This is a genomic window from Grimontia kaedaensis (genome assembly GCF_023746615.1).
GTDB lineage: Bacteria > Pseudomonadota > Gammaproteobacteria > Enterobacterales > Vibrionaceae > Enterovibrio > Enterovibrio kaedaensis.
Window position 1 is genome coordinate 228,311 of the sequence record NZ_CP082275.1, and the last position, 922,746, is coordinate 1,151,056.

The following is a 922,746-nucleotide window of genomic DNA, read 5'->3' on the forward strand; positions in this document are numbered from 1 at the left end:
CTGCTCTTCTAGCATCTTCAGGATGCGGCCAACGGTTTCACGTGAACAGCCAACGATTTGACCGATTTCCTGACGGGTGATCTTGATTTGCATGCCGTCTGGGTGGGTCATTGCATCTGGTTGTTTTGCTAGGTTCAGCAGTGTCTGAGCGATGCGACCGGTTACGTCCAGGAACGCCAAGTCACCGACTTTCTGGCTGGTCACTTGCAGACGGCGAGCCATCTGAGATGACAAGCGCATAAGGATGTCTGGGTTAACTTGGATCAGCTGGCGGAATTTCTTGAATGAGATTTCTGCAACTTCACATGGAGATTTTGCGCGAACCCAAGCGGTACGCTCCTGATCTTCCTCAAATAGGCCCAGTTCGCCAATGAAGTCGCCCTGGTTGAGGTAAGAGAGGATCATCTCTTTGCCTTCTTCATCCTTGATCAGTACTGCCACAGAGCCTTTCACGATGTAGTACAGCGTTTCTGCTTTCTCACCCGCGTGGATAAGAGTACTTTTCGAAGGGTACTTATGAATGTGGCAGTGTGAAAGGAACCACTCTAGTGTTGGGTCTGTTTGAGGTTTTCCTGGAACCATATATCTCATTTCCTCTGCAGTTGTTGCCTGATGAGTCTTCCTTAGCCCACCGTCCTGCGGCACAAGTCCGTCGGATAGCATAAAGTGTCGGCAGTCAGGCTACAAGCTCTCTGTTTGAGTCATTGAGTTTATCCTTTTTCCAGCACGATTTCTTGATTTTGATATGGACTTAAGCCCCTATTAAAGGCTAAAAATGTGGATAAGATCACGACACTGAAAGTAATTGGAGGTAAGAAATGCAAGCAAGCGTCAAGTGGTGTGGAAACGAGACCTTCCTCGGGCTCTCAAATTCCGGCCATAGCATTGTGATGGATGGAAACGGTGGTGCAAATGCCCCAAGCCCAATGGAAATGGTGCTGATGGGCGCGGGCGGATGTAGTTCTGTCGACGTCGTTGCAGCACTAAAAGAAAATGCAGAGCAGGTGATTTCCTGTGTGGCTGAGCTAAGTGCTGAACGCCGTGAGCAAGCACCAAAGCTGTTTACCAAAATCAATATTCACTTTGTCGTGACAGGTAAAGCGCTTGATGAGAGCCGGGTAGCCTCTGCGGTGAAAGACAGTCTCGAGAAATACTGCTCTGTTTGCTTGATGCTCGGAGCGGGGGTGGAAATGATCCACTCTTACGAGATCATTGAAAACGCATAATCTTCTGGTGCTGACTATTGCTCCTGATGATGAATGAGCGAAGGAGGGGAAATCCCCTCCTTTAGTTTATCGGCGGTGTATCTAGATCCTCAGACAGTTCGGTTCGCACATCATCAGCGACATTGACCTCTATAGTGAGAGCAGAATGATCTGCGCCTGCAGTCAATGTTTCGCCACGTTTGAGGGCACTGATCATGGACGGAGTGAGCTCGAATCGCATAAAGTGCACACTCGAGGTTTTTTCGTCATTGTCACGCTCAAGATCCTCATCACAGATAGGATAAACCTTCGCGTCGTTGCCGACTCTCAGCCACACTTTATTCTCCACGCCAATGAGCTTGGCGAGTTCTACTTTCCTGATGTCAGGGTCAGCATACTCAATCATCATGGTGGCTTTCAGGTTGCAGCCATCAGGGATCAGCGGGTTGTAGGCATCCAATTCTTCTGCAATGCCCTCTGGCTCGAAGATGCGCTCAATGCGCAGCATTTCCTGAATTTGGTATTGGATGGTTTGACGGTTTTCAAAAATCAGCCTTGCATGATCCCCAAGCTTCACGAAGCGGTGTTTTTTGTGCTCCATGATTTGGTGGCGGAATTGGGCGCGTGCGCGGGCGTAATCCTCTAGCGTCATCAGGTCGTCTGCAGTCAGTTTTTCCATGGTTATCGCTCCCTGTTAAAGGCCATAGGCCTTCCTCAATAAGGTCATCGGGTGTATTGGCTTATCCACCTCTGCCAGTTTGGCAATGTGTGCGCCAGCCATCGGGCAGTCACTGGCAAAGTAGTCGGCATTGGCTTGCTTCACTTTCTTTGCCACGGGACGACCAATTTTCACCGCCTTATCATGCGTTTCCACTTTCACAGCGTAAGTACCGTCGTGCCCCGAGCAGCGTTGCTCCGGTGCCACCTGAGTGCCGGGCACCAAACGGAGCAGCTCTGCGGTTTTCAAACCAATGTTTTGCACCCGCAGGTGACAGGCAACGTGGTAGCTGATGTCACCGAGCGGGGTATCAAATTCTGTGCTGAGCTTGCCTGCCTTGTGGCGAAGCATCAGGTATTCGAAGGGGTCATAGAAAGCATCGCGGACTTTAGCGACACCCGGGTCATCGGGAAACAAGAGCGGAAGCTCCTGTTTGAACATCAGCACGCAGGATGGCACTGGGGCGATAAGGTCGAACCCTTTTTCAACCATTGCAAGAAGCTGCGGAATATTTTCTTCTTTGGCGCGCTGAACACTTTCCAAGTCGCCCAGTTCCATTTTAGGCATGCCGCAGCAACGTTCTTTACCGACCCCTTCGATATGGATGTCGTTTTTCTGGAAGACTTTGTAGAAATCCTCACCGAGTTCTGGGCTGTTGTAATTGCCATAACAGGTGGTGAACATAGCCACCTTCCCTGTGGTTTCACCTGCTGGTTCCGCCGTGATGGTTTTCGCCATTGGGGCAACGCGTTTACGCATGGTTTTACTGTCGTATGTCGGCACGATGGCGTCTTTGTGCACACCAGCCTTTTCAAGCACGCTGCGAAATGCGCTGTTTTTGTTCATCGCGTTCACGGTGACATCCACAATGGGAATGGTTGCCATACCACCTACCAAATCTGTGCTGGAAAGTAGCTTGTCCCTCATTGAGGCCCCTTGTTCACGAAATTTTACTGCTTTGGCGCGCAGCATCAGATGTGGGAAGTCGATTTCCCACTCGTGCGGCGGGACGTAAGGGCATTTGGTCATGTAGCACATGTCACAGAGGTAGCATTGATCTGCGACCTTTTGATAATCCTTTTTATCAACCCCATCGACTTCGAAGGTTTCAGATTCGTCGATAAGGTCAAACAGAGTAGGGAAGGAATCGCAAAGACTGACACAGCGACGGCAGCCGTGGCAAACATCGAAGACGCGTTCCATTTCTGCTTCGAGCTTTTCGCGATCGTAGAAGTCTGGGGATTGCCACTCAATAGCGTGGCGGGTTGGGGCTTCAATGCCTCCTTCGCGTTTTTCTTTCATGACGTGTCCCTGTTACTGACTCTGCCAAAATGTCTGGCATTAACGGATACGCCTGCCGCGTTGAGTAAGGGCGGAAAACCGCCCTTGGAAGCGGCTAGCTGTCGAGGTTATCGAGTGCTTTCTGGAAGCGGTTGGCGTGGCTGCGCTCTGCTTTCGCTAGCGTTTCAAACCAGTCCGCGATCTCATCGAAACCCTCGTCGCGCGCCGTAGCGGCCATACCCGGATACATATCGGTGTATTCATGGGTTTCACCAGCAATCGACGCTTTAAGGTTTTCTACGGTGTTACCCATAGGTAAACCTGTGGCAGGGTCGCCCACTTCCTCCAGGTATTCCAGATGGCCGTGTGCGTGGCCTGTTTCACCTTCGGCAGTTGAGCGAAAAACGGCAGCGACATCGTTGTAGCCTTCAATGTCTGCTTTTGATGCGAAATAGAGATAACGACGGTTTGCCTGACTTTCACCGGCAAAGGCGTCTTTGAGGTTTTGCTCGGTTTTGGTTCCTTTCAGTGACATGGCTCTGTCCTCTTTTATGACATTGTCTTGCTTCCGCTGATTAAAAAATAACCAGCAAGACTAAGTTAAGGACAGGATATATGTTCGGTCTAATGGATAAAAACGTAATCCGCAATAGATTTTATCGATGGCAGATCACGTTTAAACATGGTATTCGGCACGGGAGTGTTAGCTGATTTTGCCCGTTTCAATGAGTTGCTGGATAAGCGGACGGATAATCAGCTCCATGGCGAAACTCATCTTGCCGCCGGGTACCACAAGCGTGTTATGGCGAGACATAAAAGAGCCTTGGATCATCGACAGCAGGTAAGGGAAGTCGACTTTCTTGATGCCACGAAAGCGGATTACTACGAAGCTCTCGTCTAAGCTTGGAATACCTTTAGCGTTCAGCGGATTCGACGTATCTACCGTCGGGACACGCTGGAAGTTGATGTGGGTTCGGCTGAACTGCGGAGTGATGTAGTTCAGGTAGTCGTCCATCGAACGGACAATGGAATCCATTACCGCTTCGCGGGAGTGACCACGGTCTCGTGTATCTCGGACAAACTTCTGGATCCACTCCAGGTTCACAATTGGCACCATGCCGATCAGCAGATCGACGTGTTGGGCGACGTTAATCTCGCCTTCTACCACACCGCCGTGCAGCCCCTCATAGAACATGAGATCGGTGTTCTCGGGCAAATCCTGCCATGCTGTAAAGGTACCCGGCATTTGGTTGTAAGGTACGGCTTCGTCAAAGGTATGAAGATAACGGCGGAATTGCCCCGTACCTTCCTCGCCGTATTCCTTGAAGAAAGATTCGAGCCTTGGGAAGTCGTTGGCAGTTGGGCCGAAGTAACTGATGTGACGGCCCTGTTCTTTGGCTTTACGGATTTCCACGTCCATTTCAGGACGGGTATATCGGTGAAAACTGTCACCTTCCACCCAGGCAGCGCTGATCTTCATCATGTTGAAAATCTTACGGAATGCGTCTGAAGTGGTGGTAGTCCCTGCGCCGGACGAACCGGTGACTGCAATAATGGGGTGTTTTGCAGACATGACAAACCCTGTCAATTTAGAAAGATGGCAACAGTTAACAGGGTCTCGGTGACTTGGTCAAGCTTAGGTAAGCGATCGCACAGGTTTGATATCCACCGTTTCGTGCAGCTCAGAAAACACCACCACGGCTTCTTTGTTTTTGAGCAGGTTGTAGACCTGTTCCACCTTTTCCTCAAAGCTTGCTTCCTGCTCGCCGTAATCTGTCCCTTCGCGCAGCACAAAGTGCTCAACCAGGTTTCTCAGGGTCTCTTCTGGGATCTCTTGCCAGGGAACGATCATGGTGGCTTTACCTACTACAAAAAACGGTGCCGGAAGGTGGCGTTAAACACGATATCTGTGCTGTTATCGTGATTGAACATATTCTCTAGAGCTACCAATTCTATCGCACTGTTGCCAAAAAGGTAGCGATAACCCAGCGCAAACTCGTGCACCAAGGCATTGAGTTCACCCAGCCCTGCACTATCCCCTTTTCCCTGTGATATCAGGTATTCTCCGATCAGTTCGTGGTGCTCAAACCACTGATATTGATAGCTGACCCCAGCGCTGACACCCCAAGGTTTGATATCGATGAAGTGCTGCTGTTTGTCAGGGCGGTGAACGAGGGAAATCATGGCGGTCAGTCTGTGCTTTTCCCTTTGGTAGCCATAGTTGATTTGGACTGATTGCTCGAAAGAGGTATTGGCAAACACACCATGGCTCACGCGGTTGAAGAAAAGGGTGACGCCAGCGCTGACTGCGTGGTGCATCGATTGATACAGGATTTGCTCGCCATAAAGGTTTATGGCACTGACGATTGGGTCGCCAACGAAATCTGCGATTGGTTCATCCATGGTATCGGGGATATGAATATAGAACCTGTCTTCATCAACCTCTGTCCGGCCATTTTGGTCAATGCCAAAAATACTGTGGAATTTTTCCGTAAGGCCATCCAATCGGTTGTTGGCAGCGTAGCGGTATTGCAGCCAAACCCCGACTCTATTTTCTTCATCCAACGCGTGAATAAAACCGGCCATAAATTGGTTGTGATAGTAGTCAAACTGGTATTCCGGAGTGTTTGCCCACACGCTGCCGATGGTCGCTGAGGTAAAGAGCTCCGTTTGTCCCACTGTTGACTGAAACGGGTCCTGTAGGATAGGGGTTAACCCGGTGATTTGCAGTGGCGCTTGGCTTTGGGCAATCAAGGGCCCAAAGCGCAAAGAGTCTGAATTATCTGCTTGCACAGTGAATGGCAGCCACCAAAGTAGCATAAAAGCAGTGCGAGATATTGCCATTGTCCACCTCTCTCTCCCTGCGTTTTTGGTGTTATTGCGCCTTCATTCAACGTCGATGTGCAGGGCTAACCAGCGTGGCACCTCTGTTTCCAACCAGAAGTCTGGTGAGTTCAAGGTGCCGGAGACAAATCCGACGTGACCGCCATATTCGGTCAGGTGATAATCAATGTTGTCCGGTAGCGGCGCTTGGGGGATCACCGCTTCCGTCATAAAGGGATCATCTTTAGCATGGATCACTTTGAGCGGAGTCGCAATTTCCTGCAACACACCTAAACCACTGCATTGGCGATAATAATCCTCAGCATCGCTGAACCCATGCAATGGTGCTGTGACGGTTTGGTCGAACTGATAGAGGTTCGATATCGCCACTTTCTCCCCGCTTTTCCAGTGCCCGATTTGCGGGTGACGGGCAAGCTTGTTACCGAGGGTGCGGTTCATTGAGCGAAGCAGATACGCTTGATAGACGCGGGAAAACCCCTGGCGAATGCGACTTGAACATGCTGACAAATCCAAAGGTGGGCTGATGACGCATCCGGCTTGAATGATGGGATCGTCTTTAAACTCTGCCAGATAGCGCACCAGCATATTGCCACCGAGGGAAACACCAGTTGCGACTTTGGTATTCTCAGGAAACCGTTGCTCGAGGTGCTCAAGGAAGAAGCGGGCATCGCCCGTTTCACCTGAGTGATAGCTGCGTGACATTTTGTTCAGCGAGCCGCTGCAACCGCGAAAGTGCATTAAAACGCCAACCCAACCTTGCTGTTTGAAGGCGTTGAGCAAGCCGTTGGCATAAGGGCTATAAAAGCACCCAGCAAGGCCGTGAAACAGCACCACAATAGGTTTGTCACCAATGGCGGTGGGGTCTTGCGTCCAGCTGATATCCAGAAAGTCCCCATCCGGCGTTTCAAGACGTTGCCAGACTGGTTCAAAGACCGCTTTTCTGCGCAAAATGCGCGGAAGCAGGGTTTGAACATGTGGATTCTTACCGCCTTTCATCGGCACGAAAGGCTTGCTTGCTGTTTGTTCCATTTCTATCTCTTACAACGCAAATTCAGTCAGTGGTGGGTTGCTCAACAGCTTGGCCAGCTTTTCGCAGCCCTGTTCAAGTAACTCACGACTAGTTGGGGCGCTCACAGCAATTCGTACCGTAGGCGGCGCGGAATATCCCGCGGGTACAAAAAGCTCAGATGATTTCAGTTCGAGTCCTTCCGCTTTGCTCGCGGCCAGAAACTCGCTTAGCGACCAAGCTTCGGGCAATGTCAGCCAGCCGTGAAACGCGTTGGGGTGGTAACGCATCGACTCAGTACCAAGATAGCGGGTAACGATCTCCCACCGTGTTTCCATTTCAGTACGAATGGTTTCGAGGATCTGGTTTGCTGAGCCATTCTCCAAAAGGATCGCCGCCATGGCGGTTAATAGCGGGCTGATCATCCAGCTGTGGTTTTGCAGCGCGTTAACGAAATGGGGATAGAAACGCTCCGGCAGATGCAGGAAACCAAGACGAAGACCTGGCGCCAGCGTCTTCGCCAGCCCACCAATATATATCACATTGTCAGGCGCCAGATTGACCATCGGCGAAGGCCGTTCGCGGGGAAGAAGGCCATTGATGTCATCTTCCACGATCATCAATTGCTGTTGTTCACATACCTCGATGAGTGCATGTCGGCGCGCTTCACTCATGGTCGCTGTCGTCGGGTTTTGTAGGGTTGGCGTGAGGTACACCAATCTCGCCTGATATTGCTGGCAGGCTGCGCTCAGTGATTCTGGCAACATGCCTTCTTCATCCATCTCTACGGGCTTCACCGTGAGTTGCAGCTGTCTGGCAAGACTGAGTAAACCGGGGTACGTGAACTTGTCGGTGAGGATGGTATCGCCAGCTCGACAAAGGGTCATCAGGCAAAGCTGCATGGCATTTTGTGCGCCCGAGCAGAACAGCAAGCGCGACGGATCGGTGTTCACCTGATGCCCATTCAACCAGTCGGCCAGAATTTCACGGTGACGCACAATGCCGGAAGGCGGTTGATACAACATCAGACTATTGAGTTCCTGCGGGTGGGCGGCAAGTTGCTCCAATGCCTCTGCGAAGAGATCAGCACGGTTAATGCTTGGCGGCACGTTGTAGCCAAAGCTCAATGCATCCTGTCGTTCAGGGTCGGAAAACGACCACAGTGGGCGGTTGTTCTCGCAAATGTAGGTACCGGCACCGACTTTGGCTTCGACAATGCCTCGCCGCTCCGCTTCTGCATAGGCGCGGGTGACTGTTCCTACCGTGACAGACAACGCATCCGCCAGTGCGCGGTGGGTCGGCAGTTTTGTTCCCGGTGCCAGTTCTTTGCTATCCACTTTATCCGCAATGGCATCGGCTATTTGCCGATACATAGGAGCGCCGGACTTCTCCAATGCAATATTGATGATTGTCATGGTGACAATAAACCTTTTGATCTGATTTTTGATCCTTGTTAGCGTTAATTTTGAACAACTAATAGGTCAATTTCAATTTTTAGCCTGAATTGTATCGATACAATGTGAGCAGGGAGACAATTCATGATGGAAGTATCTTTTTTGGCGACGCTGGCGCTTTTTGCTGCGACCATGACAGGCACGCCAGGTCCAAACAACATGATGCTGACAGCGTCGGGAGCGAACTTTGGATTCAGGCGCACTGTGCCTCATCTTGTTGGTATTTCTCTTGGTGTTGCATCTTTAATTGGCGTGGTTGCAGCAGGGCTGGGGGCGGTGTTTCAAATTTACCCATGGGTGCAAGAGGGGATGAAGCTGCTGGCGAGCGCTTATCTGCTTTATCTGGCATGGCGCATTGCCAAAGCGGGGGCACCTTCAAAAGATGCTTCGGCAGATCGTAGGCCGATGACTTTAATAGAGGGTGCCTTGTTCCAATATGTGAATCCTAAAGCATGGGCTATGTCAGTCAGCGCAGTGGGTACTTTTACTTTGTCAGGCGGGGATTATTGGCTGTCGGCAGCAGTGATTGTAATGACGTTTCTGGTGGTGGGCTTATCTCTGACATCAATTTGGGCCGGATTCGGCGTCTGGATTGGCAAGGTACTTTCGACAGACAAGAGCTGGGTAGTGTTTAACCGGGTGATGGGCACGCTGACGGCTTCCTGTCTGATCTTTATCTGGGGCTAGCGCTGATCGATGACGTTCAAGCCTCTCATGAGTGCTGGGTAAAGATAGTGTGCGTCACTGTCCAGTTGCGAGCAGTACATCTCCAATGATGAAGAGGCGTTTTCCTGCCAAGTTTGCTGGTTAATACAGGCAAGCAATTCCTGCTGCTGGAACTTTTCTAATGTCAGCTCGTAGTTAAGCATTTTCTGGTAAGCCCCGCGTGAAAGCTGCGGCTTGAGGTCACGTCGCATCAATCGATAGCGGGTGAGTAGGGTTTCTGATTGGACTAATGATTGGCGAAGTTGAGCGAGTGATGAGGCCGAAAGAGAAAACCCGGCATCTTCCAGCCAGGCCAACAGCAGAGCGAGGTTCACATTGCCTTTGAACTGATCCTGAAGTTTCAGGCAGGCGTGTTTGACCTCTTGCTGTCCGTAATGATACAGACAAAATTGCCACAGCCCATCGGCTGTGGCTTGCTGTTTTAGCGGCCTTGGAATTCCGCTTCCATTTGCTCCAGTTTTTCCTGAAGATCCATCCATTCCAGTTCGACCTCTTCGAGCGATGATTTCGCGTCTGCCTGCTGGCGCAGCAATTCGGTAAGTTTCTCTTTGTTGGACGCTTCATAAATAGAAGGTTCCGCCAGTTGAGATTCTACTTCAGCAATTGTTGCAGAATACTTTTCGAGTTTTGTATCCAGTGTGTCAATTTTCTTGCGGATAGGCGCGGTCTGTTTGCGAAATTCTGCTTCCAGACGTTTTTGTTCTTTACGGGCTGCTTGAGTATTTGTACCTGCAGGTTTGGCGTTTTCTGCCTGTTCCTGACGACGCTCGGAGCGCTGCAGTTCATTCAGCCATTGATGGTAATCATTCAGGTCGCCATTGAAAGGCTCAACCTTACGGTCATGCACCAGATACAGATCGTCAGTAGTTGCGCGCAGCAGATATCTGTCGTGGCTCACGATAACCATGGCACCTTCAAACGATTGCAGCGCCATGGTCAGTGCGGCGCGCATGTCCAGATCAAGGTGGTTGGTGGGCTCATCCAGCAGCAAGAGGTTCGGCTTTTGCCAGACAATCAATGCCAGCACCAAACGCGCTTTTTCACCACCAGAGAAAGGGGCAATCACATCCAGCGCTTTGTCACCATGGAAGCCAAAGCTGCCGAGGTAATCGCGAAGCTGTTGCTCTGTCGCTTCCGGTGCCAGACGCATCATGTGCTGAATGGCCGTTTCATCATCACGCAGCGTTTCCAACTGGTGCTGGGCAAAGTAACCAATCTTCACACCCTGAGAATAGCGCAGCTCACCAGCCTGCGCGGGCACTGTGCCGGAAAGCAGTTTGATCAGCGTTGATTTACCTGCGCCGTTACGGCCAAGCAGACCAATTCGGCTGCCCGGAACCAGATTGAGGAAGATTTTTTCCAGAATCATGGTGTCGCCGTAGCCCGCGCACACCTCTTCCATCATCAGAATGGGATTCGGCAGGGCAGACGGCTCACGGAATTCGAAACTGAATGGGTTATCAAATTGAGCAGGTAGCATTTTTTCCATGCGCTCAAGCGCTTTAATCCGGCTCTGAGCCTGACGGGCTTTACTGGCCTTATAGCGGAAGCGGTCAATGTAAGATTGCATGTGTGCCATTTGCTTTTGCTGCTTCTGATACATTGCCTGTTGCAGGATCAGCTTTTCTGCGCGCATGGTTTCGAAGGCTGAGTAATTCCCCGTGTACTCGTTCAGCAGGTCGTTGTCGATATGGATGATGCGGTTAACCACTGGATCAAGGAAATCGCGGTCATGGGAAATGAGTACCAGTGTACCGCGGTAGTTTTGCAGCCACTTTTCTAGCCACATCACGGCATCCAAATCCAAGTGGTTGGTCGGTTCGTCGAGCAACAATAAGTCTGAGCGACAAAGCAGTGCCTGTGCGAGGTTCAGACGCATACGCCAACCACCGGAGAACTGGGTGAGGTTCCAGCTCATCTGATCCTGACGAAAGCCAAGACCATCCAGCAACTCTGCCGCGCGGGCGCGAATGCTGTAGCCGCCGACGGCATCAATTTTGTCATGAAGGGTGGCGACCTTGTGCCCATCGTCCGCTTCTTCGGCAGCACGAAGGGCCTGTTCCAGCGTGCGGTATTCACGGTCTCCATCAATCACATATTCAATCGCTTCGCGTTCCAGCGCCGGGGTTTCCTGGGCCACCCATGCCATTTGCCAGCCGCTTGGGAAGTTACAACTGCCCGCATCAAGGGACAGTTCCCCTTTCAGCAACGCAAACAGGGTCGATTTACCACAGCCGTTTTTACCGACCAGACCGACTTTGTCGCCTGGGTGGATAGTGGCAGACGCATTGTTAAGCAGAGGTTTGCCACCACGAAGTAGCTGAATATCAGAAATAGTGATCATGACTCTTGGCGGCTCCGGCCGCGGGAATGTGGGGTCGAAAAACTGGCGCTGTTATATCACACGACGACGATTTACTTAAGAGAGGCGCAAAAATGGACCACGGCAGAGCGGTGAAATACGGGACGATTTACCGTATGGTTGAAGGATGACGTCAAAGCCGCAGAGTTGGCAGTTTTGTGTCATGATAAAAAGATTATAAAAAATATTATGTTACCTCTTCGCTCTACCACACATTGGGCGTTGGAAAGCTTAAAAGGATTTTGCTGCCAAATGGGAACCCCGACAACGTCGTTATTTAAATCGAAAGTGCTGGTGGTCTTTGCTCACCCAGACCCGCACGAGTCTGTTGCCAACAAACGGATGATTCAGGCTGCCCGTCAATTTGACCATGTCAAAGTACACGACCTGTATGCGGCCTATCCTGACTTTATTATTGATGTTCACCATGAACGTGAACTTCTTTTAGAACACGATGTGATTGTGTTCCAACACCCACTTCAAATGTATTCCTGTCCCTCGCTCCTCAAAGAGTGGATTGATGTGGTACTTGGCAAAGGTTTCGCGCACGGTGGTGGTAATGCGCTGGCTGGGAAAATTTGCCGCTTTGTTATCACCACTGGCGGTGCAGCGGAAGCATTCAGCCAAACTGGTTACAACAAATACAGTATGGAAGAGCTACTGCAGCCGTTTGAGCTGACCGCGCTCCTTTGTCAGATGCGTTGGGTCGATCCGCTTGTGCTTCACTGGGCGCGCCGCGTGACCGATGAGGACAGGGAAGCTCACGCCGAACTTTACGCCGACTGGCTCTGTCATCCTGTGTCGGAGGTGGTGTAATGGGACATAACTACCTTCTAGACGCTCTGATTTTTCTTGCCGCTGCTGTGGTAGCGGTTCCTCTTGCCCAGCGCCTTGGTATTGGCTCTGTGCTGGGGTATCTGATCGGCGGCGTGGTGATTGGCCCTTGGGGACTTGGCCTTATCACAGATGTGGAAGCGATTCTGCACTTTGCCGAGCTTGGGGTTGTACTTCTGCTGTTCCTTATTGGTCTAGAACTGAATCCAAAGAAGCTGTTGCAGATGCGAAGGCCGATCCTTGGTTTGGGTGGGTCACAGGTCTTTATAAGCACCGTGGTGATCGCCCTTATTGCCTATTCCTGGGGCGTCGGTCACGTTGATGCTTTGGTTGTTGGGATGGGCCTGGCGCTTTCATCAACGGCCATCGCCATGCGGATTATCGAAGAACAGCGCCTGATGCGTAGCGAAGCAGGGCAATCAGGCTTTGCGGTTCTCTTGTTCCAAGATATTGCGGTCATACCCATGCTCGCGGTGCTTCCTGCGATGGCTGGTGGTGCGGGCGGTAGCTGGCTAGATGTGGGTATCATGCTGGGGGCGGTATTGGTGCTCTTGGTGGGGGGGCATTACCTGTTGCGCCCATTATTGCGTTGGGTGGTGCTCAGCCGCGTCAAAGAAATGTTTACTGTCACGGCTCTGATGCTGGTGATAGGTATTGCTATTGGTATGCAGTCACTCGGGCTGTCTATGGCGCTTGGTACTTTCCTTGCGGGTGTGCTGCTGGCGGAAAGTGAATACCGCCATGAGCTTGAAATCGCCATTGAACCTTTTAAAGGCCTGTTGCTTGGTCTCTTTTTTATCGCTGTAGGGATGGCGGTAGACCTTGGCTTATTGCTCAAATATCCGCTGGAAATTTTATCTGCGGTAGCGGCCTTGATTGGCGTAAAAGCCGCCATTATATATGGGTTAACCCGAGTCTTCGGTGGCAGCGAAAAATCCCGCAGTCACGTTGCTTTGTTACTCAGCCAAGGCGGGGAATTTGCGTTTGTATTGTTTACTGCAGCGCGAAGTGAAAACCTGCTGACGCCAGATCTCAATGCGTTCCTGCTGGTGGTAGTGAGTCTGTCTATGATGACGACGCCAATCTTACTGATGCTGCAATCCAAATGGTTTGCCCGCACCATAAATGCGGATGCTGAGATGCCAGCGGCGGAGCAATTTAATCATGAAGGCGCCCGAGTTATCATCACGGGCTTTGGCCGTTTTGGTCAGGTGGTGGGGCGACTACTGTTTGCCAATAAAATCAAGCTGACCATTCTTGAGCGGGACCCGTCCCAAATCGCCTTGCTCCGTAAGTTTGGGTACAAGGTGTATTACGGGGACGCGACCCAGCTTGATTTGTTAAGAGCGGCAGGCGCTGCAACGGCAGAAGCGATTATTGTCTGTGCGGATTCACCGGAAGAGGTGATGGAAATAGTAGAACTTTGCCAGCAACATTTCCCGAACCTTAAGGTGCTCGCGCGGGCACGCAGCCGTGTTGAGGCAAACCAGCTACTCGATCATGACGTGGTGGGCTTTTCCCGAGAAACTTTTTTAAGTGCGCTTGATTTAGGGAAACAAACATTGATCGCACTGGGCATGCACCCGTATAAAGCCAAACGCGCAGAGGCATTTTTCAGGAAACTGGATGAGATGCGATTACACGAAATGCAGCCCCACCACAGTGAAGATTCCATGGCTGCATCCCGGACCAAAGAGGCGCGAGTGGAGCTTGAAGAACTGTTTGACCTCGAAATGAAAGGGGATACCGAACGCCACCAGAGCTGGAACCGGGATAGTTAACAATAAGAACGAAGGCAAGGAAGTACATGGCCAAGAAACGATTTATCGCTGGCGCAACCTGTCCCTCATGCAGTGCAACGGACACGATGCGTTGGTGGCAAGAACATCACGTTGAGGTGGTGGAATGTGTGAAGTGCGGTCATACCGATAGGCGCTCACCGATGTCTGCGGAAGAGAAACAGCCTGTTGCGCAGCAGCAGGATGCTCAGGTTATAGGGATATTTAAACCGCAATAACGAATCCCATAGTCGAAGTCAGTTTATTTCTGTATTATCGGCGCCGAAATGAGCAGGTGTCGCTGTGTCGACACCCTTGAACCGCTTCCGGAGTTAAGATGAAAATCACTAAAGACGTGGTAGTAAGCATTGCTTACCAAGTGAAAAATGAAGACGGCATCGTGGTTGACGAATCAACCAAAGAAATGCCACTGCAGTACCTGCAAGGTCATAACAACCTGATCGTAGGTCTGGAAAATGCACTGGAAGGTCGGGAAGCTGGCGAATCCTTCGAGGTGACTGTTGCGCCGGAAGAAGCGTACGGCGAATACCTGGATGCAATGGTTCAGCGTGTACCTGCTGACGTTTTCCAGGGCGTTGACGAAATCGTTGTTGGTATGCGCTTCTTGGCGGATACCGACCAAGGTCCAATCCCAGTAGAAGTAACTGATGTTGACGGCGATGAAGTCGTGGTTGACGGTAACCACATGCTGGCTGGCCAAACCCTGACGTTCAATGTGGAAGTGGTTGAACTGCGTGCGGCGACAGAAGAAGAAATCGCACACGGTCACATTCACCAGTCTGGCGGTTGCTGTGGCAGCGAAGACAAAGGCGACGACCACGAATGTTGTGGCGGTGGTGGCTGCGGCTCTCACTAAGCCTAGACTTGCAGTTGTTCTTAGCTGCGAGGTCTGAAAAGAAAGCGCCAATCGATCAGTCGGTTGGCGCTTTTTTATTATGCAATTTCATATTAATCTCATCGGATATCCACTCTCACTTCGAAAGGAATCATCATGACCCGCCCCTTTTCTATCGCCATACACGGTGGTGCTGGCACCATTGACCGCCGTCTGATGACACCAGAGCTGGAAGCTGCTTATCGGAAAGCACTGGCTCAGTCAGTGATGGCAGGATACGCCGTGCTGGAACAGGGTGGATCGGCGGTTGATGCGACAGTCGCCGCTGTGACTGTGATGGAGGACAGTGAGCTTTTCAACGCAGGCAAAGGGTCGGTGCTTACCCATGAAGAAACCGTTGAGATGGACGCTTCTGTCATGGATGGTAGAAACCTTGAGGCTGGCGCGGTAACCCTGATTCGTCATATCAAAAACCCGGTACAACTTGCCCGTGATGTGATGCAAAAAAGCCCCCATGCGATGTTGGCAGGTGAGGGTGCAGAATCCTTTGCATTCAAAGAATGCAGCTACGAGTACGTCGAGCAGGATTACTTTTTCACAGATCGTCGCTACAACGAGTTGAAAATGATGAAAAAAACCGGCGGCGTCGCGCTATCCGAAGCCCGTTATCCGGATGAAAAGAAACATGGCACAGTCGGAGCGGTGGCGCTCGACCAAGAAGGCAACTTGGCCGCTTCAACCAGCACGGGCGGACTGACCAACAAGCGCTGGGGCAGAGTCGGTGACACACCGATCATTGGCGGAGGGAATTATGCCCGCAACGGTAATGTGGCGGTATCAGCAACCGGTATGGGCGAACTTCTCATGCGCTGCACGATTGCAGGCGATATTGCAGGGCGCATGCAATATGGCAACGCATCTATTGATCAAGCTTGCCGCGATGTGATTCACGGTGATTTCCTGAGCTTTGGCGGAGAAGGCGGTGTGATTGCCATTGATGCTGACGGACAGGTGAATTTCGAATTGAATTGTCCGGGCATGTATCGCGCGACGGTGAACGGGAAAGGAGAAGCGTTGGTGGCTATTTTTGCGGACGAAGAGCTTCAGGTCCTAGGATCCTAGGACCTGTTTTTTAGTAATGCGGTGGCGGTGTTTCTTCCGACATGCTGGCAATGTTTGCCGGCTCCATCGCTTTCAGCTTGGTTACCAAAAAGGTTATTTGCGTTGCCATCTTGTCGATGGTTTTTTGCTGCTGGGTGATCGCATCATTCAGCTCTTCAATCGTGTGTTCCTGAAAAGCCTGTTTGATCTCCAGATCGTCAATTTGTTTCTGCAGACGCAGTTCTGTCTCGGTCATCTTGGTATCTCAAATTACTCTGCTATCCACGCCTGAGCGATGCCGGCGGAAGTGCCGGAAATCACGCGACCAGTTGGATCGATGGCGACATCATACACGACTGCACTGGGTGGACGCGTATTTTGTTGCTCTTCCGTCAACCAGCGGCCGAGATTGTCCCCGCTCTCTACATCCCAAAACTCTACCCGTCGTCCCGGTGTTCCAGTCACCAGTTTGGTGCCATCATCAGAAAAACGGGCGGTTGAGAAATTCGGATGGCGGTGGAACATATTGAGCTCGGTTTTTGGCTCGCCCGTCGATAAATCCCAGATAATGGCGGTGTCATCACCATCTGCAGAAAAGGCGAACTTACCGGTGCGGTGCAACTCTACGCGGGTGATACGGTGTTCATGAGGAAACTCATTGAGGATTTGCCCGGTTTCCGTGCTCCAAAAAAAGGCATTGTGATCATTACCGCCTGACATGGCGAATTTACCATTGGGTGCGAGTGACACACTGTTCACTTTATCTTGGTGGGCAAGGAACTCTAGGCGTCTTCCTGTGCCTAAGTCCACGAATAGGGCTTTGCCATTCGAAAGGGCAAGCAGCACTTTTTCGCCATTATTACTGATATCGACATCGCGGATGATGCCGTCGGAAATCGACCAAAGCCCTTCCGCTTGTCCCCACGCTAAGTCCCAAACTGCAAAGTTTTGCGACGTAGCCGTAATTGCATAGCGGTTGTTGTCAGAGATCTGACTGGCGATCACGGTGTTCTTATCCGGGTCCTGATCGCCGAATTCGGCCAGCTTTTTATTCTCTACCAAATCCCACAAATCAATGCCGTTGGACGTGGAAGCGATAAGCGCGAAGCGGCCGTCTCGGCTAAGGCTGAAACTGGTGACACCATCTGGATCCAGCGTCCAGCGCTGGGCTTCATGGGTAGAGTGAAAGCAACCGGAAAGTGCTAACAGTGTCAGAAATAAGCAAATTGAGCGGACGAATTGTCGCATTGCCCTTGTGTTCCTTATCTTGGACCCCTATAACGTCGAGTATATTGATCGTTTCGGGCTTTCGCATCGTTATCGCGTAAGCGAATAAAAGAAATGTGGGTTTTATACCAACGGAGTCACTAATGAAATCAGTTTTTAAAATGTCGCTGCTGGCTGCCACTGTTGCACTAGCTGTGGGTTGTCAGGAAGAAGCGAAAGACGAAACCGCAAAAGTTGAAGCGCCTGTTGCTGCTGAATCTGTAACGTTCGCAACCGAAGATGACAAAGCGGCATACGCGATTGGTGCGTCCCTGGCGCAGTACTTGAAAGCCAATCTGGATCAACAGGAAGAGTTGGGCTTGTCACTGAGCAATGATTTGGTTCTGCAGGGTGTGCAGGATGCATTTGCTGATAAATCTAAGCTGACCGAAGAAGAGGCGCAATTGGCGCTGCAAGCGCTGGATCAGCGTGTCGCTCAACTGGCTCAGGAAAAAGCTCAGGAAAAAGCAGCAGAAGCAGTTAAGACGGGCGAAGACTTCCGTGCACAGTTTGCGAAAACCGAAGGTGTTAACACCACTGATTCTGGTCTGATGTACCTGGTTGAAACTATGGGTGAAGGCAACAAGCCAGCAGCAGAAGATACCGTTGTGGTTCATTATAAGGGTACACTGACTGACGGCACGCAGTTCGATAGCTCTTACGACCGTAACCAACCAGCGACTTTCCCATTGAACCGCGTGATCCCAGGTTGGACTGAAGGTGTGCAGTTGATGCCTGTAGGCTCTAAATTCAAGTTCGTCATTCCGCCAGAGCTGGCATATGGCTCTCAAGATACGCCAGCAATCCCAGCTAACTCAACCCTAGTTTTTGAAGTTGAACTTCTGGAAATAAAAGGTCAGGGCGGCGAAGCGAAAGGTTAATCTTTCCACTGCACGTTTGCTTACAAAGAGAACCCCGGCTTTTGTCGGGGTTTTTTTATTTTCTTGATCTAAGTCTGTTAGACTTATCGCTAGATTTTAAAGTTTGCAGCTTTCGTTTATCTTTGCCTGCGGTAAACGAAATCCATCACAAAGGAAGATAAACCTGTGGTATCGACAGACAGCTTTGGTGCGGACGTGATCGTCGAAAGTGATCTTATTGAGAGTAATCCTTTCACCGACACCGATCGCGTTATCCTAAAATCTTATGAAGCCGTGGTAGATGGTCTTGCAGCCCTGATTGGTCAGCACTGTGAAATCGTGCTGCACTCACTGGAAGATTTGAACACCTCTGCTATCAAAATTGCCAACGGTGAGAACACTGGCCGTCAGGTGGGTTCGCCAATCACTGATTTGGCGCTTCGTATGCTTCGTGATATCGAAGGGTCTGAGCGAAACTTCTCACGTGCTTACTTCACGCGTGCCAAAGGCAATACCCTGATGAAGTCCATCACAGTAGCCATCCGCAATGCGGATAACCGCGTGATTGGTCTTTTGTGTATCAACATAAACCTGGATGCGCCATTTTCTCAAGTGCTGCAAGCTTTCATGCCGACAGAGGAAGCGCGTCAGGCAGTGTCTTCTGTTAACTTTGCCAGTGATGTTGATGAGCTGGTAGACCAAACGGTTGAACGCACCATTGAAGAAATCAATGCCGATAAGTCAGTGTCGAATAACACCAAGAACCGCCAGATTGTGATGGAGTTGTTCGATAAAGGTATTTTCGATATCAAAGATGCTATTAACCGAGTGGCAGATCGCCTCAATATTTCCAAACACACGGTTTATCTTTACATCCGCCAGCGTAAAGGTGAGGACGGCGAAAAATGAGCCTGAGTTATGTGCTGGTGGTGAATGGTCCAGTGTACGGGCGCCAGTCATCGCTCACCGCGTTCCGCTTTGCCAAAGCAGTGATAGAAAAAGGGTACACGTTAACGCGTGTGTTTTTCTATCAAGACGGTGTGTCCAATGCTTCCTCCCTGACTGTGCCAGCCAATGATGAATTTGATTTGGTTGCTGCTTGGCAATCGCTGTCAAAAGAGAGCGGTGTCGAGCTTGAAACCTGTGTTGCTGCTGCGCTGCGTCGTGGTCAGGTGAGCGAAGAAGAGGCCAAACAGCACGCCCTCACATCTTCCAACATGGCTGATGGCTTTTCTCAGGCAGGTCTTGGCGCGCTTTCGGAAGCTCTGCTGACTGCCGATCGCGTTATTCAGTTTTAGGTGCATGCATGAAAAAGATAGGTTTTGTTTTCTCTTCTGCGCCTCATGGTAACGCGTCTGGCCGGGAAGGGCTTGATGCAGTGCTGGCAACCTCCAATTACAGTGAAGATCTTATTCTGTTTTTCGTCGGTGATGCTGTGATGCAACTGCTGGCGGACCAAAAACCGGATGAGGTGCTGAGTCGCGACTATATTTCTACCTTTAAAATGTTGTCACTGTGTGATGTGGAAGAAATCTACGTGTGTGCTGACTCATTGGCTGAGCGTGGTCTGAGTGAACATCCCCTTGTTATTGAGGTAGAAAAAATCTCACCAACAGACATTGCAGCTTCACTGGGCCAATGCACCAAAGTGCTCCAGTTTTAAGGAATGACAATGCTTCATACCGTTAATGCTTCCCCTTATGCTTCATCAGCTCTGTCGAATTGTCTGCGATATTCCGAAAAACACAGTGAGATCCTTTTGCTGGAAGATGCAGTTGTTGCCGGGATCCTCGGTGGGCAATGGGAAGGACAGCTTATTTCATCAGGACGCAGAATTTATGTGCTTCAGGAAGATGCTATCGCTCGTGGCATCGAGCAGAAAATCGCTTCGCAATTTGAACTTATTGATATGGAAGGGTTTGTTGAGCTCACGGCCCGGCATGTCACGCAAATGAAATGGTGATTTAGCCGTCTATCTACTAGCGTAAAAGCTTGGGAATGTAGCGGTTATAAAACGATCAATGCAAAGATCGTTGTATAAATCTTGACACCCAATTTGACGACGCCTAAAATTTCGCGTCCCTACTTTTGTGGGGCATAGATTTTTCACACTTATACGTAAGTAATATCAGGAGCTATTTAATGGCAACTATTAACCAGCTGGTACGCAAGCCACGCATCAAGCAAGTTGCAAAAAGCAACGTGCCTGCGCTGGAAGCGTGTCCGCAAAAACGTGGTGTATGTACTCGTGTTTACACCACTACTCCTAAAAAACCTAACTCGGCACTGCGTAAAGTATGTCGTGTTCGCCTGACCAACGGTTTTGAAGTTACTTCATACATCGGTGGTGAAGGTCACAACCTGCAAGAGCACTCAGTTGTTCTGATCCGCGGTGGTCGTGTTAAAGACCTTCCGGGTGTGCGTTACCACACCGTTCGTGGTGCACTTGACTGTGCAGGCGTTAACGACCGTAAACAAGGTCGTTCTAAGTACGGTGTGAAGCGTCCTAAGTCTTAATGGAATCCGTTAAGTAAGGCCAAACACTAATTAATTTGTAATTTTGAAAAAACTGAAAAGTTTTGGATAAAACCTGAAGAAGACAACGGAGAATTTCCATGCCACGTCGTCGCGTAATTGGTCAGCGTAAAATCCTGCCGGATCCTAAGTTCGGATCAGAGCTGCTGGCAAAATTTGTAAACATCGTAATGGTTGACGGTAAGAAGTCGACTGCTGAAAAAATCGTTTATGGTGCACTGGACATCATGGCAGAGCGTTCTGGTAAAGAGCACCTGTCCGTGTTCGAAGCCGCTCTTGAAAACGTACGCCCTGCGGTAGAGGTTAAATCTCGCCGTGTTGGTGGTTCAACTTACCAAGTGCCAGTAGAAGTGCGTCCTGTACGTCGTAACGCTCTGGCAATGCGTTGGTTGGTTGAAGCTGCGCGTAAGCGTGGTGAAAAATCTATGGCTCAGCGTCTGGCTAACGAAATGCTGGATGCATCTGAGAACAAAGGTACTGCTGTTAAGAAACGTGAAGACGTTCACCGTATGGCAGAAGCGAACAAAGCATTCGCTCATTACCGCTGGTAATACCTTTTTGGGCGCGACTCCGGTCGCGCCTAAACCACATTCTAAGGATACCCTTAGTAAGAGGATACTACTGTGGCTCGTAAGACCCCTATTGAGCGCTACCGTAACATCGGTATTTGTGCGCACGTAGACGCAGGTAAAACTACAACAACAGAGCGTATCCTGTTTTACACCGGTCTTTCTCATAAAATTGGTGAAGTGCACGATGGTGCGGCAACCATGGACTGGATGGAACAGGAGCAAGAGCGTGGTATCACCATCACCTCCGCTGCGACTACAACTTTCTGGCGCGGTATGGATGCACAATTCCCTGAGCATCGCATCAACATCATTGATACCCCAGGACACGTCGACTTTACCATCGAGGTAGAGCGTTCCCTGCGCGTATTGGATGGTGCAGTAGTTGTATTCTGTGGTTCTTCCGGTGTTGAACCTCAGTCAGAGACCGTTTGGCGTCAGGCTGACAAATATGAAGTTCCTCGTATGGTTTTCGTCAATAAGATGGACCGTGCAGGCGCAGATTTTTTGCGTGTGGTTGAGCAGATTAAAGTTCGACTGGGCGCAACTCCAGTGCCAATTCATCTGAATATCGGTGCTGAAGAAGACTTCCGCGGTGTTATCGACCTTATCAAAATGAAGGCGATTAACTGGAGCGAAGCTGATCAGGGTATGAGCTTCACATACGAAGACATCCCGGCAGACATGCAAGAGCTGGCTGATGAGTGGCACCAGAATTTGGTAGAAGCCGCTGCTGAAGCAAACGAAGAGTTGATGGACAAGTACCTTGAAGAAGGTGAATTGACCGAAGCTGAAATCAAGCAAGCTCTGCGTGAACGTACACTGAATAATGAAATCGTACTGGCGACTTGTGGTTCTGCATTCAAGAACAAAGGCGTTCAGGCGGTTCTTGATGCTGTTATTGAGTTCCTTCCTTCCCCTGTTGACGTAAAAGCGATCAAAGGTGAAGACGAAGATGGCAACGAGATCGAGCGTCACTCTGACGACAACGAACCGTTCGCAGCTCTGGCATTTAAGATTGCTACAGACCCATTCGTGGGTACTCTGACCTTCCTGCGTGTTTACTCAGGTGTGGTTAACACTGGCGACACTGTTTACAACTCAGTGAAGCAAAAGCGTGAGCGTTTCGGCCGTATCGTTCAGATGCACTCAAACAAGCGTGAAGAAATCAAAGAAATTCGCGCGGGTGACATTGCAGCAGCCATTGGTCTGAAAGACGTCACTACAGGTGACACTCTGTGTTCACAAGAATCAAAAGTTGTTCTTGAGCGCATGGAATTCCCTGAACCAGTTATTCAGATCGCTGTAGAGCCACGCTCTAAAGCAGACCAGGAAAAAATGGGTATCGCGCTGGGCAAACTGGCGGCAGAAGATCCATCATTCCGCGTTGAAACCGATGACGAGTCAGGCCAGACCCTGATCTCAGGTATGGGTGAGCTCCACCTGGACATCATCGTTGACCGTATGCGTCGTGAGTTCAGCGTAGAATGTAATGTAGGTAAGCCACAGGTGGCATACCGCGAAACCATCCGTGGTTCGGCTGAAGTCGAAGGTAAATTCGTCAAGCAGTCTGGTGGTCGTGGTCAGTACGGTCATGTTTGGCTGAAACTGGAACCATCTGAGAAAGGCGAAGGTTTTGTCTTCGTCGATGAAATTGTTGGTGGTGTGGTACCGAAAGAATACATCGGTGCTGTTGCTAAAGGTGTTGAAGAGCAGATGAGTAGTGGTGTACTTGCCGGCTACCCAGTGCTTGATATCAAAGCAACGCTTTTTGATGGTTCGTACCATGATGTTGACTCCAACGAAATGGCGTTTAAGATCGCTGCATCTATGGCGTTCAAGAAAGGTGCACTTGAAGCGCAACCTGTCATTCTTGAGCCAATGATGAAAGTGGAAGTTACCACTCCAGAAGACTGGATGGGTGACGTAGTGGGCGACCTGAACCGTCGTCGTGGTCTGATTGGCGGTATGGATGAAGGTCCAGCCGGTTTGAAGATCATTCGCGCGCAGGTGCCACTGGCTGAGATGTTTGGTTACGCAACTGACTTGCGTTCAGCGACTCAGGGCCGCGCATCTTACTCTATGGAATTCAGTGATTACTCTGATATTCCTAAGAATATCGCTGATTCAATCATCGCAGAGCGTTCTTGATTGATAGGTGGTTTTAATGCTGGCATTATTGGCCCGCATTAATAAAAACTTCTGATCGCACTCACGACGGTGAGTGCGGCTCACAACTAGGAAGGAACACGATCGTGTCTAAAGAAAAATTTGAACGTACGAAACCGCACGTTAACGTTGGTACTATCGGCCACGTTGACCACGGTAAAACCACTCTGACTGCAGCAATCTGTACTGTACTGTCTAAAACTTACGGCGGTTCAGCGCGTGACTTCGCATCAATCGATAACGCGCCAGAAGAGCGCGAGCGTGGTATCACTATCTCTACTTCACACGTAGAGTACGATACTCCAACTCGCCACTACGCACACGTAGACTGCCCAGGACACGCTGACTATGTTAAAAACATGATCACCGGTGCTGCGCAAATGGACGGTGGTATCCTGGTTGTTGCGGCAACTGACGGTCCAATGCCACAAACTCGTGAGCACATCCTGCTGGGTCGCCAGGTTGGTATTCCATACATCCTTGTATTCATGAACAAGTGTGACATGGTTGACGACGAAGAGCTGCTTGAGCTGGTTGAGATGGAAGTTCGTGAACTGCTGTCTGAGTACGAATTCCCAGGCGACGACTGCCCAGTTATTCAAGGTTCTGCACTGGGTGCACTGAACGGCGAAGCTGAGTGGGAAGCGAAAATCGTTGAGCTGGCAGAAGCACTGGATTCATACATCCCAGAGCCAGAGCGTGCGATCGACAAGCCATTCATCCTGCCAATCGAAGACGTATTCTCAATCCAAGGCCGTGGTACTGTTGTAACTGGTCGTGTTGAGCAAGGTATCGTTCGCGTAGGTGACGAAGTTGCTATCGTAGGTATCAAAGACACTACCACTACTACTTGTACTGGTGTTGAGATGTTCCGTAAGCTTCTTGACGAAGGCCGTGCAGGTGAGAACGTTGGTGTTCTGCTGCGTGGTACTAAGCGTGACGAAGTTGAGCGTGGTCAAGTACTGGCTAAGCCTGGTTCTATCACTCCTCACACTAAGTTCGAGTCAGAAGTATACGTTCTGTCTAAAGACGAAGGCGGCCGTCATACTCCGTTCTTCAAAGGCTACCGTCCACAGTTCTACTTCCGTACGACTGACGTGACCGGTACTATCGAACTGCCAGAAGGCGTTGAGATGGTAATGCCGGGCGACAACATCCAAATGGTTGTTGAGCTGATTGCACCAATCGCGATGGACGAAGGCCTGCGCTTCGCTATCCGTGAAGGTGGCCGTACTGTAGGTGCGGGTGTTGTTGCTAAGATCCTTGCTTAATTTTCATTAAGCTTCGATTAGCACAATGCTAGAAAAAGGACGCTTCGGCGTCCTTTTTCATTTTTGGCAATCTGTTTTTTGGTATGGCATCAGCCAGATAGGTACATTTCATTCCTGATGTGATGCTCCTTCAAATTCCGTCTTCGTCCTTTTCTCTCATTATTCGTCAATTAATCGAAGAAACGAATTGGTAATGCTAACAATTCTCGTTTATATTGTTATTAGATTCATTGAGGAAGATAGAAAGATGTACGTTTGTTTGTGCCATGGGATTTCTGATAAAACATTGAAGAAGCTTGCATATGAGCAAGGGGTCGATGACATCCGTGAAATCAGAAAGCTAACTCCCTTGGGCTCACAGTGCGGCAAATGTATCCGTCCAGCGAAGGAAATCCTTCAAGAAGCTTCGTTGAATCCACTTTATAAGAAAGTAGGTTAAAACTGCTTTTCTAATAACTGACATTGACGACTCTTCATTCGGTTCTACTTTTAATAGACGCCGAAGAGGAGAGCGCGTTATGAAATCCGATCCAAAAATCATCCAACACCTCAACAAAATCCTAGGCAACGAGCTCGTCGCCATTAACCAGTATTTCCTTCATGCCCGAATGTACAAAGATTGGGGTTTGAAAGTGATCGCTGATAAAGAATACGACGAATCTATCGATGAGATGAAACATGCCGATGATCTGATTGAGCGTATCCTCTTCCTCGAAGGTATTCCTAACCTCCAAGATCTTGGAAAACTCCGTATCGGGGAAGATACCAAAGAAATGCTTGAGTGCGACTTAGCGCTGGAAATGGATGCTATTCCTGATCTGCGCGATGCCATTGAATATGCTGAAAGCGTCCGTGACTACGTGTCGCGTGATCTATTTCAGGATATTCTGGAAGACGAAGAAGAACATGTAGATTGGTTGGAAACCCAATTAGGATTGATCGATAAAGTGGGTATTCAGAATTACAATCAGGCACAAATGATTGAATGCGAAGACTCTTAAGCAAAGATTTTGAATAAGAGAAAAGGGAGCCCAAAAGAGGCTCCTTTTTCGTTAAAGTGGCAAAGCCAGAGGCCGCAATTTTACTCGCGCGCTTATCCCCCTGATTATTTTTTAAACGCCACTTGCAAAGCAAATTGTGATCTGTATAATGCCCCGCACTGCCTGAGACATTTGCTCTCAACCGTGCAGTTGTGAACCAATGAGCACAGGAGGAAGACCCTTCGCAGTAGGCGAAAGCCTGAGGTGGTCGGTAATGTATACTCCGCTTATGTTCGCAGTCATATAAAATGGCTGACAATGTATCAGATTTTGATACTACGGTTTCACATAAATCAATCGGCATTCCCTCGTATTTATGAGGTTGAGTGGCGATATTGTTTGTGTAATTTTTTAATTTGGAGCTCTGTCTAATGCAGAACCAACGTATCCGTATCCGCCTGAAGGCTTTCGATCACCGTTTGATCGACCAGTCTACTGCGGAAATCGTTGAAACCGCTAAGCGCACTGGTGCGCAGGTGAAGGGTCCAATCCCTCTGCCAACTCGCAAAGAGCGCTTCACCGTTCTTATCTCTCCGCACGTAAACAAAGATGCACGTGACCAGTACGAAATCCGTACTCACAAGCGTCTGATCGACATCGTTGAGCCAACAGATAAAACTGTTGACGCTCTGATGCGTCTTGACCTTGCTGCGGGCGTTGATGTTCAAATCAGCCTGGGTTAAGAGGGGAGCTAATAATGATTGGTCTAGTCGGTCGTAAAGTGGGCATGACTCGCATCTTCACTGAAGAAGGCGTTTCTATCCCTGTAACCGTTGTAGAAGTAGAAACTAACCGTGTTACTCAGGTACGTACTCCTGAAGTAGATGGTTACTCTGCTATCCAAGTAACTTCAGGCGCTAAGAAAGCAAGCCGCGTAACTAAGCCAGAAGCTGGTCACTTTGCGAAAGCAGGTGTTGAAGCTGGCCGCGGTCTGTGGGAATTCCGTCTGGAAAACGGCGAAGATTTCGAAGTAGGCGCTGAGCTGAACGTTGATCTGTTCGCTGAAATCAAAAAAGTAGACGTTACTGGCACATCTAAAGGTAAGGGCTTCCAAGGCGCTGTTAAGCGTTGGAACTTCCGTACTCAAGATATGACCCACGGTAACTCCTTGTCTCACCGTGCTCCTGGTTCTATCGGTCAATGTCAGACTCCAGGTCGCGTATTCAAAGGCAAGAAAATGGCAGGTCACATGGGTGCTGAGCAGGTAACTACTCAAAACCTTGAGATCGTACGTGTTGACGCTGAGCGCAAACTGCTTCTTATCAAAGGTGCAGTACCAGGTGCGACTGGCAGCAACGTGATCGTTAAACCAGCCGTTAAAGCGTAACGTCGAGGAGATAGTAATGGAATTGGTAGTAAAAGGCGCTGACGCGCTGACTGTTTCCGAAACTACCTTCGGGCGTGAGTTCAACGAAGCTCTGGTTCACCAAGTAGTAGTTGCATACGCAGCTGGTGCCCGTCAAGGTACTCGTGCGCAAAAGACTCGTTCAGACGTATCAGGTGGCGGTGCTAAGCCATGGCGTCAGAAGGGTACTGGTCGCGCTCGTGCAGGTACAATCCGTAGCCCAATCTGGCGCTCGGGTGGTGTAACTTTCGCTGCGCGTCCTCAGGACCACAGCCAGAAAGTTAACAAGAAAATGTACCGTGGTGCTATTAAAAGCATCCTGTCTGAGCTGGTTCGTCAAGAGCGTCTGATCGTTGTTGATAACTTCTCAGTAGAAGCACCAAAAACTAAAGAGCTGATCGCTAAGCTGAAAGAGCTTGAGCTGTCTGAAGCTCTGATCGTAACTGCAGAAGTTGATGAGAACCTGTTCTTGGCAGCGCGCAACCTGTACAAGGTTGATGTTCGCGATGCAGCAGGCATTGACCCAGTTAGCCTGATCGCTTTCGACAAAGTAGTTATGACTGCAGCTGCAGTTAAGCAAGTTGAGGAGATGCTGGGATGATCACTGAAGAGCGTATCCTGAAAGTTCTGCGTGCTCCGCACATCTCTGAAAAAGCAACCATGGCTGCTGAAAACGGTAACACTATCGTTTTCAAAGTAGCGATGACTGCGACTAAGAGAGAGATCAAAGCAGCAGTTGAGAAACTGTTCGAAGTTGAAGTGAAGTCTGTAAATACTCTTATCACTAAGGGTAAGACCAAACGTCAAGGTATGCGCCAAGGCCGTCGTTCAGACGTGAAAAAAGCGTACGTTATCTTGAAAGAAGGTCAAGACATCGACTTCGCTGGCGGCGCTGAGTAAGACGGAGGAGTAACAGAAAATGGCAATTGTTAAATGTAAGCCTACTTCACCGGGTCGTCGTCACGTTGTTAAGATTGTAAACGCTGACCTGTACAAAGGTAAGCCTTACGCACCACTGCTGGAGAAAAACTCTAAGTCTGGTGGTCGTAACAACAACGGTCGTATCACTGTACGTCACATCGGTGGTGGTCATAAGCAACACTACCGTGTAATTGACTTCAAACGTACTAAAGACGGCATCCCAGCGAAAGTTGAGCGTCTGGAATACGATCCAAACCGTAGCGCGAACATCGCACTCGTTTTGTACGCAGACGGTGAGCGTCGTTACATCATTGCACCTAAAGGCCTGAAAGCCGGCGACCAGATCCAATCTGGTTCAGATGCTGCGATCAAAGTAGGTAACAGCCTGCCAATGCGCAACATCCCAGTAGGTTCTACAGTTCACAACGTTGAACTGAAGCCTGGTAAAGGTGCTCAGCTGGCTCGTTCAGCTGGTGCATACGCACAAATCGTAGCTCGCGATGGCGCATACGTAACTATTCGTCTGCGTTCTGGTGAGATGCGTAAAGTTCTTTCTGAAGGTCGTGCGACCATCGGTGAAGTTGGTAACGCAGAACACATGCTGCGTGAACTGGGTAAAGCAGGTGCTACTCGCTGGAAGGGCGTTCGTCCAACAGTACGTGGTGTTGCAATGAACCCAGTAGACCACCCACACGGTGGTGGTGAAGGTCGTACTTCGGGCGGTCGTCACCCAGTATCTCCTTGGGGTATGCCTACTAAAGGCTTCAAGACCCGTAAGAACAAACGTACCGACAAGTACATCGTACGTCGTCGTAACAAGTAATTTATATCAGAGGATAAGCCATGCCACGTTCTCTCAAGAAAGGTCCTTTTATTGACCTGCACTTGCTGAAGAAGGTAGAGAAAGCGTTGGAAAGCGGTGACAAGAAGCCTGTTAAGACTTGGTCCCGTCGTTCAATGATCATCCCTCAGATGATCGGTTTGACCATCGCTGTCCATAATGGTCGTCAGCACGTACCTGTTTTCATCACTGATGAGATGATCGGTCACAAGCTGGGCGAATTTGCACCAACACGTACTTATCGCGGCCACGCTGCTGATAAGAAAGCTAAGAAGCGTTAAGGAGTTAAGATATGGAAGCTATTGCTAAACATCGCTTTGCTCGTATTTCGCCTCAGAAAGCACGTTTGGTAGCAGACCAAGTGCGCGGTAAAAACGTTGCACAAGCAATTGAACTTCTGACTTTCAGCGACAAAAAAGCCGCTGACCTGATCAAGAAGGTGCTGGAGTCTGCAATTGCAAACGCTGAGCATAACGAAGGCGCAGACATCGATGATTTGTCTGTAGCAAAAATCTTCGTTGACGAAGGCCCAATCATGAAGCGCATCATGCCTCGTGCAAAAGGCCGTGCCGATCGCATCTTGAAGCGTTCTAGCCACATCACTGTTGTTGTAGCAGACCGCTAAGAGACGAGGAGAGAAAGCAATGGGTCAAAAAGTACATCCTAATGGTATTCGTCTTGGCATCTGTAAGCCTTGGAATTCCACTTGGTTTGCTAACAGCCAAGATTTCGCTGACAACCTAGACGGCGACTTCAAGGTACGTCAGTTCCTGACTAAAGAACTGTCTAAAGCGTCTGTTTCTCGTATCGTTATCGAGCGTCCTGCTAAGAGCATCCGTGTGACTATCCACACTGCTCGCCCAGGCGTTGTTATCGGTAAGAAAGGCGAAGACGTAGAAAAACTGCGCGCTCGCGTTGCACAGCTGGCAGGTGTTCCTGCTCAAATCAACATCGCAGAAGTACGCAAGCCTGAGCTTGACGCACAACTGGTTGGTGACAGCATCGCGTCTCAGCTAGAGCGTCGTGTTATGTTCCGTCGTGCTATGAAGCGTGCGGTACAGAACGCAATGCGTCTGGGTGCCAAGGGTATCAAAGTGGAAGTAAGCGGCCGTCTTGGCGGTGCTGAAATCGCTCGTACCGAGTGGTACCGTGAAGGTCGTGTGCCACTGCACACTCTTCGTGCTGACATTGATTACGCAACTTCTTCGGCTCACACCACTTACGGTGTAATTGGCATCAAAGTTTGGATCTTCAAAGGTGAAGTTCTGGGCGGCATGCCAGTAGCAGAGCCACAGGCTGATAAGCCTAAGAAGCAGCGTAAAGGCCGTAAGTAAGGAGTCTATCGATGCTTCAACCAAAACGTACTAAGTTCCGCAAGACTCATAAGGGTCGTAACCGCGGTCTTGCTGCAGGTACTGACGTAAGCTTCGGTACCTTCGGCCTGAAAGCTGTTGGTCGTGGTCGTATCACTGCGCGTCAGATCGAAGCTGCACGTCGTGCTATGACTCGTCACATCAAACGTCAGGGTCAAATCTGGATCCGTGTGTTCCCAGACAAGCCAATCACTACCAAACCTCTGGAAGTTCGTCAGGGTAAAGGTAAGGGTTCTGTGAGCTACTGGGTTGCACAAATCCAACCAGGTAAAGTCCTGTACGAGATGGATGGTGTTTCTGAAAGCCTTGCTCGCGAAGCATTCGAGCTGGCTTCTCGTAAACTACCTATCAAAACCACTTTCGTAACTAAGGCGGTGATGTGATGAAAGCACAAGAACTTCGCGAAAAGAGCGTAGAGCAGCTGAATGAAGAACTGCTGGGTCTGCTGCGTGAGCAATTCAACCTGCGCATGCAAGCGGCTACTGGCCAACTTCAGCAAACTCACACTCTGAAGAACGTTCGTCGCGATATCGCACGTGTTAAAACCGTTCTGAACCAGAAGGGCAACGCATAATGAGCGACAAAATCCGTACTCAACAAGGTCGTGTAATTAGCGACAAGATGGATAAATCTATCGTTGTTGCTATCGAACGCCAGGTGAAACACCCAATTTACGGTAAATTCATCAAGCGTACGACTAAACTGCACGCTCATGACGAAAACAACGAGTGCGCACAAGGCGATACCGTTGAGATCCGTGAGTGCCGTCCACTGTCTAAGACTAAGTCTTGGACTCTGGTACGCGTAGTTGAGAAAGCACGCCTGTAAGGCAAGCTTTCCAGCCATAAAAAACAAAGCGGCTCCCATTTCGGAGCCGTTTATTTTTTATCTACCCATCTTCAAAAAATAGTGTTATTATTCGCCGCCCTTGTAATGAGGCAGCCCGACCCGAGATGGGTCTAGATGTAATAACAGCGGAGCACTAACAATGATCCAAATGCAAAGTATGCTGGATGCAGCCGATAACTCCGGCGCTCGCAGCGTAATGTGTATTAAGGTGCTGGGTGGTTCACACCGTCGCTACGCCCATATCGGCGACGTCATCAAAGTTACCGTTAAAGATGCAATCCCACGCGGTAAAGTTAAAAAAGGTGATGTCCTGAAGGCGGTTGTAGTTCGCACCCGTAAAGGCGTTCGTCGTCCAGACGGCTCTGTCATTCGCTTCGACCGTAATGCTTGTGTATTGTTGAACAACACTACTGAGCAACCAGTCGGTACCCGTATCTTTGGTCCTGTGACACGCGAACTTCGTGGCGATAAGTTCATGAAGATTGTGTCTCTGGCGCCAGAAGTTCTGTAAGGAGCGGTTAAAATGGCAGCTAAAATCCGTCGTAACGACGAAGTTATCGTTCTTGCCGGTAAAGATAAAGGCAAGAAAGGTAAAGTAAGTAAGGTTCTGACCACTGGTAAAGTTATCGTTGAAGGTATCAACCTGGTTAAGAAACACCAGAAGCCTGTTCCGGCTCTGGGCATCCAAGGCGGCATCGTAGAAAAAGAAGCTGCAGTGGACGTTTCTAACGTTGCTATCTACAACGCGGCAACTGGTAAAGCAGACCGTGTAGGCTTCCGATTCGAAGACGGCAAAAAAGTTCGTTTCTTCAAATCGAATGGCGAAATTATTTAAGTAATTCTGGAGTAGTACACTATGGCGAAACTGCATGATTACTACAAAGAGACTGTTGTAAAAGAACTGGCTGAAAAGTTTGAATACAAGAGTATCATGCAAGTCCCAAGGATCGAAAAGATCACCCTGAACATGGGTGTGGGCGAAGCAATCAACGACAAAAAACTGCTTGAGAACGCAGCATCTGACCTGGCATCAATCACAGGTCAAAAGCCGCTGATCACTAAAGCACGTAAGTCTGTTGCTGGCTTCAAGATCCGTGAGGGCTACCCAATTGGCTGTAAAGTAACCCTGCGTGGCGAGCGTATGTGGGAATTCCTAGAGCGTCTGATTTCAATCGCTCTTCCACGTGTGCGTGACTTCCGTGGCGTTAGCTCGAAATCATTCGACGGTCGCGGTAACTATAGCATGGGCGTTCGTGAGCAAATCATCTTCCCAGAGATCGACTACGACAAAGTAGATCGTATCCGTGGTCTTGATATTACTATCACTACCACAGCGGCGACTGATGAGGAAGGTCAAGCTCTGCTGGCTGCCTTTAACTTCCCATTCCGTAAGTAAGGTGAAGGGTTACTGTAATGGCTAAGCAATCAATGAAAGCGCGCGAAGTAAAACGCGCGAAGCTGGTAGCAAAGTTCGCTGAGAAGCGTGCTGCACTGAAAGCTATCATCAAAAACGTTAACGCGTCTGAAGAAGAGCGTTGGGATGCAGTCCTGAAGCTTCAAACTCTACCGCGTGATTCTGCTAAGTCTCGTCAGCGTAACCGCTGTAACCAGACTGGTCGTCCACATGGCTACCTGCGCAAATTCGGCCTGAGCCGAATCAAGGTTCGTGAAGCTTGCATGAAAGGCGAGATTCCGGGTCTGCGTAAGGCGAGCTGGTAATTGAATCACGGGAGTAAAGACTTATGAGCATGCAAGATCCGATTTCGGATATGCTGACCCGCATCCGCAACGGTCAGGCAGCAACTAAAGTTGCTGTTAAGATGCCTTCGTCAAAGCTGAAAGTGGCAATTGCTGAGCTGCTGAAAGCTGAAGGTTATGTGGCTGACTACGCTGTTTCTGGCGAAGTTAAGCCTGAGCTGGAAGTTACTCTGAAGTACTTCGAAGCTAAACCAGTTATCGAGCAAATCCAACGTGTAAGCCGTCCAGGTCTGCGCATCTATAAGAAAAAAGATGAGCTGCCTTCTGTAATGGGTGGTCTGGGTATTGCTGTAGTATCAACTTCTAAAGGTTTGATGACCGACCGTGCAGCTCGCAAAGCGGGTCTGGGCGGCGAAATCATCTGCTACGTAGCGTAAGGAGTAGGAAATGTCTCGTGTTGCAAAAGCACCCGTAGTAATTCCTGCCGGCGTAGAGGTGAAACTGAACGGTCAGGAAATCACTGTTAAAGGTAGCAAGGGTGAACTGACCCGCGTTATCAACGATGCAGTGGAACTAAGCCAAGAAGACAACGCTGTGAAGTTCGCACCACGCGAAGGTGTTGCTAAAGCTAACGCTCAAGCAGGTACCGCACGTGCACTAGTGAACAACATGGTTGTTGGTGTTACTGAAGGCTATACCAAGAAACTGATCCTGAAAGGTGTTGGTTATCGTGCAGCAATGAAAGGTAACTCAGTCGCTCTGACTCTGGGTTTCTCTCACCCTGTTGAACACGAACTGCCTGCAGGTATCAAAGCAGAATGCCCAAGCCAAACTGAGATTGTTTTGACTGGTACAGACAAACAATTGGTTGGTCAAGTAGCTGCTGACATCCGCGCATACCGTCAGCCTGAGCCTTACAAAGGTAAAGGTGTTCGTTACGCTGACGAAGTTGTGCGTACTAAAGAAGCTAAGAAGAAGTAAGGTAACACTATGGATAAGAAAATTGCTCGTATCCGTCGTGCGACCCGAGCGCGTCGCAAGATTGCTGAACTGGGTGCGACTCGCCTAGTGGTACACCGTACTCCACGTCATGTGTACGCACAGGTTATCGCGGCAAATGGCTCCGAAGTAATCGCAGCTGCTTCTACCGTAGAAAAAGCGATCCGTGAGCAAGTGAAGAGCACCGGTAATAAAGAAGCCGCAGCAGCAGTAGGTAAAGCTATCGCTGAGCGTGCGAAGGAAAAAGGCATCGAATCTGTTGCTTTTGACCGTTCCGGTTTCCAATACCACGGCCGTGTGGCTGCACTGGCAGATGCTGCCCGTGAAGCTGGTCTGAAATTCTAAGGTAGGCGGAAAGATGGCTAACGATAAACAACAAAGTGATTTGCATGAGAAGCTGATTGCTGTTAACCGTGTTTCTAAGACGGTTAAAGGTGGTCGCATCTTCAGCTTCACCGCTCTGACTGTAGTTGGTGATGGCAATGGTCGTGTAGGTTTCGGTTACGGCAAAGCCCGTGAAGTACCTGCAGCGATCCAAAAATCAATGGAAAAAGCGCGCCGTAACATGGTTACTGTTGCGCTGAACGAAGGTACTCTTCACCACGCTGTTAAAGGCCGCCACACTGGTTCTAAAGTGTACATGCAGCCTGCATCAGAAGGTACGGGTATCATCGCAGGTGGTGCGATGCGTGCGGTTCTGGAAGTTGCGGGTGTTCGCAACGTTCTGGCAAAAGCATACGGTTCTACTAACCCAATCAACATCGTTCGTGCAACGATCGATGGCCTGGGTGGTATGAAGTCTCCAGAAATGGTAGCTGCTAAGCGCGGTCTGCCAGTTAACGAAATTCTGGGGTAATTCGACATGGCTAAAACTATCAAAGTAACTCAGACTCGTAGCTCAATCGGTCGTTTGCCGAAACATAAAGCTACCCTGCGTGGCTTGGGCCTACGTCGCATCAACCACACTGTTGAACTTGAAGATACTGCTTGCGTACGCGGCATGATCAATCAAGTTTACTACATGGTTAAAGTGGAGGAGTAATCACAATGCGTCTGAATACTCTATCTCCGGCTGCGGGTTCAAAGCCTTCTAAGAAGCGCGTTGGCCGTGGTATCGGTTCAGGCCTGGGCAAAACTGGTGGCCGTGGTCACAAAGGTCAGAAATCACGTTCAGGTGGTTCTGTACGCCCAGGTTTCGAAGGCGGTCAAATGCCTTTGAAACAGCGTCTGCCAAAATTTGGTTTTACTTCTCGCAAGAGCCTGACTGCAGCTGAAGTTCGCCTGAGCGAACTGGCTAAAGTTGAAGGTGACGTAGTAAGCCTTGAGACACTGAAAGCTGCAAACGTAATCACTAAAGACATCCGTACGGCGAAAATCGTACTGTCTGGTGAGATTGCACGCTCAGTGACTGTGAAAGGTCTTCGCGTTACTAAAGGCGCTCAAGCTGCAATCGAAGCTGCTGGCGGTAAAATCGAGGAATAATTAGCTCGAGGACGAGGTACAGATGGCAAAACAACCAGGACAAAATTTTAGTAGTGCAAAAGGTGGACTTGCGGAGCTGAAAAGCCGTCTACTCTTTGTGGTAGGTGCGTTGCTCGTATTTCGCGCCGGTTCTTTTGTGCCAATTCCTGGTATTGACGCTGCTGTACTTGCCGATCTGTTCGAACAGCAACAAGGTACCATCATTGAACTGTTTAACATGTTCTCTGGTGGTGCTCTTGAGCGTGCTTCTATCCTGGCTCTGGGCATCATGCCGTATATTTCGGCATCGATTATTGTCCAACTGCTTACGGTAGTTCATCCAGCTTTGGCTGAGTTGAAGAAAGAAGGGGAGTCTGGCCGTCGTAAGATCAGTCAGTACACCCGCTACGGCACGCTGGTATTGGCAACTTTCCAAGCGATTGGTATCGCTACAGGCTTGCCAAGTATGATTCCGGGTCTGGTGGTAACTCCAGGCCTTGGCTTCTACTTTACTGCTGTTGTGAGCTTGGTCACTGGCACCATGTTCCTGATGTGGTTAGGTGAACAGATCACTGAGCGAGGTATCGGTAACGGTATATCCCTGATTATTTTCGCGGGTATCGTTGCAGGATTGCCATCCGCTATCGGACAAACAGCCGAGCAAGCGCGTCAAGGTGAATTGCACGTGCTTCTTCTTCTGTTGATTGCGGTAATTGCATTCGCAGTAATTGCGTTCGTAGTGTTTGTAGAGCGTGGTCAACGTCGAATCGTTGTTAACTACGCGAAGCGTCAGCAAGGCCGTCGTGTCTTCGCTGCGCAAAGCACACACCTGCCATTGAAACTAAATATGGCAGGCGTAATTCCAGCGATTTTTGCATCAAGTATTATCCTGTTCCCAGGCACACTGGCTCAATGGTTTGGTCAGAGTGAACAGTTGGGCTGGTTGGCGGATGTGTCATTGGCACTGAGCCCTGGTCAACCACTGTATGTAATCCTTTATGCTGCTGCGATTATCTTCTTCTGTTTCTTCTACACGGCGTTGGTTTTCAACCCGCGTGAGACAGCAGACAATCTGAAGAAGTCTGGTGCATTCGTACCTGGTATTCGCCCGGGCGAGCAGACTGCGAAGTACATAGATAAAGTGATGACTCGACTGACATTAGCAGGCGCGTTGTATATCACATTTATCTGTCTGATCCCCGAGTTCATGATGATTGCTTGGAATGTACGCTTCTATTTTGGCGGAACTTCCCTACTTATCGTAGTCGTAGTAATCATGGACTTTATGGCTCAAGTTCAGACACATCTGATGTCTCAACAATATGAGTCCGTGTTGAAGAAAGCCAATCTGAAAGGCTACGGCCGCTAACAGATTGACATTTACGGAGTTTAGCAATGAAAGTTCGTGCTTCCGTTAAGAAAATCTGCCGTAACTGTAAAGTTATCAAGCGTAACGGTGTTGTTCGCGTGATTTGCAGTGAGCCAAAGCACAAGCAGCGCCAAGGCTAATAGCAGAATATTTTTCTTGCAAAATTTAGGCAGGCTGGCTACATTAGCCAGCCCACCTTTTGTGTGTGCAAAAGAAGTGGTATAGCCGCTGCGTATCCTAAACGGGCTCTGCAGCGGTTCTTCTTGATAAAGTACTAGGAGTGAATAGTGGCCCGTATTGCAGGCATTAACATTCCTGATCAGAAGCATGCTGTAATCGCACTGACTGCGATCTACGGTATCGGTAAAACCCGTTCAAAAGCTATCCTAGCTGAGACTGGTATTGCTGAAAGCACTAAGATCAGTGAACTAACTGAAGAGCAGATCGATCTACTGCGTGATGGCGTTGCCAAGTACACTGTAGAAGGTGATCTACGTCGTGAAGTTTCCATGAACATCAAGCGTCTGATGGACCTTGGTTGTTACCGCGGTTTGCGTCATCGTCGCAGCTTGCCACTACGTGGCCAGCGTACGAAGACCAATGCTCGTACCCGTAAGGGTCCGCGCAAGCCGATCAAGAAATAATCGGGGTAGGTAAAGTACTATGGCTAAACAACCAAATCGCGCACGTAAACGCGTACGCAAGCAAGTTGCTGACGGCGTAGCGCACATCCATGCGTCTTTCAACAACACAATCGTAACCATTACTGACCGTCAAGGTAATGCTCTAGCATGGGCTACTGCAGGTGGTTCTGGTTTCCGTGGTTCTCGTAAATCAACTCCGTTCGCTGCACAGGTTGCTGCTGAGCGTTGTGGTGAGATGGCTAAAGAATATGGCCTGAAGAACCTGGAAGTTATGGTTAAGGGCCCAGGTCCAGGTCGTGAATCTACTATTCGCGCACTGAACGCGGCTGGTTTCCGTATCACTAACATTGTTGATGCGACTCCAATCCCACATAACGGTTGTCGTCCACCTAAGAAACGTCGCGTATAACGCTGTTTCTTAGAATTCTGGAGAAAGATCATGGCAAGATATTTGGGTCCTAAGCTGAAGCTTAGCCGTCGCGAAGGTACTGACTTGTTCCTGAAGTCAGGCGTACGCGCGATTGATACCAAGTGTAAAATTGATAACGCCCCAGGCGTACACGGCGCACGTCGCGGCCGTCTGTCTGACTACGGCGTTCAGCTTCGTGAGAAGCAAAAAGTTCGTCGTATCTACGGCGTACTGGAAAAACAATTCCGTAACTACTATAAAGAAGCTGCTCGCATCAAAGGCAACACAGGTGAAAACCTGCTGCAACTTCTGGAAGGTCGTCTAGATAACGTAGTTTACCGCATGGGCTTCGGCGCAACTCGCGCAGAATCACGTCAGCTGGTAAGCCACAAAGCGATCCTGGTAAACGGTAAAGTGGTTAACGTTCCTTCTTTCAAGGTAACGGCCAACGACGTTGTTAGCATTCGTGAGAAAGCTAAGAACCAAGCACGCATTAAAGCAGCTCTTGAAATTGCTGCTCAGCGCGAGCTGCCAACTTGGATCGAAGTAGACAGCAACAAAATGGAAGGCACTTTCAAGCGCCTGCCAGAGCGTTCAGATTTGTCTGCTGACATCAACGAACACCTGATCGTCGAGCTTTACTCTAAGTAAGGCTAAACTAAAGAGAGGACACAATGCAGGGTTCTGTAACAGAATTTCTTAAGCCGCGTCTGGTTGACATCGAACAAGTTAGCTCGACGCACGCAAAAGTAACTCTTGAGCCGCTAGAGCGTGGCTTTGGTCACACCCTAGGTAATGCTCTACGTCGCATCCTACTGTCGTCTATGCCTGGTTGTGCAGTGACAGAAGTAGAAATTGACGGCGTGTTGCACGAGTACAGCACCAAAGAGGGCGTACAGGAAGATATCCTGGAAATCCTGCTTAACCTTAAAGGCCTTGCCGTTAAGGTAGAGGGTAAAGATGAAGTTATCCTAACCCTGAATAAGTCTGGTGCAGGCCCTGTTGTTGCAGGCGACATCACCCACGACGGTGGTGTTGAGATTGCGAACCCAGAACACGTAATCTGCCACCTGACAGATTCAAATGCTGAGGTCAGCATGCGAATCAAGGTAGAACGTGGTCGCGGCTACGTACCAGCGTCAGCGCGTATTCACACTGAAGAAGACGAGCGTCCAATCGGCCGTCTGCTTGTAGATGCAACGTTCAGCCCAGTAGACCGTATTGCTTACAATGTTGAAGCAGCACGTGTTGAACAGCGTACCGACCTCGACAAGCTGGTTATCGATATGGAGACTAACGGTACTCTTGATCCTGAGGAAGCTATCCGTCGTGCAGCAACTATTCTTGCTGAGCAATTGGACGCGTTCGTAGATCTGCGTGATGTACGAGTTCCTGAAGAGAAAGAAGAGAAGCCAGAGTTCGATCCGATCCTACTGCGTCCTGTAGACGATCTTGAACTAACTGTTCGCTCTGCTAACTGTTTGAAAGCAGAAGCGATCCACTACATCGGTGATCTGGTACAGCGTACTGAGGTTGAGCTTCTTAAGACGCCAAACCTTGGTAAGAAGTCTTTGACTGAAATTAAAGACGTGCTGGCTTCACGTGGTCTGTCTCTGGGTATGCGCCTGGAAAACTGGCCGCCAGCATCAATCGCTGAAGATTAATCAGATTCTGATTACTTAGTTAGAAGGATTAGGTCATGCGCCATCGTAAGAGTGGTCGTCAACTCAATCGCAACAGCAGCCATCGCAAAGCGATGTTCAGCAACATGGCTAGCTCGCTGGTAACTCACGAAGTTATCAAAACTACTCTGCCTAAGGCAAAAGAGCTGCGTCGCGTAATTGAGCCATTGATTACCCTAGCAAAGAACGACAGTGTTGCTAACCGTCGTCTTGCATTCGCTCGTACTCGTAACGACGAAGTTGTAGCGAAGCTGTTCAACGAACTGGGCCCACGTTTTGCCTCTCGTGCAGGCGGTTACACTCGCATTCTGAAATGCGGTGTACGTGCCGGCGATAAAGCCCCTATGGCTTACATCGAGTTGGTAGATCGTCCAGAGACAGCTGCAGAAGAAGCAGCTGAGTAATCTCTCGGTTCGTTCAAATAAGAAGCCAGGCTTTTAGCCTGGCTTTTTATTTATCTACCCATTCATAAAACAGCCTACGCCCCATTTCTTTCTCAATAACTCTTGACGTTAAGGCTTCAGTAAAACAATCTTTCTACTTCTACTTCTACTTCTACTTCTACTTCTACTTCTACTTCTACTTCTACTTCTACTTCTACTTCTACTTCTACTTCTACTTCTACTTCTACTTCTACTTCTACTTCTACTTCTACTTCTACTTCCACTTATTTAGTGGCTGAACTGAATCTCCAACAGAACTGAACTTATTGATTGGCTCTGTTAGTGAATAAGCAATACTGTAAACTCCAAATATGTGTGGGGAGGTTGAAAAGGCTATTACATGGTGTACAACACACTTATGCACAGCCTTTTGTGTGTTTGGTGTGAGTAAAATGTGTAGAAATAAGGCTTTCGAGTAAAATGTAGGCAAGTGAAGCGATTTTCATAAAAAACCTCAAAAAAGCCCTTGCCAGAATTTCAGACCTCCCTATAATGCCGCCTCACCGACACGGAGAGCGGCTTCCACAGCGGAAACGCCCACTCAAATCGGTACGGCGAAGGCCTCAAAAATTGAGTTGAAATAAACGCTTGACGCGCTGTTTCGAATCAGTAAAATGGCCGCCCGCTTCGAAGGGAAGTTCACCCCGAGAGGCAAGTCAACAAGGTGTTTTGAGGGTTGCGAAAGCAACGCTGAAAAATCTCAAAATTTCTTCTTGACTTCATCGCCCGGCAGCGTAGAATTCGCAGCCCTGACGGTGAGAAGCGATGCTTCTTCAAGTCAACGTTCTTTAACAATTTGACCTATGCAATCTGTGTGGGCACTCGTGATTGATAGACAAAAGATTTATCGATGTTTACTGAGTGACCAAACGAAAACTCTACGGAGTTATCGGCACAGTCAATTCGTTCTGCTCTTTCTTTACTTTGTAGAGAGGGGTTAGAACACAACAGTATTTCATCGAGCCAAAAACTTTAATTGAAGAGTTTGATCATGGCTCAGATTGAACGCTGGCGGCAGGCCTAACACATGCAAGTCGAGCGGCAGCGACAATAAAGATTCTTCGGATGATTTATTGGGCGGCGAGCGGCGGACGGGTGAGTAATGGCTGGGAACCTGCCTGGTAGAGGGGGATAACCACTGGAAACGGTGGCTAATACCGCATGACGTCTACGGACCAAAGAGGGGGACCTTCGGGCCTCTCGCTACCGGATGGGCCCAGTTGGGATTAGCTAGTTGGTGGGGTAAAGGCTCACCAAGGCGACGATCCCTAGCTGGTTTGAGAGGATGATCAGCCACACTGGAACTGAGACACGGTCCAGACTCCTACGGGAGGCAGCAGTGGGGAATATTGCACAATGGGCGCAAGCCTGATGCAGCCATGCCGCGTGTGTGAAGAAGGCCTTCGGGTTGTAAAGCACTTTCAGCCGTGAGGAAGGCATTGTACTTAATACGTGCAGTGTTTGACGTTAGCGGCAGAAGAAGCACCGGCTAACTCCGTGCCAGCAGCCGCGGTAATACGGAGGGTGCGAGCGTTAATCGGAATTACTGGGCGTAAAGCGCATGCAGGCGGTCTGTTAAGCAAGATGTGAAAGCCCCGGGCTTAACCTGGGAACCGCATTTTGAACTGGCAGGCTAGAGTCTTGTAGAGGGGGGTAGAATTTCAGGTGTAGCGGTGAAATGCGTAGAGATCTGAAGGAATACCGGTGGCGAAGGCGGCCCCCTGGACAAAGACTGACGCTCAGATGCGAAAGCGTGGGGAGCAAACAGGATTAGATACCCTGGTAGTCCACGCCGTAAACGATGTCTACTTGGAGGCTGTAGTCTAGAACTGTGGCTTTCGGAGCTAACGCGTTAAGTAGACCGCCTGGGGAGTACGGTCGCAAGATTAAAACTCAAATGAATTGACGGGGGCCCGCACAAGCGGTGGAGCATGTGGTTTAATTCGATGCAACGCGAAGAACCTTACCTACTCTTGACATCCAGAGAACTTTCCAGAGATGGATTGGTGCCTTCGGGAGCTCTGAGACAGGTGCTGCATGGCTGTCGTCAGCTCGTGTTGTGAAATGTTGGGTTAAGTCCCGCAACGAGCGCAACCCTTATCCTTGTTTGCCAGCGAGTAATGTCGGGAACTCCAGGGAGACTGCCGGTGATAAACCGGAGGAAGGTGGGGACGACGTCAAGTCATCATGGCCCTTACGAGTAGGGCTACACACGTGCTACAATGGCATATACAGAGGGCAGCGAGACAGCGATGTGAAGCGAATCCCAGAAAGTATGTCGTAGTCCGGATTGGAGTCTGCAACTCGACTCCATGAAGTCGGAATCGCTAGTAATCGTGGATCAGAATGCCACGGTGAATACGTTCCCGGGCCTTGTACACACCGCCCGTCACACCATGGGAGTGGGCTGCACCAGAAGTAGATAGCTTAACCTTCGGGAGGGCGTTTACCACGGTGTGGTTCATGACTGGGGTGAAGTCGTAACAAGGTAGCCCTAGGGGAACCTGGGGCTGGATCACCTCCTTAACGATACTATTGATGCTAGTGTCCACACAGATTGTATAGGTTGAAAAAGTAAAGAGTGGTTTGGTATCCCAATACCAAACAACCGTGTGTCCCATTCGTCTAGAGGCCTAGGACACCGCCCTTTCACGGCGGTAACAGGGGTTCGACTCCCCTATGGGACGCCACTGGGTCGTTAGCTCAGTTGGTAGAGCAGTTGACTTTTAATCAATTGGTCGCAGGTTCGAATCCTGCACGACCCACCATCTTCTCCACAGAGGATGTAAAACGTATGTGGGCGATTAGCTCAGTTGGGAGAGCACCTCCCTTACAAGGAGGGGGTCACTGGTTCGAGCCCGGTATCGCCCACCACTTTTCCTTTATGCTGCGTTGAAGCCTTTCTCGTTTAGCGAACTAAACGTCGAAACACTTCGCCTTGCCTAAAGAAAAAGCACACTCTCTAATCATTTTCTGCAATGGACTCGCAGACCCTTTAAATATCATTTATAGGGTGCGATTTTTTGCCGCCCCTATTCGGGAAGAAAGTCATTAGAAAGTGGTTTTGTGCCACGTTCTCTTTACGAGAAATGCTCTTTAAAAATCTGGAAAGCTGACTAAACAAACTCAATGAGTTTGTTTGTAAAAGTTCTCAAATGTTGATTCTTCGGAATTAACACCAAACACATTCAAGTGTTCTTGGTTTTATCGCTTCCTCGGAAGTGATGAACAATATTTGAGTCCGGCGAAATCGTTCATCGCTTTATGTTTCCGCTTTTTAAGAAAAAGCAGAGGCAAAAAGGGTGAACATGTTCTTATTAGAACACCTTGGTTGTTTGAACATACAAGACCTCTTGGGGTTGTATGGTTAAGTGACTAAGCGTACACGGTGGATGCCTTGGCAGTCAGAGGCGATGAAGGACGTAGTAACTTGCGATAAGCCCAGATAAGGCAGTAACAGCCATTTGAATCTGGGATGTCCGAATGGGGAAACCCACTGGCATAAGCCAGTATCCCACACTGAATACATAGGTGTGTGGAGGCGAACTCGGGGAACTGAAACATCTAAGTACCCGAAGGAAAAGAAATCAATTGAGATTCCGGCAGTAGCGGCGAGCGACCCCGGATTAGCCCTTAAGCGTTTTATGAGTTAGTGGAAGCCTCTGGAAAGTGGCGCGATACAGGGTGATAGCCCCGTACACGACGGCTTATTTAACGTGAAAACGAGTAGGACGGGACACGTGTTATCTTGTCTGAAGATGGGGGGACCATCCTCCAAGGCTAAATACTCCTGACTGACCGATAGTGAACCAGTACCGTGAGGGAAAGGCGAAAAGAACCCCTGTGAGGGGAGTGAAATAGAACCTGAAACCGTGTACGTACAAGCAGTGGGAGCCCACTTGTTGGGTGACTGCGTACCTTTTGTATAATGGGTCAGCGACTTACGTTATGTAGCAAGGTTAACCGCATAGGGGAGCCGTAGGGAAACCGAGTCTTAACTGGGCGAATGAGTTGCATGACGTAGACCCGAAACCGAGTGATCTAGCCATGGGCAGGTTGAAGATTGAGTAACATCAATTGGAGGACCGAACCGACTAATGTTGAAAAATTAGCGGATGACTTGTGGCTAGGGGTGAAAGGCCAATCAAACTCGGAGATAGCTGGTTCTCCCCGAAAGCTATTTAGGTAGCGCCTCGGACGAATACTACTGGGGGTAGAGCACTGTTAAGGCTAGGGGGTCATCCCGACTTACCAACCCTTTGCAAACTCCGAATACCAGTAAGTACTATCCGGGAGACACACGGCGGGTGCTAACGTCCGTCGTGGAGAGGGAAACAACCCAGACCGCCAGCTAAGGTCCCAAAGTTATCGCTAAGTGGGAAACGATGTGGGAAGGCTCAGACAGCCAGGATGTTGGCTTAGAAGCAGCCATCATTTAAAGAAAGCGTAATAGCTCACTGGTCGAGTCGGCCTGCGCGGAAGATGTAACGGGGCTAAGCGATACACCGAAGCTGCGGCAGATATTTATATCTGGGTAGGGGAGCGTTCTGTAAGCCGTTGAAGGTGGTCTGTAAGGGCTGCTGGAGGTATCAGAAGTGCGAATGCTGACATGAGTAACGACAAAGGGGGTGAAAAACCTCCTCGCCGGAAGACCAAGGGTTCCTGTCCAACGTTAATCGGGGCAGGGTAAGTCGGCCCCTAAGGCGAGGCCGAAAGGCGTAGTCGATGGGAAACGGGTTAATATTCCCGTACTGCTGATAACTGCGATGGGGGGACGGAGAAGGCTAGGTGGGCCTCGCGACGGTTGTCGAGGTTCAAGTGCGTAGGTGGGTGTCTTAGGCAAATCCGGGACGCTATACACTGAGACACGATGTCGAGTCACTACGGTGATGAAGTCATTGATGCCATGCTTCCGGGAAAAGCCTCTAAGCTTCAGGTTATCAGGAACCGTACCCCAAACCGACACAGGTGGTCGGGTAGAGAATACCAAGGCGCTTGAGAGAACTCGGGTGAAGGAACTAGGCAAAATGGTACCGTAACTTCGGGAGAAGGTACGCTCTCGACGGTGAAGTCCCTTGCGGATGGAGCTATTGAGAGTCGCAGATACCAGGTGGCTGCAACTGTTTATTAAAAACATAGCACTGTGCAAAATCGAAAGATGACGTATACGGTGTGACGCCTGCCCGGTGCCGGAAGGTTAATTGATGGGGTTAGACTTCGGTCGAAGCTCTTGATCGAAGCCCCGGTAAACGGCGGCCGTAACTATAACGGTCCTAAGGTAGCGAAATTCCTTGTCGGGTAAGTTCCGACCTGCACGAATGGCGTAATGATGGCCACGCTGTCTCCACCCGAGACTCAGTGAAATTGAAATCGCAGTGAAGATGCTGTGTACCCGCGGCTAGACGGAAAGACCCCGTGAACCTTTACTACAGCTTGGCACTGAACATTGAGCCTACATGTGTAGGATAGGTGGGAGGCTTTGAAACACAGACGCCAGTTTGTGTGGAGCCGACCTTGAAATACCACCCTTGTATGTTTGATGTTCTAACTTAGGCCCCTTATCGGGGTTGAGGACAGTGCCTGGTGGGTAGTTTGACTGGGGCGGTCTCCTCCCAAAGCGTAACGGAGGAGCACGAAGGTGGGCTAATCACGGTCGGACATCGTGAGGTTAGTGCAATGGCATAAGCCCGCTTGACTGCGAGAATGACGGTTCGAGCAGGTGCGAAAGCAGGTCATAGTGATCCGGTGGTTCTGAATGGAAGGGCCATCGCTCAACGGATAAAAGGTACTCCGGGGATAACAGGCTGATACCGCCCAAGAGTTCATATCGACGGCGGTGTTTGGCACCTCGATGTCGGCTCATCACATCCTGGGGCTGAAGTCGGTCCCAAGGGTATGGCTGTTCGCCATTTAAAGTGGTACGCGAGCTGGGTTTAGAACGTCGTGAGACAGTTCGGTCCCTATCTGCCGTGGGCGTTGGATGATTGAGAGGGGCTGCTCCTAGTACGAGAGGACCGGAGTGGACGAACCTCTGGTGTTCGGGTTGTCACGCCAGTGGCATTGCCCGGTAGCTAAGTTCGGAATCGATAACCGCTGAAAGCATCTAAGCGGGAAGCGAGCCTCAAGATGAGTCATCCCTAGGGCTTTAAGCCCTCTAAAGGGTTGTTGGAGACGACGACGTAGATAGGTCAGGTGTGTAAGCGCTGCGAGGCGTTGAGCTAACTGATACTAATTGCCCGTGAGGCTTAACCATACAACACCCAAGGGGTTTTGACGGACTCAGATAGAACGTTGAATGTGTAAGAACGAGAACAAACAAGTCACTTTCCAAGATTTTGGTTTTTACCTTTTTTAAAAAGGTGAAGACTTAGCAGAATTTGCTTGGCGACCATAGCGTTATGGACCCACCTGACTCCATGCCGAACTCAGTAGTGAAACGTAACAGCGCCGATGGTAGTGTGGGGTCTCCCCATGTGAGAGTAGGACATCGCCAGGCTTGAATTTCATCTTAATGAAGCAGTCATTGTAAGACTTCAGGCGGATAAGAATTGCTGATATAGCTCAGTTGGTAGAGCGCACCCTTGGTAAGGGTGAGGTCCCCAGTTCAAATCTGGGTATCAGCACCAGAATTTAAAATTTGTCTGGCGACCATAGCGCGATGGCCCCACCTGATCCCATGCCGAACTCAGTAGTGAAACGTTGCAGCGCCGATGGTAGTGTGGGGTCTCCCCATGTGAGAGTAGGACATTGCCAGATACCTCTTCAAACCCGTAGCGGAAACGCTGCGGGTTTTTTCATATCTGCCCTCTGATCAATCTTACAAATGTACTTGAACCCCTAAAGGGGATGTTATAGGGTTAATGGAATTCTAGACGTCTATACATCTTAACGAGGGAGTGATTTAAGATGCCGATTAAAATTCCTGATCAGTTACCGGCGGCCAGCACCCTGCGTCAGGAAAACATCTTCGTGATGTCGGAGACCCGCGCAGAAAGTCAGAACATCCGTCCTCTGAAAGTACTACTTCTCAATCTGATGCCTAAGAAGATTGAAACAGAAACGCAGTTTATGCGTTTGCTTTCCAATAGCCCAATTCAGGTTGATGTTGAACTACTGCGCATTGATGACAGACCGAGTAAGAACACTCCTACCGAGCACTTGGATACTTTCTACAGACAGTTTCAAGGTATCCGTGAGCGCAATTTCGATGGATTGATCGTGACAGGCGCACCCTTGGGTCTGGTTCAGTTTGAAGACGTGATTTACTGGGAACATTTGCAGGACATCATGAACTGGGCGAAAGACCACGTGACATCCACGCTTTATGTGTGTTGGGCAGCGCAAGCGGGCCTGAAGCTGCTTTATGATTTGCCGAAGAAAACACGTAAGGAAAAGCTATCCGGTGTCTACTGGCATAAAACCCATAAAGAGCACAGTAAAAACCCAATACTTCGTGGTTTTGATGACTCTTTCCTTGCGCCACATTCCCGCTATGCGGACTTCTCTCCTGAGTTTTTAGCCGAACATACCGATCTCGATATCCTCGCAACCTCCGCCACTGCCGGTACATACCTAGCGGCAACCAAAGATAAACGAAATGTGTTTGTCACCGGGCATCCGGAATACGATTCTCATACGCTGCATAATGAGTATGTGCGTGATGTAGGAGAAGGTATGGAGCCTGCCGTACCATCTAATTACTATCCGGATGACGATCCAACACAAGAACCCTATGTGAGTTGGCGAAGCCATGGGCACATGCTTTTTGCCAATTGGCTTAACTACTGTGTTTACCAGCAAACGCCTTACGACCTCGATCATTTCTCAGAGTCAGCGTTTACTAAAAACGACGATGATGAGTAATAAAAAAGCCTGCGATTGCAGGCTTTTGTTGCTTTTGAGGTTTAGTCCTGGGTGACTTCTGTTCTTGGTTCGGTATTTTGATAACTGCTAGGTTTGATCTCCATATCCCTCTCAGCAACTTTGGATTTCTCAATCATCTTGGTGATGGTTGAACCCTGAACCAGGATAGAGAAGACCACCACGGCATAAGTCATCACCAGAATGATTTCCCTTACATCAATATTCTTTTCTGGCAGCACCATATAACCCGCAGGAACAGCCATCGCCATTGCTATCGCAAGGCCTCCACGCAATCCTCCCCAGGTTAGAATTCTCACTGAGTAAGGGTTGTAGTCCCGGTAACGGTTAAAACCAATATAGCAAAGACGGACGCTGAGATAGCGCGATACCAGCACCAGCGGCACAGCGAATGCCATGATGATCCAGTCTTCCTCATGGAAACTGAATGTCAGCATGCTGAGGCCAATTAATAGGAAAAGCACACCATTGAGGAACTCATCGACCAACTCCCAGAAGTGGTCGAGATGATCTTCACTTTCTTTTGAGAAGCCGATGTAGCGCGTCCAATTACCAATCATGATACCGGCTACTACCATTGCCAGCGGTCCAGAAACACCAATCAGGCTGGCAAACACATAGCCTGCAGTTGGTATGCCCAAGGTCAATAGCAACTCCATCGAGTGGTCGTCGGTATGACAAATCAGGTAATGGAACAATAAGCCAAGTAAGAAGCCATACACGATGCCGCCAATCGCTTCATGCAGGAAGAGCTCAACGACGCCCATTACGGTAGGAGCTTCAGTACCGAATGCGACAGTGAACAGGGTGATAAAAATCACCAGACCAAAACCATCATTGAAAAGGGACTCGCCTTCAATCTGCGTCGAGATACGCTTTGGCGCATTAAGCTTTTTAACAATGGCAAGAACAGCGATAGGGTCTGTAGGAGAAATCAAGGCACCAAACAGCAGGCAGTAGATAAAATCGAACGGAATGCCGATGAGCTGGAAGAAGAGCCAGGCGACACCACCGATAAAGAAGGTGGAAACCAACGTCGCTCCAAGTGCCAGCACCGTAATTTCCCATTTCTGATCTTTTAGGTTGGGCAGTTTTACTCCCAGACCGCCGGCGAAAAGTAAGAAACCCAACACGCCCTTCAACAGGAAATCATCGAAGTGAATCTCATTGAGGGTCTCGGCAGCAAGGTCTTTTAAATCAAACCAATTGTTGTGTCCCGAGATAACGATCCCAAGTGAGAGGACAAGGGCACCGGCAGTGATAGCGATGGTTGTCTGCATTTGGCCAATTTTGCTATTGATAAAGGCAATTAGCATGGCTGCCGCAGCGAGAAAGCAGAGCGTTGTGTAGACGGTCATTGATGACCCCGTGTAGGCTGAGATTATGATTCGGAAAGTTGTAACGAAATATAAATCCAAGCGGCGCAGAAAACTACAACAAATGTGTGTCAGCAGAGAGGTTGAGGCTTATCTGAGGTTAATTAGACGTCTAGATTTCCATTTGGTCTGTGATACTATGCGAATAGCGAGAAATATAAGAAGGATCTGCGGTTGTGAGTAGTAAGGAAACACTGGAAAAACTGTTAGCGGAACGCATTCTGATCATCGATGGTGGCATGGGCACCATGATTCAGGGCTATAAGCTCGAAGAAGATGATTACCGCGGTGAACGCTTTGCTGATTGGCATTGCGACCTTAAAGGCAACAACGACCTTTTGGTACTCACGCAACCCCAGATGATTAAAGATATCCATGCCGAATATCTTGAAGCAGGCGCGGATATCCTTGAAACCAATACCTTTAACGCGACCACCATCGCCATGGCTGACTATGAGATGGAAAGCCTGAGTGAGGAGATTAACTTTGCGGCAGCCAAGTTGGCACGTGAAGTCGCTGATGAGTGGACAGCGAAAAATCCGGATAAGCCGCGCTTTGTGGCTGGCGTATTGGGTCCAACCAACCGCACCTGTTCGATCTCTCCCGACGTTAACGATCCCGGTTACCGTAACGTCAGCTTTGATGAGCTGGTGACGGCCTACTCTGAGTCTACCCGTGCGCTTATCAATGGCGGCGCTGATCTTATTCTGATTGAAACCATCTTTGACACTCTGAACGCCAAAGCCTGTGCTTTTGCGGTTGAGACCGTTTTCGAAGAAATGGGCATCCAACTGCCAGTGATGATTTCCGGTACGATCACTGACGCATCAGGCCGTACCCTCTCGGGCCAAACGACAGAGGCTTTCTATAACTCTCTGCGTCACGTCAAACCGATCTCCTTTGGTCTGAACTGTGCGTTGGGCCCTGATGAACTGCGCCCTTACGTGGAAGAACTGTCACGCATCTCTGAAACCTTTGTTTCTGCGCACCCGAATGCCGGCCTTCCGAATGCCTTCGGTGAATATGATCTCTCTCCGGAGGACATGGCTGCTCATGTGAAAGAGTGGGCAGAAAGTGGCTTCCTGAACATGATTGGTGGCTGTTGTGGTACGACACCAGAGCATATTCGCCACATGTATGAGGCGACCAAGACGGTTAAGCCCCGTGCATTACCAGATCTTCAGGTGGCTTGTCGCCTGTCAGGCCTTGAGCCATTGACCATTGAAAAAGAAACCCTGTTCATCAACGTTGGTGAGCGTACCAACGTGACAGGTTCTGCGCGCTTCAAGCGTTTGATCAAAGAAGAGCAGTATGATGAAGCGTTGGAAGTGGCCCGTCAGCAGGTAGAAAACGGTGCCCAGATCATCGATATCAATATGGATGAAGGCATGTTGGATGCGGAAGCCTGTATGGTGCGCTTCCTGAATCTTTGCGCCTCCGAGCCTGAGATCTCCAAAGTGCCGATCATGGTCGACTCTTCAAAGTGGGAAGTGATTGAAGCTGGCCTGAAGTGTATTCAGGGTAAGGGCATCGTTAACTCCATCTCGCTCAAAGAAGGTAAAGAGAAATTCGTTGAGCAGGCGAAGCTGATTCGTCGCTATGGTGCGGCCGTTATTGTTATGGCCTTCGATGAAGTCGGTCAGGCAGAGACCCGTGAGCGCAAACTCGAAATCTGTACCAATGCCTACCGCATTCTGGTGGACGAAGTTGGCTTCCCGCCAGAAGACATCATCTTTGACCCGAACATCTTTGCTGTTGCAACCGGTATTGAAGAGCACAACAACTACGCCGTCGACTTTATCGAAGCGGTTGCAGACATTAAGCGCGACTTACCGTATGCGATGATTTCAGGCGGTGTGTCGAACGTCTCCTTCTCGTTCCGCGGCAACAACTATGTCCGCGAAGCTATCCACGCTGTGTTCCTTTATCACTGTTTCAAGAACGGTATGGACATGGGCATCGTGAATGCCGGTCAGCTTGAAATCTACGATAACGTCCCTGAGAAACTGCGTGAAGCGGTGGAAGACGTGGTACTGAATCGCCGTGACGACAGTACAGAGCGCCTTCTGGATATCGCAGCGGAATACGCGAATAAAGGTGTCGGCAAAGAAGAAGATGCTTCTGCGCTGGAGTGGCGAACCTGGGCGGTAGAGAAACGTCTTGAGCACGCCCTGGTGAAAGGTATTACCGAGTTCATCGTTGAAGACACAGAAGAAGCCCGCGTTAATGCATCTAAGCCGCTTGAAGTGATTGAAGGGCCACTGATGGACGGCATGAACGTCGTGGGCGATCTCTTCGGTGAGGGTAAAATGTTCCTGCCTCAGGTCGTGAAGTCAGCCCGCGTAATGAAACAGGCGGTGGCGCACCTTGAGCCTTTTATCAACGCTGAAAAACAGGCAGGCTCCACTAACGGTAAGATCTTGCTGGCAACGGTAAAAGGTGATGTTCACGATATCGGTAAGAACATCGTTGGCGTTGTATTGCAATGTAATAACTACGAAATCATCGACCTCGGCGTGATGGTGCCTTGTGAGAAGATCCTCAAAGTCGCCAAAGAAGAGAACGTCGATATCATCGGCCTGTCCGGTCTTATCACGCCGTCACTCGATGAAATGGTTCATGTCGCGAAAGAGATGGAGCGTCTGGGCTTCGACTTGCCGCTACTGATTGGCGGTGCAACAACCTCCAAAGCCCACACAGCGGTGAAAATTGAGCAAAACTACAATCAGCCTGTGGTGTATGTGAATAACGCCTCCCGCGCAGTGGGCGTGTGTTCGTCGCTGTTGTCTGAGAAACTCAAGCCTGCGTTTGTTGAGAAGCTTCAAGCGGATTACGAAGTGGTGCGTGAGCAGCATGCACGGAAGCGTCCACGTACCAAGCCAGTCACGCTTGAAAAGGCACGCGAGAATAAAGTCGCTATCGATTGGGAAAGCTACACACCGCCAGCGCCAGCGAAACCAGGTGTTCATGTATTTGAAGACTTTGATGTGGCTACCCTTCGTAACTACATCGACTGGACGCCATTCTTTATGACCTGGTCATTGGTGGGCAAGTACCCGACGATTCTTGAACACGAAGAGGTTGGGGAAGAAGCGAAGCGCTTGTTCAAAGATGCTAACGATCTGCTGGATCGCGTTGAACGCGAAGGCCTGATGAAAGCCAGTGGTATGTGTGCCCTGTTCCCGGCAGCAAGTGTGGGTGATGACATTGAAGTCTACACCGATGAATCACGTACCGAGGTTGCCAAGGTTCTGCATAACCTTCGTCAGCAAACGGAGAAACCAAAAGGTTTCAACTACTGTCTGTCTGACTATATCGCGCCAAAAGAGAGCGGTAAGAAGGATTGGATTGGCGCGTTTGCTGTGACAGGCGGTATTGGTGAGCGCGAATTAGCAGACGAATATAAAGCGCAGGGCGATGATTATAACGCCATCATGATTCAGGCGGTGGCAGACCGTTTGGCTGAAGCGTTTGCGGAATACCTGCATGCACATGTCCGTAAGGAAATCTGGGGTTATGCTGCGGACGAGAACCTATCGAACGATGACCTGATCCGTGAGAAATATCAGGGTATCCGTCCTGCTCCGGGCTATCCTGCCTGTCCCGAGCACACAGAGAAAGGCACCTTGTGGGAGCTTCTCAATGTGGAAGAGACCATCGGTATGTCGCTGACTACCAGTTATGCCATGTGGCCTGGTGCATCGGTATCTGGCTGGTACTTCTCGCATCCGGATTCGCGCTACTTTGCTGTTGCTCAGATCCAGGAAGATCAGCGTGACAGCTATGCCGATCGAAAGGGCTGGGATTTGATCGAAGCAGAGAAGTGGTTGGGCCCAAATCTCAACGGTTAATCTCTAATACCAATCACAGTAGGTAGGTGCTCAGAAATAGCGCAGGAAAAATGCTCGAGAACAAGGCGAAAAATTTCGATAAGTAGTTATTCTACAATCAAATTTTTCAACGCAGTTGTCGATCATTTTAACAAGCTAGGATGAGCAGATATTTACTAAGATTGGTATAAGATAGTAAAAAGAAAAATGGCGCTCAGTGAGCGCCATTTTTGTGTCCAATAAGAAGACATTAATCTTCAAACAACTCTTTGTGTAGCGCACGGACAACTTCTTTAGATTCTGACGTGCTGGTGAGGAAGCAGAGGTTGTGATTACTTGCGCCATAACAAATCATACGCAGGTTGTAGTCTTCCAGCGCACTGAAGATTTTGGCGGCTGCACCTTTTGATTCACTCATGTGGTTACCAATTAACGCGACCAGACACATGTCTTGCTCTACGGTTACCTTACAAAGTGCAGCCAGCTCCTGTTCTGCCGCTTCAGGCAATTTAGGCGCACCACCTTTGGTGTTGGTTTGATCCAGTGTCAGAGAAACACTGACCTCCGACGTGGTGATGAGATCGACCGACACTTTGTGCTTTGCCAGAATGTTGAACACTTCCGCCAGGAAACCATAAGCATGGAACATATTCAGACTGGTGAGCGTCACCATGGTCTGGTTGCAACGCAGTGCCAGCGCGCGGAAAAGCGGAGATTTCTCTGCTTGATGACGAATCCAGGTACCGCCTTGTTCAGGGGCTTTAGATGAGCCAACGAATACAGGAATGTCCTGACGCATTGCCGGGATAAGCGTCGCCGGGTGCAGGATCTTCGCACCGAAGTTTGCCATCTCTGATGCTTCACTGAAGCTGATTTCATCGATAGGACTCGCTGCCGGGGCGACGCGAGGGTCAGTACTGTAGATACCCGGAACGTCGGTCCAGATTTCCAGTGACGTTGCTTTTACGGCTTCTGCCAGAAGCGCCGCACTGTAATCACTGCCACCGCGACCCAGTGTGGTGGTATTGCCTTGTGCATCAGAGCCGATAAAGCCCTGGGTCACAACAACTTTGTCTTCAAACAACGGCGTGAGCACGGTTTCAGCGTGGTGCGCTGTTTCAATCAAGTCCGGGGTTGCTTTACCAAACACGTTGTCGGTTTTCAGCACATCTCGGACATCTGCGCGAACAGCATTGATGCCTTTATCGTTCAACAGGTGGGTAAAAATATGAGTCGACATCAACTCGCCACAAGCAACGAGGGCGTCAGTAATTTTATCGGAAGGTGAAGTTTCTGCCGCCGCAGAGAGTGTTGCTACTTCATCGAGAATTGCATTCACACCTGATGCAACTGCCGGCGCTTCCGGGAGCTGTTTCAGAATGCTGAAATGAATATCGTGCAGTTTTGTCAGCACTTCCTGCTGCCTGTCATTGGCAACACCATTTGCCAGTTCAACCAGTAGATTTGTCACGCCAGAACAAGCGCTAATCACTACCAGTCGAGTGTTCAAATTCCCTTTAATCACCGATGCACAGTTAGACATAGCTGTGTAGTCGGCTACACTCGTGCCGCCAAATTTTGCGACATTTAATGCGTTCACTTCCCTTCACCTCCCATAATCGCGAATGGAGTAATCCTGAATAAATAAAGTAATAAGTTGGGAGACAGATAGAGGGTGCGAGCGGGCAGGAAGAAAGGGCATTTCTCCAGAAGCGCTCCATCTCCGTTGAGATGACAATCCGAAGGATTCAACCTTCTAGACCGACAACCCAGCCCCCAAGGTCTGGTATTGCCTCGGCGTCTTACCCCCTCATCGGATTGCATTGGAGTTGGGGCTCCGCAATTCGACTACCTGGTAGACGCGCCTCTTCTGTCTCTGCAGAGCACAAACTGTGCTGAGCAAAAATTGCCCTCTATTGATAAATGTTTGTAATGTTATTGTCAACGTTTGTTTGAGTTTCTGGCATCGCTTTTCGTGGCAGTGAACGACTTTTGCTTGATGATGCTTGGGTTTATTCAACGTTGATATTTTAGCCAGCTCTATCCGATGGTAGGGTAAATGAACCCAAGGAACAAAAGGCAATGGAGAGCAAATAATGACAATTTCACGCTTTATCCCACCACAACGTACCCTGATGGGGCCTGGCCCCTCTGATGTTTCGCCACGCGTATTACAAGCGCTGGCTCAGCCAACGATTGGTCACCTAGATCCTCTTTTTGTGGGAATGATGGATGAAGTTAAATCACTGCTTCAGTATGCATTCCAGACCGAAAACACCTTTACCATTGCGGTGTCCGCCCCGGGCAGTGCAGGTATGGAGACCTGTTTTGTCAATCTGATTGGGCCGGGCGATACGGTGATTGTTTGTCGAAACGGCGTATTTGGCGAGCGTATGCGTGAAAACGTAGAGCGCTGTGGCGCAACAGCGGTGATGGTTGATGACGAGTGGGGTAAACCGGTCGATCCGACAAAAGTGGAGGCGGCTTTAAAAGCTAACCCAGAAGCATCGGTGGTGGCGTTTGTGCACGCTGAAACATCGACCGGCGCACTCAGTGATGCAAAGACAATTTCAGCACTGGCGCGCGAGCATGGCTGCCTGACGATTGTCGATGCCGTAACCTCTCTTGGTGGTGTACCGTTGCTGGTTGATGAGTGGCAACTGGACGCTGTGTATTCTGGCAGCCAGAAATGTCTCTCCTGTGTACCGGGCTTGTCGCCAGTCACTTTCTCTCCGCGTGCGGTAGAAAAAATGCAGCAGCGTACTGGGAAGGTACAGAGTTGGTTCCTCGATCAAAGCCTGGTGCTTGGTTATTGGAGTGGTGAAGGCAAGCGTAGCTATCACCACACAGCACCAGTAAACAGCCTTTACGCCTTGCATGAGTCTTTGCTGATGCTGAAAGAGGAAGGTCTGGAGAATGCATGGCAACGTCATCGTGATATGCATGAGTTACTCAAAGCCGAACTGGAAGCGCTGGGTGTTAACTTCCTGGTTGATGCTGACCATCGCCTGCCACAATTGAATGCTGTCGCAGTGCCTGAAGGCGTCGATGATGCCGCCGTGCGTGCGAAACTTCTCAATGACTACAATTTGGAAATAGGTGCGGGTCTCGGAGCACTGGCAGGTAAAGCATGGCGTATCGGTTTGATGGGTTATGCGGCTAAACGTGAAAACGTAGCCTTGTGTGCGAAGGCACTGAAGGATGTGCTTGGTTAAGCGGAATTGAATTGAGAAACGCCCCGCATGAGTGCGGGGCGTTTTTGTTTTTATTCCGCGGGAAGCTCAGAAAAGTCAGGTTGAAACGTTCGGTACGGGAAAAGCAGTGATGCTTCATCCTTTAACTGTTTGGCGACCATTTTATGACCGGTGAGCATCGCCAGCTCAATCAGAGATTGGTAGCCATCGGCATTCGGAGACGTTTCCAGTCGGGCGATTTGCCCCCGAAGGTACAGTTCCTGCGCGCGTAAATCCCGGCTTTCAACACTTTCCAGAAACGCCCGCTTTCCTTCCACTTGCTGATAGAAGTCATTCCACCAAGGGTGCGTTTGATACTGAGTCAGCTTACTGTCGCGTATCTGATAGGTGCGAAGCGCCTGTTCGCCAAGATAGATTGAAGACAACACCAAAACCAGCGTGGCAGTCAGCACCGTGTTAGCAGCGATTTTCATTGGCCGTGGGTAAGGCAAAAGCACGCGGCGGTATCTCGCGGTAAGGTTATCAATCCAGTAAAGCAGCACCACAAACAGCATGCCCAGTGCCAGGTTGGTTTCAATGTAGTCTGTCAGTGCCATGCCAATGAGGGATGGCAGAATGATCGCTAGCAGCATCAACCGGGTGCCATTCGGTGCCTCCAACAGCTTACGCACCACCAGTGTGAAGAGCACCCCAAAGCTCGCCCAGTAGGCAATGCCGCCCTGAATTAAACTTGCGAGCAGCCAACTCGGATACATTTCTTGAAGCGGCAGAACATGGTTTTGCTCGATGCCAAACAACAGCTGTGCTTTATCGAGCTGCCCCAGACCGATGCCTTCAAACTGAGCCTGCCCCAGTAATGCCCATCCCTGCGATAGTACCTCTAACTCCTCTGCTGAATAACGGGCAGCGAAAAGAGCCGACTGAGGCACACTTCCAAACTTCCAAGCGATAGCAAAGCCAACCAATACCGCGAAATTCCAAAGACCATGGTGTCTTTTTTGGCTGAAACGGAATAAGAATGGCTGACTGAAGGTCACCAGCACTAAAATCGCGGTGATTAGCCAAGGCGATTTCAATGCCGTGAGAGCTGGAATGGTGAGCAGTGGCGTCGCAAGTAGTAAGGCATGGACGGGCACCCAGTTACGCTTGTACGCTTTAGTCCGCGCGAGCAAGTAAGCTGACAGCATTAAAGATGTCAGTAGGACGATGCCAAGTACATCACTGTTGCTTTTGAAGTCTGGAAGGCTTGATGATGATATCTCGCTGATATTAGGCAGCAACAAAGGAATAGCGAGCAGCCAGCCGCTTAAAAGCGGTAACCAGAGGAGATATTGCCGTTGAAGATGGTTAAAGCTGAACTGCTGCAAGGTACAGAAAAGCAGTAAGGACAACAGGACGCTGAACCCCTGCCATGCAGCCGAATGCCAGTCGGCGTGAAGATAAAATGACGGTATCAGGGCGAAACTCACGCTCAGCGCCAGCCATCCTGTCATGGTCGTGTGACTAAAACGCCCTTGCCTTGCTGCTTCCCAAACACCAAAGCAAACAATGGTGACCGCTAACAAGAGCGTTAAGGCTGTCGCTGGATGTTGAACACCGGAGAAAACGAGTGAAATTTGGTTCAGTGGCAGGCAGAACAAAAACAGCGCAGCCAGCGCAATCAGCACTGGCTTAACCAAAGGCTTTCTGGCCACTTTTGATGGCCAGAGGTTTTGAAAACGCATTGTTTGCATAGATTGTTTTTCACCGGCTTACACCAGTATCCGCCCTATGATGCTTTTTGTTTAAGCAATGGTTTCAGGAACCTTGCTGTGTGCGAACCCTCAACCAAAGCCACGTCTTCCGGTGTGCCTTCGGCGATGATCATACCGCCACCGCTACCACCTTCAGGGCCTAAGTCGACAATCCAGTCCGCGGTTTTTATCACGTCCAGGTTGTGTTCTATCACCACAATGGTGTTGCCGTGATCACGCAGTCGGTGCAGCACCGTCAGTAGTTGCTGGATATCATGGAAGTGTAGGCCAGTGGTTGGCTCATCCAAGATATACAACGTCTTGCCGGTATCACGCTTGGAAAGCTCACGCGCCAGTTTCACGCGTTGCGCTTCACCACCGGAAAGGGTAGTTGCGGCCTGTCCCAAGCGGATGTAGGAAAGACCTACATCCATCAGCGTTTGCAGTTTGCGCGCTATCGCTGGCACGGCATCGAAGAACTCGCGGGCATCTTCCACTGTCATCTCGAGGACTTCATCAATGGTTTTGCCTTTATAGCGGATCTCCAACGTTTCACGGTTATATCTCTTACCTTTGCACACGTCGCACGGTACGTAAACATCCGGGAGGAAGTGCATTTCCACTTTGATAACGCCGTCGCCCTGACAGGCTTCACAGCGGCCCCCTTTGACGTTAAAACTGAAACGGCCCACTTTGTAGCCACGGGAGCGTGCTTCTTGCGTGCCCGCAAACAGTTCACGGATAGGAGTGAAGATACCAGTGTACGTTGCCGGGTTGGAGCGAGGAGTGCGTCCAATCGGGCTCTGGTCGATATCAATCACCTTATCGAAATGACCCAGACCGTCGATGTCCTTGAAAGGTGCTGGCTCGCCTGTGGTTGCACCGTTCAGTCGCTGGTGGGCGATTTTGTAGAAAGTGTCGTTGATAAGGGTCGATTTACCTGAACCAGATACGCCGGTCACACAGGTCAGCAAACCAACAGGAAGTGTCAGATTCACGCTCTGCAGGTTGTTGCCCGTTGCCCCTTTGAGCTTCACGACCTTTTTCTTATCGTAAGAAATTCGTTTGGCAGGGACTTCAATCGCCTTTTTCCCGCTGAGGTATTTGCCGGTTAAAGAGTTTTCATTCTTGATGATTTCTTCATACGTTCCCTCAGCAACGATGTGACCACCATGCACACCGGCTCCAGGGCCGATATCCACAATGTAGTCTGCCGCGCGGATAGCGTCTTCATCGTGCTCAACCACCAATACGGTATTACCCAGATTACGAAGGTGCTCCAGAGTCGCGAGTAAGCGTTCGTTGTCACGCTGATGAAGTCCAATGGATGGTTCATCCAGCACGTACATCACGCCGACCAGACCTGCACCGATCTGGCTGGCCAAGCGGATACGTTGCGCTTCACCGCCTGATAGGGTGTCAGCACTGCGCGACAGGTTGAGGTAGTTCAGACCGACGTTGACCAGAAAGCTCAGACGGTCATGGATTTCTTTGAGTACCTTGTCGGCAATTTGGGCGCGTTGGCCAGTTAGCTCCAGACCTGCGAAGAAAGTCAGTGCTTCATGAATACTCATTTCACACACGGCTGGCAGGTTGGTGTCACCGACAAAGACATGACGCGCTTCTTCACGAAGACGCGAGCCGCCACAGCTTGAACACGGCTTGTTGGCGATGTATTTCGCCAGCTCTTCACGGACAGCCATAGATTCTGTATCACGGTAGCGGCGGTTGAGATTATTTAAAATCCCTTCAAACGGATGCTTACGCACCGTGATATCACCGCGATCGTTCACGTACTTGAAAGCAATTTCAGTGTTGCCGGAGCCATTCAGAACAACGTTTTGGATAGTTTTTGGTAAATCCTGCCAAGGCGTTTCGATGTCGAATTCGTAGTGATCGGCAAGCGAGCTTAGCATCTGGAAGTAGTAGAAATTACGGCGATCCCATCCACGGATGGCACCACCAGCAAGGCTGACAGCTTCATTCTGAACCACGCGGTTTTCATCAAAATACTGTTGTACGCCGAGACCATCACAGGTTGGGCAGGCACCTGCTGGGTTGTTGAAGGAAAACAGGCGCGGCTCAAGCTCTTGCATGCTGTACCCGCAATGCGGACAGGCAAAGTTGGCTGAGAAAATGAGATCATCACCGTCACCATCCATGAAGCTGACGACGGCCGTGCCGCCCGTCAGTTCAATGGCTGTTTCGAAGGATTCAGCAAGGCGTTGCTGCAGATCGTCGCGCACTTTAAAGCGGTCGACGACCACTTCAATGGTATGCTTCTTATGAAGCTCCAGCGTCGGTGGATCAGAAAGATCACACACTTCGCCATCAATACGCGCGCGGATAAAACCATGGGCGACCAGGTTTTCCAGTGTTTTGACGTGCTCGCCTTTACGCTCTTTGACGATAGGAGCAAGCAGCATCATCTTGCTGCCTTCTTCAAGCTCCAGCACCTTGTCGACCATCTGGCTCACGGTCTGTGCTTCCAGCGTCACATTGTGTGTCGGGCAGCGCGGGTCACCCACACGCGCATATAGGAGGCGCAGGTAGTCATATACTTCGGTGATGGTACCAACGGTTGAGCGTGGGTTGTGAGACGTGGACTTTTGCTCGATGGAGATAGCAGGTGACAGGCCTTCAATATGGTCGACGTCTGGCTTTTCCATCAGGGAAAGGAACTGGCGTGCATAGGCAGACAGTGATTCTACGTAGCGGCGTTGACCTTCCGCGTACAAAGTATCAAAAGCCAGTGATGATTTCCCCGAACCTGAGAGGCCGGTGATCACAATCAGCTTATCGCGTGGGATCGTCAGGTTAATGTTTTTCAGGTTATGGGTGCGAGCCCCTCTGACGTCAATCGTATCCATATCTACCTTGCCCTTGGCGCTCAGGCTCGAAGCCTGAAGAAAAAAAGAATGAGGAAGTATCCCACATTATCGCGTGATGAAAAAGAAGAAGGCTGTATAAACGTACAGCCTTCTTCAGTGTTGCGACATGTCAATTTAACGGTGGTTCAACCCGAATCGATCAGCCTGTTTTTACTGTTTTTTGAGGTTGGTTCGGTGCATCTGACTTCAGGTAGATATTTTCGTAGCAATAGTTGGTTGCTTCGATAAATCCTTCAACGCTACCACAGTCAAAGCGTTCGCCTTTGAATTTGTATGCCAGTACACAGCCGCTTTGAGCTTGTTTCAGCAGAGCATCGGTGATCTGGATTTCACCGTTTTTGCCTGGTTCTGTTTTTTCCAGGATGTCGAAAATATCTGGGGTAAGGATGTAACGACCAATGATCGCGAGATTACTTGGCGCTGTGCCTTGTTCTGGCTTTTCTACCATGTTGTCTACACGGTAAAGGTTGTCACGCATCTCTTCACCGGAAATCACACCATATTTGTGGGTCTCATCTTCCGGCACCTCTTCTACTGCAACGATAGAGCAGCGGAATTGCTTGTACAGCGCAACCATCTGGGAAAGTACGCCATCTCCCAAGTTCACACACAGATCATCCGCCAGCACAACGGCAAATGCCTCATCACCCACCAGCTCGCGGCCAGTCAGGATAGCGTGACCCAGACCTTTCATTTCTTTCTGACGGATATAGGTGAATGAAGCAGCATCGATAGTCGCGCGAATATCTCCCAGCAGGGCTTCTTTGTTCGTGCCGCTGATTTGATGTTCCAACTCGTAGTTTTTGTCGAAGTGATCCATCAGGCTGTGCTTACCACGACCGGTAACAATACACATGCCAGTGATGCCAGCTTCAATCGCTTCGTCAACGCCGTATTCGATCAGTGGTTTGTTAACAATAGGCATCATTTCTTTTGGCATCGACTTGGTGGCAGGTAAAAAGCGGGTACCATAGCCAGCCGCAGGAAATAGGCACTTCTTGATCATAGGTTGTCCTTAATATGTTTAATCCAACTATCCGGGCAAAATGCTAAAAAATATGGGCAAAAGGGATATTAACATTAATCAGTTACGAATTTGTCTCTTTGTTTGATTATGCGTGCATAGCGAGTCTTCAACAAGAGACGGTTATCCTATTGGCCAAAAGCCGAGTCGTTTTTCTACCTTGTGCACTGCCAGAATGTTCTGTGTGCTCATACCTATACTAACGGCCAGCGCTGCGCCAACGATTCCCCATAATGACGTGAATATCAGTATCAAAGTCACGGTGAGAATCCCTGCAAAAAGGGTGATATTACGCAAGTCTCTTTCATAGCCACACATGGTGAGAAGAAATCCGACAGAGCCCGTCATCACATTGATGGTTTGACCCACTGCAAGAATAACCAATAATTGGCCAGATGCAGAAAATTCTTTGCCAAACAATGTCATTATCGTGTCTGGCCAGATGAGAACTGCGGCTAATACCGGGGTGGAGAAAACTATCATCAGTCGGGTGGAAAATTGTGCCAACCGCTTCAACTCGTCGAGCTTTCCGGCTTTAAAAAGCGCGGAGAATCTCGGTGCGGCGACAAAATTTATCACCATCAACATAAAGCTGATAAGTAGGGATGTTCGCTGAGCCGCAGAAAAATATGCAACCTCTTCAGATGTCACGAATAGCCCCACAATCACGACAGATGCCCAGGGGATCGCCTGGCTGGTGGCTGAGATTAACCAGAGATTGGGAGCAGCATCCCAAAGCGTGGGCATCTTGCGATCGCTGGTGTCCAGCCTATGTTCCGGTACACGAAACCACAGCCACAGTCCGCTTATCATCACCAGTGCCGCGGCGGCAACGTAGAGCACAGACGCAGAGTCAGCCATAGGTTTTGGGTCGTAATGCCCGAGTAATAACAGTGCAGGAAGTGCCAGCATAGTGACGCCTAGCTGCATCGAACAGACGGAAGCAATCACCTTGCGTGTTGCCTGTAGGGCATAGCCATTGAGGAAAAACAGGCTAATGAAAGGGATTGCCAGAGCAAAATAGCGCAAGCTATCAGTCGCCTCTGGTTTACTGAATACATTCAACGCCAGAAAAGGTGCTATTAGATAGGTGACCCCTGCGACTATGGCGGAGGTGGGAAGAACCGCAAGCAGCGCATTGGTAAACACCTGATTGGTCAAATGGGTGTTGTCTTGCTCTCCGGCATGCCCAATAAAACGAAGCAGGGCGTTTTCCATCCCCAACATGCTCAGTGTTCCCAACAAGGTGGCAAGACTCATACCGAGAAAAAACAGCCCGGATTGTTGTGCCCCTAGCACCCGAGCGGCAACCACGCTAAGTAAAAAGGCCGCAGCTGCAGATAGGACCCGGAAGAGAGCGGCAAGTGCAGCGTGGAATAGAAACTGGCGGCGGGCAGGGCCGATGGATTGAATACGGTGAACAATTTGGGAGATCATGAAATTGCCTTACCAGGGGAAAACCAAGGGAATAAGAGAAAGAACAAGGGCACCATATACCAGACTCAGTGGCAGTCCGGCTTTGAGATAATCCCTTGGTACATAGCGGCCAGCTGTATATACCATGAGGTTGGTTTGGTACCCGAAAGGTGAGAGGAAACTTGAGCTGGCTGCGAAAGCGACCGTCATGATAAATGGCATAGGGTCGATCTGATATTGTGCCGCAATGGCCAAGCCAACCGGAAAGCTTATCGCTGCAGCAGCATTATTGGTGATAAGCTCGGTCATCAACCAGGTGGCAAGATACAAAATGACCAATGCCCCGAAAGCGCCGCCTGCCTGCCCGACGTTCATAATGAAGTTTGCAAGCGTATCTGCAAGCCCTGTCAAGGAAATAGCTTGCGCTAAACCCAAGGCCGAACCAATCACCAGAACCAGTTCAAACGGGAAGCGACGCCTTAAGTCGTGAATAGATACCAGACGCGTACCCACAGCAATAGCCAGCAGCAGAATCAAGCCCTTGTAGAGGGGGAGCCAGCCCATAACGCTAGCCACAAGCGCGGTAATTGCGCCCGCACAGAAAAGAAGGGACTGAGAGTGGGAGAGTAGAGCATTGTTTTCCTGTTGCCCCACCAGGATAAAATTCTGAGCCAGATTTCCCTGCGCGAAGAAATCTTCACCGACAGCCAAAACCAAGAGATCGCCACCTTGGAGTTTTATTTGACCTAAACCGCCACGGATTTGGCCCTCACCACGCTTAACGGCGACGACAGCTGCACCGAATTGGGCCCGGAAATTGAGGGACTTTATTGTTTTTCCTGAAATGACTGCATTTGGAGTGACAACCACACTGACGAGATTGTCAGAGGGAAGTTGTTCACCCTGCGTTTTCAGCGATAGTCCTTTGAACTTATCGAGCAAGGCGGTCGCCTCCAGATCGCCGGAGAACACCAAGATGTCGCCACCTTGAAGGTGTTCAGAGGGAGATACCGGTGAAATAATATGATCTCTTCGTACTATCTCGACCAGGAACAATCGCTCCAGATGGCGAAGTCCACTTTGTCCGACGCTTTGGCCGACAAGTGGTGAGTTTTCATCGAGCAGGGACTCTAGAAGATAAGCCTGAGAGGTTTCGTCCTCATTACCGCTCTGGTTCGGCAACAGCTTAATAGAGATCAGGGCGATCACTGCGACACCAAGGAGAAATAAGGGCACGCCAATCAATGTGAAGTCAAAAAAGCCAATACCCGGTAATCCGGCATTGAGGGTAAAACCATTCACCAACAGGTTAGTGGAGGTACCAATCAAGGTCATGGTGCCACCCAAAATGGCAGCATAAGAAAGTGGTATAAGCAGTTTACTGGTTGAGTGCGCGCTTCTCGTCATACTTCGCATCAGGGTGGAAACCACGGCCGTATTGTTGATAACGGCAGAGAGCAAGCCCGCGGAAAGCGTGGTTTGGAATGCTACTTTCCTTAAACTACCACTGGTACACCAGCGACCAAGCGCACTGATAAGCGGTGTGCGTTCGAGTATCACTGAGACCATCACCAGCAATACCAGAGTGATCAGGGCGGTATTGGTGAAGTTATTGAAAAGCTGGATGGCAGGCACGATATCGAGCAGTAACAGGACAGTAAACACACCACCAAACACCAAGGCTGGGCGCAGGTTGGTCAGCAGGAGTGTGATTAGCAGCCCTGCTATCAAGAGTGCTACCACCACACTCATCGGTCAGGCCTCATAAATTAACAGCAGCGCATCACGTTGTTTTTCAGCACTGAAATTATGGTTAAATGCATCAATGGCTTGCTGATAGTGCGGATGATCAGGGCGCTTACAATAGTTCACGATTTGCTTGGCCATCGTATCCGGCGAGCTCACCATAAACGGATAGTGCAGGTTTTGGGTGGCACCAATAATGCGTAATACCATTGGAATCCGAAGCTTGGCAGCTTCCAGTATGGTGAGGGGCATGCCTTCCCACGCGGCGGTATGAAGGTATAAATCTGCACTATTCAGGGTTTGCATCAGTTGCTGGTGGGGGATCATTCCGGTGACCTCCACGCCCGCTTCACGAAGTGCTTTTTCCATGTCAGGGTCGCCACCTCCCAACCAATGCAGTTTGATTTGGCTTGACTCAGGGTGCTCACTGAGGCTGGAAATGGTGTCCAGCAGGAACTGCGGGTCTTTTTGGGGGGATATTCGCCCTACTACCATCACATTGAAAGGCGGCGCTGTGCTCTCGACATCAGTTGAAGCTAACTCTTTATTAAGGTCTGCGTAGTTATTGAGATGCACCGCTTTCTTGGCGCCAAGCTCAAGGCCAAGCTCACACTCCCTTTCGCTGCAGCCTGCAATCATGTCGATGCGGGAAAGCCCCAGCTTTTCAAGGCGTATGTACACTTCCTGCATGAAATCAGCTATGTCACGGCGCTCGAACGCATAACAGTGTGGGGTGTAGACGATCTTGGTGTTGCCCTTTTTAGGGAGGAAGCGACCCAGAAATCCGGCAAAGCTGGAATGAAGGTGGATCACATCCGGTTGGATTTGGAGAACCGCTTTTCTTGCTTCACGGAAAAAAGACAGTAAGCCGCCTTCCATGGTTCGGACATCATCGAATAGGGTAGTGATCGCCATACCGGTATCATCATCAGGGCGTAATCTGGCAAACAGATGATGACGAATCGGATCCCCTTGGGTTGATTTCGCATAACTGCACAATGCTGTCTGGATACCGCCGCCAAACGCTTCCGTAATATGGAGAACGGTTTTCATCACTGCTCCCATTTCTTTTTAAATTGAGCGATTTCCTCTTCACTGTAGACGGAGCGATACAGTGGCGCATCATAGAGGTGGAATAATTGCTCAAACGGATAGGTTTCCTTAAAGCGTTGATAAAGAGCCGAGTACCATTTATTGGAGGCTTCATTGCTTGATTGCAGTTTAAAGTCCGGCAGTTCGAGAAATTCGCCAATCACTTCAGTTGACTGATTAATGGCTTCACATTTCATTAGCAGCACATCGCAGCCACCTTGCTCGATGCGCCAATGGGTTTGCGCTGGATCCTGAACGTGTTTCAGCACATCAATGTTGAACTGACGCTTTAATTCCCTGTTAAACCAATCCGTGAAGTAATCCAGACGCATCTGGGTTTCAAAAGCATCTGTCAGGTGGTGCAGCGTGGCATCCATGTCGCCGTGAATGGCTTCGTTCTTTTTGCCGGCAATGAACTGGATGTGTAGATCCTGAAAGAAACGGGAGACCACGGTGGCGATCGGGTCGCGCACCAGAGTAATGATTTTCAGGTGATCGCGCTTTTGCAGAATACGTCTACGATGAGACAGCGTGAGCTTATATGCCGCACGGATAGGCCAGTCAAAAAAACAGGCCACATCATCGGTATTGCGGTACATCTGAAATTCTTCGTTATCGTCGAACGTATGGATGTGCCAGCTTGGAATGCCTGCATGCTCAAGGGATGCTTCAATAGATGATGAGCCAACCTTGCCCATTTGGTAAACCAGGACAAAATCCGGCGCGTTCAAGGTTTGGTCAAAAGCGCGCTGTCGGGCTAGGCTGAACTTCATTTTTTATCCTCTTGAAACTCGGTAGTAGAAAGCGGCGTCACAGCGTCCAGAGATCCCGTTGAAGAGATGGATGCACTGGGCAAAGGTTTTGGCGCTGTACGCGTATTGATGAAAAAGGGAAACAGGAACATCAGCATGATGGTGCTGTTAACGGCCACAAACAGCACCATGGCAAGAATATAAACTGCCAGCAAGAATGACACCGGATTGATAAAGCGTTGCCTGAAAAGGTGGCGAAGGCCAAGCAGAAAGCCGCCAATAAGAATGGACAGTCCTACAAAGCCATACTCAATTGCCACATCGAGAGCAAAGTTATGGGTATAAATGGCTAATTCCTGATTTTGGAAATAATTGGCGATATAGACCGGTAGCATTTTGGGGCCGACACCAAAAATGGGGTATTCAAGAAACAGGGAGAAGCCGTTGGCTAACAGCAGTTTACGCCACAATTCGGAATCCCAGCGTGCCTCATGTTGGTCCGCAAACAGAATGTCGAATTGGGTAAATTCGAGCTTATCGAGGATCGCGTGTGTGCCAACCATATACCAAACGGAAAACAGTACCAGCAAGCCTCCCACCAACCCCAGAGTGCCTAGCGCAAAGGCAGTCTGACGAGAGCGAGGATGGGTCACTTCGCGGCAGAAAAGTACGTCGCAGGCGATCAGTGCTGCGATACCCAACAATGCTTTGCGCTCGCCAGACATCAATAACATCACCGCTGCAGCAGCGAACAACACATGGCCGAAGCGGATTTGGTTGCGCAGTGTGTAGAGTAGGGCGCAGGTAAAACCAAAGAAATACTTGGTGTTCCCCAGTTGCTTGAAATCATTGAACGCGGGGTGCATCAGGTGCCAACCTGCGGTGTAAAGTGCGCCGATAAAGGTGTACACCGCAACCAGTCCGAGAAAACGCGGCGAAGCGAGCAACCTTGCTTGGTGTAACACACCTAGGAACGCTGCTACAGAGAGCCATTGGATCATTTCTATGATCACCAGCTTTGGCGGCACACTGTTTATGAGCCCCGTCAGCATGATGTAGATGAAAAAAACGAAGATGAAGCCACTGGCCTTCACGGTTGATTGCAACAACAGGCCACGAATGGCAATGATGCCAAGAAATCCAATAGAGGCTATGCCTAAAAAGTCAGCGAGATAAAGGCTGATCCCGGCGACGCTGATTTTTGTGGGAACAAAAAACAGAACGACAGCGAGTGCTGCAAAATGCTCAAGAGGTTTTGTCATCCGCTAGCTCCTGATAAGCCTGATAATACTGTTCGCGGAACGTCTCCAGCTTATAGAGCTGGCAACGTGACAAAGAGCGTTTTGAAGCTTGAGTGTATATCTCTGGCTGTTCACAGATGGCAGTGATTTTCTCAGCCAGTACTTTATCGTCGCCTAAGGGGAAGAGGTATTCTTCAGTGCCAATAACCTCGTCAATGCCCTGAACATCAGATGCCAGTACGGGTAATCCTGCCGCCATGGCTTCCACAGCCGCGAGACCAAATCCTTCAATAATGGTGCTCTGCACATAGATATTCAGCCCGTCCAAAAACACCGGAATATCCGAGCGCACGCCATGAAATACCACACGATCTTCAAGACCCAGCTCTTTGACCAATGCTTCGTATTCCCCTCTGCGCTCTCCGTCACCGGCAAGGTGAAGCTCATAACGGGCTGGCAGTATGGCAAGCGCACGAATGAGCGTTGGGTGATCTTTATAGGGGTGCAGCCGACCTGCCATACCGATTCGGATGGGGGCGTCTTGAACTGGCGCTAGCTTCTCTCGCATGGAAAATTTGCTGAGGTTGATGCCATTCAGGATGACTGAGTAATGCTTTCTCCAGTGGGGAATGAAATCCTCCAGCGCATTTTTCACCTGCCCGGTGATGCACACGGTTTTGTGATAGCGCCAATAAAGCAGCCACTCGAAGGGCTTCATCCAGATGTGATCACGGCGGCGGTTGTGTGAGTTGTGCTCTGTTTGAATCAGTTTCTTTCCGATGGCTGCCAGTGCCAGATAGATAGAGGGAAATAGGTGACCATGCACTACATCGGCCCATCTTAAAATTTGCCACTTCTCCTTTAAAGAAAGCGACTTCCAAACAATGCATTCAATATCGGCAGCTTCCAGCTCGGCAGACAGGTCGTTGATGTCGTCCAATATCACGACCTTGCTCTCATAACCCTCTTGCGTTGGGCACACTAAATCAACGACAAAGCGCTGTGCTCCGCCGTTTCGTGACAGATCATTGATAATGTGCAGTATTTTTACCGCCATGATGGCACTTCTCTCTTCCCCGAGGTCTATTGACCTTTATGGGTTAAATTTTGATCTAGCTATAAGCGTTTTTGGGGATTTCTCCTGCGTTATTGGCTTCTCATTTAGGCCAGCTACATGAGAAGCCTCTGCCTTGTATAAAGTCCCCAAAAACTGCGCCAAAATCATCACCAAAGGTCAATGGACCCTCGCCTTTAGCGTTTACATATCCCCGTAATCACCCCAATCATTCGACCGATTTGGTTTCCCATTCTGGGTAGTGCTCGCGGATGTAGCGGTTCAATGCAATTTCTGCTGCGGTGTAGGTACGCTTTGCTTTTTGTTCATGTGGCGCGTGGAGTGCTTCCACCATGCCTGCTCCCACCGTGATATTGGTGAGACGGTCAATCACAATGAACGCACCTGTTTTATGATTCAGGCTGTAGTTATCTGCCGCAACAGGCGCATTGAGGTGAAGGTTAGCTTTGCCTATCTCGTTCAGCGCTAATTCACTGGCGGGCAGTGTTTCAAAACTGTTTATATCGACTTTATGCTCAATGGCGGTTATACGACCTGTCACGTTATGACTGGCGAACTTGAAGTCATAATCACGTTTCGTCTTCATAGTGTCCTGCGACATCCAGACAATGCTGGCGCTCAGGCTATCAGTGACAGTCGGTGCAGTGTCTGGATGAACCAGCATGTCACCTCGGGAAATATCGATTTCGTCTGCCAGCGTTACCGTCACAGCATTTTTAGGTGCGACAGCATCAAGCTCGCTGTCATAGGTCACAATAGAGGTTACTGTACTCTGCTGACCAGACGGCAGTGCCATCACAGTATCGCCCTTGCGCAGGATGCCGGAAGCAAGAGTGCCGCAGTAGCCACGGAAGTCGAGGTTAGGGCGGTTCACAAATTGAACGGGGAAGCGCATCTGGTCGAGGTTTTGGTCGCGGCTGATTTCTACGCCTTCGAGCAGGCCCATTAAAGATGGCCCCTTGTACCAAGGCGTGTTTTCACTGGCACTGACCACGTTGTCACCTGCCAGTGCTGAAATCGGCACGTAGCGGACGTCTTTGATGCCCAATTGGGAAGCCATTGCCTGATATTCTTCCTGGATGGAATCAAACACGGTTTGGTCAAAATCGACCAAATCCATTTTGTTCACAGCAACAACCACATGTTTGATGCCAAGCAGGCTCACGATGTAGCTGTGACGACGGGTTTGGGTCAGTAGCCCTTTACGAGCATCAACCATCACAATCGCGAGTTCACAGTTAGATGCACCCGTCGCCATGTTGCGGGTGTACTGCTCGTGCCCTGGACAATCAGCGATGATGAATTTACGTTTTTCGGTTGAGAAATAGCGGTAGGCCACATCAATGGTGATGCCCTGTTCACGCTCAGATTGAAGACCATCAACCAATAACGCCAGATCCAGCGCTTCCCCGGCGTTACCGACGCGTGCATTGTCTTTGTGAAGACTGGTCAGGTGGTCTTCAAAAATCAGTTTGGTATCAAACAGCAGACGACCAATCAGGGTCGATTTACCGTCATCTACGCTGCCGCAGGTCAGCAGGCGCAGCAAGTCCTTGTTTTCATGCTGATGAAGATAGGCTTCGATGTCCGATGCGATCAGCGATGAGCTATGACTCATGAGTCACTCCTTGTGCAGGCAAGCAAATGTTTAAATGGTTTTCGAGGCTTATAATTTTTAGAAGTAGCCTTCGCGTTTTTTCTGCTCCATGGAGCCCGCCTGATCGTGGTCAATCACACGGCCTTGTCTCTCTGAAGTTTTGGTTAACAACATTTCCTGAATGATTTCCGGCAAGGTGGCGGCGGTCGATTCGACAGCGCCAGTCAGCGGATAACAACCCAGCGTGCGGAAGCGGACAGATTTCATTTCCGGCTTCTCGCCTTTTTCCAGTGGCATACGGTCATCATCCACCATGATCAGAGTGCCGTCGCGCTCAACCACTGGGCGCTTCTCGGCAAAGTACAGCGGTACGATGTCGATGTTTTCTAGATAGATGTATTGCCAGATATCCAGTTCGGTCCAGTTGGATAACGGGAACACACGGATGCTCTCGCCTTTGTTCACTCGGCCGTTGTATACGTCCCAAAGTTCCGGGCGCTGGTTTTTCGGATCCCAGCGGTGGTGCTTGTCGCGGAACGAGTAAACACGCTCTTTTGCGCGGCTTTTCTCTTCATCACGGCGCGCGCCGCCGAAAGCGGCATCAAAGCCGTATTTATCCAACGCCTGCTTCAGCGCTTGGGTTTTCATCACGTCGGTATGTTTGGCACTGCCATGGGTAAATGGTCCCATGCCCATGTCCACGCCCTCTTGATTAATGTGAACCAGAAGATCGAGGCCATGACGCTTTGTGAACTCATCACGAAAGGTGATCATTTCCTTGAACTTCCAGGTCGTATCGACGTGGAGAAGCGGAAACGGCGGTTTACCCGGGTGAAAGGCTTTCATCGCAAGGTGGAGCATAACTGCCGAATCTTTACCGATGGAGTAAAGCATCACAGGATTGTCGAACTCAGCGGCGACTTCCCGGATGATGTGTATAGACTCGTTCTCAAGCTGCTTGAGATGGGTTTGGTTTAGCGAAATCATGTCCACCATGGTCAGTCCTTTTTTACGTATCCAGCGGGTAACGCTGGTGGAACGCATCAATAAAATCGTTGAGCAATTCAGCCGGCAGGCAGTTAATGCCTGCTGCCGCTTTTCGGCCACCGCCCGTTGGGAAAGAGGCAGCCAGTTCATCAGCACCTACGCGTTTTTTCAGCGGTGCGCGGATGCTAACCAGATAATTACCGTCAGCCTTTGCCGTGATCACCGCATTGGCGACCTCCGGGTCACGGTTGGTTAAGTCGTTGGAATAAACCCCGCTGATGCGGCGCGCCCAGGCTTCATCCGGCAGCATAAATACGCGGGATCCTGCTCGCTCGGAGTAAGGCATAATCGCCGCAGCTTTTTCGCTGTCACCGATAAAGCCGTCTTCGAGTGTGGCGTAAACGTCCGGACGCTCAGCAATGAAATTAAATGGCGATGGATAAGCTGCCATTAGCCGGTAAATTTCCGCGGGTGCGAACAGCAAATCGCTGAGCGATGAGCCATAGCCGTTGTAGTTAAGATAAGTACCGAATTGCATCAGCTTGATGCGGTCTTGATCGCACAGGCCTGATTTATTGGCCAGTGTGTCAGCGGTAGCAATCATGTTGTCGCCATACGCGCCAACCAGTGCCCACTCGCGGTAACGGCCATCCAGCAGTTTGTCGATTATCAGACTGGTGCAGGTATTTGCGGCGGTGTTGATATGTGTGGTCAGCGACGCATGATCCGGCACTTCTCCCGGGTTATGGTGGTCGGCGTAAAATACACGCACGCCCTGTGACAATAAGTTATCTAGCGCAGCGCGGTTTTTCTCCATTGCCACATCCAACACAGTCACGTCTTGGGCGACAGCGGGATCGACCTGTTTCAACAGGGCGATATCACGCTTTACCCCGGTGATAAGTATGCTGTCTTTTGGGGTGGCGAGGCGAAGCTGAAGCAGGGCGCAAATCCCGTCAGCATCGCCGTTAAAAACATCAAAACTGGTTTTCATTGGTATTGTTAATCCTTGTTCTGAAAGCGATTAACTCGCTTCCAGTGTTTCGTCATCCTGCTTATTATTGTTGTAATAACCATAGTGCAGCTTGTATTTTTCCTCCGCATATTTAGCGGAGAGTTGGTTAAGCACCACACCATCTATGGCGATGTCATGACGAACAAGTTGGCTGATCGATCGGTTGACCTGTTTCTCCGTGGTCGCTTCTGCTTTCACCACCAGGATCATGCCACCAGCTAGACGCCCCAGAATCAGTCCATCGCTCACCACCTGTACCGGTGGAGTGTCGAGAATGATCCTGTCATAGCTCTGTTTTAGCTGGTTGATCAGTGCCAAGAACTTGGTTGAACCCAGAAGTTCCTGCGGGTTTTGTGGCAACAGGCCAGCAGGCAGGATATCGAGTTGCGTTTCATCATCGTGATAGATGCAATCTGTCACTGGTGCGCCCATCACCAATACATTACTCAGTCCCGCTTGGTTGCGTGGCAAGCCATAACGTTGTCCGACAGCAGGCATTCGCAGGTCGCAGTCAATCAAGAGCGTGCGTTCCATCTTGGCAAGGGACTGGGCGAGGCTCATCGCCACGGTGGTCTTGCCTTCAGACGGCAGTGAAGAAGTCACTGCTAGCACATTACGTTTACTGTTGGTCAGCGTTAGCAGAATAGAAGTGCGTATAGTCCGAACCGACTCACTGAATAGCGCTTCATCCGGATCCAAATAGATAGTGTGATCAAGCGGTGCGTTCTTGAATCGCTTCGCCTTTACTCGGGGCAGAAATCCTAGGTGCTGCAATCCCAGCTTCTCCTCAACATCGTCAGGTTTTTCAATGGTGTTGCGGTAAGCATCCGCTAAAAACGCACCGACGATACCGAGCAGCAGGGCGAATGCGGCGCTGATCACGATCAATTTGCCCGTCTGAGGGCTGGATGGATGTTGAGGGACAGCCGCACGATCCGTGAAGCGCGCGTTCACTGCGTCGAAGTCACCAGCCACCGTTGTTTCTTTCTGACGATTCAGGAAGAGGTCGTAAAGCTGACGGCTAGCATCAACGTCACGCTTAAGTGACTCATACTGAGCGCGCTTTGCACTGATATTCTGGTAGTCACGCTTTTTACTTTCAAGCTGAGCAGCCAAAGCTCGCTCTTGCTGGCGGGCACTGTTGAGCTCTTTTTCAATGCCTTGCGCTAAGCTGTTTATCACCGAATACATTCGCTGGCGGACGGCGTCGAGTTGCGCCTGCGCCTGAATCATCTTGTCATGTTTCGGACCATAGCGTTTGGCAAGCTCGGAAACGCGGCGCTCGGCATCGGTTTCTGCGTTTTTAACGTCACGCACCTGAGGGTGGTTAGAAATTTCCGGTACCGTCATCAGACTGGCACTGGCGTTGTTTTTCAATTGGTCAAACAGACTTTCTGCCGCGACACGACGTTCGCGCGCTTCATTGACGCGGATGGACAGGTTAGTCAGCTCAGTGCCTGCCAGTTGATCGATATCATCAAGCTCGATCAGTCCTTCTTCTTTCAGAAATTTGGCAAGCGCAAGTTCGGTCACGTCCACATTGTCTTTCAATTCGGTAAGGCGCTCGGTGATCCAGAACGAGGCGGTTTGGGTGGCCACCAAACGTGCTTCAAGGTTGGACTCGATATAAGCCTGACCAATGGCATTGGCAACGCTAGCTGCCAATTCAGGATCAATAGATCCAAAGTGGATGTTCACCAGCTGCGTATTGCGGATAGGCTCAATCGTCAGGTGAGATTTAAATTTGTTTAGAACGGCCTGACGGGCAGCGGCCTCATCTGTCAGTTCTGACGGAGAAACCGGCTCAGGAAGGAACTGCTGCAACGGTCCGATTTGATGAAGAAAGGCCAGCAGTTTATCGCGGCCTGTAAGCTCGCCAATCTCATTATTGAATTCCCTGATGTTGGCGATGCCAAGCTCTTCAATCACTTTTTCAGCGATGTGATTGGAGCGCAAGATCTCAAACTGGGTTTGATAATATTCTTTCTGGCTGGTATCGAGGGTATACACTTCTTCGATAGATACCGCCTTGTTAGCTTCCGATTCAATGAGTAGGGTAGCAGTCGCACGGTAAACCGGAGTAATAGCAAGAATAAGCACTGTTGCAGCCAAGGTAACCGCCGCTACGAACATTGCAATCGGCAACCAATAACGCAGGATGATGCCGACGTAACGCTTGAGATCGAGACGCGCTGGTTCATTGGCCGGGTTAGGCTCGATAAGTTTCATGATGTTTACTAGTCCTTTTAATCTTCCGTGCGCAAAAAAACTTTTCTGTTCGGCTGGCTTCTTAGAAGAAGCTCTGGTCTACAACGATGATGTCGCCTGGGCCTACAGATTTAGAGAGGCCAACGTTGTTCTCTATTTTTCCGCTTTTGGCTTCTGTCTGCTGAATTTTGTTTCTTGAAGCGCGATCTGTGAAACCGCCAGCAATAGCAATCGCCTTGCCAATGGTTAAACCAGGTTGATAGTCATAGCCACCAGGGTGATGCACTTCACCATTGACATAAAACTTACGGAACTGGATGACGTTGACCGTCACTTTTGGGTCAATGAGATAGTCGCCTTTCAAGCCTTTTTGAATGATTTCCTGTAGTTGTCCGACGGTTTTTCCTGCTGCTTCCAGCCTGCCGAGATAGGGATAATCAAATCGCCCACGGGTGCTGAGAAGAATGTCCATGGAGAGGTCTTCCTCGCCATATACTTTGATAGAAATCCGGTCACCGTCGTCGAGTACATATTGCTCGTTGTCAGCGTACGCGGAGACTGAAAATGTCAGCAGGGCGAAAAGAATAAAGCTAAATCGTTTGATCACAGGCTCACCTCCATGCCGAGAAAAAATCTTGTTTGATCATAACTATAGCCAGTTAATGTAGAGTCGCGATCAAACCAGCTGACGCCAGCAGTTACGTCCCACCAGCGTGCAATGCTGAAGGTTGCGCTTACGTCAAACTGGGTGTCGTCATCTTTACGAATACCCGGATAGTCATTGTTTCCATACCTGGCGGAGGCTGTCGTTGTCACTAATGGTGTCCATTTATGTTCCCATTCGGCCTTGATAGAACGATCTTTTACGTAGTCTGCTTCGAGGTTTGGGTCTCGGGCAAAGTCCAGCCCTTCAAGGCGAAACTCGCTATAATCGGTCGGCTTCCAACTGAGGTTTAATTTCCAGCTGAACCCATGGAAGTTTGTCCGTTGGTCACTGTCGAAATCTTTATGCTGTAAGCCAAGCAGGAGTCGGCCCTGTGTCTTACCCGTCACGTCCCAGTCAAGACCGCCATATAGCTCAGTATTGTTGCTGTCGCGCGTACCACCTGGACCTGTAAATACATGGTCGTAGCTACGGATTTCGTGACTGAACACAGTGACTGCATGGAAATAGCTGGAGACGGCGTAATAAAACTCACTAGCTATGTAAGGCTGGTCCCAGTTGTAGAACTTGGTGTCGACGGTAACCCCGTTGGTGCGAACAAACACTTCGTCGTCGTAGTCTTTGGCTTCAAAGCCAATAATGCCAACCAAGCGACCCGGAGCGCCACTCGCACCGTAGACATAGCGTGCATAAGCATCATGGCGGCGGAAACGCAGTGGTTCATCCACTCTGAGGCTGGAGCCTTCGGTCAGACCCGTCCCACGTGCTTCACTGGTAACGCTGTAGTTGTAGTCCAGATGCAGACGGTGGCGGATATCGAACAGCCAGAATCCATAACCGTGCAGGTTGTGGTTAACGTAGTTGTCTTCACTGCTGTCGGTAAAACTCACCGCGTCCAGCTCGTAATCAAACTGGTAGGCTGAGCGGCGCTTCTCAAACTTGGCAACCACTTTGGGGATGACTCTGTACATTGTCGAGCCAATCGGATTGGTTTCCGTTCGGCGAACATTGTCATCATGACCACCGCTGACTTCCAGTGTCGGTATGATGTCTATACCGTTTTCTGTCTGGTAAGGAAAAGGCTCTACCGCGATTGCGGAGAAAGGCATCAGACCCACCATACAGAGCCAGAGTTTTGAATACTTCACTCTTTTCTCCTAGTACGCCGTCTTGCCGACAAAGCCTTTGAATACGGTGGCGAAGACAATCTTGATGTCCATCCACAGCGACCAGTTCTGGATGTATTCCAAGTCGAACTGGATACGTTTTTCCATTTTGTCCAAGGTATCGGTTTCGCCGCGATAGCCATTGATTTGTGCCCAGCCAGTGATCCCAGGCTTCACTTTATGGCGCAGCATGTAGCGGTCAACAATGGCGCGGTATTGTTCGTTGTGTGCAACGGCATGGGGTCGTGGACCGACGATAGACATCCTGCCTTGCAGCACATTGAAGAACTGTGGTAATTCATCGAGTGACGTACGTCGGATGAATGCACCAAATGGCGTGACACGAGGGTCATTCTTGGTGGCTTGTTTCACATCGTCACCATTGTCCATCACCGACATGGAGCGGAACTTCCAGACATTGATTTTGCTGCCGTCCAGCCCATATCGGTGTTGCTTAAAGATGATTGGGCCAGGCGATGAGAGCTTCACACCAATCGCAACAGCCAGCAGTACTGGGGAAATTAGGAGTAAGATCAGAATAGAAAGTACAATATCTTCCAGACGCTTTGCCCAGGCGGCTATGCCACTGAACGGGGTGTCGTGAACACTCAAGGTGTGTACATGACCAATGGTCTGCCAGCGGCTGTGAAGTAAGTTGTATGTGAAGAAATCCGGTACCAGATACGTCGTTGCCGTGGTGTCGGCAAACTGGTTCAGGTAACGGGCGATGCGGTCTTTAGCATGCATTGGCATGGCGATGTAGACGTGCTGAAGTTCACCCTGACGGGCTAGCTCAAGTGCATCACTGACTTTTCCCAGCATAGGAGCGGGCAGGGTGCCTTCAATACGGTCGCTACTGCGGTCTTCATAAAACCCAAGTAGCGTGATGCCAAGCGTGTGATTGCGCTGAAATTCCTGCGCCAACTCAACACCATTAGCGGTAGTACCAATAATGACAGCGCTACGGGTGTTGAAGCCATGATTACGCAGGCGGCTAAGTGCTGCTCTCGCCATAAAGCGCCATAGGACAAGACCGACTGCTGTGCCTGCAAACCATAGTGTCATTACAACGCGGGAAAACTCACTACCGCTTTTCGAAAAAAAGAAGTAGGCAACCAGCAGCAAACAAGCGCCACACCACGGTAGCAACGTAGCGACCACTTGCCCTTGGAAGTTACTAATACGCCAAGAACGGTAAAGGTGGGAGCTTTCAGCAAACAGCAAATAAAAAATACAGATTAGTGTAGCAAGGTGCAACCAGGCTTCACTGACTGAACCGAGGTAGAGCTGGCTAACAATTGCGAGTGTGCCGCTGATAACGGCCAAGTCACACAGCCGATAGAGTATTGCAAACTCTGCGCCGTGTGTGCGAATTTTTCTACTGTCCATGCTTTCAACTCTTCTTTTGTGAGCAGCCCCTTTCCGAGCACGTGTTTATTTCATTTCTTATATTTAAAAAGTAAACCACGCATTCCAAGCTCGCTAGCTTAGGTTTGACTTTCAACCAATTGCGTATCTCACGATTTCTGAGGTGTAAGTAAACCAGTATGCGACTGAGCAGAGAAGATGAAGTTTGTCCGATTTTGGCGTGTGACATTTGTACTTCCCTGTCATTACACTATTCACCAAGTCATCAGTGGCTGTTCAGAAATACAGACAGCAGGTGACTTCTATTCCACAAATGCCGTGGCGATGTGTTGAAATTGAGACTTGGCGTTGAATTTAACGGATGTTGAATTCACGCGAATTTGATTGTATTTCATTACCACTCAGCCTTAAGTTTTAGAAAAGACTGAGTGGCTCATGACAGAGATCACTGTTCACGAAATGCGCGATTAAAGCTTTCTGTGAGTGGTTTCAGTAAATATTCGATTGGCGTGCGTGGTTCTGTCAAAAGCATGACCTCTGCCTGCATTCCCGGATACAGTTCAATGCCTTCCAGAATATCGCTAACGTTATCAATGAGTTTGACCCGGGCAAGGTAATAAGCGAGGCCTGATTGCTCGTCGACTAATCGGTCTGCCGATACCGTAAGAAGCTCACCATCCAGCGGCTTTACGCTTCGCATACTGAGCGCAGTCAATCGGATCTGCGCTTTCATGCCGGAGCGAACCTGATCGATATCAGAAGGATCTACCTTGGCTTCGATCACCAGCCCCTCATTGCTGGGGACGATGTCGAGCAATGGTTGCCCGGGAGTAATAACTCCTTCTTCAGAAAAAACCTGAAGATTCAATACCGTGCCAGACAACGGTGCAGAAATCGTGGTGCGGTTGAGGATATCTTTCGAAGAAGCAATTTGTTCATCGAGATCGTAGCGCTCCTGGCGACTTTCACGCAGACCTTCAACGATCTCTTTAATGCGCTCCAGTTCCTGCTCTCTAAGCTGTGCCTGACTCTCTGCTACATTCTGAGCCAAACGACTGGCATTTGCCTGAAGTTGACTGATGGTACTGAGGATTTGTGCCTCTTCACGCTCCAGTCGTAATACTTGTGTTTTACTCACAAAGCCTTTTTCTGCAAGCTGACGGTTACCATCAATCTCTTCACCGATAATCGAGAGGCGACGCTTTTCAATTTCCAGACGCTTCTTCTGGCCTTCAAGCTCCGCATTGTTCTGTGCCAGCTGCTTGTTGATGATCTCTTTCTGTGATTCAGAGAAGCCGCGCCGGGCGGTGAAGATGCGCATTTGGTTGGTCAGTAGCTCTTCGACACGAGGATTATTACGTACTGTCTCGAGCTCTTCTGGGAAGGTGATGGTTTCGAGATTGTCACGCTCAGCTATCAGACGGGCTTCACGCGCCAGGGCATTTCGCTGACGGGAAGTTAGCTGCTCCAACTGAGCCTTTGGCTGGGTTTTGTCGAGATAAATCAAAGGCTGGCCTTTTTCGACCGTCGCCCCTTCAGTCACCAGCATTTTCTCAATAATACCACCTTCAAGATGCTGTACGGTTTTCCGCTGGCTATCAACGGTAACCACACCCTGTGCAATCGATGCGCCTTCCAATGGGCTGAAGATAGACCAAATACCAAATGTACCGAAGAAGAGTGCGATGGTGCCGAAGCCGATAATAATCAGGCGTTTGATGGATGGGATCTCGTTCATTTCTGGCCTCCTTTCTGAGCGATGGCTGCACTTTGCTCAAGGAGCGGTTTCAGTACTTCGTCGCGCTCACCAAAGGCGCGGATTTGAGCATCCTGGAGAACCAATAGTTTGTCCATGGACTGCATCATGCTTGGTCTGTGTCCAACCAGAATGATGGTTGCCTTGCGGGATTTGAGATAGGCAATCGCACGTTGCAGTGCCGCTTCACCAACACCATCTAGGTTTGCATTGGCCTCATCCAGCACAATCAGGCTAGGGTCGCCATAAAGCGCACGAGCGAGGGCAATACGCTGGCGTTCACCACCGGAAAGTCCCAAGCCACGCTCGCCAACGACGGTGTCGTAGCCTTTTGGCTGGCGAAGAATAAGCTCATGGCAACCCGCCAGTTTCGCTGAATGGATGACCATATCTGGGTCACCTTCAGACATACGTGCGATGTTCTGGCGAAGAGTGCCAGGGAAGAGCTCTACATCCTGTGGCAAGTAGCCGCAATGTGGGCCTAAATCGTCAGGGTCCCACTTGGCCACATCCATGTTATCCAGGCGCACGGTACCGGCTGTCGGTGTCAGGTTGCCGAGCATCAGACGTGCGAGCGTTGATTTACCTGTTCCTGAAGGGCCGATAATACCAAGGGCTTCACCTGGTTCCAGCTTGAAATTAATGCCATGCAGTACAGGCTCAGCGCCGCCCGGGTGAAAGTAAGTGACTTTCTCAACCGATATCAGACCTTTCGGTTTTGGTAGCGGCATAGATTTCGCGCGTTCTGGGAAAGCCGGGATCTGTTCTTTCAGGCGCTGGTAGCTTTGACGTGCAGAAATCGCTGTGCCCCAGGCGCTGATAGACTGTTCAACCGGCGCCAGCGCACGTGCCATCAGAATTGAACCTGCAATCATGGCACCTGCCGTCATTTCGTTTTGAATAACAAGGTAGGCCCCCACACCCAGCATCGAGATTTGCAGCAGCATGCGGATGAATTTGGAACAGGCTGTTAGTAATGCACCTTTAGAGTTCGCCGTGACCTGCCCCTGAATACTTTCGCTGTTGAGTGACGTCCAGCTTTTGATGAAGTTTGGCATGATGCCCATGGCTTCGATCGCATCGGCATTTCTTGCTGCAGATTCCGCTTGCTGCATTGCTAGAATAGATGCCTCATTCGCTTTCTTATGCGCCTGGCGTGTGGCCATGTCGTTGATGATGGCGATAGCAAACAGGATTAAGGCACCGACGGTCGCAATCACACCAAGGATAGGGTGAAGCAGGAAAACAAAGCCGAGGAAAACCGGTGTCCACGGTGCATCGAGTGCTGGAATGATGGCATTACCACCGATAAAGGCGCGGATAGCAGCAATGTCGCGAAGGCTCTGTACCGAAGCGGAAAGTCCCTGGCGCAGTTGCAGAGCAATGCTACCACTCAAGATATCTGGGGACAGGCTTTCATCAAACCAGGCGCCAATGCGCACCATAAGGCGGGTCCGTACATTTTCCAGCACGGCCATAGTCAAGAGGGCAAAAATGGTGATCATGCTGAGCAGCAGCAGCGTGTCGATGGAGCGGGAGCTGATCACACGGTCGTAAATCTGAAGCATGTAAATGGGCAAGCACAGCACGAGTATGTTGATAACAAAGCTGAATGCGATAACGAAAATCAGTGCCTTTTTGCATTGCCCAAGCGTGTTTTCTAATTGCTTTTGTGTAGTGAGAGACATGTTATATCCGATGACGTTGCATCGCTATACGTATGGATACAGCCACGTAGCGAAAGGTTTAATGAGCCCAAAAAAAACAACCAGCATAGAAAGATACTGGTTGTCTTGAGTATAGCTTGCCTGAGTTAGACGATATTAAAGTCGTCCGCTGACAGGTCTGTTGCGGTGATGTTATTTAGAGTAAGGCTTGAGCCGTCCGCAAGATTGATTACTGTATTGCTGCCCACTTGGTTTATGTCCAGTGATGCAAAGTCGGTATCACCTGTTGCACGGATTACCAGTGTATCGATGCCGACTTCGAAATCGACAACGCGGTCATGGCCAGTACCTTCATCAAAAAGATTTTGGAAAACAAAAGTATCAGCGCCTTCGCCGCCGAAGAGAAAGTCGTTTCCAGTACCGCTAAACAGCCAATCATCACCACTGCCGCCGTACATGAAGTCGTTACCGCTGTTTGCGTAAAGGGTATCGTTCCCCTCACCGCCAAGCAGCTTGTCGTCGCCTTCACCACCTTGGAGGTTGTCTTCGCCTGTACCGCCGCGCAGTACATCGTCGCCTTCACCGCCTTTCAGCAGGTCGTCGCCTTTACCACCGATGACCAGATCGTCACCTGCACCGCCAAGGATTTGGTCATCGCCGTTAAAACCTACGATGCGATCATCGCCACCTAGGCCGTTGATCACATCAGCATCGTTTGTTCCTTCCAGTGATTCTGGATTATTGGTTCCTACAATATCAGCCATTTTTTATATGTCCTTTTGATACTACCTACCTTTGTCTTAACGATGCTCAGGTGACTTTTCACTTCTTCACATCGGCGACTGGCAGACAGGTATGACCACGCCCAACTAGCCGCGATACCACTTTGCAGGAAATGCGTTGAGAAAATTGTCTCAATAGTGATTTAATGAGCGAGATTACTGTCTGATCTGTATGACAGATTTATTGCCTTGGTATGAGACGCATAGAGGGCTTCTGTGATTTGGAGAAACAGTGTTAGAGGAATGAGATCAGGCAGTAGAACTCTGCTGACTGATGTTAATTCTCTGATATAAAAGAGATTAAATGATGTTGAAGTCGCTGGCTGATAGGTCGTCAACATCAATGTTGTTCATGATGATGCTTGAGCCATCGGCCAGACTGAGGAGTGTGTTATTGCCGACCTGAGTCAGACTCAGTGAAGCAAAATCGGTATCACCGGTTGCGCGGGTCCAAACTAAATCGGTACCGATTTCAAAGTCGGTAATACGGTCATTGCCCTCACCTTTACCGAGAATGTTGTCGAACATGAAGACATCTGTACCTTCACCACCGAACTGGAAATCGTCTCCCTTACCGCTGATTAATGCATCATCCCCTTTGCCACCAAAGAGCACATTGCTGCCTCCGCGGGCGTAGAGTAAGTCGTTGCCAATACCGCCGTTGAGGACATCATTGCCTTTACCGCCCTAGACCACGTCATCACCACCAATGCCCAAGATGACATCGTCTTCGAAAAGCGGATCAAATAAATTATCATCATTTGTGCTGCCAAATGTGTCGGCCAGATCTGTGCCTAAGATTACGCTCATAATGCTAACCCTCTGTGAGTGAGATTACGTTTGTCAAATAAGGGGGATGCGCACGTCGACGAGTGAATAGATGTGTCATCGCATCGCATTTATAACTGTGACGCATTGGCGAGCGGGGGCTTGTCTCAGTTCTGAATGAATATTAGACGGATCTAATTAAGTGAAAGTAAATCTAGCGGTTAATCTCAGGCCAGAAAGTGTTCACTGCAGAACACGGCGTCCCTGCTTGATGAAAACCGCAGTGAATGTGGGGGCCGTGGGAATTTAGCCTTGATAGTCCAAACCGATAACTGACAGATTGTTCTTAGCCCAGAACACAGCTTGAACACGGTTCTTCACGTTAATCTTCTTAAAGATGTTGTAGAGGTGCGATTTCACTGTGTGTTCAGATACAAACAAGCTATCTGCGATTTCGCTGTTAGAAGCACCGGTGACCAGTTTGCGGAGGATTTGCTGCTCACGGTTGGTCAGGCAGATTTCTGAGTAGTCGATGGCGTTGTTGTTGTTCTGTTGGTAATAGTGAATGAGCTCAGCCAGTTTCTGACGTGGCAACCAGTATTCGCCAGACAGCATTTTTTCGATGCCGTGACAAAGGTGCTCTAGATCATCTTCTTTTTTGAATACGCCTTTGATAAACGGCCAGCTTGCCAATTCCTTCGCGGAAAGGTCATGCGCATTAAATAGTGCAAACACATGTTGTTCGCTGAAAGGAGCGAGGCTTTGTTTGACGAAGCTAACGGTATCGCCTTCAAAAGCGCTCAGATCAATTAGCACCAGACCAGAAGATGTAGAGAGTTTCTCACTGATTTCTTGTTTCTCTACCAAAGACACAGCGCTCTTAATTTCCTTCTCCAGGCAAGAAATCAAAGCTGTGATGGTCATGCTTGGCTCTGAGACGAGGAGTATCGTGTATTTGTCTGAGGTAGTCTCGATGTTCTGCATGTGTATCCCTAAATGCCTGTAACTATGCTAGTTGCATTCCGACGGTGTGTTCCCGTCTATGAAAACGCATTCGCAGCATTCTAAAGCTCAATGACAATGCGATTCGTATCATTTTTAGAACTAACAACCGAAGCTTTGTGTGTAAAACACGCCCAAACTCATTGTTAGTCTAATACAATTTGATTTCAGGCGCTGATTTCTGCGTAACAGAATTCATTCTTACATAGTAGATTTCATCAGGTTGCATTTCAGTCACACTGTCGACATTAAAGATTGTGACGATTTTTTTTGCTTCTGTTATCATCGCCGTTTACCGTCACCCACGTGATCAATAAATAAAGGTTTGGGAGCAAAATATGGCCAGCCGTGGAGTAAACAAAGTTATCTTGATTGGCAACTTGGGTAACGATCCTGAAGTTCGTTACCTGCCAAATGGCGGAGCGGTTGCCAATTTGACCGTTGCAACCTCAGAAACGTGGCGCGACAAAAACACTGGTGAAAACAAGGAAATGACCGAGTGGCACCGTGTTGTAATGTACCGTCGCCTGGCTGAAATTGCGGGTGAATACCTGAAGAAAGGTTCTAAAGTGTATCTTGAAGGCCGCCTGCAAACCCGTAAATGGCAGGGTCAAGATGGTCAGGACCGTTACACAACAGAAATCGTTGCTAACGAAATGCAGATGCTGGATAGCCGTTCAGGTGGTGGCATGGGCCAAGGTGCACCAATGCAACAACAACCACAGCAAGGTGGTTGGGGTCAGCCGCAACAACCTCAGCAGTCGAACTACCAGCCGCAACAGCAACAACCTGCGCATCAGAAGCCGCCACAACAACAGGCGCCTCAGCAGTACAACGATATGCCAGATTTCGACGACGATATCCCGTTCTAATCATCGCGATATTCGAATCTTCACAACCCCGCTTATCGCGGGGTTTTGTTTTTTGGGAAGTTGTGAAAGTGGCTCAATGGCCGACCTTCTGCTTAAGGAAATCAATGAATAATCGTGTTTTGGTGTGGTTGTACTCAAGTTTCGGATAGTAGGCGTAAGCTGCGCTTTTCGGCTGACGAACGTCTGGCAGTACAGGTACTAACAAACCCTGATCTAGCTCCTTTCTTACCGTCACATCCCCAACCAGAATGATCCCAAGCCCAGCAACAGCAGCATTCACCAGTGCTTCTGGGTTTGGTGAGACAAAGTTTCCACTCAAGCGCAGCTTTCTGCCATGTTCAAACTCGTGCTCTTGTGGGTGGCTGGTGGAGCCATAGAGTAGGCAATTGTGATGCAAGAGTTGCTCGGGATCGACAATCGGCGGATGTTGCGCAAGGTAAGTGGGCGAGGCAAAAAAGCGCGGCTGGAAATCAAACAGCTTGGTTGCGATAAAGCTTGCTGAGTTGAAGTCTGCCAATTCGCGGGTGATAACCACGTCTAGATTGGGGTCTGGGAGCTGCCCCGGTGCGAGAGTATGCAGCTCCACCTGAATATTCGGGTATGCCGAAAGGAACTCCCCGATATTGTTAACCAAAAGACGACTGCCAGTAGCCAGAGGCGCGCCAATTCGCAGCACGCCGCTAACTTCACCGTAAGTGGATGTGGTTTCAGAGACTAATTGCGTCCAGTCATCTAGCAGCAGTTTTCCGCGCTGATAAAACAAGCGTCCTGCATCGGTCATGGTCAGCGTGCGGGTAGTGCGCTTTAACAACTGAACCCCAAGCTGATTTTCCAGCCAGGCCAAACGCTTGGAAAGTGCAGAGCTTGATGTGTTGAGCTTGGTCGCGGCCTGTGCCAGCGAGCCCATCTCTACCACAGTGACATAACTTTTCGCGCAGGTAATCCAATCCATTTATTGACTCATTATCAACCGAGTATCGACTTTGCGTTCACTTTCATAACGGGAACAACGATAATAACTAATTCGAGGCCGATTGGCCTTCTGAACTTATTTTTGCTGAGAAGGGATCAGCAAAACCCTTCATTTGGATAGTACATGAGAAAAGTTGCCGGGATGAAGCTGACCAACAGGTTGGTCGCTTTTGTAACGCTTATTGTTGTTTGTGCCATGTTCGTGCTTTTTATCGGCGGCGCAATCAGTTTTCGCAAGCTGGGGACGGATTTCCTCTCCCATTATCTCAGTAAAGTCGTGGTTGAAATTGATCATGCGATTGCGAACCCAACATCCAATGAAAATATTGGCTTGTGGTTACCTCAACTTCTAAAAGCCAGCGACATTGTCGAATTGGAAATCACCAGTAAGACCGGGCTTCTGTATCATTACGAACAGATCCACACAACAGCCCAGCCCCTGGAGCTCATTGAAAACCGCTACGCTCTGCCGAGCAATCCCGGCTTCTACATTAATATCAAATCGGTGCCGCCATATGCGGACTTCGCTTACTCTATAGGGGCAATGTCCTCGCTCTCCCTTGCAGTATTAGTCATTGTGTTGGCTCTTTCCTGGGGTATCAGATGGCTTCGAACCCAGCTTTTCGGTGCCGAACTGTTAGAGCATCGAGGTAGATTGATCTTAGCCGGGCGAGCGGAAGAAGTGCATACTGGTGACGAACGGGAATGGCCGGCAACGGCTAGTATCGCACTAGACCAGATGATTGCAGAGCTTCGCGAAGCGCGTCAGGAACGTAGTCGCTTTGATACGTTTATCCGCTCCAACACCTTCCTGGATAAACTCACAGGCGCAGCTAACCGCGTGATGTTCGACAACCGTCTGCAAACCCTATTGCAAGATAAAGGCGCGCAGGGTGCTGTGCTGATGATCCGTATTGGTGATTGGGACACCCTTTTGCATGAGTCAGGCAAAGAAGGCGCAGACGAATGGGTGAAAGAAGTGGGTAACGTGTTGTCTAACGCCATCCTTCGTTTCCCTGATGCTGTACTTGCACGCTATTACGACACCGAATTTGCGGTATTGCTGACGCACCAGTCTGCCAAAGACGCCCGTCTGTTTGCCACCCAATTGATGAAAGCACTGGAGCGCCTGACGCCGCCTGAGTGCCTTGAAGAAGAAAACTGGGTGCACCTAGGTATAACCTTCTTTTCCACCGGTGAGCGCCGGGGCCGCCTGATGGAAGAGGCCGACATGGCGAAACGTAGCGCTGTGCTTCAGGGCAGCAATGGCTGGTATGCGTTTAAGAAAGATGTTGTGGCAGACGATGCCCGTGGCAGCGTTCGCTGGCGAACTTTGTTGACCCGTGTGTTTGAAGCGGGTGGCCCTGACCTTTATCGTCAAGTAGTGAAAGATGTCAAAGGCGAGGAGCTGCACACTGAGTTGCTCGCACGCATCAAAGATGAAAATGGCCTGATCATTAAAGCATCCCGCTTTATGAACGGTATCGATCTGGTCGGGATGAACAGCACGTTAGATAGGCGTGTGGTGGGTAAAGCCCTTCACCTTCTTCGGACGGGTGATGGGCGTGAAGTATTGTCCATTAACGTCTGCGCCGAATCGATGGGTCAACGCGCCTACCAAATCTGGCTGCGTGACACCTTGCTACAAACCCCGCGCAGCGTGTTGAACCGTCTGCAAATTGAAATTTCTGAGGCCCCGCTGGTAAAACATTTCGATGCGGTAAGACCAACACTGCGCATGGTTCGCGCGCTGGGTTGCACGGTGGTGGTCGATCAAGCTGGTCGCTCTGTGGTAAGTACCCACTACGTCAAAGATATCCAACCGAAGTACATCAAGCTCCACCGAAGCCTTATTCGCGACATTCACCAGCGACCAGAAAACCAACTATATGTCCGTAGCATGTTGGGCGCCTGTGACCCGACACCAACGCAAGTGCTGGCAGTAGGCGTTGAATCCCAGCCGGAGTGGAAAATACTTCTACAACTTGGGGTTATGGGCGGGCAGGGCCGTTTGCTCGGTGCGGAACTCTCTTCTAGTCCAGCCACGCGAAAGAGGCAACGTTGGCGCAAACAATGATATGGATCGAGCATTGTTCATAAAACGCTCAATTGCGTCATGAAACTGTCGCACGAATACTTATTTTTTGGCGGGAAATTTGATAGAATATAGTGTACTTCAAACACTTTTTTAACATTTCCCCGAGCAGATTTTAGGTGCAGATGGCAGTTTCTACTCTTTTTGCAAAATTTTCCCCGGTTAAACAACGGGATGTTGTTAGCTTGGTCGTATCCGCCGAAAAGGTCGTGATCGCGTATCAGGACAATATTGGAAAGACGCAACTGGATGCGCAAACCGTTACTCAATCTGACCCGTGGACGGCAGCGATAAAACTGATTTCCCTTCATGGGATCAGCAAAGCAGACGTGCATCTTGTGCTCGGGCATGGCCTCTATCAATCCCTGTTGATTGATGATCCCGGTTTGTCTGATGAAGACAAGCGCGCGGCGTTGCCATTCCAGCTCAAAGACTTCATTTCTGATTCGCCGTCGGACATTGTTGCCGATGGCTTCAGCTCACCGGTAGCTAACCGTTTCCAGGCGTTTGTTTGCCATAAACTGCCACTTGTCCAGTTCAGTAAAGCGCTGGAGAAAAGTCAGTGTCGACTCACTAACGTATCGCTTGAAGATGTAGCGTTGCGTCAGTGGACACAACTGGATAAAACCGAGATGGTGCTGAGCCGTGACAGCCATGGCGTATTGCAACTTGCTGCTTTCCATCTTGGCAAGCTTTGTTTTCAGCGTCAGATTCGTGGTGTGATGCTGGAAGGGCAAATGATGCCACCTATGGTTGTTGATGACTTGGCACTGGAAGTGCAGCGTTCACTTGATTACCTGCGTTCACAATTGAAAAGTGCGCAAGTGACAGGGCTGGTCGTCAGTGTCCACGGCATTGATGATACCGAGTTGGCGTTCCAACTGTCTTCACGTCTTTCTGTGGCCGTGCGTCCACAGCAGCTTTTTGATACCGGTGCCCATCATCAACACATTGCGATGGCCGCGCTAAGCCACGACTATTCCCCGGATGTGAATCTGTTTAGCGACGACCTGTCACCCAAAGCGCCGCTGCTGACATTCGAAAAAATGCTGCTGGTATGGGGCGCAACCTCGCTGCTGATTGTGTTAGTGGCTGCTTACCAACAATTTTCATTGGCGCAAGCTGAGAAATTCTTTTCACTGGCAGACAGCGAGCGACAGAGTGCACAAAGTCTTTCCGATGAGCTTAACGAGCAAATGGCTTTGCATCTGCCTTCGGTAAGCCTGACCAATGAGGTGAACGAGAAAAAAGCCGCCATTGAGGCTAAGCGCCGTGCGTTGGCTGCGGTGAAACAGCATGACGTTGCACTTCAGCAAGGTCATGCAGATACCTTCCGCGCACTGGCCTCACTTTCTCGCCGCGATATTTCCGTGTCTTCTATTTCTGTTAATCAACAGTCGCTCGATTTGAGCGGACTGGCTGCCACTCCTGCTTCTGTTCCGGCTTGGCTGCAGACATTCAATTCTCAGCCACCACTGGCAGATCGCGTATTTGAACAAATGGCGCTGAGCCGCGATGAGAAAAATCGCCTGAACTTCAATCTGGTATCCAAACGTGAAAGTGGGGAGAGCGCGAAATGAATGCACTACTCACCCGCGGTAAAGACGCGTTTGATGCACTGAGCGTCCGTGAACAGTGGATGATTGCACTGGCAGGCTGGATGGCGATTCTTGGCTTGGGTTTGCTCCTCTTTATTGAGCCTGTAAGTAAGACGCTGGGCCAGCTAGAAACGCAGATTCTTCAGTCAGAGCGCACGACCGAAGACTTGGTGACACTCAATCGTCTGAAGCAGGAAAAGCTGCACACCTCACCGAACACTGAGCTTGAAGCTGAGCTGGCAACACTCAATCAAGACATTTCAGCGCTTGATAGCGAAATGGAGCGTAAGGTGGATGGTTTGGTTACTGCGGCCCAAATGTCTTCATTGATGGAAGCCGTGCTGAGACAGTCTGAGCGTTTGACGCTGGTATCAATGAACTCCTTGCCACCGCAACAACTGACAGACACTGAGGATGCGGGTTACTACATCCATCCTGTCGAAATCACGCTGGAAGGGCGTTACTTCGATATTGTCGATTACCTGAGTGCGCTGGAGGCCTTGCCCGTCAAATACTACTGGCAAAGCGTGGACTACAGCGTGAAGGAATACCCGAAGGCTGAAGTCACCATTGAGGTTTATACCCTGGGTGAAAGTGCTGTGTTTATCGGGGGCAAAAATGAAATTACTGAATAGCGTTCTGATTATGTTTTCGCTGTTGCTGCCGATAACGTCTTTAGCAGAGAGTGATCCGACAGCGCCACTGGGCTTTACGCCCTCCTCTCAGCCAGCAAAGAAAAAGGTATATCGCTTGCCAAAACTGGACGCGATTTTGTGTGCTAGCGATGGCAGTTGTTCTGCCGTGATGAATGGCAAGAGCGTGGGGAAAGGCCAAAGCATCAATGGCTACGTTGTCAGCCAAATCAATGAAGAGCGCGTAACGCTAAGCCGTGGTGGCAAGCGTTGGGCATTGACCGTATTTAACGAGCAGGTAGTACAGTGAAGACACATTCATTACTGAGCAAAGGTTTACTGACCTTCGCCGCAGCGATGCTGTTGTCGGCGTGTCAGAGCGTGGGACATCAAAAGCCGACTGAAGTGCAGGAAGCGCTGAACGAGGCCTATGCACAGAGCACTTCCCAGCCATTGACGGAATTGCCAGATGCGGTCACTCAGGATTTGATGGGGGATTTCTCTGACACCTCTGGCAGTGGCGTGTTGACTGAAAAACGCCTGCGCATTAATGCTAACAATGTCGATGCCAAAGCCTTCTTTGGCTCTTTAGTGCAAGGCACGGATTTCAATCTGGTGATGCATCCGGAAGTGGGCGGGAAGGTCACGGTTTCTCTGAAAGATGTCACCGTGCCTGAAGCGTTGGAAGTGGTTTCTGATATCTACGGCTACAACGTCGAAATGAATGGACGTCTTATTCAGATTTTCCCGGCGGTACTGCGCACGGAAACTTTCCCGGTGGATTACCTTCAGCTTCAACGCGCTGGGGTATCACTGACTTCTATCAGCACAGGTGCCGTTTCAACGGACTCCAGCTCCGGCAGCGGAGATGATGAAAAAACTGAGCGCACCTCTGTGCCAACTGGCGGTACTGTCATTGAAACCCGCGCAGAAAGTAACTTCTGGGCACAGCTTGAACGCGCTGTTGCAGCCATGATTGGCAATGGTGACGGCCGAAGCATCGTAGTTTCACCCCAGGCGAGTTTAATCACGGTGAAGGCATACCCGAATGAACTTCGCGAAGTGAAGCGCTTCCTCGACGCATCACAAGCACGCCTGAAACGTCAGGTGATTCTGGAAGCCAAAATCCTTGAAGTGACTCTGAGTGATGGTTATCAGCAGGGTGTGAATTGGTCGAACATCACTTCTTCCATTGGCAGCGGTGGCGTGGAGATAACACGAGATGCCGCTGAACTTGCAGGCGATTTTATTTCCAATGTGATTGGTGGACAAACCAACATCAAAATTCAGGATGGCAATTTTGAGGCTGTGCTGAATTTCCTTGATACACAGGGCGATGTAAATGTGCTGTCGAGCCCACGCGTCACAGCAGCGAACAACCAGAAAGCGGTCATTAAAGTCGGTGGTGACGAGTACTTTGTTACGGATATTTCTTCCAGCGATACGTCAGGCGATAACTCAGACTCTGGCCCGAACATCGAATTAACACCGTTCTTCTCGGGTATCTCCCTGGATGTGACGCCACAAATCGACGATGACAACGGCGTGCTGCTGCATGTTCACCCTGCGGTGATTGATGTGGTGACGGAAGAGAAAACTATCCAACTTGGCACTTCATCACAGCCTTATGTGTTGCCGCTAGCTAAGACGTCTATCCGTGAATCGGACTCTATCATCCATGCCCAATCTGGGGATGTGGTCGTCATTGGTGGTTTGATGAAATCCAGCTACGAGGAAATGGTCTCTAAAGTACCACTTCTGGGCGATATTCCGGGCCTTGGCCATTTGTTCCGTAACGTGAACCGCATGAAGCAGAAAACCGAACTGGTGATTTTGCTGCAACCTTCTGTGGTGGGTGAGCAAACCTGGCAGGAAGAGATCAACCGCTCGCGTCAGCTGCTAGACGACTGGTTCCCGGAGAATTAAGCCACTCATATGTATATGTCGCACTTTGGCCTCAATGCCGCGCCATTTAGCCTGACTCCAGACACACGCTGTTTTTTCGGCCTGCGTTCACACGTCGATGCGATAAATACCTGCGTGTCGGCGATGGAAATGGGCGAAGGCTTGGTCAAAGTGACAGGCGAGGTGGGTACAGGAAAAACCATGGTGTGCCGTTTGGTGCTCAAAGCACTGGGCGACAGCTTTACTTTGGTCTTTTTGCCGAACCCAGCCAATACGGTGGCAGGGTTGCATCGTCTGATCGCTGATGAGCTTGGCATTGATGATCAGGTGACAGAAGACAAGCTGCTTGGTGCAATCCAACAGGCAGCCATTATCGCAGCGCTAGATGAAAAGCCCGTCGTGATCCTTTGCGATGAAGCGCAGGCCATGCCGGATAAAGTGCTTGAAGCGATTCGCTTGTTGGGTAATCTGGAAACCGAGCAGCGCAAGCTTATCCAGCTGATTATGTTCGGCCAGCCAGAGCTTGATGAACGTCTGTCCCAGCACAATATGCGCCAGCTACTGCAGCGTATCAGCTTCAGCGCAGAATTAGCGACGCTGAGCTTTGCCGAAACCTCGGCTTATATCGACCACAGATTAAAAGAACAGGGCGCTTCGCCACTTTTCTCTACGTGGGCTAAGCGCCGCATTTGGGTCGCGAGTCAGGGCATTCCGCGACTCGTGCATCAGCTTTGCCATAAATCGCTGTTACTGAGTTTTGGCAGGGGCAAACACCGCGTCAGCGCGCATGCTGTTCGCCTCGCCATTAAAGATACACCTCTCGCCCGCAAGCACTCTGTGCTTCAGGCCGTTTGGGGGTAGGAAATCATGAGTGAATTAAACCGCATGTTGAGCGACCTTTCGTCGCAGCAAAGCAGTGAGAAACGCCTCGCTGTTGCATCAATCCCTTCTGTATGGGGCTTTCGCTTTGCACGTGTTGCGCTGGCTCTGGTGGCGACTTTTGTGGGAGCGACGAGTATTTCGTGGGCACTTTCGAGTGGCAGTGAGAAAACGGTTCTACCGGCGTCAACTTTGATAACTGAACCCGTATTCGTTGAGCCTGCACCTAAAGCCGTCCCTTCGCCTACCCAGAAAGTAGTGAAAAGTGAAGTCAGCTATGTGGCAATGAAAATGACGCCGAAGGTGGAAGCTGTTGAGCCAGTCTCTGAGGCGAAAGTCGAAACCAGAGCAACTGCACAGGTAGCTGAACCTGTGCTGATTGCGAAAGCAGAGCCAGTTAAAGCTGCGCCAGTGCAAGAAACAGTAGAAGTTGAACAAGCGGCCTCACTGTCAGTAGAAACCATCGAATTGACTGGCGAACAGTTGGCAGATATCGCTTACGAAAAAGCGCAGAAACGCGCTCAGGTTGGCGATACACAAAAAGCCATCGCTTTTCTGCGTGATGCGGTGAAATACAACCCGAGCCACATTGCTGCCACCAATCAATTGGCTGGGCTTTTGTATGGTCGCAGTCAATTGCGAGATGCAGAAAACGTGCTGCGTAAAGGCATCAGCGCCAACCCAAATTCCGCAACATTGAAACTCACACTGGCGCGCATGTACCAGCAAAGTGGCAGCGAAGAATCTGCGCTGAATGTGCTGTCTTCTTCGGTGAACTTGCTGGATGGCGAGCAGGTACGATTCGTGTCCATGCGCGCGGCTTTGGCACAAAAGCTGGGTAAGAACCTCGAAGCCAAGCAAAGCTATCAATGGCTGACAGAGCAAGAGCCGATGGACGGTCGTTGGTGGCTGGGGCTGGGTGTGTCTGCCGAGAAAACCGGTGCCAATGCGGAAGCCGAAAAAGCTTATGGCAAAGCCGTTCAATCTGGCGGTTTGAGCAACCAGTCAGTGAACTTTGCTCGCCAGCGTCTGGTTTACCTCCAGAACCTGAAACAGGGAGCAACAGATGGCCGTTAAACTTCGAAAACGTCTCGGTGATCTTCTTGTTGAGGAGCACATTATCACGGACGCTGACTTGAATGCTGCACTGTCCCGTCAATCTCAAACCGGACGTAAGCTCGGCGATACCCTGATGGAAATGGGCATTCTGACCGAAAGTCAGATGCTGGATTTCCTTGCCCGTCAGCTTGGTGTGCCAATGATTGATCTCAGCCTGACGCAAGTCGATCCAAGTGCTGTCAGTTTGCTACCAGAAGTACATGCCCGACGCCTTCGCGCGCTAGTGATTGGTCGTATCGGTAACACGGTTCGTGTGGCTATGTCCGATCCTGCGGATCTGGCTTCACAGGAAAGTGTGCTGAATCAGCTGCATCAATATCAGGTAGAACTTCTGATCACGGCAGAGCAGCCGTTGATCGATGCATTTGATCGCTATTACCGCCGCACCAGCGAAATCGCTTCGTTTGCTGAGCGACTGCAGGCCGAACACGGCTTAAAGCTGGAACAAAACTTCGGGGCAGACGAAGAGCAATCTGAAGAAGTCACCGTCGTTAAACTGATTAACTCGCTGTTTGAAGATGCAGTGCAGGTAAATGCTTCGGACATTCACATCGAGCCAGATGCCGATGCCCTGCGAATTCGCCAGCGTATTGATGGCGTGCTGCATGAAACTTTACTGAAAGAGCGCGCCATTGCTTCTGCACTGGTACTGCGCTTAAAGCTGATGAGCGGTATGGATATCTCCGAAAAACGTCTGCCACAGGATGGTCGTTTCAACATCAATGTTCGTGGCAATGCCATCGACGTGCGTGTGTCGACGCTTCCCGTGCAATACGGTGAGTCTGTGGTGATGCGTCTTCTTAACCAGTCGGCCGGTGTGCTGCAGCTGGAAGAAGTCGGTATGGATGCTCAGATGCTGGCGCGTTTCCGAAACCAGCTTCGTCGTCCACACGGCATGATTCTGGTGACCGGCCCGACAGGCTCGGGTAAAACCACCACGCTTTATGGCGCGCTCAATGAACTGAATGTGCCGGGCAAAAAGATCCTGACCGCGGAAGACCCGGTGGAATATCGTCTGCCGCGTATCAGCCAGGTGCAAATTCAAAGCAAGATTGGCCTGAGCTTTTCTTCCGCGCTTCGCACCTTCCTTCGTCAGGATCCGGACATCATTCTGGTTGGTGAGATGCGTGACCTTGAAACTGTGGAAATCGGCCTTCGCGCTGCGCTGACCGGTCACCTGGTACTTTCAACCTTGCACACCAATAACGCCATCGACAGTGCGCTGCGTCTTCTGGATATGGAAGCGCCGGGTTATCTGGTGGCGAGTGCGGTGCGCGCCGTGCTGGCGCAGCGATTGATCCGCCGTATCTGCCCGGACTGTAAAGTTCCTCACGCCACTGACGATGTGGAGCAGGTTTGGCTGACAACCACCCGCCCGGAAATGGCAGGCCACGGCTTCTACAAAGGCCGCGGCTGTCAAAGCTGTAACTTTACCGGCTACAAAGGCCGAATTGGTGTGTTTGAGCTTCTGGAAATTAACCCAGAATTGATGGACGCCTTGCGCGCTAACGACACTCAATTGTTTTCTACGTTGGCGGAGCAACAAGCGGGCTATAAGCCATTGGTCCACAGTGCGTTGGATTTTGCCAAGCAGGGACAAACTTCGCTGGAAGAGGCGATGAAGCTTTCTGAAGCGGCGGCGATGTCGCTGATAGGTGCCTAATGCCAAGGTATCGCTATACCGCGCGTAAGCCGAACGGAAAACGTGTTTCGGCGATTATTGAAGCTGCCAGCGAGAGCGATGCGATCGCCAATGTGTCGGCGTCTGGCTCGGTGTTGTTGTCACTGGAAGTCACCAAGGCGCGGGCACAAAAAGCCAATGCGCCGCTGTTCCAGCCAAAGGTGAAACTGGAATCGCTGGTGATTTTCAGCCGTCAGGCATACAGCTTGATTAAAGCGGGTGTACCGCTTCTACGTGCCATTAAAGGCTTGGCACAAAGCACCACGGATAAGCCATTGAAAGCTGCGCTTGAAAGTGTCGCCAATGAGCTTTCCAACGGTCGCCCTATGTCGGCGGCAATGCGTGACCACGAAAATGTGTTCAGTGATTTGTTTGTCTCGCTGGTACAGGTGGGTGAAAACACAGGTCGTCTCGATGATGCCATGCTCCAGCTGGCTGAATACTACGAGCAGGAAATGGAAACCCGCCGCCGGATTAAATCTGCGCTGCGTTACCCGACATTTGTGCTGATGGTAATCATCGGCGCGATGGCGTTTTTAAACGTCAAAGTCATCCCGCAGTTTGCAGGCATGTTTGCCAAGTTCGGCTCTGATTTGCCGTTGCCGACCAAGATTTTGATGGCGACATCGAGCTTCTTTGTCGATTTCTGGTGGCTGCTGGTGTTTGGCACCGTTTGCCTTTTCGCAGGCTTACAAGTGTGGAAGAACACTGAGCAAGGCCGTGTGAAGTGGGACAAATTTAAGCTGCGTATTCCGCTGGTGGGCAATCTGGTTAACCGAGCTCTGATGTCGCGCTTCTCGCGAACATTCGCCTTGATGCTGCGCGCAGGTGTGCCGCTCAACACTGCTCTGCAAATGTCTGGTGAAGCGCTGGATAACCACTTTCTTGGTGGCGAAGTGGACAAGATGAAAGCGGCGATAGAGTCGGGGATTAACCTCAGTTCCGTCACGGCAGACAGCCAATTGTTTACGCCATTGGTTCACCAGATGATTCAGGTGGGCGAGGAAACCGGCCAGATTGATAACCTGCTGCTGGAAGCGAGCGACTTTTATGACCGTGAAGTGGATTACGACCTGAAAACCCTGTCGGCGCGCATGGAGCCTATCCTGCTGCTGATTGTGGCGGGCATGGTATTAATCCTCGCATTGGGTATTTTCCTGCCGATGTGGAACATGCTCGACCTGATCCGTGGCGGCTAAATGCGCTGGATTTTTAGGTTCAGGGAAAGCAGTGCTGCCCAGTGGGCTTTGCTCACCGCGATTATCGGTATTGTCGTGATGGCTGCGATTCCCGCTTTTGAGCGTGTGATGCAGTTTGCCGATGAAGTGGAGTTTCGTTATCTCGCCAATGCGTTTGAAGGTTCGGCTAAGAATGTGCAATTGCGAGCTGCTTTAAAAAACGAGATTAAACAAAAAGATATCGTTACTGTTGAGGATGTCAGTTTCCGATTGAACTCAACAGATGACCATCAGCAAGGTTTTCCTTTTGCGTTGGAAAATGGCGCAAAAACACTGACAGCACTACGCGCTGAAGATTGCGGTGCATTGTTGGAACAATTTACTGACCAGTCTTACTGGCTGGATGACAGATTTCAGGCTGCGGTAGAACAAATATCCCAGCCAAAAATTCGCGCAATAGTGGTAAGGGAAAATGGTATTGAAGCCCAGCCTTATTGCCGATTTGAAAGACCGGTACGCGCCGGTATTTGGAGTGATGACACGTCAATCTCGGCGCGTCATGTTTTTGCTTACTACCCGGCATCGGGCCGCGTAGAAGTGTTGAGAGAAATCGGAGAAATAAAATGAAACGTCAAGGCGGTTTTACGCTGATTGAAATGATCGTTGTGATTGTAATTCTGGGTATTTTGGCAGTTACAGCTGCGCCTCGATTCCTAAATTTCCAAGATGATGCACGTGACGCTGCGCTAGAAGGTCTGCGTGGTGCTATTAACAGTGCTGGTAGTATGGTGCAAGGTAAATACCTGATTAATGGTAAAGATGGTGATAATAAAGTAGATGGCGTTTTAGTTGCTTCAAATGGCTACCCAGCGGCAACAAGCGCAGGTATTTCGAAGGCGATTGTAGGTGTTGCTGCTGATGCAAATGACACAACAAGTGACTGGAAAGTACATGCAACTGACACAAACGTGATTGAATACACCTTCAATAACTCTCAAGGCGGTAGTCGTTGCGTTGTCTATACAAACGCTTCTGCAAATGCAACAGACATCCCTACAACTGAAGTGAAAGCCTGTAGTTAATTAATTATGTCTAAAGGCTTCACCCTAATCGAGTTAATCACCGTTTTGGTGATCCTCGGCATTATTAGTGTGTTTGCCGCACCGCGTCTGTCGGGGTCTGAAGCTTTTTCAGTAACCAGTGCGCGGGATACGGGCTTGTCTGTTGCCAGACAAGTTCAGCTCAGGGCAATGCAGCAGGAGACGCCGTCTTCTGCCTGCAATGCCCTGTATGTTGCTGCCTCCCGAATGGGGGGCAGTAGCAACTCAGCCTGTGGTTTTGGTGAAAACCGTAGTGATATGGTGGATTTGTCCGACTCACAGGTTCGCATTTCACCCGCTCAAACGATTTATTTTGATTTGTTAGGACGCCCGGTAAATTCAGTAGGCGGCCGCCTTTGCACTTCTGGGCGTTGCGAGTTCTCCTTCTCCCAAGGCAGTGCAGAAGCCAAAATTTGCTTAAACAGCGAGGGCTATTTCTATGCCTGTAGCTGAAAAATCTTATCGAATTTCAAACCGTCAGCGTGGCTACACGCTGGTGGAATTAGTGATTGGCATCGTCGTGTTTGGCGTTGCCATGGTGCTGCTTAGTACCACCCTTTTCCCTATGTTCGCCAAATCTGCCAATCCGCATTACGAAGCCCGCGCAGCGGCCTTAGGACAAGCAGTGATGAATGAGATCCTGGCACGTCAGTTTGATAAAGAATCCGACCCTAACGGCAGCCGCTGGCGTTGTGATGAAGATGCTGATGCGGTTTTAGCGCAGGGTATTGTTGCCCCGAATCCTATTCAAACCTGTTCTTCTCCACTTTCAGCAGGGACGGGTTTTGTCGCTGTTGAAGACTATATCGGGTGCTGGGGAGGAAGCTCTGCCTGCACTCGCACCCACAGAGGCGATTTGAGTGCTTTGGTCGGAGGCTCCACGTCGGATTACAAAGGTTTCACTGTCGATATCAATGTCGAGTACGACAGCAGTACTTTTGCTGATAGCACCAACAACGCCAGACTCTATAAACGCATCGACCTGTACGTTGATACCGGCAGTTTTGGTCGATACGACTTCACGGCCTATCGGAGTAACTTCTGATGGCTTTGTTCACCCGCAAACCTCGCGGATTTACGCTGGTCGAGCTAATTGTCACCCTAACGATTCTGGCCATTGTTTCGGTCGGTATCTTTGGCTTTATCGAATCCAGCGCATCGGGCTATGTGGAATCACGAAACCGTGAAGCCCTGCAATCCGAAGCCCGTTTTGCGGTTGAGCGGGTAGGTAGAGAGCTGCGACATGCAGTGCCAAACAGTTTGCATATACACAGCGGCGGCCAGTGTTTAATGTTTATGCCGATTCGCTATTCCGGCACTTATCATCAATTGGTGGAGGGAGAAAATACGCTAAGCGTTGCGCTGTCTACCCAAGAGACTGATTGGCAATCTAAAGTGAGCGAAAATCATCGCATTGTGTTCTTACCTTCATCGCCTTCAGATTTGACTGGGAATAACAGCTACCAGATCAATGACGTTGTTGGCAATACAATCACAACATCGAAAACGGCTGCGGATCCTTGGCCTGCTGAATCACCCTCCCGACGTTTCTATATCTACGAAAACTCAGTCAGCTTCTGCTTTGATAACAATACTGGAACCCTTGAGCGCCGTATTAACAATGGCACTCAAAACAGTACGACTTTGGCAATGAACATTGCTGGCGGCAGCGGATTTAATTTGGGCACCACATCATTAGCCAGCGGTAACTTGGTGAATATCACTTACAAGTTCAGCCAATCCGGTGAGTCCTCGGTCTACAACCAACAAGTGCAGGTTCTCAATGCACCATAAAGCTACATCTTCCAAACGCCAAAAAGGCAGCATGTTAATCATCGCGGTATTTGCGATGACAGCCTTGGCGGCTCTCGGTGCAGCGCTGATGCAAATCACCACCTCACAAAGCGATACCACTACCCGTGAAGTGTTGGGCACCCGTGCCTGGCTGGCGGCAAATAGCGGCACTGAAATGGCGATGGCGAGGCTATTTCCGCTAGCGAAAGATGCTAACAACTTACCTGCAGCAACGTGCAGCGAGGCACCTGTTGTAACGACTTTTAGTTCTGCTGGCCTGCGCGGCTGTTCGGTTTCAGTGACTTGCGAAACCATTGATGCAGGGGAGTTTGTGCAATACCACGTTGAGAGCAAGGGGCAATGCGGTAGTAGTGCGCATCAGGTTGTTAGGGTTCAGGAAAGCTGGGCAAGGGGGATTCAGTGATGAGGCCATATCTACTTTTTTTCACTGTCGCCATGTTTAGTATCTCGGCGCACTCATCAAATTCTGCTTATTTTCCCGGGCCAGCTCAAGCTCCTAATATTGGTGGAATAGCAAACAACTGTGGAGTACACCTGCCCGGCAAAATGAATAGTTGTATTCAAATCCTTGACCATTCCACAATATACCAGCCTGAAATCTCCCCAGTTGAAGTGGGTTTTGAAGGGTTATTTCATTCTTACGAAACGACATGTAATAACTACGGAGGGGCTGAGGCTAAAGAGTGCTCTGCTATTGCATTGCGGGCACCAGATAAAGGACTAAAACCATTGGACTTGGCTTCTAATGGAGGTGTACTTGATAGTGATGTTTACCCAACTGCTGATGGATGGTCTAACGAGTATCATGAGTTTGATGCAAGTTCTCCTAACTACAGCATGGTCACCATTCCAAAGGGCAAAGTACATTTTAAGCCAGGTGTATATCACTTTGGCCAGCTTGTTTTGAACCAGAATGTTGAGTTAACGGTTGAAGGGCCAGTTGAAATTCATGTCAATAATCTTAAAACCTACAATGGCACGAAGGTGAATGTTATTGGCAATCCCCAAAATCTAATATTCTGGGTTCATGAGCAAGAAAGCGCTGATGGTTACTACAGTGCGCAGCTCGGAGCAGATTCAGTGATGTACGGCTATGTCTATTCTGTTGGTACAGTGAAAATGGCAGGTACGACAAGTGAACCATCTTGGGGAACAACAATATATGGTGCCGTAACAGCAAAAACTCTCGTCATGGCAATGCGCTCGATAATTAAGTATGGCGGGCCACTGGAAAGTTATGAGCTTAGACTTGATCCATCTTCTGAAAGCACTAATACGTGTTCGCGTATTCCGGTTATCTTCAATGTGACGGATGCTGATGGTGCGATTCAGCGCAATATTTCAGGTGATTTGTCGGTTAAAGCCTTGAACTTTAAAAACTCGGCTTGTTGGGCAACCAGTGAATTTGGGGGGTGTACTGGGCCAGATAGAACAGTTGTTTTGAGAAATGGTAGTACGAAACTCTGGCTCCAAAACAAAGCCATCGGCACCGTAAACGCAGAAGCCACTTTTACCTCAAATGAAACCGGAGAACTCATCTCCGAGCAAGGTAATTACACTTTTACAGCTGGAGGGTTCCGCTTCTCTCCTTCGCCATTAAAAATGGTGGCAGGTAAACCGGAGAAATTAACCATTGAAGCAGTTTATGGCGATTGTGACCCAACGCCTATCCCTGAATATGAGGGGAGAAAACAACTGAGTGTTGGGAATGCCAGCTATCTGCAACCCAACTACACCTCTACAGGAGCACCACATAAACCGTCGGTAAATGGAGCTGTCGGTGCTCAAACCATCGAAGTGCAGTTTTCGAAAGGTGTAGCAAAAGATGCTCTGACCTTAAATTATTCTGATGCAGGTGTGCTCTCTATTCCCATCTCTGAAGTCCAAAGTACAAATGCTGCTGGCAGTGATAGCGCCACTGATGTTGACGAAGATTCGAAGGGCGTTGAAAGCAGGCAGTTAAATGGAGATGTCTCTTTGCATGCTCGCCCATATACTTTTGCTATTTGCGGCAGCTTACCTTCACTCTCAGATGTGTCGAGTCAGAAGGCTTTTATCAAAGCTGGAGACCCGTTTACCGCTACATTGAAACCTGTCATATGGCAAAGCGGAGATTTGACAGGAACTGCGCTGAACAATGGAGGCGTCGTTCCGCTCAAACCAAATTTCTGTGGGCGAGCCACAACACCGAGCTTTTGGCATCAGAATGCGCCGGCCGCCACCGTGACCTTGGATGAAACTGCCTTTGTGGTCACGCCAGTTAACGGAAGTAATGCGTCCATAACCGGTATTGTTCCTCTTGCAAATACAGAAACGAATAATGCGAGTGATGTAAACAACGTTCGTTATCGATTTGTAGATGTCTCACTTGATGAAGTCGGCGCATTTGGAGTTCGTTCAAAGCTGGCAGTAAATTACCTCGATATGACAGTTAATCCAGGGGAAAGGCCATTAGGACGTTTTTATCCCTCCCACTTCTCTGTTTCCGGCAGTTTGACTTCTGCTATCACTGCCAGTGAAGACAGCGACGGCGATGGTTTTACTTACCTCAATCAGCCTTTCGATGGTCAATACACGGTTTATGCGATGACGGCCGATAATAAGCCGGTCAAGAATTACCACCTGTTCGGCGATGCATACAAAGCAGTCTTTGAAGACTGGGTGATTAACCCATCTTCTGAAAGTCCAGTTGTTGGCAAAGACCTCTCCGAGCGTTGGGTGAGAGCTGGGAAAACAGGTTGGAAGGTGGGAAGTGACGGTACGAGCCAGTTGTCGCTTAATTCGGAACGCATGATCCTAGAAAAAGGAAACGTACCTGAAGGACCTTTTGACCCGCTGCACTTTGCGGTTGGGGTGATCAAAGATGATATCGATAACACCGACTTCATCTATTGCGACATTCAAAATGTCGCTGGGTGCGAGACCAAGGTTATCAGACCAGTTAGTGGAGAGAGACCATCAATAGGTGGTGCCGAATTTTCTACGGGCGAATTTATGTTTGGCCGGATGCGCATGGAAGGATTTACTGAAACCCAAGATCTTTCGCGTGAACAAAAGATGCCCGTCGTAGTCGAAGTCTTTAATGGACAGCGTTTTGTCACCAATACACGAGATAATGCATCAGAAATATCGACCGATATCGGTGAGAAAGAAGTGCTATTCAGCAGTACCAGCGAAGAAGCCAATCGTGCCCAGATTTTCTTGCGCGATAGCGCCAATCGCACCATCACAAAGAAAACTGTCGAAAATGGCCGCTCCGAGTTTGTTGTGAAGGCTCCGGCTCAAAATGGCAATTTAAACCGGGAGCAGTTCCGTTACTGGCAGAGGCTGGATACGGCGATCGGAAGCGCTGCACCACAGACCTGGTTGCAACATAATTGGCAGGGTACGCAATTTGATGATGATCCCAGCGCAATAGGAACCTTTGGGTTTTACCGGGGAAGTGATCGTGTCATCTATAAAGGTGAAAAAAACATCACATTGACAGGGGAATGAAAAAAAAGACAGATCTCATTCAGGTTTGTAGATCATCACCTTGCCGCGCCCCGTCAGCGTTGGTACATTTAGCGGAATTTGAAGAATTTTAACGCTTGCAGGATTAACCGAAGATTATGTTTAAGAAACTTCGTGGCATGTTCTCTAACGATCTGTCTATCGATCTGGGAACAGCTAACACTCTCATCTATGTAAAAGGGCAAGGGATCGTTCTGGATGAACCTTCTGTTGTCGCAATTCGTCAAGATCGTGCAGGCTCACCAAAAAGCGTCGCGGCAGTCGGTCATGAAGCAAAACAAATGCTGGGCCGTACGCCAGGAAACATCGCAGCCATTCGTCCAATGAAAGACGGCGTTATCGCTGACTTCTACGTGACCGAGAAAATGCTGCAGCACTTCATCAAAACCGTTCACGACCACAGTTTTATGCGCCCTAGCCCACGCGTGCTGGTGGCAGTTCCTTGTGGCTCTACTCAAGTTGAGCGTCGTGCTATCCGTGAATCTGCACTGGGTGCGGGTGCGCGTGAAGTGTATTTGATTGACGAGCCAATGGCGGCAGCAATCGGTGCTGGTCTGCCAGTGTCTGAAGCGACCGGTTCTATGGTGGTCGATATCGGTGGTGGCACCACTGAGGTAGCGGTTATCTCTCTGAACGGTGTGGTGTACTCATCTTCTGTACGTATCGGTGGTGATCGCTTTGACGAGTCCATCATCAACTATGTGCGTCGTAACTACGGCAGCTTGATTGGTGAAGCAACGGCTGAGCGCATTAAGCACGAAATCGGCTCTGCTTACCCAGGTGACGAAGTTCGTGAAATCGAAGTACGTGGTCGTAACCTCGCAGAAGGTGTGCCACGTAGTTTTACTCTGAATTCCAACGAGATTCTGGAAGCGCTGCAAGAGCCGCTGACAGGTATCGTGTCTGCTGTGATGGTTGCACTGGAACAGTGTCCGCCAGAGCTGGCATCTGACATCTCTGAGCGCGGTATGGTGCTGACTGGTGGTGGTGCACTGTTGCGCGACCTGGACCGTCTGCTGACCGAAGAAACCGGCATTCCGGTTGTTGTTGCTGAAGAGCCGCTGACCTGTGTTGCACGTGGTGGTGGTAAAGCGCTGGAAATGATCGACATGCACGGTGGCGATCTGTTCAGCGAAGATTGATCTTCTTCCATCAACAAACAGGTTGTAACTGAATGAAACCAATTTTTGGCCGTGGGCCATCGCTACAATTACGCCTGTTCTTCGCTCTTTTAATATCAGCCAGCCTTATGCTGGCTGATAGTCGTTTGGGTGCCTTCACCAATTTCCGTTATTTGCTGAACTCGCTAGTCGCGCCGTTGCAATATGCATCGAATGTGCCGCGTGATCTGCTCGATAACGTCTTCCGTCAGTTCACTTCTCACCAGCAGCTGTTGATTGACAACACCAAGCTCAAAGAAGAAGTACTACTGCTGCGAAGCGGGCAGTTGATTCTGGATCAGTTGGAGCAAGAAAATCAGCGTCTGCGCGAGCTGCTGGGCTCACCGTTTGTGCGTGACGAACGCAAGATGGTAGCGGAAGTGATGGCGGTAGACTCTGACCCTTACAAGCATCAGGTGATGATTGATAAAGGGCGTACTAACGGGGTTTACGAAGGCCAGCCGGTGATTAACGAGCGAGGCATCGTAGGGCAAGTTTCTTATGTCGGTGCACATAACAGCCGTGTGCTGCTTATCACTGACCCAACCCATGCGATTCCAGTACAGGTGGTGCGCAACGATATTCGTGTTATCGCTTCAGGTCGCGGTGACAACGACAATATCCAACTGGAAAACATTCCAAGCAGCACAGACATTGAGCCGGGCGACATGCTGGTCACGTCTGGCTTGGGTGGTGTATTCCCTGAAGGTTATCCGGTGGCGAAAGTCACGTCGTTTTCTTTTGACAACAAACGCCCGTTTGCACAGGTGGACGCTAAGCCAGAAGTGCAGTTTGACCGTTTGAGATACCTATTGCTGGTGTGGCCAACTGACGTCGAGAAAAAAGAAGTGATTGAAGGGGAGGAGCAAGCACCTGCAAGTGAAGAAGCCCAACCTTCAACGACCGAAGAACAAACCAAAGAGGTAAGCAATGGCTAATTCAAGCATGCGTGGCCGTGCGCTTATCTGGCTATCGTTTATTATCGCATTGATCCTTCAGGCCGCGCCGTGGCCGGGTGAGCTTGCGCCATTTCGCCCATCCTGGGTCTTGTTGGTGGCTTTCTATTGGGTATTGGCACTGCCACACCGCGTTAATGTCGGTACGGCATTGGTCGTTGGTTTGCTCTGGGATTTGATGCTGGGCTCCACACTCGGTGTGCGCGGCTTGATGATGTCAGTGCTGGTTTATATTGTCGCGCTGAACTTTCAGATGCTGCGTAATATGTCGCTCTGGCAACAGGCAGCACTCTTGTCTTTGCTTACTTTGGCAGGAAAAGTGCTAGAGTTTTGGGCGGAGTACTTGGTATCCAATGTGCAGTTCGACCCGGCGCAGCTATGGGCAGGTTTGCTTAACTTCTTACTATGGCCTTGGCTGTTTTTGCTGCTGCGACGGGTGCGCCGTCAGTTTTCGATTAAGTAATCTGGAGAAATCATGGCAGATCTTCAACTTTATCTCGCGTCTGCCTCACCTCGAAGAAAGGCGCTGCTGGAACAACTCTCTGTCCAGTTTGAGATTTTACGTGTTGACGTTGAAGAACAGCGCCAGCCTAATGAACAAGCGGCGGACTATGTCCGCCGTTTATCCCTCGATAAGGCAAAAGCCGGCGTCAATGTAGCGCCTGTCGACCTGCCAGTGCTGGGCTCAGATACCATCGTTGTCTGTGACGGAAAGGTATTGGAAAAACCTGCAGATCTTGATGCGTCGCGCAGCATGCTGCGCCAGTTGTCTGATCGCCAACATCAGGTGATGACGGCTGTGACGCTGGCGGATCGGAACCATTTCCTGACCACGCTGGTCACAACTAATGTATGGTTTAAACCCCTGAGTGATGAAGAAATTGACACCTATTGGCATAGCGGAGAACCTTGCGACAAAGCAGGAAGCTATGCGATCCAGGGGCTTGGCGGCCGGTTCGTGACCCGAATTGACGGCAGTTATCATGCTGTGGTCGGTCTGCCACTTTACGAAACAGATACTCTGTTAAAAGAATTCCAAAAATTAAGCGGTAAAAACCTATGAACGCAGAGTTATTGATTAACGTCACGCCTTCAGAAACCCGGGTCGCCATGATTGAGGCGGGTAATCTGCAGGAAGTGCATATTGAGCGCGAAGCAAAGCGCGGCATTGTCGGCAACATTTACAAAGGCAAAGTGAGCCGCGTACTGCCAGGTATGCAGGCGGCTTTCGTCGATATCGGTCTTGATAAAGCAGCGTTCCTACACGCTTCTGACATTGTTCCTCACACTGAATGTGTGGCTGAAAACGAAAAGCAGCAATTTCAGGTACGCGATATCTCTGAGCTTGTTCGCCAGGGGCAGGATATTGTAGTGCAGGTGGTAAAAGACCCACTGGGTACCAAAGGCGCGCGCCTGACCACAGACATCACCTTACCTTCCCGCTACTTGGTGTTTATGCCTGGTGCGGCGCACGTAGGCGTGTCTCAGCGTATTGAGAGTGAAGAAGAGCGCGAGCGCTTGAAGAATATCGTGTCTGACTACTGTGATGACCTCGGCGGTTTTATCATCCGCACCGCTGCAGAAGGCGCGTCTGATCAGGAAATGGCACAGGATGCGGCTTTCCTTAAACGTCTTTGGAACAAGGTGCTGGAGCGTCGTGCCAAGCGTCCTTCCAAGTCGATGCTTTATGGCGAGTTGGGGTTGGCCCAGCGTATTTTGCGTGATTTCGTTGGTACTGAGCTCAACATTATCCGTGTCGATTCCCGCACTGCGATGGAAGCACTTCGTGAGTTTACCGAAGAGTTTGTGCCAGAGTTGTCTGACAAGCTTGAGCTCTACACCGGCGAGCAGCCAATCTTCGATATGTATGACACCGAGAACGAAATTCAGCGCTCGCTTGATCGTAAGGTGGAGCTGAAATCCGGTGGTTACCTCATCATCGACCAAACCGAAGCCATGACCACGGTAGACATCAACACCGGCGCGTTTGTGGGTCGACGTAACCTCGAAGAGACCATTTTTAACACCAACACAGAAGCTACCCGTGCCATTGCGCGCCAACTTCGCCTTCGTAACCTCGGTGGTATTATCATCATCGACTTTATCGATATGAGCTCGGAAGAACACCGCCAGCGCGTATTGCAATCACTCGAGCAAGCGTTGTCGAAAGATCGCGTGAAAACCAACATCAATGGCTTCACTCAACTTGGTCTGGTGGAGATGACTCGTAAGCGCACGCGTGAAAGCATTGAGCACGTCCTTTGTGGCCAATGTCCAACCTGCGAAGGTCGTGGTTCGGTTAAGACGGTTGAAACGGTTTGCTACGAAATCCTGCGTGAAATTACCCGAGTGAACCGCGCGTATGATGCTGACAAGTTTGTGGTGTATGCGTCACCGTCTGTAGGCGAAGCGCTCGAAGGTGAAGAGTCGCATGCAGTTGCGGAGCTTGAAGTTTTCATTGGTAAACAAGTAAAAGTACATGTAGAGCCGCTGTATACCCAAGAGCAGTTTGATGTAGTGATGATGTAAGCGAGACCGTTCTTTTAATGGCGAAATTTGCTCAACGCTTAGCAGTGACGGTGAAATGGCTTCTCGTTGTTTTACTGGTGTGTGCTGCGGTATTTACCGCAGCCATGCGTGTTGTATTGCCCAACTTGGATGCGGCTAAAGCGCCGATACAACGTTGGGCCAGTGATACTTCCGGCTTTACCATCGACTTTTCTACCTTCAAAGGGCACTGGCGTTATCTGGTGCCTTCTTTGTCTTTACACGATCTGACACTCTCTACTGAAACTTCCCATCTGGAAATTCTGACTGCCGAAAGTATCGACATGCACTTCGATCTCTGGGCAAGTCTCCAGCGCCGGAAGCCGACATTTTCCAATGTGACTATTACTGGCTTAAATGTCGATTTGACCCAATTACCAGAGCGTGACAATACAGGCAACGAAAGCCTGAAGTCTCAGTTGGAGCGTCTGTTTCTGGTTGGGCTTGGGCAGTTTGCAATTCATGATGCCAAAGTCACTTTGCTGTCGCCGTCTGAAGAGCACAAAACCATTGATATTAACTCCCTGCTTTGGGATAACCGCGCAGGGACTCACCATGTTCAAGGTGTGGTGAGTGTTCAGGGCACATCACTCAATAAGCTTGATGTGCAAGGCGTGTTTACCGAACGTAATGGTTTGGGGTCGCTTGATGGCGAGTTTTACCTCAAAGCGGATGATGTGTCGCTGAAAAGCTGGATCAGCAAATTTATTAATCCAGAGGTATCACTGGCAACGGCTAAAGTCGGCGGTGAAGCTTGGCTTACCGTCGAGAAAGGTAATGCGCGATCAGCCCTTATTAGCGTGAATAACAGCGACATTGCCTGGCTCCCCAATGCTCCTTCACTGCAAAGCCAGAAAAGCAGCACCCAATCGGTCCAGATTCAGCGTGGGCAACTTCTGATCGAACAATCTGGGGAAGGCTGGCATATCGCTACCGATAACTTCGCGATTAAAACCGATGGCAAACTGTGGCCCGAACCGAACTTGCGCGCAGATATCAGTGATGAAGCTTGGATAGTTAACGCCAATTATTTCGATGTGGGCTTACTCCTTCCGTTGCGAGAACTGATTGCTTTGCCGGAAGGTGCTGAAGATGCTATCAGTGCTTTGTCTCCGGAAGGGATAGCGCAGGACATTCGCGTCGAGCAGCCAAAAGGTGGAGAGGTTCGATATTCTGCCGCGCTGAAAAATGTCAGCTTCAACCATTGGACATACTTACCAGAAGTTCACAAGCTGGACATGATACTTGCAGGCGTCGGCAAGAACGGCAAAGTCACGTTGGCCATGACAGACGATATCCTGCCGTATGGCGACTTCTTTCAGGCGCCGCTCAATATTGAGCAGGGTGATGTAGTTGGTTACTGGCAGCTGCATGAAGATAGCGTGACTATCTGGTCTGACCGTGTGGCTGTTCGCTCACCTCATCTGGATGTGATGGGTGAGTTTCGTTTGGATATCCCTTTTGGTGATCGTAGTTCCTGGCTTGCGTTTTACGCCGAAGCTAGTTTGAACAATGCTGGCCAGACATGGCGATATTTACCTGCTTTAGCCCTCGATGAAGAGCTTACCGACTATCTTTCTGCGGCGATTCGCGGAGGGCAGGCTGATCACGCCAAACTCTTATGGTTTGGCGACTTTGAAACCTTCCCGTACCCAGAACATCAGGGAATTTTTCAGGCTTATGTGCCGCTTAAAAATGGACAGTTTAGCTTTGATACCCAATGGCCGACACTGACTGATTTGGAGCTGGAGCTGCTGTTCCAAAATGACGCCCTATACCTCGATGCATCCAATGTCGGATTGATGGGCGCCCGCGGTTTCGGTTTGAAAGGGGAAATCCCCTCTTTCAGCGATGACAACAGTGTACTTTTAATTGACGCTAATGTGACATCAAGCGGCGCTGACCTGCATGACTATATGTTGGCGACACCACTTGTCGATTCTGTTGGTGCTGCACTGACCCATGTGCAGGTTGATGGGAAAGTGAATGGCAAAATTTCACTGAATATCCCGCTCAATGGGGATGATGTATTGGCTAAGGGTCAGGCATCGCTGAAAAATAGCACCGTCTCCATTGTCAGCCCTGAAATGACGTTTGAGAAAGTTAGCGGCAACATCAAATTTGATAACGATGTGGTGTGGGCGAAAAAGCTCAAAGCCAATCTATTGGCTCAGCCCATCAATATCGGGTTTAAAGGTGAAACCGAGTCCGATAACTACCTGGTTAACATTGATATTGATGGTAACTGGGAAGCAGACAGGCTGAAGGCCGCGTTGGCCCAGCCAGACATGTCCTTCATTGAAGGGAAATCTGCATGGGACTTAAATGTTGGCATTGCACTGAAAGATGTTGGCTTTACCTATGACGTGAAGCTGGATGCTGATCTGACGACCTTAGATTTCAACTTGCCGTCTCCACTGGATAAGCCTTCGTTTATCAAAGGTCAGGGGAGCATGAAAGCCTCTGGCGATGCACAAAGTCTGGTCGGGCAGGTAGAACTGCCAAACGTGAAATATCAGGCCAATATTGATATCAGCGGCGAGCTGCCCGTGGTGACTAAAAGCCGCACTGTAATTGGTGATGGGGAGCTTTCTCTGCAGCCACTAACGGGGAATGCGGTCAGCATTGATGTCCCTGTTCTGGATCTACATGCATGGAAAGATGTGGTCGCAAAAGCTGAGGCCGCGCACCGCAACTCCAAAGATTCCATGCCCATTGTTCTGCCAAACCCTTCGCGCCTGAATGTAAAAGCCGACAAGGTTCAGGCCGGAGAGTTAATCTTCAATAACTTTTCCATGGCAGCACGGAAGAAAAGTGATGGTTTCCATGTATTGGTTGGCAGTGAAGAGCTGGCAGGTGATGCCTGGTGGGATGAAGATGATTTCCTGACTGTTTCTATAGATCACCTGTTCCTCAATATGGATTTAGACAAAGAGACGGCGGAAGAAAACGCTGGGCGCAAAGGTGCCCGACTGGCGAACGATGTTGATCAGGTCCTGATGTACTACATCCCATCGACTGATCTGACTATCAATGAGTTATGGTTGCAGGGGTACCGAGTTGGTAAGGTTGAAACCCAACTGCTGAAGCGTGGAAAGACGATAACCATGCCGAAGTTTGCCATCGACAGCGGCGGTGCCCGGATTCGCGCCAATGGTGATTGGTCTATCTCGAATAAAGGGTTTAACCATTCTGAACTTACCTTTGATGTATCGGCGAAAAATAGCAGCGATCTCATGGGACGCTTTGCTGTTACTGGCGGTATTCAGGATGCAACGGTGAAAACCTCGGGTGAGCTTAGCTTTGACGGTGCGCCTTGGTCTTTGAATGTTGAAACCCTGAATGGCGTGCTCGAAACCAAAATCGAGAATGGATATATCAGTGGTGTTGGCGGCGCAGGGCGTTTGCTTGGTCTGTTTAGCCTGGATTCCATCTTGCGGAAAATGCAGCTCGACTTTACTGGTGTGTTTGAGGACGGCCTTGCTTTTGATGAGATCAGCGGTAGTGCCTCAATCACTAACGGGGTAGTTGTCACGGATAATATCCAGATGAATGCGCTCGCAGGTGATATGTTTATTAGAGGGATAGCAAATCTTGCGAAAAATCAGGTTAATGCGGACGTGAGATTCGTGCCTGATTTGACCTCAGGGATTCCGGTTTTGACCGCATTTGCTGTCACCCCTCAAACCGCACTCTATGTTTTGGCAGTCACTACCGTGCTCTCGCCAGTTGTAGATGTGTTCACACAGGTTCGTTATCAGGTAAGCGGGGCCATTGATGATCCCGTCGTCAGGGAAGTCTCGCGCAGCACAGGCGAAGTGACGTTGCCTGAGCAAGCTACCAAGCGCTTGCGGGAACAGCAGAAGGAGCAATGAGTAATGACCAAATTTGGCGTCGTACAAATGAATTCAGGGATGGATCCCGAGGCAAATCTGGAAGTAATGGAAGGCCAGCTTAAACATCTGAAAACACAAGGTGCCCGTTTGGTGCTGACGCCAGAAAACTGTCTGGTGTTTGGCACAAAGGAAGACTACGACAAGCACGCCGAGGTACTTGGTCATGGTCCTTTGCAAAAGAAGCTTTCCCAGTTGGCATTTGAACTCGGTATTTGGCTGGTGATGGGGTCATTTCCCATCCGCAACAACGACGGTACCTTGAGCACAACCTGTCTGGTTTACGATGCTGCCGGTAACCTGCGTGCTTCCTATGAAAAGCTGCATATGTTTGATGTTGATATCGCCGACAATCACCGTAGCTATCGAGAGTCAGATACATTCAAGTCCGGTGACAACTTGGTGCTGGTCGATACGCCTTTCGGCACTCTTGGGCTCTCTATTTGCTATGACATCCGTTTTCCACAGCTCTATTCTGCACTTCGCCAGCGCGGCGCAGACATCATAGTGGTGCCAGCAGCGTTTACGAAAGTGACCGGTGCGGCGCACTGGGAAGTGTTGCTGAGAGCACGTGCGATTGAAACACAATGTTGGGTCCTTGCAGCGGCGCAATGTGGCAGCCATCAGGGCGGCCGAGAAACCTATGGTCATTCAATGATTGTTGACCCGTGGGGACAAGTGGTCACAGGTCTGAACGAGCAGATTGGCACTGCTTGGGCAGATATCGATTTGGCCTCTAACAGCGCTATTCGCAGCAAAATGCCTGTCATGCAACATGCCCGGTTGCAATGCGCGATGAAATAGCGCAGTCTCGAACCCATATCTCTCCCGTAATACACCTCATTGCGGGACATTCCTTTTTTAGCGCTAAAGAGCAGTTTATTCATGAGCCTGGAACACGTGGAAGAAACCATGCTGCACCTTTCCGGTGTCAGTAAAAGTCAACTAAGCCAAACGCTTGAACATTTGGCTGCAAGAAACATCGACTATGGTGATGTTTACTTCCAGTCGTGCTGGCACGAATCGCTGGTGCTTGAAGATTCGATCATCAAAGACGGCTCATTCAACATTGATCGTGGTGTTGGCGTCCGAGCTATTACTGGCGAAAAAACTGGATTTGCTTATTCAGACCAGATCAATGCCGATGCCTTGATGCAAAGCGCGACCGCTGCACGTGGAATTGCAGACAAAGGCGGAAAGCTAAAAGTGTCTGCGTTTGCTTCACGCCAATACCCAATGATTTATCAGGCGATTGACCCGCTGAAGAGCATGTCCAAAGAGGAGAAAATCGCACTGCTGAAAGAAGTCGATGCTTATGTTCGCGCTAAGGAGCCTTTGGTGCAGGAAGTATCAGTCAGCATTGTGGGTGTGTATGAGCAGGTATTGATTGCGGCAACCGATGGCACTTATGCAGCGGATGTTCGCCCTCTGGTCCGTTTCTCTGTTAGCGTGCTGGTGGAGAAAGATGGCCGCCGTGAGCGCGGTTCTGCGGGCGGTGGTGGCCGTTTTGCTTATACCTATTTCATCTCGGAAGAGGACGGTAAAACCGTCGCAATGAATTACGCGGATGAGGCAGTCAGACAGGCACTGGTGAACCTTCATGCCAAGGGCGCGCCCGCAGGTACTATGCCAGTGGTTCTGGGTGCAGGCTGGCCAGGTGTTTTACTGCATGAAGCGGTAGGCCATGGCCTTGAAGGTGACTTCAACCGTAAAGAGTCTTCTGTGTTTACCGGTCAGGTTGGCGAACAGGTGACCTCCCCACTTTGTACCATCGTTGATGATGGCACCTTACAAGATCGCCGTGGCTCGCTGAACATTGACGATGAAGGCGTACCGGGTCAGTACAATGTGCTGATTGAAAATGGCATCTTGAAAGGTTACATGCAGGATAAGCATAATGCGCACCTGATGGGTGTGGCGCCAACGGGCAATGGCCGTCGTGAATCCTATGCTCACTTGCCAATGCCTCGCATGACTAACACATACATGCTGGCAGGTGAAAGCTCACCGGAAGATATTATCAGCAGTGTGGAATACGGCCTATACGCACCTAACTTTGGTGGCGGACAGGTGGATATCACCTCTGGCAAATTCGTGTTCTCTACCAGTGAAGCCTACCTGATTGAAAACGGTAAAGTGACGACGCCGGTGAAGGGCGCGACACTAATTGGCAGTGGTATTGAAGCCATGCAGCAGGTGTCTATGGTCGGTAACGACCTGAAGCTGGACCGCGGTGTAGGCGTATGTGGTAAAGCAGGTCAGAGCGTGGCAGTTGGTGTAGGTCAACCGACTTTGAAGCTGGACGCGATGACGGTCGGCGGAACAGAGTAATTGCTGCGGATGAAATACAAAAAAGCCGGGTAACCCCGGCTTTTTTAGTCTTCAGACTCTGCTTTCAGTGTTTTCAGCATCTGGAAGATTTCGCGGTAAGCTTTTGGCGGCTTGTTACCTTCCTGCTCTTTCTTCGCCTGACGGGCTAGTTGACGCAGTTTCTGACGATCAGCGGTTGGGTACTGTGCCACTACATCGTTAATGGCAGCATCACCTTCTGCGACGACGCGATCACGAAGCTTTTCCATTTTGTGCAGCTCAATCGACTGTTGACTGTGCTTATTGCGCAGCAAATCCAACGCCGCCTGAATAGGCTCAGGATCGCGGGTGCGCATCAGTTTGCCGATGAACTGCATTTGACGGCGCTTGGCTTCTTTGTCAAAGCGTTGCGCGTCAGAAATGGCTGCGCGCAGATCGTCGTCCAGCGGAAACTTTGCCAGTACAGAAGGTTTCAAAGCGACCAGCTCTTCACCCAGTTTTTGCAGTTCTTCCATGTCACGTTTCATTTCGGTCTTGCTGACCCAAATGATCTCTTCTTCCTCTTCCCAAGGCTCACGTTTGTTCTTACGGCCCATAATTCTTCCCGAGGTTGTTTGACGGTTTCGATAACGGCGTATCTTATCAAGAATGTCGAATTTTGCTGGTGTTTTTTAAGCATTGCGGCCCTTTCGAGTGGTATGCTTATCAGCAACACTCATTAATTTAAGACCTTATGGACGTGAAACAACAGGTTGCTCAGCAACGTACTGAGCTGGAAGCGGCGGTGACCCGTGCATTGGAGTTGGCCGGTAAAAAAGCTGACGCGGCAGAAGTGGCGATCACCAAAACGACTGGCATCAGCGTATCAACCCGCATGTGCGAAGTGGAGAACGTCGAATTCAATAGCGATGGTGCGCTGGGTATTACCGTTTATCGCGGCAACCGTAAGGGTAGTGCTTCTACGTCTGACTTGTCTGAAGAGGCGATTGCCCAGACGGTAGAGGCAGCATTGGATATCGCCAACTATACCTCTGAAGATCCATTCTCTGGGCCAGGCCCGAAAGAGATGATGGCGTTTGATTATCCGGATTTGGATCTTTTCCACCCAGATGAACCAGAACCCGATCATGCGGCAGAAAAAGCGATTGCAGCCGAACGGGCAGCACTGGATCACGACAAGCGCATCAAATTCAGTGATGGTGCCAGCTATGACAGCCATTACGGTGTGCGCGTTTACGGCAACAGCCATGGCATGCTGGGCAGCTACGCCTCCAGCCGCCACAGCATCAGCTGTAGTGTGATTGCTGAAGACAGCAAAGGTATGGAACGTGATTATAGCTATACCGTTTCCCGTGATAAAGATGAGTTGTGGGCACCGGAAAAAGTGGGTATCGAGGCGGCGAAACGCACTCTTTCCCGCATGGAGCCACGACGTCTTGCAACAGGGCAGTTCCCCGTTATGTTTGCAGCCGATGTGGCGACCGGCCTGCTAGGCCATTTGGTGATGGGGATCAGCGGCTCAAACCTATACCGTAAATCTTCCTTCCTGCTGGACAAGCTGGGTCACCAAATTCTGCCTGATTGGTTTGAGATCAACGAGCGTCCACACATTTTGAAAGGCATGGCGAGCGCACCGTTTGACAGTGAAGGTCTGGTGACCCGCGATTTGGATATCATCAAAGGTGGTGAGCTACAAACCTATCTGGCAACCAGTTATGCGGCTCGCAAGCTGAATATGCAGCCGACAGGTCACGCTGGTGGCATTCACAACTGGTTTGTTAAAAACACGGGTCAGTCGTTTGAACAGATGCTGAAAGAGCTGGGTACCGGCCTTATGGTGACTGAGTTGATGGGACAGGGTGTGAATATCGTGACCGGCGATTATTCACGTGGAGCAGCGGGTTTCTGGGTAGAGAACGGTGAAATCCAATATCCTGTCAGTGAAATCACGATAGCAGGTAATCTGGCGGATATGTATAAGCAGATTGTGGCAGTGGGTGCAGATACGGAGTTCCGCAGTCAAATCCAGACTGGTTCAATCCTGATTGAATCAATGAAAGTCGGCGGTGAGTAAGCGCATCGCTGAATAGGCCGAGAGAAGAAAGCCACCTTAGTAAGGTGGCTTTTTTGTCGGCTAATAGCCAATGATATAGCGGGACTTCACTTTTCCTGTCAGGAGTTTGTTCAGGGCAACGGCTATCAACACACTGAGTGCAATGACGACAAAACAGGTCACTAGATAGTAAGGAATATTGGTCGATTCCGGGTGATCCAAAAACGGAAGCCTTTTAATGGTGGTTAACACCCAAGGGTGGATAAAGAAAATTGCAAAACTGGTATCAGATATCAGGTCCGTTAATTTGGTTTTGAATATGAAGTTTTCTAGTAAGAAATAAAGTCCAATAGATAAAAACATTTTCTGTATAAACATAATATCGATACCGGCATATTCTAAAACACTTTTGGAATAACTCCCTTCGTGCCCCTGTATATATTGGATGAATGCTAGTGTAATGGCAACCAAAAGAAGAGATAGTGATTTTATACCACAGTTTTTATTGATTTCTTCACGATAAATGGAAATGTAGATGCCAGCCAGATAAAATGGCGTGAAGTATATCAGCATCTGTATTGGATTAATGTTCTCATAAGAGCGATGTAGGAAAATTGAAATAACAGAGAATAAGGCGATGATTATCATTTGAGTACGTCTGGATAGCTCAATGAATTTAAAATGAATCGGAGAAACGAGAAATAAAAGAATAGCAAATGGAATATACCAATAAGCGGTTAGCATTCTTCCTGTTAGGTAATACTTAATGGTTGTCGCAAATGCGCTGTCATCCGGAGAGAAAAATACAACTCTGTAATAGTCTGCATCCGCAGCGAAGAAACCAGACTTGATTACGTATACGAGTGGGATAGCGAGCGAGGTAAGAATCAGGTATGGGACGATAATTCTTTCAAACTTCCCTTTCATAAATTTTTTGTATTGATATCTCTTATAGAAGATATGATGGAACATATAGCCAGAGATAAAAACAAAAAGTGCGGTGCCACCAGTAAGGATATTTTTAATAACTGAAAAATATCCGGCTGTGTCATCAAAGCCATAAATATATGAATGACTCATAACAATGGCGATAATAGCGATAGCTCTATAATTATGGATGGATTGCAAGAACACAATAAACTCCTTTGCCGGCATTAGGGCCGGAAAATTTACTTTTGCTATGTTGTTAACGGAGTCTAATTTTTAATTTTTCGTGAAAAATAAGCAGCATGAACTTCTTGCAGTTTTTAAAACTAAAAAAGTGCGTAAGTTTGATTTATTGGGAGAGCTTCATTTATTTGAGGGTGAATTGGTAAATATTGTGACAAAAAAACCTCCCGAAGGAGGTCTTTGTGAGCGGATTGTTGCAACTTAAACCAGGAGCAGCGTTGCCAGTCCTAAAAATACTGAGAGGCCAACCATATCTGTGATGGTCGTCAGTGCCATTCCTCCAGCAAGGGCTGGGTCAACTTTCATCTTTTTGAGAAGTATTGGTACGGTAACACCGGCAACGCCTGCAACCACAAGGTTGGTCAACATGGCAGCAGCAATGATACCACCAAGCATTAAATTACCTTTCCAGAGCACGACCACTCCGCCGATGATACAGGCCCAAAGCACGCCATTTAGAAGACCTACCAAAGCCTCTTTGTTTAGAAGCCAGCGGGTGTTGGAATCACCAATATGGCCAACGGCGAGACCACGGATCACCAGCGCAACGGTCTGGTTACCTGCAACACCGCCCATGGAAGGGACGATGGTCATCAAGACTGCGATAGCGGCCATCTGATCGAGAGTATTTTCAAAAAGGTTGGATACAGAGGCAGCAGCAAGGGCAGCGAGTACGTTGGCACCTAGCCAGATGCTTCGGCTTCGAGCTGATTTTAATACTGGCGCGAAGGTGTCCTCTTCGTCATCCAGACCCGCCATACTCATCATCGAGTGCTCCGCATCTTCACGGATGATATCAACCACGTCATCGATAGTGATACGACCAACAAGCTGGTGCTCTTCATCGACAACAGGTGCCGAAACCCAGTTACGGCGTTCAAAGAGGCTGGCCACATCACTGTCGCTCATGTCGACAGGGATAGCGTCATCTACGTCTTCCATCACTTCCAACACTTCAGTATCAGGCTGGGAAGTGAGCAAGACGGTGATAGGTAATTCACCAATCAGTCGGCTGTTTTCATCTACAACATAGAGAGCGTCAGTGGCCTCTGGCAATTCGCCTTTCATACGCAAGTAACGCAGTACCACATCTACGGTGACGTCTGAACGGATGGTCACAACGTCGGTATTCATCATACCGCCGGCGGTTTCTTCCGGGTAGGCAAGGGCTTGCTCTACGCGCGCACGGTCTTGCGCGTCCATCTGCGATAGAACGTCCTGAGAGACGTTGTCAGGCAGGCTTCGAAGCAGGTAAGCCACGTCATCGGTATCCATACCTTCCGTCGCAGCAGCAAGCTGCTCAGGTTGCATTCGCACCATGATGCCGTCTTTCACATCCTCAGAAAGCTCCTCGAGGATCTCGCCTTGTTCTTCAGGATCGGTCAGCTGCCAAAGAACCAGACGACTCTTCGGTGGAGATGCTTCCAGTAGGTGCGCAATATCCTCGGGTTCCATGTCTTCGAGCATGCGACGGACATGAACAAACATACCGTTTTCGAGGGCGCGACTGACTTCCTGCAGCGTTTGGTGCGTTTGGCTAGGTTGTTCTACTTCGTAATTCTCTGCCATGGGAGTGTCCGTATGACGGCGGGTGACGCAATGACATGAATATTAACGCAAACAACCAAAGCTGTCTTTGGCGTTTAAGAAGGAAAAGAGTGGGAAATGAGAAAATGTTTCTGTGGGAACGAAGGAGAAGGGTTAGTTCTCCTCGTCAAAGCCTGCTTCAATCAGCGCAGTAATGGCATCAAAAGCCTGCTGCGCTTCGGAACCCTCTGCTGAAACCGTGATTTGTTCGCCCTGACTGGAGTCAAGAAGAAGAATGCCCATCACACTGTCTGCGGTGACGGTTTGTTCATCTTTGGTCAACATCACCTGTGCATCAAAGCTTTGTGCTAATTCGACTAATTTAACCGCTGCGCGGGCATGCAACCCTAAGCGGTTGCGGATCAATACGTCCTTGCTGAGTTGACTCATACTTGTCCTTCGAGAGTGCGGTGGCGGACTTGAACCTGATGACCTGTCGCGGCGAAGTAATCGGCAAGGTATTGCGCGATATATACAGAGCGGTGCTGACCGCCGGTACAGCCGATAGCAACCGTCAGGTAGCTGCGGTTATTGTTTTCCAGTGCGGGTAGCCAGGACTCAAGGAAGCTTTTAACCTGCGCAATCAGCATGGCGACATCCTGTTCACCTGCGAGGAACATTTTCACTGGCTCATCCAGTCCTGTGAGTGGTCGGAGTGCTGGTTCCCAGTGTGGATTAGGCAGAAAACGAACATCGAACACATAGTCCGCATCTGATGGCAAACCATGTTTGAAACCAAAAGATTCAAACACCATCACCAAATCACGGTTGGTGCGGCCCAGCACGAGTGAGCGCACCGCTTCACTTAAATCATGCACTGAGTGTTTGGAAGTGTTGATGACTTTGTCTGCGCGCTCTTTGAGTGGTGTCAGCAATTGCTTTTCACGCTCTATGGCTTGCTCAAGGGAGAGATTATCGCGGCTGAGTGGATGAAGGCGTCGGGTTTCGCTGAAACGTTTGACGAGCTCTGGGTCGTCGGCATCGAGAAAGAAAATATCAACATCGACATCATTCGGCAGCTTTGCCAGAGTGTGTGTAATTTCATCGGGATCGGCCGGCATATTACGGATATCAATACTGACAGCAATGAGGCTATCTTGGTCATTCTGCGCGGCAATAAACTGCGGAAGGAGGTTCACCGGTAGGTTATCAACGCAGTAATACCCCAGATCTTCTAAAACCCTGAGTGCGACAGATTTTCCAGAGCCAGAGCGACCGCTGACAATTTTTAGCTGCATGATGCGCGTCCCTGAGCTGCTTAGCTTGTAATTATATCGTAGAGCTCTTGGTCAGAGCTTGCATTGCGAAGTTGGCGGCAAACCTTTTTGTCACCGAGCTTCTGTGCAATCAATGAAAGTGTTTTGAGGTGCTCCTTACACTGGTCATCCGGCACCAGCAGGGCAAACAGCAGATCAACAGGTTGGTTGTCGATAGCATCAAACTCGATAGGCTCAGCACATTGAACAAGCACACCAACGGCATGATCACTGTTGAAGATACGGCCATGGGGAATGGCAATTCCATTCCCTATGCCCGTACTGCCCATTTTCTCTCGGCCAAGCATACACTCGAACAGCTTTTGCGGGTTTTGATCCAATTGGCTGGCAGCCAGTTCGCTAATCACTTCAAGTGCACGTTTCTTACTTGAACAAAGGACTGCACTTTTCGTGCAGTCCAATTTGAGTACGTCTTTGAGTTCCATGGTTAATGGTGATTCATCTTTTCTTTGTGTTTGGTTAACTGTTTAATCAGCTTATCGGTCAGCGAGTCGATCGCCGCATACATGTTTTCAGAGTCGGCTTTTGCGTGGATTTCGCCGTTATTCACATGCAGGGTCGCTTCGGCAATCTGCTGCAGTTTTTCGACGTTAAGCACTACATGAACGTTATTGATATGATCAAAAAAGCGTTCAAGCTTATCAAACTTGGTTGTCACGTATTCTCGAAGGGCATCAGTGACTTCAACGTGGTGACCGGTGAGATTGATTTGCATAAACATCTTCCTTCTGGTTGAGACGCCTAGATAAGGCGCTTGCGCTGATTTGACGGTGCAATTCCCAGAGACTCACGATATTTTGCTATCGTTCGTCGCGCGACCTGGATCCCTTGCTCCGCCAGCAGTGTGGCAATCTTGCTGTCGCTGAGTGGTTTGGCCGGATTCTCGGCTGCAACCAATTTTTTCACCAGCGCGCGTATTGCCGTAGAGCTGCATTCACCGCCATTGTCAGTGCTGACATGGCTTGAGAAGAAGTATTTCAATTCAAATATGCCACGTGGTGTGTGCATATATTTCTGCGTGGTAACACGGGAGATGGTGGACTCGTGCATGTCCACAGCCAGCGCTATGTCATTAAGGACCATCGGCTTCATGGCTTCCTCGCCGTATTCAAAGAAATCCTGTTGATGCTCCACAATGCAACGCGCTACTTTCAGCAGGGTTTCATTGCGGCTTTCGAGGCTCTTAATCAGCCATTTGGCATCTTGCAAATGACTGCGGATAAATTGACTGTCTGCAGCACTGCAGCCATTTTTGGTGAGTGCTGCGTATTGTTGGTTCACTTTAAGACGCGGCACTGCATCCGGGTTGATTTGCACCACCCATTTGCCACGGTCTTTAAACACGGAAACGTCAGGAATCACGTATTCCGCTTCATTGGTGACGATGAGATTACCCGGACGCGGCTCCAGACTATGGATAAGACGCATCACTTCTTTGAGTTCAGGCTCACGAAGCTTGGTATCTTTCATTAACTGGCGATAGTCACGGTTGGCAAGCAGATTCATGTGCTCACGAAGCACCATTCTCGCTTCTGCCAGCCAAGGCGTGTCTTCGGCAAACGCAGCCAATTGGATCAACAAACACTCCTGCAGTGAGCGCGACGCGACACCCAGTGGGTCAAATTGTTGAACGCGTTTGAGCACGGCTTCGACTTCATCAAGTTCCACTTCACCCTCTTCTGCGCCAAGGCTTTCGAGAATATCTTCCGCAGAAACGGTGAGATAGCCTTTGTCGTCTACCGCATCAATGATGGCGGTGGCAATGGCGAGGTCGAGTTCAGTAAATGGTGTGAGTTGCAGTTGCCAGTTAAGGTAATCGTAGAGGGTTTCGGTGGTTTCGCCTTGATAGACGGGCGTGTCATCACTGACGGAGATTCCAGTGCTGCCAGTATTAGCGCTGTAGAAATCATCCCAGGTCGTGTCGACGGGTAAGTCGTCGTGCATTTCCTGCTGGCCCAGGGCATCAGAACTGTCCATGGTGTCAGGTCCTTCATTTTCGGACTCTGACGCCGAAGCGCTGACTTTCTCTTCACCCTCAAACTCCTGAGCGCTATCGCCGTCGATATTGTTATCGGCGTTTTCGTCTTGCTCTAGGAGTGGATTAGCTTCCAGCGCTTCCTGGATCTCCTGTTGCAAATCAAGCGTCGACAGCTGAAGCAGGCGAATTGCCTGTTGCAGCTGTGGAGTCATTGCAAGTTGTTGGCCAAGCTTGAGCTGAAGCGAGGGTTTCATAGTTATACTGGCACCTTTCCTTTTATCTATTATCAGTGCATATATTGGAGCGATTCGCCAACCGTTCTCCTTTAACTATAGCCTGAACTGGTCTCCGAGATAGACTCGTTTCACGTGCTCGTCGTTGAGCACTTCATCAGGTGTGCCGTGGGCAATCAAGTGCCCTTGGCTAACAATATAGGCGTGTTCACAAACACTGAGTGTCTCACGTACGTTGTGATCGGTGATTAATACTCCAAGACCGCGGTCGCGGAGATGCTCAATAATCTTCTTTATGTCGATAACCGAGATGGGGTCTACGCCTGCAAACGGCTCATCAAGAAGAATAAATTTCGGATTCGCTGCCAATGCTCGTGCGATTTCCACTCGGCGGCGTTCGCCACCGGATAAAGCCATGCCCATGCTGTTGCGAATGTGCTGGATGTTAAACTCATCCAGCAAGTCTTCTGCTTTGTCCTGACGCTCTTCTTTGGTCAAATCCGAACGGGTTTGCAATACGGCCATCAGGTTATCGTAAACGCTGAGTTTGCGGAAAATAGACGCTTCTTGGGGCAGATAACCAATACCCATGCGGGAACGATTGTGCATCGGCTGGATACTGATATCCAAATCGTCGATTTTGATAATGCCTTCATCGCGTGCCACCAAACCAACAATCATGTAGAAAGAGGTGGTTTTACCTGCGCCATTTGGGCCAAGTAGTCCGACGATTTCGCCAGACTTCACTTCCAGACTAACATCTGTAACGACCTTGCGGCCGTTATAGCTTTTCGCGAGATTTTGAGCGGTGAGAATAGCCATGCAGGGTTAGTTCTTCTCTTGTTTGGACTGTGGCTGCAATACCGTGGTGACACGACTGCTGTCATCACTTTCGGCAACCAGCAATTGTTTGTCGATGTTGTACGTGATCTTCTGGCCTTCCACCTGATTACCGCCTTCCTGAGTCAGCACGGCATTGCGCTTCATGGTCAGGAAACTTTTACCGGTTTCGTAGCGAAGGTCGAAAGCTTCACCGTTAATTTTCTTTCCGTCGTCCATGGTTTGTTCGAAAGTGGCCGGTTTGCCGTAGGCATCGATCACTTCTACACCCTCTTCACCACTTGGGCGGGTTACGACGACCTTGTCCGCGTTAAGGCGGATGGAGCCCTGACGCAGGTAAACGTTACCGGTGAAAATCACGGTGTTGGTGTTCATGTCGAGGTTCTGCGAGTCGGAATCAATATAGATTGGCTGCTCGGAGTCTGTTGACAGTGCCATCGCAGTGCCAGATAACAGCACCAATACCATGGCAAAAAATTTAGTTCTTTTGTTGTTCATATCTGCTCTTCACTTGGTCAATCAGTTCCATTTGGTGGGAGCCAAAATTGCCTTTTACTCTCTCGCCACGGGTTTGCAGACCCACGCCGGTAATTTCGGTTTCGGTGTCTGACCAGAAATCACGGGTCACGAGATCCAGAGTTAGTTCTTCTGTGGTGACGACTTTTATTTGTGCGTCGGGCAACAGGTTAAAAATCCTGACCCTGCCGGTCATCACCAGAGTTTTTGTATCTTCGAGAACGGCGAACTCGGAACTGACACGCCACTCTTCTTCTTCCCCGTTACTATATGTCCAAAGCACGGGCTCATTAAAGTGGGTCTCGTCGAGTTGCTGATAGTTCTCTACATGTACAGACTCGATGCGGTAGCTCCGAATCCCTTGCATGTTGTAAGTGGTCGAGTTGATGTTATCCGCCGTAAAAAGCGGCTTCTCAGCATCCGGTGCAACCTGTACCTCTGCTTCCCAGTAGTGCTGGGTTAGCAGGTAGTACCCTGCATAACCACAGACTGCGAGAAGGGCAATGATACCAAGGCGTTGCAACATCATATACTGAGTCCCTTATGCGCATCGAGTTCCCCGCGTGCTTCGAGAACCAAATCGCAGACTTCACGCACGGCTCCGTAGCCGCCTGGGGTGCGGGTGACCAAATCAGCGCGTTTGGCCAAAAGAGGATGGCCGTCATTCACACAAACAGACAAGCCAACCTGAGACATGACCGCCCAGTCGATAAGATCGTCACCGATGTACGCGGTTTGCTCAGCAGGCACGCCTAAGCGGTTGACGAGATCTTGATACGCAGAGGCTTTGTCATCCTGCCCCTGATAAATGTGCTGTATGCCAAGGGCGCCCATACGACGCTCAACAATGGCAGATTTGCGACCAGTGATGATGGCGATTTCGACACCGGCATTCATCAGTGATTTGACGCCGTAACCGTCACGGGTATGGAAAGCCTTTAATTCCTCGCCATCGTTACCCATATAGATGCGGCCATCAGAGAATACGCCGTCAACATCGCAAATCAGCAATTTGATGTCACGGGCACGTTCCACCAATTCAGTGGATACAGGGCCATAAAGGGTTTCAGTCATGGGTTGCATTACATCACTCCAGCTTTCAGCAGATCGTGCATATTCAGTGCGCCAATCAGCTTGTCATTATCTGTGACCAGCAATCCGTTGATTTTCTTCTCTTCCATTAGCTTTAGGCCTTCAGCAGCCAGCATATCAGGGCCAATGAGTGTTGGCTTTTTGCCCATTACTTCGCCGATTTCGGTAGCGTGAACGTCTATACGCTGATCCAGAAGCCGACGCAGATCGCCATCGGTGAAAATACCGAGCACGGCGTCGCTGTCATCAACAACAGCCGTCATGCCAAGGCCTTTGGCAGACATTTCCAATAGCGCGTCACGAATGGTGTTGTTTGATGAGACTTTTGGCAGTTTGTCGCCAGAGTGCATAACGTCAGCAATGCGCATCAATAGCTTGCGACCCAGTGCACCTCCCGGGTGGGATAGGGCAAAATCGTCGGCTGTGAAGCCTTTTGCTTGCATGAGTGCCACCGCCAGTGCATCCCCCATGACCAGCGTCGCAGTGGTACTGGACGTCGGTGCAAGACCAATCGGACAGGCTTCTTTTGGCACTTTAATGCAAAGGTTGATTTGCGCCAGTCGCGCCATGGTCGAAGAGGGATTGCTTGTCATGGTGATAAGCGCAATACCGCGGCGTTTCACCACTGGCAGCAGTGTGATGATTTCCGAGGCTTCACCGGAGTTTGAAATCGCCAGAACCACATCACCTTTTTCAATCATGCCTAGATCACCATGGCTGGCTTCACCAGGGTGAACAAAGAAAGAGGGAGTACCAGTACTTGCCAGTGTCGCTGCAATCTTGTTACCAATGTGGCCGGATTTTCCCATGCCCATCACAACGACTTTGCCTTTGGCTTCAAGAATGAGCTTACAGGCATTGTTAAAGTCTTTGTTGATGTACTGCTCGAGCTGGGTGATTGCATCCAATTCAGTTTTCAGTGTTGCAATGCCTGCCTGGCGAAAATCAAAAGTCATAGTTAATCCGGTTATGCCGCGAGGTGCGAGAACAGGTAGCCTTGGTAACCCACGAAGCAAACAAGAAGTGCAATGCCTTCCCAGCGGTTAATCGTACGCGCTTTGCCGACAGCGAACAGGAACAGCAATACTGACAGTGCCAGCATGACGTAAAAGTCACGATCCATCGCCAGTGGGTTAATGGCGGATGGTGCCAGTATACCCGGAATACCCATGACCGCGAGAATATTGAAGATGTTAGAGCCGATGATGTTACCCACCGCCAGATCGTCTTCGCCTTTCATCACACCTGCAATCGATGCTGCCAGTTCAGGAAGACTGGTGCCGACAGCAACGATTGTCAGACCAATCACCAGGTCGCTCATGCCAAAGGCTTTTGCAATGATAACGGCAGAATCAACTACCATGTCTGCGCTGAAAATGAGAAGCACCAGACCAACAACCACCCAGATACCCGCAGACACGTTACTGACGCCTTCAGGAATTTCAGATTCCTGCTCAGCGAGCATAGGATCTTCTTCTCCGCTTTCACGGCCAAACTTCATCATCAGAAGCAGGAAACCCGCAAAAAACACTGCGAGGAGAACACCTTCAAAAAAGCTCAGGTAGTTGTTCCACAAAATAGCACCAGCAAGCAAAGTCACACCTAGCATCAGAGGCAACTCGCGGCGGAGAATGCCTGAACTGATAGCGAGAGGCTTTATCAATGCTGTCACACCAAGAATCAGTGCGATATTTGCAATGTTTGAACCGAGAACGTTACCTACAGCTGTGTCGGTTTTCCCGCTGAGCGCGGCAGTTGCTGAAACCACCATCTCTGGCGCTGAACTTCCCATGGCCAGAATAGTCATACCGATGACAAGGGGTGAGATGCCCACATTACGGGCAATAGCGGCTGCTCCGTAGACCAGTCTGTCAGCACTCCATACCAACAAACACAAGCCCACGACGAGAATGGCGGTCGCTTCAAACATTTAGATACCTTCAGAATTAGCTGGGGCTAACAACAATACAAAAGGGCAATTTTGACCGCTAATTGAGTAAATGTGAAGGAAAAGGACGGATGAGTTTTGGCAAGCTATACGGGAATTCGCCAGACAGTGAAGTATCTTCCATTGAATTAACCTGTCTTCGATTCACCCAATAATAAAAAACATTACTCATTGAAGGTGAAAGTGGCTGACTGTTTCTAGCCTGAAAATGAGTGATCTTAATTCCAGTGTTTGCATACCGGAAAAGACAGGGTCTGTCTGAAAATTGATAGATTTTTGATGAAGATTTTGCAAATGAATGGTGTACAATTACTTGTTTTGCCTTTGTTAGCCTTCTATGATCGGGCAATTAACACTCAAGGAAACACAACATCAAAGGGCCTTGATGAGTATTACGAATTTGGTTGAAGTGAACAACCTGACTTTCTCGCGTGGCGAGAGGGTGATTTTTGAGAATGTCAGCCTCACTGTTCCTGTCGGTAAAATCACGGCAATCATGGGGCCTTCCGGTATTGGCAAGACGACTCTCCTGAGATTGATAGGCGGACAACTCCAGCCAGAACATGGCACTGTCGAATTCGCGGGTCAAAACATTCCTACACTGTCGAGAAGCAAGCTCTACGACGTGCGAAAACGTATGAGTATGCTGTTTCAGTCTGGCGCATTGTTCACGGACATGACGGTTTTCGATAACGTCGCCTTTCCCCTGCGCGAACACACCGAACTTTCTGAATCTCTGATTAAAACCATTGTGCTGCTTAAGCTTGAAGCGGTTGGCTTGCGAGGAGCATCTGATTTGATGCCAAGCAGTCTTTCCGGTGGTATGGCAAGACGTGCAGCACTGGCCCGTGCTATTGCGCTCGATCCCGAACTGATTATGTTCGATGAACCCTTTGTGGGTCAGGACCCGATCACTATGGGTGTTTTGGTTTCCCTTATCCGCAACCTCAATCAGGCACTGGGTTTGACTTCTATTGTGGTCTCTCACGATGTCCCTGAAGTGATGAGCATTGCGGATCATGTATATCTGCTGGCCGATGGCAAGATCATCGCATCAGGCTCTCCGCAGTCTTTACGTGACAATCCTGATCCCCGGGTCAGTCAGTTTCTTCAAGGCGATGCTGACGGTCCTGTACCGTTTCGTTACCCGGCCAAAGATATCAAACAGGAGCTTTTCTCGTGATTGTAAGCATGGTGCAGGCAATCGGCGCCCGCGCGATGTCGGTGTCCCAGACCATGGGGCGGGCGACCTTTGTGCTGCTGGGCGCGCTGATCGGCAAACCTCAACCAAGAAAAATGTTCCCGTTGTTGCTGACCCAGATTTATTCCGTGGGTGTGCGCTCACTGGCGATCATCATGGTGTCAGGCCTTTTTATCGGCATGGTATTGAGCCTTCAGGGCTATCTGGTACTTGCCGACTTTGGCGCGGAAAGTTCTCTCGGGCAAATGGTGGCGCTTTCGCTACTACGGGAGCTTGGCCCGGTAGTGACGGCACTCTTATTCGCGGGCCGTGCAGGCTCAGCGCTGACGGCAGAAATCGGTTTGATGAAAGCAACAGAACAGCTTTCAAGTCTTGAGATGATGGCGGTTGATCCGCTCCGCCGTGTGGTTGCACCACGCTTTTGGGCGGGTGTTATCTCCATGCCACTTCTGGCGATGATTTTTATGATGGTGGGCATCTGGGGCGGGCAGCTCGTGGGTGTCGACTGGAAAGGTATTGATTACGGTAGTTATTGGGCGGTGATGCAGTCGTCCGTTGAACTGGGTTATGACATTGGACAGTCATTTATCAAGAGTCTGGTGTTTGCCATCACCGTGACCTGGATAGCTTTGTTTAACGGCTATGATGCGATTCCAACGTCAGAAGGGATCAGCCGAGCCACTACACGTACCGTTGTGCATTCATCTTTAGCAGTGTTGGGGTTGGACTTTGTCCTCACGGCACTGATGTTTGGGAGCTAATTAAATGCAACAAAACCGAAAAACAGAATTTTGGGTAGGCACCTTTGTCATTGCAGGTATTGCTGCAGTGCTACTGCTCATTTTTCAGGTCGCTGATGTGAAGAGCTTTTCGCGCTCCGAGCATTACTCGCTTGAAGCGCATTTCGATAACATTGGTGGTTTGAAAGTTCGATCTCCGGTGAAAGTAGGCGGCGTTGTTGTGGGTCGTGTTAGTAACATCGCTTTGACGGCACCGGACTATGTCCCAACCGTGACGATGGAAATCGAGCGTAAATACGGCTATTTCCCGGAAACCAGTTCGGCGGCGATTTTAACGTCAGGACTTCTGGGTGAACAATATATTGGCATTCGCCCAGGGTTTCTGGATGAAGACATAGATGTCCTACAGGATGGCGATTTGCTGGAAGATACACGCTCAGCGATGGTGTTAGAGGACCTGATTGGTCAGTTCCTTTACAGCGTCGGTGGGTCTGAGGAGTAAAGTAATGAAAAAGTGGCTTTTTACTCTATTTGCTGCGCTGACAGTGGCATTCTCACCAATTTCTTTTGCGGCAGAGATTGACGCGAAAGACCCATACTTTTTGATTAATGGCGTAGCTGAAAATGCATTCAGCCGCTTGAAGGCTGACAAAGATCAGTACATTCAAAACCCAGAGCTTTTGCGCGTTGTCGTTAAAGAAGAATTGATGCCCTACATTAATGTCCGCTACGCGGCGATGAAAGTCCTCGGTCCTCAGGCACGCAAAGCCAGCAAAGAAGAGCGTGACTTGTTCACCGAAGCGTTTTACGACTACCTGGTGGCCTCCTACGCCCAAATCCTGACCCAATATACGGATCAGGAAATCAACGTGGAACCGGCAAAGAAAATTGATGCCAAACGTAAAGTGGTTTCTGTTCGCGTTGATATTTTGGATAGAGCGCGACCGCCAATTCGTTTGGATTTCGCTTTGCGTAAGAACCGCAAAACGGAAGAATGGCAAGGCTTCGATGTACAGGTTGAAGGTGTAAGCATGCTGGACACCAAAACCAGTGAATGGAGTGTAGAACTTCGTCGTAATGGTATCGAAGACGTTGCCAAGCAGTTGATTGAACGCTCGAAAGCGCCAATCACCCGTGACGAGGCGGCGTCGTGAGTGAAGCATTATCACTTCAGCGACTCACAAATGGTCATTACTGCTTGTCAGGAGAGCTTGATCGTGACACAGTTCCAGCATTTTGGAGCCGTCGTGCCAATTGGCTACCGTCAGACAAGCAGGTTGTAGTTGACCTGTCTTCGTTAAAACGTGTCGATTCGGCGGGTATGGCAATGTTGCTCCACTTGCAGCAAGAGCTCAATGACAGACAACAAACTCTGATGTTGAGCAACACTCCTTCGCAGCTTAGCGTCTTGCTGCAGCTGAGTAACGTGGAAAGTCTTTTTACTGATGAAAGTGCATCGGTTGACGGGGAATAGTTGTGGAACCTACTGAAATCAAAGCCATTCTAGAGCAAGCTCTGACGCTGGAAGAAATTCATGTTAAAGGTGACGGAAGTCACTTCGAAGTGATAGCAGTTGGCGACATGTTCGATGGCATGTCACGTGTGAAGAAACAGCAGACTATCTATGGCCCACTGATGGAACACATCAGAACCAATGCAATCCATGCTCTTAGCATCAAAGCGTTGACCCCCACTGAGTGGGCACGCGATAAAAAACTGATGCAACCGCTATAAGTTCACGAGGAACAGCATGCAAAAATTCCGTGTCCACGGTGGTGGCCCACTGCGTGGTGAAGTCACAATTTCTGGTGCCAAGAATGCGGCACTGCCTATTTTGTTTGCCGCGCTGCTGGCTGAAGAGCCTGTAGAAGTCGCGAACGTTCCTAAACTGCGTGATATTGACACCACCATGGAGTTGTTATCGCGTCTGGGTGCCAAAGTATCCCGCAATGGTTCTGTCCATGTTGATGCCAGTGAGATCAACGAATTCTGCGCGCCTTACGATTTAGTCAAAACCATGCGGGCGTCAATTTGGGCGCTTGGCCCACTAGTGGCCCGTTTTGGTAAAGGCGAGGTATCACTGCCTGGTGGGTGTGCTATCGGTGCACGTCCAGTTGACCTCCACATTCATGGTCTGGAGCAACTTGGTGCCACTATCACTTTAGACGAAGGCTATGTTAAAGCCCATGTTGATGGCCGCCTTAAAGGCGCACATATCGTCATGGACAAAGTGAGTGTGGGCGCAACGGTGACCATTATGTCTGCGGCGACGCTGGCAGAAGGCACCACAGTGATTGAAAATGCTGCGCGTGAGCCTGAGATTGTGGACTGCGCGAAATTCCTGAACATGTTGGGTGCGAAAATCACTGGCGCGGGTACTGATGCCATCACGATTGAGGGTGTTGAGCGTTTGGGCGGTGGATATCACGAAGTGGTGGCGGACCGTATTGAAACTGGCACGTTCTTGGTCGGTGCGGCGGTATCTGGCGGCAAAGTGATGTGCTACAACACTTCGCCAAAACTGATGGAAGCGGTACTGGCTAAACTGGAAGAAGCGGGCGCGCTGGTGGAAAGTGGTGAAGACTGGATTTCGCTGGACATGACGGATCGCGAGCTCAAGGCTGTGAACATTCGTACGGCTCCACACCCAGGTTTTCCAACTGACATGCAAGCCCAATTCACGCTACTTAACCTAATGGCGAAAGGCACAGGTATCATCACAGAAACGATTTTTGAAAATCGTTTCATGCATGTGCCTGAACTTCAACGCATGGGTGCTCATGCCGAAATCGAAGGTAACACAGTTGTCTGTGGTGATTGTGATGGCCTGAGTGGTGCGCAGGTGATGGCGACTGACCTTCGTGCATCAGCCAGCCTTGTCATAGCTGGTGCTATTGCGAAAGGCGAAACCATCGTTGACCGCATTTATCATATTGATCGCGGTTACGAGCATATCGAAGATAAACTTAAAAAGCTTGGTGTTAGCATTGAGCGTTTCAGTGACTAATCGCTGATCTTACAGAATAAAAAAGGCCGCTTTTTGAAGTGGCCTTTTTTGTGTCTGTAGAGCTGTTAAGGAACAACGCCTACTGAATTTTCTCTTCGCCGATCGTGACGATGACATCAACAGGTTGACCGTTTCGTATCAACTTGAAAGGCACTTTTGTGCCAGGGCGAATATCAACCACGATATCTAATGCATTGCGGACACTGCTAACAGGCTTTTCGTCTATTGCGATTATCAAGTCATTGACCTTAAGCCCAGATTTTTCCGCAGGACCATTCGGGTCCATACTTCCAACCATCACGCCGCTTAATTGTTCTGCATCAAGAAGCCTCGCCATCACAGGATTCACTTCTCGTCCTTCGACGCCAATATAACCACGGATAACCCGACCATCAGCGATGAGCTTCTGCATGATCTTTAATGTGAGTGAGTAAGGAATGGCAAAAGAGATGCCATAAGTATCTACATCGGTGGCTTGCTGGAATGATGCGGTATTGATACCGACTAACTCACCGCGACTATTGACCAACGCACCGCCAGAGTTGCCTTTATTGATCGCTGCATCGGTTTGCAAGAAGTCCTGTTGGCGGTTAAAACTCATCCCAGCACGTCCTGTTGCGGAAATAATACCGAAGGTCGTGGTTTGCCCAAGGTTATAGGGGTTACCAATGGCAAGAACCACATCACCGACATTGGGTTCATAGCTCTCGTTGAAAGGAATGACTGGTAGGTTTTCCAGCTCAATTTTCAGCACGGCTAGATCAGTACGCTGGTCTTTACCTACCAGTTGTGCAGTACTGATACGTCCATCTTGCAATGCGACAATGATTTGGTCTGCGCGTGCGACGACATGGTAGTTGGTGACGATGTAGCCTCTGTCGCTCATGATCACGCCAGAGCCAAGCCCTTCAGCATTGAGCTGTAAGCGGTTCTCTGCGCTGTACCGGCGGGTGTAGATATTGACAACGGCAGGTGAAGCACGTCGTACAGCGTAATTATATGAAATGAGGCTGTTGTTGGTTTCAAAGGTGGCGAGGGTAGCTTCCGGAAAAAACTGGGCATTTCGCAGTGAAGGAATAGCAATGAGCAGCACAGCAGCGACAAAGACGCCGTACACCACAGAACGCGCTAAAAAAGCCAGCATGCAATTCCCCATAAAACCGCGAAATACCAAGCCCTGAGAATACCACTGAATGGTTAATATGAGTAGCTGACAAGGCCTAATAAAAAAGAGCCTGACACTGTCAGGCTCCTGATTTGAAACACTTTGCGTAAAGCGTTTGCTTAGCGGATCACCAGATACATGGTAGACTCTCCGCGTTGGATGTTAAGTGCCAACACGGACGGTTTGCTCTCAAGTTGCTTGCGCAGGTCGCCGAGGTTTTTCACCTTGTTTCGGTTCAGCCCAACGATCACATCATCCTGCTTTAAGCCGTAGCGGGCGGCGACAGAGTCTTTTTCGACACTCGAAACGCGCACTCCGGACACTTTGCCTTCTTTATAGTTTTCCAGTTCTGCGCCTTTTAGTGCTTCATGTAAGGTTTCAGCATTAGCTTTGGCTAGACTCGCTTCTTTCAGCTTGGCGGTGACTGTCTTTTCTTTGCCGTCACGAATAATGCCAAGCTTCACGTCTTTACCAGCGCCCAGGGTGGCAATTTTTGCACGAAGTTCGCCAAAGCTTCGGATCTCTTTGCCATTCACCGAAACAATAATGTCACCAGCTTCAATACCCGCGTTTTCAGCTGCCGAGTCAGGTACGATCTGACTGACAAAGGCGCCATGGTTGGTTTCATAGCCAAACGCTTCCGCAAGTTCTGATGTTAGTTCTCCACCTTGAACTCCTAACACCCCTCGCTTCACTTCACCAAACTCCAGGATTTGGTCAACAAGGTTTTTCGCCATGTTCACGGGAATCGCAAAGCCAATGCCAACATTACCGCCGTTTGGCCCCAAGATAGCGGTGTTGATACCAACCAACTCACCATTTAAGTTCACCAGCGCACCGCCAGAGTTACCGCTGTTAATTGCCGCATCGGTTTGAATGAAGTTTTCAAAATTCTCAACATTCAGACCGCTTCGACCCAGCGCTGATATGATCCCTGAAGTAACGGTTTGTCCAAGGCCAAATGGGTTACCAATCGCAATGGCAAAGTCACCAACGCGCAGAGCATCGGAATCAGCCAGTTTGATTTCGGTTAGGTCTTCCGACTCCTCCAGTTTCAGCAGGGCAACATCTGACATACCATCGCTACCAATAAGCTCAGCGTCGTATTCACGGCCATCGTGTAACTGCACGCGGATTTTGTCTGCACCGTCAATCACGTGATGGTTAGTGATCACATACCCTTTGCCTGCGTCAATAATGACGCCTGACCCTAGGCCTCTAAATGGACGTTCTCTAACTTGTTCAGATGGAAAGTCCGGGCCGAAGAAGAAACGGAAAGACTCAGGAATGCGTTGTTTTGATGTGTGGCTGCCTTCTACCGCAATGCTGACGACTGCCGGACTGACGGCTTCCAGCATGGGCGCAAGGCTTGGCAGACTCTCACCAGCAACGGCAGCAGGTAGTGCTGCCGTTGTCGGCATGGCTGTCATGGTTGTACTAACGGCGAGTGCAATCGCACTCAAAGTAAGCAAAGACTTCTTTTTCATAAACACACTCCCCTCTATAGGTACGTTTTAAGAGTGGGGGTGGGTCAAAAAAGTTCAATGCCCTATAACGTGAAATTTGTGATCAAGTTAACTCGCTTTGCTGGTTTCTTTCTGATCTTTTAGTAAGCCAGATGCACCATCAGAGTAATCACGTGGAGGTTCTTTAGATGCCGACGAATCTTCAGTGACTTCAGAAAGTTTGCTGATGCGTTTTGCGAATGGATTGTCTTGTTCTGGCAGATTCGGCATTAGCTCAGCTGAAGTATTCGCCATGTGCTGATAGAGCTTGCTGTAATCACGGGAAATGTTATCGAGCAATTCTGCACTCTGGGCGAAGTGGTCGACTAACTCCTGGCGATACTGTTCAAGCTCATAGCGCGACTTTTCCAGCTCTTTTTTTAAATCTTTTTGTTGTGAGTTATCACGCGTTGTCAGACGGGCAATAATGAAGCCAATGACAATACCGATGACCACAAATACTAACGTGTTGATCCAAGCCATAAGTGCTCCTTAGCTTATATCTAAAGGTATGGATGAATTGCAGTTTTTACCATTGAGACGGCAAGGAAAAAATGAACTGCAAAGCCCCTAATGCTTTATCTTCACTATACATCGCAAGCCAGACGCATGGTACTATTGATTTTGAGAACGCCACGGGTACAAGTGAGAGCTAGGTTCAAGGATGACCCCACTAGAGCAATACCATAACGACTTACAAAGACCGGACTTCTTTGAAGATGCTTCCCAGCGCAATGCGGTAGAGAAACTTGAAGATCTTTATCACCGACTGGTGGTGAGGGCGAACTCGCCAGTTGAGAAACCGGGCTTCCTAGAGTCCCTCTTTAAGAAAAAGACGTCTGCTAGAGCGCCGGAAAAAGGCCTCTACTTTTGGGGCGGTGTCGGCCGAGGGAAAACCTACCTTGTTGATACATTCTTTGAAAGCCTGCCTTTTGACAAAAAACTGCGGATGCACTTCCATCGCTTTATGCACCGTGTTCATCATGAGTTGCAGCTTCTCGATGGCGAACAAGACCCTTTGCAAAAAATTGCTGATAAGCTCGCCGACGAAGCCCATATTCTTTGTTTTGATGAGTTTTTCGTTTCTGATATTACGGATGCGATGATATTAGGGACGCTGATGGAAGCTTTGTTTGAGCGTGGGATCTGTCTGGTCGCGACGTCAAATATTGTTCCGGATGAACTTTACCGAAATGGCTTGCAACGTGCTCGATTCCTCCCAGCCATTGCTTTGATTAATCAGCACTGCGAAGTCGTCAACGTGGATGCAGGAACGGACTACCGTCTCCGTACCCTGGAACAAGCCGAGATCTTTCATTTCCCTCTGGATGAAGCTGCAGGTGAGAACTTAAAAGAATACTTCTATAAACTTGCCACTGAGCCATGTCATGAATCACTGGAAATAGAAATCAACAACCGAAAGCTTATTGCGGAGCGGGAAGCGGAAGGCGTGGTTCATTTTGAATTTGCCACATTATGCGACAGCCCACGTAGCCAATCGGACTACATAGAGATAGCGCGTCTCTATCATACGGTTTTACTGGCAAACGTACCGCAATTGGGCCTCTCGAAGGATGATGCGGCGCGTCGATTTATCGCGATGGTCGATGAATTCTACGAAAGACACGTGAAACTTATCATTTCGGCTGAAGTTACATTGAATTCACTGTACACAGATGGGCGCCTGTCATTCGAATTCAAGCGCTGCATTTCGCGTTTGAAGGAGATGCAAAGCCATGATTACTTGGCTTTGGAGCATCTTCCATAATTAGCCTTGCGGTAATGACAGTATTGATAAAAATTCAATGAAGAAAAAGTCGGGACTTTTTTTGAAAAAAAGGTGATTTTTTCTCCACCCTTCCTTATAATCCTGCGACCCACCGTTACTGTTGAAAGGCTTAGGCCGAGGGAACCACCACTCGAAGGGGTGTTGAATGGGCTCTTAACAGTGGGAGCGAGAGCTCCTTAAGTGAAATCTAAATTTATCGGGTAATTATTAGCATGAAAACATTCGTTGCTAAACCAGAAACTGTAAAACGCGACTGGTACATTGTAGACGCTGAAGGTAAAACTCTGGGTCGTATCGCAACTGAAATCGCATCTCGTCTGCGTGGTAAGCACAAGCCGGAGTATACTCCGCACGTTGACACTGGTGACTACATCGTAGTTATCAACGCGGAAAAAGTTAAAGTAACTGGCGCGAAAACTACTGACAAGATGTACTACCACCACTCTGGTTTCATGGGTGGCATCAAGTCAATCAGCTTCGACAAACTGATCGCTAAGAAACCAGAAATGGTTATCGAGCTTGCTGTTAAAGGTATGCTACCACGCGGTCCTCTAGGTCGTGCAATGTACCGTAAACTGAAAGTTTACGCTGGCGCAGAGCACAAGCACGCGGCACAACAACCGCAAGTACTGGACATCTAAGGGGACTTCAAAATGGCAGAACAATACTACGGCACAGGTCGTCGCAAGAGCTCCGCAGCTCGTGTATTCATCAAGCCGGGCAGCGGTAACATCGTAATTAACAAGCGTTCTTTGGAAACCTACTTCGGTCGTCCAACCGCTCGCATGGTTGTTATGCAACCTCTTGAGCTGGTGGAAATGACTGAGAAACTTGATCTGTACATCACCGTTGCTGGTGGTGGTATCTCTGGTCAAGCAGGTGCAATCCGCCACGGTATCACCCGTGCGCTGATGGAATACGATGAGACTCTACGTCCTGCACTGCGCGCAGCTGGCTTCGTTACTCGTGACGCACGTCGCGTTGAACGTAAGAAAGTTGGTCTGCGTAAAGCACGTCGTCGTCCACAATTCTCTAAGCGTTAATTCGCTTCCGGATTATCCGGGAATTCTGGTCCAAAAAGCCTGGCTTATGCCGGGCTTTTTATTATCTTCATTCAGGTAGTTACCTCTCCCATCAATGCACGAAATGTGGGCTTGTCCCCAATTTCCTCATTTTGATATTTCCGTAAATTTTTTCTTTTTTGGCAGTTAGTTAAAAAAACGGTGTATACCTCACATTTGTTACAAAAAGGTAGCTTTATCTTGTCAAAAAGTGGGGTTTTCCTTATCATTTAGGCGACGTATTAATAGGTTTTTGTTGGACAAACCACCCGTTTCTACGCAATAAAAATACTTAATTTGAGTTAGCCGTACGCTCCAGGGACGCATAAGGAAAGTTATAAGAATCCATGCGGGAGCACATGGGAGAATGTTGGATGAGCAATGCGCCAGTGAATTCCGGCCGACGTCGTTTCCTGACTCTATCAACCGCAGTGGTTGGTGGTGTGGGTGCAGCTGCAGTCGCTGTACCTTTCATCAAGTCTTGGAATCCAAGCGCCAAAGCGAAAGCTGCCGGTGCCCCGGTCGAAGTCGATGTGAGTAAGATTGAAGAAGGTCAGCTTGTTAGGGCGATTTGGCAGGGTAAACCCGTGTGGATCGTGCGCCGTAGTAAGCAGACGTTAGAAAAATTAGACCAGATTGGGGACAAATTACGTGATCCCGAATCCCTTGAACCACAACAGCCTGAATACATCGTTAATACATACCGTTCTGTTAAACCAGAAATCTTCGTCGCTGTAGGTCTGTGTACACACCTTGGCTGTTCACCAACTTACCTGCCAGATAGCTTTGGCGAGCAGGTAGAAGGAGTAGCTTCCGGTTTCTTCTGTCCTTGTCATGGTTCCAAGTTTGACATGGCTGGCCGTGTATTTAAAAGCGTACCAGCGCCACTTAATCTGGTTGTTCCACCTTACACGTACCTTAACGATAAGCGTATTTTGGTTGGCGCAGATGAGGGGACAGCGTAATGGAAAACTTGCTTAACTGGTTTGAGAAACGTCTTCCAGCGGTGAATGCTTATAAAAAGCATTTATCCGAATACCCAATGCCGAAAAACTTTAACTTCTGGTACTTGTTTGGCTCACTGGCCATGCTGGTACTGGTAAACCAGCTATTAACCGGTATTTGGCTAACGATGAGCTACAACCCTTCTGCAGAAGGGGCTTTTGCGTCAATTGAATATATCATGCGAGACGTGGAATATGGATGGCTGCTGCGTTACATGCACTCCACCGGCGCTTCCGCGTTTTTCGTGGTCGTTTATATGCACATGTTCCGTGGTCTGATTTATGGTTCGTACCAGAAACCACGCGAGCTACTGTGGATCTTCGGTATGTTGATCTTCCTGGCGTTGATGGCGGAAGCTTTCATGGGCTACCTGCTGCCATGGGGTCAGATGTCTTACTGGGGTGCACAGGTAATCATTTCCTTGTTTGGTGCTATTCCGGTTATCGGTGACGACCTGACATTATGGATTCGTGGTGACTATGTTCTGTCTGGTGCAACACTGAACCGCTTCTTTGCACTCCATGTTGTAGCGCTACCCATCGTGATTCTGTTGCTGGTAGTACTGCACATCTTGGCACTTCATGAAGTGGGCTCAAACAACCCGGATGGTATCGAAACCAAGCTGCCTAAAGGCACTAAAGGCGAAGGTTACGAAACTCAGTTCCCATTCCACGAGTACTACACCAAGAAGTACGACATCATCGACTCTGTGCCTTTCCACCCATACGGTACAGTGAAGGATCTGATTGGTGTGGGTCTGTTCGGTATTCTGTTTGCTTACGTTATCTTCTTCAATCCAGAGATGGGCGGCTACTTCCTTGAGCCACCTAACTTTGAAGCAGCTAACCCGCTGAAGACACCGGAGCACATTGCGCCAGTGTGGTACTTCACCCCGTTCTACGCCATCCTACGTGCAGTTCCTGACAAATTGATGGGCGTTGTGCTGATGGGCCTCTCCATTGCTGTTCTGTTCCTGCTGCCATGGCTGGATCGCTGTAAAGTACGTTCATACCGTTACCGCAGCAAAATCCATCTGGCAAACATTGCGCAATTTACTGTTTCGTTCATTGCGCTGGGTATTCTGGGTGCGCTGCCAGCAACCCCAACTTATACCTTGATGGCACAGATCTTTAGCTTTGGTTACTTCATGTTCTTCGTTGCGCTGTTCTTCTACAGTAAAAACGAAGCGACGAAACCATTACCGGAGAGGGTGAACTACAAATGAAGAAGTGGATTGTAATGCTGTTTGCTCTGCTGCCTTCTCTGGCGATGGCGGCGGGTCCAAGCATTCCATTGGATGCAGCAAACAACGATTTGTCAGATAAAGCATCATTGCAAAACGGTGCCAAGCTTTTCATGAACTACTGTTTTGGCTGTCATGCCACTCAGTACCAGCGCTATGAGCGTATCTCAGAAGACTTGGATATCCCGAAAGAACTGATGCTGGAAAATCTGGTTTTTGACAGCAATGCGAAAATCGGTGATCTGGTGACCAATGCGATGACCGCAGAAGATGGTGCGACCTTCTTTGGTGGCCCGGCACCAGACCTGACGTTGGTTGCTCGTGTTCGTGGTACAGACTGGATTTACACCTACCTGCGATCTTTCTACCAAGATGACTCTCGTCCGTTTGGTGTGAATAACTCAGTGTTCCCAAGCGTGGGTATGCCTCACGTACTGGAAGAGCTTCAAGGTACACCTGTTAAGCAGTACAAAACGGTACTGGTTGATGGTGAACAGGTTCAGGAGTTCATCGGTATCGAATCACTGGGTAACGGTGAGCTGAGCCCTGAAGAGTACGACGACGCAGTTCGTGACTTGGTGAACTTCCTTGAGTACTCAGGTGAGCCTAACAAGCTTGAGCGTCAGCAAATGGGTTACTGGGTAATTGGCTTTATGGTCATTTTCCTCATCCTAGCCATTTTGCTTAAGAAAGAGTATTGGCGTGACGTTCACTGATCGGTTAATCTAGTGAGTTGCTGATCCACAATGGGAGCAGGTGCTCCCATTGTTTTTTCTATAGATGAAACATTCTGGAGGGGTTAATGGCTGTTGCTGCCAATAAACGCTCGGTGATGACGTTGTATTCAGACGCATCAGACATGTATAGCCATCAGGTTCGCATCGTTCTGGCAGAGAAAGGTGTGACATACGAGATTGAGCTTGTTGATCCAAATAACCTGCCAGAGGATTTACTCGATCTGAATCCGTATAACTCGGTTCCGACTCTGGTTGACCGTGAGTTGGCGTTGTATAACGCAAACATCATCATGGAATACCTGGATGAGCGTTTCCCACATCCACCGCTGATGCCAGTTTACCCGGTAGCACGTGGTAACAGCCGTCTGATGATGTACCGCATCGAACGTAACTGGTACACACTGGCTGAGAAAATTGAAAAAGGCAATGCAGAAGACGCTGACAAAGCGCGTCGTCAACTGCGTGAAGAGCTTTTGGCTCTTGCTCCAGTGTTTGCCGAGTATCCGTTCTTCATGAGCGAAGAGTTTAGCTTGGTTGATTGCTACCTGGCTCCGCTGCTGTGGCGTTTGCCGGTAATGGGCATCGAACTGAGCGGTCCCGGTGCTAAAGAAGTGAAAACTTACATGGCGCGCGTATTTGAACGTGATTCATTCCTGGCTTCACTGACCGAAGCTGAGCGTGAGATGCGTCTGGCGCAATAATGAGCGACATCAATCTCAAACCTCGACGCCCGTATCTGTTACGGGCGTTTTACGACTGGTTACTCGACAACGATCTAACGCCACACCTGGTTGTGGATGCAACCATGCCCTACGTGAATGTACCGTTTGAGTACGTACAGGATGGACAGATCGTATTGAACGTTGCACCGCGTGCGGTTGGCAACCTTGAATTGGGTAATGACGAAGTCAGTTTCAATGCACGATTCGGTGGTCGACCGATGCTGGTGACTGTGCCTATGTATGCTGTGATGGCAATTTATGCACGTGAAAATGGTGCTGGCACCATGTTCGATCCAGAGCCAGCGTATGATGAAGAGCTGGAGCGTATTGAATCTGAACCGGAACTCAATGCTGTCGAGGAAGTACAGGAAGACGTTGAAACTGTTGTGGAGACTGAGGAGCCAACTTCAGAGCCAGAGCAGAAACCGAAAGGTCGTCCGACACTGACCGTCGTCAAATAAAAAAAGCAGCCTAGGCTGCTTTTTTCATCTCTGAATCTGACTTACTCGCTATTTGCGCTTGGCTCATAGTATTGAAAGCCTTTGATGACTTGCTTAACACCACTCAAGTTACGGGCGATTTCTGTGGCTTCATCGGCTTGCTCGCGGGTGACATAGCCTAGCAGAAAGACCTCGCTGTCTTCTGTGATCACTTTGATGTTCACGTTACGGAGCTTCTTACTGCCGATGAGCGCAGATTTCACCTTAGTGGTGATCCAGGTATCTTTAGACACATCACCCACAGACAACGGCGCCTTGATGCGTATTTGGTCGTAGATGGTCTCTACGCCTTCGAGTTCTCGAACTTTAGTCACGATAGCGTTTTTGAGGTCTTCGGTTTTCGCCTGACCAATCAGTAGCAGTTTTCCATCATAGGAAACGGCGTTAACACGGGTGTCGCCTTTAAAAGGGGCTTTATTAACGATCCCAGCGACTTCCATTCCTAGCTGTGTGTCTTGCCATTCCGTCTTCGCGGTACGGGTATCCTGCTCGTAAATCGCGGAACAGGCACTCACCCCCAACACTGCTGCAAGTAAAAGCGCCTTTTTCATGGTTATTCTCCGTGCGTCGGGAATAGGTACTGATCGATAAGATCGCAAAGTGTGTGCAAGGTGATCAGGTGAACTTCCTGTACGCGGGATGTGCGCTGGGAAGGGATACGGATTTCCACATCCTGCTCACCCAAGAGGCCTGCCATTTCACCGCCATCTTTGCCGGTAAGCGCCACGATAGTCATGTCGCGTGTTACGGCGGCTTCCATTGCCTTGATGATGTCTTTGCTATTACCGCTGGTAGACAGCGCCAATAGTACGTCTCCGCCTTGTCCGAATGCTCGTACCTGCTTGGAGAAGACTTCATCATGGTGGTAATCATTCGCGACCGCTGTCAGGGTGACGGTATCTGCTGTCAACGCTAATGCAGGCAGGCTAGGGCGCTCTGTTTCAAAGCGGTTAAGCAGACAGGAAGCGAAATGCTGAGCATTTGCTGCGGAGCCACCGTTACCACAACATAGGATTTTGTTGCCGTTAAGCAGACACTGCACCATCACCATCGCGGCTTTGGAGATCTGCTCAGGCAAGGCCTCCGCGGCAGCAATTTGTGTCTGGATACTTTCGGTGAAACTCTCTTTGATGCTATCTAGCATTGATTACCCTTCAAATACGATATTTTTCATCCAGTTTACCGAGTTTACGTCGCCTTCAAAAGTCACGGCATCAAATCTAAACTCGGTATGTGTCGCGGACAGGCCATTTTTACCCAACCACAAATAAGCCGCTTTGAGCATGCGTTGTTGTTTTTGTTTGGAGATACTGGCTGCTGCGCCGCCATAGGAGGTCTGGTTGCGATACTTGACCTCAACGAAGACGAGACAGTTTTTTTCCCGCATGATTAGGTCAAGTTCACCGCCCTTGAAGCGGGCATTTTTCTCGATGGTCTTGAGACCCTGTCGTTCAAGGAAGCGGCAGGCCTGTGTTTCGTAGTGGTCGCCGGTTTGCTTTTTACTTAACCGAAACAATCCCCTGATCCCCAAACATCGCCCAGGAAACACTGCGGTTAACTGTGCAGTAATCGCCCAGTGACAATTCACCTGACGACCCTTCAAAGCGATATTCCGGCAATGCCTGCATCTGAGGAAGGGCTTCAATCAATGCATACGCATCCATCCCCAAAGCATATAGGCGAGTCATACCATTATCCAGCCCTGGCCAGAGTTGGTTAAAGCGCGCAGCAGTAGGATTGTTAGGCTCAACCAGAAGGGGAACGTCACTAAATTCGATACCGCGAAGTTCACCAATTTCCCCAACGCCGTTCACTCGGTTGTTAGAGCGTGAGCTTGCGTACAATTTCGGCGGTTGAACGTCCGGGTTGATGGCGACTTCAATGAACGGCTTAAGCAGCGTGAGTTCACCTGCATTGGCGACAAGGTAGACAGCATCAACATCGCGGCGGCTACGTTGCTCTGATTCCATTTCCAGCCCCAAAAGTTGCTGCATTTGCTGGATACGCCCTTGGCTTTCCGTTAGGCCAAATACCCGTTGAACCGTCTTCTGCATCGCTGCGCGATTTTTAAAGAATTCGACTTCTGCAGGCTCACCAGTCTGCTCTTCCCATTGCTTGGAGAATGCTTCACTCACACGTCGGCCAAAGCTGTTGTTAGGTGCAATCACCAATGGATACTGATGTTTGTTCTGAGCAATATGCAGTGCAGCTTGCTCTGCTTCTTGCTCTGGAGATAGTGTGAAGAAGCAAGTATTCGCCGCACCCTCGTCTTCGTTTGGAATATTCAGTGCCAACGTGGGAATCGCGTTTTGGCTGACAGTCAGGAACTCTTCAATTTTATCTTTGCGAAGAGGGCCGATAGCAAACTGAATACCGTCAGTACGCATTTGGTTGACGATGTCAGTCGTTGACAATCCGTTGGTGTCGTAGAACATCACTGAAGGCGCAGTATTGCCCGAATCATCATCCAGCAGCGCTTGTACCAAACCATTACGAATAGCTTCGCCTTGTGCCGCGAACTTGTCGCTTAGTGGCAGCATCACGCCGATGCGATCAGGGCGGAGGATCTCCATCGACTGAAGTGCCGTCAGATCGTTCGGTAGGTAGCGGTTAGCCGGGTGAGATGGATTGGCTGCTAGCCATTGGTTCAGCGCTTCTTGTTGCTGAGCAGGACGGCCCGAGTAACGGCGCAAGAGGTTTACCAGCTCGACCCAGCCATTCAGAACTGGATTGGTGGTTGCAGACAGAGAGTTCAGCTCTGAAGGTGGCATTTTCACCAGCAGTGTCCAAACGTTTTCCCAGTTTTGCTGCTTATCGTAATTGTCCGTGATGTAAGGAGAGCCCTCGGCATAAGAGAGCACAGCGCCTGGCATGTTGCCCAGTGCTTCGTAAAGTTCACCTTTCAACAGGTAATAGCGCTGGTATTGAATAGCAGGAATACCCCAAGATGGCTGGAAGTTCAGGTTATCAACAGCGGTCTGCAGATCGCCTTTTTGCTGAGATAACAAAGCGCGGTTCAGTTGCCATTCGGAAAGTTGCAGTGGGGTCAGTGGCAGTTTTGCCAAACGACTGACTAAAACATCGGCTTGTGCGTACTGTTTTTCAGCAATCAGTGCTTTTAACGCCAACAGATACCAGTCAGCTTTTGCTTCTCCGGTTTCGGTTTCTGCTTTCAGCAAATAGAAAGTCGATGACTCCAGCGCCGGCGCTGTGATGTCATATTGCGGTCCTTGCTCAACAGGTGGTGTGGTGGTACACGCCGAAAGCACCAATGCCAGCGCGATTGGTGGAAGAACTCGTGATACACTTTTGCACTTATGGGTTATTTTACGCATGAACATCTTCTGTCCGTAACTTGTTGCCCTCTATATTAATCGCCGAAGGGTTGTGAAACAAATGACTGATGAAACTTCAACCATGGTTGACGTCTCAACTTTATATATCGTGCCGACACCGATCGGAAACCTGGGAGATATCACCCAGCGTGCTTTGGAGATTTTGCAGCAGGTCGACATCATCGCTGCCGAGGATACCCGCCACACTGGTAAACTACTGTCCCATTTTGGAATCACCACCCGAACTTTCGCACTGCATGACCACAATGAACAACAGAAAGCAGACTTTCTGATTGAAAAATTGGTCACAGGGCAAACTATCGCGCTGGTGTCTGATGCGGGCACGCCGTTGATATCTGATCCAGGTTACCACTTGGTAACCCGTTGTCGTCAGGCGGGTGTCAAAGTTGTTCCTTTGCCTGGGCCTTGTGCAGTCATTACTGCCTTGAGTGCGTCTGGCTTGCCTTCGGATCGTTTCAGCTTCGAAGGTTTTCTGCCGCCAAAAAGCAAAGGCCGCCGTGATAAGTTTTCTGACATTGCAGAAGACCCACGAACCCTGATTTTTTACGAATCGCCACACCGTATTCTCGATACGCTCGACGACATGCTGGCGGTATTGGGTGCGGAGCGTCAGGTAGTCTTGGCACGGGAGCTGACCAAAACCTATGAAACCATTCATGGTGCGCCGCTGGGCGAGTTGATTGAATGGCTGAATGAAGACAGCAACCGTATCCGCGGTGAGATGGTGCTTTTGATTGCTGGTCACCGCGCCGAGAAAGAGGACTTGCCATTGGAAGCAACCAAAGCGGTTACTTTGCTGGCGAAGGAGTTGCCACTTAAGAAGGCGTCTGCGATTGCGGCTGAGCTGTATAACGTGAAAAAAAATGCCCTCTATAAGTGGGGTTTAGAAAACCTCGAATAAGAAGTCCGGTGTTTTCGCTGGATCCGTGGCGGTGAACTCTATATAATCCGCCGCCTGAGTTGGCCGGGTAGCCGCTGCTTCGTTGATGTCCTTTGGGAGACTGACGAGGGGGAGGAAAGTCCGGGCTCCACAGGGCAGGGTGCCAGGTAACGCCTGGGGGGCGCAAGCCTACGACCAGTGCAACAGAGAGCAAACCGCCGATGGCTCTTCGGAGAACAGGTAAGGGTGAAAGGGTGCGGTAAGAGCGCACCGCGCGACTGGCAACAGTTCGTGGCACGGTAAACTCCACCCGGAGCAAGACCAAATAGGTCCCTTTTGGCGCGGCCCGCGTTGGGGACGGGTAGGTTGCTGGAGCCTGTGAGCGATTGCAGGCCTAGACGAATGGCTACCACCGTTTTACGGTACAGAACCCGGCTTATAGGCCGACTCACTAAATAAAATGGGCGAGTTTAGCGATAAACTTGCCCCAGAGAAGGCGAGCATTAGCTCGCCTTCTTTTGTTTTGGCTTCAGTAAAAGTCAACAGCCCCAATGGGGAATGCCGTGCGGTTAAAAAATGCACGGCTTAGCAAGGTGTTCAAGCTGTTGAAATAGAATGCGCTTCGCGATTACGTGATCTTTGTCGCGCTCGATGCTTGCTTGACTTTCTTTTTGCCTGATACTTACACTTCCTAGTGGGAAAATGTGGAATAAAGTGGGTTATTCTGGTGAAAAAGGGTAGTCAGTGACATGTTGAGGGGCGTCAGCGCTATATCGCCCGACGCGAAAGGTCGCGTCGCATTGCCAAAGCGTTATCGAGAAGAACTCGATGCGTTGTGCGATGGCGTGTTTGTCTGCACCATTGATCATCAGTTACCATGCCTGCTGCTATACCCCTTGCCTGAATGGGAGCGCATCGAAGCCAAGCTATCCCGCTTATCCAGCCTCAATCCAGCCGAGCGTCGTTTACAGCGATTGCTGCTTGGTCATGCGTTTGAGTGTGAGATGGACGGACAGGGGCGAATTCTGATTGCACCTACACTGCGCGATTACGCCGGTTTGAATGGTAAAGCCATGCTGGTGGGACAGCTCAACAAGTTTGAGATTTGGAACAGCGACAAGTGGCAGCAACAGATCGACCAGGATATTCAACATCAAGCCGAATCAGCGGAAGCGCTGAGCGACAGGCTCAGTAACTTATCGCTTTAGGTAATCAAGATTATGTCAGAGCAGTTTTCACACATTTCCGTCCTCCTCCACGAATCCATAGAAGGTCTCGCACTCAAACCTGACGGCATTTATGTCGATGGTACGTTTGGCCGTGGTGGACATACCCGAGAAATTTTACGTCGTCTGGGTGACGGTGGTCAGCTTTACAGTATTGACCGCGATCCGCAGGCGATTGAAGAGGCAGGCACAATTGATGACCCGCGCTTCAACATTATTCATGGCCCATTTTCCGGAATCCAACAATACATCGAAGAACGTGGTCTGAGTGGCAAGATTGACGGCGTATTGCTGGACCTTGGGGTGTCTTCACCGCAATTAGACGATCCAGAACGTGGCTTTAGCTTTATGCGCGATGGTCCTTTGGACATGCGCATGGATCCGACTTCAGGTATTCCAGCTTCTCAATGGCTTGCCGAAGCGGAAGCCGACGACATTGCCTGGGTGTTGAAAGAGTTTGGAGAAGAGCGATTTGCCAAGCGTATCGCCCGTGCCATTGTTGCGCACCGCGAAGATGAAACCAAAGAGCCGTTGACCCGCACTTTGCAGTTGGCCAACTTGATTGCTGCGGTATCACCTTCCCGTGATCGTAAAAAGCACCCTGCGACCCGCTGTTTTCAGGCGATTCGCATTTACATCAACAGTGAGCTGGAAGAGATTGAAACGGCGATGCAAGGTGCGCTTGAAGTGCTGGCGCCGGGTGGTCGACTTTCCATCATCAGCTTCCACTCATTGGAAGACCGTTTGGTGAAACGCTTTATGCGTAAGCAAAGCAAAGGGCCGGATGTGCCACATGGCGTGCCACTGACCGAAGATCAAATCCGTGCTCTGGGTCAGGCAAAGATGAAGCTGGTGGGCAAAGCATTGAAACCGTCCGACGTGGAAGTCTCAGACAACACTCGCTCCCGAAGCTCGGTGCTGCGTGTGGCAGAAAAATTGGGTGACTGATGTCGGCAGAAAGTCCAGGACTGACAAGGCAAATTCTGCAGGACCTGACCAGTATCGGTCGGGTTCCTATGGTGCTTTTGGTTCTGGTGCTGCTTTCTGCATTGGGCGTGGTTTACATCACCCAACAAACGCGTGCTGCGATAGCCCATCATGACCAACTTTTGATGGAACGCGAGCAACTGGAAGTCGAATGGCGTAACCAGTTGCTTGAGGAGCACGCGTTATCAGAACACAGCCGTGTCGAAGCGATGGCACGGCAGGATCAGGACATGATCCGTCCGGACAGTCGACGTGAAGTCATAGTGAGTCAATAGCGTGAAGGGAAAAACGAAACCGACCAATCAGCGAGCGAAAAAGCCCGCACCGAATTTGATTCGGTGGCGTTTTGTCACGGTCTGTTTCTGTATTTCCCTTGCCATGGTCGCGTTGATTGCCCGCGCCGCATTCATTCAGGTCATCGAACCGGATCGCCTTCTTCAGGAAGGCGATATGCGTTCTGTCCGTGTCAAAGCCCTTCATTCCGCACGTGGCATTATCACCGATCGCAACGGTGAGTCGTTGGCTGTCAGTGTCCCGGTTGAAGCGGTATATGTGGATCCGGTGACTGTATTTAAAAACGGCGGCCTTAAAGATATCGAACGCTGGTACGCGTTGGCTGATGTGTTGGGTATCGATCGTCAGGCGATGGTAAACCGCATCGAGCGTAATAAAACAAAACGCTTTATTTACCTCCAGCGTCAGGTCGGTCCTGCTGTTGCCAACTATGTTTCCGGTCTCCGCTTACCGGGTATTGGCTTGAATGACGAGTCCCGTCGTTTTTATCCGGCAGGTGAGGTTAGTGCTCACCTTGTAGGTGTAACCGGTATTGATGGCCGTGGTCTTGAAGGGATTGAACGCGGTTATGATGGTTGGTTGAGTGGCGAACCGGGCCGCCGTACTGTGCGCAAAGACCGTTATGGTCGCGTCGTGGAAGTGATTTCCAAAGAGGCCAAGGAAGAAGGCAAGCCACTTCAACTGAGTATCGATCAGCGCCTTCAGGCGATTTCTTATCGCGCCATCAAGCAAGCGGTCGCGGACTACCGTGCGACCTCAGGCTCATTGGTCATGGTCGATGTCCGAACGGGGGAAGTATTGGCGATGGTGAATGCGCCGTCGTACAACCCCAATAACCGCTCTGATCTGAAAAGTTTCAAGATGCGCAACCGCGCCATCACTGACGTCTTCGAGCCTGGTTCTACTATCAAACCTCTGGTGGTATTGGCAGCACTGGAAAACGGCGTAGCCGATGAATCGACCATCATTGATACCGGCAACGGCGTGATGAGTATCGGCGGTGCGCGTGTCCGCGATGTTTCCAAAGTCGGTGAAGCAAACCTCCGTAAAATTCTCCAAAAATCCAGTAACATCGGTGTCAGTAAGCTGTCGCTTTCTATGCCCGTCGAAGCGCTGCTTGGTCTTTACAGCAGCTTTGGCATCGGTGACGCAACAGGTGTGAGCCTGGTTGGTGAGTCTTATGGACTCTATCCGAACCGCCGTCGTTGGTCTGACTTCGAACGCGCGACGCTCTCCTTTGGTTATGGCCTCTCTATTACGCCATCTCAGCTTGCTCGTGCTTATGCGGTACTTGGCGCGGAAGGTGTGAATCGCCCGCTGTCGATTTTGAAAACCGAATCCGTGGTACCGGGTAAACAGGTCGCGTCACAAGAAAATACCCGAAAAGTCCTCGATATGTTGGAGTCCGTGACGCAGGAAGGCGGGAGTGCCCGCCGTGCAGCGGTCGATGGATATCGCGTCGGGGCAAAAACAGGGACAGCGAAAGTTGCAGTGGCTGGTGGCTACGGTGATGAATATATCGGTTATACAGCGGGGATCGCACCTTTGAGCGAGCCACGCATTGCCATGGTGGTGGTGATCAATGAACCCCAAGGCGACAAATATTACGGTGGTCAGGTTGCGGCCCCCGTGTTTTCTGACGTGATGAAGAGCGCGTTGCAGATCCTCAATATCGCACCGGACGCTCAGCAGCCATTTTTACAGATTGCTAATACGGACAATCGGAACTGATGCCGAACACGAGCTTTAAAGAATTATTGGCGCCTTGGTATGACGCCATCCCAGAGACACCTATTACCGGTTTGACGCTGGACAACCGCCAGATCCAACCAGGTGATGTATTTATTGCCGTTCAGGGTCACTCCCTGGACGCGCGCCGTTTTATCCCTGCGGCTATTGAAGCTGGCGTAGCGGCGGTGATTGCCGATGATGGCGATACTAACGGCCAGTTTGATGTCACCTTGCAAAATGGTGTGCCCGTCGTTGCCTTCCCTCACTTGAAATCCACCTTGTCAGAAATTGCTGACCGTTTCTATCAATCACCAAGCAAAATGATGAAGGTGATTGGTGTGACAGGTACCAATGGTAAAACCACGGTGAGCCAGTTGATTGCGCAGTGGATTGACCTGCTCGATGGTAAAGCGGCAGTGATGGGTACGACAGGTAATGGCTTCCTTGATGCATTAGAGCCAGCTTTGAACACCACGGGCAGCGCGTTGGATATTCAGCAGCAACTTGCCGTGTTTAACCATCAGGGCGCGACTCATGTGGCGATGGAAGTGTCTTCTCATGGTTTGGTGCAAGATCGCGTGAAAGCCGTGGCTTTTGACGCTGCCATCTTCACTAACCTCAGCCGTGATCACCTTGATTACCATGGCACCATGGAAGCATACGCCGAAGCCAAGCTTCGCCTGTTTACCCACTACGGCTCACCAGTTTCCGTGATCAACGTTGACGATCCGGTTGGTGCAAACTGGGTCAGCAACATGCCGGAAGCGGTGGCGGTTTCACTATCTGAAAGCAATGTCCACGCGCATCAAGGACGCAAGCTTTGGCTAACATCTGTCGACTATGCGACAAGTGGCGTGACCATCAGCTTTGACTCTTCATGGGGTGCTGGTCAATTTACTGCGCCGCTGGTTGGCGAATTCAATGTCATGAACCTTTTGGTTAGCCTGACCACGCTTCTGGGACTTGGTTACGAAAAAGAAACTCTGATGGCAGCGGCCAGCAAGTTGCAGGCAGTGATTGGACGCATGGAAGTTTTTCATCGTGCTGACAATCCCATGTTGGTGGTGGATTATGCTCACACGCCCGATGCTCTTGAAAAAGCGCTGATGGCTCTTCGTCGTCACTGCGATGGTAAGCTGTGGTGTATTTTCGGCTGTGGTGGCGACAGGGATACAGGTAAACGCCCAATGATGGCAGACATTGCTGAAAGGTTGGCTGATGTGGCTATCCTGACCGACGATAATCCCCGCTCTGAATCTCCGGAAGTGATTGTGGCTGACATGCTTAAAGGCATGGTCGATCCCGATCAGGCAATTATCCTTCACGACCGCGCGGAAGCGTGTGGCTATGCATTTGAAAATGCGTCAGAAAAAGACGTGATTCTGGTCGCAGGAAAAGGACACGAAGACTATCAAGTGCTGGCATCAGGTACTGTTCACTATTCCGATCGTGAGACCGTACGCCGTTTGTTGGAGGAAGAGGCATGATCCCAGTTTCGTTGAAATCACTGCAGGCTGTTTTAGACGCTGATCTGGTCGGCGAAGATGTGGTGATTGATGCCGTTTCCACCGACACGCGAACGCTTGGCAATGGCGCTTTGTTTGTGGCGCTGGTGGGCGAGCGATTCGATGCCCATGATTTTGTAAAAACTGCGCATGAAAATGGCGCGTCAGCGCTTTTGGTTTCCAAACCTGTTGATGTCTCACTACCACAACTGATTGTGAAAGATACCAAGCTGGCTTTGGGGCAACTGGGCGCATGGGTGAAATCTCAATGTGACGTGAAGACGATTGCGCTCACAGGCAGCTGCGGTAAAACCACAGTCAAAGAGATGCTGGCTGCCATTTTGTCTCCAAAAGGTCAGACGCTTTATACCGCCGGCAACTTCAATAACGACATCGGTGTGCCGCTGACCTTGCTTCGCCTGCAACCCTCTGATGAGTACGCGGTGATGGAATTGGGCGCTAACCACATTGGTGAAATTGCCTATACCACGGCTTTGGTTAAGCCGGATCTGGCGATGGTCACTAATCTGGCGGCAGCGCATTTGGAAGGCTTCGGTTCCCTTGATGGCGTAGCGAAAGCCAAAGGCGAAATCTTCCAGGGGCTTGATGATGGCGAGCTTGCCATCGTTAATCAGGACAGCAATGGTGGCGCATTTTGGGATGACGTACTGAAAAGTAAGCAAGTACTTACCATGACAGTGACTGACAAGCCTGCAGACTACCGTGCCGAGAATATTCATCAGGTCGATAACGGCTGTTATGCCTTCGAACTGGTTTCACCGCAAGGCACCTATCCGGTGACACTCAGCCTTCCCGGTGAACATAACGTGGCGAACGCGATTCTTGCTGCCATTGCTGCGACCAAAATCGATAGTAAGGTGACAATGGACGATGTGGTCCGAGGTCTCGCTTCTGTGTCGCCTGTCAAAGGTCGCGGTGCGATAAGCTTCCCGCGCCCCGGTCTTCGCCTGATTGATGATAGTTACAACGCCAGTCTTGCAGCAATGAAAGCGGCGGTGGACTTACTAGATGGCTTCGACGGCGACAAAGTCATCGTCTTGGCTGATATGGGTGAGATGGGCGAACATTCCGAATCGGTGCATGGAGAAGTTGCAGAGCACCTCAGCAAAGCCTCTATCCAAACCGTGATTACTTATGGACCTGCCAGCGCCGCTATCAGCGAACGTTGCGGGGGTCAGCACTTTGAAGATAAAAGCGCATTGATTGCGCATGTAGTAGAACTGATGAAAACAAAACGCGAAGTATCCGTTTTGGTCAAAGGGGCCAACGGAATGAAGATGTCTGAAGTGGTTGCAGCAATAGAGGAGGCAGCCAAATGCTAGATTGGCTATCAGATATCCTAACCCAACACATTCCGTTTTTCCGACTGTTTGATTACCTGACATTCCGCGCCATCCTCAGCGTGTTGACCGCTTTGACGCTGTCACTCTGGATGGGCCCGCGCTTGATTGCCCGCTTGCAGATGCTGCAAATCGGTCAGGTAGTGCGTAACGAAGGTCCGGAATCTCACTTCAGCAAACGTGGTACGCCAACGATGGGCGGCATCATGATCCTAACGGCGATTACGGTCACCGTGCTGCTGTGGGCTGACTTATCCAACCCTTACGTCTGGGCGGTATTGTTCGTGACTCTGGGTTACGGTGCCGTTGGCTTTGTCGATGACTACCGTAAAGTGGTACGCAAGAACACAGACGGCCTGATTGCCCGCTGGAAGTATTTCTGGCAGTCCGCCATTGCGCTGGTTGTGGCCTTCGCGCTCTATATTCACGGTAAAGATACTGCTGCGACCCAACTTGTGGTGCCTTTCTTCAAAGACGTGATGCCGCAGCTTGGCCTGTTTTACATCGTCTTCACCTATTTCGTGATTGTTGGCTCAAGTAACGCTGTGAACCTTACTGACGGTCTTGATGGCTTGGCCATCATGCCAACCGTGATGGTGGCCAGTGGTTTTGCCTTTATTGCCTGGGCGACAGGTAACGTGAACTTTGCTGAATACCTGCACATCCCCTATATCAAAGATGCCGATGAATTGGTGATTGTCTGTGCGGCGATTGTCGGCGCAGGTCTGGGCTTCTTGTGGTTTAACACCTATCCGGCCCAAGTATTTATGGGGGATGTGGGCTCACTGGCACTGGGTGGTGCACTGGGCACGATTGCCGTGCTGGTGCGTCAGGAGTTCCTGTTGGTGATCATGGGCGGTGTGTTCGTGATGGAAACCTTGTCAGTGATCCTGCAAGTGGGCTCTTACAAACTGCGCGGTCAGCGCATTTTCCGCATGGCGCCTATCCACCACCACTACGAATTGAAAGGCTGGCCAGAGCCGCGCGTGATTGTACGATTCTGGATTATTACCCTGATGCTGGTTCTTGCAGGACTGGCAACATTGAAGGTGCGCTAAATGAAGACAGACGCCGCGAAAAACATTGTGGTGATTGGGCTCGGTATGACCGGGCTCTCTGTCGTTAATCATCTTGTGAGAAAAGATGATGGCGCGACCGTGAAAGTGATTGATACCCGTGCTAACCCGCCGGGCGCAGAGCAGTTACCGGAAAATGTGGCATTGCATGCCGGTGGTTGGAATACGGATTGGCTACTGTCAGCCGACCAGATTGTGGCAAGCCCAGGCATTGCGCTGGCAACGCCAGAGCTTCAGGACGCGGCTGCGAAAGGCATTGAGATTGTCGGTGACATTGAACTCTTCGCCCGTGATGTAAAAGCGCCTGTCATTGGTATTACCGGCTCAAACGGTAAAAGCACCGTGACCAGTCTGTTTGGTGAGATGGCTAAAGCAGCAGGCATCAATGTCGGTGTTGGCGGTAATATTGGCTTTGCAGCTCTGGATATGCTTGCCAATGAGCACGCTCTTTATGTACTGGAGCTATCGAGCTTCCAGCTTGAAACGACCTACTCCCTGAATTTGGACGCGGCAGTGTTTCTCAACCTTTCAGAAGACCATATGGATCGCTACGAAGGGATGGATGACTACCGCGATGCCAAATTGCGCATTTTCGACCAAACCAAACTGTCGGTCTGGAACCAAGACGATCTCCAGACCAAAAATACGCAGAAGCAGGGCGGCAATGTGCCTGCTATCAGTTTCGGCTTCACGTCAGGTGAGTACACACTGACCGAGAAAGACGGCGCAGAGTGGCTGACAGCAGAAGGCGAGCCTGTGATGGCGGTGTCTGATGTCGCGCTGGTGGGTCGTCACAACGTGGCTAACTGTCTGGCGGCGATGGCGCTGGCTGATGCTGTGGGTGTGAGCCGTGAAGCGCAATGTCAGGCAATGCGTGAATACCGAGGTTTACCTCACCGTTGTCAGCAAGTGATCGAACACAACGGCGTGCTTTGGGTGAATGACTCAAAAGCGACTAACCCCGCGAGCACTGAAGCGGCGCTTGATGGCCTGCAATTAGCGGGGCGTTTGCACCTTTTGGTGGGCGGTGATGGCAAAGGCGCAGATTTTTCTTCGCTGAAACCTATCCTCGACAAGCTGAACGTGACTTTGTATTGCTATGGCCGTGATGGTCATGCTTTTACAAATCTGGTTGCGTCGCCTGTGGTGATTGAAACCATGCAGGAAGCCATGGATATCGCGGCATCGACCGCGAACTCTGGCGACATGGTGTTGTTGTCTCCAGCATGCGCGAGCTTCGATCAGTTCACCAACTTTATGGTTCGTGGTGATTCTTTTGCTGCTTACGCAAAAGAAATTGCACAGCGAAGCGCAGAGGAGAGCGTGACGGAATGATGAGTGCGAAGTGGGACGAGAACCGTTTGATGCGCTGGCTTTCGAATCCAGCGCCAACGGCATTGTATGACCGCCAACTGGTGTGGCTGTCATTCGGCCTGATGATGGTTGGTCTCATCATGGTGTCCTCTGCTTCCATTCCTGTTTCTGTCCGTCTGGTTGATGAGCCGTTTTATTTCGCCATGCGTCAGGGCGTCTATCTGGTAGGAGCACTTATCATTGCCGGCGTGGCCATGCAGATACCTTTGTCTCGTTGGCAACAACTCAGCATTCCTCTGCTTTTTATCTCGCTCGCACTTTTGCTGGCGGTTCTGTTGGTCGGTAAATCGGTAAACGGTGCATCCCGTTGGCTGCCTATGGGCTTTTTTAACCTGCAGCCAGCAGAAGTGGCCAAATTATCACTCTTCCTGTTTATTGCTGGCTACCTAGTGCGTCGCCATGGTGAGGTTAGAGAAAGCGTCACTGGCTTTTTAAAGCCATTGGCTGTGCTGGTGGTGATTGCAGGTCTTTTGCTGCTTCAGCCTGACCTTGGTTCTGTTGTCGTCATGTTTGTTACGACGGTAGGCATGCTGTTTATTGCCGGCGCCAAGCTATGGCAGTTCGGTGTCTTGCTGTTTACCGGTCTTGGGCTGGTGGGTCTTTTGATCATTGCTGAGCCCTACCGTGTCGCTCGTGTCACCTCCTTTCTGGATCCTTGGCAAGACCCGTTTGGTAGCGGCTATCAGCTGACGCAGTCTTTGATGGCCTTTGGCCGTGGCAGCTGGTGGGGACAAGGACTCGGTAATTCTATCCAGAAGCTTGAATACCTACCGGAAGCCCATACGGACTTTGTTATTGCGGTGCTGGCAGAAGAGCTTGGACTGATTGGCGTTACTGTCGTTTTGCTGATGGTATTCTCATTGGTTTTCCGTGCCCTCTTTATCGGGAAGCGTTGCCTTGAAGCGAATCAGTTATTCGGCGGCTTTCTGGCATTTGGTATTGGTATCTGGTTTGCGTTTCAGGCACTGGTGAATGTCGGTGCTGCGGCAGGTATTATGCCGACAAAAGGTTTGACGTTGCCGCTGGTCAGTTATGGCGGTTCCAGTTTATTTATTATGTCGACGGCGGTGGCGCTACTTCTTCGCATTGACCACGAATACCGTTTGGAAACGGCGCAGGCGCACCAACGAATTGTCTCTCATGAAAAACGAAAACGAACAAAAGCATAAACGATTATTGGTGATGGCCGGTGGAACCGGCGGTCACGTTTTCCCGGGACTTGCGGTAGCGAAAGAGTTGCAGGAACAAGGTTGGAAAATTCGCTGGCTGGGAACGGCAGACAGGATGGAAGCGGATTTGGTGCCAAAACATGGCATTGAGATCGACTTTATTGAAGTAAAAGGGCTGCGTGGTTCGGGCTTTGCGCTTAAACTTCTCGCCCCTTGGATGGTACTTAATGCTGTTGTTCAGGCAAAGCGCCATATCAAAAACTGGCAACCGGATGCTGTGCTGGGCATGGGCGGGTATGTGAGTGGACCAGGTGGTTTGGCTGCATGGTTAAGTGGCATTCCTGTTGTCCTCCACGAGCAAAATGCCGTCGCAGGGTTAACCAACCAATGGTTGGCAAAGATCGCCAAGCGTGTGTTGCAGGCTTTTCCTGGTGCGTTTGCTGATAAAGAAGTCGTTGGCAATCCGGTAAGAAAGGATGTTTGCGCCTTGCCAGAACATAAGGTTTATGTAGATGGCACACCGCTGAAAGTACTGGTGATGGGAGGCAGCCAGGGGGCTCGAATCTTAAACCACACAGTGCCGGAAGCGATGGCGAAGTTGAACCGTGAAGTGGTGATTCGTCATCAGGCGGGTAAAGGCAATCAGGCAGACACGGCAGAGCGCTTCCAGAAAGCGGGTGTGGCGAATGCTGAAGTCACCGAGTTTATTGATGATGTCGCGGAAGCCTACGATTGGGCAGACGTCCTGATTTGCCGCTCTGGTGCTTTGACGGTATCAGAAGTATCTGCAGCAGGCCTGCCTTCGATCTTTGTGCCTTTCCAGCACAAAGATCGCCAGCAGGCACTGAATGCTGAGCACCTCGTCGAGAGTGGCGCGGCCCTAATGATAGAACAACCGGATTTGAGTGCTGACGCTTTGGCGGCAGCACTGGAAGATAAAGATTCATCGTCATTGATGGCGATGTCGAAGGCTGCTAAAGCCGCAGCAATTACTAATGCTGCAGAGCGTGTAGCCAGTGTCATCAAAGACGTAGCGAAGTAGAGAACAAAGTGATGGGCAAATTTGATAGTCATCAATTAGAAAAAATTCGAATCATGGTGCCGGAAATGCGCCGTGTAAAGCGCATTCACTTTGTGGGTATTGGCGGTGCCGGTATGTGCGGTATTGCGGAAGTGCTGGTCAACGAAGGGTATGAAATTACGGGCTCTGACCTTTCTGAGAATGCAGTGACTCAGCGTTTGGAGAGTAAAGGCGCTAAAGTTTTCTTCGGTCACGCCGAGAGTAATGTCGATGGTGCAAGCGTTGTGGTTGTATCGACTGCAATCCGCCAGGACAATCCAGAGTTAGTTGCAGCGAAAGCCGCACGTATTCCTGTAGTGCGCCGCGCAGAGATGCTGGCCGAACTCATGCGGTATCGTCATGGCATTGCCGTTGCGGGTACGCATGGTAAAACCACCACTACAGCATTGACCACGCTGATTTATCAGGAAGCAGGTCTGGATCCAACGTTTGTGAATGGTGGTCTGGTAAAAAGTGCTGGTACCAATGCACGTTTGGGCTGTAGCCGCTACTTGATTGCGGAAGCCGATGAAAGTGATGCTTCTTTCCTGCATTTGCAGCCAATGGTGGCGATTGTCACCAATATCGAAGCGGACCACATGGATACCTATGGCGGTAACTTCGACAACCTGAAGCAGACCTTCATCGATTTTCTACACAAGCTGCCTTTCTATGGTCAGGCGGTTATGTGTGTTGACGATCCTGTGGTACGTGAGTTGATCCCAAGCATAGGTCGTCAAGTCATCACTTATGGTTTCTCAGAAGATGCTGATGTGCGCCTGAAAGATTACCGTCAGGAAGGTCAGAAAGGTATTTTCACTATTTTGCGCGCCGGTAAACCGGAGGTTCACATCGAACTGAATATTCCGGGCCGACACAATGCATTGAATGCGGCAGCTGCGGTTGCAGTGGCAACGGAAGATGGTGTGGAAGATGACGCTATCTTACGTGCACTGGCGAGCTTTGAGGGCACTGGCCGTCGATTTGACCAACTGGGTCTGTTCCCTGTGGAAGAGGGTCACGCGCTGCTGGTGGACGATTACGGGCATCACCCAAGTGAAGTCGACGTCACCATTCAAGCTGCGCGTGCTGGTTGGGAAGATAACCGCCTAGTCATGGTGTTCCAGCCACACCGTTACAGTCGCACCCGAGATTTGTATGACGATTTCGCCAATGTGCTTGAACAGGTTGACGTATTGCTGATGCTGGATGTGTATTCTGCCGGTGAAGCGCCAATTGCGGGTGCCGATGGGCGAAGTCTTTGTCGCACTATTCGTGGCCGAGGAAAAATCGATCCGATTTTTGTACCGGATGTAGATGCTCTGCCTGCAGCACTGGCTGCGGTAATTCAGCCGGGCGATCTTGTGCTGACACAAGGTGCAGGTGATATTGGTAAGGTGGCTAGAAAACTGGCCGAATTGAAACTGGATAAAAAGGCGTTGAGCGAGCAGGTATAAACCTGATTACATGCGAAATTACTGAACTCTGGCAGGATGATGTCTAATTTTTAACCTGTTTTTGATGGTTTTGTATGTATTTGATCTCAGCTTCACTACTTCAACGCTAAGAAGGGTTGGTGACCTGTCAAACTGACCGTTATAATCGGTCGGCTTTGCTAGAGCGAAGCCACAGGTTGCCTGGCGATAGAGAGGCAATAGCCTGATATGACAAATGTGACCGTTGAGGACATACCGGCTCAGCCTTCAATGTTAAAAGAACATTGGGGGGGGCTGGTGTTTTTAGTGTTTGTCATTCTGGTAATTCTTTGGTCTCTGCTCCGGGTCATTGCCTGGATGGGTGACGAGGAACAACTGCCGCTATCCCAGATTGTTATACAAGGCGAGCTTGAGCATTTAACACCGTTGGAAGTCCGTAATGCGGTTGTGCAACTGGGTGGTCTGAATAGCTTCATGATCCAGGATGTGGATGACATCCACAGTGCGATTTCTGCAATACCTTGGGTCGCTAATGTCGCAGTACGAAAACAGTGGCCTGATACGATCAAAGTCAATGTGACTGAATACCAGCCTCAGGCAGTCTGGAATGGATCGTTTCTTTTGGATGTTGGCGGGGACGTGTTTGGCGCGGATCCTGCTGAGGTGAAAAATTTGGGTCTGGTTTCACTCCATGGCCCGGATGGCAGTGAAAAAGAAGTGCTGGAAGCGTGGCGAGAAATGCGCAGTATTCTGGCACCAACACAATTAGAAATTGCTGCCTTGGCGCTCAACGAGCGTCGCTCGTGGCGAATTGTCACCCGTGATGGCGTGAGAATTGAATTAGGGCGTGAGTCCCGCAACGAGAGATTGAAACGCTTTGTCGATTTACTTGACGACTTCAGGTCAACTGACAGGGCGATTCAATATGTAGACTTGCGCTATGACACTGGTGCTGCGGTGGGGTGGAAAGCCCCCGAAGCGGACACCAGTGACGAAAATACCTGAGAGTAGGTGGAATGAAACAAACAACTGACAGACCGCTGATTGTTGGATTGGATATCGGAACCTCCAAGGTTTCTGTTCTGGTCAGTGAGATTTTGCCTGACGGTGCGATCAATGTGCTAGGCGTGGGCTCTACGCCTTCACAAGGCATGGATAAAGGCGGTGTCAATGATCTTGAGTCTGTCGTGAAGTCAGTGGAACGCGCGGTTAATGACGCGGAACTGATGTCTGACTGCAAGATTCGCTCCGTCTACCTGTCGCTGTCAGGTAAGCATATTCATTGCCAGACCGAACGCGGTATGGGCACGATTTCCGACGAGGAAGTCACGCAGGATGATGTCGACATGGTCATTCACACGGCGAAGTCGGTGAAGATCAGCGACGAGCAGCGCGTGCTGCACGTTATCCCGCAGGAATATAAAATCGACTATCAGGAAGGGATCAAGAATCCTGTTGGTCTTTCCGGTGTGCGTATGGAAGCCAGCGTGCACCTTATCACTTGCCACAATGATACCGCGCGAAATATCGAAAAAGCGGTGGAACGTTGTGGCCTGAAAGTGGACCAATTAATTTTCTCTGGTTTGGCGGCTAGCCACGCGGTGATCACTGCCGACGAGAGAGAGTTGGGTGTATGCGTCGTCGATATTGGCGGCGGAACCATGGACATTGCAGTATGGACTGGCGGCGCTTTGCGTCATGCAGCCGTTATTCCATACGCAGGAAATGTTATCACCAGCGATATTGCTTATGCCTTCGGTACACCTCTTAGCGACGCTGAGAAAATCAAAGTGAAGCATGGGTGTGCGTTAAGTGAACTGGTGAACAAAGATGCCAAGGTTAATGTGCCAAGCGTTGGAGGGCGTCCCTCACGGAGCCTTCAGCGCCAGACACTGGCCGAAGTCATTGAGCCACGTTGTAGTGAATTGCTGGGGTTGGTGCAGCAAGAACTGGAACGTGTGCAGGAACGTCTGCGCGGACAAGGTGTAAAACACCAATTGGCGGCAGGTATTGTCCTTACGGGCGGTGCTGCGCAAATGCAGGGACTGGCGGAATGCGCTGAGCGCGTCTTCCAGAACCAGGTACGCGTGGGGCTTCCTGATGGTGTGACAGGGCTAACTGACTATGTCAATGCAACCTATCACGCCACTGCAGTTGGGTTACTGCATTACGGCAAAGAAAACCTATTGAACGAATCGAGCGAGCCGGAGCCTAAAAGAACTGTATCAGGCATGTTCAGTAAACTTAGTGGCTGGCTCAAGAAAGAATTTTAAACCTGATGCGAACAGGAAAGACGGAGAGAACACATGTTTGAACCGATGATGGAAATGTCCAACGATGCAGTAATTAAAGTCGTTGGTGTTGGCGGCGGCGGTGGTAATGCAGTCGAGCACATGGTGCGTGAGTCAATTGAAGGGGTGGAGTTCATCACCGTCAATACAGATGCTCAGGCACTGCGCAAGACAGCGGTAAGCACCGTTATCCAAATTGGTGGCGATATCACGAAAGGCCTAGGTGCGGGTGCAAACCCACAGGTTGGCCGTGAATCTGCAATGGAAGATCGCGAAGCGATTAAAGCTGAGCTCGAAGGTGCCGATATGGTATTTATCGCAGCAGGCATGGGCGGTGGTACCGGTACCGGTGCGGCTCCTGTGATTGCTGAGGTAGCGAAAGAGCTGGGTATTTTGACCGTAGCGGTAGTGACTAAACCATTCAGCTTCGAAGGTAAGAAGCGTATGGCGTTTGCAGAACAGGGTATCGAAGAGCTTTCCAAGCACGTCGATTCTCTGATCACGATCCCGAACGAGAAGCTGCTGAAAGTGCTGGGTCGCGGTATCACCTTGCTGGATGCGTTTGCGAAAGCAAACGATGTATTGCGTAACGCTGTACAAGGCATCGCAGAGCTGATCACTCGTCCAGGCCTTATCAACGTCGACTTTGCGGACGTCCGCACTGTGATGTCTGAAATGGGTCATGCCATGATGGGTAGCGGCGTTGCAACGGGTGAAGACCGGGCAGAAGAAGCGGCCGAAATGGCAATTTCAAGTCCACTGCTGGAAGATATTGATCTGGCAGGCGCTCGTGGTGTTCTGGTGAACATCACAGCTGGCTTTGATATGCGACTGGATGAATTTGAAACTGTGGGCAACACTGTTAAGGCGTTCGCCTCAGACAACGCCACTGTGGTTATCGGTTCGTCTATGGATCCAGAAATGAGTGACGAACTTCGTGTGACTGTAGTCGCTACAGGTATTGGTAACGAGCGTAAGCCGGACATCACTTTGGTGCCAGGTACGCAGCAAAAACCAGCACCGGTAGAAAATAAGGCACAACCTTTGCAAGAAACACCAAAGGCGGCAACGCCTGTGCAAGGTGGACGTCCTTCAGAACCGTCTGCTCAACCACAGACTTCTAACGTTGCACCGAAGCCGAAACAGGAACAGGACTACCTAGATATCCCTGCGTTTTTACGTAAACAAGCGGATTAACAGTAGGCAGTGCTTGGTTTGTGTACAGCAGCATGGTATCATGCTGCCCGTTTTGCCTTAGTGTGACACTGTAATGAGTGATTTGGGGCGCAAAAACAAGTATTCAGTTGGGAATGGCAGATGATTAGACAAAGAACATTAAAAACTATTGTTCAGACGACCGGAGTTGGTTTGCACTCTGGCCGGAAGGTCACCTTGATCCTGCGCCCGGCTGCAGCGAACACAGGCGTGATTTATCGTCGTACTGACCTGAACCCACCGGTAGATTTTCCGGCGGATCCAGCGTCTGTGCGCGACACCATGCTGTGTACTGCACTGGTTAATGATGATGGCGTACGTATCTCTACCGTTGAGCACCTTAATGCTGCTCTGGCCGGTATGGGCATCGACAACGTGATTATCGAAGTAGACGCACCAGAGATTCCAATCATGGACGGCAGCGCAAGCCCGTTCATTTATCTGCTGCAATCTGCGGGTATTGAAACACTTAATGCACCAAAACGTTTTGTACGCATTAAGAAACCTGTTCGCATTGAAGACGGCGACAAGTGGGCAGAGCTGCTGCCGTATGACGGCTTCCGCCTTGACTTCGCCATCGATTTCAATCACCCGGCAATTGAAGCTGAGCAACAAAATCTGGTGTTGGACTTCTCTTCTCAGTCTTTTATCAAAGACATCAGCCGCGCACGTACATTTGGTTTCATGCGCGATATAGAGTACCTACAGTCACGTAACCTGTGCCTGGGTGGTAGCTTTGATTGTGCCATCGTCCTTGATGATTACCGCATCCTGAACGAAGAAGGCCTGCGTTTTGACAATGAATTGGTGAAACACAAAGTATTGGATGCCATTGGTGACCTTTACATGTGCGGCCACAACATCATTGGTGAAATGCGTGCTTATAAGTCAGGCCATGCACTGAATAACCAGTTGCTGCGTGCAGTACTGGCTGATCAGGAAGCATGGGAATGGGCGACATTTGAAGATGAGCAGACGCTCCCAGTGACATTCGCACAACCAGGTATGGTTCTGGCGTAAGCCAAAGAACAACAAAAAAACCGAAGCCTTGGCTTCGGTTTTTTTATGGCTCCGAGAAGGTGATTATTCTTCTCGGTTCGATATCGCTGCGATAGCTTCAAGCCGCTTTTTGACCTTATCTGGCGCGCTTTCCGCAATAGCCTTGAGATATTCTGCGGCCATTGGACTCACTTTACGCCACTTTTTCTCCGCTTCTTTAGTCTCTTCCTGTCTGACAAGGTCAACAGCCAGCGCAGGGTTTACCTTAATCTCAATCGTCATTAGAGACGGGAGCGTATCTCTTCGAAGTGCGGACATCAGAGTATGTCTGTCATAGTTGAGCCTAGTAGCCCAAGCAGAAGAGCCGCATTCCAGAATCAAAATACCATCACGGTAATTCGCCACGCGGCATTGTTTTGCCGATTGGGCTGGAAGCAAAGCCTGAACCTGCTCATTGAGCTGGGAAAGTGCCATGGCTCGTTGACGCACCTGTCCGGTCAATGAGTTTTCCAGCAGCTCCTGAGCGGCTTGTGGTCGATGGTCTCGCATTGATGTCTGTTATCCCAAATTGGCTTAGTTAAAGAGTATCAATTCCCGGCTGTTCTCTCCATGTCATCCCTGCATAAACCTTGATATCGCGTAATAACTTTGCACCACAACTGAACATAAACTGCACTAAAAAGGTTCTAGTCAATGAACGGGTTCTAATTTTTGTCAACGAAAGGCGATGAACCCGCATTACAGGTGGGATGAGCGATAGATATGCCTTATTATAATCAGCCTTGAAGTACCTTAGCGTGATTAACTGATTCTCAGGCCTTGAAATCTGACTCCAAAGGCACCAGATCAACGCTATAACGCATCGTTAATTCTTCCGAAAGAATTTTGGCAGAGGGATATGCTGATTGTTCTCTGCCGCACTGGATCCAGGCTTTGGCCAATACGCTAAAGCGACAAAATGAGAGAAACGGCAAAGCCATGTTATCGAAACTAATTACCAAAGTAATCGGAAGCCGCAATGACCGCACACTGCGTCGCCTTCGCAAAGTTGTAAATGAAATCAACAACCTTGAACCGCAATTTGAAGCGCTCAGCGATGAAGAGCTGAAAGCCAAAACTGCTGAATATCGCCAACGTATCGAGCAAGGTGAATCACTGGACGCTATTCTGCCGGAAGCCTTTGCTACCGTGCGTGAAGCGTCTAAGCGTGTTTACGGCATGCGTCATTTCGACGTTCAGATGATTGGCGGCATGGTACTGAACAATGGCCAAATCGCAGAGATGCGTACCGGTGAAGGTAAAACCCTGACCGCAACCCTACCAGCTTATCTGCACGCCCTGACGGGTAAAGGCGTTCACATCGTCACAGTGAATGACTATCTGGCGAAGCGTGATGCCGAAACCAACCGTCCGCTGTTTGAATTCCTGGATATGACGGTTGGCGTGAACGTGCCGAACATGCATCCGCAAGAGAAAAAGCAAGCCTACCTCACAGACATTCTTTACGGAACCAACAACGAGTTTGGTTTCGATTACCTTCGCGACAACATGGCATTCCGTGCCGAAGACCGCGTTCAGCGCTCCCGCTACTTTGCAGTAGTGGATGAAGTTGACTCCATCCTTATCGATGAAGCGCGTACTCCTCTTATTATTTCTGGCCCTGCAGAAGACAGCTCTGATATGTACACCCGTATCAACGCGCTGATCCCTCAACTGGTTCGCCAGGACAAAGAAGACAGCGAAGAGTATCGTGGTGACGGTCACTTCACTGTCGACGAAAAGGGCAAGCAAGCTCACCTGACAGAAACCGGTCAGGAGTTTGTTGAAGAACTGCTGAAGAAAAATGGCCTGATGGAAGAGCACGACACGCTGTACTCTCCAGCCAATATCACTTTGCTTCACCACATCAATGCCGCATTGCGTGCACATGTACTGTTTGAGAAAGACGTTGATTACATCGTGAAAGACGATGAAGTCATCATCGTTGACGAACACACAGGCCGCACTATGCCTGGTCGTCGTTGGTCTGAAGGTCTACACCAGGCTGTTGAAGCTAAAGAAGGCGTGAAGATCCAGAACGAAAACCAGACGCTGGCATCGATCACTTTCCAGAACTTCTTCCGTTTGTATGACCGTCTGTCAGGTATGACAGGTACAGCAGATACCGAAGCGTTCGAATTCCAGTCGATTTACGGTCTGGATACCGTAGTTATTCCAACCAACAAACCAATGGTCCGTGATGATATGGCGGATCAGGTTTACATGACTGAACGCGAGAAATTCAACGCGATCATCGAAGATATCAAAGAACGCAGCGAGAAAGGCCAGCCTTCTCTGGTGGGTACGGTGTCGATTGAAAAATCTGAGCTGCTTTCTAATGCACTGAAAAAAGCGGGTGTTAAACACTCAGTACTGAACGCAAAATTCCACGCATCAGAAGCTGACATCGTTGCTGAAGCGGGTGCACCGGGTGCGGTGACCATCGCGACTAACATGGCGGGTCGTGGTACCGATATCGTGTTGGGTGGTAGCTGGCAAACTGAAGTTGCTAAGCTGGAAAACCCATCAGAGCAACAAATTGACGACATCAAAGCGAAGTGGCGTGAGCGTCATGACGCAGTGAAAGCGGCTGGTGGCCTTCACATCATTGGTACCGAGCGTCATGAATCTCGCCGTATCGATAACCAGCTGCGTGGTCGTTCAGGTCGTCAGGGTGACCCAGGTTCAAGCCGTTTCTACCTGTCGATGGAAGATTCACTGATGCGTATCTTTGCTTCTGAGCGTGTGTCAAACATGATGAAGAAGCTGGGTATGGAAGAAGGCGAAGCGATTGAGCACCCATGGGTGAACAAGGCTATTGAAAACGCCCAGCGTAAAGTAGAAGGCCGTAACTTCGATATTCGTAAGCAACTGCTGGAATTCGATGACGTCGCTAACGACCAGCGTAAGGTGGTTTACGAGCTACGTGATGAATTGATGGAAAATACCGACATCAGCGAAATGATCGAGCAAAATCGGGAAGACATCGTCGATGCGGTGATTGATCAGTACATCCCACCTCAATCTCTGGAAGAAATGTGGGACATCGCAGGACTTGAAGGCCGCTTGAAAGCTGACTTCGACGTTGAGCTTCCTTTGCAGCAATGGTTGGACAACGACGACAAGTTGTATGAAGAGCAACTGCGTGAGCAGATCCTGAACAACATCGTTGATGTATACCAATCGAAAGAAGCGGCTGTGGGGGCTGAAACCCTGCGCAACTTCGAAAAAGCGGTCATGCTGCAAACGCTGGACACGCTTTGGAAAGAGCACCTGGCTGCAATGGACCACCTGCGTCAGGGTATCCACCTGCGTGGCTATGCGCAGAAGAACCCGAAGCAGGAATACAAGCGTGAATCGTTTGAACTGTTTGAAGGTCTGCTTGAGTCACTGAAGTCAGACGTGATCATGACGCTGAGTAAAGTACGTGTTCAGCAGCCTGAAGAAGTGGATCGCATGGAAGAGCAGCGCCGTGCGCAGGCAGAAGCAGCAGCGCGCCGCCAGCAAATGAACCATGCCGAAGCGGAAAACCAATTGGCTGACGGCGAATCACAAAGCGCTTCGTCAGAAACTGTGGTTCGTGATGGCCGTAAAGTCGGTCGTAACGAACCTTGCCCTTGTGGTTCCGGTAAGAAGTTCAAGCAGTGCCACGGTAAGATTGACTAAGCTGAGGCGCTGAAAGAAAAGGCCGCTTAGCGGCCTTTTTTATGGGAGTGAGATAACTAAATGGAAAAGAAACGACTTCATATCGCTGCAGGGATCATTTTGAATCCTGAAGCCAATGCGATTTTCATCACCCAGCGTCCAGCCAAGGCCCACAAAGGCGGTTTTTGGGAGTTTGCCGGTGGCAAAGTCGAAGATGGTGAATCTGCCCACGAAGCGGTGAAGCGAGAGCTTGAAGAAGAGGTGGGGATTACTGCCAAAACTGTTGAGCCTTTTATTTCACTGGCGCATGACTACCCCGACAAAGCGTTGGCTTTCGACTTCTTTCTTGTCAGAGAATTTGATGGCGAGCCGTTTGGTAAAGAAGGGCAACCAGGGGAATGGGCGGCTATCAGCGAGCTAGCAAACTACACCTTCCCCGAAGCGAATGATCCTGTGCTGGATAAAATCCGTGACACACTGGGTAAATAGGCTTCTAGGACCTAGGACCTAGGACCTAGAACCCTGATCTTTCTCAGTTATCTTCTGACCAGCCATCGCTGTCAGACATATCCGGTGCACCGGCAATACGCTTTTCTTCATCGGCCCATTCGCCAAGATCAATCAGTTGGCATTTCTTGCTACAAAACGGACGAAATGGGCTGACATCGCCCCAAACCACAGGAATGCCACATTGTGGGCAATTGACGATGGTTGGCTTTTCTTGACTCACAAAAACCTCATTAATTAACAAACTGCCAGAGATAAAGCCATCATGTCTGGGACAGGCTGACTCTCATCAAATGGCATAAAACGGATGGCAAAACGCGACTTGTGACCGGATACCAGCGGGAAGGCATTGTATTCGGTAGAGAGCTGAATGCGCAGCAAGCTTGCACCTTCCACGTCCTGCTGACAAAACCCATTCACCACTGTGCAAGGCTGAAGGCCAGCGCTACCGCGGGTCAGACGCAACCAGAAGCTTAGCGCGTCCTCGAGCGGAGCCAGAGTCTGCTTCCATTGCTCAGCGTTAGACTGTTTGTGTGCCAACGGCAGATTCAGCCAGTGGTGCAGAGACGGCAAATCAAAACTGCAGGTACCACCTGGTATCGAAAAGCGCTGACGAATAGATGACAGAAACTTATCTTCACGAAGCTTCTGGCCAAGGCGCGAACCCTGCAGCAATGCTTGTTGGAGCTGGCGGCTTTCAAGCAATAGCGCTTTTAACTGTTCAGTATCGACATTTGGCACATCGAGCCAGGTTTCGAGCTTGGCGCGCTGTTTTTCTAAATCCTTGGCAAGGTCGCCCTTCACCTGAACCTGTTCCAAAATCTCAACCAAATCGAACAAGCTGCGGAAAAAAACGCGCCACTGACCGTCATCAGTCAGTGTGGAAGATTGGTTGATTTGATCGAGAAGGTACTCAAGACGCAGGTATACGCGAACCTGCTCGGTAAGGGGATGCTCGTAAAGGGTGTCACTGCTCATCTTGCTTCCCGTTTATTGCGCCGCCAGAGCGAGATACTGGTGGTGCAGTGTTTCAATCTGTTCTGACAACGGCTTGCTGTCATTTTCATTAAAGATGATATCGTCAGCGGCTTCGAGTCGCTTTTGACGAGTAGCCTGCGCGGCGAGAATATTTTTGACCTGCTCTTCTGGCACTTGGTCCCGTTGGGTGGTCCGGGTCACCTGCGTGGCTTCGCTAACATCGACAACCAGCACACGCTGGCAAAGCGATTGAAGACCGTTTTCCACCAGAAGGGGAATAACCAGCAGGCAATAAGGCGATTTGGCCTGAGCGGTTTGGGTAATCATCTCTTGTCTGATTTTGGGATGCAACAGACCATTGAGCCATTCCTTGTCTTCTGGATGAGAGAAAACATGCCCGCGCAGTGCGCTGCGGTTCAGGGTGCCGTCGTCATTGAGCATCGAAGCGCCAAACTTCTCTGAAATGGCTTTCAAGCCTTCAGAACCAGGCTCGACCACTTGTCTGGCAATCACATCGGCATCAATCACTTCAATGCCTTTTTCCGCGAAAAGATTGGCAACAGTGGTTTTTCCACTACCAATGCCGCCAGTGACGCCTACCACGTATGCCATGAATCAGTAACCCAAATAAGAAGTTAAGTACCAATCGATGATCTTATTGCCCCAAAGCAAACTGATCCACCCTGCAATCGCGAGATACGGGCCAAATGAGAAAGGTGTTTCTTTTCCGGTGCCTTTGACACGCATCATAATAATGCCGCCAATCGCACCGACAAACGAGGCCATTAGCACCACCATCGGCAGTGTTTGCCAGCCAAGCCAAGCGCCAAGAGCCGCTAAGAGCTTAAAGTCACCATATCCCATGCCTTCCTTGCCTGTCAGGATCTTAAACAGTTGGAATACCGTCCAAAGGGAGAGATAGCCTGCCATTGCACCGATAACCGCATCTTGCAGCGGCACCGGAGAAACACCCACAAGTGCGAGCAAAATACCTGCCCACATCAGAGGAATTGTCATTTGATCCGGCAGCAGCATGGTGTCGAGGTCGATAAAGCAAAGAGCGACCAGTACAAAAGTGGCACCAATAACAGCCAGTGACCAATAGCCAGTCAAGGTGAACGCCACAAAGCCTGAGAGGACTGCTGTCAGGATTTCGATAAGAGGATAGCGAACGCTGATTTTAGTTTTGCACGAGCGGCATTTACCGCCAAGGATCAGCCAACTCAACACAGGAATATTGTCAATGGCACGAACCGGGGCTTGGCAAGAAGGGCAATGAGATCGTGGCAAGCTCAGGTTGAAGATGTCGCTTTCCTTTGGAGCAGGCATGTCATCAGGAAAGCACTCATGGCACTCCTGCCGCCACTGACTTTCCATCATTTTTGGAAAGCGGTAAATCACCACATTGAGAAAACTGCCCACGATCAGGCCAAACAGCGAGGCGAGAAATACATACAGACCCGGGGAGTCAAAAAGCCAGTCCATCAATCAATCCTGTGTAAACGGTGGTAGGGTCTGTTGACCTTTGGTAGTTGACCATCACCAAAGGTCAACAGACCCTGGGTATGATAACGACTTGTGCCGCTTCGCTCCATGTGAAATGAAGCAGTTAGCGGCACAAAACAATGAAGGGTCGGGAGCCTAGCCCATCACACTCATTAGATTGAACATCGGTAGGTACATCGCCACCACCAATGAGCCGATGAGAATACCCAAAGTGACAATGATCATCGGCTCAAGAATCTTACCAATATTATCTACCGTGTTATCCACGTCAGCCTCATAGATGCCAGCCACTTTATTCAGCATGTCATCCAGCGCACCTGATTCTTCTCCAATCATTACCATCTGGGTCATCATGTCAGGAAATTCTCCGGTTTCCTTGATGGAACGGTGAAGAGGGTGGCCACCAGACGTTTGCTTATGCACTTCCTCAATAACCATTTTAAAGTGGCTGTTATTAGCTGTTTTCCCTGCGGCAGATAACCCATTGAGTAATGGAATACCAGCACTAAAGGTTGTCGCAAGTGTTCGGGTAAATCGAGAAATGGTGGCTTTTGTTAGCACATCCCCAATTACAGGAATATGTAGTGATAACTTACTGACTTTTAGACGGAAGCTGTAGCTTTTATTCACGCAGCCTCTGAAGGCGGCAACAATGAAGATGAGCGCAAGCAGCATATAAAACCCGTAGTCCCGAATCGTGTCAGATATATTCAAAATTTTTTGTGTGAACCAAGGTAGCTCCGCCCCGAATGAAGAAAAGACATCTTTGAAGGTTGGGATCACGAAGATCAGCATGCCGATGGTCACGGCTATGGCGATAACGCAGACTATCGAAGGATAGATCATCGCCTTAACCACTTTCGCCCTCGTTTCCTCGCTCTTTTCACGATAGACACAAATACGCTCAAAGATTTGCTCTAATCGACCGGTTTGTTCGCCGGTGGCAACCAAATCACAGTAAAACTGATCAAAAAGAGGTGAGCTCGCTTTCATCGATTGCGCCAGTGAGGAGCCCGCCTCAATGTGGCTGTAAATCTGGCCGATGATCAGCTTCATTTCTGCTTTCTTCGCGCTGGCTTTTAGCAGTCTCAGCGTTTCTCCAAGCGGCACGCCCGCTTCCAGCATGGTTGCCATCTGGCGGGAGATGAGGGTGATATCTTTGGCGGTCGCTGAGTTTCTGCGTCGAACCCAGGATGACGGAGAGCGTTTTTTAATTTTCTCTAAGCGGATGCGCTGCTCTTGAAGAGCTTGTCTGGCTTCCTGCTCTGAGAATGCCAGCGTCTGGCCTTTTACTTTAGCACCTTTAGCGGTGACGCCACGCCACTGATAAGAGAAAAGTTTATTAGGACTGGTGGCCATGATATTTCCTTTTTTACAGACTGATCACGCGTTGCAGTTCTGCAAGGCTGGTGATGCCTTCATTAAGTTTTTCAATGCCGGACAACTGCAGCGTTAACATGCCATTGCCCATGGCAAGGGTTTCAATGCGGGAAGCTGACGCGCCATTACCAATGGCTTCTGCCAAATCTCTGCTAACTGGCATCACTTCATAAATACCAACACGACCCAGGTAACCATGGTTGCAGTGGTCACAGCCTTCCTGTGAGGCTTGATAAACCAGCTCTGGTTTGAGCGAAGGATAGTGTTGGGTCAAGGCCGTCAGATGATGGTCATCAACATCATGTGGCACTTTACAATGTGGGCAAAGGCGACGGCCCAAGCGCTGGGCGATGATCAGGGTAAGTGAAGCGGCAAGGTTGTAGGCGGCAACGCCCATGTTTGCTAGACGGGTGACACTTTCCGCCGCTGAATTAGTGTGCAAAGTTGACAAGACCAAGTGACCAGTTTGTGCCGCCTTGATACCGATTTCTGCGGTTTCTAAATCACGGATTTCGCCGACCATCACCACATCTGGATCCTGACGGAGAAAAGCGCGTAATGCTTTGGCAAAATCCAACCCGATATCGTTGTTGATGTTGACCTGATTAATGCCGGGAAGATTGATTTCAACCGGGTCTTCGGCGGTGGAGATATTTCGGTCTGCTGTATTGAGATACTTCAAGCCGGTATACAAAGAGACAGTTTTTCCGCTCCCTGTTGGGCCTGTCATCAAGATCATCCCTTGTGGGCGATTGAGCGCATTCAGGTAATTTTGTTTTTGTTGCGTGTTATAACCGAGAGAATCAATATTCAGCGCAACACTGCCGCCATCCAAAATCCGCAGCACCACCTTTTCACCCCAAAGCGTTGGTAAGGTAGAAACCCGCATATCGATGGACTTATCTTCGGAAAGATTCAGCTTAATCCGCCCATCTTGTGGAAGACGACGCTCAGCAATATTCAGCTTGGCGATGATTTTTAATCGGGTCGAAAGACGGCGAGAAATCCCCGCAGGTGGCGTGCTATGAGTTTGCAAAATACCGTCTAAACGGAAGCGTATTTGGTAGCTTTGCTCAAAAGGTTCGAAGTGGATATCGGACGCTTGTTTACGGACTGCATCCATCAAGACTTGTTGGATATAGCGGCTGACAGGGGCATCGTCGGAAAATAGGTCTTCATTTTCAGCAATGTCGTCGATGCTGTTACTCAGCGCCTCTAACTCAGAGTCTGTCACACTGTTGGTTCGAATTCTCTCCGTGACATTCTTACCATAAAGTCGTCGAATCGCCCCTTCAATCTGGGCATGTTCCAACAGTACGGGATTGACGGAATAGCCCGTCGCGAACTGGAAATCGTCCTGAATATCAATACGGGTGGGGTCGCTAACCCCTAACAGCAGTTGCTGATTGCGAATGTCTAAAGGGATACATTGGGAAGAAAGCACCAAATCTTTCTGATTCAGTGTTGCGTTGGTCGCTTCCCAAGGAAATTGCTTAATATCTTGAACGGGTTCGCCAAAAATCTCAGAGGCGGCTTTGGCCAGTTCTTCACTGGATAGGATTTTTAAAGCGAGCAAAGCCGAAGGTGTGCTCACACCTTCGGCTTTGATTTTTGCTGTGACTTCTTGCTCTCGCGCCGAGGAAATGTATTCAGCTCGGCGCAGGGCTACAGCAAGGCTAGTTATCATGCTCGAAACTGAGATGCTTATTGTCTACAACCTTCCAAATCTAGACCAGCAGGAATCGTTCCAGATGGGGTGCAGTCCCATCCAGTGGTCTCAAGTCTTGTAGTAAAAACTAGGCCACCAAGAGAGGAGTTTGTTGCGTCAAAAGTAAAACTAATACCTGCGCTGGTAGCTTCATCACCAGTGCCTGCGGCTTCGATAAGTGCAACAGTACCCAGAGCATTCATTGTTGCTGAAGCGCCAATTTCTGCTAAATCTGTAGGGAAAGCGCCAGTCTCTTGTTCTTCAAGTTGAGCTGGGGATTGTAGTGATTTTAATGTTGCTAGACCTGTCATTGCCTCTGAGCGTTGCACGTAGTCTTGATAAGCTGGGATTGCAAATGCTGTTAAAGCACCGATCACCGCTACAACAATCATTAATTCAATTAAGCTAAAACCCTTTTGCTTTTTCATATCCATTACTCTCCGGTTTATATAGTTACGCAACTGTGCGCTTAAAGTAGTTCCAAGATACGGCGGATAAAGAGGGTAAAACAGAAGATAAAATTTGGGTTTCGAGTGGTGGATTGCCTTCTCTGTAATTGGCTTGTTAATCAATTGCTTTAATGTGAAGAGCGAAATAAAAAAGCAGGCGTTATGCCTGCTTTTATCAATTAATGTTTTGGTATTAATAAGTTACTTAAGGCGCATCGACAAATCCATGGCGCGAATGTGTTTGGTCAGTGCACCGACTGAAATGTAATCCACGCCGGTTTCTGCAAACTCGCGGATGGTATCAAGGGTAACGTTGCCGGAAACCTCCAGGGCGACTTTCCCTTTGTTGATCGCAACGGCTTCTCGCATCATGTCAGTGGTGAAGTTATCCAGCATCACAATGTCTGCGCCCGCATCAATGGCTTGTTTCAGTTCATCCAGAGATTCCGTTTCCACTTCAACCGGTTTGCCAGGATTTAACTTCTTAGCTGTCTCTACCGCACCCTGAATACCGCCGCAGGCAATGATATGGTTTTCTTTAATCAGGTAGGCATCATAAACGCCAATGCGGTGATTAAAACCGCCGCCGCAGGAAACAGCATATTTCAGCGCATTACGAAGCCCAGGGATGGTTTTGCGCGTATCCAGCAGGCGGGTTTGGGTGCCAGCAATTTTCTCAACATAGCGGGCAGTTTCTGTGGCGCAGCCAGAGAGTGTCTGGATAAAGTTCATCGCATTGCGTTCGCCTGTCAGCAGGGTGCGGGCTGGGCCTTCTAATTCGCAAAGCACCTGATTCGGCTGGACCTTATCACCGTCCTCCACTTTCCAGTTTATGGTTACTGTGTTACCCAGTTGGCGGAAGACCTCATCAGCAAATGTACGGCCGCAAAACACACCGGCTTCACGGGTGATGATGGTTGCTTTGCCTTGAGTGTCTGCAGTAATCAAGCTGGCTGTGATGTCGCTGTCCGCATTAATCTCACCGCCCAAGTCTTCTTTTAATGTATCAGTAACGCAGCGAACCACATCTTCTTCAAGGTGTGCTTTCAGGTAGGCGATACGGCTTTGGCTATCGTGAACGCGTAGAGTGTTTGAAAGATCGGACATGGTGGTTCCATCACAGTGAATTCGGTTTAAATCAGGTTTGCCCTGAGCGATGGCTGCAAGTTTACCGTCGGCTTGGGAATTTTGCGAGGTAAGAGGTGAGTTCTCTGTATGTCGAATCGTTAGAAAGTTGTGCCTGTTTTGGCAAATGGCGGGTTAAAATAGTCAAAGACCTATTTCTTGTTTGCTGTTTTTTGGCGAGTTTTAAATGTTAACCATCACCGATCATTTGTTGGATAGTGCCCCTTATGTCCCTTCGCCTCACTTTAACGAGCGCCCGGTTGAAGAAGATATTTCGCTGCTGGTGGTGCATAACATCAGCTTGCCGCCGGGTGAGTTTGGTGGCAGCTATATCGAAGATTTCTTTCAGGGAAAACTCACCTCTACAGCACATCCCTTCTTTGATGAAATTCGAGATGTTCAGGTTTCTGCCCATTGCCTGATTAAACGCGATGGCAGTGTGGTGCAGTTTGTGCCTTTCAATCAACGCGCATGGCATGCTGGTGTGTCTTCATTCGAAGGTCGTGAACAGTGCAATGATTTCTCGATAGGTATTGAGCTTGAAGGAGCAGACGACTTGCCATATACAGAGGCACAGTACGTTTCATTGGCAGATGTATCTCGCGCTATCATGAAGCACTATCCTGCTATTACTTATGAGCGTATTACAGGCCATGAGAACATTGCACCAGGAAGAAAAACTGACCCCGGCCAGTCATTCCACTGGGAGAAGTTTAAAGCACTCCTCTAGGCCAAAAAACAGAGGGGATGTGCGTAAAGGTGTGTTGACGGTTTGCTACACCACCTGAAACGACTTTGAGACTGACTACACAGAATTCCAACCGTGGCCAAAATAATTGGTCTGACCATTATCTCTTCGTTGATTAATAAATGCGCGACATTTAATTGTAACCTCTATGACTTAAATCAAGTATACGGTGGACACTAAAGCCACATTCTGGTAACTTTTTATCGGTTTGATAATTGGTCTTACCAATTTACAAGACTAGAAAATGGGATAAGACGCGCAGGAATTCCGGCGCCAGATAAATAATAAAACAATGGCTATACAACGGATTCGTCAACCCAAACTGTCTGACGTTATAGAGAAAGAGCTTGAAAGTCTGATTCTGGAAGGAACCCTTTCGCCTGGGCAAAAGCTGCCACCAGAGCGCGAGTTAGCGAAACAATTCGATGTTTCCCGCCCCTCCGTCCGAGAAGCCATTCAGCGATTAGAAGCCAAGAAACTCCTTAATAGAAAGCAAGGTGGTGGCACCTTTGTGAGTGAGCGCTTGTGGCAGCGTTTCTCTGAGCCTTTGATTGGGCTTTTGGCTGACCACCCTGAAAGCCAGCTTGATTTGCTGGAATCCCGTCATGCGCTGGAAGGAATCTCCTCCTATTTCGCAGCGTTACGTGGAACCGATGAAGATTTACAGCGAGTGTGTGACTGTCACGATAGCATTCGCGAAGCCCAGCAGCTTGGTGACTTGAAAGCAGAAGCTGCCGCCGTTATGAAATACCTGATTGCCGTTACCGAGGCGTCACATAACGTGGTTCTGCTGCATATTATGCGCAGCTTGGCGCCTTTGCTGGAGCAAAACATTTTACAGAACTTTGAGTTACTGAACCGACGTGAAGATGTCGTCGCGAAGGTAACCAAGCACAGAGCCAACATTGTTCAGGCGATTACCGCCGGTGAGCCGGAAAAAGCCCGCCAGGCATCGCATGCACATTTGGCCTTTATCGAGGAAACCCTGCTGGATCTGGGCCGTGAGGAGAGCAGACGTGAACGCTCCCTTCGCCGGATACAGCAACGCAAGGACGAGTTGGAATAGCGGATCCCGACAGCTTTGAGGAGTTGTCAGGAACCGTTTTTTCAGCTGCGACAACATTAGTTTTGTACGAGTCAATCAACGAAAGGATAGATCGCCATGTCTGAAGTCATGAAAAATGACGTGGACGCACTAGAGACCCAAGAGTGGCTAGCAGCTCTTGAATCAGTCGTTCGTGAAGAAGGTGTAGAACGTGCCCAGTTCCTGCTTGAGCAAGTTATGGAAAAGGCGCGCCTTGACGGTGTTGATATGCCAACTGGCATCACCACCAACTATGTGAATACCATCCCTGCAGACAAAGAACCTGCATACCCGGGTGATGTAAACCTGGAACGTCGTATTCGTTCTATCATTCGTTGGAACGCGATCATGATCGTGTTGCGCGCATCGAAGAAAGATCTGGAACTTGGCGGCCACATGGCGTCTTTCCAATCTTCAGCTGCATTCTACGAGACCTGTTTCAACCATTTCTTCCGCGCACCTAACGAGGTGGACGGTGGCGATCTGGTTTACTACCAAGGTCATATTTCACCGGGTATCTACTCGCGTGCATTCGTTGAAGGTCGTCTGACTGAAGAGCAACTGGATAATTTCCGTCAGGAAGTAGATGGTAAAGGTATCTCTTCTTACCCACACCCTAAACTGATGCCTGAGTTCTGGCAGTTCCCGACCGTATCAATGGGTCTGGGTCCAATCTCTGCTATCTATCAAGCACGTTTCCTGAAGTACCTGAACGGTCGTGGTCTGAAAGACACTACCAACCAGCGCGTATACGCATTCCTGGGTGACGGTGAGATGGATGAGCCAGAATCACGCGGCGCGATTTCTTTCGCAGCTCGTGAGAAGCTGGATAACCTGTGCTTCCTGATCAACTGTAACCTGCAGCGTCTTGACGGCCCAGTAATGGGTAACGGCAAGATCATCCAAGAACTGGAAGGTCTGTTCAAAGGTGCTGGCTGGAACGTAGTTAAGGTCGTTTGGGGTAGCGGTTGGGACAAACTGCTGGCGAAAGACACCACCGGTAAACTGCTTCAACTGATGAATGAAACCGTTGACGGTGACTACCAGACGTTCAAAGCAAAAGACGGTGCTTACGTTCGTAAACACTTCTTCGGCAAATACCCAGAGACTGCAGCACTGGTTGCTGACATGACTGATGAAGAGATCTTCGCGCTGAAGCGTGGTGGTCACGAGCCGTCGAAGCTGTACGCTGCATTTAAGAGCGCACAAGAAACTTCAGACCGTCCAACAGTGATCCTGGCTAAGACCGTTAAAGGTTACGGCATGGGTGAAGCGGCTGAAGGTAAGAACATTGCGCACCAGGTTAAGAAGATGGATATGACCCATGTTCTGCACCTGCGTGACCGTCTGGGTCTGCAAGACCTGCTGTCTGATGAAGAGGTTGCTGCACTGCCTTACCTGAAACTGGAAGAAGGTTCAGCAGAGCACCAGTACCTGCACGCTCGTCGCCAAGCGCTGAAAGGCTATACGCCTCAGCGTTTGCCTAACTTCACTGAAGAACTAACTCTGCCACAGCTGGACGCGTTCCAACCTCTGCTGGAAGAGCAAAAGCGTGACATTTCTACCACTATGGCTTTCGTACGTGCACTGAACGTACTGCTGAAAGACAAAGGCGTGGGTAAGAACATCGTTCCAATCATTGCTGACGAAGCGCGTACCTTTGGCATGGAAGGTCTGTTCCGTCAAATCGGTATCTACAACCCGCACGGTCAGAACTACACCCCACAAGACCGCGACATCGTTTCTTACTACAAAGAAGCGACTTCAGGTCAGGTACTGCAAGAAGGTATCAACGAACTGGGTGCCATGTCTTCATGGGTTGCTGCGGCAACGTCATACAGCACCAACGATCTGCCAATGATCCCGTTCTACATCTACTACTCGATGTTCGGCTTCCAACGCGTTGGCGACATGGCGTGGATGGCTGGCGACCAACAATCACGCGGCTTCCTGCTGGGTGCAACTGCAGGTCGTACAACGCTGAACGGTGAAGGTCTTCAGCATGAAGATGGTCACTCACACGTCATGGCGGGTACTGTTCCTAACTGTATCTCTTACGACCCAACTTTCGCTTACGAAGTTGCAGTGATCATGCAAGACGGTATCCGTCGCATGTACGGTCCAGAGCAAGAGAACGTGTTCTACTATCTGACGCTGATGAACGAAAACTACGCGCAGCCAGCAATGCCAGAAGGCGCTGCAGAAGGTATCCGTAAGGGTATCTACAAGCTGGAAGCCTACGCGGGTGACAAAGCGAAAGTTCAGCTGATGGGCTCTGGCACCATCCTGAACGAAGTACGTGCAGCGGCTGACATCCTGAGCAAGGATTACGACATCGCATCTGATGTATTCAGCGTGACGTCTTTCAACGAACTGGCACGTGATGGCCAGGCGTGTGATCGTCAGAACATGCTGAACCCAATGGCAGACGCGCAAGTCCCATACATTGCACAAGTGATGGGTACTGAGCCTGCTATCGTTGCGACTGACTACATGAAGAACTACGCGGACCAAGTTCGTGCGTTCATTCCTGCTGAGTCTTACCGCGTGCTGGGTACTGATGGCTTCGGTCGTTCAGACAGCCGTGAGAACCTGCGTCGTCACTTCGAAGTTAACGCTGGCTACGTAGTCGTTGCTGCGCTGACTGAACTGGCGAAGCGTGGCGATATCGAGAAATCAGTGGTTGTTGAAGCCATTGAGAAGTTCGGTATCGACACTCAGAAAGTGAACCCACTGTACGCGTAAGAGGCATATATCAAATGGCAATCGAAATTAACGTACCAGACATCGGTGCCGATGAGGTTGAAGTTACTGAGATCCTCGTTAGCGTTGGTGACAAAGTTGAAGAAGATCAGTCGCTGATCACCGTTGAAGGTGACAAAGCGTCGATGGAAGTACCTGCATCACAGGCCGGTGTGGTTAAAGAAATCAAAATCGCAGAAGGCGACAAAGTTTCTACCGGCTCTCTGATCATGACTTTCGAAGAGGCAGGCTCCCCTGCCGAGGGTGCAGCTGAAGCTGCACCTGCTCCTGCAGCAGAAGCCGCTCCAGCAGCGGCACCTGCTCAAGCAGCAGCGGCTGAACTGAAAGAAGTTCACGTACCAGATATCGGTGGCGACGAAGTAGAAGTCACTGAAATCATGGTAGCGGTTGGCGACAGCATTGAAGAAGAGCAATCTCTGATCACTGTTGAAGGCGACAAAGCATCAATGGAAGTACCAGCTCCTTTCGCTGGTGTTCTGAAAGAAATCAAAGTAGCAGCGGGTGACAAAGTGTCTACCGGCTCACTGATCATGATTTTCTCTGTAGGCGGAAGCGAAACTGCAGGTTCAGGCGCAGCAGCACCAGTTGCAGCGGCTCCAGCAGCAGAAGCTCCTGCGGCAGCACCAGTCGCTGGCGGCGTGAAAGAAGTTCACGTTCCAGATATCGGTGGTGACGAAGTCGAAGTGACCGAAATCATGGTAGCAATCGGTGACAGTATCGAAGAAGAGCAGTCACTGATCACTGTTGAAGGGGACAAGGCTTCTATGGAAGTTCCTGCACCATTCGCAGGTGTACTGAAAGAAATCAAAGTAGCAGCAGGCGACAAAGTGTCTACTGGCTCGCTGATCATGGTCTTTGAAGTGGCTGGTGCAGCACCTGCACCAGCGGCGGCAGCGACATCTGCACCAGCGGCGGCAGCGACATCTGCTCCTGCAGCGGCACCTGCAGCAGCTTCTGCGCCAGCAGCATCTGGTGACTTCCAGGAAAACAATGAGTACGCACACGCGTCTCCAGTTGTTCGTCGTCTGGCTCGTGAGTTTGGCGTTAACCTGGCGAAAGTGAAAGGTACTGGTCGTAAGAGCCGTATCCTGAAAGAAGACGTTCAGAACTATGTGAAAGATGCGCTTAAGCGTCTGGAATCTGGTGTGGCGGCTTCTGCTTCTGGTAAAGGTGATGGCGCAGCATTGGGTCTTCTGCCTTGGCCGAAAGTTGATTTCAGCAAGTTCGGTGAAACTGAGGTTCAACCTCTGTCTCGCATCAAGAAGATTTCTGGCGCGAACCTGCACCGTAACTGGGTAATGATCCCTCATGTGACTCAGTGGGACAATGCTGATATCACTGAGCTGGAAGCATTCCGTAAAGAACAAAATGCTATCGAAGCGAAGAAAGACACTGGCATGAAGATCACCCCACTGGTGTTCATCATGAAAGCTGTTGCGAAAGCGCTGGAAGCATTCCCAACGTTCAACTCTTCGCTGTCTGAAGACGGTGAGAGTCTGATCTTGAAGAAATTCGTTAACGTTGGTATCGCAGTAGACACGCCAAACGGCCTTGTTGTCCCAGTCTTCAAAGATGTGAACAAGAAAGGTATCTATGAGCTGTCTTCTGAGCTGATGGAAGTATCGAAGAAAGCACGTGCTGGCAAGCTGACCGCAGCTGACATGCAAGGTGGCTGTTTCACTATTTCCAGCCTGGGTGGCATCGGTGGTACTGCATTCACGCCAATCGTGAACGCACCTGAAGTTGCAATCCTGGGTGTGTCTAAGTCAGAAATGAAACCTGTATGGAACGGCAAAGAATTTGCGCCTCGCCTGCAGCTGCCATTGTCTCTATCTTATGATCACCGCGTTATCGACGGTGCAGACGGTGCACGTTTCATTACTTACCTGAACGAGTGTCTGTCAGACATTCGCCGTCTGGTACTGTAAGGCAATACTCCCCCGATCAGCGTTTGTCTGCATATGGCGAACGCTGATTTGATGTACAGCTCACAGGCTATAGGTTTTTATTTTTCAGCTTTTTAACAGGGCTGTAAACTGTCAGGCCAAATGCGAGGCTAGATGTACCGCGCAGTGAAACAAATGGTCCAAGATAATAAAACTCTTAGTCAGGGATATAAGACTACAACGAGGTCAGAATGAGTAAAGAAATCAAAGCCCAAGTCGTCGTACTGGGTTCGGGTCCTGCAGGTTATTCAGCGGCGTTTCGCTGTGCAGACCTGGGTCTGGACACCGTTCTGGTAGAAAAATACAGCACGCTGGGTGGTGTGTGTCTGAACGTGGGTTGTATCCCATCGAAAGCACTGCTGCACGTAGCGAAAGTTATCGAAGAAGCAAAAGCGATGGCTGACCACGGCGTTGTATTTGGTGAACCAACTACAGACATCAGCAAGATCCGCGTATGGAAAGAGAAAGTTGTTAACCAACTGACTGGCGGTCTTGGCGGCATGGCTAAGATGCGTAAAGTGAATGTGGTTAATGGCTACGGTAAGTTTACCGGTCCTAACACCATCGTGGTTGAAGGTGCAGATGGCGCGACCACTGTTAATTTTGACAACGCAATCATCGCTGCGGGTTCTCGCCCAATCGAACTGCCATTTATCCCGCATGAAGACCCACGTATCTGGGACTCTACCGATGCACTGGAACTGAAAGAAGTTCCAGAGAAAATGCTGGTTATGGGTGGCGGTATCATCGGTTTGGAGATGGGTACTGTTTATCACTCGCTGGGTTCTCAAATCGACGTGGTTGAGATGTTTGACCAAGTTATCCCAGCAGCAGATAAAGACATCGTTAAAGTTTTCACCAAGCGTATCAGCAAGAAGTTCAACCTGATGCTGGAAACCAAAGTGACTGCGGTTGAAGCGAAGGAAGACGGCATCTATGTAACGATGGAAGGCAAGAAAGCACCTGCTGAGCCGACGCGTTACGATGCAGTGCTGGTTGCTATCGGCCGTGTACCTAACGGCAAGCTGCTGGACGCTGAGAAATCAGGCGTTGAAGTTGATGAGCGTGGTTTCATCAACGTTGACAAGCAAATGCGTACCAACGTACCGCACATCTATGCAATCGGTGATATCGTTGGTCAGCCAATGCTAGCTCACAAAGGTGTTCATGAAGGCCACGTAGCAGCTGAAGTTATCGCTGGTAAGAAGCACTACTTTGACCCGAAAGTGATTCCATCTATTGCGTACACTGAGCCAGAAGTGGCTTGGGTTGGTCTGACTGAGAAAGAAGCGAAAGCACAAGGCATCAACTACGAAGTGGCTACTTTCCCATGGGCTGCATCTGGCCGTGCAATCGCGTCTGACTGCTCAGACGGTATGACGAAGATGATCTTCGACAAAGATACTCACCGTGTTATCGGTGGTGCGATTGTTGGTACCAACGGTGGCGAACTGCTGGGCGAAATCGGTCTGGCTATTGAGATGGGCTGTGATGCGGAAGACATCGCACTGACCATCCACGCTCACCCGACTCTGCATGAGTCTGTTGGTCTGGCTGCAGAAGTATTTGAAGGTACGATTACTGATCTACCAAACGCGAAAGCGGTGAAGAAGAAAAAATAATTTCTGATTCTTGAATTGAAAAGCGTCTCTTAGGAGGCGCTTTTTTTATTCTCTTTGCTCAATAATTTGGGCTTGGCGTAAGCATCACTGTATACGTGCAACGACTTGATATATCGATTTTTTGAATCCGTCTTAAAGTTTTTAAGAGGTCGGTGTATTTTTATTTCGATTAGGTCAAAGAAGTGTTTGATAATGTTTCTGAATAATTGAAAAAACGCATAATATTGCGGACATTGCTCGTGTGTTTGTCTGATTCAGCGTAAGCCTTTTGGCTCCCCCTTTTTGACAGGGTTGTGCTCAATACAGCTTTTTTGTCAGCCCTACCTTTTTCTTTTTCAACAATATCAATCAACCGTTTTTGTAGTTTGAGGTTCCCATGTTTGCGTTTAGCCAACTCTCGTTCAAGACCAAGTTATTTATACCGCTTGCGTTTGTCAGTACTATTTTTACCGGCGTCTTAGTGGCGTCCTATCAGACATTTGAAAGACAAATTACGCTCAATGAAGAGCTTAACGAGCAGCTTCAACCGACATTCACTGACATTGAAGATGCCTATCGAGATCTTTACCAATCAATGGGGAGTTTAGAAGGATTGCTGGCGCGAGGTGTATCGCCAGAAACCGTTAAAGCGCAACAGTTCGAGTTTTTTGAAAATGCCCCGCTAGCAGTGAAGCGCATGCAGTCTTTCCAGTCTTTGATTGATTTAGGCATTGTTGATCGTTCCTTGCAGGCAGTACTTAACCGGTTAACGCAGAATACAGAGCGTTGGCTAGGTGAGCTGGAGTTGCTCATTAGTTATCCTTCAACAGCGAAAGCACGCTATGCCCAACATCACCAAGCGCTTTCTAGTGACTTCGCAAGCCTTCGTAATGATATAAAAGTCCTTGAAAAAGCGATTGAGTCAGCAAGCAAACGTGTATCCGGCGAGATTGCTGCTTCTACGATCAGTGCTGAGCGTTTGATTGTTGGCGGTACACTAATAGCACTGATTCTGGCGTTGATTGGAGGAATGGTTATATCCCGTTTGCTGATGCAGCCAATCAATGAAATGTTGGCAGCACTCAGAAATATTGCGTCAGGAGATGGCGATCTGACACAGCGACTGTCAGTGCAATCGCAAGATGAAATTGGACAACTTGGCAACGCATTCAATGAATTTGTGAGCAAGATACAAACCAGTATTGAGCAGGTTGTTGATGCTTCTCATGATGTCCGTGCTCAAACAGAGCAGATTGAAACGGCGATGCGAAGCAGTGTGACGCAAACAGAAAGCCAGCAACGTGAAAGCGACATGATCGCTGCTGCGGTACAGGAAATGAGTGCGAGTAGCTTCCAGATCAGCGAAAACGCTTCGGAAGCAGCAGAAGCGACTCATACTGCGACTCAGGAAGTAGGCGCAGCTCAGGATAGTTTGGCGAGCACTGTGAGCGCCATGGCATCGCTTCGTGAGCGAATTGAGCAGTCACAATCGACCATTGGCACTCTTAATAACGATGTCGACAGCATTGCGTCAATCATCGACGTGATTCGTGGCATCGCAGAACAAACCAACTTACTGGCATTGAATGCGGCGATTGAAGCAGCGCGTGCAGGAGAGCAGGGTAGAGGTTTTGCCGTTGTTGCCGATGAAGTGCGAGTATTAGCAAACAAAACCCAGCAAAGTACAGAAGAGATCCGCGAAATGATTGAGCGCCTTGAAACCGGTACTAAGAATGCCGTGGTAGCAATGGATGAGAGTAGCGAAGCGAGCCAGAAGACTGTCACTCAAATCCAGCAAACCTCCGAATATCTCGATGCAGTATCCACAATGATTGTCACCATCAATGACCAGAACAGTCAGGTCGCAGCAGCGTCTTCTCAGCAAAAGACCGTATCAGAAGACATTAATCGCAACATTCACGGTATCGTGGAGAACGGCAAGCAAGTGCACGATAACTTGGAACAGGTGGAAGGTGTGTGCCTGAATCTGGCGGAAAGAAGCCGACAACTTGACAGCGTGGTCGGTGCTTTCAGAGTCTAAACATTGTCGAACAAAAACGCCGCAATTGCGGCGTTTTTTCATTTTGTTGTCAAAGCTTAAAGTTTGAAGCGTTTTACCAGTTCATCGAGTGTATACGAAAGTTCCCGCAACTCATCGCTGGCACGAGCCATATTACCCGCTGTATCCGCAGTTTGCTGGGTGGTTTCGTTAATGTCTTCGATGTTGCGGTTGATGTCAGCAACAACGGTCGACTGTTCTTCCGTCGCTGTTGCGACTTGAGTGTTTATATCTGAAATCAGTACGATTTGCTCGTTGATATGCATCAGTGCTGAAGAGGCATTCTGTGAGGCATCCGCGCCCTGGAAAGTCAGTTGTTGACTGCACTCCATCGCTTCAACAGCAGATTGCGCTTCTTTCTGCAGATCATCGATCATGGTCTGGATTTCATTGGTGGATTCCGCAGTTCGGCTGGCAAGGCTTCTCACTTCATCTGCAACTACCGCAAAGCCGCGCCCTTGTTCGCCAGCACGTGCCGCTTCAATCGCTGCATTCAAGGCCAGTAAATTGGTTTGTTCTGAAACGCCACGTATAACATCCAAGATTCCACCGATTTGCTGGGTATTACCAGCCAACTTGCGGATCACCTCTGCCATGTTGTCCATGTCAGTGGCGAGCTGCTGAATACTGTCTTGCGCCGACATGACCACGCTCTGGCCCGTCGCCGTTTCATTCGCTGCATTATTGGCTGAATCCGCCGCATGGGCAGCATTGGCAGCGATTTCGTTTACGGTCGCTCCCATTTCATTGATGGCAGTAACGACCAACATGGTGCGGTCACGCTGACTTTGGCTCTGATTCTGGGTCATTTGCGCTTGCTCAGCCACGACAGAAGCCGAGTTGTTCAGTGACTGACTGGTGGCTGCAACATCACCCACCACTTGATGGATTTTGCTGACGAAACCATTGAAGCCCTCTGCAAGCTGGCCGATTTCGTCGTTGCCTTTTACCTCAAGACGTTGGCGTAGGTCGCCTTCACCTTCACCGATATCACGGAAAACTTTCGCCAGATCGGAGATAGGACGGGTGATGGTCGATGCGAGAAACACCGCAGCAACGGCTATCAGCGCACACACCAAGACAGACAGCAGGATGATCTGCTGCGCCGTGCTGGTGAGTTCATCGTAAACTTCGGCGGTCGGCACTTCGGCTACTACAAACCAATCCAGAGAAGGAATATAGCTGGACGCCAAAAGAACATCACGCTCACCAGTTGATGTCGCAATCAGGTTAAAGTCACGTTGAATTAACAGGTCACGAACATTCCCCTGATACATCTGAGAGATGTTACTGCTGCCCATGTGGGCACTGTCGCGGTGCAACTGCACGCGGCCGTCGCGGGAAACCATAAATACAAAGCCACTCTGCTCGACTTTGAACTGGCTCATGAAGTTGACCATGTTATCCATCGAACGGGACAGACCAGCCAACAGGGATCCGTTAAGCTGTTGATAGTTTACAAACAGCTTCAGGTCGCCGTTATCTTCCCGGTATACACTGGTGGTGCGCGCTTTACCGCTGCTGACCAGTTTAAAGAACCAGGAGCTGTCCTCAGGTTTCAGCTGACGTAGAAAGCCGTCCTGGTTCCAGTAGTCACCGTTTGCACGGTTGGCGACAGAAGCATCTGTTAATTGGTATTGTTGTTTAAGGGATTGAAGTGTCTCAACGATATCCGACTTGGCGCGTGGATCTCCATTAGCCTGAACGGCGGTTGTCATCATTGGCATACTGGCCAGTTGTTCTGCGGCGGCTTTCAGTTGGGTGACACTTTGCTCCACTTCTTCACGGATATTAGCGAGAAGTAATGGTAGCTCATTGTCGAGCAGGCGCGCCTCTACCATACCGTGGGCTTTGGTAAGACTCAGGAAACTGACAAGGGTGGTGGAAGCGATAACCGCTGAGATCATCGCAAAAATGAGTTTCTGTTTTATAGTTAACCGCGTGAAATACATGCTTTTCTCCGTGGTGCCGATATGCGTTCGGCGTCGTTATTAGCGTTCATGGAACATTGAAATTGCAAGGCAGCAAAAAATGTTGATTAGGCTTCTAAAGGGCAGGTTGGTTACTGCAGCGGTACTGTTGTCGGCCACGCTGTCTGCATCTTTAGCGTTTGCGGAAAATAATTCTCAAAGACCAACTATTGGTTTGGTATTGGGTGGCGGGGGGGCGAAAGGCGCGGCACACGTAGGCGTGCTCAAGGCTTTGGAAGAACTGCACATCCCCGTTGACTACATTGCTGGTACCAGCATGGGTGCCTATGTAGGTGGACTTTATGCCACAGGCATGAGTGCTGATGAAATTGGCGCCATGATGGAATCCATTGACTGGAATGAAGGTTATCAGGACAGAGTTTACCGCGGCGACCGTCGTATCCGAGACAAAGAGCATGAAGACCGTTATAACCTCTCCACCAATCTCGGCTTCGATTTTAAAAGTCTAAAAACACCGCAAGGGGTTGTTCAGGGTCAGAATATGATCCGTATTCTTCGAGACTCGACGGGTAATCTTCCTTCCTTTGCATCGTTTGACCAAATGGTGGTGCCATACCGAGCCGTTGCAACAGACATTGAGCGATTGATTCCCGTTGTCATCGGTGATGGGCAACTAACCGAAGCTATGCTTGCAAGTATGGCTGTGCCGGGGGCATTGCCTCCTGTGGAGCTGGATGGGCATTATCTGGTCGATGGCGGTTCAGTCAATAACTTACCTGTTGATGTAGCGAAAGCCTTGGGTGCTGATATTGTCATTGCTGTCGATATTAGTACGGACTACTACTCGGCAGAAGAGCTGGGCTCTTACCTTCAGGTTATGAATCAGTTGGTCAACTTTATGGTTCGCCAGAGCACGGAAAAACAAATCGGAAACATGGATAAGAACGATTTCCTGCTGACCCCAGATGTGGGTGACATGGAAACCACCGAGTTTGACCGTGTGCCGGAAGCCCTGCAGAAAGGCTATGAGATTGCCATGGTCAACCGGGATGCTCTGGAAAGGATCAGCATGACTTCCGGTGAATATCAGGAGTATGTGGAAGAGAAACAAAAGCGCCGCCGAATGATGCTTTACGGTGACACGTTGGATGTGGACCGCATCGTGATTAATAACGCCACCAGCTTCTCTGACGAAGTGCTTAAAGCTCGCCTAGACCTGCAAACCGGCAAAATGGACTCAGAGAATCTCGAGAAGTCAGTACAGAACCTCTATGCGCTGGATCGTTTCGAAACCGTTCGTTACCACCTTGAACAGAAAGGTAAGGAGAACGTGTTAGTCGTGGATGTAACAGAGAAAAGTTGGGGGCCGAACTTTGTCGACTTTCGCTTTGCACTGGAGGATAACTTTGAGTCAGACACCAATTTCTCTGCAGGTGTCAGCATCAATACCACAGGTCTGTCTGATTACGGCGCAGAGCTGCGATCTACCTTTGAATTGGGTACCGATAAGAAAGCCCAAGCCGAGCTGTATTTGCCGTTTTCTGCTGAGCAGACCTTCTTCACTGAAATACTTGGCGGGTTGGAGGTGAGAGAGCGTGACGAGTATTACCGTAACGAAGAACCTACTCTGGGTGATGATACTTTCACTCTAGGAACACGGTACAGCGAGATTCTGGGTGACGTTAGTGTGGGTTGGCAGCCTGTGCTCTGGGGTGAGTTTAAACTGGGTTATCGACATCTCATCGGAGAAGAGGATCAAGCAGGCGGATTGTTTGTTCAAGATTACGAGCGTGCTATGCCCTATGTCTCATTGACGCTGGACACCTTGGATAACCGTGTTTTTCCGAACTATGGCGCCTATTTTGATGCGTCTTTGGGTTATGCACGCGACAAGCTCAAATCTAAAGATGAACGCTCGGACAGTGAAGCTGCAGTTTTGAATATCGAAGGCATTTACGCCCAAAACTGGGGCAAGCACACCCTTTACGGCAAAGCGAAATATGGCACCATCAATGCCAGAGTGGGCAACGTATTGATTGAGCCACATGAGCTGGGTGGCTTTCTGAACCTGTCAGGTATCCCAAGAGATTCGCTCTGGGCGAACAATATCGCTTACAGTGCATTGGTTTATCGCTATCGTCTGCTGGATAACGACTTTGGGTTGTTTAAATCTCCTGTGTATTTAGGTACTTCCTTCGAATACGGTGGAGTGTGGAACAACCCAGACTTTTCACTAAAAGATATACCGTTTTACACCGCAGGCAGTATATTTGCTGGGGTCGATTCACCATTGGGGCCAATCATTGTCGCCTATGGTCGTACAGAAAATGATCTCGATTCGTTCTATTTTATAGTTGGGTCCCAATTCTAAAGGACGCAGAGAACTAAGTGACCACTTCGTTCTCACTGATAAATCAATTGTTTCATTCCATGCCCGGAATTTAAAATTTGGTTAAAAAGTGATAACATGCCAGCTTCGTTATGCAGGGCACCATAGAAAGATAGCTACCTCCTACATTTCATCCGGTGCCTGCTAGCCGAGCTTAATTCCAAGGATGTCTGGCCGCGACGGCCGGACCGCAATATGAGGAAAACGTCGTGCTTGAAGCCTATCGTAAACACGTCGAAGAACGTGCTGCTCAGGGCATCGTCCCTAAACCACTTGATGCGGAGCAAACCGCAGCCCTAATTGAACTGCTCAAGAACCCACCTGCCGGTGAAGAAAGCACTATTATCGATCTGCTGGAAAACCGAATTCCACCAGGCGTAGACGAAGCGGCATATGTTAAAGCTTGCTTCTTGTCTGCTGTCGCGAAGGGCGAAGACAGCTCTCCACTGATCAGCAAAGAGCGCGCAGTTGAACTGCTTGGCACCATGCAAGGCGGCTACAACATCGAATCACTGGTCGCTCTGCTGGATGATGACGCACTGGCGCCAATTTCGGCTAAAGCGCTCTCTCACACTCTGCTGATGTTCGATGCTTTCTACGACGTAGAAGAAAAAGCGAAAGCGGGTAACGCATTTGCGAAGCAGGTAATGGAGTCTTGGGCGGAAGCTGAGTGGTTCCTTTCCAAGCCGAATGTTCCTGAAAAAGTCACCCTGACAGTATTTAAAGTGACGGGTGAAACAAACACTGATGACCTCTCACCAGCACCGGATGCATGGTCTCGTCCAGACATTCCACTGCACGCCCTGGCGATGCTGAAAAACGAGCGCGACGGTATCAACCCTGACCAAGCGGGCGTGGTTGGTCCAATCAAGCAAATTGAAGCGCTGAAAGAAAAAGGTCACCAACTGGTTTACGTGGGTGACGTTGTCGGTACGGGTTCATCCCGTAAGTCTGCGACCAACTCTGTGCTCTGGTTCATGGGCGATGACATTCCAAACGTTCCAAACAAGCGCGCAGGCGGTTTCTGTCTGGGTGGCAAAATTGCCCCTATCTTCTTCAACACCATGGAAGATGCTGGTGCACTGCCAATCGAGCTGGACGTTTCCAAGCTGAATATGGGTGATGTGATTGACATCTACCCGTTCAAAGGTGAAGTTCGCAGCCATGGCTCTGACGATGTGCTGTCCACCTTCTCCCTGAAAACTGACGTACTTTACGATGAAGTACGCGCAGGTGGCCGTATCCCTCTGATCATTGGCCGTGGCCTGACAGACCGTGCGCGTGAAGCACTGGGTCTGGCTCCATCTGACGTTTTCCGTCGTCCACAACCAGTGGCTGACTCTGGCAAAGGCTTTACCCTTGGTCAGAAGATGGTTGGTAAGGCATGTGGCGTTGAAGGTATCCGCCCAGGTACTTATTGTGAGCCTAAGATGACCACAGTCGGTTCTCAGGACACCACCGGTCCTATGACCCGTGATGAGCTGAAAGATCTGGCATGTCTGGGCTTCTCTGCTGATCTGACTATGCAGTCTTTCTGTCACACTTCGGCGTATCCTAAGCCAGTTGATGTGAACACTCACCACACGCTGCCAGATTTCATCATGAACCGCGGCGGTGTTTCCCTGCGTCCGGGTGATGGTGTTATCCACTCATGGCTGAACCGTATGTTGTTGCCAGATACTGTAGGTACCGGCGGTGACTCACACACCCGTTTCCCACTGGGCATTTCGTTCCCAGCAGGTTCTGGTCTGGTTGCATTCGCAGCGGCGACAGGTGTGATGCCTCTGGATATGCCAGAATCAATCCTTGTTCGTTTCAAAGGTGAAATGCAGCCAGGTATCACTCTGCGTGACCTTGTACATGCGATCCCTTACTACGCCATCAAGCAAGGCCTGCTGACCGTAGAGAAAGCCGGTAAGATCAACGCATTCTCTGGCCGCATTCTTGAAATCGAAGGTGTTGAGCACCTGACGGTTGAGCAGGCATTCGAACTGTCTGATGCATCAGCAGAGCGTTCTGCTGCGGGCTGTACTGTGAAGCTGTCTCAAGAGTCAGTTGCCGAGTACCTGTCTTCTAACATCGTGATGCTGAAGTGGATGATCAGCGAAGGCTACGGCGATCGTCGTACCATCGAACGTCGTATCTCTGCGATGGAAGCATGGCTGGCGAACCCAGAGCTGATGGAAGCTGACGCAGATGCCGAATATGCAGAAGTGATCGAAATCGATCTGGCTGAGATCAACGAGCCAATCCTGTGTGCGCCAAACGACCCAGACGATGCGCGTCTGCTGTCTGACGTTGCTGGTGACAAGGTCGATGAAGTATTCATCGGTTCTTGTATGACCAACATCGGCCACTTCCGTGCAGCAGGTAAACTGTTGGATAAATTCGGTGGCACGCTGGAGACCCGTCTGTGGGTTGCTCCACCGACTAAGATGGACCGTGATCAGCTGACTGAAGAAGGCTACTACGGTATCTATGGCCGCGCTGGCGTACGTATCGAAACTCCGGGCTGTTCACTGTGTATGGGTAACCAAGCGCGTGTTGCTGACAAGGCAACTGTACTGTCTACCTCTACCCGTAACTTCCCGAACCGTCTAGGCACAGGTGCGAATGTTTACCTGTCGTCTGCTGAGCTGGCATCTGTTGGTGCTATCTTGGGTCGTATCCCAACGGTTGAAGAGTATCTGGAATACGCGAAGCAAATCGATGCAACAGCGGCAGATACCTACCGTTACCTGAACTTCCACCGTATGGATCAATACACCAAGAAAGCGGACGAAGTGATTATCCAAGCAGCGGTTTAATGCTTGAAGAACTGATAAAAGAGAGCCTCCCATTTGGGAGGCTTTGTTCGTTATAGGGGATACTGATTTCCTGGGTCCTGGGTCCTGGGTCCTGGGTCCTAGGTCCTAGATCCTAGCTTCAATGTTCTCGCGATGTTCTGGGCGGTCAGTTCAACGTTCTCTTTCGCATTCGCGAGTGCATCTTCCAACGTACAGGCACCCGATACCACGCTAAACAGTGCATCTATGCCGTGGTCATAAACCACAACGCTATCTTGAGTGATGCCGCCTGCGATGCCTATGACTGGTAGGTTAAATTGCTTGGCACAGCGCGCCACACCTATTGGGGTTTTGCCGTGAATGGTTTGGCTGTCGATACGGCCTTCGCCCGTGATGACTAGATCCGCATCTTTCAGTTGCTCTGACAGGTTAACGGCATCCATAACGATTTCGATACCCGGACGCAGGTCAGCATTGAAAATGCCCATTAATGCTGCGCCCATACCACCTGCCGCACCGGCACCCGCGCTATTTTTAACGTCACTACCAAGCTCTGATTTCATTATGTCAGCATAATGAGCAAGGTTGGCATCCAACGTTCTGATCATCTCTGGTGTAGCCCCTTTTTGAGGGCCGAAAATCGCTGACGCGCCTTTCTGTCCACACAGTGGGTTATCGACATCACATGCGACTTCAAGTTTTACGCTCTTGAGGCGTGAGTCGACATCGCTGCAATCAATGGTGTGAAGCCTTGCTAGTGCACCGCCACCAAAGCTAATTACTTGCCCGTCTTCATCCAGTAGTTTAACGCCAAGTGCCTGAGCCATACCTGCACCACCATCATTGGTTGAGCTGCCACCGATACCTACGATTAGGTGCTTAGCGCCATTGTTCAGGGCGGCTTTAATCAGTTCGCCGGTGCCGAAGCTGGTCGTCACCAGAGGGTTACGCTCTGCGGGCGGAACCAAATGAAGACCAGAGGCGGCAGCCATCTCGATGACGGCGGTTTCGCCATCACCCAGTAGGCCAAAGAACCCTTTAACCGGCGCACCAAGAGGCCCCGTGACTTCTATATGAATAATACTGCCGCCTGTGGCATCAACCAGTGATTGCACTGTACCCTCGCCACCGTCTGCCATGGGCAGTTTAGTGAAACGCCAAGCAGGAAGAACGGTCTTGAAACCGTTTTCTATGGCCTGAGCGACTTCTGCGGCACTCAGGCTTTCTTTATAAGAATCAGGGGCAATGACGACATGCATTCTTGGGCTCCAAAAAACAAATTACAGAAGTATTAAACTAAGAATATAGACTGTGACAATACCCGTCAGACCTTGTATCAGGGTGGCTATGGTTTGCGCGCGGTACGCAGTGCTCACCGACATTTTGCTGAACTGGGTGACGACCCAGAAGAAGCTGTCATTGGCGTGTGAGACTGTCATTGCTCCAGCTCCAATTGCCAGCACTGTCAGTACGCGTCCCATTTCGGTCGCTAATCCCAGGTCACCTAGCATCGGTGCAACCAGTGCAGATGTAGTGACCAAAGCAACAGTTGATGAACCTTGCGCTGTTTTCAAAGCAGCGGCCACGATAAATGGCATAAACAGACCGATGCCCAGAGTAGAGAGCGTCTCGCCCAGTTGAGGTCCCACACCAGTTGCTTTAAGTACGGCACCGAATGCACCGCCTGCACCCGTGATCAGCAGAATTGGAGCAGCAGTAGAAATCGCATCAGAAACCTGGGCAGTCAGTGCTTCACCTTTCGTTGGTTTATCTTCCGATGTTTTCACCAGTGGTAGGGCGATGAATAGGCCAATAACCAGTGCATTAAGCGGTGACCCCAGAAAAGCCAGTGCGGTTTTTAATGTGCCGTCACCAAGTGGAGCACTTGGGTAATTGGCAATCGAACCGAGGCAGATCAGGACTATGGGGATCAATATAGGGGAGAAGGCCTGAGCAGCTGTTGGTAATTTCCCGTAGCGAGCTTTGAGTGTTTCGTAACTCTCTGTTACTTCGTCATCTTCACCACACTCGTAGCGTGAAGATGCATAATTTGCCCAAGCCAGGCCTGCCAGCGCAGTTGCTGCGGCCACAATCAGACCTAAACCAATGACCAGCCCTAAATTGTTTGTCAGATCGAGGTTACCGGCTGCGGCAATAGGGCCTGGAGTTGGTGGAACAAAAGTGTGTGTGGCATAAAGGCCGGTTGCCAGCGCAACACTCATGCCGACAGCTGAGACGCCCATACGCTTGGTCATGGCGCGTTTCAGTGAGTTCAGAATCACATACCCTGAATCACAAAATACGGGAATGGATACTAGATAACCTATCAGTGACATGGTCATTCTGGGAAAGCGATCACCAAGCAGTTTGATAATGGTATCTGCCATTGTGATAGCAGCGCCAGAGCGTTCAAGGATGGTCCCAATGATGGTACCCAGCATGATCACTAGACCGATGTATCCCAGAATACCGCCAAAGCCACCACTGATGGTTTTAGCGATGCTACTCAATGGCAAGCCTGAAAGCAGGGCTGTTAAAAAGGCGGCGCCAAGTAACGCGAGAAAGGGATGAATTTTAAATTTGGACGTTGATAGCACCACAAATGCGATGGCTACCAATAACACGATAACGAGTTCCATGATTGAATCTCCTTGTAGGGTAATGGCATTTGTTATGTTGTTATCATGTTTATTTTCCAGACTGATATTGATGAAAACTATGTTTTAATTTACAAATTACTTGGCTTTTTTTCGTTATTTTTTGTTTAAACTAACAATCCATTGTGAAGTCGGCCTGATAGTCAAAGCAGCATAAATAAGCCCTTTATGCTGAAAATTTGTCAGTTCAAAACCGGTACATTCTTCAACCTGCCTTAGCCGGTACCGTACCGTATTGGGGTGAATGGAAAGCGACGAAGCAGCTTTATCTATATCACTGTTCTGGAGAAACCAAGTTTGTAGTGTGCTCAGCAGCACCGGATTTTTATCGGTAATGGCTTGGAGAATACTTTCGACTTGTTCAAGTTGCCAAGTTTCGGAAATCGGATTAAGCAGGGCTGCCAGCGGGTAATCAGATATATTGGCTAAATGCTCAGTTTCCGGCAGGCCGTTCAGCAAAGAACATAATCCGGAAAAAGCGCTGCGTACTTCACCAATGGAATGAGCTGGAGTGCTGAATACCAAGCGATATTTGTCAGTGCTTTTCATCTCTTTTAGCAGGCGCTCCTTACTTTTCTCCCAATGCGTGTGCAGCGCTTCCTGTTTCTTACCTTGAAGGGGAACAAGAATGACCAAAGTAATGCTATTGCAGCTGGCCTTGAGAATGTGTGGATTGATCTGGGAGAGTTGTTTGGTGATAGTGCGTTGGTCAATGTCAATCGGATGCTGCAAAAGCGTAATACCGTAGGAGGTGTCCATCTTGACGTTGAGCTTGGCGGCAATCGAGCGCAAATGATCTTCATTGGTTTCGTATTGTAACCACTGCTGAACAAACTCTTCTTTTCTTGTTTCACTCCACCTCAGCAATTCCAGTTCGTGAGCATGTTCAACTGTCATTTCAGCCGCCATCCTAACCAGTTCTCCATACTGTCTGATATCCTCCAGCCTTCCCGATATCCCAATCACGCCGATGGCCAGATCTTTAAAAAATATGGGTAGATTAACACCGGGTTTTACGCCCCACATGTTGTGCTGCATTTCGTCAGTGATTTCGATAGTCCGCTTTTCGGATAACGCCAGAATGGCGCCTTCGTGACGTTGATGAAGCCTAGAGTGATCGGTAGATGCAATGATGTAACCATGCTCATCCATGACATTCAGGGCATTTTTTATGATCTTTATCGCGCGTTGGACAATGGCGTTGGCTAAGTCTGGCGTAATCTTCATGGATAGCTATGAAAGGATATTGATATTTCCCATAGATTACTTTTCGCAATGAGCACGGGGCTTCTTTGTTGGTGAAATATGTGAACTTCATAAGTGAAAAAACGCGTTGCATCTTATTAGAGAATAGAAACAATGGCCTCTCAATGATCGGAGGGTACACGTGGACTACGAATTTCGACGCAATACTTTAGACGACAGCTTTCATGCTGAGCTATCAATGGGGCATGAGGCGCTTGGGCGCTGGCTCGTTGATGAACTTGGGGCAAACCATGATGCCATAGGTGAAGTTCTTGAAAACCTGAAACGGGTGATGGAGCAAGGCGGAGAATGGACGCGCTCAGGCAAAGTCTTTCTGTTGCAGCTCACACAAGACGAAGCACTGGTGCAGGCCAATATCGTGCTTGAAGGCGGTGAAGAAGAGATGCCTGATGTGGGCCTTCATGCCTATGAAGAGGAAAGTGTGTCACTTTGTGGGCCAGAAGACCTCCTTTTGGTGCTTGAAGCATGGCAAGACTTTATCCGCCGCTATGGTCGCTAATTGACTGATATTTAAAGATAACGGTAATGGATGACCGTTAGTCCAATCTTTTATCCTTCCTTTGTCTAACTTTCCTGACGCAACTTTTTGGTGCGTTGCTATCCCTATTTTGACTTCATGCCTGATCACGGTGAATTTCGTGCACCGATATGGTGCATATAATTTCACATATATCGCACATCCAATATAAGTAATTGAAATTAAACAAAATAAAAAACTGGCACATCATTTGTTTATAAGTTGACCAGAACACAAATATTTTCTGGTTCAAGGAGACGGTAATGAAATTGATCAACGCAATTATCAAACCCTTCAAGCTCGACGATGTGCGCGAAGCACTGGCTGAAGTCGGCGTGGATGGTATGACAGTGTCAGAAGTAAAAGGTTTTGGTCGTCAGAAAGGCCATACCGAATTGTATCGCGGTGCGGAGTACCAGGTAGATTTTCTGCCTAAAGTGAAGCTGGAAATTGCAGCACACAGCGAGAACGTCGACGAAATTATTGAAGCTATCAGCAAAGCGGCGCAGACCGGCAAAATTGGCGACGGAAAGATTTTTGTTTATGACCTCCAGCAAGCTGTACGTATTCGTACTGGCGAGATGGACGCAGAAGCGATTTAAGGGTTAAGGGAGTAAGAAAGATGGAACTGACTACAACTGTGACAGAGCTGCGTTATGCGCTCGATACCTTTTTCTTTTTGATTTCAGGTGCACTGGTAATGTGGATGGCGGCAGGTTTTGCCATGCTGGAAGCTGGTCTGGTGCGTTCTAAAAACACCACGGAAATTCTCACCAAGAACGTCTGTCTGTATGCGATTGCATGTACGACTTACCTGCTGGTGGGTTACAACATCATGTATGTCGACAACACGGAAGGCGGCTGGCTGCCATCGTTCGGTGCCTTGATTGGTACTCAAAGCGAAGGCGCGGACCACTCTCTTGAATCTGACTTTTTCTTCCAGGTTGTCTTCGTAGCGACTGCAATGTCTGTGGTTTCTGGTGCAGTAGCTGAGCGTATGAAGCTTTGGGCTTTCCTGGCGTTCTCTGTTGTACTGACAGCGTTTATCTACCCAATGGAAGGTTACTGGACTTGGGGCGGTGGCTTCCTGTCAGAAGCTGGTTTCAGCGACTTCGCAGGTTCAGGCATCGTTCACATGGCGGGTGCTGCAGCGGCATTGGCAGGTGTTCTTCTGCTGGGTGCACGCAAAGGCAAATACGGCAAGAATGGTCAAATCTACCCAATTCCAGGTTCAAACCTGCCATTGGCAACCTTGGGTACTTTCATCCTGTGGTTCGGTTGGTTCGGCTTCAACGGCGGTTCGCAACTGATGGTATCAGACTTTGAGAACGCAACAGCAGTTGGTCAAATCTTCCTGAACACCAACGCAGCGGCGGCGGCGGGTGCTATTGTGGCACTGGCAGTGTGTAAAGCCACTTGGGGTAAAGCTGACCTGACAATGGTATTGAACGGCGCGTTGGCTGGTCTGGTAGCGATTACTGCTGACCCACTGTCACCATCTCCAGTTGCGGCACTGACTATCGGTGGTCTGTCTGGTGCATTGGTTGTTATCAGTATCGTTGGTCTGGATAAACTGAAGATTGATGATCCAGTAGGTGCTATCTCTGTACACGGTACTTGTGGTCTGTTTGGTCTGCTGGCAGTACCTTTCAGCAACGCTGATGCCACTTTCGGCGCACAAATCTTCGGTGCAGCAGTTATCTTTGCTTGGGTATTCGGTGCAAGCCTGGCGGTTTGGGCAGTGCTGAAAGCCACCATGGGTATCCGTGTAGGTGAAGAAGAAGAACTTGAAGGCATGGACTTCCACGACTGTGGTGTAGATGCTTACCCAGAGTTTGTTAGCGTGAAATAATATGTAACATTTCTGGGTGCTTACAAAGCCCTGCTTCCTTTGGATGCAGGGCTTTTTGCTATTTATCGGTTACATAACGTATTGCATACGCATATTTGGCGTGTATACTAATCGGATTGATAAACGTTCTCATTTGAATTTGCACTTTAGGGAATCAAGGATATGAAAAAGCTATTGACTGCATCAGCGCTGATGTTTGGAGTTATGGGTACAGGCGCAGTGCAAGCTGCAGAAGAAGTTAACGTATACTCTTACCGTCAGCCGTTTCTGATTGAGCCAATGCTTGACCAGTTCACCAAGGAGACAGGTATCAAGGTAAACGTGAAGTTTGCTAAGAAAGGTATGGCTGAGAAAGTTGAGCAGGAAGGCGAATATAGCCCGGCTGACGTTCTGCTGACTGTTGATATCTCTCGTCTGATGGAGCTGGTAAATAAAGATCTGGTTCAACCCGTTGATAGCAACATCATTGATGAAAACGTGCCAGCGCAATACCGCGATGGTGAAGACCGCTGGTTTGCCCTGACTACGCGTTCTCGCGCGGTTTACTCTTCTCGCGACCGTGTAGGTCAACTGGGTGCGGACTTTGATTACATGGATCTGGCGAAGCCTGAATTCAAAGGAAAGATCTGTACACGCTCTGGTAAGCATCCGTACAATGTGTCCCTGATTGCCTCTATCATAGCTAACCATGGCGAAGCAGAAGCAAAAGCATGGCTGGAAGGCGTTAAAGCGAATCTGGCTCGTAAACCACAGGGTAACGACCGTGCACAAGTGAAAGCGATCTCTGAAGGTCTGTGTGACGTGTCTCTGGGTAACAGCTACTACCTGGGTAAAATGCTGGCCGACGAGAAGCAAATCCCTTGGGCTGAGAGCGTATACCTGAACTACCCTGGCCAAAAAGCTGACGGCACACACGTGAACATCAGCGGTATGGCACTGGCGAAATACTCGCCAAACAAAGAAAACGCGCAAAAACTGATGGAGTACCTGACGTCAGATGCGGCACAAAAGATGTACGCGGAAGTGAACTACGAAGAGCCAGTTAAGCCGGGCGTTGCAAGCTCTGAGCTGGTGGCTTCTTGGGGTGAATACGACGCAGACGATCTGCCACTTGAAACCATTGCGGATAACTACGCAACAGCGATGAAACTTCTTGATGAAGTGAAATTCGACCTGTAATGGTGAATGGGGAGCTTGGTTCCCCCTTACTGCATTCTGACGCCATAATGTTGTAGGCAATGCTAGAACAGAATCGATTTTTGAAAGCCAGTAGTTGGGTGTTTTCCCTGCTGCTGGTTTTGCCTATTTTGGCAATCTTCTTCACTTCGCTTGGTGAATCCGACGAAGTCTTTGGTCATCTGATGTCGACGGTGATGGGTACTTACACGCTCAATACTGCACTGTTGGTATTGGGAACCGTTTCTCTTTCCCTGTTAATGGGTATTCCCTCTGCTTGGCTGATGGCCAACTATGCCATTCCCGGTGATCGTTGGTTGCAGTGGGCCCTTGTACTTCCCCTTGCGATGCCGGGCTATATCGTCGGTTATATCTATACCGATTGGTTTGATTTTGCTGGTCCTATCCAACTTTTTCTAAGGGATTTGACAGGCTGGACGTCAGCCGCGCAATACTGGTTCCCTGATTTACGCACTTTGCCTGGTGCATGTTTTGTATTGGCGTTAGTGCTGTACCCTTATATCTACCTTCTCGCCCGAGCGGCTTTCATGGAGCAAAGCCTGACGCTGACCCAATCTGCGCGTCTGCTTGGGTGCACACCGACCCAAAGCTTTTTCCGTGTCTCACTGCCGCTTGCCCGTCCTGCTATTGCAGTGGGTGCTTCGCTGGTTGCCATGGAAGCGCTCGGTGACTTTGGTACCGTTTCCTATTTCGCCGTGAGTACGCTGACAACGGCGGTATACGATACCTGGCTGGGTTATTCCAACCTTAATGCCGCGGCGAAAATCTCTGCCATCATGCTGGTGGTGATTTTTGTGCTGATCAGCAGTGAGCGCTATAGCCGCCGCAAGCAAAAGCTTTTCAGTCAGAATGTCACGCCAGACACCATTGCCAAATCACAGCTTCGAGGCAAATACAAAGTGCTGGCGACATTATGGTGCTGGGGGCTTTTCACCATCGCGTTTATCGCGCCACTTGGCCAACTTCTCATTTATACATGGGATTACCATTCCAGCAGTTCTGTGGAAGATTTTGCACAATACAGTGTGAACAGCCTTTATGTGTCGGCAATTGCTGCCGTAGTGGCATTGATTATTGCGCTATTGGTGAATTTCTATAAGCGTCTGTCCGGCCGCGCTGCGAGTAATGTGCCTATTCGTATCGCCTCAATGGGGTATGCGGTACCTGGGACGGTGTTGGCGATTGGTGTGCTGATTTTCCTGACCAGCGCTGACCATATTATCAATGATATTGCTAAAGCCATGGATTGGGGACGTCCGGGACTCCTTTTTTCCGGCACTATGTTCGCCATGTTGACGGCATTTGTGGTACGTTTCAGTGCGGTTGCAATCGGTAGTGTTGAATCGAGTCTAGCAAAGGTTTCACCGTCGCTGGACATGGCTGCGCGCACCATGGGCTGTAATGTACGCAGCATGATTCAGCGCGTGCAATTACCCCTCATTCGCCGTGGCTGTTTGATTGCCATGCTGCTGGTATTTATTGAATCGATGAAAGAACTCAATGCTGCTCTGCTGCTCCGTCCTTTCAATTTCGAAACGCTGGCGACCTATGTATTTAACTATGCGTCTGACGAGCACTTGGAGTATGCCGCATTGCCAGCGGTTTTGCTGGTGCTGGTCGGACTCATCCCTCTGATCATGATTAACCGTTCTTTGGAGCAAAGCCACTCATGAGTTGTGCACTGACTGTAAGCAATCTTATTTGTCGTTATAACGGCCAGGCAGTGCTGAATGATCTCACGTTCCGCGTCGAAAAAGGCGAAATTGTCTGCCTACTCGGAGCAAGCGGCTGCGGGAAAACGACTCTTCTGAAAGCCATCGCTGGCTTGCTGCCTTTAGACAGTGGCGAGATGATGATTAATTGCCGTCAGATTGTAGGTCCTTCGCTGAATGTGCCGCCTGAGCAGCGCAACATAGGCATGATTTTTCAGGACTATGCCCTGTTCCCACACCTAACGGTGGCAGAGAATGTGTCGTTCGGTCTGAAAGGTTGGGACAAATTGGCCACCAATGCACGTGTCCAAGAAATGCTGGCGTTGGTGAAACTGGATGGCTTGGATACGCGCTACCCGCACCAACTCTCTGGAGGGCAGCAGCAGCGTGTAGCGATTGCACGCGCACTGGCTGGCAAGCCGGACCTATTGCTATTGGATGAACCTTTTTCCAACATCGATACCCAAGTACGCCACAGCCTGATCAAAGAAATTCGTAAGATTTTTAAAGAGCAGGGTGTGACGGCCATTTTCGTGACACACAGTCGTGAAGAGGCCTTTGCTTTTGCCGACAAGCTGGCCGTCATGAATAAGGGCGTAATTGAGCAATACGGTGGTGCGACTGACCTTTATTACAGCCCGAGCAGTCGATTTGTTGCAGACTTTCTGGGGCATGGGTCGTATGTGCCAGTTTCTGTGAATGGCGAAAGCAAAATGTATACGCCGTTGGGAGAGTGGCCGGTTGAGCAGGCCGCTAATGGAAGTGATTTGGAATGGCTTATCCGCCCACAAAACCTCTCGATTACCCCTGATGATACAGGTAATGGTGTTGTGAGTGATGTGCAGTTTATGGGGGACAGTTGTCGCTATCTCGTGGATGTGAATGGACAAAGCTTAATGGTTTACTCTAACCAGCTTTTAGATATGGGTGACAAGGTTAGACTCGATATTAGGCCACATCCGCCCGTACTATTTGCAGCCTCTTAGAATCGGCTGAATATCTCGACAGAGCACAAAAAAACCGGCAAATGCCGGTTTTTTATTGGTTGAATGTCTGGGCTTTAATGTCCGCAGAGCATATCAATGTAACCATCAGCCTGACGAATCAAAGCCTCTTTGTCTGGTTGTTGGTTGGATTGAAGGTAAAGAATGTAGCAAACACCGTCGAAGAGTCGCGCCAGTTCGATAGCTGAGCGGCGCTCAGGGATAACTCCTTCTTGAATACCTTGATTGAAAAGGGCGGTATATTGCTCGAGTACCACGTTCTTGCCTTCAACAAAATTAGGCCAGATATCTTCGCGAATGGAAGTGCTCCACTCGTACCAGACCTTGAGCCACTCTTTATCTGCAAGTGCCGCATCGATGACAGCGGAAGTCACAAATGAAAGTGAATTGCGGACCTGGTTTTTGCCCAGGTGTAGGTGACGGTAAATAATCTGTTGAAATTCTTTTTCCGCTTCTTTGAGTACGGCTTCGACGAGGTCTTCTCGTGTAGGGAAATAGTTAAACACTGTCGCTACAGAGACTTGTGCCATATCTGCGATATCAGCATGTCCTGCACGCCCGATGCCACGCTTGGAAAACACTTCCAGCGCATAGCCGAGCAGTTGTTCCTTTCTCTGCTCAGGCGACAAACGGGTCCTTGTACGTCCACTTGATGTAGTCATCCTGTTTCCTGCCAACTTATAACGAGTTTGGTTTGCTTATATCTGGCAAACTTTATATTGATGTAACGCTTTACTTAACAACTGCTTGCGGAGTGTACAACAGCAACAAGTTGCTTAACAGCGGCTTGACACTATTGAGCGTCGAAATTTTGACGTGCATCGAGAGTAGGCTTGAGCTGGCGGCAGTGGTAGAATGACCGACCTCATTTACACAGGTAGTCTGACGGGTAGCCGTCGAGGGTTAGAATGAAACATACCGTAGAAGTGATGATTTCAGAGCAGGAAGTCCAACAGCGTGTGAAAGCGTTGGGAGCTGAAATCACTGAGCACTATAAAGATTCTCAGGACTTGGTCATGGTTGGCCTGTTACGTGGTTCTTTTGTATTCATGGCGGATCTGGCTCGCGCCATTGAGCTGCCTCATTCAGTGGACTTCATGACAGCATCAAGCTACGGCAATGCGATGGAAAGTACCCGTGATGTGCGTATCTTGAAAGATCTGGATGACGACATCAAAGGGAAAGATGTGCTGCTGGTGGAAGATATCATCGACACTGGTAACACCCTGAGCAAAGTATGCGAAATCCTGTCTATTCGTGAGCCTAAGTCTATCCGCATCTGTACGCTGCTCGACAAACCAGAGCGTCGTGAAGTCGATGTACATGTAGATTGGTATGGCTTCAAAATCCCTGACGAATTCGTCGTGGGTGTGGGCATCGACTATGCTCAGAAATATCGCCACCTGCCATATATCGGTAAGGTGGTACCACTGGAAGGTTAATCGCCTGACAGCCATGAAAAAAGCGACCAACTGGTCGCTTTTTTGTGTCTGGGTATTTCAGGAGTTATTCGGGAATGAGCTCTGACATAGCTGACTCATAGCCCGCTTCCAATGTCGCAACGCTATTCGCTGTCATTCCCAAATCCTTCAGTACACCATCACTGATGTCATAGAACCAACCATGAATTTTCACGTCCTGCCCGCGTTCCCAGGCGGCACGCAGTATGGTGGAATTACCAAGGTTGTAGACCTGCTCGGCAACATTGATTTCACAGAGTTTATTACCCTGCTCTTCTAATGTGAGGCCGCTTAGGTAGCGTTTGTGCTTTCGGTAGAGATCGCGGATGTGAAGAAGCCAGTTATTGATAAGGCCGAGTTCAGGGTTTTCAATCGCGGCGTGCACGCCACCACAACGGTAATGTCCACAGATGATGATGTGTTTTACCTGAAGCACGTCAACAGCATACTGAACCACAGAAAGGCAGTTAAGATCAGTATGGACAACTTGATTGGCCACGTTTCGGTGAACGAATAGCTCACCCGAGTCCAAACCTGTCAGACGCTCCGCCGGTACGCGACTGTCAGCACAACCTATCCATAGGTATTCAGGGTGCTGGGATTTTGCTAATTCCGCAAAGTAAGCCGGATTGTCTTCTTTGATGGTTTTGGACCATTTCACATTATTCGAAAGAAGCTGCTTAATTTGAGCCATGGCGCCCCCTAAAAAATTCTGCGAGCAACTATACACCACATAAGATCATATTTAGATACAATTTAACACTTTCTACTCAACATATTAGCTCCTCCTACCAGCATTATGGTTGATATAACAGATCCCTGTTACCGCAATTGATCGGTATAATGGGTCTGTTGATCTTTGCTGGTTATTTTTGCAGCAGTTTGTGGGGGCTTTATCCAAGGCAGAGGATTAGATGTGTAGTTGCTCTACATGATAAGCCGATAACGCAGGAGAAAGGAGCCACAAACGCTGCCCGAAGGGTTCGGCTAAAAGCGTTTTATGCTTTGTTGAGATTGTATTTATTTAGAGTGACTAAACGTCATACATCTCGCCGCGCCTAAAACGCTTTTCGCGCGAACAAAATCTGACCATCAAAGGTCAACAGACCCTTTAGCGCGCTTTATCTCCTACCCGCTAACTATTTGGGAACAAAATGTGTACACCAGCCGCAAAGAATCGCGGATGGTTTGGGAAAAGTTGCGTCTTTGATTTGTTGGAGAGCACGGATAGGAGAGCTGATTACCTACTTGGGTAATTGGGTAGCTTGCCGAAAAAGGAAGTATTAAAAGGGAGCAAGTTGTGAATTTAGACCGATTCAAACACTGGAGCCTTAAAGGCGACATTTTCGGCGGTGTCACTACTGCCATCATTTCTCTTCCCCTTGCGCTTGCATTTGGTGTCGCCTCTGGCGCTGGTGCTGAAGCAGGTCTTTGGGGCGCTATTCTCGTTGGTTTGTTTGCTGCGCTGTTTGGCGGCTCCTCCACACTGATTTCTGAACCGACCGGCCCGATGACGGTCATTATGACCGCTGTCCTCACCTCTATGATGGCTAGGTACCCTGAAACGGGCATGGCTATGGCCTTTACTGTCGTTATGATGGCGGGCGCATTCCAGGTCTTACTGGGCACGCTAAAGCTGGGTAAGTACGTCACCTTAATGCCATATAGCGTGGTATCCGGTTTTATGTCCGGTATTGGTGTAATACTTATACTGTTGCAAATTAGCCCGCTAATGGGGCAGGCAGCGCCTCCAGGCGGCGTGCTGGGAACGATTCAGGCATTGCCTGAAACCGTCTCGAACCTTAGTTTCAAAGAGCTCTTCCTCGGCCTTCTGACACTGGGCATCCTGTTTTACTTTCCGAAAAAATACCGTAAGTACATTCCTGCCCAGCTCGTTGCGCTGGTACTGGTAACCCTGTTATCTGTCATTTTCTTTGATATCGAGAGCATTCGCCGTATCGGTGAAATTCCAACAGGTTTACCGTCGATTGTGTTCCCGACTTTTACCCCAGAGCAGCTCACCACTATGGTGATTGATGCGCTGGTGCTGGGGACCTTGGGTTGTATCGATACGCTGCTGACGGCAGTGATTGCAGACTCATTGACCCGGGAAGAGCACAACTCTGACAAAGAGCTTCGTGGTCAGGGCATTGCGAACATTATCTCGGGTATGTTCGGAGCGCTGCCAGGAGCCGGTGCCACCATGGGTACCGTGGTGAACGTGCAAGTTGGCGCTCGATCTCCATTGGCAGGGATTGTTCGCGCCCTTATTCTCGCGGCAGTGGTATTGGTCGCGGGCTTTCTGACAGAGCCGATTCCAATGGCTGTGCTGGCCGGTATCGCACTCTATGTGGGTATTAACATTCTTGACTGGAGTTTCCTGCAGCGTGCCCACAAAGTGAGTAAGCACCAAACGGCCATTATGTATGGCGTCATGGCGCTGACTGTTTTTGTCGACTTGATTGTTGCCGTCGGCTTGGGTGTTTTCATTTCCAATGTGATCGTGATTGAAAGGCTCAGCCGAGAGCAGGCGAAGCAGGTGAAAGCCATCAGTGATGCGGATGAGGATGATGTTCCTCTAACAGACGAAGAGCGAGATTTATTAGATAATTCTGATGGAAAGGTGTTGTTTTTCTATCTCTCCGGCCCAATGATCTTCAGCGTGTCCAAAGCCATCTCCCGACAACACACCAGCATCGGCGATTATCGCGTCATGATTCTGGATTTGAGTGATGTGCCTCTGATTGACATGACAGTGGGTCTCGCGCTGGAAAACGCCATTGCCGATGCCCGCGAAGCGAATTGCACTGTGTTCTTGCTCAGTCCTCATGAGCAGACCACAGAACAGCTAAAACGCCTTCATGTTGGCGACTGGGTCGCTGACACGCACATGTTCGACTCCCGTTACGACGCGCTCAATGCTGCCAAGCGGCTAACGGAAGTCATGCCATAAAAGAATAAATAACACTTATGAAAGCAATTGAAATCGACAATCTGGTCAAGGTATATGGCACGGATGTCAAAGCGCTTAAAGGGGTGTCTTTATCGGTTGAGGAGGGCGATTTTTACGCCCTGCTTGGTCCTAACGGTGCCGGAAAATCCACGACGATTGGGATCGTCAGCTCACTGGTTAACAAGACTTCCGGCAAGGTGAAGATTTTCGGTTACGACATCGACACCCAACTGGTCGAAGCAAAAAAACAAATTGGACTGGTGCCTCAGGAGTTTAACTTCAATCAGTTCGAGAAAGTGGAACAAATCGTTGTTAATCAGGCTGGGTACTACGGCGTAGAGCGTGAAGAAGCCAAGCGCCGCGCTAAAAAATACCTCACCCAGCTCGACCTTTGGGAGAAGCGCAACGAATCAGCCCGTAATCTTTCTGGTGGTATGAAGCGCCGGCTGATGATTGCGCGCGCCCTGATGCACGAGCCAAAACTACTTATTCTTGATGAGCCTACAGCGGGTGTAGATATTGAACTGCGCCGCTCGATGTGGACTTTCCTGCAGGAAATCAACAAGCAGGGCATCACTATCATCCTGACCACCCACTATCTCGAAGAAGCGGAAATGCTATGTCGCAATATCGGCATCATCAACCGTGGTGAGCTGATTGAAGACACCTCGATGAAAGCGCTTTTGAAGAAACTGGACGTTGAAACCTTTGTTCTTGATTTGGCGCCGGACAGCTCAGTAAAAAGCTTGGAAGGCGTTCAGTGGGTGCAAGTCGATGACCACACACTGGAAGTTGATGTGCATAAGCACACTGGCCTGAACACTGTCTTTGAACAGTTGACCGCGCAAGGTATCCAGGTGCTTTCGATGAGAAATAAAGCTAACCGATTGGAAGAGTTGTTCGTGACGCTGGTGCGCGAAAATGCGGAGGCCAAAGCATGAATAAACTTTACTGGGTGGCTTTTAAAAGCCTCATCATCAAGGAAGTGACCCGCTTTACCCGTATCTGGGTACAAACGCTGGTGCCGCCTGCCATTACCATGACCTTGTATTTCATCATCTTCGGTAATCTGATTGGCAGCCGGATTGGTGAAATGGGCGGTTTCAGTTACATGGCTTACATCGTACCGGGTCTTATCATGATGTCGGTGATCACCAACTCATACTCTAACGTGGCTTCTTCCTTTTTCAGTGCCAAAATGCACCGGAACATTGAAGAGCTTATGGTTGCGCCTGTACCGAACTACATCATGATCGCCGGTTATGTCGGCGGCGGTGTGGCAAGAGGCTTGGCGGTTGGGGTGATGGTCTCCATGGTGTCGCTGTTTTTTGTCGACCTTAAAATTGCCCATCTCGGCGTGATTGTGGCCACGGTGTTCCTGACATCGGTGGTCTTTTCTCTGGGTGGATTGATCAATGCAGTATTTGCAAAAAGCTTTGATGACATCAGTATCATCCCTACCTTTGTACTGACACCGCTGACGTATCTGGGTGGGGTGTTTTATTCGCTCTCCCTGCTTTCTGAATTCTGGCAGGGCGTGTCGAAGCTGAACCCTATCGTCTACATGGTGAATGCTTTCCGTTACGGCTTTCTTGGTGTGTCTGATGTGAATATCGTGACGTCATTTGCGGTACTAAGTTTGTTTGTCGTCGGACTTTACACGTTAGCGTGGTATCTCATTAGTCGTGGTATCGGCCTTCGAAGCTAAGTGTTATACGATACCAATCGTAGTAAATATCTGCTCATCCTAGCTTGTTAAAATGCTCGATAACTGCGTTGAAAAGTTTGATTGTAGAGTTGCTACTTATCGAAACTTTTCGCCTTGCTCTTGAGCATTTTTCCTACGCTATTTCTGAGCACCTACCTACTGTGATTGGTATGAGTATAAAAAAACCGCCTTCCGGCGGTTTTTTACTATCTGAATGCGAACGTATTATTCTTCGCTGTCGTCAGCGACCTGTGGGGTCAAATCAACAGTAAGGTTGTCGATAAGTCGCACCTGGCTCAGGAAAGCAGCTGCCAGAATTACGGCTTTAGAAGTATGCTCGCTGATAGGTTGCAAGGTGTTGGCATCACGGATGAAAATCTCATCTGGCTCCAGACCCGCTGCGCGCAGTTGGTCGTTACCGTCCAGCACCAGTTCGCTGTAGTCGTTACGGCCACCACGCATTTGGCTACTGATCCAACGCAGGGTTTTTGCCAGCACGGGCGCACGTTGGCGCTCATCGACGGTCAAACGGGTATTACGGCTGCTCATGGCAAGTCCATCCATTTCACGCACTGTGGCAACAGGAATGATTTCGATAGGCAGGCAAAGATCGTCCACCATCTTTTTAATCACTGCCAGTTGCTGGAAGTCTTTCTCACCAAAGCAAGCAACATCCGGCTGAACCATATTGAACAGCTTGGAAACCACGGTTGCTACGCCTTTAAAGTGGCCTGGACGGGATGCGCCTTCAAGCACACCAGAAAGGCCCGGAACATCGACAAATGCGTGATTGTCCATGCCATTGGGGTACATGATGTCGGCGGTCGGGGTGAATACCACCTCAACCCCTTCCGTGTTCAGTTTGGCAATGTCTTCATCGAGCGTGCGAGGATACGCCGCCAAATCATCTGCTTTATCAAACTGCATTGGGTTAACGAAGATGCTAACAACCACTACATCGGCATTCTCACGGGCTCTGCGAACCAGAGTGAGGTGACCGTCGTGCAGGTGACCCATGGTAGGGACAAACGCAATGCGCAGGCCTTCACGGCGCCATTGCTGAACCTGTTCACGGAGTGGGGCAATCTCAGCGATTACTTGCATTTATCGGCATTCCTCAGTTAAACGTCTGCTCTGGGCCAGGGAACTCGCCGCTTGCCACTTCTTCAATGTAACGGGATACAGCCAGACGCATGTCGCCCGTTTCTTTCAGGTAGTTTTTGGAAAAACGTGGGATGTAGTTAGCAGAGATGCCGAACATGTCGTGCATCACCAGAATCTGGCCATCCGTCGCATTACCTGCACCGATGCCGATCACGGGTACACGGACAGCGTCAGTGATGCGTGCAGCCAGCGCTTTTGGCACACATTCCAGCAAAATGACCTGAGCACCGGCTTTTTCGAGTGCCAGTGCGTCTTGAACCATTTGCTCTGCTTTTTCTTCTTCGCGGCCCTGAATTTTAAAGCCACCGAAGATATTAATAGATTGAGGAGTCAGGCCAAGGTGCGCACAAACAGGCACAGCGCGTTGGGTCAGCATGGTGATGGTATCAGCCAGCCAAGCGCCGCCTTCCACTTTCACCATGTTGGCACCTGCCTGCATCAGAACCGCTGCGTTCTTGCAGGCTTCTTCTGGCGTGGCAAATGACATAAATGGCATGTCGGCCATCAGAAGGCTATTTGGGCTCCCTGCGCGCACGCTGCGCGTGTGATAAGCGATTTCGTCAATCGTGACTGAAAGGGTGTCACTCTTTCCTTGCAAAACCATGCCCAGTGAGTCGCCAACCAGCAACACAGGCATTTCTTGCTCTTCAAATAATTGGGCAAAACTGGCGTCATAAGCAGTTGCCGAAGCAAATTTACGTCCTTCCTGCTTCCATGCCATTAAGGTACTAATCGTAATTTTTTTCATCTTGTCTCCCAAACCCTGCTTGTTTTGTTTCGGTGCCTAGGCGGGTGTGCTTACGCGAGGGCAGTCAGGCCGTTTTTATCCGTGACGGCGACCAGCTCTGCGACAGCACTGCCATCAGGCAGCTGCAAGTCAGGGGCTATTTCGGCGAGAGGGTAAAGCACGAATTCACGCACTTTCATCCCGTAGTGTGGAACGGTTAACCGTTCACTTTCCAGCTGGAGATCCCCATAGAGCAGGATATCCAAGTCCAGAGTTCGTGGTCCCCAGCGTTCTTCTTTACGCTCGCGGCCAAACTCCAGCTCAATGCGCTGTGTATGATCAAGAAGATCTAACGGTTGAAGCTCGGTGTCAATGGCTGCAACCGCATTCACATAATCGGGCTGGTCGGCGGGACCCATCGGCTTACTGCTATAGAGCGAAGATGTACAGACAAAGCGGGTACCCGGCAGATGTTTCAGTGCCTCAATCGCATGTTGGGCTTTCTCTACCGGATGACCTAAGTTACTGCCTATAGCAATGTAAGCGCGGATCATGATTCTGTATTCGACTTCGGTTTAGGCTTACGGCTGCGAGGCTTGGTTTTGCGGCGACGTCGGGTCTTTTTCGCTGCACTGGCCTTGTTCAGCACCTGTACCATGTCATGGCGATCGTCACGGTTCGCTCGTTGGAAGTCATCCCACCAAGTGGCGAGCTCTTCCAGTTGTCCACCTTCAATCTTGCCGCGCATTTCAAGGAAATCGAACGCAGCGCGGAACTTGTTTTGTTCCAGCAGTTTGTAAGCGCGGTTGCCTGAGCGACGACTCAAGCGAAGCTGTAATTGCCAGATATCGCGGATCATCGCAGTGAAACGGCGTGGGATCGCGATGCTTTTCACCTGCTCATCCAGGATGTCATTAGCCGCGACCATAAAGGCGTCGTAGTAGCTAAGGCCACTTTCGAAGGCGATTTCTTCTGCGCGGGTCTCCAGCGGGTACCACAGCATAGCGGCATACATAAAGGCTGGATTGATGCGCTGGTCATTGGCGACGCGATCGTCGGTAGATTTCAGTACCAGCTCTAACATCTTCTCGCATTTACTGCTGCGATCTTCGGTGAAATGCTCGTCCAAAATCGGGAACAGTGGCGAAAAGAGGTTGTAGTCGCGCAGCAGGCGATAGGTATCCAAACCGTTGCCGGATTGCAAAAGCTTGAGACTTTCTTCAAACAGACGGGCGGCAGGAATATCACGAAGCAAATGAGCCAGCGCAGGAATTGGCGCCGCCGTTGCTTCGTTGATTTGCATGTCGAGCTTCGCGGCAAAGCGCACCGCACGCAGCATACGAACCGGGTCTTCACGGTAACGGGTTTCCGGATCGCCAATCAGGCGGATCACGCGGTTTTTCAGGTCTTCAACACCGCCTGCATAATCGCGTACCGAGAAGTCATCAATGTTGTAGTAAAGGGCATTGACGGTGAAGTCACGGCGCTCTGCATCTTCATCGATGGTGCCGTAAACGTTGTCACGCAGCAGCATGCCGTCATTCGACTGGCTGGCGGACTTATCGCCTTTATCAGCGCCATGGTGACCACGGAAGGTCGCCACTTCAATCACGTCACGACCAAAGAGAATGTGTGCCAGACGGAAACGGCGGCCAACCAGGCGGCAGTTTCTGAACAGCTTGCGCACTTCTTCCGGCGTCGCGTTGGTCGCGATATCGAAATCTTTCGGCTGTTTATTCAGCAGCAAATCACGCACACCACCACCAACGAGGTATGCTTCAAAGCCTGCTTTATTCAGGCGATAGAGCACCTTCAGCGCATTTTCGCTGATATCTTTTCTTGATATACCGTGCTCTTGGCGTGGAATAACTTCTAGCTTCAGGTCATCGATCGCGCGTGTTTTATTATCGCGATTCAATACCTTACGGCAAAAGCTGGTAACTCGATTAAAGATAACTCACCTCGTATCTGACAGGTCGGGCCATAAAAACGACGGCATATGATATATCACCGCTCCGTATTTTAGAAAGCTGTAATCACTTCCGTCTCATTTGGCAGCTTGTTTATCTGCCAGTTTTTCTCGCCCCAAAGGAGCTGTTCTTCCACCGGAGCCCCCTGTAATTCAGCAGGAACAGGGTGCCCTAAAAATGCCAATGCAGCTTCAAGGGCGGGGCCAGGGTGGGTGTTGTCGATGGCCGGTGCATGGTTTTGCTTAGAAAGCTTATTACCGTCGGCGTTGAGTGCAAGTGGCAAGTGTAAATAACTCACCTGAGGTGCGCCCAGTTTTTGATAAAGAGAAACCTGTCTTCCCGTCGGCTCAATAAGATCCGCGCCACGAACGACCTCGGTGACACCTTGATGAATATCGTCCATCACCACCGCCAGATTGTAGGCATAAAGCCCGTCACGGCGCTTAATAATGAAGTCTTCCGCTGCCATCGTAGGGTCGAGTGGCATCACGCCATGTTTGATATCGAAAAATTCTGTCACCGGGCTATCAATGTAGACACGAACAGCAGAGCCGTCAGCGTCCAGCATGCGGTGTCGGCAGGTGCCTGGGTAAATGCCACCGGCGTCTTTTATCTGGCGTCGGGTGCATTGACAGAAGTAGGCTTCACCGTTTCTTAGCCAGTGCTCGATCTGCGCTTGATACGCATCGTAGCGGTCATGCTGGTAAAGAATGCCGTCATCCCAATGAAGGCCGTAGGCGTCCAGTGTTTTAAGAATGGCATCAGCCGCCCCGGCGACTTCCCGCGGCGGATCGATATCTTCGATACGAACCAACCATTTACCTTGATGGGCTTTGGCCTGAAGGTAGCTTCCCAGCGCTGCCACCAAGGACCCAAAATGCAGAGGGCCTGATGGCGAAGGGGCGAATCGCCCGACGTATTGCATTTTCTGTTTCTCTGAAAAAGGAAAAAGGGAGCCTTAGCTCCCTTTTTGCCATGAATCTCGGTAAAGCGGTAGGCTTAGCCTGCCATTTGCTTTTCTTTGATTTCTGCAAGGGTTTTGCAGTCAATGCATAGATCCGCAGTAGGACGGGCTTCAAGGCGACGTACACCGATTTCAACACCACAAGAATCACAGAAACCGAAATCATCGTCTTCCAGACGCTGAAGGGTTTTGTCGATCTTCTTGATCAGCTTGCGTTCGCGGTCGCGGTTACGCAATTCCAGGCTGAATTCTTCTTCCTGTGCCGCACGGTCAACAGGATCTGGGAAATTAGCCGCTTCGTCTTGCATGTGATGTACAGTACGGTCAACTTCTTCCCTGAGTTGATTACGCCACGCTTGGAGGATTTTACGGAAATGATCAACTTGTTGATCATTCATGTACTCCTCGCCAGCCTTCTCTTGGTAAGGTTCTAACCCGGCCGTAGCCAGGATGCCCAGCGATTTCTTTACTTTGCTCTCTGGCATTAAGCGTTCTCCTAAATACACCCTGACCTGCTCGGTCAAAAGAGGGCGGTATCTATATCAGAAACCCTATAACGAGGCAATCTTTGTTTTTGCCTGTTGTCATCCCAGTGTGAAGATGCCTACATTTTTTCTCAATTCTGGGAGAACGGGACCCGTTTATTTATGCTCATATGGACTGATGAAAGTGTCGTTTGGTAACACAGAATTTCCACACCAAGTGCTTGAGCGTCTATAAGTAGCTGATTATAGACCGTATCTATGTGTTTTGCCGCTGACACCTTCTCAATTCCAGAATGAAGCACGGCAAAAAACAGCACCGCGCGTTTTCCTTGTTGGGCGAGCACGCCCAATTCCCGTAAGTGTTTCTGACCCCGAGTGGTGACAGTATCCGGGAAGAAGCCTTGTCCATCTCCTTCCAGTAACGTGACACTTTTCACCTCTATATAGCAGTCTTGTTTGTCCGGTGATTGAAGCAGGATGTCGATGCGGCTCTTTTCTTCACCATACGGCACTTCGCTACGAAGGGTTTCATAACCCTGTAATTCCGCCACCATATCTTCTTTGATCGCTTCCACTACCAGACGATTAGCCTGTGAGGTATTAACGCAAATAAGGTGCCCGTGTTGGGTTTCTGTCAGCTCCCAGCTGTTGGCATATTTGCGCTTGGGGTTGTCAGAAGTGGAATACCACACGGTATCACCCGGTGTGGCGCAGCCAGTCATGGCACCTGTGTTCGCACAATGCATGGTGACTTCAGAACCATTCGCCAATGTCACATCGGCAAGAAAACGTTTATAGCGACGGATTAAGGTGGCCTGTTGTAATGGAGGGTCAAATTTCATGGTTGTCCTTGATGAATATACCGACGAATATCAATGGGTTAATGTCCAGCGATTCAGGCATTGATAATGTACGCCGTGCCCATTTTCAGCCGGTACTGATGCATAAATGCCGAAGTGATAAAAAGTGAGCGGCGTTCGAAGCGAACGTTGGTTTTCTGTCGGTCTGGCTCGGCGCGCTAAGGTGATGTGCGGCACGAAATTATGTTCTGCAGAGCGACCTAAGATTTTTGCGGCAGCCTCATGCATCTGGCAGGCCACTGCTCTCAACGTGGCATTCTCCTCAATCCCAAGCCAGAGGATGCCCTGTTTGGGGAATTCGCCGGTTTCTGTGGTTTGGGTGGAGATAGCTGGAAGTGATATTTTATCTGCAGCCTCACACAGCGAGCGATAGGCTTGACTGTCGACTTCGCCGAGAAACGCCAGGGTAATATGAAGGTTATGATCGGGAACGGGCCGACCGTGCTCGGCAAGCGTTTGCTTGAGCGCAACAATGGCGCTGCGGCTTTTGGCGTTGTGCGTGTCGCTGAAATCCAAAGCGAAGAAGAGTCTGCGCGTTTCCTTGCTCAACGTCCTGCATCCTTGCGTGATTTGGGTATACTGTTCGCGTAATTCTGACATAAAGGCCTTTCCATTGTCACAGCTCCCTATCGACAGCGTCTTAGATGACGTGATCTCAGCACTGACCCAATCTTCGCAAGTGATTCTTAAAGCGCCACCGGGAGCCGGTAAATCGACAAGATTGCCGCAGGTGCTGCTGGAGCAAAATGTCTTCGAAGGAAAGATCATCCTGCTGGAACCCCGTCGCCTGGCGGCAAGAAACATTGCCCGCTTTCTGGCTTCCCTGCGCGATGAGAAAGTGGGTGAGACGATTGGTTTACGTGTGCGTGGAGAGACCAGTGTCAGTGACAAAACCCGCCTTGAGATCGTCACTGAAGGCGTACTGACAAGAATGATCCAATCTGACCCGGAACTCGACGGTGTCAGTTTGGTGATCTTCGATGAATTCCATGAGCGCAACCTTCATGCGGATCTTGCGCTGGCGCTCTCTTTGGATGTGCAGGGCGCGCTTCGTGATGATTTAACCTTGCTAGTGATGTCTGCGACACTGGATGATGCGGCGCTAACGAACCTGCTGCCTGAAGCGAGGGTACTGACGTCCGAAGGGAGAAGCTTTCCGGTAGAAGTGCGTTATCAGCCGATTGCGAAACAATACGGCTATGAGGGTTTAGTGGCGTCTGCCGTTGCGAAATTGATGCAAGAGGAAGAGGGTTCAGCGCTGGTGTTCTTGCCAGGCGCAGGAGAAATTACCCGCGTCGCTGAAGCATTGGAAATGAAAGTACCGGATGATGTGATGGTTTGTCCGCTGTTTGGTCAGATGAATGCCAAAGAACAACAAGCGGCGATCGCACCGGCACCGAAAGGCCAGCGTAAGGTGGTACTTGCAACCAACATTGCAGAAACCAGTTTGACGATTGAAGGCATTCGTTTGGTGGTGGATTCAGGGCTTGAACGCGTGGCGCGCTTTAACCGCAAAACGGGCATCACCAAACTCGAAACGGTGCAGATTGCACGCTCATCTGCGATTCAGCGGATGGGGCGGGCAGGTCGCTTATCAGCAGGCCTTTGTCTTCGTCTTTACAGCGAAGACGTGTTCCAGCGGATGCGGGCTGTGCCAGACCCAGAAATCGTTACCAGTGACTTGATGCAATTGGTGCTGGAAATCGTGCAGTGGGGCTGTGCGCCGGAAGATTTGCAATGGCTTGACCTTCCGCCGACGCAACATTGGCAGCAAGCCGTTACCCTATTGCGACAGCTGGATATGCTCGATGAGCACAATGCGCTGACGCACAAAGGCAAGCAGGTGACTGAGCTGGGAACAGATGCCCGTCTCGGTGCAATGCTTATAGCGGCAAAGGCGTTTGGTGAGGAAGCCACTTCCACAGCCTGCTGGTTGGCAGCATGGGCAGAAGAACCACCGCGGGGCAAAGCCGACCCTGATTTGCGCCTTCAATTGATGATGGCAATGAAAAAGTCGACCAGCCGCCAGCGTGCCGCGCAATTGGCTGCGAGAATGAAGTGCACACTGTCGGAGGATTTATCCAGTGACTGGCTGCCCATCCTCGCTGCCGCAGCATGGCCGGATCGGATTGCTAAATCCCGCGGCAACAATGGTCGATTCTTATTGAGCAATGGCCATGGGGCGCAAATCGATGCCGATCATCCACTCTCAGGGGAAGAAGCGTTAATCGCGGTGGACTTAATGAGTGTTTCGCAAGGCGATAGTCGTGTTTTTACCGCCGTGCGTACGGATTTTTCAACGTTGCAAACCCGTCTGTCTTCACTGTTTTCTGAACGCGAATGGGTAGACTGGGACGAAAAGAAAGGCGCGTTGGTCGCTGAGGAACACCTTTGTTGCGGTGACATCGTTGTCGCTAAAAAAGCGATAGCACGATTAAGTGATGACATGCTTACCCGTGCGCTGATTCAGGCGATTAAGCGAAAAGGCGAAACATCATTACCGATGTCAGACAAAGCGGTAAGCCTTTTGAACCGGGCGCGATGTGCGCAAAGCTGGGAATTAGCCATTTCGCTGCCTCCGCTTGATGAATCTGCGCTGTTGGGATCGCTCGACGATTGGCTGGCACCGTTTATGAACGGGGTTCGTAGCTTGAAGGATTTGAAGAAAATCGACTTCTTCAGTGCACTGGAAGCCTGGTTTGGCTGGGACATCACCAAACAGCTTAACCAATTGCTGCCGGAGACTTACGAAGTACCAACAGGCTCACGCTATGCCATTCGCTATCAACTGGGACAAAAACCGGTCTTGGCGGTCAGAATGCAAGAGATGTATGGTCAGGCGACATCACCGACTATCGCCGATGGCAAAGTGACTTTGGTGGTTGAGCTATTGAGTCCGGCACAAAGACCGCTGCAAATTACGCAAGACTTGGCAGGGTTCTGGCAAGGCGCTTACCGCGAAGTGCAGAAAGAAATGAAAGGGCGCTACCCGAAACATGTGTGGCCGGATGACCCTGCAAATCACCAGCCGACGCGATTAACTAAAAAACACTTTAAACCGGAAGCCTGAACCAGACTTCATGACAAAAGAAACTAAGAACACCAAACCCCGCACGCGACGCAAAACAGCGAGTCCGCGTGGTGGCAAGAAGAAAACGGCTTCAGCGAAAAAAGGCTGGGGTAAAAAACTGCTCTCCTTTGGCTTTAAATGCACGCTGGTTTTTGTGGCAGTCATGGCGATTTGGGGTATTTATCTGGATAGCAAAATCCAGGAGCGCTTTGACGGGCAAATCTGGCAACTGCCTGCCGTGGTATATGGCCGCATCCTGCATCTTGCATCTGGAGAAGCCGTCACCATTGATACCCTGAAGCGTGAGCTCGATATCCTCAACTACAAGCGTGTGCGTAATCCAAGTCGCCCAGGTGAGTATTCCGCGTCGAAAACCCGCGTCGAGATTATCCGTCGTCCTTTTGAGTTTGAAGACGGGCCGGAGCAGGCGCAACACGTGATGATCTCCTTTTCTGGGGAAGGCGTGCAAAGCCTGAAGCAGCTCGACAGTGGTAAGCAACTGGGTTATCTAAGAATCGAACCCAAGCTGTTGGGCACCATGGAGTCGAACACGGATGAGCAGCGTATTTTCCTGCCTCGTGAACGATTTCCTGAGTTTCTGGTTGATGCGCTACTGACCACGGAAGACAGAAACTTCTATCACCATGATGGCGTATCTCCCCTTGCGATTGTCCGTGCGTTGGTGGTTAACCTCAAAGCAGGTCGAACGGTGCAGGGCGGTTCAACTCTCACCCAACAGTTGGCGAAAAACCTGTTTCTCACACGCGACCGAACCTTGTGGCGTAAAGCGCAGGAAGCTTATATCGCCGTGCTGCTGGACTATCGCTACAGCAAAGACCGACTTCTCGAAGCGTACCTGAACGAAGTGTATCTGGGTCAAGCGCGTGGTAAGGGCGTTCATGGTTTCCCTTTGGGAGCACGGCTTTACTTCGGTCGTCCAATTGAAGAGCTCAGCATTGACCAGCTGGCGTTGCTGGTGGGTATCGTTAAAGGTCCTTCTTACTACAACCCTTGGCGCTATCCAGAGCGTGTGCAGGAAAGGCGTGACCTTATCCTTCGTATGATGATGGAAAATGGCGTTATCTCTTCCGGCCAATATGCAGAGGCGGCGGCAAGCAAGCTTGGCATTCAGAAATCACCAAGTATTAACAGCCGGCAGCCTGCTTACTTTGAACAACTGACCCGTGAAATTCGCGAGCGCGTTGGTAGCCAATTCAATCCAGAGAGTGGTCTTCGCGTGTTCAGTACATTGGATCCTTTGTCTCAGTCGATTATCGATAAAACTGTGGTTAAGAAGGTTGATCAACTAAAGAAAGTTGCCGGAAAAGATCTGGAAGCGGCAGTGGTGATTGCAGACCGCCAAAGTGGGGAGATTCGCGCCATGGTTGGTGGCAGCCGTCCTGGTTATGCAGGTTTCAACCGGGCGCTTAATGGCAGCCGACAGATCGGCTCGCTTTCCAAACCGGCTGTGTATCTGGCGGCATTGTCTGATCCTGACAAATACAATCTGGCGTCACCATTGGATGATAAACCCATTGTGTTGAAAGGCGATCAGGGCAGTGAGTGGAAGCCGCGCAACTATGACCGAAAATTCCGTGGGCAGGTGCCTTTGCTAAAAGCGCTGGCGCATTCCTACAACATTCCGACGGTTAACCTCGGTCTTGCAGTGGGCTTGGGAAGGGTCATTGATACCTATGAAGAACTGGGTGTTGAACCCGACCAAATCACCCGAGTGCCATCGCTGCTGTTGGGGGCGTTCACCCTCACGCCGATGGAAGTGACGCAAATGTTCCAGACCATTGGCAGTGGTGGACGTAAAGCGGATTTAACAGCATTGCGTGCAGTAGTCACGCGAGATGGGCAGGTACTTTACCGAAATTGGCCGAAGTCGAGCCAGACAGTTTCTGAGCAGGCAAGCTGGCTGACCATGTACGCGATGAAAGAAGTAGTAAGAACCGGCACAGGCCGTTATCTCAACCCTTCTTTCGGTTGGGCAGGTCTTGCGGGAAAAACCGGTACTACAGACAACAACCGTGACAGCTGGTATGTCGGCATTGATGGTCGTGAAGTGGTGACGGTCTGGCTAGGCCGCGACGATAACAAGTCGACCAAACTGACTGGCTCATCCGGTGCTTTGCGTTTGTACGCGGATTACATCAAAGCAAGGCAACCTGAGCCCCTGACGCTGAACTGGCCTTCTGAACTTGCCAGTGTGCCTTATCAGGTAAGGGAAGGGCAGTTTGTGACTGATTGCTTCAGCGAGAGCAAATTGCCAATGTGGGATCCGAAAGCCCATTGGCGTAAACGGTGTGACAAGCCCGCCCCGGTAAGCTGGCTGCAATCGATATTTAATTAATACCAATCGTAGTAAATGTCTGCTCATCTTAGCTTGTTAAAATGCTCGATAACTGCATTGGAAAATTTGATTGTAGAATAACTGCTTATCGAAATTTTCCGCCTTGTTCTCGAGCATTTTTCCTGCGCTATTTCTGACTACCTACCTACTGTGATTAGTATAATTCCTGAAGGGGTTGGGCGAGTGCACAGCCCTTCCTCTTTTGGCTGATGATAAATTGCAGATACAAAAAAGCCTCGTCAATGACGAGGCTTTTTTGTTTTAGATGGTGCCGGCTACCGGAGTTGAACTGGTGACCTACTGATTACAAGTCAGTTGCTCTACCAACTGAGCTAAGCCGGCACACAAACCGTGGAAACGTTGCTGTTGTATCTGCACCATTTCACTAAACGCGTTGCCTGGAGGCGGTATTGACCGCGCCCGGCTAGGGACCGACACATTTCTGCGAAGCAGAAACATAATCCATCGCCTATTTAAAAATGGTGCCTCGAGGCGGAATCGAACCACCGACACGGGGATTTTCAATCCCCTGCTCTACCAACTGAGCTATCGAGGCAATGGGCGCCATTAAATAGCAGAGCTGGGTTCTTGTCAAAATAATTTCTCACCCAAATTGTTCGATTGCTGTTTTTTTACCTTATTCGATGCGATTTAAATCAGGCTGATTCAGATTTAACCAGTTTTCACGTTGTTGTGATGAGATTATCAATAATATCCAGTAAGTCTGTATGGACTTAAGTGAGGGTTTCGATTTCGAAAATGACAGGACTTCTGGTCAAAATTGTCTGATTTCTTACCGAATGTCGCACTATAAATCCAATTACTTAAAAAACTTTCATTTTTCCTATTATTGCTACACTTAGTGGTACATAAAGCTTTAAGACGTAAGTCAATAGTTATGGGAGGGAATTCTGCGATGGGATTCTCATTGGGGGAACAACTAGACATTACACAGGTGATGGACCTAAAAGATCGCCTGCAAGCCGAAATAGAGCAGTCCGACAGCTTGCTGATCGATGGTAGCGAAGTATCACGTGTTGATGCGCCAGGATTACAACTTCTACTCACCGCCAGAAACCTCTGTAACAACCAATCTATCGGTTGGAAGTGGCAAGGCGCGTCCGGTGAACTGGTAGGGGCAGCAAAGACATTAGGATTGATTGAGCCGTTGGGTTTAGTTGACTTTGCTGAGTAAGTTTTTCAGGTAGTTCAATCAGGGTGACAGTATGCGAAAAATTCTAGCTGCGGACGATTCTGTATCAATTCGTCAAATGGTAAGCCATACGCTCAAAGAAGCGGGCTATCAGGTAGAGACAGCCAACGATGGTGCTGAAGCACTGCAAAAAGCCAAGTCAGGTCAATACGATGTTATTATTTCTGACGTCAACATGCCGAACATGGATGGACTGGAATTTGTTCGACAGGTTCGTGCTGTACCGCAATACAAATTCACCCCGATTCTGATGCTGACCACTGAGACGTCGGCAGAGAAAAAGAGCATGGGTAAATCAGCCGGCGCTACTGGCTGGATCGTTAAGCCGTTTAATCCCGACACTCTGTTGAAGACCCTGCAACGCGTTATTTAAGTGTTCAACCGAGGAGACCGCTATGGCTTTGGACATGGATCAACTTCGCCGGATTTTTTATGAGGAGTGTCGTGAGAACCTTGAAGTCCTTGAGCGTGAGCTGCTTGCCCTTGACCCGGATTCTGATGTTGATCTTGACATTATCAATACAATTTTCCGGGCTGCTCACTCGATAAAAGGCGGCGGTGCGACCTTTAACCTCAATGAAATCAGCCAGTTTACTCATGTCATGGAGACACTGCTCGACGAAGCCAGGGAAGGGAAACGTCGTCTCGATGCGGCCACCATTGATTTGCTCCTCAAAGGGGGCGATTGCATCAACAGCATGTTGGTAGCTTATGAGACCGATTCAGACTTCGATCATGCGCTTCGAGATGCACTGACAGATCAGCTTAATGAGCTTCTCAATGGTGGCTCGGGTTCCGATAGTGCAGCGCCAGCAGCTCAATCCGAGGAAGCTCTGCCTGAACAAAGCGGCGTCGCGAGAGATTGGATCGTTCTCTTCAAGCCCCATAAAGATATGTTTTTTTCTGGCAACGATCCCGTGCGAATCCTCAGAGAAATGTTCGATCTTGGTGCTGAATGCATCATTGAATGTGTGCAGGATGCCTTGCCGACGCTTGGTGAGATCGAGCCTGAGATGTGTTATCTCAGTTGGAAGATCACGGTAGACAGTGTCATCACTCGAGATCAGATTGAGGAGATTTTTGAATGGGTGGAAGACGAGTGTGATCTTGAAATCACTCAAGCGGTAGGTGAGCAGATCGAAGAATCTGCGCCAGATAGTGCACCAGTTGAAGCTGCTTCCGCTGCAACAAGCAGTGCGCCGGTACCTGCTGCAGCCAAACCCAAAGCGCCAGCTAAGGCGCCTGCATCCAAAGCTGATGCGGTATCGTCAATCCGTGTGGAAATCGACAAGGTTGATAACCTTATCAACCTTGTTGGTGAGCTGGTTATTACACAGTCCATGCTCACTGAACTCAGCCAGAATTTTTCTGAAAGTAAGCTAGAACGCTTGCAAGCTGGGCTTGACCAACTGCTACAGAATACCAAAGAGCTGCAAGAGAGTGTGCTGAATATCCGCATGCTGCCAATCAGCTTTGCGTTCAACCGCTTCCCACGACTTATCCGTGATTTGTCCTCCCAATTGGGTAAGAACGTTGAATTAATCATTGAAGGTGAGCAGACAGAGCTTGATAAAACCGTGCTGGAACGTATTACCGACCCATTGGTTCACTTGGTGCGCAATGCAGTTGACCATGGCTTAGAATCGCCGGAGGTTCGTGCGGAGAAGGGCAAGTCAGAAACCGGACGTGTCAACCTGTACGCCTATCACCAAGGCGGCTCTATTGTAATTGAAGTGCGTGATGACGGTGCTGGCCTGAACAAAGAGCGGGTCTGGAAGAAAGCCATCGAGAAAGGTCTGCTTCACGCAGAAACCGCGATTGATGATCTTTCCGATCATCAAGTCTACAACCTGATCTTCGCACCGGGCTTCTCGACAGCAGAAGTCGTCTCGGATGTATCCGGCCGCGGTGTGGGTATGGATGTGGTGAAGCGGAACATTGAAGATCTCGGCGGCCATATCGAAGTGGACTCTAAGCCTGATGAAGGCAGTGTGTTCCGAATCAGCTTACCTCTGACGCTCGCCATCCTCGATGGGCAATTGGTGAAACTCGCTGATCAAGTCTTTGTCGTCCCACTCATTTCGATTATCGAATCCATTCAAATCGAATCTGATCGCGTGAAAGTGGCGACGGGTGGTGTAGAGCTTTACCGACTGCGTGATGAAAACATTCCAATCCTCCGCTTGAAAGAAGAGTTTTGCCTCGGTGAATCCGGTGCACTCGATAAGCAGCTGTTGTGTCTAGTGGAAGCTGGTGGCAACCGAATTGGTCTGCTACTCGACGAAATGCTGGGGCAGCAGCAGGTGGTGATTAAGAGTCTGGAATCTAACTACACTCGCGTGAATGGCATCTCGGGGGCGACGATTCTTGGTGACGGCTCGGTATCGCTGATCTTGGATGTGCAGGGGTTGATGACTGGATTCCTGAGTCGCGTCGGCGATGCCAACAATCATATTGCGGCATAGGAGGAGCAAATGAGTGAGCAAGCCCTGGCTGTAGCAGAAAACAAAGATGAAATGGTCAACGGTGAAGACCGACTCAAGGGATCGGATTTCCTGAGCTTCGATCTGGCGCATGAGCTGTACGGTGTCGATATTCAAACCGTTGAGGAAATCCGTGTTTGGGAGTCACCCACACTGATTCCAAGGGCACCTGAATTCATTCTTGGAGTGATTAACCTTCGAGGGATGATTGTACCTATCATGGATCTTCGTGTCCGATTTGATATCGGAAAAGTGGAATACCTTCCCACGACGGTGGTGCTTATCCTCAAAGCGGGTGAAAACGCAGGGAATCGTATGATGGGGATTGTCGTAGATGCGGTGTCAGACGTGATCGACATGGGAGACAACAGCTTGATCCCACCGATTGGTGATTCGGTCGTCATGCCGTTTGTCAGTGGACTGTTGAATGTAGATGCCCAGGTAATGAGCCTGTTGGATGTGGATGCGTTGCTCGACATCGACAACCTGGTGCATTGAGGAGTAAGAGATGTCTGAAGAAGTCATGGAATACCTCAGCTTCCTTATCGACGAGGAAGAGTACGGACTGAACATTCTAGACGTGAAGGAAGTACGTGGTTGGTCGGAAGTGCGCAAACTGCCAAATAGCGAAAGCTATCTGCTGGGTGTTTTGGAGCTTCGTGGTGAATACATTCCTATTGTGGATCTTAGGCAGCGTTTCAGCATGGATCCGTCGGTGTTGAGCAAAACCACAGTGGTGGTCATTGTGCGCAATGCCAAAGGTCAATCGCTAGGCGTTATCGTGGATGCAGTAGCCGAAGTCTATCAGCTATCCGAAAGCCAAATAAAATCGGCACCCGGTTTTGTGAAAATTGATGAGCGGTACATTGAGGGTATCGCCTCAGTTGATGGTAAGCATGTGGTGTTGATTCGTTTAGAAAAACTTTTCGATTTTGACGAGTTGCATGAAGTAACGCAGCCAGATCTGGTTAGCGAGGAATAACAATTATGTCGTGGTGGAAGAAAGAGCAAACAACTACAGCTGAAAACACACAAAAAGATCAAGGTTTAAAAGCTCATATAGTGTCGGCGTTGGATGCGGCGCAAACGGCACTGATGATGGTCGACCGTGACTTTAAGGTGTTTTATGTCAATAACAAATCTATGGAATTGTTGAAGACGCATGAAGCCCTGTTCCGTTCAAAATGGCCGAGCTTCCGTGCTGAGAAAGAATGGATTGTTGGAGCTTGTATTGACATGTTCCACTCCAATCCAGCGCATCAGCGACAGATGCTTTCGAATCCGGCGAACCTCCCTTATGAAACCAACATTCAGGTCGAAGATGTGACACTTCGCCTAGTGGTGGGAGCGGTTACTGACGACAAAGGCGATTACATTGGTAATACGCTTGAGTGGGATGATATTACCGAGGTTCTGAAAGCGGACAATGAACGCGCCCAATTGCAAGCGGCGATTGATCAATCACTGACGGCGATGGTGCTTATTGACCGCGACTTTGCCATTACCTATATCAATGAAGAAACTGTCAGGTTGTTCGAAACTCATCAAGCGTCGTTCAAACAAGTTTGGCCTGGTTTCATGGCTACCAGAGATTGGTTGATGGGCCGTTGCATTGATGAATTCCACAAAAACCCTGCGCACCAGCGCCAGCTTCTGTCTGACCCTAACAATCTCCCTTACAAAACCGATATTCAGGTCGCTGGGATCATTATTGAACTCAATGTTGCTGCAATTGTTGATGCCAAGGGCAATTACATTGGCAACAGCCTAGAGTGGCGTGATGTGACAGCAGAACGAGAGCGTGAGATAGAAGTTGGACGCTTAGTCTCTGCGGTAGAGGGTATGACCACTAACATCATGATGGCCGACAAAGACGGCAATATTACCTACTGCAACCCTGCACTGACAAAATTGCTTGGTGGGCGTGAAAGTGAATTGCGAACTATTTTCCCAGGCTTTCAGGCGGATGCGCTAGAAGGGAAGAATATCGATATTTTCCATAAAAACCCTGCCCACCAACGCAGCATTATCGGCAATCCGGACCGGTTACCTTACACCGCCGAAATCAAAGTGGGTGAGCTTGAATTCTCACTGACCTGTATCGCCATGTATGACGGGGCGGGCAACTACATTGGCCCTGCGCTGCAGTGGGAAGATATTACGGAGCAAATGGCAGGCCAGCGTGATGTTCAGGGGCTTATTGAAGCGGCCTCCGAAGGGCGCTTGGACACGCGCATGGACACATCCAGATACACCGGCTTTATGGCTAACCTTAGTGATGGCATCAATGGTTTGCTCGATTCAATGGTTTTGCCGCTGAATAACTGCAAAGACGTTATGTCTAAAGTCTCCGCAGGGAACCTCAAAGTAAATATGCCGGAAGACTACAAAGGGGACTTCGCGCTGTTGAGCGACGCGGTGAATACCTCCATTACTAACCTACGAGACATGGTTGAGAAGATCACCGCGTCCTCTTCACGAGTTGCATCGGCGTCCGGCGAGATTGCTGACGGTAACTCAGACCTTAGTGAGCGTACCGAAGAGCAGGCAGCAAGCCTCGAAGAAACTGCCGCCAGCATGGAAGAGATGACCTCAACTGTGAAGCAGAATGCAGAAAGTGCTAACGCGGCTAACCGTCTATCACTTGATGCCAGTACTAAGGCACAGAAAGGCGGTGAAGTTGTTAAGCAGACCGTCAAAGCCATGGGTGAAATCAACAAAGCGAGTAAGCGTATTTCAGACATTATCAGCGTGATTGATGAAATCGCCTTCCAAACTAACCTGCTCGCCTTGAATGCAGCCGTTGAGGCCGCAAGAGCTGGCGAGCAAGGTCGTGGCTTCGCGGTGGTTGCAGGTGAAGTGCGTAATCTGGCTCAGCGAAGTGCCGGTGCAGCAAAAGAAATCAAAGATCTCATCAAAGACAGTGTTGAAAAGGTATCCGAAGGTTCAAGGCTGGTGGATGAATCCGGTGAAATGCTGAATGAGATTGTCGATGCAGTCGGTGAAGTGAGCACGCTGATTGGCAAGATTAACTCCGCGAGTCAGGAGCAGGCGAGCGGTATCGATGAGATCTCGAAAGCCGTGGTCAAGATGGATGAGATGACCCAGCAGAATGCTGCATTGGTTGAAGAGGCCTCAGCGGCCAGTCAGTCACTGCGTGATGAGGGCAGCGAGCTTCTCAATCTGATCGGTTTCTTTCAGGTAGACAGCGCCAATACGGGGTTCAGTGCAGCCAGAGAGCCGATTAGGAGCTTCTCTGGAAGCACGCCTGCTGCGCCAAGAGCGTCAGCGCCTGCACCAGTGAAGAAAGTGGCCAACGGTCCTGCACAATCACCGTCTTCAATGGCAGACGAAGATGATTGGGAGGAGTTCTAACAGTGGACGCCATTCAGGCGCTGAGCCAAATCGAAGAGCAGCGCGAGTTTGAGTTTACTGACAAGGATTTTAAGTATATTCAGGAATTCATGCTCAGAGAGACCGGTATTTCTCTCTCTGAGCGCAAGAACTCTATGGTATACGGACGGTTAGCAAGACGCTTACGTCGCACAGGGATCGATAATTTTCGGGATTACTTTAGCCGTGTCGAGAGTGACCTTGATGAACGTGTCGCGTTCGTCAACTCCCTGACCACAAACAAAACCCAGTTCTTTCGTGAGAAGCACCACTTTGATTTTTTGTTGGACACGCTGGTGACGGAATGGCAAAAGCAGAAAAAGCGCCGTATCCGCATTTGGTCAGCAGGCTGCTCAACAGGTGAGGAACCTTACACCATTGCTTCAACATTGGCTGCGTGTGGCCTGTTGACGCCGAATTATGATTGCAAAATTCTGGCGACAGACCTCGATACTCAAGTGCTGGAAGTGGCCAGAAATGGCACTTATGGCATTGATGCAATGAAGGCGATTCCCGACCGAATGTTGCGCCACGGATTCATTCGCGGAAAGGGCAAAAAACAGGAGCTACTGAAAGTTAAACCCCTGCTTCAACAGGCAATCACGTTCAAGCAACTGAACTTGATGGGGAGCTGGCCACATAAAGGGCCACTTGATGCTATTTTTTGCCGTAATGTCATGATTTATTTTGAGAAAGATGTGCAGCAGATGCTTATTCAGCGTTATTGGGAAAAGCTTGGAAGCGGCGGCATTCTTTTTATCGGTCACTCAGAAAGCATCGGACAGATGGGAAGTCGGTTTGAAAACCTGGGCCAAACCATGTTTCGCAAACCCTGACTTCGGAGTCCCCCGTCCTGCATTAACATCGAACAGAGCTCTGTATGCATAAGATTTTGGAGCTTACCGGATGTCCGATCGGGGCAGGGGCGAGGCGTTTCTATCACCCAGGTAAGCAAATGATGATGGTAAAGATTCAGCCTGGTGAGGTCTATGTGACCAACGAGCGTGAATTGATCTCGACCGGGCTGGGATCCTGCATCTCAGCCTGTGTTTGGGATCCCTTCGTCGATCTGGGTGGCATGAACCACTTTATGTTGCCCTTTGGTGATGCAGACGATATTGAGGGCTGGGATCCGACTCAGTGGCGATCCAATGCAGCGCGATATGGCAACTATGCCATGGAATTATTGATCAATACCTTGATCCAGCAGGGTGCCATAAAGAGTCGTTTAAGGGTGAAGCTCTTTGGCGGCGGCACTGTGATGGGGAGGCAAGCCAATGTGGGTGAAAAGAATATTGAATTCATCCGCAATTACATCAAAAGCGAAGGTTTAACGCTGGTAGGGGAAGACTTAGGCAGTGAGTTCCCCAGAAAGGTGGTATTTGACCCTATGACAGGCAAGGCCTGGGTAAAGAAGCTTCGTGGTTATCGTGGTGAGGTAGAAGCAGAAGAAAGCAGTTACAAACGTCGCCTGGTCAATGAGGCGAAACGACAAGATGACGACAGTGCGGAGCTTTTCTAATGGGAAAACGAGTACATAAAGTACTGATTGTTGATGACTCTGCCGTTTTTAGAGCATTGCTTAGTGAAATTATCGATTCAGATCCTCAGCTTGAGGTGGTGGGCGCGGCAGTTGATCCCTACGAAGCGCGCGAAAAGATTAAGAAGCTCAAACCTGATGTGATTACTTTGGACATCGAAATGCCCAAGATGGATGGTGTCCAGTTCCTACGAAACCTGATGCGTCTCCACCCTATGCCGGTGGTGATGATCTCCACACTGACCCAACATGGGGCAGACGCCACCCTGGCAGCGCTTGATTTGGGCGCCGTTGACTACTTACCCAAACCTACTGAGAACGTAGCGGTTGAAATGGGCAACTATCGCCAGTTGGTGATAGAGAAAGTGAAGATGGCAGCCTCTGCTAACATTGCGGGTGCAACGCACAGTTCACAAGGCGAAATCAGCGTCTCAGGGCGTAACCTTCGCTCTGACTTTGACATTATCGCCATCGGTGCATCAACAGGTGGTACTGAAGCCATCCGCAACGTCTTGGAATCACTCCCTGAGATGATGCCGCCAATTGTCGTCACGCAGCACATCAAGGCGGTATTCAGTAAGTCTTTTGCTGAAAGGCTTAACCGCGCTTCTAAACTTCAGGTGGAAGAGCTTTCGTCGGATAAAGCGCCACTTGTGAATGGGCGTGTCTATGTTGCCCCAGGAGACATGCACATGCAGGTGGTGAAGCGCGCAGGCCGGTATTACTGCGTGCGCAACGACGATAAACCGGTTCAGCGCCACAAGCCATCTGTTGATGTAATGTTTTCCTCCGTCGCGGAAGCTGCAGGTAACCGTGCTATGTCGATTCTCCTTACCGGTATGGGCAGGGATGGGGCGGAAGGCATGCTGGAAATGCGTGAAGCGGGTGCGTTGACTGTCGCGCAGGATGAACACAGTTCAGTGGTATGGGGAATGCCAAGAGCGGCAGTAGAAATAGAAGCGGTGCAGCACGTGCTGCCATTGGAGAAAATCGCGACTTACCTGGTAGGCAAAGTATATGGGTAGAAAAAGCGTTAGATGGGTCATCGCATTATTCGGTATTGCTGCAGGTAGTTATTCGTTGGTGGCAGCACAGACGCCGTTAACGATGTCGGCTGCGGTAGTTGTGTTACTGGCTATTCTGCTTCTGGTGAGGCAAGGCGAGAGCGCTGTCAGTGTGGAAGCGGATGTTGTCGATGAAATCCCGCTGGATGACAATTCTGTCTCTTACGAGTCAACGGCCATCCTGAGAAAGATTCACAGTATCCTGAATATTGAGTTGATCCCCATCCGGGAGCAGCTCGACAGGCAGCAGGAAGTGATTAACGATTCTGTCCATAATCTCAACTCCAGTTTCTTCGGCATGGAGCGCGCGGTTGGAGAGCAGTCAACACTCGCGAAACACATGGTGACTGATCTTCTAAATAACGAAGACAGCGAGTACAACCTCACTAAAGTGTTACCTGAAACAGAGCAGGCGATCGACCAGTACATCGATCTTTTAGTGCAGGTGTCCGAGAAATCCATTACGGCAATCCACTGTATCCACGACATGTCAGAAAAGCTTCAGGCGGTATTTGGTCTTCTGGATCAGGTACAGGCGATGTCTGACCAAACCAACCTACTTGCACTTAATGCGGCGATTGAGGCTGCCCGGGCCGGTGACCTCGGAAGAGGTTTTGGTGTGGTAGCAGCGGAAGTGCGTGATTTGGCAAACCGCGCGTCGACGCTTAACAGCCAAATCCACCGTGACATCAACCTTGCTCAGGATACGGTCAAGCAAACCAGCTCGATAGTGGGTGAGATTGCCACGCTTGATATGACCACATCCATCGAATCAAAAACGCGCATTGAATCCCTGTTGAAAGGCGTACAGGAAGTTAACCAACAGGTCACTATGGAGATCGGCAAGATGACCGACCAAGGTGAGGCGGTGCGTGCAGAAGTATCTAAAAGTATTCAGGGCCTGCAGTTCGCAGACATTGTGTCTCAGCAGGGCCAGCACGTGCTTAACAACCTCTACATTCTAGAAGACCTCAATGCCCTCATTATGGCGAGTTTGGAGTCTGGCAATGTGGATTGGGTCGCGCTGCATAAAGCAGTGGATGATATTGAAGAAATGGCTGGCTCAGCAGAGCGAGCCCCGGCAAAACAAATGTCTGCAGATGAAGGCGACATAGAATTGTTTTAGGAGACACTATGGCCATCAGTCGTGAAGAAAAAAATGACGGTAAATCAGTGGTAATCCACGTAAACGGGCAGTTTGACTTCAGTGTTGTACAGGAGTTTCGAGATGCCTACACGGATTGTCAGGGCAAAGAGATCGTGGTCGATTTTCGCGGTACCGAGTATATCGACAGTGCAGGGCTCGGCATGTTGCTGAACATGCAGAGTTTCCTGAACAAAAAGGAAGGGGATATCCGCCTTATTAATACGATGCCGCAAATCAAACGCGTATTAGTGATCGCCCGTTTCGAGAAGAAATTTGTTATCGAGTAAATCGATTCCCGGAGGTGGGGGGTGAAAGCATTAATCGTTGAAGACGAAGTCTCGCTGCAGTGCTTCCTTGAACATGTGCTCAAGGATGAATTTGACGAGTTGCTGATTGCTGACAATGGCCAGATGGCGTTAGATATTCTGGAATCTCTAGAAGAGCTGCCCAATCTGGTCATCATGGATGTGTTGATGCCGGTAATGGATGGCTTCGAAGCGGCCAAACAAATACGGATGCTTTACCGCAACAACTACCTCCCTATTATATTTCTCACGGGGATCACTGATAACGACGCGTTTAACCGCTGCATGACGCTGGGGGATGACTTTCTTACCAAGCCCATCAGCCGAACCACCATAGTTGCTAAAGTACGTGCACATTGCCGGAACATACGTTTGTATAACGAAGTGTCCGAGCAGCGCGATAAGCTCAAGCATTTTCAGGCGCATACCCTTTATGAGCATACAATGGCAGAAACCATCTTCAGTAACCTGATGCAAGCGTGTTATCAGGAAGCCGAAGGAGTGGAGTTCTACACCAGTTCCTTTACCAACTTTAACGGTGATGTGGTTCTGGTGACCCCCAGACCGCAGGGTGGCATTTACGCCATGCTTGCGGATGCCACTGGCCACGGTCTGCCTGCTGCTATTTCTACGATTCCTGCTACTAAAGCCTTCTTTGCCATGACCAAAAACGGTTTTGCCCTTGGCGATATCGTGAAGGAAATGAACGATACTCTGAAGAAATTCCTGCCTCCCGGCATGTTGGTGGCGGCAAACCTTCTTGAGGTGTCGGCGAATGGTCTCGAGGTGAATTGGTGGGGAGGCGGTATGCCAGATGGTTACCTGCTGGACAAGCGAGGAGAAATTAAACATCGCCTTCCATCAGCACATATGGCTCTTGGTGCGATGGATTCTAATGAGTTTGAAGCTAATCTGGTTGCCCTTCGAATGAAAGAAGGGGATAAACTCTTTTTCTTTACTGATGGCGTCATCGAAGCGAGGGATGCAGAGGGCAGAGAGCTTGGAGAGGAAGGGCTGGAAGCCGTGTTCTCTGACAATCAGCCCAGCATTATCGAAGCAACCCGTGATCACGTTACCAAGTTTACCAAAGGTGGTGGAGTAGGTGACGACATGTCGATGCTGGAAATGACGGCGCCTATATTTAGCCGTGTGGAATTGCTGCCTGGTGAACCTGAATATTACGAAAGGCGATCACCCGCGCAGCTCACCGTCTACTTCGGCGCTGATGAACTTCGTAAGGTGAATCTTGTCGGAGATATTCGCCGCATGCTCAAAGGGACGCTTGGCAGCAACATCGATTTGGACTTGATGTGTACCATTATGTCAGAGCTTGCCAACAATGCCTTGGAGCATGGTTTGCTGAGGTTGGCCTCTAATCTCAAGGTAGATGACGAAGGGTTTTTGGATTACTACATCGAACGCCAGGCAAGGCTTGATGCGCTTGACCGCTTTGCTTATCTGGAAGTCGGAATTTCGTTCAGCCCAAGTAAGCGTGAACTCTCATTCTATGTCTCGCATAATGGCGAAGGTTTCTATTACGAAGATGGAGATAGCACGCTTGATGACTCAGTGGCTCGATGCGGCAGAGGCATCGCGCTGGTCACTGAGCTTTGTCAGGACTTTTCTTATCTGGATGAAGGGCGCACAGCACGTGGCACATTCCGCTTATCGGCGGGTTTGGAATACAACGCCTAGCATTTTATAGACGACACGAAGACAAGAAAGCCTGCTATCACTAGCAGGCTTTCTTGTATGGTAAGTCTGAAGAGGGCATATGAAGCGGCATATTGGCGCAACTTGGTAACGTACAGACGAAAAAAAAGCCCAGTCTTTCGACTAGGCTTCTTAAGTGGCTCCCCCTGCTGGACTTGAACCAGCGACATACGGATTAACAGTCCGCCGTTCTACCGACTGAACTAAGGGGGAATTGTATGTTGTCGATAAGTTATCTTATCAAACACCATTTTTAATAATGGTGCCTCGAGGCGGAATCGAACCACCGACACGGGGATTTTCAATCCCCTGCTCTACCAACTGAGCTATCGAGGCAATGATGTAAGCGCGAGACTATACATCAAAAAAGTGGTGCCGGCTACCGGAGTCGAACTGGTGACCTACTGATTACAAGTCAGTTGCTCTACCAACTGAGCTAAGCCGGCACACAAACCGTGGAAATGTTGCTTTGATATCTGCACCATTTCACTGAATATGGTGCCTCGAGGCGGAATCGAACCACCGACACGGGGATTTTCAATCCCCTGCTCTACCAACTGAGCTATCGAGGCAACGAGGTGCATTAAACGGATTTTGAGGCTTACCGTCAACACCTTTTTTTAAAAAAAACGTCAAATAAGACCGTTTGATGGCTTTTTGGCCTGTTTGGTTTAAAAAGCCTCAGCTTTTCCAGTGTTTCCCGCGTTTTTATTGCATAGAACGGAATTCTTTTTGGAACTTAGTGACCTTTTGAAGATAACGTCTCGACTCTGACGACGGGTGTTTATTGGTTAATGACCAATACACTTGATTAGGATTTAAACGATTCAAATCGTTCATCGCCCGTTTTCTGTCAGAACGGTGAAAGGTTTTCAGCACATTACCTGCTCCGCCGTTATAGGCCGAGATCATGCTGTAGTGTTTTGAAAGTGGATCGCGTACATCTTTCAGGTAGCGCGTTTTCAGAATGTAGAAATACGCCGTACCTGCATCAATGTTCTTTGCTGGGTCAAAGAGGTATTCAGGGGATGGTTCGCCCGGGCGCTTTTTCACCAGTTTAAACACATCTCGTCCTGCGGTTTTTGGCACCACTTGCATCAAACCATACGCATTGGCCCAACTCACGGCGTAAGGATTGAAGCTGCTTTCGGTTTTGATGATGGCGTATATCAGCTCTTCGGAGATGCCATAGCGACGTGAAGCATCACGAATAAGGTCAGCATACTGATAGCGACGTTTGCTGGAGTGATCCTTTACCATTGGTATTTCGACATAGAACACTTTCTGGAATCGTAGCGATTTGGTTTTGATTTTGTTCGCCACCAGATAATCGGCATAACGGTTAGCTCGCCATTCCCATGCGATCTCTTTCCCGTCTTGATCCAAAATCTGCCCTTGCAAGAAAGGCGCACCGGATAGCGGAACATCAGCGGAGGAATAAAGATCGACAGACGCAGGATCGTTGGGTGTCAGAAGCGTAGTCACGATCGCTTGTTTCAGGTGTTGTTTTGGCTCAGTGGTGGCAACCGTCTCAATGGTAACAAGGCCATTGGCGAAATCGACACGGGCCCGGCTCATGTAGTTGTCGGTGTACTTAACGTAATCGCGCTTACCGGAAATGTAGATTTCATCTTTACCCCAACGCACTTCGATATCGCCACTGAAACCGTTGATGAGCTTATCAAGCGCTGCGAAGTCCTTTTCAAACTGCCCCGGCAAAGGGGCGAGGTTTTTGGCAAAGCGGTTGGTGGTCTCGTAAGTTACACCAAGCGTCGACTCGACCATTTCGCGGCTACAGGCTGAAGTTAGGATTGTCAGAAGAAGCATTGTGAATAAGCGGCGCAAAGCGAAGAATCCCATAAAAACAAAAAAGCATCTCGATTAGCGTAATCAAGATGCTTTTAAATACAAAGCAATAAGGCTGATTGTGTGCAGAAAGCCTTACTCTGAAGGTGGAGTATAGCCTTCGATCACAGTGTCGTGACCTTCAAACAGGAACTTCACCATTTCCTCTTCAAGCAGTTTGCGATGTTCTGGCTCCATCATGTTGAGCTTCTTTTCGTTGATCAACATGGTTTGCTTGCTTTGCCACTGGGCCCAGGCTTCTTTGGAAATGTTATCGAAAATGCGCTTACCCAGCTCACCCGGATACAGTTGAAAATCCAGGCCGTCTGCGTCTTTCTTCAGGCGCTGGCAAAATACAGTGCGGCTCATCATTAAGCTCCTAGTTACCCTAGTTATTATTTGAAAATTCTAGCTCTCTGGTCAGGCTTTCCAGCAGCTTTTGTACCGGTGCTGCCAGCCCGACTTTCGCTGGTTGGGTTAAGTTATACCAAAGCCCGCCGTTACCTTCCATGATCCCGTTTTCCCCAATGTTATCGGGTTTACTGTGTAACTTGACGCGAACAGGCACGATATCAAGGTGAAAGTGGCTAAAGGTATGACGAAACGCTGTGAGATGCTCTGGCTCATCAAAGTTGTTTTTCGCCAGTTTACTGGCAACAAAGTTGTTGGCGGTTTGCTCGGAGGTCTCCGGCAGACACCACAGCCCACCCCAAAGTCCTGCTGGTGGTCGCTGCTCCAGCCAGATTTGGTCTTCATACTGGAACAGAACAAAACAGGTTTCTTTCTCTGGAATGGTTTTCTTGGGTTTCTTGCCGGGAAAGTCCGTCTGACGGCCCAGTGCATTGGCTTCACAGCTGTAATTGACCGGACAGATATCGCATTTGGGTTTACTTCGGGTGCAGATCATCGCCCCCATATCCATCATTGCCTGGTTGTAGCGCTGCACACCCTCAGCTGGAGTGTTTGCTTCGGCGTGTTCCCAAAGCTGGTTTTCGACGGGCTTTTTCCCCGGCCAGCCTTCAACGGCGAAGTGGCGGGAAAGAGTTCGCTTTACGTTGCCATCTAAAATCGGATGATGTTGACCGAGTGACAGTGAAAGCACAGCACCCGCGGTTGAGCGACCGACACCGGGTAGCGCCATCACATCTTCAATGTTTGTTGGGAATTCGCCGCCGAATTCAGAGGCGATTTGCTGCGCCGCTTTGTGCAGGTTGCGGGCGCGAGCGTAGTATCCAAGCCCAGTCCAGAGGTGCAGCACTTCATCGAGCTCGGCATTTGCCAAGTCCACAACCGTCGGAAAGCGCACCATAAAGCGTTCGAAGTAGGGAATAACCGTTGCAACCTGTGTTTGCTGCAACATGATTTCTGACAGCCACACTTTGTAAGGTGTTTTTTCTTGCTGCCACGGCAGGGTTTTACGGCCGTATTTGTCATACCACGTCAAAATGGCATCGGAAAAAGACTGACTCACTTTGCTTGCTCTTTGTTATCTTTATTAGCGGACAGTCTACTACGGTCGCTGATTAAAAAAGACCACGTTTTCTGGAAAGATTTGTACGGCAAGCGTTCAAGACTTGCACCGAGGCGCAATCTTTGGATAATGCGCGATCCGCTTAACTTTTCTTCATTATTGAGTTGCAGGCATAACACCATGGCAGAAGTCATCAAAACCGAATTGAACGAAGACGGCAAAGTTATTCGTAAGATCAGAAGCTTTGTACGTCGCGAAGGGCGTTTGACCAAAGGTCAGGAGCAGGCAATGAACGATTGCTGGCCGACCATGGGGATCGACTTCGAAGTGAAGCAACTCAATTGGACTGAAGTGTTCGGTAATGACAACCCAGTCGTGCTGGAAATTGGTTTTGGCATGGGCGCATCTTTGGTTGAAATGGCAAAGAATGCACCGGAGAAAAACTTCATCGGTATTGAAGTACACAGCCCAGGTGTTGGCGCATGTTTGATGGCAGCGCGCGACGCAGATATTACTAACCTGCGAGTGATGTGTCACGACGCGGTTGAAGTGTTCGAGCACATGCTGCCTGTGGCTAGCCTTGAAACCGTTCAGCTTTTCTTCCCAGACCCATGGCACAAAGCGCGTCACCATAAGCGACGCATTGTTCAGCCAGCATTTGTTCAAATGCTTCGTGACAAGCTGAAAATCGGTGGTATTTTCCACATGGCGACAGACTGGGAAAACTATGCTGAACATATGGTTGAAGTGATGGATGTAGCACCGGGCTACAAAAACACAGCGGTAGATGGCCCTTACATTCCACGCCCTGAAGAGCGTCCACTGACTAAATTCGAAGCGCGCGGCCACCGTCTTGGCCATGGCGTTTGGGACATGAAGTACGCCCGCGTCGATTAATAAAAAACTCATACCATTCTTGCGACACGACTATGTAAAGTTTCGCAACGCCTAAAGCCAACCTAGTGTTGGCTTTTTTGACCACTGGAGATAGCAATGAAACCCAACCCAGAGCTTTTGAGCGGTATCCTGGAAGAAGTTCGTCCGCTGATCGGACAGGGCAAAGTCGCCGACTATATTCCGGCTCTGAAAAAAGTGCCATCTTCTAAATTGGGCATCGCAGTGTGCTGCAACGACGGCGAAATTATCACCGCTGGTGACGCTGATGAAGCCTTTTCAATCCAGTCTATTTCCAAGGTGCTCAGTCTCACGCTGGCCCTGCAAAATTACCAGCCAGAGGAGATCTGGCAGCGGGTGGGTAAAGAGCCTTCTGGTCAGGCATTCAATTCTATGATCCAGCTTGAAATGGAGCATGGAATTCCACGGAATCCGTTCATCAATGCAGGCGCTTTGGTGGTGTGTGACATGTTACACAGCCGCCTTTCAGCTCCGCGCCAGCGCATGCTGGAGTTCGTTCGTCACCTTTCCGGTAACGAACATCTTTGCTACGACAAAGTGGTCGCATCTTCTGAAATGGATCACAGCGATCGCAATGCCTCAATCGCTTATCTGATGCGTGCTTTCGGCAACTTCGACAACGATGTGATGCCGGTACTGGCTAACTACTTTCATTATTGCGCGCTTCGTATGAGCTGTGTGGATCTGGCAAAGACATTTAACTATCTGGCAAATAAGGGACTTCCTTTAGGCGCAGAAAAAACAATTGTCAGCCAGACTCAGAGTAAGCAGGTGAATGCGCTTCTCGCCACCTGCGGTTTGTACGATGGCGCAGGGGAGTTTGCTTACCGTGTTGGCATGCCGGGTAAGTCCGGCGTCGGTGGTGGGATCATTGCAATCGTGCCGGGCGAAATGTCTATCGCCGTTTGGTCACCAGAGTTGGATCCATCAGGCAACTCCCTCGCGGGTACAGCAGCACTAGAACTGCTGGCAGAGCGCATCGGCCGTTCAATCTTCTAGGGTCTTTGGTCAGACTCTAGTGCTTGGATAGGTGTGACTTAAAAATCCGGTTACACCGTCTAAGCCAGAGATGCGGAGAAGATTTATGGGAATTGTGAGTCTGACAAATATGCTGAAAGTATCTTGCTTTTTAATGGCAACGCTGCCGTTTTTCGCTGCTGCAGAGAGCTGTCGTCCAGAGCTGCATGGCGATATTGAAATCAAGTCCAACAGTATCCTTATCGAGCAGAACAATAATAGGTTCCGCATTGAGCCCAATGGCAACCTTTATGTCGACGTGCACCGCGTTAGTCTGAATGATGCGCAGAAGGCTTCTCTCACCGCTTATAGCGAGAGAGTGCGTGCTGATTTACCGTTTATCAGTAAATCGCTGGCTGATGAGCTACAAACCTCCTGGCGGGCGCTTGATGGCGTATTGGCCGCAGAACTTGGCGAGCAAAGCAGCCTTCGTGGTGAGTTTGGTCAATTCCATCAGCATCTGCAGCGCAGTGTCAGTGCCTCGTTTTACGCTGAGGATCATTCGCCACAGCTTAACCACAGAGCGCTAACCCACACAGTACGCGAACTGGAATCAAGCCTGCCGCAGTTAATTGCCACCGTTTCGAGCCGTGGCTTGATGGACATTGCTGCATTGAGCGCTGGCCAGAATAATCGCATGGAATTTATCTCCAAGAAGATGGCAACGCTTCAGGATAAGCTCGCCAATGAAGTCCGCGTGCAGCGCAATCGCACCGTGGGCGTCAGACAGGAGCTTTGTTCTCGTCTTGGTGTCTGGCAAGACCGGGAATCAGAGATTTCTGAACTTATTCCTGCGCTGAAAGGTTGGAAAACTGTCACTGTTCGATAGTGAAAACATGATAGAAAACAGCGCGGATTTCCGCGCTGTTTTTTGTTTCTGCTGTCTGTCTTTTTAAGGTCTGTAGGTAAACTCGTAATCCACGTTTTGCCAAGCGTCATCCACATGTCTCATATACTGGCGAAGCTCTTTGGCTTCAACGTGGCGGGTTTTGGCTCGGTAGTAGTAATCCGCTTCCACATAGGTTTTATCCAGCAAAACGTCTCCGGGTTCGGCCACGGTCTTCAGTGAGCTTTTAAATTCAAAAAACGGATTATTCACTGTGCTTTCGGATTGCTCTATGTTCCAGTTCTCAGGAAGACTCAGCTTTATTTTCTGACGCACAGCGCCGTCGGTGCCGAAGCGGAATGGGGTTTTTCGACGGATCAGATCCGGTTTGGTGAGATAATCATCAACAATATCACCGGAGATCAGGAACGAATAGGTGTCATCGCTTTTCGACCAGAGATCTTCAATCACGTACGCTTCGTTGAGTGTCAGCTCGTTCAGATCTTTATCATCGCTGATAGACAACGGACGAAGAAAATCGAGACCACTGAAGAAGCCTGCATAGTAGTTGGCATATTCCTCTCCAAGCTCGCGAAGCGGTTTGGATTCAAGGTAACGACGCCATCGCTCGGCTTCCAGTCCTCGATAGGTGGTTTTTACCGCCAGATAGCTCTGCGCGTTGGCATGATTGACCACATAGCGCTGCTCGATGTCCTGAGTAACAGGGACCTCCTTTGGCGACATCTGAGTAAGGTCATCACTGTCAGGCATGAGGATAAGGCCATACCCGAGTCTTGACTGGGCGAGGGTGTCGAGTCGGTTTCCCTGATGAGTACGGGTGGCATCAACCCAAATCCATTCGCCGTCCTTTTTTAGTGCTACGATGACATGGTTGAAACTGAAAGGGGCAGCAGGCTGATGTGGCAGCTGTTCGCGCCAGAAGGTGTCGACTAACGCCGGATAGGCCTCAATCCCCATGGCTTCCAGCATAGACACCAGCAGCAGGGCTTTGTCTTTGCAATCGCCATAGCCTTGGGAAATGATTTGTGAAGGTGGGCGCGGCTTGTGCGAGCCAATACCATTTTCAATGCCGAGGTAGCGGATGTTGTTCTGCACGAAGTGAATGGCGGCAACGGCCTGCTTCTCTGTCGAATCAGGATAAGTTTGTTGAATGTCTTGCACCAGCGCCTGCACTTCCTCGTCATCCGGTGCAGCCTCATAAAGCGGCAGTGCCCAGCTCACTACATCTTTCCATCCTGTGTAGCTCGAAACATGAAGATAAGGGTATGGGTTATACCAGCGTGGCTGCTCTGGCTCGTCGAAGTCATACAGGCCGTTGGCTTGACGGTAGGCGAAGGTGATGATTCCATCTTCGCGGGTTTGGCGGAAATCTCCTTGCCCTTTTCCGTCGAGATTGGTCACGGAAATACCGCTGTCTGTAGGGGCCAGAATACGTGCATTCACCAGCGCCACTGTGCTTGCCCAGCCGGTTTTGATGTACCACTCACGGCGCTCACCAAACACGGGATTGAAGCCGGTAATGGTGTAGCTGACATCAATCACATCACCCATCTGGACATCATCAAGCACGATATGCAGCGTTTCATCGCCGTTATAGAGCAGTGAGTCCAGATCCACTTCCCGTTTGAAACGGTCGATCTGAGCGGTGTCTTTTCGATCCAGTACTTTACCGTCCCGCACCAGTTCGAGGCGATGGATTGCGACTTTTTGATAGGACGGATCGAAATCGATCGAGATCTGGGACCCGGACTCTACTCCTTCAATCGAGACCACTTTGCTGGTGTAGCGTTTATATTCGACGGGGTCAGGTACGACAAGATTTAGTTGTCTGTCCACGAGCAAAAATTGCTGATCGTAGTAGTGGGCGCTATCGCCGAGTTCGGGGATTTGGGAAATAGGCTCTACCCAATCGGGCAGAGCGGTATATAAGTCATTTTGTTGCGTGAGTGCGAGAGTGGGAAAGCTCGCCATCACGCCAAGGGCAATCAGATACTTCTTCATCTACAACGCTGTCCTTTGCTTTCGAGAACAAAAGGCAGCGTCGCATTGCTGCCTACTCGTTGATGAAACCTGCAAGTAGATCGTTCAGGAACAATCGCCCTTTCTCTGTCACTTGCCAGTGGGTGTCAGTCTCAGCCAGCAAGCCTTCCTCAATCGCATGTCGAAGCGGCGTTTCGACGGTAACGAGTGCCAAGCCGGTTCTTGCCGGATAATCGGCTTTCGGGCAGGACTCCACCAGTCGGAATCGGTTCATGAAGAACTCGAACGGCAGTTCATCTGCTTCCACTATATGCAATTCGCTGAGGTAGTCTTTCTCAGGATCGAGATATCCGCGAGGATGTTTCACTTTTACTGTGCGTTGTACCGTATTGTCTTCCAGGGTAATTTTGCCATGAGCGCCACAACCGATGCCCAGATAGTCACCAAAACGCCAGTAGTTCAGGTTGTGACGGCACTGGAATCCCGGCTTGCTGTAACCTGAGGTTTCGTACTGAACATAACCGGCATCAGACAGCAGTTTGTGGCCCTGTTCGAAGATATCCCAAAGGTCATCATCGTCCGGCAGTGTGGGTGGCTTGGAGTAATACTGAGTGTTTGGCTCGATGGTGAGCTGATACCAGGAAAGGTGCGGCGGATTGAGCTCAATTGCCTGTTTCAGATCATCCAGCGCGCCTTCGAGTGTTTGATCAGGAAGACCATGCATTAGATCGAGGTTAAAGCTGTTCAGCCCAGCTTCATGCGCCAAATTGGCAGCACGTTTGGCTTCGTCTGCACCATGAATGCGGCCAAGACGTGCAAGCTTTTGGTTATCAAAGCTCTGCACGCCAATCGATATGCGGTTCACACCGGCTTTTCGGTAAGCGACGAACTTGTCGGCTTCCACGGTGCCGGGGTTGGCTTCCATGGTGATTTCAATGTCATGATCAAACGGGATCTGCGCTTCGATGCCCTGTAGTAAGCGAGTAATTTCCTCTGGCGACATCAGGCTCGGTGTACCGCCACCAATGAAGATGGAATGCAGCTCTCGGCCACTCACGCCTTTAAATCGGTTGAGGTCTTTTCTTAAATCATCCAGCAGGGCGTCAATGTAGTCACGCTCTGGCACCTCGCCCTTGAGCGTGTGGGAATTAAAATCGCAGTACGGGCACTTTTGCACACACCAAGGGATGTGAACATAAAGGCTCAGGGGAATGTGAACCGCCATCGGGGATTACTTCTTCTCTTCGTTCATGGCAGCAAACAGCTTCTTCAGCGCCTGACCTCGGTGGGAGATTTGCTTCTTCACCGCTGGCTCAATGTTTGCCAGCGTGCAGCCATGTTCTTCGACGTAGAACACTGGATCGTAACCAAAGCCGTGCGAGCCAGACGCTTCACGTGCGATGGTGCCTTCGAATTTGCCGTGGCAAACCAATGGTGTTGGATCGTTGGCATGGCGCATGTAAACCAACACACAGTGGAAACGTGCTGTGCGTTTGTCATCCGGTGCGTCCGCCATGTTTTCCAGCAGCTTTTCCAGATTCGCCTGATCGCCTTTTCCTTCACCAGCATAACGTGCGCTGTAAACGCCCGGTGCACCGTTGAGGTAATCCACTTCCAGGCCGGAGTCATCAGCAATTGCTGGCAGGCCAGTTTCTTTTGCTGCATGGCGCGCTTTAATGATGGCGTTTTCAATGAAGGTGGTGCCGGTTTCGTCGGCATCTTTTACTGCGAATTCGCTTTGTGCAAACACTTCCAGACCGAAGTCCTGTAATAGATCAGCCATCTCTTTGACTTTGCCAGCATTACCTGTTGCCAGAACCACTTTGCTCATTGTTCTCTCCTGATTTGGGGGCGGCCTTATATCGAAAACCAAAAAAAGGCGCCTCAATGGGGCGCCATGATACCTGAATAGGCAGGGTTCAGTCAGCGTAAAACGTCTGGTTAAAGGTCAGTTTTCCGCTGCGGTTTCCTTCTGCGCTGATATCAATAGTGAAGGCGTAATTCTCTTCGTTGGCAAACCGAAGTTCAGCCAGATAATAAATCGCATCGCCTTCGCGTACTTCGCGGAAGGTCAGTGGTTTTTTGTTGCCTAGAAGATTACGCGCTTCGCCAGTCAGTGTTGCCGTGAGTGCCGGTTTTCCTGCCTGTGCTTTGTCTAAAATGGCGATGTTCAAGATGGCATTCACACCACTGCGTTTCAAGCCATAGGCCTTGGCAACTTTTGGGGTGATAAACGTGGAGTTAAAGGCTGAGTAGTGTATTTCCAGCGTGCCGATGTCTTTGGACTGGCCTGCATGTGCGAACGGAGATAGCAGCATCAGGGCGCTGATTAGAGCGAGAAAGAAACGTGTCATGACCGAGTATCCTTGTCTGGTGGAACCAGTGCGTCCATGTGCTGCGTAGTTCAGGAAAGGACGCACCTTTTAATTACTGCTTGAGTGCGGGGATCAGATCACTGATGACATCGGGACAAAGCGAAGGGCTGTGAATGCGAACTTGCTTGTGTCTGCCAAGCTCACCTTTTTCGATATCAATCTGGCCTTTGGCCACCTTGAACTGTTTCGACAGGAATTTGGTGAGGTGGGCGTTGGCTTTGCCATCAACAGGCGGGGCAGTGATGGCGAGTTTAATTTCCTCGCCGTGTTGCCCCATCCATTGGTCCCTGCTGGCCTTGGGCTGGATGTAAAGCCTTAATATAAGGTCATCGTTATCCAGCCAGGCAGGGCGTGGTGCGGTCATGGTTTACAGCACGAACCACAAGTTTCCGAAGTATGGGCTCAGCAGATCGCCGATAAAGAAGTTCAGGAACTGCAGCGCAATGAACAGGAACAGGATGCTGAGGTCCAGACCGCCCAGCGGTGGGATCACGCGGCGAATGGGCGCGACCAGTGGCTCAGTGAGCTGCACCATCACATATTCAATTGGGCTTCGGCCTTGGCTTACCCAGCTCAGAATCGCGCGAAGGATCAGTACCCAGAACAGCAGGCCACCTGCGGCTTTCACCAGCGCGACCAAACCAATCAGCAAGTAGCTGGAATCAAATACCAAGGTACCTGAACCCACCAGTTGCAACGTGAAGAATTTCGCCACACACAGTAGGTAAGCAAAAAGTACGGTCGCTAAATCCAAACTTCCGATGGAAGGAATGATGCGGCGCAGTGGGGAGACCACTGGCTGGGTGGCTTTCACCACAAATTGGCTGAAAGGGTTATAGAAGTCGGCACGTGCCCATTGCAACCAGACCCGAAGCAACACCACCATGATGTAAAGATCGAACAGTGTTGAAACGAGAAAATTCATCGAGTTCATAAGTTAGCCCTAAAATAGCGATTCCATCTCTTCGGCGCGGCGCACTGCAGCCTGCATGGCTTCAGAGACCGTTTCCGTGAGTTGTTTGTTATTAAATACGTTCAGTGCCTCAGCGGTGGTGCCGCCTTTGGACGTGACTTGTTCTCTTAAGGTTGCCAGTTCAATGTCTGGGTTGGCAACCACCATTTTAGCCGCGCCCAGTGCAGACTGTTGCACTAATAAGCGAGCTGTTTCCTTGTCAAAGCCTTGTCGCTCAGCTTCCGCCTGCATTGCTTCCATGAACAGGAAAAAATACGCAGGTGCACTGCCCGCAGCCGCGATAACAGCGTTAATTCCAGATTCTTCTGAAACCCAGCAAATTTCGCCTACAGCTTTCATCAGTTGTCCTGCGAACAACTTGTCTACATCACTAACGAAGTCTGGCGCATAAAGGCCGCTCATACCCTCACTAACTAGTGAAGGTGTGTTCGGCATCACGCGAACCAGTTTAAGTTGTGAGCCTGCCATTTCACTGAGGCGAGCACTGGAAATGCCAGCAGCAATTGAAATCACGAGTTTGCTCGACCAATCTACACCTTCCATATTTTGGAGCAGTGTTTCCATATCTTGAGGCTTTACAGCCAGAACAACTACGTCGGCTTGCTTTGCGCTGGCAACTGCATCTTCGTTGGCGATGATGCCGTAAGTTTCTCTGTGTTTCGCACTGACTTCAGGGCTTCTATCGACAGCAATGAGTTTTTGAGCAGGATAACCTGACTCAAGTAGGCCGGCGATGATTGAGCGAGCCATGTTGCCGGCACCGATAAAAGCGACTGTACGTTGTTCCATCAATGATATCTCCTTTGAGAAGGTCAACAGACCCTAGATTAATTGGTTATTTGCGGTTGCTATAATCACGCGCACCGAAAATCGCGGTGCCGATTCGCACCATGGTGCTGCCGGAAGCAATCGCTGCATCCATGTCGCCACTCATACCCATCGACAGGGTATCAAATTGCGGGCGACCTGCTTTCATTTCTTCAAACAGCGCAGACAGCGGCGCGAAGGCTTCAAGCTGTTTCTGGTGATCGTCTTCCGGCTGCGGAATGCACATCAGGCCGCGAAGCGTCAGGTTTGGTAATGCATCGATTTCATCTGCCAGCGTTTTCACTTCTTCAAACCCGGTGCCGGATTTAGAGACCTCACCGCTGGTGTTCACCTGAATCAGCACTTGAAGTGGTGCTAATTCATCAGGACGCTGATCGCTCAGGCGTTGCGCAATCTTGCTGCGGTCAATCGAATGAACCCAATCGAAGTGCTCGGCAATCGGCCGGGTTTTATTGGACTGGATAGGGCCAATAAAGTGCCATTCAAGATTGGGGTGAATCGTGCTGAAATGGGTGATTTTTTCGACACCCTCCTGCACATAGTTTTCACCAAACAGGGTGTGACCTGCTTCCACGGCGTCTGCGATGGCTTCAATCGGTTTGGTTTTGCTGACAGCGAGCAATTGCACGCCAGAGGCGTCTCTCCCGCATTTTTGTGCGGCACTGTCTATTTGGCTGGTGACCTGTTCTAGGTTTTGTTTGATACTACACATGTTAGATTCTGCGAGGAAACGAGTTAATGGATATTACTGAATTACTGGACTTTAGTGTAAAGCATAACGCTTCAGATCTACATCTTTCAGCTGGGGTTCCCCCAATGGTCCGCGTAGATGGTGATGTCCGCAAGCTTAGCCTGCCTCCGTTAGACCACAATGCGGTGCATCGTCTTATCTTCGATATCATGAACGATGCCCAGCAGCGAGAGTTTGAACAGAACCTCGAAGTCGATTTTTCTTTTGAGCTGGCGTCTGTCGGGCGTTTCCGTGTGAATGCGTTTCATCAATCCCGTGGTTGTGCTGCGGTGTTCCGTAGCATTCCTTCGAAAATTCCGACACTTGATGCGATTAACGCACCAGCAGTGTTCCAACAATTTACCGAATATCAGAAAGGTTTGGTACTGGTCACCGGGCCGACAGGCTCAGGTAAGTCGACCACGCTGGCGGCGATGATAGACAAAATTAACAGCAGTCAGCATCGTCACGTATTGACCATCGAAGACCCGATTGAATTTGTTCACGAACAGAAAAACTGTCTGATCAACCAGCGTGAAGTGCATCGCGATACCCACTCCTTCAACAATGCGCTACGCTCGGCACTGCGTGAAGACCCGGATGTGATTCTGGTTGGTGAGCTTCGTGACAAGGAAACCATTAGCCTTGCACTGACGGCAGCAGAAACTGGTCACTTGGTATTTGGTACGTTGCACACTTCCAGCGCAGCAAAAACCATCGACCGCATTATTGATGTTTTTCCAGGTGCGGATAAGCCGATGGTGCGTTCCATGCTTTCTGAATCGCTGCGTGCGGTGGTTTCGCAAAAACTGATGAAGCAGATTTCCGGCGGCCGTATTGCTGCCCATGAGGTGATGATTGCGACACCTGCTATCCGAAACCTTATCCGTGAAGACAAGATTGCCCAGATGTATTCGATGATCCAAACCGGATCAGGCCTTGGCATGCTGACGATGGAACAGTCGCTTCGTAACCTCACCATGCAGGGGCTGGTGGATACTGCCGAAGCAACCAAAGCATTAGATAACGCAGGGATGGGCTTCTAATCATGCAGAACACGCTCCAGGAGCTTATGGATAAGATGCTGGCGCAGAAGGCATCGGATTGTTACATCACGGTCGATGCCCCTTGTATGTTGCGTGTCGATGGCAGCTTAAAACCTGTGGGCGGAAAGCTCGACCTGGAAAATGTCAAAGCGCTGGTTGCTGAGGCCATGGATACCGAAACCGAGCAGAAGTTTTATGCCGACCGTGAAGCGAATTTTGCCTTGGTGACTGAAAATGGACGCTTCCGAGTCAGTGCGTTTTGGCAGCGTGATTTGCCAGGTATGGTTATTCGCCGCATTGAAACTAAAATCCCTGATATTTACTCACTGGGTTTGCCGGATGTGATTCAGGATTTGTCTATTGCCAAGCGTGGTCTGGTACTGATTGTTGGTGCGACAGGTTCGGGTAAATCAACCTCAATGGCAGCGATGGTGGGGTTCCGCAACCGTCATCGCAGCGGCCATATTCTGACAGTGGAAGACCCGATTGAGTTTATCCATCCGCATGACAAATGCATCGTGACCCAGCGTGAAATTGGTATTGATACGGACAGCTACGAAGTGGCGTTGAAAAACTCACTGCGTCAGGCGCCGGATATGATCATGATTGGTGAAATCCGAACCCAGGAAACTATGGAATATGCCATGCAGTTTGCTGAAACCGGTCACCTTTGTATCGCAACCTTACACGCCAACAATGCCAATCAGGCACTGGAAAGGGTGCTTCATTTGGTACCGAAAGAGCGTCGCGAACAATTCCTGTTTGATTTGTCGCTCAACCTTCGCGGTATTCTGGCCCAGCAACTGGTGCCAGACGTCAGTGGTATCGGACGTCATGGCGTATACGAGCTTCTGCTCAATACTTCCCATGTGTCGGATCTGATTCGCCGTGGTGAACTGCATGAGCTGAAAGAAACGATCCGTAAAGGCAAGAACGCGGGAATGTGTACCTTTGACCAATCCCTGTTTGAGTTGTTTCAGGCGGGTAAGGTTTCTAAAGCCGAAGCACTCCACCACGCAGACTCGCGAAATGATCTCAAACTCATGATGAAAATGGCCGAGCAGTCATCTGGCGGACTTTCGCTGGCGAATGTCAGCATTGAGGGGCAGTAAAAAGTTGTCGTTCACAGACAAAAGAAAAGCGCCTCAGGGCGCTTTTCTTTTATTCACCGTATTGGTTTTCAAACCAGCTCTCAACAATGATGACCGCTGACTGGCTATCGATCTCCCCTTTGCCCAGCGCTTTATAGCCGCCGTATTCGAAAAGGGAAGAGCGTGCTTCTGTCGTTGTCAGACGTTCGTCATGCAATTCAACATTCACGCCAAAACGGCCTTTCAGACGGTTGGCAAATTTACGGGCGCGAGGCGTAATGGCTTCCAATTCGCCGCCGTGTAAATCCAAGGGTAAACCCACCACGACCAGGTCCGGTGTCCATTCTTTCAAAATGGCTTCAATGTTTTCCCAGCTAGGGATGCCGTCTTTTGCTTTGAGAGCTTTGAGCGGACGGGCGGTGCCGGTAATAGCCTGACCGATGGCCACACCGATGCTTTTTGTGCCGTAATCAAAGCCCAGCACTGTTTGAATGTTACTCATGGAAAACTCTTATGCGTGTCCAACGTCTGTGGACAGGTTCAAGGCGTCTATGCCCATTTGTTTGAGAGCTTTTTCCCAGCGCTCGTTGATGGGAGTATCGAAAATGACTTTGGGATCCGCTTCTATGGTCAGCCAACTGTTTTCTGCCAATTCCTGTTCAAGTTGACCTGCATCCCAACCCGCGTAGCCGAGCGCGACAATAAACTGGTCTGGCTCTTCGTTAGTGCCAAGGGTACAAAGAATGTCTTTGGATGTCGTTACGGTTAGCTCATCAGACAGCTGAACACTTGAGCCGAAAAGTTTCGGATTCTTGTGCAGGACAAAACCGCGATCTTCCGAGACAGGGCCACCAAATAACACCGGTTGGTCAAGGCTCACCGGATGGGTGACATCCTGTTCACGCTCCACCTCGATTTGATCCAGCATGTTGGCAATGGAGATATTGATGGGTTGGTTGATCACCAGCCCCATGGCACCATCTTCATTGTGTTCGCACATATAAACGACACTGTGCTGGAAGCGTTCATCAGCCATGCTGGGCATTGCGACCAAGAAATGATTTTTTAAATTCACTGTGTCTTCCACATTGCGCCCTTCATTGCGTATGAGCCTACTTTCATTATGAGCAGTAAGCTGCAGAATGTCAGATCCGGGCGAGCATTTTCGCCCGGTTTGCCGTGCGGTTATTTTTGCAGGCGAACTTCGATGGCATCCATTAATTTGCCACTAATATTGATATCAAATGCGGCTTCAATTTCACGGATACACGTCGGGCTGGTCACGTTAATTTCGGTCAGCTTATCACCAATGATGTCAAGACCCACGAAGATCAGGCCTTTCTCTTTCAGCGTTGGTGCCACTGCATGGGCAATTGCCCAGTCAGTATCGCTGAGTGGGCGTGCTTCACCTCGACCACCTGCTGCCAGATTGCCACGGGTTTCGCCTTTGGCTGGAATACGTGCCAGACAATAAGGCATCGGCTCACCATCTACCACCAAAATGCGTTTGTCGCCATTGCTGATGTCTGGCACGAACGTCTGCGCCATGCAGTAGTTGTTGCCAAGGCCCGTTAGGGTTTCGATGATCACAGATAGGTTAGGATCGCCTTGCTTCACGCGGAAGATAGACGAGCCGCCCATGCCATCCAAAGGTTTCAGGATCACGTCGCCGTGTTTTTCCTGGAACGCTTTGATTTGGTCTGCACGACGGGTCACCAGCGTGATTGGCGTGTGCTCTGGGAACCAGGCAGTGAACAGTTTTTCGTTACAGTCACGCAGGCTCTGCGGTTTGTTGACGATAAGACAGCCTTCCACTTCCGCGCGCTCTAGAATGTAAGTCGCGTAGATGTATTCGGTATCAAACGGCGGGTCTTTACGCATCAACACAGCGTCGAGATCGGCCAGCGCGATTTCCTGTTCGCTGACCACCTCGAACCATTTCTCCGGGTTTTCTTCCAGCGTGACAATTTTGGTGCGCGCCAGCGCTTTGCCTTGCTCTAAAGACAGGTCATTCATTTGCATGTAATGAATTTCCCAGCCGCGCTTTTGCGCTTCCAGCATCATGGCAAAGGAGGAGTCTTTTTTGATGTTGATGGACTCGATTGGATCCATCACTACGCCCAGTTTGATCATTAATTTATCCTTATTAACCGAGGTCGCCTTTAACCCAGATCGCCAAAGCGAACCTGCAGGGCAGTGATTGCCGTCAGTGCTGCGGTTTCAGTGCGCAGAACACGTGGCCCCAATAATGTTTCCTCAAACCCGAATTCACGGGTTCGTTCAATTTCTTCTGATGACAGACCGCCTTCAGGGCCAATCAGCAAACGCACACGGCTAACTGGCTCGGGTAGGGTATTGATTGAGTATTTTGCGCGTGGATGAAGGTTCAATTTCAGCCCGTCGAATGTCTCTTGCATCCAATCATCCAGCGACATCACAGGGCGAATCTCTGGCACCACATTGCGCCCGCATTGCTCGCAGGCTGCAATCGCTATTTTCTGCCATTGATGCAGTTTCTTGTCGAAGCGATCTGCATTGAGTTTGACACCACAACGTTCAGAGATCAGTGGAGTAATAACATTGACGCCAAGCTCTACTGATTTTTGAATAGTGAACTCCATTTTGTCGCCGCGGCTGATGACCTGGCCCAAGTGCAAATCCAGCGGTGATTCGATGCTGCGTTCAACACGCTCAACAATATCAACCTTGACAGATTTTTTACCTGATTCAGCAATCACGGCAGGGAACTCTGCGCCGTGACCATCAAATAACAACACTTCCTGACCTACCTGCATACGAAGCACACGGCCAACGTGATTGGCAGCGTCATCGCTCAGGGCAATGCGGCCAGTGTCAGGCAAGGATTCAGGATGGAAAATTCTTGGGATACGCATGGTGTTTTCATGACTGGATAACAATAGGCAGCAGTGTATCACGCTGCTGCCTATTGGCTGTAGTGTTGCGCACTCCCTGAAGTATCAGAGACCGGCCTTTTCACAGGAAGCTTGCACGAACGGATTATGATTACCTTGCTCGCGGGCAATGCGGCGGTCGCGCTCACACTCCCACTCGTTGACTGGGTAGGTTTTGTCCCAGGCATCCATCAGCTTTTTCTGAGCCGATGCCAGACGAAAATCATATTGCTGGTTCATGTACTTGTACGTACGTGCAATGGCACCGCGACTTTGTGCTGGCGGCTCAAACACGCGTTGCTTGAAATCCACTTTGGCTGCGCACTGGCCATAGAAAGCCCCGTCGTTGCCATTCCATTGTGAGAATCGGAAGTTCGATCGGTCACCGTTGACTTCGCCAATGGCAGGAACCAGATTGTGCAAGTCAGCCTCCATCAATTTGAAAGCCACGTCATTGCGGGTGCAGTTCTTGCGTCCACCGTCTTGCCAACATTGGCGCTGATGGCCAAATTGCCATGCAGGCACCACATGCTCCCATTCAATGCGACTGGCACGCTTTTCCTGTTTACGGACTTGATAACCACACTCAGAAAAATCAGGCACGCCCTTCTTGCCCTGCCATTCAATGTCACAGCCGCAGTAAAACGAAGTGGGGTAGTCCTGATAGATTTTTTGCGCGATGCGTTTGGCTTTACTGAAGGATTGCGGATGCTCGGCTGCTGTTGTGATCGAAGAGATCAGCAGTGCCGAAAGCAGCATCAGAAATTTTCTCATGTGTATTTAGCGCTCGGTGTTGGAATTGTGTAGTTTGATTATTACAGACTATTGAGAGCTAAATCGCATCAAATTAGTGTTAATTGAAGAGTTTATTGATAAGAGAAAAGTTGCTTATGTGAGAGATGGGGTGAAGACAAGAGGCTGTTTACAGCGGCGGCAAACATATTGAACCTGTTCGCGCTGAACTTTGTTGTGACGACGAATAGAGAGCTCGATATGGTCACAACCGCATTGATAGGTAAACGTTTTACCCTGAACAGAACTGACATCAAAGCTGTGGGTAGTTTTTGGTGCCACACCAAAAACCTGTGACATCACCGCCTGCCACTCTTTTCCGTGCGGCCGCACTTTTCCAAAGCGGGCATATACAATCAAGTGACTGATTTCATGCGGCACCACTTCGTCAAAAAACGCTTGGATGTTTTCTTCCAACAATAGCGGGTTAAACCTGAGTTGCCAGCGTTGAAGCAATGCCATTCCTGCCGTTTTCCCACGAATGTCAAACCGGATTGCAGGCACAGCAAATTCACTCCCAAGCTGTTTGTTAGCCAGAGTGATGCATTCGCTGACGCGTTGGGTAAGACGATAGTGGAGTTCGTTCATATTCGGCAGTTTAGATTCAAGAGCCGACAGGGTAGGGAACAGAAACAAAAAAGGGAAGCCTGAGCTTCCCTTTCGTATTCAGATTGCGATTACTTGATTTGAGCGAAATCGCGCAGTGCTGCCACTTTGTCGGTCTTTTCCCAAGGGAACTCTTCACGACCGAAGTGACCGTAAGCGGCTGTCTTCTTGTAGATAGGTTGTAGTAGGTTCAGCATTTCCTGAAGGCCGTAAGGGCGCAGGTCGAAGTGCTGACGAACTGCTTCGATAATGATGTCGTGAGACACTTTCTCAGTACCGAAGGTTTCAACCATGATAGACGTTGGATCCGCGACACCAATGGCGTAAGACAGTTGGATTTCACAACGGTCAGCCATGCCTGCAGCAACGATGTTCTTCGCGACATAGCGCGCTGCATAAGCTGCAGAGCGGTCAACTTTTGATGGGTCTTTACCTGAGAATGCACCGCCACCGTGACGTGCTGCACCGCCGTAGGTATCAACGATGATCTTACGACCCGTCAGACCACAGTCACCCATTGGGCCACCGATAACGAAACGGCCAGTTGGGTTGATGAAGAAGTTGGTGTCTTTGTTCAGCCACTCTGCAGGCAGTACTGGCTTGATGATCTCTTCCATTACCGCTTCGCGCAGGTCTGGTGTAGAGATGCTGTCACAGTGCTGGGTAGACAGAACAACCGCATCGATGCCAACAATCTTACCTTGGTCGTATTGGAAGGTGACCTGAGATTTTGCATCCGGACGCAGCCAAGGCAGCGTACCGTTCTTGCGAACTTCCGCTTGACGTTGAACCAAACGGTGAGAGTAAGTGATTGGTGCCGGCATCAATACATCAGTTTCGTTACATGCGTAACCGAACATGATGCCTTGGTCGCCTGCGCCTTGTTCTTTAGGGTCAGTTTTATCAACACCTTGGTTGATGTCAGGAGACTGCTTACCGATGGTGTTTAGAATCGCACAAGAATCTGCGTCGAAACCCATGTCAGAGTGAACGTAGCCGATTTCGCGAACGGTTTCGCGGGTCAGTTCTTCGATATCAACCCATGCTGAGGTTGTGATTTCACCACCCACCATCACCATGCCGGTTTTAACGTAAGTCTCACAGGCTACGCGTGCTTTTGGATCCTGCTCCAGAATCGCGTCAAGAACGGCGTCTGAAATCTGGTCTGCGATTTTGTCTGGATGACCTTCTGATACTGACTCAGAAGTAAACAGGTGTTTAGCCATGTCTTTTCCCTAGCAATAATAAAGTTTGGTTGATACCGAATATCTGTTTGCAAATGCATCTTTAGTCGTCTGACCGTATAAAGGTATAGATGCTTTGCCATCTGGACGTCTATTCTACGCAGCAAACCGCATAAATCAACCTCACAAATAGTCCGCGTAAATAAGTAAACGATTGCGTCCGTATTGGTGTAGTTACAAATAGATGCGGAACTTTCGCGTTCTGAACAGGCAGAATCCCTTAAAATCAGCCATGTAAAACGTTTGCAGAGCTGCCGGACTCTTGCGACAATACTCGCCCGCCGAATTCAGCAATCTGGCCGCTTTTTTAACAAGTATTGTGCCGGATTGCCTATAACTCAAAACCTCTAATGATCTCAGGAGCAGACATGTCTTCTCGCAAGGTTTTAGCAAACGCGATCCGTGCCCTCAGCATGGACGGTGTACAACAAGCTAACTCTGGTCACCCAGGTGCCCCAATGGGCATGGCAGATATCGCCGAAGTCCTGTGGCGTGACCACATGAACCACAACCCACAAAACCCTGAGTGGACAGACCGCGACCGCTTCGTGCTGTCAAACGGTCACGGCTCTATGCTGATTTACTCTTTACTGCACCTGACCGGTTACGAGCTGTCTATCGATGATCTGAAAAACTTCCGTCAACTGCACTCGAAAACCCCAGGCCACCCTGAGTACGGCTACGCGCCAGGCGTCGAGACCACTACGGGCCCGCTGGGTCAGGGGATCACCAATGCTGTCGGTATGGCGATTGCGGAAAAAGCACTGGCCGCTCAGTTCAACCGTGAAGGCCACGACATCGTCGACCACAACACCTATGCGTTCCTGGGTGACGGCTGTCTGATGGAAGGTATCTCTCACGAAGCATGTTCGCTGGCAGGTACGCTGGGCCTAGGTAAACTGATCGCGTTCTGGGATGACAACGGCATCTCTATCGACGGTCACGTTGAAGGCTGGTTCACTGACGACACACCCAAGCGTTTCGAATCTTATGGCTGGCACGTTATCCCAGCCGTTGACGGTCACGACGCTGACGCGATCAATGCAGCCATTGAAGCGGCGAAAGCAGAAACTGGCCGTCCTACCCTGATTTGTACCAAAACCATCATCGGTTTCGGTTCACCAAACAAAGCAGGCTCTCACGACTGCCACGGTGCTCCTCTGGGCGCAGACGAGATCAAAGCAGCACGTGAGTTCCTGGGTTGGGAACACCCTGCGTTTGAAATCCCAGCTGACGTTTACGGTCAGTGGGACGCGAAAGAAGCAGGCGCAGCAAAAGAAGCGGCTTGGAATGAGAAACTGGCTGCGTACGAAGCTGCACACCCTGAGCTGGCGGCAGAATTCAAACGCCGTGTAAACGGTGACTTGCCTGCTGAGTGGGAAGCGAAAGCCAACCAAATCATTGCCGACCTGCAAGCCAACCCAGCAAACATTGCGTCACGCAAAGCATCTCAAAATGCACTGGAAGCCTTCGGTGCAATGTTGCCTGAATTCATGGGTGGCTCAGCTGACCTGGCGCCTTCAAACCTGACCATGTGGTCTGGCTCAAAAGCCCTGACCGGCGAAGATGCATCTGGCAACTACATCCACTACGGTGTGCGCGAGTTTGGTATGACCGCCATCATCAACGGTATCGCGCTGCACGGTGGTTTCGTCCCATACGGTGCGACCTTCCTGATGTTCATGGAATACGCGCGTAACGCGATGCGTATGGCAGCACTGATGAAAGTGCAGAACATCCAGGTTTACACCCACGATTCTATCGGTCTGGGTGAAGATGGCCCAACGCACCAACCTGTTGAGCAAATCGCGTCTCTGCGTCTCACGCCAAACATGAGCACATGGCGTCCATGTGACCAGGTGGAATCTGCGGTAGCGTGGAAACTGGCGATTGAGCGTAAAGACGGCCCAAGCTCGCTGATTTTCTCGCGTCAGAATTTGGCACAGCAAGAGCGTTCAGCGGAGCAAGTGGCAAACATCGCTAAGGGTGGTTACATCCTGAAAGATTGCATTGGCACTCCTGAGCTTATTCTGATTGCGACCGGCTCAGAGGTTGAATTGGCGGTTGAAGCAAGCACTGAACTGTCAGCGCAGGGCTTCAATGTTCGTGTGGTTTCAATCCCATCGACTGACGTATTCGACAAGCAAGATGCGGCTTACCGTGAATCGGTACTGCCATCAGACGTGACGGCACGTGTGGCTATCGAAGCGGGCATCGCGGATTTCTGGTACAAGTACGTGGGCTTTGACGGTCGCATCATCGGCATGCACACCTTCGGTGAATCTGCACCGGCAGGTGAGCTGTTCAAGATGTTCGGCTTCACCACTGAAAATGTGGTTGAGACAGCAAAAGAACTGCTGGCGTAAGTACCCAGTCAATACTGAAAACCCGCCAACTGGCGGGTTTTTTCTTTCCAGTTCTTTATCCAATCCTTAAGAAACATTGATGAGAGACCAGTCACATTCTGCGTGCGAAATTCACGTGCTTGAGATAGACTGTCAGCCGCATTTCATTAACGACACAGAACAGCAGGGATATGGCATTACGCGTCGCAATTAATGGATTTGGCCGCATTGGCCGTAGCGTGCTCCGCGCGCTGTATGAAAGTGACAAACGTGACCAGATAGAAGTGGTTGCGGTGAACGAATTAGCTGAGCCTGATGCCATGGCGCATCTGCTTCAGTATGACTCCAGTCATGGCCGCTTTTTTAAGAAAGTGACCAACAGTCAGGAGTCCCTGTTTGTTGGCGACGACAAAATCCGCATCCTGCACCTTAGTGACATCAATCTACTCCCTTGGCGAGATCTGGACATCGACATCGTGCTCGATTGTACGGGTGTGTTTGGCAACCGCGAACATGGTCAGGCGCATTTGGACGCCGGTGCTAAGAAAGTGCTGTTCTCCCATCCAGGCAGTAACGATCTGGATAACACCATCATCTTTGGTGTGAATGACGAAACCCTCAAACCGACGGATCGTATTGTTTCCAATGGTTCCTGTACCACCAACTGTATAGTGCCTGTAATTAAGGTATTGGATGAGCAGTTTGGGATTGAGTCAGGCACCATCACCACGATTCACTCTTCCATGAATGACCAGCAAGTGATTGACGCTTATCACCCAGATCTGCGACGCACACGCGCTGCCAGTCAGTCTATTATTCCGGTCGACACTAAATTACATTTAGGAATTGGAAGAATCTTTCCGAAATTTTCTGACAAATTTGAAGCGATTTCGGTTAGAGTGCCAACAATTAACGTCACAGCAATGGATTTGAGTGTTACTGTTCACACAAAAGTGAAAGTTAATGACGTAAATCAATCACTCGAGGAGGCCGCTCGGTGTACATTGAACGGCATCGTCGACTATACCGAGGCGCCACTTGTCTCGATAGACTTTAACCATGATCCCCACAGCGCCATTGTGGATGGCTCGCAGACACGAGTTAGTAATCATCATCTGATAAAGATGTTGGTGTGGTGCGACAACGAATGGGGATTTGCTAACCGCATGCTCGATACGGCGTTGGCCATGGCAACAGTTACCAGTGGCTCGAAGGCTTGAGCCACGGCTTTCCGAAGTGAAGAAAGCCACAGCAAATTTTTTGATTTTTGCAACTTAGAGAGAGGACGAAAATGTCTGTAATCAAAATGACCGATCTGGATCTGGCTGGCAAACGCGTATTTATCCGTGCCGATCTGAACGTACCAGTAAAAGACGGTAAAGTGACTTCTGACGCGCGTATTCTGGCGTCTCTGCCAACCATCAAACACTGCCTGGAAGCTGGCGCGAAAGTGATGGTTACTTCTCACCTGGGTCGTCCGACCGAAGGCGAGTACGCTGAAGAATTCTCTCTGCAGCCTGTTGTTAACTACCTGAACGACGCACTGGATTGTGACGTTAAACTGGCAAAAGACTACCTGGACGGCCTGGAGCTGAACGCAGGTGAGCTGGTTGTTCTGGAAAACGTACGTTTCAACAAAGGCGAGAAGAAAAACGAAGACGAACTGTCTAAGAAATACGCTGCACTGTGTGACGTATTCGTGATGGACGCGTTCGGTACTGCTCACCGTGCACAAGCATCAACCTACGGTGTTGGTGTGTTCGCTCCAATCGCATGTGCCGGTCCTCTGCTGGCAAACGAACTGGAAGCACTGGGCAAAGCAATGGACAACCCAGCGCGCCCAATGGTGGCAATCGTTGGTGGTTCTAAAGTGTCTACCAAACTGACTGTTCTGGAATCTCTGTCTAAAATCGCTGACCAACTGGTTGTTGGTGGTGGTATCGCAAACACCTTCATCGCAGCAGCAGGCCACAACGTAGGTAAGTCTCTGTACGAAGCTGACCTGGTTGAGACTGCTAAGAAGCTGATGGATGACTGTGCGATTCCAGTAGCGACTGACGTTGCATGTGCAAAAGCATTCGACGAGAACGCAGAAGCAGAAATCAAGCATGTTTCTGAAGTTCAGGACGACGACATGATCTTCGACCTGGGTCCAGACTCAACACAAGCGCTGGCTGAAATCTTGAAGAATGCAAAAACCATTCTTTGGAACGGCCCAGTAGGCGTATTCGAGTTCAAGAACTTCGAAGCAGGTACTAAAGGTATCTCTGAAGCGATTGCTGCTTCTGAAGGTTTCTCTGTTGCAGGTGGTGGTGACACGCTGGCAGCTATCGACCAGTTCGGTATCAAAGCTGACGTTTCTTACATCTCTACCGGTGGCGGCGCATTCCTTGAGTTCGTTGAAGGTAAAGTACTGCCTGCAGTAGAAATGCTGGAAACTCGCGCTAAAGCGTAATGACGAACGGGGGGGATTGCCCCCGTTTTTTTATGCATCTTTGATAATTTTGTAATCAATAGAATGCATATCCAAATGCAAAAAATAATGTGTTTAGAATCACGTTTGGGTACAATGCGCAGCACTGTTCGCAAACGTTTGCCGAATTGAAACAAGTCGGTAGGAAACACCGGCTTGGATAGGATTTCACTCAAGACAACAGAGTAAATAGGACTATTGTTATGTCTAAAGTTTTTGATTTCGTAAAACCTGGCGTTATCTCTGGTGACGACGTTCAGAAAGTGTTTGAAATTGCTAAAGAGCACAAGTTCGCTCTTCCAGCGGTAAACGTAGTAAACACTGACTCTATCAACTCAGTACTGGAAGCAGCTGCGAAAGTTAAAGCACCAGTTGTTGTTCAGTTCTCTAACGGCGGCGCTGCGTTCTTCGCTGGTAAAGGCCTGAAGCTGGAAGGTCAGGAATCACAAATCAAAGGTGCAGTAGCGGGTGCTAAATACGTTCACGCTATCGCTGAATCTTACGGTGTGCCAGTTATCCTGCACACTGACCACGCAGCTAAGAAACTGCTGCCATGGATTGACGGCCTGCTGGCTGCAGGTGAAGAGCACTTTGCTGCAACTGGTAAACCACTGTTCTCTTCTCACATGATTGACCTGTCAGAAGAATCTCTGGAAGAAAACATCGAAATCTGTGCCGAGTACCTGGCTCGCATGGAAAAGATGAACATGACTCTGGAAATCGAACTGGGGTGTACTGGTGGTGAAGAAGACGGCGTAGACAACTCTGATATGGATGCGTCTGAGCTTTACACTTCTCCAGAAGACGTTGCTTACGCATACGAGAAACTGAACGCTATCAGTCACCGTTTCACTATCGCTGCGTCTTTCGGTAACGTACACGGCGTTTACAAGCCAGGTAACGTTGTTCTGACTCCAACCATCCTGCGTGATTCTCAAGCATACTGTGCAGAGAAATTCGGTATTGCACCTAACGCGCTGAACTTCGTATTCCACGGTGGTTCTGGTTCTTCTCAAGCAGAAATCGAAGAGTCTATCTCTTACGGTGTTATCAAAATGAACATCGACACTGATACTCAGTGGGCGACTTGGAATGGTATCCGTCAGTACGAAGCGAAAAACCACGATTACCTGCAAGGTCAAATCGGTAACCCAACTGGCGAAGACGCACCTAACAAGAAATACTACGATCCACGCGTATGGCTGCGTGCTGGTCAAGAAGGTATGGTTGCGCGTCTTGAGCAAGCGTTCAAAGATCTTAACGCGATCGACGTACTGTAATTTAAGTTTTATTTAAAAAATTTAATTACAAATCGTAATGAAACCCGCTAAATTTAGCGGGTTTTTTTATGGCTGTTATTCAACCTGATTGATAGTGGCCATCCTCCCTAGCCACCTCAAGAGATAGAAAGCCGAAGATTGGCTTTTAACGTCTTGAGGTGGTTTGGTTTTTTTATACCGATCACAGTAGGTAGGTGATCAGAAATAGCGCAGGGAAAATGCTCGAGAACAAGGCGGAAAATGTCGATAAGTCGTTATTCTACAATCAAATTTTTCAACACAGTTATCGAGTATTTTAACAAGCTAGGATGAGCAGGTATTTACTACGATTGGTATTAGCCTTTGTGAGAGATGTAAATGACTGAGCAAAACGCTGTTGAGTCTGTTGAACAAACAGCAACTGAAGCGATGAACTGGTTGGCCTCCAACCAAGAGTTGATGATCCAATACGCAGTGAACGTTGTGACGGCACTGCTTATCCTGTTCATCGGTAACTGGGTCGTGAAGAAAGTGGCAGGCTCTGTCGCTGCAGTACTGAAGAAACGCGATCTGGACCAAACGGTTGTCGACTTTATCGAGAACATGGTTCGCTATGTGATGTTCGCGATTGTGCTGATTGCGGCATTGGGTCGTGTCGGTGTTGAAACTGCGTCTATCGTTGCGGTTATTGGTGCGGCGGGTCTGGCTATTGGTCTGGCACTGCAAGGTTCACTGTCGAACTTCGCCGCGGGTGTGCTGATTGTGACTTTCCGTCCGTTCAAATCCGGTGATTATGTAGAAGTGGGTGGTGTAGCTGGTTCTGTAGCGTCTATCCAGATCTTCTCTACGGTACTGACGACCCCAGACAACAAAATGGTAGTGGTTCCTAACGGCACAGTAATTTCGAGCCCAATCACCAACTACTCACGTCATGCGACCCGTCGTATCGATTTTATCATTGGTGTGTCTTATAAGGCTGATCTGCAACAGACCAAAGAAGTACTGACCCGTATGGTGAAAGCGGACGAGCGTGTATTGAAAGATCCAGAGCCAACTATCGGTGTTCATGCGCTGATGGACTCTTCAGTAAACTTCGTTGTGCGCCCATGGGTAAAAACAGAAGATTACTGGTCAACCTACTTTGACCTGATGCAGGCCATCAAAGAAGGTCTGGATAAAGAAGGTATTGAAATTCCATTTCCGCAAATGGACGTTCACTACCACGCAGCAATGGCAAAAGCTGCTGCTCCAGAAGAAGAAAAGCATGTTGCTTAAACGCCTTGCTGCTCAAACTTAATCCTGAAATCCCGTCTGACGACGGGTTTTTTTTATGCATATGGTCTCGTGAATACACCAAAAAAACAGTGTTTTCGTTTTAAATTTGAGACACTTTCTGTTGCTGCTTAAACTGTAAACTCTGCTCTGATTTTATCCGAGCAGTTTCGTCAGGAATTTGTTGTACCGTCCTGTGGAACCCTAGGAAAAAGCTAAACACGGCATAACTATACCAAGGAAATCGCAATGGAAAATGCTACTAACGAAGCCATGAACTGGTTCAACGGCAATCAGGATCTGCTGCTTCAATATGGTGTCAATATCATCTCTGCTCTCCTCATTCTCATCATTGGTAACTGGATCGTGAAAGCGATTGCCAATGGTGTTGCTAAAGTCATGCGCAAGAAAGAACTCGACGATGCTGTTGTCGACTTCATGCATACTTTTGTTCGTTACCTACTGTTCGTTATCGTTCTCATTGCGGCGTTGGGTCGCCTAGGTGTGCAAACGGCTTCTGTGGTTGCGGTTATCGGTGCGGCCGGTCTGGCGGTTGGCCTCGCACTGCAAGGTTCACTTTCTAACTTCGCGGCTGGTGTACTGATTGTTGCATTCCGCCCATTCAAGTCCGGTGATTATGTAGAAGTCGCTGGCGTTTCCGGTTCTGTAGATTCTATCCAGATCTTCTCTACGGTTCTGAAAACACCTGACAACAAAATGGTTGTAGTACCAAACGGTGCAATCATTTCAAGCCCGATCACTAACTACTCTAAGCATGACACCCGTCGTATCGATTATGTCGTAGGTGTGTCTTACAGTGCTGATCTGCAAAAAACCAAGCAGGTACTGGCAGACGTACTGGCGAAAGAAACCCGTTTGCTGACCACCCCAGAGCCAACAATCGGTGTGGTTGAGTTGGCTGACTCTTCAGTGAACTTAGTAGTACGTCCTTGGGTTCGTACTGCAGATTATTGGGCAGTTTACTTTGACCTGCTGCAAGCGATGAAAGAAGCGCTGGATGCAGAAGGCATCGAAATTCCATTCCCACAAATGGATGTGCACCTGAATAAAGTCGACGGTTAATTCTCTCTGAGACTGACAAACGCCAATGGCTATTTGCTGTTGGCGTTTTTGTTTTTACTTGGGAAGTCGCTCAAATGGAGCACACATTAGCTCGCAACATGAAAGGCTTGATCGAGTTAAAACTATTGCTTTTTGTACGGTGATTTTTCTTGCGAAGTGCTCGAGGCTTTCCTAATTTGCGTATCTAACACTATGTACTACCCCTTATTTGTCGAACGCTGCAGCACGTTTTTCTAGAAGGAACCTGATTTATGAGCAATATCCCATCCGAGCTGAAATTCACGACTTCCCACGAGTGGGTGAGACCAGAAGGTGACGATGTGTATACCGTAGGCATTTCTGACCATGCACAGGCTTTGCTGGGGGACATGGTATTTGTGGATCTGCCGGATGTGGGTGATACGGTAGACGCAGGTGATGATTGCGCCGTTGCGGAATCCGTAAAAGCAGCGTCAGATATCTATACGCCGTTGACCGGTGAGATTGTGGCTATCAACGAAGATCTGGAAGGCTCACCAGAGCTGGTGAACAGCGACCCTTACGGCGATGGCTGGCTGTTCCAAATTCGCATCACGGATTCAGCGGAAATTAATGAGTTGTTGGATGCCGAAGCGTATCAGGACTCTATCGAAGAAGAAGAAGAAGAGTAATTTCCTCTTTGTGAAGATAAAAAAACACCGCGTTAACTGCGGTGTTTTTTCTCAAGCGAAGTGTCAGGTCAATCGACCTAAGCCATCAGTACATTTCTTTCAGCTTACGGATCTCTGTGTTGATCTCCTTCACCGTCCGAAAGTGTTCAATATCTCCATCTGACTGCGCCTGCACCATTCCTTGATGAAAGTCGAAATCACCCCGCCCATCGATGTGAATACGTCCACTGAATAATCTATAAACGTGTTTCGCAATGAGAGTCGGGATATAACGATTAAACATCCGCATTCGCAATTCCTTTTTTGTTTTTATTTCCAGCCAACTTCCTAAACCGAGAAGATCTGTTGCATGCAACGGCAGTCACGCTCTGCTCTGTTTTGGCGGGCGGCATTATAGCGGGAGGGGTATGACTACTGTGTGACAGAGATGACACTTACCCGAAATTTTAGAGATGTAATCGTGTGACTTTGGGGTTGGTCACAGTCTGGAAATCAAGGCAAAGAGCCTATCTATCTGGCACGTAAATCTTGTACCTGATTACGTACTGTTTTATCAATGGTTTGGCGTATCCAAAGATTTTTAGCGCTGGTGGTATTTTTCTTGTGCCAGATTTGGCGGATAACAAAATTGCTGACATCGATGGGCGTTGTACTGATAGCAAGCCTGTCATTGAACATGTCGAGTTTTGCCATCAACTCCGCCACGGTGCAGATAAGGTTGCGTCCAGAAAGAAGATGACGAACGGTAAGAAAGCGTTGTGAGCCCATCACAACTTGGCGATCGAAACCTAAGGATTTGAGCTTATTATCAACAGGGCTGCTTAACTGGCCGTCTACCGTCACCAAGGCGTGAGGTGTTTTGGTGTAATCGCTTATTGAGAGCGGAGTACTCAGCCCAGTGGATTCAGGGTCAAACAAACAGACATGTTGTTCGGTGTAGAGATCTTCCATCAATAAAACAGGATCTTCGGTTTCCACAGCACCCAGTACCACATCAACCTGATCGTTTTTCAGTGCCTCGCGGTAGTTAACCCGGTCGACAGGGCGACAACTGAGTTGGCAGTGCGGCGCCTGTTTTCGGAACACATCAAACAGCGTTGGTGCGAAAACCAACTCTGCATAGTCGGTTAAGCCGATACGAACGGGCCCTGAATATTGCGTTGGCTCAAACAAAACAGGGGTCAGTACATCGGTGGCAATCGTGTCGAGAAGGGCAGCGACAACTGGCTCTAGCTCGAAAGCTCGTGCCGTCGGTTGCATTTCATTGCCTTGACGATGGAAAAGTGGGTCATCGAGCAGTGTGCGCAGCCTAGAGAGGTTATGACTCATTGCCGATTGGCCAATTGAGAGCTTCTCGGCTGCGCGGGTCACGCTGCGGGTTTCCATTAGCGCTGCGAAGGCAACCAGAAGGTTGAGATCAACGCTGCGCCAATTAACCGGTTTCACGCGCCTGTCTCATCATCACGTCGGATATCAGCGATTGTAGGCCCACAAAAATCGACCAGATCCTGAAAACGAAGTTCTACACCTGCCATGGGTGAGCCGCTGCTAATGTTGATGTATTCGAACTCAGCAAGACTCGGGTCAAAAAATATTGGCAACATGCCAAACACCGAGATAGGCGTCACCATGCCGGGTGAATAGCCAGTAATGCTTTGCACATGCTTACTGTCAACCATAGTCATGCGCCTACACCCAAGGAGGTCGCGGACTTTTTTGGGGTCTACGGAAGCGGTACCCGGCACGCAAGCTAATGCCATTTGGCCGCCCATATCGCGTAGCAACATGGATTTGACCAACTGGTCCGGTTCGACACCGCGCTGTTTGGCTGCATCGATGATGGTCGTTGCCTCATTTTCATGGGGTAACAAGCGGTGCGCGATGCCAGCATCGCGCAAAATGGAAAGGATAGGAGTATCAATCGAAGGCATAATTAGGCATCGTCTTCCAGGCTGTATGGCAGCTCGACTTTCTGCCAAAGCACGTCAGTGTCGGCCAGTCGGAACTTACTGTCGTCATCGAGGTTGTTTGGTAGCACGACCAATGCCAGTGCCTCACCATCTTCAAAACGGTATCCAGAGAGCACGGTACCGCCAGTGCGCCAGTTTTCGCCCACGCTACGGTCGAAGGTATCACCGGCTTTCGGTACTTCTGTCGCTTCACCCTGAAGAAGGTATGCTGCACGTTTGTTGATACCTCGATATTTCGCGCGCGCAACGGTTTCCTGTCCGGTGTAACAGCCTTTCTTAAAGCTGATGGCATCCAGCGCCTGCAAGTTGATCGATTGAGGGATGAACTCGCTGATGTTGGCTTCTTCAATAGAAGGCATTGCTGCGCGAAGCTCCAGCAGTGTCCATAGTGAGCTGTCACTGAGTGTTGCACGCTCACCCAGCTCAGCAATCAGTGTGTCAGCTTCTTCCGCATCCATTGCCAGCAACCAGCGTTTGCTATCGATACGAACCGCCGTACCAGTTTGGGTTGCACGAACATCGCCTCCTCCGGTAAAGCGGGAGGCTATGGCGCTATCTGCCTTCTCGCCCGCCACACCAATCAATACTTGCTCTGATAGCGAAAAATCCACTTTGGAGAACACAGCGTACTTTTTGATTTCTGCCAGTTGCTTTTCTGCTAAAGAAGCAGGCTGTACATAGGCAATGCCATCGTTATGGTGGAATAGGCGGATGGCAGACCACACTTTGCCTTTAGCATCGCAGTGGGCGGCAAGGGTTGAGCGGGTTTGCTCAAGCGACACCAAATCACAGGTCAACTGGCCTTGGAGATAAGGAATGGTGTCCTGGCCGACTGCCGTGATCAAGGAAAGGTTATCCAGTGCGATAACTGACAGGGCTGGCAGCGCGCTATCTGAGAAAAGAGGAAGACGGTTGAAAGCGTGTGTTTGATACCAGGTCGTCATGGTGTTTCTCGCTTAAAAATAGTTGGGATTATGGTAATCCGAGTCGAGGACAAAGTCAGCAATATGCCTTTGATATGGGGTCAGATCACAGGGTTACAAGATTCAATCCTGGAGCCATAGCAAGGCGATCAGCGCGCTGATACTATTTGAGCTAGTTATTTTTGGCCTAATTTTCGAGGTACTCATGCTGGGCGCAGAAGACAAAGCGCGTATCAAGTGGGCATGCCGTCGTGGTATGTTGGAGCTTGATGTCATTATCATGCCGTTTTTTGAAGAGCGTTTTGATACGCTGACTGAAGAAGAAAAACATCACTTTGTCGCTTTGCTGGAATGCGATGACCCTGACCTTTTCACATGGTTGATGGGGCATGGCCGCAGCGACAAACCTGAACTGGCAGCGATGATAGATAAAATTGTCGAGCATAACCGCAGCAAACTCCGTTAATACCGATATCCAGCCCTCCCGATTTTTACATGCTGGTGTTGTCGGTATCTATGCGCTGTCAACAATGACTTTGTTTGTTGCCAGCGCCTTCCCTCTTGAAGCTAAAGCACTGCTGCTTTGCTTTCTCATCCGGGAACTGGTCTCTCTATCCTTTATCTCTCAGAGCAATAGTGAGCTTTTCCTGAACATTGACGGTACATGCAGATTGAATGGGAAAACATTCGATGTCCAACGGGTCAGCTTTTTTAGTCGTCACCTTATCATTCTGGATTTGACTTCACAGTTCGAAAAGCACCGATTGGCATTGGCCTTTGATGCTTTTCAGGAGGACACCTTCCGTCATCTCAGTCGCGTTTGTCTCGTATTGAAAATGTGATCAAAATCCTTCTTTTCTTCTTTAGCGTACATCATTCCTAAACGATTTCTTGATGTCGCCGATAAAAGTCCAAGCAGGCATCAGCATTGCCGTCGACTCCAGAAGTTAGATAGGGAAGAGGTGACATGAAAATAAGAACAAAACTGTATGGTTTGACGGCATTCTCTGCAGTGTCGTTAATTTTATTTGCATTTATCGGCTGGCAAGCGTTAGAGCGAATGGTCGATTTGAAAACCAAGCAATTCCTGGTCGCAGAGTTGGAAGTTCGACTGCTTAATTTACGTCGAAACGAAAAAGACTTTCTGGCACGACTCGATACCAAATACGTTGATAGGTTCTCTGGCAATGTTGCCAAATTCGAAGAGGATCTGAATACCCTATCTCAGGATGCAAAGCGGTTGGAGATCTCGCTGCCGCAGATTAGTGCCGTGTCCCAGGCAATGAAGAATTATCACAGCGGTTTTATTTCTTTGTCGAAAGGTTATGAAAAGCTGGGCTTGAACCGTACCGCCGGTATTCATGGTGAGTTGGGCAAAATCAATGACAAGCTTTTGGAAGACAATCCTTCTATCAATGATATTGCTTATCTGGTGACGCTGAGCCGACTCTTTATGTCGGATGTCACAGAAGCACGTTTCGAAGAATTTGGTCGCGTGTGGCAGGGCGTGAAAAGCGAAACTGGTTTATCTTCACTTGACGCCCAAAAAGCGTTGGTAGAAAAATACATGCAAGTCAGTCGTGAGGTGGGCCTTGACCATAAATCGGGCCTTCTGGGTAAGATTCGCGCCCAAACTCATCAAGTCGAAGTTGACTTCGATGACATGCGCGCGCAGCTTGCCAGTGAATTGGAAAGCGGGGAGCAAACGCTGATTATCACCTCGTTGATTGTACTATTGGTGATATCGTCACTTCTGATCACGGCGAGTATTCTACTGAACCGTTACATTCAACGCCGTTTGAAAACGCTGACCGAAACCATGGAGAAAGTGGCGGAGCAGCGTGACCTGACCCTCCGTGCAGAAGCACAGGGCAAAGATGAAATTGCTCTGGTCGCTACTGATTTCAACTCAGTATTGGAACACTGTCAGTCACTTATTGCTGGCGTGAAAGTCTCCATTACTACTCTCAATTCGACAGCGTCGGATGTGCAGTCACGCAGCAATGACGCAGAATTTGCGCTTGATAAACAGCAAACGGAAGCAGAACTGGCGGCAACAGCGGTCAACCAGATGGAAGCGACCATTCGTGAGATCGCGTCCAACACGGAAACGGCAGCTGCGAACGCTAACCAAAGTCTGACCCGTGCTCAAAAAGGCCACCAAACAGTTCAGGCAACCCGTGATGCGATTACTACGCTTTCAGATGGGCTGAGTATTGCCAACAACGATATCCATAGTTTGGTATCGTTGTCCCAACAGATTGGCACTGTGGTTGACGTCATCAAAGATATCTCCGAACAGACCAACCTTTTGGCGTTGAATGCGGCGATTGAAGCAGCACGTGCTGGTGAGCAAGGCCGCGGTTTTGCAGTAGTAGCCGATGAAGTCCGTTCTCTCGCCACCCGCACTAACAAATCAACTGATGAAATCGCCACCATGATTGCTTCGCTGCAAGAGCAGACCAATAGCGTGGTTGATCGTATCAACACTTGTCAACGAGATAGTGAGCAATCAGTAAGTTACGTGGAAGATGCCTCCATGGAGCTCGATAACATCATCGTGGACATGCAGCAAATCATGGACATGAGCACCCAGATTGCCGCCGCGGTGGAGGAGCAAAGCATGGTGGCTAAAGAAGTGAACATGAATGTTAATTCTATTCAAGAGATTACCTCATCAAATACAGCCTCAACCAGCGAAAATGCGCAGGCTGCAGCACGTGTAGCAGAGCAGAGCCGCGAACTGGAAACCGCGATCTCAGCTTTCCGTTCCTGAGCACTCTTTCGCTCTGATAACTTCCAATAAAAAAGCCCTCAATCGAGGGCTTTTCGTTTTCAACGTCGTTTTAAGCAATGAGCACCATCAGCAAGGAAAGTCTGGTACCAGAATCGTTGGGCCGGAGTTGTCTGCCTTGTCTGGGTAATCAATGGTGTAATGTAGGCCGCGGCTTTCTTTACGTGCCATTGCACAGCGCACCATCAGCTCAGCCACCTGAAGCAGGTTGCGCAGCTCCAGAAGGTTGTTGGAAACGCGGAAGTTGCTGTAGTACTCGTTAGTTTCCTGCTTAAGCAGTTCGATACGGCGAAGTGCGCGCTCAAGACGCTTGGTGGAGCGCACGATCCCCACGTAGTCCCACATAAAGAGACGTAACTCGTGCCAGTTGTGCTGGATTACAACCTCTTCGTCTGAGCAACATACCTGGCTGTCGTCCCAGTGCGGCAGTGTGGGAGGAATTTCTGCAGTGGCAGCATTTTCACCAATATGCATGGCAGCGGCCCAAGCGTAAACCACGCATTCGAGCAGTGAGTTAGATGCCATACGGTTAGCACCGTGAAGGCCGGTGTAGCTAACCTCACCAATCGCGTATAAGCCTTCCAGATCGGTCTGGCCGTTCTGATCAACCATAACACCGCCGCATGTATAGTGAGCAGCAGGAACGATAGGAATGGCTTCTTTGGTCAAATCGAAACCAAAGGTTTTCAGCTTTTCATCAATGGTCGGGAAATGCTTGGTGATGAAATCCGGGTCTTTATGGCTGATGTCGAGATACATACAGTCCGCACCGAGACGCTTCATCTCATAGTCAATAGCACGGGCGACCACGTCGCGCGGAGCAAGCTCGGCTCGATCATCAAAGTCTGGCATAAAACGGGAGCCATCAGGGCGACGCAAGTACGCACCTTCACCGCGAAGGGCTTCCGTTAGAAGAAAGTTACGAGCTTCTGGGTGGAACAGACATGTCGGGTGAAACTGATTAAATTCAAGATTGGCGACCCGACAGCCTGCACGCCATGCCATGGCAATACCATCACCGGAAGATACATCTGGGTTGGAGGTATATTGGTAAACCTTAGATGCACCGCCTGTGGCAAGAACCACAAACTTGGCACGTACGGTTTCGACGGCTTCACGGTCACGGTTCCAGATATAAGCACCCAAGATACGGTTTGCGCCACTGATCCCAATCTTCTTACGGGTGATAAGATCCAGCGCGTTATGGCGTTCCATCACATTGATGTTGGGATGCTGCATGACATTTTCCTGCAGCGACGTTTGAACTGCTGCGCCTGTTGCGTCGGCAGCATGCAGAATCCGTCTGTGGCTATGGCCACCCTCACGGGTAAGGTGGAATTTGGGCTCATCGTCGTCGCTGTCTTCTTCGCGGTCAAAAGGTACGCCGCCATCAATCAGCCACTGAACACACTCTTTGGCATTCTCAGCGATAAAGCTTACGACGTCTTCTTCACAAATGCCGTCACCGGCAATCAGCGTATCGTCAACGTGAGATTCGACGGAGTCACTTTCATCAAAGACTGCAGCAATACCGCCTTGTGCGTAGTAGGTCGCCCCTTCGCTGCGCGGTCCTTTGCTCAGCACCATCACTTTCTGGGTAGGGGCCAAATGGAGTGCCAGAGACAAACCAGCAGCACCGCTGCCAATCACCAGCACATCACACACGTGTTCTTGGTTGCTCATTGATTACGTATTCCTTTCTCCCAAGTAGCTATGTAAGTCGGCTACCTGAAACAACGAGTTCGAGTTATTTCAGTGATTTTACACTAATGCGGCAATACGTAGAACGTTGCCAGTTGCTTCATTATGCGACAGAGTGGGATCTGCAGAATGAGAGTTGGTTATGGTGTGACCAAACATTCTGATAGACTTTGCGATCCGGATCTAATCGTATAATGACGGGAGTCCGTTTAGGGAACTTTTTTTTAATGTTTCACTCATACACTGTGCTCACTCAATAAAAATCGCGCGGCAGAAAAAGAAGCCGGGCACCACAGTGGCAGAGAGCGAGAAGAAATACCGGTAGCTGACAGTGTTCTGACCTTAGCGGTGAACACTCTCATATTGAAAGTAGACTACTGGTGTCAATAATAAGGAGAAGGCGCTCGAATGAGCGAGCAGTTAACCGATCAAGCCTTAATTGAGCGCGTACAGAATGGTGATAAGCAGGCGTTTAACCTGCTGGTCGTAAAATATCAAAACAAGGTATGCAATCTGATTTCTCGCTATGTCAGCAACAGCGGCGACGTGCCTGATGTTGCGCAGGAAGCTTTTATTAAAGCGTATCGCGCCTTGCCGGGATTTCGCGGTGAGAGTGCGTTCTATACTTGGCTTTACCGCATTGCGGTGAACACGGCGAAGAACTATTTGGTTGCACAGGGTAGACGCCCGCCATCAAGTGATATTGACGCAGAAGAAGCTGAAAATTATGAAAATGGTGGCGCACTGAAAGAAATTTCGAACCCTGAGAATCTTATGTTGTCAGAACAGTTGAAACAGGTCGTTTTCAACACGATTGAGTCTTTACCTGACGATTTGAAAACGGCGATCACCCTGCGTGAAATTGATGGCCTAAGCTATGAAGAGATCGCTGAAGTGATGGACTGCCCGGTAGGAACGGTGCGTTCGCGTATATTCCGTGCCAGGGAAGCGGTAGACAAACGTGTTCGTCCTTTGATGAACCACTAACAGTGTTACCTGTTGATAACGGTGAAATAAATGGCTGAAAAAGAAAACCTTTCCGCATTATTTGATGGTGATGAGATTGATCAAGCGCTGATTGATGCGCTGGAAAATGATCAGTCGGCACAGCAAGCATGGAAAAGCTTTGCTGTCACCCGTGATGTAATGCGTGGAGAAGCGCCAACCCCTAGTTGGGATATTGCGTCCAACGTGGCTGCAGCGCTTGAGTTCGAGCCTGCACACGGTACTCAAGCAGCGCCAAATGTTGTTCCTATTCAGGAAGCACAACCTACACCAGCGGTTGCTAAAAAAGGTATGCCATCTTGGTTACAGCAACTCACTCAGGTGGGTATGGCGGCAGCAGTATCTCTTGCAGTGATTGTTGGCGTTCAGCAATACAATGGCGGCGATCAAGTGGATCCAGTTCTGGCAGCGTCACAGCCTCCAGTTTTACAAACTATTCCTTTGGCTGGCTCCGCTGAACCTGTGAGTCTTAGCCGTGAATCGTTGCAGAGTAATCCGACTGAAGCACAGCTTATGGAGCAGCGTCGCCGTGTGAATGCGATGTTCCAAGACTATGAGTTGCAGCTTCGCCTCAATGCTGATGAAATGATTGAACAAGATGAGAAGCTAACACCAGAAGTGAGCACATTAGATTGATGAAACATCTCCTGATCGGTGCCTGTGCACTGGTCAGTCTGGTTGCTAATGCCTCGACGGAAGAGAATCCCGCCGAGGCATTGTTGCATCAGATGGGCCAGGCAACCGAACAATTGGACTACGAACTTTCCTATATTTTGGTCCGGAAAAACAGTATTGAGCCCCTCCGTTTTCGCCACGCGTTGGTTGATGGTGAGTCATTTGGTCATATTGCTTATCTGGCTGGCCCACCGCGTGAAGTAATTCGCCGTGGTGATGAAATCAGTTATTTCGAGCCAGGCATTGACCCGTTTACTATCGCGAGCAATCAGATGGTGGCACCGTTGCCTGCCATCATGCATTCCGATATCGATCATCTTTCGACCATGTACGATTTCGTGCCACTGGGAAGAGCGCGTGAAGCAGGTCTTGCTTGCGATGTAGTGCGCGTGTCCCCGAAAGACGGTGCACGGTACTCCTATGTGCTCTGGATTGATCAGAATACCAAACTGCTCACCCGTGCAGACCTTTTGGATCGCGATGGCGACCCGATAGAGCAATATCGCGCTCTTTCTCTTGTGATTTCGCCACAGATTGGCGACGTGATGAAGCAGATGTCAGACATTGAATTACCTCCGGTGGTTCAGGTGCCGAAGCAGCGTGACGCTGGTCTTGGCTGGCAAGTTACCTCTTTGCCTGATGGCTTTTCCCCAATTTATAGCAACCGTCACCGTTTGATGATCACCGAGCGCCCGGTAGAAAGCCAGATGTTCAGCGATGGCCTATTCAGCTTCTCGGTTTACCTATCAGAAGCCGATGATCTGTCAGTGCGCGAGCAGCTGGTCAGAAAAGGCCGTCGCACGCTGCACAGCCATGTGTCCGGCAATGCAGAAATCACTGTGGTAGGAGACATTCCACCAGCGACCGCGAAAAAAGTGGCTGAATCAGTTCGTATGACCGCGCCACAAGCCGCGGAAGGAACGCCAACGCCATGATCACGGCATTGGCAGAGGTTACTGGCAGTGGCGAGGGTTACCTGACTGTTCGCTGCCAGCAGAAAACCAGCTGTGGTAGCTGTGCTTCTAAGAGCAATTGTGGCACGGGAATCGTCAGCAACGCCCTGCCTGGTAAAGTGCTGGATATCCGTGTTCCGTCAGACAAGCCTGTAAATGCAGGTACCTTGGTTGAAATTGGCTTGGAAGAGCAAACCGTGTTGCAATCTGCGCTGGTGGTCTACATCTTTCCGCTGTTGTTTGCGATTGTGGGTGCGTTTTTCGGGCAGTTTCTCGCAGATTTAATGGCGACGGGAGAAGGCGTGATCATTCTGTCTTCGCTTGTTGCGGGTGGGCTGGGATTCCTAGTAGCACGCCATTTTTCGCGAAAGCTGGAGCAGAATGCGGGCGCAACGCCTAAACTTTTACGCATTCTTGGCAACCCTGTTGACTCGGCGGCGGTGATAAATGCCGCAACAGAAGATAGCGACTAGCCATTAATTTCGGTAGAATCCCGCCACTTGATCGTAAGATCCTCTTATTTTAACTAACGAGTTAGTCACACCATTTATGAAGCACATTCGTAACTTTTCGATTATTGCCCACATTGACCACGGTAAGTCGACTCTGTCAGACCGTCTTATTCAGGTCTGTGGCGGCCTAACTGACCGTGAAATGGCGGCGCAAGTTCTGGATTCCATGGATCTTGAACGCGAACGTGGTATCACCATCAAAGCACAAAGTGTGACGCTGAATTATGCAGCGCAGGACGGGGAAACCTATCAGCTGAACTTCATCGACACCCCAGGACATGTTGACTTCTCTTACGAAGTTTCTCGTTCTCTGGCGGCGTGTGAGGGTGCTTTGCTGGTGGTCGACGCGGGTCAGGGTGTAGAAGCTCAGACTTTGGCGAACTGCTACACCGCGATTGAAATGGATCTGGAAGTGGTTCCAATCCTGAACAAAATTGACCTGCCAGCAGCCGACCCTGACCGCGTAGCGGAAGAGATCGAAGACATTGTCGGTATCGATGCGACCGAAGCGACTCGCTGTTCAGCGAAAACGGGTCTCGGCGTAGATCTGGTTCTGGAAGATATCGTTAAGAATGTTCCGCCACCTCAAGGTGACCCAGAAGCGCCGCTGCAAGCGCTGATCATCGACTCATGGTTCGATAACTATCTGGGCGTTGTGTCGCTGGTTCGCATTAAGAACGGCGAGCTGAAAAAAGGCGATAAGATCAAAGTCATGAGCACCGGTCAGGTGTGGGGTGTTGATCGCATCGGTATCTTCACACCAAAACAAACTGACACCCAAGGTCTGCGTACCGGCGAGGTGGGCTGGGTTGTTTGTGGTATTAAAGACATTCTGGGCGCGCCAGTGGGTGATACCTTGACCCACGCAAAACACGGTGCAGAAACACCGCTACCAGGCTTTAAGAAAGTGAAGCCTCAGGTTTATGCGGGTCTCTTCCCTGTTTCGTCTGACGACTACGAAAACTTCCGTGATGCACTTGGCAAACTGAGCCTGAACGATGCGTCACTGTTCTACGAGCCAGAAAACTCAGCAGCACTGGGCTTTGGTTTCCGTTGTGGTTTTCTTGGCATGCTGCACATGGAAATCATCCAAGAGCGTCTGGAGCGTGAATACAACCTAGATCTGATCACCACGGCACCAACCGTAGTGTACGAAGTGAAGAAGACCAACGGTGACACCCTGTACGTTGATAGCCCTGCGAAATTGCCAGCGGTTAACGATATCGAAGTGATGGGTGAGCCAATTGCGCGTTGTAACATCCTTGTACCTTCAGAGTACCTGGGTAACGTTATCACCTTGTGTGTCGAGAAGCGTGGCGTTCAAGTTGACATGGTTTACCACGGTAACCAAGTCGCCCTCACTTACGATATTCCAATGGCAGAAGTGGTTCTGGACTTCTTCGACCGTCTGAAATCGACGTCACGCGGTTATGCTTCTCTGGATTACAACTTCCAGCGTTACGAAGGGTCGAACATGGTGCGTGTTGACGTATTGCTGAACGGCGACAACGTGGATGCATTGGCGATCATCACTCACAAAGATCAGGCGCAATCCCGTGGTCGTGATCTGGTTGAGAAGATGAAAGAATTCATTCCTCGTCAGCAGTTCGACATCGCGATTCAGGCAGCAATCGGTAACCACATCATTGCGCGCTCGACCGTGAAACAGCTTCGTAAAAACGTGACCGCGAAGTGTTACGGTGGTGACGTAAGCCGTAAGAAGAAACTGCTGCAGAAGCAAAAAGAAGGTAAAAAACGCATGAAGCAGATTGGCAACGTCGAACTGCCTCAAGAAGCGTTCCTGGCGATTCTGCACGTAGGTAAAGATAAATAATAAAAGGGATTAAAGGTTTAGGGGAACACGATGGCTAATACTTTCTCGCTGATTCTGGTGCTTGTCACCCTGTTTACTGGGATTATCTGGGCACTGGATAAGTTCAAATGGGCGCCGCGACGCCAGCAAAAAGCGGCTGAAGCGCTCAATGTGGACGGTGGTGAGCTAAGTGAAGAGCAGGTTGCACAAGTTGCCCCTCAGCCAAGCTGGGTAGAAACCTCAGCCTCCGTGTTCCCTGTTATTGGCCTTGTTCTGGTGCTGCGTTCGTTTATTTACGAGCCGTTCCAGATCCCATCTGGTTCTATGATGCCGACACTGCTGGTGGGCGACTTTATCCTGGTGGAGAAGTTCGCTTACGGCCTGAAAGACCCTGTATTCCGCCATCAACTGGTGGAAAACGGGAAGCCAGAGCGCGGTGACGTGGTGGTGTTCAAGTACCCACCACAGCCAAACGTCGACTTTATCAAGCGCGTGATTGGTGTGCCGGGCGATACGGTTCGCTACAGCGAAGACAAACGTCTGTGTATCCAGAAGAAAGGTGAATCGACCTGTGAATTGGTGCCAGTGGATGATGTTCACAAGAGTGAATTCGTTCAGCGTGGTGCGAACCTGATTCAAGCACAGGAAGAGTTAGGTGTTGAGCCTCACCAGATTCTGGTGAACCCATATACGAAAAATCAAGCTGGTCAGTATTATCCAACGCCGGGTCTAGGTGAGTGGGTGGTGCCGGAAGGCGAGTACTTCGTGATGGGTGACAACCGTGACAACAGTAAAGATAGTCGCTTCTGGGGCTTTGTACCTGAGGCTAATCTGGTAGGTAAAGCAGTCGGTATCTGGATCAGTTTTGAATTTGATGAACAAGGCGACAGTTTCCTGCCGTCTTGGGTACCTGTCGGGGTGCGTTTCAATCGCATCGGCGGCATTGATTAACTTGGAACGACATGACAACACCTATAAATAAATTACAGCGTCGCATCGGCTATGAATTTAGTGATGCGGCGCTTCTCAGTCTCGCCCTGACACACCGAAGCGCCAGTGGAAATCACAATGAGCGTTTGGAGTTTCTGGGCGATTCTATTTTGAGTTTCGTTGTTGCTGACGACCTCTACCATCGTTTCCCGAACGTTGATGAAGGTGATATGAGCCGCATGCGTGCAACCTTGGTTCGTGGTAACACGCTGGCTGAATTGGGCCGCGAGTTCGAACTGGGTGATGTGCTGCAACTGGGGCCGGGTGAGCTGAAAAGTGGCGGTTTCCGCCGTGACTCTATCCTGGCAGACGCCGTTGAGGCGATCATCGGCGCTATCTACCTCGACAGCGATCTGGAAACGGTACGTGGAATTGTATTGAGCTGGTACAAACAACGCCTGGAGACTATCCAGCCGGGCGCGAACCAGAAAGATCCGAAAACACGTTTGCAAGAATTCCTGCAAGGGCGTCGTAAGCCGCTGCCTGCCTATAATGTTACTAAGGTACAAGGCGAAGCGCACAACCAGCAATTTACGGTGGAATGTGAAGTAGCAGGTCTGGATCGACCTGTCGTAGGTAAAGGCAGCAGTCGTCGCAAGGCTGAGCAAGCGGCTGCAGAACTGGCATTGCAAAAGCTGGACTCATGACAGACACGCACGAAACGCACCACTGTGGCTTTATTGCCATCGTAGGCCGCCCGAATGTGGGCAAATCGACACTTCTCAACCGTCTGGTTGGGCAGAAGCTGTCTATTACCTCGCGTAAACCACAAACCACCCGCCACCGCATCATGGGTGTTGATACCCGTGACGGTTATCAGGCGGTTTACGTGGACACACCGGGACTGCACATTGAAGAAAAACGCACCATTAACCGTTTGATGAACCGTGCGGCTTCAAGCTCCCTGACTGACGTTGAACTTGTACTGTTCCTGGTGGACGGTACTCAGTGGACGCAAGATGATGAGATGGTACTGAACAAGCTCAAGAAAGCTGAGCTGCCAACCGTACTGCTGATCAACAAAGTCGATAACGTGAAGGAAAAGGGCGAGTTGTTCCCACACCTTCAGGAAGTCAGTGAGAAAATGGACTTCATCGATGTGGTTCCGGTTTCAGCGAAGCATGGCACCAACATTGACGTGGTCGAGAAACTGGTTCGTAACCACCTGCCGGAAGGAGAGTGGTATTTCCCGGAAGAGTATGTGACGGACCGTTCTCAGCGCTTTATGGCGTCTGAAATCATCCGTGAAAAGCTGATGCGTTTCACTGGCGATGAACTGCCATACTCAGTCACCGTGGAAATCGAACGTTTTGATTACAACCCAGACACGGATGGCTTTGAAATCAATGGCCTGATCTTGGTTGAGCGTAACGGCCAGAAGCGTATGGTGATAGGCAAGGGTGGCGACAAAATCAAAACCATCGGCCGTGAAGCCCGTCTCGACATGGAAGATCTTTTCGAGCGCAAGGTCTACCTTGAGCTTTGGGTAAAAGTGAAATCCGGTTGGGCTGATGACGAGCGCGCACTGCGCAGCCTCGGTTACATCGACGACCTTTAACAGCGTTATTGGCTGAGACATTCAGGAGCAATATGGAAGGCTTGCAGCGCTGCTTTGTTCTGCACTCACGACCCTATAGTGAGACCAGCCTGATTCTGGATGTTTTCAGCGAAAATCACGGGCGCGTCAGTTTGATGGCGAAAGGCGCCCGTGGTAAACGCTCTCCCTTAAAAGGGGCGCTCCAGCCTTTTACTCCTCTCTTGATGAAATGGTCCGGACGCGGCGAAATGCATACCTTGCGTCATGCTGAAGCCATGGGGCTTGCGATCCCGCTTTCAGGCAATGCTCTGTTTTCAGGCTTTTATCTCAATGAGATCTTAAGCCGGGTTGTAGAGCCTGAAACCGCGTACCATCAACTCTTCTTTGACTACGTCAATGCGCTGACTGACCTTGCTCAGCACAGCAATCCTGAGCCAGCGTTACGATGCTTCGAACTCGCCTTGTTGGACTCGCTCGGATACGGGGTCGATTTCCTGCATTGTGCGGGTAGCGGTGAGCCAGTTGATGCATCGATGACGTATATCTTCCGGGAGCAGCAAGGTTTTGTCGCCTCGCTGATGAAAAGCAATAACCTCACTTTTACGGGCAGCGACTTAGAAGCGCTGGCAACAAGACAATTCTCAACGGCAGAACAGTTAAAAGCGGCGAAGCGCTTTACACGCTTGGCCCTCAAGCCTTATCTTGGCTCCAAACCGCTCAAAAGCCGTGAGCTTTTTATGTTAAGAACAAGGAAATTAACGCAATGAATACCATTTATCTGGGCGTCAATATTGACCACGTCGCGACCGTTCGTAATGCGCGTGGCACCCAATACCCTGATCCTGTCCACGCTGCAGATATTGCAGAACGTGCGGGCGCGGATGGTATTACCGTTCACTTGCGTGAAGACCGTCGCCACATTAAAGACCGTGACGTTCATATTCTGAAAGACACCATCCAGACCCGCATGAACCTGGAAATGGCAGTAACGGATGAGATGGTCAACATCGCGCTGGAAGTGAAGCCGGCTTACGTGTGTCTGGTCCCTGAAAAGCGTGAAGAGCTGACCACCGAAGGCGGTTTAGACGTGGCAGGCCAGCTAGAGAAAGTGAAAGCTGCAACGGAAACGCTGACTGCAGCGGGCATTAAAGTGTCGCTATTCATCGATGCAGACCGTGCGCAAATCGACGCAGCAAAAGCCTGTGGCGCCCCTTTTATCGAGCTGCACACTGGCCATTATGCAGAAGCGACGACTGAAGAAGACATGCAGGCAGAGCTGAAGAAAATTGCAGCGGGAGCAAGTTACGCAGACGATCTGGGTATCAAGGTGAACGCTGGTCACGGCCTGACGTACCACAACGTGAAGCCTATTGCGGGGATTCCAGAGATTTACGAGCTGAACATCGGCCACGCGATTGTAGGCCGCGCGGTATTTGAAGGCCTGCCAAAAGCGGTTGCAGACATGAAAGCGCTGATGCTGGAAGCGCGCCGCTAATGGCTGTGGTTGGCCTTGGCACTGACATCGTAGAAATTGAGCGTCTTGAGAAAATCATTGCGCGCACCGGAGATGCATTTGCTAAACGTGTCCTGACAGAAAACGAGTTGGAAACCTATTCCAGCTCCAACTTCCCGGCTCGCTTTCTTGCCAAGCGCTTCGCAGTGAAAGAAGCTGCTTCAAAAGCGTTAGGGACGGGTATCGCTTGTGGTGTGACGTTCCATGACTTTGAAGTGACGAACGATGAGCTTGGAAAGCCTGTGGTGGATTTCTCCGGTGTAGCGCGAAAGCTTGCCGACGAGCGTGGTGTGGAGAATATTTTCCTCACCATCGCTGATGAGAAACGCTATGCCGTAGCGACCGTGTTGTTAGAGACCAACTAGCTTTTTTCTCCAATGTCGACCACACAAACAAAAACGCCCGCAGATGCGGACGTTTTGCTATTTTCGATTTAATTACTGATACCCAGATAATGGGGGGATTGCTCCCGAATGTTCTGAATTTCATCCAACAATTCAAAAAGCTCTGGCTCGATGTCTTCGACCGTTGCGCCTTTTTTAAGCTGGGTTTCCAGTTCATGACAAAGGTTCTTGAGCCTTGGTACACCGCTGTAGGCGCAGCTGCCGTGTAGCTTGTGTATGACGGCACTTAAGTCTGTTTGGCTGTCTTTCAACGCCAGATGAACTTTCTCTTCGACTTCATCAAAAGAGCGAACCAGCATCTGCAACATATCCCTTGCCAAATCCTCTTTGCCTGCTGCTTGCTTCATTGCCAATGACCAGTCAATGCTGAGCGTTTCTCCCAGCTTGTTTGGCGTGATAAGCGGCGAGTTTGGCTGGGTTTCGCCACTGTGTGGGTGGGTCCAGTGATGCAGTACCTGCTCGAGAATATGCTCCTCAATTGGTTTAGTCAGATAGTCGTCCATCCCTTCATTGAGCAAGCGCTCTCGCTCACCTGTCATGGCATGTGCAGTCACGGCGATAACTGGAGTGTGCTGGTTTAGGGGTGTTTTACGAATTTCCTGACAAGCTGTCACACCGTCCATTTCTGGCATTTGGATATCCATCAGGATGAGATCGAAACGTTGCTTCTGTGCGCAGGCGAGAGCTGCTTTACCATCTGATGCCATATACACATTGGTCACGCGCTCTTTCAACAAGGCGGTGATGAGTTTGAGGTTGGCAGGGTTGTCATCCACTGCCATCACAGTAAGTGGCGCTTTGTCGGTATGGACTTCAACCGCTGGTGGAAGCAGAGCAAGGGACTGTTGCTCGCCCTGCAATTGCTCAATGAGTTTTCTCACTGATAAAGGTTTGGCAAGGCAAGCTGCCACACCGGACGCAAGCAGCGCTTCTGATAGGGGAAGCTCTGTGGTGGGCAAACAGAAGATGACCCGCTCGCTGAAGGCTTCAGCCTGTTTTGCCATAGCTATCAATGCGTCCCTTTCCGGTACATCGACGGCATCGACACAAATCAGCACAGAGGAGACGCGATCTGAAGTTTCTGGCAACTCTGCATAATCGTTTAATGCAATATCAAGATGCGCCAGACGTTCGCGCATCATCAGTCGGCTTTCATGGTCGGGTTCAATCAGCATCAGTGATTGCCCTTGTAGAGCTTCGGCATCAATAGGGTGCACCAGTGGCAGGTCAGTTTGGATCAAAGACATGCTGAACCAGAAAGTTGACCCTTGGTGTAGACGGCTGGAGAAGCCAATATCGCCACCCATTTGCTGGACGAGCTTCTGGGTGATCACCAGGCCAAGGCCAGTACCACCATAACGACGACTGATGCTGGCATCTGCTTGACGGAAAGCCTGAAACAGCTGCGACTGCTGACGCTCAGAAATGCCGATACCGGTATCACGGATGACAAACTGAAGCTCCAAACGCTCATCTCGTTGTTGTTTGAGCTCTACGCTAACGCTGATATGGCCACGCTCAGTGAATTTTGTGGCATTACCAATCAGGTTAGTGAGCACTTGCTGGATGCGAAGCGGGTCGCCAATCACACCGGCTGGAATGCGAGGGTCGATTCGAAGGTTGAGCTCAAGGCCTTTTTCGTGCGCCATTGGCGCGAGCAGACGCATCACTTCATCCAGCGAGTCCTCAAAATCAAACGGAATATTTTCTAAAAGTAGTTTGCCGGCTTCGAGTTTGGAGAAGTCCAGAATGTCGTTAATGATGGTCAGCAGGTTGTTGGCCGATTTTTCAATGGTCTGCAGATAATCCTGTTGGCTGCTGGAAAGCTGGGTTTTCAGCATCTGACGGGTAAAGCCAATGACACCATTCAGTGGTGTTCTGAGCTCATGGGACATGTTGGCGAGGAATTCTGACTTCACCCGCGCCGCTTCCTGCGCGTTTTTCTTGGCGATATCGAGTTCAACGTTCTGGATTTCCAGCTGCTCTAAGGTCTCACGTAAATCGGACGTGGCCTGGTCGATACTTTGTTGCATCTCAAGGTGATATTCCGACAGCGAAATGGCCATCGCGTTGATCCCGTTTTTCAGGGTGTCTAACTCACCCAATAATTTGCCCTCAATCCGAACATCGAGATGCCCGCGACGGATTCTGTCAATCATGCTTATCATCTGGTTGATCGGCATTTCGACATCTTGCAAAAGCCGATAGGCGAAAAAACAGGAAAGAATCAAACCAAGAATCAACACTACACCGGCGGAGATGATCTCCTGATATTGCTTGAGCTTCACCGTCGAAAGATCCATCTCCATGGTGATGTAGCCAATTGGCTGCTCTTGTACCAGTGGGTTGTTAAAACTCGCTATTGCTCGGATTGGCGCGCGGAGTAGCAGCGCATCTTTAAGGTGGATGACTTCCAGTCGCTCAGGTAAGGGTTGCCCAAGGGGCACGGCCAATAAATCGAGGTTACGGTGATAGTTCGAGGTTACAAATAGATCGTTCTGGCTGGAGAACACTGCGATGCTTCGGATGTATTCACTGTGCTGACGGTGCGTGTGCCCAATGAGGCGCCGCACATTTTCCCGGCTTTCATTGGCAAGGCCAATTTCACTGGCGATTGCCAAGGGTTCGATAATCGCCTGTCCGGCTACAGCAAGCTGTTGTTCCAGTTCCTGATAGCGGTTTTTGATAAAATAGGCGCTCAGCAATATGCCGATGATAAGCGTCGGGGCAAGGGTTAGGGTGATTACTCTGGCGCGAAGTCCGTATTTGGTCATGCTGTCTATTCTGTGGGAGAATTGCCGTCATTTTTCAGACATACCGTGAGTTAAATAGTTTAACCTCACGCAGTAAGTCTACACCAAAGCTGATGGCGAGAATTCAGCAGGTTATCACAACTGTCTGACCGCCAATATTCGAATCTATGCACAGACTGTTAGTGCGGTTGGTTGCAAAAGCTGGAACATATGTCATGGCGCGTTTTTTTAAGCCACAGAAGAAAAAGACTCTTGATACTAAGCACAAGGCGATGACTATCGCCCGTCTCGACCATCAGGGGGATGGCGTGGCGTTTGACGGCAAAAAGCCGGTGTTTGTTGCTGGCGCTTTACCGGGTGAGGAGGTATTGCTGCAGCTTACGGAAGATAAACGTCAGTTTGCCCGTGCCCGTCTTATCAAAGTCACCAAACCGAGTGCTGAGCGCATCAAACCGTTTTGCCAGCATTACCGTACCTGCGGCGGCTGTAACCTCCAGCACTTGGGCCATCAAGCCCAGATTGATGCCAAGCAGGAAACGTTGTCCCAATTGATGAAGAAATTTGCGTCAGCGGAGCTTGAGCAAGACGCGCCGGTAATGTCTAAAGAAAAGGGTTACCGCCGTCGCGCACGTCTGAGTGTCAAAGTGAGTAAAAGTGGCGGGCTTGAAATGGGATTCCGTCAACGCAGTGCCAATGACATTGTGACCGTCACAGACTGTCCAGTGCTTGATGCAGAGTTGAATGCGCTATTGCCGGATGTTTATAGCTTGCTGGATGGTCTTCGTGGACGTCGTATCATTGGTCATATTGAGCTGGTGGCCTCCAATCAAGGTCGCGTGCTTTTGGTTCGTGCTATCAAACCGTTGCACGAAGACGATCAGGCAACGCTGAAACGCTTTGCAGAACAACACGGTTTGATTTATTACCTGCAACAAGCCGATGAGGTCGTGCAGCGTGTTATTGGTGAGCAGCCCAATTACACACTTGGCGATCTGACGTTGGCCTTTGAGCCGCAGGACTTTATTCAGGTTAATGCGGATATCAATGAAAAGATGATTGCACAGGCGCTGGATTGGCTCTCGTTAACAGACGACGATGCGGTGCTCGATCTTTTCTGTGGTCTGGGCAACTTCAGCTTACCGCTGGCTGCGAAAGTAAAAACGGTCGTCGGCATTGAGGGCGTGGAAGAGATGGTGCTGCGCGCGTCAGACAATGCGATGCGTAATCAGCAAGGCAATGCGCGTTTCTATCATGCCAATCTGGAACTGGATGCAGCTGAAACTGTCTGGGGACGTGAAAGCTACAACAAAATTTTGCTCGATCCGGCGCGTGCTGGTGCTTTAGGGGTTATGCCTTATGTGGCACAATCTGGAGCTGAGCAGGTAGTGTATGTTTCCTGCAACCCGGCAACATTAGCACGTGACAGTCAGGCGCTTTTGGAAAACGGGTATCAATTGGTTAGGTTGGGCATGTTGGACATGTTCCCACATACAGGGCACTTGGAGTCGATGGCGCTGTTTGTCAAAGATTGAGTCGCTCACTGGGCAAGTATGATGGTTGCCCGTTTAAGGATAAGAAAAACAGGATAGTGAAATGGTCGCAATTCGTGGCGCGCACCTAAACGACAATAAAGAATTTTTGCTTGAACGCTGGGTAGAAGGTCTTGCCCAGGAGGCTGCCGTATCTCAGGCTTTAACCAAAGCCTATCATCATTGCCAGACACTGGGCGATGAGCAAACGCTCGCACAGCCTCTTTGGTGTGGTCGAGAGATGATTGAAATCCTTGTCACCTTGAGTATGGACAAGGAAACCCTGTTGGCCGCGCTGCTCTTCCCTATGGTGGAATATGACGTGCTCAGCAATGAGTTGCTCAAAGAGCACTACGGTAACAATATCGCTAAGCTGGTGGAAGGGGTTCAGGAAATGGCGGCAATTCGCCATCTTAACGCCAACAGTGAAGAAGCGACGTCTACGCAAGTGGATAATGTGCGTCGTATGTTGCTCTCCATGGTGGATGACTTCCGTTGTGTGGTCATCAAACTGGCTGAACGCATTACCTACCTGCGTGAAGTGAAAAACGAGTCTGACGAAGTGCGTCAGGCTGTTGCAAAAGAGTGTGCAAACATCTACGCACCGCTTGCTAACCGCTTAGGTATTGGTCAGTTAAAGTGGGAAATCGAAGATTACGCGTTCCGTTATCAGCACTCGCTGACCTACAAGCAAATCGCCAAACAACTAGCAGAACGCCGTATTGACCGTGAGCAGTACATCGACACCTTTGTGTCCGATCTACAAAGCGCGATGGAAAATTCCAACATCAACGCACAGGTCTATGGTCGACCAAAACATATCTACAGCATCTGGCGTAAGATGCAGAAAAAAGGCTTGGAATTTGACGAGCTGTTTGATGTTCGTGCTGTGCGTATCATCGCTGATCAGCTTCAAGACTGTTATGCCGCGCTGGGTGCCGTTCACACCAAATACCGCCATCTGCCGAAAGAGTTCGATGACTACGTTGCGAATCCGAAACCGAACGGTTACCAATCTATTCACACTGTCGTATTGGGACCGGAAGGCAAAACGGTAGAAATCCAAATCCGTACCAAGCAGATGCACGATGATGCAGAGCTTGGCGTTGCGGCGCACTGGAAATACAAAGAAGGTTCTTCTGCTGGCCGCAGTGGTTACGATGAGAAGATCACTTGGCTGCGTAAACTGCTGGCTTGGCAAGAAGAGATGTCTGATTCCGGCGAAATGCTGGATGAACTTCGTAGCCAGGTATTTGATGACCGCGTCTACGCCTTTACACCAAAAGGTGATGTGGTTGACCTGCCAATCGGCGCGACACCTCTGGATTTCGCTTACCACATCCACTCTGAAGTGGGTCACCGTTGTATCGGTGCCAAAGTGGAAGGGCGTATCGTACCGTTCACTTATCACCTTAACATGGGCGATCAGGTCGAAATCATTACCCAGAAAGAGCCGAACCCTTCCCGTGACTGGCTGAACCCAAGCCTTGGCTTTGTGACGTCAGGCCGTGCACGCGCCAAGATTAATGCTTGGTTCCGTAAGCAAGCGCGAGAGAAGAACGTCGAGGCTGGTAAAGAAATTCTCGATGCTGAACTCGCGAAGATTGGTGCCGCGAGCAAAGACGCCACGCTCGCTATGAAGCGCTTCAATGTTAACAGCCTTGATGAAGTTTACGCGGGTGTTGGTAGTGGTGATTTGCGCATCAACCAGGTGGTTAACTACATCAACTCTGTGGTCAACAAACTGACCAAAGAACAGGAAGATGAGCAGCTTCGCGCCAAGCTGGAGCAGGCTGAAACGCAGACCACAACCAAGCGACCACGCCGAGATGCTGTTGTCGTTGAAGGCGTGGACAACCTGATGACCCATCTTGCACGATGCTGTCAGCCAATTCCTGGCGACGAAATCGAAGGCTACGTAACGCAAGGTCGCGGTATTTCAGTGCACCGTGCAGACTGTGAGCAATTGGCTGAACTTCGCCACCATGCACCGGAGCGGCTTATCGATACTGTGTGGGGCGGCGGTTATATCGGCAACTATCAAATCACAGTGCGTGTTTCTGCATCCGAGCGAAGTGGTTTGATTAAAGATCTCACCAATGTCTTGCTGAATGAAAAAGCGAAAGTTTCTGGTATGCAAAGCCGGGTCGACTACAAGCAGCAAATGTCCATCATGGACTTTGATCTAGAGCTGAGTGACCTTGAAGTGCTGAGCCGGGTGATCTCCCGCTTGGAGCAAGTCAAAGACGTTCATCAAGCCAAACGGCTTCGCTAACAATATTCAATGTCTATAAGGGGAAAGCGCTGCTTTCCCTTTTCTTTTGGGCGGGTAACAGATGAAAAAAATGTCGCGAATGCAAGAATTGCTGGAAATTATGGCTACCCTCAGGGATCCGCAAAACGGCTGTGATTGGGACAAGAAGCAAACCTTCGATTCCATAATTCCTTACACCATCGAAGAAACTTTTGAAGCAGTGGATGCGATTGAACGCCAGGAATGGGCAGATGTTCGCGATGAACTGGGCGATCTGCTGTTTCAAATTGTGTTCTATAGTCAACTCGGAAAAGAGCAGGGCCTGTTTGAATTTGAAGACATTGCCGGTGCCATGTGCGACAAGCTGGTGCGTCGCCATCCTCATGTTTTTGGCGAAAAGGATGCTGGTGGCAACCCGCTGGAGAAAGCAGACTGGGAAGGCATAAAAGCGCAGGAACGTGCCGCCAAAGCCAAACCGGATGCAGAGCTCAGTATTTTGGATGATGTACCAACCTCACTTCCGGCGTTAGGCCGTGCAGCGAAATTGCAGAAGCGTTGCGCGAGATTCGGCTTTGATTGGGACTCGGTAGGCCCTGTTGCCGAAAAAGTGCAGGAAGAGCTTGATGAGGTGATGGAAGAAGCCTTGATGGTAGATGTCGACCAAGAACGTGTCGATGAAGAAGTCGGCGATTTACTTTTTGCCGCGGTCAATCTTGCCCGCCACCTTGGCACTAATCCGGAAATGGCGCTTCGAAAAGCGAATATGAAATTCGAAAGTCGCTTTCGTAAAATTGAAATGAAATTACGCGATAATGGTAAAAAATTGCAGGAAAGTGAGCCAGATGAGCTCGAAAATCTCTGGCAAGAAGTAAAGCGTGACGAGGGCAACAAAACGACGTGAGTCACTCAATTGATTTGCGACAAAAAAAAACAGCATTCCGTGTGATAGTTTTCACGTTGTGGGAAGTTTCTGGCTCTGGTAATATGTCGTCCCGTCCAGATTTCCAATAATTTCCCCTAAATCCAACTCTCAGGTTTAGCATGACAACGAATTACATTTTTGTTACGGGCGGGGTGGTTTCCTCCCTAGGTAAGGGTATTGCAGCAGCGTCATTGGCGGCAATTCTAGAAGCACGTGGTCTTAAAGTGACCATGATGAAGCTTGACCCTTACATCAACGTGGACCCGGGCACCATGAGCCCAACCCAGCACGGTGAAGTATTCGTTACGGAAGACGGCGCAGAGACTGACCTGGATTTGGGTCACTATGAGCGCTTCATCCGCACTAAGATGACGAAGCGCAACAACTTTACGTCGGGTCGTGTATACGCTGACGTACTGCGCAAAGAGCGCCGCGGTGACTACCTGGGTGCGACCATTCAGGTTATCCCACACATCACCAACTCTATTAAAGAACGCGTGCTTGCCGGTGGCGAAGGTCACGACGTTGCTATCGTTGAAGTCGGTGGCACCGTGGGTGATATCGAATCACTGCCGTTCCTTGAAGCTATCCGTCAGTTGGCGGTAGAACTGGGGCGCGAGCGTGCGATGTTCATGCACTTGACGCTGGTTCCTTACCTGGCCGCAGCCGGTGAAGTAAAAACCAAACCAACCCAACACTCGGTGAAAGAACTGCTGTCTATCGGTATTCAGCCAGACATTCTGGTTTGCCGTAGTGATCGTGTGATTCCTGCGAACGAGCGCTCTAAGATTGCGCTGTTCTGTAACGTTCAGGAAAAAGCAGTCATTTCGATGAAGGACGTAGATTCCATCTACAAGATCCCTTCACTGATCCGTTCTCAAGGTCTTGATGACCTGATTTGTACTCGTTTCGGCATCACAGCGCCAGACGCTGATCTGTCTGAATGGGAACAAGTTATTTTTGAAGAAGCGAACCCAACCGGTGAAGTGACTATCGGTATGGTTGGCAAATACATCGAACTGCCAGATGCATACAAGTCTGTAAACGAAGCACTGAAACACGGTGGCCTGAAAAACCGTCTGACAGTGAACATCAAGTATGTTGACTCTCAAGACGTAGAAACAAAAGGCGACGAAGCACTGCAAGGTCTGGACGCGATTCTTGTTCCGGGTGGCTTCGGTGACCGTGGTGTGGAAGGCAAGATTCTGGCAGCGAAATACGCTCGCGAAAACAAAGTGCCATACCTTGGCATCTGTCTGGGCATGCAGGTTGCGCTGATCGAATACTCGCGCAACGTGGCAGGCATGGAAGGCGCGAACTCTACCGAATTCGACAAGAGCAGTAAGTTCCCTGTTGTTGGCCTGATCACCGAGTGGGTGGATGGCGAAGGTAAAGTTGAAGAGCGTACTGAAAAATCAGATTTGGGCGGCACCATGCGTCTTGGCGCGCAGCTGTGTCACCTGAAAGAAGGTACTAAAGCACGTGAGCTGTACGGCAACGCGACGATTCACGAGCGTCACCGTCACCGTTATGAAGTGAACAACGTGCTGCGTCCGCAGATTGAAGAAGCGGGTCTGGTTGTATCTGGCCTGTCTGCGGATAAAAAGCTGGTTGAAATCATCGAAAACCCTGCGCACCCATGGTTTGTGGCGTGCCAGTTCCACCCTGAATTTACCTCTACTCCACGCGATGGCCACCCTCTGTTTGAAGGCTTCGTGGCAGCGGCAGGTAAAAATCAGCGTGGTGAGCTGTAACTGAAAAAAGGAAGCGGTCGCGAAGGTTGTGCGGCCGCTTTTCGCATTCTTAAGCTATTGACATACGAGAGGAAACACAATGTCTAAGATCGTTAAAGTTCTGGGCCGTGAAATCATTGACTCACGCGGTAACCCAACTGTAGAAGCAGAAGTTCACCTGGAAGGTGGTTTCGTAGGTATGGCAGCTGCTCCATCTGGCGCATCTACCGGTTCTCGCGAAGCACTGGAACTGCGTGACGGCGACAAAGCACGTTTCCTGGGTAAAGGCGTTCTGAAAGCAGTTGATGCAGTAAACGGCGCAATTGCTAACGCTCTGGAAGGTAAAGACGCGAAAAACCAAGTAGAAATCGACCAGATCATGATCGATCTGGACGGTACTGAGAACAAATCTAAGTTCGGTGCAAACGCAATCCTGGCTGTTTCTCTGGCGAACGCAAAAGCAGCAGCTGCTGCGAAAGGCATGCCACTGTACGAGCACATTGCTGAGCTGAACGGCACTGCTGGCGTATTCTCTATGCCTCTGCCAATGATGAACATCATCAACGGTGGTGAGCACGCAGACAACAACGTAGACATCCAAGAGTTCATGATTCAGCCAGTTGGCGCGAAAACTCTGAAAGAAGGTCTGCGTATCGGTGCGGAAGTATTCCACAACCTGGCAAAAGTATTGAAGTCTAAAGGCTACAGCACTGCAGTTGGTGACGAAGGTGGTTTCGCGCCTAACCTGAAGTCTAACGCTGAAGCACTGGAAGTTATCGCAGAAGCTGTTGCTGCTGCTGGTTACGAGCTGGGCAAAGACGTTACTCTGGCGATGGACTGTGCTGCATCTGAGTTCTTCGACAAAGACGCTGGCATCTACAACATGAAAGGTGAAGGTAAAACTTTCTCTTCTGAAGAGTTTAACCACTACCTGGCTGAGCTGGCTAACCAATTCCCAATCGTTTCTATCGAAGACGGTCTGGACGAGTCTGATTGGGCTGGCTTCAAGCACCAAACTGAACTGCTGGGTGACAAGCTTCAGCTGGTTGGTGACGACCTGTTCGTTACTAACACCAAGATCCTTGCTGAAGGTATCGAGAAAGGCGTTGCTAACTCAATCCTGATCAAATTCAACCAGATCGGTTCTTTGACTGAAACTCTGGCTGCAATCAAGATGGCTAAAGACGCAGGCTACACTGCTGTTATCTCTCACCGTTCAGGTGAAACTGAAGACGCAACTATCGCTGACCTGGCGGTAGGTACTGCAGCAGGCCAAATCAAGACTGGTTCTATGAGCCGTTCTGACCGTGTTGCTAAGTACAACCAGCTGATCCGTATCGAGGAAGCACTGGGCGAGAAAGCACCATACAACGGTCTGAAAGAAGTTAAAGGCCAAGCGTAATCGCTTATCCTTAACGGATTTAGATTGAAGACGGCGCCGAAAGGCGCCGTTTTTTTATGGGGTTAGGACAGAAGGTCCTAGGAGAAGTGCAGGTCCTAGTGCCTAGGAAGAACTATAATCGACCCTAATTTATTTCTTCTTCGCCAATGCTGGCAAATCACCCGTTAAACCCAAAGCTCGTTTAATAAATTGCGTTTTGATACCGGGGATTGTGGCGGCTGCCATTAGGCCAATACCACGAATGAGTTTCTTCGCCGGGTTTTCACCCGCGAACAAATCGCGGAACCCTTGCATTGCGGCAATCATTTGCGCGGCTTCAGCTTTACGCCAGCGTTCGAAAGCGCGGAGGTTGGTTTTCTCACCAATGTCTTTGCCTTCATCACTTAAGCGGATCAGCTCTTGTGCCAGCGTCGCGGCATCTAAAAGTCCCAGGTTTACGCCTTGACCCGCCAGCGGATGAATGGTGTGTGCGGCATCGCCAATCAGGGCGACGCGCTCGACCACGAAATCCCTCGCGTAACGCATCTTCAAAGGGAAAGCTGCACGTTCACCCTCAACCGAGCAAAGGCCGAGGCGAAGGTCGAAAGCAGCGCTCAGGGCTTTGTTGAATTCGTCTTCAGGCATGGAGCAACGTGCATCGGCATTTTCCGGTGATTGCGACCAAACGATCGAACTTAGGTTAGGATCAGACAGCGGTAGGAAAGCGAGCGGGCCATCCGGGGTGAAAATCTGACGTGCGACACCATCATGAGGCTCTTCGGTCCGGATATTGGCGACCAGAGCACTATGTCCATAATCCCAATGGGTTAATGGGATGGATAGCTGGTTGCGTACCCAGGAATTCGCACCGTCAGCACCGACCACGAGTTTTGCGGTAATGGCGCTGCCCGATTCAAGGGTTAGCCAGGCTTCTGTCTCTCCAAACATCATGCTGGCACAACGGTCTGGGCAGAATAGGGTGACATTGTGTTGCTGCTTTACGCGCTCAAACAGTGCCTGCTGAATAACGCGGTTTTCAACGATGTAACCAAGGTTGGGTTGACCCAAATCCATCGCATCAAAATCAATCGCGGCGAAGCTGTCTTGTTCCCATACCGACATTTTTTGATATGGACTTGAGCGGCGGGATTGAATGCCTTCCCATGCGCCGACGTTTTTCAAAATACGCTCACTGGCGCGGCTCAACGCAGAAACGCGAAGGTCGGGCAACATAGTGAGCTCAGGCTCCGGCATTTTGCCTTCGATTATCGCGATGCGAAGATCGCTGTCTGCCAGTGCAGCAGCGAGTGTCAGGCCAACCATGCCACCGCCGATAATGGCGATGTCTACATTTGTCATTTTCATTATCGTTCTACCAAGCCCATTGCACGTTGCAGCAATGGTGCTTTCAATTCGCTAAAGACCGACATCGCTGCCAGCCCCAGGTTTCGTCCCAGAATCAGTGGTGCAGTGGTGTTGGAGAATCCGTGAACCAAACCTGATGTCATGGCGACTGTGGTATCGCGGTCTGGTTCGCGTCGTGCGAGGTATGATTGAAGCACAGGCATTTGACCGCAATCATTGCCATCAGCGTGTGCTTTGGCGATTTCTTCAGCCAGCGATACCACATCGCGAAGGCCAAGGTTAAAGCCTTGACCAGCAATCGGATGAAGCGTTTGTGCTGCATTTCCGACTACGGCAAAGCGGTGACTGATAAGACGGGTCGCCTGACGCAGAATCAACGGATAGCTGCCACGCTGACCAACATGCAGTAGTCTTCCCAAGCGCCACCCGAAAGCCTGTTGCAGTGCTTGTGCAAACTCGTCGTCTGACATGGAAAGCATAGCTGGCGCTTCGTGAGGTTTGACGCACCATACCAGTGAGCTTCTGCCTTCCGACATCGGCAACAAGGCGACAGGGCCAGTTTCGGTAAAACGTTCGAATGCGCGGCCTTGATGAGCGAGTTCTGTGGTGACATTCGCTATCAGCGCAACCTGTTCAAAATCATGCTCACGGCGTTCAATCCCCACCATATCGCAGCAAGAGGATAGCGCGCCGTCTGCGGCAACAACCAGCTTGGCTGTGAGCGCCTTTCCACCATTGAGCGTCAAAGTGACGCTGTCGACTTCACGTTTGATATCAGTGACAAAAGCCGGGCATAACAAGGTGATGTTTTTGGCTTTACCCAACGCTTGGTGAAAAACGCGCCCGGCGTCGGCAAGCTCAATCACATTGCCGAGGTAATCCAAACCTTCCTCACGGGCATTCATCTCGGTCAGGCCGAAGTGGCCGCGGTCGGAGACATGGATTTTGCTGATCGGAGTGGCAAATGGCGACAAAGTTTTCCACACGCCGATATTATCGAGCAGCTGGCAGCTACCATAAGAAAGGGCAATGCTTCGCGCATCATAGCCAGGGTGGCTGTTGTCCGGAATGGCGGCTTCCACCACCGCCACGGACAAGCCAGCCTGTGTCAGTTGCTCAATGGCCAATGCCAAAGTGGCGCCTGCCATTGCGCCACCTGCAATGACGACATCAAAATTTTGTGTTGATGGCTCAGCATCCATTCTGCGTCAGTCTCCGACAGTGATCTGTTAGTGCAGGGTTGGTTTTTCTTCGGTCTGCGGCTTGATGCCAAGCTCGGCATGCAGCGTCATTGCACAGACGCGGACGTGCTCGATGACTTGTTCGAAAAGCAACGCCTGCTCTTCCATATCGTCGTCCTCATCAATGCCAAGCTGTGCAATTTCTGTCAGGTCTGCCAGCACTTCTTTCGAGTCCTCAGACAGTTTGCCTGCGGTGATACCGACTAAACCAATACCTGCGATAAAAGCACTTACCCACTCAGACAGCGCATCACCGCGATCAAGCAAAGATTCACTTTCATCTGGCAACAGCACTTCGAAATCCATCTGACCACCAGTGAGCTGTTGGCTCGCCAGACCAATGCTGGTTGCCGCCAGTGTTTTTGATTCATGTGGCCAGCCTGCACCGTCATTGGTGTAGTCATAAAGCATCGGCATCCAGTTACCCAGCTCCGGGTCTAGTCCACCGCACAACATTCCCGCCAGAAGGCCATGCATTTCTGCTGGCGTTACGGCCAGAGAGTCAGCACGGAGCGTGGAAACCATGTTGCTGTATTCAGGTAAAGTTACTTGGGTCACGGGGTCACCTTGGGTACCGAAATTGTCTTGTCTGTATACTACCAGTTAGTCCTAAGTCACTGAACCTCTCTTCACGATAGAAGAAAGCGAAAGCGAGAATCAGGTTCACGATAGCTCTGATTTTCATCACATTGACGACTTTTCGTCTGCTTAGTCCGTCGAGAGACAATACGCGATAGGATAGACTTGAAGTTTAATCTGCCATTTTCTATAGTTTGCGCCCGTGACGTCAGGGTGCGATACCGCACTTTGAAGGGAGCTCAGAAAAGAATATGACTACGCAAGCTGTTGAAATTCAGATCCTTGGCAAAATAATGCGTGTTAACTGTCCGGCAGGTCAGGAACAAGCGCTGAAAGAAGCGGCAGACGACTTTGATCAACGGTTGCACGAATTGTCTGAGCGCACTAAAGTAACGAATACAGAGCAACTGCTCACTATCGCGGCCTTGAATATCTGCTACGAACTGCGTGCAGAAAGACAGCAAAACACCGACGATAAAAATGATATGGAACAGCGCATTGTGCTGTTGCAGCAAACGATTGAAGAGGCGTTGTTAAAACACAGCGCGTCGAAGGAAGCGTAAGCCTTCCGAACCAGTTTGACCCTGGAGTGTGCGTCAGCGGATCCGCGTCCCTGAGCCGATAAGCACACCTAAGGGTGGGATGTTACATGCTTTTGAGCAAGCTCGGCTTGTACCGAGAAGCCTACGGTATGTTCTTCTCATCCGCCTTGAACCGCAGGGTTCAAGGGCAAAAGATCCCAACGGCACTCCGGGGCCAATCCCAATTAGCTTTGCGGCAAGGACAGCCGATGCAAGCGAACACTTCTTCTCTTCGCAATGAACTGCGAAAAACGACCCGAGCCAAAAGGCAATCCCTCACCCATGAGGAGCAGCGTCATGCGGCGACAGATCTTCTTTCCCATTTTCAGCAAGCTGACAGCATCCTTGACGCCCAGCGAATAGCGCTTTATCTGTCAGTAGATGGTGAGTTGGACACCCAGCCTCTGATTGAGCATTGCTGGAGAGAGGGAAAAGATGTTTATTTGCCGGTGATTCACCCTTTCAGCCAAGGACATTTGCTGTTCCTGCACTATCACCCTAAGTCTACCTTAGTGCCAAACCGATACGGTATTCTAGAGCCGAAACTTAGCGTGCTTGATGTTTTGCCTGCTTACCAGCTTGATGTGATTTGTACACCGCTTGTGGCGTTCGATAAAAGCGGGCAGCGCCTGGGTATGGGCGGTGGGTATTATGATCGCACATTGGCTCCTTGGTATGAATCAGGACGGGGAGCAAACCCCGTTGGTATCGCTCATGATTGCCAGCAGGTTGATGACCTTCCTGTTGAAGCGTGGGACGTGCCTTTACCAGAGATTTTGACGCCATCTAGGCACTGGAAGTGGGCGATCTAACCTGATCTGTACAGATCCCGAATAACGGGATCTGCGTTTATAAAAATCTGCCCGCTCCAAAATCAGATCTGTATAATCGGCGTCGCGAATTACCCCTATTTACCCAGGAGATCCTCATGACTCAGGATGAAATGAAAAAAGCGGCTGGTTGGGCTGCGTTGGAATACGTAACCAAGGGCAGCATTGTTGGCGTTGGTACTGGCTCCACCGTTAATCACTTCATCGATGCCCTCGAAACCATGAAAGAGCAAATTAAAGGTGCAGTGTCGAGTTCAGTTGCATCGACCGAGCGTCTGGAGAAGATCGGCATTCCAGTCTTTGATGCGAACGAAGTGGCGAGTCTGGACATTTATGTTGATGGTGCGGATGAGATCAACCCAAACAACGAAATGATCAAAGGCGGTGGTGCTGCACTGACGCGTGAAAAAATCGTAGCGGCGATCTCTGAGAAATTTATCTGCATCATCGACGACAGCAAGAAAGTGGACGTGATGGGTCAATTCCCTCTGCCAGTGGAAGTGATCCCAATGGCACGCTCTTACGTGGCACGTGAGTTGGTTAAGCTGGGCGGCGATCCTTGCTACCGCGAAGGTTGTATCACCGATAACGGCAACGTGATCCTGGATGTACACAACCTGCAAATCACTAATGCCAAAGAACTGGAAGACAAAATCAATGCGATTGCTGGCGTAGTGACGGTTGGCCTGTTTGCCAACCGTGGCGCAGATGTGGTGCTGGAAGGTACTGCAAACGGTGTAGTAAAAAGCTAAAAACAGTTAAGCGTTAATGGGTTAACTCTTCAGTTTTTTTGAAGCAAAAGCCAAACGTTTGCGTATAAGTAACTCAATAAGTTAGCGGTGCCTTCATGGCGCCGTTTTTTTTCGCACTTATTACGTAATATTCTTACCCATGCAAATGAATTTTTGTTACCTTAGTCACTAATTGTACAAGGCCGACATAATCCTATCAAAAAGCGGCCTTTGACGTCTGGAAGACGGAAACCGAATTTAACGACAGGTTTTTTTTTAAGGATGAGAACTGCAATGGCTAAAGTGTCGCTTGAAAAAGACAAAATAAAAATCCTTCTCCTTGAAGGTGTTCACCCAACTGCACTGGAAGTTCTTCAGGGTGCAGGTTATAGCAATATTGAATATCACAAAGGCTCTCTAGCCGGTGAAGAACTTGAAGCGGCAATTGCTGACGCGCATTTCGTGGGCATTCGTTCCCGTACTCAACTGACTGAGAAAGTGTTTGCGAAAGCGCAAAAACTGGTTGCGGTTGGTTGTTTCTGTATTGGCACCAACCAGGTTGACCTGATTGCGGCAGCGAAGCGCGGTATCCCCGTATTTAACGCACCTTTCTCAAACACCCGTAGTGTTGCTGAACTGGTTCTTGGCGAAATTCTTCTTCTGCTTCGTGGCATTCCAGCGAAGAACGCTAGGGCTCACCGCGGTGAGTGGATGAAGTCAGCGGACCGTTCGTTCGAAGCGCGTGGCAAAAACCTCGGTATCATTGGTTACGGTCACATCGGTACCCAACTGGGTATTCTGGCTGAAAACCTGGGTATGCGTGTTTTCTTCTACGACATTGAAAACAAGCTTTCACTGGGTAATGCGACGCAAGTGGCGTCAATGTCAGAGCTTCTGAACAAGAGTGACGTGATAACCCTTCACGTGCCGGAAACTGACTCAACCCAAGACATGATGGGTAGCGAAGAGTTTGCGCGCATGAAGCCGGGCGCAATCTTTATCAACGCCGCGCGTGGCACAGTGGTTGATATCGATGCGCTGTGTGGCGCACTGGAAAGCGGTCACATTGGCGGTGCGGCAGTAGACGTATTCCCAACGGAGCCGAAAACTAACAGCGACCCATTCACTTCTCCGCTGCAAGCGTTTGATAACGTTATCCTGACGCCACACATCGGTGGTTCAACTCAGGAAGCGCAGGAAAATATCGGCATTGAAGTGGCTGGTAAGATGGTGAAGTACTCAGACAATGGTTCAACCCTATCTTCAGTAAACTTCCCAGAAGTTTCGCTGCCGGAGCACACGGGTACGTCACGTCTGCTGCACATTCACCAGAACAAGCCAGGTATCCTGACCAAAATCAATACCATCTTCGCCGAAGAAAGTATCAACATTGCGGGTCAGTACCTACAAACCAATTCCGAGTACGGTTACGTTGTGATCGACGTCGAAACCGAGCACTCTGAAAAAGCATTGGAGAAACTTAAAGCGATCGAAGGTACCCTTCGCGCTCGTATACTCCATTGATTGACGATTTGTTCCCCCTAACAAATGTCTATCCCAGAAAGGAAAATGGCCGCACTAGCGGCCATTTTTCTTTTCAACACGTTGACTAAATTTGTGATTTATTCGCCCAGTGCATAAACCACTTCAACCTGATCACGGATAGTGATTTCAGCATCGTTATAGCTTGCAGCAACATTTGATGCTTCTGCCATACGCATCATGGTCGGGCGAATCGGTGTTGAAGTCATATAGCGGATTTCCCAAACGCCAGCAAGATTTTCGCCGAAGCCTTTTGCTAAAGATTCAGCTTTAGCTTTGGCGTCCGCAATCGCTGCCATTCGTGCTTTTTCTTTCAGTTCTGCTTCCTTACTGGAGGAGAAACTGATGCCATTTACCCGGTTTAGTCCATCAGCCAATGCGCCATCCAGCACACGGTTAAGCCGGGACAGATCACTCACGGTCACCGTCACGTTTCGTGTTGCTCGGTAGCCGTTCAATTTTGGCTCGCTGTTCTTCGGATAACTGTACTGAGGCTGAAGGTTAAGATTGGCGCTTTCGATGTCTTTACGCGAAATCCCCATTTTCTCCAATCGTTCCAAAAGCGTAGCCACCGCGTCATCAGACGCCTTTTTGGCGGCTTGGGCAGATGTGCGGGTAAGTGAGACGGCAACGTCTACGGTGGCGGTGTCCGGCTGGGCGACAACCTCACCAACCCCCATGGTTTCCAGATGCGGGAAATCCGGTGTGGCGGCAGAAACAAACGGTGAAGACAGCGCAATGGCTGTACCAACTAACGAAGCAATAAGGTGTTTTTTCATGGTCTGGTTTCCATGTTGTTTTTTGAAGTTATAGGGCTATGACTCCGGCAAGGCGGAAATAATTCACACCGTGCGGGATATTTTTCCTTCACCGAAAGTCTTTCGCGCATAATTTAAGCAGGCTGATGACATCTCCGCCAATACGCCACTTTCCGTCGCGAAATGGTGCCAGTATAGGTGGCGGATGACACCATCGCCTGGACAAAGATCGATAAGCTCACCGGATGCCAGTTCTGGCTCAATTTGCAGGCGGGGTATCAAGCAATAAGCCACACCAAGTTTGGCCATTTTGACGAAAGCCTCAGACGAGCGAACCATATGGCTTCGCCAGCCAGGAGTAGGCAGCTGAAAACGTTCAGACACAAACAGAGTGTGCATATCATCGAAACGGTCAAACACCACAGCAGGTGCGCGACTCACCGCTTCTGCGTTCAAGCCATCTGGAAAGTAGGTGGCTTTGAAGGCTGGAGTGCAAACGCAAAGGTACTCCATCACCCCTAAAGATTCCGCCACACAGCCCTTCAGTGGTGTGGCTTCATTGCTAATGGCAACAACGGCTTCGCCTGATCGCAGTCGGTTCAGCGTCCGGCTTTCATCATCAACGATCAGGTTGATTTCGAGTGTCTGCGCTTTCATTAACGGGGAAAGAGCTGGCAGTAGCCAGGTCGCCAGGCTGTCAGCATTGGTGGCGATAGGCACGGTAACAGGACCTGCCAACCCGTCGGGTGTCAGCTCTGGCAGCATTTCCTTTTCAAGCAGTTGAACACGTCTGTGAAGGCCGAGCAGCTTTTTACCAATCGCAGTGGGTTGCGGAGGCGTTTCGCGAATCAATATAGGCTGTGCGACCAAGGTTTCCAGCTGTTTGATTCGCTGGGAAACGGCAGATTGGGTGATGAAAAGCGCTTCTGCTGCTTTATCAAATCCGCCGTTGGCGATGACCGCATCCAGTGCTTCCAGCCAGCGATAATCCAATCCCTTCATCTTCACTCCATTAGAATTTCTTATCTGTAATTAAAATTATTAGTTTTACTTACGTTTGTCACGCCACTAATTTGTGCCTCAGCAGTTTTAAGGAGTATGGAGACGAAGTGATGAGTAGCAGTGTTTTACTACAAGGGTTTGGTTTAGGGCTCAGTATGATCATTCCGATCGGTGCGCAAAATGCATTTGTTCTCAATCAAGGGGTTCGGCGTCATCATCATGTTGCGACGGCGACACTTTGCTTTCTCTGTGATTTTGCTTTAATTGCCCTCGGCGTTTTTGGCGGTGGTGCAATGCTTTCCAGTAATGAAACCTTGCTGAGTGTCGTGACGCTGGGAGGTATAGCTTTTCTGCTTACCTACGCTTATCAATCGCTTAAACGTGCTTGGGTTGGCGAAGAGGAAAGTACTGAATCTGAGAGCGCAAAAACGGGCAAAGGACTCATGGCAGTATTGATTGGTGCTGCGGCAGTGACTTTGCTAAACCCTCACGTGTATTTAGACACCGTTGTGGTACTGGGCTCAATTGGCGGTCAGTTTGAACCCGCGCAGCGAACTGCTTTTGCAGTTGGCACTATGCTGGCGTCTATGGTCTGGTTTTATGGTATTGCATTGGGCGCTGCGAAAATGTCGCCAGTGCTTTCCAAGCCTAATGTGCGGAAAACCATTGATATTCTGGTTGCTGGCATGATGATTTATGTGGCATTTCTTTTGATGCAAAAATGGATGATGGGCCTGGAGGGATAAATGGCGCAGACGTTGGATGAAATTCTGCAAAAGAATATCAGTTTGATGACGCAGTGTGGTGTGAACTATCAAGAGTGGCAACATGAACCCATCCTCGATTTTGCCACCGATGACATTGTAGGCAAGCGGCTGGGTTGGACAGCAACACCCACTAAAAGCTTATTCCTCAACTTTAAGAAGGGCGGTCATGCGCTTTTGCTGACGCATCGTGATGCGAGATTGGATAGTAAGAAAATCAAAGCGCTGTTGGGGCAACGCCCTTCCATTGCCTCAGACGAAGAGATGATAGAAAGTCTTGGCTGTGTACCCGGGGCGGTTTGCCCGTTTGGTATGCCAGATCATATCCCACTGATAGTCGATAGCGTGTTGTTTGAATTTGAATCTTTGATGTACACACCGGGTCCGCCGGAATATACCTTTGCGTTTGCAGCGAAAGATCTTGCTAGCTTGCTGGATGCGCTTCCCAATTCTATTTATCACCTCAACGCCTGAACATTCCCCTGTCACTTATTTACGAAAACCCCGCAATTCACCGTTCTGTTGCTGCCATTGCTGGTGTGACAGGGGTGAATGTGGGATTATTACCGCTATTCTTTATGTAAGTGCCCAATGAGCCTAGACTTTGTGGGTAATATTCTGCGTCTGGCTCGAATGCCAAATTGATTTCGTTGAGTGTGGGGAGGAAAATTCAATGCGAATGCTGACAGTCTTGCTGTTCGTATTGTTTGGATGGCTCCAGTATCACTTTTGGTGGGGCAAAAACGGGGTAGATGATTACCTTGCAGTGACAGCCGTTGCTGATTCCGTTGCTCAAGCCAACGACAAACTCCACCAACGCAATCAGCAAATGTACGCGGAAATTGCAGATCTCAAACGTGGGCAGGAAGCGATTGAAGAGCGTGCCCGCAATGAATTGGGCATGATCAAACCGGGAGAAACCTTCTTCCGGATTGTCAGCGATTAGCCCTCTCGCCTTTTAAAGTAGAGAAACATGAATACCCCGGCCAGTGAAGAAACCTTAAGCTCGCCGCAATCTGTCGCGCCTGAAGTGGTTGCGATTGTCCCTGCGGCAGGAGTAGGAAAGCGTATGCGCGCGGACCTGCCGAAACAATACCTCACCATCGAAGACAAAACGCTGCTAGAACACACGGTGCATTACTTGCTGGAGCACCCAAGCATCAATAAGGTTGTGATTGCGATTGGTGAGGAGGATGGATATTTCCATTCCACTTCGCTTGGCAGTGATAAGCGTATTGTGGTGACAACCGGTGGCAAAGAGCGTGCTGATTCTGTTTTGGCTGGCCTTCGCGTCACGAATGCTGAATGGGTCATGGTGCATGATGCTGCCCGGCCTTGTGTCAGACATGAGGACATCGATGCACTGATTGCTGAGGCGATTAGTCACACTCATGGCGCTATTCTAGCCTGTCCGGTGCGAGACACCATGAAGCGCGGCACAGGCGACAACAAGATTGAAACCACAGTGTGCCGTGAGCAACTCTGGCATGCCTTAACGCCACAAATGTTTAAGCGTGAGCAGTTACTGAATGCGTTAGAAATCGCATTGGATAAATCGCTGGCAGTGACTGATGAAGCCTCCGCGATTGAGCTTGCGGGTGGCGCTCCTAAGCTGGTTTCTGGACATGCAGACAACATCAAGGTGACGCAGCCCGAAGATCTCGCGCTCGCCGCCTTTTTCCTGGCCCAACGTAACAGCGGCCAGTGATACACGAGGAAGAGACATGATTCGTATTGGACACGGTTTTGACGTACACAAATTTGGTGGTGAAGGCCCAGTTATCATCGGTGGCGTGAAGGTGCCTTATGAACAAGGATTGGTCGCGCACTCCGATGGTGATGTAGCACTGCACGCATTGTGTGACGCTCTGCTTGGCGCAATTGCAGCTGGTGATATTGGCCGTCATTTCCCTGATACCGACGCTGAGTGGGAAGGGGCTGACAGCCGTTTTCTTCTACGCGATGTGTACGCCAAAGTGAAAGCAAAAGGCTATGTGATTGGTAACCTGGATGTCACCATCATGGCGCAAGCGCCGAAAATGGCACCGCATATCGATGCCATGTGCGCGGTGATTGCACAAGATTTGGAAACGGATGTCAGCAACGTGAATGTGAAAGCGACAACGACCGAACGACTGGGGTTCACCGGCCGCAAAGAAGGCATTGCCTGTGAGGCTGTGGTGATCATCCGTAAGGATTCCAATGACTGATGTAATGAACGCTCTGGCTTACCTGCATGGTCAGCCAACAGCAACTGGCCGCTTAAAGGCCAAAGCAGAAGATTTCTTCGTTAGCGAAACACTGGATTTTACGCCTGCCGGACACGGAGAGCATTTTCTGGTACGTATCCGCAAGATTGGCGAGAACACTAAATACGTGGCCAATGAACTGGCTAAAGCGTGTGGTGTTAAATCCCGTGATGTGAGCTGGGCTGGTCTGAAAGATCGCCATGCAGTGACAGAACAATGGTTCAGTGTGCACCTACCAGGACAACCTGATCCTGATTTGACTGAATTTGTGGCGACACATGAAGGTGTTGACGCCATTTTGGATACCGCTCGTCACGACAAAAAACTGCGCCCGGGTGACCTGATTGGTAACCGCTTTAAGTTGGTGATCACAGAATTTGAAGGTGATGACGCGATTGAAGCGCGCCTTGCCGACATTCGCGACCAAGGTGTACCAAACTACTTTGGCAGCCAACGATTTGGTCGTAATGGCAACAACGTGTCATCAGCGCGCGATTGGGGTCAGGATAAATTCCGAGTACGTGATAAGAGCAAACGCAGCTTTTACCTGTCTGCAGCTCGATCATTCCTGTTCAACCAAGTGTTGTCTGCGCGGATCGAAAAGCAACTTTGCCATACGCCAATGTTGGGCGACTTACTGATCGACGACAAAGAGCAGGTCCAGGTGGTAGAAGACATTGCCTCTGCGGAAGCACAGTTGCAAAGACACGAATGGCAAATCTCTGGCCCAATGACCGGTGATAATGCACTGCCTACTCAAGGTGAGGCACAGCAGTTTGAACAGAAAATCGTAGATACTGAACCTCATCTACTCGCTGTGATTCGTGGTAACCGCATGCGTCACGAGCGTCGTCCTTTGCTGCTCTATCCTCAAGAGATGAGCTGGCAACGTGAAGGTGACACATTAACGATTGATTTCTCTTTACCTGCAGGATGCTTTGCAACAGCGGTGATGCGAGAAGTCATGGAAGACAAATCAGAGGGAGAATCAGATGCACATTTTGATCAGTAATGATGATGGCGTGTTTGCTGACGGCATCAATGTACTGGCAGAAGTGCTGTCTGATATCGCGACAGTAACCGTTGTCGCCCCGGATAGAAACCGCTCCGGTGCTTCTAACTCGCTGACGCTCGAGAACCCGCTTCGCCTGCGCGAAGTGGGCGAAAACCGTTATGCTGTTCAGGGCACACCGACAGACAGTGTGCATGTCGCGCTGAATGCATTGGTGAAAGATAAAGTGGATTTTGTCATTACAGGTATCAATCACGGAGCCAATCTCGGTGATGATGTACTGTATTCAGGCACGGTCGCCGCTGCGACAGAAGGCTTTTTCATGGGTGTGCCTGCGATAGCCGTCTCCCTTTGTGGTAACACGCATTTCCATACTGCCGCTCAGGTGGTAAAAAAAGTGGTGATCAATGATAAAGAGATGCCACTGCCGCGTAACCGTTTGTTAAACATCAATGTCCCTGATGTTCCAATGGTAGATATTCAGGGATGGCAGGTGACAAGGTTGGGTGCACGCCACCGTGCGGAAGACATGATTGAAGACAGAGATCCCCGTGGACAGGCGATTTATTGGATTGGCCCCCCGGGCGCCAAGCAAGATGCTGGACCAGGCACTGACTTCTATGCCATTGAAAATAATTGTGTCTCTTTAACACCACTTCAGGTCGATCTGACAGCACATGACACGATCGACACTCTGAATCTTTGGGTTACAAACGCAACGAAATAATAAAGGGTGACATTAGTGAATTACTCGCATTCACTTATTCAACTACTTCGCGAACAGGGAATATCAGATCAACGTGTACTGGAAGCCATTGGACGCTTACCCAGACACCTTTTTGTTTCTGAAGCAATGGCTCACCAGGCTTATGACAACAATGCATTGCCTATTGGCCATGGGCAGACTATTTCTCAGCCCTATATCGTTGCGAAAATGACAGAACTTCTCGGTCTTAAACATGATAGTCGTGTGTTGGAAGTAGGAACAGGATCTGGCTTTCAGACGTGTGTGCTAGCGCAATTGGTTGAGCATGTTTATTCCGTGGAGCGAATTAAGCAGCTTCAAATGGTCGCGAAGCGCCGTTTCAAACAGTTTGAGCTGTATAACATCTCTACAAAACATGGAGATGGCTGGCAAGGTTGGGCAAGTAAAGGTCCTTTTGATGCCATTATCGTCACAGCGGCTGCGGCAAACATGCCACAGGTGCTGATGGAACAACTTGCTGACGGCGGATCCTTGATTGTGCCTGTCGGCGAGAGCGATCAAACGCTGTATCATGTCACGCGTCGTGGTGACGAATTTGAAACAAAAGCCATTGAAGCGGTTCGATTTGTTCCACTTGTAGCTGGTGATTTGGCATAGGTAACTTTGGGTGGTAGTGGTTTCAATTCAGTTGAAAATTTTAGTATTTCTCTCTGTGTTGGGATTATTGTCTGCATGCTCAATAACAAGCCCTGCACCTGTCTCTAGTGTAGGTCCTGATTATGGAGAGATTGAGCGCGGCAGTTACCGCGGCAGCTATTATGAGGTGCAGAAAGGCGACACTCTGTACTATATCGCGTACATCACAGACCGCGATGTTAACGATATTATCTCTGCCAATAACCTTAATGCTCCTTACACGATTTTTCCTGGTCAAAAGCTGAACTTATGGCGGGATAAGTATGTTCCTCCAGCCTATGGGAAGAAAGACTCAAGTGCTGGTACTGCCGTAGTTGTTGCTTCTACTGTAGGGGCTGCAACCACACCTGCTGTTGTCGCGATCAAGCCACCTGCTGTTTCAGGATTATCTGCTAAATCCAAGCAAGATAATCAAAAAACCGCTTCGCAAAATAAGTCGGGATCATCTTCTCAAAATAAGAAAAATGTTGAACAGCAAAAAGTGAAGGAGTACAGTCAACCTGTAACAAAAAATAAACCATCTGTTGATAAACCCGTTAAAAAGCCTTCAGGTACGCCTGTAAAAATTAGTTGGCAATGGCCTTCTAAGGGGCGTGTCATCTCCGGATTTTCAAGCTCAGAGCTTGGTAATAAAGGGATAGATATCGCTGGTAATCGCGGACAAAGCATTAATGCTTCTGCAGATGGAAAAGTAGTTTACGCGGGCAACGCGCTTAGAGGTTACGGTAATTTAATCATAATTAAACACAATGATGATTATCTCAGTGCCTACGCGCACAACGACCGCATCTTTGTTTCGGAACGTCAGAGCGTCAAAAAGGGGCAAAAAATAGCTTCAATGGGCAGCTCTGGTGCAAACAGTGTCCGGTTGCACTTCGAGATTCGCTATAAAGGAAAATCGGTGAACCCGTTAAGGTATTTGCCGAAACGGTAATCCGAGACAGATCTTGCTGTACTGTCTAGCTGCTACGCCAAATTGGGAGGCGCTATGAGTCAGAATAATACTGCAAAGAAAGTCGACGACATGATGGTTGAAGATGTTGACATGGAACAACTCGAAATCGAGTCGGAAGACGAAGTCGTTGAAGAGGCAGAAGAGTCCGTAACATTTGCGGCATCCTCTAAGGCTCTCGATGCAACACAACTCTATCTCAGCGAGATAGGCTACTCTCCTCTGTTAACAGCAGAAGAGGAAGTGCTTTATGCACGCCGCGCCCTGCGCGGTGACGAAGCAGCCCGCAAACGTATGATCGAAAGTAACCTCCGTTTGGTGGTTAAGATCTCCCGCCGTTACTCTAACCGTGGCCTTGCGCTTCTTGATCTGGTTGAAGAAGGTAACCTCGGTCTGATCCGAGCGGTTGAGAAATTCGATCCTGAACGTGGCTTTCGCTTCTCTACCTACGCAACGTGGTGGATTCGCCAAACCATTGAGCGTGCCATCATGAACCAGACGCGCACTATCCGTCTGCCTATTCATGTGGTTAAAGAGCTTAATGTTTATCTGCGTACTGCTCGCGAGCTGGCACAAAAGCTGGATCACGAGCCAACAGCAGAAGATATCGCCCTGCAACTCGACAAGCCAGTTGAAGATGTGAACCGCATGCTTCGCCTGAACGAGCGCATCAGTTCGGTAGATAATCCGATTGGTGGTGATTCAGAGAAAGCGTTGCTGGACATCATCCCGGATGAAAAAGAAGGTGGTCCAGAGAATACTACGCAAGACGATGACATGAAAAAGTCTATCGTTCACTGGCTTCAGGAGTTGAACCCTAAGCAGCGTGAAGTTCTGGCACGTCGTTTCGGTCTGCTGGGTCACGAAGCATCAACGTTGGAAGATGTGGGTCGTGAAATTGGCCTGACGCGTGAACGTGTTCGCCAAATCCAAGTTGAAGGCTTGCGCCGCTTGCGTGATATGCTGACGCATCAGGGACTGAGCATCGAGTCTCTCTTCAACACTGAGCATTGATAACACCTTTTTATCTCCACTTTGTGTGCTCAATAAAAAAGCCCCTTTTTGGGGCTTTTCTGTTTTTGATGTCTGGTGTGCTGATAAATTAAAGCAGCGTTTTCAGTCGGTATAACGCATCAAGTGCTTGTCTTGGCGTCAGGTTATCCGGCTCGACATCGGCCAGTGCTTTTTCCACCTCACTAAGCTCTGGCAGCAAAGAGAGCTGTGCTACCGCGCTGCTGGTTGGTGTAGTTTGTTCACCTGTCACCACTTCGTGTCCGCTGGCTTCCAATTGACGCAGTTTTTTCTTTGCCCGCTGAATCACGGTTTTGGGTACTCCAGCTAACCCAGCTACAGCAAGGCCATACGATTTACTGGCAGCGCCTTCCTGAACCGCGTGCATAAAGGCGATTTCATCCCCATGCTCTACGGCGTCCAAATGCACATTCACCAGTCCTGGTACTTGTCCTGACAGTTCCGTCAGCTCAAAGTAGTGGGTCGCAAACAGTGTCATCGCTTTGAGCTTCTCTGCGAGCCATTCTGCACTTGCCCATGCCAGTGAGAGGCCATCATAAGTGCTGGTGCCGCGGCCAATCTCATCCATCAATACCAGACTGTTTTCGGTGGCGTTATGAAGAATGTTTGCTGTCTCTGTCATTTCGACCATGAAGGTTGAGCGGCCAGAAGCCAGATCATCGGATGCGCCGATACGGGTGAAAATACGATCTACGGGACCCAACATGACGGATTCTGCGGGTACATACGAGCCGATATGTGCCATCAGGGTGATCAACGCAGTTTGACGCATGTAGGTTGATTTACCACCCATATTAGGGCCAGTGATGATCAACATACGGCGATCTGGATTGAGTGAGGTTGGGTTCGCAATAAATGGGGTGTCCAGCACTTGCTCGACCACTGGGTGACGACCACCAGCGATATCAATGCCACGTTGTTCACTCAGCGTTGGTCGGCAGTAATTCAGTGACTCAGCACGTTCAGCAAGGTTTGCCAGCACATCAAGGGTGGAAAGCGCTTCTGCGGCGCGTTGCAGCTTCTCAAGATGTGGTAGTAGTTGGTCGAAGAGCTCTTCCCAGAGTTTCTTTTCAAGCGCTAATGCTTTTGATTTGGAGTTAAGTACTTTGTCTTCGTGCTCTTTAAGCTCAGGGATAATATAGCGCTCAGCGTTTTTCAGCGTTTGGCGGCGGACATAGTGAGGCGGCACCAGATGACTTTGACCGCGGCTGACCTGAATATAGAAACCATGAACCTGGTTGAAGCCAACTTTCAACGTATCAATGTCATGACGGTCACGCTCACGCGCTTCCAGCTCCTCAAGATAACGGGTGGCACCATCAGCCAGATCGCGCCATTCATCAAGCTCGGCATTGTAGCCAGGGGCAATGACACCACCATCACGGATAACTACCGGTGGCGCTTCTACAACCGCGCGTTCGAGTAGCTCAGCAAGCTCTGGTATAGGGGCGCTTGCTTGTTTCAGCGGTGCAATGGCTTCATCCTGCACTTCATCGAGTAGGTTTTCTATTTCCGGCAATTGCTGCAATGCACCGCGGAGTCGTGCCATGTCACGAGGACGGGCAGAGCGAATTGCCAGTCGTCCCAGGATACGTTCCATGTCACCGATAGGGCGAAGTGAGCTTGCTAGGTCCACATACAATCCCGTGTCTTTCAGAGCAGTGATGGCATCCAGACGACGGTTTACAATCTTAAAATCACGCATCGGTTGGTGGAGCCAGCGTTTCAGAAGACGACTGCCCATCGGCGTAGTGGTTTTGTCCAGGACAGAAGCGACAGTATTTTCCAATCCACCCGACAGATTTTGAGTGAGTTCCAGATTGCGGCGTGTGGCGGCATCCAGAATCACGGACTGGTCTTTGTTTTCTTTCATCAAGGCGCGAATGTGGGGAAGGGCGGTGCGCTGCGTGTCTTTGACGTACTGCATCAAGCAGCCTGCAGCTGCCAGACCAAGTGAGCATTCTTCAACACCAAAACCGACCAAATCCCGAGTGCCGAATTGTTGGTTTAGCTGTTGTTTTGCCGTCTCTAAATCAAACTCCCAAATAGGGCGACGGCGGCTTCCTTTGCACATGTCGGTCAGTGACGGGAACGCAAAATCTTCCGGATACAAGAGTTCGGCAGGGCGCGTGCGCTGCAATTCTGCCTGCATTTCTTCTTCAGTTGCGGGTTCAGTTAGTAGGAAACGGCCGGAGGTGATATCCAGTGTGGCGTAACCAAATCGCTCGCCGTTGGCGAAAATCGCGGCAAGCAGGTTATCGACACGCTCATTTAACAGCGCCTCATCGGAAACGGTACCTGGCGTCACAATACGAACAACCTGGCGCTCGACTGGCCCTTTGCTGGTAGCCGGATCGCCGATTTGTTCACAAATCGCTACCGATTCTCCGAGCTGAACCAGACGGGCGAGGTATCCTTCTACAGAATGGTACGGAACGCCCGCCATCGGAATCGGTTCACCGGCAGAGGCACCGCGTTTGGTCAGAGAGATATCAAGCAACTGAGATGCGCGTTTAGCATCGTCATAAAACAGTTCGTAGAAATCACCCATTCGGTAGAAAAGAAGTTCTTCGGGATGCTGCGCTTTGATTTTTAGAAATTGCTGCATCATCGGCGTGTGATTTGCTGTCGCTTGTACTGTCACTATCTGGCCTGCAAAATTACAAAGATAAGAGAAGGCAACAAGGATACGTGAATCGCGATGAATGGGTAAAGTATCGATCTCGCGATGAAGTAAAAACAAGGCCGTAAGAGGACATCATGGAGCAACTCGTTAAGCTTGCAACACAAATTGGCGAAAGACTGAAAGCGTCGAACCAGACAATAACCACAGCAGAATCTTGCACGGGTGGCGGGATCTCTTACGTACTGACCGAGGTGGCGGGAAGCTCTGCTTGGTTTGAGCGAGCTTTTGTAACCTATAGCAATGACGCTAAGCGTGAATTGGTCGGTGTGGCAACTGACACTCTTGTGGAAAACGGCGCAGTGAGCGAAGAAGTGGTTGCAGAAATGGCGGCAGGGGCATTGAAAGAAGCCAATGCAGACTTCGCTTTAGCAGTCAGTGGAATTGCTGGCCCCACCGGCGGAAGTGAAGAAAAGCCAGTAGGCATGGTGTGCTTTGGCTGGGCAACCCGTAAAGGTACTGTTACGGAAACTTGTTTGTTTGATGGCGACAGGCATGAAATCCGCCTCAACACCATTGCACATAGTCTATGTCGCTTACTCTCTTATTTAGAAAGCGAAAAACCGGAGCAGTAACACGAAAAGCGAAGAAAAATTTTATACAGGGCTAGACACTGTATAAATGGACAGTATACTTAGCATCAATTAAACAGTTATCTGAGCGATTATTGCTTCCGTTGGAGAATCAAATGGACGACAACAAACAGAAGGCGTTAGCCGCAGCCCTGGGACAGATCGAAAAACAATTCGGTAAAGGTTCGATCATGCGTCTGGGTGATGACCGCACGATGGACATTGAAACCGTTTCTACCGGCTCTCTGTCTCTGGATATCGCGCTGGGCGCAGGTGGTCTGCCATACGGCCGTATTGTTGAAATCTATGGTCCTGAGTCTTCAGGTAAAACCACTCTGACACTGCAAGTTATCGCAGAAGCACAAAAGCAAGGCAAAACCTGTGCGTTCATTGATGCGGAGCACGCACTGGATCCTGTGTATGCACGCAAACTGCACGTCGACATCGACAACTTGCTGGTGTCTCAGCCAGATACTGGTGAGCAGGCGCTGGAAATTGCTGATGCATTGACTCGCTCTGGTGCGGTTGACGTTATCATTATCGACTCCGTAGCGGCACTGACGCCGAAAGCGGAAATTGAAGGTGAGATGGGTGACTCTCACATGGGTCTGCAGGCACGTATGCTTTCTCAGGCGATGCGTAAACTGACGGCGAATATCAAAAACAGCAACACCCTGATGATTTTCATCAACCAAATCCGTATGAAGATTGGTGTGATGTTTGGTAACCCAGAAACCACAACTGGTGGTAACGCACTGAAATTCTATGCTTCTGTTCGTCTTGATATCCGCCGTATTGGCTCTATCAAAGAAGGCGACGAAGTAGTGGGTAACGATACCCGTGTGAAAGTTGTAAAGAACAAGATTGCAGCGCCGTTTAAACAAGCTGAATTCCAAATCATGTACGGTGAAGGCATTAACCTTTACGGTGAGCTGATTGATCTGGGCGTGAAACACAAGCTGGTTGAGAAAGCAGGAGCATGGTACAGCTACAACGGCGATAAGATCGGTCAGGGTAAAGCAAACGCATGTCGATTCCTGAAAGAGAATTCAGAAATCGCGAAAGAATTGGATAAGACTCTGCGTGATATGCTGCTTCAAACTGGTCAGCCACAAGCAGAGAACAACGACGCTGAGTTGCCTGAAGAGGAAGCGTTCTGAGTTTAACTGCAAAAGAATTGGCGGTGGGCATGCTGTCCCGCCGCGACCACTCTGAACTGGAGCTGCGTCAGAAACTGGCGCAGCGACAGTGCCCTCCTGAAGAAATCGATGCCGCAATAGAACATTGTCTTTTCCACCATTGGCTGGATGACAAACGTTTTGCCGAAATGCTGCTTAGCCATGGAGCCTCGAAAGGTCATGGTTGGCAACGCATATGCTTTGACGCTAAACGCAAGGGCATCAGTACTTCATTGTTGGAAATTGCGCAGGAAAACCAACAACATGATTGGTTCGAACTTGCAAAAGATCTGGCCAAACGTCGCTTCGGAAACTACGACGGTAACCTACCGACGGTAGATTTCAAGCAGCGCGCAAAGTGGACCCGTTACCTTCAAAGTCGCGGTTTCAGCTTTGATCAAATCAGCTATGCCCTCTCAAAAGACGACTAAAACCCAGCGATTGCAGGCATAGTCTGCGATCTATCTTGTTTATGCCTCTTTTCGCAATTGGTCAGGTTGTTTACAATGTCGGCCAATTGACTCTGATCACGTCGCCTGTTGCGCGACGCAGTGATTACTACAACTCCAATTTTCAGGATTAGCCAATGTACATGAGCACCGACGAGATCCGCCGCGCGTTTCTCGAATTCTTTGAAAGCAAAGGGCACACTATCGTGCCTAGCTCATCGCTCGTGCCTGCCAACGACCCAACGCTGTTGTTCACAAACGCAGGTATGAACCAGTTTAAAGATTGCTTCCTAGGCCTAGAAAAACGCGCCTATACCCGAGCGACAACAGCGCAGCGCTGTGTACGTGCTGGTGGTAAGCATAATGACCTGGAAAATGTAGGCTTCACTGCCCGTCACCACACTTTCTTCGAAATGCTGGGTAACTTCAGCTTCGGTGATTACTTCAAAGAAGATGCCATCGCCTTTGCGTGGGAATTCTTGACTGAAGTACTGCAACTGCCAAAAGACCGCCTGATGGTGACGGTTTACGAAACAGACGACGAAGCATTCGCGCTGTGGAACGAGAAAATCGGCATCCCAGCTGACCGTATCGTTCGCATTGGCGACAAGAAAGGCGGTAAGCCATACGAGTCAGACAACTTCTGGCAGATGGGTGATACTGGTCCTTGTGGTCCATGTACTGAAATCTTCTACGATCACGGGGACCATATCTGGGGTGGTCCTCCAGGTTCTCCAGAAGAGGACGGCGACCGCTTCATTGAAATTTGGAATAACGTATTCATGCAGTACAACCGTCATGCCGATGGCACGATGGAACCACTGCCTAAGCCTTCCGTTGATACCGGTATGGGCATCGAGCGTATCGCTGCGATCATGCAGGGCGTTCACTCAAACTATGAAATTGACATCTTCCAAACCTTGATCAAATCAGCAGCGGAAGTGATTGGCTACGAAGACCTATCTAATCAGTCTCTGCGTGTTGTGGCTGACCACATCCGTTCATGTGCATTCCTGATTGTTGATGGCGTCATGCCTTCAAACGAAGGTCGTGGCTACGTACTGCGTCGTATTATTCGTCGTGCAGTTCGTCACGGTAACAAGCTGGGCGCAACAGGCTCTTACTTCTACAAGCTGGTTGGCCCTCTGGCAGAGATCATGGGTACCGCTGGTGAAGAGCTGAAGAACCAACAAGCAATGGTCGAGAAAGTGTTGAAGATTGAAGAAGAAAACTTCGGTCGCACACTGGATCGCGGCATGGCAATTCTGAACGATGCTTTGGAAGCGTTGGATGGCAAAGTGCTGGACGGCGAAACTGTCTTCAAACTTTACGATACCTACGGTTTCCCAGCTGACCTGACTAACGACGTGGCTCGTGAGCGTGGCTTCACTATTGATGAAGAAGGCTTTGAGTCAGCGATGGAAGAGCAGCGTCAACGCGCTCGTGAGGCAGGCCAGTTTGGTACTGACTACAACTCTGTGATCAAAGTTGAAGGTAACTCTGAGTTCACCGGTTACGGTGCGACGGAAGGCAAAGGCCTTATCACGGACATCTTTGTTGATGGTATGGCGTCTGAGACGCTGGCAACGGCAGACGAAGCTGTGATCATCATGGACCAAACGCCGTTTTACGCAGAATCAGGCGGTCAGTGCGGTGATGCAGGCTTCCTGATGACAGATGCGGGTAAGTTCGAAGTTATCGACACCCAAAAATACGGCGCGGCTATTGGTCTTCGCGGTAAGTTGGTTGATGGCATGCTGAGCGTTGGTGACAACGTGGAAGCAAAAGTGAATGCGGAACGTCGCCAGGCGATAGCACTGAACCACTCTGCGACGCACTTGCTTCACGAAGCGCTGCGCATCGTACTGGGTGAGCACGTTCAGCAGAAAGGTTCTTTGGTTCGCGCTGAAGGCCTGCGTTTTGACTTCTCTCACCTTGAAGCGGTGAAACCAGAAGAGCTGCGCGCTGTTGAGAAATTGGTGAACGAACAAATTCGCCGTAACCACGATGTGTCTACTGAAATCATGGACATCGAATCGGCAAAAGCGAAAGGTGCAATGGCACTGTTCGGCGAGAAGTATGACGACAATGTTCGCGTACTGACCATGGGCGATTTCTCTATCGAACTGTGTGGTGGTACTCACGCCAATCGTACTGGTGATATCGGTATGCTCAAGATCGTTTCTGAAGGCGGTATCGCAGCAGGCGTACGTCGTATTGAAGCGGTAACGGGTCAAGGTGCTGAAAACGCGTTCTACAGCCAGCAGAAAGAGTTTGCCAAGAAGGTGTCTGAGTCTCAGAGCCGCGCGAAATCTCTGGAAAAAGAAATTCAGCAGCTGAAAGAAAAACTGGCGGCTCAGGAAAGCGCAAGCTTGATCAACAAAGTACAGGATATTAACGGTATCAAAGTACTGATCAGCAAGCTGGACGGCGCAGATAACAAAGCATTGCGTACCATGGTTGATGATTTGAAAAACCAAATGGGTAGCGGTGTAGTGCTCCTGGGTAATGTGTCTGACGACAAAGTGGGCCTGATTGCCGGTGTGACCAAAGACCTGACTGGCAAAGTGAAAGCAGGTGAGCTGGTCAACATGGTTGCACAGCAAGTCGGCGGTAAAGGCGGTGGTCGTCCTGATATGGCACAGGCAGGTGGTTCTGATACTGCGGCACTGCCAGCGGCTCTGGAAACCGTTACTCCTTGGCTGACAGAGCGTCTTTAAGCTCTGCACAAAGTAGCTAATTTAATGTAAAGAAAGGCTTCCTATGGAAGCCTTTCTTTTATATGCATGTAGGTAAAGTTTATTCTTTGCACTTTTTTTTTAACTCTGTATAGTGCATCGCCTTAATGTGTGTGGCTATGATTTATCCGCTGCATGCATCTGATTTTTGCCCGGTAGGATGAACTTTTTTTGCCTCGCAGTATCTGACAACGTGATCTTCTGGGAACAGGGGTCACAATGTCTGGATTCGGTATGCGAAATCTCATTGGTTAGCTGGAGTTAGCTAGAGAAATAAGCCATATTGAAAGGCCAGACGGGCGCTTGGAGAGCACAGCAGTCGCCCGCAAAGGATGCTCGCAAGGAAGGAAAGTAGTTGAAAGTCCATCTCGGAGCTTACGCTGCCGTGTGAGTTTACCTCGTGCAGTTAGAAGACCAAACAGACTCAACGAATAAGAAAGTTGTAAATACTCAAGGAGTAGAAGAATGCTGATTTTGACTCGTCGCGTAGGTGAAACGCTGATGATTGGTGATGAAGTGACTGTTACCGTGCTGGGCGTAAAAGGCAACCAAGTTCGCATTGGTGTGAACGCGCCTAAAGAAGTGTCTGTTCACCGTGAAGAGATCTACATGCGTATACAGGCAGAGAAGGGCAACCCAGCACCAACTGGCGGCAACTTCTAAGTACCGCGCATTTGAGTTTTCAGAAAGGCCGAACGTTGACTCGGCCTTTTCTTTACCTAATCGTAAATAAACTGACCAACCGAAGACCGAGAACGACTGTCAGACTGTGATTTTTTAAGGTGTTCAGGTTGTTCATTTAAAACACAATTGGTGGCGATTTTGCCTTGCTAAAGCGGCAAATGGCGGAGAAGTGTGCAAACACAACGAGATTGCAGATTTTTCCCGATAAAGTGTTTGACATATTCTTGGCTCAAAGTAATATGTGCCTCCGCAAGACGGTGAGGTGGCCGAGAGGCTGAAGGCGCTCCCCTGCTAAGGGAGTATACGGTTTGTAGCCGTATCGAGGGTTCGAATCCCTCCTTCACCGCCATTCTTGCACTGCGCGTCCGTAGCTCAGCTGGATAGAGTACCTGGCTACGAACCAGGCGGTCGGAGGTTCGAATCCTCCCGGACGCGCCATTATTATTTTTGTTTTTTTGGTAGATTCCGAAAAACAGCCCGAATTGTTGTGCGCTCGTAGCTCAGCTGGATAGAGTACCTGGCTACGAACCAGGCGGTCGGAGGTTCGAATCCTCCCGAGCGCGCCATGATTTGTGCGGTGAGGTGGCCGAGAGGCTGAAGGCGCTCCCCTGCTAAGGGAGTATACGGTTTGTAGCCGTATCGAGGGTTCGAATCCCTCCTTCACCGCCATTTGTAAATTAGTTGCGCGTCCGTAGCTCAGCTGGATAGAGTACCTGGCTACGAACCAGGCGGTCGGAGGTTCGAATCCTCCCGGACGCGCCATCCTAATTTACCCTCCTCAAGGCAATAGCCTTTCTAAGGACGAAGCTCCGTTTCCGACGAAGCGCTGGCATCCGGATGATGCATAAAGTGTTTACTGCGCGCTCGTAGCTCAGCTGGATAGAGTACCTGGCTACGAACCAGGCGGTCGGAGGTTCGAATCCTCCCGAGCGCGCCATTTCACTTTTATCTTGATTGAACTTTATACAATCAATGCCTGCGCGACCGTAGCTCAGCTGGATAGAGTACCTGGCTACGAACCAGGCGGTCGGAGGTTCGAATCCTCCCGGTCGCGCCATTCCTTTTCTGCATTTCTATTCGAAACTTCCGACTAATATCTCACTGTCTCAAAAGCCTTACTTTTCTACATATTCTCTGTTTTTATACTTTTACTACTTTATCTGCTCACTGTTCTTCTCATTCGAGAAAAAACCGATTAACTCACTAAAAAATAGCATTTTTACTATGCGAACTTTCCGCAACAAGTTGCACCCTATTTTAGGTGTCCAGTATTAACAATATGGTAACAATTGTCCGTGTTTATTGCGTCAGAGGCCGAAAATGAAGCAAATGATGAGAATTGCAGGATTGTCATTATTGCGTTTTGTTAGTATTTTGACCAACAACTTAACTGAGTGAGTAAATTCTCAACAAAATGTAAAATACGTTTCGTTGAGAAAAGTCGTGCCGATTTTCCGGTAAATGGAATACGGTAACCTGCAAGGAAGCAAACATATGGATTTGAGTAGTACTCTCCAGCACGCTGCCACACTCATGCTGACAGGCATGGTAGTGGTTTTCGTCTTTCTTACCATCCTGGTCGGTCTGGTGAAGCTGATGTCCCGCCTGGTCCCCGAAGAGTTGCCACCTCAGGCAACCACCACGACCACCCCATCAAATAACAATAATGGTCAGGTGTCCGGGGAAACTATTGCTGCGATTTCTGCAGCAGTACATAAATACCGTAATCGCCAGCGCTAGCTGATGCGAAACATACAATTACAAGGAGTTTTGTCGTATGTCTAAGCCACTCGCTATTACAGACGTTGTCTTGCGTGATGCGCACCAATCGCTGTTCGCGACCCGTATGCGTCTTGATGACATGTTACCGATTGCCGCTGCGCTAGATGATGTCGGTTACTGGTCATTGGAAACCTGGGGCGGCGCTACATTTGATGCCTGTATCCGTTTCTTGGGTGAAGATCCATGGGTTCGCCTGCGCGAACTGAAAAAAGCGATGCCGAAAACCCCAATGCAAATGCTGCTGCGTGGTCAGAACCTTCTGGGTTATCGCCATTATGCAGATGACGTGGTAGAGAAATTTGTTGAGCGTGCTCATGCCAACGGTATGGACGTATTCCGTATTTTTGATGCGATGAATGACGTGCGTAACTTTGAGAAAGCGGTGAAATCCGCGGTGGATGTTGGCGCGCATGCTCAAGGTACGTTGTCTTACACCACCAGCCCTTACCACACATTGGACACCTGGACTGATCTGGCAAAACGCCTTGAAGATCTGGGCTGTCACTCCCTATGTATCAAAGACATGTCTGGTCTGCTCAAGCCTTATGAGGCAGAAGAGCTGATAAAGCGCATCAAAGCTTCTTGTGATATCCCTCTTGCGCTGCACTGTCATGCAACAACCGGTCTTTCTACTGCTACCGCGGTTAAAGCGGTAGAAGCGGGTCTGGATGTGTTGGACACCGCGATCTCTTCGATGAGCCAAACTTACGGCCACACGCCAACCGAAACCGTTGTGGCTATGCTGCAAGGTACCGAGCGTGATACTGGTCTGCAACTCGAAAAAATCGAGCCAATTGCCGCTTACTTCCGTGGAGTTCGTAAGAAGTACGCCAAGTTTGAAGGTCAGCTTAAAGGCGTCGATTCTCGTATCCTGATTGCTCAGGTTCCGGGTGGCATGCTGACTAACATGGAAGGCCAGCTTAAAGAGCAGGGCGCAGCAGATCGTCTGGATGAAGTACTGGAAGAGATTCCACGCGTTCGCGAAGACTTGGGTTATATCCCACTTGTGACACCAACTTCTCAAATCGTTGGTACTCAGGCGGTTATCAACGTACTGACGGGTGAACGCTACAAGAGCATCACCAAAGAAACAGCTGGCGTGCTGAAAGGTGAATACGGCGCAGCACCTGCAGAAGTGAACAAAGAACTTCAGGCGCGTGTTCTGGATGGTGGAGAGGCGATTACCTGTCGTCCTGCTGATCTCATTGAACCAGAGCTTCACATTCTGACTGAAGAGCTGATTGCCAAGTCGAAAGAGGAAGGCATCTTACTGGCAGAAGCGCAGGTTGACGACGTTCTGACTTACTCTCTGTTCCCACAGGTTGGTCTGAAATTCCTGAAAAACCGTGGCAACCCGGATGCCTTTGAGCCAGTACCAGGTTCTGAACCTGAAGTCGCAGCTGCTCCTGCAGCTCCAGCTTCTGCCGGTGGCACTGAAGCTTACAGCGTTCAGGTAAACGGTCAGGTTTATGATGTGGTCGTTGGTCCGCAAGGCGAGCTGACATCTGTGACGCCTTCTGCGGCAGCGCCAACTGCAGCTCCTGCCCCTGCACCAACAGCTGGTGCATCAGAAGCAGTTGCAGCGCCTCTGGCGGGTAACATCTTCAAAGTGGTTGCAAAACAAGGTCATCAGGTTCAGGAAGGCGATGTGCTACTTATCCTGGAAGCAATGAAGATGGAAACAGAAGTTCGCGCAACTCGCGCTGGTGTCGTGCAAGACGTAATGGTGAAAGAAGGTGACTCTGTTACCGTTGGTTCACCGCTACTGAGCCTGGCGTAAGAGGAAAATCATGGAAGGTTTGTTAATCCTCTGGAGTGAAACCGGTCTGGCCAACTTTGATTTTGGCCAGCTCGTAATGATCACTGTCGGTTGTTGCCTGTTGTTTTTGGCGATTCGTAAGGGTTTTGAACCCTTGCTTTTGCTGCCAATCGGCTTTGGTGCCATCCTCGCGAATATCCCTAATGCCGGCTTTACTGAGCCGGGTGGCGTGCTGTATTACGTTTATTACGTAGGCATTGAATCTGGAATCTTCCCACTGCTGATCTTTATGGGCGTGGGTGCCATGACTGACTTCGGTGCATTGATTGCCAACCCTCGTACCCTTTGGCTGGGCGCAGCTGCGCAGTTTGGTATCTTCGCTACCCTGTTTGGTGCCATTTTACTGAACCTAGTGCCGGGGATGGAGTTCTCACTGGCAGATGCGGCATCTATCGCGATTATCGGTGGTGCGGACGGCCCAACGGCAATCTTCCTGGCCAGTCGCCTGTCTCCAGACTTGTTGGGTGCTATTGCAGTTGCGGCGTACAGCTACATGGCGCTGGTGCCAATTATCCAGCCGCCAATCATGAAGCTGCTGACCAACGAGGAAGAGCGTAAGATCGAGATGCAGCAACTGCGTCACGTGTCTAAGACAGAGAAAATCATCTTCCCATTGGCGGTACTGATGATGGCTATTCTGTTCCTGCCTTCAGCGACACCGCTGGTTGGTATGTTCTGTCTGGGTAATCTGATGCGTGAATGTGGTGTGGTTGACCGTTTGTCAAATACGGCACAAAACGAGCTGATCAACATCGTGACCATCTTCCTGGGTCTGGCAGTCGGTTCTAAGCTTCAGGCAGAATCATTCCTGAAGTTTGAAACGCTGGGTATTCTGGTGTTGGGGGCGGTCGCGTTCAGTATCGGTACTGCGGCTGGTGTATTGATGGCGAAGCTTTTGAACAAATACAGCAAAGACAACATCAACCCACTGATTGGTGCGGCAGGTGTTTCGGCTGTACCTATGGCTGCACGTGTGGTTAACAAGGTGGGTCTTGATTCCAACCCGCATAACTTCCTGTTGATGCACGCAATGGGGCCAAACGTCGCAGGTGTATTGGGCTCAGCGGTTGCAGCAGGTGTTCTGCTGGCACTGGTCGGCTAACCCTTTAAAATACGTTCACAAAATAATAAGGCGGAAGGCATTGAGTCTTCCGCCTTTTTTATTAACACTTGAAAAAAACGCTGGTGCAGAAAAGGACGAAACCATGCCACAGAATCTTCAACTTGCCATCACTGCTTTCGGTGGACCAGATACCCTCAAGCTGCAACAAACCGATATTCCAACACCATCTGAGGGTCTGGTACTGGTGAAAGTGGTGTTCGCGGGCGTCAACCCGATCGACGCTAAAACCCGTGCAGGTCTTGGCTGGGGCGCAGAGAAAATCAGAGACAGCTTGCCCTGGACGCCTGGCTTTGATGCAGCAGGTGTGGTCGTGCATGACAGCGGACAGTTTAAGGCTGGTGATCGTGTCGTGGGACGTATTGTCGAAGGTGGGGGCTATGGCCAGTATCTTTGTGCACCTTCTGACGCGCTCTCTTTTGTACCGGAGGATGTGTCTTTGGATCAAGCCTCAACGCTTCCCGTTGCGGGTCTGACAGCATTGCAGGCGCTTGAGTTAGTCAATACGACCAAAGACGACAGAGTACTTATCCTGGCAGGCGCAGGGGGTGTTGGCCATATCGCCATCCAACTCGCGAAAGCCAAGGGCGCAGATGTCTTTGCCAGTTGCTCCGCCAAAAATGAAGAGTTTGTTTCTTCGCTGGGGGCTACCGCTTTGGATTATGGCAAAGCACCGCTTGAACAGCAGATTGAGGACATTGATGTGCTGATTGACCTGATGGGCGGCGATGTTGGCGAAGCGGCATTGGCTTCAGTGAAAGCCGGTGGTCGTGTGGTCACTGTGCCAACCATTACGGCTCCGCGCATTATCGAAGCGGCAGAGAAACGTGGTGTCATTGCTCAAGGGATGCTGGTACAGCCGAATGTTACCCAGCTTGATGGGCTGCTGAATGCGGTGTCGGACAAATCGCTTACCATCGAAATCAGTAAAATCTATCCGCTTGAAGACGGAGTTCAGGCGCATGTCGATATCCAAAGCGGCAGAACCCGTGGAAAAATTCTTTTGGAGATCCCGCAATAATGAGTCGCTATGACAAATACGAAGCACTGATTTTCGACCTCGATGGCACGCTGCTAGATTCCATGCCTGCGCACTTTGCTGCTTGGCAGCAAACAGCCTCTGACTTTGGGTTTGAGGTTGATGAAAGTTGGTATCACTCCCGTGGTGGCAGTCCGACGATTTTGACGGCTCAAACTCTGGTGAAAGAGTTGGGGCTCGCTATTGAGCCCCAAACATTGGCTGACCACAAAACACAGTCTTTCAAATACTTGATGGAAGATCATCTTGAGCAACTGCCGTTTGTCGAAGTGGCCAAATACTATGTAGGCAAAAAGCCGATGGCAGTGGGAACAGGAACCTTGACTGACATTGCGACGAGAATGCTGGAGAAATCTGGGCTTCTTCATTTGTTTGATTATGTGGTGGGGGCGGATCAGGTCTCCGCCCACAAACCTGCGCCGGATACCTTTTTGCACTGTGCGCAGCTGGTGCAAGTGTCACCGGAAAGGTGTCTGGTGTTTGAAGACGCGATATTTGGTATTGACGCTGCGGCGGCAGCAGGGATGGATGTCATAGATGTACGGGTGACAGACGTTGGATTGGATTAGTGGTGACTCTGCGCTGTGGGTCTTGTTTTCGACCGGTTTTCTCAGCGCAACCTTGCTTCCTGGTGGCTCTGAAGCCAACCTGATTTACCTTCTTAAGCAGAGTGATTACGGTATCGCCATACTGGTTATGGTAGCGACTTTGGGTAATACCCTTGGTGGCATGACTAACTATTGGATAGGCCGTTTTATTCCCGCGCGAACCCTTAACCAAAAACACGGTCAAAGAGCCATTAGCTGGTTGCAACGTTATGGTTACTGGACGTTGCTCCTAAGCTGGCTTCCCATTATTGGTGACCCCCTTTGTCTTGCTGCCGGATGGCTGAGACTCAAACAACGTTGGTGCTGGATCTTGATTGCGATCGGCAAAGCGCTGCGTTATCTCATTCTGGCACTGGTCACTCGAGGCCTTCTGTTTTAACGATCATAGAAAGGATAGTTAGTGCGTTATTTTATCCTCACTGCCGCTGTATTAGGGCTGTCGGGGTGTGGCGTGTATCAGGCCACTTCCCAGCCTTCACTGCCTGAGGGCATCACGTTTATCGAACAAGAGAAAGCAGGCGAGAACACCCCGTCGATTCCTTATCAAAAGTACCAGCTGGACAACGGCCTGACAGTGGTCTTGCACCCGGATGATTCTGATCCTCTGGTGCATGTGGACGTGACATATCATGTCGGCTCCGCGCGTGAAGAACCGGGTAAATCTGGTTTTGCGCATTTCTTCGAGCACATGATGTTCCAAGGTTCGAAGCATGTCGGCGATCAGCAGCATTTCAAATTTGTCACCGAATCTGGTGGTAGCGTCAATGGCACCACTAACCGTGATCGCACCAACTACTATCAAACTGTGCCTGCCAATGAGCTGGAAAAAATGCTGTGGCTGGAATCGGACAGAATGGGGTTTCTGCTTGAAGCGGTCTCCCAGCGTAAGTTTGAAATCCAGCGTGATACGGTGAAAAACGAACGTGCTCAGAACTTCGAAAACCGCCCGTATGGCTTGGTCCATGAAACCCTGGCCGCGGCGCTTTATCCGCCAACTCACCCTTATAGCTGGCCGACGATTGGCTATGTGGAAGATTTGAACGGCGTTGATGTTGACGATTTGAAAGACTTCTTCTTGCGTTGGTATGGACCGAACAATGCCACGCTAACCATTGGCGGTGATATCGATGTTGAGCAGGCGCTGAAGTGGGTGAACAAATACTTTGGTGATATCCAACGTGGACCGGAAGTGAAAGCGGCGGACAAATGGCCTGTGACTATTGACGCTGACCGTTTTGTGACACTCGAAGACAATATTCAGCAGCCAATGCTGGTAATGAGCTGGCCAACTGAATACCCGAATGCAGATTCCCGCGTGGCGGTCGACATGTTGGGCTCGGTGTTAGGCCAAGGGCGCAACAGCCTGCTGTATCAAGATTTGGTGAAACCGGGCAAAGCGCTCAGTGCTAGTGCCTATCAGGATTGTGCAGAGCTTTCCTGTAACTTCCAGCTTTACGTGCTAGGTAATCGTGGTCAGGATCTTAGCGAGCTTCGCGGTGATGTGATGAAGGTGCTGGATTCACTCAAAGTCCGCGGCATCAAAGAAGACGATCTGGAACAGGTGAAAGGCAGCGCGGAAGCAGGTGCTGTGTTTGGCCTGCAAAGTGTGCAGGGTAAGGTTTCCCAGCTTGCGTCGAATGAAACCTTCTATGGTGACCCAGACAGGCTGGCAAGCTGGCTTGATAAGCTGAATGGCGTGACCACCCAAGATGTGGAAAATGCCTTTAACCGTTTTGTATGGCAACAGCCTTCGGTGAATGTGTCAGTGGTACCTAGAGGTCAAAAACGCCTGCAAGCGGCCGAGCAAAACTACACCGCAACCCGGGCGACATCATCCGGTGAGTCAGAAAAGTCGGCGATGCGTTACACCCCGGAAACGTTTGATCGCAGCGTACCACCGGGTCCTAACGGTTCAGTATCGGTGAAAGTGCCTGAACTTTATCACGCCAAGCTGGGCAATGGGATTGAGATCTCCGGCGCTGAATCAAACGAAACGCCAACAGTGACTGCGCATCTGGTGCTTCCTGCCGGAAGCTTGATGGAGCCCAAGGGCAAGAGTGGATTGGCGTCGCTGACGGCAGATTTGATATCTGAAGGCACGACCCATCGAAGCAGTGAAGATATTGCTGCTGAGTTAGATCGCCTGGGCTCAAGCATAAGCATCAGCGCGTCATCACGTGGCACTACAATCAGTGTTTCCTCATTGACCAAAAACCTGCGTGAAACCCTGACGCTTGCTGGTGACATACTGTTTAATCCGCGCTTCGATGAAGCAGATTTCGACCGCTTAAAGAAGCAGGCACTGGAAGGTATTCATTTCAGTCACCAAACGCCGCAATGGCAGGCTGGACAGGCCAGACGTGAAGTGCTCTACAGTGACCCTTGGCACGCTTTGCCGTCAGAAGGCACCAGGGAAACTTTGAGTGGTCTGACGCTTGATGATGTGAAACAGTTCTATGTAGATAATTACACGCCCGACAATGCGCGACTGATTGCGGTCGGAGACATTGATAAGCAAACCTTACTGTCTAAAGTGAACGGCTTGAGCCGCTGGAAAGGTAATAAGGCCACTGCGCCAGCGCCAGCAGAGCTCAAGCAATATCCACAATCGCAGATCTGGCTGGTGGACAAACCAGGTGCGCCGCAAAGTGTGGTGCAAATGGTACGTCACGCTATGCCTTATGACGCAACGGGTGAGATGTTCAAAACCCAACTGGCAAACTTCAACTTGGCTGGAAATTTCAACTCGCGACTTAACCTGAATCTTCGTGAGGACAAAGGCTACACTTATGGAGCTGGCGGCTATGTGGTGGGTAATCAGGACACAGGCCGTGTCGTATTTCAGGCGCAAGTGCGCGCAGACAGTACGGTAGATACTGTCCGCGAAATGCAAAATGAACTCAACGAGATGACGTCAAGTGGCATCACTGACGATGAGTTGAAGTTCCTGCGACTTGCCGTAGGCCAAAAAGATGCGTTGAGCTATGAAACGCCTGGTGATAAAGCCGGTCTTATTGCCAACATGATGCGCCATCAGTTGTCGTCAGATTACAAAGCGCAGCAGAAAGCGATTATTGAGACGGTTTCAAAAGAAACCCTCAATGCACTGGCGGCAAAATGGTTCGAACCTGACGCGTATCAGGTGATTATTGTGGGAGATGCGGCGACACTTGAACCTGCACTTTCCACACTGGGACTGCCCGTAAAGCGTTTAGTGGTTGAGAATTAACCCCTAAACTTCGGCAGGAAAGCCAAGAGTAAATACAGTGAGATGGCTTTTGCCACCAAGAGTGATTATGCTTAGCCATCTTACTGCTTTATGACAATAAACGAGTGCAGCCTTGACTAGTTTCTCCCAAAGGTTGGAAGCGTTCTCCGCAAACCCGGAAGCGCTCAAAGGCATTGGCCGAGGTGTTGAGCGCGAAGCATTGCGCATCACACCACAAGGCACGCTGTCCTCCGACGCCCATCCAAAAGCGTTAGGCTCTGCCCTGACTCATCAATGGATTACCACCGACTTCGCCGAGCAATTGCTGGAATTCATCACGCCGGTGACCTATTCCGTGCCTGAAATGATCTCGCAACTGCAGGACATTCATCGATTCACCTATCGCACACTGGGCGAAGAATCTTTGTGGCCGATGTCGATGCCGTGTTATGTCGCGAATGAAGATGACATCACGTTGGCGCAGTACGGCTCGTCAAACGTAGGTCGAATGAAGACCCTGTACCGCCAGGGGTTGAAGCACCGCTATGGCAGCGTGATGCAAATCATCTCCGGCGTGCATTTTAATTTCTCGTTCCCAAGCAGTTTCTGGCAGCAGTTGTTTGGCGAACAAACACCGTACGCAAGACAGGAATCCGTCTCTGAAGCGTATTTCGGTTTGATCCGAAACTACTACCGCTTTGGTTGGATGATCCCTTATCTGTTCGGTGCTTCACCAGCGCTGTGCGGGTCTTTTATCGACAAAACCGAGTCGAAACTGGATTTTAAAGAGGTGGGTAATGGTACCTGTTATCTGCCATACGCGACCTCACTTCGCCTGAGCGATTTGGGTTACACCAATAATGCGCAAAGCAGCCTGAAGATTGGCTTCAACGGCCTTGAGCAGTATCTACAAGGTGTGCGCGCGGCAATTGGTACGCCATCTTCTGACTTTGCGAAGATTGGCGTGAAGGACGAAAACGGTTATCGCCAGCTCAACAGTAACGTACTCCAGATTGAAAACGAGCTCTATGCGCCGATTCGTCCGAAGCGTGTAGCGAAAAGTGGTGAAAAACCGTCTGAAGCGCTGGAGCGTGGAGGTGTTGAATACATCGAAGTGCGCTCGCTGGATGTAAACCCGTTCAGCCCGGTGGGCATTGATGATTATCAGGTGTACTTCCTCGACTTGTTCATCACCTGGTGTGCGCTTTCAGAATCTGCACCAATGACAGATTGTGAGCTGCAATGCTGGCGCGAGAACTGGAACAAAGTGGTGTTGGAAGGACGTAAACCGGGTCTGACGCTGCAAATTGGCTGTGATGGCGAGCAACTGACTCAAGCTGAATGGGGACAACGTGTCTTTGCTGATCTGGCGGAGTTGGCAGTGGTGATGGACAGTGCTTACGGTGGCGATAAATACCAGTCAGTCTGCAAAGAGCTGTCATCTTGGTTCGACAACCCGGATAAAACACTATCAGCGAAACTGCTGAAAGATGTACTCGATAATAAAAGCATCGGTAAAGTGGGTCTGGGTATTGCACGCCACAACCAGATTTGGTTTGCAGAGGGCGACTACCAGACTTTCTCCAAGCAACAGTTTGAATCAGAAAGCGAAGCCAGCTTAAAACGTCAGCAAGATGTGGAGCAAGGCGACGGTATCAGCTTCGAGCAGTATCTGGCCGAGTATTTTGGTGATAGTGTATCGCTTTAGTACTAGACCTATTTGATATTAAACAGGCTGGCATACCCAGCCTGTTTTTATATGTGCAAACAAAGCGATAGAAAGGACACCCATGCGCGTTTCTCCCAAATGGCTGCTTGTTCTCTGTGCACTGGTATTGACCGGTTGTGCAACACCTCCGCCGAAAAATCCCGATAACCTCTGTAGTATTTTCCGTCAGTATGATGACTGGTACGAAGATGCGGTGGATATGGAAGATGACTGGGGAACGCCTATCCATATCGCTATGGCATTCGTGAAACAGGAAAGTTCCTATGTGCATGATGCCGTACCCCCACGAGACTATGTCCTTTGGGTTATCCCATGGGGGCGCTTAAGCAGTGCATATGGGTACGCGCAGGCACAGGATCCGGCTTGGTCTGATTACCAGAAAGCCACTCGAAATGGCGGATCCCGTACTGATTTTGGTGATGCGATGCAGTTTATCGGTTGGTACACCAGTGAGACTCAAAAGCAACTCGGTATTTCCAAGTGGGACGCTTACAACCAGTATCTGGCTTATCACGAGGGACGAGGCGGCTTTAAGCGCGGTACCTATAAGTCCAAGCCGAAAGTGATGCAGGTAGCGAGAAAAGTTGAGCGCCAGGCTCAGACATACGGCGGCCAGTTGAGAAGTTGTCGCGAAGAGCTTGAAGACAGTAGAAGCTGGTGGTCATTCTAGCTGGTTTCACAAAAAGGCCTGTTTCAGACAACCAAAAGCGCCGGACCAGGCGCTTTTTCGCGTTTAGCTAGCCTATAGCTACCCAAATTTAAAAACTCGTAGAACCTTCATTCAGGTTGTCCAAAACCCACTGCGAATTTGCGTTGTCTGCTCGAATCTAGACCCGAAATCAGGCGCTTTGAGTTTAATTTCGTGTTTAACCGTATGAGTTTGGCTAGGTGAATTTTCCATAGAAAGACTCAAATACCCATCTTTATGCTGCATAGATTAATGTCGTCGCTGACCATCACCAGACGGACTAGCATTGACTGATAAAGCAGAGGGTCGGGCATATCAGAGTTGCTTGATGATACCCAACACACAGGAATCATGATTATAGCCATTTGGGGTTTTGTCACGTGCCAATGAAATTTCGTGATCTATCCGAGCTAACATGTAAACGATTAACTTAATTTTAACAAAATGGTGATGTTGATCGTATAAAATCTTTTAATTGGCGCGTTTTTGTTCTATTTTTTTACAAGAATTTCACATGGAAGGTTCCAAAAACATTTTTATGGGTGATGAATAAATTGTCTCGATGTTGTGCTTTTGGGATGTGGTGGCTATGAAAGCTAACGATGGAAAGGGTTTTCCTCAAAAACGTGTCACGATGATTGATGTGGCGAAAGCTGCTGGCGTCTCAAAATCTACAGTTTCATTGGTACTCAATGGCAGCGAGTCAGTCAGTGATGAGAAAAAAAAGCGGGTCAATGAGGCCTGCAGAACCCTTGGTTACGTCTATAACGGCGGGGCTGCTAGCCTGCGTGGCGGGCGTTCTAAAATTGTAGCCATCCTCTCCAACAATCTTACAAGTCCCTATTTCAGCCAAATAATTAAAGGGCTTGAGCCTTACCTCGATGAGCTGGGTTTTATCCCTGTGATTATGGATGTGAACGAGAGTCTGGAACGTCAGAATCAATTTGTTCATGCACTTCGCGGTCACAATGTGGCTGGCATTATTATTACGCCGGCCCCCGGAACAGACAATCGCTGGATTGATGATATCGTCGCTACCGGTCTTCCTATCATCTCAATCATGCGTGAAGTCGAGAACTCACTGTCGCCAGCGGTGATGGCAGAAAATCGTCTAGGTACTTATCTGGCTACGCGTTCTTTAATTGAGTTAGGGCACAGACACATCGCTTTTGTTGGTGGCTTGGAAGCGTTTTTCGATCTGAAACTTCGTCGGCAAGGTTTCATGGACGCCATGAATGAGGCGGAATTGGATGTGCCAGGCGATTACATCCAACAGAGTCCAAGTAGCCGAACTGGTGGGCACAACGCAACTGCTAAGTTGCTGTCATTAGCACCGGAAGTAACTGCCATTGTTTGCTTTACCGACGTCGTGGCTTACGGAGTCTATACCGCTTTACATGAAGCTGGGAAAAAGCCCGGTGAAGATATCTCCGTTATTGGATTTGATGATTTGGAAGATTCCCGCCTTATTTATCCCGGCCTCTCAACAGTGAGAGTAAAGGGAGAAGATATTGCGCGGGAAGCATGTTACTTGCTGCAACGCTTGCTGGCTCAACAGCAGACACCCAATAAAATATTAGTAGGTGTTGAGTTGGTCCAGCGACTGTCTACGCAGGCACCCAAGGGCTTGGTTCAACAAGCTCTGCGTAGCAGGTAGTCGCTTCAAGTTGTTTGGGTACACGGACCTGAAGGTCATGTCACGAAACAAACGAGGTAAACATGAAAAATCAACTGGTAATGTCAATGCTATCAGCTGCTGTCGCATTCGGAACGGCGACCTCAGTACAAGCGGAAGATGTAGAAGTACTGCACTGGTGGACGTCGGGCGGTGAAGCCGCTGCACTGAACGTGCTTAAGGACGATCTGGCAGGCCAGGGCGTAGGCTGGCAGGACATGCCAGTTGCCGGTGGCGGCGGCGGTAACGCAATGACGGTTCTACGTGCTCGCGTGACCTCGGGTAATCCTCCTACAGCAGTACAAATGCTGGGCTTTGATATTCAGGACTGGGCGGCAGAAGATGTGGTGGCCAACCTGAATGGTGTGGCTGAGGCAGAAGGCTGGAATACTGTTGTGCCTAATGCGCTGCAAAACTTCGCTAAATACGATGGTAAGTGGGTCTCAGCGCCTGTGAACGTTCATTCAACTAACTGGATATGGGCGAACAAAAAGCTGCTGGATGAAGTCGGTGCAAAACAGCCAACTAACTGGGATGAGTTGATTGACACGCTTGATAAGTTGAAAGCGGCAGGTTACATCCCGCTGGCACACGGTGGTCAGGATTGGCAGGATGCAACCATCTTTGATGGCGTTGTGTTGACGACAGGTGGTATCGACTTCTACAAAAAAGCGATGGTTGACCTTGACCCAGTAGCACTGGGTTCAGACACCATGGTGAAAATTTTTGACCGTATGACACAACTGCGTGGCTATGTGGACAAGAATTTCCCAGGTCGCGACTGGAACCTGGCATCAGCCATGGTGATCGAAGATAAAGCGGGAATGCAAATCATGGGTGACTGGGCGAAAGGTGAATTCCTGAAAGCCGGTAAAAAGCCGAATGAAGATTTCCTTTGTTTCCGTATGCCAGGCACTCAGGGCATGGTGACCTTCAACTCTGACCAATTCGTGATGTTCGATGTCGGTGATTCGGACGGACAGAAAGCCATGGCGAAAGCCATTATGTCTCCGGAATTCCAGTCAGCATTTAACGTAGTGAAAGGTTCTGTACCAGCGCGTACTGACGTGCCAAATGATGCGTTTGATGCCTGTGGTAAAAAAGGTATGGCGGATCTGGCGGAAGCCAACAAAAACAACACGCTTGTTGGCAGCATGGCCCACGGCCACGCGGCGCCAGCAGCAGTAAAAAATGCAGTCTATGACGTGGTAACCAACCACTTCAACGGCGGTATGGACTCCAAGCAAGCGACGAAAGCACTGGTTGCTGCCGTTCAGGATGCTCAGTAATCCAATGGAAAAGGGGGAAGGGTTAAAGCCCCTCCCCTTTTTACTCTAAGGACAGTCGTTTCTCGTCGTTTGAAGGATCAACTATGGCTTCTCAAGGAAAATACAGTTCGCGCCAGTTCTGGCAGCAGCTGTTGCCAAAAATTGTCATTGCTCCCTCGTTCGCGCTGATCCTCTTTTTTGTTTATGGCTTTATTGCCTGGACAACCTACATTTCGTTCAGCCGTTCGCGGATGCTGCCGAACTATAACCTCGATGGGGTTCGGCCTTATGAAAAACTCTGGAACAGTCTCAACTGGCAGGTGGCGCTCGAAAACCTCGCCATTTTCGGCATCCTCTACATTGTGATTTGTTGTGCTTTGGGGCTACTACTGGCGATTTTACTCGATCAGAAAATCCGCATTGAAGGCGGACTTCGCCCCATATTTCTCTACCCGATGGCACTAAGTTTTATCGTGACAGGTACCGCGTGGAAGTGGTTCCTGAACCCTGGCCTTGGGCTTGAAAAAACCATGCATGAACTGGGATGGGAGAGTTTCAGCTTTGACTGGCTGATTAACCCCGACATGGCGATATACACCATTGTAATCGCAGGTGTCTGGCAAACCTCCGGCTTTGTGATGGCCATGTTCCTGGCTGGGCTTCGTGGCATCGATAGCGAAATGCTGAAAGCGGCGCAGCTTGATGGAGCATCATCCTTCCAAATGTATCGCCGTATCATTATCCCTCAGCTTCGCCCGGTATTTTTGAGCGCCTTCATCGTACTCGCACACATGGCGATTAAGAGCTATGACTTGGTTATTGCGCTGACCGGTGGCGGACCGGGCAATGCGACTGCATTGCCGGCCACCTTTATGTATTCGTACACCTTCTCGCGAAACCAGATGGCTGTGGGTTCGGCGAGTGCCATCATCATGCTGATGACCATTGCGGCGATCATCATCCCTTATCTCTACAGCGAGTTGAAGGAGCCCAAGCATGGAGAGCATTGATAACAAATCCCCGTTTCAGGGCGCGAAATTCTGGCGTGTGCTGATCTATACCACGCTCATCGTGTTCGCGTGTATGTATCTGCTTCCTCTATTCGTGATGCTGGTGACTTCCTTTAAAGAGCTGGATGAAATCCGTCAGGGAAATATGTTGGCGTTGCCAGAGGTGTGGACGGTCGAGCCATGGAAAGCTGCGTGGGGAACAGCCTGTATCGGTCTTACCTGCGAAGGGATCAGCGGCTACTTCGGTAACTCCATCGCCATCACAGTACCTGGTGTTTTACTCTCAACCATCTTGGGTGCTTTGAATGGGTATGTGCTCACTAAGTGGCGTTTCCCAGGGCACAAATGGGTGTTCGGTTTGATGCTGTTTGGTTGCTTCATTCCCTTCCAGGTGGTGCTGGTACCTATGAGTCAGGTGCTTGGTACTCTGGGGATCGCTAATACCACACCAGGGCTGGTGATGGTGCATGTGATTTACGGTTTGGGTTTCACGACGCTGTTTTTCCGCAACTATTACGAAGCGTTTCCCAGTGAGTTGATTCGTGCCGCCATGATTGACGGGGCAGGTTTCTTCCAAATGTTCTTCCGCATTTTGCTGCCAAGCTCTGGCCCTATCATTGTGGTGACCATCATCTGGCAGTTCACCAACATCTGGAACGACTTCCTGTTTGGGGCGTCTTTTGCATCGGGCGATACTGCGCCGATCACGGTAGCCCTGAATAATCTGGTGAACTCTTCCACGGGTGTAAAGGAATACAACGTACACATGGCTGGTGCCATGATTGCGGCACTGCCCACCCTTTTGGTTTATGTCCTGGCCGGTCGCTATTTCGTACGCGGTCTGATGGCTGGCTCAGTAAAAGGATAATGTGAATGGCTTCTTTGACGCTGAATAATGTAAAAAAACGCTTTGGCCAAGTAGAGGTTTTAAAGGGCATCGATATTGCCATCGATGATGGTGATTTTCTGGTGCTGGTGGGACCGTCAGGCTGCGGTAAATCGACTTTGCTGAACATGATTGCCGGCCTCGACAGCATCAGTGATGGTGAGGTGTCTATCGGTGATGTGGTGATTAATGACCTGCACCCGGCGGACCGTGATATCGCGATGGTGTTTCAGTCCTACGCTCTCTATCCGAACATGACCGTCGGTCAGAACATCTCGTTTGGACTCGAAATGCGTAACGTTCCCAAACCAGAGCGTGACCGCAAGATAAATGAAGTCTCTTCCATGCTGCAGATTGAACACCTGCTGAGCCGAAAGCCTGGTCAGCTTTCCGGTGGTCAACGTCAACGTGTGGCAATGGGAAGGGCACTGGTGCGTGATCCAAAAATTTTCCTGTTTGATGAGCCTTTGTCGAACCTGGATGCCAAGTTACGAGTAGATATGCGTACCGAAATCAAACGTCTTCACCAGCGTTTGAGCGCAACGATTGTGTACGTGACTCACGACCAGATCGAAGCGATGACACTCGCAACTAAAATTGCAGTGATGAAAGATGGTGAGCTTCAACAGCTAGGATCTCCTGCTGAAGTTTATGACAATCCGGCCAATACCTTTGTGGCCACCTTTATGGGTAGTCCATCCATGAACCTTGTAGATGCCAAAGTCATTGAGGCAGACGCGAGCCGCACCATGTTGCAACTGCAAGGGTTTGATGGAGAGCATCAATCCATTGCCTTTGATGTAGGATTTGCGGACTTGGCTGCCTATGTTGGGAAAACTGTCAGCCTTGGGGTGAGACCGGAAGACATTACCGAGCAGGCAGATGGCGAGGGTACTTTGCATTGTAAAGTTGATGTGACTGAGCCAACCGGAGCGGACACTTATGTGATTACATCGCTGGGTGGCAAGGAAGTCGTTGCCCGAATGCCAGCTAATATTTCGCTAAGCGCAGGGGATATGGCGCACCTTGGTTTTAATCCTGAAAAACTGGTGCTGTTTGATACTGATAGCGGTAGCCGAATTCGTTGATGCACGTTCATCTGGCAATAAAAAACGCTCCGTCTTAGGAGCGTTTTTTATTGCACATTGAGTGCCGAAAAGACCCTAAGTCTAGGTGCTCGCGCTTTTGGGAACAGGTAAGATTTTGACCTGTTTGATCATGTTCTCTGCCACTTCCACGATTTCCATTTGATGACCTTCCACTTCGATGCTGAGCTGACTGCTCGGGATATCTTCGAGGTGTTCCAGTATTAGTCCGTTTAAGGTGCGAGGACCGTCGGTGGGAAGCTGCCAATTCAGGCTCTTGTTGAGATCCCGTATATTCGCCGTGCCATCAATCATGAAACTGCCGTCTGGTAGGGCGGTAATTTCCTCTGCCAGACTTGGTGACAGTGAGGTAGTGAACTCTCCGACTATCTCTTCCAGAATATCTTCCAGAGTGACCAGGCCGATGATATCGCCGTATTCGTCGACAATCATACCGATGCGTTGCTTGTTGCGCTGGAATTTCAGCATCTGAACGTTCAGCGGCGTACCTTCTGGAATGTAGTAAACCTCATCCGCCGCACGTAACAGGTTCTCTTTGTTGAACTCGTTTTCCACCATCATCCGGTAGGCTTCACGTACCCGCAGCATGCCAACCACTTCATCAATGTTGTCGCGATACAGCACCATGCGGCCATGTGGCGCATGGGTGAGCTGTCGCATGATGGCTTTCCAGTCATCATTGACGTTGATACCGGTGATTTCATTGCGCGGCACCATGATGTCGTCCACGGTGATTTCTTCGAGCTCCAGAATCGACAGCAGCATATTCTGGTGACGGCGAGGGATAAGCCCGCCCGCCTCATTCACCACGGTACGAAGCTCTTCAGAGCTCAGATTGTCTTTCCCGCTGTGATCGGTTGCAAGCCCCAAGATTTTAAGAAAGCCGTTGGTAATGCCATTAACCACCCAAACCAGTGGATAAAGCGCTTTCATCAAAACATTAAGTAAAAGGCTACTGGTGTAGGAAACGCGTTCTGGATAGAGCGCTGCGAGGGTTTTTGGTGTCACCTCTGCAAACACGAGGATAACAAGGGTAAGGCCACCGGTTGCAATCGCGACGCCGAGATCGCCAAACAGGCGCATGCCCAGAATGGTTGCGATGGCGGAGGCGAGAATGTTAACCAGGTTATTTCCGATGAGGATCAGGCCAATCAGTCTGTCTGGGCGTTCAAGCAGCTTTTCTACGCGCTTGGCGCCTTTGTGCCCTTGCTTGGATAAGTGTCGAAGCCGGTATCGGTTTAATGCCATCATGCCGGTTTCGGAGCCGGAAAAATACGCAGAAATAAAGATGAGCAATACCAAAACGGTCGCTAGCGTTCCCGTCGATATGTCGTCCAAATTGCAAGTTCCTTCTTGTTTGGTTCAACCCTAATTAAGGGCAAGAATTTGCGTCCATGTCAAACATTGCTGCGCAAACTTTATACACAAACGCCCCGTTACGGTAAAGAAAGCCTATAAAAAGGGGCGTCTGAATTGAGAGACCGTTAACCTGCGATAATCACTTCGCGGACAAAACGGCTGCCAAAATAGGCGAGAGTCAGGAGGAATGCTCCCACAATGCTGATCCAGATAACGCGGCGTCCGCGCCATCCTGATTGATAGTGCCCCCACAGCAGCACGCCGTAGACAACCCATGCCATCGCAGACAGCACGGCTTTGTGGGCTTTGCCCTGAGCAATCATGTCCTGCACAAACACAAGGCCAGTCAGTAGCGTCAGTGTCAGCAGAACTTCACCAATCAGGATGATGTTGAAAAGCTGTCGTTCAACAGCCATGAGTGGAGGCAGGTTAGGGTTCATCACCAGCTTCTTCTTATTTTTCAGCTGGTGGTCGAGCCATGCCAGTTGAATGGTATATAAAGTCGCAATCATCAGTGTGGAATACGAGAAGAGCGCCAGAGAAATGTGTATCAACACTTCTGGGTGTGCTTCTAGGTGAGTAATAAACGCACCAGGCAGCAGCGTCGCCGCGGTTAGATTGATGGCAGAGAAGCTATAAACCACAGGCAATAGCACCCAAATTCTCATCCTGAACATGAGCCCGGTGGTAATCGCAGCAATGATAAAGCTGATAAGGGACGCGACATTGAGAATACTAAGGTTCTGTCCACCGCCTGACAGAATGAGATCAGAAAGCAGGTAGGCATGTAGCACCAACGCACCAGAAGCACTCAGAAACACCGAGCGGGCTGGGATCTGATTCGGTCCGGACAGGCCGGGAATGATTTGCAAAAGCGCCGCGAAATAAAGCAAAGCAGCGGTAAGTGCTAAAAAGATATCCATGTGTCTTTCAACAACATCGCGTCAAAAAGGAAGGAATCAGTATACCTTGCGCAACTGAGAGTCGCTATCAACTCGGACCGATCTTTGAGATTACCCGCGACAAATTTTAGGAAAAGTGCCTGCAAGCCACTTTAAAACTATCGTTAAAGGCAGCATGTAAGCGGCAGCAATAATGAGATATAATCGCGCCAATTTTGTGTTTATCGCCACCTGACAGGATTTCGGGTCACGTGGTGCCATCGCGTAGATAAGCGAGTAGGACATGTTTGAAAACCTAACGGATCGTCTATCCCGTACGCTGAAAAACATCAGTGGTCGCGGTCGACTGACAGAAGAGAATATAAAAGACACGCTGCGTGAAGTACGCATGGCGCTGCTGGAAGCGGATGTTGCGTTGCCAGTGGTTCGTGACTTCGTGAAGAAAGTAAAAGAAAGCGCAGTTGGACTGGAAGTGTCGAAAAGCCTGACTCCAGGTCAGGAATTCATCAAGATTGTTCAATCTGAACTTGAAGTTGTGATGGGTGAATCCAACTCTGAATTGGATTTGGCAGCGCAGCCACCGGCTGTGGTACTGATGGCGGGCCTGCAAGGTGCAGGTAAAACTACCAGTGTCGGTAAGCTGGGTAAAATGCTCAAAGAGCGCCACAAGAAGAAAGTGCTGGTGGTCTCTGCTGACGTTTATCGCCCTGCGGCGATCAAACAGTTGGAAACACTGGCAGGCGATGTGGGCATTGATTTCTTCCCATCAACGCCGGACCAAAAGCCAGTTGATATTGCCAGTGAAGCATTGGCGCACGGCAAACTGAAATTCTATGACGTGGTTATCGTCGATACCGCAGGTCGTCTGCACGTCGACGAAGAGATGATGGACGAGATTAAAGACGTCCATGCGGCAATCAATCCTGTTGAAACTCTGTTCGTGGTCGATGCCATGACAGGTCAGGATGCGGCGAATACAGCTAAGGCTTTTAACGATGCGCTGCCACTAACCGGTGTGGTACTGACAAAAGTGGACGGTGATGCACGTGGTGGTGCGGCGCTGTCTGTTCGTCATATTACCGGTAAGCCAATCAAGTTTCTGGGTGTAGGTGAGAAAACCGATGCATTGGAACCGTTCCACCCTGACCGTGTTGCCAGCCGTATCCTTGGCATGGGTGACGTGCTGTCACTGATTGAAGACCTCGAGCGCAATGTCGACAAAGACAAAGCCGAGCAACTGGCGAAGAAGTTTAAAGAGAAGAAAGGTTTCGACCTTCAGGACTTCCGCGACCAGCTTCAACAGATGAAAAACATGGGCGGTATGATGGGGATGCTCGACAAACTGCCGGGCATGTCAAACCTGTCTGATGATGTGAAAAACCAAGTGGACGATAAAATCTTCGTTCAGATGGAAGCCATCATCAATTCCATGACGCCGAAAGAGCGTGCACGCCCAGACCTGATTAAAGGCTCACGTAAAAAACGTATCGCCGCTGGTTCAGGTACTCAGGTACAGGACGTTAACCGTCTACTCAAGCAGTTTACCCAGATGCAGAAGATGATGAAGAAGATGCAGAAGGGCGGCATGAAGAACATGATGCGCAATATGAAAGGCATGATGGGCGGCATGGGTGGTGGCGGTGGTATGTTCCCACGCTAAACCGCAATAAAACCTATTCTCCGGTCAGATAAAAGAAGCTGGCTGGGATTCGATAGAGCGACGGAATCGCTAAGTGATTGAAGTCCAGTTACTGCTGATGCTTTTTTAGCTAAAGCAGTTGCATTCGATCACAGAAAGCGTAAAATTCCGGAGCTTTATTTTGGCACGAGGCCCCGTATTAGCACGGGGCCAATTTAATTTAGTAATGCAAAGAGGACGATATGGTAACCATTCGTTTGGCACGTCACGGCGCTAAAAAGCGTCCATTCTATCAAATCGTTGTTGCAGACAGCCGCCAAGCTCGCGACGGTCGCTTCATCGAGAAAGTAGGTTTCTTCAACCCAGTTGCACAGGGTCAAGAAGAGAAGCTGCGTCTGGACCTGGACCGCGTTAACCACTGGGTTGGCGAAGGTGCAGCTGTTTCTGACCGCGTAGCTAAGCTGATCAAAGACGCTGCTAAAGCTGCGTAATTGATTAGTGTCAGGGTTGAAAGAAAAAGAAATGAGTGAGCAAGAAAAGGTTGTAGTAGGCAAGCTAGGTGCTTCTTATGGCATCCGTGGCTGGCTCAAAGTTTTTTCTTACACTGAAAACGCTGAAAACATCTTTAGCTACACACCTTGGTTTATCAAAGTGCGTGGCGAATGGCAGGAATTCAGTCTTGAAGACTGGAAACGCCATGGTCAGGGTTATGTAGGCAAGTTGAAAGGTCTGGATCAGCGTGAAGACGCTCAGGCACTGACAAATGCTGAAATCGCTATCAATGCAGAAGTATTGCCTTCGCTGTCAGATGAAGAATTCTACTGGCGCGAACTTTATGGAATGGAAGTGGTGACAACCAAAGGGTACAACCTGGGTAAAGTCACAGACATTCTGGAAACGGGCTCTAACGATGTATTGGTCATTCAAGCGAACCCGAAAGATGCTTTTGGCCAGAAGGAACGTTTAATACCGTTCCTCGATGGGCAAGTCATCAAGTTGATTGATCGCTCTGCTCAACGGATCGAAGTTGACTGGGATCCTGGATTTTAATTCCCCCAGTAACATTTAAAGCAATGGGAGTGGAAAAATGTGGGTTGGTATAATCAGCCTTTTTCCTGAAATGTTCCGTGCTGTTACTGAATTTGGGGTAACTGGCCAGGCGGTTAAAAAAGGCCTGCTCGAGGTAGAAACGTGGAATCCCCGCGATTTTACCCACGACAAACACCGGACGGTTGATGACCGCCCATATGGTGGAGGCCCAGGCATGTTGATGATGGTTCAGCCTTTGCGCGATGCCATTCACACTGCCAAGAAAGCCGCTGATGGCAAGGCGAAAGTGATTTACCTTTCACCTCAAGGCCGAAAGCTTGACCAAGCAGGTGTTGAGGAGCTGGCGCAGAACGAGAAGTTGATTCTTATCTGTGGACGCTACGAAGGGGTAGATGAGCGCATTATACAAACCGAAGTCGATGAAGAATGGTCTATCGGGGATTTTGTGCTCAGTGGCGGTGAGCTGCCAGCCATGACGTTGGTTGACGCGGTTGCTCGGTTTGTACCGGGTGTCCTCGGAGACTTTGCGTCAGCGGAAGAAGATTCTTTTGCAAATGGTTTGCTGGATTGCCCTCACTACACACGTCCTGAAGTGTTGGACGGATTGGAAGTACCTTCGGTACTGAAATCCGGAAATCATAAGGACATTCGCCGCTGGCGATTGAAAGAATCGCTGGGCCGTACCTGGCTCAGAAGACCAGAGCTCCTGGAAAACCTAGCTCTGACTGACGAACAGGAATCACTGCTTGCTGAGTTCATTAACGAACACAGACAAGTACCTAAAGATATTTAGTATCAGTTTATTCTAGGGTATAGAAAATGAGTAACATCATCAAAGCGCTCGAAGATGAGCAACTTAAACAAGACGTTCCTGCGTTCAACGTAGGTGACACTGTTGTCGTTCAAGTTAAAGTTAAAGAAGGACAGCGTGAGCGTCTGCAGGCTTACGAAGGCGTTGTAATCGCTAAGCGTAACCGTGGTCTACATTCAGCATTTACCGTTCGTAAGATCTCTAGCGGTGAAGGCGTTGAGCGTGTATTCCAAACTCACTCACCAGTTGTTGACAGCATTACTGTTAAGCGCCGCGGTGCAGTACGTCGTGCCAAACTGTACTACCTGCGTGAGCGTTCTGGTAAGGCAGCTCGTATTAAAGAGCGTCTGGCTAAGAAATAATCGCTCCGGCGTTTATACCCGAAAGGGAAAGAAAGCCCGCCTGTTTAGGCGGGCTTTTTCTTTTTCTGCAGACGGAAAATGCGTGCCATAATGCGGGCTTCACGAAGGAGATATAACGTGCAGTACGATTGGATTTTATTTGACGCTGACGAGACCCTGTTTTCTTTCGATGCTTTCGCGGGTCTTCAAGCAATGTTCAAAACCTTAGGCGTTAACTTTACCGAGCAAGATTTTGCAGAGTATCAGACCGTCAACAAGCCGCTTTGGGTGAAATACCAAAACGGTGAAATCTCGGCGAAGCAGCTTCAAGAAGACCGTTTTCTGGTGTGGGCTGAACGCTTGGATATCGCGCCGGCTGAGCTTAACTGCCGCTTTCTCGATGCCATGGCGGATGTTTGTGAACCTTTGGAAGGTGTACGTGAAACTCTGCCTTTGCTGGCGCAACATGCCAAACTCGGTATCATCACTAATGGCTTTGTACAGCTTCAACAAATCCGCCTAGAAAAAACAGGGCTTCAGGAGTTCTTCGACTTGGTGGTTATTTCAGAACAAGTTGGCTTTGCTAAGCCTGATGTCGCTATCTTTGATCATGCCTTCAATAAGATGGGCAACCCTGATAAAGCGCGTGTGCTGATGATTGGCGACAATGCAGATTCCGACATCCTTGGTGGCATCAATGCGGGTATCGACACTGGCTGGCTGAATGTTGATGGCAAAGTGAAACCGGAAGGTATTAAACCAACTTTTACTGCCACTTCATGGGCAGATATCCGCGCTCAATTGTTGGATTAATCTTCGGGTTGTTTGGATTTATTCGTGCAGCTTGAGTCCTGAGCTGCACCTCTTCATTCCTCTTCAAAAGAAATTTGCGCTGCGTTCCATAAGCTAACCATTTCATACCAGGTTGCAAACTTAGCACATCACAGTCAACCAAATCGCGCTTCACTCTCAACATGCTGAACGCTGGTGTTCGGCGGCGTTTCGCCAAAACAATACTGAGAGGAAAGCACAATGGAACCAACAGACACGCTACAAAAACAGTTGGTTGGAGCGCTATCGAGAAATTGGTGGGTGTTGTTATTGCGTGGTATCGCGTCCATTATTTTCGGCTTCATGCTCTGGACCTTGCCGACGGAAGAGTCGGTGGAAACACTTATTCTGGTATTCGGTATTTTTGCATTTGTGGACGGCGCACTTCAGGTGTGGACAGCCATCATGGAGCGCAAAGAACGGGACAACTGGGTGGTGCTGATGCTCTGGGGTGTGGTCGGGATCGCGGCCGGGATTATGACGTTTACAGTGCCGGGACTCACTGCGGTTGCCTTGCTGTTTTATATAGCAGTTTGGGCGATAGCGAAAGGTGTGCTGGAGATCATCGCTGCGATCAGGCTTAGGAAAGAGATTGCCGGAGAGTGGCTGCTTATTCTCGGAGGTATTATTTCCATTCTGTTCGGTGGCTTTCTGATGTCTAATCCCGCTGCAGGTGCGACGGCCCTTATATGGGTGATTGCGATGTACGCATTTGTTTTTGGTGTCTTGTTCGTGGCACTCTCCTTTAAGCTCAAGGGATTAAAAGAAAATGCATGACACCAATTCTGCATCTTTCCACTGAATCGGTATATAGTGACACTTTCCAAATCAATCTTAAGGAACACAGGATGTTGAAAAAATCCTTGGTGTCACTGGTTGCGTTGATGATCGTTGGCTGCGCATCCGTTGGAGATGCAGAGTCTTTGGTAAAGAAAGGCGATTGGCAGGCAGTCGGTGAGCAGGACGGTCTTAGAGGTATCCCTTCCCGTTCAATGTCTGATCTGAATGAGCTGGCACAGCGTGCTGGTGGACAGAATGTCGATGTGAGCGATTACGAGTCTGGCTATGCGGAAGGTGTTGATCGCTATTGCAGCCTAGACAATGCCTATGACATTGGTTTGTCGGGCATGCAGTATTTGGGTGTGTGTGCCAACAGACCTGATGGTCTTCGCTTTCAGATGCAATGGCAGAGAGGCTTTGAGGACTTCCAATCAGCTGACCAGACTTTCTGATTGACCCAGGGGCTGTTGACCTTTGGTGGTTAAATTTTGTTCTGGCTCTTAGCGTTTTAGGCGCGGCGAGGTGTGTGCCGCCTAGTCATTCTAAGCAAATACACCTCAACAAAGCATAAAACGCTAAGAGTACGGGACGCGCAGTCGAACCCTTCGGGCAGCGTTTGTGGGGAGTTTCTGCTGCGTTATCGGCTTCTCATGTAGGCCTGCTACACATCGAAGCCTCTGCCTTGCATAAAATCCCCACAAACTGCTGCAAAAATCATCACCAAAGGTCAACAGCCCCTATCAAAATAGCAACCCCAAGCAAAAAGGCCTTTTTGAAAGGTCTTTTTCTATTTTGTACGTTAGGGTTTACAAAATTATTTCCAATATGCTAATTGATGAAGTCAGTGATATAGCCTTTATTTTTGACCTTTACACTGTTATGTAAATATATATTTACGTTGTTATTTTATCTTTACGATCTATTGCATTCATCTCTCAGATTGTTATTGTATGGGCAGTTGCGTGATAAATACCCATTCAATGCGCAAAATAGATTCAGAAAGGAAAAATGTCATGGAAAGAGATCTGCTCACTAACGTACACATTCAGGACGAAACGGTTCTGATTACCCCTGACCAACTGCGCAGCAAGCTACCTGTAAAGGAAGAGACGCTGGCCTTTATTTCAAAAGCGCGTCAGGAAATTGCAGATATCATCCATAAGAAAGATCACCGCCTTTTGGTCGTGTGTGGTCCTTGCTCGATTCACGATACTGATGCGGCGATTGAATACGCGAGAAACCTCAAGGCGCTTTCAGAAACCCTGAACGATCAGATTTACATCGTGATGCGAGTTTACTTTGAAAAACCACGCACCACGGTTGGCTGGAAGGGACTCATCAACGATCCAAATTTGGATGGCTCTTTCGATGTAGAGGCAGGTCTTCATAAAGCCCGTGAACTACTTATCACACTGGCTGACATGGGTCTGCCACTGGCAACAGAAGCTTTGGATCCAATCAGCCCGCAATACATTGGCGATCTGTTTAGTTGGGCGGCGATTGGCGCGCGTACGACTGAGTCTCAAACTCACCGCGAAATGGCGAGTGGCCTTTCCATGCCAATTGGCTTCAAAAACGGTACTGATGGCAGCTTGGCAACGGCCATTAATGCAATGAAGGCGGCTGCATCTGGTCACCGTTTCATGGGAATTAACAAAGAAGGTCAGGTTGCGCTGCTGACAACTCAGGGCAACCCGGATGGTCATGTGATTCTGCGTGGTGGCAAGCAGACCAATTATGACTCAGTTTCGGTGACAGAATGCGAAAATGAGATGAAAGGGGCAGGGCTTGAGCCTTCACTGATGGTAGACTGCAGCCACGCCAACTCTCGAAAAGATTTCCGTCGTCAGCCACTTGTTGCTGAAGATGTGTTCCACCAAATCCGTGAAGGAAACCAATCCATCATTGGTTTGATGATTGAGAGCAACATCAACGAAGGCAATCAGTCTGCGGACTTGCCGCGTGAAGAGATGGCTTACGGGGTGTCTATTACCGACGCATGCATCAACTGGCAGGATACTGAAAACCTGCTGCGCCGTGCCCATGATGAACTGACACCTTTCCTGGAACAGCGTTTACAAGGACATTAAGCCACATGGTTGCAGAGTTGACCCAACTTCGGGATCAAATTGACGAAGTCGACAAACAAATGGTCGAGTTGCTGGCACGCCGACTGGAATTGGTCGCGGAAGTTGGCGAGGTGAAGAGCAAACACGGTTTGCCGATTTATGCGCCGGATCGTGAAGCTGCTATGTTGGCATCACGTCGTGAAGAAGCTGCTTCTCGTGGGATTCCGCCGGATCTGATTGAAGATATTCTTCGTCGCACCATGCGCGAATCTTACGCCAGTGAAAACGATTCTGGATTTAAATGCCTGAACCCGGATCTGCGTTCTATCGTGGTGGTGGGTGGCCATGGCCAGTTAGGTAAAGTGTTCTGCAAGCTTTTCCGACTGTCTGGCTATGACGTTAAGGTATTGGGCTCGAAAGATTGGGACAAAGCTGAAGAAATACTCTCTGATGCAGGCATGGTGGTTGTCACCGTGCCTATCAATAAAACTGACAGTGTTATTCGCTCATTAGGTCAGTTGCCCGATGATTGCCTCTTGGTAGATCTGACTTCCATCAAGAGTGAACCTCTGCAGGCCATGCTGGAATCACACAAAGGACCAGTGGTGGGTTTGCATCCTATGTTTGGTCCGGATATTTCAAGTCTCGCTAAACAAGTGATTGTGTACTGTGACGGGCGAAATCCGGAAGCGTACCAATGGCTGCTTGAGCAATTTCGCATCTGGGGTGCGAGTTTGCACCGTATTAGCGCGATTGAGCACGATCAGGGCATGACGCTGATCCAAGCGTTACGCCACTTTACTTCGTTCGTGTATGGTCTGCATCTGGCGGAAGAGAATCCGAATCTGGAGCAGCTTACAGCGCTTAGCTCGCCAATATACCGCCTTGAACTGGCGATGGTGGGCCGACTGTTTGCTCAGGACGCCCAGCTTTACGGGGATATCATCATGTCCTCGACGCAAAACATCGACATGATTAAGCGTTTCCACGCGCGTTTTGGCGAGGCGATTAAGCTGCTCGACAAGCAAGACAAGCAAGGCTTTGTTCAGGTGTTCAGCCAGGTGGAAAACTGGTTCGGCGACTTTGCTCCGCGCTTTATGAAAGAAAGTCAGAACCTGCTTCGTCAGGCGAATGACACCACGCACCGCGGTTAATACCAATCGTAGTAAATATCTGATCATCTACCCACTGTGATTGGTATAAGCTGCCCGAGATAAAACAAAAGGAGCCAATTGGCTCCTTTTCTGTTTCCAGGATCAACAGACTCTAGTATTGAGTATCGTTAAACGTCGATTTCTGTTGGGGCAACGTTCTCAATCGGGTAAGAACCCAGTACTTTAATGTAGCGAGTGATCTTGGTGAGTTCTTCCAATGCTTCTTTCATCACATCCGTACGCATATTACCTTCTACATCCACATAGAACATTTCTTCCCATGGGTTGCCAAGCACAGGGCGCGATTCCAGTTTGGTCATGTTGATACCGTGATTGCGCAGTACAAGCAGACACTCCACCAGAGAACCGGCAGATTGTCCGGTAGACATGATAAAGGTGGTTTTTGCAGGGATCAGCGCAGTGACTTCTACAGGCTTACGTGCGACGACGATAAAGCGGGTGTGGTTTTCCTGCTGATTGGCGATGCCGAACTTCAGTGGTTTCAGACCATAAAGTTCACCGCTTGCCGCATTACCAATCGCAGCCACATTTGGCTGGGCCATGGCTGCGACTTCTTTCATCGCCTCCGCGGTGCTGGAGCAATACTCTTGTTTAATACCACTGCCCAGAGATCGCACGAACTCACTGCATTGTTGATGAGGCTGCGGATGCGAGTAAAGCACTTCGATTTGGTCAATCTGCGTGTCTACTGCGGTCAGAAGGCAGTGTTCAATCGGCTGGGTGATCTCTCCGACGATAGACAAGCGGGTGTGCTGAAGTTGATCGTAAACATCATTAATCGAACCCGAGCTGGTGTTTTCAATCGGCAGTACTCCGTAATCGGCATTGCCGGTTTCCACCATTTCCAGCACTTCTTTAAAGCTTGAACACTGGATCTCTGCGAGCTTGGTATGTTTACGTGCAAAAAAGTTGCGGGTTGCCAGATTGGAGTAGGAGCCTTTGCCACCAAGGAAAGAAACGCGGGCAAGCGGTTGTTCATTGTCTGGGTTGGCTAGGCGTTGCAGGAATGCCTGTTGGTAAAGCACAGAGTCTTCAATAATGGTGTGGAAAATTTTGGTGACGTACTGTGGGTCCAACTCGTGGGATTTCCCATTGGCAACCAGCTTCTCAAGCAGTGCCTGCTCACGTTCAACATCACGGACGGGCTTTTGGGTTTGGATTTTGCTTTTAGCGACTTCAAGACTCAGCTTACGTCGTTCTGCCAGCAGTGACAGCAGCTCTTGATCGATACGGCTGACATTCACCCGTATTTCATCAAGTGACAATGTTGGTTTACTCATTCCTTGTTCCTACTCATTATTCAGCGCCCAAAGCAAAAAAGCCTCCCTTTCTGAGGGAGGCCTTCGGGAATCTGTCGTTATCGATGCTCGCCCTTACGCCCCACCTCTTCAGAAGCGGAAAAAGAAGCGAAAGAAAAACGAAGTGGTTTGCGACATCGATACTTTATCTTGTTGGTTCAATTATTGTTCAACCATATTGGGACGGCGTTGTCATGTCAAGACGAATCAGCCCCGCACTTGGCGGGGCTGACTGGTTTAATCCTCTGGATAGATTAGATAGCTTCAGATTCTTCTTCCGGTACTTCCACACCTGCATGGCTTGCGCGGCGTGCTTCGCCTTTGTGAGCTTGTTTGTTTAGCTGTTTCTCCAGTTTTTGGCCCACTTCATTGATGGCGGCATACATATCTTCATGCTCAGCGGAGGCAATCAATTTTGCACCTGGCATAGACACGCCAGCTTCTACTTTGAATTTGTTACCTGGTTCTTCACTGATGACAGCATGAGGGTTAATGAGAGCGACTTGCCATTTCTCTAGCTTTTCAAAACGAGACGTAATGCGATCGCGAATGGCAGGAGTGATGTCGATGTTTTTACCAGTAATTTCTACTCTCATAGATGTTTCCTCTTTTGCTTGCCCTTTGCTGGGCTCACTTTCAGATTACGTTTCTGGAGAGGAAATAATGTGATCTAAATCACCTTTGTGTCGCGAAATTTTATTGGTCAGGGGATTTGTGATCCTGTGTTTAACTTCGGTTTAAAAAGTCCGGAAAGTGCTTGAATCGAGCAAAAGAAGTGGTGCAAGATGAAGAGGTTAAGGTCGCTAACGAACACTGAACGTTAGGGACTTTGTTCGTGCTAAAGAAGGCTTTGGCGAAGAATGCAGCAGTTCACTATTTCGCCCGGACAAACAATCTCACACCCAATTAAACAAAAAGCAGCCATCAGGCTGCTTTTTTCTTTTTAGTTTGAAGGGAGCTATTAGGCATCCACACCATTCAGTTTCATTAACTCGCGGGTCCGCTGGGCAGGTTCTTCCAGCTTCAGCTCTTCATAGGCTTTAAGCATCAACGGAAGAGATTTCTTCGCGGCATCCGTATCTGGGAAATCACGCTGGATTTGCTGACAACGGTTGATCACAGCAACCCAGGCTTCACGGCGAACATAGAAATCGGCAGTGGCCAGTTCGTAATCTGCCAGACGGTTTTTCAGCGCGACAAGGCGTTTTGCTGCATCAGCGGCGTAATCACTGTCCGGGTATCGATCCAGCAGGCGGCGGAAGTCCACAAACGCACGGCGCACTGGCTCAGGGTCGCGGTCTTCACGATCCATATTCAGCATATCGTGGATGAAGCTTCTGTCCTGTGCCATGTTGGTCAGGCCGCGCATGTAGAGTACCCAATCCATCTCAGGGTGACCCGGGTTCATGCGCATGAAACGGTCAATGGTGGCCTCACCCAAGGCCAAATCGTCATTCTTGTAATAAGCGTAAATCAAATCCAGTTGAACCTGCTCTGAGTAGGCACCAAACGGGTAGCGTGAGTCCAGAGCTTCAAGCTTTTGGATTGCGGTGTTCCAACTGCCTTCGTTAAGGGAAACCTGCGCTTCCTGATACAGCTCAGAAGGCGGAATATCAGGGACAACTTCTTCCGTGCTTGAACATCCAGCCAGCAGGGAAATAGCAAGTAAAGAGGATAAAGTAAGGCGTTTCATTACTACAGTTGCTTCCTTGAAAGAATATTTTCAGCCTTTGCCATTACGGAGACAGCCGCAAAAAGCTACAATGGCGCGATTGTGGGCTATTCTACCCATCGACCAGATATAATACCAACTGGTAAACGTGACTGAGCCCGAGGGCTTACATCAATACCACTTGGTATTAGTCTCATTGAGAATCAAAAAGTTCGTTATGGCACAGCAGTTAGAGTTAAACAGCACAGTAAATGAGAATCAACTGGGTCAGCGTCTGGATCAGGCACTGGCAGAGTTGTTTCCGGATTATTCCCGATCACGCATCAAAGAATGGATTCTGGCCGACAAAGTAAGCGTCGATGGTGAGATCGTCAACAAACCACGTTTGAAAATGATGGGTGGTGAAGCCATCGTCGTTCAGGCAGAAATCGAAGATGAACAGCGTTGGGAAGCGCAGGACATTCCACTGAACATCGTTTATGAAGATGACGATATTATCGTTATTAATAAACCGCGTGATTTAGTGGTACACCCTGGTGCCGGTTGCCCTGACGGTACCGTATTGAACGGTCTGCTTTTCCATTACCCTGATATCGCTGAAGTACCGCGTGCGGGTATCGTGCACCGTCTGGATAAAGATACCACCGGCTTGATGGTGGTAGCGAAAAATATCCCGACCCAAACACGTTTGGTTCGCGCACTGCAAAAGCGTAAGAAGTTCACCCGTGAGTACGAAGCGATTGCACTTGGTAACATGACCGGCGGTGGCATGATTGAAAAGCCAATCGGCCGTCATTCTACCAAACGCACACACATGGCTGTTCAGGAGCTCGGTAAACCAGCAATTACACATTACCGTGTGGTTGAGCATTTCCGTGCACACACCCGCCTGCGTCTTCGTCTGGAAACCGGCCGTACGCACCAGATCCGTGTTCACATGGCATACCTGAACCACCCTCTGGTGGGTGATCAGTTATATGGTGGTCGTCCGCGTCCGCCACGCAATGCGGGAGATGAGCTGATCCAGACGTTGCGTCAGTTTGACCGTCAGGCACTTCATGCTGTCATGTTGCGTATTGAACACCCTACCACCAAAGAAATGATGGAATGGCACGCACCAATCCCAGATGACATGGTGAAACTGACTGAAGTACTGCGTGCAGACACCTTAGAGCACGGAGACGAGGACTACTGATCATGGATTGGATCACGCCAGACTGGCCCGCGCCTTCAAGGATTAAAGCTGTGAGCACCACCCGCCAAGGTGGTGTCAGCCCTGTTCCTTTTGATAGCCTGAACTTAGGCGATCACGTGGGCGATGACAGTGATTTCGTGGTGAAAAACCGCCAAACACTGGCAGAAGCGATGTCGATGCCGACATCTCCAGCCTGGCTGAATCAAGTTCATGGTACAGAAGTCGTGACTTTGCCTTTGGCTGTTGATGAGGTGCCGGATGCCGATGCCGCCTTTACGGAAGCTCAAGGGCAGGTGTGTGTGGTAATGACTGCAGATTGTCTGCCTGTGCTTTTTTGTAACGAAGAGGGGACACAGGTGGGCGCGGCACATGCAGGCTGGCGTGGTTTGGTCAACGGTGTGCTGGAACAAACACTCAGTCAGTTTGATGAACCAAGTAAAGTGATGGCATGGCTTGGCCCTGCCATCGGCCCTGACGCTTTTGAAGTGGGTAGTGAAGTGCGTGAGCAATTTATGGCGCACGATGCAGCCGCTGAAAAAGCGTTCAAGCCACACAACGATCGTTGGTTGGCAGATATCTACCTTTTGGCAAGGCAGCGACTCCAATCCGCAGGTGTGACCCAGATTTATGGCGGAGAACACTGCACAGTCTCTGATCCGGAAACCTTCTTCTCCTACCGTGGAGAAAAGCGTACAGGCCGTCAGGCCAGCTGTATCTGGATCGGTACAGAACGCGATTAACCAAATCGACAAAATTTTCGCCACTCAACTTGAAATCAGCCGTAGCCGCTCCCATTTTTTCGTTAAGCAACATCAAAGCTATTATCGAAATTATTAAAGGGGGGAGGCTATGCGCCTTGACCGATTTACCAGCAAATTCCAATTAGCCATCTCTGACGCTCAGTCACTGGCTTTAGGGCGCGATCATCAGTATATCGAGCCCGTGCACTTGATGGTGTCTCTCCTCAATCAGGACAGCAGCACCATCCGTCCTCTGATGACGCTCCTGAATGTGGATCTGACTCAACTACGCTCCAGTCTGAGTGAACTGCTCGACAAGCTGCCGAAAGTGACTGGTACTGGCGGCGATGTCCAGCTCTCGCACAGCATGGGCATGCTTTTCAATATGTGTGACAAGCTGTCCCAGAAGCGAAAAGATAAATACATCTCCTCTGAGCTTTTTATCCTGGCTGCCGTTGAAGACAAAGGTGCTTTGGGTGAATTGCTCAGAAGCCTTGGCCTGACAACCAAGAAAGTGGAAGACGCGATTGATAAAGTGCGCGGCGGTCAGGCTATCAATGATCCTAACGCGGAAGAAGCGCGCCAGGCGTTGGAAAAGTTCACCATTGACCTGACTGAAAAAGCCGAGCAGGGCAAGCTCGACCCGGTGATTGGCCGTGACGAAGAAATTCGCCGCACCGTGCAAGTGCTACAACGCCGTACCAAGAACAACCCAGTAATCATTGGTGAACCAGGCGTGGGTAAAACCGCCATTGTTGAAGGTCTGGCACAGCGTATCGTCAACGGTGAGGTACCTGAAGGGCTTCGCAACAAACGTGTGCTTTCTCTCGACATGGGCTCGCTCGTTGCTGGTGCGAAATATCGTGGTGAATTCGAAGAGCGCCTGAAGTCAGTTCTCAATGAACTGGCGAAAGAAGAAGGTAACGTCATTCTCTTTATCGACGAAATCCACACCATGGTGGGAGCAGGTAAAGCAGAAGGTGCGATGGATGCGGGTAACATGCTTAAGCCTGCATTGGCGCGTGGCGAACTTCATTGCGTTGGTGCAACCACATTAGATGAATACCGTCAGTATGTGGAAAAAGATGCGGCACTTGAGCGTCGTTTCCAGAAAGTGCTGGTGGATGAGCCAACGGTTGAAGACACCGTCGCTATTTTGCGTGGTCTTAAAGAGCGTTACGAGCTTCACCATGCGGTAGAAATTACTGACCCGGCGATCGTTGCTGCTGCGAGTCTCTCTCATCGCTATATCTCGGATAGACAACTGCCGGATAAAGCTATTGACCTGATTGATGAAGCGGCGTCGAGCATTCGTATGCAAATAGACTCAAAACCTGAACAGCTTGATCGATTAGAGCGTCGCTTAATCCAGCTCAAGATTGAGCAACAGGCATTGGCTAAAGAAAACGATGACGCAAGTAAGAAGCGTCTTGAATCCTTGCAAAGTGAAATTGACGAGAAAGAGCGTGACTATGCTGAGCTGGAAGAAGTGTGGAATGCAGAGAAAGCAGCGCTTTCCGGCACGCAACACATCAAGAGTGCGTTAGAGCAGGCACGCACGGATTTAGACATTGCACGTCGTGCAGGTGACCTTAACCGCATGTCTGAATTGCAGTATGGTCGTATTCCTGAACTGGAAAAGCAGCTCGATCTGGCTAGTCAGGCGGAAATGCAGGAAATGACTTTGCTTAAAAACCGAGTGACTGACGCTGAGATTGCAGAAGTACTATCCCGTCAAACCGGTATACCTGTCGCCAAGATGCTGGAAGGCGAGAAAGAAAAGCTACTTCAGATGGAAGATGAGCTTCATGGTCGGGTGATTGGTCAATCAGAGGCTGTCACCTCGGTGGCAAACGCTATTCGTCGTAGTCGTGCAGGCCTTGCTGATCCGAATCGCCCGATTGGCTCGTTTCTGTTCCTTGGTCCAACAGGTGTGGGTAAAACAGAACTGTGTAAATCACTGGCAGAGTTTCTCTTTGACAGCAGCGACGCCATGGTGCGTATCGACATGTCAGAGTTTATGGAGAAACATTCAGTAGCTAGACTGGTGGGTGCACCTCCTGGCTATGTGGGATATGAAGAAGGCGGTTATCTGACAGAAGCAGTTCGCCGTCGTCCTTATTCTGTCATTCTATTGGATGAAGTAGAGAAGGCGCACCCTGATGTCTTCAATCTTCTTCTACAGGTGTTGGATGATGGCCGTCTGACAGATGGTCAGGGTCGTACCGTTGATTTTCGCAATGCTGTGGTGATTATGACCTCTAACCTGGGTTCTGATCGCATTCAGGAACATTTTGGTGAACTGGATTACAATGGCATCAAAGCCATGGTGATGGATGTGGTGGGCAAACATTTCCGCCCAGAGTTCATTAACCGAGTCGATGAGTCAGTGGTCTTCCATCCATTGGGTCAGGAGCACATCAAGTCTATCGCCGGTATCCAGCTTGAGCATTTGGCAAAACGTATGGCTGAGCGTGACCTGAAGTTGGAAGTCACCGACGAGGCACTAACGCTTATCGCTGATGCGGGATTTGACCCAGTGTATGGTGCTCGCCCACTTAAGCGCGCCATTCAGCAAAGTGTCGAGAACCCATTGGCACAATCTATTCTTCGCGGAGAAGTGAAACCAGGCTTGCCGGTGAAACTGATTGTCGAAGACGAGCAAATAAAAGCTGTGCAATAAAGACAGGCTTAAAGAGTAAGAACATAAAGAGGCCCAATAGGCCTCTTTTCTTTTATCTATATCCAGGTGCTTCCCTCGATTTTAAAAGTTACCCACAGCTTTTTGTGGGCTTGATGTGGGTAAAATGTGTGGAAATAAGCCTTTCGCACAAAAGATACTCAAACGATGACTTTTCTACAAAAAAGTTTAAAAAAGCCCTTGCCAGAATTCGAGACCTCCCTATAATGCGCCCCATCGACACGGCAAGCGGCTCCCAATAAGGAAATGCCCACCAAGTCGAAACGCGAAAACCTCATCATCAAAGCATTGAAAAGTGCGGCGAAGAGGTGAGTCAACAAGGTGTTTTGAGGGTTGCGAAAGCAATGCTGAAAAATCTCAAAATTTCTTCTTGACTTCATCGCCCGGCAGCGTAAAATTCGCAGCCCTGACGGTGAGAGGCGACGCTTCTTCAAGTCAACGTTCTTTAACAATTTGACCTATGCAATCTGTGTGGGCACTCGTGATTGATAGACAAAAGATTTATCGATGTTTACTGAGTGACCAAACGAAAACTCTACGGAGTTATCGGCACAGTCAATTCGTTCTGCTCTTTCTTTACTTTGTAGAGAGGGGTTAGAACACAACAGTATTTCATCGAGCCAAAAACTTTAATTGAAGAGTTTGATCATGGCTCAGATTGAACGCTGGCGGCAGGCCTAACACATGCAAGTCGAGCGGCAGCGACAATAAAGATTCTTCGGATGATTTATTGGGCGGCGAGCGGCGGACGGGTGAGTAATGGCTGGGAACCTGCCTGGTAGAGGGGGATAACCACTGGAAACGGTGGCTAATACCGCATGACGTCTACGGACCAAAGAGGGGGACCTTCGGGCCTCTCGCTACCGGATGGGCCCAGTTGGGATTAGCTAGTTGGTGGGGTAAAGGCTCACCAAGGCGACGATCCCTAGCTGGTTTGAGAGGATGATCAGCCACACTGGAACTGAGACACGGTCCAGACTCCTACGGGAGGCAGCAGTGGGGAATATTGCACAATGGGCGCAAGCCTGATGCAGCCATGCCGCGTGTGTGAAGAAGGCCTTCGGGTTGTAAAGCACTTTCAGCCGTGAGGAAGGCATTGTACTTAATACGTGCAGTGTTTGACGTTAGCGGCAGAAGAAGCACCGGCTAACTCCGTGCCAGCAGCCGCGGTAATACGGAGGGTGCGAGCGTTAATCGGAATTACTGGGCGTAAAGCGCATGCAGGCGGTCTGTTAAGCAAGATGTGAAAGCCCCGGGCTTAACCTGGGAACCGCATTTTGAACTGGCAGGCTAGAGTCTTGTAGAGGGGGGTAGAATTTCAGGTGTAGCGGTGAAATGCGTAGAGATCTGAAGGAATACCGGTGGCGAAGGCGGCCCCCTGGACAAAGACTGACGCTCAGATGCGAAAGCGTGGGGAGCAAACAGGATTAGATACCCTGGTAGTCCACGCCGTAAACGATGTCTACTTGGAGGCTGTAGTCTAGAACTGTGGCTTTCGGAGCTAACGCGTTAAGTAGACCGCCTGGGGAGTACGGTCGCAAGATTAAAACTCAAATGAATTGACGGGGGCCCGCACAAGCGGTGGAGCATGTGGTTTAATTCGATGCAACGCGAAGAACCTTACCTACTCTTGACATCCAGAGAACTTTCCAGAGATGGATTGGTGCCTTCGGGAGCTCTGAGACAGGTGCTGCATGGCTGTCGTCAGCTCGTGTTGTGAAATGTTGGGTTAAGTCCCGCAACGAGCGCAACCCTTATCCTTGTTTGCCAGCGAGTAATGTCGGGAACTCCAGGGAGACTGCCGGTGATAAACCGGAGGAAGGTGGGGACGACGTCAAGTCATCATGGCCCTTACGAGTAGGGCTACACACGTGCTACAATGGCATATACAGAGGGCAGCGAGACAGCGATGTGAAGCGAATCCCAGAAAGTATGTCGTAGTCCGGATTGGAGTCTGCAACTCGACTCCATGAAGTCGGAATCGCTAGTAATCGTGGATCAGAATGCCACGGTGAATACGTTCCCGGGCCTTGTACACACCGCCCGTCACACCATGGGAGTGGGCTGCACCAGAAGTAGATAGCTTAACCTTCGGGAGGGCGTTTACCACGGTGTGGTTCATGACTGGGGTGAAGTCGTAACAAGGTAGCCCTAGGGGAACCTGGGGCTGGATCACCTCCTTAACGATACTATTAATGCTAGTGTCCACACAGATTGCTACGGTCAAAAAGATAAAGAACATACTTAGATGGGTCTGTAGCTCAGGTGGTTAGAGCGCACCCCTGATAAGGGTGAGGTCGGTGGTTCAAGTCCACTCAGACCCACCAATCGATTCGGTTGGTGGCACTAAGTATCGATGTGGGGCTATAGCTCAGCTGGGAGAGCGCTTGATTTGCATTCAAGAGGTCTGCGGTTCGATCCCGCATAGCTCCACCACTCTTTAAGCACACTTCTCTAAACAGAGAGTGCTAAGTGTTCTTAAAAAGTGGTTGTTCGCTAGAACACATCACATGCTCTTTAAAAATCTGGAAAGCTGACTAAACAAACTCAATGAGTTTGTTTGTAAAAGTTCTCAAATGTTGATTCTTCGGAATTAACACCAAACACATTCAAGTGTTCTTGGTTTCATCCTTCTTAGGAAGTGATGAACAATATTTGAGTCCGGCGAAATCGTTCATCGCTTTATGTTTCCGCTTTTTAAGAAAAAGCAGAGGCAAAAAGGGTGAACATGTTCTTATTAGAACGCCTTGGTTGTTTGAGCATACGAAACCTCTTGGGGTTGTATGGTTAAGTGACTAAGCGTACACGGTGGATGCCTTGGCAGTCAGAGGCGATGAAGGACGTAGTAACTTGCGATAAGCCCAGATAAGGCAGTAACAGCCATTTGAATCTGGGATGTCCGAATGGGGAAACCCACTGGCATAAGCCAGTATCCCACACTGAATACATAGGTGTGTGGAGGCGAACTCGGGGAACTGAAACATCTAAGTACCCGAAGGAAAAGAAATCAATTGAGATTCCGGCAGTAGCGGCGAGCGACCCCGGATTAGCCCTTAAGCGTTTTATGAGTTAGTGGAAGCCTCTGGAAAGTGGCGCGATACAGGGTGATAGCCCCGTACACGACGGCTTATTTAACGTGAAAACGAGTAGGACGGGACACGTGTTATCTTGTCTGAAGATGGGGGGACCATCCTCCAAGGCTAAATACTCCTGACTGACCGATAGTGAACCAGTACCGTGAGGGAAAGGCGAAAAGAACCCCTGTGAGGGGAGTGAAATAGAACCTGAAACCGTGTACGTACAAGCAGTGGGAGCCTACTTGTTAGGTGACTGCGTACCTTTTGTATAATGGGTCAGCGACTTACGTTATGTAGCAAGGTTAACCGTATAGGGGAGCCGTAGGGAAACCGAGTCTTAACTGGGCGAATAAGTTGCATGACGTAGACCCGAAACCGAGTGATCTAGCCATGGGCAGGTTGAAGATTGAGTAACATCAATTGGAGGACCGAACCGACTAATGTTGAAAAATTAGCGGATGACTTGTGGCTAGGGGTGAAAGGCCAATCAAACTCGGAGATAGCTGGTTCTCCCCGAAAGCTATTTAGGTAGCGCCTCGGACGAATACTACTGGGGGTAGAGCACTGTTAAGGCTAGGGGGTCATCCCGACTTACCAACCCTTTGCAAACTCCGAATACCAGTAAGTACTATCCGGGAGACACACGGCGGGTGCTAACGTCCGTCGTGGAGAGGGAAACAACCCAGACCGCCAGCTAAGGTCCCAAAGTTATCGCTAAGTGGGAAACGATGTGGGAAGGCTCAGACAGCCAGGATGTTGGCTTAGAAGCAGCCATCATTTAAAGAAAGCGTAATAGCTCACTGGTCGAGTCGGCCTGCGCGGAAGATGTAACGGGGCTAAGCGATACACCGAAGCTGCGGCAGATATTTATATCTGGGTAGGGGAGCGTTCTGTAAGCCGTTGAAGGTGGTCTGTAAGGGCTGCTGGAGGTATCAGAAGTGCGAATGCTGACATGAGTAACGACAAAGGGGGTGAAAAACCTCCTCGCCGGAAGACCAAGGGTTCCTGTCCAACGTTAATCGGGGCAGGGTAAGTCGGCCCCTAAGGCGAGGCCGAAAGGCGTAGTCGATGGGAAACGGGTTAATATTCCCGTACTGCTGATAACTGCGATGGGGGGACGGAGAAGGCTAGGTGGGCCTCGCGACGGTTGTCGAGGTTCAAGTGCGTAGGTGGGTGTCTTAGGCAAATCCGGGACGCTATACACTGAGACACGATGTCGAGCTACTACGGTAGTGAAGTCATTGATGCCATGCTTCCGGGAAAAGCCTCTAAGCTTCAGGTTATCAGGAACCGTACCCCAAACCGACACAGGTGGTCGGGTAGAGAATACCAAGGCGCTTGAGAGAACTCGGGTGAAGGAACTAGGCAAAATGGTACCGTAACTTCGGGAGAAGGTACGCTCTCGACGGTGAAGTCCCTTGCGGATGGAGCTATTGAGAGTCGCAGATACCAGGTGGCTGCAACTGTTTATTAAAAACATAGCACTGTGCAAAATCGAAAGATGACGTATACGGTGTGACGCCTGCCCGGTGCCGGAAGGTTAATTGATGGGGTTAGACTTCGGTCGAAGCTCTTGATCGAAGCCCCGGTAAACGGCGGCCGTAACTATAACGGTCCTAAGGTAGCGAAATTCCTTGTCGGGTAAGTTCCGACCTGCACGAATGGCGTAATGATGGCCACGCTGTCTCCACCCGAGACTCAGTGAAATTGAAATCGCAGTGAAGATGCTGTGTACCCGCGGCTAGACGGAAAGACCCCGTGAACCTTTACTACAGCTTGGCACTGAACATTGAGCCTACATGTGTAGGATAGGTGGGAGGCTTTGAAACACAGACGCCAGTTTGTGTGGAGCCGACCTTGAAATACCACCCTTGTATGTTTGATGTTCTAACTTAGGCCCCTTATCGGGGTTGAGGACAGTGCCTGGTGGGTAGTTTGACTGGGGCGGTCTCCTCCCAAAGCGTAACGGAGGAGCACGAAGGTGGGCTAATCACGGTCGGACATCGTGAGGTTAGTGCAATGGCATAAGCCCGCTTGACTGCGAGAATGACGGTTCGAGCAGGTGCGAAAGCAGGTCATAGTGATCCGGTGGTTCTGAATGGAAGGGCCATCGCTCAACGGATAAAAGGTACTCCGGGGATAACAGGCTGATACCGCCCAAGAGTTCATATCGACGGCGGTGTTTGGCACCTCGATGTCGGCTCATCACATCCTGGGGCTGAAGTCGGTCCCAAGGGTATGGCTGTTCGCCATTTAAAGTGGTACGCGAGCTGGGTTTAGAACGTCGTGAGACAGTTCGGTCCCTATCTGCCGTGGGCGTTGGATGATTGAGAGGGGCTGCTCCTAGTACGAGAGGACCGGAGTGGACGAACCTCTGGTGTTCGGGTTGTCACGCCAGTGGCATTGCCCGGTAGCTAAGTTCGGAATCGATAACCGCTGAAAGCATCTAAGCGGGAAGCGAGCCTCAAGATGAGTCATCCCTAGGGCTTTAAGTCCTCTAAAGGGTTGTTGGAGACGACGACGTAGATAGGTCAGGTGTGTAAGCGCTGCGAGGCGTTGAGCTAACTGATACTAATTGCCCGTGAGGCTTAACCATACAACACCCAAGGGGTTTTGACGGACTCGAATAAGAACGTTGAATGTGTAAGAACGAGAACAAAGACAGTCACTTTCCAAGATTTTGGTTTTTACCTTTTTTAAAAAGGTGAAGACTTAGCAGAATTTGCTTGGCGACCATAGCGTTATGGACCCACCTGACTCCATGCCGAACTCAGTAGTGAAAGGTAACAGCGCCGATGGTAGTGTGGGGTCTCCCCATGTGAGAGTAGGACATCGCCAGGCTTCCAATTTAAGTGTGGAGCGGTAGTTCAGTTGGTTAGAATACCGGCCTGTCACGCCGGGGGTCGCGGGTTCGAGTCCCGTCCGCTCCGCCACTTCTTAAAGAAACCTCAGCCGAAATGCTGAGGTTTTTTGCTATATGCGCCCCCAGAAAAGTGCTTTGCACCTTGGGTCGCGGCACTGGACGCGCGCAACTAGGCGTCGCCGTTGAGTCCCACTGGTGCTCCAGCCCGGCCGTTCCGCTACTTCTTAAAGAAACCTCAGCAGAAATGCTGAGGTTTTTTGCTATTTGCGATCCAGAATAATTCTGCTCACTTTGAGCTGCCGTGCCAGAAGTAAGTACCACTTACTGTGCGCGACTAGAAGATCCTTTTTGCTGCTCATCCTCATCCTCATCCTCAGATTCGCTTCTTTGTGGTTTGAGTCTTCTTTAAAGGATGATCATGAATTCGTGATTCAACTGGGCAGGTTGCTGTAGGTGTTGATTGTCGAAGGACAGGTAGGAAGATGACTCGATACTATTTAAAGCCCTGCTGGTTCAGCAGGGCTTTGTCGTTTAAGCGCTATTGGTTGCTAGAGGCCTTTTTATACTTATGTGCTTTTGCTGCCTGATAAACAGAGCGCAGGCAATGAGGAGGGTAAAGAATTCGGCGAGAGGAAGCGCAGTAATGAAGTGCTGATCTTTAAAGAAAATAACCAAACCGAAGATCAGTGAAACAGGCAGTACCAATCCTCGACTCAACGCGATGGCTGCTGATTGTTTTGGCAGTTGCATTGCGGTGAAGTAAGCGGAAATAAGAACGTTAATTCCGCTTAGCATCAGACATGGCCAAATGATGGCGATGTAACTGAGAGCGTGTGAAGATGCTTTCTCATCCAAATCTGTCAGGAAAAGCTCGGTAACTGTATCGGGCTTTACGAGGCAAAGATAAACCAAGGCACTGCTAATAAACACAATGGTGGTTGCAGCGAGTGCCATGAAGCGATTGATACGATGTAGGTTACCCGCCCCTTTGTTTTGACTGACTAAAATATGGATAGCATCGACCACGCCGTAGAACATCATCATGCTGACGAACAAAATGTAGTTAGCAATTGAAAACCCCGCCACTGCTTCCTGACCGCCATTTTTCATCAGTAACCAATGTACGGTGAAGATAACGATACCTACGGAAATTTCATTGATGAATTCCGAGGCGCCGTTGATAAGCGCGCTCACAAACTTCCTTATCTCTAATCCTGCCTTAGAGAGCGACAAGGTTCTCGAAGGTTTTGCGAAATAGAAAATAAGTACCGAAAGCTGAAGTAGCTGTGCAAAGGTTGTTGCCCACGCTGCCCACTCTATCCCAAGTCCCAGCACTCCCAGGAAAACGTAATCAAGAGTAATGTTGGTCGCTGCGCCTAACATAAGCGCGGCGGTTGCGAGCATTGGGAACCCATCAGCGCGTACAAAGTAATAGAGGACCATGGTGGTCAGCTGGACAATCATACAGACGGTGAGAACACTGAAATAGCGCTCCATGAGCGGATGAAGTGAAACTGGGGCGCCTAGAAAGTAAAAGAGTTCTGTGCTGAAGATGGAGCTGATAATAGCCATCGACGCGCTGAACCCTAATGCGCCTAACATTGACTGCGTGAAGGCTGCATTGGCTTTATCAAGTTCGTCCTTGCCTATATGTTCCCCAGCTTGAACAGTCCCGCCAATTGCAATCATCAAAGACACGGCGAAAACAAACGTGATGTAAGGAATGAGTAGGTTGATGGCCGCTAGCGCGTCAGCACCCAGAAATCTGCCGACAAACATCCCATCAACAATGCTTGCACTGGATATAGCAACGAGGCCAATAAATGAGGGAATGGCGAAATAGAAGAAGGTCGAGACTATCGGTGCGTCCAACACACGGTTCTTGGAAGTCATAATCTTTGTGTAGAGAGAATAATGGACGGTCATGATGCGTGAAGAGGATGCCATCTTCACCTGCGTTAAAGGTGATATGGGACTTACCTTATGACGTGTTGTAACAATGGTAACTTTTAGTGTAATGAGAATTAATATCAATTAGGATCCGTCGCCTTATCAGATTAAACGCCATTTAGGCGCGCTTGGTATAAGGCGAGGGAAACGTGAGTCAGATAGCCAGCAACATCGCAGAGAAAGCATCCTTTCAAGCATTCTTTAACTGTTATCTGAAAGAGGTCGATGCTGGGGATTGGTCTCCCGCTTCACGCTGGCAGATGTCGGTGGGCCGATTTGGAGATGCGGCAAAAGACAAGTGGATTGTCGAAATCTCACTGCCACATTTAGTAGGAAAGCTTGCCGTAAATGTTGAATACCGCTCATTAGTCGGGAATCACCGATTAGGCAAAGTACTGATTCAAGTTGATAAGTTCTCTTGGAAAGTGATCTCAGAGACGCATGCTTTACAACAACTTATCGAAGGGATCTTCCACGCAAAGTCAGCCGCTTTTGAATGCAAGCAAGAGCTCATGCTGCGTGTGATTGAAAGCCAGAGACTAATGACGCAGTACATTGAAGAACGTCGTGGCGATCCATCGCTCAGCAAGCCAAATTTCATTGACGCTGAACAATCATTGCTTTTTGGTCACTGGCAACATCCTACACCGAAAAGCCGTCAGGGAATGTTGGAATATCATCACGCATTCTATGCACCTGAAACAAAAGGGCGCTTTCCCCTTCACTACTTTAGTATTGATCGTGCTCTGATCAAGCAACGGTCTGCGATCCCGTTGACCGCAGAAGAAGTGATCACTGAATCTTTGCCTGCTGCGGCGGATAAACCAGAAACCCATATTGTGGTTCCCATGCATCCTCTTCAAGCGCAGTGGCTTCTTCATCAAAACGATATTCGAGCGTTGATAAAGACGGGCGATATTAAGGATTTGGGAAGTTATGGCCCTGAGTTTACCGCTACGTCTTCTGTGCGCTCTCTCTATCACCCGAATCTGAATTGGATGTACAAATTCTCCCTGCCAGTAAAAATCACCAACTCACTGCGTGTTAACAAACGCCATGAGTTGGATGCTGGTGTGGTCATGGCGACACTATATCGCAAAACGGGTTTTAGTGAGCGCCATGCCTGCTTCAAGGTCATTACTGATCCCGCATACATCACGGTCGATTTGCCTAGTCAGGAAGAAAGTGGTTTTGAAGTCATCATACGCGAAAATCCTTTCCCAGAGGGCAAGGCTCAAGATGTGGTTACCATCGCGGCATTGACTCAGTCTCCAATGCCAGGTGAAAGCTCGATGCTTTATGACGTCATCAGCAAGCTTGCGAACCGAAATGAATCAGATTACCTGCGCATTGCCATTAAGTGGTTTGCCAAATACTGGGAATGCGCCATAGAGCCAATGATTGCGCTTTATGACGAACATGGCATTGCGCTTGAAGCTCACCAGCAAAACAGTGTGATTGAGATGAAAGAGGGGCTTCCATCGGTTTATTACTTCCGTGATAACCAAGGCTTCTATCTTTCCAAAGCGTATCGTGGATATCTGGAAACTATGGAGCCGGATTCTGTCACCGTAGACTCTCTCTATTTCGATGACGATGTTATCTGCGATCGTTTTGCTTATTACCTGTTCATCAACCATTTGTTCTCCATCATTGGCCGCATGGGAGCAGATGGTCTGGTTGAAGAGCGAATACTTATCAGCTTCGTTCAGCAGAGGCTCTATGCGCTGAGAAACACCCTTTCCGGTGCGGGAAAACTGTTTGTCGAAAAGCTACTGTCAGAATCAGCTATCCCGGTAAAAGCCAACTTGTTAACCCGTGTTCATGATGTTGATGAACTGCTGGCAGACAACGAACAAGCTATCTACTGCACGATTTCCAACCCGCTTGTGATGACTTGTCTGGAAGAGCCGATGGAGGTGAATTATGCCTCTGCCTAATAGCCAGAATTTGTCAGCGATTGAAAGAGTCATTAAGCAACTGTTAGAAGCGGTACTGTTTGAAAATTGCGTCGACATCTCTGACAAAGAGGGGAAGTTTGCTTGGAAGCTTGGGGAAAGAGAATATCTTATCTCAGGTCAGCGAGGCGCATTTGGTCGCTATCGACTCGATATTCAGTCGCTATGTATCGATGGTGTTCGCGCCAATGTTTCTGCGCATTGGCAGCAGATAATTGAAGATTTACCTGCAACAGAGAAAACCAAATACGCGCTTGCCGAGGAGTTCTCACAAACAGCTGCCCTTTGCGAGTGGAACCGTCGACACGTCAGTAAGCCTGAATCCCGTCGCTACCAAGAGTTTGAAACCTTGGAAGGCTCGCTTGATGAAGGACATCCATACCATCCTTCCTTCAAGGCGCGTACCGGATTCAGTGCTGCAGATCATGAAGCTTACGGCCCTGAATCTTCCAAGCCCTTCTACCTATGTTGGCTCGCCGTTAAGCGCACTCACATCAAACAAAATTTGCCACAACCCCATGACGCTTTCTGGCTCAGAGAGCTTGGCCGAACTCAATGGTTAAGATTATCTGGGGCATTGAGTGCACAGAACAAAAGTTGGGATGAATATTCGCTGTTGCCCATGCATCCATGGCAATGGCAACAGTTGAGGCAAGAACAATTGCTTGAGCCACTTGCGGATCAAACCCTCATATTTCTGGGCTTGGGAGCTGATCAATACACCGCATCACAATCTGTTCGCACCTTGATGAACGCCAGCTATTCCGATAGAGCCAATATCAAATTGTCTTTGAGCATGGTGAATACCTCATCGAAGCGCACATTGGCACCGCACTCTATTTGTATGGCGCCAGTGGTTTCGACTTGGCTCAACCGAATTATTGAAAGTGACTTCGAACTGTCGGCGCTCTCTATTTTGGAAGAGTACGCAGGTGCCCGTTTCCATGTGCCGGGGAAGACCTCTGAAACGTCTCCGCTCGCTTCAGAAGTAGCGGTTATCTTCCGCGAAAGTGTGCAGCCCAAATTGCGTGAGGGTGAGTCAGCGATTCCCTTCAACGCATTGATGATGCTTGAAGACGACGGCTTACCTTTCATTGCTGGTTGGGTAGAAACCTATGGCTTGAATATCTGGTTGAGCCGTTTAATCGATGTCGTGGTGCTTCCTGTATGGCACCTACTGGTTAAACACGGCATTGGTATTGAACCTCATGGTCAGAACATGGTGCTGGTTCATCGTGATGGTTGGCCGGAACGAGTCATAGTGCGGGATTTCCATGAAAGCGTGGAATATCACCTGCCATTTCTGGCCAATCCAGAATGGTTACCAGACTTTGCTGCCATTGAACCCTTCCTCGCACGTGCTCCTATCGATGACTACTACGGCATGAGTTCGGTGGAGTTATTGCGTGAGTTGGTGATGGACACCCTCTTTATTTACAGCCTGACAGAGGTCTCTTTCCTCATAGAAAAAAGCTACGGCATGAGCGAACAAAGCTTTTGGAACATGGTAGGCCAAAAGCTTGAAGACTATGCCGATGACCACCCAGAACTTGATAGCCGCTTGCAGCAACTTGGCTACACCGAGGCGCAGGTACTGACGGAGTCTCTGATGACCCGAAAGTTCAAAGGAAGCCAGGCTGAGTGTCACCACTTGGTGCCCAACCCATTTCATAAATATTCTCAAAAATAGGGACGTTATGATTTACGTAAATGATGACTTTTTCAGTCATGAATTCTTTGAGCGCAGTAACGAAGCGTTCCGCTCACACCCTGAACTTGGCAGCTGCGCAGGGAAGCGCTTTGCTGTTTGCACAGAAGACCCAGCTTATCTGCTGGCGGTGTGTTTGTACCTTAAAGCCAATGGCGGCTCTTTTTACCCCATTTTCGCCCCGACGCCCCGTCTTGCTGCCAAACGATTAGCAACACGCGCCCAGTGCCACGTCCTGCTATTTGAACAAGGGCAACCTGCGATGTCGCTTCAGCAAGAAGGTGATGATGACGTGGCTGTGCTGGTGCAAACCAGCTCCGGCACCACCGGTGAGCCAAAGGTGATCACCCGAAGCTGGTCTTCAATCGACGAAGAAGTAGAAAGCTACGTCGCGAAGTTCAAAAAGCCGAACAAGATGACTCCACTGATTGCCTGCCCGATCACCCATTCCTATGGCTTGATTGCCGGTGTATTTGTGGCACTGAAGCGTGGTCAATCACCAGTCATCATTAACAACATTAACCCGAAATTCCTGCTGAAAAAGCTGATGACGACGCCGGATCATTTGCTGTATTCGTCCCCAGCTTTGATTCACTCAGTGGTGCAGCTTTACCCGAAAGGCCAACAACTGAATGCCGTGATGACCTCGGGCACTGTGTTACCCAAAGCCTGGTTTGAGGCGTTGCGTGAAAAAGCCAAACATGTCTTCCAGCAATATGGCTGTTCAGAAGCTGGCTGCATTGCCATTAACTCGGATACCAAGGCGGCGAATCACATCGGTACCCCGCTTGGACATCTCAAGGTCAATGCCGGTATCGACACGTCAAGACCGGGAGAGATCGTGGTGCAAAAAGGGGATGACATCATCTTCACCAAAGATCTGGGCTATTTCGATGATCAGGGTCAGTTGATCTTCGTTTCCCGTGCAGACGACATGATTAATGTCTCTGGCCTGAATGTGTACCCACAGGATGTTGAGAACGTGGTACTTGAGATCGCAGAGATCTCCGAAGCCGTGGTCTTCAAACGCTCTGATCCGCTATCAGGTGAACGGGTCTGTCTGCAGTTTGTAGCAAGCGATGCACTAGAACCAAGCCGGATCCGAAAATGGTGTTCGACACGGCTGGCATCCTACCAACTGCCCGTCGATATCGAGCAATGCACAGTGATTGAAAAGATGGCCAACGGAAAGATCAACCGTAACGTGCTGTCTCAAAGCAAAATTTCCATTCCAGCGATAGGTTAAGGAGCGCCCATGGAACGCGAACAATTGATTGCATCCATTCGCCAGGTATTGAGCGACAACATGCAAAATGCCCACATGGAAAAATTCAGTGAGAGTGCAAGGCTGAATGAAGACCTTTATCTGGATTCGGTGCTTATCCTTCAGCTAATCCTGCACCTTGAGTTGGATCTGGGATTGACCGTGCCGGAGGAAAATATTACCGCGGCAGACTATGCGACGGTTTCCAGTCTGGCGGACTTCCTGTGTCGCATTGAGCGTAATGAGCCTGCCCTAAAAGCGCAGGAGGAAGAATTTGAAGACGTCAAAGTACATTGCTTTGTCAGTTGCGTCTGTGAGTCCTTGAAGCGAAAAGGCATTGATCACCGTCCGTTTTACTTCGGCGTTTGGGATGCGACCTTCACCATCAGTGAGAACTACCAGCTTCAATACCACTCCGACGAGATAAACCATGGCAGTTTCCTTGATTGGTACCACCGCCTGTATGGTGTGGCACTGGCTCCTTGGTATGACGAAGGCAAAACCAAACAAGACAACATTGAAGAAATGCAGCGTCTGTTGGCAACCAAAGCAGAAACCTCACACCTAATGGTGATGCTGGATATGTATCAATTACCGGAGCGTGAGAATAAGTTCAACCAGAACCCTTTTCCGCACTATGTGATGCTTGAGAACACCCATGATCCGAAAACCCTGTTTATGTCCGATCCGGATTTCCGTTGGGAAGGTGAGCTCGAAAGCGCGCGTATCTTCAATGCGATTTCCCAACCGAGTGTAGCAGGCGGCTACCTGCTGGATGAAACCGGTTTACAGCATGCGAATGATCGCGATGTTCAAGCTTACTTTGAGGCGTGCTTTATTGCTGACGGTAATCCGCTGACGAGTTCTATTCGACGCATTCTGGATGCTCATGTCCGCGGTTATGCAGGGGTAAAACTCACGGACCTATCATTGGCATTGCGTGAAATTCGGGTGATTGCGGTGCGTAAATATGCCTATGAGCACGGCTTTGCTTTCTTCTGGCGCGCGCTTGGTCTGCCTGATGATGATTTTGAGATCTGGTGTGATGTGATTGAAGAGCTCATCCAAACCTATAGTCGGATCCAATACCAAATTATGAAGTTGGCAGAAACTGGCGATCTGGATCTGCAGGTCGAGATTTATGCCTTGTTGAATAAGCAGGATCGTACGGAGTTTCGCATCAAAAAACGCCTCAACGAAGTCTATCGTGATTGGTGCGAGCTGAACGATTTACCGCTTGAAGCGGCAGTAGAGGTTGCCTGATATGCAGCTTTCAATCTGTACCATTTCATTCCGACACCAGCTTGTTTCAATGGACAATCTGGCGGAGTGGGCTTGTTGCCACGGGTTTCAGGGTATTGAGCTTTGGGGAGCTCATGCCCTGAGCCTGGAGGCACAGCCGCAATATGATGCCAAGTGGCTAAACGACATGGGACTATCGATTTCCATGTTGAGTGACTATTTGCCCATTGCGGGTGATAAGCGCAATGCCTGGCAAAAATGCCGTCATATCTGTCGATTGGCAAAACAGTGGGATACCAAGAAGGTACGCACTTTTGCCGGTCACCAAGCGAGTAGCGAAGTGGGAGCAATAGCGCGCAAAGAAATGACTCAGCGCCTGAGAGGGATCTGTGAGTACGCCGCCGATCAGGGGTTGGATGTGTTGGTAGAAACCCATCCCGGTACGTTGGCCGACACCTCATCATCAATCGTGCAGTTGATTGAAGAAGTTGATCATCCAGCACTGAAGCTTAATTACGACACCTTGCATGTGTGGGAGTCCGGCGAGGATCCAGCTCAATTTCACCGGCAGGTCGAGGAGCACGTTGGTCATTATCACCTTAAGAATGTGCTGTCGCGCGAACTGCTAACCGTTTTCTCTCCGGAAAACGTCTACTCGCCAGCAGGGAGTCGATACGGCATGGTGCCGTTGCTTGAAGGGGCAATGGACTACCAACAGTTCTTGCCACAGGTGCTCGGTAAGCCTGCAGCGACGGCTTCATTGGAATGGTTTGGACATAATGTTAAACAGACATTATTGGATGACAAAGCGGCATTGGAAGAGATGAAACTGAGTTTACTGAGAGAGAACTCATCAAGAGTTGTTGGTTGCCCAGATTATTTAACCTGATTATGTGATATTGATCGCTACAGGGCAGGTTTGAACTTTAACTTTAACTGATGATATTGATAATCGTAATCATTATCGTTTGAGAGTTATTGACCATTAGGTAATCGAATGTCCCTACACAGTGCTCCATCGGCAGGGCAAATCCTGATTGTTGACAGAAATCGAGCGTATTGCGAAAAGCTAATACATCGATTCAATGAGAAAGGCTTTGCCATCAGGCGTTGTGTCTCAGATTCACAGGCTTCAGACATCTATCGAACCACCAATCTCGATCTTGTCATCTTTGCTGCCGACCTGCCGGAAATGGAAGGTTTTCGTTTGCTGAAACGCTACCGGGAGGAGACTGCAACGCCGATTCTGATGCTAGATGATACTTACAATCATCATGATTGCATGAACTGCTTTTTGTTTGGCGCTGATGACTATATAACGAGACAGCAGCCTCTGGATGAAATCGTTTGGCGTGCTGCTGCCGTGTTAAGGCGAAGTGCCCAGATACCTGCGAAAGAAAGCAAAACCCAATTGGTGGTGGACGAGTTGGTTCTGGACAGAAAATATCAGACAGTTTTCTATGATGGAGAGCAAGTCTCTGTCACACCCATTCAGTTCAAATTGCTCTGGACATTGGTGTTCCAGCAGCATCAGGTGTTATCCAAAGACTTTCTCTACAGGCAGGTATTGGCGAGGGACTTCCAAAAATACGATCGCAGTCTTGATATGCATTTGAGCAGAGTGCGAAAGAAGCTGGTGGGGGTCGGCATGGCGGCTGAGCGATTACAGACCGCCCATGGAAAAGGATATTGCTTCTCTTAAATAGCGCCATCTGGCGCTATTTTCACATATGTCATACTTATCAATAGATTAGTTTTATTAGGCTGACTTTGTAACAGTTGTAAAAGGCGTTTACAGCACAACGTATCAATGAATAATAATGCGAATCATTATCATTGTAGTTGCAGGACGTTGTAATGTTTCAAGGAAGCTCTTTTAAAATCTCTCCCCTCAGTGCGGCTGTTATCGCCGCGCTGTTTTCTCAATCTGCCATCGCCAATACTGATGACCACGAAACTATCGTCGTCACTGGAAACACTCAGGCAGCGCCAGAAGTATTCGTCGATTCTGATCAGTTGGATGCCATTCAGGCAAACGACCTGAACGATATCTTCCGTTCAAGTGCTGAAGTCTCTGTAGGTGGTAGCACTGACTATGCACAGAAAGTCTATGTTCGTGGTCTCGAAGACACCATGCTGAACGTGACCATTGACGGTGCGGTTCAGTCAGGTTCGCTATTCCACCACCAAGGTAGCCTGTTTGTCGAGCCTGAACTGCTCGAGCAGGTTGAGGTTTCTGCAGGCGCTGGCCGCGCGACTGACGGTGCCGGTGCGTTGGGTGGTGCCATTCGAATGAAGACAAAAGACCCACGTGCGCTTTTGGCCGCAGGTGAAAACTTCGGTGGGCGTGTAAAAACTGTCTTTAACGACAACACTGATGGTTTTAAAACGACTGCCAGTGGTTATGGTGCAATAACGGATAGTGTGAGTGTCTTGGCTTCTCTGGGTTATAACGACCAAGATGACTATAAAGATGGTAACGGCGACACGGCAGAGTACACTGGTTTCCGTAATGGCTCCGGATTCGCTAAAGTCGTTGGTGAGTTGACTGAAGACCAAACAATTATCATCAGCTACGAGCGCAAAGAAGACAAAGCAACACGCTATGCCCGTCCTCACATGGGTGACTTCGTTAAAAACTATCCGCTTGAGCAAGAAACCTATCGTGATACTGCGACACTGAATTATGTTTTAGCGCCAAACAGCAACTGGCTGAACCTCGATACCACTGTCTACTACACCGACCTTGAGCTTGAGCGTCTGAATGACCCGCGTTGGGGCACTTATGTGGGGAACACTGAAACCGTCGGCGGTGACATTCGCAACACCTCCTCGTTTGAAAAGCTGACAGTAATTTACGGTACGGATTTCCGTCAGGACACATCGACGTTCAGCGGCAGTAGCCAAACGTTTGAAGATAAGGGTGATCAGTTTGGTGTCTACGTTCAGGGTGACTACAACGCAACAGAATCACTGGTTCTGAGCGCGGGTGCTCGCTATGACCGTTATTCTCTGGATGAAGACCTTCGTGATGGCGATACCCGCTCTGAAGGCACCGATATTTCAGACAACGGTTTCAGTCCGAATGCCGCAGTGACTTACTACATCACCAAAGACTTGAATGTCGTGTTGGGATACGCAGAAGCCTTCCGTGGTCCTCAAGTGGGCGAACTTTGGCTGCTGGACTATGTGTACAGCTCGCAGGATCGTAAAGGCGAAACGGCGAAAAATGCCGAGTTTACCGTGAACTGGAGCTTCGATAACGGTTATGTATCAGCTCAGGTCTTTGATAGCAAAATTGAAGACGTTGTTGACCGTGAAAAGACGGTTTACGAAAACAGTGGCACTCTGGACAACAAAGGCTTCAACATCACCGCTGCATACCAGCTGGATAGCCTGACTGCGACGATTGGTTTCAGTCGAGCGCAACCTGAATTTAACGGTGAGCCACTCAACGATGGCAGCATGAACATCGGTACTTCTATCGGTGACACGCTGGTAACCTCATTGAGCTACTATGCTAACGACGATCTGGAGTTTGGCTGGACAGGCCGCTTTGTTGACCGCCTGACAGATGTGCCAGAAGGTACTGAAGAAAAACCTGGCTATGGCGTACATGACATTTACGCACAGTGGCTGCCAATTTCCGGTGAAGACCTGACGCTGACAGCGTCAGTGAAAAACGTCTTTGATAAGGCTTACCGTGATCAATCTAGCCTTAGCGAAGATTACAACGGTCCACTCGAAGCGGGTCGTAACATCCGTCTGGGACTGAACTGGGGCTTCTAAGTCTCAATGAAGGGGAGCTTGGCTCCCCTTTGTTTTCTCTTCTATGTTGCCCGCCTGTTTTTGATCTTCTCGGCAGAATTTTCCACTTCCCGTAACCTTCTCTGATTGTCCTAAGTCCTGACTGCTAAGCTTCAATAGATAACTTCAGTGGCGATGACACCATGAAAAAAGACCTTCTGATGATCCTTTTTATCTGCATGTTTCTTCTCGGATTCTGGATGGCCATGTCACCAGCAGGTGCAAATCCCTGGGAGGAGGTACAGGAGCCTTATCTCGGCGTTGAGCAGTCGATTGGTAGTTATGCCAATGGATGTTTGAGTGGCGGTGAAGCTTTGCCACTGAAAGGTGAGGGGTATCAGGTTATTCGCCCTTCAAGGAACCGTTATTACGGCCACCCGAACATGATTGCCTATCTCACTAAGTTGGCCAAGAAAACCAAAGGCTTTGGCCTGGGCGATTTGATGATTGCGGATATTTCAATGCCGCGCGGTGGTAATTTCACCAAAGGCCATTCCAGCCACCAGACTGGATTAGATACGGATATATGGTTGAGCTTTGCGCCGGAATCGCTAACCAAAGATTCTCTGGAAAGCCCAACGGCTGTTAGCTTGGTGGATTTGCAGAATTACGCGCTTAAACGTGATAACTGGATGAAAGAGCATGCCATCCTGTTTCAAGTGGCGGCATCTGAGCCTGAAGTAGCACGTATTTTTGTCCACCCTGTGATTAAAGAAACCTTGTGTGAAATGGCATGGGAAGACAGAAACTGGCTGCGCAAAGTTCGCCCTTGGTGGGGACATCATTACCACATGCATGTCAGGCTTCAATGTCCGGAGGGAAGCTTAAACTGTATTTCCCAGAATGCACCGCCAGCGGGTGATGGTTGCGGTGCGGAGTTGATCAGTTGGCGTCCGAAACCTGTCGACGAGATAAAAACAGTAGCGACCACCACCAAGATAAAGCGGGTGAAGATAAAACCGGGTCAGTGTGAGGTGGTATTAACCCAGTAATTTCCCTAGCCAATGCCCAGATACAAGAAAAGCGCCGAAAGGCGCTTTTCTTCATTAACCCAGTAATGTTTAAACCAAACCCTGGAGTTTGACGAATTTTTCCAGTAACTCATCATTGGATTCCTTATGCTCAGGATCAATGATGATGCAGTTGGTGATAGGGCACACCGACTGACAGGTTGGCTTTTCATAGTGACCCACGCATTCCGTGCATTTGTCCGGATCAATTTCGTAGATCTCTGCGCCGAATGTAATCGCCTCATTCGGACATTCAGGATCACACATATCGCAGTTAATGCACTTCTCGGTGATCAGCAGTGCCATCGATTACGCACTCACCGCTTGTGGAGCATTTGGGGTACGGGTGTTCGCACCGTCGGTCAGGTTACGCATCAGTAGCGCAAATTCCAGATCCATGTCTTCCGGCACTGGAATGTAAACGAAATGACCGTTGCCTTTCGCATCGTCAATCGTTTCACCTTTGCGGTTTTCCATGGCGTCCAGTTTGAAGACCACATTGCCATTCGGCGTCATCAGCTCTAGTGAATCACCAGTGATGAATTTGTTCTTCACTTCCACTTCCGCCATGCCTTCGCGGCGCTTACCGGTGAATTCGCCCACAAACTGCTGGCTGTCAGACACTGAGTAGCCGTAGTCGTAGTTTTGGTATTCGTTGTGGGTGTGACGGCGCAGGAAGCCCTCGGTATAACCACGGTGAGCCAAGCTTTCCAGCGTGGTCATCAGAGTTTCATCGAACGGTTTGCCTGCAACGGCATCATCAATCGCCTTACGGTAAACCTGTGCGGTACGTGCACAGTAGTAGAAAGACTTGGTACGGCCTTCGATCTTCAGCGAGTGAACGCCCATCTTAGTCAGACGGTCGACATGCTGAATCGCTCGCAGATCTTTCGAGTTCATGATGTAAGTGCCGTGCTCGTCTTCAAACGCCGCCATTTTTTCGTCTGGGCGATGCGCTTCGCTCAAGAGAACCACTTCATCAGTAGGCTTGCCGAGACCAAGGGTGTTGTCTGGACGCTCTTCAGCTTCTTGGATTTGAACCGATGCTGCAGGCTGGATCTCAACGATTTGGCCTGTTTCGTCTTCCGTCGCTTTCTCTGTTTTGTATTCCCAGCGGCATGCATTGGTACAGGTGCCTTGGTTAGGGTCACGTTTGTTGATGTAGCCAGACAGCAGACAACGGCCAGAGTAAGCCATGCAAAGTGCACCGTGAACGAAAATTTCCAGCTCCACTTCAGGCACTTCTTTGCGGATTTCTTCGATTTCTTCCAGCGAAAGTTCGCGCGACAGAATCACGCGCTCAACACCTTGGGTTTGCCAGAACTTAACCGTCGCCCAGTTCACCGCATTCGCCTGTACAGAGAGGTGAATAGCCATCTCAGGGAATGCTTCACGTACCATCATGATCAGACCTGGGTCAGACATGATCAGAGCGTCAGGGCCCATATCAACCACCGGCTTCAGGTCGCGGATAAAGGTTTTCAGCTTTGAGTTGTGCGGTTGAATGTTGCACACCACATAGAACTTCTTGCCAAGCGCATGCGCTTCATCGATACCGATTTGCAGGTTCTCGTGGTTGAACTCATTGTTACGCACTCGAAGGCTGTAACGAGGTTGGCCGGCATATACCGCATCAGCGCCATAGGCAAAGGCGTAGCGCATGTTTTTCAAGCTACCGGCTGGGGACAAAAGTTCTGGTACAAACATAGTCATTGCTTCTACTAATTCTGAGTATAAGTCAGGCCGCATCAAAAAGTGGTGCGGGGAAGCGGGCGATTTTACTGTGATCTTGTTAACATAGCCAGTTCCGATCGGGAAACCATTTGCAGAAAAGGTTGTCATTTGGAAGATTCAGGTCTTCATTCATTTTTAGTGAATGATTTGACACAAGTTTGGAAAGGTATGTAGGTTGTAAGGGTATTCTCGGCTTTTTAAAGGCGAAAGAACCAGCAACATTGAGATTTGGACTGATGTACGAAAAGAAAACCAAGAGATTTAGCATGCTGTCTAAATCGATGCTTGGCCTGATGGGCTTGTCGCTCGTGACGGTAGCGGTATCAATCAACACGCTACAAAAAGAGCCAATCCGAATTGTCCCTCTCAATCTGCCCGAATCTGTTGTGCCTTCTTTTATTCAAAAAGAAGATGCAGTAAAGGCGGATAGCGCCGTCGACCTTCCCGCATATGAATACACCATTCAAACTGGCGATAGCCTGAGCGAAATTTTCATGAAGCTTGGCATTCCCTACAGCGATTTGTTGAAGCTGATGGAAGCCGATCTCAACCACCTGCGCATTGACACCCTGCAACCTAACGATACCTTGCGTTTTTGGGTAGACCCAGCAGGTAAACACCTGCAAAAACTGGAGCTTGAGTTCAATATCGCCTCTAAAGTGCAATATGTTCAACTTGATGATGGTAGCTATGAATTCAATGAAGTGTCGGTTCCAGGCACTTGGGTGGAAACTGTCACTGTTGGCGATATTGAAGGCAGTTTCTCGGTCTCTGCGCGTCGCGCGGGCCTGAGCTACAACGATGTCGAAGTGATTACTAATCTGCTCAAAGATAAGATGAACTTCTCCCGCGATCTTCGCGCTGGAGATAAGTTTGAAGTCGTTCGTGCGGAGCAATTTGTGGATGGTCAGGCGAGTGGTGCGCGTGAAATTAAAGCGATCCGCATTGAACGCCGTGGCCGACCCATCACGGCTTACCTGCACATCGATGGTAACTACTATGATAAAGACGGTCAGAGTCTGCAACGCGCTTTCCAGCGTTATCCGACCAATCGCAAAGAGCGCATCAGTTCGCACTTTAACCCACGTCGTAAACACCCGGTTACTGGCCGTGTTTCGCCGCACAACGGTACTGACTTTGCTGTAAGAACAGGCACACCCGTTCTTTCCACTGGTGATGGTGTGGTGGTGATGGTGCGTAATCACCCTTACGCAGGCAAATACGTGGTGATTGACCACGGCAACCAGTACAAAACCCGCTACTTGCACAACAGCAAGATTTTGGTGCGTAAAGGTCAGCGCGTGACCCGTGGTCAACGCATTGCGCTGTCTGGTCGAAGTGGCCGTGTTACCGGCCCGCACATTCACTATGAATTGTTGATTCGTGGCCGCGCGGTGAACCCGATGACGGCGAAGATCCCGATGGCGACGTCTGTCGCGCGTGCTGAAATGACGGACTTTAAGAAATCTGTCGCGGCTTACGATAAGAAAATGCTGAAAGCACAGTTCAAGTAAGCACGAACCAAAGAAATAAAAAAACGGGGCTCTAAGCCCCGTTTTCTATTTATTGCTATGTGTGAAGACGATTACTCGCCTTTGTCGACACCGCCAAGCTCTTCATAAAGATTTGGCAGGAAAGCACCCAGCTCACCGCACATCAGTGACAGGTCTGCATCCAGTCGTTGCGCCACATCTTCACGGTCAATATCCGCGTTCTGGTCGCGAAGTTCTTCTGAGAACTTGATGCGTTTGATGGACATGTCATCACACAGCATCAGCTCAATGCGGTCTTGCCAGTTCATCGCCAGCTTAGTCACTAACTTTTCTGCTTCGATGTGAGCCAGAATTTCATCGCTCGATAGATCCTGCTGCTTACAACGGATCACGCCACCTTGTTCCAGAATGGCTTTTAGCTCAGCTTCTTCACCGACTTCGAAGCCTTTTGGTGCGTTGCCAGAGCGAACCCACTCAGTCATTGCCAGCTCAACCGGCTTGTTGGTTTCAACAGGCACCACTGGCAAGCTGCCGAGAGATTTGCGCAGCAGCGCGAGAATGTCTTCTGCTTTCTTAGAACTACTTGCATCAACCAGCACCAGATCTGCTTTTGGCATGATGAGTGCGTAAGTCTGGCTCATTCGGCTGAATGCGCGTGGCAGCAGATCCATGACGATGTCATCTTTGATGCTGTCTTTTTCTTTTTTCTTCAGCGGACGGCCTTGCTCTTTTTCCATCGCGTCCACTTTGGCGGTCAGTGAATCTTTGATCACTGAGGCTGGCAGCATTTTCTCTTCTTTACGGGCACAGATAAGAATGTTGCCATCGCTGACGTGCGTCATCATGTCGCCGTGTTTGCCCAGCGCGGTGGTCCAGCCGAACTTTTGCATGTCCTGACTGCCACAAGGCGTGAAGCGGAATTCAGACAGTTGTTTTTCAATATGCTCCGGGTCGAGGTCGATGTCTCGGGTCAGGCGGTAGGTGAAAATATTCTTGAACCAAATCATGGCGAGGCTTTATCCATCCGGTAATGACAAAGGCCACATGGTATTGCATCAGGCAGAGAATGTCGCTTCAAATACGGTACAATCAGGCACTGAGCACAAGAACAGGCGCACACCTTTCAATGAAAATACTCCACACGTCAGACTGGCATTTAGGACAAAACTTTTTCACCAAAAGCCGCAAGCAGGAACACCAGGCTTTTCTGGACTGGCTTTTACAGGAAATAGATAAAAATCAGATTGATGCCGTCATCGTGGCTGGAGATGTTTTCGACACAGGTTCGCCGCCAAGTTACGCCCGTGAGATGTATAACCAGTTTGTGGTTTCCATCAGTCAGCGCAACTGTGCGTTGGTGGTACTGGGCGGTAACCATGACTCGGTTTCCACGCTCAGAGAATCCAAATCCCTGCTGGCTTGCCTGCATACCCATGTGGTGGCAAACACCAGCGACGATCTGCAAAGCCAACTCATCGCGTTGAAAAACCACGATGGCGAAATCGGTGCGATTGTGTGTGCGGTGCCTTTCGTGCGCCCGCGCGATGTGTTGACCAGTCAAGCTGGTGAATCTGGCACTGACAAGCGTCAGGCACTTGGTGATGCCATTAAATCCCACTACCACGAGCTGTATCAGGCAGCAGTGAAGTTGCGCGATGATAACGGCTGGCAAGTGCCTATCATTGCGACGGGCCATCTAACCGCACTTGGCGTGAGCCCATCTAAATCTGTGCGTGATATCTACATTGGTACGCTCGATGGCTTTGCGGCAGATGGCTTTCCGCCTGCTGACTACATTGCCCTGGGGCATATCCACCGCCCACAGATTGTCGCCAAGTCAGAGCATATCCGATACAGCGGCTCTCCGATCCCTTTGAGCTTTGATGAACTCAAATTCAACAAGCAGGTGGTGCTGGTGGAATTCGACGGCGACCAGCGCGCGCGTATCGAGCCGATCAGCGTTCCGAGCTTTCAGCCTATGGGTGTCCTAAAAGGGTCACTGGAAGAGATAGAAGTACAGCTTTCAGAGTATTTGGAACATGATGATCCAAAAGCTGTCTGGCTGCACATCGAGGTCTCTGTGCAGGACTATCTCTCTGATTTACAACAACGTATTCAACTGATGACTGAAGGGCTCAATGTAGAGGTATTACAGCTTCAGCGCACCCGTGGGCCAAAAGCTCAGGCGCTGACACAAGAGGCGAAAGAAACCTTGTCTGAGCTGACACCGAATGATGTTTTCCAAAAGCGATTGGCTCTCGAGGTGTTTGAAGGGGAGGACGAACTTGCGCGTAAAGAACGTATCCAAACCCAGTTCACCAAAATTGTGGCGGAAGTTGAGCATGCGGAGGGTGAAGAATGAAAATCCTGAGCCTTCGATTTAAGAACCTGAACTCACTGAAAGGCGAGTGGAAGATTGATTTCACTCAAACACCATTTTCAGACAATGGCCTGTTCGCCATTACCGGTGCAACGGGCGCGGGTAAAACCACACTGCTTGATGCGATTTGTCTGGCGCTTTATCACCAGACCCCACGATTGGGGCTGATCTCTACTTCCAGCAATGAAATCATGACCCGTGGAACGGCGGAGTGTTCTGCCGAAGTAGAGTTCGAAGTAAAAGGCCACCCGTACCGCGCGTTTTGGAGCATGCGCCGCTCCCGTGGAAAAGCGGACGGTAATTTACAGCAAGCGGATGTGGAGCTGGTGGACGCGAAAACCGACAAGGTACTGGCCACACAAGTGAAGCAGAAAAATGAATGGGTTGAGCGTGTTACGGGTCTCGACTTTGCCCGCTTTACCAAATCTATGATGCTTTCCCAAGGTGAGTTTGCCGCTTTCCTGAATGCCAAAGAAAACGAGCGCGCGGAGCTTTTGGAAGAATTGACCGGAACGGAAATTTATGGCCGGATTTCTGAAAAAGTACATGAGCATTTTTCCGCAGCAAAGCAGGCTTTGAGCCAGAAAGAGGCCGAAGCGAAAGGCGTGCAGTTGCTGAGTAGCGAGGAGCTTGAAGCCCTCGAAAAAGAACAGGAAGAAACAGAAGCCTTGCTCAAGAGTGAGCGCGAAAAACAGACCGAGCTCACGGCGCACCTGACATGGTGGAAAGAGCACCAAAAAAGCCATCAAGAGAAAAGTCAGGCCGAAGCACAGCTACAAACTGCAGAAGAAAACTGGAAGGCAGCCAAACCACAACTGGATAAACTCACCAACAGTGAGCCAGCGGAAAAGCTTCGCATGCCTTATGAGCGTTGGCAGTCGTCTTTGAAAAGCGTGGAATCAACGACTGCTTTGCTGGCTACCAAACAGGAAGCATTGAAAGCCAACACAGAAAAGAGCGCGCAGGCTGACGAGGCGTTAGTGAAAGCTTCAGAAGCGCTCACACTGGCGAAAACCCAGCAAAGTGAACTGGAAGTGCTTATTTGTGAGCAGGTCTTGCCGCTCGATACCGACATCAAACACCAATCTCTGCGGCTGCAAGAGTTTTTGCAGCAACAGGCGGGTCTGAAAACCAAGCAGGCTGAGCTGACTTCATCACAGGAAAAAACCACAGAGAACCTTGAGACCAAAAAGCAGGCTCTGGAAGCCGTTTCCACCTACCTGACCACCCATCAATTTGCGGGCCAGCTTAAACAGCACCTTGGCCAATGGGAACAGATGGGTAAGCAGTTCGCGCAAGAACAAAATGCGATTGGCAAACTGACTGAATACGAAACCGAACTTAATACCCAATTGCAGGCAGAGATCGCGAAAGCGGAAAATGCCGAGAGAGAAAAACAGGCAGCACTTAGCCAAAGCGAACAAGCCAAACACGCTTGGAAAACCCAGCAAGATGCGTTCAAGCAAGCAACCTCAAACGGTGATGTTGACGCTCTGGATAAACAGCGCGAGCAGCTAAATGCGCAACTTTCCATTTACTTCCAGTTAGGCCAATGGCAGCAGCAATGGCTGGAACTGGATAAAGAGAGCTTGGAAAAGCGCCAAACGCTGGCGGAACAGACTCAACAAGCCAAAAGCTTAGAGCTTGAAGTTACTTCACTTCGACAGCAATACAAAGACAAAAAGCAACTGATTGAGGCACTGTCCAAGCTTGTCAGTCAGGAAGAACATCTTGCGCAATATCGTGCGGCATTGCAGCCACAAGAAGCCTGTCCGCTTTGTGGTTCCACTGAGCATCCTGCGTTGTCGGGAGCTGTCTTCAACGTCTCTGAAACCCTGCAGCAAAAATCAGCAGCAGAGGTGGCGTTGAAAGATCTCGAGCATACGGGCAAAGAGACCGGTATGAAGCTAGAAACCGCGAAGCGTTACATCGAAGAGCTGGATAAGCATCTCCTGCGTTGTAAGCAGCAACAATTGGCGCTTAGCGAGCAATGGGCACAGGCGGCAGTAACACTCAACTTAGCTCTGACTATCGAACAGCGTGACGCCTATGTTGCATTTAACGAGCAGCAAACCCAGCAGTGTGATGCACTGACCCAAACCTTGAATGCACTCAAAGCGCAAGAGAAAGCCCTGCAGCAGGCAAAACAGCATTGGGATGAGGCTATCCGTGCATTGGATAGCACTGAGAAACACTTCTCCATTCTGTCGGTGACGATTGAAAGCAAAAAACAGGAAGCGCAGAAGCTGGCTGCTGATAAGCGCCAGAAGCTTGATTACCTCGAGACCCTCGAAAGCGTGCTGAGCCAGCAAATCGCAGACAGTGGTTACCAAGCCCCTGAGCATGATGAGCTTCAAGTGTGGTTGGCGTCGAGAAAGCAAGACGCCGAAAAATGGGAACAAAACCAGCAGCAAAAAGAAGTCTTGGCCAAAGAGGTGGCATTGCTTGAGGCTGAGCTTTCAAATTGTATGAAAGAGCACCATACATTGGCTGAGCAACTGGGCGCGCTTCAGTCCAAGATTGATTCGCTAACCGGCAAGCTTGAAGCTGCGAAAGCAAAACGCACTGAGCTCTTTGGTGACAAGCGGGTGGAAGAGGAAAAGCGCCGCGCTGCTGTTCAGACGGAACAAGGGGAAGCTTCCCATCAAGCAGCACAAGCCCTTGCGCAGCAATGTCTGGGCGATCTGCGCGCGATTCAGGCAGAAGTGGCAAGCCAAACTCAGTCGCTGGCATCGCTGAATGCCGAGGCACAGAGTTATGCATCCCAATGGGAAGAAAGTCTTGGGGCTTCGCCTTTTGATTCTCTGGAAATGTTCCAGGCTGCATTGCTTCCGGAGGAAGAAAAACAACAGCTACTTACCGATAAACGCGCGCTGGAAAATGCCCTTGAAGGTGCAAAAGTGCTGCTGGAGAAAGCCTTTCAGCATGTGGTTGAAGTACTAGCCCATGACCAGGCAGAAGTGTGGAAGCAAACTCCGCATGATGAGGTGGAATTGACGCTAACGGCAAAATCAGAGGCCGTGGATACGCTTGTGCGTCGAAGTGGTGAGCTGAGCCATGCTTTGGCGTCGGATCATCAAAGACGAGAAAACCAACAGGCGCTGTTTGCTGAGATCGAACGCCTGCGTGCGGAATACGATGATATACAGTATCTGCATTCACTGATTGGCTCACAAAAAGGCGATAAATTCCGTAAGTTTGCGCAGGGGCTGACGCTGGATAATCTAGTGTATCTGGCGAACAAACAACTCGACCGAATCCATGGACGTTACCAGCTGAACCGCAAGCAGGGTGAAGGGTTGGAACTCAGCGTGCTGGATACCTGGCAGGGTGATATTGAGCGTGATACTAAAACCCTCTCGGGCGGTGAGAGTTTCCTTGTCAGCTTGGCATTGGCTTTGGCGTTATCGGATCTCGTCAGTCACAAGACCAGCATCGACTCACTTTTCCTCGATGAAGGCTTTGGCACACTGGATAGTGAAACCTTGGATGTGGCGCTGGACGCATTGGATAATCTTAATGCCTCCGGCAAGATGATCGGGGTGATCAGTCATATTGAAGCGATGAAAGAGCGCATTCCTACTCAACTCCATGTTTCTAAAAAAACTGGCTTGGGTGTTAGTGAGCTGGATAACAAATTCCGCGTGTCGCAGTAGTGGGCACGTTTGCGGCTACAGGCTTCATTATTCGCTGTGTAGAGGAAAATATCGGTTGGCAAAAAGTCAGTAAATGTCTGGATTAAAAGGCAGTCACTGGCTTTCGTCCGCTTCAAACCTCGCGGAAGGTCACAAAACTGTCATAATAGAATCACATAATGACGTCCAAGTAATAAGCCAAACAGCTGGAAAAAAACAGGTTCTGGTTGTTTGACCAAAAAGTTAAACCACTCTAACTGGGTATGGAAAAATGGTAAGACGGATACTTGTTGTCGAAGATGAAGCACCTATTCGCGAGATGTTGTGTTTCGTACTGGAACAAAAAGGTTATCAGGCCGTAGAAGCAGAAGATTATGACAGTGCTCTGGAAAAAATCTGCGAGCCTTACCCTGAACTGATCCTAATGGACTGGATGCTGCCTGGCGGCTCGGGGATCAACCTGATCAAACATCTAAAGCGTGATGAACTGACCCGCCAAATCCCAGTTGTGATGCTCACAGCGCGTGGCGAGGAAGAAGATAAAGTTCGCGGTTTGGAAGTCGGCGCGGATGATTACATCACTAAACCTTTCTCACCAAAAGAGCTGATGGCGCGCCTGAAAGCCGTGATGCGCCGAGTATCACCAACGTCGCTGGATGACGTGATTGATGTGCATGGTCTGAAGCTTGATCCTGTTTCACACCGTGTGACTTCAAACGAAAAACCGCTGGAAATGGGTCCAACCGAGTTTAAGATGTTGCACTTTTTCATGACCCACCAAGAGCGTGTTTATAGTCGTGAGCAACTTCTTAATAACGTTTGGGGCACTAACGTTTATGTTGAAGATCGTACCGTTGACGTGCATATTCGTCGTTTAAGAAAAGCGCTGGAAGAAGACGGTCACGACAAACTGGTGCAAACTGTTCGTGGCGCAGGCTACCGTTTCTCAACGCGCACCTGATAACGCATTATTCATAGGTCATCCGAAGGCCACCGGGTGGCATCGTGGAGACATTGATGGTCGAAAGACTTACCTGGAAAAAGCTGGCTCTTGAGCTGGCTTTTTTTTATCTACCTTGGTTTCTCATAGGCTGGTTCTTTGGCGGTCTGCCTTGGTTGTTGCTATTGGCAACGGTTTTGGTGTTGCTGTGGAACTTCTACCACCAACTCAAACTCTCTGATTGGCTTTGGAAAGAGCGCAGCCTGACACCACCAACCGGCTCAGGAAGCTGGACGCCGCTGTTTAACGGTATCTATCGTCTACAAAAGCGTAACCGTCGTCGTCGTAAAGAGCTTGCCAATCTTATCCGCCGTTTCCGCAATGGTGCAGAATCTTTGCCCGATGCGGTCGTAGTGTTTGAGCATGACGGCTCGATTGTCTGGTGTAACAAGCTGGCGCAGGAGCTACTGGGCTTCCGTATGCCTGACGATGCCGGTCAGTACATTGCCAACCTGATACGTACGCCGGAGTTTATTGAGTACCTGAGCCGCGCGGAACTGGGTGAACCGTTTGAAATGCGTTCGACCTTGCACGCATCGAAAACCCTCGAATTTCGTACCATGCCTTATGCCGAAGGTGAGTATCTGATGGTGGTGCGTGACATTACCCAGCTTAAACAGCTTGAAGGTATGCGCCGTAACTTCTTTGCAAACGTATCTCATGAGCTCCGTACGCCAATGACGGTACTGCGCGGCTATCTGGAAATGTCTGAAGATCCAGAAATGCTGGTGGGGCCAATGTGGGATAAAGCTCATGGAGTGATGACCGAGCAGTTGACTCGTATGGAAGGTCTGGTGGAACAGCTTCTGACTCTGTCGAAAATTGAGGCGAGCGTGAAGATCGCGCTGGATCAGAAAGTAGACGTGCCAGCAATGCTTGATGTGTTGGAAAAAGAAGCGCAGACACTCAGTGGGGATCAGGCGCATGACTTTGAGTTTGAAATCGATCATTCGCTCCAAGTGTTGGGCGATGAAGATCAGCTTCGCAGCGCCATTTCTAACCTAGTGTATAACGCGGTGAAACATACGCCAGCCAGCGCTAAAATTAAAGTCCGGTGGTTCAAAACACGTAAAGGCCCAAGGCTCGAAGTGATCGACAGTGGTGACGGTATTGCGCCCCAACATATTGATAGACTGACCGAGCGCTTTTATCGCGTCGATAAAGCGCGATCACGTGAAACAGGCGGCAGTGGTCTCGGTTTGGCCATTGTGAAGCATGCGCTGAATCATCACGAGTCCGAGCTTGAAATCAAAAGTAAGGTGGGACAGGGTAGTACGTTCTCGTTCACCCTTCCGGAGCGTCTGGCATGTTAAAACGGGCTTTGACCCTGATTGGACTCCTATTAGTGGCGGCGCCTGCTACCGCTGACGATCACCTCCCTCTATACCACCGTGTAGATAATGTATCCGGTAACCTCTCGACTGTTGGCTCAGACACTCTGGCTAATTTGGTCACTCAATGGGGCGTGCTTTTCAAAAAGTATTACCCAAGCGTCAACGTTCAAATCCAGACGTCGGGCTCTTCTACTGCGGTGCCAGCGTTGATTGAAGCAACGGCGCAGTTTGGCACCATGAGTCGGGAAATGCGCCCGCGCGAAATTGAACTGTTTGAACGAAAGTATGGCTATCCGCCAACGGCGATTAAAGTCGCGATTGATGCGATGGCGATATTTGTTCATCAGGACAACCCGATTGATGTACTGAACATGACGCAGGTTGATGCCTTGTTTTCCAAAACGCTGCGTTGTGGTTCCAACGAGCGGATTGATAAATGGGGACAGCTCGGTCTTCCGGGAAGCTGGGAAAAGCGAAATATTCAGCTGTTTGGCCGCAACTCGGTGTCGGGCACTTATGGCTTTTTCAAAGATCAGGCGCTTTGCGATGGCGATTTTCGCCCGGATGTGAATGAGCAACCGGGCTCTGCTTCTGTGGTGCAATCGGTAAGCTCATCACTCAATGCGGTTGGATATGCTGGGGTGGGCTATCGCACAGCGGGGGCGAAGATGCTGCCACTGGATGTCGAGGGCGAGCAGGTTTATGCCACCGTCGATAATGTCATCTCCGGTGTTTATCCGCTCTCACGTTACCTGTTTGTTTACGTGAACAAGGTACCGGATAAGCCTTTGCCGAGAATGGAAGCGGAATTCGTTAAGCTGATTCTTTCCCGTCAGGGGCAGGCTTTGGTGGGAGCGGAAGGCTTTGTGCCGCTTCCGGATGAATTGATTGAACAGCAGCTAATCCTGCTCGGACTAGAAAAATAAAAAAAACGGTGCTTCGGCACCGTTTTTTATTGTTGTTGGTTAGGGGGTTTTAGTCATTAACCAACAGTTTCCAGCCCACCGAATCCCAAAGGCTCTTTTCTACTTCCAAGTCGGCAGCCAATAACTTGTTCTGGCTTAGCCAGTTCTCAGGAAACGTGAGTGACCAACTGTCATCCTTAGCGTCGAGCTTTACCTTGGGCATGGGTTCACTACTGCGCTGCACATTCAGCACGCAAGCCAACCTTAAAGAGCGGATAAGCGGATAAATTTGCTTGGCTTTGAACAGAGTGAACTCAGGCATTTCATCAAGCTTCAAGGCTTTACGGTGGAAGCGGGTGAGGGTTGCCAGCACGGTTTGCTGCTCTTGGTTAAAGCCGGGTAGATTGGTGTTTTGCAGAATATACGCCGAGTGTTTGTGGAAACCGGAGTGCGAGATGCTTAATCCAACTTCGTGCAGCAGCGCTGCCCAGCTTAGCAATATGGCAAGTTCGGCTTTTTTTGTGCCAAGTTTTGGCTCTGCCTGGAGATAAAAACTCTCTGCAGTTTGCTGGACGTTTTCTGCGTGTTGCCTGTCGATATGATAGCGCTCTGCGAGGTCTGCTGCGGTGCGGATCCGTATATCGCTTTGTTGGAAACGGTCTTCCATTTCGTACAAAAGGCCTTCACGAAGCGCGCCATCTGAATACACCATCTTCTCAATGCTCAGTGCGTGAAACACGCCGGAGAGAATCGCAAGACCCGCGGCAAATACAGGTTGTCTGTCTTCGGTTAATCCGGGCAGTTTCAGCTCGCTGGCCGACTTCACCTGCAGTACCTGTTCAATTAAGCCATCCAACCGCTTACGGGTGATGATGCCATCGTCGTGCCCACTGGCAATCAAGACTTCACGAATAGCTTTGATGGTGCCAGAGGAACCTACGGCTTCTCCCCAGCCACAATCCTTGTACTGTTTTGCGATGCTTTCTAACTTCAGCTCTGCCGCGAGCTGGGCTTGAGCAAAGCGCTTGATAGAAATTTGTCCATCTTTGAAAAAGCGATGGTTATAGCTGACACAACCCATATGTTTACTGTTGGTGAGTGTCGGACTAAAACCTTTGCCAATAACAAGCTCAGTGCTGCCCCCACCAATGTCTACCACCAATTTTCGGCCATCACCTGGCTGGGTGTGGCTAACACCAAGGTAAATCAAACGGGCTTCTTCCACGCCAGGGATGATCTCTATCGGATAGGGGAAGACATTGCGCGCCCGCTGCACAAAGATATGGCTGTTTTTCGCTTCACGCAGGGTAAAGGTTGCTGCAACGCGGACGTTTGCTTCATCGAAGCCTTGAAGGCGCTCGGCGAACATGGCCAAACATTCCACACCGCGGTTGATAGCGGCATTATCGAGGTTGAGGTAGTCGTCGAGTCCAGATGCCAGCCGCACACGCTGTTTGTGGCGGCTGATGATTTGAAGGCCTTGCCCGACGACGCGGGCAACGACCATATGGAAGCTGTTGGAACCTAAATCTATTGCTGCAATTTCCCTTGGCTTCTCAGCCGGGGTAGTGTCATTCATTCTTTTGTTTGCTCGCTTGCCGTTTTTCTGTACGTTCTACTTGTTTAAGGTAATCGTAAATTTCGATTTGTGAACGTACTTTTTTGCGATTTCCGCGTTTCACGTAAGCGTTGGACATGTCTTTATCAATCACACGCGCTTTGGCGCGGTCTGCAAATTGAAGCTCAAGGATATCCATGATGCGCTGTTTCAGGCGCTCATCTTTGATAGGCGCACCCACCTCGATACGGTTATCGATGTTACGGGTCATCCAATCTGCTGATGAAATATAGACATCTCGATCACCGCCATTTTCAAAGGTGAAAACGCGGGGATGTTCGAGGAACCGATCAACAATACTGATGGCTTTGATGTTGTGGCTAAGACCTCTCACACCTGGGATAAGCGAACACATACCACGCACGATGATGCGAATTTTCACGCCTTCATTGCTCGCTTTATAGAGCAAGTCCACTAATCCTTTATCGACCAGATTGTTGACCTTAAGAGTGATGCCCGATTTACGACGGTTCTTGGCATGCTCGATTTCACGCTCAATCAGGCGATAGATTCGTGAGCGTGAGTTACGTGGCGACACAATCAGGTGAGAAAACTTCACTGGCTTGTACGGATTCTCAATAAAATTGAACACCTTACGTACTTCTGATGTGATGGATTTATCAGCGGTAAACAAGGAGAAGTCGGTATAGATGCGCGCCGTTTTCTCGTGGAAATTACCGGTACCTATATGGGCGTATTCACGTAATCCGTCTTCTTCACGACGGGTGATAAGGCAAAGCTTGGAGTGAATTTTCAGACCCGGCGTACCAAAGACCACTTTTACGCCTGCATCAGTCAGCACACGCGCCCACTCAATATTAGCTTCTTCATCAAAGCGAGCCTGAAGTTCAACCACGACGGTGACGCGTTTGCCGTTGTTGGCGGCATCAATCATGGAGTTGATGATGCGGCTATTTTTCGCTACGCGATAAATATTGATGCGAATGCTGCGAACTTTCGGATCAAAGGAAGCCTGACGCACCAGTTCCGTCATGTGGCGGAAGGTGTGGTATGGGTAATAGAGCAAGACATCTCGCTGACGAATAGCATCAAATGCATTGGCGTTGGTGGTGAAGTCGGCAGACTCAATCGGCGGTAGCGCAGGGTTTTCCAGATACTTCATCCCGACATTCGGGAAACCGATAAAGTCTTTGAAGTTATGGTAACGCGCCCCTGGCAGCACACTGTCATAATCCGAAATTTTCAGCATGTCTAGGATATGTTTCACCATATCCTGCGGCATGTCGCGTTGGTATACGAAACGCACTGGCAGAGCCGTTAAACGCTGGTCCAGACTGTCGGACATATTCTCTAACAGGCTGTGGTCAACCTCGTTAGTCAGGTCATATTCCGCGTCACGGGTCATTTTCATGGCATAGGCTTCGACACTGTCGTAATCAAAGAAGCCACTAAAAATCTCGTCAAGACACAAGCGAATGATGTTATCGAGCAGAATGATGGTCTTGCGGCGGCGTTTGCCTTTCGGCTCCGGCACCTTGATAAAGCGCTCTATTTCGTCCGTTGGGATCTCGATAAGAGCGTAACGGGATGGTTGTCCCTCTTTTTTCATTTCGACGGCAAGGTAAGAGTACGCATCTTTCAGGAAAGAGAGCACGTCCATGTCGTCAGTGAGAATGATAGGGGTGATGTGCGGAAGCAGATTACTGACGAAATGTCTTTTAAGCCAGTTTTGCTGGTATTCCGTTAATTGTCGCTCATTAACCAGAAAGATATGGCGGCGTGCCATCTCGAGAAGAATGTCGTTATAAAGGTGGTCGAAATCCTGGTTGAGTTTGAGGACTTTATCCTGAATTTTGCTGAGGAGCTCCTTGGCTTTACTGTCGCCACCTTGCTCCTCGTTGATCAGGATACGGCGCTTTACGTCAGCAAAACGGACTTGATAGAACTCATCCAAATTGCTGGAAAAGATACCGAGAAATCGCACACGTTCGATGATAGGAACGTTTTTGTCTGCAGCTTCCTGAAGTACCCTTTCGTTAAAAGACAGCCAACTTAACTCTTTGTCTACGTAAAGCGTATCCGCGCTCATTTTTCCCCTTTCCTTAATTAAATGTCGCTTTCGTCAAACTCCACGATCAGATCATCTGACAGCCCTTCAAGAGCTGCACCAAGGTCATCCAGCGAGATGTTGTTGGCGATGTCGAGATCAAACTCAGCTTTAAATATCACGCCACCAAAGTTGGCTGCGCTTTCTGCATCGGTTTCCAGATTGTTGATGTTGATACCAAACTTGGCGATTTCCCTTGTCACTTCCTGAACAATGCCAGGGCGATCGTTGCCTGTAACAGACAGGGTATGCGTTGTTGTATCAGTCTCTGCTTGGTGTGCAGCTTCTGCGATAAGAACGTTAAGATCAGGAATGTTATTTAGCGCGTCTGTCAGCGCTTTGACATTTTCTTCTTTAATATCAATCTGAACAATACCAGCGAACTTGCCCGCAAGTTTGCTAAGGCTGCTGGCTTGCCAGCTTCCGTGATGCTGGAATACGGTGTCGGAGAGTGTTTCTACCAGACCTGAGCGGTCCGTGCCGATGAGGGTGATAACTAACTGCTTCATGGTCGATCCTTTGCGTCAACAGCGGAGGGGAAAGGTCATTATTAAGGCGGTTTTAAAACCCTGTCTACCCCTCGACGAAGCAGGCACCTCCGAACTGTGCCTCACATCAACGTTAGGGGAGGCTAAACATGTTTTATTACACTTTTATTTCATGGGCTTAACTTGTCTTGATTTTTTGACTGTCACATTTATGTCATCAAAAAGAAATATTATGAGCCGCTTAATCAAAATATGAGGTACCAATGGCAAACGCCACACCTGCGCTGACTAAGGGAGACTCCCGGCGGCGTTTCAAAGACAGACTTGCTCGCCTTTCCGTGAAGGGAGGTGGCATTGCTGTTTTGTTGGCATTGCTGTTGATATTCTTCTACCTCGCGTATGTGGTTCTCCCCCTGTTCAAAAGCCCGTCGGTCACGCTTGAAGGCACTTTCGACCTCGGCTTTGAAAGCCCTGCCGTCCAGCTTGGTATGGATGACAATAATCAACTCGGCTTCCGCTATTCCGATGATGGGTTTCTATCCATATTCTCTTTGAATGGAAAAGGGCAGTTGGTTTCCCGTGAGAAGCTCGCTGAATTTCCCAGTAGCTTTTACGCACCCCAACCTTATGCTGGGGTCAGCGCCTATGGGCTTGAAGATGGCTCTGTGAGTTTTCAGCGCCTGCGTTTTTTGTCTCACTATGCAGACGGAAAAAGAACCTTCACGCCGGATATCCAGCTTATGGATTCAGTAAAACTCAGCAATGGCTTGCCAATTTCCAGTCTTTCCTTTGCCAAACGCCACAATGATCGCGTTGTAGCAGGTGTGGCAGGAGACTGGCTGAACATTGTTATCGAGCGCGATGGCAATGAAATACTGCATGCTGCTGTCCCGACAAGCACAGACGCCAGCGTGCTGATTGCGCCCCGCGGTCAAAAGTTGTTTGAGATGGTCGGTAATGAGCTCAATGTGTATTCGGTGTCAGATCGCAGAATCGATTTGCGCGAGTCAGTGGACATTGAACTCGTGACCGGCGCGATGCCAGAGTCTATGACATTGCTGGCTGGTGGACATTCGCTGATGGTGCGTCTGGATGATGGCAGACTGACGCAGTGGTTTGATGTGGTGAAGTCTGGTGAGCGTTCGCTGACCATGGTGCGTGAGTTTGACACTCAAGGTGGCTTTCTTGCTGTGGAGCCTCATCGCAATGTTTTCGCCAATTTGACGCCGAGCGGTGATCTAACGCTTTGGCATGCGCCAAGTGAAATCCGTGACAACTTTGAGTTGCCCGAAATAGCAGGCCAAATTGACAACTTGGGTTTCTCACCTCGTGCAGATCGTCTGTTGGTGGAGAAGGGCGATACCCTGACATTGTTGAATGTTGATAATCCTCACCCTGAAGTCAACGTCCGTTCATTGTGGAATCGCATATGGTATGAAGGCTATGGGGAGCCGGAGTTTGTTTGGCAATCCACGTCTGGCAGCGAGTCTTTTGAAGGCAAGCTGAGTGTCGTTCCTGTGGTATTCGGTACGATTAAAGTGGCAGCTTACGCGCTGCTCTTTGCGATTCCACTCGCGGTCGGTGGCGCGATTTATACTGCGTATTTCATGCCGTCTGGTCTTCGTAAGGTGGTGAAACCCACTATCGAAATCATGGAAGCTTTGCCAACGGTTATCTTGGGTTTTTTAGCCGGATTGTGGCTGGCGCCTATCGTTGAAACCCATTTACCCGCAGTCTTTCTGATTTTCGTCGCCATGCCGGTTTCCTTCCTGTTGACCGCATTCGTCTGGACGGCGCTGCCACGCTCCGTGCGCAAGAAACTGCCACCAGGTGGTCATTTGTTTGTGCTGGTGCCATTGATTCTGGTGTTGGGATATCTCGCATTTGCTCTTGGCCCCTGGGTGGAAGATACCTTTATGGGAGGGGACAGCCGGGTATTTGTGACTGACGTATTGGGCGTGAATTTCGATCAGCGCAATGCCATTGTGGTGGGCTTGGCGATGGGTTTTGCGGTGATCCCGACTATTTTTACCATTGCGGAAGATGCGATTTTTTCAGTGCCCAGTCACCTGACCAATGGATCACTGGCGTTAGGTGCGACCCATTGGCAGACGCTGACACGCGTTGTGTTGCTGACCGCAAGCCCAGGCATTTTCTCTGCGGTGATGATGGGACTTGGCCGCGCTGTGGGTGAGACCATGATTGTATTGATGGCGACAGGAAATACGCCATTAATGGAATGGAACCCGTTTGAGGGGCTGCGAACTTTGTCAGCGAACATTGCGGTGGAAATGCCGGAATCTGAAGTGGGAAGCTCTCACTATCGCGTGTTGTTCCTGACAGCCTTTATTCTGTTTTCATTTACGTTCCTGTTTAACACTGTGGCGGAATTTGTTCGCCAGCAGTTGAGAGAGAAGTACCGTGCGTTGTAAAGCGTTAGCCTTCAATTCAATCCATCTGGAGTCTGTTTATGCTTAAGCGTTTAAACAGCAGCTCTCCCTGGGTGTGGATGACTGCAGGCATGGTCAGCCTCTGTTTGATTGCTGTGCTGGGCGTGATGTTGTTGATTGGCTGGAAAGGTCTGGCGTACTTCTGGCCAGCTCCGGTTTACGAGTTCAAGATTGAAACTCCGTTTGGTGAAGAGACGGTATTTGGTCAGATTTATGGTGTCGAGACAATCTCTTCACGTCAGTTACAAGAGGCGGGTGTTGTACTCAAAGAGCCAAATCAGGAAGAGCATCAGAGACTGCTGATAAAGGTCGCCAACCGTGAACGGGAAGCGCATGATTTTATTTCGGTGCTTGAGCAAAACATCCTGTCGCAGGTCGCCAACCCCAATATTGCAGTGATTGAACGGATCGAAAATGGCGATTTCTATGGTGTTCCTGTGGGATACCTAGACCAAGGAAAAGTCACCACATCCTCACCAAACCATGCATTCTTTGAAGAAAAAATCGCGTTGGCGGAAAAGCGGCGTAGCGAAATCACAGCCATCGAGCAGCGCGAAATAGAGAAGGTGAACTACCAGCTCACGGCACTAAAAAAAGAGAAAGCCTCCTACCTTAGCAATGGTAAGGCGGTGCCAGAGAAAGTTCAGGATGGCATCGACACTTTGGCGTTTCGCTATCAATCTCTAGAAGAAGTCTTAATGCAACGCCGCGCAGATTTGTCTCTGGACAGCCTGATTGTTAAAGACCGCTATGGTAACAATGTCCGCATCGCACTCAATAATGTGCTCGGGCTTTGGTATCCCAATGACATGAGCGGGTTTGAGAAGGTGCTGCATTGGGCCAGTCAGATTGCCAACTTCGTGACAGATAACCCGCGGGAAGCCAATTCAGAGGGCGGTGTTTTTCCAGCTATTTTCGGCACAGTGCTGATGGTGCTATTGATGTCCATCATGGTGACCCCACTCGGCGTGTTGGCGGCTGTGTACCTTCACGAGTATGCCGGAAAGAATGCTTTCACCCGTGTGATCCGCATTGCGGTAGTGAATCTGGCAGGTGTGCCCTCCATCGTTTATGGCGTCTTTGGCCTGGGTTTCTTTGTTTACTTTGTCGGTGGCAGTATCGACTCACTGTTTTATTCAGAGACATTGCCTAACCCAACGTTCGGCACGCCAGGGATATTGTGGTCGTCATTGACGCTGGCAATCCTGACGTTGCCTGTGGTGATTGTGTCAACCGAAGAAGGCTTGGCTCGAATCCCGACCTCTGTGCGTCACGGGTCTATGGCGCTTGGCGCCACACAGGCTGAAACGCTTTGGCGTATCGTTTTACCTATGGCGAGTCCTGCTATTATGACGGGACTGATTCTGGCTATCGCCCGCGCGGCGGGTGAAGTGGCACCCCTGATGCTGGTAGGTGTTGTGAAGGTGGCACCGAGTCTGCCACTGGATGGAAACTTCCCGTTCCTGCATTTAGACAGAAAGTTCATGCACCTTGGTTACCACGTTTACGATGTGGGTTTCCAGAGCCCAAATATTGAAGCGGCGAGGCCGTTGGTTTACGCCACATCCTTGCTATTGGTGACTGTGATTGTCAGCCTGAATCTGGCTGCGATCACTATCCGTAACCACTTGCGCGAAAAGTACCGCGCGCTGGAACAAGAAATTTAAGCGTTAGAGGACATCGCGACGAAATGATATCTATCAATGCCAACATTGGATTACCGGGACCTATCGATCTGTCATCACTTCCTGATGAGCAGACGGCACTGGTTATCCAGAATTTGAATCTCCATTACGGCAATTCTCAGGCATTGTTCGATATTAATATGCGTATTCCTAAAGGTAAGGTCACGGCGTTTATCGGCCCTTCCGGTTGCGGAAAATCTACTCTGCTTCGTTGCATCAATCGTATGAATGACTTGGTGGATGGCTGTAAGGTAGAGGGGGAAATTCTGCTTCATGGCACCAATGTCTATGATGAAGCGGTGGATGTGCCAGCACTTCGCCGTCAGGTGGGCATGGTTTTCCAACGACCGAATCCTTTTCCAAAGTCTATCTATGAAAATGTCATCTACGGACTGCGTCTGCAAGGCGTGAAAAACGTACGTACGCTGGACGACGCGGTTGAACGTTCGCTTCGTGCGGCAGCGTTATGGGATGAGGTGAAAGATCGCCTTCATGACAATGCGTTTGGTTTGTCTGGCGGCCAGCAACAACGATTGGTGATTGCGCGCGCTATCGCGATTGAGCCAGAAGTCCTTTTGCTTGATGAACCTACATCGGCACTGGATCCGATTTCGACGCTGACGATTGAAGAACTCATAAACGATCTTAAACGTAAATATACTGTAGTGATCGTTACCCACAACATGCAACAAGCTGCGCGTGTGTCTGATCAAACTGCCTTTATCAACCTAGGTAAACTGGTAGAATACGCCGATACAGATACGCTATTTACCACCCCGAAGAACAAGCAAACCGAAGATTACATCACTGGCCGATACGGTTAAGGAATTGCACGCAAATGATGGACAACCAAAATATCAGCCGCCATATTTCAGGTCAGTTTAATGCTGAACTTGAAGCTATACGCACCCATGTGCTCGCGATGGGCGGATTGGTAGAGCGACAGCTGACTGACGCTTTGCGTGCTATGCATTATCAGGATGTGGAACTGGCAAAACAGGTGATCCGCGAAGACCATAAGGTCAACTCGATGGAAGTCGCTATCGATGAAGCTTGCACCCGAATCATTGCCAAACGCCAACCTACAGCAGGCGATTTACGTTTGGTGATTGCGATTATCAAAACCATTACCGACCTTGAGCGTATCGGCGATGTTGCGGACAGTATTGCGAAGATGGCGTTGGATAATTTTTCCAATCATCAACAGCCGTTTTTAGTGTCACTGGAAAACCTGGGCCAAAAAGCAGCACGTATGCTGCATGATGTTTTGGATGCGTTTGCGCGAATGGACGTGGATGCGGCAATGAAGGTTTACCACAGCGATGACCATCTGGATAAAGAGTACGAAGCGATTATACGTCAGTTGATGACTTACATGATGGAAGATCCGCGCTCTATTCCTAATGTCCTCAAAGTGATGTGGTCTGCTCGTGCGATTGAGCGAGTGGGAGACAGATGCCAGAACATCTGCGAATACATCATTTACTTTGTGAAAGGTAAAGACATCCGTCATACCAACAAAGAACAGTTGGAAAAAATGCTGAAATAGCGCTTTGGTATCGACATTGTATATACCCAAACAACCTGAATCCTGCATCTTCAGGTCGTTTGGGTATAGATCAATAAAAAACCCGCGGTGAGCGGGTTTTTTGATTCTGGCATTTAGGCATCAAATTAGCGAACGGCTTCGAAAAATCCTGTACCTGGCTGATAGTCACCTTTCATGCCGACCAACTGACCGCTGTCGTCGAAAGAAAGAACCAGTTCTTTCTGTTCTGGCTCTTCATGTCCAGGCTTCAGATATTGAACAAAATACCAAGTATTCGGATAGCCAGACTCAACCAGCATAGGTGGACCAAGTAAGAACTTAACCTGCTCTTTGGTCATGCCAAATTTGAGCTCTTCGACCGCGGTTTGGTCGATGTAATTTCCCTGATTAATATCTATGCGATAAACCAGCTTGTTAACCCAAGAACAGCCTGAGAGGCTAGCCAGAACAAGGGATGCCGCAACGATGTGTTTCCAACGCATGACTTCTTACTTCATTTCCAAAATAGGGGACGATGATAAACAAGCAAGTGAGAGAAGTAAAAAACTCTTGTCTCAACTTGCTTGTTCGACCGTGCTATTGGGGAAAAGTTTCTTTCTCTTCAGGCTGAGAGGCCCTATGCCGCAATAAGGAGCTCTTTAGCATTGGCGAGAGTGTGTTCAGTAATTTCGCTGCCACCGAGCAGTCGTGCCAGTTCCTGAACGCGGGCCTGAGTATCTAGCGGGATCATGCTGGTAGTGGTTTTTCCTTTCTCGCTGGCTTTCGCCACGAACATTTGCTGATGGCCACAGCCTGCAACCTGAGGTAAATGCGTCACACACATCACCTGTGTTGATTCACCTAGCTTACGAAGCAGTTTGCCGACAATGGCAGCTGTTGGACCACTAATACCTACATCCACTTCATCGAAGATAAGGCTTGGTGTATCCACTTTCTGTGCAGTAATAACCTGAATCGCCAAAGATATACGGGAAAGCTCACCACCGGAAGCCACGCGCCCTAACGCTTGCATTGGCTGACCTGGGTTGGTGGAAACCAAAAGCTCAATACTGTCGAAGCCCAGTGGTGACAAATGACTTTCCGGTTGGCTATCCAGTGCAATATGGAATTTGCCGTTTTGCATGCTGAGTTCATGCATGCTGGCAGAAATTAGTTTATCCAACTCTTTGGCATAACGCTTACGGCTCTTGCTGAGTTTCTCAGCGGCTGCTAGACACGCTTGATGCTTGAGTTCGACTCGAGCGGCAAGCTGTTCAATCTGGTTATCGCTGTCATTGAGGTTTTCAAGCTCATTGGCCAGAGACTGATGGGAAGTGAACAGCTCTCCAGGAGAAACCTGATGTTTGCGTGACAGGCGCATAATGGTTGCCATACGTTCATCTAAATAGCTCAGACGCGCAGGATCCATATCCAGGCTGTCCATATAGCTCGAGATTTCGTGGCTGGTTTCCTGCACCTGAATGCAAGCTTCGTCCAGCATCTGTGTTAGATCGTTAAAACGGCTATCCATCGCGGCGAGTTCGGCAAGTTTCTGCTGGGCAAACTGCAGCAACTGCATCGCGTTGTTTTCATCATCTTCACTCAATGACTGAAGAACACTCTGGCTGCAAATAGCAATGTCGCCACAGTTGGAAAGGCGTTTGTGCTCTGCTTCCAGCTCTGGGTATTCGGTTTCACCTAACGCCAGTTCATTGAGCTCATTTACCTGGTATTCCAAAAGCTGGCGTTGGGCTTCGACCGCTTCTATGTTCTTTTCTAACTGCTTGAGCTCGTTTCGTGCGGCACGCCAGTCTTGATAACGTTGGCGCATTGTAGCGAGCAGGTTTTGATGGCCGGCATATTGGTCGAGCAATGTCAGTTGATAATCGTTTTTCATCAAAAGCTGATGGGCGTGCTGACCATGAATATTGATAAGGTGTTGCCCCAGTGCTTTTTGCTGGGAGGCTGGAACAGGGCTGCCATTAATGAAGGCGCGTGAACGGCCCTCTTTAGTGATCACACGTCGTAGAATGCACTCATCACCATCGACCAACTCATTGTCTTCCAACCAACGTCTCGCGGCAGGATTGTTCTGGAGTTGGAAGAGCACCACGATTTCGGCTTTTTCCTCACCGGGACGAACCATTGAAGCATCTGCGCGATCGCCCAGACATAAACCCAAAGCATCAATAGCGATGGATTTACCTGCACCGGTCTCGCCAGTAATGGTGGTCATTCCTTGTTGGAAGTCGAGTTCGAGTGCTTTAACAATGGCAAAGTTTTGAATTGTGATGTGTGCCAGCATGCGCCTATACCTGTTTTTATCATCACCTGTTGTTATATACAGTATATACTGTGTTTGTATACAGTAAAGATGATCAGGTATGAATTCGCGATGAAATTGTGATGCGGATTAAAAAACGAGCAAAGAGAGTGATGAAAATAAAAAAGAGCAGCCTAAGCCACTCTTTTCATGAACAATGTTCTTTCCTGCTTTATCAGAAGAGTTTGCTGGACCAGCCCAATTTGGTTCGCAACGTTTTGTAGTAGCTGTAATTTTTAGGATGGATAAGCTTCAACAGTGAAGGGCTTCTATAGATGTGTACTTCATCCCCCGGATTAACAGGCAAAGACACCTGACTGTCACAACTCACTTCCAATGTGCTGCCGTTATCCGGTGAAACCACTAGCTTAATATGCCGTTTAGCATCGACGACCAAAGGACGGCTCGATAGCGTATGCGGGAACATAGGAACGAGTGAAATCGCATCAATGCTCGGTGACAGGATAGGACCACCACCGGAAAGGCTGTAAGCCGTTGAGCCTGTTGGCGTCGAAATGATAATGCCGTCGGAACGTTGGGAGAAGGCGAAGTTATCGTCGATATAGACTTCAAATTCAATCATGTGGGCGACTTGCCCAGGGTGAAGCACTGCTTCGTTAAGCGCCGCGTTATGGCTTTTCACCTGACCGTGACGGTGCACCTCTGCTTCAAGCAGGAAGCGGTGATCTTCGATGTACTCACCGGACAATACTGACGTCAGTGCATCTTGATATTCATCTGGGTCGAGATCGGTCAAAAAGCCGAGGTTGCCCCGGTTGACACCGATAACGGAAATATCAAAACGGGAAAGGACACGGGCTGCGCCAAGCATATTTCCATCACCACCAATCACAATCGCCAAATCGGCTTTAGCACCCAGCGAAAGCAAATCGTGGAAATCATCAGCGGGAATATCGAGGTAATTGTCGAGACGATTGTCGACCAATGTGCGGTAACCTTGTTGGGTCAGCCAGTGATACAGGCTTTCATGGGTTGCTACCGCTTCTGGATTTCGCGGTTTTCCTACCAAAGCTATAGTGTTAAAACGCTTTGACATCTTATTGATCCTGCACAGTTTAGTGGCTTGAGTATAAGTGATTGCCCTGCACTTGTCGTGCATTGCGGCAAGAGACACCTTGAAACGTGACCATTCATCCCCATAATAAGCAAAACCGTCGAGATTGATGCCCCAATCCTTGAGATTTTTGGGGTTCAACACAGTGTATTGTGTCGGAGAGAGCATGAGCAAAGAAGAAAACAAGATCCAGGAAGAAGAATTGCAAAACGAAGCAGTGGAAGCACAGGCTGAAGAAAATGCCCTTGATGCTGAAACTGATGCAATGATTAACCGGATCACTGAGCTTGAAGCTGCACTTGAAGCAAGTGAAGCGACAGTGAAAGAGCAACAAGACAGCGTACTGCGCGCACGTGCAGACATTGAAAACATGCGTCGTCGTACCGAGCAGGAAATAGACAAAGCGCGTAAGTTTGCTCTGGAGCGTTTTGCGAACGAACTGCTTCCTGTTATCGACAACATGGAACGCGCAGTAGAGATGGCGGACAAAGAAAATGACGCCCTCAAGCCGATGATCGAAGGCGTTGAGCTAACTCTGAAGACCATGAAAGATGCAGTGGAAAAATTCGGCCTGAAAGAGCTGAACCCACACGGCGAACCGTTCAACCCAGAATTCCACCAGGCAATGTCTATCCAGGAAAGCGCAGATCACGAGCCAAATACCGTGATGTTCGTGATGCAGAAAGGCTATGAACTGAATGGTCGTGTTGTTCGCCCAGCCATGGTCATGGTTTCAAAAGCCGCTGCTGGTAACGTGAACGAGCAGGCATAAGACCGAATTTAAGGAAAAACCCGCATTTTGCGGGTTTTTTTCATTTCAGGCCTTGAAAGCCAATAAGTCGCCCTTATTTAAGGTGCATCAAAAGAAAATTTAAAAATTTTTCTTGTGCAGGGTTGAACCCTAAACCGCGACCCCCATATATGGGTTAACGCAACATAGACGTAAGACGAATTTTCGGAGAAAACCAAATGGGTAAGATCATTGGTATCGACTTGGGTACTACCAACTCATGTGTAGCAGTACTGGACGGTGACAAGCCACGCGTAATCGAAAATGCAGAGGGCGATCGCACAACGCCATCAATCATCGCGTACACCCAGGACGGTGAAACTCTGGTAGGTCAGCCAGCAAAACGTCAGGCAGTGACCAACCCAGAAAACACGCTGTTTGCAATCAAACGACTGATCGGTCGTCGCTTCGAAGACGAAGAAGTTCAGCGTGATATCGAAATCATGCCTTACAAAATCGTTAAGGCTGACAACGGCGATGCATGGGTAGAAGCTAAAGGCCAGAAAATGGCAGCTCCTCAGGTTTCAGCTGAAGTCCTGAAGAAAATGAAGAAAACTGCAGAAGACTTCCTGGGTGAGGAAGTCACTGGCGCAGTTATCACTGTACCTGCGTACTTCAATGACGCACAGCGCCAGGCGACTAAAGACGCTGGCCGCATCGCGGGTCTGGAAGTTAAACGTATTATCAACGAACCAACTGCTGCTGCACTGGCTTACGGCCTGGACAAGCAAGGTGGTGACCGCACTATCGCAGTTTACGACTTGGGTGGTGGTACTTTCGATATCTCTATCATCGAGATTGACGAAGTAGACGGCGAGAAGACGTTCGAAGTACTGGCAACCAACGGTGACACTCACCTGGGTGGTGAAGACTTCGACAACCGCATGATCAACTACCTGGTTGACGAGTTCAAAAAAGACCAAGGCATCGACCTGCGTAAAGATCCACTGGCAATGCAGCGTCTGAAAGAAGCAGCTGAGAAAGCGAAGATCGAACTGTCTTCTGCGCAGCAAACTGACGTGAACCTGCCATACATCACTGCAGATGCGACTGGTCCTAAGCACATGAACGTTAAAGTGACCCGTGCGAAGCTGGAATCATTGGTTGAAGACCTGGTTCAACGTTCACTGGAGCCACTGAAAGTTGCATTGGCTGACGCAGACCTGTCTGTAAACGACATCAACGACGTAATCCTGGTTGGTGGTCAGACTCGTATGCCAATGGTTCAAGCGAAAGTTGCTGAATTCTTTGGTAAAGAAGCACGTAAAGACGTGAACCCTGACGAAGCAGTTGCGGTTGGTGCAGCGGTTCAGGGCGGTGTACTGGCAGGTGACGTGAAAGACGTTCTGCTGCTGGATGTAACGCCACTGTCTCTGGGTATCGAAACCATGGGCGGCGTGATGACTAAGCTCATCGAGAAGAACACCACCATCCCTACTAAGGCGAACCAAGTGTTCTCTACTGCTGAAGACAACCAAAGTGCAGTAACGATTCACGTACTGCAAGGTGAGCGTAAGCAGGCGACGTACAACAAATCTCTGGGTCAATTCAATCTGGAAGGCATCAACGCAGCACCGCGTGGCATGCCACAAATCGAAGTTGTGTTCGACCTGGATGCTGACGGTATCCTGCACGTGTCTGCAAAAGACAAGAGCACAGGTAAAGAGCAGAAGATCACTATCCAGGCATCTGGCGGTCTGAGCGACGACGAAATCGAGAAAATGGTTCAGGAAGCGGAAGCGAACAAAGAAGCCGACAAGAAGTTCGAAGAACTGGCGTCTGCGCGCAACCAAGCTGACCAAATGGTTCACGGTACTCGCAAGCAAATCGAAGAAGCAGGCGACGCACTGCCAGCTGACGAGAAAGAGAAGATCGAAGCAGCAATCAGCGAGCTGGAAGAAGCACGTAAAGGCGAAGATAAAGAAGCTATCGACGCAAAAGTGCAGGCACTGATCGCAGCATCTCAGAAGCTGATGGAAGTGGCTCAGCAGCAAGCACAAGCTGCGCAAGCTCAAGACGCCGGTGCAGAGCAAACTAAGCAAGACGACGACGTTGTTGATGCTGAGTTTGAAGAAGTAAAAGACGACAAAAAATAAGGCCGGATAAAATCCCAGAAGCAGGTCTTGCGACGGAAAAGCAGCAAGACCTGAATCGAAAGATTTAACCGTTTTTATTTCGCACGGGCGCAGGAGGATTTTCTCCTTCGCCCGTAGTTGTATGATACGGGGCTAACTTTTTTGCCCGGTATAGAAGCAGGTGACAAGCAAAACATGTCAAATCGTGATTTTTATGAAGTGCTTGGCGTAAGCCGCGACGCCAGTGAGCGTGACATCAAAAAGGCGTACAAGCGTCTTGCGATGAAGTACCACCCGGATAAAAACCCAGGTGATGAAACGGCAGCCGAGAAATTTAAAGAAGTGAAGCTGGCGTACGAAATCCTCACAGACGATCAAAAACGCGCAGCTTATGACCAATACGGCCATGCAGCCTTTGAACAGGGTGGAATGGGCGGTGGCGGCGGCTTCGGTGGCGGCGCAGACTTCAGCGATATCTTTGGTGACGTGTTTGGCGACATCTTTGGTGGTGGTCGCCGTGGCGGTCAGGCCCGTGCCCAGCGTGGCGCAGACCTTCGCTACAACATGGAGCTTTCTTTAGAAGAAGCAGTCCGTGGTGTGACCAAAGAGATTGATGTCCCGACTTACGTAAGCTGTGACCCATGTGGTGGCAGTGGTGCAAAACCAGGTTCATCGCCACAAACGTGTGGAACCTGTCACGGCCAAGGCCAAGTGCAGATGCGTCAGGGCTTCTTTGCTGTACAGCAAACCTGTCCAACCTGTCATGGTCGCGGCAAGATTATCAAAGATCCTTGTGACAGCTGCCATGGCCAGGGCCGTGTTCAGAAGACCAAAACCCTCAGCGTTAAAATCCCAGCAGGTGTAGACACAGGCGATCGTATCCGTCTGACAGGTGAAGGTGAAGCCGGTGAATTTGGTGCGCCAGCAGGCGACCTTTACGTACAGGTACATGTACGTGACCACCACATATTCACCCGTGATGGCAACAACCTGTACTGTGAAGTGCCAGTCAGCTTTACTATGGCAGCACTGGGTGGCGAAGTTGAAGTGCCAACGCTGGACGGTCGTGTCAGCCTGAAAGTACCAACTGAAACCCAAACTGGCCGCATGTTCCGAATGCGCGGTAAAGGTGTACAGTCAGTGCGTGGCGGTGGCCTAGGCGACCTGATCTGTAAACTGGTGGTAGAAACCCCGGTTAACCTCAGCAGCAAACAAAAAGAATTGTTGCGTGAGTTCGAAGAATCACTGGGTGGCAGTGCCGCGAAAAAGCACAAGCCTAAATCAGAAGGTTTCTTCGATGGCGTGAAGAAATTCTTTGACGATCTGACCAGCTAACAGTCAGAGAGAGAAAACAAAAAACCGGCGAATTCGCCGGTTTTTTTATGTCCAGCAATCACCGTTGTTAGTTATGGTACTTCCATCTTTTTTGAAGTTGTACTGATCTGAAGCGGCATTGATAACCATGGTGTGGCAGTCAGTATCTTTGTCTTGCCTTGAAGTCGTCTTCGGAGTGGCTTTGATTTTATACACATCACTTCCTGAGCCGTCTGTGGTGATAGAAAAATTGTATGCATCTGAGACTTGGCATTTTGTACAAACAAGGGTTGTATCAGTTGGGTAGCTACCTGTTGCGGTAAATGTTTGTTCCGCATGTGTCTGTAATTGGTACAAATCCACTTGGACTCGGCTACGTTCTGATTTGACGAGGTATTCCCCTACCGCTGGTACAGCAATCGTTGCAATGGCACCGATAATCGCAATTGCTATCAAGATTTCGAGCAACGTCATACCTAAATGTAATGTCTTAGTTCTCAGCGTCATTTTTTGGTTCGTTATGCATAAAATTCGTTTTAATTCCAGAGACCTACGTTATCGCCGTTGATAGTATTGAAACAAGGTACAGCAGACGCTTAAGGAATTTGTTGTGAGATATTGGAATCTACAGCGCGGTTTTAGCTTAATTGAAATGATAACGACGGTGTCTGTATTGGCGGTCGTCACAGCGGTAGCTGTGCCAACCTATGTGTCTTCTCACAAAGCGGCTATTGTAGAAAATAAGGCCTCCCAATTACTTTCGGTCCTGGAAGTTGGACAATCGGAATCCCTTCGACGCCATCGCAATATCTATGTGTATTATGTGCCTTCAAGTGCAACGGATAGCGGCTGTATTGGGCTCAGTGAAAAGTCTGAAGTAACCAATTTTAGTTGTACCGATAACGAAGGGTTGCAAAAGGTTATTCTGGAAATTGGGGCCCAAGTGAATGTGCAGGAGCCAGAAGCGACTAACCCAATGAAGCTTTTCCACTTTTCTTCTATCAATGGCCTCCCGTCGACGAACAAGACAGTAAAGCTAGCTCATGGTGATGAAACCGGAAAAGAGTCTGGGATTTTGATTCGTCAATATGCTGGTCTTAAAGCTTGCAGCAACACAACGGTTACAGGCTGGGAGTCCTGTTCATCATGAAGCGAAGCTTTGGCTACACGCTTGTTGAAATGATGGTAGGTATGACGGTCAGCTTAATTGTGCTGGCTTCGGCACTGGCAATTTTTACCGTCAATACAGAATTTGGCACTAAGCAGCTTCAAAATGATTTTCTGAGGAGCCAGCTAAATATCATTGCAGACACGATGAAGAATGAAATTGCCCGCGCAGGTTTCTGTTATGACTGTAGTTCAGTGAATCCTTTTATTCGCCCAGATGGTGCCGGGGCCTCGTCCTCAATATTGATTGATGATAGTGCATCTAAGGTTGAAGACGGAGAGTGTATCCGTTTCGCTTACAACCACGACAAACGTTCAGGCGCTATGGCCCTAGATAAGGATGATGCAAAAGGGTATCGGCTGGGTAAAGACAGTCGGAATAATCCGGTCATCGAGATTTATGAAAACTGGGATGCTTTGGCGAATTGGACATGTGAAAGCGGCTACTGGCGAGATATGACCTTTGATCGCCTATCTATAGAATCTCTGAGCTTCAAACGTTCTCTCCTGCAAAGTGTTGGCTCTACCAATAAAGCCCAAGTAGTTGAAGTCACTATTACTGCATCACTGAAAAGTGACAGTTCAATCTCAGACACTGTGAATTTCACGGTGTCAGTCCCCAATGTGGATGGTTAGCGCGAATGAACACTCAAAAAGGAATGGCAACCCTCGCAGTAGTCAGTGGTGTTTTGCTCGTTGTGGCTATGTTTGCGATTTCAGTGGCGAATTCAGGGCTAGCTGATATAAAAAAGACGCAAAATCTAGTTTTAGACGCTAAGCAGCGAGCTAGTGCAAAAGCAGGGTTGGACTGTGCGATTGCGGTGTTTGAGCAAAGCGAACTAAATCCAAAGGATGTCGATTTTTCAGAGTCAGTATTCGACGAATGTGAGAATTCTACGGGAAGCTCGGTTGCCATCATCGGTTCGGAGAGTCCTTGGCTCCTTACCGCTAGATCTGGCTACGTATCTTCAAATGTCGTTATTCAATCAGGTGGGGTCTCGGCTGCTGCATTCAAGACAACTGGGAGCCTGATTGTAGACGGAGGAAATGCTTGGACGCCTGCAAAAGGCAGCAAAGTTGCAACTGCTGATGGAATCGATATTTATGAGTGTACAGCGATAATAGCTGGTGGGGACGTCACTATTGATGTGGGAAATAGCGCCGCTGAGTTTACATCAGAACTTACTGGTGAAAATGAGCAATGTCACTCTAACTTTAGTTCACATATCCCAGCAAACACAGAACCTGTCACCAATAGCTTTGAGTCAGATATTTTAACCAATCAGGAAAATATCGATGTATTTCAAGACTTCTTCGATGTACCTAAAGAAAAATGGGAAGAGGTTAAGTCGGGCTATGACGTGACTCTAACAACAGGCTCTGCTGTGTTAGACGAAACTAAAACTGCAGTTTCTGATTGTGGAGCAAGTATTAAAAGCTTAATAGCTGCTGGGAACAAAAAAATATGGGTTGAAGGTGACTGTATGCTGAGCGGCTTATCAGGAGCCGGCAGCAAAGATAATCCACCTACAGTTGTTATAAAAAACGGTGTTGTAGGTGCAAATAGCGCATTTGTATTCAACGGTACTATTTTCCAATTTACGATAGATTACGCAGAGAGCGCCATTGCCAATTCTTGGGGAGCTTACAAAAAGACAGATGGAACTGGACACATTCTTTGTAATAACGGTGCCATGTCAGCGCTTTGTGCCCAGGTTATAGCCGAGTATCAAGACGATACTGAAAAATGGGGCAAGCTACCTTTTTTCTTCAATGGCTCTTACGAAAGCTTTGGTAGTTATCTACTAGACGTCGATAACTCAATATCCCTTGTCCGCGGGGCCTTTAAGCCGGGCCACGATGAAGGTTCCGAGCCTGCAGGCACTAGTACAGTGCCAATGCTAGTAAAAGGCAGCATCCATGACTTCTGACAAAGGCTTTTCGCTCGTAGAAACACTCATTGCGATATTCGTCGTTGCTTTGTCAGGCGTTGGAACGTTAAAACTATATAGCTACCTCGAAGTCGAGAAGGCAAATGCACTTATGTTTGTTGAAGCAAAACAAATTGCAGAGTCTCAGGTAGCCTTGCTACAAACTTTGAATACCACAGGTTCAGGTTGCGAAGGCAAAACAGTAGAAAATATTCAAAGCTGTCAGTTAACACTGAATGAAGGCTCGTTATATAGCCTTTCAGTGACGCCTACCAAAACGCTTCAACATACGCCAGCCAGCGGTGTGGCCGTAACCTACGCCAAGATAATGGATGTTAAAGTCAGCTGGAATGACAGAAATGGCACTGCTCAAAGCCTTTCTCTCCCGGCTTCTGTGTCTAAATTCACCAACCTGCTGGATTAGTGAGCGGTTAATCAGTTTTTGTGACTTTTTTCGCAAAAGTCCCTTGCCAGAATTCGAGACCTCCTTATAATGCGCCCCATCGACACGGCAAGCGGCTCCCAATAAAGAGATGGCTACTGAGTTGAAATGCGAAAACTTCCTCATCAAGGCATTGAAAAATGTGGTGAAGAGGTGAGTCAACAAGGTGTTTTGAGGGTTGCGAAAGCAACGCTGAAAAATCTCAAAATTTCTTCTTGACTTCATCGCCCGGCAGCGTAAAATTCGCAGCCCTGACGGTGAGAAGCGATGCTTCTTCAAGTCAACGTTCTTTAACAATTTGACCTATGCAATCTGTGTGGGCACTCGTGATTGATAGACAAAAGATTTATCGATGTTTACTGAGTGACCAAACGAAAACTCTACGGAGTTATCGGCACAGTCAATTCGTTCTGCTCTTTCTTTACTTTGTAGAGAGGGGTTAGAACACAACAGTATTTCATCGAGCCAAAAACTTTAATTGAAGAGTTTGATCATGGCTCAGATTGAACGCTGGCGGCAGGCCTAACACATGCAAGTCGAGCGGCAGCGACAATAAAGATTCTTCGGATGATTTATTGGGCGGCGAGCGGCGGACGGGTGAGTAATGGCTGGGAACCTGCCTGGTAGAGGGGGATAACCACTGGAAACGGTGGCTAATACCGCATGACGTCTACGGACCAAAGAGGGGGACCTTCGGGCCTCTCGCTACCGGATGGGCCCAGTTGGGATTAGCTAGTTGGTGGGGTAAAGGCTCACCAAGGCGACGATCCCTAGCTGGTTTGAGAGGATGATCAGCCACACTGGAACTGAGACACGGTCCAGACTCCTACGGGAGGCAGCAGTGGGGAATATTGCACAATGGGCGCAAGCCTGATGCAGCCATGCCGCGTGTGTGAAGAAGGCCTTCGGGTTGTAAAGCACTTTCAGCCGTGAGGAAGGCATTGTACTTAATACGTGCAGTGTTTGACGTTAGCGGCAGAAGAAGCACCGGCTAACTCCGTGCCAGCAGCCGCGGTAATACGGAGGGTGCGAGCGTTAATCGGAATTACTGGGCGTAAAGCGCATGCAGGCGGTCTGTTAAGCAAGATGTGAAAGCCCCGGGCTTAACCTGGGAACCGCATTTTGAACTGGCAGGCTAGAGTCTTGTAGAGGGGGGTAGAATTTCAGGTGTAGCGGTGAAATGCGTAGAGATCTGAAGGAATACCGGTGGCGAAGGCGGCCCCCTGGACAAAGACTGACGCTCAGATGCGAAAGCGTGGGGAGCAAACAGGATTAGATACCCTGGTAGTCCACGCCGTAAACGATGTCTACTTGGAGGCTGTAGTCTAGAACTGTGGCTTTCGGAGCTAACGCGTTAAGTAGACCGCCTGGGGAGTACGGTCGCAAGATTAAAACTCAAATGAATTGACGGGGGCCCGCACAAGCGGTGGAGCATGTGGTTTAATTCGATGCAACGCGAAGAACCTTACCTACTCTTGACATCCAGAGAACTTTCCAGAGATGGATTGGTGCCTTCGGGAGCTCTGAGACAGGTGCTGCATGGCTGTCGTCAGCTCGTGTTGTGAAATGTTGGGTTAAGTCCCGCAACGAGCGCAACCCTTATCCTTGTTTGCCAGCGAGTAATGTCGGGAACTCCAGGGAGACTGCCGGTGATAAACCGGAGGAAGGTGGGGACGACGTCAAGTCATCATGGCCCTTACGAGTAGGGCTACACACGTGCTACAATGGCATATACAGAGGGCAGCGAGACAGCGATGTGAAGCGAATCCCAGAAAGTATGTCGTAGTCCGGATTGGAGTCTGCAACTCGACTCCATGAAGTCGGAATCGCTAGTAATCGTGGATCAGAATGCCACGGTGAATACGTTCCCGGGCCTTGTACACACCGCCCGTCACACCATGGGAGTGGGCTGCACCAGAAGTAGATAGCTTAACCTTCGGGAGGGCGTTTACCACGGTGTGGTTCATGACTGGGGTGAAGTCGTAACAAGGTAGCCCTAGGGGAACCTGGGGCTGGATCACCTCCTTAACGATACTATTAATGCTAGTGTCCACACAGATTGTATAGGTTGAAAAAGTAAAGAGTGGTCGAGGTTCCCAAACCTCGACATTGTGTTTTTCGGTATGATGTCGCTTCTCGCAAGCTCGTCACTCCACTAACACAACGTTAGCGAAACATGTTTCGCTGACAAACGTTGTGTCCCATTCGTCTAGAGGCCTAGGACACCGCCCTTTCACGGCGGTAACAGGGGTTCGACTCCCCTATGGGACGCCACTGGGTCGTTAGCTCAGTTGGTAGAGCAGTTGACTTTTAATCAATTGGTCGCAGGTTCGAATCCTGCACGACCCACCATCTTCTTCCACAGAGGATGTAAAACTTCGTTTGGGTTTTGCCCTTTTAAAGGTAAAAGCAAACATATGTGGGCGATTAGCTCAGTTGGGAGAGCACCTCCCTTACAAGGAGGGGGTCACTGGTTCGAGCCCGGTATCGCCCACCACTTTTCCTTTATGCTGCGTTGAAGCCTTTCTCGTTTAGCGAACTAAACGTCGAAACACTTCGCCTTGCCTAAAGAAAAAGCACACTCTCTAATCATTTTCTGCAATGGACTCGCAGACCCTTTAAATGTCATTTATAGGGTGCGAATTTTTGCCGCCCCAATTCGGGAAGAAAGTCATTAGAAAGTGGTTTTATGCCACGTTCTCTTTACGAGAAATGCTCTTTAAAAATCTGGAAAGCTGACTAAACAAACTGATTCAGTTTGTTTGTAAAAGTTCTCAAATGTTGACTCTACGGAGTTAACACCAAACACATTCAAGTGTTCTTGGTTTCATCACTTCTTCAAAAGTGATGAACAATATTTGAGTCCGGCGAAATCGTTCAACGCTTTATGTTTCCGCTTTTTAAGAAAAAGCAGAGGCAAAAAGGGTGAACATTGTTCTTAGGAACAACCTTGGTTGTTTGAACCTACGAAACCTCTTGGGGTTGTATGGTTAAGTGACTAAGCGTATACGGTGGATGCCTTGGCAGTCAGAGGCGATGAAGGACGTAGTAACTTGCGATAAGCCCAGATAAGGCAGTAACAGCCATTTGAATCTGGGATTTCCGAATGGGGAAACCCACTGGCATAAGCCAGTATCCCACACTGAATACATAGGTGTGTGGAGGCGAACTCGGGGAACTGAAACATCTAAGTACCCGAAGGAAAAGAAATCAATTGAGATTCCGGCAGTAGCGGCGAGCGACCCCGGATTAGCCCTTAAGCGTTTTATGAGTTAGTGGAAGCCTCTGGAAAGTGGCGCGATACAGGGTGATAGCCCCGTACACGACGGCTTATTTAACGTGAAAACGAGTAGGACGGGACACGTGTTATCTTGTCTGAAGATGGGGGGACCATCCTCCAAGGCTAAATACTCCTGACTGACCGATAGTGAACCAGTACCGTGAGGGAAAGGCGAAAAGAACCCCTGTGAGGGGAGTGAAATAGAACCTGAAACCGTGTACGTACAAGCAGTGGGAGCCCACTTGTTGGGTGACTGCGTACCTTTTGTATAATGGGTCAGCGACTTACGTTATGTAGCAAGGTTAACCGTATAGGGGAGCCGTAGGGAAACCGAGTCTTAACTGGGCGAATGAGTTGCATGACGTAGACCCGAAACCGAGTGATCTAGCCATGGGCAGGTTGAAGATTGAGTAACATCAATTGGAGGACCGAACCGACTAATGTTGAAAAATTAGCGGATGACTTGTGGCTAGGGGTGAAAGGCCAATCAAACTCGGAGATAGCTGGTTCTCCCCGAAAGCTATTTAGGTAGCGCCTCGGACGAATACTACTGGGGGTAGAGCACTGTTAAGGCTAGGGGGTCATCCCGACTTACCAACCCTTTGCAAACTCCGAATACCAGTAAGTACTATCCGGGAGACACACGGCGGGTGCTAACGTCCGTCGTGGAGAGGGAAACAACCCAGACCGCCAGCTAAGGTCCCAAAGTTATCGCTAAGTGGGAAACGATGTGGGAAGGCTCAGACAGCCAGGATGTTGGCTTAGAAGCAGCCATCATTTAAAGAAAGCGTAATAGCTCACTGGTCGAGTCGGCCTGCGCGGAAGATGTAACGGGGCTAAGCGATACACCGAAGCTGCGGCAGATATTTATATCTGGGTAGGGGAGCGTTCTGTAAGCCGTTGAAGGTGGTCTGTAAGGGCTGCTGGAGGTATCAGAAGTGCGAATGCTGACATGAGTAACGACAAAGGGGGTGAAAAACCTCCTCGCCGGAAGACCAAGGGTTCCTGTCCAACGTTAATCGGGGCAGGGTAAGTCGGCCCCTAAGGCGAGGCCGAAAGGCGTAGTCGATGGGAAACGGGTTAATATTCCCGTACTGCTGATAACTGCGATGGGGGGACGGAGAAGGCTAGGTGGGCCTCGCGACGGTTGTCGAGGTTCAAGTGCGTAGGTGGGTGTCTTAGGCAAATCCGGGACGCTATACACTGAGACACGATGTCGAGCTACTACGGTAGTGAAGTCATTGATGCCATGCTTCCGGGAAAAGCCTCTAAGCTTCAGGTTATCAGGAACCGTACCCCAAACCGACACAGGTGGTCGGGTAGAGAATACCAAGGCGCTTGAGAGAACTCGGGTGAAGGAACTAGGCAAAATGGTACCGTAACTTCGGGAGAAGGTACGCTCTCGACGGTGAAGTCCCTTGCGGATGGAGCTATTGAGAGTCGCAGATACCAGGTGGCTGCAACTGTTTATTAAAAACATAGCACTGTGCAAAATCGAAAGATGACGTATACGGTGTGACGCCTGCCCGGTGCCGGAAGGTTAATTGATGGGGTTAGACTTCGGTCGAAGCTCTTGATCGAAGCCCCGGTAAACGGCGGCCGTAACTATAACGGTCCTAAGGTAGCGAAATTCCTTGTCGGGTAAGTTCCGACCTGCACGAATGGCGTAATGATGGCCACGCTGTCTCCACCCGAGACTCAGTGAAATTGAAATCGCAGTGAAGATGCTGTGTACCCGCGGCTAGACGGAAAGACCCCGTGAACCTTTACTACAGCTTGGCACTGAACATTGAGCCTACATGTGTAGGATAGGTGGGAGGCTTTGAAACACAGACGCCAGTTTGTGTGGAGCCGACCTTGAAATACCACCCTTGTATGTTTGATGTTCTAACTTAGGCCCCTTATCGGGGTTGAGGACAGTGCCTGGTGGGTAGTTTGACTGGGGCGGTCTCCTCCCAAAGCGTAACGGAGGAGCACGAAGGTGGGCTAATCACGGTCGGACATCGTGAGGTTAGTGCAATGGCATAAGCCCGCTTGACTGCGAGAATGACGGTTCGAGCAGGTGCGAAAGCAGGTCATAGTGATCCGGTGGTTCTGAATGGAAGGGCCATCGCTCAACGGATAAAAGGTACTCCGGGGATAACAGGCTGATACCGCCCAAGAGTTCATATCGACGGCGGTGTTTGGCACCTCGATGTCGGCTCATCACATCCTGGGGCTGAAGTCGGTCCCAAGGGTATGGCTGTTCGCCATTTAAAGTGGTACGCGAGCTGGGTTTAGAACGTCGTGAGACAGTTCGGTCCCTATCTGCCGTGGGCGTTGGATGATTGAGAGGGGCTGCTCCTAGTACGAGAGGACCGGAGTGGACGAACCTCTGGTGTTCGGGTTGTCACGCCAGTGGCATTGCCCGGTAGCTAAGTTCGGAATCGATAACCGCTGAAAGCATCTAAGCGGGAAGCGAGCCTCAAGATGAGTCATCCCTAGGACTTTAAGTCCTCTAAAGGGTTGTTGGAGACGACGACGTAGATAGGTCAGGTGTGTAAGCGCTGCGAGGCGTTGAGCTAACTGATACTAATTGCCCGTGAGGCTTAACCATACAACACCCAAGGGGTTTTGACGGACTCGAATAAGAACATTGAATGTGTAAGAACGAGAACAAACAAGTCACTTTCCAAGATTTTGGTTTTTACCTTTTTTAAAAAGGTGAAGACTTAGCAGAATTTGCTTGGCGACCATAGCGTTATGGACCCACCTGACTCCATGCCGAACTCAGTAGTGAAACGTAACAGCGCCGATGGTAGTGTGGGGTCTCCCCATGTGAGAGTAGGACATCGCCAGGCTTCCAATTTTCTTTCACTTTTAGAAAAAGTGAAGACAAAAGTAGAAGAAGCCCTGACCTGACGGTCAGGGCTTTTTATCATCTGTACGTTTTGGCTATCTAAAAGACTAACTTTGTATGGTTTATGTTCAGCCTTATCCCATATACTTTTTGGTAAATGAAGTGGGAGGTTGGTCATGAGGGCTTTAGTTATCGCGATGTTTGTTCTTCTAGGTCTTGTAGGCTGCTCAAGCTCGGTGATTTCTCAATATGCTGAAGAGCAAAACTGGTCAGCACTTGCAAGCTATGATGTTGAAGTAGGGAATAAACCTCGCTCTGCGGAGGCATTGAAGGAGCTTGGTGCGACTTCTGAGTCAGTGCAAGAAGAATATCTTTTTGCCTACAAAGCCCATATGAGTGTGTATTGCCAACCCGAAAATGCATATCACGCAGGGATATTAGGTAAGCCAAGAAATTCGGTTTGTATAGATGACTCCCCGACAGGTTGGGACTATGAAGCAAATTGGAAGACAGGGCTTGAAGCGGGCAGTATCTTCTAAATTGCAAACAAAAAGACCAGCTTTAGGCTGGTCTTTTTCAATCTTTGCCTTAACTTGCAAATTAGTTATTCGCGTGTAGCTCAGCGTTTAACTCAACCGCAGATTTGTTAGTCAGGCACTCAATTTTACCGGTCACTGAGTTGCGACGGAACAGAAGGTCGGTCTTACCAGCAAGGTCACGTGCTTTTACGGTTTCCACTTCTTGGCCGTTTGCATCCAGCATGGAGACTTTTGTACCTGCAGTCACGTACAGACCTGACTCGATGGTACAGCGATCACCCAGTGGGAAACCAAGACCCGCGTTCGCACCCAACAGACTGTTTTCGCCGATAGAGATAACGATCTGGCCGCCACCGCTCAAGGTGCCCATGATTGAAGCACCACCACCGATGTCGCTGCCGTTACCAACCATTACACCTGCAGAGATACGACCCTCAACCATGCTCACACCTTCAGTGCCTGCATTGAAATTGATGAAGCCTTCATGCATAACAGTGGTGCCTTCACCCACATGTGCACCCAGACGAACACGTGCAGTGTCTGCAATACGAACGCCTGCAGGAACCACGTAATCAACCATCTTAGGAAACTTGTCTACGCAATCTACTGTCAGGGTTTCACCTTTCAAGCGAGCTTCCATTTGACGTTCAGCCAGCTCTGGTAGATCGATTGGTCCTTGGTTAGTCCAAGCGATGTTGTGCAGTAGACCGAAAATACCATCCAGCACGATGCCGTGAGGCTTAGCAAGACGGTGAGAAATGAGTTGAAGCTTAAGGAAGCCCTCTGCCACGCTTGCTGGTTTTTCGTCAGTCGCAAGAATAGTCAGAACGAGTGGTTGGTTAGACTCCGCTGCTTTGGTCGCAAATGATGCTGCTGCTTGTTCGTCAGCTGCTGCGAAAGCAGAAGCGATAGCTGCGCATTGTGCTGCTTCCACTTCAAACGCTTCGTTACCGCCCTGGTAACCGACAACGTCAGCAAGCGCTGAAACCAGAGAATCTGAAGGGTTAAGAACTGGGGTTGGGAAAAATGCTTCGATGATTTTTCCATCTTTGTTTTTGGTCGCGGTGCCAAACGCTAGAGCAAAACTGGCCATGATCCGGGAGTCTCCTTGTCTCTTCCACCAGCATCGATTGATATCAGATGCTGCATGATAATTGTGATAGCTGGAGACATCTTAAAGTGAAGTGCATCAAGATTGAAGGGTGAGTGGAGAGAATCCTTTAGATTAACGGCTCTTGCAGTGAATATGGGTTAAATAGACCGAAAATTAGGACAATGTTGAAATAAAAAACGCTCCGTATGGGAGCGTTTATTGAGAAGTTAAGCCGCTTCGGCGTCATCTTCCTTTGTGGCTTCAGCCTTTTTCTTTGCTGGTTTTGGGGTTGGCTTGCGTTTAGCCCCCAGAGCGTAGAGTACTTCTTCACGATTTTGCGCAAGGAAAAGGGACAATTCTTCGCGTTGCGCTTCATCGCCTGTGACTTCGCTTTTACCCAGCAGCTCAAATAGCTCATCTGCCATGTCGAGCATTTTGTCATACGCGTCAGCTTCCGCTTTAGAGGTAAAAGTCATCTTCTCTTCTCCGTTGCGTTCAACCACATATTTGACGATAACGGCCATGGTTAACCTCTCTTAATTTGTTTACTGTCTGTTTATACAGTAGAGTAAGGTTACCTGTCTAGTTTAACCGTGATTACTGTGATGGCATTGGAAAAATTCTCAGAGATTTATCATCGAGCAGCAACAAGAAAGGGAAGTAACAGCGATCTGGAGCAGCGTCTGGCACACCCTAAGACCGTAAAAGAACTTAGCGAGGTCCCGGATGATCGATGGCTAGCGACATTCAGTCAGAAGATCTTCCAGTCGGGAATGAATTGGCAGGTGGTGAGGAATAAGTGGCCGGGCTTTGAAGAAGTTTTCTGGGGCTTTGATATTGAAAAAATGTGCCTAACTCCGCCTGAGATGTGGGAGGAGAAAGCCACAAACCCAGCGATCATTCGCCATCTGGGTAAAGTTATGACCATTCCCCACAACGCACAGATGATCAAAAGTGCGGCGAAGCAACACGGCAGCTTTGCCAAGTTCGTGGCGGAGTGGCCGGAAAGTGACATCATTGGCTTATGGGCACACCTGAAAAAGCATGGAAGTCGCTTAGGTGGTAACACCGGGCCTTATTCACTTCGCATTATGGGTAAAGATACTTTTATCTTATCTGGCGATGTTGAGGGATATCTGCGGGCTCACAAGATCATTGATGGTGGCCGAGATACCCGAAAATCGTTGAATGCGGCGCAGGAAGCGTTTAATCAATGGCAGGAAGAAAGTGGACGTCCACTTTGCCAAATTAGCCAGATTATCGCTTTCAGCGTGGGTGATAACAGCTATTAATCGTTAACTTGCCACTCGCTGGTAAACGTTAGAAAGCGTTCAAACAGCAGCGAGTGGTGTTTGCTTTTATGGTGTGCCAACCAGTACTGACGGCGCAGATCGAGCGGCAATGTCAGCTTATGAAGTCTTTTATTGCTGATGGCATGTCTGGCGGCCAGTGTTGAAAGGTAAGCCAAACCGAGTCCTGCAGCCGCACAATTGATAATGGCTTCAGTGGTTCGAAGTTCAAAAGCTACCGTCCAGTCCTCTAACCTTGGGGCGATTCGTGAGAGGAAATGCTCACGGGTGCCGGAGCCTGTTTCCCTCAACAGCCATGCGTGGTTTTCCAAATCAAACAGTGTAATTCCTGCTTTTTGCGCCAAAGGGTGGTCGATGGCGCAAACAATACACATTTCGTCAGAGAGCCAAGGCTGCATGTGTAAATCATCATTTCCCAAATGGTGCTTACTTTCACCTTGTCCTTCAATCAGTCCGATATCGAGCTCAAATGCGAGTAACCTATCGATGATCGACTGACTGTTAGAGATCACCAACTCCTGGTCAAGATGATTACTTTGTGCCCTGAAGTCCCTCAGTAAAAATGGCACCAGTTGGTTTCCTATCGTATCGCTCGCGCCTAACCTAAGGTGGCCAGATAGTTCGCCATCAGAGTTCAATACGTTTATGATTTCATCGCTTCGGGTAAGCAGTTCGTCTGCCATAGGGAGGAGCCGACGTCCTTGATCGTTGAGTATCAAACGGTTGTTGACTCGTTCGAATAGCTTGTGTCCCAGCTGACTTTCCAGCTCTGTGATCGCCATGCTGACAGCAGGTTTGGAAAGAAAGAGAAGACTGGATGCGGCAGTGATGGTTTTTTCCTGTGCAACGGCGACAAAAACCTGCAGCTGACGAAGAGACAATGACATCTGGCTATTTACCCATCGATTTGACCTAGTTTAAGTATAATTTAACTTTGGGTTAAAGATATTCAGATATACTAAATGCTGATGCCGTTCTATCATATTTTATGTGTTTTTCTTCTAAAGATGTGACAGAGCTATGCGTAGACGTCTCAACTTACTTCCTACTCCAATGGCTGGCCTTGCGCTGGCAATCGCAAGTCTCGGCTGGAGCTGGGAAAATGTCGGCAATTTCGGTGGTAACGCCCAAGTTTTGGGAGCAGTAATCGGTGGTGTAATGCTATTGATGATTGCACTAAAATTTACCTTTTCCCCCAAAGGCCTATGGTGCGACCTACAGCATCCCGTTGTCGGCAGTGTAGTGCCTACGTTTGCCATGGGCGTGATGATTGTTTCTGCTTCTGTTGGCAAAGTGTCTCCTCTGGCAGGTGATTCTCTTTGGATGCTGGCCGTGCTTGCCCACGTCGCGTTCCTCGTTTCTTTTGTTTATCACCGCGCCCGTGATTTCTCACTGACACACATGGTACCGAGTTGGTTTGTGCCACCTGTGGGCCTGATAGTTGCGGATGTTGCTTTCTCGGGTAACCCTGCGCTGCGTCCCGTGGCGGATGGGATTATGCTATTTGGTTTACTGGCTTATGCTGTGTTGTTGCCACTCATGCTTTACCGCCTGATTTTCTGTGGTGAGGTGCCAGATGCGGCGAAGCCAACCATTGCGATTCTAGCCGCACCGGCAAGCCTGTCTCTTGCTGGCTACCTAACCGTGAGTCAATCACCTTCACCTGTGATTGTGGCGGTGCTTCTGGGGATTGCCTTGCTGATGACGCTGGTGATTTACGTGTCATTTGCCAGATTGTTGCGTTTGCCATTCTCACCGGGCTATGCCGCGTTTACCTTCCCAATGGTGATCGGTGCGACAGCATTGTTTAAAACCGCGGCTTGGTTAGAGTCGGTTGGCGTGGCGGCGACTTACGTGAATCAGGTTTATGTGCTGGGTATTATCGAATTGGTGGTCGCGACCATCGTGGTTGGGTATGTGGCCATGCATTACCGCCGCTTCATTTCCCTGCAATGGAAAATGCCAGCCACAGTGTAACTCTCCCGAAATCGTTAAAAATAGCCTGCATCTTGTGCAGGCTTTTTCATTTCTAACTGCATGAAATTGCACTCTTGAGGGCATTCCGCCACAATCTCTCCAATACCGTTCTCATGAGTCTTGCCCGTGTTCACTGTCTATCACTCTAACCAGTTGGATCTTTTGAAAAGTCTGCTGGTCGCCATTATTCAGCAAAAGCCATTGGATAATCCTTTCCAAAAGGAATTAATCCTGGTGCAAAGCCCGGGCATGGCGCAGTGGCTCAAGCTGGAAATGGCCAAAGAGCAAGGAATTGTTGCGAACGTTGAGTTTCCACTCCCAGCTACTTTCATTTGGCAGATGTTCACTCAGATTTTGGATGATGTGCCACAGCGAAGCTTTTTCAACAAAGAAGCGATGAACTGGAAGTTGATGACTGTCCTGCCAGAGCTCCTCGATCAACCAGACTTTGATGAACTCAAGCGTTACCTCGAAGGCGATGATGACAATCAGAAGCTTTACCAACTTGCGGGAAAGATTGCCGATATCTATGACCAATATCTGGTGTACCGACCAGAGTGGATACAGTCATGGGAAAATGAGCAGATTGTTGATGAGTTGGCTGAGGAGAAAAGCTGGCAACCCACGCTTTGGCAGGCGCTTTATGATTACACCCTTCAGCAGGAACAGTCGCCGTTTCACCGTGCCAATCTTTATGAAGAGTTTATTGAGGCGCTAGCGTCCCATAAAGGCAAGCCAGAAGGTCTGAAAGGTATTGAACGCGTTTTTGTGTTCGGCATTTCTGCTTTGCCTCCTCGTTATCTTGATGCCCTCAAAGCGTTGGGTGAGCATGTCGATGTCCACTATATGTTCACGAACCCCTGTCGTTATTACTGGGGGGATATCCGCGACAAACGTTACCTGGCGAGACGTGCAGCCAGCATGGATTTACGCATTAGTCGTGCGAGTGATACTGAGGAGCCGGCGCAGTTTGCCCTGCCATTAGTCAGTGAAGATGACTCGGCCGAAGTCGGTAATAGTCTGCTGGCGTCTATGGGTAAGCTTGGCCGTGACAACCTGCTGCTGATTTCTGAACTCCAGTGTAATGAGGTCGATCAGGGCTTTGTCGATGTGCAGCGTGACAGCTTACTTCATCATATTCAGGCTGATATTCTTGATTTGATTGAACCGGGCAACATCCGGGAAACCCTTAACAGTGAGAGTAAGGTGGGCATTTCTGCTCAGGATCGCTCTGTCATGGTGGAGGTTTGTCACAGTCCGATGCGTGAAGTGGAAGTGCTGCACGACAGACTGCTTGAGATGCTTGAACAAGACCCGAACCTGTCGCCGCGGGATATTATCGTGATGGTCGCCGACATTAATGCCTATAGTCCGGCCATTCAGGCAGTATTCGGCAATGCGCCCGGTGAGCGCTTTATTCCGTTCTCGATTTCTGACCGCACTGCAGATCAGGAAAGTCCAATCCTAACAACGTTCTTGCGATTATTAGGCCTTCCTGACAGCCGTTGTAGCGCAGCCGAGCTTCTGGAAATCCTCGAAGTTCCGTCTGTGATGCGTCAATTTGGTTTTGATAACCGCCAGTTTGAGAAGGTGAAATTCTGGGTAGAAGAATCCGGCATTCGCTGGGGACTCGATGATTCGACGGCGGAACATTTCTCCTTGCCTCATCAACATCAGAACACCTGGTTGTTTGGTCTTAACCGCATGTTGCTAGGCTACGCCATGCCGAGCGAAGCCGGGCTTTACAACGATGTGTTGGCATATGACGAAGTACAAGGACTGGAAGCAGAGCTGGCAGGTAAGTTAGGTGAGTTCTTCCGTGTGATGTCGGCGACGCAAAAAGTGCTGCTCGGCGCGAAAGACGGACATGCCTGGGTGCAGGCACTGACATCACTCTTTGATGATATGTTTGCACTGGATACAGATGAAGAATTAGCAGGGCAGCTTATCCGCACTCAATTGGATAACTGGCTGACCCAACTGGATGACGCTGGCTTCAACCAAACATTGGCGCTCCCGATCGTGCGTGATTACCTGAAAGAAAAGCTTGGCGGAGAGCGTGTCAGTCAGCGCTTCCTTGCCGGTCAGGTGAACTTCTGTACTCTCATGCCAATGCGTTCTATCCCGTTTCAGGTGGTGTGCCTGCTTGGTATGAACGATGGCGATTACCCGCGCACCATCGCGCCAGTTGGATTTGATTTGATGGCGGGTCGCACCCGCGCTGGCGACCGTTCCCGTCGGGATGATGACAGATACCTGTTCCTCGAAGCGCTGCAATCAGCGCAGCAACGTTTATACATAAGCTATGTAGGTCGTTCCGTGCAGGACAACACAGAAAAAGTGCCTTCTGTTTTGGTGACTGAATTACTCGATTATTGCCGTTTGGGATATTGTCTTGAAGGTGACCAAGCTCTGCCGGAGCACGAATCCGGTGAGCGTCTGCTCAACGCCTTGAATCACCATAATCCACTTGTCCCTTTCAGCCGACAGGCCTTTACTGAAAGTCGTCAAAGTTACGCGGCGGAATGGTTACCGGCAGCGCGTGGCGAAGGGCAACTTGCTGCGCCTTTCCTTGATGGTAAAGCCCTGAGTGAAGAGCCTGAACTGCAATCCGGTGTGGTTGAACTTGCAGAGCTTCAGCGATTTTGGCGCTTACCTGTTCAGTACTTTTTCAACCGCCGCTTAAAGGTATTCTTTGAGTCGCCGGAAGGGGCAATGGAAGACGCTGAGCCTTTTGCGCTGGATAATCTTCACCGATACCAGTTACGCGATGCGCTCCTATCCCATGTTATTGCCCATGATGACAGTGAAGCCTCGCTGGAAGCCTTCTTCAGGCAGCAAAAAGCGAGTGGCAGCTTGCCACTCAATCATTTTGGTGAATTGATACTTGAGACGGAACAAGCCGGAATTTTGGCTCAGTACGCGCAATTGAAACCATTGTTGAGCGACAAACGACAAGCGTTGGAGGTTAATCTTTCTGTCGCCACTTCCCGTGGCGCGGTCAAACTTCAAGGCTGGCTGGATGAGCGTTACCGCGCGGGTCGCATTTTGTATCGAAGCGGAAAAGTCAGGGCGAGAGATAAGCTGGCAGCATGGATTGATCATCTTTGCCAGTGCGCGGTAGGTGAGCAACTGGAAACACGCTTCATCGGAGTAGATGACGATGTCGTGTGGAGTCCTATTGCCAAAGAAGACGCTTTATCGAGCCTTGGGGTTTACATCGAATACTATCTTGCGGGTACGGAAGCACCACTGCCTTATCTGCCAAATACTGCGCAGGCAGGCTTAGCGGCTTGTATTGATAAGAAAGGTTACTGGTCGGAAGACGACGCCACGTTGGATAAAGCGCACAGTAAGATGCGCGCAGCCTTTGAAGGGGGCTATATGGTTTCTGGAGAAGGAGAAAATGCTTACGTGGCTCGTGTCTGGCCACAGGTAGAGGATGAGCTGCTTGACCAGGTTTTTGAGCTTGGAAAAACCTTGCTGCTACCTGCGTTAAATGGCGAGAAAAAAGAAGACTGACTCAGGAGCCAGTCTTCTTAGTAAACTCAAGCGTTGATCTTGAACTTCGACAATTGACTGCGTCCGGTGTCGCTCAGAGATTTCACCTTGTCGCTCAGTCCCAGTGTATCTTCCGATGCTTCGCGGTTGGTGTGAGAAATATCGCTGACATTGACCACACTGCGTGCCACTTCCTGCGAAGCGCTGGCTTGCTGTGAGGTGGATGCTGCCACAGCAGTGTTCATTTGCTCCAATTCATTGATCAGTTGAGATAGCGCTGTCAACTGTGTTTGGGCAAGCCTTGCCTGCTCAAGGCTTTGTGCTGTTTTGTCTGTACCGCTACTCATGATCTTTGCGGCGACTTGAGCACGCTCCTGCAGCCTTTCGATGATGGCGTTGATTTGAGTTGTCGATTCCTTCGTGGAGTGCGCAAGCTTACGAACCTCATCTGCTACCACCGCAAACCCCCGGCCTGCGCTGCCTGCACGTGCTGCTTCAATCGCGGCATTGAGCGCCAACAGGTTAGTTTGCTCAGAGATATCGTTAATCACAGTGACCACATCGCTGATTTGGTCGCTTGATGCCGCCAGCTCACGGATGCTCTTTTCAGCATCAATGACGTCGTCATTCACCTGCTCAAACTTACCGAGAGAGGCGGACAGTGATGCTTCAGCTTCAGTTACCAGCTTACGGGAGTGACGCGTACTCTCTTGTGCATTGAGTGTGCTGGATTCTACATCCTTAATGGCAGAGGACATTTCTTCCATCGCACTGGCCACTAAATCTAGCTCTTGGCTTTGGTTGCGAATACCGTCCGTAGAGCGGTTCGCCAAATCAGCCATGGTTTTGCTGTCGCAATCTAGCTGAAGTAGCGTGGAATCCACGTTGGAAAGTAGACCTTGCAATTGTTCACAAGCGGCGTTGAGGTTACGCGACATTTCACCCAGCTCATCAGTGCTTTTGACATTGGCGCGGGCAGTTAGATCACCACCAGCTACCACGCTGAGTGCACGCTGAATTTCACGTACTGAATTGACCAGCATGCGCGAGAGTACAGTTGCCAGCAGAACAAGAGTGGCAGTTACGAACAGGGCAAAAAGCGCAGCCTGCGCTGTTTCTTTCCATACCAAGGCTTCCAGATCGTCAACATAAAGACCTGTGCCGATCAGCAGTCCCCAAGGTTCGTAGCGTTTTACTGCACTGACTTTTTCTAATGGTTCTTTGCCGCCTGGTTTAGGGAACCAGTAGCTGGTAAATCCGCCATCGATAGGTTGGGCTACTCGTCTAAAGTCCCTGAGGAGTAGCGTACCTTTGCTATCTCGAAAGCTACTGAAATCTTTACCCAGCAGGCTTTTAGCGCCTGCTACCATGGTGCCTTTTTTATCAATGGCAAAGAAATAACCATCTGTACCAAAGGTCAGCGGTTGGATAGCAGCCATCGCTCTCTCACGACTGGCTTCGGATGGATCACTCTGATAATGGCTGTCGATAATTTGCGTCGCCAGCTCGATGGTTTGCATTAAGCTAGATTTTCTCTCCAACAGGAGGTCTTTATGCAGGCTTCTCGCTTGAAAAGCTGTTAGCAGGACAATGCTAATCACTGAGATGCACACAATAAGAAGTAGCTTATATCGCACAGATAGGTTTGCAACAAATTTCATACTCAGTATATCCGTGTATTTAGATGTCCGTAACGAAAATTAAACATGAAGGTTCACTTAATTGGAGCAAAGTATCAATAGAGCGACTGGTAATGATAATTGTTTTTGATTGATCTGCTTCGCAGACTTATTTTTCATTGCATAAGATGTCTAGCTTTTGGAGCATGCCTGTAAAGGAAGTCGATAAACTCAGCGCGTGAAGACTCATTGCAAAATGTCACAATGTTAATATCTCTAAACAAACTGCGTGTTTAGTACTCAGATAACTTGGCTAAATATAGAGCCGAAATTTCCGCATTCCTTCATTCACTTTTACGGAAATGGAATGAATGTTTATCGTGAAATTGTCCTCGAATTGAGCGGAACAATCACCTCTGAGAGCGAGCATTTTCAGGTGGTTTGGGTATAAACTAGGGACATTATTCCCCTTTGAGCCAACAGTGCATGCCAACCCAACTTCTTGACCCCATGTCATTTCCTCTACACGGACAGAGACTGATTGAAGCGTCTGCCGGTACGGGGAAAACCTTCACCATTGCGGGTTTGTATTTGCGGCTGCTGTTGGGACACGGCAGCGAAGATACTGCGCATGCTTCGCCCTTGAGTGTCGACAAGGTTCTGGTGGTGACTTTTACCGAAGCGGCCACTCAGGAGCTTCGTGATCGTATTCGCGCGCGTATCCATGATGCGCGTCTGGCATTTAGTCGAGGGCACAGTGATGACCCCGTAATTAGGCCATTACTGGATGAGGTGCAGGACTACTCATATGCTGAACGTTTGCTCCTGCAAGCTGAACGCCAGATGGATGAAGCGGCGATCTATACCATCCACGGTTTTTGTCAGCGCATGCTCACCCAAAACGCCTTCGAGTCTGGCAGCCTGTTTACCAATGAGTTCATTACTGATGAGAGCGCTTTACGCGAACGCGCGGTTTCGGATTACTGGCGACGTCAGTTCTATCCATTGCCAAAGTCGCTTGCAGGTGTCGTGCGGGGTTACTGGGAATCGCCACTGTCACTGCTGAAAGACATTAGCACTTATCTGTCTGGACCGCTGGTCACCATCAAAGCGCCGGATATGCCGGAAAACCTCGATGACTTGCATCAGGAGAATCTGGCCAAAATCGAAGAGGTGAAAGGACTGTGGCGAGAAGCTGTCGCTGATCTTGAAGCTTTGATCTCAGGATCAGGCGTTGATAAACGCAGCTATAGTAAAAAATCGCTGCCAAACTGGCTTTCTGAAGTTACGGACTGGGCGTCCTGTTCAACAACCAGCTATGAATTGCCGAAAAACCTTGAGCGCTTTTCTGCGTCAATGCTGGCAGAAAAAACTAAGAAAGGCGAAGTGCCGGCGCATCTGGTTTTTGACGCGATTGATAAGCTGGTGGCCAACCCACCAACACTGAAAGATGCGTTGACGGCAAACGCCATTCGTCAAGTGAGAACATTACTGGCTCAAGAAAAACGACGCTTTGGTTGGTTGTCATTCGATGACTTGCTATCACAGCTTTCATCGGCACTGGAAAGTGACAGTGAAGGCATTCTGGCTGAGCGTATCCGCACATTGTATCCGGTCGCCATGATTGACGAATTCCAGGATACCGACCCTCAGCAATACCAAATATTCAGCGATATTTATGCCGAGCAGCCTGAATGTGGCCTCTTTATGATTGGGGACCCTAAGCAGGCGATTTATGCTTTCCGTGGTGCTGATATTTTCACTTACATCCATGCACGCCGTCAGGTAGCCGACCATTACAACCTTGGTACCAACTGGCGTTCGACAGCAGGTGTGGTAAAAGCGGTCAATCATGTCTTAGAAAATGCGGAATCGCCTTTTATCTATAACGAAGATATTCCTTTTACTCCTGTGGCTTACTCACCGGGTGCTGATGAGCGCTATTGGGAAGTCAATGGCAGTCAACAAGCCTCAATGACCCTTTGGCTGGATGAAACGGCAGATCTGGTTTCGAAAGCGGATTATGAAAAGCAAATGGCTCATACTACTGCGAGCAACATCCGCGAAGTGCTGATGAAAGCGCAGGAAGGTAAAGCGCATTTTTGCAAAGGCGACAAACGTAAGCCTATTCATGCGGGAGACATCGCAGTGCTGGTGAGAACCGGTAGCGAAGCAGCCAAAGTAAAGATTGCACTGGCAAGGCAGGGTATTGCGTCTGTCTATCTCTCGAATCGCGACAGCGTGTTCTCAAGTCATCTGGCAGCGGATGTTCAAAGGCTACTTGCTGCCGTACTGACGCCTGATAATGAGCGAACACTTCGTGCTGCACTGGCAAGCGGCCTATTTGCGCTGACAGCCAGTGAAATCGATACCTTGAACCATGACGAAAAAGCGTGGGAGAGGGCAGTGATGGAGTTTTCTACCTACCAAACGGTATGGTTTACCCGAGGCGTGATGCCCATGCTCCGTCAGGTGATGCAACGTCGTGGTATCGCAGAACGCTTGCTTTGTGAAGATAATGGTGAGCGGGCACTCACTGACCTGATGCATCTTGGCGAACTTTTGCAGCAGGCAAGTCAGACATTGGATAGCCATCATGCCCTTATCCGTTGGCTGGCTGACCATATCGATAACCCTAACGGCAACAGTGAAGAGCAGCAGGTGCGTTTGGAGTCTGAGCGTGACTTGGTGCAAATCGTCACCATCCACAAATCTAAAGGTCTGGAATACGACCTGGTTTACTTGCCGTTCGCCTGCAATTTTCGCCCATCAGACAGACCTTTTTTCCATGATGAAGACCACACGCCCGTGCTGTCGTTAACCGAGCCTGACTTTGCTATTGAACAAGCAGATAAAGAGCGTTTGGCCGAAGATCTCCGACTCATTTACGTTGCTCTGACCCGTGCCGTCTACGGCTGCTTTATTGGTCTGGCACCGCTCAAAGATGGGAGAAAATCTTCAGGTGATACTGGGCTTCATAAATCGGCACTGGGTTACTTGATTCAAAAAGGTGAGGCCTCAGATGCATTGGGGTTGGTTGCTGCGGTTGATTCTTTAGCAGCAAGTTGCGACGGCATTGAGAGAACCGCACCACCCAAAGTAGTGGACGGAAAATTTGAGCCAGAGTTGGCTGATGATGACGTTATTGAAGCGCGAACTTTCGAAGGGCGTATCCGCCGTGATTGGCGCCTGACCAGTTATTCAGGTTTGGTCAAGCAAGGCCACAGCAGTGCGCTACCCGATTTACCTGCCTTTGATATTGATGCCGCAGAAGAGCAGCACGAAGAAAGCGAGACGGAGACCGACAGCGCGCCAACCATATTCCAGTTTCCGAAAGGTGCCCGTCCGGGTACTTTCCTGCACACCTTGTTTGAGAACGTCGAGTTTGGGCAGGACATGTTCAGCGAGGAAGTGGCCGAGATGATCCGCCATCACCTGCTGCTCGAAAACTACGACGAAAGCTGGATACCTGTATTGCAGAAACTGTTGTCTGATGTCGTCTCTCAACCGCTTAATGACGAAGGGTTGATGTTGTCTGAGGTGGATGAACCCGCAAGATTGACCGAGATGGAATTCGTGATGCCGGTGGAAAGGCTTGATAGCAGTCGTGTAAATGGGTTAATTGCCAAACACGACCCTCTTTCAGCGCAGGCTGGTGAGCTGCACTTTGATACCGCCAGTGGCATGCTGAAAGGCTTTATCGATTTAGTGTTCTGCTGGCAGGGACGTTATTACGTATTGGACTGGAAGTCGAACTACCTTGGCGATTCGCCAGTAGATTACACCGAGGAGGCTCTGGCCGGAGCCATGGCGGATCACCGCTATGATTTCCAATATCAGATTTACTCACTCGCCCTGCATCGTTTCCTGCGCCAGCGCTTGCCGGATTACTCGCCTGAACACCATCTTGGTGGTGTTTTCTATCTGTTTGTTCGTGGTATTGAAGCGGGTACTCGTCATGGCATTTTTTATACTTCACCTTCTCTTGAACTTCTCAATGGCCTTGATGCCATTTTTTCCGGCGAAGGGCAGCTTTCTGATGGAGAGAGCCTAAATGGCGATAAGTGAAAAACTCAACGCGCTGTATAAGCGTAAAGCCATCAGAGCGATCGACCGTCAGTTTTCCCAGTTTATCGGTGAACAACTCGGCGACGTTGAATCACCTATGGTGGGATGGGCTGCTTTAGTCAGCTTTGAGCTGGGTAAAGGTAATGTATGTATTGACTTGTCTGCTTTAGACAGCGCAAGGCTCTTTGACTTGATGCCCTTGGAATCGGCAGAACTTGCGATATTGATGACGCCTGAAAATGCCTTGGCTCTGGTTTCCACATCTCCAGTTGTCGGCGATGGCAGTGTACCGAAACCTATGGTGCTCAGTGGTTCCCGCCTTTATCTTCATCGCTATTGGGCCGCGGAGCGCTTGGTAACTAATGAAATTACAGCACGAGCGAAAGAGCTGCCGTTGCCGATGACGCTGCGTGGCGTGTTGGACGATCTTTTCCTGCCGGATATGGCTTTGCTTCGTCGGTTCTACAACACATGGGAAGACAGCGAAAAGGCTGAGAAACTGGTCGACTTCTTCGACATCACTGATTTGACTCAGGTTGATGTAGACGTACTGAAAACGGCGTTAGATGCACAAGCCACGGATGCCCAGGTGCTGAGTCTAGTGCCAGACTCAGCACGATTGAACTGGCAGAAGGTCGCTGCAGCCGTGGCGCTCAGTTATCGCTTTGCCGTGATCTCTGGTGGTCCGGGAACAGGAAAAACCACGACGGTAGCAAAGCTTCTGGCGGCGATTGTTAGTAGTAGCGACAATCCAAATGGCCCTGAAATCAAGCTGGTGGCACCGACGGGGAAAGCAGCAAACCGCTTGACCGAGTCCATCGGAAAGGCCGTTGCGGCTTTGCCGGTGAGTAATGAGGTGAGAGACAAAATTCCGACTCAGGCATCAACCATTCACCGACTGCTTGGTGCCATTCCAAACCGTGTTGAGTTTCGACATCATGCTGGCAACCGTCTTCACCTTGATGTGCTGGTGGTCGATGAAGCATCCATGGTTGATTTACCTATGATGGCCCGATTGCTCGCGGCATTGCCCCAGCATGCCAGAGTGATTCTTCTGGGAGATCGCGACCAGTTAGCTTCTGTAGAGGCGGGGGCGGTGTTGGGTGATATCTGTCTTCATGCTGGAAGTGGTTTTAGTGCTGAACGCGCAAAGACCTTAGCTTCACTGACAGGCTTTTGTATGCCGCAGGAAGCTTCTGTGCCCGTTGTGTCTGATGGCGTATGTTTGCTGCGCAAAAGCTACCGCTTCCATGCTAAGTCCGGTGTTGGCCAACTGGCTTATGCCATTAATGCGGGCGAAACTCGCTGGGTTGAAAGGGTGCTGCAACGAGGCTTTAGTGATATCGCCCTTCATGATCTTGATGGCGATGTGTATGGCGAAGCCATTGCTATGGTGGTCAATGGGTACCGCGGCTATCTTTCGGCATTATCAGAGGGTGCAGATAACCGCACCTTGCTGAAACATTTCTCTGATATCCGTCTGCTGTGCGCGCTTTCAGATGGCCCGTTTGGGGTTAAAGGCTTGAACACAGCGATTGAAAAAGCGCTAACCAAAGTGGAGCTTATCGCACCAGGAGAAGAGATTTTCTACCCGGGGAGGCCAATTATGGTGACGCAGAACGACCACGGCCTTGGTTTGTACAACGGTGATATAGGCATTGTGGTGAAGCAGGAAGAAGGACTTCGCGTGGTGTTTGAAATGGCGGATGGTTCAGTAAAAGCCTTTCTGCCAAGCCGTCTTCCTGAGCATCAAACTGCCTACGCAATGACGATTCACAAATCCCAGGGGTCTGAATTCAGTCATACCATTTTGATGTTGCCACCTACCCCGACCCCCGTCATGACAAGAGAGCTGGTGTATACCGGTGTGACACGGGCAAAAGACAGGTTGGATGTTTATGCCACCCGCACCAGTTTGGCGCGGGCGGTGAAACGGAAAACGCAGCGGTTTAGCGGCTTGGCAGACGCATTACACGTCCGTTAAGTGCGAGGGTCAGTATCTTGGAGCGGCGCTGCAGGTTGTAAAGTTCTTGCTTGGCATCCGGCAGTGCAGTGACATCGGCTTCTACAAACCCGTGCTCACGGAACCAGTGAATACTGCGGGTGGTCAGCACAAAAATCGTTTTGATACCCGATTGCACCGCCTGCTGCTGGATATATTGAAGCAGGTTGGTGCCGCGGTCGCTATCACGGTATTCAGGATGAACGGCAACACAGGCCATTTCTGCTGTTTGTGACTCGGGGTAAGGGTAAAGTGCCGCACAACCAATGATTCGCTCATCTCTATCAATCACAGTAAAGCGCGGAATCTCCTGCTCCAGTTGCTCCCGTGAGCGTCTTACCAGAATACCTTGTTCTTCTAAAGGGCGGATAAGTTCCAGGATGCCACCGATATCATCAATAGTCGCCTGACGGATACGCTCTGCACTTTCGGTCACAATCTGTGTACCGATACCTTCCACGGAGAAGAGTTCCTGAATCAGTGAACCATCGACTTTATAGCTGAGAAGGTGGCTTCTTGGCACGCCTGAACGGCATGCCGCGACAGCACCACGTAAGAAGCGAACGGTACCGGAGTTCTCATCACCCGCTGTTGCGCGCTGGCGCAGAATTTCTTCTGCCTGATGCGGGAAAAGTTCGGATAGCACATTGCCATTAGGACCAATCACACCTTGCAGCGAACAAAAGCCAATCAGCTTGTCAGCATTCAGGCGAATCGCCAACTGTGTAGCGACTTCTTCGGAGGTCAGGTTGAAACATTCCCCGGTGACGGAGCTGGCAACAGGGCCTAAAAGAACGATCGAGTGCTGATCGAGTTGGCAGTGTATACCGTCGATATCGATCCTGCGGATCCGTCCGCTATGGCAGTAGTCCACACCTTCGTCGACACCCAGTGGTTGTGCAATCACAAAGTTCCCGCTGACCACGTTGATCTGCGCGCCGGCCATGGGCGTGTTATTTAGGCTCATGGAAAGGCGGGCAGTGATATCGAGTTGTAGTTGACCTGCAGCTTGTTTTACCACTTCGAGTGCAGCAGAGTCCGTGACACGCACACCTTTGTGGTAAGGCGTTTCAACCCCTTGCTTAGCAAGATTCTGACTGATTTGAGGACGGGCGCCGTACACCAATACCAGCCGCAAACCCAGGCTGTTAAGAAGAGCTATGTCATTGACAATATTGCCGAAATTAGAATCAGCAATGGCTTCGCCGCCCAGCATGATGACGATGGTTTTGTTTTGGTGCGCATTCACATAGGGCGCAGATTGCCTAAATCCGTTTACGAGTGCTGTACTGCGAAGTTTCAACACCTTACTCCATATTTTTTGATTTTATATGCTGCGATAGTGACTAATTATTCTTGATTTGGCAAGGGGCGTGATACGGCTTCAAACAATGAATGCCTGACTTGGTCGGCGTTGATGTCCTTTTTATAATAGTATTGTTAGTATTTGAGAGTTTCTCTCTAAATTGAGATTTAATTTGTGGGTATCGTCGGACAATCGTTACTGCTCTTCGCCGTGTTAATTTCGGGGGTTATCGGCTACCTAGTAGCCAATGATATTCCTGTTTTCACTGAGGTGGACCAAACGCTTATTTACGGAGAGTGGGTGGAACAGGGTGTGCCAACGTACGCTGCTGATCGGTTCGAAGTTCGAAAAGATGGTATCTATATCAAAGGTGCCCGCACGACCAGTTACTATGAGTTTACGGGCAGCAAACTCATCTACACCGTCGGTAACAACACTTACCTCTACACAGTGGAAGATAAAAATACGCTCCAGAGAGAGAAGCCTTACCACTACAGCACACCATTCACCCGACGCTGAAATCAATAGTTCGTTGGCAGAACTCTGAGAAGCTCAGTGACTGGGCACAAACCAAGAGCCACGCGGCGGATCCTGTCTGCGATGTCTTCATTCCCACCCAGGCAGCGTCGAATACTGTTGTTGATCATCTCATCGCTGCTTCCATCACTGGCTAAAGTACGAATCCACTGATATTCGATTGAGTCAGTGTCGAGTAACGTCTTTCTCCCTACTTTTAAATCCATTTTAAGCTTCCTGACAATTTTGTTTAATTTTTAAGACATTTTCTTTTCATTGGATTTAAACGAATTTCTATGACAGAAATGTGACAAAGTATTTCAAAGTTCGGTGCATATGCTCTCGATCGCATTATAAGTCTCAGTTAAAATGTGGGTTTATGCAGTCAACATCGCCTTTTGATTGCAGAAATAGCAGGGTTCTGTCACCCTCTTTTTATTATTTTCTTACTCAGGAATACCTGTGAAAAAGGCCCTTTCTGTTGTCGGCATTTCCCTACTCCTTGCCGCTTGTGCGCGTCCCACTGACCGAGGTCAGCAATACATTGATGGGCGTTTTGATGATGTTCTTAACCCAGTTGGGCAAGTTGCTTCTGACAAAGTGCGTGACTATTCCCTTTTCCCTGCTCAACTTGAAAAGGTTGAATCGAGTTCACCTTCCCTGACCAAAGTGAACCAAGACGTTTATGAAAGCGTCAAAGCATGGCTGGCTGAAAGTGGTGAACCTACAGCACTGGGCGACTATGGATTGTCTCTCGAGCAAATGGGTGGTGGTGACGGCTATGGTAACGTGCTGTTTACTGGCTACTTCTCTCCAGTGATTGAAATGCGTCACAAACCGGATGCGCTATTCCGGTATCCGGTTTATGCAATGCCGCAATGTGATGATAAATGTCCTACCCGTGAAGAAATCTATAATGGTGCATTGGATGGGTTGGGGCTTGAGCTTGGCTATAGTGCTTCACTGATCGATAACTTCATCATGGAAGTGCAGGGCAGTGGTTTCATTCATTTTGGTGATAACGACCAGCTTGAGTACTTTGCCTACGGCGGCAAGAATGGCCACCCTTACGTCAGTATTGGCAAAGTGCTGATTGAGCGCGACGAAGTGCCACGTGAGAAAATGTCACTGAAAGCCATCAAAGACTGGGTAGCGCAGCAGGATGAAGCGACGGTGATGGAGCTGCTAAATCAAAACCCTTCATTTGTTTTCTTTGCTCCCAAGGCGGCGCATCCTGTGACTGGCACTGCAGGGATTCCGTTGTTGTCTGGTGCGTCAGTGGCAGCCGATCGGGATTTCTTACCGATGGGCACCGTGCTACTGGCGGAAGTGCCTCAACTAAATGAAGAGGGTAACTGGAATGGCCAGCATGTGCTGAAGCTGCTGATGGCGCTAGATACCGGTGGTGCGGTGAAGAAGAACCATCTCGATCTTTACCACGGTATGGGGGAAGAAGCTGGGATTAGAGCTGGCCATCACAAACACTTTGGGCGTGTCTGGAAGCTGACAAAGCCCGTTGAGAATGAAGATTCTGTTCAGCAGTAACATAGGGGGCTGTTGACCTTTGGTGGTGATTTTTGTAGCAGTTTGTGGGGATTTTATGCAAGGCAGAGGCTTCGATGTGTAGCTAGCCTACATGAGACGCTGATAACGCAGCAGAAATTCCCCACAAACGCTGCCCGAAGGGTTCGACTGCGCGTCCCGTACTCTAAGCGTTTTATGCTTTGTTGAGGTGTATTTGCTTAGAATGACTAGGCGGCACACACCTCGCCGCGCCTAAAACGCTTATGGCGAGAACAAAATTTAACCACCAAAGGTCAACAGCCCCTAACCAATAGAGACAAAAAAGGCGGGTTTCAAACCCGCCTTTTATTTTATCAAAGTGGCTTATTTGATCAGGCCAACTTCTTTGTAGTATTTTGCCGCACCTGGGTGCAGAGGTGCAGACAGACCGTCAGCAACCATTTCTTCTTTCTTCAGGTTTGCGAACGCTGGGTGCAGACGACGGAAATCGTCAAAGTTCTCAAACACTGCTTTGGTTACGTTGTAGATAACGTCTTCTGGTACTTCAGCAGAAGAAACGAAGGTCGCACCAACACCGAAGGTTTGAACGTCGCCGTCGTTACCACGGTACATACCGCCTGGGATAGTCGCTGTACGGTAGTAGTCGTTGTCAGAAACCAGCTTGTTAGACGCTGGGTTGTTCACTTCAACGATCACGCTATCACATGCAGTGGTTGCTTCCTGGATTGCACCACTTGGGTGGCCCACGGTGTAAACCATTGCGTCGATTTTGTTATCACACAGCGCTTTAGATTGCTCAGCCGCTTTCAATTCAGAAACCTGTTTGAAATCGTCCATGGTCCAACCCATGCCTTCCATCAGTACTTCGATAGTACCGCGCTGGCCAGAGCCAGGGTTACCCACGTTTACACGCTTGCCTTTAAGGTCATCAAACGTTTTCACGCCTGCGTCAGCACGTGCAACAACAGTGAACGGTTCTGGGTGAACAGAGAAGACAGCACGCAGGTCTTTGTATGCGCCTTGGTCTTTAAATTTGCTTGAACCATTGTAAGCGTGGAATTGCCAGTCAGACTGAGCGATACCCATGTCCAGCTCGCCTGCACGGATGGTGTTGATGTTGTAGATAGAACCACCGGTAGACTCAACCGAACAACGGATTCCGTGTTCTTTCTTAGTTTTGTTTACCAGACGGCAGATTGCACCACCTGTTGGATAGTAAACACCAGTGACACCACCAGTACCGATAGTAACGAATTGATTAGCTTGCGCTGGTACGGCAGTTAAAGCAGCTGCAAAGCTCATTGCGGCCAAAGTTGGTTTTAACGCTTTCATGCTTTAGTCCTTGTCGATGATGTGATTGCTAACGCGGTGAGAGTCCGCTGTTAATAATTTGTGAGTCCATATTGCGCCGAAATTATCTGATAGTTAGTTTTTCGATCGCAAGAGATGCGCCTCACGATTCAAAGCTACAGGAGATATTTTTTCTTAAATCTTCTGCAGAGTTGATATATAAACCCATGTTTTGAGACATAACGGCGATTTGCTGTACAAGTTCTGCATTATTATCCGCACACTGTCCCATTAAATTCATTAGGTTATTTTCGAAACCAACGCGTACATCTCCTCCCAATGACATCGCTGCACTTAGACATTGATGCTCATGTTCTCCAAATGCACAGGTTGCCCACGAAATTCCCCCGCTGGTTATGCGTTTAATATCAAATTCGAGCAAATCAGTTGGTGCTGACAACATGTCTTTTTTGTACTTGCCTAGTACCAATAGTAGGTGATGGCCGCTATTAGGCAACGTCTTGTCATTAACCATTTGAAAGTAAAGCGACAAATCTGCAGCATCATACAAAATGTACTGCACATAGATATGCCGCTCATTGAGCTCGTAAAAGAAACGGCTGGCGTCTTTTTCAAACGCAGCATTTGGGCGAAGTTCGCGAAGGGCGAGGGAGACAGCTTCTGGCTCGGTGCCTCGCACCAGCGCCATTTGCTCTTCCGGTTGATAGAGACCTACCGCCTCAGTCGTTAATTGTATCACCATGTCGGAATCAAAACGGGCCCGTGTTTCCACAAGCCACTCCTTGTTCAGTCCAACATCCAACGAGTGCTTGCCTTGTCCATCACGTACATGCATGTGTGCCATCGCTGCGCCCGCACCTTTGCATTGTGCCAGACACATGGCCATGTCTTCGATGGTCATTGGTAGTTGCTGGTGGTCATCCTTTCCGCGTCGTGCACCATTCGGCGCAACAATAATAGTTCTTCCTTTTTGCACCCGATTTTCCTATGCGAATACGTTATCCAATGTGATAGCCAAGCGTTTCACCAACTCATCAATTTCGTTCTCTGTGATGATGAAAGGTGGTGCAAGCAAAACGTGATGACCTTGCTTGCCATCAATCGTGCCACCCATGGGGTAACACATCAGGCCATTTTCCATGGCGGTTTTCTTCACTTGCGCATGGAGAGGACGTGAAGAAGCAAACGACGCTTTGGACACTTTGTCTTCAACAAACTCCAGCCCGATGAACAGACCTCTTCCGCGAATATCCCCGACATAAGGGTGATCGCCGAATGTCTGATTTAACTGTTTGACCAGATAATGTCCCCGTTCAGTCACTTCACTAAGAACACCAGCATCCAACGCATCAAGCGTGGCACACGCAGCTGCACATGCCAAAGGGTGGGCCATAAAAGTGTGTCCATGCTGGAAATATCCGGTTCCGTGGAAAATCGCATTGTAGATGTTGTCGTGGATCATGACTGCGCCAATAGGTTGATAGCCAGCAGCCAACCCTTTTGCCATGGTCACGAGATCAGGCACGATATCTTCCTGCTCATAGGCAAAATAGGTGCCAGTGCGGCCACAACCGCACATCACTTCGTCAAGGATGAGCAGTACGCCATATTTGTCGCAAATTTCACGAATGCGTTTGAAGTAGCCTTTCTCTGCCACCAATGCGCCAGCGGTTGCGCCAACAACTGGCTCGGCCACGAAAGCAATGACAGTTTCTGGACCAACAGCGAGTAGCCGCTCTTCCAACTCATTCGCGACACGCTGACCATACTCGAAATGGGTTTCATCGTTTCGCCTATCACGATAGGCGTAACATGGTGCAATCAACTCACCATTTTGCATCATCGGTGCGAAAGGCTCTTTTCGCCACATATTCCCCCCCACACCCAGCGCACCGAGCGTGTTGCCGTGGTAGCTTTGTCGGCGCGCGATGTAGCGGGTCCGCGAGGTTTCGCCTTTTTCCAGAAAATATTGGCGCGCCATTTTTAGGGCAGCTTCGACTGCTTCAGAACCGCCGCTGACCAGATAAACGTGGTTTAGTGGGCCGGGCGCTTTGTCTGCCAAACGTGCAGCCAATTCTTCTGCTGCTGGGGAGGTGAAAAATCCAGTATGAGCATATGGAATAGCGTGCAGTTGATTTTCTATTGCACCTAACACGCCCGAATGGCTGTGGCCGAGACAGGATACGGCTGCACCGCCGCATCCATCTAAGTACTGACGTCCTTCACTGTCCACAAGAAATACGCCGTTGCCGCCAGCAACAACCGGTAATTCAGTGTGGCAATGTCTTTGTAGTATGTTTGTCATGATTTCCCTGAGCTACTCACTTATCAAAATTTGTTTGGTTATACGGCTCAGTATGGACAGGTTGGAAATTGAACAGCAAACGATATAAATTCAGAGGGTATGCCAAAAATTCATGGGAAAAATACATGGCTATGCCTATTCCACCAATGAAGACCTTGCGGACCTTTACGGTAGTTGCGCAGACATTGAGTTTTTCAAAGGCGGCAAAGCTGTTGAATCTGACGCAAAGTGCAATCAGCAAGCAAATCCTGCATTTGGAAGAGTTGATGGGATGCTCTCTGTTTGAGCGTACGGGGGGAAAAGTGGAACTGACGGAGGCGGGTAGGCGATATCTCCCCTCTGTTGTTGAAGCACTGGAAAATTTACAACACGCCACATCTACGGTTATGCAGACTTCCGAGACAAAAAGCCGTATCGAAATCTCTGTGCCGCCTTCTTTAGCAAGTATGTGGTTGATACCGAGGTTGGAGGCATTCAGAAGTGCTCACCCCAATATCGAACTGGCAGTTCGGGCGAGCGTAACATCTGACAGTCAGAATCGGTATCAAAGCGATATTGCGATTCACTGCTTGCCTTTATCGACTCATGAAGAGGAAGCAGAACTGCTGATCCGTGAAAGACTGATGCTGGTGGCATCCTCCGAACTTGTGGGGAATACACAGACGGTTAAAGACTTATTACCCTTACATGCCATCAGTCATATCACCCGCCCTCAAATCTGGAACCAGTTTTGGCATTACCTGGACGTGGCGCCAAGCGGTCCGACCTACGGCACAGGCTTCGAGCACTTTTACATGGCGTTGGAAGCGGTGAAGCACCACGAGGGAATGGCATTGATCCCCCAATTTCTGATTCAGGATGCACTCAATCGAGGGGAAGTGGCTAATCCCCTTTCCCTTAGCTTTAATAGCCTTTATGGGTATTTCCTTTTCAGCCATGGCTATAAGCGAAGGCTGGGGCCGGTTAAGCAGGTAATAGCATGGCTCAAACAGGAATTGATGCCGACAACTACCAGAAGAATGTAAGGCGTCGCCGTAGCATGGACATTTTGCGTTCAAGCGAGTATAAACCGCAATCCACGTCGGAAATCGAGAAACAGAGCGAACAATTATGACAACGACTCAACCTGCATCTGAAGGCTATCAGCAACGCTTTGGCGGTACCCGCCGTTTATATGGCGCTACTGAGCTTGAGATTCTGCGCCAATCGCATGTGTGTGTGATTGGTATCGGCGGTGTGGGGTCATGGGCCGTTGAAGCGCTCGCCCGAAGCGGTGTTGGTGAGTTGACCCTGATCGATATGGATGACGTGTGTGTTACCAATATTAATCGTCAAATTCACGCGATGTCTGGCACTGTGGGTCAAAGCAAAATCGAGGTGATGGCAGAGCGCGTGCGCGCGATTAATTCCGATTGCAAAATCAATCTGATTGATGATTTCATCTCGGAAGATAATATTCCTGAGTACATCACCAAAGATTATGACTACGTGCTTGATGCCATCGACAGCATCAAGCCAAAAACCGCGTTGCTGGCGTTCTGTAAGCGCAACAAAATCAAAATTATTACTGTCGGTGGTGCGGGTGGTCAAATCGATCCGACGCAAATTCAGGTCGCTGATTTAACTAAGACGATTCAGGATCCGTTGGCGGCAAAACTTCGCAACAATCTTCGCCGTTTCCACAACTTCACTAAAACCCAAGGGCGTAAGTTTGGTATCGATTGTGTGTTTTCAACAGAACAGCTGAAGTATCCTCAACCTGATGGCTCGGTGTGTGAAACAAAAGCGACGGCAGAAGGCCCGAAGCGAATGGATTGCGCCAGTGGATTTGGCGCCGCAACCATGGTCACTGCAACCTTTGGTTTTGTTGCTGTTTCGCGCATCATTGCCAAGCTGACCGCGAAAAAATAAACGGCTTAGAGACAAAAAAAGAAGGCCGCGAATTCACGCGGCCTTCTTTGTTTTCTAGCGTTTAAGCATCAGCTTTAGCGTGGGGCTTTTTGGCTGCTGGCTTTGCTTCTGCTTCAGGTTGAATCGGAAGCACTTGCTTCACATAGTTACCTGGAGCAACACCGAGCACAGGGAAGTTCTCTGAACCTTGTGCGTACGGCTCGATCTTTTCCTTCGGATTGTAAGCGGAAAGCCATTCATCCCAATGAGTCCACCACGAACCTGAATTGTGATCGGCAGACTCAAACCAATCGTCAGCAGATTCACTTAGCTCGCTGTTTACCCAATAACCATATTTACCTTTTGCTGGGTGGTTCACGATACCAGCAATGTGGCCTGACTCACCCAGTACAAAGGTCTTGTTGCCGCCCACATTCAGTGCGCCGCGGTAAGTCCCTTGCCAAAGTGCAATGTGGTCTTCTTTGGTTGAGATAAAATAGGTTGGGATTTTGATTTTGTTCAAATCGATCCAAACGCCACCCACTTTAACGCCTTTGTCCTGAACCAGTTTGTTGTTCAGGTACAGCTCACGAAGCATAAAGTTATGCGTCGCTGCTGCTACGTTGGTGCTGTCGCTGTTCCAGTACAGAAGATCGAAATCTACCGGGCTGTTACCTTTGAGGTAGTTATCGATGTAGTAGTTCCAGTACAGACTGTTTTCACGCAGCAGGCTAAAGGTAACGCTCAATGAGCGGCCATCCATGTAACCGCGTGCCGTATTTTGGATCTCAATCGCACTGATCACGCTATCGTTGATGTAAGCACCCACTTCACCTGGCTGACCGAAGTCGAGCAGCGTAGTAAAGAAAGATGCAGACTTGATGCGGGCTTTCATGCGTTTCGCGGCGTAGTACGCGATGGTCGATGCCAGCACGGTACCACCGATACAGTAGCCAGCGGCGTTGATTTGCGATTGACCGGTAATGTCTTCAATCGCAGACACTGCTTTCACGACGCCTTCTGTCACATAGTCACCGAATTCAACGTCTTTCTGCTCAACACCAGGGTTGCGCCAAGACATCATAAATACGGTGTGACCTTGTTCGACCAACCAGCGCACCATCGAGTTCTTCTCGCGAAGATCAAGGATATAGTACTTGTTGATGAATGGTGGCACGATAAGAAGTGGTGTCGCGTTGACAGTTTTAGTCAAAGGACGGTACTGAATCAGCTCAAACAGTTCGTTCTGGAACACAACATCGCCTTGTGTATTGGCAATATCTTCACCAATACGGAATGCGTTGTTGTTGGTCATGCGTACCTTGAGGATATCAGAGCTGGACTCGATATCTTCTTGCAGGCTTTGCAGTCCTTTCACCAGATTCTCGCCGTTTTTCTCCATAGTCAGCTTAAGCAGCTCAGGGTTAGTCCCCACGAAATTGCTCGGTGACATGGCATTAATCGCCTGACGAGAGAAGAAGTTCAGACGCTCTTTGGCTTTGTCATCTAATCCTTCCACCGCATTGATGGTTTCCAGATAGGTACGACCAAACAGAAGATATGATTGTTTGATGAAGTTGTAGAACACTTCATCCTGCCAGCCTTTATCCTGAAAACGCTTGTCATCTTTTTCCGGCGTCACAATTTCTTCATTGTTTGCCGCAAGCGCTACATTTTGCCAGATTTGCATTTGCTGTTCCCACCACTGCATTTGAATTTGCAGCATCGCGGCAGGTTGATTTGCAGCACCCTCAAGAAGTTTTGCTGTGTCTTCGAGACTTTGCTCTTGTATGGCTTTGTTCAGGGGGGTGTTTACGGCTGCCTTGCCTTGCTCAAGATCCTTCCACCATTGCTGGTTACTCTCTTGGAGTTTTACAAGGTAGTCCGAGAAGAAGTTCTGATACATGTGTAAACCCTCTTGATCGGAAACAACACCGCCCTCTGCAGCGAGAGGGCGGGTCTACCTAAAATTAAGCTGGTTGAGCAGCTTTCAGGTTTTCAGTAGTCAGTTGTTCCAGATCTTCCTTGAACTCCTTCGCGATAGATTGCAGCTTAGTGCTGTCATCCATCATTTGCTGAGACAGTTTAGTCAGCGCTGCCAGTTGTTGGCTGCTGTAAGCAGTCATAGAAGTTACGTCAGTCACTTCACTTGCTGCTTTAACTTGTGCCAGACCCATTTCGCTGTAAGTTTTTACTGCGCTCAGTTGAAGTTCAGTCAGAGTTTCAACGTTCTTAGCAACCAGTTTGTTGAACTTAACGTAAGGTGCCAGAGTTTTTTCAGTTTGCTCAGAGAATGCTTTAAACATATCTGTGTACATGGTGTTTCTCCTAAGTGTATTAATTAGATCCAAGGGGTTTAACGTTCTTAGCTATTAGCACGTTTCACGACAACTGCCGTACCCATGCCGCCGCCGATGCAAAGCGAAGCAACACCATATGTGCCTTCGCGTTTTTCCAACTCATGAATCAGTGAAACCAACACACGGTTACCTGATGCTCCGAGTGGGTGACCCAATGCGATTGCGCCACCATTGACGTTCGCCTTCTCCAAGATGCTGTCAGTGCTTACGCTGTGTGTGTCCGCCAGTTGGTGAACAACACCCAGAGCCTGGGCAGCGAAGGCTTCGTTGAGCTCAAACAGATCCATGTCGGAAATAGATAACTCTGCTTTTTTCAGAGCTTCTGTTACTGCACCCACAGGGCCGAGGCCCATGATTTTTGGATCTAACCCAACTTGCGCATAGCTGGTGATTTCAACCAGCGGTTTCAAACCAAGACGTTGAACCGCAGATTCAGAAGCCAGGATCACAGCGCTGGCACCGTCGTTTAGACCTGATGCGTTACCCGCAGTGACTGTGCCTTCGCGATTAAAGGCTGGGCGAAGTTTCGCCAGACCTTCTTGCGTGCAGTCTGATTTAGGATATTCATCAGTATCGAAAATGACGGTTTGGCGGCGTTGTTGTACTTCAACCGGAACGATTTCATCTTTGAAACGACCCGCTTCCACAGCTGCAACGGCCTTTTGTTGGCTCTGCTGCGCATACGCGTCTTGTTGCTCGCGGCTTAGGCCAACGAGTTCAGCAACGTTCTCAGCAGTAACGCCCATGTGATATTGGTTGTAGACGTCTGTCAGGCCATCGTTGATCAGAAGATCTTTGAGGCCGATATCGCCCATTTTTTGTCCGCCGCGCAGGGAGCCTGACGCTGCGAACGGGATTTGAGACATGTTCTCGACACCAGCTGCCACAACCACTTCTGCGTCGCCGCAGCGAATGTGTGTAACCGCATCCATGACCGCTTTCATGCCGCTGCCACAAACCATATTGATGGCATAAGCTGGAACGGTTTCTGGTAAGCCTGCATAAATGGCAGCCTGACGGCCAATGCCCATGCCTTGACCAGCACTAACGACGTTGCCGAGAATAACTTCATTGATGGCATCTGGGGCAACATTACCAGCTTCCAGAGCACCTTTGATTGCAGATGCCGCCAGCTTACCTGCTGGAACATCTTTCAGAGAACCTGTGAATGCACCGATCGCGGTACGCTTAGCCGCGACAATATACACTTTTTCCATGTTTAATCTTCCCCAATCAGTTCATGTACAAGCCGCCGTTGACCGACAGCGTTTCCCCTGTGATGTAAGCACCTGCGTCACTTGCAAGATACGCGACTGCATCTGCAATTTCTTCCGGACGAGCCAGTCGCTTCATTGGAATCTCACCTTTTATAGACTCAAGCACTTCATCGCGCATGGCTTCGACCATTGGGGTTGCCGTGTAGCCAGGAGCTACGACATTGGCGGTCACTCCGGATCTCGCACCTTCAAAAGCCAGTGACTTGGTGAAGCCAATCATGCCAGCCTTCGCCGCTGCATAGTTGGTTTGACCAAACTGACCTTTTAGGCCGTTAACAGATGAAATATTGATGACACGGCCGCCGCCTTTTTCGCACATAGCTGCAAAAAGAGGTTGGGTTACGTTAAAAAGACTGTTGAGGTTAGTATCGATAACTGCATGCCAGTTATCTGCTGCCATTTTCTTAAAGAGACCGTCACGTGTGATGCCAGCGTTGTTAACGACAACATCGATAGTGCCTTCTTCTTCAAGTAGTTTGGGGAGACGCTCTGCACAGTCAGCTGTGCTGGTCACGTCAAGTTCGAACAGGCGAACCTGATCTGAGTTGAATTTCTTCTCTTCAAACCATTCCTCAGCGCACTGCAGGTTTCCGGTGAAGTAGGTAGCAATTACGCGATAGCCCTGACTTACCAATTTTTCCGTGATCGCTGAGCCGATGCCACCTTTAGAACCGGTAATGAGCGCGAGTTTCTTCATTGTTGACTCCATTCTTTACAACAAGCAATTGAACTTTGACCCCTGTAACTGCATTTGGTTATCCAAAAATACAGGCACCTGTAATTTTTTAGTTTTAGCGCGTAAGGGTTGAGACTATGGAAACTCATTTAGTCTCGGATTTAGAATAATTATTATATGTGATGGTTTTATGACCACCGGAATTAAAGATATACAATCTTATGAGTAAGGCAAAAGGAATTAGAAGAGAATTATAGAAACAAGATCTTGATCTACAACAAAACACCGTAAGTTAACGCGATGTTAATTTATGGTTTTTGTTTGGATCTATTAAGGTGTTTTTTGTGTTTAATAAGCAATTTTATTATTTTATTCACCGTTTATTGATGCGTTAAATAGGTATTTTCATTGCTCAAAAATCCACCACGTGAATTTAAGGAAGAAACTTCTGACTCTGCAAATACAAACATAAAATAATTGACTGACCTCTCAGATTTAAAGTGTCACCTGTACGGTAAAGTGGTCAGTTAAAGCGGTGAATTTTGTAGGGAAAACACCGCTATAGGGCAGGTTCTATAAGGCTTTTAGCTGATTAATGATGGCGCGGACACCATTACTTCGGGATTGGCTGATATGGCCGAGAAGATCCATAGCTTCCAGGTAGCTTTCGAAATCAAAAGAAAGAATATCTTCTTTGGACTTTCTTTCGACAGCAGCAAGGATTATCGCTAACAATCCCTTAACAATCCTTGCGTCAGAATCTGCGGTAAAAAAGTAGACTCCCTCGCAATTTTTCCATGTAAGCCATACTTTGCTTTCACATCCAGGTACGGAAATACTGTCGGCTTTTAATGTTTCATCCATGGTTGGTAGCTTTTTTCCCATCTGAATAACCAGACGGTATTTATCTTCCCAGCTTCTGCATTTCAACATCTGATTCAAAATGTCATCAGTAGAAATGTCAGAGCCAAATGGATGTGATGGCAATATATTGGTCATGGGTCAACTCAATGGTCTGCGAAAAAATTGTCGACATTTTAAAGCAAATCACAGGCTTTCTGAATGGCGGCGACGCAGCGTGATATGTCGCCTTCGGTATTGTAAAGGGCAATAGAAATACGCACACAACCATTGATGCTAAGTGCATCCATCAATGGATGAGCACAGTGATGCCCGGAACGCACCGCAATACCCTGTTGATCCAGTAAGGTGGCGATATCGGAGTGATGAACGCCATCGATGATGAATGCAACGATACTGGCTCCGTGTTGTAACCCGACGATGCGCAGATCTTCGATATTTTGGATACCTTCGAGCAGCTGGTTCTGAAGCGCAGCAATATGCGCTTCTGCTCCTTTATGGTCAATGTTGGCCAGCCAGTGAATAGCTTCCCCCAGTGCTATGGCACCTGCGACATTGGGAGTGCCTGCCTCAAACTTCGCTGGAGACTCCGCATACTGGGTACCGGAAAAGCTCACTTTCTCCACCATTTTCCCCCCGCCATGCCACGGTGGCATCGTTTTCAGCAGGGAAGGTCTGCCATACAATACACCGATCCCAGCAGGCGCAAACAGCTTATGACCGGAGAAAACATAGAAGTCGGCATTCATAGATGTCACATCAACGTTCTCATGCACCACAGCCTGCGCGCCATCAACCACCACAATTGCACCTGCCATGTGAGCTTTCTCAATGACCGCTTCAACGGGATTTCTTGTGCCTGTCACGTTGCTAATATGCGCAATGCACAGCATTCGTGTTCTAGACGTCAGCAAGTTATCCAGTTCAGCAAGCTCCAATTGACACGTCTGTGGGTTAATCGGCCACTTGACTACGTTTGCACCGGTTTGTTCTGCCACTATCTGCCAAGGGACGATATTGGCGTGATGCTCCATTTCAGTCACGATGATCTCATCGCCAGGTTGCAGTTTCTGCCGGGCATAGGTCTGTGCAATCAGATTGAGTGCTTCCGTTGCGCCACGTGTCCAGACAATGCCTTCGACTGGCGCATTCAGGAAATCAGCAACAGTCTGGCGGGCCGCTTCAAAGCGGTTGGTTGCTGATGCGGTCAGTGAGTGAGAACCACGGTGCACATTGGCGTTGGCCCCGGAATAGTATTGGCTAATACTCTCGATCACCGCCCTTGGTTTTTGAGACGTGGCAGCACTGTCCAGATAAACCAGTGGCTTGCTATGGATATGCTGATCCAGCGATGGAAAATCGCGTCGGATGGTATCTACGTCAAAAGGGCGGTTAGTCATGGTTTTGATTTCACTTCACTGACTCAGTTATAGAGGCGAATGATCGCTTTTTCGTAATATTAACTCAAGAGAAAGTAATGGATGTGAAATGGTTTCAGGACGAAACGAAGGACAAAAAAAAGCACCGAGCAATTTGCTCAGTGCTACGACAAATTTTTTGATTGATAGGATTCAAAAAATACAGCAAGTATGAAAAGTAGATTTCTCTACCGAATTTCGGCGGTGCCGAAATATGCAAACACAACATCGCAACCACAACATTTGTCGTACGTAGGGAACGATAATCCCGTGGTGCGCGCAAACTATAGGTTTTCTCTGGAGCCAGAACAATCGACATTTTATAATACTGTTCATTAGAAAAACTTATTCACTAAGGACGCACTATGGCTCGACGTCTCCCTCCCCTCAATTCGCTCCGTGTGTTTGAAGCAGCTGCCCGTCATCTAAGTTTTACCCGCGCCGCTGAAGAGCTATTTGTGACCCAGGCTGCGGTGAGTCATCAGATAAAAGCACTGGAAGAATTTCTTGGTTTAAAGCTGTTTCGACGCCGTAATCGCTCGTTACTTTTGACGGAAGAAGGTCAAAGCTATTTTCTTGATATTAAAGATATATTTACTTCTTTGGCTGATGCCACAGACAGAGTGCTGGAACGTAGTGCGAAAGGAGCGCTGACTATCAGTCTGCCGCCAAGTTTTGCGATTCAGTGGCTGGTGCCTCGCTTGGCGGACTTTAACCAGCAACATCCAGAGATTGATGTGCGCATTAAAGCTGTAGACATGGAAGATGGCTCACTGACAGACGATGTCGACGTAGCCATTTACTATGGAAGAGGGAATTGGCCTGGACTGCGCTGTGATGAACTTTATCCGGAGTTTCTGCTGCCAGTATGTAGTCCAGCATTACTCAATGGGCCTAAGCCACTCCATAGTCTCGAAGATTTGAAGCATCACACTTTACTTCATGACAGAACAAGAAAGGACTGGAAGACTTACGCTAAGTACTATCAGATTAGTGACATTAATCTAAATTATGGCCCGATTTTTAGTCACTCCACCATGGTGCTTCAGGCAGCCGCACTGGGGCAAGGCATCGCATTGAGTAACAATGTACTTGCACAACCAGAGTTGGAATCTGGCAGACTGGTCTGTCCGTTTGAGCATTTCTTGATGAGTAAGAATGCGTTTTATCTCGTTAGCCAACAGAAAGATGCGGATTCAGGCCGTATCGCTGTATTTAGGGAATGGGTATTAGCGAAAGCTGCTGCCGAACAGGAGAGTATTTCTGCATGAGTGAATTTTCAGAACAGCGTGTGTTGATTGATGGCCCAGTATCTACCGAACATACTTTTATTTTTGCCCATGGTGCCGGAGCTGGCATGGAGCATGATTTCATGGCGGAAGTGGCAGGGATGATTGCTGAGCACGGCATTCGTGTTGTGCGTTTCAATTTCCCTTATATGATTAAACGCGCTGAAGATGGCAAGAAACGCCCTCCAGATCGCGCGCCTAAACTGCTGGAGGCGTTTAAAGAAGTGATTGCCGAATATGGTACTGAGAAGACGGTCATTGGCGGAAAGTCCATGGGAGGGCGAATGGCAAGTCACCTCGCTGATGTTCAAGGGCTTAAAGGTATAACTTGTTTAGGTTTCCCTTTTCACCCGCCAGGTAAACCAGAAAAAGACAAGGGTGAACACCTTGGAAAGTTGCCACTTTCCACGCTGATTTTGCAGGGGGAACGAGATACCTTTGGTAACCGTGCTGAGCTGGAAAGCTACCCATTATCAGATAAGGTCACTCTCACGTTCATTCCTGATGGGGACCACAGCTTCAAACCGCGAAAAGCATCGGGCCACACCGAAATCGGTAACCGTCAAATGGCAGCTGATCACATCGCGGCGTTTATCAAAGAGGTGTGCTAATGAATGGTCGGCATTATGCCTCACTTGGTTGCGTGTTTGCTGGTATTGCAGTTGCGCTTGGCGCGTTTGCTGCCCATGCCTTAAAAGCGCAGCTTCCTGCTTATGAGCTCTCTATTATCGAGAAGGGTGTTCAGTATCAGTTCTGGCATGCACTGGCATTGCTCGCTCTCGGGCTTTGGTATCGAACTCAGCCACAGCGTCTGCTCTCCATTGCGTGTGGGTTTATTGTGGTAGGCATTCTCTGCTTTAGTGGTAGTTTGTATGGCTTGGCGCTGACAGATTGGCGATGGCTTTGGCCTGTTACTCCGCTGGGAGGGACTTTCTTTTTGGTTGGTTGGTTACTCGCGGCAGTCTCTCTCTGGCGCAAAGCTTGAGTTCAGCACCTTGCTTCATCATAATGTCGCGTCATTTTTATAGGTAGCAGGCCCGAGATGAACCAGATTTTATTGTATTGCCGCCAGGGCTTTGAAAAAGAGTGTGCGGGTGAGATTCAGGACAAAGCGACAGGAGTCGAAGTGTACGGTTTCCCACGTGTGGAAAAGAACACTGGCTACGTGCTGTTTGAGTGTTACCAGCAAGGCGATGCAGAAAAACTGCTTCAGAAGTTGCCGCTGACCTCATTGATCTTTGCGCGTCAGATGATTGCTGTAGTGGATACACTGAATGATTTGGATCCAGGTGACCGTATTTCACCGATTCTGGCGCTTGGCGGTGAACTGCCAAAATGTGGCGATATCCGCGTGGAAACGCCAGATACTGCACAAGCAAAAGAGTTGCTGAAATTCTGCCGAAAATTCACTGTGCCATTGCGTCAGGCGTTGCGTAAACGCGGCGTATTGCTGGCAAAAGACAACCCGAAAAAGCCGGTGCTGCACGTGTGTTTTACTGCGCCGGGCTGTTGTTTCGTGGGATACTCACTGTCGAACAACAATTCGCCTCATTATATGGGTATTCATCGCCTGAAGTTCCCAGCGGATGCTCCAAGCCGTTCGACACTGAAGCTTGAAGAAGCCTTCCATGCGTTTATTCCTCGAGATGAGTGGGATGAACGATTAGCACCGGGAATGTGGGCGGTTGATCTTGGCGCTTGTCCGGGGGGGTGGACGTATCAACTGGTGAAGCGCTCTATGTTCGTTCACGCGGTTGATAACGGTGCGATGGCGGAAAGCCTGATGGAAACCGGTCAGGTGAAATACCATGCTGCCGACGGTTTTAAGTTTGAGCCTCCACGTAAAAACGTGACTTGGTTAGTGTGTGACATGATTGAAAAGCCTTACCGTGTTGCACAACTGATGGGCGAGTGGTTGATTGAGGGCTGGGCGAAAGAAACCATCTTTAACCTGAAGTTACCAATGAATCGCCGTTTTGAGCAGGTGAAAGAAGATCTACAGAACCTAAAAAAGTTCCTGATTGAAAACGGGCTAAAATTCGAGATGCAGGCAAAGCATCTTTATCACGACCGGGAAGAAATTACCGTACATATTCGGGTACTGAAATAGCAAAAAGGCAGCCAATTGGCTGCTTTTTTCATCCTTGGGTTCTATAAGAATTAGAGTGCGTTGTAGCGGATATCCTGAAGGTTAAAACCCAAAGTAATGTCCGTTTTTAGTGTTGCTACCTGCTTGCAACGAAGTGCCAGTTCCTCTGTGCCTTCCAGCTTTTTCTGCCATTTAGGCTCAACATCTTCTGCTGCATATAGCTGCTCCAAAGTATCGTAACGTTGCAGTAGGGTCGACGCCGTTTTCGGGCCAATACCCGGCACGCCTGATACGCTGCTTGAACTAATACCTGTCAGCCCCCAATAATCAGTTAGTTGTTGAGGTTGAACGGCAAATTCTTTTTCAATAAACGGACTGTCGAGCCAGCGCTGCTGGAAATAATCGCGTATGCGCAGCGTTGGTTGTAGTAACTGGCAATAGCCTTTGTCGGTGGAAACGATCGTGACCTGACCATCTCGGCTGGCTACTTTGATCGCGAGAGTGGCAATCATATCGTCGGCTTCGTCGCCGGACGAAAGCAGCGAATCAATGCCCATATCCCAAAGCGCATCCTGAATTTTATCTAGTCCAGCTTGCAGGGCCTCAGGCATGGGTTTGCGACCCTGTTTATACTCCGGAATCAGTTCTGCGCGCCAGCCTCTGTCCTGCTCAGTATGATCGAACACAGCGACAATGTGGGTGGGCTCTGAAGAGCGGATAATCTTGGTCAATGCACGGGTGCAGACTTGAATCGTCGAGGCGATATCTTCCGGATCTGGCTGCGCAGCGTGCACCCGGCGGATGAGGTTCATGGCATCAATGATGACAAGGTGAATTGACATGGATTACCCAAATAAAAATGGCCCGTTGGGGCCATTCTAATTGCTTGAGAGATAAATGAAAGCCTATCGCCCATCAGAGCCCTGAACGATCTCGTAACAGGGAATATATTCTGAGCCAGGCAGCTTCATGCGCTGCTGTTCCACAAACCCGCGAAGGAGTTTGTCCATCTTCTTCATCAGCACAGCATCGCCATTGATCTTGAATGGGCCATTACGCTCAATTTCCCTGATACCTTCCTCTTTTACGTTACCAGCAACAATGCCCGAGAAAGCTTGGCGAAGTGCGGAAGCCAGAAGCTCCGGACGCTGATTCATGTGCAGGTCGAGGTTTGCCATGTTTTCATGGGTTGGTTCGAACGGCAGTTGGAATTCAGGTGCAATCTTCAGTGACCAGTTAAATGAATAGGCATCACCCGTTGACTGGCGGTGCTCTTTCACTGCAGGCATGCCTTGTTTGATAATACGCGCTGCTTTTGCCGGATCGCCAATCACAACCTCATAGTATTTCGTGGCTTCTTCGCCAATCACATCACGGATAAAATCATCAATGACGCGGAAATAATTTTCACTCTCTTTCGGGCCAGTCAGTACCACAGGCATGGGTTGGTTGGCATTATCTGGGTGCATCAAGATACCTAACAAATAAAGCAGTTCTTCTGCAGTACCCGCGCCCCCCGGGAAGATAATGATGCCGTGGCCGACACGCACAAAGGCTTCCAGACGTTTTTCAATATCAGGGAGAATGACTAGCTCATTTACAATCGGGTTTGGCGGCTCAGCGGCGATGATCGATGGCTCTGTCAGACCAAGGAATCGGCTGCCAGTCACGCGTTGTTTCGCATGACCAATCGCAGCACCTTTCATAGGGCCTTCCATCGCACCCGGTCCACAACCGGTACAGATATTGAGTTCGCGCAGACCAAGCTCATGGCCAACTTCGCGAGTGTACTGGTATTCGGTCGCATTTATGGAGTGACCGCCCCAACAGACCACCAGATTTGGGTCTTTGCCGGGTACCAAGGTTTTTGCATTTCGCAGGATATCAAATATCAGGTTTGTTACGTGGCTGGAGTTAGTCAGGTTAAAGACTTTGGCGTGTTCCAGCTGCACATTGACGTGAATGATATCGCGCAGCACAGAGAACATATGCTCCTGAATACCTCGGATGATACGGCCGTCGACAAATGCGTGTTCAGGTGGGTTTATCAACTCGAGTTTTACACCACGCTCACGGCGCATGACACGGATGTCGAACGATTTATATTTTTCCAGCAACTCTTTAGAGCTGTCAGTGTGGCTGCCAGAGTTCAGTACCGCCAACGAACAGTTGCGGTATAAACGATAGAGGTCGCTTTTAGCAGTATCTTTCAGTCTGTCTACTTCAAGCTGGGAAAGAAGATCCATTGCCCCGACTGGGCTGATGTGAGTGATCATAATCACCTCCTGTGTAGAGAAAGCACACTGTATTAGAGGGAGGGTGTAGGTGACACCATTTCGTTTTTATCAGAATTTATTTTCAATGGTTTAAAAATCAGTGTGTTATTTAACCATACACACAGAAAAGCAGTTTAGCCAGCTCAGGTATTAAAAAAGAAAAACGCCGTAGGGTAAGAAAATAGGTAGGTGTTTGATAGCAGTGGGCGATTAAGCCCAAACAAGCTTGTTGCGGCCGTTGTGCTTAGCGTTGTAGAGGGCATTGTCTGCGCGTTCAAGAACTTCAACTGTGTTGTCGTTGTCTTTAAACAGACTCGCACCGATAGAGACCGTAATGGTCAATCGGGTGTTTTTAAACTTGAACGGTAAACGTGAAACCGTATCGCGCACATTATTCAAAAGTACTTTGCGAGTTTCTTCATCTGCGTCTGGCAGCAGTATTACGAACTCTTCACCACCGAAGCGGGCGATAAAATCAGTATCGCGCAGACATTGGTGGATAGTGCGGGCAACGACCTTCAAGACTTTGTCACCCACCAAATGACCATACTGATCGTTTACGCTCTTGAAGTGGTCGATATCGATCATCGCGAGACAAAAAGGAGTTTGGTAGCGAATCCAACACCGGTACTCATGCTCTAGACGATCATCAAGGGCGGCGCGGTTGTATACCTTCGTGAGTGGATCAAGAAGCAGTTTACGTTCCTGATCGCCAAGACGACGACGATAATCCATTGTCTGTTGGTACAGCGCTTCGAGCTTCTGCTCGTTATGCTGCAGCTGTTCCATTAACTGTTGCTCACGTTCTTCCAACTCACGGTTGCGGGCTACCAGAGAGGCGAGATTGACTGCGACCTGAGACAGGTTAGGACGTAATTCTTCCAGTGATTCCGCATCCCTAAGATGGATGTTGATCGAATCGACTGATGCCGCTAATTCTTCATTCAATGAGCTGCGTTGAGTAGCAATGGCCTGAGAGCTGTCGATAGAGCGGCCATTATGGCGCTGAAGAATCGACAAATCTTCATTGAGCTGAGAAAGGAATGCTTGCGATGCTTTACGTTCATTGCGCGTGCCATCAAGAATCAACTGGACAGATTCTAGGGTCAGTTCAAGAAGAGTTTGCGCATCCGGTGATAGCAACAAACGGCTTCGAATATCCAAGAGGCGGTCACCAACTTCTCCATCAAAGTCGAGTTCGGTGATTAGGTGTTGGAGTTCACTACAAAGCTGGTTAATACGATCGATATTGAGGAGATCGCGAGCACTGAGGCCGTTAGATGGCAGAGAAAGTAGTTTAAGGGCGCGCTCATAAAGCTGAAGCAGTGCAACGATTTTCTCTGTACTGCCTTTCTGTTCTGCGGCTGGGCTGGTTAACAGGGTTCGTAGGTCGCGTTTTAACTGCGCAGGCAAGCCGGGAAGACATTTGAGCGTTTCCCCGCTTTGCTGGAATTGGCATTCCAGTGAGTCTTTGGCACGTTCCGTTGCCTGATTGTGTCTGTTAACCATTCTCTCTACCAATGCGAGCTGCGGTATCAATCTACTGACATCTTCCTGAGAGTCAAGCTCGCGTCGGATTTGTGAGAGACGCTCGTTGAGAACCTTATCATCATGGACTTGTGAGGCGGCTATCAATCGTGAGATGAGACGTTTCAGGATCGTGGCTTCGCGCCGCGATTTAAGAGCTAAATCACGGAAAACCAGCTGAGAATGCTGCAACTTTTCTTTAAATAGGATGACATCATCATCTGACGAGAAGTTGGACATAAAACGCGACTACATCTCCAATCTCCAATGCAGCGCAATAAAAGTCTGCAATTGAAGCTGTTATTTCACTATTGCACGTGTGCAACGCTTAGCTATAACGGTTTATTACTTGGGCTATCAATAGATTGGCGTCAGTTTTTATCAGATTCGTGAACCGTCTGCCAGTTAATTGCACTGAGTGCCGAAGTTTTGACCTTTATAAGGCCAGTGTTGATGCCGTCCAAGCAGGCTTGGCGGACATTATTGTCAGCAAAACAGGCCGCTGGGGTCGAATCTATGGCACTTAAATGCACCCAGTGACTGGTGTGCTCCAATTTACTTGCCTGACGTGCTGCACTCGTTGCCATCAGTAGGATGTCGATAAGTTCTTTGTCGTTAATTGACGTAAATGCACGGGGTAGAAAAGGGTAATCTGCCATTCCGATACGAAGGCGGTCATCGACGTCTTCTAGTCTGTTTTCCTGGACAAAATCATCAATTAGCGACTGAATTTTTCCTGCCAGTTTATCCGGTTCGTTCAGTGTTTCGGCATTCGGCTCAATGTAGATGAACATGGCGTCAGAGAAGTGATAAAGACGCGCGGGCTTTTTGATGTGGGATTGCATGTAATCACCAAGCTTACGCTCCAGATCCAGACCCTGATGATAGCCATGTTGTAGGTACACAACTTTTAGGAAAGGTACTTCAAACATGGCAAAGCTGAGTTTGTCGCTCAGCGGCTCATGGATCATTTCGCCCAGATACCACTGCTCAAAGTGAGCACTGCTTTTAGCCAGCGAGTTGGAGAGCCTGTCGTTCAACATTCGCAGGTTTCTTAATCCACTTCTAGGGTGGGTATACAGCTCTTTTTGTAGGTCTTCGAGTTGATGTTGACGCGAGCTGGCCGCTCGGTGTCTTAGCACCAATATGAGTATGAGGACAGCGAGGCTACCAATTAGAAAGAGATTGATTTTCTTTTGCTCGACGATGATTTCTTCATCCGCTGCCTGTTTACGCTGCATGTCTTCAAGTTGCAACTGACGTTCAATCACCCGTTGGCGGTGTTTGAACGATTCGGCTTCCTGAATTTGTTTGTGGCTTTCGTTACGCTTATCGATGAGGTCAAAGCGACGCTGGATATTCAGCGCCTGCTTAAAATCGCCTTTTTGCTCGTACGCATGAGACAAACGTGCAAGGCATTCAAGCATCAGTATCCGATTCTTGAGGGATTCGGCGTTTTGCATGGCTTGTTTTAAAGCGTCTATTGCAACATCCGGCTCTTTCTCCAGAATAGCCAGCTCACCTTTTAGCAACAGGGCTTGCGCGAGTGGAAGGGCGAGCTCATGGTTTTGCGCCACACCAATTGCACGGGTGACGTACTCATCGGCTTGGTTGTAGCGCAGCAACTTAAGGTAAGTACGGGCGATGGAGACATTGATGTTAGCAATGTTGGTGGCACGCGACAGCATGTTCTCAATATCGAGGGCATTGAAATAATGCACCAATGCAAAGTTATAGCGGCCTTGTTGACTGTAGATATTTGCTAGAAGGGTTTGGGTTTCTGAAAATCCGCGGTTCAGGTCATAGCGCTCATAAAACTCCGCAGCCTGATTGGCGTGTTGCAATGCTTTGTCCATCGCACCTTGCTGCTTGTAAAGCTTGGTCAACGACAGGCTAGCACTGGCAATTTGTGCGGCCAAGTCATTCTCGCTGGCAAGCCAGTAAGCACTCAGGAGGTCAGACAGTGCACGCTCATAAGACTCAATGCTCAAGTAATAATTACCAACAGCAATCTGGTAGCGGACTTTCTGTTCAATATTCGGTTGACTACCGAGCGCTTTTTCCACCTCAGTAAACTGTGCCAAACTATCGGCTTCTGTTTCATCCTCGGCAGTGATGATGGCGTTTAACAGCTTGGCTTCGAAGTCGAGCCGATAGATGCTGGACGGACGCGGGCCGCTGATAGACGCAATATTGCCGAGAAGGGCGTTGAGCATCGCCACTGCGTCATCAGGCTTGTCATCCAAATAGTAAAGAATGCTTGCTTGCGTCAGCATAATTTCAAGCTTTGCATGCTTCATGCCGTTTTCTTCGACCATGTTTTTGGCTTTACCTAACGCTTCCCAGGCCGCGTAATGATTTCCCAAAGCACTATGCGCTTTGGCAGTAATTAGGTAAGCATGCACCGTATTCAATGGTGTGCGAATCGAACGGTCTGATTCGTTGTTGCTATGCGGTCGATTAGAGGTTTCTGCCAGTCGACGCTGCAAAAGGTAGCGCTCAGTGACTTCGAGGGCCTTTTCCGGTGCGGTCGGGATCAGCGCTTCGGCTTCTGCCAGAATGGACGTGGAATAGAGCCTCGCATCGGCAAAAGCGGCGAAAAGCAAAGAGCAGGAGAGCAGTGCGGCTGGCAAGAATCGCATGGCTGAGTATTTTCGTTCCCTGGGTCAACTGACCTGATTAAAGAAAAAACAGGCTCTGATGTCAGAGCCTGTAGACAGGATTATTGACGCGCCAGTCGATTGTTTTCGCTTGGCGTTTTACCCATGTTAGTACGGTATGGGTTGATGTCGAGGCCACCGCGGCGGGTGTAACGCGCATAAACAGTTAACAGTTCTGGCTGACAGTACTTCATCAGATCAATGAAGATACGTTCAACACACTGCTCATGGAATTCATTGTGGCGGCGGAATGACACAATGTAGCGCAGCAGTTTTTCGCGGTTAATACGTTTACCTTTATAAGCAATACGTACTGAACCCCAGTCAGGCTGGCTGGTGATAAGACAGTTAGACTTCAGCAGATTACTGTTTAGGGTTTCAGTGACCTCTGGGCCGTCAGCCGCGCCTTCAAGCAGTGATGAGTCAAACTCATAGCTGTCGATTTCAATGTCTTGCTCGTCGATGTTCTCACCGCCAAAAGCGATCACCGGTGTATTGGTAAATTCTTCCAGCGGAGATAGGGTGACATCCACGTCAGCACCTGCACATGCTGACAAATCTTTCGCCAGCACATCTACTACCTCTTGCCAGCTTTCAAATTTGGTTTGATTGAAACTGTTCAGGTAAAGCTTGAAGGATTTAGATTCAATCAGGTTTGGCGTGGTAGCCGGCAGGCGAACTTCACCAATTGCCACCTGAGGCAGCCCTTTTTTGTTCAACCAAGACAGTTCGTAGAGCGTCCAGATATCGTACCCGGTAAATGGCAGCGAATCGCCCAAATCAAGGTCATCGCGGTTAAGGCTTCGTGGTACTGGCTGCAGCAGTTCAGGGGCATAGTGCTCCTGATAGTCCGTTTTCTGACCCAACGTCAGGCCAGCAAGTTCTTTTGCATCTTGATATTTGCTCATACGGTTTTGCCACGGATCGATTAGAATGCGCAAAGTTTACTGAATCTTGAGGAATCTTGCTAATGAATCACTCTGTCTCCCGTGCGCTTTGGTCTTTCAGTGAGCGCTTTGTGGACGCCTGGCACCAGAAACACGGTTCTAAGCCACAAAGCGACGCCTATCTTGGCTTGGAATCGCCTTGTGTGCTGCAGGAAACTGACGAGGTGGTGATTTGGCAACCGGTTCAACGTGAAGAGCTGGCGGACTTCTCTAATGTGGAAGAAGGTATTGGTATTTCTCTGCATGAGGATATTAAGTCGTTCTACGCGGCTCAGTATTGTGGAGACATGGCGGTAAAATTTGACGGAGATTCACTCGAAATCATTCAGGTATGGAGTGAAGAAGATTTACCGCGACTTCAAGAGAACATGCTGGGCCATCTTCTGATGCAAAAGCGCCTCAAGCATAATCCGACCATCTTTATAGCGGCGACGAATAATGAACTGGATGTGGTTTCGATTTGTAACGTCAGCGGTGAAGTGATTAAGGAACGTATTGGTACCAAGCAGCGAATGGTACTAGCACCTAATATTGAAGCGTTTCTTGAGCAACTCGAGCCCGAGGTATAACCGTCTATGTATGTGGTTGAGCTAACGTTTGAGTGCTTCGACGATACAACAATTTCTGCAGTAGACCGCGCGGTAAATGGGCTGATGGATGCTCTTCGCTATAATGGTCAGGTATTGGGGCGCGAGTTTCCTATAGTACTGGGCGACGGGCAATTCCACGTCCGTGTGGTGTGTCCTGAAAAAGACAGTCTGAACCCAAAATACAACAGCCCACAGGTTAAACAGAAGCTTAACCAACTGGCGGGTGCGAGCCTCTTATCCCCCAAGGTGAAGGTGTTAGGGCGTGATATCAACTCCGAAGAGAGCGCACCAGAGATTGAGCGTAGCTGGCAGGTGATGTACACCACCTACGTCCATACCTGTTCACCGTTGCGTTGCGGTGAAACCTTACTACCAATTCCACTTTACCACATCCCAGCGACCTTTAACGGCGACCATAAAGCGGAAGTAAAGTGGCAAACTGAATGGCAAGCGTGTGATGAAATTCAGATGGCTGGAGCATTCAAAGCGGAACACGCAGCGCTCGCAGAGATTCAGGATGTAGAGAGTTTGCTGTTCCGAAAAGGTTGGGACATTCGCGGACGTATCGAATATCTGACCAAAGTGCCCACCTACTACTATCAGTACCGTGTTGGCGGTAAGGATGCGGAATCGGAACTGGCGCGTCGGTGCCCGAAATGTGGCGGCGACTGGTTACTTGAATCACCACTCCACGATGTATTCCATTTCAAATGCGACGATTGCCGATTGGTTTCGAACTTATCGTGGGATTTTCAGTAATCTCGCTTTAACCAATCTAAGGAAGGCGTTGCTCAAGGGCTTCAAGACGTTCTGTCAACGCTTTCACCTCTTCTTCTAAGGCTTTAATACGGGCGTCGGCGTCGTCTTCCTTTTTTACCAGTTCAACTTTTGGCACAGTGCCGCTTTTTTTCCATCGCTGGAGCGCGCTGATGATAAGCGGCATAGGCACCGGACTGGCAAGCCGGCTTTTAATTAACGCGACGGTCGGCTCTTTTCCCTCACTCACTAAAGATTGAATAGCTTGTTCAAGTAAGGGGGTAAAATCAGTACTCATTGTCTCTTCCCTAATGTCAAAATTCGTGGCTTACACGAAGTGGCTGAGGGCAATGAATACCGCAACTTCAGCTCTTACGCAACAAGGTATCAAGGGTGTCAATTTGCTCAACCCAATCAGCGTCCTGCAGTTTAGCTTCCTCGAGAAATTGTTTTTGACTGGCGGACCAAAAGCCAGCAGAGGTTAGGTTTTCGCCAGCTTGCAGGTGATGGTTAGCAATAAAGGTGGTAATCGCCTCGCGATCAGAAGGGAGCCCTAATTGCTGAAACAGGTTTTCTAGATTGTGGTTAAACACTTCCATTAATGTTTTCCTCCGTGGGCCCTAAAGCCTAAGTTATGTTTCGAAAGTATAGAGGCTCGTGTTTAAACCTGTCTCAATCGCTTGTGAGATATCTCTTACAAATTGGTAGGATTATCCTGTTTTCTCACGAGAAAATGTCTTTTTCTTTTCTATTAATATTATTAAAAACAAGGGTTTATTTTTTTCTTTTTGCTGAGAGACTAAAATTGTGACTGCAATCCGGCTTGGGTGGGTTGTTTAGGATGATGGTTCGCGTAATCTTTGCGGTGTCAGAAGGACACTGACACACGGAACAGGAACTAAAGCCACGGAACTTGGCATCTCAGGAAGAGCAGGTGATGCAAGGATTGTGTTACCAGCAAGGAAAGCGGATTAGGAATACGGAAGGAACCGTACAGTAAACAGGACGTTTGCTGGTCAGGAAGACACTTAGGACAACCCGGGATTTGGGGGCTTAAGGAATCACTTCAGGACGAAGTAAAGGACACCCTCAGGATGAGGATGAGAGTCGAGACTGGGAAAGCTCGATGGGTCAAGGTAAGACCGAAGGACACCTCCAGGAAGGAGAGATAAGGATAACGCTGAAGGAATCAGCTACTGATCAAGGATTGATGCAGGGAGCAAATTTCGTAGCCGGATAGCTGCAAGTAAGACCTTAAGGGCGCGACGAAAGTCGCGCCCGTTCTTTTTTGTGCGTTTATAAAATGCCAGACGAGAAAACCTTGCCATGTTCCTACCTCAGAATCTTCTTCTCTTTTCTCTTCTTGTTCGTGACTTTGACTACATCCTGATGACAATCTAGAGATATATACTGATCTTTCTCAATTAACCTTTACAGAACAGCATGTTTATTCCGTGGTGATGACTTACAAGCTTGTGAGAGATCTCTTACAAAGGCGTGGGAATACACTGTTTTAAAGTGAGATTTCCAGAAAGTTCAATTTTTTAATTCTATAAAAAACAAAGAGATAGAGATATCACGCCTGACTCTGTATAAAAGTGTGAGTTTAATCACCTTGGAGTTGGTTGTTTTGGAAATTGGTTCGCGTAATCTTTGCGGTGTCGGAAGGATGCTGACACACGGAACAGGAACTAAAGCCACGGAACTTGGCAGCTCAGGAAGAGCAGGTGATGCAAGGATTGTGTTACCAGCAAGGAAAGCGGATTAGGGACACGGAAGGAACCGTACAGTAAACAGGAAGTTTGCTGGTCAGGAAGACACTTAGGACAACCCGGGATTGGGGGCTTAAGGAATCACTTCAGGACGAAGTAAAGGACACCCTCAGGATGAGGATGAGAGTCGAGACTGGGAAAGCTCGATGGGTCAAGGTGAGACCGAAGGACACCTCCAGGAAGGAGAGATAAGGATAACGCTGAAGGAATCAGCTACTGATCAAGGATTGATGCAGGGAGCAAATTTCGTAGCCGGATAGCTGCAAGTAAGACCTTAAGGGCGCGACGAAAGTCGCGCCCGTTCTTTTTTGTGCGTTTGGAAAACGAAAAAGATTACTCCTCCAACACCGGATACGCTGGCATATAAATCTCTTTGATTCGCATCCCTTTCATCACGGCATAGCCCTGATAGCAATCCAAACCATTCACTGAAAACTCGAAGTAGTAGCGGGTTTGAATATCCAATGGCCCTTTTGGCCAACCAAAGGAATGACTGCCCCGCGCAATTGAAATCAACTGCACGTTAGTTTGCTGGCATCGACGGACGATATAGTTTTTCGCCAGTTCACTCTGCCGACGTTGTTGCCAGAACAAGCTGGCAACGATAGCGATAAGTAATATCCAAAACAGATCTGCCATCATTTTAAGCCTTCACGGATTGCTGGAGCTGCTTCACGGCATCAAGTAAAGCTGACGATGCGGAGCCGTGCAGTAGAGCTAATACCTGTGGACGAAGTGCTGGGATCATCACTAGATCTGCCACCATCTGCTGAAAGAAGGGCTGATCTTTTTGATCAGCAACGGCGACAAGAAAGGCGTCTAACAGCGATTCATTCGATAATGCCTGCCAGCAACGCCCTGCAATCGCAATCAACATTTCGCGATGACGAAGCTCTTCGGTTTCCAGCATACTTTCAACGATACGGCGCACGACGTCCGGTTTCGCACCAGCCAATGCCCGTACATGGGCGGTGAGAAGGAAGAGATCGGTTTCGTCACCAGACAGCATGGTCTGAATTTCTTCTTCAAGGCGATTTGCCAGTGACTCCGGGATATCGCAATGTTCCAGGCAGCCAAGCAGCGCGTATTTAGGTGGCTGTGGCATGTTAGATAAAGCCTTACGCAATAGCGTTAGATTATTGTGTTTGTCCATGCGCGCACAAAGATCGGCGATTCCCTGAAGGCCAACGCCTTGCCACTCTTCCCAGCCAAGCTCGCCGGAGGCGTAATGCTGGGCATGGTCATAATACTGACTGGCAGGCTGGTTCAGCTTAGCGGTGAGGAAAGCATGGAATATGGCTTTCTTGTCATCTTGTGGATTAAAGGTGTAAGGATTGGCAGCAAGCTTTTCCTGTTCTTCTTCCGTCGGTGTTTTATCCAGTGTGGCTCCCATGGCTTGCGCCACATATTGGATGAAATCACCAAGTGCTGCCTGATTGAGAAGGCCACGTTCATCCAAAGGCATTTTTAAAAACCAAATCCAAGGAGCTTGATTTGGTTGCCAGAAAGCGATGCCGATTTGCGCATGTTGCTGCGCAGGGAAAGGGTAGGCAATGCGGTTTTCTTCAATCGCCACAAAATCTTTATTACTGATTGACGTGACACGTCGGCTGAGATCGAATACCAGAAATTCGCAGTTTGCCTGACTCAGTATGGCGTTTAGAGAGAGCGTATTTTCCATGATGACTTCTAATTCGTGTTGCCTTCATTGGCGGAGAGTGAAACTGTGTTGAGTTTACCATTCTCGCGCCTGTTGGTGGCGAGGGATTCGTAACAGCGCTTTTCACTGAATGCTTACTAAACGATGAGAATGTGGATTTCAGATCGTTCGGTATTGATTAATGATATGCTTGCGCCAGTTAGAGATTTCAACCCATTGGACGCAAAAGCGGTTAAAAGAGAGCAATTTCTATGAGCAAACACGAAAAAGTCGGTACCTTGCTGTTGGCACTCAAAGACACGCTAGCAGCGCATGGTCATTGGCAAAGTGAGCCTCCCTCGAGCGAGGCTCTCTCAAGTGTCCAGCCTTTCGCGGTTGATACTTTGAGTTGTGCTGAATGGCTGCAATGGATTTTTATCCCCAAAATGGCGTTCCTGTTGCAACAAGGCCAGCCTTTGCCTGAGTCATTCTCTATCGCTCCTTATGTGGAGGAAGCCATGCGTGGTCAGGAAGGGCATGCTGACATTACTCGTGTTTCGATGGACATTGATGCTCTGTTTACACCGCAATAACTGCTTTTAAGATGCAAACTGAACTAGAAATAATTTATCGCGATGAGTGGCTGATCGCCGTCAACAAGCCTTCAGGTATGTTGGTACATCGCTCTTGGCTCGACAAAGGCGAAACCCGCTTTGTCATGCAAACCCTGCGGGACCAAATTGGTCAGCATGTTTTTCCACTTCACCGATTGGACCGCCCAACCTCTGGTGTTTTACTTTTCGCGCTGTCCTCCGATATAGCTTCACAAATGATGCCAAAGTTTGCCGGGCGCGATATTCACAAAACCTATCATGCGGTTGTTCGTGGCTGGATCAAAGAGGGCGCAACACTGGATTATCCGCTCAAAGAAGAACTGGATAAGGTGGCTGACAAATTCTCCAATGCTGAGCCTGAAGCCAAAGAGGCGCTGACTGAGTACCAACCGGTTGCTCATGCCGAATTACCGATCCCTATGGGGCGCTACCAAAGCTGCCGTTACACGCTGGTGGAAATGAAACCGCATACCGGACGCAAGCATCAGCTACGCCGTCATATGCACCACTTGAGTCATCATATTGTGGGTGATGTAAATCATGGTGATGGCAGGCACAATCGCCTGTTTCGTCAGGAATTTGAATGTCACCAACTGTTGCTTCATGCGTCACGCACGGAATTTCGGCATCCGGTAACGGGCGAAAACCTGGTAATTGAGGCCAATGTAGATGATGTTTGGCGACGGGTATTGGAAGGCTTGGGCTGGGGCAAAGTGTTCTGAGGAAGAGCGGGTCTCAGGATCCCAGATCCTGAGACCTTTTTTCTATAGTTTTTCCAGATCGGCTTCGATCTCTGCGATCTTGCTGGCAACCACTTTTTCCAGATGGCGAAGGTCACGAAGGATCTTCTTCTTGGTGTCTTGCTCGCTTTGTTCTTGGCGAACGATCTTATCCAGCTCATCAACCACCAATGACAAGCTGCGGTTGATCTCTGTGACTTCGCGGAAGCGACCGCTACCACTGTCGACGACGACATTCTTGCGTTGGCGTGGGTATTTGAACTTCACACTTTTAGCAAACAATTCACCTTTAGCTTTGTGAAAGTAAATCTTCAGCGTGTCTGAATTAGCTTCCTGACGCAGGGTGTAACGTTCGATGTTCTCTGGATTTTCGATACCGATGTTTTGCAGGTTCTGATACATAAACTACCCCTCTATTTCGTCAGATCAGACTACAGTTTCAATCACTTACTGCTCACTTTAGCAGCATCCTTTCTCTAGCCCCAACTACCGATATGATCAATGTCTGAGACTTGTGGTCAAGATCGCCCAACATGCTGACTGAGCGAAATTATCTAGTTTTTTATTCCATTAACTCGCGTCATTTAAGGCATCAAATAATGCCTCTCTGAGCGTTTTCTGGACTTCATCTGATAAGGCCTGTCGTTCACCGTCAGTGACGATGAAAAAGTCTTCAGCACGTTCACCAATGGTGGTGATTTTTGCAGCCTGCAAGGAAACGCCTTCGCGGGCAAATACCGCTCCCACCCGTGCCAATAATCCTGGAGTATCCAGCGCGACCAACTCAAGTAATGTGCGACGTCCTGTGCGGGTTGGGAGGAAAGAGACCTGTGTTTTCACATTAAAGGCCATCAGCTTACGTGAAGCACGTTTGACCGGAATGGTAATCGGCCCGTCCTGAATGAGCGCCAGTGTGACACCTTCGCGGATTTTTTCATGGCGATCGGATTGTATGGCTTCGTTGTGTGAGTCCAGCACCATGAAAGTATCCAGCGCAAAACCATCTTTACTGGTCATGATCTGCGCATCGTGAACGCTGAGGTTTTTCTTATCAAGTGCGGCCACCACTCGGGCAAACAGGCTTGGTCTGTCCTTGCTATAAACGAAAATCTCTGTACCGCCGCGGGTGGCATTCTTGCTCACCAGCACTAAAGGTTCATCACCTTCGTGGCTGAGGATATACTCGCTGTGCCAGGCAATTTGTTTGTGGGTATGGCGCAAGAAGTAATCTGCTTTAAAACGTTGCCAAAGTAGTTCAATTTCGCGTGGCGTGTGTCCGTTTTTCCGCAGTAGCGCCGATGCGAGATGTTGGTTGTGACGAATGCGTTCACGGATGTCTGGCGGATTTTCCAATCCGCGGCGCAGCGCTTTCTGGGTGGAGTAGTACAGCTCCGCTAAAAGAGTGCGCTTCCAACTATTCCAAAGCTCTGGGTTGGTGGCGTTGATGTCGGCCACCGTCAGACAAATCAGGTAGTCGAGACGCTCTTCATCACGTACCTTTTGCGCAAATTCGGTGATAACTTCCGGATCATAAATATCACGGCGTTGAGCGGTAACAGACATCAGGAGGTGGTTACCGACCAGCCAGCTGACAAGGTTCGCCTCTGGACGAGAGAATCCGTGGTCAATACAGAAAGTATATGCTTCTCCTGCACCAATCTCTGAGTGGTCGCCACCGCGGCCTTTACCGATGTCATGGAAAATCGCTGCGAGCAGCAAAAGCTCAGGCTTGGCGAGGCGAGGGTATACGTCGCAACATATAGGATGTTTCTCGCGGTTTTCCTCGTAGCTATAGCCATTGATGTGCTTGAGCAGACGGATGGTGTGTTCGTCCACGGTGTAGGCGTGAAAGAGGTCAAATTGCATTTGGCCGACAATCTGACTCCATTGTGGTAAATACGCAGATAACACGCCGTGTTTGTGCATCAAGGGAAAGGCTTTGTGTAGCGCATTTGGGTGCCGGGTCAGCGAAATGAATTTCTCTTTCGCTTCTGGCACGTCGCACAGAAAACGGTTCAAACGACGGCGAGCGGTGCGAAGCTGTCTGAGTGTCGGTGCTGAAATCGATTCAATCGACTTGTCATTGGCAATGTGTAGGAACATATCAATGATGGTGTCAGGACGTGCCTGGAACAATGCAGGCTTGCGCGCTTCAATCTGACGGCCATGACGTTGGAAGTCATCGCTCAACACTTCAATGGTTTTACTGTCGGGCTCGTTTTCAATTGCCTGTGCAAACAGACGGATCAGCATTTTATTGAGCTCAGAGACTCTTCCCAATGTGCGGTAGAAGTCTTTCATCATTAGCTCGATGCCACGGTTTCCTTCACCTTGGTAACCGAGAGTTTCAGCAACAGATGGCTGATGAGCGAAAGTCAGGCGGTTATCGTAGCGACGAAGCTCAAGGTGAAGGGCGAAGCGGATGCGCCAAAGCATGGTCTGACATTCATCCAGTTCCCGGAATTCAGCATCGGTTAGAAAACCGTACTTACTCATTTCACGCAGGCTGGTGGCACCGAAGTGACGGCGGGCAATCCAGCTTAAGGTGTGAATATCACGAAGGCCACCTGGACTCGATTTGATGTCTGGCTCCAGATTGTAGGCTGTGTCGTGGTATCGAGCATGACGTTCTTTTTGCTCTTTGACTTTGGCTTTGAAAAACCTTTCACTCGGCCAGAATTGCTCTGAATGAATACGGTTTTTCAGTTCATGGAAGATTCTCTCACTGCCACATAATAAACGGGCTTCTTGCAGGTTGGTGGCAACAGTCAAATCGTCTAGCCCTACATCCATACACTCAGAAAGGGTGCGTACAGAATGGCCGACTTCCAGTTTTAAATCCCATAGCAGAGTAACGAATTCACTAAGGCGCGCTTGATAGCTTTTATCTACGCCATTTTCAGAGAGAATCAAAAGGTCGATATCAGAAAGAGGGTGAAGCTCTCTGCGTCCGTAACCGCCAACGGCAATCAGTGATAGGTTTGGATGATGGTGGAATTCAAAATGTTGCCACAGCCTTTCGAGTACGGCATCAATGTAATCAGAGCGCTGGTATACCAAATCTGTCACAGATGCTCGGTCGAGAAACTCTGTCTTCTGTTGGTCGGCAAACAGTGCTAGCTGATTTTTGAGCTCGGTTAGATTGAGCTGCTCAGCAGTCAGTTCATTGGGCGAGAGCAAAACGTCGTTCATTGTCTTCCTTGATAAAAAAAGTCGGCACATTGGCCGACTCTTATTTTTCATATTATGCGTTGTTAAGAATGCGTGGCAGTTTTTCCTCACTGCGCAAGGTCAGGATTTCACAACCCGTCTCTGTCACCAAAATGGTGTGTTCCCATTGCGCCGATTTCTTGCCATCAACGGTGTATACCGTCCAGCCGTCGTCGTCGTCCAATAGTGTGCCAAATTTGCCCGCATTGATCATTGGCTCAATGGTAAAGCACATACCCGCTTTGATGACGGTACGGTCACTGTTCTTGTAATGCACCACTTGTGGCTCTTCATGAAACTCAGCACCAATACCGTGGCCGCAGTAGTCTTTTACGATTGAGTAGCGGCGAGGGCGGCTTTTAATGAACTTTTGGATTTCAGTCCCGATGTCACCAATGCGCGCACCAGGTTTCACTTTTTTCAGTGCTTGGTAAAGGCTTTCCTGAGCAGCGTGGCAAAGTGCTTTGTCTTCTGCAGAAACGTCACCCACCAGGAACATCTTAGAAGTGTCGCCATGGTAACCGTCTTTAATAACAGTGATGTCGATATTGATGACATCGCCATCTTTCAACACGTCAGTCTTGTTCGGGATGCCGTGACAAACAACGTGGTTGATTGATGTACAGATTGACTTTGGAAAGCCATGGTAGTTGAGCGGTGCTGGGATCGCTTGCTGTGTCTCTGTGATGTATTTGTGGCAAATATCATCCAGTTCTTCAGTCGTCACACCCGCTTTCACGTGCGGTTCGATCATCTCAAGCACTTCTGCCGCAAGGCGACCGGCCTCACGCATTTTTTCGATTTCTTCAGCCGATTTAATAGTGGCGCTCATTGCTTTCTCTCAGTTGGCTCCCTTATGTGATACATCAAGGGAGGAATTGACTGCTATTACTACATATTATCAATCGCATCGCCATGTGGAAACCTTACCCGGCGACTCACTGACTTTTTTATGCTGGATTCTAAGGCACTTTTTATGGTATAAAGCGCGCCGAAATACGCCTTAATGGTTAATCGGGTCCTCCGGTTCTGTTTGGGGGGTTTCGACAAACACTTATTTTTTAACACACACACATATCGGCACATGCTCCGGGGTGCCCTTTGCGGGTCGGACGTATGGGATATGTGGAGGCCTAACCCCAAGAGGAATTAAAATGGCTACTGTTTCAATGCGCGACATGCTGAAAGCTGGTGTTCACTTCGGTCACCAGACTCGTTACTGGAACCCTAAGATGAAGCCGTTCATCTTCGGTGCACGTAACAAGGTTCACATCATCAACCTAGAAAAAACTGTACCAATGTTCAACGACGTACTCGCTGAGCTGACCAAAGTTGGTGAGCGTAAGGGTAAAGTACTGTTCGTTGGTACTAAGCGTGCCGCTAGCGAATCTGTTAAAGCAGCAGCAGAAAGCTGTGATCAGTACTACGTGAACAACCGTTGGTTGGGCGGTATGCTGACTAACTGGAAAACTGTTCGCCAGTCAATCAAACGTCTGAAAGATCTGGAAACTCAGTCAACTGACGGTACTTTCGAGAAGCTGACTAAGAAAGAAGCTCTGATGCGCACCCGTGAAATGGAGAAACTTGAGAAGTCTCTGGGTGGTATCAAAAACATGGGCGGTCTGCCAGACGCACTGTTCGTCATCGACGCTGATCACGAGCACATTGCTATTAAAGAAGCAAACAACCTGGGTATCCCAGTGTACGCGGTAGTTGATACCAACTCTGACCCAGACGGCGTTGACTTCGTTATCCCAGGTAACGACGACGCGATTCGCGCAGTTCAACTGTACCTGAACGCTGCAGCTCAGTCATATACTGAAGGCCGTAGCCAGGACATCGTAGCTCAAGCAGAAGACGAGCTGGTTGAAGTCGCTGAATAAGACACTTGCTCCTTGTGAGCGTTCTTAGCCATCAGACTGTCACAGACAGCACTGTAAGCTAAGTAGGTTAGCAGGGGCCAATTATGGGCCCCTGATTTTTACCCAAATAGTTTCGAATCGAGGAATGAACAATGGCTGTTACCGCTGCCCTGGTAAAAGAACTGCGCGACCGCACTGGCGCAGGCATGATGGAATGTAAAAAAGCGCTGGTAGAAACTAACGGCGACATCGAGCTGGCGATTGAAAACATGCGTAAGTCAGGCGCTGCAAAAGCTGCTAAGAAAGCAGGTAACGTAGCTGCTGAAGGCGCAATCATCATCAAAGAAGTTGATGGTGTTTCTGCTCTGGTTGAAGTTAACTGTCAGACTGACTTTGTTGCTAAAGACGGCAACTTCGCTGCTTTCGCAAACGCAGTTGCTGATGAAGCAGCGGCGACTAAAGTAACCGTAGAAGAGCTGCAAGCGAAGTTCGAAGACGATCGCGTAGCTCTGGTTGCTAAAATCGGTGAAAACATCTCTATCCGTCGCGTAGCTTACGTTGAAGGTTCAGCGATGGCTTCTTACCGTCACGGTGAGCGCATCGGTGTTGTTGTTGCTGGTGAAGGCGACGCAGAAACTCTGAAGCACATCGCAATGCACGTTGCTGCATCACGTCCAGAGTACGTAACTCCTGACGACGTACCAGCTGACGTAGTTGCTAAAGAGCGCGAAGTTCAAGTAGAAATCGCGATGAACGAAGGCAAGCCAAAAGAAATCGCAGAGAAAATGGTTGAAGGCCGCATGAAGAAATTCACCGGCGAAGTTTCTCTGACTGGTCAACCTTTCATCATGGAACCTAAGAAATCTGTAGGCGACATCCTGAAAGAGAAAGGCGCTTCTGTTTCTACTTTCATCCGCCTGGAAGTGGGTGAAGGTATCGAGAAAGCAGCTGGCATGAGCTTCGCAGAAGAAGTTGCTGCCGCTCAGAAAGGTTAATACCTCTTTGAGACCCAAAAGACCGCAGAATCCTGCGGTCTTTTCACAATCCCATCCGTAGAAGTTAGTGCCTAAAGGTAGTGAGAATGACTACAAACCCAAAACCAGCTTATCAACGAATTTTACTTAAATTGAGTGGCGAAGCGCTGCAAGGTAAAGAAGGCTTCGGTATCGATCCGGCTGTGCTAGACCGTATGGCACAAGAAATCAAAGAACTGGTTGAACTTGGAGTACAAGTTGGCTTGGTTATCGGTGGTGGTAACCTGTTCCGTGGTGCAGGCCTTGCAGAAGCGGGTATGAACCGGGTTGTGGGCGACCACATGGGTATGTTGGCGACTGTGATGAACGGTCTGGCTATGCGTGATGCACTGCACCGTGCCTATGTGAACGCGCGGGTGATGTCTGCTATCCCTCTGAACGGTGTGTGTGACAGCTACAACTGGGCGGAAGCTATCAGTCAACTTCGAAACGGCCGTGTGGTGATTTTCTCAGCAGGTACTGGTAACCCATTCTTCACCACAGATTCAGCAGCGTGTCTGCGTGGCATTGAAATCGAATCTGACGTTGTGATTAAAGCAACGAAAGTAGATGGCGTTTACACTGACGACCCAGCGAAAAACCCGGATGCAGAACTATACAGCCACTTGGTTTACCAAGACGTGCTGGAAAAAGAATTGAAAGTGATGGATTTGGCTGCCTTCACTCTGGCTCGCGATCACAAGATGCCGATTCGTGTTTTCAACATGAATAAGCCCGGCGCACTGCGTCGAGTTGTGATGGGTGAGCAAGAAGGCACACTAATTGATAACGGTTAATCAATTTTAGTGGCATAATCTCCGTCGTTAGAAAAAAGAATCTTCAAGGATATTCTCGTGATCAATGAAATTAACGCAGATGCGAAAGAGCGCATGCAGAAAAGCGTTGAAGCGCTGAAGAACACTCTATCTAAAATTCGCACTGGTCGTGCGCATCCAGCACTGCTTGATGGCCTGTCTGTCGATTACTACGGCTCTGCAACTCCATTGAAGCAATTGGCTTCAATTGTTGCTGAAGATGCGCGTACTCTGGCTATCACTGTTTTCGATAAGTCTGTTACCCAAGCTATCGAAAAGGCGATCATGACTTCAGACCTGGGTCTGAACCCAATGTCTGCAGGTACCGTTATTCGCGTTCCGTTGCCACCCCTGACCGAAGAGCGTCGTCGCGACCTGGTTAAGATTGTTCGTGGTGAAGCTGAAGGTGGTCGTGTTGCAGTGCGCAACATCCGTCGTGATGCGAACAGCGATCTGAAAGGCTTGCTGAAAGAAAAAGAAATTTCTGAAGACGAAGAACGTCGTGGTCAGGACGATATCCAGAAACTGACTGATGCGGCTGTTAAAGAAATTGACACAATTCTTGAAGCCAAAGAAAAAGAGTTGATGGAAGTTTAATTCCGGCTACACTCTGATTCCATTGCCGAAGCGCTGTGCTAGCAGTACAGCGCTTTTTATTTGCGAAGGATAATGATGAGCTCCCAATCTTTCCATCAAGAAATCGATCCCAGCCTACTTCCAAAACACATTGCCGTCATCATGGACGGAAATGGCCGTTGGGCCAAAGCACGTGGCAAAGCCCGTATGTTTGGTCACAAAGCCGGCGTTGATGCTGTGCGTAAAACTGTCTCTACTGCTAATCGCCTAGGTGTTCAGGTGCTTACTCTGTTTGCATTCAGCAGTGAAAACTGGCGTCGTCCAGAGGAAGAAGTCAGCCTGTTGATGGAGCTTTTTGTCACTGTACTGGGACGTGAAGTGAAACGTCTTCACAAAAATGGTGTAAAGCTCAAGGTAATTGGCGATACCACGCGCTTTAGTCAGTCGTTGCAAGATAAAATCGCTGCGGCGGAAGCCTTAACGGCGAACAACACCGGTTTGGTGTTAAACGTGGCTGCCAACTATGGCGGTCAGTGGGATATTATGCAGGCCGTGAAAAAGCTTGCTGCTCAGGTAGAGCGTGGCGACATTCCTGCTGAACAACTCACTGAAGGTGATCTTCAGGTGCATTTATCCTCTTCTGGTTTGCCAGATGTAGATTTGATGATCCGCACCAGCGGCGAATGCCGCATTAGCAACTTTATGCTGTGGCAAGCGGCCTACGCTGAGTTGTATTTCACCGAACAATTCTGGCCTGATTTCGACGAGACAAGTCTCACAGAAGCTATTGCTTGGTTTATTAACCGAGAGCGCCGATTTGGGTGCACCGGTGAGCAAATCAAGGCCATGTTACAAGTAGAAAAATAGAGGGTTTCGTTTGCTGAAACAACGTGTCTTAACGGCACTAGTACTGGCACCGCTTGTTATCGCTGGTATTTTCTTTTTGCCGTTACAACTTTTCGTGATTGCCGTGGCAGGTGTCACTCTACTTGGCCACTGGGAGTGGACCAAGTTTGTGGCTTCCTCGTCCCGTTTTAGTGCATTTATTTTCCCTGCAATCATTCTTGTGGGTTCGCTGTTTGCGTTACCTGTGACTCTAGATGGACTGCAACTGACCTCCACAAGTGGAAGTGTGTTGGCGATTGCAGGTGCATTGTGGTGGTTGGCAGCCACTGTGATGGTGCTGCGCTATCCAAGAGGAACAGGTTGGTGGGGTGACAGCAACGCGATACAGCAAGGGTTTGGCGTACTGACGCTGCTCCCATTCCTTTGGAGTGTGATTCTTCTGCGTGCCTATCACTTCGATGTTTCCCCTTACCTTGGCGCTAAGATGGTGCTGTTGGTTTGTTTGTTGGTTTGGTCTGCTGATACCGGTGCGTATTTTGCGGGTAAGACTTTCGGCAAGCGCAAAATGGCACCATCTGTCAGCCCAAACAAAACCGTTGAAGGTTTAATTGGTGGGCTAGTTGCTGCTGTCGCTGTCACCTTAGCGGTAGCTCAGTATTTCTCTATTCCTTTCTCTTCTTTGACAATGTTAGGCGTTGTCGCTCTGGTCACCTCCTTCGCGTCAGTACTGGGAGATTTAGCGGAAAGCATGTTTAAGCGTGTCGCGGGTGTGAAAGACAGTGGCAGTATTCTGCCTGGACATGGCGGTATACTGGATAGAATTGATAGTCTGACAGCCGCATTCCCAGTTTTCACCGTATTGTATTTCTGGCTTGCGTAATAGACTCACCGGCGTTTCGCCGGTGAGTTTTATTCAGGCTTTATGGAACAAATATTAGAGTTTCCTATGCGTAAGATAACGATTCTTGGTGCAACTGGTTCGATTGGCACCAGCACGCTCTCTGTGATTGAAAAGAATCCTCACGCCTACGAGGTTTTCGCACTTGCTGCGAATGCTAACGTCAATGAAATGCTTCTTTTGTGTTTGAAGTGGCGTCCAAAATTTGCAGCTATGGCGAATGCTGATGCGGCAGTAAGTTTACGTCTTGCTCTGAAAAATCAAGGCTGCTCAACAAAAGTGCTCTGCGGCGTTGAGGGACTCTCTGCGATTTCTGAGCACACAGATGTTGATACGGTAATGGCAGCAGTGGTCGGCGCTGCGGGTCTCATTCCGACTATGGCGGCCGTGAAAGCCGGAAAGCGCGTTTTGTTGGCAAATAAAGAAGCACTGGTGATGTCAGGGCAGTTCTTTATCGATGCAGTTCACCAGTATGGTGCGGAGCTTCTGCCAGTCGACAGTGAACACAATGCGATTTTTCAGTGTCTTCCTGCAAGCATTCAGTCCCGCCCAGGTATATGCGATCTCGAATCAGAAGGTGTCAGTAAAATTCTTCTTACGGGCTCTGGTGGTCCTTTCCGCTATACGGACTTAGAACTTCTAGAGCGTGTGACACCTGCTCAGGCAATTGCGCATCCAAACTGGTCGATGGGGCCTAAAATCTCCGTCGACTCGGCCACCATGATGAACAAAGGTCTTGAATACATTGAGGCGCGTTGGTTGTTTAACGCAGGTCGTGAGCAGTTGGATGTTATTATCCATCCCCAGTCAGTGATTCATTCAATGGTGCAATACCGAGATGGCTCAGTGCTGGCGCAAATGGGTTTGCCTGACATGTGTACACCTATCGCTTACGCAATGGCTTATCCTGACCGCATTGAATCGGGTGTGAAGCCTTTGGATTTCGGTGAAGTGGGTGAATTCACTTTCCTTAAACCCGATTTCCAACGTTACCCGTGCTTGAAGTTGGCCATTGACGCTTGCTACGTGGGACAAGCCGCTACCACCACATTAAATGCGGCTAATGAAGTGGCTGTTGATGCTTTCTTGCAGGGGCAAATCGGCTTTATGCAGATTGCTGAGGTAAATGATGCTGTGCTACAACAAGCCGAGCTGTCGGAACCTTCCTGCATTCAAAGCCTCTTAGAAGTAGATGACATGGCACGTGTCATGGCTCAGAAAAGGATCATGGAGTTAACACAATGAGCGCCATTCTTTGGAACCTACTGTTTTTCCTCATTGCTCTCGGTATTTTGATAGCGGTGCATGAATACGGTCACTTTTGGGTTGCGCGTAAGTGCGGTGTGAAAGTTCAACGGTTCTCTATTGGCTTTGGTAAGTCTATTTGGAAGAAAGTAGGCAAGGACGGTACCGAATATACACTCGCTATGATTCCTCTTGGTGGCTACGTCAAGATGCTCGACGAGCGTGTGGATGAAGTGCCTGAGTCACAAAAAGAGCAAGCGTTTAATAATCGTCCGCTTTGGCAACGCAGCGCGATTGTTGCTGCAGGCCCAGTGGCTAACTTTCTGTTTGCAATTGTGGCGTATTGGTTGGTGATGATCATTGGTGTGCCAGCGGTAAAACCGATTATTGGTGATGTCGCTCCCCAATCTATTGCCGCACAAGCGGGCATAGAGCCTGGGATGGAACTAACTGAGATCTCTGGCATCAAAACGCCAGATTGGGAATCAGTTAATTTCCAGTTGATCGCCCATATTGGTGACAGTGACATGACAGTGGCAGTCAAGCCAGATGAAAACGCAGCATATGCCGTTGAGAAAAATCTGGATTTGGTAGCCTGGTCTTTTGACCCTGAATCACAGTCAGCATTGCGCACCCTTGGAATGACACCTTACCGCCCTGAAATTACAAACGTGATTGCGAATGTGGTTGAAGGCAGCGCTGCTGAAAAAGCGGGGCTTCTCGTCAACGATGAATTGGTGTCTCTTGGGGGCAGCGCGGTAACCGATTGGACCGAAGTGGTTGAGACCATTCGTGCGAACCCTGAACAGGCATTACCCTTGGTTGTTGAACGTGATGGTACAGCAGTATCTTTGATGTTAACACCAGATGCGAATGTGCAGGATGGAAAGGCAATAGGCTATGCAGGCTTTGCCCCAGAGGTGGAGCCTTGGCCTGAGTCGCATCAACTGACGCTTCAATACGGCCCTTTGGATGCCATTCCGGCGGCCTTAGATAAAACCTGGCAGGTGGTGTCGCTCACCGCAGGTATGATCAAAAAACTGTTCACAGGTGACGTGGCAGTAAAGAATTTGAGTGGACCTATCTCAATTGCAAAAGGTGCAGGGATGACCGCAGACTTCGGTCTGGTATACTTTCTCGGCTTTCTCGCACTAATCAGCGTTAATTTAGGCATTATTAACCTGTTACCGTTACCGGTTCTTGATGGCGGACACCTGTTGTTTTTTGGTATTGAAGCCGTGACACGTCGCCCCGTCTCTGAACGAGTGCAGGATATGGGATATCGGGTAGGTACAGCAATCATTATGACTTTGATGGCTGTAGCGATATTTAACGATTTCGCCCGACTATAAACATTCAGCGTTTAGCAAGGAAATGTCAGAGCAAGCAATGGCGATGAAAAAACTTCTATTAGCCTCTCTTCTATTCTCAAGTTCTGTCACGGCCGATGAGTTCGTGGTAGAAGATATTCGTTTTGAGGGGCTTCAACGTGTCAGCCTCGGTGCTGCATTGCTCGCAATGCCGGTACGTGTTGGCGATAACATCGATGAAGGCGATGTTTCTGGGATCATTAAATCCCTGTTCTCAACAGGTAATTTCGAAAACGTGCGCGTTTTTCGTGATGATGATGACTTACTAGTTAAAGTTATCGAACGTCCAACCATTGCCAGCGTCTCTTTTTCAGGCAACAAAGCCATCAAAGAAGAGCAATTGGAAGAGAATCTCTCCGCTTCCGGATTGCGTGTTGGTGAGTCACTGGATCGCACCAAGCTATCCAACATCGAAAAAGGGTTGGAAGACTTCTACTACAGTGTGGGTAAATACAATGCTGTAGTGGATACGGTGATTACCCCGCTTCCACGAAACCGAGCGGACGTAAAGTTTGTCTTCACTGAAGGCGTTTCTGCAAAAATTCAGCAGATTAACTTTATCGGAAACAAAGTATTTTCTGATGAAGAGCTGAAGGGTAACTTCGAGTTGCGAGCTGACGTACCATGGTGGAACTTCTTAGCGAATGAGCAGTACCAGAAGCAAGCGTTGGCAGGTGACTTGGAAAACCTGCGTTCATTTTATCTCAACCGTGGTTACCTGAAATTCCGCGTTGAGTCAGCCAACGTTTCTATTTCTCCTGATAAAAAAGGCGTTTACATCACGCTGAACATCAATGAAGGTGAACCTTACACAGTTTCTGATGTGAGCTTCCGTGGTGGTAAAGAAACCGCAAGCTTTGCGGCTTTGGTGCCTTTCGAGGACGGTGAGACGTACAGCGGCCAGAAAGTGACACGCCTTGAGGATGAAATTAAGCGCAAGCTCGGTGAACAAGGCTATGCCTATCCTCAGGTTTCTACTATTCCAGAGTTTGATGACGAAGCGAAGACCGTTGCTCTGAACGTCAACGTTGAGCCAGGTAAGCGTATCTATGTCCGCAACATCAAATTCTCTGGTAACCAAATCACTAAAGACGAAGTGCTGCGCCGTGAAATGCGACAGATGGAAGGTTCTTGGCTGAATTCAAAATCGGTTGAAACCAGTAAAGATCGTCTGAACCGTCTGGGCTTCTTCGAGACGGTAGACGTAAGAACCACTCGTGTGCCTGGCACAGACGACCAGGTCGATGTCGAATATGTGGTCAAAGAGACCAACTCTGGCAGCGTGAACTTTGGCATCGGCTATGGTACTGAGTCAGGGATCAGTTTCCAGGCTGGTCTTCAGCAAGATAACTTTGCTGGTAGCGGCAACCGCTTTGGTATCAATGCAATGATCAATGATTACCAAAAAAACCTGACGCTGGATTACCGTGACCCTTACTTTACCTTGGACGGTATCAGTCTCGGTGGTCGTATTTTTTATAACGAGTTTGAAGCATCTGACGCAAACATCGTTGACTACACCGACAAAAGCTACGGCACCAGTCTGACCTGGGGTTTCCCATTTGATGAAATCAACTACTTTGACTTCTCCGTGGGCTACACACACCGTCAGATTGAAAATCTTGGTGGATACTACCAGATTCAAAAATTCCTCGATTCAATGGGCGACAGCGTGACTGACGATGGCGGACTTGTGGTCGATGATTTTGACTGGTCGGTGAGTTGGACGCGAAATAATCTCAACCGTGGCTTCTTCCCGACAGCAGGGAATTATCAACGTGCATCATTCCGTATGACAGTGCCAGGCTCTGATGCCCAGTACTTCAAAGCGCAATACGATGTTCGTCAGTACTTCCCACTGGATGATGATCATAACTTCTCCTTCCTGATGCGTGGTCGGTTAGGCTACGGCAATGGTTATGGCAGCAATGACGAAAATGACTACCTGCTTCCGTTCTATGAAAACTTCTACGCAGGTGGTTACTCAACGCTACGTGGTTTCCGTTCGAATACGGCGGGTCCAAAAGCAGTATATGACCAGGGGGCAGGTAATAACCCAGCACTTGTGGGTAGTAATGATTCAGTCGGTGGTAATGCCATTGCATTGGCCAGTGCTGAACTTATCTTCCCTATGCCGTTTGTTTCTGCTGAAGCGAGAAACACCATCCGGACCAGTGTGTTTGTTGATGCGGCATCTGTATGGGACACCGAGTACGACCTTAATGACGCTCGCGTGATTAGTGGTCAGGAATACATTTACGATTACAGCGATCCATCGAACTACCGGGCATCGTATGGTGCGGCGATTCAATGGCGTTCCCCAATGGGACCGCTGGTATTCTCGCTGGCAAAACCAATCAAAAAATACGAGGGTGATGACGAAGAGTTCTTCACCTTTACTATTGGCCGTACGTTCTGATTTCAACGTTAGGAGAAAAGTTTGAAACCTATTATCAAAGCTGCAGGCCTGAGTCTTGCCATTATTTCCGCTTCTTTCTATGCAACTGCTGCAGAAGCAGCTCAAAAAGTGGGTTACGTTGCGACTGGGCCTGTGCTGGCTCAGATGGCAAAGAAGAGTAATGTCAGCGAAAAACTGCGTAAAGAATTCAAAGATCGTATTGCTGAAGTAGATCGCCTGCGTGACAGATTAGAGAAAGGTGTTGAAAAGCTGCAGCGCAATGGCGAATTGATGAGCGAAAAAGAGCGCACCAAGCTTCAGCGTGAGTTGCAGGCTTTGGATGCAGATTTTAAACTGAAAGCGAAAAACCTTCAGGAAGACCAGCGTAAGCGTGGTGCAGAAGAAGAGCGTAAGCTTGTTCAGAAGCTACAGAAAACCATTGAAACAATTGCCAAGAAAGAAGGCTATGACATGGTCATCAATAGCCAGGCTGTGATGTACGCAAGCCCGAAAGACGACCTGTCAGAAAAAGTACTGAAAGCAGTGAAATAAGTAAGGTAGAAAATGGCTTCTATTACGCTCGCTGAATTAGCGGAAAAACTGGGTGCAGAACTGCACGGTGATGGCAGTGTTGAAATCAGTGCCATCGCGGGTATGGATAAAGCTGACGAAGGAGAGATCACCTTCCTTTCCAGCAGCAAATACCGCAAACATCTTGCGGAGTGTCAGGCAAGTGCTGTGATGGTCAAGGAAGCCGACCTGTCATACTGCACCGGAAATGCGCTAGTGTTGAAAGACCCGTATCTGGGATATGCATTAACCGCACAATTGCTGGACACCACACCTGCCTGTGCGGTTGATATTGCTCCTAGTGCGTATGTCTCACCGACAGCGAAACTGGGGAATGGCGTCGCCGTTGGGCATAACGCTGTGGTAGAAGACGGCGTAGAGCTGGGCGACAACGTGCAAGTTGGTGCTGGCTGCTTCGTAGGTAAAGATACCAAGTTAGGTGCCAATACCCGTCTTTGGGCAAACGTGACGGTTTACCACAATGTGGTGATCGGCGAGTCTTGTCTTGTGCAATCGGGTACTGTTATCGGTTCTGATGGCTTCGGTTACGCAAACGACAAAGGCCGCTGGGTGAAGATTCCTCAAGTGGGGCGCGTTGTCATTGGCGATCGCGTTGAGATTGGTGCTTGCACCACCATCGACCGTGGCGCAATTGAGGATACTGTAATTGCTGATGGTGTGATTATCGACAACCAGTGTCAGATCGCTCATAATGTTTCGATCGGTGAAAATACCGCCATTGCAGGGGCAACTACAATGGCCGGTAGCCTTAAGGTTGGCAAGCACTGCATCATTGGTGGTGCTACCGTCATCAACGGCCATATGGAAATTACAGATGGTGTCACGATCACTGGAATGGCGATGGTGATGCGGCCTATCACTGAACCTGGTATGTATTCTTCGGGCATTCCACTTCAGACCAATAAAGATTGGCGCAAAACCGCTGCGCGGGTGCTGAAGATTGAAGATATGCATAAACGATTGAAAGCCGTTGAAAAACAGCTAGAAGACAGCGAGTAATAGCCGTCCGCGATGGCCTGCTCTGGTGGTTCTTGTCGATACGATAATCGAATGGACCTACAGTGTGGGCCATTTGTGTTATCAGCTACTTCAACGACAAATAATAAGTATTTCATACGGGAATAAAACTTTGAGTCGCGAAAATAAAATCCTCACAGTTAACGAAATTAAAGAGCTGCTGCCACACCGTTATCCTTTTCTGCTGATTGACCGCGTTACTGATTTCGAAGAAGGCAAATACCTTCACGCGATTAAGAACGTTTCTGTCAATGAGCCTCAATTCACTGGTCACTTTCCACAGTTGCCAGTATTTCCGGGTGTATTGATCCTGGAAGCTATGGCGCAAGCTACTGGTCTGTTGGCATTTAAGACCTTTGGTCAGCCAAAAGAAAACGAACTGTACTACTTTGCCAGCATCGACAACGCAAAATTCCGCGCACCAGTAACACCGGGTGATCAGATGGTTTTGGAAGTGGAATTCATCAAAGAGCGTCGTGGCATTGCTGCGTTCACAGGCGTTGCTAAAGTTGATGGTAAGGTTGTTTGTTCAGCTGAGCTGAAGTGTGCCAGAAGAGAGTTCTAATCGTGATTCATGAAACCGCACAAATCCACCCTACAGCTGTTGTGGAAGAAGGCGTAACCCTTGGTGCTAACGTCAAGGTCGGTGCTTTTTCTTTCATCGGCGAGGGTGTTGAAATCGGTGAAGGTACCGAAGTAAAAACTCACGTTGTAATCAAAGGCCCAACCAAAATTGGTTGTGATAACAAGATCTATCAATTCGCCTCTATTGGTGAAGAGTGTCAGGATCTTAAGTATGCAGGTGAGCCAACGACCCTGATTATTGGTGATCGTAACACTATCCGTGAAAGCGTGACCATGCACCGTGGGACCATCCAGGATGAAGGCACCACAAAAGTGGGCAACGACAACCTGTTCATGATCAATGCGCATGTTGCACATGACTGTGTGATTGGCGACCGTTGTATTTTCGCAAACAATGCAACACTGGCTGGCCATGTAACTGTTGGCGATTACGCAATTGTTGGTGGCATGACTGCTATTCACCAATTCTGTACCATCGGCAGCCATTGTATGTTGGGTGGTGGTTCTATCGTAGTGCAGGACGTACCTCCGTACGTTATGGCTCAGGGTAACCACTGCGCACCGTTTGGTATCAATGTGGAAGGGCTGAAGCGTCGTGGCTTTGAAAAGAGTGCGATTAAAGCTATCCGTGCTGTTTACAAAGAGCTGTACCGCTCAGGTAAGACACTGGAAGAAGCGAAGAAGCAGGTTGTAGAAATGTCGAAAGATGAACAGGCGCTGCAGCTTTTCGTTGAGTTTTTCGAGAATTCAAGCCGAGGCATTATTCGCTAATGGCTAAGCCACTTCGAATTGGAATTGTCGCCGGGGAAATCTCCGGCGATATTTTAGGTGCTGGTTTTATCAAGGCTATCCAAGTCAAATTTCCTGATGCTGAGTTTGTCGGGATCGGTGGTCCTCGCATGAAGGCGTTGGGTTGTGAAGCACTTTTCGATATGGAAGAGCTGGCGGTGATGGGCATTGTGGAAGTGCTTGGCCGACTGTCGCGATTACTCAAAGTAAAGCACGAACTTGTCGAATACTTCACTGATAACCCACCTGATGTCTTTGTCGGTATTGATGCGCCAGATTTCAACTTGCGCCTTGAGAAGGACCTAAAAGATTACGGCATTAGTACCGTGCACTACGTGAGTCCAAGTGTTTGGGCGTGGCGCCAGAAACGCATCTTTAAAATCGCCGCAGCCACCGATTTGGTGCTGGCACTCCTGCCTTTCGAAAAAGCCTTTTACGACAAGTTTGACGTTCCTTGTGCGTTTGTGGGTCATACCATGGCGGATGATATCCCGATGGTAAGCGACAAATCAGCGGCAAAAGAACTGCTGGGACTGGAGCAGGACAAGCGCTATCTTGCTGTCTTACCCGGGAGTCGCGGTGGTGAAATGAAGCTGCTGGCACCAACTTTCATTAAAACCTGCAAACTGCTTAAAGCAAAATATCTGGATATTGGCTTTGCCGTTGCGCTGGTGAATGAAAAACGCCGCGCCCAGTTTGAAGAGGCATGGCAGCAAACCGCACCAGAACTGGACTTTGTGCTGGTGGATGACACGGCTCGAAACGTGATCACCGCTTCTGATGCCGTCTTGCTAGCTTCTGGCACCGTTGCACTGGAATGTATGTTGGTGAAGCGTCCTATGGTTGTAGGTTACGAAGTGAATGCCATCACCGCTTGGATTGCCAAGCGTATGGTTAAGACTGAGTTCGTTTCTCTGCCGAATATTCTTGCTGGCCGCGAGTTGGTTCCGGAGCGACTTCAGGAAGACTGCACACCAGAAACCTTGTCTGCTGATGTTTCCCGTTTTCTTGATAGTGACAATGAAGCTCTGATGGCTGAGTTTACCCGTCTTCATGAAATGATCCGCTGCGATGCTGATAAAACGTCAGCTGACGCCGTACTGAAACTGATAGGACGTTAGTCGATGGACTTCGAACCTTTTGTATATCCTGACGCTAGTCTTATCGCTGGTGTTGATGAAGTCGGGCGGGGCCCTTTGGTGGGCGCAGTGGTAACGGCTGCTGTTATTCTCGATCCCAATAAGCCAATTGTAGGGCTGACCGACTCCAAAAAACTGACTGACAAAAAACGCGCAGTGCTCTTTGAGGAAATCAAAGAAAAAGCACTGGCTTGGTCATTAGGTCGCGCTGAGCCGGAAGAGATTGATGACATCAATATTCTTTCTGCCACCATGCTGGCTATGGAGCGAGCAGTGGCTGGCTTAAACATCAAGCCGGACTTTGTCTTGATTGATGGCAACCGTGTACCGAAGGGACTCAATATCCCAGCAGAGGCAGTCGTCAAAGGTGATTTGCGTGTGGCGGAAATCAGTGCCGCCTCCATTCTGGCCAAGGTTGTTCGAGACCGGGAAATGGAAGAGTTGGACGTGCAATACCCGCAATACGGCTTTGCCAAGCACAAAGGTTATCCAACCAAGGCGCATTTTGAAGCGCTTGCTGAGCATGGTGCTATCCCCGAGCACCGAAAGAGCTTTAAACCTGTTAAGAACGCGCTCGGCATTGCATAATGTTTCGGGAGGGGGTATCTCATTCCTCCCACATTCACAACAATAAATCAGTAACGTAAGAGTACTATGTCAGACCCACGCTTTATTCACCTTCGTGTTCACAGTGACTTTTCTATGGTCGATGGCCTCGGCAAGGTGCCGCCATTGGTCAAAAAAGTGGCCGAGCTAGGCATGCCGGCGATGGCATTGACGGACTTTACTAACCTATGCGGCTTGGTGAAGTTCTATAACACGGCGCAGAGTACGGGTGTGAAACCGATTATCGGCGCTGACTTTAAAATGCAGACAGACGCTTTTGGTGAAGATCTCTGCCAAATTACTGTACTGGCAGCCAACAACATCGGTTATAAAAACCTTACGTTACTGATTTCAAAAGCCTATCTTCGTGGCCATGTCCAGCATCAACCTGTTATTGATCAGGATTGGCTGGTTGAGTTGAAAGAAGGCCTTATCATCCTTTCGGGTGGACGTCGTGGCGATCTGGGCAAAGCCCTACTCAAAGGTAACGCGGGTCTGGCTAATCAATGCGCAGCCTTCTATCAAACTCATTTCCCTGATGCGTATTACATCGAATTAATGCGAACAGGGCGTCCGGATGAAGAAGCTTACCTGCATTTTGCGCTCGATTTTGCGACCGAACATAATCTTCCCGTTGTTGCGACCAATGAGGTGTGCTTCCTGACTGCGGATTTGTTTGATGCCCATGAAATCCGTGTCGCGATTCATGATGGTTATACGCTTGAAGATCCCCGCCGCCCGAAAAACTATAGCCCTCAGCAGCATCTTCGTTCAGAAGAAGAAATGTGCGAGTTGTTCCATGACATTCCTGAGGCGTTGGCAAACACAGTAGAAATTGCCAAGCGTTGTAACGTCACTGTTCGACTCAACGAATACTTCCTGCCCGCCTTCCCAACCGAGGGCATGGAAGAAACTGAATTCTTGGTAATGAAGTCGCGGGAAGGTTTGGAAGAGCGTCTGGAATTCCTGTTCCCGGATAAAGAAGAGCGCCTGAAGCGGCGACCTGAATACGATGAGCGTCTTGAAGTCGAACTGGAAGTGATCAACAACATGGGTTTCCCCGGTTACTTCCTCATCGTTATGGAGTTCATCCAGTGGTCGAAGGACAACGCGATTCCTGTGGGGCCGGGCCGTGGTTCCGGTGCAGGCTCGCTGGTGGCCTATGCGCTTAAAATCACCGACCTTGACCCGCTGGAATACGATCTGCTGTTCGAACGATTCCTGAACCCTGAACGTGTTTCCATGCCCGACTTTGACGTCGACTTCTGTATGGATAAACGCGATCAGGTGATTGACCACGTTGCTGAAATGTATGGGCGTGATGCGGTATCCCAGATCATTACCTTCGGTACCATGGCTGCCAAAGCGGTAATCCGTGATGTGGGGCGTGTTCTTGGCCACCCTTATGGTTTTGTCGACCGCATTTCTAAACTGGTGCCGCCCGATCCTGGGATGACATTGGAAAAAGCCTTTGTGGCAGAGCCACAGCTGGGTGAAATCTACGAAGCGGATGAAGAAGTCCGCGAGCTTATCGATACCTGCCGTATTCTGGAAGGCTGTACACGAAATGCCGGTAAGCACGCGGGTGGTGTGGTTATCTCGCCAACCACAATTACCGATTTTGCTCCTATCTATGCTGATGCTGAAGGTCACTTCCCGGTTACCCAGTTCGATAAGAACGACGTAGAAACCGCGGGCCTCGTGAAGTTTGACTTCTTAGGTCTGCGTACCCTGACCATCATCGACTGGGCTTTGGGACTGATTAATCCGCGCCTGGAGCGTAGCGGTCAGGAGCCGGTGCGTATTGAGTCGATTCCGCTCGAAGATGCGGCTTCATTCCGCGTATTGCAGAACTCAGAAACCACGGCGGTATTCCAGCTCGAATCACGGGGTATGAAAGAGCTGATCAAGCGCCTTCAACCTGACTGTTTCGAAGATATCATCGCATTGGTTGCTCTGTTCCGTCCCGGCCCGTTGCAATCAGGCATGGTAGATAACTTTATCGACCGTAAGCACGGACGCGAAGAGATCTCATACCCTGATGCGACCTGGCAGCATGAGTCACTAAAAGAAATTCTGGATCCAACCTACGGCATCATTCTTTACCAAGAGCAAGTCATGCAGATTGCTCAGGTATTGTCTGGCTATACCCTTGGCGGTGCAGACATGCTTCGTCGTGCAATGGGTAAGAAAAAGCCAGAAGAGATGGCAAAGCAGCGCGCGACGTTTGAAAGCGGTGCAATCGCCAACGGTGTTGACGGTGAGCTGTCGATGAAGATCTTTGACCTGGTGGAGAAATTCGCGGGTTACGGCTTCAACAAATCGCACTCTGCGGCCTACGCACTGGTTTCCTATCAAACACTTTGGTTAAAAACACACTATCCGGCGGAATTCATGGCAGCGGTAATGACCGCGGATATGGATAACACCGATAAAATCGTTGGCCTGGTAGAAGAGTGTCGCCGAATGAAACTGACCATGTTGCCACCAGATGTGAATGCAGGTCTGTACCGTTTCAACGTGAATGAAAAAGGCGAAATTGTTTACGGTATCGGTGCAATCAAGGGCGTAGGTGAAGCACCAATTGAAAACATCATCAAAGCGCGTCAAGAGGGCGGTTACTTCCGCGATCTCTTCGACTTCTGTGCTCGCATCGACACCAAGAAGGTGAACAAGCGTGTGATTGAAAAACTGATTCAGTCAGGCGCCATGGATCGATTAGGTCCTCACCGAGCAGCTATGACAGCTTCTTTGGATGATGCATTGAAATCAGCAAGCCAACACCATCAGGCAGAAGCTTTTGGTCAAACTGATATGTTCGGTGTACTGACGGATGCTCCGGAAGAAGTGGAGCACAAATATGCGAAAGTCCCGCCTTGGCCAGACAAAGTCTGGTTGGAAGGTGAACGCGAGACGTTAGGGCTTTACCTCACCGGGCACCCGATCAATAGCTATGTAAAAGAGCTGAAGCATTACATTACCTGGCGCTTAGAAGATGCACATGCCACCAAACGTGATGTGGTATCGACAGTGGCTGGTCTTGTCATCGCCGCACGGGTGATGACAACCAAGCGAGGCACCCGTATCGGTATCCTGACTTTGGATGACCGTTCAGGACGCATGGAAGTGATGCTGTTCTCAGATGCGCTAGAAAAGTATCTGGATCTCATAGAAAAAGACAGAATTTTGGTGGTATCGGGACAGGTCAGCTTTGATGACTTCAACGGTGGCCTTAAAATGTCGGCACGAGAAGTGCTTGATATCTCCCAAGCGCGTGAAAAGTACCTGCGTGGTCTTGCTATCTCAGTGACCGATAGGCAAATTGATAACAAATTTTTTGAACGATTCAGTGAGATTCTGGAACCGCACCGTGCGGGAACGGTTCCGGTCAACCTTTACTACCAGCGTGACGATGCTCGCGCAAAGTTGGTCTTAGGTACAGAGTGGCGTATTACGCCAGACGACAAACTGATCGATGATTTAAAAACGCTGCTCGGCGATAAACAGGTCGAGCTGGAATTTGATTGATACTTCGGCCCTGCCAGGAATGAGCGGGGCTATGTTATTACTTAACAGGATTCTTTCTCTATGAGTCTTAATTTCCTTGAATTTGAACAGCCAATCGCGGAATTGGAAGCAAAAATCGAAGCCTTGCGTGTAGTGTCCAAGCGTGGCGACGAAGCTGAGGCTGTCAACCTGGACAAAGAAATCGAGCAATTGGAGACCAAAAGCACTGAGCTGACGAAGAAAATCTTCAGCGATTTGGGTGCTTGGCAGGTTGCACAGCTGGCGCGTCACCCACGTCGTCCATATACACTGGACTACGCGGATCTGATCTTCACTGAATTTGAAGAGCTGGCAGGCGATCGCGCGTATGCAGATGACAAAGCAATTGTTGGTGGTATGGCGCGTATTGATGGCCGACCAGTGATGATTATCGGCCATCAAAAAGGCCGTGAAACCCGCGAAAAAGTGATTCGTAACTTCGGTATGCCAAAGCCTGAAGGTTACCGCAAAGCGCTGCGCCTGATGAAAATGGCAGAGCGTTTCAAGATGCCAATTATTACCTTCATTGACACCGCAGGCGCATATCCTGGTGTAGGTGCTGAAGAGCGCGGCCAGTCTGAAGCAATTGCGCGCAACCTGAAAGAAATGGCAGGCCTGACGGTGCCAGTTATCGTTAACGTGGTTGGCGAAGGCGGTTCTGGTGGTGCACTGGCGATTGGTGTGGGTGATTACGTGAACATGCTGCAGTACTCCACCTACTCGGTGATTTCGCCGGAAGGTTGTGCATCAATCCTGTGGCGTGATTCAGACAAAGCGCCACAAGCCGCTGAAGCAATGGGCATGACTGCACCTCGCCTGAAAGAGCTGGGCCTTATTGATAACATCATTGAAGAGCCTATGGGCGGCGCACACCGTGATTTCGCGAAAACCGCAGAAAGCATCAAAGCACTGCTGGTGGGCCAGTTGGAAGAACTGGCACAGTTAGATGCCGATAATCTGCGCGAGCGTCGTTATCAGCGTCTACTGAGCTACGGTTACTGCTAAGCAAACCGATTGATTTAAAAAGGGCCAAATGGCCCTTTTTTCGTATCTGATGCTATGATTCGAAAAAATCATCTTTCTCGAAGTGTCTATGCTGTTCTCCCTGTTTGAAAATGTCCTCGATAGATATACGCCAGTAACCCGTCAGATAGTGTTGGCTTTCAGTGGCGGCGTGGATTCACGCGTCATGCTCGATTTGCTCGCCACTTATCGGGACATACATCCCCAGCACGCCTATTTGGTGGTTCATGTTCATCATGGTTTGAGCCCAAATGCAGATGATTGGATGGCACAATGTGAACGTTGGGCCGGTGACGCTGACTTTGCGTTTAAGGGAATTTGGGTGACCTTGAACCATCGAGGCGAAAGCCTTGAGAAAGCTGCCAGAGAGGCTCGCTACCAGGCCATTTTGAACTCAGTAGATGACAATGCACTGGTATTGACCGGTCAGCATGCTGATGATCAGGCCGAAACTTTTTTACTGGCGCTTAAACGTGGTAGTGGCCCTGCGGGGTTGGCTGCTATGCCAGAAACCCGTCCGATGCAACATGCCGTGTTATGCCGTCCCTTACTTGAGGCAAACAGAAAAGCCATTGAGGAATATGCTGAATCTCAAGGGCTTATCTGGATAGAAGATGAAAGCAATCTGGATCGTCGGTTTGACCGTAATTTTATCAGACAAGAATGGCTCCCCATGGCTTCTGAGCGATGGCCGGGTTTAGTCAAAGCCATTAACCGTACTGCTCTGCATTGTGCGGAACAGGAAACCCTGATTGATGAGCTGTTGGTCCAATACGATGCTGAAGTGGTGGGAACTGACGGCAGTTTGAACATAGGTAAGACAAAAGAATGCTCGTTGATATTACAAAGCGCGTTGGTCAGGCGCTGGTTAAAGCATGTCGGCAGGCTCTCTTTGTCTAAAGCGCAGCTTGAGCAAGTGTTTTCATCCGTCATAAACGCAGGGCCTGACGCCAATCCGGTTCTCAAAGTGGCTCAAGGCGAAGTGCGCAGATATCAAGGAAAGCTCTGGTTTGTCGCGCCTTATCATGATGTCTCAGACTGGACAGCATCAATGGTGGTAAACAAAAAGATTTCATTGCCCGATAACCTTGGGGAGCTGGAGATAGTGTCTGCGCAGAGCAATGACAATGACCGGGGTATGAGGATTCTTGCGCCCAGAAAGGATGAAGAAATACGTGTTGGCTTTGATCCCGAAGGTTGGTCTGCCCGGCCTGCTGGCAGGCAAGGGAAGCGGAAGCTCAAAAAGCTTTTTCAGGAATATGGCGTACCGAGCTGGCTTCGTCGCAGAACGCCTATCTTGTTCTATGGAGAGACGATAGCTGCTGTCGGTAACCTGTTTGTTTGTGAAGACTATGTGGGCGATGAGTGTGAGCTTGTCTGGCACAAATGTCATACATTAAATGCGTGAATAGCTTTTACGTGCAACAATTTAACAAAACTGGAAAACAATAAAGCGAGGAAGCGATGAAACAACTCTTACCTTTAGGTCTGGCTGCCATGATGATGGCTGCGCCCTCATTTGCTGCAGGAGATGCCGAAGCTGGTAAAGCAAAAGCGGCAATTTGTGCGGCTTGCCACGGTGCTAACGGCATAGCCATGATTCCTGGTTACCCTAACCTAGCGGGGCAGAATGAGCAATATATTATATCTGCACTGAAAGCGTATAAAAACGGTGAGCGTACCGGCGCGCAGGCGATGATCATGAAGCCTCAGGCAGATATGCTGAGTGATGCGGATATGGCGAATTTGGCTGCATACTTTTCACAAATGAAATAGCCGCCAAAAACGAATGAAAGTGAAAACCACGGCAATAGCCGTGGTTTTTTTATATCTGTTCACTACCTGAAATGGTAAAGAATTTAACTGATAACACCCTACTCGCAATATTTTATTTTGTCTGAATGTTTTTTGTTCGATCAAACTTTCTGCTATTGCAGGTAAATCTAGGTTTTACTATTGTACTAGCTCACTGATACGTTGTGAGAGGTAAAACAATGGCAGCAGGACGCGAACATTTTAGTTCCAGACTCGGTTTCGTTCTGGCAGCAGCAGGTGCTGCGGTCGGTCTGGGTAATATCTGGGGATTCCCAACGCAAGCAGCAAGTAACGGTGGTGGTGCCTTTCTCATTGTCTACCTCTTGATGATCCTCATTGTTGCGTACCCAATGCTGGTAGTTGAAATGGCGATTGGCCGCCATGGTCAGGCCAACCCTATCGACAGTATGAGAAAATTGGGGCGGTCTCCGTTATCAAAAATGCTCGGTGGAGGTGTAGGCTTTATCGGCCTGTTGGTGCCTTGTCTTGTTTTGGCTTTCTATAGCATCGTCGGTGGCTGGCTAATTTCTTACTTGCTCGCCGCAGGTGCAGAGCTTACTGGGCTTCATGACACTGCAATCTGGTTGAAGGGTTTCTCGGTTGAACGAAATCTTTTGGGCGCGGGTCTTTTCTATCTGCTAACTATCCTGATTGTTCAGGCTGGTGTGAAAGAAGGTATCGAGAAATGGTCAACACGCCTGATGCCAGCACTCTTCATTCTGTTCGCTGTGCTTTTCATTTACGTGATGACATTGCCAGGTGCCACCGATGGTTTGGCGCACTATCTCATCCCTGACTTTTCCAAAGTGATGGATAGCGATCTGATTCTAGCCGCAATGGGGCAGGGCTTCTTCTCTTTGACCATTGGTGGATGTTCTATGTTGATTTACGGTTCGTACCTGAGCCGCAAAGAGAACCTGCCAAAAATGGCGATGAATGTCACGCTAGTGGATACCGCCGTGGCGGTGATTGCTGGTCTGGTGATCCTGCCTGCCATGTTTGCAGCCATGCGTCAGGGCGTTGAAATTTATGACACAAACGGCGCGCTGCTGAGCTCATCAACACTGGTTTTTGATGTTCTGCCAATGCTATTTGAAGGGCTTGGCGTGGTTGGTACTTTCGTTGCTCTCATCTTCTTCCTGTTGATGACGATTGCTGCATTGACATCATCGATTTCTATGCTCGAATGTCCTGTTGCGCTAATGAGTGAGCGCCTTGGCACAAAACGTTCAGTTTCAAGCTGGTTGTTGGGGGGTGTTATAGCTGCTTTCAGTGTGGTGATCGTATTTAACTTTGGCGAGCTGTTTGGCTTAGTAGCGACAATCGCAACACAGTACTTCCAGCCAATTGCTGCACTTCTTTTCTGTTTATATGGTGGTTGGGTATGGAAACGTACGCAGAAATTGGAAGAACTTCGACAAGGCTACGAAGATATCGAACAAGGCTTGTTCTGGAAAGTCTGGCCTCTGTATGTGAAATTTGTTTGTCCAGTTCTGGTTATTGCAGTGATTTGGATGTCGCTGGTTTAAACCTTTTCAAGTAAACAGAAACCAAAAACGGAAGCCGTAGCGCTTCCGTTTTTATTGGATGTTGATGCTGTTAGCGGAACTGGTTTTGATCAGTCATGTACTCGAAACCTGCAGTGGCAAGTTTTGCTTTCAGGGCTTCGGCATCAATATCAAAGTACTTCACCAACTCTTCCAGTGAAGAAAAATCGTCCCGCAACTTCATGTTCACAATACTCATCAGCATGATGGTATCCATGGTGTCAAAGTTTTTTAGATCCATTACGCGTCCTCGTGGTCGCTGATCAGAAGGTTTGCTGCTGCAAAGGCAGCTTGCTCGCGTAGCTCTTGCGCAACTGATTCGTCGGATGCTACTGCATTCAATGCACGAACAGCACAAGCAATTGCCTGTGGAATATAGCCTTGTTCGCCGCTGCCAATTTCTGAATAACGTTGACGGATCAAATCGCAACAATCGTAGACTCTCATAGCCACTCCTTGAATAAAACTGAAGCCAATATAACGTAAAAAGGCTCCGCAATGGAGCCTTGAGGTCAGTTATCTAAAGGGTTATCGGCGTTTATGTTTGTTGCGGTACATACCTCGGTCTGCGCGCTCAAACATGGAGATATTATTATCACCTTGGCGATAGGCTGAACAGCCGACAGAGCTGGAGATATTATGTGCGGTCAGGAGTGGATCTTTAACAATCAGTGACTTAAGTCGCTCGTTCACTAGTTGTGCTGACTCTCGCGTAGCTGGTGTCAGAATAACAGCAAATTCGTCTCCACCCAGACGGTAGCAACGGTCAGAAGCTCGGATGGCTTCTTTTAATAGCAAAGAGAAACGTCGCAATACCTTGTCACCATCAAGGTGACCATAAGTGTCGTTGACCTGTTTGAAGTTATCCATATCAAAAATCATCAGAATTAAGCCATGGTCATTACGTTCAGTCATTGCGATGGACTGACGCATGTCTTGCTCGAAGCTGGTTCGGTTGTTCAATCCAGTCAGGCTATCGAGGAGCGCAAGGTTACGAACACGATTGTATTCAATGGCATTGCTCAAAGGACCTGCGAGCAGGCGATGATAGGTATGAATAAGAGCAATTTCGTCATCATCAAGTTTATAAGGGGTGCTGTATTGCAGCATGCCTAGCGAGGTATTCGCGAACTTGAGGGAAAAGGTTTGTCGGTACTCTGAAGCACCGCCACGACGAACAATATGGGAGATCTCTTCGTGCTCCCAGATCAATCGGGTGATGTCGATTTGCTTTTCTAATTCTCTGGTAAAAACTTCAAACAGAGGATCGATATCCAATCTTCCTTGAAGTTTCTGCAGCACCATCAGACGCTGATCCGCACCCAGAGGAACACGACGAGATTGAATCGCCGCTTTTTTTACTTGTTCCAGTTGCGTACTCATCGAAATTGCCTCAGAAACCAAAAACTATCACTGTTTATGCTTTAATCAACAAAAGCAAAAAGCGTTCCAGTTCTACTGAGCTAATGTGCTTCATCCAGAGAGCAGGGATTACTCATCAGAGAGAAAGGCTGCTAAATCGGATCGACGATTCTGAGCGTCTTGGTACCCCATGTCAATTAAGTGGTTGATATATTTCGGCTCAAACAGCAGATAGCTGGTGATTGCCGCATCTTCAACAGGACTGATACCCAGAATTCTCATCAGACCTCTTACTGCCATAGGCATATGACAATAGTAGCGTTCAACAAGGGATTCAAAGGGCTCTGAAGGGGAAAGGTGAAAGGCATCGACTTGCCGCAGCGCCAATTTTTCTGCTTTGGTCTTTGTCATATTTCCTACCAAGGCATTCATTCTATCCAGATGTTCTAGGTCGGCAGAAAGCGTATCTGCAAAGATAGCATCCATTAAATGACCTCCAAGAGTTGCTAGGCCGGGAGCATGTGCAAGCCCATGATTTTTTGGCATCTGCTTGGGGTTTAAGTCAATAATAAGTACCCGTTCCGCCCCCATTTTCAACGCTGGACGGAGTGGGGCAATCTGATGGACAGAGCCATCACCATAATAGTTATGCCCGATCTGGGAAGCAGGAAAAACGATGGGAATGGCAGAGGAGGCCAGTAAGTGTTCTGTGGTGATCTGGCAAGGAACCCCTATCGCCCGTGATCGTGTCCAAGGCTCAATACAAGATTGCCCCTGATAGAAAGTGACGGACTTACTGGTTTGATAATTCGATGCGGTGATGGCCAACCCCCGTAAATTTCCGGCGAGGATTTGATGTTCTATCTTGCTGAAATTAATGACGTTATTCAGTAAGGTACGCAGCGGCCTATTGTCGAGAAGACCGAAGGGAGGCGCGCAATGATACTGAGCTTGCATGCGGGCAAAACCCTGACGCCCTATATGCTGGAACATACCTGAGAATGAGCTGCTAAACACATCTTTGGTTGTAAGGTTTGTCCAAAGCCAAGACAGTTTTTTGACACCGAGTCGAAAACATGACGTATGGCAGGCGAGGGAAGTGGCATTGAGCGCACCAGCTGAGGTGCCGCAGTAAATAGTAAATGGACTGTGATGCACGCGTGGGTACCATTCTGCGATCGCTTTCAGCACACCAATTTGATACGCCGCGCGCGCGCCACCGCCTGTTAACAACAAGGCGATGTTTTTGTGAGGATTTGTGGAACGCGCGGTAGACGACATAACTCGTACCTGTCTGATTTTGCTTATCTTCAGTATGAACCAGAAGCGATCCTTCTGAGAGGAAGATGCATTTGAATTTCCTAATGTTGCTGACTGATTGTGATCTATAGCTAAAAGACACTGACGACTTTGTCATTGCCCCATAGCAAGAGAACGACGAATGGTATATTTATACTCAATAGCATTCATAAAGAGTATGAGATGGCATTTTCAGTACGCGCTTTGATCGCTGACGATGACAAAGCTTCGGCCAAATTGGTGGAAGTTTTGCTACAAAAATGGGGAGTCGAAGCGGTCGTCGCTCATGATGGTCTGGAGGCTTTGGAGCAGGTGATGCAGCCTGAACCTCCCTCATTGTTGATCCTTGACTGGGAAATGCCAGGCTATAGCGGTATTGAGCTTTGCCAGAAAATTCGTCAGATAGACATGGCAAACCCTCCTTACATTATTATTTGCACGGCGAGAGACAGCGCAGAGCATATCGCTGAAGGGTTGAATCAAGGAGCGAACGACTTTGTCACTAAACCTTTCAATACCCAGGTGTTAAGAGCACGGATCGAGGTTGGCCGAAGAACGCTCGAACTTCAGGCAAGACTCGTTGATGCTATGACTCGTCTCGATCATTTGGCAAGTTATGATGAATTGACAGGGTTACTTAATCGACGTGCTTTGTTCGAACGGGTTCACGAGGATTTTTCTCGTGCCGTCAGAACAGAAAGTCGATTGTGTTTTTCTGTGTGTGATATCGACTGGTTTAAACGCATTAATGATAAATACGGTCATCCCGCGGGGGACGCAATTTTACGCCAGTTAGGTGAACTGCTCAGCCAACAGCTTAGGCCTTATGACAGGATTGGGCGTATTGGTGGTGAAGAGTTTTTACTGCTGTTTAGTGTGAAGGACGCTGGGCGAGCCTACAAGGTGCTGGAAAGGATTCGAATGGAAATAGAACGGTTCCGCTTTGAATTTGAAGGGAGGGTGATCCCTGTGACTATGAGCTTCGGTGCTACCTTTGTCATTCCTGATGAGAGGGTGGAGCGGGTTGAAGATTACTTCAGTCATGCTGATCAGGCTCTCTATCAGTCAAAAGAAAAAGGACGAAACCTCGTTACTTTCTTTGATAATTGCGTATAAAAAAACGCCTCCCAAAAGAGGCGTTTTTCAACTCAGTTAGCGGAATTAAGCCAGTTTCGCTTTCACGAACTCAACCATGTTTTCCATTTCAACTGGCACTTTCTCGCCGTCACGACGGTGTTTGTATTCAAACACGCCATTGTCCATGCTGCGCTCACCGATGATAATAGTGTGTGGTACACCCATCAGTTCCATATCAGAGAACATAACACCTGGACGTTCTTTACGATCGTCGAACAGTACTTCAATGCCTGCTGCTGTCAGGTCAGCATACAGTTTTTCTGCCGCTTCTTTAACGCGCTCAGATTTGTGCATGTTCATTGGGACAATAGCAACGGTAAACGGTGCAATCGCGTCAGGCCAGATGATACCGTTGTCGTCGTGGTTCTGTTCAATGGCAGCTGCGACAACACGTGAAACGCCGATGCCGTAACAACCCATTTCCAGAATGGTATTCTTACCGTCAGCACCCAGCACGCCACAGTTCATTTTCTCTGAGTAGTTAGTACCCAACTGGAAGATGTGACCTACTTCGATACCACGCTTGAGAAGGATAGTGCCTTGACCACATGGGCTTGGGTCACCTTCAACCACGTTACGGATATCAGCCACTTCACCCAGCTCAACGTCACGACCCCAGTTAATGCCAAAGTAGTGTTTGTCGTCGATGTTCGCGCCCGCGCCGAAATCACTCATTGCTGCAACACTGCGATCAACGATGAAAGGAACGGTCAGGTTAACTGGACCCAGTGAGCCAGGGCCTGCATTCACAATCGCACGAATCTCTTCTTCTGTCGCAAATTGCAGCGGCATCTCAACTTGTGGAAGCTTCTCAGCTTTGATTTCGTTCAGTTCGTGGTCGCCACGAACCAGCAGCGCAACCAGATCAGCATCAACAGTGTCAGACGCTTTCACGAACAGTGTCTTAACGGTTTTCTCGATTGGCAGGTCAAACTGCTCAACAAGCTGAGCGATGGTTTTCGCATCAGGTGTATCTGCCAGTGTCATTTCCTGAGTTGGTGCAGCGCGCTCACCTGCAGGTGCAACGGCTTCTGCCATTTCAACGTTCGCAGCGTAATCAGACTCAGTAGAAAATGCGATGGTATCTTCACCGCTGTTTGCCAGAACGTGGAATTCGTGTGACGCAGAACCACCGATAGCACCGGTGTCAGCCAGAACTGGACGGTAATCCAGACCCATGCGATCAAATGCCGCACAGTAAGCAACGTGCATTGCTTCATATGACTTCTGCAAGCCTTCTTTGTCGATGTCGAAGCTGTAAGCGTCCATCATTGAGAATTCACGCGCGCGCATCACGCCGAAACGTGGGCGCACTTCATCACGGAACTTGGTCTGGATCTGATACAGATTCAATGGCAGTTGCTTGTATGAGTTCACTTCATTACGAACAAGAGAAGTGATCACTTCTTCTGCCGTCGGGCTCAGAACAAACGGACGCTCGTGGCGATCAGTGAAGCGAAGTAGTTCAGGCCCCATCTTTTCTGAGCGGCCTGTTTCTTCCCATAGCTCAAACGGTTGAACTACGGGCATCAGAGTTTCAATCGCACCTGCGTTGTTGATTTCCTGACGAACGATGTTTTCAACCTTTTGCAGTACGCGCAAACCGGTTGGCAGCCAGGTGTACAGACCTGAAGCCAGTTTGCGGATCATACCGGCACGCAGCATCAGCTGGTGGCTGATCACTTCTGCGTCGTTTGGCGTTTCCTTCAAAGTAGAAAGAAGGTATTTACTGGTACGCATCTAAGCTATCCGTTTATCTAATTACAGTATGGAGGGTATAAGAGCGTCATATTAACAGCGAGAACACTATTCGCCAAAGGCTTCTATTGTTGTCACCGTGATTACAGGTTCAGCGACGGTAAACTTCACATTTAGGTCAAAGAGGTGAACTGCATATTCCTTGGTATCAGCTTTTCCCTTTTTATAGGCTGGGCGTGGATCTTGTGCGAGTACTTCACTAATCACCTGTTGCTTATTTTTACCTTCTTTATCTTTGGCTAAGAAGGCTAAAGGTTGAAGGTCAAACTGGACATCGAGTGTTTGAGGCGCTTCTGCAGCATATCCACCTGCAGCTTCTTCTATGGAATCCGAATAAGGGATATAAGGCTTGATGTCGATGACTGGCGTACCATCGACAAGATCGCAACTCCCAATATCAATGATTATTTTGCCACCTTCTTTACGAACCCCTTTCAAAGGCACGACCGACATACCGATACCGTTCGGTCTGAAGGTTGCGCGGCTGGCAAATACGCCAATACGCTCATTGCCACCCAAGCGGGGAGGACGGACTGTTGGCGTCCACCCTTGTTCGAGGTTTTGGTCAAACAAGAAAAGAATCCAAAGGTGCGAGAATTGCTCAATACCACGCACTGTGTCTTCATTGCATGCTTCGCCTTCTAAAACGACAGATGCCAAAGCACTTGGCGCAAGTCCTGGTTGACGGGGGACGGCGAATTTCTCTTTATAAGGGGATTCAATATGACCGACAGGCGTCAGGGAATATTTCATGCTGATTTTACTCACTAGGCTATCAGAGGAACTTTACCACACTCGTCAAGATGGCCTAACAATCGTGGATGCTTGCGTTGGCAATGCGTGTCATAATCGCAGCGTAATAATGTATAGAGGGTAGCGCTTTGGCTAGACCAGCGGTTTTTGTCGATAGAGATGGTGTGATCAACGTTGATCATGGTTATGTCAGTACAACAGATGACTTTGAATATATAGATGGCGTTTTCGATGCTTGCCGAGCATTGAAAGAAATGGGCTATCTCCTTGTGCTGGTGACTAATCAGTCTGGTATCGCACGTGGCTACTATACGGAAGGTGAATTTCTCAACCTGACTGAATGGATGGATTGGAACTTCGCTGACAAAGGCGTGGACTTTGACGGTATCTACTACTGCCCGCATCACCCTGAACACGGCAATGACAAATACAAGCAAGACTGTGATTGCCGTAAACCTAAACCAGGTATGTTTTTCTCTGCGCGAGACTTCCTCAAGATCGACATGGAAAATTCTGTGATGATTGGAGACAAGGCCGACGACATGCGCGCTGCTGAAGCGGCAGGTATATCAACCAAGATTCTCGTTCGCACTGGAAAGGCAGTTTCACAAGAAGGTGAAAAACTGGCAACAGCGGTACTTAATAGCATTGCTGATGTGCCTGAATACCTGAAAAAGTGATATCCGAAATTAAAATCGGATTAAATTACACAGAAAAAGCAGCCGAAATTGGCTGCTTTTTTGTCTGTTTGATTGTCTTTTGAGCGCTTGAGCGATTTTTTAGAAAAAAAGCCACTTTTTCATAATAAAGGTATTGCCAACAAAAAAACTCTCCCTATAATGCGCTCCTCGTTGGCACGGCAAAGTCCGCAGCTAACACGAGGAAAGCAAAAGTGCTTGACTCGAAAAAAGAGTTGAGTTTAAATCTCACTCCGCTCAGCAAGGCTGAGCAAGTTCTTTAACAATTTGACCTATGCAATCTGTGTGGGCACTCGTGATTGATAGACAAAAGATTTATCGATGTTTGCTGAGTGACCAAACGACATAACTTCGGTTATATCGGCACAGTCAATTCGTTCTGCTCTTTCTTTACTTTGTAGAGAGGGGTTAGAACACAACAGTATTTCATCGAGCCAAAAACTTTAATTGAAGAGTTTGATCATGGCTCAGATTGAACGCTGGCGGCAGGCCTAACACATGCAAGTCGAGCGGCAGCGACAACATTGACCCTTCGGGTGATTTGTTGGGCGGCGAGCGGCGGACGGGTGAGTAATGGCTGGGAACCTGCCTGGTAGAGGGGGATAACCACTGGAAACGGTGGCTAATACCGCATGATGTCTTTGGACCAAAGAGGGGGACCTTCGGGCCTCTCGCTACCGGATGGGCCCAGTTGGGATTAGCTAGTTGGTGAGGTAAAGGCTCACCAAGGCGACGATCCCTAGCTGGTTTGAGAGGATGATCAGCCACACTGGAACTGAGACACGGTCCAGACTCCTACGGGAGGCAGCAGTGGGGAATATTGCACAATGGGCGCAAGCCTGATGCAGCCATGCCGCGTGTGTGAAGAAGGCCTTCGGGTTGTAAAGCACTTTCAGCCGTGAGGAAGGCATTGTACTTAATACGTGCAGTGTTTGACGTTAGCGGCAGAAGAAGCACCGGCTAACTCCGTGCCAGCAGCCGCGGTAATACGGAGGGTGCGAGCGTTAATCGGAATTACTGGGCGTAAAGCGCATGCAGGCGGTCTGTTAAGCAAGATGTGAAAGCCCCGGGCTTAACCTGGGAACCGCATTTTGAACTGGCAGGCTAGAGTCTTGTAGAGGGGGGTAGAATTTCAGGTGTAGCGGTGAAATGCGTAGAGATCTGAAGGAATACCGGTGGCGAAGGCGGCCCCCTGGACAAAGACTGACGCTCAGATGCGAAAGCGTGGGGAGCAAACAGGATTAGATACCCTGGTAGTCCACGCCGTAAACGATGTCTACTTGGAGGCTGTAGTCTAGAACTGTGGCTTTCGGAGCTAACGCGTTAAGTAGACCGCCTGGGGAGTACGGTCGCAAGATTAAAACTCAAATGAATTGACGGGGGCCCGCACAAGCGGTGGAGCATGTGGTTTAATTCGATGCAACGCGAAGAACCTTACCTACTCTTGACATCCAGAGAACTTTCCAGAGATGGATTGGTGCCTTCGGGAGCTCTGAGACAGGTGCTGCATGGCTGTCGTCAGCTCGTGTTGTGAAATGTTGGGTTAAGTCCCGCAACGAGCGCAACCCTTATCCTTGTTTGCCAGCGAGTAATGTCGGGAACTCCAGGGAGACTGCCGGTGATAAACCGGAGGAAGGTGGGGACGACGTCAAGTCATCATGGCCCTTACGAGTAGGGCTACACACGTGCTACAATGGCATATACAGAGGGCAGCGAGACAGCGATGTGAAGCGAATCCCAGAAAGTATGTCGTAGTCCGGATTGGAGTCTGCAACTCGACTCCATGAAGTCGGAATCGCTAGTAATCGTGGATCAGAATGCCACGGTGAATACGTTCCCGGGCCTTGTACACACCGCCCGTCACACCATGGGAGTGGGCTGCACCAGAAGTAGATAGCTTAACCTTCGGGAGGGCGTTTACCACGGTGTGGTTCATGACTGGGGTGAAGTCGTAACAAGGTAGCCCTAGGGGAACCTGGGGCTGGATCACCTCCTTAACGATACTATTAATGCTAGTGTCCACACAGATTGTATAGGTTGAAAAAGTAAAGAGTGGTCGAGGTTCCCAAACCTCGACATTGTGTTTTTCGGTATGATGTCGCTTCTCGCAAGCTCGTCACTCCACTAACACAACGTTAGCGAAACATGTTTCGCTGACAAACGTTGTGTCCCATTCGTCTAGAGGCCTAGGACACCGCCCTTTCACGGCGGTAACAGGGGTTCGACTCCCCTATGGGACGCCACTGGGTCGTTAGCTCAGTTGGTAGAGCAGTTGACTTTTAATCAATTGGTCGCAGGTTCGAATCCTGCACGACCCACCATCTTCTTCCACAGAGGATGTAAAACTTCGTTTGGGTTTTGCCCTTTTAAAGGTAAAAGCAAACATATGTGGGCGATTAGCTCAGTTGGGAGAGCACCTCCCTTACAAGGAGGGGGTCACTGGTTCGAGCCCGGTATCGCCCACCACTTTTCCTTTATGCTGCGTTGAAGCCTTTCTCGTTTAGCGAACTAAACGTCGAAACACTTCGCCTTGCCTAAAGAAAAAGCACACTCTCTAATCATTTTCTGCAATGGACTCGCAGACCCTTTAAATGTCATTTATAGGGTGCGAATTTTTGCCGCCCCAATTCGGGAAGAAAGTCATTAGAAAGTGGTTTTATGCCACGTTCTCTTTACGAGAAATGCTCTTTAAAAATCTGGAAAGCTGACTAAACAAACTGATTCAGTTTGTTTGTAAAAGTTCTCAAATGTTGACTCTACGGAGTTAACACCAAACACATTCAAGTGTTCTTGGTTTCATCACTTCTTCAAAAGTGATGAACAATATTTGAGTCCGGCGAAATCGTTCAACGCTTTATGTTTCCGCTTTTTAAGAAAAAGCAGAGGCAAAAAGGGTGAACATTGTTCTTAGGAACAACCTTGGTTGTTTGAACCTACGAAACCTCTTGGGGTTGTATGGTTAAGTGACTAAGCGTATACGGTGGATGCCTTGGCAGTCAGAGGCGATGAAGGACGTAGTAACTTGCGATAAGCCCAGATAAGGCAGTAACAGCCATTTGAATCTGGGATTTCCGAATGGGGAAACCCACTGGCATAAGCCAGTATCCCACACTGAATACATAGGTGTGTGGAGGCGAACTCGGGGAACTGAAACATCTAAGTACCCGAAGGAAAAGAAATCAATTGAGATTCCGGCAGTAGCGGCGAGCGACCCCGGATTAGCCCTTAAGCGTTTTATGAGTTAGTGGAAGCCTCTGGAAAGTGGCGCGATACAGGGTGATAGCCCCGTACACGACGGCTTATTTAACGTGAAAACGAGTAGGACGGGACACGTGTTATCTTGTCTGAAGATGGGGGGACCATCCTCCAAGGCTAAATACTCCTGACTGACCGATAGTGAACCAGTACCGTGAGGGAAAGGCGAAAAGAACCCCTGTGAGGGGAGTGAAATAGAACCTGAAACCGTGTACGTACAAGCAGTGGGAGCCCACTTGTTGGGTGACTGCGTACCTTTTGTATAATGGGTCAGCGACTTACGTTATGTAGCAAGGTTAACCGTATAGGGGAGCCGTAGGGAAACCGAGTCTTAACTGGGCGAATGAGTTGCATGACGTAGACCCGAAACCGAGTGATCTAGCCATGGGCAGGTTGAAGATTGAGTAACATCAATTGGAGGACCGAACCGACTAATGTTGAAAAATTAGCGGATGACTTGTGGCTAGGGGTGAAAGGCCAATCAAACTCGGAGATAGCTGGTTCTCCCCGAAAGCTATTTAGGTAGCGCCTCGGACGAATACTACTGGGGGTAGAGCACTGTTAAGGCTAGGGGGTCATCCCGACTTACCAACCCTTTGCAAACTCCGAATACCAGTAAGTACTATCCGGGAGACACACGGCGGGTGCTAACGTCCGTCGTGGAGAGGGAAACAACCCAGACCGCCAGCTAAGGTCCCAAAGTTATCGCTAAGTGGGAAACGATGTGGGAAGGCTCAGACAGCCAGGATGTTGGCTTAGAAGCAGCCATCATTTAAAGAAAGCGTAATAGCTCACTGGTCGAGTCGGCCTGCGCGGAAGATGTAACGGGGCTAAGCGATACACCGAAGCTGCGGCAGATATTTATATCTGGGTAGGGGAGCGTTCTGTAAGCCGTTGAAGGTGGTCTGTAAGGGCTGCTGGAGGTATCAGAAGTGCGAATGCTGACATGAGTAACGACAAAGGGGGTGAAAAACCTCCTCGCCGGAAGACCAAGGGTTCCTGTCCAACGTTAATCGGGGCAGGGTAAGTCGGCCCCTAAGGCGAGGCCGAAAGGCGTAGTCGATGGGAAACGGGTTAATATTCCCGTACTGCTGATAACTGCGATGGGGGGACGGAGAAGGCTAGGTGGGCCTCGCGACGGTTGTCGAGGTTCAAGTGCGTAGGTGGGTGTCTTAGGTAAATCCGGGACGCTATACACTGAGACACGATGTCGAGTCACTACGGTGATGAAGTCATTGATGCCATGCTTCCGGGAAAAGCCTCTAAGCTTCAGGTTATCAGGAACCGTACCCCAAACCGACACAGGTGGTCGGGTAGAGAATACCAAGGCGCTTGAGAGAACTCGGGTGAAGGAACTAGGCAAAATGGTACCGTAACTTCGGGAGAAGGTACGCTCTCGACGGTGAAGTCCCTTGCGGATGGAGCTATTGAGAGTCGCAGATACCAGGTGGCTGCAACTGTTTATTAAAAACATAGCACTGTGCAAAATCGAAAGATGACGTATACGGTGTGACGCCTGCCCGGTGCCGGAAGGTTAATTGATGGGGTTAGACTTCGGTCGAAGCTCTTGATCGAAGCCCCGGTAAACGGCGGCCGTAACTATAACGGTCCTAAGGTAGCGAAATTCCTTGTCGGGTAAGTTCCGACCTGCACGAATGGCGTAATGATGGCCACGCTGTCTCCACCCGAGACTCAGTGAAATTGAAATCGCAGTGAAGATGCTGTGTACCCGCGGCTAGACGGAAAGACCCCGTGAACCTTTACTACAGCTTGGCACTGAACATTGAGCCTACATGTGTAGGATAGGTGGGAGGCTTTGAAACACAGACGCCAGTTTGTGTGGAGCCGACCTTGAAATACCACCCTTGTATGTTTGATGTTCTAACTTAGGCCCCTTATCGGGGTTGAGGACAGTGCCTGGTGGGTAGTTTGACTGGGGCGGTCTCCTCCCAAAGCGTAACGGAGGAGCACGAAGGTGGGCTAATCACGGTCGGACATCGTGAGGTTAGTGCAATGGCATAAGCCCGCTTGACTGCGAGAATGACGGTTCGAGCAGGTGCGAAAGCAGGTCATAGTGATCCGGTGGTTCTGAATGGAAGGGCCATCGCTCAACGGATAAAAGGTACTCCGGGGATAACAGGCTGATACCGCCCAAGAGTTCATATCGACGGCGGTGTTTGGCACCTCGATGTCGGCTCATCACATCCTGGGGCTGAAGTCGGTCCCAAGGGTATGGCTGTTCGCCATTTAAAGTGGTACGCGAGCTGGGTTTAGAACGTCGTGAGACAGTTCGGTCCCTATCTGCCGTGGGCGTTGGATGATTGAGAGGGGCTGCTCCTAGTACGAGAGGACCGGAGTGGACGAACCTCTGGTGTTCGGGTTGTCACGCCAGTGGCATTGCCCGGTAGCTAAGTTCGGAATCGATAACCGCTGAAAGCATCTAAGCGGGAAGCGAGCCTCAAGATGAGTCATCCCTAGGGCTTTAAGCCCTCTAAAGGGTTGTTGGAGACGACGACGTAGATAGGTCAGGTGTGTAAGCGCTGCGAGGCGTTGAGCTAACTGATACTAATTGCCCGTGAGGCTTAACCATACAACACCCAAGGGGTTTTGACGGACTCGAATAAGAACGTTGAATGTGTAAGAACGAGAACAAACAAGTCACTTTCCAAGATTTTGGTTTTTACCTTTTTTAAAAAGGTGAAGACTTAGCAGAATTTGCTTGGCGACCATAGCGTTATGGACCCACCTGACTCCATGCCGAACTCAGTAGTGAAACGTAACAGCGCCGATGGTAGTGTGGGGTCTCCCCATGTGAGAGTAGGACATCGCCAGGCTTCCAATTTAAGTTATTGTGCTGAACACACAGTAATTTGAGTGGAGCGGTAGTTCAGTTGGTTAGAATACCGGCCTGTCACGCCGGGGGTCGCGGGTTCGAGTCCCGTCCGCTCCGCCACTTCTTAAAGAGAAGCTAACTCTTAAAAACAGCAACAGGGGTGTAGCTCCAATTGGCAGAGCAGCGGATTCCAAATCCGCGTGTTGGGGGTTCGAATCCCTCCACCCCTGCCACCTTTAAGCCTCAGCAGTAATGCTGGGGCTTTCTCATATATAGAATTTGGCTCTGTGAGCTAATTTTTGGGGCTGGAGCGCCAGTCCGATCAAATCCCTCCCCCCCTGCCATCTTCAAGCCTCAGCAGAAATGCTGAGGCTTTTTTGCATTTTGGTGTTTGGCTTTGCTCTTAAATCCCTGTGCGGGAGTGACTGTTTATGTGTATCCTTCAGGCTGGTTTAGTTCTCAAACACTAATCGGCACTATGAATCAACTTCGAAGCCTTTGGGTTATTCTCTCTACCGCATTTCTTCTACTAGGTATCGCTCTCGTCTACTTTCTTGTTGATGTCCCTGACTCACCTCAGCTTGCTTCCGGGCAAGGTGCTGTGAAATGCCGCGAGTACAAAAGTTCTTCGGTGGTTGATGTATCGAAGCCTTTAAACATCGCTGTATGGAATATCTATAAACAGCAGTTGGAAGGTTGGGATACTGAACTTAAGTCGCTGGCGGCAGACAACACCATCATTTTGCTTCAGGAAGCACAAACCAAACCACAAATGCTCAGCTATGTGGAAGAGAGCGGTTGGCATAGTAATCAGGCCTATGCATTTGCGATCAATGGAGAGATCGCGGGTGTAATGACATTGTCTGAACCAGTACCAGAGACAGTGTGTGCCTATACCAAAGTTGAACCTTATCTGCGATTACCTAAGAGTGCGTTATACAGCGCTTTTCCGCTTTCCAATGGGGAAATGTTGTCTGTGATTAACCTTCACAGTATCAATTTTACTTATGGTGTGACTGAGTATTCTGAGCAACTGGATGCGTTGGTTGAAGTGGTAGAGCCACTTAAGGGCCCTTTGATTATTGCCGGAGACTTAAACACCTGGAGTAATGAACGACTGTCTGTCGTGAGAGGTAAGTTAAGTTCAATGGGGCTAAAGGAAGCGAATTTCCAGCCAGATGAAAGGCTACGGGTTTTCAGCCATCCGTTGGACCACGTATTTTATCGTGGGGTGACGTTACAACACGCTAAATCTATCGATACTCCCGCCTCCGATCACGCGAGGCTCGAAGCGAGCTTTGTGTTTGATGAGGCGAAAGAAAAAGGCAGCGATTAACGCTGCCTTTCTTTTTCAGATTGCGTGAACATGGTTCGGGAACAAGGATGGCATTTGAGAGTGCAATTTCTCGCCATATCGCTGACCTTGATGTTTGGCGCGAGTATGAGCATATTCCAGTTATTCGAAGTCTTGTTGCCAATGGGCCTTATGTCACCTGCTTACCTTACTTAGATGTTGAGCATTATATTAAAGACGGAAAGTTGGTGGCGCTGAACGTACCAGAGTTAGATATCTCCCGTTCACTTTCTTTTGTATGGCGGGCTGATATGGCGGAAAACCCGGTGGTGGATTGCTTTAAGAGGGAAGGTATCAGGATGATGAAGCGATACCCTATGGTGATGTAATCAATTTTGTTGATACAAAAAAGCGCGCAGCGAAAATGCTGCGCGCTTTTTCTACGAACTAGAAGCTAAGCGCTCACTTTGGTGACATCAATATACAGCTTCAGTTTTTGTCCAGGTTGGATATATGCGTTCTTCTTCAGCGAGTTCCATTTCACCAGATCGGACACGGACACCTTGTAGCGTGCTGCAATGCCGCTCAGTGAATCACCTTCACGGATTTGGTAGAAAATAGTGCGAATACGTGCGCCTTCATCGGCTTTTTTCCAAATCACCAAGTCCTGACCAATACGCAGCGGATCTTTCGGTGCCATACCATTCCAGCGTGCCAGCGAAGTATGTGACACGCCGTGCTTGCGTGCGATCGTCCAGAAACTATCACCTTTTTGAACGGTATGAGTAAGTTTGATATCACCACGTTTCTTACTGGTCAGTTTGGCCAGACGCTGTGGTGCACTTAGCGTGTACTTACCCTCATCTTTTAGGGACACAGGAATCAGTAGGTGCTCGCCCACACGGATATTGGTGCCTTTTAAGCTATTGGCACGTTGTATCACTTTTACTGTTGTATTATGACGCTTTGCAATCAGACCCAGAGAGTCACCGCTTTTCACTTTATAGCGGGTCACTTTCACGCCCTGATTGTTGTTTTCTGTCAGATTACTATTAAAGCGAGCCACATTTTCTTTTGGCAAGAGTAGGTGATTTGTACCGTCTGGTGCTGTCGCCCAGTGGTTATACGCAGGGTTCAGGCTTTGGAGCTCAGACAGAGATAGACCAGCGTAGTTAGCTGCTAACGCCAAGTCCATCTGCATACCTGGCTCTACTTGTTCAACCACAGGTTTATTGGCAATCGCTGGCAGATCCAAGCCATAACGTTCTTTGTTTTTGACCACATCTGCAACGGCGATCAGCTTAGGTACATAGCCGCTGGTCTCCTTTGGTAACGACAGATGCCAGAAGTCAGTTGGCAGCCCCTTGGCCTTGTTCTTTTTGATTGCTCTGAACACGCGACCTTCACCGGTGTTATAAGCGGCCAGCGCATGCAGCCAGTCACCATCAAATTTCTTGTGCAGGTATTCCAACAAATCCAATGCAGCATCTGTTGATGCGATCACATCACGACGGCCGTCATACCACCAGTTTTGCTCCAAGCCAAAACGGCGGCCTGTGTCAGGTACAAATTGCCACAAACCCGCTGCGCGACCGTGAGAATAGGCGAATTGATCAAATGAGCTTTCTACAACAGGCAGCAGTGCAATTTCGAGTGGAATGCCGCGCTCTTCCACTTTCTCAGTGATGAGGTAAAGGAAAGGTTCAGCGCGTTCAGAGACCGTTTTGAGGTGTTGCGGATGCTTTAAGTACCAGTTGCGGTAGTAATTAACGCGCTTGTTTTCAGGTACGGGCATCTCAAGTTGCATGGCAATCCGTTCCCAGACATCGTCCTGTGTTTGAGGCGTGATGACAGGTGTAGCCTCCTCGACCTTGTCGGTTTCAACTGGCGTCTGAACGATGTCAGTCTTTAGGAGTGCTTTTTCCTGTTGCTCTGGCGTGTTAGTCGTGGTTGCGACATCACTCTGGCCGGTAATTTGGCATCCTGCGAGGAACATCGATCCAACTAGCACATAACGGAACTTCATTAATCTCTGACCTTTCAAAAAATGGCCGATGATGATACTCGGCCGGAACTCCTGCTTACAAGTGACTTGTGTCAAAATTCATCTTTCCAGCGTCTGAGTGCCGCAAAAGTTTCGGTATCCGTAGAGTCAGTCGCACCTTGACTCACGGCGGCTTTAACACTGTCTATATGGGCGCGAAGGAAGGGGTTAATACGCTTCTCTCGACCAATCGAACTGGGTAACGTCGGTATATTTTTGGCACGAACCGCCTGTGCTTCAACAACATAATCGTTAAGCGCAGTATTGTTTGGTTCTACCGCTTGAGCAAATTTCAGGTTCGAAAGCGTGTATTCATGCGCACAAAACACCAGTGTATTGTCGGGTAAAGATGCTAGGTGCGTCAGAGATTGGTGCATTTGTTTAGGTGTACCTTCGAACAATCTGCCACATCCACCTGAAAAGAGAGTGTCGCCGCAGAACAGAATGCCTTCAGCGTAATAAGCAATGTGGTCCAGCGTATGTCCCGGAACTTGGAAAGCTGTAAACTCAGCATTGAACAGAGTAAAACTGTCACCATGTTTGAGCGGTTGATTGACCGTGGGGAAGCGCTCGGTCGTTGGGCCATAAATTGTGAGATTTGGAAAGTGCTCCAGCAATGTACCGATACCACCGATGTGGTCATTGTGATGGTGGGTAACCAGTATCCCATCTAGCGCCAGCCCTTCGTTTTTCAGGGTTTCAAGCACGGGCGCAGCATCACCTGGATCGACGACAACGCAATGATTGTCATCATTTTTTAGTAGCCAGATGTAATTATCATTGAATGCAGGTATGCTTGTTACAGATAGCATTGAATCTCTCCAGCTATAACTCAAAAACACTATGAAACCAGCACGCAGCCAACGTCCACTTGAATACCCTTATACGTGGGACCAATTCGCACATGGCGAATGGGCGTGTACGCATGTACAAACGCGGCTGGATGAGTGGTTGCCCAGACTGTTCGGTTATCACATGCTGAAGCTTGGTGGCCTCAGCTGTGAAATGGTGACCGGGCATTGTAACATCCAGCACCAGGTCTGTATTGATAAGCTAAATCCGCTACGAAACATGGAAGCGGAAAATTACGACCTGCCTTTCCTAGATAAAGCCTTCGACGTTTGCATTCTCGCCAACCAGCTCGACTACACTGATGACCCTCATCGGCTGTTGCGTGAAATTGACCGTGTCATGATAGACGATGGTTACCTGATCCTTTCAGGAGTAAATCCCAGTAGTTTGATGGGGATCGGTCGATTAATCCCATGGCGTAAGAATCAACTGCCTTGGAGTGGGCGAATGTTTACGCCATTGCGAGTTAGAGATTGGTTGGGGGTGCTTAACTACGAAATTGTGGAAATGTCATGTTTCGGACTGATTCCGGCGACGCGTCACCGTACATGTGGCGTATGGTTTGAGAATGCCTGCTCAGGACTGTTACCAGCAATTGGCTCGCTCTATTTTATTGTTGCACGCAAGCGGACTTATCCCCTGAAGCCAATCAAACCGAAATGGAAGCTCAAAAAGTCGCTATCGCCGGTGAGTGTGAATTACCGCACCGGCGGTTGAGATATTTACTCGGAAGGGATGTAACCTTCATCTGGCCCTGTCGGGTTTTCTGCCGCTGTTCTTGCTAATTCATCACAGCGTTCGTTTTCCGGGTGCCCCGCATGACCTTTCACCCATTGCCAGTCCACAGTATGACGCTGGGTTTCAGTATCCAGACGTTGCCAAAGATCAGCATTTTTTACAGGCTTCTTGTCAGCTGTTTTCCAACCGCGCTTCTTCCAGTTGTGTATCCACTGTGTGATACCCTGACGTACGTATTGACTGTCGGTAGTCAGAGTTACGTTGCAGGACTCTTTCAGGCTTGCCAGCCCAACAATGGCAGCCAGCAGTTCCATGCGGTTATTGGTGGTGAGCGCAAAGCCTTCGCTCATCTCTTTTTCATGTTGTTTATAGCGCATAATTACGCCATAACCACCCGGCCCCGGATTGCCGAGACAAGAACCGTCCGTGAAAATTTCTACCTGCTTGACCATATTTGTTAGTATCTGTGGAAATTAATCGCCAAGTCTGACACAAGTGCCGCTATGAAAGCCAGTTACGACAGAATTATCGTTCTCGATACCGAAACCACGGGTATGAACCGTGAAGGTGGTCCGCATTATGAAGGCCACCGCATCATTGAAATCGGTGCAGTGGAAATCATCAACCGCAAGCTGACCGGTCGCCATTTTCACGTGTATATCAAGCCTGATCGCGAAATCGATCCGGAAGCGATTTCCGTACACGGTATTACCGATGAATTTTTGCGTGATAAGCCGGAATACGGCGATATTCATGCCGAATTCCTTGAATTTATAAAAGGTGCAGAACTTGTCGCCCATAACGCGCCCTTCGATACCGGCTTCATGGACTATGAATTCCAGATGTTGGACCCGTCGATTGGCAAAACTGACGATTTCTGCAAGGTAACCGATACCCTTGCCATGGCGAAGAAAATCTTCCCGGGCAAGCGAAACAACCTTGATATTCTCTGTGAACGTTATGGCATAGATAACTCTCACCGTACCCTACACGGCGCATTGCTCGATGCCGAGATACTGGCCGACGTTTACCTGTTGATGACAGGTGGTCAAACGACATTGAAGTTCAATGCCGGTGACTCAAATGATGAAGGTGGCGGTGGCGAAGCTATTCGACGTGTTGAAGCCGGTACAAAAAAGCTAAAGATTATCAGTGCCTCTGCCGATGAACTAAGTGAACATGAAAAGCAGCTGGATATCATCGAAAAGAGTGGCAGCTGCCTTTGGAGGCAACAGGAGAGTGTATGAAAACAAGGTGGGCTGGGTTGCTGCTCACTCTGCTTATGGCGTTCAACGTCGTGGCGGAGCAGACATCGGATCGTGACATACGGTTACTCAATAACCGTTTCCGTATCGATTCCACCATTACTCAGGTTGCCTTTGTTATCTACCGCCAGAATCCGAGCCGCCCGGTTGTGCTTGTGCAGCCAGACGGCTCTAAAATCTATGATTTTCGCCACCCCGACAATGTCTCCTGGCACAAAGAGCCAGACATGGACATTATTTCAATTCAAAATCCTATGCCGGGCCCATGGCAGGCTATTGGCAAGGTGACGCCGGAAAACAAAATCCGCATCCTGTCTGACCTCAATATGAAGGTCGATACATTCCCTGATCGCCTTTACCAAGGTGAAACCCTGAAATTCACTGCGCGTTTGATGCAAGGCGAAGTACCCCTTAATTTAAGGGATTTCCTCGATCGCGTTGAGTTGACAGTCACTTTTACTGAGTTTTTGGAAAGTGTGGATGATATTCCGGTTGATCAGCGCCCGCAGGCTATGTCGCTTGGCCGATTCAAAGACGATGGGGCAGGATTAGATGAATACGCTGGTGATGGCGTATTTACGGTCGAATTGCCGATCAATGTTCACCCGGGGAAATACCGTGCAAGAGTGACCTCGGGAAATGGGGTATTCTTCCGCACCCTTGAGCAGGAAGTCTTGGTTTACCCAACACCTTTGATGGCAACCTTCAAGCAAAGCCGCAAGAAAGCTCTGCCCCATCACTTGCTGGTAGAGTCAGACACTGCCAGTATCGAGCCCGGTTCGATTGCCGCGCACTCGGAGTTTATTGATCCCAATGGCAAGCCATCTGTCTATCAGGGCGTTGCCGGTGAAGATTACACCGCACTGACGGTGGATATCGATAATTTTCAAGAGCCTGGGCGCCATAAGTGGCATGCCTGGCTGTACGGTACAGATAAGCTGTCCGGCCGTCCTTTGATGTTTCATCTTCCTGAACAGACGTTTGCAGTGGCCGACTATGAAGCGATAGAGCAAGCTAAGAAGGAGCGGGAAGAACGTGAAGCAGAGCGTAAACGCATTGAAGACGAACGCATTGCTGCGGAAAAACGTGAAGCAGACAGAAAGATGGCGATGATTACCATCATCGGTGGCAACATTTTACTCCTCATTTTGGCTGTTGGTGGCTGGTTTGTCGTTCGCATGATCAAGCGTAAGAAGTTGGCAGCAGAGTCAGAAGAAGGACTAGAGGCGCCACCACCGGAAGAGCCAGATAAAGCTGCTTAATCAGACGGTTCAGTACAAAGAAAAAGGAGAAGCTAAGCTTCTCCTTTTGTCGTTATTAGATTTGCTGTTAGGCAGCGTGAACGACTTGATCTAACGCTTTGCTCGCGGCAGCCAACTCGGCAGGGTCAAAATCGTCAACATTGATGGTTTCGAGGCGACCTTCCTCTGCAATGCGCAAGATGTCCGCTTCTTTATCTGAAATTGCGCCTTCACGAAGACCAACCTCTGCCACTTTATCTAGGAACATGAATGGCAATTTCTGGCCTGTCGAGTCACAGACTTTTTGGTAGACAGGCTCTGCGGCAAGGATATCCAACAGGGCTTTTTCAATCTTACCTACGGCATTGTGCTCAGAGGCCTCCAGGAACTGACCACGGCCGATGCGGCTGCGGGTTTCGCCTGGCGTTTGCAGAATCGCAGCGATTTTACCATCCAGTGAATCGCTTGGTTTAGTGCGGCGCGTGCCAAATGGGAACAATAGGACACGCAGCGGCGCAGCTACCCAGCGGGCAGGGAAGTTGGCAAGGAAATCATCTAATGCCTCTTCAGCTTGGTAAATAGCATCCTGCATTCCCCAGTGAACCAGAGGCAGATCCGCTTTTTGGTAACCTTCATCGGCATAACGCTTCATGGTTGCCGAAGCTAGATACAATTGGCTCAGAACGTCACCCAGACGGGCAGAAAGACGTTCTTTACGTTTCAGGTTGCCACCCAGTACAGCCATTGAGATGTCAGATAACAGAGCCAGATTAGACGCGTAGCGGTTCATCTGTTGGTAGTAGCGCGCTGTTTCGTCTTTACGTGGCACGCTGGAAGTGCGACCGTCAGTCAGACCCAGCCAGACAGAACGAACCAGGTTGCTAATTACAAAGCCAACATGGCCAAACAGTGCCTGATCAAAACCAGCCAATGCTTCACGTTCGTCTTCTTTGTAAGCGGCGTTCATTTCTTCCAGTACGAATGGATGACAGCGGATAGCACCTTGGCCAAAGATGATCATCGAACGGGTCAGGATGTTCGCACCTTCAACCGTAATGGCAATCGGAGCACCTTGATAGCCGCGGGCCAGGAAGTTCTTCGGGCCCATACAGATACCCTTACCACCGACGACGTCCATAGCGTCAATCACGCCACGTTGACCACGGTGGGTACAGTGGTATTTCACAATCGCAGAGATGACCGATGGTTTCTCGCCTAAATCGATACCAGCCACGGTGAGTGCACTGGCGGCGTCCATCACGTAGGCGTTACCACCGATGCGCGCCAGAGGCTCTTCAATACCTTCCATTTTACCGATAGGCAATTTGAACTGACGTCGAATACGGGCATAAGCACCAGTCGCCAGAGCCGCCGTTTTGAGTCCGCCTGTCGAGTTTGAAGGCAGGGTAATACCACGGCCAACTGACAGGCATTCAACCAACATACGCCAGCCTTGACCGGCCATTTCTGGGCCACCAATGATGAAATCAAGGGGAACGAAAATGTTCTCGCCGCGGGTAGGACCGTTTTGGAATGGTAGGTTCAGCGGGAAGTGACGGCGACCAATGTCCACGCCTTCGATATCAGTCGGGATCAGAGCACAGGTGATACCCATATCTTCTTTGTCGCCCAACAGCCCCTCAGGATCTCTAAGTTTGAACGCCAGACCCAGTACAGTCGCCACTGGCGCTAGCGTGATGTAACGCTTGTTCCAGGTGATCGACATACCCAGCACTTCTTTGCCTTGCCACATGCCTTTAGTGACAAAGCCTTCATCAGGGATGGAGCCTGCATCAGAACCGGCCTCTGGGCTGGTCAGTGCAAAACATGGGATTTCAAGACCGTTGGCCAGACGGGGCAAGTAGTAATCTTTCTGGTCTGTGGTGCCATAGTGTTGCAACAGCTCGCCAGGCCCCAGGCTATTAGGCACACCGACTGTTGAAGAAAGCACGCCGGAAACACCGGTCAACTTTTGTAAAACCAGCGATTGCGCGTAAGCAGAAAACTCCAGACCACCGTATTCCTTTTTGATGATCATGGCAAAGAACTTGTTGTCCTTCAGGTACTGCCAAACTTCCGGTGGCAGATCCGCCAGCTCATGGGTGACCTGATAGTCATTGACCATGCGGCACACTTCGTTCACTGGACCCTCAAGGAATGCGCGTTCTTCTGCACTCAGGCGTGGTGCAGGGATATCGTGCAGTTTGTTCCAATCTGGCGCTCCACGGAAAAGATCGGCTTCCCACCAGACAGTACCTGCGTCAATCGCTTCTTTTTCGGTCTGAGACATTTCAGGCATCACGCCTTTAAACATCTTCAACGCAGGCTTACTCAGCCAAGACTCACGGAATGAACGCACGTTCAAAGGAATGGCAATCGCAATGAACACCAGCCAGCTGATTTGGCCAACAATGCCCATCACAGAGCCAACAATTAACATTCCCGCAGCAGCGGCGGTGAACAGTTTCAAGCCTGCACGGTGATACGCCAGTATCGCCATCAGTGCCAGAAACGTTATCAGGTATAGGGTTGTCGCCATTTTCGGTTCTCCTTATCCTTCAACCCAAGCTTAAATGGTAAGAGGTCATACCACTTAATTGTAAGCAGGTTTTTAAGAGAATGTAAAACAGTGACCGGTAAAAATGTGCACCTGACTTCACAGATAAACTTAATGAAACAGTGTTCAGTTTTCAGACGATTGTTTTTATAAGAGAAGCATAAGGTGAGGCAGATTATCGACAGCCTCATCTTTTTGCAGGTACACTGCTTCTAATATTTTTTGGGCGCTTGCCCTGCCACCTAATCCTCCCGATCGTCATCGATAGTGCGGTTGGTAAAGGATGACTCAACATAAAATAGAGAATTGCCCATGTACCAAGATCTCATTCGCTCAGAGCTCAATGAAGCGGCTCAGGTGCTTAACGTGTTTCTAAGTGACGACAAAAACATTGCAGACATTGAAGCGGCAGCGAAACTGCTGGCAGATTCGTTCAAAGCAGGCGGTAAAGTGCTGTCTTGTGGTAATGGCGGTTCACACTGTGATGCGATGCACTTTGCTGAAGAGTTGACCGGTCGCTACCGTGAAAACCGTCCCGGTTATCCGGCCATTGCAATCTCTGACCCCAGCCACCTTTCTTGTGTATCGAATGACTTTGGCTACGAATACGTTTTCTCTCGCTATGTTCAGGCGGTAGGCGCAAAAGGCGATGTACTGTTTGGTCTGTCTACGTCAGGTAACTCAGGTAACGTGCTGAAAGCGATTGATGCTGCAAAAGAGAAAGGCATGAAGAGCATCATGCTGACGGGTAAAGATGGCGGTAAAATGGCGGGCTTGGCAGACATCGAAATCCGTGTACCACATTTTGGCTACGCGGACCGCATTCAGGAAGTGCATATTAAGATCATTCACATCCTGATCCAGCTTGTTGAAAAAGAAATGGAAAAATAAGGATAACGTAAAGGAATGTGTGAACTGCTTGGCATGAGTGCCAATGTACCGACGGACATTTGTTTTAGCTTTACCGGCTTGATCCAGCGCGGGGGGAATACTGGCCCTCACCGTGATGGCTGGGGCATTGTCTTTTACGAAGGCAAAGGGTTCCGAACGTTTAAAGATCCGAACCCGAGCTGCGACTCAAAAATTGCTGAGCTTGTTCAGAGTTATCCGATAAAAAGCTGCGCCGTGATAAGCCACATTCGTCAGGCGAACCGCGGCGACGTCAATCTGGAGAATACTCATCCGTTTACCCGCGAAATTTGGGGACGCTACTGGACTTATGCCCACAACGGGCAATTGTCAGATTACGACGATTTGCCGACAGGACACTTCAAACCTGTGGGCGAAACGGACAGTGAAAAAGCCTTCTGTTATTTGCTGCACGAGATTGAAAAGCACTACCCGGACAAGCCGGACGATATGACGGAAGTATTCCGTTTTATCGCCAGCCGCTGCGACAAACTACGTGAACTGGGCGTGTTTAACATGCTGTTCAGTGACGGTGACTATGTGATGGCGTATTGCACCAATAACCTTCACTTGATCACCCGTCGCGCCCCGTTTGGCAAAGCCAGCCTGATTGATGAAGAAGTCACCGTAGACTTCCAGGAAGAAACCACACCGAATGACGTGGTGACAGTGATTGCGACTCAGCCACTGACCAATAATGAAACCTGGCATAAAATGCAGCCGGGAGAATATTGCGTGTTTCACCTGGGTGAAGTCATTACCTGCAATCGCGCAGATGTCGAGGCGCAATCAGAGGGTAAGGTTATCGAATCTGATTCGTAACGCGATCCTCTACAATAAAAAACGCGCCGCAAGGGCGCGTTTTTTGTGTCCGATAAAACGGGATTAATCAGCTGCGTAGCCAGACTGTCCCAGCACTTCGCCGTCCATCACTGCTTTATCATTCGCCATGTTGAGTCTGCCTTGGCAGAACCATTCCACCACCAATGGGTAGATACGGTGCTCTTGCTCCTGAACGCGGGCAAAGACACTGTCTGCGTCATCATCTTCAAAAATCGGTACTCTGGCCTGAAGAATGACGGGGCCACCGTCGAGCTCTTCCGTCACGAAATGTACAGATGTGCCGTGCTCATCATCGCCAGCGTCAATCGCACGCTGATGGGTGTTGAGGCCGGTGTATTTCGGCAATAGGGATGGGTGGATGTTCAGCATCTTGCCCTGATAGTGACAGACAAACTCTGGCGTCAGGATACGCATGAAACCCGCCAACACAATCAGGTCAGGCGAGTATTCATCGATAGTAGCCATCAGCTGACTGTCATATTGGCTTCGATCTGAAATCCCTTTGCTGGCCACCACAACTGCCTCAATACCGGCATCTTTTGCGCGGGTGAGGCCGTATGCGTCTTCTTTGTTTGCAATAACAGCCGATATTTCAATGCCGTTATTGCCATGACAGCGATCGATGATCGCCTGAAGATTTGAGCCGTTTCCAGAAACCAGAACAACCAGCTTTTTCATGGTTACCCCTTGATCTCTACCTGTTCTTCGCCAGCCGCAGCGCTCTCGATGGTGCCCAGCAGCCATGCGTTTTCGCCTTCCTGATTCAGGATGTCGATCGCTTTCTGAGCTTGCTCCGCGGGTAGTGCAACTACGAGGCCTACGCCACAGTTGAAGGTACGGTACATTTCGTGCTCGGTCACGTTACCGTTTTCCTGAAGCCAGTTGAAAATAACAGGCCATTCCCAGCTGTTGCCATCGATCACGGCTTTGGTGCCTTCTGGCAAAACGCGTGGGATGTTCTCCCAAAAACCGCCACCTGTGATGTGTGAGATAGCGTGAACATCACAGCTTTCCAGCATCTTCAGTGCAGGCTTCACATAGATTCGTGTTGGCTCCAGTAGGTGATCAGCCAGTGTTTTGCCGTCAAGCTCAGCGTTAACGTCTGCGCCTGAAACCTCGATGATCTTGCGAACAAGGCTGTAGCCGTTAGAGTGAGGGCCTGATGAAGCGACTGCGATGATCGCATCGCCTTGAGCGACTTTAGAGCCGTCGATAACGTCTTCTTTCTCAACCACGCCGACACAGAAACCTGCCACGTCGTAATCTTCGCCGTGGTACATGCCCGGCATTTCAGCAGTTTCACCGCCGATAAGCGCACAGCCAGATTGCAGGCAACCTTCACCGATACCCGTTACCACGTCAGCAGCTGTATCAACGTCCAGCTTGCCTGTTGCGTAGTAATCAAGGAAGAACAGCGGCTCAGCACCCTGAACAATCAGGTCATTCACACACATTGCCACCAGGTCGATACCAATGGTGTCATGTTTTTTCAGATCCATCGCCAGGCGAAGTTTGGTACCTACACCGTCAGTACCTGAAACCAGTACTGGCTGTTTGTATTTTGTAGGCAGTTCACAAAGTGCACCGAAACCACCGATGCCACCCATTACTTCAGGACGACGAGTGCGCTTAACAACGCCTTTAATTCTGTCGACCAGGGCGTTACCTGCATCGATATCTACACCTGCATCTTTGTAGCTTAGAGAAGACTTATTATCGCTCACTGGGGATCCTTACCGAGTTATGGACTAAAAGCGGCGCCATTTTAACAGCGGTATTTCAAAAAGGAAAACGTTTGCGTCAGGTTCAAAGCAGCGCGTTTGGCTTAAAAAAGCGCAACCAGTTGTATGTAACTATTCCACCGAATTTTCTTGTGTATAATTCGTGGAATTTGTTTTTTGCAGGAGTCTGTCATGAAAGTCGTCGAAGTTAAGCACCCGCTGGTAAAACACAAAATCGGTCTTATGCGTGAGGGTGATATAAGCACCAAGCGTTTCCGTGAGTTGGCGACAGAAGTAGGCAGCCTGCTGACCTATGAAGCGACTTCAGATTTCGAAACTGAAAAAGTGACCATTGAAGGCTGGAATGGTCCGGTTGAAATCGACCGCATCAAAGGTAAGAAAGTGACGGTTGTGCCAATCCTGCGTGCGGGTCTGGGTATGATGGATGGGGTTCTGGAGCACATTCCAAGTGCACGTATCAGCGTGGTAGGTATTTACCGTGATGAGGAAACGCTGGAGCCAGTTCCTTATTTTCACAAGCTTGCGAGCAACATTAATGAGCGTATGGCGCTGGTAGTTGACCCAATGCTGGCTACCGGTGGTTCTATGATTGCGACCATCGACCTGCTGAAAGAGCACGGCTGTGACAACATTAAAGTATTGGTGCTTGTTGCAGCGCCAGAGGGCATTGAAGCACTGGAAAAAGCACACCCGGATGTTGAATTGTACACTGCGGCTATCGACCAAAAACTGAATGACAAAGGCTACATCGTGCCTGGTCTGGGCGATGCAGGTGATAAGATTTTCGGTACTAAGTAAATAGCACGAAATCGAGATATGAAAGAGGCTTCCATTTGGAAGCCTCTTTTCGTTTGGTGTGGAGAATTAATCTTCCATCTGCGCGTTGTCGACAACGTGGGTTTCACCCATATCATACGGCAGAATGAGGTTCAGCAAAATCGCAACAATACCGCAAAGGCTGATACCCTGAAGGCTGAACTCACCAATGCCAAATGCCATACCGCCGATACCAAAGACAAGAGTCACAGCCACAATGGCGAGGTTACGTGCTTTATGCAGGTCGACTTGGTTCTTGATCAGAGTGTTCAAACCGACAGTCGCGATAGAGCCAAACAGCAAAATCATGATACCGCCCATGACAGGAACGGGAATGGTCTGCAAAATCGCACCCAACTTACCAACGAAGGCCAATACAATCGCAGTGATTGCGCCCCAGGTCATGATGGCGGGGTTGAAAGCGCGGGTCAGCATTACAGCGCCCGTCACTTCACCGTACGTTGTGTTAGGTGGTGCGCCAAACATCGAAGCAGCCATGGTGGCAACACCGTCGCCCGCCATGGTCCGGTGAAGACCTGGTTTTTTTAGGTAGTCTTTGTTGGTCACGTTTGAAATCGCCAGCATGTCGCCAACGTGTTCAACGGCAGGCGCAATGGCTACCGGAATCATGAACAGAATCGCGTTGATGTTGAATTCTGGTGCCGTGAAGTTTGGCATAGCCAGCCAAGCCGCGTTTTGGACCGGAGAAAAGTCCACTACGCCAAAGAATAGGGCAACCACATAGCCTGACACGATACCTGCCAGAATCGGTACCAGCTTGAAGAAGCCTGTAGCGAATACCGATACAGCGATGGTTGTGATGAGTGAAACCGCCGAAATCCAAAGTGCTACTGAGCCATCGATCAACTGAATGGCACCGTCACCCGATTTACCCACCGCCATGTTGACGGCAGCAGGCGCTAAACCCAGACCAATCACCATAATGACCGGACCTACTACCACAGGTGGCAGCAGTTTGTGGATGAAGCCGACACCACGCACTTTTATAAATCCACCCATGCATACATACACCAAGCCTGCAGCCATTAGGCCGCCCATGGTTGCTGGGATACCCCAAGTTTGAACACCGAACAAGATAGGTGCAATAAAAGCAAAAGAGGAAGCGAGGAAAATGGGGACAGAACGTTTGGTGATGATTTGGAACAGAAGAGTACCGATACCGGCACCGAAAAGAGCGACGTTAGGGTCAAGTCCCGTAAGGAGTGGAACCAGCACTAACGCGCCAAAGGCAACAAATAGCATTTGCGCCCCTTGTAACACTTGCATCATGACGCACCTTCCTGAAGTTTAAAAAATCGCGGGATACTATCATGATTTATAGGGGCAATTAAGTGAGCTATTGCATACTGTCAGTATACTTCACACTCATAGACAAACTTTCTGTCGGAAAAATTGTCAATGAAGTAACAGAGAGATTGTTTTTACTGGCCTGTGCAATTGTTATAACACTCAATTTCGGTGTTTAGCCATTGCTGACATTAGGGCTTCACTTTATGATCAACGTTTAAAAATCGAGTTATCTGGCAAATATATGTTACGAACCTTCATTTTCGTTTTGGCACTCGTACTGGGGCAAACCAGTGTAATGGCCGCTTCACTGTTCAGTGCTGAAGTGGTGTTGGATGACAGTGATGCAGCAACGGAGCAGGCTGCGAAAGAAGCAGCATTTGTTGATGTGCTGATCCGCGCATCTGGTCAGTCCGATGTGGGTAACAATCCGGTTATCCAGAAAGCACTGCCAACGGTGAATCAATACATCACCCAACTCGGTTATGGTGACGTTGAAGGGCAACGCTCACTGGTACTTGGTTTTGACGACCGCAAGGTACGCACACTCCTTACTCAGGCACAAGCAACTTACTGGGGCACTCCGCGTCCTGACGTGCTGTTTTGGTTGGTGGAAGACAACGCTTCGCAACGTAATGTGGTTTGGGAGCAGTCGGCTTCACCGCTCATCAACGAGTTGAAAGTAGAAGGTGAGCGCAGAGGTTTACCTGTTTTGATGCCAGTGGGTGACTTTGATGATGTGGTTGCAGCGTCTATTCCCGATCTTTGGGGCGGGTTCGCAGGACCCATAGCTCAGGCTAGTGCGAGATACAACCCGGCCGGTGTGGCGGTGGTAAAGGTACATAACAACCGCATCAGTTGGCAGCTTTTCCCGAATGCTGCGAGCATTGGACAAGATGCACCAGTTGAAGGCCGGGCTTCAGGCTCACCTGAACAAGCTTTTGCCACCATGATTGATGAAATGGCTGACTTCTATGCGGGTCGATTGGCAGTGAACCTTGGTGTAGCTGATAGCGGCGCAAAAGCACTGGAAGTATCTGGACTTGATGATGCAGAAGACTTCTTTGTCATAGAGCGTACGTTGAAAGGCTTGAATTCAGTTGCTTCGTTGCGATTGGAATCAATAGTAGATGGTACAGCGACCTTCCGTGTTAGCCTTCTGGCTTCTGAAGATATCTTCCACAACGAGATGATGGTTGACCGTCGTCTTCGCCGAGTCGAAGCTCTACCGCAACCAGTGGTGGAAGTGGAAGCACCAGTTGTCACAGAAAATGCTGATGGTGTGATTGTGCCTGTTGAGCCAACATCCATTCCAGAGCCAGTAGAAGCCGCGATTCAATATGAGTGGATTGGCTAAGTAGCATCTACTGGATTCAAAAAAAGCAGGTTGAGAAACCTGCTTTTTTTTCTTGCTTGCGATTTGGAGCTCATTGCTCGAAACGCGCTTTTTCTTCTTTCTCGACTTGGGAGAGTTTCTTCAGTCCCAGCCCATCTTCTTGACCTTTGCGTTTGGCGTAATACACGTTACAGACAAAGGAAAACGAAGTCAGTACCAGTTCAATAGCAGCCAGCCAACGCTCACCCACATCGACCCAAAGAATGGTCAACGCATGCAGGAAATAGAACATCAGAATGAAATTAGCCCAGGCGTGCGTGTAGGCTTTACCTCTTAAAACACCCAGAAGAGGCAAAAGCAGTGGGAGTATCCAAGCAATAGCAACACCGATTTGGTTCACATGTGGGTGCGGTGAAATCACACCATGCCACAAAGCGACCCAGCCAATCAGTGACAAATACGCGCCGAGAGCCAAAGGCCTCAGTGTTGAACTTGAAGAAAACAACGGGATAACTCCTTTTATCAATCTTTGAGGCGCGCGGCTATCTCAGCCAAGCGCTTACCGCCAGCAATGGCGAGATTTTTCTCTTCGGCATCGGGCTGACGTCGGCCTTCACCCGTAATGTGTGAAGGCCCATAAGGTGAACCACCACCTTTTGTAGTGTGCAGGGCGGGTTCGGAGTGAGGCAGACCGACAATCACCATGCCGTGATGAAGCAGTGGCAGCATCATGGTATTGAGCGTGGTTTCCTGACCGCCATGCAGCATCGAACCTGATGTAAATACCATGGCAGGCTTTCCAATCAGGGTGCCTGCGAGCCAGTCTTTAGCTGTGCTGTCGATAAAGTACTTGAGCGGTGCTGCCATGTTCCCAAAACGTACAGGGCTACCAAGAGCCAAGCCATGGCTGTCTTTCAGATCTTCTATCGATACATATGGATCTTCCGGCGTCTCTGTTGATGGCGATTCGCCAACAACAGAAATGTTTGGCACGGTGCGTAGTCTCGCTACTGCACCTGATGCCTCTATGCCGCGTGCAATCAGGCGGGCCATGCTTCTTGTCCCGCCGTGACGGCTGTAATAGAGAACCAGTATCTCAGTCATTACAGAATGGTCAATACGTTTTCTGGTGGGCGACCCATAGCCGCTTTGCCATTTGCGACAACAATTGGGCGTTCAATCAGCTTTGGATTTTCAACCATAGCTTGGATCAGTTGCTCGTCAGTCGCATTGGCCAGTTGTAGTTCTTTGTAGATGGCTTCTTTGGTACGCATCATTTGGCGCGGAGAGTCGAAGCCCAACTGCCCCTGCAAGGTTTTGAGTGTGTCTGCAGAAGGCGGCGTATCCAGATAAGCCACAACGTCTGGCTGAATGCCCTTTTCTTCGAGCAGCGCTAGGGTTTGACGGCTCTTTGAGCAACGAGAGTTGTGATAGATAGTGACTGACATGACAGTTCCTTTTTCGTTTTAGTTTGTCGCTCAGCGCTGCAATTCCGCGAAACGCGCTTCCTGTACCCTGAGCTGATCTATACGTGCATCGTAGCGAGCCTGATCAAGGCTGCCAAGTTCCACAAGCTGACTGGCTTGTGTGTAATTGTTAATGGCCTTGTGCCAGCGACCCTGAAGGGCGTAGAGCTCGGCCTGTGCTGCCAATGCGCCATGGCGGATGCCTTCACTGTCGTAGGCTTCCTGAAGCAATGACCAGCCGTTGGTATTGGTTGGGAAACGGTGCGTGACTCTCACCAACCCTTTGATGGCTTCGTCATAACGACCTGCTTTCACTAATACATAATCACGGTTTAACAGTAATACAGCATTGTTTGGTTGACTGGCGAGAGCTTTATCAAGACGTTTCAGTGCCGCATCATAGTGCTTCTGCGCGACGTCTAAATCTGTCATCGCATCCAGATAGAAGCGGTTATTTGGCTGTGCCTTATACAGTGGCGCTAAAAGCTTTCCGGCTTTATCGAATTGTCTGCTGTCGATATACACCAGCGCTTTACCGTAATTCAGTGATTGAGCGCGTGCAGGGGAAGCTTTCTTGAGCTGTCGGTCAAACCAATCGATGGCAGCCGCACTATCAATACCGGCAAAGCGCGCGATCACGCGGGCTCGAGCCAGGTGGTATTCTGGCGACAACGGAACCGTGCGTTGTGGATATTGCTGCGCACGGGACCGTGAATCGGTGATACGTGAGTCTGGCAATGGGTGAGTCAGCAAAAACTGCGGAGGCTTTGATGCAAAGCGGTATTGGTCAGCCATACGGGTAAAGAATATTGGCATTGCATTTACATCAAACCCTGCGCGGGAGAGGGTTTCCAGACCAATCCGGTCAGCTTCTTTCTCGTTGCTTCGGGTGTAGTTGATTTGACTTTGAATAGACGCCGCAGTAGTTGCTTGAGCGGCAGCAATACCCGCTTGAGGCGCAGCAATCGCCAACATGAGAGAGCCGACCAATGCAGCCATTGTCAGCGGCGTTTGTTTTGCCCGCTCTTCCATAGCACGTGCCAAATGGCGTTGCGTTAAGTGCGCAATTTCGTGAGCGACAACGGACGCAAGCTCGCTTTCGCTCTGTGCATGGAGAAATAGACCTGTGTGTAATGCAACGTGACCACCAAAGAAGGCAAAGGCGTTAATGTCACGATTCCGTATCAGAAAAAACTCAAAAGGTGTTTTAACATCATTAGCATTGGCGACCAGAGATGCACCCAGTGAGGAAATATATTCCGATAAAACAGGGTCATTCACGATAGGCTGGCTGCCACGAAGCATACGCATGTAAGCGTCGCCATATTCGATTTCTTTCTCAACCGTCAGTGTACCTGCTGCGGCTGTGCCGATTTCAGGGAGATCGCTGTACGACGTCGCCATCACTGGTGATGTAAAAGTAAGTGATGCAATAAGAAGGCTCGTTGTGGCTTTTTTGAAAAGCTGCATGACTGACGTTGGTGCCTCCAGCACGCGAAATCATTGAGGTGTTGTTATAGATAGACAACGTGGCTGGCAAGAGGTTCTGGCTTTCGCAGTGAGGTTGTCAGGACAACCAAACTACTTATCCGCGTTGTTTGAGTATACAATGCCGACGATAATAGCGGTCAGCGAGAAAGAATGGAAATTCAATCCCTTGATTTGCGTGAGCAACGTTGTCCAATGGCGTTGCTCTTGGCGAAAAGAGCCTGTGCATCACTGAAGCAAGGACAGCAAATAGCGCTATATATTACGGACAGTGGCGCCTTGAAGGACATTCCCCGTTACTTAGAAAAGAACGGTTTTGAATTTGAGTGCGAGTCTGTTCAGGGAGCGACGGTGATGAATGTCACCAAACTATAAACAGGAACCTACATGCTAGAAATGCTTAACCGTTGGTATCAACGACGGTTCTCAGACCCGCACGCGGTCAGTTTGATTGCGCTGCTTGTCATGGGCTTTGTGGTCATCTACTTCTTTGGCAACCTGATTGCCCCGCTTCTCGTCGCTATCGTACTGGCTTACCTGTTGGAGTGGCCTGTTGCCAAAATGGTAGGGCTGGGTCTCAACCGGACGCTATCTGTCATACTAGTTCTTCTGCTTTTCGTTGGCTTTATGATTTTGGCCTTCTTTGGCTTGATGCCAACTATCTGGAATCAGGTCATTAACTTGATTGCTGATATTCCTAAAATGTTCAACGATTTCCAAAGCTATGTTTCTCATCTTCCTGATGAGTATCCTGAACTTATTCAACCGCATATGGTGAATACCTTTATCGACACATTGCAAAGCCGTGTGCTGGGTATGGGTGAAAGCGTAGTGAAAAGCTCCTTGTCTTCGCTGGTGAGCCTGGCTGCGTTGGCGGTATATCTGATTTTGGTGCCATTGCTGGTTTTCTTTCTGCTGAAAGACAAAGAGGAAATGATGCGTTCGTTTACCTCGTTACTGCCGAGAAACCGCCGCTTGACCAACAAAGTAGGGATGGAGATGAACGAACAAATCTCTAACTACATCCGTGGTAAAGTGACGGAAATTATCATCGTGGGTATCACCAGTTACATCACTTTCGCAATTCTAGACCTCCGCTATGCAGCGCTGTTGAGTGTGGCAACGGGGTTGTCGGTGTTGATCCCATATATCGGGGCTGCAGCAGTAACTTTACCTATCTTTATGGTGGCACTGTTCCAATGGGGCATCAGCCCAGAGCTTGGTTACCTGATGCTGGCGTACGGTATTATTCAGGCGCTTGACGGTAATGTGTTGGTGCCAGTGTTGTTCTCTGAAGCTGTGAATCTGCATCCAGTGGCGATCATCGTGGCGGTTTTGGTTTTTGGCGGTCTTTGGGGCTTTTGGGGTGTTTTCTTTGCTATCCCGCTGGCTACATTGGTGAAAGCGGTATGGAATGCGCTGCCTTCGAATGAACCAGAAGAAGCAATGGCAGAAACTGACAACTAAACTGATCTTCACCGTGTTAAAGTAAGTAATGTTAGAGACCTGAGTTTGGGTCTCTATTTATTTTTACCTCCTCCGTTAGAGTAGGTTGCGATTAGCTAACGAATAAAATGAAGAATATCGTCGATAATTGTCTTGAGGGTAGTGCGTTGACATTAAGCGAACAGTTTACTGTTGGCATAGTGGGTGGTGGAGTTGCAGGCTCAACGGCTGCACTCAAACTGGCTGGCTTAGGTATCAATACTGTACTGTTTGAAGCTGGTGAAAGCCTTGTCAGTGGACCGCCAATTTGCCATTTGCATGCTGGTGGAAATCTGTACCGTGAGATCTCCGAGCAGCAGTGTGTAACATTGTTGGAACAATCTATTGCTACCGTGCGCGCTTATCCGCATTCCGTCAACAGACGCCCCACTGTCATTGCAATTCCAACATCAGACCCTGGCGAGCCCGACGCCATTTTGAATCGTCTTGAATTGCTTACCACGCACTACAAAACGCTCGTAAGGCAAGACCCTGATAATGCTGTATTAGGTTCGCCGGACGATTACTACACTCTGTTTTCCCGCGAAGACATGGTTGGGATGTCAGATCTCCCGCTACCCGAGTCACCTCAAACCCCCCAAGAGTGGATGATTCCTGTTGCGCACCACATGCCGCATGACAACTTCAAATACCCGATAGTTGTCGTTCAGGAATACGGCCTGAGCGTTTTCCGTTTGGCTGCCACTGCTGCTTTGGGTCTCGAAAATTCACCTTGTTGTGAGCTGAAACTTGGCCACCAGGTCACTGACTTGGTGGCAGAGGATGAAGGCTGGACCATACAAGCAAGAAGCGCTGAAAACGAGGTTGTATCTCAACGTGTTGACTACTTGATTAATGCGGCTGGGTTCCGCACTGGTAAGCTGGACGACATGGTTTCTTCACCGAAACAGCGTTGGGTCGAGTACAAAGCGGCGTATGTGGCTCATTGGCCATCTAAACCCGGCCAGTGGCCGGAAGTGATTATCCACGGAGAGCGTGGTACGCCTCAAGGCATGGCGCAATTGACGCCGTACCCCCAAGGCTTCATTCAGCTCCACGGCATGACGCAAGAGATCACCTTATTTGAAGGTGGTCTGGTAAGAAGCGACGCCCAAACCTCTTATCCACCCTTGCCAAAAAGTATGGTTGTGAAGGCAGACGGTGGTTGGGAATGGCCAGAAATACGAGAGCGTACTTCCCGCGCCATTTCCCACTTCGCAAAATGGCTGCCGGAATTCGAGCAAGCCGAAGTGGGTGGAAAGCCTCTTTGTGGCGCTCAGCAAATTCCGGGAAACGACCCAAGTCTGCGTGCGGCAGATGCGTCTTTTGAAGGTGAGCGCTACGCGCGTGTTGAGTTGGTTAAAGCTTCATCGGCGCTGCAAGCGGCAGATCGCATCCTTGAAAAGTTAGAAGCGCTTCATGGTTTGAAATTGCCTCCAGGTTGGAATGCACCAGCACTGTCGCTGACCGAGTCATTGACCGAATCACAGGTAGTGGAAAAAGCGAAAACGCTGACTACTTTGAGAGGTTATCCCGAAGCACTGGCAATTCCGTTTCCAGAAAAATAGCTACCATAGTTGCGTTAATCGCAGAAACAACAAAGGCCGTCATTGACGGCCTTTTTAGTTCTCGAAGCGATTACTCGCCTTTCAGGTAATTGATAACGACATCGTGGTGATCTTTGGTTTTGAACTTGTTGAACACATGTTCGATAACGCCGGTTTCATCGACCAAGAAGCTCAAGCGGTGAATGCCGTCGTACTCTTTACCCATGAATTTTTTTGGACCCCAGACGCCGAATGCATCGGCAACCGCATGGTCTTCGTCGCTCAGCAGGGTAAAGTTCAGCTCTTTCTTTTCTTCAAAGCCTTTCAGCTTTTTCACTGGGTCTGGGCTGAGACCGAGGACGACAGTGTTCAGTTCGTCCAGTTCAGCTTTGCTGTCACGCAGTGAACATGCTTGAGTTGTACAACCCGGTGTCATTGCCTTCGGGTAGAAGTAAACCAGCACTTTGTTTTTCCCTTTGAACTGGCTCAGAGAAACTGTGTTTCCGTTTTGATCTTGCAGCGAGAATTCTGGTGCTGCCGCACCGGCTTCGAGCGTTTGCATGTTTCTTCCTTCTTAATTTTCATGTCGCAACGAGTGAGCATGCGTCTCGTTAAAATACGCGGATAAATCATTGTCGCGAGTGGCAGTACGTCTAAGCGCACAATATCGTTCATTTTCACGGTGATCAACCGCGCAAACACAGGGTATAAGCCCCTTCAGTGTGCTTGTTTTTGCCTGTCGCCAAAAGTACCATGGTCCAAAACGCGTTTTTGGAGATGGAAATGTTTTCAGGAAGTATCGTGGCACTTGTCACGCCTATGGATAGCTCTGGTGAAGTAGATTACGCCAGTTTGAAAAATCTCGTTGATTTTCATGTTGATGCAGGCACTGACGCCATCGTCTCTGTCGGGACGACAGGTGAATCTGCCACTGTCACCGTAGAAGAGCATATCAAGATTGTTCTGAAGACACTCGAATTCGCCGATGGACGCATTCCTGTCATCGCAGGTACCGGCGCAAATGCGACTCATGAAGCGATTACCTTCAGCAAAATGTTTGCGGGTTCTGGTATTGCTGGCTGCCTGAGTGTGGTGCCTTACTACAACAAACCTTCTCAGGAAGGTTTGTATCAGCACTTTAAAGCCATTTCTGAATCGAGCGAACTTCCGCAAATTCTGTACAACGTACCAGGTCGTACTGTCGCTGACATGTTGCCTGAGACGGTTGCGCGTCTTTCTGAGTTTGAAAACATTATTGGTATCAAAGATGCAACCGCTGATTTGGACCGCGTTCGACTTCACCGTGAACTTTGTGGCGAAGATTTTATCTTACTGAGTGGTGATGATCTCACTGGCCTGGATTTTGTTGCCGCTGGCGGTCATGGCGTGATTTCAGTGACCAACAACATTGCTGCAGCGCAAATGGCAAAAATGATCAAACTGGCGCTGGCAGGAGAAATGGACGAAGCCCGTTCAATCAATGAGAAGATAATGCCTTTGCACACTGATCTTTTCGTCGAAGCTAACCCAATTCCAGTGAAGTGGGCGTTGCATGAAATGGGCTTGATCGCGGACGGTACACTGCGTCTGCCGCTGACCACTTTGGATGTGAAACTGCAACCTAAAGTGAAGCAGGCTCTGTTGGATGCAGGCGTGCTGTAACGCTTCTTTGGAGTTTTAATGAAACCTGTTTTTAAGTTCGGCTTGAGTGCTGTGATGGTCGCTATGCTGGCGGCCTGCTCGAGCGCTGATTCGCGCCGTCAGGCGTCGGATGATTTTAAATACCTTGAAACACCACCGCTGTCAGATTGGAAAAACCTTCCTGACCAGCAGCCTGAGTTTTCCGGTGCTTACCGCATCCCTGCTAATGATTTCCAAGGCCCGGTAGGTCGTGATATCGATATACGTCCACCTCAGCAAATACTTGAGTTGATCCCGGGTGCACGCTACGAGCAGAACAGACAGGGTGTCACTGTCTGGATGCCACGTGAAGAACAAGCACAGCGCCTTTGGGAAACCATTGAGGACATGAGGGCGAAATCTCAGATCCCGGTTCGCACTTCATCGCCAGACGGCATTGAGACGGATTGGCTGGTCTGGACAATTGACGAAGATGAAGAAGTCATTGAAAGCCGCTATGTGGTGAAGCCAGTAGAGGAACGTAATCGTCATGGTTTCAACATCGAAATGGTGGAATGGAAGCGTAACGGCTCTGCAGATAACCTGACCCAGGCATCACGTGACCGCTATAACGCGCAAATGACCAACATGATCACTGCGCGCTATGACGCTGACCTGCGTGAAGAAGCTCGCCTGCGTGCATTGGAGTTGGTGAAGAACATCCCAATCAGCCTGGGTAAAGACCGTGGTGGTTCACCGGTTATTATTGCCCGTGCGCCTTACGAAGTGTTCTGGGAGCGCTTCCCGAACATGCTGAGTGAGCTTGGTTTTACTATCGAAGATCGAAACCGTTCACAAGGTACGCTGAGTGTGGAATACAAGTCTCCAGACGACGAGTTCTGGGAAGAGATTGGTGTGTTGCCAATGCAACTTAGCAAGAAGAACTACAACATCCTGTTGGGTGATTTGGGTAACCGTACGTCAATTAACGTGACGGACAGTTCTGGCAAGCCGGTAAGTGAAGATGTGTTGGCCGGTATCGCACCAGCATTCACTGCAGCCGTAGAGCGTTTGAACAACCAGTGAATCTGAACAGAACGTGAAAGAGGACGCCTTGGCGTCCTCTTTTTTTGTCTATCGCTTTGTTAGGAATCAGTCGATCAAACCGTACTCTTCCTTCAGTATATCAATGATTTCCTGTTTCGGGTTGTCACTCAGATGAATCGGTGCGCCAGTGATTTTCTCTGCAATGCCAATGTAGGTGCGCGAAATGTCCATCAGTGCATCTACAGGCAGGTTGTTGTCGCGTGCTAAAGCTTCACGCTCTGACATACGTTCTTTGTTGAGCAGAATGTCTGGATCAGGGAAATAGTTCAGCAGGAACTGGCGGAAGCCTTCTTTGGAGTTTTCCACGATATTGCCAGCCTTGTATTCCTTGGTGTCCCAAATACGTGAAGAGTCCGGTGTGCCGACTTCATCCATGTAGATGAGTTTTTCTTTGCCTGCTGCATCAGTAACATAACCAAACTCAAACTTAGTATCGACGAAGATTTGGTCAATCATTTCCAGTGCATTGCTGATCACGCCAAAACCTTCTTTAAGCAAGGTTTCGTATCGCGCAATGTCATCAGCAGATGAGAAATTAAACGCAGCGAAGTTATCTTCGATGTTCTTGCGGGTGATGTTCACGTCATCCGCTTCAGGCACACCTGGAATGCCTTTTAGAATACCTTTGGTCGATGGTGTGATCAGAAGCTCTGGTAGCGCTTTGTCTTTTTCCAGTCCTTCAGGCAATTCAATGCCACAGAATTCGCGCTCGCCTTTTGCGTAGGCACGCCACATTGAACCCGTGATGTATTTACGGCAAATAGCTTCAATCATGACGGGTTTGGCTTTTTGAACAATCCAAACAAACGGGTGGGGAATATCAAGAATATGGCTGTCTGCCAGTCCATTTTCCTTGAACAGGCGGAACCAATGGTTGGAAATGGCATTCAGTGCCGCACCTTTGCCCGGTACGCCTTTCAGGCCGCCTTCAGCATGCCAGATGCAATCGAACGCGGAGATACGGTCACTGATCACCATGATGGCCAGTGGCGCATCAGGGGCAACGTCATAGCCTTTTTCCTGAATAAGACGTTTGCTGTCCTCCTCTGTCAGCCAGTAGACAGAGCGGACTTTACCGCTATGAACAGGTTGGTGGGTACGAATGGGAAGATCGTCGTTAACGGCGAGAACTTGATCCGCAAGGCTCATTGAGACATTCCTATCTAAAAGTGGCCGGACGAGGCTTCGTCACTGGCAAGACAACATTCTATGCGGTGAGAGCGGCGACTTCCTGACTCTCACCCTCCAAACGCTTTGCATGATACCAGAACTGAACAGGGGCTGTTACTGAAAACGCAAACGTTTGCGCAAAAAGTTTCAGACACAAAAAAGGCGACCCTGTGGTCGCCCCTATCGATCACCAGAAAGACGATTTGTCGTCGTCATCCTCATCATCGTAAGGTTTTCGCTCTTTCTTTTGCTCGTTGCTTTGGTCTTCATCTTTTGGCTTAGGCTTTTGCTTCATACCGAATTTGGCATTGGCCGTGTATTTCAGTGCCATGATGTTGCTGACCACAACGGCGACCACAATAAAGATGATCACGTAGGGATTGGTGAGTATATCCATGTTCAGACCTCACAAACGTTCGAGACGTATTGGGAATATATCCAATCCAGCTGGTTTAGGACAGTTTCCCGTCCTGCGATGTCAGAAGATGCGATCGCGGTGCGGAGTGCATCAGGCGTGAGTATATCCAGCGCCCCTTGCGTGGTTGGGATGTGGCTGATATGCCAGGGCTCAAATGCCACACCGCCTCTATCTTCTCGATAAGGCAGGTAAAAGCCGTGCGTTTTCATGTTAGCCAAAAGCCAATCAAAGAAAGACTTTTGGTGTCCGGTAAGGTATTCCCAAGGTTCAAGTTGGATGGAAATATCTTCAGGCAAGAGGTTTCTGGCATAGATGTCGATGTCGGTGCCCCAATGATGACGGCTCGCACCTGGTAAGGCTGACCAGCGCAAAATGGCGCGCACTTTATCGTCATCGCTGAGCTGGCTGGCATCCAAAGGATTTCCGTCACCATCAATCAGGGGGCGAAGGCCATTGAACTTGTTGTCCCATATCATCTGCTGACGGCTGAAATCACGAAAGCTGCTGGCAATAGTGAGTTCAAAGCCGGCTTTTTCTGCAGCGCTCTGCAGAGCCAAAAAATCCGCCTGAACCTCATTATGCAGCATCAGACCCTCTGCAAGAGTGCACAGATGGTCTTGTGATTGTCCTGTCAGTGATGAAAGGGTCCAACTCATTTCGCCAGCACTTTCTCCAGTACTTTTTGGTACATGTCAGTCAGTTTTTCGAGATCATCAATCTTCACACACTCATTCACTTTGTGGATGGTGGCGTTGACCGGACCTAACTCAATCACCTGACCGCCCATTTGCGCGATAAAACGACCGTCAGAAGTGCCGCCCGTAGTAAGAAGCTGAGGCTTCTCGCTGTTCACTTCGTCCACGGCTTCAACGACAGCATCAAGCAAAGAACCTGCATCTGTCAGGAACGGCAAACCGTTGTAGGTCCATTTGATATCGTAGTCCAGACCGTGCGAGTCGAAGATAGCGTGAGTGCGGGTTTCGATGTCCTGCGCGGTCAATTCGGTGCCGTAGCGCAAGTTGAACTGGACGTGGAATTCACCTGGAACCACATTACTTGCGCCTGTCCCAGCGGCGACATTTGGAATTTGCAGGCTGGTTGGCGGGAAGTAGGCGTTACCTTCATCCCACTGAACGTTGGTCAGTTCTGCCAGTGCTGGCAGTGTCAGATGAACTGGGTTTTTCGCAAGGTGTGGGTAGGCAACGTGGCCCTGGATGCCTTTGAAAGTGACATCACCAGTCAGTGAGCCGCGACGACCGTTCTTTACTACATCACCTACTGCGCTGGTGCTGCTTGGTTCACCCACAATGCACATGTCGATGATTTCATCACGTGCCATCAGGGTATCGACAACACGGGTCGTTCCGTTGATAAACGGACCTTCTTCATCAGACGTGATAAGGAATCCCAGAGAACCACTGTGATCCGGGTTTTCTGCGATAAAGCGTTCAGTTGCGACGATCATCGCAGCCAGTGAACCTTTCATGTCCGCCGCGCCGCGGCCATGCAGGTAACCGTCTACTATCGTTGGGTCAAAAGGAGGCGTATTCCACTGCTCTAAAGGGCCTGCTGGTACTACATCGGTATGGCCAGCAAAGGCAAACAGCGGGCCTTCAGTGCCGCGACGAGCCCAAAGGTTGGTGGTGTCCTCAAACACCATACGTTCTATTTTGAATCCCAGCGCTTCGAGGCGCTCAATCATAAGTTCCTGACATCCTTCATCTTCTGGAGTCACAGATGGACGGCCTATTAATTCCTTGGCCAGAGACAATACCGCACTGTCTGTCATGGGGTTGTGTGTCCTTGTTCTTAAATCGGTGTTATTTACTAAAAATTGTTTCGTATTCTCCAGCTTTGAAGCCGAGGTGATACGTGTCGTTGTGAACCAAAAGAGGGCGCTTAATCATGGCAGGATGAACCAGCATCAAAGAAACGGCATTGGATTCATCCAGATTGTTCTTTTGTTCTTCGGAAAGTCCTCGGAAGGTGGTACCACGTTTGTTGACCAGTGCTTCCCAGCCCAGCTTTTCCACAAATTGCTTTAACATTTCCTGATCGATACCGTCTTTACGGTAATCATGAAACGTGTACGGTTTGCCTTCCGCATCAAGCCACTTCAGCGCTTTCTTGATGGTGTCGCAATTCTTAATCCCGTAAACCATTGTGGTCATTCACTGTTTCCTCATAGTGCTACGTCGAGGATGCTAGATTGACATTGCAAAGTGTTGAAAGCAAGGCGTGAAGCGACGTCATCCATCATTGAATTCGCTTCTATTCTAATATTTTTACAAATCAATTTCGTTCAAGATTTCTATATTAGCTACTCCTGATGTATATTTATTAGAAGTGGCTAATTTATATGGTGTCAGCTAGCCATGGGTAAAGAACTACAACAACAAGCCACAGATGCAGCCAAAGTGCTGAGAATTCTCGCGCACCCAGAAAGGTTGATGGTGCTCTGTCAGCTACGAGAAAGGGAGAAAAATGTCTCGAGCCTTCTTGAGAACAGTGCCTTGAGTCAGTCTGCTTTTTCCCAGCATCTCACTGTGCTGCGACAAGCGGGATTAGTCGAGACGCGTAAGGAGTCGCAGTCGGTGTTTTACCGCATTGCAGATGGCAAAGTGGAAAACCTGATTAACGCGATTCAAGGTGCGTGGTGTGGGAAGCGCTAACTGCGAAAACACATGCCGATGAATACACGTTCATTTTGATCAAGCGCAATACCTCCTTTGCAATTCATTGAATAATGGGAATCAGTCATATTAGGAGGTCTTAATGGAACTGAATCCGGTTTTTGCAAGAAGACTGTATCTTGCTTTTTTGGTTGAAGAAATGGAACGCCCGAACGTTCCGCGTTTAATTGAAGCTACGGGCTGGCCGCGCCGAACTATTCAGGACGTGATCAAATCACTGGCAGGTCTTGGTATTGAGTTGTCATTCATTCAGGATGGACGCCGCCATAATGACGGATATTACCGCCTGACTGACTGGGGCCCGTTCAAACGTGAGTGGGTTGAAGACCGTAAACAAGACATTATGGGAACGCTTGCGGTATAAAACAAAAAACGAAGCTAACGAGTCTGCGTTTTTTGTTTTCAGGCTTCGGCGTGAGCTGGCCTTAGCGATTTCTGAACGTACTTAGGCAGTTTATCCACCACCAGATGCCAGGAACGGGAAATGATACTTTCGATTTCCGCCGTTGGCAGGGGGCAGCTTTTGCCAAATTCTATCCATCCCACCCTTGCCAGATGTGGTGCCGGACGGCAATCCGGGATCTCTGCCATCATAATGAACAAATCTTCCGGCACCTTGCAGGCCATCTTTTCTCCATCATAGAAAATACAAACCATCTTTGTCTGGTGCACACTGTAAACATCAACACCGCCCCATTTCACATCATGGCGGATGCCGACAAGCGATTCGCAGTGTGCTTTGAGTGCCGGAATATCCACTTACTTAATGAGTCCTTTATCCTGAAGCGCTGTTCTTAAGGCTTCGACGCGTTTTCGGTTTACGCCAAAGTCAGAGTATCCAACGCGCGATTCAGAACGGACTATCAGCTGGTCGCCATCAATGCGAAGTTCTAAGTCATCCACGAAGCGCATGATCTTACTGACGCTCTCAACACGCGCGTAACCGGACTCTTGATCGCCAAGACGGGCGCCGGGCATGCTGAGCGCGACTTCGAGGATCGGGGCCATAGAAACACCTTCCGTCAGTTCAAAAGGTGCCACGTTAAAGTCTTCACGTGGGTCTTGTGTGGATACACAGTTTGGCTTGTCGCCACATGGGCTAAGAGATTTATCTGTCACGGCATCTTCTCCTTGTGCGCATCCAAACGCAAATATCATGGCTACGCCGGCAGTGGCGAGTGAGAGCGTCTTTTTCATGGTGTATTCCCTGTTATTGGTTGCTCATTATATAGGCTGCAAACCCTACCCAACTGGCTATCAGCAGTCCCCAAGGCAGAAGGTTGCGAGACGTGGACACTGACTGTTCAGTTTCAGTCACATCCTGCACTTGGGTTGTATCAACCTGTTTTTGTTTAAGCTGCTTTTTTCGCTCTTTATCGCGATCCCGAGCTTTGGCTTTTTGCTGTTTCTTGTATAGCGCAATCCCTTTCTCAATGCCTTGAGCAATCAGTTTTGTCTGCTCTTTGGTTTGCCCAGGCTTTTGGGTTGCCTTGGCAATTTTCATTGCTTCTTGTTGGGTCTCCGGAGAGGGTGTTGCATTACTCATTAGTTATTCATCTTTAACCGTATTACGTTGTAAGCGATTATACCGATGATAAGGGACTGCCACGAAACCAAATTCTGAGAATCGTGTCAGACCTCTAATGACAATAAAAGGGAGAAAGGACAAATGATCTTAACCACAACCCCGACTATCCAAGGACGCGAAATCACGCATTACCACGGTGTAGTAGTAGGAGAGGCAATCTTAGGTGCGAATATTTTCAAAGATATCTTTGCGAGTATTCGCGATATTGTTGGTGGGCGTTCTGCCGCTTACGAGCAAGAACTCGCTAAAGCGCGTGAAATTGCATTTGAGGAGCTCAGAGAGCGTGCACACTCCGCAGGCGGAAACGCAGTGGTGGGTATCGACCTTGATTATGAAGTGGTCGGCCCCAATGGTGGAATGTTGATGGTGAGTGTTAGCGGAACAGCAGTCACTGTCGGATAAATGTGAGCGAGCTAAAAGCTTGGGCTGAAATATACTGCGCTACACCGCAAAATGATGAGCCCGAGCTTTGTGCTCCCCATTACTACTGACAAAGTGCCAAGGAGGGTTATGAACAATGTTTTTTTGCATGCTTCCCTTTGCTGGTGGCTGCGCACAACCCTGAAGAAACAAGATAGATGAATACGCTTTTGTACCAATCTCCTGACTATTACGACAAACATGGCAACGCGAAGCCTAACCTAATGTTCTGGCTGACAGGTCTTTTTCTGGCGCGTTCCTGGATAGTGTTTGTGATTGCAGGCGTCAGCCGGGAGCAAGGCAAAGATTTGCTCTCGCTGATTTACCCAAGTCATGATGCGCTTTATGTCGGACTGGCGTTGGGGTTTCCCGCTGTGGCTTTGATGCTGATGGCGGGAAGTCTTCATCGTTTCCCAGCATTTTTTCAGCGTATTTGGCGGGGCGGTAAGTACATCCTCCTCGCGGCGTTGAGTGGTGATTTGATACTGCAAGTCAATCACCTGATAGTTCAGCGTTGGGAGTTCCACTGGAGTGGGGCGTTAATGTTACTGATAGCGATTTGGCTAGCGTTATACCTATTAAGAAGCCGCCGTATTCGGTTTTTATTTGAAGCCCCCATTACAAGAGAAGAAAAAAATGAATGAGTGGAAGAAAGGGCTTGTCCTGTTCAGCGCAATGTTAAGCCCTTTAGCCATGGCTGACTGGCAGGTTGACGTTAATTTCGAAATGGATCGTGCCGGAAAGCAACACCGCGCACAAACCTCCGTATCATTAGTGCCTGGAGAAGAAACTGTTCTGTTTGATAACGGTGAAGCAACAGGTGCACTCATTGGCAAAGCTGAGCTTTTGGAAGTGACGGCTGATGAGGTAAAAATTTCTCTTCTGGTTCAAGAACAGTGCAACGATGGCGGCTGGCGAACCATCATGTCACCCGTTGTCAGTGCGGGACTGAATACGCCGGCTTCTGTTAACCAGAGCAACGAGCAACTGGATGAATTTGCATCTTTAAAAGTGGAAATTACGTCGGTATAAGTGCCCGAAATCCCACTTTACAGATCTGAGACAAAGTCTCGGCGCTTCACAGGTAATATGCTAGCTTTCTTAAAACACTAAAAATTAAAGACCTAGTCGACCTCAAAATACTGTGTACCTTCCGTATTTTGAGGTCGTTTGGGTTATCTAGCTGTATTATCTGGAGGTTCTACATGGCGGTCTCTCAACCGGCAATCGTTGCAGATGCAGGTCCTTTCGCACTTTACACAGTCCTGAAAGTCAAAGGTTCTGCTTCTGAAGTTCTTGCGCAGTGTTGCGTACTTCACTCCCTTATTGATGACATCAATGCCCAGCAACCCGATGCTAATCTGAAAGCAGCTGTGTCTTTTTCCCCAGCTTTCTGTGCTGAAAACGGTATTGCGACGCCGACTGATTTCGCGGCTTTCCGCCCTTTGGGTGAAGGTGATGCCCATGCGCCCGCAACGGAGTGTGATATTTTCCTTCACGCTCACTCAACCCGTCATGATCTGAACTTCTTCTTACTAAGAAAGTTCTTGTCACCTATTGCTTCAGAGGTTGACGTCATTGATGAAACCTACGGGTATCGTTACCTCGACTCCCGTGACATGACAGGGTTTATCGACGGCACTGAAAACCCTGAAGGCGCAGAAGCGCGTCGTGATGTGGCGATTATCGCTGATGGCGAATGTGCTGGTGGCAGTATCGTTATGATGCAGCGTTACGTGCACAAATTGGCAGCATGGGAGCCGCTGACCATCAAGCAACAAGAGAAAGTGATTGGCCGCACCAAGCCAGATTCGATTGAGCTTGAAGATGTACCGCCAACGTCTCACGTTGGCCGAGTAGATATCAAAGAAGACGGTAAAGGCCTGAAAATGGTTCGCCACAGCCTGCCATATGGCTCTGTGTCAGGTGATCACGGCCTGCTGTTCTTGGCTTATTGCCATACCCAGCATGTTCACAAAACTATGTTGGAAAGCATGTTCGGTGAGCGCGACGGTAAAACCGACATGTTGCTTCGTTTTACCACACCGGTCACAGGCGCGTACTTCTATGCACCTTCGATGGAAGTGCTTGAAAGCATCTGACTTATCAATACGTTGAATTCTATTGATAACATTAAAAGCACCGTCGCCCGGTGCTTTTTTTATTTCAATTTGTGAGCGTGGTTAAAAGGGCATTTCTGGTTTTTTGAGCCAGATTTTGGAAATGACAATTGGCGGGCATATGCACCTTTATTCTTCTCGACGGCATTTATTATCTGTGGTGTTCTCAGCCCAGTTTTTATGTTTTGAGAGTCGTTGAATGGGCGTGGTAACAGGGACGCTTTACAGAATCAAGGAACTAGCGGTTCGCGGCATCTCGTTCAATTTGGAGAAATGGCGTGACCCAATTAATACTCGACGGTGAATGGACACTGGCATCCTTAACAGATGACAGCATTGTTGCACCGATCCAAATTCCCGGCGATGTTCATAGTGCCTTGTTGGCCGCTGATAAAATCCCTGACCCTTATTACGGCTGCAACGAAATTGACGTTCAATGGGTCAGTGAGCATGATTGGCTCCTGACGAAATCGTTCGAGGTAGATTCATCAACGCTGGAAGCACCTCGTGTTGACCTAATGCTTAGCATGGTCGATACCGTGGCATCTGTGGCGGTGAATGGCGAGGTTGTCTTGCTGTGTGCCAATATGTTCCGAGAGTATCGCGTTGATGTACGTCCTTACCTCAAGCAAGGTGAGAACATTCTGACTGTCACCTTGAAGCGTGCCGATATTGAAGCGAAAGCACGTGCTGAACGTTTGCCATTTCCTGTGCCTTGGGCGGTAGGTAACAATCAAATTCCTCATATGAATACCCTTCGTAAAACCCAATGCCACGCTGGCTGGGACTGGGGGATTTGTCTGCTCGCTAGTGGTATCTATGACAGCGTGAAGCTGCAGCCAATCCACAATATGGCACTCAAAGGAGTTCGCACTGCCCAGCAGTGGCAAAGTAATGGTCAATGTGACCTTACTGTATCGATCGAAGCTGAACGCCTTGGCACTGATTCTGCGTCGATTGAATGTGTGCTGACATCTCCATGTGGTGAGTCGCAAAGCACTACCATTTCGGCGGACGCTGAGTCTTTGGTATGTGTTTTCACGATAGCTCACCCAGAGCGCTGGTGGCCAGCAGGGTACGGCAGTCAACCGCTCTACTCACTGACTGTATCGGTTGATAGTCAACAAGTCACCAAACGTATTGGTTTGCGAGAACTCCATCTGGATACCACACAAGACGAAGCAGGATCGGCAATGACTTTTGGCGTCAATGGCAAAGCAATAATGTCTAAAGGGGCAAATTGGATTCCGTTGGATGCCATGCCGGGATTGCAAACACCAGACCGCTACCGTCAGCTTTTAGAAAATGCAAAAGCGGCGAACATGAATATGATTCGTGTCTGGGGCGGCGGCATGTATGAGCGTGACTGCTTCTATGAGCTATGCGATGAGCTCGGTCTGATGGTGTGGCAAGATCTTATGTTCGCCTGCGCGCTTTATCCGTCAACGCCAGAATTTCTGAAAGATGTAGAGATGGAAGTGGCGTACCAGGTGCGTCGTCTCAGCGATCATGCCTCTATTGCCCTGTGGTGTGGCGATAACGAAGTCATTGGTGCGATCGGCTGGTATCCAGAGTCGCGCACCAACCGCGAAAAGTATGTGGTTAATTATGACCGTCTTAACCGGGTGCTGCAGGAAGTGGTTGAACGTGAGGATCCATATCGTCGTTTCTGGGCGAGTTCGCCTTGTAACGGTGAGTTAGACTATGGCGATGCCTGGCATGATGACAACAAGGGTGACATGCACTTCTGGGATGTGTGGCACTCAGGAAAGTCCTTTGATGCCTACCACACAGTCAAGCCGCGTTTTTGTAGTGAGTTTGGTTATCAGTCCTGGCCGTCGCTCCCAACAGTGAAAACTTTCGCTTCAGAAGCCGACTGGAACGTCACATCACCGACCTTTGAAAAACACCAGAAAAATGGACGTGGTAACAGCATCATGACGGAGATGTTTACCCGCTACTTCCGCTTCCCGAAAGATTTCGCACAGATGTTATATCTGAGCCAGGTTCAGCAGGCATTGGCAATTAAAACGGCGAGTGAATACTGGCGTGCCAACAAACCACTGTGCCGAGGGATTCTTTACTGGCAACTTAACGATTGTTGGCCAGTGAGCTCGTGGTCAAGCATTGAGTACACAGGGCGCTGGAAGCAACTCCATTATCATGCCAAGCGCTTCTTTGACGCTCAGGCCGCGGTGTTTGTGGAAGAGCAGGATGCGTTGGTACTTCGTCTAATCAATGATGAACACCGAAATGTAGATGCTAAAGGGCAGGTGACTTGGTATGACTGGCAAGGCGAAGTGATCGACACCTGGCCGTTTGAAACTAAGTTGGGTGAAGATGACAACCAAACAGTCTGGCAATGCGACAGACAAGTGATTGATGAGCGTAAGCATCAGGGCTTCTTCCATGTCGTCATGGAATGTGAAGGCAAGGAGATCACCAATACCTGGTTCGATGATGTTTATAAACGCCTACCACTACCTAAGACTTCAGTGGATGTTGAAATCATAGAAGGGACGGATGGCTTGCAGCTGGTATTGACATCAGATCTGCCAGCATTCTTTGTTCATCTTGAGTTTGAAGGCGAGGGACGCTTCAGTGACAGCAGTTTCACGCTGATGCCTTGCTCTCCGGTCACAGTAAACTTCGAAGGCTTTGCTGATGTAGAGGCAATGAAAGCAGGGCTTCGTGTTTACCAACTGTCAGAGACGTTTTAAACAAAAAGGGAGGCGATTGCCTCCCTTTCACTTTTTAACGGACACAAAAAAGCGCAGCTTCGGCTGCGCTTTTTCTTGCGATTCAAGAATCACTTCTTGATGCGCAGTACTGGCGTTTCGCCAACAGAAACGGCACCAGAAAGCTTGTTCAGCTCTTTGATTTCGTCCATGTTAGAGATAACAACAGGAGTCAGGGTAGACTTCGCTTTCTCTTCCAGCATAGCCAGATCGAATTCGATGATTGGGTCGCCAACTTTAACAGTCTGACCTTCTTCAGCGATGCGCTTGAAGCCTTCACCTTTCAGTTCAACGGTATCAATACCGAAGTGAACGAACAGCTCGATGCCGTCTTCAGATTCGATAGAGAACGCGTGGTTAGTTTCGAAAATCTTACCAATGGTACCGTTTACTGGTGCAACCATTTTGTCGCCAGCTGGTTTGATCGCGATGCCGTCGCCTACGATTTTCTCAGCGAAAACAACGTCTGGCACGTCTTCGATATTTACGATTTCACCAGACAGTGGTGCGATGATTTCGATCGCGCCTGCGTCGTTGCTGTCGTCAGAAACCAGCTTCTTCAGTTTGTCAAACAGACCCATAGTGTTTGCTCCTAAGCGTTATCAATACTTTGCTGCCGTATCTTAGCAGACAGTTTTCTCTGCAATGAATTTTTCTACGTGCGCAGTAATTTCTGCAGCAGTAGGCATTGCCAGTGCTTCTTCCGCCATTGCCTTAACATCAGCAAAGTTAGCATTACGGATGATCTTCTTGATTCGTGGAATAGAGATACCACTCATGCTGAACTCATCAAGACCCATACCCATCAGAAGCAGTGTTGCACGCTCATCGCCTGCCAACTCACCGCACATGCCAGTCCACTTACCTTCTTTGTGAGAAGCGTCGATGACTTGCTTAATAACGGTCAGTACTGCTGGAGACAGTGGGTTGTATAGGTGAGAGATCAGCTCGTTACCACGGTCAACCGCAAGAGTATACTGGGTTAAGTCGTTTGTACCAATGCTAAAGAACTCAACTTCTTTTGCAAGGTGGTGAGCAATTGCAGCTGCAGCAGGCGTTTCAACCATGACACCGATTTCGATGTTCTCGTCAAATGCCAGACCTTCAGCACGCAATTCCGCTTTGTATTCTTCAATCGCTTTTTTCAGCTCACGGATTTCTTCAACAGAGATGATCATTGGGAACATCACGCGAAGTTTACCGTGTGCAGAAGCACGCAGGATAGCACGCAGCTGGTCGCGAAGGATTTCACGACGGTCCAGGCTGATGCGAACTGCACGCCAACCCAGGAACGGGTTCATTTCTTTTGGCAGATCCATGTATGGCAGATCTTTGTCACCACCGATATCCATAGTACGGATGATCACTGGGTGGCCATGCATCGCTTCTGCAACTTCTTTGTATGCTTTGTACTGAATTTCTTCAGTTGGCAGCGCATCGCGGTCCATGAACAGGAATTCGGTGCGGTACAGGCCTACACCTTCGCCACCGTTGCGGTTAACGCCATCACAGTCTTTCACTGTACCGATGTTGCCGCAAACTTCTACTTGGTGGCCATCCAGAGTGACAGCTGGTAGGTCTTTCAGTTTTGCCAGCTCTTCTTTCTCTGCGATGAACTCATCACGGATCGCTTTGAATTTGGTCAGTTCTTCTTCGCTAGGGTTGATAACAATCGTATTGTTGATTGCATCAAGAACCAGCATATCGCCGTTGTTCACACGCTTGGTAATGTCGTTGGTACCAACGATCGCAGGCAGTTCCAGAGAACGCGCCATGATAGAGGTGTGAGACGTACGGCCACCGATGTCGGTGATGAAACCCAGCACGTAGTCTAGGTTGATTTGTGCAGTTTCAGAAGGAGTCAGGTCGTTAGCGACCAGAATCACCTCTTCATTGATTGCACTCAGGGACACGATGTTGATACCTAGTGCGTTCTTAACAAAACGTGAGCCGATGTCACGAATGTCAGTTGCACGCTCTTTCAGGTATTCGTCGTCCAGAGATTCGAGGGTGACTGCTTGCTCTTCGATAACGCTGTAAATCGCGTATTCAGCAGAAGCATTGTTGTCCTTAATGAAAGCTATGATTTCTTCTTCTAGCTCTTCATCTTCAAGCAGCATGATGTGACCTTCAAAGATCGCTTCTTTCTCTTCACCGAAAGTTTCGCGCGCCTTGTCTTTAATCACTTCAAGTTGCTGTTTAGATTTTTCGCGTGCGTCGTATAGACGAGCGATTTCTGCGTCTAGCTGGTCAGCTGGAACTGGATTTTTGTTGATGACGATGTCGTCTTCTTGGAGTAGCAGCGCTTTACCAAAAGCAATACCAGGAGATGCCAGGATACCTGAAATCATAGCCTTACCCTACATTGATCAAATTGAAATACTAATGGATAGAAAAAGAGCTGGATTATTCCAGCTCGTCCATCAGCTTAACCAGGTGATCAACTGCTTCTTGAGCTTGTGCGCCGTCAGCTTTGATAGTCACAACAGTACCCTTGGTCAGGCCCAGAGTTTGCAGCTTGAACAGGCTAGTTGCGCTTGCTTCTTTACCGCCAGACTCTACAGTGATTTTTGCATCGAAGCCTTTCGCTTCTTTTACGAACTGAGCCGCAGGACGAGTGTGCAGACCGTTTTCAGCAGTGATTTCTACTTGCTTTTGATACATGTTTTACCCCGATACATTATTTATTTAGGTTTATGTATTAAATCTTCGGTTAGCTTAAACTGATTGACCAGTTTTGGCTATCGATGGACGGTAAACTAACCAAGATTTGAGTGCCCTAGCTTAATCCAAGTCAAACTTTTGTGACATTTTCGCTCAAAACAACACCTGACTCACAGTCGAGGCGGGTATTAATTTCGAGGCCAAAAATAAAAGGCGGGGATTTTTTACTAGAGCAGGCTGAAAAAATCAAACAAAAAAGCCCCAACGGGGCTTTTTTGTTGCCAATCATGCGATTGGATTTGGAAGCGCGAGGCCTGTTATTGCTGGTTTTCAAGCTCTGTGAAGATACCAGCGAACAGTGCAGAACTCAGGTAACGCTCACCAGAACTTGGCAGAATCGTTACGATGTTTTTGCCTGCGAACTCAGGCAATTCTGCAATTTTGTTGGCAGCAACAACAGCAGCACCTGAAGAAATACCCGCTAGGATGCCTTCTTCTTCCATCAGACGGCGTGCCATGCCAATCGCTTCGTCAGAGGTAACCAGTACAGTTTTGTCGACCAGAGACAAATCCAGGTTGCCAGGTACGAAGCCTGCACCGATACCTTGGATTTTGTGAGGTGCTGGTTGTACGTCGTCACCATTCACAGTTTGAGTGATAACTGGAGACTCTGCAGGTTCTACTGCAACAGTGGTGATTGCTTTACCTTTGGTGTTTTTGATGTAACGGCTAACACCAGTCAGCGTACCACCCGTACCTACACCAGATACGAATACGTCGATTTCGCCTTCAGTATCTTCCCAAATCTCAGGACCAGTAGTCTTCTCGTGGATCTCTGGGTTAGCAGGGTTATTGAACTGTTGCAGCATCAGGAATTTCGCTGGGTCAGCAGCAACAATTTCTTCTGCTTTAGCAATCGCACCTTTCATGCCTTTCGCTGCTTCAGTCAGAACCAGGTTTGCACCCAGTGCTTTCAGCAGCTTACGACGCTCAAGGCTCATTGACTCAGGCATGGTCAGAGTCAATTTGTAACCACGGGCTGCAGCAACGTAAGCCAGCGCGATACCTGTGTTACCACTGGTTGGTTCAACCAGCTCAACACCTGGTTTCAGTTTGCCGCTTTTCTCTGCATCCCAAATCATGTTTGCACCGATACGGCATTTAACGCTAAAGCTAGGGTTGCGAGCTTCAATTTTTACCAGCACTTTGCCGTTTGATACACGGTTTAGACGTACAAGCGGCGTGTTGCCGATAGTGGTTGAATTATCTTCGTAAATTTTACCCATCTTCTTCGTTCCTTCGGTTTGCAGGGGATATACGAGATTTAGAATATCCTGATTTGGCTGAAAGCAAAGTAATCGTTAGTTATATCTTATTGTTATCAGCATGGTTTCAGATGCGGGTAACACTAAATCGTGTATTTAGAAGCAGAAAACACCTTTACTCTGTCGAGCAAAGGTGTTTTTCCGAAGCATTGAGGCGAGGTTAGGAATAATTAATAGCGGGCAAGATTACCGCGATATTTATCTACCCACATCGCCGTTGCCCCGCAGACGGCGGCCGGCATAACAAAAAGGTTGAGAATCGGTGTCATGGTGAAAAACATCACTAAAGCGCCAAAACTCATGGTAGAGCCTTTGTTATCGCGAAGCGTTGCTTTCATCTTGGGGAAAGAGACTCGGTGGTTATCAAACGGGTAGTCACAGTATTGAATCCCCATCATCCAGGCGCTGAACAAAAACCACAGCACTGGGCCGAGTGTTTGGCCAATGGCGGGAATCCACATCAGCAATAACAGACCCAGTGCTTTCGGCAAGTAGTAAGCAAGCTTCTGCCATTCGCGTTTAAATACACGGGGTAAATCTTTGATGATGCCAGTAATGCCATCGTCGGGTGGGCGCTTACCTGTTAGCTTGGCTTCCAGATGTTCAGCTAAAAGACCGTTAAAAGGGGCAGCAATCCAGTTGGCAACGGTACTGAAAAAGTAAGAACAGATAACCAATATTGCTAATGTCAGCAGAGGCCACAAGACATACGAGAGCCAATTCAGCATTTCAGGTAAGTAGGATAGCCAGCCATTAATCCAATCACTGAGCTGAGAAAGCACAACACCAATTAGGGTACCCATCAAAAGCAGGTTTACGACCAATGGAATAATCACAAAGCGACGGATCCCGGGTGTAAACATGAGGGAAAATCCGCGAAGAAAATAGCTCGCACCAGATACCGGCTGCTTAGCCATTTGAGTTGGGTTCATAGAATCTCCTTTCCGTGCCTATCCCAAAGGCAAAAATTGAATGTTTTTATTGCTAAAGCAGGAACTAAGCCAACTTTGACTTCATTTTACAGGTGATGATGTATTGCTGTGAAACCAAGGGTTTTTGGGGGTTCAAAACGCAATCTTGATGTTCCGGCTAGCGATGCAGCACCGCTATCGATGCCTCGTGATGAGAGAATATTAACGTCTAAGACCAGATAATGGCAATTTACGCCACTGGTGAATTATTGAACCGCGTCATTGTCAAACAGCATAGTGAAGTGAGTGAAAATGCGCATCGGGTGCGTTTTCACTGTCAGAACAGTGACTTTTTCAGTGTTCTCGCGGTATGGACGTTAACTTTCATACGCTTTTTGGTACAGTAGTCAGCAATTTGTATGTGCGACATTGCCAAAGGTTGTACCAAGGTGTTTAGATAGGTCACAACCGCTTGCGGACTCTCGTCGTTAATTGGATAAATGCTGAGATTAAATGATGCAGGAATTGCGCCTTGTTTTAATCATTTTGGGTGCGGTGGCTATCGCCGCGTTGTTGCTTCATGGCTTGTGGACAAGCCGTAAGGAAAAGCCCGCGAAGTTTGGCGAAAAGCCAATTGGTAAATTAAGAGAAAAAGATGAGACAGGATTTGATCAGGACGGTATTGGTTCAGTTCGAGTGATCAAGTCTGGTAGTAGCGACAAGCCTAAAACTGAGCGCAAAGAGCCAGGTCTCAACTTCGGTGAAAAGCCGGAGGTCGATCCTTTATTTGCAGGACAGACAGAAGAAACGCCTGCAAAGGAAAAAGAAGACGATTTGCCATTACCGGTCTTTTCAGCAGCAGATTCGGATGAGGCTGATAAGGTTGTTGATTCTCCCGTGCGATCTATTCAAACGCCTGAGGAAGAGAACGCTTTTTCTGAGACGATTGCTGAACCTGTGATTGCACAACCAGAAGCTATTGCGCCGCTGGCTGAAGAGAAAGAGGCGACTGACACTGTTTCAGAAGAAGCGGCAGAGGTTGAAGAGAAAGCACCGAAAGAGCCTGAGCAACAAGTGCTGATCATGAATGTGCAGGCTGCCAACAACAGTGAGTTTGATGGCGAAGAGCTGATTAACTGCCTTGAACAGCACGGTATGATTTTCGGTGAGATGGAAATCTTCCATCGTCATGCTGATTTGGCTGGTACAGGCAAAGTTTTGTTCAGTGCAGCAAACATGTTTAACCCTGGTAGCTTTCCGCTGGCAACGATTCATCAGTTCACCACACCGGGCATTACTCTGTTTATGACGTTGCCTTGTTACGGTGAAGCCGAGCAGAACTTTAAGCTCATGCTTCAAACTGCCCAACAAGTTGCTGATCAGCTTGGTGGTCTGGTGACAGACGATAACCGCAATATGATGACACCACAGCGTCTTGATGGTTACCGCGATAAAATTAAGCAGTTTCATGCACACGCCTGATTGAGTTCTGACAGAACAAAGAAAAACGCCCCTATAGGGGCGTTTTTTATATCAGCTACATTGGTAGCGTGTGTTACTTCACTTCCGCCCAAGGCCCGCCATTCTTTGGTAGATCGCCTTTGGTCCACCATTTGGCTTTGTAGGTTTTCGTCTCATAAACCACAGTATCGCCGCTGCTGTAGGCAATATCTTTGTTCCAGGCTTGGTCGCCAGCATCTTTGTCCGCGACCCATGCGGAAGACGTTCCCGGCTCCTCACCTTTGTTCCACCACTGTGCCGTATACGTCACACCAAAGTGTGTCACTTTATCGCCAGCCAGATAGGTTGCGTTCGCATCCCAGTTTGTTTCACCGCCCGTGTTACCGCTGCCTTTAACGTTTACGCTGATCACAGCCTGAGCACTCGCTGTGCCGTCAGTGACTGTCACAGTAATTGTGTCGTTGAGATCGGTAGTAGTTGCTGGCGCAATGTAACCGATGGTTGCATCATTGCCAGTTGCTGTCACAGTGCCCTTGCTGGTACTGAATGTCAGAGCATCGTTGTCAGCATCTGTTGCTGAAACAGCAATTTGAGTAGATTGACCGCTTTCTACATTCACCGTTAGTGGAGCGTTGAGAACTGGTGCGTTGTTCAGGACTTCCCGTTTGATATCAAGCTGAAAGGTAGCGTTTTGGTCTTTCACGTAAACCAGATTGCCGTAAAGATCGGCGTTGTCCCAAGACACCAAACCGTCTTGTGATAGTTTACCTAGGCGAACACCAGTCGAACCATTGTTGATTATATCTGCTAACTGAGCTGCCCAAACCGCTTCATCTTGGTTGGTCACGTCAATAGCGAGCTTTTCGAACACGGTTTCTGTCCCACTTCCATCGAAAACACGGAACCAGACGGTATCTCCACTATTGGCGTCGTCAGTTGCTTTGACTGCTGCACCAAGGCTTTGCCATGTCGGAACAACGATGTCGCCACCAAAGCTGATGTCTGAACAGTTGTAGAAGCCTTCGCCTGCTGGGTCATCGCGCTGCCAGCGTGAATAAAGCACTGCGTTGCCAGTGCGGTCAGTTGGCAGGGTAATAGTCATTTGGTAGTACTTTTTCTCGTTGATGATCACAACGGGTACATTGCCAAATTCCGCAATCAAATCCAGATCTGACCATTTCAATGCATCAGTTGCTGAGTTGTAGGCGTCATTTGAGAGGTAGAATTTCCAGAAGCTTGGATTGTGGGGAGTTGATGCACGGTATAGCAGAGTCAGTTTACCGTTCAAGCTTGGGTCAATGGGTGTGGCTTGCCATTCAGAAGAGGGAATGTCGATACCGGCTTTTTTCGGGTCACCCGCAGAACACAGCGCGCCATCTGGTACTCCGGCTTCAACAGCTGCTTGATTGGTGAAATCAGAAACGAGCTTGGCAAACTCCGGCTTTTGAACAAATGGATACCAGCCAGACTCTTTAAAAGCAGCGCGACAAGCGGCGTTCGGGATGGTTGAGCCGTCAGTCGATTCCCAGTAGCCACCGTCGCTGTCACAAATTTCCTGACGTGCAGGTGGGTAGTCCATATAGCCGTGTGCAAAGGCGAGTTGAGGTATTGTCGCCGATACCACTGCCACCAAAGGGAGTAGTCGAGTGCGTAACATGTTGTTTCCTCTCAGTGTTGGTTGTTTTTGTTGCTTTTTTGTTATTACACACTGATTTGGTTGAAAATTAGGCGGCGGGATTTTGTCGGTTTCTACAAATTAAAGGTGGCTCGAAAAAGGTTTTTCGATTTTTCATAGATATGAAAAATGCCCAGCTTGATCAGGAATACATATCACTAATCGAGAGCTGGGCACTTTTGTTTGAGAGGTATTTCTCAGAGGCGTTTAATTTTCCAGATGTTGGTCGATGATCGCCTGCAGTTTATCTTCAGGCAGATAGCCCGGAACGACTTGATCGCCGATGATCATTGCCGGTGTGCCGCGAAGTCCAAGCTGACTGAAAAGCTGATAGTTTTTTTCCAGCATTTCACCTGTTTGAGCATCGTTTTCTGCAAACCTGTCAGTACCTGTTTCCTTCGCTACGCGTTTCACCGAGCGCAGGTCGTGTGCGCTTGGCTTCTTCAATAGCAACTGGTGAACATCCAGGTAGTTGTCTCTATCGTGGTTCCAAACGTTGATGGCGAGAGTTGCCGAGTTTACATCGGGCAGTAAGCCATGCATTTCTTTCAGGGGAACCAGAATGTTGACGACTCTGACTGGCGGATTATTCTTGGCAACTTCGTGGAGCACGGGATCCAGTTTTTTACAGAAAGGACAGCTGTAATCGGTAAAGTTGATGATCACCAGCTCTGCGTCTTTGCCACCAAACTGTGGATGTGCTGGATTGTCATAGAGGTAGGCGTGGTTTTCCTTTAAAACCGCATCAAACTGCTGCTGTTGAGACAGATATGCGGACAAGCTTTGGTGAAGCCCTGGGATAAGCGCAGGGTGGTTTTCAAGCATGGTGACAATGTCGGAAAGCTTGTTTTCCTGTTCCGTGGTCAGGGTGTTTTTTTCAGCGAAAGCTTGAGCAGAGAGCGCTAAAAAAATCAGCGCAAGCAGGGAAGTCATTTTGTTTTTCATGATGTATCCAAATCTCGAATGCATTAGGCAAACCAAAGGCGAGCCAATAAACCGGGTGGTGTGGTGATACCGGTGGTAATAGATGCGATTTTGCCGTCTTTAACAATCACTATGGTCGGTGTCGCGCGCACGCCCCACATACCGGACAAAGATCCTCGCTCATCGTTGATGGTGGCGAATTTCAGGTCGTGATGTTGAAGGTAGGCCGCGACACGATCATTTGCGCCTGAAGTGATCGCAACAGAGACGACCTCATGATCTTCCGCTAACCAATCCACGGTTGGCGTCACAAATTTGCATGCGCCACACCATGTGGCCCAAAAGTACAAAACCACGGGCTTGTCTTCACTTAGCGCGACCAAATCTATGGTTTCACCTGAAAGATCCTGTAAGGCAACATTTGGCAACTGCTCGTTCGGCATGTCTTGGCTGCGCCAAATATCCACAGAGAATGAAACAACGGAAAACAAGATCACCAGTGTCAGGATTTCCTTTATCCAGAATCCGGGCTGTTTCCATTTACTCTTGTCTTTTGGAGTGTCCATGGTTTCAACCTCCTTTAGCATGATTGATGGCACGAATGACATCTTCACTCGACAGCACGATAGGGAGCGGGATGCCTTCTGGTGCTGCTGGGCCATAAACAATATTAAAAGGCACACCATAGCGGCCGTATTTACGCAGATAGTCGGTCACATAACCGTTGGGAGAAGTCCAATCACCCTGGAATGTCACCATATCTTCGGCCTGAAGTCTGGAGTAGACGGGCTCTTGCAGCAAAACACCGATTTTGTTCGCTTTACAGGTGATACACCAATCTGCAGTGACATCCACAAACACGGTGTTTCCTGCATTCACTTCTTGCGCTATCCGCGATTCATCGAGCTTTTGCCATGCCAAATCAGGTGGCAGAGGCGTCACCCATTTAGAGGCTGTAAGGCTTGCAGTTACCATCGTTACAGCTGTCAGTAAAATGCCCACGCCACTGACGATTACTGCTGTTTTCTTACCGTGAACTTTGTGGGTTCTGGTGATGAAAAAGGCAATGACGATGAAGCTCAGGATGATAAGCCAAAGCAGCGATAAATGATTGGCCAGTAATGTGAGTAGCCAGATGCTGGTTGCAAGCATCATAAAGCCAAATAACCACTTCACTCGGTTCATCCATGCGCCTGGCTTTGGCAATTTCGTTGCTAGGGAAGGCATTGCGGCAACGAGCAACCAAGGCAGCGCCATACCAACAGCTAGCGCTGAGAAAATCGCAAACAGGGTTGGGGTTGATGCGGTGAGAGCGAACGCAACCGCGGTACCAAGAAACGGCGTAGAGCAAGGGGTAGCAAGTAATGTAGCAAACATACCCTGGGTAAAGTGCCCCACATAGGAGTTATCGCCCCGGGTTGCCAGCCAAGTATTAGCCGAAGAGGGTAGCCTGAACTCGAATAATCCCAACATGTTGGCAGCAAACAGCGTCGTAATCGCCACCATCACACCGATAAACAGCGGGCTTTGGAATTGAATGCCCCAACCGATCGCGTTACCAGTGAGTTTGAGGGTGAGCAGGAAGGCAGCGAGTAGCCAAAATGAAAACAAGATACCCGCCGCTGAGGCAAGAAATTGTTTACGTATTTGTATTTTCGCCAGACCCTGAGCGGTAATCACGGTGCTGAGTTTTAGGCCAAGCACCGGCAACACACAAGGCATGATATTAAGAATAAGCCCGCCTAGCAGCGCGAAGGCAATGGCAGACGCAAAGGAAAAATCGGGTACTGACTCAACAATGGTTCCCGCCTTTGCCGAGATTTCATGCTCAGCCAGAAAATCCCTATCGATAAAGGTGAGCTTTATAGCTTCATCTGCCAGCGCAGGTTTTCCCATCCAACTGCTGGCGGAGTAGGTAGCGGTGACGGTCTCGCCATTCACTGAAATTGTCGGCACAGAAAAAGCCACATCGGTTAGTGCGTCCGAACTGCCATCAACAATGATGTCGGGTGATTGCCAATCGACAGCTTTACTCGCAGAAACTTGCAGTTGCTGTTTTGTATCATCCCATACCGCGCTGATATTTTTCAGTTGAGGTGATGCTTTAGGGACTTGGCTAGCGGCCTGCGCATGCGTGTGCAGCAACTCTGCATTGGGTGTTAGATTCTCTGGTGTAAATGCCAGTTCAAACTCGTAGTCGGTGAGCACACACACAGTGGTACAGGAAGAGACCGTTAACGTACCTGCAAAGTTTGCTGGTTTGTTGATGTCATCAACGTATAGCGTGATGGGAAAAATGATATCGCCTGTGTAGCCTAGCGTATCAATACCTAACAAATCGAAGCGTTGTGGAGCTGGCCATTGCCAGTCCACATCTTTGATGTTGTCTGATGCTTGCCAATTTAGACTTGGCGCAATGCCGCCTTCTCCGGGGGAGCGCCAGTAGGTTTTCCAGTCGCCGGAGAGGTTGATTTCCAGAAATCCTTCAACGGCGTTGGTTGATTCATTGGCATTGCCAGTCAGCGCAATGCGGGCTTTGACCGGTGGGTGAGCAGGATTCGTCAGCCATCCGGTATCCGGTGTCTGGGCGTGTGCGGGAACTATTGCCCACACAACAAGCAACAGAATGCCAATCAGCCATTGTGCTTGTTTAAAAAATCTTGAAGTGTTTTTCATTACCATTCCTAAAATAATTCAATCGAAACTGGGTGAAAGTCGATTGGCTTATTCTCGGAATACGCAGAGTTTTAGATGTAAACGGTAGGGGGAGTGTATCGGCTCCGTTTGGGCGTCGGTTTTTAAACGTATTAACGGCAGAAAGCCAAAGAACAGCAAGACCCAAACAAACAGTGACAGCGTGATATCTTCCCAGCCAATTTTGGATGAGGACAAAAGTTGTTCTGTTAACTCGCAATCACCGGCTGCGGCACTGTCTTTTATCTGTGTACTTTCTTGTGAAAGCTCTGAAGCATTGAGATTTTTCTGTGGGCATACGTTAAACAACCCGGCATTTTGCGACAGGCACACGAACACGACCCACCATACAAAGGTGAGCGCCCACTGCGCGCGAAGTTTTGCCGATTTTGTCTGCATTGCCTAAAACATGTCTTCTGGTTTCTGAAAGCATTCTGTTGAGCTTCAAGCTCGATTGCAAGTTGTGCTGCCATTCTTTGAGTGAGCAAACCAAGTCAGAGTTCACTGGATTTTCCTAAAAAGACCTAAATCTAGCGGCTGAAAATAAAAAGCCCGCAGAAGCGGGCTTGGAATTTAAGGCTTTATGGTGCGTCAGACACCGGTGTTGGCATGTAATGTTCGGGGCGCAGATTCGTCATTTCCGGAATAATGGTCGCGACCGTCATGGTTGACCAGGTGCCGGCGACAATACCGATAAACATAGTGATGGAGAAACCATATAGCGGCTCTCCTCCCAACAGCCACAGTGACCCAACAGAAATCAGTGTGGTTCCTGAGGTGATGAGAGTGCGGGACATAGTAGAAGCAATCGCGCGGTTGTTGAGCTCTGCGATTGGTACGGTCACGTTCGCTTTCAGCAGTTCCCTGATCCGGTCAGAGATGATGATGGAGTCATTCAGCGAGTAACCCAGCACGGCCAATAGTGCTGCCAACACGGTCAGGTTGAACTCCATTCCTGTGATAGAGAAAAAGCCCAGTAGCAGAACGACATCATGTACCAGTGCCAGCAGTGCGCCGGATGCCAGTCGCCACTCGAAGCGGAAACTCAGGTAACCCAGAATCACCAAGAGGGTAATAAGCACAGCCAATCCCCCTTGTTCTGCCAGTTCCTGACCGACTTGTGGGCCGACCAGACTGACGTTAATCATCTCGATAGTTTGTGAGAAAGACTCAAGGATAGGCTTGAGCTCAGGCTGCTCACTCAATTTCTCCGGCGCGGCGTAACGAAGTACCCAATCACCGGCTTCACCGGCTGACACCGCGGTCACAGGCTGTTTGAGCGCAGCTTCCAGTTTGTCTTGAATTTGGTTGGCAGTCAGCGTTGAGTCCAGTTGAACTTCACTGATCATACCGCCGGTAAAGTCGAGACCGAAGTTGAGGCCCTTGGTGCTCAAGGTAAAGATAGAAAGTACCATGAGTACACAGGAAATCAGGCTGCCAATACGGCGAAGTTTTGTTGCGTTTTGCATCGTAATCATTGTTATACCCTCACACCGCGACGTGAATCTCTACCCCAAACCAGATTGATCACTGCGCGAGACGCGAAGATTCCGGTAAACATACTGGTCAACAAACCTAAGCCCAGTGTCAGAGCAAAACCTTGGATAGGGCCATTACCAATGGCATACAAGGTTGCCGCTGAGATAAGTGTGGTGATGTTAGAGTCGAGGATAGTGGCGAATGCACTGCTGAAACCCAAATCAATCGACTGAGCCAGGCTTCTTCCTTCACGGACTTTTTCTTTTACACGTTCGAAGATCAGCACGTTGGTATCCACCGCCATACCGACGGTAAGCACTAGACCTGCGATACCTGGCAGCGTGAGTACTGCGCCAGGAAGCAAGGCAATCAGACCCAGTAGCATCACCATATTGACGACAAGGGCGAGGTTTGCAACCCAGCCAAGCTTGCGGTACCACACCGCCATAAACAGCAAGGTTAAACCCATCCCCATTGCCAGCGCCGCAAAGCCGTTTTGAATGTTTTCAGCACCTAAAGAAGGACCAATGGTGCGTTCTTCGACGATGGTTACTGGTGCAGTGAGAGAGCCAGCACGCAGCAGCAACGCCAAATCCTGCGCTTCAGGCAGGGTGCCGACGCCGGTAATGCGGAAACGGTTACCCAGCTGAGACTGAATGGTCGCCACGCTGATGATGGATGTTTCTTGCTCGGTTTTGCCTTCTGCATTGCGGCTGTATTCGCTGTAAGCCGTCGCCATAGGTTTGCCGATATGCTGCGCTGAGAAGTCAGACATTTTCTTACCGCCGGTTGAATCCAGCGAAATGTTCACTTCCGGCATTCCCATTTCACCCATGCTGGCGCGCGCATCGACAATGTGCTCACCTGACAGAACCGGTTTGCGGTTAACGTGCACCGGGCGACCGTTTTGCTCTGGGATCACCATAGAGCCGGGTTTGTAATCACTTACCACTTCATAGAACGCAAGACTTGCAGTTGCGCCAATCACGTTTTTGGCGGCGGCTGGGTCTTGAACGCCTGGCAGTTCGATGCGGATGCGGTGTTCGCCCTGACGTTGAACTGCTGCTTCTGTGATGCCGAGTTCCTCAATACGAGAGCGCATGGTTTGCAGGTTCTGTTGCACAGTTAGGTTAGTGAGCGTTTGCTTTTCCGCTTCTTTCAAACTCATGGTCAGGGTGTTGTCACCGCTGCCTTTTACTTCCCATTGCGGATATTGATCGCGGAGGAATTGGCGCAGTTCGCCTTCAGAGGCGCTGGATGGCGCAACGACTTTTAAGTCACCTTCACCATTAACCTGAACGCGCACACCGCGGACGCGAAGCTCGCGCGCGTGCTCGCGGACCGCATCAGCGGCTTGTATTGCATGAGCATGGAAAACTTGCTGCATGTCGACATCCAGCAGGAACTGCACGCCGCCGCGAAGGTCAAGACCAAGCTTGATTGGCTTGAAACCCATCTCCAGCAGCCAAGCTGGTGCTGCTGGCACCATGGCCAGTGTCACTGTATCATCTTCCGGCATACGTTTTGCCAAAATCTGCTTAGCCGCATTTTGTTGCGATGATTCGCCAAGCACCACGGTGGTTTTGTTACCTTGCTGGTCAATACGCGTCACGTCGACATCTTTGTTATCCAAGATGCTTTTGATCGCGACAGCTGATGGCGTATTCCCTTTGTGGGAAATCATGATAGCCGGGCTTTCGCCAAACCAAGACGGCAGGGCGCTGAACAGCATGATGATGATGGTGGTGATCAGCACCACGTATTTCCATGCAGGATAGTGATTTAACAGAGTCGTTCGACCTGTTCTTTTTTGAGTTGTTTTTTGCATAGCTCTCGCTCGTCACCGCAAAGCATTTACGGCAAATACGTCAAATCTTTAGTCCACTGCGTGGACGTGTTTAGTGCGCCGATGGAAATCAGCTTGGATTTGAAGTTCAGGCTTGAGCTTGAGAAATGAACCGGTATTGCAGATTGGAATCTTTCCAGCCAGCGATACGGTGCCTGGTCGCTGGGGGAGAGCGAGTCCAGTCGTGCCAGTGGCTGAAAGTGTCGTCGTAATGATAGTAATCAAGCAAAGTGGCAACGTTTGCCAGCTCGATAACCAGTTCATATTCAGGTTCAGTGTTGGCGAGCCTTTCTGGCAGCCAGGAGCCGTTTCTGAGTAAGGTGGATCGGCTTGGTGTTAGCGATTTGGCTGGCGCCCGGTGCTCAGCATTTAACGAAGTGAGCGCATCTTGTGCTGATGTCTGGGCTTCATGCTGAGTGACCACCAGACAGTTCGAGTGAGCGCTGTTAGCGACAGAGTCTGCCGCGAATGATGGCAGCGAAAAAAAGACAAGCAGCAACGCGAGCAAAGTGCCCAAACTGCCGTTGTGTCTTAATGCGTTACCCTTCATGGTGTCACTCAATGATAAATCTGACAGCATCATAATCGCATGGATGCATTATCAACAAGCGGTATTTTCGCGCCTTGTGGGAGTTCGGGTATACTGGCGCACATTCTCAATATCCAAGCCACTAAAAAGTGGTGAAGCAAACTAGGCAGCATTGATGACCACGGAAATTCAACAAAAACTGCAGTCGCTGAAATCGCAGCTTAACTATCACGGCCACCTTTACTACGTCGAAGACAAACCGGAACTTCCGGATGCGGAATATGACCGCATGATGCAAGAACTGCTGGCGATAGAAGCCGAGTATCCAGAGTTGATGACGGCAGATTCGCCAAGCCAGCGTGTTGGCGGTGCGCCTTTAGGTGCCTTTGAACAGGTGCGTCACGAAATTCCAATGCTGTCTCTCGACAATGCCTTCGGTGGTGAAGAGCTTGAAGCGTTTGAAAAGCGCATGAAGGACAGGCTGAACATCTCAGGTGATTTCATTTTCAGCTGTGAGCCTAAGCTGGATGGTCTGGCAGTGAGCTTGATGTATGAGAATGGTGTTCTGGTACAAGCCGCTACCCGTGGTGATGGTGCGACAGGTGAGAACATCACTCACAATGTCCGTACCATCCGCAATGTTCCCTTGCAGCTTCAAGGGGAAGGCTGGCCTCAGCGTTTGGAAGTGCGTGGCGAAGTCTTCATGCCTAAGGAAGGCTTTGAAAAACTTAACGAAAAAAACATCAAAAAAGGTGAAAAAGCTTTTGCGAACCCGCGCAATGCCGCGGCAGGAAGCCTTCGTCAGCTAGATCCAAAAATTACCGCAACCCGTCCCCTTCGTTTCTATGCCTACTCGGTGGGTGTGATGTCCGAAGCGTTTGGTGATTCCCATATCGGTCGTTTAGAACAACTGAAAACCTGGGGCATTCCACTCAGTCCGGAAGTCAAAAAAGTCGAAGGCATCGAAAACGTCAAAGCCTACTATCAGGATATCGGCGCGCGTCGCAATGACTTGCCGTATGAAATTGATGGTGTGGTGATCAAAGTTGACGCCATTGATACACAAGAGCGTTTAGGTTTCGTCGCCCGAGCGCCGCGCTGGGCTATTGCCTATAAGTTCCCTGCTCAGGAAGAAATAACGGTATTACAAGATGTCGAATTTCAGGTTGGTCGCACCGGTGCTATCACGCCGGTTGCTAAACTGGAGCCTGTGTTTGTCGGCGGGGTAACCGTTTCCAACGCCACACTTCATAACGCGGATGAGATTGCGCGCCTTGGCGTAAAGATTGGCGATACCGTCATTATTCGCCGTGCAGGCGATGTGATCCCGCAAATCGTTAGCGTCGTGGATAGTCGTCGCCCTGATGATGCAAAAGACGTGATATTCCCTGATGCCTGTCCAGTTTGCCAATCTCATGTTGAGCGCGTGGAAGGAGAAGCCGTTGCTCGCTGTACCGGTGGTTTGATTTGCCGTGCACAACGCAAAGAGGCCATTAAGCATTTCTCTTCTCGTAAAGCGTTGGATATCGATGGGCTTGGAGACAAAATTGTTGAGCAGTTAATTGAGAAAGAACTGATCACCACACCTGCGGACTTGTTCAAGCTTACAGCGGGACAAGTGACTATGCTCGACCGTATGGGACCAAAATCCGCACAAAACCTCGTGGATGCACTGGCTAAAGCTAAAGAAACCACACTGCCTCGCTTTATTTACTCTCTGGGTATCAGGGAAGTAGGAGAGGCAACAGCAGCAAACCTGGCTAACCACTTCTCCACCTTCGACGCGATTCGTGATGCGACAGAAGAACAGTTAGTCGACGTACAGGATGTGGGTGTCATAGTCGCTAAACATGTTGTGAACTTCTTTAATGAAGAGCACAACAAAGATGTTATTGATGCATTGCTTGAAAGTGGTATCACTTGGCCTGCCATTGAACATCGAGACGAAAATGAACCTCAACCACTGGCGGGTAAAATCGTTGTATTGACCGGAACCCTATCGCAAATGTCCCGTAACGATGCAAAAGCAGCTCTACAAGCATTGGGAGCAAAGGTGACGGGCAGTGTTTCTGCAAAAACCGATCTCTTGATTGCAGGTGAAGCAGCTGGCTCTAAGTTGGCTAAAGCGCAGCAACTTGGTATTGAAATTTTAGATGAAGACGGAATGGTGAGATTGCTGTCACGTTAATTCCATTAAATACAAACCCTCTACAAACGCCAGCATCATGCTGGCGTTTTTTATACCCCGCCCCAAGCGCTTTTGCGATCCGTTTCAGATATTTCACGAGGTGAAATTTGACCATTAAAACGACTGGAAATTCATTTTAATGTCTCAGAAATGAATATGTGATAACGATCTCAATACAGTGTTTTTAGTGTTTTTACTGACCGCAATATTTATTTATGTAATTGATATTTAATGATTTATGTTTTTATTTTTATGTGTTTGTCTAAATAAGGGATCTCGATCACGAACATGGATGGAACTTTGCACCGAGTCATATTTTTTTAATAACAAATAAAGTTCTCGTTGATGTTTTTTCAGGTGAAAGTAGTCTGAGACTCATCGGTTGAGGGAGAGTTCAATCGGTGACAAAAAATCTAAAGCGATGAATTTGAGTCGTTTTGGAAAATCGAATAAACGAGTCATTGCTACGGCGGCCAACCATAACGGCGATGACTTGGAATTCTGAAAAATCCCTTTTAGGAGTTATTTTCCATGGAAAAAATGTTCAAACGTTCAGTACTGGGTGCAGCAGTAGCTCTTGCTGCAGTTTCTGGTAGCGCAAATGCAGCAATTGAACTGGCTGGCGATGCAGTTCAGCTGTACGGTCAAGCTGCAGGCTTCATGCACTTCACTAACCCAAAAGCTTCGGGTAAAGATAGTGCAGCTCAAGCAGTTATCGAATCACGCATTGGTTTCCGTGGCCGTGTTGCTTACGACGAAATCGGTCCTGACTTCATTTGGCAGATCGAAGGCGGTAACGCTGACAACTCAGCCAAGAGCGGTCAACTTGGTGCGCGTGATACCTACCTGGGCTTCGACTTTGACGGCGTAGGTTCATTCAAATACGGTCGTCAGCTGGTAGCAGCATACAACTATGTAGACTGGCCTCACTCAAACCCAGGTCTGGGTAATGTGTTTGACTGGCACAACAAGATTGACGCTTCTTACTCTGACCGTGCAGACAACGTATTCCGTTTTGACTCAGCAAGCTTTGGTGGTTTCAACTTCCAAGCTACTTTGAGCGGCATGGGTTCAACAACTGACGCGCTTGTGAGCAGCATCGCGGGTTCTTACTCTCAAGACATGTTTAGTGTTCATGCTGGTTACTACAACCAAGCTGACTACATGGACGGCGCGGATAAGAAAGGTGACGTTTCTTACACCATCGTGGGTGGTAGCGTATTCCTGGACAGCCTGACACTGACTGCTGCTTGGAAAGCCATGGACAACAACCTGACTAACAAAGACCAAGATGCATACTCTGCAACTGCACAGTACGTAATCGATAGTACTTATGTACTTAAAGCAGGCTACGCGGCAACTTCAGATGTTGATGGCGCAGACAATGGTTCTCAAGCAATCACTGGTCGTCTTGGTTACTTGCTGCCAAGCACTTACCTGTTTGTTGACGTACGTAGCTACGACTTCAACGGTGCAGACGATTCAGATGACGGTACTAACATCCTAGTCGGCGCAGAATACTACTTCTAAGCTATAAGGCATTTGTAGTAATATCAACGCGAGCGTCACTATGGCGCTCGCTTTTTTCATGGAGGGCAGTATGAAGCGTTTTTTTAGTTCGGTATTACTTCTTGGTAGCTTGGTTCCCTTTACTTCGTCAGCAGCAGTATTTGTTGAGTTAGACAAAGATGTAGAAGCGTTGGTTGTAAATGGTGAAGAACTTCCAATTACCATCGTGGGACATCGTTCATTTGATTTGGAAGATGGGAATAACCAAATAGTTGTTCGCGTTTCTAAATTGGTTCAGAAAGGTTCTGAGTTTGAAAAGTTCAAGTCAGACCCTATAGTGGTGACATTTAATACCGCTGATAAAGACATTCTATTGTCACCTTCTCAGACAATAACAAAACTAAATGACGCTAAAAAATTCGATGAGAAGCCTTCTTTTTCACTAGAAGATAAAAACGGCACTAAGATTTCTTCTCAGCAGGCAGTGCTTCCGCGTGGTCCAGGCATGATACGCGACTATGAGCGTGAAGTGGCTAAGTTCAATTACAAGCAGGGAATTGCTGTCGCGCCAAATACATATGCTGCGTCTTTAGCTGCTGGAGAGCAATATGTTCAACCAGAACCAGTTGCCGTTCAGCCAGCCAAACAAGCATCTGCTCCGTTGTCTAACGAACAGTCCCTTATACTGTTGCAAGCTGACTTTATTCGCCTGAGCGCTGAAGAGCAGAAAAAATTCCTTCAATGGGCGGTTGAAAACGTTCGTTCTTAATTTTTCAAAAGGCAAAGCCCTCTCCTAAGAGGGCTTTGCCTGCAATTTACCATTGATTGGTTAAGTTTTTATCAAAACTGCCACCGCTGGTTCTGCAAAGCAGGGTAGGGATATACTCTACTTCGCCATTAGACTTTTCACACATCACTAAAGGACCAGCCTGTGTAGCCCAAGAGGTTGCGTTTGCGGACATGCTTATAGTTGATGTCAGTCCGACTACTGCGATTATGCTCAATAGCTTTTTCATCGTGCTCTCCTAACTAATTGTTATGTGGTTCATACTTATGCTAGGAAAGATTTACATTTTTCGATGAAAAATAAGATATTGCTCGCATATTTATCTTGTTTGTTCCTTCTTTGTATTTGCCAGTAAGAAAATAATTTCCTCTAGGTTTACTTCATTGACAGTGATTGTCCCCGCCACCAAGTGCGCTTACAATATGCGCCAATCGGAAACCATCATTTCTTTTTTACAACGCCGAACGTTATAGGATTAACATGACTGTTAAAACTCGTTTTGCTCCAAGCCCAACAGGCTTCTTGCATGTAGGTGGTGCGCGTACCGCACTGTACTCTTGGCTCTGTGCCAAAAACGCTGGTGGTGAGTTTATACTTCGAATTGAAGACACTGACCTAGAGCGCTCAACCCAAGAAGCTATCGATGCCATCATTGAAGGCATGGAGTGGCTGGGACTTGATTGGGATGAAGGTCCTTACTATCAAACTAAACGCTTCGACCGATATAACGAGGTTGTAGATCAGCTGCTTGCTGAAGACAAAGCTTACAAATGTTATGCGCCAAAGGAACTGCTGGATGAAATCCGCGAAGAGCAAATGGCAGCAGGCGTAAAACCACGCTACGACGCAAATCACCCAAAAGTACTGGCTGCAAATCAAGCTGCAACGGAAGAATCTCCATTTTGTATTCGTTTCCGCAACCCGAAAGAGGGCTCTGTGGTTTTTGATGACAAAATCCGTGGCCGCATCGAAATAGCAAACAGTGAGTTAGATGATCTAATTATTCGCCGAACCGATGGCAGCCCGACATACAACTTCTGTGTGGTCATTGATGACTGGGACATGGGTATTACTCAGGTTGTTCGCGGTGAAGATCACATTAACAATACTCCTCGCCAAATTAACATCTATAAAGCCATTGGTGCGGCAGTACCAGAGTTCGCACATTGCTCAATGATTCTGGGTGATGATGGTGCAAAACTCTCAAAACGCCATGGCGCAGTGAGTGTGATGCAGTACCGAGATGACGGTTACCTCCCACAGGCACTGCTGAATTACCTTGTTCGCTTGGGATGGTCTCACGGTGATCAGGAAATCTTCTCTCTAGATCAAATGATTCAGTTGTTTAACCTTGAGTCGGTTAGTAAGTCGGCTTCTGCTTTCAACACGGATAAACTGCTTTGGTTGAACAACCATTACATCAAGACGTCTGAGCCAGAGTATGTAGCGAAATACCTGCAGTGGCATCTTGATGCTAGAGAGATTGATGTTAGTAACGGCCCAACTATCATTGATGTGATAAAGCTTGTTGGTGAGCGCTGCAATACTCTGATCGAATTGGCTGAACAATGTCGCTATTTTTATCAAGACTTCGAAGAGTTTGAAGCGGGTGCTGCGAAAAAGCATCTTCGTCCTGTGGCAAAAGAAGCTTTAGAGTTGGCACTAAGTAAAGCTGAGTCTATTGAAGAGTGGAACACTGAAAATCTCCATCAACTTATCGCTGACGTTTGCAGTGAGCTTGAGTTAGGGATGGGTAAAGTGGGTATGCCACTTCGTGTTGCGGTAACAGGCCAGGGTCAATCACCATCAGTTGATGCGGTAATGAATCTAATTGGCAAAGCACGTGTTGTTTCCCGAATTGGACAAGCTTTAGAGTTTATCGCGCAGCGCGAAGCGCAATAGTAAGCACTTTTAAGAAAATCTAGCAGGCCCTGTCTCAGTGACAGGGCTTTTTTTGTCTTTTTAAATAGTGTTGCTCCGCACGTGAATGCGAACCAGATCGACTAATTGTCCTTGAGAAAATTGAAGTGTGAGTTGTTCGTTTTTCTTTTCTGAAAATTAGCGTGATCTATATCTCCATTAGTCCTTCTTAGATAAAAGTTACCTTCTTTTATGTTTTTCTTTGTTCTTTAAGTAATTGTTTAATAAGTTTTTTTATCGTTTTACTTTTTAATTTTGAACCAATTCAAACTTCATTCAGATACGGATTTTTTTTTTGTCGTTCCGAATTAAGCTTCTCCCCGTTGATAAATTACATCAATAAACAAACCCGGTACCACTTGCTTTCGGCGGCCAACTAAAAGCAAGCCTGACTCTCTACCGGTGAAATAATTATTTAAGGAGTTTTCCATGGAAAAGACTTTTAAACGTTCTCTTTTGGGTATGGCTGTTGCAGCTGTTGCTATGTCAGGTACTGCAAATGCAGCAATTGATTTACATGGCGAAGCTGTTCAGCTTTACGGTCAAGCAGCAGGTTTCATGCACATCACTAATCCAGAAGTAGGTGATGGTGCGGCGCAAGCTGTTATTGAGTCTCGTGTTGGTTTCAAAGGTCGCGTAGCATTTGACGACTTCGGCCCTGACTTCATCTGGCAAATTGAAAGTGGCGACGCTAACAACACCGATTACGGTGCACTCGGTATGCGTGACACTTTCTTGGGTTTGGACTTTGATGGTGTTGGTAGCTTCAAATTTGGTCGTCAGCTAGTTGCAGCATACAACTATGTTGACTGGCCACACTCGAACCCAGGTCTGGGTAACGTGTTTGACTGGCACAACGCAATCGATGCTAAGTATGAAGACCGCGCAAATAATGTTTTCCGTTACGATTCTGCAACTTGGGGTGGTTTCAACTTCCAAGCTACTTTAAGCGGCATGGGTTCAAGCACTGACGCTCTGGTAGCGAGTGTGGCAGCTTCTTACTCTCAAGACCTGTTCAGTGTGCACGCTGGTTACTATGATCAAAAAGGCTACACAGTGACTACAGCGGACTCTTACAAGTTCAACGAAGAAACTGGTGTAGTTGACTTTACTGAAGGTTCTACTTCTGACGCTGGCGATGTTTCCTATGCAATCTTTGGCGGTAGCATGTTCCTGGGCGATGTAACCCTGACAGCAGCTTACAAGATGATGGAAAATGGCGTAACCGGCGATGACCAAGACGCATACTCTGCAACTGCTCAGTACGTTATCGATGGTACTTGGGTTCTGAAAGCTGGCTACGCAGCAACTAGCGAATCTAAGCTGGGTAACGACGACGATTCACAAGCAATTACTGGTCGCCTAGGTTACTTGCTGCCAAGCACTTACCTGTACATGGACGTGCGTTCCTATGACATGAATGGTAGCGAAGAGAAGAATGACGGTACTAACATCCTGATCGGTGCTGAGTACTACTTCTAATCTCTTAGAACGTTGTCCTTATCTCCAAAGCGGGCCCTTGTGGCCCGTTTTTCTTTGTCAGTCTTAAACCACCTACTTTAGAGGCGGGTGATCAGTTAGGGTGTATGGCAAGAAATTGTATTCGGTGGAGGGGGATAAAAACAAAATGAAACGCGGGGAATTTGAAATGGCGCTCCCACAGGGACTCGAACCCCGATCGATCGCTTAGGAGGCGACTGCTCTATCCTGTTGAGCTATGGGAGCGTTGGCGCTGATGTGAAGAATATCAACGCCGGATGATTAGTATACCCAATTGTGCCGTAACGTTAAGGCTTTAAAGGACTTATTGAGTGTATTTGGTTACCAAATCGCCGATCTGAATGCTTGGAGCAAGCTCGACCGGGGAGACCGCAACTTCTGCCGAGCTCTCATAGACTCGGGTTACGGAGAGCTCTATCTCGCTCTTTTTCATCTGTGTACGATGAATGCCGTATTGGTCGGTGAAAGAAGCGTTGTGCCATAGCGCTAAAACGTCGCCGTGTTTCACTCCATGAATACGCCCGGCATTGATTTGCCCGGTTTGCCCATTGATCGAAACGACCTCTGGGGTTGTAGCGCGGCATGCCAAGTTGCTTTCAAGATCTAGCAGGATATTACGGCTCATACGCTGGGCCATCTCACCGTAAGGAGATGCCCAGAAACGCGCTGTTTTTGTGTCCACTTTGCTGTGACGCTCAAAAGGCCAGGAGGCAATGTCTCTGTAGATATTCTGGTAAATCACTTCACCGGACTTTCCATCAATCACATCAATAGACAAAGCTAGCTGTCTGTTGGTTTGATCTTTTCTCAGCACTTTCTGATCAATCGTTGCTGTCATGTCGGTGATAGTGCCGACCATCAGATATTGTGCGCCAGTATCTTCCGCCACCATTGTGGCCATGTGAGGCTGTGCGGGAGAAATGGAGTAAGGGGTAATGCCCTGAACCACAAAGCTCTGCGCTTGGGTTTCAAATTGACGCTGAAGTAAAACGGTGAAGTCGTCCCCGAATTGGAAAATGCCGCCTAACGCTGCATGTTGAGGCGACAAAATATCAAAACGTCCCAACACCAAGCCTTTCTTGTATTGATGCTTGTGGCAAGCATTTGCCGTCGGATAGATGTCGATACGCGCTGTCAATTTCATGACACCGCCTTTCTCCTTCGCTTCAAGCACCTGAATATGACGAATTTCATCGCCGCTGAAAAGATAGTCTTCTTTCACTTCTTTCAAGTAAGGACGGACGCTTGTGAGGCCAGCAATATCAGCCCCAGAAAATTTTAGGGCCTGATAAATGGCATCTTCCAAGGCTCTTTCTCTTGCCTGCTCTTTGCTTTCTAAAACCGTGCTAATCCCAGTCACTTCGTACCATGCAGCGTTGATAGAGGCCGATGCCAGCGCGATACAAGCGACGAGAGGCTTAATGATTCTTTTGCGCATAACCTTGGTTTCCAATAGTAGGTATAAAAATTGCTAGACCAGATAACATCGCTGAAAAAGCGGCAAGGTGGTTAGCCAATAAAGCGAGAATATAGCCACTCAATGCAAATAATGTTCCCGAAAGAGGGATGAATAGTGGACTGGGCTTTTTCCCTAGAGAGTAACAGGTCAGTCCTAAATCGTGTCCGGAGCCAGACGACAATGAAAAACTGGATAGTGATATTACTCAGTCTAGCAACCGTATCTTGCGCTTATAACCCGATCTACAACGGTAAAGAGCCGTATTCGGGGAGCGAGTTTCTGTTGCAGCAAACCCCAAGACATACATTGGATTACTTTATGGACGGTTTGGCGGAAGAGCTGCTGGAGACCAACAACTACCTGACTGCCAGAACGCCTATGGCTGTCGTGTCCTTTGTTGATGTGGAAGAGATGGATGAAACCAACTGGCTGGGGAACTCTGTCACCGAGGGTATGATTTATCAAATGCAACGTCGCGGGTTTACTGTCATCGACTTTAAGAACACCGGTACTATCCGAGTGACGAAAGATGGTGACTTTTCACTGAGCCGCGATTGGAAAGAGCTGCATCCTGAGCAGCAAATTGATTATGTATTGACTGGGACCATGTTGCGTCAAGGTGGTGGCGTATTAGTTAATGCCCGTATTGTTGGCATGCGATCACGTGTGGTCGTGGCGTCGGCACAGGGCTTTTTGCCAGCGGACAGAATTGGCCGCGACATTGATACATTGCGCAAGGTTCGTATTCAGGATGGCGTGATCATCCGTGGTGACCAGCGTAAGCACCCCTCAGACACTATCATTTTGAAACCGTAATTCTGGAGTGAATATGAAGACTTGGCTATCACTGGCAATGTTATTGATGTTGACTGCTTGCCAACCTATTACCACCATTCGCTCTGACGAGTTGCTCACTGCTGTTGGAACGGCTTCTATCAGCGCCCAGCGTGGTGAAACGGAAGAAGAAAAGCAGTTCCGTGCGATGCGAGCGTCCAAACTGGAAGCTTATAAAGAACTGTCCGAGCAAGTGTACGGTATTCGAGTGAGCGGTTTGACAGAGGTAGATGACCAACAGCTGGGTCATGACAGAACCCGTGGTGCATCGGACGGGATTATTCGCGCGGCAGAGGTAATTGCCAGCTACAAAGTGGGCGACAGCTATGTGACTGAGTTACAACTGAACCTGCGTAAGATGAAGAAGATGTCAGATTATGGAGAATCTCACCACGTGCCAAGAGACGACGCGATCATTTTCTAGTCTCAAACCAATGTAAAAAAGCCGCTCGATGGAGCGGCTTTCTTTTTGAATTATTGGGAGGATCAAGCTTTTACATTGGTGCCCAGCGTTCGACTGCCTGATGCCTGGCCTTCGCTGTCATAAGTCATTTCACTATTACCTGCCGCTTCTTGAAAGAGATTACGAAGCTTGTGCATGCTGAGCTGTGCACGTTGAAGCGCAACGCCATTGGCCTCGTTCACCTGATGACAATTTTCTAGCGATGCTTTGATGTGTGAGATGACTGTAAGGTGTTCTTCAGAAGGCGATTGGAGCTCGGGACATTTTGCTAATTGGGCATCTCTCAACTGGATGTTTTGGATTATAGTGAGTTTTTGTTTCGCGCAGGCATCAATGTCAGCCGCCTTTCTTAAGGCGATCGCCGAGGTTTCTTGTTCCATAACTTCAAGCAGCGCATCAACGTTTTCAGCCTGTGCCTGAAGAAGTTGCTCGAAAGAGAGTGCTTCAGACATGCAAGCTTACTTCATACCACGAAGATCATCTTCGTGTTTCATGATGTTTGCAGCCAGTCGGTCTGCATCCACTTTATATGAGCCGTTTGCAATAGCTGCTTTGATTGCTGCTACCTTTGCGCTGTCAAAATGTGTTTCGCTAGCCATCTGCTGGTTGAGGGCGCCAATCGCGCGACTTTCGTCACTCATAGAGAATGCATCTCCACGATGATTACGCACTTCGCCAGCAGAACCGCTTTCAGCGGCTGTGCTTTGCGTCTTGCTTTGGTTGCTTCTGTTCGTGCTCAATGGCTGACCAGAACGCAGGTGATCGATACTTGCCATAATAAAGCCTTATATCTGTCCGAACCTTCTGTTGCTCACAGTATCGGCCGCATTACTATGAACTTTAGCACTTAATTGCATTTAGTTAGAATTTTACGATTACATGACCGACTGCGGTAATTGTACCATCGACTATACGATTGGATTTGCGGTTGCGGACTTTAATTTGTTCACCGAGAGCACCGTCACTTAATGCTGTACCTTTTGCAATTATATTCAGTCCACTACCTGACGCAGTGATGATCACCTCATCATTACGACAGACCATGCAAATGTCGTTACCGCTAATTGGTTCACCTATACCAACTACACGCTTGATGCGCGAACCGACGATCGTTGAACCATCAGTGTAAGTTTGTCCGCGCTGAAAACGGGCATCGACTAGCTGAACGATAAGATCGTCAGCTGCTATCGTCATTCCCCTGTCCAGCGGTCGCCTTGCGACAACAACTGGCGTTAGCAATTTAATTTGCACCGGTACATAAACTTGCCAACCATCTTCTTTACAGCTCACCATTACGGTGACACTTTTATTGAGTGATTGTCTTCCGGGAACATCAGTGGCTAGTGGTGAAGGGCAGTGAGAGAGTTGAAGTCGGCTGTCCAGATTACCAGCTTGTACCTCAAGCTTGCCATATTCGGGTGGAGTGATTAGGCCTTCTACATGTGCTTGCGCTGCTTCTTTGACTGCGTCGAGTTGACTTGACGGTGCAGCAGCTATAATTGAGCTAAAGCTACACAGAAACGTGCCGATAAAGAGCCAGACTAATCTTTGATAACACATATGTCACATATTGGTTAGTATGGTGAATTTAGATGCAGTAATTCCTTCAATTCGCATGCCAAGATGCGGGTGAGTGCGAAGGTGCTTGCTGCAATACGATAACAAAAACAGGGCAATATGGAGTTTATCTTATGTCGGGGATTCTTGATACGGTCAATCAGCGTACGCAACTGGTCGGACAAAATCGCTTAGAGCTGTTGACCTTTCGTTTGATGCGTAAGCAGCGTTACGGCATCAACGTTTTTAAAGTAAAGGAAGTACTCCAGTGCCCGAAACTGACTTCCATGCCAAATTTGCACCCGCTGGTTAAAGGTGTGGCACACATTCGTGGACAAACCATTTCAGTGATTGATATGAGCCTGGCAACAGGCGGATTGCCTATCACTGACCCAGAAAATCGCTTTATCATTATCTCAGAGTTCAACCGTTCAACTCAGGGCTTCCTGGTTGGCTCCGTTGAGCGAATCGTGAATATGCACTGGGAAGCGATCTTGCCGCCTCCTGAAGGTACTGGTAGCTCAAATTACCTGACTGCCGTCACTGAAATTGAAGGTGAATTGGTGGAAATTCTCGACGTAGAGAAAATTCTGAACCAGATTTCACCGGTGAACGAAGATATTAGTGAGGAAGTGCTGGCCAACAAACCAGTATTTGAAGAAGGCAGTTCAGATCCAACAACGGTACTGGTTGCTGATGATTCAAGTGTTGCCCGTCGTCAGGTGAAGCGTGCGGTGGAAACCATTGGTTATAATGTGGTGCTGGCGCATGATGGACGAGATGCACTGGACAAACTTCAGGCAATGGCCGCTGAAGGGACCATCAACGATCTAGCGCTGGTCATCTCTGATATTGAGATGCCAGAGATGGATGGTTACACCTTAACAACTGAAATTAAAAAAGATCCTAACCTCAAAGATATTCATGTAGTATTGCACTCCTCTCTCAGTGGCGTCTTCAACGAAGCGATGGTACAGCGAGTTGGGGCTGATGCATTCATTCCGAAGTTCGACCCAGACGAGCTCGGCGAAGCCGTAATGAACGCGGTAAAAGGTCAAGAAAACTAATCCATGACGAATATAGCGATCACAGAACAAGAGTATCGTGATTTTTGTAAATATCTCGAAAGTAAATGTGGCATTGTTCTTGGCGACAGTAAGCAATACCTCGTGAGAAGCCGACTCAGTCCGCTTCTCACGCGCTATAAACTCGCTTCGATGTCCGAGCTGTTCCAGCTTGTTCTCACAAACCGTAACCGTGATCTGGCTGTATCAGCCATTGATGCCATGACCACAAATGAAACCTTGTGGTTCAGGGATTCCTATCCATTTGACGTGCTTGCCAATCGTCTCCTACCGGAAGTGGCAGAGAGCAAAAGGCCAATTAAAATCTGGTCAGCGGCGAGCTCTTCAGGTCAGGAACCTTACTCCATCGCGATGACCATTCAGGAAGTGCAGCAGAAAAAGCCAGGTGTTCTTGGGAACGTTGCAATCACGGCGACAGATATTTCCTCTACCATGCTCGAAAATTGCCGCACTGGCATTTACGACAACTTGGCACTGAGCCGGGGATTGTCGCCAGAGCGTAAGCGCCAATTCTTTGAAGATGCTGGTGAAGGACGTATGAAGGTGAAAGATACCCTAAAACGCATGGTGACCTTCAAGCCGCAAAACTTGATGGAAAGCTACGGAATGCTCGGTAAGTTCGACATTATTTTTTGTCGTAACGTGTTGATTTATTTCTCGCCTGACATGAAGTCCAAAGTGTTGAACCAAATGGCGGGCAGTTTGAATCCTGGCGGCTATTTGCTGTTGGGCGCGTCAGAGTCCCTGACTGGTTTGACAGATAGATTTGAGATGATCCGCTGTAATCCCGGCATCATTTATAAATTGAAGTAGGCTTTAAACCCCTTACTTAAAAAGCGGCACAGAAGTTGCCGCTTTTTTTGTGTCTACCGAAAGTTGTTTGCCGATTGAAAATCATAGCATCTCGATAACTTATTGATTCAAAGCATTTCATTATACAGATTGAGAGAGAAATAAAAGTTGGCATCTTACTTGCAAAATATCCGGTATAAGATTTTTGGAGGTGCCGTATGGCGATATCATTCGACAAAGCGCTGGGCGTTCATCAACACACTGTGGGTGTGCGTGCTCAAAGGGCAGAAACCCTGTCGAGCAACTTGGCCAATGCCAACACGCCGGGCTACAAAGCGCAGGATGTTGACTTCGAACGTGCGCTGCAAGCGGCAACCTCTGGGGCAAACTTTGGCCTGAGTCGTACCAACGAGCGGCATATCCCTGCCACCTCTCAGGTGAACGGCCAGAAAATGTACCGCATTCCAAACCAGCCTGATACGGGCGACGGCAATACCGTTGATGCACAGGTAGAACGTAACCTGTTCATGCAAAATGCCCTTGAGTATCAAGCGTCATTGGATTTCCTTGGCTCTAAGTTCAAAAACATGTCCAAGGCACTGAAAGGGGAATAATGGATGAGTCTTTTTAATGTGTTCAATGTGACCGGTTCTGCCATGAGTGCAGAGTCCGTTCGACTCAACACCACATCCAGTAACCTGGCAAACGCTAACTCAGTGAGCAGCTCAGCAGCAGAGACGTACAAAGCACGTCACCCTGTGTTCGCCGCAGAGTTAAATAAATACCAGCAAGGCGACAGCGTGCCGGTTCGTGTTGCAGGTATCGTTGAAAGTCAGAAGCCGCTGCGTGCGGAATATAACCCTGAACACCCAATGGCAAATGCGGAAGGCTATATTTACAAGCCCAATGTCAACGTGATGGAAGAGATGGCCAACATGATTTCGGCATCCCGTTCTTATCAAACCAACGTAGAAGTAGCAGAAGCAAGCAAACAAATGCTGATGCGCACACTACAAATGGGCAAATAAGGTAGGAGTACGGCACTATGAATCCTATTGACGGCGCAGGCGGAGCAGGTGGCGGTAGCTACATCGACCAGCTCAAAGCGCTGCAAGAAAAGCAACGTGCTGAGCGTGGTGATACTGGGGAGAAAGTCACTGGCCAGACCGACCTTAAGCAAGAAGATTTCTTGTCACTGCTGACCAAGCAGTTGGCAAACCAGGACCCGTTCAAGCCTGTTGATAACGAGCAGATGATTGCACAGATGGCATCATTCGCAACCGTCGACGGCATCGGAAAAATGAACGACCAATTCGGGTCCCTGAATGCGGCCATGACATCCAGTCAGGCGCTGCAGGCATCCTCTCTGGTAGGTCAGGATGTATTGGTTCCAGGTAACGAAGGCTTCAAATCAGCGGATGGTGGCATTGCCGGTATGGTGAAACTGCCACAAGCCCTGAACGATGTGATTGTCCGAATCCAGAACGAGCGTGGCGAGCTGCTGAGAACCTTCAGCATGGGTGCCAAGTCTCCGGGGGATCACCGTGTTGAGTGGGACGGCAAAGACGATGCCGGCAACTCACTGCCGGAAGGTAATTACAAAGTCAACGTAAGCGGTAACATTGATGGTAAGTCTCAGGATCTTGAGCTTTCCACCTACGCGAACGTCAACAGTGTTCTATTGGGGAATGGCGACGGTAACGTGATGTTGAACATCGCCGGTTACGCATCTCCGGTCAAACTCACCGAAGTGCTTGAAGTAGGTAAATCATCCAGCCTTGGCAACGTGAGCAAAAGCTAAAAGGACAGAGGAGTTCCAGCAATGGCTTTAAATATCGCACTGAGTGGCCTGGCGGCCGCTCAAAAAGACATGAGCACCACCAGTAACAACATTGCGAACGCCAACACTTTTGGTTTTAAAGAGTCGCGTGCCGAGTTTGGTGATGTGTATTCAGCGTCGATTTTCTCGAATGCGAAGACCACCACAGGTAGCGGTGTGCAAACCTCGATTGTTGCGCAGCAGTTCCATGAAGGTTCCAGTATCTACACCAATAACCCACTGGATCTGCGTATCAGTGGTAACGGTTACTTCGCGGTGGCTAACGACAACCTTGCAACGCAAGACAACGTGTTGACCCGCAACGGTGCTTTCCACCTTGATAAAAACAACAACATTGTTAACTCAGAGGGTCAGTTCCTGCTGGGCTACAACGTTGATAATGAAACATTGCAAGTAGGTTCTTTTGAGCCGAAAGCGCTGAACGTGCCAGATCAGTTTGGTCAGCCACGTGCATCTGAAAAGGTCGATATTGGTTTGAACCTGCCAGCAGGTGGCGCAGAAAAAGATCCAGCGCTATTCAATCCTGAAGACCCAGACACATACAATAAATCGACGTCAGCCACGATCTTTGACTCACTGGGCCAGCCATACAAACTGACCACTTATTACGTCAAAGATAACGTGACACCGAACAAGTGGGCCGTTTACTACACGGCAACAGACGCGACCGGTGAAAAGCCGCTGAGTCTGACTGCCGGTGAATTTACCAGTGCCACCGGTCAAGTAGGTCACTCGATTGAATTTAACAGTGACGGTTCTGTTAATACCGTAAACAACGGCGCGCCAATTCAGACCGTAGAGTTTGGCCCTAACGGTGCAGGTCTTGAAATGAACGGTGCGGATGGTGCGCAGGCGCTGACTATCAACTTCGAAGAGCCAACGCAGTACGCATCACCGTTTGAAATGCGTAAGTTCACTGAAGATGGTGCAACCACGGGCTACCTGGCTAAAGTGGACATTGATCCGAAAGGTACCATCATGGCGACTTACAGTAACGGTGAAAACGTTGCATTAGGTCGCGTGGCAATGGTTCGCGTATCTAACCAGCAGGGTCTTTCCCAAGCGGGTAACACCCAGTGGAAAGTGACTCAACAGTCTGGTGAAGCGATTTGGGGTGAAGCGATGCAAGGCGCGTTCGGCAAGGTGAAAAGCGGTACTATCGAACAGTCAAACATCGACATGACCCAAGAGCTGGTAGACTTGATCACCGCACAGCGAAACTTCCAGGCTAACTCCCGTTCGTTGGAAGTAGGCAACCAGATGCAACAAACGATTCTCCAGATTCGTTAATCGCTACTTGTGTTCTTTTGCCGCTCGGCTACCGGGCGGCAATTCTTTTCCCAGAACGACTCTCATCTCTCTCCTTAACTTGCTCAATTATTGCGCTAAAGTATTGTAAAAATACAAAATAAATTTTTGGCACTCTTCTTGCTTTCTTTAATGTATAAGCGACAGGAGAACGTCTTAATGGATCGCGCACTATTTCTCGCCATGAGTGGCGCCAAACAAGATATGCAGGCTTTGCAGTTGCGTGCCAACAACCTGGCTAACGCCAGTACTACCGGCTTTCGCGCTGATTTAGAGCAAGCTCGTGCCATGCAGGCATACGGTGAAGGTTTGCCTACCCGTGTGTTCAACATGACAGAGCGCCCAGGGCATAGCTTTGCACAAGGCTCAACCATCACCACAGGTCGTGAACTTGACGTCGCGATTAAAGGTGACGGATGGCTGGCGGTTTTGGATGGCACCGGCCAGGAAGGTTACACCCGCGTGGGTAACCTGAAAGTCGACCAAACAGGCATGCTGCAAAATGGTCATGGTCATTTGATCCTAGGTGAGCGCGGTGCGCCTATTTTCCTTCCTTTGCCCGTTTCGAAAATTGAAATTGGAACTGATGGCACGGTGTCAGTGTTACCACAGGGTGCGCCACCGGAAGCGATGGAAGAAGTTGACCGTATCAAACTTGTCCGCCCGAATAACGAAGAGCTTTTCAAAGACAAAAACGGTGTGTTCAAGCCGATTAATCCCGGCACTGTATATGAAGCCGATGCGGGCGTATCGCTACTGACCGGCGCGCTGGAAGGCAGTAACGTCAACCCAATCAGCGAGATGACGGGATTGATTGACCTTCAGCGTCACTTTGAAATGCAAGTCAAACTAATGAAGACCGCAGAGGAAATGGATCAAGCATCTAACTCTCTGCTGCGCTTGGGTTAATTGAGAGGAATTCAGTATGCATCCAGCACTGTGGGTGAGTAAAACCGGCCTAGACGCACAACAGACCAACATTTCGACGATTTCGAATAACTTGGCAAACGCCTCAACGGTGGGCTTTAAAAAGTCCCGTGCGGTTTTTGAAGATTTGTTTTACCAGAATATCAATCAGCCAGGCGGTCAGTCTTCGCAGAATACCGAACTGCCAAGCGGATTGATGTTAGGTGCCGGTTCAAAAGTGGTGGCAACGCAGCGCGTTCACACCAACGGTAATGCCCAAACCACCAACAACGCTCTCGACCTGATGATCGAAGGCGATGGTTTCTTCCAGATTTTGCTGCCAGACGGCAACATCGGTTACCAGCGTAACGGCCAGTTCACTCTTAATGATGAAGGTGTGATTGTGACCTCTGGTGCGGGCTATCCGCTCGAGCCGGAAATTGTTGTACCGCCTGATGCTATTCAGGTAACTATTGGTACCGATGGTGAAGTCTCTGCGAGATTACGTGGACAGCAAGCTAACGCCGTTATTGGTCAGATTACTACGGTAGACTTCATTAACCCGGGTGGCCTTGAGCCAATCGGACAGAACCTTTACCTGCCAACTGGCGCAAGCGGTGACCCTCAAGAGGGTGTGCCGGGTCTTGATGGTCTTGGCAGCGTTCGACAATCAATGCTGGAAACCTCCAACGTTAACGTAACCGAAGAACTGGTAAACATGATCGAAGCGCAGCGAGTTTATGAAATGAACTCCAAGGTGATTTCGTCTGTCGACCAGATGCTTAGTTACGTCAACCAGCAGCTATAACGGAGTAAAGCGCGGATGAAAAAGTTACTGATCACAGGTTTTATGCTGGCGACAATATCCGGCTGTGAAATGATGAGCCCTGAAGCTTTTCTCGCAGAAAACCAGAGCGAAGTGGTGCAGGGAACAACGGAAACTGATGCCGTTGAGGGTACCACTGATCCTGGCAACGAAGGTTTGATTGGTTTGCTTCGCCAACGCGAAGACCCGGTTGCGGGAGACCCAAACTGGACGCCGCTTCATCCGACGCGTCAACCTGAGCATTATGCTACAGCGACAGGTTCATTGTTCAGTGCCGTGAGCGCGCAAGATCTTTACGACGATACAAAACCACGCGGTATCGGTGACATTGTGACTGTGATGCTGGAAGAGAAAACGCAGGCGAAAAAGAGCGCCAGCAGTGATGCGGCAAAATCCAGTGATTTGAGCATGGATCCATTGGAGTTCGGTGGTCAGGAAGTCACGATTGGCGAGCGTAATCTTTCTTATGCAGCAGCTCATGACAATTCAACCAGCGGTTCGACCAGTGCAGATCAGAGCAACAGCATTTCCGGTTCGATTTCTGTAGAAGTGATTGATGTGATGTCTAACGGTAACCTGATGATCCGTGGTGAGAAATGGCTGACACTGAACACTGGCGACGAATATATCCGCCTCAGTGGTACCATACGTCCTGACGATATCACCTCAGAAAACACGATTGCGTCCACGCGTATTTCCAACGCACGAATTCAGTACTCAGGGACTGGTGATCGTCAAGATACGCAAGATCAGGGATTCTTGGCACGATTCTTTAATGTCGTTCTATAACGCGTAACAAAGTTGCCGGAGAATTGACGTGAAGAGTTGGCTAAAGCTGTTTTTGATTGCCGTATTGATTGCCCCAGTGGCGCAGGCTGCCCGCATTAAAGATGTGTCGGAAGTTGCAGGCGTACGAAGCAACCAACTGGTGGGATACGGATTGGTGGTAGGTCTTGCCGGAACGGGTGAGAGTACACCGTTTACCGATCAAAGCTTTAACGCCATGCTGAAGAACTTCGGCATTCAATTGCCCCCAGGCACTAAACCTAAAACCAAGAACGTGGCGGCTGTTGCCGTGAGTGCTGAGCTGCCAGCGTTTTCTAAACAAGGTCAGAAAATTGACATCACAGTGTCGTCTATTGGTTCTGCAAAGAGCTTACGCGGCGGCACATTAGTGCAGACCTTTATGAAAGGTCTCGACGGCAAAGTCTACGCAGTGGCACAGGGTAACCTGATTGTTGGCGGCTTCAGTGCAGAAGGTGCTGACGGCTCCTCGATTGTTGGTAATACACCAACCGTTGGCCGTATTACCAATGGCGCAACAGTCGAGCAGGAAGTTCCTTCACCTTTTGGCCGTGGCGATCACATTACCTTCAATCTGTTTGAGTCTGATTTCACCACCGCGCAGCGCATGGCGGACTCCATCAACAGTTTCCTTGGACCAAATACCGCATCAGCGATGGATTCCACGTCAGTGCGTGTTCGTGCGCCACGTGATTTATCCCAGCGTGTTGCTTTCCTTTCTACGGTAGAAAACCTTGAGTTTGTGCCAGCAGACGCAGCCGCAAAAATCATTGTTAACAGCCGAACCGGTACCATTGTCGTTGGACAAAACGTTCGTCTTCGCCCTGCGGCTATTACGCACGGCGGTATGACGGTCACCATTAATGAAAACCTTCAGGTGAGCCAACCGGGCGCGTTTTCAGGTGGCGAAACCGTGGTAGTGCCAGATTCCGGTGTGGAAGTGACGGAAGAAGATGGCCGAATGTTCCACTTCAAGCCAGGTGTCACGCTGGATGATTTAGTCCGCGCCGTGAATGGCGTTGGTGCGGCACCATCAGATTTAATGGCAATCTTGCAAGCGCTCAAGCAAGCGGGCGCCATTGACGGTCAACTGATAGTGATTTAAGCCATGAAAGCACCATTAGATACCGGATTTATTCACGACCTCAGCCGCTTGGATATTCTTCGCCAGAAGGCGGCGAATGGTGAGCAGTCAGACGATGCATTGTATGCGGCGGCTGAACAGTTCGAAGCACTGTTTACTCAAATGCTGTTCAAATCGATGCGAAGTGCTAACGAAGCCTTCGAGTCAGATTTGATTGATAACCGTACCTCTAAGTTCTACGAACAAATGGCGGATGAGCAGCTTTCCAGTGCACTTTCACGAGAGGGCTCCCTGGGTCTGGCTGACTTGATTGTTCAGCAATTTAAAGGGCTGCAAAACAGCGAGCCTATGGACGTAGGTGATAACAGTGCGAGCGATCGTATTCGCCTACAACCAACCATACCACTCGCGCCAAATACGACGGAAGAGGAGTCAGCAGAGCAAGCACTGCAGCCGCTTTCTGAAGACACGGTTATTCCAACTCCACATATGCTGGCACAGCAAAACGCAGCGCCAAAAGTGGAAAGCAGTAAGCCATTCGAAACACCGGATGAGTTCGTTAGCCGCCTGACGCCTTACGCGAAAAAGGCAGCGCGAACATTGGGCACAGATCCTGCGATTTTGATTGCACAGGCCGCGCTGGAAACAGGTTGGGGTAAGAAGGTGATCGCCAATGCGCGTGGTTCCAGCCACAACCTTTTCAACATCAAAGCGGATCCCCGCTGGGATGGCAATAAAGTGGCGACTCAGACACTGGAGTTCCATGATGATATCCCAGTGCAGGAAATGGCTTCATTTCGTGCCTATCCTTCATATGAAGACAGTTTTAACGATTATGTGAGCTTCCTTAACCGGAATCCTCGCTATTCAACGGCGCTTCAACAGACAGCAGAACCGGAGCAATTTATCCGAGGTCTGCACCAAGCTGGTTACGCGACAGATCCTCAGTACTCAGACAAAGTGATCAGCGTATTCAACCGCGTAAAAGGAATGATGGAGCAATAACTCGCGAGAGCGGTAAGTTGTTGTCCGCTCTGTCACAGCGAAAGGTAGAAACCCATGGCAGAGCAACCATCTTCTCCTGAACAGGCACCAACGCCAGCTCCCCATAGTCTGGCGAAGCATGCTCAGGGTTCTATTCACCGCGATCCCTTTATCCGCGCCTTTCTTGATAAAACGCCGAAAGATATCGCGGAGTCGTTCACCGATGCACAACTCCTTCAACTAAAACTCATGTTTGGTACCCGTGCCAAGGCTCAGCATGCAGTTGACTTCCGACCTATCATTGGCGGTTTTGGGTGGAATTATTATCTGGTTTTCCTGTTTGGGCGTAACCGTCGTGAACTGACCCGTGCGGAGCAAAGAGCGGCGAGTGCAGGGCGGGTTGTTGCATTGTTGGTATGTAGCTTTGTACTGTTTTCTATTGTCATCACCTCGCTTTATTTGCTGAAGTCATTCCTTGGCATCGATCTTTTGCCCAACTTTTCGCTGGGTCTTTGGAGCTGGCTTAACAGTTGATATACCCAAACAGCCGGAAGATTTCGGTTTCAGCGATCATCTTCTGGTCGTCCCGGTAGATAACATGGCGGCAATCCCTTGCCATTAGCGGCACAGAGCGACGCCAAGTCGTTGAAAATATCACCCATCTTATTGAATTTCAGACCCTAAACTCTATGGCATGATTCTTGAATTGTTCTTTTCAATAGACAATTTCGTAGGTTATGCGTTTCCGCATACGGGGGCAGAATGGGGTTTGATCTGCTGACGCTCGGTTCACAGGGCGTTCTGACAGCACAGCGGCAGCTGAATACAACGGGTCACAACATCTCGAACGTGAATACTGATGGCTATAGCCGTCAGTCCGTTGAGCAGCGTGCCAATGACTCCGCCTATTGGTCGGCAAACCAATGGGGCCACGGTGTGCACGCGGCTGCGGTTCGCCGCAACTACGACAAGTTTGCGGTTAATGAATACAACATCACCACATCTGCACTGGCACATGCTCAAACCCGCAATGGCCAGCTCACTATGTTGGATGACATGATGTCCCACTCCGCGAAGAAAATTCCTGAGAATATGAATGAGTTCTATGGCGCAGTGAAAGGTCTGGCGGACAGCCCGAGTGATATGGGCGCCCGTAAAGTGGTGCTGGAAAAATCCCGCCTTGTTGCTGCTGGCCTGAACGACATCAACAATGTTCTGCAAAATCAGGAAGCGGACACCACGGTCGAAATTGATGCCACACTCCAGCGCATGAATGACATCGGCGCGGAAATTGTCGATATCCATAAAGCGATTTTGAAATCACAGGCGGTGGATAACGATCTGCTCGATCGTCATCAAAAACTGATTAATGAACTGTCTGAGTTTACCCAGGTAAGCGTGAACCAGCGTGATGATGGCCTTTATAACGTCATTATTGGCAGCGGTCATACGCTGGTGTCCGGTTTGCACTCGAGCGAACTGCAAACTGTGCCAGGTACACCGGACTACCAGAAACGCCGTTTGGCGCTGGTGGAAGGTAAAACGCTAAAACCTATCGACAATGATGACATCCGCGGCAAGTTGGGCGCGATGTTTGAATATCGCGACAACACGCTGGCACAGGCGCGCGATGAATTAGGCCGTTTGGCAGCAGGCTTTGCCATGTCAATTAACGAGCTTCAATCGCAAGGTTTTGATCTCAGCGGTCAGGTGGGTGAAAACATTTATGTGGATTTTAACAGTGAGGATTTCGCCCGCGATCGCGTGGTGAAAGCATCGGATTCCACCGCTGAACTGAAAGTCTACATTGACGATTTGGCTCAACTGAAAATCGGCGATTACCAACTGAAATTTGATGGCAGCCAATATACCTTGGTCGATCCTGAAAAGAACATGGTGGCGGTGACGCCTTCCGGTTCGCCGCCATCCATTGAATATGACGGTTTGCGTATTCAAGTCGACGTCGGCTTGGCTGCTGGTGAGCGAGTTATTCTCCGTCCAGTGCGACAAGGTGCGGGTCAAATTGCCGTCACCATGGAAGATCCGGCAAAAATTGCGGCACAGAGTTATGTCAGCTCCAAATCGGTTATTACTGGCCAGGGCAGCCTGGAAGTCCTTCAACAAGGGGCGCAGCAAGAATTTCAGGTCGCTATCTCGCCGGATGCCTCTCAATTCGCCGTGCTGGATATGAAAGGCAATATTCTCCTTGCGCCGCAGGCGTATCCACCGGCATCTCCTGTAACCGTGAATGGCACCACGTTTGAACTCACTGAGGGTGCAGCGGCTGAAGATATCTTTGCGGTCAGTCTGCTCCCTGCCGATGGTGAGAACGGAAACCTTATCCGCATGCAGCAACTGCAAACCCAGAAGCTGATGGATGGTGGCCGTTCTAGCTTGATTGATGTTTATGAAGGCCTGAACACGGATTTAGGTGTGCAGAAAGCCTCTTTCGCCCGCCTTGAGGATGTCAGCCGAGTTGAGCATGATGCAGCAGCAGGGCGCGTGGCCGAAATCTCCGGGGTTAACCTCGATGAAGAAGCGGCCAACATGATGAAGTTCCAGCAAGCCTATATGGCGTCTTCACGAATCATGACGGCTGCGAACGAAACGTTTGAAACCCTGCTGAATGCAACCCGATAAGGATCTGAGTGATGATTAGCCGTATTGCCAGTTTTCACAACTACCAGTCAGTGTCGAATGACCTGATGCGCCAGCAGGTGAAGTTGCAGGATAACCAAGATCAGCTTGCCACAGGCAAACGTGTGCTGACAGCGGGTGAAGATCCGGTTGCTTCGATTTATATCCAGAACTTCCGCCAGCAGGACAAGCAGCTTGATCAGTACATTGATTCGATCACGCTTGCCCGTAACCGTCAAACTCGTGCGGAAATTGCGGTGGATGATGCAGAGCAATTGGTCGACAGCGCAAAGCGCAAGACGATGGAAATGATCAACGGTTCCCTGTCTGATGATGACCGCACGGCTCACCGTCAGGATCTGAAAGGTCTGTTCGACAACTTCATGAATCTGGCCAACGCAAAAGATGAATCGGGCAATTTCCTCTTCTCTGGTACCCAGTCCAGTAAGCAACCTTTCTATCGCGACAGTGCGCTAAATGTGCGTTACGCCGGCGACAGCTATCATCGTACAGCGCAAGTCGCACCTGCGGTTGAAGTGCAAACCAGCGATCCGGGCGATCAGGTGTTTATGGAAATCAAAAACCCGTTTGGTGATTATCAGCCGGAATATGACTTGAACAGCGGTTCCTTGCTGCTGTTGGCACAGGCAACGAACACTAACAATGCTGATAACTCAGACTATGCCGTGAGTTTTGGTGTGGACGGTGCTGGGCAAACCACTTATGAGCTGACTCAAAATGGCAGCGTGGTAAGCGCAGGCGTCTACGATCCACAAAACGGCGTGCAGTGGGGAACACTGAGCCTGAGTTTTGAGGGTGAAATGCTGGATGGCGACAAGATTGTGTTAGAGCGTCAGGATACGTTTAACGTGTTTGATGCTTTTAAGAACGGAATCGAGCTGTCACATGAGAGTATCTTCAATGCGTCAGCAACCGCTGAATTGCATCAGGTGACCGAGCAGTTTTCTGCTGCCTTTAAGCACCTGAACAAGGCGCGTTCTGAAGTCGGTACCCGTCTGACGACCTTGGATAGACAAGAAAGCATGCACAAAGACTTCAAGTTGGTACTCAACCGTTCTCTCGGCACCATGGAAGACTTGGATTACTCGACAGCGGTGATCGACATGAATGAAAACATGTTGGCATTGCAGGCTTCGCAACAAGCTTTTGCTAAGACCAAAGATCTTTCCTTGTTCAATTACATCTAACCGATTCAGAGTACCTAAACACTAAAACGGGCGTAAAGCCCGTTTTTGCTATCCAAACAATTTTCTGAAGTCGGTCGGTGTCATGCCCTTGGTTGTCTTGAACTGCCTGTTGAAGTTAGACAGGTTAGAAAAACCCACCCGCTCAGCAACCACCGAAACGGGAATATTTGAGCGTACTAATATCTCGCAGGCTTTGCCAAGTCGATAATTTTTCAGGTGATCTGAAAAGCTGTCCGCGAAGTGTTTTTCAAACATCCGGTATACCGAGCTCTCGCTCATGTGGAGGTGGTTGCATATATCTTGAACAGATATTTGCTCATTGAAGTTGTCGGCGATAAACTGCTGCGCTTTTTCCAGTTTGTCGAGGATCGGCGTATCTTTCGCCACATAAAAGCAGAAAGGGCGAGAGGTCAGTGTTTGCGCTGATTTGTCTTCACACAGCAGCATAAGGATTTCCACCACCCGCACAAACTGTGCGGCGGGTTTCAGCTGCGCCGCGCCATTCATCAAAGGGTACAAAGCCTCAAACGTTGCTTTGGACAACATCAGCCCCTTGTTTGCGCGTACCAACATGTCACTAACGGCAGACAACGCCGGTACCGTGGCTACCAGGGATTGAATCCAAGACTGATCAAGCCAGAGCACATGAGAGCTGCTGGGGCGTTCTGGCGTGGCTGTTGAAGCAACGCGAGTCAGCATGTGCGGCAAACCGGGTCCGGTTACGTAGGCATTGCCATGTGCCGCCTCGCCGACGTAATCATCAATGATGATTTTTCCAGGGGCCACATGATGGGGATCGTAATACAGCACCAGCTCTATTTCATCGTGATAGTGCCAATCACACTGCACCCCCAGCTTGGATGTGGTGCATTGATAATCGACAAAATGCCAGCTTGGACTGACATCTTTTTGAACACGTTCGATGGTTGGCCGCATGAAGAAATCTCGTTGGGTGATAAATAAGTGCTGACACTATTTTTACATGGGTTGTCAGTATGGTAGAAGAAATTGAATGAATAGTATTAGTGGTTGCTCGATGGCTATCACACGAGGTGCATATTTGTCCCTAAACTGCACATAAATAACGAATACATGGTCAAGTCGACTGGCTGCTCAAATCAATGCGTCTAGGCACTTTTTGTGGGAATTAATGAATGAAAAACTATGTAAGTTTCTTAACTGATAGAGCCTCGCTTTGCTATCTGCTGGTCAGCTTGTTTGCTGGCTTGGGCTATGGATTTTTCTATCCACTTTTAGGGATTTTTGTTGTCGACGGACTTGATGCAACACCACTTGATATGGGCGTATTCCTGGCTATCTCGATATTTAGTGGCGTGATTGTTTCACAGCGTATTGCCAAACTCTCTGATGTAGGTTGGCATCGCCGCCAAATTATCTTGTTGGCGCAAGCAGCGTTTATTCTCGTCACAGCGCTCTTTATGGTAATCCGTGACTTTTATCTGGCGTTGGCCGTGATGGTATTCATCTCGAGTTTCTCAGCAGCGGCCCTGCCACAAATTTTTGCGATTGGTCGTGAATATGCCGATAAGGATCTCGGCGACAATAGCACGCTGTTTGTTTCACTGATGCGCGCCATGATGTCGATGTCTTGGGTGATTGGTCCGCCACTGGCATTCATCCTGTACGATGCATTTGGATTTAACGGTGCATTCCTGTTTGCCACTGCCACCACGGTTATTTCGGTATTGATTGTTTGGCGTATGTTCCCGTCAACCAAAGCAAAAGATACTGATAACACGGGGGAAGTGGAGGTGCGTCAATCATGGCGCAAGATTCAGGGAGCACCGTTATATTTGGGTGCGGTATTCATGTTGTTTTTGGCCAACAACATGTATGTCATGTCGATCCCTTTGTATGTAACAAAGGAGCTAGATATGGCAGGATCAGTGGCAGGCCAGTTGCTCGGCTTGGCAGCGTTTGTAGAAATTCCGGTGATGGTATTGGCAGGCCTGTGGGCAGCTAAAGTTGCACCACAGCGTCTAATGGTCTTAAGTGCGGCATCGGCGTGTCTGTTTTATATCTTATTGTTCAATGCTGACTCACTATGGCAAATGTATGTGTTACAACTGCTGAACGGTTTAGCTGTTGGTATCAGTGCCAGCCTCGGTATGGTCGTGATTCAGAACAAAATGCCAAATCAGATGGGCGTAGCGACTACCTTGTTCAATAACGCCATTATGATGGCAAGCCTGGCGTCCAGTGTGACAGTGGGGTTTGTGGCCGAGCTTCACAATTATCACGCAGTGATTCTCGCGATGCTGGCAGCAGGTGCTGTTGCCTTTGGTTTGCTTTTACTTTCGGCTAGGGAGACCCGACGTCCTCCTTGCACAACGAGCATTGCGGCGGAAGCGTAAGACAGGCAGCAGAAACGTAAGAGAAAACACAGAGAAGGTCAGCATCTGCTGACCTTTTTTTGGTACCAAGACAACCTATCAACTGGAAACTACGTCTTTCAACGCACGACGCGGGCTGGGGATTGCAGTCTGCGTTGGGTAGCCAGCGCGGAAAGCAAAAGTTGCCGATTGTGGCTTGCCGGATAACGCGCGCAGGTCATCCGCGAAGGTCTGTGGTTGCCCCAATTGTCTTTGCCTGTCAACGACTTCACAGGTCTGATTAACCGGCTGCATGGAAATACCTTGTGTTGTCGCCCAAAGGTGGATGCGCTGCCACAGTCGTCCTGCCTCAATATTTTGCTTTGAGCTGTAGAGATTATTCAGTGTTAGCAGACCGTGCATGGGAGTAGATGCCATGGTGCGCTGTGTTCCATCAATCCAGTATTGATTAGAAGACTCTTCCGACAAAGGCGGCATGATTTTACTGATAGCAGTTATAGCTGGGGGCAGACCAGCAGTATCGATATAAACACCATCGCGGTGCGCTTGCATATCTTTGTGGCTGAGTCTGAACCATTGGAAGCTGTCTGCAGACATTTGGTGGTCAGTGGCAATGAATCGCGTGGCGTTGACGGTTTGTTGGGTAAATGCTTGCCGTTGTGCTGGGTTGGTCAGCAGGGTAAGGCTGACATCGGGAAACGCTTCTTTGGCCAGCGCGTTCAACGCTGATACTAAGGACGTATCAATAGGCTTATCATGCAGATATTCACTTCGGTCAGTGTGTCGATGACCAATTGCTTGGTAGAGCTCGCTTTGTTCCTGTTTACTCGTTGGTGTCAGAGAAATTGTTGCAACATGCATAGGAAGGCCGTTCCAGGTTTGGTTGGTCAGATCTGTGTCACCAAGCAGTACCTTTGCATCAAACCCAAACGCGGGAGCAGCTTGGATCATGTTTTCCACCGCGCATCCCAGGCCAATACAAAGCTCGCGACCATAAACATCCATAGTGCCCAAATGACGCGATGTGTCTGCGTAGAGAAAAATCGCATTGTCGCGCAGTTCAAAAATCCAAGGTTGGGTATTGTGAGGGTTAGCAGCCAGCACGGCAGCATTGATGATGGCGAGTTCACCGTTTTTCGACGCTGATTGCCAGTCGGTCCAAGGCGTAAACGGGTCACCTTTTCCTACGCTGAACACGCCGTTATCCACGGCACGGTAGACGGTGCCACCCGCGACGACAACGCCTACACCCATTAATCCTTTTAAAAACTTTCGGCGGCCATTTGTTTCTTCACGCATTTTTCTTCCCTCGTTCCCTTTGCATTTTTTCCAAATGTTAGTATCGGAGCCATGACAGTCACAGAGACCGTAGACATCAAATAGGGACTCTGGTCATCAAGGGATGAAAATGGACACTTCACCAACGTTGGTCATGGGCTTTTTGCTGGGGCTAGACAGAATCCTGTCAGATTTAGGATGGGATACCGAAGCCATTAAAACACAGCTAAAACTGCCGAAAGACCTAAAAAGCTCGCCGGATGAGAGATGCGGGCTCAATATCTATAACGCGTTCTGGAAACTGGCTTTGGATCAGAGAAACGATCCGCTGCTTGGATTTAGGGTTGGCATCGATCCGGATTTCAAAGGTGCAAGTGCATTAGGCCAGGCCGTCAAACATAGCCCGACGTTGCGTCATTCTCTGCTGCAACTCAGCGAAATGTCGCCTCTTCTCAATCAAGCTCAGCGCATTGTGCTAGTGGAAGAAAATGACTTTGCCTGCCTTCGAATATTGAATGAAAGCGATGAGTGGGAAATGGAAATGCACACTGACCGAATGCTGGCAGGATTTGTTGCCTTCTCCCGTCAAAATTTGCCACTTGGTAGCTCCCAGACAGCCTTTATTGAACTTGAGCGCTCGTTATCAGAGCAAGAGCAAACAGTGGCCAGTGATTTACTGGGTTGTGAAGTGCTGGGTAGCAAAGCATTTAATCAATTGGTGTTTAATTCCCAATTTCTCAACATGCCGTTGAGTGACAGCAATGAGTATATCCATGGCGTCTTGTCGGAGCATGCCCGGCAATTAATGCAAGAGATTGCCGCCTCCGGTTCATTTGCCAATGAAGTGAAAAAGCGAATTGTCGACAGCCTTCATCACCAAAAGGCGAGTGCGGATGACATTGCTGAAAGTCTTGGAGTGAGCGCGCAATCGCTATACAGAAAACTCAAAGCAGAAGGGGAAACCTTTCAGGATATTCTGGACTCAACACGGCATGACTTAGCGGTGGCGTATTTGAAGCAAGGAAAACTGAGTATTAAGGAAATCAGCTATTGGTTGGCTTTTTCTGAACCAAGGGCTTTTCATCGTGCTTTCCGGCGCTGGGAAGGCTGTACGCCGAAAGAATATACCCAGTGAATTCAGATAAAAATTGGCCGCATCAGTTTGATGCGGCCATTTTATTTGGATTTGAATCAGCTTGCCTGAATGTGCCTGGCAATCGATTCTAGCAGCGGATATTTGTTTTCCAGCATAGGTGGGTAGAAGTAACCGAACTCGCTGTCGCAATACAAAGGTTCAGGCTGTTTGAAATCAGACTCTTCCGTGCCCGCAAAGAATACGTGGCAAGGGGTGCCAACAGCAGTAGTCAGGCGGTGTACTGCGGTACCCGCAGTGATCACTGCATCCAATCCTGTTATAACGGCAGCTGTACCGTCAAAGTCATCACGCAGATCCAGCCCTTCCAGCTGCAAAACTCTTATGCCAGAGAGCTTTTCAATCTTGTTAAGTTCTTTGCTGCAATCACCGTATTGAAGATTGATAAACACTGCGTCTGGAAACTGCTTCACTAAATGCGCGACTTCTTCCGCAATCAAGTAGTGGATGTTACGTGTTGCCGCAGCAAGGCCACTTCGCCAGCAAATACCAATCAATTTCTTCTCTGCATGTTGGTGACGTACTTCAGTCAACTTGGATTGCCAGTGCGCTTTGGTGTCTTCCGGCAAATTCACATATCCGGACTGGTAAACATGGCGGCCATGTTTTTCAAAGCAGATTCCAGCCAGGCTGCCACCGGCAACCCAAGAAGTAATGTTGTTCATGACTTCTTCAGGGATATAAATGTCTTCGCCTTCAATGCGCTTAATAGGCACCATGATGGCTTCTGGGTAAGCACGGTTGAGCACTGATTCCAAGCGCGGGTCACAAGCCACATAAACCTTTTGGGTGTTTTCCAGCACCATCGCAAGGTTATGGAAGTAAAGTATTTCGTCGCCAACCCCCTGCTCTGGCATCACCAGAACAATGTCATCTTTCGGGCGTTCAAGGTTCCACTGCGGCATGTTGCCGCTGTAACGCAAGCGACGATGACAGGTTAGGCCCAATTCATTGGCGCGGTAATAGTTTTCCCATTCGCCGAGGGTGCGGTAAACAAAGCTGATGTTAAAGCCTGCCTCTACATCATCTGGATACTTGGCAATGTAATCTTCAAGCAAAGCTTTTGATGCTTTGGCTTCACCCTTGTACCAAAGAACCTCAGCAAGATAAGTGGAAAGGCGCAGCTTGTTTTCTTCATTGGCGACGCTTGCCGCCTGCTGAATGTGTTGCTGACATTCCAAGATGGCTTCGGGCGTGAAGTTATGACGCGTCCGAAGTAACTGGAAGCTTGCTGTCGCCAGTCTGTTCAGCAAGTCCGTGTCGGTCGGATATTGCTTAATAAAGGTCTTGGCTTGTCGGTAGGCTTCCAGCCAGTTTTCTTCTTTTTCGTAGCTGAGCACAATCAAGCGGCAAAACAGTGGCTCTGCTGGCCAGGCATTAAGGCCGAAGCGAGCATGATCACGTGCTGCTTTGAAATCTTCAATCTTGATGGCACTGTGACTTAGCAGAACCACGATTTCTTTTTCTGACGTGTCTTCATCAAATGCACGCAGCAGGTTTTGGCGGGCAAGGCCGAAGTTTTCTTCGCCCATGTATAGCTTCGCTAAACCGAGTAAAGCAGAAGGATTGTCGCCAGCCACGCTGATCACGGCATTAAAAAGCTGTTTAGCCTGATCCAGATTGCCGCTTGTCACCATTTGGTTGGCGAGGGAGAGGGTTTCCAATACTTCGGCATCCATGGCGGCATTTTTCTGCGAGGCAATCTGATTGATCTGCTTTGCCGTGCGACGGCTCTCGCCCAGTTTACCGATAGCGGCGGTAAGTTGTTGCCGCATGGCGAGCAGTTCTTGGTGATCCGGTGCCACGCCAAGCAAGGCGTCCACGATCTCGAGAGCGTCTTTATTCATGCCGTTTTGCGCCAGCAGCGTCGCTTTATCAAACAGGATTGAAGCTTCGCCTGGCTCAACGGTCAGCGCATGATCCAGCTTTTTCAGTGCCTCTTGCCAGGCACCTTCTTCGCTGTCCATCACCGCCAGTACTTGCAGTACAGGCAAGGCATCGGGAGCATGAGAAAGAATTTGTTCGAACACCTCTCTGGCTTCGCGCTTTTTCTGATGTTGATAGAGCGAAACGCCATGCTCAAACGCTTGTTCCAGTGTCATAGCACTTTCATTGGTTTGGGAGGGATTGTTCATAAGGAATCCATATAGTTATTCGTGCGGAAAACTTAAGTTTTTAAACTAAATAAAAGACAGCAAATACCGTGCCGGAAGACGTTTAATTTATGGATAAATTCGCACGTATTTAGAGGGCGTACTGCTTTGTCTCTGTTTTGAGAATAAAAATTTATTCGAACAAAATGTGATTCATCCCTCTTAATTACAAGATCTGGTGCTATGGTTATGAGGAGGCAATGACCGGAGGCGGCAAGTTGCCGATTTTCTTGAGGAGAAAATCAAATTATTTGCCGTTTTGTTAATCGACTCCGCTCTCGTTGCTCCTAACTTTATGATAAACAAGACTTTCCAAAAATTGGCATGCTATTTGAATGACATTTGGCATGAGGTGTCAGTTGCACTGATACCGTTCCTGATAACGAACTGAAGGCTGGTCCCGCTTCTACATTCGGACAAGTTTGTCGCGGGTAGTCTGTTTCGCAAAATACGCGAAAGTCAAAGGAGAGCAAAATGGGTGTAACAGTTAACACCAACGTGTCTGCGATGACTGCGCAGCGTTACCTGAACAAGTCGACAAACGATCTAAATACGTCGATGGAACGCTTGTCGTCTGGTAGTCGGATCAACAGTGCGAAAGATGACGCCGCTGGTCTGCAGATTTCGAACCGACTCATCGCCCAGACCCGTGGCCTAGATGTTGCGATGCGCAACGCTAATGACGGTATCTCAATTGCCCAAACTGCAGAAGGCGCCATGCAGGAATCTACAAATATCCTGCAACGTATGCGTGACCTATCTCTGCAATCGGCGAATGGTGCGAACGGTAAGTCTGAACGTATCGCGATTCAGGAAGAAGTGTCAGCACTTCAAGACGAACTTAACCGTATTGCAGAAACCACTGCGTTTGGTGGCCGTCGACTGCTGAACGGTTCTTTCGGTGAAGCATCTTTCCAAATTGGTGCTGATTCGGGTGAGGCCATCATCATGGGCTTAACCAGTATTCGTGCTGACGACTTCCGTATGGGTGGTACCGAGTTTATTGCCGCAAACGGTAAATCAGCGGGTTGGGAAGTGGCAAGTACAGCAGCTACTCTGACCATGGCGTTCACGACCAAAGACGGTAATACTATCAACCTGAACATTGGCGCGAAAGCGGGCGACGATATCGAGGAAGTGGCGACCTATATTAATGGTCAGTCCGACGAGATGGTTACGGCGTCTGTCGATGAAGCTGGCCAGCTACAGATTTTCGTCGCGGAAGAGAAGCTCTCTGGCAACGTAACCTTTGGTGGTGGTTTGGCAACATCTCTTGGCCTCGTCACTGGCGCTGGTGCAGCAACCACGACGCAAGACATTGACGTCAGTGATGCGGGTGGCGCACAAATGGCGGTGGGCATTATCGACTCAGCCATGCAATATATTGATAGTCAGCGTGCTGATTTGGGTGCGAAGCAAAACCGCTTAAGCCACACCATCAGTAACTTGTCGAACATCCAAGAGAACGTTTCTGCGTCTAACAGCCGTATTCGCGATACCGACTTCGCGAAAGAAACGACAGAGCTCACCAAGGGCCAAATCCTGCAGCAGGCAAGTACCTCTATTCTTGCTCAGGCGAAGCAGTTGCCGCAGGCGGCGCTCAACCTGCTCCAGTAATCTGGAATACAGGTCCCGAAAAAGCGGCAAGCCATTGCCGCTTTTTTTGTGCTTTTTTCAGCAAACAGCCTGAGCCTCCTAATTATCACTTCTCCCCTAAGCCTTGTTATTACTGGGCTTTCTGTCTTTCTATCTGCTTTTGCCGACAAGTTTTTTAAATCATCACTAAAGTTTTTCCCTACTAAGGCGAAAACCTTCATAGCACCATGATTTTACGGCTTTTCACCCTCCTCGGTGGCTTGTAAAAAAAGTAGGAAAAAAAGTGTAAAGGTTTTTCCAAACCTGCCGTTACATGGGTTGTGAGAGATTTAGAACTGGTTTTCCCTGGGTTGCTGGGCGGAAGCCGGACTTAGTACCAAAGGAGAATAGTTATGGCTATTACAGTAAACACTAACGTGCCTGCAATGACCGCTCAGCGCTACTTGAACAGCTCAACCGACGCGTTGAACAATTCGATGGAGCGTCTGTCTTCGGGCTTCCGTATTAACAGCGCAAAGGATGACGCAGCAGGTCTGCAAATCTCTAACCGCCTGATTTCACAAAGCCGTGGTCTTGATGTTGCAGTACGTAACGCAAACGACGGCATCTCAATGTCACAAACTGCTGAAGGTGCGATGGAAGAATCCACCAACATCCTGCAGCGTATGCGTGACCTGGCGCTGCAATCTGCTAACGGTGCAAACGGTGACCAAGAGCGTGTGGCAATTCAAGAAGAGATCGTTGCCCTTCAAGACGAGCTGAACCGTATCGCGGAAACCACTTCTTTTGGTGGCGCGAAACTGCTGAACGGTACTTACGGTACAAAAGCATTCCAAATCGGTGCTGACGCGGGTGAAGCGGTCTTCATGGAGTTCAAGAACATCCGTGCTGACGAAGCGATGATGGGTGGTGCGACCTATAAAGCGACTGTGGCGGCATCTGCAGACATGGCGGCTTGGACCGCGACTGGTGGTGCAACTCTGTCTATGGCAATTACCAATGCTGACGGTACTACTGCGACTATCAACGTTTCTGCTAAAGCAGGCGACGATGTTGAAGAAGTGGCAACCTACATCAACGGTCAATCTGACGGCAAAGTATCTGCATCTGTGACTGAAAATGGCGAACTGCAAATCGTATCTGCTTCAGGTGCTGATGTTGCATTCACCGGTGCACTGGCGACCTCTCTGGGTATCGCAGGTGCAGCGAAAGTTGACCAAACAGTGCAAGACGTTGACGTCAGTACTGCAGGTGGCGCTCAGCGTGCAGTTGGCCTGGTGGATAATGCGATGCAATACATCGACTCACACCGTGCTGAGCTGGGTGCGAAGCAGAACCGTCTGAGCCACGCGATTGCGAACCTGGATAACGTTAACGAGAACGTTAGCGCATCTAACAGCCGCATCCGTGATGTTGATTTTGCTAAGGAAACGACGCAGTTCACTAAATCTCAGATCCTGCAGCAGTCTGGTACGTCTATACTTGCACAAGCGAAGCAAGCACCGTCAGCTGCACTGAGCCTGTTAGGCTAATAGCAAGACCAAAAAATGACGGTGAGCTTGCCTCTCACCGTCAATAGCTAACAGGAGGTGAACTACGATGGACCTATCATCCGTTTCGACGTCATCCCTGTCTCATGTGACTCCACAGTCAGGCACGAAAGTTGCTAGCAGTAAACAATCTGTGGAGGGGACTCAACCCAACATCACGAACCAGCGGCAGATGGCAGAGAATGTTGAAAAGCTGTCTCAACGCCGTGTAGAGCAAGTCCAAAAGCTTGAAGCTACACGGGAGATGCAGCAAGAACAGCTCGAAATGCTGGTTGAGCGACTGGATGAGTTTGTGTCTACCTTTAACAAAGGCTTGTCATTTCGACTCGATGAGAGTTCTGGAAGAAGCGTAGTTACTGTCTATGAAATGAGTAGCGGTGACATCATCCGACAGATTCCTGAAAAAGAAATGCTAGAGCTAGCACAGCAACTGTCTCTTCATGCGAGGGGGCTCGTTGCAGAAAAGGTATAACTGAGGTAAGTGAAAAATGGGTTTAAGCGCAACGGGCCTTGGCAGTGGCATGGACATCAACTCCATGGTCAGCAAAATTGTTGAAGCTGAGCGTGCGCCTAAACAGGAGCGAATCGTTAAGGGCCTGAACGATGTTGAAACTAACATCAGCGCCTACGGTAGACTCAAAACTTCCCTCGATACGATGAAAGGCTTGATGTATGACTTTCGCCGTAACAATACCTTCGCGGCGCGGAGTACAGTTTCAAACAACGAAGAAGCTGTCTCCGCATCCGCTGACCACCAAGCCGTTACCGGCGTTTACTCCATCGACGTACGGCAACTCGCGCAGTCCCACAAACTGGTTTCTGACGGTTTAGATTCCAAAGCTGATTTTGGCGCAGGGCAAATCACGCTGAGTCTGGGCGGTCGAACCACCACCATCGATATCGACGCGAACAACAGTTCACTGCTCGATATTGTGCGCACCATCAACAGCAGTGCGAATAATCCAGGTATCAAAGCGTCTGTGATCAACGACGACAGCGGTGCGCGATTGATCCTCGGTGGTGATAAAACAGGTATAGATAACCAAATTTCCGTTAGTGTGAATGCGCCGGTAACGTCACCGCTGCAGGCACTGGCCTACGACCCTGCCAGTCCAACTAATTCGATGAATGAGATGCAGGCGGCTTTGGACGCCCGCATCCTGATTGACGGACTGGCATCGGTTTCCAGCGATACCAACACGTTTTCTGACGCCATTCGTGGTGTCGAGATTGAAGTATCCCAACTGACGTCTCCTTCAGATGGCCCTGTTATTGTCACAGTAGACGAAGACAGAGACACAGTGAAAGCGTCGCTCGAAGAGTTCGTTGATGCTTACAACGCTTTCTATCAAGTGACCAAAGCGCTGTCTAAGTACGACCCGGAAACCCAGCAGGGTGGCCCATTGGTTGGCGACAGCGTGATCCGTTCAGCGGTTAACCAAATGCGTTCGTTGTTTTCTACACCAATTGAAGGCGCTCCGGATTCACTGAAAACACTCAGTGAGCTCGGTATCTCCACCACGATGGATGGACGTCTGGAAATCAACTACAACCTGTTGGACAAACAACTGACGCGTAACTATGGCGCGTTAGAAGGTTTCTTCGGTGGCAATCAGGGCTTTGCCCGAAAAGTAGAAGAAACAGTGCAGAATTTTACCGGGGTGGGTGGTGCAATCCGTAACCGCGAGTCGAGCTTGGGTGACCAGCGAATTCGACTGCAAGATGAACAGGACAAACTGGATCGCCGAATGGAAGATTTGGAAAACCGCACCTTGAAGCAGTTTTCCGCCATGGATAATGCGATGGCTGAGATGCAATCTCAACTGTCCGCCATGATGAATATCATGCCGGCAATGTAAGTGAGATGACAATGCAAGCTTTGCTGTCCCAACTGTCAGAGATTGATGAACAGCTTCTGGCAGTACTGAATTCAGACCCTGTCGACTCCAGTGAGATGGCACGGTTATTGAATAATAGAAAACAATGTCTGGCAGAAATCACGATGTTGCCGGAAAAGCCGGAACAAGCTGCATGGTCAAAGGCAATCGCCAGAACCGAGCAGTTATTTAGCCTTATAAAAGTACAGCGTGATAGTGCTGCAGCCCATGCCAGTCGTTTTAAGAAAGGGCGTCAGTCAGTGCAAATTTACAAAAAGTTCGAGTAGGTGAGGAATGTTATGAGAGGGTCACTTCAGGCCTACAAAAAAGTCTCAGTAGACAGCCAACTGAGTGCAGCATCACCACACAAGGTGATTCAAATGCTGATGGCGGGTGCTATTGAACGCTTGGTTCAGGGCAAAGCAGCAATGTTGCAAGGCGACGTTGCGGTGAAAGGTGAACGTCTGGGTAAGGCGCTGGATATTATCATCAGCCTACGTACTTGTTTGTCGATGGACGATGGTGGTGAAATTGCAACTAACCTTGATGCACTTTACGACTTTATGATCCGTCAAATTTCTGAGGCAAACCGAGACAACTTGGATGCACCCATCGATGATGTGATCGATATTTTACGAGAAATTAAATCAGCGTGGGATCAAATACCGGCTGAGTATCACAATATCACCTCTGCAGACGCATAAAATCGCGTAAGATTCACTACAATCTATTCTGTCTTGGCACTGGAGTCACAGCTTTATTGTGTCTCTGGTTGCCTTATACCAAGCAATAATTACAATAGCTGAATTATTCTGTTATTGGTGACATCCGTCGCGCCGATGACTTAGATAGTTTTAGGGCAGATATATCTCACACATGCAAGGTTTAACGAAGATTCTTGTTATCGAGGATGATGAAAAATTTCGTCACGATTTAGGCGTTATCTTGGAGTTTATTGGTGAGCAATACCTGCTATGTGCAACCACTGAGCTAAATGATTCGCACTGGAAGCAAGCCGAGGGTGCTTGTTTTCTGGGTAACATTCACTCACCACAGCGCTTCTCCCAAGTGCTGGATAGTTTGGCGATAAACAATCATATTCCTGTTATTGCACTTGCGAAACACAAAACGGAATTGTCTGGACTGCCAAATTTTGTCGGTGAGCTTGAGCTGCCACTAAATTATCCCCAACTTGCTGATGCACTCCGACACTGTCAGGAGTTTTCCGGCAAGCGTGCATTTAATATTCCTCAACTTAGCCGAAAAAATACGCTTTTCAGAAGCATGGTAGGTCGCAGTGAAGCGATTGCCGATGTTCGTCATCTTATTGAGCAAGTGGCAGGAACCGACGCCAGCGTTCTGATTCTGGGTGAATCCGGTACCGGTAAAGAAGTCGTTGCACGTAATATCCATTACCATTCGCAACGCGGAAAAGGCCCATTTGTGCCTGTAAACTGTGGTGCGATTCCACCTGAGCTGCTGGAAAGTGAGCTATTCGGTCATGAGAAAGGGGCATTTACTGGCGCAATTTCTGCGCGTAAAGGCCGTTTTGAGTTGGCTGAAGGCGGCACACTGTTCTTAGATGAAATTGGCGACATGCCTCAGCCGATGCAGGTTAAACTGCTTCGTGTGCTGCAAGAGCGTTGTTTTGAGCGTGTCGGCGGCAACAAGACCATTCAGGTTAATGTTCGTGTTGTGGCGGCCACACACCGCAATCTGGATGCCATGATTGAAGAAGGCTCATTCCGTGAAGACCTTTTCTATCGCCTGAACGTGTTCCCAATTGAAATGCCGGCACTGCGAGAACGTATTGAAGACACACCATTGCTGATTCAGGAATTGATGGCGCGTCTGGAAGCGGAAGGCGGGAATCAGGTTCATCTGACCCCACGTGCAATCAGCTCGCTGATGGAGCATGACTGGCCGGGTAATGTTCGTGAACTTGCGAACCTGATTGAGCGCATGGTCATTCTGTACCCAGGGCAAATGGTGGATGTGAACCGCTTACCGAAGAAGTATCGCTACAGTGATATTCCTGAATTCCAGCCTGAGACCTTGGGTGGCTTTGAATCCGAGGAAGATCTTGAACGCGATGCGCTTCATGCGGTGTTTGCGATGGACGAGCCGGAAGAAGAGATGCCAGGTTTCTCTAACCCTTCTCCCGCCGGGCTCCCGCCGGAAGGTGTTGACCTTAAAGCTTTGCTGGCTGATCTGGAAGTTGAAATGATTCGTCAGGCTTTGGAAGCGCAAATGGGCATTGTGGCGCGTGCAGCGGATATGCTGGGTATGCGACGCACGACACTGGTTGAGAAGATGCGTAAGTATGGTCTCAACAAAGAAGATATTACCTGATCGTAGTTGTCCGCCGTAATACGGAATTGATTGATATGAAAGCGAAGTCATTTTTTTGACTTCGCTTTTTTGTTCCTTTCTTATCTAGTTGACTGAAATTTAAGATATTAATAATTGGCACATTACCTGCTTAGAGCTATCTAGCGTCAGAAAAAGAGAGCTAAATAGTCGAGCATTATGGAAGCCAATCATTCTCCTTTGGGAACCGTTGATCAGCAGGTTCTGAGATACAAACAAGTATTAGATGTCATGCCAGCAGGCGTGATATTGCTGGATCCGTTCGGTCGTGTAGCGGAGGCCAACCCAGAGGCATTTCGTCTGCTCGGAACTCCGTTAACTCAAGAGCGTTGGGTTGATGTGATTAACCGCGCTTTCTCGCCCCGAGAAGATGACGGTCATGAAGTTTCGCTGCGTGACGGACGCAAAGTGAAGCTTAGTATTTCCGCTTCTGATTCCGGCCAGCTCATTATGATCACCGACATGACGGAAACCCGCCTTTTGCAATCGCGTGTTAGTGACCTCCAGCGACTGTCCTCGCTGGGTAAGATGGTTGCCTCGCTGGCGCATCAGGTGCGTACACCGCTTTCCAGTGCCTTGCTCTATGCGGCAAACCTTGGCGCGCCAAACCTTAATGAGCCCACCCGTAAGCGCTTTCAGATGAAGCTGGTGGATAGGCTTCACGATCTCGAAAAGCAGGTCAACGACATGCTGCTGTTTGCCAAAGGTGGCGACAACAAAGTCGTGAATACCTTTAGTCTCGAGCACTTGCTTAATGAATTCGAACCTATGGTCGAGGCTTTGGTGAGCAGTCAGCAAGTCGAGTTTGAAATCAACTGTGATGACGAATCTCATCAGCTGCTTGGGAACATGAATGCACTGGCGAGTGCATTGTCGAATCTGGTGGTTAATGCCATTCAAGTGGCGGGCAAAGGCTGCAAAATCGTTGTCGATGCCCGTGAGATTCAGGGTCAGCTGTTCCTGTCTGTGGCTGACAATGGTCCGGGTATTGCCCCAGAGCTACAAAGTAAGATTCTCGAACCTTTTTTCACAACGAGACAACAGGGCACAGGTCTTGGTCTCGCTGTTGTTCAAATGGTCTGCCATGCCCACAAAGGTAGGCTGACACTTCAATCTCAACCGGGCCAGGGTGCCTGTTTTACGCTCTGCCTACCAATGGCAGACAACTGCGATACCACGCAAGAAGAGGTATCAGGAGAAGCACAATGAATCAGAGCAAAGTACTTATCGTTGAAGATGATGAAGGCTTGCGTGAAGCCTTGGTGGATACCCTTGCACTTGCAGGTTACCAGTGGCTAGAAGCAGACAGCGCCGAGCAGGCTTTGTTGCTGTTGAAAAATGAAACGGTCGACATCGTGGTCTCTGACGTACAGATGGCAGGCATGGACGGCTTAGGGTTATTGAGAAACCTCAAACTGAATTATCCAAACCTGCCAGTGCTTCTGATGACAGCCTACGCCAATATTCAGGATGCCGTCGCTGCAATGAAAGAAGGCGCAATCGACTACATGGCAAAGCCTTTCGCACCGGAAGTGCTGCTGAACATGGTAAGTCGTTATGCGCCTGTAAAAGCAGACAACAGCGATGCCGTTGTGGCAGATCCGAAAAGCCAGGCGCTGATTGCTTTGGCGGATCGCGTGGCGAAAACCGATGCCAATGTGATGATCTTGGGTCCAAGCGGTTCAGGTAAAGAAGTCATGGCGCGTCATATTCACCGTCAGTCATTGCGTTCTGAAGGGGCTTTCGTTGCAATTAACTGTGCTGCGATTCCAGAAAACATGTTGGAAGCGACTCTGTTTGGTTACGAGAAAGGAGCCTTTACGGGTGCCGTTCAAGCATGCCCAGGCAAATTCGAACAGGCGCAGGGTGGTACCATTTTGCTAGATGAAATCAGTGAGATGGATTTGGCACTCCAAGCCAAACTGCTGCGTGTGCTTCAGGAGCGTGAAGTCGAACGCCTCGGTAGCCGTAAGAGCATCAAATTGGATGTGCGTGTATTGGCTACCAGTAACCGCGATCTTCGCCAATATGTTGAAGAAGGTAACTTCCGCGAAGACCTTTACTATCGCCTGAACGTTTTTCCAATTTCCTGGCTGCCTCTGTGCGAGCGGGCAGGAGATATTATTCCGCTTGCGGAACACCTGCTGAAACGCCATTGCTGCAAGCTTGGACAAGCGGTTCCTCAACTAACTCAGGGCGCTACCGAAAAACTGACACAGTACCGCTGGCCAGGTAACGTGCGTGAACTGGATAACGTCATGCAACGTGCGCTTATCCTTTGTCATCAAGGCGTGATTGAAGCTGGAGATATCCTTCTGGAAGGCGTCGACTGGCAGGATGCAGGTAGCCTCCAAAATCTGGTGTCCTCTAGCGAGATTGTACAGCCAGTGGTTCAGCCTCAAGCGGTACCACACCGCCCGGAATCAATCGTTGCCTCGGCGGATAGCTTGGGTAGTGAGCTTCGCGATCAAGAGTTTGCCATTATTCTGGAGACAATTCGTGCTTGCGAAGGCCGTCGTAAAGATGTAGCAGAGCGTCTCGGTATCAGCCCACGTACGCTTCGTTATAAGCTTGCCAAAATGCGTGATGCGGGTATCGACATTCCTCAGTGAAGCGATGCTTTTTGTTGAGTGAGTACGTTATAATATTTGGCTTAATAATTGCATAAATAGTAATCAGAAAGCCCAAAGAGCCCGGACTGACGGGAATTGCCAAAGTTTTGACAGCGAGGATGACCTATGAAAATTAACCCGATGCAGCATGAAATGCAGACCATGGCATTGGAAGCGCAGAACACGTCACGCGCTGCGACTGGTCAACAGGTCTCACAAGACTTTGGCGAACTTTTGTCAGGTGCCATCAACTCAGTGAATGGCATCCAAAAGACCTCCAGTGAACTGGCGACACGTTTTGATCAGGGTGACCGCAGTGTCAGCCTGTCAGACGTGATGATTGCACGCAACAAATCAAGCGTTGCATTCGAAGCGACTGTACAGACCCGCAACAAGCTGGTCGAAGCGTACAAAGAACTGATGAACATGCCTGTTTAATGTAGGACGTAACCTGTGGCGGAAGATAACGACAACACACAACTCGCCCTCAACGATGGTGCTGCGGCATTACCCGCCACCACGGATAGCGGATCTTCGCTTGCTGATCCGGATATGATGGAGCGTAATGTCACCCCAACCGGTCCGCTGGGTGGGATTGATATCGCGCGTCAACTCATCCTTGTCGCTGCCGTCGCCATTTGTATCTCCCTTGTTGTGTTGCTGTTTTTGTGGGTTCAGGAACCTGAGATGCGCCCACTGGGCACCTATGAAACAGAAGAACTGATCCCGGTGCTCGACCACCTTGACCAACAGAAAATCGACTACAAACTGGAAGGCAACACGATTCGTGTGCCTGCCAAAGATTACTCGACCATCAAACTAAATCTGAGCCGTGCAGGTCTGAACTCAGCCTCAGAGGAAGGTGATGACATTCTGATGCAGGACATGGGTTTTGGTGTATCCCAGCAACTTGAACGCGAGCGCCTCAAATTGAGTCGTGAGCGTCAGCTTGCAGCAGCCATTGAGAAAATCCGTGCAGTCAGTAAAGCCCGCGTACTGCTGGCAATGCCAAAACAGAGTGTATTTGTTCGCCATAATCAGGAGGCCTCGGCCACAGTGTTCCTGACCGTTCGTGGTAACACGCAACTGGGTCAGGAGGAAGTCGATTCTATTGTCGACATGGTGGCGTCTGCTGTGCCAAGCCTTAAACCTTCCCGTGTGACCGTAACAGACCAACATGGTCGTCTGCTGAGCTCGGGCAGTCAGGATCCAATGGCTTCACAGCGCCGCAAAGAATATGAACTTGAGCGTAAACAAGAACAGGCTTTGCGCGAGAAAATCGACGCTATTCTGATCCCTGTACTGGGTCTGGGTAACTACACCTCCCAGGTTGATGTCACCATGGACTTCAGTTCGATCGAGGAAACCCGCAAGCGTTTCGACCCTGCGACTTCTTCGACGCGAAGCGAATATACCCGTGAGAATTACAACAACACCGATTACGTAGCCGGTGTTCCGGGCGCACTCAGCAATCAACCACCGGTTGACTCTGCCATCCCTCAAGATGTGCAGGATCTGAAAAACGGCGGTGCTGGGGACAAAGGTTCATTAAGCCGCGAAGCGACCCGGAACTTTGAATTAGATACCACCATCAGTCATCGCCGCGGTCAGACTGGCACCATTGCCCGTCAAACCGTCTCTGTTGCTGTTGATTATATTTCTTCAACTAACCCGGAAAGCGGTGAAATCACCCGTACGCCAGTCGGTGATGCAGAGCTTGAGAAAATTCGCCGACTGCTCGTTGGCGGTGTGGGTTACGCTGAGAACCGTGGCGACATTCTGGAAGTGATTTCCGTACCGTTTGTCACGCCAGAAGAAGTGGCGCTGGGTGAAGTCCCTATCTGGGAACATCAGAACTTTAACGACTGGGTACGCTGGTTGGCTGCATCACTCGTTATCATCGTGGTGGTGCTGGTATTGATTCGCCCAGCCATGTCCAAACTTATCAACCCAGCAAAAGACGACGATGGCATGCTGGGACCAAACGGCGAGATGCTTGGACCAGACGGTTTGCCTCTCAGCCCGGATGACGATATTGGTCTGATTGGTGCAGAACTCGATGGTTCAAATGCCTTTGGTATGAGCTCATCGAATCTCAACCTGCCTGATCTCCACAAAGATGAAGACCTGCTCAAAGCAGTCAGGGCATTGGTTGCCAATGAACCTGATCTTGCTGCTCAGGTAGTGAAAAGCTGGGTAAGTAACGATGGCTAAAGACGATAAAGACGGCGCTGCGAGTGACTTTGACGTCTCGCAGCTATCAGGCATAGAAAGAGCCTCTATTCTCCTGCTTAGCCTGACTGAGCAGGATGCTGCGAGCATCATCCGACATTTGGAGCCTAAGCAGGTTCAGAAAGTAGGTGGTGCCATGACGCAGCTGTCAGATTTGAATCAGGACAAAGTGAATGCTGTTCATCGCGCGTTCCTCGAAGAAATTCAGGGTTATACCGCAATAGGTATGGGCAGTGAAGACTTCGTGCGCAATGCGCTGGTTGCTGCACTGGGTGAAGACAAGGCTAATAACCTGGTTGACCAAATTGTTCTGGGTAGTGGGTCAAAAGGTCTCGATTCACTCAAGTGGATGGATCCCCGTCAGGTGGCGTCCATCATCATTAACGAGCACCCTCAGATCCAGACTATCGTTCTCTCTTATCTGGAACCGGAACAATCAGCTGAGATTCTTACCCAGTTCGCGGAGCGTGATGCTCTTGATCTGGTGATGCGTATTGCCAACCTTGAAGAAGTTCAACCAGCAGCACTGCATGAGTTGAATGAAATCATGGAGAAACAGTTCGCAGGTCAAGCTGGTGCGCAGGCTGCGAAGATTGGTGGCTTGAAAGCAGCTGCAGATATCATGAACTACATGGACAACTCACTCGAGTCTGCACTGATGGAACAAATCGGTCAGACCGACGAAGAGATGGCATCGCAAATTCAGGATCTCATGTTCGTTTTCGACAACCTTGCCGACGTGGACGACCGCGGTATCCAGGCCATCCTCAAAGACGTGCCTCAAGAAGCATTGCTCAAAGCGCTCAAAGGTGCGGAAGAAGGCCTTCGCGACAAGATCCTTGGCAATATGTCGAAACGTGCGGCAGAAATGTTGCAGGACGACCTCGAAGCCATGGGCCCGATTCGCGTGGCAGATGTAGAAGCTGCGCAGAAAGAAATTCTTTCTGTGGCACGCAAGTTGGCCGATTCTGGCGAAATCATGCTGAGCAGTGGTGGTGCGGACGAGTTCTTGTAACTCTGCCACCTTTTTCAATTTCAACAACGCTTCAACACAGAGTTTTATAAGGTAGAAACATGAGCTTAGAGCGTCGTCGCGGATATATTCGTGCAAGCGAGCAGCCAGAAGGCGTTCTGGAGCGTTGGGATATTCCAAATTACGATCCGTCCAACGCGCCGCCGCGTGATACGGCGATGAATTACGATCCGGGCTGGGAACCTTCTGAGCTTCTCGAAGAAGATCAGGAGCCGGAGCTTGACCTTTCCATGCTTACCGCTGACTCGTTGGAGCAAATCCGCCAGTCTGCTGTTGAAGAGGGCATGGCAGAAGGCCGCGAAGCGGGCTTTACTGAAGGTAAAGAGGCTGGCTTTGAAGAAGGCAAAACAGAAGGATTCGAAGCGGGTAAAGAAGAAGGTTACCAGCAAAGCATGGAAGAGGGCCAGCAGCTGATTGAAAATCGCTGCCATCACCTGGATGCCATGCTTTCCAAACTTGCTTTCCCGTTGGAGCAGGTTGACCACCAAGTTCAGAATCAAGTGGTCGAATTGGTATTGCATCTTGCTAAAGCGGTGATTCAGACTGAAGTTCAAACTAACCCTCAGGTGATTTTAAACACCCTTCGCGAAGCCGTGAATGCGCTGCCAATGACCGGCCGTCAAATAACTATCTACCTCCACCCTGAAGATTTGGATGTGGTGACTACTGCTCACAGCATGGAGTCACTGCGCGATCGCGAATGGCGATTGATTGCTGAGCCAGCGATCAATCGAGGTGATATTCAGGTCGCATGCGGAGATTCTGTGGTGGATTACCGCATGGAAGATCGCATTCGTGAAATGTTGATCCGTTTTGCTGGGCAAAACATGACGAAAGAGCCTGAACCACCTGTTGATGGTTTGGGTTCGGATGTCCTTCTGGGGGCTGACAAAGTAGTGACAGGCGATATGCCTGAGCAGCCTGAGGAGCCTTCGTTTGAACCTCAGGATGAAGACGTAATCGCATCTGCTGCTGAGCCTGCACAAGATGCAGAATCTGCAGTCGAAGAAATCCCTGACGTAGATGTTCAGGCAGGAGATGACGATGGTCAGCCTGTCTGAGCGACTTGCCACGCTAAAAACCGATAATCTTTCCACGCGTCCGGTTGCCTCGGGCAAGCTGGTACGAGTCGTCGGTTTAACTCTGGAAGCCATTGGTTGTCGCGCCCCGGTTGGTAGCCTTTGTAAAGTCGAAACCCTCAACGGCACGATTGAAGCTGAAGTGGTGGGTTTTTCTGGTGAAACTCTGTATTTGATGCCAAGCGAGCAGATCTCCGGTGTGTTACCTGGGGCACGCGTGACTCCAATGGTTGGCGAACAAGGTATTCCTGTTGGCCTCGAATTGCTTGGTCGTGTGATTGATGGTGTTGGTAATCCTCTGGATGGTTTAGGGGATATCTTTACCGGACAAACGGCTCCTTTCACGCCTGCTGCTATCAACCCATTGGCAAGAAAGCCCATTGATACGCCATTGGATGTTGGCATCAAAGCCATTAATGGCCTGCTAACCGTAGGCAAAGGCCAACGTATTGGTCTGTTTGCTGGCTCCGGTGTCGGTAAATCGGTGACACTCGGCATGATGACGCGAGGCACGACTGCACAGGTGGTTGTGGTTGGCTTGATTGGTGAGCGTGGTCGTGAGGTTAAAGAGTTCATTGATGAAATCCTTGGTAAGGAAGGCCGTGAACGCTCCGTCGTGATTGCAGCGCCTGCCGATGCATCACCCTTGATGCGTTTGAAAGGATGTCAGACGGCACTCACTATCGCAGAGTTCTTCCGTGATCAGGGTCTGGATGTCCTGCTTCTCATGGACTCACTGACTCGATTCGCTCAGGCGCAGCGTGAAATTGCTTTGTCTGTTGGTGAGCCGCCTGCCACTAAAGGTTACCCGCCTTCAGTCTTCGCTAAATTGCCAGCGCTGGTTGAACGTGCTGGTAATGGTAACGAAGGGCAGGGCTCAATTACCGCATTTTTTACCGTCTTGACCGAAGGCGATGATCTGCAGGACCCGATTGCAGATGCTGCACGAGCGATTCTCGATGGTCATATCGTGCTTTCCCGCGAAATGGCAGATGCCGGGCACTATCCGGCGATCGACGTTGAACGCTCTGTGAGTCGCGTGATGCCAAATATCGTGAATGATGAGCATATGCTGATGGCGCGTGCGGTGCGGCAAGTGCTTTCCGTCTGCCGTAAAAATCAGGATTTGGTGTCAATCGGTGCGTATAAACCGGGCACCGATCAGGCGATTGACCAAGCATTCACCCTCAAGCCACGTTTGGATATGTACCTGCAACAGGGTATGAAAGACGTGGTGCCGTATGACATGTGCGTCAACATGCTGCGTTCGACCCTCCAATAGGTGAATCATGTCAGAAGCAGCAATGAACCTTCTTATCGACCAAGCTAAAGAGCAGGAGCATCAGGCGCATTTGGCTCTGGTTGCCGCTCAGCAGGAGCTGCAAAGCTACTATGTCCAGGTCGAGCAAATTGAGCGATATCGTTTGGACTACTTTCGCCAGATGTCCGAGCGTGGACAGGCTGGTTTGAGCGCCAGTAGCTATGGCCACCTTAACCGCTTTATCGTCCAACTTGATGAAACACTGGCAAAACAGCGCCAGGCGGCAATGGATTTTGAAGACAATGTTGAGCAGTGCCGCGAGCATTGGCAACAATGTCGTCAAAAGACCAAGTCGCTGGAGTGGCTGGTTGAAAAGCGCCAGAAGGAAGCAAAAATGCGGGCTGAACGTCTGGAGCAAAAGCAGATGGATGAGTTCGCCACCTTGATATACACCCGTCAGAAATCCTCGTTCTAGTATTTTGGCCTAATAATTGCTTTTACCTTTCTAACACGTTGCCGGACAAGGTTTCCGGCGTTAAACGACAAAGAATCTGAAGCGGGATAATTATGAGCCAAACCAGTTTCTTACTTTCCGGTTTATCAAACAGCAAAGCGCCAATGGGCGAAGGCAAAGCTGTCATGTCTCCAGAAGTGTCTGAAAGTGAAGGAGAAGGTTTCTTCGCTCAACTGGCACAGCTGGTTTCTGGTGACGGTGAAGCCGAAGCCGTGTCAGGTGAAAAAGCCGTTGCTACAGAAGGCGATGCTGCCAGTGAAAAGGCAATTAATGCCGCATTGACAAAATCACTGGCAAGCGCTGAAGGTGAAGATGCCGAAAAGTTGGCGCTGGATGAAGGAATTTTTGACGCAGATGGTGAAGAAGTCGCCGTTAAGCCTGCTATTGATGGTAAGTCAGATGCTGAAGTCCTGAAAGCCACAAAAGCGATTGATAGTGGTGATGAAAGTATCGCGAATCGCCAACAGGTTGCTAAACAGGACGGTGAAGTCCTGCTTCAACGATTGAATGAATCCAATCAAGTGCTTCAGACCAAGCCAGAAGAGGCTTCACCAGAGCTGAAAGTGGCCCAGGTAGAAGCAGTAAAGGCTGATGGCAAAAGCTTGCCGCAACAAGCCAAGAACAGTGAAGCCTTGCCTGAAGAGGTAAAAGCCGCACTGGCATTGCAGGCTCAGGCACCGAAAGCAGAACTAAAAGCCGCTACCCGTCAATCTGACGGAAAGCTCCCCTCTGATATGGCTAAGCCTCCTTTGGATAAGGCAGTGGAAGCCGAAGTAGATGCTTTGCTTTCCAAGCCTGTTAACCTTCTGACTGACGAAGAAAAGCTTGTTATCCAGCAACTGATCGTCACAGCGGAAAAAGGCTCTCTGGATGTGTTACCTGAAAGTGGTGTCACACAAGCGGGAACGAAACCTTTGAGCGACGCAGAGCTGATTGCCGCAGTGGATGCCCTTCGTGCATCGACAGCACAAGAAATACAACCTGACACACCGACTGTTGCAGCGCCGGTAATGGCTCAGGCAGCTTCAATGGTAGCGGCAAATGGTGACGTGGAAATCACACCAGAAATGATGGCGAAAGCAAGTCAGTCTCCGGAGTGGGCGGGAACAAAAGCGCAGCAGGATATGATGATGCGAGCCCAAATGGCTGCAGCATCGACAATGAATGGTGAGCCAGATAAAGCACTTGCGGCAGAACTGCAGGCGAAAGGGCTAATCCCCACTGCTCAGGCAAACATGAGTCAAGCCGCCTCTGCGGTTCAGGCGGCAGTGAATCCGCAAACCCAGCCAACGACTCCAATGTCAGCGTTTGCCGCTATACCTTGGACGCCAGCGGCAATGCAAAATGGCGCTAATCAACCTCAACCTGCGGCAAGTCAGGCTGTGTTAGAAGCCACTGCAGCTCAGCAGCCGACAGAAACAACTCGCCCGGGCACTGAAGTAAAAGCCGATCATTTGGCACAACAACTGGCATCTAGCTTTGGTCAGCAAGCAGGTGCAACCGCAGCTAAACTTGATGCCGCAGCTGCACAGACGCCGTTGCAAATGAGTCAGAACCAGACAGAAGCGGCGAATGCCTTGTCTGAACGCGTCAACATGATGATGTCGAAAAACCTCAAGCATGTTGATATTCGCCTCGACCCGCCAGAGCTTGGCAGGCTGCAAATCAAACTGTCAGTAAACAGCGATCAGGCATCAGTGCAGTTTACGGTAGCGAATCAGGCGGCGAGAGATCTGGTGGAACAGTCCATGCCACGTCTTCGTGAAATGATGCAGCAACAAGGCCTGCAACTGGCGCAGTCTTCGGTACAGCATCAAGATTCAGGTGGCAGACAGTCTTTTGCCGGGAACCAAGCCCAACAAGGTGAAGGTCAGGGCGGACAGAACGGACAAGGTCATTCCTCCGGGTTTGGACGAGGCGATGAACAAGACGCAGATCACTCTGTGACAAACCATGATCTCTACGTCAACACACCAAAAGATCGTGTTGACTATTATGCTTAATGTAGCATTCTTGCTGCGCTTGTTTTGAAACTGGAAATCGAATTAAACCCTAACTGAGGTGAATCATGGCAGATGAAGATATTGAAGCTGGCGGCGGTGGTGGCGGTAAAAAGAAACTGATCATTATCATCGTGGCGGCAGTGTTGTTACTCGGCGGTGGTGCAGGTGCTTTCTTCTTCCTGATGGGCGGCGATAGCGCGCCGCAGGAAGATATCGTGATTGAAGAGCCTGAACCGGTGAACCTTCAAGCTATTTACGTTACGTTGCCGCAGCCTTTTGTGTTTAACGTAACTGGCGACATGCAACAGCGGTTAGTACAGGTAAAAGTGCAGCTGATGGTGCGTGGCGATCAAAATGAGACATTGGCGAAGCAGAATTTACCTCTGGTTGAACATAGCCTTCTGACAACGTTCGGGGCTGCAACCGTTGAGCAACTGCGCACGCCGCAAGGACAGGTGGAAGTCCGCAAGCAGGCTGTCGATACCGTTCAGGCTGCAATGGAAAAAGTCACCGGCAAAACAGTGGTTGAGCGGGTGTTATTTACTGGCTTTGTAATGCAATAGGTGCAATGTGACCGATCTCCTCAGTCAAGACGAAATTGATGCGCTTCTTCATGGTGTAGACGACGTTGAAGAAGAGGAACAGGATTCCGGCAGCGGCGGTGGCGGCGATATCGCCTCGGCCTCGAATTTTGACTTCTCCTCACAAGACCGTATCGTCCGTGGGCGAATGCCCACCCTGGAGCTGATAAACGAGCGATTCGCACGACATATGCGCATCAGCTTGTTTAATATGCTGCGCAAAACGGCTGAAGTGTCAATTAACGGCGTACAGATGGTGAAGTTTGGCGAATACCAAAACACACTATTTGTACCGACCAGTTTGAACATGGTTCGCTTCCGCCCGCTGAAAGGTACCGCACTGGTGACAATGGAAGCGCGCCTTGTGTTCATCTTGGTAGAGAATTTCTTTGGCGGTGATGGCCGATTCCATGCGCGTATCGAAGGCCGTGAATTCACCCCAACTGAGCGTCGTGTCATTCAAATGCTGCTTAAGCTGATATTTGAAGACTACAAAGACGCTTGGGCGCCGGTCATGAAGGTTGAGTTCGAATACCTCGACTCTGAAGTGAATCCGGCTATGGCGAATATTGTGAGCCCGACAGAAGTGATTGTTGTGAGCTCGTTCCACATCGAACTTGATGGTGGTGGTGGTGACTTCCACGTAGTCATGCCTTACTCCATGGTTGAGCCAATCCGTGAATTGCTCGATGCCGGTATCCAGAGTGACAAGATGGATACTGACAAGCGCTGGTCGAAAGCGCTGCAAGACGAGGTAATGGATGTGGAAGTGGGATTGACAGCCAAATTGCTGGAAACGTCTCTGTCGCTGCGCGATTTGATGGAATTGGAAGCGGGTGATGTGATCCCCGTAAAAATGCCGGATGCCTGTACTGTTTACATCGAAGATTTGCCGACATTCCGCGGTAAGATGGGACAGTCAAACGACAATCTGGCAATAAAGATTACTGACAAGCTCAAACGTCCTGAAGTGATGAAGAGTGATGTCACCCTGTTGGAAGACGACCCGATTGAGCTGCTCGAAGATTTGAGTGACAAAGAATCGGATGAATAACTAATACGTTGGTAGATAATCATGAGTGATGTAGAAGACGATTGGGCTGCAGCGCTTGCCGAACAGGCTGAAGTAGAAGGCGGTGATGACGTACAGACTGCCCCGCTGGATGAGCTGGTGGATGAAACGCCGCCAATCAACGCGGATGAAGCCCGGAAGCTGGATGCGATTCTTGATATTCCGGTAACGATTTCCATGGAAGTGGGCCGTACCAATATCAACATTCGTAACCTGCTTCAATTGAACCAGGGCTCGGTCGTCGAGCTGGACCGTCTGGCGGGTGAGTCGCTGGATGTACTGGTGAATGGTACTCTGATCGCCCACGGTGAAGTTGTTGTGGTAAACGACAAATTTGGTATCCGACTCACTGACGTAATTAGCCAAACAGAACGAATCAAAAAGCTACGTTAACGACAAACTCTTTACTTGCTTTATTGAAGACGCCTGCCGCTTTGCGGTGGGCGTTTTTTTAGGCCTGGATTTTGCTTAATGGGGTGTATTACCCGAAAACACAGGCTGAGAAAGAGAGTTCATGGTATTCCTGCGACGAGCTGCAATTGGATTGATGTTTGCCCCAAGCGCCTACGCGGCCGCACCGGATGGTCAAGACCTGGCGACGACTCTTGGAGCGTTAGTGCTGGTGATTGGTGTGATTTTCGGCTTGGCCTGGGCGCTCAAACGCATGCAGGTGCCTTCGCTGATGGGGGCGAAATCTGGTCTTAGAGTGGTTAGCCAGCTTCCTTTGGGCCAGAAAGAACGTGTTGTGGTGCTCGATGTAAATGGTGAACAGGTACTCGTTGGTGTCACGTCCCAGCAAATCACACTGATAAAATCGTTGGAAAACCCGATTACTGATTCGGAATCCACGAAATCTTTCTCTTCCCAATTCAACCAAATCCTGAAGAAAAATGATGCGTCTTAAATCCGTCACTGCCATTTTTCTGGCGCTTTGCTGCTTTTTTGTCCCCCCATTTGCACTGGCTGAAGAAGAGCCAGCGCCAGCGTCAGAAACTATTACTGAAACCCTGATTAACGATGCGGGTGAAGCCTCGATGATCCAGGCACGAAATGGTGGTGGCATTCCAGCACTGACCATGACCGTAAACCCGGATGGCAGCGAGGACTACTCGGTCACTTTGCAGATCTTGGCGTTGATGACGGCGCTTGGCTTCCTGCCAGCGATCGTTATTCTGATGACTTCGTTTACCCGTATCGTGGTTGTGATGGCCATTCTGCGTCAGGCCATGGGTCTGCAGCAGACGCCATCAAACCAGGTGATCATCGGTATCGCCATGTTCCTGACCTTCTTCATCATGTCGCCTGTGATTGATCGAATGAATGTCGCGGCGGTTCAACCTTATCTCAATGAGGAAATTACTGCCCGCGAAGCGTTTGACCGCGTTCAGGTACCATTGCGTGAGTTTATGTTGCAACAGACAAGAGTTAAAGATCTCGAAACCTTTGTGAACATGTCTGGCTCGCAAGTGACAGAAGCGGAAGAAGTACCGATGACAGTGCTTATCCCTGCATTTATTACGTCAGAGCTAAAAACTGCCTTTCAGATAGGCTTTATGCTGTTCCTGCCGTTTTTGATTATCGATCTCGTGGTGGCCTCGGTACTGATGGCGATGGGTATGATGATGCTCTCGCCAATGATCGTGTCTTTGCCATTTAAGCTGATGTTGTTTGTGCTGGTGGACGGTTGGAACCTTATCCTATCGACCCTCGCAGGCAGTTTCGGGTAGGAGTGAGTCATGGGACCAGAAGCTTTTGTCGAACTATTTCAGGATGCGCTGTATCTCATCTTGGTCATGGTTTGCGCCATTATCATCCCCGGTCTTATCGTCGGTTTGCTGGTGGCGATTTTCCAGGCAGCTACCTCGATTAACGAACAGACCCTGAGTTTTCTGCCACGTTTGATTGCGACACTGGTGGCGCTGATGTTCTTCGGCCATTGGATGACACGCATGCTGATGGAGTATTTCTTCCGCTTGATTGAAGAAATACCTCTGCTGCTTTACTGACTGAGCATCAAACATGGAATACCCGGCAGATATCATTCTTAATTGGCTGGCACAGTACTTCTGGCCGTTTACGCGCATCTCATCAATGATGATGACGATGACGTTTTTCGGTGCCCGTTTTGTGCCGGTTCGCATCCGTCTGTATCTGTCTCTTGCTATCACCTTTGCGGTGATGCCCGCGCTTCCTCAAGTGCCTGAAACTATCCAGTTGGTTTCTTTTGGTGGCTTTGTGGTATTGGCGCAACAAATCCTGATTGGCATTGCGATGGGCACAGTGACCCAGTTTGTCATCCAGACCTTTGTGCTGCTTGGCCAAATCATCGGTATGCAGTCGAGCTTGGGTTTTGCTTCTATGGTCGATCCGGCCAATGGTCAGAACACGCCCTTGCTGGGTCAGTTTTATCTTTTCGTGGCGACCATGATCTTCCTCTCTACCGATGGGCATCTACAAATGCTCAATTTAGTGGTGATGAGTTTTAAAACCCTGCCAGTGGGTGAAATGCTCGGTGTGGCGGATTACCGTGCGCTGGCAAGCTGGTTTGGCATCATGTTCAGCGTGGCACTTGGAATGGCACTGGCAGGGATTATCGCCTTGCTCACGGTGAACCTTTCGTTTGGTGTGATGACCCGCGCCGCACCCCAGCTAAATATTTTCTCACTCGGTTTCTCATTTGCGTTGCTGGTGGGTTTGATGATCTGTATGTATCTGCTCAACGGAATTTTGCCGCATTACCTGAATCACTGGGACACAGGACTGAATACTATCTGTGACCTTATCCGTCTCGACTGCACAGTAGGTGGAGGTGCCTGATGGCAGAGAACGACGGTCAGGAACGCACAGAAGACGCCACGCCCCGAAGGCGACAGCAGGCGCGGGAGAAAGGTCAGGTACCGCGCTCAAGAGAACTGGCATCAGTCGCCGTGCTCGTAGTGGGCGCAATTGCATTGATGTGGTTTGGAGAAAGTCTTGGCAAAGCCTTGATGGAGATGATGCGAAAACTCTTTACGCTCACGCGTGAGGAGATTTTTGATGTCACTTCGCTGGGCCTGATTTCTTATGGGGCGATATTTCATATTGTCTGGCCGATCACCTTTGTACTGCTGATGTTGTTTATTGCCGGTTTGATCGGTGCTTCCGCGCTGGGTGGTGTCTCCTTTTCTTGGGAAGCTGCAAGGCCTAAATTGTCCAAAATGAGTCCGTTGCAGGGCATCAAACGGATGTTCGGCAAGCAAAGCTGGGTCGAGCTTATCAAATCCATTCTGAAAGTGGCGCTGGTGTCCGGTGTAGCTTTCTATCTGATGTGGGTAAGTCTCGATGACTTCTACCAACTGAACATCGAAACCTTTCCGACCAACCTCTATCACGCGCTTGAGATTCTGATGAATTTCGTGCTGCTGATTTGCTGCTCATTGCTTGTGGTGGTGGCGATAGATGTGCCGTTCCAAATCTGGCAGCACAATGAACAGCTCAAGATGACCAAGCAGGAAATCAAAGACGAATACAAAGAAACCGAGGGTAAGCCTGAAGTTAAGGGGCGGATCCGGATGCTCCAGCGCGAAATGGCCCAGCGGCGTATGATGGCAGAAGTCCCATCTGCAGACGTCGTTATCACCAACCCGGAGCACTACTCGGTTGCGCTTCGTTACGACAGTAAAATCGACAAAGCGCCAGTGGTAGTCGCCAAAGGTTCAGACTTCCTCGCATTTAAAATCCGTGAAATTGCCGCTGAGCATGACATCACGATTGTGCCAGCACCGCCGCTAGCCCGTGCTGTGTATTACAGTACTGAACTGGAACAACAGATCCCAGATGGCTTGTTTACGGCGATCGCCCAGTTGCTCGCCTATGTGTTCCAGTTGAAGCAGTACAAGAAAGGACGTGGGCGTAAACCTAATCCGCTCGCCGATCAGCAATTGCCAATACCGCCGGAATTACGTCGCTGATGTGATACTTGACCATGTGCTAACAATAACTCATTGATTAATAAGTGCAGTAAAACTGGTTCGTTTTTTGCTTCTGAGGAGTCAGTGATTAAGCCCAGAAGAACACATAACGACACATGAAGCTTTCTTTGCCGTTCTACGACAAGGTACAGGACAAGATTCCATTCAAGCGAGGGTCTGCATTCCCTGCGATTGGTGCGCCGCTCCTCGTACTCTCAACCCTTGCGATGGTCGTGCTGCCGATGCCGCCATTGCTGCTCGACCTGATGTTCTCTTTTAACATTGCCCTTTCTTTGGTCGTGCTGCTGGTTACTGTTTACACCCGTAGACCGCTGGATTTCGCGGCATTTCCAACCGTATTGCTGATTGCGACCCTGATGCGTCTGGCGCTGAACGTCGCATCCACTCGTGTAGTACTGCTTCATGGCCATGAAGGGCCAGGTGCTGCAGGACAGGTTATCGATGCCTTTGGTTCAGTGGTTATCGGTGGCAACTACGCTGTTGGTCTGGTGGTCTTCCTTATCCTGATGATCATCAACTTCATGGTTGTCACCAAAGGTGCAGGCCGTATTTCCGAAGTAAGCGCACGCTTTACTCTTGATGCCTTACCAGGTAAGCAGATGGCTATCGATGCGGATTTGAACGCAGGTCTGATTAATCAGGATCAAGCGCGCACCCGCCGTCAGGAAGTCACCAAAGAAGCAGATTTCTATGGTTCGATGGACGGTGCGTCAAAATTCGTTAAAGGTGATGCCATCGCCGGTATTTTGATTCTGGCGATTAACATTATCGGCGGTCTTTCCATCGGTATGATTCAGCATGACGTCAGCTTTTCAGACGCCATTGAAATCTACACCCTGCTGACTATCGGTGATGGTCTGGTGGCACAAATCCCGTCGCTCTTGCTGTCGATTGGCGCTGCCATCATGGTGACCCGTCAGAACACTGACGAAGACATGGGTCAGCAGCTGGTCTTCCAACTCGTAGACAACCCACGCGCACTTATTATCGCGACGGGTATCTTGACCGTGATGGGCATTGTCCCTGGTATGCCACACATTCCATTTTTGACGCTGGCGCTTGTTTGCGGTGGCTTCGCTTATTGGAAAACCAAAGAGCAGGCTAAAGCCAAGAAAGAAGCTGAAGAAGCTCCCACAAAAGAAGTTGCACCGCCTAAGCCGAAAGAGCTGTCTTGGGATGATGTGCAGCCTGTAGATGTGATTGGTCTCGAAGTCGGCTATCGCCTTATTCCAATGGTTGACCGCGACCAGGGTGGCGAACTGCTTGACCGCGTGAAAGGCGTGCGTAAGAAGCTATCACAAGACTTTGGTTTTCTTATCCCACCGGTTCATATCCGTGACAATTTGGAATTGCCACCGAACAGCTATCGCATCACTTTGATGGGAGTGGCGGTCGGCGAGGCGGATATCCGTCCTGACAAAGAACTGGCGATAAATCCAGGTCAAGTGTTTGGCCCAGTAGATGGCGAAGGCACGGTGGACCCGGCGTTTGGGTTGGAAGCGGTGTGGATTGAAAAATCACAGCGTGAACATGCCCAGGCACTTGGATATACGGTCGTGGATTCTGCGACTGTACTGGCAACTCATTTGAGCCAGATGCTGACTAACAACGCTGAGCGCTTGCTCGGCCATGAAGAAGCTCAGAACCTCATAGATATGCTGGCTAAGCAGTCACCTCGACTAGTGGAAGGCCTGATACCTGACCTCATTTCACTGGGCTCTGTGGTGAAAGTGATGCAGAACCTTCTCAATGAAGCGATTCCTATTCGTGATGTACGAACTATTATACAAACACTGTCTGAGTACGCGCCGAAGAGTCAAGATCCCGACATTCTTACTGCCGCTGTGCGAATTTCGCTCAGACGCCTGATTGTTCAAGAAATCAATGGGGTAGAGTCAGAATTGCCTGTTATCACTTTGGTTCCTGAACTGGAACAGATATTGCATAAAACAATGCAGGCGTCAGGTGGTGAATCGACCGGTATCGAACCGGGGCTGGCAGAAAGGCTACAACAGAGTCTGTCAGAAGCGACCCAGCATCAGGAATTGCAAGGTGAGCCAGCAGTCCTACTGACTTCAGGGGTACTTCGTTCAACACTGGCCAAGTTTGTAAAAAATACTATTCCGTCACTGCGAGTCCTGTCTTATCAGGAAGTGCCGGATGAAAAACAAATAAGAATTGTAAGAGCGGTTGGCAACTGATGTTGCGACATCAGTAACTCAGGACGACGATTTTGAAGATTAAACGATTTTTTGCCAAAGACATGCGAACAGCGCTGGCCGAAGTGAAAGAAGCACTCGGCGCGGACGCTGTCATCATGTCCAACAAAAAAGTGACTGGCGGTGTCGAAATCGTGGCGGCAGTAGATACTGACGCACCAACCCGTGATGTGCGCAAGGAAGCGGCGAGAACGCAGATGGCGCAAAACATGGACCGCGCCCAACAAACACGCCGACTGGCTGACGACACTGTGCACTTACGCCGTGACATCAGCAAAGAGGCAGCCAGAAAGCCACTGGGTGGTGCGCTGGGCAGCAAGTTCTCAAGCTTGCTCGATCGTTACCAATCACAGCTGCCGGAAAGCAACACTTCCGATGAGCCACAGCAAGAGGCTGATTCGCTGAGTGCGCTGTTAGCACGTCAAAATGACGCTCGTGCCCGTCAAAGCGAAAATACTTACAGTGCTGCGCCAGCCCGTCGTCCTAATGGTCATAATGGGCAAAACGGTCAGAGTAATGGCAATCGTAATGGCGCAATCAATAACGGCAAAAACGGTTTCTCACGCTCGCAGCAACAGGCTAAAGGTCAGGAACTCGACCGCCTGTATCGTCAAAAACGTGACGAGCAAGACCGTCGTGCTCCAGGTCGTGATGATCGCTTTGAATTGCGTAACGAGCCTCGTCGACAGCCAGCACGTCAAGGCAACGAAGAAATCGAAGCGATGCGCAAAGAAATGGCGACGATTCGTAGCCTGCTAGAGCACCAACTTTCCGGTTTAATGTGGCAAGAAGTAGAGCGCAAAGAGCCTCTACGTGCCATGTTGATCAAACGACTTGAAAAAATGGGTATCTCCCCAGTGCTGGCTGACCAATTGGCTGGTTACATTCCCGAAGATACCCCACCGAATGAAGCGTGGTCGGAGTTACTGGATTTAGTGGCAGATCAAGTCATTACCACCAGTGAAAACTTGCTGGAGTCGGGCGGTGTGATTGCACTTCTTGGACCTACCGGTGTGGGTAAAACAACGACTATTGCGAAGTTAGCAGCCAGGGCAGCAATGGACTTCGGCCCTGAAGAAATTGCTCTTGTGACGACGGATACCTTCCGTATCGGCGCGCATGAGCAACTGGCAACCTATGGTAGAATTTTAGGTTGCCCCGTAAAAGTTGCTAAAGATGCGGACGAACTGGCCGATATACTGTATCAGTTACGTCACCGTCGACTGATCCTATTGGATACCGCAGGCATGGGCCAGCGAGATCTGAGGCTTTCAGAACAACTTGATACTCTTATCCAAAACAGTGGTTCACATATTCGAAGCCTCCTGGTATTGCCAGCGACCTCACAGCGTCGCGTGCTGCAGGAGACTATTGATCACTTCCGACGTATTCCCCTCTCAGGGTGCGTACTGACGAAGTTGGACGAATCCCTCAGTCTGGGGGAATTATTGAGTGTGACCATAGAAAACGCCCTTCCGGTTACCTATCTGGCTGATGGTCAGCGTGTACCCGAGGACATTCGCCAGGCAAGTGGGAGATACCTGGTTAACAAGGCGAGTGAACTGATGGATCAAGATTCAGAGCAGCAAAACCATTTCTGGAGTCATGATGTACCAGAGTCGAATGCGGCGGACTTTTATGATTGAGACAACCATGCATGATCAAGCAAGCGGCCTCCGCCGCCTGACAAACCCGACTCGCACCAAAGTCATAACTGTCACTGGTGGTAAAGGCGGTGTCGGTAAAACCAACATCACTTTGGGTATGGCTGCAGCCATGGCCAAACAAGGCAAAAAAGTGATGGTGCTGGATGCGGACTTGGGACTGGCCAATGTCGATGTTTTGTTGGGGTTGCGTGTAGGTAAAAACCTTAGCCATGTTATGCAGGGCGTATGCGACCTTAAAGACATCATTGTCGAAGGTCCACACGGTATGAAGATCATACCAGCGTCTTCTGGCATGCGCGGGATGACAGAGCTGAGCATGGCTCAACACGCAGGTCTTATCAGGGCGTTTGGTACGCTCGAAGAAGACGTCGATGTACTGCTGGTGGACACTGCAGCCGGTATTTCTGACATGGTGTTGAGCTTCTCACGTGCTGCGCAGGACGTATTGATTGTGGTGTGTGATGAGCCGACTTCCATTACGGATGCTTACGCCCTGATCAAGCTGTTAAGCCGAGAACACGGCGTTACCCGATTCAAAGTCGTTGCCAATATGGTGCGCAGCTACCGTGAAGGCCGAGACTTATTTACAAAATTAACTCGTGTAACAGAAAGATTTTTAAATGCTAATCTAGAATTAGTAGCATGTGTTCCATTAGATGAGCATGTGCGTCAATCTGTAAAGAAGCAACGCGTAGTGATTGATGCATTTCCAAAGTCTCCGGCTGCGCTTGCACTGAATGCGCTGGCAAACAAGGCTCTAACCTGGCCTGTACCGCGCAATCCGGGCGGACACTTGGAGTTTTTTGTTGAGCGACTGCTGGTTCGAGACGAGGCAGCGGGGGATTACCTCAGTGAATAGGGTGCTCACCTACAGCAGGACAGGAGCATCAACGGAAACGGTGTTTGAGCAATACGCCACATTGGTAAAGCGCATTGCACACCACCTGATAGCCCGTTTGCCCCCCAATGTGCAGGTTGAAGATCTTATTCAGGCAGGCATGATTGGCTTGCTTGAAGCGCAACAGAACTACGACTCCACAAAAGGAGCGAGTTTTGAAACCTACGCCGGTATCCGAATTCGTGGCGCCATGCTGGATGACATCCGCAAAGGCGACTGGGTACCTCGCTCGGTTCATAAGAATAACCGCCAAATCAGCGAAGTGATTTCACAGCTGGAAGGCGAGTTGGGGCGAGACCCCAACGATAAAGAAATTGCGAAACGCCTGGGTATGAGCCTGGATCAGTATTACCAAGCTCAAAACGACATCAACGCAGGACGACTGATTGGTATCGACGACTTAGGCGTTTCAGAAGATGCTTTCGTGACTGAAAGTCATCGTGACGAAAACCTTCCCTTTGAGGAGGTAGCCGGGGACAGCTTTAAATCGCACTTAGCGAACGCTATCCGCGGGCTCCCTGAAAGAGAAGCTTTGGTACTCTCTCTCTATTACGACGAGGAACTCAACCTCAAGGAGATAGGGGCCATTATCGGGGTTAGTGAATCCCGGGTTTGCCAGATACAAAATCAGGCAATGCAGCGGTTACGGACCAAGCTTTCCGCTTGGTCAAAGTAAGTTTCTACAATAATAAGGAACCTCACTGGAGGCCACTTTGAACACAAATATGAAAATCCTCGTTGTTGATGACTTTTCAACAATGCGCCGTATCGTTAAAAACCTCCTTCGAGATCTGGGTTTCAACAACACCGTTGAAGCGGATGACGGCCTGACAGCACTGCCAATCCTTAAGAAAGGCGGTATTGATTTTGTCGTTACTGACTGGAACATGCCGGGCATGCAAGGTATCGATCTGCTGAAGAACATCCGTGCTGACGATGAGCTCAAGCATCTGCCAGTTCTGATGATCACCGCAGAAGCCAAGCGTGAGCAAATCGTTGAAGCTGCTCAGGCTGGTGTGAATGGTTATATCGTTAAACCGTTTACTGCCGCAACGCTCAAAGAAAAGCTGGATAAGATTTTCGAGCGCATGTGATTTTCTTCTTCGCGCAGTGAAGGATTATTTAGACGATGATAACTCTCGACCAAGCTAAAGAATTGGTCAGTTTGCTTGAAGAAGGGAATCAGGACGGCGCGAACGAATTACTGGCTAAGCTTGCCAGTGATGTGCGCAATCCGCTCTTCAATGAGGTAGGAAAACTGACCCGACAACTGCATGACTCGTTGTCCAACTTCCGTTTAGATCCACGCGTCAGCGATCTGGCTACCAGCGAGATCCCCGATGCGAAAGATCGCCTGAACTTTGTGATGGAAAAAACGGAACTGGCTGCGAACCGGACTATGGATGCAGTGGAAGCGACCCTTCCAATCGCCGACAACCTGCAAGAATGCCTTGCTCAGGTTCGTCCGCAGTGGAATAACCTCATGGGGGGGCGGATTGACATAACAAGCTTCAAGGACTTGTGTCACCAACTCGACGGTTTATTGACACAGGTTGAAGGGGACACCACCAAGCTCCACGGTCAATTGACCGAAATCCTCATGGCACAAGATTTCCAGGACTTAACCGGACAGGTTATCCGTCGTGTCATTGAATTGGTGCAGGAAGTAGAAAAACAACTGGTTGAAATCCTTACCGCCTTTGGTTTGGATGACGATCAGAAAGAACCAGAAACAGAAGCAGAACAACAGCAATCTGGCATTGTGGCTGAAGGTCCGGTCGTCTCCGAGAAAGAGCGTCAAGAGAAACAAGTGATGCAAAGTCAGGATGACGTCGATGATCTGCTTTCCAGCCTGGGCTTTTAGGGGTGCGTTATGAGTTTTGAAATGGATGAAGAAATCCTCCAGGACTTCTTAATTGAAGCCGGTGAGATTTTGGAGTTGTTGTCCGAGCAATTGGTTGACCTGGAAAAATCACCAGATGATAGAGACCTGCTCAATGCAATATTCCGTGGTTTCCATACCGTCAAAGGTGGTGCAGGCTTCCTGTCGCTCACCGAGCTGGTTGAAACCTGCCACGGTGCAGAAAACATCTTTGATAATCTGCGTAATGGCGGACGTGAATTAACGCCGGAAGTGATGGACACCATCCTCCAGTCGTTGGATACCGTTAACGAGCAGTTTGCTTGTGTGCAAGAGCGCGAACCGGTGCCTGCGGCCGATCCTGCACTCATTGAAGCCCTCCACAGATACAGCCGTCCTGCTTCGGAAGATGAAGCGGTAGAAGCGGCTGCACCTGCGCCAGAACCCGAGCCGGAACCAGAGCCTGAACCAGAAGTCGTTGCTGAGGCGCCTGCTGAAGGCGGCGAAGCGATTGCTGGTGATTCTGTTGATGAAATTACAGATGACGAATTTGACCGTCTTCTGGATGAGCTACATGGTTCGGGCAAAGGCCCACAAGCGGGCGGAAGCGCGCCTGCACCTGCCGCCGATGCGGGTGCTGCAGGCGGTGGTGATGACATCACAGATGACGAGTTTGAAAAACTGTTGGACGATCTGCACGGCTCAGGCAAAGGTCCACTGGCTGGTGGAGCAGCGGGAGCCGCAACACCACCACCACAAAATGCGACTGTAGAAAGCCCTGCCAGTGATGAAATCACTGACGACGAGTTTGAAAAGCTTTTGGACGATTTACACGGCAAAGGTAAGAGTCCAATTGCGAGTGGTTCAGCGCCTGCGCCTTCAGCACCACCGCCGCCAAAAGCAGAGCCAAAACCTGCACCAGCGCCAGCTCCAAAAGCTGAGCCTGCGGCAGCGAAACCGCCTGCACCGGCCGCTAAGCCGCCAGCAAAAGCTGACGACAAAAAGCCGCCTGCACCTCAGGTTGAACAGACTGTGCGTGTTAACACGTCTACGCTTGACACCATCATGAACATGGTGGGCGAGCTGGTCTTGGTGCGTAACCGTCTGGTGAGCTTGGGAGCAAGTAGCGACGACGAGAACATGGCGAAAGCGGTGACCAACCTTGATGTTGTCACTGCTGACCTTCAAGGCGCTGTCATGCAAACGCGTATGCAGCCAATTAAGAAGGTGTTTGGCCGCTTCCCACGTGTTGTACGTGACCTTGCGCGAAGCTTGAAAAAAGACATCGTGCTCGAAATGCGCGGCGAAGAAACCGACTTGGATAAAAACCTGGTTGAGGCACTCGCGGACCCAATGGTTCACTTGGTGCGTAACTCGGTTGACCACGGTATTGAGATGCCGGATGTCCGTGAGGAAAAAGGCAAACCGCGCACAGGTACCATTACCCTTGCAGCTTCGCAGGAAGGTGACCACATTCTGCTGACCATCGAAGATGATGGTGGTGGTATGGATGCAGAGAAATTACGTTCTATCGCAGTAGAACGTGGCGTAATGGATGCGGATGCTGCAGCACGTCTGAGCGACACTGAAGCCTACAACCTTATCTTCGCGGCGGGTTTCTCAACCAAAACCGAGATTTCAGATATCTCCGGTCGCGGTGTGGGCATGGACGTGGTAAAGACTGCGATTACCCAACTGAACGGCACGATTTCTATCGACTCAGAATTGGGCCGCGGTACCATTATCTCAATCAAAGTGCCATTGACACTGGCAATTCTGCCGACGCTGATGGTGGGTATTGGTAATAATCCATTTGCGTTCCCGTTGTCGAACGTAAACGAAATTATCAGCCTGGATTTGTCGAAGACAAACACCGTTGATGGTCAGCTCACGCTTATCGTACGGGAAAAAGCAATTCCGCTGTTCTATCTACAGGATTGGCTGTGCCCAAGTCGCTCGACGAATCGAGAGACTGGTCACGTAGTCATCATCCAGATGGGACACCAGCCAGTCGCATTCGTGGTTGATTCGTTGATTGGTCAAGAAGAAGTGGTAATTAAACCACTGGACGAGTTGTTGCAAGGTACGCCAGGTATGGCGGGTGCAACCATCACCAGTGACGGCCACATCGCATTGATTCTTGACGTGCCGAATCTGCTGAAGCGATACGCTGGTCGATAAAATCATAAGGAAAGACATGGCAGTGAAAGTTTTGGTGGTGGACGATTCAAGTTTTTTCCGCCGCCGTGTTAGTGAAATTATTAACGGGGATCCTCGCCTTCAAGTCATCGACTGTGCAGTTAACGGGAAAGACGCAGTTGAAAAGGCAGCACAACTAAAACCCGATGTCATTACTATGGACATCGAAATGCCTGTGATGGATGGTATTACTGCAGTTCGTGAGATCATGCAGAGTAATCCTACGCCGATTCTGATGTTTTCTTCGTTAACGCATGACGGGGCAAAAGCCACCTTAGATGCGTTGGATGCAGGGGCACTCGACTTCCTGCCAAAGAAATTCGAAGACATCGCACGTAACCGCGATGAAGCGGTCAGCCTGCTGCAACAGCGCGTGAGCGAGATTGCTCGTAAGCGCGCGTTTCTGCGCAGACCCGCTCCAGCTGCTCGGCCAGCAATGGCTGCACCAGCGCCGACTGCCACTACTACAGCGCGCGCGCCAGTCCGTCCAGCGACGGGTGGTGTCCCTGCTGCACCAGCTGCAAGACCTGCATCATCACCAGCACGTTTTAAAGCAAGCGGGAAACGCTATCAGCTCGTTGCGATTGGTACCTCGACAGGTGGGCCGGTTGCGCTGCAAAAAGTGTTGAGTGGATTGCCAGCGAATTTCCCATTGCCTATCGTGCTTATCCAGCATATGCCATCTACTTTTACTGCTGCTTTTGCACAGCGCCTGAATGGCCTATGTAAAATATCAGTAAAAGAAGCGCAGGACGGCGATCCTCTGCAACCCGGTACCGCTTATTTGGCACCAGGTGGTATGCAGATGATGATCGATGGACGTCCGGGGGCTGCGCGTGTGAAAATTATTGACGGCGGCGACCGTATGAATTACAAGCCTTGCGTGGATGTAACCTTCGGCTCTGCAGCCAAAGTCTACAACGACAAAGTGTTGTCTATGGTATTGACGGGAATGGGCGCAGATGGCCGAGACGGTGCAAGATTGTTGAAACAACAAGGCTCAACGGTATGGGCACAGGACGAAGATAGTTGTGTTGTTTACGGTATGCCGCAAGCTGTTGCTAAAGCGGGAATTTCAACCGAAGACTTGCCGTTGGACCGCATCAGCGAGCGTATTCTCGTTGAGCTCAACCTCGTTTAAGGAGCGGCTGTGATAGTCTGGAGCATTGCAAACCAGAAAGGGGGCGTGGGGAAAACCACCACCACCGTTACCCTCGCTGGGCTTCTCAGTGAAAAGAACAAGCGAGTCTTACTGATCGACACCGATCCGCATGCGTCGCTCACAACTTATCTGAATTACGATTCGGAGCAGTTGCCACGTACTTTGTTCGATCTGTTCCAATTGCAGGCTATCAACCGAGATACGGTTAAACCGCTGATCCTCAATACTGAATACAAAAATCTCGATATTCTGCCATCGCACATGTCACTGGCGACGCTCGATCGTGCCATGGGCAACCGCGGTGGTATGGGCTTGATGCTGAAGAAAACGTTGGCATGCCTTGAAGACGAATACGATTACGCCTTAATTGATTGTCCACCTATTCTGGGTGTCATGATGGTTAACGCGCTGGCAGCAAGTAATCGTATTCTTATCCCGGTTCAAACGGAATTTCTGGCAATGAAAGGCCTTGAACGCATGGTGCGCACATTGCAGATCATGCAAAAGTCCCGCGCATCAGCCTTTAAAGTTTGTATTGTCCCTACCATGTACGACAAACGTACCCGTGCATCTCTTGAAACCCTTCAAGAGCTGAAGGTGCGTTACCCGGATCAGGTTTGGACGTCAGCAGTGCCAATTGATACCAAATTCCGCGATGCAAGTTTAAAGCACATGCCGCCATCGTATTACGCAAAAAACTGTCGCGGCGTGTTTGCCTACAAAACGCTGCTCTCTTATCTGGAGCGACTCGAACAGGATGAAAGATAGCCGTGCCTTATCCAGTGTTCAGGCGCTGGATGACTATTTTGATGCACTGCTGGAAGAAGATTACTTTTCTCAGCAGCATGACACGGATGTGACGCCACAAGCCGAAGAAGAGTGCGTTTCGCTTGAACCTCAGCCAGTGGTGATGGAACCGGTTGAAAAATTCAGCGGGGCGACGCTGACCAAAGACAAACGTGACTTGTCTTCGGTAGAAAAACTGCTTAGTCAGCTCAAGCTTGATGACGACATGGAAGTGGAAGTCGAGGAATCGACAGAAACGGAAGTGATCGTTAGCAGCGAACAGGCTGTTGAAACCTATACTGAAGCGCCGACCGAAACAGCGACAGAGGTAGAGACTGAAACCGTCTCCGAGACTGATACCGCCACCGCAGCTGCGGTGGGTGTCGAAGTGTCTGTAGAAACTGATGTGGAGACTACCGTTGAGGTAGAAGCGGTCGTTGAGCCAGTCTTTGAAACCATTGTCGAAACACACGTCGAAGCCGATGTTCAAGCAATGGTGGAAGAAGCTGTAGAAGCAGAAGTTGTTGCCGAGCCTGAGGTTGTGGTCGCAACTGAGAAAACTGTTACTGAAGAAGTGACCGATTCTGTCGATACAGAGATTGAAACCGCTAGTGAGCCAGAAACTCAGGCTGATGAAGACATTGCGCCACCTTGGCAAAACATTGCTTCCGAGTATGCGTTTCAGGTGTTGTTCTTTGAGTCGTTTGGCGTGACATATGCCGTTCCCCTGGCTGAATTGGGGGGGATTCATAAACTCGAAGATTGTAATCACTTGATAGGTAGGCCGGACTGGTATCTGGGTCTCCAGACTGAACGGGATCAGCAGTTGGATGTAGTAGATACTGCCAAATGGGTGATGCCGGAAAAAATAGCGGATAACAGCCATCGCGATGACTATAGTTATATTGTGATATTGGGTGACAGTAAATGGGGCTTGGCGTGTGATGCCCTCCTCGGGACAGAGTCACTCAATGGTGAGCAAGTGCGATGGCGCGAACAAGCTGGCAAACGGCCTTGGTTGGCCGGATTAGTCAAACAAAAAATGTGCGCCTTGATCCACGTCGAAGCGCTGATTGCCATGCTGAATCAGGGTATTGATGCCAATGCGTTGGCGTAAGTGACGCAGCACAGCACGAAAAGAGGAAAATAAATGTCTCAGGTAGCTGAAGTTCAAAAAGAAAACGTGAATGACGAAGTCTTGCAGTGGGTGACTTTCCAGCTGGAAGACGAAACCTACGGCATTAACGTTATGCAGGTTCGGGAAGTATTGCGCTATACCGAAATCGCGCCGGTACCAGGTGCGCCAGACTATGTTCTTGGCATTATCAACCTGCGCGGTAACGTAGTGACAGTTATCGACACCCGTTCACGTTTCGGCCTTGCCCAAGGCGAAGTGTCTGACAACACCCGAGTGATCGTGATTGAAGCGGAATCTCAGGTTATTGGTATTATGGTCGACAGTGTAGCTGAGGTCGTTTACCTCAAGACATCTGAAATTGACACCACACCAAGTGTGGGTACCGATGAGAGCGCCAAGTTTATTCAGGGTGTTAGCAACCGCAATGGTCACCTGCTGATTCTGGTTGATCTGAACAAACTACTCTCTGATGAAGAGTGGTCAGAGATGGCAATGCTGTAATGCTCGATCTTGTGTTGCAATGGCTGCCACTGTGCGTTTCTTTGAGCGTTGCGGTGGTTGCCTTGCTGATGCTAAGACGGGAAAAGAAAGCCCGTCAGAGCTTGGAAACCAAGTTTCAAGCCATGGAGCTACTCTATAAAAATGCCCGTCAGCAACAAGAGAGTCTCTCTAAGCAATTCAACGAATTGCGCGCGGGATCCATTGGCATGAGCCAAAAACTTGCCGAACTATCGCAGCGCTTTGATGAGTTGCTCGATAAACAAAACGAGATGGAAATGCAGGACCCGGACGGTCGCCTATACAGCCGTGCCAGTAAGATGGTCGAGCTTGGGGCAGACCTGCGGGAGTTGATGGAAGAGTGTGACCTGCCAAAAGCAGAAGCAGAGCTTCTTCTGAATATCCGAAAACAGCGTATGACGCGTTAACCTGACACCTAAAACCTAAAACCATTACACCGTTTTGTTGACCATTGACCCCTCCCAACCGGGCGGGGTTTTTCCGTCTAAGTACCAGGCAAAAGCAATCAACTCTGCGATCACCAAATAGAGTTGTTCAGGGATTTCGTCACCCACTTCTAATGCCGCCAACCAATTCATCAGGGCTTCGTCACTATGAATGAGTCCGCCGTTCTTCTCCATTTCTTCGATGAGCTTTTCGGCCAACACATCGTAGCCTTTGGCAGAGACCTTTGGCGCATTAACACCATCGTATTTAAGCGCCACTGCGCTTTTAGCTTTCTTCATACCTGAATATTCACTCCTGACGAAATGGTTTCTGTCTGCACGCTATCTAAGGTGTTGATTTCACATTGCTCCAGTGCAATATGATGCTGGGCAAGTTTTTCCTCCAGTTTGGGCATTGCAGTCTCTATCTGATTTCTTAAGCCATCAGCATCGGTGGAAAAGCTGAGGGAAAGGGAATTGTCCTCAAGTTCTGCTGTCGCAGTGAGGTGACGGTTTTTGGCTAGAGTCAGGTTAAGCGTGACACACCAGCGCAACTTTTTCTTTTTCCTTCCGGTCTTTTTCTCGACATTGATGTGCACCGGAGAAAGGTTGTTGTCCCTGAAAGGGAACAACCAGTGGTAGTCACCGGGTTTGGTTTGCTCGTTAATGCGCTGTTCAGCCATCAACATGAGTAAAGACTTAAGTTTTCCTGCTCCTTCTTGTCCATCGGTCGCAGCTGTTGCTTGACGCAATGCTTCCAGCAACCCTTTATCAGCTTGTTGCTCGGCGAGCCATTTCGCAGCCTGTTTGCTATCGCTTGGCATGGATAATTGCTTTAGAAGGGCAATCACAACAGGGGCGAGTGTTTTTGCATCCGATTTGGTTGTTTGCAACAGGGAATAAAGCGGCATTAGGGCGAGTAACAGGGAAAGCTGTGAACGCTGGCCGTCACTCAGGCTGCCTGTGTTGCCGGATGCTTGGATTGGCTGGCCTACTTCGAGCAAGCTTTTTACCGGAACATTCTTCAATGTTTCCTGCGTTAATGTATTGATGTGATTGATATTGTCGATTTTCATATTTACTCACAATTATTAACGCTTAGCGCATATACCCAGACCTCATCAATCAGTAGGATTTGATTGCTTGAGTGACATTAGCGAGACCCTGCGGCTAACGACTTTAAACGCCTCTATGGTATTATCGGGCAAATTTTTCATAACTTTATCGGGAAAGCCAATTTCTCATGTTGGAAGTGCGCGAGCTCAGCTGTGTCCGTGATGAAAAGGTGCTGTTTGAAGATCTCAGTTTTACGTTGTCATCCGGTGATCTTGTCCAAATTGAAGGGCCAAACGGCGCAGGTAAAACCACACTCTTACGGATCATCGCTGGTCTGGGATTGGCAGAGTCTGGGGATGTTCTCTGGGACGGAGAATTGGTCAGTAAAGCCCGTGAAGAGTTCTATGGCAACTTGCTGTTTCTAGGCCATAGTACAGGCGTAAAGCGTGAAATGACCGCGTTTGAAAACTTGGCGTTTTACCAGCGTATGCATGGTGAAGCGAATGAAGAGAAGCTTTGGGAAGCCCTCGCGAGAGTGGGTCTGGCGGGCCGTGAAGATGTGCCTGCTGCTCAGCTATCTGCAGGTCAAAACCGCCGGGTAGCCTTAGCACGACTTTGGATTAGTCAATCCAAACTTTGGATTTTGGATGAGCCGCTTACAGCCATTGATAAGCAGGGCGTGAAGGTACTTGAGAATCTTTTTGAACAGCATGTAAACGGCGGAGGTATGGTGTTGTTTACAACCCATCAAGACATGTTCGAAGGCAACCCATTGTTGCGCAGGATCAGGTTGGGGGCGTAATGGGATCCGCTATGTTTCACATGATCCGCCGAGAGCTTCTCGTCGCTTTTCGTCGTCAGTCCGACATGCTGAACCCACTATGGTTTTTCATCATCGTCATCACGCTGTTTCCATTGGGTGTTGGCCCTGGGCCGAATCTCCTGGCAGAAATCGCACCCGGTATCATCTGGGTTGCTGCTCTGTTAGCGGCAGTCTTGTCTTTAGACAGGCTGTTCCGCGATGATTTTATGGATGGCTCACTTGAGCAAATGTTATTGATGCCAGAACCTTTATCAGTTCTGGTCTTTGCGAAAATTATTGCGCACTGGTTACTGACTGGTTTACCACTTTTGATCATAAGTCCGCTTCTGGCGGTATTACTTTCATTAGACTGGGAAGCTTATAAAGCGGTGGTGCTCACGTTGTTACTTGGCACGCCGACATTGAGCTTTCTTGGCGCGATTGGTGTAGCGCTGACGGTAGGTTTACGAAAAGGTGGCGCGCTGCTAAGCCTCTTGGTTCTGCCGTTGTTTATTCCGGTTCTTATCTTCGCGACATCCGCGATTGATATGGCCGCTGGAGGATTTCCAATTAACGGTCAGCTTGCCATCATGGGCGCAATGCTGGCCGGTTCGGCCACGCTTTCTCCGTTTGCAGTCTCTGCTGCCCTGCGGGTGAGTGTCCAATAATACTAATTATCAATAGGGTCAGCAGACCCTGCATATTAACTGAGAGCGATATTTGCAATGTGGAAATGGCTTCATCCATATGCCAAGCCCGAGGCAACCTACCGACTGTGTAATACTCTGTTGCCGTGGTTTGCGGTATTGGCAGTACTGTCACTGATCACCGGTACCGTTTGGGGACTGGCGTTTGCGCCGTCAGATTACCAGCAAGGGGATAGTTTCCGAATCATCTATATTCATGTTCCAGCGGCCATCTGGTCAATGGGCGCATATATGTCGATGGCGATTGCAGCATTTATCGGCTTGGTTTGGCAGATCAAAACGTCGGACTGGGCAGCAGCTGCGATGGCGCCAGTTGGTGCAGTATTCACCTTTATCGCTTTGGTGACTGGTGCCATCTGGGGTAAGCCTATGTGGGGCGCTTGGTGGGTTTGGGATGCACGCCTGACTTCTGAGCTTATCCTCCTGTTCCTCTATCTTGGTGTGATCGCGCTTTATAACGCTTTTGATGACGACCGCTCTGCGGGGCGTGCAGCAGGCATTTTGGCGATTGTAGGTGTCATTAACCTACCTATCATCCACTTCTCTGTTGAGTGGTGGAACACGCTGCATCAGGGTGCAACCATCACCAAATTTGCGAAACCTTCTATCGCTCCAGAGATGCTATGGCCACTGCTTCTGAATATCCTTGGTTTTGCTCTGTTCTTCGGCGCAGTATCGCTGATGGGGTTGAAAAACAAAATACTACAACGTGAAGCACACCGCCCTTGGGTCCGTGAGCTGGTTGAAAGGGGATAAATCATGCATTTCGGTTCTTTCTCTGAGTTTCTGGCGATGGGCGGCTACGCCGGTTACGTCTGGGGTGCTTTCGCGATCACTTTCATTGCGCTGGCTTGGGTAGCATTGGCGACCCATTTCACCCGTCGTAAGTTGTTTAAAGAAATTAAGAACAAAGTTGCCCGAGAGCAACGTATTAAGAATGCCCAAAAAATGGAGAACACGCTATGAACCCGAGACGCAAGAAACGACTGGGGCTGGCTCTTGCCCTGGTGTTTGGTGTAGGCGCGACGATTGGATTGGTGCTTTACGCATTGAACCAAAACATGGATTTGTTCTACACACCAACCGAGCTGGTTAACGGTAAGCCTGATGGCACCAAACCAGAGGTGGGTCAAAGTCTGCGTATTGGTGGTATGGTGGTGAGTGACTCGGTTGAGCGCGACCCGGAATCTTTAAAAGTGAGTTTCCGTGTGGCAGATATTGGCCCAGAAGTCACCGTGGAATTTGAAGGTATTCTGCCTGACCTTTTCCGTGAAGGTCAGGGAATTGTTGCACAGGGTGTGCTGGTTGATGAACGCACCGTGTTCGCAAGCGAAGTATTAGCGAAACACGATGAAGAATATATGCCGCCTGAAATCGCAGAAGCGATGAACAAAGGGCATAAACCGCTTGAATACACCGAGCAGCAAAAACAGGGTAGCTACTAATGATTGCTGAATTAGGGCATTTCGCCCTTATTATCTCTCTTGGTTTCTCCGTCCTTCTGAGCATTTACCCTCTTTGGGGGGCTCACGTCGGAAACCAGGCCATGATGCGCTCAGCGCGTCCATTGGCTATCGGCATGTTCCTAATGCTATTGATGTCTTTTATCGCATTGAGCTGGGCATTCTACGTTAACGACTTTACGGTCACTTATGTCGCGAGTAACTCAAACAGTGCCTTGCCGTGGTATTACCGTCTGACGGCAGTCTGGGGCGCACACGAAGGCTCATTGCTTCTTTGGGTACTTATCCAGGCCGGTTGGACACTGGCAGTTGCCATTTTCAGCCGTGGCATGCCGTTGGAGTCAGTCTCCCGCGTATTGGCAGTAATGGGTATGATCGGTGTCGGCTTCTTGCTGTTTATTATTCTGACTTCGAATCCGTTTGAGCGCACACTGCCTTACTTCCCGGTTGATGGCCGTGACCTCAACCCGCTTCTTCAGGATCCAGGGCTGATTGTCCACCCGCCGATGCTTTACATGGGTTATGTGGGTTTCTCTGTGGCATTTGCCTTTGCAATCGCCTCTTTGATGGCGGGTCGTCTTGATACGGCGTGGGCACGTTGGTCCCGTCCTTGGACAACTGCAGCTTGGGTCTTCCTGACATTGGGTATCGCACTGGGCTCTTGGTGGGCTTACTACGAACTTGGCTGGGGCGGCTGGTGGTTCTGGGATCCAGTAGAAAATGCCTCATTCATGCCTTGGCTTGCGGGTACAGCGTTAATGCATTCGTTGGCAGTAACGGAAAAACGGGGCACGTTCAAAGCATGGACTGTACTGTTGGCATTGTCTGCCTTCTCACTAAGTCTGTTGGGCACCTTCCTGGTACGTTCTGGCGTACTGGTTTCAGTACATGCTTTCGCCTCTGATCCAAGCCGCGGCCTGTTTATTCTTGGATTCCTAGTGGTGGTTATTGGTGGCTCGCTGTTGCTTTATGCATTGCGTGCATCAGAAGTCCGTGTGCGTGGTAACTTTGAACTGGTTTCCCGTGAGAACGTCTTGTTGGCAAACAACATTCTGTTGGTTGCAGCTTTGGTGGTTGTCCTGCTTGGCACACTGTTGCCACTGGTTCACAAACAGCTCGGCTTAGGTTCAGTATCAATCGGTGAACCGTTCTTCAACCTCCTGTTTACTTGGCTCTCTGTGCCATTTGCCTTTTTGATCGGCGTTGGCCCACTTATCCGCTGGAAACGCGATAACCTGAAGAATGTGAAAAAAGAGCTGCTGTTTAGTGGTGTGCTTTCCGTTGTTCTGGGTGTGGCGCTCGTCTGGGTATTCGCTGATGTCTTTATGCCGCTGGCGGCGCTCGGGGCAGTAATGGGCCTCTGGGTCATCATTCTGTCTTGCATTGAAGTTTATCAGCGTGCGACGCACCGTCATGATTTCGTCACCGGTCTGGGTAAGCTGGGTCGCAGTCACTGGGCTATGGTGCTTGGTCATATCGGTCTGGCAATCACAGTGCTCGGCATTGCAATGGTTCAGAACTATGACATCGAACGCGACGTGAAAATGGCACCGGGCGATCGCATTGAACTGCAAGGTTATGATTTCCATTTCGCAGGTCTTCGGGATAAAGATGGCCCAAACTACGATGGTTACATCGCGGACTTCGATATTTACCGTGGAGATAGGCGTGTAAACACACTGCATGCCGAGAAACGTTTCTACACAGTCCAGCGCTCGATGATGACTGAAGCGGCAATTGACCGTGGCATTACCCGTGACCTCTATGTGGCTATGGGTGAACGTTTAAATGATGGTTCTTGGGCTGTGCGCATCTACTACAAACCTTTCGTCCGCTGGATTTGGTTGGGTGCATTGGTGATGTCACTGGGTGGCTTGCTGGCTATCTCAGACAAACGTTACCGTTTTCGTAAGAAGGCTCAATCAGAAGTCTCTGCTGAGCCAGTGAAGGAGGCTTAAAGGTGAACAAACCTTTACTCTTTATTCCGTTTGCACTGTTTATGGTGCTGGTTGGTGTTTTCTTTGTGCAATTAGGAAAAAATGCTGACGGTGATGACCCGACCAAGCTTGAATCTGTGCTGGTAGGTAAGCCGGTGCCTGAGTTTCGTCTCGAAGATCTGGCGCAAGCTGGCAAGTTGCATGACCAGGACATATTTAAAGGTGAACCCTTACTCCTGAATGTTTGGGCGACATGGTGCCCAACCTGTTACGCCGAGCATACTTACTTGAATGAGTTGGCTGCAAATGGTGTAAAAATCATTGGCCTGAACTACAAAGACGATCGCGTAAAAGCGATCGGCTGGCTGAACCAGTTAGGTAACCCTTATCTGGTCAGCCTGTTTGATGGTAATGGCATGCTAGGTCTGGATCTTGGCGTTTACGGTGCGCCTGAAACTTTCCTTATCGATGCCAACGGTGTGATTCGTTACCGACACGTCGGTGATGTTAACGATCGAAACTGGAACGAAAAATTAGGCCCGATGTATGAACAGATGCTGGCGGAGGCAAAAGGCTAATGAAACGTTTTCTGTTAGCAATCATGCTGGCTGCAAGTGCTGCGTTCTCAGTTTCTGCTGCGATCGAAGTGTATGAGTTTGACACTCCTGAACAAGAAGAGGCCTTCAAAAAGCTCGGTAAAGAACTGCGCTGCCCTAAATGTCAGAACAATAATATTGCCGATTCCAATGCGGGCTTGGCTCAGGATCTTCGTTTGAAGGTTTATGAGATGCTCAAGCAAGGTAAGAACGAAGACGAGATTGTCGATTACATGGTCGACCGATACGGTAACTTTGTGACTTACAACCCGCCACTGACGGCGTCGACATTGATTCTTTGGGCTGGCCCGGCATTGTTTGTGGTTGTCGGATTCACTGTCTTGGTGATGCGCAGCCGTAAACCTAAAGCGAAAACCGTTAAAGCTGAACTTGATAGCGAAGAGCAGGCACGTCTGGATGCCTTGCTCAATGAAGGCTCGGCTGACAATAAAAATAAGGATAACAACGGATGACTGAAATGTGGTTCTGGCTGATCACAGCCTTAATGATAGTGGTCTCTGTTGGCTTATTTGTTTTGCCGATTTACCGCGGTAAGGAACAGGACGAAGCGGCGAGCCGTGATGAACTGAACAAAGCCTTCTTCCGCGATCGGATGGAAGAGCTTAACGAAGAAGCCGAGGAAGGTCTGGTAGAGAACCAGAACGAATTGGCGGTAGAACTCAAGCAGTCGCTGTTGGATGATATTCCAGCCAGTGAGAAATCAGCGACACAAAGCAAAGTTCCGTTTGTGGTGTTGGTGCCAGGCATCTTGATCATGATTGCCATGAGTTATGGTCTTTACAACACCATGGGTAACTATCGTGAAGTGGTTTCCTGGCAGGATACAGCTTCTCGCTTGCCGGATCTGTCTCGTCGTTTGATGTCGGACACCAATGAGCCGATGACAGATCAGGAGATGGCGGAGTTGACGCTGTCCCTTCGTACCAAGCTTCATCAAACGCCAGATGACGCGATGGGCTGGCTATTGCTGGGCCGAATTGGTTTAGCTAACCGTGATGTGCAAACTGCGGAAGGTGCTATGGCAAAAGCCTATAATCTGATGCCTGACGACAGCGATGTGAAACTCGGCTATGCGCAGTCTCTGATGCTGTCAGGTGATGAGCAAAACAGCAATATAGCGCGCAATCTTTTGCGCGAAGTGATTAGAGTGGATCATGGCAACCTTCAAGCATTCTCATTGCTTGCATTTGATGCTTTTGAACGAGGAGCTTACGAAGAAGCTGTAGCTGCTTGGTCAACCATGAAACAACTGCTGCCAGCGGACGATCCACGTATCTCTATGTTGGATCGCAGCATTCAACGCGCGGAAGCACAAATGGGTGCTGGCGAAGGGCAGTCTGTTTCTGTGACAATTTCGCTGGATGAACAAGTCCAATTGCCAAGTGAAGGTGTATTGATTGTTTCGGTTCACTCTGCGGACGGTGCGCCAATGCCGGTTGCAGCGAAGCGCCTGCCGTTGAGCCGCTTCCCGGTAGAAGTTGAACTGACAGATGCTGACAGCATGATCCCGGAGCGTTTGATGTCTTCTTTGCCAGAGGTGATGGTGAAAGCCCGCATAGATAACGACGGCAACGTAATGACACGTGACGGTGATTGGTTTGGGGAAACCGTTCCGTTCGAATTAGGTGGCAGTTCACAGTTAGTGATTAACCAAAAGCAGTAAGTGCTTTATACTGCCTCAATAATGACAAAAGGTCGGTATTTAACCGGCCTCTTTTTTACCCAAAGGACAAACTATAACAATGTGGAAACAACTTATTCTGGCAGTTGGCGTGCTGGTGTTACTGAGTGGTTGTGCCCAATCCCCAGAAGAATCAAAGGCTGACGCTGAAACCAATGCTGAATTCAACATTGCTCATCCCAATGATCCTTTTGAAGGCTTCAACCGGGCGATGTGGACTGTTAACTACGACTACCTCGACCCTTATGTAGCAAAACCCGTGTCGTTGGCTTATGTCAACTATGTACCGAGCTGGACGCGAACCGGTATCTCCAACTTTCTCAGTAACCTCGAAGAGCCCGCTAGCATGGTAAACAGTATTGTCATGCTTGATGGCGATGCAGCACTGACGCACTTCAACCGCTTTTGGCTAAACACAGTGTTTGGTCTTGGTGGTTTAATCGATATCGCCTCGGCAGCGCATGTTCCTAAAATTGCCGATCGCCAGTTTGGTGATGCAATGGGTTACTACGATGTTGGGCAAGGACCTTACTTTATGTTCCCGGTCTATGGTCCCATTACACTGAGGGAAGGAGCGGGGGATGTCGTCGATGGATTGTATCCACCACTGTCATTACTGACATTGCCGCAGTCAATCTTGAAATGGATGTTTGAAGGGATGGAAGACAGAGCTGCCTTGGTTCAACAAGAAAGTTTGCTGACCAATTCACCGGATCCGTATGCCTTTGCACGTGATGCTTACCTTCAGAATAAAGAATTTAAGGCGCGCGGTGGAAAAGCGGCAGATTTGGCAGAGTCTGATGAGAGTTACCTGGATGACGATTTGCTCGACGAAATCGACGATTACTAAGAAATTAACAAAGAAATGCCACTCGATTGAGTGGCATTTTTGTATCTAATATCTACTCAGCAATTAGAAGCGGTAAGTTGCCTGAACACCTGCCAGCCATACGTTGCCAGAGGTTTGACCTTCAAAAGTGCCTCCAAAAGGTACAGAAGTTAGGTCAGAACTGATTCCATCACGAGGCTCATTGACATCTGCGTCTTTTGCAAAGATGTAAGTGAAACCAGCGTCCAGCGTCAGGGTATCAGAGTAGTTGTAACCCGCACCCAAGCTTAACCAAAGACGATCAGTTTCTGGAATTGTAATGGTGCGGTTAGCGTCATCAACTGCTGCTGTGTCATAAGCAACACCGGAGCGAAGCTGAGTTTTCGCATTCAACTGATAAGTGGCACCAACAGCAAAGCGGTAGTTATCTTTCCAGTTTTCTTGTTTAACCAGTTGGTTTGGCTGAGAAAGGGAAGGGATATTTGCTTCCAGCTTTTCGAAGGTACTCCAGTCAGTCCAGTTGATGCTGGCGTGTACTGCAACTGTGTTGGTCAGTTGGTGGAAGCTTGCTATCTCTGCGGTTGCTGGCAGCGTCAGTTCCATACTGCCAGGTAATTGCGCAGTAGTTGTACCAAACGCTAGGCCAGTGGCATGGCCTTCCAGATTAAGGTTAACTTCAGAGCGATAGTTGAAGCCTAAACGGTTGTCTTCATTGATCTGCCACGCGGCACCAGCTTGCCAACCCCAAGCGGTGTCATCACCTTCCATGTACTTTAGAGTAGTACCTTTGGGAACAGGAATTGAGAAGTTGGGAGTGACTTGGAGTGCTGCATCTGCGGAACTCTTTGCCCCAATGCTTCCTTCGCCCATCACATAGCGAACACCTGCACCAACAGAGAACTGGTCGTTAATTTTGTATGCGATGTTTGGATTGATTTCCATGGTCATCACTGACGCTTCATTACCAAACTGGGTGCCTTTGAAGTTATCATCCAGCTTAGTATGCATACCGAAGTTCGAGCTCAGTGCCAGACCCAGATAAACCTTCTCGTTAAATTGATGAGAGAAGTAGAAGTTTGGAATAAAGGCTGAATCTGCAAAATCTTTAGATGAAGTAGCAGTTTTGTCGCCAGTTAAGCTAGTGTTTGTGCCTTCCACATCCACATTTGGATCAACGTAGATAAGGCCAGTAGAAACTTGGGTGCCTTCCAGATAAGTCATCATGGCTGGATTGCGGAATTGTGCAGATGCATTGTCTGCCATCGCAGCTTCACCCGCGTATGCGCGGCCAAGGCCAGTTGCAGAATACTCTGCCAGTTGAAAACCCGCTGCGATTGCAGAGGTTGAAGAAAGAGAGCCAAGTGCTGCGGCAATCACCAGCGGAAGAAGTTTGTTCTTGTTCATTAGAGTATTTACTTGATTATTGTGGTCGGTACAGGGTACTGACAGGCAATCAATATGCAATTTTGATGATAGGGAGAGAATGTATTTAGATAAATATATCGACTTGGCGATTTATTTCAGTAAAAGACACTGAAAGTTAGGTGGTTTGGAACAGGTGTACGCTAAGTTTCGGCGAACACGTGTTAATCCTAAATGCCAGTTAAGCGTACTTATGTACGCTGAAAAGCCTTGTAATGACTGAGTTTGTTCACTTTAGGCTTTATTTGAGCGAACAAAAAGGGGAGCATATGCTCCCCTTTAGTCACTGTGTTCTAATTTAATTAGAAGCTGCGGCTGTATTGCAGACCCATCAGAATCGCATTTGCTTGGGTTGTAGCATTGACCGAAGACACCGTGACTCCATTAAACTCTGTACTTTCAGATACAGACACTTCTTCACCCATTAGGTAAGTAAAGCCGAAGTCAATGGTTGAGCTTTGGTCAAGGTTGTATGTCAAACCTGCAGAGAACCACTGACGGTCAGAGTCTGGTACTGAAATCGATGTAATATCATCCTGCGCACTAGTGTCATACATGTAACCTGCACGCAGAGTCCAATCATTGTTCAGGTAGTAAGTACCACCGATGCTGTAGTGCCAACCATCCTGCCAGCCGTAAGGTTTGTTGTAGTCGCCACTAAGAACACTTCCCTGAAGGTTAGAGAATTTGATCTCATCAAATGAACCCCAGCCAATGTATTGGACGCTGTAGTGAACGGCGAATTTGGTGTCTTCAATTTTATGGAAGCCAGAGAATTCAGCGATATCAGGCAGAGGAAGGGTGATCTTCTGGCCTTTATCATCTTTGGCTTCAAATTCTGGGCTGTAACGGTAAGCAAAACCAAATCGGTTGTTTGCATCCAGCTCGTATACGGTACCCACGTTAAAGCCAACCGCAAAGCCATCTGCACCATCTACGTCCAGAAGAGGCAAGCCAGCAGCTTGTGGAACCTGTGATGAAATAACAGCACCAAGCTGAGCACTTGGTTCTCTTTTCATTGTGCCTTGGCCGTAAATGATGTCTAGACCTACACCAAAGCTCCATTGATCATTCAAACTGTATGAACCAGCAAGACCCAGGTTAAAGCTTTTCACGTCGGTTAAGCCGCCGTATTCGGTCGCTGCATAGTCATTTGAGAATTCAGTTTTAGTACCGAAGTTTGAGTAGGCATTGATACCGACAGCAAACTTTTCATTGAGAGGCATAATGAAGTGTACGTTTGGTGCAACGGAAGTGCCGCCCACATCATCAGTGTCAGCGATCGGCTGAGGCTGATAAAGTGTTGCTGCGTTGCGGTAGGTTGCATCACTGACGGTGATATCAGTCGTGATAGTCTCAAAGCCAATCGAGAATGCTTTCTCATCAAACAGGGCCATTGCAGCAGGGTTACGTGCCATAACAGCTGCGTTGTCTGCTATCACAGCATCACCGGCAAAAGCACGGCCGATACCTGTTGCTGATTGTGCGTTAAGTTGGAAGCCAGCGGCCAGTGCTGACGTGGAGCTCGCTGCAACAGCCATTGCCACTGCTGAGCGGATAAACAGACGCTTCTTATTCATAATGTGAATATTCCGAATAAAATTATAATTTTTCTGATATTTATGCTCAAAGTGAGCTGCGCGAATTCTATTGTGTAGGTGCTTTATTGGAAATCTGACCAGTTATAAAATGCTGTTTTGTAACTGCATGAGTTTACGTTAGATGGTTGTTATTGTGGGAAAACAAAAAGGGGAGCGCCAGCTCCCCTAGATATTGTAATGGATTGTATCAGGCCTTTTGATTGAGATGTTGCTTCAATTGTTCAGCGACAGGCATGATATCTGCGCCCTCTTTACCTACTACAATCACACTGCTGTTATTTGCTGCTGGCAATGAAATAGCTTCCATGTTGCCGTCGCTGTAGCTTTCCATCGCTGGAGACTGTTGCGGTACAACGAATACAGTGAAGTCTTGTCCATTTTCGCCTTGGATCACCATGTGTACTGCGTGTTTATCATCAAAACTACAGTGATTGATGTAAGACACTTCACCGGGTAACTGACCATTAAATGTCTTACCTAAAGGCGCAAGCTTGGCATTCACTTGTGTGAGAGTTGCTCCCTCAAACACGTTATTTGTGAAGTCTTCTTCATGGTAATAATGCTCTAGCGCAATTTGTCCAAGGCTTGCCTGTCCAGGCAATACTGGGAGTGCCTGCCAGTTAAACTGACCAAGCATAATGCCGAATGCGAAAGCAACAGAAGCTGCAATAGCGAGATGGAAACGGGGTTTTCTCGCTTCTCTCGCGACATCGCTACTCTGCTTAAACAGCACCTTGTCTACCAAGTCACCTGGCACATCCACGCGCAGGGTTTGATCTAACAGCGCATCCAGCTGATCCAGCTCTGATGCTAATTTTTGATTGGCTGGCGATTCTGATTTAGCCGCCAGAATCTCAGGATCTTTGTCCTGAGGGTCCGCCAGAAGGCGTCGACGGAATTCGAGTTCATCCATTTAGCGCACCTCGCTGACCTGAAGTTTGATTGTCCATGAACTCTTTCAATTGGTTTCTCGCTCTGAACAAACGCGTCATAACAGTGTTTTTGTTTAGGTCTAAGATCTCAGCGATCTCTTCACCGCTAAATCCGGCAACGACCTGCAACACTAACGGTTCTCGATATTCTGGTGACAGACGCATGATCTGCTTGTGAAGCCATTGCTGTTCAACCGAGGCTTCTTCACTGGGGCGTGCATCGTCTGCGACCTGGTGGTCATCAATATCTACCAATTCGAGTTGTTTACGCTCGAAACGGCGTGCATTTTCGCGCCTAAGAATGGTGATCAGCCAAGCTTTGGCAGCGTTGTCATCTTGAAGGCTATCAAGCGAGCGCCATGCACGTAGGCAGGTTTCCTGCACCAAATCTTCCGCTACGTGCTGGTCTTTCGTCAACCAGTATGCATAACGGTAGAGGTCTCTGTGCCAGGCTCTCACGAGCGCTTCGTATCGTCTCTGCTTTTCCATATCATTAGAGACCTTGGTTTCTGACTTTTTATTTCCAAATAATTTCAAAACCATTCTATCATCCTGATTATTTAGGATTTTAAATGCTAAATTGCTGCAAGAATTATCACCAAAGGTCAACAGCCCCTAATCTGAGCAATCTGGCTTTAAGACGGTTAGCCGCTCTTCTGCAATTGTAGTGTTGATCGGGGTAATAAATGATCATGTTACATGTAAGGAGCCTGCCTTCTGAAGGTAATTTGCTTTGAATTTAATCAATTAGGCAGCGGTTGTAGTGTTTCATACAGTTTTCTAAGAATCGAAATAACTCAATTCAATGCATATTTATCTATCTATCTATCTACCTACCTATCTATCTACCTTAACTCGCAACCTTCCCTTCGACTTAACCTCTCTTTCCTTCGATTGATGAGTAATCAGACAAAAAATTGATCTGCTTCAAAATCGCTTCCTGACGCGTGGGTATAGTAGGCAATGTCATCTGGTGACGTGTTACAGACTTCGTTGGTTTACCGAATCTGTCGCATGAAACCGTGTTGAGCAAGATGACAAACTTCCTTTTTGAAGGCTGACTTTACTTTCTCCTCAGGTCTATGACCTGATTTGCAATTGGCTTTACGTTAATTGATTTAATACGTGATTGCTTTCCACATACGTTGCCACACCTGATAGGTGTGGTTTTTTTTTGCTTTGTGTTTTCAGTTGCCCTCCAACTTCACTTCTGGCTCAGTTTTTATTTTCAAAAATGTCGTAACGGTCTATGTTTGCTTGGCAGATTTAATTAAAACGCACGTTTTAATCCGGTAACAAATTGGTTACACTCTTCTGGTCTGACCTCTAATAATTGCAAGGAGCGGCAATGAACTCTCCCCAGAATCTGACTACGCGTCAGGGTGAACGTATAGCTGTCGTTGCGGGTTTACGTACCCCGTTTGCACGACAATCCACCGCTTATGCGGATGTGCCAGCTGTTGATCTAGGCAAGATGGTTGTTAGCGAAATGCTAAATCGTACCGACATCGACCCGAAGCTGATTGATCAATTGGTTTTTGGTCAGGTGGTCCAAATGCCGGAAGCGCCGAACATCGCACGTGAAATAGTGCTTGGCACAGGTATGAATGTTCACACTGATGCTTACAGTGTCAGCCGTGCTTGTGCGACCAGTTTCCAATCTGTCGTTAACGTCACCGAAAGCATCATGGCCGGTGCTGTTGATATCGGTATCGCTGGTGGCGCTGATTCCTCTTCCGTGCTGCCAATTGGTGTCTCCAAGCACATGGCTGCAACACTGCTGGCACTCAGCAAAGCCAAGACGATGAGTAAACGCTTAAAACTCCTGAGTAAACTCTCCCTCAAAGACTTGGCACCGGTTCCTCCAGCAGTTGCCGAATATTCGACGGGTCTCAGCATGGGACAAACCGCTGAGCAAATGGCCAAGAGCCATAGCATTACTCGAGAAGAGCAAGATGCGCTGGCACACCGTTCGCATTCCCTCGCAGCGAAAGCTTGGGCGGACGGATTGGTTCGTGATGAGGTGATGACTGCCTTCCCGGAACCTTATCGCCAGTGGATTGATAAAGACAACAATGTTCGCGAAGACTCCACAGTAGAAGGCTACGCGAAACTGCGTCCTGCTTTTGACCGCAAACACGGCTCTGTGACTGCCGCGAACAGTACACCTCTCACCGATGGTGCAGCGGCAGTGATGTTGATGCGTGAAGGACGGGCCAAAGAACTTGGCTTAACGCCTCTGGGTTACATCCGATCATACGCGTTTTCTGCCATTCAGGTTGAGCATGACATGCTGATGGGTCCATCTTACTCGACACCAATCGCGTTAGATCGCGCTGGCATTACGCTGTCTGATCTCACTCTGATTGATATGCATGAAGCGTTTGCCGCGCAGACGTTGGCAAACGTAAAAATGTTTGCGTCCAAGAGCTTTGCAGAACAGAAGCTGGGTCGAAGCCAGGCAATTGGCGAAATCGACATGGACAAGTTCAATGTGTTGGGTGGCTCGATTGCTTACGGCCACCCATTTGCCGCAACCGGTGCGCGCATGATCACCCAAACCTTGAATGAACTTCGCCGCCGCGGTGGTGGTTTGGCATTGAATACTGCTTGTGCAGCAGGTGGTCTGGGTGCAGCGATGATCTTGGAGGCAGAATAATGACGGAACAAACAACCCCAACAAACGGTGCGTTCTCGCTGCGCTACGGTGACAACGGTGTGGCGTGGTTGAGCATTGATGTGCAGGGCGAAAGTATGAATACCCTGCAAGCCACCTTTGTTGATGAAATCAGTGCAATTCTGAGCGAGCTTGAAAGCAAAAGTGATATCAAAGGTCTGGTGCTGCACTCTGCAAAACCGGATAACTTTGTTGCTGGTGCAGATGTTCGCATGCTGGATGCTTGCAATACCGCAGAAGATGCTCAAGCCATTGCTGAGCATGGCCAGAAGCTTTTCTCCCGCATTGAGAAGCTACCTTTCCATGTCGTTGCTGCCATTCATGGCCCTGCGTTGGGCGGTGGTTTGGAACTCGCTCTGGCTTGTCATAGCCGAGTAGCGAGTGATGATGATAAAACCCGTTTAGGTTTGCCGGAAGTGCAGCTTGGCCTGTTGCCTGGTTCTGGTGGTACGCAACGTCTTCCAAGACTGATTGGTGTGCCGGGCGCGTTGGATATGATCCTGACCGGTAAACAGCTTCGCGCGAAGAAAGCGAAGAAAATGGGCGTGGTCGATGATGTAGTTCCCCAGTCTGTGTTGCTTCGCGTTGCTGAAGAGTTGGCGCTGAAAGGTAAACCAAAGCGCAAAGGTAGCTGGCAGGATTGGGCAATGGGCGGCAATGCACTTGGTCGTTCTGTTGTGTTCGATCAGGCTTCAAAGAAAACCCGTGAGAAAACCCGCGGCAACTATCCTGCTACCGAAGCTATTCTCGAAGTCATCAAACATGGCTTGGATAAAGGCACAGAGAAAGGTCTGGCGTTGGAAGCAAAACGCTTTGGTGAGCTGGTGATGTCTTCAGAATCTGCGGCGCTGCGTAGCATTTTCTTTGCCACCACAGCAATGAAAAAAGAAACCGGTGCAGATGCAGAGCCTCGCACTGTAACAGGCGTGACTGTGCTGGGTGGTGGCTTGATGGGCGCTGGCATCGCTAATGTGTCTGCAACCAAAGCGAATACACCTGTGCGCGTCAAAGATGTCAGCAACGATGGTATTCTGAATGCGATGGCTTACAGCTACAAACTGCTGGATAAGAAGCGCAAACGCCGGATTATCTCTAAGGCAGAAATGCAAAAGCAGATGGATCGCATTAGCGGTACGACTGACTATTCCGGTATGAGCCAAAACAACGTGGTTGTTGAGGCCGTATTTGAAGATCTCACACTGAAGCACCAAATGGTTGCAGAGGTGGAAGAGAATCTGAGTGAAGAGACCATCTTCGCCACCAACACCTCATCACTGCCAATCCATCAAATCGCCGAGGGTGCGAAGCGTCCTGAAAATATTGTGGGTCTGCACTACTTCTCGCCGGTCGATAAAATGCCGCTGGTGGAAGTTATTCCACATGCGGGCACGTCCGAAGAAGCCGTCGCAACTGTGGTGAAGCTTGCTAAGAAGCAAGGTAAAACGCCGATTGTGGTCGCTGACAAGGCTGGTTTCTATGTGAACCGTATTCTTGCACCTTACATGAATGAAGCGGCAAGAACCTTACTGTCCGGTGAGTCGGTTGAGCACATTGACAATGCGCTGTTGGACTTCGGTTTCCCTGTTGGCCCAGTGACACTGCTGGATGAAGTGGGTATCGACATTGGCGCGAAGATCAGCCCAATCCTGTTGAATGAACTGGGTGAGCGTTTCCGCGCACCGGATGTGTTCGACGTGATGCTGAATGATGGCCGTAAAGGTCGCAAGAGTGGCAAAGGTTTCTTCGTTTACAGCGGTAAGAAAAAAGAAGTCGATAAGCGTGTCTACACCTTGCTGGGTGTTGATCTGAAAAGTCAGCTTTCAGCACATGAACTGGCGATTCGCTGTGTGCTGATGATGCTGAATGAAGCTGCTCAGTGTCTGGATGAAGGTGTGGTGAAATCTGCGCGTGACGGTGATATTGGTGCCGTGTTCGGTATCGGATTCCCACCATTCCTTGGCGGTCCATTCCGCTATATGGATCATATTGGCATTAAGCGTCTGGTAGAAATGCTGGAACAACATGAAGCCAAATACGGTGAGCGTTTTGCTCCGTGTGAGCTGCTTAAAGCCATGGCAGCGGAAGGTAAGACGTTCCACTAATTAAGCCTTAAACAAAAAAATCCCCGGCTAGCCCGGGGATTTTTTATATCTGAAGCATGGAAATCCATCAACAAAGTTCAACAGACTTCAGTTAATTCGCTCTGTGCGATTGCGACGAAACGCTGTGACAGATTCGATTTCCTTTGTGCCTTCAAGGCTACATTCATCAGGGTGAGCGCCACCGCAACTGTGCATGATCAGACGATCTGATGTACGCGGTTTCAATTGCTCGACCACAAACTTCACCATATCTGCGCGATCCATATCGCGAATAGCGGCAGCAACGTTTTGGCGCTGGGTAAATTCAGCATCCTTATTGCCAATACTGATCCATAAACGCTGTCCGCGGGCGCGTAGGTTAGCATCAGGCTCTTCTATCTGTCCGAGTAATCCTTGTTTACTGGCTTGCCATTGCGCTTCGTTAAGCTCGAGCAGCACCAGGAAGAAGGCGTTGAGGAAGTCGTCTATTGCTTCCATCAATTTCGCTGGGCCAGCCTGAGGTGACTGCACATAGAAGATCAAACCTGGGTGACGGTTCATTGGCATGTTGCCTGAGCCAACCATATAGCCAAGTTGCTGCTTTGTTCGCAGCTCGTTGAAGAAGATGGCAGACATCAAATGCTGAGCGAATGTAAATAAGGCGACATCCTGTGGTTCAGTGCCGTGGCTCTGGTAGTAAACCAACACGGCTGAGTCTTGGCTGTCACATCCTAGATGATATGACGCACTGCCAGCACCTTTCAAAAGAACCAGCGGTCGTGTGGATTCCTGATAACGCTGGTTGTGTACGCGAAGTGCATCTTTTACAGGCTCGGCCAAATCCAGTGTTTGCTGTTTCTGCCAGTTACCGTAAACAAACATCTCAACATGCAGTTCCGACATCACGCGATGCACAAAGTCCGGTAGCTCTGTCACCTGCAAAGGTTCCAGCGCTTCGATGAGCTCTTCATAGGTTGGATTGTTTGGCTGCAAGATGCCTGTCATCGAATTGTACAAGCGATTAATGGCTTTATTTTGAGTTGCGTTGTTCCAACTTCTTAGCAACTGGGTTTTGATGATGTCAAAGCGATCTGGGTTGAAATCGCGCTTGGCAAATTTATCCAATACCAAATCCATCAGCAGCGGGAGCTTTTCATTGAAGCCACTGAGCTTCAAAGTCACGCCACCTTGATGGGCATAGAGGTTGTAATTCAGGCCAGCGACTTCGGCAGGGTAGGCTGCCTCATTGATCGACTCCATCAGCATTTCAACACTGACGCGAGTCTTTACGATGTTCTCGACCGATTGCACCGCATGCGGGCTGTCTATCGCAACGTAAACCACGCCTTTCGGGACGCGGAAATCTGTATCTTGCAAGTGCCACAAACGAAAGCCCGGTAACTCTTGAATCATCTCAGGTAGTTGCTGTTCTGGCGCTTCTAGATCTGCAGGGTCGAGTTCATAGCTGATAAAGGGGTTTGGCTCTGGTAAAGCCAGCGCGGGAGAGATATGTGTCGCATGCCATTTTTCGAGCTGAGCTTCGGTGAATGGTTTCACGCTGTAAGGGGTGTCGTACCAATTTGCCGTACGATCATAATTGCCATCTTTAGCAATTAACGTCAGGCGAAGATGATCAGGTGTGAGGTAGCCAAGCATCTGGCGTATCAAGGCTTCGTCATATTTCTGCATAATGTAGTCGCCATACAGCACATCATCATCTTGATAATGCTGCATGTTGAGCACCATATGACTCACTGTATCGATAGGGCGTGAAGGCTCTTGATAACGAAACGCCATTTCCTGTACCGCACGTTTTTCTGCATAACGCCAATCATCGAGACCCTGCTCGCGGATAAGACTGATTGCCTGAAAAATGTAAGTCACGATATCGTCAATCTTGGTCAGTCCCTCCTCGGTCAGGCTAACACTGACTGAAAACTCGCGGAAATTCGAACCGCTGATCCCGCCACCAGCAGACAGATTATTGATGAGCCCTTTGGCTTTAAGCAAAGACATCACGCTGCCAGTACCTTCATAACCGAGAAGATGGGCAATGTAGGAAAGTGGCTTAATTCTGTAATGCTCATCGGTCGCTGGCATTGAAAATGCCAGTGTCAGCTTACGAACATCTTTGAGCGGCTCGATACAGACAAACTGTTGCGACTGAGCTTTGTCGACAAACGGGACGTCTGGCACAAACGGTGACAGGTCAAGGTTTGGAATATCACCGAATGTTTGGTTTGCCAGCGTTTCCAAATCGTCCAGCCTGAATGGACCCGTGATAGAGGCTGCCATCAGGTTGGCACTGTAATGGGTCTTGTAAAAATCAATCAGCTCATCACGCACCGAACTGCCCTCGCGATCGGCAAGGGTGTCGAGGCTACCGACAGAAAACTTGGAGAAAGGGTGAGCCGGGTTGATGGTCTCTTTCTGCACCTGATAAATCCGGCGCACATCGTCCTGAAGTTTCAGGCGGTATTCTGAGTCAACCGCGTTGCGCTCTTTGTCGACTGCGTCTGCATTGAACAAAGGCGCAGAGAAGAATTGACCGAATCGATCCAGCGCTTCTTCGAAATGGTCGTGTCGGATATCGAAGAAAAAGGTGGTGTTTTCGGTTCCTGTCCAAGCGTTGTTATTACCGCCATGGCGACTGATAAAAGATTGGAACTCACCGACATCAGGATACTTCTCTGTACCGAGAAACAGCATGTGTTCTAAGAAGTGCGCTAAACCTTCACGATCAGCGGGATCACAGAAGTGCCCCACATTCACGGTTAACGCCGCAGCACTGCGCGGTGCTTGCACATCTTCTACCAGAAGCACCCTCAAATTGTTGGCGAGAGTAATAAGGCGGTAGCTACGATGATCGTTGGGACTGATTTGCACAAAGCACCTTCACTGGTAGTGGCAAGGTCTTAATTATGACCACGTAAGTAAATTGAGGCAAACATCTGTGCGATCAGTCGTTCCAGATTAAAGAATTGACTGGTAGCATATCGAAGAATACTCAAAATCAGCTGTTGTGATATGCGAATTTATATTATGCGCCACGGTGAGGCACACACCTTCGCCGCCAGTGATGAAGAACGTCCGCTGACCGATCTTGGTGAGCAACAATCGGTTGAAATGGCACGCTGGCTGGCACAAGAGCTGCCAGAGGGAAAACTGGACTTGGTTTTGGTGAGTCCTTATTTGCGCGCACAGCAGACTTGGTCGGCATGTGCTGCCGTTTTGCCTGAAGCGAAAAGCGTCTTGACGGAAGATGGCATCACGCCTTACGGCGACAGCGAGCACGTTGCTTCTTACCTGCGCGCTTTAGTTTCCGTTGATAATCCAGCGTCGATTCTTTTGGTTTCTCATCTACCGCTGGTGGGTTATCTCACGGCAGAGTTTGAGGCTGATTTGCAGCCGCCGATGTTCCCGACATCTTCAATTTCCTGTATTGAATACAACCCGCAAACGGAACAGAGCGAAGTGCTGTGGATGAAAAGTCCTTCGCAAGTGATGGGTTACGCATCCTGACGGCCAGGTCGAAAACAGCTTTAAGCAGACATAGAAAAACGCCCAACAAAGGGCGTTTTTTTCATCTGTACTTCAGGCTATTTTTCTGGAATTTCAATCAGAACCAGTAAAGCGCCATCACCACCAAATTCCAGTGGTGCCTGATGGAATGCCAACACGTCAGGGTGCTGTGCTAGCCAAAGTGGTGTCTTCTGTTTCAGTATGTGTTTGCCAATACCGTGCATGACACAGGCACAACTGATCCCTTCTTTTATACATGCTGCAATCAGTGCGCCTAACTCTCGCTTGGCTTCCAATTGCGTCATGCCGTGTAGGTCCAGGAACATATCCGGCACGTAAACACCGCGGCGAAGTCTTTTTACTTCGTATTTGGAGACACCTGTGCGCGCATATTGAGTTGGCCCATCTTCTTTCAGCAGCGGTTCAAACTCGTCTGAGAAATAGAAGGAGTGGTCGCGCGCCGCGGACTCTGTCTGCTTTTTGCGTGCTTGCTCTGTTGTCTGGCGTCTTGGCGGGTTTATGGTATCCTGCTGCAGTTTTTTAACGCCTTTCACCGCATCGCGGAACAATGACATGTCGTCATCTTCTGGGATCGGGGATTTCTTACTCATAAGTCATTTCCAAATTCTGTTAGCTGCATTTTACTTAAAATAAGAACAATGTCTGCTTTCCTGTTGGAATCGCCCTGACGGTGATGTGTTGAGGCTACTGGAGGCCATTTTGGATAGAATTATTGTTGATGAAGTCGTCAACGAGCTGCGTACGCTGCAAGACATGCTACGTTGGACGGTAAGTTGCTTTAATGCAGCAGGAATTTATTACGGTCACGGAACGGACAATGCATGGGACGAAGCGGTACAACTGGTACTGCCGACACTTTATCTGCCAATTGATGTGCCTGCAGACACGCAAACTGCGCGTCTGACCACCAGTGAACGTCACCGTATTGTTGAACGTGTGGTCCGTCGTATCAACGAGCGCACGCCAGTGGCTTACCTGACAAACAAAGCGTACTTCTGTGATTTGGAATTCTACGTGGATGAGCGTGTGCTGGTACCACGTTCACCAATCGGTGAGCTGATCCAGAATCAGTTCAGCCCAATGCTGGAAGTCGAGCCAAACCGTATCATGGATCTGTGCACCGGCAGTGGCTGCATTGGTATTGCGTGTGCCTACGCGTTCCCTGACGCTGAAGTAGATCTGGTGGACATTTCTACCGATGCGTTGGAAGTGGCAGAGATGAACATTCAGGAACATGGCCTGGAGCAGCAGGTTTTCCCTATCCGCTCAGATTTGTTCCGCGATCTGCCAAAAGATAAATATGACCTGATTGTCTCCAACCCACCATACGTGGATGAGGAAGACATGAACTCGCTGCCGGATGAATTCCGTCACGAGCCAGAGTTGGGTCTGGCTGCAGGGACCGATGGCCTGAAACTGATGCGCCGCATCATTGCTAATGCACCGGATTACCTGACTGAGCAAGGCATTCTGATCTGTGAAGTAGGTAACTCCATGGTTCACGTTCAGGAACAGTATCCGCACCTGCCACTGACTTGGCTGGAATTTGAAAATGGCGGCCACGGTGTCTTCCTGATGACCTATCAGGATCTGGTCAGTGTTGCCGACGAATTTTCTATCTATAAAGACTAATTGTTGTCTTTGCCCCTAAGAAAAAGGCCGAAATTATAGATTTCGGCCTTTTTTGTATCTCTCTTTCCGGTTTTGCCTCATTTCTTGAAACCAGCCCAGTATTACAGGGAGTTTCCACCTGTACATAAAAAAAGCTTTTGCTTCTCAATCGCGGTTATGTTTCATTAGGTGCATGCTAATGCGGTTGTGATACGTCGACCGGAGAGAAACAGAGGAAGTAATGGCAGGCAATTCAATAGGTCAGGTTTTTCGGGTCACCACTTTTGGTGAAAGTCATGGATTGGCGTTGGGCTGCATTGTTGACGGTTGCCCACCGGGACTTGAAATTTCAGAAGCAGATTTACAGGTCGATCTGGACCGTCGTCGTCCGGGCACCTCAAAATACACGACTCAACGTCGCGAACCGGATGAAGTGAAGTTCCTTTCTGGCGTTTTCGAAGGTAAAACGACAGGGACTTCGATTGGCCTGGTTATCGAAAATACCGACCAGCGCTCAAAGGATTACTCCAAGATTGCAGACCGCTTCCGTCCGGGTCATGCCGACTATACCTACCATCAAAAATATGGACATCGCGATTACCGCGGTGGTGGCCGCTCATCAGCACGTGAAACGGCGATGCGCGTTGCTGCGGGTGCGATTGCAAAGAAATACCTCAAGCAAGAGTTTGGTATTGAAGTCCGCTGTTACCTTTCTCAAATGGGTGATGTGACCATCGATAAGGTCGACTGGGATCAAGTTGAGCAAAACCCATTCTTCTGCCCGGATGAATCAAAACTTGAAGCCTTGGATGAACTGATCCGTGCGCTGAAAAAAGAAGGCGATTCTATCGGTGCCAAACTGACTGTGGTCGCGAATAACGTGCCTGTTGGTCTGGGCGAGCCAGTTTTCGATCGTTTAGACGCAGACATTGCTTACGCTTTGATGGGTATCAATGCTGTGAAAGGCGTGGAAGTGGGCGATGGGTTTGACGTCATCAACCAGCGCGGCAGCGAGCACCGTGATGAACTGACGCCGGAAGGTTTTAAATCCAACCACGCTGGCGGCATTCTTGGTGGGATTTCATCTGGTCAGGATATCGTTGCGCACCTTGCATTGAAGCCAACTTCAAGCATCACGGTACCGGGCGAAACCATCAATGTAGATGGTGAAACCGTCGATGTGATTACCAAAGGTCGCCATGACCCATGTGTCGGTATCCGCGCTGTGCCAATTGCAGAGGCTATGGTTGCGATTGTATTGATGGACCACCTGCTGCGTCACCGCGCGCAAAATGCGGGTGTGCATACCACTACGCCGAAGATTTGAATGAAAAATCCTAGGGCCTAGGAAAAGCAGGTCCTAGAAACAGCAAAAGCCAATGCAAGAGAAAAGGGCTGAAGGTTTACACTGTCAGCCCTTCTTTTTCGTTCTTTGCTCTTCCTAGGACCTAGGATCTAGGACCTTCTCTTCCTAGGATCTATGCTCTAAAACTTCTTCCGCTTCAAAACTAAACACCGGCAGGCTCCAGCCAAACTTCACTGCAGACATACGGAAAACAAAGCCCGTTACCAGCGTAGAAATGGTCGCGATGTTTTCATCAATGCCAAATTGGTTACCGTAGGTCATCAACATCCAATACATGGCACCGGCTAAGAAAGCGACAGAGGCATAAAGCTCTTTATGCAGCACCATTGGCTGACGGCGACATAGTAAGTCGCGCAACAGGCCACCAAAGATACCTGTCACCAGCGCAGACACTACACAAATCAGCGGCGACAACCCCATGTCCATACCCACACGGCAACCGATAATGCTGAAAGCAATCAGACCGAGTGAGTCCAGCCAGACGAAAAGCTTGTGATTACGGGCTACCCAAGACGCCATCCAGGTCGTGATGATACCGGCAACGCAAACAATCACCAGATAGTGCGGGTTAGCGACCCAGCCAAGCGGGTAGTGACCGAGCAAAATATCACGCACGGTACCGCCGCCAATGGCTGTACAGGCAGCCACCAGCATGACGCCAAACCAGTCCATATTCCTGCGGCCAGCCGCCAGTGCGCCTGTCATGGCTTCAGCGGTAATTCCAACAATGTATAACGTGGACAACAACATGATATTCAGTAACTTGCATTTGAATGGATAATTTCGCGCAATCATAGTTGTGATTGACCTCTCAATCCAATGAAAGGTTGTGAAGTCACCCATGAATTGAATTCATGCTTTTGCTGGTGGAATTGACCTAAAACGGTCCTTTTTGCGGCGACAATAGGGGCTTTGGCAGGTAAAATGCCCACTTAACTGAATTTGCTGTAACTTCATTATTACAATTCGCGCCATGCAACACGATTACAACGATCTTATTTCTGTCTTTAATCAGACTTTTATTGATTCTTTCAATACAGAATTGCTGCTGGGCGGCGATGAGCCGATTTATCTGCCTGCGGATGATGACAACCCATACCACCGAATCATCTTCGCCCGAGGTTTTTACGCCTCTGCGCTTCATGAAGTGTCGCACTGGTGCATTGCCGGGCCTGAACGCCGTCTGTTGGAAGACTTTGGCTACTGGTATCTACCGGATGGACGCGATGAGCAGACGCAAGCCGAGTTTGAGAAAGTAGAAATCAAACCTCAGGCGGTAGAGTGGATTCTGTCGGCCAGTTGTGGCTTTCGCTTTCAGGTAAGTTGCGACAATCTAAACGGTTCTTTTGAACCTGACCGCCCGATATTTACCGCAAAAGTGCGTGAACAAGTGATGAAATATCTGAAAGACGGCATGCCTACGCGCGCCAAAACCTATTCAGACGCCCTTCGAACGTTTTATAATCGTCCTCCTTTAACGCCAGCAGACTTTTCCTGAGAGATAAAAATGATCCAAGAATACGAAGAGAAAATCCTCGACCTGATTGATGCCATGGTAGAAACAGCATCTGATGATGAGTTGTTTGCCAGCGGATATCTGCGCGGTCATGTCTCGCTGGCGGCCGCAGATTGTGAGCAGGACGGTATTGAAGAGATATCTGCAATGAAGATACGTGTCGACGAAAGCCTGAAAGAGAATTCAAACGAGCTGAACCCTTCAGATCAAGTGCTGGTGGGCAACCTCTGGGCATCGTTACAAGAACAGGCGGGTTAAACACTGCATCCAGATGAGAAGAAGGCGCCAATCGGCGCCTTCTTTGTTTGAATTATCTTTCCCTTCTAAAGAGCTTTACCCTTGAGCAGTTTTCTCACCCACATGCGTCCGGGATGCAAGGCATTAAGCACATCAACCGGCATGGGGAGTGGATCGCCACAAAGCTGTGAGGCCAGAAGCTCACCGAGGATGGGCGCTGAGGTTAAACCGCGGGAACCGAGTGCTAAAAGGCTATAGAGGTTCGGGTAAACCGGCACATCTTCGGCACTGTCTTTCTTATCACGCAAATCACCGTATACGGTTTTCAGAGCTTCAAAGTCGCAGACATCACCGACATACGGCAAATGATCGCGGCTGGCACAGCGAATACCCACACGACCACCACCATGGTCAGTATCAATCTCTTTTGGCCACTCAGCAGGAATGCAATCGACCAGGCGCTGCTTGTTGTCAGCCTGATCGTCCATGCTAAACGCCATGGAAGTATCATTTCGGCTGTAGCTGGCGCCGATGCAGTGAGTGTCATTTTTTGGGTTGGCTGGCGTCAGGTAGCCGTCATAACACAACACGGTTTTGAGCTGCTTTAATGCTGGCGTGGTATTAATGTGGGACACCTGACCACGAACCGCATAAGCCGGGATGGGTGCGGTTTGCTCAAACTGGGTGAACTTGTGACCGTTAGCGATGACTATAGTATCGTGAGTGAATTCGCCTTGGTTTGATGTCAGTGTCCACGCCCCGTTCTGATGATTGACCTTCGTTACTTCGGTATTGTAGTGACAGGTCAACAGGCCAGTTTTCTCCGCATTCGCTATCAAGCCCTGAGTTAACTGCTGAGGGCACAACCAACCGCCGAGAGGATAGGTGACACCGCCGTGCCCGGTTTTAATGCCAGTCAGTGATTCGGCGTCTTCTTTGGTGATGCCATGGATAAGAGATTCAGGAAAACCACCTGTCAGCATCTTCGCTAATTTGTCCGTGCTTTTTTCATCCCACCCTAATTGGGTAACGCCACACAAATCGTGATCAAACGAAACCGTTTCTGCTGCTTGTTCAATAAACTGACGGGAGAACAGAAATGCCGGTGCAAAGAAGCGTGAAAGGGCATCGTCACTGCCATTTAACAGTGGATACACTGCGCCTTGTCGGTTACCAGAAGCAGCAAATCCAGGCTTGTCGTGTTCGCAATAAAGGGTGACTGATTTTCCACGACGTACCAGTGAAAGTGCCAAGGTGGCGCTCGCCACACCGCCACCAATAATGGCAATGTCATTGCTGTTTTGTGGTGCGGTACGTTTATACCAGGGGGCCTGTTGGAGTGGTTGGTTGCGTTCGACCATGGTGCCGATAATCATGTCGCGCTTGGTGCCATAGCCCTTGGCTTTCTTCATTTCAAAGCCTGCGTCAATTAAGCCGCGACGCACAAAGCCTGCGGCGGTAAAAGTGGCTACGGTACATTCCTGTTTAGCCAGTCTTGCCATGCCGTCGAACAGCGTCTGACTCCACATTTCAGGGTTCTTGCTGGGGGCAAAGCCGTCCAGAAACCAGCAATCCACAATACCGTCATCAGACGTCCACACTTGTGGCATACAGTCTTTGATATCGCCGAACCACAAGTCCAGCGTGATCATGCCATCTGCCAGTACCAAACGGTGGCAGCCAGAAACCGCTGCTGGGTAGTGTTTGCGCAGAGCTTTGGCGAAATCCGCCAACTCTGGCCAGGCTGCGTGGGCTTTTTCTAAATCACTCACGGAGACCGGGAACTTCTCAAAGCTGATGAAATGAAGCTGGTTGACTTGAGCCTCAGGGTTTTCCTTTCGGAATTGGGCAAACCACTGCCACACAGCCAGGAAGTTAAGGCCTGTACCAAATCCGGTTTCCGCAATCACGAATCGGTCATGTGAAAAGGTATCCCAGCGGTTTGGTAGCTGGTTTTGCTGCAGGAACACGTAGCGCGTTTCTTCCAGACCATTGGCATTGGAAAAGTAAACATCATCAAAGTTGTCAGAGACCGGTGTTCCGGCGTCATTCCAGTGAATTTGGGCGTGTTCAATACGGGTTTGGGTCACAAGCCTTACCTTAATAAAAACGGGGTTTGCACGTCGAGCGCGGATTCTATCGCCAATTCGACGGAATATACAGAACCGACAACGGGTCTGTGTCAGTATGTGAAAAATTTCAGCTTACACCTGTACTCTAGGAAAGCTGACCACTTAGGCGTATCAAAACCGCTATCATCGGTGCGAACTCGAATTGTAGGAACAAAAGATGAAACGAGCCGTAATTACAGGTATGGGAATTGTTTCCAGCATCGGTAACAACGTTAAAGAAGTGCTGGAGTCATTAAAGACGGGTAAATCAGGGATTAGCTTTTCCCAACAGTTCGCAGACATGAAGCTTCGCAGTAATGTCTGGGGTGATTTAAAGCTCAATCCTGCTGATCACATTGATCGCAAAAAGTTTCGTTTTATGGGCGATGCTGCGGGCTTCGCTTATCTGTCAATGGAACAGGCTATCGAAGATGCCGGTTTGACAGAAGATATGGTGTCTAATGACCGCACCGGTCTGGTTGCCGGTTCTGGTGGCGCATCTTCAATTAACCAAGTTGCAGCCACAGACACATTACGTGAGAAAGGCGTAAAACGTGTTGGTCCTTACATGGTGCCACGTACCATGTCTTCAACGGTTTCAGCTTGTCTGGCAACACCATTCAAAATCCGTGGTGTGAACTACACCATGAGCTCTGCGTGTGCGACATCAGCACACTGTATTGGCCACGCTGTTGAACTGATTCAACTGGGCAAGCAAGACGTTGTTTTTGCAGGTGGTGGTGAAGAGCTTGACTGGTCACTGACCATGATGTTTGACGCCATGGGCGCGCTGTCGACCAAATACAACGATAACCCAGAAAAAGCATCACGTACCTACGACGCAGACCGCGATGGTTTCGTTATCTCTGGTGGTGGCGGCATGATGGTTATCGAAGAGCTTGAGCATGCGCTGGCGCGTGGTGCGAAAATCTACGGTGAAATCGTGGGCTACGGTGCAACGTCAGATGGCTATGACATGGTAGCGCCATCAGGTGAAGGTGCGATTCGCTGTATGAAGATGGCGATGCAGGACGTAGAACAAATCGATTACATCAACACTCACGGCACCTCTACGCCAGTGGGTGATGTGAAAGAACTGGGCGCGATTCAGGAAGTGTTCGGCAACAACAGCCCTGCCATTTCTGCAACCAAAGCCATGACTGGTCACGCACTGGGTGCGGCGGGTGTTCACGAAGCGATTTACTCCACCATCATGCTGGAAAACAACTTCGTTGCACCAAGCATCAACATTGAAAATCTGGATCCAGCAGCTGAAGGTCTGGATATCGTGTCGGAAACCCGTGAAGTAGAGCTGAAGACAGTCATGTCTAACAGCTTTGGCTTCGGTGGTACCAACGCCACGCTGGTTATCAAAAAATACGAGGGATAAGCGTCTCACTTGTCCCCAGGGTCTGCTGGTTGTCACAGGTAAACAGGCCCTCTAGTTTTCCGGGACGTTGGCTTTATGCCCACAACAGACGCAGGTTTAGATCGTTGAGAGCCGATCTCTACCTTTCAGATCCTGGATTTTGCCCGGCCAATTGGCCGGGTTTTTTCGTTTTATCTGGCGCAGAAAACCGTCACAATAGCGCCAATGGAATAAATGTAAGAGTAAACGCACTTGAACATTCTGATTGATGAAAATATGCCGTATGCCGCTGAGCTGTTCAGCAAGCTGGGTACGGTTACCGCAAAAGCAGGTCGTACCCTGACAGCAGAAGACTTGATTGACGTTGATGCGTTGATGATTCGCTCCGTCACCAAGGTTGACGAAGCGCTGCTGGAAAAAGCCAATAAGCTGAAGTTTGTCGGCACGGCAACCGCAGGCACCGACCATGTTGATGCGGAGCTGCTTGCCAGCAAAGGCATCTTCTTTACTGCTGCGCCTGGCTGTAACAAAGTGGGTGTGGCTGAATACGTAATAAGCGCGCTGTTGGTGCTGAGTCAACAACAGGGCTTTTCTATTGCTGACCGTAAAGTTGGCATTGTGGGCGCAGGTCAGGTGGGAAGCTACCTGTCGAAGTGTCTGTCAGCGCTCAGCATTCCGCACCTTTTGTGTGACCCGCTCAAACAAGCGGAAGGCGACACACGCGAGTTTCATCCTCTACAAACGCTGATTGCAGAGTGTGATGTCCTGACCTTCCACACGCCGTTAACCAAAAACGGTGAACACCCAACGCATCATCTGATGGGTGAAGCGGAGATCGCTGCACTGAAGCCAGGTTCAATACTTATCAACGCGGCTCGCGGTCCAGTGGTCAGTAATGACGCACTGAAAGCTGCGCTGAAAACGCAAAAGTTAACTGCTGTTCTGGATGTGTTCGAGTTCGAACCGGAAGTGGACATGGAACTTCTTCCTATGCTGGCTTTCGCCACCCCGCACGTTGCGGGTTACGGACTGGAAGGCAAAGCACGCGGCACCACCATGATCTACAACAGTTACTGCGAGTTTCTGGGTAATCAGGAAGAAAAAGTCGAAGCGGCGTCTTTGCTGCCGATCGCGCCAATTCCAAAGGTATCACTGAGTAAGCCTTGGGACGAAAGCGATCTGATGGCACTGTGCCAGCTCATTTATGACATCCGCCGTGATGACGCCGAGTTTCGACGCGCGATGGTTGACGTTGAGCTGCACCGCGCAAGCTTTGACCGCTTGCGCAAGAATTACTGGGACAGACGCGAGTACAGTGCAATTACAGTAGCGGGCGACGCAGCGTTTGGGTTAGAGTCGCTCGCTAATTTAGGTTTTACCGTAGAGGAATAATCATGACACAAGAATTCGATGTGGCTTATGACGTCGCTGTTTTAGGTGCTACAGGCGCAGTAGGGCGCACCATTATCGAGGTGTTGGAAGAGCGTAAATTCCCTGTGCGCAACCTTCACTTGCTGGCAAGTGAGCGCAGTGCCGGTGAAACCATCCGTTTTAATGGTAAAAGCGTTCGCGTGAAGAACGTGGAAGACTTTGACTGGAGCCAGGTTCAAATCGCGCTGTTCTCAGCGGGTGCAGAATCTTCTGACCGTTGGGCACCTATTGCTGCAGATGAGGGCGTAGTGGTTATCGATAACACCTCACGTTTCCGTTACGAATACGATGTACCGCTGGTCGTGCCTGAAGTAAACCCGGAAGCGATTGCAGATTTCCGTAACCGCAACATCATCGCGAACCCTAATTGTTCGACCATCCAAATGCTGGTGGCGCTGAAGCCAATTTACGATGCTGCAGGTATTGAGCGTATCAACGTAGCAACCTACCAGTCAGTATCTGGCTCAGGTAAGAAAGGCGTTGATGAGCTAGCAGGCCAAACAGTGAAACTGTTGAACAGCCAGGAAGCAGAGCCAAGCACTTACAAAAAGCAGATCGCATTTAACTGTCTGCCACATATTGATGAGTTCATGGACAACGGCTACACCAAAGAAGAAATGAAGATGGTGTGGGAAACCCAGAAAATCTTAGGCGACGATTCCGTGGCGGTAAACCCGACCTGTGTGCGCGTGCCTGTGTTTTATGGTCACGCTGAAGCCGTACATATTGAATGTCAGCAGCCGCTGGATGCCACCGAAGCAATGGATCTGCTATCCCGCGCTGAAGGCGTTGAAGTTTACTACGGCGAAGATTACCCAACGCAGGTAAAAGAAGCGACAGGTAAAGACCATGTGATGGTCGGCCGTGTACGTAACGACATCAGCCACCCGAATGGCCTGAACATGTGGGTGGTTGCTGACAACGTCCGCAAAGGCGCAGCGACAAACTCAGTGCAAATCGCTGAACTTCTGATCCGCGATTACCTGTAATCATTCCTGACTGATGCGTTGTACCCAAACGACCTGAAGATGCCCGCATTGAGGTCCTCCCTTTGGGCGAGTTGACTAGCGTCGTGCTCTTTGTTGTCCCTTTTTGCTGGAGGTGACTACACCTACAAAGGGACGCCGCGATCACAACACCAGTCAAACTCGCTGAATCCTGCATCTTCAGGTTGTTTGGGTACATAAGTCAGTCAAATCAGCCGGCAGCAGTGATCTGGTGCCGGTTGTTTGATCACAAAACACAGTTTTATCTCTTCACACTACAGTTTTCAGCTGGGCTTCCGATATAGTTAGGGAAATAACCAGTAATATCAATCGCAGCAGGTGTTTAACGCCTTACCTCCCAACGACTTCAGTAGGGAAACGCGCCGCGATTGTGAAAAGCCTTTTATTCTGCCATAGGGGAATGCGGGCAGTGTCTGACCCAGATTTTTATAACGCGATGAAGCGAACTCTTTTTTCATACTTATCAGGTGGTCGTCTCGGCAAAACGCTTGTCGTCTCGTCTTTATTGCTGAGCCTCGGTGTTCCGTTCTCTGCGCAGTCTGCTATTCGTATTCTTGGCCCGGTGGAAGAATCTCCGCCGCCTAACGCTACTGCACCTCTGGCTCAACAAAATCAGGCTCCACTATCCTCGGTGAACCGACGCCAATCTGTTGGTCCAACCCGCGACAACGACACCCTTTGGTCTATCGCATCACGCTATCAGCCAAACAACTCTGTAACTGTCTATCAGACTATTGGTGCTATATTCCGCCTAAATCCAGGCGCGTTTGAAGATGCCAATATTCACGGTTTGGTTCCTGGCAGTACTTTGTTGATGCCCACCCTGACGGAAATTCGCCGCGAAAGTACGAATGACGTAGCAAGTCGCCTGCAAATCGATCAGGCGCGGAAAGATGCACAACGCGTTGCTAACCAGCCTTTGAGTCAGCAAGTTACAGCACCTGCTGCCACACCAAAACCTGCACCTAAACCAGCGCCGAAACCTGAACCTGCAATGGCAGAAACTGCGAAGCCTAAAATGGAAGCCGATGCAGCGGAAACCATGGCTGAGAAGAAGCCAATGCAAGAGCAGGAGATGATGGAACCCGAAGGGGACACATCCGGTGCACCAGCTAAGCCAAACATGTCTACCGTTCAGAATCAGATTAATGAATCTGACCTGCAAATGGGCAAGCTGGTAGAAAGTAACCACATTCTCAAAATCCGTCTGGCCGAGGTCCAAAACGAACTGGCTGTTCTCAAAGATCAAATGTCCGCTGATGAAGAGCTGACAGAAGAAATTCGTGAGTTCCTTGAAATTCAGCGTATGCGTCAGGCCCAGATGGAAATGAAGGAGCCTTCTTTCTTTGAATCCCTGATGGCAAGCCCACTGATGCTGGCTACCATGGCGATTATTCCTGCGTTGTTAGTGATTGGTGCTGCCGCCTTCTTCATCATGCGTCGTCGTAAAGATGAAGATGTCGATGTGGCAGAGCCAGAAGGCTTGGACGGCGAAGATCCAGATATGCCAGTGGCCATGGTCGATGTGGATGACGACACCGACGAACTGGTGCTGGAAGATGATGAACTCGAAGTTACTGACGACATTGATGCCGACCAACTCTTTGGCGACGACATGGGGGATGACCTTGACGACATCAATCTGTCCGACACCCTAGAGCTTTCAGAAGAGCCTGAAGAAGGTGGCCTGGATATTGATGCCGATACTGACCTGACATCGAATCTTGATGTCGGTTTGGATGATGACTTCGATACCAGCACTGATTTGGATGTAGAGGCGAGCACCGATGGTGCCATTGGCCTGGAAGATATGGAGCGTGCGCTCGATGAAATGTCTTCCCAGCCTGAAGAGTCTGAACTCAGCCCCGATGAAGCTCTCGCCGCAATGTGGGAACAATCTCTTGGTGGTGATGATGAAGAAGTCGATGATATCGATGCTCTGTTAAACGCAGAGCAGTCTGGTGGAGGCGACGAAGCGGCGACGGAAGAGGCCGAGCCATTACCAGAAGCATTCGCAGAAGAAGAGACTTCAGAAGAAGGCCTCGAAACCAATGAAGCTTTGTTCGACAACGTGCTTGATGACGAGCCTGAGGTTGATTTGTCTCAAGACATTAACCTTTCGGATGACGACATTGATGATCTTATCGGTGATGCCGCAGAGCCTGCTTTGGATTCGGAGCCTAGCGCCGATGATAACGAAGCAATGTTGGATGAACTTCTCGACGAGGATGGTGACTTAGATCTAATCAGTAATGATGTTGCTGAAGAGGAAGACATTGCTGACCCAGACGCTCTGCTTGATGAAATGTTGGGCGATGACCTTATCGATGAAGACGGCAATGCAGTCGAGTCAGAAGAAAAAGACGACACTGATGATTTGTCGCTGGACATAGAACCAGAAGCGGATCTGTCCGAAACAGATACTTTGCTGGATGAGCTTGTCAGTGAAGATGATTTAGACCCACTTGATGAAAATGTATTGCTTGATGAAGCCATCGATGAGGATGACTTATTGGGCGATGTAATCGGTGAACCAGAAGAGCAGGAAGATGTTGATCTTGGTGAAACCGATGTCCTGCTTGATGAATTGATTGATGATGGTGATGCACTCGAAGATGAGAGTGCTCTACTGGATGAGGTCCCGGAAGACGACATACTTGGTGAAGACCTTGGCTTTGATAACGAGCTTGATATCGACAATGAGTTGGATATCGGTAGCGAGCTGGATATTGATACAGAGGCCCTGCCAGAAAGCGAAGAAGAGTCACTGGTTGACGATTTAGATGATGTGCTTGAAGAAGCCACTGATGAATTGGAACTCCCTGAGCCTGAGGCGCTGGAGCTTGATGAGCAGTCTTTAGAGACAGAGTCTGACGCTGACGATTCTTCAGAATTGGATGATGCGCTTAGCTCAGACGATTCAGACACAGAACTGGATGCAATCGTTAAAGATGAACCTGTTGGCGCTGAACCAGAGCCGGAAGCTTCTGAATCAGATCTGGATCTACTTGATGATGTCTTAGAACAGGATGAACAGGCAGAGGAAGCGCCGCAAAACGAAACGGAAGACGTTGTTCTGGACGAATTACCAGTCGAAGTGCCAGTCGAAGAGCCAGAGGCGACATCTGAAGACTTGGATCTTCTTGATAGCTTACTCGATGAAGGTGAGTCTCCAACTGAGTCTGAAGACGTCATTTCAGAACAGGCAGACACTGCCCCTGAAGTGCTTGAAGAGGCCAACGAGATTGAAGGTGAACGGGCAGCACTTACCGAAGAGCCTGACACAGAAGAAGCCGAAGTAGAGACCGAAGAACCCATTAGCAATGAGCTGTCTCCAGAAGCGTTTGACGCTGAGGACAATGAAGCCTTGGCTTCAACTTCAGAAAGTCCGGAAGCGGAAAGCGAGGTTGAAGAAACTCAAGTGCTGGCTCCGCAGCCAGAGGATGTATCTGCAGTTGCTCCAGAGCATGATGCTGAAGAAGCGTTTGAAGAGGAAGATGAAGCACCTCTTGATTTGTCATCTTTACCAGAATATGACGAAGAGGCAGCATTAGCAGACAGTGAAGGTGAGCCGGAAGCAACCAGTGATGCGCAACCTGATGGCGACGATGATGCGCCACTGGATTTGGAAAACCTGCCTGAATTTACTGAAGAGGATGCTGCGCAGGAATATGACGTCGAGCTTCCTTCTGCTCAGGAAGATTTTGCTGAGCCTGTTGAAAGTGAACTTCCAGAAGATGAAGCTCTTCAAGAAGAGTTGCTGGATACAGCCCAGTTCCCGGAAGAAGACAACGAAGAGACTCAGGCTTTCACGGCGACAGAACCAAATACCTTGGCTTTCCCAAAAGTTGATCCAATTGGAATGGACGAGCTGGGTGAATTTGATGAAGACGACGCGCTGTCTGCTGCATTAGACGAACAAAGAGAACTGGAAGAGTTTCTCCCGCAACCTAAAGAAGAGGATTTTACACAATCTTCCGCCCCGGTGTCTCAAGCGCCTTATCGCGCTGCTGAACTAGATGAGCTGGCGCAACTGGATGACGATGAGCATCAGGTTGCAGGCCTTAACATGGAAGCGTTGCTCTCCGATGAGTTGGATGATGAACACTCTGGGTTAGGTGACTTTGAAACCGAAGAACTCGATATTCCAGAAGACGAAAGTGATGTCTGGAATGCAGAGCAAGCACCAGAACCGGAATTGGAAAGAGAAGACTGGTCTCAGCAGCCTGAAGTCCTCGGAGATGAGATCAAGTCGATGGATCTCGAAGGCGATCTCGACGGATTGCTGGATGACGTTGAAAGTGAACTGGTTGAAGAGTCGTCCCCGAGTGAAGAGTACATCAGTATTGATGATCTGATGAAAGACGACGGCGCGCTTCAGGAAGACCCTGATTCGCTGAAGATGGACTTGGATGTTGGACTGGCAGATTTCCCAGATGTGCTTAGCGATATTCAACCTGCCGATGTTGACAGCAGTGGCGAAGCCGCTACCAACATGGATTTGGCGAAAGCCTACCTTGAGATGAACGACGTTGACGGTGCCATTCAGCTTCTTGAAAAGGTGATGCAAAGTGGTGATGCCAACCTCAAGGATGAAGCCAGATTGATGATTGAGAAGCTCAACTAAAAGAGTCAAAATAAAAATGGCGGGTTATCCCGCCATTTTTATGTGTGACGCTTTGAGTATATACCCAAACAACCTGAAGATACTCGTATTCAGAGGTCATCAATGCGTTCAATTCGAGGCAAATCTTACGAGGAGCAGTCATTCTATTTCTTTGTAATTTAAAGAAGAAGTGGGCGGATTGATGCCTCTCTTTGGTCGAGTTGACTGACGCCGTGCTCTTTGTTATTCCTTTTTGATAGAGGTGACTACACCTACAAAGGAACGCCGCTATCACAACGCCAGTCAATCTCGCTGAATCCTGCATTTTCAGGTCGTTTGGGTATATAATGCGCCGCCTTAGATAACCAGCAAGACAGAGAAAACACGATGAGAATTGCCCTGGGTGTGGAATACGATGGTGCGAAATTTTATGGTTGGCAACGCCAACGTGAAGTGCCAAGCGTTCAAGAGCACCTTGAAAAAGCCCTGTCCAAAATCGCCAACCAGCCGATTGAAGTGCAGTGCGCTGGTCGCACAGATGCTGGCGTGCATGGCACAGGTCAAGTCGTTCATTTCGATGTTAATGGTTCAAGGCCTTTGCGCGCATGGACTATGGGTGTTAACACGCACCTGCCTGACACCATTGCAGTGCGTTGGGCTAAAGAAGTGCCCGACGAGTTCCATGCTCGCTTTACCGCAACGGCGCGTCGCTATCGCTATATTATCTACAACGATGCATTGCGTCCCGGAATTCTGCGTCACGGCGTGAGCCACTATCATGGCGAGCTCGACGATAAACTGATGCATCGAGCGGCGCAGTGCTTATTGGGTGAGAATGACTTTACTTCCTTCCGTGCTGCTCATTGTCAGTCGAACAGCCCTTGGCGAAATGTTCATCATATAAATGTGACTCGTCAGGGACGTTACGTGATCATTGATATCAAGGCCAATGCATTTGTTCACCATATGGTGAGGAATATCACTGGCAGTTTGATCGCTGTCGGACGCAAAGAGCAAAAACCAGAGTGGCTGAAATGGCTCCTAGAAATTAAAGATCGCAACTTAGCGGCAGCAACGGCAAAGGCAGAGGGATTGTATCTGGTAGAAGTGGATTACCCGAAGGAATATGAACTTCCATCTTCGCCGGTCGGCCCACTGTTTTTGCCAGACGAACAACTTTAACCAGCATAAAGTCGCGGAAAATCGCCTCTTCGTTACAAAGCAAAGTAGACAGAAGTGGGACTAACAATAGGTAGTACCAGTTTTTTGTCCAAAGTCTTAACAAGTTGTGTTTTAATTCTTCGTTGGATTATTTGATATCAAGGCCACTTGCCCATCTCTGCACAGACCGCGTTCATGGTGAACGAAACAGTGCATGATAGTGATGTAAGCGGCGAGTGCTCCAATAAATAAGGTCGTTCATGAGCTGGCTTGAAAAAATACTGACAAAAAGCAATATCGGTTCTTCACGTAAGGCTTCTATCCCTGAAGGCGTCTGGACCAAGTGTTCGTCCTGCGAACAAGTGCTGTATCATGCAGAACTCGAGCGTAACGTGCATGTGTGTCCGAAATGTGATCACCACATGCGCATGAGTGCGCGCAAACGCCTGGAGACTTTCCTCGATGAAGGTAACCGCGTGGAAATCGGTGATGAGCTGGAGCCAAAAGATCTGCTCAAATTCCGCGACTCAAAAAAGTACAAAGACCGTATTTCTGCTGCGCAGAAATCGAGCGGAGAGAAAGATGCCCTGATCGTCATGAAAGGCGAATTACTGGGCATGCCGGTTGTTGCAGCTTCTTTTGAGTTCGCTTTCATGGGCGGCTCAATGGGTGCGGTTGTTGGCGCGCGATTCGTGAGAGCAGTCGACGCAGCAATCGAGAACAACTGTGGCTTGGTCTGTTTCTCTGCCAGCGGTGGCGCGCGTATGCAAGAAGCGTTGATGTCGCTAATGCAAATGGCTAAAACCAGTGCCGCGCTTGAGCGTCTGTCAGCAAAAGGCCTGCCGTTTGTTTCTGTGTTAACTGACCCAACCTTCGGTGGTGTCACTGCAAGCTTTGCGATGCTGGGCGACGTTAACATCGGTGAGCCAAAAGCGCTGATCGGTTTTGCTGGCCAACGTGTTATTGAACAAACCGTGCGTGAAAAGTTGCCAGAAGGCTTTCAACGCAGTGAGTTCCTGCTTGAACACGGTGCCATTGACATGATTGTTGACCGTCGTGAAATGCGTCAACGCATTGGTGGCTTGTTGGCAAAAATGACCAACCATGAATCACCACTGGTCGTGTCAGTCGACAAACCGCTTGAAGGTGAAGTGGTTGAAGCTGAGCCAGTGGAAGAAGATAAAGAGTAATTGAACCTGATTTGTTCAAGTGAATCTCACATCGAAAGAGCGCCTTATGGCGCTCTTTGTCTTTTAACTGATATGATTAAAGCATTGGAAATTTGAATAGATAACAAATGTCAGAACTTATTAAGCTTGGTGCTCACTCACCGTTATCTGCATGGTTACAGTATCTGGAATCTCTTCACACCAGCGCAATTGATTTAGGTTTAGACCGCGCTTCTCTGGTTGCCAACAATGGCAAGCTGACCAAGCCAGCGCCAAAAGTGATTACCGTAGCAGGTACCAATGGCAAAGGTTCAACGTGTGCCATCATCGAAAGCATTCTCCTCAAAGCTGGCTATAAAGTAGGCGTTTACAGCTCTCCTCATCTGGTTCGTTATAACGAGCGTGTTCGCATTAACGGTCAGGAATTAGATGATGAAAGGCATTCAGAAGCATTCACTGCGATAGAAACACTGCGAGGTGATACCAGCCTGAGCTTTTTTGAATTCGGTACGCTGGCTGCACTTTGGTTGTTCAAGGATAAACAGGTTGATGTGGTTGTGCTCGAGGTAGGCTTGGGTGGACGTTTGGATGCCACGAATGTCGTTGACCATGATGTGTCTGTGATCACCAGTTTGGCCATCGACCATGTCGACTGGCTGGGTGATGACATTGAAGTAATTGGCTTCGAGAAAGCCGGTATTTTCAGAGGTGGAAAACCAGCTGTCTGTGGTCAACCGGAGCCGCCAGCAAGTGTTGCAGCCCATGCTGACGATATTGGTGCCAATCTTCACCAGGTGGGCTACCAGTTCGACTACGAAAAAGAAGGCGATGTGTGGCATTGGCAGTGTGGCGCATTTGACTTGCGCGACTTGCCGGTTCCCAACTTACCACTCCCGAACGCTGCCACAGCATTGATGGCGTTAGGGCTATCCGAACTTGAAGTGACTGACGAGCATATTGTTGATGGTCTGAAATCAGTCAAACTGGCTGGTCGCATGGAGCGAGTTTCTGAGTCTCCGTTGATTCTGATGGATGTAGCACACAACCCACATTCAGCAGCTTATCTGGCGAAACAAATTCAGGAGCTGAAAGAGGCATCCAACGCCAGCGTGCATGCCGTCGTCGCTATGCTCCATGACAAAGATATTGCAGCGACCATCGAGGAAATGAAGTCAGTCGTTGACCATTGGTACCCAGCGTCGCTTTCGGGGCCTCGAGCCGCGAGCTGGGAGCAGATCGCAGAACACTTACCGGATAGTGTCCATGGCTTTAAGTCTCCCGCGCTGGCTTTTGATAACGCAAAAGCATCGCTTGATTGGCAGGGAGACATTCTCATTGTATTCGGTTCTTTCCATACTGTCGGTGAGATCGCCGACCACCTCCAAAAACAGGAGTAATTGTGGCTACCCAGTTTCAAAACCGATTGGTCGGAACGCTCATCCTTGTCTCTCTGGGCGTTATTTTCCTTCCCGACGTATTTGACGGTGAAAAGGCACACTACGAAGAAAGCTATCAAGCCATTCCCTTACGTGAGGAAGTGGATGAGTCCGTGCTGACTGAGCGTGTTCAGGCACCTGAGAAGGTTGAAAGCTTCATGCCGCCACAAGAGCCTGTCGGCGTCACCATAGACGCGCAGGCGGCACCGAATGCTGCTCTAGCGCCCAAAGAAAACTATACCGACTCGGCATGGATTATTCGTCTAGGTACGTTTCGTAACATTGAAAATGCGCATAATCTAGTAGCAACACTTCGGAGTAAAGGGTATGCAGCGCAACTTATGCCGCGCGATATCAAAGAGGGTGACCTAGCACGCGTAGAGGTAGGCCCTGATGTGTCTAAGGAAAAGCTTGAGTCGATGACTGCAGATTTAGAGTCTTTGACCGGTTTGAAAGGTCAACTGCTTAGATTTAACCCACTCAACCCATAAGAAAACGTTTGCGTCGTCATTTTTTCTGTTAAAATGCGCGCGAATCACTCAGATGATTAAAAGATGAATTGGATAGATTACATCATTATTGGCGTGATTAGCTTTTCTGCTTTGATTAGCTTGGTCCGCGGTTTTGTTAAAGAAGCCTTGTCGCTGGTGATTTGGTTCGCTGCCTTCTTTGTTGCGAGTGATTTTTACCCACAATTGGCAGCTTACTTTACAAATATTCATGACGAAATGATTCGAAACGGTGCGGCGATAGCGGCGCTGTTTATTGCCACCCTGATTGTTGGTGCGGTTGTTAACTATGTGATTGGACAGTTAGTACAAAAAACTGGCCTTTCAGGTACAGATCGCGTGTTAGGGATTGTTTTTGGGGGAATTCGTGGCGTATTGATAGTCGCTGCGCTGTTATTTTTCCTTGATGCTTTCACCAGCCTTGCCAGCTCTCCAGAGTGGAAACAATCACAGTTAATCCCTAAATTTGGGGTAGTGATTGAGTGGTTTTTCACTTATTTGGAGCAAAGCTCCAGCTTTCTGCCTAAGGTGATCTAAGGTTTTCCCGCGGCAAAGTTCGCGGGTAAATCCACAAGTTCCCTGGGCTCAATTTCGCGTTACAAGGAACAGCATACATGTGTGGGATTGTTGGGATCGTGGGTGAGACCCCGGTTAATCAGTCAATTTACGATGCGTTGACAGTACTTCAGCACCGAGGTCAGGATGCGGCAGGGATTGTCACCATTGACGATAACCGTTTCCGCCTGAGAAAAGCGAACGGCCTGGTCAAAGATGTTTTCCAACTAAAGCACATGCAAAGGCTGCAGGGAAACGTGGGTATTGGCCACGCTCGTTACCCAACAGCAGGTAGCTCCAGTGCTTCAGAAGCGCAACCATTTTATGTTAACTCACCATATGGCATCACGCTCGCGCACAACGGTAATCTCACCAATGCCAACCAGCTTCGCGAGTCGCTTTTTGAACAAGACCGCCGCCACCTTAACACCACTTCAGATTCAGAAGTCCTTCTCAATGTTCTTGCCCACCAAATTGACAAGGTCGCTTCTGACAAACTAACTGAAGAACATGTGTTCTCAGCGGTGCGTGAACTTCACGCACAAGTCACCGGTGGCTATGCAGTTGTTGCGATGATCATCGGGCATGGCCTTATTGCTTTCCGCGACCCACATGGTATTCGTCCGCTCTGCTTGGGCAAACGCACCGTCAATGGCCGTGAAGAGTATATGGTGGCTTCAGAATCAGTGGCGCTTGATGCGGTTGGCTTTGACTTTGTTCGCGATGTGGCACCGGGCGAAGCCGTTTACATCACTTTTGATGGTCGTCTGTTTACCCGTCAGTGTGCTGATAACCCGACTTTGTCTCCTTGTATCTTTGAGTTCGTCTATTTCGCACGTCCAGACTCATTCATCGACAAAGTCTCTGTATATGGTGCACGCGTCAACATGGGCCAAAAACTCGGTGCAAAAATTCGTCGCGATTGGGAAGACCTAGATATTGATGTGGTTATTCCAATCCCAGAGACGTCTTGCGATATCGCGTTGGAAATTGCTCAAGTGCTAGAGAAGCCATACCGACAGGGTTTTGTGAAAAACCGCTACGTTGGCCGTACCTTTATCATGCCGGGTCAACAGCAACGCCGTAAATCAGTGCGTCGTAAGCTCAACGCCATCCGCTCAGAATTTAAAGATAAATCAGTGCTGCTGGTAGATGACTCTATTGTTCGTGGTACCACGTCTGAACAAATCATTGAAATGGCACGTGAAGCAGGCGCAAAGCGTGTTTACATGGCATCAGCCGCACCAGAGATCCGATTCCCAAATGTATATGGTATCGACATGCCGAGTGCAAATGAGCTGATTGCACATGGCCGTGAGGTCGATGAAATTTGCCAAATCATTGGTGCTGATGGTCTTATCTTCCAAGATCTTAGTGATTTAGAAGATGCAGTACGTGAAGGCAATCCTGATGTGAAGCGCTTTGAAAGCTCGGTATTCAGCGGAGAATACGTCACCAGTGACATTAACCAAGAATACCTCGATTACTTGGAAAGCCTGCGTAACGATGAATCTAAAGCGGTTCGTGAACAGCAGCAAGAGCTGGCTAACCTCGAAATCTACAACGAGAGCTAATTTAAGCTTCCCTTACAAGATGAACGTCTAAAAAAACGCGGCTATCAAGCCGCGTTTTTTCTGTTCGTTATTTTCAATCACCGACGATTCCAGTAATTGAACAAGCCCGTTTACTGTACAAACATAGGGCCGAAGCCTACGTTCCACATAATCACTGAACTGGCAAGTATGGCAACCAGCAACACAAGCCCACAGGTGACCACTGAACTTGCGTAAATAAACCCCCTTTCTTCTGGTATGTGCATGATAATGGGGACTCCGGTGTAGAGTAAGTACACAGAGTAAGCAATACCAGCAAGGCCCACCAACATAACAAACCAAACAACGGGGTAGAGCGCTGCCAAACCAACCATGAATATCGGGGTAGCAGTGTACGCAGCGAGCTCTAGAGCCTGAGTATACGTCGGTGTTGAACCAAAAGTGCGGCTCATCCACAAGGTGAGGTAAGCAAGTGCCATTACCCCAGTTATTAGTGCAAAGTACATTGCGCAGGCAATAATGATGGCGCTTTGTTGAGTAAGGAAAATCGGGTCACCGACGCCAATCTGCCAACCAATATGAACGCTGGAGTAATAGGCGCAGATAGGTGGAATAAGCGCCATGATCGCAGCATGCCCCATACTGTTCACAGTGCCTTCATGGCGATCGTCAATGTTTTTCCATTCTTCTTTCGGGTGAGTATAAAGGCCGAGCAAATGTCCCAGAATCATAGGTCGCTCCTTCCTGTGCGGTAACCAGTGGTTTGTAATACGCAACAGCGATGCTTGATCGATCGCTTTGTTACATATTAATAACATTAGGTGTTGAGGACGGTCGTTAGCAAGTTTTAACCACCAAAAGTGTGGTGGTTTTTTAATCACTTATCGAATCTGGGACACTTGGTGATCAACCTCACTTTTCAGTGTTTTCTGAGTGAAAGTATGAGAGTGAAAAGTCGATAAATGCACGAAGTTTTGCCGGATGATGTGTTTTATCATGATACATCAGAAAGATATCACGAGGTTCTGTAGTCCAATTCGGCAAAATCTGGATCAGTTCACCCTCATCTATATCTTTCTGCACCAAAATATCCGGTATCAGCGCGATACCCAATCCATCTTTTGCTGCTGCCCTTACCATCCGGAGCTCAGAAGCTTCAAAGCGACCCGGTTGAGAGACACAGATATCTTGACCCCTATTATTGGAAAGTCGCCATCTCTTAAGCGGCCATCCTTTGAGCAGATGATGCTTCTCGAGATCACCAGCGCCCTTCAACGGCGCAATTGTTGACAGATAAGTTGAGCTAGCAACAAGAATGTCTCTCACGGTATGGAGCTTTCGCGCAATCATCGAAGAATCTCGCTGTGGTCCAATTTTGATGAAAGCATGTTTGTCATCCAAGTGAGTGGGGGAGGTATCACTGTAAAGCGACAAATCAATTTTGATGTCAGGGTAAGCCACCAGAAAAGCGCTCAACATGGGTTGCAAAAGCTTCATTGCAATGTTGGAAGGTGCGGCCAGACGGAGGGTGCCGGAAGTACCCTGGCAACTTTCAGACAGATTTTCTGTAGCTTCTACCAGTTGTTCCAACAAAGGAGAGCAACGGTCGTAAAAACTTTGTCCGGCTTCTGTCAAAGACAGTTTTCTGGCATCACGGTGCAGCAGCTTAATCTTGATATCCTCTTCAAGTGCCTGAATTCTTCGGGTGAGCGTAGCAACAGGAATTCCCGTCTTTTTTGAAGCTAGCGTATAGCTTCCATTTTCGACGATCAGTCGGAAAAGATTGAGGTCATCTAATTTCATAGGATTTCACTATGTTGCGATTGTCTTCAACAAAAATCGTTATTTTGGCTATTTCAAATTAACATGGCCTGTTTTTCGTTGTCTTATGTCAATAAGAAGGACTCTACAGGTGGTCTGAAGGTAAGGAAAGATAGAAAATATCCAAATTATTTTCTTTTCAGGATACAGAAAGTTAACCACTTTCGAGTCGTCTAATACAGGCCAGTGACAACCTCACACTGATTTTCAAACTATCCTAGTAGTAGCAAATTGCCCATATTAGACACCAGCAAGGCAAGATGAAACAGGAGAACATATTGTGTTGGAAGGAAAAGAAGTTCTCATTGTTGAAGATGATCCCGTGTTTAGTCGGATCATCAGTAGCTTTCTTCGCAAAGAAGGGTGCGTTGTAAGAGAAGCTGAAAACGGATTGGATGGATTAAAAGCGCTTAGAGAAGGCATTCCAGACTTGTTACTTAGCGATCTCTCTATGCCGGTAATGACAGGTTTAGAATTCGTCGAAGAAGTCAGTATGGAATACCCTATGCTGCCAGTGATAGTTATCTCAGGCACGGGGGGCATGTCAGACGTTGCTCAAGCGTTGCGCTTTGGTGTGAAAGACTTTTTGATCAAGCCTATTGAAGACATCATGGTGGTGAAGTCCGCCATTCTTTCGGTATTGGAAGACGCCGATGGCGGCGTTAATAGTGACGCAGATTTCTCTCAGCAATGGTTTAAAGTCTCTCAAAACGGCGACCAGCCATTGACAGAGGAATTGAAGTGGCACTTGGAGGATCTCTTAGATAATCCAGGTAGCGCAAGAGACTTGTTGATGGGATTGATGCCAGATCAGGACTCGCAACAGGGTGACTGGCGATTGTCTTATCACTCACTACAGTCTGCTGATACTAACCCCGTAGTGCTTGATTACACTTGGATGATGGATGGTCAGATGGCGTTTTACATGGTTGATAGCGCGTCGGCTGGAGAGAACGGAACAGCGACAACCTTGATGATCCGCGCCTTCTTCAACGAATATCTCCGTTCGCAAGATGCGGACGAAAAAGGCTTTGTTCATCTTGTCCATCAAATCGAACACGCCATTAAACGCTCAACCTACGCGAGTCCCATCCGCGCCATGTTTGGAATACTAAACGCAGCGGAGTCCCAGCTTGATGTTTTATCTGCTGGACTCAATGCAGTGGTGGATGGTTCAGGCAAGGCGTTGATTGTGAAGAACGAAAATCTGCTAGGCATAGATGCATCGACTACTCGCTTTCAAACTATCGACCTGTCAGGCGGTAGTGTACGCGTATCGCTCAGTGAGATTGGATTAACTAGCTTTAGCTTGGACATCCAAAGACTTAGCGCTTGAATCATCAAAGTCTTACTCAAAAAAAAACCGCCGAACCAGGCGGTTTTTCTTTGCCTTTTGAAAAAAATTCAATCCCTGCATTCCAAACTATGAACCAGTGCAGACAATTTATGCAGTTGAAGGCTGTATGCTTGCTGGACAAAGGCCAGCCTAATATACTCTTGAGTTGCTTCGCAAAGACGATGCAAAAACTGGCTAGCAAAAGAAATCGACGAGAATAAAAAATGAATCCATGGTATCTGCTCTATTGTAAACGCAGCGAGCAACAACGCGCTGAGCAGCACCTTAAAAGACAAGGCGTCGATTGTTACTATCCCCAAGTAACTGTTAAAAAAATCCGCCGCGGTAAGCGTTCCAGTGAATTGGAACCGCTCTTTCCTAACTATATATTCGCTTCCTTTGATCCTGAAAAAATCTCATACACTACCGTGCGTTCAACGCGTGGGGTTGTTGACTTTGTTCGACAGGGAGCAATACCAACTGTCGTGCCTGTGGAACTCATCACCCATTTAATGTCACATGAAGACAGCGATGAGCAACGTGAAGCACTGAGTGACGTATTCAAACCGGGTGACCAAGTGGAAGTGCTCTCGGGTCAATTTGAGGGTACGGAAGCGATTTACAAGGAAGCGGATGGAGAGCTTCGCTCAATTTTATTAGTCAACCTGATCAGTCGTCAGGTTGAGGTGTCAACAGAAAACAAGGCGCTTCGTAAGAAGTAGTCGCAAAAAATATAGATGCTATGGCGTGATTTAGGGACGAGACCTAAGGGCGGTAGCGTACAGAAAACCAAATATTGGAATCAGAGATGAAGATTTTAGTGACAGGTGGTGCGGGTTTCATCGGTTCCGCAGTCGTTCGACATATTGTAGAAAATACAAAGGATAGCGTTGTTAATGTCGATAAACTCACTTATGCGGGTAACCTAGAGTCTTTGGCTACGGTTTCTGAAAACGAACGTTATGCCTTTGAGCAAGTAGATATCTGCGACCGTGCAGAACTAGACCGCGTATTTTCTTTGCATCAACCCGACGTTGTGATGCACTTGGCTGCAGAATCTCATGTAGATCGTTCCATTGACGGCCCTGCTGCTTTTATTGAAACCAACATCATTGGTACCTACAATTTGCTAGAAGCAGCACGTCAGTATTGGAACTCTCTGGACATCGACAAGAAAGCTGCGTTTCGTTTCCATCATATCTCAACTGATGAAGTATACGGAGACCTCGAAGGGACGACAGATTTGTTCACAGAGGAAACCTCCTACGAGCCATCAAGCCCATATTCTGCATCAAAAGCGTCGAGTGACCACTTAGTTCGAGCTTGGCTGCGTACCTATGGTTTGCCAACCATCGTGACCAACTGCTCAAACAACTACGGTCCTTATCATTTTCCAGAAAAGCTTATCCCACTGATGATTTTGAATGCCCTAGATGGCAAAGCTCTTCCAGTTTATGGTGATGGCATGCAAATCCGTGACTGGTTGTTTGTAGAAGACCACGCACGTGCGCTTTACAAAGTGGCGACCGAAGGTGAGATAGGTGAGACCTACAACATTGGTGGCCATAATGAAAAAGCCAACATCGAAGTGGTGAAAACCATTTGTGCGCTGCTTGAAGAGTTAGTACCAACTAAGCCAGAGGGTGTGGCTCAGTACCGAGACCTCATTACCTACGTAAAAGACCGCCCAGGTCACGATGTGCGCTACGCAATCGATGCGTCAAAAATTGAGCGAGAGCTAGGTTGGAAACCGGAAGAAACCTTCGAATCGGGCATTCGCAAAACCGTGATGTGGTATCTCGACAACAAAGCGTGGTGGTCACGAGTACTGGACGGTTCTTATTCACGTGAGCGCCTTGGTACAAACTAGGCATTAACCTCTCGTCATACTTGTTTTTGGTTCTATGCTCTAGTTCCTACCTAGGATCTAGGATCTAGGACCTAGGTCCTTTTTCTCTAGGAGCCTAATCAATGAAAGGCATCATTCTGGCGGGTGGCTCAGGCACGCGTCTATACCCAATCACCCGGGGCGTATCGAAGCAATTGCTTCCAATCTACGACAAACCGATGATTTACTACCCATTGTCAACTCTGATGTTGGCGGGTATTCGTGAGATCCTGATCATCACCACTCCAGAAGACAATGAGAGCTTTAAACGTTTGCTGGGTGACGGCAGCGACTTTGGTATTCATCTGGAATACGCTGTGCAGCCAAGCCCAGACGGTCTAGCTCAAGCGTTTATTATCGGTGAAGACTTTATTGGTGATGATAGCGTATGTTTGGTGTTGGGTGACAACATCTTCTATGGCCAGTCGTTCAGCAATACATTAAGAAACGCCGCCTCGCGTGAATCCGGCGCGACCGTGTTTGGTTATCAAGTTAAAGACCCAGAGCGTTTTGGCGTGGTGGAATTTGATGACCAGATGCGCGCCGTCTCGATTGAAGAAAAGCCAGTGAAACCAAGATCGAATTATGCGGTCACCGGCTTGTATTTCTATGATAATCGTGTCGTAACCATGGCCAAAGGTGTAAAACCGTCCAGCCGCGGTGAACTCGAAATAACCACCCTAAATGAAATGTACCTGAATGATGGTTCACTCAATGTAGAACTACTGGGACGTGGTTTTGCCTGGTTAGATACAGGAACGCACGAAAGCCTTCATGAAGCGTCATCTTTCGTACAAACGATAGAGCATGTTCAAGGACTGAAAGTGGCGTGTTTGGAAGAAATTGCATGGCGCAATGGTTGGTTGAGCGAAAAAGAAGTTAAACAGATTGCCAAGCGGATGATGAAAAATGAATATGGTCAATACCTTATCCGTCTAATTAATGAAGAGAAATCGAAATAATGAAGTTACTCATTACAGGTAGTTTCGGACAGGTAGGCCGTTGTTTGGTTGAGCGACTGAACAATATGGCAGGTGTTGAATTTTTGGCGCTAGACCGTGAAGAACTAGATATCACTGACGAGAGTGCGGTGTTTAACGTGGTTACCTCGTTTTCTCCTGAAGTGATCATCAATGCTGCAGCCTATACAGCGGTAGATAGAGCGGAAGATGAGGTTGAACTCTCTTACGCTATTAACCGGGATGGCCCTGCAAATCTTGCTAAAGCTGCTGACAAGGTTGGTGCGGCCATGCTGCACATTTCGACAGACTATGTGTTTGCAGGCAACAAAGACGGTGAGTACCTAGAGAGTGATGAGACACGTCCGCAAGGTGTGTATGGCGCAAGTAAATTGGCCGGTGAAATCGCGGTAGCAGAAGCTTGCCCTCGTCACATGATCTTGAGAACGGCATGGGTATTTAGTGAGCATGGAGGCAATTTTGTAAAATCCATGCTGCGTTTAGCCGAAAATCGAGACACGTTGGGTATAGTGGCAGACCAGTTTGGTGGGCCAACCTATGCCGGTGATATTGCCACCGCGTTACTCCACATTGCAGTGGCTATTATCAAAGAAAACAATACGGGTTTTGGCGTTTATCACTACTCAGGCATGCCACATGTGAGTTGGTATGACTTCGCGAATACCATTTTTACCGAAGCGAAAGCGCAAGACGTTTTGGTCAAAACCATAACCGTTAATCCGATAGCGACCAGTGACTATCCCACACCAGCGAAACGTCCGGCGAACTCTAAACTAAACAACGAGAAAATCTTTACTCAGTTTGGCGTTAGTCCAAGTGATTGGCAGTTGGCATTAAAGAATTTGAAGGATTACACGAGTTAACTATGACGGTTATAGAGACAGACATCCCTGATGTAAAAATCATCGAGCCTACTGTGTTTGGTGATGAGCGTGGCTTTTTCATGGAAACGTGGAACCAACAGAAATTTGAAGAGTTGGTAACCGGAAAACCGACGCCATTTGTGCAAGATAATCACTCTAAATCAAAGAAAGGGATTTTACGTGGTCTGCATTATCAAACGGAGAATACACAAGGAAAGCTAGTACGTGTGGTCTCCGGAGAAGTTTTTGATGTAGCCGTAGATATTCGAAAAGACTCGCCGACATTTGGTAAATGGGTAGGCATATACCTATCGGCGGAAAATAAGCGCCAATTATGGGTGCCTGAAGGTTTTGCTCATGGATTCTATGTGACAAGTGAGGAAGCTGAATTTGTATACAAGTGTACGGATTATTATAACCCTTCAGCAGAGCAATCGATCTTGTGGAAAGACGCAGCACTAAAAATAGCCTGGCCAATAAAAGAATTACCTTTGCTTGCAGAAAAAGATAAAAACGGTATTTCTTTTTATGAGGCACCAACTTTATAAAAATATTGTTGAACTGCTCCACCTTATTTATTTTTAAATTGACTTAAAGGCAGTGTAATATGTTTATCCCAGTCATTATGGCCGGAGGTTCGGGAACCCGACTTTGGCCGCTCTCTCGCTCAGCATTTCCAAAGCAGTTCCTATCACTCGATACTGCATCAGAGTTAACTATGCTACAAGCAACTATCGAGCGTCTGGGTGGTTTAGAGTCTGAAGAGCCTATTATTATTTCAAACGAAGACCATCGGTTTATTGTTGCAGAACAAATGCGACGTGTTGGGAAAAAATCTCGTATTATTTTGGAACCAGCAGGTAGAAACACTGCTCCTGCGATTGCTCTTGCATCTATGCTTGCCGCAGAGAATGGAGAAGACCCAATCTTGCTTGTGCTTGCTGCAGATCATTTTGTTAAGAATAAGAGAGCTTTTCAAGAAGCTATAAAACACGCCCTAGTACAAGCAAGCAATGGAAAATTAGTCACCTTTGGAATTGTACCTACTGCTCCGGAAATTGGATATGGTTATATCCACAGAGGGATGGCAATTGATGAGGAAGCTTATGAAGTAGAGGCATTTGTTGAAAAGCCCAAAAGAGAGGTGGCTGAACAATATCTGGCTTCCGAGCAATACTATTGGAATAGTGGTTGCTTCATGTTTAAAGCTTCGACTTATCTCAAAGAGCTAAAAGCTCATGCCCCAGACATATTTTCACAATGTACTAAAGCTCTTAATGGGCTCAACTTCGATAGTGATTTCGTACGAGTCGATGAAGATGAATTTCTAAAATGTCCAGATGATTCGATTGACTACGCTGTAATGGAGCATACCAAACACGCAGTAGTTGTACCGATGGATGCTGGGTGGAGTGATGTTGGTTCTTGGTCTGCACTTTGGGATGTCTCAGACAAAGATGAAGACGGCAATGTGCATCATGGTGATGCGATTCTAGAAGATACAAAAGGCTGTTATATTTATGCCCCAAATAAACTTGTTGCAGCAGTGGGGCTCAAAGACATAGTTGTCATTGAAACAAAAGATGCGGTTCTGGTTGCAGATAAATCCAAAGTGCAGGAAGTCAAACGCATAGTTGAATGTTTGAAAGCAGATAGTAGATCTGAATATAGAGAGCATCGCGAAAGTTACCGCCCTTGGGGTAAATCAGATGCGATAGATAAAGGTGATAGATATAAAGTTAATCGTATAACTGTTGAACCTGGGAAAAAGCAAAGTATGCAGTTTCACTATCACCGAGCAGAGCATTGGGTGGTTGTATCAGGAACTGCGAAGGTAACTTTTGATAACACAGTGAAAGTGATTACTGAAAATCAATCATTATATATTCCCGTCGGTATGAATCATATGGTAGAAAACCCAGGGAAAGTACCTCTTGAATTGATTGAAGTGCAGTCAGGTCAGTATCTTCAAGAAGACGATGTAGTTCGCTTTGAGGAAAAATAAAAATGAAAAGATTAACATGCTTTAAGGCATACGATATTCGTGGTCAACTTGGTACCGAGCTAGACAATGACATTGCTTATCGAATTGGGCGCGCCTATGGTCAATACCTGAAAAGTGAAAACTTAAAAGAGAAAACTGTAGTAGTAGGAGGGGATGTACGCCTTACCAGTGAAGATTTGAAACTAGCTCTTGCTGATGGTCTGATGAATGCAGGTGTTAATGTGTTGGATATAGGTTTATCTGGTACAGAAGAGGTTTACTTTTCAACATTTCATCTAGGGGTTGACGGGGGCGTTGAAGTAACAGCAAGCCACAATCCTATGGACTACAACGGAATGAAGTTGGTGCGCGAGGGTGCCAAACCAATTAGTGGTGATACAGGCTTAGGGGAAATTCAAGCTCTTGCTGAGAGAAATGTTTTTGATGAAGTTGAAAAAAAAGGTACTTACCAAAGAATAGGTATCACTGAAGACTATGTCGATCACTTGATGGGATACATTACTCCTGAAAATATCAAGCCTATGAAACTAGTTATTAACTCAGGTAATGGTGCGGCAGGTCATGTGATCGATGCACTGGAAGCTCGATTTAAAGCGCAAAACATCCCAATCACAATAATTAAAGTGCACCATGAAGAGAATGGTAACTTTCCGAATGGTATTCCAAATCCATTACTACCTGAGTGTCGTTCCGATACCTCCGAAGCTGTGAAAATGCATAAAGCTGATATGGGCATAGCATTTGACGGTGATTTCGACCGATGTTTTCTATTTGATGAAAATGGAGATTTCATTGAGGGGTACTATATTGTTGGGTTATTAGCTGAGGCCTTCTTGAAAAAAGAGCCTAGCGCAAAAATAATTCACGATCCTCGCCTCACATGGAATACCATCGATATAGTCAGTGACGCTGGAGGTATTCCAATTATGTCAAAAACAGGTCATGCATTTATAAAAGAACGTATGCGTATAGAGGATGCTATCTATGGTGGGGAGATGAGTGCTCATCATTACTTTCGTGACTTTGCATATTGTGATTCCGGTATGATTCCTTGGCTCCTAATTACGGAATTACTATCTGTAAAAAATATGAAATTATCAGAAACAGTTTCAGACCATATTAATGCATTCCCGTCTTCGGGAGAAATAAACTGTAAGTTAGATGAACCAGAGAAAGCTATAGATGCAGTCCTAAAAATATATAAAAATGATGCGATAGACATAAATGAGATAGATGGAATAAGTCTTGAGTTCGATAATTGGAGGTTTAACCTACGCACATCAAACACTGAACCAGTTGTGAGACTTAACGTTGAATCAAGAGGCTGTTCGAAGTTGCTCTTAAATAACACTGAAAAACTGTTAAGGATATTAAACGGGGAAAGTTCATTTTGAGTAGGTTGAAAGGTTGATGTTTAAAAGCATATACGGTTATAGATTCTATATAGTTTCAGCAATAAAGGCAGATTATAAAACAAGGTATGCAAGAAGCAAATTAGGTTTGCTCTGGGCAATACTTCAACCACTAGCGATGGTTTCGGTTTATGCCTTTATTTTATCCAATATACTAACAGCAAAACTGCCAGGAGTCGCTACTCAATATGCGTATCCAATTTATATATTGAGTGGTGTGATCGCATGGACTCTATTTTCTGAAGTTGTGACTAGGATGCTATCAGTATTTATAGATAATGCTAGCTTAATAAAGAAAATGAACTTCCCTAAAGTAACGCTTCCAGTTGTAGTGACAGGAAGCGCTTTAGTAAACTATTTAGTGTTTGTAATACTATCTTACTTAGTGTTTTTTTTACTGGGTCATAATGCTTTTGGTGGCTTAATTTGGTTGCCTGTTCTGACTATAATTCTTCTAATGTTTTCCATTGGTTTTGGTCTTTTATTTGGTATTTTAAATGTATTTATAAGAGACATTAGTCAAATCATATCGATACTTCTTCAGTTTTGGTTTTGGTTTACGCCTATTGTTTATATGACGTCAATCATTCCTAATGAATATCATAATATAATTTATATCAACCCTATGGTGAGTATTGTTGAGGGATATCAGGAAGTGATGTTGTACAATGCTTCACCAAATTTAGTGGCACTCCTTTATCCAGTGACGGTCTCGATTGTACTATTGTTGCTTTCTCTATTTGTTTACAAGAAAGCAAAAATGGAAATGGCAGATGTTTTATGAGTGAAATTTTGGTGGCTAGAAATCTGGCTAAACATTATCGCAATTACGGTAATGAAATCAAAAGGATAATTAGCTGGTTTGGAATTAAAGTTGATTATAAAAATCAAGAAGTTCTTAATGGGGTTAGTTTTAGTTTAAATAAAGGTGAAGCTCTGGGAGTGGTTGGTAGGAATGGAGCTGGGAAGAGTACCCTTTTGAAGCTGATAACAGGTACCCTCAATCCCACTTCTGGAAATGTTGTCTCTCATGGCAAAATCTCAGCTATTTTAGAGTTAGGAATGGGCTTTAATATAGAGCTTACGGGGAGAGAAAATGTGTATCACTCCTCTGGATTAATGGGGCATTCATTAACCGCTATTGACGGACAAATTAGAGAAATAGAGGCTTTTGCTGATATTGGTGAGTTTTTTGATTTGCCGATTCGTACTTACAGTAGCGGAATGCAAGCTAGGCTTGCATTTGCTGTTGCGACAGCCTTTCGACCCGACATATTGATTGTTGATGAAGCATTGAGTGTTGGTGATGCTAGCTTCCAAGCTAAATGCTACAGCCACATGAAAAAAATCAAAGAGGCAGGTACAGCTATTTTGCTAGTGTCCCATGATGCGCAAGCTATTATGAATTTCTGTGATAGGGCAATTTTTTTACATTGTGGCGAGGTAGTGGCGGATGGTACACCTAAAGAAACAATACAACTGTACGATAAAGTTGTAAATAACTATCAAAAGGCTCCCAACCAAAAATCAGACAAAATTTCTGAAGAACCTGATTTTGAGGTAATAGAGTTTGGTACTTTTGACCAAAGTGATATAGCTAGAGAAACCTTTTTTCCTGGCGAGTTGATTAAGATTCGAGCAAAGTTTAGTTGTGGGCGAGAATTAAAGGAGCCACACTTAGGTTTTAGGATTGCAGACAGGTTTGGAATTTCAGTTTTTGAAACAAATACCTACTGTATGGGTATAAAAAGCAAAGTGGTCAAACAAAACGCACTAATTAACATCGAGTTTTCTTTAAAGCTTAATATAGGGTATGGAGAGTATACTATAGATTTAGCTTTGGTAAACGAGGGTTTAGACGAACGCTCGTTTAAAGAATCACTTTTGATGTGTCATAACATTATGAAAATAACAGTTATAGAAGACAAAGGATGTTTCATTTTTAGTGGTTCAGCATTTTTAGAGCCTAAAGTTAGTTTAGAAATAGGTAATGTTTATGTTAATAATTGATGTAGGGTCAAATCATGGTGACTTTGCTCTAGAAATTGCTAAACGAAATAGAGAACTCTCTGTATTAGCCATAGAACCTATTGATGCTCTTGTAGACCTCATTATAAACAGAAAAAATGAGTTAAATATTGATAATGTCTCTGTAGTTCCTGTTGCGATCGATCTGGTCGCCCGAAAAGCTAATTTGAATGTAGCTAACCATCATGACTACGGGGTATCTAGTCTACTTGATTTCTCCAAAGATAAGTTAAAAGATGAGTATTGGTCAACTAGGCAGGATATGTACTTTGATAGCATACAGGCAGTTGATGTGGTACCTCTGTCCGATATTTTACGTAAGTTTAATGTGGGGCCAGGAAATCGAGTTGGATTCATTAAAATAGATGCTCAAGGTTTGGACTTGGAGGTGTTGATCTCCGCTGGAGACTTTATAGAATATATAGATTCTGGAATGATGGAAGTAAGTGTTGATACTCAACTGGGTCTATATAAAAATGAAAAAAATGACCTCATGTCAATTTTAAATTGGCTCAAAGGTCATGGGTTTAAAGCATATAAATTAAAGCCAAATGACCATGCATCAAATGAGTTTAACCTATACTTTTGCAAAAATGGAATGGACAGTGAAGAAATAGAAAGCAAATTCTCACTACGAGGAGTTGATTTATATGATGGTAAATTTTTTTGGCATTTCCCTTCACCAAAATTATTACCTGTTGAAGAGCAGCATAATGAAATGAAGTTAGCGGTTGAACGATTGGATAAAGAAATAGAGATTAAGACAGAACAGTCGAGACAACTGAATAGAGAAATAGAGATTAAGGCAGAACAATCGAGACGACTTATAAATATTTTTGCCATACTTGACTCCAGAGTTACATCTGTCGAGGATATAATTAATATTGTTCAAAATAGTAGAATGCTAAAAATATTTTTTAAGCTCTCAAGATTGGTTAAATTCAAAAATTACAAAATTTAGGACTGTGTTTGATGGATTCAACGAAGAGCAAAGACGAAGCTTTCTATTATATTCAACAATATGTTAACAGAGACAATCGAGTCGCTTGGATCGGCTCAAAACCTGTTTTAAGCTCAGAGGCTATGCCACTAGATAGTTCGACCAACTATCGAGTGCACTCTTCACTACATAAACAGTTCGGAACAGTATTGCTTGTCGAAAGTGAATTGTTTTCAAAGTATCCTCATTGTTGGAGACTAGTATTAGATGAAGCAATAAGGCTTATTCCATCCGAGGGCATCTTAGTTTTCAGAACAAGAGATAGTGAAAATGGAACACTATTTAGTTTGAAATCTGTCCTATCTAGAAATCCTAATACGAAAACAGAGTTGGTTAGCCAGAAAAATTTTGCTAATGAAATAATTTCCACTTTCAAAATACAGCGTTTGAACTTAGAACATTACAATAATTCATCATGGACCGTTGGAATATTATCGAATGGTACAAAAAATGAGAACGTGGTTAATCTAGTTAATAAGGCTAAAAGTTTATCTAGCTCAGTTAGTCTTGAATTCATAATTGCAGGTCCTAAAATCGATGAGATAGATGATAGGGAAGACGTAAGATTTGTTTTTACTGATACTGACGAATTACCTAGAATTTCAGAAAAAAAACACTTGATCATGCAAAAGGCAAGAAACTCTAACGTTCTGATAATACATGATAGGTACCAGCTTTCGGATAATTTCTTTAAAGGATTCGAAGACTTTGGTTATGATTTTGATTTTATTACAGTTCGTCAAAAATACCCATCAGGTAGCGAATTTCCAGCATACTTATATTTTCCGGTAAATAAAAAAATTTGGCAGTCACCTGTTAAGGTCGAAAAGTTCAATCAAGTTTATGATTCCTCATTTATAAACGGGGGATTAATCATCCTTAAGAAACACCTAGCAGACGAATGTAACTTCAATTCTTTATTGCTGCATAACGAAGCTGAGGATGTGGAAATTTCAATGCAGATGTGCTCGCTTGGATTGTATCCAAGAATAAATACCATTTCTTTAGCGCACACATTAGGTATTGATGAATCATATACGGAATCATTTATTTCAAGTGATTCATTCAAAAGAGTCAAAGTTTTTTCAATTAGAAGATTGATGCTTACTGTTTGGCTTAAAATACCGGAAAAAGTTCGGAAAAATATTCGAGGAAGTGGTGTTTATGAAAAAGCCAAAACTTACTATCGTAGTTGATGATAGTATATTAGAGCATCATCACGGAGTGAGGAGATATCTTCTCTCTTTTTCTCATCGCTTAAAATCTCTATATGAGATTGAAGTATTCCGTGTTCAGTTTGGGGACTTCGGAGAGTGTTTCTACAGTAAATTAAAGTTTGACTATGACTATAGTGTCAATAACGGATTTAATGAAAGCTATAAGTTAGATAGTTTAGAGCACAAGGTACTTGTTGATTTTTTATTTAATAGTAAGCGAGATTCTGAATCTCAAAGGGACTACTTCTCGTTTACTGCGTTATATTACGGTGCAACATTACCTAATTCTGATATATGTATAGTAGGTTCTCCTTGGATTTTATGTCGTTTAGAATCCGAAATTTCCGCAGATAAAAAATATTGTATTGGATATGATGCCATACCAAATACCTATTCAATGGATGATGTTAGTGATTCGGCACTCTACAATTTTGCCCGAGAGCATTTTTTGGGATATGAAAAAGCTAACGTACGATATGACGGAATTCTTGCTATATCGGAAGCTGCAAAACAACAAATCACATCATTAGGAATAGAACCAAGTAAGGTATTCGTAATTCCTCCATTTTTACCTCTGGGTTTTCAATCAATAGAAACGAAAGAGAGAAAGAATAACACTCTGATCTTGGCTGCACCTTTTGATGATAGAAAAGGATTCAAAAGAATACCAAAACTGATAAATGAAACAGATGTAGAAAGGGTTATTATATTTGGCGGTGTTCGCTGTAATAAAGAGTCTGTTTTGGAGTTTTTCAAAGAACTGTCTTGTAAATCAGTTGAATGGTGGCCAAAGGTAACAACTGAAGATCAGATAAGACTGTATAATTCAGCAAATCTACTTATTTTTCCATCTTACTCAGAAGGCCTTGGTTTACCTGTAATTGAAGCGCTCTCATGCGGTACAAACGTATTAGTCAGTGATATAGAGCCCCTGAACAAACTTGTATGCAAAGACTCCATTTTACCAATGGATAAAAAGAAATGTACTTTATTAATAAATGAAAGTATATCTTTGGTAAATGTAGAGGAGAATAAAGACTATGCGCATTCAAATTGGGGGAAGGAGAAGTTTGCTTCCAGAATGCATAATATTTTTGATAGGTAATAGTTATGGAAATAATATCTCATCGCGGGTATTGGAAAAACGAAGATGAAAAGAATCAGGCTCACGCTTTCGATAGAAGTTTTGGACTAGGTTTTGGAACTGAAACTGACGTTCGTGATTGTGCCGGAAGATTGGTAATTAGCCATGATATGCCGTCAGGCAACGAAATTTTATTTGAAGACCTACTAAAAATATATGTTTCTTCAGATTGTGAAGGTACCTTAGCATTAAACATCAAAGCAGACGGATTATCCAATGTCGTTTCTTCGAAACTTAAAGAATATGGAGTTAAAAATTACGTATTCTTCGACATGTCAATCCCTGATACTTTATCTTACAGGCGAAATAACCTTAACTATTTAGTAAGGTTTAGCGAGTTTGAGGTCGAAAATCGGCTTTGGGAGGATGCTGAAGGCGTTTGGTTCGACAGTTTTGAAGATAATTTCATTAATTTTGACATGTTGGATTTATTTTTGAAAAAAGGACTTAAAGTGTATATTGTTTCGGCGGAGCTTCATAAAAGAGACCATTTTACGCAGTGGGAAGGAATCAAAAATTATATGAATGAGACCACTTTTGGCCACTCAATGGTTTTGTGTACGGATTATCCGGAGATAGCTAGGAGATACTTCTATGGTAAATGAAATTAAAGCTGTCATCTTTGATATGGACGGCGTTCTAATAGACGCAAAAGATTGGCATTATGAAGCTCTAAATAAGGCCCTGGCTATATTTGGGTTGGAAATTAACCGCTATGATCACCTCGTCACTTTTGATGGGTTGTCTACAAGCCAGAAACTAAATATTCTTTCAAAAACACATGTACTTCCTGGATCGCTTCATTCGTTTATTAACGAAATGAAGCAACAGTACACAATGGATATAACGCATCAGCTTTGTAAGCCCGCATTCAACCATCAGTTTGCTTTGTCTAAGTTGCGTCAAGAAGGCTATAAGTTGGCTGTTGCATCAAATTCAATAAGAAACACTGTAAAAGTTATGATGGAAAAATCAAGCCTTGCAGAATATCTTGATTTCTACCTATCTAACCAAGATGTGACAAAAGGCAAACCTGATCCAGAGATCTATCAGCTCGCTATAAAAAAGTTGGGTCTAGAACCGTCGCAAGTGGTTATCGTTGAAGATAACGAGAATGGGCTGAAGGCGGCTAGGGCTTCTGGGGCCAATGTTTTTAAAGTTGAGACTGTGCATGACGTGACTTTCGAAAATATCAAAAAATTCATCAATGAGGTAGAAGGAAATGATTAATATTCTTATCCCCTTGGCTGGTAAAAATACGTTTAAAACCAACCAAGCAAACTCATTTCCAAAAATCCTAAACGATGTCGGCGGCAAACTTCTCGTGGAAAGGGCAGCAGAGTCATTCGTAAAACTAGGTTTTTCCAAGAAGCTAGTTGTCGCACTACCAAAAGAAGAGTCAGAAAAGTATCGGCTCAATAAAGTTTTGAGCCTGCTTAGTCCCGATCTGGAGCTTTGCAATATTAATGGTAACACGCAAGGCGCTGTTTGTTCTGCTCTGCTGGCGATCGAAAATCTGATTTTGGATAAACCACTGATTATATCAAGCTTTGATCAGGTGTTAGATTTTGACCTAAACCCATATGTTCAACGTTTTCTTGATGATGGTGTTGACGCCGGGGTATTAACCTTTGATGCCATCCACCCTAAATGGTCTTATGTTAATTTTGATGAAAATTTCAACGTATTCCAGGCCGCGGAAAAAACACCAATTAGCCGGCATGCGGTAGCCGGCTTCTATTTTTTCAAGTCTGCTTCTAGCTTTATAGAAGCTGCAAAAGAAATGATAAGAAAAGATGAAAAAACTAACGATCTATTTTTTATAGCGCCGGTATTAAACGAGATAATTTTGAAAGAGGGAGTCGTTAAGGCAATTCCAATTGACAAAAACCGTTATTACCACATTAACGATGAGCATGCTTTAGAGAATTTCGAAGAGGCAATTGTATCTGAACATAGAACTTCACTTCAAAAAGTTAAAACGTTGACTGAAAGCTATGTAGCAGCATTCAATAGTAAAGACCTAGACAAGCTAGCAACATTTTTTGCGGAAGATTTCGTATTGACTGACCCTTCGGTCAAGGTTAACGGCAAAAACGATGTATTGGAATACATCCAAGGCATTTTTAATTCAGCGGATTCGCTGACCTTTAAAGCGGAGAACATCATAGTATCCAACGAATGTAAGAGTGTGATTGAGTTTTCGTTGGGCATTAACGGAAGCAACTTAGTCGGTACAGATGTTATCCACTGGGATAATTCGGGTTTAATGAAAGTTATGGATGCTTACCTATATGAAAAAAATGACTAATCACAAGCTTGAAGACTTTGTTCGTGGTTGGTTCGTTGGTGGCTTTGAGCCAACCCTCTACAAAACTACCGATGTTGAAGTTGCAATACAGCAGTTTAAAAAGGGCGACAAAGAAGCTTCTCACTGCCATAAAATAGCGACAGAAATTACTGCAATTGTTAAAGGTAAGGCTCGTATGAAAGACCTCATCCTTACTGAAGGTGAGTTAGTTTCAATCGAACCGGGTACGTATACCGATTTCGAAGCACTGGAAGATACCACTACGGTAGTGGTAAAACTGCCGGGCGCTCTAAATGACAAATATCTCGAGGAGACTGAATAGTGCTTAACATTGTCGTGCCGATGGCAGGCCGAGGAAGCCGCTTTGCAAAGGAAGGATACAATCTTCCTAAACCGTTGATTGATGTGAATGGTAAACACATGATCGAGTTGGTCATCAATAACTTAAGACCACAGCAAGATCACAAATTTATATTTGTTTGCCAAGAACAGCATATTGAAGAATTCAAGCTCGAAGACGTGTTTGCTAGCATTTGTGACGATTTTGAAGTTGTTGGTATCAATGGTATCACTGAAGGTGCGGCAGTAACCGTATTAAAAGCGCGGGAGTTTTTTGAAAGCGACGAACCGCTGATGATAGCAAACTCTGATCAGTGGGTAGACATGGATATTAATGACTACATCACTGACATGGTTGACCGCGACCTAGATGGAACTATGTTAACAATGAAAGCAGATGACCCTAAATGGTCTTACGCAAAAGTTGGAAGTGATGGCCTAGTTACAGAGGTAGTGGAAAAGGTCGTCGTTTCCGATGAGGCAACAGTTGGAATATACAATTTTCGCAGTGGTAAGGAATTCTGTCAGCTAGCAGATGAGATGATTCGTCAGGATATCCGCAGTAATGGCGAGTTTTATGTGGCACCCGTCTATACGTACCTTGCCCAAAAAGGTGGTAAGATAGGGGTATTCAATATAGGGGAAGAGGCTAATGGCATGTATGGGTTAGGAATTCCATCTGATCTTGAACTATTCCTGAGCCTGGATGTGTCTATAAAGGCAACAAACTTTTAGAAAATGGAGAGCTTAATGAAAACGGCTGTTATTACCGGTATTACTGGTCAAGATGCTGCGTATCTAGCTGAACTACTACTAGAAAAAGGATACAAGGTATATGGTACTTACCGCAGAACAAGCTCTGTAAACTTTTGGCGTATAGAAGAGCTGGGTATTGAAAGGCACCCAAATTTGGAATTGGTCGAGTACGATCTAACTGACCTTTCCTCGAGCATGCGCTTATTGCAAACAACGCAAGCGGCTGAAGTATACAATTTGGCAGCTCAGAGTTTCGTTGGTGTGTCATTTGATCAGCCGCTGACTACAGCAGAGATTACTGGCATGGGCCCGGTTAATCTCCTAGAAGCCATCCGTATCGTTAACCCTAAAATTCGTTTCTATCAGGCATCAACCTCTGAGATGTTTGGTAAAGTGCAAGAAATTCCTCAGCGAGAGTCCACACCATTTTATCCGCGTAGCCCTTACGGTGTTGCAAAATTGTACGCTCACTGGATGGTGATTAACTACAGAGAATCCTACGATATCTTTGCAACTAGTGGCATCTTGTTCAATCACGAATCACCTCTGCGTGGTCAAGAATTTGTTACTCGTAAAATTTCAGACTCTGTCGCCAAGATCAAGTTGGGTAAGCTCGACGTACTCGAACTGGGTAACATGGATGCCAAGCGTGATTGGGGCTATGCGAAAGATTACGTAGAAGGCATGTGGCGTATGCTTCAGGCTGATAAAGCGGACACATATGTACTCGCAACTAACCGCACTGAAACGGTTCGTGATTTCGTAACAATGGCGTTTAAAGCTGCTGATATTGAACTCGAATGGGCTGGAGAGGCAGAAAATGAAACCGCTGTTGATAAAGCAACGGGCAAAGTCGTAGTTCGTGTGAACCCTAAATACTACCGCCCAGCAGAAGTTGATCTTCTGATTGGTAATCCGGAGAAGGCCCAGACAGAGCTTGGTTGGCAACCAAAAACTACGCTGGAGGAACTTTGTAGCATGATGGTGAAAGAAGACCTTCGCCGTAATGAACAAGGCTTTTCATTCTAATCGCCTGCGATTAAATTGATTAAAAAATGGCGCACAGTGTGCGTCATTTTTGTTATTGAAAAATGAATAAGATAGCGTTTAGGGTAAACCAAGTGAACTATGACGGTATGTATCTCCAGCCGTATATAGACTTTGCCTGAATGCAAAAGGGGATAAGGTTTCTAATAGTATGAAGAAAGAAAAAGTATTGCTTACTGGCGTGGATGGTTTTACAGGTAAGTATGTTAAAAAGGCACTACTGGAAAAAGGCTATGAGGTAATTGGTCTTGTCCACAATAACCCCAGTATAGATGAGGTTCGATGTGACATTACAGACAAAGAAGCACTTCAGCGTTGTCTAAAGCAGGTTAAGCCAAGTGCCATTATCCACCTAGCAGCGCTTTCTTTTGTTGGTCATAGTGATGAAAAAGCATTCTATGATGTAAATGTGTTCGGTGCTACTAACATTCTTGAAGCCGTGCACTCTTTAGAATTAGACCTAAATAAAATTATTGTTGCTAGCAGTGCAAATATCTACGGTAATCCTGAAAACGTTACCCGAATTGACGAAAGAGTGCAGCCATCGCCTGTTAATCACTACGCGATGAGCAAGCTCGCTATGGAATTTATGGTAAAGAATTGGTTTGAAAAGTTACCAATTATCATTACTCGCCCTTTCAATTACACAGGGTCAGGTCAGGATAATAAATTCCTTATCCCTAAAATTGTCTCGCACTTTAAAGAGAATAAAAAAACGATCGAATTGGGCAACATCGATGTCTCGAGAGATTTCAGTGACGTAAGAGATATCGCAAATGCTTATGTCGCATTGTTAGAGTCTGACGCTAATTCGGAAATTGTAAACTTGTGCTCTGGGAGTGTTTACTCTTTGAAAGAAATGATCAGTAATATTGGAAAGCTTGCTGGGTATGAGATTAAGATTAAAGTTAATCCAGCGTTCGTTCGTAATAACGAGATCAAAGTGCTGGGCGGAGATAATACAAAGCTGACCAAGCTTACTGGCTTTAGACCATCTTACTCCATCGAACAGACACTGAAAGATATGCTCAATGCAAACTAAAATTCTTATTAATGTGAATTCAATCCGAGCACCGTTAACGGGAATTGGGTACTACACACTCAACATTGCGAAGGCGTTGCTAGATAAAGATGTTGATGTTGTCGCGGTCAAAAATGGCACCTTTTTGGATAAAACTGCACTGCTAGCGATGATCGACACTTTTTCAAGACCGGAAAGTAAGCTGGGAGAGCAGGGAAAGTTAAAAGCGCTTATTATTCGCTTGCTCCAGAAACTTCCTGGGGTTTATAAGATTAAGAAAATACTGGTTGAGAAGAAGGCAAAGCGTGTACTTAATAAGCTCAGCAAGCAAAAATATGTATATTTTGAGCCTAGCTTTATTCCATTACGGTATTCTGGCCAAACAATAACTACCGTTCACGACTTATCATTTATTAGCCACCCTGAGTTCCATCCTAAAAGTCGGGTAGAGTTCTTAACGAGTGAAATGGGTCAAACGATTGCCACTTCTGACCACATAGTGGTCGATTCAGATTTTATTTTAGAAGAAATGCATTCAAAATTTCCCAGCAGCGTGAACAAGTCAAGCACGCTTTATTTAGGCGTCGAACCTGCTTTTAGGCGTTATTCTAAGGACGATGTTGATAGCGTTCTGGAGCATTTCAAACTATCACACAAAAATTTCATTCTAAGTGTAGCAACATTAGAGCCTAGGAAAAATTTAGCTAGATTGGTTGAAGCCTATTCAAAATTACCAGCGGCTGTCCGTCAAGACATTCCATTAGTGTTAGCTGGCGGGCAAGGCTGGAAAATGCAGGAATTGCTTTCATCCGCCCAAGAGCTTGTAGCAGCGAATCAGATAGTGTTTACGGGTTACCTTGCTGACCAGGAACTGAAATACCTATACTCTGCGGCTCGCTTGTTCGCCTACCCTTCGCTTTACGAAGGTTTTGGGTTACCCATTGTCGAAGCTATGGCATCTGGAACCCCCGTTTTAACCTCAAGTATTGGGGCCACTGCTGAAGTTGCTGGTCCAAATGCGGTGTTAGTCAACCCTTATAATGTTGACGACATTTATAAAGGTTTGAATAAAGCGATATCCGATACAGCTCAATCTGAAGCGTTGGCTTGCAACGCTTTCAAGTACGTTAAAATGTATGATTGGAATACAACGGCAGATCGACTTCTGGGCATCGTCAAAGAGCTGGCCTAGAGCAACACTAACTCTAAACCAGACTCTGATACAGTTTTATGTAGTTGTCTGTATACCGCTTCGAAGTGAAATATTCTTCGAAGCGCTGCCTTGCGCTACTGCCTAGTCGATCTGTTAAGTCTTTATCTTTGTGAAGAAGACACATTGCTTCGGAAAGAGCATGTGGATTGGCTGCCTCTACGGTAATTCCCGTCACATCATGCATGTTGACAAACGACGAGCCAGTTCCGATATCACAGCTAATTATTGGTTTAGAAAACAGTTGTGCCTCAACCAAAGATATGCCGAAAGCCTCTGAGCGAAGATGAGATGGGAAAACAAAAGCTTTTGAAAGGCGGTGAAGAGCCACCTTATCATCTTCGTCAATAAACCCGACCATTTTAACGTTGGCTAGGTTATTCTCTTGAATATACTGCTTGAGAGCTCCTTTTTCTGGGCCATCGCCTGCAATCACAACAGGCAAGCCGCTAATCTTTGCAGCCTCAAGTAAGTACTGAAGACCTTTGTAGTAGCGCAATACGCCAACAAACAAAAAGAAGCCCTCACCAACAGTTGCGCGCCATTCTTCCAACTTTTCTTGTGTAACTTCTGGGTAGGTTGACTCATCAATACCTAGTGGAATAACGTCGACTTTCTCCGAAAACTGTTGCAGGTTAATGCTGCTGGCAGCATATTGCGGAGAGCTAGCAACAATGCGGCCCACTTTACTTAGAAAGATAAGCTCAAGCGGGCGATAAATAAGCTTTAGCAGCTTCTGCTTAACGATATCAGACTGGTAACTTACCAATGTCGGCTTCTTTGCCGCAAATAAGCTCAACAGATCGCCTGTTGGCCAAGGATACTGGTAGTGGATAACGTCATGTTCCTGAGATAGGGTACGAAACTTATTGATAAGTTTGAGAGAAAAGCCGTTCGAAGACACTTCCCATTGTTTTTTAACAACAATAATCCGAGTGCCTTCAAATTCGTATTCTTTATCTTCGTCTCCGAGGGTCAAGATCGTATTTTTATATCCGTTATCAGTACTGCCTTTACAAATATAACGGATCGCTTGCTCAAGTCCGCCCTTGGTTTCCGGGTAGCAAGTCCTGTAGACGTGTAGAATTTTCATTAATTACTCTTGGATTTTAGGGACGTTGGTTTATAGCCAGTTGGTGCAGTAAGTAGGATAGTCTTGATACATTCCACATCGAAATTATGACAACAAACGTCCAGCTTTTCGAGTAACATATGCATCTCTTCCCAAGATAGCTTGTCTTCACTAGCACTCATTATTTTAGCGTGGCTAGTACCTTCTACATTCTCACCAATCAAAAGCTCTTCAAACAACTTCTCTCCGGGTCTTAACCCAGTGAAGCGAATTTCGACATCTCCCTCATCGGATTGACCATCATAGAACTCCTTCATACCCATGAGATTTATCATTCTTTTCGCTAAATCGACGATCTTTACTGGCTCACCCATATCAAGCACGAAAACTTGACCTTTGTGTCCCATGGCACCAGCCTGAATAACTAGTTGCGCAGCCTCAGGGATAAGCATGAAGTATCGGATAATATCCGGATGAGTAACGGTGACCGGACCTCCCTCGCGTATCTGCTTTTTAAATAGAGGCACAACAGATCCCGAAGAGCCTAATACGTTCCCGAAACGAACCATAGTAAAACAAGTCGATGTTCCTTTGTCGGCAAGAGCTTGGAGAACTAACTCGGCCATTCGTTTGCTTGCGCCCATGATATTGGTAGGGCGAACGGCTTTATCGGTCGAAATCAAGGTGAAATTTTTAACGCCGGCCTCTATCGCCGCATTAGCACAATGGAGGGTACCAAATACGTTATTGCGAATTCCTTCAATGATATTGTCCTCTACTAGAGGGACATGCTTATAAGCAGCTGAATGGTAGACCGTATCAATGGCGTTGTTGACCATCAATTTTGTCATTCTGTTTTCTTTTTGCACCGAGCCCAGAGCTGCCACTATCTCAAGGTTAATACTCTGGCGTTGAGCGAGAGAAGTCAGTTCTTGATGGATCGAGTACAGGTTGTACTCGTTAAGCTCTAAAAGAACAAGCTTAGCGGGAGATTGAGATATGATTTGGCGGCAGAGCTCTGAACCAATGGAGCCACCAGCCCCGGTAACTAAGATATTTTTCCCAGTTATGTTTTTTCCAAGAAGTTCAAAATCAGGTTCGACTGCCTGACGGCCGAGTAAATCAGCAATGTCTAGGTCACGAACTTCCGTAGCCAGTGCTTTACCTGCAGCAATGTCTTCTACGGAAGGCACAGATTGTACCTCTATCGGCCAAGTTGAGAGTTTGTCGAGAAGTCTTAACCTATCACCCTTTTTAATATTGTTTATTGCCAGGAGCAATTTGACTGGTTGATAGAGTGATTTTAATCGTGCGAATTCCTCTGCATGATGAATTCTAACTCCGGTGATTATCTGTCCACTTTTTTTTGGATCGTCATCGAGGAATACGACTGGGTGGTATTCGTCGCCCTGGATCAGTGCATAAGCGAGATCACGGCCAGTGCTACCCGCTCCATATATGAACACATTAGGCTTCTGGCGACGATAGTAGTGATAATAGACAGTTCTAATGATAATCCGTGGTGCTCCCAGCATAATCATAGCGAGGCCGGAGTAGATAAAAGGCACACTTCGTGGAATAAATGCTTGCAGGAAAAAACCACTGAGAGCAAGGGTAATTGAAGACAATACGACTGCAATAAACATATTGCCAATCGCTGGCATCATCATATAGCGAAGTATGGCTCGATACATGCCCAACTTCACAAAGCAAAAGATAGTGACACCACCTGTGATAACTAGACACGCAATTTCCTCTGGGCCAAAGGGAATGTTGAATGTATCCAGACGTAAAGCCATTGCGAAGTACAAAGAGAAAGTAACGGCTAAGAGGTCATATATAATGCTGATAATTCGCTTGTTTTTTCGCTGCGCACTCAGAAGCAACTGAATTGGTGTAAACATTGGGTGTTGTAGTTCTCGTTATAATTTTAAAATAAATTGTTGATGTAGCAGCAAGCTAAGTATGCAGACATTTTAGGGATGTTTGATGCTGGCCGCTACCGTCTCATGCTAGAATCGTGCGTTTTAAGACCTAGAGTAAGTGAAACGGTGAACTTTTTTGTGACTGGTGGCAGTGGCTTTGTAGGAAGACGGGTTGTTGAAGCTGGAATATCCTTGGGGTGGCAGTGCACATACCAGTCGCGCAGCGCAACTAAAAATCTAGAGTCGCAGTTTGTTTCTTCGATTGATGGCGATACAGACTGGTCTTCTGCTTTAACAGGTGTAGATGTGGTTGTTCATTGCGCCGCTCGTGTTCACCAAATGACAGAACCCCAAAGCCCTGAAGATGTTTTGACTTCTTATCGTGAAGTTAACACCTTAGGCACATTAAACCTTGCTCGGCAGGCCGCTCAAAGCGGCGTTAAGCGTTTTGTTTTTATCAGCTCCATTAAAGTCAATGGAGAGAAAACCGAAAAAGGTGAAGCTTTCGAGCCCACACTGGGGGAAACACCACTAGATCCCTACGGCTTGAGTAAATATGAAGCAGAAATTGGTTTGAAAAAAGTGGCTGCTGAAACAGGGATGGAAGTCGTTATCATAAGGCCACCTCTGGTTTATGGCCCTGGCGTTAAAGCCAACTTCGAATCCATGATGAAGCTCATGCTCAAAGGCATTCCGCTCCCATTTGGCGCAATCAATAACCAACGTAGCTTGGTTTATATAGACAACCTCGTCTCACTCATTTTGACTTGTTGCGAGCACCCAAATGCAGCCAACAGAACATTCCTGGTGTCGGATAACGATGATGTCTCGACAACAAAACTCATGCAGCAGATTGCCGATAGTATGGCCAGACCTTCTCGGCTTGTTCCAATACCGCAGAGCATGATTGAAGTAGGCGCTAAAGTGTTGGGGAAATCCCACTTGTCTGATCGCCTCTGTGGCAACCTTCAATTAGACGTTACCGAAACATTAAACACTTTGTCCTGGAAACCTCCTGTTTCGTTTGAGGAAGGTATTCAGGAAACTGTCAGTGCATTTTTGTCGGATAAATGAAGTAATCTATGAGAAAAATGATGTTAAGACTCTTTGACTTTTTCTTTGCCCTAATGGGGCTTCTTTTCCTTTGGCCAGTGCTTCTTATCGTTACAGTGATTGGCTACTTTGATACAGGTTCTCCTATCTTTAGGCAAACGCGCGTAGGCAAAAATCAAAAACCATTTACCCTGATAAAATTCCGGACCATGGCACCGGACACCGCATCAGTAGCGACGCATCTCGCCAGTGCATCGTCAGTTACAAAACTAGGGGCTTTCTTGAGAAAAACCAAGTTAGACGAATTGCCCCAACTTATTAATGTGGTCAAGGGGGAGATGAGCTTAGTTGGTCCTCGCCCTTGTCTTTTTAACCAAGAAGAGCTTATCGCCGAGCGTGATTCAAGAGGGGTCTTTGACGTTTTACCTGGAATTACCGGCTTGGCGCAGGTAAACGAAATTGATATGTCGACACCTAAATTGCTTGCCGAATGGGATCAAAAGATGATTCAAACGCTGACGGTGAAGCTTTACTTTACTTACATTATTCAAACAGCAACTGGTGGCGGTGCAGGCGACAGAATCAAAAACTAGTCAAATGCTCTACAGAAGCGCTCCTTATTGGAGCGCTTTATCAATGTACCCATCGAATATTCCTATCTGCTCGAACCTCTTTTGAAACTGCCTCTTTATTTCAATCGAATCTACCGACTCCTCCCCGAAGCGAAATACCGCCGTTTTACTCGAACCCAGGATGGCGCAAACTGATTTAAATCCGCTCATTGCAGAGATAAACCATGCACATCATCCACCACGGCGCCAAAACTGGCGTAACAGGCTCTTGCCATCAACTCACCACAGAGATAGGAAAGCTCCTCATTGATTGTGGTTTGTTTCAAGGCGACGAAACGCGGCCACTTGATATCGAGTTTGATGTGCATGATATCGATGCCTTGATCCTTACCCACGCCCATATAGACCATATCGGTCGTCTGCCTTGGCTACTCGCAGCCGGTTTTAAATCCCCTATTTACTGCACTCTGGCCACCGCAAAGCTGGTTCCCATGATGTTGGACGATGCGCTTCGCCTTCAACTGGGGCTTAAGCGAAAGGACAGACAGCGTATTCTTAAACTTATCGAGTCACTCACTGTTCCTGTGCATTACGGAGTTTGGCGAAGTGTTTATCATCGGCCTGATTGTGTGGCAGATATCCGCTTTCAGCCAGCGGGTCATATCCTTGGTTCTGCCTTTGTTGAAGTAAAACTCCCCAGCAAAGAGGTGATTGTCTTTTCGGGAGATCTCGGCCCTAACAACACACCTCTACTCCCAGATCCAACGCCACCTGAAAGAGTAGATGTGCTGGTGATCGAAAGTACCTATGGTGACGGGGTACACGAGTCAATAGAACACAGAGCGCAGAGACTCAAAGCTTTAATTGACCGTTCACTGTTAGACGGTGGCGTAATACTTATTCCTGCATTCAGCGTGGGGAGAACACAAGAACTCCTTTTTGATATTGAAGCCATCCTCGCTACACAATTGAATGAATCGGAAAGACGGGAATGGTCGAAAATCCCGGTGATACTGGATTCCCCAATGGCAGCCAAAGTGACTGAAAGGTATCGTGAATTCAAAGCCCTTTGGAGTGAGGAAGCAAAAACAAGATTAGAAGTTGGCAGACATCCACTCGCATTTGAACAGTGTATAACTATCGATTCGCACAGTGATCATCAAGCTTTGGTAAATAGACTAAAGCAAACGGGAGAGCCCGCGATCGTCGTTGCTGCCAGTGGCATGTGTAATGGCGGTCGTATTTTGAATTACCTAAAAGCACTGCTGCCAGATGCCAGAACCGATGTGATATTAGCTGGCTATCAAGCCAGGGGGACACTTGGGCGCAAACTCCAACGCGGAGAGCAACAGGTTGAAATCGACAATAAACCAATCGATGTTAGTGCCCACATTCACACCATGTCTGGCTACTCCGCCCATGCAGACAAAAATGAGCTGCTGCAGTTTATCGAAGGCATTCCCACCAAACCCAAAGAAATCAGAATTGTTCATGGTGATGAAAAAGCGCAAGAGGCACTGGCGGCGGAGGTTGAGCGGCGAGGTTTGGCGGAGAGGGTGGTGATGGCGAAAGACATGGCCTAGGGGATAAAAAAGGTCCTAGGGTAAGAGCGAGGTCCTAGGATCCTAGGGTAGAGCGAAAGAGCGAAAGAGCGAAAGAGCGGGAGTACGGAAAGAGCGAGGAATACTGAATACAGGAAAAAGCTTGAATATCTCTGAGGCCCCGGAAAAATCGTAATCCGTAATCCGTAATCCGTAATCCGTAATCCGTAATCCGTAATCCGTAATCCGTAATCCGTAATCCGTAATCCGTAATCCGTAATCCGTAATCCGTAATCCGTAATCCGTAATCCGTAATCCGTAATCCGTAATCCGTAATCCCCTTAACCCTATACCCAGCAACCTTCCGCTCTTAAGCTCTTTCTAGGCTCCTAGGCTCCTAGGCTCCTAGGCTCCTAGGCTCCTAGGCTCCTAGGCTCCTAGGCTCCTAGGCTCCTAGGCCCTCAGCTCTTCCTAGGATCTAGGACCTGCTCTTCCTCGTCCCTTCGCACTTCGTGCGATTACCTATTCGTAAACTCCGAATTCGGGTAACGCGCATCCGTCATGCTGTAAAGGCTGTACTTCCTGCCCAGCATTTGACCACCATCGCGGGAAAGTGGTGTCCAGCCAATCAGTGCACGGCTGGCACTTGGTTTGACGGTAAAGATGTCGAAAGGAATCGAAATGTAGAAGCCTTTGTTAAAGCTACCTTCACCAAACTCTTCCGCTGACAGGTTAGTTTTCGCGAGGTAAGCACCTGCAATTACGCCGCTATCAAACTGCTTGGAAACATCCAGCGTCACACCTTTATCTTCCGCCAGGTACTGACCGACACTTGCTTTAATCAGCAAATCATCAAACCAGCTCCACTCAGGGCGATAATAAGTAGTGAAATGACCGGTTGGTGTGCCAGTTTGTACCCGGTAGTAACGACCTGTAATTGGGTCGTAATGTACTTCTTCTGTGAAAATGCCGAACTCAGAATTCGGGTCGCGCTGGGCCACATAGTTCATATCCAGGCCAAAAGCCCAGTTGCTGTTAAGAGGGCGATACAAGACTTCGCCACCCACACCCGCAAACATGGTCTCCAGGTAACCGCCGTATGCCTGAACGTAGAAACTGTCACCAAACTTATCAAAAGCCGTTAACTGAAGATTACTCACACGAACAGTGTTATCAGAAATGTACTGACGAACCAGCGTACGAACGCGTTTCAAGTCTGTACCATCAGGTGGTACGTCATATTTAAACTTGTCGTAGTTGTCGTAAAGGTTAACGTAAACCCCGCCGCCAAATTCAATATTATCGGTCAGCCAATAGCTCGCGCCGGCAGTCACGCCAATATTGAACAGGTAGAAATCTTCCGAGCCGCCGATCGATTGCTGAAGACTTGGGTTAACACTCACTGACCAAGGTTTGCTGGTATCAGTTTGCAACATGCCACGTGCAGACTCAGGGTTAACGCGCGTCGTCGTTTCCGTCACGCTTGCGCCAACATATTCCTGATTAGCCACTTTTCGGTAGGCAGACGCATCAATGTCAGTCTGAATGGTGGTTTGGTTGGCTTGTTGCTCTACCAAATGATAAGTCGACGCTTTCGAGCCAGTATTGGTCAAAATCATCGCCGCTTTTTCATGGGCGAAATCGCGGTTGCGGTATTTAGATTGGCTACCCACTACCGTGATGCTTTCATCATCTGCATACACTTTGGTGTCGCCATAACCTGCAATGGTTTCCAGATCAGCCGCGACGCGATCCCAATCAATGTCTTCAACGGATTTGCCCTGCGCACCATTGTATGCAGGCGTTGGGGTATCTATCCAGTTTTGCGCCAGCGTGTTGAAATTGGTTTTTAGAGTAAAACCCACCGTCCAGGTATTCCCGCGTTCATAGCTGGCGCGGATATCCCCCCAGTTGCCGAAACGGTAAACCGCACCCACGTTAAACGGAGAGTCTTGTGGCATCTCTTTGTCGGAGCGGGTAACGATAAAGTCACTCTTGTAGTCGTTCGCGTCATATTCCAGCTTCAGGCTCAGTGGCTCCCATGGGGTCTGATATTCCACGCCGCCAAACACAGACATACAACCGGTAAACCATCGGGCATAGTCAAAGCTGCCGCCTTTGCCTTTGTAAGAGGTATCACGCCCGCAATCATCGCCGAGTGATGTGTCACCTTTCAGGTTGGCGCGGTTACCGATATAACCCCAGCCAATACCTGCGGTAAAATCAAACGGTCCTATGTGTTTGCTGGCAGCAATGTACTCGCCATCAAACAAACCGGTACCGCCAAGGTCACGGAGGCCAATTGAAGTTTCCGGCAGCCAATAGCTTTCTTCCCAAAGGCGCACTTTCACATCAATGCCTTTGTCGGTGTAGTAGGTGTCACCACTGAAACTATCATCACCACTATAGAGAAGGTCAGGCACTTGGGTGTAACGAATCGTCGCTTCAAGCCAAGGCATCAACTGCAATGAACTGTGGTAATGACGGTAATCGTCATTCATGGTCACGCCGAGCGAAAACTCACCTTCCGGCGCCACACGGCCTGTGGGCATTTGCATTAAGCCCACACCACCAAAGTCGCTTTGGGTAGGGGTGAACGGCGTGAAATCCAAATCGTTTGCGGTCGCAGGCAGAGCATGCATCAGTGCCAGAGAAAGAGTGGATAACTTAAATAAGGTACAACGCATGACTACATAACCCGATGTTGAAGAAGACGCGGAATATCGCGGTTAAGAGAAGAAAACTCAGAGGGTAAACCCTGGAAAGGCACAAAAATCACAGCGCCCGGTGCCACATTCTTTGGCACTTCATTCCAATAGGCCACTGGGTGGGTTTCAAGCTCGCCATTTGGCTGAACCACAAAAACTTCACTGATCCCAAAGGTATTTAAGGTGTCAGCAGTTCCGAGATAATCATGCGCTATATAAACAGGCGAAAAATCAGCGTCAGTGGTTTTGGTCACTGCGCCGATTATCCAAACATTGTTTGGCCGGCGAGGAAGGAGCAGCATGAGATCGCCACGAACCAAAGGGTTCACCTTGCTACCCGCAAGATAAAAATCTTCATCCAGCGTCACTGAAATTCGGGAAGCAAATGTCGATGATGTAAGGAAGTTAGAAAGGGTAGAAACAGCACCAAGTTTTTCTGCATCGTCCTTCCACTTCCCTTTGAGCGTATCTAATTGATTTTCAATGCGGGCTTTCAGCGTGTTGAGATCAGCGGAATTAGCTTTATCAAACAACCCCGCGCCTTGCCAGAAAATGGTATCGGTATTGTGGGCAAGAATATGATTCGCGTTCGCCCGAACCACGGTAGCGCCTTGCGACACCACTTGTGAAACGCGGGGCGCGCCATCAAACGTGACGTGATAAACACGTTTGTCATCCGCTGCGGTTTTTACCGTCAACAGAGTTTGTTCTGCGGTGTGAGCGACGGTAGAAACAGCAAGCAACGCCAACACAATGCACCAACGGATCGAAGAAAAGTAAGCTTTCATCTTTTACTTGCCTCCTGAAAAGGGCTTCAGCAGCGTAAGCTCAATGCTTGGCATGCCAGGGGCAGGGGTTTGAATGCTGGCAACCACCTTGCCGGAATCAGGCTTTAACCAAAATTCGTTTTCAAAGGAGATATCAAGCTGAGGAGCGCGCACATACTCAATAAAGTGCAGCGTCGAAACCGGCTTTTCATTAATCAGCAGGGTGTGCTCGCCTTGAAGCTGAAAGCGCGATTCCAGTGTGTAGCCGACATGGTTGCCCGGTTGCCAATCCACTTTTCGCTTCCACACTTGTGGGGTGGCACTTTTCAGTAAACCCAATGCCAAAGGATCGGCTTGGTGTGAATAGCTGGCCGAAAGGTTACCGCCGTGAAGGTTCACCGTTTTCACAATGCGACCGTATTCGGTCACCAGCATTTCATTGTTGGCAGAAAGCCATTTCAACTGAAAACCCTGGGTAGGTTCGGCAAGGTTCGACATGCTTGGGTTGGCATAACCCAACACCATAAATGCCTGACCACTTTTTTCCGTTTTGGCATACAGGCTGGCATAAGGAAGGTCATTGACTTTATCTGCCGAAATCACCACATCGTCATGTCCGAATAATGCGAGCGACATCGTGTCTTGCACATCCTGAAATCTTTGACTGCAGCCAGAAAGGGCAATGGCTGCACCTATTAGCGCAATGGCTTTTACACCGTAATTACAATTTTTCATAGTACTACAACTGAGTCGCCAATAAGCCCAAACGAGCGATGCGGCGTAAATTCTAAGGGTATAAATATGAAGAAAACCGAACAGCTTGCACTGTTCGGTTTTTTTTACGCAACTTACTGATTAACCTTGAGTGGTAACAGAAGTTGAAGTGGTAGTCGCAGTGTCGTTGTCTGATGCGTCAACCGCCACAACAACCGCTGCTGCCACCGCAACACCAACAGCAACAGTCGTTGCGGTTACACCACCAACAGCAGCAGCTGATGCACCTGCACCGCCCGCTGAACCGCCAGTAGTTGCTGCAGTTTCTTCAACAGCCATTGCTGGTGCTGCCATCATCATTGCTGCCAGAGCTGCAATTGCTGATTTTTTCATGAAAAACTCCATATCTCTTATGAATCACCTGTTTCATAAATCATACAGGCTCTTAAAATGCTAAACAGTATTGGGAATTAAGTAAACATATAAAAAATGTCAATTACTAATTCTTTGGGCAATGAAGCATTTCAAAGTTCATTGAAAAGTCATGTGTATCTCTATTGAGTCTGTAGTTTCAAAAAAGTACACTCTGTGCCAATTAAATTGGCTGTTTCGGTGTCGCCATGAAGTATTTAGTTTTCTTTCCGCTATTTGTTTTTCTTTTATTGACCTCAGGCTGCTCAGGTCCTCGCTCATCCATTCAAGCGAATGGCGCCATTGTGTGGAGTAACGGCGTGGTAGAAAAAGTTCGTGTTTCTCCGTCTAACCAGCATTTAGTCTTTCTTTACAACAGTTTTACATCATCACAAGTGGTTGTTTATAGCCAGATAATCGGCGCCAGTACTGCAGGGTGTGAGTACTACGTTAACGAGCCAAAACCCGAAGTGCGCTTAACAATTTGCCGTGAAGGTGAAGTGGAATTATTAACCAGTGGTGTCGTGATGAACGTGGGGCAATTAACGGTATATGCCGATCACTAATCCTGAAAATGTAAATAAGTGTTTCGTCATTAGGCTGATTGGTGTTATTTGCGTCGCAACTTTCTGGGGATTTAACAGCGTTGAAAATGGCATTTTTTCAAAAAAACATCACTTTACTTGTTAATGCTCAAATTCGAGACAGTTAAATAAAAAATAACTGCCTCACTGTTAATCCGATTGTGTCTTAAGTGATACGATTTTTTAACATTTAAGTGCTGAGTGATTTTTAAGCGAAAAGCTTAATGGCAGCCTAGTTATTTGTGCAGACACCAAGCTAACACGTTTGTAGTTACGTTAGCGAAAAACAGAAGAAACGAACGAATCAAGAATTATCGCGTGGATTGGGGCCGACACCCAAGGGCGGTAGCGTATCTGGCGGCGACTTAAAGAAGCCAATTTTTTCATGATGCAAGACTTAATTTGCGTCAATTATATTATTCATTTTTAGACGAAAACGCTGATGTCTAGTCGTCTCAGATAGCTTTGAAATCAGTGCTTATGTTACTCGTCGCGTTTGAGGAAAGTATGGTGAAGCGATTGACAAACCCTGTTGCAGTGGCCTCTTTGCTGGTTGCAACCCTGACAGCCCCCCAAGCGGCAGCTGACGTTTATGCCGGTGCTATGGCAGGTTTCAGCAATGTCGAATACGCCACGGCACCAAACGACACTTTGACCGAGGCCAGCCCAATCTTGCTGCAAGCTCAGGCGGGGTACTTCTTTAATGATTACCTAGCGTTAGAGGGTCGTTTTGGTACCTCACTAAAACGCACCGGCGGTATTGCAGTAAACAGTCTGGCTTCAGGTTATGTGAAAGGAAACATTCCGGTCACCAACCAAATCGCCATGTACGCTTTGGCAGGTTATGTGGCGGCAGACATTGACCACCACGGAACAGGCTCAGTCTCTGATAGCGGTTTCAGTTTTGGTTTGGGTGCGCACTATGCACTGAGCAGTGAAACGGCCGTGACATTGGAATTTGTGAATGCCCCAATCAGTGACAACTTGGGTGTAAGCGCATTAAACCTGGGCTTCCAATACCGCTTCTAAACCTTCTTTCGAATTCTTACATTGATGTAACGAGCTTTAATTCATGACTTTTCGACTCAATAAACTGGCCTGCGTGGGTGCAGTCTTGGTTTTATCTTTGCTGCCAATCACGGTAGCTGCGCAAGCCCCGACCGCCGCGCAACTGGAAATGTTCAAAAGCCTGCCGGCTGATCAACAGCAAGCACTGGCAAAACAATACGGCATCAGCCTTCCAACGGGCGGTCAGGCAGCGCAAACCTTTGAAACCACACAAGTGGTCGCCCCTCGTCCTGCTTCTGGCCAAAAAACACAATCCAAACAAAAAAGCGCAGCACAGAGTGAAACTAACCTGGAAAGATTTGGCCTTTCCCTGTTCGCAGGTTCACCAACCACGTTTGCGCCAATGAGCGATGTGCCGGTGCCTTCTGACTACCAAGTCGGCCCGGGTGATGAAATCGTTATTCAACTGTTCGGTAAAGAAAACAATACCCACCGTCTGCGTGTAAACCGTGAAGGTGTGGTGAACTTCCCGTCACTTGGCCCCGTGCAAGTGGCAGGCATGAGCTTTAGTGAGGTGCGTGAATCGCTAACCAAACGTGTTAACGAACAAATGATTGGTGTGCGCAGCGACATTTCCATGGGTGAAATGCGCAGTATGCAAATCTTCGTGATGGGTGATGCCTACAAGCCAGGTGCTTATTCAGTCAGCGCCCTGACCACCATTTCTCAGGCAATTTATTACAGCGGCGGCTTTAGCGATTCTGGTGCACTGCGTAATGTGCAACTGAAACGTAACGGCAAACTTATCCGCACCTTGGATATGTATGACCTACTGCTGAAAGGCGATTCACGCAACGATGTGCGCCTGCAACCGGGTGATACCGTGTTTATCGGCCCAGTTAAAAACACCGTAACCATTAATGGTGAAATCAACCGCCCTGCAGTGTATGAAGTGAAGCGCGGCGAAACGTATGCCGACATGTTGCAAATGGCCGGTGGCCTGACCGCAAATGCACTGGGTGAATTTGTGGTAGTGAAGCGACCAGCCGCTGGAGGTATGCGCGATGTGCTGACGCTGGACTTAACTGACCGCTCAGGCCTATCCGTTCAAATCAAAAATGGCGATAACATCGAAATCGCCAAGCGCAGCAACGAGCTGAAGCACTTTGTACAACTGGAAGGTGATGTACTTCAGCCGAGCTACACCCAATGGAAGAAAAACATGCGCATCAGCGACCTGTTTACTTCGATTGATTCTGCCTTTAACGCGTCTGCTGACCTCAACTATGCATTGGTGGTAAGGGAAATTAACCCACAACGCGATATTCGAGTGCTCCAATTTAGCTTGGCAAATGCGATTTTGAACCCGGCAAGCCAAGACAATCTCAAACTGAATTCCCGCGACCGTGTGTTAGTGTTCAACCGTTTTGATGGCAGAGCCCTGAACGATTTAAGCGAGAAACAGGAAACGGCAAAAACGCTGGAACAAGCCAAGGCGCAAGCTTCAGAAGAACAGAAATTAGAAAATCAAGCGTTAGACGGTTCTGAAAAATTCAATGCCAAGGCATTTAAGCTTATCCATCAAGGCAAAGAAATTACACAGGCGCAGTTTGACAAAATGCGTTTGACCACACGAACAACGCTTCTTGCCCCTGTATTGCTAAAACTACAACAGCAATCGGTATATGGTGCGCCAGCGCTGATTGCAGAAGTGGTAGGTGAAGTGAAAAACCCAGGCCGCTACCCAATCTCCGACAAAAACACCGTCAAAGATTTGGTTACAGCGGCAGGCGGCCTGACTGCTGAAGCCTATGTGCTTAATGCAGAACTGGCGCGCACTGTAGTAAACAGTGAAAGCCAGCGCGCAAGTGTTCAGATTTCACAGCTGAACTTAGGCAATGCCATTTTAGGCGACGCGAATGAAAACTTAACCATTGCACCGCGTGATCGCCTGAACGTACTGGAACAGCCTGGCGTGAAAGAGCAAAACACCGTGGTACTAAAAGGTGAAGTGCGCTTCCCTGGTACCTACGCGGTCAGCAAAGGCGACACGCTGCAAGATATTATTCAGCGTGCTGGTGGCTTAACCGAATTTGCCAACCCGCAAGGGGCCATCTTCACCCGTGAAGCACTGCGCCTCCAAGAGCAAAAATTGCTGGAAGATTACGCCGCAGAAATTCGCAAAGAAACCGCGAAAAAGACATTCCACCGCGACAGCAACATGAGCTCGATGATCACTAACCCAGACAAGACGCTGGCGTTTGTAGAAGAGGCGAGCAAAAGCAAAGCCCTTGGCCGCATGGTCGTTGAGCTTGATGAAGTGATTGAAGGTAACCGCGCAGCAGACTTTATGTTGGAAGATGGCGACTTCCTATTTGTACCAACCTACCGCAATACAGTCTCTGTGATGGGTGAAGTACAAGTGGCAATCACATACCTGCGCGACAACAAACTGGATGTCGACGATTACATCAACAAAGCCGGCGGCATGAAAAAACAAGCGGATGAAGACCGTATCTTCGTGGTACGTGCAGACGGCTCAGTCTTCAAACCAAACAGCGGTTACTGGTTTGGAAACAAAAGCGAAGCGCTAAAAGCAGGCGACACCATCATCGTCCCACTTGACACCGACTACCGCGATGCACTCAGCGTATGGACTGCCGCAACGCAGATCCTTTACCAGACAGGTGTAGCGGTGAATGCGCTCAAGTAAGAGTGAGGGCCTAGGTGGAGAGCAAGGATCCTAGGTCCTAGGAAAAAGATAGAGCCCAGATCCTAGGGAAAGAAAGGTACTAGGAAAGTGCCAAGGCAAGTGCTCTGCTTTTTCTAGGACCCTAGGACCCTAGGACCCTAGGACCTCTATCTACCCAATGAGGGGATACATATGCGCCAACTGGATTTCGAAAAGTTAGACGTTTGGAAGCGTAGTTGTCGATTGTCTTGTGATGTCTATAAACAGATGGATAGTTGCAAGAACTTTGGGTTTAAAGACCAACTGACCAGAAGTGCACTATCCATTGCGTCGAACATCGCCGAAGGGGAAGAGCGCGAAACCGCAAATGAGTCTGCAAGGTTTTTATATATTGCGAAAGGCTCTGCTGGCGAAGCGATCACCCAAATCTACATTGGTATAGAAGCAGGCTTTATAGATAAACAAATTGGCTTAGCCCTAATAAAAGAAGCCAAAGAAATATCAGCTATGCTCGGCGCGCTAATCAAACGAAGAAAAGGTTCGGTACGCGAATCCTCTCCGGAATACGAAAGCGATAAGGGTCCTAGGTCCTAGGTCCTAGATCCTGAAAGCAAATACTCACGAACTAATAATCTGATTCTTGTCCTGCTCCTAACTCTTTTCCTAGGACCTAGGGCACTAAAACATAATACCGATTTAACGATCCTGTTCTTAGCTCCTAGCTCTTTTCCTAGGACCTAGGACCTAGGATCCTAGGACCTAAAAAAAAACATGGAAAATAATCAACTTTCGGTGAAGTACCAAACCGACGCCCAATTTCAACCTCCGGCTCCTGCCTCGGACGAAATCGACCTCCGTGAACTCTTCGCCGCTCTCTGGAAAGGCAAGTGGATCATCATCGCAACCACGTTCCTGTTCGCTGTTGCAGGCGTACTTTATGCATTAAGCCTACCAAATATCTACAAATCGGAGGCGTTACTAGCCCCGGCTGAAAGCAGCGGTAGTGGCCTTTCCAAAATGGCAGCGCAGTTTGGTGGGTTGGCAGCTTTGGCCGGAGTAAATCTGGGAGGTGGTGAAACCTCGCAAACGGGTATGGCCATTAAGGTGATGACATCGCGCGTATTTGTCGAAGATTTTGTCAACAAGCATGGACTGTTAGTACCGCTAATGGCAAGTAAAGACTGGAACCTAGCTTCAAACACCTTGGTGTATGATGAAGAACTCTATAATGTTGAAACTGGGCAATGGTTAAGAGAAGCAGAAGGGCTGCGTGGCCCAGAGCCTACCCTTCAAGAAATTTATGAGCAGTTCATCAAAGAAGTGCTTTCAGTTAATGAAGATACCAAAACAGGTTTTGTTACCGTTTCTGTAAAGCATTATTCGCCTTATTTAGCGCAGCAATGGCTGACTTGGATTATTGAAGATATTAACCAAGTCATGCGTGAGCGCTCGATAGAAGAAACAAAGAAAAACCTCACATATTTAGATAAGCAGCTAGAAAAAACAGCCATTGCGGATATGCAAAGCACCTTTTATAAACTGATTGAAGAACAAACAAAAAGTCTGATGCTTGCCGAAGTACAAGATGAGTTTGTATTTAAAGTCGTTGATCCTGCTGTAGTGCCAGAACTAAAATCCGAACCAAAACGCGCGTTGATTTGTGTGTTGGTGACATTGCTGGGCGGAATTTTAGGTATTGGCATGGTTTTATTAAGGCACACATTCAAAAAAGATTAGAATTAAACCAACATGCAGAGCCTGTTAGCAGAATAGAAAAATATAAGGAAATACCCAAGTTAAAAAAAGAATACTAAGGTAAGAAAAGCGCCTTGGTCTTTTGTTTCGTTTCTATAAGCTTCTGTCTTACATTATTTAAAAGTACTTTGCTTAAAAGCTGAGCACTCTAATTTTTGATTTAAGAAAAAGAGAGTCCATAGTGAAAATTTTAATCACCGGTGGAGCAGGTTTTATTGGATCTGCAGTTGTACGCCATATTATTAAAAACACCGAAAACAGTATAATCAACGTTGATAAGCTTACCTACGCTGGTAATTTGGAATCACTTAAAGATGTTGAAGCTAATAAACGCTACACGTTTGTAGAAGCGGATATTTGCAACCGTGGTGCGATGGATGATGTATTTGCGACCTACGAACCAGACGCTGTCATGCACTTAGCGGCAGAATCTCATGTTGACCGCTCCATTGATGGCCCTGCTGCTTTTATCGAAACTAACATCATTGGTACCTATACCCTTTTAGAAGCTGCCCGCCAATATTGGAACTCTCTTGAAGGTGATAAAAAGGCCACTTTCCGCTTCCATCATATTTCTACAGATGAAGTCTATGGTGACCTTGAAGGAACAACAGATCTCTTCACCGAAGAAACATCCTACGAGCCATCAAGCCCTTATTCAGCATCAAAAGCATCGAGCGATCATCTGGTTCGCGCGTGGTTGCGCACTTACGGTTTGCCAACGGTTGTAACTAACTGTTCAAACAACTATGGCCCATACCATTTCCCAGAGAAACTCATCCCTTTGATGATCTTAAACGCATTAGATGGCAAGGCCTTGCCAGTGTATGGTGATGGCATGCAAATTCGTGATTGGCTGTTTGTAGAAGACCACGCGCGTGCGCTTTATAAAGTCGTTACCGAAGGCGTCATTGGAGAAACCTACAATATCGGTGGTCACAACGAGAAAGCCAATATTGAAGTGGTAAAAACCATCTGTGAGCTGCTAGAAGAGCTACGACCGAATAAGCCTAAAGGCATCGAAAAATACCAAGATTTGATTACCTACGTTAAAGACCGCCCTGGTCACGATGTTCGTTACGCAATAGATGCCTCAAAAATTGAACGAGAGTTAGGTTGGAAACCAGAAGAAACGTTTGAGTCAGGCATTCGTAAAACCGTGGAATGGTACCTAAACAACCAAGCATGGTGGTCTCGAGTCCTCGACGGCTCATACTCCCGCGAACGCCTCGGCTCTAATTAATCATCTCCAATTTTAAGTTTAATTTTCTATGGTCTTATGCTCTAGGCTCTTCCTAGGATCTAGGACCTCAATACCTAGGATCTCGAAATAATGAAAGGTATCATCCTCGCAGGCGGCTCTGGCACACGCCTCTACCCAATTACCCGTGGCGTCTCAAAGCAGCTTCTTCCAGTCTATGACAAGCCAATGATTTACTACCCGTTAGCGACTTTGATGCTGGCGGGTATTCGTGAGATCCTCATTATCACCACACCTGAAGACAACGAGAGCTTTAAGCGTCTATTAGGCGATGGCAGCGACTTTGGTATTTCATTGGAATATGCCGTTCAGCCAAACCCTGATGGTCTTGCTCAAGCCTTTATTATTGGTGAAGACTTTATTGGTAGTGACAGTGTGTGTCTGGTATTAGGTGATAACATCTTCTACGGACAGTCTTTTGGTAAACAGCTAAAAAATGCACGAGAGCTTGCTTCAATTGGCAGAGCGACTGTATTTGGTTACCAAGTAAAAGATCCAGAGCGCTTTGGTGTTGTCGAATTTGATGATGAAATGCGAGCCATTTCGATTGAAGAAAAACCCGCCCAGCCAAAATCAAACTATGCAGTGACAGGCCTCTATTTCTATGACAACCGCGTTGTCGATTTAGCAAAAGAAGTGAGACCTTCAGACCGAGGCGAGCTCGAAATTACAACCCTCAATGAAATGTACCTCAACAACGGATCTTTGAACGTTGAGCTACTAGGCCGTGGCTTTGCTTGGTTAGACACGGGTACGCACGAGAGCCTACATGAAGCTTCTTCCTTCGTTCAGACTATAGAGAATGTGCAGGGCTTGAAAGTTGCCTGTTTGGAAGAAATCGCCTGGCGAAACGGTTGGCTATCTAACGATGAAATTGAAACACTCGCTAAGCCGATGTTGAAAAATGAATATGGACAATACCTGACTCGTCTAATCACTGAGGAACGTGCCAAGTGATCAAAATATTGGTAACGGGCAGCTTGGGTCAGGTAGGGCGTTGTTTAGTTGATCAACTGAGTACCGTAGACGGAGTAGACTTCATCGCACTGGATCGGGAAGAGCTTGACATCACGGACTCAAGTGCCGTGGCTGATATTGTACATTCTTTTCAACCAGATGTGATTATAAATGCCGCTGCGCATACTGCAGTCGACCGCGCCGAAGATGAAGTTGAGCTATCATATGCTATAAATCGAGATGGGCCTGAGAGCTTGGCAAAAGCCGCTGAAAAAACAGGCGCCGCTATCCTTCATATCTCGACGGACTATGTATTTGCCGGGGACAAAGATGGCGAATACATAGAAAGTGACGAAACTGGTCCGCAAGGTGTTTACGGAAAAAGCAAACTGGCAGGTGAAATCGCTGTGGCTAATGCCTGTAAGCGCCACGTTATTCTAAGAACGGCCTGGGTATTCAGCGAACATGGTGGCAACTTTGTCAAATCCATGCTTCGTTTAGCCCAAACCCGTGACTCTTTAGGTATTGTTGCAGACCAATTTGGTGGCCCGACCCATGCGGGGGATATTGCAAGAGCGTTAATTGAAATTTCGTTTTCGATTACTCAAAAAAATCATAATGGGTTTGGTGTTTACCACTACTCAGGATTACCGCATGTTTCATGGTATCAATTTGCTAAATACATCTTTGATGAAGCGAATGAACAGGCTTTACTGAATAAAAATATGTCAGTAAACCCTATTTCAACATCTGATTACCCAACACTAGCTAAACGCCCAGCAAACTCCAAACTAAACAACAATAAAATCCAAAGTGAATTTGGAATTGAACCTAGTGATTGGCAGTTAGCACTCAAGAACTTAAAACAGTATACGAGTTAAGAATGAACGTTATAGATACAGAAATTCCAGATTTAAAAATCATCGAGCCAACAGTGTTTGGTGACGAACGCGGGTTCTTTATGGAAACCTGGAATCAAAAGCGATTTGAAGATTTGGTAACGGGTAAACCGACCCAGTTTGTACAAGACAACCATTCTAAATCGAAGAAAGGCATTTTGCGCGGGTTACACTATCAAACTGAAAATACACAAGGAAAGTTAGTCCGCGTTGTATCTGGCGAAGTATTCGATGTTGCTGTCGATATACGAAAAAATTCACCGACATTTGGAAAGTGGGTTGGTGTTTATCTCTCAGCAGAAAATAAGCGTCAACTTTGGGTGCCAGAGGGTTTTGCTCATGGTTTTTGTGTAACTAGTGAAGAGGCTGAGTTTACGTATAAATGCACGGATTACTATAATCCAAGCTCTGAAATTTCAATTAAATGGAATGATGAAACCTTAGCAATTGAATGGCCTATTTCATCTGAACCAAAACTCTCCGAAAAAGATGCTAAAGCTCTCCAATTTACCGAAATTTCACTAAATGATTTACTATAAGGAGAGTGACTGTGAGAAAAAAAATTCTAACCGTATTCGGTACCCGTCCTGAAGCTATAAAAATGGCTCCACTGGTCCATGCCTTAGCTGCTGATGAACGCTTTAATGCGAAGGTGTGTGTCACCGCACAACATCGTGAAATGCTCGACCAAGTATTGGAACTTTTCGAGATCACGCCAGAATACGATCTAGACCTGATGAAACCAGGTCAAGATTTGACGGATGTGACTTGTGGGATTTTGCAAGGTCTAAAGACGGTACTAGCGGAATTTGAACCAGATTATGTGTTAGTCCACGGCGATACTGCAACGACGCTTTCGACCACGTTAGCAGCATACTACCAGCAAATAAAAATCGGACACGTTGAAGCAGGGCTTCGCACAGGCAATATATACTCGCCATGGCCTGAAGAAGGTAACCGTAAGCTTACGGGAGCGTTAACTAATTTGCACTTTGCGCCAACTGAAACTTCGAAACAAAACTTGCTTGCTGAAAATATTTCCGAAGACAAAATCATCGTAACTGGCAATACGGTGATTGATGCACTATTTGAGGTAATTGAAAAGCTAAATACTGAAGAAAAATTGAAAAGCCAAATGCAGGAAAAGTTTAGCTTCCTTGACGCAGATAAACGCTTAGTGTTGATCACAGGTCACCGTCGCGAAAGCTTTGGTGGCGGTTTTGAGCGAATTTGTCAGGCAATAGCGCAATTAGCAGTGAAATTTCCTGAGGTTGAGTTCGTTTATCCAATGCACTTAAACCCGAATGTGCGTGAACCGGTTAGCCGCCTGCTTAGTGGTTTAAACAATGTCTTTTTAATAGAACCGCTAGATTATCTGCCGTTTGTGTATGCAATGAATCGTGCCAGTGTGTTGCTGACGGATTCTGGCGGGATTCAGGAAGAAGCACCAAGTTTAGGAAAACCAGTTCTTGTTATGCGTGATACTACAGAGCGTCCCGAAGCAGTCGAAGCTGGTACTGTGAAACTTGTTGGTACAGATGTGGAAAAGATAGTTACTGAGCTATCAACATTATTAGTAGACGAAGTCGCGTATAAAGCTATGAGTTTTGCCCACAATCCATATGGCGATGGCGAGGCTTGTGCACGTATTTGTGATTCATTGGTATAGAGTATTGTCAGTGGCTGCCGTCAAGTTTAATACTCTTCTACCAAGTGCTTTAAGCACAGGTATAAAAACTCTGAGCAATTTTGGGTTATTTTTTCTAATTGGTCACTATTACGAGTCAAGTGTTTTTTCTACTTATATTTTCTTGTCGATTTTAGCTGCATTTTCCGCATATGTTGTTGATTTGGGTTATGCCACAAAAATAGTTGTCGACTTTACCAACAAAAGAAAAAACGCAGCGTTATTAGAATCTTTCTCAGCAAGATTTGTTGCTCTTTTTTTGAGCCTATTGGTGATTTTAATAGTAGCTTTGTATACAAATTTGGAATGGCTATTCCTGTTTCTATTTTTGAATACTGTCTTTACATACTGGTTAGAATCGTTTTCTTTTAGTCTTCGTTTTGAAAGGCGGTACTGGTCTGAACTTCTGTTCGCAATTTTTATACACTTTTTGCCGTTTCTTACATTATTCTATTTTGTTGGAGAGAAGGCTGAGTTAAAGACGCTTTTCTTGTTCTATGGTGCTTACAAGCTTTTAGTTTTTATTCCTCTATATCTAAGGCTAAAGCCAACGCGAGTGTCAGCAATTAAAGTGTTAAATGAAGTCAGATCTTGTTTCAAATTTTTATTGGATTCTGTAGCCTTAAACATCCAACCCCTTATACAGGTTTACTTGGCAAAAATATTTTTGGACGCACCTGCTTTTATAGTTTTTGGGTACGGTCAAAAGATAATCCAAGCTTTTAATACGCTTTTTTCAGCACTTAATAACGTATTTTATCCAAGTCTCGCCAGGCTATGGGGTAGCGTTGCTAATGTAAGGGTTTTGTTAAAAAAGTTTACAATTGTTGCTAACGTTATTCCTTTGGTTTGCATATTGATGGTGTTTTCTGGAACCTACCTGAAAATACAAAACCTGTTCCCCAATATAGACAGGTTTTATTTTGAAGTTTTCGATATATTGCAACTTTGTTTATTATTGGTTTTTGTTAGGTTTAATTGCGCAATACTGGGCGCGGTCCTTACAATAGCCGGTCTTCAAAAGCGAAGAACGCAGGTGAATTTGATTGTCTTGTTAACTGATGCGGGATTAATTAGTGCATTTTTATATGTCTTACCTACAACAGAATCAATCTTTTATGCAATGGCAAGCTCTAATTTTATGGTTTTTATCAGTTATATATGGGTCGCTAGACGTGAGAAAAATATACCATCTCTTATTTTTACTTGGAAAAAAGCTAAGGTTCAATGAGTTTGAAAGCAAAGTTCTAAGACATTTGTTTTTTAAGTTATATGGCACCAAGGTTGGGATGTATAGTTACGGTTGTTTTGATCCAGTAAGAATCCCTCCTCACACAACAATCGGGCGTTATTGTTCTTTTTCCAGGACATGTACCTTCTTGAATGCAAACCATCCGTTAGAGGAGGTATCATTGCACCCTTACTTTTATAACTCAGCGTTAGGTTATGTAGAAAATGATAGGGTTACTAGAACACAATTTGAAATTGGCGATGACGTTTGGATTGGGCACAACGCTACTATTTTAGCTTCGTGTTCTAGTATTGGCAGGGGCGCTGTAGTAGCTGCTGGGGCTGTTGTAACTAGAGATGTTGCTCCTTACGCTGTTGTCGGAGGGGTTCCGGCTAAAGTACTAAAGTACCGTTTTGACGAACCAACGCAAGAAGAAATTGAAGCATCCAAATGGTGGATGAAAGACAAATACCAAAATATTGAAGAGTTTTTGGAGAAAAGATAAGTGAAAAAACTGAGAGTAGGCTTTTTATGGCATAATGTTTCTTCAGGAAACTTGGGAGTTGGTGCTCTCTCAATAAGTAATATGATCCTCGTGAAGAGGGCGTTGAAAAATCTAGGTTTAGAAGGCGACTTTTTTACCATAGGGGATAGCGAGTGCACAGCTGCTGATAATCATTCAAAGGTAGAGTCGCAAATTGGGCATAAGTTCAGTCATGTTGAAATTAGCGTGAAGCAATTGCTAATAAATCCAATTAAGTTAATTAAATTCATATCTTTTATTAAAAGCTTAGATTTGGTATTGGATATAGGAGCTGGTGATAGTTTTTCTGATATCTATGGACCCAAGCGTTTCATCATTCAGGTTTTCACTAAAATTGTTAGCGCGAAATTTGGTAAAGTTAGCATTCTATCTCCGCAGACAATCGGACCGTTTGACTCTTCTCTCGCTAAATTAATCACTAAGTACATTATACGTAAAACAAAGTTCTCATTTGCGCGTGATAAAATTAGCCATGAACTGGCGACTGAATTAGGTGAATGTGAATTAGCGACAGATGTGGCATTCTCGATGCCATTTGATGTGAAAAATAAGTTTAAGGACGAGGATGGGTTTGTGCATGTTGGCATAAATGTTTCGGGCTTATTGCTAAATGGCGGTTACACAAGAGCAAATCAGTTTGGCTTAAAACATGACTACAAGGACTTTATACAGGCTTTAATGGATAAGTTTTTGCAGGAAAAGGGAGTTAAAGTACATTTAGTTTCTCACGTCATTGCTACTGTTCCATCGAATGAGATTGAAGATGACTACCTGGCATGTCAGGAAATTAAAAAGCTCTACCCACAATGCATCCTTGCAGATAAATTCGCTAATCCAATTGATGCGAAAAATTATATTGGGAAATTAGACTATTTCACCGGAGGCAGGATGCACGCAACTGTGGCGGCATTCTCTACGGGTGTTGCCGTAACGCCCTACGCATACAGTCGCAAATTTAAAGGCTTGTACAATACGATTGGCTACAAGAGAATATTAGAGGCTAAAGAGGTAAGTTTGGAAGAGGCTGTTAATCTAGTCATGTCGGACTTTCGCGATAGAGACACAATAGTCGCTGAGGTTGCCGAGTCTACTGTTAATATAACGAGCTTGACAAACAACTATGTAAACAGGTTGATGGAGGCTCTGCGTGGGATCAATTAACAGAGTAATTGAAAAGAATCTCTGCACTGGTTGTGGCCTATGTGCATCGCTTTTTAGCGAAAAGGTGAAAATTGATTACGAGTCCGCATTTAATAGGCCAGTACTTGATAGCACTCTAGATAAGGTAGAAGAGCAGAGCTTTAAGCATATTTGCCCAGGTATGAACCAAAACGCGCCGAAAAAATTGAGCGGATTTAACCAGCATACTATTTGGGGGAATTATTCTAGTAGCTCATTGGGCCACAGTAATAACGATGACATACGATATAGGGCTTCATCGGGCGGTATTCTGAGTCAGTCTGCGATCTACCTACTAGAAGCCGGCTTAGTTGATGGCGTAATTCATATAAAAGCTAGCAAAAAAGAACCGTTGCTGAATCAGGTCACTATTAGTTTTTCTCCTAGTGAGGTTTTGGACGGAGCTGGCTCGAGATATTCACCAGCATCTCCCTTGGCAGAATTGCTTCAGACAATTCAACAAAACCCTTACAAAAAGTTTTGTTTCATTGGCAAGCCGTGCGATGTAACAGCATTGAGGAATTTAATTGCACTTAAGCCAGATATTGGAACATCAATTCCCTATTTGCTGAGTTTTTTTTGCGCAGGTACTCCATCAAGAGAAGGTGTTGATAAAGTATTACAGAAGCTAAATGTAAAACCGCATGATATTATAAAGTTTGATTTTCGCGGTAATGGCTGGCCAGGAAAAACAATCGCCGAAACTCATAAGACAAAAAAAGAAATGTCTTACGGCGATTCCTGGGGAAATATACTGGGCCCAACGATTCAGCAAAGGTGTAAAATTTGTGCAGATGGCATAGGCGAAAATGCGGACTTAGTGAGTGCCGATGTATGGCATTCTGATGTAGACGGTTATCCTTTATTCGATGAAAGTGATGGCGAGGGTTTGATTTTACCGAGAACTAATACAGGTAGGGATCTTGTAAGCGAAATGGTAGCTAAAAATATTATTTCAATGAAGCCGTATGATTTAGATGATCTAAAAGGTGTACAGCCAACCCAGTTTGAACGAAAAGGTTCTTTTTACGCGCGCGCTCTAGCAAAACTGGTAGTTCAACGCACGATACCCTGTTTTGGCGGTCAGCGTACATTGAGAGCCGCGTTAAAAGTTGGAATTAAAAAAAACGTAAGAAGCTTTGTTGGCTCTTTTTTAAGAGCCCGCCACGGTAAAATCTGATGACAATCAAGCTTAACGTGCTAATTTTAAACTGGAATAGCGCTAATGATGTGGCTGGATTATTAATTTCTATCGCTAAATCTCACTTTGCTGATTTTAGGGTAATCCTTATTCATAATGCCACTTCGGATGAACCTGCTATCAGAGGACTATATAATAAGTATAAAAATATATTTGAAACCCACTTAGTCGTTAATGGTAGTAACCTTGGGTATGCTGGTGGTAATAATGCAGGATACGAATATCTAAAAAATAATGGCCTGGACGGTGATGTTCTTATTTTAAACCCAGATGTGAGAGTGTCGCCGACTACATTTGAAAAGATGCATCAAGTTTTGATGGAACAAGGTGTGGGCGGGGTCATGTGTGGAGCTTTAGATCAATGTGGTCATTCATTGTACGATTATATAAATTTGGTGGGTTTTACCTCTAAATACAGGCATACAGATAGAGACTCCGTGGTAACTGATTATCTTGCAGGGTCATGTATGATGTTGAAACGACAGCCTCTTGAGCAAATTGGTTTATTTGATGAGAACTTTTTCATGTATTGGGAAGAGGTAGACCTTTCGTTAAGGATGAAACGAAAAGGATATAAGTTGCTTTCCACTACGAAGTGTAAGATAACACGCGCAGCAAACGACAACTCAAGGAGTTTGAATGCCATAAAATACTCAATCCGAAATTCATTCTTGATTCGAAAAAAACACCCTGAATTCGGCTTGTTAGCTCACTATTACTACTTATTAGGAATGTTGATATTAGCCACAGCTAAAACTGTCAAGTACAAAAGCTTAAGTTATCTTTCAGGCTACTTCGAAAGCTTAATTTATAAGTAATATGTCATATTTAATTGTCTTTGCTTTACTGTTTTTATCTGGTTCACCTAACCTGGTTGGAGGGGAGATTAGTAAGGGGGCGCTCGTCCTTTTATCAGCATTTAATGTATTCAAGTTTAAAATGACTGAATTTCGCGTGCGTTTGATGGTTTTTATTACAATACTATTTTTGATTAAAGCAATACTCTCAGAGGACATTGATACCGTAGTTTTGGTTTTATATTTTCATTTGTTGTTTCTCATCACCTGCCCTATGAGAAATTACATGTATATAAAAACTATATTAAGTGCTTTAGTAGCGTTAATTTTCGCAAGTATAATTCTATCAACTTACTCTTTACTGACAGGGTATGGTGACTACATTTTTTCTCTAGCCAATAAAGGTCTACCTTTTTTATACGCATTTAAAGGAGTTACAACCACTCCCCAGGCACTTGCCTCGCTTATTATTTTAGGTATATTTGCATGTGTGGTTCTCGAAAAAAAATGGAGCCTAAGACTTTACGCTTTACTGTTGCCACTAACAATTAATAGAACTGGTTTGGTCGGGGTTATCTTGATGTTCCTTGTGAGGTTCCCTGTTATTGGTTTGCTAGTTGTATGTTTTGCTTTGATTAGTGGGACTATGGTTATAGGCCAGAATGCAGAATTGCTTACAACTCAGACACTGACAAGTCGCCTACAAATGGTTACTGAAGTATTCAAGGAAATAAAAAACTCTAGCTTGTTAAGTATTTTGTTTGGTTCTTTTGATAAACCCGCTTTTTCAATTTCCACAAATGTTCATGAGGTTACCTACATTGAAAATGGCTTTGCTTTCATTTTCTACTATCTAGGAGCACTGGGTTTATTTACTTACCTGGTGTTCATTTTGTTGGGTAGTATAATTATATTTAGAGCACATATGCCAGCAAAAACTCGTCGTATTACATTAACCTATTTCATTTTTTGTACAATCTTAGTTCCTAACTTGACGCATGAGTTTTTATTCCTCTCTTTTTATTTTTCCATAATTACTATATTCAGTTTTATTAAGGTTTATCAAAATGCACGTAATATTTATAACTAGGCCAACAGTGTTTTCTGGTCCAGGTGGGGATACGATCCAACTATTAAAGACGAAAGAATACTTAGAAAAGTTAGGAGTAAATGTCGATATTGCCAATTCTGCTGATGTCAGTTTCGAAGAATACGACTTGGTGCACTTTTTTAACTTAAGAAACCCTCAAGACATTTTAAAGAATGTCAGAAAAGCAAAACTCGCAAATATACCTATAGTGTTGTCTACCATTTGGGGTAGCTATCTTGAATGCGATCAAAAAGCGAGAGGGGGGATTCAAAGATGGATTGCTATTACCTTTCAGGAGTCTACGGTCGAGTATTTAAAAACAACGGCTCGGATATTATTTAATCGAAATTTCCATAAGGGTACTTTAGAGTATCTATGTAAGGGGCATTATGCAGCGCAGCGAGAAATAGCTTCATCAGCTCATGTTTTACTGCCAAATAGTCCTACTGAATTAGAGCGTGTTAAGAAAGATATGTCGTTACCAGAGAAAAGAGGGTTGTCTGTTGCAAATGCAGTTGACCTGAGCGTTTTTGATTATGACTCAGTAAACACATCTAAGTATGAAAAATATAAAGGTTGCTTGTTAAGTGCAGCAAGAATTGAAATTCGCAAATGCCAATTAGAATTAATTAAAGCGTGCAATGAACTCCCATATAAATTGGTTATAGTTGGTAAGCCTAGCCCAAACAGTGTCGTGTACTATGAAGAATGTAAGCGAGTTGCTGGTAAAAATGTAGTTTTTATTGAACATGTATCCCAAGAAGAGCTAGCTGCATTATATAAGGTTTGTAAAGCGCATGCTCTTATTTCTTGGATGGAAACTCCTGGGTTGTCCAGTTTGGAAGCGGCGGTAATGAAGTCCAACTTGCTCATTACCAATCGGGGAGATACTGAGTACTATTTCCAAAATTATGCTGAGTACTGTGAACCTGGCGATGTTCAATCTATTCGTAAAGGTATTGTTCGGGTCATGGAAAGCGAATTCAATGAAGATATGCGCAACAGAGTTATCGAGAATTTTACTTGGGAGCATACAGCTCAGCAGACCCTAGATGGCTATAAATTAGCGAAAACTCTAAACAAGGGTGATTAAATTGAAATCCAAGAAGGTATCAATTGTTGGTACGGTAGGTATTCCTGCTTGTTATGGTGGTTTTGAGTCGTTAGTTGAAAACTTGACCCTACATAAATCTAAGGATGTAGACTATTATGTTTTCTGCTCAAGTAAAGTGTATAAGAAGAAGTTAGATACTCACAATGATGCTGAGTTAGTGTATCTCTCTCTAAAAGCTAACGGGGTTCAAAGTATCTTGTATGATATTCTTTCATTGGTGAAATGTATTAAAATAAAACCAGATGTGGTCTTAATTCTTGGTGTTTCTGGTTGTGTTTTTCTGCCATTTTTTAAGCTTCTGTCAAATTCAAAAGTCATAACTAATATCGATGGTTTGGAATGGAAAAGAGAAAAGTGGCCCACGGCGGTCAAGGCTTTTCTTAAGTTTTCAGAGCGGATGGCTGTGAAATATTCAGATATCATCGTAACAGATAATAAAGCCATTGGCGATTATGTCGATACGGAATATCGGAAGAAAAACCATATAATAGCATATGGTGGCGATCATGCTATTAGAGATGTTGACGTTGACATCTCTGATATAACTAATGTTAGAAGTGAATATGCTTTAGGGCTTTGTCGTATCGAACCAGAAAATAATGTGGAAATGATTCTTGAAGCTTTCTCTAATAATCACCATTTAATCAAATTTGTGGGAAATTGGGAGGCTAGTGCCTATGGTATTTCACTTAAAGAAAAATTTGGAAAATTCCCTAACATCGAGTTGCTAGATCCTATATATGATTTGGATTCCCTTTACAGCTTAAGAGTGGGGTGTTCATTATATCTGCATGGCCATTCTGCAGGTGGTACTAACCCTTCTCTGGTTGAGATGATGCATTTCGGCATTCCTATTTTCGCCTTTGATTGTGATTTCAATCGTTTTAGTACTAATAATAGTGCTCACTTCTTTAAGGATACAGAGCAATTAATTGATTTGGTCGCTAGTACTAATCGTTCGGAGTTGGATCAAAATGGTAAAAAAATGAAAAAGTTGGCAACCGAGAGGTATACATGGAAAGTGATATCTTCTGATTATGAATCACTATATTCTTAGCCTACTTGTTTTCAAGCATATTAAATTTATTTAGACCACAATTAAAAATATAATGCAAATGGCAGCACTGTATAAGAAATTCCGTTGTTCGATTGTCGCGGTGGAATAAGTGCCAGCAGAAGATACGCATAAATACGGTGTGATTGCGGGTGAAGTAGTGACCGATAACCTGCTTCGCGTAACAGACATGGTTGAAAAGCCAGCGCTAGGCACCGAGCCTAGTAACCTTGCGATTATCGGTCGTTACATCCTGACCCCTGATATCTTCGACATCATTGAAAAAACGAAACCCGGCAAAGGTGGCGAAATTCAAATCACGGATGCCTTGCTGGAACAAGCCAAAACTGGTTGCGTGCTGGCCTACAAATTCAAAGGTAAACGTTTCGACTGCGGTAGTGTTGAAGGCTTTATAGAAGCGACGAACTACTGCTTTGAGAATGTTTATAAAAAATAGGGACTAGGGAAAAGAGGTCCTAGGGGAAAAAAGGTCCTAGGATCCTAGGGGAAGAGCAAGGGCCTAGGGGAAGCAGATCCTAGGATCCTAGGTAAGAGCAAGAGCCTGGGGGAAGAGCAAGGTTCTATAAAGAGCTGGCGCTAGGACGAGGTTATGAACGAATCTCTCTAGGACCTAGGACCTAGGACCTAGGACCTAGGACCTAGGACCTAGATCCTAAAACCCTTATTCCCAGTAGTTTCCACGCAATACCTAAGCTTTGTTTATAACTCCCTAGGACCGTAGGACCCTAGGACCTAAAACCCTTTAAATACCAAAACACTAAATCCAATCATGTAGGCATCCGCCTTTGATTTACCTGAAATAGTGAGCTCTACAATGTCTTTGCCAATTCTTTCTACATTTATGTTTTCGTTTGTGCTGCTTTTCATTTTCCGAAAAGTGGCCAAACGAGTTAACTTAGTTGATAAACCGAATGCGCGTAAGTTGCACACGGGCGCTATCCCATTAGTGGGTGGCGTGTCTATCTATGCCGCCGTTTTTCTAACGAGTGTTTTGTACCTTAATAAGGATTTTTCCGATTGGCTGTTTCTGGCCTGCGGTGCAGTACTGATTGTTATCGGCGTGCTGGATGATAAGTTCGATATCAGCTTTAAAGTGCGTTTGTTTGTGCAGGCGGGTATCTCGTTGGCGATGATTTTCATCGCCAACGTGAGCTTAGAAAGCTTGGGTAGCATTGCGGGTAATGTGCCGGTGGCATTGCCTGCTTGGGTAAGCTATGCGGTGACGGTAATAGCGGTGATTGGTGCCATTAACGCCTTTAATATGGTGGACGGGATTGATGGCCTGCTCGGTGGCTTGGCGTCTGTGACCTTTGCTGCGTTGGCGTTTATGTTTTATCTGGGTGGCAATACAGAACTCGCTATGAACTGTTTGATGTTTATTGCCGCTTTAGTGCCTTATGTACTGCTTAACCTGGGTATTCCGTTAGGGCCACGCTTTAAGATCTTTATGGGTGATGCAGGCAGCATGCTGATTGGCTTTACCGTGGTGTGGTTCTTGATTCGTGGCTCTCAGCCTGATCATTCCACTTACATTAAGCCAGTGACAGCGCTGTGGTTTATCGCATTGCCGCTCATGGATATGGCGACCATTATGGTGCGCCGTATGCGTAAAGGGCAGTCGCCGTTTAAACCTGACCGTGAGCATCTGCATCATATCTGTCAGCGTATCGGTTTATCGCCACGCATGACGTTGGTGTTTATTTGTGGCTTGGCTTCGCTGTTTGCGCTTGTTGGTGTGCTGGGCGAGCTATATATGGTGAGCGAAACCAAAATGTTTGTCGGTTTCCTTGTCCTGTTCAGCGTGTACTTTGGTGTGATTAGCCATATCTTCCGCATTACTGCAAAGGTGCGGAGTTGGTTGGGTAAATCACCGTTAGTGGAAGAGGTCGCTTAGTTCCTTCTTCGCGAACACATACGGCAAATTGCAAAGACATAGCAAAGGGCGATGGGAAACCATCGCCCTTTGTTTTTTATATGGAAAAAATGATAAGTTGCCTTCTATAACCCACAACCCATAACCCGTAATTCGTGCGCTAGTTAGTTAGGAGTCAGCCTAAACCCATGTCATTTTTATCGCTCAGGTTTGGTATGTATTTTCTTGTTGTAGGGTTAGTCGCCTTGGCGATGTTGTCACTCTTTACAGGCTTCGGTCTCAAGCAGCTTTCTATTGAAGGTAAAACTTTCCTTTGGGGATATGGTGATTTGCTGATCCACTTTGGGGTGTTTTACCTCGGTGGTGTGCTGCTCTTTCCGCTACCACTTCATGTGAAAGTGCTCTCGTTTACTTTTCTGTTATTGGTTGCTGTGGCGTCAGAATATATACAGGCAAACTTGTTGCCCGGCAGAACAGGGAGCCTGACTGATGCGTTAGTGAATGTTTTTGCGTTATTTTCAGCCATGTTGACGCTCGGCGTTGCGCACCTACGTGTTAAACGTTCATCTCCTATACTCTGAATAATAAGAAAAGTGTCATCTTTGATACTTAACCTGAAGTGAAATACGCATTTTGCTTCAGGGATAAAGAGGGATGGGCGGTAGATGAAAGTAGCGGTCGTGGGTACGGGTTACGTTGGTCTTTCAAATGCAATGCTGCTGGCGCAACACAACGAGGTCGTTGCGGTTGATATTCTTCAAGAAAAGGTCGATTTACTCAATCAAGGCCAGTCTCCCATTTCTGATCGCGAGATAGAACAGTTTCTCCAAAATTCTGAACTTAGCTTCTATGCCACTACCGAAGCAGAAACGGCCTATAACTGGGCGGAGCTTGTTTTGGTGGCTACCCCCACAGATTACGACCCCGAAACCAATTTCTTTGATACCAGCTCTGTGGAGTCTGTCGTTGCTGATATTCTGTCAGTGAACCCTTCTATCACTATTGTCATTAAATCAACAGTGCCTGTTGGCTTTACTGACTCTTTACGAAAAAAGCACCAGGCTGACAATATTTTGTTCTCGCCCGAGTTTCTGAGAGAAGGGCGGGCACTTTATGACAATCTCTATCCTTCCCGAATCATTGTGGGTGATTTTTCTGATCAGGCTAAAGCGTATGCAGCGTTAATGAACCAAGGCGCACTGGCTGATAATGTCCAAACCCTCTTTGTGCATTCCACGGAAGCGGAAGCGGTCAAGCTTTTCTCCAACACGTATCTTGCTATGCGCGTGGCATATTTTAATGAGCTGGACTCTTACGCGGAATCGCTGGGGCTGGATTCGAAAGAGATCATAGAGGGGGTCTGCTTGGACCCACGAATTGGCAATCACTACAACAACCCCTCTTTTGGCTACGGTGGCTACTGCTTACCGAAAGATACCAAGCAGCTGCTTGCCAATTATCAATCTGTGCCGAACAATATTATTGGCGCTATCGTTGATGCTAACCGTACTCGAAAAGACTATATCGCCACGTCCATCTTAAAGAGAAAACCCAAGGTGGTGGGGATCTACCGACTGATCATGAAATCAGGCTCTGATAACTTTCGTGCATCTTCGATTCTGGGGGTAATGAAAAGAATCAAGGCCAAGGGAATTGAAGTGATTGTTTACGAGCCAGTGCTAAATGAGGGTACTTTATTCAACTCTCAGGTCGTCAAAGACCTTTCTGAGTTTAAAGCCCGCGCGGACATCATCGTCTCTAACCGATTGGATGATGCCCTGCAAGACGTTGAGAACAAAGTATATACACGGGATCTTTTTGGTTCTGACTAAGCCTAACTCTCTTCTTGATAGCTTAAAATGTCTTTCTTCAACAGACGACGGGAAAAGGTTAACAACCGCCATACATAAGCTAACGCCAAATAGTCGACCCCAAATAATACGAGAAACAAACCGAACATGATGTATTCGGGTATCGCGAGGTTCTCTCCGATAATGCCAATGGCGGCAAAAGTCAGTGCAATTGTACAAATGGCGGTGAGTGTTTGACGGGAGTTCAAACCCGCTCGCTGGAAGATATGATGCAAGTGTTCTCTGTCTGGCTTAAACGGCGAATCGCCTCTTTTCACTCTTCTTACCATAATGGCAGCCATGCCCATCAGTGACAGAGCGATAAGCCAGAGAGCTTTGACGGGTCGCATGACGGCTTGCTCTTTCACCTGTGTCGCTTCAAGTAGCAGCCAAATCGCCGTAAAGCCAATCACCATGGAGCAAGAATCGCCCATGAAGACTTTACGTTTTTTGCCGAACAACCCAAGGTTCATCATCACGTAAGGAATTAGCGTACTAACGAGGGCAATACATATTCCCGCAAGCGCCGTTTGGCCACTGGAAGAGAAAAGATAACCAAGTGCACCAAAGGTCATGACAGAAAGCCCACCGAATAAACCATCAATGCCATCCACCATATTGAACGCATTGATTGCGCCCAATACCGCCAGCACAGTAATGATATAGCCCAGGAACCCAAAGGTAATACTTCCGACGCCAATAAGATCGCCGAGATAGGTTATCTTGAGGCCAACAATCGTCATCATAATGATGGAAAGGCATATTTGGACGAAGAAGCGGATCTTGTAGCTGATATCAAATTTATCATCAAGCACGCCGACAACGGTGAGGATGCTAAGGCAGGCGAGGATTTGAAGCCAAGAAGTGTTAGGGTCAGTAAAGAAAACCAAATAGACGCACAGGCTGCTGAATACGGGCAAGGCCGCCAACTAAAGGAATCGCCCCTATGTGCCGTTTTCTCTCACTTGGCTTATCCACTAAACCAATAGGGTGGGCGATCTTCCTGAATAGGTAGAGTGTTATAAAGGAAAGGACAGATATTCCTACGGATGGAGTTAACATCCTTATCACCAACATTTGCTTGCCGATTGACGTTTAAGCGACACCATGTGGTTGTCTTAACCTGGGTCGCGATAAGCATTTGATTGCTTGGTAAAAGCGAGGAAATTCTGAGCGATATTGAGTGAGGTAGGTATTAGCCTGTCTTTCTTTTAAGACGGGGTTTCAAAAAATGGCAGCGTTGGGTGAAAACCCGACGCTGCCATGCGGAGATTGGTCAAATAAGAGGATTGTTAAATCGTGCGCTTGATAAACCGCACAACAAAGAAGCCGGGTAACAGATACAGCGAGAGCAAAATGCTGACTTGTATCGCTAAAATCGCCCAAGAGTTGCCTTGAAGTTCCACCACCCAGAATGGTGAGTATTGGTAGTAGGCGTCGACTATAGCATCTCCATATGGCAAGGGCTTGATGACGTAGTCCCGGACAAATCGCAGATGATCAAGTATCAGGGGGCTTTGGCTGAATGCCATTGTGGCCAGAAAACAGCGACTGTCACTGGATGCTGGGGTAGCCTGAGAGTCGGATGGCGCTCCAACGGCGAACGCTAGTGATACCGTTTCGTTTTCTGAGTCGTTGGAAATCAGAAGTGATGTTGTCTTTCCATTCACTGTGATGTTTGATTGGTCGAGTGACTTTCCATCGAACGTCACGCTCCTTATTTCCAAAGGCGTTTGCGCCGATTGTGTCAGTGATAAAATGACACTCTCCTTGGGTTTGGCAGACAGAACAAGTCGGTAGTTTCCTTCTTGTTTATAGGCGACATTGAGCGCCGCGCCCGTCGTGTCTATGCTGACATAGTCACCGGTATCTAGGCCTAACTGCCAGTGTTGTGAAGCTTCTACCTGTCCGCGTAATTGCCAAATCGCTACGCCGTGTTCATCAGCTATTTCAAGGATACTCGACAGCGGTCCAACGGTTTCGGTGTTCAGTAGCATTGTCCCATTTTCAATAGCACTGACGATTTGCGAGCTATTTGATGGGGTCAGATAGGGGACGGCACCTTGCGGGAACCCTAAGAGGGTGTGCGCGATTTCAATATGAATACCTTGAGGAACGATACCGAAATCGATCAGGTTATCTTCCTGCGCTTGAGCGAGCATGATTTCGGTGAACGTTGAGGCTTGTTGACCGTCTATGACGGAGAGGTGTTCTCTATCTGTCGAATAAGTGTATAGCGCCCGAATTCTTATCGCTGCCGGTGATGATTCAACAGGTAACAGAAACTGATTGGCAGGCGCTTTGACGATACCTTTCTCGGCATAGGGCTTACCCGGCATACGCCACTCAACTTCATAGGTCTCGGCAAGCTGGGCACCACGCCAGGTGACGATATAATCTTGATTATTATCTAATAATTCGAGTTCTTCGGGGGCTGACAACTCAGGTTTAACCAGTAAACTAAGCCTGTCTCCAGTCGCTGTTGTCGCTTCTATCCAGCCCACAGGCTGAGAAAAATCACTGAAAGTCACGCTTTCCTTACTGACTGATTCAGGGAGGATTGGGGTAATGATTGAAGGGGAAGTTGCAGTGACATATTGCCAGTCATTGATTTGATGCAAGTTGACACCATAGACGGACAGTTGGTTTTCGCGGGTGTCACTGTGATGCAGGAAAGCCTCATTGGGTGCAGCGTTAACCGCGGCATGAGCCTGTAACCGACCGCCGGAAATAACGCGTTGTTGAAGCGTGGTTTCAAGGGCGACATTTTGAATAATCTGTGCTTTAACTTCTTCGGCCGATAGGGATGGATGATGTTGCAAAATCATGGCTGCAGTGGCTGAAACCAGTGGTGTGGCCATGGATGTGCCCGTTTTTGTCCCGGCATCATTGTTTGGCAGTGAACTCAGTAAGTCGGTACCGGACGCGGCGAGATCGACGCTGCTCGCTCCATAATTACTTAGCGTGTAGAGGTTGCCCGTTTGATTGTCCCAATTCGCCACACTGATAAGGCCTCCCAGGCGTTGAGAGTACGCGGCGGGATAGTAGGGTGAGTTGGCAAGGTCTCTGCCTGCGTTTGCTGCTGCAGCAACTTGCACAATGCCGCGTTCATTGGCGTCAGTCAGGACGTCCAACAGCGCTTGGTTTTCTGAGCTGATTGCCCAGGAATGGTTGATGATTTTGGCATCGTTATCAATGGCCCACTGAACGCCTTGTATGGCGTTTTTTAGTGTGCCGCCTCCAAAGCGGTCTAAAAAGCGGATCGGGTATACCGTGGCAGATGTGCATGCACCTTGGAGTTCAGGAAGTGTTTGGCTGGGCTGCGCTGCTATGAGCCCTGCGACATGAGTGCCATGTCCATAGGGATCGTCGCTGGTGTGACTGTCGGTAATCGTATCGAACGCATCCGGAAAGTTAATCTGGTTGAATGCGGGATGCGCGATGTCAATGCCAGAGTCAAGAATAGCGATGGTTGCCAGATCGCATTGTCTCTGGCTATGCGTTAACTCATTGAATCCATCGTTTTTGAGAAAGTTTTGCTGTTGAGATTCAACAAATGCACGTGCGACGGGCTTTTTGCGACTGATAATGTCTGGCGCTTTTTCAAAGTAAATAACCGCATCGTCGCTAAAAAGTTGTTTGGCTGCTTTTTCAAAAGAGGCTTCATCCAAGCCAAGTAACTGATCGCCATTTAAAAAAGAGTAGACAGTAACGGCGTTGAGATGGGGCTGGGTATTAAAGCTGGAAGACACTCTAACCAGCCAGTCACTGGAAGAAGCCGCACCTGACATAAGCATCAAGACGACAAAAAATAAGGCCCGGGTAATTTTCGAGAATATTGAAGGCATACGAAGATTCTACTGTGTGATGATGACAAAAAGGCGGCCTAAGGCCGCCTTTTATTTCGGAACATTATTCGATGACGATGTCACCGTCAGTTTCGTATTCCACGTTCAACTGAGAGGCGCGAAGCGTAAATGGTTGGATACACATCTTGCCTGTTGCTTCCCAACTATTGCCGGTTGCAGTTGGCTTTGTCTCTAAGCCAGAACAAGTGAGACTGAAGGTAGTATTGTAGTCACCAGCCACCTCATCCCAATTCGCTTCTTCATTTAGATGACAGTATCTAGATGCCCATGGTTCAACCGGAAAAACACCATCCTCAAATAGGGTAGCGATGCCGTCTTTGTTTAAATCAATTTGGGCATAGTAATCGGCTTCAACAACAATGAGGGCTTCGATTTCGCTTCTGGCTTTATCAGCCTGTGCCAAGTAGTCGTCGGCTGAGTTTGGGTACTCTACAGCGAGGCTTTCCATATCAACGATATTTTGTTCGCGCATTTTGATCGCATGCTCGATACTGTTTTGTGCTTGGTATTGGCGTTCGAGATACGCTTGGTTAACCATACCCGCCACCCAGCGCTGGTTTTCCTCATCCCAACGGTATTGGGTAGAGTCCTGATTGACGCCTCCAAATTCCAACTCAGTACAATTTGCCTCTGCAGCGGATGCTTTGAGTCCCTCTGCTACGGCAATTTTTTCGAGTGTCGCGCTCAGATACATCGCAGGCTCTATGTTAACGCCCCACTCACTCACTTCACTGGATACGGACTCGATGAGATACCCCTGAACAGTATTGCCATCCACAAAGGTATTTTTGACACCATTGAGTTCCACAAAAGCTTGTTGCCAGAAACTATCGCCACCTTTATAACTGCCAATATTGGCAACTTGTACCGTTTCAATTGGCACACCTTGAGTATTGTCCCAGTCTGTTACATCTTCTAAGTAGCGGATGGTATATACGGGTCCAGTCTCTTCTCCATCATCGGTTTTGTCGTTGAATACTCCCATTTCCAGATTTGCATAGCGGGCACTCCATGTGCTCGCGTTCCAATCATCGTCAGACAGACCAATAAAGCGGTCACCCAGGAGTAAGCCTGTATATGCACCGTCTGGTGTATATTCCTGGAAAAGGAAAGCTAAAGAACTATTTCTCCAAAAGTTTGTGCCTCCGTTTGGATCTCCAGACTCATCATATTTTGGTGTGTACTCAGAGAAATAAGTCGGATAGAGATTGGTTTCCTGTCCATCCTTCATCACGCGCAGGATTGGCTGAAAGGCCGTGGCATAGTCCGTTGGACGCAGGTTGTTTTCATTAAGGACACCGGCGTTCACCAACAGGTCTTGGAAGTAACTTTGATTTGAATCGGTGCTACCCGGGTAGGTCAGCGCCGATGGCAAGTGTAAACCGACAATGTTGCCAGTAATGCCCAACGCTTCAGCCGCGGTTTGCGTGCCTTCTACTGTAGGATCCCAATCTTCCGTTGTGTTGTTTAGCAGACTAAGCGCCAGCGGCTTGTCTGCGGTCCAGGTCGCTTCAATACCACGCAGTTTTAGGGAGTGGGCACCTTCGTTCAATGTCACGTAACTGACGCTGGTTTCCTGCAATTGGCTCTGACTGTTGTAGAACTTAGCTTCAATTCTGTACTTACCTGGCAGCAGGTTAATCGTTGCGTTGGAAGCCTCTGGAGTCAGCGAAACAGAGGTGGCGAAATTACCTTTTAGCGCATCTTCATGCGCATTTCCGCAGTTGATCTCGCCATCAGGGATAGGGGCCGGGTTGTCACCGTCAGTGTCTGGATTACAGGCCTCATAGACTTCTTTGACCTTCCATGCATCGCCTTGACTGCCAACAATACCGGTTTCATAAAATTCAACATCGACTGTCGTTGAATCGCCAATCCAAGCTGGAGAAGCCTCCGGTTTTGGAAATTTAACGCCGACGGAGAGAGAGGCCGCACCAGTTACACCTTCCGTTACACTGCCATTTTCTGAGCCACTCTTTTCAGTTTGCTCAGAGCTATTGTTAACGGTGGTGTCGTTCACTGATGCCATTTCTTCAGAGTTACAGCCAGCCAATGCAAGCGATGCCATAATGACAGCCGCAAGCGGGTTCAGTCTAAGTTTCTTCATAATATTCAAGTCCTTTGAGAATTATTCGATTTCAATGTCGATGTTTCCGTCTTGTTCGGTGATGCTGAAGTTCACTGTTTGGCTAACTTCCTGACCTAGCTCATCCGCAATATATGCAGTGACGCTGTAGGTGCCTGCGCCCAATGAACCCGCCGGGAACACCACGGTGTTATCCATGTCTGTGATGGTGATACCGGTGTTGGATGCCCAACCGAACGAGAGGACGTCTGTTTTGTCGTCAGACGCTGCAACGGTGATAGTGATTGGCTGACCGTTTTTCTCTCCCGCGACGACTTTTTGCTGCGATGGAGAGGCGGACATTGCGGTGATAACAGGTCGATTGTCCATATCAACGGTCAGTGACTGACTGTCGGTAGAAGACTGGCTCATCTCGTCGCTGACTGTCGCAGTGACAATAATGGTGCCTTCGGTCAGGCTGGTACCCAGTAAGGTCGCCGTTAATCCGTCGTCACTGACGCGCAGGGCCGCGCCGTTAGAAGCTGTCCAATTGATAGACAGTTCAGATGTCTGGGTGTAGTCATCTGATACGCTAGCCGTAAACACGACATCTGTTGAACCTGCACCTTCTTCACTCACTGAAACATGGGTGTGCGAAGCTGACACAGAGATGGTTGGGTTTTCATCGTCAGAGACAGAGACGACAAGCAACTGAGAAGCGCTGGTTGATTGACCATACTCATCCGCAACAGTCACTCTTACCGTGGTATTGCCTGCAGTGAGGTCGCCAGCTTTCAGGGTTGCGGTTTGTTTATCTGACGAGACTACCAGCACAGCGCCATTACTTGCTGTCCAAGTCACAACCAGATCTGCTGTTGGGGTGAAGTCATCAGAGTAGGTTGCTGTGAAGACAACATCATGGGCACCCTGACCGTTTTCAACCATTTCCACCGTGTTATGGCTGGAAGAAACAGTCACTTCTGGCGCTGCATCGTCTGCGACATTCACCGTCAGAGATTGCTGCTTCACGGTGGATTGGTCGTAGCCATCTGTGACAGTGATGATGACGTTTGTCTCTCCGGCGACCAGAGAGCCTTCAAGTATTGTGGCTTGGGTTTTGTCTGCTGAGATAACAAGTGGTACACCGTTATCTGTCGTCCAACTGACGGCCAGATCTGCTGTCGGTGTTATGTCATCACTGAACTGTGCTGTAAACACAACGTCATGTGCGCCTTGGCCAAATTCAGCAATGTCTACCACATTGTGGCTGGCAGAAAGAGACACCTCCGGTGCGACGTCTTCTGTCACAATGACATCAATAGTGACCGTTTTGGAGGTGGTTTGCCCATATGCATCTGTGACACTAATTGTCACTTCAGTCATGCCAGCAATCAGGTTCTCTTTACGTAGTATGGCTTTTTTACCATCTTCGGAGATTTCCAGTGGCAGGCTGTTAGTGGCTGACCAACTCACTTCCAGCGAGTCTTCGCTGGTACGATCGTCACTGAAGGTTGCGTCAAAGGTAATATCCTTTGCGCCTTCGCCTTTGTCAGTCATCTCAACAACTAAATCTGAAGCCAGCAGATCGACAACAGGTGGATTATCTTCTGTTACGACAAGTCGTGTTTGAACTTGCGTTGTTTCACCGAGGTTATCGGTTGCCGTGACGGTGACCGTGTATTCACCAGCCTCAATCGTCATCCCTTCCACAAGGGCTGCATGATGACTGTCAATGATGGTGAATGCGGCACTTTCGGTCCCAGAGCTATCGACAAATGCCCAGGTAAGACTTGGTGAAGGATCTTGGTCATCACGCACTATGGCTCGAATACGCCATTCATCTTGTGCGAATCCGTTGACCGTCAATACCTCATTGGAGCTTGGTGAAATGAAGACTTCCGGTGCCTGATTAGGAATAACCGCAATACTCAGGTTTGCTTCCGATGACTTAGGTGTTGTGTTGTCATCCGTTGCTGTGACGGAGAGTTCGATGTTGCCTGCCGTGACGGAAGGGTATTCGCAACGAGCCTCTGCACAGCTACCTTGTGGCAAGTTGTCCCATGCATAGCTGATGGCGTCGCCTTGTTTATCAATCGCGATAACATCAATGGCGAGGTCTAGTCCTTCAACGACGCTGACTTCATTGCCTAGCGCATGACGCTGGCCATTGACATCAAAACCTACGATTTCAGGTGCAACATTGCCGTTTGGTTTGACGTTAAAAATCAGTTCGTTAGATGCTGCTTTGCCGTATTCATCTTCAGCTGTGATGGTCACAATATGCTTGCCTTCAGCAGTAAATCTGACGGTGCTGTATTGGCGGCCATTGTCTGTGACTGAGCAGGCGTCGGTGCAGGTGATTTGATGGGTGAAATCATTACCATCGCGATCAAAAATGCGGTATGAAAACTTGCCTTCATCAGAAACGCGCAAATTGCTTGCGTTAGACTTCCACGCTGAGATTCTCGGCGCGCTGTTTTCTCTCTCAATAGTAATGCCGCTGTATACATCACCCGGCTGCATACCGTCAGGTAAAGTGATGGTTTCGACTTGATCTAACAATCTCAGCCTCACGTCCCCTTCACAATTTGAAGAGAGTGAAAACTCACCGTTTTCATCGGATATGGTGGAGAATCGGGTACCGGTTAATCTTGCCTGAATCCATGTGTTTGCGATTGGTGTCGTGCCATCCGGTTCTACAATCGTTCCGGAGATAGAGCACTGGTAGGGATTCATTAGTTCGTGAGAAACATCAATGTTGACGTCACATTCGCCAACGGTAGAGACGTTTGGCTGGTAGTTTTCATCTTCCTGAGTGAAATAGTTGTAGGCGTAGACGTTGTAGTTTCCTGAGTCGCCTTGAATTGCTTGGAAGCTTGCTGAAACATTACCGTTGTTATCTGCATAGAGCCACTGGGTGCCGCCGTCTGGCAGTGTTAACGCTACACCACGTGTATAAGCTTCGCCGCGTTCGTAGGAGAGTTTACCGGTTACACAGGTTTGAGTTGGCTCGGCAAAAACGGGCCAGTCAAGGTTTATCCACTGAACCCACTCGTTTGCGCTGGTCACTGGGATGCTGACGTAAACCGAACCCGGTAGGCTCGCCAGGTAGTCAGGTAAGGTGCCAGTAAATTGTCCGTCAAGGGGATCGCCTAGGTTATCGGTCAATGTGCCGTTACCAACAAATTCCCATTTGCTGTATCGATAGACGTAGATAGGGACTTGAATACCAGCAATATCCAGCGCAACGTCTTCAGTAATGGTGCGATAGGCTTCAGGAGAAACATATGCCTGAACCGTTGGGGTATCCCCCGAGGCGGCTAGCCTTTCAGAGATTGGTAATAAGTCACCATTTTGGTCTGTAATAGAGATTTGCGCAAAGGTGGTGGAAATGAGGCGATAAGGGTCTTCCTGTGAATTATCGACAGCAAAGTTGGTGCCGACACCTTGGTTTTCCGTTTCACCATATCCGACAAAATCACCCGGAAAGGATTGAATGTCTGTTATATCGGCTGAATCGAAGTGCGCCATTTCAACTGTTAGCGCTTCGACATCATCTCCGATTGCTTCAATCGGAAGGTCGATCTTTAAATTTGACGCTGTTTCAGACATCGCCAGCGGCGTGCCGGCACGAATTGCTTTGCGACCGTCACTGTCTTTGACCAACGAGAAGGTGACACTTTGTTTGTCGCTGCTGCTTGCAACAATCTGTAGATCTTGTTTTTTGAAAGATTGAACAACAACAGGGGAGATGATGGCGTCTGCTGCAATGGCAACGGAATTTTCATCAATGGCGAATAATCGCTCACCGCTTGTGAAGCCAGCTTTGTTGTAGCTTACGATAACTGATGTGGCGCTGCTGGCATTCTCAAATGTTGGCAACTGTGCTTCAAAAACACCGTCTGAATCCGTTGTTGACGATTGTAGAAACAGGGATGCTCCCGTTTTGTCGACGATGCTAATGCTAACGTCAGCGTTAGGGATAGCTTGATAATCTGGAGTAGTCAGGGTGCCAGATACTGCTTGGAGTAAAGTAGCCTGAGGTGAGGGGTTACCGGTATCTGGGGTGCCCGTTTCCGGGGTTTCAACATTTGGTGTGGAAGTGTTGGGCGAGTCGTCGCCTGAGCCGCCACAACCGACGAGTATCGAAGCCAATGCAATGGCTAAGATCGAGGGTTTAGTTTTGAGCATATGTCCGATTCCTTGGATAAAATCGGCCTATTATTTTCAACTTAATGTTTTAATGTTATTAATAATGTATTTACATTGTCTCATATGCGAGACACTTCAATGTGTGATTAATATTATTCGGAGTGGGAAGCTAAAACAGTGGAAAGTGGAGGCAAATGTAGAGGAACTTTATCGATCATTCGACTGCGGAATGTGATCCGCAGTCAAGTATTAGGAATGGTTATGAATGGTATTGCTCGCAAGCCAGCAGGGTATTTTCAATCAGCGTTGCCACTGTCATTGGGCCAACACCACCAGGTACTGGTGTGATGTGACTGGCTTTCTCCGCTGCCACACCATATTCAACATCACCCACCAACTTGCCATCTTCCAGTCGGTTAATACCCACATCAATGACGACTGCGCCAGGCTTAATCCAATCACCGGGAATAAAGTTCGGTTTGCCCACAGCAACGACCAAGAGATCAGCTTGGCGAACGTGTCCTTCTAAATCTTTGGTAAAACGGTGACACGTGGTGGTGGTGCAGCCTGCAAGTAACAGTTCCATCGTCATTGGACGGCCAACAATGTTTGACGCGCCGACGACGACAGCATGTTTGCCACGCAGAGGGACGTTGTAGCGCTCAAGCAGTGTAACGATACCTTTTGGCGTACATGAGCGCAGCTTTGGCATACGCTGGCAAAGGCGTCCTACATTGTATGGATGGAAACCATCGACATCTTTCTCTGGGTGGATACGCTCAAGCACATTGGTAGGGTCCATTTGTGCAGGAAGAGGCAATTGCACCAGAATGCCATCGATTTCTGGGTCAGCGTTCAGATCGTCAATTAAGCTCAAGAGCTCTGCTTCGCTGGTGCTTGAAGGGAGGTCGTAAGACTTGGAAACAAAGCCAACTTCTTCACAAACGCGACGTTTGCTCCCAACGTAAACTTGGGAGGCAGGGTCATCACCGACTAATACCACCGCCAGTCCCGGCGCTCGGAGGCCTGCTGCTTTTCGGGCTTCTACACGTGCAGCAACTTCCTGACGAACAGTCTGCGAAATAAGTTTTCCATCAATGATTTGAGCGGCCATGTTTTTCCTTTGGCAAAGAGAGACGGGAAAGTGGCGCTATTTTGACAAAAAAAGTGTGACATGGCTATAGCGCAAACGTTTGCGCTTAGTCTAAATCTTCTTCTAAATAGGTTTTGGAAAGGGTGATGGTTGACGCTGCGAGGTTATTTAGGGAGTCGTCGTAAAAGTCTTCAACCACCTTGAGAAGCCAGGGGCGGATGTGAAGGGTTGATACGAAAATGCTGGTTCGCTCATTACCCAATTCGGTGCCATCAAGTAGCCTAAACCCTGAGCCAGACATGCCTGATATAATACCGACGAGTTCGCCTTCTTTGTTGTAGGCTCCACCGCCGCTCATTCCACTTTGAACAGGGGCGTCAGTAATACTGGCCGGGCAGTTTTCAAACATATCTGAATCAACAAAATTAACATCTAAGTAGTACTTACCGTGTCCGATTAACACCTTACCGGTAAGTCCCATCCCAACAGTCGTAACAGACCCTTTGGTTTTTACTGTCCCCAAAGGGGCAATCGTTTTGTCATGGTTACTTTGCTTGATCACTGCTACATCGCAGTTGGGGTGATAAGCGATCACATCGCTGTAATCCAACTGGGCGACGTGCTTGGCGGTTAAGCTGAGTTCACTTGTCAACGGAACACTGGAACCGTGTCCGCCGAGGACAAAGGGTATTCCGATCGGAAGATAACTAACAGATGGTGCGTTGGTTTCTTGAGCGTAGTCAAGAGGCCCATTGACAAGGAAGCAGCCTTGAAGAGAGATGAAAGAAAAAAAACAAATTGCCGCTCGAACAAACGCTTGGGACATGCTGATACCTCCTACGCTGTGATGTGAGTCCCAAACTGGAGACCTACAATGTGAGCGTAGAAAGCGTTCAAGTAATGTACAAAATGCTATTGATTATTTCGTCATTAAAACTATTAAATCATTGAAATATAATGTTAGATAACCACTTTCAGCTTGTGGTTATGACCAAAAAGTTGGGTTTGTGACAGTTTTATACCGTCGTCTGTTCTTTTTTCAATCAGATGCCCTGAAACCTCGTTAATATTCTATCCTATCTGCCTCAATATTTACTGGTGCCAGCATTAACCGTCTGATGTACCGGTGATTATTTGGTATCGCTAATAAAGTAATTTATCAATAAATGAAAGGGTTAGAGTTGAGCACTATTTCTGTGTGATTGGCGTCAAAAAAATACGGTAGTGATTAGGCGTATCTCATACCTTAAACGCGTTTTTATCGCTATTTGTATAGAAAATTTTGCACAGAGAAGGATGTGATACCAAGTAGAGCGGAAAAGAGCAGAGTGGAAAAGCAAGGTGCTATCAGTGAACACCTTGCTTCATTTAGTTTTGGTATCAGATATCAACAGATATTGCTTCGTCGACGCCGTCTGTACCGGTAGAGCGGTTGCGTTTGGTTGAACCCAGCATGTAGAGAAGGGTTGCCGCGAAACAGACCACAAAGTACAACATCAAGCCACCATTCATCGACATCGCTTCACCTGCCAATACAGGACCGATCACGGAACCCACGCTGTAGCTCAGCAACATCAGTTCTGCGGCTGCAACGATTTTTGACTCATCTACGTTGCGACAAGCCAGCGTAATCGCAACAGGGTAGAGGGCAAATGCTGATGCACCCAGCAGGAACATACCCGCCATCATGCCCGCTGAGACGGTAGCGATTTCAATCATGGCAATGGAAAGCAAACCCAGAAAGCAAAATAGTGCCATCAACAGTGCTTTTTCCATGCGTGAGTTTAACCAGCTCACCAGCGGTTGTACCACCATGCCACCAAGGATCACGATAGCCATCAGTGCGCCTACCTGATCGTGGCTGTAATTGCTTTCTAACTCCAATGGCAGCAGGCCATAAATAGAGCCCAACACTAAACCTGATACGATGCAACCAATGTAAGCTGCCGCGGGCAGTGTTTTCATCTCGCTGACTTTGATGCTTGCGTGACCAACCGCTTTTGGGCGACCTTTTTTAAACACCAGCGGTGGCAAAATAGCTGCTGAGAATAGGCTGGCGACGACAATCAGTGGCATCGCACCTTCAGTACCAAACATACCGATACCAAGTTGACCCAACGCAGAGCCGCCGTAAAGTGATGCCATGTAAAGACCCAGACGCTTGGCTCGCGCTTTTTCAGTGTCTGCCATCAGTAGCCAGGATTCGATGACGACGAACACACCGGCAACCGCGATGCCTGCAACAAAACGTGCAAAAAGCCATGCTGCGGGTGATGCGCTGAATGCCATCAAACCCACAGTGGTGACAACGATAAGCAAAAACGCAACTAACGCACTGCGATGGCCAAATTTGCCAACGATGCGCGCACTGATCAACGCACCGCCAAGCAGGCCTGCGTAAAACACGCTCGCGAGCCAGGAGGCAAGATTCACCGACATACCACGTGCGTCAAGCGCAAGCGGAATGAGGCTCATCAGGAAACCTGACGCAACGGCAAAAAGGCTTAGGCTGAGAACAGGTACAAGTGGACTGTTGCGATCAGCCTGCATAACAGGGTTCTGTTGCAATGTTTTTCCTTAATTATCTGAATTGAAATTAAAAAACCTGCACAGGAAGTGCAGGTTTTTACGCAGAGAAAGGTGCGTTCAGGCGCGATTATTATTTCACCATCCACAAACGTAAAGAGAGATAATTTTGTGGTAACGATGAAATCTTTTGATGGAAATGGTTATGCAGAATTACCGATGACTAGTCGACGATATCTGCATGTTTTGCCGTCTTTTTCCGCTTCTTCTCCCAGCGTTTATGAACGCCTTTTGTTAAGGATGAAAACGTAGTTTCAACTTTATCGAGACCAACAAGAATAAAAAGTACAAATGTACAAAGAAGCAGTGCTTGGCGTCCGTAGTCAAAAGCGATCACCATACCAAGGCCGGCCATCAACCAAACGACGGCAGCAGAGGTCACCCCTTGTATTTGACCATCGCGCGCCATCATGACGCCTGCACCCAGAAAACCAACGCCTGTTACGATTTGACCCAATACGCGGGCATGATCCAGTGAGTTGTCAGAGAGGGAGGTCGCCAAACGCATAAAAAGGTAGGTACCTAGGATAATGAGGATCGCCGTGCGAATACCTACAGGTTTTCCGCGGAGTTGGCGCTCGAGGCCTAAAATCCATCCGCAGGCGGCACAGGTAAGTACGCCTTCCCAGCTAAACGGGGTGATATCCCAAAACTCATTCATTCTCTTTACTTCCGGGCTAGAAAAAATTTAGCCCCTCGGGTCTGCAGACCCTGGGGTATTTGTGGCGCAGAAATATCCGCTTTAGCGGGGAAAAGAACAATAGGTAGCACGATGAAATCATTTTATCGTCAGAAGAGATGTTGTTTGACGATAAAGCGACGGGTTAAAAGAAAGGGAAATTTTCGTCTTAAGGTAACAACAATGTTTGTTTCTTAGGCATTTAACAGCAAAGCACAAGGAAAAGCGTTGACGAAGAAACTCGTGCCTTTATAATCCTGCCCTGCGTTCACACACTGTGTGAATGAAGTGCGCCCTTAGCTCAGTTGGATAGAGCAACGGCCTTCTAAGCCGTGGGTCACAGGTTCGAATCCTGTAGGGCGTGCCACTTTCTACTTCTTCCTCGTACATATTCTCATCGCAATTTTTCCCAAACGCATCTCACTATAGATTCCCGTAGTTGATTGAAAAGAAGATCCTAGGGAAGAACAGGTCCTAGATCCTAGGAAAAGCTAGAGCCAAGAGCGGTGGGGCGTCTGATTTAATTGGTTTTGGTCATCACTTTTATCTTAAAGTTGAAATACAACTTCCGTATTTCTGATAGGTCCTAGGGAAGAGCAGGTCCTGGATCCTAGGAAAAGCCAGAGCCAAGAGCGGTGGGTGTCTGATTTAATTGGTTTTGGTCATCATTTCTATCTTATCGTTGAAATACCACTTCTATCTTTCTCTAGGACCTAGGACCTAGGACCTAGGACCTAGGCTCCTTTGCTCTGCTGCTCTATCAAGTGCGTGGATACATGAATATCCCCGCTTGACATCAAAACCTCACAAGTATCGTCTCCTAGGACCCTAGGACCCTAGGACCCTAGGACCCTAGGACCCTAGGACCTTTCTTTTTCCTTCCACCCCTTGAATTCCATTTTCTCGCCCCAATCTCACAGAAACATGACGATGAACCTAGCCCGTCTCGACTCGACAGGGCGGTGCCGCTATAATGGCGCGTCTTAAAAATCATGCCTCGTATTTTGAGGCTATTCGATACCCGCGCAAACGCGCTGTGTATCCAGATTCACAGGCGCTATGGCGAACGATTCGCTGTAGCACGAAAGGATGCTACCGGCAGGAGCCGGGCAACATCACTCAGCGACCCTGAGTAAGTTTTGAGGTTATTAATACAATGCAAGTTACCGTTGAAACCACAGAAGGCCTAGAGCGCCACCTGACTATCACCGTTCCAGCAGCAAACATCGAAGACGCAGTAACTGCAGAGCTTCGCAACATTGCTAAAAATCGTCGTTTCGATGGTTTCCGTAAAGGTAAAGTGCCTTTGAAGATGGTTTCGCGTATGTACGGTAAAGCTGTACGTAACGACGTGATGGGTGAAGTGATGCAGCGTCATTTCATCGAAGCGATCATCAAAGAGAAAATCAATCCAGCAGGCGCGCCAACTTTCACTCCAGTTGATACTGAAGAAGGCAAAGATCTGGTATTCAAAGCTTCTTTCGAAGTTTACCCAGAAATCGCGCTGAAAGATCTGGACAAAGTAGAAGTGGTTAAGCCACTGGCTGACGTGAAAGAAGAAGACGTTGCCGAAATGATCGAGACTCTGCGTAAGCAGCAGGCTTCTTGGTCAGAAGTTGACTCAGCTGCTGAAGCAAGCAGCCGTGTAACTATGGACTTCTCTGGCTCTGTCGACGGCGAAGAGTTCGAAGGCGGTAAAGCAGAAGACTTCGCACTGGTAATGGGCCAAGGCCGCATGATCCCAGGTTTCGAAGACGGCGTCGTTGGTAAGAAAGCGGGCGAAGAGTTCACTATCGACGTGACTTTCCCAGAAGACTACCACGCTGAGAACCTGAAAGGTAAAGCAGCGAAGTTCGATATCAAACTGAGCAAAGTTGAAGCGCAAGAACTGCCAGAACTGACTGAAGAGTTCGTTGCACGTTTCGGCGTTGAAGACGGCAGTGTTGACGGCCTGAAAGCAGAAGTTCGTAAAAACATGGAACGCGAGCTGAAGCAAGCGGTTAAGAACAAAGTGAAAGAGCAAGTGATCGATGGTCTGGTTGCTAACAACGACATCGACGTACCTGCAGCACTGATCGACCAAGAAGTTAACGTTCTGCGTCAGCAAGCGGTTCAGCGTTTTGGTGGCAACATGGAAAACGCGCCAGAACTGCCAAGCGAGCTGTTTGAAGAACAAGCAAAACGCCGCGTAGTGGTTGGCTTGCTTCTGGGTGAAGTGATCAAGTCTGAAGAGCTGAAAGCTGACGAAGACCGCGTAAAAGCGCTGATCGAAGAAATGGCTTCTGCATACGAAGATCCATCAGAAGTTGTGGCTTACTACGAGAAAGACCAGCGCCTGATGGAAAACATGCGCAACGTTGCTCTGGAAGAACAAGCAATCGACGCGCTGCTGGGTAAAGCACAAGTTTCTGAAAAAGAGCAAGCTTTCTCTGAGCTGATGAACCCAGCTCAAGCATAAGTGCTAGAATTGTTGAGTGGACAATTGACTTAGAATTCACTCTTCTGATAACAATGGTCCGTATGAAGTAATTTCATCCGGGCCATTTATTTTAGGGATATAACACTATGAGCTTTCAAGAAAAAAACGGAATGCCTTCTATCATGGATGCATTGGTGCCGATGGTGGTTGAACAAACTTCCCGCGGTGAACGTTCGTATGACATCTATTCCCGCCTTTTGAAAGAGCGTGTGATCTTCCTGACAGGTCAGGTTGAAGACCACATGGCGAACCTTGTTGTTGCGCAGCTGCTGTTCCTGGAATCAGAAAATCCTGATAAAGATATCTTCCTTTATATCAACTCACCGGGCGGTTCGGTGACTGCGGGTATGTCTATTTACGATACGATGCAGTACATTAAACCAGACGTGAGCACGGTATGTATGGGCCAGGCATGTTCAATGGGCGCGTTCCTGTTGGCCGGTGGCGCGAAAGGTAAGCGTTACTGTCTGCCGAATTCCCGTGTGATGATTCACCAGCCACTTGGTGGTTTCCAAGGTCAGGCGTCTGACATTCAAATCCACGCGCAAGAAATTTTGACCATCAAGCAAAAGCTAAACACCTTGTTGGCTGAGCACACAGGTCAACCGCTGGAAGTGATTGAAGGCGACACTGATCGTGACAACTTTATGGCTGCACAGGATGCGGCTGACTATGGTCTGGTTGACGCGGTACTGAACAAGCGCGATTAATTTTTAATTCTGAGACAGTTAGGTCCACCTGATACTTTCTGTCCCAGAATTGAGTCTCTCGGTGTTCGGAAAAATCTCCAGAGATGTTATAGACTCAGATCATGGTAAATATGGGCTAAAGCCTAAAGAGGTTAGCGAATGACAGACAAGCGAAAAGACGGTGGCAGCGGCAAACTGCTTTACTGCTCTTTCTGCGGCAAAAGCCAGCATGAAGTACGCAAGTTAATTGCTGGACCTTCTGTTTATATCTGCGATGAGTGTGTTGACCTGTGTAACGACATCATTCGTGAAGAAATAAAAGAGGTCATGCCGAAGCGCGACAGCAACGAGCTTCCGACTCCGCAAGAAATCCGTGCGCACCTGGACGATTACGTTATCGGTCAAGACCGGGCGAAGAAAGTATTGTCTGTAGCGGTATATAACCACTACAAACGCCTTCGCAACGGCGATACAACGGCAGATGGTGTTGAACTCGGTAAAAGTAACATTCTTCTGATTGGCCCTACCGGTAGCGGTAAGACACTTTTGGCAGAAACGCTGGCGCGTTTTCTGGATGTGCCGTTCACTATGGCTGATGCCACGACATTGACCGAGGCAGGTTATGTGGGTGAAGACGTTGAAAACATCATTCAGAAACTGCTTCAGAAGTGTGATTACGACGTAGCAAAAGCAGAACGCGGCATTGTTTACATCGATGAGATCGATAAGATTTCACGCAAATCTGACAACCCATCCATCACCCGTGACGTATCGGGCGAAGGTGTTCAGCAGGCGCTGCTGAAGCTGGTTGAAGGTACTATCGCTTCTGTTCCACCACAAGGTGGTCGCAAGCACCCTCAACAGGAATTCTTGCAGGTTGATACCTCTAAGATCCTGTTCATCTGTGGTGGTGCGTTTGCAGGTCTCGACAAAGTGGTAGACCAGCGTGTCGCGAAGGGCAGTGGTATCGGCTTTGGCGCAGAAGTGCGTTCGAAAGATCAGGAAGCCACATTGAGCGACCTGTTCAGCAAAGTAGAGCCAGAAGATTTGGTGAAATACGGTTTGATCCCTGAATTCATTGGTCGTCTGCCAGTCACGGCGATTTTGGGTGAGCTGGATGAAGATGCACTGGTGCAGATTCTCCGTGAACCTAAGAACGCATTGACCAAGCAGTATGGTGCGCTTCTGGAGCTGGACGGCGTTGAGCTTGAGTTCCGTGACGACGCGCTGACAGCAATCGCGAAAAAGGCGATGGACAGGAAAACAGGTGCTCGTGGCCTACGTTCCATTGTCGAAGCTGTGCTTCTGGACACCATGTATGATCTGCCATCAAGCAAAGACGTTACTAAAGTCGTGATTGATGAGTCGGTTATTAAAGGTGAGTCTGACCCACTTCTGATTTATGAAAATTCAGACAATCAGGCAGCAGGCGCAGAGTAAAACGCACATCTCATAGTGTCTGTTGACCTCTGGTGACGATTTTTGCAGCAGTTTGTGGGAGTTTATGCTTTAGTGAGGTGTATTTGCTTAGAATCACTAGGCGGCACACACCTCGCCGCGCCTAAAACGCTTATAGCTAGAACAAAATTTAACCACCAAAGACCAACAGACCCTAAGGTTAAGTTGCTTATTTAACCAACAAATTATCGAAAAAAGGGGAGCATTAGCTCCCTTTTTTACTTTCTGCCGTATATGCCGTTGAATCCTGACAATCTATCCCCATATACTCAGTAATAACGAAAACGGAAGAGAGAAAAATATGAACTTGGAGCGTTCCGAGCGCATTGATATTCCGGTCCTGCCATTGCGTGACGTGGTTGTTTATCCTCACATGGTCATCCCGCTTTTCGTGGGACGGGATAAATCCATCCGTTGCCTAGAAGCAGCGATGGACAATGATAAGCAGATTCTTTTGGTAGCGCAGAAAGACGCCGCTACTGACGACCCCTCAATCTCAGACCTTTATAAAGTCGGTACTGTTGCCTCTATTCTTCAACTACTCAAGTTGCCTGACGGCACGGTGAAAGTGCTGGTGGAAGGTTTGCAACGTGCGGAAATCAGAAAATTCCGTGAAGACGACTTCTTCACCGCTGATGCCGAGTACATGCTAACGCCAGAGATGGATGAACGTGAGCAGGAAGTCTTGGTGCGCACGGCGATCAGTCAGTTTGAGGGCTTTATCAAACTGAACAAGAAGATCCCGCCAGAAGTGCTGACTTCATTAAATGGGATTGACGAGGCAGCGCGCCTTGCAGATACCATTGCCGCGCACATGCCTTTGAAACTCAATGATAAGCAGCAAGTGCTGGAAATCATTGATATCGCTGAGCGTCTTGAATTCCTGATGACGATGATGGAATCAGAAATCGATTTGCTGCAGGTTGAGAAGCGTATTCGCAGCCGCGTTAAGAAGCAGATGGAAAAGAGCCAGCGCGAGTACTACCTCAATGAGCAAATGAAGGCCATTCAGAAAGAGCTGGGTGAGCTGGATGATGCGCCTGATGAATTCGAAAGCCTGAAGCTGAAGATCGAAGAATCAAAGATGCCTCAGGAAGCCAAGGAAAAAACCGAGCAAGAATTGCAGAAGCTGAAAATGATGTCGCCGATGTCAGCAGAAGCAACCGTGGTTCGCAGCTATATCGACTGGATGGTCAGCGTGCCATGGTCGAAGCGCTCGAAAGTGAAGAAAGATTTGGCGAAAGCCGAAGAGATTCTTAACTCAGACCATTACGGCCTTGAGCGTGTGAAAGAACGCATCCTTGAGTACTTGGCGGTACAAAACCGTGTGAACAAGCTCAAAGGACCAATTCTGTGCCTTGTAGGCCCCCCAGGTGTAGGTAAAACCTCTCTGGGACAGTCGATTGCAAAAGCGACCGGCCGAAAATATACCCGTATGGCGCTGGGTGGCGTGCGTGATGAAGCGGAAATCCGCGGGCACCGTCGTACTTACATTGGTTCCCTGCCAGGTAAACTTATCCAGAAAATGGCTAAAGTTGGCGTGAAAAACCCACTGTTCCTGCTTGATGAAATCGACAAGATGTCTTCCGACATGCGCGGCGATCCATCTTCAGCGCTGCTGGAAGTGCTGGACCCAGAGCAAAACAACGCGTTCAACGACCATTATTTAGAAGTGGATTACGACTTGTCTGATGTGATGTTCGTGGCGACGTCGAACTCTATGAACATCCCTGGCCCTTTGCTTGATCGTATGGAAGTGATTCGCTTGTCGGGTTACACCGAAGACGAAAAACTCAACATTGCTAAGCAGCACTTGGTCGAGAAGCAGGTCAAGCGTAACGGTCTGAAGCCAAAAGAAGTAGAAATCCAAGATTCAGCCATCATCGGCATCATTCGCTACTACACCCGCGAAGCGGGCGTGCGTAGTCTTGAGCGGGAAATTTCTAAGCTTTGCCGCAAAGCAGTGAAAGAAATTCTGCTGAACAAAGACACCAAAACCATCGTTATCAATCAGGACAACCTGAAAGATTACTTGGGTGTTCAGCGCTTTGACTACGGCAAAGCAGATGATAGCAACCGTATTGGTCAGGTGACAGGTCTTGCATGGACACAAGTGGGTGGCGATCTGCTGACCATTGAAACCGAGTCAATGCCAGGTAAAGGTAAGCTGACACAAACGGGCTCTCTGGGCGACGTGATGCAGGAATCGATTCAGGCAGCGATGACTGTGGTTCGCACTCGTGCTGAGAAACTGGGTATCAATAATGATTTCTATGAGAAGCGTGATATCCACGTGCATGTGCCAGAAGGTGCAACACCGAAAGATGGCCCAAGTGCGGGTATCGCAATGTGTACGGCGTTGGTATCGAGCCTGACAGGTAACCCTGTACGTGCTGATGTGGCGATGACCGGTGAAATTACACTGCGTGGTGAAGTGCTGCCAATCGGTGGCTTGAAAGAAAAACTGCTGGCGGCTCACCGCGGTGGTATCAAAACCGTCATCATCCCGAAAGAGAACGAACGCGATCTGGAAGAGATTCCTGATAACGTCAAAGCGGACCTAGACATCCACGCTGTGCGCTGGATCGACGAAGTTCTTACTCTGGCGCTACAGGACAATCCTCTCGGAATTGAGCTTGTATCGCCACAAAAGAGTGACGTGCAGCAAAATTAAGCAACGTAAAGCGCTGACAGTCGGTAAAAGGCTTGTCAGCGTTTTTTTTGAGGGCTAAGTTAATTAAAACGCTGCAAGCCCTTAATTCATAACAGCTACAGCGTTTTTAAGTCTTGTTTTGATAACTATTGGCGCCGATTAATCGGATGCCGCCGCAAAAAATGGGATTTGTGGTTCGTTTGTAAAGGGGATGAAAAAGTGAACAAGTCGCAGTTAATTGATAAAATTGCAGAAAATGCTGATCTGTCTAAAGCTTCAGCTGGTCGCGCTCTGGATGCACTGATTGAAGCTGTATCAGACAGCCTGAAAGACGGTGACCAAGTTGCACTGGTTGGTTTCGGTACGTTCTCAGTTCGTGAGCGTTCAGCACGTACTGGCCGCAACCCACAAACTGGTGCGGAAATCAAAATCGCAGCTGCTAAAGTCCCAGGCTTTAAGGCTGGTAAAGCTCTGAAAGACGCGGTTAACTAACCTTAAACGTCTCGTTTTGCTCTTTGTCGCAGCAGTCCTAGTTTTAAGCTGTAAAGTGTGCGACATCAGCGTATAATCAGGCTCAATCAGAGTGTAAAGGCGCATCTCTTGATGCGCTTTTTTAGTTTTAATCGAAACAACTCCTCTTGATGAAAATTGACTAATTACACAAGCGTGTATTGGCCAATTTTTGTGTAAGAGAAGGTATATGAAAGACGAACGTTTCAATAAGCAGGAGTGACGGCGCGTTATGATGGAGCGACTACGCGAAGGCGTAAACAGCATCGCGGTTAAGATCATCTTAGGCCTTATTATCTTTTCCTTTGTTTTCGCTGGTGTTGGCGGCTACCTGGCAGGTGGCACGGTAGTACCTGCTGCAACAGTGGGTGATCAAGAAATTAGCCGTAATCAATTCGAGCAAGCTTACCAAAATGAGCGTGCACAGATGCAAGCACAGGCCGGTGACTTCTTCTCTACTCTATTGAGTGATCCCAATTACCTGGCACAATTCCGCCGCAATGTACTGGACCGTATGGTGAACCAGGCGCTGCTGGATCAGGAAGCCCAAGACCTAGGTCTTCGTGTCAGTGATGCGCAAATCAAACAATCTATTCGTGATATGCCTGCATTCCGTGGCTCAACAGGCTTGTTTGACAACGACTTGTATCTGGCAGCACTTCGCCGAAATGGTCTGTCGCCAGACCAATTTGCCGAATATGTTCGTCAAGATCTGATTCGCGAACAGTTAGTTAATGCACTGATAAGTAGTGAATTTGCACTGGAAGGTGAGCTGGAATCGCTTTACAAGCTTGAAGGTCAAACGCGTATGGTTCGCACTTTGACCCTACCTCTGGCTGATTTTGCAGAGAAAGCTGAGATCACTGAGGAGCAGAAGCAAGACTACTACGAACAAAACCCATCGCAGTTCGTTCGTCCTGAGCAATTCAAAATCGCGTACGTTGAGCTTTCCGGTGAGGGCATTGCTGATGTTGCTGATGTAACAGAGGAAGAAGCTCAAACATACTACGAAGCGAACAAAGCAAGCTACGGTACAGCAGAGCAGCGCAAAGTCAGCCATATCATGATTCAAGGTGACGACGACGCAGCGAAAGAAAAAGCTGAAGCGGTATTGGTTGAATTGAATGGTGGTGCAGATTTCGCTGAGCTGGCGAAAACCCGCTCTGACGATACGTTCAGTGCTGAGCAAGGCGGTGAGCTGGATTGGTTCGATAAAGGCGTGATGGACCCAGCGTTCGAAGAAGTCGCTTTTGCACTGGCGAACAAAGGCGACGTTTCTGAAGTGGTTCAGTCTGATTTCGGCTTTCACATCATCAAGTTGGATGACGTGAAGCCATCTGACGCGAAACCTTTCGCGGAGGTGCGTGACGAAATCATGGCTCAACTGAAGCAAAACCACGCAGCTGAGAAGTTCTATGCGTTGTCTAACGAACTGGCTGAGAAAGCATTCGAAATGCCAGATAACCTGGAAGATGCCGCTGAATCAGTGAACGCGAAAGTTGAGAGAACAGATTTCGTTGCTCTGTCTGAACTGCAAGGCGCACTGGCAAACCCATTGGTTGCCCAGGCGCTGCAACAACCGGAAGTGCGTGAAGACGGTCTGAACTCTGACATCATCGAAATTGCCCCAGAGCATGTTGTAGTTGTTCGTGTAGAAGACGTTCGCCCTGAAACGGTGCTGCCTTTTGCTGAGGTAGAAACTCAGGTGACAGATTTGCTGAAGCGTCAGGAAGGTGAAAAAGCCGCCGAAGCATTGGCAAATACATTGGTTGCTGAGCTAAGTGAAGGTAACGACTCGGGTCTGAATGCTTCAGGTTATGCGTTTGGTGAAGTTGCTGAACTGGCGCGTGTTTCTCCTGAGCGTGAAACGGTTGAGCTGGCGTTCACTATGGCTACGCCAGTTGAAGGCAAGGCTGAATACGGCTTTACCCGAACCTTTAGTGGTGATGTGCTGGTCGTGGCGTTGGATGCTGTGAAAGAGCCTGTGACGGAAGACATCAGCCTACAAAGCCAGATGGCAGATCGAGTGGCACGTACAACTGCAAACATCGATTTGGAATCTGTTATCGCGCAGCTGAAAGAAAGCACTGAAGTGACTTACACGCTGGACGCTGCTGAGCAATAAATCAATTCAACTTGATATGATTGCCAAGCGACTGTAATTGATAAGTTGCATCGACGGGGGACTTTATGTCCCCCGTCGTTTTTTTACCTCTTCCAAATAGCATGCCTTTACCCAATCCGTATCTTTGTGAAACTTATTGAACAACACAAAGGAAATGGACATGAAATCAATCGTATCGGCAATCGTTTTTGCCATCTCACTGATACTTTCGCCTTTGGCATCAGCACAGGATGATGCTCAGGGTGTGCCGGTTGAAGTGAATATCAATACTGCTGAAGTCGAAGAGTTGGATAAGTATTTGGACGGTATCGGCAAGGCGAAAGCTCAGGCGATCGTAGATTACAGAAACACCAATGGTGCCTTTGAATCGGCAGATGATCTGAAAGGCGTGAAAGGTATTGGCGACTCAATTGTTGAGAAGAACCGCGACCGCATTGTGCTCTGATACCCCATAGTTAATTTACTATCTCAACCGTTGTGTGCCGGGGAGCACGCTCTCCCCAAATCCCGCCAATCACGATTAAGGCTTGTTAAATTCGCCTGACGACAACAGAATGAGTAATGAACTGTTCTAATGACGTCAAGGAAGCCATGAGTCAGAAAACCAGCCACTTTTTTGCCCATCTCGCGCGTATGAAGCTTATTTACCGCTGGCCGTTGATGCGCAATGTCTCTAATGAAAATATCTCAGAGCACAGTCTTCAGGTCGCCTTTGTTGCTCACGCTCTCGCGCTGATAGAGAACAAAAAATTCGGCGGGCAATACTCGCCGGAGCGAGTTGCACTGCTAGCGATGTTTCATGATTGCAGTGAAGTGCTGACAGGCGATCTACCAACGCCGATTAAGTACTTCAATCCTGCCATCGCTGATGAATACAAAAAAATTGAGCAAATAGCCGAAGACAAGTTGGTTGGCATGCTACCGGAAGAGTTCCGGGAGGATTACCGACCACTTATCGACAGCGAAGCTATCGATGAAGGCGATTATCGTTTGGTGAAACAGGCTGATGCTATTTGTGCTTATCTCAAGTGCCTGGAGGAGCTTTCCGCAGGTAATCATGAGTTCCAACAAGCTAAGCGCCGCTTAGAAACAACGTTGAATGAGCGGGGTAGCAAAGCGACTGAGTACTTCATGACAACTTTCGCACCAAGCTTTGAGCTCTCTTTGGATGAAATCAGCGATGACTGAATTTGCACTATCACCTGATTGGGAAGCTCGTCTTGCTGAAGAAAATAAGAAACGCCGCAATGACAAGCGTTCTGTGTTTCAGCGAGATCGCGCCCGCATACTGCATTCTGCCGCGTTCAGACGCTTGCAAGCGAAGACACAGGTATTGGGCGCGGAGCACAGCGAGTTTTACCGCACGCGCCTGACACACTCTCTCGAGGTCTCTCAAATAGGGACAGGTATCCTCGCTCAAATCAAAGAGAAACAGCCTGAGTTTCGCGATATCTTGCCTTCAACCAGCTTGATGGAAAGTCTGTGTCTGGCTCATGACATCGGTCACCCACCTTATGGCCATGGCGGTGAAATCGCCCTGAATTATATGATGCGTAACGATGGTGGCTTTGAAGGAAATGCCCAGACCTTTCGCATTGTTACCTTGCTTGAACCCTATACCGAGCACGATGGAATGAACCTTGCCCGTCGTACTTTACTTGGCCTGCTGAAATACCCCGTGCCGATTGCATCTGTAATGCGTTCGGTACTGCCGCCTGATGTCGTCGAGTTTCGTCATTTAAAAGCCTCTGAATGGCACCCAGCCAAGGGGATCTATCAAGATGATCTGGACAGGTTTAACTGGGTGTTGGGTGGCATGTTTGAAGGTGACGCTAAACTGTTTACCTCGTTGAAATTGGCACCAACGAGTGAACAGCATGGCCGCACACAATACAAATCCATTGATTGTTCAATCATGGAGCTTGCGGATGACATCGCATACGGCGTCCACGACCTCGAAGATGCCATTGTGATGGGGATTGTTCACCGGGACCAATGGCAGGAAGCAGTAGCCAGCAAACTGGCAGAGTGCGGTGATCCTTGGCTGGAAGAGAACATTGGGTATTTGAGCGATCAAATGTTTGGTCCGCACTATGAGCGAAAAGATGCAATTGGTGCTTTGGTGAATACGCTACTGACTTCGATTGCCATCGAACCTTCTGTTCAGGACGGCGTGAATCGCTTCGACGATCCCTTGCTTCAATGGAACGCCAAGCTGACAGATACCATGGACTATGTACTGTCAGTACTAAAAGCATTTGTTAGCGAGTTCGTTGTACAAAAGCCCGAACTTCAGGTTATTGAATACAAGGGCCAGCAATTGGTGATGGAGCTGTTCGATGCGTTCGATGCTGACCCTCAAAGGCTATTACCCGTCGCGATTCGAACCCAATGGCAACAGGAAATCGCAGAAGGAAAAAGTGGGCGTCGCGCCATCGCGGATTATATATCAGGAATGACAGATGGTTATGCGCAACGTCTTCATGCCACCATGTTTACCGCTTCAAGTCAGGGGCCACTATATCCGATTCGATAGATTTGAGATGCAAGGAAAAGAAGGTCCTAGGAAGAGCAAAGAGCGATCCTAGGCCCTAGGGAAAGCAAAAGCTTGACGTCTTAGCTGCGACTTTAAAATCTATGTAGGACCCTAGGACCCTAGGACCCTAGGACCCTAGGACCCTAGGACCCTAGGACCCTAGGACCCTAGGACCCTAGGACCCTAGGACCTATCTTTCCCCCCATAATGCCGCTCAAACACACCGGGCGGCATTTGTTTTATCTGAAACTCAATCATTTCATTGAAAGCAGTCATTAGCGGCTGGAAAGGCTCGCTGTCTCCTGCCATTGCAGAAAGGGCGTAGAAGCCGGCTTCAACGGTTGAAAGGCCACCATCGACCGGGGATTTGCGGATGCGGTAATTTCCACTCTGGATATCATCCAATTTTACGCAAGGAAGCGCCTGCAGATTTTGGGAAAGCTGATACATTTTAAAGGCTTTTCGCCAGGTACCGTCGAGCAAAATTAAACCGCGTTGTTTGTTTTGACTCATTCCATCTAATTGCCAGTTCCCGATCGGCTCAGATGTTTCAGCCGGGTAGAGCAGGGCGTAATGAACATCACTGTGCAAAAGTTGGTTTAGCTCATCATTGTCACTGAAGTCCTCTCCCACGATGAGTCGACAGTTTGGGAGCGAAAGGGAAAGAATACGCGCCGTACCGATGGGCTGTTTAACTTCTGAAGGATGCTGAAGAACGATCACAGGCACATCACTTTCAATCTTCTGGATGAAAGGGCAGATGCATGCTTTATTGGCTTTTCCGCACTGCGGACAATATCGACTGGCTTTCTGGTTCATGACCAAGGTACGCTATAACTTACTAATATCACAAAGCTTGGAGCACATATTGGCTCACCTTAGATTTGTTGGCTTACTCGCCATCATCATACTCATTGCCCAAATTCCCACAATCCATCAACTTATGGTTTGGGATCGCACGGATATCCTTGCTGGACAATGGTGGCGAATCGTAACAGGAAACCTAACACACACCAATGGTATCCACCTCGCCATGAATCTAGCCGGGCTGGTAGTACTCGCTTTTATTCATCGCGAATACTACGGCAGCCGAAGTCTCATCCCAATGATTTGGGTGATGATGGCGGTGATCGGCGCGGTTATGTTCGTCAGTCCCTTTGATTGGTATGCCGGGCTTTCAGGTGTGTTACATGGCTTATTTGTTTGGGGCGTGGTGCGGGATATTCAAAACAAAATGCCATTGGGGTGGGTGATGCTTGCAGGTGTGATTGTAAAGCTTGGGTATGAAGCTTATACGGGTGGAGATGCCATGACTGCAGATTTGATAGAAGCAGGTGTTGCTTATCAGGCGCATTCGGCCGGGGCGTGCATTGGGCTCGTTTTTGCCTTGGTATGGAAAGAAGGTCCTAACAAGAGCAAAGAGCGATCCTAGATCCTAGGGAAAGCAAAAGCTTGACGTCTTAGCTACGACTTTAAAATCTTTGTAGGACCCTAGGACCCTAGGACCCTAGGACCTATTATCTTACTGACGATACGTCGACAGAAATCTCTCAAAACGGCCAATCGCCATTTCCAAATCATCTACACGAGGCAGTGTGACAATACGGAAGTGATCCGGCTTGTGCCAGTTAAAGCCCGTACCATGAACCATCAACACTTTTTCCTGCAGCAAGAAGTCCAGCATCATTTTTTCGTCGTTATGAATGCTGTATTTCTTGGTGTCGATTTTTGGGAACAGGTACAGCGCACCTTTTGGTTTCACACAACTGATACCAGGAATTTGGTTTAGCAGTTCCCATGCCTTATCACGTTGTTCCAGCAAACGGCCACCTGGCAGAATCAGTTCATTGATACTCTGGTAACCACCCAACGCAGTTTGGATTGCATGCTGCATCGGCACGTTTGCACACAAACGCATCGACGCCAGCATCTCCAAGCCTGCGATATAGCTTTTCGCCAGATGACGGGGGCCTGACAGGATCATCCAGCCAGAGCGGAAGCCACACACGCGATAGGATTTCGACAGGCCGCTGAAGGTTACGCAGAACACATCCGGTGCCAACGGCGCCATAGAATGGTGTTGAGCACCGTCATAAAGAATCTTGTCGTAGATTTCGTCCGCGAAAATGATCAGGTTGTTCTGACGGGCGATTTCCGCTACCTCCAACAGGAAGTCTCGGCTGTAAACTGCACCCGTTGGGTTATTTGGGTTGATCAGCACGATACCTTTGGTATTTGGCGTAATCTTGGCTTTGATGTCATCCAGATCTGGGTACCAGTCCGATTCTTCATCACACATATAGTGAACGGGTTTACCGCCAGACAGAGAGACTGCCGCTGTCCAAAGTGGATAATCCGGAGAAGGCACCAGCAGCTCGTCACCGCCGTTCAGCAGCGCCTGCATTGCCATCACGATCAGCTCAGAGACACCATTACCCAGGTAAACATCTTCAACATCCAAATCCAGCATGCCCCGTTTTTGGTAGTGCTGAACCACCGCTTTACGCGCCGAGTAAATTCCTTTGGAATCACAATAACCCTGAGAAGTTGGCAGGTTTCGGATCACGTCTACCAGAATTTCATCTGGTGCGTCGAAACCAAATGGGGCTGGGTTGCCGATATTCAGTTTTAGAATTTTGTGGCCTTCTTCTTCGAGGCGTTTCGCCTCTTTCATCACCGGGCCACGTATGTCGTAACAAACGTTGTCCAGCTTGGTCGACATCCCGATTTCTTGCATCTTGGTTCCTGAGCTTAAATATTGCTGTTTTGCAGTAAATTACACTAATAAAAGTCGATTTATAAGTAGTCAATAGTAAGAAATGGCGAAAACACCCAAAATCAGTAATTAAATCCTAAGTACGGGTGTTTTGTTCTGTTGGAGGTGAGTTTCGTCACAATTGATAGTGTCTTAGTGCGAATTATCAAAAGGAAATGTTGGTAAAAATCGGATGGATGAGAGAGCGTTAGGCCATATTTCAGAAGACATTGGATATTATTTGGCCGTTCAGAGTGGTCACAGCAGGTTCAAGTGGCAGGCGATTAATTTTTAAAAAGTAGCACGTGAAATTGATCTAGATGAAGGCAATGAATGCAAAGGTCATCGTAGCATTGAGGAGGAATGATTGTTTTCTTAGCCACACCGCCAGTGCCTCGAAGCATCAACTTCTGGGAACTTGAACATTTACCCACAAGAACTATTGCTTGTGGGCCGTGGCTTTAAGCGAGGTTGGTTTGACAAATTTGCGGCAAGCTATTGATAGACTGATAAAATCCCTTTTAACGGTATCACCATTACCACCTCAGCTATCTGAACCATTTTGTTGGTCGACGAATACTGACCCTCTGGGTTGGTTTCACTCGCAGCCCTTATTTCCTAAATTCTACTGGCAAAGCCGTGATGGTAAAGAACAGGTATTGGCGATTGGGCAGGTAAAAACCTTTTCTGATCCTGCCTGTGCAGAGCATCAACTCGCTAAAGGCCAACGCATTTGGGGAGGGAGGTCGTTCGATGGACGCACAGAGCGCAACCAACGCTGTCTCAAGTCTTTCTTTTTCCTTCCACAGATTGAGATTGTTTGCCGTGATGGGCAGTGGGTCATCACGCTGAACGTTTGCGATGACCTGTTAAAAGTTCGCGCCACATTATCCAAATTGATCAGTCAGTCCCAACCGCTATCCCATCCAGACTGTGAAGTACTGGCAACGCAGCATCAGCCAGAGTTTGAACAATGGTCAACCATGATGGGAGATGCTCTGTCGTCGATTGAAACAACCGATCTTCAGAAAGTGGTATTGGCACGTAAGACGACACTGGAGCTCGACAGAGCTTTGCCGGCTGCCAGTCTGCTGAAAGCCTCTCTCGACAGTAACAAGTCAAACTTTCATTTTCTTCTGGCGCTTGATGAAAAGCACTGCTTTGTCGGTTCGACGCCAGAGCGTCTATTCTGGCGAAACGGCAATGAGCTATATACCGAAGCATTGGCAGGCACTATAGGTCGCAGCAAAGACGCCGAGGAAGACCTGTCGCTGGCTACCTGGCTACTCAATGACAGCAAAAACATTTATGAGAACCGTCTGGTTGTTGATGACATTACGCAACGGCTTATACCCCATAGCGAGCAATTGGATGTTGAGGTCACGCCACATTTAGTGCGTCTTCGTAATGTGCAGCACCTAAAGCGCGATATTGAGGCGAGTTTGGTCGCTGATGTACCTTCTTCCACTTTGCTGGATCTATTACAGCCAACTGCAGCTGTGGCTGGGTTGCCCCGCGAGAGAGCGGTGGATTTTATCGTCGAGAATGAACCTTTCGTTCGCGGATGGTACAGCGGCTCAGTGGGTTACCTCAGCCCTGAGCAAAGTGAATTCTGTGTGGCGATCCGAAGTGCTCTGGTTGTTGATAACAAAGTCCATCTTTTTGCGGGCGCCGGTATCGTGCCGGGCTCTGTGCCGGAGAGTGAGTGGAAAGAACTCGACCGGAAAATGGCGACACTTCGAAATCTCCTAGGCCCCTCACAGGAAAAACAATTGGAGAAAAAAGCCGGATGAAGCCTTCAACCCTCAACCGTATCTGGGCGCGACTGATTTTGATGTCACTGCAACGTGCGGGAGTGAAAGACCTTTGTATTGCACCGGGCTCGCGCTCAACACCGCTAACGCTTGAAGCTGAAAGACTTCAAAGCCTTGATTCCTCGATTCGCCTGCATACCCATTTTGATGAACGCGGGTTGGGATTTTTGGCGCTGGGATTGGCGAAAGCCTCTGACAATCCTGTTGCCGTGATTGTCACGTCCGGTACAGCGGTGGCGAATTTACTGCCAGCGGTGGCAGAAAGCCGTTTAACCCGCGAAAAGCTGGTGCTCCTGACGGCTGACCGTCCGCCTGAGCTTATTCAATGTGGCGCTAATCAGGCAATCAGCCAGCAGGGCATTTTCAGCGAGCACGTAGAAGTGACGAGTTTCTTGCCGTCACCCACCGAACACATTTCGCCAGCTTGGTTATTGTCCATGGTGTCAGAGGGGCTGCATCGTCAGTCAGAGCTGGGCGGGAGTTATCATATCAACTGTCCATTCCCTGAACCTTTATACGGGGAAATGGAAGACGCTTCGTCCTACCTTGATCCAGTAAGAACCTGGTTTGAGAATGATGAGCCTTACTTGTCTTTCACGCCTTCACGTGCAGATTTAAGTCAGCCTTTGCGCGATTGGACTCAGCTCCAGCACCAAAAAGGTGTGTTGTTGGTGGGTAAGGCCTCTTTAAGTGAGCGCCGAGCTATTCAGCTGCTGGCGCAGAAGCTTCAATGGCCTATTCTTTGCGACCCGCAAGCGAGCCAAGGCTCTGCATTCGCTGGCTTTGATGTTTGGTTGCAAAACCCTTCTTGTCTCGAAGTGCTAAAACAAGCCGACTTTGTCGTTCAATTTGGTAGCCGTTTGGTGTCAAAACGCCTCGGTCAATTTATCAACCAGTTTGCGGGCACCTACTGGTTGGTAGAGAAACATCCAGGAAGGCTGGATCCCAGTCATCGACGCGGTTTGCGCATCAATGCGTCATTGGCAGATATGGCGTTAGCATTGACGGAAATCACCCGTGATACCGAACAAGCACGTTGGGCTGAGGTATTGGTTTTGGCGAGCCAACAATATTTTGAGCGGTTGGGGGCTTTCGACGGTTCGTCTGATAAATCGTTGTCAGAAGTATCCTTAGCTGCTGACTTCAGCTATTGGCTTTCGGAAGAGAGCGATCTCTTTATTGGCAACAGCATGGCAATCCGCCTGTTGGACATGTGTAGTCACCTGCCAGAAAAAGCTGTGTTTGCCAATCGCGGTGCATCAGGTATCGATGGTCTGATTGCAACCGCTTCAGGCGTTCAGCGCGAAAGACAGCGTCCAATGGTAATGTTGATGGGCGACACTTCCGCGCTCTACGACCTTAATAGCCTCGCGTTACTGGCAAACAATCCGAAGCCATTTGTGCTGATCATCATCAACAATGATGGCTGCGGCATTTTCGATATGCTTCCGGTGCCTGATGCGAACAAAGAAACTTACTATCGCATGCCGCATGGTGTCGATTTCTCCCACGCAGCGGCGATGTTCGGGCTCAATTATGTATGCCCTTCATCGCTGGAAACCGCGCGAGCACAGTGCATCGATGCGCAGTCTTCTCCGGGAACGACGGTCATTGAACTCAAGGTTGGGGCAGTCGAATGCGGTAAGGCACTTAAAGCGCTGTTTAGTGAAATTGCCAATGCAGAACTGCTCTGAAAGATTGAATTATTCCCTCCAGGGGCAGACGGACAAACCTGCCCTTGTTTTCCTTCATGGCCTGCTTGGTGACCATAGGGATTGGCAGACTGTCATCGAAGAGCTTTCCAAAGAATATCTGTGTCTGGCTATCGATTTGCCGGGACACGGTGGTAGCCAGCATATCGAAGCGGTCGGTTTTGAAGATACCTGCAACAAAGTGATAGCGACAATCAGTGAGACATTGTCTTCACCTTTTTGGCTGGTGGGCTACTCGCTGGGCGCACGCATTGCGATGTATCTCGCCACTTATTGCTCTAGCTCTCTGAAGGTAATCAGTGCCCCTTTCGCTGGGCTAATTATCGAAAATGGGCACCCTGGTTTACCCGAAAAAGAAAGGGCAGCGAGACACACTCACGATGAAAAATGGGCGGTGCGTTTTGAAAATGAGCCCATTGTTGATGTGCTTCAAGATTGGTACCAACAACCTGTATTTTCCTCACTAAATCATGCGCAAAGACAAAGTTTGATCGTTAAGCGCAGTGATAACCTCGGTACAAAAGTGGCAAGTATGCTGCGTGCCACATCCTTATCCCAACAGGATTTTCTGGGCGATTTGCTTAGAACGTTGCCAGCAAAGGTGCACTACCTGTGTGGCGAGAAGGATAATAAGTTTCAGGCATTGGCGATGCATTCGGGACTGTCTTATTCCATTGTCCCAGACGCCGGCCACAACATTCATGCAGAGCAGCCACGGCTGTTTTGCCAGTTGGTTAGACAACTGATTGAACCTAATTAATTCAATAATTTAAATGGTAACGCTATGGCTAGAACAACAGGCTTAACCGAACAGGAACTGTATGCACCAGTGGTGTGGAGTGATTGCTCTGAAGGCTATGAAGATATCCTTTTTGAAAAATCGGAAGACGGTATCGCTCGAATCACCATCGACCGTCCTGAAGTCCGCAATGCATTTCGTCCTCAAACCGTGAAAGAGATGATCAAAGCCCTTGCCGATGCACGCTACGACGAAAAAGTGGGTGTGATTGTGCTGCGTGGTCAGGGTGAGCATGCATTCTGTTCCGGTGGTGACCAGAAAATCCGTGGCGACTACGGCGGTTACCGTGACGACGAAGGTACACACCACTTGAACGTGCTGGACTTCCAACGCCAAATCCGCACCTGTCCTAAGCCTGTGATTGCCTCTGTGGCAGGATACGCTGTGGGTGGTGGTCATGTGCTTCACATGATGTGTGACCTGACGATCGCAGCGGATAACGCACAATTTGGTCAGACTGGCCCGAAAGTCGGTTCTTTCGACGGCGGCTGGGGTGCATCTTACATGGCGCGTATCGTCGGTCAGAAGAAAGCCCGCGAGATCTGGTTTCTTTGCCGCTTTTACGATGCGCAAGAAGCCGTGGATATGGGGCTGGTTAACCACATTGTCCCTTACGCAGAGCTTGAGCGTGAAACTGCTCGTTGGTGCCGTGAAGTGCTTCAGCACAGCCCAATGGCGCTGCGCTGCCTGAAAGCGGCTCTGAATGCGGACTGTGATGGTCAGGCGGGTCTACAAGAACTGGCAGGTAATGCGACCATGTTGTTCTACATGACCGAAGAAGGTCAGGAAGGCCGCAACGCTTTCAATGAAAAACGTCGCCCAGACTTCGACAAATTCCCACGTAACCCATAACAGGGTGCAAAGATGAAGCACGCAACGCTTTACCGTTATTCGTTGCCGATGGACAGTGGTGTGATTTTGCGTCACACCCGTCTGGTGAGGCGAGACGGTTTAATTGTCAAACTTAAAAACGGTGAGAAAGTTGGCAGAGGCGAAATTGCGCCTTTGCCGGAATTCAGTACTGAAACCATCGAGCAAGCACAAACTCAGATTGAGCTGTACTTAGCGCAGTGGCTGGAAAGCGGGGAAATAGATTGGGAATCGCTCTATCCATCCGTCGCTTTTGGTTTGTCCGTTGCACTTGCGGAACTTGAAGGTGAAATCCCGGCTGAAGGTAATTTCCTCGCTGCGCCCTTGTGTAGCGGCGATCCGGATGAGTTGGTTGAAAAGCTCGCTGAATTGCTGGGCGAGAAAGTCGCGAAAATTAAAGTGGGCCTTTACGAGCCTATTCGCGACGGCATAGTGGTGAATATGTTTCTGGAAATCCTTCCAGACTTGCGCCTTCGACTGGATGCCAACCGCCAGTGGACGCCGGCAAAAGCAGCGCAGTTTGCCAACTATGTGAATCCCGCTTTCCGTTCCCGTATCGCCTTTTTGGAAGAGCCATGTCAGACGCCAGAGCAGAGCCTCGCTTTCAGTAAAGAAACCGGCATTGCTATTGCGTGGGATGAAACCCTGCGTGATGAAGGCTTTTCGCTACAATGCAAAACAGGCTTGTCTGCGATAGTGATTAAACCTACTTTAGTTGGCTCACTGAAAACAGTGAAAGCAATGGTTGAACAAGCGCATACATTGGGTATGGAAGCGGTGATCAGCTCTAGTATTGAATCCAGTTTTGGCCTGAACACACTGTCTCGCATCGCTCACTGGCTAACACCGGGAACCGTACCGGGGCTTGATACGGTCTCATTGTTTGGTGAGCAATTAGAGCAGGCTTGGCCCGGCTGTGAGTTACCGTTGAAAACACTGACTGACTGTGAAGTGGTATGGCAGGCGCACCAATAAATTTCGACACTTGGCCCTGGCTCTACTGGGGTGAAGTTAAACCCCAACATACCGCTTTATTTCTGGAAGGCGAGGCCATCAGCTGGCAGCGCCTTGTTTCAGATATAGGCAGTATGCCACTGCTGCCCAAACCGAAGAGTCGCTACGTAGCCATCCACTCGCAAAATGATTACCAAACCCTTTTGGTTATCCTGGCTGCCTGGCAACAAGGCGTGAAAACGCTGCTGATCAATACGGCATTCTCTCCAGCACTCCAGAAAGACGTGCTCGATAACGCGGGGATTGAGATGATTATCGATCCGCGCACCGTTTTTCCTTCAACTGAGTCGCAACAGTCTGTAGTTGTGCCATTTGATACCCAAGATATTCTGACCCTTGTGCTGACTTCTGGCTCGACGGGGATACCCAAAGCGGTCACTCACAATGCCAATGCCCATATGGCGAGTGCCAGCGGATTGTTTTCACTAATGCCGTTTGGTGAAAGTGATTGCTGGCTTCTTTCCTTGCCGTTATTTCATGTTTCTGGTCTTGCCATTATCTGGCGGTGGTTACAACGCGGGGCGGCTCTGAAGATTGCAGACACCAAAGGTGATGCGTTGTGCTCAGCTTTGGAAGGCGTGACGCACGTTTCTCTGGTACCGACGCAATTGCAGCGATTGCTGCAGGGGGAGTTTCCTTCTTTGTTAACATCTGTGCTTTTGGGCGGTGCAGTGATACCCCAAGCACTGGTGGATGAAGCAGAAGCAAAAGGTATTGGCTGTTGGTGTGGTTATGGAATGACAGAAATGGCATCGACCATCACAGCAAAACGGGCGGATGGATGCTTCTCAGTAGGTCGCCCGCTTCCGTATCGTGAACTTATGCTTTCCAGCCTTGGTGAAATTATGGTGAAAGGAGCTACGCTTTCATCGGGTTACCTGATTGACGGAAAGTTGGAGCCTTTGTCGGACGGATGGTTTGCGACTAAAGATAAAGGTGAATGGCTAGAGGACGATCTTCAGATTCTCGGACGTTTGGATAACATGTTTATCTGTGGCGGCGAGAATGTGCAGCCGGAAAGTATTGAAAGGGTGCTTTCAGGTTTTGAAGGGATTGAGCAACTGTTCATTTTGCCCATGGCTGATCCAAAGTGGGGTCAGGTTCCTGTTGCATTGGTGACGGGCAATGTTAATCAAAGTGACTTTCTGGCTTATGCCAAGTCTTTGCTGCCGTCCCATCAGGTTCCTAAAGCCGCATACTCGATACCGAAGCATTTGCTAGATGGCGGGATAAAAATCTCCCACCGCGCGTTAGCTGACTGGCTGGCTAACGAAAAGCTGGCTCAACGATAATCGCCTCTTAGTGTTTTCACATCACTAAACAATCGGTCGCATCTTGCATCTTCAGGCTGAACCGGATTTCCCGCCTCGACTTCCACTTTCGACCAAAACCGCTTGGGAAATTTCAGGAGGGCACGACCGCCTTCACGGCTGAAATAACTTCCCCATAAACCTTTCAATGCCATGGGTATGACCGGAACCGGTGATTGCTTCAAAATCAAGTCTATACCCCGTTTGAATGGCTGCATGTCACCATCAGATGTGAGCTGGCCTTCCGGGAAAATACACACTATCTCGCCGTCATTCAGTTGCTTTTTGACTTCCTTGAGTGCACAGCGTATGGAGCCACTGGTGATTTTGATAGGAATGACGCGGCTGGCTCGGAAGAAATAATTCAGCACGGGTAGGTGGTAGTAATCTTCGTCCATCACAAAGCGAATGGGACGCGGGCAAGCGCCAGCAAGAATCAAGGCATCAACATAGCTGACATGGTTACATACCAGTAATGCGCCGCCTTTTTCGGGAATGTTCTGAAGATTCTTGTGGGTCACACGGTAGAAGCTATGACTTAAGAACCAAATAACAAAGCGTAAAGCGAACAGTGGAACCTGCTTGCCGACATAGAGGGTGACAACAAGATTCAGCAGGGCGAGTACCAAGAAAAACTCGGGGATGCTGATGCCCACAACACCCAGAAGAACCATGGCGAGAATGGCGCTGGTCACCATAAACAGAGCGTTATAGATGTTATTGGCGGCGATAACCTGTGAACGCTCACTATCTTCTGAACGTGCCTGCATCATGGAATACAGAGGAACAATAAAGATACCACCGAAGATGCCGATCAAGGTTAAATCGACAAACACCCACCACAGTGACGGGTCGGCAATAAATTCTACAAAGCTTGCCGCAGTTGAAGGCGCCGCAGGCGTCGAGAACATCAGGTGAATGCCAAAAATGGTTAAACCCAGTGCGCCAATCGGCACGATGCCCGGTTCAATACGATGGCCTGAAAGCTTGTCACAAAGCAAAGAGCCAACAGCAATCCCGACGGAGAAAAGTGTTAGTAAGAAGGATACAGTCGCTTCATTCCCGCCAAGGTGAAGCTTGGCGTAGTTGGGGAACTGAGTGAGATAGCTGGCACCGAGAAACCAAAACCAACTAATTCCGAGAATTGACTGAAGTACGACTTTGTCTTTACGGGCAATGGCCAGTGTGGTTTTCATCTGCCGGAGAGGAGAGAAACTGATTTTGAGAGAAGGGTTTCCGGCAGCTACCTCAGGAATAGAGCGGGCGCTCAAATAACCGAGCACAGCAAACACCACCACAGAGACAGCAGCAATATCTCTTGCGCTATCTTGATTAGCGATGACACCAGCCACCATGGTACCAAGCAAAATCGCAAGAAATGTTCCCGTTTCAACCAAAGCATTACCCGAAACCAATTCCTGAGGCTTCAGGGTTTGCGGCAGCAAGGCGTATTTAACAGGGCCAAAAAACGCTGACTGTGTTCCCATCAAAAAGAGAAGAACCAATAGCGCCAAATAGCTTTCGTAAACAAAAGCAATGGCGGCGAGACTCATGATGCCAATTTCAAGTAATTTGACACCACGGATGAATTGGGATTTCTCGAACTTATCGGCAAGCTCTCCGGCAAAAGCAGAGAACAGAAAAAAGGGGAGAATAAACAGGCCAGCAGCGAGGTTGATGAAAAGATCAGTACTTATCCCAATAACACCTGGGCCGGCAAAGGCAACGAGGATCAACAAGACATTCTTATAGACATTGTCGTTAAACGCGCCGAGTGCCTGAGTGATAAAGTAAGGCAGGAAACGTCGCTGTTTCAGAAGCCCGGTTTGGCTTGTCATCCTTTCCTTCCCGGCTCCTAAGCGTCTATCCAGCTCTTGAGGTAGCCTGTCAGTAGATTATCAATAAGCTCTGCGCCATTGACAGGCACTGAGGTGAAGAACTTGTCGTCAACTGCGAGCAGCGTGATGCCATGAACGCCCGCCCAGAGTACGCGGCTTGCCTCTACCACTTCCTCTTCACTTTTGGTTGGAGAAAGTTGCTTGAGCAAACTTTCCAGCATACCCGTCATACTTTGAATTCTGTCACTTTGCCAGTCAGGAAGCTTGTCGCCCTTCATGCTGTGCTCAAACACCAGTTGCCAACGATAAGGATTTTTTGAGGCAAACTCGAGGTAAAGGTGCGCGAGGGTAAAGAGGGCTTCACGGCAGTCAGAAGTGCCAGTTAGCTTTTGCTGGGCCTGATGACGTAAGTCATCAAGAGTACGAGCCACAACATGGAGTAGCAGAATATTGTAGCTGCCAAACACATTGACCAAGGTACTGGGTACATAACCGATTTGAGCAGCGACTTTTCGCAAACTCAGGTCATGATATGGCTGGGTGTTTAAGTACTCTTCAACACAGTTAAGCGTCATTTCTACCAGCTCTTCGCGGCTGTGGTCGTTCCTGCGTGCCATTACTTCTGCTGCAAATAGTGAACAATGTTCGATATTCTAGGAGTGGGGGCGTGAAAGGGCAAGTTACGAGCCTCTCAGTTTAGCTAAATGCCAACAACTGAGAGGCTTTGAAAGCAAAAGCTTAGCTGAAACGTTCGGCGTTTTTGATAGAAACCTGATCATTGAGCGTCCAAAAATCGTAAATCACGCCAATGATGAAGAAGCCGCCAGTGAATAGGTAGATGATGCCAGTCACCCATTTACCCATGTACATACGGTGAATACCGAAAATACCGAGGAAGGTCAGCAATATCCAAGCGACAGAGTAATCAACTTGTCCACTGTTAAAACGAAGGTCTGCTTCGCGATCCATTGACGGGATCAGAAACAGGTCAATTAACCAGCCAATACCCAGTAGCCCGAGCGTAAAGAGCCAGATGGTTCCTGTCACAGGCTTACCGTAATAAAAACGGTGTGCACCGAGAAAACCGAAGATCCATAAAATGTACCCGACGGTTTTACTGTGTGTATCGTTCATCGCATCAACCTTTGTTTATTTTATCTCTGTGAATATGGACTGCATTGTAAGGCAGTCGTTCCCTAGAGAGCGCTATCTCCTCAATGGTTTACCGCATTTTTATTAAAAAGTCGCCAAAAGGAGAAATCTTGCTCGCAGTTACGTATTGCTGTTTAAGCAAAATTTAAACGATTGGTAACATATTCGCCCGTAACAAGGTTTGACTTTCCGTGCTGCTGACATAGCATGAAAGTACCTTACGCTTGTTGCGTTATTTGACATTGAAACAAAAGGTTTACAATGAAACGCTTTTTTACTCTGTTCGCGCTGATGTTCTTGATGGTGGTATCCGCACCACATGCTGAGGCGAAGAAGTTCGGTGGCGGTAAGTCTTTCGGCAAAAGCTTTAAGACGGCGCCAGCGCCAAAATCACAACCTACCAACACTAATTCTATCAATAAGCAGAACGATCCTGCGGCTGCAGCGAAGTCGTCTTCTAAGAAAGGCTTAATGGGCGGTTTACTAGGTGGTCTGCTGGCTGGTGGACTGATCGCAGCCATGATGGGTGGTGCATTTGAAGGCTTCCAAATCATGGATTTCCTGATTATCGCACTGATCGCATTCGTGCTGTTTAAGATCTTCAAGAGCTTGATGGCGGCGAAGAACGGTTCGATGAACCGACCGCAACAACAGGCTTACGCTGGTGGCCAAGAACCGCAAAACAAAGGTTACTACCACGAGCAACAGCAGCCTCAGTTCCGCGAGTCAACAGCGGCATCTTCGACGGGTGGCTTTGGTGCAGTGAATAACGATGTACCGTTCAATTTCCCGCCGAACTTCGATATGGCCGGTTTTGTAAACGGTGCGCGTGAGCACTATCGTATTCTGCAAGGTGCATGGAACCACAACCAGCTTGAAACCATTCAGGAATACGTGACGCCTGAGCTTTATAACGATCTGGCTGAAGAGCGCCGTAAGCTGGAAGGCGAGCAGCACACTGAAGTCATGTATGTCGATGCGGAAATCGTGCGCGCTGATTACGACAGCAAATGCGCCCAACTCAGCCTGCAATTCAGTGGCCGCTACACTGACCGTCAGGAAGGTATTGAAGAAGACATTACTGATATTTGGCACCTTGAGCGAGATATGACGCAACCAAACGCACCTTGGTTGATTGTTGGTATCCAAGCTTAATCAGACAGTTATTTCCCCCCTGAGAAGAGCAGCCCAAGTGGCTGCTCTTTTTTTGTTCACCATTATTGAACAATAACTTCAATGATTCCCGTTAGCTTATTTGTTAATTCACAGTTACATTGGCGGAAACGACTTCAAATAAATATCGAGAAACAACAACGTGGAACGCTTTAGAACTCCCGCCCATCTTCTTATTGCAATGGCTTTTATCATGGCCATGGCGTTTTCTGTCTGGAACGTATTACTCAACAATTTTGTGGTAGAAAAAGCCGCGTTTACCGGTAAAGAGATCGGTCTGCTGCAAAGTTTGCGTGAAGTCCCTGGTTTCCTGGCGTTTACGGCGATTTACCTCTTGTTGTTTATCAAAGAACAACGCTTTGCCTTGCTATTTCTGGCGGTGATGTGTCTCGGTGTTGCCGTGACAGGCTGGTTTCCAACGGTGTGGGGACTGTATTTGACCACGATTGTGATGTCGATTGGCTTTCACTATTTCGAAACGGTTAACCAGTCTCTGACTTTACAGTGGATAGATAAAGACAAAAGCGCACACTTCATGGGACAGGTGTTGGCCTGGAAAGGCGCTGCAAGCCTTGTCGCTTATGCTGCAGTTTGGCTATTGATGGAATGGATGGCGGTCAGTTACAACACAGTTTATATGCTGTTTGGCTTTGTCAGTTTGGTGGCAGTGCTTGTGCTGTGGGCGATATTTCCTTCCTTTGAAAGCCCGCACGTTCAGACCCGAAGGCTGATTCTTCGCAAAAGATATTGGCTTTATTACGGTCTGACTTTTCTCAGTGGGGCTCGTCGTCAGATCTTCATCGTTTTTGCCGGCTTCATGATGGTTGAAAAGTTTGGGTATTCCGTGGGTGATGTCAGTCTGCTGTTTATCGTCAACTATCTCTTCAACATGCTGTTTGCGGCCAAAATTGGTGCCTGGATTGGCAGGGTAGGCGAACGACGCGCCCTGACTGTGGAATATGTCGGATTGGCATGTGTGTTTACCGGCTATGCCTTTGTGGAAAGTGCAGCGATGGCGGGTGTGTTATACGTTGTAGACCATCTGTTCTTTGCCATGGCGATCGCGATTAAAACCTACTTCCAGAAGATTGCGGACCCGGAAGACATTGCATCTACGGCAGGTGTTAGCTTTACCATTAATCACATTGCGGCGGTAGTGATTCCTGCAGCTTTGGGTGTGGTGTGGTTGTACTCACCAACAACAGTCTTCTTAGTTGGTACCGGCCTTGCATTGGGGTCACTGACTTTGTCGAGAATGGTGCCTTTGACACCAGAATCTGGTAATGAAGTCAGTTTCTTAGGTCGAAAACGTGCTCAGGATGTGGCGTGATTCAAACTTCTGTCTATTTGTAGCTGCTTGATTGTGCTGATCGATCAGTTCTTGATCTCGGCACAAATTCTATGTGGCACGACCAACTATATTCAAGAGTAACGAAACACGGATAAATGTTGGAGGCGCTATGTCATTTACGTCTGAACTGGTTGACGAAATGAACGTCCTGGTGAAGTTTTCTCGTTCTTCTGATCTCATGGGTATCAAGGTTCACAGTGATGCGGATCCTGATATTGTTGCTGCAACAGAACGCCTTTATGACAAAAAGCTGATCACTGCAAAAGACGGTGGTTATTTAACTTCGATTGGTCGAGATGCGGTAGAGCATGCAAAAGAAGCGTTGCGCATACTAAAATCACACCCTGAATAAGCCGGGACACACCTAAAAAGTAAGGGAGCCTATCGGCTCCCTTTTTAGATGTTGTGTTTCTTGGGTCTGTTGACCTTTTGTATTAGATTACCAAACGTCTTTGTCGATCTGCTTGTCCAGTTTCGGGAACTTGGTGCGGTCGAACGTTGGCTTTTTGCCTTCTTTACGCTGGGTTTCATAGTCTTTAAGCAGCGCAAACACGATGCCAGACAGCGCAAGAATTGCCGCAAGGTTGATGAGAGCCATCATACCCATCGACAGGTCTGCAAATGCCCAAACCGTCGGTAAATCAACAACAGCGCCGATCACTACCATTGCCAGTACAGCAACACGGTAGACATTAATGGCCTTTTTGCTTTTGAAGATGTACTCGATGTTTGATTCACCGTACGAGTAGTTGGCAATCAACGAGGTGAATGCAAACAGCAGAATGGCGATAGCAATAAAGCCTGCACCCCAAGTACCCACTTCTTTAACCAGAGCAGCTTGGGTCAGTGCAATGCCGGTGACACCGCTGTTAGAGTCCAGCATACCTGATAGCAGGATGATAGATGCGGTTGCGGTACAGATAACGATGGTATCGATAAACACGCCCAGCATTTGCACATAGCCTTGCGCCACTGGGTGGTTAGGGCGGGTGGTTGCTGTCGCTGCTGCGTTAGGTGCAGAACCCATACCTGCTTCGTTTGAGAACAGACCACGTTTGATACCTTGCATCATGGCTGCACCAATCGCACCGCCTGCTGCTTGCTCAAAGCCAAGCGCACTACCGATGATGGTGCCGAACACGTCTGGAAGCATCGTGATGTTGATGCCGATAACGTAGAAAGCCACAACCAAGTAACCGATCGCCATAAATGGCACAATCAGCTCGGCCACTTTGGCGACAGAACGCATACCACCAAAGATGATAGGTGCTGTTGCCAGCGCTAGAATGACACCTACCCAAGTGTTATCAGTGCCGAAAGCAGTGTTCATCGCCGCAGCGATAGAGTTTGACTGAACGCCATTGAATGCCAGACCAAACGCGATGATCAAACAGATAGCAAAGGCGATGCCCAACCAACGCTGACCCAAGCCCTTCTCAATGTAGTAGGCTGGTCCACCACGGAAGGTGTTGTCTTTGTGATTGATTTTGTAAGCCTGTGCCAGTGTAGATTCCACAAAGCTGGTAGACATACCTACCAGTGCAGTAATCCACATCCAGAACACTGCACCTGGGCCACCAAGGTAAATAGCCACAGCAACACCTGCCATGTTACCCGTACCCACGCGAGCTGCGAGACTGGTGCTGAATGCCTGGAATGAGGAGATACCACCGTCGGCACCTTCACGGCTACCTTTGATGAGCTCAAACATGTGTCCGAAAGAGCGGAATTGGAGGAAACCGGTGCGGAAAGTGAAGTAAAGACCAGCGCCGATCAAAAGGTAAATAAGCACGCTTCCCCACAACAAGCCATTCCCGGCGTCGACAAAGGAAACGAATAGTTCTTTTAGTTCCGTCATATACAAACTCTACTGTCGTCAAATTTAAAGTGGCAGTTGAGTGAGAAGGAGGAGACAAGGGATCTGAAACTTCCTTTTCAGCTCTCTGCCTCGGACAAATAACTTGTCCTGGCGACGCTTCCGTGCAGAGATTACAGCCAGCAGACTTGCGCTTCGATTGCGCTACTTACAAATCCATTTGAGCATGATCTGTGGCCGTTTTTTGCTCTCTTGATGTCAAGATAAGCAAATAAAGCGGCGGGATAATACTCCAAAATTGATCTTCTGGCATCTGTAAATTTCACTAAAAGATTAAATGTTAGGCAAATAGTTTACTAAAAGGATGCTTTTGCAACATTATTTACTATCAACGTTAACATTTTTGAAAGGGGAATCTAGCCGCTAAATCGAGGGAGTTAGAAGACGTTACTGAGAGTTAATCGTTTGCTTTCGACACTTTTCGTTCAAGGTCAGATCTGACGATCTCCAGTGCTTTTAATGCTATCTCAGGATCGACCTCATTGCTTTCCAAAAGGTAGATTAAATCAACAGCAAGTTTGATTTCATCAGGGGCATTTTCCAGTCCTGATTGACTCATGATTCTTTACTCCAATTTGGAAAATAGATATTGAATGCTGCTTTTATCAATTCGGCATGAAGCGGAACCAAAGCACTTTGTTCTGTACGATACCCGCCGCCGATAACAGCGGCTATAGGAATGCCATGTTGGTGACAAGCTTCCATTACCGCTTTATCTCTCTCTGCAATCCCGTGTTGGCAAACATTCATATAGCCGAGCTCATCATCTGCATGAATATCAACGCCCGCATCATATATCACCATGTCGGGCTGGTGTTGGGCGATAGCAAGTTTTAGTACAGGCACGAACTCAGAAAGGTAAGTGTGTGATTCGACTCCGATAGGCATAGGGATATCAATATCTGAGTCTGGCTTTCTCGATGGGAAGTTTTTGTCGCAGTGCACCGAAAGAGTAATGATATCCTCCCTCCCTTGAGCGAGTGTCGCTGTGCCGTCGCCATGGTGTACATCGCAATCGACGATAAGTACCTTTTCTATGCTGGGATAAGAAAGCGCTTGGTCAGATGCCAGAATTAAATCATTAAAAAGGCAAAAACCACTGCCGAAGTCTTTATGCGAGTGATGGTATCCACCAGTAAGGTGAACAGCGACACCGTGCTCAATGGCTTTATCGACGGTGAGCGTGGTTCCTCCCAGTGATGTGAGGCTACGTTGTATTAGTGCTTTACTCCAGGGGAATCCAATTCTTCGCATCTTTACCAGAGGTAAAGAACCACTGACCAAAGCATTAACATAGTCTTCATCATGGATGCGCTTGAGGCGTTCGCTATCGAGTGGTGTTGGTTGGAAGGTCTTAACTGGCCAGCCCATTTCATCAATGTGTTCTTTGAGCAGCCGGTATTTTTGTAGCGGATACCTGTGACCTTCAGGCAATGGAAAGTTTGAATAAATGGGATGATAAATAATCGGCAACATTAGAGCTTTAGCCTTTGCGCTCACGGAAAGAAATACGGGATTCGATTTTTTGTCTGGCTTCACGACAGCGCGATAGACGTTTCTCCAAGGCAAGCAATTGCTTCTGAGCTTGCTGTTGTTCAGCAAAGCTGCCATATTGCCCCAGTTTGGCCTCAGCATCACGAACCATATCTTCCAGTCTTCTTTCCCAACCTTGGTGCTGTGCTAGATCCTGGTAGAGCTGACTGATGGAAACACCGGTCTTAGGAGTCATGGTTTTTTCTTGCTGTCGAATGGCCAGTGTTGCCATTTCACGCTGAAGTGCACCGATTTGATTCACCAGTTTTTCACATAGGTGCTCGGCACGTATCGCTGAAAGGCGTCCGCTTGCCTGCTCGCGCTCAATAGTATCAACGACACTTTTTGCTTCCGACACACAGGGTGTAAGCAGCTTAGCGAGACAAGAAAACAGGCGTTCATCGAACAGCGGCTTTGCACTCTCACCGCGCTTTCGGTCAATCTCCGCTGCGCGGTTTGCCAGCGTTTGAAGCTCGGTTCTGAGGGATGATAGATCCATAGCTCTTAATACCTATTGGGCTCAAAGCCAAGCGTCGATGGCCAGTTTAACGGATAGAACCACAACCACAGTGACAAACACTGGGCGAATAAACTTAGCGCCAAACTTAATAGCAGAATGTGCGCCGATGTAAGCGCCTACCATCAGGCAGACACCCATAGTAAGACCAAGCGCCCAGTTCACATGACCCAAAATGATGAAGGTAACGAGTGATGTAATGTTGCTGACGAAATTCATCGCTTTGGCCAGACCTGACGAAAGCAGAATATTCATTTTATACATCGACATCGAAGACACGGTCCAGAATGCGCCGGTTCCTGGCCCTGCAACCCCATCATAGAATCCTAAGGTGAGCCCTTGGCCCCACTGTTTTTCTTTTAGGTGGGGTTCATCCTTCGGCAGATTATGGTTTTCCGTTTTTGGTTGGCGATGCCAGATGGTGTAGGCAGCAGTTGCCAGTACTACAAGCGGCAGGGCTTTTTCGAGCCACTCGGTGGAAATATAGTCTACGACCAAAGTACCCAAAATTGCGCCAATGAAAGTGGCGATAAAGGCATGAATCCAAAATGACGGAGAAAACAGCTTTTTCCGATAATAGGTAAACGCAGCCGTCGAGGAGGCAAAAGTCGCTGACAGCTTATTGGTCCCTAATGCGATATGCGGGGGTAAACCAATGGAAAGCAAGGCAGGAACCATTAACATACCACCGCCACCGGCAACAGCATCAATAAAACCCGCCGCAAAGGCGACCATTCCCAAAATAATAAGGGTATTTGGATCCAGAAGTTCGAGCATTTTTCTTTTTCTTAGTGTTCGATAACACGCTTAAAGGGAGGCAATGAATCCAACAAGGCTTTTCCATAACGCCTTGTAACAACTCGTCTGTCTAGCAAAACGACTCTACCAGAGTCCTGCTCTTTGCGCAGCAGTCTACCTGCTGATTGAACAAGCTTTTTGCTGGCTTCCGGTACAGAAATTTGAATGAATGCATTACCGCCTTTCCGTTCAAGATACTCGGCGTGTGCTTCTTCCACAGGAGAGGTAGGCACCGCAAACGGAATTTTAGTGATGATAAGGTTGGTCAGCTGCTCCCCGGGCAAATCGAGACCTTCAGAAAAGCTGCCCGTTCCGAAAAGGATGCTGATCTGGCCTTTTTCACAACACTTGCGGTGCGCTTCTAATATAGAGGAGCGGGATGCTTCTCCCTGCACATGAAGGTGCCAGCCAAGTTTTTTGATATCGGCACGCATTTTTTCCGCGACTTGATTCATCTGCCAATAAGAGGAAAACAGCACCAGAGTTGCCGTTTCTCCTTCTATGTATTCCATCAATATATCGGGAAGATGACCGGTGAACTTCTCGTCTTGCGGTTCACAAGGCATGGCTGGAACCACCAGACGTGCGTTTTCCTGGTAATTGAACGGGGAGGGCAGTGCAAGAAACTTGGTGCCATCATTTTCGTCCAGTCCCACCTGACGACAAAAATACGTAAATGAGTTCAAAGCGCGTAACGTGGCTGACAGCAGACAGACTCCAGCTGCTCGTGACCAAAGCAGTTGGTCCAGTCGCCAACCGATCTCCAACGGTGATACATGAACTATCAGATCAGATTCGCGTTCGGGACATTTTTGGATCCACCTCGCCAGTGGCGCACCTTTATCTGAATTGGGTTGTGCCATCAGTGTCCACACTTTTTCGAGATTCTCTAAGCGCTGTAAAAAGAAGGCGGACTCGGCAAGAAGCGGGTCGGCAAGTCTGGAAGCGAGTTCTCCATCTTTTATACGTTCTGAGATAAGGTCATGGAGCTTAGCGAGTGACTGATTAGCTTTTTTTGCTGCTTTTTGCATTTCTTTAGATTCGAGATGCAAGGCTTCCGGCAATTCGCCATCTGCAAAGCGATAAATACCATCATTATTCAGTGGGAGCCCAATCAGCATGTCGCGGATGCCTCGAAGCCCGGGAATAAGCGCTTGGATTCCTGACTGCAACGCATCTAAAAAGCGACCACTGCGTTTGATGTCGCCGCCATTGGCAATCTTGGATGCACTTTGGTTTAGTTTTTCCAGCCAGGAAGCAGCACCTACTAAACTTGCAGATGCAGCTGAGAAGTCACGTGCTACGGTCGGCAAATGGTGAGCTTCGTCGATCATATAAAGAGCGTGCTCTGGCTCAGGCAGGATAACGCCACCACCTAGTTCTAAGTCCGCCATCAGTAAACTGTGGTTAGCAACAACAACATCTGCTTTGTCGAGATGTTCCCGGGCCTTTGCGAATGGGCAGTTGCGGTGAGCGGCTAATCCTGAATGGCATGTGTGTTTATCTGAAACAATGGTTTGCCAGAGATGATCGGGAATACTCTTGGGCCAAGCATCCCTGTCGCCGTTCCATTTTCCACGTGTGTAGGCGTCATACATGGTGTTAACCATATCAATATCTGTTTTTTTTGGCTTCTCAGTAAACAGTGCTTGTTGTCCGTGGCCTTCTGCATTGGCTGCTGCGGCCAACTTTTCGCCGCAGCAATAACGCTGACGACCCTTGGCCAAAACAAAACTGAATTCTCGTGGAACGACGCGGCGAAAGAGAGGCAGGTCTTTCTCTATTAATTGCTCTTGGAGTGCGACAGTGGCCGTCGAAACTATGACCTTTTTATTGTTATTCAGTGCGTATGAAATAGAACCCATCAGGTAAGCCATTGACTTACCAATGCCTGTACCCGCCTCGGCAACTAAAATGCGTCTTTTGGGATTGTATTCCCCTGCAAGTGTCTTGGCGATTTCGGCTACGAGGTAATTTTGCGCTTTTCTTGGAATAAAATTCTGTAATTGCGCCTTCAAATTCTCGTAGCTGGAGCGGATGTCTTTTTTAGTTGATGGACTAAGCATGATTGTCACAGTTTGGGTTATAGAACCGCATTATATCACGCGTGGAGAATGTGAAAGAGTTCAAGTATTCGATCATTCATTCTGAAATGTGCGATTTAGATCACGAATATCAGTTGAACTAATATTAGCTATCACTATGAAATCCAAAGGGAATGCCATTCACTGCATAGATCGCCTAAGGGTAGCATAATATTCTAAAATTGTGTTTATTGATGGCCAATATTGGTTTTATGCTCTAATTAATCATTGCGATCGACTTTGCAGAAAATTGACAATGTGGTTTCATTTTCGTGACCACACTCGATGCAATGAATTCAAGTGATTGTATTTAAAGGTTATTTTTATTTTTTGATATTGATTTTGATTGATTTGACAGATTTTAGATTTCTCTGCACTCTAAGTTTCGAAGTTTAAGCGTACTTGTTGTGACGTTTTAGTGACGTTGTGACATGTACAAAATAAAAGGGATCCTGGAACAGGAATTCCAATCTAATAAAGAAAAGGCAGTGGATTAACATGAAAAAGACTATCCTAGCGATGGCAGTACCAGCTCTGCTGGCTGCTGGTGCAGTAAATGCAGCAACCGTTTACGATCAAGACGGTGTAACTGTAACTATCGGCGGTGCTGCTGAAGTACAGATCATTCAAGAATATGAGTTTAATCAGCAAGACGTCGATTTGGATGTACGTCTTGACGATGGCGAGCTGAACTTTGGCATCGATGTGGCAGTTAGCGAAAGCCTCACAGCACTTGGCTACTTTGACTTCGAAAACGAAGGCGGTTCTGTAAAGAACACCGAACTGTGGGCTGGCTTTAAAGGCGATTTCGGTCAGTTGACTGCTGGTCGTATGTACACTTTTTGGGATGATACAAATATCAATGAAGATATTGAACTAGGTTTGGAAGGTGTTGATAGCAGCCTGCCTGCAAGCGGCAATGACGTAATTAAGTACCGTTACGATGGCGACGCATTCTGGTTTGGTGTTGCGCACAATCTAAAGCAAAACGGTTCTGAAGAAGAAACTTTCAAAGACGTAAGCGGCAACCTGGTTCGCGAAGTGACAGTTAACAATGCAACCCACACAGATGCTGGTGTAGGTACTTCTTTTGCTGGTGTTGACTTGGCTGCCTACTTCATCGCTGCGGAGAAGACTCCGACTGTAAACGACACTAAAAATGACAAAATCAAGTCAGACGCTTTCCAAGTGAGCGCCGTTTACAACGTTGACGCGTTTACTGTAGGCGCTTCTTACACTGATTTTGAGCAGAAAACAGCCGGTGCTCAAGATAAAGACAAATCTGGACACTATGTAGAGCTTCTTGCTGGTTATGGCGTTGGCGATTTCCAATACTACTTGGGTTATAATTTCGGCGAGAACGACGATAACTCTGAAGGTAGCAACATCTACGCAAATGCAACTTATAAGATGCACAGCAATGTTAAAACCTATGTAGAACTGGGCTGGGCTGAGAAAAAGGACGCAAGCGGAAACACCAATGCTAAGGATTACGGCGATGCGACTGGTTTCTTAGTAGGTATGGAAGTTAAATTCTAATATAACTTCTAACTTTGAAAACATTGCCGGAGCTGCCCTTATGTGGCAGCTCTTTTTTTATCAGGATAAGGGAAGTTAATGAGACTGTTAGCCGTATATAGTGCCTTATTAGTTTTTACTTCTGTCGTTGCGGCGACTGAAATTGAAATTGGTACAGATCTACAAGCGTATGTTTTAAACGGAAAGGAAGTGGATGCTAGTAGTGGTGATAGGCTCAATTTAGTTGATGGAAGCAATCAATTGGTTGTCCGTTACAAATCCATTCTAAACGATGGTTCAAACACTAAGTTCTTTGAATCTAAACCTTATGTGTTTCAATTTACCAATATGGGACAAGATCTCTCTATATCTATTGAGCGTTTCCGGAAACATATCCAGGCTGAGAAAGCATTTAAAAAAGGAACTGCAGAGTGGTTCATTAAAGATAGTACGGATAAAAAGGTCGCTTTCCAGTTCGATGAGCTTCCTGGTAATTCGGGTTTTCTTCCATATGGCGATCTCCCAAAAGCACTGGCTACGTACAACAAGAAAAACGGTATCTACTTCGAAGGCCAGGAAATCAAAGATCTCAATGAAGAGGTTGTCGTTGCTGTTTCTGAAACTGGCAAAGTGGAATTAACCGGCGACGCGCTTGCACAGCTCAAACTCTGGTACACCAAGGCATCAAAAGAAGAACGCAAAGCGTTCCGTATATGGGTGATTGACCAAGAGTAAAAAACGCCGAAAGGCGTTTTTTATGCGTGACGATATCGACTGTGAGCTCTGCAAGCACGGCAGCGAGACTCGGCAGGATCAGACAATATGTCCTCTTCTTCTGTCTCTTCCTCCAGTCTGCACAAAGACCATACAAACCTGTATGAATGGCACAAAGCGCGGCATCTATCTTTTTAAGCCGTAAACCCTCTTCATGCAAAGAGGCATTTTTTTCCTTTCTACACAGTTTAATAAGGTGTGCAGTCGGAACGTTAGAAACGTCCAATCCAGTCAGGCTAATCAGTGCATCTTCTAATCTGCTGCGTACCGCTTCCTTCTCATTCGCGAGCTTTTGTTGTAGCTGTGCTACAGTTTCTGTATTAATCATTGTGATGTCTCGGTGCGCGATGTGACCGAAACAGTGTAGTGAAACCGACTGTCTTTGTTCTGATATATATCAAGACAAAAAGAGATAAACCCTGCTGTTTGTCGGTATTTAGCCGTACGTTAAACGGTTATATTTGCAGCCAGCTCAATAAAGTCAGAACTAAAAGGATGTAAAAAGATGGACGCTAATTTCAAAGACCCGTTTAACTTTGCTTATTTCTTGGGAATGATTGCAGTACTGTTTATACCAACCTTGCCTGCAACCTTGACGTGGATTGGTATGCTAAGCAGGTAGAGACCTTTTCGGGAGGAAGAGTGCAAGAATCGATAAAACGAATACTTCTACTATGTGTTGGATGGCTCTGTGTGCTTTTAGGTGTCATTGGCATTTTTCTCCCGTTGTTACCCACAACACCTTTCTTGCTTCTGGCCAGTGCGTGTTTTATGCGTGGGTCTCCGCGCATTGCCAACTGGTTACATAACCATCCTACTTTTGGCCCAGTCATCAATAACTGGAATGAACATCGGGCTATCGACAAGAAAATAAAGCGCAGGGCAACATTTTTTATTGTGCTCAGCTTTTCTCTTTCGATCGCCATTGTTCCTGAGCTTTGGCACAAGGTCATGTTGGCTTCAATGTGCGCCGCACTTTTATTTTGGTTTAACCGTTTGCGTGAAATCGAACCTGTTGCCCGCGCCACAGAAAATACATAACATGACTCCTTCGTCTCCCCATCAGCTGGCTTGTGATAGCAGGCGTAAATGGGGTCATTTACTTCCAGCATTATCGGAAGCCACATAACGTGGTGAGTCATTATGAGCCAAGACAAAATCGCATTTATCAAAGACAGCATCAAAACCATCCCAGATTATCCAAAGCCAGGTATCATGTTCCGCGATATCACCAGTTTGATGGAAAACGCAGACGCCTATAAAGCCACCATTGGACTACTTGTCGAAAAATATAAAGATCAAGGTTTCACCAAAATCGTAGGGACTGAATCCCGTGGTTTCCTGTTTGGTGCTCCGTTGGCGCTAGAGTTGGGTGTGGGTTTTGTTCCAGTACGTAAGCCAGGAAAATTGCCACGCGAAGTGATCAGTGAGAGCTACGAGCTGGAATACGGTGTAGACAAACTGGAAATCCACACTGATGCTATCGTTGAAGGCGACAAAGTGCTGATGGTTGACGACTTGCTTGCGACTGGTGGTACGATCGAAGCTACAACCAAGTTGATCCGCCGTTTGGGTGGCGATGTGGCTCACGCTGCTTTTATCATCAATCTGCCTGAAATCGGCGGTGAAAAGCGCCTTCAAGAGAGTGGCATTGACGTATACAGTATCTGCCAGTTTGACGGTCACTAATCGAGCGTTTAAACACTTAAAGAGAGAGGAGCGTGATCGTCAAGATCGCGCTCTTTTTGTGTCTGTGCTAGCATGGCAAAAGACTATAGAAAGAATTTATAACGCATGAGTTATCAGGTACTAGCCAGAAAATGGCGACCACACCAGTTCCAAGATGTGGTTGGCCAATCCCATGTATTGACCGCTTTAGCGAATGCGCTCGATCATAATCGTTTGCATCACGCCTATCTGTTCAGCGGCACGCGCGGTGTGGGTAAGACCACTATCGCCCGCATCTTTGCGAAAGGGTTGAACTGCGAACAGGGTGTGACCTCAACGCCTTGTGGAGTGTGCTCGACTTGTCAGGAAATCGATCAAGGTAGGTTTGTTGACCTGTTGGAGATTGATGCTGCTTCGCGCACCAAAGTAGAAGACACTCGTGACCTCTTAGACAATGTTCAGTACAAACCTGCTCGTGGTCGCTACAAAGTCTATCTGATAGACGAAGTGCACATGCTCTCGCGTCACAGCTTTAATGCGCTGCTCAAGACACTTGAAGAGCCGCCTGAGTACGTAAAGTTCCTGTTGGCGACCACAGATCCGCAAAAACTGCCAGTCACCATTTTGTCGCGCTGTTTGCAATTTCATTTAAAGCATTTAGATGCCACGCAGATTAAAGATCAACTCACGCATATCCTAGAGCAAGAAGCAGTTGCGGCTGAACCTCGCGCCTTGTCCCTTATCGCGCGTGCAGCAGAAGGCAGTATGCGTGATGCGTTGTCTTTGACTGATCAGGCAATTGCCTTGGGTAATGGCAGTGTGCAGGAAGGGCAGGTGACAGAGATGCTGGGTACCTTGAGTACTGATCAGGCGATTTTGTTGCTTGAAGCGTTGGCTGAAGGTCATGCAAATCATGTTATGCAGTGCCTGACACACTTGTCCGAAGTCGGTGTAGAGTGGAATGGACTATTAAAGGAAATTGCGGGGCAGTTGCATCGCGTGGCTATGGCGCAAGCTTTGCCAGAAGTTGTTGATAAAACTTCACCGGATGCAGAGCGTATTTTAATGCTCAGCCAATCTATCTCACCGCAAGACGCGCAACTTTTCTATCAGATAGCACTGCAAGGACGTCAGGATCTGCCTTATGCTCCGGATGGCCGTGCTGGTCTTGAAATGGTTTTGCTGCGTATGTTGGCATTTAGGCCAGTCACCTCTCAGCAGTATGAGCCCTCTGCAGTAAGTGTTCCTTCAAGTGAGCCAGACAAACCTTCTGCAGCAACAGTGCCTCAGGCTAATACTCGCCTAGAAACCTTAAAAGCACAGGTTGAAGCCAGTCGAACAGTGAGCAAAGCTGCTCCAGCTCCAGCTCCAGCTCCAGCTCCAGCTCCAGCTCCAGCTCCAGCTCCAGCTCCAGCTCCAGCTCATGTAGCCGTGCAGCCAGAAACGATGCCAACACGGCCGCAGCAATTGCCGGATCCTCAGCCAAATATGGTTCAGGACGATCCTCAAATGTCTGCCCACATGGCAGCGATGGAGATGGAAGCGCAAAGGGAAACCGAGTCTCATACTGAATACGATGTACCTTCCCAGTCATCTGCGGGCTCTTCACCTCAGCAGCCTCAGCAAACATCGCCTTCTTCTGCTGGTAGTTTAGTGGCCGCGCGTAACATGTTGAGAAGTCGCGTCCGCCAACAAGAGGACCAATCGCCAAAAAAGGGTAGTGCGGCAACAGCCGGCGGTGATGCACTGTCGGTTATCGACCGGATCGCAGCAAAGCATAAGCCTGCTGATCCCGAAGTTTTTCAACAAACGTCGATGCCGAATGAAAATGCCGCGACCCAAGATGAAGCTTATCGTTGGAAACCGACCAAGATAGAATCGACAGAAGAGAAAGTTGTTTCTGTTACGCCAGACAAAATTAAAAAAGCGCTTCAACATGAGCGCACGCCTGAGATGCGTGACAAGCTCGAAAAAGAGTCGGTTGAACTTGACGAATGGAGCCGTATTGCTTGCGCATTGGATGCACCACGATTAGTAAAGCAAATGGCGCTTAATGCATCCATGGAACGAGATGGTGACCAGATTAATCTTTGTCTCCGTTCTGAGCAGGCGCATTTGAATACAGAAAAATCGCAAGCAGCCTTGTTGGAAGCGCTAAGCATCCAACTAGGCGCATCAATAACCTTGTCGGTCACGCTTGGAGATGCTGGTATCACGCCACTCGAATGGCGCGACAGACTTTATGCAGAAAAATTGGCTCAGGCTTCCCAAAGCCTGAGTGATGATCCCAATGTTCGCTTCATCTGCCAGCGTTTTTCTGCGCAGATAGATGAAGAGAGCGTTAGACCTATATAAACCTAATGGGCTGTGATTCACTGAATGTCAGCCCAAAGCTACTTAGAGAGAACAATATGTTTGGTAAAGGCGGAATGGGCAACCTGATGAAGCAGGCGCAGCAGATGCAAGAGCGCATGCAAAAGATGCAGGAAGAAATTGCGAATATGGAAGTCACTGGCGAAGCTGGGGCAGGCTTGGTAAAAGTGACCATCACTGGCAGCCATAGTGTTCGTCGTGTAGAGCTTGATGACAGCTTGATGGAAGACGACAAAGACATGCTGGAAGATCTGATTGCCGCTGCGTTCAATGATGCAGCACGTCGCATTGAAGAAGCGCAGAAAGAGAAAATGGCTTCAGTGACTGGTGGTATGCAGATGCCACCAGGCTTCAAAATGCCATTCTAAATATGCGTACAAGCCAACTGCTTGAGCAGTTGATGGAAGCCTTGCGTTGTTTACCTGGGGTCGGCCCCAAATCTGCACAGCGTATGGCTTTTCATCTTCTGCAACGAAATCGTCAAGGTGGCGTAAAGCTCTCCGAAGCCTTGCTTGCAGCAATGACCGACATCGGTCATTGCGAAAAATGCCGGACCTTTACTGAAGAGGAGGAGTGTGCGATTTGCGCTAATCCTCGTCGTCAGGAGAATGGTCAAATCTGTGTGGTAGAAAGTCCGGCAGATATTGCCGCCATCGAGGCTACTGGCCAATACTCTGGCCGTTACTTCGTTCTTATGGGGCATTTATCGCCACTTGACGGTATTGGTCCTTCTGATATCGGTTTGGATTTATTGGAAAAGCGTTTATCGTCAGAGTCAATTTCTGAGCTGATACTCGCAACCAACCCAACGGTAGAAGGTGAAGCGACAGCGCATTACATCAGTGAGCTTTGTCTAGAACACAGCGTCATTGCGAGCCGCATTGCGCATGGTGTGCCGATGGGAGGAGAATTAGAGCTGGTGGACGGCACTACGCTCTCTCACTCGATTATTGGAAGACACCGTTTAGGATAAAAAAGGCCGCTTGAGCGGCCTTTTTAGTTGCACTGGCGTAAGTGATATTACGATTTGCTATAAAGCACCAGCGAACCATGGTTCAAACTGGTAAGCAGCAGTGAACCGTCATTCAATACATCAATGCGGCGAACCTTTTCAGCGCCTAGGCGATAGAAGGTACGAACCAATGTTAAATCCTCTTCAGAGAACTCAGTTGTATCACCGGTAGTGACGTCTTTGATACTGCCGAGTTTCAGTTTCAGATAACCGCCACTGACTTCCCATTCCCCGGATTCTGAAACAGACATCACTACTTGGGTGTTTTGCTCCTCGTTCTTCAACACAATTTGAGTGTCACGGGAATAAGTATTATCGGGTAAAAACACCATATTGCTTTGTTGTTCGGTCTGTGTGAGGCCTGCCACATCCCGATAGTCGGCCTCTTCAATATGATTGATGGTGCGTGACTTCCATTCCTTAGATAACAGCAGGTTGGAAGTGCGCATATCTTCGCCGAGGAAAATCCAGGCGCTAACTAATACTGAAATCAGCAACATGGCAAATGGGCCAAATCGCTTTAGCTGATCACGACGTCTTGGTACGTTATGACTCAACGACATAGTGCATCACTCCCTTGCTGGCTTGTGAGAAGTACATAAGTGATGTTGTCATCAGCGTCTTTTGCGGTGTGGATGTAGTTCAGGGAAATTTGGTTATCCTGCCCACCCGTAACAATCACTTCTTCCAATTCGCGCTTTTCACGGTAGAAACCAATGTACTTTTCAACACAGCGCTGAACCATAGGCTGCCATTGGTTGATACGCGCATTGGTCACGGGAACGTAAACCGGTACATCTTCGACCGTTAAGATTTCCCTAAATGCTTCAGATTTAGGAGTGGAAGCAACGTAAAATGCCAGAGGTACCAGCAATGCGAGCACGAATGCTACCCATGAGCCCAGCGGGATTTTTACCGTAACCGGAGTGCTAGGAATGTCCAATTGTTCTGGCTGAGGTGCCGTTATAGCAACGTTTGTTGGTGACTCTTGCAACTCGCTTTCAGCCTCAGTGGCTACGATCTCTGCTTCTACAACATCGTCTTCCTTCTCAGTGGCAGTAGATTTTGGCAGGTCAACTTCTTGATCGTTATAGACCTCTACTGAACACACTACCTGATATCCGCGTTTTGGCACGGTTTTGACAAACATCGGGCTTTTCGTGGAGTCTTTCAGGCCTTTTCTTAAGGTAGAAATAGATTGTGTCAGGCTTGAATCGTCGACTTCGAAACCTTGCTTACGCCATACAAAGTCGTGGATTCGGTTTCGGGTGACAATAGCGTGAGGCTCTTCTATCAGAACCATCAATACTCGGCACTCGTTACTGCCCAGTCGAATCAACTCATCATTTTCATAAAGATCGATCAAAGAACTGTCGCTGGGAGAAAAAACAAAACGCTCTCCCAGAAGGTAACGGTTCGATTTATTTAACATTCGATTTACTTACCTGCGCGAATCTTGAAAAGTTTGGCGGGTTAACCTCGAACTTGGAGGTGAATAGCGCCTAAATTGGCTAAAAATAAAGACGATTATACCTGAAATGCGAAAAATAGCTCAAGAAATCAAAAATTCCTTGCTCGCCCTTGAATTGGAAAATTGCGGCCATATTTACAGGAAGTGATTCAATCAAAATACATTTAGTTTGGGGTTAAAATGACCGATCAAGCGACTCTACAAAGTAAGGAAACGCGTGGTTTCCAATCTGAAGTGAAGCAACTGCTGCACTTGATGATCCACTCACTCTATTCCAACAAAGAGATCTTCCTGCGTGAACTGATCTCTAATGCATCGGATGCATCTGACAAGCTGCGTTTCAAGGCACTGTCTGATTCTGCGCTGTATGAGAATGATGGTGATCTTCGCGTTCGCCTAAGCGTTAACAAAGAAGCGGGCACTTTGACCGTTGAAGATAACGGCATTGGCATGAGCCGCGATGAGGTGATTGAGAACCTCGGAACAATTGCAAAATCTGGCACGGCTGACTTTTTTAAACAACTTTCAGAAGATCAATCGAAAGACAGTCAGCTGATTGGTCAGTTTGGTGTGGGCTTCTACTCTGCCTTTATTGTGGCCGACAAAGTCACCGTCACGACCCGTGCGGCAGGCACTGATGCTTCAGAGGGTGTGCAGTGGGAATCGGCAGGTGAAGGTGAATACACCATCGAAGGTGTTGAAAAAACCACTCGCGGTACCTTGATTACTCTTCACCTGCGAGAAGAGGATAAAGAGTTTCTAGACGAGTGGCGTCTGCGTGACGTGATTGGTAAATACTCAGATCATATCGGCATTCCTGTCGAAATGTGGGAGCAGGAACGCGACGAAGAAGGCAAAGAAACCGATGTAGGCAAGTGGGAAAAGGTTAATAAAGCTCAGGCGCTTTGGACTCGTTCAAAATCAGATATTTCTGATGAAGAGTACAATGAGTTCTATAAGCATCTGTCCCATGATTTCGCTGACCCACTGCAGTGGAGCCACAATCGCGTAGAAGGTAAAAATGACTATACCAGCCTTCTTTACATCCCTTCTAAAGCACCATGGGATATGTTTAACCGCGATCATAAGCATGGTCTGAAGCTTTATGTGCAACGCGTGTTCATCATGGATGATGCATCGCAGTTCATGCCGAACTACTTGCGCTTTGTCCGTGGTTTGATTGACTCAAACGATCTGCCATTGAATGTTTCCCGTGAAATTCTGCAAGACAATAAAGTGACTCAGTCTTTGCGTAACGCTTGCACCAAGCGTGTTCTGACTATGCTAGAGCGTTTGGCAAATAACGACCCGGACAAATACCAGAGCTTCTGGAAAGAATTTGGTTTGGTACTGAAAGAAGGTCCTGCGGAAGATTTCTCAAACCGTGAGAAAGTCGCGGGTTTGCTGCGCTTTGCCTCGACTGAAACGGACAGTAGTGAACAAACGGTTTCCCTCGCTGACTATGTATCTCGCATGAAGGAAGAGCAGGACAAGATTTACTACCTGACTGCAGATTCTTATCAGGCAGCAAAAAATAGTCCTCACTTAGAGCAATTCAAAGCCAAAGGCATTGAAGTGATCCTGATGTACGATCGCATCGATGAATGGCTGATGAGCTACCTGCCGGAGTTTGACGGCAAGCAGTTCCAAGCGATCACTAAAGCGGATCTGGATCTCAGCAAGTTTGAAGACGACGCTGAGAAAGAGAAACGTGAAGAAACCGAGAAAGAGTTTGCTTCTGTTGTTGATAGAACTAAAGCATATCTCGGTGACCGTGTGAAAGATGTTCGCCCTACCTTCAAACTGTCCGGCACACCAGCTGTGGTGGTCACCGATCAGTTTGAAATGGGAACACAGATGGCGAAGCTACTGGCTGCGGCTGGGCAAGAAGCGCCAGAAGTGAAATACATCTTTGAAATGAATCCAGAACACACGCTGGTGAAGCAAATGGCCGACGAAGCGGACGAAGAAGTGTTCGGTCGCTGGGTTGAGATGCTGTTAGGTCAGGCGATGCTTGCAGAGCGCGGCTCGATGGATGACCCATCTCAGTTCTTGAGTGCGGTGAACCAACTTCTGACTAAAGGCTAATTGAATAACGATTCATTATCGTTATTAATATGACGAGCTCAGCGGGAATGCTGGGCTTGATAGCTTCAATACCTAAATGATTTTGTGATCCATCGCCTCTTCTTTTGCCGACCAATGTCGAATGAAGGAACAGAGAGACTAGAACCGATACCAGCGCCAATTGTGTTGAAAACGTCGGGCACGAGGTTGTTTAGGTATCAATATACGTGTATGTTTCGTGTTTTTGCGAAACTCCAAAGTAAATAAAGGGGATAACTATGCGCATCATTCTTCTGGGCGCACCAGGTGCAGGTAAAGGGACTCAAGCGCAGTTCATCATGGAAAAATATGGTATTCCACAAATTTCCACTGGTGACATGCTGCGTGCAGCAATCAAAGCCGGCACCGAGCTGGGCAAACAGGCGAAAGCAGTTATCGACGCGGGCCAACTGGTATCTGACGATATCATCCTTGGTCTGGTTAAAGAGCGCATTGCACAAGAAGACTGTGCGAAAGGCTTCCTTCTGGATGGCTTCCCACGCACTATTCCACAGGCAGACGGCCTGAAAGACATCGGCGTAGTGGTTGACTACGTACTGGAATTTGACGTGCCAGACAGCGTTATCGTTGAACGTATGAGTGGTCGCCGCGCGCACCTAGCTTCTGGCCGTACTTACCACGTTGTTTACAACCCGCCTAAAGTGGAAGGTAAAGACGACGTGACTGGCGAAGATCTGGTTGTTCGTGATGACGACAAAGAAGAAACTGTACGCGCACGTCTGGGTGTATACCACGACCAAACAGCGCCACTGATCGCTTACTACTCGAAAGAAGCAGAAGCAGGCAACACCAAGTACCTGAAATTTGATGGTACTCAGCAGGTTGCAGAAGTAAGCCAAGAAATCGCTAAAGCGCTGGGTTAATAACCTCAGTGTTTAAAAAAAGGGCAATCAATGCGATTGCCCTTTTTTGATCTTTTTCTCCCAAAGAGAAGTAGTGGTATCCTCGGGGTAAAACAATCTGTGTTGCAGGACGAAATGGAAAACAAAAACAACAAAGTAGGAGTGTTGCTGGCTAACCTCGGCACACCGGAAGCACCGACCGCACAAGCAGTAAAAGCCTTTCTCAGCGAATTCCTTCATGATCAGCGTGTCGTCGATATGACACGTTGGCTTTGGTGTCCGTTATTGCACGGGATTATCTTGCCTGTGCGTTCTCCTAAGGTAGCAAAACTCTATCAAACCGTCTGGATGGAAGAGGGTTCACCACTGATGGTCTACTCAAAACGTCAAAAAGCCGCGTTGGAGCGTGAAACTGGACTACCAGTGGAGTTGGGTATGACCTATGGAAACCCAAGCATTCTGGCGGGGGTTGAATCATTAAAAGCCAGAGGCTGTAATAAAATTCTCGTATTGCCGCTTTATCCACAGTACTCGCGCACCACGACGGCGGCTGTTTTCGACAAAATTGCCAAATCACTCAAACAAATGCCCGAATTGCCAGAGTTCCGTTTTGTGAACCACTATTACAGCGAAGAAAGCTATATTGAAGCACTGGCGCAATCGGTTGAAGCGCATTGGGCAGAGCATGGTAAACCTGACATGCTGCTGTGCTCTTATCACGGCATTCCTAAACGTTACGCAGATAACGGTGATCCTTACAAGACACATTGCTTAGGGACAACAGAAAAACTAGTAGCAAGATTGTCCAGCGATGTACCGCTGAAAACGACATTCCAGTCACGTTTTGGTCGTGAAGAGTGGCTACAGCCCTATACAGACAAGACCCTTGAGACGTTGCCTGGCGAGGGGGTAAAACGTCTGGATGTTATTACGCCAGCATTCTCGGCGGATTGTTTGGAGACTTTGGAAGAGATTTCTGAGCAATGTCACGAGAGTTTTATAGAAGCGGGCGGCGAGACGTTCAGATACATCCCTTGCCTCAATGATTCTCCTGCTCATATCGACATGATGAAACTGTTGGTGGAGAGAAATACCAAAAGTTGGTAACGCCTTCTTTTCATTTTTATTTATGCCTGGGCTGACTTTTCACCCGGGCATATTTTTGTCCGAAAGATTCCTCGTTGAAATATGTGTGATAGAATTCGCACTTTCGCCACAACAACGACGCATTGAATCATGAAATTCCCGGGCCAACGCAAGTCTAAGCATTACTTTCCTGTCCATGCACGCGATCCACTATTGGTGCAAGCGAGCGAGCAGCGCAAGCTGAAACGTCCACATGTTATCGGTATCGACCAGACGCTGGTGGATATTGAAGCAAAAGTAGCAGACGACTTCGTTGCGAAATACGAACTGAGTAAGGGCCATTCTTTGGTGATTGATGACAAGCGTGCAGAATCGCTGTATCAGGAACTAAAAGACAACAATATGGTTAGCCATGAGTTTGCGGGTGGTACCATTGGCAACACGCTGCATAACTACTCAACGCTTGCTGACGACAAATCCATCCTGCTTGGTGTCATGAGCCAGGATATTACTATCGGCAGTTATGCGTATCGTTACCTCTGCAACACTTCAAGCCGTATGGATTTGAACTATTTGCAGGCGGTTCTGGGCCCAATTGGTCGTTGTTACACGTTGATCAGTGAAGAAGGTGAACGTACCTTTGCGATCAGTGAAGGTTTGATGAACCAGCTCCACGCAGATTCTATCCCAGAGCACATCTTCCAAAATGCGTCAGCACTGGTACTTACAGCCTACTTGGTTCGCTGTAAAGAAGGCGATCCAATGCCAGAAGCGACCATGAAAGCGATCGAGTTTGCGAAGATGCACGATGTACCAGTGGTGATGACCATGGGTACCAAGTACGTGATTCAGAACAATCCGCAATGGTGGCGTGACTTCCTGTCAGAGCATGTTTCTGTTGTTGCGATGAACGAAGAAGAAGCGGAAGCGCTGACTGGTGAACCTGATCCATTGTTGGCGGCAGACAAAGCCCTTGAGTGGGTAGATATGGTGCTGTGTACAGCAGGACCGGTAGGGCTTTACATGGCTGGCTATACCGAAGAAGAAGCCAAGCGTGAAACCAGTTTGCCGTTGCTCCCTGGTTCAATTGCCGAATTCAACCGTTACGAATTCAGCCGCCCGATGAAAAAGTCAGAGTGTGAAAACCCATTTAAGGTTTACTCACACATTGCGCCTTACATGGGTGGTCCAGAGCGTATCAAAAACACCAATGGTGCGGGTGATGGCGCATTGTCAGCGGTACTACATGATATGTCAGCAAACCGCTATCACCGTGATAATGTGCCAAACTCCAGCAAGCACGCCCATTCATTCCTGACCTACAGCTCGTTCTCTCAGGTATGTAAATACGCCAACCGCGTAAGCTATGAAGTACTGGCGCAGCATTCACCGCGTTTGTCTCGTGGTTTGCCAGAGAAAGAGGATTCGCTCGAAGAGGCCTACTGGGAACGCTAAATCACTGCCTTATTTGACACTTATGTGGCGTTGATTTCATGATTTCTCTCGGTCACTTAGCGGACTAAGCTCCCGAGCAGAAATCATTTTACCGCCTTGCCTGAGCGCCAACTAATTTGTGATTGCCGATTTCATGAAGAAAAATCCGCCACGTGGGCGGATTTTCTAATAGCGGTTTAAGTGCTGAAGCTTATGCTTTGTTGTAAGCCTCGTTGTGAACAGCAGCTACAGCTCGACCAGAAGGGTCGGCGCTGTTTTTGAAGCTCTCATCCCACTCAATCGCCTTGGCGCTTGAACAGGCGATTGATGGGCCACCTGGAACACATTCTGCCGCTGATGGCAGCGGGAACAGCTCTTCAAAGATCTCACGGTAAACGTAAGCTTCTTTGGTTTGTGGTGTGTTGTAAGGGAAGCGGAAGCTAGCCGATTCCATTTGCTGATCGGTGACCTTCTCTTCCGCAACGGCACGCAGAGTGTCAATCCAGCCGTAACCAACACCGTCTGAGAACTGTTCTTTCTGGCGCCATGCGATCGAATCTGGTAGGTAATGCTCAAAACACTCACGCAGGATGTGTTTTTCCATCTTGCCGTTACCACACATCTTGTCTTTCGGGTTCAAGCGCATTGCTACATCGATAAACTCTTTATCGAGGAAAGGAACACGACCTTCCACACCCCATGCCGCCAGTGATTTGTTCGCACGGGCACAGTCAAACATGTTCAGTGCCAAAAGCTTACGTACGGTCTCTTCATGGAACTCTTGGGCGTTAGGCGCTTTGTGGAAGTACAGGTAGCCACCGAAGATTTCATCTGCACCTTCACCGGACAGTACCATTTTGATGCCCATAGCTTTGATTTTACGACCCATCAGGTACATCGGGGTAGATGCACGGATAGTTGTTACGTCGTAAGTTTCAATGTGGTAGATAACATCACGAATAGCGTCCAGACCTTCCTGAATGGTGTAGGTCATTTCGTGGTGAACAGTGCCAATTTTCTCTGCTACTTCACGAGCAGCTTTCAGATCTGGCGCGCCTTCCAGGCCAATCGCAAAGGAGTGAAGCTGAGGCCACCATGCAGCGCTCTTGTCATCATCTTCAACACGCATTGCGGCGAAACGTTTAGCCACAGCTGAAGTAATAGAAGAATCCAAACCACCGGAAAGCAGAACACCATATGGAACATCAGTCATCAGTTGACGCTTAACCGCAGCCTCTAACGCCGCTGTGAGTTCTTCTTTGCTTGAGGTGTTGTTTTCAACCGCTGCGAACTCATTCCAATCGCGCACATAGTAACGAACAGGCTCAGCATCTTTAGAGCCGTAGCTGCAACCTGGAGGGAATTCACTGATAGTTTTACATACTGGAACCAGCGCTTTCATTTCAGACGCAACATAGTAGTTACCGTGCTCATCATAACCCTGATAGAGAGGGATGATACCAATGTGGTCACGGCCAATCAGATATTCGTCTTTCTCTTCGTCGTAAAGCGCGAAAGCAAAAATACCGTTCAGCTCTTCAAGAAGATCAGCGCCTTTATCCTGATACAGAGCAAGGATCACTTCACAATCGGAATCAGTTTGAAACTCGTACTTACCCTCGTAACGTGCGCGAATTTCTTTGTGGTTATAGATTTCGCCGTTCACAGCCAGTACCACTTTGCCGTCTGGGCTATAGAGAGGTTGGGCGCCGGAGTTCAAACCAACGATGGCCAGGCGCTCGTGCGCAAGAATAGCACGCTCAGATGAGTAAATACCTGACCAGTCAGGGCCACGGTGACGCAGTTTCTTGGACATTTCCAAAGCACTTTCGCGAAGTGCAGACGCATCTGACTTAATATCCAGAATGCCAAATACAGAACACATAAATCCCTCTCTAAACTTCCTGCTGCCGCCTTTGTAAGGCTCATTTTATTTTGCGTTGTGTTCAATTTGCCAACTTGGATAAAAAAAGCAAGCAAGAGCGAGAAAAAAAATATCAAACCTGGTGTGTGATTAGAAAATATTTGGCTAAGTTCGTATTTTGGTGAATATGGATTATTGTGTGATGAAAAAAGCGCCAATCAAGAGGGTAAGATGGCGCTTTCAAGTGTGTACTAGGCGAAGAATCTGCTTAACGATTTAACTGTTCTTTCACGTGACGCGCGAAACCTGATCCTGCTTCTCGGTAGATGTTATAGGCCTCATCTACGCCGAGCCCCTTAAGCTGCTCCAGTTCATCAGCGTAACGGGCGATAGCAGCAACTCTGCCTTTAAAATTAAGTTGATTAATCTGCTCCATGGCAATGGTATTGGCGTGGCTGTTTGGCATCGCTAATAAGATGAGTTCTATTTGCTTTGAAGATATTACTCGCGACCAGAAGTCAGGGTCTGTAGCGTCTCCCAGAATAACCTTACGCCCTTCATTGCCATGACGCTCGACAGAGTCTTCACGAGCCTCAATGCCTAACACTGCTTCAGAGTAGTCTTCTGATAGCTCGTCATATGCCCCCGTACCTATACGTCCCATCCCCAAAATCACCACTCGCGCATTCCCAAGGCAGATGAGCTGGTCATTGTGGTGAAGCTTATTCGGGTTGGGGTCATGAAGTTTACCAGAAGCATACGCATAGATTTTGTGACTGAAGGTGTTGAGTGGAGCCGCCAAAACAAAGGAGAGGGAAACAGCAATTGCAATAGCAACCAAGACGCTACCCGGCATGATCCCCATTTGATAAGCGATTCCACCGACAATGAGGCCAAACTCGCTGTAGTTGAATAAGGTCAGTGTCGCGAACAGTGATGTGCGGACACGGAATTTGAAAGCACTGAAAATCAGGTAGTACAGCGCGCCTTTCAAAGGAAGTAGGATAAGGAGAATGACGGCGATTAAAAAGCCCTGGACGGTTGGCTGTTCTGAAAGGCCAATGTTGAGGAAGAAGCACACAAGAAAGAGCTCTTTCAGATTGAAAAGGGACTTTGCCATTTCCGATGCACGGATGTGGCCTGCCATCAACATGCCTAGGATGAGTGCGCCCAGATCTGGCTTCATACCAACCGCATCGAACAAACCGGCTCCGGCAACTAGCGCGAGAAATACAGCATATAGCACCAAGACTTCGCCGTGTCCGGCGCGATCTAGCAGCCTGAAAAGGATAGGGCGAGCCAATGGTAATGCGAACAGTAATAGTGCTTCAATGCCCGGCACTTTTCCTGAAGCGATGGTTAGGAAAATCACCGCAAAGATATCCTGCATAATCAGGATACCAATAGCGAGTGTGCCGTAGGTAGCATTCATTTCCCCCTTTTCCTGTAACGCTTTGATGGCGAAAACAGTACTTGAGAAGGAAAGGGCAAAGGCAATAAGAGCAAGATCATTGAGATTCAGGCTGGAAAATGTCGATATGCCGACCGCTTTTAGGCCAACCATACAAAGAGTAAACAGGGCAGTAGTCGCGATGTTGTGAAGTGTCGCGCCAAGCCAAATTTCTTTATTGAGAAGGGACTTTACATCTAGCTTCAGGCCAATAGTGAAAAGCAGCAGCGTGACGCCAAGATCTGCCAGTGTCTGGATGAGAGGCGTGCTTGTATAGCCTGCAGCGTGAAGCGCAAAACCAGCGATGAGAAAGCCCACCAGAGGAGGCATATGGCAGCGCAACATAAGAAAGCCGCTGATGAAGGCCACGGCAATAATCACTAAATCCATAAAGCAGTAACTATCCTAAAAATGGGTGAGCTGTGCCACTGCCAACGAAAAGGTGGCGTATCAACTCTGAAAAGTTAGTAGCAATAATAAAACAAAGGCAATGCTGGTCACCAGCATTGCCTTTGTAACATTTTACAAACTATGCGCCTAATTCAGCGTCAGTATGAGTTTTTAGTCTTCCAGCAGTCGCTGCAATAGCGCACCATTTAGCATTGCGCGCTTAACCAAAGCAAAGGCGCCCAGTGTAGGCGTTGCAGAAAGACCCGCTGCGACAATAGGCAAGTTCTGATGGAACGTACGCAGAGATTGGTTTTCTACACAGCGTTGAATAGCAGGGAAAACGACACTTTTCGCTTCTGTGATTTCACCTGAAATAACCACCTGTTGTGGATTGAACAGGTTGATGGTCATGGCAATAGCTTTACCTAAATGATTGCCTACTTTCACCAGAACCTGACGCGCCAGTTCATCACCTGCGACAGCTGCGCGGCATATGTCTGACACGTTTAAATCTTTCTTGCCCTGAAGCATGCTCTCGTGGCCTTGAGCCAACAGTTGTTGAGCATGTTCAATAATGGCCGGGTTTGAAGCGACAGTTTCCAGACAGCCAAAGTTTCCACACTGGCATTTCTTACCCAGTGGATCAATTTGGATATGGCCAATTTCACCGACGTTACGGTTATACCCCAAAAAGACCTGACCGTTCACGATGATACCTGCGCCCGCGCCATTGTGAACGCTGACTAATAGGGTATCGTAGTAATTTTTACTCACCCCGAAATAATGTTCCGCGAGAGCCTGGCCACGGGTGTCATTTCCGATAAAGCACTGAACGCCAAATTCATCGCGAATTAAGTCACTTAGCGGTAATTTGTCGATCGTAATATGTGGCATATATTCCACAATGCCGGCCTCTGCATCAACTAGGCCTGGGAGGGAAATGGCAACTGCGATCAGCTCTTTCAGCACACCTTGGTGTGAAGCAAGGAAGGTATGCAATTTGTAGATCAACCCTTCAATCAGTGTGTCCTGATTTGGGTAGTGGAACGGCTCGTCATGTTCTGCAAGTGGGTTGCCGCCAAGGTCAAACAGAGTGAGCTCGATACGGTCACGCCCAAGACGAACAGCCAATGAGTGGAAAGGTGCGCATTCGGTGGTCAAAGAAATGGCCCGACGGCCACCGGTGGATGCCTGTTGCGCGACTTCTTTAATTAAGCCGCGCTCCAGTAACTGGCGGGTAATTTTGGTAACACTGGCTGGTGCAAGGCTACTTACATCAGCGATTTGGATTCGAGAAATCGGCCCTTGTTGGTCGATGAGTCGGTAAACGGCGGCACCGTTTAGCTGTTTAACCAGATCTACGTTACCAATTTGTCCGCCTGTCATAAGTTTCCTAATTCAATGTGTATTCGCCGTTAACCACAGTCGCTTTGACATTGAATTCACGGTCGAACACGGTCAGGTTGGCCACATATCCTTGTTTGATAGCGCCAAGCTTGTCATCCATTCCGATTGCACGTGCAGGATACAAGGTTGCCATGCGTACCGCTTCATCCAAAGCGATGCCTACATGTTCGACAGAGTTTTGTACTGCTTCAATCATGGTCAATGCCGAACCGCCAAGTGTGCCGTTTTCATCTACACACTTACCATCTCGGTAATATACTTTCTTGCCAACAAAAATAAAGTGATCCATGTCCGCTCCTGCAGGCGCTGCTGCATCGGTAACGAGAACAAGCTTTTCACCCTTGAGTTTGTGTGCAATGCGGATGTTTGCATAGTCGACGTGGAAACCATCAGCGATAACGCCGGTGTAAACCTCAGGTGTATCGTAGATTGCGCCAACCATTCCCGGCTCACGACCAGCAATTGGGGTCATTGCGTTGAATAGGTGAGTCGCGAAAGTAATACCTGCTTTGAAACCTGCGCGTGCTTCAACATAACTTGCGTTGGTGTGACCAGCTGACACAACGATTCCCGCTTTTGCCAACTTCTCAATGTGTTCAGAAGGAGTCAGCTCAGGTGCCAAAGTAACCTTTGTCACGACATCTGCGTTAGCAGCGATGAAATCGATCATTGCATCGTCAGAGCGACGGATGTAATCGACACTGTGAATGCCTTTTTTGGCAACGTTCAGGTAAGGACCTTCAAGATGCAGGCCAAGCGCTTGGTTGGCGTATTGGTCTTGGTAATCACGGATCGCACTGACAGATGCCTTCATATCTTCATCTGAAGATGTGATCAGAGTTGGCAGGAAACTGGTACAGCCAGACTTGAGGTTTGCCAAATGCATCGTGTGGATAGTGTCCGCCGTCACTTCGTCGTTGAACATTACACCGCCACAACCATTCAGTTGTAGGTCAACGAAACCAGGTGTTAGGAATGCGCCGTCCAATGAACGGGTTTCAATGCCCTCTGGTAATTCGTTTTCTTGGCAGATGTTCTGGATCAGGCCGCCATCAACGACAACGGCATGATTATCCAGCACTTCGCTACCGGTGAAAATTCGGCAGTTTGTCAGTGCGTACATGAATACTTCCTTCCCTTACAGGTTCTTGATGTTTTCTGCTTCCAGCTCCTGGAAGTACTTAACCGTCTTCACTTTCAGCTCAGCAGTTGATGGGTCATCACACACCATCAGAGCTTTAGGGTGCAGTTGCAGTGCAGATACAGTCCATAGATGGTTAACTGAACCTTCAACTGCTGCTTGCAGCGCCAGTGCCTTATTATGACCGGTGATCAGGATCATTACTTCTTCTGCGTCCAGCAAAGTGCCAACACCGATAGTCAACGCGTGCTTAGGCACCTGATTGATATCGTTATCGAAGAAGCGTGAGTTTGCAATGCGCGTGTCTTCGGTCAGTGTCTTGATACGAGTTCGTGAAGACAAAGAAGACGCTGGTTCATTAAATGCGATATGACCATCGTTACCTACGCCACCCATGAACAGGTTAATTTTGCCGTAAGATTTGATCTTGTCTTCGTAACGCTGACACTCAGCGAAGTGATCTTCGGCGTTACCGTTCAGAAGATTGATGTTTTCTTCCTCAATATCAATATGATTAAAGAAGTTGTTGTACATGAATGAACGATATGACTCTGGGTGGTCAGCTGGGATGCCACAGTATTCGTCCATATTAAAAGTCACAACGTGTTTGAAGCTTACTTCGCCCTGCTTATGAAGATTAATCAGTTGCTTATAAGTGTTCAGAGGGGTACCACCGGTTGGCAGGCCAAGAACAAACGGGCGATCTTCGGTTGGGGCAAATTTGTTAATCGTATCAACAATATGACGCGCTGACCAAAGGCCTACTTCATGTGCTGTTTGTAGCGGGATAAGTCTCACGGGACACCTCTCAGTTAATTCAAATTCTGACTATACATGATAGTGGACTTGCATCTTAGTTTTTATCATAAAATAAGTTTTATGAGCGTGCTAGCAAAAAACCTGATCTCGTAGTGTTTTGAGTGACCATAATCACAATTGCATCCGTTTTAATTTGCGGGGCGAAATTAATGGAATAAACTCCTCCTGACTCACATTGGATAGTAAAAAAAGTCCCATGTTGTCATTACACATCTGAGAAAGAACCACTATAGGGGGAACAAAGGTGAATATTCTCGGTTATTTCCAAAAAGTAGGTAAAGCGCTGATGGTGCCAGTCGCCACGCTTCCTGCCGCTGCAATTCTGATGGGTGTTGGTTACTGGATTGACCCGAATGGCTGGGGTGCGAACAGCGCACTGGCAGCATTCCTGATCAAAGCTGGTGCTGCAATCATCGATAACATGTCTGTACTGTTCGCAGTTGGTGTTGCGTACGGTATGTCAAAAGATAAAGATGGTGCAGCTGCACTGTCAGGCTTCGTTGGTTTCCTCGTTGTGACCACGCTGCTGTCTCCAGGTGCGGTTGCGCAAATTCAGGGCATCGACCCAAGCGCGGTACCTGCAGCATTCGGTAAGATCAACAACCAGTTCGTAGGTATCTTGGTTGGTATCGTATCTGCTGAGTTGTACAACCGTTTCTCACACGTTGAACTGCACAAAGCACTGGCATTCTTCTCTGGTAAGCGTCTCGTACCTATCCTGACCTCTTTTGCCGGTATCTTCATTGCGTTCATCCTGATGTACGTATGGCCAACCGTATACGGTGGTCTGGTAAGCTTTGGTGAAGGTATCCAAGGTATGGGCGAGCTGGGTGCGGGTGTATATGCGTTCTTCAACCGTCTTCTGATCCCTGTTGGTCTGCACCACGCTCTGAACTCAGTATTCTGGTTCGACGTTGCCGGCATTAACGACATCCCTAACTTCCTGGGTGGTGCTAAGTCTATCGCTGAAGGCACCGGTGTTGCTGGTGTGACTGGTATGTACCAAGCAGGCTTCTTCCCAATCATGATGTTCGGTCTGCCAGGTGCAGCACTGGCTATCTACCACTGTGCGAAGCCAGAGAACAAAGAGAAAGTTGCATCTATCATGCTGGCTGCTGCTTTCGCATCTTTCTTCACCGGTGTAACTGAGCCTCTGGAATTCTCATTCATGTTCCTGGCACCTGGTCTGTACGTACTGCACGCATTGCTGACTGGTATCTCTGTATACATCGCAGCGTCTATGCAGTGGATTGCTGGCTTCGGCTTCTCTGCTGGTCTGGTGGATATGGTTCTGTCTACCCGTAACCCACTGGCGGTTAACTGGTACATGCTGATTGCTCAAGGTCTGGTGTTCTCGGTTATCTACTACACCGTGTTCCGTGCAGCTATCCTGAAGTTCAACCTGGCAACTCCAGGTCGTGAAGAAGACGATGAAACTTCTTCAGATGTTCAAGGTTCTCAAGAGACCGGTACCCTGGCTCGTCAGTACCTGAAAGCTCTAGGTGGTCACGACAACCTGACTAACATCGATGCATGTATCACTCGTCTGCGCCTGACTGTTAAAGACGGCAGCCAAATCGACGAGAAAACACTGAAAGCACTGGGTGCGATGGGTGTTGTTAAACTAGGCACCAACAACCTTCAGGTTATCTTGGGCCCACTGGCAGAAATCGTAGCTGGCGAAATGAAAAAAGTCGGCACTACCGAAGACCTGTCTGACGTAAAACTGCCTTAGTAAAAAATACTGACTAAACAGTCAATACAGCCGGCCTCTAACGGGGTCGGCTTTTTTTGGGCCTTTTTTGAGGCTATTCGTAGGGAAAATGAACAATGAACAAAACATTTAAGATGGGTTTTTTGTCTGTTGCGATTGCTACAGGTCTGGCTGGTTGCAGTTCTCTGCAGTCAGACGCAGCGCAACAAGGAAAGGTTGATGCACTGGCTTCTCAGCTGAATATCAGCTACGACGTGGAGACAAACCATGGTGCACAGGAAGGCATGACGTGTCAGGACATGGGTGCTGAGTGGGCGTCTTGTAACAAGATTCTGATGACTGTTGTTAATGATGGTGAAGCGGTTTCCGGCAATGACTGGAAAATTTACCTGCACAGCATTCGTGTCATTCTGGATGTTGAAAACAAAGACTTCGCGATTGAACACATCACCGGTGACCTTTATGTGATGACTCCAACGGCATCCTTCGAGGGTTTTGCAGCTGGCGAAACAATCGAGATCCCTCTTATTCAGGAATACTGGACGCTATTTGAAACTGACTTTATGCCTCGTGCATACGTGACAGCAGGTAATGCTATTCCTAAAGCGATTGCTTCGCTGAACACAGAAAACGTCGATGCTTACGTGGCAGAGATCGAAGGCAAGAACTGGAAGCGTACGCCGGAAGATAACAACGTGCTGGCGACTTCTGCATCCCGTTATGCGAAAAACAGCGATGTCGCAGCACTGGCAGAAGGTGCAATTGAAGCCTCTATCATTCCAACTCCGCTGAAAACCAAGCAAATGCGTGGCGCGCTGCACATTGCCTCAGGCTTCGCAGTAACCAACAACGCATTGGACACTGACCAACTGGCGGCATTCGAAAAGCGCGCTGAGCTTCTGGGCGTGAATGTTGAGGGTGACATCGCGCTGAACATAAATGTTGATGCGAAAGCGTTCGAAGGTAAAGAAGCGGTATCAGGCGCATACAAACTGGCAGTGAATGCTGGTGGTGTTGAAGTACTGGGCTTCGACAGTGTGGGTGCATTCTACGGTCTGCAATCTATGCTGGCGCTGATGGACAACGGTGACGACGAGATGCTGCCTTGGGTAGCGATTGAAGATGCACCTCGCTTTGAATACCGGGGTGTGATGGTAGATGTTGCGCGTAACTTCCACTCTAAGGAAGCGATGCTGCGCACTATCGATCAAATGGCGGCATACAAGCTGAACAAGCTACACCTTCACCTGACGGATGATGAAGGCTGGCGTTTGGAAATTCCGGGCCTCCCTGAGCTAACTGACGTAGGTGCAAACCGCTGTCACGACCTGAGTGAAACATCATGTCTTCTGCCTCAGTTGGGCTCAGGTCCAAGCACTGACAACTTTGGTTCTGGCTACTTCTCGAAAGCGGATTACATGGAAATTCTACGTCATGCGAAAGCACGCGGTATTGAAGTGATCCCAGAAATCGACATGCCTGCGCACTCACGTGCGGCGGTGGTTTCCATGGAAGCGCGATACAAGAAATACGCGGAGCAGGGCGAACTGGCAAAAGCAGAAGAATTCCGTCTGATGGATCCGCAGGATACATCTAACGTAACTACGGTTCAGTTCTACGACAAACGCAGCTTCATCAATCCATGTATGGATTCGTCCATGAACTTCGTGAACAAAGTGCTCACTGAAGTGAAAGCGATGCATGACGCTGCTGGTATGCCTCTGAACACCTGGCATTTCGGTGGTGACGAAGCGAAGAACATCAAGCTGAATGCTGGCTTCCAAGATATCAACGCGACTGATCAGGTGGCGTGGAAAGGTAATATTGATCTGAGCCAGCAAGACAAGCCGTTTGCTAAGTCTCCAATGTGTCAGAAGCTGATTCAAGAAGGCGTGGTATCTGACTTTGGTCACCTGCCAAGCTTCTTTGCGGAGAAAGTGAGTGGCGCAGTTGCTGAGCAAGGCATTGAGAACTTCCAGGCATGGCAAGACGGCCTGAAGTACTCGAAAGATGCCTCAGCGTTCAAAACTGAAAACACCCGCGTGAACTTCTGGGATGTACTTTACTGGGGCGGTGATGCATCTGCATACGACTGGGCAGCAAAAGGGTACGATCTGATCGTCTCTAACCCGGACTATGTGTACATGGATATGCCATACGAAGTTGACCCGAAAGAGCGAGGCTACTATTGGGCAACCCGTGCGACTGACACTCGCAAGATGTTTGGGTTTGCGCCAGAGAACCTGCCTCAGAACGCAGAAACGTCTTTGGACCGCGATGGTAACGGATTCAATGGTAAAGGTACCGTTGAACACAACGAAGGCTTCCACGGTCTGTCTGCACAACTTTGGAGTGAAACCGTTCGTACTGATGAGCAATACGAATACATGGTTTTCCCTCGTGTGATTGCCGCAGCTGAACGCGCATGGCACAAAGCTGATTGGGAATTGGATTACCAAGTGGGTAAGCAATTCAACCAAGAGACTTCTCACGTTAACAAAGACGCGCAACTGCAAGACTGGACGCGCTTTGCGAATGTGATGGGCCAGCGCGAAATGGCGAAACTGGATGCATCAGGTATCAACTACCGTATTCCTGTTCCGGGTGCCATCATGCAAGACGGTAAACTGCACATGAACATCAGCATGCCGGGTCTGCCAATGCAATATTCTGTGGATGGTGGTCAATCTTGGATGGACTACGTCGCTCCCGTAGCTCTTGACAAAGATGCTAACGTAGAAGTGCGTGCATTGAGTGCAGATAAACAACGCGAAGGTCGCGCGGTTTCTCTGTAATTTCCCCTTAAAGTATCAAAGCCCGCACTTCGCGGGCTTTTTTTTGTTCAAATGGCGTTAGAGCGTTCAGTAGTGGTTGAGTAAATAGCCACGATCGGGGATTATTGGACGTTATTTGAAATCTATCCAACCTAGGCGCTGATCGGCAGCATATCAAGTTCGCCTGAGTATAAGATCTGGATCTTCCAACGAGGTATTTTTTGATGAGTGAGTCTGAGGCTCGTCCAACTAACTTTATCCGTCAAATCATCGATAAAGATTTGGCAGGTGGTGTTCACAACACTGTTCACACGCGTTTCCCGCCAGAGCCGAATGGCTATCTGCATATCGGTCACGCAAAGTCGATCTGTCTGAACTTTGGTATCGCGCAAGATTACCAGGGTCAGTGCAACCTGCGCTTTGACGATACCAACCCAGAGAAAGAAAATATCGAATTCGTTGAATCTATCAAAAGCGATGTGAACTGGCTGGGCTTCCAATGGGACGGTGAAGTTTGTTATTCGTCTGACTACTTCGACCGTCTGCATGGTTATGCGGTAGAACTTATCGAAAAAGGCCTGGCTTACGTCGAAGAGTTAAGTGCTGAAGAGATCCGCGAATATCGTGGCACCCTGACTGAACCGGGTAAACACAGCCCATACCGCGCTCGCACTGTGGAAGAAAACCTGGCGCTGTTCGAAAAAATGAAGAATGGCGAATTTGCTGAAGGCAAAGCATGTCTGCGTGCCAAAATTGACATGGCTTCGCCGTTTATGGTCATGCGTGATCCAGTGCTGTATCGCGTGCGTTTTGCACACCATCACCAAACCGGTGATAAGTGGTGCATATATCCAATGTACGACTTCACACACTGTATTTCAGATGCGATTGAAGGCATTACTCACTCACTGTGTACGCTGGAATTCCAGGATAACCGCCGTCTGTACGACTGGGTTCTGGAAAACATTACGATTGAATGTCAGCCACGTCAGTACGAGTTCAGCCGTCTGAATCTGGAATACACAGTGATGTCAAAGCGTAAGCTGAGCCAACTGGTCAGTGAAAATCTGGTTAATGGTTGGGATGATCCACGCATGCCGACTATCTCTGGCCTGCGTCGCCGCGGTTACACGCCTGCATCAATTCGTGAGTTCTGTAAGCGTATTGGCGTCACTAAACAAGACAACACCATTGAGATGAGCTCACTGGAGTCTTGTGTGCGTGATGACCTGAACGAAAACGCACCTCGTGCGATGGCTGTGCTTGACCCAATCAAACTGGTTATCGAGAACTACGCAGAAGGTGAAATCGAAACGCTGAATGCACCTAACCACCCGAACAAACCAGAAATGGGCGAACGTGAAATCGCATTCAGCCGCGAAATCTGGATTGAGGCTGAAGATTTCCGCGAAGAAGCGAACAAGAAGTACAAACGTCTGGTTTTGGGTAAGGAAGTGCGTCTGCGTAACGCCTATGTGGTGAAAGCTGAGCGTTGTGACAAAGATGCGGATGGCAACATCACGACGGTTTACTGTTCTTATGACCCAGAAACTTTGGGTAAAGACCCAGCAGATGGCCGTAAAGTGAAGGGTGTTATCCACTGGGTATCTGCGGATGCTGGTGTTGAGGCAGAGTTCCGTTTGTATGATCGTCTGTTCACGCTACCAAACCCTGGCGCGGCTGATGACTTTGCATCAACCATTAACCCTGAGTCACTGACTGTGGTTCTTGGTTACGTGGAGCCAAGTCTGAAAGCAGCAGAAGCTGAGCATGGCTATCAGTTTGAGCGTATGGGTTATTTTTGCGCAGATCGTAAAGACAGCAAAGAAGGTGCGTTGATATTCAACCGTACCGTCGGTCTTCGCGATACATGGGCGAAAATTGGTGACTAAGTTGCCATGAATACAAAAAACCGGAGCATAGCTCCGGTTTTTTTATGTCCATCAATCAGCGAAGTTAAGCGTCATGGATGCTTGGGTCATCTTTGCACCCACTTTTTGTGCAGTGCCCGTAAAGGTACAAGCTGTGGTTGGTCAGTCTGATGTTGAACTGGGTTGCTATATCTTTTTGGCGCTGTTCAATTACATCATCCGTAAATTCGATGACACGCCCGCAATCCAGACAAACCAAGTGGTCATGATGGTGCTGTGTTGCCAGTTCAAAAACCGATTTGCCACCTTCAAAGTGATGGCGGGTGACAATACCGGCATCGTCGAACTGGTTAAGAACGCGATATACGGTCGCAAGTCCAATTTCTTCGCCGATATCGATAAGCTTTTTGTAAAGATCTTCAGCGCTAATGTGCTGGCAGTCCGGCTCTTGCAGAACTTCTAAGATCTTCAAGCGAGGCAACGTAACTTTAAGGCCTGCGTCTTTTAGTGCCTTGTTATTATCTGACATCCGGTTCTTTCCTACGTAATTGCTTTTTCCCTGTGTGAGAGAACGGGAAAATTGATAGTAAGCGTAACAAATGTGATAAGACGCCGCCAGTACAAAGGGGTAAATATCTGACCTAATTGGTTGGTTTTGCGGCTTGTTGTCGCATTGTAAAACTGGCAGTATTGACTGGTATGACCAGAAAAGGAATTCCTGTGTATAAATACTACAAACCCGGCATTGTGAAGTTCGCCTTGAACTGTTGGCCTCCATTCTGGGGCGCGGGTATTAAGATCCTGAATATCAGCGAAGATTTTCGTCACGTTAAGATACGCTTAAAACTCCGATGGTGGAATAAAAATGCCAACCGAACCCAATATGGCGGCAGCATTTTTTCTATGACAGATCCCACCTATGCTCTCATGCTGATGGGAATCCTTGGCGAGAAGTATTTCGTTTGGGACAAGGAGGCCGACATCAATTTCATTAAGCCTGGAACGACAGACCTGTTCGCGGAATTTGTGATTTCCGAGGAAACCATAGCGTCTATTCATCAAGCGACGGCGAACGGAGATAAGGTCTTTCCAGAATTTATCGTGAATGTGCAGGATGCCAATGGGGAAGTTGTCAGTCGCGTTAGACGCGTGCTATACGTGCGCAAAAAGCCGAAGTACCGCGAGCAAAATCCAGCTTGAGCGGTTTCAACAGATACAAAAAACGCGCCCATGGCGCGTTTTTTGTCGTGCTTGATTAGCCTTCCAGCTCAGCCAGACACATTTCCTCGTAGACTTGTTTGACCCATTTTTCTACTCGGGCAGAAGTCAGTTCCGGCTGTCGGTCTTCATCAACACACAGACCAACAAAGTTGTTGTCATCAACCAGCGCTTTCGACGCTTCGAACTCGTAACCTTCCGTCGGCCAGTGACCAATGATGGTACCACCTTTGGTTTCTACGATGTCGCGGACAGTACCCATCGCGTCACAGAAGTATTCAGCGTAGTCTTCTTGATCACCACAGCCAAAGACGGCAACCAGCTTGGTTGAAAAGTCTACTTGCTCAAGCTCTGGGAAAAAATCGTCCCAGTCACATTGTGCTTCCCCGTAGTACCAGGTTGGGATGCCAAGTAGAAGCAAATCGAAGTTATTGATATCTTCTTTGCTGCTCTTTGCAATGTCCTGAACGTGGACCATGTGCTTGCCCAGTTGTTTTTGAATCATCTTGGCGATAGCTTCAGTGTTACCTGTATCGCTACCAAAGAAGAGACCTACGCTCGCCATAATAGAGAATACCTATTTATTGTTAATCGAGCCGTAATATACACAGCCCAGAATCTAAAGTGTAGAAGAAGGCTAAACCTTCTTGCCGTTGGAATCTTTTAAGGTGCCCTAGCCTTTGGCTTAAATGCCTACGCCTTCCCAGAAAAGCTGGATCACGCCCTTTGTAATAAAACCTGCGCACCCAAGGAAAAGCACCAGCCACACGATTTTTCGGCCAAATGGTGGGACTTTTCCCTCTTTGAGCACATCCTTGATCGCCATACCAATAAAAAAGAAGATAGCTGCAAATAGCAGATCAAGGCCTATCTTCTCGAGCAATTCGAAGTGCTCGTATAGCATTCCTGCCTCCGTTGGGAACCCATTTTCGCCGCGCACTATAGCATAAGTGAGAGCGCTCTGTTAACGCTCTGAGTTTGTTAAAAAGCGAGTGATCACACGTGCCACGGTATCCGGTTTTTCGGCATGTAACCAATGGCCCGTGTTCGCAATCACATGTGCTTTTGCGTGTGGGAACTGACGCTCAATATCGGCACGGTGTTCACCAGAAATGTAATCTGAGTTAGCACCTTTCAAAAACAGCGTTTCTCCCTCGAATATGCCTTGTTCAGGCCAGCCAGTAATGTCTTCATAATGCAATTCAAGTGTTGGCACATTGAAACGCCAGTCAAAGGTGCCATCTTCTTGTTTGGCCAGAGATTTCAAAAGAAACTGTCGTACGCCCGGTTCTATAATGTGTTCTGCAAGTTTTGCTTCCGCTTCTTTTCTACTCAAGATGGGCTGCGCCATTGAGGCATTCAAACCTGCCAATACCGCATCGTGTCGGCGTCTTTGGTAGTTAACAGGGGCAATGTCCATAACCACCAGATCTTCGAGGTAAGCAGGGTGTAGCTGCGCTAACATCATGGCGACTTTTCCGCCCATTGAGTGCCCGACAACAGAGACTTTATCCAGTTTCTGCTGGTCTAAAAAATCTTTCACTGCAGTGGCTTGGGATACGTAATCAACGTTTTTGGAGCGTGGAGACTGGCCGTGGTTTGGTAAGTCAATTTGATAGACCTGATAGTGGTCAGCCAGTACCTTTGCCAGTCCGCCAAGATTGTCCAGGCTGCCAAACAGTCCGTGGATCAACAGGAGAGGGCTTCCTTCGCCTTGGATCTTGAAGTTCAATTGCACAGCGGTTTTCCTGTTAAATTCATGCGTGGGCGTAGTATAGCGATCCTGAACGCGACTCAAAACCTTACCTCGATCACGAAGAGAGTTATTCTCACTGAAACCAGCATCTTGAGGTGGCTCGGGTACCCCTAACCCTGTATAATCACAGTGTTGAATTGTAAACAGGACACGATGATCAAACGATGAAGACAATTGAGGTTGATGAAGAGCTATACCGGTACATTGCCAGCCAGACCCAGCACATTGGTGAAAGTGCATCGGACATTCTGCGCAGGCTGCTGATGGCACCGCAGGTGGAGCAACAACCCGTTGCGACGTTGACTCCGAGCCCAGAGAAAAAGGGCATTGTCGTCAGTAAAGACGCGGGCAAAAGCGATACCGTTGATCGTGTAAAAGAAATGCGCTCCCTGTTGATCTCCGATGAATTCGCGGCGCAAGAGAAAGCGATTGGCCGATTTATGCTGGTACTTTCGACACTGTACCGTATTGATAATCACGCGTTTGCTGAAGCGACAGCGCTAAAAGGGCGTACGCGCGTTTATTTTGCTGATAACGAGCAGACGCTGCTGGAAAGCGGCAAGACGACCAAACCGAAGCACATTCCGGAAACGCCATTTTGGGTAATCACCAATACCAATACTGGACGTAAACGCCAGATGGTTGAGCAGCTGATGACCAAGATGAGCTTCACCAACGACATCACCGAGAAAGTGGTGGGCGAGATTTAACCCCGCAGAGTTTGGTGTCGAATAAACATAACGAATGAAGAGGCCTTGTCATTGACGGGCCTCTCACTATATCTAGGCCTGTTGGGCGTTTAGTGCAGAGGTTCTGCTGCTTCTCAACAGGTTAATGTCAGAATTTTTTGTAAGGATGCGAGTAATGGCTAGCCATGAACGCGCTGGACAGCGAGCCCAGCAACAAGATCTCCATAATATTCCGATGCTAGTGTCGAACTATTTCCAACTGACACCAGATGCGGCGAATCCCGCCCACAAAGTAGAGTTCGGTACCTCTGGTCACCGTGGTTGCTCGGACAAAGTGACTTTTAACCAGCACCACATTTTATCTATTGCTCAGGCAGTAGCAGAAGTGCGAGCAGAGAAAGGTGTAACTGGTCCACTATTTGTGGGTAAAGACACCCATGCGCTGTCAGAGCCAGCGTTCTGTTCCGTTGTAGAAGTGCTGGTGGCAAATGGCGTGACTGTGATTGCACAGAAAGAGGGTGGCTATACACCGACACCAGGCATCTCTCACGTGATCCTGACGCACAATCAGCAAAACGACGATAAAGCGGATGGCATTGTGATTACGCCTTCGCACAATCCACCTCAAGATGGTGGCATCAAATACAATCCGACACATGGTGGTCCCGCGGAAGGTGATCTCACTAAAGCTATTGAGCAGAGAGCCAATGCGCTGATTGCTGAAGGCTTAGCGGGTGTTCGCCGTATGAAGTTTGCTGAAGCGGTGGCGAGCGATCTGTTTGTTGAAGCGGATCTGGTGATGCCGTATGTGCTGGATTTAGCTTCTGTGGTTGATATGGATGCCATCAAAAAAGCGGGTCTTCGTATCGGTGTTGATCCATTAGGTGGCTCGGGTATTGATTACTGGAAAGCGATCGCCAAGCACTTTGATTTGGATATCACACTGGTTAACGACGATGTGGATCCGTCGTTCCGTTTTATGTCGCTTGATAAAGATGGCGTGATCCGCATGGATTGCTCATCACCGTCCGCAATGGCTGGTCTTCTTGCCTACAAAGACCAGTATGATCTGGCATTCGGTAACGACCCTGATTTTGACCGCCATGGTATTGTCACGCCAGCAGGTCTGATGAATCCGAACCACTACCTCGCTGTGTGTATCGATTACCTTTACCAGCATCGTCCACAGTGGGGCGCAGAAGTCGGTGTAGGTAAAACACTGGTATCGAGCGCAATTATCGACAAAGTGGTTGCTAATCTCGGCCGCACATTGTGCGAAGTACCTGTAGGCTTCAAATGGTTTGTTGATGGCCTTTACACGGGGGAAATTGGCTTTGGCGGCGAAGAAAGTGCAGGGGCGTCTTTCCTTCGCATGGACGGTACAGCCTGGGCAACAGATAAAGACGGTATTCTGCTTTGTCTTCTGGCAGCGGAGATCACCGCTGTTACAGGTAAAAACCCACAGCAGTACTACGATGAGCTTGCTGAGAAGTTTGGTGCTTCTAGCTATGCTCGCCTGCAAGCACCGGCAAATGGTGAGCAAAAAGCGGTGTTGAGTAAACTCTCTGCGGAAATGGTCACCGCCGAAACAATGGCTGGTGATGCCATCACAGCGAGACTGACTCACGCGCCAGGCAATGGCCAGGCAATTGGTGGTCTGAAAGTGACCACCGAGTTTGGTTGGTTTGCTGCGCGCCCATCCGGCACAGAAGATATTTACAAAATTTACTGTGAGAGCTTTAAAGGCGAAGAACACCTTGCGCTGATCCAGAAAGAAGCACAAAGCATCGTGAGCGATGTGTTTAAGGCGGCAGGGCTTTAATACTCCTCAGCGAAGTGAAAATTGAAAAACCACCGCATCGCGGTGGTTTTTTGTATCTACTAAACAAGGGGGGGGGCGGCTCAAAGAGAAGGCCAATTATCTGGAACAACAAACCAGCGGTGACGGTTTTCGTCAATAAGGTGCGTTGCCCTAGTGACAGTTTCTGGCCGCGAATATACAGGCAGATCTTCCAAAGATGGGGCTTCCATCCATTGCGCTCTGGTCAATGCGAAAAACTCTACATCTATAGGCAATTGGGAAGGCCAACACCAAAATCCATTGACGCTCTGCTCTTGCACATCTGGAGGCGAAGGCAAATCACTGAGAGGTAAGAAAGGATTGGTGTAAAGTCTGCCCTGAACGAGCAGTCTGCGTTTGGCTATCGGGTATTGGGAAAACTGCGCTTTGTATTCTTCGGTATCGGTAAGCATCAACTGTTGGTCGGCCATCTTTTTGTGTTTCTTCGCCAATGTATCTTTGGCATTCGGGCCTCGCCATTCTCCGTCAAACGCCAGATAAAACTTGATGGCAACTTCCCAGTGCTCCAACTCTCCGTTAGGGCTTGCAACGACAAAATCAAGGGCACCGAGTGTGCGTTTATCTCTCTCTACCTGTAATTCTTCGGCAACCAGTCGGTAAGTACCATTGTGGTGCAAACATTGTTTGATCAGCCATTGGTAGTAGAAACCAATCCGTTGACTTCCCTCATAGGCTGGGAATTGCTGGAATGAAATAGAAGACCAGAATGTTGGAGGGACGACGCTTGCGGGGTCTTGAACGATAATGTCTGTTGACTGCTGAATCCAAGCAATATCCCGTTGAACTTGAACACTGTCTGCGAACATGAATGACCTTCCTTGATAACTGTACCGAGAGCATATAGCAAACGAGGTTCACCTGCATCGTCATGGTGGTTAGAATATGTGTAACAGACATTGAGATTCAGGAAGAACATGAACAATTACCAACTCGAATCGCTCCTCAACGACTTTCTAAAGCCTTTCGCGATTAAAGATTACTGCCCAAATGGTATGCAGGTAGAAGGGAATGCTGAGGTGAAGAAAATCGTCACCGGCGTCACTGCTTCACAGGCGCTAATAGATACCGCGATTGAGCAGGGTGCAGACGCGCTGCTGGTTCACCATGGTTACTTTTGGCGAGGAGAGTCTGAGCCACTCAAAGGCATGAAGTTTAAGCGTATCAAAGCGTTGATTGAGAATGGAATTAACCTCTATGCCTACCATTTACCACTGGATGTGCATCCTGAGGTGGGTAACAACGCACAACTTGCAAAACTGCTGGGTATCGAACAACGCGGTGGTTTAGAAGATGGCAATCTAAATTCGGTTGCTGTTTGGGGAGAATTACCGAATGCACTGTCTGCGAAGGAGTTTAGCGAATTACTGGGAATGAAATTAAATCGCGAACCACTGCATATTGAAAGCGGTGTTGCCAAGTCTATAAAGACAGTAGGTTGGTGCACAGGTGGTGGTCAGGACTTTATCGACCTGGCAGCAAGTAAAGGTATGGATGCTTTTGTTTCGGGTGAAATTTCTGAGCGTACGACGTATTCAGCCAGAGAGCTGGGTATCCATTATTTCAGTGCAGGACACCACGCGACAGAGCGTTATGGTGTGAAGGCTCTCGGCGAGTGGTTGGCGAACGAGCATGGTTTCGAGGTGAGCTTTATCGATATCGACAATCCAGTATGAGGTCGCTTACAAAACAAAAAAACGCCGCGAGAAGCGGCGTTTTTTTGTTTGGCTTTTGCCTGTTACTCGCGGTCTTTCAGAGGTTTGAAATCGCGCTTGTCGTAACCAGTGTAAAGCTGACGTGGACGACCGATTCGGTTTTGCGGGTCACTGTGCATTTCATTCCAGTGAGCGATCCAGCCGATGGTACGAGACATCGCGAAAATCACGGTGAACATCGACACTGGGATACCGATTGCTTTCAGAATGATGCCTGAGTAGAAGTCTACGTTCGGGTAGAGTTTCTTCTCGATGAAGTAAGGGTCAGAAAGTGCAATTCTTTCCAGCTCCATTGCTACATCCAGCAGAGGGTCATTGATCTTCAGCTCATCAAGAACTTCGTGACATGCTTCGTTCATTACGGTAGCACGTGGGTCGTAGTTCTTGTAAACGCGGTGACCGAAGCCCATCAGACGGAATGGATCATCTTTATCTTTCGCGCGTTCAATATACTCTGGAATATTCTCGACAGAACCGATTTCTTCCAACATGCGCAGACACGCTTCGTTAGCACCGCCGTGAGCAGGACCCCACAGTGAAGCAATACCCGCTGCAATACATGCAAATGGGTTTGCACCGGAAGAACCAGCCAAACGAACAGTAGACGTAGAAGCATTTTGCTCGTGGTCTGCGTGAAGGGTAAAGATTTTGTCCATTGCACGCGCAACAACAGGGTTCACTTCATACTCTTCTGCTGGTGTTGCAAACATCATATGCAGGAAGTTTTCAGCGTAATCCAGATCGTTACGTGGATAGATGAACGGTTGTCCGATCGAGTACTTGTAACACATCGCCGCCAACGTAGGCATCTTCGACAGAAGACGGAACGCAGTGATTTCGCGGTGCGTGTCGTTGTTGATGTCCAAAGAGTCGTGGTAGAACGCAGCCAGTGCGCCAACCACACCTACCATAACGGCCATTGGGTGGGCGTCACGACGGAAACCATGGAAGAAACTCGCAATTTGCTCGTGAACCATGGTGTGGCGAGTTACGATACGACGGAACTCTTCGTATTGTTTAGGGCTTGGGGCTTCACCATATAGTAGGATGTAACAAACTTCCAAATAGTCAGCGTTATTGGCTAATTGATCAATTGGGTAGCCACGGTGCAACAGAACGCCAGCTGCGCCATCAATATATGTAATTTGTGACTCACACGACGCTGTTGCAACGAAACCTGGGTCAAACGTAAAAAAGCCGTTCGCACCCAATGCACGTACATCGATCACTTCTGGACCGACTGTGCCCCCTTTGATCGGCAGTTCGATAGGTGCTTTCCCTTCAATTTGTAGGGTAGCTTTCTTATCTGCCATAACATTCTCCTTTGTTTTTTTATAATCCTATCCCGGATACGGACCCCGTTGTTGTACCGATCGTCTCATTGGATGTCAATTTGCAGAAGTGAACTTTGTCGGGTGTGCGCAAGTATCAAAAATCTGTACGCTTTAAGTTAATGCTCTGTTTCGGGATTTCCGTCAATTTTATTGGTTTGTGTTTAAATGTTACGGGGCATATACTCTGCGGCAGGTCTCTGGATATTACATAAAGCCGGGGCGTTTCGGGGCTCAAATCGATATTTTCAATGCGGATTTCAGTGCTTGAACTGCAGTTAATAGCAGTGGCGCGTGAAAACGTAATAAATGATGTTGTAGGTCTGGCGCAATAGCGAGATGTGATTCCAGAGAGTGTAATAACAATAATTTGCTCAATGGAGCTGAGTGGGCCATATCGTGAAAGTAAGAAAGCCAAGACCGGTAAACCTCGACCTCCAGACGATTCGCTTCCCTATCACAGCGATCGCGTCTATTGCGCACCGTGTGTCGGGTGTTATCACCTTCATTTCGGTCGCCATCCTTCTCTGGCTATTAAGCCTCTCCCTATCATCCCCTAGTGGTTTCGAAGCCGCCTCTGACATCGTAAACAGTTTCTTCGCCAAGTTTGTCTTATGGGGCATCCTGACTGCACTTGCCTATCACATTGTTGGCGGTATCCGTCATTTGTTGATGGACATGGGCCATTTTGAAGAGATGGAAAGTGGTTCGCAGAGTGCGAAAATCGGTTTCATTATCACTGCAGTAATGTCTGTTTTAGCGGGGATTTTAGTATGGTAGGACACGTATCTTCTTTCGGCAGAAACGGGGTTCATGACTGGATCTTGATCCGTGCGACTGCCATTATCATGACGCTTTACACCCTGTATATGGTGGGTTTCTTTGCGTTTGGTCCCGAATTGACATATCAGAGCTGGATCGAGTTCTGGGGACAAACAAGCAATAAAGTTTTCACCATGTTGGCGCTGGTATGCGTACTTATCCACGCTTGGATAGGTATGTGGCAGGTATTGACTGACTACATCAAGCCGACTGTGCTGCGTATGTTTATGCAGTTTGGCATTGTCGCGCTGCTGTTCGTCTACCTGTTGACTGGCTTTTTTGTATTGTGGGGTGTGTAAGTGAGTATTCTAGTAAGAGAATTCGACGCAATAGTTATTGGTGCAGGTGGTGCAGGTATGCGCGCGGCACTGCAAATTTCTGAGCAGGGCCTGTCTTGTGCTCTGCTGTCTAAAGTATTTCCAACCCGGTCTCATACCGTTTCTGCTCAGGGTGGTATTACGGTAGCACTTGGTAATTCCCACGAAGATAACTGGGAATGGCACATGTACGACACGGTCAAAGGCTCCGACTATATTGGTGACCAAGACGCGATCGAGTACATGTGTAAAACCGGTCCACAATCAATCATCGAACTGGAAAAAATGGGTCTACCATTTTCCCGTTTCGACAATGGCCGTATTTATCAACGTCCATTCGGCGGACAGTCGAAAGCGTTTGGTGGCGAGCAGGCAGCTCGTACTGCAGCTGCAGCTGACCGTACCGGTCACGCACTGCTTCACACGCTGTACCAACAAAATATTAAGAACAAGACCACTATCTTTTCGGAGTGGTATGCATTGGATCTGGTGAAAAACCAAGACGGCGCGGTTGTTGGTGCAACTGCGATGGACATGGAAACCGGTGAAATTTGCTACTTCAAAGCGAAAGCGACTGTTCTGGCGACAGGCGGTGCAGGTCGTATTTATCAGTCAACGACAAATGCCCACATCAACACCGGTGACGGCGTAGGTATGGCACTGCGTGCCGGTGTACCAATGCAAGACATGGAAATGTGGCAGTTCCACCCAACCGGTATTGCTGGTGCAGGCGTACTTGTAACAGAAGGCTGTCGTGGTGAGGGCGGTTACCTCCTTAACAAAGACGGCGAGCGCTTCATGGAGCGTTATGCACCAAACGCGAAAGACCTTGCGGGTCGTGACGTTGTTGCACGCTCAATGATGGTAGAGATTCGTGAAGGGCGCGGTTGTGAGGGCCCTTGGGGTCCTCATATCAAACTGAAACTGGACCACTTGGGTAGAGATGTTCTTGAAGCGCGTCTGCCTGGGATCCTCGAGTTGTCCCGTACATTCGCACACGTTGACCCAATTAAAGAGCCAATCCCAGTAATCCCGACCTGTCACTACATGATGGGCGGCGTACCGACACAAGTATCCGGTCAGGCTATCAAGCAGGACGCGAGCGGCAACGATGTTGAAGTTCAAGGCCTGTTTGCTTGTGGTGAGATTGCGAGTGTATCTGTCCATGGTGCAAACCGTCTGGGTGGTAACTCGCTGCTTGACCTCGTTGTATTTGGTCGCGCAACTGGCCTGCACTTGGGTGAAACCTTGGCTGCACAAGTGGAAGCACGCGATGCGTCTGAGTCTGACATCGAAGCCTCACTGGCGCGAGTAAATCGTTGGAACACTACTCAGAAAGGCGAAGACCCAGTTCAAATCCGCAAAGACCTGCAATCATGCATGCAGAATAACTTCTCGGTATTCCGTGAAGGTGATGCGATGGCGAAAGGCTTGGAAGAGCTTAAAGTTATTCGTGAGCGCCTTAAAGAAGCGCGCTTGGATGACACTTCATCAGAGTTTAACACTCAGCGCATCGAATGCCTGGAGTTGGACAACCTGATGGAAACTGCCTTCTCGACTGCGGTTTCTGCAAACTACCGTACAGAGAGCCGTGGTGCACATGCACGCTTTGACTTCCAAGAGCGTGATGATGAAAACTGGCTGTGCCACACCATCTACAATCCGGAAACAGAAGCGATGTCCAAGCGTGATGTGAACATGACGCCAGTACATCGTGAAGCATTTCCACCGAAAGCGCGAACTTACTAAGGGAGGTAGAAGATTATGAAACTGAATTTTTCTGTATACCGTTACAACCCGGACGTTGATGATGCGCCGCACATGAAAGGGTACACCTTGGAAGTGCCAGATGGTTCTGACATGATGGTGCTGGATGCACTTATCTTGCTAAAAGAGCAAGATTCAACCTTGTCATTCCGTCGCTCATGCCGCGAAGGTGTGTGTGGTTCTGACGGTATTAACATGAACGGTAAGAACGGCTTGGCATGTATCACACCGCTGTCAGCCTTGACTGACAAATCAAGCATTGTGATTCGTCCACTGCCTGGACTGCCCGTAGTTCGTGACCTGATTGTCGATATGACTCAGTTCTATCAGAATTATGAGCGCGTTAAGCCTTATCTGATTAATGACAGCACACCGCCATCGCGTGAAAATCTTCAGTCGCCTGACGACCGTGCTCATCTTGATGGTCTCTATGAGTGCATCATGTGTGCATGTTGTACCACCTCGTGCCCATCGTTCTGGTGGAACCCTGATAAATTCGTAGGCCCTGCAGGCCTTCTCGCGGCATATCGTTGGCTGATTGACAGCCGCGACACAGCGACAGATGAGCGTTTATCAGATCTGGACGACGCTTTTAGCGTTTTCCGTTGCCATAGCATCATGAACTGTGTAAATGTTTGTCCCAAAGGACTAAATCCTACGAAAGCAATCGGCCATATTCGTTCAATGCTGCTTAAGCGCGCAGTGTAATATCGGCCTCTGTACACCTACATATATCAAGATTTAGGCTCCCTTTCGGGGGAGCTTAAAAGGAACGCCGGTTAACCCCCGGTCGTAGCAACATAAAAACTAAGTGGTTAAGGGATAACAATGCAAAATGGCGTGATGAAGGCTTGGTTTGAGTCTTCTCATTTGGCTGGCGCCAATGCAACTTACGTAGAAGACCTCTACGAACTGTACCTCAGTGACCCCGAGTCTGTAGATAGCGAATGGCGAGCAGTTTTTGATGAGCTGCCTGTCGTGAATGGCAACGCAACCGAGCAACCCCACTCAAGAGTTCGTGAATATTTCCGCAGACTTGCTACCGAGACAGCGCATTTCAGTGCATCAGTCAGTGATCCGGACGTCGACGCGAAACAGGTCAAAGTTCTCCAACTTATTAACGCCTACCGTTTCCGTGGACACCAACAAGCAAATCTGGACCCTCTCGGTCTTTGGCAGCGCGACCGCGTGCCTGACTTAGACCCATCTTTTCATAGTCTGAATGAAGACGATTTCCAAGAGTCGTTTAACGTAGGTTCTTTTGCCATTGGGCAAGAGAGCATGAAACTTGCCGACCTCTATGAAGCACTGACCAAGACCTACTGTGGTTCTATTGGTGCCGAATATATGCACATCACCAACACAGAAGAGAAGCGCTGGATTCAGCAACGTCTTGAATCTGTGGTTGGTCAACCAGAATTTTCCAGCGATGAGAAAGTAACTTTGCTGGAAGAGCTGACTGCAGCGGAAGGTCTCGAGCGTTATCTCGGTGCAAAGTTCCCAGGCGCAAAGCGTTTCTCGCTGGAAGGCGGTGATGCGCTGATCCCAATGGTGAAAGAAGTCATTCGCCACTCAGGCACACAAGGTGTGCGTGAAGTGGTTGTTGGCATGGCGCACCGTGGTCGCTTGAACATGCTGGTCAACGTTCTGGGTAAAAAACCTTCAGAGCTGTTTGACGAGTTTGCGGGTAAACATGGTGAATCATGGGGTACAGGTGATGTGAAGTATCACCAAGGTTTCTCTAGCGATTTCGCAACACCGGGCGGCGATGTTCACTTGGTGCTGGCATTTAACCCGTCACACCTTGAAATCGTAAACCCTGTAGTGATGGGGTCCGTGCGTGCCCGTCAAGATCGTCTTGGTGACAAGAATGGCTCAATGGTATTGCCGATCACTATTCATGGTGACTCTGCTATTGCAGGTCAGGGTGTGGTGCAAGAGACATTCAACATGTCTCAGGCGCGCGGCTATAAAGTCGGCGGCACCATTCGTATCGTGGTCAATAACCAAGTGGGCTTCACCACTTCAAACCCGAACGATACCCGTTCCACACAGTACTGTACCGACATCGCAAAGATGGTTCAGGCGCCAATTTTCCACGTAAATGCAGATGACCCGGAAGCGGTGGCATTTGTAGCGCGTTTGGCAATTGATTACCGAAATGAATTCAAGCGTGATGTTGTGATTGATCTTGTGTGTTACCGCCGACACGGTCACAACGAAGCGGATGAGCCGAATGCGACTCAGCCGCTGATGTATCAGAAGATCAAAAAACATCCGACACCACGTAAATTGTATGCTGATGTGCTGGCAGACAAAGGCGTTGCCGATGTCGAGAAAGCCACTGAGTTGGTGAATGGTTATCGTGACGCGCTGGATCACGGCGAAATCGTGGTGAAAGAATATCGCCCAATGGCGCTTCACTCTGTTGACTGGTCTCCATACCTAGGTCACGACTGGACCGTTGAATGGCCAAATACATTTGATAAGCAGCGCTTAGTTGAGCTTGCTAAACGTATTTGTACTTACCCAGAGAGCCACAAGCTTCACAGCCGTGTTAACAAGCTTTACAACGATCGCCTCGCGATGACTAACGGTGATAAAGCGCTGGATTGGGGCATGGCTGAAACACTGGCTTATGCAACAATTGTCGATGAGAGCCGTCGCATCCGTATCACAGGTCAGGACTCCGGGCGTGGTACCTTCTTCCACCGTCATGCTGTGCTGCACAACCAAAACGATGCAAGTACCTATATTCCCCTGACTAACATTCACGACAAACAAGGCCCATTCCAGGTCTTTGACTCTGTGTTGTCAGAAGAAGCGGTACTGGCCTTTGAATATGGTTATGCAACGGCAGAACCGGGTGGTCTGACAGTTTGGGAAGCTCAGTTCGGCGACTTCGCAAACGGTGCTCAGGTTGTGATCGACCAGTTCATTAGTTCGGGTGAACAGAAGTGGGGTCGTATGTGTGGCTTGACCATGCTGCTACCACATGGCTATGAAGGTCAGGGCCCAGAGCACTCTTCTGCGCGCCTTGAGCGTTATTTGCAACTTTGCGCAGAGCAAAACATGCAAGTTATCGTTCCTTCAACGCCAGCACAGGTTTACCACATGCTGCGTCGTCAAGTGTTCCGCCCAATGCGTCGCCCTCTGATAGTGATGTCGCCTAAATCATTGCTCCGTCATCCATTGTGTACCTCAACACTGGATGAGCTGGCAGACGGTAACTTCCAACCGGCAATTGGCGAGATTGACGAGCTGGATCCAAAAGCGGTCAAACGCGTCGTGATGTGTTCAGGTAAGGTCTACTTTGACTTGCTGGAAGCACGTCGCAAAGAAGAAATTAAAGATGTCGCCATCATTCGTATTGAGCAGATCTATCCGTTCCCGAAAGAGGACGTACAGGCTGCGATCAGCGAATATGTTAACGCCAAAGACTTTGTCTGGTGCCAGGAAGAGCCACAGAACCAAGGCGCTTGGTATAGCAGCCAGCACAATTTCCGCTTGGCGATTCCGGCTGACGCCACCCTGAGCTATGCAGGCCGTGCGGCTTCTGCATCTCCGGCAGTAGGCTATATGTCGGTGCACTTAAAACAACAAAAAGCGTTGATTGAAGACGCTCTTACCCTGAATTAAGAACTAGAAAGCTAAGGAATTAAACGAAATGACAATCGAAATTCTGGTTCCCGACCTACCTGAATCTGTTGCAGACGCAACAGTGGCGACATGGCACAAGCAGCCAGGCGATGCGGTTAGCCGTGACGAAGTTCTGGTTGATATCGAAACTGACAAAGTGGTTCTGGAAGTTCCAGCACCGGATGATGGTGTGCTTGAAGCTATCATCGAAGAAGAAGGCGCAACCGTTCTGTCTAAGCAACTACTTGCCAAGCTCAAGCCTGGTGCTGTTGCTGGTGAGCCAACTCAAGACGCGCCAACGTCTTCGGAAGCATCTCCTGACAAGCGTCACACTGCGTCGCTATCAGAAGAGTCAAACGATGCGCTGAGCCCAGCAGTTCGTCGTCTTCTTGCTGAAAATGATCTGACGCCTGAACAAATTAAAGGCACAGGTGTTGGTGGCCGAATCACTCGCGAAGATGTAGATGCATTCCTGAAAAGTGGCGGTGCGAAAGCGGTTGCCGCTGAACCAGCTGCAGCGAAAGATGAAGCGCCTGCGCTTGGCCACCGTAGCGAGAAACGTGTCCCTATGACACGCCTTCGTAAGCGTGTTGCTGAGCGTCTGCTGGAAGCGAAAAACAGCACAGCGATGCTGACCACGTTTAACGAAGTGAACATGAAGCCAATCATGGACATTCGTAAGCAATACAAAGACGTCTTCGAAGAGCGCCACGGTATTCGTTTGGGCTTCATGTCTTTCTACGTGAAGGCTGTTGTTGAGGCGCTGAAGCGTTACCCAGAAGTGAATGCTTCAATCGATGGTGATGACATTGTTTATCACAACTTCTTTGACGTAAGCATGGCTGTTTCGACTCCTCGTGGTTTGGTAACACCAGTATTACGTGACTGTGACCGCCTGGGCCTGGCTGAGATCGAAAAAGGGATCAAAGAGCTGGCCATTAAAGGTCGTGACGGTAAGCTGACGGTTGATGAACTGACCGGCGGTAATTTCACCATCACAAACGGTGGTGTATTTGGTTCTCTGATGTCGACGCCGATTATCAACCCACCACAAGCTGCTATTCTTGGTATGCACAAGATCCAAGAGCGTCCAATGGCAGTTGATGGAAAGGTTGAGATTCTGCCAATGATGTACCTTGCTCTCTCTTATGATCACCGTTTGATTGATGGACGTGAGTCTGTTGGTTTCTTGGTGACTGTAAAAGAGCTTTTAGAAGACCCAACGCGTCTGCTGCTTGACGTATAAGCAGCCCGGTTATACCGGAGAGCAGGGGGCTGGAGCCCCCTGTGTGGAAAGCAAATTAAACCTATAAAACGGAAATAGACACGGATAGAACATCATGAATCTGCACGAATATCAGTCAAAACAGCTGTTTGCTGAATACGGGCTGCCAGTATCCGAAGGGTATGCCTGTGACACTCCTCAAGAAGCTGCTGAAGCCGCTGACAAACTAGGCGGAAACAAGTGGGTTGTTAAATGTCAGGTACACGCTGGTGGTCGCGGTAAAGCGGGCGGTGTGAAACTGGTTAGCAACAAAGAAGAAATCAAAGAATTCGCACAGAACTGGTTGGGCAAAAATCTGGTGACTTACCAGACAGATGCAAATGGCCAGCCTGTTAGCAAAATCCTGGTTGAAGAGTGTACTGACATTGCTCAAGAGCTCTACCTGGGTGCAGTAGTAGACCGTGGTTCACGTCGCGTTGTTTTCATGGCATCGACTGAAGGTGGTGTGGAAATCGAAAAAGTCGCTGAAGAGACGCCAGAGCTGATCCACAAAGCGGCGATCGATCCGTTGGTAGGGCCTCAGCCATACCAAGGCCGTCAACTGGCATTTAAGCTGGGTCTACAAGGCGAGCAAATCAAGCAGTTCACCAAGATCTTCATGGGTATCGCAAAGCTGTTCATCGAGCGCGATGTTGCGCTGGTGGAAGTGAACCCACTGGTTATCACTGACCAGGGTAATCTGCACTGTCTGGATGCAAAACTGGCTGTTGATAGCAATGCTGTATACCGTCAGCCAAAAATCCGTGAAATGCACGACCCATCACAGGACGATCCACGTGAAGCACACGCTGCACAGTGGGAACTGAACTATGTTGCTCTGGACGGCAGCATTGGCTGTATGGTTAACGGTGCGGGCCTGGCAATGGGTACCATGGATATCGTTAACTTGCACGGCGGCAGCCCTGCAAATTTCCTGGATGTTGGTGGCGGCGCAACGAAAGAGCGCGTTACCGAAGCATTCAAAATCATCCTCTCTGACGACAACGTAAAAGCTGTTCTGGTGAACATCTTCGGCGGTATCGTGCGCTGTGACCTGATCGCAGACGGCATCATCGGTGCGGTAGAAGAAGTTGGCGTTAAAGTACCAGTTGTTGTTCGCCTTGAAGGTAACAACGCTGAGCTTGGCGCGAAGAAACTGGCTGAGTCAGGCCTGAACATTATTGCTGCGACCTCACTGACTGAAGCAGCAGAGAAAGTTGTTGCTGCAGCGGAGGGCAAATAATGTCTGTTTTGATTAACAAAGATACCAAAGTAATCTGTCAGGGTTTCACCGGTGGTCAGGGTACTTTCCACTCAGAGCAAGCCATCGAGTACGGAACGCAAATGGTTGGTGGTGTATCACCGGGCAAAGGCGGCACGACTCATCTTGGTCTTCCAGTGTTCAACACTGTGGCAGAAGCCGTGGAAGCAACTGGCGCGACGGCGACTGTTATCTACGTACCAGCTCCTTTCTGTAAAGATGCGATTCTAGAAGCGATTGATGCAGGTATCGAACTGATTGTAACCATCACCGAAGGGATTCCTACGCTGGATATGCTGGAAGTGAAGGTTAAGCTTGATGAAGCTGGCGTTCGTATGATTGGTCCAAACTGTCCGGGTGTTATCACTCCTGGAGAGTGTAAGATTGGTATCATGCCTGGCCACATCCACAAGCCAGGCAAAGTAGGTATCGTATCCCGTTCCGGTACGTTGACTTACGAAGCGGTTAAGCAGACGACTGACGAAGGTTTCGGCCAATCTACTTGTGTAGGTATCGGTGGTGACCCAATCCCAGGTTCTAACTTCATCGACGTTCTGAAAATGTTCGAGGAAGATCCACAGACTGAAGCGATTGTGATGATCGGTGAAATCGGTGGTACCGCCGAAGAAGAAGCAGCTGCATTCATCAAAGAGAATGTGACTAAGCCTGTTGTTTCTTACATCGCTGGTGTGACTGCTCCTCCAGGTAAGCGTATGGGTCATGCTGGTGCGATCATCTCAGGTGGTAAAGGTACTGCAGAAGACAAATTTGCAGCACTGGAAGCAGCTGGCGTAACTACAGTGAAAAGTCTTGCCGATATCGGTAAAGCACTGCGTTCACGCACTGGCTGGTAAGAAACCAGATGTAAAAAACCGCTCCTCGGAGCGGTTTTTTTGTATCTAGGAAATGCTATTCAGCTTGTTTATAAAAATGGCTGAGAAAGAAAAGAAAACCTGCAGCGACAACCACTGAAGGCCCTGCTGGGGTATCCTCGAACCATGACAAGGCAATACCGCCAAACACCGAAATCACACCAATGACACTGGCAAGAATGGCCATTTGTTCGGGGCTTTTTGAGAAACGCCGTGCTGTCGCGGCAGGAATAATCATTAGTGAAGTAATGATCAATGCGCCGACAAACTTCATTGCAACGGCAATTACAAGGCCGACTAATAACATGAGTACCAGTTTGAGCCTATCGACATTGTATCCGTCGACCCTTGCCATCTCTTCGTTAACCGTAATTGCAAGAAATGGCGTCCATAGTTTATACAGAAGCGCCAATATCAGCGCACACCCTACTGCAATCCAGCTAATGTCTGCCGTTGTGACAGACAGAAGGTCGCCAAACAAATATGCCATTAGGTCTACACGTAAGTCGTCGACAAAACTGATTGTCACAAGGCCGAGTGACAAAGACGTATGAGCGATGATGCCAAGCAGGGTGTCTGTCGAAACGCTGCTTTTACGTTGCAGTCCAACCAACAAAATGCCAATGACAATACAGCTGAAGATGAGTGCTATGTTCAGGTTTATCTGAAGCATAAACCCGAGGGCTAACCCCAGCAGTGAGCCGTGAGCAAGTGTGTCGCCGAAGTAAGCCATCTTGCGCCACACAACAAACGAGCCGAGAGGACCTACAGTGGCAGCAATGAGGACACCTGCAAAAAACGGTATGGCAAGGAACTCAAGCATTATGATGGTCTCCGTGTTGGCAGGGACCAATAGGGCTTCCTGACAGATCGTGTTCGTGGTTATGGTGATGCTGGTAGAGCGCCAGTTGTTCGCATTCTCTACGACCGAACAACGCAATGTACTCTGGGTGAGATGAAATCGCTTCAGGTTCGCCAGAACAACACACATGGTGTTGAAGACAAATAACCTCATCTGTTTTTGCCATGACGATATGAAGGTCGTGGGAAACCATGAGTACAGCACACTGCAACTTATCTTTCAGCTCACCTATCAGGCTGTAAAGTTCTAACTGGCCTGACACATCTACGCCTTGTACTGGCTCGTCTAAAACCAACAAGTCGGGTTTTTTTAGAACCGCGCTTGCCAATAAGACGCGTTGGCACTCACCGCCGGACAATGTGTGCATATTGGCGTGAAGTAATTTTGTTGCTCCAACAAGCATCAGTGCTTCACTAATACTTTTACGGTTAGCGCCAGGAGATAACTTTAAAAAGCGCTCTACATTAAGGGGAAGGCTTTCATTTAGTTTGAGCTTCTGCGGTACGTAGCCAACTTTCAATCCCTTGCTCTTTTCTACTTTCCCTATGCTAGGTTCAGTCAAGCCAATAACTGTCTTCACTAGTGTGGATTTTCCAGCACCATTTGGGCCGATAAGCGTTGTGATTTTATTTCTATAGAGAGACAGAGAGACACGATCTAAAACGCTTTTTCCATCAAAAATGACGGAAACCTGGTTGAGTTTAACGAGAGCTGCGGACATATCTTGAACAAGTGGTTTAAAAATGAAATGTTATAATATAACATTTCTCGCTGTTTTTAAATTCGCATGATGGATGACACGATGATCAGTAGTACAAAGAAGTTTTTCATAGCCTTAATGTTATTTCTTCCAGCAGTTGCGAGTGCCCAACCAAACTTGGTGACGACTATCAAACCCCTCGGTCTGATAGCCAATGACATTGCGGGTAACCATGCAAACGTGGAAGTGTTGCTACCGGACAGCGCATCTCCGCATGACTACGCGCTGAGACCATCCGACCTTAAAAAGATCTCTGCGGCAGATGCTGTATTCTGGGTTGGACCAGAACTAGAGTTGTTTCTGGAGAAGCTACTGGGCGATGCGGACAATGCAGTCCGTTTAACAACTTATCCTGGCATGCCAGTCCGCTACTTCGAAGAGGGAGCGCATGGACATGATGATCATGACCATCATGGTCACTCTCATGACGGCATTGATGGACATATTTGGTTGGGACCAGACCAAAGTATTGTGATTGCTCAGGCAGTGAAAGACAAATTGGTCAAGCTCGATCCTTCTCATGCGAAAGATTACGAGAGCAACTACGCTCGATTCAAAGTGGACCTGGAAAAGGCGAAATCTTCCCTGACAACACGCCTTTCAGCCATTGATAACAAAGGGTACTTTCTATTTCACGACGCCTATGGATACTTTGAAGATGCGTTTAAGCTTAACTCGCTGGGGCATCTCACCATCAATCCGGAACGTAAACCGGGTGCTAAAACCCTAGTAGCGATTCGTGGAGCTATTAAAAAGGGACAGGCACAGTGCGTATTCAGTGAACCTCAATTCAATCCCGCCATGGTGTCAACTCTGGTGAAAGGGACGGATGCGAAAGTGCTAGTTCTTGACCCAATGGCAGCAGACCTGAAGATGGAAACGAATCAATACGTTGATTTTCTGAATCAATTAGGAAGTCAGTATTTGGCTTGTTTCGGCGAAGTTTGAGCTTGGGTAATGTGAGCTTGTTCGCATAACCCTGCATTGCGGACAAGACCGAATCCAAAAAACTGCGAAAATGCGGTGTCAGTAAAAAATCATACAAAACAATGATGTCACTGCTTCGCTATTTGCTTGCTCAATGCAGATCTTTCTTTTGGGTGATCCCAGCCTTTGCCAGTTTGGCGGCATCGGTTCAGGCGTCACCTATTTTCTATGCCTTTCCATTTCCTTCAGCCAGCGATACAGCAAAAATAAAAGAGATCGAATACGCGGACAATAGAGGCATTTGGCTTCTTGATACTAATGGACGTGTCAGTTACTACGATGGTGTTCATTACCACAAGCTTGATGCATTCACGCCAATCGGTAAGAGGATCTCGCATATCGAGTTGTTTAATGGTGATCTGTGGTTAATCTCAAAAGGGCAGTTGCTCCAATACGATATAGACAATAACCAATTACACCCTCTGTCGGTTGAAGGGAGGGTAAACGAAATTGTAGGAACGACTGAACATCTGTGGGTTCTAACCGCCACCAATACTTATTCGATAGCTGCAAACACCACCCAACCCGAAATGCGCCTGGCTGAGCCTTTTTCCGATATCTTTGAAAATGGAGAGCGCGTTATCGCGCAGCGTGATAATCAAGGAGTCGAACTGCCTTCTGGAAAAGTGCTATTTGACGTTGACGCAAAGCTAAATGCCCTTGAGAAAGTGGGGGAGCAGTTCTGGGCAGGTACAGCGCAAGGCATTGTTGTCTTTGAGCAGGGAAAAGAGCTGCAGCGTTATCTATCAGGTATTCGAATTGATCATTTGGCTGTAACGGCAGAGGGCGTTTGGGCCGGTTCTCCTTCAGGTTTGTATCTTAAGAAAATAGAAGATTCTGAATTCAAGCTTCTCACTGGTCAAAGTGACGATGCGTTCAGCTTTTCAGGGCAAGCTATCAAAGATCTTGAAGTAGGAATGATGGAAGAACTCTGGGTGGCAACAGATGCAGGGCTGAATTATCGAAACATGGTTGCAAGTCAAATCAACCGATTTCCTATGTATGTATTGTCGCCCGAGCCAGGTGAAGAACAATTGTCCGCATTGGTTCAGTATGGAAACGATTTCCTGATGAGCACGCGGTATAAGCTGATTATGCTCAATGAACGCTTAGAGCCGATTAAGTCGACGCAGTTGGACTCAGCGATCGACAGTATGGTGATGTTTGATGGTGTCTTATGGGTAGCATCGGCATCAGGGCTTAAAGCTTATGACCCTCAAACGTTTTCTTTACTGAATGGGAAAGTGCCGAGGGCAATTGAGGATAAACCAGTAGACCGCATTGTGAGTGACAGCCACTCCCTTTGGCTTGCTCAAGGTTCTAATGTTATGCGGTTTTGGCCAAAAGGCCGTACTTTGGTAGATTTTGGCAGCGACTGGTCAGGTGTATTCAATAATCGGCTAACATCTGTGATCGATCTCGAGGAGAGCGGTACTTGGCTAGGAACCACCAATGGCTTGTATTTCTACTTTGATGGCAGGTTTATCCCTAAACTGACCCGAGAACAAGTCGGTGCCATAAAGTCACTGAAAGTGGGCCCTAAAGGGGAGATCTGGATGCTTACCCAGAGGGGCGTTTATACCTATGACGCAGTCAACCAAATGCTACCCAAAGAGCGTTTTGTGAATACATCAGATGATATCGCAAAGTGCTTGGTTGTTAACGGGACATTTTCTCTATACGTCACTACCAAAGGAATATACAGGCAGCAGTTTTCAAACGAGTTACTGCAATTTGTTCAAGGTGCGCCCAATTCCGTACCTTCTCTTCGTTACTATTGTGAGAAAGATGAAGAGAAGATGTTGATAGCCGGTGATTTTGGCGTTTTCTCAATTCCTGAGCCGATATTATCTTTTCTATTCAGTGCCCCACCAACGCCTGTTTCTCCGAGTGCTGTCTATGTAAACGGTATTCCGTGGCGCCTTGGGCCCTCTTCAGACACACCTTTAACCATTACCACCAAAGGAACGGTAGTGATTGAGATGGGACAAATGCCGTTTGGCACTCAAGATAAACTCGAGTACCGTTTGGAGGGTAATGGCGATGATAGCTGGTACACGACCAACGATCAGAAACTGGTATTCAATGCCCTGAATACTGGTGAATATACCCTTGTTCTTAACTTGTCGAAAGGAAATGGAGTTGGAGAAAAAGTACGCCTGCTCAGTTTTGTTGTAGATTCGCCATGGTATGAACGAATGGGTTACTTCTTTCTGGTCGTGACAGTCGCGATTATCTTCGTGGCGTTTTATTACCGAAAAAAGAACACCACTATCAAGTTTCAAAATAAGCAGCTAAGAGAAACTGTTCACCGGAAAGTCATTGAAATTGACAAGCGTGAGGAGTCAGCCAAGCGATTTTCTAGCGGTTCAAGCAGCATTTTACCCGAGCTTGAGCCGGCGCCTGTTACACTAAACCCACTGGCGGTGACAGAGCCTGTAAGCAATGGTGTTGATAAAGAAGCTGAAGAGTGGCGAGAACGTGTCCTGTTGGAAATTGGAAGCCATTTCCACGATCCCGAATATTCCACAGCGTTGTTAGCAAAGGCGCTGTTCATCTCTGAACGAAGCTTGCAGCGTCGATTCAAACTTGAACTAGGGAACACCTTCAAAGAAGTATTGATTGCCACGCGGTTGGAAAACGCTAAGCGGATGCTATGTCAGGGAGACAAGATTACGGATGTTTCTGTGGCATGTGGATTTAATGAGCCCTCCTACTTTACCAAGTCATTCAAATTAAAATATGGAGTAACGCCATCACAGTTCCGGGATACGTGTAGCAACGAATATCACGTGTAAAACAGGTGGCTGAATTTCAGGCAAGACCGACGAGAAATCCCAAAAAGGCTAATGCGATATGTCGTTGGCATGGGATATTAAACTTGGAGGGGAAAAAAAAGAGCGTGGTATAGCCTGCTGACTATACCACGGGCGTCAAAGACACCTTCGCTTGCTGCCGGAGGTGCGTGGGAGACCACACACCATCTGGAATTAGGTTTTAAATAACTTGGGTGTATTAAAACGATTTAACTGCTATCGCCGATAGTAATTTCCCGCCATTATTTCATTTCGATTAAAAAGTCCCCATTTCTTTGCACCGCCTCTAACTTTTTACTGGGTGGAAACCAGAGAATTTTAGGTTTTTAACGTTTTTGACGAAAAATTCACGGGCAATTTTTCTTTTTGAACCCTGCAGGTAACGTGCGTCAAATAGACGATTTTATGTGGAATTTTACGAAGTTAACGGAAATTTTGACGAAATTGACGTTGGTTTTGACATGTCGGCGCGCGAAACTCTTCCTAAATCCCCTAATTTTGTTGATCAAAAACAACTTTCTTTCTGAAACAATTTGCAATACTTTTGACTGCAAATGTATATGATTCTCATTTTGGTTGTATTTATGAAGCTTACAGAACTCAAACCTGGCATGGCTGGGCGGGTTATCTCTCTCTCCTCTGTACCAACAATTCCACGAAAAAAACTGATGGCAATGGGCTTGCTGCCGGATACAGATGTAAGCGTCATTCGTTATGCTCCAATGGGAGACCCAATCCAAATCAGAGTCAGAGGGTGTGATATTGCACTCCGACTTTCCTTGGCCCAAAACATTGAGGTGACTTCTCATTATGGGTAAGCAATTACTTACCGTTGGTAACCCTAACTCAGGGAAAACGACTCTGTTCAACCGACTGACTGGCTCTCGGCAGGAGATTGGTAACTGGGCAGGTGTCACCGTTGATAAAAAGAAAGGCAAATTATCTCTTCAAGAGCAAGATGCTGTTCTCACTGACTTGCCGGGCATCTACACACTGGATAATGCCGATGGTGAAAACAGTCTCGATGAATCGATCGCGATTTCCGCTCTGTTTAACCTTCCTTGCGATTTGATTGTTAATGTTCTCGACGCCAGCAGTCTGGAGCGTAGCTTGTACCTCACGCTTCAACTTCGTGAGCTGGGGCGACCTATGGTGGTTGTCCTCAACAAAATGGACGTGGTTAAAGCGCAGGGTTTTGAGATTGACACATCCATATTGTCGAGTCTTCTCCAGTGTCCTGTTTATTCAGTCACAGCGACTGACATGGATTCAGTAAATTCGCTGAAAGCCTCTTTATCAAATGCGTTGTCAGAGGTTCAACCCGACGTATCTTTGATGCTGAACTACGGGCAGGCATTAGAGGCGGGGATTGAAACCCTCTCGACAGCGATGCATAAAGAGGGTCAGACGTACACCCGCGCGAGTGCGATTCGACTGCTATGCGGCGACAGTGCATTAAAACGCCAAGTTTCAGACGTAACGCTACAAATCCTATTCGATGTGACCGACAATCTCGATGCCACAGATATAGATCTTATTATTGCTGACGTCCGCTATTCGCGCGTCGCAGAAGTTTGCCGAGAATCCAAAACTCAGGTAATCCCATTTAAAGCGCGAGTGACTGACGCTATCGATAACGTGGTATTGAGCCGTTACTTTGGATTGCCGATCTTCTTTGGCGTGATGTACCTGATGTTCATGTTTTCCATAAATATTGGTGGCGCTTTTATCGACTTGTTCGATATTGGTACAGGGGCTTTGTTAGTCGATGGCAGTCACTACCTGTTGGATAATCACTTGCCCGTTTGGTTAGTGACGATTATTGCCGATGGTGTTGGCGGTGGTATTCAAACTGTCGCGACGTTCATCCCCGTGATTGCCTGTCTTTACCTCTTTATGTCGTTGCTTGAAGCTTCGGGGTATATGGCACGTGCAGCATTTGTGCTGGATAAGGCGATGCAGAAGATTGGCTTGCCTGGGAAAGCGTTCGTTCCCTTGGTTCTAGGCTTTGGCTGTAACGTACCCGCCATCATGGCAACGCGCACACTCGATCAAGAGCGAGAACGTCGTCTTGCAGCAGCAATGGCTCCATTTATGTCTTGTGGTGCAAGGTTGCCAGTTTATGCGCTCTTTGCTGCCGCATTCTTTCCAGGCAATGGGCAAAACATTGTTTTCCTGCTCTACCTGCTGGGTATTGCTGTAGCTATTTTTACGGGCGTGGTTTTGCGTCGGACCCTTTATCCTGGCGACAGTGAGGCTTTGTTGATGGAAATGCCTCGCTATGAATGGCCACGAGTAAAAGATATCTGCGTAAAAACCTGGCAAAAACTGAAGCGTTTTGTGCTCGGCGCCGGTAAGACTATTGTTGTGGTCGTGACGGTATTGAGCTTTGTTAACTCTATTGGTACTGATGGTTCGTTTGGTAACGAAGACTCAGACAACTCTGTGCTGGCAAAAGCCGCTCAATTTGTTACCCCCGTATTTATGCCGATTGGTATTCAGGAAGACAACTGGCAGGCGACGGTGGGTATCATTACTGGTATTTTTGCTAAAGAAGCAGTGGTTGGAACGTTAAACAACCTTTACGCCTCGCCGGGTAGTGAAGAAGCCAGTGAATATGATTTGTTGGGCAGCCTGAGCGAAGCACTACAGACTATTCCTGAAAACCTCATGGGTCTTAATTATTCCGATCCATTGGGTATTCAAGTCGGAGATTTGGCTGATAACGAAGCGGTGGCTGAGGAACAGGAAGTCGATCCGAGCATCTTTGCTAACTTAAGCGCAAACTTTACCGTTGCAAGTGCGTTTGCTTATCTGGTTTTTGTTTTACTCTACACACCTTGTGTCGCAGCGATGGGTGCTTATGTGCGTGAATTCGGTCGACCTTTTGCCATTTTCATTGCCGGGTGGACCATGCTGCTGGGTGTAGTCGTGGCAACTATTATTTATCAATCGATGATGTTGATGGTGACACCTTTAGTGAGTGGGCTTTGGATTGCGGGCAGCATCGCGCTAATGGTAGCGACTGTTTCACTACTTAAGCGTAACGGTTCTTTCAGTAATTCGCTCAGGGTTGTTGCAGTATGATTTTGTTTTGTCTGAGGGATTACATTCAGTCTCACCCCAAATGTTCATTGAAAGAGTTAGCAAAAGTTTTCGTTCTTTCCGAGGATGGGGTTGAAGCCATGCTGAGTGAATGGGTAAAACGGGGAAAACTCAAGGTAACCGTTTCTGATTGGGCGTCAATCACTGTCAGGCAATACACCTGGCTTGATGACTCTGAGCTTGGCGTGACTGTTTATCAATAGAAAACAAAAAAGCGCGGATCGAATCCGCGCTTTTCTTTTATCCTGCTGGGGTAAACCCAGCCGCGTCTCCGAGCAGGCTGCGCCACTTCTCTGCCATTTCATTTTGAGCCAACTCATGGCGCTGCGCGCCATTGGTGTTTCCCCAAACAGGACCAGGCCAAGCGATGTCTGTTTGAAAACGGGCAATGTGGTGAACATGTAGTTGAGGAACCATATTCCCCAGCGCACCAATGTTGAGTTTGTCAGCGTTTGAGTGCGCTTCCAGTTTTTCTGCAACCAGCGAAGATTCTTGTATGAACTGTTGTTGGTCACTTTTCGTCAGGTGATGAATCTCACGAATCCCTTCGACTTTAGGAACCAAAATCAGCCAAGGGCCGATGTCTTCTTTACTTAATAGAACACGGCAGAGCGGAAAATCGCCCAGCCATGTCGTGTCTGCGTCCAATCGTGGGTGGAGTTCGAATGGCATTTCATCTTCTCTTGATGTCAGGAAATCAGGTCAAAACTACTGGGATTCCGCACTAATGTAAATAATCGATGGATGGCAAAATCTCATGAATGAAACGATAGCCGAGCCTTTGGGCTGTATGACCAAGATTAAACTCTTGTCTGTTTGAGAGTACACGTTTTGCGTAAATGTCATAGTAAAATCACAAAACCAGTCCCTATCGTTTGATTGAACCACGCTTCATCAAATATGCAGTTAGGCTTTAAGGGTACTTAAGGTCAATAGAACTCGGCGTCACATGGAGGCGCGAATGAACTACACAGAAGTGCTGGAGTTTTGGTTTGGCGACCCAGACGCCCCCAAAACAGACGATGTGCTCAAATCTATGTGGTTTGAGAACAATGACAGTCTGGACAAACAGGTCCGGGAGCAATTTCTTCCTCATGTGAGTATGGCGGGGGGAGGAAAGCTCAGCCAGTGGCTTTGTTCCCCGCAAGGGACCCTGGCTACTATCATCTTACTCGATCAGTTCAGTCGTCGAATCTACCGCGGATTGAGTGCGGCTTTTCGTTATGATGAGTTTGCGCTGGCCGTATGTAAGCGAGGGTTGGCAGAAGCGCAGGATTTAGATTTACCGACTATTCAGAGGGCGTTTTTTTATATGCCTTTGCAGCACTCCGAGCATATGGAAGATCAGGAGGAGGCGTTATTCAGGTTCAGTCAGTTGTGCAGTTCGGCAGGGCAGGAAGATGCTGGGTTGTTCGAAAATATTTTCCGTCATGCCCGGAACAACTTCGATATCATCAAGCGATTTGGACGCTTTCCTACCCGCAATGCATCTCTAGGTCGGCTTTCTACTGAAGCAGAGCTGCAATGGCTCGCAGGTGGAGGGGCAAAACTCACCCAATAGCAGGTTCGCTTAACGAACCTGCGGCATGACACAGTTGCGGCCCTTATGTTTAGCGTTGTACAGGGCCTCGTCTGCCCTGGCTACTAACGCCAGTCCACATTCATCATCTGCTCTTTCCGCGATACCAAATGATGCAGTAATCGAATTGATTTTCTGTCCAGAACGCTTGTCTGTGACCGACAACCTTTCGAGTGTCAAACGCATTTTCTCAGCGACAACAAAGGTCGACTTCAAAGGAAGGCTTGGTAGGATTACCACGAACTCTTCACCTCCATACCTAAATATTGCGCCCGAAGTATCGACTACCTGTTTGAGTTTCGCTGCGACAATCTGGAGAACCTTGTCACCCATTTGATGACCAAACTCATCATTAAACGATTTGAAGTGATCAATGTCGACCATCATCACGCTGAATACATTGTTTTGATCGACGTGTTCATCAAGCTGCTTTTCGAACTCACGACGGTTTAAGCAGCCTGTCAAAGCATCATGCGAAGCTTGTTTCTGATATTCCTGGAGTTGTTTTTTTAGTGCGTCAATTTCAGTTTTTTGCGAGGTAACTTGTAACTGGTATTGGGACGTAGCACTCAGTAGATGCTGGGAACCTTTGAGAAGTTCATGCAACACTTGCTTGCTTTCCCCGTTTTGGGCGATATCACCTTTTACGTTTTTTAATTTATCTACAGAACTGCTTAGGATGTCTCTGAACTCTTCGGTATCTGATACCGTGTGTTCCATGGATTCGCCAAGATCAGCAGTCAGGTTTTGGAGCTTTTGACGGAAATTGTTCACTTCGCGTTTGGCATCATCCATGAGATACGTATCGATAATTTCATCGCAGTGTTTAATTGAGCAGGCCCCAAAAAGGCTGACTTTATTATCAACTGCTTGATTTAACTGAGGGTTAGTACCTGCACAATAGGTATACCAAAGCGAGAAATAGTGAGGTGTTGTCGGTACCTTATATTTTACCATTAAAGGTACGGCGCGCTTGAAAATACTGGTTGCTTCAAAAAAGGCGTAATCACTCATTAGTGTCTCCTTATCGAACACTTTATCCACTATTGATACAGGATTATGTGCGATAAATTAACACTAGGTGTAAAAAACCCCGTACATAAGCACAGGGTCTTTGAGAATTGTGATCTCAATCTTATTTTATCTGATTACATACGTTCTAACGTGTTAATACCCAGTAGATCAAGACCTTGTTTTATAGTGCGTGATGTCAATGCAGCTAGTTTCATTCTGCTTTGTTTAGTTTCGCCTTCTGCATTCAGAATTGGGCACGCTTCGTAGAAACTTGAGAAGGTGCCAGCCAGATCAAACAGGTAGCTGCACATGATGTGTGGCTGACCTTCGCGGGCGACACCATCAACTGCTTCTTCAAATTGCAGAAGTTTAGAAACCAGTGCTTTCTCTCTCTCTTCAGACACAATGATTTGGCCTTCGATGCTGTTCGCATCAATGCCAGCTTTGTTGAAGATAGAGGCCACGCGGGTGTAAGCGTATTGCATGTAAGGCGCAGTATTGCCTTCAAATGCCAGCATGTTGTCCCAGTCAAACACATAGTCAGTAGTGCGGTGCTTAGACAAGTCAGCGTATTTTACGGCTGCCATTGCTACTGTGTTCGCAATGTTGTCTTTTTCTTCCACTGACAGTTCAGGGTTTTTCTCTTCAATTAGCTTCTTCGCACGCACTTCTGCTTCGTCCAGCAGGTCAGCCAGACGAACGGTACCGCCTGCACGGGTCTTGAATGGCTTACCGTCTTTACCCAGCATCATGCCGAATGCATGGTGCTCAAGGCTCATGCTTTCAGGTACATAACCGGCTTTACGAACGATAGTCCACGCCTGCATCAGGTGCTGGTGCTGACGTGAGTCGATGAAGTACAGCACGCGATCTGCGTTGAAGGTTTCGTAGCGGTATTTCGCGCATGCGATATCCGTAGTGGTGTACAGGAAGCCGCCATCACGCTTCTGGATGATCACACCCATAGGCTCGCCATCTTTGTTCTTGTACTCGTCCAGGAATACAACCATGGCGCCGTCATCTTCGACTGCCAGGCCTTGTGCTTTAAGGTCTTCAACAATGCCAGCCAGCATGCCGTTGTACATGCTTTCACCCATCACGTCTTTATCGGTCAGGGATACGTTCAAACGGTCGTAGTTACGCTGGTTTTGTTCCAGAGTGATTTTTACCAGTTGCTGCCATTTTTCTTTGCAGTACTCGTCTCCACTTTGCAGGCGAACCACGTAGTTACGTGCAGTCTTTGCAAACTCTTCGTCTTCGTCGTAAAGCTTCTTCGATTCACGGTAGAAGCCTTCGATGTCGCTAAGATCCATCGAAATGTCGCCGCCTTGCGCTTCATGACGCTCAAGGTTTGCGATCAGCATGCCGAACTGGGTACCCCAGTCGCCAAGGTGGTTAGCGCGGATAACGTTGTGACCCATGAACTCCAGAGTGCGCACAACCGCGTCACCAATGATGGTTGAACGCAAGTGACCAACGTGCATTTCTTTCGCTACGTTTGGTGCTGAGTAGTCAACCACAATGTTTTGTTTTTCAGCTTCTGCCACGCCCAGACGGTCACTCGCCAGCGCTTCGTCTGCTTTGGCTGCAAGCCACTCAGTGCTTAAGAAAATATTGATAAACCCAGGGCCAGCGATTTCGGTTTTTTCCGCCATGCCATCCAGATCCAGAACATCCAGCACTTTCTGCGCGAATTCGCGTGGGTTACAACCCAGCTTTTTGGCAACACCCATGATGCCGTTTGCCTGGTAGTCACCAAACTGTGGTTTCGCTGATTGACGGACAGCCGCTGGGCTGCCTTCAGGTGCACCTGCAGCAACCATGGCTGCAGCGACTTTGTCGTTAAGAAGGGCTTGAATATTCACTTGCTTACCTTAATTCTGACACCCGGCAAAATACAGCCGGGTTAAAGCAAAAAATCCGTCAACAATACCCACTGCAATTTGAGGCAAACAGGGCATGGTTGACGGCTTTAGCACTGAAACTTGGGCATCAAAGTGTGATGCGCGTATGTAGGCGTAATAATACCCACAAACAGGCGCAGTTTAAAAGCTGAATCCTGCGAAATAGGTGGATTTCATAACAAGTAAAAGCGTGTGCGTTCCAGTGATATCAACGCTGTGGTAAATTCCTGTCATCTTTGAAGGTAACGAGATGACCATGCCAGCATTAACCGTCGATTCCCTCTACGCCACACTCCCCGATTTTTCTGCTCGCTTGGATGCGCTGTTAGAAGTGTTGGAGTTGGATCTTAGCGCCTATCGTGCCGACCACATCGCTTTGCGCATCAACGACAGAAAAGCGGCTGAGGAACTTCACCAATCCTGGCTCTCTTCGGGTGAAGAACTTTCCGTGAATAACATCAATGGCCGTCCTATTGTGGTGATCAAAGCCAACGATCCGCTGTCTTTCGGTCAATGGCAAACGCAATGTGTCGAGTTGCCGTATCCGGGTGACAAGCTTTATCCGGTGGAAGGATGGGAACACGCCGAATGGGTGGTACCCTCAAAGGCGACAACACCGGAAGCACTGCTCGAGGATGTGTTTGGCTTGTTCCCAGCGCTTGCAGCAAAGTGGGATCAACTGGCATCACTGGGTGTGAAGGTGAAACTGAGCTCTCCCGCAGGCGAGGGCGAGCGTATTGCCAACCCGACTGTGGCATTCAAGTTCAAGGGCATTTGCGTCAAGCTCCACCCCGTGACTCTGGAGCAAGTGATAGAAAGTGAAAAAGGAGCCTGAGGCTCCTTTTTCTTTGGTCGATTTCCTGCTTACAGAATGACGGTCTTATTGCCATAAACGAAGACTTTGTCTTCGATCACTTGGCTCAGAGCATTACTCAGCACGGTTTTCTCTACGTCACGACCCGCTTTCACCATGTCTTCTGCACTGAAGGTGTGGTCAACATGTTTCACGTTCTGGTCGATGATTGGACCTTCATCTAAATCGTTGGTCACGAAATGTGCCGTTGCACCAATGATTTTTACGCCTCGTTCCCATGCCTGATGATAAGGGCGTGCGCCGATGAATGCTGGCAGGAAGCTGTGGTGAATGTTGATGATTTTACGAGGGAAACGTGCAACGAAGTTTGGTGTCAGCACACGCATAAATTTTGCCAGAACAATATGGTTCGGTTCATACCCTTCGATGATGTCGATGATTTGGTTTTCATGCTCTTCACGTTCCAAGCCTTCATGGCTCACAAAGTGGAACGGAATATCGAATTTTTCCGTTAATGCTGCCAGCTTATCGTGGTTACCAATTACGGCGGCAATATCCACATCCAAAGAACCGTCATAGGCTTTCATCAGGATGTCACCCAGACAATGTGACTCTTTGGTCACCATGATCACCACACGTTTACGGCGACTGGTGTCAACGAGATTGCGGTGGCTGCCTGCCGGGAGCGCCTGATCGATATCCATCAGGAAGGTTTCATCATTGAAAATCCCTTCCAGCTCAGTACGCATGAAGAATTGACCGGTACTGTGGTCAACGTACTCATTGTTATGGATGATGTTGAGTTGGTGTTTGTAACAGATGTTGGTGATCTTGGCGATGAGGCCTTGCGCGTCAGGGCAGTCCGTCAGCAGGATTTTTCTTTCCATAGAAACGTATTACTCGTGATGAATTTTAATTTGCTATTCATCACGTTTTACTCTGAATTGGCCTCAAGGTCAAAGACTTGACGGTGAGGTTCTGCATGTCTGGCGATAAGGGGGGATTGTTGGCATAATGCAATCCTTTCAAATACTGTATAAATGACCAATGATTTCGAAGGTTTTCTCCACCACAGGTGCGTTGGCTCGAGCGATAAAAGGTTTCCAGCCACGCCAGCCGCAGACCGATATGGCGTTGTCAGTTGAGCGTTCAATCAAAAACCAAACTCAACTCGTAGTCGAGGCAGGGACGGGTACCGGTAAAACATATGCGTATCTGGTGCCTGCACTGCTTAGTGGAAAGAAAACCATTGTCAGTACAGGTTCGAAAAATCTTCAGGAACAGCTGTTTCACCGTGATCTACCATTGATGGTCGACACCCTCGGCTTCTCAGGTCGTGTTGCCTTGCTGAAAGGGCGAGCAAACTACCTTTGCCCAGAACGCTTGAGTCGCCAGATGATCGAGAGTCACGACGGTCACGCTGATCCGACACTGCTTAGCCAGTTAGTGAAAGTACGCAGCTGGTCTTCAGAAACCAAAACCGGTGATCTGGGCGAGTGCGATGATTTGGCGGAAGACAGCCCAATCATCCCCACAATTACCTCGACGAATGACAACTGTCTGGGCAAGGAATGCCCAAGCTATGAAGACTGTTTTGTGGTGAAGGCCCGCAAACGCGCCATGGATGCAGACTTGGTGGTCGTGAATCACCACCTTTTCCTAGCCGATTTGGCGATCAAAGAAACAGGGTTTGGTGAACTGATTCCGGAAGCGGAAGTGTTTATCTTCGATGAAGCGCACCAGATCCCCGATATCGCCAGCCAGTATTTCGGCCAGAGTCTTTCCAGTCGTCAGCTTCAGGAACTCGCCAAAGACATCAACATTGCGTATCGCACTGAACTTCGCGATACCAAACAGCTTGAGAAAGTCGCTGATCGCCTTTCTCAATCGGCATCGGATTTGCGCATTGTACTGGGCGAGCCGGGCTTTCGTGGTAACTGGCGTGAAATAAGCACTTCTCCGGCGGTAGCAAGGGAGCTGGTGCGTTTGACCGACGCACTAGAGCTTGCCCATGACGTGATGAAGCTGTCATTGGGTCGAAGCCAGTTGTTGGATGCCGCCTTCGATCGCGCTACTTTATTTAAAGCCAGACTTGAGCGGGTAAAAGATACCTCTATCCCTGGCTATTCCTATTGGTACGAATGTAGCCGCCATCATTTCAGCCTGAACATCACACCATTGTCCGTGGCTGAAAAATTCCGCGAGCAAATTCAGCAGCAGGAAGGGGCGTGGATATTTACCTCTGCAACGCTCGCGGTGAACGATGACTTCAGTCACTTCAGCAACCGCTTGGGTTTAGAGCCCACAGAGCAGTTTACCCTGCCTAGTCCATTCGATTACGAATCTCAGGCGATTCTCTGTGTTCCGCGCTTTTTGCCAGAGCCAAACAGCTATGGCTTGGCTGACAAGCTGGTGGACATGCTTAAGCCAGTGATTGAGCAAAACAACGGACGCTGTTTCTTCCTTTGTACCTCACATCAAATGGTGCGTGATTTGTCTGAGCGTTTCCGCGAATTGTCAGACTTGCCTGTGTTAGTGCAAGGGGAAATGTCGAAACAAAAACTGCTCGCTGAATTTTTAGAGTTGGGTAATGCGCTTTTGGTTGCCACAGGTGCCTTCTGGGAAGGGATAGACGTTAGAGGGCAGGCGCTGAGCTGTGTTATTATCGACAAATTGCCTTTTACTGCGCCGGACGATCCGCTGCTAAAAGCACGGATTGAAGATTGTCGCCTTCAGGGCGGCGACCCGTTTTCCCAGGTTCAAATCCCTGATGCAGTGATCACCCTCAAGCAGGGAGTTGGTCGACTCATCCGTGATAGAAACGATCATGGTGCGCTTATTATCTGTGATAACCGCTTGGTGAGCAGAAATTATGGTGAAACCTTCCTGCGCAGCTTACCGCCAATCCCGCGAACGCGTGATCTGGCAAAAGTCAGCGAATTTCTCGCTGAAATAGATACGAACAACCAGTCTGCAGAATCGTCTGCAGCGTCAGAGGTATAAATGGCTTCTAAGATCCTTGCCGTCGATACGGCCACTGAAAACTGCTCCGTCGCCCTGAAGGTGGGGAACGACATTATCGCGCGTTGTGAAATGGCACCGCGTGAACACACCACGAAAATCCTGCCTATGGTCGATAGTGTACTGGCTGAAGCGGGCTTAAAGCTGAACCAGCTGGATGCGCTGGCGTTTGGGCGTGGTCCTGGCAGTTTTACCGGTGTGCGTATTGGTATTGGTATCGCTCAGGGTTTGGCATTTGGTGCAGATCTGCCAATGGTCGGTGTGTCCACGCTGGCTGCAATGGCGGAGCAAGCTCATCGTAAACAGCAGGCAACCCATGTGCTGTCCACCATCGATGCACGCATGAACGAAATCTATGCAGGTGGCTATGTGCGCCTTGAAAACGGCGATTGGGAAACGGTCGTTGAAGAAGCAGTACTGCCTCCTGAAATGCTCAAGCCAGAATTGGCAAAAGGTGAGTGGTTTGTAGCAGGAACAGGCTGGCAAGCTTACCCTGATTTGCAAGGCCAGCTACACTTATCGGTAAGCGACAGCGGTGTGTTGTATCCTGAATCGCAGGATATGTTAATCCTTGCTCATCATGCGTTTGCGCGTGGAGAGGCAGTGGATGCAGAACATGCCAGCCCGGTATACCTTCGTGATACTGTGGCATGGAAGAAATTACCAGGTCGCGAATAGTTTTATCTAAAGCTAACCGATAAGGTCTTTCATGGTTTCAATACAGGGATTACCACAGCAGATACAGCGTCCAGGAAAAGCTGGACGCAAACCCGCGCAGAAGAAGGAGGAGGCCCGTGATGTCTCAGAGCCTTCCGTGGTGGCAAAAGCGGTATCCCGTGGTATTCGAAACCCTGAAATGGCGGAAGATGCCTTTCAAAACATTCATTATGATTTACCCGATGGGCGTAGCCGCCATGCGCTGGCGTCCTATATGGATGTAAAAAACCAGGCCCGTCGTGAAGAACTTATCGCCATGTTCGGCGTAGATGTCTTCGTTTAAGTAACTCCTCGTACCACTTAGTCTACACTCTCTGTGGTAGGCTTCGCGCGCTCTCAAACGGTCCAATATGACATTACAAGAACAAAAATATGCAGTGAGATTTGGCGATCTCGCCGCGCAGGTTTATCTGACCGAGCGAAACACGCCGACTCTTCTGATGTTGCATGGGTGGCAAGATAATAGCGGAAGCTTTGCGCCACTCGCCCCGCAGCTCAGCGAGCACTTTGATTTGGTCATGCCAGATTGGCCCGGGCACGGTTATTCCGACCATAAAGGTGCCGACAGCTTCTATCCCTTCTTTGATTATGTGGACGACCTCCACCAACTGATCCTCCAGTTGGGCGACAGGCCGATCTATCTGGTCGGGCATTCGTTGGGTGCATTAGTGGCGTCTTGCTGGAGTGCTGCCTTCGCTGAAAGGGCGAAAGGGTTGGTGATGATAGAAGCGCTTGGCCCAATGTCTGAGCGCGAAGATAAAGTCGTCGAAAGGCTGAAACACGGCGTTGAAAGCCGCGAGAATATGAAGTTGCCTCGTGACTTACCTTCGCTGGATGCGGCGCTGAAACTTCGCCGGGGTATCAACAAAGTCAGCATTGAAGATCTGACACCGTTGGTTACGCGCGGTATTGAGCAAGTAGGCGATATCTGGCGCTGGCGTCATGATGCCAAGTTGAAGACGGAATCGATTTACCGGATGTCGACACATCATGCTGAACATTTGGTCCGTGGCATTGAATGTCCAGTAATGGCAATTATCGGCGAAGACGGTTATCCAGAGCTTCGTAGCCCCATGGCTGAAAAACGTAAGGCGTGGTTCAAGAACCTGACCGTAGAAATGGTGGAAGGTACACATCACTGCCACCTTCAGAGTCAGGCGAAAACAGCGTCTCTGATCATTGATTTTGTGACCAAGCTACATCTCACAGCGCTTAGCGATGTTAATTGAATGTTACTTCTGGTCTAATTGCGAGTTAAAACACTCGTTTGAATTTATTGCGTCTGTCGCGGACTTTTTCTGTTCGCGGTAAAAAAATAGGAGAGATCAAGTGGATAAGGTTTGGCTTAACCGCTACCCATCAGATGTACCAGCGGAAATTTCTTCGGACATGTACCCTTCACTGGTAGAAATGTTCGAGAAGTCTGTCCAGAAATATGCTGATCAGACTGCCTTCATCAATATGGGGCAGGTGATGACCTTCCGCAAACTGGAAGAGCGTAGCCGTGCTTTCGCTGCCTACCTGCAAAATGATCTTGGCCTGAAAAAAGGCGACCGCGTGGCTGTTATGATGCCAAACCTGTTGCAATACCCAATTGCGCTGTTTGGTATTCTGCGTGCTGGCTGTGTGGTGGTTAACGTTAACCCGCTTTACACTCCACGTGAACTCGAACACCAGCTTAATGACTCGGGTGCGACCGCGATTGTTATCGTGTCGAACTTCGCACATACGCTGGAAAAAATCGTCGATAACACCAGTGTGCGTCACGTTATTCTGACCAGCCTTGGCGACCAACTGCCACGTGCAAAGGGAACCATCGTTAACTTCGTTGTGAAATACATCAAGAAGATGGTGCCGAAATACGATCTGCCACACGCGACTTCTATGCGCCTTGCATTGAAACGAGGCCGTCGAATGCAGTACGTGAAGCCATTTATGACGGGTGATGACATTGCTTTCCTCCAGTACACAGGTGGAACGACGGGGGTTGCAAAAGGGGCGGTCCTGACCCACAACAACATGCTGGCGAACCTGAACCAGGCGAAAGCCATGTATGCGCCTATCTTGAAAGAAGGCCGTGAGTTAGTGGTCACTGCGCTGCCGCTTTACCATGTGTTTGCTCTGACCGTGAATGGCTTGCTGTTTATCGAAATGGGTGGTCAGAACCTGTTGATCACCAACCCACGCGATATTCCCGCGTTTGTGAAAGAGCTGAAACAGCATCCGTTTACGGCAATCACTGGCGTAAACACTCTGTTCAATGCACTGCTTAACAATGAAGACTTCCATGAGTTGGATTTCAGTAATCTCAGCCTAACAGTCGGCGGTGGTATGGCGGTACAACGTGCCGTGGCTGAAAGCTGGATGAAGCTGACGGGCAAACACTTGCTGGAAGGTTACGGCCTGACCGAGTGTTCGCCGCTGGTCGCGGCGTACCCGTATGATCTGAAAGAGTACAATGGCTCAATCGGCCTTCCAGTGCCATCAACTGATGTCCGCATCGTTGATGAGGAAGGTAACGTACTTGCAAACGATCAGATCGGTGAGTTGCAGGTGAAAGGTCCTCAGGTGATGCAGGGTTACTGGCAGCGTCCAGAAGCGACCAAAGAAGTGATCACCGAAGACGGTTGGCTCTCAACAGGCGATATCGTCAAATTCGATGACGACGGTTTCCTGCACATTGTTGACCGTAAGAAAGACATGATTCTGGTGTCTGGCTTCAACGTTTATCCAAATGAAATCGAAGATGTTGTCGCGTTGCACGGTAAAGTATTGGAAGTTGCGGCAATCGGCCAGCCACATGAAACGTCTGGTGAGATCGTGAAGATCTGTGTGGTGAAACGCGATCCAAGCCTGACGAAAGATGAGCTTCTTGCGCATTGTCGTGAACACCTGACGGGTTACAAAGTGCCTAAGGTGATCGAATTCCGCGAAGATCTGCCGAAAACCAACGTCGGTAAGATTTTGCGCCGTGCTCTTCGTGAAGAGCAGGACACCAAAAGCGCAGAAGCATAATCGGACATGCGTCGACTCGCTTAAGCGCGTACAATAGGTAGTAACTAAACTACCTATGCCTTTGAAAACATGCTGGCTCAGGCCAGCATGTTTGTTTTCTGGGCTCAAAGAGCGAGCCCAGAACCTAAATGTGGATGACAGCGTGAATTTTGACATTGTAACTGAGCTATCCCAACTCGAACGTGTGTGTGAGAGAGCACGCCAAGTACCAGCAGTGATGCTGGATACCGAATTCGTTCGTACCCGCACACTCTATCCGCGCCTTGGTCTTATCCAGCTTTATGATGGCGAAACGCTGTCCTTGATTGACCCGATTGAGCTGGAAGACATGTCGCCGCTTTGGGCGTTACTGACGGACGAGTCGGTGGTAAAAGTGTTACACGCATGCAGCGAAGACCTGGAGGTCTTTCATCATCATGCGGGTGTGATGCCTACGCCAATGGTGGATACCCAAATAATGGCAGCATTCTTGGGTCATGGTCTGTCGACGGGCTTTGCAACACTGGTTGAAGAATATCTTGAGGTGACATTGGACAAAGGTGAGGCCAGAACGGATTGGTGTGCTCGCCCGTTGAGTGAAAAACAGCTCGAGTACGCTGCTGCCGATGTTTACTACCTTTTACCACTCTATAATCTGCTTGCGAGACGCGTCACTGAAAAAGGCTGGGAAGAGGCGGTGAAGCAAGAATGTGCGCTGATGGTAAGCAAACGCGGTAAAACCCCGGATCCCGAAAAAGCCTACCTCGATATCAAAAATGCGTGGCAACTGCGCCCGAAACAACTGGCCGTGCTGCAAAAGCTCGCGAGCTGGCGACTAAGAGAAGCGCAGCGCCGGGACTTGGCGTTGAACTTCGTGGTGAAAGAGTTACACCTATGGAAAATGGCGCGTTTTAACATTCGTTCATTGGACAAGATGGTAGATGAAGGCTTCGACCGATTTGAGATTGAACGCCATGGCAGCCGTCTGATTCGAATGGCGCAGGAGACAGACAAAACGCCTGTTGCTCATTATCCTGAAGAGATTCAGCGTCTTGTCGATATGCCGGGCTACAAACAGGCAGTGAAAAACATCAAAGAACAAACCAACGCAGTTGCCGAGGAGCTGGGCATGGTGCCTGAATTCATCGGGTCGAAAAAGCAAATTCACCAGGTGCTTAAATGGGCGTGGATGAATGACCGGAATCCAGAAAAAGCACCAGATATTCTCTCGGGTTGGCGCAAGCCATATCTGGAAGAAAAAGTGTTGGCAGTTTTGGATAAATAGTCAGAACGCAAAAATAAGAAAAACCGGCGAAATCGCCGGTTTTTTCATTTATTCATCCCGAGAAGATCAGTAACTATGAAGGTTACTTGTCTTCTGGCAGGGTGACGTTGAGCTCGAGAACAGACAAATCGTCATCACGTTGCTCAAGTGCAACAGAAACCTGTTCAGGAGAGATATCCACATACTTACGGATAACCTCAAGGATGTCTTGCTTCAGCTGGGGTAGGTACGTTGGCTCAGCACTCCCTGCGCTGCGCCGTTCTGCAACGATGATCTGCAGACGCTCTTTAGCAAGCGATGCGGACGTCTTCTTCTTTGGACGGAAAAACTCCAGCAATGCCATTGGTTATCCTCCGAACAGTCGCTTCAAAAAGCCTTTCTTCTCTTCCTCCAGGAAGCGGAAAGGACATTCGTCACCCAGCAAACGGGTAATGGCGTCGCTGTATGCCAGCCCTGCATCAGACTCTTGATCCAGAATCACAGGTTCACCTTTATTCGACGCGTGCAACACAGAAGGGCTTTCTGGAATCACACTCAGTAGCGGTATGCGCAGAATTTCTTCGACGTCTGCGACGCTCAGCATCTCACCACGTGCAACGCGCGCTGGGTTGTAGCGGGTCAGCAGTAGGTGAGTTTTTACTGGTTCTTCGCCGTTCTCAGCGCGGCGAGATTTAGAATCCAGGATGCCCAGAATACGGTCTGAGTCGCGAACAGATGACACTTCAGGGTTGGTTGTGACGATGGCTTCATCGGCAAAGTAGAGCGCCATCAGTGCGCCAGCTTCGATACCTGCTGGAGAGTCACAGATAATGAAGTCGAAGTCCATCGCCTTCATATCTTCCAACACGCGGGCCACGCCTTCTTTGGTCAGGGCGTCTTTATCTCGGGTTTGGGAAGCGGGAAGTACAAACAGGTTTTCTACGCGCTTATCTTTGATCAATGCTTGGTGAAGGTTAGCTTCGCCGTTGATGACGTTAACAAAGTCATAAACCACGCGACGTTCGCAGCCCATGATGAGATCAAGGTTACGAAGACCAATATCAAAGTCGATAACAGCCGTTTTCTTTCCCGACAGCGCAAGGCCGGTAGCAATGGCAGCGCTTGAGGTGGTTTTACCCACGCCGCCTTTGCCAGAAGTTATTACGATAATTCGAGTCATTCCTCAATCCTTTGGAAAGTTAGAGTGTGAGGTGTTCAATGTTTAATGAGTCGTCTTTCAGCGAGACTTTCACCGGACGGGCAGCGTACTGCTCCGGTATGGTTTCGCTGAGCCAGTATGTGCCCGCAATGGAAAGCAGTTCGGATTGCAGGTTCTGGCAAAAAATGTGGGCTTCTTTTTGTCCGCTTGCGCCAGCAATGGCACGGCCACGGAGCACGCCATAAATATGAATACTGCCATCAGCAATAATTTCCGCACCGGCACTGACATGGTTCAGCACGACCAAATCAGCATTCTTGGCGTAAACCTGCTGGCCGGAGCGAATCGGTGTTGTGATGACTTTTGTTGGTGTTTGAATAGGGTCGTTAACGCGTACTGCTTGTTTGGCGGGGTTCATTACCGCCAATCCAGCGAGTTTTGCGGCTTCACGCACCTGATTTTGCTTGCAACCTGTGACTCCAACAACCAGCATGCCAGTCTTTTCGATGGTGGCTTTTAGCTGGAAAAAATCGGGTTGCGAGTGAAGCCTGGAGATATCAACGACAACAGGCGCGCCATCAAAAAAGGCCGGAGCCTGTCTCACTTTGTCAGACAGCACTTGCATTGCGCCATCCAAATCATCATCCATTAAATGGAGCACAGAAAGTGTAAATGAACTGCCTTTGAGTTCAGCATTTTTGGTCATTCGGGTAGTTATCCAGCTGGCACGGTATTGTTGGATTTGACAACACTAACGTGAAATTTCGTCACCCAATTTTTCCGATGGCGGACAAATTTAATTTGTGTGCCATTTTCAGGGGGAAGAAAGCGGGTTTCGTGCATTATCAGACAGTGTTCTGCATGGTATATTCATGGCATCTTTGCGGCAAGCGCCAACGCTGACTGTGCTGCTTTAATCGCCGATTTCATTGCGATTTTCTAAGCCATTTCTCTAAATTGGGAACAGCGCAAAAAACGTTTGCTGCAAACTGACATGAATAGTGAGAGGTACAAGGTGTATTGCGCAATTTATAAGAGCACGAAAAAGGAATCGACCTATCTTTACGTAAGCCGTAAGGATGATTTTTCAGACGTGCCCGAACAATTGTTACAAAATTTCGGGAACCCGCAGTTCGTAATGATGGTCAACTTAGATAAACGTGACAAGCTGGCGATTGCTGATATCAATAAAGTACGTGAAAACCTTAAAAACGATGGATTTTACCTGCAGTTGCCACCTGCACCGGATGCGGCGCTGCAGCATATTCGACAAAAAAACACCAAGTTATAAAGGAGCGCTATGCGTAAGGGATTAATCTCGATCCTCATTGGGGCTGCGTTATCTTTGTCTGCATCAGCACTAGCTGAAAAGCAGAGTTTTGACAGCTACGTTGAGGGTCTGAAAAAAGAGAGTGCAGAAAAGGGTTATGATGCTGCACTTATCGAAAGGGCGTTTAGTAATCTGACTTATCGCGAACGTGCGGTTAAAGCAGATAGAAATCAGCCCGAGAAACGTTTAACTCTGGATGAGTATATTCCGCGCGCAGTTCCGGATTGGAAAGTCTCTCAGGCTCGCAAGTTGTACGACGAGCATTATGATGACCTAAAGCGCATTGGTGAAATATACGGCGTACAACCCCGATTTTTAGTTGCCTTGTGGGGCGTTGAAAGTAACTTTGGCAAATTCACCGGTAACTTTAACGTTATTGAAGCGCTATCAACCATGGCCTATGACGGTAGACGAGAAGCGTTTTTTCGAGGTGAAGTTTTCTCTGCATTAACGATATTGCAGGAAGGGCACATAGACATTGATAAGATGAAAGGCTCATGGGCTGGCGCCATGGGTCAGTGCCAATTTATGCCGAGTTCTTTTATCTCTTTCGCAGCCGATGGTAATAACGACGGTAAGAAAGATATCTGGAATTCGAAGCCAGATGTGTTTGCCTCGTCCGCAAACTATTTAAAAAATGCGGGATGGGATGATGAATATACTTGGGGACGTCAAGTTATCACTCCTAAAAATCTCGATAGAGATTTGTCAGGTTTAAGTCAGGATAAAGCAAAAACTTTGGCGGAGTGGCAAGCACTTGGCGTACGACGTATGAATAATGCTTCACTGCCAGGTGTGGAAATAAAAGCCTGGTTAATTCAGCCTGATGATGAATATGGCCGCAGCTATCTGGTCTATGGCAATTATCAAAGCTTAATGAAGTGGAATCGCTCTCACTACTTTGCGCTGGCAGTAAGCCACTTGGCAGATCGTATTAAATTTGGCTGATAAGAGTACTAATTAGAAAGGTACGCATTTAGCGTGCTTTTTTGTATGTGGCATTCGTACTTCGATCTAAGATACGCACGGATTTGCCAACAGGCATAAAAAAAGGAGCAATTTGCTCCTTTTTCATGATGATACTTTTCTATCTTGGTATTAGACGTCGCCCGATTAGATGAGGAAGTCTTCTACTTTACCGCCAGCATCAATTGCATCTTTGATTACTTTCGGTGTACGACCCTGACCAGTCCAAGTTTTTTCTGAACCGTCTACGTCAGTGTATTTGTATTTCGCTGGGCGCGCAGCACGCTTGGATTTAGGTTTGGTGCCACCAAGTGTTGCCAGAAGTTCTTCTGGATCAATACCGTCTTTAATCAGCATTTCACGGTATTTCTCAAGCTTCTCAACGCGCTCTTTTTCAGCTTCACGTGCTTCTGCTTCGGCTTCTTCACGCTCGCTAACTACTGCTTGCAGTTTTTCCAGAGCTTCTTGTAGTTGTTCCAGTGTAAGTTCACGCGCAACGGCACGAAGGCTGCGCAGGTTTAACAATACTTTTAGTGCATCAGACATTATGCCAGTCCTATTCTCTCGTTATGTAATAATTTATTGCTTCACTAAGAGTAGCAAGAATAAATAATTCTTTGCAATATTTATAAAATAAACTTCGTGCTTATTAGATATCTATTTTAATTAAAGTGCAAATCTAATATTAACCCTCCCATTGATTTGATAGAAAATCCCTTCTTTTTCGGTAGGCTGTACAATAAATACGTCATACTTGTGTGAGTTTATGTGCGAAGAGAATAATGGAACTGTGAAATGTGGTTGGTTTGTAACCATCTTGAGTTAGATGTGTAAAAATTTTTATCTTTGTATTGCAAACAGACCAATGTCACATAAAATACGCTGGCTTTATGCTCAAACGGGCTTACTTTGTATGTGTATATCGGTGCAAAGACCGTCAATCGTGTAAAGTTGTTTGAGTTGATACACGTAGAGGTGCGCGGTTTATAAGTAGTTTGTCTTGGGGTGATGCCGATGAGGACAAATGAAAGGAGATAGCGCCGAAGCAGAATGTCGCTTATCAAGAGACTCTGCTGGGGTTGTGACCGAATAGGCACAACACTGCCATAGTATTGGGATTTAACTATGGAGCGCTACTGTAGGATTTAACGATGTGTATAACCGTTGTCTTCGTTCAGTCTGGTTTTCCATTTCTGCAGTAGATCTCCAACCGAATAGGTTGATATAGAGATCATGAATTTAGTCGATTTTTCTTCTTCTTCTCTTTCTTTGCTCCCCGCTGTGCTGGCGCTGGGACTCGCGATCGTGACCCGTCGTGTCTTATTGTCACTAGGCTTGGGTATTTTTTCCGGCGCTTTTTTGCTCAATGACTTTTCAATTCCCAGCACTGCTTCTTATCTCGCCAACCTGATTAAGGGACTGTTTATTTCAGATGGCGGCGTTAACTCATGGAATATGAGCATTGTGGTTTTCCTTCTGTTGCTGGGGGCAATTACTGCATTATTGACGCTTTCTGGTGGTACACGTGCATTTGCAGAATGGGCACAGAGCCGCGTGAAAAGTAAACGCGGCGCGAAACTGCTGGCAGCATTTCTGGGCGTATTTATCTTTGTTGATGATTACTTCAACAGCCTGGCTGTCGGTGCCATCAGTCGTCCGGTAACGGACCGTTTCCACGTCTCCCGTGCGAAACTGGCTTATATCCTCGACTCAACTGCAGCACCAATGTGTGTGATTATGCCGGCATCAAGCTGGGGTGCTTACATCATTACTGTGATTGGCGGCATTCTGGTCAGTCATGGGGTTACTGATTACAGCCCGCTAAGCGCATTCGCGCACATGATCCCAATGAACTTCTACGCCATTTTCGCACTGCTATTGGTCTTTGCTGTGGCTTGGTTCCAAATGGATGTGGGTCCGATGCGTCGCTTTGAATACCAAGCATCAACCGGCAGTCGTCTGGGTGATGAAGATAGTGGCCATGAGCCAATCGATGACGAACTTGGCATTGAAGAAAGCGAAAAAGGCCGAGTATCTGATTTGGTTGTGCCGATTATCGTCCTTATCGTGGCGACCATGTCATGGATGGTTTACTCCGGTTCACAGGCGCTGGAAGCCGACGGTAAATCATTCTCTGTGCTGGGTGCATTTGAGAACACAGATGTAGGCATGTCACTGCTTTATGGTGGTGCGATGGGCTTGCTATCAGCGCTGATCACTGTGGCGAAACAAGGCTTGGCGGTTTCCGATATCGCCCGAACCACATGGATTGGTGCGAAGTCTATGTTTGGTGCCATCCTGATCCTGTTCTTTGCATGGTCTATCGGCAGTGTGATTGGTGACATGGCGACCGGCAAATTCCTGTCGACCCTGATTCAGGGCAATCTCCCAGTTCAATTACTCCCAGTGCTGCTGTTCCTTTTGTCAGCGGCGATGGCTTTCTCCACCGGCACGTCTTGGGGCACGTTCGGTATCATGCTGCCAATCGCGGGAGACCTTGCTGGTGCAACAGATATTGCGCTGATGCTGCCTATGCTGTCCGCGGTTCTGGCGGGTGCGGTATTTGGTGACCACTGTTCTCCGATTTCAGATACCACCATTCTGTCTTCAACAGGTGCTCGCTGTGGCCACATCGACCACGTTGCGACTCAGTTACCTTATGCTTTGGCCGGTGCACTGATTGCAGCTGTGTCTTATTTGGTGCTGGGTTTCACGGATTCACTGAGTATTTCCCTGCTGGCAGGTATGTGCGTATTCGTCCTGGTGTGTGCGCTATTTGGCTGGATGTCACGTCGACCGGGTAAGCTGGCGTAGACTACTCTCTGAGCCTCCGATTTCGGGGGCTTTTTTCTTGTAACGCGCTTTGCGCCGCTTTTACCGTTCCCCATTTTTCGGTAGCATTCGTCAGTCTTAATTTCGGGAGAATTCCATGGCCCAGCTGTACTTCTATTACTCTGCGATGAACGCAGGTAAATCCACCACGCTTTTGCAGTCTTCGTTTAACTATCAGGAACGCGGCATGAACCCGCTGATTTTTACCGCTGCAATCGATGACCGTTATGGTGTGGGTAAAGTCAGTTCTCGAATTGGTCTTCAGGCCGAGGCCCAACTCTACTCTCCGAAAGACGATATCTACGCGGCTGTTTGCGATATCAATGCCAACAATAAGGTTGATTGCCTTCTGATTGATGAATGTCAGTTCCTGACCGAAAAGCAGGTTTATCAAATCACCGAAGTGGTCGATAAACTGCGTATTCCTGTGCTTTGTTATGGTCTACGTACCGACTTCCGTGGTGAGCTGTTTGAAGGGGCAAAATACCTGCTGGCATGGGCAGACAAACTGGTAGAACTGAAGACCATTTGTCACTGTGGCCGCAAAGCGAACATGGTGATCCGCACCGACGCTGAGGGCAATGCCATTGCTGATGGTGATCAAGTCGTGATTGGTGGTAACGACAGATACGTGTCGGTGTGTCGCGTACATTATAAAGAAGCGCTGGGTAAATAAAATTTGTCGAAAATCGATAAAAAATGCCGCTGAATTCAGCGGCATTTTTGGTTTGGTGGGCTTAAAGTCTCGAAGCTAGAGGAATGATATTAACGCGATCACCCACTTCTGCGCTCTCCACTTCCGGTGACACCTCAATCAGGCAGTTTGCTTCATGCATCGAGCGCAAAATGCCCGAGCCCTGCGAGCCCGTAGAACGCACTTCAATTTGACTGTTGGCGCTGATGGAATAAATACCGCGGGTGTACTCTGTACGGCCGAGACGGGAGCGGATTTTCTATTGGGTCACAGCCGAGAAACGCTGAGGTTGCCAGTTCACATCGCCCTGCATTTTACGAATGGCAGGTTCTACAAACTGCAGAAAGGTCACCATGACTGCCACTGGATTACCCGGTAAGCCAAAGAAAGGTGTATTGCCTAACTTGCCGAAGGCGAGAGGACGACCTGAACGCATATTTACACGCCAGAAGTTAATATCACCCAAAGCATCCAGAACGTTCTTGATGTAATCCGCATCACCGACTGATACACCTCCGGAGGAAATCACCACATCGGCTTTTTCCATAGCCGTGGTCAGTGTGTTTGTCAGTGCTTGTTCACTGTCTTCAATAATGCCCAAATCAAGAATTCGGCAACGGAGGTTTTCCAACATGCTGCGAACCGTAAAACGATTGGCATCGTAGATGCAGCTTTCTTTGGCAAGAGTTCCGGGTGCCTGCACTTCATCACCGGTTGAAAACAGAGTAACGGTGAGAGGCTTATAACACTTGGCTTCATTGAAACCCAGTGATGCCAACATACCCACTGAGGCGGCATTAAGGCGGGAGTCTGTGCTAAATACCGCAATGCCCTTTTTTAAATCTTCACCTGCTTGACGTACATTTTGTCCGTTCAGGTATCGAACATCACCAGATCGCCGTCCATCGCTGCCTGCTCACGCATCACGACAGTGTCAGCGCCTTCGGGAACAGGCGCGCCTGTCATGATGCGGACACACTCGCCTTTTTTCAGTGGTATGCCAAGACCATGACCTGTATAAATTTCGCCTACGATTTGATAGCTGTCGCGCTCTAAATCATCACTGCGAATAGCGAAACCGTCCATGGCTGAATTGGTGCTGGAAGGGACATTGACCGGCGCGATAACATCTTCTGACAAAACCCGTCCAGATAAAGACTCCAGCGGGTGAACCTCGCTGGAGGCTGGCTCATCAAAGGCTGCTAAAATCTTCTCCCTTCCGGCATCCACTGAAAGCATGGTTGGGGATAAGGAATCACAGGTGGCTGTCGCAGGCAATAGCGATGATGTTCTTATCTTCTTTGTGAAGCCACTGCTTAGCGAGCTCATCGCGGCTGAGCAATTGATTGAGTGTATTTTCTTCTTCCGGTGTTTCTTTCATCAAGGCATTGCGATTGCGCGAGCTGATCAGCACTTGGGAGGTGCCAGCTTTTCTCAGGCGGTAACTGTCTTTACCCGATTTATCGACATCAAACTCATGGTGCGCATGTTTTACCATGGCAATACGCACGCCCATGAGTTTTTCAAGCAGGGTGGTTTTACCTGTACCACTGAAGGCTGCGAACCCAAGTACAGGTAAGGAACAGTTGGAAAGACTCATGAAAGCGCCCCGAATTTTTCCAGCTCGTCAGGTGTATTCAGATTAATGAAGGCATCATGCTCATCACTGAAATCAACGAACTCCGTCTTACATGTGTCGTAGAGAAGAACGATTTTGCGGTCACCGTTATTGAGAAAGTTTTCTAATCGCTCAAACACACTGCGTTTGTACATAGTCACCACTGGCTGGACGGACTCGCCATCATGGGCGACCACAATTTCGGTATCATCAGAGATAGTTTGATACATCTTTTCTAGCAGGTTATGAGGCAGGTTAGGGCAGTCACAAGGGACGAAACCGTACCACTCACTGTCTAATTGAGCCATTGCAGCATGGATGCCACCTAAAGGTCCGGGAAAGCCCTCGAAAACATCACTGAAAACCTGTCCATATTGTGCGTAGGTTTCCTGATTGCGGTTGGCATTGACCGCGATATGTGCGCCTTGTTCAGCCAAGCGGTCGTGAACATAATCGATGAGAGGTTTGTTATTCAGGGTCACAAGGCCCTTGTCTTTTCCGCCCATGCGACGAGCTTGGCCGCCGGCAAGAATGACCCACGTGGTTTCAGGAAGGGACTGCATGGTTATCCTTGTTGATTAAGTTAAGTTTTGGCTTATGGATCAAGCGTTGGCTTTAGATCGACCAGCGCTGATTGCAGCAAGCAGTTAGCGAGTTAGGGTGATGGCTGGTGATCACCAGACTTGAACCACGATCTAACAGATCTTTGACCATGACCTTCTGTGCTTCGATGGCATCAGGGTCAAGGTTAGCGCAGGACTCATCCATCAAAAGGATAGAAGGGTTTAGCGCCCAGGCGCGAGCCATTGCCACTTTTTGTTTTTCACCACCGGAAAGCACAGAGATATGCTCCCGGCTCAGGCTTTCCAGCCCAATCATTCGCAAGGCCTGCATTGTAAGCTGGCGGCAAGTTCTTTGACAGAAATGCCTGCCTTTCAGACCACAAGCTACGTTTTCAGCCACGGTACCGTCGAAAAGATTAGCGGCTTAGTGCATAGAGTTATCGCATAAGCGCGCTGGCAAAAAGGTGATGCGCTGGACACCGTTTGAGCGCGCCATGCACTGGTTCACCGCCATCAACTTCCTGATCTTGGGGTTCAGTGGCGTGCTCTTGCTATACGGTAAGCACTTTATTAAACCTGTGGCGCCTGAAGCAGTTTGGGGCAGCATCATCTATGCGGCTAAAGTGTCGCATAACTATCTGGGTCCGCTGTTTGTGCTCGACTGCTTTGTATGTTGGTGAAGTTGATGAAGAACAATTTCATCAACAAAGTCGACATTGAATGGTTCAAGCAAGGCGGTGGTGTTCTGCCAAACGGTAAACACCCGGATGCAGGTTTTTGCAATGGTGGTGAGAAGATCTGGTTCTGGCTGCTGGCAACCGTTGGTGTGGTGCTCTGTATTACCGGTCTGGTGATGGATTTCCCACTCTTTGGTTAAACCCGTGAGGATATGCAGATAGCAAACCTGCTGCACGGTATCGCTTCTTTGGGTTTGTTCGCAGCTGCATTGGGACACATCTACATCGGTACAGTGGGTACGGAAGGCGCGCTTGAAGGCATGGCGACAGGCTACGTGGATGAAAGTTGGGCGAAGCAACACCACAAGCTTTGGCTGGATGAAGTAGAAGGCCAAAGCAGTGCTCAAACGACAGAAGCGAAAGAGCAACAAAGTACCTGACATTTAGAGAAGTAAACGAAAGCCCGCAGTCGCGGGCTTTTTTGTGCTTATTGGAAGGGGCTGTTAACCTTTGGTGGTTAAATTTTGTTCTAGCTCTGAGCGTTTTAGGCGCGGCGAGGTGTGTGCCGCCTATTGATTCTAAGCAAATACACCTCAACAAAGCATAAAACGCTTAGAGCAGAACCCTTCGGGCAGCGTTTGTGGGGAATTTCTGCTGCGTTATCGGTTTCTCATGTAGGCTAGCTACACATCGAAGCCTCTGCCTTGCATAAAACCCCCACAAACTGCTGCAAAAATCATCACCAAAGGTCAACAGCCCCTAGATGATAGACTCGTTTTTGGCCGTAGGCAGCCAAAACGAAATCACTGTGGTCGTTGCTAGGAAAGCGAAAGACACCCAGAGACACGCTGCAAACCCCCAGACCTGGAATACCCACCCCGAGAGAATGGTGCCAATCAAGCGTCCCATTGCGTTCGCCATGTAATAGAAACCCACATCCAGCGAAACGCCGTCACCTTTGGCATAGCTGACAATCAGGTAAGAGTGCAGTGAAGAGTTCACAGCAAAAACAGCACCGAACACCATCAAGCCTACAATGATAACGGTTTCCGGATGCCACTGTTGTTGAACGCTGACGGCGATGATCCCGGTGACGACAGAAAGCAACAGCGCCCAATAAATCGCGGCTTTGCCATCCGGCGTTTTACCCGAGGCTTTGCCTGTGATCTTCGGAGCAATCCCCTGAATAAAGCCATAGCCAATCACCCAAGTCGCCAGAAATGCGCCAACGGCACTGTGGTCCCAGCCAAAGGTGGTACCGAGATAGATGGGAAGTGCAATCACAAACCACACATCACGGGCACCAAACAAGAACATACGGGCAGCAGACAGAATATTCACGCTGCTGGACTTTGAGAAAATCTCTGAAAACTTGGGTTTGGTTTTTGCTTTGCCCATGTCCGATTTCAGGAATAGCAGACTACCGATAAATACCAGCAACAAGACGCCAGCCATTGCAGCAACAGCAGATTGGAAACCAATCAAGGAAAGCAGTGCACCGCCCAGGAAGAAACCGGCCCCTTTCAATGCGTTCTTAGATCCTGTGAGAATCGCAATCCACTTGTAGAGTGCGCCTTGTGCATCCTCAGGAACCAGCGTTTTGATTGAGCTCTTGGCGCTCATCTTATTGAGGTCTTTGGCAATACCGGACATGGCCTGTGCTGCCATTACCCAAGGAATGCTTAGCCAAGCCGTCGGGACCGCCAGCATGGCGAGCGCGACAATTTGCATGCCTAGACCAATGTTCATGGTCCGGTTAAGACCCAACCTTGCACCGAGCCAGCCGCCAATCAGGTTGGTCACCACACCAAAGAATTCGTAGAAAAGAAAGAGTGAAGCGATTTCCAGACTGGAGTAACCCAGATCATAAAAATAAAGCACCACTAACATGCGCAGTGCACCGTCAGTGATGGTGAAATTCCAGTAATTGAATGTCACCAGCATGTACTGGCGAACGTGGGAATTTAATTGAGACAGCATAACAACTCGCCCAAAAAAGAGCTGCGTTTGCAGCTCTTGATATCTCTTTTATATTTATGCCAAGCCTACTTTGCGGACCAACTCTGCGGTGCGTGTAGCGTAGCCCATTTCGTTGTCATACCAGGCGTAGACTTTCACCATGCGCTTGCCAACGACCATAGTCGAGAGGGCATCAACGATGGTAGAACGCTGGTCGCCTTTATAATCGATAGACACCAGTGGACGCTCTTCAAAGCCAAGAATACCTTTCAGCTCGCCTTCAGACGCTTCTTTCAGCAGGGCATTCACTTCTTCTGCGGTAGTGTCGCGCTTCACATCGAAGATGATGTCAGTCAGAGAGGCATTCGCCAGTGGAACACGGACTGCATGACCGTTAATTTTGCCTTCCAGCTCAGGGAAGATTTCAACGATAGCTTTAGCAGAACCTGTGGTAGTTGGGATCAAACTCATGCCACAGGCGCGCGCTCGACGAAGGTCTTTATGCGGTGCATCCAGAATGGTTTGGGTGTTGGTGAGATCGTGAATCGTGGTGAAAGCGGATTGCTCGATACCCAGTTTCTCATGAATCACTTTCACCACGGGAGCGATACAGTTGGTGGTGCACGATGCTGCGGTCACGATACGGTGGATTTCTGGGTCGAAGATGTTGTCGTTGATACCTACAACAATGTTGGCAATACCGTCTTCTTTCACCGGTGCAGAGACAACAACGCGTTTAACACCTTGCTCCAGGTATTGATTCAGAAACTCGGATTTACGGTGTACACCTGTTGCCTCGATAACAACGTCACAGCCAGACCAATCGATATCACTGATGTTCTTTTGTTGTGTAGTGCGGATGGTTTTCCCGTTGATCAGCATGGCATCGCCATCGGTGGTGACCTCGTGGTGCCAGCGGCCCTGAACAGAGTCGAACTCCAGAAGGTGAGCCAGCGTCGCTGTATCGCCGGCGACATCGTTGATTTGAACAAACTCAAGTTCAGGCCAGTCGAATGCGGCGCGAAGTGCCAGACGGCCGATGCGGCCAAAACCATTAATTCCTACTTTAATAGACATCTCAATTTTCCTCTAAACACAGCACTCTGGGCGAGATTTCATCTCCGAGAGACGCTGGATATCTTGCTGGTATTCTTGTTTAAGGCAGTTCGAATCGACCAGCCCCTGAATTTGTTTGCGCATCCAACCGGGAAGTTGGTCAGACAGACGGTAAAACACCCACTGACCTTGGCGGGTATCCAAAATCACGCCGCTTGAGCGAAGTTGTGCCAGGTGTCGGGAGATCTTTGGCTGGCTCTCGTTGAGCGCTTTCGTTAGCTCGCCCACGCAGATTTTTTCTTCCCGCGCGATGAGCAATAAACATCTCACGCGGGTTTCATCTGCGAGCAGTTTGAAAAACTGATGAGGTAACATTTGAATATCTCCATATGCGAATATCCATATATTAATTTCATCAAAGCAGGAGTCAACAAGGAAAAAGGGTATGTCATGAAAGCTTCATATTAGAAGGGTGAGCTAAGCAACTGAGTATCTGGAACACTGTTGCTTGTTTAGAAATGGCTATTTAGAAATGAGCTCCCAATTAAGGGCAGTGCCTGCGGGAATATCTGAGAGCGCGATTCGTCCCATGACAGCATCATAGTGCTTGGGCGCTAAACCAAACCCCGGACGAACGCTTCTTACGTTGTGTGGATTGAGGTTTTCACCTTTCTTGATGTCTTGAGCAACATAGAGCGAACGGCGGAATTGCACATTGCCTTTCTCCGCTTCTTTAAGTTGATAACCTGCTCGTCCCAATGCCTGCCAAGCGGTTTCTGTGTTCCGACAGAGTGATGCCAGTTCATCAGGCTCCAGAGAGAAGGTAGAGTCTGGGCCTGGGTCATTGCGGCTCAGAGTGACGTGTTTTTCAATCACGGACGCGCCGAGCGCAACAGCAGCAACAGACACTGTGGTGCCCAATGTGTGGTCAGACAGGCCGCCTATCACACCGAACTTTTCTGCGAGATCGGGAATGGTACGCAGATGGCTTTGGGAAGCTGGAGCAGGGTAGGCGCTGATGCAATGAAGAAGTACCAGTTGCTCACAACCATTGTCACGGGCAGTCGCCACCGCTTCGGCAATCTCATCACCATTAGCCATGCCTGTGGAAATGATCATCGGTTTTCCGGTTTGCGCCACATAACGGATTAGCGGTAAATCGACCGCTTCAAACGACGCTATCTTGTATGCGGGCGCATTGAGATCTTCCAGCAAGTCTACCGCTGTAAAATCAAACGGCGTACTGAACAGTGTAATGCCAACGTCGCGTGCTTTATCAAACAGCGGCTTGTGCCATTCAAAGGGCGTGTGTGCTTCTTGGTAAAGGTCATAAAGAGTGCGACCATCCCACAGCCCGCCTTTGATTTGGAATTCGTCAGAATCGCAATTAAGGGTGATGGTGTCAGCGGTATAGCTCTGCATCTTAATCGCATCAGCGCCAGCGCGTTTGGCCATTTCAATGGTCTGGAAAGCACGTTCGATGGAGCCGTTATGGTTTGCTGACATTTCAGCGATGATGTAAGGCTTGTGGTCTGGGCCAATTTTACGGCCGTCGATGGTAATAAACGGGGTCATGATGCTGTGTTACTGTTCCAGTCTTCACGTGAAAGGAAGAAAGCAAAATAGTCTTTGTTCCCCTCTGCTGTGATTAGGGTTTGCGTGTCCTTTTCCTTTGAAAAGCCAAGCTTGTGGTGAAGGTAAAGGACTTTTGGATTGCTGCAAAGTACCCGGCTGCGAATACCTTCAAGCCCCAACTTATCAAAGCCTAGGTGCAATGCTTCCGATAACAGCGTAAAGCCAGTGCCTGAGGGCGCTTCAGGGGATTTATAAAACCCCCATTCTGCGGTGTTTGATTGTCTTTCAATCTCTGTGAAAGAGACCATGCCAACCGGCGTTCCCTCAGCGTGCGCAATAAAAAACTGTCTCGTGGCGTCAGTTGAAGCTTTGGCAAACCAGCGCTCATGCTCCTCAGCACTGATTTCATGTTGGGTGAACATCATCTCGCGAACGCCAGGGTCATTTCGCCAACCTCGAACCATGGGTAAATCTCTGGTCGTCATGGGGCGGAATATCATCTGATTATTCGTCTCTGACGGGCAATAACTCTCCATGACTTCGACTACACGCTGCGCACCATTGCCATCGATATCTGATTTTTCCAAGCGATAAGGCAAAGTCTTCCAATGGTCAGCCAACCACTTCAGCTCATTGGCGTAATCGTGCTCGGTGGTTTTATCGCTGACACCAAGGTAACGATAGAGGCCGCTTGCCCCAAGGTGTTCGGCCATTTGACGTTGGTTCTCTGCCACGGAAACGAGGGTTCCCGGCACACCGAGACTCGCGCGTTCAATCGCGCTGACACCCGCGCCGCCAAAAGCATATCTGCAGGCGGCAAGCTCAGCTTCGTAGTCGGGAAGGTTTTCAGAAAGCGTCACGAACTCCGGTAAAGGCAGCGACGCAATGTCGTCTTTCCTTGGGTTCGCCAATCCGTGCACGACATGAAGACGGAAAGGGAGTGAATCGAAGTGTCTGCTGGCGTTCAGAAGCTTAATGCATTCGCCACTTGGGTCAGTGCCACTGAAAAAAGCCAGTACCACATTCTTTAGTGCTGGAGGCTGCTGGCGAAGCTCGGAAAAGCGTGGACGTAGCAGGCCAAACTTTGGTCCCAGAAGTTGAGTACATTCCTTGGGCACAACCTGATGATAGCGGTTTTCAAAATCCGGCCACGGGTTGTGGTCCAAGAGCACATCACACTTGTGTTCACGGTTAGCCAGATCGTCGATGGTAAAGATTCTGGCACCCGATGTACGCATCAAGTCTTGCCACTCACGGTCGAGCGCATAATGATCCATAACAATCCAGTCAGGCTGAAATCCTTCCAGTGCTGCCAAGCTTTCGTTTGCATCAGCTTCCTGTGTCACGCCAAGCCAGTGTTTGTAATCACCGGCATCGGGTAAGAAGGTTTCCTGAATGGTTTTCAGGGAAATTACGTCTACACCCTGAGCTTTGCTGTAATCGATAAGGTTGCCCGTCAGAGGGCGGCTAAGAAGTACAACGTCATGGCCGTGCTGAATCAGCTTTTTTGCCAATACCAGACAGCGCATGATATGTCCGGTACCAATCTGGCTGGAAGCATCGGCGCGAATGGCAACCTTCATAGCTCTCCTCGCTGTTCAAGAATTTGATAGAGCATTTCAGCGCGGATCCAATCGTCGGGCTCATCGATATCCTGAACCCGGAAATGAGGGATCTGAACGGCTTTTGAGTGTGGCGCGAAAATCGGTTTGCCGGAAAGGAAAGCGCCCGGCTTGCCCCAGTAAAACATCCCCGCATCGTGATATGCAGTCTCTAAATCCTGTGAGCGGGTGGAGAAATGCTCAGGCCAGAACATCTCCACATTGCCTTCGCCATTCATTCGGATACTACGCTGAATGGGGAATGAAAAGCGTGTGGCGGCGAAAGTGTACTGGGTCTGTTCTTTTTCCAATAGCGCAAGACCCTCTTCAAGATCCTTTGCGCGGGTAAACGGCACGGTGGCGTAAAGACAGCAGACCGAGCCCAATGGACGGGTGTCGTTCTCCTGAAGCCATTCGATGGCATGTTTGATCACGTCCAACGTTGTCGCATGGTCATTCGCGATATCTGCAGGACGAAGGAAAGGCACCTCTGCGCCATGTTCTTTGGCGACACCGGCAATATCCTCGCTGTCTGTCGAGACAATGATGCGGTCAAACAGGCCAGACTTTTTAGCGACATCAATGGCATAGGCAATGATTGGCTTGCCAATGAAGGTCTTGAGGTTTTTTCCCGGAATACGTTTGCTGCCGCCACGGGCAGGAATAATACAGACTTTCATTTCGTCCTCAGCGCAGCGCGTCAGCCAGTGCCTGAATCACTGTGTCCTGCTCATCTTCCGTCATATCAAAGTAAAGAGGCAGGCTGAGCGCAGCTTGATAATAATTTTCTGCGGCAGGGAATTGTCCCCACTCAAATCCCAACTCGCGGTAATGCGGTTGGGTGTGAACCGGAATGTAATGCACGTGTACACCGATGCCTTTCGCGCGAAGTTCATCAAATACGCGGCGGCGGCAATCAGGTTCCGCTAACTGGATGACATACAAATGCCATGCCGATTTACTGGCGGGAAGTAATGTTGGTGTGGTCAGTGGCAGTGCCGACAGCTTTTCAGTGTAGCGCTCTGCAAGTACTTGTCGGCGTTCTACAAATGCATCCAGTCTCGCCAGCTGAGAAGTTCCCAGCGCGGCTTGAAGATCCGTCATGCGGTAGTTGAAACCCAGTGACTGCTGCTCGTAGTACCAAGCGCCTTGGTTGCTGTCGACCAAAGATTCTAAATCCCGCGTAACACCGTGGCTGCGAAGATTCTCCATCGCTTTGGCGAGCTCTGGATTGTTGGTCAGCGCTATGCCCCCTTCTGCGGTGGTGATGATTTTTACTGGGTGAAAGCTGAATACGGTGATATCGCTGTATTGGCAGCTACCAACATACTTATCCTGATATTTGCTGCCGATGGCGTGAGAGGCATCTTCGATGATGCGGAAACCATATTGCTCGGAAAGCTGGTGGATAGCTTTCATATCGCAGCTTTGCCCGCACATATGTACCACGACCACTATATGCGGCAGGGTGTCCGTCAGCTTTGCGTGTTCCAGCTTCTCTGCTAAACGCTTTGGACAAAGGTTGTAGGTAGCTGGATCGATATCGACGAAGTCGACATCTGCACCACAATACAAACCGCAGTTTGCTGACGCCACAAAGGTGTTGGGAGAGGTCCATAGGCGCTGACCTTTACCAAGCTCCAGTGCCAAGCAAGCGATATGCAGCGCGGAAGTCGCACTGTTAACTGCGATAGCGTGCTTAGCCCCGACCTTTTGGGCGACAGCGTTTTCGAACTGAGTAACGCGCGGCCCTTGAGTGATGAAGTCAGACGTTAAAGCGTCAACGACAGCATCGATATCGTCTTGGCTAATGTTTTGTTTGCCGTAAGGGATCATGCTTGTTGCTCAAATTCCAGGATCTGCTCGACGTTCAGAAAATCCGGGTTACTACCTGAGTGGTATTCAAAACCAGCCGCGACAGGCTCGCCTTTTTCACCGAGAGGATTCACTGAATAGTCGTAATCTGCCGCATAGAATTTGATGGTTGGGCGCATCACATAGTGGTCAGCAAATTCCAGTGTCAGATGAGAGTCATCACTTGGGCACATGATTTCATGCATTTTCTCGCCCGGACGAATACCAATCTCTTTCACCGGCAAACCATTACCGTAAGCGGTCGCTAGGTCCATCAAGCGGACTGATGGGATTTTCGGGACAAAGATTTCGCCGCCTTGCATGCGTTCGAAGTTCTTCAGAACAAAGTCGACGCCTTGCTGCAAGGTAATCCAAAAACGGGTCATATCAGGGTGTGTAATTGGCAGCGCATCTGCACCTTCTTCAACCAGCTTTTTGAAAAACGGCACCACAGAACCACGGGAGCCCACCACATTGCCGTAACGAACAACCGCAAAACGGGTTTGTCCGCCACCGGTCATGTTGTTCGCTGCAACGAAGAGTTTGTCTGAACAAAGTTTGGTGGCACCGTAGAGGTTATTTGGGCTGGCGGCTTTGTCAGTAGAAAGGGCGATAACCTTTTCGACCTTGTTAGCAATGGCTGCGCGGATGATATTTTCTGCACCGTGGACGTTGGTCTTGATGCATTCCATCGGGTTGTATTCGGCGGCAGGCACCTGCTTGAGAGCAGCTGCATGAATGACATAATCAACGCCATTCATGGCTTCCATCATGCGGCCAGCGTCGCGTACATCGCCGATAAAGTAGCGCATGCAAGGGTCATTAAACTCTTGCTGCATTTCGAATTGCTTTAGTTCATCGCGCGAGAGAATGATGAGTCGCTTAGGCTTGTAACGCGCAAGGATGGTCTTGGTGTATTTCTTTCCAAATGATCCGGTACCACCGGTGATCAAAATCGACTTGCCGTTAAACATTTCAATCCTTAAGCATTCGTCTCAGTATCTGATTGAAATTTTAACTGATAGCGCCAATTTCGGTGGGAGAAAATTGCCTACATCGTGATTGGATGACGAAAAAAAAGACAATCTCTTTCGAAATTGCCTTTTATTGTGATTAGCTGAGAAGCTTACTTGTGACGTTCCTTCAGCTTATTTGCTACATCTTCGAGCGAGAAGCCTTGGTCTTGCAGCAGCACCAGCAAGTGGTACATCAGGTCTGCAGACTCATTGATTAGCTCCTCCTTATCGCCCGACGTCGCTGCAAGCGCGACTTCGACGCCTTCTTCGCCCACTTTCTGCGAAATGCGCTTGGTGCCCTTGGCATACAAGGACGCCGTATAAGACGTTGAAGGATCGGATCCTCGACGGGAAGCCAGCACCTGCTCCAATTGATGAAGAAACACCAGAGCTGGTTTGTTTGCGTCGTCTTCTCCCCAGCAGGTTTCAGTGCCAAGGTGACAGGTTGGGCCGATTGGGTCTGCTTGCACCAGCAGGGTGTCTTTATCGCAGTCCACAGCGATGTGCTTGAGACGCAGCACGTTACCGGAGGTTTCGCCTTTGGTCCAAAGACGCTCCTTGGTGCGTGAGAAAAAGGTCACTTGCTCGGTATCGAGCGTTTTTGCCAGCGCGTCCTGATTCATGTAACCCATCATCAGAACCTGTCCGCTCTGCGAGTTTTGGACAATGGCTGGCACCAAACCGTCGACTTTTTCCCAGTCGATGCTTTCAGCGAGCACCGCGTTTGATTGTGTCTGGCTCATAAGCGGATCTCCACGTCTTGTTGTTTTAAGTATTGTTTCAGTTCACCAATGTTGATGATCTGCTTGTGGAATACAGACGCTGCCAACGCACCGTCAACATTCGCTTTCTTGTAAGCTTCGGCAAAGTGCACCATTTCACCAGCGCCGCCCGAAGCGATCAGTGGGACGTGGCACACTTCGCGAACCATGTTCAATTGCTCAAGGTCGTAGCCGTTGCGCACGCCATCCTGGTTCATCATGTTCAGCACGATTTCACCGGCACCACGTTTTTGGACTTCCTGCACCCAGTCGCGGGTTTCCCATTGGGTTGCTTTGGTGCGGGTTTCGTCACCCGTGAACTGATAAACCTGATACTTGCCTGTGTCTTTGTCGTAGTAGGAGTCGATACCGACCACGATACACTGCACGCCAAATTTCTCCGCAAGCTCGGTGATGAGCTCTGGGTTCGCCAGTGCAGGGGAGTTGATGGAGATTTTATCTGCACCGAATTCCAGGATGCGTTTGGCGTCCTCTGCGGTTTTGATGCCACCAGCGACACAGAATGGAATGTCGATGACTTCTGCCACACGCGCGACCCAGCTTTTATCGACCACGCGGCCATCACTGGATGCGGTGATATCGTAAAACACCAGTTCGTCTGCGCCTTCTGCCGCGTAACGCGCGGCCAGCGGGACGATATCGCCGATGATTTCGTGGTTACGGAACTGAACGCCTTTCACCACCTGACCATCGCGAACATCAAGACATGGGATTATCCTTCTTGCCAGCATGCGAATGCCTCCTCTGCAGTGAACTTGCCGTCCAGCAAGGCACGGCCGACGATAACGCCTGCGACACCTGTGCCTTTCAGCGCTTCGATGTCAGCCAGAGAACCGATACCGCCAGAAGACTGGAACTGAACCTGTGGGTACGCCGCACACAAGTCTTTGTATAGATCGACGTTGGAACCAGCTAAGGTGCCGTCACGAGAGATATCAGTACACAGCACGTGCTTGAGACCAACGGTCAGAAAGTCGTCCAGCAGTGCCTCGATGGTCACGCCAGAATCTTCCTGCCAACCGGAAACCGCGACCATGCGGTTGCCGTTGTCATCAATGTTGATGTCCAGCGCCAGCACGATTTGCTCTGCGCCGTATTTTTCCATCCAGCCTTTAACCAGTTCAGGTTGCTTAACGGCCGTAGAGCCAATGACAACACGTTTTGCGCCGGCACGTAGCAGCTCTACCACGTCGCTTTCTTTGCGCACACCACCGCCAATTTGGATGTTGGCTGGTGTGCTGGCAATCAGCTTTTCAATCAATGGCAGCTGACGGGCAGAGGTATCTTTTGCTCCAGTCAGGTCTACCAAGTGCAGCCAGTTTGCGCCTGCGTTGTGGTAAATAGCGAACTGCTCACTTGGGTCAACTTTGTATTCGGTAACTTGTCCGTAGTCACCCTGATAGAGACGGACGACCTGCCCATCGATTAAATCCAAAGCGGGAATAATCATCCTTAATTACATCTCCAAAAAGTTCTTAATCAGTTGCGCACCAGCTTTGCTTGAGCGCTCAGGGTGGAATTGCACACCGTAATAGTTGCCACTTTGCACTGCTGCGGTAAACGGCTTGCCGTAATCGCACTGACCAACGGTGTAATCACCGACTGGCATGGCGTAGCTGTGAACAAAATAGAAGTGGCTGTTTTCTGGAATGTCTTTAAACAGCGGGTGATTGTTCACTGGGGTGACCGTGTTCCAACCCATGTGGGGAAGCGGCAACTCGCCGGTTTCCATCAAGCTTGTGTCGGCATCAACATGGCCTAGGCAGTTCACCTGCTCTTTGCCTTCCTGTGAGGATTTACCCAGAAGCTGCATGCCAAGGCATATGCCTAGGAGAGGCTGCTTCACTTCACGCACCAGCGAAATCAGGTCGCGCTCTTCCAGGTTTTTCATCGCCTCGGACGCGGTGCCTACACCCGGCAGAAAGAGTTTGTCTGCTGCCAGCACGACATCTGGGTCGCGGCTGATCGTGACATCGTAACCGAGGCGCTCTATCGCAAAACGCACAGAGCTGACGTTCGCACAACCCGTGTCGATGATGACAATCTTTACATCGCTCATTACAGCACCCCTTTGCTGCTTGGCAGCTCGTTACCTTCTACGCGAATCGCCTGACGCAATGTGCGGCCATAGGCTTTGAACAGGCTTTCCACGATGTGGTGTGTATTGTCGCCGTCTGATGACAGGTGAAGGGTACACGCCATGGTGTCGGTCAGTGAGCGGAAGAAGTGCTCGACCATTTCAGTTGAAAGATCGCCAACCTTGTCCTGAGAGAAGGTCGCTTCGAACTTGAGGTATGGGCGGCCAGACAAATCCAGAGCACATTGCGCCAGACACTCATCCATTGGCAGACTGAAACCGAAACGCCCAATACCGCGTTTGTCACCTAGCGCTTCTTTCAGCGCCTGACCCAGCGCCAGCGCCGTGTCTTCTACAGTGTGGTGATCGTCTATGTGCAGGTCGCCATCAACCGCCACTTCCATACGGAAGCCACCGTGGGTAGCGATTTGATCCAGCATGTGGTCGAAGAAACCAAGTCCTGTGCTGATCTTATTGCCGCCAGTTTCATCGAGGTTCACCGTGATACGGATATCCGTCTCTTTGGTTGTGCGAACAACCGTTGCAACGCGAGGGTTGGTGGTCAAATCCTTCAGGATTTGCTGCCAGCCCATGGTTTCCGGGTTGTATTGAATACCGCGGATTGCCATGTTTTCAGCAAGCTGCAGGTCGGTCTGACGGTCGCCTACCACGGCAGAGGTTTTGAAATCCACTCGGCCTTGCTGGAGGTACTCTTTAACCAAACCAAGCTTCGGCTTGCGGCAGCTACAATCTTCGTGGTCGAAGTGTGGGCAAATCAAAACGTCAGCAAATTTCACGCCTTGAGATTCGAAAATCTCCATCATCATATTGTGTGGAGCGTCGAAATCTTCCTGTGGGTAGCTGTCAGTGCCCAGACCATCCTGGTTGGTCACCATCACCAGCTTGTAGCCAGCGTCTTGCAGTGCCAGCAGGGCAGGGATCACGAATGGCTCAAGCTTGAGCTTGTCGAGGCGGTCGACCTGAAAATCTACAGGCGGCTCAACAATCAGCGTGCCATCGCGGTCGATAAAGAGGATTTTTTCTTTCACTACAAATTCCTTTTGTTGCGCTCTTTATGCCAGTTGCTGGCGGATAAAGGTCAGGGTCTTTTCACACTCTTCGCGGTTGCCCACGCTGATTCGGATGCATCCTTCAATTGGCGAACGGCGCAAGATGATGCCGTTGTCCCAAAGGGCTGAGAACAGAAGATCAGCGTCTGGGAATTTCACCAGCAGGTAGTTGCCATAGCCATCAAACACTTCCACGCCCGGCAACATCGCAAGACCCGCCTGCAGATAGGCACGGTTGGCATTCAAGTCCAGGACTTGATACTTCATACGGGCAAGGCCTGCTTCGCTTAACGCCTGTACGGCAATTTCAGTAACAGGCACTGGCACTGGGTATGGCGCAATCACTTTGGTCATCAATTGAATGATCTGCTGGTTCGCCAGCGTGAAGCCACAGCGCAAGCCCGCCAAAGCGAAGGCTTTTGACAGAGTACGAAGAATCGCAAGATTCGGGTAGCGTACCAGCAGGTCAACGGTTGAGGCTTCTGGACAGAAGTCGATGTAGGCTTCGTCCATGACTACCAGCGCGCGGCCAGCCGTCATTTCCAGTAGCGTTTCAATATCGTCGCGGTTAATCAGGTTACCGGTCGGGTTGTTTGGGCTACACACAAACACCAGTTTGACGCTATCAAGATTCTTTTCGATTTCTGGCAGATTCAATTGCCATTCATCGGTCAGCGGCACTGTTTTGCGGGCAACACCGGTTGTTTCTGCGCTGATGGCATACATGCCATACGTTGGTGGGCAGAACAGAATGCTGTCTTCACCGGTTTCACAGAAAGTACGGATCAGCAGTTCGATGCTTTCATCTGCGCCACGAGAGGTCAGGACCTGCTCTGGGCGAACACCTGCGTAGTCTGCGTAAGCACGGATCAGTTCTTCAGGCTGACAGGTGCTGTAGCGGTTCAGGCCAGCACCGTTGATGGTGTATTCGTTGTTAAATGGTGATTCGTTAGCATTCAGCCAAACATCACCAGAGCCGCCCAATCGGCGGGCGGACATGTAAGGGGTCAGTGCCTGAACGTCCTTACGGGCTAATTTTTCAATGTCCATTGCTTCCCCTTTATTATTTTTTGTTATTGAGTTTTTCAACACGAAGGGTCACGGCGTTTCTGTGCGCATCCAGACCTTCAGCATTGGCCATCGCAACGACAGTAGGGGCCAAGGCTTGCAAGCCATCAGATGACAACTCTTGCACTGTCATGCGCTTGCTGAAATCGGCAAGGCCAAGGCTTGAGTAGGTGCGCGTATAGCCGTAAGTTGGCAGCACATGGTTGGTGCCAGATGCGTAATCGCCGACAGATTCCGGTGACCATGCACCCAGGAAAATCGAGCCTGCGTTATCCAGCAGTGGCAGCAATTCACGTGGGTTCTTGGTTTGGACAATCAAGTGCTCAGGGCCGTAGTTGTTTGAAATCGCAACACACTGGGTCAGACTGTCTGCAATGATGATGATGCTAGACCCCAGTGCCTGGCTAGCGATGTCAGCGCGGCTAAGTACCTTGAGTTGAGCTTTGACGGCGTCAGCCACTTTCTCTGCCAGCACAGGCGACGGAGTGACAAGCACAACCTGAGAATCAGGGCCGTGTTCAGCCTGACTCAGCAAATCAGCGGCAACGAAATCTGCATCAGCGTCTTCATCCGCAATCACCAGCACTTCAGAAGGGCCTGCTGGCATATCAATCGCAGCACCTTGGTGATCATTGCTGACCTGACGTTTGGCTTCGGTCACGAAGGCGTTACCCGGGCCAAAAATCTTATCAACCTTGCTTACCGTTTCAGTGCCGTAAGCCATGGCTGCAACTGCCTGTGCGCCACCGAGGTTGTAGACTTCGTCAATGCCACAAAGCTTGGCAACATAAAGAATTTCATCAGCGATTGGTGGCGGTGAACATAGCACCACTTTACGGCAGCCGGCGATTTGAGAAGGCACACCCAGCATCAATACGGTTGATGGCAGCGGCGCGCTGCCACCCGGAATGTAAAGACCAACGCGGTTAATCGGGCGGGTTACCAGCTCACACACCACCCCCGGCATAGTTTCTACCGTCAGTGGCCCTGCTTTTTGCGCTTTGTGGAAGCAAGCGATGTTGTCATAAGCCTGTTTGAGTGCTGTTTTGATTTCCTCGCCCAGACGAGCTTCCGCCGCATCGATTTCATTTTGTGAAACCTGAATATTCTCAGGTACCACTTTATCGAATTTCTCTGTCAGTGCTTTCAGCGCAGCATCACCGCCAGTGCGGACTTGTTTGATCACGCCTTCAACGGCTTCAGTGATTGATGCACTTTCAGAGATAGCAGGGCGCTCTAGCGCTTTTGCCTGCTGTGTATCACTGAGGGATTTCCAAACCACTGTTTTCATGGCTTACTCCATCATCTTCTCGATTGGCAGCACCAGAATGGAGCTCGCACCCAAGGCCTTCAGTTTCTCCATGGTTTCCCAGAACAGGTTCTCGGTACTAACCAAGTGAACAGCAACACGCTGTTTGTCGTGTGCAAGAGGCAGGATAGTTGGGTCTTCTGCGCCTGGCAGCAATTCAACCACTTGCTCCAAGGTTTCGCTAGGCGCGTGAAGCATGATGTATTTTGATTCTTTAGCTTGGATAACGCCTTTGATACGGGTCAGCAGGCGTTCAATCAGTGCAGTTTTGTCTGCATCGAACTCACCCATGCGCTGAATAAGTACCGCTTTAGAGCGGAAGATAACTTCTGCTTCTTTCAGGCCGTTAGCTTCAAGCGTTGCACCTGTAGAAACCAAATCACAAATAGCATCCGCAAGACCGGCGCGCGGTGCGACTTCAACAGAACCGTTCAACATACATGTGCTGAATTTAACGTCTTGTTTGTCGAGGTAATCTTTGAGGATATTTGGATAAGTCGTGGCAATACGCTTGCCAGCCAAATCCTGTGGACCGTTATAAGTTTTGTCTTTATCGATAGCCACAGACAGGCGGCAGCCACCAAAGTCGAGACGACGAAGCTTCACGTACTCGTTTGGCTCGCCCAGTGCAACACGCTCTAAACGTACTTCTTCGAGTTCGTTTTCGCCGATAACACCTAAATCAACCACACCATCCATGATGAGGCCTGGGATATCGTCGTCACGTACCAGCAACAAATCGATTGGCATATTCTCGGCGTGAACTATCAGACGGTCGCCGGAAAAGTTAATTTTTACACCGCAGCGCTTGAGCAGTTCGTGACACTCTTTCGCAAGGCGGCCTTTTTTCTGAATGGCAATTCTTAGACGTTCTGTTTGCATGATCTATTCCCTGTATCTTTTTCGCTATGACGACTTCCCGTTTCCTTAAAGTGTCATCGCAATTTTTTGAATCCTAAAAGTAAAAACCCCCGGAAGGTTCGCTTCCGGGGGTCTGAATCTTGTGTTCGCTTTGATGACCGGTGGAAGAACCTTACTCCTTGTCTTCCAGTCGAAACCACATCTCCCGAAAGACTAGTCAGGATGATGATGGTGATGAATGGTCATGAGCGATTTTTGCATATTTTTCTTCTCTTAGTGCTGTAACGATTTAACGTTTGCTTGGCATCAACACTAACAAACTCTTTAAATATTGCAACAAGAAATTTGCGTGTTTAGAGAATTCGGTACTGGTTAAATACTAAACGTCCAAAAAAGAAGAAGTAATGAATGACAAGGGTAGAGTAGAACCGAGAAACTTTGTCGCATCTATTATCAAAAATACCGGAGATGAGGCTATTTGATTTCTTACTGGGTAAGATGTGCTATTGCGAAGGTGTTACACGTAAATATCTAACAATCCATCACTTTTCTTGTTTTCGCCCTTCGCATGATCATTTTCCTGCTTTTCGTCATACTGTTTTTGACGTGCATGCTTTTGCTGCTGCTGTTTAGTTTTGTCCTGTTTAACGACATTATTCACTTTTTGGGGCGAATAGTCGGAGATATTGGGGAACCAAGTCATATTACTGCTCCTTGATCGTTCCCCCTTTATATAGGCTCAGTGCTTAAAAGCTTGATGGTTTTTTAACCACAGCACTTCTTGTGTTTTTTACCGCTACCGCATGGGCAGGGATCATTACGCCCAACTTTCTCAGCCTTCGGGTATTCACCGTCGATGTAATACCAAAGTGTCTCACCGTCCTTTACTTCTGTGACGAAGCGAGATTTCTCGTGCAGGCAATATTGCTTATTAGCGTCTTTGTAATGGGCTTTGAATTCAACGAAACCTTGTTTTCCGCCCGGATCAACTGAGCTTGATAGTACTTCCAGCATCAACCATTCGCTGTTAACCGAATCAGCGATTGCGGCACGATGTTGCTCCGCGCCACAAGAGGGATGATAGGTTTTCACTACATAATCAACCAGGCCCTTTACGTGTGCAGAATAGCGAGAACGCATCAGCTTTTCTGGATGGTCGGCATTGGCGTGATTTTGATGAATGGACTCACAGCATTCGCTGTAAGGTTTTTGGCTGCCACAAGGGCACAGCGCTGTCGTCATAGCTCGAAACCGCGTTGAATAAATAACGGCGGTATTGTCCAAGTGAGCGTGGAGTGAGTCAAGGTGAAGTGCCGACCCAGACCGTGATAAAAACGGTCTGGGGAAAGGCGAGAAATCAGAAGGCGTGCAAGTACCAATCGTATTCGAGCGCAGTAACGTGCTGCTCAAACTCTTCAAGCTCTTTTTCTTTGCAGGTGACGAATACGTCTACAAAGTCGGTGCCGAGGGACTGTCGCATTGCATTAGACGCTGAAAGTTCACGCAATGCATCCCGAAGGTTGGTTGGCAGTGGCTCGTTATCCAAGTCGTAAGCATTACCAACCACAGGCTCTGAAGGTTCAATTTTGTTGTCAATGCCATACATGATGGATGCCAGTAAAGCTGCCATCATCAGGTAAGGGTTGGCATCTGTACCTGCCACACGGTGTTCGATGCGCGTCGCAGCAGGAATATCGCCCGGAATACGAAGGGCCGTGGTGCGATTTTCGATACCCCAAGTTGCAGCATTCGGTACGTAAAAATCTGGTGCAAAACGGCGGTATGAGTTGATGTTTGGACACATGATTGCCAAGTACTGTGGCATCAGCGCTAACATACCGCCAAGCGCATGGCGGAGCATATCTGTCATTTCACCTTCGGCTTGTGGCTCGAACACATTATTGCCATCGTCATCGAGAAGGCTGATATGAAGGTGCATGCCGTTGCCTGCCTGATCTGCATAGGGCTTGGCCATAAAGGTGGTATCGAGGTCATTGTCATGGGCGACTTGCTTGATAACACGTTTGAGTAGGATGGAATGATCACACGCAGCGAGTGCATCATCCGTGTGCTTGAGGTTAATTTCAAACTGGCCGGGCGCAGATTCTGCAACAATGGTATCGGCGGGCAAGCCTTGTTCGCGCGCGGCTTCGATGATTTGGGTAAGAAGCTCTGCGTATTCATCCAGTTCATCGAGCGAGTACACCTGAGTATTTTCAGGTCGCTTGCCAGTGATCGGCGAAACGGGAGGAAGAGGAGCGTTGCCGGGCGCCTTGCTGTCAATCAGGTAGAATTCGAGCTCATAGGCTGAAACGGGCGTCAGTCCACGGGCTTTAAACTGGCGGACAATGCGGCGTAAGATCATTCGCGGGTCAGCGAAAAGTGGCGTTTCCTTGTCTTCATACATTTCCAGCATCAACTGGGCGATGGGCCTTTTTTGCCAAGGCTGGCGGGTGAGTGAGCCTGCTACCGGGTAACAAATCGCATCAGACTCGCCGATTTCAAGCCCTAATCCAGTTTCTTCAACAGGAGTGCCTTTGATATTCATGCCGTAAATGGAAATTGGCAGAGCAATCCCCTGCTCGTAGGCTTTCTGTAGCTTGTCCTTCTCTACACGCTTGCCACGCACGATGCCGTTCATGTCGAGTAAGAGCAAATCAACAAACTCGATATCCGGATTCTGCTCAAGGAATTCAATGGCCTCTTTCGCATCCGGTAACTGTGCATCTTCAGGTGTAAACATTTCCCTGTCTGTTTGATATCGCATGAAACACCTACCTGAGTGTAAATTATATCAATCACCTCGTTGTGTAGTTCTGAGTGAATAGTAAAGGATTGATTATGTCAACAGCGCTCCACTTCACAAAACCTCAGTTTTTACTTCAAATCAATACGATAAGCCTCGTAAGAACATAAGGTTATCGATGTTAAGAAAATGATGAATAAATAGATAGAAATTGTTGTGTGCGTCACTTGCGTAATTTATTTTTAACGTGTAGCGTGAAAAAAAACGAACGCATAGCATACTGATAGTAAGCAGTGATTTGCTTTGAGACTCGGCCGGAAATGCAGAGGAAGATATGGAATATTCAACTATCCCAATGATTGGTGTGACAGGGTGTACCTCTCAGCTGGGTCTGCATCCTTTCCATATTGCTGGCGATAAGTACGTCAGAAGCGTCACCGACGCCATGGGTGCATGCCCAATGGTCATTCCTGCATTAGGCCAAGACTTACCGATGAAGCGCATGCTGACATCATTGGACGGCATTTTGTTTACTGGCTCTCCATCAAACATTGAACCACACCATTATCAGGGAGCAGCGAGCGAAGAAGGCACTGAGCACGACCCCGCCCGTGATGCGACTACTCTGCCACTTCTCGCTCTTGCAATTGAATTGGGTGTGCCTGTACTTGCTATATGCCGTGGTTTTCAGGAACTCAATGTCGCCATGGGTGGCACCCTGCATCAAAAGCTTCATGAGGTGGGCGGATATATCGAACACCGCGAAGACAAAACGGCTTCCGTTGATATCCAATACGGCATTTCTCACACCATTAACATCGAACCTGGGGGGCTTCTCTACGAGGCTTGGGGTCGCACTTCTGCTGACGTGAACTCTGTCCATACCCAGGGCATCGACAGACTAGGCAAAGGACTGCGACCAGAAGCATACGCCCCGGACGGACTGATAGAGGCTGTCTCTGTCATCGATGCAAAAAATTTCGCCTTAGGTGTTCAGTGGCATCCTGAGTGGAAGGTCACGAAAAATCCTTTTTATTCAGCTATCTTCGATATGTTTGGGGAAGCCTGCCGAATAAGGGCGAATCAGCGTGAGAAAGAATATGGACAAGCTTAAGAAGTGGTTGAAAGAAAACGAGATTACGGAAGTTGAGTGCGTTGTCAGCGACTTATCAGGCATCGCGCGCGGGAAGATTGCACCAGTCGATAAGTTCATTAATGAAGGTGAAATGCGTCTTCCGGAGAGTGTTTTGTTGCAAACTGTGACGGGTGACTATGTAGATGATGATATCTACTACGCGTTGCTTGATGAAGCAGATATCGATTTTATCTGTAAGCCTGACGAAGACGCGGTCTACCTCCTGCCATGGACGGTCGAGAAAACCGCGCAGATCATTCACGACACCTTCGACAAGATGGGTAACCCCATTGAGCTGACACCACGCAATGTATTGAAAAAAGTGCTGAAGCTCTACGAAGAGAAAAACTGGAAGCCGGTTGTCGCACCGGAAATGGAGTTTTACCTGACAGCACGTTGCGAGGATCCAGACTTACCTCTTGAGCCGCCGATTGGCCGTTCTGGTCGCATGGAAACTGGGCGTCAGTCCTTTTCGATTGATGCAGCAAACGAATTCGACCCGCTGTTCGAAGACATGTACGAATGGTGTGAAACGCAAGGACTTGCTATTGATACCTTGATCCATGAAGAGGGTGTTGCGCAGATGGAAATCAATTTCCGTCATGGTGATCCTCTGATATTGGCTGATCAGGTGTTCCTGTTTAAACGCACGCTGCGTGAAGCCGCGCTCAAGCATCAGGTTGTCGCGACCTTTATGTCTAAGCCTATTACTGATGAACCAGGCAGTGCGATGCACCTGCACCAAAGCATTGTTGACGCTAAAACAGGTAAGAACGTTTTTACCAATGAAGATGGTACCAGTTCTTCTTTATTTTACGGACATATCGCTGGCCTTCAGCAGTTTATTCCTGAAATGCTGCCAATGTTTGCCCCGAACGTGAATTCATTTCGCCGATTCCTGCCTGATACCTCAGCACCGGTAAATGTGGAGTGGGGCGAAGAAAACCGTACTTGTGGTCTTCGTGTGCCGAGCTGTTCACCACAGGCACGCCGAGTAGAAAACCGACTACCAGGCGCGGATGCCAATAGTTATCTTGCTATTGCAGCAAGTCTGTTGTGTGGCTACATCGGTATGGTTCGCGATCTGAAACCAACGCCGCCAGCACAGGGACGTGGTTACGAAATCAGAAGCCCAATACTGCCTTACACACTAGAAGCAGCACTGGAGATGATGGAAAACTGCGATGAGGTAGCGGAGTACCTTGGTGAGTCCTTTGCCCGCGGATATATCGCCGTGAAACGTAAAGAGCAAGAGAACTTCAAACGCGTGATCAGTTCTTGGGAGCGAGAGTTCCTGTTGCTGACTGTGTAATGTGAAGGCGGTCAGACTCGTTTAGTCATTGTTTTACAAGGGAGACAACCAAGACGGTTGCCAATGTTTCAAACTTCAAGGATGTGGAGGTCAGAATGACACACGTCGTGCAACACCCAGATACCCAAACGCTGCAAGCTTTGGACAACGCCCATTATCTTCATCCATTCAGCGACCATAAAGCGCTAAGGGAAAAGGGAGCGCGCATGATTGTTCGTGCGCAAGGCGTATACATTTGGGACAGTGACGGCAACCGTATTCTTGATGGTATGGCAGGGCTTTGGTGTACCAATATTGGTTATGGCGAAAAGCGTCTTGCAGATGCAGCTCACCGCCAAATGCTAGAGCTCCCTTATTACAACAGCTTTTTCCAGTGTGCCCATCCGCCCGTGGTCGAGTTGGCAAAAGAGATTGCTGATCTCGCACCGGATCATATGAATCAAGTGTTCTTCGCCGGCTCAGGCTCTGAATCCAACGACACGGTCCTGCGTATGGTTCGCCACTATTGGACACTGAAAGGTCAGCCGGAAAAGTTCACTATCATTGGTCGTCATAACGGTTACCACGGTTCCACGGTTGCAGGAGCAAGCTTGGGCGGCATGAAAGCCATGCATAAACAGGGTGGCCTTCCCATTCCTGGCATTCACCATATTCCCCAGCCTTATTGGTTTGGTGAAGGGGGCGAACTGACTCCGGAAGAATTTGGTGTAAAAGCCGCACGGGAACTGGAAAAAGCGATTCTGGAAATTGGTGAAGACAAGGTTGCAGCGTTTATCGCTGAGCCCGTTCAAGGTGCTGGTGGAGTCGTCATTCCGCCTTCGACATATTGGCCAGAAATCAATCGTATTCTGGCGAAGTACGACATCCTGATGATTGCGGATGAGGTTATATGTGGTTTTGGCCGTACCGGTGAATGGTTTGGCAGCCAGACGTTCGATATCAAACCGGACTTTATGCCAATAGCGAAGGGCATGACTTCCGGCTACATCCCTATGGGGGGTGTGATTGTCAGCGACCGCGTTGCCAACGCTTTTGAAGAGAAAGGCGGTGATTTTAACCACGGCTATACCTATTCCGGTCATCCGGTAGCAGCAGCGGTTGCGCTGGAAAATCTTAAAGTGATGAAAGAGAAAAATCTGGTTCAGTATGTAAAGGAAGATATTGGGCCTTACTTGCAATCCCAATGGCAAAAGCTGGCTGAGCATCCCCTGGTGGGTGAAGCGCGAGGTGTCGGGCTGGTAGCGGCGATTGAGCTGGTACAAAACAAAGCAACCCGAAAACGCTTCGATGAGGAAGTTGGTATTGGCGAAGTATGCCGTGATATCAGCGTAGAAAATGGCCTTGTGATGCGTGCCTGTGGTGACACCATGATTATCAGCCCGCCTTTAGTTATTACCCGTGCTGAGGTGGACGAACTGATTCACAAAGCCAAACTGGCATTGGATTTAACGCTGCAGGAACTCGAGGATAAGGGTGTGCTTTAGCCCAACAAGTATTGAATTCTGTCGGCAGCAAAGGTCAATAGATTCTGGTGCCGGCAAACCATCAAAACTAGAGCTAAAGAGCAAAAGTTCGGCTCTGGTTTGGACATTGGAATGTAGTAACGCGCTCGATGGGATTCGAGCCAAAAGGAGAAAACATGAAGATGGTAATCCGCAACAAAATTTCTGCCGTTGTGTTGGCAGGATTGATGGTTTCAACCGGGCTACAGGCTGAAGAAATCCTTCGAATTTACAATTGGAGTGACTATATCGCGGAAGACACGATAGAAAACTTCGAGAAAGAGACTGGCATCAAGGTTACCTATGATGTTTACGACAGCAATGACGTGCTGGAAGCCAAGCTGCTGTCGGGTAACTCAGGTTATGATTTGGTTGTCCCTTCGAATAACTTCCTCGCTAAACAAATCAAAGCGGGTGCTTTTCAGCCTCTGGATAAGAGTCTTTTGACCAACAGTGGCAACCTGGACCCAAAACTGATGAAGCGCTTGGAAATGGCTGACCCGGGTAACCAATACGCGATTCCCTACATGTGGGGCACTAATGGTATTGGCTACAACGTCGATAAAGTAAAAGAACGTTTGGGCGACGACATTCCAGAAAACAAGCTGGATTTGCTGCTAGACCCTAAATATGCCGCAAAGCTTAAAGATTGCGGCATTGCAGTCGTAGATTCTGCCGACGAGGTGATGCCTCAGGTGCTTCAATACATCGGCAAAGATCCTAACTCCACCAAGAAAGGCGACTACAAGGAAGCAGGTGAAGTGCTGGCGAAAATCCGCCCTTACGTGACCTATTTCCATTCATCGCGCTACATCACCGATTTAGCGAACGGCGATATTTGTCTGGCCTACGGCTTCTCCGGTGACATCTTCCAGGCGGCTTATCGTGCTGAAGAAGCGGGCAATGGCCAGGTGATTGACTACTCGATTCCAAGCAAAGGCGCACAGCTTTGGTTCGACATGATGGCGATTCCGGCTGATGCGAAAAATGCCAAAAACGCCCATACCTTTATGAACTACATCATGCGTCCTGAGGTTATCGCGCCAATCACGGATTACGTGGCCTATGCGAACCCAAATCCAGCCTCTAACAAGCTGGTTGACCCGGAAGTTCTGAACAACCCTTCTATTTATCCGCCTCAGGAAGTGATGGACAAGCTCTTTGTCTCAGAAGTGCTTCCGCTGAAAATCAGTCGCACGTCCAACCGCACCTGGACGCGCATGAAAACCGGCCAGTAATGGCTGAGAAAGGGAGCTGAGGATTCAGCTCCCTATTTTCATGTGTTTCAGATAGCCACAGGGAGGATGAAATGGTGACCAGCAACTCTAATGGAAATGGTAACGGCGCGCACAAGCCGGAGCTATTGAAAATTGATCGTGTCAGCAAGCTTTATGGCGATGTCCGCGCGGTGGATGATGTTTCCTTAACGATCGAGAAAGGCGAGATTTTCTCCTTACTGGGAGGCTCCGGCTCCGGGAAGTCGACCTTGCTTCGTATGCTGGCGGGTTTTGAAACTCCGTCTAGCGGACGCATCTATCTCGATGGGGAAGACATTACCGATATGGCGCCCTATGACAGGCCCATCAACATGATGTTCCAGTCTTACGCCTTGTTTCCACACATGACGGTGGAGCAGAATATTGCGTTTGGTCTGAAGCAGGACAAGCTCAAAAAAGCTGATATTCAAGAGCGTGTTAAAGAGATGCTGAAACTGGTGCACATGGAGCAATATGCCAAGCGTAAGCCTCACCAATTGTCAGGTGGTCAGCGTCAGCGTGTGGCGTTGGCAAGATCGCTGGCGAAACGCCCGAAACTCTTACTGCTTGATGAGCCGATGGGTGCATTGGACAAGAAGCTTCGTAACCAGATGCAGTTAGAAGTGGTGGATATTCTGGAGCGTGTTGGCGTGACCTGTGTGATGGTAACCCACGATCAGGAAGAAGCCATGACCATGGCAGGGCGCATAGCCATCATGCATGAAGGCTGGATTGCCCAAACTGGCACACCCACAGATATTTACGAGTCGCCAAACAGCTGCATGATTGCCGAATTCATTGGTTCGGTGAACCTGTTTGAAGGCGAAATAGTGGTGGATGAAACTGATCACTGTGTCATTTCGTCCAGCGACACCGCGCAACAAATCTACGTGGGTCACGGTGTGGCAACTAATGTGGAAGACAGAAAAGTCTGGCTGGCAGTTCGCCCTGAAAAAGCCTTTATTAGCCGAGAGCAACCGGACGGTGAATACAACTGGTCTAAAGGCACGGTTCATGACATTGCCTATCTTGGCGGCACATCCATGTACTACGTGAAGTTACCAAGCAACAAAGTGGTGATGTGCAGCATGGCTAATGTTTCACGCCATCAAGACCGTCCAACCTGGGACGACGAAGTCTTCATCAGTTGGGAGGCCACCGGTGGTGTGGTATTGCGCGTATGACGACCTTGACGAACTCCCAGACCAAAACGCCAGCACCAAGCAAAGCGCCGCACAAAAATAAGATGCTGTTTCCCAAGGGACGGCACATCACCATGGGTATTCCCTACCTTTGGCTGCTGCTCTTCTTTGCTGTGCCATTCCTAATCGTATTTAAAATCAGTTTTTCGATGGCTGCGTTGGCCATTCCTCCTTACGAAGCCATTGTTACTTATGTCGATGAAGTCATCGAAATCACGCTGAATCTCGAGAACTACTTACGGATTCTGGATGATGACCTCTACTACCTTGCCTATCTGAGCTCGGTAAAAATCGCCTTTGTATCAACGCTAGGCTGTTTGCTTTTGGGTTACCCGATGGCATACGCAATTGCCCGCGCGCCAGCGAGAATGCAAACGGTACTTTTGCTGCTGATCATGCTGCCATCCTGGACTTCATTTTTGATCCGTGTGTACGCCTGGATGGGTCTACTTAGCAACACAGGGATCATCAACAATACCCTGATGTGGCTGGGCGTTATTTCCGATCCTATCCAGATCCTCAATACCAACACTGCGGTCTACATTGGTATTGTTTATACCTACCTGCCATTTATGGTGCTTCCGCTATACGCCAATCTGGTGAAGCTGGATGGCAGCTTGTTGGAAGCCGCGGCAGACCTGGGCTCACGTAACTTCAACACCTTCTGGAAAGTGACCTTACCGCTATCGAAAGGCGGCATTATCGCAGGCTCTATGCTGGTGTTCATTCCCGTGGTGGGTGAAGTGGTGATCCCTGAACTTCTGGGCGGCCCTGAAACCCTGATGATCGGTAAAGTGTTGTGGCAGGAATTCTTCAATAACCGTGATTGGCCGGTGGCTTCTGCATTGGCGATTGTGATGCTGCTTTTGCTCATCATCCCAATCACGCTATTCCACCATTATCAGTCCAAGGACATGGAGGCTGACCGATGAAACGCTGGCAATTTTCGACGGTCATGCTCTGGGTAGGTTTGGTTTTCCTCTACCTGCCCATGCTGATCCTGGTGATTTACTCTTTTAATGCTTCCAAACTGGTCACCGTCTGGGGTGGGTTCTCGCCCAAATGGTATGCCGAGCTGTTCAAAGACGAGCAAATCCTGCAGGCGGTTTGGACTAGCCTTCGCATTGCGTTCTATAGCTCTACCATGGCGGTGATCATTGGCACGTTAGCAGCCTTCGTGATGACGCGATTCCGACGTTCATGGGGACGGTTAACACTCTCCAATATGATCACCGCACCGCTCGTCATGCCAGATGTCATTATCGGTTTGTCCTTACTGCTTCTGTTTGTGCAGATGGGCGAGCTGTTCGGTTGGCCAGCAGAGCGCGGTATGACCACGGTATGGATTGCGCACTCTACTTTCTGTGCTGCATATGTCGCAGTGGTGGTCTCTTCAAGACTCAGGGAACTGGATTTCTCGATTGAAGAGGCAGGTATGGATTTAGGTGCGACACCGTTTAAAGTCTTCTTCGTTATCACGGTACCCATGATTGCCCCTGCGCTGGTGGCGGGATGGCTTCTGAGCTTCAGTCTTTCCCTTGATGATCTGGTTATCGCGAGCTTCGTCTCTGGACCAGGTTCTACCACGTTGCCTATGGTGGTCTTTTCTTCTGTCAGGCTTGGGGTTTCACCGAAAATCAATGCACTTGCCACCATCATCATTTTGGTTGTGTCGCTGTTTGCGTTTTTGTCCTGGTACGTGGCGCGTCGCGCAGAGCAAAAATCGCTGGAAGACATGAAGCGCCTTAACCAAGAGCTTCAGGAATAGGATTGTCATCATGGAACAAGTCAGTTCGATTCAGAACCAACAAAATCAGTCTCAACACACCATACAGGAAGCCAGTCAGGCACATGCGCCTTCGTATTACGCCGCTTCTGCCAACACTTCAGCGCTGCGCGAAGTGCTGAATGAAGATATCACTACAGATATCTGCATTGTTGGTGCCGGTTATACGGGGCTTTCATCCGCACTGCATTTACTTGAAGCTGGTTTCAAGGTTGTGGTGCTGGAAGCCGCCAAAGTTGGGTGGGGAGCCTCAGGCCGCAACGGTGGCCAGATAGTGAATAGCTTCAGTCGCGATATTGATGTGATTGAGAAAACCGTCGGTAAAGAAAAGATTGGCCTTTTTGGCGAGATGGCCTTTGAAGGCGGGAAAATCATTCGTGAGCGCGTAGAGAAATATAACATCCAGTGCGATCTAAAGGACGGCGGCGTGTTTGCAGCACTCAATGCCAAGCAGATGCATGAACTGGAAAGCCAAAAAGCGCTTTGGGAAAAGTACGGCAACACCCAACTGGAAATGCTCAGCGAAAGCGATATCCGTTCGGTTGTCGATACGGAGCGTTATGTCGGTGGCTTGCTGGATAAATCGGGCGGTCACATTCACCCCTTGAACCTTGCCTTGGGGGAAGCCGCAGCGGTGGAAAGCTTGGGTGGAAAAATCTACGAGCACTCGCCAGTGGTGAACATTAAACGTGGTGAGCCGGCGAAAGTGGTGACGGAGCAAGGCTCTGTTACCGCCTCTTTCGTCATCGTTGCAGGCAATGCTTACCTCGGTAACCTGATGCCAGAGCTTCGTGCCAAATCTATGCCGTGTGGAACACAGGTGATTGCCACTGAACCACTGACCGAACAGCAGGCGCAAAGTTTACTCCCGCAGGATTACTGCGTGGAGGACTGTAACTATCTTCTTGATTACTTCAGGCTGTCTGGTGATAAGCGTCTGATTTATGGCGGTGGTGTGGTTTATGGTGCGCGTGACCCAGCTGACATAGATGCGATTATCCGACCAAAAATGCTGAAGACTTTTCCGCAGCTGAGCGGTGTGAACATTGATTACCGTTGGACGGGTAATTTCCTGATGACTTTGTCCCGTTTGCCGCAAGTAGGGCGTATTGGCAGCAATATTTATTACTCACAGGGCTGCAGTGGTCACGGTGTTACATACACCCACTTAGCGGGAAGATTGATGTCAGAAGTGCTGAAGGGGCAGGCAGAGAGATTTGATGCGTTTGCTGATTTGCCGCACTTGCCTTTCCCAGGAGGGCATCTTCTCAGCGTACCATTTTCGGCACTGGGAGCCTGGTATTACACAGTGCGGGATAAGTTTGGCATCTAAAAGAAAATGCCCTCAGTCGGGCGTTTTTCTGAAATTGGGCTCGCTTAGAAATTTGCGGGCGTGGTTGCGCTGAACAGACGGCAAGTGGCATCGAATGGGTTGGCAAAACGATGTGGGCGGTTACTGTCAAAGTAATAGCTGTCGCCGACTTCCAGAACGAAAATATCGTCACCGACTGTCAGTTCGAGCTTGCCTTCCACAACCAAACCCGCTTCTTCACCTTCATGCTGAAGCATCTCTTCACCGGAATGCCCGCCTGGCGGATAGGTTTCAGAAAGCACCGAGATGGCGCGATTCGGGAACTCTTTACCAATGAGCTTCATAGAAACAGACTCGTCGCCAATTTCAAGCAGATCTTGCTGACGATAGACGACAGGTGCAGATTCGGTTTGACCAATATCGGCGGAGAAAAATTCCACCAAAGACATGGGAATGCCTGACAAGACCTTTTTCAGTGAACTGACGGAGGGACTAACGCTATTTTTCTCAATCATCGAGATGGTACTGTTGGTTACGCCTGCGCGTTTAGCGAGTTCGCGTTGCGATAGTCCGCGACTTTTTCTAACGGCTTTAAGGTTTGCACCAATGTCCAATGTTCGACTCTCCCTGCTTTAATTGGGTTTTTGTAAGCGTGCCCAATCACTGTAATAGATTTTGAACAAGCAATCCTACTTTCACTGGGGCAGTAATCAAGTGTTTTGTGATGCTATCGTCATTATGTAAAAAATATAAATCAGCGATATACGGCGAATATTCGTCTTGTTGATCATTATCTTTCTTTGATGAAAGGAGATTAATCAGGTCAAATAAAGCTTTCCCCATTCCTTGGGCGCAGTGGAAACCAGTATTGAATAGCGAGCAAAGCGTATATTTTTTGCTTCACTAAGACGATGTAAATACGGTAACCTTTGTTAATTATATTTTACAAAGGATGTGAGGCATGGCGCATACATCATCAAATCTTCCCCATACTTCCTCTTTTTACGCAGCAACGGCAAAGTATCCTCAGCGCTATCCGGTTCTGACTGAATCTATCAGCGTGGACGTTTGTATTGTTGGTGGTGGATTCAGCGGTGTTAACAGTGCGATTGAGTTGGCTCAACGTGGCTATTCCGTTGCTGTGCTGGAAGCCAACAAGATTGGATGGGGGGCGTCGGGCCGCAATGGAGGCGAACTGATCCGCGGTATTGGTCATGGCATAGAGCAGTTTACCAATCAGATAGGTAAAGAGGGTGTCGCTGCCATCAGTCAGATGGGATTGGAAGCGGTGCAGATCGTCAAAGATCGTGTGGAAGCGTTCAGCATCGATTGCGATCTCGCGATGGGATATTGTGATCTGGCAATGAAGCCTTCCCACATGAAGGAACTTCAGGAAGATTTTGATGATCTGATTGCAAATCGGTATCCCCATGAAATCCGTATGCTCGAAAAAGCAGATCTTGCGGAAGTGATTGGGTCTGACCGCTATATCGGCGGCATGTTGGACATGGGTAGTGGTCATTTACATCCTCTGAACCTGGTGACAGGCGAAGCGGCGGCTGCAGCGGGGCTTGGAGTTCAACTATTTGAAGACAGTGCAGCGACGGAAATCATTAAAGGCCAAAAGCCGGTCGTGAAAACAGCGCAAGGGCAGGTAACATGCAGCTATCTGCTACTGGCAGGTAATGCTTATATTGGTCACAAACTCGAGCCTTATATCGGCGGAAAGGTGCTACCGGCGGGTAGCTATATTATTGCAACAGAGCCGCTGACCGATGATCAGGTCACCAGCACTATTCCAAAGAATATGGCCTTCGCTGATCTCAGCATTGCACTCGATTACTACCACTTGTCCGGCGACAATCGGTTACTTTTCGGCGGGTTGTGTACCTATTCCGGAAAAGATCCGAAAGATATTACTGGCGCCTTGCTGCCAAATCTGGAGCGGGTGTTTCCGCAACTGAAAGGTGTTGGTATCGACTTCGAATGGGGTGGCATGATTGGCATTGGTGCTAATCGTCTTCCGCAAATTGGTCGGTTGCCGGATGCCCTGAATATCTTCTATGCACAGGCGTATTCAGGTCACGGTGTTAATGCTACTCACATGGCGGGTAAAGTCATTGCAGAAGCGATCTCAGGGACTGCAGAACGTTTCGATGTTTTTGCCAAGGTGAAGCACATGACTTTCCCAGGTGGGCCGCTGTTGCGCTCGCCTTTATTGGCTATCGGCATGACTTATCACCGCTTGAAAGAAGCACTGCAATAAACCTCATACTTAAATCATCAGTTTAAAGCGTCTCAAGCTTAAGCTTGGGGCGCTTTGTTATCTTTTATGCCCTGTTCCGGTCATGTCTGTGAATGTTAGCGTGAGCTAAATGAAGTATACCCAAACGACCTGGAGATGCTCGCATTCAGAGACCATCAATGCATTCAATTCGAGGTGAATTTCACGAGGAGTAGTCGTTTTATTCCGTTGAAATTTAACGAAGAAGTGGGCGCATTTATGGCCTCCCTTCGGGCGAGTTGACTGACGCCGTGTTCTTTGTTGTTCCTTTTTGATGGAGATGACTACACCTGCAAAGGAACGCCACGATCACAACACCAGTCAATCTCGCTGAATCATGCATCTTCAGGTTGTTTGGGTATAAACCTAACAAATAACCGGGAGACGGAAATGGCAGGGAAAAGAAACAAAGTTACCTTCCTAAGCAATGGACTTGAGTTGGCTGGGATGTTGGAGACACCAGAGCAAAATGCGAGAGGCTATGCGTTGTTTGCTCATTGCTTTACTTGCGGTAAAGATGTCGCAGCAGCCTCCCGTATTTCACGTGCTTTAGTGAACATCGGCTTTGCGGTCTTTCGTTTTGACTTTACGGGGCTGGGCGGCAGTGACGGTGATTTCGCCAATACTAACTTTTCTTCCAACGTTGATGATTTGGTCGCAGCGGCAGATTTCCTGCGCGATAACTATGAAGCGCCACTGCTGCTGATTGGTCACAGTCTGGGAGGTCGTGCAGTGTTGTCAGCGGCACATCGCATTCCAGAAGTGTCAGCGGTGGCGACCATTGGCGCGCCAGCAGATGCTGAACATGTGTCTAAACAGTTTGCAGCGCATGTGGAACAAATTGAGGCCGAAGGCGAAGCAGAGCTTTCTTTGGCAGGTCGTCCTTTCACCATCAAAAAGCAATTCCTTGATGATATTCGCGCCGACAACGACGATATCGAAAATCTTCGAGTACCACTGCTGGTGATGCATTCCCCAATCGATAACATCGTGCTGATTAAAGAAGCCGAGAAAATCTACACCCGCGCCAAGCATCCTAAGAGCTTTGTGACGCTGGATTCTGCCGATCACTTGCTCACCAACAAAGACGATGCGCAATATGTAGCTGAGCTTATCGCAGCCTGGTCACACCGCTACATCGACAGGGCAGCGCCGGTCAAAGAGGCAGAAGAAGGCGTGAAACGTGGTGAGGTGCTGGTGCATGAGCATAACAAACAGTTTACCCGTACCATCCAAACAGACCATCACCAGTGGTTTTCCGATGAACCTGTCGATTACAGCGGCGATAATCTAGGACCAGATCCTTACGAACATGTGCTGGCTGGATTGGGTGCGTGTACTTCCATGACGCTGCGTATGTACGCTAATCGTAAAAAGCTGCCGTTGGATGATGTAAAAGTGACCCTGTCGCACAGTCGTCAGCACGGTGCGGATTGCGAGCACTGTGATGAAAACAACGCGAAGGTTGAGGTCATGTCCCGTGAAATCGAGCTGTTCGGTGATCTAACCGATGACGAGCGTCAGCGTTTGTTGGAAATTGCCGATAAGTGTCCGGTGCATAAAACGCTGGAAGGCAAGATTGTTATCACTACCGAACTGAAAGATAAATAAGACTGCTTCAGTGAATGTATAAGACCGGCTCATCGAGCCGGTCTTTTTTATCTGATTTAGAAAATCGTCAGATCAAAGCGCAATCCAGGTGGCTTTAACTTCTGTGTATTTCTCGAACGCATGAAGTGATTTATCACGTCCATTGCCTGATTGCTTGTAGCCACCAAATGGCGCTGTCATGTCGCCGCCATCATATTGGTTAATCCACACCATGCCGGTGCGCAGCGCTTTCGCGGTTTTGTGCGCTTTGCCGATGTCAGATGTCCATACCGCAGAGGCAAGGCCGTAGTCGGTATCGTTGGCAATCGCGACCGCTTGCTCTGGGGTGTCGAAGGTGATCACGGACAGCACAGGGCCGAAAATCTCTTCACGGGCAATCGCCATATCATTGTTCACATTATCGAACACCGTAGGTTCGACAAATAAACCGCCGGTTTCTGCCATGACACGGCTACCGCCACATACCATCTTGGCGCCGCCTTGAGCGCCCTTGTTGATGTACGTCAGCACGGTATCCAACTGCTGTTGGTCAACGACTGCACCGACCTGAGTGTCTGGGTCTAGCGGGTGTCCCGGTTGCCAGCCTTTCAGATTTTCGACGACCTTTTCGATAAAGACATCTTTGATGGACGCTTCCACCAACAATCGTGAACCGGCTGTACAGACTTCGCCTTGGTTGAACGCAATGGCAGAGGCAGCAGCAGAGGCAGCAGCATCTAAATCTGGCGCATCAGCAAAGACGATATTCGGGCTCTTACCGCCAGCCTCCAGCCAGACACGCTTCATATTTGATTCGCCAGCGTAAATCATCAGTTGTTTGGCGATTTTGGTGGAGCCCGTGAACACCAGAGTATCGATATCCATGTGCAGTGCGAGCGCTTTGCCCACTGTATGCCCAAAACCAGGGAGTACATTCAGCACACCTTTTGGCATACCTGCCTCAACGGCGAGTTCACCAAGACGGATGGCGGTGAGTGGCGATTTCTCTGAGGGTTTGAGGACAACAGAGTTACCGGAGGCGAGGGCAGGGCCAAGCTTCCAACACGCCATCAGCATGGGGAAGTTCCAAGGCACAATTGCGGCCACAACGCCCACAGGTTCACGGGTGACCATACCGATTTCATTGTGTGGAGTGGGGGCGAGTTCATCGTAAATCTTGTCGACTGCTTCGCCTGACCAGCGAATAGCTCGGGCGGCACCATTTACATCCACCGCTTTGGAATAGCGGATAGGTTTGCCCATGTCCAGTGTTTCTAGGAGTGCCAGTTCGTCACCGTTTTCTTCAATTAATTCCGCAAAACGGATCACGACTTTCTTACGTTCGGCAGGGGGAAGGTGAGCCCATACGCCGGACTCAAACGTTGCACGGGCATTGCTGACAGCGAGGTTGGCGTCAGCAAGGTCGCAACTGGCAACATCGGCCAACACACGACCATCGACCGGACTGATGCAGGCAAAAGTCTCTTCAGAAACTGCATCGCGGTATTCACCATCGATGAATGCTTGTCCTTTGATTGTTATAGATTGTGCGAGTGCATCCCAGTCTTGACGAGACTTGTTCGAAGTCATAGCAGCCCCTTTTCCCTGTTATGTGCGATGAATATGGTCACTGTGCACCATTTCAAAATATTTTACAATTAGTGCAATTTGTTCTTTAGATACTGAACAAAACACGTTTACTGTTCGTTATATTTGACATAGTATTGCAAATATTGGCCGCTAGGCAACATCTTGTTAACAACGAAAGCAAGCAAGGAACCCTGACTATGGCAGTGAACAAACCACAGAGTGAAGGAGCACGTTTGGACAACTTCTGGATGCCTTTCACCGCAAACCGTCAGTACAAAACCACGCCACGGTTACTCGCAAAAGCAGAAGGCATGTATTACACCGACGTTGAGGGGAATTCAGTGCTGGATTCGACGGCCGGATTGTGGTGCTGCAACGCGGGTCATAGCCGTGATCAAATTACTGACGCGGTTAGCAAGCAAATTAAGGAGCTGGACTACGCGCCAACCTTCCAAATGGGGCATCCTCTTCCATTTGAACTCGCTGAACGTTTAGCAGAATTGGCGCCTGCCGATTTGAACCGTGTGTTCTTTACCAACTCGGGTTCTGAATCTGCCGATACGGCGTTGAAAATTGCACTGGCTTATCAGCGTGCGCGAGGCCATGCCAACCGCACTATGTTTATTGGCCGTGAACAGGGCTACCACGGCACAGGATTTGGCGGAATCTCTGTGGGCGGCATGGTAAATAACCGCAAAGCGTTTAACAGTCAGTTGCTGCCGAGTGTTGCTCATCTTCCACACACTTTGGACATAGAGCGAAATGCGTTTTCCAAAGGGTTGCCTGATCATGGTGTCGAACGTGCTGAGGTGCTGGAACAATTGATTGCCCTGCACGGCGCTGAAAATATCGCCGCGGTGATGATTGAGCCAATGTCAGGTTCAGGTGGTGTTATTCTTCCGCCAAAAGGTTATCTGAAACGTCTTCGTGAAATTACGGCCAAACACGACATCCTGTTGATCTTCGATGAAGTGATCACTGGCTTTGGCCGTCTGGGTGATGCCTTTGCGTCACAGCGCTGGGATGTCACGCCGGACATTATGACTACAGCGAAAGCCTTGACCAACGGCGCGATTCCAATGGGTGCAGTAATGGTGAGTGATCGTATTTACGACGCCTGCATGAACGCCGCGCCGGAAGATACGATAGAGCTTTTCCACGGTTACACCTATTCAGGTCACCCAGTCGCGGCAGCAGCGGCGTTGGCGACGCTCGATATTTACCGTGACGAGAACTTATTCGAGCGTGCAAGGCAGTTGGAAACCGAATGGGAAGAAGCACTGCATTCGCTCGATAATTTGCCGAATGTGATTGATGTTCGAAACACTGGCTTGATTGCCGGCATTCAGTTTGCGCCGAGCAGTGAGGGAATCGGAAAACGCGGCTACGACATCTTTACACGCTGCTTCTACGATGGCGTGTTAGTTCGCGCTTCGGGCGACATCATCGCCATGTCACCGCCACTTATTATGGAATCCAAACATATCGATCAGATGGTCAGCACGCTGGAACGCGCCATCAAGCAAGCGATTTAACTTTAAGAGGATATAAGGATATGTCTGTAACGCACTACATTGATGGCAAATACACAGCGGAAAGCGATCGCAAACAAGCGCTTTTCAACCCAGCGACTGGTGAGCAAAGTGGCGAAGTTTCTTTAGCGTCAGTGACCGAAACCGAAGCTGCAATTGCTTCTGCCAAAGCCGCTTTTCCTGCGTGGTCTGAAATGTCGCCACTTCGCCGAGCCCGTGTGATGTTTAAGTTCAAGGCGTTGGTAGAAGAAAACATCGACGAGCTCGCTGCGCTTATCACTAAAGAACACGGCAAGGTACTGGAAGATGCCAAAGGCGAGTTAACCCGTGGCCTGGAAGTCGTCGAGTTTGCCTGCGGTATTCCTCATTTATTGAAAGGCGAGATGACAGAGCAAATTGGCTCGGGCATTGATGCCTGGTCTCTCAATCAGCCATTGGGTGTGGTGGCCGGTATTTCGCCGTTTAACTTCCCGGTGATGGTGCCGATGTGGATGTTCCCGATTGCCATTGCCTGTGGTAACACCTTTGTAATGAAACCTTCGGAAAAGGATCCAAGTTCAACGCTACGTATCGCAGAGCTGCTGACTGAAGCGGGTTTGCCAGATGGCGTATTCAATGTGGTCAATGGGGACAAAGAGGCAGTAGATGTGTTGCTGACTCACCCAGATGTGCAAGCGGTCAGCTTCGTGGGTTCCACCCCAATTGCGGAATACATCTACAGCACGGCATCGGCGCACGGTAAGCGTGTTCAGGCATTGGGCGGCGCGAAAAACCACATGGTGGTGATGCCTGATGCAGATCTGGATCAAGCGGTTGCGGGCCTGATGGGTGCGGCTTACGGCTCTGCTGGTGAGCGTTGTATGGCAATTTCTGTGGCAGTTGCGGTAGGCAACGTGGCAGATGCCCTGATTGAAAAACTGACGCCAAAAGTGAAAGAACTTCGTGTTGGTAATGGCGTGATTGAAGGTATGGAAATGGGGCCTTTGGTAACGAAAGAACACCTGAGCAAAGTGGAAGGCTATGTTGCGAAAGGTGTGGAAGAGGGAGCGGACCTCCTCGTTGATGGCCGCGGTGTTCAGGCTGAAGGTGGAGATGGCTACTTCCTGGGTGGTTGCTTGTTCGATAATGTCACACCAGAGATGACTATCTATCGCGACGAAATTTTTGGGCCTGTGTTATCTGTTGTTCGCGTACCAGATTATGCGACGGCGGTGAAACTGATTAATGAACATGAGTTTGGTAACGGTACGGCAATCTTCACCCAAAATGGTGATGCTGCGCGTCAGTTCTGTCATGAAATTCAGGTAGGTATGGTTGGTGTAAATGTGCCCATCCCTGTGCCAATGGCATTCCATAGCTTTGGCGGTTGGAAGCGTTCACTGTTTGGTTCACTTCATGTGCACGGCCCTGATGGTGTGCGCTTCTACACTAGACGCAAGGCGATCACCGCGCGGTGGCCAACCGGGCTCAGGGCAAATGCCGATTTTATTATGCCAACAATGAAATAATGGCAATTTGTCTGAAAGAAAAAAGGAACCGAATGGTTCCTTTTTTCATGTGGAGTGCTGATACCAATCGTAGTAAATATTTGCTCATCCTAGCTTGTTAAAATGTTCGATAACTGCGTTGAAAATTTTATTGTATAATAAATACTTATCGAAATTTTCCGCCTTGTTCTCGAGCATTTTTCCTGCGCTATTTCTGATCAGCTACCTACTGTGATTGGTATGATTGAACGTTAAGCGACGTTTGAAAAGAAAATACGTTCAGGTTTACTCAGTTGATAGCCTTGAAACAGGTCGAAGCCCATTACAAGCGCTGCGTGATATTCCTCGTCAGTCTCTATTTTTTCGGCCAGTAGTTTAAAGTCAAAACGCTTTCGATATTTGCTGACAAACTGGGAAATCTGAGTCAGGGTCTGTGCCCGGAAGTCTATTTTCACGTAATCTGCTAATCGAAGGAAAGGGAGCCAGTCGGACGACGGAACAAAATCATCAAACGCGATTTGATAACCGCGGGACTTCAGATCTTCCAGTGCTTTGTATAGCTCAGCATCTGCCACACAATCTTCAAGCACCTCAATAACTAATTCTTCAGCCGGATAGTTAAGTGCTTTGCCTTGAATAAGGCTGCCGTAACAGAAGTTCACGAAGCAGGGAAGGCCATCAGAAATACGCGTGACGCCGCCGGTTGTCTCGCAGAATAAATCATTCAGCACACTGTCAGTGGCGATGTCAGATTCGATACAAGGAAAAGAATCACAGCAGCCTTCACGAAACAACAACTCATAAGCAATGATTTTTTGCTCTGAGTTATAGATCGCCTGCCGTGCAATGTTTGAACGCATAAAATGCCAACAATTCCTTAAAGAGGATTACGAAATCAATTGTATAACAGGTCTCATATTCGAGAGTGCTAATAATGGCTGATATTTTGCGAAGAAAATTAATGATAAAAATCATGCTTTTCTCATCTTGACCGTTCGATCAGCTTGCAGTGATTTTCATCGAGCATTTAAAACGCGCGGGTTTGCAGTGTGCAGCCTTCTTCTGTACAGACCAAAACAGAGCCTTGAGTGTACCAATCACCGAGTACGATTCGTTGAGCCGGATCATTTCCAAGGCGAATGTCATGAATGTCCGGTCTGTGGGTGTGACCATGAATAAGTTGCGTCACGTCACTGTCTTTCATCACACGTAGCACTTCAGATTGGTCGACATCCATGATGTCTTCCGACTTTTCCATGTTGCTTTTGGTGCTACCAGCCCGGATTTTTTCGCCGATACGGCGCCTGACGGAAAGCGGCAATCTAAAGAACAGCCACTGGATTAGCGGGTTGTGCACTTTTTTACGGTAGCGCTGATACCCTTCATCCTGAATACACAATGTGTCGCCATGCATGATGAGCGTGGGCTTACCGAACAAATCTATTACCTGGTGCTCAGGCAGCAGAGTCATGCCGGATGCTTTGGCAAATTGTTTACCGACCAGAAAATCACGGTTTCCATGAATGAAATAGATGGGGATACCCAGATCGCTGAGTGCTTTAAAAGCATCTGCCACTTCAATTTGAAGCGGGGTTCCGTCGTCGTCGCCAATCCAGGACTCAAACAGGTCGCCCAACACATAAAGTGCGCTTGCCTTTGGAGCATCCTCTTTCAGAAAACGCAAAAAGCACTGGGTAATTTCAGGATGGGTAGGGCTGAGATGGAGATCAGAGATAAATAATACGGTCATAGATAATATAAGGGCAGCGAGTCATTGCTGCCCCCCAGTGCCTTATTCTTCGATAGTCACGCTTTCGATCAGCACTTCTTCTACAGGTACGTCCTGATGAACGTAACCCCAGTTACCGGTAGCAACGTCTTTGATCTTGTTAACCACGTCCATACCTTCAACCACTTCACCGAATACACAGTAACCCCAACCGTCTGGCGTTTCAGATTTGAAGTCCAGGAAGGTGTTGTTGTTAACGTTGATGAAGAACTGAGAGCTCGCTGAATGCGGTTCCATAGTACGTGCCATTGCAATGGTACCTACTTTGTTGCTCAGGCCGTTGTTAGCTTCGTTTTTAATCGGTGCGTTGGTTTCTTTTTCTTGCATGCCAGAAGCCATGCCGCCGCCTTGAATCATGAAACCGTCGATGACGCGGTGGAACAGAGTGCCGTTGTAAAAACCGTCACGGCAGTATTGCAGGAAGTTTTCCGCAGTCACTGGCGCTTTTTCGCTGTTCAGTTGGATTTTGATGTCACCAAAGTTGGTATGAAGCGTAACCATGATTTGTTCCTATAAATTCGCGTTTAGCTTTGAACGTTTGATTCTATCCTAGTGGTCGTGACATTCAACTGATCACACCAGAAAAATCAGCCTTATGACTCAGCATAGCGCCTGCATGCTTTAATTGTACACGCGCCTCTGTTGACCCTTGCCTAAACTCGGCGGAAAAGGTGTAATATGCCATTCCTCTTATCATTTAATATTTGTAATGGGTAACCCGACTACCATGTTGAAGATTTACAACTCCCTCACCAAGAAAAAAGAAGAATTCAAACCTATCCATCCTGGCAAGGTTGGCATGTATGTGTGTGGGGTTACCATTTACGATTTGTGTCATATCGGTCATGGCCGCACCTTCGTTTCATTCGACGTTGTCTCGCGTTACCTGCGCTTTCTGGGTTACGACCTGAAGTTTGTTCGTAACATCACAGACATCGATGACAAGATCATCAAGCGAGCCGCTGAAAACGGAGAAAGCTGTGATTCACTGACTGAGCGTCTGATCGGTGAAATGTATGCTGACTTTGATGCGCTGAACATGAAGCGTCCAGATATTGAACCTCGCGCCACTCAGTACATCGATGAAATCATTGCGCTGGTGGAGCGTTTGATTGAGCGTGGTTTCGCTTATGTTGCTTCTAACGGCGATGTGCTGTTTGAAGTGGCGAAGTTTGACGAATACGGCAAGCTGTCACGTCAGGATCTGGACCAGCTTCAGGCGGGTGCACGTGTTGACGTGGAAGAAGCGAAGAAAAGCCCACTGGATTTCGTACTTTGGAAAATGTCCAAGCCGGGTGAACCAACATGGGAATCTCCTTGGGGCCCAGGCCGTCCGGGATGGCACATTGAATGTTCTGCAATGAACTCTGCGATTCTCGGTAATCATTTTGATATCCACGGCGGCGGTTCAGATCTGACCTTCCCGCACCATGAGAATGAAATTGCACAATCTTGCTGTGCACATGACACCCAGTACGTAAATACTTGGATGCACAGCGGCATGGTGATGGTTGACCGCGAGAAGATGTCCAAATCATTGGGTAACTTCTTCACTATCCGTGACGTCCTCGCTCACTACGATGCGGAAACCGTCCGCTACTTCCTGATGTCTGGTCACTACCGCAGCCAACTGAACTACAGCGAAGAGAACCTGAAACAAGCGCGTGCGTCGATGGAACGTCTGTACACGTCACTGCGTGGCCTTGATCTTTCAGTCACTGCGGAAGGTGGTGAAGAGTTTATTGAGCGTTTCAAAGCGGCAATGGATGATGATTTCAACACGCCAGAAGCGTATTCAGTGCTGTTCGACATGGCGCGCGAAATCAATCGTCTGAAAGCCGAAGACGTAGAAGGGGCTTCGAAACTGGCAGCGCGCATGCGTGAACTGGCTGAAGTGCTTGGCTTGCTGGAGCAAGACCCAGAAGCCTTCCTGCAAGGCAACGCGGGTGGCGATGATGAAGTGGCGGAAATTGAAGCTCTGATCAAAGCGCGTAACGATGCACGCGCAAGCAAAGACTGGGCGGCGGCGGATGCGGCACGTGATGCGTTGACCGCAATGGGCATCGTTCTGGAAGACGGCGCAGCAGGCACCACTTGGCGTCGTAAATAAGCCAAATTCCCATACTTAATTAAACGGAGCTTAGTGCTCCGTTTTTTATTTCTTTCCTTTCCCTTGCGCCCTGTCTCTATACCCAAACGACCTGAAGATGCTCGCATTCAGAGGTCATCAATGCGTTCAATTCAAGGCAAATTTTGCGAGGAATAGTGGTTCTATTTCCGTGGAATTTAACGAAGAAGTGGGCGCATTGAGGGCCTCCCTTCGGGCGAGTTGACTGACGTCGTGCTCGTTGTTGTCCCTTTTTGATGGAGGTGACTACACCTACAAAGGGACGCCGCGATCACAACGCCAGTCAACCTCGCTGAATCCGGCATCTTCAGGTTGTTTGGGTATATTAAAAAATTATTCGCCAAATTGTTTGCATGAAGACATCTAAATTCTCCTGTTCATTATTGGCGCTTCCATAAGCGCTCTCATTCATTGAGTTTGTTTTCATAATCTCATTTGTGGGAGCCCATTTTTACTGGCTTTGAGCGATTCTTGCTGTGATGTTCAGGCGCTTGTCGTAATTATTTTTTAATCGTTGTAGGCGCGATTACGTGCAGTTGTTTTGATGGAACTCAAGCGGCTGTAAAGCCGCAGGGATGATTGAAATGAAAAAAACGATGGTAACAGCGTCGATAATCGGCGCGGCAGTGGGCTTTAATGCATACGCATACACGGTTTATTCCAGTGATGAGTCAGCACTTGATATTGGTGGTCGTATCGAGCCTCGATTCAATGTTTCCGATGCAAATGAAGTTAACGCAAATGGCAACAGCTCATTCAAAGATATGAGTCGTGCAAGGCTACATTTTGCTGGAGAAACCAGCGTCAATGACAGTGTTAGTGTTTTTGGCTTCTATGAAGCGGAAATGACAACGGAAGATTCCGACATCAACAACCGATACATGTTCGCTGGCTTTGACACCAATTTTGGTGCCTTCTCATACGGTAAGCAGGACTCTTCTCAGGTCATTCTGACCAATGTCACCGATATCATGGAAACCTTTGGTGGTAGTGCGGCAGATATCGTTGTTGGTAACCAAGACAAGTTAGAAAACAACTTTGTCTATATGGTAGAAACGCCAGTTGGCGTCACAGTGACATTGAATTATGTGGCTGCTGACGAAAAGGACAATGATTCTGCTGGTGGCTCTGTTTATTACAAGAGTACCATTGGCCTGGATATCGGTGCTGGTTACGTTTCAGGCGATCAGAGAACTGGGGCTGGCTTAGCCAGTGTTGAGGTCGACCAATATGACGTAGCTCTGTCTTATACCTTCGACGATTTCTACATTGGCGCTCTCTATGTTGCCGGTGAAGTTGATAACGTTGATATAGATGGTTACGAGGTTGCTCTGGCGTACAACATCAATGACTATGTCTTCCGGTATGTCTTCAACTATCGCGATTCAGATAATGCTTCCCATGATGTCGACTACAACGCAATTGAAGGTGTTTACAACGTCACTGACAACTTTGTTGGCTATGCGGGTTATGAATTTAACCGCTTGGATGGCAAGCAAAACGATGACCAGCTGCAAGCCGGTATACGGTATAAGTTCTAATGGGTGAATGAAACCAAAAAGCGGAGCCTAATGGCTCCGCTTTTTTGGTTATTAAGCCTGCCCAGAAGCTCGAAGTTCAAGAGGGGAGATAAGCGAATGATTTCCTAGAAGGACAAAATGGAAATCATGCAAGCTTTTGGTACGACAAAAAATGGCTCACTGCGTTGAGATACCACATTCAGGATTGCTTATAGCGATAACATCTTTTCTACTTTAACCCGATGAATATAAACAAAAAATCTGAAGATTCAGGCTGTTTGGGTATCAAGGTTTGGTTTACGTTTGTTTCTCTTTTTGTGACAGTTCGCTACCACAAAACTTACAAAAAACAGCGTCATTTTCGTGCCCTGGTTTAGAACAATTGGGGCAAAGCGTCGTTTGTCTTTGTGTCGTCATTTGTTGCCCCATTTGAGCGGTGATAATGCCAGTGGGAACCGCAATGATGGAGTAACCCATCAGCATAGTTATCGAGGCCAATGCTTTGCCAATGTCTGTTTGGGGCACCAAATCGCCATATCCGACCGTCGTCATGGTCACGATGGCCCAGTAAATACTGTAAGGAATGCTGGTAAATCCGCGCTCTGGACCTTCAATCACAAACATCAGAGAGCCAAAAATAGTCACCAATACCATTACCGCATAAAAGAAGATAAAGATTTTCCTGCTGGACGATTTTAGAGCAGCCAATAAGACGTTTGATTCTTCCAGATAGCGCATCAATTTCAGAACCCGGAATATACGCAGTACCCGGAGCAATCGGACTGCCATCAGATAATTTGCGCCTGGGAAGAGCATGGCGATGTAGGTTGGGAGAATGGCAAGTAAATCGACGATGCCGTAAAAGCTCTTTGCATACGCCTTGGGGGCAGGGGAGCAGTACAGGCGCAGTGCATACTCTACGGTAAAGAAAAGAGTGAACCCCCACTCGATAGTGAAGAACCAATCCCCATATTTAGCCTGCATCTCGCCGACAGATTCGAGCATCAATACAGCGATTGACGCCAGAATGATAATGATGAGAGTAACGTCAAAGGTCTTTCCGGCGCGAGTTTCGGTGCCGAAAATGGTCGTGTAAAGGGACTCCTGAACAGCATTCCTGCTCATGCTAAGTGCTCTACGAAAGTATTTAGATATGAGAAGTTTAGCAGGAGAAGCCCGCTCGGGAGATGAGTGGGCTATGAAACAAGGAATGTTTAGCTTAGGCCAGGGAACAAGGCGCGAAGACCATTGGCAATAAATTCAATACCAAGGGCTGCCAGAATCAAACCCATTATACGGGTGATAACGTTGATACCTGTTTGGCCGAGGAATTTCACAATGGCTGGTGCGAGTCTTAGCAGACCCCATATGCCGGCTGCAAAGATGCAAATAGTGCCGATAAGACCAAGCGTATCCACAGAATTTGGATAGCGGCTCGCGTATACAATTGTTGAGCTGATAGCACCAGGGCCAGCCAAAAGTGGCATTGCCAGCGGGACGACACCAATCTGCTCACGGCTGACAGATTCAGATTGTTCCTGCTTGTTTTGCTTATCTTCACCCAACTTACCGCTCATCATGGTGAAAGCGATACTCACCAGTAGCAGACCACCAGCAACACGGAAAGAGTCGAGAGAAATACTGAAGAAATCCAGCAGTAACTGACCCGCCAATAATGAGACAACCAGAATAGCTGCCACGGCTAGACTTGCCGTATATGCAGTCTTGTTCCGTTCAACTGGATCCTGATGCGCTGTTAGCGACACAAAGATAGGCATGATGCCCAATGGGTTCACGGCTGCAAACAAACCAATGAAAAACTGAAAAAATATTACAAGTTCAATATTGTTCATTCCCAAACACTCGAAATCTGAGAAACGGAAGGATTAGATGTGGATCGCAAAAGTGCCAATCTTGAGCGCTAGTATAACGTCGAAAGATGAAATGCCAATCAATACACTTCGGGTGAGGAAGAAATAATATGCCTCAGCCAAGAGGTCAGGTATTTCGGGCGATCTGAGCAATAAGTGTCCTAAATATAATCGATTGGGAATGGCTGGAAACTTGGTTATACGCTGCCTTACTATTCTAACTATGTGATTCCAGTCACGCTCGGAAATCTAAGAGGGACAGTATGAGTAAAAGAAGTTACACAGCTGTATGAGACACAATGCATATGTGTTACATTCACGTAGTTTCATTGTGGTTTTAGGCTTTCAAAACGTCGATTATAGCGTGATTCGATCGATTATTGACCGGTTGATGAAAAACGTAGTGAAATTTAATTACAAATGATCCCGATCAATTTTCTGCTTTTCTGAAAATATATAATCAGTTTTGGAAGTTATTTACTAAATGCTTGCCAAAGCTCACTGAGGAAGTGTGACGCTTAGGTCTCGAAACAAACGAGCATGTAGTTACTAAATAATTTTCAAACTTTAGGTATGTAGGAGACAACTATGCCTGTAACTAACGTAGCCGAACTCAACGCAATGGTTGAGCGCGTAAAAAAAGCGCAGAAAGAGTTTGCAACTTACTCTCAAGAGCAAGTAGACAAAATCTTCCGTGCTGCATCTTTGGCTGCTAACAACGCCCGTATTCCTCTGGCTCAACAAGCCGTTGCAGAATCTGGCATGGGTATCGTCGAAGACAAAGTCATCAAAAACCACTTCGCTTCTGAATTTATCTACAACAAATACAAAGATGAAAAAACCTGCGGCATTTTGGAAGAAAACGACGAGTTCGGTACTTTCACTATCGCTGAGCCAGTAGGTATCATCTGTGGTATCGTTCCAACTACCAACCCGACCTCTACCGCGATCTTCAAATCTTTGATCTCTCTGAAGACCCGTAACGGTATTATCTTCTCACCACACCCACGTGCGAAAAACTCTACGAATGATGCCGCTAAACTGGTTCTGGACGCAGCAGTCGCAGCAGGCGCACCAAAAGACATCATCGGTTGGATTGACCAGCCTTCAGTAGAACTGTCTAACGCGCTGATGAAGCACGACGACATCAACCTGATCCTTGCAACGGGTGGCCCAGGCATGGTTAAAGCGGCTTACTCTTCTGGTAAACCAGCTATCGGCGTAGGTGCGGGTAACGTTCCTGTTGTTATCGACGAAACGGCTGACATCAAGCGTGCAGTTGCTTCTATCCTGATGTCTAAAACTTTCGATAACGGCGTAGTGTGTGCTTCTGAGCAGGCAGCGATTGTTGTTGACTCTGTATATGACGAAGTGAAAGAGCGTTTTGCTTCTCACAAAGGTTATGTACTGAGCAAAGATGAAGCAGACAAAGTACGTAAAGTACTGCTGATTGATGGTGCTCTAAACGCAAATATCGTTGGTCAGCCAGCTGCAGCCATTGCTGAAATGGCAGGCGTAACCGTTCCAGCTGATACCAAAGTACTGGTAGGTGAAGGTCTGCACAAAGTGTCTGTTGATGACGCATTCGCTCACGAAAAACTGTCTCCAACACTGGGTCTGTTCCGTGCTACGGATTTCGAAGACGCAGTAGCGCAAGCAGTCACCATGGTTGAAATCGGTGGTATCGGCCACACCTCTGGCCTATACACCAACCAAGACGTCAACCAAGATCGCATCAAATACTTCGGCGATAAGCTGAAAACCGCACGTATTCTTGTGAACATCCCTACCACTCACGGTGGTATCGGTGACCTGTACAACTTCAACGTTGCACCATCACTGACTCTGGGTTGTGGTTCTTGGGGTGGTAACTCAATCTCTGAGAACGTTGGTCCTAAGCACCTTATCAACAAGAAAACTGTAGCGAAGCGAGCTGAAAATATGCTGTGGCACAAACTACCGAAATCTATCTACTTCCGTCGTGGCAGCCTGCCAATCGCACTGGGTGATCTGGAAGGTAAGAAACGCGCAATGGTTGTCACTGACCGCTTCCTGTTCAACAACGGTTACTCAGACGAAGTTGTTGCCCTGCTGAAAGCACAAGGCATGGAAGTACAGACTTTCTTCGAAGTAGAAGCTGACCCAACACTGACAGTGGTAGAAAAAGGTGCTGCAGCAATGCAAAGCTTCCAGCCAGACGTGATTATCGCACTGGGCGGTGGTTCACCAATGGATGCTGCGAAGATCATGTGGGTAATGTACGAGCACCCAGAAACGCACTTCGAAGAACTGGCAATGCGCTTTATGGACATCCGTAAGCGTATCTACAAGTTCCCGAAAATGGGTAAGAAAGCGGAATTGGTATGTATTACTACCACTTCAGGTACAGGTTCAGAAGTGACACCATTCGCCGTTGTAACTGACGACAAGACCGGTGCGAAATACCCATTGGCTGACTACGAACTGACGCCTCAAATGGCTATCGTAGATGCGAACTTGGTGATGAACATGCCTAAGTCGCTGACTGCATTCGGGGGTTACGACGCAGTAACTCACGCACTGGAAGCTTACGTATCTGTTCTGGCGAACGAGTACTCTGACGGTCAGGCTCTTCAAGCACTGAAGATGCTGAAAGAATACCTGCCTTCTAGCTACGCGAACGGTGCAAACGACCCAATCGCTCGTGAGAAAGTGCACAACGCAGCAACTATCGCTGGTATTGCGTTTGCGAACGCCTTCCTGGGTGTATGTCACTCAATGGCACACAAAATCGGTGCTGAGTTCCACCTGCCACACGGCCTAGCGAACGCACTGCTGATTTCTAACGTTGTTCGTTACAACGCAAACGACAACCCAACGAAGCAAACTGCGTTCTCTCAGTACGACCGTCCACAAGCACGTCGTCGTTACGCAGAAGTGGCTGACCACCTCGGTCTGACTCAAGCGGGAGACCGCACTGCTCAGAAGATCCAACGTCTTCTGGCATGGTTGGACGAGCTGAAAGGCAACCTGGATATCCCAATGTCTATTCAGGAAGCGGGTGTGAAGGAAGCTGACTTCCTGGCGAAGATTGATGAGCTAGCAGTTGAAGCGTTCGATGACCAGTGTACTGGTGCGAACCCACGCTACCCTCTGATCACTGAGCTGAAAGAAGTGCTGCTGGCATCTTACTACGGTAAAGCATTCGTAGAAGGTGAGACTTTCGAAGGCACTACGGTTATCAAGAAAAGTGAAGACCGTAACGCTGCAGCCGCTAAACCAGCTGCGAAAGCAAAGAAAGAAGCTGCCAAAGCATAATTTCTGAATTAGAAATAAAGAGAAAGCCCGCGTAAGCGGGCTTTTTTATTGGCAGTGGCAAATACCCTTTTGAGGTGACAACTCCCTGACGATGGGACCTATCCAATCGCCTGGTATGCGGTCAAATCAAATTAACAGGGCATAGAAGCGGCTACGGCAAAACTCACCGGCCGTTTAACTTGCTGCTTCTAAGATACGGCCGGTGAAACTGTCGTTTTCGACGATGTAAGCGGCACCATCAATCATGTCGTAGTTCACTGCAGGGGGATAGTGAACGTTACCTTCATCACTGTGGCGTAGCCTTGGCAATACGCCGCCTACTCGAATGTTAGCGTGTTCCAGCTCCTGGGCCCAGCTTCGGGTCAGGCCTTTGATCACTGCGTTAGAGCTGTCAAAGGCTGGGGTAGTGTTATTGGGGGTGAGTACGCCGGGGATATTCACAATCACCCCCTTGCGCCCTTTATTCAGCATGTTGAATGCTGCGCCTCGTCCAAACAGGTACAAATTGGAAGCGACGTCTGCGATGGTGTCTTTTACAACATCGTTGGCTGCATCCTGACTGGCGAGCAGATTTGGTAAAGATCCGCCTTGCCAGTAGTTGATAAGTACATCCACAGCCCCCATTTCGCGATTCACTTCTTCAAAAAGGTAAGAAATGTTTTCTACACTGCGGTTGGCGAGGTAAAAAGAAAAACAAATTCCTCCGACTTGCAGGCACGATTCGTACGTTGACTGAAGTTGGTGAGAGTCCGTATCCACGAGAGCAACGCGGGCATTTAGCCTGCAAAAGTGTTCAGCCATAGCGCGACCTGTTGGAGTCCCTGCAGCTGTAATCACAATGACGGATTTAGCAATATCCATTGTCTGACCTTTCTATTTTATTTCCGACACACTTCATTGTTATACGACGATGACTAACAACTTATACCCAGCTTTTTAAGAGGCGGATAACAATCTTGGACCATGATCTACGAAAGTGGTGTGAATTTGTTCAAAAAAGGTTGTGCAAACTGTGTGCAAAATGATTTTTTTAGTAAGTGATCACAGTTTGATTTTTTGGGGTGGAAGAAGTTGAATTGATATGATGAGTGTGGTAGCGACTATTTTTATGGCAATAAAATCAATGGATTATGCTTTAACATGCATTTCATTGAAGCGCTTCGCAGTTACCAATTGGTTATATAAATTTACCGGATCTAATGCGGCAGTCTTGCCATTTTCGCTATCTAATTGTCTTCGTTGATGTCCTGACAAATTATGATAAACATCTTCACCCAAATTGTGTGTTCCAATAGCAGGAAAATGTAGTGCAGAGGGGCTGACGCAATCATTGAGTTTTGCGCTCGCTAAACCCGCTTTCTGAAAGGCATCTGCCTGAGATTCGCAAAGCTCATAGTCCCTATCTTCAGCAATCAGACGAGTAGGCTCTGGAAGATCAAACGCTTTTCGAAGCTGCGCTTCTGTAATCTTTTCTGGATAAGGAGGATTGAGCGGCGTGGTTTCTGTTGCATCGCCAGAGAGCAGCGCCAGCATCAAAGCAAAATCTGAACGACGGCCCTGATACACAGCATGGTTGAGGTTTCCCCCTAGCTGTATATCTGTAATGAGTTGGGCTTTATCGAGCGCGTGAATTTGCATGTGAACCTGACTTTGACTTCTCACCCCCTATGTATCGGTATTGCGACGTAATACTTTAATAAAAAAAAGGAAAAATCTTACTATTCAATGCGGAGCAACTTTGGGTGATCTTTTGCACAAAAAAGCCCACCTTACACAAGGTGGGCTTGTTGGCGAAAACAGGAATTAAGCGTTCAGCGCTTGCTCCAAATCCGCAATTATGTCGTCAATATGTTCGATACCGACAGACAAGCGGATCATTTCCGGTGAAACGCCGGCTTGCGCCTGTTCTTCAACGCTCAATTGGCGGTGGGTTGTTGAAGCAGGGTGACAAGCCAGCGACTTCGCGTCACCGATGTTCACCAAACGCTTGAACAGACCCAGTGCATCATAGAAGCGGACACCTGCGTCGTAACCGTCTTTCAGGCCAAAAGAAAGGATTGCTGAAGGTTTACCGTCCATGTATTTCTGCGCCAGTTCATGGTGCTCAGATTCTGGCAGACCGGCGTAACTTACCCAGCTCACTTTCTCGTGGCCCTTAAGGTATTCGGCAACTTTCATTGCATTCTCTACGTGACGCTCCATGCGAAGTGGCAGGGTTTCCAAACCTTGCATCAACATAAAGGCATTCATAGGCGATAGCGCGGCACCTGTGTTGCGCAGCGGTACGGTGCGTGCGCGGCCGATAAAGGCAGCTTCACCAAACGCTTCCGTGTATACCACACCGTGATAAGAAGGCTCTGGCTGGTTCAGCACAGGAAAACGTTCTTTGTGTTGTGCCCAGGGAAACTTACCTGAATCAACAATCACACCGCCCAGTGTAGTGCCGTGACCACCAATGTATTTGGTTAGAGAATGAACTACGATATCTGCGCCATGTTCGATTGGCTTACAAAGCACAGGGGTAGCGACTGTGTTATCCACGATAACCGGCACGCCTTTCGCGTGAGCCAGTTCTGCCACTCGCCCAATATCGACAATGTTACCCGCAGGGTTACCGATACTTTCACAGTAAACGGCTTTGGTGTTGTCATCGATAAGTTCAGCCAGCGATTCAGGACTGTCGTCTTTAGCGAATTTCACTTCAATGCCTTGCTTCGGCAGCATATGCGCGAAAAGGGTGTAAGTGCCGCCGTAGAGTTGTGGTGTTGAAACAATATTGTCGCCAGCTTCTGCCAGTGTCAGGATCGCGTAGTTAATCGCCGCACTACCTGCACTCACAACCAGTGACGCTAAACCACCTTCCAACGCAGCCATGCGTTGTTCCAGTACATCATTGGTTGGGTTCATAATACGGGTGTAAATATTCCCAGGGACTTCAAGGTTGAACAGATCCGCGCCGTGTTGCGCGCTGTCAAATTCATAGGCGACGGTTTGGTAGATCGGTGTTGCTACCGACTTTGTCGTTGGATCCGTCTGATAGCCAGCGTGGATCGAGAGAGTTTCGTCTTTCATACTTCGTCCTTGTGCGTGATTTAACCGAAAAGATTCACTATGGCATAAAGCCCGCTCGGTTTACTTGTACGTGTTCAAGATTTTCTCCATTTTTAACTGGCATAACTGTCAATAGGCGTTTCTTCCAGTTTCGAGTCACTTCTCGAATCAATGAATTCGAATGCGGGTTTGCATCAGATTTCTTTTAAAGTGACCTAAATCGATCAAAAAGTAACCAGGAGGGCGGTTTGAATCGAATTTCAATACGTTGGCTGTACCATTTGGTTATCTGGACGATCCTCGTCACGATGATGGTGTGTGTTGACGCCATCACTATCAAGGAAGATGCTGGAGTCTATGAGGAAATTATAGGGTTAGGGATTGGTTTATCTATGGCATTCGAGTGCTTTCGCTATGAAAGTATGCGAATGGCAACCTGGCTCTGGATAGGCTGGCTCGTCTACGGTTTGGGTAATCTCTTCGATGTGCTTGATGAGTTGGTGTGCAGCGAGAAATTCAAAGTGCTTTATCTCGATACCAGCCTGACCATTATGGGAATGGTGCTTATCTCGTATGGCTTTTTGAAGCAAACCGTAGCCGGTGAAAAAATGATAGCGCGTTTGAGTGGCGAAGTAGCGGCGAACAAATCGCTGCGCGCCAAGCTATATAAAGATGCCAGGCTAGATGAACTCACCCAGTTAGGCAACCGCCGCGCCTGCTTTGAGCGTTTCTCCAAACTCGGCTTGATTACCCATCACCTTTACTACTTTGATCTTGATAAATTTAAGCAATGCAATGACACTCATGGCCACAGAGTCGGGGACAAGGTGTTGGAAATCTTTGGCCGAAACTTATCGTCGATGTTTGGTACTCAGGCCGCTTTTCGGGTGGGTGGGGACGAATTTGTTGCCTTGAGCAAAAAAGAACATGATTTTAGGGAGCTTGCTGCTTCACTTTGTGTTGGCATTGCAGACTATGGTGTGGATGTCAGTATCGGCAGTGTTGAAGTGAAAGCTGATGCCAACATCGATGAACTGCTAAATCGTGCAGATGGTGAAATGTATAAAGCCAAATTCCGCCGTCAATCTCGCGCCTGCTGATTGGGAGCGATTGCTTTAAGGTGGATCCTCGCTCTTCTCATATGAATACGATAGATCAGGGCCAATATCACGCAGATACTGGCGGGAAGTACAAAGGCCTTTTCTTTCAGCATAGGAAATAAAATGGCACTCAGAGTGCCGCCGAAGATAAACCCAATCGCAATCACAATAAATAAAACCAGTTTGCGTTGATTGAGAGGCTGTCCTCGTAGCCATGCCCCGAACATCAATCCCAAATCAGTGATGATCCCCGTAATGTGTGTGGTTCGCACAATTGCACCACTGTAACTAGTGACCAAGCCATTCTGGATGCCGCAAGCTGCAGCGGCGAAATACAAACCATACACCGTGCTCTGGCTCATTGGGTAAATGGCACCGAGCAGCAATGCTGCTTCCACAAGCAGAAGAAAATCATAGCGACGCCCCAGCGATAAGGTGCCATCTTTCAGGATCAAGCCAGAGAGCATGGCGCCACCGAAAAAGCCCGCAAGAATGCAAAGCAAGTGCACGAGTTTCACCGGGTGGCTGTTGATAATATCCGTACCGATCAAAGTTGCCGTTCCCGAAAGGTGTGAGATGGCCTGGTGCTCAAATCCGAGCATACCAATTCCATTAACAAAGCCGGCAGTCAACGCAAGAATAAATGCGCCGTACTCAACCCATTTGGGCAGTTTGGATATCACGCGAAAACCTTCATTGGAGTAGATGTGTAATGCGGGCTATAGCCCCTAGGGAGCGGGAAGATTTTACCTCATTAGAGCAGCGTGCATGCGGCTTAGATCAAACACACATGCACATTTTTCTATGGCGCGGGAAGTTTCAGTTCAGCGGGGTGATAGTGACGTCGCCAAAAATCCTGCACTGACAGGCAAGTCGGCGCTTGTCGCCATCCATATCCAAATCATGTAACAGATCCTGCTCTTCCTCTGTTCGGGGACCGAGATTATTCATGCCGGATTCGACATCAATCAGGCAAGTTCCGCAAGCGGCAGAACGGCATCCAAAAGGCACCTCACTTTTGCCAGTATCTTCCAAATCAATCAGCGAACTGCCGCTGGAAAGCTCAACGCTGTTTCCGGTTTGTCCGAACGTCACTCTAGGCATCATAAGTCTCCCTGAAAGCCGTGATTTCATATTTGGAAATAGGTGCTTTTTAAAGCGTAGATTCAACGCTTTGATAATTCGAATTTATCGGTGCTACTCGATAGAAGGGAAGATCGAACGTGTGATGGACTGCGTAAATAATCAAAACACTTAAACACGACCAATTCATGCCCTCATCACCAAATCAAAACCGAGAAACGATCACCTTGGTCTGGCTTAAGCGCGATTTACGCTTGACCGACCACGCACCGCTGCAGGCGGCCATAGATTCGCGTTTACCCATCCTGTTGCTTTATGTCTACGAGCCAATGCTGCTCGGCGATGAACATTACTCAGAGCGCCACTGGCGTTTCGTTTGGCAATCGCTGGAAGACATGAATCGACAGCTTTTGCCGTTTGGCGGAAAAGTGTTGGTGGCGCAAGGTGATTGTATTGAAATGCTGGAAAATATTTCTTCGCAATTTGCCGTGAAAGCTATGTATTCCCATGAAGAAACCGGCTTGATGAAAACCTTTGAACGCGACACGGAAGTCAAACGCTGGTGTAAAGAAAGAGCAATTGATTGGCAGGAATTTCAAACAGGGGCAGTTAAACGAGGAGCGATAAGCCGTGATGGATGGGACAAAGCGTGGGACAAAACCATGCGGGCACCTATTGTTACGCCAGAGCTAAGTAACGCAACTTTCATCGATGAGGGAAACACTAATCTATCGAGTTTTTGTCCGCCTGAGTCGTGGCAACAAAAGCAAAAAGGGATGCAGACTGGTGGGGCGACACTAGCATGGCAAACGCTCCACAGTTTTTACGAAGGTCGTGGCAAAGACTACGCCTACAAAATTTCTAAACCTGCCGAAAGCCGCAACCATTGCTCGCGGCTCTCTCCGTATTTGGCTTGGGGAAACATCAGTGTCAGGGAGGTGTATCAGACACTCCTGCAGCACTGGAATGATAAGGGTTGGCGGCGGTCGCTTAGTGCCTTGTCATCCCGATTCCACTGGCATTGCCACTTCATCCAGAAATTCGAAAGCGAATGCAACATGGAGTTTCGCCATGTAAACCGCGGCTATGAAGCCTTCCCCTACAGAAAGGATGAAGAAGTTTTCAGGGACCTTGAATATTGGAAGCAAGGAATGACAGGCTACCCGCTGGTGGATGCCTGCATGCGCTGCCTTCATGCGACCGGTTACATCAACTTTCGGATGCGCTCCATGTTGGTGAGCTTCCTATGTCATCACCTGAATATTGACTGGCGATTGGGGGTGAAGCACTTGGCGGGTCTTTTTCTGGATTTCGAACCTGGTATTCACTATGCACAATTCCAAATGCAAGCCAGCGTGACGGGTACCAACACTATCCGCATATACAATCCCACCAAACAAGCAGAAGAGCATGACCCCGAGGCCGCTTTCATCTACCGCTGGCTACCCGAGCTAAGAAACGTACCAGCACCACTAGTTTTCGAACCTTGGCTTCTAACGCCCATGGAACAACAAATGTATGGCGTCAGTATTGGGGACGATGGCGACTATCCGCAGCCTTGCTTGACGCTAGAAACTGCGGCTAAAGAAGCCCGTGACAGGCTATGGAGCTGGAAAAAACGTCCTGAAGTGAAAAAGGAAAGTAAGCGGATCCTTGCGGTGCATGTGAGGCCGGAGTGACTTTTGTTGTTGATACAGTCGTCAAAGAAATGAGCATATATCGTTTGCTGTGCTATTTGTTTTTATAAGGCAATTGAACAAGGTACCGCTATGTCATCCCATTCTTCCGATTCTGAAATATCTGTTGTGCAAACCAGTATCGTTAGTCTTGTCCAACATTTAGCCCGTCGAAAAGACCTGGATTTTTCTGAATGGGTGAGGGAGTTACTTCAAATTGCGGCGTGGCAATTCGACGCTGACAGCGCTTGTCTCTCCCGCATCGACAATCTGGAGTTGGAAGTGGTGGAGTGTTATTCAAACGGCAGCGTGTTATCAAAAAAAGCAGGTGATGTCGTCGCATTGGGCAGCACGTTTTGTAGTGTGACTGCTGGCATGGAAGGGCCGCTAATGGCACCGGACACTCGAAAGCACGAAAAGCTTTCTGGTCATCCGGGCGTTAACCGATTGCCCACTGCGTATTGGGGCGTAGCGATCTATTTCGGCGGAACGGTGTGGGGAACGCTGAGTGTGATGGCAGAGGCGGATGGCAGTCCACATCCTGATAGTGACAGCGTTCTTACGCTGCTGGCAGGCATTCTGGAGTTAAAGTTAGAAAATGAGGAATACCGTGAAGAGCTCAACGGTGCTCGTGAATCTTACCGTCAGCTCAGTGAACGTCTCGAAAACCTCCAGCAAGTGGATATACTGACCGAGCTGCCAAGCCGCCGTGCGCTGTTTGACTATTTGTACCGTGAGCTGAACCAGTTAATCCGTCGCGACGGCGAAGGCGCGATTGCACTGGTGGATATCGATTTCTTCCGTATGCTCAACGAAAAGCATGGTCATGAAGAGGGTGATCGTATTCTGAAAGGGGTAGCAACAGCGCTTAGGCAAGCTGTGCGTAACTATGACTATGTGGCACGCTACAGCGGCGAGCAGTTCTTAGTTTGGCTGCCGGACACCTTGCAGTCAGAAGTTGTGAAAGTGTGCGAGCGTATGTCGGAAAATGTTGCCTTGTGTGCAATAGACAATAAACCCGTGACCATCAGTATTGGCTACTGCGCGTTTCGGAGTGACAGTGAGAAGCAAATTCCGTATGCCCGTGCTGTCGACAAGCTGATTAACCTCGCCCACAATGCCCTAAAAGATGCTAAGGACAAGGGCAGAAACTGTGCCATGTCAGCGTCGAGGCGCCCAGTAACCATTACATCGTTGTAATTTGTCCTTTACGCGTGATTGGCAACTTAGTTGCCCGTGCTGACCGAATGCTGTGTCAAGCCAAAAGCAGCGGCCGAAACCGCTTTGAATCTATCAACAGCGATACTCTGCTTAAATAGCCCGCCTGAACAAACGAACAAATCAACGGTACAGATAGACAGACAGAAAATAGTTTATCTGATCGTTGATGTACTTTACCGCTTTCTGTCGGTCGCTCGATTCCCCACCCTCAGTAATATCCCACGGAATAAACTTTACATACTTTGGCAGAGGTTTGCCTGATTGAACCGAAGCGGGATTTAACGCAATCAAATAATCCACATTATTGCGGTTGTAGGCTTCTATAGGATGGAAATGCTTATCTGAACAGGCAATATTGTACTGCCTCAAAGCCTGACAGGCATTGGCGACATCGCAACTGGCACTGGTGTAGGCACTGTAGCTATCAAAATGACTGTCTGCTTTATGTGCCAAAATCGCGCCTGCCACTAAGGAATAACCTTCTTGACCGTCACACAGGAAAAGGACGGTTGGTTTGTGTTTCAAGCGAACGTCATGATCGGCAAGCGATGACGAACCAACGCTGGATGAGGGGCTTGAGCCAACTGAGGCGGGTTGAGCCATATCTTTACTCTCTTTTATTTATCGGAGTGTTGGAAGCGACAGCGTTGCTATGCACAATCAGCTCTAATTCACGGGATTCAGATGGCTTGGGCATATAGCTGTGCTTCTCTTGTGCCAATCAGCAAGCGAAATTCCGCGATAAAGCGTTGTCGATACGGCAAAAAAGACAGTTGCGGCGAGGGTGAGGCACGGAAATAAACTAGGCAGGAATTATGTCAAAGCGATGAAGGATGGGTGTCATTGATATTTCAATTAAGTGACATTACGCCCTGTAATTAAATGTTCACATTTCATTAAGGTTAGTGTCACAAGCGATCTCTAATTTTGATAGCAGGTTTTGATAAGAAATCGAATAACGGTCAGTGAGGACACTGACAGTTGAACTCAAAAAAACTATCGACTTGGAGGTTGATGTGAAACTTAAGGCTCTGATTGCGGCATCGACAGTATGCCTGTCAGTATTCGCTGCGAATAACGCTGCTGCAGCGACTCGTGACTACATTAGCATTGTTGGTTCTTCAACAGTGTACCCGTTTGCTACCGTTGTAGCTGAACGCTTTGGTCGCACTTCAGAATTCTCTGTACCGAAAATCGAATCTACCGGTTCTGGCGGTGGTCTGAAACTGTTCTGTGCAGGTGTGGGTGAAAACACCCCAGACATCACTAACGCATCGCGCAAAATCAAAAGCTCTGAAATCGAGCTGTGTGCAAAGAACGGCGTTAAAGACATCACTGAAATCAAAGTAGGTTACGACGGCATCGCTTTCGCTAACTCTAAAAAGTCTGAGCAGTTCGATATCTCTCTGAAAGATCTTTTCACTGCACTGGCTAAAGTTGTTCCCGATGCGAACGGCAACCTCATCGAAAACCCGAACAAAACCTGGAAAGACGTTAACCCTTCTCTTCCAGCGACCAAAATTGAAGTTCTGGGCCCACCACCAACGTCTGGTACTCGCGATGCATTCGTAGAGCTGGCAATGGAAGGCGGCTGTAAGCAATACCCAGAGCTGAAAGCGATGAAGAAGCAAGACAAGAAGAAGTACAAAGCAGTTTGTCACGGCATTCGTGAAGATGGCGCGTTCATCGAAGCGGGTGAGAACGACAACCTGATCGTACAGAAACTGGACGCGAACCCTAACGCATTCGGCATCTTCGGTTACAGCTTCCTCGAGCAAAACTCTGACAAAGTTCAGGGTGCGAAAATCGGTGGTGTAGTACCAACGTTTGATGCGATTGGTGACGGCTCTTACCCAGTATCTCGTTCGCTTTACTTCTACGTGAAAAACGCACACGCAGATGTGATTCCTGGCCTGAAAGATTACGTAACGGCCTTCACTTCTGAAGATGCGATTGGTGACGAAGGTTACCTGACTGACCGTGGTCTGATTCCGCTGTCAGCGCGTGATTGGAAACTGGTTCGTAACGACGCGGTTGGTTTGAAACCAAACCTGTAAGTTACCAACCCGAGGTGGTGCACTTTTTAAGGTGCACCACCTTTTGCTGTATTTGCCCGAATCGAATTGAAACTCGGTTTGGGTAAAAAAGGATTTAAGGAATACGGATGCAGACGTCCACATTGATGGTGATAGTCGCGCTGTTTGCAATAAGCGCTTTTGTACTCGCCAAAAAACGCTCCAGGGAAGTGGCTACCATTGAAGGTGGTTTGAAAAAACTTCACTCCCGACCAGCCTACTATGGTTCCTTTGCTGCAATTTTAGCAGCGGTGCCTGCGGTGATTCTTCTTCTGATCTGGCAAGCCATAGAACCTAGTCTGGTTCACTCTCTGGTGATGGCCCAGATCCCGTCATCCACGCTACAAGCGCACGAAAGTATGACACTGCTTTACAGCCAAATCGTGCACATTGCGAATGGCGTTTTAAAGACCGAAGATCCGGCGCTGCTTGCAGCATCAGAACACTACCACCACCTACAAAGTATCGGACTGACACTGAGATGGGTAGCAGTACTGACTGCGTCTCTGGTAGGTTTGGCGGCTGGCTGGCGAATGGTTCGGCCAAAGCTCAAGGCGCGCCACTATGTGGAAAAATGCCTGCAAATATTCCTGATGTTCTGTTCAACATTGGCGATCCTGACGACGGCAGGCATCGTGCTTTCTGTGTTGTTCGAAGCGATTCGCTTTTTCCAGATTATCCCGGTCACGGACTTCCTGTTCGGAACGCAATGGTCACCGCAGATTGCCCTGCGTGCAGACCAACAAGGTGCAAGCGGCGCATTTGGTGCGATTCCGCTGTTCACTGGTACCTTGATGATTTCCTTTATCGCCATGTGTATTGCAGCCCCCATCGGTTTGATGAGTGCGATTTACCTGGCCGAATATGCCACGCCACGGGTGCGCAATATCGTTAAACCTATTCTGGAAATCCTCGCGGGTATTCCAACCGTGGTTTACGGCTTTTTTGCTGCGCTGACGGCTGCACCTTTTATCCGCGATGTGGCCGAATCGATTGGACTGAGCAATGTTTCCTCGGAAAGTGCGTTGGCAGCAGGTGCCGTCATGGGCGTGATGATCATTCCTTTTGTTTCATCACTGTCTGATGACGTGATTACCGCAGTGCCCCAGTCTCTTCGTGATGGCTCACTTGGCCTCGGTGCGACACGTTCAGAAACCATTCGCAAAGTCGTGTTACCCGCGGCGCTCCCAGGCATCGTGGGTGGTTTGTTACTTGCCGTTTCACGTGCGATTGGTGAAACCATGATCGTGGTGATGGCCGCAGGCTTGTCGGCAAACCTCACTGCTAACCCGCTGGATTCTGTCACTACCGTCACCGTTCAAATCGTGACCTTGCTGGTGGGTGACCAAGAGTTTGACAGCCCTAAAACGCTGGCTGCGTTCGCACTGGGCCTGACATTGTTCGTTGTAACACTGGCGCTTAACTTTGTTGCACTTCGAATCGTGAAGAAATATCGAGAGCAGTATGACTGATAAATTATTAAAACTGGCAGAGACCAAACGCGAGCGTGTCAAAGCGGGTGTAGCCCGTCGTCGTGCCAAAGAGAAACGTTTCCGCTTCTACGGTATTGCTTCGATTTCGATGGCGTTTGCGTTTTTGATTGTCTTGATGACCACCATTTTTTCCGAAGGTTACACCGCGTTTTTCACCACGGAAATTGAGCTTCAGGTAGATCTTTCTCCCGAAGCGCTCGGCATTGATGGTGATGAAACCGATCCTAAAGTGCTGATGGGTGCGAGCTTTCGCAAAGTGCTTCGTCAGTCCCTTCGTGAAGAGATAGCTGTCGACGGCCGAAAACAACGCCGTGCGCTATACAGCTTCATTTCTAATGGCGCGGAATATGACCTGCGTGACAAGGTAATGGCTGACCCATCTTTGATTGGACAGACCATCACTTACTGGGCACAAGCAGGCGATAACTTTAACCAGTACAACAAAGGCAACATCAAGGCGAGCACGCCGGAAGATGGTCGTCAGTTCAAAAACCTTCAAATCGAATGGTATGACGAACTGAAAAGTGAAGACCGTGTGCGCACAGTATTTAACACCAAGTTCTTCACCAACGGTGACAGCCGTGACCCTGAGCTGGCTGGTATTTGGGGTGCAACAGTGGGCTCCTTCTACACCTTGCTGGTGACCTTGATACTTAGCTTCCCAATTGGCGTGGCTGCAGCGATTTATCTGGAAGAGTTTGCGCCACGTAACCGCGCGACCGAACTCATTGAAATCAATATCAACAACCTCGCGGCTGTGCCATCTATCGTTTTCGGTCTGCTGGGTCTGGCGGTGTTCCTGAATGTGGCTGACTTGCCGCGTTCGGCGCCGGTGGTGGGTGGTTTGGTGCTGACACTGATGACACTGCCAACCATTATTATTTCCAGCCGCGCAGCAATCAAAGCAGTCCCACCTTCGGTGCGTGATGCTGCATTGGGTGTAGGCGCGTCGAAAATGCAGATGGTGCTTCACCACGTACTGCCGCTGGCCATGCCAGGCATGCTGACCGGTACCATTATCGGCATGGCACAGGCACTGGGTGAAACCGCTCCGCTTCTGATGATTGGTATGGTGGCGTTCATTGTTGACGTTCCTTCTGGTCCGCTGGATGCAGCCACCGCGCTACCAGTACAAATTTATCTCTGGGCTGAAAACCCGGAAAAAGGTTTTGTTGAGAACACCTCAGGCGCAATCATGGTATTGCTGGCGTTCTTGGCACTGATGAATGCATGTGCCGTTATCATGCGTAAGCGCCTTGAGCGCAGATGGTAGGAGTATGGATATGACAACTGTAATGACTCACACAGGTGAACTGAATCAAATCCCTCAAGAAATGGCTGCGGAAAAAACCGCTGCACCCAAAGAGACCTGTGGTGTGCCATTTGTTCAGGCTCCACGCATGACGGCACGCGATGTTAGCGTGAGCTACGAAGGCGGCGCGAAATCAGCAATTCGGAACATCAATCTCGACATTGGTGAGAAACAGGTGCTGGCGATGATTGGCCCATCAGGCTGTGGTAAGTCTACCTTTCTGCGCTGTCTGAACCGTATGAACGACACTGTTCCTGGTTGTGAAGTGAAAGGTGAAATCCTGCTGGATGGTCATAACATCTATGCCAAAGAGCAGGAAATCGTTGAGCTTCGTTCACAGGTGGGCATGGTATTCCAGCGTCCAAACCCGTTCCCGAAATCTATTTACGACAACGTGGCTTACGGCCCGCGTATTCATGGCTTGGTGGATGGAAAAGATGAACTGGATGGCGTGATTGAAGAATCGCTGCGCCGTGCAGGTCTTTGGGCTGAAGTGGCAGACCGCCTTGATCAGCCAGCAACGGGTCTTTCAGGTGGTCAGCAGCAGCGTCTTTGTATCGCCCGTACTATCGCGATTGCACCAGAAGTTATCCTTATGGATGAGCCTTGTTCAGCGCTTGACCCGATTGCCACGGGCATCATCGAAGAGCTGATCAGTGAACTGAAAGAGAACTTCAGTATCGTGATGGTGACACACTCCATGTCTCAGGCGAAGCGTGTTTCTGACCGCACTGCGTATTTCCATTTAGGTGACTTGGTAGAAGTGAACGAAACAGCGCGTGTTTTCGAAGACCCAGAGCACAAGCTGACCCGCGACTACATCGGTGGCCGTTTCGGTTAATCGACGTTAGCTGCATGCTAACAAGGCGAGCTTCGGCTCGCCTTGTCTGTTTAGCGTCCTTTATTGGTGCTTACGTGTGCAATGTGTCTAAACCCTGTTCAAACAAGCGCATTTGACTAAATTCGGGCTTTACAAGCTCGCGAGGGCTTTGTAATATTCGCGGCACTTACGGAGAGATGGCTGAGTGGTTGAAAGCACCGGTCTTGAAAACCGGCATACGTTAATAGCGTATCTAGGGTTCAAATCCCTATCTCTCCGCCACATTAGAAAAGGCCGCTGAATTATCAGCGGCCTTTTTGCATTTTTAACCCTCGCAAGAGATAGGGTGCAGAACCCTAGACCCTATGGGTTCAGCCGAGCGAAGCGAGACAACGTTGCCCGGCGAAGCCGAGTAGGCAACGGCCCGAAGGGCAAGGGAGCTTGCGACCGAGTAAATCCCTATCTCTCCGCCACATTAAAAAAGGCCGCTGAATTATCAGCGGCCTTTTTGCATTTTTAACCCTCGCAAGAGATAGGGTGCAGAACCCTAGACCCTATGGGTTCAGCCGAGCGAAGCGAGACAACGTTGCCCGGCGAAGCCGAGTAGGCAACGGCCCGAAGGGCAAGGGAGCTTGCGACCGAGTAAATCCCTATCTCTCCGCCACATTAGAATTAAATCCACTGTAAAACCACAACGTTTACCTATTCGAATTCGAGCCAGTTATTCGAATTTGCGTCTAACACTGTGGATTTTATGCGATTCGATGTATGTAACTGGCACTTCTGACATGCTCAGGTATAGTGGTCGCCATAACAAATCCGTGCTTGAATTGAACCTAGACACGGAAACTAAAATCACAACCCAATTGAGATTTGACATGAACGTACTCGTAACTGGCGGCGTTGGCTACATAGGCAGTCACACCTGTGTTCAGATGATTGAAGCAGGCCTAAATCCTATCCTTCTCGACAACCTTCACAACAGTAAACTTGCGGTGCTTGAACGCATTGAAAAGCTGACGGGCAAAAAGCCGACGTTTTATCAGGGTGATATCCGTGACAAAGCGTTTTTGGCCTCGGTGTTTGAAAAAGAAAAAGTTGATGCAGTCATCCATTTTGCGGGTTTGAAAGCCGTGGGTGAGTCGGTTGAAAAGCCGCTGGAATACTACGACAACAATGTTAACGGTACTCTGGTGCTGGTGGATGCGATGCGTGATGCAGGCGTTCACTCGCTGATTTTCAGCTCGTCGGCAACTGTTTATGGTGACCCGGCTTCTGTGCCAATCCGTGAAGACTTCCCAACGTCAGCGACCAACCCTTATGGCCGCAGTAAGCTGATGGTGGAAGAGTGTCTGACTGACTTCCAAAAAGCGAACCCAGACTGGAGCATTACTCTTCTTCGCTATTTCAATCCTGTCGGCTCGCACAAATCCGGTGAGATGGGTGAAGATCCACAAGGCATTCCAAACAATCTGATGCCATTTATTTCACAAGTGGCCGTTGGTCGCCGTGAATTCCTGTCTGTGTTTGGTGATGATTATCCAACCTGTGATGGTAGTGGTGTACGTGACTATATCCACGTTGTTGACTTGGCAGAAGGCCACCTTGCGGCGCTTGATAAAGTCGGCAAGAAAGCAGGTTTGCACATTTATAACCTGGGAACCGGCGACGGTAAGAGCGTGCTGGAAATGGTAGCAGCGTTCAGTGAAGCATGCGGTAAAGATATCGCTTACCAAATCGCGCCACGCCGTCCAGGTGATATTGCTGAATGTTGGGCGGATCCAGCCAAAGCGCAGCAAGATCTGGGTTGGAAGGCAACCCATACCTTAAACGACATGGTAGAAGACACCTGGCGCTGGCAGTCAAAGAACCCGCAGGGTTACTAGAATAGCAACACAGAGAAAGATCAAAGCCCTCTGAACTCAGAGGGCTTTTTTATTCGTCGTCATTTTTGTGAACTCTATTGAAATTATTAAAGGAGAAGAAATTAATTTATATATATCAACATCTTAATGTAAAATTTCTTCATATTAAAGTGTAACCTATTGATCTTTCCTTTCTGTAAGTGTGATATTTGTTCAGATATGAATGTGCATAAATGAAAGTATGTATCAATTAATAAACGAATATCATTATGGCGAATATAGTTTTTATGTTGTGTCATAATTATACCTAATGAAACAGCACCAACAGTGTGTCAAAAAATCTTTCTTAAAGGCGTGAATAAAGCGGTCATAAAACCTAGTTTTTATTTCGTTAATAAGAAGAATTTACCGACTATATTCAGCGGGATGTTGAGATTTAGAGCTATGGTGAAATTGATAAACCTTGGATTCAAACAGAGAGTTATTGCAATTTCTGCTATTCTTCTTACTCTCTCTTTAAGTATATCGAGCTACTTATCTTATTATTTTCTGAGCGAAGAGAAAACCCAAAATATTGATGAGAATATTTCTCTTCGTGTTGATGCGGTAAGTAATACTGTAGAAAGTTGGATTGGAAATGTTTCCCTTTCTCTTCAGAAAAATGCCCCTTTTTTTGCTGAATCAATATCTGATGAGCAAATATTATTATCTACAAGTCAAATCAAAAATTCTTCCCAAGTGTTTGCCGTTATTGTGGGATACGAGAATGGCAGTGCATTTAGCTCGAACTCTGGGAAATACGACCCTAAGGCCTATGACCCCAGAGGAAGAGGGTGGTATAAAGCGGCCAAAGAGAAAGGCGGTACCATTATTACCGATATTTATACCGGTGCCACAACAAAAAAGTTGATGGTGAGTATTGCTGAGCCTTTTTATGAAGGAAAAACAATCAAAGGAGTACTACTCGCTGATCTTACGATCGACATTATTGCGCAGCAGATTGTTAATAGACTCCCAGAAAGTGGTATTGCCTCTTTATTTGATGAGCGAGGAATAGTCGTTGCTTCATCAAGTAGAAAAAGCAAACCGGGCGAGACAGCAATCAGCTTAATTCCAGAACTCGCTCCGTACGAGAGAGAGTTATTAGCGCCTGGTTATGGTTATTTTGATTATCCGAGTCATGATAAAACCAGAACGGCTTATCACAATCAGATTGAATTGGGGGCGGGAAAGTCTTGGTTCTATGTGGTCAGTGTGGATGAAGAAACCGTTTATCAGTCTTTAGATACTTTGATTAACCGTATGCTTTTGGTCTCTGTGGTCTTGTTGTTGGTATCGATTGCTGTTCTGGTTTTTGTTTTACAGCGACTGTTCCAGCCAATCATTGGATTGCAGCAAAAAATAAAAGCGCTTACTGAAGGGGATGGCGATCTGACTAAGCACATAGAAGTTACTAGCAAAGATGAGATTGGCAATGTCGCCATGAGTGTCAATACACTTATGCAGCGATTGGGCGCCATGATCTCTGAGACGAAATTGCTGGGAGATAAAGTAGGTACAGGTATGGATGCTTCAACACTTAGTGCCTCGGAAGCTAGAGACAAGATTGATAGGCAAATGAATGAGGTGGATCAGCTAGCAACCGCGATGAACCAGATGTCGGTAAGTGCGAAAGAAGTGGCTAACCATTCCCAACTGGCTTCTGAATCCGCTCAGAGTGCGAGTAACAATGTGGACCGAAGTGCTCATTTAGTAGAGAGTTCTGCGCGCTCTACAGCGTCGTTATCCAATCAAGTATGCGAAGCAGTGACCGTGGTCTCTGATCTCAACACGTCTGCATTGGGCATTGGTTCAGTGCTCAGTGTCATCACAGATATTGCAGGGCAGACTAATTTATTGGCGCTCAACGCGGCTATCGAAGCGGCGCGTGCAGGGGATAGCGGTCGTGGATTCGCTGTTGTAGCTGATGAAGTGAGGAAGCTGGCACAGAAAACTCAGCAGTCTACCGAGGAAATTGGGACCATGATTGAATCCCTTCAAAGTGGGGCCAAAAAGGCGTTGGAAGTCATGGAAGCTAGCCAACAGGAAGTTGGTCAAACATTAGAGCACTCAAAAGATGCAGATATTGAGCTTCAATCCATTCGTGAAGCAGTAGCCCAAATCACAGACATGATATATCAAATCGCTTCAGCGGCTGAAGAGCAGAGCCTTGTTTGTGAGGAGGTCAATCGTAATGCTCAGGTGACAAAAGACATTTCCGCGGAAGTGTCGAGGTTAGTGAATGAGATGCATGACGTGATTAAAGGTCAAAAACAGAATGTGTCCGATCAAAACGATGTTCTGGGACAGTTCACTGTTTAGAAATACTAAAAAGTTTCAATGCAATAAGGTCTGAAAGCAAGCCATACGGCGACAAAGTCCCCCGCTGAAGAGCGGGGGCTTTTTTTATTCACACTGATCCGCCTCGATTTCCTGCTCGCTCTGGTGTTGCCACTATTCACAATTACTGTTTTATCTAGCAGAACCGGAAGGCATCGCCAGCCAACGTTATTCTATCTTGGTAAAGTAAGCGCAAATCGCGGTGGTAGCGAGATTCGCGACAAAGGAAACCTTGCTCAGGCTTGTTAACGATGACTAGGGCTAAACATCGTCTGTTGGCCGATAAGTCCTGAGGCATCAAGCTATGATCCAACTCATTCAACGATGTGTTAGCTACGCAAAATAAAAGCCCGCAGTATTTTTAAACCGCGGGCTTTATCATTTATTGAATGGATGAATTAAGACTTGTCAGCCACCTTGCCAAGTTTCATCCAGGTATCAACCACGGTATCCGGGTTGAGGGAAACAGAGCTGATACCCTGATCCATCAGCCATTGCGCCAAGTCATCGTGATCGGAAGGTCCCTGACCACAGATACCGACGTACTTACCTGCTTTGGTGGCTGCATTAATTGCCATCTTCAGCATGGCTTTCACCGCTGGGTTACGCTCATCAAACAGATGCGCGACATCACCGGAATCACGGTCAAGGCCTAGCGTTAGCTGGGTCATGTCGTTTGAACCAATGGAAAAGCCATCAAAGTACTTCAGGAAGTCTTCCGCCAATACCGCATTAGATGGCAGTTCGCACATCATGATGACTTTCAGACCCTGCTCACCACGTCGCAGGTTGTGTTTCGCCAGAAGGTCATTCACTTCTGCCGCTTCACCTGTAGTGCGAACGAATGGGATCATGATTTCAACGTTCTTCAGACCCATCTCGTCACGCACGCGTTTGATCGCCTGAGTTTCCAACTCGAAGCAATCTTCAAACACTGGCGAGATGTAACGTGAAGCACCACGGAAGCCCAACATTGGATTTTCTTCATGGGGTTCGAATTCGCTGCCACCAATCAGGTTGCTGTATTCGTTCGATTTGAAGTCTGACATACGCACGATGACGCGCTTCGGCCAGAAAGCGGCACCAATGGTCGCGATCCCTTCGGTCAGTTTGCTGACGTAGAAATCGACCGGATCTTTGTAACCGCGAATGCGCTCATTGATGGTCTCTTTCAGTTCGGCGCTTTGTGCGTCAAAGTTCAGCAGGGCTTTGGGGTGAATACCAATCATCTTATTGATGATGAATTCCAGACGGGCAAGACCAACACCTTCGTTCGGAATTTGGGCGAAGTCGAACGCACGATCCGGGTTACCCACATTCATCATGACTTTGGTCGGTAGCATTGGTAGTTCGTCTACTGCAGTTTGGCTGACCGCAAAGTCGAGCTTACCTTCGTAAACGTAACCGGTTTCACCTTCTGCACAAGAGATAGTCACTTCCGAACCATCGCTAAGTTTGCTGGTGGCGTCGCCACAACCGACGATGGCAGGAATACCAAGTTCACGGGCAATAATCGCCGCGTGACAGGTACGGCCGCCACGGTTGGTGACAATGGCGGAAGCTTTCTTCATCACTGGTTCCCAATCAGGGTCAGTCATGTCAGTGACCAGCACATCGCCGTCCTGTACCAATGACATTTCATCCAGTGATTTCACGATACGGACACTACCGTTGCCGATACGTTGACCGATAGCACGGCCTTCCACCAATACACCTGCTTTGGCGCTCAGCTCGTAACGTTCAATCACGTTGCCTTGCTTCTGCGAGCAAACCGTTTCAGGACGTGCCTGAACGATATACAGCTTGCCGTCGATGCCGTCTTTTGCCCACTCAATGTCCATTGGACGCTTGTAGTGCTTCTCGATGATCATCGCTTGCTTGGCAAGCTCTGCGATTTCATCATCATTCAGCGAGAACTGGTTTTGTTCCTCTGCTGAGGTATCTATAACCTCTACCTGCTTACCAATTTCCTGGCTGTCGGCGTAAATCATCTTGATCAGCTTAGAGCCGAAAGTGCGTTTTACTACTGCAGGGTGACCCGCTTCCAGCAGTGGTTTGTGCACGTAGAACTCATCAGGGTTCACCGCACCTTGCACCACCATTTCACCAAGACCCCATGAGGAAGTGATAAACACCACCTGATCGAAGCCTGATTCGGTGTCCAGAGTAAACATCACGCCAGATGAAGCTTTGTCTGAACGCACCATGCGCTGAATGCCCGCAGACAGAGAGATACCGCGGTGATCAAAGCCTTGATGCACACGGTAAGAAATCGCGCGGTCATTAAACAGGGAGGCGAAGACGTGCTTGGTTGCCTCAAGCACGGCATCGATGCCTTTGACGTTCAGGAAAGTTTCCTGCTGGCCTGCAAAGGATGCATCCGGCAAATCCTCGGCGGTCGCAGATGAACGCACAGCAACGGAAAGCTCCGAATTTCCGTCTACCAGCGTTTCGTAATTGTTTCGGATATCCTGCTCTAAATCAGTAGGGAAGGGGGCGTCCAGTACCCATTGTCGAATTTGGGAACCGGCTTTGCGTAGGGCTTCAACATCTTCAATATCCAGTTCATCGAGCACTTGGTGAATACGATCATCCAGACCTTCGTAATCAAGGAACTGGTTAAACGCAAACGAAGTGGTCGCAAACCCATTCGGGACAGAAACGCCAACATTAGCGAGGTTGGAAACCATTTCGCCAAGAGAAGCGTTTTTGCCGCCGACCTTGTCAACATCATCCATGGACAGGGTATCGAACCAGAGGGTGTTCTTTTGCATGTCTTTCTCCAGAAACTATGCAGTTTTTGTATTGGGTTTTGGGCGGTAAACCTTAAGTTTGGGCTAAAAAAACGCTATGGGTTTCAAAAGCTGAGCAAACGTTAATGGCTGACCATTTGTTGTTATTGTTATGTTTGTATCCTAATAAAATTTTGCGAGCAGATTAACCTTTGAAGCACACAGAAATTCAAACCCGAGACGTCTTTTATGTCTCGGACGGGACAGCCATCACATGCGAGACATTAGGGCATGTTGTTTTGGGTCAGTTTTCCTTTGTCTCAAACGAGAAAACGTTCCCTTTTGTCGAGTCTGAAGACAAAGTGGCGGATTTGGTCAAACAGATCCAACAATCCCACGATAAACATGGGGTAAAACCGTTGGTTTTCTTCTCCATGGTCGTTCCTGCCATGCGTGATCAACTGCTTCAGGCACCAGCATTTTTCTACGATGTGTTGGAAAATATCGTCCAGCGTGTGGCAGAGGACACTCAAATCGAGCCCAAGCCAAAACTTCAACGTTCCCGCAGTGTCAGTAAGGATTCAGACACCTACTTTGACCGTATTTCGGCCATTGAATACACCTTGGCGCACGATGACGGCATTTCTTTAAAAGACTTGGATAAAGCCGACATCATTCTGCTGGGTGTTTCTCGCAGTGGTAAAACCCCGACCAGCCTCTACATGGCGATGCAATTTGGCCTTCGTGTGGTGAACTACCCGTTTATCGCAGAAGACATGAAAATGCTGCGTTTATTGCCTGAATTCGAGTTCCAGCGTCACAAGTTGTTTGGTTTGACGATTGAGCCAGAACGCCTGACCCAGATCCGTCAGAACCGGCTTTCAGGCAGTGAATACGCCAGCAGCGAGCAGTGTGAACAGGAGATCGCAACGATTGAATCTTTGTTTCGTCGTGAAGCGATTCCTTACATCAACACCACCTCATTGTCGGTTGAAGAAATCTCCACCCGAGTACTGGAAAAAACAGGCCTCAAGCGTCGATTGTTCTGATACAAGTTTACTTTCTCTGAGAAAAGGAAATAATGGTCTTTATTGTTTCTTAGAGTGAGTAAATGTCGTGCGCGCCGATGATTTAATTCTCTTTTCCCAAGTGGTTGAGCTCGGCAACTTCAGTAAAGCTGCCGAGCAAAACAGCCTGACAAACTCCGTTGTCAGTAAACGTGTTGCGCGATTAGAAGAAGAATTAGGGGTTCAGCTTCTCTACCGCACGACTCGCAAGCTCACACTGACAGAAGCGGGAAAAGCCCTTTTACAGGGGGCGAAAAACGTCAAACAGGCTACCCAGGAAGCGGTCGATTCGGTCGTGGGGTTTGGCGAAAACATTAGCGGTCATATCAAAATGTCGGTGCCAACCATTTCCGGCGATTTGCTATTGGCAGATGCCGTGGCGGAATTCTGTTATCAAAACCCTGGTCTCACCGTCGATATGTCGCTCGACAACAAGTTCGTCGACTTGATTGAAGGTGGCTATGACCTGGTTATCCGCACGGGATATCTGGAAGATTCCAGCCTGATTGCCCGCCATTTCCTTGATTCACAATGGATAGTTTGTGCTTCGCCGCAATACATTGCCCAACACGGAAAACCCGCCACACCGGAAGCATTGGTCGACCACAATTGCCTGCAATACGCGTATCAAACCACTGGGGCGTCGGACTGGGAATTCAAGGCGAGTAAAGGTAACTACATCGTCAAAGTGTCTGGCAGTTTTTCCACTGATAATGCTACTGCACTTCGCAAAGCCGCATTGGGCGGTTATGGCATTGCGTACGTGCCGCGCTGTTTGGTTTACCATGATCTGTTGGAAGGTACGCTGATTGATATTCTTCCTGAGCAAGTGGGTAAGAAGCTCGGCATCTATGCCGTGTATCCGTTTACCCGACAGCCTCCGACCAAGGTGAAGGCGTTGATCGAACATATCCGCAACCGGTATCTGGACATCGCGCATTACTTCTAAGTGGCGAACGAATCCCTCTCATTGTGACGAGATCAAGTTAAAGGACAAAAATGCTCTCTATCCCATTGCCATTTGTGGCGTCTTTGATGTTGATTTTCGGTGCGGCGATCATTTTCAATCGTTCATACCACCAGTCAAACCGTGCTTTTTGGTTTCTGATCCTGTGTGCTGCTGCAACTGCGGTCGTGGGTTTGAGGTGGACGACGGATATTAGTTTCTTCCGCACAATCCAACCCATGTTAGGCGCGTGCCTTCCTGTTGTGGCATGGTGGTGTTTCTCTCAAGCACACTCGAACAAGCCGCTCAGTGACGTTCACTGGATTGGTCCTGGGCTGGTGGCATTATCCTCTGCCAGTTACCCATATCTTTGGTTGTGGCTAACAGATGTATTGCTGGTGATTTTGTACCTAGTCTATGGTGTGTGGTTACTGTCTCTTTCTTTCAGAACCGCAGACAAGGTAAGGCTCAGCGACACAAATCAGACAAGTTACTCCGAAAGAGTTGCGGGTGCACTGTTACTGTTTTCTGCATTCATTGATGGGGCAATCTCCTATGACTTTGTCGCGTTTGGTGCTGAGCACACGGGCTTCATTCTGACGTTCAGCTATCTAATACTGATACCTGTCATGGGTATGCTGGTGGTGATTGTTGACGGAAGTGTGCCCTCCCAAGAGCAAGTGCCCGAAGCAGAAGTGTGTGAGGCTGATGACGCGGAGTTGGCTCTCAATGACTTAAATTCTGAAGTGGAGCATGAACCTGAGCTCATCACTGACGAGAATGATGAGGCGCAATCGGTGGTCGCGAGATTGGACGAGATGATGGAGCAAAGGGAGCTGTTTAAAGACCCTGATCTGACCTTAAATAAGCTGGCAAGGAAACTGGGTATTCCGGGGAGAAAAATCTCGTCGTCGGTGAATCAGGTTTGTGGGGAGAATATTTCCCGCGCCATCAACCGCTATCGGATTGAGCACGCCAAGTCCTTGCTGAAAAATAGCGACTTGGCGATCACTGAAATCTATCTTGAAGCGGGCTTTCAGACTAAATCCAACTTCAACAGAGAGTTTTTGCGGATCACCGAAAAAACGCCCAGCGAATTCCGAAGCGGCACGCTTTGATTCCTGTATGAGCTACTCAAGAAACCATAGGATATCCTCCAACATGTCGGCATGCAGTGCTTCACGCTGGGTGCCGAATCCATCCTTACAGATAATGCCATCGCCCTTGTACTCCTGTTCAAGCAAGTCGATAGCACCGGCCTTACAACGCTGCATGAAACTGAAATGGGTGGCTTGCTCATACACCTTGTAGTGTCTTGTCGACAAAGGTAAATGTTCAGCCAAATAGCCTGATTCCATCGCTTGTGGCAAATCGCCGATGTCGATGCCTGCAGCGAGAATGAGTGTCGGTGTTAGCGTTTCAGTCATACTCTGAACAGAAAATCCGCGCGCTAAACCCAAGTCCAAACTGACAACACGTTTGATGCGAGTATCTTTAATCGAAGTGGTTTCGGGCTCCGTTGGCTGAACCTCATCAAGCCCCAGCTCTTTTGCCAGTCCGCACGTTCTTGGATTAAAAATGAGCTGGCATTGTTTTTTCAATTCGTTTCTATCAATTTCAAGGCCTGCCAACTGCATCACCGTCCATCCCCCCAAAGAGTGACCGATAGCGGAAATGTCGTCCGTATCCAAAGCGTGGCTCCACTTTGAGTCAGCCAGCAGAAAACTCAGCAAGCGGGAAATATCTCTTGGTCTTTGCCACCATTGCGCGGCTTGCGGTGGGGATTGGTCAAAAGTTGTTGTACCGGGGTGATCAGTCGCGGCCACCACGTAACCGCGTTTGGTAAGCTCAGTCGCCAGCCAATTGAGATTCCGCCAGCTTCCACGATAGCCATGAGAAAGCAAAACAACAGGCGCTTTTCTCGCATCTAGCGTTGCTGTTTTGATCACTTCAGTACCAATAAAAGCGGGATTTTCGGCAATCACGGTTTTTGGTGACGTTTGAACCGTTGGGTACCAGATGGAAACATTCAGTGGTCTTGATGCGTCATCATCAAGCGAGAATTGCTCAAACCCAACATTCGCTGCAAAGGCAGAATTTAGGCCGAACGTTAATAAGATAACGAGTAAATAAATGGGTTTCACCTTGTGGCTCCTTAAACCATGAGATTGGAGCCAGTATGTGCTGAGGCCAGTGTTGGTGCGTCCTAGAACACGATCGAGGACGTACTCGAACGTGATTTTATTCCTAATATATGAGCTTCTTGTTAGTTCGTTTGGTCAATTTGTCCGGCCACCCAATTAATGAACGTTCGCACTTTGGATCTTTTCTCTGAGCCAAGTGGACAGAGCAAATTGTGGGTTTTGTGGGTCTCCATTCCGGGAGAAGGAGAAACCAGTTCAACACTTTCCAGTACGTCTTTGACGAACCGGTAGCGACCCATTGCGACCACCAAGGCGCAATTGAGCCAATTGGATGCCTAGCTTTGCCGTGAGCTTTTCATTCAGGCTTGTCACTGCGCGACTATGGAATAAGTCGAACATTTACTGGAAGCATTCAGCCGCTCACAGGAAGATAAGCCACTTTTAGCGACAGAATATGTGCTCTTGGATTAAGATTTCAACTTTAAGGAAAAAGCGATTCAAACGTTGGTGGGTAACCTTGGCATTCAAAGCCGTACCAATTTGGTGGGAGAGCTGGAAGATGATATCAGGGCGCGTGAAGAAGTCTTGACGACCGGCCTAGGTAATGGATTTGCGATTCCGCATACCAAGTCAGACAACGTTGTTTATTCGTAGATTTCCATTGCCCGACTGAACAAACCAGTGCGTTGGAGTGAAGAAGAAGACGGCGAAGTAGAGTTTGTGATCATGCTGACCCTGAACAAAAACCAGGACGATCAGCACATGCGTATCTTCTCGGGTCTTGCCCGCAAACTGATCCATGAAAATTTCAGAAACACCCTTAACACGATGAATACGGAAGACGAAATGATCGTCTTCCTGACGTTAGAACTAGCATTATAAAAACCATGTAACCCAAACACCCAATTAAACGGGTATCTATTCGCCGCTCCCTACGAGCGGCTTTTTTGTCGCATTAGAAGGTGTATAGGGGGGTTACCTAATATTCCTTTGAACATTAGGGGGATGAAGTTTTTCTACAATCCCTGAGCAGCATCTACAATTTGGCTTCGAAGCCAAACATGGGCAGGGTCATAGTGTAGTTTTTCATGCCAAATGATTGAGGGCGTGAAAGTTTGAACTTTGATTGGAAGTTCAAGAGTGTGCAGCCTTACTAATTTCGACAATTTACGAGCTAACTTGCGTGGAATGGTAAGAATTAAATCGCTGTCTGCCACGATACTTGCTGCAACCAGAAAGTGCGGCGTTTTTACTGTTACTCTCCTGCTGAGTCCATTTTGCTGTAGAGCTTTATCTACAGGACTGCTTCCGTACCCCGTGATAACGACTGATATGTGCTCCATCGATGCAAACTTCCTGATTGTTAACTTATCTTGAATAACTGGATGTTCTTGGCGAACAACGCAAACAAAGTCTTCTTCATAAAGTGTTCTGCAGTGAAACCTAGCAGGTAAGTCGTGAAAGGATCCTATTGCAAGATCAGCATCTCCCTGCGCAATCAAATCAATATTATCGCCCGATTGCGGGGGGACAATGAGATCCATTCCAGGAGCTGATGAAGCCAGCTTTTTAACGATTTCTGGCATCAATAAAAAGGCTAAATGATCGGCTGTTGCAACAACAAATCGCCCCGAAGCACTACCTGGACAGAACTTAGAGGGAGTAATGATTGAGCGTGCATCATCAAGCAATTTGATCACTTGAGGTGACAACGTGATAGCTTTTGGCGTTAACTCCCAGCCTCCTGTTGTGCGAACAATTAACTGGTCATTCAGAATCTTACGTAAACGCGCCAGCCCACGACTTGCAGCAGGTTGGCTTAGGCCTAGTCGAGCTCCTGCACCTGTCACACTGCCTTCTTTGAGTAATGCATCGAACAATTTAAGAAGATTAAGATCGACCTGATAGATATCCATATTATGCATGCTCACTATAACCTATATGCATTTCAATTATGTCTTTTGACTCTATAGCATCTGCTTATTCGAATCCATTGCTCTGATTTAAAGGGGAAAGTAGATGATAGAAACCAAACTGTATGTCGTCATGGGTGTGACTGGCCGCACGGGTTCAGTAGCAGCCAAGACGTTATTAAACGACAACAAACGAGTAAGAGTGGTCATGCGTGACGCTTCGAGAGCAAAGGAGTGGATCGAGCTTGGAGCAGAGGTTGCCTTAGCTGATATCAATGACGTGCCTGCATTAAGTGAGGTGTTTTCTGGCGCTGACGGTGCTTATATCGTGAGTCCGCCGCAATATTCGTCAAAGGCGCTTTTTTCACAAGCGGAATCGATGGCGCAATCTATCACAAAAGCGGCTTTAGTCTCGAAGCTACCTAAGCTAGTCGCTCTTTCGTCCGTTGGCGCTCATCAAGCTGATAATGCTGGTTGGATAGGGATGAACAGAAAGCTTGAAGAGATACTGGGTAGTAGTGGACTGAACGTAACTTTCTTGCGTGCTGCATACTTTATGGAAAACTGGGCACCGCTTGTGAAAATAGCCAGTGGGCAAGGGAGGCTACCAAGTTTTCTTTCACCCTTAGATCGAAAGCTTCCTATGATAGCGACAGGAGATATTGGTCGAATAGCCGCAGAATCGCTCAATACTGACTGGGACGGTATACGTATTCTTGACCTTGAAGGCCCCAATCGCTATTCGCCTAGAGATGTAGCGAATAGCCTGGCTCTAAAGCTTGGAAAACCAATCACGGCTATTTCTATACCGGAGTCAGATTGGAAAAATGCTATTGGAGGTATGGGGTTTTCAGAACAAGCCATTTCTGGGTTTGTAGAAATGACTCGAGGGCTCAATTCAGGCCACATAGATTTTTCTGATGAATTGAATTCAGTCAGTCTGAAGGGGGTCATTACCGTTGAAAAGGTTTTGGAGTCTTTGATTTAGAGCGATGCTTTTTCTCCGTCTCTTCTTATCTTCGGTTTAGAGATCTTGTTGATGCTGGGACGGAATAAAAGGACAGCGAAGTAGAGTTTGTGATCATGCTGACCCTGAACAAAAACCAGGGCGATCAGCACATGCGTATCTTCTCGGGTCTTGCCCGCAAACTGATCCACGAGAATTTCAGAAACACCCTTAACACGATGAATACGGAAGACGAAATGATCGTCTTCCTGATGTCAGAACTAGCATTATAAAAACCATGTAACTCAAACACCCAATTAAACGGGTATCTATTCGCCGCTCCCTACGAGCGGCTTTTTTGTTGATAGGGTGGGTAGTGTTGGAGATAGAATGTGGACAGAAGTTAGTTGAGAGCGGTACTCGTAAATAGGTGTTTCTGATAAAGTATACTAACTCCAAGAAAAGTTTTTTGTATTCAATATACCTTAGGGTTAATTATTTTTCCTTACCGAATTTTATTATATAAGAGCTTGCAAAAATCTTAGCTTCGTCGATTTCATCACCTATTTTGACAGTTAGTCTATCTAAAGACTCTTGAACTCTAGGGTCAAAAGTCCTTGCAGCAGAATACCACGCGAAAGCCAGTTTATAGTTCTGTTCAACACCATCCCCATTTTCATATAGAACACCAAGATTATGCTGAGCGTTACTAAATTTTTTCTTTGCAGAAAGCTCGAAATAATGCCTAGCCTTCTCTTTATCTGATTTTACACCTTTACCATTAAGGTACAAACTCGCGAGATTATACAATGCAATTCGATGACCTTGCTGAGCTGACAAATTATACCAATAATAAGCTTTCGTATTATCAACATTTGTACCGAGCCCTGCTTCATATATCCGCCCTAAATTATTCTGAGCCCTTGCATTGCCCTGTATTGCTGATTTTTCGTACCAATGTTTAGCTTTATATGTGTTAGGAGTAAGACCATTGCGCCCTTCCTGATACATATTCGCTAGAAAATACTGATCCACAGGATCTCCTAATTCAGCCCCTCTTTTTGCCATCTCGAAAAAAGAATGTTGTTGATTTTTATCATTGGTGGCTAACTTGGATTGGCATCCAATCAGTAAAGATAAAAAAAGTGGAAAAAATATGCACCTGATGACACTTAACATAATTTCCTCCTTGGTTAAATCATTCATGTTCCAGTAACCATATCTGATTTTAATTATAGAAGTTAATTGTTTATCAATATGATGGTTTGTTGCAATCATCTGCTCAGTTGCCTTAAATGACACTATGTGTATATATAGGAATATGCTTACTGCAAATTATAAGAAATATCGTAAGTGTTGAGTTTTCAATAATGTAAAGCATATGAGATTAGGGTGGAATTGGGGCAAAAACGTTTTAAAACAAATACTCTGACTTGGATTGGTCAAATGTCGCTTACTACGTCCTCAAATGTTATCGAAGGCTTTCTAGAGTGGTGTGGGTCGTAG

At 48.8% G+C, this 922,746-nt stretch carries 825 protein-coding genes, 31 tRNA genes, 13 rRNA genes, 4 other RNA genes, 9 pseudogenes, 2 riboswitches and 1 other annotated feature (1 of these 885 running past the window's edge); of the genes and pseudogenes, 572 read left to right on the top strand and 310 right to left on the bottom strand.

The features are described 5' to 3' along the window. Positions 1 to 582, bottom strand: partial view of a cAMP-activated global transcriptional regulator CRP gene (gene crp / locus K6Q96_RS01090; RefSeq protein WP_002535199.1) — the 5' portion only. The gene continues 51 nt to the left of window position 1, outside the view; the window shows 582 of its 633 coding nt (coding positions 1-582); it begins with the start codon at positions 580 to 582; its stop codon lies off the left edge, out of view. 236 nt (positions 583 to 818) lie between these two features. On the opposite strand from crp, the gene K6Q96_RS01095 reads away from it, so the two are divergent. After that, positions 819 to 1,226 (top strand): OsmC family protein, encoded by a 408-nt coding sequence (locus K6Q96_RS01095; protein ID WP_251877186.1) that lies wholly within the window; start codon positions 819 to 821, stop codon positions 1,224 to 1,226. 61 nt (positions 1,227 to 1,287) lie between these two features. Here the strand turns inward: K6Q96_RS01095 and K6Q96_RS01100 are convergent, their stop codons facing one another. The 8 genes from K6Q96_RS01100 to K6Q96_RS01135 form a co-directional block, all read right to left on the bottom strand. After that, the gene (locus tag K6Q96_RS01100; protein ID WP_251877187.1) at positions 1,288 to 1,884 is read right to left on the bottom strand and encodes a DUF3501 family protein; all 597 of its coding nucleotides are present in this window, start codon (positions 1,882 to 1,884) and stop codon (positions 1,288 to 1,290) included. A gap of 15 nt (positions 1,885 to 1,899) precedes the next feature. Next, positions 1,900 to 3,225, bottom strand: coding sequence for a heterodisulfide reductase-related iron-sulfur binding cluster (locus K6Q96_RS01105; RefSeq protein ID WP_251877189.1), 1,326 nt, complete (start codon positions 3,223 to 3,225; stop codon positions 1,900 to 1,902). Positions 3,226 to 3,319: 94 nt separating this feature from the next. Next, on the bottom strand, positions 3,320 to 3,739 hold the full coding sequence (locus K6Q96_RS01110) for a rubrerythrin family protein (RefSeq protein ID WP_062667065.1): 420 nt from the start codon (positions 3,737 to 3,739) through the stop codon (positions 3,320 to 3,322). Between the two features lie 168 nt (positions 3,740 to 3,907). Then, on the bottom strand, positions 3,908 to 4,777 hold the full coding sequence (locus tag K6Q96_RS01115; protein WP_251877191.1) for a phosphoribulokinase: 870 nt from the start codon (positions 4,775 to 4,777) through the stop codon (positions 3,908 to 3,910). A gap of 63 nt (positions 4,778 to 4,840) precedes the next feature. After that, on the bottom strand, positions 4,841 to 5,056 hold the full coding sequence (locus K6Q96_RS01120) for a YheU family protein (protein WP_251877193.1): 216 nt from the start codon (positions 5,054 to 5,056) through the stop codon (positions 4,841 to 4,843). A gap of 14 nt (positions 5,057 to 5,070) precedes the next feature. Further along, complete coding sequence (locus tag K6Q96_RS01125) at positions 5,071 to 6,048, bottom strand: DUF3187 family protein (RefSeq protein WP_251877195.1); 978 nt, start codon at positions 6,046 to 6,048, stop codon at positions 5,071 to 5,073. Positions 6,049 to 6,090: 42 nt separating this feature from the next. After that, positions 6,091 to 7,077 (bottom strand): hydrolase, encoded by a 987-nt coding sequence (locus tag K6Q96_RS01130; protein ID WP_251877197.1) that lies wholly within the window; start codon positions 7,075 to 7,077, stop codon positions 6,091 to 6,093. Positions 7,078 to 7,086: 9 nt separating this feature from the next. Next, complete coding sequence (locus tag K6Q96_RS01135) at positions 7,087 to 8,469, bottom strand: aminotransferase-like domain-containing protein (protein WP_251877198.1); 1,383 nt, start codon at positions 8,467 to 8,469, stop codon at positions 7,087 to 7,089. A gap of 123 nt (positions 8,470 to 8,592) precedes the next feature. On the opposite strand from K6Q96_RS01135, the gene K6Q96_RS01140 reads away from it, so the two are divergent. Then, complete coding sequence (locus tag K6Q96_RS01140) at positions 8,593 to 9,195, top strand: LysE family translocator (RefSeq protein ID WP_251877200.1); 603 nt, start codon at positions 8,593 to 8,595, stop codon at positions 9,193 to 9,195. On the opposite strand, the gene K6Q96_RS01145 is transcribed toward K6Q96_RS01140, so the two are convergent. Together K6Q96_RS01145 and K6Q96_RS01150 are read right to left on the bottom strand one after the other, a co-directional pair. Continuing rightward, a complete protein-coding gene (locus K6Q96_RS01145; RefSeq protein ID WP_251877201.1) occupies positions 9,192 to 9,713 on the bottom strand; it encodes a TIGR02444 family protein in 522 nt (173 codons plus the stop codon). The two genes, K6Q96_RS01140 and K6Q96_RS01145, sit on opposite strands and share 4 nt — an antisense overlap. Beyond that, complete coding sequence (locus K6Q96_RS01150; RefSeq protein WP_251877203.1) at positions 9,656 to 11,578, bottom strand: ABC transporter ATP-binding protein; 1,923 nt, start codon at positions 11,576 to 11,578, stop codon at positions 9,656 to 9,658. The genes K6Q96_RS01145 and K6Q96_RS01150 overlap by 58 nt, the downstream gene beginning before the upstream one ends. 270 nt (positions 11,579 to 11,848) lie before the next feature. Between K6Q96_RS01150 and kefG the strand changes: the two genes are divergently transcribed. From kefG to K6Q96_RS01175, 5 genes are all read left to right on the top strand, one after another. Then, complete coding sequence (gene kefG / locus K6Q96_RS01155) at positions 11,849 to 12,412, top strand: glutathione-regulated potassium-efflux system ancillary protein KefG (protein ID WP_251877205.1); 564 nt, start codon at positions 11,849 to 11,851, stop codon at positions 12,410 to 12,412. Continuing rightward, entirely contained in the window at positions 12,412 to 14,211 is a 1,800-nt protein-coding gene (kefB, locus tag K6Q96_RS01160; RefSeq protein ID WP_251877207.1) for a glutathione-regulated potassium-efflux system protein KefB, read from the top strand. Before kefG ends, kefB begins: the two co-directional genes overlap by 1 nt. Positions 14,212 to 14,237: 26 nt before the next feature. Continuing rightward, positions 14,238 to 14,447, top strand: a complete 210-nt coding sequence (locus K6Q96_RS01165) for a YheV family putative zinc ribbon protein (protein ID WP_251877209.1) — start codon at positions 14,238 to 14,240, stop codon at positions 14,445 to 14,447. Positions 14,448 to 14,545: 98 nt separating this feature from the next. Continuing rightward, complete coding sequence (gene slyD, locus K6Q96_RS01170; protein ID WP_251877211.1) at positions 14,546 to 15,085, top strand: peptidylprolyl isomerase; 540 nt, start codon at positions 14,546 to 14,548, stop codon at positions 15,083 to 15,085. Positions 15,086 to 15,220: 135 nt separating this feature from the next. Next, the gene (locus K6Q96_RS01175; RefSeq protein ID WP_251877213.1) at positions 15,221 to 16,186 is read left to right on the top strand and encodes an isoaspartyl peptidase/L-asparaginase family protein; all 966 of its coding nucleotides are present in this window, start codon (positions 15,221 to 15,223) and stop codon (positions 16,184 to 16,186) included. A gap of 10 nt (positions 16,187 to 16,196) precedes the next feature. Here K6Q96_RS01175 and K6Q96_RS01180 read toward each other — a convergent pair whose 3' ends face one another. Both K6Q96_RS01180 and K6Q96_RS01185 read right to left on the bottom strand, forming a co-directional pair. Further along, positions 16,197 to 16,421: a SlyX family protein gene (locus tag K6Q96_RS01180; protein ID WP_002535174.1), complete on the bottom strand. Its 225-nt coding sequence runs from the start codon at positions 16,419 to 16,421 to the stop codon at positions 16,197 to 16,199. Positions 16,422 to 16,435: 14 nt separating this feature from the next. After that, positions 16,436 to 17,413 carry a WD40 repeat domain-containing protein gene (locus K6Q96_RS01185; protein ID WP_251877215.1) on the bottom strand — a complete coding sequence of 326 codons (978 nt, stop codon included), beginning with the start codon at positions 17,411 to 17,413 and terminating at the stop codon, positions 16,436 to 16,438. Positions 17,414 to 17,535: 122 nt separating this feature from the next. Here K6Q96_RS01185 and fkpA point away from each other — a divergent pair, with 122 nt between their 5' ends. From fkpA to rplQ, 39 genes are all read left to right on the top strand, one after another. After that, complete coding sequence (fkpA, locus tag K6Q96_RS01190) at positions 17,536 to 18,312, top strand: FKBP-type peptidyl-prolyl cis-trans isomerase (protein WP_251877217.1); 777 nt, start codon at positions 17,536 to 17,538, stop codon at positions 18,310 to 18,312. A gap of 165 nt (positions 18,313 to 18,477) precedes the next feature. Continuing rightward, positions 18,478 to 19,200: a helix-turn-helix transcriptional regulator gene (locus K6Q96_RS01195; protein WP_251877219.1), complete on the top strand. Its 723-nt coding sequence runs from the start codon at positions 18,478 to 18,480 to the stop codon at positions 19,198 to 19,200. Then, positions 19,197 to 19,589: a sulfurtransferase complex subunit TusD gene (gene tusD / locus K6Q96_RS01200; protein ID WP_251877221.1), complete on the top strand. Its 393-nt coding sequence runs from the start codon at positions 19,197 to 19,199 to the stop codon at positions 19,587 to 19,589. The genes K6Q96_RS01195 and tusD overlap by 4 nt, the downstream gene beginning before the upstream one ends. An 8-nt stretch (positions 19,590 to 19,597) precedes the next feature. After that, the gene (tusC, locus tag K6Q96_RS01205) at positions 19,598 to 19,954 is read left to right on the top strand and encodes a sulfurtransferase complex subunit TusC (RefSeq protein WP_251877223.1); all 357 of its coding nucleotides are present in this window, start codon (positions 19,598 to 19,600) and stop codon (positions 19,952 to 19,954) included. Positions 19,955 to 19,963: 9 nt separating this feature from the next. After that, the gene (tusB, locus tag K6Q96_RS01210; RefSeq protein WP_251877224.1) at positions 19,964 to 20,254 is read left to right on the top strand and encodes a sulfurtransferase complex subunit TusB; all 291 of its coding nucleotides are present in this window, start codon (positions 19,964 to 19,966) and stop codon (positions 20,252 to 20,254) included. Between the two features lie 179 nt (positions 20,255 to 20,433). After that, positions 20,434 to 20,808: a 30S ribosomal protein S12 gene (rpsL, locus tag K6Q96_RS01215; protein ID WP_002535163.1), complete on the top strand. Its 375-nt coding sequence runs from the start codon at positions 20,434 to 20,436 to the stop codon at positions 20,806 to 20,808. 98 nt (positions 20,809 to 20,906) lie between these two features. Beyond that, entirely contained in the window at positions 20,907 to 21,377 is a 471-nt protein-coding gene (gene rpsG, locus K6Q96_RS01220; protein WP_062667097.1) for a 30S ribosomal protein S7, read from the top strand. 72 nt (positions 21,378 to 21,449) lie between these two features. Beyond that, positions 21,450 to 23,546 (top strand): elongation factor G, encoded by a 2,097-nt coding sequence (gene fusA / locus K6Q96_RS01225; protein ID WP_251877226.1) that lies wholly within the window; start codon positions 21,450 to 21,452, stop codon positions 23,544 to 23,546. Between the two features lie 104 nt (positions 23,547 to 23,650). Then, positions 23,651 to 24,835: an elongation factor Tu gene (gene tuf / locus K6Q96_RS01230; RefSeq protein WP_251877228.1), complete on the top strand. Its 1,185-nt coding sequence runs from the start codon at positions 23,651 to 23,653 to the stop codon at positions 24,833 to 24,835. A 247-nt stretch (positions 24,836 to 25,082) separates the two neighbouring features. Continuing rightward, a complete protein-coding gene (locus K6Q96_RS01235) occupies positions 25,083 to 25,274 on the top strand; it encodes a bacterioferritin-associated ferredoxin (RefSeq protein WP_251879551.1) in 192 nt (63 codons plus the stop codon). Positions 25,275 to 25,353: 79 nt separating this feature from the next. After that, the gene (bfr, locus tag K6Q96_RS01240; RefSeq protein WP_062667940.1) at positions 25,354 to 25,836 is read left to right on the top strand and encodes a bacterioferritin; all 483 of its coding nucleotides are present in this window, start codon (positions 25,354 to 25,356) and stop codon (positions 25,834 to 25,836) included. 410 nt (positions 25,837 to 26,246) lie between these two features. Continuing rightward, the gene (rpsJ, locus tag K6Q96_RS01245) at positions 26,247 to 26,558 is read left to right on the top strand and encodes a 30S ribosomal protein S10 (RefSeq protein WP_002541412.1); all 312 of its coding nucleotides are present in this window, start codon (positions 26,247 to 26,249) and stop codon (positions 26,556 to 26,558) included. A gap of 14 nt (positions 26,559 to 26,572) precedes the next feature. Further along, a complete protein-coding gene (gene rplC, locus K6Q96_RS01250) occupies positions 26,573 to 27,202 on the top strand; it encodes a 50S ribosomal protein L3 (RefSeq protein WP_002541413.1) in 630 nt (209 codons plus the stop codon). 16 nt (positions 27,203 to 27,218) lie between these two features. Beyond that, positions 27,219 to 27,821: a 50S ribosomal protein L4 gene (gene rplD / locus K6Q96_RS01255; protein WP_002541414.1), complete on the top strand. Its 603-nt coding sequence runs from the start codon at positions 27,219 to 27,221 to the stop codon at positions 27,819 to 27,821. Then, entirely contained in the window at positions 27,818 to 28,120 is a 303-nt protein-coding gene (rplW, locus tag K6Q96_RS01260) for a 50S ribosomal protein L23 (protein ID WP_002541415.1), read from the top strand. The genes rplD and rplW overlap by 4 nt, the downstream gene beginning before the upstream one ends. Before the next feature lie 19 nt (positions 28,121 to 28,139). Further along, complete coding sequence (gene rplB / locus K6Q96_RS01265; protein WP_002541416.1) at positions 28,140 to 28,964, top strand: 50S ribosomal protein L2; 825 nt, start codon at positions 28,140 to 28,142, stop codon at positions 28,962 to 28,964. Between the two features lie 20 nt (positions 28,965 to 28,984). Further along, a complete protein-coding gene (gene rpsS / locus K6Q96_RS01270) occupies positions 28,985 to 29,263 on the top strand; it encodes a 30S ribosomal protein S19 (RefSeq protein WP_046306435.1) in 279 nt (92 codons plus the stop codon). Positions 29,264 to 29,274: 11 nt separating this feature from the next. Next, the gene (gene rplV / locus K6Q96_RS01275; protein WP_251877230.1) at positions 29,275 to 29,607 is read left to right on the top strand and encodes a 50S ribosomal protein L22; all 333 of its coding nucleotides are present in this window, start codon (positions 29,275 to 29,277) and stop codon (positions 29,605 to 29,607) included. Between the two features lie 19 nt (positions 29,608 to 29,626). Next, entirely contained in the window at positions 29,627 to 30,316 is a 690-nt protein-coding gene (gene rpsC, locus K6Q96_RS01280; protein WP_002541419.1) for a 30S ribosomal protein S3, read from the top strand. A gap of 11 nt (positions 30,317 to 30,327) precedes the next feature. Continuing rightward, positions 30,328 to 30,738, top strand: coding sequence for a 50S ribosomal protein L16 (gene rplP / locus K6Q96_RS01285; RefSeq protein ID WP_002541420.1), 411 nt, complete (start codon positions 30,328 to 30,330; stop codon positions 30,736 to 30,738). Beyond that, on the top strand, positions 30,738 to 30,929 hold the full coding sequence (gene rpmC, locus K6Q96_RS01290) for a 50S ribosomal protein L29 (protein WP_002541421.1): 192 nt from the start codon (positions 30,738 to 30,740) through the stop codon (positions 30,927 to 30,929). The genes rplP and rpmC overlap by 1 nt, the downstream gene beginning before the upstream one ends. After that, complete coding sequence (gene rpsQ, locus K6Q96_RS01295; protein WP_002541422.1) at positions 30,929 to 31,183, top strand: 30S ribosomal protein S17; 255 nt, start codon at positions 30,929 to 30,931, stop codon at positions 31,181 to 31,183. Before rpmC ends, rpsQ begins: the two co-directional genes overlap by 1 nt. Before the next feature lie 160 nt (positions 31,184 to 31,343). Continuing rightward, positions 31,344 to 31,715 carry a 50S ribosomal protein L14 gene (rplN, locus tag K6Q96_RS01300; RefSeq protein ID WP_002541423.1) on the top strand — a complete coding sequence of 124 codons (372 nt, stop codon included), beginning with the start codon at positions 31,344 to 31,346 and terminating at the stop codon, positions 31,713 to 31,715. Between the two features lie 12 nt (positions 31,716 to 31,727). Next, positions 31,728 to 32,039 carry a 50S ribosomal protein L24 gene (gene rplX / locus K6Q96_RS01305; RefSeq protein WP_002541424.1) on the top strand — a complete coding sequence of 104 codons (312 nt, stop codon included), beginning with the start codon at positions 31,728 to 31,730 and terminating at the stop codon, positions 32,037 to 32,039. A 21-nt stretch (positions 32,040 to 32,060) separates the two neighbouring features. Continuing rightward, the gene (gene rplE, locus K6Q96_RS01310) at positions 32,061 to 32,600 is read left to right on the top strand and encodes a 50S ribosomal protein L5 (protein ID WP_002541425.1); all 540 of its coding nucleotides are present in this window, start codon (positions 32,061 to 32,063) and stop codon (positions 32,598 to 32,600) included. Positions 32,601 to 32,617: 17 nt separating this feature from the next. Next, a complete protein-coding gene (gene rpsN / locus K6Q96_RS01315) occupies positions 32,618 to 32,923 on the top strand; it encodes a 30S ribosomal protein S14 (protein ID WP_002541426.1) in 306 nt (101 codons plus the stop codon). Positions 32,924 to 32,946: 23 nt separating this feature from the next. Further along, positions 32,947 to 33,339: a 30S ribosomal protein S8 gene (gene rpsH / locus K6Q96_RS01320; RefSeq protein WP_002541427.1), complete on the top strand. Its 393-nt coding sequence runs from the start codon at positions 32,947 to 32,949 to the stop codon at positions 33,337 to 33,339. Positions 33,340 to 33,349: 10 nt separating this feature from the next. Continuing rightward, the gene (rplF, locus tag K6Q96_RS01325) at positions 33,350 to 33,883 is read left to right on the top strand and encodes a 50S ribosomal protein L6 (RefSeq protein ID WP_062667945.1); all 534 of its coding nucleotides are present in this window, start codon (positions 33,350 to 33,352) and stop codon (positions 33,881 to 33,883) included. Between the two features lie 9 nt (positions 33,884 to 33,892). Beyond that, positions 33,893 to 34,246 (top strand): 50S ribosomal protein L18, encoded by a 354-nt coding sequence (gene rplR, locus K6Q96_RS01330; protein ID WP_002541429.1) that lies wholly within the window; start codon positions 33,893 to 33,895, stop codon positions 34,244 to 34,246. 13 nt (positions 34,247 to 34,259) lie between these two features. Next, complete coding sequence (gene rpsE, locus K6Q96_RS01335; RefSeq protein ID WP_002541430.1) at positions 34,260 to 34,757, top strand: 30S ribosomal protein S5; 498 nt, start codon at positions 34,260 to 34,262, stop codon at positions 34,755 to 34,757. Between the two features lie 6 nt (positions 34,758 to 34,763). Then, entirely contained in the window at positions 34,764 to 34,943 is a 180-nt protein-coding gene (gene rpmD / locus K6Q96_RS01340) for a 50S ribosomal protein L30 (RefSeq protein WP_002541431.1), read from the top strand. Positions 34,944 to 34,948: 5 nt separating this feature from the next. Beyond that, positions 34,949 to 35,383, top strand: coding sequence for a 50S ribosomal protein L15 (rplO, locus tag K6Q96_RS01345; RefSeq protein ID WP_002541432.1), 435 nt, complete (start codon positions 34,949 to 34,951; stop codon positions 35,381 to 35,383). Between the two features lie 22 nt (positions 35,384 to 35,405). Then, positions 35,406 to 36,731, top strand: a complete 1,326-nt coding sequence (gene secY / locus K6Q96_RS01350; protein WP_002541433.1) for a preprotein translocase subunit SecY — start codon at positions 35,406 to 35,408, stop codon at positions 36,729 to 36,731. A 26-nt stretch (positions 36,732 to 36,757) separates the two neighbouring features. Beyond that, positions 36,758 to 36,871: a 50S ribosomal protein L36 gene (rpmJ, locus tag K6Q96_RS01355; protein ID WP_000868186.1), complete on the top strand. Its 114-nt coding sequence runs from the start codon at positions 36,758 to 36,760 to the stop codon at positions 36,869 to 36,871. 147 nt (positions 36,872 to 37,018) lie between these two features. After that, positions 37,019 to 37,375: a 30S ribosomal protein S13 gene (rpsM, locus tag K6Q96_RS01360; RefSeq protein WP_002541533.1), complete on the top strand. Its 357-nt coding sequence runs from the start codon at positions 37,019 to 37,021 to the stop codon at positions 37,373 to 37,375. A gap of 19 nt (positions 37,376 to 37,394) precedes the next feature. Next, the gene (rpsK, locus tag K6Q96_RS01365; RefSeq protein WP_002541534.1) at positions 37,395 to 37,784 is read left to right on the top strand and encodes a 30S ribosomal protein S11; all 390 of its coding nucleotides are present in this window, start codon (positions 37,395 to 37,397) and stop codon (positions 37,782 to 37,784) included. 30 nt (positions 37,785 to 37,814) lie between these two features. Next, positions 37,815 to 38,435 (top strand): 30S ribosomal protein S4, encoded by a 621-nt coding sequence (gene rpsD / locus K6Q96_RS01370; RefSeq protein WP_002541535.1) that lies wholly within the window; start codon positions 37,815 to 37,817, stop codon positions 38,433 to 38,435. Between the two features lie 23 nt (positions 38,436 to 38,458). Continuing rightward, entirely contained in the window at positions 38,459 to 39,448 is a 990-nt protein-coding gene (locus K6Q96_RS01375; protein WP_251877232.1) for a DNA-directed RNA polymerase subunit alpha, read from the top strand. Positions 39,449 to 39,483: 35 nt separating this feature from the next. Next, positions 39,484 to 39,870, top strand: a complete 387-nt coding sequence (rplQ, locus tag K6Q96_RS01380) for a 50S ribosomal protein L17 (RefSeq protein WP_002541538.1) — start codon at positions 39,484 to 39,486, stop codon at positions 39,868 to 39,870. Between the two features lie 116 nt (positions 39,871 to 39,986). On the opposite strand, the gene K6Q96_RS01385 is transcribed toward rplQ, so the two are convergent. Further along, positions 39,987 to 40,133, bottom strand: coding sequence for a hypothetical protein (locus K6Q96_RS01385; protein WP_251877234.1), 147 nt, complete (start codon positions 40,131 to 40,133; stop codon positions 39,987 to 39,989). A 749-nt stretch (positions 40,134 to 40,882) separates the two neighbouring features. Between K6Q96_RS01385 and K6Q96_RS01390 the strand changes: the two genes are divergently transcribed. The 9 genes from K6Q96_RS01390 to metA all read left to right on the top strand — a co-directional run bounded on the left by K6Q96_RS01390 (position 40,883) and on the right by metA (position 47,772). Continuing rightward, positions 40,883 to 42,435: ribosomal RNA gene (locus K6Q96_RS01390) — 16S ribosomal RNA — on the top strand. A gap of 88 nt (positions 42,436 to 42,523) precedes the next feature. Next, a tRNA-Glu gene (locus tag K6Q96_RS01395) sits at positions 42,524 to 42,599 on the top strand. Between the two features lie 2 nt (positions 42,600 to 42,601). Then, positions 42,602 to 42,677 (top strand) — tRNA-Lys (locus tag K6Q96_RS01400). A gap of 30 nt (positions 42,678 to 42,707) precedes the next feature. Further along, positions 42,708 to 42,783: transfer RNA gene (locus K6Q96_RS01405), tRNA-Val, on the top strand. Positions 42,784 to 43,274: 491 nt separating this feature from the next. Continuing rightward, positions 43,275 to 46,162: ribosomal RNA gene (locus tag K6Q96_RS01410) — 23S ribosomal RNA — on the top strand. 127 nt (positions 46,163 to 46,289) lie between these two features. Next, positions 46,290 to 46,405, top strand: a 5S ribosomal RNA gene (gene rrf / locus K6Q96_RS01415). 54 nt (positions 46,406 to 46,459) lie between these two features. Further along, positions 46,460 to 46,535, top strand: a tRNA-Thr gene (locus tag K6Q96_RS01420). A gap of 14 nt (positions 46,536 to 46,549) precedes the next feature. Next, positions 46,550 to 46,665: ribosomal RNA gene (rrf, locus tag K6Q96_RS01425) — 5S ribosomal RNA — on the top strand. The 16S, 23S and 5S rRNA genes sit together here with 4 tRNA genes alongside, the layout of an rRNA operon. 150 nt (positions 46,666 to 46,815) lie before the next feature. After that, entirely contained in the window at positions 46,816 to 47,772 is a 957-nt protein-coding gene (metA, locus tag K6Q96_RS01430; RefSeq protein WP_251877236.1) for a homoserine O-acetyltransferase MetA, read from the top strand. A gap of 41 nt (positions 47,773 to 47,813) precedes the next feature. Here metA and K6Q96_RS01435 read toward each other — a convergent pair whose 3' ends face one another. Next, positions 47,814 to 49,148, bottom strand: a complete 1,335-nt coding sequence (locus K6Q96_RS01435) for a cation:proton antiporter (RefSeq protein WP_251877237.1) — start codon at positions 49,146 to 49,148, stop codon at positions 47,814 to 47,816. Positions 49,149 to 49,342: 194 nt separating this feature from the next. Here K6Q96_RS01435 and metH point away from each other — a divergent pair, with 194 nt between their 5' ends. Next, positions 49,343 to 53,017, top strand: coding sequence for a methionine synthase (metH, locus tag K6Q96_RS01440; RefSeq protein ID WP_251877239.1), 3,675 nt, complete (start codon positions 49,343 to 49,345; stop codon positions 53,015 to 53,017). Between the two features lie 229 nt (positions 53,018 to 53,246). Here metH and lysC read toward each other — a convergent pair whose 3' ends face one another. Continuing rightward, a complete protein-coding gene (gene lysC / locus K6Q96_RS01445) occupies positions 53,247 to 54,596 on the bottom strand; it encodes a lysine-sensitive aspartokinase 3 (RefSeq protein ID WP_251877242.1) in 1,350 nt (449 codons plus the stop codon). A 102-nt stretch (positions 54,597 to 54,698) separates the two neighbouring features. Further along, positions 54,699 to 54,874, bottom strand: a riboswitch (Lysine riboswitch). Between the two features lie 218 nt (positions 54,875 to 55,092). On the opposite strand from lysC, the gene K6Q96_RS01450 reads away from it, so the two are divergent. Continuing rightward, positions 55,093 to 56,211 carry a pyridoxal-phosphate-dependent aminotransferase family protein gene (locus tag K6Q96_RS01450; RefSeq protein ID WP_251877244.1) on the top strand — a complete coding sequence of 373 codons (1,119 nt, stop codon included), beginning with the start codon at positions 55,093 to 55,095 and terminating at the stop codon, positions 56,209 to 56,211. Between the two features lie 50 nt (positions 56,212 to 56,261). Here the strand turns inward: K6Q96_RS01450 and K6Q96_RS01455 are convergent, their stop codons facing one another. The 21 genes and pseudogenes from K6Q96_RS01455 to K6Q96_RS01555 form a co-directional block, all read right to left on the bottom strand. After that, a complete protein-coding gene (locus K6Q96_RS01455) occupies positions 56,262 to 57,923 on the bottom strand; it encodes a lipid A core--O-antigen ligase (protein ID WP_251877246.1) in 1,662 nt (553 codons plus the stop codon). 35 nt (positions 57,924 to 57,958) lie between these two features. Beyond that, complete coding sequence (uvrA, locus tag K6Q96_RS01460; protein ID WP_251877248.1) at positions 57,959 to 60,793, bottom strand: excinuclease ABC subunit UvrA; 2,835 nt, start codon at positions 60,791 to 60,793, stop codon at positions 57,959 to 57,961. Positions 60,794 to 60,953: 160 nt separating this feature from the next. After that, positions 60,954 to 61,820, bottom strand: coding sequence for a UTP--glucose-1-phosphate uridylyltransferase GalU (gene galU, locus K6Q96_RS01465; RefSeq protein WP_251877250.1), 867 nt, complete (start codon positions 61,818 to 61,820; stop codon positions 60,954 to 60,956). 141 nt (positions 61,821 to 61,961) lie between these two features. Continuing rightward, a complete protein-coding gene (locus K6Q96_RS01470) occupies positions 61,962 to 63,275 on the bottom strand; it encodes a flippase (protein WP_251877252.1) in 1,314 nt (437 codons plus the stop codon). A gap of 9 nt (positions 63,276 to 63,284) precedes the next feature. Next, complete coding sequence (locus K6Q96_RS01475) at positions 63,285 to 65,006, bottom strand: SLC13 family permease (RefSeq protein ID WP_251877254.1); 1,722 nt, start codon at positions 65,004 to 65,006, stop codon at positions 63,285 to 63,287. 3 nt (positions 65,007 to 65,009) lie between these two features. Continuing rightward, the gene (locus tag K6Q96_RS01480) at positions 65,010 to 66,053 is read right to left on the bottom strand and encodes a glycosyltransferase family 4 protein (RefSeq protein ID WP_251877256.1); all 1,044 of its coding nucleotides are present in this window, start codon (positions 66,051 to 66,053) and stop codon (positions 65,010 to 65,012) included. Beyond that, positions 66,053 to 66,865 carry a putative capsular polysaccharide synthesis family protein gene (locus K6Q96_RS01485; RefSeq protein ID WP_251877258.1) on the bottom strand — a complete coding sequence of 271 codons (813 nt, stop codon included), beginning with the start codon at positions 66,863 to 66,865 and terminating at the stop codon, positions 66,053 to 66,055. The genes K6Q96_RS01480 and K6Q96_RS01485 overlap by 1 nt, the downstream gene beginning before the upstream one ends. After that, positions 66,862 to 68,106, bottom strand: coding sequence for an O-antigen ligase family protein (locus K6Q96_RS01490; RefSeq protein ID WP_251877260.1), 1,245 nt, complete (start codon positions 68,104 to 68,106; stop codon positions 66,862 to 66,864). The genes K6Q96_RS01485 and K6Q96_RS01490 overlap by 4 nt, the downstream gene beginning before the upstream one ends. Continuing rightward, entirely contained in the window at positions 68,090 to 69,142 is a 1,053-nt protein-coding gene (locus tag K6Q96_RS01495) for a glycosyltransferase (RefSeq protein WP_251877262.1), read from the bottom strand. Before K6Q96_RS01495 ends, K6Q96_RS01490 begins: the two co-directional genes overlap by 17 nt. A 226-nt stretch (positions 69,143 to 69,368) precedes the next feature. Further along, positions 69,369 to 70,778 (bottom strand): sulfate adenylyltransferase subunit CysN, encoded by a 1,410-nt coding sequence (gene cysN, locus K6Q96_RS01500; RefSeq protein ID WP_251877264.1) that lies wholly within the window; start codon positions 70,776 to 70,778, stop codon positions 69,369 to 69,371. A gap of 57 nt (positions 70,779 to 70,835) precedes the next feature. Continuing rightward, positions 70,836 to 71,753 carry a sulfate adenylyltransferase subunit CysD gene (gene cysD, locus K6Q96_RS01505; RefSeq protein WP_289623563.1) on the bottom strand — a complete coding sequence of 306 codons (918 nt, stop codon included), beginning with the start codon at positions 71,751 to 71,753 and terminating at the stop codon, positions 70,836 to 70,838. 13 nt (positions 71,754 to 71,766) lie between these two features. Continuing rightward, positions 71,767 to 72,738 (bottom strand): DHH family phosphoesterase, encoded by a 972-nt coding sequence (locus K6Q96_RS01510; RefSeq protein WP_251877265.1) that lies wholly within the window; start codon positions 72,736 to 72,738, stop codon positions 71,767 to 71,769. 30 nt (positions 72,739 to 72,768) lie between these two features. Continuing rightward, positions 72,769 to 74,988, bottom strand: coding sequence for a GumC family protein (locus tag K6Q96_RS01515; RefSeq protein WP_251877267.1), 2,220 nt, complete (start codon positions 74,986 to 74,988; stop codon positions 72,769 to 72,771). A gap of 61 nt (positions 74,989 to 75,049) precedes the next feature. Then, the gene (locus tag K6Q96_RS01520) at positions 75,050 to 75,574 is read right to left on the bottom strand and encodes a polysaccharide biosynthesis/export family protein (protein ID WP_434802152.1); all 525 of its coding nucleotides are present in this window, start codon (positions 75,572 to 75,574) and stop codon (positions 75,050 to 75,052) included. Next, on the bottom strand, positions 75,571 to 76,779 hold the full coding sequence (locus tag K6Q96_RS01525) for an outer membrane beta-barrel protein (RefSeq protein ID WP_251877269.1): 1,209 nt from the start codon (positions 76,777 to 76,779) through the stop codon (positions 75,571 to 75,573). Before K6Q96_RS01525 ends, K6Q96_RS01520 begins: the two co-directional genes overlap by 4 nt. 9 nt (positions 76,780 to 76,788) lie before the next feature. After that, entirely contained in the window at positions 76,789 to 78,186 is a 1,398-nt protein-coding gene (locus K6Q96_RS01530) for an undecaprenyl-phosphate glucose phosphotransferase (protein ID WP_251877271.1), read from the bottom strand. A gap of 424 nt (positions 78,187 to 78,610) precedes the next feature. Beyond that, on the bottom strand, positions 78,611 to 79,903 hold the full coding sequence (locus K6Q96_RS01535; protein ID WP_251877274.1) for an HlyD family type I secretion periplasmic adaptor subunit: 1,293 nt from the start codon (positions 79,901 to 79,903) through the stop codon (positions 78,611 to 78,613). Then, the gene (locus K6Q96_RS01540; protein WP_251877276.1) at positions 79,900 to 81,609 is read right to left on the bottom strand and encodes a type I secretion system permease/ATPase; all 1,710 of its coding nucleotides are present in this window, start codon (positions 81,607 to 81,609) and stop codon (positions 79,900 to 79,902) included. The genes K6Q96_RS01535 and K6Q96_RS01540 overlap by 4 nt, the downstream gene beginning before the upstream one ends. A 125-nt stretch (positions 81,610 to 81,734) precedes the next feature. Next, complete coding sequence (locus K6Q96_RS01545; RefSeq protein ID WP_251877278.1) at positions 81,735 to 82,352, bottom strand: calcium-binding protein; 618 nt, start codon at positions 82,350 to 82,352, stop codon at positions 81,735 to 81,737. A 318-nt stretch (positions 82,353 to 82,670) separates the two neighbouring features. After that, positions 82,671 to 83,180, bottom strand: a pseudogene (locus K6Q96_RS01550) (calcium-binding protein). Between the two features lie 264 nt (positions 83,181 to 83,444). After that, positions 83,445 to 84,122, bottom strand: a complete 678-nt coding sequence (locus K6Q96_RS01555) for a LuxR C-terminal-related transcriptional regulator (RefSeq protein ID WP_062665885.1) — start codon at positions 84,120 to 84,122, stop codon at positions 83,445 to 83,447. A gap of 356 nt (positions 84,123 to 84,478) precedes the next feature. Here K6Q96_RS01555 and K6Q96_RS01560 point away from each other — a divergent pair, with 356 nt between their 5' ends. Beyond that, positions 84,479 to 85,012: a single-stranded DNA-binding protein gene (locus K6Q96_RS01560; RefSeq protein ID WP_251877279.1), complete on the top strand. Its 534-nt coding sequence runs from the start codon at positions 84,479 to 84,481 to the stop codon at positions 85,010 to 85,012. A gap of 73 nt (positions 85,013 to 85,085) precedes the next feature. Here K6Q96_RS01560 and K6Q96_RS01565 read toward each other — a convergent pair whose 3' ends face one another. After that, complete coding sequence (locus tag K6Q96_RS01565) at positions 85,086 to 85,964, bottom strand: LysR family transcriptional regulator (protein WP_251877281.1); 879 nt, start codon at positions 85,962 to 85,964, stop codon at positions 85,086 to 85,088. Positions 85,965 to 86,108: 144 nt separating this feature from the next. Between K6Q96_RS01565 and csrD the strand changes: the two genes are divergently transcribed. The 24 genes from csrD (at position 86,109) to tldD (ending at position 114,386) form a co-directional block, all read left to right on the top strand. Further along, on the top strand, positions 86,109 to 88,061 hold the full coding sequence (csrD, locus tag K6Q96_RS01570; RefSeq protein WP_251877283.1) for an RNase E specificity factor CsrD: 1,953 nt from the start codon (positions 86,109 to 86,111) through the stop codon (positions 88,059 to 88,061). 143 nt (positions 88,062 to 88,204) lie between these two features. Beyond that, positions 88,205 to 89,659: an MSHA biogenesis protein MshI gene (locus K6Q96_RS01575; protein ID WP_251877285.1), complete on the top strand. Its 1,455-nt coding sequence runs from the start codon at positions 88,205 to 88,207 to the stop codon at positions 89,657 to 89,659. Further along, positions 89,656 to 90,312: a type 4a pilus biogenesis protein PilO gene (locus K6Q96_RS01580; protein WP_251877287.1), complete on the top strand. Its 657-nt coding sequence runs from the start codon at positions 89,656 to 89,658 to the stop codon at positions 90,310 to 90,312. The genes K6Q96_RS01575 and K6Q96_RS01580 overlap by 4 nt, the downstream gene beginning before the upstream one ends. Continuing rightward, positions 90,296 to 90,619, top strand: a complete 324-nt coding sequence (locus K6Q96_RS01585) for an MSHA biogenesis protein MshK (protein WP_251877289.1) — start codon at positions 90,296 to 90,298, stop codon at positions 90,617 to 90,619. Before K6Q96_RS01580 ends, K6Q96_RS01585 begins: the two co-directional genes overlap by 17 nt. Before the next feature lie 47 nt (positions 90,620 to 90,666). Then, on the top strand, positions 90,667 to 92,235 hold the full coding sequence (gene mshL / locus K6Q96_RS01590; RefSeq protein ID WP_251879557.1) for a pilus (MSHA type) biogenesis protein MshL: 1,569 nt from the start codon (positions 90,667 to 90,669) through the stop codon (positions 92,233 to 92,235). Positions 92,236 to 92,244: 9 nt separating this feature from the next. Continuing rightward, the gene (locus K6Q96_RS01595) at positions 92,245 to 93,075 is read left to right on the top strand and encodes an ExeA family protein (protein ID WP_251877291.1); all 831 of its coding nucleotides are present in this window, start codon (positions 92,245 to 92,247) and stop codon (positions 93,073 to 93,075) included. Positions 93,076 to 93,081: 6 nt separating this feature from the next. Next, a complete protein-coding gene (locus K6Q96_RS01600) occupies positions 93,082 to 94,170 on the top strand; it encodes a tetratricopeptide repeat protein (RefSeq protein WP_251877293.1) in 1,089 nt (362 codons plus the stop codon). Continuing rightward, a complete protein-coding gene (locus tag K6Q96_RS01605; RefSeq protein WP_251877295.1) occupies positions 94,160 to 95,875 on the top strand; it encodes a GspE/PulE family protein in 1,716 nt (571 codons plus the stop codon). The genes K6Q96_RS01600 and K6Q96_RS01605 overlap by 11 nt, the downstream gene beginning before the upstream one ends. Next, a complete protein-coding gene (locus tag K6Q96_RS01610) occupies positions 95,875 to 97,092 on the top strand; it encodes a type II secretion system F family protein (protein WP_251877297.1) in 1,218 nt (405 codons plus the stop codon). The genes K6Q96_RS01605 and K6Q96_RS01610 overlap by 1 nt, the downstream gene beginning before the upstream one ends. Continuing rightward, positions 97,093 to 97,698, top strand: a complete 606-nt coding sequence (locus tag K6Q96_RS01615; protein WP_251877299.1) for a hypothetical protein — start codon at positions 97,093 to 97,095, stop codon at positions 97,696 to 97,698. Further along, a complete protein-coding gene (locus K6Q96_RS01620; RefSeq protein WP_251877301.1) occupies positions 97,695 to 98,153 on the top strand; it encodes a type II secretion system protein in 459 nt (152 codons plus the stop codon). The genes K6Q96_RS01615 and K6Q96_RS01620 overlap by 4 nt, the downstream gene beginning before the upstream one ends. Before the next feature lie 6 nt (positions 98,154 to 98,159). Then, positions 98,160 to 98,624 (top strand): type II secretion system protein, encoded by a 465-nt coding sequence (locus tag K6Q96_RS01625; protein WP_251877303.1) that lies wholly within the window; start codon positions 98,160 to 98,162, stop codon positions 98,622 to 98,624. Continuing rightward, positions 98,611 to 99,216, top strand: coding sequence for a type IV pilus modification PilV family protein (locus tag K6Q96_RS01630; RefSeq protein WP_251877305.1), 606 nt, complete (start codon positions 98,611 to 98,613; stop codon positions 99,214 to 99,216). The genes K6Q96_RS01625 and K6Q96_RS01630 overlap by 14 nt, the downstream gene beginning before the upstream one ends. Continuing rightward, positions 99,216 to 99,965 carry a PulJ/GspJ family protein gene (locus K6Q96_RS01635; RefSeq protein ID WP_251877307.1) on the top strand — a complete coding sequence of 250 codons (750 nt, stop codon included), beginning with the start codon at positions 99,216 to 99,218 and terminating at the stop codon, positions 99,963 to 99,965. The genes K6Q96_RS01630 and K6Q96_RS01635 overlap by 1 nt, the downstream gene beginning before the upstream one ends. Continuing rightward, positions 99,955 to 100,389, top strand: a complete 435-nt coding sequence (locus K6Q96_RS01640) for an MSHA biogenesis protein MshP (protein ID WP_251877308.1) — start codon at positions 99,955 to 99,957, stop codon at positions 100,387 to 100,389. Before K6Q96_RS01635 ends, K6Q96_RS01640 begins: the two co-directional genes overlap by 11 nt. Next, on the top strand, positions 100,389 to 103,481 hold the full coding sequence (locus tag K6Q96_RS01645; RefSeq protein WP_251879559.1) for a DUF6701 domain-containing protein: 3,093 nt from the start codon (positions 100,389 to 100,391) through the stop codon (positions 103,479 to 103,481). The genes K6Q96_RS01640 and K6Q96_RS01645 overlap by 1 nt, the downstream gene beginning before the upstream one ends. Positions 103,482 to 103,597: 116 nt before the next feature. Further along, positions 103,598 to 104,641 (top strand): rod shape-determining protein MreB, encoded by a 1,044-nt coding sequence (gene mreB / locus K6Q96_RS01650; RefSeq protein ID WP_002537278.1) that lies wholly within the window; start codon positions 103,598 to 103,600, stop codon positions 104,639 to 104,641. A 32-nt stretch (positions 104,642 to 104,673) separates the two neighbouring features. Then, positions 104,674 to 105,597, top strand: a complete 924-nt coding sequence (gene mreC, locus K6Q96_RS01655; RefSeq protein WP_251877310.1) for a rod shape-determining protein MreC — start codon at positions 104,674 to 104,676, stop codon at positions 105,595 to 105,597. Beyond that, positions 105,590 to 106,078: a rod shape-determining protein MreD gene (mreD, locus tag K6Q96_RS01660; protein ID WP_039849728.1), complete on the top strand. Its 489-nt coding sequence runs from the start codon at positions 105,590 to 105,592 to the stop codon at positions 106,076 to 106,078. The genes mreC and mreD overlap by 8 nt, the downstream gene beginning before the upstream one ends. Before the next feature lie 12 nt (positions 106,079 to 106,090). After that, the gene (locus K6Q96_RS01665; RefSeq protein ID WP_251877312.1) at positions 106,091 to 106,678 is read left to right on the top strand and encodes a Maf family protein; all 588 of its coding nucleotides are present in this window, start codon (positions 106,091 to 106,093) and stop codon (positions 106,676 to 106,678) included. Then, positions 106,675 to 108,144 (top strand): ribonuclease G, encoded by a 1,470-nt coding sequence (gene rng, locus K6Q96_RS01670; RefSeq protein ID WP_002537282.1) that lies wholly within the window; start codon positions 106,675 to 106,677, stop codon positions 108,142 to 108,144. The genes K6Q96_RS01665 and rng overlap by 4 nt, the downstream gene beginning before the upstream one ends. Positions 108,145 to 108,161: 17 nt before the next feature. Continuing rightward, entirely contained in the window at positions 108,162 to 112,037 is a 3,876-nt protein-coding gene (locus K6Q96_RS01675) for a YhdP family protein (RefSeq protein ID WP_251877314.1), read from the top strand. Positions 112,038 to 112,040: 3 nt separating this feature from the next. Next, positions 112,041 to 112,859: a carbon-nitrogen hydrolase family protein gene (locus K6Q96_RS01680; protein ID WP_251877316.1), complete on the top strand. Its 819-nt coding sequence runs from the start codon at positions 112,041 to 112,043 to the stop codon at positions 112,857 to 112,859. 81 nt (positions 112,860 to 112,940) lie between these two features. Continuing rightward, positions 112,941 to 114,386 (top strand): metalloprotease TldD, encoded by a 1,446-nt coding sequence (gene tldD, locus K6Q96_RS01685; RefSeq protein WP_251877318.1) that lies wholly within the window; start codon positions 112,941 to 112,943, stop codon positions 114,384 to 114,386. Between the two features lie 44 nt (positions 114,387 to 114,430). On the opposite strand, the gene yjgA is transcribed toward tldD, so the two are convergent. Beyond that, positions 114,431 to 114,961 carry a ribosome biogenesis factor YjgA gene (gene yjgA / locus K6Q96_RS01690; protein WP_251877320.1) on the bottom strand — a complete coding sequence of 177 codons (531 nt, stop codon included), beginning with the start codon at positions 114,959 to 114,961 and terminating at the stop codon, positions 114,431 to 114,433. 137 nt (positions 114,962 to 115,098) lie between these two features. On the opposite strand from yjgA, the gene pmbA reads away from it, so the two are divergent. After that, positions 115,099 to 116,439 (top strand): metalloprotease PmbA, encoded by a 1,341-nt coding sequence (gene pmbA, locus K6Q96_RS01695; RefSeq protein WP_251877322.1) that lies wholly within the window; start codon positions 115,099 to 115,101, stop codon positions 116,437 to 116,439. A gap of 60 nt (positions 116,440 to 116,499) precedes the next feature. Here the strand turns inward: pmbA and K6Q96_RS01700 are convergent, their stop codons facing one another. The 13 genes from K6Q96_RS01700 to K6Q96_RS01760 all read right to left on the bottom strand — a co-directional run bounded on the left by K6Q96_RS01700 (position 116,500) and on the right by K6Q96_RS01760 (position 127,041). Further along, positions 116,500 to 117,552: an acyltransferase family protein gene (locus K6Q96_RS01700; protein ID WP_251877324.1), complete on the bottom strand. Its 1,053-nt coding sequence runs from the start codon at positions 117,550 to 117,552 to the stop codon at positions 116,500 to 116,502. 237 nt (positions 117,553 to 117,789) lie between these two features. Then, complete coding sequence (mgtE, locus tag K6Q96_RS01705; RefSeq protein ID WP_251877325.1) at positions 117,790 to 119,157, bottom strand: magnesium transporter; 1,368 nt, start codon at positions 119,155 to 119,157, stop codon at positions 117,790 to 117,792. A gap of 132 nt (positions 119,158 to 119,289) precedes the next feature. Then, entirely contained in the window at positions 119,290 to 119,565 is a 276-nt protein-coding gene (locus K6Q96_RS01710; protein ID WP_002537296.1) for an HPr family phosphocarrier protein, read from the bottom strand. Further along, positions 119,562 to 120,413, bottom strand: coding sequence for an RNase adapter RapZ (rapZ, locus tag K6Q96_RS01715; RefSeq protein WP_251877327.1), 852 nt, complete (start codon positions 120,411 to 120,413; stop codon positions 119,562 to 119,564). The genes K6Q96_RS01710 and rapZ overlap by 4 nt, the downstream gene beginning before the upstream one ends. Positions 120,414 to 120,433: 20 nt before the next feature. Further along, positions 120,434 to 120,877: a PTS IIA-like nitrogen regulatory protein PtsN gene (ptsN, locus tag K6Q96_RS01720; protein ID WP_251877329.1), complete on the bottom strand. Its 444-nt coding sequence runs from the start codon at positions 120,875 to 120,877 to the stop codon at positions 120,434 to 120,436. 2 nt (positions 120,878 to 120,879) lie between these two features. Next, complete coding sequence (gene hpf, locus K6Q96_RS01725) at positions 120,880 to 121,167, bottom strand: ribosome hibernation promoting factor (protein ID WP_251877331.1); 288 nt, start codon at positions 121,165 to 121,167, stop codon at positions 120,880 to 120,882. A gap of 26 nt (positions 121,168 to 121,193) precedes the next feature. Beyond that, on the bottom strand, positions 121,194 to 122,684 hold the full coding sequence (locus tag K6Q96_RS01730; protein ID WP_251877332.1) for an RNA polymerase factor sigma-54: 1,491 nt from the start codon (positions 122,682 to 122,684) through the stop codon (positions 121,194 to 121,196). Between the two features lie 75 nt (positions 122,685 to 122,759). Next, a complete protein-coding gene (gene lptB / locus K6Q96_RS01735; protein ID WP_251877334.1) occupies positions 122,760 to 123,485 on the bottom strand; it encodes an LPS export ABC transporter ATP-binding protein in 726 nt (241 codons plus the stop codon). Between the two features lie 6 nt (positions 123,486 to 123,491). Continuing rightward, positions 123,492 to 124,001 (bottom strand): lipopolysaccharide transport periplasmic protein LptA, encoded by a 510-nt coding sequence (lptA, locus tag K6Q96_RS01740; protein ID WP_251877336.1) that lies wholly within the window; start codon positions 123,999 to 124,001, stop codon positions 123,492 to 123,494. Continuing rightward, positions 123,982 to 124,548 (bottom strand): LPS export ABC transporter periplasmic protein LptC, encoded by a 567-nt coding sequence (gene lptC / locus K6Q96_RS01745; RefSeq protein ID WP_251877338.1) that lies wholly within the window; start codon positions 124,546 to 124,548, stop codon positions 123,982 to 123,984. Before lptC ends, lptA begins: the two co-directional genes overlap by 20 nt. Continuing rightward, on the bottom strand, positions 124,545 to 125,102 hold the full coding sequence (gene kdsC / locus K6Q96_RS01750) for a 3-deoxy-manno-octulosonate-8-phosphatase KdsC (RefSeq protein ID WP_251877340.1): 558 nt from the start codon (positions 125,100 to 125,102) through the stop codon (positions 124,545 to 124,547). Before kdsC ends, lptC begins: the two co-directional genes overlap by 4 nt. Next, the gene (locus K6Q96_RS01755; protein WP_251877342.1) at positions 125,102 to 126,067 is read right to left on the bottom strand and encodes a KpsF/GutQ family sugar-phosphate isomerase; all 966 of its coding nucleotides are present in this window, start codon (positions 126,065 to 126,067) and stop codon (positions 125,102 to 125,104) included. Before K6Q96_RS01755 ends, kdsC begins: the two co-directional genes overlap by 1 nt. A gap of 11 nt (positions 126,068 to 126,078) precedes the next feature. Beyond that, the gene (locus K6Q96_RS01760; RefSeq protein ID WP_062665963.1) at positions 126,079 to 127,041 is read right to left on the bottom strand and encodes a calcium/sodium antiporter; all 963 of its coding nucleotides are present in this window, start codon (positions 127,039 to 127,041) and stop codon (positions 126,079 to 126,081) included. 403 nt (positions 127,042 to 127,444) lie between these two features. On the opposite strand from K6Q96_RS01760, the gene mlaF reads away from it, so the two are divergent. The 7 genes from mlaF to murA are packed head-to-tail and all read left to right on the top strand — an operon-like array spanning position 127,445 to position 132,007. After that, entirely contained in the window at positions 127,445 to 128,242 is a 798-nt protein-coding gene (gene mlaF / locus K6Q96_RS01765; RefSeq protein ID WP_251877344.1) for a phospholipid ABC transporter ATP-binding protein MlaF, read from the top strand. Positions 128,243 to 128,250: 8 nt separating this feature from the next. Next, positions 128,251 to 129,021: a lipid asymmetry maintenance ABC transporter permease subunit MlaE gene (gene mlaE / locus K6Q96_RS01770; RefSeq protein ID WP_251879561.1), complete on the top strand. Its 771-nt coding sequence runs from the start codon at positions 128,251 to 128,253 to the stop codon at positions 129,019 to 129,021. 4 nt (positions 129,022 to 129,025) lie between these two features. Then, positions 129,026 to 129,502 carry an outer membrane lipid asymmetry maintenance protein MlaD gene (mlaD, locus tag K6Q96_RS01775; protein ID WP_062665967.1) on the top strand — a complete coding sequence of 159 codons (477 nt, stop codon included), beginning with the start codon at positions 129,026 to 129,028 and terminating at the stop codon, positions 129,500 to 129,502. 4 nt (positions 129,503 to 129,506) lie between these two features. Next, positions 129,507 to 130,154 carry a phospholipid-binding protein MlaC gene (gene mlaC / locus K6Q96_RS01780; RefSeq protein WP_251877346.1) on the top strand — a complete coding sequence of 216 codons (648 nt, stop codon included), beginning with the start codon at positions 129,507 to 129,509 and terminating at the stop codon, positions 130,152 to 130,154. Next, positions 130,151 to 130,474 (top strand): STAS domain-containing protein, encoded by a 324-nt coding sequence (locus K6Q96_RS01785; RefSeq protein WP_062665970.1) that lies wholly within the window; start codon positions 130,151 to 130,153, stop codon positions 130,472 to 130,474. The genes mlaC and K6Q96_RS01785 overlap by 4 nt, the downstream gene beginning before the upstream one ends. Before the next feature lie 2 nt (positions 130,475 to 130,476). Continuing rightward, positions 130,477 to 130,734 carry a BolA family iron metabolism protein IbaG gene (gene ibaG, locus K6Q96_RS01790; RefSeq protein ID WP_002537320.1) on the top strand — a complete coding sequence of 86 codons (258 nt, stop codon included), beginning with the start codon at positions 130,477 to 130,479 and terminating at the stop codon, positions 130,732 to 130,734. Between the two features lie 16 nt (positions 130,735 to 130,750). Beyond that, positions 130,751 to 132,007, top strand: a complete 1,257-nt coding sequence (gene murA / locus K6Q96_RS01795; protein ID WP_251877348.1) for a UDP-N-acetylglucosamine 1-carboxyvinyltransferase — start codon at positions 130,751 to 130,753, stop codon at positions 132,005 to 132,007. A 79-nt stretch (positions 132,008 to 132,086) separates the two neighbouring features. On the opposite strand, the gene degS is transcribed toward murA, so the two are convergent. From degS to zapG, 3 genes are all read right to left on the bottom strand, one after another. Then, positions 132,087 to 133,151: an outer membrane-stress sensor serine endopeptidase DegS gene (degS, locus tag K6Q96_RS01800; RefSeq protein ID WP_251877350.1), complete on the bottom strand. Its 1,065-nt coding sequence runs from the start codon at positions 133,149 to 133,151 to the stop codon at positions 132,087 to 132,089. Between the two features lie 140 nt (positions 133,152 to 133,291). Continuing rightward, positions 133,292 to 134,659 (bottom strand): Do family serine endopeptidase, encoded by a 1,368-nt coding sequence (locus K6Q96_RS01805; RefSeq protein ID WP_251877352.1) that lies wholly within the window; start codon positions 134,657 to 134,659, stop codon positions 133,292 to 133,294. An 87-nt stretch (positions 134,660 to 134,746) separates the two neighbouring features. Beyond that, the gene (gene zapG / locus K6Q96_RS01810) at positions 134,747 to 135,160 is read right to left on the bottom strand and encodes a Z-ring associated protein ZapG (RefSeq protein WP_251877354.1); all 414 of its coding nucleotides are present in this window, start codon (positions 135,158 to 135,160) and stop codon (positions 134,747 to 134,749) included. Between the two features lie 181 nt (positions 135,161 to 135,341). On the opposite strand from zapG, the gene zapE reads away from it, so the two are divergent. From zapE to sspB, 8 genes are all read left to right on the top strand, one after another. Beyond that, positions 135,342 to 136,445 carry a cell division protein ZapE gene (gene zapE / locus K6Q96_RS01815; protein ID WP_251877356.1) on the top strand — a complete coding sequence of 368 codons (1,104 nt, stop codon included), beginning with the start codon at positions 135,342 to 135,344 and terminating at the stop codon, positions 136,443 to 136,445. Between the two features lie 233 nt (positions 136,446 to 136,678). Continuing rightward, on the top strand, positions 136,679 to 137,107 hold the full coding sequence (rplM, locus tag K6Q96_RS01820) for a 50S ribosomal protein L13 (protein WP_002537332.1): 429 nt from the start codon (positions 136,679 to 136,681) through the stop codon (positions 137,105 to 137,107). 12 nt (positions 137,108 to 137,119) lie between these two features. Further along, positions 137,120 to 137,509 carry a 30S ribosomal protein S9 gene (gene rpsI / locus K6Q96_RS01825; protein WP_002537334.1) on the top strand — a complete coding sequence of 130 codons (390 nt, stop codon included), beginning with the start codon at positions 137,120 to 137,122 and terminating at the stop codon, positions 137,507 to 137,509. A 392-nt stretch (positions 137,510 to 137,901) separates the two neighbouring features. Continuing rightward, entirely contained in the window at positions 137,902 to 138,492 is a 591-nt protein-coding gene (gene petA / locus K6Q96_RS01830; protein WP_251877358.1) for a ubiquinol-cytochrome c reductase iron-sulfur subunit, read from the top strand. Further along, complete coding sequence (locus K6Q96_RS01835) at positions 138,492 to 139,757, top strand: cytochrome b (RefSeq protein ID WP_251877360.1); 1,266 nt, start codon at positions 138,492 to 138,494, stop codon at positions 139,755 to 139,757. Before petA ends, K6Q96_RS01835 begins: the two co-directional genes overlap by 1 nt. Next, a complete protein-coding gene (locus K6Q96_RS01840; RefSeq protein WP_002537340.1) occupies positions 139,754 to 140,491 on the top strand; it encodes a cytochrome c1 in 738 nt (245 codons plus the stop codon). The genes K6Q96_RS01835 and K6Q96_RS01840 overlap by 4 nt, the downstream gene beginning before the upstream one ends. 86 nt (positions 140,492 to 140,577) lie before the next feature. Next, the gene (sspA, locus tag K6Q96_RS01845; protein ID WP_046304901.1) at positions 140,578 to 141,213 is read left to right on the top strand and encodes a stringent starvation protein SspA; all 636 of its coding nucleotides are present in this window, start codon (positions 140,578 to 140,580) and stop codon (positions 141,211 to 141,213) included. Beyond that, on the top strand, positions 141,213 to 141,695 hold the full coding sequence (gene sspB, locus K6Q96_RS01850; protein WP_046304903.1) for a ClpXP protease specificity-enhancing factor: 483 nt from the start codon (positions 141,213 to 141,215) through the stop codon (positions 141,693 to 141,695). Before sspA ends, sspB begins: the two co-directional genes overlap by 1 nt. Positions 141,696 to 141,736: 41 nt before the next feature. Here the strand turns inward: sspB and K6Q96_RS01855 are convergent, their stop codons facing one another. From K6Q96_RS01855 to K6Q96_RS01870, 4 genes are read right to left on the bottom strand one after another with little or no spacing between them, the layout of a single operon-like run. After that, complete coding sequence (locus K6Q96_RS01855) at positions 141,737 to 142,285, bottom strand: BON domain-containing protein (protein ID WP_251877362.1); 549 nt, start codon at positions 142,283 to 142,285, stop codon at positions 141,737 to 141,739. Between the two features lie 2 nt (positions 142,286 to 142,287). Then, positions 142,288 to 142,878, bottom strand: coding sequence for a phosphoheptose isomerase (locus tag K6Q96_RS01860; protein ID WP_002537348.1), 591 nt, complete (start codon positions 142,876 to 142,878; stop codon positions 142,288 to 142,290). Between the two features lie 3 nt (positions 142,879 to 142,881). Beyond that, positions 142,882 to 143,250 carry a YraN family protein gene (locus K6Q96_RS01865; protein WP_251877363.1) on the bottom strand — a complete coding sequence of 123 codons (369 nt, stop codon included), beginning with the start codon at positions 143,248 to 143,250 and terminating at the stop codon, positions 142,882 to 142,884. Further along, positions 143,234 to 145,075, bottom strand: coding sequence for a penicillin-binding protein activator (locus K6Q96_RS01870; RefSeq protein ID WP_353621775.1), 1,842 nt, complete (start codon positions 145,073 to 145,075; stop codon positions 143,234 to 143,236). The genes K6Q96_RS01865 and K6Q96_RS01870 overlap by 17 nt, the downstream gene beginning before the upstream one ends. Before the next feature lie 55 nt (positions 145,076 to 145,130). On the opposite strand from K6Q96_RS01870, the gene rsmI reads away from it, so the two are divergent. The 17 genes from rsmI (at position 145,131) to lpxC (ending at position 163,715) form a co-directional block, all read left to right on the top strand. Further along, entirely contained in the window at positions 145,131 to 145,991 is an 861-nt protein-coding gene (rsmI, locus tag K6Q96_RS01875; protein ID WP_251877367.1) for a 16S rRNA (cytidine(1402)-2'-O)-methyltransferase, read from the top strand. Between the two features lie 55 nt (positions 145,992 to 146,046). Continuing rightward, positions 146,047 to 146,425, top strand: an RNA gene (gene rnpB / locus K6Q96_RS01880) — RNase P RNA component class A. 294 nt (positions 146,426 to 146,719) lie between these two features. After that, on the top strand, positions 146,720 to 147,178 hold the full coding sequence (gene mraZ, locus K6Q96_RS01885) for a division/cell wall cluster transcriptional repressor MraZ (protein ID WP_002537357.1): 459 nt from the start codon (positions 146,720 to 146,722) through the stop codon (positions 147,176 to 147,178). Positions 147,179 to 147,190: 12 nt separating this feature from the next. Then, positions 147,191 to 148,144 carry a 16S rRNA (cytosine(1402)-N(4))-methyltransferase RsmH gene (rsmH, locus tag K6Q96_RS01890; RefSeq protein ID WP_002537359.1) on the top strand — a complete coding sequence of 318 codons (954 nt, stop codon included), beginning with the start codon at positions 147,191 to 147,193 and terminating at the stop codon, positions 148,142 to 148,144. Then, a complete protein-coding gene (gene ftsL, locus K6Q96_RS01895) occupies positions 148,144 to 148,458 on the top strand; it encodes a cell division protein FtsL (RefSeq protein WP_251877369.1) in 315 nt (104 codons plus the stop codon). Before rsmH ends, ftsL begins: the two co-directional genes overlap by 1 nt. Before the next feature lies 1 nt (position 148,459). After that, positions 148,460 to 150,208 (top strand): penicillin-binding transpeptidase domain-containing protein, encoded by a 1,749-nt coding sequence (locus K6Q96_RS01900; RefSeq protein ID WP_251877371.1) that lies wholly within the window; start codon positions 148,460 to 148,462, stop codon positions 150,206 to 150,208. Further along, positions 150,208 to 151,695 (top strand): UDP-N-acetylmuramoyl-L-alanyl-D-glutamate--2,6-diaminopimelate ligase, encoded by a 1,488-nt coding sequence (murE, locus tag K6Q96_RS01905; RefSeq protein ID WP_251877373.1) that lies wholly within the window; start codon positions 150,208 to 150,210, stop codon positions 151,693 to 151,695. Before K6Q96_RS01900 ends, murE begins: the two co-directional genes overlap by 1 nt. Continuing rightward, positions 151,692 to 153,056: a UDP-N-acetylmuramoyl-tripeptide--D-alanyl-D-alanine ligase gene (locus K6Q96_RS01910; RefSeq protein ID WP_251877375.1), complete on the top strand. Its 1,365-nt coding sequence runs from the start codon at positions 151,692 to 151,694 to the stop codon at positions 153,054 to 153,056. The genes murE and K6Q96_RS01910 overlap by 4 nt, the downstream gene beginning before the upstream one ends. Continuing rightward, positions 153,050 to 154,132: a phospho-N-acetylmuramoyl-pentapeptide-transferase gene (mraY, locus tag K6Q96_RS01915; protein ID WP_002537368.1), complete on the top strand. Its 1,083-nt coding sequence runs from the start codon at positions 153,050 to 153,052 to the stop codon at positions 154,130 to 154,132. Before K6Q96_RS01910 ends, mraY begins: the two co-directional genes overlap by 7 nt. Beyond that, entirely contained in the window at positions 154,133 to 155,485 is a 1,353-nt protein-coding gene (murD, locus tag K6Q96_RS01920; protein ID WP_251877377.1) for a UDP-N-acetylmuramoyl-L-alanine--D-glutamate ligase, read from the top strand. It begins immediately after the preceding gene. Then, a complete protein-coding gene (ftsW, locus tag K6Q96_RS01925; protein WP_251877379.1) occupies positions 155,482 to 156,693 on the top strand; it encodes a cell division protein FtsW in 1,212 nt (403 codons plus the stop codon). The genes murD and ftsW overlap by 4 nt, the downstream gene beginning before the upstream one ends. Next, complete coding sequence (murG, locus tag K6Q96_RS01930; protein WP_251877381.1) at positions 156,665 to 157,735, top strand: undecaprenyldiphospho-muramoylpentapeptide beta-N-acetylglucosaminyltransferase; 1,071 nt, start codon at positions 156,665 to 156,667, stop codon at positions 157,733 to 157,735. Before ftsW ends, murG begins: the two co-directional genes overlap by 29 nt. A gap of 11 nt (positions 157,736 to 157,746) precedes the next feature. Continuing rightward, positions 157,747 to 159,210 carry a UDP-N-acetylmuramate--L-alanine ligase gene (murC, locus tag K6Q96_RS01935; protein WP_251877383.1) on the top strand — a complete coding sequence of 488 codons (1,464 nt, stop codon included), beginning with the start codon at positions 157,747 to 157,749 and terminating at the stop codon, positions 159,208 to 159,210. Positions 159,211 to 159,417: 207 nt separating this feature from the next. Further along, positions 159,418 to 160,194, top strand: a complete 777-nt coding sequence (locus K6Q96_RS01940; RefSeq protein ID WP_251877385.1) for a cell division protein FtsQ/DivIB — start codon at positions 159,418 to 159,420, stop codon at positions 160,192 to 160,194. 11 nt (positions 160,195 to 160,205) lie between these two features. After that, the gene (ftsA, locus tag K6Q96_RS01945; RefSeq protein WP_251877387.1) at positions 160,206 to 161,462 is read left to right on the top strand and encodes a cell division protein FtsA; all 1,257 of its coding nucleotides are present in this window, start codon (positions 160,206 to 160,208) and stop codon (positions 161,460 to 161,462) included. A gap of 33 nt (positions 161,463 to 161,495) precedes the next feature. Beyond that, positions 161,496 to 162,677: a cell division protein FtsZ gene (ftsZ, locus tag K6Q96_RS01950; RefSeq protein ID WP_251877388.1), complete on the top strand. Its 1,182-nt coding sequence runs from the start codon at positions 161,496 to 161,498 to the stop codon at positions 162,675 to 162,677. A gap of 120 nt (positions 162,678 to 162,797) precedes the next feature. Beyond that, on the top strand, positions 162,798 to 163,715 hold the full coding sequence (lpxC, locus tag K6Q96_RS01955) for a UDP-3-O-acyl-N-acetylglucosamine deacetylase (RefSeq protein ID WP_039849731.1): 918 nt from the start codon (positions 162,798 to 162,800) through the stop codon (positions 163,713 to 163,715). Positions 163,716 to 163,778: 63 nt separating this feature from the next. On the opposite strand, the gene K6Q96_RS01960 is transcribed toward lpxC, so the two are convergent. After that, entirely contained in the window at positions 163,779 to 164,243 is a 465-nt protein-coding gene (locus K6Q96_RS01960; protein WP_251877390.1) for a DUF721 domain-containing protein, read from the bottom strand. 429 nt (positions 164,244 to 164,672) lie between these two features. Here K6Q96_RS01960 and secA point away from each other — a divergent pair, with 429 nt between their 5' ends. Further along, positions 164,673 to 167,399 carry a preprotein translocase subunit SecA gene (gene secA, locus K6Q96_RS01965; RefSeq protein ID WP_251877392.1) on the top strand — a complete coding sequence of 909 codons (2,727 nt, stop codon included), beginning with the start codon at positions 164,673 to 164,675 and terminating at the stop codon, positions 167,397 to 167,399. A gap of 60 nt (positions 167,400 to 167,459) precedes the next feature. After that, positions 167,460 to 167,867: an 8-oxo-dGTP diphosphatase MutT gene (gene mutT / locus K6Q96_RS01970; protein WP_251877394.1), complete on the top strand. Its 408-nt coding sequence runs from the start codon at positions 167,460 to 167,462 to the stop codon at positions 167,865 to 167,867. A 43-nt stretch (positions 167,868 to 167,910) separates the two neighbouring features. On the opposite strand, the gene yacG is transcribed toward mutT, so the two are convergent. From yacG to nadC, 8 genes are all read right to left on the bottom strand, one after another. Beyond that, the gene (gene yacG, locus K6Q96_RS01975) at positions 167,911 to 168,108 is read right to left on the bottom strand and encodes a DNA gyrase inhibitor YacG (protein ID WP_002537389.1); all 198 of its coding nucleotides are present in this window, start codon (positions 168,106 to 168,108) and stop codon (positions 167,911 to 167,913) included. A gap of 14 nt (positions 168,109 to 168,122) precedes the next feature. Continuing rightward, positions 168,123 to 168,863: a cell division protein ZapD gene (gene zapD / locus K6Q96_RS01980; protein WP_251877396.1), complete on the bottom strand. Its 741-nt coding sequence runs from the start codon at positions 168,861 to 168,863 to the stop codon at positions 168,123 to 168,125. A 12-nt stretch (positions 168,864 to 168,875) separates the two neighbouring features. Next, a complete protein-coding gene (gene coaE, locus K6Q96_RS01985; RefSeq protein WP_251877398.1) occupies positions 168,876 to 169,475 on the bottom strand; it encodes a dephospho-CoA kinase in 600 nt (199 codons plus the stop codon). A gap of 3 nt (positions 169,476 to 169,478) precedes the next feature. Beyond that, a complete protein-coding gene (locus K6Q96_RS01990; protein ID WP_251877400.1) occupies positions 169,479 to 170,348 on the bottom strand; it encodes a prepilin peptidase in 870 nt (289 codons plus the stop codon). A 156-nt stretch (positions 170,349 to 170,504) separates the two neighbouring features. Further along, positions 170,505 to 171,728: a type II secretion system F family protein gene (locus K6Q96_RS01995; RefSeq protein ID WP_251877402.1), complete on the bottom strand. Its 1,224-nt coding sequence runs from the start codon at positions 171,726 to 171,728 to the stop codon at positions 170,505 to 170,507. Between the two features lie 13 nt (positions 171,729 to 171,741). Next, positions 171,742 to 173,436, bottom strand: a complete 1,695-nt coding sequence (pilB, locus tag K6Q96_RS02000) for a type IV-A pilus assembly ATPase PilB (protein ID WP_251877404.1) — start codon at positions 173,434 to 173,436, stop codon at positions 171,742 to 171,744. A 17-nt stretch (positions 173,437 to 173,453) separates the two neighbouring features. Next, complete coding sequence (locus K6Q96_RS02005) at positions 173,454 to 173,891, bottom strand: type IV pilin protein (protein ID WP_289623564.1); 438 nt, start codon at positions 173,889 to 173,891, stop codon at positions 173,454 to 173,456. 216 nt (positions 173,892 to 174,107) lie between these two features. Continuing rightward, positions 174,108 to 175,013 carry a carboxylating nicotinate-nucleotide diphosphorylase gene (nadC, locus tag K6Q96_RS02010; protein ID WP_251877406.1) on the bottom strand — a complete coding sequence of 302 codons (906 nt, stop codon included), beginning with the start codon at positions 175,011 to 175,013 and terminating at the stop codon, positions 174,108 to 174,110. Positions 175,014 to 175,218: 205 nt separating this feature from the next. Here nadC and ampD point away from each other — a divergent pair, with 205 nt between their 5' ends. The 5 genes from ampD to lpdA all read left to right on the top strand — a co-directional run bounded on the left by ampD (position 175,219) and on the right by lpdA (position 183,194). Further along, a complete protein-coding gene (ampD, locus tag K6Q96_RS02015; protein WP_251877408.1) occupies positions 175,219 to 175,761 on the top strand; it encodes a 1,6-anhydro-N-acetylmuramyl-L-alanine amidase AmpD in 543 nt (180 codons plus the stop codon). Positions 175,762 to 176,071: 310 nt separating this feature from the next. Beyond that, on the top strand, positions 176,072 to 176,845 hold the full coding sequence (gene pdhR, locus K6Q96_RS02020; RefSeq protein WP_251877410.1) for a pyruvate dehydrogenase complex transcriptional repressor PdhR: 774 nt from the start codon (positions 176,072 to 176,074) through the stop codon (positions 176,843 to 176,845). Positions 176,846 to 176,941: 96 nt separating this feature from the next. Then, a complete protein-coding gene (gene aceE / locus K6Q96_RS02025; RefSeq protein WP_251877412.1) occupies positions 176,942 to 179,608 on the top strand; it encodes a pyruvate dehydrogenase (acetyl-transferring), homodimeric type in 2,667 nt (888 codons plus the stop codon). 14 nt (positions 179,609 to 179,622) lie between these two features. Further along, complete coding sequence (gene aceF / locus K6Q96_RS02030) at positions 179,623 to 181,554, top strand: pyruvate dehydrogenase complex dihydrolipoyllysine-residue acetyltransferase (protein ID WP_251877414.1); 1,932 nt, start codon at positions 179,623 to 179,625, stop codon at positions 181,552 to 181,554. A 209-nt stretch (positions 181,555 to 181,763) separates the two neighbouring features. Further along, positions 181,764 to 183,194 carry a dihydrolipoyl dehydrogenase gene (gene lpdA, locus K6Q96_RS02035; protein ID WP_002537408.1) on the top strand — a complete coding sequence of 477 codons (1,431 nt, stop codon included), beginning with the start codon at positions 181,764 to 181,766 and terminating at the stop codon, positions 183,192 to 183,194. 169 nt (positions 183,195 to 183,363) lie between these two features. Here the strand turns inward: lpdA and K6Q96_RS02040 are convergent, their stop codons facing one another. Next, entirely contained in the window at positions 183,364 to 183,588 is a 225-nt protein-coding gene (locus K6Q96_RS02040) for a hypothetical protein (RefSeq protein WP_251877416.1), read from the bottom strand. A gap of 66 nt (positions 183,589 to 183,654) precedes the next feature. Here K6Q96_RS02040 and K6Q96_RS02045 point away from each other — a divergent pair, with 66 nt between their 5' ends. Next, on the top strand, positions 183,655 to 185,214 hold the full coding sequence (locus tag K6Q96_RS02045; RefSeq protein ID WP_251877418.1) for a methyl-accepting chemotaxis protein: 1,560 nt from the start codon (positions 183,655 to 183,657) through the stop codon (positions 185,212 to 185,214). Positions 185,215 to 185,270: 56 nt separating this feature from the next. Here K6Q96_RS02045 and K6Q96_RS02050 read toward each other — a convergent pair whose 3' ends face one another. Next, the gene (locus K6Q96_RS02050) at positions 185,271 to 187,184 is read right to left on the bottom strand and encodes a methyl-accepting chemotaxis protein (protein ID WP_251877420.1); all 1,914 of its coding nucleotides are present in this window, start codon (positions 187,182 to 187,184) and stop codon (positions 185,271 to 185,273) included. Positions 187,185 to 187,263: 79 nt separating this feature from the next. Between K6Q96_RS02050 and K6Q96_RS02055 the strand changes: the two genes are divergently transcribed. Continuing rightward, entirely contained in the window at positions 187,264 to 189,534 is a 2,271-nt protein-coding gene (locus K6Q96_RS02055) for a patatin-like phospholipase family protein (protein WP_251877422.1), read from the top strand. A gap of 227 nt (positions 189,535 to 189,761) precedes the next feature. After that, entirely contained in the window at positions 189,762 to 192,359 is a 2,598-nt protein-coding gene (gene acnB, locus K6Q96_RS02060) for a bifunctional aconitate hydratase 2/2-methylisocitrate dehydratase (RefSeq protein WP_062666050.1), read from the top strand. Positions 192,360 to 192,457: 98 nt separating this feature from the next. Here the strand turns inward: acnB and K6Q96_RS02065 are convergent, their stop codons facing one another. From K6Q96_RS02065 to K6Q96_RS02075, 3 genes are all read right to left on the bottom strand, one after another. After that, positions 192,458 to 193,597: a glycerate kinase gene (locus K6Q96_RS02065; protein ID WP_251877424.1), complete on the bottom strand. Its 1,140-nt coding sequence runs from the start codon at positions 193,595 to 193,597 to the stop codon at positions 192,458 to 192,460. Positions 193,598 to 193,618: 21 nt separating this feature from the next. Beyond that, positions 193,619 to 194,977 (bottom strand): GntP family permease, encoded by a 1,359-nt coding sequence (locus K6Q96_RS02070; RefSeq protein WP_251877426.1) that lies wholly within the window; start codon positions 194,975 to 194,977, stop codon positions 193,619 to 193,621. 114 nt (positions 194,978 to 195,091) lie between these two features. After that, positions 195,092 to 196,222 carry a sugar diacid recognition domain-containing protein gene (locus tag K6Q96_RS02075; protein WP_251877428.1) on the bottom strand — a complete coding sequence of 377 codons (1,131 nt, stop codon included), beginning with the start codon at positions 196,220 to 196,222 and terminating at the stop codon, positions 195,092 to 195,094. A 160-nt stretch (positions 196,223 to 196,382) separates the two neighbouring features. Here K6Q96_RS02075 and K6Q96_RS02080 point away from each other — a divergent pair, with 160 nt between their 5' ends. The 6 genes from K6Q96_RS02080 (at position 196,383) to K6Q96_RS02105 (ending at position 202,525) form a co-directional block, all read left to right on the top strand. Further along, on the top strand, positions 196,383 to 196,760 hold the full coding sequence (locus K6Q96_RS02080; protein WP_251877430.1) for a YacL family protein: 378 nt from the start codon (positions 196,383 to 196,385) through the stop codon (positions 196,758 to 196,760). A gap of 281 nt (positions 196,761 to 197,041) precedes the next feature. Then, complete coding sequence (glnK, locus tag K6Q96_RS02085) at positions 197,042 to 197,380, top strand: P-II family nitrogen regulator (RefSeq protein ID WP_002537421.1); 339 nt, start codon at positions 197,042 to 197,044, stop codon at positions 197,378 to 197,380. Between the two features lie 20 nt (positions 197,381 to 197,400). Continuing rightward, positions 197,401 to 198,630: an ammonium transporter gene (locus tag K6Q96_RS02090; protein WP_002537422.1), complete on the top strand. Its 1,230-nt coding sequence runs from the start codon at positions 197,401 to 197,403 to the stop codon at positions 198,628 to 198,630. Between the two features lie 162 nt (positions 198,631 to 198,792). Then, positions 198,793 to 199,809: a Fe(3+) ABC transporter substrate-binding protein gene (locus K6Q96_RS02095; protein ID WP_251877432.1), complete on the top strand. Its 1,017-nt coding sequence runs from the start codon at positions 198,793 to 198,795 to the stop codon at positions 199,807 to 199,809. 59 nt (positions 199,810 to 199,868) lie between these two features. Further along, complete coding sequence (locus K6Q96_RS02100) at positions 199,869 to 201,500, top strand: ABC transporter permease (RefSeq protein WP_251877434.1); 1,632 nt, start codon at positions 199,869 to 199,871, stop codon at positions 201,498 to 201,500. Beyond that, entirely contained in the window at positions 201,497 to 202,525 is a 1,029-nt protein-coding gene (locus tag K6Q96_RS02105) for an ABC transporter ATP-binding protein (RefSeq protein ID WP_251877436.1), read from the top strand. The genes K6Q96_RS02100 and K6Q96_RS02105 overlap by 4 nt, the downstream gene beginning before the upstream one ends. A 74-nt stretch (positions 202,526 to 202,599) precedes the next feature. Here the strand turns inward: K6Q96_RS02105 and K6Q96_RS02110 are convergent, their stop codons facing one another. Continuing rightward, positions 202,600 to 203,205: a TetR/AcrR family transcriptional regulator gene (locus K6Q96_RS02110; RefSeq protein WP_251877438.1), complete on the bottom strand. Its 606-nt coding sequence runs from the start codon at positions 203,203 to 203,205 to the stop codon at positions 202,600 to 202,602. Between the two features lie 246 nt (positions 203,206 to 203,451). Here K6Q96_RS02110 and hpt point away from each other — a divergent pair, with 246 nt between their 5' ends. Beyond that, a complete protein-coding gene (gene hpt, locus K6Q96_RS02115) occupies positions 203,452 to 203,985 on the top strand; it encodes a hypoxanthine phosphoribosyltransferase (protein ID WP_002537431.1) in 534 nt (177 codons plus the stop codon). A 64-nt stretch (positions 203,986 to 204,049) separates the two neighbouring features. Here the strand turns inward: hpt and can are convergent, their stop codons facing one another. Then, the gene (can, locus tag K6Q96_RS02120; RefSeq protein ID WP_002537433.1) at positions 204,050 to 204,697 is read right to left on the bottom strand and encodes a carbonate dehydratase; all 648 of its coding nucleotides are present in this window, start codon (positions 204,695 to 204,697) and stop codon (positions 204,050 to 204,052) included. Positions 204,698 to 205,303: 606 nt separating this feature from the next. Between can and K6Q96_RS02125 the strand changes: the two genes are divergently transcribed. From K6Q96_RS02125 to K6Q96_RS02135, 3 genes are read left to right on the top strand one after another with little or no spacing between them, the layout of a single operon-like run. Further along, positions 205,304 to 206,956 (top strand): SulP family inorganic anion transporter, encoded by a 1,653-nt coding sequence (locus K6Q96_RS02125; RefSeq protein ID WP_062666070.1) that lies wholly within the window; start codon positions 205,304 to 205,306, stop codon positions 206,954 to 206,956. Positions 206,957 to 206,973: 17 nt separating this feature from the next. Next, entirely contained in the window at positions 206,974 to 207,897 is a 924-nt protein-coding gene (locus K6Q96_RS02130; protein WP_002537436.1) for an ABC transporter ATP-binding protein, read from the top strand. Further along, positions 207,894 to 208,664, top strand: coding sequence for an ABC transporter permease (locus K6Q96_RS02135; protein ID WP_251877440.1), 771 nt, complete (start codon positions 207,894 to 207,896; stop codon positions 208,662 to 208,664). Before K6Q96_RS02130 ends, K6Q96_RS02135 begins: the two co-directional genes overlap by 4 nt. 225 nt (positions 208,665 to 208,889) lie before the next feature. Here the strand turns inward: K6Q96_RS02135 and panC are convergent, their stop codons facing one another. The 8 genes from panC to thpR all read right to left on the bottom strand — a co-directional run bounded on the left by panC (position 208,890) and on the right by thpR (position 215,434). Continuing rightward, positions 208,890 to 209,768 (bottom strand): pantoate--beta-alanine ligase, encoded by an 879-nt coding sequence (gene panC / locus K6Q96_RS02140; RefSeq protein ID WP_251877442.1) that lies wholly within the window; start codon positions 209,766 to 209,768, stop codon positions 208,890 to 208,892. Positions 209,769 to 209,781: 13 nt separating this feature from the next. Then, positions 209,782 to 210,576 carry a 3-methyl-2-oxobutanoate hydroxymethyltransferase gene (gene panB, locus K6Q96_RS02145; protein WP_002537440.1) on the bottom strand — a complete coding sequence of 265 codons (795 nt, stop codon included), beginning with the start codon at positions 210,574 to 210,576 and terminating at the stop codon, positions 209,782 to 209,784. 50 nt (positions 210,577 to 210,626) lie between these two features. Continuing rightward, entirely contained in the window at positions 210,627 to 211,109 is a 483-nt protein-coding gene (gene folK / locus K6Q96_RS02150; RefSeq protein ID WP_251877444.1) for a 2-amino-4-hydroxy-6-hydroxymethyldihydropteridine diphosphokinase, read from the bottom strand. Continuing rightward, entirely contained in the window at positions 211,106 to 212,509 is a 1,404-nt protein-coding gene (pcnB, locus tag K6Q96_RS02155) for a polynucleotide adenylyltransferase PcnB (protein ID WP_083939849.1), read from the bottom strand. The genes folK and pcnB overlap by 4 nt, the downstream gene beginning before the upstream one ends. A 68-nt stretch (positions 212,510 to 212,577) precedes the next feature. Continuing rightward, the gene (gluQRS, locus tag K6Q96_RS02160; protein ID WP_251877446.1) at positions 212,578 to 213,450 is read right to left on the bottom strand and encodes a tRNA glutamyl-Q(34) synthetase GluQRS; all 873 of its coding nucleotides are present in this window, start codon (positions 213,448 to 213,450) and stop codon (positions 212,578 to 212,580) included. A gap of 74 nt (positions 213,451 to 213,524) precedes the next feature. Next, positions 213,525 to 213,974, bottom strand: a complete 450-nt coding sequence (dksA, locus tag K6Q96_RS02165; protein WP_002537446.1) for an RNA polymerase-binding protein DksA — start codon at positions 213,972 to 213,974, stop codon at positions 213,525 to 213,527. Between the two features lie 131 nt (positions 213,975 to 214,105). Then, complete coding sequence (gene sfsA, locus K6Q96_RS02170; protein WP_251877448.1) at positions 214,106 to 214,816, bottom strand: DNA/RNA nuclease SfsA; 711 nt, start codon at positions 214,814 to 214,816, stop codon at positions 214,106 to 214,108. A gap of 30 nt (positions 214,817 to 214,846) precedes the next feature. Further along, on the bottom strand, positions 214,847 to 215,434 hold the full coding sequence (gene thpR / locus K6Q96_RS02175) for an RNA 2',3'-cyclic phosphodiesterase (RefSeq protein WP_251877450.1): 588 nt from the start codon (positions 215,432 to 215,434) through the stop codon (positions 214,847 to 214,849). Positions 215,435 to 215,447: 13 nt separating this feature from the next. Between thpR and hrpB the strand changes: the two genes are divergently transcribed. Next, positions 215,448 to 217,904, top strand: a complete 2,457-nt coding sequence (gene hrpB / locus K6Q96_RS02180) for an ATP-dependent helicase HrpB (RefSeq protein WP_251877452.1) — start codon at positions 215,448 to 215,450, stop codon at positions 217,902 to 217,904. Positions 217,905 to 217,914: 10 nt separating this feature from the next. After that, positions 217,915 to 220,260 carry a penicillin-binding protein 1B gene (mrcB, locus tag K6Q96_RS02185; protein WP_251877454.1) on the top strand — a complete coding sequence of 782 codons (2,346 nt, stop codon included), beginning with the start codon at positions 217,915 to 217,917 and terminating at the stop codon, positions 220,258 to 220,260. A 266-nt stretch (positions 220,261 to 220,526) separates the two neighbouring features. Here mrcB and K6Q96_RS02190 read toward each other — a convergent pair. Together K6Q96_RS02190 and K6Q96_RS02195 are read right to left on the bottom strand one after the other, a co-directional pair. Further along, positions 220,527 to 220,602 (bottom strand) — tRNA-Thr (locus tag K6Q96_RS02190). A 138-nt stretch (positions 220,603 to 220,740) separates the two neighbouring features. Then, a tRNA-Phe gene (locus K6Q96_RS02195) sits at positions 220,741 to 220,816 on the bottom strand. Positions 220,817 to 221,176: 360 nt separating this feature from the next. Here K6Q96_RS02195 and K6Q96_RS02200 point away from each other — a divergent pair. From K6Q96_RS02200 to K6Q96_RS02255, 12 genes are read left to right on the top strand one after another with little or no spacing between them, the layout of a single operon-like run. Beyond that, positions 221,177 to 221,455 (top strand): STAS domain-containing protein, encoded by a 279-nt coding sequence (locus K6Q96_RS02200; RefSeq protein ID WP_251877456.1) that lies wholly within the window; start codon positions 221,177 to 221,179, stop codon positions 221,453 to 221,455. Positions 221,456 to 221,486: 31 nt separating this feature from the next. Continuing rightward, complete coding sequence (locus K6Q96_RS02205) at positions 221,487 to 221,846, top strand: response regulator (protein ID WP_002537454.1); 360 nt, start codon at positions 221,487 to 221,489, stop codon at positions 221,844 to 221,846. Between the two features lie 22 nt (positions 221,847 to 221,868). Continuing rightward, positions 221,869 to 223,938, top strand: coding sequence for a chemotaxis protein CheA (locus K6Q96_RS02210; protein ID WP_251877458.1), 2,070 nt, complete (start codon positions 221,869 to 221,871; stop codon positions 223,936 to 223,938). A 9-nt stretch (positions 223,939 to 223,947) separates the two neighbouring features. Further along, complete coding sequence (locus K6Q96_RS02215) at positions 223,948 to 224,454, top strand: chemotaxis protein CheW (protein ID WP_062666094.1); 507 nt, start codon at positions 223,948 to 223,950, stop codon at positions 224,452 to 224,454. A gap of 10 nt (positions 224,455 to 224,464) precedes the next feature. Continuing rightward, on the top strand, positions 224,465 to 224,938 hold the full coding sequence (locus tag K6Q96_RS02220) for a chemotaxis protein CheW (protein ID WP_062666096.1): 474 nt from the start codon (positions 224,465 to 224,467) through the stop codon (positions 224,936 to 224,938). A 5-nt stretch (positions 224,939 to 224,943) separates the two neighbouring features. Then, positions 224,944 to 227,331, top strand: a complete 2,388-nt coding sequence (gene aer2 / locus K6Q96_RS02225) for an aerotaxis transducer Aer2 (RefSeq protein ID WP_251877459.1) — start codon at positions 224,944 to 224,946, stop codon at positions 227,329 to 227,331. Between the two features lie 2 nt (positions 227,332 to 227,333). Then, positions 227,334 to 228,185 (top strand): CheR family methyltransferase, encoded by an 852-nt coding sequence (locus K6Q96_RS02230; protein ID WP_251877461.1) that lies wholly within the window; start codon positions 227,334 to 227,336, stop codon positions 228,183 to 228,185. 44 nt (positions 228,186 to 228,229) lie between these two features. Beyond that, on the top strand, positions 228,230 to 228,871 hold the full coding sequence (locus tag K6Q96_RS02235; RefSeq protein WP_251877463.1) for a chemotaxis protein CheD: 642 nt from the start codon (positions 228,230 to 228,232) through the stop codon (positions 228,869 to 228,871). Beyond that, positions 228,871 to 229,914: a protein-glutamate methylesterase/protein-glutamine glutaminase gene (locus tag K6Q96_RS02240; protein ID WP_251877465.1), complete on the top strand. Its 1,044-nt coding sequence runs from the start codon at positions 228,871 to 228,873 to the stop codon at positions 229,912 to 229,914. The genes K6Q96_RS02235 and K6Q96_RS02240 overlap by 1 nt, the downstream gene beginning before the upstream one ends. Continuing rightward, positions 229,907 to 231,079, top strand: a complete 1,173-nt coding sequence (locus tag K6Q96_RS02245) for a methyl-accepting chemotaxis protein (RefSeq protein WP_251877467.1) — start codon at positions 229,907 to 229,909, stop codon at positions 231,077 to 231,079. Before K6Q96_RS02240 ends, K6Q96_RS02245 begins: the two co-directional genes overlap by 8 nt. An 8-nt stretch (positions 231,080 to 231,087) precedes the next feature. After that, positions 231,088 to 231,387, top strand: coding sequence for an STAS domain-containing protein (locus tag K6Q96_RS02250; RefSeq protein ID WP_251877469.1), 300 nt, complete (start codon positions 231,088 to 231,090; stop codon positions 231,385 to 231,387). A 21-nt stretch (positions 231,388 to 231,408) separates the two neighbouring features. Then, a complete protein-coding gene (locus K6Q96_RS02255; protein WP_251877471.1) occupies positions 231,409 to 233,100 on the top strand; it encodes a PP2C family protein-serine/threonine phosphatase in 1,692 nt (563 codons plus the stop codon). Between the two features lie 155 nt (positions 233,101 to 233,255). Here the strand turns inward: K6Q96_RS02255 and K6Q96_RS02260 are convergent. The 7 genes from K6Q96_RS02260 to mutY form a co-directional block, all read right to left on the bottom strand. Next, positions 233,256 to 233,331: transfer RNA gene (locus tag K6Q96_RS02260), tRNA-Asn, on the bottom strand. A 47-nt stretch (positions 233,332 to 233,378) separates the two neighbouring features. Beyond that, positions 233,379 to 233,454: transfer RNA gene (locus K6Q96_RS02265), tRNA-Phe, on the bottom strand. 34 nt (positions 233,455 to 233,488) lie between these two features. Further along, a tRNA-Thr gene (locus K6Q96_RS02270) sits at positions 233,489 to 233,564 on the bottom strand. Between the two features lie 50 nt (positions 233,565 to 233,614). Next, positions 233,615 to 233,690, bottom strand: a tRNA-Phe gene (locus K6Q96_RS02275). 136 nt (positions 233,691 to 233,826) lie between these two features. Beyond that, a complete protein-coding gene (gene mltC, locus K6Q96_RS02280; RefSeq protein ID WP_434802153.1) occupies positions 233,827 to 234,978 on the bottom strand; it encodes a membrane-bound lytic murein transglycosylase MltC in 1,152 nt (383 codons plus the stop codon). An 81-nt stretch (positions 234,979 to 235,059) separates the two neighbouring features. Continuing rightward, positions 235,060 to 235,332 (bottom strand): oxidative damage protection protein, encoded by a 273-nt coding sequence (locus K6Q96_RS02285; RefSeq protein ID WP_251879565.1) that lies wholly within the window; start codon positions 235,330 to 235,332, stop codon positions 235,060 to 235,062. Between the two features lie 19 nt (positions 235,333 to 235,351). Next, the gene (mutY, locus tag K6Q96_RS02290) at positions 235,352 to 236,434 is read right to left on the bottom strand and encodes an A/G-specific adenine glycosylase (protein ID WP_251877475.1); all 1,083 of its coding nucleotides are present in this window, start codon (positions 236,432 to 236,434) and stop codon (positions 235,352 to 235,354) included. A 180-nt stretch (positions 236,435 to 236,614) separates the two neighbouring features. Between mutY and trmB the strand changes: the two genes are divergently transcribed. The 3 genes from trmB (at position 236,615) to K6Q96_RS02305 (ending at position 239,195) form a co-directional block, all read left to right on the top strand. After that, a complete protein-coding gene (gene trmB / locus K6Q96_RS02295) occupies positions 236,615 to 237,331 on the top strand; it encodes a tRNA (guanosine(46)-N7)-methyltransferase TrmB (RefSeq protein WP_251877477.1) in 717 nt (238 codons plus the stop codon). A gap of 96 nt (positions 237,332 to 237,427) precedes the next feature. Then, complete coding sequence (glsB, locus tag K6Q96_RS02300) at positions 237,428 to 238,348, top strand: glutaminase B (RefSeq protein ID WP_251877479.1); 921 nt, start codon at positions 237,428 to 237,430, stop codon at positions 238,346 to 238,348. Positions 238,349 to 238,433: 85 nt separating this feature from the next. Continuing rightward, complete coding sequence (locus K6Q96_RS02305; protein ID WP_251877481.1) at positions 238,434 to 239,195, top strand: DUF2884 family protein; 762 nt, start codon at positions 238,434 to 238,436, stop codon at positions 239,193 to 239,195. Between the two features lie 63 nt (positions 239,196 to 239,258). Here K6Q96_RS02305 and K6Q96_RS02310 read toward each other — a convergent pair whose 3' ends face one another. From K6Q96_RS02310 to K6Q96_RS02345, 8 genes are all read right to left on the bottom strand, one after another. Next, complete coding sequence (locus tag K6Q96_RS02310; protein ID WP_251877483.1) at positions 239,259 to 241,214, bottom strand: DUF3857 domain-containing transglutaminase family protein; 1,956 nt, start codon at positions 241,212 to 241,214, stop codon at positions 239,259 to 239,261. A 52-nt stretch (positions 241,215 to 241,266) separates the two neighbouring features. Continuing rightward, entirely contained in the window at positions 241,267 to 242,418 is a 1,152-nt protein-coding gene (gene hemW, locus K6Q96_RS02315) for a radical SAM family heme chaperone HemW (protein WP_251877485.1), read from the bottom strand. 6 nt (positions 242,419 to 242,424) lie between these two features. Beyond that, a complete protein-coding gene (locus K6Q96_RS02320) occupies positions 242,425 to 243,024 on the bottom strand; it encodes an XTP/dITP diphosphatase (protein ID WP_251877487.1) in 600 nt (199 codons plus the stop codon). 88 nt (positions 243,025 to 243,112) lie between these two features. Then, positions 243,113 to 243,547, bottom strand: coding sequence for a DUF4426 domain-containing protein (locus K6Q96_RS02325; RefSeq protein ID WP_251877489.1), 435 nt, complete (start codon positions 243,545 to 243,547; stop codon positions 243,113 to 243,115). A 73-nt stretch (positions 243,548 to 243,620) separates the two neighbouring features. Then, positions 243,621 to 243,932 (bottom strand): DUF167 family protein YggU, encoded by a 312-nt coding sequence (gene yggU, locus K6Q96_RS02330; RefSeq protein WP_251877491.1) that lies wholly within the window; start codon positions 243,930 to 243,932, stop codon positions 243,621 to 243,623. Positions 243,933 to 243,935: 3 nt separating this feature from the next. Beyond that, on the bottom strand, positions 243,936 to 244,502 hold the full coding sequence (locus tag K6Q96_RS02335) for a YggT family protein (RefSeq protein ID WP_002537485.1): 567 nt from the start codon (positions 244,500 to 244,502) through the stop codon (positions 243,936 to 243,938). A gap of 9 nt (positions 244,503 to 244,511) precedes the next feature. Next, complete coding sequence (gene proC / locus K6Q96_RS02340; RefSeq protein ID WP_251877493.1) at positions 244,512 to 245,330, bottom strand: pyrroline-5-carboxylate reductase; 819 nt, start codon at positions 245,328 to 245,330, stop codon at positions 244,512 to 244,514. Positions 245,331 to 245,376: 46 nt separating this feature from the next. Then, the gene (locus K6Q96_RS02345) at positions 245,377 to 246,081 is read right to left on the bottom strand and encodes a YggS family pyridoxal phosphate-dependent enzyme (RefSeq protein ID WP_251877495.1); all 705 of its coding nucleotides are present in this window, start codon (positions 246,079 to 246,081) and stop codon (positions 245,377 to 245,379) included. A gap of 26 nt (positions 246,082 to 246,107) precedes the next feature. On the opposite strand from K6Q96_RS02345, the gene K6Q96_RS02350 reads away from it, so the two are divergent. Together K6Q96_RS02350 and K6Q96_RS02355 are read left to right on the top strand one after the other, a co-directional pair. Then, the gene (locus K6Q96_RS02350; RefSeq protein WP_251877497.1) at positions 246,108 to 247,145 is read left to right on the top strand and encodes a type IV pilus twitching motility protein PilT; all 1,038 of its coding nucleotides are present in this window, start codon (positions 246,108 to 246,110) and stop codon (positions 247,143 to 247,145) included. Between the two features lie 2 nt (positions 247,146 to 247,147). Further along, positions 247,148 to 248,257: a PilT/PilU family type 4a pilus ATPase gene (locus K6Q96_RS02355; RefSeq protein ID WP_251877499.1), complete on the top strand. Its 1,110-nt coding sequence runs from the start codon at positions 247,148 to 247,150 to the stop codon at positions 248,255 to 248,257. 49 nt (positions 248,258 to 248,306) lie between these two features. On the opposite strand, the gene ruvX is transcribed toward K6Q96_RS02355, so the two are convergent. The 7 genes from ruvX to metK all read right to left on the bottom strand — a co-directional run bounded on the left by ruvX (position 248,307) and on the right by metK (position 253,772). Next, the gene (ruvX, locus tag K6Q96_RS02360; protein ID WP_062666139.1) at positions 248,307 to 248,738 is read right to left on the bottom strand and encodes a Holliday junction resolvase RuvX; all 432 of its coding nucleotides are present in this window, start codon (positions 248,736 to 248,738) and stop codon (positions 248,307 to 248,309) included. A 9-nt stretch (positions 248,739 to 248,747) separates the two neighbouring features. Further along, the gene (locus tag K6Q96_RS02365; protein WP_251877501.1) at positions 248,748 to 249,311 is read right to left on the bottom strand and encodes a YqgE/AlgH family protein; all 564 of its coding nucleotides are present in this window, start codon (positions 249,309 to 249,311) and stop codon (positions 248,748 to 248,750) included. 110 nt (positions 249,312 to 249,421) lie between these two features. Further along, entirely contained in the window at positions 249,422 to 250,369 is a 948-nt protein-coding gene (gene gshB / locus K6Q96_RS02370; RefSeq protein ID WP_251877503.1) for a glutathione synthase, read from the bottom strand. Positions 250,370 to 250,398: 29 nt separating this feature from the next. Then, positions 250,399 to 251,130, bottom strand: coding sequence for a 16S rRNA (uracil(1498)-N(3))-methyltransferase (gene rsmE, locus K6Q96_RS02375; protein ID WP_251877505.1), 732 nt, complete (start codon positions 251,128 to 251,130; stop codon positions 250,399 to 250,401). A gap of 84 nt (positions 251,131 to 251,214) precedes the next feature. Next, the gene (locus K6Q96_RS02380; RefSeq protein WP_251877507.1) at positions 251,215 to 251,922 is read right to left on the bottom strand and encodes an endonuclease; all 708 of its coding nucleotides are present in this window, start codon (positions 251,920 to 251,922) and stop codon (positions 251,215 to 251,217) included. 114 nt (positions 251,923 to 252,036) lie between these two features. After that, a complete protein-coding gene (locus K6Q96_RS02385) occupies positions 252,037 to 252,528 on the bottom strand; it encodes a SprT family zinc-dependent metalloprotease (RefSeq protein WP_251877509.1) in 492 nt (163 codons plus the stop codon). Positions 252,529 to 252,617: 89 nt separating this feature from the next. Further along, entirely contained in the window at positions 252,618 to 253,772 is a 1,155-nt protein-coding gene (metK, locus tag K6Q96_RS02390) for a methionine adenosyltransferase (protein WP_251877511.1), read from the bottom strand. 386 nt (positions 253,773 to 254,158) lie between these two features. Here metK and tkt point away from each other — a divergent pair, with 386 nt between their 5' ends. From tkt to gcvH, 7 genes are all read left to right on the top strand, one after another. Further along, entirely contained in the window at positions 254,159 to 256,156 is a 1,998-nt protein-coding gene (tkt, locus tag K6Q96_RS02395) for a transketolase (protein ID WP_251877513.1), read from the top strand. 170 nt (positions 256,157 to 256,326) lie between these two features. Then, on the top strand, positions 256,327 to 257,355 hold the full coding sequence (epd, locus tag K6Q96_RS02400) for an erythrose-4-phosphate dehydrogenase (protein WP_251877515.1): 1,029 nt from the start codon (positions 256,327 to 256,329) through the stop codon (positions 257,353 to 257,355). A gap of 71 nt (positions 257,356 to 257,426) precedes the next feature. Continuing rightward, positions 257,427 to 258,590 carry a phosphoglycerate kinase gene (locus K6Q96_RS02405; protein WP_251877517.1) on the top strand — a complete coding sequence of 388 codons (1,164 nt, stop codon included), beginning with the start codon at positions 257,427 to 257,429 and terminating at the stop codon, positions 258,588 to 258,590. A gap of 221 nt (positions 258,591 to 258,811) precedes the next feature. After that, entirely contained in the window at positions 258,812 to 259,888 is a 1,077-nt protein-coding gene (fbaA, locus tag K6Q96_RS02410; RefSeq protein WP_251877519.1) for a class II fructose-bisphosphate aldolase, read from the top strand. A gap of 357 nt (positions 259,889 to 260,245) precedes the next feature. Further along, on the top strand, positions 260,246 to 261,142 hold the full coding sequence (mscS, locus tag K6Q96_RS02415) for a small-conductance mechanosensitive channel MscS (RefSeq protein ID WP_251877521.1): 897 nt from the start codon (positions 260,246 to 260,248) through the stop codon (positions 261,140 to 261,142). Between the two features lie 246 nt (positions 261,143 to 261,388). Then, a complete protein-coding gene (gene mscS, locus K6Q96_RS02420; RefSeq protein ID WP_251877523.1) occupies positions 261,389 to 262,222 on the top strand; it encodes a small-conductance mechanosensitive channel MscS in 834 nt (277 codons plus the stop codon). Between the two features lie 251 nt (positions 262,223 to 262,473). Further along, positions 262,474 to 262,872: a glycine cleavage system protein GcvH gene (gene gcvH / locus K6Q96_RS02425; protein ID WP_251877525.1), complete on the top strand. Its 399-nt coding sequence runs from the start codon at positions 262,474 to 262,476 to the stop codon at positions 262,870 to 262,872. A gap of 85 nt (positions 262,873 to 262,957) precedes the next feature. Here the strand turns inward: gcvH and K6Q96_RS02430 are convergent, their stop codons facing one another. From K6Q96_RS02430 to ygfZ, 4 genes are all read right to left on the bottom strand, one after another. Continuing rightward, the gene (locus tag K6Q96_RS02430; protein WP_251877527.1) at positions 262,958 to 263,161 is read right to left on the bottom strand and encodes a DUF1107 family protein; all 204 of its coding nucleotides are present in this window, start codon (positions 263,159 to 263,161) and stop codon (positions 262,958 to 262,960) included. 221 nt (positions 263,162 to 263,382) lie between these two features. Further along, positions 263,383 to 264,318: a LysR family transcriptional regulator gene (locus K6Q96_RS02435; protein WP_251877529.1), complete on the bottom strand. Its 936-nt coding sequence runs from the start codon at positions 264,316 to 264,318 to the stop codon at positions 263,383 to 263,385. Continuing rightward, positions 264,315 to 264,803 carry an aminoacyl-tRNA deacylase gene (locus K6Q96_RS02440; RefSeq protein ID WP_434802154.1) on the bottom strand — a complete coding sequence of 163 codons (489 nt, stop codon included), beginning with the start codon at positions 264,801 to 264,803 and terminating at the stop codon, positions 264,315 to 264,317. The genes K6Q96_RS02435 and K6Q96_RS02440 overlap by 4 nt, the downstream gene beginning before the upstream one ends. Positions 264,804 to 264,805: 2 nt before the next feature. After that, positions 264,806 to 265,786: a tRNA-modifying protein YgfZ gene (gene ygfZ, locus K6Q96_RS02445; RefSeq protein ID WP_251877531.1), complete on the bottom strand. Its 981-nt coding sequence runs from the start codon at positions 265,784 to 265,786 to the stop codon at positions 264,806 to 264,808. Positions 265,787 to 265,970: 184 nt separating this feature from the next. Between ygfZ and K6Q96_RS02450 the strand changes: the two genes are divergently transcribed. The 3 genes from K6Q96_RS02450 (at position 265,971) to K6Q96_RS02460 (ending at position 268,541) form a co-directional block, all read left to right on the top strand. Further along, positions 265,971 to 266,231 carry an FAD assembly factor SdhE gene (locus tag K6Q96_RS02450; protein WP_251877532.1) on the top strand — a complete coding sequence of 87 codons (261 nt, stop codon included), beginning with the start codon at positions 265,971 to 265,973 and terminating at the stop codon, positions 266,229 to 266,231. Further along, on the top strand, positions 266,200 to 266,607 hold the full coding sequence (locus tag K6Q96_RS02455; protein WP_251877534.1) for a protein YgfX: 408 nt from the start codon (positions 266,200 to 266,202) through the stop codon (positions 266,605 to 266,607). The genes K6Q96_RS02450 and K6Q96_RS02455 overlap by 32 nt, the downstream gene beginning before the upstream one ends. Positions 266,608 to 266,732: 125 nt before the next feature. After that, the gene (locus K6Q96_RS02460; protein WP_251877536.1) at positions 266,733 to 268,541 is read left to right on the top strand and encodes a methyl-accepting chemotaxis protein; all 1,809 of its coding nucleotides are present in this window, start codon (positions 266,733 to 266,735) and stop codon (positions 268,539 to 268,541) included. Between the two features lie 87 nt (positions 268,542 to 268,628). Here K6Q96_RS02460 and nadB read toward each other — a convergent pair whose 3' ends face one another. Continuing rightward, positions 268,629 to 270,242 carry an L-aspartate oxidase gene (nadB, locus tag K6Q96_RS02465; protein WP_251877538.1) on the bottom strand — a complete coding sequence of 538 codons (1,614 nt, stop codon included), beginning with the start codon at positions 270,240 to 270,242 and terminating at the stop codon, positions 268,629 to 268,631. Positions 270,243 to 270,668: 426 nt separating this feature from the next. Between nadB and rpoE the strand changes: the two genes are divergently transcribed. The 11 genes from rpoE (at position 270,669) to acpS (ending at position 279,623) form a co-directional block, all read left to right on the top strand. After that, positions 270,669 to 271,247 carry an RNA polymerase sigma factor RpoE gene (gene rpoE / locus K6Q96_RS02470; protein ID WP_062666172.1) on the top strand — a complete coding sequence of 193 codons (579 nt, stop codon included), beginning with the start codon at positions 270,669 to 270,671 and terminating at the stop codon, positions 271,245 to 271,247. A 30-nt stretch (positions 271,248 to 271,277) separates the two neighbouring features. Continuing rightward, positions 271,278 to 271,901 (top strand): RseA family anti-sigma factor, encoded by a 624-nt coding sequence (locus tag K6Q96_RS02475; protein ID WP_251877540.1) that lies wholly within the window; start codon positions 271,278 to 271,280, stop codon positions 271,899 to 271,901. Then, positions 271,901 to 272,875: a sigma-E factor regulatory protein RseB gene (gene rseB, locus K6Q96_RS02480; protein WP_251877542.1), complete on the top strand. Its 975-nt coding sequence runs from the start codon at positions 271,901 to 271,903 to the stop codon at positions 272,873 to 272,875. Before K6Q96_RS02475 ends, rseB begins: the two co-directional genes overlap by 1 nt. Beyond that, complete coding sequence (locus K6Q96_RS02485) at positions 272,872 to 273,366, top strand: SoxR reducing system RseC family protein (RefSeq protein WP_251877544.1); 495 nt, start codon at positions 272,872 to 272,874, stop codon at positions 273,364 to 273,366. Before rseB ends, K6Q96_RS02485 begins: the two co-directional genes overlap by 4 nt. Positions 273,367 to 273,442: 76 nt before the next feature. Next, on the top strand, positions 273,443 to 275,239 hold the full coding sequence (gene lepA / locus K6Q96_RS02490) for a translation elongation factor 4 (protein WP_251877546.1): 1,797 nt from the start codon (positions 273,443 to 273,445) through the stop codon (positions 275,237 to 275,239). A gap of 30 nt (positions 275,240 to 275,269) precedes the next feature. Further along, entirely contained in the window at positions 275,270 to 276,169 is a 900-nt protein-coding gene (gene lepB / locus K6Q96_RS02495) for a signal peptidase I (RefSeq protein ID WP_062666183.1), read from the top strand. An 11-nt stretch (positions 276,170 to 276,180) separates the two neighbouring features. Continuing rightward, positions 276,181 to 276,855 (top strand): ribonuclease III, encoded by a 675-nt coding sequence (rnc, locus tag K6Q96_RS02500; protein WP_002537523.1) that lies wholly within the window; start codon positions 276,181 to 276,183, stop codon positions 276,853 to 276,855. After that, positions 276,852 to 277,766: a GTPase Era gene (gene era / locus K6Q96_RS02505; RefSeq protein ID WP_002537524.1), complete on the top strand. Its 915-nt coding sequence runs from the start codon at positions 276,852 to 276,854 to the stop codon at positions 277,764 to 277,766. The genes rnc and era overlap by 4 nt, the downstream gene beginning before the upstream one ends. Positions 277,767 to 277,798: 32 nt before the next feature. Then, on the top strand, positions 277,799 to 278,512 hold the full coding sequence (recO, locus tag K6Q96_RS02510; protein WP_251877548.1) for a DNA repair protein RecO: 714 nt from the start codon (positions 277,799 to 277,801) through the stop codon (positions 278,510 to 278,512). After that, on the top strand, positions 278,509 to 279,240 hold the full coding sequence (gene pdxJ / locus K6Q96_RS02515) for a pyridoxine 5'-phosphate synthase (protein ID WP_251877550.1): 732 nt from the start codon (positions 278,509 to 278,511) through the stop codon (positions 279,238 to 279,240). Before recO ends, pdxJ begins: the two co-directional genes overlap by 4 nt. Continuing rightward, a complete protein-coding gene (gene acpS, locus K6Q96_RS02520) occupies positions 279,240 to 279,623 on the top strand; it encodes a holo-ACP synthase (protein ID WP_046304278.1) in 384 nt (127 codons plus the stop codon). Before pdxJ ends, acpS begins: the two co-directional genes overlap by 1 nt. A 68-nt stretch (positions 279,624 to 279,691) precedes the next feature. On the opposite strand, the gene barA is transcribed toward acpS, so the two are convergent. After that, on the bottom strand, positions 279,692 to 282,436 hold the full coding sequence (barA, locus tag K6Q96_RS02525; protein WP_251877552.1) for a two-component sensor histidine kinase BarA: 2,745 nt from the start codon (positions 282,434 to 282,436) through the stop codon (positions 279,692 to 279,694). A gap of 194 nt (positions 282,437 to 282,630) precedes the next feature. On the opposite strand from barA, the gene rlmD reads away from it, so the two are divergent. The 5 genes from rlmD (at position 282,631) to eno (ending at position 290,255) form a co-directional block, all read left to right on the top strand. Further along, positions 282,631 to 283,947 carry a 23S rRNA (uracil(1939)-C(5))-methyltransferase RlmD gene (rlmD, locus tag K6Q96_RS02530; protein WP_251877554.1) on the top strand — a complete coding sequence of 439 codons (1,317 nt, stop codon included), beginning with the start codon at positions 282,631 to 282,633 and terminating at the stop codon, positions 283,945 to 283,947. 61 nt (positions 283,948 to 284,008) lie between these two features. Continuing rightward, a complete protein-coding gene (relA, locus tag K6Q96_RS02535; protein WP_251877556.1) occupies positions 284,009 to 286,219 on the top strand; it encodes a GTP diphosphokinase in 2,211 nt (736 codons plus the stop codon). A 61-nt stretch (positions 286,220 to 286,280) separates the two neighbouring features. Then, positions 286,281 to 287,099 carry a nucleoside triphosphate pyrophosphohydrolase gene (gene mazG, locus K6Q96_RS02540; protein WP_251877558.1) on the top strand — a complete coding sequence of 273 codons (819 nt, stop codon included), beginning with the start codon at positions 286,281 to 286,283 and terminating at the stop codon, positions 287,097 to 287,099. 140 nt (positions 287,100 to 287,239) lie between these two features. Beyond that, a complete protein-coding gene (gene pyrG / locus K6Q96_RS02545; RefSeq protein WP_251877560.1) occupies positions 287,240 to 288,874 on the top strand; it encodes a CTP synthase in 1,635 nt (544 codons plus the stop codon). 79 nt (positions 288,875 to 288,953) lie between these two features. Further along, positions 288,954 to 290,255: a phosphopyruvate hydratase gene (gene eno, locus K6Q96_RS02550; protein WP_251877562.1), complete on the top strand. Its 1,302-nt coding sequence runs from the start codon at positions 288,954 to 288,956 to the stop codon at positions 290,253 to 290,255. A gap of 129 nt (positions 290,256 to 290,384) precedes the next feature. Here eno and K6Q96_RS02555 read toward each other — a convergent pair whose 3' ends face one another. From K6Q96_RS02555 to K6Q96_RS02565, 3 genes are read right to left on the bottom strand one after another with little or no spacing between them, the layout of a single operon-like run. Then, positions 290,385 to 291,599: an FAD-dependent 2-octaprenylphenol hydroxylase gene (locus tag K6Q96_RS02555; RefSeq protein WP_251877564.1), complete on the bottom strand. Its 1,215-nt coding sequence runs from the start codon at positions 291,597 to 291,599 to the stop codon at positions 290,385 to 290,387. Continuing rightward, positions 291,599 to 292,801, bottom strand: a complete 1,203-nt coding sequence (gene ubiH / locus K6Q96_RS02560) for a 2-octaprenyl-6-methoxyphenyl hydroxylase (protein WP_251877566.1) — start codon at positions 292,799 to 292,801, stop codon at positions 291,599 to 291,601. Before ubiH ends, K6Q96_RS02555 begins: the two co-directional genes overlap by 1 nt. Before the next feature lie 27 nt (positions 292,802 to 292,828). Beyond that, entirely contained in the window at positions 292,829 to 293,398 is a 570-nt protein-coding gene (locus K6Q96_RS02565; protein ID WP_251877568.1) for a YecA/YgfB family protein, read from the bottom strand. Between the two features lie 272 nt (positions 293,399 to 293,670). Between K6Q96_RS02565 and zapA the strand changes: the two genes are divergently transcribed. The 5 genes from zapA to serA all read left to right on the top strand — a co-directional run bounded on the left by zapA (position 293,671) and on the right by serA (position 297,085). Next, a complete protein-coding gene (gene zapA, locus K6Q96_RS02570) occupies positions 293,671 to 293,982 on the top strand; it encodes a cell division protein ZapA (RefSeq protein ID WP_002537568.1) in 312 nt (103 codons plus the stop codon). A gap of 15 nt (positions 293,983 to 293,997) precedes the next feature. Beyond that, positions 293,998 to 294,180: non-coding RNA, 6S RNA (ssrS, locus tag K6Q96_RS02575), on the top strand. A gap of 29 nt (positions 294,181 to 294,209) precedes the next feature. Beyond that, complete coding sequence (locus K6Q96_RS02580; RefSeq protein ID WP_251877570.1) at positions 294,210 to 294,812, top strand: 5-formyltetrahydrofolate cyclo-ligase; 603 nt, start codon at positions 294,210 to 294,212, stop codon at positions 294,810 to 294,812. A 116-nt stretch (positions 294,813 to 294,928) separates the two neighbouring features. Continuing rightward, a complete protein-coding gene (gene rpiA / locus K6Q96_RS02585; protein ID WP_002537571.1) occupies positions 294,929 to 295,582 on the top strand; it encodes a ribose-5-phosphate isomerase RpiA in 654 nt (217 codons plus the stop codon). Positions 295,583 to 295,855: 273 nt separating this feature from the next. Then, positions 295,856 to 297,085, top strand: a complete 1,230-nt coding sequence (gene serA, locus K6Q96_RS02590) for a phosphoglycerate dehydrogenase (RefSeq protein ID WP_251877572.1) — start codon at positions 295,856 to 295,858, stop codon at positions 297,083 to 297,085. A gap of 98 nt (positions 297,086 to 297,183) precedes the next feature. Here serA and K6Q96_RS02595 read toward each other — a convergent pair whose 3' ends face one another. Together K6Q96_RS02595 and K6Q96_RS02600 are read right to left on the bottom strand one after the other, a co-directional pair. Next, on the bottom strand, positions 297,184 to 297,882 hold the full coding sequence (locus K6Q96_RS02595; protein ID WP_251877574.1) for an oxidative stress defense protein: 699 nt from the start codon (positions 297,880 to 297,882) through the stop codon (positions 297,184 to 297,186). A 63-nt stretch (positions 297,883 to 297,945) separates the two neighbouring features. Next, positions 297,946 to 298,863, bottom strand: coding sequence for a LysR family transcriptional regulator ArgP (locus K6Q96_RS02600; RefSeq protein WP_251877576.1), 918 nt, complete (start codon positions 298,861 to 298,863; stop codon positions 297,946 to 297,948). Positions 298,864 to 298,973: 110 nt separating this feature from the next. Between K6Q96_RS02600 and K6Q96_RS02605 the strand changes: the two genes are divergently transcribed. The 10 genes from K6Q96_RS02605 to rpoS all read left to right on the top strand — a co-directional run bounded on the left by K6Q96_RS02605 (position 298,974) and on the right by rpoS (position 306,256). Then, the gene (locus K6Q96_RS02605) at positions 298,974 to 299,609 is read left to right on the top strand and encodes a LysE/ArgO family amino acid transporter (protein WP_251877578.1); all 636 of its coding nucleotides are present in this window, start codon (positions 298,974 to 298,976) and stop codon (positions 299,607 to 299,609) included. After that, positions 299,610 to 300,101, top strand: a complete 492-nt coding sequence (locus tag K6Q96_RS02610; RefSeq protein ID WP_251877580.1) for a YbaK/EbsC family protein — start codon at positions 299,610 to 299,612, stop codon at positions 300,099 to 300,101. A gap of 199 nt (positions 300,102 to 300,300) precedes the next feature. Then, the gene (gene ftsB / locus K6Q96_RS02615) at positions 300,301 to 300,573 is read left to right on the top strand and encodes a cell division protein FtsB (RefSeq protein WP_251877582.1); all 273 of its coding nucleotides are present in this window, start codon (positions 300,301 to 300,303) and stop codon (positions 300,571 to 300,573) included. A 27-nt stretch (positions 300,574 to 300,600) separates the two neighbouring features. After that, positions 300,601 to 301,335 carry a 2-C-methyl-D-erythritol 4-phosphate cytidylyltransferase gene (ispD, locus tag K6Q96_RS02620; RefSeq protein WP_251877584.1) on the top strand — a complete coding sequence of 245 codons (735 nt, stop codon included), beginning with the start codon at positions 300,601 to 300,603 and terminating at the stop codon, positions 301,333 to 301,335. A 16-nt stretch (positions 301,336 to 301,351) separates the two neighbouring features. After that, on the top strand, positions 301,352 to 301,837 hold the full coding sequence (ispF, locus tag K6Q96_RS02625) for a 2-C-methyl-D-erythritol 2,4-cyclodiphosphate synthase (RefSeq protein ID WP_062666257.1): 486 nt from the start codon (positions 301,352 to 301,354) through the stop codon (positions 301,835 to 301,837). Continuing rightward, positions 301,830 to 302,888, top strand: a complete 1,059-nt coding sequence (gene truD, locus K6Q96_RS02630) for a tRNA pseudouridine(13) synthase TruD (RefSeq protein ID WP_251877586.1) — start codon at positions 301,830 to 301,832, stop codon at positions 302,886 to 302,888. The genes ispF and truD overlap by 8 nt, the downstream gene beginning before the upstream one ends. Next, positions 302,869 to 303,615 (top strand): 5'/3'-nucleotidase SurE, encoded by a 747-nt coding sequence (gene surE / locus K6Q96_RS02635; RefSeq protein WP_251877588.1) that lies wholly within the window; start codon positions 302,869 to 302,871, stop codon positions 303,613 to 303,615. Before truD ends, surE begins: the two co-directional genes overlap by 20 nt. A 15-nt stretch (positions 303,616 to 303,630) precedes the next feature. Continuing rightward, positions 303,631 to 304,251 (top strand): protein-L-isoaspartate(D-aspartate) O-methyltransferase, encoded by a 621-nt coding sequence (locus tag K6Q96_RS02640; protein ID WP_251877590.1) that lies wholly within the window; start codon positions 303,631 to 303,633, stop codon positions 304,249 to 304,251. Between the two features lie 10 nt (positions 304,252 to 304,261). After that, positions 304,262 to 305,224 carry a murein hydrolase activator NlpD gene (gene nlpD / locus K6Q96_RS02645; RefSeq protein WP_251877592.1) on the top strand — a complete coding sequence of 321 codons (963 nt, stop codon included), beginning with the start codon at positions 304,262 to 304,264 and terminating at the stop codon, positions 305,222 to 305,224. Between the two features lie 54 nt (positions 305,225 to 305,278). Then, the gene (gene rpoS, locus K6Q96_RS02650; protein WP_251877594.1) at positions 305,279 to 306,256 is read left to right on the top strand and encodes an RNA polymerase sigma factor RpoS; all 978 of its coding nucleotides are present in this window, start codon (positions 305,279 to 305,281) and stop codon (positions 306,254 to 306,256) included. Positions 306,257 to 306,344: 88 nt separating this feature from the next. On the opposite strand, the gene mutS is transcribed toward rpoS, so the two are convergent. Next, positions 306,345 to 308,885, bottom strand: a complete 2,541-nt coding sequence (gene mutS, locus K6Q96_RS02655) for a DNA mismatch repair protein MutS (RefSeq protein ID WP_434802162.1) — start codon at positions 308,883 to 308,885, stop codon at positions 306,345 to 306,347. 149 nt (positions 308,886 to 309,034) lie between these two features. Here mutS and pncC point away from each other — a divergent pair, with 149 nt between their 5' ends. The 26 genes from pncC to K6Q96_RS02785 all read left to right on the top strand — a co-directional run bounded on the left by pncC (position 309,035) and on the right by K6Q96_RS02785 (position 332,498). Continuing rightward, the gene (gene pncC, locus K6Q96_RS02660) at positions 309,035 to 309,532 is read left to right on the top strand and encodes a nicotinamide-nucleotide amidase (protein WP_251877598.1); all 498 of its coding nucleotides are present in this window, start codon (positions 309,035 to 309,037) and stop codon (positions 309,530 to 309,532) included. A 113-nt stretch (positions 309,533 to 309,645) separates the two neighbouring features. Then, a complete protein-coding gene (recA, locus tag K6Q96_RS02665) occupies positions 309,646 to 310,689 on the top strand; it encodes a recombinase RecA (protein WP_251877600.1) in 1,044 nt (347 codons plus the stop codon). A 17-nt stretch (positions 310,690 to 310,706) separates the two neighbouring features. Beyond that, complete coding sequence (locus tag K6Q96_RS02670; RefSeq protein WP_434802155.1) at positions 310,707 to 311,138, top strand: regulatory protein RecX; 432 nt, start codon at positions 310,707 to 310,709, stop codon at positions 311,136 to 311,138. A gap of 155 nt (positions 311,139 to 311,293) precedes the next feature. After that, entirely contained in the window at positions 311,294 to 313,876 is a 2,583-nt protein-coding gene (gene alaS, locus K6Q96_RS02675) for an alanine--tRNA ligase (RefSeq protein ID WP_251877604.1), read from the top strand. Positions 313,877 to 314,359: 483 nt separating this feature from the next. Then, positions 314,360 to 314,557 carry a carbon storage regulator CsrA gene (gene csrA, locus K6Q96_RS02680; RefSeq protein ID WP_002537591.1) on the top strand — a complete coding sequence of 66 codons (198 nt, stop codon included), beginning with the start codon at positions 314,360 to 314,362 and terminating at the stop codon, positions 314,555 to 314,557. Positions 314,558 to 314,834: 277 nt separating this feature from the next. Beyond that, a tRNA-Ser gene (locus tag K6Q96_RS02685) sits at positions 314,835 to 314,927 on the top strand. Positions 314,928 to 314,939: 12 nt separating this feature from the next. After that, positions 314,940 to 315,016 (top strand) — tRNA-Arg (locus tag K6Q96_RS02690). 51 nt (positions 315,017 to 315,067) lie between these two features. Continuing rightward, positions 315,068 to 315,144, top strand: a tRNA-Arg gene (locus tag K6Q96_RS02695). Between the two features lie 10 nt (positions 315,145 to 315,154). Next, positions 315,155 to 315,247, top strand: a tRNA-Ser gene (locus tag K6Q96_RS02700). A gap of 16 nt (positions 315,248 to 315,263) precedes the next feature. After that, positions 315,264 to 315,340: transfer RNA gene (locus K6Q96_RS02705), tRNA-Arg, on the top strand. 98 nt (positions 315,341 to 315,438) lie between these two features. Then, positions 315,439 to 315,515, top strand: a tRNA-Arg gene (locus tag K6Q96_RS02710). A 43-nt stretch (positions 315,516 to 315,558) separates the two neighbouring features. Next, positions 315,559 to 315,635 (top strand) — tRNA-Arg (locus K6Q96_RS02715). Positions 315,636 to 316,072: 437 nt separating this feature from the next. Then, positions 316,073 to 316,318 (top strand): oxaloacetate decarboxylase subunit gamma, encoded by a 246-nt coding sequence (locus K6Q96_RS02720; RefSeq protein WP_251877606.1) that lies wholly within the window; start codon positions 316,073 to 316,075, stop codon positions 316,316 to 316,318. A 37-nt stretch (positions 316,319 to 316,355) separates the two neighbouring features. Then, positions 316,356 to 318,140: a sodium-extruding oxaloacetate decarboxylase subunit alpha gene (gene oadA / locus K6Q96_RS02725; protein WP_251877608.1), complete on the top strand. Its 1,785-nt coding sequence runs from the start codon at positions 316,356 to 316,358 to the stop codon at positions 318,138 to 318,140. A 10-nt stretch (positions 318,141 to 318,150) separates the two neighbouring features. Then, on the top strand, positions 318,151 to 319,281 hold the full coding sequence (locus K6Q96_RS02730; RefSeq protein ID WP_165018790.1) for a sodium ion-translocating decarboxylase subunit beta: 1,131 nt from the start codon (positions 318,151 to 318,153) through the stop codon (positions 319,279 to 319,281). 103 nt (positions 319,282 to 319,384) lie between these two features. Then, positions 319,385 to 320,320 (top strand): NADP-dependent oxidoreductase, encoded by a 936-nt coding sequence (locus K6Q96_RS02735; protein WP_251877610.1) that lies wholly within the window; start codon positions 319,385 to 319,387, stop codon positions 320,318 to 320,320. Further along, entirely contained in the window at positions 320,320 to 320,907 is a 588-nt protein-coding gene (yqaB, locus tag K6Q96_RS02740; protein WP_251877612.1) for a fructose-1-phosphate/6-phosphogluconate phosphatase, read from the top strand. The genes K6Q96_RS02735 and yqaB overlap by 1 nt, the downstream gene beginning before the upstream one ends. Further along, entirely contained in the window at positions 320,894 to 321,325 is a 432-nt protein-coding gene (locus K6Q96_RS02745) for a YqaA family protein (RefSeq protein ID WP_046303721.1), read from the top strand. The genes yqaB and K6Q96_RS02745 overlap by 14 nt, the downstream gene beginning before the upstream one ends. 21 nt (positions 321,326 to 321,346) lie before the next feature. Continuing rightward, positions 321,347 to 324,175 carry a M16 family metallopeptidase gene (locus K6Q96_RS02750; protein ID WP_251877614.1) on the top strand — a complete coding sequence of 943 codons (2,829 nt, stop codon included), beginning with the start codon at positions 321,347 to 321,349 and terminating at the stop codon, positions 324,173 to 324,175. 112 nt (positions 324,176 to 324,287) lie between these two features. Continuing rightward, complete coding sequence (gene gshA / locus K6Q96_RS02755; RefSeq protein WP_434802156.1) at positions 324,288 to 325,862, top strand: glutamate--cysteine ligase; 1,575 nt, start codon at positions 324,288 to 324,290, stop codon at positions 325,860 to 325,862. A gap of 82 nt (positions 325,863 to 325,944) precedes the next feature. Then, the gene (locus K6Q96_RS02760; RefSeq protein ID WP_251877616.1) at positions 325,945 to 326,553 is read left to right on the top strand and encodes a transglycosylase SLT domain-containing protein; all 609 of its coding nucleotides are present in this window, start codon (positions 325,945 to 325,947) and stop codon (positions 326,551 to 326,553) included. Between the two features lie 607 nt (positions 326,554 to 327,160). Further along, the gene (locus K6Q96_RS02765) at positions 327,161 to 328,228 is read left to right on the top strand and encodes a LacI family DNA-binding transcriptional regulator (RefSeq protein WP_251877618.1); all 1,068 of its coding nucleotides are present in this window, start codon (positions 327,161 to 327,163) and stop codon (positions 328,226 to 328,228) included. 62 nt (positions 328,229 to 328,290) lie between these two features. Continuing rightward, positions 328,291 to 329,535, top strand: coding sequence for an ABC transporter substrate-binding protein (locus K6Q96_RS02770; RefSeq protein WP_251877620.1), 1,245 nt, complete (start codon positions 328,291 to 328,293; stop codon positions 329,533 to 329,535). Positions 329,536 to 329,618: 83 nt separating this feature from the next. After that, positions 329,619 to 330,524, top strand: coding sequence for a carbohydrate ABC transporter permease (locus tag K6Q96_RS02775; protein WP_165018774.1), 906 nt, complete (start codon positions 329,619 to 329,621; stop codon positions 330,522 to 330,524). After that, entirely contained in the window at positions 330,511 to 331,392 is an 882-nt protein-coding gene (locus K6Q96_RS02780) for a carbohydrate ABC transporter permease (protein ID WP_062666298.1), read from the top strand. Before K6Q96_RS02775 ends, K6Q96_RS02780 begins: the two co-directional genes overlap by 14 nt. Before the next feature lie 5 nt (positions 331,393 to 331,397). After that, positions 331,398 to 332,498: an ABC transporter ATP-binding protein gene (locus K6Q96_RS02785; protein WP_251877622.1), complete on the top strand. Its 1,101-nt coding sequence runs from the start codon at positions 331,398 to 331,400 to the stop codon at positions 332,496 to 332,498. A gap of 81 nt (positions 332,499 to 332,579) precedes the next feature. Here K6Q96_RS02785 and K6Q96_RS02790 read toward each other — a convergent pair whose 3' ends face one another. Beyond that, positions 332,580 to 333,854 carry an HlyC/CorC family transporter gene (locus tag K6Q96_RS02790; protein ID WP_251877624.1) on the bottom strand — a complete coding sequence of 425 codons (1,275 nt, stop codon included), beginning with the start codon at positions 333,852 to 333,854 and terminating at the stop codon, positions 332,580 to 332,582. Positions 333,855 to 334,000: 146 nt separating this feature from the next. Further along, positions 334,001 to 334,798 (bottom strand): cytochrome C assembly family protein, encoded by a 798-nt coding sequence (locus tag K6Q96_RS02795; RefSeq protein ID WP_251877626.1) that lies wholly within the window; start codon positions 334,796 to 334,798, stop codon positions 334,001 to 334,003. Positions 334,799 to 335,060: 262 nt separating this feature from the next. Between K6Q96_RS02795 and ffh the strand changes: the two genes are divergently transcribed. The 10 genes from ffh (at position 335,061) to tyrA (ending at position 343,452) form a co-directional block, all read left to right on the top strand. Continuing rightward, positions 335,061 to 336,437 (top strand): signal recognition particle protein, encoded by a 1,377-nt coding sequence (gene ffh, locus K6Q96_RS02800; protein WP_251877628.1) that lies wholly within the window; start codon positions 335,061 to 335,063, stop codon positions 336,435 to 336,437. Between the two features lie 221 nt (positions 336,438 to 336,658). Next, positions 336,659 to 336,907 (top strand): 30S ribosomal protein S16, encoded by a 249-nt coding sequence (gene rpsP / locus K6Q96_RS02805; protein WP_002540065.1) that lies wholly within the window; start codon positions 336,659 to 336,661, stop codon positions 336,905 to 336,907. 31 nt (positions 336,908 to 336,938) lie between these two features. After that, on the top strand, positions 336,939 to 337,466 hold the full coding sequence (rimM, locus tag K6Q96_RS02810) for a ribosome maturation factor RimM (protein WP_046306468.1): 528 nt from the start codon (positions 336,939 to 336,941) through the stop codon (positions 337,464 to 337,466). Between the two features lie 37 nt (positions 337,467 to 337,503). Continuing rightward, positions 337,504 to 338,259, top strand: a complete 756-nt coding sequence (gene trmD / locus K6Q96_RS02815; protein ID WP_062666308.1) for a tRNA (guanosine(37)-N1)-methyltransferase TrmD — start codon at positions 337,504 to 337,506, stop codon at positions 338,257 to 338,259. Positions 338,260 to 338,285: 26 nt separating this feature from the next. Continuing rightward, positions 338,286 to 338,639, top strand: a complete 354-nt coding sequence (gene rplS / locus K6Q96_RS02820) for a 50S ribosomal protein L19 (RefSeq protein ID WP_002540060.1) — start codon at positions 338,286 to 338,288, stop codon at positions 338,637 to 338,639. A gap of 117 nt (positions 338,640 to 338,756) precedes the next feature. Continuing rightward, on the top strand, positions 338,757 to 339,431 hold the full coding sequence (yjjG, locus tag K6Q96_RS02825; protein ID WP_251877631.1) for a pyrimidine 5'-nucleotidase: 675 nt from the start codon (positions 338,757 to 338,759) through the stop codon (positions 339,429 to 339,431). A gap of 219 nt (positions 339,432 to 339,650) precedes the next feature. After that, the gene (locus K6Q96_RS02830; protein ID WP_251877633.1) at positions 339,651 to 340,226 is read left to right on the top strand and encodes an HdeD family acid-resistance protein; all 576 of its coding nucleotides are present in this window, start codon (positions 339,651 to 339,653) and stop codon (positions 340,224 to 340,226) included. Positions 340,227 to 340,297: 71 nt separating this feature from the next. Then, on the top strand, positions 340,298 to 340,681 hold the full coding sequence (locus K6Q96_RS02835) for a DUF2799 domain-containing protein (RefSeq protein WP_046306459.1): 384 nt from the start codon (positions 340,298 to 340,300) through the stop codon (positions 340,679 to 340,681). A gap of 561 nt (positions 340,682 to 341,242) precedes the next feature. Further along, a complete protein-coding gene (locus K6Q96_RS02840; RefSeq protein WP_002540056.1) occupies positions 341,243 to 342,319 on the top strand; it encodes a 3-deoxy-7-phosphoheptulonate synthase in 1,077 nt (358 codons plus the stop codon). A gap of 5 nt (positions 342,320 to 342,324) precedes the next feature. Further along, positions 342,325 to 343,452 carry a bifunctional chorismate mutase/prephenate dehydrogenase gene (gene tyrA / locus K6Q96_RS02845; protein ID WP_251877635.1) on the top strand — a complete coding sequence of 376 codons (1,128 nt, stop codon included), beginning with the start codon at positions 342,325 to 342,327 and terminating at the stop codon, positions 343,450 to 343,452. A 128-nt stretch (positions 343,453 to 343,580) separates the two neighbouring features. On the opposite strand, the gene pheA is transcribed toward tyrA, so the two are convergent. From pheA to bamD, 3 genes are all read right to left on the bottom strand, one after another. Continuing rightward, positions 343,581 to 344,753: a prephenate dehydratase gene (gene pheA / locus K6Q96_RS02850; RefSeq protein WP_002540054.1), complete on the bottom strand. Its 1,173-nt coding sequence runs from the start codon at positions 344,751 to 344,753 to the stop codon at positions 343,581 to 343,583. Between the two features lie 272 nt (positions 344,754 to 345,025). Beyond that, positions 345,026 to 345,367, bottom strand: coding sequence for a ribosome hibernation-promoting factor, HPF/YfiA family (hpf, locus tag K6Q96_RS02855; RefSeq protein WP_002540053.1), 342 nt, complete (start codon positions 345,365 to 345,367; stop codon positions 345,026 to 345,028). 365 nt (positions 345,368 to 345,732) lie between these two features. Next, on the bottom strand, positions 345,733 to 346,464 hold the full coding sequence (bamD, locus tag K6Q96_RS02860) for an outer membrane protein assembly factor BamD (RefSeq protein ID WP_002540052.1): 732 nt from the start codon (positions 346,462 to 346,464) through the stop codon (positions 345,733 to 345,735). A gap of 196 nt (positions 346,465 to 346,660) precedes the next feature. Between bamD and rluD the strand changes: the two genes are divergently transcribed. From rluD to K6Q96_RS02905, 9 genes are all read left to right on the top strand, one after another. Next, on the top strand, positions 346,661 to 347,638 hold the full coding sequence (gene rluD, locus K6Q96_RS02865) for a 23S rRNA pseudouridine(1911/1915/1917) synthase RluD (protein ID WP_002540051.1): 978 nt from the start codon (positions 346,661 to 346,663) through the stop codon (positions 347,636 to 347,638). A gap of 2 nt (positions 347,639 to 347,640) precedes the next feature. Beyond that, the gene (gene yfiH, locus K6Q96_RS02870) at positions 347,641 to 348,378 is read left to right on the top strand and encodes a purine nucleoside phosphorylase YfiH (RefSeq protein WP_251877637.1); all 738 of its coding nucleotides are present in this window, start codon (positions 347,641 to 347,643) and stop codon (positions 348,376 to 348,378) included. 109 nt (positions 348,379 to 348,487) lie between these two features. Continuing rightward, positions 348,488 to 351,061, top strand: coding sequence for an ATP-dependent chaperone ClpB (gene clpB / locus K6Q96_RS02875; RefSeq protein WP_251877639.1), 2,574 nt, complete (start codon positions 348,488 to 348,490; stop codon positions 351,059 to 351,061). A gap of 648 nt (positions 351,062 to 351,709) precedes the next feature. Beyond that, positions 351,710 to 353,262, top strand: a 16S ribosomal RNA gene (locus K6Q96_RS02880). A gap of 67 nt (positions 353,263 to 353,329) precedes the next feature. Continuing rightward, positions 353,330 to 353,406, top strand: a tRNA-Ile gene (locus K6Q96_RS02885). 33 nt (positions 353,407 to 353,439) lie between these two features. Next, positions 353,440 to 353,515 (top strand) — tRNA-Ala (locus tag K6Q96_RS02890). Positions 353,516 to 353,864: 349 nt separating this feature from the next. Further along, positions 353,865 to 356,752: ribosomal RNA gene (locus tag K6Q96_RS02895) — 23S ribosomal RNA — on the top strand. A 129-nt stretch (positions 356,753 to 356,881) separates the two neighbouring features. After that, positions 356,882 to 356,997 (top strand): 5S ribosomal RNA (gene rrf, locus K6Q96_RS02900). A gap of 15 nt (positions 356,998 to 357,012) precedes the next feature. Then, positions 357,013 to 357,089 (top strand) — tRNA-Asp (locus K6Q96_RS02905). Between the two features lie 461 nt (positions 357,090 to 357,550). On the opposite strand, the gene K6Q96_RS02910 is transcribed toward K6Q96_RS02905, so the two are convergent. Beyond that, positions 357,551 to 358,966: an MATE family efflux transporter gene (locus K6Q96_RS02910; protein WP_251877641.1), complete on the bottom strand. Its 1,416-nt coding sequence runs from the start codon at positions 358,964 to 358,966 to the stop codon at positions 357,551 to 357,553. A gap of 152 nt (positions 358,967 to 359,118) precedes the next feature. Between K6Q96_RS02910 and K6Q96_RS02915 the strand changes: the two genes are divergently transcribed. The 8 genes from K6Q96_RS02915 to mepA all read left to right on the top strand — a co-directional run bounded on the left by K6Q96_RS02915 (position 359,119) and on the right by mepA (position 369,940). After that, positions 359,119 to 360,909: an IucA/IucC family protein gene (locus K6Q96_RS02915; protein WP_251877643.1), complete on the top strand. Its 1,791-nt coding sequence runs from the start codon at positions 359,119 to 359,121 to the stop codon at positions 360,907 to 360,909. After that, positions 360,896 to 362,617, top strand: a complete 1,722-nt coding sequence (locus K6Q96_RS02920) for an IucA/IucC family protein (RefSeq protein ID WP_251877645.1) — start codon at positions 360,896 to 360,898, stop codon at positions 362,615 to 362,617. The genes K6Q96_RS02915 and K6Q96_RS02920 overlap by 14 nt, the downstream gene beginning before the upstream one ends. A 7-nt stretch (positions 362,618 to 362,624) precedes the next feature. Beyond that, complete coding sequence (locus tag K6Q96_RS02925; RefSeq protein ID WP_251877647.1) at positions 362,625 to 363,881, top strand: AMP-binding protein; 1,257 nt, start codon at positions 362,625 to 362,627, stop codon at positions 363,879 to 363,881. A gap of 9 nt (positions 363,882 to 363,890) precedes the next feature. After that, on the top strand, positions 363,891 to 365,162 hold the full coding sequence (locus K6Q96_RS02930; RefSeq protein ID WP_251877649.1) for a DUF6005 family protein: 1,272 nt from the start codon (positions 363,891 to 363,893) through the stop codon (positions 365,160 to 365,162). 1 nt (position 365,163) lies between these two features. Continuing rightward, a complete protein-coding gene (locus tag K6Q96_RS02935; RefSeq protein WP_251877651.1) occupies positions 365,164 to 366,030 on the top strand; it encodes a sugar phosphate isomerase/epimerase family protein in 867 nt (288 codons plus the stop codon). A gap of 108 nt (positions 366,031 to 366,138) precedes the next feature. Then, entirely contained in the window at positions 366,139 to 366,843 is a 705-nt protein-coding gene (locus K6Q96_RS02940; protein ID WP_251877653.1) for a response regulator transcription factor, read from the top strand. 155 nt (positions 366,844 to 366,998) lie between these two features. Next, positions 366,999 to 368,930, top strand: a complete 1,932-nt coding sequence (locus K6Q96_RS02945) for a TonB-dependent receptor domain-containing protein (RefSeq protein ID WP_251877655.1) — start codon at positions 366,999 to 367,001, stop codon at positions 368,928 to 368,930. Positions 368,931 to 369,091: 161 nt separating this feature from the next. Continuing rightward, positions 369,092 to 369,940 carry a penicillin-insensitive murein endopeptidase gene (gene mepA, locus K6Q96_RS02950; protein WP_251877657.1) on the top strand — a complete coding sequence of 283 codons (849 nt, stop codon included), beginning with the start codon at positions 369,092 to 369,094 and terminating at the stop codon, positions 369,938 to 369,940. Positions 369,941 to 370,009: 69 nt separating this feature from the next. Here the strand turns inward: mepA and K6Q96_RS02955 are convergent, their stop codons facing one another. Together K6Q96_RS02955 and trhP are read right to left on the bottom strand one after the other, a co-directional pair. After that, positions 370,010 to 370,264 (bottom strand): YfhL family 4Fe-4S dicluster ferredoxin, encoded by a 255-nt coding sequence (locus K6Q96_RS02955; RefSeq protein ID WP_251877659.1) that lies wholly within the window; start codon positions 370,262 to 370,264, stop codon positions 370,010 to 370,012. Positions 370,265 to 370,267: 3 nt separating this feature from the next. Further along, positions 370,268 to 371,665 (bottom strand): prephenate-dependent tRNA uridine(34) hydroxylase TrhP, encoded by a 1,398-nt coding sequence (trhP, locus tag K6Q96_RS02960; protein ID WP_251877661.1) that lies wholly within the window; start codon positions 371,663 to 371,665, stop codon positions 370,268 to 370,270. A gap of 263 nt (positions 371,666 to 371,928) precedes the next feature. Here trhP and K6Q96_RS02965 point away from each other — a divergent pair, with 263 nt between their 5' ends. Next, a complete protein-coding gene (locus K6Q96_RS02965) occupies positions 371,929 to 373,206 on the top strand; it encodes a peptidoglycan DD-metalloendopeptidase family protein (RefSeq protein WP_251877663.1) in 1,278 nt (425 codons plus the stop codon). 71 nt (positions 373,207 to 373,277) lie between these two features. Here the strand turns inward: K6Q96_RS02965 and rdgC are convergent, their stop codons facing one another. Continuing rightward, on the bottom strand, positions 373,278 to 374,189 hold the full coding sequence (gene rdgC / locus K6Q96_RS02970; RefSeq protein ID WP_251879569.1) for a recombination-associated protein RdgC: 912 nt from the start codon (positions 374,187 to 374,189) through the stop codon (positions 373,278 to 373,280). 122 nt (positions 374,190 to 374,311) lie between these two features. Between rdgC and sbcD the strand changes: the two genes are divergently transcribed. From sbcD to K6Q96_RS02995, 5 genes are all read left to right on the top strand, one after another. Continuing rightward, positions 374,312 to 375,547 carry an exonuclease subunit SbcD gene (gene sbcD, locus K6Q96_RS02975; protein ID WP_251877665.1) on the top strand — a complete coding sequence of 412 codons (1,236 nt, stop codon included), beginning with the start codon at positions 374,312 to 374,314 and terminating at the stop codon, positions 375,545 to 375,547. Beyond that, positions 375,544 to 379,221 (top strand): SbcC/MukB-like Walker B domain-containing protein, encoded by a 3,678-nt coding sequence (locus tag K6Q96_RS02980; RefSeq protein ID WP_251877667.1) that lies wholly within the window; start codon positions 375,544 to 375,546, stop codon positions 379,219 to 379,221. The genes sbcD and K6Q96_RS02980 overlap by 4 nt, the downstream gene beginning before the upstream one ends. Before the next feature lie 250 nt (positions 379,222 to 379,471). Further along, positions 379,472 to 380,161, top strand: a complete 690-nt coding sequence (gene phoB / locus K6Q96_RS02985) for a phosphate regulon transcriptional regulator PhoB (protein WP_002535663.1) — start codon at positions 379,472 to 379,474, stop codon at positions 380,159 to 380,161. Positions 380,162 to 380,217: 56 nt separating this feature from the next. After that, positions 380,218 to 381,513, top strand: a complete 1,296-nt coding sequence (gene phoR, locus K6Q96_RS02990; RefSeq protein WP_251877669.1) for a phosphate regulon sensor histidine kinase PhoR — start codon at positions 380,218 to 380,220, stop codon at positions 381,511 to 381,513. Further along, positions 381,507 to 382,460, top strand: coding sequence for a PstS family phosphate ABC transporter substrate-binding protein (locus K6Q96_RS02995; protein WP_251877671.1), 954 nt, complete (start codon positions 381,507 to 381,509; stop codon positions 382,458 to 382,460). Before phoR ends, K6Q96_RS02995 begins: the two co-directional genes overlap by 7 nt. A 49-nt stretch (positions 382,461 to 382,509) precedes the next feature. Here K6Q96_RS02995 and ppx read toward each other — a convergent pair whose 3' ends face one another. From ppx to K6Q96_RS03010, 3 genes are read right to left on the bottom strand one after another with little or no spacing between them, the layout of a single operon-like run. Next, positions 382,510 to 384,018 carry an exopolyphosphatase gene (gene ppx, locus K6Q96_RS03000; protein WP_251877673.1) on the bottom strand — a complete coding sequence of 503 codons (1,509 nt, stop codon included), beginning with the start codon at positions 384,016 to 384,018 and terminating at the stop codon, positions 382,510 to 382,512. Continuing rightward, on the bottom strand, positions 384,011 to 386,107 hold the full coding sequence (gene ppk1, locus K6Q96_RS03005; RefSeq protein WP_251877675.1) for a polyphosphate kinase 1: 2,097 nt from the start codon (positions 386,105 to 386,107) through the stop codon (positions 384,011 to 384,013). The genes ppx and ppk1 overlap by 8 nt, the downstream gene beginning before the upstream one ends. Positions 386,108 to 386,124: 17 nt before the next feature. Next, positions 386,125 to 386,634, bottom strand: coding sequence for a glycine cleavage system transcriptional repressor (locus K6Q96_RS03010; protein ID WP_046302597.1), 510 nt, complete (start codon positions 386,632 to 386,634; stop codon positions 386,125 to 386,127). 242 nt (positions 386,635 to 386,876) lie between these two features. On the opposite strand from K6Q96_RS03010, the gene K6Q96_RS03015 reads away from it, so the two are divergent. From K6Q96_RS03015 to phoU, 4 genes are read left to right on the top strand one after another with little or no spacing between them, the layout of a single operon-like run. Beyond that, positions 386,877 to 389,045: an ABC transporter permease subunit gene (locus K6Q96_RS03015; RefSeq protein WP_251877676.1), complete on the top strand. Its 2,169-nt coding sequence runs from the start codon at positions 386,877 to 386,879 to the stop codon at positions 389,043 to 389,045. A 38-nt stretch (positions 389,046 to 389,083) separates the two neighbouring features. Then, positions 389,084 to 390,730 (top strand): phosphate ABC transporter permease PstA, encoded by a 1,647-nt coding sequence (gene pstA, locus K6Q96_RS03020; protein WP_251877678.1) that lies wholly within the window; start codon positions 389,084 to 389,086, stop codon positions 390,728 to 390,730. Between the two features lie 23 nt (positions 390,731 to 390,753). After that, the gene (gene pstB / locus K6Q96_RS03025) at positions 390,754 to 391,572 is read left to right on the top strand and encodes a phosphate ABC transporter ATP-binding protein PstB (protein ID WP_165018525.1); all 819 of its coding nucleotides are present in this window, start codon (positions 390,754 to 390,756) and stop codon (positions 391,570 to 391,572) included. Between the two features lie 17 nt (positions 391,573 to 391,589). Next, a complete protein-coding gene (phoU, locus tag K6Q96_RS03030; protein WP_251879571.1) occupies positions 391,590 to 392,297 on the top strand; it encodes a phosphate signaling complex protein PhoU in 708 nt (235 codons plus the stop codon). Between the two features lie 125 nt (positions 392,298 to 392,422). Here the strand turns inward: phoU and bamE are convergent, their stop codons facing one another. From bamE to nadK, 3 genes are all read right to left on the bottom strand, one after another. Further along, a complete protein-coding gene (gene bamE / locus K6Q96_RS03035) occupies positions 392,423 to 392,779 on the bottom strand; it encodes an outer membrane protein assembly factor BamE (RefSeq protein WP_251877680.1) in 357 nt (118 codons plus the stop codon). Between the two features lie 134 nt (positions 392,780 to 392,913). Beyond that, positions 392,914 to 394,581 (bottom strand): DNA repair protein RecN, encoded by a 1,668-nt coding sequence (recN, locus tag K6Q96_RS03040; RefSeq protein ID WP_251877682.1) that lies wholly within the window; start codon positions 394,579 to 394,581, stop codon positions 392,914 to 392,916. A 193-nt stretch (positions 394,582 to 394,774) separates the two neighbouring features. Continuing rightward, positions 394,775 to 395,656: an NAD(+) kinase gene (gene nadK, locus K6Q96_RS03045; protein ID WP_251877684.1), complete on the bottom strand. Its 882-nt coding sequence runs from the start codon at positions 395,654 to 395,656 to the stop codon at positions 394,775 to 394,777. A gap of 184 nt (positions 395,657 to 395,840) precedes the next feature. Between nadK and grpE the strand changes: the two genes are divergently transcribed. The 3 genes from grpE to dnaJ all read left to right on the top strand — a co-directional run bounded on the left by grpE (position 395,841) and on the right by dnaJ (position 399,874). Continuing rightward, positions 395,841 to 396,446 carry a nucleotide exchange factor GrpE gene (grpE, locus tag K6Q96_RS03050; RefSeq protein WP_251877686.1) on the top strand — a complete coding sequence of 202 codons (606 nt, stop codon included), beginning with the start codon at positions 395,841 to 395,843 and terminating at the stop codon, positions 396,444 to 396,446. Positions 396,447 to 396,643: 197 nt separating this feature from the next. Further along, positions 396,644 to 398,560 carry a molecular chaperone DnaK gene (gene dnaK, locus K6Q96_RS03055; RefSeq protein WP_251877688.1) on the top strand — a complete coding sequence of 639 codons (1,917 nt, stop codon included), beginning with the start codon at positions 396,644 to 396,646 and terminating at the stop codon, positions 398,558 to 398,560. A 174-nt stretch (positions 398,561 to 398,734) separates the two neighbouring features. Next, positions 398,735 to 399,874 carry a molecular chaperone DnaJ gene (gene dnaJ, locus K6Q96_RS03060; RefSeq protein WP_251877690.1) on the top strand — a complete coding sequence of 380 codons (1,140 nt, stop codon included), beginning with the start codon at positions 398,735 to 398,737 and terminating at the stop codon, positions 399,872 to 399,874. Positions 399,875 to 399,919: 45 nt separating this feature from the next. Here the strand turns inward: dnaJ and K6Q96_RS03065 are convergent, their stop codons facing one another. After that, a complete protein-coding gene (locus K6Q96_RS03065; protein ID WP_251877692.1) occupies positions 399,920 to 400,360 on the bottom strand; it encodes a type IV pilin protein in 441 nt (146 codons plus the stop codon). A 103-nt stretch (positions 400,361 to 400,463) separates the two neighbouring features. Between K6Q96_RS03065 and K6Q96_RS03070 the strand changes: the two genes are divergently transcribed. The 11 genes from K6Q96_RS03070 to K6Q96_RS03120 all read left to right on the top strand — a co-directional run bounded on the left by K6Q96_RS03070 (position 400,464) and on the right by K6Q96_RS03120 (position 410,051). After that, positions 400,464 to 401,003 carry a pilus assembly FimT family protein gene (locus K6Q96_RS03070; RefSeq protein ID WP_251877694.1) on the top strand — a complete coding sequence of 180 codons (540 nt, stop codon included), beginning with the start codon at positions 400,464 to 400,466 and terminating at the stop codon, positions 401,001 to 401,003. Next, positions 401,000 to 401,656 carry a prepilin-type N-terminal cleavage/methylation domain-containing protein gene (locus tag K6Q96_RS03075; protein ID WP_251877696.1) on the top strand — a complete coding sequence of 219 codons (657 nt, stop codon included), beginning with the start codon at positions 401,000 to 401,002 and terminating at the stop codon, positions 401,654 to 401,656. The genes K6Q96_RS03070 and K6Q96_RS03075 overlap by 4 nt, the downstream gene beginning before the upstream one ends. A gap of 5 nt (positions 401,657 to 401,661) precedes the next feature. Next, positions 401,662 to 402,951, top strand: coding sequence for a hypothetical protein (locus K6Q96_RS03080; RefSeq protein ID WP_251877698.1), 1,290 nt, complete (start codon positions 401,662 to 401,664; stop codon positions 402,949 to 402,951). Continuing rightward, positions 402,941 to 403,375, top strand: a complete 435-nt coding sequence (locus K6Q96_RS03085) for a type IV pilus modification PilV family protein (RefSeq protein WP_251877700.1) — start codon at positions 402,941 to 402,943, stop codon at positions 403,373 to 403,375. The genes K6Q96_RS03080 and K6Q96_RS03085 overlap by 11 nt, the downstream gene beginning before the upstream one ends. Positions 403,376 to 403,868: 493 nt before the next feature. Further along, positions 403,869 to 405,421, top strand: a 16S ribosomal RNA gene (locus tag K6Q96_RS03090). Positions 405,422 to 405,591: 170 nt separating this feature from the next. Beyond that, positions 405,592 to 405,667, top strand: a tRNA-Glu gene (locus tag K6Q96_RS03095). Positions 405,668 to 405,669: 2 nt separating this feature from the next. Next, positions 405,670 to 405,745 (top strand) — tRNA-Lys (locus K6Q96_RS03100). A 69-nt stretch (positions 405,746 to 405,814) separates the two neighbouring features. Then, a tRNA-Val gene (locus K6Q96_RS03105) sits at positions 405,815 to 405,890 on the top strand. A gap of 491 nt (positions 405,891 to 406,381) precedes the next feature. Then, positions 406,382 to 409,269 (top strand): 23S ribosomal RNA (locus tag K6Q96_RS03110). Between the two features lie 128 nt (positions 409,270 to 409,397). Beyond that, a 5S ribosomal RNA gene (rrf, locus tag K6Q96_RS03115) occupies positions 409,398 to 409,513 on the top strand. 175 nt (positions 409,514 to 409,688) lie between these two features. Then, complete coding sequence (locus tag K6Q96_RS03120; RefSeq protein ID WP_251877702.1) at positions 409,689 to 410,051, top strand: DUF2799 domain-containing protein; 363 nt, start codon at positions 409,689 to 409,691, stop codon at positions 410,049 to 410,051. A gap of 61 nt (positions 410,052 to 410,112) precedes the next feature. On the opposite strand, the gene dapD is transcribed toward K6Q96_RS03120, so the two are convergent. Next, entirely contained in the window at positions 410,113 to 411,144 is a 1,032-nt protein-coding gene (gene dapD, locus K6Q96_RS03125) for a 2,3,4,5-tetrahydropyridine-2,6-dicarboxylate N-succinyltransferase (RefSeq protein WP_165017604.1), read from the bottom strand. Between the two features lie 227 nt (positions 411,145 to 411,371). Further along, entirely contained in the window at positions 411,372 to 411,668 is a 297-nt protein-coding gene (locus tag K6Q96_RS03130) for a YebG family protein (RefSeq protein ID WP_251877704.1), read from the bottom strand. 81 nt (positions 411,669 to 411,749) lie between these two features. On the opposite strand from K6Q96_RS03130, the gene K6Q96_RS03135 reads away from it, so the two are divergent. Further along, positions 411,750 to 412,436 carry a DNA-3-methyladenine glycosylase I gene (locus K6Q96_RS03135; RefSeq protein ID WP_251877706.1) on the top strand — a complete coding sequence of 229 codons (687 nt, stop codon included), beginning with the start codon at positions 411,750 to 411,752 and terminating at the stop codon, positions 412,434 to 412,436. On the opposite strand, the gene K6Q96_RS03140 is transcribed toward K6Q96_RS03135, so the two are convergent. Further along, positions 412,433 to 413,341, bottom strand: a complete 909-nt coding sequence (locus tag K6Q96_RS03140) for a LysR substrate-binding domain-containing protein (protein WP_251877708.1) — start codon at positions 413,339 to 413,341, stop codon at positions 412,433 to 412,435. The two genes, K6Q96_RS03135 and K6Q96_RS03140, sit on opposite strands and share 4 nt — an antisense overlap. Before the next feature lie 133 nt (positions 413,342 to 413,474). Between K6Q96_RS03140 and K6Q96_RS03145 the strand changes: the two genes are divergently transcribed. Next, positions 413,475 to 414,431 (top strand): TDT family transporter, encoded by a 957-nt coding sequence (locus tag K6Q96_RS03145; protein WP_491899750.1) that lies wholly within the window; start codon positions 413,475 to 413,477, stop codon positions 414,429 to 414,431. A 126-nt stretch (positions 414,432 to 414,557) separates the two neighbouring features. Further along, on the top strand, positions 414,558 to 417,953 hold the full coding sequence (gene recC / locus K6Q96_RS03150; protein ID WP_251877709.1) for an exodeoxyribonuclease V subunit gamma: 3,396 nt from the start codon (positions 414,558 to 414,560) through the stop codon (positions 417,951 to 417,953). 26 nt (positions 417,954 to 417,979) lie between these two features. Here recC and K6Q96_RS03155 read toward each other — a convergent pair whose 3' ends face one another. Next, positions 417,980 to 419,593 (bottom strand): methyl-accepting chemotaxis protein, encoded by a 1,614-nt coding sequence (locus tag K6Q96_RS03155; RefSeq protein WP_256481810.1) that lies wholly within the window; start codon positions 419,591 to 419,593, stop codon positions 417,980 to 417,982. Between the two features lie 444 nt (positions 419,594 to 420,037). Between K6Q96_RS03155 and recB the strand changes: the two genes are divergently transcribed. Together recB and recD are read left to right on the top strand one after the other, a co-directional pair. Next, positions 420,038 to 423,619 (top strand): exodeoxyribonuclease V subunit beta, encoded by a 3,582-nt coding sequence (recB, locus tag K6Q96_RS03160; RefSeq protein ID WP_251877713.1) that lies wholly within the window; start codon positions 420,038 to 420,040, stop codon positions 423,617 to 423,619. Then, the gene (gene recD, locus K6Q96_RS03165; protein ID WP_251877715.1) at positions 423,606 to 425,603 is read left to right on the top strand and encodes an exodeoxyribonuclease V subunit alpha; all 1,998 of its coding nucleotides are present in this window, start codon (positions 423,606 to 423,608) and stop codon (positions 425,601 to 425,603) included. The genes recB and recD overlap by 14 nt, the downstream gene beginning before the upstream one ends. Here the strand turns inward: recD and argA are convergent. After that, on the bottom strand, positions 425,569 to 426,924 hold the full coding sequence (gene argA / locus K6Q96_RS03170) for an amino-acid N-acetyltransferase (protein WP_251877717.1): 1,356 nt from the start codon (positions 426,922 to 426,924) through the stop codon (positions 425,569 to 425,571). The two genes, recD and argA, sit on opposite strands and share 35 nt — an antisense overlap. Before the next feature lie 177 nt (positions 426,925 to 427,101). Between argA and K6Q96_RS03175 the strand changes: the two genes are divergently transcribed. Then, positions 427,102 to 427,446, top strand: coding sequence for a DUF2850 domain-containing protein (locus K6Q96_RS03175; RefSeq protein ID WP_251877719.1), 345 nt, complete (start codon positions 427,102 to 427,104; stop codon positions 427,444 to 427,446). Positions 427,447 to 427,448: 2 nt separating this feature from the next. Here the strand turns inward: K6Q96_RS03175 and K6Q96_RS03180 are convergent, their stop codons facing one another. Beyond that, positions 427,449 to 427,670: a hypothetical protein gene (locus K6Q96_RS03180; protein ID WP_062667525.1), complete on the bottom strand. Its 222-nt coding sequence runs from the start codon at positions 427,668 to 427,670 to the stop codon at positions 427,449 to 427,451. A gap of 235 nt (positions 427,671 to 427,905) precedes the next feature. Between K6Q96_RS03180 and mltA the strand changes: the two genes are divergently transcribed. Continuing rightward, positions 427,906 to 428,988, top strand: coding sequence for a murein transglycosylase A (gene mltA, locus K6Q96_RS03185; RefSeq protein ID WP_251877720.1), 1,083 nt, complete (start codon positions 427,906 to 427,908; stop codon positions 428,986 to 428,988). A gap of 342 nt (positions 428,989 to 429,330) precedes the next feature. Here mltA and K6Q96_RS03190 read toward each other — a convergent pair whose 3' ends face one another. From K6Q96_RS03190 to K6Q96_RS03200, 3 genes are all read right to left on the bottom strand, one after another. After that, positions 429,331 to 430,299, bottom strand: coding sequence for a TAXI family TRAP transporter solute-binding subunit (locus tag K6Q96_RS03190; protein WP_434802157.1), 969 nt, complete (start codon positions 430,297 to 430,299; stop codon positions 429,331 to 429,333). Between the two features lie 121 nt (positions 430,300 to 430,420). Then, positions 430,421 to 431,254, bottom strand: coding sequence for a beta-keto acid cleavage family enzyme (locus tag K6Q96_RS03195; protein ID WP_251877722.1), 834 nt, complete (start codon positions 431,252 to 431,254; stop codon positions 430,421 to 430,423). A 9-nt stretch (positions 431,255 to 431,263) separates the two neighbouring features. Next, a complete protein-coding gene (locus K6Q96_RS03200) occupies positions 431,264 to 432,583 on the bottom strand; it encodes an aspartate aminotransferase family protein (protein WP_251877724.1) in 1,320 nt (439 codons plus the stop codon). A 125-nt stretch (positions 432,584 to 432,708) separates the two neighbouring features. Between K6Q96_RS03200 and K6Q96_RS03205 the strand changes: the two genes are divergently transcribed. Both K6Q96_RS03205 and tcdA read left to right on the top strand, forming a co-directional pair. Further along, positions 432,709 to 433,608 carry a LysR substrate-binding domain-containing protein gene (locus tag K6Q96_RS03205; protein WP_251877726.1) on the top strand — a complete coding sequence of 300 codons (900 nt, stop codon included), beginning with the start codon at positions 432,709 to 432,711 and terminating at the stop codon, positions 433,606 to 433,608. A gap of 85 nt (positions 433,609 to 433,693) precedes the next feature. Next, on the top strand, positions 433,694 to 434,494 hold the full coding sequence (gene tcdA, locus K6Q96_RS03210; RefSeq protein ID WP_251877728.1) for a tRNA cyclic N6-threonylcarbamoyladenosine(37) synthase TcdA: 801 nt from the start codon (positions 433,694 to 433,696) through the stop codon (positions 434,492 to 434,494). Positions 434,495 to 434,555: 61 nt separating this feature from the next. Here tcdA and phaC read toward each other — a convergent pair whose 3' ends face one another. From phaC to csdA, 6 genes are all read right to left on the bottom strand, one after another. Further along, positions 434,556 to 436,379: a class I poly(R)-hydroxyalkanoic acid synthase gene (phaC, locus tag K6Q96_RS03215; RefSeq protein ID WP_251877730.1), complete on the bottom strand. Its 1,824-nt coding sequence runs from the start codon at positions 436,377 to 436,379 to the stop codon at positions 434,556 to 434,558. Between the two features lie 64 nt (positions 436,380 to 436,443). Continuing rightward, complete coding sequence (locus tag K6Q96_RS03220; protein WP_251877732.1) at positions 436,444 to 436,791, bottom strand: phasin family protein; 348 nt, start codon at positions 436,789 to 436,791, stop codon at positions 436,444 to 436,446. A 47-nt stretch (positions 436,792 to 436,838) separates the two neighbouring features. Continuing rightward, on the bottom strand, positions 436,839 to 438,050 hold the full coding sequence (locus tag K6Q96_RS03225; protein WP_251877734.1) for an acetyl-CoA C-acetyltransferase: 1,212 nt from the start codon (positions 438,048 to 438,050) through the stop codon (positions 436,839 to 436,841). A 16-nt stretch (positions 438,051 to 438,066) separates the two neighbouring features. Then, complete coding sequence (locus K6Q96_RS03230; protein WP_251877736.1) at positions 438,067 to 438,807, bottom strand: SDR family oxidoreductase; 741 nt, start codon at positions 438,805 to 438,807, stop codon at positions 438,067 to 438,069. Positions 438,808 to 439,359: 552 nt separating this feature from the next. After that, positions 439,360 to 439,785, bottom strand: coding sequence for a cysteine desulfurase sulfur acceptor subunit CsdE (csdE, locus tag K6Q96_RS03235; protein WP_251877738.1), 426 nt, complete (start codon positions 439,783 to 439,785; stop codon positions 439,360 to 439,362). Positions 439,786 to 439,823: 38 nt separating this feature from the next. Beyond that, the gene (csdA, locus tag K6Q96_RS03240) at positions 439,824 to 441,047 is read right to left on the bottom strand and encodes a cysteine desulfurase CsdA (protein WP_251877740.1); all 1,224 of its coding nucleotides are present in this window, start codon (positions 441,045 to 441,047) and stop codon (positions 439,824 to 439,826) included. 383 nt (positions 441,048 to 441,430) lie between these two features. On the opposite strand from csdA, the gene K6Q96_RS03245 reads away from it, so the two are divergent. The 4 genes from K6Q96_RS03245 to rlmM are packed head-to-tail and all read left to right on the top strand — an operon-like array spanning position 441,431 to position 444,464. Further along, the gene (locus tag K6Q96_RS03245; RefSeq protein ID WP_251877741.1) at positions 441,431 to 442,336 is read left to right on the top strand and encodes a transcriptional regulator GcvA; all 906 of its coding nucleotides are present in this window, start codon (positions 441,431 to 441,433) and stop codon (positions 442,334 to 442,336) included. Next, on the top strand, positions 442,333 to 442,965 hold the full coding sequence (locus K6Q96_RS03250; protein WP_251877743.1) for an alpha/beta family hydrolase: 633 nt from the start codon (positions 442,333 to 442,335) through the stop codon (positions 442,963 to 442,965). Before K6Q96_RS03245 ends, K6Q96_RS03250 begins: the two co-directional genes overlap by 4 nt. Continuing rightward, the gene (locus K6Q96_RS03255) at positions 442,965 to 443,339 is read left to right on the top strand and encodes a DUF423 domain-containing protein (protein WP_251877745.1); all 375 of its coding nucleotides are present in this window, start codon (positions 442,965 to 442,967) and stop codon (positions 443,337 to 443,339) included. The genes K6Q96_RS03250 and K6Q96_RS03255 overlap by 1 nt, the downstream gene beginning before the upstream one ends. Before the next feature lie 57 nt (positions 443,340 to 443,396). Continuing rightward, positions 443,397 to 444,464 carry a 23S rRNA (cytidine(2498)-2'-O)-methyltransferase RlmM gene (gene rlmM, locus K6Q96_RS03260; RefSeq protein WP_251877747.1) on the top strand — a complete coding sequence of 356 codons (1,068 nt, stop codon included), beginning with the start codon at positions 443,397 to 443,399 and terminating at the stop codon, positions 444,462 to 444,464. 50 nt (positions 444,465 to 444,514) lie between these two features. Here the strand turns inward: rlmM and xni are convergent, their stop codons facing one another. The 5 genes from xni to queF form a co-directional block, all read right to left on the bottom strand. Beyond that, the gene (gene xni / locus K6Q96_RS03265) at positions 444,515 to 445,285 is read right to left on the bottom strand and encodes a flap endonuclease Xni (RefSeq protein ID WP_251877749.1); all 771 of its coding nucleotides are present in this window, start codon (positions 445,283 to 445,285) and stop codon (positions 444,515 to 444,517) included. Positions 445,286 to 445,348: 63 nt separating this feature from the next. Continuing rightward, complete coding sequence (ppnN, locus tag K6Q96_RS03270) at positions 445,349 to 446,719, bottom strand: nucleotide 5'-monophosphate nucleosidase PpnN (RefSeq protein WP_251877752.1); 1,371 nt, start codon at positions 446,717 to 446,719, stop codon at positions 445,349 to 445,351. Between the two features lie 210 nt (positions 446,720 to 446,929). Continuing rightward, complete coding sequence (locus tag K6Q96_RS03275) at positions 446,930 to 448,486, bottom strand: GGDEF domain-containing protein (protein ID WP_251877754.1); 1,557 nt, start codon at positions 448,484 to 448,486, stop codon at positions 446,930 to 446,932. A 131-nt stretch (positions 448,487 to 448,617) separates the two neighbouring features. After that, positions 448,618 to 450,888 (bottom strand): tetratricopeptide repeat protein, encoded by a 2,271-nt coding sequence (locus tag K6Q96_RS03280; protein WP_251877756.1) that lies wholly within the window; start codon positions 450,886 to 450,888, stop codon positions 448,618 to 448,620. 80 nt (positions 450,889 to 450,968) lie between these two features. After that, positions 450,969 to 451,814 (bottom strand): NADPH-dependent 7-cyano-7-deazaguanine reductase QueF, encoded by an 846-nt coding sequence (queF, locus tag K6Q96_RS03285; protein ID WP_062667569.1) that lies wholly within the window; start codon positions 451,812 to 451,814, stop codon positions 450,969 to 450,971. Positions 451,815 to 451,876: 62 nt separating this feature from the next. On the opposite strand from queF, the gene syd reads away from it, so the two are divergent. Both syd and K6Q96_RS03295 read left to right on the top strand, forming a co-directional pair. Beyond that, positions 451,877 to 452,422, top strand: coding sequence for a SecY-interacting protein (gene syd, locus K6Q96_RS03290; RefSeq protein ID WP_251877758.1), 546 nt, complete (start codon positions 451,877 to 451,879; stop codon positions 452,420 to 452,422). 6 nt (positions 452,423 to 452,428) lie between these two features. Next, entirely contained in the window at positions 452,429 to 453,202 is a 774-nt protein-coding gene (locus K6Q96_RS03295) for a Zn-ribbon-containing protein (protein ID WP_251877760.1), read from the top strand. Between the two features lie 16 nt (positions 453,203 to 453,218). Here the strand turns inward: K6Q96_RS03295 and K6Q96_RS03300 are convergent, their stop codons facing one another. From K6Q96_RS03300 to K6Q96_RS03315, 4 genes are all read right to left on the bottom strand, one after another. Next, positions 453,219 to 453,497 carry a hypothetical protein gene (locus tag K6Q96_RS03300; RefSeq protein ID WP_251877762.1) on the bottom strand — a complete coding sequence of 93 codons (279 nt, stop codon included), beginning with the start codon at positions 453,495 to 453,497 and terminating at the stop codon, positions 453,219 to 453,221. A 67-nt stretch (positions 453,498 to 453,564) separates the two neighbouring features. Further along, positions 453,565 to 453,798 (bottom strand): DUF2789 domain-containing protein, encoded by a 234-nt coding sequence (locus K6Q96_RS03305; RefSeq protein WP_251877764.1) that lies wholly within the window; start codon positions 453,796 to 453,798, stop codon positions 453,565 to 453,567. A gap of 1,506 nt (positions 453,799 to 455,304) precedes the next feature. Next, positions 455,305 to 455,613, bottom strand: coding sequence for a DUF3301 domain-containing protein (locus K6Q96_RS03310; protein ID WP_251877766.1), 309 nt, complete (start codon positions 455,611 to 455,613; stop codon positions 455,305 to 455,307). A 1-nt stretch (position 455,614) separates the two neighbouring features. Beyond that, a complete protein-coding gene (locus K6Q96_RS03315; RefSeq protein ID WP_251877768.1) occupies positions 455,615 to 456,652 on the bottom strand; it encodes a DUF3549 family protein in 1,038 nt (345 codons plus the stop codon). A gap of 230 nt (positions 456,653 to 456,882) precedes the next feature. On the opposite strand from K6Q96_RS03315, the gene K6Q96_RS03320 reads away from it, so the two are divergent. Then, positions 456,883 to 457,203 (top strand): YqcC family protein, encoded by a 321-nt coding sequence (locus K6Q96_RS03320; RefSeq protein WP_251877770.1) that lies wholly within the window; start codon positions 456,883 to 456,885, stop codon positions 457,201 to 457,203. Between the two features lie 11 nt (positions 457,204 to 457,214). Then, the gene (truC, locus tag K6Q96_RS03325; protein WP_251877772.1) at positions 457,215 to 457,946 is read left to right on the top strand and encodes a tRNA pseudouridine(65) synthase TruC; all 732 of its coding nucleotides are present in this window, start codon (positions 457,215 to 457,217) and stop codon (positions 457,944 to 457,946) included. Positions 457,947 to 457,988: 42 nt separating this feature from the next. Here truC and K6Q96_RS03330 read toward each other — a convergent pair whose 3' ends face one another. The 3 genes from K6Q96_RS03330 to map form a co-directional block, all read right to left on the bottom strand. Further along, positions 457,989 to 458,366 carry a DUF3461 family protein gene (locus K6Q96_RS03330; RefSeq protein ID WP_251877774.1) on the bottom strand — a complete coding sequence of 126 codons (378 nt, stop codon included), beginning with the start codon at positions 458,364 to 458,366 and terminating at the stop codon, positions 457,989 to 457,991. Between the two features lie 168 nt (positions 458,367 to 458,534). Further along, entirely contained in the window at positions 458,535 to 461,156 is a 2,622-nt protein-coding gene (gene glnD / locus K6Q96_RS03335; protein WP_251877776.1) for a bifunctional uridylyltransferase/uridylyl-removing protein GlnD, read from the bottom strand. Between the two features lie 52 nt (positions 461,157 to 461,208). Beyond that, positions 461,209 to 462,006, bottom strand: coding sequence for a type I methionyl aminopeptidase (gene map / locus K6Q96_RS03340; protein ID WP_062667591.1), 798 nt, complete (start codon positions 462,004 to 462,006; stop codon positions 461,209 to 461,211). Between the two features lie 322 nt (positions 462,007 to 462,328). Here map and rpsB point away from each other — a divergent pair, with 322 nt between their 5' ends. From rpsB to K6Q96_RS03440, 20 genes are all read left to right on the top strand, one after another. Continuing rightward, complete coding sequence (rpsB, locus tag K6Q96_RS03345; protein ID WP_002536376.1) at positions 462,329 to 463,057, top strand: 30S ribosomal protein S2; 729 nt, start codon at positions 462,329 to 462,331, stop codon at positions 463,055 to 463,057. Between the two features lie 131 nt (positions 463,058 to 463,188). After that, complete coding sequence (gene tsf, locus K6Q96_RS03350; protein ID WP_251877778.1) at positions 463,189 to 464,031, top strand: translation elongation factor Ts; 843 nt, start codon at positions 463,189 to 463,191, stop codon at positions 464,029 to 464,031. Between the two features lie 86 nt (positions 464,032 to 464,117). Further along, positions 464,118 to 464,846 (top strand): UMP kinase, encoded by a 729-nt coding sequence (gene pyrH, locus K6Q96_RS03355; RefSeq protein ID WP_062667595.1) that lies wholly within the window; start codon positions 464,118 to 464,120, stop codon positions 464,844 to 464,846. 57 nt (positions 464,847 to 464,903) lie between these two features. After that, positions 464,904 to 465,461 (top strand): ribosome recycling factor, encoded by a 558-nt coding sequence (gene frr, locus K6Q96_RS03360; protein ID WP_002536380.1) that lies wholly within the window; start codon positions 464,904 to 464,906, stop codon positions 465,459 to 465,461. A gap of 75 nt (positions 465,462 to 465,536) precedes the next feature. Further along, positions 465,537 to 466,307 (top strand): undecaprenyl pyrophosphate synthase, encoded by a 771-nt coding sequence (gene uppS / locus K6Q96_RS03365; RefSeq protein WP_251879577.1) that lies wholly within the window; start codon positions 465,537 to 465,539, stop codon positions 466,305 to 466,307. Between the two features lie 10 nt (positions 466,308 to 466,317). Further along, positions 466,318 to 467,166 (top strand): phosphatidate cytidylyltransferase, encoded by an 849-nt coding sequence (locus tag K6Q96_RS03370; protein WP_251877780.1) that lies wholly within the window; start codon positions 466,318 to 466,320, stop codon positions 467,164 to 467,166. Positions 467,167 to 467,232: 66 nt separating this feature from the next. Then, the gene (gene ispC / locus K6Q96_RS03375) at positions 467,233 to 468,429 is read left to right on the top strand and encodes a 1-deoxy-D-xylulose-5-phosphate reductoisomerase (RefSeq protein ID WP_251877782.1); all 1,197 of its coding nucleotides are present in this window, start codon (positions 467,233 to 467,235) and stop codon (positions 468,427 to 468,429) included. Further along, a complete protein-coding gene (gene rseP / locus K6Q96_RS03380) occupies positions 468,426 to 469,781 on the top strand; it encodes a sigma E protease regulator RseP (protein ID WP_251877784.1) in 1,356 nt (451 codons plus the stop codon). The genes ispC and rseP overlap by 4 nt, the downstream gene beginning before the upstream one ends. 37 nt (positions 469,782 to 469,818) lie before the next feature. Further along, positions 469,819 to 472,218 carry an outer membrane protein assembly factor BamA gene (bamA, locus tag K6Q96_RS03385; RefSeq protein ID WP_251879579.1) on the top strand — a complete coding sequence of 800 codons (2,400 nt, stop codon included), beginning with the start codon at positions 469,819 to 469,821 and terminating at the stop codon, positions 472,216 to 472,218. Positions 472,219 to 472,239: 21 nt separating this feature from the next. Further along, the gene (locus K6Q96_RS03390; protein ID WP_251877786.1) at positions 472,240 to 472,749 is read left to right on the top strand and encodes an OmpH/Skp family outer membrane protein; all 510 of its coding nucleotides are present in this window, start codon (positions 472,240 to 472,242) and stop codon (positions 472,747 to 472,749) included. Between the two features lie 12 nt (positions 472,750 to 472,761). Continuing rightward, positions 472,762 to 473,787 carry a UDP-3-O-(3-hydroxymyristoyl)glucosamine N-acyltransferase gene (gene lpxD / locus K6Q96_RS03395; protein ID WP_251877788.1) on the top strand — a complete coding sequence of 342 codons (1,026 nt, stop codon included), beginning with the start codon at positions 472,762 to 472,764 and terminating at the stop codon, positions 473,785 to 473,787. Between the two features lie 130 nt (positions 473,788 to 473,917). Continuing rightward, positions 473,918 to 474,370, top strand: coding sequence for a 3-hydroxyacyl-ACP dehydratase FabZ (fabZ, locus tag K6Q96_RS03400; RefSeq protein ID WP_251877790.1), 453 nt, complete (start codon positions 473,918 to 473,920; stop codon positions 474,368 to 474,370). A 2-nt stretch (positions 474,371 to 474,372) separates the two neighbouring features. After that, the gene (lpxA, locus tag K6Q96_RS03405) at positions 474,373 to 475,161 is read left to right on the top strand and encodes an acyl-ACP--UDP-N-acetylglucosamine O-acyltransferase (protein ID WP_251877791.1); all 789 of its coding nucleotides are present in this window, start codon (positions 474,373 to 474,375) and stop codon (positions 475,159 to 475,161) included. Then, complete coding sequence (lpxB, locus tag K6Q96_RS03410; protein ID WP_251877793.1) at positions 475,161 to 476,300, top strand: lipid-A-disaccharide synthase; 1,140 nt, start codon at positions 475,161 to 475,163, stop codon at positions 476,298 to 476,300. The genes lpxA and lpxB overlap by 1 nt, the downstream gene beginning before the upstream one ends. Before the next feature lie 3 nt (positions 476,301 to 476,303). Continuing rightward, entirely contained in the window at positions 476,304 to 476,906 is a 603-nt protein-coding gene (gene rnhB, locus K6Q96_RS03415; RefSeq protein WP_251877794.1) for a ribonuclease HII, read from the top strand. A 66-nt stretch (positions 476,907 to 476,972) separates the two neighbouring features. Beyond that, a complete protein-coding gene (gene dnaE, locus K6Q96_RS03420) occupies positions 476,973 to 480,452 on the top strand; it encodes a DNA polymerase III subunit alpha (protein WP_251877796.1) in 3,480 nt (1,159 codons plus the stop codon). A 60-nt stretch (positions 480,453 to 480,512) separates the two neighbouring features. Continuing rightward, on the top strand, positions 480,513 to 481,475 hold the full coding sequence (accA, locus tag K6Q96_RS03425) for an acetyl-CoA carboxylase carboxyl transferase subunit alpha (RefSeq protein ID WP_002536409.1): 963 nt from the start codon (positions 480,513 to 480,515) through the stop codon (positions 481,473 to 481,475). 88 nt (positions 481,476 to 481,563) lie between these two features. Then, positions 481,564 to 482,901 carry a tRNA lysidine(34) synthetase TilS gene (tilS, locus tag K6Q96_RS03430; RefSeq protein ID WP_251877798.1) on the top strand — a complete coding sequence of 446 codons (1,338 nt, stop codon included), beginning with the start codon at positions 481,564 to 481,566 and terminating at the stop codon, positions 482,899 to 482,901. Positions 482,902 to 482,957: 56 nt separating this feature from the next. Then, positions 482,958 to 483,269, top strand: coding sequence for a c-type cytochrome (locus K6Q96_RS03435; RefSeq protein ID WP_251877800.1), 312 nt, complete (start codon positions 482,958 to 482,960; stop codon positions 483,267 to 483,269). A gap of 218 nt (positions 483,270 to 483,487) precedes the next feature. After that, complete coding sequence (locus K6Q96_RS03440) at positions 483,488 to 484,837, top strand: sodium-dependent transporter (protein WP_251877801.1); 1,350 nt, start codon at positions 483,488 to 483,490, stop codon at positions 484,835 to 484,837. 70 nt (positions 484,838 to 484,907) lie between these two features. Here K6Q96_RS03440 and K6Q96_RS03445 read toward each other — a convergent pair whose 3' ends face one another. From K6Q96_RS03445 to K6Q96_RS03460, 4 genes are all read right to left on the bottom strand, one after another. Continuing rightward, on the bottom strand, positions 484,908 to 485,096 hold the full coding sequence (locus K6Q96_RS03445; RefSeq protein ID WP_251877803.1) for a DUF4250 domain-containing protein: 189 nt from the start codon (positions 485,094 to 485,096) through the stop codon (positions 484,908 to 484,910). Continuing rightward, positions 485,096 to 485,302 (bottom strand): YaeP family protein, encoded by a 207-nt coding sequence (locus tag K6Q96_RS03450; RefSeq protein ID WP_251877805.1) that lies wholly within the window; start codon positions 485,300 to 485,302, stop codon positions 485,096 to 485,098. The genes K6Q96_RS03445 and K6Q96_RS03450 overlap by 1 nt, the downstream gene beginning before the upstream one ends. A gap of 81 nt (positions 485,303 to 485,383) precedes the next feature. Continuing rightward, the gene (locus K6Q96_RS03455) at positions 485,384 to 486,238 is read right to left on the bottom strand and encodes a GGDEF domain-containing protein (RefSeq protein WP_251877807.1); all 855 of its coding nucleotides are present in this window, start codon (positions 486,236 to 486,238) and stop codon (positions 485,384 to 485,386) included. Positions 486,239 to 486,346: 108 nt separating this feature from the next. After that, positions 486,347 to 487,498: a patatin-like phospholipase family protein gene (locus K6Q96_RS03460; RefSeq protein ID WP_251877809.1), complete on the bottom strand. Its 1,152-nt coding sequence runs from the start codon at positions 487,496 to 487,498 to the stop codon at positions 486,347 to 486,349. A 201-nt stretch (positions 487,499 to 487,699) separates the two neighbouring features. Between K6Q96_RS03460 and K6Q96_RS03465 the strand changes: the two genes are divergently transcribed. Continuing rightward, positions 487,700 to 488,632 (top strand): GGDEF domain-containing response regulator, encoded by a 933-nt coding sequence (locus tag K6Q96_RS03465; RefSeq protein WP_251877811.1) that lies wholly within the window; start codon positions 487,700 to 487,702, stop codon positions 488,630 to 488,632. Between the two features lie 45 nt (positions 488,633 to 488,677). Here K6Q96_RS03465 and K6Q96_RS03470 read toward each other — a convergent pair whose 3' ends face one another. Both K6Q96_RS03470 and tsaA read right to left on the bottom strand, forming a co-directional pair. Beyond that, positions 488,678 to 490,393, bottom strand: a complete 1,716-nt coding sequence (locus tag K6Q96_RS03470; RefSeq protein ID WP_251877813.1) for a proline--tRNA ligase — start codon at positions 490,391 to 490,393, stop codon at positions 488,678 to 488,680. A gap of 66 nt (positions 490,394 to 490,459) precedes the next feature. Beyond that, positions 490,460 to 491,164, bottom strand: a complete 705-nt coding sequence (gene tsaA / locus K6Q96_RS03475; RefSeq protein ID WP_251877815.1) for a tRNA (N6-threonylcarbamoyladenosine(37)-N6)-methyltransferase TrmO — start codon at positions 491,162 to 491,164, stop codon at positions 490,460 to 490,462. A 128-nt stretch (positions 491,165 to 491,292) separates the two neighbouring features. Between tsaA and gmhB the strand changes: the two genes are divergently transcribed. The 11 genes and pseudogenes from gmhB to K6Q96_RS03530 form a co-directional block, all read left to right on the top strand. Then, on the top strand, positions 491,293 to 491,844 hold the full coding sequence (gene gmhB / locus K6Q96_RS03480; RefSeq protein WP_251877817.1) for a D-glycero-beta-D-manno-heptose 1,7-bisphosphate 7-phosphatase: 552 nt from the start codon (positions 491,293 to 491,295) through the stop codon (positions 491,842 to 491,844). Positions 491,845 to 492,306: 462 nt separating this feature from the next. Next, a 16S ribosomal RNA gene (locus K6Q96_RS03485) occupies positions 492,307 to 493,859 on the top strand. A 170-nt stretch (positions 493,860 to 494,029) separates the two neighbouring features. Beyond that, positions 494,030 to 494,105: transfer RNA gene (locus K6Q96_RS03490), tRNA-Glu, on the top strand. Positions 494,106 to 494,107: 2 nt separating this feature from the next. After that, a tRNA-Lys gene (locus K6Q96_RS03495) sits at positions 494,108 to 494,183 on the top strand. 69 nt (positions 494,184 to 494,252) lie between these two features. After that, positions 494,253 to 494,328, top strand: a tRNA-Val gene (locus tag K6Q96_RS03500). 491 nt (positions 494,329 to 494,819) lie between these two features. Beyond that, positions 494,820 to 497,707 (top strand): 23S ribosomal RNA (locus K6Q96_RS03505). Positions 497,708 to 497,835: 128 nt separating this feature from the next. Continuing rightward, a 5S ribosomal RNA gene (gene rrf / locus K6Q96_RS03510) occupies positions 497,836 to 497,951 on the top strand. A gap of 42 nt (positions 497,952 to 497,993) precedes the next feature. Continuing rightward, a tRNA-Asp gene (locus K6Q96_RS03515) sits at positions 497,994 to 498,070 on the top strand. Positions 498,071 to 498,106: 36 nt separating this feature from the next. Beyond that, positions 498,107 to 498,183: transfer RNA gene (locus tag K6Q96_RS03520), tRNA-Trp, on the top strand. Between the two features lie 245 nt (positions 498,184 to 498,428). Then, positions 498,429 to 499,286: an endonuclease/exonuclease/phosphatase family protein gene (locus tag K6Q96_RS03525; protein ID WP_251877819.1), complete on the top strand. Its 858-nt coding sequence runs from the start codon at positions 498,429 to 498,431 to the stop codon at positions 499,284 to 499,286. A 20-nt stretch (positions 499,287 to 499,306) separates the two neighbouring features. Then, positions 499,307 to 499,633: pseudogene (locus K6Q96_RS03530) on the top strand (LysR substrate-binding domain-containing protein); the annotation flags it as partial. A gap of 65 nt (positions 499,634 to 499,698) precedes the next feature. Here K6Q96_RS03530 and K6Q96_RS03535 read toward each other — a convergent pair. After that, positions 499,699 to 501,270 (bottom strand): lytic transglycosylase, encoded by a 1,572-nt coding sequence (locus K6Q96_RS03535; RefSeq protein WP_251877821.1) that lies wholly within the window; start codon positions 501,268 to 501,270, stop codon positions 499,699 to 499,701. A gap of 71 nt (positions 501,271 to 501,341) precedes the next feature. Further along, on the bottom strand, positions 501,342 to 502,100 hold the full coding sequence (gloB, locus tag K6Q96_RS03540) for a hydroxyacylglutathione hydrolase (protein ID WP_251877823.1): 759 nt from the start codon (positions 502,098 to 502,100) through the stop codon (positions 501,342 to 501,344). 31 nt (positions 502,101 to 502,131) lie between these two features. On the opposite strand from gloB, the gene K6Q96_RS03545 reads away from it, so the two are divergent. Then, positions 502,132 to 502,857 carry a methyltransferase domain-containing protein gene (locus tag K6Q96_RS03545; RefSeq protein WP_251877825.1) on the top strand — a complete coding sequence of 242 codons (726 nt, stop codon included), beginning with the start codon at positions 502,132 to 502,134 and terminating at the stop codon, positions 502,855 to 502,857. 5 nt (positions 502,858 to 502,862) lie between these two features. Here K6Q96_RS03545 and rnhA read toward each other — a convergent pair whose 3' ends face one another. Continuing rightward, complete coding sequence (gene rnhA, locus K6Q96_RS03550; RefSeq protein ID WP_251877827.1) at positions 502,863 to 503,330, bottom strand: ribonuclease HI; 468 nt, start codon at positions 503,328 to 503,330, stop codon at positions 502,863 to 502,865. A gap of 51 nt (positions 503,331 to 503,381) precedes the next feature. Here rnhA and dnaQ point away from each other — a divergent pair, with 51 nt between their 5' ends. Together dnaQ and K6Q96_RS03560 are read left to right on the top strand one after the other, a co-directional pair. Beyond that, positions 503,382 to 504,125 (top strand): DNA polymerase III subunit epsilon, encoded by a 744-nt coding sequence (gene dnaQ, locus K6Q96_RS03555; protein WP_251877828.1) that lies wholly within the window; start codon positions 503,382 to 503,384, stop codon positions 504,123 to 504,125. Then, on the top strand, positions 504,122 to 505,405 hold the full coding sequence (locus K6Q96_RS03560; RefSeq protein WP_251877830.1) for a TIGR03503 family protein: 1,284 nt from the start codon (positions 504,122 to 504,124) through the stop codon (positions 505,403 to 505,405). Before dnaQ ends, K6Q96_RS03560 begins: the two co-directional genes overlap by 4 nt. A 67-nt stretch (positions 505,406 to 505,472) precedes the next feature. On the opposite strand, the gene fadE is transcribed toward K6Q96_RS03560, so the two are convergent. Further along, positions 505,473 to 507,923, bottom strand: a complete 2,451-nt coding sequence (gene fadE, locus K6Q96_RS03565; RefSeq protein ID WP_251877832.1) for an acyl-CoA dehydrogenase FadE — start codon at positions 507,921 to 507,923, stop codon at positions 505,473 to 505,475. A gap of 330 nt (positions 507,924 to 508,253) precedes the next feature. On the opposite strand from fadE, the gene lpcA reads away from it, so the two are divergent. Next, on the top strand, positions 508,254 to 508,832 hold the full coding sequence (lpcA, locus tag K6Q96_RS03570) for a D-sedoheptulose 7-phosphate isomerase (protein ID WP_251877834.1): 579 nt from the start codon (positions 508,254 to 508,256) through the stop codon (positions 508,830 to 508,832). 15 nt (positions 508,833 to 508,847) lie between these two features. Next, entirely contained in the window at positions 508,848 to 509,672 is an 825-nt protein-coding gene (locus K6Q96_RS03575) for a class II glutamine amidotransferase (RefSeq protein WP_251877836.1), read from the top strand. A gap of 63 nt (positions 509,673 to 509,735) precedes the next feature. Here K6Q96_RS03575 and purN read toward each other — a convergent pair whose 3' ends face one another. After that, positions 509,736 to 510,371 carry a phosphoribosylglycinamide formyltransferase gene (gene purN / locus K6Q96_RS03580; protein ID WP_251877838.1) on the bottom strand — a complete coding sequence of 212 codons (636 nt, stop codon included), beginning with the start codon at positions 510,369 to 510,371 and terminating at the stop codon, positions 509,736 to 509,738. Positions 510,372 to 510,373: 2 nt separating this feature from the next. Beyond that, entirely contained in the window at positions 510,374 to 511,417 is a 1,044-nt protein-coding gene (gene purM, locus K6Q96_RS03585) for a phosphoribosylformylglycinamidine cyclo-ligase (protein ID WP_251877840.1), read from the bottom strand. Between the two features lie 189 nt (positions 511,418 to 511,606). Here purM and upp point away from each other — a divergent pair, with 189 nt between their 5' ends. After that, the gene (gene upp / locus K6Q96_RS03590; protein ID WP_002537967.1) at positions 511,607 to 512,233 is read left to right on the top strand and encodes a uracil phosphoribosyltransferase; all 627 of its coding nucleotides are present in this window, start codon (positions 511,607 to 511,609) and stop codon (positions 512,231 to 512,233) included. Between the two features lie 66 nt (positions 512,234 to 512,299). Here the strand turns inward: upp and K6Q96_RS03595 are convergent, their stop codons facing one another. Then, a complete protein-coding gene (locus K6Q96_RS03595; RefSeq protein ID WP_251877842.1) occupies positions 512,300 to 513,541 on the bottom strand; it encodes a uracil-xanthine permease family protein in 1,242 nt (413 codons plus the stop codon). A gap of 262 nt (positions 513,542 to 513,803) precedes the next feature. Here K6Q96_RS03595 and K6Q96_RS03600 point away from each other — a divergent pair, with 262 nt between their 5' ends. Beyond that, positions 513,804 to 514,916: a DUF2066 domain-containing protein gene (locus tag K6Q96_RS03600; protein ID WP_251877844.1), complete on the top strand. Its 1,113-nt coding sequence runs from the start codon at positions 513,804 to 513,806 to the stop codon at positions 514,914 to 514,916. A 70-nt stretch (positions 514,917 to 514,986) separates the two neighbouring features. Here the strand turns inward: K6Q96_RS03600 and K6Q96_RS03605 are convergent, their stop codons facing one another. From K6Q96_RS03605 to bepA, 4 genes are read right to left on the bottom strand one after another with little or no spacing between them, the layout of a single operon-like run. Further along, positions 514,987 to 515,400 (bottom strand): DUF2069 domain-containing protein, encoded by a 414-nt coding sequence (locus tag K6Q96_RS03605; RefSeq protein ID WP_251877846.1) that lies wholly within the window; start codon positions 515,398 to 515,400, stop codon positions 514,987 to 514,989. Positions 515,401 to 515,417: 17 nt separating this feature from the next. Next, positions 515,418 to 515,999: an NAD(P)H:quinone oxidoreductase gene (gene wrbA, locus K6Q96_RS03610; RefSeq protein ID WP_251877848.1), complete on the bottom strand. Its 582-nt coding sequence runs from the start codon at positions 515,997 to 515,999 to the stop codon at positions 515,418 to 515,420. Beyond that, positions 515,999 to 516,343: an arsenate reductase (glutaredoxin) gene (gene arsC / locus K6Q96_RS03615; protein WP_251877850.1), complete on the bottom strand. Its 345-nt coding sequence runs from the start codon at positions 516,341 to 516,343 to the stop codon at positions 515,999 to 516,001. Before arsC ends, wrbA begins: the two co-directional genes overlap by 1 nt. A gap of 30 nt (positions 516,344 to 516,373) precedes the next feature. Beyond that, complete coding sequence (bepA, locus tag K6Q96_RS03620) at positions 516,374 to 517,831, bottom strand: beta-barrel assembly-enhancing protease (protein WP_251879581.1); 1,458 nt, start codon at positions 517,829 to 517,831, stop codon at positions 516,374 to 516,376. A gap of 171 nt (positions 517,832 to 518,002) precedes the next feature. Between bepA and K6Q96_RS03625 the strand changes: the two genes are divergently transcribed. The 3 genes from K6Q96_RS03625 to K6Q96_RS03635 all read left to right on the top strand — a co-directional run bounded on the left by K6Q96_RS03625 (position 518,003) and on the right by K6Q96_RS03635 (position 520,902). Further along, a complete protein-coding gene (locus K6Q96_RS03625) occupies positions 518,003 to 518,224 on the top strand; it encodes a sulfurtransferase TusA family protein (RefSeq protein ID WP_062663056.1) in 222 nt (73 codons plus the stop codon). A gap of 12 nt (positions 518,225 to 518,236) precedes the next feature. Beyond that, complete coding sequence (locus K6Q96_RS03630; protein ID WP_251877852.1) at positions 518,237 to 519,316, top strand: AI-2E family transporter; 1,080 nt, start codon at positions 518,237 to 518,239, stop codon at positions 519,314 to 519,316. A gap of 107 nt (positions 519,317 to 519,423) precedes the next feature. Next, on the top strand, positions 519,424 to 520,902 hold the full coding sequence (locus tag K6Q96_RS03635; RefSeq protein WP_251877854.1) for an FAD-dependent oxidoreductase: 1,479 nt from the start codon (positions 519,424 to 519,426) through the stop codon (positions 520,900 to 520,902). A 70-nt stretch (positions 520,903 to 520,972) separates the two neighbouring features. Here the strand turns inward: K6Q96_RS03635 and bcp are convergent, their stop codons facing one another. Beyond that, positions 520,973 to 521,443 (bottom strand): thioredoxin-dependent thiol peroxidase, encoded by a 471-nt coding sequence (gene bcp, locus K6Q96_RS03640; protein WP_251877856.1) that lies wholly within the window; start codon positions 521,441 to 521,443, stop codon positions 520,973 to 520,975. 221 nt (positions 521,444 to 521,664) lie between these two features. Here bcp and dapA point away from each other — a divergent pair, with 221 nt between their 5' ends. Together dapA and bamC are read left to right on the top strand one after the other, a co-directional pair. Further along, a complete protein-coding gene (dapA, locus tag K6Q96_RS03645; protein ID WP_251877858.1) occupies positions 521,665 to 522,543 on the top strand; it encodes a 4-hydroxy-tetrahydrodipicolinate synthase in 879 nt (292 codons plus the stop codon). 18 nt (positions 522,544 to 522,561) lie between these two features. Next, positions 522,562 to 523,587: an NlpB/DapX family lipoprotein gene (gene bamC / locus K6Q96_RS03650; RefSeq protein WP_251877860.1), complete on the top strand. Its 1,026-nt coding sequence runs from the start codon at positions 522,562 to 522,564 to the stop codon at positions 523,585 to 523,587. Between the two features lie 66 nt (positions 523,588 to 523,653). On the opposite strand, the gene K6Q96_RS03655 is transcribed toward bamC, so the two are convergent. The 5 genes from K6Q96_RS03655 to K6Q96_RS03675 all read right to left on the bottom strand — a co-directional run bounded on the left by K6Q96_RS03655 (position 523,654) and on the right by K6Q96_RS03675 (position 527,367). Continuing rightward, positions 523,654 to 524,757: a phosphoribosylaminoimidazolesuccinocarboxamide synthase gene (locus tag K6Q96_RS03655; RefSeq protein WP_251877862.1), complete on the bottom strand. Its 1,104-nt coding sequence runs from the start codon at positions 524,755 to 524,757 to the stop codon at positions 523,654 to 523,656. 208 nt (positions 524,758 to 524,965) lie between these two features. Continuing rightward, positions 524,966 to 525,175: a DUF2897 family protein gene (locus tag K6Q96_RS03660; protein WP_002537949.1), complete on the bottom strand. Its 210-nt coding sequence runs from the start codon at positions 525,173 to 525,175 to the stop codon at positions 524,966 to 524,968. A gap of 2 nt (positions 525,176 to 525,177) precedes the next feature. Next, entirely contained in the window at positions 525,178 to 525,852 is a 675-nt protein-coding gene (locus tag K6Q96_RS03665; protein ID WP_251877864.1) for a M15 family metallopeptidase, read from the bottom strand. Beyond that, positions 525,849 to 526,985, bottom strand: a complete 1,137-nt coding sequence (gene dapE, locus K6Q96_RS03670) for a succinyl-diaminopimelate desuccinylase (RefSeq protein WP_251877866.1) — start codon at positions 526,983 to 526,985, stop codon at positions 525,849 to 525,851. Before dapE ends, K6Q96_RS03665 begins: the two co-directional genes overlap by 4 nt. A gap of 31 nt (positions 526,986 to 527,016) precedes the next feature. Next, positions 527,017 to 527,367, bottom strand: coding sequence for an ArsC family reductase (locus K6Q96_RS03675; RefSeq protein ID WP_062663047.1), 351 nt, complete (start codon positions 527,365 to 527,367; stop codon positions 527,017 to 527,019). Positions 527,368 to 527,571: 204 nt separating this feature from the next. On the opposite strand from K6Q96_RS03675, the gene K6Q96_RS03680 reads away from it, so the two are divergent. Together K6Q96_RS03680 and K6Q96_RS03685 are read left to right on the top strand one after the other, a co-directional pair. Further along, positions 527,572 to 527,868 (top strand): ArsR/SmtB family transcription factor, encoded by a 297-nt coding sequence (locus tag K6Q96_RS03680; protein ID WP_251877868.1) that lies wholly within the window; start codon positions 527,572 to 527,574, stop codon positions 527,866 to 527,868. A gap of 103 nt (positions 527,869 to 527,971) precedes the next feature. Continuing rightward, complete coding sequence (locus K6Q96_RS03685; protein WP_251877870.1) at positions 527,972 to 528,253, top strand: winged helix-turn-helix domain-containing protein; 282 nt, start codon at positions 527,972 to 527,974, stop codon at positions 528,251 to 528,253. Positions 528,254 to 528,291: 38 nt separating this feature from the next. Here K6Q96_RS03685 and K6Q96_RS03690 read toward each other — a convergent pair whose 3' ends face one another. From K6Q96_RS03690 to K6Q96_RS03700, 3 genes are read right to left on the bottom strand one after another with little or no spacing between them, the layout of a single operon-like run. Continuing rightward, a complete protein-coding gene (locus tag K6Q96_RS03690; RefSeq protein ID WP_251877872.1) occupies positions 528,292 to 528,648 on the bottom strand; it encodes an MmcQ/YjbR family DNA-binding protein in 357 nt (118 codons plus the stop codon). Then, a complete protein-coding gene (locus tag K6Q96_RS03695) occupies positions 528,649 to 529,086 on the bottom strand; it encodes a DUF1499 domain-containing protein (protein WP_251877874.1) in 438 nt (145 codons plus the stop codon). A 13-nt stretch (positions 529,087 to 529,099) separates the two neighbouring features. Next, positions 529,100 to 529,435 carry a DUF2956 domain-containing protein gene (locus K6Q96_RS03700; RefSeq protein ID WP_251877876.1) on the bottom strand — a complete coding sequence of 112 codons (336 nt, stop codon included), beginning with the start codon at positions 529,433 to 529,435 and terminating at the stop codon, positions 529,100 to 529,102. A gap of 123 nt (positions 529,436 to 529,558) precedes the next feature. Here K6Q96_RS03700 and K6Q96_RS03705 point away from each other — a divergent pair, with 123 nt between their 5' ends. The 5 genes from K6Q96_RS03705 to K6Q96_RS03725 all read left to right on the top strand — a co-directional run bounded on the left by K6Q96_RS03705 (position 529,559) and on the right by K6Q96_RS03725 (position 534,737). Continuing rightward, entirely contained in the window at positions 529,559 to 529,879 is a 321-nt protein-coding gene (locus K6Q96_RS03705) for a heavy metal-binding domain-containing protein (RefSeq protein WP_251877878.1), read from the top strand. A gap of 176 nt (positions 529,880 to 530,055) precedes the next feature. Next, positions 530,056 to 530,541: a DUF2919 domain-containing protein gene (locus K6Q96_RS03710; RefSeq protein WP_251877880.1), complete on the top strand. Its 486-nt coding sequence runs from the start codon at positions 530,056 to 530,058 to the stop codon at positions 530,539 to 530,541. Then, entirely contained in the window at positions 530,534 to 530,929 is a 396-nt protein-coding gene (locus tag K6Q96_RS03715; RefSeq protein ID WP_251877882.1) for a hypothetical protein, read from the top strand. Before K6Q96_RS03710 ends, K6Q96_RS03715 begins: the two co-directional genes overlap by 8 nt. A gap of 173 nt (positions 530,930 to 531,102) precedes the next feature. Continuing rightward, on the top strand, positions 531,103 to 531,999 hold the full coding sequence (locus K6Q96_RS03720) for a Dyp-type peroxidase (RefSeq protein ID WP_251877884.1): 897 nt from the start codon (positions 531,103 to 531,105) through the stop codon (positions 531,997 to 531,999). Between the two features lie 296 nt (positions 532,000 to 532,295). Further along, a complete protein-coding gene (locus K6Q96_RS03725; RefSeq protein WP_251877886.1) occupies positions 532,296 to 534,737 on the top strand; it encodes a beta-mannosidase in 2,442 nt (813 codons plus the stop codon). 89 nt (positions 534,738 to 534,826) lie between these two features. Here the strand turns inward: K6Q96_RS03725 and crr are convergent, their stop codons facing one another. The 5 genes from crr to cysZ all read right to left on the bottom strand — a co-directional run bounded on the left by crr (position 534,827) and on the right by cysZ (position 539,676). Next, positions 534,827 to 535,336 carry a PTS glucose transporter subunit IIA gene (gene crr, locus K6Q96_RS03730; protein ID WP_002537936.1) on the bottom strand — a complete coding sequence of 170 codons (510 nt, stop codon included), beginning with the start codon at positions 535,334 to 535,336 and terminating at the stop codon, positions 534,827 to 534,829. A gap of 42 nt (positions 535,337 to 535,378) precedes the next feature. Beyond that, positions 535,379 to 537,106, bottom strand: coding sequence for a phosphoenolpyruvate-protein phosphotransferase PtsI (gene ptsI, locus K6Q96_RS03735; protein ID WP_251877887.1), 1,728 nt, complete (start codon positions 537,104 to 537,106; stop codon positions 535,379 to 535,381). Positions 537,107 to 537,161: 55 nt separating this feature from the next. Next, the gene (locus K6Q96_RS03740; protein WP_002537934.1) at positions 537,162 to 537,419 is read right to left on the bottom strand and encodes an HPr family phosphocarrier protein; all 258 of its coding nucleotides are present in this window, start codon (positions 537,417 to 537,419) and stop codon (positions 537,162 to 537,164) included. Positions 537,420 to 537,736: 317 nt separating this feature from the next. Then, positions 537,737 to 538,705: a cysteine synthase A gene (cysK, locus tag K6Q96_RS03745; RefSeq protein ID WP_251877889.1), complete on the bottom strand. Its 969-nt coding sequence runs from the start codon at positions 538,703 to 538,705 to the stop codon at positions 537,737 to 537,739. A 209-nt stretch (positions 538,706 to 538,914) separates the two neighbouring features. Beyond that, complete coding sequence (gene cysZ, locus K6Q96_RS03750) at positions 538,915 to 539,676, bottom strand: sulfate transporter CysZ (protein ID WP_251877891.1); 762 nt, start codon at positions 539,674 to 539,676, stop codon at positions 538,915 to 538,917. A 492-nt stretch (positions 539,677 to 540,168) separates the two neighbouring features. Here cysZ and zipA point away from each other — a divergent pair, with 492 nt between their 5' ends. Continuing rightward, complete coding sequence (gene zipA / locus K6Q96_RS03755; RefSeq protein ID WP_251877892.1) at positions 540,169 to 541,137, top strand: cell division protein ZipA; 969 nt, start codon at positions 540,169 to 540,171, stop codon at positions 541,135 to 541,137. Between the two features lie 73 nt (positions 541,138 to 541,210). Here the strand turns inward: zipA and K6Q96_RS03760 are convergent, their stop codons facing one another. From K6Q96_RS03760 to K6Q96_RS03795, 8 genes are all read right to left on the bottom strand, one after another. Then, the gene (locus tag K6Q96_RS03760; RefSeq protein WP_251877894.1) at positions 541,211 to 542,773 is read right to left on the bottom strand and encodes a lytic polysaccharide monooxygenase; all 1,563 of its coding nucleotides are present in this window, start codon (positions 542,771 to 542,773) and stop codon (positions 541,211 to 541,213) included. Positions 542,774 to 542,998: 225 nt separating this feature from the next. Further along, positions 542,999 to 543,736 carry a DsbA family protein gene (locus K6Q96_RS03765; RefSeq protein WP_251877896.1) on the bottom strand — a complete coding sequence of 246 codons (738 nt, stop codon included), beginning with the start codon at positions 543,734 to 543,736 and terminating at the stop codon, positions 542,999 to 543,001. Between the two features lie 23 nt (positions 543,737 to 543,759). Continuing rightward, the gene (locus K6Q96_RS03770) at positions 543,760 to 544,281 is read right to left on the bottom strand and encodes a protein disulfide oxidoreductase (RefSeq protein WP_251877898.1); all 522 of its coding nucleotides are present in this window, start codon (positions 544,279 to 544,281) and stop codon (positions 543,760 to 543,762) included. A 4-nt stretch (positions 544,282 to 544,285) separates the two neighbouring features. Beyond that, positions 544,286 to 546,391, bottom strand: a complete 2,106-nt coding sequence (locus K6Q96_RS03775; RefSeq protein ID WP_251877900.1) for a protein-disulfide reductase DsbD family protein — start codon at positions 546,389 to 546,391, stop codon at positions 544,286 to 544,288. Between the two features lie 48 nt (positions 546,392 to 546,439). Further along, complete coding sequence (locus K6Q96_RS03780) at positions 546,440 to 546,808, bottom strand: hypothetical protein (RefSeq protein WP_251877902.1); 369 nt, start codon at positions 546,806 to 546,808, stop codon at positions 546,440 to 546,442. A 182-nt stretch (positions 546,809 to 546,990) separates the two neighbouring features. Then, a complete protein-coding gene (gene secF / locus K6Q96_RS03785) occupies positions 546,991 to 547,887 on the bottom strand; it encodes a protein translocase subunit SecF (protein WP_251877904.1) in 897 nt (298 codons plus the stop codon). A 2-nt stretch (positions 547,888 to 547,889) separates the two neighbouring features. Further along, entirely contained in the window at positions 547,890 to 549,716 is a 1,827-nt protein-coding gene (gene secD / locus K6Q96_RS03790) for a protein translocase subunit SecD (RefSeq protein ID WP_251877906.1), read from the bottom strand. A gap of 106 nt (positions 549,717 to 549,822) precedes the next feature. Continuing rightward, positions 549,823 to 550,284, bottom strand: coding sequence for a hypothetical protein (locus tag K6Q96_RS03795; RefSeq protein WP_251877908.1), 462 nt, complete (start codon positions 550,282 to 550,284; stop codon positions 549,823 to 549,825). A gap of 154 nt (positions 550,285 to 550,438) precedes the next feature. Between K6Q96_RS03795 and ligA the strand changes: the two genes are divergently transcribed. From ligA to K6Q96_RS03810, 3 genes are all read left to right on the top strand, one after another. Continuing rightward, complete coding sequence (gene ligA, locus K6Q96_RS03800; RefSeq protein WP_251877910.1) at positions 550,439 to 552,451, top strand: NAD-dependent DNA ligase LigA; 2,013 nt, start codon at positions 550,439 to 550,441, stop codon at positions 552,449 to 552,451. Between the two features lie 531 nt (positions 552,452 to 552,982). Further along, positions 552,983 to 553,981 carry a porin gene (locus K6Q96_RS03805; RefSeq protein ID WP_251877912.1) on the top strand — a complete coding sequence of 333 codons (999 nt, stop codon included), beginning with the start codon at positions 552,983 to 552,985 and terminating at the stop codon, positions 553,979 to 553,981. Positions 553,982 to 554,051: 70 nt separating this feature from the next. After that, the gene (locus K6Q96_RS03810; RefSeq protein ID WP_251877914.1) at positions 554,052 to 554,729 is read left to right on the top strand and encodes a YccT family protein; all 678 of its coding nucleotides are present in this window, start codon (positions 554,052 to 554,054) and stop codon (positions 554,727 to 554,729) included. Positions 554,730 to 554,775: 46 nt separating this feature from the next. Here K6Q96_RS03810 and K6Q96_RS03815 read toward each other — a convergent pair whose 3' ends face one another. Further along, the gene (locus K6Q96_RS03815) at positions 554,776 to 554,976 is read right to left on the bottom strand and encodes a hypothetical protein (protein WP_251877916.1); all 201 of its coding nucleotides are present in this window, start codon (positions 554,974 to 554,976) and stop codon (positions 554,776 to 554,778) included. 251 nt (positions 554,977 to 555,227) lie between these two features. On the opposite strand from K6Q96_RS03815, the gene gltX reads away from it, so the two are divergent. Then, positions 555,228 to 556,649, top strand: a complete 1,422-nt coding sequence (gene gltX / locus K6Q96_RS03820; RefSeq protein WP_251877918.1) for a glutamate--tRNA ligase — start codon at positions 555,228 to 555,230, stop codon at positions 556,647 to 556,649. Positions 556,650 to 557,096: 447 nt separating this feature from the next. Continuing rightward, entirely contained in the window at positions 557,097 to 558,149 is a 1,053-nt protein-coding gene (locus K6Q96_RS03825; RefSeq protein ID WP_251877919.1) for a porin, read from the top strand. Between the two features lie 167 nt (positions 558,150 to 558,316). Here K6Q96_RS03825 and K6Q96_RS03830 read toward each other — a convergent pair. Both K6Q96_RS03830 and K6Q96_RS03835 read right to left on the bottom strand, forming a co-directional pair. Next, a tRNA-Arg gene (locus tag K6Q96_RS03830) sits at positions 558,317 to 558,392 on the bottom strand. 79 nt (positions 558,393 to 558,471) lie between these two features. Then, a complete protein-coding gene (locus tag K6Q96_RS03835) occupies positions 558,472 to 559,605 on the bottom strand; it encodes a flagella assembly protein FlgT (RefSeq protein WP_251877921.1) in 1,134 nt (377 codons plus the stop codon). A 201-nt stretch (positions 559,606 to 559,806) separates the two neighbouring features. Here K6Q96_RS03835 and K6Q96_RS03840 point away from each other — a divergent pair, with 201 nt between their 5' ends. Together K6Q96_RS03840 and K6Q96_RS03845 are read left to right on the top strand one after the other, a co-directional pair. After that, complete coding sequence (locus K6Q96_RS03840) at positions 559,807 to 560,442, top strand: FlgO family outer membrane protein (RefSeq protein WP_251877923.1); 636 nt, start codon at positions 559,807 to 559,809, stop codon at positions 560,440 to 560,442. A gap of 13 nt (positions 560,443 to 560,455) precedes the next feature. After that, positions 560,456 to 560,884 carry an LPP20 family lipoprotein gene (locus K6Q96_RS03845; RefSeq protein WP_062663020.1) on the top strand — a complete coding sequence of 143 codons (429 nt, stop codon included), beginning with the start codon at positions 560,456 to 560,458 and terminating at the stop codon, positions 560,882 to 560,884. A gap of 62 nt (positions 560,885 to 560,946) precedes the next feature. Here the strand turns inward: K6Q96_RS03845 and flgN are convergent, their stop codons facing one another. From flgN to flgA, 3 genes are all read right to left on the bottom strand, one after another. Further along, positions 560,947 to 561,375 carry a flagellar export chaperone FlgN gene (gene flgN, locus K6Q96_RS03850; RefSeq protein WP_251877925.1) on the bottom strand — a complete coding sequence of 143 codons (429 nt, stop codon included), beginning with the start codon at positions 561,373 to 561,375 and terminating at the stop codon, positions 560,947 to 560,949. 6 nt (positions 561,376 to 561,381) lie between these two features. Next, positions 561,382 to 561,699: a flagellar biosynthesis anti-sigma factor FlgM gene (gene flgM / locus K6Q96_RS03855; RefSeq protein WP_251877928.1), complete on the bottom strand. Its 318-nt coding sequence runs from the start codon at positions 561,697 to 561,699 to the stop codon at positions 561,382 to 561,384. A gap of 85 nt (positions 561,700 to 561,784) precedes the next feature. After that, positions 561,785 to 562,483, bottom strand: a complete 699-nt coding sequence (flgA, locus tag K6Q96_RS03860; RefSeq protein ID WP_251877930.1) for a flagellar basal body P-ring formation chaperone FlgA — start codon at positions 562,481 to 562,483, stop codon at positions 561,785 to 561,787. Between the two features lie 131 nt (positions 562,484 to 562,614). On the opposite strand from flgA, the gene K6Q96_RS03865 reads away from it, so the two are divergent. The 14 genes from K6Q96_RS03865 to flgL all read left to right on the top strand — a co-directional run bounded on the left by K6Q96_RS03865 (position 562,615) and on the right by flgL (position 575,954). Beyond that, complete coding sequence (locus K6Q96_RS03865) at positions 562,615 to 563,547, top strand: chemotaxis protein CheV (protein ID WP_251877932.1); 933 nt, start codon at positions 562,615 to 562,617, stop codon at positions 563,545 to 563,547. A 3-nt stretch (positions 563,548 to 563,550) separates the two neighbouring features. Beyond that, positions 563,551 to 564,378, top strand: a complete 828-nt coding sequence (locus K6Q96_RS03870) for a CheR family methyltransferase (protein ID WP_251877934.1) — start codon at positions 563,551 to 563,553, stop codon at positions 564,376 to 564,378. A gap of 197 nt (positions 564,379 to 564,575) precedes the next feature. Then, positions 564,576 to 564,971 carry a flagellar basal body rod protein FlgB gene (gene flgB / locus K6Q96_RS03875; RefSeq protein ID WP_002537909.1) on the top strand — a complete coding sequence of 132 codons (396 nt, stop codon included), beginning with the start codon at positions 564,576 to 564,578 and terminating at the stop codon, positions 564,969 to 564,971. A gap of 3 nt (positions 564,972 to 564,974) precedes the next feature. Beyond that, positions 564,975 to 565,385, top strand: a complete 411-nt coding sequence (gene flgC / locus K6Q96_RS03880; RefSeq protein ID WP_002537908.1) for a flagellar basal body rod protein FlgC — start codon at positions 564,975 to 564,977, stop codon at positions 565,383 to 565,385. Between the two features lie 17 nt (positions 565,386 to 565,402). Beyond that, positions 565,403 to 566,158, top strand: coding sequence for a flagellar hook assembly protein FlgD (gene flgD / locus K6Q96_RS03885; protein WP_251877935.1), 756 nt, complete (start codon positions 565,403 to 565,405; stop codon positions 566,156 to 566,158). A gap of 21 nt (positions 566,159 to 566,179) precedes the next feature. Next, complete coding sequence (flgE, locus tag K6Q96_RS03890) at positions 566,180 to 567,487, top strand: flagellar hook protein FlgE (RefSeq protein WP_251877937.1); 1,308 nt, start codon at positions 566,180 to 566,182, stop codon at positions 567,485 to 567,487. A gap of 177 nt (positions 567,488 to 567,664) precedes the next feature. Next, entirely contained in the window at positions 567,665 to 568,414 is a 750-nt protein-coding gene (locus K6Q96_RS03895) for a flagellar basal body rod protein FlgF (RefSeq protein WP_062663012.1), read from the top strand. 16 nt (positions 568,415 to 568,430) lie between these two features. Beyond that, a complete protein-coding gene (gene flgG, locus K6Q96_RS03900; protein ID WP_002537902.1) occupies positions 568,431 to 569,219 on the top strand; it encodes a flagellar basal-body rod protein FlgG in 789 nt (262 codons plus the stop codon). A 15-nt stretch (positions 569,220 to 569,234) separates the two neighbouring features. Next, a complete protein-coding gene (gene flgH, locus K6Q96_RS03905; protein ID WP_251877939.1) occupies positions 569,235 to 570,026 on the top strand; it encodes a flagellar basal body L-ring protein FlgH in 792 nt (263 codons plus the stop codon). 28 nt (positions 570,027 to 570,054) lie between these two features. Continuing rightward, positions 570,055 to 571,146, top strand: a complete 1,092-nt coding sequence (locus K6Q96_RS03910) for a flagellar basal body P-ring protein FlgI (protein WP_062663010.1) — start codon at positions 570,055 to 570,057, stop codon at positions 571,144 to 571,146. 3 nt (positions 571,147 to 571,149) lie between these two features. Beyond that, on the top strand, positions 571,150 to 572,130 hold the full coding sequence (flgJ, locus tag K6Q96_RS03915) for a flagellar assembly peptidoglycan hydrolase FlgJ (RefSeq protein ID WP_251877941.1): 981 nt from the start codon (positions 571,150 to 571,152) through the stop codon (positions 572,128 to 572,130). A 54-nt stretch (positions 572,131 to 572,184) separates the two neighbouring features. Further along, positions 572,185 to 572,643 (top strand): hypothetical protein, encoded by a 459-nt coding sequence (locus K6Q96_RS03920; RefSeq protein ID WP_251877943.1) that lies wholly within the window; start codon positions 572,185 to 572,187, stop codon positions 572,641 to 572,643. Positions 572,644 to 572,871: 228 nt separating this feature from the next. Continuing rightward, positions 572,872 to 574,749, top strand: a complete 1,878-nt coding sequence (gene flgK, locus K6Q96_RS03925) for a flagellar hook-associated protein FlgK (protein ID WP_251877945.1) — start codon at positions 572,872 to 572,874, stop codon at positions 574,747 to 574,749. An 11-nt stretch (positions 574,750 to 574,760) separates the two neighbouring features. Next, positions 574,761 to 575,954, top strand: a complete 1,194-nt coding sequence (gene flgL, locus K6Q96_RS03930; protein WP_251877947.1) for a flagellar hook-associated protein FlgL — start codon at positions 574,761 to 574,763, stop codon at positions 575,952 to 575,954. 48 nt (positions 575,955 to 576,002) lie between these two features. On the opposite strand, the gene K6Q96_RS03935 is transcribed toward flgL, so the two are convergent. Then, complete coding sequence (locus tag K6Q96_RS03935) at positions 576,003 to 576,890, bottom strand: AraC family transcriptional regulator (protein ID WP_251877949.1); 888 nt, start codon at positions 576,888 to 576,890, stop codon at positions 576,003 to 576,005. 218 nt (positions 576,891 to 577,108) lie between these two features. On the opposite strand from K6Q96_RS03935, the gene K6Q96_RS03940 reads away from it, so the two are divergent. Then, a complete protein-coding gene (locus K6Q96_RS03940) occupies positions 577,109 to 578,329 on the top strand; it encodes a sugar efflux transporter (protein ID WP_251877951.1) in 1,221 nt (406 codons plus the stop codon). Between the two features lie 78 nt (positions 578,330 to 578,407). Here K6Q96_RS03940 and K6Q96_RS03945 read toward each other — a convergent pair whose 3' ends face one another. Beyond that, positions 578,408 to 579,607: an Acg family FMN-binding oxidoreductase gene (locus tag K6Q96_RS03945; RefSeq protein ID WP_251877953.1), complete on the bottom strand. Its 1,200-nt coding sequence runs from the start codon at positions 579,605 to 579,607 to the stop codon at positions 578,408 to 578,410. A 109-nt stretch (positions 579,608 to 579,716) separates the two neighbouring features. Between K6Q96_RS03945 and K6Q96_RS03950 the strand changes: the two genes are divergently transcribed. Then, positions 579,717 to 580,721, top strand: coding sequence for a helix-turn-helix domain-containing protein (locus K6Q96_RS03950; RefSeq protein WP_251877955.1), 1,005 nt, complete (start codon positions 579,717 to 579,719; stop codon positions 580,719 to 580,721). Positions 580,722 to 580,777: 56 nt separating this feature from the next. On the opposite strand, the gene K6Q96_RS03955 is transcribed toward K6Q96_RS03950, so the two are convergent. Next, positions 580,778 to 582,874, bottom strand: coding sequence for a tetratricopeptide repeat protein (locus K6Q96_RS03955; protein WP_251877957.1), 2,097 nt, complete (start codon positions 582,872 to 582,874; stop codon positions 580,778 to 580,780). 492 nt (positions 582,875 to 583,366) lie between these two features. Between K6Q96_RS03955 and K6Q96_RS03960 the strand changes: the two genes are divergently transcribed. From K6Q96_RS03960 to K6Q96_RS04135, 36 genes are all read left to right on the top strand, one after another. Then, on the top strand, positions 583,367 to 584,509 hold the full coding sequence (locus tag K6Q96_RS03960; protein WP_251877959.1) for a flagellin: 1,143 nt from the start codon (positions 583,367 to 583,369) through the stop codon (positions 584,507 to 584,509). 371 nt (positions 584,510 to 584,880) lie between these two features. After that, a complete protein-coding gene (locus K6Q96_RS03965; RefSeq protein WP_251877961.1) occupies positions 584,881 to 586,020 on the top strand; it encodes a flagellin in 1,140 nt (379 codons plus the stop codon). Between the two features lie 190 nt (positions 586,021 to 586,210). Beyond that, positions 586,211 to 586,510, top strand: a complete 300-nt coding sequence (locus K6Q96_RS03970; RefSeq protein ID WP_002537883.1) for a flagellar protein FlaG — start codon at positions 586,211 to 586,213, stop codon at positions 586,508 to 586,510. 16 nt (positions 586,511 to 586,526) lie between these two features. Beyond that, on the top strand, positions 586,527 to 587,897 hold the full coding sequence (fliD, locus tag K6Q96_RS03975) for a flagellar filament capping protein FliD (RefSeq protein WP_251877963.1): 1,371 nt from the start codon (positions 586,527 to 586,529) through the stop codon (positions 587,895 to 587,897). An 11-nt stretch (positions 587,898 to 587,908) separates the two neighbouring features. Further along, positions 587,909 to 588,202 (top strand): hypothetical protein, encoded by a 294-nt coding sequence (locus tag K6Q96_RS03980; protein ID WP_251877965.1) that lies wholly within the window; start codon positions 587,909 to 587,911, stop codon positions 588,200 to 588,202. A 12-nt stretch (positions 588,203 to 588,214) separates the two neighbouring features. Further along, the gene (gene fliS, locus K6Q96_RS03985) at positions 588,215 to 588,619 is read left to right on the top strand and encodes a flagellar export chaperone FliS (RefSeq protein ID WP_251877967.1); all 405 of its coding nucleotides are present in this window, start codon (positions 588,215 to 588,217) and stop codon (positions 588,617 to 588,619) included. Positions 588,620 to 588,791: 172 nt separating this feature from the next. Next, the gene (locus tag K6Q96_RS03990; RefSeq protein ID WP_251877969.1) at positions 588,792 to 590,267 is read left to right on the top strand and encodes a sigma-54 dependent transcriptional regulator; all 1,476 of its coding nucleotides are present in this window, start codon (positions 588,792 to 588,794) and stop codon (positions 590,265 to 590,267) included. Positions 590,268 to 590,444: 177 nt separating this feature from the next. Beyond that, positions 590,445 to 591,494: a sensor histidine kinase gene (locus K6Q96_RS03995; RefSeq protein WP_251877971.1), complete on the top strand. Its 1,050-nt coding sequence runs from the start codon at positions 590,445 to 590,447 to the stop codon at positions 591,492 to 591,494. Next, positions 591,491 to 592,897: a sigma-54-dependent transcriptional regulator gene (locus tag K6Q96_RS04000; RefSeq protein ID WP_251877973.1), complete on the top strand. Its 1,407-nt coding sequence runs from the start codon at positions 591,491 to 591,493 to the stop codon at positions 592,895 to 592,897. The genes K6Q96_RS03995 and K6Q96_RS04000 overlap by 4 nt, the downstream gene beginning before the upstream one ends. A gap of 126 nt (positions 592,898 to 593,023) precedes the next feature. After that, complete coding sequence (gene fliE / locus K6Q96_RS04005) at positions 593,024 to 593,335, top strand: flagellar hook-basal body complex protein FliE (RefSeq protein WP_002537874.1); 312 nt, start codon at positions 593,024 to 593,026, stop codon at positions 593,333 to 593,335. Between the two features lie 15 nt (positions 593,336 to 593,350). Then, a complete protein-coding gene (fliF, locus tag K6Q96_RS04010) occupies positions 593,351 to 595,111 on the top strand; it encodes a flagellar basal-body MS-ring/collar protein FliF (protein WP_251877974.1) in 1,761 nt (586 codons plus the stop codon). Beyond that, positions 595,104 to 596,144, top strand: a complete 1,041-nt coding sequence (fliG, locus tag K6Q96_RS04015) for a flagellar motor switch protein FliG (RefSeq protein WP_251877976.1) — start codon at positions 595,104 to 595,106, stop codon at positions 596,142 to 596,144. The genes fliF and fliG overlap by 8 nt, the downstream gene beginning before the upstream one ends. Positions 596,145 to 596,203: 59 nt before the next feature. Further along, positions 596,204 to 597,223, top strand: coding sequence for a flagellar assembly protein FliH (fliH, locus tag K6Q96_RS04020; protein WP_251877978.1), 1,020 nt, complete (start codon positions 596,204 to 596,206; stop codon positions 597,221 to 597,223). Continuing rightward, entirely contained in the window at positions 597,207 to 598,523 is a 1,317-nt protein-coding gene (gene fliI / locus K6Q96_RS04025; RefSeq protein WP_251877979.1) for a flagellar protein export ATPase FliI, read from the top strand. Before fliH ends, fliI begins: the two co-directional genes overlap by 17 nt. A 7-nt stretch (positions 598,524 to 598,530) precedes the next feature. Then, a complete protein-coding gene (gene fliJ / locus K6Q96_RS04030; RefSeq protein WP_251877981.1) occupies positions 598,531 to 598,977 on the top strand; it encodes a flagellar export protein FliJ in 447 nt (148 codons plus the stop codon). A gap of 92 nt (positions 598,978 to 599,069) precedes the next feature. After that, entirely contained in the window at positions 599,070 to 601,019 is a 1,950-nt protein-coding gene (locus tag K6Q96_RS04035) for a flagellar hook-length control protein FliK (RefSeq protein WP_251877983.1), read from the top strand. A gap of 65 nt (positions 601,020 to 601,084) precedes the next feature. Then, positions 601,085 to 601,582: a flagellar basal body-associated protein FliL gene (gene fliL, locus K6Q96_RS04040; protein WP_062662987.1), complete on the top strand. Its 498-nt coding sequence runs from the start codon at positions 601,085 to 601,087 to the stop codon at positions 601,580 to 601,582. 7 nt (positions 601,583 to 601,589) lie between these two features. Continuing rightward, positions 601,590 to 602,654: a flagellar motor switch protein FliM gene (fliM, locus tag K6Q96_RS04045; RefSeq protein ID WP_251877985.1), complete on the top strand. Its 1,065-nt coding sequence runs from the start codon at positions 601,590 to 601,592 to the stop codon at positions 602,652 to 602,654. 21 nt (positions 602,655 to 602,675) lie between these two features. Further along, on the top strand, positions 602,676 to 603,065 hold the full coding sequence (gene fliN, locus K6Q96_RS04050) for a flagellar motor switch protein FliN (RefSeq protein ID WP_005506661.1): 390 nt from the start codon (positions 602,676 to 602,678) through the stop codon (positions 603,063 to 603,065). 121 nt (positions 603,066 to 603,186) lie between these two features. Continuing rightward, complete coding sequence (fliO, locus tag K6Q96_RS04055; RefSeq protein WP_251877986.1) at positions 603,187 to 603,576, top strand: flagellar biosynthetic protein FliO; 390 nt, start codon at positions 603,187 to 603,189, stop codon at positions 603,574 to 603,576. Then, on the top strand, positions 603,566 to 604,399 hold the full coding sequence (gene fliP, locus K6Q96_RS04060; protein WP_251879583.1) for a flagellar type III secretion system pore protein FliP: 834 nt from the start codon (positions 603,566 to 603,568) through the stop codon (positions 604,397 to 604,399). Before fliO ends, fliP begins: the two co-directional genes overlap by 11 nt. Positions 604,400 to 604,408: 9 nt before the next feature. Then, complete coding sequence (fliQ, locus tag K6Q96_RS04065) at positions 604,409 to 604,678, top strand: flagellar biosynthesis protein FliQ (protein ID WP_251877988.1); 270 nt, start codon at positions 604,409 to 604,411, stop codon at positions 604,676 to 604,678. Positions 604,679 to 604,691: 13 nt separating this feature from the next. After that, entirely contained in the window at positions 604,692 to 605,489 is a 798-nt protein-coding gene (fliR, locus tag K6Q96_RS04070; protein ID WP_251877990.1) for a flagellar biosynthetic protein FliR, read from the top strand. Further along, positions 605,489 to 606,622 carry a flagellar biosynthesis protein FlhB gene (gene flhB, locus K6Q96_RS04075; protein WP_251877992.1) on the top strand — a complete coding sequence of 378 codons (1,134 nt, stop codon included), beginning with the start codon at positions 605,489 to 605,491 and terminating at the stop codon, positions 606,620 to 606,622. The genes fliR and flhB overlap by 1 nt, the downstream gene beginning before the upstream one ends. 116 nt (positions 606,623 to 606,738) lie before the next feature. Beyond that, a complete protein-coding gene (flhA, locus tag K6Q96_RS04080; protein ID WP_251877994.1) occupies positions 606,739 to 608,844 on the top strand; it encodes a flagellar biosynthesis protein FlhA in 2,106 nt (701 codons plus the stop codon). 32 nt (positions 608,845 to 608,876) lie between these two features. Beyond that, positions 608,877 to 610,508: a flagellar biosynthesis GTPase FlhF gene (flhF, locus tag K6Q96_RS04085; protein ID WP_251877996.1), complete on the top strand. Its 1,632-nt coding sequence runs from the start codon at positions 608,877 to 608,879 to the stop codon at positions 610,506 to 610,508. Further along, on the top strand, positions 610,501 to 611,388 hold the full coding sequence (locus tag K6Q96_RS04090; RefSeq protein WP_062662978.1) for a MinD/ParA family protein: 888 nt from the start codon (positions 610,501 to 610,503) through the stop codon (positions 611,386 to 611,388). Before flhF ends, K6Q96_RS04090 begins: the two co-directional genes overlap by 8 nt. Next, the gene (locus K6Q96_RS04095) at positions 611,381 to 612,103 is read left to right on the top strand and encodes an RNA polymerase sigma factor FliA (protein WP_251877998.1); all 723 of its coding nucleotides are present in this window, start codon (positions 611,381 to 611,383) and stop codon (positions 612,101 to 612,103) included. Before K6Q96_RS04090 ends, K6Q96_RS04095 begins: the two co-directional genes overlap by 8 nt. Before the next feature lie 49 nt (positions 612,104 to 612,152). Continuing rightward, complete coding sequence (cheY, locus tag K6Q96_RS04100; RefSeq protein WP_002537850.1) at positions 612,153 to 612,521, top strand: chemotaxis response regulator CheY; 369 nt, start codon at positions 612,153 to 612,155, stop codon at positions 612,519 to 612,521. A 35-nt stretch (positions 612,522 to 612,556) separates the two neighbouring features. Beyond that, complete coding sequence (locus K6Q96_RS04105) at positions 612,557 to 613,291, top strand: protein phosphatase CheZ (protein WP_062662976.1); 735 nt, start codon at positions 612,557 to 612,559, stop codon at positions 613,289 to 613,291. A 9-nt stretch (positions 613,292 to 613,300) separates the two neighbouring features. Continuing rightward, positions 613,301 to 615,469 carry a chemotaxis protein CheA gene (locus tag K6Q96_RS04110; RefSeq protein ID WP_251878000.1) on the top strand — a complete coding sequence of 723 codons (2,169 nt, stop codon included), beginning with the start codon at positions 613,301 to 613,303 and terminating at the stop codon, positions 615,467 to 615,469. 16 nt (positions 615,470 to 615,485) lie between these two features. Beyond that, complete coding sequence (locus K6Q96_RS04115; protein ID WP_251878002.1) at positions 615,486 to 616,628, top strand: protein-glutamate methylesterase/protein-glutamine glutaminase; 1,143 nt, start codon at positions 615,486 to 615,488, stop codon at positions 616,626 to 616,628. A 9-nt stretch (positions 616,629 to 616,637) separates the two neighbouring features. Then, a complete protein-coding gene (locus K6Q96_RS04120; protein WP_251878004.1) occupies positions 616,638 to 617,417 on the top strand; it encodes a ParA family protein in 780 nt (259 codons plus the stop codon). Then, on the top strand, positions 617,407 to 618,552 hold the full coding sequence (locus tag K6Q96_RS04125; RefSeq protein WP_251878006.1) for a chemotaxis protein CheW: 1,146 nt from the start codon (positions 617,407 to 617,409) through the stop codon (positions 618,550 to 618,552). Before K6Q96_RS04120 ends, K6Q96_RS04125 begins: the two co-directional genes overlap by 11 nt. A 33-nt stretch (positions 618,553 to 618,585) precedes the next feature. Continuing rightward, positions 618,586 to 619,074, top strand: a complete 489-nt coding sequence (locus K6Q96_RS04130; protein ID WP_002537841.1) for a chemotaxis protein CheW — start codon at positions 618,586 to 618,588, stop codon at positions 619,072 to 619,074. Next, positions 619,074 to 619,499: a DUF2802 domain-containing protein gene (locus K6Q96_RS04135; protein ID WP_251878008.1), complete on the top strand. Its 426-nt coding sequence runs from the start codon at positions 619,074 to 619,076 to the stop codon at positions 619,497 to 619,499. Before K6Q96_RS04130 ends, K6Q96_RS04135 begins: the two co-directional genes overlap by 1 nt. Positions 619,500 to 619,523: 24 nt before the next feature. On the opposite strand, the gene K6Q96_RS04140 is transcribed toward K6Q96_RS04135, so the two are convergent. Both K6Q96_RS04140 and K6Q96_RS04145 read right to left on the bottom strand, forming a co-directional pair. Continuing rightward, a complete protein-coding gene (locus K6Q96_RS04140) occupies positions 619,524 to 619,817 on the bottom strand; it encodes an EscU/YscU/HrcU family type III secretion system export apparatus switch protein (RefSeq protein WP_062662970.1) in 294 nt (97 codons plus the stop codon). Next, the gene (locus K6Q96_RS04145; RefSeq protein ID WP_251878010.1) at positions 619,814 to 620,593 is read right to left on the bottom strand and encodes a flagellar hook-length control protein FliK; all 780 of its coding nucleotides are present in this window, start codon (positions 620,591 to 620,593) and stop codon (positions 619,814 to 619,816) included. The genes K6Q96_RS04140 and K6Q96_RS04145 overlap by 4 nt, the downstream gene beginning before the upstream one ends. A 167-nt stretch (positions 620,594 to 620,760) precedes the next feature. On the opposite strand from K6Q96_RS04145, the gene ccmA reads away from it, so the two are divergent. The 10 genes from ccmA to K6Q96_RS04195 all read left to right on the top strand — a co-directional run bounded on the left by ccmA (position 620,761) and on the right by K6Q96_RS04195 (position 628,630). Continuing rightward, the gene (gene ccmA / locus K6Q96_RS04150) at positions 620,761 to 621,375 is read left to right on the top strand and encodes a cytochrome c biogenesis heme-transporting ATPase CcmA (RefSeq protein WP_251878012.1); all 615 of its coding nucleotides are present in this window, start codon (positions 620,761 to 620,763) and stop codon (positions 621,373 to 621,375) included. Next, on the top strand, positions 621,375 to 622,043 hold the full coding sequence (gene ccmB / locus K6Q96_RS04155; RefSeq protein ID WP_062662967.1) for a heme exporter protein CcmB: 669 nt from the start codon (positions 621,375 to 621,377) through the stop codon (positions 622,041 to 622,043). Before ccmA ends, ccmB begins: the two co-directional genes overlap by 1 nt. 57 nt (positions 622,044 to 622,100) lie before the next feature. Next, a complete protein-coding gene (locus tag K6Q96_RS04160; protein ID WP_251878014.1) occupies positions 622,101 to 622,838 on the top strand; it encodes a heme ABC transporter permease in 738 nt (245 codons plus the stop codon). A gap of 3 nt (positions 622,839 to 622,841) precedes the next feature. After that, on the top strand, positions 622,842 to 623,048 hold the full coding sequence (gene ccmD / locus K6Q96_RS04165) for a heme exporter protein CcmD (protein WP_251878016.1): 207 nt from the start codon (positions 622,842 to 622,844) through the stop codon (positions 623,046 to 623,048). Further along, positions 623,045 to 623,527, top strand: coding sequence for a cytochrome c maturation protein CcmE (gene ccmE, locus K6Q96_RS04170; RefSeq protein WP_251878018.1), 483 nt, complete (start codon positions 623,045 to 623,047; stop codon positions 623,525 to 623,527). The genes ccmD and ccmE overlap by 4 nt, the downstream gene beginning before the upstream one ends. Continuing rightward, the gene (locus K6Q96_RS04175) at positions 623,527 to 625,503 is read left to right on the top strand and encodes a heme lyase CcmF/NrfE family subunit (protein WP_251878021.1); all 1,977 of its coding nucleotides are present in this window, start codon (positions 623,527 to 623,529) and stop codon (positions 625,501 to 625,503) included. The genes ccmE and K6Q96_RS04175 overlap by 1 nt, the downstream gene beginning before the upstream one ends. A gap of 2 nt (positions 625,504 to 625,505) precedes the next feature. Continuing rightward, positions 625,506 to 626,060, top strand: coding sequence for a DsbE family thiol:disulfide interchange protein (locus K6Q96_RS04180; RefSeq protein WP_251878023.1), 555 nt, complete (start codon positions 625,506 to 625,508; stop codon positions 626,058 to 626,060). Continuing rightward, positions 626,060 to 626,551, top strand: coding sequence for a cytochrome c-type biogenesis protein (locus K6Q96_RS04185; RefSeq protein WP_251878024.1), 492 nt, complete (start codon positions 626,060 to 626,062; stop codon positions 626,549 to 626,551). Before K6Q96_RS04180 ends, K6Q96_RS04185 begins: the two co-directional genes overlap by 1 nt. Next, entirely contained in the window at positions 626,548 to 627,762 is a 1,215-nt protein-coding gene (gene ccmI, locus K6Q96_RS04190; RefSeq protein WP_251878026.1) for a c-type cytochrome biogenesis protein CcmI, read from the top strand. The genes K6Q96_RS04185 and ccmI overlap by 4 nt, the downstream gene beginning before the upstream one ends. 79 nt (positions 627,763 to 627,841) lie before the next feature. Continuing rightward, complete coding sequence (locus K6Q96_RS04195) at positions 627,842 to 628,630, top strand: MlaA family lipoprotein (protein WP_251878028.1); 789 nt, start codon at positions 627,842 to 627,844, stop codon at positions 628,628 to 628,630. 63 nt (positions 628,631 to 628,693) lie between these two features. On the opposite strand, the gene K6Q96_RS04200 is transcribed toward K6Q96_RS04195, so the two are convergent. From K6Q96_RS04200 to K6Q96_RS04215, 4 genes are all read right to left on the bottom strand, one after another. Next, positions 628,694 to 630,013 carry an outer membrane protein transport protein gene (locus tag K6Q96_RS04200; protein WP_251878030.1) on the bottom strand — a complete coding sequence of 440 codons (1,320 nt, stop codon included), beginning with the start codon at positions 630,011 to 630,013 and terminating at the stop codon, positions 628,694 to 628,696. Positions 630,014 to 630,333: 320 nt separating this feature from the next. Continuing rightward, positions 630,334 to 631,611, bottom strand: a complete 1,278-nt coding sequence (locus tag K6Q96_RS04205; protein ID WP_251878032.1) for an outer membrane protein transport protein — start codon at positions 631,609 to 631,611, stop codon at positions 630,334 to 630,336. Between the two features lie 208 nt (positions 631,612 to 631,819). Beyond that, positions 631,820 to 632,545, bottom strand: a complete 726-nt coding sequence (locus tag K6Q96_RS04210; RefSeq protein WP_251878033.1) for a DUF3379 family protein — start codon at positions 632,543 to 632,545, stop codon at positions 631,820 to 631,822. Continuing rightward, the gene (locus K6Q96_RS04215) at positions 632,538 to 633,107 is read right to left on the bottom strand and encodes a sigma-70 family RNA polymerase sigma factor (RefSeq protein WP_251878035.1); all 570 of its coding nucleotides are present in this window, start codon (positions 633,105 to 633,107) and stop codon (positions 632,538 to 632,540) included. Before K6Q96_RS04215 ends, K6Q96_RS04210 begins: the two co-directional genes overlap by 8 nt. A gap of 805 nt (positions 633,108 to 633,912) precedes the next feature. Between K6Q96_RS04215 and fadI the strand changes: the two genes are divergently transcribed. After that, positions 633,913 to 635,223, top strand: coding sequence for an acetyl-CoA C-acyltransferase FadI (gene fadI, locus K6Q96_RS04220; protein WP_251878037.1), 1,311 nt, complete (start codon positions 633,913 to 633,915; stop codon positions 635,221 to 635,223). Beyond that, positions 635,223 to 637,343: a fatty acid oxidation complex subunit alpha FadJ gene (gene fadJ / locus K6Q96_RS04225; RefSeq protein WP_251878039.1), complete on the top strand. Its 2,121-nt coding sequence runs from the start codon at positions 635,223 to 635,225 to the stop codon at positions 637,341 to 637,343. Before fadI ends, fadJ begins: the two co-directional genes overlap by 1 nt. An 87-nt stretch (positions 637,344 to 637,430) precedes the next feature. Here fadJ and K6Q96_RS04230 read toward each other — a convergent pair whose 3' ends face one another. After that, a complete protein-coding gene (locus K6Q96_RS04230; RefSeq protein WP_251878041.1) occupies positions 637,431 to 640,208 on the bottom strand; it encodes an insulinase family protein in 2,778 nt (925 codons plus the stop codon). A 141-nt stretch (positions 640,209 to 640,349) separates the two neighbouring features. Here K6Q96_RS04230 and sixA point away from each other — a divergent pair, with 141 nt between their 5' ends. Continuing rightward, positions 640,350 to 640,844 (top strand): phosphohistidine phosphatase SixA, encoded by a 495-nt coding sequence (sixA, locus tag K6Q96_RS04235; protein ID WP_251878043.1) that lies wholly within the window; start codon positions 640,350 to 640,352, stop codon positions 640,842 to 640,844. A gap of 77 nt (positions 640,845 to 640,921) precedes the next feature. Here the strand turns inward: sixA and smrB are convergent, their stop codons facing one another. After that, positions 640,922 to 641,455 carry an endonuclease SmrB gene (smrB, locus tag K6Q96_RS04240; protein WP_251878045.1) on the bottom strand — a complete coding sequence of 178 codons (534 nt, stop codon included), beginning with the start codon at positions 641,453 to 641,455 and terminating at the stop codon, positions 640,922 to 640,924. Positions 641,456 to 641,564: 109 nt separating this feature from the next. Between smrB and prmB the strand changes: the two genes are divergently transcribed. Continuing rightward, the gene (gene prmB / locus K6Q96_RS04245; protein WP_251878047.1) at positions 641,565 to 642,497 is read left to right on the top strand and encodes a 50S ribosomal protein L3 N(5)-glutamine methyltransferase; all 933 of its coding nucleotides are present in this window, start codon (positions 641,565 to 641,567) and stop codon (positions 642,495 to 642,497) included. A gap of 220 nt (positions 642,498 to 642,717) precedes the next feature. After that, positions 642,718 to 643,803 carry a chorismate synthase gene (gene aroC / locus K6Q96_RS04250; protein ID WP_251878049.1) on the top strand — a complete coding sequence of 362 codons (1,086 nt, stop codon included), beginning with the start codon at positions 642,718 to 642,720 and terminating at the stop codon, positions 643,801 to 643,803. A 144-nt stretch (positions 643,804 to 643,947) separates the two neighbouring features. Here aroC and K6Q96_RS04255 read toward each other — a convergent pair whose 3' ends face one another. Continuing rightward, complete coding sequence (locus K6Q96_RS04255; RefSeq protein WP_251878051.1) at positions 643,948 to 644,592, bottom strand: trimeric intracellular cation channel family protein; 645 nt, start codon at positions 644,590 to 644,592, stop codon at positions 643,948 to 643,950. 223 nt (positions 644,593 to 644,815) lie between these two features. On the opposite strand from K6Q96_RS04255, the gene K6Q96_RS04260 reads away from it, so the two are divergent. Both K6Q96_RS04260 and K6Q96_RS04265 read left to right on the top strand, forming a co-directional pair. After that, positions 644,816 to 645,340, top strand: coding sequence for an elongation factor P hydroxylase (locus tag K6Q96_RS04260; RefSeq protein ID WP_251878053.1), 525 nt, complete (start codon positions 644,816 to 644,818; stop codon positions 645,338 to 645,340). A 9-nt stretch (positions 645,341 to 645,349) separates the two neighbouring features. Beyond that, the gene (locus K6Q96_RS04265; protein ID WP_251878055.1) at positions 645,350 to 645,616 is read left to right on the top strand and encodes a YfcL family protein; all 267 of its coding nucleotides are present in this window, start codon (positions 645,350 to 645,352) and stop codon (positions 645,614 to 645,616) included. Positions 645,617 to 645,681: 65 nt separating this feature from the next. Here the strand turns inward: K6Q96_RS04265 and mnmC are convergent, their stop codons facing one another. Beyond that, on the bottom strand, positions 645,682 to 647,685 hold the full coding sequence (gene mnmC / locus K6Q96_RS04270; RefSeq protein WP_251878057.1) for a bifunctional tRNA (5-methylaminomethyl-2-thiouridine)(34)-methyltransferase MnmC2/FAD-dependent 5-carboxymethylaminomethyl-2-thiouridine(34) oxidoreductase MnmC1: 2,004 nt from the start codon (positions 647,683 to 647,685) through the stop codon (positions 645,682 to 645,684). A 199-nt stretch (positions 647,686 to 647,884) separates the two neighbouring features. On the opposite strand from mnmC, the gene fabB reads away from it, so the two are divergent. From fabB to purF, 10 genes are all read left to right on the top strand, one after another. Beyond that, positions 647,885 to 649,096, top strand: a complete 1,212-nt coding sequence (gene fabB, locus K6Q96_RS04275) for a beta-ketoacyl-ACP synthase I (RefSeq protein WP_251878059.1) — start codon at positions 647,885 to 647,887, stop codon at positions 649,094 to 649,096. A 231-nt stretch (positions 649,097 to 649,327) separates the two neighbouring features. Beyond that, positions 649,328 to 650,467, top strand: coding sequence for a 4-phosphoerythronate dehydrogenase (locus tag K6Q96_RS04280; protein ID WP_251878061.1), 1,140 nt, complete (start codon positions 649,328 to 649,330; stop codon positions 650,465 to 650,467). Positions 650,468 to 650,469: 2 nt separating this feature from the next. Then, the gene (locus tag K6Q96_RS04285) at positions 650,470 to 651,495 is read left to right on the top strand and encodes an aspartate-semialdehyde dehydrogenase (protein ID WP_002537796.1); all 1,026 of its coding nucleotides are present in this window, start codon (positions 650,470 to 650,472) and stop codon (positions 651,493 to 651,495) included. A gap of 418 nt (positions 651,496 to 651,913) precedes the next feature. Next, positions 651,914 to 656,140 (top strand): FimV/HubP family polar landmark protein, encoded by a 4,227-nt coding sequence (locus K6Q96_RS04290; RefSeq protein ID WP_251879585.1) that lies wholly within the window; start codon positions 651,914 to 651,916, stop codon positions 656,138 to 656,140. Between the two features lie 366 nt (positions 656,141 to 656,506). Next, positions 656,507 to 657,301, top strand: coding sequence for a tRNA pseudouridine(38-40) synthase TruA (truA, locus tag K6Q96_RS04295; RefSeq protein WP_251878063.1), 795 nt, complete (start codon positions 656,507 to 656,509; stop codon positions 657,299 to 657,301). Positions 657,302 to 657,540: 239 nt separating this feature from the next. Then, positions 657,541 to 658,470 carry an acetyl-CoA carboxylase, carboxyltransferase subunit beta gene (gene accD / locus K6Q96_RS04300; RefSeq protein WP_251878065.1) on the top strand — a complete coding sequence of 310 codons (930 nt, stop codon included), beginning with the start codon at positions 657,541 to 657,543 and terminating at the stop codon, positions 658,468 to 658,470. A gap of 107 nt (positions 658,471 to 658,577) precedes the next feature. Then, positions 658,578 to 659,846, top strand: coding sequence for a bifunctional tetrahydrofolate synthase/dihydrofolate synthase (gene folC / locus K6Q96_RS04305; RefSeq protein WP_251878067.1), 1,269 nt, complete (start codon positions 658,578 to 658,580; stop codon positions 659,844 to 659,846). Positions 659,847 to 659,848: 2 nt separating this feature from the next. Next, positions 659,849 to 660,376 carry an SPOR domain-containing protein gene (locus K6Q96_RS04310; protein ID WP_251878069.1) on the top strand — a complete coding sequence of 176 codons (528 nt, stop codon included), beginning with the start codon at positions 659,849 to 659,851 and terminating at the stop codon, positions 660,374 to 660,376. Between the two features lie 63 nt (positions 660,377 to 660,439). Next, a complete protein-coding gene (gene cvpA / locus K6Q96_RS04315) occupies positions 660,440 to 660,931 on the top strand; it encodes a colicin V production protein (RefSeq protein ID WP_251878072.1) in 492 nt (163 codons plus the stop codon). 77 nt (positions 660,932 to 661,008) lie between these two features. After that, the gene (gene purF, locus K6Q96_RS04320; protein WP_251878074.1) at positions 661,009 to 662,523 is read left to right on the top strand and encodes an amidophosphoribosyltransferase; all 1,515 of its coding nucleotides are present in this window, start codon (positions 661,009 to 661,011) and stop codon (positions 662,521 to 662,523) included. 110 nt (positions 662,524 to 662,633) lie between these two features. Here purF and K6Q96_RS04325 read toward each other — a convergent pair whose 3' ends face one another. Beyond that, positions 662,634 to 663,233 carry a Yip1 family protein gene (locus K6Q96_RS04325; protein WP_251878075.1) on the bottom strand — a complete coding sequence of 200 codons (600 nt, stop codon included), beginning with the start codon at positions 663,231 to 663,233 and terminating at the stop codon, positions 662,634 to 662,636. Positions 663,234 to 663,414: 181 nt separating this feature from the next. Then, complete coding sequence (locus tag K6Q96_RS04330; protein ID WP_251878077.1) at positions 663,415 to 664,305, bottom strand: LysR family transcriptional regulator; 891 nt, start codon at positions 664,303 to 664,305, stop codon at positions 663,415 to 663,417. A gap of 298 nt (positions 664,306 to 664,603) precedes the next feature. Here K6Q96_RS04330 and K6Q96_RS04335 point away from each other — a divergent pair, with 298 nt between their 5' ends. From K6Q96_RS04335 to K6Q96_RS04435, 21 genes are all read left to right on the top strand, one after another. Next, on the top strand, positions 664,604 to 665,659 hold the full coding sequence (locus K6Q96_RS04335) for a response regulator (RefSeq protein ID WP_251878079.1): 1,056 nt from the start codon (positions 664,604 to 664,606) through the stop codon (positions 665,657 to 665,659). A gap of 224 nt (positions 665,660 to 665,883) precedes the next feature. Then, positions 665,884 to 666,381 (top strand): transcription/translation regulatory transformer protein RfaH, encoded by a 498-nt coding sequence (gene rfaH / locus K6Q96_RS04340; RefSeq protein ID WP_251878082.1) that lies wholly within the window; start codon positions 665,884 to 665,886, stop codon positions 666,379 to 666,381. Between the two features lie 86 nt (positions 666,382 to 666,467). Further along, positions 666,468 to 667,529: a dTDP-glucose 4,6-dehydratase gene (rffG, locus tag K6Q96_RS04345; RefSeq protein WP_251878084.1), complete on the top strand. Its 1,062-nt coding sequence runs from the start codon at positions 666,468 to 666,470 to the stop codon at positions 667,527 to 667,529. A gap of 101 nt (positions 667,530 to 667,630) precedes the next feature. Beyond that, entirely contained in the window at positions 667,631 to 668,509 is an 879-nt protein-coding gene (gene rfbA / locus K6Q96_RS04350; RefSeq protein WP_251878086.1) for a glucose-1-phosphate thymidylyltransferase RfbA, read from the top strand. Further along, a complete protein-coding gene (rfbD, locus tag K6Q96_RS04355) occupies positions 668,506 to 669,390 on the top strand; it encodes a dTDP-4-dehydrorhamnose reductase (RefSeq protein WP_251879587.1) in 885 nt (294 codons plus the stop codon). Before rfbA (K6Q96_RS04350) ends, rfbD (K6Q96_RS04355) begins: the two co-directional genes overlap by 4 nt. A 2-nt stretch (positions 669,391 to 669,392) precedes the next feature. Beyond that, complete coding sequence (gene rfbC / locus K6Q96_RS04360; RefSeq protein WP_251878087.1) at positions 669,393 to 669,938, top strand: dTDP-4-dehydrorhamnose 3,5-epimerase; 546 nt, start codon at positions 669,393 to 669,395, stop codon at positions 669,936 to 669,938. 59 nt (positions 669,939 to 669,997) lie between these two features. Then, positions 669,998 to 671,395, top strand: coding sequence for a mannose-1-phosphate guanylyltransferase/mannose-6-phosphate isomerase (locus tag K6Q96_RS04365; RefSeq protein ID WP_251878089.1), 1,398 nt, complete (start codon positions 669,998 to 670,000; stop codon positions 671,393 to 671,395). 2 nt (positions 671,396 to 671,397) lie between these two features. After that, a complete protein-coding gene (locus tag K6Q96_RS04370; RefSeq protein ID WP_251878090.1) occupies positions 671,398 to 672,789 on the top strand; it encodes a phosphohexomutase domain-containing protein in 1,392 nt (463 codons plus the stop codon). A 16-nt stretch (positions 672,790 to 672,805) separates the two neighbouring features. After that, entirely contained in the window at positions 672,806 to 673,591 is a 786-nt protein-coding gene (locus K6Q96_RS04375) for an ABC transporter permease (protein WP_251878092.1), read from the top strand. After that, a complete protein-coding gene (locus K6Q96_RS04380) occupies positions 673,588 to 674,817 on the top strand; it encodes an ABC transporter ATP-binding protein (protein WP_251878094.1) in 1,230 nt (409 codons plus the stop codon). The genes K6Q96_RS04375 and K6Q96_RS04380 overlap by 4 nt, the downstream gene beginning before the upstream one ends. Further along, positions 674,804 to 675,796, top strand: a complete 993-nt coding sequence (locus tag K6Q96_RS04385) for an FkbM family methyltransferase (RefSeq protein ID WP_251878096.1) — start codon at positions 674,804 to 674,806, stop codon at positions 675,794 to 675,796. The genes K6Q96_RS04380 and K6Q96_RS04385 overlap by 14 nt, the downstream gene beginning before the upstream one ends. Before the next feature lie 11 nt (positions 675,797 to 675,807). Beyond that, the gene (locus tag K6Q96_RS04390; protein ID WP_251878098.1) at positions 675,808 to 677,031 is read left to right on the top strand and encodes a hypothetical protein; all 1,224 of its coding nucleotides are present in this window, start codon (positions 675,808 to 675,810) and stop codon (positions 677,029 to 677,031) included. Continuing rightward, positions 677,000 to 678,157: a glycosyltransferase gene (locus K6Q96_RS04395; RefSeq protein ID WP_251878100.1), complete on the top strand. Its 1,158-nt coding sequence runs from the start codon at positions 677,000 to 677,002 to the stop codon at positions 678,155 to 678,157. The genes K6Q96_RS04390 and K6Q96_RS04395 overlap by 32 nt, the downstream gene beginning before the upstream one ends. Before the next feature lie 5 nt (positions 678,158 to 678,162). Continuing rightward, positions 678,163 to 678,801: a PI-PLC domain-containing protein gene (locus tag K6Q96_RS04400; protein WP_251878102.1), complete on the top strand. Its 639-nt coding sequence runs from the start codon at positions 678,163 to 678,165 to the stop codon at positions 678,799 to 678,801. Next, positions 678,791 to 679,426, top strand: coding sequence for an HAD family hydrolase (locus tag K6Q96_RS04405; RefSeq protein ID WP_251878104.1), 636 nt, complete (start codon positions 678,791 to 678,793; stop codon positions 679,424 to 679,426). Before K6Q96_RS04400 ends, K6Q96_RS04405 begins: the two co-directional genes overlap by 11 nt. After that, the gene (locus tag K6Q96_RS04410) at positions 679,419 to 680,507 is read left to right on the top strand and encodes a nuclear transport factor 2 family protein (RefSeq protein WP_251878106.1); all 1,089 of its coding nucleotides are present in this window, start codon (positions 679,419 to 679,421) and stop codon (positions 680,505 to 680,507) included. Before K6Q96_RS04405 ends, K6Q96_RS04410 begins: the two co-directional genes overlap by 8 nt. Continuing rightward, positions 680,491 to 680,829 (top strand): cupin domain-containing protein, encoded by a 339-nt coding sequence (locus tag K6Q96_RS04415; RefSeq protein WP_251878108.1) that lies wholly within the window; start codon positions 680,491 to 680,493, stop codon positions 680,827 to 680,829. The genes K6Q96_RS04410 and K6Q96_RS04415 overlap by 17 nt, the downstream gene beginning before the upstream one ends. After that, positions 680,829 to 681,581, top strand: a complete 753-nt coding sequence (locus tag K6Q96_RS04420) for a glycosyltransferase family 2 protein (RefSeq protein WP_251878110.1) — start codon at positions 680,829 to 680,831, stop codon at positions 681,579 to 681,581. The genes K6Q96_RS04415 and K6Q96_RS04420 overlap by 1 nt, the downstream gene beginning before the upstream one ends. A 15-nt stretch (positions 681,582 to 681,596) precedes the next feature. After that, positions 681,597 to 682,631 carry a GDP-mannose 4,6-dehydratase gene (gmd, locus tag K6Q96_RS04425; RefSeq protein ID WP_251878112.1) on the top strand — a complete coding sequence of 345 codons (1,035 nt, stop codon included), beginning with the start codon at positions 681,597 to 681,599 and terminating at the stop codon, positions 682,629 to 682,631. 169 nt (positions 682,632 to 682,800) lie between these two features. Further along, positions 682,801 to 683,691: a GDP-mannose 4,6-dehydratase gene (locus K6Q96_RS04430; RefSeq protein WP_251878114.1), complete on the top strand. Its 891-nt coding sequence runs from the start codon at positions 682,801 to 682,803 to the stop codon at positions 683,689 to 683,691. Then, positions 683,681 to 684,862: a glycosyltransferase family 4 protein gene (locus tag K6Q96_RS04435; protein WP_251878116.1), complete on the top strand. Its 1,182-nt coding sequence runs from the start codon at positions 683,681 to 683,683 to the stop codon at positions 684,860 to 684,862. The genes K6Q96_RS04430 and K6Q96_RS04435 overlap by 11 nt, the downstream gene beginning before the upstream one ends. A gap of 13 nt (positions 684,863 to 684,875) precedes the next feature. On the opposite strand, the gene K6Q96_RS04440 is transcribed toward K6Q96_RS04435, so the two are convergent. Together K6Q96_RS04440 and K6Q96_RS04445 are read right to left on the bottom strand one after the other, a co-directional pair. Then, positions 684,876 to 685,973 (bottom strand): glycosyltransferase, encoded by a 1,098-nt coding sequence (locus K6Q96_RS04440; RefSeq protein ID WP_251878118.1) that lies wholly within the window; start codon positions 685,971 to 685,973, stop codon positions 684,876 to 684,878. Further along, entirely contained in the window at positions 685,973 to 687,856 is a 1,884-nt protein-coding gene (locus tag K6Q96_RS04445) for a polysaccharide biosynthesis protein (protein ID WP_251878120.1), read from the bottom strand. Before K6Q96_RS04445 ends, K6Q96_RS04440 begins: the two co-directional genes overlap by 1 nt. A 147-nt stretch (positions 687,857 to 688,003) precedes the next feature. Between K6Q96_RS04445 and K6Q96_RS04450 the strand changes: the two genes are divergently transcribed. The 3 genes from K6Q96_RS04450 to K6Q96_RS04460 all read left to right on the top strand — a co-directional run bounded on the left by K6Q96_RS04450 (position 688,004) and on the right by K6Q96_RS04460 (position 691,085). Then, positions 688,004 to 688,951 carry a UDP-glucose 4-epimerase family protein gene (locus K6Q96_RS04450; RefSeq protein ID WP_251879589.1) on the top strand — a complete coding sequence of 316 codons (948 nt, stop codon included), beginning with the start codon at positions 688,004 to 688,006 and terminating at the stop codon, positions 688,949 to 688,951. Between the two features lie 17 nt (positions 688,952 to 688,968). Then, positions 688,969 to 689,523 carry a sugar transferase gene (locus K6Q96_RS04455; protein ID WP_251879591.1) on the top strand — a complete coding sequence of 185 codons (555 nt, stop codon included), beginning with the start codon at positions 688,969 to 688,971 and terminating at the stop codon, positions 689,521 to 689,523. A gap of 203 nt (positions 689,524 to 689,726) precedes the next feature. Further along, on the top strand, positions 689,727 to 691,085 hold the full coding sequence (locus K6Q96_RS04460; RefSeq protein ID WP_251878121.1) for an MBL fold metallo-hydrolase RNA specificity domain-containing protein: 1,359 nt from the start codon (positions 689,727 to 689,729) through the stop codon (positions 691,083 to 691,085). A gap of 476 nt (positions 691,086 to 691,561) precedes the next feature. Here K6Q96_RS04460 and K6Q96_RS04465 read toward each other — a convergent pair whose 3' ends face one another. From K6Q96_RS04465 to K6Q96_RS04480, 4 genes are all read right to left on the bottom strand, one after another. Beyond that, on the bottom strand, positions 691,562 to 693,730 hold the full coding sequence (locus tag K6Q96_RS04465; protein WP_251878123.1) for a YjbH domain-containing protein: 2,169 nt from the start codon (positions 693,728 to 693,730) through the stop codon (positions 691,562 to 691,564). Positions 693,731 to 693,732: 2 nt separating this feature from the next. Continuing rightward, positions 693,733 to 694,539 carry a capsule biosynthesis GfcC family protein gene (locus K6Q96_RS04470; RefSeq protein ID WP_251878125.1) on the bottom strand — a complete coding sequence of 269 codons (807 nt, stop codon included), beginning with the start codon at positions 694,537 to 694,539 and terminating at the stop codon, positions 693,733 to 693,735. A 3-nt stretch (positions 694,540 to 694,542) separates the two neighbouring features. Then, positions 694,543 to 695,253: a YjbF family lipoprotein gene (locus K6Q96_RS04475; RefSeq protein WP_251878126.1), complete on the bottom strand. Its 711-nt coding sequence runs from the start codon at positions 695,251 to 695,253 to the stop codon at positions 694,543 to 694,545. 120 nt (positions 695,254 to 695,373) lie between these two features. Further along, on the bottom strand, positions 695,374 to 695,625 hold the full coding sequence (locus tag K6Q96_RS04480; RefSeq protein ID WP_251878128.1) for a hypothetical protein: 252 nt from the start codon (positions 695,623 to 695,625) through the stop codon (positions 695,374 to 695,376). Between the two features lie 227 nt (positions 695,626 to 695,852). Here K6Q96_RS04480 and K6Q96_RS04485 point away from each other — a divergent pair, with 227 nt between their 5' ends. The 22 genes and pseudogenes from K6Q96_RS04485 to K6Q96_RS04590 all read left to right on the top strand — a co-directional run bounded on the left by K6Q96_RS04485 (position 695,853) and on the right by K6Q96_RS04590 (position 718,422). Next, the gene (locus K6Q96_RS04485; protein WP_251878130.1) at positions 695,853 to 696,209 is read left to right on the top strand and encodes a hypothetical protein; all 357 of its coding nucleotides are present in this window, start codon (positions 695,853 to 695,855) and stop codon (positions 696,207 to 696,209) included. 525 nt (positions 696,210 to 696,734) lie between these two features. Continuing rightward, positions 696,735 to 697,256, top strand: coding sequence for a porin family protein (locus K6Q96_RS04490; protein ID WP_251878131.1), 522 nt, complete (start codon positions 696,735 to 696,737; stop codon positions 697,254 to 697,256). A 43-nt stretch (positions 697,257 to 697,299) separates the two neighbouring features. Then, positions 697,300 to 699,948, top strand: a complete 2,649-nt coding sequence (locus tag K6Q96_RS04495) for an SLBB domain-containing protein (RefSeq protein ID WP_251878133.1) — start codon at positions 697,300 to 697,302, stop codon at positions 699,946 to 699,948. Between the two features lie 171 nt (positions 699,949 to 700,119). Next, the gene (locus K6Q96_RS04500; protein ID WP_251878135.1) at positions 700,120 to 700,521 is read left to right on the top strand and encodes a four helix bundle protein; all 402 of its coding nucleotides are present in this window, start codon (positions 700,120 to 700,122) and stop codon (positions 700,519 to 700,521) included. Positions 700,522 to 700,698: 177 nt separating this feature from the next. Beyond that, on the top strand, positions 700,699 to 701,664 hold the full coding sequence (locus K6Q96_RS04505; protein WP_251878136.1) for a Wzz/FepE/Etk N-terminal domain-containing protein: 966 nt from the start codon (positions 700,699 to 700,701) through the stop codon (positions 701,662 to 701,664). 199 nt (positions 701,665 to 701,863) lie between these two features. Continuing rightward, complete coding sequence (rfbB, locus tag K6Q96_RS04510; protein WP_251878138.1) at positions 701,864 to 702,925, top strand: dTDP-glucose 4,6-dehydratase; 1,062 nt, start codon at positions 701,864 to 701,866, stop codon at positions 702,923 to 702,925. A 90-nt stretch (positions 702,926 to 703,015) separates the two neighbouring features. Further along, positions 703,016 to 703,900, top strand: coding sequence for a glucose-1-phosphate thymidylyltransferase RfbA (gene rfbA / locus K6Q96_RS04515; RefSeq protein WP_251878140.1), 885 nt, complete (start codon positions 703,016 to 703,018; stop codon positions 703,898 to 703,900). Then, positions 703,897 to 704,781, top strand: coding sequence for a dTDP-4-dehydrorhamnose reductase (gene rfbD / locus K6Q96_RS04520; protein WP_251878142.1), 885 nt, complete (start codon positions 703,897 to 703,899; stop codon positions 704,779 to 704,781). The genes rfbA (K6Q96_RS04515) and rfbD (K6Q96_RS04520) overlap by 4 nt, the downstream gene beginning before the upstream one ends. 2 nt (positions 704,782 to 704,783) lie before the next feature. Then, the gene (rfbC, locus tag K6Q96_RS04525; protein WP_251878143.1) at positions 704,784 to 705,338 is read left to right on the top strand and encodes a dTDP-4-dehydrorhamnose 3,5-epimerase; all 555 of its coding nucleotides are present in this window, start codon (positions 704,784 to 704,786) and stop codon (positions 705,336 to 705,338) included. Between the two features lie 62 nt (positions 705,339 to 705,400). Beyond that, a complete protein-coding gene (wecB, locus tag K6Q96_RS04530; protein ID WP_251879593.1) occupies positions 705,401 to 706,468 on the top strand; it encodes a non-hydrolyzing UDP-N-acetylglucosamine 2-epimerase in 1,068 nt (355 codons plus the stop codon). Positions 706,469 to 706,478: 10 nt separating this feature from the next. Then, complete coding sequence (locus tag K6Q96_RS04535) at positions 706,479 to 707,717, top strand: polysaccharide biosynthesis protein (RefSeq protein WP_251878145.1); 1,239 nt, start codon at positions 706,479 to 706,481, stop codon at positions 707,715 to 707,717. A gap of 181 nt (positions 707,718 to 707,898) precedes the next feature. Further along, the gene (locus tag K6Q96_RS24900) at positions 707,899 to 708,222 is read left to right on the top strand and encodes a DapH/DapD/GlmU-related protein (protein WP_289623565.1); all 324 of its coding nucleotides are present in this window, start codon (positions 707,899 to 707,901) and stop codon (positions 708,220 to 708,222) included. Beyond that, the gene (locus K6Q96_RS04545; protein ID WP_251878147.1) at positions 708,223 to 709,422 is read left to right on the top strand and encodes a polysaccharide pyruvyl transferase family protein; all 1,200 of its coding nucleotides are present in this window, start codon (positions 708,223 to 708,225) and stop codon (positions 709,420 to 709,422) included. It begins immediately after the preceding gene. After that, on the top strand, positions 709,409 to 710,620 hold the full coding sequence (locus K6Q96_RS04550) for a Coenzyme F420 hydrogenase/dehydrogenase, beta subunit C-terminal domain (protein ID WP_251878149.1): 1,212 nt from the start codon (positions 709,409 to 709,411) through the stop codon (positions 710,618 to 710,620). The genes K6Q96_RS04545 and K6Q96_RS04550 overlap by 14 nt, the downstream gene beginning before the upstream one ends. Continuing rightward, the gene (locus K6Q96_RS04555; protein WP_251878151.1) at positions 710,620 to 711,459 is read left to right on the top strand and encodes a glycosyltransferase family 2 protein; all 840 of its coding nucleotides are present in this window, start codon (positions 710,620 to 710,622) and stop codon (positions 711,457 to 711,459) included. Before K6Q96_RS04550 ends, K6Q96_RS04555 begins: the two co-directional genes overlap by 1 nt. 1 nt (position 711,460) lies before the next feature. Then, the gene (locus tag K6Q96_RS04560; protein WP_251878153.1) at positions 711,461 to 712,528 is read left to right on the top strand and encodes a hypothetical protein; all 1,068 of its coding nucleotides are present in this window, start codon (positions 711,461 to 711,463) and stop codon (positions 712,526 to 712,528) included. Then, a complete protein-coding gene (locus K6Q96_RS04565; RefSeq protein WP_251878155.1) occupies positions 712,506 to 713,621 on the top strand; it encodes a glycosyltransferase family 4 protein in 1,116 nt (371 codons plus the stop codon). Before K6Q96_RS04560 ends, K6Q96_RS04565 begins: the two co-directional genes overlap by 23 nt. After that, the gene (locus tag K6Q96_RS04570) at positions 713,614 to 714,699 is read left to right on the top strand and encodes a DUF1972 domain-containing protein (RefSeq protein ID WP_251878157.1); all 1,086 of its coding nucleotides are present in this window, start codon (positions 713,614 to 713,616) and stop codon (positions 714,697 to 714,699) included. The genes K6Q96_RS04565 and K6Q96_RS04570 overlap by 8 nt, the downstream gene beginning before the upstream one ends. A 49-nt stretch (positions 714,700 to 714,748) precedes the next feature. Continuing rightward, positions 714,749 to 715,153: pseudogene (locus K6Q96_RS04575) on the top strand (sugar phosphate nucleotidyltransferase); the annotation flags it as partial. 378 nt (positions 715,154 to 715,531) lie between these two features. Then, a complete protein-coding gene (gene wecA / locus K6Q96_RS04580; protein WP_251878159.1) occupies positions 715,532 to 716,611 on the top strand; it encodes a UDP-N-acetylglucosamine--undecaprenyl-phosphate N-acetylglucosaminephosphotransferase in 1,080 nt (359 codons plus the stop codon). 167 nt (positions 716,612 to 716,778) lie between these two features. Further along, complete coding sequence (locus K6Q96_RS04585) at positions 716,779 to 717,171, top strand: hypothetical protein (protein WP_251878161.1); 393 nt, start codon at positions 716,779 to 716,781, stop codon at positions 717,169 to 717,171. A gap of 84 nt (positions 717,172 to 717,255) precedes the next feature. Continuing rightward, positions 717,256 to 718,422, top strand: a complete 1,167-nt coding sequence (locus K6Q96_RS04590) for a nucleotide sugar dehydrogenase (protein WP_251878163.1) — start codon at positions 717,256 to 717,258, stop codon at positions 718,420 to 718,422. Between the two features lie 2 nt (positions 718,423 to 718,424). Here the strand turns inward: K6Q96_RS04590 and wecA (K6Q96_RS04595) are convergent. The 8 genes and pseudogenes from wecA (K6Q96_RS04595) to K6Q96_RS04630 all read right to left on the bottom strand — a co-directional run bounded on the left by wecA (K6Q96_RS04595) (position 718,425) and on the right by K6Q96_RS04630 (position 732,866). Then, positions 718,425 to 719,502, bottom strand: a pseudogene (gene wecA / locus K6Q96_RS04595) (UDP-N-acetylglucosamine--undecaprenyl-phosphate N-acetylglucosaminephosphotransferase). A gap of 230 nt (positions 719,503 to 719,732) precedes the next feature. Further along, a complete protein-coding gene (locus K6Q96_RS04600) occupies positions 719,733 to 722,231 on the bottom strand; it encodes a S8 family serine peptidase (protein ID WP_251878165.1) in 2,499 nt (832 codons plus the stop codon). Between the two features lie 121 nt (positions 722,232 to 722,352). After that, the gene (locus tag K6Q96_RS04605; RefSeq protein WP_251878167.1) at positions 722,353 to 724,416 is read right to left on the bottom strand and encodes a hypothetical protein; all 2,064 of its coding nucleotides are present in this window, start codon (positions 724,414 to 724,416) and stop codon (positions 722,353 to 722,355) included. Between the two features lie 21 nt (positions 724,417 to 724,437). Beyond that, positions 724,438 to 728,565: a carboxypeptidase-like regulatory domain-containing protein gene (locus tag K6Q96_RS04610; RefSeq protein ID WP_251878169.1), complete on the bottom strand. Its 4,128-nt coding sequence runs from the start codon at positions 728,563 to 728,565 to the stop codon at positions 724,438 to 724,440. 220 nt (positions 728,566 to 728,785) lie between these two features. Next, entirely contained in the window at positions 728,786 to 729,640 is an 855-nt protein-coding gene (folD, locus tag K6Q96_RS04615; RefSeq protein ID WP_251878171.1) for a bifunctional methylenetetrahydrofolate dehydrogenase/methenyltetrahydrofolate cyclohydrolase FolD, read from the bottom strand. Positions 729,641 to 729,725: 85 nt separating this feature from the next. Beyond that, positions 729,726 to 730,445, bottom strand: a complete 720-nt coding sequence (locus K6Q96_RS04620) for a serine protease (RefSeq protein ID WP_251878173.1) — start codon at positions 730,443 to 730,445, stop codon at positions 729,726 to 729,728. Positions 730,446 to 730,999: 554 nt separating this feature from the next. Continuing rightward, on the bottom strand, positions 731,000 to 732,187 hold the full coding sequence (locus K6Q96_RS04625) for an MFS transporter (RefSeq protein ID WP_251878175.1): 1,188 nt from the start codon (positions 732,185 to 732,187) through the stop codon (positions 731,000 to 731,002). 181 nt (positions 732,188 to 732,368) lie between these two features. Beyond that, positions 732,369 to 732,866, bottom strand: coding sequence for an MgtC/SapB family protein (locus K6Q96_RS04630; RefSeq protein ID WP_251878177.1), 498 nt, complete (start codon positions 732,864 to 732,866; stop codon positions 732,369 to 732,371). Between the two features lie 308 nt (positions 732,867 to 733,174). Here K6Q96_RS04630 and K6Q96_RS04635 point away from each other — a divergent pair. The 10 genes from K6Q96_RS04635 (at position 733,175) to K6Q96_RS04680 (ending at position 745,334) form a co-directional block, all read left to right on the top strand. Next, a tRNA-Arg gene (locus K6Q96_RS04635) sits at positions 733,175 to 733,251 on the top strand. 789 nt (positions 733,252 to 734,040) lie between these two features. Next, the gene (gene tig / locus K6Q96_RS04640) at positions 734,041 to 735,342 is read left to right on the top strand and encodes a trigger factor (protein ID WP_251878179.1); all 1,302 of its coding nucleotides are present in this window, start codon (positions 734,041 to 734,043) and stop codon (positions 735,340 to 735,342) included. 107 nt (positions 735,343 to 735,449) lie between these two features. Beyond that, positions 735,450 to 736,073 carry an ATP-dependent Clp endopeptidase proteolytic subunit ClpP gene (gene clpP / locus K6Q96_RS04645; protein WP_251878181.1) on the top strand — a complete coding sequence of 208 codons (624 nt, stop codon included), beginning with the start codon at positions 735,450 to 735,452 and terminating at the stop codon, positions 736,071 to 736,073. A 138-nt stretch (positions 736,074 to 736,211) separates the two neighbouring features. Continuing rightward, on the top strand, positions 736,212 to 737,492 hold the full coding sequence (gene clpX / locus K6Q96_RS04650; RefSeq protein WP_251878183.1) for an ATP-dependent protease ATP-binding subunit ClpX: 1,281 nt from the start codon (positions 736,212 to 736,214) through the stop codon (positions 737,490 to 737,492). A gap of 319 nt (positions 737,493 to 737,811) precedes the next feature. Further along, positions 737,812 to 740,184, top strand: coding sequence for an endopeptidase La (gene lon / locus K6Q96_RS04655; protein ID WP_251878185.1), 2,373 nt, complete (start codon positions 737,812 to 737,814; stop codon positions 740,182 to 740,184). A gap of 198 nt (positions 740,185 to 740,382) precedes the next feature. Next, complete coding sequence (gene hupB / locus K6Q96_RS04660; protein WP_002535556.1) at positions 740,383 to 740,655, top strand: nucleoid-associated protein HU-beta; 273 nt, start codon at positions 740,383 to 740,385, stop codon at positions 740,653 to 740,655. Between the two features lie 250 nt (positions 740,656 to 740,905). Further along, positions 740,906 to 742,798 carry a peptidylprolyl isomerase gene (ppiD, locus tag K6Q96_RS04665; protein ID WP_251878187.1) on the top strand — a complete coding sequence of 631 codons (1,893 nt, stop codon included), beginning with the start codon at positions 740,906 to 740,908 and terminating at the stop codon, positions 742,796 to 742,798. A 160-nt stretch (positions 742,799 to 742,958) separates the two neighbouring features. Continuing rightward, positions 742,959 to 743,243 carry a ComEA family DNA-binding protein gene (locus K6Q96_RS04670; RefSeq protein ID WP_251878189.1) on the top strand — a complete coding sequence of 95 codons (285 nt, stop codon included), beginning with the start codon at positions 742,959 to 742,961 and terminating at the stop codon, positions 743,241 to 743,243. Between the two features lie 146 nt (positions 743,244 to 743,389). Beyond that, complete coding sequence (gene yfbR, locus K6Q96_RS04675; protein ID WP_251878191.1) at positions 743,390 to 743,986, top strand: 5'-deoxynucleotidase; 597 nt, start codon at positions 743,390 to 743,392, stop codon at positions 743,984 to 743,986. Beyond that, complete coding sequence (locus K6Q96_RS04680; protein WP_434802158.1) at positions 743,979 to 745,334, top strand: anti-phage deoxyguanosine triphosphatase; 1,356 nt, start codon at positions 743,979 to 743,981, stop codon at positions 745,332 to 745,334. The genes yfbR and K6Q96_RS04680 overlap by 8 nt, the downstream gene beginning before the upstream one ends. 183 nt (positions 745,335 to 745,517) lie before the next feature. Here K6Q96_RS04680 and K6Q96_RS04685 read toward each other — a convergent pair whose 3' ends face one another. Further along, the gene (locus K6Q96_RS04685) at positions 745,518 to 746,153 is read right to left on the bottom strand and encodes a tRNA-uridine aminocarboxypropyltransferase (RefSeq protein WP_251878195.1); all 636 of its coding nucleotides are present in this window, start codon (positions 746,151 to 746,153) and stop codon (positions 745,518 to 745,520) included. 49 nt (positions 746,154 to 746,202) lie between these two features. Here K6Q96_RS04685 and rrtA point away from each other — a divergent pair, with 49 nt between their 5' ends. Further along, the gene (gene rrtA / locus K6Q96_RS04690; RefSeq protein WP_251878197.1) at positions 746,203 to 746,766 is read left to right on the top strand and encodes a rhombosortase; all 564 of its coding nucleotides are present in this window, start codon (positions 746,203 to 746,205) and stop codon (positions 746,764 to 746,766) included. Positions 746,767 to 746,856: 90 nt separating this feature from the next. On the opposite strand, the gene K6Q96_RS04695 is transcribed toward rrtA, so the two are convergent. Further along, positions 746,857 to 748,071, bottom strand: coding sequence for a pyridoxal phosphate-dependent aminotransferase (locus K6Q96_RS04695; protein ID WP_251878199.1), 1,215 nt, complete (start codon positions 748,069 to 748,071; stop codon positions 746,857 to 746,859). A gap of 494 nt (positions 748,072 to 748,565) precedes the next feature. Between K6Q96_RS04695 and K6Q96_RS04700 the strand changes: the two genes are divergently transcribed. The 6 genes from K6Q96_RS04700 to menE are packed head-to-tail and all read left to right on the top strand — an operon-like array spanning position 748,566 to position 755,590. Next, the gene (locus tag K6Q96_RS04700; RefSeq protein ID WP_251878201.1) at positions 748,566 to 749,882 is read left to right on the top strand and encodes an isochorismate synthase; all 1,317 of its coding nucleotides are present in this window, start codon (positions 748,566 to 748,568) and stop codon (positions 749,880 to 749,882) included. Beyond that, a complete protein-coding gene (gene menD / locus K6Q96_RS04705) occupies positions 749,879 to 751,597 on the top strand; it encodes a 2-succinyl-5-enolpyruvyl-6-hydroxy-3-cyclohexene-1-carboxylic-acid synthase (RefSeq protein WP_251878203.1) in 1,719 nt (572 codons plus the stop codon). The genes K6Q96_RS04700 and menD overlap by 4 nt, the downstream gene beginning before the upstream one ends. Next, positions 751,581 to 752,375: a 2-succinyl-6-hydroxy-2,4-cyclohexadiene-1-carboxylate synthase gene (gene menH, locus K6Q96_RS04710; protein ID WP_251878205.1), complete on the top strand. Its 795-nt coding sequence runs from the start codon at positions 751,581 to 751,583 to the stop codon at positions 752,373 to 752,375. The genes menD and menH overlap by 17 nt, the downstream gene beginning before the upstream one ends. Before the next feature lie 24 nt (positions 752,376 to 752,399). After that, on the top strand, positions 752,400 to 753,266 hold the full coding sequence (gene menB / locus K6Q96_RS04715; protein ID WP_251878207.1) for a 1,4-dihydroxy-2-naphthoyl-CoA synthase: 867 nt from the start codon (positions 752,400 to 752,402) through the stop codon (positions 753,264 to 753,266). Positions 753,267 to 753,278: 12 nt separating this feature from the next. After that, entirely contained in the window at positions 753,279 to 754,259 is a 981-nt protein-coding gene (menC, locus tag K6Q96_RS04720) for an o-succinylbenzoate synthase (RefSeq protein ID WP_251878209.1), read from the top strand. Beyond that, on the top strand, positions 754,241 to 755,590 hold the full coding sequence (gene menE / locus K6Q96_RS04725; protein WP_251878211.1) for an o-succinylbenzoate--CoA ligase: 1,350 nt from the start codon (positions 754,241 to 754,243) through the stop codon (positions 755,588 to 755,590). The genes menC and menE overlap by 19 nt, the downstream gene beginning before the upstream one ends. On the opposite strand, the gene K6Q96_RS04730 is transcribed toward menE, so the two are convergent. The 3 genes from K6Q96_RS04730 to K6Q96_RS04740 form a co-directional block, all read right to left on the bottom strand. Beyond that, entirely contained in the window at positions 755,581 to 757,446 is a 1,866-nt protein-coding gene (locus tag K6Q96_RS04730) for an MFS transporter (protein WP_251878213.1), read from the bottom strand. The genes menE and K6Q96_RS04730 overlap by 10 nt on opposite strands. 17 nt (positions 757,447 to 757,463) lie before the next feature. Continuing rightward, positions 757,464 to 758,063 (bottom strand): TetR/AcrR family transcriptional regulator, encoded by a 600-nt coding sequence (locus K6Q96_RS04735; RefSeq protein ID WP_251878215.1) that lies wholly within the window; start codon positions 758,061 to 758,063, stop codon positions 757,464 to 757,466. 121 nt (positions 758,064 to 758,184) lie between these two features. Next, a complete protein-coding gene (locus tag K6Q96_RS04740; protein WP_062663187.1) occupies positions 758,185 to 758,580 on the bottom strand; it encodes an NINE protein in 396 nt (131 codons plus the stop codon). Between the two features lie 279 nt (positions 758,581 to 758,859). Between K6Q96_RS04740 and K6Q96_RS04745 the strand changes: the two genes are divergently transcribed. The 3 genes from K6Q96_RS04745 to K6Q96_RS04755 all read left to right on the top strand — a co-directional run bounded on the left by K6Q96_RS04745 (position 758,860) and on the right by K6Q96_RS04755 (position 761,474). Further along, complete coding sequence (locus K6Q96_RS04745; RefSeq protein ID WP_251878216.1) at positions 758,860 to 759,753, top strand: Tim44 domain-containing protein; 894 nt, start codon at positions 758,860 to 758,862, stop codon at positions 759,751 to 759,753. Positions 759,754 to 759,913: 160 nt separating this feature from the next. Then, positions 759,914 to 761,101 (top strand): MFS transporter, encoded by a 1,188-nt coding sequence (locus K6Q96_RS04750; protein ID WP_353621777.1) that lies wholly within the window; start codon positions 759,914 to 759,916, stop codon positions 761,099 to 761,101. A 130-nt stretch (positions 761,102 to 761,231) separates the two neighbouring features. Beyond that, a complete protein-coding gene (locus K6Q96_RS04755) occupies positions 761,232 to 761,474 on the top strand; it encodes a TIGR02647 family protein (protein WP_251878218.1) in 243 nt (80 codons plus the stop codon). Between the two features lie 87 nt (positions 761,475 to 761,561). On the opposite strand, the gene K6Q96_RS04760 is transcribed toward K6Q96_RS04755, so the two are convergent. The 6 genes from K6Q96_RS04760 to dinG form a co-directional block, all read right to left on the bottom strand. Further along, entirely contained in the window at positions 761,562 to 762,980 is a 1,419-nt protein-coding gene (locus K6Q96_RS04760) for an alanine/glycine:cation symporter family protein (protein ID WP_251878220.1), read from the bottom strand. A gap of 415 nt (positions 762,981 to 763,395) precedes the next feature. After that, complete coding sequence (gene rsmS / locus K6Q96_RS04765; protein ID WP_251878222.1) at positions 763,396 to 763,557, bottom strand: pleiotropic regulatory protein RsmS; 162 nt, start codon at positions 763,555 to 763,557, stop codon at positions 763,396 to 763,398. Next, on the bottom strand, positions 763,554 to 764,474 hold the full coding sequence (locus K6Q96_RS04770; protein ID WP_251878224.1) for a histone deacetylase family protein: 921 nt from the start codon (positions 764,472 to 764,474) through the stop codon (positions 763,554 to 763,556). The genes rsmS and K6Q96_RS04770 overlap by 4 nt, the downstream gene beginning before the upstream one ends. Before the next feature lie 7 nt (positions 764,475 to 764,481). Further along, entirely contained in the window at positions 764,482 to 765,030 is a 549-nt protein-coding gene (priC, locus tag K6Q96_RS04775) for a primosomal replication protein PriC (protein WP_251878225.1), read from the bottom strand. A gap of 21 nt (positions 765,031 to 765,051) precedes the next feature. Further along, positions 765,052 to 765,825, bottom strand: coding sequence for a sulfite exporter TauE/SafE family protein (locus K6Q96_RS04780; protein ID WP_251878227.1), 774 nt, complete (start codon positions 765,823 to 765,825; stop codon positions 765,052 to 765,054). An 11-nt stretch (positions 765,826 to 765,836) separates the two neighbouring features. Further along, positions 765,837 to 767,912 carry an ATP-dependent DNA helicase DinG gene (dinG, locus tag K6Q96_RS04785; protein ID WP_251878230.1) on the bottom strand — a complete coding sequence of 692 codons (2,076 nt, stop codon included), beginning with the start codon at positions 767,910 to 767,912 and terminating at the stop codon, positions 765,837 to 765,839. A gap of 516 nt (positions 767,913 to 768,428) precedes the next feature. Here dinG and K6Q96_RS04790 point away from each other — a divergent pair. From K6Q96_RS04790 to recR, 7 genes are all read left to right on the top strand, one after another. Continuing rightward, on the top strand, positions 768,429 to 769,469 hold the full coding sequence (locus tag K6Q96_RS04790) for a porin (RefSeq protein WP_251878231.1): 1,041 nt from the start codon (positions 768,429 to 768,431) through the stop codon (positions 769,467 to 769,469). A 78-nt stretch (positions 769,470 to 769,547) separates the two neighbouring features. Next, complete coding sequence (locus tag K6Q96_RS04795) at positions 769,548 to 770,183, top strand: YccT family protein (protein ID WP_251878233.1); 636 nt, start codon at positions 769,548 to 769,550, stop codon at positions 770,181 to 770,183. Positions 770,184 to 770,864: 681 nt separating this feature from the next. After that, positions 770,865 to 771,263, top strand: a complete 399-nt coding sequence (locus tag K6Q96_RS04800) for a YbaN family protein (protein WP_251878235.1) — start codon at positions 770,865 to 770,867, stop codon at positions 771,261 to 771,263. Between the two features lie 102 nt (positions 771,264 to 771,365). Beyond that, entirely contained in the window at positions 771,366 to 771,911 is a 546-nt protein-coding gene (gene apt, locus K6Q96_RS04805; RefSeq protein WP_251878237.1) for an adenine phosphoribosyltransferase, read from the top strand. A 105-nt stretch (positions 771,912 to 772,016) separates the two neighbouring features. Continuing rightward, complete coding sequence (dnaX, locus tag K6Q96_RS04810) at positions 772,017 to 774,245, top strand: DNA polymerase III subunit gamma/tau (protein WP_251878239.1); 2,229 nt, start codon at positions 772,017 to 772,019, stop codon at positions 774,243 to 774,245. Positions 774,246 to 774,301: 56 nt separating this feature from the next. Continuing rightward, positions 774,302 to 774,631, top strand: coding sequence for a YbaB/EbfC family nucleoid-associated protein (locus tag K6Q96_RS04815; protein WP_002539630.1), 330 nt, complete (start codon positions 774,302 to 774,304; stop codon positions 774,629 to 774,631). A gap of 2 nt (positions 774,632 to 774,633) precedes the next feature. Then, the gene (recR, locus tag K6Q96_RS04820; RefSeq protein WP_251878260.1) at positions 774,634 to 775,236 is read left to right on the top strand and encodes a recombination mediator RecR; all 603 of its coding nucleotides are present in this window, start codon (positions 774,634 to 774,636) and stop codon (positions 775,234 to 775,236) included. A gap of 47 nt (positions 775,237 to 775,283) precedes the next feature. Here the strand turns inward: recR and K6Q96_RS04825 are convergent, their stop codons facing one another. Both K6Q96_RS04825 and K6Q96_RS04830 read right to left on the bottom strand, forming a co-directional pair. Next, positions 775,284 to 775,838 carry a regulatory protein ToxS gene (locus tag K6Q96_RS04825; protein WP_251878262.1) on the bottom strand — a complete coding sequence of 185 codons (555 nt, stop codon included), beginning with the start codon at positions 775,836 to 775,838 and terminating at the stop codon, positions 775,284 to 775,286. Further along, positions 775,829 to 776,707 carry a transcriptional regulator gene (locus K6Q96_RS04830; protein ID WP_251878264.1) on the bottom strand — a complete coding sequence of 293 codons (879 nt, stop codon included), beginning with the start codon at positions 776,705 to 776,707 and terminating at the stop codon, positions 775,829 to 775,831. The genes K6Q96_RS04825 and K6Q96_RS04830 overlap by 10 nt, the downstream gene beginning before the upstream one ends. A 219-nt stretch (positions 776,708 to 776,926) precedes the next feature. On the opposite strand from K6Q96_RS04830, the gene htpG reads away from it, so the two are divergent. From htpG to K6Q96_RS04850, 4 genes are all read left to right on the top strand, one after another. Beyond that, the gene (htpG, locus tag K6Q96_RS04835; RefSeq protein ID WP_251878265.1) at positions 776,927 to 778,834 is read left to right on the top strand and encodes a molecular chaperone HtpG; all 1,908 of its coding nucleotides are present in this window, start codon (positions 776,927 to 776,929) and stop codon (positions 778,832 to 778,834) included. Between the two features lie 257 nt (positions 778,835 to 779,091). Next, positions 779,092 to 779,736, top strand: coding sequence for an adenylate kinase (gene adk, locus K6Q96_RS04840; RefSeq protein ID WP_251878267.1), 645 nt, complete (start codon positions 779,092 to 779,094; stop codon positions 779,734 to 779,736). Positions 779,737 to 779,850: 114 nt separating this feature from the next. Continuing rightward, positions 779,851 to 780,822 carry a ferrochelatase gene (gene hemH / locus K6Q96_RS04845; RefSeq protein WP_251878269.1) on the top strand — a complete coding sequence of 324 codons (972 nt, stop codon included), beginning with the start codon at positions 779,851 to 779,853 and terminating at the stop codon, positions 780,820 to 780,822. A gap of 129 nt (positions 780,823 to 780,951) precedes the next feature. Then, positions 780,952 to 782,256, top strand: a complete 1,305-nt coding sequence (locus K6Q96_RS04850) for an inosine/guanosine kinase (protein WP_251878270.1) — start codon at positions 780,952 to 780,954, stop codon at positions 782,254 to 782,256. A gap of 190 nt (positions 782,257 to 782,446) precedes the next feature. On the opposite strand, the gene asnB is transcribed toward K6Q96_RS04850, so the two are convergent. From asnB to nagB, 5 genes are all read right to left on the bottom strand, one after another. Then, positions 782,447 to 784,120, bottom strand: a complete 1,674-nt coding sequence (gene asnB / locus K6Q96_RS04855) for an asparagine synthase B (protein WP_251878272.1) — start codon at positions 784,118 to 784,120, stop codon at positions 782,447 to 782,449. A 247-nt stretch (positions 784,121 to 784,367) separates the two neighbouring features. Next, on the bottom strand, positions 784,368 to 785,939 hold the full coding sequence (locus tag K6Q96_RS04860) for a cation:proton antiporter family protein (RefSeq protein WP_251878274.1): 1,572 nt from the start codon (positions 785,937 to 785,939) through the stop codon (positions 784,368 to 784,370). Between the two features lie 171 nt (positions 785,940 to 786,110). After that, positions 786,111 to 787,325 carry a DNA-binding transcriptional regulator NagC gene (gene nagC, locus K6Q96_RS04865; RefSeq protein ID WP_251878276.1) on the bottom strand — a complete coding sequence of 405 codons (1,215 nt, stop codon included), beginning with the start codon at positions 787,323 to 787,325 and terminating at the stop codon, positions 786,111 to 786,113. 7 nt (positions 787,326 to 787,332) lie between these two features. After that, the gene (gene nagA / locus K6Q96_RS04870) at positions 787,333 to 788,469 is read right to left on the bottom strand and encodes an N-acetylglucosamine-6-phosphate deacetylase (RefSeq protein ID WP_251878278.1); all 1,137 of its coding nucleotides are present in this window, start codon (positions 788,467 to 788,469) and stop codon (positions 787,333 to 787,335) included. A 15-nt stretch (positions 788,470 to 788,484) separates the two neighbouring features. Further along, positions 788,485 to 789,285: a glucosamine-6-phosphate deaminase gene (nagB, locus tag K6Q96_RS04875; protein ID WP_251878280.1), complete on the bottom strand. Its 801-nt coding sequence runs from the start codon at positions 789,283 to 789,285 to the stop codon at positions 788,485 to 788,487. A 265-nt stretch (positions 789,286 to 789,550) separates the two neighbouring features. Here nagB and nagE point away from each other — a divergent pair, with 265 nt between their 5' ends. The 3 genes from nagE (at position 789,551) to glnS (ending at position 795,686) form a co-directional block, all read left to right on the top strand. Beyond that, the gene (nagE, locus tag K6Q96_RS04880; RefSeq protein ID WP_251878282.1) at positions 789,551 to 791,041 is read left to right on the top strand and encodes an N-acetylglucosamine-specific PTS transporter subunit IIBC; all 1,491 of its coding nucleotides are present in this window, start codon (positions 789,551 to 789,553) and stop codon (positions 791,039 to 791,041) included. Positions 791,042 to 791,136: 95 nt separating this feature from the next. Further along, a complete protein-coding gene (locus K6Q96_RS04885; RefSeq protein WP_251878284.1) occupies positions 791,137 to 793,815 on the top strand; it encodes a beta-N-acetylhexosaminidase in 2,679 nt (892 codons plus the stop codon). Positions 793,816 to 794,018: 203 nt separating this feature from the next. Continuing rightward, entirely contained in the window at positions 794,019 to 795,686 is a 1,668-nt protein-coding gene (glnS, locus tag K6Q96_RS04890; protein ID WP_251878286.1) for a glutamine--tRNA ligase, read from the top strand. A gap of 64 nt (positions 795,687 to 795,750) precedes the next feature. On the opposite strand, the gene fur is transcribed toward glnS, so the two are convergent. Further along, positions 795,751 to 796,194: a ferric iron uptake transcriptional regulator gene (gene fur, locus K6Q96_RS04895; RefSeq protein WP_251878288.1), complete on the bottom strand. Its 444-nt coding sequence runs from the start codon at positions 796,192 to 796,194 to the stop codon at positions 795,751 to 795,753. Positions 796,195 to 796,385: 191 nt separating this feature from the next. Here fur and K6Q96_RS04900 point away from each other — a divergent pair, with 191 nt between their 5' ends. After that, positions 796,386 to 796,865 (top strand): DUF4442 domain-containing protein, encoded by a 480-nt coding sequence (locus K6Q96_RS04900; RefSeq protein ID WP_434802159.1) that lies wholly within the window; start codon positions 796,386 to 796,388, stop codon positions 796,863 to 796,865. Positions 796,866 to 796,920: 55 nt separating this feature from the next. On the opposite strand, the gene fldA is transcribed toward K6Q96_RS04900, so the two are convergent. The 3 genes from fldA to K6Q96_RS04915 form a co-directional block, all read right to left on the bottom strand. Next, a complete protein-coding gene (gene fldA, locus K6Q96_RS04905) occupies positions 796,921 to 797,448 on the bottom strand; it encodes a flavodoxin FldA (protein WP_251878292.1) in 528 nt (175 codons plus the stop codon). 120 nt (positions 797,449 to 797,568) lie between these two features. Then, the gene (locus K6Q96_RS04910; protein ID WP_062662733.1) at positions 797,569 to 797,787 is read right to left on the bottom strand and encodes a DUF2788 domain-containing protein; all 219 of its coding nucleotides are present in this window, start codon (positions 797,785 to 797,787) and stop codon (positions 797,569 to 797,571) included. 60 nt (positions 797,788 to 797,847) lie between these two features. Further along, on the bottom strand, positions 797,848 to 798,621 hold the full coding sequence (locus K6Q96_RS04915; RefSeq protein ID WP_251878294.1) for an alpha/beta fold hydrolase: 774 nt from the start codon (positions 798,619 to 798,621) through the stop codon (positions 797,848 to 797,850). 182 nt (positions 798,622 to 798,803) lie between these two features. Here K6Q96_RS04915 and seqA point away from each other — a divergent pair, with 182 nt between their 5' ends. Both seqA and pgm read left to right on the top strand, forming a co-directional pair. Continuing rightward, positions 798,804 to 799,349 (top strand): replication initiation negative regulator SeqA, encoded by a 546-nt coding sequence (gene seqA, locus K6Q96_RS04920; RefSeq protein WP_251878296.1) that lies wholly within the window; start codon positions 798,804 to 798,806, stop codon positions 799,347 to 799,349. Between the two features lie 154 nt (positions 799,350 to 799,503). Further along, entirely contained in the window at positions 799,504 to 801,150 is a 1,647-nt protein-coding gene (gene pgm, locus K6Q96_RS04925; protein WP_251878298.1) for a phosphoglucomutase (alpha-D-glucose-1,6-bisphosphate-dependent), read from the top strand. Between the two features lie 80 nt (positions 801,151 to 801,230). On the opposite strand, the gene K6Q96_RS04930 is transcribed toward pgm, so the two are convergent. Continuing rightward, positions 801,231 to 801,995 carry a DUF1853 family protein gene (locus K6Q96_RS04930; protein WP_251878300.1) on the bottom strand — a complete coding sequence of 255 codons (765 nt, stop codon included), beginning with the start codon at positions 801,993 to 801,995 and terminating at the stop codon, positions 801,231 to 801,233. Between the two features lie 108 nt (positions 801,996 to 802,103). Here K6Q96_RS04930 and K6Q96_RS04935 point away from each other — a divergent pair, with 108 nt between their 5' ends. Beyond that, on the top strand, positions 802,104 to 802,862 hold the full coding sequence (locus tag K6Q96_RS04935) for a Nif3-like dinuclear metal center hexameric protein (RefSeq protein ID WP_251878302.1): 759 nt from the start codon (positions 802,104 to 802,106) through the stop codon (positions 802,860 to 802,862). Positions 802,863 to 802,924: 62 nt separating this feature from the next. Here K6Q96_RS04935 and K6Q96_RS04940 read toward each other — a convergent pair whose 3' ends face one another. Then, entirely contained in the window at positions 802,925 to 804,214 is a 1,290-nt protein-coding gene (locus K6Q96_RS04940) for a citrate synthase (protein WP_002539570.1), read from the bottom strand. A 405-nt stretch (positions 804,215 to 804,619) separates the two neighbouring features. Between K6Q96_RS04940 and sdhC the strand changes: the two genes are divergently transcribed. From sdhC to sucD, 8 genes are all read left to right on the top strand, one after another. After that, positions 804,620 to 805,012, top strand: coding sequence for a succinate dehydrogenase cytochrome b556 subunit (sdhC, locus tag K6Q96_RS04945; RefSeq protein ID WP_251878304.1), 393 nt, complete (start codon positions 804,620 to 804,622; stop codon positions 805,010 to 805,012). Continuing rightward, a complete protein-coding gene (sdhD, locus tag K6Q96_RS04950) occupies positions 805,006 to 805,353 on the top strand; it encodes a succinate dehydrogenase, hydrophobic membrane anchor protein (protein ID WP_251878306.1) in 348 nt (115 codons plus the stop codon). Before sdhC ends, sdhD begins: the two co-directional genes overlap by 7 nt. Then, positions 805,354 to 807,120: a succinate dehydrogenase flavoprotein subunit gene (gene sdhA / locus K6Q96_RS04955; protein ID WP_251878308.1), complete on the top strand. Its 1,767-nt coding sequence runs from the start codon at positions 805,354 to 805,356 to the stop codon at positions 807,118 to 807,120. A 15-nt stretch (positions 807,121 to 807,135) separates the two neighbouring features. After that, complete coding sequence (locus K6Q96_RS04960) at positions 807,136 to 807,846, top strand: succinate dehydrogenase iron-sulfur subunit (RefSeq protein WP_251878310.1); 711 nt, start codon at positions 807,136 to 807,138, stop codon at positions 807,844 to 807,846. A 120-nt stretch (positions 807,847 to 807,966) separates the two neighbouring features. Beyond that, positions 807,967 to 810,777 carry a 2-oxoglutarate dehydrogenase E1 component gene (sucA, locus tag K6Q96_RS04965; protein ID WP_251878312.1) on the top strand — a complete coding sequence of 937 codons (2,811 nt, stop codon included), beginning with the start codon at positions 807,967 to 807,969 and terminating at the stop codon, positions 810,775 to 810,777. Positions 810,778 to 810,805: 28 nt separating this feature from the next. Next, positions 810,806 to 812,023: a 2-oxoglutarate dehydrogenase complex dihydrolipoyllysine-residue succinyltransferase gene (gene odhB / locus K6Q96_RS04970; protein ID WP_251878314.1), complete on the top strand. Its 1,218-nt coding sequence runs from the start codon at positions 810,806 to 810,808 to the stop codon at positions 812,021 to 812,023. Between the two features lie 94 nt (positions 812,024 to 812,117). Beyond that, a complete protein-coding gene (gene sucC, locus K6Q96_RS04975; RefSeq protein ID WP_062662709.1) occupies positions 812,118 to 813,284 on the top strand; it encodes an ADP-forming succinate--CoA ligase subunit beta in 1,167 nt (388 codons plus the stop codon). After that, a complete protein-coding gene (gene sucD, locus K6Q96_RS04980; protein WP_002539560.1) occupies positions 813,284 to 814,156 on the top strand; it encodes a succinate--CoA ligase subunit alpha in 873 nt (290 codons plus the stop codon). The genes sucC and sucD overlap by 1 nt, the downstream gene beginning before the upstream one ends. 55 nt (positions 814,157 to 814,211) lie before the next feature. Here the strand turns inward: sucD and znuB are convergent, their stop codons facing one another. Beyond that, positions 814,212 to 814,997, bottom strand: coding sequence for a zinc ABC transporter permease subunit ZnuB (znuB, locus tag K6Q96_RS04985; protein ID WP_251878316.1), 786 nt, complete (start codon positions 814,995 to 814,997; stop codon positions 814,212 to 814,214). Beyond that, positions 814,990 to 815,757, bottom strand: a complete 768-nt coding sequence (gene znuC / locus K6Q96_RS04990) for a zinc ABC transporter ATP-binding protein ZnuC (protein ID WP_251878318.1) — start codon at positions 815,755 to 815,757, stop codon at positions 814,990 to 814,992. Before znuC ends, znuB begins: the two co-directional genes overlap by 8 nt. Before the next feature lie 81 nt (positions 815,758 to 815,838). Between znuC and znuA the strand changes: the two genes are divergently transcribed. From znuA to K6Q96_RS05015, 5 genes are all read left to right on the top strand, one after another. Next, positions 815,839 to 816,744, top strand: a complete 906-nt coding sequence (znuA, locus tag K6Q96_RS04995; RefSeq protein ID WP_251878320.1) for a zinc ABC transporter substrate-binding protein ZnuA — start codon at positions 815,839 to 815,841, stop codon at positions 816,742 to 816,744. Between the two features lie 101 nt (positions 816,745 to 816,845). Beyond that, positions 816,846 to 819,581, top strand: a complete 2,736-nt coding sequence (locus K6Q96_RS05000) for an AraC family transcriptional regulator (protein ID WP_251878322.1) — start codon at positions 816,846 to 816,848, stop codon at positions 819,579 to 819,581. A 602-nt stretch (positions 819,582 to 820,183) separates the two neighbouring features. Beyond that, positions 820,184 to 820,417, top strand: coding sequence for a FeoA family protein (locus K6Q96_RS05005; RefSeq protein WP_251879597.1), 234 nt, complete (start codon positions 820,184 to 820,186; stop codon positions 820,415 to 820,417). After that, on the top strand, positions 820,410 to 822,686 hold the full coding sequence (gene feoB, locus K6Q96_RS05010; protein WP_251878324.1) for a Fe(2+) transporter permease subunit FeoB: 2,277 nt from the start codon (positions 820,410 to 820,412) through the stop codon (positions 822,684 to 822,686). Before K6Q96_RS05005 ends, feoB begins: the two co-directional genes overlap by 8 nt. Beyond that, a complete protein-coding gene (locus tag K6Q96_RS05015) occupies positions 822,683 to 822,907 on the top strand; it encodes a FeoC-like transcriptional regulator (protein WP_251878326.1) in 225 nt (74 codons plus the stop codon). The genes feoB and K6Q96_RS05015 overlap by 4 nt, the downstream gene beginning before the upstream one ends. Positions 822,908 to 822,944: 37 nt before the next feature. Here the strand turns inward: K6Q96_RS05015 and K6Q96_RS05020 are convergent, their stop codons facing one another. Then, positions 822,945 to 823,376, bottom strand: coding sequence for an HIT domain-containing protein (locus K6Q96_RS05020; RefSeq protein WP_251878327.1), 432 nt, complete (start codon positions 823,374 to 823,376; stop codon positions 822,945 to 822,947). Positions 823,377 to 823,665: 289 nt separating this feature from the next. Here K6Q96_RS05020 and K6Q96_RS05025 point away from each other — a divergent pair, with 289 nt between their 5' ends. Then, complete coding sequence (locus tag K6Q96_RS05025; protein ID WP_251878329.1) at positions 823,666 to 824,265, top strand: DUF924 family protein; 600 nt, start codon at positions 823,666 to 823,668, stop codon at positions 824,263 to 824,265. Between the two features lie 9 nt (positions 824,266 to 824,274). Here K6Q96_RS05025 and K6Q96_RS05030 read toward each other — a convergent pair whose 3' ends face one another. Further along, on the bottom strand, positions 824,275 to 825,297 hold the full coding sequence (locus K6Q96_RS05030) for a GGDEF domain-containing protein (RefSeq protein ID WP_251878331.1): 1,023 nt from the start codon (positions 825,295 to 825,297) through the stop codon (positions 824,275 to 824,277). A gap of 134 nt (positions 825,298 to 825,431) precedes the next feature. Next, a complete protein-coding gene (gene argS / locus K6Q96_RS05035; RefSeq protein WP_251878332.1) occupies positions 825,432 to 827,162 on the bottom strand; it encodes an arginine--tRNA ligase in 1,731 nt (576 codons plus the stop codon). 295 nt (positions 827,163 to 827,457) lie between these two features. Here argS and K6Q96_RS05040 point away from each other — a divergent pair, with 295 nt between their 5' ends. After that, the gene (locus tag K6Q96_RS05040) at positions 827,458 to 828,036 is read left to right on the top strand and encodes a VOC family protein (protein ID WP_251878334.1); all 579 of its coding nucleotides are present in this window, start codon (positions 827,458 to 827,460) and stop codon (positions 828,034 to 828,036) included. 29 nt (positions 828,037 to 828,065) lie between these two features. On the opposite strand, the gene purU is transcribed toward K6Q96_RS05040, so the two are convergent. After that, the gene (gene purU / locus K6Q96_RS05045) at positions 828,066 to 828,902 is read right to left on the bottom strand and encodes a formyltetrahydrofolate deformylase (RefSeq protein WP_251878336.1); all 837 of its coding nucleotides are present in this window, start codon (positions 828,900 to 828,902) and stop codon (positions 828,066 to 828,068) included. 160 nt (positions 828,903 to 829,062) lie between these two features. On the opposite strand from purU, the gene yoaA reads away from it, so the two are divergent. The 6 genes from yoaA (at position 829,063) to rnd (ending at position 836,032) form a co-directional block, all read left to right on the top strand. Then, on the top strand, positions 829,063 to 831,018 hold the full coding sequence (gene yoaA / locus K6Q96_RS05050) for a DNA repair helicase YoaA (protein WP_046305744.1): 1,956 nt from the start codon (positions 829,063 to 829,065) through the stop codon (positions 831,016 to 831,018). Continuing rightward, positions 831,019 to 831,714, top strand: coding sequence for a tRNA (adenosine(37)-N6)-threonylcarbamoyltransferase complex dimerization subunit type 1 TsaB (gene tsaB, locus K6Q96_RS05055; protein ID WP_251878338.1), 696 nt, complete (start codon positions 831,019 to 831,021; stop codon positions 831,712 to 831,714). A gap of 31 nt (positions 831,715 to 831,745) precedes the next feature. After that, complete coding sequence (locus tag K6Q96_RS05060; RefSeq protein WP_002539544.1) at positions 831,746 to 832,036, top strand: hypothetical protein; 291 nt, start codon at positions 831,746 to 831,748, stop codon at positions 832,034 to 832,036. Between the two features lie 67 nt (positions 832,037 to 832,103). Further along, complete coding sequence (locus K6Q96_RS05065; protein WP_251878340.1) at positions 832,104 to 832,982, top strand: alpha/beta fold hydrolase; 879 nt, start codon at positions 832,104 to 832,106, stop codon at positions 832,980 to 832,982. A gap of 100 nt (positions 832,983 to 833,082) precedes the next feature. Further along, on the top strand, positions 833,083 to 834,768 hold the full coding sequence (fadD, locus tag K6Q96_RS05070) for a long-chain-fatty-acid--CoA ligase FadD (protein ID WP_251878342.1): 1,686 nt from the start codon (positions 833,083 to 833,085) through the stop codon (positions 834,766 to 834,768). A gap of 142 nt (positions 834,769 to 834,910) precedes the next feature. Then, on the top strand, positions 834,911 to 836,032 hold the full coding sequence (gene rnd, locus K6Q96_RS05075; protein WP_251878344.1) for a ribonuclease D: 1,122 nt from the start codon (positions 834,911 to 834,913) through the stop codon (positions 836,030 to 836,032). An 82-nt stretch (positions 836,033 to 836,114) separates the two neighbouring features. On the opposite strand, the gene minE is transcribed toward rnd, so the two are convergent. The 3 genes from minE to minC are packed head-to-tail and all read right to left on the bottom strand — an operon-like array spanning position 836,115 to position 837,876. Continuing rightward, the gene (gene minE, locus K6Q96_RS05080; RefSeq protein WP_002539539.1) at positions 836,115 to 836,375 is read right to left on the bottom strand and encodes a cell division topological specificity factor MinE; all 261 of its coding nucleotides are present in this window, start codon (positions 836,373 to 836,375) and stop codon (positions 836,115 to 836,117) included. 3 nt (positions 836,376 to 836,378) lie between these two features. Next, complete coding sequence (gene minD / locus K6Q96_RS05085; RefSeq protein WP_062662655.1) at positions 836,379 to 837,191, bottom strand: septum site-determining protein MinD; 813 nt, start codon at positions 837,189 to 837,191, stop codon at positions 836,379 to 836,381. A gap of 19 nt (positions 837,192 to 837,210) precedes the next feature. Further along, positions 837,211 to 837,876 carry a septum site-determining protein MinC gene (gene minC, locus K6Q96_RS05090; protein ID WP_251878346.1) on the bottom strand — a complete coding sequence of 222 codons (666 nt, stop codon included), beginning with the start codon at positions 837,874 to 837,876 and terminating at the stop codon, positions 837,211 to 837,213. Between the two features lie 309 nt (positions 837,877 to 838,185). Between minC and K6Q96_RS05095 the strand changes: the two genes are divergently transcribed. Continuing rightward, positions 838,186 to 838,461, top strand: coding sequence for a YcgL domain-containing protein (locus tag K6Q96_RS05095; protein ID WP_251878348.1), 276 nt, complete (start codon positions 838,186 to 838,188; stop codon positions 838,459 to 838,461). Between the two features lie 9 nt (positions 838,462 to 838,470). Then, positions 838,471 to 839,448, top strand: a complete 978-nt coding sequence (locus tag K6Q96_RS05100) for a lytic murein transglycosylase (protein WP_251878350.1) — start codon at positions 838,471 to 838,473, stop codon at positions 839,446 to 839,448. 165 nt (positions 839,449 to 839,613) lie between these two features. Here the strand turns inward: K6Q96_RS05100 and K6Q96_RS05105 are convergent, their stop codons facing one another. Beyond that, entirely contained in the window at positions 839,614 to 840,012 is a 399-nt protein-coding gene (locus K6Q96_RS05105; protein WP_062662650.1) for an H-NS family histone-like protein, read from the bottom strand. A gap of 416 nt (positions 840,013 to 840,428) precedes the next feature. Continuing rightward, a riboswitch (Lysine riboswitch) is annotated at positions 840,429 to 840,610 on the top strand. Positions 840,611 to 840,699: 89 nt separating this feature from the next. On the opposite strand from K6Q96_RS05105, the gene K6Q96_RS05110 reads away from it, so the two are divergent. Continuing rightward, entirely contained in the window at positions 840,700 to 842,280 is a 1,581-nt protein-coding gene (locus tag K6Q96_RS05110; RefSeq protein ID WP_251878351.1) for a Na+/H+ antiporter NhaC family protein, read from the top strand. A 115-nt stretch (positions 842,281 to 842,395) separates the two neighbouring features. After that, positions 842,396 to 842,974: a thymidine kinase gene (locus tag K6Q96_RS05115; protein ID WP_046305754.1), complete on the top strand. Its 579-nt coding sequence runs from the start codon at positions 842,396 to 842,398 to the stop codon at positions 842,972 to 842,974. Between the two features lie 61 nt (positions 842,975 to 843,035). Here K6Q96_RS05115 and K6Q96_RS05120 read toward each other — a convergent pair. The 3 genes and pseudogenes from K6Q96_RS05120 to K6Q96_RS05130 all read right to left on the bottom strand — a co-directional run. After that, positions 843,036 to 844,592: pseudogene (locus K6Q96_RS05120) on the bottom strand (bifunctional molybdopterin-guanine dinucleotide biosynthesis adaptor protein MobB/molybdopterin molybdotransferase MoeA). After that, the gene (gene mobA / locus K6Q96_RS05125; RefSeq protein WP_251878353.1) at positions 844,589 to 845,173 is read right to left on the bottom strand and encodes a molybdenum cofactor guanylyltransferase MobA; all 585 of its coding nucleotides are present in this window, start codon (positions 845,171 to 845,173) and stop codon (positions 844,589 to 844,591) included. The pseudogene K6Q96_RS05120 and the gene mobA overlap by 4 nt, the downstream one beginning before the upstream one ends. Then, positions 845,157 to 845,588: pseudogene (locus K6Q96_RS05130) on the bottom strand (ATP-binding cassette domain-containing protein); the annotation flags it as partial. The gene mobA and the pseudogene K6Q96_RS05130, both read right to left, overlap by 17 nt. A gap of 49 nt (positions 845,589 to 845,637) precedes the next feature. Between K6Q96_RS05130 and K6Q96_RS05135 the strand changes: the two are divergent. The 3 genes from K6Q96_RS05135 to K6Q96_RS05145 are packed head-to-tail and all read left to right on the top strand — an operon-like array spanning position 845,638 to position 846,290. Next, the gene (locus tag K6Q96_RS05135; protein ID WP_251878357.1) at positions 845,638 to 845,853 is read left to right on the top strand and encodes a cytochrome b family protein; all 216 of its coding nucleotides are present in this window, start codon (positions 845,638 to 845,640) and stop codon (positions 845,851 to 845,853) included. A gap of 5 nt (positions 845,854 to 845,858) precedes the next feature. Beyond that, positions 845,859 to 846,050: a hypothetical protein gene (locus tag K6Q96_RS05140; protein ID WP_251878359.1), complete on the top strand. Its 192-nt coding sequence runs from the start codon at positions 845,859 to 845,861 to the stop codon at positions 846,048 to 846,050. Positions 846,051 to 846,062: 12 nt separating this feature from the next. Continuing rightward, a complete protein-coding gene (locus tag K6Q96_RS05145) occupies positions 846,063 to 846,290 on the top strand; it encodes a cytochrome b family protein (protein ID WP_251878361.1) in 228 nt (75 codons plus the stop codon). 319 nt (positions 846,291 to 846,609) lie between these two features. On the opposite strand, the gene arsJ is transcribed toward K6Q96_RS05145, so the two are convergent. From arsJ to K6Q96_RS05240, 19 genes are all read right to left on the bottom strand, one after another. Beyond that, the gene (arsJ, locus tag K6Q96_RS05150) at positions 846,610 to 847,830 is read right to left on the bottom strand and encodes an organoarsenical effux MFS transporter ArsJ (protein ID WP_251878363.1); all 1,221 of its coding nucleotides are present in this window, start codon (positions 847,828 to 847,830) and stop codon (positions 846,610 to 846,612) included. A gap of 54 nt (positions 847,831 to 847,884) precedes the next feature. Beyond that, positions 847,885 to 848,886, bottom strand: a complete 1,002-nt coding sequence (locus K6Q96_RS05155) for an ArsJ-associated glyceraldehyde-3-phosphate dehydrogenase (protein ID WP_251878365.1) — start codon at positions 848,884 to 848,886, stop codon at positions 847,885 to 847,887. 12 nt (positions 848,887 to 848,898) lie between these two features. After that, entirely contained in the window at positions 848,899 to 849,240 is a 342-nt protein-coding gene (locus K6Q96_RS05160) for a metalloregulator ArsR/SmtB family transcription factor (RefSeq protein WP_251878367.1), read from the bottom strand. A 147-nt stretch (positions 849,241 to 849,387) separates the two neighbouring features. After that, on the bottom strand, positions 849,388 to 850,440 hold the full coding sequence (pseI, locus tag K6Q96_RS05165) for a pseudaminic acid synthase (RefSeq protein WP_251878369.1): 1,053 nt from the start codon (positions 850,438 to 850,440) through the stop codon (positions 849,388 to 849,390). Continuing rightward, positions 850,437 to 852,023, bottom strand: a complete 1,587-nt coding sequence (gene pseG, locus K6Q96_RS05170) for a UDP-2,4-diacetamido-2,4,6-trideoxy-beta-L-altropyranose hydrolase (RefSeq protein ID WP_251878371.1) — start codon at positions 852,021 to 852,023, stop codon at positions 850,437 to 850,439. The genes pseI and pseG overlap by 4 nt, the downstream gene beginning before the upstream one ends. Then, positions 852,020 to 852,721: a pseudaminic acid cytidylyltransferase gene (gene pseF, locus K6Q96_RS05175; RefSeq protein ID WP_251878373.1), complete on the bottom strand. Its 702-nt coding sequence runs from the start codon at positions 852,719 to 852,721 to the stop codon at positions 852,020 to 852,022. The genes pseG and pseF overlap by 4 nt, the downstream gene beginning before the upstream one ends. Positions 852,722 to 852,728: 7 nt before the next feature. After that, a complete protein-coding gene (gene pseC, locus K6Q96_RS05180; RefSeq protein WP_251878375.1) occupies positions 852,729 to 853,877 on the bottom strand; it encodes a UDP-4-amino-4,6-dideoxy-N-acetyl-beta-L-altrosamine transaminase in 1,149 nt (382 codons plus the stop codon). Beyond that, a complete protein-coding gene (pseB, locus tag K6Q96_RS05185) occupies positions 853,874 to 854,869 on the bottom strand; it encodes a UDP-N-acetylglucosamine 4,6-dehydratase (inverting) (RefSeq protein ID WP_251878377.1) in 996 nt (331 codons plus the stop codon). The genes pseC and pseB overlap by 4 nt, the downstream gene beginning before the upstream one ends. A gap of 152 nt (positions 854,870 to 855,021) precedes the next feature. After that, entirely contained in the window at positions 855,022 to 855,654 is a 633-nt protein-coding gene (gene hisIE, locus K6Q96_RS05190) for a bifunctional phosphoribosyl-AMP cyclohydrolase/phosphoribosyl-ATP diphosphatase HisIE (RefSeq protein ID WP_251878379.1), read from the bottom strand. Beyond that, positions 855,651 to 856,424 (bottom strand): imidazole glycerol phosphate synthase subunit HisF, encoded by a 774-nt coding sequence (gene hisF / locus K6Q96_RS05195; RefSeq protein ID WP_046305799.1) that lies wholly within the window; start codon positions 856,422 to 856,424, stop codon positions 855,651 to 855,653. Before hisF ends, hisIE begins: the two co-directional genes overlap by 4 nt. Further along, a complete protein-coding gene (gene hisA / locus K6Q96_RS05200; RefSeq protein WP_002542149.1) occupies positions 856,406 to 857,143 on the bottom strand; it encodes a 1-(5-phosphoribosyl)-5-[(5-phosphoribosylamino)methylideneamino]imidazole-4-carboxamide isomerase in 738 nt (245 codons plus the stop codon). The genes hisF and hisA overlap by 19 nt, the downstream gene beginning before the upstream one ends. 6 nt (positions 857,144 to 857,149) lie before the next feature. Further along, positions 857,150 to 857,752 carry an imidazole glycerol phosphate synthase subunit HisH gene (gene hisH, locus K6Q96_RS05205; protein WP_251878381.1) on the bottom strand — a complete coding sequence of 201 codons (603 nt, stop codon included), beginning with the start codon at positions 857,750 to 857,752 and terminating at the stop codon, positions 857,150 to 857,152. Continuing rightward, entirely contained in the window at positions 857,752 to 858,819 is a 1,068-nt protein-coding gene (hisB, locus tag K6Q96_RS05210; protein WP_251878383.1) for a bifunctional histidinol-phosphatase/imidazoleglycerol-phosphate dehydratase HisB, read from the bottom strand. Before hisB ends, hisH begins: the two co-directional genes overlap by 1 nt. Before the next feature lie 24 nt (positions 858,820 to 858,843). After that, on the bottom strand, positions 858,844 to 859,884 hold the full coding sequence (hisC, locus tag K6Q96_RS05215) for a histidinol-phosphate transaminase (protein WP_156168218.1): 1,041 nt from the start codon (positions 859,882 to 859,884) through the stop codon (positions 858,844 to 858,846). Positions 859,885 to 859,903: 19 nt separating this feature from the next. Further along, complete coding sequence (hisD, locus tag K6Q96_RS05220; protein ID WP_251878385.1) at positions 859,904 to 861,199, bottom strand: histidinol dehydrogenase; 1,296 nt, start codon at positions 861,197 to 861,199, stop codon at positions 859,904 to 859,906. Positions 861,200 to 861,202: 3 nt separating this feature from the next. Beyond that, the gene (gene hisG, locus K6Q96_RS05225) at positions 861,203 to 862,099 is read right to left on the bottom strand and encodes an ATP phosphoribosyltransferase (protein WP_002542155.1); all 897 of its coding nucleotides are present in this window, start codon (positions 862,097 to 862,099) and stop codon (positions 861,203 to 861,205) included. A 77-nt stretch (positions 862,100 to 862,176) separates the two neighbouring features. Next, positions 862,177 to 862,316: a sequence feature (His leader region), on the bottom strand. Between the two features lie 279 nt (positions 862,317 to 862,595). Further along, positions 862,596 to 862,781 carry a hypothetical protein gene (locus tag K6Q96_RS05230; protein ID WP_251878387.1) on the bottom strand — a complete coding sequence of 62 codons (186 nt, stop codon included), beginning with the start codon at positions 862,779 to 862,781 and terminating at the stop codon, positions 862,596 to 862,598. Between the two features lie 62 nt (positions 862,782 to 862,843). After that, positions 862,844 to 863,320, bottom strand: a complete 477-nt coding sequence (locus tag K6Q96_RS05235; RefSeq protein ID WP_251878389.1) for a YchJ family metal-binding protein — start codon at positions 863,318 to 863,320, stop codon at positions 862,844 to 862,846. 115 nt (positions 863,321 to 863,435) lie between these two features. Next, positions 863,436 to 864,845 carry a glutamine synthetase family protein gene (locus tag K6Q96_RS05240; RefSeq protein WP_251878391.1) on the bottom strand — a complete coding sequence of 470 codons (1,410 nt, stop codon included), beginning with the start codon at positions 864,843 to 864,845 and terminating at the stop codon, positions 863,436 to 863,438. A 313-nt stretch (positions 864,846 to 865,158) separates the two neighbouring features. Here K6Q96_RS05240 and K6Q96_RS05245 point away from each other — a divergent pair, with 313 nt between their 5' ends. The 8 genes from K6Q96_RS05245 to K6Q96_RS05280 all read left to right on the top strand — a co-directional run bounded on the left by K6Q96_RS05245 (position 865,159) and on the right by K6Q96_RS05280 (position 874,350). After that, the gene (locus K6Q96_RS05245; RefSeq protein WP_251878393.1) at positions 865,159 to 865,938 is read left to right on the top strand and encodes a gamma-glutamyl-gamma-aminobutyrate hydrolase family protein; all 780 of its coding nucleotides are present in this window, start codon (positions 865,159 to 865,161) and stop codon (positions 865,936 to 865,938) included. Next, positions 865,925 to 867,271 carry a glutamine synthetase family protein gene (locus K6Q96_RS05250; protein WP_353621783.1) on the top strand — a complete coding sequence of 449 codons (1,347 nt, stop codon included), beginning with the start codon at positions 865,925 to 865,927 and terminating at the stop codon, positions 867,269 to 867,271. The genes K6Q96_RS05245 and K6Q96_RS05250 overlap by 14 nt, the downstream gene beginning before the upstream one ends. 95 nt (positions 867,272 to 867,366) lie before the next feature. Then, complete coding sequence (locus K6Q96_RS05255) at positions 867,367 to 868,755, top strand: aspartate aminotransferase family protein (RefSeq protein ID WP_251878397.1); 1,389 nt, start codon at positions 867,367 to 867,369, stop codon at positions 868,753 to 868,755. A 155-nt stretch (positions 868,756 to 868,910) separates the two neighbouring features. Then, entirely contained in the window at positions 868,911 to 870,011 is a 1,101-nt protein-coding gene (locus K6Q96_RS05260) for a polyamine ABC transporter substrate-binding protein (RefSeq protein ID WP_251878399.1), read from the top strand. A 71-nt stretch (positions 870,012 to 870,082) separates the two neighbouring features. After that, positions 870,083 to 871,213 carry an ABC transporter ATP-binding protein gene (locus tag K6Q96_RS05265; protein ID WP_251878400.1) on the top strand — a complete coding sequence of 377 codons (1,131 nt, stop codon included), beginning with the start codon at positions 870,083 to 870,085 and terminating at the stop codon, positions 871,211 to 871,213. A gap of 92 nt (positions 871,214 to 871,305) precedes the next feature. Then, positions 871,306 to 872,163, top strand: a complete 858-nt coding sequence (locus K6Q96_RS05270) for an ABC transporter permease subunit (protein WP_434802163.1) — start codon at positions 871,306 to 871,308, stop codon at positions 872,161 to 872,163. Beyond that, entirely contained in the window at positions 872,160 to 872,999 is an 840-nt protein-coding gene (locus K6Q96_RS05275) for an ABC transporter permease subunit (RefSeq protein ID WP_002542171.1), read from the top strand. The genes K6Q96_RS05270 and K6Q96_RS05275 overlap by 4 nt, the downstream gene beginning before the upstream one ends. 10 nt (positions 873,000 to 873,009) lie before the next feature. After that, positions 873,010 to 874,350, top strand: a complete 1,341-nt coding sequence (locus tag K6Q96_RS05280; protein WP_251878402.1) for an NAD(P)/FAD-dependent oxidoreductase — start codon at positions 873,010 to 873,012, stop codon at positions 874,348 to 874,350. A 44-nt stretch (positions 874,351 to 874,394) separates the two neighbouring features. On the opposite strand, the gene K6Q96_RS05285 is transcribed toward K6Q96_RS05280, so the two are convergent. Beyond that, positions 874,395 to 874,943, bottom strand: a complete 549-nt coding sequence (locus tag K6Q96_RS05285; protein WP_062662571.1) for a cupin domain-containing protein — start codon at positions 874,941 to 874,943, stop codon at positions 874,395 to 874,397. A 347-nt stretch (positions 874,944 to 875,290) separates the two neighbouring features. On the opposite strand from K6Q96_RS05285, the gene K6Q96_RS05290 reads away from it, so the two are divergent. Then, positions 875,291 to 876,595 carry an NAD(P)/FAD-dependent oxidoreductase gene (locus tag K6Q96_RS05290; protein WP_251878404.1) on the top strand — a complete coding sequence of 435 codons (1,305 nt, stop codon included), beginning with the start codon at positions 875,291 to 875,293 and terminating at the stop codon, positions 876,593 to 876,595. A gap of 408 nt (positions 876,596 to 877,003) precedes the next feature. Beyond that, positions 877,004 to 878,224 carry a bifunctional alpha/beta hydrolase/OsmC family protein gene (locus tag K6Q96_RS05295; protein ID WP_251878405.1) on the top strand — a complete coding sequence of 407 codons (1,221 nt, stop codon included), beginning with the start codon at positions 877,004 to 877,006 and terminating at the stop codon, positions 878,222 to 878,224. Positions 878,225 to 878,296: 72 nt separating this feature from the next. Here K6Q96_RS05295 and K6Q96_RS05300 read toward each other — a convergent pair whose 3' ends face one another. Then, the gene (locus tag K6Q96_RS05300; RefSeq protein ID WP_251878407.1) at positions 878,297 to 879,793 is read right to left on the bottom strand and encodes an aldehyde dehydrogenase; all 1,497 of its coding nucleotides are present in this window, start codon (positions 879,791 to 879,793) and stop codon (positions 878,297 to 878,299) included. A gap of 197 nt (positions 879,794 to 879,990) precedes the next feature. On the opposite strand from K6Q96_RS05300, the gene aptA reads away from it, so the two are divergent. Both aptA and K6Q96_RS05310 read left to right on the top strand, forming a co-directional pair. Continuing rightward, positions 879,991 to 881,328 carry an omega-aminotransferase AptA gene (aptA, locus tag K6Q96_RS05305; RefSeq protein ID WP_251878409.1) on the top strand — a complete coding sequence of 446 codons (1,338 nt, stop codon included), beginning with the start codon at positions 879,991 to 879,993 and terminating at the stop codon, positions 881,326 to 881,328. Positions 881,329 to 881,348: 20 nt separating this feature from the next. Further along, on the top strand, positions 881,349 to 882,833 hold the full coding sequence (locus K6Q96_RS05310; protein WP_251878410.1) for a CoA-acylating methylmalonate-semialdehyde dehydrogenase: 1,485 nt from the start codon (positions 881,349 to 881,351) through the stop codon (positions 882,831 to 882,833). Between the two features lie 230 nt (positions 882,834 to 883,063). Here the strand turns inward: K6Q96_RS05310 and K6Q96_RS05315 are convergent, their stop codons facing one another. The 3 genes from K6Q96_RS05315 to K6Q96_RS05325 all read right to left on the bottom strand — a co-directional run bounded on the left by K6Q96_RS05315 (position 883,064) and on the right by K6Q96_RS05325 (position 885,102). Next, positions 883,064 to 883,672 (bottom strand): EAL and HDOD domain-containing protein, encoded by a 609-nt coding sequence (locus K6Q96_RS05315; protein WP_251878412.1) that lies wholly within the window; start codon positions 883,670 to 883,672, stop codon positions 883,064 to 883,066. Between the two features lie 167 nt (positions 883,673 to 883,839). Beyond that, positions 883,840 to 884,562, bottom strand: a complete 723-nt coding sequence (gene lpxH, locus K6Q96_RS05320) for a UDP-2,3-diacylglucosamine diphosphatase (RefSeq protein WP_251878414.1) — start codon at positions 884,560 to 884,562, stop codon at positions 883,840 to 883,842. A gap of 42 nt (positions 884,563 to 884,604) precedes the next feature. Beyond that, positions 884,605 to 885,102 carry a peptidylprolyl isomerase gene (locus K6Q96_RS05325; protein WP_002542184.1) on the bottom strand — a complete coding sequence of 166 codons (498 nt, stop codon included), beginning with the start codon at positions 885,100 to 885,102 and terminating at the stop codon, positions 884,605 to 884,607. 226 nt (positions 885,103 to 885,328) lie between these two features. Here K6Q96_RS05325 and cysS point away from each other — a divergent pair, with 226 nt between their 5' ends. Both cysS and K6Q96_RS05335 read left to right on the top strand, forming a co-directional pair. Beyond that, on the top strand, positions 885,329 to 886,711 hold the full coding sequence (gene cysS, locus K6Q96_RS05330) for a cysteine--tRNA ligase (RefSeq protein WP_251878416.1): 1,383 nt from the start codon (positions 885,329 to 885,331) through the stop codon (positions 886,709 to 886,711). 602 nt (positions 886,712 to 887,313) lie between these two features. Further along, positions 887,314 to 888,270, top strand: a complete 957-nt coding sequence (locus K6Q96_RS05335) for a porin (RefSeq protein WP_251878418.1) — start codon at positions 887,314 to 887,316, stop codon at positions 888,268 to 888,270. A 276-nt stretch (positions 888,271 to 888,546) separates the two neighbouring features. On the opposite strand, the gene K6Q96_RS05340 is transcribed toward K6Q96_RS05335, so the two are convergent. Together K6Q96_RS05340 and K6Q96_RS05345 are read right to left on the bottom strand one after the other, a co-directional pair. Continuing rightward, positions 888,547 to 889,374, bottom strand: a complete 828-nt coding sequence (locus K6Q96_RS05340; RefSeq protein ID WP_251878420.1) for an ion transporter — start codon at positions 889,372 to 889,374, stop codon at positions 888,547 to 888,549. 89 nt (positions 889,375 to 889,463) lie between these two features. Next, positions 889,464 to 890,102: a YchE family NAAT transporter gene (locus K6Q96_RS05345; RefSeq protein ID WP_251878422.1), complete on the bottom strand. Its 639-nt coding sequence runs from the start codon at positions 890,100 to 890,102 to the stop codon at positions 889,464 to 889,466. Positions 890,103 to 890,708: 606 nt separating this feature from the next. Here K6Q96_RS05345 and adhE point away from each other — a divergent pair. Continuing rightward, entirely contained in the window at positions 890,709 to 893,417 is a 2,709-nt protein-coding gene (adhE, locus tag K6Q96_RS05350) for a bifunctional acetaldehyde-CoA/alcohol dehydrogenase (RefSeq protein WP_251878424.1), read from the top strand. 174 nt (positions 893,418 to 893,591) lie between these two features. On the opposite strand, the gene K6Q96_RS05355 is transcribed toward adhE, so the two are convergent. From K6Q96_RS05355 to K6Q96_RS05365, 3 genes are all read right to left on the bottom strand, one after another. Further along, positions 893,592 to 894,278, bottom strand: a complete 687-nt coding sequence (locus K6Q96_RS05355) for an SDR family NAD(P)-dependent oxidoreductase (protein ID WP_251878426.1) — start codon at positions 894,276 to 894,278, stop codon at positions 893,592 to 893,594. A 267-nt stretch (positions 894,279 to 894,545) separates the two neighbouring features. Beyond that, the gene (locus K6Q96_RS05360) at positions 894,546 to 895,055 is read right to left on the bottom strand and encodes a VC2046/SO_2500 family protein (protein ID WP_251878427.1); all 510 of its coding nucleotides are present in this window, start codon (positions 895,053 to 895,055) and stop codon (positions 894,546 to 894,548) included. A 165-nt stretch (positions 895,056 to 895,220) separates the two neighbouring features. Continuing rightward, positions 895,221 to 896,489 (bottom strand): O-acetylhomoserine aminocarboxypropyltransferase/cysteine synthase family protein, encoded by a 1,269-nt coding sequence (locus tag K6Q96_RS05365; protein ID WP_251878429.1) that lies wholly within the window; start codon positions 896,487 to 896,489, stop codon positions 895,221 to 895,223. Between the two features lie 227 nt (positions 896,490 to 896,716). Between K6Q96_RS05365 and K6Q96_RS05370 the strand changes: the two genes are divergently transcribed. Continuing rightward, on the top strand, positions 896,717 to 897,568 hold the full coding sequence (locus tag K6Q96_RS05370; protein WP_251878431.1) for a GGDEF domain-containing protein: 852 nt from the start codon (positions 896,717 to 896,719) through the stop codon (positions 897,566 to 897,568). Here K6Q96_RS05370 and K6Q96_RS05375 read toward each other — a convergent pair. Continuing rightward, on the bottom strand, positions 897,550 to 898,251 hold the full coding sequence (locus K6Q96_RS05375) for a YoaK family protein (protein ID WP_251878433.1): 702 nt from the start codon (positions 898,249 to 898,251) through the stop codon (positions 897,550 to 897,552). The two genes, K6Q96_RS05370 and K6Q96_RS05375, sit on opposite strands and share 19 nt — an antisense overlap. 136 nt (positions 898,252 to 898,387) lie before the next feature. Continuing rightward, on the bottom strand, positions 898,388 to 898,675 hold the full coding sequence (locus tag K6Q96_RS05380; protein ID WP_251878435.1) for a 2Fe-2S iron-sulfur cluster-binding protein: 288 nt from the start codon (positions 898,673 to 898,675) through the stop codon (positions 898,388 to 898,390). A 164-nt stretch (positions 898,676 to 898,839) separates the two neighbouring features. Between K6Q96_RS05380 and K6Q96_RS05385 the strand changes: the two genes are divergently transcribed. Together K6Q96_RS05385 and K6Q96_RS05390 are read left to right on the top strand one after the other, a co-directional pair. Beyond that, the gene (locus K6Q96_RS05385) at positions 898,840 to 900,330 is read left to right on the top strand and encodes an FAD-binding domain-containing protein (protein WP_251878437.1); all 1,491 of its coding nucleotides are present in this window, start codon (positions 898,840 to 898,842) and stop codon (positions 900,328 to 900,330) included. A gap of 90 nt (positions 900,331 to 900,420) precedes the next feature. Beyond that, positions 900,421 to 901,527, top strand: a complete 1,107-nt coding sequence (locus K6Q96_RS05390; RefSeq protein WP_251878439.1) for a sensor domain-containing diguanylate cyclase — start codon at positions 900,421 to 900,423, stop codon at positions 901,525 to 901,527. Positions 901,528 to 901,668: 141 nt separating this feature from the next. On the opposite strand, the gene K6Q96_RS05395 is transcribed toward K6Q96_RS05390, so the two are convergent. Then, entirely contained in the window at positions 901,669 to 902,151 is a 483-nt protein-coding gene (locus tag K6Q96_RS05395) for a hypothetical protein (protein WP_251878441.1), read from the bottom strand. Between the two features lie 413 nt (positions 902,152 to 902,564). Between K6Q96_RS05395 and K6Q96_RS05400 the strand changes: the two genes are divergently transcribed. From K6Q96_RS05400 to K6Q96_RS05440, 9 genes are all read left to right on the top strand, one after another. Continuing rightward, the gene (locus K6Q96_RS05400) at positions 902,565 to 903,605 is read left to right on the top strand and encodes a PstS family phosphate ABC transporter substrate-binding protein (protein WP_251878443.1); all 1,041 of its coding nucleotides are present in this window, start codon (positions 902,565 to 902,567) and stop codon (positions 903,603 to 903,605) included. Between the two features lie 107 nt (positions 903,606 to 903,712). Next, the gene (gene pstC, locus K6Q96_RS05405) at positions 903,713 to 905,095 is read left to right on the top strand and encodes a phosphate ABC transporter permease subunit PstC (RefSeq protein WP_251878445.1); all 1,383 of its coding nucleotides are present in this window, start codon (positions 903,713 to 903,715) and stop codon (positions 905,093 to 905,095) included. Then, a complete protein-coding gene (gene pstA / locus K6Q96_RS05410) occupies positions 905,088 to 906,389 on the top strand; it encodes a phosphate ABC transporter permease PstA (protein WP_251878447.1) in 1,302 nt (433 codons plus the stop codon). Before pstC ends, pstA (K6Q96_RS05410) begins: the two co-directional genes overlap by 8 nt. A 127-nt stretch (positions 906,390 to 906,516) precedes the next feature. Further along, on the top strand, positions 906,517 to 907,269 hold the full coding sequence (gene pstB / locus K6Q96_RS05415) for a phosphate ABC transporter ATP-binding protein PstB (protein WP_231590948.1): 753 nt from the start codon (positions 906,517 to 906,519) through the stop codon (positions 907,267 to 907,269). A gap of 170 nt (positions 907,270 to 907,439) precedes the next feature. Then, a tRNA-Ser gene (locus K6Q96_RS05420) sits at positions 907,440 to 907,530 on the top strand. Between the two features lie 44 nt (positions 907,531 to 907,574). Continuing rightward, a non-coding RNA gene (locus K6Q96_RS05425) (RtT sRNA) lies at positions 907,575 to 907,721 on the top strand. Between the two features lie 44 nt (positions 907,722 to 907,765). Then, a non-coding RNA gene (locus K6Q96_RS05430) (RtT sRNA) lies at positions 907,766 to 907,912 on the top strand. 214 nt (positions 907,913 to 908,126) lie between these two features. Beyond that, positions 908,127 to 909,134 (top strand): UDP-glucose 4-epimerase GalE, encoded by a 1,008-nt coding sequence (gene galE / locus K6Q96_RS05435; protein ID WP_251878449.1) that lies wholly within the window; start codon positions 908,127 to 908,129, stop codon positions 909,132 to 909,134. Positions 909,135 to 909,440: 306 nt separating this feature from the next. Continuing rightward, positions 909,441 to 911,474, top strand: a complete 2,034-nt coding sequence (locus tag K6Q96_RS05440) for a methyl-accepting chemotaxis protein (protein WP_251878451.1) — start codon at positions 909,441 to 909,443, stop codon at positions 911,472 to 911,474. Positions 911,475 to 911,890: 416 nt separating this feature from the next. Here the strand turns inward: K6Q96_RS05440 and ppsA are convergent, their stop codons facing one another. Beyond that, complete coding sequence (gene ppsA, locus K6Q96_RS05445; protein ID WP_251878453.1) at positions 911,891 to 914,266, bottom strand: phosphoenolpyruvate synthase; 2,376 nt, start codon at positions 914,264 to 914,266, stop codon at positions 911,891 to 911,893. Between the two features lie 170 nt (positions 914,267 to 914,436). On the opposite strand from ppsA, the gene ppsR reads away from it, so the two are divergent. The 3 genes from ppsR to K6Q96_RS05460 all read left to right on the top strand — a co-directional run bounded on the left by ppsR (position 914,437) and on the right by K6Q96_RS05460 (position 917,355). After that, positions 914,437 to 915,273, top strand: coding sequence for a posphoenolpyruvate synthetase regulatory kinase/phosphorylase PpsR (gene ppsR, locus K6Q96_RS05450; RefSeq protein ID WP_251878455.1), 837 nt, complete (start codon positions 914,437 to 914,439; stop codon positions 915,271 to 915,273). Between the two features lie 67 nt (positions 915,274 to 915,340). Next, the gene (locus tag K6Q96_RS05455) at positions 915,341 to 916,240 is read left to right on the top strand and encodes a LysR family transcriptional regulator (RefSeq protein WP_251878456.1); all 900 of its coding nucleotides are present in this window, start codon (positions 915,341 to 915,343) and stop codon (positions 916,238 to 916,240) included. Between the two features lie 50 nt (positions 916,241 to 916,290). Continuing rightward, the gene (locus tag K6Q96_RS05460; protein ID WP_251878458.1) at positions 916,291 to 917,355 is read left to right on the top strand and encodes a helix-turn-helix domain-containing protein; all 1,065 of its coding nucleotides are present in this window, start codon (positions 916,291 to 916,293) and stop codon (positions 917,353 to 917,355) included. A 12-nt stretch (positions 917,356 to 917,367) separates the two neighbouring features. On the opposite strand, the gene K6Q96_RS05465 is transcribed toward K6Q96_RS05460, so the two are convergent. Then, positions 917,368 to 918,381, bottom strand: a complete 1,014-nt coding sequence (locus tag K6Q96_RS05465; protein ID WP_251878460.1) for an alpha/beta hydrolase family protein — start codon at positions 918,379 to 918,381, stop codon at positions 917,368 to 917,370. Positions 918,382 to 918,503: 122 nt separating this feature from the next. Next, positions 918,504 to 918,686 (bottom strand): annotated as a pseudogene (locus K6Q96_RS24990) (transcriptional regulator); the annotation flags it as partial. A gap of 181 nt (positions 918,687 to 918,867) precedes the next feature. On the opposite strand from K6Q96_RS24990, the pseudogene K6Q96_RS05470 reads away from it, so the two are divergent. After that, a pseudogene (locus tag K6Q96_RS05470) lies at positions 918,868 to 919,263 on the top strand (PTS sugar transporter subunit IIA); the annotation flags it as partial. Between the two features lie 134 nt (positions 919,264 to 919,397). On the opposite strand, the gene K6Q96_RS05475 reads toward K6Q96_RS05470, so the two are convergent. Next, complete coding sequence (locus tag K6Q96_RS05475; protein ID WP_251878462.1) at positions 919,398 to 920,297, bottom strand: LysR family transcriptional regulator; 900 nt, start codon at positions 920,295 to 920,297, stop codon at positions 919,398 to 919,400. Positions 920,298 to 920,400: 103 nt separating this feature from the next. Here K6Q96_RS05475 and K6Q96_RS05480 point away from each other — a divergent pair, with 103 nt between their 5' ends. Together K6Q96_RS05480 and K6Q96_RS05485 are read left to right on the top strand one after the other, a co-directional pair. Next, a complete protein-coding gene (locus tag K6Q96_RS05480) occupies positions 920,401 to 921,282 on the top strand; it encodes an NmrA family NAD(P)-binding protein (RefSeq protein WP_251878464.1) in 882 nt (293 codons plus the stop codon). A gap of 68 nt (positions 921,283 to 921,350) precedes the next feature. After that, positions 921,351 to 921,533 (top strand): annotated as a pseudogene (locus tag K6Q96_RS05485) (PTS sugar transporter subunit IIA); the annotation flags it as partial. Between the two features lie 202 nt (positions 921,534 to 921,735). On the opposite strand, the gene K6Q96_RS05490 reads toward K6Q96_RS05485, so the two are convergent. Then, positions 921,736 to 922,518 (bottom strand): tetratricopeptide repeat protein, encoded by a 783-nt coding sequence (locus K6Q96_RS05490; RefSeq protein WP_251878466.1) that lies wholly within the window; start codon positions 922,516 to 922,518, stop codon positions 921,736 to 921,738. Between the last annotated feature and the right edge of the window lie 228 nt (positions 922,519 to 922,746).

Coding starts and splice junctions, on each gene's coding strand:
- K6Q96_RS01095 (WP_251877186.1), top strand. CDS start 819: ATGCAAGCAAGCGTCAAGTGGTGTGGAAACGAGACCTTCCTCGGGCTC.
- K6Q96_RS01100 (WP_251877187.1), bottom strand. CDS start 1,884: ATGGAAAAACTGACTGCAGACGACCTGATGACGCTAGAGGATTACGCC.
- K6Q96_RS01105 (WP_251877189.1), bottom strand. CDS start 3,225: ATGAAAGAAAAACGCGAAGGAGGCATTGAAGCCCCAACCCGCCACGCT.
- K6Q96_RS01110 (WP_062667065.1), bottom strand. CDS start 3,739: ATGTCACTGAAAGGAACCAAAACCGAGCAAAACCTCAAAGACGCCTTT.
- K6Q96_RS01115 (WP_251877191.1), bottom strand. CDS start 4,777: ATGTCTGCAAAACACCCCATTATTGCAGTCACCGGTTCGTCCGGCGCA.
- K6Q96_RS01120 (WP_251877193.1), bottom strand. CDS start 5,056: ATGATCGTTCCCTGGCAAGAGATCCCAGAAGAGACCCTGAGAAACCTG.
- K6Q96_RS01125 (WP_251877195.1), bottom strand. CDS start 6,048: ATGGCAATATCTCGCACTGCTTTTATGCTACTTTGGTGGCTGCCATTC.
- K6Q96_RS01130 (WP_251877197.1), bottom strand. CDS start 7,077: ATGGAACAAACAGCAAGCAAGCCTTTCGTGCCGATGAAAGGCGGTAAG.
- K6Q96_RS01135 (WP_251877198.1), bottom strand. CDS start 8,469: ATGACAATCATCAATATTGCATTGGAGAAGTCCGGCGCTCCTATGTAT.
- K6Q96_RS01140 (WP_251877200.1), top strand. CDS start 8,593: ATGATGGAAGTATCTTTTTTGGCGACGCTGGCGCTTTTTGCTGCGACC.
- K6Q96_RS01145 (WP_251877201.1), bottom strand. CDS start 9,713: ATGGATGGATCTTCAGGAAAAACTGGAGCAAATGGAAGCGGAATTCCA.
- K6Q96_RS01150 (WP_251877203.1), bottom strand. CDS start 11,578: ATGATCACTATTTCTGATATTCAGCTACTTCGTGGTGGCAAACCTCTG.
- kefG (WP_251877205.1), top strand. CDS start 11,849: ATGGGAACCCCGACAACGTCGTTATTTAAATCGAAAGTGCTGGTGGTC.
- kefB (WP_251877207.1), top strand. CDS start 12,412: ATGGGACATAACTACCTTCTAGACGCTCTGATTTTTCTTGCCGCTGCT.
- K6Q96_RS01165 (WP_251877209.1), top strand. CDS start 14,238: ATGGCCAAGAAACGATTTATCGCTGGCGCAACCTGTCCCTCATGCAGT.
- slyD (WP_251877211.1), top strand. CDS start 14,546: ATGAAAATCACTAAAGACGTGGTAGTAAGCATTGCTTACCAAGTGAAA.
- K6Q96_RS01175 (WP_251877213.1), top strand. CDS start 15,221: ATGACCCGCCCCTTTTCTATCGCCATACACGGTGGTGCTGGCACCATT.
- K6Q96_RS01180 (WP_002535174.1), bottom strand. CDS start 16,421: ATGACCGAGACAGAACTGCGTCTGCAGAAACAAATTGACGATCTGGAG.
- K6Q96_RS01185 (WP_251877215.1), bottom strand. CDS start 17,413: ATGCGACAATTCGTCCGCTCAATTTGCTTATTTCTGACACTGTTAGCA.
- fkpA (WP_251877217.1), top strand. CDS start 17,536: ATGAAATCAGTTTTTAAAATGTCGCTGCTGGCTGCCACTGTTGCACTA.
- tusD (WP_251877221.1), top strand. CDS start 19,197: ATGAGCCTGAGTTATGTGCTGGTGGTGAATGGTCCAGTGTACGGGCGC.
- tusC (WP_251877223.1), top strand. CDS start 19,598: ATGAAAAAGATAGGTTTTGTTTTCTCTTCTGCGCCTCATGGTAACGCG.
- tusB (WP_251877224.1), top strand. CDS start 19,964: ATGCTTCATACCGTTAATGCTTCCCCTTATGCTTCATCAGCTCTGTCG.
- rpsL (WP_002535163.1), top strand. CDS start 20,434: ATGGCAACTATTAACCAGCTGGTACGCAAGCCACGCATCAAGCAAGTT.
- rpsG (WP_062667097.1), top strand. CDS start 20,907: ATGCCACGTCGTCGCGTAATTGGTCAGCGTAAAATCCTGCCGGATCCT.
- K6Q96_RS01235 (WP_251879551.1), top strand. CDS start 25,083: ATGTACGTTTGTTTGTGCCATGGGATTTCTGATAAAACATTGAAGAAG.
- bfr (WP_062667940.1), top strand. CDS start 25,354: ATGAAATCCGATCCAAAAATCATCCAACACCTCAACAAAATCCTAGGC.
- rpsJ (WP_002541412.1), top strand. CDS start 26,247: ATGCAGAACCAACGTATCCGTATCCGCCTGAAGGCTTTCGATCACCGT.
- rplC (WP_002541413.1), top strand. CDS start 26,573: ATGATTGGTCTAGTCGGTCGTAAAGTGGGCATGACTCGCATCTTCACT.
- rplD (WP_002541414.1), top strand. CDS start 27,219: ATGGAATTGGTAGTAAAAGGCGCTGACGCGCTGACTGTTTCCGAAACT.
- rplW (WP_002541415.1), top strand. CDS start 27,818: ATGATCACTGAAGAGCGTATCCTGAAAGTTCTGCGTGCTCCGCACATC.
- rplB (WP_002541416.1), top strand. CDS start 28,140: ATGGCAATTGTTAAATGTAAGCCTACTTCACCGGGTCGTCGTCACGTT.
- rpsS (WP_046306435.1), top strand. CDS start 28,985: ATGCCACGTTCTCTCAAGAAAGGTCCTTTTATTGACCTGCACTTGCTG.
- rplV (WP_251877230.1), top strand. CDS start 29,275: ATGGAAGCTATTGCTAAACATCGCTTTGCTCGTATTTCGCCTCAGAAA.
- rpsC (WP_002541419.1), top strand. CDS start 29,627: ATGGGTCAAAAAGTACATCCTAATGGTATTCGTCTTGGCATCTGTAAG.
- rplP (WP_002541420.1), top strand. CDS start 30,328: ATGCTTCAACCAAAACGTACTAAGTTCCGCAAGACTCATAAGGGTCGT.
- rpmC (WP_002541421.1), top strand. CDS start 30,738: ATGAAAGCACAAGAACTTCGCGAAAAGAGCGTAGAGCAGCTGAATGAA.
- rpsQ (WP_002541422.1), top strand. CDS start 30,929: ATGAGCGACAAAATCCGTACTCAACAAGGTCGTGTAATTAGCGACAAG.
- rplN (WP_002541423.1), top strand. CDS start 31,344: ATGATCCAAATGCAAAGTATGCTGGATGCAGCCGATAACTCCGGCGCT.
- rplX (WP_002541424.1), top strand. CDS start 31,728: ATGGCAGCTAAAATCCGTCGTAACGACGAAGTTATCGTTCTTGCCGGT.
- rplE (WP_002541425.1), top strand. CDS start 32,061: ATGGCGAAACTGCATGATTACTACAAAGAGACTGTTGTAAAAGAACTG.
- rpsN (WP_002541426.1), top strand. CDS start 32,618: ATGGCTAAGCAATCAATGAAAGCGCGCGAAGTAAAACGCGCGAAGCTG.
- rpsH (WP_002541427.1), top strand. CDS start 32,947: ATGAGCATGCAAGATCCGATTTCGGATATGCTGACCCGCATCCGCAAC.
- rplF (WP_062667945.1), top strand. CDS start 33,350: ATGTCTCGTGTTGCAAAAGCACCCGTAGTAATTCCTGCCGGCGTAGAG.
- rplR (WP_002541429.1), top strand. CDS start 33,893: ATGGATAAGAAAATTGCTCGTATCCGTCGTGCGACCCGAGCGCGTCGC.
- rpsE (WP_002541430.1), top strand. CDS start 34,260: ATGGCTAACGATAAACAACAAAGTGATTTGCATGAGAAGCTGATTGCT.
- rpmD (WP_002541431.1), top strand. CDS start 34,764: ATGGCTAAAACTATCAAAGTAACTCAGACTCGTAGCTCAATCGGTCGT.
- rplO (WP_002541432.1), top strand. CDS start 34,949: ATGCGTCTGAATACTCTATCTCCGGCTGCGGGTTCAAAGCCTTCTAAG.
- secY (WP_002541433.1), top strand. CDS start 35,406: ATGGCAAAACAACCAGGACAAAATTTTAGTAGTGCAAAAGGTGGACTT.
- rpmJ (WP_000868186.1), top strand. CDS start 36,758: ATGAAAGTTCGTGCTTCCGTTAAGAAAATCTGCCGTAACTGTAAAGTT.
- rpsK (WP_002541534.1), top strand. CDS start 37,395: ATGGCTAAACAACCAAATCGCGCACGTAAACGCGTACGCAAGCAAGTT.
- rpsD (WP_002541535.1), top strand. CDS start 37,815: ATGGCAAGATATTTGGGTCCTAAGCTGAAGCTTAGCCGTCGCGAAGGT.
- K6Q96_RS01375 (WP_251877232.1), top strand. CDS start 38,459: ATGCAGGGTTCTGTAACAGAATTTCTTAAGCCGCGTCTGGTTGACATC.
- rplQ (WP_002541538.1), top strand. CDS start 39,484: ATGCGCCATCGTAAGAGTGGTCGTCAACTCAATCGCAACAGCAGCCAT.
- metA (WP_251877236.1), top strand. CDS start 46,816: ATGCCGATTAAAATTCCTGATCAGTTACCGGCGGCCAGCACCCTGCGT.
- K6Q96_RS01435 (WP_251877237.1), bottom strand. CDS start 49,148: ATGACCGTCTACACAACGCTCTGCTTTCTCGCTGCGGCAGCCATGCTA.
- K6Q96_RS01450 (WP_251877244.1), top strand. CDS start 55,093: ATGACAATTTCACGCTTTATCCCACCACAACGTACCCTGATGGGGCCT.
- K6Q96_RS01455 (WP_251877246.1), bottom strand. CDS start 57,923: ATGCAAACAATGCGTTTTCAAAACCTCTGGCCATCAAAAGTGGCCAGA.
- uvrA (WP_251877248.1), bottom strand. CDS start 60,793: ATGGATACGATTGACGTCAGAGGGGCTCGCACCCATAACCTGAAAAAC.
- galU (WP_251877250.1), bottom strand. CDS start 61,820: ATGATCAAGAAGTGCCTATTTCCTGCGGCTGGCTATGGTACCCGCTTT.
- K6Q96_RS01470 (WP_251877252.1), bottom strand. CDS start 63,275: ATGATCTCCCAAATTGTTCACCGTATTCAATCCATCGGCCCTGCCCGC.
- K6Q96_RS01475 (WP_251877254.1), bottom strand. CDS start 65,006: ATGAGTGTGGTGGTAGCACTCTTGATAGCAGGGCTGCTAATCACACTC.
- K6Q96_RS01480 (WP_251877256.1), bottom strand. CDS start 66,053: ATGAAAACCGTTCTCCATATTACGGAAGCGTTTGGCGGCGGTATCCAG.
- K6Q96_RS01485 (WP_251877258.1), bottom strand. CDS start 66,865: ATGAAGTTCAGCCTAGCCCGACAGCGCGCTTTTGACCAAACCTTGAAC.
- K6Q96_RS01490 (WP_251877260.1), bottom strand. CDS start 68,106: ATGACAAAACCTCTTGAGCATTTTGCAGCACTCGCTGTCGTTCTGTTT.
- K6Q96_RS01495 (WP_251877262.1), bottom strand. CDS start 69,142: ATGGCGGTAAAAATACTGCACATTATCAATGATCTGTCACGAAACGGC.
- cysN (WP_251877264.1), bottom strand. CDS start 70,778: ATGAGTCATAGCTCATCGCTGATCGCATCGGACATCGAAGCCTATCTT.
- cysD (WP_289623563.1), bottom strand. CDS start 71,753: ATGGTGGACATGATTTCGCTAAACCAAACCCATCTCAAGCAGCTTGAG.
- K6Q96_RS01510 (WP_251877265.1), bottom strand. CDS start 72,738: ATGAAAACCAGTTTTGATGTTTTTAACGGCGATGCTGACGGGATTTGC.
- K6Q96_RS01515 (WP_251877267.1), bottom strand. CDS start 74,988: ATGAAACTTATCGAGCCTAACCCGGCCAATGAACCAGCGCGTCTCGAT.
- K6Q96_RS01530 (WP_251877271.1), bottom strand. CDS start 78,186: ATGGACAGTAGAAAAATTCGCACACACGGCGCAGAGTTTGCAATACTC.
- K6Q96_RS01535 (WP_251877274.1), bottom strand. CDS start 79,903: ATGAACGAGATCCCATCCATCAAACGCCTGATTATTATCGGCTTCGGC.
- K6Q96_RS01540 (WP_251877276.1), bottom strand. CDS start 81,609: ATGTCTCTCACTACACAAAAGCAATTAGAAAACACGCTTGGGCAATGC.
- K6Q96_RS01545 (WP_251877278.1), bottom strand. CDS start 82,352: ATGGCTGATATTGTAGGAACCAATAATCCAGAATCACTGGAAGGAACA.
- K6Q96_RS01555 (WP_062665885.1), bottom strand. CDS start 84,122: ATGCAGAACATCGAGACTACCTCAGACAAATACACGATACTCCTCGTC.
- K6Q96_RS01560 (WP_251877279.1), top strand. CDS start 84,479: ATGGCCAGCCGTGGAGTAAACAAAGTTATCTTGATTGGCAACTTGGGT.
- K6Q96_RS01565 (WP_251877281.1), bottom strand. CDS start 85,964: ATGGATTGGATTACCTGCGCGAAAAGTTATGTCACTGTGGTAGAGATG.
- csrD (WP_251877283.1), top strand. CDS start 86,109: ATGAGAAAAGTTGCCGGGATGAAGCTGACCAACAGGTTGGTCGCTTTT.
- K6Q96_RS01575 (WP_251877285.1), top strand. CDS start 88,205: ATGGCAGTTTCTACTCTTTTTGCAAAATTTTCCCCGGTTAAACAACGG.
- K6Q96_RS01580 (WP_251877287.1), top strand. CDS start 89,656: ATGAATGCACTACTCACCCGCGGTAAAGACGCGTTTGATGCACTGAGC.
- K6Q96_RS01585 (WP_251877289.1), top strand. CDS start 90,296: ATGAAATTACTGAATAGCGTTCTGATTATGTTTTCGCTGTTGCTGCCG.
- mshL (WP_251879557.1), top strand. CDS start 90,667: ATGCTGTTGTCGGCGTGTCAGAGCGTGGGACATCAAAAGCCGACTGAA.
- K6Q96_RS01595 (WP_251877291.1), top strand. CDS start 92,245: ATGTATATGTCGCACTTTGGCCTCAATGCCGCGCCATTTAGCCTGACT.
- K6Q96_RS01600 (WP_251877293.1), top strand. CDS start 93,082: ATGAGTGAATTAAACCGCATGTTGAGCGACCTTTCGTCGCAGCAAAGC.
- K6Q96_RS01605 (WP_251877295.1), top strand. CDS start 94,160: ATGGCCGTTAAACTTCGAAAACGTCTCGGTGATCTTCTTGTTGAGGAG.
- K6Q96_RS01610 (WP_251877297.1), top strand. CDS start 95,875: ATGCCAAGGTATCGCTATACCGCGCGTAAGCCGAACGGAAAACGTGTT.
- K6Q96_RS01615 (WP_251877299.1), top strand. CDS start 97,093: ATGCGCTGGATTTTTAGGTTCAGGGAAAGCAGTGCTGCCCAGTGGGCT.
- K6Q96_RS01620 (WP_251877301.1), top strand. CDS start 97,695: ATGAAACGTCAAGGCGGTTTTACGCTGATTGAAATGATCGTTGTGATT.
- K6Q96_RS01625 (WP_251877303.1), top strand. CDS start 98,160: ATGTCTAAAGGCTTCACCCTAATCGAGTTAATCACCGTTTTGGTGATC.
- K6Q96_RS01630 (WP_251877305.1), top strand. CDS start 98,611: ATGCCTGTAGCTGAAAAATCTTATCGAATTTCAAACCGTCAGCGTGGC.
- K6Q96_RS01635 (WP_251877307.1), top strand. CDS start 99,216: ATGGCTTTGTTCACCCGCAAACCTCGCGGATTTACGCTGGTCGAGCTA.
- K6Q96_RS01640 (WP_251877308.1), top strand. CDS start 99,955: ATGCACCATAAAGCTACATCTTCCAAACGCCAAAAAGGCAGCATGTTA.
- K6Q96_RS01645 (WP_251879559.1), top strand. CDS start 100,389: ATGAGGCCATATCTACTTTTTTTCACTGTCGCCATGTTTAGTATCTCG.
- mreB (WP_002537278.1), top strand. CDS start 103,598: ATGTTTAAGAAACTTCGTGGCATGTTCTCTAACGATCTGTCTATCGAT.
- mreC (WP_251877310.1), top strand. CDS start 104,674: ATGAAACCAATTTTTGGCCGTGGGCCATCGCTACAATTACGCCTGTTC.
- mreD (WP_039849728.1), top strand. CDS start 105,590: ATGGCTAATTCAAGCATGCGTGGCCGTGCGCTTATCTGGCTATCGTTT.
- K6Q96_RS01665 (WP_251877312.1), top strand. CDS start 106,091: ATGGCAGATCTTCAACTTTATCTCGCGTCTGCCTCACCTCGAAGAAAG.
- rng (WP_002537282.1), top strand. CDS start 106,675: ATGAACGCAGAGTTATTGATTAACGTCACGCCTTCAGAAACCCGGGTC.
- K6Q96_RS01675 (WP_251877314.1), top strand. CDS start 108,162: ATGGCGAAATTTGCTCAACGCTTAGCAGTGACGGTGAAATGGCTTCTC.
- K6Q96_RS01680 (WP_251877316.1), top strand. CDS start 112,041: ATGACCAAATTTGGCGTCGTACAAATGAATTCAGGGATGGATCCCGAG.
- tldD (WP_251877318.1), top strand. CDS start 112,941: ATGAGCCTGGAACACGTGGAAGAAACCATGCTGCACCTTTCCGGTGTC.
- yjgA (WP_251877320.1), bottom strand. CDS start 114,961: ATGGGCCGTAAGAACAAACGTGAGCCTTGGGAAGAGGAAGAAGAGATC.
- pmbA (WP_251877322.1), top strand. CDS start 115,099: ATGGACGTGAAACAACAGGTTGCTCAGCAACGTACTGAGCTGGAAGCG.
- mgtE (WP_251877325.1), bottom strand. CDS start 119,157: ATGGCAGAGAATTACGAAGTAGAACAACCTAGCCAAACGCACCAAACG.
- K6Q96_RS01710 (WP_002537296.1), bottom strand. CDS start 119,565: ATGAGTCAACTCAGCAAGGACGTATTGATCCGCAACCGCTTAGGGTTG.
- rapZ (WP_251877327.1), bottom strand. CDS start 120,413: ATGCAGCTAAAAATTGTCAGCGGTCGCTCTGGCTCTGGAAAATCTGTC.
- ptsN (WP_251877329.1), bottom strand. CDS start 120,877: ATGGAACTCAAAGACGTACTCAAATTGGACTGCACGAAAAGTGCAGTC.
- hpf (WP_251877331.1), bottom strand. CDS start 121,167: ATGCAAATCAATCTCACCGGTCACCACGTTGAAGTCACTGATGCCCTT.
- K6Q96_RS01730 (WP_251877332.1), bottom strand. CDS start 122,684: ATGAAACCCTCGCTTCAGCTCAAGCTTGGCCAACAACTTGCAATGACT.
- lptB (WP_251877334.1), bottom strand. CDS start 123,485: ATGGCTATTCTCACCGCTCAAAATCTCGCGAAAAGCTATAACGGCCGC.
- lptA (WP_251877336.1), bottom strand. CDS start 124,001: ATGAACAACAAAAGAACTAAATTTTTTGCCATGGTATTGGTGCTGTTA.
- lptC (WP_251877338.1), bottom strand. CDS start 124,548: ATGATGTTGCAACGCCTTGGTATCATTGCCCTTCTCGCAGTCTGTGGT.
- kdsC (WP_251877340.1), bottom strand. CDS start 125,102: ATGCAACCCATGACTGAAACCCTTTATGGCCCTGTATCCACTGAATTG.
- K6Q96_RS01755 (WP_251877342.1), bottom strand. CDS start 126,067: ATGACTTTTGATTTTCGCCAGGCAGGCATTGCAACACTGAAAACTGAA.
- K6Q96_RS01760 (WP_062665963.1), bottom strand. CDS start 127,041: ATGTTTGAAGCGACCGCCATTCTCGTCGTGGGCTTGTGTTTGTTGGTA.
- mlaF (WP_251877344.1), top strand. CDS start 127,445: ATGAGTATTACGAATTTGGTTGAAGTGAACAACCTGACTTTCTCGCGT.
- mlaE (WP_251879561.1), top strand. CDS start 128,251: ATGGTGCAGGCAATCGGCGCCCGCGCGATGTCGGTGTCCCAGACCATG.
- mlaD (WP_062665967.1), top strand. CDS start 129,026: ATGCAACAAAACCGAAAAACAGAATTTTGGGTAGGCACCTTTGTCATT.
- mlaC (WP_251877346.1), top strand. CDS start 129,507: ATGAAAAAGTGGCTTTTTACTCTATTTGCTGCGCTGACAGTGGCATTC.
- murA (WP_251877348.1), top strand. CDS start 130,751: ATGCAAAAATTCCGTGTCCACGGTGGTGGCCCACTGCGTGGTGAAGTC.
- degS (WP_251877350.1), bottom strand. CDS start 133,151: ATGCTGGCTTTTTTAGCGCGTTCTGTGGTGTACGGCGTCTTTGTCGCT.
- K6Q96_RS01805 (WP_251877352.1), bottom strand. CDS start 134,659: ATGAAAAAGAAGTCTTTGCTTACTTTGAGTGCGATTGCACTCGCCGTT.
- zapG (WP_251877354.1), bottom strand. CDS start 135,160: ATGGCTTGGATCAACACGTTAGTATTTGTGGTCATCGGTATTGTCATT.
- zapE (WP_251877356.1), top strand. CDS start 135,342: ATGACCCCACTAGAGCAATACCATAACGACTTACAAAGACCGGACTTC.
- rplM (WP_002537332.1), top strand. CDS start 136,679: ATGAAAACATTCGTTGCTAAACCAGAAACTGTAAAACGCGACTGGTAC.
- rpsI (WP_002537334.1), top strand. CDS start 137,120: ATGGCAGAACAATACTACGGCACAGGTCGTCGCAAGAGCTCCGCAGCT.
- petA (WP_251877358.1), top strand. CDS start 137,902: ATGAGCAATGCGCCAGTGAATTCCGGCCGACGTCGTTTCCTGACTCTA.
- K6Q96_RS01835 (WP_251877360.1), top strand. CDS start 138,492: ATGGAAAACTTGCTTAACTGGTTTGAGAAACGTCTTCCAGCGGTGAAT.
- K6Q96_RS01840 (WP_002537340.1), top strand. CDS start 139,754: ATGAAGAAGTGGATTGTAATGCTGTTTGCTCTGCTGCCTTCTCTGGCG.
- sspA (WP_046304901.1), top strand. CDS start 140,578: ATGGCTGTTGCTGCCAATAAACGCTCGGTGATGACGTTGTATTCAGAC.
- sspB (WP_046304903.1), top strand. CDS start 141,213: ATGAGCGACATCAATCTCAAACCTCGACGCCCGTATCTGTTACGGGCG.
- K6Q96_RS01855 (WP_251877362.1), bottom strand. CDS start 142,285: ATGAAAAAGGCGCTTTTACTTGCAGCAGTGTTGGGGGTGAGTGCCTGT.
- K6Q96_RS01860 (WP_002537348.1), bottom strand. CDS start 142,878: ATGCTAGATAGCATCAAAGAGAGTTTCACCGAAAGTATCCAGACACAA.
- K6Q96_RS01870 (WP_353621775.1), bottom strand. CDS start 145,075: ATGTTCATGCGTAAAATAACCCATAAGTGCAAAAGTGTATCACGAGTT.
- rsmI (WP_251877367.1), top strand. CDS start 145,131: ATGACTGATGAAACTTCAACCATGGTTGACGTCTCAACTTTATATATC.
- mraZ (WP_002537357.1), top strand. CDS start 146,720: ATGTTGAGGGGCGTCAGCGCTATATCGCCCGACGCGAAAGGTCGCGTC.
- rsmH (WP_002537359.1), top strand. CDS start 147,191: ATGTCAGAGCAGTTTTCACACATTTCCGTCCTCCTCCACGAATCCATA.
- ftsL (WP_251877369.1), top strand. CDS start 148,144: ATGTCGGCAGAAAGTCCAGGACTGACAAGGCAAATTCTGCAGGACCTG.
- murE (WP_251877373.1), top strand. CDS start 150,208: ATGCCGAACACGAGCTTTAAAGAATTATTGGCGCCTTGGTATGACGCC.
- K6Q96_RS01910 (WP_251877375.1), top strand. CDS start 151,692: ATGATCCCAGTTTCGTTGAAATCACTGCAGGCTGTTTTAGACGCTGAT.
- mraY (WP_002537368.1), top strand. CDS start 153,050: ATGCTAGATTGGCTATCAGATATCCTAACCCAACACATTCCGTTTTTC.
- murD (WP_251877377.1), top strand. CDS start 154,133: ATGAAGACAGACGCCGCGAAAAACATTGTGGTGATTGGGCTCGGTATG.
- ftsW (WP_251877379.1), top strand. CDS start 155,482: ATGATGAGTGCGAAGTGGGACGAGAACCGTTTGATGCGCTGGCTTTCG.
- murG (WP_251877381.1), top strand. CDS start 156,665: ATGAAAAACGAAAACGAACAAAAGCATAAACGATTATTGGTGATGGCC.
- murC (WP_251877383.1), top strand. CDS start 157,747: ATGGGCAAATTTGATAGTCATCAATTAGAAAAAATTCGAATCATGGTG.
- K6Q96_RS01940 (WP_251877385.1), top strand. CDS start 159,418: ATGACAAATGTGACCGTTGAGGACATACCGGCTCAGCCTTCAATGTTA.
- ftsA (WP_251877387.1), top strand. CDS start 160,206: ATGAAACAAACAACTGACAGACCGCTGATTGTTGGATTGGATATCGGA.
- ftsZ (WP_251877388.1), top strand. CDS start 161,496: ATGTTTGAACCGATGATGGAAATGTCCAACGATGCAGTAATTAAAGTC.
- lpxC (WP_039849731.1), top strand. CDS start 162,798: ATGATTAGACAAAGAACATTAAAAACTATTGTTCAGACGACCGGAGTT.
- K6Q96_RS01960 (WP_251877390.1), bottom strand. CDS start 164,243: ATGCGAGACCATCGACCACAAGCCGCTCAGGAGCTGCTGGAAAACTCA.
- secA (WP_251877392.1), top strand. CDS start 164,673: ATGTTATCGAAACTAATTACCAAAGTAATCGGAAGCCGCAATGACCGC.
- mutT (WP_251877394.1), top strand. CDS start 167,460: ATGGAAAAGAAACGACTTCATATCGCTGCAGGGATCATTTTGAATCCT.
- zapD (WP_251877396.1), bottom strand. CDS start 168,863: ATGAGCAGTGACACCCTTTACGAGCATCCCCTTACCGAGCAGGTTCGC.
- coaE (WP_251877398.1), bottom strand. CDS start 169,475: ATGGCATACGTGGTAGGCGTCACTGGCGGCATTGGTAGTGGAAAAACC.
- K6Q96_RS01990 (WP_251877400.1), bottom strand. CDS start 170,348: ATGGACTGGCTTTTTGACTCCCCGGGTCTGTATGTATTTCTCGCCTCG.
- K6Q96_RS01995 (WP_251877402.1), bottom strand. CDS start 171,728: ATGGCCACCAGTCCTAATAAACTTTTCTCTTATCAGTGGCGTGGCGTC.
- pilB (WP_251877404.1), bottom strand. CDS start 173,436: ATGATAACTAGCCTTGCTGTAGCCCTGCGCCGAGCTGAATACATTTCC.
- K6Q96_RS02005 (WP_289623564.1), bottom strand. CDS start 173,891: ATGGATATGAAAAAGCAAAAGGGTTTTAGCTTAATTGAATTAATGATT.
- nadC (WP_251877406.1), bottom strand. CDS start 175,013: ATGTCCGATCTTTCAAACACTCTACGCGTTCACGATAGCCAAAGCCGT.
- ampD (WP_251877408.1), top strand. CDS start 175,219: ATGTTAACCATCACCGATCATTTGTTGGATAGTGCCCCTTATGTCCCT.
- pdhR (WP_251877410.1), top strand. CDS start 176,072: ATGGCTATACAACGGATTCGTCAACCCAAACTGTCTGACGTTATAGAG.
- aceE (WP_251877412.1), top strand. CDS start 176,942: ATGTCTGAAGTCATGAAAAATGACGTGGACGCACTAGAGACCCAAGAG.
- aceF (WP_251877414.1), top strand. CDS start 179,623: ATGGCAATCGAAATTAACGTACCAGACATCGGTGCCGATGAGGTTGAA.
- lpdA (WP_002537408.1), top strand. CDS start 181,764: ATGAGTAAAGAAATCAAAGCCCAAGTCGTCGTACTGGGTTCGGGTCCT.
- K6Q96_RS02050 (WP_251877420.1), bottom strand. CDS start 187,184: ATGTATTTCACGCGGTTAACTATAAAACAGAAACTCATTTTTGCGATG.
- K6Q96_RS02055 (WP_251877422.1), top strand. CDS start 187,264: ATGTTGATTAGGCTTCTAAAGGGCAGGTTGGTTACTGCAGCGGTACTG.
- K6Q96_RS02065 (WP_251877424.1), bottom strand. CDS start 193,597: ATGCATGTCGTCATTGCCCCTGATTCTTATAAAGAAAGCCTGAGTGCC.
- K6Q96_RS02070 (WP_251877426.1), bottom strand. CDS start 194,977: ATGGAACTCGTTATCGTGTTATTGGTAGCCATCGCATTTGTGGTGCTA.
- K6Q96_RS02075 (WP_251877428.1), bottom strand. CDS start 196,222: ATGAAGATTACGCCAGACTTAGCCAACGCCATTGTCCAACGCGCGATA.
- glnK (WP_002537421.1), top strand. CDS start 197,042: ATGAAATTGATCAACGCAATTATCAAACCCTTCAAGCTCGACGATGTG.
- K6Q96_RS02090 (WP_002537422.1), top strand. CDS start 197,401: ATGGAACTGACTACAACTGTGACAGAGCTGCGTTATGCGCTCGATACC.
- K6Q96_RS02095 (WP_251877432.1), top strand. CDS start 198,793: ATGAAAAAGCTATTGACTGCATCAGCGCTGATGTTTGGAGTTATGGGT.
- K6Q96_RS02100 (WP_251877434.1), top strand. CDS start 199,869: ATGCTAGAACAGAATCGATTTTTGAAAGCCAGTAGTTGGGTGTTTTCC.
- K6Q96_RS02105 (WP_251877436.1), top strand. CDS start 201,497: ATGAGTTGTGCACTGACTGTAAGCAATCTTATTTGTCGTTATAACGGC.
- K6Q96_RS02110 (WP_251877438.1), bottom strand. CDS start 203,205: ATGACTACATCAAGTGGACGTACAAGGACCCGTTTGTCGCCTGAGCAG.
- hpt (WP_002537431.1), top strand. CDS start 203,452: ATGAAACATACCGTAGAAGTGATGATTTCAGAGCAGGAAGTCCAACAG.
- can (WP_002537433.1), bottom strand. CDS start 204,697: ATGGCTCAAATTAAGCAGCTTCTTTCGAATAATGTGAAATGGTCCAAA.
- K6Q96_RS02130 (WP_002537436.1), top strand. CDS start 206,974: ATGAAAGCAATTGAAATCGACAATCTGGTCAAGGTATATGGCACGGAT.
- K6Q96_RS02135 (WP_251877440.1), top strand. CDS start 207,894: ATGAATAAACTTTACTGGGTGGCTTTTAAAAGCCTCATCATCAAGGAA.
- panC (WP_251877442.1), bottom strand. CDS start 209,768: ATGCAAGTAATCGCTGAGATTGCCCCACTCCGTGAACAGGTTCAGCAA.
- panB (WP_002537440.1), bottom strand. CDS start 210,576: ATGAAAAAAATTACGATTAGTACCTTAATGGCATGGAAGCAGGAAGGA.
- folK (WP_251877444.1), bottom strand. CDS start 211,109: ATGATCCGCGCTTACATTGCTATAGGCAGTAACTTAGGTCATCCGGTA.
- gluQRS (WP_251877446.1), bottom strand. CDS start 213,450: ATGCAATACGTCGGGCGATTCGCCCCTTCGCCATCAGGCCCTCTGCAT.
- dksA (WP_002537446.1), bottom strand. CDS start 213,974: ATGCCAGAGAGCAAAGTAAAGAAATCGCTGGGCATCCTGGCTACGGCC.
- sfsA (WP_251877448.1), bottom strand. CDS start 214,816: ATGAAATTTGACCCTCCATTACAACAGGCCACCTTAATCCGTCGCTAT.
- thpR (WP_251877450.1), bottom strand. CDS start 215,434: ATGTCAGAATTACGCGAACAGTATACCCAAATCACGCAAGGATGCAGG.
- mrcB (WP_251877454.1), top strand. CDS start 217,915: ATGACAAAAGAAACTAAGAACACCAAACCCCGCACGCGACGCAAAACA.
- K6Q96_RS02200 (WP_251877456.1), top strand. CDS start 221,177: ATGGGATTCTCATTGGGGGAACAACTAGACATTACACAGGTGATGGAC.
- K6Q96_RS02205 (WP_002537454.1), top strand. CDS start 221,487: ATGCGAAAAATTCTAGCTGCGGACGATTCTGTATCAATTCGTCAAATG.
- K6Q96_RS02210 (WP_251877458.1), top strand. CDS start 221,869: ATGGCTTTGGACATGGATCAACTTCGCCGGATTTTTTATGAGGAGTGT.
- K6Q96_RS02215 (WP_062666094.1), top strand. CDS start 223,948: ATGAGTGAGCAAGCCCTGGCTGTAGCAGAAAACAAAGATGAAATGGTC.
- K6Q96_RS02220 (WP_062666096.1), top strand. CDS start 224,465: ATGTCTGAAGAAGTCATGGAATACCTCAGCTTCCTTATCGACGAGGAA.
- aer2 (WP_251877459.1), top strand. CDS start 224,944: ATGTCGTGGTGGAAGAAAGAGCAAACAACTACAGCTGAAAACACACAA.
- K6Q96_RS02235 (WP_251877463.1), top strand. CDS start 228,230: ATGCATAAGATTTTGGAGCTTACCGGATGTCCGATCGGGGCAGGGGCG.
- K6Q96_RS02240 (WP_251877465.1), top strand. CDS start 228,871: ATGGGAAAACGAGTACATAAAGTACTGATTGTTGATGACTCTGCCGTT.
- K6Q96_RS02245 (WP_251877467.1), top strand. CDS start 229,907: ATGGGTAGAAAAAGCGTTAGATGGGTCATCGCATTATTCGGTATTGCT.
- K6Q96_RS02250 (WP_251877469.1), top strand. CDS start 231,088: ATGGCCATCAGTCGTGAAGAAAAAAATGACGGTAAATCAGTGGTAATC.
- mltC (WP_434802153.1), bottom strand. CDS start 234,978: ATGGGATTCTTCGCTTTGCGCCGCTTATTCACAATGCTTCTTCTGACA.
- K6Q96_RS02285 (WP_251879565.1), bottom strand. CDS start 235,332: ATGAGCCGCACTGTATTTTGCCAGCGCCTGAAGAAAGACGCAGACGGC.
- trmB (WP_251877477.1), top strand. CDS start 236,615: ATGGCAGAAGTCATCAAAACCGAATTGAACGAAGACGGCAAAGTTATT.
- glsB (WP_251877479.1), top strand. CDS start 237,428: ATGAAACCCAACCCAGAGCTTTTGAGCGGTATCCTGGAAGAAGTTCGT.
- K6Q96_RS02305 (WP_251877481.1), top strand. CDS start 238,434: ATGGGAATTGTGAGTCTGACAAATATGCTGAAAGTATCTTGCTTTTTA.
- K6Q96_RS02310 (WP_251877483.1), bottom strand. CDS start 241,214: ATGAAGAAGTATCTGATTGCCCTTGGCGTGATGGCGAGCTTTCCCACT.
- hemW (WP_251877485.1), bottom strand. CDS start 242,418: ATGGCGGTTCACATTCCCCTGAGCCTTTATGTTCACATCCCTTGGTGT.
- K6Q96_RS02320 (WP_251877487.1), bottom strand. CDS start 243,024: ATGAGCAAAGTGGTTCTGGCAACAGGTAATGCTGGCAAAGTCAAAGAG.
- K6Q96_RS02325 (WP_251877489.1), bottom strand. CDS start 243,547: ATGACACGTTTCTTTCTCGCTCTAATCAGCGCCCTGATGCTGCTATCT.
- yggU (WP_251877491.1), bottom strand. CDS start 243,932: ATGACCGCACCACGCCCTGCCTGGCTGGATAACGATGACCTTATATTA.
- K6Q96_RS02335 (WP_002537485.1), bottom strand. CDS start 244,502: ATGAACTCGATGAATTTTCTCGTTTCAACACTGTTCGATCTTTACATC.
- proC (WP_251877493.1), bottom strand. CDS start 245,330: ATGGAACAACGTACAGTCGCTTTTATCGGTGCCGGCAACATGGCTCGC.
- K6Q96_RS02345 (WP_251877495.1), bottom strand. CDS start 246,081: ATGTGTAGTATCAAACAAAACCTAGAACAGGTCACCAGCCAAATAGAC.
- K6Q96_RS02350 (WP_251877497.1), top strand. CDS start 246,108: ATGGATATTACTGAATTACTGGACTTTAGTGTAAAGCATAACGCTTCA.
- K6Q96_RS02355 (WP_251877499.1), top strand. CDS start 247,148: ATGCAGAACACGCTCCAGGAGCTTATGGATAAGATGCTGGCGCAGAAG.
- ruvX (WP_062666139.1), bottom strand. CDS start 248,738: ATGAGTAACATTCAAACAGTGCTGGGCTTTGATTACGGCACAAAAAGC.
- gshB (WP_251877503.1), bottom strand. CDS start 250,369: ATGATCAAACTGGGCGTAGTGATGGATCCAATCGAGTCCATCAACATC.
- rsmE (WP_251877505.1), bottom strand. CDS start 251,130: ATGCGTATCCCAAGAATTTTCCATCCTGAATCCTTGCCTGACACTGGC.
- K6Q96_RS02380 (WP_251877507.1), bottom strand. CDS start 251,922: ATGAGAAAATTTCTGATGCTGCTTTCGGCACTGCTGATCTCTTCGATC.
- K6Q96_RS02385 (WP_251877509.1), bottom strand. CDS start 252,528: ATGAACGAACTCCACTATCGTCTTACCCAACGCGTCAGCGAATGCATC.
- metK (WP_251877511.1), bottom strand. CDS start 253,772: ATGGCTAAACACCTGTTTACTTCTGAGTCAGTATCAGAAGGTCATCCA.
- tkt (WP_251877513.1), top strand. CDS start 254,159: ATGTCTTCTCGCAAGGTTTTAGCAAACGCGATCCGTGCCCTCAGCATG.
- epd (WP_251877515.1), top strand. CDS start 256,327: ATGGCATTACGCGTCGCAATTAATGGATTTGGCCGCATTGGCCGTAGC.
- K6Q96_RS02405 (WP_251877517.1), top strand. CDS start 257,427: ATGTCTGTAATCAAAATGACCGATCTGGATCTGGCTGGCAAACGCGTA.
- fbaA (WP_251877519.1), top strand. CDS start 258,812: ATGTCTAAAGTTTTTGATTTCGTAAAACCTGGCGTTATCTCTGGTGAC.
- mscS (WP_251877521.1), top strand. CDS start 260,246: ATGACTGAGCAAAACGCTGTTGAGTCTGTTGAACAAACAGCAACTGAA.
- mscS (WP_251877523.1), top strand. CDS start 261,389: ATGGAAAATGCTACTAACGAAGCCATGAACTGGTTCAACGGCAATCAG.
- gcvH (WP_251877525.1), top strand. CDS start 262,474: ATGAGCAATATCCCATCCGAGCTGAAATTCACGACTTCCCACGAGTGG.
- K6Q96_RS02430 (WP_251877527.1), bottom strand. CDS start 263,161: ATGCGGATGTTTAATCGTTATATCCCGACTCTCATTGCGAAACACGTT.
- K6Q96_RS02440 (WP_434802154.1), bottom strand. CDS start 264,803: ATGCCTTCGATTGATACTCCTATCCTTTCCATTTTGCGCGATGCTGGC.
- ygfZ (WP_251877531.1), bottom strand. CDS start 265,786: ATGACGACCTGGTATCAAACACACGCTTTCAACCGTCTTCCTCTTTTC.
- K6Q96_RS02450 (WP_251877532.1), top strand. CDS start 265,971: ATGCTGGGCGCAGAAGACAAAGCGCGTATCAAGTGGGCATGCCGTCGT.
- K6Q96_RS02460 (WP_251877536.1), top strand. CDS start 266,733: ATGAAAATAAGAACAAAACTGTATGGTTTGACGGCATTCTCTGCAGTG.
- nadB (WP_251877538.1), bottom strand. CDS start 270,242: ATGAGCAACCAAGAACACGTGTGTGATGTGCTGGTGATTGGCAGCGGT.
- rpoE (WP_062666172.1), top strand. CDS start 270,669: ATGAGCGAGCAGTTAACCGATCAAGCCTTAATTGAGCGCGTACAGAAT.
- K6Q96_RS02475 (WP_251877540.1), top strand. CDS start 271,278: ATGGCTGAAAAAGAAAACCTTTCCGCATTATTTGATGGTGATGAGATT.
- rseB (WP_251877542.1), top strand. CDS start 271,901: ATGAAACATCTCCTGATCGGTGCCTGTGCACTGGTCAGTCTGGTTGCT.
- K6Q96_RS02485 (WP_251877544.1), top strand. CDS start 272,872: ATGATCACGGCATTGGCAGAGGTTACTGGCAGTGGCGAGGGTTACCTG.
- lepA (WP_251877546.1), top strand. CDS start 273,443: ATGAAGCACATTCGTAACTTTTCGATTATTGCCCACATTGACCACGGT.
- lepB (WP_062666183.1), top strand. CDS start 275,270: ATGGCTAATACTTTCTCGCTGATTCTGGTGCTTGTCACCCTGTTTACT.
- rnc (WP_002537523.1), top strand. CDS start 276,181: ATGACAACACCTATAAATAAATTACAGCGTCGCATCGGCTATGAATTT.
- era (WP_002537524.1), top strand. CDS start 276,852: ATGACAGACACGCACGAAACGCACCACTGTGGCTTTATTGCCATCGTA.
- recO (WP_251877548.1), top strand. CDS start 277,799: ATGGAAGGCTTGCAGCGCTGCTTTGTTCTGCACTCACGACCCTATAGT.
- pdxJ (WP_251877550.1), top strand. CDS start 278,509: ATGAATACCATTTATCTGGGCGTCAATATTGACCACGTCGCGACCGTT.
- acpS (WP_046304278.1), top strand. CDS start 279,240: ATGGCTGTGGTTGGCCTTGGCACTGACATCGTAGAAATTGAGCGTCTT.
- barA (WP_251877552.1), bottom strand. CDS start 282,436: ATGACCAAATACGGACTTCGCGCCAGAGTAATCACCCTAACCCTTGCC.
- rlmD (WP_251877554.1), top strand. CDS start 282,631: ATGGCGCGTTTTTTTAAGCCACAGAAGAAAAAGACTCTTGATACTAAG.
- relA (WP_251877556.1), top strand. CDS start 284,009: ATGGTCGCAATTCGTGGCGCGCACCTAAACGACAATAAAGAATTTTTG.
- mazG (WP_251877558.1), top strand. CDS start 286,281: ATGAAAAAAATGTCGCGAATGCAAGAATTGCTGGAAATTATGGCTACC.
- pyrG (WP_251877560.1), top strand. CDS start 287,240: ATGACAACGAATTACATTTTTGTTACGGGCGGGGTGGTTTCCTCCCTA.
- eno (WP_251877562.1), top strand. CDS start 288,954: ATGTCTAAGATCGTTAAAGTTCTGGGCCGTGAAATCATTGACTCACGC.
- K6Q96_RS02555 (WP_251877564.1), bottom strand. CDS start 291,599: ATGAAAATGACAAATGTAGACATCGCCATTATCGGCGGTGGCATGGTT.
- ubiH (WP_251877566.1), bottom strand. CDS start 292,801: ATGGATGCTGAGCCATCAACACAAAATTTTGATGTCGTCATTGCAGGT.
- zapA (WP_002537568.1), top strand. CDS start 293,671: ATGACTACGCAAGCTGTTGAAATTCAGATCCTTGGCAAAATAATGCGT.
- K6Q96_RS02580 (WP_251877570.1), top strand. CDS start 294,210: ATGCAAGCGAACACTTCTTCTCTTCGCAATGAACTGCGAAAAACGACC.
- rpiA (WP_002537571.1), top strand. CDS start 294,929: ATGACTCAGGATGAAATGAAAAAAGCGGCTGGTTGGGCTGCGTTGGAA.
- serA (WP_251877572.1), top strand. CDS start 295,856: ATGGCTAAAGTGTCGCTTGAAAAAGACAAAATAAAAATCCTTCTCCTT.
- K6Q96_RS02595 (WP_251877574.1), bottom strand. CDS start 297,882: ATGAAAAAACACCTTATTGCTTCGTTAGTTGGTACAGCCATTGCGCTG.
- K6Q96_RS02600 (WP_251877576.1), bottom strand. CDS start 298,863: ATGAAGGGATTGGATTATCGCTGGCTGGAAGCACTGGATGCGGTCATC.
- K6Q96_RS02605 (WP_251877578.1), top strand. CDS start 298,974: ATGAGTAGCAGTGTTTTACTACAAGGGTTTGGTTTAGGGCTCAGTATG.
- K6Q96_RS02610 (WP_251877580.1), top strand. CDS start 299,610: ATGGCGCAGACGTTGGATGAAATTCTGCAAAAGAATATCAGTTTGATG.
- ftsB (WP_251877582.1), top strand. CDS start 300,301: ATGCGAATGCTGACAGTCTTGCTGTTCGTATTGTTTGGATGGCTCCAG.
- ispD (WP_251877584.1), top strand. CDS start 300,601: ATGAATACCCCGGCCAGTGAAGAAACCTTAAGCTCGCCGCAATCTGTC.
- ispF (WP_062666257.1), top strand. CDS start 301,352: ATGATTCGTATTGGACACGGTTTTGACGTACACAAATTTGGTGGTGAA.
- truD (WP_251877586.1), top strand. CDS start 301,830: ATGACTGATGTAATGAACGCTCTGGCTTACCTGCATGGTCAGCCAACA.
- surE (WP_251877588.1), top strand. CDS start 302,869: ATGCACATTTTGATCAGTAATGATGATGGCGTGTTTGCTGACGGCATC.
- rpoS (WP_251877594.1), top strand. CDS start 305,279: ATGAGTCAGAATAATACTGCAAAGAAAGTCGACGACATGATGGTTGAA.
- mutS (WP_434802162.1), bottom strand. CDS start 308,885: ATGATGCAGCAATTTCTAAAAATCAAAGCGCAGCATCCCGAAGAACTT.
- pncC (WP_251877598.1), top strand. CDS start 309,035: ATGGAGCAACTCGTTAAGCTTGCAACACAAATTGGCGAAAGACTGAAA.
- recA (WP_251877600.1), top strand. CDS start 309,646: ATGGACGACAACAAACAGAAGGCGTTAGCCGCAGCCCTGGGACAGATC.
- alaS (WP_251877604.1), top strand. CDS start 311,294: ATGTACATGAGCACCGACGAGATCCGCCGCGCGTTTCTCGAATTCTTT.
- csrA (WP_002537591.1), top strand. CDS start 314,360: ATGCTGATTTTGACTCGTCGCGTAGGTGAAACGCTGATGATTGGTGAT.
- K6Q96_RS02720 (WP_251877606.1), top strand. CDS start 316,073: ATGGATTTGAGTAGTACTCTCCAGCACGCTGCCACACTCATGCTGACA.
- oadA (WP_251877608.1), top strand. CDS start 316,356: ATGTCTAAGCCACTCGCTATTACAGACGTTGTCTTGCGTGATGCGCAC.
- K6Q96_RS02730 (WP_165018790.1), top strand. CDS start 318,151: ATGGAAGGTTTGTTAATCCTCTGGAGTGAAACCGGTCTGGCCAACTTT.
- K6Q96_RS02735 (WP_251877610.1), top strand. CDS start 319,385: ATGCCACAGAATCTTCAACTTGCCATCACTGCTTTCGGTGGACCAGAT.
- yqaB (WP_251877612.1), top strand. CDS start 320,320: ATGAGTCGCTATGACAAATACGAAGCACTGATTTTCGACCTCGATGGC.
- K6Q96_RS02760 (WP_251877616.1), top strand. CDS start 325,945: ATGCGCGTTTCTCCCAAATGGCTGCTTGTTCTCTGTGCACTGGTATTG.
- K6Q96_RS02765 (WP_251877618.1), top strand. CDS start 327,161: ATGAAAGCTAACGATGGAAAGGGTTTTCCTCAAAAACGTGTCACGATG.
- K6Q96_RS02770 (WP_251877620.1), top strand. CDS start 328,291: ATGAAAAATCAACTGGTAATGTCAATGCTATCAGCTGCTGTCGCATTC.
- K6Q96_RS02775 (WP_165018774.1), top strand. CDS start 329,619: ATGGCTTCTCAAGGAAAATACAGTTCGCGCCAGTTCTGGCAGCAGCTG.
- K6Q96_RS02780 (WP_062666298.1), top strand. CDS start 330,511: ATGGAGAGCATTGATAACAAATCCCCGTTTCAGGGCGCGAAATTCTGG.
- K6Q96_RS02785 (WP_251877622.1), top strand. CDS start 331,398: ATGGCTTCTTTGACGCTGAATAATGTAAAAAAACGCTTTGGCCAAGTA.
- K6Q96_RS02795 (WP_251877626.1), bottom strand. CDS start 334,798: ATGGATATCTTTTTAGCACTTACCGCTGCTTTGCTTTATTTCGCGGCG.
- ffh (WP_251877628.1), top strand. CDS start 335,061: ATGTTTGAAAACCTAACGGATCGTCTATCCCGTACGCTGAAAAACATC.
- rpsP (WP_002540065.1), top strand. CDS start 336,659: ATGGTAACCATTCGTTTGGCACGTCACGGCGCTAAAAAGCGTCCATTC.
- rimM (WP_046306468.1), top strand. CDS start 336,939: ATGAGTGAGCAAGAAAAGGTTGTAGTAGGCAAGCTAGGTGCTTCTTAT.
- trmD (WP_062666308.1), top strand. CDS start 337,504: ATGTGGGTTGGTATAATCAGCCTTTTTCCTGAAATGTTCCGTGCTGTT.
- rplS (WP_002540060.1), top strand. CDS start 338,286: ATGAGTAACATCATCAAAGCGCTCGAAGATGAGCAACTTAAACAAGAC.
- K6Q96_RS02830 (WP_251877633.1), top strand. CDS start 339,651: ATGGAACCAACAGACACGCTACAAAAACAGTTGGTTGGAGCGCTATCG.
- K6Q96_RS02835 (WP_046306459.1), top strand. CDS start 340,298: ATGTTGAAAAAATCCTTGGTGTCACTGGTTGCGTTGATGATCGTTGGC.
- K6Q96_RS02840 (WP_002540056.1), top strand. CDS start 341,243: ATGGAAAGAGATCTGCTCACTAACGTACACATTCAGGACGAAACGGTT.
- tyrA (WP_251877635.1), top strand. CDS start 342,325: ATGGTTGCAGAGTTGACCCAACTTCGGGATCAAATTGACGAAGTCGAC.
- pheA (WP_002540054.1), bottom strand. CDS start 344,753: ATGAGTAAACCAACATTGTCACTTGATGAAATACGGGTGAATGTCAGC.
- hpf (WP_002540053.1), bottom strand. CDS start 345,367: ATGAGAGTAGAAATTACTGGTAAAAACATCGACATCACTCCTGCCATT.
- bamD (WP_002540052.1), bottom strand. CDS start 346,464: ATGAAACGCCTTACTTTATCCTCTTTACTTGCTATTTCCCTGCTGGCT.
- rluD (WP_002540051.1), top strand. CDS start 346,661: ATGGCACAGCAGTTAGAGTTAAACAGCACAGTAAATGAGAATCAACTG.
- yfiH (WP_251877637.1), top strand. CDS start 347,641: ATGGATTGGATCACGCCAGACTGGCCCGCGCCTTCAAGGATTAAAGCT.
- clpB (WP_251877639.1), top strand. CDS start 348,488: ATGCGCCTTGACCGATTTACCAGCAAATTCCAATTAGCCATCTCTGAC.
- K6Q96_RS02910 (WP_251877641.1), bottom strand. CDS start 358,966: ATGGCATCCTCTTCACGCATCATGACCGTCCATTATTCTCTCTACACA.
- K6Q96_RS02920 (WP_251877645.1), top strand. CDS start 360,896: ATGCCTCTGCCTAATAGCCAGAATTTGTCAGCGATTGAAAGAGTCATT.
- K6Q96_RS02925 (WP_251877647.1), top strand. CDS start 362,625: ATGATTTACGTAAATGATGACTTTTTCAGTCATGAATTCTTTGAGCGC.
- K6Q96_RS02930 (WP_251877649.1), top strand. CDS start 363,891: ATGGAACGCGAACAATTGATTGCATCCATTCGCCAGGTATTGAGCGAC.
- K6Q96_RS02935 (WP_251877651.1), top strand. CDS start 365,164: ATGCAGCTTTCAATCTGTACCATTTCATTCCGACACCAGCTTGTTTCA.
- K6Q96_RS02940 (WP_251877653.1), top strand. CDS start 366,139: ATGTCCCTACACAGTGCTCCATCGGCAGGGCAAATCCTGATTGTTGAC.
- K6Q96_RS02945 (WP_251877655.1), top strand. CDS start 366,999: ATGTTTCAAGGAAGCTCTTTTAAAATCTCTCCCCTCAGTGCGGCTGTT.
- mepA (WP_251877657.1), top strand. CDS start 369,092: ATGAAAAAAGACCTTCTGATGATCCTTTTTATCTGCATGTTTCTTCTC.
- K6Q96_RS02955 (WP_251877659.1), bottom strand. CDS start 370,264: ATGGCACTGCTGATCACCGAGAAGTGCATTAACTGCGATATGTGTGAT.
- trhP (WP_251877661.1), bottom strand. CDS start 371,665: ATGTTTGTACCAGAACTTTTGTCCCCAGCCGGTAGCTTGAAAAACATG.
- K6Q96_RS02965 (WP_251877663.1), top strand. CDS start 371,929: ATGTACGAAAAGAAAACCAAGAGATTTAGCATGCTGTCTAAATCGATG.
- sbcD (WP_251877665.1), top strand. CDS start 374,312: ATGAAAATACTCCACACGTCAGACTGGCATTTAGGACAAAACTTTTTC.
- K6Q96_RS02980 (WP_251877667.1), top strand. CDS start 375,544: ATGAAAATCCTGAGCCTTCGATTTAAGAACCTGAACTCACTGAAAGGC.
- phoB (WP_002535663.1), top strand. CDS start 379,472: ATGGTAAGACGGATACTTGTTGTCGAAGATGAAGCACCTATTCGCGAG.
- phoR (WP_251877669.1), top strand. CDS start 380,218: ATGGTCGAAAGACTTACCTGGAAAAAGCTGGCTCTTGAGCTGGCTTTT.
- K6Q96_RS02995 (WP_251877671.1), top strand. CDS start 381,507: ATGTTAAAACGGGCTTTGACCCTGATTGGACTCCTATTAGTGGCGGCG.
- ppx (WP_251877673.1), bottom strand. CDS start 384,018: ATGAATGACACTACCCCGGCTGAGAAGCCAAGGGAAATTGCAGCAATA.
- ppk1 (WP_251877675.1), bottom strand. CDS start 386,107: ATGAGCGCGGATACGCTTTACGTAGACAAAGAGTTAAGTTGGCTGTCT.
- K6Q96_RS03010 (WP_046302597.1), bottom strand. CDS start 386,634: ATGAAGCAGTTAGTTATCACCCTCATCGGCACGGACCGCTCAGGTCTG.
- K6Q96_RS03015 (WP_251877676.1), top strand. CDS start 386,877: ATGGCAAACGCCACACCTGCGCTGACTAAGGGAGACTCCCGGCGGCGT.
- pstA (WP_251877678.1), top strand. CDS start 389,084: ATGCTTAAGCGTTTAAACAGCAGCTCTCCCTGGGTGTGGATGACTGCA.
- pstB (WP_165018525.1), top strand. CDS start 390,754: ATGATATCTATCAATGCCAACATTGGATTACCGGGACCTATCGATCTG.
- phoU (WP_251879571.1), top strand. CDS start 391,590: ATGGACAACCAAAATATCAGCCGCCATATTTCAGGTCAGTTTAATGCT.
- bamE (WP_251877680.1), bottom strand. CDS start 392,779: ATGCGTTGGAAACACATCGTTGCGGCATCCCTTGTTCTGGCTAGCCTC.
- recN (WP_251877682.1), bottom strand. CDS start 394,581: ATGCTGGCACACATCACAATTCAAAACTTTGCCATTGTTAAAGCACTC.
- nadK (WP_251877684.1), bottom strand. CDS start 395,656: ATGTCAAAGCGTTTTAACACTATAGCTTTGGTAGGAAAACCGCGAAAT.
- grpE (WP_251877686.1), top strand. CDS start 395,841: ATGAGCAAAGAAGAAAACAAGATCCAGGAAGAAGAATTGCAAAACGAA.
- dnaK (WP_251877688.1), top strand. CDS start 396,644: ATGGGTAAGATCATTGGTATCGACTTGGGTACTACCAACTCATGTGTA.
- dnaJ (WP_251877690.1), top strand. CDS start 398,735: ATGTCAAATCGTGATTTTTATGAAGTGCTTGGCGTAAGCCGCGACGCC.
- K6Q96_RS03065 (WP_251877692.1), bottom strand. CDS start 400,360: ATGACGCTGAGAACTAAGACATTACATTTAGGTATGACGTTGCTCGAA.
- K6Q96_RS03075 (WP_251877696.1), top strand. CDS start 401,000: ATGAAGCGAAGCTTTGGCTACACGCTTGTTGAAATGATGGTAGGTATG.
- K6Q96_RS03080 (WP_251877698.1), top strand. CDS start 401,662: ATGAACACTCAAAAAGGAATGGCAACCCTCGCAGTAGTCAGTGGTGTT.
- K6Q96_RS03085 (WP_251877700.1), top strand. CDS start 402,941: ATGACTTCTGACAAAGGCTTTTCGCTCGTAGAAACACTCATTGCGATA.
- K6Q96_RS03120 (WP_251877702.1), top strand. CDS start 409,689: ATGAGGGCTTTAGTTATCGCGATGTTTGTTCTTCTAGGTCTTGTAGGC.
- dapD (WP_165017604.1), bottom strand. CDS start 411,144: ATGGCCAGTTTTGCTCTAGCGTTTGGCACCGCGACCAAAAACAAAGAT.
- K6Q96_RS03130 (WP_251877704.1), bottom strand. CDS start 411,668: ATGGCCGTTATCGTCAAATATGTGGTTGAACGCAACGGAGAAGAGAAG.
- K6Q96_RS03135 (WP_251877706.1), top strand. CDS start 411,750: ATGGCATTGGAAAAATTCTCAGAGATTTATCATCGAGCAGCAACAAGA.
- K6Q96_RS03140 (WP_251877708.1), bottom strand. CDS start 413,341: ATGTCATTGTCTCTTCGTCAGCTGCAGGTTTTTGTCGCCGTTGCACAG.
- K6Q96_RS03145 (WP_491899750.1), top strand. CDS start 413,475: ATGCGTAGACGTCTCAACTTACTTCCTACTCCAATGGCTGGCCTTGCG.
- K6Q96_RS03155 (WP_256481810.1), bottom strand. CDS start 419,593: ATGAAATTTGTTGCAAACCTATCTGTGCGATATAAGCTACTTCTTATT.
- recB (WP_251877713.1), top strand. CDS start 420,038: ATGCCAACCCAACTTCTTGACCCCATGTCATTTCCTCTACACGGACAG.
- recD (WP_251877715.1), top strand. CDS start 423,606: ATGGCGATAAGTGAAAAACTCAACGCGCTGTATAAGCGTAAAGCCATC.
- K6Q96_RS03180 (WP_062667525.1), bottom strand. CDS start 427,670: ATGGATTTAAAAGTAGGGAGAAAGACGTTACTCGACACTGACTCAATC.
- K6Q96_RS03190 (WP_434802157.1), bottom strand. CDS start 430,299: ATGAAAGCGTTAAAACCAACTTTGGCCGCAATGAGCTTTGCAGCTGCT.
- K6Q96_RS03200 (WP_251877724.1), bottom strand. CDS start 432,583: ATGACAAACATACTACAAAGACATTGCCACACTGAATTACCGGTTGTT.
- K6Q96_RS03205 (WP_251877726.1), top strand. CDS start 432,709: ATGGCTATGCCTATTCCACCAATGAAGACCTTGCGGACCTTTACGGTA.
- tcdA (WP_251877728.1), top strand. CDS start 433,694: ATGACAACGACTCAACCTGCATCTGAAGGCTATCAGCAACGCTTTGGC.
- phaC (WP_251877730.1), bottom strand. CDS start 436,379: ATGTATCAGAACTTCTTCTCGGACTACCTTGTAAAACTCCAAGAGAGT.
- K6Q96_RS03220 (WP_251877732.1), bottom strand. CDS start 436,791: ATGTACACAGATATGTTTAAAGCATTCTCTGAGCAAACTGAAAAAACT.
- K6Q96_RS03225 (WP_251877734.1), bottom strand. CDS start 438,050: ATGGAAAAAGTGTATATTGTCGCGGCTAAGCGTACCGCGATCGGTGCA.
- K6Q96_RS03230 (WP_251877736.1), bottom strand. CDS start 438,807: ATGAAGAAACTCGCGCTCATTACCGGTTCTAAAGGTGGCATCGGCTCA.
- csdE (WP_251877738.1), bottom strand. CDS start 439,785: ATGACCAATATATTGCCATCACATCCATTTGGCTCTGACATTTCTACT.
- csdA (WP_251877740.1), bottom strand. CDS start 441,047: ATGACTAACCGCCCTTTTGACGTAGATACCATCCGACGCGATTTTCCA.
- K6Q96_RS03245 (WP_251877741.1), top strand. CDS start 441,431: ATGGCTCGACGTCTCCCTCCCCTCAATTCGCTCCGTGTGTTTGAAGCA.
- K6Q96_RS03250 (WP_251877743.1), top strand. CDS start 442,333: ATGAGTGAATTTTCAGAACAGCGTGTGTTGATTGATGGCCCAGTATCT.
- K6Q96_RS03255 (WP_251877745.1), top strand. CDS start 442,965: ATGAATGGTCGGCATTATGCCTCACTTGGTTGCGTGTTTGCTGGTATT.
- rlmM (WP_251877747.1), top strand. CDS start 443,397: ATGAACCAGATTTTATTGTATTGCCGCCAGGGCTTTGAAAAAGAGTGT.
- xni (WP_251877749.1), bottom strand. CDS start 445,285: ATGTCAATTCACCTTGTCATCATTGATGCCATGAACCTCATCCGCCGG.
- ppnN (WP_251877752.1), bottom strand. CDS start 446,719: ATGATCACTCACATCAGCCCAGTCGGGGCAATGGATCTTCTTTCCCAG.
- K6Q96_RS03275 (WP_251877754.1), bottom strand. CDS start 448,486: ATGTCCAACTTCTCGTCAGATGATGATGTCATCCTATTTAAAGAAAAG.
- K6Q96_RS03280 (WP_251877756.1), bottom strand. CDS start 450,888: ATGCGATTCTTGCCAGCCGCACTGCTCTCCTGCTCTTTGCTTTTCGCC.
- queF (WP_062667569.1), bottom strand. CDS start 451,814: ATGAGCAAATATCAAGATGCAAAAGAACTTGCTGGCCTGACGTTGGGT.
- syd (WP_251877758.1), top strand. CDS start 451,877: ATGAATCACTCTGTCTCCCGTGCGCTTTGGTCTTTCAGTGAGCGCTTT.
- K6Q96_RS03295 (WP_251877760.1), top strand. CDS start 452,429: ATGTATGTGGTTGAGCTAACGTTTGAGTGCTTCGACGATACAACAATT.
- K6Q96_RS03300 (WP_251877762.1), bottom strand. CDS start 453,497: ATGAGTACTGATTTTACCCCCTTACTTGAACAAGCTATTCAATCTTTA.
- K6Q96_RS03305 (WP_251877764.1), bottom strand. CDS start 453,798: ATGGAAGTGTTTAACCACAATCTAGAAAACCTGTTTCAGCAATTAGGG.
- K6Q96_RS03310 (WP_251877766.1), bottom strand. CDS start 455,613: ATGATGGCAGATCTGTTTTGGATATTACTTATCGCTATCGTTGCCAGC.
- K6Q96_RS03315 (WP_251877768.1), bottom strand. CDS start 456,652: ATGGAAAATACGCTCTCTCTAAACGCCATACTGAGTCAGGCAAACTGC.
- K6Q96_RS03320 (WP_251877770.1), top strand. CDS start 456,883: ATGAGCAAACACGAAAAAGTCGGTACCTTGCTGTTGGCACTCAAAGAC.
- truC (WP_251877772.1), top strand. CDS start 457,215: ATGCAAACTGAACTAGAAATAATTTATCGCGATGAGTGGCTGATCGCC.
- K6Q96_RS03330 (WP_251877774.1), bottom strand. CDS start 458,366: ATGTATCAGAACCTGCAAAACATCGGTATCGAAAATCCAGAGAACATC.
- glnD (WP_251877776.1), bottom strand. CDS start 461,156: ATGAACGACGTTTTGCTCTCGCCCAATGAACTGACTGCTGAGCAGCTC.
- map (WP_062667591.1), bottom strand. CDS start 462,006: ATGAGCGCCACTATTAAATCGGCTGAAGAAATCGAAAAAATGCGTGAG.
- rpsB (WP_002536376.1), top strand. CDS start 462,329: ATGGCTACTGTTTCAATGCGCGACATGCTGAAAGCTGGTGTTCACTTC.
- tsf (WP_251877778.1), top strand. CDS start 463,189: ATGGCTGTTACCGCTGCCCTGGTAAAAGAACTGCGCGACCGCACTGGC.
- pyrH (WP_062667595.1), top strand. CDS start 464,118: ATGACTACAAACCCAAAACCAGCTTATCAACGAATTTTACTTAAATTG.
- uppS (WP_251879577.1), top strand. CDS start 465,537: ATGAGCTCCCAATCTTTCCATCAAGAAATCGATCCCAGCCTACTTCCA.
- ispC (WP_251877782.1), top strand. CDS start 467,233: ATGCGTAAGATAACGATTCTTGGTGCAACTGGTTCGATTGGCACCAGC.
- rseP (WP_251877784.1), top strand. CDS start 468,426: ATGAGCGCCATTCTTTGGAACCTACTGTTTTTCCTCATTGCTCTCGGT.
- bamA (WP_251879579.1), top strand. CDS start 469,819: ATGGCGATGAAAAAACTTCTATTAGCCTCTCTTCTATTCTCAAGTTCT.
- lpxD (WP_251877788.1), top strand. CDS start 472,762: ATGGCTTCTATTACGCTCGCTGAATTAGCGGAAAAACTGGGTGCAGAA.
- lpxB (WP_251877793.1), top strand. CDS start 475,161: ATGGCTAAGCCACTTCGAATTGGAATTGTCGCCGGGGAAATCTCCGGC.
- rnhB (WP_251877794.1), top strand. CDS start 476,304: ATGGACTTCGAACCTTTTGTATATCCTGACGCTAGTCTTATCGCTGGT.
- dnaE (WP_251877796.1), top strand. CDS start 476,973: ATGTCAGACCCACGCTTTATTCACCTTCGTGTTCACAGTGACTTTTCT.
- accA (WP_002536409.1), top strand. CDS start 480,513: ATGAGTCTTAATTTCCTTGAATTTGAACAGCCAATCGCGGAATTGGAA.
- tilS (WP_251877798.1), top strand. CDS start 481,564: ATGCTGTTCTCCCTGTTTGAAAATGTCCTCGATAGATATACGCCAGTA.
- K6Q96_RS03435 (WP_251877800.1), top strand. CDS start 482,958: ATGAAACAACTCTTACCTTTAGGTCTGGCTGCCATGATGATGGCTGCG.
- K6Q96_RS03440 (WP_251877801.1), top strand. CDS start 483,488: ATGGCAGCAGGACGCGAACATTTTAGTTCCAGACTCGGTTTCGTTCTG.
- K6Q96_RS03445 (WP_251877803.1), bottom strand. CDS start 485,096: ATGGATCTAAAAAACTTTGACACCATGGATACCATCATGCTGATGAGT.
- K6Q96_RS03450 (WP_251877805.1), bottom strand. CDS start 485,302: ATGAGAGTCTACGATTGTTGCGATTTGATCCGTCAACGTTATTCAGAA.
- K6Q96_RS03455 (WP_251877807.1), bottom strand. CDS start 486,238: ATGAGTACGCAACTGGAACAAGTAAAAAAAGCGGCGATTCAATCTCGT.
- K6Q96_RS03460 (WP_251877809.1), bottom strand. CDS start 487,498: ATGTCGTCTACCGCGCGTTCCACAAATCCTCACAAAAACATCGCCTTG.
- K6Q96_RS03465 (WP_251877811.1), top strand. CDS start 487,700: ATGGCATTTTCAGTACGCGCTTTGATCGCTGACGATGACAAAGCTTCG.
- K6Q96_RS03470 (WP_251877813.1), bottom strand. CDS start 490,393: ATGCGTACCAGTAAATACCTTCTTTCTACTTTGAAGGAAACGCCAAAC.
- tsaA (WP_251877815.1), bottom strand. CDS start 491,164: ATGAAATATTCCCTGACGCCTGTCGGTCATATTGAATCCCCTTATAAA.
- K6Q96_RS03525 (WP_251877819.1), top strand. CDS start 498,429: ATGAATCAACTTCGAAGCCTTTGGGTTATTCTCTCTACCGCATTTCTT.
- K6Q96_RS03535 (WP_251877821.1), bottom strand. CDS start 501,270: ATGAAGTTCCGTTATGTGCTAGTTGGATCGATGTTCCTCGCAGGATGC.
- gloB (WP_251877823.1), bottom strand. CDS start 502,100: ATGCTATCTGTAACAAGCATACCTGCATTCAATGATAATTACATCTGG.
- K6Q96_RS03545 (WP_251877825.1), top strand. CDS start 502,132: ATGAAACCAGCACGCAGCCAACGTCCACTTGAATACCCTTATACGTGG.
- rnhA (WP_251877827.1), bottom strand. CDS start 503,330: ATGGTCAAGCAGGTAGAAATTTTCACGGACGGTTCTTGTCTCGGCAAT.
- dnaQ (WP_251877828.1), top strand. CDS start 503,382: ATGAAAGCCAGTTACGACAGAATTATCGTTCTCGATACCGAAACCACG.
- K6Q96_RS03560 (WP_251877830.1), top strand. CDS start 504,122: ATGAAAACAAGGTGGGCTGGGTTGCTGCTCACTCTGCTTATGGCGTTC.
- fadE (WP_251877832.1), bottom strand. CDS start 507,923: ATGGCGACAACCCTATACCTGATAACGTTTCTGGCACTGATGGCGATA.
- lpcA (WP_251877834.1), top strand. CDS start 508,254: ATGTACCAAGATCTCATTCGCTCAGAGCTCAATGAAGCGGCTCAGGTG.
- K6Q96_RS03575 (WP_251877836.1), top strand. CDS start 508,848: ATGTGTGAACTGCTTGGCATGAGTGCCAATGTACCGACGGACATTTGT.
- purN (WP_251877838.1), bottom strand. CDS start 510,371: ATGAAAAAGCTGGTTGTTCTGGTTTCTGGAAACGGCTCAAATCTTCAG.
- upp (WP_002537967.1), top strand. CDS start 511,607: ATGAAAGTCGTCGAAGTTAAGCACCCGCTGGTAAAACACAAAATCGGT.
- K6Q96_RS03595 (WP_251877842.1), bottom strand. CDS start 513,541: ATGATGCAAGTGTTACAAGGGGCGCAAATGCTATTTGTTGCCTTTGGC.
- K6Q96_RS03600 (WP_251877844.1), top strand. CDS start 513,804: ATGTTACGAACCTTCATTTTCGTTTTGGCACTCGTACTGGGGCAAACC.
- wrbA (WP_251877848.1), bottom strand. CDS start 515,999: ATGACTGAGATACTGGTTCTCTATTACAGCCGTCACGGCGGGACAAGA.
- arsC (WP_251877850.1), bottom strand. CDS start 516,343: ATGTCAGTCACTATCTATCACAACTCTCGTTGCTCAAAGAGCCGTCAA.
- bepA (WP_251879581.1), bottom strand. CDS start 517,831: ATGCAGCTTTTCAAAAAAGCCACAACGAGCCTTCTTATTGCATCACTT.
- K6Q96_RS03625 (WP_062663056.1), top strand. CDS start 518,003: ATGGAAATTCAATCCCTTGATTTGCGTGAGCAACGTTGTCCAATGGCG.
- K6Q96_RS03630 (WP_251877852.1), top strand. CDS start 518,237: ATGCTAGAAATGCTTAACCGTTGGTATCAACGACGGTTCTCAGACCCG.
- K6Q96_RS03635 (WP_251877854.1), top strand. CDS start 519,424: ATGAAGAATATCGTCGATAATTGTCTTGAGGGTAGTGCGTTGACATTA.
- bcp (WP_251877856.1), bottom strand. CDS start 521,443: ATGCAAACGCTCGAAGCCGGTGCGGCAGCACCAGAATTCTCGCTGCAA.
- dapA (WP_251877858.1), top strand. CDS start 521,665: ATGTTTTCAGGAAGTATCGTGGCACTTGTCACGCCTATGGATAGCTCT.
- bamC (WP_251877860.1), top strand. CDS start 522,562: ATGAAACCTGTTTTTAAGTTCGGCTTGAGTGCTGTGATGGTCGCTATG.
- K6Q96_RS03655 (WP_251877862.1), bottom strand. CDS start 524,757: ATGAGCCTTGCGGATCAAGTTCTCGCCGTTAACGACGATCTTCCCATT.
- K6Q96_RS03660 (WP_002537949.1), bottom strand. CDS start 525,175: ATGGATATACTCACCAATCCCTACGTGATCATCTTTATTGTGGTCGCC.
- K6Q96_RS03665 (WP_251877864.1), bottom strand. CDS start 525,852: ATGAGTTGGACCCTTTCATCACTGACAGGACAATCACAAGACCATCTG.
- dapE (WP_251877866.1), bottom strand. CDS start 526,985: ATGACAGACAGTGCGGTATTGTCTCTGGCCAAGGAATTAATAGGCCGT.
- K6Q96_RS03675 (WP_062663047.1), bottom strand. CDS start 527,367: ATGACCACAATGGTTTACGGGATTAAGAATTGCGACACCATCAAGAAA.
- K6Q96_RS03680 (WP_251877868.1), top strand. CDS start 527,572: ATGGGTAAAGAACTACAACAACAAGCCACAGATGCAGCCAAAGTGCTG.
- K6Q96_RS03685 (WP_251877870.1), top strand. CDS start 527,972: ATGGAACTGAATCCGGTTTTTGCAAGAAGACTGTATCTTGCTTTTTTG.
- K6Q96_RS03695 (WP_251877874.1), bottom strand. CDS start 529,086: ATGAAAAAGACGCTCTCACTCGCCACTGCCGGCGTAGCCATGATATTT.
- K6Q96_RS03700 (WP_251877876.1), bottom strand. CDS start 529,435: ATGAGTAATGCAACACCCTCTCCGGAGACCCAACAAGAAGCAATGAAA.
- K6Q96_RS03705 (WP_251877878.1), top strand. CDS start 529,559: ATGATCTTAACCACAACCCCGACTATCCAAGGACGCGAAATCACGCAT.
- K6Q96_RS03710 (WP_251877880.1), top strand. CDS start 530,056: ATGAATACGCTTTTGTACCAATCTCCTGACTATTACGACAAACATGGC.
- K6Q96_RS03715 (WP_251877882.1), top strand. CDS start 530,534: ATGAATGAGTGGAAGAAAGGGCTTGTCCTGTTCAGCGCAATGTTAAGC.
- K6Q96_RS03720 (WP_251877884.1), top strand. CDS start 531,103: ATGGCGGTCTCTCAACCGGCAATCGTTGCAGATGCAGGTCCTTTCGCA.
- crr (WP_002537936.1), bottom strand. CDS start 535,336: ATGGGTCTGTTTGACAAACTGAAGAAGCTGGTTTCTGACGACAGCAAC.
- ptsI (WP_251877887.1), bottom strand. CDS start 537,106: ATGATTTCAGGTATCCTGGCATCTCCTGGTATTGCTTTTGGTAAAGCG.
- K6Q96_RS03740 (WP_002537934.1), bottom strand. CDS start 537,419: ATGTATCAAAAGCAAGTAGAAATCACTGCTGAAAACGGTCTGCACACT.
- cysK (WP_251877889.1), bottom strand. CDS start 538,705: ATGGGTAAAATTTACGAAGATAATTCAACCACTATCGGCAACACGCCG.
- cysZ (WP_251877891.1), bottom strand. CDS start 539,676: ATGAACCCAACTCAAATGGCTAAGCAGCCGGTATCTGGTGCGAGCTAT.
- zipA (WP_251877892.1), top strand. CDS start 540,169: ATGATGCAGGAATTGCGCCTTGTTTTAATCATTTTGGGTGCGGTGGCT.
- K6Q96_RS03760 (WP_251877894.1), bottom strand. CDS start 542,773: ATGTTACGCACTCGACTACTCCCTTTGGTGGCAGTGGTATCGGCGACA.
- K6Q96_RS03765 (WP_251877896.1), bottom strand. CDS start 543,736: ATGAAAAACAAAATGACTTCCCTGCTTGCGCTGATTTTTTTAGCGCTC.
- K6Q96_RS03770 (WP_251877898.1), bottom strand. CDS start 544,281: ATGGACACTCCAAAAGACAAGAGTAAATGGAAACAGCCCGGATTCTGG.
- K6Q96_RS03775 (WP_251877900.1), bottom strand. CDS start 546,391: ATGAAAAACACTTCAAGATTTTTTAAACAAGCACAATGGCTGATTGGC.
- K6Q96_RS03780 (WP_251877902.1), bottom strand. CDS start 546,808: ATGCAGACAAAATCGGCAAAACTTCGCGCGCAGTGGGCGCTCACCTTT.
- secF (WP_251877904.1), bottom strand. CDS start 547,887: ATGATTACGATGCAAAACGCAACAAAACTTCGCCGTATTGGCAGCCTG.
- secD (WP_251877906.1), bottom strand. CDS start 549,716: ATGCAAAAAACAACTCAAAAAAGAACAGGTCGAACGACTCTGTTAAAT.
- K6Q96_RS03795 (WP_251877908.1), bottom strand. CDS start 550,284: ATGAAGGGTAACGCATTAAGACACAACGGCAGTTTGGGCACTTTGCTC.
- ligA (WP_251877910.1), top strand. CDS start 550,439: ATGACCACGGAAATTCAACAAAAACTGCAGTCGCTGAAATCGCAGCTT.
- K6Q96_RS03805 (WP_251877912.1), top strand. CDS start 552,983: ATGGAAAAAATGTTCAAACGTTCAGTACTGGGTGCAGCAGTAGCTCTT.
- K6Q96_RS03810 (WP_251877914.1), top strand. CDS start 554,052: ATGAAGCGTTTTTTTAGTTCGGTATTACTTCTTGGTAGCTTGGTTCCC.
- K6Q96_RS03815 (WP_251877916.1), bottom strand. CDS start 554,976: ATGAAAAAGCTATTGAGCATAATCGCAGTAGTCGGACTGACATCAACT.
- gltX (WP_251877918.1), top strand. CDS start 555,228: ATGACTGTTAAAACTCGTTTTGCTCCAAGCCCAACAGGCTTCTTGCAT.
- K6Q96_RS03825 (WP_251877919.1), top strand. CDS start 557,097: ATGGAAAAGACTTTTAAACGTTCTCTTTTGGGTATGGCTGTTGCAGCT.
- K6Q96_RS03835 (WP_251877921.1), bottom strand. CDS start 559,605: ATGCGCAAAAGAATCATTAAGCCTCTCGTCGCTTGTATCGCGCTGGCA.
- K6Q96_RS03840 (WP_251877923.1), top strand. CDS start 559,807: ATGAAAAACTGGATAGTGATATTACTCAGTCTAGCAACCGTATCTTGC.
- K6Q96_RS03845 (WP_062663020.1), top strand. CDS start 560,456: ATGAAGACTTGGCTATCACTGGCAATGTTATTGATGTTGACTGCTTGC.
- flgN (WP_251877925.1), bottom strand. CDS start 561,375: ATGTCTGAAGCACTCTCTTTCGAGCAACTTCTTCAGGCACAGGCTGAA.
- flgM (WP_251877928.1), bottom strand. CDS start 561,699: ATGGCAAGTATCGATCACCTGCGTTCTGGTCAGCCATTGAGCACGAAC.
- flgA (WP_251877930.1), bottom strand. CDS start 562,483: ATGTGTTATCAAAGATTAGTCTGGCTCTTTATCGGCACGTTTCTGTGT.
- K6Q96_RS03865 (WP_251877932.1), top strand. CDS start 562,615: ATGTCGGGGATTCTTGATACGGTCAATCAGCGTACGCAACTGGTCGGA.
- K6Q96_RS03870 (WP_251877934.1), top strand. CDS start 563,551: ATGACGAATATAGCGATCACAGAACAAGAGTATCGTGATTTTTGTAAA.
- flgB (WP_002537909.1), top strand. CDS start 564,576: ATGGCGATATCATTCGACAAAGCGCTGGGCGTTCATCAACACACTGTG.
- flgC (WP_002537908.1), top strand. CDS start 564,975: ATGAGTCTTTTTAATGTGTTCAATGTGACCGGTTCTGCCATGAGTGCA.
- flgD (WP_251877935.1), top strand. CDS start 565,403: ATGAATCCTATTGACGGCGCAGGCGGAGCAGGTGGCGGTAGCTACATC.
- flgE (WP_251877937.1), top strand. CDS start 566,180: ATGGCTTTAAATATCGCACTGAGTGGCCTGGCGGCCGCTCAAAAAGAC.
- K6Q96_RS03895 (WP_062663012.1), top strand. CDS start 567,665: ATGGATCGCGCACTATTTCTCGCCATGAGTGGCGCCAAACAAGATATG.
- flgG (WP_002537902.1), top strand. CDS start 568,431: ATGCATCCAGCACTGTGGGTGAGTAAAACCGGCCTAGACGCACAACAG.
- flgH (WP_251877939.1), top strand. CDS start 569,235: ATGAAAAAGTTACTGATCACAGGTTTTATGCTGGCGACAATATCCGGC.
- flgJ (WP_251877941.1), top strand. CDS start 571,150: ATGAAAGCACCATTAGATACCGGATTTATTCACGACCTCAGCCGCTTG.
- K6Q96_RS03920 (WP_251877943.1), top strand. CDS start 572,185: ATGGCAGAGCAACCATCTTCTCCTGAACAGGCACCAACGCCAGCTCCC.
- flgK (WP_251877945.1), top strand. CDS start 572,872: ATGGGGTTTGATCTGCTGACGCTCGGTTCACAGGGCGTTCTGACAGCA.
- flgL (WP_251877947.1), top strand. CDS start 574,761: ATGATTAGCCGTATTGCCAGTTTTCACAACTACCAGTCAGTGTCGAAT.
- K6Q96_RS03935 (WP_251877949.1), bottom strand. CDS start 576,890: ATGCGGCCAACCATCGAACGTGTTCAAAAAGATGTCAGTCCAAGCTGG.
- K6Q96_RS03940 (WP_251877951.1), top strand. CDS start 577,109: ATGAAAAACTATGTAAGTTTCTTAACTGATAGAGCCTCGCTTTGCTAT.
- K6Q96_RS03945 (WP_251877953.1), bottom strand. CDS start 579,607: ATGCGTGAAGAAACAAATGGCCGCCGAAAGTTTTTAAAAGGATTAATG.
- K6Q96_RS03950 (WP_251877955.1), top strand. CDS start 579,717: ATGGACACTTCACCAACGTTGGTCATGGGCTTTTTGCTGGGGCTAGAC.
- K6Q96_RS03955 (WP_251877957.1), bottom strand. CDS start 582,874: ATGAACAATCCCTCCCAAACCAATGAAAGTGCTATGACACTGGAACAA.
- K6Q96_RS03960 (WP_251877959.1), top strand. CDS start 583,367: ATGGGTGTAACAGTTAACACCAACGTGTCTGCGATGACTGCGCAGCGT.
- K6Q96_RS03965 (WP_251877961.1), top strand. CDS start 584,881: ATGGCTATTACAGTAAACACTAACGTGCCTGCAATGACCGCTCAGCGC.
- K6Q96_RS03970 (WP_002537883.1), top strand. CDS start 586,211: ATGGCAGAGAATGTTGAAAAGCTGTCTCAACGCCGTGTAGAGCAAGTC.
- fliD (WP_251877963.1), top strand. CDS start 586,527: ATGGGTTTAAGCGCAACGGGCCTTGGCAGTGGCATGGACATCAACTCC.
- K6Q96_RS03980 (WP_251877965.1), top strand. CDS start 587,909: ATGCAAGCTTTGCTGTCCCAACTGTCAGAGATTGATGAACAGCTTCTG.
- fliS (WP_251877967.1), top strand. CDS start 588,215: ATGAGAGGGTCACTTCAGGCCTACAAAAAAGTCTCAGTAGACAGCCAA.
- K6Q96_RS03990 (WP_251877969.1), top strand. CDS start 588,792: ATGCAAGGTTTAACGAAGATTCTTGTTATCGAGGATGATGAAAAATTT.
- K6Q96_RS03995 (WP_251877971.1), top strand. CDS start 590,445: ATGGAAGCCAATCATTCTCCTTTGGGAACCGTTGATCAGCAGGTTCTG.
- K6Q96_RS04000 (WP_251877973.1), top strand. CDS start 591,491: ATGAATCAGAGCAAAGTACTTATCGTTGAAGATGATGAAGGCTTGCGT.
- fliE (WP_002537874.1), top strand. CDS start 593,024: ATGAAAATTAACCCGATGCAGCATGAAATGCAGACCATGGCATTGGAA.
- fliG (WP_251877976.1), top strand. CDS start 595,104: ATGGCTAAAGACGATAAAGACGGCGCTGCGAGTGACTTTGACGTCTCG.
- fliH (WP_251877978.1), top strand. CDS start 596,204: ATGAGCTTAGAGCGTCGTCGCGGATATATTCGTGCAAGCGAGCAGCCA.
- fliI (WP_251877979.1), top strand. CDS start 597,207: ATGGTCAGCCTGTCTGAGCGACTTGCCACGCTAAAAACCGATAATCTT.
- fliJ (WP_251877981.1), top strand. CDS start 598,531: ATGTCAGAAGCAGCAATGAACCTTCTTATCGACCAAGCTAAAGAGCAG.
- K6Q96_RS04035 (WP_251877983.1), top strand. CDS start 599,070: ATGAGCCAAACCAGTTTCTTACTTTCCGGTTTATCAAACAGCAAAGCG.
- fliL (WP_062662987.1), top strand. CDS start 601,085: ATGGCAGATGAAGATATTGAAGCTGGCGGCGGTGGTGGCGGTAAAAAG.
- fliN (WP_005506661.1), top strand. CDS start 602,676: ATGAGTGATGTAGAAGACGATTGGGCTGCAGCGCTTGCCGAACAGGCT.
- fliO (WP_251877986.1), top strand. CDS start 603,187: ATGGTATTCCTGCGACGAGCTGCAATTGGATTGATGTTTGCCCCAAGC.
- fliP (WP_251879583.1), top strand. CDS start 603,566: ATGCGTCTTAAATCCGTCACTGCCATTTTTCTGGCGCTTTGCTGCTTT.
- fliQ (WP_251877988.1), top strand. CDS start 604,409: ATGGGACCAGAAGCTTTTGTCGAACTATTTCAGGATGCGCTGTATCTC.
- fliR (WP_251877990.1), top strand. CDS start 604,692: ATGGAATACCCGGCAGATATCATTCTTAATTGGCTGGCACAGTACTTC.
- flhB (WP_251877992.1), top strand. CDS start 605,489: ATGGCAGAGAACGACGGTCAGGAACGCACAGAAGACGCCACGCCCCGA.
- flhA (WP_251877994.1), top strand. CDS start 606,739: ATGAAGCTTTCTTTGCCGTTCTACGACAAGGTACAGGACAAGATTCCA.
- K6Q96_RS04090 (WP_062662978.1), top strand. CDS start 610,501: ATGATTGAGACAACCATGCATGATCAAGCAAGCGGCCTCCGCCGCCTG.
- cheY (WP_002537850.1), top strand. CDS start 612,153: ATGAAAATCCTCGTTGTTGATGACTTTTCAACAATGCGCCGTATCGTT.
- K6Q96_RS04105 (WP_062662976.1), top strand. CDS start 612,557: ATGATAACTCTCGACCAAGCTAAAGAATTGGTCAGTTTGCTTGAAGAA.
- K6Q96_RS04110 (WP_251878000.1), top strand. CDS start 613,301: ATGAGTTTTGAAATGGATGAAGAAATCCTCCAGGACTTCTTAATTGAA.
- K6Q96_RS04115 (WP_251878002.1), top strand. CDS start 615,486: ATGGCAGTGAAAGTTTTGGTGGTGGACGATTCAAGTTTTTTCCGCCGC.
- K6Q96_RS04125 (WP_251878006.1), top strand. CDS start 617,407: ATGAAAGATAGCCGTGCCTTATCCAGTGTTCAGGCGCTGGATGACTAT.
- K6Q96_RS04130 (WP_002537841.1), top strand. CDS start 618,586: ATGTCTCAGGTAGCTGAAGTTCAAAAAGAAAACGTGAATGACGAAGTC.
- K6Q96_RS04135 (WP_251878008.1), top strand. CDS start 619,074: ATGCTCGATCTTGTGTTGCAATGGCTGCCACTGTGCGTTTCTTTGAGC.
- K6Q96_RS04140 (WP_062662970.1), bottom strand. CDS start 619,817: ATGAAGAAAGCTAAAAGCGCAGTGGCGCTTAAATACGATGGTGTTAAT.
- K6Q96_RS04145 (WP_251878010.1), bottom strand. CDS start 620,593: ATGAAAATCGACAATATCAATCACATCAATACATTAACGCAGGAAACA.
- ccmA (WP_251878012.1), top strand. CDS start 620,761: ATGTTGGAAGTGCGCGAGCTCAGCTGTGTCCGTGATGAAAAGGTGCTG.
- ccmB (WP_062662967.1), top strand. CDS start 621,375: ATGGGATCCGCTATGTTTCACATGATCCGCCGAGAGCTTCTCGTCGCT.
- K6Q96_RS04160 (WP_251878014.1), top strand. CDS start 622,101: ATGTGGAAATGGCTTCATCCATATGCCAAGCCCGAGGCAACCTACCGA.
- ccmD (WP_251878016.1), top strand. CDS start 622,842: ATGCATTTCGGTTCTTTCTCTGAGTTTCTGGCGATGGGCGGCTACGCC.
- ccmE (WP_251878018.1), top strand. CDS start 623,045: ATGAACCCGAGACGCAAGAAACGACTGGGGCTGGCTCTTGCCCTGGTG.
- K6Q96_RS04175 (WP_251878021.1), top strand. CDS start 623,527: ATGATTGCTGAATTAGGGCATTTCGCCCTTATTATCTCTCTTGGTTTC.
- K6Q96_RS04185 (WP_251878024.1), top strand. CDS start 626,060: ATGAAACGTTTTCTGTTAGCAATCATGCTGGCTGCAAGTGCTGCGTTC.
- ccmI (WP_251878026.1), top strand. CDS start 626,548: ATGACTGAAATGTGGTTCTGGCTGATCACAGCCTTAATGATAGTGGTC.
- K6Q96_RS04195 (WP_251878028.1), top strand. CDS start 627,842: ATGTGGAAACAACTTATTCTGGCAGTTGGCGTGCTGGTGTTACTGAGT.
- K6Q96_RS04200 (WP_251878030.1), bottom strand. CDS start 630,013: ATGAACAAGAACAAACTTCTTCCGCTGGTGATTGCCGCAGCACTTGGC.
- K6Q96_RS04205 (WP_251878032.1), bottom strand. CDS start 631,611: ATGAATAAGAAGCGTCTGTTTATCCGCTCAGCAGTGGCAATGGCTGTT.
- K6Q96_RS04210 (WP_251878033.1), bottom strand. CDS start 632,545: ATGGATGAACTCGAATTCCGTCGACGCCTTCTGGCGGACCCTCAGGAC.
- K6Q96_RS04215 (WP_251878035.1), bottom strand. CDS start 633,107: ATGGTTTTGAAATTATTTGGAAATAAAAAGTCAGAAACCAAGGTCTCT.
- fadI (WP_251878037.1), top strand. CDS start 633,913: ATGAACTCTCCCCAGAATCTGACTACGCGTCAGGGTGAACGTATAGCT.
- fadJ (WP_251878039.1), top strand. CDS start 635,223: ATGACGGAACAAACAACCCCAACAAACGGTGCGTTCTCGCTGCGCTAC.
- sixA (WP_251878043.1), top strand. CDS start 640,350: ATGCGAATTTATATTATGCGCCACGGTGAGGCACACACCTTCGCCGCC.
- smrB (WP_251878045.1), bottom strand. CDS start 641,455: ATGAGTAAGAAATCCCCGATCCCAGAAGATGACGACATGTCATTGTTC.
- aroC (WP_251878049.1), top strand. CDS start 642,718: ATGGCAGGCAATTCAATAGGTCAGGTTTTTCGGGTCACCACTTTTGGT.
- K6Q96_RS04255 (WP_251878051.1), bottom strand. CDS start 644,592: ATGTTGTTGTCCACGTTATACATTGTTGGAATTACCGCTGAAGCCATG.
- K6Q96_RS04260 (WP_251878053.1), top strand. CDS start 644,816: ATGCAACACGATTACAACGATCTTATTTCTGTCTTTAATCAGACTTTT.
- K6Q96_RS04265 (WP_251878055.1), top strand. CDS start 645,350: ATGATCCAAGAATACGAAGAGAAAATCCTCGACCTGATTGATGCCATG.
- fabB (WP_251878059.1), top strand. CDS start 647,885: ATGAAACGAGCCGTAATTACAGGTATGGGAATTGTTTCCAGCATCGGT.
- K6Q96_RS04285 (WP_002537796.1), top strand. CDS start 650,470: ATGACACAAGAATTCGATGTGGCTTATGACGTCGCTGTTTTAGGTGCT.
- K6Q96_RS04290 (WP_251879585.1), top strand. CDS start 651,914: ATGCGGGCAGTGTCTGACCCAGATTTTTATAACGCGATGAAGCGAACT.
- truA (WP_251878063.1), top strand. CDS start 656,507: ATGAGAATTGCCCTGGGTGTGGAATACGATGGTGCGAAATTTTATGGT.
- accD (WP_251878065.1), top strand. CDS start 657,541: ATGAGCTGGCTTGAAAAAATACTGACAAAAAGCAATATCGGTTCTTCA.
- folC (WP_251878067.1), top strand. CDS start 658,578: ATGTCAGAACTTATTAAGCTTGGTGCTCACTCACCGTTATCTGCATGG.
- cvpA (WP_251878072.1), top strand. CDS start 660,440: ATGAATTGGATAGATTACATCATTATTGGCGTGATTAGCTTTTCTGCT.
- purF (WP_251878074.1), top strand. CDS start 661,009: ATGTGTGGGATTGTTGGGATCGTGGGTGAGACCCCGGTTAATCAGTCA.
- K6Q96_RS04325 (WP_251878075.1), bottom strand. CDS start 663,233: ATGATTCTGGGACATTTGCTCGGCCTTTATACTCACCCGAAAGAAGAA.
- K6Q96_RS04330 (WP_251878077.1), bottom strand. CDS start 664,305: ATGAAATTAGATGACCTCAATCTTTTCCGACTGATCGTCGAAAATGGA.
- rfaH (WP_251878082.1), top strand. CDS start 665,884: ATGAATCCATGGTATCTGCTCTATTGTAAACGCAGCGAGCAACAACGC.
- rffG (WP_251878084.1), top strand. CDS start 666,468: ATGAAGATTTTAGTGACAGGTGGTGCGGGTTTCATCGGTTCCGCAGTC.
- rfbA (WP_251878086.1), top strand. CDS start 667,631: ATGAAAGGCATCATTCTGGCGGGTGGCTCAGGCACGCGTCTATACCCA.
- rfbC (WP_251878087.1), top strand. CDS start 669,393: ATGACGGTTATAGAGACAGACATCCCTGATGTAAAAATCATCGAGCCT.
- K6Q96_RS04365 (WP_251878089.1), top strand. CDS start 669,998: ATGTTTATCCCAGTCATTATGGCCGGAGGTTCGGGAACCCGACTTTGG.
- K6Q96_RS04370 (WP_251878090.1), top strand. CDS start 671,398: ATGAAAAGATTAACATGCTTTAAGGCATACGATATTCGTGGTCAACTT.
- K6Q96_RS04375 (WP_251878092.1), top strand. CDS start 672,806: ATGTTTAAAAGCATATACGGTTATAGATTCTATATAGTTTCAGCAATA.
- K6Q96_RS04380 (WP_251878094.1), top strand. CDS start 673,588: ATGAGTGAAATTTTGGTGGCTAGAAATCTGGCTAAACATTATCGCAAT.
- K6Q96_RS04385 (WP_251878096.1), top strand. CDS start 674,804: ATGTTAATAATTGATGTAGGGTCAAATCATGGTGACTTTGCTCTAGAA.
- K6Q96_RS04390 (WP_251878098.1), top strand. CDS start 675,808: ATGGATTCAACGAAGAGCAAAGACGAAGCTTTCTATTATATTCAACAA.
- K6Q96_RS04395 (WP_251878100.1), top strand. CDS start 677,000: ATGAAAAAGCCAAAACTTACTATCGTAGTTGATGATAGTATATTAGAG.
- K6Q96_RS04400 (WP_251878102.1), top strand. CDS start 678,163: ATGGAAATAATATCTCATCGCGGGTATTGGAAAAACGAAGATGAAAAG.
- K6Q96_RS04405 (WP_251878104.1), top strand. CDS start 678,791: ATGGTAAATGAAATTAAAGCTGTCATCTTTGATATGGACGGCGTTCTA.
- K6Q96_RS04410 (WP_251878106.1), top strand. CDS start 679,419: ATGATTAATATTCTTATCCCCTTGGCTGGTAAAAATACGTTTAAAACC.
- K6Q96_RS04415 (WP_251878108.1), top strand. CDS start 680,491: ATGAAAAAAATGACTAATCACAAGCTTGAAGACTTTGTTCGTGGTTGG.
- gmd (WP_251878112.1), top strand. CDS start 681,597: ATGAAAACGGCTGTTATTACCGGTATTACTGGTCAAGATGCTGCGTAT.
- K6Q96_RS04430 (WP_251878114.1), top strand. CDS start 682,801: ATGAAGAAAGAAAAAGTATTGCTTACTGGCGTGGATGGTTTTACAGGT.
- K6Q96_RS04435 (WP_251878116.1), top strand. CDS start 683,681: ATGCAAACTAAAATTCTTATTAATGTGAATTCAATCCGAGCACCGTTA.
- K6Q96_RS04440 (WP_251878118.1), bottom strand. CDS start 685,973: ATGAAAATTCTACACGTCTACAGGACTTGCTACCCGGAAACCAAGGGC.
- K6Q96_RS04445 (WP_251878120.1), bottom strand. CDS start 687,856: ATGTTTACACCAATTCAGTTGCTTCTGAGTGCGCAGCGAAAAAACAAG.
- K6Q96_RS04455 (WP_251879591.1), top strand. CDS start 688,969: ATGATGTTAAGACTCTTTGACTTTTTCTTTGCCCTAATGGGGCTTCTT.
- K6Q96_RS04460 (WP_251878121.1), top strand. CDS start 689,727: ATGCACATCATCCACCACGGCGCCAAAACTGGCGTAACAGGCTCTTGC.
- K6Q96_RS04465 (WP_251878123.1), bottom strand. CDS start 693,730: ATGCGTTGTACCTTATTTAAGTTATCCACTCTTTCTCTGGCACTGATG.
- K6Q96_RS04470 (WP_251878125.1), bottom strand. CDS start 694,539: ATGAAAGCTTACTTTTCTTCGATCCGTTGGTGCATTGTGTTGGCGTTG.
- K6Q96_RS04475 (WP_251878126.1), bottom strand. CDS start 695,253: ATGAAAAATTGTAATTACGGTGTAAAAGCCATTGCGCTAATAGGTGCA.
- K6Q96_RS04480 (WP_251878128.1), bottom strand. CDS start 695,625: ATGAAAAAATCAGCAATTGCAGCTCTGGCAGCAATGATGATGGCAGCA.
- K6Q96_RS04485 (WP_251878130.1), top strand. CDS start 695,853: ATGAAGTATTTAGTTTTCTTTCCGCTATTTGTTTTTCTTTTATTGACC.
- K6Q96_RS04490 (WP_251878131.1), top strand. CDS start 696,735: ATGGTGAAGCGATTGACAAACCCTGTTGCAGTGGCCTCTTTGCTGGTT.
- K6Q96_RS04495 (WP_251878133.1), top strand. CDS start 697,300: ATGACTTTTCGACTCAATAAACTGGCCTGCGTGGGTGCAGTCTTGGTT.
- K6Q96_RS04500 (WP_251878135.1), top strand. CDS start 700,120: ATGCGCCAACTGGATTTCGAAAAGTTAGACGTTTGGAAGCGTAGTTGT.
- K6Q96_RS04505 (WP_251878136.1), top strand. CDS start 700,699: ATGGAAAATAATCAACTTTCGGTGAAGTACCAAACCGACGCCCAATTT.
- rfbA (WP_251878140.1), top strand. CDS start 703,016: ATGAAAGGTATCATCCTCGCAGGCGGCTCTGGCACACGCCTCTACCCA.
- rfbC (WP_251878143.1), top strand. CDS start 704,784: ATGAACGTTATAGATACAGAAATTCCAGATTTAAAAATCATCGAGCCA.
- wecB (WP_251879593.1), top strand. CDS start 705,401: ATGGCTCCACTGGTCCATGCCTTAGCTGCTGATGAACGCTTTAATGCG.
- K6Q96_RS04555 (WP_251878151.1), top strand. CDS start 710,620: ATGACAATCAAGCTTAACGTGCTAATTTTAAACTGGAATAGCGCTAAT.
- K6Q96_RS04560 (WP_251878153.1), top strand. CDS start 711,461: ATGTCATATTTAATTGTCTTTGCTTTACTGTTTTTATCTGGTTCACCT.
- K6Q96_RS04565 (WP_251878155.1), top strand. CDS start 712,506: ATGCACGTAATATTTATAACTAGGCCAACAGTGTTTTCTGGTCCAGGT.
- wecA (WP_251878159.1), top strand. CDS start 715,532: ATGTCTTTGCCAATTCTTTCTACATTTATGTTTTCGTTTGTGCTGCTT.
- K6Q96_RS04585 (WP_251878161.1), top strand. CDS start 716,779: ATGTCATTTTTATCGCTCAGGTTTGGTATGTATTTTCTTGTTGTAGGG.
- K6Q96_RS04590 (WP_251878163.1), top strand. CDS start 717,256: ATGAAAGTAGCGGTCGTGGGTACGGGTTACGTTGGTCTTTCAAATGCA.
- K6Q96_RS04600 (WP_251878165.1), bottom strand. CDS start 722,231: ATGTCAGGTGCGGCTTCTTCCAGTGACTGGCTGGTTAGAGTGTCTTCC.
- K6Q96_RS04605 (WP_251878167.1), bottom strand. CDS start 724,416: ATGAAGAAACTTAGACTGAACCCGCTTGCGGCTGTCATTATGGCATCG.
- K6Q96_RS04610 (WP_251878169.1), bottom strand. CDS start 728,565: ATGCTCAAAACTAAACCCTCGATCTTAGCCATTGCATTGGCTTCGATA.
- folD (WP_251878171.1), bottom strand. CDS start 729,640: ATGGCCGCTCAAATCATTGATGGAAAACTTATTTCGCAGACTGTTCGT.
- K6Q96_RS04620 (WP_251878173.1), bottom strand. CDS start 730,445: ATGTCCCAAGCGTTTGTTCGAGCGGCAATTTGTTTTTTTTCTTTCATC.
- K6Q96_RS04630 (WP_251878177.1), bottom strand. CDS start 732,866: ATGAATGAGTTTTGGGATATCACCCCGTTTAGCTGGGAAGGCGTACTT.
- tig (WP_251878179.1), top strand. CDS start 734,041: ATGCAAGTTACCGTTGAAACCACAGAAGGCCTAGAGCGCCACCTGACT.
- clpP (WP_251878181.1), top strand. CDS start 735,450: ATGAGCTTTCAAGAAAAAAACGGAATGCCTTCTATCATGGATGCATTG.
- clpX (WP_251878183.1), top strand. CDS start 736,212: ATGACAGACAAGCGAAAAGACGGTGGCAGCGGCAAACTGCTTTACTGC.
- lon (WP_251878185.1), top strand. CDS start 737,812: ATGAACTTGGAGCGTTCCGAGCGCATTGATATTCCGGTCCTGCCATTG.
- ppiD (WP_251878187.1), top strand. CDS start 740,906: ATGATGGAGCGACTACGCGAAGGCGTAAACAGCATCGCGGTTAAGATC.
- K6Q96_RS04670 (WP_251878189.1), top strand. CDS start 742,959: ATGAAATCAATCGTATCGGCAATCGTTTTTGCCATCTCACTGATACTT.
- yfbR (WP_251878191.1), top strand. CDS start 743,390: ATGAGTCAGAAAACCAGCCACTTTTTTGCCCATCTCGCGCGTATGAAG.
- K6Q96_RS04680 (WP_434802158.1), top strand. CDS start 743,979: ATGACTGAATTTGCACTATCACCTGATTGGGAAGCTCGTCTTGCTGAA.
- K6Q96_RS04685 (WP_251878195.1), bottom strand. CDS start 746,153: ATGAACCAGAAAGCCAGTCGATATTGTCCGCAGTGCGGAAAAGCCAAT.
- K6Q96_RS04695 (WP_251878199.1), bottom strand. CDS start 748,071: ATGCAAGAAATCGGGATGTCGACCAAGCTGGACAACGTTTGTTACGAC.
- menD (WP_251878203.1), top strand. CDS start 749,879: ATGAAGCCTTCAACCCTCAACCGTATCTGGGCGCGACTGATTTTGATG.
- menH (WP_251878205.1), top strand. CDS start 751,581: ATGCAGAACTGCTCTGAAAGATTGAATTATTCCCTCCAGGGGCAGACG.
- menB (WP_251878207.1), top strand. CDS start 752,400: ATGGCTAGAACAACAGGCTTAACCGAACAGGAACTGTATGCACCAGTG.
- menC (WP_251878209.1), top strand. CDS start 753,279: ATGAAGCACGCAACGCTTTACCGTTATTCGTTGCCGATGGACAGTGGT.
- menE (WP_251878211.1), top strand. CDS start 754,241: ATGGCAGGCGCACCAATAAATTTCGACACTTGGCCCTGGCTCTACTGG.
- K6Q96_RS04730 (WP_251878213.1), bottom strand. CDS start 757,446: ATGACAAGCCAAACCGGGCTTCTGAAACAGCGACGTTTCCTGCCTTAC.
- K6Q96_RS04735 (WP_251878215.1), bottom strand. CDS start 758,063: ATGGCACGCAGGAACGACCACAGCCGCGAAGAGCTGGTAGAAATGACG.
- K6Q96_RS04740 (WP_062663187.1), bottom strand. CDS start 758,580: ATGAACGATACACACAGTAAAACCGTCGGGTACATTTTATGGATCTTC.
- K6Q96_RS04745 (WP_251878216.1), top strand. CDS start 758,860: ATGAAACGCTTTTTTACTCTGTTCGCGCTGATGTTCTTGATGGTGGTA.
- K6Q96_RS04755 (WP_251878218.1), top strand. CDS start 761,232: ATGTCATTTACGTCTGAACTGGTTGACGAAATGAACGTCCTGGTGAAG.
- K6Q96_RS04760 (WP_251878220.1), bottom strand. CDS start 762,980: ATGACGGAACTAAAAGAACTATTCGTTTCCTTTGTCGACGCCGGGAAT.
- rsmS (WP_251878222.1), bottom strand. CDS start 763,557: ATGAGTCAATCAGGACTGGAAAATGCCCCTGATGAAATCAAACTTGCT.
- K6Q96_RS04770 (WP_251878224.1), bottom strand. CDS start 764,474: ATGTTGCCGATTATTTATCATCCCATTTATTCAAACTTTCCATTGCCT.
- priC (WP_251878225.1), bottom strand. CDS start 765,030: ATGGATCTATCATCCCTCAGAACCGAGCTTCAAACGCTGGCAAACCGC.
- K6Q96_RS04780 (WP_251878227.1), bottom strand. CDS start 765,825: ATGCTCGAACTTCTGGATCCAAATACCCTTATTATTTTGGGAATGGTC.
- dinG (WP_251878230.1), bottom strand. CDS start 767,912: ATGCTTAGTCCATCAACTAAAAAAGACATCCGCTCCAGCTACGAGAAT.
- K6Q96_RS04790 (WP_251878231.1), top strand. CDS start 768,429: ATGAAAAAGACTATCCTAGCGATGGCAGTACCAGCTCTGCTGGCTGCT.
- K6Q96_RS04795 (WP_251878233.1), top strand. CDS start 769,548: ATGAGACTGTTAGCCGTATATAGTGCCTTATTAGTTTTTACTTCTGTC.
- apt (WP_251878237.1), top strand. CDS start 771,366: ATGAGCCAAGACAAAATCGCATTTATCAAAGACAGCATCAAAACCATC.
- dnaX (WP_251878239.1), top strand. CDS start 772,017: ATGAGTTATCAGGTACTAGCCAGAAAATGGCGACCACACCAGTTCCAA.
- K6Q96_RS04815 (WP_002539630.1), top strand. CDS start 774,302: ATGTTTGGTAAAGGCGGAATGGGCAACCTGATGAAGCAGGCGCAGCAG.
- recR (WP_251878260.1), top strand. CDS start 774,634: ATGCGTACAAGCCAACTGCTTGAGCAGTTGATGGAAGCCTTGCGTTGT.
- K6Q96_RS04825 (WP_251878262.1), bottom strand. CDS start 775,838: ATGTCGTTGAGTCATAACGTACCAAGACGTCGTGATCAGCTAAAGCGA.
- K6Q96_RS04830 (WP_251878264.1), bottom strand. CDS start 776,707: ATGTTAAATAAATCGAACCGTTACCTTCTGGGAGAGCGTTTTGTTTTT.
- htpG (WP_251878265.1), top strand. CDS start 776,927: ATGACCGATCAAGCGACTCTACAAAGTAAGGAAACGCGTGGTTTCCAA.
- adk (WP_251878267.1), top strand. CDS start 779,092: ATGCGCATCATTCTTCTGGGCGCACCAGGTGCAGGTAAAGGGACTCAA.
- hemH (WP_251878269.1), top strand. CDS start 779,851: ATGGAAAACAAAAACAACAAAGTAGGAGTGTTGCTGGCTAACCTCGGC.
- K6Q96_RS04850 (WP_251878270.1), top strand. CDS start 780,952: ATGAAATTCCCGGGCCAACGCAAGTCTAAGCATTACTTTCCTGTCCAT.
- asnB (WP_251878272.1), bottom strand. CDS start 784,120: ATGTGTTCTGTATTTGGCATTCTGGATATTAAGTCAGATGCGTCTGCA.
- K6Q96_RS04860 (WP_251878274.1), bottom strand. CDS start 785,939: ATGGATTTAGTGATTATTGCCGTGGCCTTCATCAGCGGCTTTCTTATG.
- nagC (WP_251878276.1), bottom strand. CDS start 787,325: ATGACAGGCGGACAAATTGGTAACGTAGATCTGGTTAAACAGCTAAAC.
- nagA (WP_251878278.1), bottom strand. CDS start 788,469: ATGTACGCACTGACAAACTGCCGAATTTTCACCGGTAGCGAAGTGCTG.
- K6Q96_RS04885 (WP_251878284.1), top strand. CDS start 791,137: ATGAACAAAACATTTAAGATGGGTTTTTTGTCTGTTGCGATTGCTACA.
- glnS (WP_251878286.1), top strand. CDS start 794,019: ATGAGTGAGTCTGAGGCTCGTCCAACTAACTTTATCCGTCAAATCATC.
- fur (WP_251878288.1), bottom strand. CDS start 796,194: ATGTCAGATAATAACAAGGCACTAAAAGACGCAGGCCTTAAAGTTACG.
- fldA (WP_251878292.1), bottom strand. CDS start 797,448: ATGGCGAGCGTAGGTCTCTTCTTTGGTAGCGATACAGGTAACACTGAA.
- K6Q96_RS04910 (WP_062662733.1), bottom strand. CDS start 797,787: ATGCTATACGAGCACTTCGAATTGCTCGAGAAGATAGGCCTTGATCTG.
- seqA (WP_251878296.1), top strand. CDS start 798,804: ATGAAGACAATTGAGGTTGATGAAGAGCTATACCGGTACATTGCCAGC.
- pgm (WP_251878298.1), top strand. CDS start 799,504: ATGGCTAGCCATGAACGCGCTGGACAGCGAGCCCAGCAACAAGATCTC.
- K6Q96_RS04930 (WP_251878300.1), bottom strand. CDS start 801,995: ATGTTCGCAGACAGTGTTCAAGTTCAACGGGATATTGCTTGGATTCAG.
- K6Q96_RS04935 (WP_251878302.1), top strand. CDS start 802,104: ATGAACAATTACCAACTCGAATCGCTCCTCAACGACTTTCTAAAGCCT.
- K6Q96_RS04940 (WP_002539570.1), bottom strand. CDS start 804,214: ATGGCAGATAAGAAAGCTACCCTACAAATTGAAGGGAAAGCACCTATC.
- sdhD (WP_251878306.1), top strand. CDS start 805,006: ATGGTAGGACACGTATCTTCTTTCGGCAGAAACGGGGTTCATGACTGG.
- K6Q96_RS04960 (WP_251878310.1), top strand. CDS start 807,136: ATGAAACTGAATTTTTCTGTATACCGTTACAACCCGGACGTTGATGAT.
- sucA (WP_251878312.1), top strand. CDS start 807,967: ATGCAAAATGGCGTGATGAAGGCTTGGTTTGAGTCTTCTCATTTGGCT.
- odhB (WP_251878314.1), top strand. CDS start 810,806: ATGACAATCGAAATTCTGGTTCCCGACCTACCTGAATCTGTTGCAGAC.
- sucC (WP_062662709.1), top strand. CDS start 812,118: ATGAATCTGCACGAATATCAGTCAAAACAGCTGTTTGCTGAATACGGG.
- sucD (WP_002539560.1), top strand. CDS start 813,284: ATGTCTGTTTTGATTAACAAAGATACCAAAGTAATCTGTCAGGGTTTC.
- znuB (WP_251878316.1), bottom strand. CDS start 814,997: ATGCTTGAGTTCCTTGCCATACCGTTTTTTGCAGGTGTCCTCATTGCT.
- znuC (WP_251878318.1), bottom strand. CDS start 815,757: ATGTCCGCAGCTCTCGTTAAACTCAACCAGGTTTCCGTCATTTTTGAT.
- znuA (WP_251878320.1), top strand. CDS start 815,839: ATGATCAGTAGTACAAAGAAGTTTTTCATAGCCTTAATGTTATTTCTT.
- K6Q96_RS05000 (WP_251878322.1), top strand. CDS start 816,846: ATGATGTCACTGCTTCGCTATTTGCTTGCTCAATGCAGATCTTTCTTT.
- K6Q96_RS05005 (WP_251879597.1), top strand. CDS start 820,184: ATGAAGCTTACAGAACTCAAACCTGGCATGGCTGGGCGGGTTATCTCT.
- feoB (WP_251878324.1), top strand. CDS start 820,410: ATGGGTAAGCAATTACTTACCGTTGGTAACCCTAACTCAGGGAAAACG.
- K6Q96_RS05015 (WP_251878326.1), top strand. CDS start 822,683: ATGATTTTGTTTTGTCTGAGGGATTACATTCAGTCTCACCCCAAATGT.
- K6Q96_RS05020 (WP_251878327.1), bottom strand. CDS start 823,376: ATGCCATTCGAACTCCACCCACGATTGGACGCAGACACGACATGGCTG.
- K6Q96_RS05025 (WP_251878329.1), top strand. CDS start 823,666: ATGAACTACACAGAAGTGCTGGAGTTTTGGTTTGGCGACCCAGACGCC.
- K6Q96_RS05030 (WP_251878331.1), bottom strand. CDS start 825,297: ATGAGTGATTACGCCTTTTTTGAAGCAACCAGTATTTTCAAGCGCGCC.
- K6Q96_RS05040 (WP_251878334.1), top strand. CDS start 827,458: ATGCCAGCATTAACCGTCGATTCCCTCTACGCCACACTCCCCGATTTT.
- purU (WP_251878336.1), bottom strand. CDS start 828,902: ATGGAAAGAAAAATCCTGCTGACGGACTGCCCTGACGCGCAAGGCCTC.
- yoaA (WP_046305744.1), top strand. CDS start 829,063: ATGATTTCGAAGGTTTTCTCCACCACAGGTGCGTTGGCTCGAGCGATA.
- tsaB (WP_251878338.1), top strand. CDS start 831,019: ATGGCTTCTAAGATCCTTGCCGTCGATACGGCCACTGAAAACTGCTCC.
- K6Q96_RS05060 (WP_002539544.1), top strand. CDS start 831,746: ATGGTTTCAATACAGGGATTACCACAGCAGATACAGCGTCCAGGAAAA.
- K6Q96_RS05065 (WP_251878340.1), top strand. CDS start 832,104: ATGACATTACAAGAACAAAAATATGCAGTGAGATTTGGCGATCTCGCC.
- minE (WP_002539539.1), bottom strand. CDS start 836,375: ATGGCATTGCTGGAGTTTTTCCGTCCAAAGAAGAAGACGTCCGCATCG.
- minD (WP_062662655.1), bottom strand. CDS start 837,191: ATGACTCGAATTATCGTAATAACTTCTGGCAAAGGCGGCGTGGGTAAA.
- minC (WP_251878346.1), bottom strand. CDS start 837,876: ATGACCAAAAATGCTGAACTCAAAGGCAGTTCATTTACACTTTCTGTG.
- K6Q96_RS05100 (WP_251878350.1), top strand. CDS start 838,471: ATGCGTAAGGGATTAATCTCGATCCTCATTGGGGCTGCGTTATCTTTG.
- K6Q96_RS05105 (WP_062662650.1), bottom strand. CDS start 840,012: ATGTCTGATGCACTAAAAGTATTGTTAAACCTGCGCAGCCTTCGTGCC.
- K6Q96_RS05110 (WP_251878351.1), top strand. CDS start 840,700: ATGAATTTAGTCGATTTTTCTTCTTCTTCTCTTTCTTTGCTCCCCGCT.
- K6Q96_RS05115 (WP_046305754.1), top strand. CDS start 842,396: ATGGCCCAGCTGTACTTCTATTACTCTGCGATGAACGCAGGTAAATCC.
- mobA (WP_251878353.1), bottom strand. CDS start 845,173: ATGCAGTCCCTTCCTGAAACCACGTGGGTCATTCTTGCCGGCGGCCAA.
- K6Q96_RS05140 (WP_251878359.1), top strand. CDS start 845,859: ATGAAGAACAATTTCATCAACAAAGTCGACATTGAATGGTTCAAGCAA.
- K6Q96_RS05145 (WP_251878361.1), top strand. CDS start 846,063: ATGCAGATAGCAAACCTGCTGCACGGTATCGCTTCTTTGGGTTTGTTC.
- arsJ (WP_251878363.1), bottom strand. CDS start 847,830: ATGCTGTCTCAATTAAATTCCCACGTTCGCCAGTACATGCTGGTGACA.
- K6Q96_RS05155 (WP_251878365.1), bottom strand. CDS start 848,886: ATGTCTATTAAAGTAGGAATTAATGGTTTTGGCCGCATCGGCCGTCTG.
- K6Q96_RS05160 (WP_251878367.1), bottom strand. CDS start 849,240: ATGTTACCTCATCAGTTTTTCAAACTGCTCGCAGATGAAACCCGCGTG.
- pseI (WP_251878369.1), bottom strand. CDS start 850,440: ATGACCCCGTTTATTACCATCGACGGCCGTAAAATTGGCCCAGACCAC.
- pseG (WP_251878371.1), bottom strand. CDS start 852,023: ATGAAGGTTGCCATTCGCGCCGATGCTTCCAGCCAGATTGGTACCGGA.
- pseF (WP_251878373.1), bottom strand. CDS start 852,721: ATGAAAGTCTGTATTATTCCTGCCCGTGGCGGCAGCAAACGTATTCCG.
- pseC (WP_251878375.1), bottom strand. CDS start 853,877: ATGATCCCTTACGGCAAACAAAACATTAGCCAAGACGATATCGATGCT.
- pseB (WP_251878377.1), bottom strand. CDS start 854,869: ATGTTTAACGGCAAGTCGATTTTGATCACCGGTGGTACCGGATCATTT.
- hisIE (WP_251878379.1), bottom strand. CDS start 855,654: ATGAGCCAGACACAATCAAACGCGGTGCTCGCTGAAAGCATCGACTGG.
- hisF (WP_046305799.1), bottom strand. CDS start 856,424: ATGCTGGCAAGAAGGATAATCCCATGTCTTGATGTTCGCGATGGTCAG.
- hisA (WP_002542149.1), bottom strand. CDS start 857,143: ATGATTATTCCCGCTTTGGATTTAATCGATGGGCAGGTCGTCCGTCTC.
- hisH (WP_251878381.1), bottom strand. CDS start 857,752: ATGAGCGATGTAAAGATTGTCATCATCGACACGGGTTGTGCGAACGTC.
- hisD (WP_251878385.1), bottom strand. CDS start 861,199: ATGAAAACAGTGGTTTGGAAATCCCTCAGTGATACACAGCAGGCAAAA.
- hisG (WP_002542155.1), bottom strand. CDS start 862,099: ATGCAAACAGAACGTCTAAGAATTGCCATTCAGAAAAAAGGCCGCCTT.
- K6Q96_RS05230 (WP_251878387.1), bottom strand. CDS start 862,781: ATGACTTGGTTCCCCAATATCTCCGACTATTCGCCCCAAAAAGTGAAT.
- K6Q96_RS05235 (WP_251878389.1), bottom strand. CDS start 863,320: ATGACGACAGCGCTGTGCCCTTGTGGCAGCCAAAAACCTTACAGCGAA.
- K6Q96_RS05240 (WP_251878391.1), bottom strand. CDS start 864,845: ATGCGATATCAAACAGACAGGGAAATGTTTACACCTGAAGATGCACAG.
- K6Q96_RS05245 (WP_251878393.1), top strand. CDS start 865,159: ATGGAATATTCAACTATCCCAATGATTGGTGTGACAGGGTGTACCTCT.
- K6Q96_RS05250 (WP_353621783.1), top strand. CDS start 865,925: ATGGACAAGCTTAAGAAGTGGTTGAAAGAAAACGAGATTACGGAAGTT.
- K6Q96_RS05255 (WP_251878397.1), top strand. CDS start 867,367: ATGACACACGTCGTGCAACACCCAGATACCCAAACGCTGCAAGCTTTG.
- K6Q96_RS05260 (WP_251878399.1), top strand. CDS start 868,911: ATGAAGATGGTAATCCGCAACAAAATTTCTGCCGTTGTGTTGGCAGGA.
- K6Q96_RS05265 (WP_251878400.1), top strand. CDS start 870,083: ATGGTGACCAGCAACTCTAATGGAAATGGTAACGGCGCGCACAAGCCG.
- K6Q96_RS05270 (WP_434802163.1), top strand. CDS start 871,306: ATGGGTATTCCCTACCTTTGGCTGCTGCTCTTCTTTGCTGTGCCATTC.
- K6Q96_RS05275 (WP_002542171.1), top strand. CDS start 872,160: ATGAAACGCTGGCAATTTTCGACGGTCATGCTCTGGGTAGGTTTGGTT.
- K6Q96_RS05280 (WP_251878402.1), top strand. CDS start 873,010: ATGGAACAAGTCAGTTCGATTCAGAACCAACAAAATCAGTCTCAACAC.
- K6Q96_RS05290 (WP_251878404.1), top strand. CDS start 875,291: ATGGCGCATACATCATCAAATCTTCCCCATACTTCCTCTTTTTACGCA.
- K6Q96_RS05295 (WP_251878405.1), top strand. CDS start 877,004: ATGGCAGGGAAAAGAAACAAAGTTACCTTCCTAAGCAATGGACTTGAG.
- K6Q96_RS05300 (WP_251878407.1), bottom strand. CDS start 879,793: ATGACTTCGAACAAGTCTCGTCAAGACTGGGATGCACTCGCACAATCT.
- aptA (WP_251878409.1), top strand. CDS start 879,991: ATGGCAGTGAACAAACCACAGAGTGAAGGAGCACGTTTGGACAACTTC.
- K6Q96_RS05310 (WP_251878410.1), top strand. CDS start 881,349: ATGTCTGTAACGCACTACATTGATGGCAAATACACAGCGGAAAGCGAT.
- K6Q96_RS05315 (WP_251878412.1), bottom strand. CDS start 883,672: ATGCGTTCAAACATTGCACGGCAGGCGATCTATAACTCAGAGCAAAAA.
- lpxH (WP_251878414.1), bottom strand. CDS start 884,562: ATGACCGTATTATTTATCTCTGATCTCCATCTCAGCCCTACCCATCCT.
- K6Q96_RS05325 (WP_002542184.1), bottom strand. CDS start 885,102: ATGGTTACGCTTCATACCAACTTTGGTGACATCAAAATCCAACTGAAC.
- cysS (WP_251878416.1), top strand. CDS start 885,329: ATGTTGAAGATTTACAACTCCCTCACCAAGAAAAAAGAAGAATTCAAA.
- K6Q96_RS05335 (WP_251878418.1), top strand. CDS start 887,314: ATGAAAAAAACGATGGTAACAGCGTCGATAATCGGCGCGGCAGTGGGC.
- K6Q96_RS05340 (WP_251878420.1), bottom strand. CDS start 889,374: ATGAGCAGGAATGCTGTTCAGGAGTCCCTTTACACGACCATTTTCGGC.
- K6Q96_RS05345 (WP_251878422.1), bottom strand. CDS start 890,102: ATGAACAATATTGAACTTGTAATATTTTTTCAGTTTTTCATTGGTTTG.
- adhE (WP_251878424.1), top strand. CDS start 890,709: ATGCCTGTAACTAACGTAGCCGAACTCAACGCAATGGTTGAGCGCGTA.
- K6Q96_RS05355 (WP_251878426.1), bottom strand. CDS start 894,278: ATGGATATTGCTAAATCCGTCATTGTGATTACAGCTGCAGGGACTCCA.
- K6Q96_RS05360 (WP_251878427.1), bottom strand. CDS start 895,055: ATGCAAATTCACGCGCTCGATAAAGCCCAACTCATTACAGATATACAG.
- K6Q96_RS05365 (WP_251878429.1), bottom strand. CDS start 896,489: ATGAAAGACGAAACTCTCTCGATCCACGCTGGCTATCAGACGGATCCA.
- K6Q96_RS05380 (WP_251878435.1), bottom strand. CDS start 898,675: ATGATGCCTAGAGTGACGTTCGGACAAACCGGAAACAGCGTTGAGCTT.
- K6Q96_RS05385 (WP_251878437.1), top strand. CDS start 898,840: ATGCCCTCATCACCAAATCAAAACCGAGAAACGATCACCTTGGTCTGG.
- K6Q96_RS05390 (WP_251878439.1), top strand. CDS start 900,421: ATGTCATCCCATTCTTCCGATTCTGAAATATCTGTTGTGCAAACCAGT.
- K6Q96_RS05395 (WP_251878441.1), bottom strand. CDS start 902,151: ATGGCTCAACCCGCCTCAGTTGGCTCAAGCCCCTCATCCAGCGTTGGT.
- pstC (WP_251878445.1), top strand. CDS start 903,713: ATGCAGACGTCCACATTGATGGTGATAGTCGCGCTGTTTGCAATAAGC.
- pstA (WP_251878447.1), top strand. CDS start 905,088: ATGACTGATAAATTATTAAAACTGGCAGAGACCAAACGCGAGCGTGTC.
- pstB (WP_231590948.1), top strand. CDS start 906,517: ATGACGGCACGCGATGTTAGCGTGAGCTACGAAGGCGGCGCGAAATCA.
- galE (WP_251878449.1), top strand. CDS start 908,127: ATGAACGTACTCGTAACTGGCGGCGTTGGCTACATAGGCAGTCACACC.
- ppsA (WP_251878453.1), bottom strand. CDS start 914,266: ATGCAAAAGAACACCCTCTGGTTCGATACCCTGTCCATGGATGATGTT.
- K6Q96_RS05460 (WP_251878458.1), top strand. CDS start 916,291: ATGCTCTCTATCCCATTGCCATTTGTGGCGTCTTTGATGTTGATTTTC.
- K6Q96_RS05475 (WP_251878462.1), bottom strand. CDS start 920,297: ATGGATATCTATCAGGTCGATCTTAATCTTCTTAAATTGTTCGATGCA.
- K6Q96_RS05480 (WP_251878464.1), top strand. CDS start 920,401: ATGATAGAAACCAAACTGTATGTCGTCATGGGTGTGACTGGCCGCACG.
- K6Q96_RS05490 (WP_251878466.1), bottom strand. CDS start 922,518: ATGATTGCAACAAACCATCATATTGATAAACAATTAACTTCTATAATT.